766 protein-coding genes, 20 tRNA genes, 2 rRNA genes, 1 other RNA gene, 11 pseudogenes and 4 riboswitches are annotated in these 901,859 nt (G+C 71.5%); of the genes and pseudogenes, 361 read left to right on the top strand and 439 right to left on the bottom strand.

The window, feature by feature from the left end:
- Nucleotides 1-577: ribosomal RNA gene (locus AOM46_RS14170) — 16S ribosomal RNA — on the bottom strand; the annotation flags it as partial.
- Between the two features lie 531 nt (nucleotides 578-1,108).
- On the opposite strand from AOM46_RS14170, the gene AOM46_RS14165 reads away from it, so the two are divergent.
- The 6 genes from AOM46_RS14165 (at nucleotide 1,109) to AOM46_RS14140 (ending at nucleotide 7,811) form a co-directional block, all read left to right on the top strand.
- A complete protein-coding gene (locus AOM46_RS14165; protein WP_062210638.1) occupies nucleotides 1,109-1,918 on the top strand; it encodes an ABC-2 family transporter protein in 810 nt (269 codons plus the stop codon).
- On the top strand, nucleotides 1,911-2,714 hold the full coding sequence (locus tag AOM46_RS14160; RefSeq protein ID WP_062210635.1) for an ABC transporter permease: 804 nt from the start codon (nucleotides 1,911-1,913) through the stop codon (nucleotides 2,712-2,714). The genes AOM46_RS14165 and AOM46_RS14160 overlap by 8 nt, the downstream gene beginning before the upstream one ends.
- Before the next feature lie 27 nt (nucleotides 2,715-2,741).
- Nucleotides 2,742-3,788 (top strand): ATP-binding cassette domain-containing protein, encoded by a 1,047-nt coding sequence (locus tag AOM46_RS14155; protein WP_062210922.1) that lies wholly within the window; start codon nucleotides 2,742-2,744, stop codon nucleotides 3,786-3,788.
- Nucleotides 3,789-3,889: 101 nt separating this feature from the next.
- Nucleotides 3,890-4,693 (top strand): ABC transporter ATP-binding protein, encoded by an 804-nt coding sequence (locus AOM46_RS14150; RefSeq protein WP_062210632.1) that lies wholly within the window; start codon nucleotides 3,890-3,892, stop codon nucleotides 4,691-4,693.
- On the top strand, nucleotides 4,690-7,245 hold the full coding sequence (locus AOM46_RS14145; protein WP_062210627.1) for an ABC transporter permease: 2,556 nt from the start codon (nucleotides 4,690-4,692) through the stop codon (nucleotides 7,243-7,245). Before AOM46_RS14150 ends, AOM46_RS14145 begins: the two co-directional genes overlap by 4 nt.
- A 56-nt stretch (nucleotides 7,246-7,301) precedes the next feature.
- Complete coding sequence (locus tag AOM46_RS14140; RefSeq protein ID WP_062210624.1) at nucleotides 7,302-7,811, top strand: hypothetical protein; 510 nt, start codon at nucleotides 7,302-7,304, stop codon at nucleotides 7,809-7,811.
- Between the two features lie 760 nt (nucleotides 7,812-8,571).
- Here the strand turns inward: AOM46_RS14140 and proC are convergent.
- The 5 genes from proC to AOM46_RS14115 all read right to left on the bottom strand — a co-directional run bounded on the left by proC (nucleotide 8,572) and on the right by AOM46_RS14115 (nucleotide 11,864).
- Nucleotides 8,572-9,384, bottom strand: coding sequence for a pyrroline-5-carboxylate reductase (gene proC / locus AOM46_RS14135; protein WP_062210621.1), 813 nt, complete (start codon nucleotides 9,382-9,384; stop codon nucleotides 8,572-8,574).
- 131 nt (nucleotides 9,385-9,515) lie between these two features.
- A complete protein-coding gene (locus AOM46_RS14130) occupies nucleotides 9,516-10,298 on the bottom strand; it encodes a class I SAM-dependent methyltransferase (protein WP_062210617.1) in 783 nt (260 codons plus the stop codon).
- A 203-nt stretch (nucleotides 10,299-10,501) separates the two neighbouring features.
- The gene (locus AOM46_RS14125) at nucleotides 10,502-10,789 is read right to left on the bottom strand and encodes a hypothetical protein (protein ID WP_062210614.1); all 288 of its coding nucleotides are present in this window, start codon (nucleotides 10,787-10,789) and stop codon (nucleotides 10,502-10,504) included.
- A complete protein-coding gene (locus tag AOM46_RS14120; protein WP_062210919.1) occupies nucleotides 10,786-11,130 on the bottom strand; it encodes a winged helix-turn-helix domain-containing protein in 345 nt (114 codons plus the stop codon). Before AOM46_RS14120 ends, AOM46_RS14125 begins: the two co-directional genes overlap by 4 nt.
- A gap of 200 nt (nucleotides 11,131-11,330) precedes the next feature.
- Nucleotides 11,331-11,864 (bottom strand): hypothetical protein, encoded by a 534-nt coding sequence (locus AOM46_RS14115; protein WP_067226184.1) that lies wholly within the window; start codon nucleotides 11,862-11,864, stop codon nucleotides 11,331-11,333.
- Nucleotides 11,865-11,997: 133 nt separating this feature from the next.
- Between AOM46_RS14115 and AOM46_RS14110 the strand changes: the two genes are divergently transcribed.
- A complete protein-coding gene (locus tag AOM46_RS14110) occupies nucleotides 11,998-14,169 on the top strand; it encodes a protein kinase (RefSeq protein WP_062210611.1) in 2,172 nt (723 codons plus the stop codon).
- Between the two features lie 79 nt (nucleotides 14,170-14,248).
- Here AOM46_RS14110 and ilvD read toward each other — a convergent pair whose 3' ends face one another.
- Nucleotides 14,249-16,090: a dihydroxy-acid dehydratase gene (gene ilvD / locus AOM46_RS14105; protein ID WP_062210608.1), complete on the bottom strand. Its 1,842-nt coding sequence runs from the start codon at nucleotides 16,088-16,090 to the stop codon at nucleotides 14,249-14,251.
- A 115-nt stretch (nucleotides 16,091-16,205) separates the two neighbouring features.
- Nucleotides 16,206-17,090 carry a hypothetical protein gene (locus AOM46_RS14100; protein WP_062210605.1) on the bottom strand — a complete coding sequence of 295 codons (885 nt, stop codon included), beginning with the start codon at nucleotides 17,088-17,090 and terminating at the stop codon, nucleotides 16,206-16,208.
- Nucleotides 17,091-17,127: 37 nt separating this feature from the next.
- Between AOM46_RS14100 and AOM46_RS14095 the strand changes: the two genes are divergently transcribed.
- A complete protein-coding gene (locus tag AOM46_RS14095) occupies nucleotides 17,128-18,060 on the top strand; it encodes a Ppx/GppA phosphatase family protein (RefSeq protein WP_062210602.1) in 933 nt (310 codons plus the stop codon).
- A gap of 10 nt (nucleotides 18,061-18,070) precedes the next feature.
- On the opposite strand, the gene AOM46_RS14090 is transcribed toward AOM46_RS14095, so the two are convergent.
- Nucleotides 18,071-18,808, bottom strand: coding sequence for an ABC transporter permease (locus AOM46_RS14090; RefSeq protein ID WP_062210600.1), 738 nt, complete (start codon nucleotides 18,806-18,808; stop codon nucleotides 18,071-18,073).
- The gene (locus AOM46_RS14085; RefSeq protein WP_062210597.1) at nucleotides 18,805-19,599 is read right to left on the bottom strand and encodes an ABC transporter ATP-binding protein; all 795 of its coding nucleotides are present in this window, start codon (nucleotides 19,597-19,599) and stop codon (nucleotides 18,805-18,807) included. The genes AOM46_RS14090 and AOM46_RS14085 overlap by 4 nt, the downstream gene beginning before the upstream one ends.
- On the opposite strand from AOM46_RS14085, the gene AOM46_RS14080 reads away from it, so the two are divergent.
- On the top strand, nucleotides 19,598-20,509 hold the full coding sequence (locus tag AOM46_RS14080) for a sugar phosphate isomerase/epimerase (protein WP_078856788.1): 912 nt from the start codon (nucleotides 19,598-19,600) through the stop codon (nucleotides 20,507-20,509). The two genes, AOM46_RS14085 and AOM46_RS14080, sit on opposite strands and share 2 nt — an antisense overlap.
- The gene (locus AOM46_RS14075; protein WP_062210592.1) at nucleotides 20,506-21,240 is read left to right on the top strand and encodes a TetR/AcrR family transcriptional regulator; all 735 of its coding nucleotides are present in this window, start codon (nucleotides 20,506-20,508) and stop codon (nucleotides 21,238-21,240) included. The genes AOM46_RS14080 and AOM46_RS14075 overlap by 4 nt, the downstream gene beginning before the upstream one ends.
- On the opposite strand, the gene AOM46_RS14070 is transcribed toward AOM46_RS14075, so the two are convergent.
- The gene (locus AOM46_RS14070; RefSeq protein WP_062210590.1) at nucleotides 21,237-22,865 is read right to left on the bottom strand and encodes a hypothetical protein; all 1,629 of its coding nucleotides are present in this window, start codon (nucleotides 22,863-22,865) and stop codon (nucleotides 21,237-21,239) included. The two genes, AOM46_RS14075 and AOM46_RS14070, sit on opposite strands and share 4 nt — an antisense overlap.
- Nucleotides 22,866-23,004: 139 nt before the next feature.
- On the opposite strand from AOM46_RS14070, the gene radA reads away from it, so the two are divergent.
- Both radA and disA read left to right on the top strand, forming a co-directional pair.
- Nucleotides 23,005-24,402, top strand: a complete 1,398-nt coding sequence (gene radA / locus AOM46_RS14065; protein WP_062210587.1) for a DNA repair protein RadA — start codon at nucleotides 23,005-23,007, stop codon at nucleotides 24,400-24,402.
- Nucleotides 24,403-24,446: 44 nt separating this feature from the next.
- Nucleotides 24,447-25,571, top strand: a complete 1,125-nt coding sequence (gene disA, locus AOM46_RS14060; RefSeq protein WP_062210585.1) for a DNA integrity scanning diadenylate cyclase DisA — start codon at nucleotides 24,447-24,449, stop codon at nucleotides 25,569-25,571.
- A gap of 56 nt (nucleotides 25,572-25,627) precedes the next feature.
- Here disA and AOM46_RS14055 read toward each other — a convergent pair whose 3' ends face one another.
- The gene (locus tag AOM46_RS14055) at nucleotides 25,628-26,446 is read right to left on the bottom strand and encodes a hypothetical protein (protein ID WP_158920424.1); all 819 of its coding nucleotides are present in this window, start codon (nucleotides 26,444-26,446) and stop codon (nucleotides 25,628-25,630) included.
- A gap of 133 nt (nucleotides 26,447-26,579) precedes the next feature.
- On the opposite strand from AOM46_RS14055, the gene AOM46_RS14050 reads away from it, so the two are divergent.
- Nucleotides 26,580-27,512, top strand: coding sequence for an A/G-specific adenine glycosylase (locus tag AOM46_RS14050; RefSeq protein ID WP_062210580.1), 933 nt, complete (start codon nucleotides 26,580-26,582; stop codon nucleotides 27,510-27,512).
- Here the strand turns inward: AOM46_RS14050 and AOM46_RS14045 are convergent.
- Complete coding sequence (locus AOM46_RS14045; protein WP_062210570.1) at nucleotides 27,488-28,201, bottom strand: NADPH-dependent F420 reductase; 714 nt, start codon at nucleotides 28,199-28,201, stop codon at nucleotides 27,488-27,490. The genes AOM46_RS14050 and AOM46_RS14045 overlap by 25 nt on opposite strands.
- A 113-nt stretch (nucleotides 28,202-28,314) precedes the next feature.
- On the opposite strand from AOM46_RS14045, the gene AOM46_RS14040 reads away from it, so the two are divergent.
- Nucleotides 28,315-28,719 carry a helix-turn-helix domain-containing protein gene (locus AOM46_RS14040; RefSeq protein ID WP_062210566.1) on the top strand — a complete coding sequence of 135 codons (405 nt, stop codon included), beginning with the start codon at nucleotides 28,315-28,317 and terminating at the stop codon, nucleotides 28,717-28,719.
- Here AOM46_RS14040 and AOM46_RS14035 read toward each other — a convergent pair.
- From AOM46_RS14035 to AOM46_RS13965, 16 genes are all read right to left on the bottom strand, one after another.
- Complete coding sequence (locus AOM46_RS14035) at nucleotides 28,638-29,096, bottom strand: N-acetyltransferase (RefSeq protein ID WP_062210560.1); 459 nt, start codon at nucleotides 29,094-29,096, stop codon at nucleotides 28,638-28,640. The genes AOM46_RS14040 and AOM46_RS14035 overlap by 82 nt on opposite strands.
- The gene (locus AOM46_RS14030) at nucleotides 29,080-29,664 is read right to left on the bottom strand and encodes a DNA-3-methyladenine glycosylase I (RefSeq protein ID WP_062210557.1); all 585 of its coding nucleotides are present in this window, start codon (nucleotides 29,662-29,664) and stop codon (nucleotides 29,080-29,082) included. Before AOM46_RS14030 ends, AOM46_RS14035 begins: the two co-directional genes overlap by 17 nt.
- A gap of 51 nt (nucleotides 29,665-29,715) precedes the next feature.
- Nucleotides 29,716-29,937 carry a hypothetical protein gene (locus AOM46_RS14025; RefSeq protein WP_062210555.1) on the bottom strand — a complete coding sequence of 74 codons (222 nt, stop codon included), beginning with the start codon at nucleotides 29,935-29,937 and terminating at the stop codon, nucleotides 29,716-29,718.
- 167 nt (nucleotides 29,938-30,104) lie between these two features.
- On the bottom strand, nucleotides 30,105-32,627 hold the full coding sequence (locus tag AOM46_RS14020) for an ATP-dependent Clp protease ATP-binding subunit (RefSeq protein ID WP_062210552.1): 2,523 nt from the start codon (nucleotides 32,625-32,627) through the stop codon (nucleotides 30,105-30,107).
- A gap of 575 nt (nucleotides 32,628-33,202) precedes the next feature.
- Complete coding sequence (locus AOM46_RS14015) at nucleotides 33,203-33,553, bottom strand: Lsr2 family protein (RefSeq protein ID WP_062210549.1); 351 nt, start codon at nucleotides 33,551-33,553, stop codon at nucleotides 33,203-33,205.
- A gap of 162 nt (nucleotides 33,554-33,715) precedes the next feature.
- A complete protein-coding gene (locus tag AOM46_RS14010; protein ID WP_078856787.1) occupies nucleotides 33,716-34,234 on the bottom strand; it encodes an amino-acid N-acetyltransferase in 519 nt (172 codons plus the stop codon).
- A 10-nt stretch (nucleotides 34,235-34,244) separates the two neighbouring features.
- Nucleotides 34,245-34,655: a BlaI/MecI/CopY family transcriptional regulator gene (locus AOM46_RS14005; RefSeq protein WP_078856786.1), complete on the bottom strand. Its 411-nt coding sequence runs from the start codon at nucleotides 34,653-34,655 to the stop codon at nucleotides 34,245-34,247.
- 73 nt (nucleotides 34,656-34,728) lie between these two features.
- Entirely contained in the window at nucleotides 34,729-34,944 is a 216-nt protein-coding gene (locus AOM46_RS14000; RefSeq protein ID WP_062210543.1) for a hypothetical protein, read from the bottom strand.
- A gap of 66 nt (nucleotides 34,945-35,010) precedes the next feature.
- Nucleotides 35,011-35,241, bottom strand: coding sequence for a hypothetical protein (locus tag AOM46_RS34030; RefSeq protein WP_158920422.1), 231 nt, complete (start codon nucleotides 35,239-35,241; stop codon nucleotides 35,011-35,013).
- Nucleotides 35,242-35,323: 82 nt separating this feature from the next.
- Nucleotides 35,324-36,121, bottom strand: coding sequence for a type III pantothenate kinase (locus AOM46_RS13995; RefSeq protein ID WP_062210539.1), 798 nt, complete (start codon nucleotides 36,119-36,121; stop codon nucleotides 35,324-35,326).
- Between the two features lies 1 nt (nucleotide 36,122).
- Nucleotides 36,123-37,139, bottom strand: coding sequence for a carboxylating nicotinate-nucleotide diphosphorylase (gene nadC / locus AOM46_RS13990; protein ID WP_234313780.1), 1,017 nt, complete (start codon nucleotides 37,137-37,139; stop codon nucleotides 36,123-36,125).
- Between the two features lie 55 nt (nucleotides 37,140-37,194).
- Nucleotides 37,195-38,976: an L-aspartate oxidase gene (locus AOM46_RS13985; protein ID WP_062210533.1), complete on the bottom strand. Its 1,782-nt coding sequence runs from the start codon at nucleotides 38,974-38,976 to the stop codon at nucleotides 37,195-37,197.
- Complete coding sequence (gene panC, locus AOM46_RS13980; RefSeq protein ID WP_062210530.1) at nucleotides 38,973-39,836, bottom strand: pantoate--beta-alanine ligase; 864 nt, start codon at nucleotides 39,834-39,836, stop codon at nucleotides 38,973-38,975. The genes AOM46_RS13985 and panC overlap by 4 nt, the downstream gene beginning before the upstream one ends.
- A complete protein-coding gene (locus AOM46_RS13975; protein WP_062210526.1) occupies nucleotides 39,833-40,792 on the bottom strand; it encodes a Rossmann-like and DUF2520 domain-containing protein in 960 nt (319 codons plus the stop codon). Before AOM46_RS13975 ends, panC begins: the two co-directional genes overlap by 4 nt.
- Before the next feature lie 66 nt (nucleotides 40,793-40,858).
- A complete protein-coding gene (locus AOM46_RS13970) occupies nucleotides 40,859-41,566 on the bottom strand; it encodes a response regulator transcription factor (RefSeq protein WP_062210524.1) in 708 nt (235 codons plus the stop codon).
- 48 nt (nucleotides 41,567-41,614) lie between these two features.
- Nucleotides 41,615-42,814 carry a sensor histidine kinase gene (locus tag AOM46_RS13965; RefSeq protein ID WP_062210518.1) on the bottom strand — a complete coding sequence of 400 codons (1,200 nt, stop codon included), beginning with the start codon at nucleotides 42,812-42,814 and terminating at the stop codon, nucleotides 41,615-41,617.
- Nucleotides 42,815-42,938: 124 nt separating this feature from the next.
- Between AOM46_RS13965 and AOM46_RS13960 the strand changes: the two genes are divergently transcribed.
- A complete protein-coding gene (locus AOM46_RS13960; RefSeq protein ID WP_062210514.1) occupies nucleotides 42,939-43,934 on the top strand; it encodes an SAM-dependent methyltransferase in 996 nt (331 codons plus the stop codon).
- A gap of 18 nt (nucleotides 43,935-43,952) precedes the next feature.
- Here AOM46_RS13960 and AOM46_RS13955 read toward each other — a convergent pair whose 3' ends face one another.
- A complete protein-coding gene (locus tag AOM46_RS13955; protein ID WP_062210512.1) occupies nucleotides 43,953-45,140 on the bottom strand; it encodes an NADH-quinone oxidoreductase subunit D in 1,188 nt (395 codons plus the stop codon).
- Between the two features lie 107 nt (nucleotides 45,141-45,247).
- Here AOM46_RS13955 and AOM46_RS13950 point away from each other — a divergent pair, with 107 nt between their 5' ends.
- Complete coding sequence (locus AOM46_RS13950; protein ID WP_062210509.1) at nucleotides 45,248-45,757, top strand: PH domain-containing protein; 510 nt, start codon at nucleotides 45,248-45,250, stop codon at nucleotides 45,755-45,757.
- 29 nt (nucleotides 45,758-45,786) lie between these two features.
- Nucleotides 45,787-47,217: a PH domain-containing protein gene (locus AOM46_RS13945; protein WP_062210910.1), complete on the top strand. Its 1,431-nt coding sequence runs from the start codon at nucleotides 45,787-45,789 to the stop codon at nucleotides 47,215-47,217.
- 246 nt (nucleotides 47,218-47,463) lie between these two features.
- Here AOM46_RS13945 and AOM46_RS13940 read toward each other — a convergent pair whose 3' ends face one another.
- From AOM46_RS13940 to folP, 3 genes are read right to left on the bottom strand one after another with little or no spacing between them, the layout of a single operon-like run.
- A complete protein-coding gene (locus tag AOM46_RS13940) occupies nucleotides 47,464-47,811 on the bottom strand; it encodes a hypothetical protein (protein WP_062210507.1) in 348 nt (115 codons plus the stop codon).
- 12 nt (nucleotides 47,812-47,823) lie between these two features.
- Complete coding sequence (locus AOM46_RS13935) at nucleotides 47,824-48,336, bottom strand: nuclear transport factor 2 family protein (protein WP_062210503.1); 513 nt, start codon at nucleotides 48,334-48,336, stop codon at nucleotides 47,824-47,826.
- Nucleotides 48,333-49,208, bottom strand: a complete 876-nt coding sequence (gene folP / locus AOM46_RS13930) for a dihydropteroate synthase (RefSeq protein ID WP_062210501.1) — start codon at nucleotides 49,206-49,208, stop codon at nucleotides 48,333-48,335. The genes AOM46_RS13935 and folP overlap by 4 nt, the downstream gene beginning before the upstream one ends.
- Nucleotides 49,209-49,486: 278 nt before the next feature.
- On the opposite strand from folP, the gene folB reads away from it, so the two are divergent.
- The 3 genes from folB to AOM46_RS13915 are packed head-to-tail and all read left to right on the top strand — an operon-like array spanning nucleotide 49,487 to nucleotide 51,010.
- Nucleotides 49,487-49,846: a dihydroneopterin aldolase gene (gene folB, locus AOM46_RS13925; protein WP_062210498.1), complete on the top strand. Its 360-nt coding sequence runs from the start codon at nucleotides 49,487-49,489 to the stop codon at nucleotides 49,844-49,846.
- A complete protein-coding gene (folK, locus tag AOM46_RS13920; RefSeq protein WP_062210496.1) occupies nucleotides 49,843-50,454 on the top strand; it encodes a 2-amino-4-hydroxy-6-hydroxymethyldihydropteridine diphosphokinase in 612 nt (203 codons plus the stop codon). Before folB ends, folK begins: the two co-directional genes overlap by 4 nt.
- A gap of 58 nt (nucleotides 50,455-50,512) precedes the next feature.
- Complete coding sequence (locus AOM46_RS13915) at nucleotides 50,513-51,010, top strand: DUF3180 domain-containing protein (protein ID WP_062210493.1); 498 nt, start codon at nucleotides 50,513-50,515, stop codon at nucleotides 51,008-51,010.
- Between the two features lie 11 nt (nucleotides 51,011-51,021).
- Here the strand turns inward: AOM46_RS13915 and AOM46_RS13910 are convergent, their stop codons facing one another.
- Nucleotides 51,022-52,188, bottom strand: a complete 1,167-nt coding sequence (locus AOM46_RS13910; protein ID WP_062210490.1) for an ABC transporter ATP-binding protein — start codon at nucleotides 52,186-52,188, stop codon at nucleotides 51,022-51,024.
- A 41-nt stretch (nucleotides 52,189-52,229) separates the two neighbouring features.
- On the opposite strand from AOM46_RS13910, the gene AOM46_RS13905 reads away from it, so the two are divergent.
- The 4 genes from AOM46_RS13905 to AOM46_RS13890 all read left to right on the top strand — a co-directional run bounded on the left by AOM46_RS13905 (nucleotide 52,230) and on the right by AOM46_RS13890 (nucleotide 55,511).
- Complete coding sequence (locus AOM46_RS13905; protein ID WP_062210488.1) at nucleotides 52,230-52,985, top strand: ABC transporter permease; 756 nt, start codon at nucleotides 52,230-52,232, stop codon at nucleotides 52,983-52,985.
- 16 nt (nucleotides 52,986-53,001) lie between these two features.
- Nucleotides 53,002-53,742, top strand: coding sequence for an ABC transporter permease (locus tag AOM46_RS13900; protein ID WP_062210485.1), 741 nt, complete (start codon nucleotides 53,002-53,004; stop codon nucleotides 53,740-53,742).
- Entirely contained in the window at nucleotides 53,739-54,725 is a 987-nt protein-coding gene (locus AOM46_RS13895) for an ABC transporter substrate-binding protein (RefSeq protein WP_062210483.1), read from the top strand. Before AOM46_RS13900 ends, AOM46_RS13895 begins: the two co-directional genes overlap by 4 nt.
- Before the next feature lie 120 nt (nucleotides 54,726-54,845).
- Nucleotides 54,846-55,511: a hypothetical protein gene (locus AOM46_RS13890; RefSeq protein WP_158920420.1), complete on the top strand. Its 666-nt coding sequence runs from the start codon at nucleotides 54,846-54,848 to the stop codon at nucleotides 55,509-55,511.
- A gap of 13 nt (nucleotides 55,512-55,524) precedes the next feature.
- Here the strand turns inward: AOM46_RS13890 and AOM46_RS13885 are convergent, their stop codons facing one another.
- The 7 genes from AOM46_RS13885 to dacB all read right to left on the bottom strand — a co-directional run bounded on the left by AOM46_RS13885 (nucleotide 55,525) and on the right by dacB (nucleotide 63,899).
- Nucleotides 55,525-56,292, bottom strand: coding sequence for an NAD(P)-binding domain-containing protein (locus AOM46_RS13885; RefSeq protein ID WP_062210477.1), 768 nt, complete (start codon nucleotides 56,290-56,292; stop codon nucleotides 55,525-55,527).
- Between the two features lie 202 nt (nucleotides 56,293-56,494).
- Nucleotides 56,495-57,112: a GTP cyclohydrolase I FolE gene (folE, locus tag AOM46_RS13880; protein ID WP_062210474.1), complete on the bottom strand. Its 618-nt coding sequence runs from the start codon at nucleotides 57,110-57,112 to the stop codon at nucleotides 56,495-56,497.
- A 116-nt stretch (nucleotides 57,113-57,228) separates the two neighbouring features.
- On the bottom strand, nucleotides 57,229-59,241 hold the full coding sequence (gene ftsH / locus AOM46_RS13875) for an ATP-dependent zinc metalloprotease FtsH (RefSeq protein WP_062210907.1): 2,013 nt from the start codon (nucleotides 59,239-59,241) through the stop codon (nucleotides 57,229-57,231).
- Between the two features lie 240 nt (nucleotides 59,242-59,481).
- Entirely contained in the window at nucleotides 59,482-60,036 is a 555-nt protein-coding gene (hpt, locus tag AOM46_RS13870) for a hypoxanthine phosphoribosyltransferase (RefSeq protein WP_107080073.1), read from the bottom strand.
- 24 nt (nucleotides 60,037-60,060) lie between these two features.
- Nucleotides 60,061-61,122 carry a tRNA lysidine(34) synthetase TilS gene (gene tilS, locus AOM46_RS13865; RefSeq protein WP_062210471.1) on the bottom strand — a complete coding sequence of 354 codons (1,062 nt, stop codon included), beginning with the start codon at nucleotides 61,120-61,122 and terminating at the stop codon, nucleotides 60,061-60,063.
- A gap of 165 nt (nucleotides 61,123-61,287) precedes the next feature.
- Nucleotides 61,288-62,466: a zinc-dependent metalloprotease gene (locus AOM46_RS13860; protein ID WP_062210470.1), complete on the bottom strand. Its 1,179-nt coding sequence runs from the start codon at nucleotides 62,464-62,466 to the stop codon at nucleotides 61,288-61,290.
- 68 nt (nucleotides 62,467-62,534) lie between these two features.
- Nucleotides 62,535-63,899: a D-alanyl-D-alanine carboxypeptidase/D-alanyl-D-alanine-endopeptidase gene (dacB, locus tag AOM46_RS13855; RefSeq protein WP_234313771.1), complete on the bottom strand. Its 1,365-nt coding sequence runs from the start codon at nucleotides 63,897-63,899 to the stop codon at nucleotides 62,535-62,537.
- Between the two features lie 139 nt (nucleotides 63,900-64,038).
- On the opposite strand from dacB, the gene AOM46_RS13850 reads away from it, so the two are divergent.
- Complete coding sequence (locus AOM46_RS13850; protein WP_062210464.1) at nucleotides 64,039-64,533, top strand: inorganic diphosphatase; 495 nt, start codon at nucleotides 64,039-64,041, stop codon at nucleotides 64,531-64,533.
- A gap of 71 nt (nucleotides 64,534-64,604) precedes the next feature.
- Nucleotides 64,605-64,665, top strand: a riboswitch (guanidine-III (ykkC-III) riboswitch).
- A gap of 11 nt (nucleotides 64,666-64,676) precedes the next feature.
- Nucleotides 64,677-64,994, top strand: a complete 318-nt coding sequence (locus tag AOM46_RS13845) for a multidrug efflux SMR transporter (protein WP_062210461.1) — start codon at nucleotides 64,677-64,679, stop codon at nucleotides 64,992-64,994.
- A 1,248-nt stretch (nucleotides 64,995-66,242) separates the two neighbouring features.
- Here AOM46_RS13845 and AOM46_RS13840 read toward each other — a convergent pair.
- The 4 genes from AOM46_RS13840 to AOM46_RS13825 form a co-directional block, all read right to left on the bottom strand.
- Nucleotides 66,243-67,850, bottom strand: a complete 1,608-nt coding sequence (locus AOM46_RS13840; protein ID WP_062210458.1) for a threonine/serine exporter ThrE family protein — start codon at nucleotides 67,848-67,850, stop codon at nucleotides 66,243-66,245.
- Nucleotides 67,851-67,954: 104 nt separating this feature from the next.
- Complete coding sequence (locus AOM46_RS13835; protein WP_062210456.1) at nucleotides 67,955-68,722, bottom strand: MerR family transcriptional regulator; 768 nt, start codon at nucleotides 68,720-68,722, stop codon at nucleotides 67,955-67,957.
- 134 nt (nucleotides 68,723-68,856) lie between these two features.
- A complete protein-coding gene (locus AOM46_RS13830; RefSeq protein ID WP_062210453.1) occupies nucleotides 68,857-69,687 on the bottom strand; it encodes an ABC transporter permease in 831 nt (276 codons plus the stop codon).
- Nucleotides 69,684-70,769, bottom strand: coding sequence for an ATP-binding cassette domain-containing protein (locus AOM46_RS13825; protein ID WP_078856784.1), 1,086 nt, complete (start codon nucleotides 70,767-70,769; stop codon nucleotides 69,684-69,686). The genes AOM46_RS13830 and AOM46_RS13825 overlap by 4 nt, the downstream gene beginning before the upstream one ends.
- 190 nt (nucleotides 70,770-70,959) lie before the next feature.
- Between AOM46_RS13825 and AOM46_RS13820 the strand changes: the two genes are divergently transcribed.
- Nucleotides 70,960-71,571 (top strand): PadR family transcriptional regulator, encoded by a 612-nt coding sequence (locus AOM46_RS13820; protein WP_062210450.1) that lies wholly within the window; start codon nucleotides 70,960-70,962, stop codon nucleotides 71,569-71,571.
- 72 nt (nucleotides 71,572-71,643) lie between these two features.
- On the opposite strand, the gene AOM46_RS13815 is transcribed toward AOM46_RS13820, so the two are convergent.
- Nucleotides 71,644-72,531, bottom strand: a complete 888-nt coding sequence (locus AOM46_RS13815) for a helix-turn-helix transcriptional regulator (protein ID WP_234313770.1) — start codon at nucleotides 72,529-72,531, stop codon at nucleotides 71,644-71,646.
- 293 nt (nucleotides 72,532-72,824) lie between these two features.
- Between AOM46_RS13815 and AOM46_RS13810 the strand changes: the two genes are divergently transcribed.
- Complete coding sequence (locus tag AOM46_RS13810) at nucleotides 72,825-73,322, top strand: ATP-binding protein (RefSeq protein ID WP_062210444.1); 498 nt, start codon at nucleotides 72,825-72,827, stop codon at nucleotides 73,320-73,322.
- A gap of 109 nt (nucleotides 73,323-73,431) precedes the next feature.
- Here the strand turns inward: AOM46_RS13810 and AOM46_RS13805 are convergent, their stop codons facing one another.
- From AOM46_RS13805 to AOM46_RS13795, 3 genes are all read right to left on the bottom strand, one after another.
- The gene (locus AOM46_RS13805; protein WP_062210442.1) at nucleotides 73,432-73,668 is read right to left on the bottom strand and encodes a DUF397 domain-containing protein; all 237 of its coding nucleotides are present in this window, start codon (nucleotides 73,666-73,668) and stop codon (nucleotides 73,432-73,434) included.
- 343 nt (nucleotides 73,669-74,011) lie between these two features.
- Nucleotides 74,012-75,166: a GTP-binding protein gene (locus AOM46_RS13800; protein ID WP_062210439.1), complete on the bottom strand. Its 1,155-nt coding sequence runs from the start codon at nucleotides 75,164-75,166 to the stop codon at nucleotides 74,012-74,014.
- The gene (locus tag AOM46_RS13795) at nucleotides 75,166-75,420 is read right to left on the bottom strand and encodes a type B 50S ribosomal protein L31 (RefSeq protein ID WP_062210436.1); all 255 of its coding nucleotides are present in this window, start codon (nucleotides 75,418-75,420) and stop codon (nucleotides 75,166-75,168) included. Before AOM46_RS13795 ends, AOM46_RS13800 begins: the two co-directional genes overlap by 1 nt.
- A gap of 285 nt (nucleotides 75,421-75,705) precedes the next feature.
- On the opposite strand from AOM46_RS13795, the gene AOM46_RS13790 reads away from it, so the two are divergent.
- Entirely contained in the window at nucleotides 75,706-76,722 is a 1,017-nt protein-coding gene (locus AOM46_RS13790) for a DUF3048 domain-containing protein (RefSeq protein WP_234313769.1), read from the top strand.
- Here the strand turns inward: AOM46_RS13790 and AOM46_RS13785 are convergent.
- On the bottom strand, nucleotides 76,668-77,894 hold the full coding sequence (locus AOM46_RS13785; protein WP_062210898.1) for an MFS transporter: 1,227 nt from the start codon (nucleotides 77,892-77,894) through the stop codon (nucleotides 76,668-76,670). The genes AOM46_RS13790 and AOM46_RS13785 overlap by 55 nt on opposite strands.
- A gap of 127 nt (nucleotides 77,895-78,021) precedes the next feature.
- Here AOM46_RS13785 and AOM46_RS13780 point away from each other — a divergent pair, with 127 nt between their 5' ends.
- From AOM46_RS13780 to AOM46_RS13735, 10 genes are all read left to right on the top strand, one after another.
- Nucleotides 78,022-78,993 (top strand): helix-turn-helix transcriptional regulator, encoded by a 972-nt coding sequence (locus AOM46_RS13780; protein ID WP_062210430.1) that lies wholly within the window; start codon nucleotides 78,022-78,024, stop codon nucleotides 78,991-78,993.
- Nucleotides 78,994-79,048: 55 nt separating this feature from the next.
- On the top strand, nucleotides 79,049-80,962 hold the full coding sequence (locus AOM46_RS13775; protein ID WP_062210895.1) for an ABC transporter ATP-binding protein: 1,914 nt from the start codon (nucleotides 79,049-79,051) through the stop codon (nucleotides 80,960-80,962).
- Between the two features lie 80 nt (nucleotides 80,963-81,042).
- A complete protein-coding gene (locus tag AOM46_RS13770) occupies nucleotides 81,043-82,071 on the top strand; it encodes a rod shape-determining protein (protein ID WP_062210427.1) in 1,029 nt (342 codons plus the stop codon).
- 140 nt (nucleotides 82,072-82,211) lie between these two features.
- The gene (gene lpdA, locus AOM46_RS13765) at nucleotides 82,212-83,621 is read left to right on the top strand and encodes a dihydrolipoyl dehydrogenase (protein WP_062210424.1); all 1,410 of its coding nucleotides are present in this window, start codon (nucleotides 82,212-82,214) and stop codon (nucleotides 83,619-83,621) included.
- A 90-nt stretch (nucleotides 83,622-83,711) separates the two neighbouring features.
- A complete protein-coding gene (gene sigJ, locus AOM46_RS13760; RefSeq protein ID WP_062210421.1) occupies nucleotides 83,712-84,656 on the top strand; it encodes an RNA polymerase sigma factor SigJ in 945 nt (314 codons plus the stop codon).
- A gap of 109 nt (nucleotides 84,657-84,765) precedes the next feature.
- Nucleotides 84,766-85,944, top strand: coding sequence for an NAD(P)/FAD-dependent oxidoreductase (locus AOM46_RS13755; RefSeq protein WP_062210418.1), 1,179 nt, complete (start codon nucleotides 84,766-84,768; stop codon nucleotides 85,942-85,944).
- A 136-nt stretch (nucleotides 85,945-86,080) separates the two neighbouring features.
- Nucleotides 86,081-87,379 (top strand): sensor histidine kinase, encoded by a 1,299-nt coding sequence (locus AOM46_RS13750; RefSeq protein WP_370592700.1) that lies wholly within the window; start codon nucleotides 86,081-86,083, stop codon nucleotides 87,377-87,379.
- Complete coding sequence (locus tag AOM46_RS13745; protein ID WP_062210415.1) at nucleotides 87,376-88,056, top strand: response regulator transcription factor; 681 nt, start codon at nucleotides 87,376-87,378, stop codon at nucleotides 88,054-88,056. The genes AOM46_RS13750 and AOM46_RS13745 overlap by 4 nt, the downstream gene beginning before the upstream one ends.
- A gap of 95 nt (nucleotides 88,057-88,151) precedes the next feature.
- Nucleotides 88,152-89,069: an ATP-binding cassette domain-containing protein gene (locus AOM46_RS13740; protein ID WP_062210412.1), complete on the top strand. Its 918-nt coding sequence runs from the start codon at nucleotides 88,152-88,154 to the stop codon at nucleotides 89,067-89,069.
- A complete protein-coding gene (locus AOM46_RS13735) occupies nucleotides 89,066-89,860 on the top strand; it encodes an ABC transporter permease subunit (RefSeq protein ID WP_078856782.1) in 795 nt (264 codons plus the stop codon). Before AOM46_RS13740 ends, AOM46_RS13735 begins: the two co-directional genes overlap by 4 nt.
- Nucleotides 89,861-89,882: 22 nt before the next feature.
- On the opposite strand, the gene AOM46_RS13730 is transcribed toward AOM46_RS13735, so the two are convergent.
- Nucleotides 89,883-90,854, bottom strand: coding sequence for a SigB/SigF/SigG family RNA polymerase sigma factor (locus AOM46_RS13730; RefSeq protein ID WP_078856781.1), 972 nt, complete (start codon nucleotides 90,852-90,854; stop codon nucleotides 89,883-89,885).
- A 192-nt stretch (nucleotides 90,855-91,046) separates the two neighbouring features.
- Here AOM46_RS13730 and AOM46_RS13725 point away from each other — a divergent pair, with 192 nt between their 5' ends.
- Both AOM46_RS13725 and AOM46_RS13720 read left to right on the top strand, forming a co-directional pair.
- On the top strand, nucleotides 91,047-91,466 hold the full coding sequence (locus tag AOM46_RS13725) for a DoxX family protein (RefSeq protein WP_062210409.1): 420 nt from the start codon (nucleotides 91,047-91,049) through the stop codon (nucleotides 91,464-91,466).
- 142 nt (nucleotides 91,467-91,608) lie between these two features.
- On the top strand, nucleotides 91,609-92,754 hold the full coding sequence (locus tag AOM46_RS13720) for a MarP family serine protease (RefSeq protein WP_062210405.1): 1,146 nt from the start codon (nucleotides 91,609-91,611) through the stop codon (nucleotides 92,752-92,754).
- A 10-nt stretch (nucleotides 92,755-92,764) separates the two neighbouring features.
- On the opposite strand, the gene AOM46_RS13715 is transcribed toward AOM46_RS13720, so the two are convergent.
- The 5 genes from AOM46_RS13715 to AOM46_RS13695 form a co-directional block, all read right to left on the bottom strand.
- Complete coding sequence (locus AOM46_RS13715; RefSeq protein ID WP_062210402.1) at nucleotides 92,765-93,349, bottom strand: hypothetical protein; 585 nt, start codon at nucleotides 93,347-93,349, stop codon at nucleotides 92,765-92,767.
- A 493-nt stretch (nucleotides 93,350-93,842) separates the two neighbouring features.
- Nucleotides 93,843-94,076, bottom strand: a complete 234-nt coding sequence (locus AOM46_RS13710) for a hypothetical protein (protein ID WP_062210399.1) — start codon at nucleotides 94,074-94,076, stop codon at nucleotides 93,843-93,845.
- Between the two features lie 161 nt (nucleotides 94,077-94,237).
- Entirely contained in the window at nucleotides 94,238-95,092 is an 855-nt protein-coding gene (locus AOM46_RS13705) for a fumarylacetoacetate hydrolase family protein (protein ID WP_062210396.1), read from the bottom strand.
- Nucleotides 95,093-95,249: 157 nt separating this feature from the next.
- Nucleotides 95,250-96,578: an MFS transporter gene (locus AOM46_RS13700; protein WP_067226178.1), complete on the bottom strand. Its 1,329-nt coding sequence runs from the start codon at nucleotides 96,576-96,578 to the stop codon at nucleotides 95,250-95,252.
- Nucleotides 96,579-96,648: 70 nt separating this feature from the next.
- Entirely contained in the window at nucleotides 96,649-97,443 is a 795-nt protein-coding gene (locus AOM46_RS13695) for a VOC family protein (RefSeq protein WP_062210393.1), read from the bottom strand.
- Nucleotides 97,444-97,709: 266 nt separating this feature from the next.
- Between AOM46_RS13695 and AOM46_RS13690 the strand changes: the two genes are divergently transcribed.
- Complete coding sequence (locus tag AOM46_RS13690; RefSeq protein WP_062210886.1) at nucleotides 97,710-98,897, top strand: cytochrome P450; 1,188 nt, start codon at nucleotides 97,710-97,712, stop codon at nucleotides 98,895-98,897.
- A 257-nt stretch (nucleotides 98,898-99,154) separates the two neighbouring features.
- Nucleotides 99,155-101,158, top strand: coding sequence for a glycosyltransferase (locus AOM46_RS13685; RefSeq protein ID WP_062210389.1), 2,004 nt, complete (start codon nucleotides 99,155-99,157; stop codon nucleotides 101,156-101,158).
- Between the two features lie 5 nt (nucleotides 101,159-101,163).
- Here the strand turns inward: AOM46_RS13685 and AOM46_RS13680 are convergent, their stop codons facing one another.
- The 9 genes from AOM46_RS13680 to AOM46_RS13640 all read right to left on the bottom strand — a co-directional run bounded on the left by AOM46_RS13680 (nucleotide 101,164) and on the right by AOM46_RS13640 (nucleotide 110,554).
- Nucleotides 101,164-101,577, bottom strand: a complete 414-nt coding sequence (locus tag AOM46_RS13680) for a hypothetical protein (RefSeq protein WP_062210386.1) — start codon at nucleotides 101,575-101,577, stop codon at nucleotides 101,164-101,166.
- 129 nt (nucleotides 101,578-101,706) lie between these two features.
- Nucleotides 101,707-102,450, bottom strand: coding sequence for an aspartate/glutamate racemase family protein (locus AOM46_RS13675; RefSeq protein ID WP_062210384.1), 744 nt, complete (start codon nucleotides 102,448-102,450; stop codon nucleotides 101,707-101,709).
- Between the two features lie 43 nt (nucleotides 102,451-102,493).
- Nucleotides 102,494-103,012: a hypothetical protein gene (locus tag AOM46_RS13670; protein ID WP_062210382.1), complete on the bottom strand. Its 519-nt coding sequence runs from the start codon at nucleotides 103,010-103,012 to the stop codon at nucleotides 102,494-102,496.
- 137 nt (nucleotides 103,013-103,149) lie between these two features.
- On the bottom strand, nucleotides 103,150-104,376 hold the full coding sequence (locus tag AOM46_RS13665; protein ID WP_062210379.1) for a helix-turn-helix domain-containing protein: 1,227 nt from the start codon (nucleotides 104,374-104,376) through the stop codon (nucleotides 103,150-103,152).
- A gap of 286 nt (nucleotides 104,377-104,662) precedes the next feature.
- Nucleotides 104,663-104,896 (bottom strand): hypothetical protein, encoded by a 234-nt coding sequence (locus AOM46_RS33175; RefSeq protein ID WP_062210377.1) that lies wholly within the window; start codon nucleotides 104,894-104,896, stop codon nucleotides 104,663-104,665.
- Between the two features lie 151 nt (nucleotides 104,897-105,047).
- Nucleotides 105,048-107,564: an ABC transporter permease gene (locus AOM46_RS13655; protein ID WP_199823969.1), complete on the bottom strand. Its 2,517-nt coding sequence runs from the start codon at nucleotides 107,562-107,564 to the stop codon at nucleotides 105,048-105,050.
- Nucleotides 107,564-108,304, bottom strand: a complete 741-nt coding sequence (locus tag AOM46_RS13650; RefSeq protein WP_234313768.1) for an ABC transporter ATP-binding protein — start codon at nucleotides 108,302-108,304, stop codon at nucleotides 107,564-107,566. Before AOM46_RS13650 ends, AOM46_RS13655 begins: the two co-directional genes overlap by 1 nt.
- Nucleotides 108,305-108,308: 4 nt before the next feature.
- Nucleotides 108,309-108,941 carry a helix-turn-helix transcriptional regulator gene (locus tag AOM46_RS13645; protein WP_062210368.1) on the bottom strand — a complete coding sequence of 211 codons (633 nt, stop codon included), beginning with the start codon at nucleotides 108,939-108,941 and terminating at the stop codon, nucleotides 108,309-108,311.
- Nucleotides 108,942-109,090: 149 nt separating this feature from the next.
- Nucleotides 109,091-110,554 (bottom strand): MFS transporter, encoded by a 1,464-nt coding sequence (locus tag AOM46_RS13640; protein ID WP_234313767.1) that lies wholly within the window; start codon nucleotides 110,552-110,554, stop codon nucleotides 109,091-109,093.
- A gap of 75 nt (nucleotides 110,555-110,629) precedes the next feature.
- Between AOM46_RS13640 and AOM46_RS13635 the strand changes: the two genes are divergently transcribed.
- Nucleotides 110,630-111,745, top strand: a complete 1,116-nt coding sequence (locus AOM46_RS13635; protein ID WP_067226175.1) for a YafY family protein — start codon at nucleotides 110,630-110,632, stop codon at nucleotides 111,743-111,745.
- Nucleotides 111,746-112,483: 738 nt separating this feature from the next.
- Here the strand turns inward: AOM46_RS13635 and AOM46_RS13630 are convergent.
- The 3 genes from AOM46_RS13630 to AOM46_RS13620 form a co-directional block, all read right to left on the bottom strand.
- A tRNA-Met gene (locus AOM46_RS13630) sits at nucleotides 112,484-112,560 on the bottom strand.
- 44 nt (nucleotides 112,561-112,604) lie between these two features.
- A complete protein-coding gene (locus AOM46_RS13625; RefSeq protein ID WP_062210362.1) occupies nucleotides 112,605-113,537 on the bottom strand; it encodes an SMP-30/gluconolactonase/LRE family protein in 933 nt (310 codons plus the stop codon).
- Nucleotides 113,538-113,559: 22 nt separating this feature from the next.
- The gene (locus AOM46_RS13620) at nucleotides 113,560-114,579 is read right to left on the bottom strand and encodes an EamA family transporter (RefSeq protein WP_234313766.1); all 1,020 of its coding nucleotides are present in this window, start codon (nucleotides 114,577-114,579) and stop codon (nucleotides 113,560-113,562) included.
- Nucleotides 114,580-114,740: 161 nt separating this feature from the next.
- Between AOM46_RS13620 and AOM46_RS13615 the strand changes: the two genes are divergently transcribed.
- On the top strand, nucleotides 114,741-115,265 hold the full coding sequence (locus AOM46_RS13615; RefSeq protein WP_062210358.1) for a MarR family winged helix-turn-helix transcriptional regulator: 525 nt from the start codon (nucleotides 114,741-114,743) through the stop codon (nucleotides 115,263-115,265).
- 47 nt (nucleotides 115,266-115,312) lie between these two features.
- On the opposite strand, the gene aroQ is transcribed toward AOM46_RS13615, so the two are convergent.
- Nucleotides 115,313-115,921 (bottom strand): gamma subclass chorismate mutase AroQ, encoded by a 609-nt coding sequence (aroQ, locus tag AOM46_RS13610; RefSeq protein ID WP_062210354.1) that lies wholly within the window; start codon nucleotides 115,919-115,921, stop codon nucleotides 115,313-115,315.
- A 119-nt stretch (nucleotides 115,922-116,040) separates the two neighbouring features.
- Between aroQ and solA the strand changes: the two genes are divergently transcribed.
- A complete protein-coding gene (solA, locus tag AOM46_RS13605) occupies nucleotides 116,041-117,213 on the top strand; it encodes an N-methyl-L-tryptophan oxidase (protein ID WP_062210352.1) in 1,173 nt (390 codons plus the stop codon).
- 7 nt (nucleotides 117,214-117,220) lie between these two features.
- On the opposite strand, the gene AOM46_RS13600 is transcribed toward solA, so the two are convergent.
- On the bottom strand, nucleotides 117,221-118,759 hold the full coding sequence (locus AOM46_RS13600) for a short-chain fatty acyl-CoA regulator family protein (RefSeq protein ID WP_062210349.1): 1,539 nt from the start codon (nucleotides 118,757-118,759) through the stop codon (nucleotides 117,221-117,223).
- Nucleotides 118,760-119,212: 453 nt separating this feature from the next.
- Here AOM46_RS13600 and aceA point away from each other — a divergent pair, with 453 nt between their 5' ends.
- Nucleotides 119,213-120,520, top strand: coding sequence for an isocitrate lyase (gene aceA, locus AOM46_RS13595; protein ID WP_062210346.1), 1,308 nt, complete (start codon nucleotides 119,213-119,215; stop codon nucleotides 120,518-120,520).
- A 90-nt stretch (nucleotides 120,521-120,610) separates the two neighbouring features.
- Here aceA and AOM46_RS13590 read toward each other — a convergent pair whose 3' ends face one another.
- Genes AOM46_RS13590 through AOM46_RS13580 form a run of 3 tightly spaced genes read right to left on the bottom strand, consistent with a single transcriptional unit; the run spans nucleotide 120,611 to nucleotide 122,539 of the window.
- The gene (locus AOM46_RS13590) at nucleotides 120,611-121,690 is read right to left on the bottom strand and encodes an iron-containing redox enzyme family protein (RefSeq protein ID WP_062210342.1); all 1,080 of its coding nucleotides are present in this window, start codon (nucleotides 121,688-121,690) and stop codon (nucleotides 120,611-120,613) included.
- Nucleotides 121,687-121,917, bottom strand: a complete 231-nt coding sequence (locus AOM46_RS13585) for a CDGSH iron-sulfur domain-containing protein (RefSeq protein WP_078856777.1) — start codon at nucleotides 121,915-121,917, stop codon at nucleotides 121,687-121,689. The genes AOM46_RS13590 and AOM46_RS13585 overlap by 4 nt, the downstream gene beginning before the upstream one ends.
- The gene (locus AOM46_RS13580; RefSeq protein ID WP_062210337.1) at nucleotides 121,901-122,539 is read right to left on the bottom strand and encodes a HemK2/MTQ2 family protein methyltransferase; all 639 of its coding nucleotides are present in this window, start codon (nucleotides 122,537-122,539) and stop codon (nucleotides 121,901-121,903) included. The genes AOM46_RS13585 and AOM46_RS13580 overlap by 17 nt, the downstream gene beginning before the upstream one ends.
- Nucleotides 122,540-122,933: 394 nt before the next feature.
- On the opposite strand from AOM46_RS13580, the gene AOM46_RS13575 reads away from it, so the two are divergent.
- A complete protein-coding gene (locus AOM46_RS13575; RefSeq protein WP_062210334.1) occupies nucleotides 122,934-123,698 on the top strand; it encodes an MFS transporter in 765 nt (254 codons plus the stop codon).
- Entirely contained in the window at nucleotides 123,638-124,345 is a 708-nt protein-coding gene (locus AOM46_RS13570) for a hypothetical protein (protein ID WP_062210331.1), read from the top strand. Before AOM46_RS13575 ends, AOM46_RS13570 begins: the two co-directional genes overlap by 61 nt.
- 79 nt (nucleotides 124,346-124,424) lie before the next feature.
- Here AOM46_RS13570 and AOM46_RS34580 read toward each other — a convergent pair whose 3' ends face one another.
- Entirely contained in the window at nucleotides 124,425-127,355 is a 2,931-nt protein-coding gene (locus tag AOM46_RS34580; RefSeq protein ID WP_062210329.1) for a BTAD domain-containing putative transcriptional regulator, read from the bottom strand.
- 433 nt (nucleotides 127,356-127,788) lie between these two features.
- Here AOM46_RS34580 and AOM46_RS13560 point away from each other — a divergent pair, with 433 nt between their 5' ends.
- From AOM46_RS13560 to AOM46_RS13520, 9 genes are all read left to right on the top strand, one after another.
- A complete protein-coding gene (locus AOM46_RS13560) occupies nucleotides 127,789-128,478 on the top strand; it encodes a Crp/Fnr family transcriptional regulator (protein WP_062210326.1) in 690 nt (229 codons plus the stop codon).
- A gap of 180 nt (nucleotides 128,479-128,658) precedes the next feature.
- A complete protein-coding gene (locus AOM46_RS13555) occupies nucleotides 128,659-129,522 on the top strand; it encodes a hypothetical protein (RefSeq protein WP_234313765.1) in 864 nt (287 codons plus the stop codon).
- Nucleotides 129,515-131,848 (top strand): hypothetical protein, encoded by a 2,334-nt coding sequence (locus tag AOM46_RS13550; protein WP_062210323.1) that lies wholly within the window; start codon nucleotides 129,515-129,517, stop codon nucleotides 131,846-131,848. The genes AOM46_RS13555 and AOM46_RS13550 overlap by 8 nt, the downstream gene beginning before the upstream one ends.
- Before the next feature lie 88 nt (nucleotides 131,849-131,936).
- Nucleotides 131,937-133,169: a hypothetical protein gene (locus tag AOM46_RS34575; protein ID WP_062210320.1), complete on the top strand. Its 1,233-nt coding sequence runs from the start codon at nucleotides 131,937-131,939 to the stop codon at nucleotides 133,167-133,169.
- Nucleotides 133,169-135,529, top strand: coding sequence for a vWA domain-containing protein (locus AOM46_RS33165; protein ID WP_107080058.1), 2,361 nt, complete (start codon nucleotides 133,169-133,171; stop codon nucleotides 135,527-135,529). The genes AOM46_RS34575 and AOM46_RS33165 overlap by 1 nt, the downstream gene beginning before the upstream one ends.
- A 17-nt stretch (nucleotides 135,530-135,546) precedes the next feature.
- Nucleotides 135,547-139,275 carry a tubulin-like doman-containing protein gene (locus AOM46_RS13535; RefSeq protein WP_067226170.1) on the top strand — a complete coding sequence of 1,243 codons (3,729 nt, stop codon included), beginning with the start codon at nucleotides 135,547-135,549 and terminating at the stop codon, nucleotides 139,273-139,275.
- Nucleotides 139,272-141,779 carry a hypothetical protein gene (locus AOM46_RS13530; protein WP_062210313.1) on the top strand — a complete coding sequence of 836 codons (2,508 nt, stop codon included), beginning with the start codon at nucleotides 139,272-139,274 and terminating at the stop codon, nucleotides 141,777-141,779. The genes AOM46_RS13535 and AOM46_RS13530 overlap by 4 nt, the downstream gene beginning before the upstream one ends.
- Nucleotides 141,776-143,845, top strand: coding sequence for a hypothetical protein (locus AOM46_RS13525; RefSeq protein ID WP_078856774.1), 2,070 nt, complete (start codon nucleotides 141,776-141,778; stop codon nucleotides 143,843-143,845). The genes AOM46_RS13530 and AOM46_RS13525 overlap by 4 nt, the downstream gene beginning before the upstream one ends.
- A gap of 56 nt (nucleotides 143,846-143,901) precedes the next feature.
- Nucleotides 143,902-145,563 carry a hypothetical protein gene (locus AOM46_RS13520; protein WP_158920416.1) on the top strand — a complete coding sequence of 554 codons (1,662 nt, stop codon included), beginning with the start codon at nucleotides 143,902-143,904 and terminating at the stop codon, nucleotides 145,561-145,563.
- A 460-nt stretch (nucleotides 145,564-146,023) separates the two neighbouring features.
- Here AOM46_RS13520 and AOM46_RS13515 read toward each other — a convergent pair whose 3' ends face one another.
- Complete coding sequence (locus AOM46_RS13515) at nucleotides 146,024-146,491, bottom strand: zinc ribbon domain-containing protein (protein WP_062210307.1); 468 nt, start codon at nucleotides 146,489-146,491, stop codon at nucleotides 146,024-146,026.
- 436 nt (nucleotides 146,492-146,927) lie between these two features.
- On the opposite strand from AOM46_RS13515, the gene AOM46_RS13510 reads away from it, so the two are divergent.
- The 6 genes and pseudogenes from AOM46_RS13510 (at nucleotide 146,928) to AOM46_RS13485 (ending at nucleotide 157,277) form a co-directional block, all read left to right on the top strand.
- Nucleotides 146,928-147,908: a hypothetical protein gene (locus tag AOM46_RS13510; RefSeq protein ID WP_158920414.1), complete on the top strand. Its 981-nt coding sequence runs from the start codon at nucleotides 146,928-146,930 to the stop codon at nucleotides 147,906-147,908.
- Nucleotides 147,909-148,298: 390 nt separating this feature from the next.
- A pseudogene (locus AOM46_RS31985) lies at nucleotides 148,299-148,565 on the top strand (restriction endonuclease); the annotation flags it as partial.
- 374 nt (nucleotides 148,566-148,939) lie between these two features.
- On the top strand, nucleotides 148,940-152,620 hold the full coding sequence (locus AOM46_RS13500; RefSeq protein WP_234313764.1) for a DEAD/DEAH box helicase family protein: 3,681 nt from the start codon (nucleotides 148,940-148,942) through the stop codon (nucleotides 152,618-152,620).
- Nucleotides 152,617-154,035, top strand: a complete 1,419-nt coding sequence (locus AOM46_RS31980) for a restriction endonuclease subunit S (RefSeq protein WP_078856772.1) — start codon at nucleotides 152,617-152,619, stop codon at nucleotides 154,033-154,035. Before AOM46_RS13500 ends, AOM46_RS31980 begins: the two co-directional genes overlap by 4 nt.
- A 17-nt stretch (nucleotides 154,036-154,052) precedes the next feature.
- A complete protein-coding gene (locus AOM46_RS13490) occupies nucleotides 154,053-155,624 on the top strand; it encodes a class I SAM-dependent DNA methyltransferase (protein ID WP_062210873.1) in 1,572 nt (523 codons plus the stop codon).
- Between the two features lie 288 nt (nucleotides 155,625-155,912).
- Nucleotides 155,913-157,277, top strand: coding sequence for a class I SAM-dependent DNA methyltransferase (locus tag AOM46_RS13485; protein ID WP_234313763.1), 1,365 nt, complete (start codon nucleotides 155,913-155,915; stop codon nucleotides 157,275-157,277).
- Between the two features lie 165 nt (nucleotides 157,278-157,442).
- Here the strand turns inward: AOM46_RS13485 and AOM46_RS13480 are convergent, their stop codons facing one another.
- Nucleotides 157,443-159,626 carry an AIPR family protein gene (locus AOM46_RS13480; RefSeq protein WP_067226167.1) on the bottom strand — a complete coding sequence of 728 codons (2,184 nt, stop codon included), beginning with the start codon at nucleotides 159,624-159,626 and terminating at the stop codon, nucleotides 157,443-157,445.
- A gap of 119 nt (nucleotides 159,627-159,745) precedes the next feature.
- On the opposite strand from AOM46_RS13480, the gene AOM46_RS34010 reads away from it, so the two are divergent.
- Nucleotides 159,746-160,015 carry a hypothetical protein gene (locus AOM46_RS34010; RefSeq protein ID WP_158920412.1) on the top strand — a complete coding sequence of 90 codons (270 nt, stop codon included), beginning with the start codon at nucleotides 159,746-159,748 and terminating at the stop codon, nucleotides 160,013-160,015.
- Nucleotides 160,016-160,290: 275 nt separating this feature from the next.
- Here the strand turns inward: AOM46_RS34010 and AOM46_RS13470 are convergent.
- The 9 genes from AOM46_RS13470 to AOM46_RS13430 form a co-directional block, all read right to left on the bottom strand.
- Nucleotides 160,291-160,364 (bottom strand) — tRNA-Thr (locus AOM46_RS13470).
- A gap of 36 nt (nucleotides 160,365-160,400) precedes the next feature.
- Entirely contained in the window at nucleotides 160,401-160,607 is a 207-nt protein-coding gene (locus AOM46_RS13465) for a zf-HC2 domain-containing protein (RefSeq protein WP_158920410.1), read from the bottom strand.
- Between the two features lie 21 nt (nucleotides 160,608-160,628).
- Complete coding sequence (locus tag AOM46_RS13460; RefSeq protein ID WP_062210286.1) at nucleotides 160,629-162,221, bottom strand: alpha/beta hydrolase; 1,593 nt, start codon at nucleotides 162,219-162,221, stop codon at nucleotides 160,629-160,631.
- A 46-nt stretch (nucleotides 162,222-162,267) separates the two neighbouring features.
- Nucleotides 162,268-163,470, bottom strand: coding sequence for a DNA polymerase III subunit delta' (locus AOM46_RS13455; RefSeq protein WP_062210283.1), 1,203 nt, complete (start codon nucleotides 163,468-163,470; stop codon nucleotides 162,268-162,270).
- A gap of 107 nt (nucleotides 163,471-163,577) precedes the next feature.
- Nucleotides 163,578-166,538, bottom strand: coding sequence for a dTMP kinase (gene tmk, locus AOM46_RS13450; protein ID WP_062210279.1), 2,961 nt, complete (start codon nucleotides 166,536-166,538; stop codon nucleotides 163,578-163,580).
- A gap of 326 nt (nucleotides 166,539-166,864) precedes the next feature.
- A complete protein-coding gene (topA, locus tag AOM46_RS13445) occupies nucleotides 166,865-169,678 on the bottom strand; it encodes a type I DNA topoisomerase (RefSeq protein WP_062210277.1) in 2,814 nt (937 codons plus the stop codon).
- Nucleotides 169,679-169,875: 197 nt separating this feature from the next.
- Entirely contained in the window at nucleotides 169,876-171,402 is a 1,527-nt protein-coding gene (locus AOM46_RS13440) for a methyltransferase (protein WP_062210274.1), read from the bottom strand.
- A gap of 23 nt (nucleotides 171,403-171,425) precedes the next feature.
- Nucleotides 171,426-172,187 carry a hypothetical protein gene (locus AOM46_RS13435; RefSeq protein WP_067226164.1) on the bottom strand — a complete coding sequence of 254 codons (762 nt, stop codon included), beginning with the start codon at nucleotides 172,185-172,187 and terminating at the stop codon, nucleotides 171,426-171,428.
- A 187-nt stretch (nucleotides 172,188-172,374) separates the two neighbouring features.
- Nucleotides 172,375-173,004 (bottom strand): HAD-IA family hydrolase, encoded by a 630-nt coding sequence (locus tag AOM46_RS13430; RefSeq protein ID WP_062210271.1) that lies wholly within the window; start codon nucleotides 173,002-173,004, stop codon nucleotides 172,375-172,377.
- A 117-nt stretch (nucleotides 173,005-173,121) separates the two neighbouring features.
- Here AOM46_RS13430 and AOM46_RS13425 point away from each other — a divergent pair, with 117 nt between their 5' ends.
- Nucleotides 173,122-173,661, top strand: coding sequence for an NUDIX hydrolase (locus tag AOM46_RS13425; RefSeq protein WP_062210268.1), 540 nt, complete (start codon nucleotides 173,122-173,124; stop codon nucleotides 173,659-173,661).
- Between the two features lie 49 nt (nucleotides 173,662-173,710).
- Here the strand turns inward: AOM46_RS13425 and AOM46_RS13420 are convergent, their stop codons facing one another.
- From AOM46_RS13420 to AOM46_RS13410, 3 genes are all read right to left on the bottom strand, one after another.
- Nucleotides 173,711-174,664, bottom strand: a complete 954-nt coding sequence (locus AOM46_RS13420) for a phosphorothioated DNA-binding restriction endonuclease (protein ID WP_067226161.1) — start codon at nucleotides 174,662-174,664, stop codon at nucleotides 173,711-173,713.
- Between the two features lie 68 nt (nucleotides 174,665-174,732).
- The gene (locus tag AOM46_RS13415) at nucleotides 174,733-177,153 is read right to left on the bottom strand and encodes a sodium-translocating pyrophosphatase (RefSeq protein ID WP_062210262.1); all 2,421 of its coding nucleotides are present in this window, start codon (nucleotides 177,151-177,153) and stop codon (nucleotides 174,733-174,735) included.
- 224 nt (nucleotides 177,154-177,377) lie between these two features.
- The gene (locus AOM46_RS13410; protein ID WP_062210258.1) at nucleotides 177,378-178,163 is read right to left on the bottom strand and encodes a helix-turn-helix domain-containing protein; all 786 of its coding nucleotides are present in this window, start codon (nucleotides 178,161-178,163) and stop codon (nucleotides 177,378-177,380) included.
- An 87-nt stretch (nucleotides 178,164-178,250) separates the two neighbouring features.
- Here AOM46_RS13410 and AOM46_RS13405 point away from each other — a divergent pair, with 87 nt between their 5' ends.
- Nucleotides 178,251-178,724 carry a nuclear transport factor 2 family protein gene (locus tag AOM46_RS13405; protein ID WP_078856771.1) on the top strand — a complete coding sequence of 158 codons (474 nt, stop codon included), beginning with the start codon at nucleotides 178,251-178,253 and terminating at the stop codon, nucleotides 178,722-178,724.
- 68 nt (nucleotides 178,725-178,792) lie between these two features.
- Here the strand turns inward: AOM46_RS13405 and AOM46_RS13400 are convergent, their stop codons facing one another.
- A complete protein-coding gene (locus AOM46_RS13400; protein WP_062210255.1) occupies nucleotides 178,793-179,212 on the bottom strand; it encodes an ATP-binding protein in 420 nt (139 codons plus the stop codon).
- A gap of 129 nt (nucleotides 179,213-179,341) precedes the next feature.
- Nucleotides 179,342-179,683 (bottom strand): STAS domain-containing protein, encoded by a 342-nt coding sequence (locus AOM46_RS13395; RefSeq protein ID WP_052847650.1) that lies wholly within the window; start codon nucleotides 179,681-179,683, stop codon nucleotides 179,342-179,344.
- A 139-nt stretch (nucleotides 179,684-179,822) separates the two neighbouring features.
- On the opposite strand from AOM46_RS13395, the gene AOM46_RS13390 reads away from it, so the two are divergent.
- Complete coding sequence (locus AOM46_RS13390) at nucleotides 179,823-182,210, top strand: DEAD/DEAH box helicase (protein WP_078856770.1); 2,388 nt, start codon at nucleotides 179,823-179,825, stop codon at nucleotides 182,208-182,210.
- Between the two features lie 117 nt (nucleotides 182,211-182,327).
- On the opposite strand, the pseudogene AOM46_RS35335 reads toward AOM46_RS13390, so the two are convergent.
- From AOM46_RS35335 to ssd, 7 genes and pseudogenes are all read right to left on the bottom strand, one after another.
- A pseudogene (locus AOM46_RS35335) lies at nucleotides 182,328-182,600 on the bottom strand (Rv3654c family TadE-like protein); the annotation flags it as partial.
- Nucleotides 182,584-182,955: a TadE family type IV pilus minor pilin gene (locus AOM46_RS35330; RefSeq protein ID WP_062210253.1), complete on the bottom strand. Its 372-nt coding sequence runs from the start codon at nucleotides 182,953-182,955 to the stop codon at nucleotides 182,584-182,586. The gene AOM46_RS35330 and the pseudogene AOM46_RS35335, both read right to left, overlap by 17 nt.
- A complete protein-coding gene (locus AOM46_RS31970) occupies nucleotides 182,909-183,109 on the bottom strand; it encodes a DUF4244 domain-containing protein (RefSeq protein WP_078856769.1) in 201 nt (66 codons plus the stop codon). The genes AOM46_RS35330 and AOM46_RS31970 overlap by 47 nt, the downstream gene beginning before the upstream one ends.
- 121 nt (nucleotides 183,110-183,230) lie before the next feature.
- Nucleotides 183,231-183,845, bottom strand: a complete 615-nt coding sequence (locus AOM46_RS13380) for a type II secretion system F family protein (RefSeq protein WP_062210251.1) — start codon at nucleotides 183,843-183,845, stop codon at nucleotides 183,231-183,233.
- Complete coding sequence (locus tag AOM46_RS13375; RefSeq protein ID WP_062210864.1) at nucleotides 183,842-184,687, bottom strand: type II secretion system F family protein; 846 nt, start codon at nucleotides 184,685-184,687, stop codon at nucleotides 183,842-183,844. The genes AOM46_RS13380 and AOM46_RS13375 overlap by 4 nt, the downstream gene beginning before the upstream one ends.
- Before the next feature lie 8 nt (nucleotides 184,688-184,695).
- A complete protein-coding gene (locus AOM46_RS13370; protein ID WP_078856768.1) occupies nucleotides 184,696-185,982 on the bottom strand; it encodes a TadA family conjugal transfer-associated ATPase in 1,287 nt (428 codons plus the stop codon).
- The gene (gene ssd / locus AOM46_RS13365) at nucleotides 185,979-187,058 is read right to left on the bottom strand and encodes a septum site-determining protein Ssd (protein ID WP_062210248.1); all 1,080 of its coding nucleotides are present in this window, start codon (nucleotides 187,056-187,058) and stop codon (nucleotides 185,979-185,981) included. Before ssd ends, AOM46_RS13370 begins: the two co-directional genes overlap by 4 nt.
- 485 nt (nucleotides 187,059-187,543) lie before the next feature.
- Here ssd and AOM46_RS13360 point away from each other — a divergent pair, with 485 nt between their 5' ends.
- On the top strand, nucleotides 187,544-188,395 hold the full coding sequence (locus AOM46_RS13360; RefSeq protein WP_062210246.1) for an HAD family phosphatase: 852 nt from the start codon (nucleotides 187,544-187,546) through the stop codon (nucleotides 188,393-188,395).
- Between the two features lie 33 nt (nucleotides 188,396-188,428).
- Here AOM46_RS13360 and AOM46_RS13355 read toward each other — a convergent pair whose 3' ends face one another.
- On the bottom strand, nucleotides 188,429-189,319 hold the full coding sequence (locus AOM46_RS13355; RefSeq protein WP_234313762.1) for an oxidoreductase: 891 nt from the start codon (nucleotides 189,317-189,319) through the stop codon (nucleotides 188,429-188,431).
- A gap of 106 nt (nucleotides 189,320-189,425) precedes the next feature.
- Here AOM46_RS13355 and AOM46_RS13350 point away from each other — a divergent pair, with 106 nt between their 5' ends.
- A complete protein-coding gene (locus AOM46_RS13350) occupies nucleotides 189,426-190,409 on the top strand; it encodes an ATP-binding protein (RefSeq protein WP_062210243.1) in 984 nt (327 codons plus the stop codon).
- A 21-nt stretch (nucleotides 190,410-190,430) separates the two neighbouring features.
- Here AOM46_RS13350 and AOM46_RS13345 read toward each other — a convergent pair whose 3' ends face one another.
- Nucleotides 190,431-191,648 carry a hypothetical protein gene (locus tag AOM46_RS13345; protein WP_078856812.1) on the bottom strand — a complete coding sequence of 406 codons (1,218 nt, stop codon included), beginning with the start codon at nucleotides 191,646-191,648 and terminating at the stop codon, nucleotides 190,431-190,433.
- Between the two features lie 302 nt (nucleotides 191,649-191,950).
- On the opposite strand from AOM46_RS13345, the gene AOM46_RS13340 reads away from it, so the two are divergent.
- From AOM46_RS13340 to AOM46_RS35325, 5 genes are all read left to right on the top strand, one after another.
- The gene (locus tag AOM46_RS13340) at nucleotides 191,951-194,401 is read left to right on the top strand and encodes a bifunctional SulP family inorganic anion transporter/carbonic anhydrase (protein WP_078856767.1); all 2,451 of its coding nucleotides are present in this window, start codon (nucleotides 191,951-191,953) and stop codon (nucleotides 194,399-194,401) included.
- A 203-nt stretch (nucleotides 194,402-194,604) separates the two neighbouring features.
- A complete protein-coding gene (gene acs / locus AOM46_RS13335; protein WP_062210237.1) occupies nucleotides 194,605-196,566 on the top strand; it encodes an acetate--CoA ligase in 1,962 nt (653 codons plus the stop codon).
- 301 nt (nucleotides 196,567-196,867) lie between these two features.
- Nucleotides 196,868-197,305, top strand: coding sequence for a phage holin family protein (locus AOM46_RS13330; RefSeq protein ID WP_062210234.1), 438 nt, complete (start codon nucleotides 196,868-196,870; stop codon nucleotides 197,303-197,305).
- On the top strand, nucleotides 197,302-198,237 hold the full coding sequence (locus AOM46_RS13325) for an alpha/beta fold hydrolase (RefSeq protein ID WP_062210231.1): 936 nt from the start codon (nucleotides 197,302-197,304) through the stop codon (nucleotides 198,235-198,237). Before AOM46_RS13330 ends, AOM46_RS13325 begins: the two co-directional genes overlap by 4 nt.
- A 160-nt stretch (nucleotides 198,238-198,397) precedes the next feature.
- Complete coding sequence (locus tag AOM46_RS35325) at nucleotides 198,398-198,586, top strand: hypothetical protein (RefSeq protein WP_078856766.1); 189 nt, start codon at nucleotides 198,398-198,400, stop codon at nucleotides 198,584-198,586.
- A gap of 68 nt (nucleotides 198,587-198,654) precedes the next feature.
- Here the strand turns inward: AOM46_RS35325 and AOM46_RS13320 are convergent, their stop codons facing one another.
- The 3 genes from AOM46_RS13320 to nth all read right to left on the bottom strand — a co-directional run bounded on the left by AOM46_RS13320 (nucleotide 198,655) and on the right by nth (nucleotide 201,560).
- On the bottom strand, nucleotides 198,655-199,851 hold the full coding sequence (locus AOM46_RS13320; RefSeq protein WP_062210228.1) for a MarP family serine protease: 1,197 nt from the start codon (nucleotides 199,849-199,851) through the stop codon (nucleotides 198,655-198,657).
- A gap of 31 nt (nucleotides 199,852-199,882) precedes the next feature.
- Complete coding sequence (locus tag AOM46_RS13315; RefSeq protein WP_062210225.1) at nucleotides 199,883-200,605, bottom strand: CoA pyrophosphatase; 723 nt, start codon at nucleotides 200,603-200,605, stop codon at nucleotides 199,883-199,885.
- Nucleotides 200,606-200,675: 70 nt separating this feature from the next.
- Nucleotides 200,676-201,560, bottom strand: a complete 885-nt coding sequence (gene nth, locus AOM46_RS13310) for an endonuclease III (RefSeq protein ID WP_370592696.1) — start codon at nucleotides 201,558-201,560, stop codon at nucleotides 200,676-200,678.
- 278 nt (nucleotides 201,561-201,838) lie between these two features.
- Between nth and AOM46_RS13305 the strand changes: the two genes are divergently transcribed.
- On the top strand, nucleotides 201,839-202,513 hold the full coding sequence (locus AOM46_RS13305; protein WP_062210222.1) for a Crp/Fnr family transcriptional regulator: 675 nt from the start codon (nucleotides 201,839-201,841) through the stop codon (nucleotides 202,511-202,513).
- Here the strand turns inward: AOM46_RS13305 and AOM46_RS13300 are convergent.
- Together AOM46_RS13300 and AOM46_RS13295 are read right to left on the bottom strand one after the other, a co-directional pair.
- The gene (locus AOM46_RS13300; RefSeq protein ID WP_062210219.1) at nucleotides 202,510-203,364 is read right to left on the bottom strand and encodes an MBL fold metallo-hydrolase; all 855 of its coding nucleotides are present in this window, start codon (nucleotides 203,362-203,364) and stop codon (nucleotides 202,510-202,512) included. The two genes, AOM46_RS13305 and AOM46_RS13300, sit on opposite strands and share 4 nt — an antisense overlap.
- A 31-nt stretch (nucleotides 203,365-203,395) precedes the next feature.
- Complete coding sequence (locus AOM46_RS13295; RefSeq protein ID WP_062210216.1) at nucleotides 203,396-204,262, bottom strand: NUDIX domain-containing protein; 867 nt, start codon at nucleotides 204,260-204,262, stop codon at nucleotides 203,396-203,398.
- A gap of 135 nt (nucleotides 204,263-204,397) precedes the next feature.
- Here AOM46_RS13295 and AOM46_RS13290 point away from each other — a divergent pair, with 135 nt between their 5' ends.
- Nucleotides 204,398-205,012 carry an HAD family phosphatase gene (locus AOM46_RS13290; protein ID WP_062210213.1) on the top strand — a complete coding sequence of 205 codons (615 nt, stop codon included), beginning with the start codon at nucleotides 204,398-204,400 and terminating at the stop codon, nucleotides 205,010-205,012.
- 20 nt (nucleotides 205,013-205,032) lie between these two features.
- Here AOM46_RS13290 and AOM46_RS13285 read toward each other — a convergent pair whose 3' ends face one another.
- The 3 genes from AOM46_RS13285 to AOM46_RS13275 are packed head-to-tail and all read right to left on the bottom strand — an operon-like array spanning nucleotide 205,033 to nucleotide 208,327.
- The gene (locus AOM46_RS13285) at nucleotides 205,033-206,160 is read right to left on the bottom strand and encodes a TrkA family potassium uptake protein (RefSeq protein WP_062210210.1); all 1,128 of its coding nucleotides are present in this window, start codon (nucleotides 206,158-206,160) and stop codon (nucleotides 205,033-205,035) included.
- A complete protein-coding gene (locus tag AOM46_RS13280; protein WP_062210208.1) occupies nucleotides 206,157-207,476 on the bottom strand; it encodes a molybdopterin molybdotransferase MoeA in 1,320 nt (439 codons plus the stop codon). The genes AOM46_RS13285 and AOM46_RS13280 overlap by 4 nt, the downstream gene beginning before the upstream one ends.
- Complete coding sequence (locus AOM46_RS13275) at nucleotides 207,473-208,327, bottom strand: DUF6457 domain-containing protein (RefSeq protein ID WP_062210205.1); 855 nt, start codon at nucleotides 208,325-208,327, stop codon at nucleotides 207,473-207,475. Before AOM46_RS13275 ends, AOM46_RS13280 begins: the two co-directional genes overlap by 4 nt.
- Before the next feature lie 345 nt (nucleotides 208,328-208,672).
- Between AOM46_RS13275 and AOM46_RS13270 the strand changes: the two genes are divergently transcribed.
- Nucleotides 208,673-209,149, top strand: coding sequence for an Lrp/AsnC family transcriptional regulator (locus AOM46_RS13270; protein WP_062210202.1), 477 nt, complete (start codon nucleotides 208,673-208,675; stop codon nucleotides 209,147-209,149).
- A 91-nt stretch (nucleotides 209,150-209,240) separates the two neighbouring features.
- Nucleotides 209,241-209,855: a dihydrofolate reductase family protein gene (locus AOM46_RS13265; RefSeq protein WP_062210199.1), complete on the top strand. Its 615-nt coding sequence runs from the start codon at nucleotides 209,241-209,243 to the stop codon at nucleotides 209,853-209,855.
- A 57-nt stretch (nucleotides 209,856-209,912) separates the two neighbouring features.
- Here the strand turns inward: AOM46_RS13265 and AOM46_RS13260 are convergent, their stop codons facing one another.
- Nucleotides 209,913-211,127, bottom strand: coding sequence for a nitric oxide synthase oxygenase (locus AOM46_RS13260; protein ID WP_062210196.1), 1,215 nt, complete (start codon nucleotides 211,125-211,127; stop codon nucleotides 209,913-209,915).
- A 326-nt stretch (nucleotides 211,128-211,453) separates the two neighbouring features.
- Nucleotides 211,454-211,666, bottom strand: coding sequence for a hypothetical protein (locus AOM46_RS13255; protein ID WP_062210193.1), 213 nt, complete (start codon nucleotides 211,664-211,666; stop codon nucleotides 211,454-211,456).
- 366 nt (nucleotides 211,667-212,032) lie between these two features.
- On the opposite strand from AOM46_RS13255, the gene AOM46_RS13250 reads away from it, so the two are divergent.
- Nucleotides 212,033-212,716 (top strand): HAD family hydrolase, encoded by a 684-nt coding sequence (locus tag AOM46_RS13250; protein ID WP_078856765.1) that lies wholly within the window; start codon nucleotides 212,033-212,035, stop codon nucleotides 212,714-212,716.
- Nucleotides 212,717-212,778: 62 nt separating this feature from the next.
- Nucleotides 212,779-213,186 carry a VOC family protein gene (locus tag AOM46_RS13245; protein ID WP_062210186.1) on the top strand — a complete coding sequence of 136 codons (408 nt, stop codon included), beginning with the start codon at nucleotides 212,779-212,781 and terminating at the stop codon, nucleotides 213,184-213,186.
- On the opposite strand, the gene AOM46_RS13240 is transcribed toward AOM46_RS13245, so the two are convergent.
- Genes AOM46_RS13240 through AOM46_RS13230 form a run of 3 tightly spaced genes read right to left on the bottom strand, consistent with a single transcriptional unit; the run spans nucleotide 213,183 to nucleotide 216,006 of the window.
- Nucleotides 213,183-213,932, bottom strand: a complete 750-nt coding sequence (locus AOM46_RS13240) for an RNA methyltransferase (protein WP_062210183.1) — start codon at nucleotides 213,930-213,932, stop codon at nucleotides 213,183-213,185. The genes AOM46_RS13245 and AOM46_RS13240 overlap by 4 nt on opposite strands.
- On the bottom strand, nucleotides 213,929-215,254 hold the full coding sequence (locus tag AOM46_RS13235) for an HTTM domain-containing protein (RefSeq protein ID WP_199823968.1): 1,326 nt from the start codon (nucleotides 215,252-215,254) through the stop codon (nucleotides 213,929-213,931). The genes AOM46_RS13240 and AOM46_RS13235 overlap by 4 nt, the downstream gene beginning before the upstream one ends.
- Entirely contained in the window at nucleotides 215,251-216,006 is a 756-nt protein-coding gene (locus AOM46_RS13230) for a DUF5819 family protein (RefSeq protein ID WP_062210180.1), read from the bottom strand. Before AOM46_RS13230 ends, AOM46_RS13235 begins: the two co-directional genes overlap by 4 nt.
- A 151-nt stretch (nucleotides 216,007-216,157) precedes the next feature.
- Between AOM46_RS13230 and AOM46_RS33160 the strand changes: the two genes are divergently transcribed.
- Entirely contained in the window at nucleotides 216,158-217,324 is a 1,167-nt protein-coding gene (locus AOM46_RS33160) for an aminotransferase class I/II-fold pyridoxal phosphate-dependent enzyme (RefSeq protein ID WP_062210177.1), read from the top strand.
- On the opposite strand, the gene AOM46_RS33155 is transcribed toward AOM46_RS33160, so the two are convergent.
- The 3 genes from AOM46_RS33155 to AOM46_RS13210 are packed head-to-tail and all read right to left on the bottom strand — an operon-like array spanning nucleotide 217,293 to nucleotide 218,981.
- Nucleotides 217,293-217,628: a rhodanese-like domain-containing protein gene (locus AOM46_RS33155; RefSeq protein ID WP_062210174.1), complete on the bottom strand. Its 336-nt coding sequence runs from the start codon at nucleotides 217,626-217,628 to the stop codon at nucleotides 217,293-217,295. The genes AOM46_RS33160 and AOM46_RS33155 overlap by 32 nt on opposite strands.
- Before the next feature lie 38 nt (nucleotides 217,629-217,666).
- Nucleotides 217,667-218,512 carry a J domain-containing protein gene (locus AOM46_RS13215; RefSeq protein ID WP_062210171.1) on the bottom strand — a complete coding sequence of 282 codons (846 nt, stop codon included), beginning with the start codon at nucleotides 218,510-218,512 and terminating at the stop codon, nucleotides 217,667-217,669.
- Between the two features lie 40 nt (nucleotides 218,513-218,552).
- A complete protein-coding gene (locus AOM46_RS13210) occupies nucleotides 218,553-218,981 on the bottom strand; it encodes a helix-turn-helix domain-containing protein (protein WP_078856764.1) in 429 nt (142 codons plus the stop codon).
- Between the two features lie 127 nt (nucleotides 218,982-219,108).
- Here AOM46_RS13210 and AOM46_RS13205 point away from each other — a divergent pair, with 127 nt between their 5' ends.
- The 3 genes from AOM46_RS13205 (at nucleotide 219,109) to AOM46_RS13195 (ending at nucleotide 221,644) form a co-directional block, all read left to right on the top strand.
- A complete protein-coding gene (locus AOM46_RS13205; protein WP_062210168.1) occupies nucleotides 219,109-219,756 on the top strand; it encodes an FMN-dependent NADH-azoreductase in 648 nt (215 codons plus the stop codon).
- 774 nt (nucleotides 219,757-220,530) lie between these two features.
- Nucleotides 220,531-221,163 (top strand): TIGR03086 family metal-binding protein, encoded by a 633-nt coding sequence (locus AOM46_RS13200; RefSeq protein ID WP_062210166.1) that lies wholly within the window; start codon nucleotides 220,531-220,533, stop codon nucleotides 221,161-221,163.
- 25 nt (nucleotides 221,164-221,188) lie between these two features.
- Entirely contained in the window at nucleotides 221,189-221,644 is a 456-nt protein-coding gene (locus tag AOM46_RS13195) for a hypothetical protein (protein ID WP_234313761.1), read from the top strand.
- A gap of 56 nt (nucleotides 221,645-221,700) precedes the next feature.
- Here AOM46_RS13195 and AOM46_RS13190 read toward each other — a convergent pair whose 3' ends face one another.
- Entirely contained in the window at nucleotides 221,701-222,501 is an 801-nt protein-coding gene (locus AOM46_RS13190) for a GntR family transcriptional regulator (RefSeq protein WP_062210161.1), read from the bottom strand.
- Nucleotides 222,502-223,034: 533 nt separating this feature from the next.
- Here AOM46_RS13190 and AOM46_RS13185 point away from each other — a divergent pair.
- Nucleotides 223,035-224,048: an AraC family transcriptional regulator gene (locus AOM46_RS13185; protein ID WP_062210158.1), complete on the top strand. Its 1,014-nt coding sequence runs from the start codon at nucleotides 223,035-223,037 to the stop codon at nucleotides 224,046-224,048.
- A gap of 80 nt (nucleotides 224,049-224,128) precedes the next feature.
- On the opposite strand, the gene katG is transcribed toward AOM46_RS13185, so the two are convergent.
- The gene (gene katG / locus AOM46_RS13180) at nucleotides 224,129-226,360 is read right to left on the bottom strand and encodes a catalase/peroxidase HPI (RefSeq protein WP_062210155.1); all 2,232 of its coding nucleotides are present in this window, start codon (nucleotides 226,358-226,360) and stop codon (nucleotides 224,129-224,131) included.
- 444 nt (nucleotides 226,361-226,804) lie between these two features.
- On the opposite strand from katG, the gene AOM46_RS13175 reads away from it, so the two are divergent.
- Nucleotides 226,805-227,215, top strand: a complete 411-nt coding sequence (locus AOM46_RS13175) for a Fur family transcriptional regulator (protein WP_062210851.1) — start codon at nucleotides 226,805-226,807, stop codon at nucleotides 227,213-227,215.
- 158 nt (nucleotides 227,216-227,373) lie between these two features.
- On the opposite strand, the gene AOM46_RS13170 is transcribed toward AOM46_RS13175, so the two are convergent.
- Nucleotides 227,374-228,801, bottom strand: coding sequence for a PLP-dependent aminotransferase family protein (locus AOM46_RS13170; RefSeq protein WP_062210152.1), 1,428 nt, complete (start codon nucleotides 228,799-228,801; stop codon nucleotides 227,374-227,376).
- On the opposite strand from AOM46_RS13170, the gene AOM46_RS13165 reads away from it, so the two are divergent.
- From AOM46_RS13165 to AOM46_RS34005, 3 genes are all read left to right on the top strand, one after another.
- The gene (locus AOM46_RS13165) at nucleotides 228,800-230,038 is read left to right on the top strand and encodes an aminotransferase class V-fold PLP-dependent enzyme (RefSeq protein ID WP_062210149.1); all 1,239 of its coding nucleotides are present in this window, start codon (nucleotides 228,800-228,802) and stop codon (nucleotides 230,036-230,038) included. The two genes, AOM46_RS13170 and AOM46_RS13165, sit on opposite strands and share 2 nt — an antisense overlap.
- Nucleotides 230,035-231,336, top strand: a complete 1,302-nt coding sequence (locus tag AOM46_RS13160) for an MFS transporter (RefSeq protein WP_062210146.1) — start codon at nucleotides 230,035-230,037, stop codon at nucleotides 231,334-231,336. The genes AOM46_RS13165 and AOM46_RS13160 overlap by 4 nt, the downstream gene beginning before the upstream one ends.
- A 1,414-nt stretch (nucleotides 231,337-232,750) precedes the next feature.
- Entirely contained in the window at nucleotides 232,751-234,778 is a 2,028-nt protein-coding gene (locus AOM46_RS34005; RefSeq protein ID WP_158920408.1) for a P-loop ATPase, Sll1717 family, read from the top strand.
- Nucleotides 234,779-235,158: 380 nt separating this feature from the next.
- On the opposite strand, the gene AOM46_RS13155 is transcribed toward AOM46_RS34005, so the two are convergent.
- On the bottom strand, nucleotides 235,159-235,821 hold the full coding sequence (locus tag AOM46_RS13155) for a hypothetical protein (RefSeq protein ID WP_062210143.1): 663 nt from the start codon (nucleotides 235,819-235,821) through the stop codon (nucleotides 235,159-235,161).
- 141 nt (nucleotides 235,822-235,962) lie between these two features.
- The gene (locus AOM46_RS13150) at nucleotides 235,963-236,394 is read right to left on the bottom strand and encodes an NUDIX hydrolase (protein WP_062210140.1); all 432 of its coding nucleotides are present in this window, start codon (nucleotides 236,392-236,394) and stop codon (nucleotides 235,963-235,965) included.
- Nucleotides 236,395-236,479: 85 nt separating this feature from the next.
- Between AOM46_RS13150 and AOM46_RS13145 the strand changes: the two genes are divergently transcribed.
- From AOM46_RS13145 to AOM46_RS13105, 9 genes are all read left to right on the top strand, one after another.
- Nucleotides 236,480-237,268, top strand: coding sequence for a GntR family transcriptional regulator (locus tag AOM46_RS13145; RefSeq protein ID WP_062210137.1), 789 nt, complete (start codon nucleotides 236,480-236,482; stop codon nucleotides 237,266-237,268).
- Nucleotides 237,269-237,464: 196 nt separating this feature from the next.
- Nucleotides 237,465-237,815, top strand: coding sequence for a hypothetical protein (locus tag AOM46_RS13140; RefSeq protein ID WP_062210134.1), 351 nt, complete (start codon nucleotides 237,465-237,467; stop codon nucleotides 237,813-237,815).
- A 1-nt stretch (nucleotide 237,816) separates the two neighbouring features.
- Nucleotides 237,817-239,151: an FtsK/SpoIIIE domain-containing protein gene (locus AOM46_RS13135; RefSeq protein WP_062210131.1), complete on the top strand. Its 1,335-nt coding sequence runs from the start codon at nucleotides 237,817-237,819 to the stop codon at nucleotides 239,149-239,151.
- Nucleotides 239,152-239,156: 5 nt separating this feature from the next.
- Complete coding sequence (locus AOM46_RS13130; protein ID WP_062210128.1) at nucleotides 239,157-239,735, top strand: DUF2637 domain-containing protein; 579 nt, start codon at nucleotides 239,157-239,159, stop codon at nucleotides 239,733-239,735.
- A gap of 18 nt (nucleotides 239,736-239,753) precedes the next feature.
- Nucleotides 239,754-239,939, top strand: coding sequence for a mobile element transfer protein (locus AOM46_RS13125; protein WP_062210125.1), 186 nt, complete (start codon nucleotides 239,754-239,756; stop codon nucleotides 239,937-239,939).
- A gap of 22 nt (nucleotides 239,940-239,961) precedes the next feature.
- The gene (locus tag AOM46_RS13120; protein ID WP_062210122.1) at nucleotides 239,962-240,156 is read left to right on the top strand and encodes a hypothetical protein; all 195 of its coding nucleotides are present in this window, start codon (nucleotides 239,962-239,964) and stop codon (nucleotides 240,154-240,156) included.
- Nucleotides 240,157-240,298: 142 nt separating this feature from the next.
- Nucleotides 240,299-241,633: a replication initiator gene (locus AOM46_RS13115; protein WP_078856763.1), complete on the top strand. Its 1,335-nt coding sequence runs from the start codon at nucleotides 240,299-240,301 to the stop codon at nucleotides 241,631-241,633.
- Nucleotides 241,630-241,845, top strand: a complete 216-nt coding sequence (locus AOM46_RS13110) for a helix-turn-helix domain-containing protein (RefSeq protein ID WP_062210119.1) — start codon at nucleotides 241,630-241,632, stop codon at nucleotides 241,843-241,845. Before AOM46_RS13115 ends, AOM46_RS13110 begins: the two co-directional genes overlap by 4 nt.
- A gap of 10 nt (nucleotides 241,846-241,855) precedes the next feature.
- Nucleotides 241,856-243,103: a tyrosine-type recombinase/integrase gene (locus AOM46_RS13105; protein WP_062210114.1), complete on the top strand. Its 1,248-nt coding sequence runs from the start codon at nucleotides 241,856-241,858 to the stop codon at nucleotides 243,101-243,103.
- 96 nt (nucleotides 243,104-243,199) lie between these two features.
- Here the strand turns inward: AOM46_RS13105 and AOM46_RS13100 are convergent.
- Nucleotides 243,200-243,284: transfer RNA gene (locus AOM46_RS13100), tRNA-Ser, on the bottom strand.
- Between the two features lie 84 nt (nucleotides 243,285-243,368).
- On the opposite strand from AOM46_RS13100, the gene ffs reads away from it, so the two are divergent.
- The 5 genes from ffs (at nucleotide 243,369) to AOM46_RS13075 (ending at nucleotide 247,643) form a co-directional block, all read left to right on the top strand.
- Nucleotides 243,369-243,465: signal recognition particle sRNA small type (ffs, locus tag AOM46_RS13095), an RNA gene on the top strand.
- Nucleotides 243,466-243,494: 29 nt separating this feature from the next.
- A complete protein-coding gene (locus AOM46_RS13090; RefSeq protein WP_062210845.1) occupies nucleotides 243,495-245,615 on the top strand; it encodes a DNA polymerase III subunit gamma and tau in 2,121 nt (706 codons plus the stop codon).
- Nucleotides 245,616-245,684: 69 nt separating this feature from the next.
- Nucleotides 245,685-246,032: a YbaB/EbfC family nucleoid-associated protein gene (locus AOM46_RS13085; protein WP_078856762.1), complete on the top strand. Its 348-nt coding sequence runs from the start codon at nucleotides 245,685-245,687 to the stop codon at nucleotides 246,030-246,032.
- A 189-nt stretch (nucleotides 246,033-246,221) separates the two neighbouring features.
- Nucleotides 246,222-246,821 carry a recombination mediator RecR gene (gene recR, locus AOM46_RS13080; RefSeq protein WP_062210108.1) on the top strand — a complete coding sequence of 200 codons (600 nt, stop codon included), beginning with the start codon at nucleotides 246,222-246,224 and terminating at the stop codon, nucleotides 246,819-246,821.
- A 126-nt stretch (nucleotides 246,822-246,947) separates the two neighbouring features.
- Nucleotides 246,948-247,643 carry a DUF5063 domain-containing protein gene (locus AOM46_RS13075; RefSeq protein WP_078856810.1) on the top strand — a complete coding sequence of 232 codons (696 nt, stop codon included), beginning with the start codon at nucleotides 246,948-246,950 and terminating at the stop codon, nucleotides 247,641-247,643.
- Between the two features lie 93 nt (nucleotides 247,644-247,736).
- Here the strand turns inward: AOM46_RS13075 and AOM46_RS13070 are convergent, their stop codons facing one another.
- A complete protein-coding gene (locus tag AOM46_RS13070; protein ID WP_107080057.1) occupies nucleotides 247,737-249,872 on the bottom strand; it encodes a SpoIIE family protein phosphatase in 2,136 nt (711 codons plus the stop codon).
- Between the two features lie 99 nt (nucleotides 249,873-249,971).
- Nucleotides 249,972-250,721 carry a DUF2625 family protein gene (locus AOM46_RS13065; protein ID WP_062210102.1) on the bottom strand — a complete coding sequence of 250 codons (750 nt, stop codon included), beginning with the start codon at nucleotides 250,719-250,721 and terminating at the stop codon, nucleotides 249,972-249,974.
- Nucleotides 250,722-250,959: 238 nt separating this feature from the next.
- Here AOM46_RS13065 and AOM46_RS13060 point away from each other — a divergent pair, with 238 nt between their 5' ends.
- From AOM46_RS13060 to AOM46_RS13045, 4 genes are all read left to right on the top strand, one after another.
- On the top strand, nucleotides 250,960-252,231 hold the full coding sequence (locus AOM46_RS13060) for an aspartate kinase (protein ID WP_062210099.1): 1,272 nt from the start codon (nucleotides 250,960-250,962) through the stop codon (nucleotides 252,229-252,231).
- Nucleotides 252,232-252,626: 395 nt separating this feature from the next.
- Nucleotides 252,627-253,256, top strand: coding sequence for a SigE family RNA polymerase sigma factor (locus AOM46_RS13055; protein ID WP_062210096.1), 630 nt, complete (start codon nucleotides 252,627-252,629; stop codon nucleotides 253,254-253,256).
- On the top strand, nucleotides 253,253-254,836 hold the full coding sequence (locus AOM46_RS13050) for a hypothetical protein (protein WP_062210095.1): 1,584 nt from the start codon (nucleotides 253,253-253,255) through the stop codon (nucleotides 254,834-254,836). The genes AOM46_RS13055 and AOM46_RS13050 overlap by 4 nt, the downstream gene beginning before the upstream one ends.
- A gap of 88 nt (nucleotides 254,837-254,924) precedes the next feature.
- Entirely contained in the window at nucleotides 254,925-255,830 is a 906-nt protein-coding gene (locus tag AOM46_RS13045) for an SURF1 family protein (protein WP_062210091.1), read from the top strand.
- On the opposite strand, the gene AOM46_RS13040 is transcribed toward AOM46_RS13045, so the two are convergent.
- Genes AOM46_RS13040 through AOM46_RS34000 form a run of 3 tightly spaced genes read right to left on the bottom strand, consistent with a single transcriptional unit; the run spans nucleotide 255,781 to nucleotide 258,326 of the window.
- On the bottom strand, nucleotides 255,781-257,643 hold the full coding sequence (locus AOM46_RS13040; RefSeq protein ID WP_062210088.1) for a prolyl oligopeptidase family serine peptidase: 1,863 nt from the start codon (nucleotides 257,641-257,643) through the stop codon (nucleotides 255,781-255,783). The two genes, AOM46_RS13045 and AOM46_RS13040, sit on opposite strands and share 50 nt — an antisense overlap.
- Before the next feature lie 51 nt (nucleotides 257,644-257,694).
- Nucleotides 257,695-258,162 (bottom strand): RidA family protein, encoded by a 468-nt coding sequence (locus tag AOM46_RS13035; protein ID WP_062210840.1) that lies wholly within the window; start codon nucleotides 258,160-258,162, stop codon nucleotides 257,695-257,697.
- A gap of 5 nt (nucleotides 258,163-258,167) precedes the next feature.
- On the bottom strand, nucleotides 258,168-258,326 hold the full coding sequence (locus AOM46_RS34000; RefSeq protein ID WP_158920406.1) for a DUF4177 domain-containing protein: 159 nt from the start codon (nucleotides 258,324-258,326) through the stop codon (nucleotides 258,168-258,170).
- A 90-nt stretch (nucleotides 258,327-258,416) separates the two neighbouring features.
- Between AOM46_RS34000 and AOM46_RS13030 the strand changes: the two genes are divergently transcribed.
- Nucleotides 258,417-259,376, top strand: coding sequence for an ArsA-related P-loop ATPase (locus AOM46_RS13030; RefSeq protein ID WP_062210085.1), 960 nt, complete (start codon nucleotides 258,417-258,419; stop codon nucleotides 259,374-259,376).
- Between the two features lie 85 nt (nucleotides 259,377-259,461).
- The gene (locus tag AOM46_RS13025) at nucleotides 259,462-260,835 is read left to right on the top strand and encodes an ArsA-related P-loop ATPase (RefSeq protein WP_062210837.1); all 1,374 of its coding nucleotides are present in this window, start codon (nucleotides 259,462-259,464) and stop codon (nucleotides 260,833-260,835) included.
- Nucleotides 260,836-261,352: 517 nt separating this feature from the next.
- Here AOM46_RS13025 and AOM46_RS13020 read toward each other — a convergent pair.
- The gene (locus AOM46_RS13020) at nucleotides 261,353-261,706 is read right to left on the bottom strand and encodes a WhiB family transcriptional regulator (RefSeq protein WP_062210082.1); all 354 of its coding nucleotides are present in this window, start codon (nucleotides 261,704-261,706) and stop codon (nucleotides 261,353-261,355) included.
- A gap of 350 nt (nucleotides 261,707-262,056) precedes the next feature.
- Here AOM46_RS13020 and AOM46_RS13015 point away from each other — a divergent pair, with 350 nt between their 5' ends.
- On the top strand, nucleotides 262,057-264,378 hold the full coding sequence (locus AOM46_RS13015; protein ID WP_078856760.1) for a transglycosylase domain-containing protein: 2,322 nt from the start codon (nucleotides 262,057-262,059) through the stop codon (nucleotides 264,376-264,378).
- 79 nt (nucleotides 264,379-264,457) lie between these two features.
- On the opposite strand, the gene AOM46_RS13010 is transcribed toward AOM46_RS13015, so the two are convergent.
- On the bottom strand, nucleotides 264,458-264,922 hold the full coding sequence (locus AOM46_RS13010; RefSeq protein ID WP_062210834.1) for a GatB/YqeY domain-containing protein: 465 nt from the start codon (nucleotides 264,920-264,922) through the stop codon (nucleotides 264,458-264,460).
- Nucleotides 264,923-264,981: 59 nt separating this feature from the next.
- On the opposite strand from AOM46_RS13010, the gene AOM46_RS13005 reads away from it, so the two are divergent.
- The 4 genes from AOM46_RS13005 (at nucleotide 264,982) to AOM46_RS12990 (ending at nucleotide 269,198) form a co-directional block, all read left to right on the top strand.
- Entirely contained in the window at nucleotides 264,982-265,923 is a 942-nt protein-coding gene (locus AOM46_RS13005) for a metallophosphoesterase (protein ID WP_062210078.1), read from the top strand.
- A gap of 44 nt (nucleotides 265,924-265,967) precedes the next feature.
- Nucleotides 265,968-266,041 (top strand) — tRNA-Pro (locus tag AOM46_RS13000).
- 215 nt (nucleotides 266,042-266,256) lie between these two features.
- The gene (locus tag AOM46_RS12995) at nucleotides 266,257-268,305 is read left to right on the top strand and encodes a TerD family protein (protein ID WP_062210076.1); all 2,049 of its coding nucleotides are present in this window, start codon (nucleotides 266,257-266,259) and stop codon (nucleotides 268,303-268,305) included.
- Nucleotides 268,302-269,198 (top strand): nuclease-related domain-containing protein, encoded by an 897-nt coding sequence (locus AOM46_RS12990; protein ID WP_062210074.1) that lies wholly within the window; start codon nucleotides 268,302-268,304, stop codon nucleotides 269,196-269,198. The genes AOM46_RS12995 and AOM46_RS12990 overlap by 4 nt, the downstream gene beginning before the upstream one ends.
- A gap of 162 nt (nucleotides 269,199-269,360) precedes the next feature.
- Here the strand turns inward: AOM46_RS12990 and AOM46_RS12985 are convergent, their stop codons facing one another.
- The 5 genes from AOM46_RS12985 to AOM46_RS12965 form a co-directional block, all read right to left on the bottom strand.
- Nucleotides 269,361-270,437 (bottom strand): polyprenyl synthetase family protein, encoded by a 1,077-nt coding sequence (locus AOM46_RS12985; RefSeq protein ID WP_234313759.1) that lies wholly within the window; start codon nucleotides 270,435-270,437, stop codon nucleotides 269,361-269,363.
- Nucleotides 270,438-270,715: 278 nt separating this feature from the next.
- A complete protein-coding gene (locus AOM46_RS12980) occupies nucleotides 270,716-273,334 on the bottom strand; it encodes a LuxR C-terminal-related transcriptional regulator (RefSeq protein WP_062210072.1) in 2,619 nt (872 codons plus the stop codon).
- A gap of 434 nt (nucleotides 273,335-273,768) precedes the next feature.
- Nucleotides 273,769-274,932 (bottom strand): benzoate/H(+) symporter BenE family transporter, encoded by a 1,164-nt coding sequence (locus tag AOM46_RS12975; protein WP_062210828.1) that lies wholly within the window; start codon nucleotides 274,930-274,932, stop codon nucleotides 273,769-273,771.
- 95 nt (nucleotides 274,933-275,027) lie between these two features.
- A complete protein-coding gene (locus AOM46_RS12970) occupies nucleotides 275,028-275,996 on the bottom strand; it encodes a UbiA family prenyltransferase (RefSeq protein WP_062210066.1) in 969 nt (322 codons plus the stop codon).
- Between the two features lie 41 nt (nucleotides 275,997-276,037).
- A complete protein-coding gene (locus AOM46_RS12965) occupies nucleotides 276,038-276,874 on the bottom strand; it encodes a class I SAM-dependent methyltransferase (RefSeq protein WP_158920404.1) in 837 nt (278 codons plus the stop codon).
- Nucleotides 276,875-277,367: 493 nt separating this feature from the next.
- On the opposite strand from AOM46_RS12965, the gene AOM46_RS12960 reads away from it, so the two are divergent.
- Genes AOM46_RS12960 through AOM46_RS12950 form a run of 3 tightly spaced genes read left to right on the top strand, consistent with a single transcriptional unit; the run spans nucleotide 277,368 to nucleotide 281,009 of the window.
- The gene (locus AOM46_RS12960; RefSeq protein ID WP_078856758.1) at nucleotides 277,368-278,585 is read left to right on the top strand and encodes a DegT/DnrJ/EryC1/StrS aminotransferase family protein; all 1,218 of its coding nucleotides are present in this window, start codon (nucleotides 277,368-277,370) and stop codon (nucleotides 278,583-278,585) included.
- A gap of 1 nt (nucleotide 278,586) precedes the next feature.
- The gene (locus AOM46_RS12955) at nucleotides 278,587-279,705 is read left to right on the top strand and encodes a DegT/DnrJ/EryC1/StrS aminotransferase family protein (protein ID WP_062210061.1); all 1,119 of its coding nucleotides are present in this window, start codon (nucleotides 278,587-278,589) and stop codon (nucleotides 279,703-279,705) included.
- Between the two features lie 11 nt (nucleotides 279,706-279,716).
- Nucleotides 279,717-281,009 (top strand): nucleotide sugar dehydrogenase, encoded by a 1,293-nt coding sequence (locus AOM46_RS12950; RefSeq protein ID WP_234313758.1) that lies wholly within the window; start codon nucleotides 279,717-279,719, stop codon nucleotides 281,007-281,009.
- A gap of 91 nt (nucleotides 281,010-281,100) precedes the next feature.
- Here the strand turns inward: AOM46_RS12950 and AOM46_RS12945 are convergent, their stop codons facing one another.
- The 9 genes from AOM46_RS12945 to AOM46_RS12905 form a co-directional block, all read right to left on the bottom strand.
- Nucleotides 281,101-282,462, bottom strand: a complete 1,362-nt coding sequence (locus AOM46_RS12945) for a Gfo/Idh/MocA family protein (protein ID WP_234313757.1) — start codon at nucleotides 282,460-282,462, stop codon at nucleotides 281,101-281,103.
- A complete protein-coding gene (locus tag AOM46_RS12940; protein WP_062210054.1) occupies nucleotides 282,459-283,643 on the bottom strand; it encodes an Ldh family oxidoreductase in 1,185 nt (394 codons plus the stop codon). Before AOM46_RS12940 ends, AOM46_RS12945 begins: the two co-directional genes overlap by 4 nt.
- Nucleotides 283,640-284,941 (bottom strand): M20/M25/M40 family metallo-hydrolase, encoded by a 1,302-nt coding sequence (locus AOM46_RS12935; RefSeq protein WP_062210051.1) that lies wholly within the window; start codon nucleotides 284,939-284,941, stop codon nucleotides 283,640-283,642. Before AOM46_RS12935 ends, AOM46_RS12940 begins: the two co-directional genes overlap by 4 nt.
- Nucleotides 284,938-285,849 carry a sugar phosphate isomerase/epimerase gene (locus AOM46_RS12930; RefSeq protein WP_062210048.1) on the bottom strand — a complete coding sequence of 304 codons (912 nt, stop codon included), beginning with the start codon at nucleotides 285,847-285,849 and terminating at the stop codon, nucleotides 284,938-284,940. Before AOM46_RS12930 ends, AOM46_RS12935 begins: the two co-directional genes overlap by 4 nt.
- Entirely contained in the window at nucleotides 285,839-286,900 is a 1,062-nt protein-coding gene (locus tag AOM46_RS12925) for a Gfo/Idh/MocA family protein (RefSeq protein ID WP_062210045.1), read from the bottom strand. The genes AOM46_RS12930 and AOM46_RS12925 overlap by 11 nt, the downstream gene beginning before the upstream one ends.
- 111 nt (nucleotides 286,901-287,011) lie before the next feature.
- Nucleotides 287,012-289,264 carry an MMPL family transporter gene (locus tag AOM46_RS12920; RefSeq protein WP_062210042.1) on the bottom strand — a complete coding sequence of 751 codons (2,253 nt, stop codon included), beginning with the start codon at nucleotides 289,262-289,264 and terminating at the stop codon, nucleotides 287,012-287,014.
- Nucleotides 289,265-289,358: 94 nt separating this feature from the next.
- The gene (locus AOM46_RS12915; RefSeq protein ID WP_078856757.1) at nucleotides 289,359-290,702 is read right to left on the bottom strand and encodes an NAD(P)/FAD-dependent oxidoreductase; all 1,344 of its coding nucleotides are present in this window, start codon (nucleotides 290,700-290,702) and stop codon (nucleotides 289,359-289,361) included.
- 163 nt (nucleotides 290,703-290,865) lie between these two features.
- Complete coding sequence (locus tag AOM46_RS12910) at nucleotides 290,866-292,254, bottom strand: NAD(P)/FAD-dependent oxidoreductase (RefSeq protein ID WP_067226158.1); 1,389 nt, start codon at nucleotides 292,252-292,254, stop codon at nucleotides 290,866-290,868.
- Between the two features lie 61 nt (nucleotides 292,255-292,315).
- Complete coding sequence (locus tag AOM46_RS12905; protein ID WP_199823967.1) at nucleotides 292,316-293,935, bottom strand: class I adenylate-forming enzyme family protein; 1,620 nt, start codon at nucleotides 293,933-293,935, stop codon at nucleotides 292,316-292,318.
- Nucleotides 293,936-294,541: 606 nt separating this feature from the next.
- On the opposite strand from AOM46_RS12905, the gene AOM46_RS12900 reads away from it, so the two are divergent.
- Nucleotides 294,542-295,351, top strand: a complete 810-nt coding sequence (locus AOM46_RS12900) for an AfsR/SARP family transcriptional regulator (RefSeq protein WP_062210036.1) — start codon at nucleotides 294,542-294,544, stop codon at nucleotides 295,349-295,351.
- A gap of 82 nt (nucleotides 295,352-295,433) precedes the next feature.
- On the opposite strand, the gene AOM46_RS34570 is transcribed toward AOM46_RS12900, so the two are convergent.
- The 6 genes from AOM46_RS34570 to AOM46_RS12870 form a co-directional block, all read right to left on the bottom strand.
- Entirely contained in the window at nucleotides 295,434-298,874 is a 3,441-nt protein-coding gene (locus tag AOM46_RS34570; RefSeq protein WP_199823966.1) for a sorbosone dehydrogenase family protein, read from the bottom strand.
- Nucleotides 298,875-299,021: 147 nt separating this feature from the next.
- Nucleotides 299,022-299,810 (bottom strand): ABC transporter ATP-binding protein, encoded by a 789-nt coding sequence (locus AOM46_RS12890; protein ID WP_062210033.1) that lies wholly within the window; start codon nucleotides 299,808-299,810, stop codon nucleotides 299,022-299,024.
- Nucleotides 299,800-300,573, bottom strand: coding sequence for an ABC transporter ATP-binding protein (locus tag AOM46_RS12885; RefSeq protein ID WP_062210030.1), 774 nt, complete (start codon nucleotides 300,571-300,573; stop codon nucleotides 299,800-299,802). The genes AOM46_RS12890 and AOM46_RS12885 overlap by 11 nt, the downstream gene beginning before the upstream one ends.
- Nucleotides 300,570-301,739, bottom strand: a complete 1,170-nt coding sequence (locus AOM46_RS12880) for a branched-chain amino acid ABC transporter permease (RefSeq protein ID WP_199823965.1) — start codon at nucleotides 301,737-301,739, stop codon at nucleotides 300,570-300,572. Before AOM46_RS12880 ends, AOM46_RS12885 begins: the two co-directional genes overlap by 4 nt.
- Entirely contained in the window at nucleotides 301,723-302,607 is an 885-nt protein-coding gene (locus tag AOM46_RS12875; RefSeq protein WP_062210028.1) for a branched-chain amino acid ABC transporter permease, read from the bottom strand. Before AOM46_RS12875 ends, AOM46_RS12880 begins: the two co-directional genes overlap by 17 nt.
- A gap of 7 nt (nucleotides 302,608-302,614) precedes the next feature.
- Nucleotides 302,615-303,838 carry an amino acid ABC transporter substrate-binding protein gene (locus AOM46_RS12870; RefSeq protein ID WP_062210025.1) on the bottom strand — a complete coding sequence of 408 codons (1,224 nt, stop codon included), beginning with the start codon at nucleotides 303,836-303,838 and terminating at the stop codon, nucleotides 302,615-302,617.
- A 241-nt stretch (nucleotides 303,839-304,079) separates the two neighbouring features.
- Between AOM46_RS12870 and AOM46_RS12865 the strand changes: the two genes are divergently transcribed.
- The 4 genes from AOM46_RS12865 (at nucleotide 304,080) to AOM46_RS12850 (ending at nucleotide 308,145) form a co-directional block, all read left to right on the top strand.
- Complete coding sequence (locus tag AOM46_RS12865) at nucleotides 304,080-305,081, top strand: LacI family DNA-binding transcriptional regulator (protein ID WP_199823964.1); 1,002 nt, start codon at nucleotides 304,080-304,082, stop codon at nucleotides 305,079-305,081.
- Between the two features lie 1,182 nt (nucleotides 305,082-306,263).
- Nucleotides 306,264-307,181 carry an aminoglycoside phosphotransferase family protein gene (locus AOM46_RS12860; RefSeq protein ID WP_267887802.1) on the top strand — a complete coding sequence of 306 codons (918 nt, stop codon included), beginning with the start codon at nucleotides 306,264-306,266 and terminating at the stop codon, nucleotides 307,179-307,181.
- Nucleotides 307,182-307,218: 37 nt separating this feature from the next.
- Complete coding sequence (locus tag AOM46_RS12855) at nucleotides 307,219-307,527, top strand: zf-TFIIB domain-containing protein (protein WP_062210019.1); 309 nt, start codon at nucleotides 307,219-307,221, stop codon at nucleotides 307,525-307,527.
- Nucleotides 307,528-307,872: 345 nt separating this feature from the next.
- Nucleotides 307,873-308,145 carry a hypothetical protein gene (locus AOM46_RS12850; protein ID WP_067226156.1) on the top strand — a complete coding sequence of 91 codons (273 nt, stop codon included), beginning with the start codon at nucleotides 307,873-307,875 and terminating at the stop codon, nucleotides 308,143-308,145.
- Nucleotides 308,146-308,164: 19 nt separating this feature from the next.
- Here the strand turns inward: AOM46_RS12850 and AOM46_RS12845 are convergent, their stop codons facing one another.
- Nucleotides 308,165-309,004, bottom strand: coding sequence for an AfsR/SARP family transcriptional regulator (locus tag AOM46_RS12845; protein ID WP_062210016.1), 840 nt, complete (start codon nucleotides 309,002-309,004; stop codon nucleotides 308,165-308,167).
- A 457-nt stretch (nucleotides 309,005-309,461) separates the two neighbouring features.
- On the opposite strand from AOM46_RS12845, the gene AOM46_RS33995 reads away from it, so the two are divergent.
- Together AOM46_RS33995 and AOM46_RS12840 are read left to right on the top strand one after the other, a co-directional pair.
- The gene (locus AOM46_RS33995) at nucleotides 309,462-309,602 is read left to right on the top strand and encodes a hypothetical protein (protein WP_158920402.1); all 141 of its coding nucleotides are present in this window, start codon (nucleotides 309,462-309,464) and stop codon (nucleotides 309,600-309,602) included.
- A 271-nt stretch (nucleotides 309,603-309,873) separates the two neighbouring features.
- Nucleotides 309,874-312,990 carry a BTAD domain-containing putative transcriptional regulator gene (locus AOM46_RS12840; protein WP_107080055.1) on the top strand — a complete coding sequence of 1,039 codons (3,117 nt, stop codon included), beginning with the start codon at nucleotides 309,874-309,876 and terminating at the stop codon, nucleotides 312,988-312,990.
- 18 nt (nucleotides 312,991-313,008) lie between these two features.
- Here AOM46_RS12840 and AOM46_RS12835 read toward each other — a convergent pair whose 3' ends face one another.
- The 10 genes from AOM46_RS12835 to AOM46_RS12790 all read right to left on the bottom strand — a co-directional run bounded on the left by AOM46_RS12835 (nucleotide 313,009) and on the right by AOM46_RS12790 (nucleotide 333,189).
- Nucleotides 313,009-313,332, bottom strand: coding sequence for a hydroxyisourate hydrolase (locus AOM46_RS12835; protein WP_158920400.1), 324 nt, complete (start codon nucleotides 313,330-313,332; stop codon nucleotides 313,009-313,011).
- Between the two features lie 11 nt (nucleotides 313,333-313,343).
- Complete coding sequence (locus tag AOM46_RS12830) at nucleotides 313,344-324,077, bottom strand: hybrid non-ribosomal peptide synthetase/type I polyketide synthase (protein ID WP_062210010.1); 10,734 nt, start codon at nucleotides 324,075-324,077, stop codon at nucleotides 313,344-313,346.
- Between the two features lie 36 nt (nucleotides 324,078-324,113).
- Nucleotides 324,114-325,391 (bottom strand): MFS transporter, encoded by a 1,278-nt coding sequence (locus tag AOM46_RS12825; RefSeq protein ID WP_234313756.1) that lies wholly within the window; start codon nucleotides 325,389-325,391, stop codon nucleotides 324,114-324,116.
- A 175-nt stretch (nucleotides 325,392-325,566) separates the two neighbouring features.
- Nucleotides 325,567-326,613, bottom strand: coding sequence for an LLM class flavin-dependent oxidoreductase (locus AOM46_RS12820; protein WP_234313755.1), 1,047 nt, complete (start codon nucleotides 326,611-326,613; stop codon nucleotides 325,567-325,569).
- A gap of 89 nt (nucleotides 326,614-326,702) precedes the next feature.
- Entirely contained in the window at nucleotides 326,703-327,545 is an 843-nt protein-coding gene (locus AOM46_RS12815) for a PhzF family phenazine biosynthesis protein (RefSeq protein WP_062210007.1), read from the bottom strand.
- Nucleotides 327,546-327,552: 7 nt separating this feature from the next.
- Nucleotides 327,553-328,428, bottom strand: a complete 876-nt coding sequence (locus AOM46_RS12810; protein WP_062210004.1) for a phytanoyl-CoA dioxygenase family protein — start codon at nucleotides 328,426-328,428, stop codon at nucleotides 327,553-327,555.
- Between the two features lie 156 nt (nucleotides 328,429-328,584).
- A complete protein-coding gene (locus AOM46_RS12805) occupies nucleotides 328,585-329,334 on the bottom strand; it encodes an iron-containing redox enzyme family protein (protein WP_062210002.1) in 750 nt (249 codons plus the stop codon).
- A 114-nt stretch (nucleotides 329,335-329,448) separates the two neighbouring features.
- Nucleotides 329,449-330,765 carry an acetyl-CoA carboxylase biotin carboxylase subunit family protein gene (locus tag AOM46_RS12800; RefSeq protein ID WP_062209998.1) on the bottom strand — a complete coding sequence of 439 codons (1,317 nt, stop codon included), beginning with the start codon at nucleotides 330,763-330,765 and terminating at the stop codon, nucleotides 329,449-329,451.
- A 32-nt stretch (nucleotides 330,766-330,797) separates the two neighbouring features.
- Nucleotides 330,798-331,889 (bottom strand): DUF1611 domain-containing protein, encoded by a 1,092-nt coding sequence (locus AOM46_RS12795; RefSeq protein WP_062209996.1) that lies wholly within the window; start codon nucleotides 331,887-331,889, stop codon nucleotides 330,798-330,800.
- A gap of 58 nt (nucleotides 331,890-331,947) precedes the next feature.
- Nucleotides 331,948-333,189, bottom strand: a complete 1,242-nt coding sequence (locus tag AOM46_RS12790) for an acetyl-CoA carboxylase biotin carboxylase subunit family protein (RefSeq protein ID WP_062209993.1) — start codon at nucleotides 333,187-333,189, stop codon at nucleotides 331,948-331,950.
- Between the two features lie 566 nt (nucleotides 333,190-333,755).
- On the opposite strand from AOM46_RS12790, the gene AOM46_RS12785 reads away from it, so the two are divergent.
- The 4 genes and pseudogenes from AOM46_RS12785 to AOM46_RS36060 all read left to right on the top strand — a co-directional run bounded on the left by AOM46_RS12785 (nucleotide 333,756) and on the right by AOM46_RS36060 (nucleotide 337,904).
- On the top strand, nucleotides 333,756-334,259 hold the full coding sequence (locus AOM46_RS12785; protein WP_062209990.1) for a flavin reductase family protein: 504 nt from the start codon (nucleotides 333,756-333,758) through the stop codon (nucleotides 334,257-334,259).
- 251 nt (nucleotides 334,260-334,510) lie between these two features.
- Nucleotides 334,511-335,884: a 3-phosphoshikimate 1-carboxyvinyltransferase gene (gene aroA, locus AOM46_RS12780; protein ID WP_370592694.1), complete on the top strand. Its 1,374-nt coding sequence runs from the start codon at nucleotides 334,511-334,513 to the stop codon at nucleotides 335,882-335,884.
- Between the two features lie 140 nt (nucleotides 335,885-336,024).
- Nucleotides 336,025-337,072, top strand: a pseudogene (locus AOM46_RS12775) (histidinol-phosphate transaminase).
- A 367-nt stretch (nucleotides 337,073-337,439) separates the two neighbouring features.
- On the top strand, nucleotides 337,440-337,904 hold the full coding sequence (locus tag AOM46_RS36060) for a LuxR family transcriptional regulator (RefSeq protein WP_062209985.1): 465 nt from the start codon (nucleotides 337,440-337,442) through the stop codon (nucleotides 337,902-337,904).
- 28 nt (nucleotides 337,905-337,932) lie between these two features.
- Here the strand turns inward: AOM46_RS36060 and AOM46_RS12765 are convergent, their stop codons facing one another.
- Both AOM46_RS12765 and AOM46_RS12760 read right to left on the bottom strand, forming a co-directional pair.
- The gene (locus AOM46_RS12765; protein WP_062209982.1) at nucleotides 337,933-338,739 is read right to left on the bottom strand and encodes an alpha/beta fold hydrolase; all 807 of its coding nucleotides are present in this window, start codon (nucleotides 338,737-338,739) and stop codon (nucleotides 337,933-337,935) included.
- 40 nt (nucleotides 338,740-338,779) lie between these two features.
- Entirely contained in the window at nucleotides 338,780-339,139 is a 360-nt protein-coding gene (locus tag AOM46_RS12760; RefSeq protein ID WP_062209979.1) for a helix-turn-helix domain-containing protein, read from the bottom strand.
- Nucleotides 339,140-339,218: 79 nt separating this feature from the next.
- Between AOM46_RS12760 and AOM46_RS12755 the strand changes: the two genes are divergently transcribed.
- The 10 genes from AOM46_RS12755 (at nucleotide 339,219) to AOM46_RS12710 (ending at nucleotide 349,866) form a co-directional block, all read left to right on the top strand.
- Nucleotides 339,219-339,923 carry an SDR family oxidoreductase gene (locus AOM46_RS12755; RefSeq protein ID WP_062209977.1) on the top strand — a complete coding sequence of 235 codons (705 nt, stop codon included), beginning with the start codon at nucleotides 339,219-339,221 and terminating at the stop codon, nucleotides 339,921-339,923.
- 42 nt (nucleotides 339,924-339,965) lie between these two features.
- Entirely contained in the window at nucleotides 339,966-341,225 is a 1,260-nt protein-coding gene (locus AOM46_RS12750) for an ATP-grasp domain-containing protein (protein ID WP_062209974.1), read from the top strand.
- 145 nt (nucleotides 341,226-341,370) lie between these two features.
- Nucleotides 341,371-342,621: an MFS transporter gene (locus AOM46_RS12745; protein ID WP_062209972.1), complete on the top strand. Its 1,251-nt coding sequence runs from the start codon at nucleotides 341,371-341,373 to the stop codon at nucleotides 342,619-342,621.
- A gap of 30 nt (nucleotides 342,622-342,651) precedes the next feature.
- The gene (locus AOM46_RS12740) at nucleotides 342,652-343,320 is read left to right on the top strand and encodes a trans-aconitate 2-methyltransferase (RefSeq protein WP_062209970.1); all 669 of its coding nucleotides are present in this window, start codon (nucleotides 342,652-342,654) and stop codon (nucleotides 343,318-343,320) included.
- Between the two features lie 79 nt (nucleotides 343,321-343,399).
- Nucleotides 343,400-344,380: an NAD(P)H-quinone oxidoreductase gene (locus AOM46_RS12735; RefSeq protein ID WP_062209966.1), complete on the top strand. Its 981-nt coding sequence runs from the start codon at nucleotides 343,400-343,402 to the stop codon at nucleotides 344,378-344,380.
- Between the two features lie 143 nt (nucleotides 344,381-344,523).
- Nucleotides 344,524-344,898, top strand: a complete 375-nt coding sequence (locus AOM46_RS12730) for a hypothetical protein (RefSeq protein WP_158920398.1) — start codon at nucleotides 344,524-344,526, stop codon at nucleotides 344,896-344,898.
- 119 nt (nucleotides 344,899-345,017) lie between these two features.
- Nucleotides 345,018-345,659: a PadR family transcriptional regulator gene (locus AOM46_RS12725; RefSeq protein ID WP_062209961.1), complete on the top strand. Its 642-nt coding sequence runs from the start codon at nucleotides 345,018-345,020 to the stop codon at nucleotides 345,657-345,659.
- A complete protein-coding gene (locus AOM46_RS12720; RefSeq protein ID WP_078856752.1) occupies nucleotides 345,656-346,438 on the top strand; it encodes an ABC transporter ATP-binding protein in 783 nt (260 codons plus the stop codon). Before AOM46_RS12725 ends, AOM46_RS12720 begins: the two co-directional genes overlap by 4 nt.
- Nucleotides 346,435-349,281 carry an FtsX-like permease family protein gene (locus AOM46_RS12715; RefSeq protein WP_062209957.1) on the top strand — a complete coding sequence of 949 codons (2,847 nt, stop codon included), beginning with the start codon at nucleotides 346,435-346,437 and terminating at the stop codon, nucleotides 349,279-349,281. The genes AOM46_RS12720 and AOM46_RS12715 overlap by 4 nt, the downstream gene beginning before the upstream one ends.
- A 21-nt stretch (nucleotides 349,282-349,302) precedes the next feature.
- Nucleotides 349,303-349,866, top strand: coding sequence for a bacterial proteasome activator family protein (locus AOM46_RS12710; RefSeq protein WP_078856751.1), 564 nt, complete (start codon nucleotides 349,303-349,305; stop codon nucleotides 349,864-349,866).
- A gap of 144 nt (nucleotides 349,867-350,010) precedes the next feature.
- Here AOM46_RS12710 and AOM46_RS12705 read toward each other — a convergent pair whose 3' ends face one another.
- The 3 genes from AOM46_RS12705 to pdhA are packed head-to-tail and all read right to left on the bottom strand — an operon-like array spanning nucleotide 350,011 to nucleotide 353,808.
- The gene (locus AOM46_RS12705) at nucleotides 350,011-351,459 is read right to left on the bottom strand and encodes a dihydrolipoamide acetyltransferase family protein (RefSeq protein ID WP_062209951.1); all 1,449 of its coding nucleotides are present in this window, start codon (nucleotides 351,457-351,459) and stop codon (nucleotides 350,011-350,013) included.
- Between the two features lie 26 nt (nucleotides 351,460-351,485).
- Entirely contained in the window at nucleotides 351,486-352,466 is a 981-nt protein-coding gene (locus AOM46_RS12700; protein WP_062209948.1) for an alpha-ketoacid dehydrogenase subunit beta, read from the bottom strand.
- A 1-nt stretch (nucleotide 352,467) separates the two neighbouring features.
- A complete protein-coding gene (gene pdhA / locus AOM46_RS12695; RefSeq protein ID WP_062209945.1) occupies nucleotides 352,468-353,808 on the bottom strand; it encodes a pyruvate dehydrogenase (acetyl-transferring) E1 component subunit alpha in 1,341 nt (446 codons plus the stop codon).
- A gap of 346 nt (nucleotides 353,809-354,154) precedes the next feature.
- On the opposite strand from pdhA, the gene AOM46_RS12690 reads away from it, so the two are divergent.
- Nucleotides 354,155-354,835: a response regulator transcription factor gene (locus AOM46_RS12690; RefSeq protein ID WP_062209942.1), complete on the top strand. Its 681-nt coding sequence runs from the start codon at nucleotides 354,155-354,157 to the stop codon at nucleotides 354,833-354,835.
- A 2-nt stretch (nucleotides 354,836-354,837) separates the two neighbouring features.
- Here the strand turns inward: AOM46_RS12690 and AOM46_RS12685 are convergent, their stop codons facing one another.
- From AOM46_RS12685 to AOM46_RS12675, 3 genes are all read right to left on the bottom strand, one after another.
- Nucleotides 354,838-355,215 carry a hypothetical protein gene (locus AOM46_RS12685; RefSeq protein WP_062209929.1) on the bottom strand — a complete coding sequence of 126 codons (378 nt, stop codon included), beginning with the start codon at nucleotides 355,213-355,215 and terminating at the stop codon, nucleotides 354,838-354,840.
- A gap of 124 nt (nucleotides 355,216-355,339) precedes the next feature.
- Complete coding sequence (locus AOM46_RS12680) at nucleotides 355,340-356,383, bottom strand: phosphotransferase (RefSeq protein WP_062209926.1); 1,044 nt, start codon at nucleotides 356,381-356,383, stop codon at nucleotides 355,340-355,342.
- Between the two features lie 5 nt (nucleotides 356,384-356,388).
- Nucleotides 356,389-358,032, bottom strand: a complete 1,644-nt coding sequence (locus tag AOM46_RS12675; protein ID WP_062209924.1) for a protein kinase — start codon at nucleotides 358,030-358,032, stop codon at nucleotides 356,389-356,391.
- A gap of 233 nt (nucleotides 358,033-358,265) precedes the next feature.
- On the opposite strand from AOM46_RS12675, the gene AOM46_RS12670 reads away from it, so the two are divergent.
- Entirely contained in the window at nucleotides 358,266-359,957 is a 1,692-nt protein-coding gene (locus tag AOM46_RS12670; protein WP_062209921.1) for a Stk1 family PASTA domain-containing Ser/Thr kinase, read from the top strand.
- A 100-nt stretch (nucleotides 359,958-360,057) separates the two neighbouring features.
- Here AOM46_RS12670 and AOM46_RS12665 read toward each other — a convergent pair whose 3' ends face one another.
- The 3 genes from AOM46_RS12665 to AOM46_RS12655 all read right to left on the bottom strand — a co-directional run bounded on the left by AOM46_RS12665 (nucleotide 360,058) and on the right by AOM46_RS12655 (nucleotide 364,391).
- On the bottom strand, nucleotides 360,058-360,882 hold the full coding sequence (locus tag AOM46_RS12665) for a maleylpyruvate isomerase family mycothiol-dependent enzyme (RefSeq protein WP_062209919.1): 825 nt from the start codon (nucleotides 360,880-360,882) through the stop codon (nucleotides 360,058-360,060).
- Nucleotides 360,883-361,144: 262 nt separating this feature from the next.
- Nucleotides 361,145-362,440, bottom strand: coding sequence for a M18 family aminopeptidase (locus tag AOM46_RS12660; RefSeq protein WP_062209915.1), 1,296 nt, complete (start codon nucleotides 362,438-362,440; stop codon nucleotides 361,145-361,147).
- A gap of 124 nt (nucleotides 362,441-362,564) precedes the next feature.
- Nucleotides 362,565-364,391 carry an acyl-CoA dehydrogenase gene (locus AOM46_RS12655; protein ID WP_062209912.1) on the bottom strand — a complete coding sequence of 609 codons (1,827 nt, stop codon included), beginning with the start codon at nucleotides 364,389-364,391 and terminating at the stop codon, nucleotides 362,565-362,567.
- Between the two features lie 112 nt (nucleotides 364,392-364,503).
- On the opposite strand from AOM46_RS12655, the gene AOM46_RS12650 reads away from it, so the two are divergent.
- From AOM46_RS12650 to AOM46_RS12630, 7 genes and pseudogenes are all read left to right on the top strand, one after another.
- A complete protein-coding gene (locus tag AOM46_RS12650) occupies nucleotides 364,504-365,010 on the top strand; it encodes an SseB family protein (RefSeq protein WP_062209909.1) in 507 nt (168 codons plus the stop codon).
- A 91-nt stretch (nucleotides 365,011-365,101) separates the two neighbouring features.
- The gene (locus AOM46_RS12645; protein ID WP_062209906.1) at nucleotides 365,102-366,082 is read left to right on the top strand and encodes a pirin family protein; all 981 of its coding nucleotides are present in this window, start codon (nucleotides 365,102-365,104) and stop codon (nucleotides 366,080-366,082) included.
- Nucleotides 366,083-366,120: 38 nt separating this feature from the next.
- A pseudogene (locus AOM46_RS31945) lies at nucleotides 366,121-366,326 on the top strand (IS5/IS1182 family transposase); the annotation flags it as partial.
- A gap of 173 nt (nucleotides 366,327-366,499) precedes the next feature.
- Nucleotides 366,500-366,637: a lasso RiPP family leader peptide-containing protein gene (locus AOM46_RS33990; RefSeq protein WP_158920396.1), complete on the top strand. Its 138-nt coding sequence runs from the start codon at nucleotides 366,500-366,502 to the stop codon at nucleotides 366,635-366,637.
- 4 nt (nucleotides 366,638-366,641) lie between these two features.
- Nucleotides 366,642-368,501: an asparagine synthase-related protein gene (locus AOM46_RS12640; RefSeq protein WP_078856750.1), complete on the top strand. Its 1,860-nt coding sequence runs from the start codon at nucleotides 366,642-366,644 to the stop codon at nucleotides 368,499-368,501.
- Nucleotides 368,473-368,748 (top strand): lasso peptide biosynthesis PqqD family chaperone, encoded by a 276-nt coding sequence (locus AOM46_RS12635; RefSeq protein ID WP_062209901.1) that lies wholly within the window; start codon nucleotides 368,473-368,475, stop codon nucleotides 368,746-368,748. Before AOM46_RS12640 ends, AOM46_RS12635 begins: the two co-directional genes overlap by 29 nt.
- Nucleotides 368,745-369,176 (top strand): lasso peptide biosynthesis B2 protein, encoded by a 432-nt coding sequence (locus AOM46_RS12630; protein ID WP_062209898.1) that lies wholly within the window; start codon nucleotides 368,745-368,747, stop codon nucleotides 369,174-369,176. The genes AOM46_RS12635 and AOM46_RS12630 overlap by 4 nt, the downstream gene beginning before the upstream one ends.
- 202 nt (nucleotides 369,177-369,378) lie before the next feature.
- Here AOM46_RS12630 and AOM46_RS12625 read toward each other — a convergent pair whose 3' ends face one another.
- The gene (locus AOM46_RS12625; protein ID WP_062209895.1) at nucleotides 369,379-371,538 is read right to left on the bottom strand and encodes a SpoIIE family protein phosphatase; all 2,160 of its coding nucleotides are present in this window, start codon (nucleotides 371,536-371,538) and stop codon (nucleotides 369,379-369,381) included.
- 122 nt (nucleotides 371,539-371,660) lie between these two features.
- On the opposite strand from AOM46_RS12625, the gene aspS reads away from it, so the two are divergent.
- Complete coding sequence (gene aspS, locus AOM46_RS12620) at nucleotides 371,661-373,433, top strand: aspartate--tRNA ligase (RefSeq protein WP_062209892.1); 1,773 nt, start codon at nucleotides 371,661-371,663, stop codon at nucleotides 373,431-373,433.
- Between the two features lie 59 nt (nucleotides 373,434-373,492).
- Here aspS and AOM46_RS12615 read toward each other — a convergent pair whose 3' ends face one another.
- A complete protein-coding gene (locus AOM46_RS12615; protein ID WP_158920394.1) occupies nucleotides 373,493-373,921 on the bottom strand; it encodes a tellurite resistance TerB family protein in 429 nt (142 codons plus the stop codon).
- A 379-nt stretch (nucleotides 373,922-374,300) separates the two neighbouring features.
- On the opposite strand from AOM46_RS12615, the gene AOM46_RS12610 reads away from it, so the two are divergent.
- Nucleotides 374,301-375,083: a methyltransferase gene (locus tag AOM46_RS12610; protein WP_062209889.1), complete on the top strand. Its 783-nt coding sequence runs from the start codon at nucleotides 374,301-374,303 to the stop codon at nucleotides 375,081-375,083.
- A gap of 51 nt (nucleotides 375,084-375,134) precedes the next feature.
- On the opposite strand, the gene AOM46_RS12605 is transcribed toward AOM46_RS12610, so the two are convergent.
- Nucleotides 375,135-376,067, bottom strand: coding sequence for a 1-aminocyclopropane-1-carboxylate deaminase/D-cysteine desulfhydrase (locus tag AOM46_RS12605; RefSeq protein WP_062209886.1), 933 nt, complete (start codon nucleotides 376,065-376,067; stop codon nucleotides 375,135-375,137).
- Between the two features lie 347 nt (nucleotides 376,068-376,414).
- Between AOM46_RS12605 and AOM46_RS33985 the strand changes: the two genes are divergently transcribed.
- The 5 genes from AOM46_RS33985 (at nucleotide 376,415) to AOM46_RS12585 (ending at nucleotide 382,081) form a co-directional block, all read left to right on the top strand.
- On the top strand, nucleotides 376,415-376,552 hold the full coding sequence (locus AOM46_RS33985; RefSeq protein ID WP_158920392.1) for a hypothetical protein: 138 nt from the start codon (nucleotides 376,415-376,417) through the stop codon (nucleotides 376,550-376,552).
- Between the two features lie 143 nt (nucleotides 376,553-376,695).
- Nucleotides 376,696-379,254: an ATP-dependent Clp protease ATP-binding subunit gene (locus AOM46_RS12600; RefSeq protein WP_199823962.1), complete on the top strand. Its 2,559-nt coding sequence runs from the start codon at nucleotides 376,696-376,698 to the stop codon at nucleotides 379,252-379,254.
- Nucleotides 379,255-379,451: 197 nt separating this feature from the next.
- Complete coding sequence (locus AOM46_RS12595; protein WP_062210794.1) at nucleotides 379,452-380,006, top strand: NADPH-dependent FMN reductase; 555 nt, start codon at nucleotides 379,452-379,454, stop codon at nucleotides 380,004-380,006.
- A gap of 144 nt (nucleotides 380,007-380,150) precedes the next feature.
- Entirely contained in the window at nucleotides 380,151-381,206 is a 1,056-nt protein-coding gene (locus AOM46_RS12590) for an ATP-binding cassette domain-containing protein (protein ID WP_062209882.1), read from the top strand.
- Nucleotides 381,203-382,081, top strand: a complete 879-nt coding sequence (locus tag AOM46_RS12585; RefSeq protein WP_062209879.1) for an ABC transporter permease — start codon at nucleotides 381,203-381,205, stop codon at nucleotides 382,079-382,081. The genes AOM46_RS12590 and AOM46_RS12585 overlap by 4 nt, the downstream gene beginning before the upstream one ends.
- Nucleotides 382,082-382,128: 47 nt before the next feature.
- On the opposite strand, the gene AOM46_RS12580 is transcribed toward AOM46_RS12585, so the two are convergent.
- Nucleotides 382,129-385,359: an AAA family ATPase gene (locus AOM46_RS12580; RefSeq protein WP_107080053.1), complete on the bottom strand. Its 3,231-nt coding sequence runs from the start codon at nucleotides 385,357-385,359 to the stop codon at nucleotides 382,129-382,131.
- Nucleotides 385,360-385,401: 42 nt separating this feature from the next.
- Between AOM46_RS12580 and AOM46_RS12575 the strand changes: the two genes are divergently transcribed.
- Both AOM46_RS12575 and AOM46_RS12570 read left to right on the top strand, forming a co-directional pair.
- Complete coding sequence (locus tag AOM46_RS12575) at nucleotides 385,402-387,075, top strand: DUF885 domain-containing protein (RefSeq protein ID WP_062209877.1); 1,674 nt, start codon at nucleotides 385,402-385,404, stop codon at nucleotides 387,073-387,075.
- Between the two features lie 160 nt (nucleotides 387,076-387,235).
- A complete protein-coding gene (locus AOM46_RS12570) occupies nucleotides 387,236-388,234 on the top strand; it encodes a hypothetical protein (protein ID WP_062209874.1) in 999 nt (332 codons plus the stop codon).
- Between the two features lie 75 nt (nucleotides 388,235-388,309).
- Here AOM46_RS12570 and AOM46_RS12565 read toward each other — a convergent pair whose 3' ends face one another.
- Nucleotides 388,310-389,131: an alpha/beta fold hydrolase gene (locus AOM46_RS12565; RefSeq protein ID WP_062209871.1), complete on the bottom strand. Its 822-nt coding sequence runs from the start codon at nucleotides 389,129-389,131 to the stop codon at nucleotides 388,310-388,312.
- A complete protein-coding gene (locus AOM46_RS12560) occupies nucleotides 389,128-389,358 on the bottom strand; it encodes a DUF2277 domain-containing protein (RefSeq protein ID WP_062210787.1) in 231 nt (76 codons plus the stop codon). Before AOM46_RS12560 ends, AOM46_RS12565 begins: the two co-directional genes overlap by 4 nt.
- Nucleotides 389,359-389,592: 234 nt before the next feature.
- Between AOM46_RS12560 and AOM46_RS12555 the strand changes: the two genes are divergently transcribed.
- The 3 genes from AOM46_RS12555 (at nucleotide 389,593) to AOM46_RS12545 (ending at nucleotide 394,596) form a co-directional block, all read left to right on the top strand.
- The gene (locus AOM46_RS12555) at nucleotides 389,593-390,564 is read left to right on the top strand and encodes a polysaccharide lyase family 1 protein (protein WP_062209869.1); all 972 of its coding nucleotides are present in this window, start codon (nucleotides 389,593-389,595) and stop codon (nucleotides 390,562-390,564) included.
- Between the two features lie 176 nt (nucleotides 390,565-390,740).
- Nucleotides 390,741-394,100, top strand: coding sequence for a substrate-binding domain-containing protein (locus tag AOM46_RS12550; protein WP_078856748.1), 3,360 nt, complete (start codon nucleotides 390,741-390,743; stop codon nucleotides 394,098-394,100).
- A gap of 58 nt (nucleotides 394,101-394,158) precedes the next feature.
- On the top strand, nucleotides 394,159-394,596 hold the full coding sequence (locus AOM46_RS12545; protein ID WP_062209862.1) for a hypothetical protein: 438 nt from the start codon (nucleotides 394,159-394,161) through the stop codon (nucleotides 394,594-394,596).
- A gap of 57 nt (nucleotides 394,597-394,653) precedes the next feature.
- On the opposite strand, the gene AOM46_RS12540 is transcribed toward AOM46_RS12545, so the two are convergent.
- From AOM46_RS12540 to AOM46_RS12530, 3 genes are all read right to left on the bottom strand, one after another.
- A complete protein-coding gene (locus AOM46_RS12540; RefSeq protein WP_062209860.1) occupies nucleotides 394,654-395,685 on the bottom strand; it encodes a ketopantoate reductase family protein in 1,032 nt (343 codons plus the stop codon).
- Nucleotides 395,686-395,720: 35 nt separating this feature from the next.
- Nucleotides 395,721-396,803 carry a peptidoglycan-binding protein gene (locus tag AOM46_RS31940; RefSeq protein WP_078856747.1) on the bottom strand — a complete coding sequence of 361 codons (1,083 nt, stop codon included), beginning with the start codon at nucleotides 396,801-396,803 and terminating at the stop codon, nucleotides 395,721-395,723.
- 165 nt (nucleotides 396,804-396,968) lie between these two features.
- A complete protein-coding gene (locus AOM46_RS12530; RefSeq protein ID WP_062210781.1) occupies nucleotides 396,969-398,504 on the bottom strand; it encodes an ATP-dependent DNA ligase in 1,536 nt (511 codons plus the stop codon).
- 79 nt (nucleotides 398,505-398,583) lie between these two features.
- Here AOM46_RS12530 and AOM46_RS12525 point away from each other — a divergent pair, with 79 nt between their 5' ends.
- Together AOM46_RS12525 and AOM46_RS12520 are read left to right on the top strand one after the other, a co-directional pair.
- Nucleotides 398,584-399,249: an ABC transporter ATP-binding protein gene (locus AOM46_RS12525; RefSeq protein WP_062209857.1), complete on the top strand. Its 666-nt coding sequence runs from the start codon at nucleotides 398,584-398,586 to the stop codon at nucleotides 399,247-399,249.
- A complete protein-coding gene (locus AOM46_RS12520; RefSeq protein ID WP_062209854.1) occupies nucleotides 399,239-400,876 on the top strand; it encodes a DUF6297 family protein in 1,638 nt (545 codons plus the stop codon). Before AOM46_RS12525 ends, AOM46_RS12520 begins: the two co-directional genes overlap by 11 nt.
- Here the strand turns inward: AOM46_RS12520 and AOM46_RS12515 are convergent.
- Nucleotides 400,860-401,609 (bottom strand): sulfite exporter TauE/SafE family protein, encoded by a 750-nt coding sequence (locus AOM46_RS12515; protein ID WP_370592692.1) that lies wholly within the window; start codon nucleotides 401,607-401,609, stop codon nucleotides 400,860-400,862. The genes AOM46_RS12520 and AOM46_RS12515 overlap by 17 nt on opposite strands.
- Before the next feature lie 334 nt (nucleotides 401,610-401,943).
- Between AOM46_RS12515 and AOM46_RS12510 the strand changes: the two genes are divergently transcribed.
- On the top strand, nucleotides 401,944-403,044 hold the full coding sequence (locus tag AOM46_RS12510; protein ID WP_062209851.1) for an acyltransferase: 1,101 nt from the start codon (nucleotides 401,944-401,946) through the stop codon (nucleotides 403,042-403,044).
- A gap of 111 nt (nucleotides 403,045-403,155) precedes the next feature.
- Here AOM46_RS12510 and AOM46_RS12505 read toward each other — a convergent pair whose 3' ends face one another.
- The 7 genes from AOM46_RS12505 to thiC form a co-directional block, all read right to left on the bottom strand.
- A complete protein-coding gene (locus AOM46_RS12505; RefSeq protein WP_062209848.1) occupies nucleotides 403,156-404,514 on the bottom strand; it encodes a polysialyltransferase family glycosyltransferase in 1,359 nt (452 codons plus the stop codon).
- Nucleotides 404,511-405,485 (bottom strand): glycosyltransferase family 2 protein, encoded by a 975-nt coding sequence (locus tag AOM46_RS12500; RefSeq protein ID WP_062209847.1) that lies wholly within the window; start codon nucleotides 405,483-405,485, stop codon nucleotides 404,511-404,513. The genes AOM46_RS12505 and AOM46_RS12500 overlap by 4 nt, the downstream gene beginning before the upstream one ends.
- A 204-nt stretch (nucleotides 405,486-405,689) precedes the next feature.
- Nucleotides 405,690-406,496, bottom strand: coding sequence for an Fpg/Nei family DNA glycosylase (locus AOM46_RS12495; protein WP_062209846.1), 807 nt, complete (start codon nucleotides 406,494-406,496; stop codon nucleotides 405,690-405,692).
- A 128-nt stretch (nucleotides 406,497-406,624) separates the two neighbouring features.
- The gene (locus tag AOM46_RS12490; protein ID WP_234313754.1) at nucleotides 406,625-407,230 is read right to left on the bottom strand and encodes a DUF1707 and DUF4190 domain-containing protein; all 606 of its coding nucleotides are present in this window, start codon (nucleotides 407,228-407,230) and stop codon (nucleotides 406,625-406,627) included.
- A gap of 216 nt (nucleotides 407,231-407,446) precedes the next feature.
- Nucleotides 407,447-409,753 (bottom strand): excinuclease ABC subunit UvrA, encoded by a 2,307-nt coding sequence (locus AOM46_RS12485; protein WP_062209844.1) that lies wholly within the window; start codon nucleotides 409,751-409,753, stop codon nucleotides 407,447-407,449.
- 312 nt (nucleotides 409,754-410,065) lie between these two features.
- A complete protein-coding gene (locus AOM46_RS12480) occupies nucleotides 410,066-411,991 on the bottom strand; it encodes an NAD(P)-binding protein (RefSeq protein WP_062210773.1) in 1,926 nt (641 codons plus the stop codon).
- A gap of 257 nt (nucleotides 411,992-412,248) precedes the next feature.
- Nucleotides 412,249-413,898: a phosphomethylpyrimidine synthase ThiC gene (thiC, locus tag AOM46_RS12475; RefSeq protein ID WP_062209843.1), complete on the bottom strand. Its 1,650-nt coding sequence runs from the start codon at nucleotides 413,896-413,898 to the stop codon at nucleotides 412,249-412,251.
- A riboswitch (TPP riboswitch) is annotated at nucleotides 413,891-414,002 on the bottom strand. It overlaps the preceding gene by 8 nt.
- A 73-nt stretch (nucleotides 414,003-414,075) precedes the next feature.
- Between thiC and AOM46_RS12470 the strand changes: the two genes are divergently transcribed.
- Nucleotides 414,076-415,467 (top strand): YibE/F family protein, encoded by a 1,392-nt coding sequence (locus AOM46_RS12470; protein WP_078856746.1) that lies wholly within the window; start codon nucleotides 414,076-414,078, stop codon nucleotides 415,465-415,467.
- Here AOM46_RS12470 and AOM46_RS12465 read toward each other — a convergent pair.
- Together AOM46_RS12465 and AOM46_RS12460 are read right to left on the bottom strand one after the other, a co-directional pair.
- A complete protein-coding gene (locus AOM46_RS12465; protein ID WP_062209842.1) occupies nucleotides 415,436-415,645 on the bottom strand; it encodes a DUF5326 family protein in 210 nt (69 codons plus the stop codon). The two genes, AOM46_RS12470 and AOM46_RS12465, sit on opposite strands and share 32 nt — an antisense overlap.
- A 198-nt stretch (nucleotides 415,646-415,843) precedes the next feature.
- A complete protein-coding gene (locus AOM46_RS12460) occupies nucleotides 415,844-416,161 on the bottom strand; it encodes a cupin domain-containing protein (RefSeq protein ID WP_062209841.1) in 318 nt (105 codons plus the stop codon).
- A 48-nt stretch (nucleotides 416,162-416,209) separates the two neighbouring features.
- Here AOM46_RS12460 and AOM46_RS12455 point away from each other — a divergent pair, with 48 nt between their 5' ends.
- The 5 genes from AOM46_RS12455 (at nucleotide 416,210) to AOM46_RS12435 (ending at nucleotide 420,047) form a co-directional block, all read left to right on the top strand.
- On the top strand, nucleotides 416,210-416,581 hold the full coding sequence (locus tag AOM46_RS12455; RefSeq protein ID WP_062209839.1) for a phage holin family protein: 372 nt from the start codon (nucleotides 416,210-416,212) through the stop codon (nucleotides 416,579-416,581).
- 39 nt (nucleotides 416,582-416,620) lie between these two features.
- Nucleotides 416,621-417,157, top strand: a complete 537-nt coding sequence (locus AOM46_RS12450) for a low molecular weight protein-tyrosine-phosphatase (protein ID WP_062209837.1) — start codon at nucleotides 416,621-416,623, stop codon at nucleotides 417,155-417,157.
- Nucleotides 417,158-417,233: 76 nt separating this feature from the next.
- Nucleotides 417,234-418,133 (top strand): fructosamine kinase family protein, encoded by a 900-nt coding sequence (locus AOM46_RS12445; RefSeq protein ID WP_062209834.1) that lies wholly within the window; start codon nucleotides 417,234-417,236, stop codon nucleotides 418,131-418,133.
- A gap of 171 nt (nucleotides 418,134-418,304) precedes the next feature.
- Complete coding sequence (locus AOM46_RS12440; protein ID WP_062210771.1) at nucleotides 418,305-419,450, top strand: cystathionine gamma-lyase; 1,146 nt, start codon at nucleotides 418,305-418,307, stop codon at nucleotides 419,448-419,450.
- 93 nt (nucleotides 419,451-419,543) lie between these two features.
- The gene (locus tag AOM46_RS12435; RefSeq protein ID WP_062210767.1) at nucleotides 419,544-420,047 is read left to right on the top strand and encodes an NUDIX domain-containing protein; all 504 of its coding nucleotides are present in this window, start codon (nucleotides 419,544-419,546) and stop codon (nucleotides 420,045-420,047) included.
- Here AOM46_RS12435 and AOM46_RS12430 read toward each other — a convergent pair whose 3' ends face one another.
- On the bottom strand, nucleotides 420,048-420,896 hold the full coding sequence (locus AOM46_RS12430) for a pyridoxamine 5'-phosphate oxidase family protein (protein WP_062209832.1): 849 nt from the start codon (nucleotides 420,894-420,896) through the stop codon (nucleotides 420,048-420,050).
- Between the two features lie 14 nt (nucleotides 420,897-420,910).
- The gene (locus AOM46_RS12425) at nucleotides 420,911-422,110 is read right to left on the bottom strand and encodes a globin domain-containing protein (RefSeq protein ID WP_078856744.1); all 1,200 of its coding nucleotides are present in this window, start codon (nucleotides 422,108-422,110) and stop codon (nucleotides 420,911-420,913) included.
- A gap of 228 nt (nucleotides 422,111-422,338) precedes the next feature.
- Here AOM46_RS12425 and AOM46_RS12420 point away from each other — a divergent pair, with 228 nt between their 5' ends.
- Entirely contained in the window at nucleotides 422,339-422,788 is a 450-nt protein-coding gene (locus AOM46_RS12420) for a GNAT family N-acetyltransferase (protein WP_062210761.1), read from the top strand.
- Between the two features lie 43 nt (nucleotides 422,789-422,831).
- Here AOM46_RS12420 and AOM46_RS12415 read toward each other — a convergent pair whose 3' ends face one another.
- Nucleotides 422,832-424,208, bottom strand: a complete 1,377-nt coding sequence (locus tag AOM46_RS12415) for a serine hydrolase (RefSeq protein WP_062209829.1) — start codon at nucleotides 424,206-424,208, stop codon at nucleotides 422,832-422,834.
- Between the two features lie 214 nt (nucleotides 424,209-424,422).
- Between AOM46_RS12415 and AOM46_RS12410 the strand changes: the two genes are divergently transcribed.
- The gene (locus AOM46_RS12410; RefSeq protein WP_062209826.1) at nucleotides 424,423-425,292 is read left to right on the top strand and encodes a GNAT family N-acetyltransferase; all 870 of its coding nucleotides are present in this window, start codon (nucleotides 424,423-424,425) and stop codon (nucleotides 425,290-425,292) included.
- Nucleotides 425,293-425,335: 43 nt separating this feature from the next.
- On the opposite strand, the gene AOM46_RS12405 is transcribed toward AOM46_RS12410, so the two are convergent.
- Nucleotides 425,336-426,574 carry an MFS transporter gene (locus AOM46_RS12405; RefSeq protein WP_062209823.1) on the bottom strand — a complete coding sequence of 413 codons (1,239 nt, stop codon included), beginning with the start codon at nucleotides 426,572-426,574 and terminating at the stop codon, nucleotides 425,336-425,338.
- A gap of 161 nt (nucleotides 426,575-426,735) precedes the next feature.
- On the opposite strand from AOM46_RS12405, the gene AOM46_RS12400 reads away from it, so the two are divergent.
- Both AOM46_RS12400 and AOM46_RS12395 read left to right on the top strand, forming a co-directional pair.
- Nucleotides 426,736-427,191: a MarR family winged helix-turn-helix transcriptional regulator gene (locus AOM46_RS12400; protein ID WP_062209821.1), complete on the top strand. Its 456-nt coding sequence runs from the start codon at nucleotides 426,736-426,738 to the stop codon at nucleotides 427,189-427,191.
- A 199-nt stretch (nucleotides 427,192-427,390) separates the two neighbouring features.
- Nucleotides 427,391-427,786 carry a VOC family protein gene (locus AOM46_RS12395; RefSeq protein ID WP_062209818.1) on the top strand — a complete coding sequence of 132 codons (396 nt, stop codon included), beginning with the start codon at nucleotides 427,391-427,393 and terminating at the stop codon, nucleotides 427,784-427,786.
- 22 nt (nucleotides 427,787-427,808) lie between these two features.
- Here AOM46_RS12395 and AOM46_RS12390 read toward each other — a convergent pair whose 3' ends face one another.
- Nucleotides 427,809-428,495: a helix-turn-helix transcriptional regulator gene (locus AOM46_RS12390; RefSeq protein ID WP_062210758.1), complete on the bottom strand. Its 687-nt coding sequence runs from the start codon at nucleotides 428,493-428,495 to the stop codon at nucleotides 427,809-427,811.
- Between the two features lie 26 nt (nucleotides 428,496-428,521).
- On the opposite strand from AOM46_RS12390, the gene AOM46_RS12385 reads away from it, so the two are divergent.
- Nucleotides 428,522-428,935: a VOC family protein gene (locus tag AOM46_RS12385; protein ID WP_062209813.1), complete on the top strand. Its 414-nt coding sequence runs from the start codon at nucleotides 428,522-428,524 to the stop codon at nucleotides 428,933-428,935.
- Here the strand turns inward: AOM46_RS12385 and AOM46_RS12380 are convergent.
- The 4 genes from AOM46_RS12380 to AOM46_RS12365 form a co-directional block, all read right to left on the bottom strand.
- Nucleotides 428,875-429,852: a phosphotransferase family protein gene (locus tag AOM46_RS12380; RefSeq protein WP_158920390.1), complete on the bottom strand. Its 978-nt coding sequence runs from the start codon at nucleotides 429,850-429,852 to the stop codon at nucleotides 428,875-428,877. The two genes, AOM46_RS12385 and AOM46_RS12380, sit on opposite strands and share 61 nt — an antisense overlap.
- 149 nt (nucleotides 429,853-430,001) lie before the next feature.
- The gene (locus AOM46_RS12375) at nucleotides 430,002-430,451 is read right to left on the bottom strand and encodes a MarR family winged helix-turn-helix transcriptional regulator (RefSeq protein ID WP_062209809.1); all 450 of its coding nucleotides are present in this window, start codon (nucleotides 430,449-430,451) and stop codon (nucleotides 430,002-430,004) included.
- A 56-nt stretch (nucleotides 430,452-430,507) separates the two neighbouring features.
- Nucleotides 430,508-431,689, bottom strand: a complete 1,182-nt coding sequence (argJ, locus tag AOM46_RS12370; RefSeq protein WP_062209807.1) for a bifunctional glutamate N-acetyltransferase/amino-acid acetyltransferase ArgJ — start codon at nucleotides 431,687-431,689, stop codon at nucleotides 430,508-430,510.
- 72 nt (nucleotides 431,690-431,761) lie between these two features.
- Entirely contained in the window at nucleotides 431,762-432,670 is a 909-nt protein-coding gene (locus AOM46_RS12365; RefSeq protein ID WP_078856742.1) for a methyltransferase domain-containing protein, read from the bottom strand.
- A 29-nt stretch (nucleotides 432,671-432,699) separates the two neighbouring features.
- On the opposite strand from AOM46_RS12365, the gene AOM46_RS12360 reads away from it, so the two are divergent.
- A complete protein-coding gene (locus AOM46_RS12360; protein WP_062209805.1) occupies nucleotides 432,700-434,193 on the top strand; it encodes a PLP-dependent aminotransferase family protein in 1,494 nt (497 codons plus the stop codon).
- 27 nt (nucleotides 434,194-434,220) lie between these two features.
- Here the strand turns inward: AOM46_RS12360 and AOM46_RS12355 are convergent, their stop codons facing one another.
- Together AOM46_RS12355 and map are read right to left on the bottom strand one after the other, a co-directional pair.
- Nucleotides 434,221-434,859: a M15 family metallopeptidase gene (locus AOM46_RS12355; protein ID WP_234313753.1), complete on the bottom strand. Its 639-nt coding sequence runs from the start codon at nucleotides 434,857-434,859 to the stop codon at nucleotides 434,221-434,223.
- A gap of 40 nt (nucleotides 434,860-434,899) precedes the next feature.
- On the bottom strand, nucleotides 434,900-435,667 hold the full coding sequence (map, locus tag AOM46_RS12350; protein WP_062209800.1) for a type I methionyl aminopeptidase: 768 nt from the start codon (nucleotides 435,665-435,667) through the stop codon (nucleotides 434,900-434,902).
- Between the two features lie 96 nt (nucleotides 435,668-435,763).
- Here map and AOM46_RS12345 point away from each other — a divergent pair, with 96 nt between their 5' ends.
- On the top strand, nucleotides 435,764-436,057 hold the full coding sequence (locus AOM46_RS12345) for a helix-turn-helix domain-containing protein (protein ID WP_062209798.1): 294 nt from the start codon (nucleotides 435,764-435,766) through the stop codon (nucleotides 436,055-436,057).
- A 31-nt stretch (nucleotides 436,058-436,088) separates the two neighbouring features.
- Here the strand turns inward: AOM46_RS12345 and AOM46_RS12340 are convergent, their stop codons facing one another.
- A complete protein-coding gene (locus AOM46_RS12340) occupies nucleotides 436,089-436,481 on the bottom strand; it encodes a VOC family protein (protein WP_062209796.1) in 393 nt (130 codons plus the stop codon).
- A 119-nt stretch (nucleotides 436,482-436,600) separates the two neighbouring features.
- Nucleotides 436,601-437,074: a MarR family winged helix-turn-helix transcriptional regulator gene (locus AOM46_RS12335; RefSeq protein WP_062209792.1), complete on the bottom strand. Its 474-nt coding sequence runs from the start codon at nucleotides 437,072-437,074 to the stop codon at nucleotides 436,601-436,603.
- Between the two features lie 126 nt (nucleotides 437,075-437,200).
- On the opposite strand from AOM46_RS12335, the gene AOM46_RS12330 reads away from it, so the two are divergent.
- Entirely contained in the window at nucleotides 437,201-437,920 is a 720-nt protein-coding gene (locus AOM46_RS12330; RefSeq protein ID WP_062209789.1) for a dienelactone hydrolase family protein, read from the top strand.
- A 10-nt stretch (nucleotides 437,921-437,930) separates the two neighbouring features.
- On the opposite strand, the gene AOM46_RS12325 is transcribed toward AOM46_RS12330, so the two are convergent.
- Entirely contained in the window at nucleotides 437,931-438,290 is a 360-nt protein-coding gene (locus AOM46_RS12325) for a MerR family transcriptional regulator (RefSeq protein WP_062209786.1), read from the bottom strand.
- A 59-nt stretch (nucleotides 438,291-438,349) separates the two neighbouring features.
- On the opposite strand from AOM46_RS12325, the gene AOM46_RS12320 reads away from it, so the two are divergent.
- Nucleotides 438,350-438,679 carry a putative quinol monooxygenase gene (locus tag AOM46_RS12320; RefSeq protein WP_062209783.1) on the top strand — a complete coding sequence of 110 codons (330 nt, stop codon included), beginning with the start codon at nucleotides 438,350-438,352 and terminating at the stop codon, nucleotides 438,677-438,679.
- A gap of 31 nt (nucleotides 438,680-438,710) precedes the next feature.
- Here AOM46_RS12320 and dnaB read toward each other — a convergent pair whose 3' ends face one another.
- A complete protein-coding gene (gene dnaB, locus AOM46_RS12315) occupies nucleotides 438,711-440,153 on the bottom strand; it encodes a replicative DNA helicase (protein ID WP_062209780.1) in 1,443 nt (480 codons plus the stop codon).
- 462 nt (nucleotides 440,154-440,615) lie between these two features.
- Between dnaB and AOM46_RS12310 the strand changes: the two genes are divergently transcribed.
- Nucleotides 440,616-442,031 (top strand): MATE family efflux transporter, encoded by a 1,416-nt coding sequence (locus AOM46_RS12310; protein WP_078856799.1) that lies wholly within the window; start codon nucleotides 440,616-440,618, stop codon nucleotides 442,029-442,031.
- 84 nt (nucleotides 442,032-442,115) lie between these two features.
- Here the strand turns inward: AOM46_RS12310 and rplI are convergent, their stop codons facing one another.
- The 4 genes from rplI to rpsF all read right to left on the bottom strand — a co-directional run bounded on the left by rplI (nucleotide 442,116) and on the right by rpsF (nucleotide 443,911).
- On the bottom strand, nucleotides 442,116-442,565 hold the full coding sequence (rplI, locus tag AOM46_RS12305; RefSeq protein WP_062209777.1) for a 50S ribosomal protein L9: 450 nt from the start codon (nucleotides 442,563-442,565) through the stop codon (nucleotides 442,116-442,118).
- Nucleotides 442,566-442,589: 24 nt separating this feature from the next.
- Nucleotides 442,590-442,826, bottom strand: a complete 237-nt coding sequence (gene rpsR, locus AOM46_RS12300; protein WP_003978893.1) for a 30S ribosomal protein S18 — start codon at nucleotides 442,824-442,826, stop codon at nucleotides 442,590-442,592.
- 57 nt (nucleotides 442,827-442,883) lie between these two features.
- Nucleotides 442,884-443,450 (bottom strand): single-stranded DNA-binding protein, encoded by a 567-nt coding sequence (locus AOM46_RS12295; protein WP_062209774.1) that lies wholly within the window; start codon nucleotides 443,448-443,450, stop codon nucleotides 442,884-442,886.
- A 170-nt stretch (nucleotides 443,451-443,620) separates the two neighbouring features.
- Nucleotides 443,621-443,911, bottom strand: a complete 291-nt coding sequence (rpsF, locus tag AOM46_RS12290; RefSeq protein WP_062209772.1) for a 30S ribosomal protein S6 — start codon at nucleotides 443,909-443,911, stop codon at nucleotides 443,621-443,623.
- Between the two features lie 194 nt (nucleotides 443,912-444,105).
- Here rpsF and AOM46_RS12285 point away from each other — a divergent pair, with 194 nt between their 5' ends.
- The 3 genes from AOM46_RS12285 to AOM46_RS12275 all read left to right on the top strand — a co-directional run bounded on the left by AOM46_RS12285 (nucleotide 444,106) and on the right by AOM46_RS12275 (nucleotide 446,882).
- Nucleotides 444,106-444,432, top strand: a complete 327-nt coding sequence (locus AOM46_RS12285; protein WP_062209769.1) for a hypothetical protein — start codon at nucleotides 444,106-444,108, stop codon at nucleotides 444,430-444,432.
- Between the two features lie 137 nt (nucleotides 444,433-444,569).
- Nucleotides 444,570-445,688, top strand: coding sequence for a peptidoglycan bridge formation glycyltransferase FemA/FemB family protein (locus AOM46_RS12280; protein WP_062209766.1), 1,119 nt, complete (start codon nucleotides 444,570-444,572; stop codon nucleotides 445,686-445,688).
- Nucleotides 445,689-445,850: 162 nt separating this feature from the next.
- The gene (locus tag AOM46_RS12275) at nucleotides 445,851-446,882 is read left to right on the top strand and encodes an alanine racemase (protein WP_062209763.1); all 1,032 of its coding nucleotides are present in this window, start codon (nucleotides 445,851-445,853) and stop codon (nucleotides 446,880-446,882) included.
- Between the two features lie 221 nt (nucleotides 446,883-447,103).
- On the opposite strand, the gene AOM46_RS12270 is transcribed toward AOM46_RS12275, so the two are convergent.
- Both AOM46_RS12270 and AOM46_RS12265 read right to left on the bottom strand, forming a co-directional pair.
- Nucleotides 447,104-448,186: an inositol-3-phosphate synthase gene (locus AOM46_RS12270; RefSeq protein ID WP_062209760.1), complete on the bottom strand. Its 1,083-nt coding sequence runs from the start codon at nucleotides 448,184-448,186 to the stop codon at nucleotides 447,104-447,106.
- Between the two features lie 54 nt (nucleotides 448,187-448,240).
- The gene (locus AOM46_RS12265) at nucleotides 448,241-448,879 is read right to left on the bottom strand and encodes a PadR family transcriptional regulator (protein ID WP_062210752.1); all 639 of its coding nucleotides are present in this window, start codon (nucleotides 448,877-448,879) and stop codon (nucleotides 448,241-448,243) included.
- Between the two features lie 443 nt (nucleotides 448,880-449,322).
- Here AOM46_RS12265 and AOM46_RS12260 point away from each other — a divergent pair, with 443 nt between their 5' ends.
- From AOM46_RS12260 to AOM46_RS12250, 3 genes are all read left to right on the top strand, one after another.
- Complete coding sequence (locus AOM46_RS12260) at nucleotides 449,323-452,043, top strand: transglycosylase domain-containing protein (protein ID WP_062209758.1); 2,721 nt, start codon at nucleotides 449,323-449,325, stop codon at nucleotides 452,041-452,043.
- Nucleotides 452,044-452,112: 69 nt separating this feature from the next.
- A complete protein-coding gene (locus AOM46_RS12255; protein ID WP_062209755.1) occupies nucleotides 452,113-453,651 on the top strand; it encodes a glycosyltransferase family 87 protein in 1,539 nt (512 codons plus the stop codon).
- Nucleotides 453,641-454,966: an MFS transporter gene (locus tag AOM46_RS12250; protein ID WP_062209753.1), complete on the top strand. Its 1,326-nt coding sequence runs from the start codon at nucleotides 453,641-453,643 to the stop codon at nucleotides 454,964-454,966. Before AOM46_RS12255 ends, AOM46_RS12250 begins: the two co-directional genes overlap by 11 nt.
- 54 nt (nucleotides 454,967-455,020) lie before the next feature.
- Here the strand turns inward: AOM46_RS12250 and AOM46_RS12245 are convergent, their stop codons facing one another.
- Nucleotides 455,021-456,517, bottom strand: a complete 1,497-nt coding sequence (locus AOM46_RS12245; RefSeq protein WP_062209750.1) for a CCA tRNA nucleotidyltransferase — start codon at nucleotides 456,515-456,517, stop codon at nucleotides 455,021-455,023.
- A 146-nt stretch (nucleotides 456,518-456,663) separates the two neighbouring features.
- On the opposite strand from AOM46_RS12245, the gene AOM46_RS12240 reads away from it, so the two are divergent.
- From AOM46_RS12240 to trxA, 7 genes are all read left to right on the top strand, one after another.
- A complete protein-coding gene (locus AOM46_RS12240) occupies nucleotides 456,664-458,964 on the top strand; it encodes a DUF6049 family protein (RefSeq protein WP_370592690.1) in 2,301 nt (766 codons plus the stop codon).
- Between the two features lie 38 nt (nucleotides 458,965-459,002).
- On the top strand, nucleotides 459,003-461,495 hold the full coding sequence (gene murJ, locus AOM46_RS12235) for a murein biosynthesis integral membrane protein MurJ (RefSeq protein WP_062209744.1): 2,493 nt from the start codon (nucleotides 459,003-459,005) through the stop codon (nucleotides 461,493-461,495).
- A gap of 141 nt (nucleotides 461,496-461,636) precedes the next feature.
- Nucleotides 461,637-463,397, top strand: a complete 1,761-nt coding sequence (locus AOM46_RS12230) for a protein kinase family protein (protein WP_107080052.1) — start codon at nucleotides 461,637-461,639, stop codon at nucleotides 463,395-463,397.
- A gap of 58 nt (nucleotides 463,398-463,455) precedes the next feature.
- The gene (gene sigM, locus AOM46_RS12225; RefSeq protein ID WP_199823960.1) at nucleotides 463,456-464,157 is read left to right on the top strand and encodes an RNA polymerase sigma factor SigM; all 702 of its coding nucleotides are present in this window, start codon (nucleotides 463,456-463,458) and stop codon (nucleotides 464,155-464,157) included.
- Nucleotides 464,150-465,046, top strand: a complete 897-nt coding sequence (locus tag AOM46_RS12220; RefSeq protein ID WP_062209741.1) for an anti-sigma factor — start codon at nucleotides 464,150-464,152, stop codon at nucleotides 465,044-465,046. The genes sigM and AOM46_RS12220 overlap by 8 nt, the downstream gene beginning before the upstream one ends.
- A gap of 164 nt (nucleotides 465,047-465,210) precedes the next feature.
- The gene (gene trxB / locus AOM46_RS12215) at nucleotides 465,211-466,179 is read left to right on the top strand and encodes a thioredoxin-disulfide reductase (protein ID WP_062209738.1); all 969 of its coding nucleotides are present in this window, start codon (nucleotides 465,211-465,213) and stop codon (nucleotides 466,177-466,179) included.
- 62 nt (nucleotides 466,180-466,241) lie between these two features.
- Nucleotides 466,242-466,571: a thioredoxin gene (trxA, locus tag AOM46_RS12210; protein WP_062209735.1), complete on the top strand. Its 330-nt coding sequence runs from the start codon at nucleotides 466,242-466,244 to the stop codon at nucleotides 466,569-466,571.
- Between the two features lie 95 nt (nucleotides 466,572-466,666).
- Here trxA and AOM46_RS12205 read toward each other — a convergent pair whose 3' ends face one another.
- From AOM46_RS12205 to rpmH, 8 genes are all read right to left on the bottom strand, one after another.
- Nucleotides 466,667-467,812 (bottom strand): ParB/RepB/Spo0J family partition protein, encoded by a 1,146-nt coding sequence (locus tag AOM46_RS12205; RefSeq protein WP_062209732.1) that lies wholly within the window; start codon nucleotides 467,810-467,812, stop codon nucleotides 466,667-466,669.
- On the bottom strand, nucleotides 467,809-468,870 hold the full coding sequence (locus tag AOM46_RS12200; protein WP_078856740.1) for a ParA family protein: 1,062 nt from the start codon (nucleotides 468,868-468,870) through the stop codon (nucleotides 467,809-467,811). The genes AOM46_RS12205 and AOM46_RS12200 overlap by 4 nt, the downstream gene beginning before the upstream one ends.
- A gap of 308 nt (nucleotides 468,871-469,178) precedes the next feature.
- Complete coding sequence (gene rsmG, locus AOM46_RS12195; protein WP_062209727.1) at nucleotides 469,179-469,910, bottom strand: 16S rRNA (guanine(527)-N(7))-methyltransferase RsmG; 732 nt, start codon at nucleotides 469,908-469,910, stop codon at nucleotides 469,179-469,181.
- Nucleotides 469,907-470,416 (bottom strand): R3H domain-containing nucleic acid-binding protein, encoded by a 510-nt coding sequence (locus tag AOM46_RS12190; RefSeq protein ID WP_062209726.1) that lies wholly within the window; start codon nucleotides 470,414-470,416, stop codon nucleotides 469,907-469,909. The genes rsmG and AOM46_RS12190 overlap by 4 nt, the downstream gene beginning before the upstream one ends.
- A gap of 15 nt (nucleotides 470,417-470,431) precedes the next feature.
- A complete protein-coding gene (gene yidC, locus AOM46_RS12185) occupies nucleotides 470,432-471,601 on the bottom strand; it encodes a membrane protein insertase YidC (RefSeq protein WP_062210743.1) in 1,170 nt (389 codons plus the stop codon).
- Nucleotides 471,602-471,613: 12 nt separating this feature from the next.
- The gene (yidD, locus tag AOM46_RS31935) at nucleotides 471,614-471,928 is read right to left on the bottom strand and encodes a membrane protein insertion efficiency factor YidD (protein ID WP_078856739.1); all 315 of its coding nucleotides are present in this window, start codon (nucleotides 471,926-471,928) and stop codon (nucleotides 471,614-471,616) included.
- Nucleotides 471,925-472,293, bottom strand: coding sequence for a ribonuclease P protein component (gene rnpA, locus AOM46_RS31930; RefSeq protein ID WP_078856738.1), 369 nt, complete (start codon nucleotides 472,291-472,293; stop codon nucleotides 471,925-471,927). Before rnpA ends, yidD begins: the two co-directional genes overlap by 4 nt.
- Before the next feature lie 23 nt (nucleotides 472,294-472,316).
- Complete coding sequence (gene rpmH, locus AOM46_RS12180; RefSeq protein ID WP_062209723.1) at nucleotides 472,317-472,454, bottom strand: 50S ribosomal protein L34; 138 nt, start codon at nucleotides 472,452-472,454, stop codon at nucleotides 472,317-472,319.
- 384 nt (nucleotides 472,455-472,838) lie between these two features.
- On the opposite strand from rpmH, the gene dnaA reads away from it, so the two are divergent.
- The 11 genes from dnaA to AOM46_RS12130 all read left to right on the top strand — a co-directional run bounded on the left by dnaA (nucleotide 472,839) and on the right by AOM46_RS12130 (nucleotide 487,222).
- Entirely contained in the window at nucleotides 472,839-474,608 is a 1,770-nt protein-coding gene (dnaA, locus tag AOM46_RS12175) for a chromosomal replication initiator protein DnaA (protein WP_062209720.1), read from the top strand.
- Between the two features lie 905 nt (nucleotides 474,609-475,513).
- Nucleotides 475,514-476,644: a DNA polymerase III subunit beta gene (gene dnaN, locus AOM46_RS12170; protein WP_062209717.1), complete on the top strand. Its 1,131-nt coding sequence runs from the start codon at nucleotides 475,514-475,516 to the stop codon at nucleotides 476,642-476,644.
- Between the two features lie 135 nt (nucleotides 476,645-476,779).
- Nucleotides 476,780-477,658, top strand: coding sequence for a phosphogluconate dehydrogenase (NAD(+)-dependent, decarboxylating) (gene gnd / locus AOM46_RS12165; RefSeq protein ID WP_062209714.1), 879 nt, complete (start codon nucleotides 476,780-476,782; stop codon nucleotides 477,656-477,658).
- A gap of 30 nt (nucleotides 477,659-477,688) precedes the next feature.
- Nucleotides 477,689-478,819, top strand: a complete 1,131-nt coding sequence (recF, locus tag AOM46_RS12160) for a DNA replication/repair protein RecF (RefSeq protein WP_062209711.1) — start codon at nucleotides 477,689-477,691, stop codon at nucleotides 478,817-478,819.
- A complete protein-coding gene (locus AOM46_RS12155) occupies nucleotides 478,812-479,399 on the top strand; it encodes a DUF721 domain-containing protein (RefSeq protein WP_370592689.1) in 588 nt (195 codons plus the stop codon). Before recF ends, AOM46_RS12155 begins: the two co-directional genes overlap by 8 nt.
- A 260-nt stretch (nucleotides 479,400-479,659) precedes the next feature.
- Entirely contained in the window at nucleotides 479,660-481,777 is a 2,118-nt protein-coding gene (gene gyrB, locus AOM46_RS12150) for a DNA topoisomerase (ATP-hydrolyzing) subunit B (protein ID WP_062209708.1), read from the top strand.
- Nucleotides 481,778-481,829: 52 nt separating this feature from the next.
- Complete coding sequence (gyrA, locus tag AOM46_RS12145) at nucleotides 481,830-484,421, top strand: DNA gyrase subunit A (protein WP_062209705.1); 2,592 nt, start codon at nucleotides 481,830-481,832, stop codon at nucleotides 484,419-484,421.
- A 3-nt stretch (nucleotides 484,422-484,424) separates the two neighbouring features.
- On the top strand, nucleotides 484,425-485,180 hold the full coding sequence (locus tag AOM46_RS12140) for a DUF3566 domain-containing protein (RefSeq protein WP_370592688.1): 756 nt from the start codon (nucleotides 484,425-484,427) through the stop codon (nucleotides 485,178-485,180).
- Between the two features lie 57 nt (nucleotides 485,181-485,237).
- A tRNA-Ile gene (locus tag AOM46_RS12135) sits at nucleotides 485,238-485,311 on the top strand.
- Between the two features lie 250 nt (nucleotides 485,312-485,561).
- Nucleotides 485,562-485,699 (top strand): DLW-39 family protein, encoded by a 138-nt coding sequence (locus AOM46_RS31925; protein WP_170184714.1) that lies wholly within the window; start codon nucleotides 485,562-485,564, stop codon nucleotides 485,697-485,699.
- A 221-nt stretch (nucleotides 485,700-485,920) separates the two neighbouring features.
- Complete coding sequence (locus AOM46_RS12130) at nucleotides 485,921-487,222, top strand: hypothetical protein (protein ID WP_062209703.1); 1,302 nt, start codon at nucleotides 485,921-485,923, stop codon at nucleotides 487,220-487,222.
- Between the two features lie 13 nt (nucleotides 487,223-487,235).
- Here AOM46_RS12130 and AOM46_RS12125 read toward each other — a convergent pair whose 3' ends face one another.
- Both AOM46_RS12125 and AOM46_RS12120 read right to left on the bottom strand, forming a co-directional pair.
- Complete coding sequence (locus tag AOM46_RS12125) at nucleotides 487,236-488,486, bottom strand: serine/threonine-protein kinase (protein WP_062209700.1); 1,251 nt, start codon at nucleotides 488,484-488,486, stop codon at nucleotides 487,236-487,238.
- Between the two features lie 77 nt (nucleotides 488,487-488,563).
- A complete protein-coding gene (locus tag AOM46_RS12120) occupies nucleotides 488,564-489,124 on the bottom strand; it encodes a hypothetical protein (RefSeq protein ID WP_062209697.1) in 561 nt (186 codons plus the stop codon).
- A 147-nt stretch (nucleotides 489,125-489,271) separates the two neighbouring features.
- On the opposite strand from AOM46_RS12120, the gene AOM46_RS12115 reads away from it, so the two are divergent.
- From AOM46_RS12115 to AOM46_RS12065, 11 genes and pseudogenes are all read left to right on the top strand, one after another.
- Nucleotides 489,272-489,344, top strand: a tRNA-Ala gene (locus tag AOM46_RS12115).
- Between the two features lie 1,447 nt (nucleotides 489,345-490,791).
- The gene (locus AOM46_RS35310; RefSeq protein WP_234313751.1) at nucleotides 490,792-491,001 is read left to right on the top strand and encodes a hypothetical protein; all 210 of its coding nucleotides are present in this window, start codon (nucleotides 490,792-490,794) and stop codon (nucleotides 490,999-491,001) included.
- Nucleotides 491,002-491,455: 454 nt separating this feature from the next.
- Nucleotides 491,456-497,377, top strand: a pseudogene (locus tag AOM46_RS36055) (condensation domain-containing protein).
- 157 nt (nucleotides 497,378-497,534) lie between these two features.
- On the top strand, nucleotides 497,535-499,145 hold the full coding sequence (locus AOM46_RS36050) for a phosphopantetheine-binding protein (protein ID WP_370592704.1): 1,611 nt from the start codon (nucleotides 497,535-497,537) through the stop codon (nucleotides 499,143-499,145).
- Nucleotides 499,142-514,126, top strand: coding sequence for a non-ribosomal peptide synthetase (locus AOM46_RS12095; RefSeq protein WP_062209689.1), 14,985 nt, complete (start codon nucleotides 499,142-499,144; stop codon nucleotides 514,124-514,126). Before AOM46_RS36050 ends, AOM46_RS12095 begins: the two co-directional genes overlap by 4 nt.
- A 127-nt stretch (nucleotides 514,127-514,253) precedes the next feature.
- Nucleotides 514,254-515,288 (top strand): hypothetical protein, encoded by a 1,035-nt coding sequence (locus AOM46_RS12090; protein WP_062209686.1) that lies wholly within the window; start codon nucleotides 514,254-514,256, stop codon nucleotides 515,286-515,288.
- A gap of 147 nt (nucleotides 515,289-515,435) precedes the next feature.
- On the top strand, nucleotides 515,436-516,437 hold the full coding sequence (locus tag AOM46_RS12085) for an ATP-binding cassette domain-containing protein (protein ID WP_062209683.1): 1,002 nt from the start codon (nucleotides 515,436-515,438) through the stop codon (nucleotides 516,435-516,437).
- A gap of 89 nt (nucleotides 516,438-516,526) precedes the next feature.
- Nucleotides 516,527-517,219: an ABC transporter permease gene (locus AOM46_RS12080; protein ID WP_267887801.1), complete on the top strand. Its 693-nt coding sequence runs from the start codon at nucleotides 516,527-516,529 to the stop codon at nucleotides 517,217-517,219.
- A gap of 131 nt (nucleotides 517,220-517,350) precedes the next feature.
- Nucleotides 517,351-518,439, top strand: coding sequence for a hypothetical protein (locus tag AOM46_RS12075; protein ID WP_158920386.1), 1,089 nt, complete (start codon nucleotides 517,351-517,353; stop codon nucleotides 518,437-518,439).
- The gene (locus AOM46_RS12070) at nucleotides 518,439-519,665 is read left to right on the top strand and encodes a cytochrome P450 (RefSeq protein ID WP_067226153.1); all 1,227 of its coding nucleotides are present in this window, start codon (nucleotides 518,439-518,441) and stop codon (nucleotides 519,663-519,665) included. The genes AOM46_RS12075 and AOM46_RS12070 overlap by 1 nt, the downstream gene beginning before the upstream one ends.
- A gap of 139 nt (nucleotides 519,666-519,804) precedes the next feature.
- Nucleotides 519,805-520,971 (top strand): macrolide family glycosyltransferase, encoded by a 1,167-nt coding sequence (locus AOM46_RS12065; RefSeq protein ID WP_078856732.1) that lies wholly within the window; start codon nucleotides 519,805-519,807, stop codon nucleotides 520,969-520,971.
- A 75-nt stretch (nucleotides 520,972-521,046) separates the two neighbouring features.
- Here AOM46_RS12065 and AOM46_RS12060 read toward each other — a convergent pair whose 3' ends face one another.
- The 5 genes from AOM46_RS12060 to AOM46_RS12040 form a co-directional block, all read right to left on the bottom strand.
- On the bottom strand, nucleotides 521,047-521,769 hold the full coding sequence (locus AOM46_RS12060) for a class E sortase (RefSeq protein WP_062210736.1): 723 nt from the start codon (nucleotides 521,767-521,769) through the stop codon (nucleotides 521,047-521,049).
- Nucleotides 521,770-522,105: 336 nt separating this feature from the next.
- Nucleotides 522,106-523,464: a class E sortase gene (locus AOM46_RS31375; protein ID WP_067226151.1), complete on the bottom strand. Its 1,359-nt coding sequence runs from the start codon at nucleotides 523,462-523,464 to the stop codon at nucleotides 522,106-522,108.
- Nucleotides 523,461-524,117 carry an aminodeoxychorismate/anthranilate synthase component II gene (locus AOM46_RS12050; RefSeq protein ID WP_062209670.1) on the bottom strand — a complete coding sequence of 219 codons (657 nt, stop codon included), beginning with the start codon at nucleotides 524,115-524,117 and terminating at the stop codon, nucleotides 523,461-523,463. Before AOM46_RS12050 ends, AOM46_RS31375 begins: the two co-directional genes overlap by 4 nt.
- On the bottom strand, nucleotides 524,114-524,293 hold the full coding sequence (locus tag AOM46_RS12045) for a hypothetical protein (RefSeq protein ID WP_062209667.1): 180 nt from the start codon (nucleotides 524,291-524,293) through the stop codon (nucleotides 524,114-524,116). The genes AOM46_RS12050 and AOM46_RS12045 overlap by 4 nt, the downstream gene beginning before the upstream one ends.
- Nucleotides 524,294-524,371: 78 nt before the next feature.
- A complete protein-coding gene (locus tag AOM46_RS12040) occupies nucleotides 524,372-525,118 on the bottom strand; it encodes a DUF881 domain-containing protein (protein WP_062209664.1) in 747 nt (248 codons plus the stop codon).
- Between the two features lie 120 nt (nucleotides 525,119-525,238).
- Between AOM46_RS12040 and crgA the strand changes: the two genes are divergently transcribed.
- The gene (crgA, locus tag AOM46_RS12035) at nucleotides 525,239-525,502 is read left to right on the top strand and encodes a cell division protein CrgA (RefSeq protein WP_062209661.1); all 264 of its coding nucleotides are present in this window, start codon (nucleotides 525,239-525,241) and stop codon (nucleotides 525,500-525,502) included.
- A 255-nt stretch (nucleotides 525,503-525,757) separates the two neighbouring features.
- On the opposite strand, the gene AOM46_RS12030 is transcribed toward crgA, so the two are convergent.
- Both AOM46_RS12030 and AOM46_RS12025 read right to left on the bottom strand, forming a co-directional pair.
- Entirely contained in the window at nucleotides 525,758-526,654 is an 897-nt protein-coding gene (locus AOM46_RS12030; RefSeq protein ID WP_062209658.1) for a rhomboid family intramembrane serine protease, read from the bottom strand.
- A gap of 150 nt (nucleotides 526,655-526,804) precedes the next feature.
- A complete protein-coding gene (locus tag AOM46_RS12025; RefSeq protein WP_062209656.1) occupies nucleotides 526,805-527,332 on the bottom strand; it encodes a peptidylprolyl isomerase in 528 nt (175 codons plus the stop codon).
- Nucleotides 527,333-527,516: 184 nt separating this feature from the next.
- On the opposite strand from AOM46_RS12025, the gene AOM46_RS12020 reads away from it, so the two are divergent.
- Complete coding sequence (locus tag AOM46_RS12020; protein ID WP_062209653.1) at nucleotides 527,517-527,999, top strand: DUF5324 family protein; 483 nt, start codon at nucleotides 527,517-527,519, stop codon at nucleotides 527,997-527,999.
- 116 nt (nucleotides 528,000-528,115) lie between these two features.
- Here the strand turns inward: AOM46_RS12020 and pknB are convergent, their stop codons facing one another.
- From pknB to AOM46_RS11990, 6 genes are all read right to left on the bottom strand, one after another.
- Nucleotides 528,116-530,122 carry a Stk1 family PASTA domain-containing Ser/Thr kinase gene (gene pknB, locus AOM46_RS12015; protein ID WP_062209650.1) on the bottom strand — a complete coding sequence of 669 codons (2,007 nt, stop codon included), beginning with the start codon at nucleotides 530,120-530,122 and terminating at the stop codon, nucleotides 528,116-528,118.
- Nucleotides 530,123-530,371: 249 nt separating this feature from the next.
- Nucleotides 530,372-531,841, bottom strand: a complete 1,470-nt coding sequence (locus AOM46_RS12010) for a penicillin-binding protein 2 (RefSeq protein WP_062209647.1) — start codon at nucleotides 531,839-531,841, stop codon at nucleotides 530,372-530,374.
- Nucleotides 531,838-533,235, bottom strand: coding sequence for an FtsW/RodA/SpoVE family cell cycle protein (locus tag AOM46_RS12005; protein ID WP_062209644.1), 1,398 nt, complete (start codon nucleotides 533,233-533,235; stop codon nucleotides 531,838-531,840). Before AOM46_RS12005 ends, AOM46_RS12010 begins: the two co-directional genes overlap by 4 nt.
- A gap of 22 nt (nucleotides 533,236-533,257) precedes the next feature.
- Nucleotides 533,258-534,697 (bottom strand): PP2C family serine/threonine-protein phosphatase, encoded by a 1,440-nt coding sequence (locus tag AOM46_RS12000; protein ID WP_062209641.1) that lies wholly within the window; start codon nucleotides 534,695-534,697, stop codon nucleotides 533,258-533,260.
- Between the two features lie 40 nt (nucleotides 534,698-534,737).
- Entirely contained in the window at nucleotides 534,738-535,247 is a 510-nt protein-coding gene (locus AOM46_RS11995; RefSeq protein WP_062209638.1) for an FHA domain-containing protein, read from the bottom strand.
- A gap of 9 nt (nucleotides 535,248-535,256) precedes the next feature.
- Complete coding sequence (locus AOM46_RS11990) at nucleotides 535,257-536,114, bottom strand: DUF3662 and FHA domain-containing protein (protein WP_062209635.1); 858 nt, start codon at nucleotides 536,112-536,114, stop codon at nucleotides 535,257-535,259.
- Nucleotides 536,115-536,451: 337 nt separating this feature from the next.
- Here AOM46_RS11990 and AOM46_RS11985 point away from each other — a divergent pair.
- Together AOM46_RS11985 and AOM46_RS11980 are read left to right on the top strand one after the other, a co-directional pair.
- Nucleotides 536,452-536,538 (top strand) — tRNA-Leu (locus AOM46_RS11985).
- 240 nt (nucleotides 536,539-536,778) lie between these two features.
- Entirely contained in the window at nucleotides 536,779-537,972 is a 1,194-nt protein-coding gene (locus AOM46_RS11980; RefSeq protein WP_062209632.1) for a glycosyltransferase, read from the top strand.
- On the opposite strand, the gene AOM46_RS11975 is transcribed toward AOM46_RS11980, so the two are convergent.
- The 6 genes from AOM46_RS11975 to hisC form a co-directional block, all read right to left on the bottom strand.
- The gene (locus AOM46_RS11975; RefSeq protein WP_062209629.1) at nucleotides 537,944-538,693 is read right to left on the bottom strand and encodes an SDR family NAD(P)-dependent oxidoreductase; all 750 of its coding nucleotides are present in this window, start codon (nucleotides 538,691-538,693) and stop codon (nucleotides 537,944-537,946) included. The genes AOM46_RS11980 and AOM46_RS11975 overlap by 29 nt on opposite strands.
- An 18-nt stretch (nucleotides 538,694-538,711) precedes the next feature.
- Nucleotides 538,712-540,268, bottom strand: a complete 1,557-nt coding sequence (locus AOM46_RS11970; protein WP_062209626.1) for a GAF domain-containing sensor histidine kinase — start codon at nucleotides 540,266-540,268, stop codon at nucleotides 538,712-538,714.
- 42 nt (nucleotides 540,269-540,310) lie between these two features.
- Nucleotides 540,311-543,796: a thiol reductant ABC exporter subunit CydD gene (cydD, locus tag AOM46_RS11965; RefSeq protein ID WP_062209624.1), complete on the bottom strand. Its 3,486-nt coding sequence runs from the start codon at nucleotides 543,794-543,796 to the stop codon at nucleotides 540,311-540,313.
- Nucleotides 543,793-544,809, bottom strand: a complete 1,017-nt coding sequence (gene cydB, locus AOM46_RS11960; protein WP_062209621.1) for a cytochrome d ubiquinol oxidase subunit II — start codon at nucleotides 544,807-544,809, stop codon at nucleotides 543,793-543,795. The genes cydD and cydB overlap by 4 nt, the downstream gene beginning before the upstream one ends.
- Before the next feature lie 33 nt (nucleotides 544,810-544,842).
- The gene (locus AOM46_RS11955; protein WP_062209618.1) at nucleotides 544,843-546,384 is read right to left on the bottom strand and encodes a cytochrome ubiquinol oxidase subunit I; all 1,542 of its coding nucleotides are present in this window, start codon (nucleotides 546,382-546,384) and stop codon (nucleotides 544,843-544,845) included.
- Nucleotides 546,385-547,734: 1,350 nt separating this feature from the next.
- The gene (hisC, locus tag AOM46_RS11950) at nucleotides 547,735-548,874 is read right to left on the bottom strand and encodes a histidinol-phosphate transaminase (RefSeq protein ID WP_062209615.1); all 1,140 of its coding nucleotides are present in this window, start codon (nucleotides 548,872-548,874) and stop codon (nucleotides 547,735-547,737) included.
- Nucleotides 548,875-549,167: 293 nt separating this feature from the next.
- On the opposite strand from hisC, the gene AOM46_RS11945 reads away from it, so the two are divergent.
- The 3 genes from AOM46_RS11945 to AOM46_RS11935 all read left to right on the top strand — a co-directional run bounded on the left by AOM46_RS11945 (nucleotide 549,168) and on the right by AOM46_RS11935 (nucleotide 552,372).
- Nucleotides 549,168-550,292 carry a LacI family DNA-binding transcriptional regulator gene (locus AOM46_RS11945; protein WP_062209612.1) on the top strand — a complete coding sequence of 375 codons (1,125 nt, stop codon included), beginning with the start codon at nucleotides 549,168-549,170 and terminating at the stop codon, nucleotides 550,290-550,292.
- Between the two features lie 138 nt (nucleotides 550,293-550,430).
- Complete coding sequence (locus AOM46_RS11940) at nucleotides 550,431-551,399, top strand: metallophosphoesterase (RefSeq protein ID WP_078856730.1); 969 nt, start codon at nucleotides 550,431-550,433, stop codon at nucleotides 551,397-551,399.
- Nucleotides 551,400-551,556: 157 nt separating this feature from the next.
- Nucleotides 551,557-552,372 carry a hypothetical protein gene (locus AOM46_RS11935; protein WP_062209605.1) on the top strand — a complete coding sequence of 272 codons (816 nt, stop codon included), beginning with the start codon at nucleotides 551,557-551,559 and terminating at the stop codon, nucleotides 552,370-552,372.
- A 6-nt stretch (nucleotides 552,373-552,378) separates the two neighbouring features.
- Here the strand turns inward: AOM46_RS11935 and AOM46_RS11930 are convergent, their stop codons facing one another.
- Nucleotides 552,379-553,227, bottom strand: a complete 849-nt coding sequence (locus tag AOM46_RS11930; protein ID WP_062209602.1) for a Cof-type HAD-IIB family hydrolase — start codon at nucleotides 553,225-553,227, stop codon at nucleotides 552,379-552,381.
- A gap of 106 nt (nucleotides 553,228-553,333) precedes the next feature.
- On the opposite strand from AOM46_RS11930, the gene AOM46_RS11925 reads away from it, so the two are divergent.
- The 5 genes from AOM46_RS11925 to AOM46_RS11905 all read left to right on the top strand — a co-directional run bounded on the left by AOM46_RS11925 (nucleotide 553,334) and on the right by AOM46_RS11905 (nucleotide 557,982).
- Complete coding sequence (locus AOM46_RS11925) at nucleotides 553,334-554,296, top strand: LLM class flavin-dependent oxidoreductase (RefSeq protein WP_067226148.1); 963 nt, start codon at nucleotides 553,334-553,336, stop codon at nucleotides 554,294-554,296.
- 130 nt (nucleotides 554,297-554,426) lie between these two features.
- A complete protein-coding gene (locus AOM46_RS11920; protein ID WP_062210733.1) occupies nucleotides 554,427-555,389 on the top strand; it encodes an ABC transporter ATP-binding protein in 963 nt (320 codons plus the stop codon).
- Nucleotides 555,386-556,270 (top strand): ABC transporter permease, encoded by an 885-nt coding sequence (locus tag AOM46_RS11915; RefSeq protein WP_062209596.1) that lies wholly within the window; start codon nucleotides 555,386-555,388, stop codon nucleotides 556,268-556,270. Before AOM46_RS11920 ends, AOM46_RS11915 begins: the two co-directional genes overlap by 4 nt.
- Nucleotides 556,267-557,184: an ABC transporter ATP-binding protein gene (locus AOM46_RS11910; RefSeq protein ID WP_062209594.1), complete on the top strand. Its 918-nt coding sequence runs from the start codon at nucleotides 556,267-556,269 to the stop codon at nucleotides 557,182-557,184. Before AOM46_RS11915 ends, AOM46_RS11910 begins: the two co-directional genes overlap by 4 nt.
- Before the next feature lie 75 nt (nucleotides 557,185-557,259).
- Nucleotides 557,260-557,982: an ABC transporter permease subunit gene (locus AOM46_RS11905; RefSeq protein WP_062209591.1), complete on the top strand. Its 723-nt coding sequence runs from the start codon at nucleotides 557,260-557,262 to the stop codon at nucleotides 557,980-557,982.
- Between the two features lie 21 nt (nucleotides 557,983-558,003).
- Here AOM46_RS11905 and AOM46_RS11900 read toward each other — a convergent pair whose 3' ends face one another.
- The 10 genes from AOM46_RS11900 to AOM46_RS11855 all read right to left on the bottom strand — a co-directional run bounded on the left by AOM46_RS11900 (nucleotide 558,004) and on the right by AOM46_RS11855 (nucleotide 571,172).
- A complete protein-coding gene (locus tag AOM46_RS11900; protein WP_062209588.1) occupies nucleotides 558,004-560,085 on the bottom strand; it encodes a glycosyltransferase in 2,082 nt (693 codons plus the stop codon).
- Between the two features lie 104 nt (nucleotides 560,086-560,189).
- Nucleotides 560,190-561,041 (bottom strand): HAD family hydrolase, encoded by an 852-nt coding sequence (locus AOM46_RS11895; protein ID WP_062209585.1) that lies wholly within the window; start codon nucleotides 561,039-561,041, stop codon nucleotides 560,190-560,192.
- On the bottom strand, nucleotides 561,038-562,315 hold the full coding sequence (serS, locus tag AOM46_RS11890; protein WP_062209582.1) for a serine--tRNA ligase: 1,278 nt from the start codon (nucleotides 562,313-562,315) through the stop codon (nucleotides 561,038-561,040). The genes AOM46_RS11895 and serS overlap by 4 nt, the downstream gene beginning before the upstream one ends.
- 534 nt (nucleotides 562,316-562,849) lie before the next feature.
- Complete coding sequence (gene pheA / locus AOM46_RS11885) at nucleotides 562,850-563,788, bottom strand: prephenate dehydratase (RefSeq protein WP_062209580.1); 939 nt, start codon at nucleotides 563,786-563,788, stop codon at nucleotides 562,850-562,852.
- A gap of 44 nt (nucleotides 563,789-563,832) precedes the next feature.
- A complete protein-coding gene (efeB, locus tag AOM46_RS11880) occupies nucleotides 563,833-565,062 on the bottom strand; it encodes an iron uptake transporter deferrochelatase/peroxidase subunit (RefSeq protein WP_062209577.1) in 1,230 nt (409 codons plus the stop codon).
- Nucleotides 565,059-568,088: a copper resistance protein CopC gene (locus AOM46_RS35300; protein WP_062209574.1), complete on the bottom strand. Its 3,030-nt coding sequence runs from the start codon at nucleotides 568,086-568,088 to the stop codon at nucleotides 565,059-565,061. The genes efeB and AOM46_RS35300 overlap by 4 nt, the downstream gene beginning before the upstream one ends.
- A gap of 7 nt (nucleotides 568,089-568,095) precedes the next feature.
- A complete protein-coding gene (locus AOM46_RS11870; protein WP_062209571.1) occupies nucleotides 568,096-568,581 on the bottom strand; it encodes a copper chaperone PCu(A)C in 486 nt (161 codons plus the stop codon).
- Nucleotides 568,578-569,249, bottom strand: coding sequence for an SCO family protein (locus AOM46_RS11865; protein ID WP_062209568.1), 672 nt, complete (start codon nucleotides 569,247-569,249; stop codon nucleotides 568,578-568,580). Before AOM46_RS11865 ends, AOM46_RS11870 begins: the two co-directional genes overlap by 4 nt.
- 81 nt (nucleotides 569,250-569,330) lie before the next feature.
- Nucleotides 569,331-570,089, bottom strand: coding sequence for a YcnI family protein (locus AOM46_RS11860; protein ID WP_062209565.1), 759 nt, complete (start codon nucleotides 570,087-570,089; stop codon nucleotides 569,331-569,333).
- A 297-nt stretch (nucleotides 570,090-570,386) separates the two neighbouring features.
- On the bottom strand, nucleotides 570,387-571,172 hold the full coding sequence (locus AOM46_RS11855) for a hypothetical protein (protein ID WP_062209562.1): 786 nt from the start codon (nucleotides 571,170-571,172) through the stop codon (nucleotides 570,387-570,389).
- 218 nt (nucleotides 571,173-571,390) lie between these two features.
- Between AOM46_RS11855 and AOM46_RS11850 the strand changes: the two genes are divergently transcribed.
- On the top strand, nucleotides 571,391-571,831 hold the full coding sequence (locus AOM46_RS11850; protein WP_062209559.1) for an ATP-binding protein: 441 nt from the start codon (nucleotides 571,391-571,393) through the stop codon (nucleotides 571,829-571,831).
- 99 nt (nucleotides 571,832-571,930) lie between these two features.
- Nucleotides 571,931-572,386, top strand: coding sequence for a tellurite resistance TerB family protein (locus tag AOM46_RS11845; protein ID WP_062209556.1), 456 nt, complete (start codon nucleotides 571,931-571,933; stop codon nucleotides 572,384-572,386).
- 31 nt (nucleotides 572,387-572,417) lie between these two features.
- On the opposite strand, the gene AOM46_RS11840 is transcribed toward AOM46_RS11845, so the two are convergent.
- Together AOM46_RS11840 and AOM46_RS11835 are read right to left on the bottom strand one after the other, a co-directional pair.
- Nucleotides 572,418-573,356, bottom strand: coding sequence for a M56 family metallopeptidase (locus AOM46_RS11840; RefSeq protein WP_062209552.1), 939 nt, complete (start codon nucleotides 573,354-573,356; stop codon nucleotides 572,418-572,420).
- Between the two features lie 6 nt (nucleotides 573,357-573,362).
- Nucleotides 573,363-573,761, bottom strand: a complete 399-nt coding sequence (locus AOM46_RS11835; RefSeq protein ID WP_234313748.1) for a BlaI/MecI/CopY family transcriptional regulator — start codon at nucleotides 573,759-573,761, stop codon at nucleotides 573,363-573,365.
- Nucleotides 573,762-573,913: 152 nt separating this feature from the next.
- On the opposite strand from AOM46_RS11835, the gene AOM46_RS11830 reads away from it, so the two are divergent.
- Nucleotides 573,914-574,489 carry a TerD family protein gene (locus AOM46_RS11830; protein WP_062209549.1) on the top strand — a complete coding sequence of 192 codons (576 nt, stop codon included), beginning with the start codon at nucleotides 573,914-573,916 and terminating at the stop codon, nucleotides 574,487-574,489.
- 166 nt (nucleotides 574,490-574,655) lie between these two features.
- Nucleotides 574,656-574,946: a Sec-independent protein translocase subunit TatA gene (tatA, locus tag AOM46_RS11825; RefSeq protein WP_062209546.1), complete on the top strand. Its 291-nt coding sequence runs from the start codon at nucleotides 574,656-574,658 to the stop codon at nucleotides 574,944-574,946.
- 33 nt (nucleotides 574,947-574,979) lie between these two features.
- Here the strand turns inward: tatA and AOM46_RS11820 are convergent, their stop codons facing one another.
- Nucleotides 574,980-575,690: a DedA family protein gene (locus tag AOM46_RS11820; protein WP_062209543.1), complete on the bottom strand. Its 711-nt coding sequence runs from the start codon at nucleotides 575,688-575,690 to the stop codon at nucleotides 574,980-574,982.
- Between the two features lie 454 nt (nucleotides 575,691-576,144).
- Between AOM46_RS11820 and AOM46_RS11815 the strand changes: the two genes are divergently transcribed.
- Nucleotides 576,145-576,642, top strand: coding sequence for a peptidylprolyl isomerase (locus AOM46_RS11815; RefSeq protein ID WP_304952440.1), 498 nt, complete (start codon nucleotides 576,145-576,147; stop codon nucleotides 576,640-576,642).
- 91 nt (nucleotides 576,643-576,733) lie between these two features.
- On the opposite strand, the gene AOM46_RS11810 is transcribed toward AOM46_RS11815, so the two are convergent.
- From AOM46_RS11810 to AOM46_RS11795, 4 genes are all read right to left on the bottom strand, one after another.
- The gene (locus AOM46_RS11810) at nucleotides 576,734-577,762 is read right to left on the bottom strand and encodes a hemolysin family protein (protein WP_062209537.1); all 1,029 of its coding nucleotides are present in this window, start codon (nucleotides 577,760-577,762) and stop codon (nucleotides 576,734-576,736) included.
- The gene (locus tag AOM46_RS11805) at nucleotides 577,759-579,168 is read right to left on the bottom strand and encodes a hemolysin family protein (RefSeq protein WP_078856729.1); all 1,410 of its coding nucleotides are present in this window, start codon (nucleotides 579,166-579,168) and stop codon (nucleotides 577,759-577,761) included. Before AOM46_RS11805 ends, AOM46_RS11810 begins: the two co-directional genes overlap by 4 nt.
- A 207-nt stretch (nucleotides 579,169-579,375) precedes the next feature.
- Nucleotides 579,376-580,851: an aminopeptidase P family protein gene (locus tag AOM46_RS11800; RefSeq protein ID WP_062210728.1), complete on the bottom strand. Its 1,476-nt coding sequence runs from the start codon at nucleotides 580,849-580,851 to the stop codon at nucleotides 579,376-579,378.
- Between the two features lie 170 nt (nucleotides 580,852-581,021).
- Complete coding sequence (locus AOM46_RS11795) at nucleotides 581,022-582,446, bottom strand: PP2C family protein-serine/threonine phosphatase (RefSeq protein WP_062209534.1); 1,425 nt, start codon at nucleotides 582,444-582,446, stop codon at nucleotides 581,022-581,024.
- 454 nt (nucleotides 582,447-582,900) lie between these two features.
- On the opposite strand from AOM46_RS11795, the gene AOM46_RS11790 reads away from it, so the two are divergent.
- Nucleotides 582,901-583,590, top strand: a complete 690-nt coding sequence (locus AOM46_RS11790; RefSeq protein WP_078856727.1) for a bifunctional DNA primase/polymerase — start codon at nucleotides 582,901-582,903, stop codon at nucleotides 583,588-583,590.
- A gap of 291 nt (nucleotides 583,591-583,881) precedes the next feature.
- Here AOM46_RS11790 and AOM46_RS11785 read toward each other — a convergent pair whose 3' ends face one another.
- The 3 genes from AOM46_RS11785 to AOM46_RS11780 all read right to left on the bottom strand — a co-directional run bounded on the left by AOM46_RS11785 (nucleotide 583,882) and on the right by AOM46_RS11780 (nucleotide 586,315).
- Nucleotides 583,882-584,859: a DUF5926 family protein gene (locus AOM46_RS11785; RefSeq protein ID WP_062209531.1), complete on the bottom strand. Its 978-nt coding sequence runs from the start codon at nucleotides 584,857-584,859 to the stop codon at nucleotides 583,882-583,884.
- Nucleotides 584,860-584,907: 48 nt separating this feature from the next.
- Nucleotides 584,908-585,300: an ATP-binding protein gene (locus AOM46_RS31915; RefSeq protein WP_234313747.1), complete on the bottom strand. Its 393-nt coding sequence runs from the start codon at nucleotides 585,298-585,300 to the stop codon at nucleotides 584,908-584,910.
- Nucleotides 585,301-585,493: 193 nt separating this feature from the next.
- The gene (locus tag AOM46_RS11780) at nucleotides 585,494-586,315 is read right to left on the bottom strand and encodes a glycerophosphodiester phosphodiesterase family protein (protein ID WP_062209528.1); all 822 of its coding nucleotides are present in this window, start codon (nucleotides 586,313-586,315) and stop codon (nucleotides 585,494-585,496) included.
- A 190-nt stretch (nucleotides 586,316-586,505) separates the two neighbouring features.
- Between AOM46_RS11780 and AOM46_RS35840 the strand changes: the two genes are divergently transcribed.
- The 3 genes from AOM46_RS35840 to AOM46_RS11770 all read left to right on the top strand — a co-directional run bounded on the left by AOM46_RS35840 (nucleotide 586,506) and on the right by AOM46_RS11770 (nucleotide 588,342).
- Entirely contained in the window at nucleotides 586,506-586,634 is a 129-nt protein-coding gene (locus tag AOM46_RS35840) for a hypothetical protein (RefSeq protein ID WP_267887800.1), read from the top strand.
- Nucleotides 586,635-586,867: 233 nt separating this feature from the next.
- Nucleotides 586,868-588,211: a S1C family serine protease gene (locus tag AOM46_RS11775; RefSeq protein WP_370592687.1), complete on the top strand. Its 1,344-nt coding sequence runs from the start codon at nucleotides 586,868-586,870 to the stop codon at nucleotides 588,209-588,211.
- 43 nt (nucleotides 588,212-588,254) lie between these two features.
- A tRNA-Ser gene (locus tag AOM46_RS11770) sits at nucleotides 588,255-588,342 on the top strand.
- 134 nt (nucleotides 588,343-588,476) lie between these two features.
- Here the strand turns inward: AOM46_RS11770 and AOM46_RS11765 are convergent.
- The 21 genes from AOM46_RS11765 to AOM46_RS11670 all read right to left on the bottom strand — a co-directional run bounded on the left by AOM46_RS11765 (nucleotide 588,477) and on the right by AOM46_RS11670 (nucleotide 604,291).
- The gene (locus AOM46_RS11765) at nucleotides 588,477-589,724 is read right to left on the bottom strand and encodes a tyrosine-type recombinase/integrase (protein ID WP_370592686.1); all 1,248 of its coding nucleotides are present in this window, start codon (nucleotides 589,722-589,724) and stop codon (nucleotides 588,477-588,479) included.
- A gap of 227 nt (nucleotides 589,725-589,951) precedes the next feature.
- Nucleotides 589,952-590,143, bottom strand: coding sequence for an AlpA family transcriptional regulator (locus AOM46_RS11760; protein ID WP_199823958.1), 192 nt, complete (start codon nucleotides 590,141-590,143; stop codon nucleotides 589,952-589,954).
- Nucleotides 590,144-590,449: 306 nt separating this feature from the next.
- Entirely contained in the window at nucleotides 590,450-591,994 is a 1,545-nt protein-coding gene (locus AOM46_RS11755; protein ID WP_062209519.1) for a YfjI family protein, read from the bottom strand.
- On the bottom strand, nucleotides 591,991-592,311 hold the full coding sequence (locus AOM46_RS35295) for a hypothetical protein (protein ID WP_234313746.1): 321 nt from the start codon (nucleotides 592,309-592,311) through the stop codon (nucleotides 591,991-591,993). The genes AOM46_RS11755 and AOM46_RS35295 overlap by 4 nt, the downstream gene beginning before the upstream one ends.
- Nucleotides 592,308-593,192 (bottom strand): bifunctional DNA primase/polymerase, encoded by an 885-nt coding sequence (locus AOM46_RS11750; RefSeq protein WP_062209517.1) that lies wholly within the window; start codon nucleotides 593,190-593,192, stop codon nucleotides 592,308-592,310. Before AOM46_RS11750 ends, AOM46_RS35295 begins: the two co-directional genes overlap by 4 nt.
- Before the next feature lie 98 nt (nucleotides 593,193-593,290).
- Nucleotides 593,291-593,971 (bottom strand): SpoIIE family protein phosphatase, encoded by a 681-nt coding sequence (locus tag AOM46_RS11745; protein WP_234313745.1) that lies wholly within the window; start codon nucleotides 593,969-593,971, stop codon nucleotides 593,291-593,293.
- Between the two features lie 18 nt (nucleotides 593,972-593,989).
- Complete coding sequence (locus AOM46_RS11740; protein ID WP_062209514.1) at nucleotides 593,990-594,235, bottom strand: hypothetical protein; 246 nt, start codon at nucleotides 594,233-594,235, stop codon at nucleotides 593,990-593,992.
- 100 nt (nucleotides 594,236-594,335) lie between these two features.
- Nucleotides 594,336-594,749 carry an NUDIX hydrolase gene (locus AOM46_RS35290; RefSeq protein WP_062209511.1) on the bottom strand — a complete coding sequence of 138 codons (414 nt, stop codon included), beginning with the start codon at nucleotides 594,747-594,749 and terminating at the stop codon, nucleotides 594,336-594,338.
- Between the two features lie 214 nt (nucleotides 594,750-594,963).
- The gene (locus tag AOM46_RS11730) at nucleotides 594,964-595,482 is read right to left on the bottom strand and encodes a hypothetical protein (RefSeq protein ID WP_062209508.1); all 519 of its coding nucleotides are present in this window, start codon (nucleotides 595,480-595,482) and stop codon (nucleotides 594,964-594,966) included.
- Between the two features lie 185 nt (nucleotides 595,483-595,667).
- Nucleotides 595,668-597,911 carry a hypothetical protein gene (locus AOM46_RS35835; protein WP_062209505.1) on the bottom strand — a complete coding sequence of 748 codons (2,244 nt, stop codon included), beginning with the start codon at nucleotides 597,909-597,911 and terminating at the stop codon, nucleotides 595,668-595,670.
- A gap of 86 nt (nucleotides 597,912-597,997) precedes the next feature.
- Complete coding sequence (locus tag AOM46_RS11720) at nucleotides 597,998-598,675, bottom strand: hypothetical protein (RefSeq protein WP_234313744.1); 678 nt, start codon at nucleotides 598,673-598,675, stop codon at nucleotides 597,998-598,000.
- 1,041 nt (nucleotides 598,676-599,716) lie between these two features.
- Entirely contained in the window at nucleotides 599,717-600,160 is a 444-nt protein-coding gene (locus AOM46_RS11715; RefSeq protein WP_062209501.1) for a DUF3307 domain-containing protein, read from the bottom strand.
- A gap of 32 nt (nucleotides 600,161-600,192) precedes the next feature.
- On the bottom strand, nucleotides 600,193-600,540 hold the full coding sequence (locus AOM46_RS11710; protein ID WP_062209498.1) for an RRQRL motif-containing zinc-binding protein: 348 nt from the start codon (nucleotides 600,538-600,540) through the stop codon (nucleotides 600,193-600,195).
- Nucleotides 600,537-600,803: a hypothetical protein gene (locus AOM46_RS11705; protein WP_062209496.1), complete on the bottom strand. Its 267-nt coding sequence runs from the start codon at nucleotides 600,801-600,803 to the stop codon at nucleotides 600,537-600,539. The genes AOM46_RS11710 and AOM46_RS11705 overlap by 4 nt, the downstream gene beginning before the upstream one ends.
- Nucleotides 600,803-601,783, bottom strand: coding sequence for a hypothetical protein (locus AOM46_RS11700; RefSeq protein ID WP_062210716.1), 981 nt, complete (start codon nucleotides 601,781-601,783; stop codon nucleotides 600,803-600,805). The genes AOM46_RS11705 and AOM46_RS11700 overlap by 1 nt, the downstream gene beginning before the upstream one ends.
- Entirely contained in the window at nucleotides 601,776-602,330 is a 555-nt protein-coding gene (locus AOM46_RS11695; RefSeq protein ID WP_062209493.1) for a hypothetical protein, read from the bottom strand. Before AOM46_RS11695 ends, AOM46_RS11700 begins: the two co-directional genes overlap by 8 nt.
- The gene (locus tag AOM46_RS11690) at nucleotides 602,327-602,731 is read right to left on the bottom strand and encodes a hypothetical protein (protein WP_062209489.1); all 405 of its coding nucleotides are present in this window, start codon (nucleotides 602,729-602,731) and stop codon (nucleotides 602,327-602,329) included. The genes AOM46_RS11695 and AOM46_RS11690 overlap by 4 nt, the downstream gene beginning before the upstream one ends.
- The gene (locus AOM46_RS11685; protein ID WP_062209486.1) at nucleotides 602,728-602,985 is read right to left on the bottom strand and encodes a hypothetical protein; all 258 of its coding nucleotides are present in this window, start codon (nucleotides 602,983-602,985) and stop codon (nucleotides 602,728-602,730) included. Before AOM46_RS11685 ends, AOM46_RS11690 begins: the two co-directional genes overlap by 4 nt.
- A 129-nt stretch (nucleotides 602,986-603,114) precedes the next feature.
- Entirely contained in the window at nucleotides 603,115-603,414 is a 300-nt protein-coding gene (locus AOM46_RS11680) for a hypothetical protein (RefSeq protein ID WP_062209484.1), read from the bottom strand.
- Nucleotides 603,415-603,509: 95 nt separating this feature from the next.
- Nucleotides 603,510-603,737 carry a hypothetical protein gene (locus AOM46_RS11675; protein WP_062209481.1) on the bottom strand — a complete coding sequence of 76 codons (228 nt, stop codon included), beginning with the start codon at nucleotides 603,735-603,737 and terminating at the stop codon, nucleotides 603,510-603,512.
- Between the two features lie 113 nt (nucleotides 603,738-603,850).
- Complete coding sequence (locus tag AOM46_RS11670; RefSeq protein ID WP_062209478.1) at nucleotides 603,851-604,291, bottom strand: hypothetical protein; 441 nt, start codon at nucleotides 604,289-604,291, stop codon at nucleotides 603,851-603,853.
- A gap of 917 nt (nucleotides 604,292-605,208) precedes the next feature.
- Here AOM46_RS11670 and AOM46_RS11665 point away from each other — a divergent pair.
- The 7 genes from AOM46_RS11665 (at nucleotide 605,209) to AOM46_RS11640 (ending at nucleotide 610,140) form a co-directional block, all read left to right on the top strand.
- Nucleotides 605,209-605,961: a GntR family transcriptional regulator gene (locus tag AOM46_RS11665; RefSeq protein WP_062209475.1), complete on the top strand. Its 753-nt coding sequence runs from the start codon at nucleotides 605,209-605,211 to the stop codon at nucleotides 605,959-605,961.
- Complete coding sequence (locus AOM46_RS11660; RefSeq protein ID WP_067226146.1) at nucleotides 605,958-606,551, top strand: GNAT family N-acetyltransferase; 594 nt, start codon at nucleotides 605,958-605,960, stop codon at nucleotides 606,549-606,551. The genes AOM46_RS11665 and AOM46_RS11660 overlap by 4 nt, the downstream gene beginning before the upstream one ends.
- A tRNA-Ser gene (locus AOM46_RS33980) sits at nucleotides 606,537-606,626 on the top strand. Before AOM46_RS11660 ends, AOM46_RS33980 begins: the two co-directional genes overlap by 15 nt.
- 734 nt (nucleotides 606,627-607,360) lie before the next feature.
- Complete coding sequence (locus AOM46_RS11655) at nucleotides 607,361-608,053, top strand: sigma-70 family RNA polymerase sigma factor (protein WP_370592685.1); 693 nt, start codon at nucleotides 607,361-607,363, stop codon at nucleotides 608,051-608,053.
- Nucleotides 608,043-608,735: a hypothetical protein gene (locus tag AOM46_RS11650; protein ID WP_062209472.1), complete on the top strand. Its 693-nt coding sequence runs from the start codon at nucleotides 608,043-608,045 to the stop codon at nucleotides 608,733-608,735. The genes AOM46_RS11655 and AOM46_RS11650 overlap by 11 nt, the downstream gene beginning before the upstream one ends.
- Before the next feature lie 174 nt (nucleotides 608,736-608,909).
- Nucleotides 608,910-609,194, top strand: coding sequence for a hypothetical protein (locus tag AOM46_RS11645; protein ID WP_062209470.1), 285 nt, complete (start codon nucleotides 608,910-608,912; stop codon nucleotides 609,192-609,194).
- 355 nt (nucleotides 609,195-609,549) lie between these two features.
- Nucleotides 609,550-610,140: a SigE family RNA polymerase sigma factor gene (locus tag AOM46_RS11640; protein WP_062209467.1), complete on the top strand. Its 591-nt coding sequence runs from the start codon at nucleotides 609,550-609,552 to the stop codon at nucleotides 610,138-610,140.
- A 77-nt stretch (nucleotides 610,141-610,217) separates the two neighbouring features.
- On the opposite strand, the gene AOM46_RS11635 is transcribed toward AOM46_RS11640, so the two are convergent.
- Nucleotides 610,218-614,048 carry a PAS domain-containing protein gene (locus tag AOM46_RS11635; protein WP_062209464.1) on the bottom strand — a complete coding sequence of 1,277 codons (3,831 nt, stop codon included), beginning with the start codon at nucleotides 614,046-614,048 and terminating at the stop codon, nucleotides 610,218-610,220.
- 115 nt (nucleotides 614,049-614,163) lie between these two features.
- On the bottom strand, nucleotides 614,164-614,580 hold the full coding sequence (locus AOM46_RS11630) for an SSI family serine proteinase inhibitor (protein WP_062209461.1): 417 nt from the start codon (nucleotides 614,578-614,580) through the stop codon (nucleotides 614,164-614,166).
- A 188-nt stretch (nucleotides 614,581-614,768) separates the two neighbouring features.
- On the opposite strand from AOM46_RS11630, the gene AOM46_RS11625 reads away from it, so the two are divergent.
- Nucleotides 614,769-614,861, top strand: a tRNA-Ser gene (locus tag AOM46_RS11625).
- Nucleotides 614,862-615,000: 139 nt separating this feature from the next.
- Nucleotides 615,001-615,073, top strand: a tRNA-Arg gene (locus AOM46_RS11620).
- Between the two features lie 92 nt (nucleotides 615,074-615,165).
- Here the strand turns inward: AOM46_RS11620 and AOM46_RS33140 are convergent.
- The 3 genes from AOM46_RS33140 to AOM46_RS11610 all read right to left on the bottom strand — a co-directional run bounded on the left by AOM46_RS33140 (nucleotide 615,166) and on the right by AOM46_RS11610 (nucleotide 616,539).
- Nucleotides 615,166-615,321, bottom strand: a complete 156-nt coding sequence (locus AOM46_RS33140; RefSeq protein ID WP_234313743.1) for a hypothetical protein — start codon at nucleotides 615,319-615,321, stop codon at nucleotides 615,166-615,168.
- 307 nt (nucleotides 615,322-615,628) lie between these two features.
- Entirely contained in the window at nucleotides 615,629-616,306 is a 678-nt protein-coding gene (locus tag AOM46_RS11615; RefSeq protein ID WP_062209457.1) for a hypothetical protein, read from the bottom strand.
- Entirely contained in the window at nucleotides 616,300-616,539 is a 240-nt protein-coding gene (locus tag AOM46_RS11610; RefSeq protein ID WP_062209454.1) for a hypothetical protein, read from the bottom strand. The genes AOM46_RS11615 and AOM46_RS11610 overlap by 7 nt, the downstream gene beginning before the upstream one ends.
- A 145-nt stretch (nucleotides 616,540-616,684) precedes the next feature.
- On the opposite strand from AOM46_RS11610, the gene AOM46_RS11605 reads away from it, so the two are divergent.
- Nucleotides 616,685-618,001, top strand: coding sequence for a hypothetical protein (locus AOM46_RS11605; RefSeq protein ID WP_062209451.1), 1,317 nt, complete (start codon nucleotides 616,685-616,687; stop codon nucleotides 617,999-618,001).
- Nucleotide 618,002: 1 nt separating this feature from the next.
- On the opposite strand, the gene cutA is transcribed toward AOM46_RS11605, so the two are convergent.
- Nucleotides 618,003-618,350, bottom strand: coding sequence for a divalent-cation tolerance protein CutA (cutA, locus tag AOM46_RS11600; protein ID WP_067226140.1), 348 nt, complete (start codon nucleotides 618,348-618,350; stop codon nucleotides 618,003-618,005).
- A gap of 1,405 nt (nucleotides 618,351-619,755) precedes the next feature.
- Between cutA and AOM46_RS36045 the strand changes: the two genes are divergently transcribed.
- A complete protein-coding gene (locus tag AOM46_RS36045) occupies nucleotides 619,756-619,932 on the top strand; it encodes a hypothetical protein (protein WP_370592684.1) in 177 nt (58 codons plus the stop codon).
- Nucleotides 619,933-620,268: 336 nt separating this feature from the next.
- Here the strand turns inward: AOM46_RS36045 and AOM46_RS11590 are convergent, their stop codons facing one another.
- The 7 genes from AOM46_RS11590 to AOM46_RS33135 all read right to left on the bottom strand — a co-directional run bounded on the left by AOM46_RS11590 (nucleotide 620,269) and on the right by AOM46_RS33135 (nucleotide 624,087).
- A complete protein-coding gene (locus AOM46_RS11590) occupies nucleotides 620,269-620,928 on the bottom strand; it encodes a hypothetical protein (protein ID WP_062209443.1) in 660 nt (219 codons plus the stop codon).
- Between the two features lie 193 nt (nucleotides 620,929-621,121).
- The gene (locus AOM46_RS11585) at nucleotides 621,122-621,379 is read right to left on the bottom strand and encodes an acyl carrier protein (RefSeq protein ID WP_062209441.1); all 258 of its coding nucleotides are present in this window, start codon (nucleotides 621,377-621,379) and stop codon (nucleotides 621,122-621,124) included.
- A gap of 57 nt (nucleotides 621,380-621,436) precedes the next feature.
- On the bottom strand, nucleotides 621,437-621,853 hold the full coding sequence (locus AOM46_RS11580; RefSeq protein ID WP_062209439.1) for a hypothetical protein: 417 nt from the start codon (nucleotides 621,851-621,853) through the stop codon (nucleotides 621,437-621,439).
- Between the two features lies 1 nt (nucleotide 621,854).
- Nucleotides 621,855-622,262 carry a hypothetical protein gene (locus tag AOM46_RS11575; protein WP_062209437.1) on the bottom strand — a complete coding sequence of 136 codons (408 nt, stop codon included), beginning with the start codon at nucleotides 622,260-622,262 and terminating at the stop codon, nucleotides 621,855-621,857.
- Entirely contained in the window at nucleotides 622,262-622,609 is a 348-nt protein-coding gene (locus tag AOM46_RS11570; protein WP_062209436.1) for a DsrE family protein, read from the bottom strand. Before AOM46_RS11570 ends, AOM46_RS11575 begins: the two co-directional genes overlap by 1 nt.
- 150 nt (nucleotides 622,610-622,759) lie before the next feature.
- Complete coding sequence (locus tag AOM46_RS31895; RefSeq protein ID WP_062209433.1) at nucleotides 622,760-623,674, bottom strand: alpha/beta fold hydrolase; 915 nt, start codon at nucleotides 623,672-623,674, stop codon at nucleotides 622,760-622,762.
- Nucleotides 623,674-624,087: a hypothetical protein gene (locus AOM46_RS33135; RefSeq protein ID WP_062209430.1), complete on the bottom strand. Its 414-nt coding sequence runs from the start codon at nucleotides 624,085-624,087 to the stop codon at nucleotides 623,674-623,676. Before AOM46_RS33135 ends, AOM46_RS31895 begins: the two co-directional genes overlap by 1 nt.
- 791 nt (nucleotides 624,088-624,878) lie before the next feature.
- Between AOM46_RS33135 and AOM46_RS11555 the strand changes: the two genes are divergently transcribed.
- The gene (locus AOM46_RS11555; protein WP_234313742.1) at nucleotides 624,879-626,000 is read left to right on the top strand and encodes a hypothetical protein; all 1,122 of its coding nucleotides are present in this window, start codon (nucleotides 624,879-624,881) and stop codon (nucleotides 625,998-626,000) included.
- A 64-nt stretch (nucleotides 626,001-626,064) separates the two neighbouring features.
- Here the strand turns inward: AOM46_RS11555 and AOM46_RS11550 are convergent, their stop codons facing one another.
- Both AOM46_RS11550 and AOM46_RS11545 read right to left on the bottom strand, forming a co-directional pair.
- On the bottom strand, nucleotides 626,065-626,325 hold the full coding sequence (locus AOM46_RS11550; protein ID WP_062209427.1) for a hypothetical protein: 261 nt from the start codon (nucleotides 626,323-626,325) through the stop codon (nucleotides 626,065-626,067).
- A 187-nt stretch (nucleotides 626,326-626,512) separates the two neighbouring features.
- Nucleotides 626,513-627,109, bottom strand: coding sequence for an HhH-GPD-type base excision DNA repair protein (locus tag AOM46_RS11545; RefSeq protein ID WP_062210711.1), 597 nt, complete (start codon nucleotides 627,107-627,109; stop codon nucleotides 626,513-626,515).
- A gap of 249 nt (nucleotides 627,110-627,358) precedes the next feature.
- On the opposite strand from AOM46_RS11545, the gene AOM46_RS11540 reads away from it, so the two are divergent.
- The gene (locus tag AOM46_RS11540; RefSeq protein ID WP_062209424.1) at nucleotides 627,359-627,841 is read left to right on the top strand and encodes a DUF4334 domain-containing protein; all 483 of its coding nucleotides are present in this window, start codon (nucleotides 627,359-627,361) and stop codon (nucleotides 627,839-627,841) included.
- Nucleotides 627,842-627,894: 53 nt separating this feature from the next.
- On the opposite strand, the gene AOM46_RS11535 is transcribed toward AOM46_RS11540, so the two are convergent.
- Together AOM46_RS11535 and AOM46_RS11530 are read right to left on the bottom strand one after the other, a co-directional pair.
- Nucleotides 627,895-628,776: an LLM class F420-dependent oxidoreductase gene (locus AOM46_RS11535; RefSeq protein WP_062209421.1), complete on the bottom strand. Its 882-nt coding sequence runs from the start codon at nucleotides 628,774-628,776 to the stop codon at nucleotides 627,895-627,897.
- Between the two features lie 137 nt (nucleotides 628,777-628,913).
- Entirely contained in the window at nucleotides 628,914-629,786 is an 873-nt protein-coding gene (locus tag AOM46_RS11530) for a family 16 glycosylhydrolase (protein WP_234313741.1), read from the bottom strand.
- Between the two features lie 261 nt (nucleotides 629,787-630,047).
- Between AOM46_RS11530 and AOM46_RS31885 the strand changes: the two genes are divergently transcribed.
- The gene (locus AOM46_RS31885) at nucleotides 630,048-630,293 is read left to right on the top strand and encodes a hypothetical protein (RefSeq protein ID WP_078856721.1); all 246 of its coding nucleotides are present in this window, start codon (nucleotides 630,048-630,050) and stop codon (nucleotides 630,291-630,293) included.
- A 162-nt stretch (nucleotides 630,294-630,455) separates the two neighbouring features.
- Here AOM46_RS31885 and AOM46_RS11525 read toward each other — a convergent pair whose 3' ends face one another.
- The 6 genes from AOM46_RS11525 to AOM46_RS11505 form a co-directional block, all read right to left on the bottom strand.
- On the bottom strand, nucleotides 630,456-631,328 hold the full coding sequence (locus AOM46_RS11525; protein ID WP_062209415.1) for an RNA polymerase sigma factor SigF: 873 nt from the start codon (nucleotides 631,326-631,328) through the stop codon (nucleotides 630,456-630,458).
- A 208-nt stretch (nucleotides 631,329-631,536) separates the two neighbouring features.
- Nucleotides 631,537-632,319, bottom strand: coding sequence for an RNA polymerase sigma factor SigF (locus AOM46_RS11520; protein WP_062209411.1), 783 nt, complete (start codon nucleotides 632,317-632,319; stop codon nucleotides 631,537-631,539).
- 145 nt (nucleotides 632,320-632,464) lie between these two features.
- Complete coding sequence (locus AOM46_RS33975) at nucleotides 632,465-632,623, bottom strand: hypothetical protein (RefSeq protein WP_158920384.1); 159 nt, start codon at nucleotides 632,621-632,623, stop codon at nucleotides 632,465-632,467.
- Between the two features lie 116 nt (nucleotides 632,624-632,739).
- Nucleotides 632,740-632,826: transfer RNA gene (locus tag AOM46_RS11515), tRNA-Ser, on the bottom strand.
- Between the two features lie 10 nt (nucleotides 632,827-632,836).
- On the bottom strand, nucleotides 632,837-633,394 hold the full coding sequence (tadA, locus tag AOM46_RS11510) for a tRNA adenosine(34) deaminase TadA (protein ID WP_062209408.1): 558 nt from the start codon (nucleotides 633,392-633,394) through the stop codon (nucleotides 632,837-632,839).
- Nucleotides 633,372-633,917 (bottom strand): hypothetical protein, encoded by a 546-nt coding sequence (locus tag AOM46_RS11505; protein ID WP_062209404.1) that lies wholly within the window; start codon nucleotides 633,915-633,917, stop codon nucleotides 633,372-633,374. Before AOM46_RS11505 ends, tadA begins: the two co-directional genes overlap by 23 nt.
- A 263-nt stretch (nucleotides 633,918-634,180) precedes the next feature.
- On the opposite strand from AOM46_RS11505, the gene upp reads away from it, so the two are divergent.
- A complete protein-coding gene (upp, locus tag AOM46_RS11500) occupies nucleotides 634,181-634,813 on the top strand; it encodes a uracil phosphoribosyltransferase (protein ID WP_062209401.1) in 633 nt (210 codons plus the stop codon).
- Between the two features lie 48 nt (nucleotides 634,814-634,861).
- Here the strand turns inward: upp and AOM46_RS11495 are convergent, their stop codons facing one another.
- From AOM46_RS11495 to AOM46_RS11485, 3 genes are all read right to left on the bottom strand, one after another.
- The gene (locus AOM46_RS11495) at nucleotides 634,862-635,578 is read right to left on the bottom strand and encodes a LytR C-terminal domain-containing protein (RefSeq protein WP_078856720.1); all 717 of its coding nucleotides are present in this window, start codon (nucleotides 635,576-635,578) and stop codon (nucleotides 634,862-634,864) included.
- Between the two features lie 135 nt (nucleotides 635,579-635,713).
- Nucleotides 635,714-636,010: a type II toxin-antitoxin system VapB family antitoxin gene (locus tag AOM46_RS11490; protein WP_062209395.1), complete on the bottom strand. Its 297-nt coding sequence runs from the start codon at nucleotides 636,008-636,010 to the stop codon at nucleotides 635,714-635,716.
- A gap of 80 nt (nucleotides 636,011-636,090) precedes the next feature.
- On the bottom strand, nucleotides 636,091-637,563 hold the full coding sequence (locus AOM46_RS11485) for a M20/M25/M40 family metallo-hydrolase (RefSeq protein ID WP_062209392.1): 1,473 nt from the start codon (nucleotides 637,561-637,563) through the stop codon (nucleotides 636,091-636,093).
- 152 nt (nucleotides 637,564-637,715) lie between these two features.
- On the opposite strand from AOM46_RS11485, the gene AOM46_RS11480 reads away from it, so the two are divergent.
- Nucleotides 637,716-638,639, top strand: a complete 924-nt coding sequence (locus AOM46_RS11480; protein ID WP_062209389.1) for an AEC family transporter — start codon at nucleotides 637,716-637,718, stop codon at nucleotides 638,637-638,639.
- A 40-nt stretch (nucleotides 638,640-638,679) separates the two neighbouring features.
- Here AOM46_RS11480 and AOM46_RS11475 read toward each other — a convergent pair whose 3' ends face one another.
- The 3 genes from AOM46_RS11475 to AOM46_RS11465 are packed head-to-tail and all read right to left on the bottom strand — an operon-like array spanning nucleotide 638,680 to nucleotide 641,411.
- Entirely contained in the window at nucleotides 638,680-639,606 is a 927-nt protein-coding gene (locus tag AOM46_RS11475) for a UbiA family prenyltransferase (protein WP_234313740.1), read from the bottom strand.
- Entirely contained in the window at nucleotides 639,590-640,792 is a 1,203-nt protein-coding gene (locus tag AOM46_RS11470) for a 4-hydroxybenzoate 3-monooxygenase (RefSeq protein ID WP_234313739.1), read from the bottom strand. The genes AOM46_RS11475 and AOM46_RS11470 overlap by 17 nt, the downstream gene beginning before the upstream one ends.
- 22 nt (nucleotides 640,793-640,814) lie before the next feature.
- Nucleotides 640,815-641,411: a hypothetical protein gene (locus AOM46_RS11465; RefSeq protein WP_062209382.1), complete on the bottom strand. Its 597-nt coding sequence runs from the start codon at nucleotides 641,409-641,411 to the stop codon at nucleotides 640,815-640,817.
- A 290-nt stretch (nucleotides 641,412-641,701) separates the two neighbouring features.
- On the opposite strand from AOM46_RS11465, the gene AOM46_RS11460 reads away from it, so the two are divergent.
- Nucleotides 641,702-643,213, top strand: coding sequence for an SDR family oxidoreductase (locus AOM46_RS11460; RefSeq protein WP_062210705.1), 1,512 nt, complete (start codon nucleotides 641,702-641,704; stop codon nucleotides 643,211-643,213).
- Nucleotides 643,214-643,244: 31 nt separating this feature from the next.
- On the top strand, nucleotides 643,245-644,606 hold the full coding sequence (locus tag AOM46_RS11455; RefSeq protein WP_062209378.1) for a deoxyribodipyrimidine photo-lyase: 1,362 nt from the start codon (nucleotides 643,245-643,247) through the stop codon (nucleotides 644,604-644,606).
- A 72-nt stretch (nucleotides 644,607-644,678) separates the two neighbouring features.
- Here the strand turns inward: AOM46_RS11455 and AOM46_RS11450 are convergent, their stop codons facing one another.
- Complete coding sequence (locus AOM46_RS11450) at nucleotides 644,679-645,833, bottom strand: hypothetical protein (RefSeq protein ID WP_062209375.1); 1,155 nt, start codon at nucleotides 645,831-645,833, stop codon at nucleotides 644,679-644,681.
- 168 nt (nucleotides 645,834-646,001) lie between these two features.
- On the opposite strand from AOM46_RS11450, the gene AOM46_RS11445 reads away from it, so the two are divergent.
- Nucleotides 646,002-648,227 (top strand): terpene synthase family protein, encoded by a 2,226-nt coding sequence (locus tag AOM46_RS11445; protein WP_062209372.1) that lies wholly within the window; start codon nucleotides 646,002-646,004, stop codon nucleotides 648,225-648,227.
- Nucleotides 648,228-648,293: 66 nt separating this feature from the next.
- On the opposite strand, the gene AOM46_RS11440 is transcribed toward AOM46_RS11445, so the two are convergent.
- Nucleotides 648,294-650,621, bottom strand: a complete 2,328-nt coding sequence (locus tag AOM46_RS11440; protein WP_062209369.1) for a rhamnogalacturonan lyase — start codon at nucleotides 650,619-650,621, stop codon at nucleotides 648,294-648,296.
- A gap of 413 nt (nucleotides 650,622-651,034) precedes the next feature.
- On the opposite strand from AOM46_RS11440, the gene AOM46_RS11435 reads away from it, so the two are divergent.
- Nucleotides 651,035-651,694 (top strand): sensor domain-containing protein, encoded by a 660-nt coding sequence (locus AOM46_RS11435; RefSeq protein WP_062209367.1) that lies wholly within the window; start codon nucleotides 651,035-651,037, stop codon nucleotides 651,692-651,694.
- Between the two features lie 175 nt (nucleotides 651,695-651,869).
- Here AOM46_RS11435 and AOM46_RS11430 read toward each other — a convergent pair whose 3' ends face one another.
- The 5 genes from AOM46_RS11430 to AOM46_RS11410 all read right to left on the bottom strand — a co-directional run bounded on the left by AOM46_RS11430 (nucleotide 651,870) and on the right by AOM46_RS11410 (nucleotide 656,690).
- On the bottom strand, nucleotides 651,870-652,076 hold the full coding sequence (locus tag AOM46_RS11430; protein ID WP_062209364.1) for a cold-shock protein: 207 nt from the start codon (nucleotides 652,074-652,076) through the stop codon (nucleotides 651,870-651,872).
- Between the two features lie 233 nt (nucleotides 652,077-652,309).
- The gene (locus AOM46_RS11425; protein WP_062209361.1) at nucleotides 652,310-654,196 is read right to left on the bottom strand and encodes a hypothetical protein; all 1,887 of its coding nucleotides are present in this window, start codon (nucleotides 654,194-654,196) and stop codon (nucleotides 652,310-652,312) included.
- 77 nt (nucleotides 654,197-654,273) lie between these two features.
- A complete protein-coding gene (locus AOM46_RS11420; RefSeq protein WP_062209358.1) occupies nucleotides 654,274-654,924 on the bottom strand; it encodes an MBL fold metallo-hydrolase in 651 nt (216 codons plus the stop codon).
- Complete coding sequence (locus AOM46_RS11415; protein WP_062209355.1) at nucleotides 654,921-656,006, bottom strand: S-(hydroxymethyl)mycothiol dehydrogenase; 1,086 nt, start codon at nucleotides 656,004-656,006, stop codon at nucleotides 654,921-654,923. Before AOM46_RS11415 ends, AOM46_RS11420 begins: the two co-directional genes overlap by 4 nt.
- 153 nt (nucleotides 656,007-656,159) lie before the next feature.
- Complete coding sequence (locus AOM46_RS11410) at nucleotides 656,160-656,690, bottom strand: hypothetical protein (protein ID WP_062209352.1); 531 nt, start codon at nucleotides 656,688-656,690, stop codon at nucleotides 656,160-656,162.
- A 352-nt stretch (nucleotides 656,691-657,042) separates the two neighbouring features.
- Between AOM46_RS11410 and AOM46_RS11405 the strand changes: the two genes are divergently transcribed.
- Together AOM46_RS11405 and AOM46_RS11400 are read left to right on the top strand one after the other, a co-directional pair.
- The gene (locus AOM46_RS11405; RefSeq protein ID WP_062209349.1) at nucleotides 657,043-657,471 is read left to right on the top strand and encodes a pyridoxamine 5'-phosphate oxidase family protein; all 429 of its coding nucleotides are present in this window, start codon (nucleotides 657,043-657,045) and stop codon (nucleotides 657,469-657,471) included.
- A gap of 51 nt (nucleotides 657,472-657,522) precedes the next feature.
- Nucleotides 657,523-658,440 (top strand): hypothetical protein, encoded by a 918-nt coding sequence (locus tag AOM46_RS11400; RefSeq protein WP_062209347.1) that lies wholly within the window; start codon nucleotides 657,523-657,525, stop codon nucleotides 658,438-658,440.
- Between the two features lie 42 nt (nucleotides 658,441-658,482).
- Here AOM46_RS11400 and AOM46_RS11395 read toward each other — a convergent pair whose 3' ends face one another.
- The 3 genes from AOM46_RS11395 to AOM46_RS11385 all read right to left on the bottom strand — a co-directional run bounded on the left by AOM46_RS11395 (nucleotide 658,483) and on the right by AOM46_RS11385 (nucleotide 662,346).
- Nucleotides 658,483-660,780, bottom strand: a complete 2,298-nt coding sequence (locus AOM46_RS11395; protein ID WP_062209344.1) for a cation-translocating P-type ATPase — start codon at nucleotides 660,778-660,780, stop codon at nucleotides 658,483-658,485.
- 71 nt (nucleotides 660,781-660,851) lie between these two features.
- The gene (locus tag AOM46_RS11390) at nucleotides 660,852-661,826 is read right to left on the bottom strand and encodes a hypothetical protein (RefSeq protein WP_062209341.1); all 975 of its coding nucleotides are present in this window, start codon (nucleotides 661,824-661,826) and stop codon (nucleotides 660,852-660,854) included.
- A gap of 220 nt (nucleotides 661,827-662,046) precedes the next feature.
- Nucleotides 662,047-662,346, bottom strand: coding sequence for a heavy-metal-associated domain-containing protein (locus AOM46_RS11385; protein ID WP_062209338.1), 300 nt, complete (start codon nucleotides 662,344-662,346; stop codon nucleotides 662,047-662,049).
- 224 nt (nucleotides 662,347-662,570) lie between these two features.
- On the opposite strand from AOM46_RS11385, the gene AOM46_RS11380 reads away from it, so the two are divergent.
- From AOM46_RS11380 to AOM46_RS11370, 3 genes are all read left to right on the top strand, one after another.
- Nucleotides 662,571-663,083: a DUF4396 domain-containing protein gene (locus AOM46_RS11380; RefSeq protein ID WP_370592703.1), complete on the top strand. Its 513-nt coding sequence runs from the start codon at nucleotides 662,571-662,573 to the stop codon at nucleotides 663,081-663,083.
- 449 nt (nucleotides 663,084-663,532) lie between these two features.
- Nucleotides 663,533-664,228 carry a hypothetical protein gene (locus AOM46_RS33970; RefSeq protein ID WP_062209335.1) on the top strand — a complete coding sequence of 232 codons (696 nt, stop codon included), beginning with the start codon at nucleotides 663,533-663,535 and terminating at the stop codon, nucleotides 664,226-664,228.
- Nucleotides 664,225-665,043 (top strand): cupin-like domain-containing protein, encoded by an 819-nt coding sequence (locus AOM46_RS11370; RefSeq protein WP_062209332.1) that lies wholly within the window; start codon nucleotides 664,225-664,227, stop codon nucleotides 665,041-665,043. The genes AOM46_RS33970 and AOM46_RS11370 overlap by 4 nt, the downstream gene beginning before the upstream one ends.
- A 108-nt stretch (nucleotides 665,044-665,151) precedes the next feature.
- On the opposite strand, the pseudogene AOM46_RS11365 reads toward AOM46_RS11370, so the two are convergent.
- Nucleotides 665,152-665,778 (bottom strand): annotated as a pseudogene (locus AOM46_RS11365) (lytic polysaccharide monooxygenase); the annotation flags it as partial.
- A gap of 570 nt (nucleotides 665,779-666,348) precedes the next feature.
- Between AOM46_RS11365 and AOM46_RS11360 the strand changes: the two are divergent.
- Nucleotides 666,349-667,437 (top strand): glutathione S-transferase family protein, encoded by a 1,089-nt coding sequence (locus AOM46_RS11360; RefSeq protein WP_062209326.1) that lies wholly within the window; start codon nucleotides 666,349-666,351, stop codon nucleotides 667,435-667,437.
- A gap of 51 nt (nucleotides 667,438-667,488) precedes the next feature.
- Here the strand turns inward: AOM46_RS11360 and AOM46_RS11355 are convergent, their stop codons facing one another.
- From AOM46_RS11355 to AOM46_RS11345, 3 genes are all read right to left on the bottom strand, one after another.
- Nucleotides 667,489-668,406, bottom strand: coding sequence for a hypothetical protein (locus AOM46_RS11355; RefSeq protein ID WP_062209323.1), 918 nt, complete (start codon nucleotides 668,404-668,406; stop codon nucleotides 667,489-667,491).
- Nucleotides 668,397-668,981, bottom strand: a complete 585-nt coding sequence (locus tag AOM46_RS11350) for a hypothetical protein (RefSeq protein WP_062209320.1) — start codon at nucleotides 668,979-668,981, stop codon at nucleotides 668,397-668,399. The genes AOM46_RS11355 and AOM46_RS11350 overlap by 10 nt, the downstream gene beginning before the upstream one ends.
- Before the next feature lie 143 nt (nucleotides 668,982-669,124).
- On the bottom strand, nucleotides 669,125-669,961 hold the full coding sequence (locus AOM46_RS11345) for a LysR family substrate-binding domain-containing protein (RefSeq protein ID WP_062209317.1): 837 nt from the start codon (nucleotides 669,959-669,961) through the stop codon (nucleotides 669,125-669,127).
- 59 nt (nucleotides 669,962-670,020) lie between these two features.
- Between AOM46_RS11345 and AOM46_RS11340 the strand changes: the two genes are divergently transcribed.
- Nucleotides 670,021-670,422, top strand: coding sequence for a DUF5997 family protein (locus AOM46_RS11340; RefSeq protein WP_062209314.1), 402 nt, complete (start codon nucleotides 670,021-670,023; stop codon nucleotides 670,420-670,422).
- Between the two features lie 75 nt (nucleotides 670,423-670,497).
- Here the strand turns inward: AOM46_RS11340 and AOM46_RS11335 are convergent, their stop codons facing one another.
- A complete protein-coding gene (locus AOM46_RS11335) occupies nucleotides 670,498-671,202 on the bottom strand; it encodes a glycoside hydrolase family 11 protein (protein ID WP_062209311.1) in 705 nt (234 codons plus the stop codon).
- A gap of 538 nt (nucleotides 671,203-671,740) precedes the next feature.
- Between AOM46_RS11335 and AOM46_RS11330 the strand changes: the two genes are divergently transcribed.
- Genes AOM46_RS11330 through AOM46_RS11310 form a run of 6 tightly spaced genes read left to right on the top strand, consistent with a single transcriptional unit; the run spans nucleotide 671,741 to nucleotide 677,486 of the window.
- Nucleotides 671,741-672,715 (top strand): MBL fold metallo-hydrolase, encoded by a 975-nt coding sequence (locus tag AOM46_RS11330; protein ID WP_062209308.1) that lies wholly within the window; start codon nucleotides 671,741-671,743, stop codon nucleotides 672,713-672,715.
- A gap of 23 nt (nucleotides 672,716-672,738) precedes the next feature.
- A complete protein-coding gene (locus AOM46_RS11325; protein WP_062209304.1) occupies nucleotides 672,739-674,922 on the top strand; it encodes an ATP-binding protein in 2,184 nt (727 codons plus the stop codon).
- A complete protein-coding gene (locus tag AOM46_RS11320) occupies nucleotides 674,919-675,347 on the top strand; it encodes a roadblock/LC7 domain-containing protein (RefSeq protein WP_062209301.1) in 429 nt (142 codons plus the stop codon). Before AOM46_RS11325 ends, AOM46_RS11320 begins: the two co-directional genes overlap by 4 nt.
- Nucleotides 675,344-675,700 (top strand): DUF742 domain-containing protein, encoded by a 357-nt coding sequence (locus AOM46_RS31880; RefSeq protein ID WP_078856716.1) that lies wholly within the window; start codon nucleotides 675,344-675,346, stop codon nucleotides 675,698-675,700. Before AOM46_RS11320 ends, AOM46_RS31880 begins: the two co-directional genes overlap by 4 nt.
- Nucleotides 675,678-676,268, top strand: coding sequence for an ATP/GTP-binding protein (locus AOM46_RS11315; protein ID WP_062209298.1), 591 nt, complete (start codon nucleotides 675,678-675,680; stop codon nucleotides 676,266-676,268). The genes AOM46_RS31880 and AOM46_RS11315 overlap by 23 nt, the downstream gene beginning before the upstream one ends.
- Nucleotides 676,269-676,280: 12 nt before the next feature.
- Nucleotides 676,281-677,486 carry a cytochrome P450 gene (locus AOM46_RS11310; RefSeq protein ID WP_062209295.1) on the top strand — a complete coding sequence of 402 codons (1,206 nt, stop codon included), beginning with the start codon at nucleotides 676,281-676,283 and terminating at the stop codon, nucleotides 677,484-677,486.
- Here AOM46_RS11310 and pcaB read toward each other — a convergent pair.
- The 3 genes from pcaB to sigJ (AOM46_RS11295) are packed head-to-tail and all read right to left on the bottom strand — an operon-like array spanning nucleotide 677,483 to nucleotide 681,934.
- Nucleotides 677,483-678,925, bottom strand: a complete 1,443-nt coding sequence (gene pcaB, locus AOM46_RS11305) for a 3-carboxy-cis,cis-muconate cycloisomerase (RefSeq protein ID WP_062209292.1) — start codon at nucleotides 678,923-678,925, stop codon at nucleotides 677,483-677,485. The genes AOM46_RS11310 and pcaB overlap by 4 nt on opposite strands.
- Nucleotides 678,922-680,934, bottom strand: coding sequence for an FAD/NAD(P)-binding domain-containing protein (locus AOM46_RS11300; protein WP_067226135.1), 2,013 nt, complete (start codon nucleotides 680,932-680,934; stop codon nucleotides 678,922-678,924). Before AOM46_RS11300 ends, pcaB begins: the two co-directional genes overlap by 4 nt.
- A gap of 46 nt (nucleotides 680,935-680,980) precedes the next feature.
- Nucleotides 680,981-681,934, bottom strand: coding sequence for an RNA polymerase sigma factor SigJ (sigJ, locus tag AOM46_RS11295; RefSeq protein ID WP_062209286.1), 954 nt, complete (start codon nucleotides 681,932-681,934; stop codon nucleotides 680,981-680,983).
- Between the two features lie 95 nt (nucleotides 681,935-682,029).
- Here sigJ (AOM46_RS11295) and AOM46_RS11290 point away from each other — a divergent pair, with 95 nt between their 5' ends.
- On the top strand, nucleotides 682,030-682,404 hold the full coding sequence (locus AOM46_RS11290) for a DoxX family protein (protein ID WP_062209282.1): 375 nt from the start codon (nucleotides 682,030-682,032) through the stop codon (nucleotides 682,402-682,404).
- Between the two features lie 62 nt (nucleotides 682,405-682,466).
- Here AOM46_RS11290 and idi read toward each other — a convergent pair whose 3' ends face one another.
- The 4 genes from idi to AOM46_RS11270 form a co-directional block, all read right to left on the bottom strand.
- Nucleotides 682,467-683,039, bottom strand: a complete 573-nt coding sequence (gene idi / locus AOM46_RS11285; protein WP_234313738.1) for an isopentenyl-diphosphate Delta-isomerase — start codon at nucleotides 683,037-683,039, stop codon at nucleotides 682,467-682,469.
- Nucleotides 683,040-683,446: 407 nt separating this feature from the next.
- Entirely contained in the window at nucleotides 683,447-683,638 is a 192-nt protein-coding gene (locus AOM46_RS11280) for a hypothetical protein (RefSeq protein ID WP_062209276.1), read from the bottom strand.
- A complete protein-coding gene (locus AOM46_RS11275; RefSeq protein WP_234313737.1) occupies nucleotides 683,635-684,162 on the bottom strand; it encodes a hypothetical protein in 528 nt (175 codons plus the stop codon). Before AOM46_RS11275 ends, AOM46_RS11280 begins: the two co-directional genes overlap by 4 nt.
- 433 nt (nucleotides 684,163-684,595) lie before the next feature.
- Nucleotides 684,596-685,300, bottom strand: a complete 705-nt coding sequence (locus AOM46_RS11270) for a TetR/AcrR family transcriptional regulator (RefSeq protein WP_078856715.1) — start codon at nucleotides 685,298-685,300, stop codon at nucleotides 684,596-684,598.
- A 116-nt stretch (nucleotides 685,301-685,416) separates the two neighbouring features.
- On the opposite strand from AOM46_RS11270, the gene AOM46_RS11265 reads away from it, so the two are divergent.
- Nucleotides 685,417-686,442 (top strand): hypothetical protein, encoded by a 1,026-nt coding sequence (locus AOM46_RS11265; protein WP_062209272.1) that lies wholly within the window; start codon nucleotides 685,417-685,419, stop codon nucleotides 686,440-686,442.
- A gap of 19 nt (nucleotides 686,443-686,461) precedes the next feature.
- On the opposite strand, the gene AOM46_RS11260 is transcribed toward AOM46_RS11265, so the two are convergent.
- The 3 genes from AOM46_RS11260 to AOM46_RS11250 all read right to left on the bottom strand — a co-directional run bounded on the left by AOM46_RS11260 (nucleotide 686,462) and on the right by AOM46_RS11250 (nucleotide 688,554).
- The gene (locus tag AOM46_RS11260; protein WP_062209269.1) at nucleotides 686,462-687,055 is read right to left on the bottom strand and encodes an NADPH-dependent FMN reductase; all 594 of its coding nucleotides are present in this window, start codon (nucleotides 687,053-687,055) and stop codon (nucleotides 686,462-686,464) included.
- A gap of 123 nt (nucleotides 687,056-687,178) precedes the next feature.
- Nucleotides 687,179-687,688 (bottom strand): Pycsar system effector family protein, encoded by a 510-nt coding sequence (locus AOM46_RS11255; protein WP_062209266.1) that lies wholly within the window; start codon nucleotides 687,686-687,688, stop codon nucleotides 687,179-687,181.
- Nucleotides 687,689-687,825: 137 nt separating this feature from the next.
- On the bottom strand, nucleotides 687,826-688,554 hold the full coding sequence (locus tag AOM46_RS11250; RefSeq protein ID WP_062209262.1) for a Crp/Fnr family transcriptional regulator: 729 nt from the start codon (nucleotides 688,552-688,554) through the stop codon (nucleotides 687,826-687,828).
- A 101-nt stretch (nucleotides 688,555-688,655) separates the two neighbouring features.
- Here AOM46_RS11250 and AOM46_RS11245 point away from each other — a divergent pair, with 101 nt between their 5' ends.
- The 3 genes from AOM46_RS11245 to AOM46_RS11235 all read left to right on the top strand — a co-directional run bounded on the left by AOM46_RS11245 (nucleotide 688,656) and on the right by AOM46_RS11235 (nucleotide 691,001).
- A complete protein-coding gene (locus AOM46_RS11245) occupies nucleotides 688,656-689,117 on the top strand; it encodes an SRPBCC family protein (RefSeq protein WP_062209259.1) in 462 nt (153 codons plus the stop codon).
- 94 nt (nucleotides 689,118-689,211) lie between these two features.
- Complete coding sequence (locus AOM46_RS11240; RefSeq protein ID WP_158920382.1) at nucleotides 689,212-689,814, top strand: hypothetical protein; 603 nt, start codon at nucleotides 689,212-689,214, stop codon at nucleotides 689,812-689,814.
- Nucleotides 689,815-689,933: 119 nt separating this feature from the next.
- Nucleotides 689,934-691,001 carry an alpha/beta hydrolase gene (locus tag AOM46_RS11235; RefSeq protein WP_234313736.1) on the top strand — a complete coding sequence of 356 codons (1,068 nt, stop codon included), beginning with the start codon at nucleotides 689,934-689,936 and terminating at the stop codon, nucleotides 690,999-691,001.
- Here the strand turns inward: AOM46_RS11235 and AOM46_RS11230 are convergent.
- The 7 genes from AOM46_RS11230 to AOM46_RS11205 all read right to left on the bottom strand — a co-directional run bounded on the left by AOM46_RS11230 (nucleotide 690,967) and on the right by AOM46_RS11205 (nucleotide 695,311).
- Nucleotides 690,967-691,347, bottom strand: coding sequence for a hypothetical protein (locus tag AOM46_RS11230; protein ID WP_062209253.1), 381 nt, complete (start codon nucleotides 691,345-691,347; stop codon nucleotides 690,967-690,969). The genes AOM46_RS11235 and AOM46_RS11230 overlap by 35 nt on opposite strands.
- 16 nt (nucleotides 691,348-691,363) lie before the next feature.
- Nucleotides 691,364-691,780, bottom strand: a complete 417-nt coding sequence (locus AOM46_RS11225) for a hypothetical protein (RefSeq protein WP_062209249.1) — start codon at nucleotides 691,778-691,780, stop codon at nucleotides 691,364-691,366.
- A 21-nt stretch (nucleotides 691,781-691,801) separates the two neighbouring features.
- Nucleotides 691,802-692,185, bottom strand: a complete 384-nt coding sequence (locus tag AOM46_RS11220) for a hypothetical protein (RefSeq protein ID WP_062209247.1) — start codon at nucleotides 692,183-692,185, stop codon at nucleotides 691,802-691,804.
- Nucleotides 692,182-692,337, bottom strand: a complete 156-nt coding sequence (locus tag AOM46_RS33965; protein ID WP_158920380.1) for a hypothetical protein — start codon at nucleotides 692,335-692,337, stop codon at nucleotides 692,182-692,184. The genes AOM46_RS11220 and AOM46_RS33965 overlap by 4 nt, the downstream gene beginning before the upstream one ends.
- Nucleotides 692,338-692,429: 92 nt before the next feature.
- The gene (locus AOM46_RS11215) at nucleotides 692,430-693,677 is read right to left on the bottom strand and encodes a helix-turn-helix domain-containing protein (protein WP_062209244.1); all 1,248 of its coding nucleotides are present in this window, start codon (nucleotides 693,675-693,677) and stop codon (nucleotides 692,430-692,432) included.
- A gap of 271 nt (nucleotides 693,678-693,948) precedes the next feature.
- Nucleotides 693,949-694,317: a hypothetical protein gene (locus AOM46_RS11210; protein ID WP_062209241.1), complete on the bottom strand. Its 369-nt coding sequence runs from the start codon at nucleotides 694,315-694,317 to the stop codon at nucleotides 693,949-693,951.
- Between the two features lie 106 nt (nucleotides 694,318-694,423).
- Nucleotides 694,424-695,311 (bottom strand): oxidoreductase, encoded by an 888-nt coding sequence (locus tag AOM46_RS11205; RefSeq protein WP_062209238.1) that lies wholly within the window; start codon nucleotides 695,309-695,311, stop codon nucleotides 694,424-694,426.
- A 62-nt stretch (nucleotides 695,312-695,373) separates the two neighbouring features.
- Between AOM46_RS11205 and AOM46_RS11200 the strand changes: the two genes are divergently transcribed.
- The gene (locus tag AOM46_RS11200) at nucleotides 695,374-695,979 is read left to right on the top strand and encodes a TetR/AcrR family transcriptional regulator (RefSeq protein ID WP_062209235.1); all 606 of its coding nucleotides are present in this window, start codon (nucleotides 695,374-695,376) and stop codon (nucleotides 695,977-695,979) included.
- Between the two features lie 23 nt (nucleotides 695,980-696,002).
- On the opposite strand, the gene AOM46_RS11195 is transcribed toward AOM46_RS11200, so the two are convergent.
- The 5 genes from AOM46_RS11195 to AOM46_RS11175 all read right to left on the bottom strand — a co-directional run bounded on the left by AOM46_RS11195 (nucleotide 696,003) and on the right by AOM46_RS11175 (nucleotide 702,203).
- Complete coding sequence (locus AOM46_RS11195) at nucleotides 696,003-697,889, bottom strand: FAD/NAD(P)-binding domain-containing protein (RefSeq protein ID WP_062209232.1); 1,887 nt, start codon at nucleotides 697,887-697,889, stop codon at nucleotides 696,003-696,005.
- Nucleotides 697,886-698,689 carry an ABC transporter ATP-binding protein gene (locus AOM46_RS11190; RefSeq protein WP_062209229.1) on the bottom strand — a complete coding sequence of 268 codons (804 nt, stop codon included), beginning with the start codon at nucleotides 698,687-698,689 and terminating at the stop codon, nucleotides 697,886-697,888. The genes AOM46_RS11195 and AOM46_RS11190 overlap by 4 nt, the downstream gene beginning before the upstream one ends.
- The gene (locus AOM46_RS11185; protein WP_234313734.1) at nucleotides 698,686-699,819 is read right to left on the bottom strand and encodes an iron ABC transporter permease; all 1,134 of its coding nucleotides are present in this window, start codon (nucleotides 699,817-699,819) and stop codon (nucleotides 698,686-698,688) included. The genes AOM46_RS11190 and AOM46_RS11185 overlap by 4 nt, the downstream gene beginning before the upstream one ends.
- Before the next feature lie 6 nt (nucleotides 699,820-699,825).
- Nucleotides 699,826-700,932, bottom strand: a complete 1,107-nt coding sequence (locus tag AOM46_RS11180) for an ABC transporter substrate-binding protein (protein WP_062209227.1) — start codon at nucleotides 700,930-700,932, stop codon at nucleotides 699,826-699,828.
- 95 nt (nucleotides 700,933-701,027) lie between these two features.
- Nucleotides 701,028-702,203, bottom strand: a complete 1,176-nt coding sequence (locus AOM46_RS11175; RefSeq protein ID WP_062209221.1) for a peroxidase-related enzyme — start codon at nucleotides 702,201-702,203, stop codon at nucleotides 701,028-701,030.
- A 98-nt stretch (nucleotides 702,204-702,301) separates the two neighbouring features.
- Nucleotides 702,302-702,410, bottom strand: a riboswitch (SAM riboswitch).
- 297 nt (nucleotides 702,411-702,707) lie between these two features.
- Here AOM46_RS11175 and AOM46_RS11170 point away from each other — a divergent pair.
- The 4 genes from AOM46_RS11170 to AOM46_RS11155 all read left to right on the top strand — a co-directional run bounded on the left by AOM46_RS11170 (nucleotide 702,708) and on the right by AOM46_RS11155 (nucleotide 706,000).
- A complete protein-coding gene (locus AOM46_RS11170; RefSeq protein ID WP_062209218.1) occupies nucleotides 702,708-703,016 on the top strand; it encodes a hypothetical protein in 309 nt (102 codons plus the stop codon).
- A gap of 214 nt (nucleotides 703,017-703,230) precedes the next feature.
- Nucleotides 703,231-704,349: a hypothetical protein gene (locus AOM46_RS11165; protein WP_062209215.1), complete on the top strand. Its 1,119-nt coding sequence runs from the start codon at nucleotides 703,231-703,233 to the stop codon at nucleotides 704,347-704,349.
- Nucleotides 704,350-704,427: 78 nt separating this feature from the next.
- Nucleotides 704,428-705,300 (top strand): hypothetical protein, encoded by an 873-nt coding sequence (locus tag AOM46_RS11160; RefSeq protein ID WP_062209212.1) that lies wholly within the window; start codon nucleotides 704,428-704,430, stop codon nucleotides 705,298-705,300.
- Between the two features lie 40 nt (nucleotides 705,301-705,340).
- A complete protein-coding gene (locus AOM46_RS11155; RefSeq protein ID WP_062209209.1) occupies nucleotides 705,341-706,000 on the top strand; it encodes a hypothetical protein in 660 nt (219 codons plus the stop codon).
- A 29-nt stretch (nucleotides 706,001-706,029) separates the two neighbouring features.
- Here the strand turns inward: AOM46_RS11155 and AOM46_RS11150 are convergent, their stop codons facing one another.
- Together AOM46_RS11150 and AOM46_RS11145 are read right to left on the bottom strand one after the other, a co-directional pair.
- Nucleotides 706,030-706,389, bottom strand: coding sequence for a twitching motility protein PilT (locus AOM46_RS11150; protein ID WP_067226132.1), 360 nt, complete (start codon nucleotides 706,387-706,389; stop codon nucleotides 706,030-706,032).
- Nucleotides 706,386-706,625 carry a CopG family transcriptional regulator gene (locus AOM46_RS11145; protein ID WP_062209207.1) on the bottom strand — a complete coding sequence of 80 codons (240 nt, stop codon included), beginning with the start codon at nucleotides 706,623-706,625 and terminating at the stop codon, nucleotides 706,386-706,388. The genes AOM46_RS11150 and AOM46_RS11145 overlap by 4 nt, the downstream gene beginning before the upstream one ends.
- 166 nt (nucleotides 706,626-706,791) lie before the next feature.
- Between AOM46_RS11145 and AOM46_RS11140 the strand changes: the two genes are divergently transcribed.
- Nucleotides 706,792-708,630, top strand: a complete 1,839-nt coding sequence (locus tag AOM46_RS11140) for a BTAD domain-containing putative transcriptional regulator (RefSeq protein WP_067226130.1) — start codon at nucleotides 706,792-706,794, stop codon at nucleotides 708,628-708,630.
- A gap of 14 nt (nucleotides 708,631-708,644) precedes the next feature.
- Here the strand turns inward: AOM46_RS11140 and AOM46_RS11135 are convergent, their stop codons facing one another.
- The 7 genes from AOM46_RS11135 to AOM46_RS35830 all read right to left on the bottom strand — a co-directional run bounded on the left by AOM46_RS11135 (nucleotide 708,645) and on the right by AOM46_RS35830 (nucleotide 716,720).
- Nucleotides 708,645-710,102, bottom strand: a complete 1,458-nt coding sequence (locus AOM46_RS11135; protein ID WP_062209201.1) for an MFS transporter — start codon at nucleotides 710,100-710,102, stop codon at nucleotides 708,645-708,647.
- Nucleotides 710,099-711,031, bottom strand: a complete 933-nt coding sequence (locus AOM46_RS11130; protein ID WP_062209198.1) for a hypothetical protein — start codon at nucleotides 711,029-711,031, stop codon at nucleotides 710,099-710,101. The genes AOM46_RS11135 and AOM46_RS11130 overlap by 4 nt, the downstream gene beginning before the upstream one ends.
- A 2-nt stretch (nucleotides 711,032-711,033) precedes the next feature.
- Nucleotides 711,034-712,224, bottom strand: a complete 1,191-nt coding sequence (locus AOM46_RS11125; RefSeq protein ID WP_062209196.1) for a radical SAM protein — start codon at nucleotides 712,222-712,224, stop codon at nucleotides 711,034-711,036.
- Nucleotides 712,221-713,177 (bottom strand): hypothetical protein, encoded by a 957-nt coding sequence (locus AOM46_RS11120; protein WP_062209194.1) that lies wholly within the window; start codon nucleotides 713,175-713,177, stop codon nucleotides 712,221-712,223. The genes AOM46_RS11125 and AOM46_RS11120 overlap by 4 nt, the downstream gene beginning before the upstream one ends.
- Nucleotides 713,152-714,342 carry a glycosyltransferase gene (locus tag AOM46_RS11115; protein WP_062209192.1) on the bottom strand — a complete coding sequence of 397 codons (1,191 nt, stop codon included), beginning with the start codon at nucleotides 714,340-714,342 and terminating at the stop codon, nucleotides 713,152-713,154. The genes AOM46_RS11120 and AOM46_RS11115 overlap by 26 nt, the downstream gene beginning before the upstream one ends.
- A complete protein-coding gene (locus AOM46_RS11110; protein ID WP_062209190.1) occupies nucleotides 714,339-716,498 on the bottom strand; it encodes a prolyl oligopeptidase family protein in 2,160 nt (719 codons plus the stop codon). The genes AOM46_RS11115 and AOM46_RS11110 overlap by 4 nt, the downstream gene beginning before the upstream one ends.
- 99 nt (nucleotides 716,499-716,597) lie before the next feature.
- Nucleotides 716,598-716,720 carry a hypothetical protein gene (locus AOM46_RS35830; protein ID WP_267887799.1) on the bottom strand — a complete coding sequence of 41 codons (123 nt, stop codon included), beginning with the start codon at nucleotides 716,718-716,720 and terminating at the stop codon, nucleotides 716,598-716,600.
- A gap of 327 nt (nucleotides 716,721-717,047) precedes the next feature.
- On the opposite strand from AOM46_RS35830, the gene AOM46_RS11105 reads away from it, so the two are divergent.
- From AOM46_RS11105 to AOM46_RS11070, 8 genes are all read left to right on the top strand, one after another.
- A complete protein-coding gene (locus AOM46_RS11105) occupies nucleotides 717,048-718,133 on the top strand; it encodes a radical SAM protein (RefSeq protein ID WP_062209188.1) in 1,086 nt (361 codons plus the stop codon).
- Nucleotides 718,130-718,894 (top strand): iron-containing redox enzyme family protein, encoded by a 765-nt coding sequence (locus AOM46_RS11100; RefSeq protein ID WP_234313733.1) that lies wholly within the window; start codon nucleotides 718,130-718,132, stop codon nucleotides 718,892-718,894. Before AOM46_RS11105 ends, AOM46_RS11100 begins: the two co-directional genes overlap by 4 nt.
- The gene (locus tag AOM46_RS11095) at nucleotides 718,891-719,100 is read left to right on the top strand and encodes an aroma-sacti cluster domain-containing protein (protein WP_062209186.1); all 210 of its coding nucleotides are present in this window, start codon (nucleotides 718,891-718,893) and stop codon (nucleotides 719,098-719,100) included. The genes AOM46_RS11100 and AOM46_RS11095 overlap by 4 nt, the downstream gene beginning before the upstream one ends.
- Before the next feature lie 56 nt (nucleotides 719,101-719,156).
- On the top strand, nucleotides 719,157-722,414 hold the full coding sequence (locus AOM46_RS11090) for an adenylate/guanylate cyclase domain-containing protein (protein WP_067226128.1): 3,258 nt from the start codon (nucleotides 719,157-719,159) through the stop codon (nucleotides 722,412-722,414).
- On the top strand, nucleotides 722,411-723,250 hold the full coding sequence (locus tag AOM46_RS11085) for a S8 family serine peptidase (protein WP_062209184.1): 840 nt from the start codon (nucleotides 722,411-722,413) through the stop codon (nucleotides 723,248-723,250). The genes AOM46_RS11090 and AOM46_RS11085 overlap by 4 nt, the downstream gene beginning before the upstream one ends.
- Complete coding sequence (locus AOM46_RS11080; protein ID WP_370592681.1) at nucleotides 723,237-723,863, top strand: GAF domain-containing protein; 627 nt, start codon at nucleotides 723,237-723,239, stop codon at nucleotides 723,861-723,863. Before AOM46_RS11085 ends, AOM46_RS11080 begins: the two co-directional genes overlap by 14 nt.
- A gap of 170 nt (nucleotides 723,864-724,033) precedes the next feature.
- Nucleotides 724,034-724,840: a Clp protease N-terminal domain-containing protein gene (locus AOM46_RS35275; RefSeq protein ID WP_062209182.1), complete on the top strand. Its 807-nt coding sequence runs from the start codon at nucleotides 724,034-724,036 to the stop codon at nucleotides 724,838-724,840.
- A 128-nt stretch (nucleotides 724,841-724,968) separates the two neighbouring features.
- On the top strand, nucleotides 724,969-725,544 hold the full coding sequence (locus AOM46_RS11070; RefSeq protein ID WP_062209180.1) for a hypothetical protein: 576 nt from the start codon (nucleotides 724,969-724,971) through the stop codon (nucleotides 725,542-725,544).
- Nucleotides 725,545-725,561: 17 nt separating this feature from the next.
- On the opposite strand, the gene AOM46_RS11065 is transcribed toward AOM46_RS11070, so the two are convergent.
- The gene (locus AOM46_RS11065) at nucleotides 725,562-726,485 is read right to left on the bottom strand and encodes a TIGR03564 family F420-dependent LLM class oxidoreductase (protein ID WP_062209177.1); all 924 of its coding nucleotides are present in this window, start codon (nucleotides 726,483-726,485) and stop codon (nucleotides 725,562-725,564) included.
- A gap of 170 nt (nucleotides 726,486-726,655) precedes the next feature.
- Between AOM46_RS11065 and AOM46_RS11060 the strand changes: the two genes are divergently transcribed.
- Nucleotides 726,656-727,231 carry a TetR/AcrR family transcriptional regulator gene (locus AOM46_RS11060; RefSeq protein ID WP_199823956.1) on the top strand — a complete coding sequence of 192 codons (576 nt, stop codon included), beginning with the start codon at nucleotides 726,656-726,658 and terminating at the stop codon, nucleotides 727,229-727,231.
- Here AOM46_RS11060 and AOM46_RS11055 read toward each other — a convergent pair.
- The 3 genes from AOM46_RS11055 to AOM46_RS11045 form a co-directional block, all read right to left on the bottom strand.
- Complete coding sequence (locus AOM46_RS11055) at nucleotides 727,209-728,318, bottom strand: DUF4185 domain-containing protein (RefSeq protein WP_062209175.1); 1,110 nt, start codon at nucleotides 728,316-728,318, stop codon at nucleotides 727,209-727,211. The genes AOM46_RS11060 and AOM46_RS11055 overlap by 23 nt on opposite strands.
- A 61-nt stretch (nucleotides 728,319-728,379) precedes the next feature.
- Complete coding sequence (locus AOM46_RS11050; protein ID WP_062209172.1) at nucleotides 728,380-729,390, bottom strand: alpha/beta hydrolase family protein; 1,011 nt, start codon at nucleotides 729,388-729,390, stop codon at nucleotides 728,380-728,382.
- Between the two features lie 137 nt (nucleotides 729,391-729,527).
- The gene (locus tag AOM46_RS11045; RefSeq protein ID WP_107080049.1) at nucleotides 729,528-730,610 is read right to left on the bottom strand and encodes a helix-turn-helix transcriptional regulator; all 1,083 of its coding nucleotides are present in this window, start codon (nucleotides 730,608-730,610) and stop codon (nucleotides 729,528-729,530) included.
- A gap of 199 nt (nucleotides 730,611-730,809) precedes the next feature.
- Here AOM46_RS11045 and AOM46_RS11040 point away from each other — a divergent pair, with 199 nt between their 5' ends.
- From AOM46_RS11040 to AOM46_RS11030, 3 genes are read left to right on the top strand one after another with little or no spacing between them, the layout of a single operon-like run.
- The gene (locus tag AOM46_RS11040) at nucleotides 730,810-731,205 is read left to right on the top strand and encodes a GntR family transcriptional regulator (protein WP_062209170.1); all 396 of its coding nucleotides are present in this window, start codon (nucleotides 730,810-730,812) and stop codon (nucleotides 731,203-731,205) included.
- A complete protein-coding gene (locus tag AOM46_RS11035; protein ID WP_062209167.1) occupies nucleotides 731,202-732,107 on the top strand; it encodes an ABC transporter ATP-binding protein in 906 nt (301 codons plus the stop codon). Before AOM46_RS11040 ends, AOM46_RS11035 begins: the two co-directional genes overlap by 4 nt.
- Complete coding sequence (locus tag AOM46_RS11030) at nucleotides 732,104-732,946, top strand: hypothetical protein (protein WP_062209164.1); 843 nt, start codon at nucleotides 732,104-732,106, stop codon at nucleotides 732,944-732,946. Before AOM46_RS11035 ends, AOM46_RS11030 begins: the two co-directional genes overlap by 4 nt.
- 51 nt (nucleotides 732,947-732,997) lie before the next feature.
- On the opposite strand, the gene ccrA is transcribed toward AOM46_RS11030, so the two are convergent.
- From ccrA to AOM46_RS10940, 17 genes are all read right to left on the bottom strand, one after another.
- Nucleotides 732,998-734,227, bottom strand: coding sequence for a crotonyl-CoA carboxylase/reductase (gene ccrA, locus AOM46_RS11025; protein WP_062209161.1), 1,230 nt, complete (start codon nucleotides 734,225-734,227; stop codon nucleotides 732,998-733,000).
- Nucleotides 734,228-734,276: 49 nt separating this feature from the next.
- Complete coding sequence (locus AOM46_RS31875) at nucleotides 734,277-734,732, bottom strand: acyl carrier protein (protein WP_078856714.1); 456 nt, start codon at nucleotides 734,730-734,732, stop codon at nucleotides 734,277-734,279.
- Complete coding sequence (locus AOM46_RS11010; RefSeq protein ID WP_062209152.1) at nucleotides 734,729-736,000, bottom strand: acyltransferase domain-containing protein; 1,272 nt, start codon at nucleotides 735,998-736,000, stop codon at nucleotides 734,729-734,731. The genes AOM46_RS31875 and AOM46_RS11010 overlap by 4 nt, the downstream gene beginning before the upstream one ends.
- 44 nt (nucleotides 736,001-736,044) lie before the next feature.
- Nucleotides 736,045-737,244, bottom strand: a complete 1,200-nt coding sequence (locus AOM46_RS11005; RefSeq protein ID WP_062209150.1) for an RNA-guided endonuclease TnpB family protein — start codon at nucleotides 737,242-737,244, stop codon at nucleotides 736,045-736,047.
- A gap of 18 nt (nucleotides 737,245-737,262) precedes the next feature.
- Nucleotides 737,263-737,925 carry a polyketide synthase gene (locus AOM46_RS11000; protein ID WP_158920378.1) on the bottom strand — a complete coding sequence of 221 codons (663 nt, stop codon included), beginning with the start codon at nucleotides 737,923-737,925 and terminating at the stop codon, nucleotides 737,263-737,265.
- Nucleotides 737,926-738,266: 341 nt separating this feature from the next.
- Nucleotides 738,267-738,557: a hypothetical protein gene (locus AOM46_RS10995; protein WP_158920376.1), complete on the bottom strand. Its 291-nt coding sequence runs from the start codon at nucleotides 738,555-738,557 to the stop codon at nucleotides 738,267-738,269.
- Between the two features lie 97 nt (nucleotides 738,558-738,654).
- Nucleotides 738,655-740,916: a pyridoxal-phosphate dependent enzyme gene (locus AOM46_RS10990; RefSeq protein ID WP_062209141.1), complete on the bottom strand. Its 2,262-nt coding sequence runs from the start codon at nucleotides 740,914-740,916 to the stop codon at nucleotides 738,655-738,657.
- A 9-nt stretch (nucleotides 740,917-740,925) separates the two neighbouring features.
- Entirely contained in the window at nucleotides 740,926-741,846 is a 921-nt protein-coding gene (locus AOM46_RS10985; RefSeq protein ID WP_062209139.1) for a kinase, read from the bottom strand.
- The gene (locus AOM46_RS10980) at nucleotides 741,843-743,381 is read right to left on the bottom strand and encodes an argininosuccinate lyase (RefSeq protein WP_062209137.1); all 1,539 of its coding nucleotides are present in this window, start codon (nucleotides 743,379-743,381) and stop codon (nucleotides 741,843-741,845) included. The genes AOM46_RS10985 and AOM46_RS10980 overlap by 4 nt, the downstream gene beginning before the upstream one ends.
- A gap of 10 nt (nucleotides 743,382-743,391) precedes the next feature.
- Complete coding sequence (locus AOM46_RS10975; RefSeq protein WP_062209135.1) at nucleotides 743,392-744,816, bottom strand: phosphotransferase family protein; 1,425 nt, start codon at nucleotides 744,814-744,816, stop codon at nucleotides 743,392-743,394.
- A 66-nt stretch (nucleotides 744,817-744,882) separates the two neighbouring features.
- On the bottom strand, nucleotides 744,883-746,313 hold the full coding sequence (gene ahcY / locus AOM46_RS10970; protein WP_062209133.1) for an adenosylhomocysteinase: 1,431 nt from the start codon (nucleotides 746,311-746,313) through the stop codon (nucleotides 744,883-744,885).
- A gap of 1 nt (nucleotide 746,314) precedes the next feature.
- Nucleotides 746,315-748,873 (bottom strand): lantibiotic dehydratase, encoded by a 2,559-nt coding sequence (locus AOM46_RS10965; protein WP_062209131.1) that lies wholly within the window; start codon nucleotides 748,871-748,873, stop codon nucleotides 746,315-746,317.
- A 122-nt stretch (nucleotides 748,874-748,995) separates the two neighbouring features.
- Entirely contained in the window at nucleotides 748,996-749,907 is a 912-nt protein-coding gene (locus tag AOM46_RS10960; protein ID WP_062209129.1) for a PHP domain-containing protein, read from the bottom strand.
- Entirely contained in the window at nucleotides 749,904-750,914 is a 1,011-nt protein-coding gene (locus tag AOM46_RS10955) for a radical SAM protein (RefSeq protein ID WP_062209127.1), read from the bottom strand. Before AOM46_RS10955 ends, AOM46_RS10960 begins: the two co-directional genes overlap by 4 nt.
- A 162-nt stretch (nucleotides 750,915-751,076) precedes the next feature.
- Entirely contained in the window at nucleotides 751,077-752,741 is a 1,665-nt protein-coding gene (locus AOM46_RS10950) for an ABC transporter ATP-binding protein (protein WP_062209124.1), read from the bottom strand.
- Complete coding sequence (locus tag AOM46_RS10945; protein ID WP_062209121.1) at nucleotides 752,738-754,507, bottom strand: ABC transporter ATP-binding protein; 1,770 nt, start codon at nucleotides 754,505-754,507, stop codon at nucleotides 752,738-752,740. The genes AOM46_RS10950 and AOM46_RS10945 overlap by 4 nt, the downstream gene beginning before the upstream one ends.
- Nucleotides 754,504-757,053 (bottom strand): lantibiotic dehydratase, encoded by a 2,550-nt coding sequence (locus AOM46_RS10940; protein WP_062209119.1) that lies wholly within the window; start codon nucleotides 757,051-757,053, stop codon nucleotides 754,504-754,506. Before AOM46_RS10940 ends, AOM46_RS10945 begins: the two co-directional genes overlap by 4 nt.
- Before the next feature lie 358 nt (nucleotides 757,054-757,411).
- On the opposite strand from AOM46_RS10940, the gene AOM46_RS10935 reads away from it, so the two are divergent.
- Nucleotides 757,412-758,605 carry an ATP-grasp domain-containing protein gene (locus AOM46_RS10935; RefSeq protein WP_062209116.1) on the top strand — a complete coding sequence of 398 codons (1,194 nt, stop codon included), beginning with the start codon at nucleotides 757,412-757,414 and terminating at the stop codon, nucleotides 758,603-758,605.
- Between the two features lie 130 nt (nucleotides 758,606-758,735).
- Here the strand turns inward: AOM46_RS10935 and AOM46_RS10930 are convergent, their stop codons facing one another.
- Entirely contained in the window at nucleotides 758,736-759,011 is a 276-nt protein-coding gene (locus AOM46_RS10930; RefSeq protein ID WP_062210682.1) for an Atu4866 domain-containing protein, read from the bottom strand.
- A gap of 520 nt (nucleotides 759,012-759,531) precedes the next feature.
- Here AOM46_RS10930 and AOM46_RS35270 point away from each other — a divergent pair.
- Nucleotides 759,532-760,638: a hypothetical protein gene (locus tag AOM46_RS35270; RefSeq protein ID WP_234313732.1), complete on the top strand. Its 1,107-nt coding sequence runs from the start codon at nucleotides 759,532-759,534 to the stop codon at nucleotides 760,636-760,638.
- A gap of 20 nt (nucleotides 760,639-760,658) precedes the next feature.
- Here AOM46_RS35270 and AOM46_RS34565 read toward each other — a convergent pair whose 3' ends face one another.
- From AOM46_RS34565 to AOM46_RS10895, 6 genes and pseudogenes are all read right to left on the bottom strand, one after another.
- Nucleotides 760,659-761,009 (bottom strand): hypothetical protein, encoded by a 351-nt coding sequence (locus AOM46_RS34565; protein WP_062209107.1) that lies wholly within the window; start codon nucleotides 761,007-761,009, stop codon nucleotides 760,659-760,661.
- Complete coding sequence (locus AOM46_RS33960; protein ID WP_062209103.1) at nucleotides 760,997-762,424, bottom strand: RHS repeat-associated core domain-containing protein; 1,428 nt, start codon at nucleotides 762,422-762,424, stop codon at nucleotides 760,997-760,999. The genes AOM46_RS34565 and AOM46_RS33960 overlap by 13 nt, the downstream gene beginning before the upstream one ends.
- Before the next feature lie 75 nt (nucleotides 762,425-762,499).
- Nucleotides 762,500-763,156 (bottom strand): annotated as a pseudogene (locus AOM46_RS36040) (type IV secretion protein Rhs); the annotation flags it as partial.
- Nucleotides 763,157-763,251: 95 nt separating this feature from the next.
- Nucleotides 763,252-764,421: pseudogene (locus AOM46_RS36035) on the bottom strand (DUF6531 domain-containing protein); the annotation flags it as partial.
- Nucleotides 764,422-765,865: 1,444 nt separating this feature from the next.
- A complete protein-coding gene (locus AOM46_RS10900; protein ID WP_062209098.1) occupies nucleotides 765,866-767,188 on the bottom strand; it encodes an RICIN domain-containing protein in 1,323 nt (440 codons plus the stop codon).
- A gap of 124 nt (nucleotides 767,189-767,312) precedes the next feature.
- Entirely contained in the window at nucleotides 767,313-768,734 is a 1,422-nt protein-coding gene (locus tag AOM46_RS10895) for an endo-1,4-beta-xylanase (RefSeq protein WP_062209096.1), read from the bottom strand.
- 1,137 nt (nucleotides 768,735-769,871) lie between these two features.
- On the opposite strand from AOM46_RS10895, the gene AOM46_RS10890 reads away from it, so the two are divergent.
- The 4 genes from AOM46_RS10890 (at nucleotide 769,872) to AOM46_RS33945 (ending at nucleotide 776,466) form a co-directional block, all read left to right on the top strand.
- On the top strand, nucleotides 769,872-771,338 hold the full coding sequence (locus tag AOM46_RS10890; protein ID WP_062209093.1) for a non-reducing end alpha-L-arabinofuranosidase family hydrolase: 1,467 nt from the start codon (nucleotides 769,872-769,874) through the stop codon (nucleotides 771,336-771,338).
- Nucleotides 771,339-772,651: 1,313 nt separating this feature from the next.
- The gene (locus AOM46_RS31845) at nucleotides 772,652-774,226 is read left to right on the top strand and encodes an ATP-binding protein (protein ID WP_078856708.1); all 1,575 of its coding nucleotides are present in this window, start codon (nucleotides 772,652-772,654) and stop codon (nucleotides 774,224-774,226) included.
- A gap of 48 nt (nucleotides 774,227-774,274) precedes the next feature.
- Nucleotides 774,275-775,294 (top strand): hypothetical protein, encoded by a 1,020-nt coding sequence (locus AOM46_RS33950; RefSeq protein ID WP_158920372.1) that lies wholly within the window; start codon nucleotides 774,275-774,277, stop codon nucleotides 775,292-775,294.
- Between the two features lie 131 nt (nucleotides 775,295-775,425).
- Nucleotides 775,426-776,466: a hypothetical protein gene (locus AOM46_RS33945; protein WP_158920370.1), complete on the top strand. Its 1,041-nt coding sequence runs from the start codon at nucleotides 775,426-775,428 to the stop codon at nucleotides 776,464-776,466.
- 708 nt (nucleotides 776,467-777,174) lie between these two features.
- Here AOM46_RS33945 and hemC read toward each other — a convergent pair.
- The 5 genes from hemC to AOM46_RS33935 all read right to left on the bottom strand — a co-directional run bounded on the left by hemC (nucleotide 777,175) and on the right by AOM46_RS33935 (nucleotide 780,429).
- Nucleotides 777,175-778,146, bottom strand: coding sequence for a hydroxymethylbilane synthase (gene hemC, locus AOM46_RS10885; RefSeq protein ID WP_199823955.1), 972 nt, complete (start codon nucleotides 778,144-778,146; stop codon nucleotides 777,175-777,177).
- The gene (locus tag AOM46_RS31840) at nucleotides 778,143-778,625 is read right to left on the bottom strand and encodes an NUDIX hydrolase (RefSeq protein ID WP_158920368.1); all 483 of its coding nucleotides are present in this window, start codon (nucleotides 778,623-778,625) and stop codon (nucleotides 778,143-778,145) included. Before AOM46_RS31840 ends, hemC begins: the two co-directional genes overlap by 4 nt.
- On the bottom strand, nucleotides 778,622-779,275 hold the full coding sequence (locus tag AOM46_RS33940; RefSeq protein ID WP_158920366.1) for a hypothetical protein: 654 nt from the start codon (nucleotides 779,273-779,275) through the stop codon (nucleotides 778,622-778,624). Before AOM46_RS33940 ends, AOM46_RS31840 begins: the two co-directional genes overlap by 4 nt.
- A 65-nt stretch (nucleotides 779,276-779,340) precedes the next feature.
- Complete coding sequence (locus AOM46_RS10870; RefSeq protein WP_062209084.1) at nucleotides 779,341-779,865, bottom strand: NUDIX domain-containing protein; 525 nt, start codon at nucleotides 779,863-779,865, stop codon at nucleotides 779,341-779,343.
- Between the two features lie 390 nt (nucleotides 779,866-780,255).
- Nucleotides 780,256-780,429, bottom strand: a complete 174-nt coding sequence (locus AOM46_RS33935; protein ID WP_158920364.1) for a hypothetical protein — start codon at nucleotides 780,427-780,429, stop codon at nucleotides 780,256-780,258.
- A 225-nt stretch (nucleotides 780,430-780,654) separates the two neighbouring features.
- Between AOM46_RS33935 and AOM46_RS10865 the strand changes: the two genes are divergently transcribed.
- The 4 genes from AOM46_RS10865 to AOM46_RS10850 are packed head-to-tail and all read left to right on the top strand — an operon-like array spanning nucleotide 780,655 to nucleotide 782,645.
- Nucleotides 780,655-781,074, top strand: a complete 420-nt coding sequence (locus AOM46_RS10865; protein WP_062209081.1) for a hypothetical protein — start codon at nucleotides 780,655-780,657, stop codon at nucleotides 781,072-781,074.
- Entirely contained in the window at nucleotides 781,034-781,561 is a 528-nt protein-coding gene (locus AOM46_RS10860; protein WP_062209078.1) for a DUF6879 family protein, read from the top strand. The genes AOM46_RS10865 and AOM46_RS10860 overlap by 41 nt, the downstream gene beginning before the upstream one ends.
- Before the next feature lie 7 nt (nucleotides 781,562-781,568).
- Nucleotides 781,569-782,423, top strand: coding sequence for a helix-turn-helix transcriptional regulator (locus AOM46_RS10855; protein WP_078856706.1), 855 nt, complete (start codon nucleotides 781,569-781,571; stop codon nucleotides 782,421-782,423).
- 18 nt (nucleotides 782,424-782,441) lie between these two features.
- Nucleotides 782,442-782,645, top strand: a complete 204-nt coding sequence (locus AOM46_RS10850) for a DUF397 domain-containing protein (protein ID WP_062210673.1) — start codon at nucleotides 782,442-782,444, stop codon at nucleotides 782,643-782,645.
- Nucleotides 782,646-782,658: 13 nt separating this feature from the next.
- Here AOM46_RS10850 and AOM46_RS10845 read toward each other — a convergent pair whose 3' ends face one another.
- From AOM46_RS10845 to AOM46_RS35265, 5 genes are all read right to left on the bottom strand, one after another.
- Nucleotides 782,659-784,278 (bottom strand): hypothetical protein, encoded by a 1,620-nt coding sequence (locus tag AOM46_RS10845; RefSeq protein WP_062209075.1) that lies wholly within the window; start codon nucleotides 784,276-784,278, stop codon nucleotides 782,659-782,661.
- The gene (locus AOM46_RS10840; RefSeq protein WP_370592680.1) at nucleotides 784,275-784,727 is read right to left on the bottom strand and encodes a plasmid mobilization relaxosome protein MobC; all 453 of its coding nucleotides are present in this window, start codon (nucleotides 784,725-784,727) and stop codon (nucleotides 784,275-784,277) included. The genes AOM46_RS10845 and AOM46_RS10840 overlap by 4 nt, the downstream gene beginning before the upstream one ends.
- 167 nt (nucleotides 784,728-784,894) lie before the next feature.
- Nucleotides 784,895-785,536: a DUF2637 domain-containing protein gene (locus AOM46_RS10835; protein WP_062209069.1), complete on the bottom strand. Its 642-nt coding sequence runs from the start codon at nucleotides 785,534-785,536 to the stop codon at nucleotides 784,895-784,897.
- Nucleotides 785,537-785,766: 230 nt separating this feature from the next.
- Nucleotides 785,767-786,912 (bottom strand): DUF3631 domain-containing protein, encoded by a 1,146-nt coding sequence (locus tag AOM46_RS10830; protein ID WP_062209066.1) that lies wholly within the window; start codon nucleotides 786,910-786,912, stop codon nucleotides 785,767-785,769.
- 508 nt (nucleotides 786,913-787,420) lie between these two features.
- Entirely contained in the window at nucleotides 787,421-787,642 is a 222-nt protein-coding gene (locus AOM46_RS35265; protein ID WP_234313783.1) for a hypothetical protein, read from the bottom strand.
- Here AOM46_RS35265 and AOM46_RS10825 point away from each other — a divergent pair.
- Both AOM46_RS10825 and AOM46_RS10820 read left to right on the top strand, forming a co-directional pair.
- Nucleotides 787,565-787,738 (top strand): excisionase family DNA-binding protein, encoded by a 174-nt coding sequence (locus AOM46_RS10825; RefSeq protein ID WP_234313773.1) that lies wholly within the window; start codon nucleotides 787,565-787,567, stop codon nucleotides 787,736-787,738. The genes AOM46_RS35265 and AOM46_RS10825 overlap by 78 nt on opposite strands.
- A pseudogene (locus AOM46_RS10820) lies at nucleotides 787,738-788,871 on the top strand (tyrosine-type recombinase/integrase); the annotation flags it as partial. The gene AOM46_RS10825 and the pseudogene AOM46_RS10820, both read left to right, overlap by 1 nt.
- Before the next feature lie 68 nt (nucleotides 788,872-788,939).
- On the opposite strand, the gene AOM46_RS10815 reads toward AOM46_RS10820, so the two are convergent.
- A tRNA-Gly gene (locus AOM46_RS10815) sits at nucleotides 788,940-789,013 on the bottom strand.
- Between the two features lie 140 nt (nucleotides 789,014-789,153).
- Here AOM46_RS10815 and AOM46_RS35260 point away from each other — a divergent pair.
- Nucleotides 789,154-789,351, top strand: coding sequence for a hypothetical protein (locus AOM46_RS35260; RefSeq protein ID WP_078856705.1), 198 nt, complete (start codon nucleotides 789,154-789,156; stop codon nucleotides 789,349-789,351).
- On the opposite strand, the gene dcd is transcribed toward AOM46_RS35260, so the two are convergent.
- The 3 genes from dcd to AOM46_RS10800 all read right to left on the bottom strand — a co-directional run bounded on the left by dcd (nucleotide 789,319) and on the right by AOM46_RS10800 (nucleotide 793,018).
- Nucleotides 789,319-789,894, bottom strand: coding sequence for a dCTP deaminase (dcd, locus tag AOM46_RS10810; protein ID WP_062209060.1), 576 nt, complete (start codon nucleotides 789,892-789,894; stop codon nucleotides 789,319-789,321). The genes AOM46_RS35260 and dcd overlap by 33 nt on opposite strands.
- A 29-nt stretch (nucleotides 789,895-789,923) precedes the next feature.
- Entirely contained in the window at nucleotides 789,924-790,739 is an 816-nt protein-coding gene (locus AOM46_RS10805) for a Yip1 family protein (protein ID WP_062209057.1), read from the bottom strand.
- 65 nt (nucleotides 790,740-790,804) lie between these two features.
- The gene (locus AOM46_RS10800; RefSeq protein WP_062209054.1) at nucleotides 790,805-793,018 is read right to left on the bottom strand and encodes a (Fe-S)-binding protein; all 2,214 of its coding nucleotides are present in this window, start codon (nucleotides 793,016-793,018) and stop codon (nucleotides 790,805-790,807) included.
- 263 nt (nucleotides 793,019-793,281) lie between these two features.
- On the opposite strand from AOM46_RS10800, the gene AOM46_RS10795 reads away from it, so the two are divergent.
- The 11 genes from AOM46_RS10795 to AOM46_RS10750 all read left to right on the top strand — a co-directional run bounded on the left by AOM46_RS10795 (nucleotide 793,282) and on the right by AOM46_RS10750 (nucleotide 803,278).
- Nucleotides 793,282-793,935: an NADPH-dependent FMN reductase gene (locus AOM46_RS10795; RefSeq protein ID WP_078856704.1), complete on the top strand. Its 654-nt coding sequence runs from the start codon at nucleotides 793,282-793,284 to the stop codon at nucleotides 793,933-793,935.
- A gap of 212 nt (nucleotides 793,936-794,147) precedes the next feature.
- Nucleotides 794,148-795,611, top strand: coding sequence for a DHA2 family efflux MFS transporter permease subunit (locus AOM46_RS10790; RefSeq protein ID WP_067226126.1), 1,464 nt, complete (start codon nucleotides 794,148-794,150; stop codon nucleotides 795,609-795,611).
- A 92-nt stretch (nucleotides 795,612-795,703) separates the two neighbouring features.
- Nucleotides 795,704-795,862 carry a hypothetical protein gene (locus AOM46_RS35255; RefSeq protein WP_234313731.1) on the top strand — a complete coding sequence of 53 codons (159 nt, stop codon included), beginning with the start codon at nucleotides 795,704-795,706 and terminating at the stop codon, nucleotides 795,860-795,862.
- Nucleotides 795,859-796,230, top strand: a complete 372-nt coding sequence (locus AOM46_RS35250) for a DUF488 domain-containing protein (protein ID WP_062210667.1) — start codon at nucleotides 795,859-795,861, stop codon at nucleotides 796,228-796,230. The genes AOM46_RS35255 and AOM46_RS35250 overlap by 4 nt, the downstream gene beginning before the upstream one ends.
- A gap of 70 nt (nucleotides 796,231-796,300) precedes the next feature.
- Entirely contained in the window at nucleotides 796,301-796,972 is a 672-nt protein-coding gene (locus AOM46_RS10780) for an NADPH-dependent F420 reductase (protein WP_370592679.1), read from the top strand.
- A 20-nt stretch (nucleotides 796,973-796,992) separates the two neighbouring features.
- Nucleotides 796,993-797,739, top strand: a complete 747-nt coding sequence (locus AOM46_RS10775) for a peptidoglycan recognition protein (RefSeq protein ID WP_107080062.1) — start codon at nucleotides 796,993-796,995, stop codon at nucleotides 797,737-797,739.
- Between the two features lie 56 nt (nucleotides 797,740-797,795).
- Entirely contained in the window at nucleotides 797,796-798,833 is a 1,038-nt protein-coding gene (locus AOM46_RS10770; protein WP_234313730.1) for a PP2C family protein-serine/threonine phosphatase, read from the top strand.
- Between the two features lie 176 nt (nucleotides 798,834-799,009).
- Entirely contained in the window at nucleotides 799,010-800,869 is a 1,860-nt protein-coding gene (gene dnaK, locus AOM46_RS10765; protein WP_062209042.1) for a molecular chaperone DnaK, read from the top strand.
- A complete protein-coding gene (gene grpE / locus AOM46_RS10760) occupies nucleotides 800,866-801,561 on the top strand; it encodes a nucleotide exchange factor GrpE (RefSeq protein ID WP_062209039.1) in 696 nt (231 codons plus the stop codon). Before dnaK ends, grpE begins: the two co-directional genes overlap by 4 nt.
- 51 nt (nucleotides 801,562-801,612) lie before the next feature.
- Nucleotides 801,613-802,821 (top strand): molecular chaperone DnaJ, encoded by a 1,209-nt coding sequence (gene dnaJ, locus AOM46_RS10755; protein WP_062209036.1) that lies wholly within the window; start codon nucleotides 801,613-801,615, stop codon nucleotides 802,819-802,821.
- A gap of 4 nt (nucleotides 802,822-802,825) precedes the next feature.
- Nucleotides 802,826-803,278, top strand: coding sequence for a heat shock protein transcriptional repressor HspR (locus AOM46_RS10750; RefSeq protein ID WP_062209034.1), 453 nt, complete (start codon nucleotides 802,826-802,828; stop codon nucleotides 803,276-803,278).
- Between the two features lie 127 nt (nucleotides 803,279-803,405).
- Here the strand turns inward: AOM46_RS10750 and AOM46_RS10745 are convergent, their stop codons facing one another.
- Complete coding sequence (locus tag AOM46_RS10745; RefSeq protein ID WP_062209031.1) at nucleotides 803,406-804,053, bottom strand: phosphatase PAP2 family protein; 648 nt, start codon at nucleotides 804,051-804,053, stop codon at nucleotides 803,406-803,408.
- Between the two features lie 78 nt (nucleotides 804,054-804,131).
- Between AOM46_RS10745 and AOM46_RS10740 the strand changes: the two genes are divergently transcribed.
- Complete coding sequence (locus tag AOM46_RS10740; RefSeq protein ID WP_062209028.1) at nucleotides 804,132-804,914, top strand: serine protease; 783 nt, start codon at nucleotides 804,132-804,134, stop codon at nucleotides 804,912-804,914.
- Nucleotides 804,915-804,927: 13 nt separating this feature from the next.
- Here AOM46_RS10740 and AOM46_RS31825 read toward each other — a convergent pair.
- Nucleotides 804,928-805,588, bottom strand: a pseudogene (locus AOM46_RS31825) (nucleotidyltransferase domain-containing protein); the annotation flags it as partial.
- Nucleotides 805,589-805,759: 171 nt separating this feature from the next.
- Between AOM46_RS31825 and clpB the strand changes: the two are divergent.
- The 3 genes from clpB to AOM46_RS10720 all read left to right on the top strand — a co-directional run bounded on the left by clpB (nucleotide 805,760) and on the right by AOM46_RS10720 (nucleotide 809,448).
- Complete coding sequence (gene clpB / locus AOM46_RS10730; protein ID WP_062209007.1) at nucleotides 805,760-808,399, top strand: ATP-dependent chaperone ClpB; 2,640 nt, start codon at nucleotides 805,760-805,762, stop codon at nucleotides 808,397-808,399.
- Between the two features lie 99 nt (nucleotides 808,400-808,498).
- Complete coding sequence (locus AOM46_RS10725; RefSeq protein ID WP_067226123.1) at nucleotides 808,499-809,143, top strand: YbjN domain-containing protein; 645 nt, start codon at nucleotides 808,499-808,501, stop codon at nucleotides 809,141-809,143.
- The gene (locus tag AOM46_RS10720; protein WP_062209005.1) at nucleotides 809,140-809,448 is read left to right on the top strand and encodes a thiamine-binding protein; all 309 of its coding nucleotides are present in this window, start codon (nucleotides 809,140-809,142) and stop codon (nucleotides 809,446-809,448) included. Before AOM46_RS10725 ends, AOM46_RS10720 begins: the two co-directional genes overlap by 4 nt.
- Nucleotides 809,449-809,541: 93 nt before the next feature.
- Here AOM46_RS10720 and AOM46_RS10715 read toward each other — a convergent pair whose 3' ends face one another.
- The 5 genes from AOM46_RS10715 to AOM46_RS10695 all read right to left on the bottom strand — a co-directional run bounded on the left by AOM46_RS10715 (nucleotide 809,542) and on the right by AOM46_RS10695 (nucleotide 816,321).
- Entirely contained in the window at nucleotides 809,542-810,681 is a 1,140-nt protein-coding gene (locus tag AOM46_RS10715; protein WP_078856700.1) for an ABC transporter ATP-binding protein, read from the bottom strand.
- Nucleotides 810,678-811,820 (bottom strand): ABC transporter ATP-binding protein, encoded by a 1,143-nt coding sequence (locus tag AOM46_RS10710; RefSeq protein WP_062209001.1) that lies wholly within the window; start codon nucleotides 811,818-811,820, stop codon nucleotides 810,678-810,680. Before AOM46_RS10710 ends, AOM46_RS10715 begins: the two co-directional genes overlap by 4 nt.
- Nucleotides 811,820-812,836, bottom strand: coding sequence for an ABC transporter permease (locus AOM46_RS10705; protein ID WP_062208998.1), 1,017 nt, complete (start codon nucleotides 812,834-812,836; stop codon nucleotides 811,820-811,822). The genes AOM46_RS10710 and AOM46_RS10705 overlap by 1 nt, the downstream gene beginning before the upstream one ends.
- Before the next feature lie 12 nt (nucleotides 812,837-812,848).
- Nucleotides 812,849-814,360 carry an ABC transporter permease gene (locus tag AOM46_RS10700; protein WP_062208995.1) on the bottom strand — a complete coding sequence of 504 codons (1,512 nt, stop codon included), beginning with the start codon at nucleotides 814,358-814,360 and terminating at the stop codon, nucleotides 812,849-812,851.
- Between the two features lie 239 nt (nucleotides 814,361-814,599).
- Nucleotides 814,600-816,321 carry an ABC transporter family substrate-binding protein gene (locus AOM46_RS10695; protein ID WP_234313729.1) on the bottom strand — a complete coding sequence of 574 codons (1,722 nt, stop codon included), beginning with the start codon at nucleotides 816,319-816,321 and terminating at the stop codon, nucleotides 814,600-814,602.
- Nucleotides 816,322-816,740: 419 nt separating this feature from the next.
- Between AOM46_RS10695 and AOM46_RS10690 the strand changes: the two genes are divergently transcribed.
- From AOM46_RS10690 to kynU, 8 genes and pseudogenes are all read left to right on the top strand, one after another.
- Nucleotides 816,741-817,325, top strand: coding sequence for a DUF2617 family protein (locus AOM46_RS10690; RefSeq protein WP_062208989.1), 585 nt, complete (start codon nucleotides 816,741-816,743; stop codon nucleotides 817,323-817,325).
- Nucleotides 817,322-817,976 (top strand): annotated as a pseudogene (locus AOM46_RS10685) (spermidine synthase); the annotation flags it as partial. The gene AOM46_RS10690 and the pseudogene AOM46_RS10685, both read left to right, overlap by 4 nt.
- Nucleotides 817,977-818,187: 211 nt before the next feature.
- Nucleotides 818,188-819,375: a hypothetical protein gene (locus tag AOM46_RS10680; RefSeq protein ID WP_067226120.1), complete on the top strand. Its 1,188-nt coding sequence runs from the start codon at nucleotides 818,188-818,190 to the stop codon at nucleotides 819,373-819,375.
- A gap of 83 nt (nucleotides 819,376-819,458) precedes the next feature.
- A complete protein-coding gene (locus tag AOM46_RS10675; protein WP_199823954.1) occupies nucleotides 819,459-820,271 on the top strand; it encodes an aldose 1-epimerase in 813 nt (270 codons plus the stop codon).
- An 11-nt stretch (nucleotides 820,272-820,282) separates the two neighbouring features.
- Nucleotides 820,283-820,819 (top strand): orotate phosphoribosyltransferase, encoded by a 537-nt coding sequence (gene pyrE / locus AOM46_RS10670; protein ID WP_062208983.1) that lies wholly within the window; start codon nucleotides 820,283-820,285, stop codon nucleotides 820,817-820,819.
- Nucleotides 820,820-821,053: 234 nt separating this feature from the next.
- A complete protein-coding gene (gene fbaA, locus AOM46_RS10665) occupies nucleotides 821,054-822,076 on the top strand; it encodes a class II fructose-bisphosphate aldolase (protein ID WP_062208980.1) in 1,023 nt (340 codons plus the stop codon).
- Nucleotides 822,077-822,183: 107 nt separating this feature from the next.
- Nucleotides 822,184-822,597 (top strand): DUF3151 domain-containing protein, encoded by a 414-nt coding sequence (locus AOM46_RS10660; RefSeq protein WP_062208976.1) that lies wholly within the window; start codon nucleotides 822,184-822,186, stop codon nucleotides 822,595-822,597.
- Nucleotides 822,598-822,746: 149 nt separating this feature from the next.
- The gene (gene kynU / locus AOM46_RS10655; RefSeq protein ID WP_062208974.1) at nucleotides 822,747-823,949 is read left to right on the top strand and encodes a kynureninase; all 1,203 of its coding nucleotides are present in this window, start codon (nucleotides 822,747-822,749) and stop codon (nucleotides 823,947-823,949) included.
- Between the two features lie 45 nt (nucleotides 823,950-823,994).
- On the opposite strand, the gene AOM46_RS10650 is transcribed toward kynU, so the two are convergent.
- Nucleotides 823,995-825,212, bottom strand: coding sequence for a class F sortase (locus tag AOM46_RS10650; protein ID WP_158920362.1), 1,218 nt, complete (start codon nucleotides 825,210-825,212; stop codon nucleotides 823,995-823,997).
- A 10-nt stretch (nucleotides 825,213-825,222) separates the two neighbouring features.
- Nucleotides 825,223-825,879 carry a hypothetical protein gene (locus tag AOM46_RS10645; RefSeq protein WP_062208968.1) on the bottom strand — a complete coding sequence of 219 codons (657 nt, stop codon included), beginning with the start codon at nucleotides 825,877-825,879 and terminating at the stop codon, nucleotides 825,223-825,225.
- 352 nt (nucleotides 825,880-826,231) lie between these two features.
- On the opposite strand from AOM46_RS10645, the gene AOM46_RS10640 reads away from it, so the two are divergent.
- Nucleotides 826,232-826,780, top strand: coding sequence for a GbsR/MarR family transcriptional regulator (locus AOM46_RS10640; protein WP_067226117.1), 549 nt, complete (start codon nucleotides 826,232-826,234; stop codon nucleotides 826,778-826,780).
- A gap of 926 nt (nucleotides 826,781-827,706) precedes the next feature.
- On the opposite strand, the gene AOM46_RS10635 is transcribed toward AOM46_RS10640, so the two are convergent.
- Entirely contained in the window at nucleotides 827,707-828,459 is a 753-nt protein-coding gene (locus AOM46_RS10635; RefSeq protein ID WP_370592678.1) for a diacylglycerol kinase family protein, read from the bottom strand.
- Between the two features lie 131 nt (nucleotides 828,460-828,590).
- Here AOM46_RS10635 and AOM46_RS10630 point away from each other — a divergent pair, with 131 nt between their 5' ends.
- Nucleotides 828,591-829,874: an adenylosuccinate synthase gene (locus AOM46_RS10630; protein ID WP_062208965.1), complete on the top strand. Its 1,284-nt coding sequence runs from the start codon at nucleotides 828,591-828,593 to the stop codon at nucleotides 829,872-829,874.
- A gap of 116 nt (nucleotides 829,875-829,990) precedes the next feature.
- Here the strand turns inward: AOM46_RS10630 and AOM46_RS10625 are convergent, their stop codons facing one another.
- The 4 genes from AOM46_RS10625 to AOM46_RS10610 all read right to left on the bottom strand — a co-directional run bounded on the left by AOM46_RS10625 (nucleotide 829,991) and on the right by AOM46_RS10610 (nucleotide 835,677).
- On the bottom strand, nucleotides 829,991-832,222 hold the full coding sequence (locus AOM46_RS10625) for a serine/threonine-protein kinase (RefSeq protein WP_078856698.1): 2,232 nt from the start codon (nucleotides 832,220-832,222) through the stop codon (nucleotides 829,991-829,993).
- Between the two features lie 143 nt (nucleotides 832,223-832,365).
- The gene (locus tag AOM46_RS10620; RefSeq protein ID WP_062208959.1) at nucleotides 832,366-834,471 is read right to left on the bottom strand and encodes a serine/threonine-protein kinase; all 2,106 of its coding nucleotides are present in this window, start codon (nucleotides 834,469-834,471) and stop codon (nucleotides 832,366-832,368) included.
- Nucleotides 834,472-834,643: 172 nt separating this feature from the next.
- Complete coding sequence (locus tag AOM46_RS10615) at nucleotides 834,644-835,111, bottom strand: MarR family winged helix-turn-helix transcriptional regulator (RefSeq protein WP_062208956.1); 468 nt, start codon at nucleotides 835,109-835,111, stop codon at nucleotides 834,644-834,646.
- Entirely contained in the window at nucleotides 835,108-835,677 is a 570-nt protein-coding gene (locus tag AOM46_RS10610) for a DJ-1/PfpI family protein (protein WP_062210654.1), read from the bottom strand. Before AOM46_RS10610 ends, AOM46_RS10615 begins: the two co-directional genes overlap by 4 nt.
- Before the next feature lie 207 nt (nucleotides 835,678-835,884).
- Between AOM46_RS10610 and AOM46_RS10605 the strand changes: the two genes are divergently transcribed.
- The 6 genes from AOM46_RS10605 to AOM46_RS10580 all read left to right on the top strand — a co-directional run bounded on the left by AOM46_RS10605 (nucleotide 835,885) and on the right by AOM46_RS10580 (nucleotide 844,119).
- Nucleotides 835,885-836,544 carry a GntR family transcriptional regulator gene (locus AOM46_RS10605; protein WP_370592677.1) on the top strand — a complete coding sequence of 220 codons (660 nt, stop codon included), beginning with the start codon at nucleotides 835,885-835,887 and terminating at the stop codon, nucleotides 836,542-836,544.
- Nucleotides 836,545-836,615: 71 nt separating this feature from the next.
- Nucleotides 836,616-837,263, top strand: a complete 648-nt coding sequence (locus AOM46_RS10600) for a hypothetical protein (RefSeq protein WP_062208953.1) — start codon at nucleotides 836,616-836,618, stop codon at nucleotides 837,261-837,263.
- 1,218 nt (nucleotides 837,264-838,481) lie between these two features.
- Nucleotides 838,482-839,753 (top strand): phosphoribosylamine--glycine ligase, encoded by a 1,272-nt coding sequence (purD, locus tag AOM46_RS10595; protein ID WP_062208950.1) that lies wholly within the window; start codon nucleotides 838,482-838,484, stop codon nucleotides 839,751-839,753.
- Between the two features lie 195 nt (nucleotides 839,754-839,948).
- Complete coding sequence (locus AOM46_RS10590) at nucleotides 839,949-841,478, top strand: hypothetical protein (RefSeq protein WP_062208947.1); 1,530 nt, start codon at nucleotides 839,949-839,951, stop codon at nucleotides 841,476-841,478.
- A 161-nt stretch (nucleotides 841,479-841,639) separates the two neighbouring features.
- Nucleotides 841,640-843,097: a N,N-dimethylformamidase beta subunit family domain-containing protein gene (locus AOM46_RS10585; RefSeq protein WP_062208944.1), complete on the top strand. Its 1,458-nt coding sequence runs from the start codon at nucleotides 841,640-841,642 to the stop codon at nucleotides 843,095-843,097.
- A 107-nt stretch (nucleotides 843,098-843,204) separates the two neighbouring features.
- Entirely contained in the window at nucleotides 843,205-844,119 is a 915-nt protein-coding gene (locus AOM46_RS10580; protein ID WP_062208940.1) for a phosphoribosylaminoimidazolesuccinocarboxamide synthase, read from the top strand.
- A 48-nt stretch (nucleotides 844,120-844,167) separates the two neighbouring features.
- Here the strand turns inward: AOM46_RS10580 and AOM46_RS10575 are convergent, their stop codons facing one another.
- The 7 genes from AOM46_RS10575 to AOM46_RS10545 form a co-directional block, all read right to left on the bottom strand.
- The gene (locus AOM46_RS10575) at nucleotides 844,168-844,809 is read right to left on the bottom strand and encodes a DNA-binding response regulator (RefSeq protein WP_062208937.1); all 642 of its coding nucleotides are present in this window, start codon (nucleotides 844,807-844,809) and stop codon (nucleotides 844,168-844,170) included.
- On the bottom strand, nucleotides 844,806-846,077 hold the full coding sequence (locus AOM46_RS10570) for a sensor histidine kinase (RefSeq protein WP_062208934.1): 1,272 nt from the start codon (nucleotides 846,075-846,077) through the stop codon (nucleotides 844,806-844,808). The genes AOM46_RS10575 and AOM46_RS10570 overlap by 4 nt, the downstream gene beginning before the upstream one ends.
- A gap of 68 nt (nucleotides 846,078-846,145) precedes the next feature.
- Nucleotides 846,146-846,985: an ABC transporter permease gene (locus AOM46_RS10565; RefSeq protein ID WP_062208931.1), complete on the bottom strand. Its 840-nt coding sequence runs from the start codon at nucleotides 846,983-846,985 to the stop codon at nucleotides 846,146-846,148.
- The gene (locus tag AOM46_RS10560) at nucleotides 846,982-847,914 is read right to left on the bottom strand and encodes an ABC transporter ATP-binding protein (RefSeq protein WP_062208928.1); all 933 of its coding nucleotides are present in this window, start codon (nucleotides 847,912-847,914) and stop codon (nucleotides 846,982-846,984) included. The genes AOM46_RS10565 and AOM46_RS10560 overlap by 4 nt, the downstream gene beginning before the upstream one ends.
- 149 nt (nucleotides 847,915-848,063) lie before the next feature.
- Nucleotides 848,064-848,136 (bottom strand) — tRNA-Gly (locus AOM46_RS10555).
- Nucleotides 848,137-848,201: 65 nt separating this feature from the next.
- Nucleotides 848,202-848,276 (bottom strand) — tRNA-Gly (locus tag AOM46_RS10550).
- Between the two features lie 87 nt (nucleotides 848,277-848,363).
- Entirely contained in the window at nucleotides 848,364-848,693 is a 330-nt protein-coding gene (locus AOM46_RS10545; protein ID WP_062208925.1) for an Lsr2 family protein, read from the bottom strand.
- A gap of 399 nt (nucleotides 848,694-849,092) precedes the next feature.
- Here AOM46_RS10545 and purS point away from each other — a divergent pair, with 399 nt between their 5' ends.
- From purS to AOM46_RS10525, 4 genes are all read left to right on the top strand, one after another.
- Nucleotides 849,093-849,392, top strand: coding sequence for a phosphoribosylformylglycinamidine synthase subunit PurS (gene purS, locus AOM46_RS10540; protein WP_062208922.1), 300 nt, complete (start codon nucleotides 849,093-849,095; stop codon nucleotides 849,390-849,392).
- Nucleotides 849,389-850,063 carry a phosphoribosylformylglycinamidine synthase subunit PurQ gene (gene purQ, locus AOM46_RS10535; RefSeq protein ID WP_062208919.1) on the top strand — a complete coding sequence of 225 codons (675 nt, stop codon included), beginning with the start codon at nucleotides 849,389-849,391 and terminating at the stop codon, nucleotides 850,061-850,063. The genes purS and purQ overlap by 4 nt, the downstream gene beginning before the upstream one ends.
- The gene (purL, locus tag AOM46_RS10530; protein ID WP_062208916.1) at nucleotides 850,063-852,330 is read left to right on the top strand and encodes a phosphoribosylformylglycinamidine synthase subunit PurL; all 2,268 of its coding nucleotides are present in this window, start codon (nucleotides 850,063-850,065) and stop codon (nucleotides 852,328-852,330) included. The genes purQ and purL overlap by 1 nt, the downstream gene beginning before the upstream one ends.
- 70 nt (nucleotides 852,331-852,400) lie before the next feature.
- A complete protein-coding gene (locus AOM46_RS10525; protein ID WP_062208913.1) occupies nucleotides 852,401-852,790 on the top strand; it encodes a VOC family protein in 390 nt (129 codons plus the stop codon).
- A gap of 777 nt (nucleotides 852,791-853,567) precedes the next feature.
- Here AOM46_RS10525 and AOM46_RS33115 read toward each other — a convergent pair.
- The 3 genes from AOM46_RS33115 to AOM46_RS10510 all read right to left on the bottom strand — a co-directional run bounded on the left by AOM46_RS33115 (nucleotide 853,568) and on the right by AOM46_RS10510 (nucleotide 855,211).
- Nucleotides 853,568-854,068 carry a hypothetical protein gene (locus AOM46_RS33115; protein WP_062208910.1) on the bottom strand — a complete coding sequence of 167 codons (501 nt, stop codon included), beginning with the start codon at nucleotides 854,066-854,068 and terminating at the stop codon, nucleotides 853,568-853,570.
- A 71-nt stretch (nucleotides 854,069-854,139) separates the two neighbouring features.
- Nucleotides 854,140-854,592, bottom strand: a complete 453-nt coding sequence (locus AOM46_RS10515) for a YbhB/YbcL family Raf kinase inhibitor-like protein (protein ID WP_062208908.1) — start codon at nucleotides 854,590-854,592, stop codon at nucleotides 854,140-854,142.
- 94 nt (nucleotides 854,593-854,686) lie between these two features.
- Complete coding sequence (locus AOM46_RS10510) at nucleotides 854,687-855,211, bottom strand: PH domain-containing protein (protein WP_062210648.1); 525 nt, start codon at nucleotides 855,209-855,211, stop codon at nucleotides 854,687-854,689.
- 104 nt (nucleotides 855,212-855,315) lie between these two features.
- On the opposite strand from AOM46_RS10510, the gene AOM46_RS10505 reads away from it, so the two are divergent.
- The 3 genes from AOM46_RS10505 to purM all read left to right on the top strand — a co-directional run bounded on the left by AOM46_RS10505 (nucleotide 855,316) and on the right by purM (nucleotide 858,894).
- Nucleotides 855,316-856,119 carry a sterol carrier family protein gene (locus AOM46_RS10505; RefSeq protein WP_062208904.1) on the top strand — a complete coding sequence of 268 codons (804 nt, stop codon included), beginning with the start codon at nucleotides 855,316-855,318 and terminating at the stop codon, nucleotides 856,117-856,119.
- Between the two features lie 100 nt (nucleotides 856,120-856,219).
- Nucleotides 856,220-857,779, top strand: a complete 1,560-nt coding sequence (gene purF / locus AOM46_RS10500; RefSeq protein ID WP_062208901.1) for an amidophosphoribosyltransferase — start codon at nucleotides 856,220-856,222, stop codon at nucleotides 857,777-857,779.
- A 44-nt stretch (nucleotides 857,780-857,823) separates the two neighbouring features.
- A complete protein-coding gene (gene purM / locus AOM46_RS10495; RefSeq protein ID WP_062208898.1) occupies nucleotides 857,824-858,894 on the top strand; it encodes a phosphoribosylformylglycinamidine cyclo-ligase in 1,071 nt (356 codons plus the stop codon).
- Between the two features lie 147 nt (nucleotides 858,895-859,041).
- On the opposite strand, the gene AOM46_RS10490 is transcribed toward purM, so the two are convergent.
- Together AOM46_RS10490 and AOM46_RS10485 are read right to left on the bottom strand one after the other, a co-directional pair.
- Complete coding sequence (locus AOM46_RS10490) at nucleotides 859,042-859,308, bottom strand: DUF3073 domain-containing protein (RefSeq protein WP_062208895.1); 267 nt, start codon at nucleotides 859,306-859,308, stop codon at nucleotides 859,042-859,044.
- Nucleotides 859,309-859,554: 246 nt separating this feature from the next.
- Complete coding sequence (locus tag AOM46_RS10485; RefSeq protein WP_062208892.1) at nucleotides 859,555-860,694, bottom strand: Glu/Leu/Phe/Val dehydrogenase dimerization domain-containing protein; 1,140 nt, start codon at nucleotides 860,692-860,694, stop codon at nucleotides 859,555-859,557.
- Between the two features lie 185 nt (nucleotides 860,695-860,879).
- Between AOM46_RS10485 and AOM46_RS10480 the strand changes: the two genes are divergently transcribed.
- Both AOM46_RS10480 and bldC read left to right on the top strand, forming a co-directional pair.
- Entirely contained in the window at nucleotides 860,880-861,719 is an 840-nt protein-coding gene (locus AOM46_RS10480; RefSeq protein WP_062208889.1) for a hypothetical protein, read from the top strand.
- 439 nt (nucleotides 861,720-862,158) lie between these two features.
- Entirely contained in the window at nucleotides 862,159-862,365 is a 207-nt protein-coding gene (bldC, locus tag AOM46_RS10475) for a developmental transcriptional regulator BldC (protein ID WP_019431930.1), read from the top strand.
- A 378-nt stretch (nucleotides 862,366-862,743) separates the two neighbouring features.
- Here the strand turns inward: bldC and AOM46_RS10470 are convergent.
- From AOM46_RS10470 to AOM46_RS10450, 5 genes are all read right to left on the bottom strand, one after another.
- Nucleotides 862,744-862,818: transfer RNA gene (locus AOM46_RS10470), tRNA-Asp, on the bottom strand.
- A gap of 72 nt (nucleotides 862,819-862,890) precedes the next feature.
- Complete coding sequence (hrpA, locus tag AOM46_RS10465; RefSeq protein ID WP_062208886.1) at nucleotides 862,891-866,925, bottom strand: ATP-dependent RNA helicase HrpA; 4,035 nt, start codon at nucleotides 866,923-866,925, stop codon at nucleotides 862,891-862,893.
- Nucleotides 866,926-867,212: 287 nt separating this feature from the next.
- Nucleotides 867,213-867,286: transfer RNA gene (locus tag AOM46_RS10460), tRNA-Phe, on the bottom strand.
- Nucleotides 867,287-867,289: 3 nt separating this feature from the next.
- Nucleotides 867,290-867,364, bottom strand: a tRNA-Asp gene (locus AOM46_RS10455).
- A 241-nt stretch (nucleotides 867,365-867,605) separates the two neighbouring features.
- A tRNA-Glu gene (locus AOM46_RS10450) sits at nucleotides 867,606-867,678 on the bottom strand.
- A 179-nt stretch (nucleotides 867,679-867,857) separates the two neighbouring features.
- Between AOM46_RS10450 and AOM46_RS10445 the strand changes: the two genes are divergently transcribed.
- Nucleotides 867,858-868,220: a metallopeptidase family protein gene (locus tag AOM46_RS10445; RefSeq protein WP_199823970.1), complete on the top strand. Its 363-nt coding sequence runs from the start codon at nucleotides 867,858-867,860 to the stop codon at nucleotides 868,218-868,220.
- Nucleotides 868,221-868,494: 274 nt separating this feature from the next.
- Nucleotides 868,495-870,360, top strand: a complete 1,866-nt coding sequence (locus tag AOM46_RS10440) for a DEAD/DEAH box helicase (RefSeq protein WP_062208883.1) — start codon at nucleotides 868,495-868,497, stop codon at nucleotides 870,358-870,360.
- A 263-nt stretch (nucleotides 870,361-870,623) separates the two neighbouring features.
- Here the strand turns inward: AOM46_RS10440 and AOM46_RS10435 are convergent, their stop codons facing one another.
- A complete protein-coding gene (locus AOM46_RS10435; RefSeq protein ID WP_062208880.1) occupies nucleotides 870,624-871,445 on the bottom strand; it encodes a helix-turn-helix transcriptional regulator in 822 nt (273 codons plus the stop codon).
- A gap of 138 nt (nucleotides 871,446-871,583) precedes the next feature.
- On the opposite strand from AOM46_RS10435, the gene AOM46_RS10430 reads away from it, so the two are divergent.
- The 10 genes from AOM46_RS10430 to AOM46_RS33930 all read left to right on the top strand — a co-directional run bounded on the left by AOM46_RS10430 (nucleotide 871,584) and on the right by AOM46_RS33930 (nucleotide 884,109).
- Complete coding sequence (locus AOM46_RS10430; RefSeq protein ID WP_062208878.1) at nucleotides 871,584-872,444, top strand: NAD(P)-dependent oxidoreductase; 861 nt, start codon at nucleotides 871,584-871,586, stop codon at nucleotides 872,442-872,444.
- Between the two features lie 136 nt (nucleotides 872,445-872,580).
- Nucleotides 872,581-872,653: transfer RNA gene (locus AOM46_RS10425), tRNA-Lys, on the top strand.
- An 83-nt stretch (nucleotides 872,654-872,736) separates the two neighbouring features.
- Nucleotides 872,737-873,720: an aldo/keto reductase gene (locus AOM46_RS10420; protein ID WP_062208875.1), complete on the top strand. Its 984-nt coding sequence runs from the start codon at nucleotides 872,737-872,739 to the stop codon at nucleotides 873,718-873,720.
- Between the two features lie 917 nt (nucleotides 873,721-874,637).
- A complete protein-coding gene (locus AOM46_RS10415; protein WP_062208873.1) occupies nucleotides 874,638-875,729 on the top strand; it encodes a PP2C family protein-serine/threonine phosphatase in 1,092 nt (363 codons plus the stop codon).
- 140 nt (nucleotides 875,730-875,869) lie between these two features.
- A complete protein-coding gene (locus AOM46_RS10410) occupies nucleotides 875,870-876,277 on the top strand; it encodes a hypothetical protein (protein ID WP_062208870.1) in 408 nt (135 codons plus the stop codon).
- 8 nt (nucleotides 876,278-876,285) lie between these two features.
- On the top strand, nucleotides 876,286-878,982 hold the full coding sequence (locus AOM46_RS10405; protein WP_062208867.1) for a caspase family protein: 2,697 nt from the start codon (nucleotides 876,286-876,288) through the stop codon (nucleotides 878,980-878,982).
- 32 nt (nucleotides 878,983-879,014) lie between these two features.
- The gene (locus tag AOM46_RS10400) at nucleotides 879,015-880,448 is read left to right on the top strand and encodes an extracellular solute-binding protein (protein ID WP_062208864.1); all 1,434 of its coding nucleotides are present in this window, start codon (nucleotides 879,015-879,017) and stop codon (nucleotides 880,446-880,448) included.
- 214 nt (nucleotides 880,449-880,662) lie between these two features.
- Nucleotides 880,663-880,832: riboswitch (cyclic di-AMP (ydaO/yuaA leader) on the top strand.
- 11 nt (nucleotides 880,833-880,843) lie between these two features.
- Nucleotides 880,844-881,941 carry a M23 family metallopeptidase gene (locus AOM46_RS10395; RefSeq protein WP_078856693.1) on the top strand — a complete coding sequence of 366 codons (1,098 nt, stop codon included), beginning with the start codon at nucleotides 880,844-880,846 and terminating at the stop codon, nucleotides 881,939-881,941.
- Between the two features lie 113 nt (nucleotides 881,942-882,054).
- Nucleotides 882,055-882,999: an aldo/keto reductase gene (locus AOM46_RS10390; protein WP_062208860.1), complete on the top strand. Its 945-nt coding sequence runs from the start codon at nucleotides 882,055-882,057 to the stop codon at nucleotides 882,997-882,999.
- A 96-nt stretch (nucleotides 883,000-883,095) separates the two neighbouring features.
- Nucleotides 883,096-884,109 carry a hypothetical protein gene (locus tag AOM46_RS33930; protein ID WP_062208857.1) on the top strand — a complete coding sequence of 338 codons (1,014 nt, stop codon included), beginning with the start codon at nucleotides 883,096-883,098 and terminating at the stop codon, nucleotides 884,107-884,109.
- Nucleotides 884,110-884,142: 33 nt separating this feature from the next.
- Here the strand turns inward: AOM46_RS33930 and AOM46_RS10380 are convergent, their stop codons facing one another.
- The 5 genes from AOM46_RS10380 to trmB all read right to left on the bottom strand — a co-directional run bounded on the left by AOM46_RS10380 (nucleotide 884,143) and on the right by trmB (nucleotide 888,141).
- On the bottom strand, nucleotides 884,143-884,778 hold the full coding sequence (locus AOM46_RS10380; RefSeq protein WP_234313728.1) for a hypothetical protein: 636 nt from the start codon (nucleotides 884,776-884,778) through the stop codon (nucleotides 884,143-884,145).
- A gap of 128 nt (nucleotides 884,779-884,906) precedes the next feature.
- On the bottom strand, nucleotides 884,907-885,491 hold the full coding sequence (locus AOM46_RS35825) for a hypothetical protein (RefSeq protein WP_062208851.1): 585 nt from the start codon (nucleotides 885,489-885,491) through the stop codon (nucleotides 884,907-884,909).
- Nucleotides 885,484-886,035, bottom strand: coding sequence for a SigE family RNA polymerase sigma factor (locus AOM46_RS10370; protein ID WP_062208848.1), 552 nt, complete (start codon nucleotides 886,033-886,035; stop codon nucleotides 885,484-885,486). The genes AOM46_RS35825 and AOM46_RS10370 overlap by 8 nt, the downstream gene beginning before the upstream one ends.
- Nucleotides 886,036-886,115: 80 nt before the next feature.
- Nucleotides 886,116-887,195 (bottom strand): PrsW family intramembrane metalloprotease, encoded by a 1,080-nt coding sequence (locus tag AOM46_RS10365; protein ID WP_158920360.1) that lies wholly within the window; start codon nucleotides 887,193-887,195, stop codon nucleotides 886,116-886,118.
- A gap of 121 nt (nucleotides 887,196-887,316) precedes the next feature.
- Entirely contained in the window at nucleotides 887,317-888,141 is an 825-nt protein-coding gene (trmB, locus tag AOM46_RS10360; protein WP_062208842.1) for a tRNA (guanosine(46)-N7)-methyltransferase TrmB, read from the bottom strand.
- A gap of 170 nt (nucleotides 888,142-888,311) precedes the next feature.
- On the opposite strand from trmB, the gene AOM46_RS10355 reads away from it, so the two are divergent.
- Complete coding sequence (locus AOM46_RS10355; protein WP_062208839.1) at nucleotides 888,312-889,766, top strand: PQQ-binding-like beta-propeller repeat protein; 1,455 nt, start codon at nucleotides 888,312-888,314, stop codon at nucleotides 889,764-889,766.
- Between the two features lie 57 nt (nucleotides 889,767-889,823).
- Here AOM46_RS10355 and AOM46_RS10350 read toward each other — a convergent pair whose 3' ends face one another.
- Complete coding sequence (locus AOM46_RS10350) at nucleotides 889,824-891,233, bottom strand: hypothetical protein (protein ID WP_062208836.1); 1,410 nt, start codon at nucleotides 891,231-891,233, stop codon at nucleotides 889,824-889,826.
- 625 nt (nucleotides 891,234-891,858) lie between these two features.
- Here AOM46_RS10350 and AOM46_RS10345 point away from each other — a divergent pair.
- Nucleotides 891,859-893,934 carry an asparagine synthase-related protein gene (locus AOM46_RS10345; RefSeq protein WP_062208833.1) on the top strand — a complete coding sequence of 692 codons (2,076 nt, stop codon included), beginning with the start codon at nucleotides 891,859-891,861 and terminating at the stop codon, nucleotides 893,932-893,934.
- 773 nt (nucleotides 893,935-894,707) lie between these two features.
- On the opposite strand, the gene AOM46_RS10340 is transcribed toward AOM46_RS10345, so the two are convergent.
- Both AOM46_RS10340 and AOM46_RS10335 read right to left on the bottom strand, forming a co-directional pair.
- Nucleotides 894,708-896,552, bottom strand: coding sequence for a sigma-70 family RNA polymerase sigma factor (locus tag AOM46_RS10340; RefSeq protein WP_062208830.1), 1,845 nt, complete (start codon nucleotides 896,550-896,552; stop codon nucleotides 894,708-894,710).
- Nucleotides 896,553-896,767: 215 nt separating this feature from the next.
- Nucleotides 896,768-897,574, bottom strand: coding sequence for a TetR/AcrR family transcriptional regulator (locus tag AOM46_RS10335; RefSeq protein ID WP_062210640.1), 807 nt, complete (start codon nucleotides 897,572-897,574; stop codon nucleotides 896,768-896,770).
- Nucleotides 897,575-897,866: 292 nt separating this feature from the next.
- Here AOM46_RS10335 and AOM46_RS10330 point away from each other — a divergent pair, with 292 nt between their 5' ends.
- From AOM46_RS10330 to AOM46_RS10320, 3 genes are all read left to right on the top strand, one after another.
- Entirely contained in the window at nucleotides 897,867-899,417 is a 1,551-nt protein-coding gene (locus AOM46_RS10330; protein ID WP_107080044.1) for an FAD-dependent oxidoreductase, read from the top strand.
- Nucleotides 899,418-899,533: 116 nt separating this feature from the next.
- Nucleotides 899,534-901,219: a SpoIIE family protein phosphatase gene (locus AOM46_RS10325; RefSeq protein WP_062208825.1), complete on the top strand. Its 1,686-nt coding sequence runs from the start codon at nucleotides 899,534-899,536 to the stop codon at nucleotides 901,217-901,219.
- Nucleotides 901,220-901,576: 357 nt separating this feature from the next.
- Nucleotides 901,577-901,859 (top strand): 16S ribosomal RNA (locus AOM46_RS10320); the annotation flags it as partial.

Here is a 901,859-nt window from a genome sequence, read left to right as displayed (position 1 = left end):
CGCCGCCTACGAGCTCTTTACGCCCAATAAATCCGGACAACGCTTGCACCCTACGTATTACCGCGGCTGCTGGCACGTAGTTAGCCGGTGCTTCTTCTGCAAGTACCGTCACCCACCCAAAAAGGCAAGGCTTCTTCCCTGCTGAAAGAGGTTTACAACCCGAAGGCCGTCATCCCTCACGCGGCGTCGCTGCATCAGGCTTGCGCCCATTGTGCAATATTCCCCACTGCTGCCTCCCGTAGGAGTCTGGGCCGTGTCTCAGTCCCAGTGTGGCCGGTCACCCTCTCAGGCCGGCTACCCGTCGTCGCCTTGGTAGGCCATCACCCCACCAACAAGCTGATAGGCCGCGGGCCCATCCTGCACCGCAAAAGCTTTCCACCAACCACCATGCGACAGTTGGTCATATCCGGTATTAGACCCAGTTTCCCGGGCTTATCCCAAAGTGCAGGGCAGATTGCCCACGTGTTACTCACCCGTTCGCCACTAATCCCCGGCCGAAACCGGTTCATCGTTCGACTTGCATGTGTTAAGCACGCCGCCAGCGTTCGTCCTGAGCCAGGATCAAACTCTCCGTGAATGTCTACAAAAGGCATCTCACGAAGGATGCTCGAACATCCTCGCAAAAATACAACAAAAATCTGGCATTGACTTTTGGCACGCTGTTGAGTTCTCAAGGAACGGACGCTTCCTTCGAACCTCTTCCAAGGCCCTCCGGGCTTTCCCTTCGGTGTCCCCGACTCTATCACGCTCGATTTCTCGAACTTGACCTCCGTCGGGAGGAGTTGAGCTTTTCGCCCTCCGGCGTGCTCGTAACCGTAGAGCATTACTTCGGCCGATCCAAATCGGCGTTCTGTGTGCTCATCTCCGGGCAAGCTCGAAGGACCTTACGGATCGGCTCCCGCAGTGTCAAGTTGAGCCAGGTCAGGTGGTGCAGCCCGTTGGTGCCCGGGCTGGGGGCGGGTTCGGCGGCTGTCGTCGGGGGTCCGGCGGCACCGGGAAACCCGTGGTCGGTGCCGGGACAACTCCCCTAGACTCGCGCGTCTTTGTGGTTTTTCGGCCCAATGGAACCGGGAGAACTCATGGTGCCGAGCAAGCGGAGGGGTTGGCCATGCGCCGGTCGGCGCTCTACCTGACCGTCGCCGGATACGGGTTCCGGCGTCACGCCACCTATCGGGTCGCCACCGCCGCGGGGGTCTTCACCAACACGGTCTTCGGCTTCATCCTCAGCTATGTCTTCACCGCCCTGTGGTCCGAGCGTCCCCGGTTGGGGGGCTACGACGAGGCGCAGGCGCTGACCTTTGTATGGGTGGGGCAAGCGCTGCTGGCCTCGGTGGCGCTGTTCGGCGGCGGGGTGGAGGGGGAGTTGCAGGAGCGGATCAGGACCGGCGATGTGGCCATCGACCTCTATCGCCCCGCCGACCTGCAGTTCTGGTGGCTCGCCTCGGATCTGGGGCGGGCCTCCGTTCAGCTGTTGGGGCGCGGGGTGGTGCCGATGCTGGTGGGGGCGTTGGCGTTCGAGCTGGCGCTGCCGGTGAATCCGTTGGTGTGGGCGCTGTTTCTGGTGTCGGTGGGGTTGGCCCTGCTGGTCAGCTTCGCGCTGCGTTTTCTGGTGGGCCTCTCGGCGTTCTGGCTGCTGGACGGGGCGGGGATCAGCGCGACGAGCGTGGTGTTGGCGACGTTCTTCTCGGGGTTGCTGCTGCCGCTGACGGTCTTCCCCGGTCTGTTCGGCGAGGTGGTGCGGTGGTTGCCATGGGCCGGGATGTTGCAGGTGCCGGCGGATGTGTTGTTGGAGCGGCGGGTCGGGGTCGGCGTGCTGTCGGGGCTGCTGTTCCAGCTGGGCTGGGCGCTGGTGGTGCTGTCGCTCGGCCGCTGGGCCCAGTCGGTGGCCGTGCGGAGGGTGGTGGTTCAGGGTGGTTGAGGGAGTGCGGGCCTTCGGGCTGGTGGCCTGGATGTGGATCCGTTCGTCGTTGACCTATCGGACCTCCTTTGTGATCACGACGCTCGCCAATGTGTCCATCACCTTTCTGGATTTTGTCGCTGTCCTGCTGATGTTTAGCCATATCGATAGCCTGGGCGGCTTCGGTCTTCCCGAGATGGCGCTGCTCTACGGCAGTGCCAGCCTGTCGCTGGGGGTGGCCGATCTGCTGCTGGGCAATATGGAACGGGTCGGCGCCCGGATCAGGGACGGTTCGCTCGACGTACTGCTGGTGCGCCCGGTGTCGGTCTTTGTCCAGGTGGCGGCGGACCGGTTCGAGTTGCGGCGGATGGGGCGGGTGCTGCAGGCCGTCGCGGTGCTGGCGTGGGCGCTGCCCCGGGTGGATGTCGACTGGTCCGTCGGGTCCTTCGCCCTTCTGGTGGTGACGCTGGTCTCCGGCGCGGTGATCTTCGGGGCGATCTTCACCCTGGGGGCGGCGTTCCAGTTCTGGGCGCAGGACGCGACCCAGGTGCAGAACGCGTTCACCTATGGGGGCAACACGCTGCTGCGCTATCCGCCGACGATCTTCGGCCGGGACCTGGTGCGCGGGGTGACCTTTGTGGTGCCGCTGGCCTTTGTGAACTGGCTTCCGGTGCTGCGGTTGGTGGGTCATGACGATCCGCTGGGGCTGCCCGGGTGGGTGGACCTGTTGTCGCCCGTGGTGGCGGTCGCGCTGTGCGGGGTGGCGGCGTTGGCCTGGCGGACGGCGGTTCGGAGCTACCGCAGTACCGGGAGTTGATCGGAGATGCAGAACAGGGGTGCGGAGATGACCGAGACACTGATCGAAGTCGACCGGTTGGAGAAGGTCTTCACGGTGCGGCGACGGGCCGGTCGGCTGCGTCGGACCCGGCGTGCGGTGCGGGCGGTGGACGGGATCTCGTTCGGGGTGCGGCGGGGCGAGATGGTGGGCTATATCGGGCCCAACGGGGCCGGCAAGTCCACCACGATCAAGATGCTGACCGGCATTCTGACGCCCAGCGGCGGGCGGCTGCGGGTCGCCGGCATCGATCCGGCGCGGGATCGGACGGCGTTGACCCGACGGATCGGTGTGGTGTTCGGGCAGCGCACCACGCTCTGGTGGGATCTGCCGCTGCGCGACTCCTATGCCCTGGTGCGCCGGCTGTACAAGGTGGATTCGGCGCGGTTCCGGCGGAACCTCGATCGCTGCGTGGAGCTGCTGGAGCTGGGCGAACTGCTGGATGTCCCGGTGCGGCAGCTGTCGTTGGGGCAGCGGATGCGCGCGGATATCGCGGCGGCGCTGCTGCACGATCCCGAGGTGCTGTATCTGGACGAGCCGACGATCGGGCTCGATGTGGTCAGCAAGACCAAGGTGCGTGCCTTTCTGCGCGATCTCAATGCGGAGAAGGGCATGACGGTATTGCTCACCACTCATGATCTGACCGATATCGAGCAGCTTTGTCGGCGGGTGATGGTGATCGACCATGGCCGGCTGATGTACGACGGGGCGCTCGGCGGGCTGCGGGAGATCGGGCAGAGCGAGCGGACGCTGGTGGTGGACCTGGCGCGGGAGTCGCCGCCGGTCGAGGTGGCGGGCGCCCGGGTGGTGCGGGTCGAGGGGGCGCGGCAGTGGCTGGCGTTCCCCGCGGACGCGAGCGCCGCGCCGCTGGTCTCGCGGGTGGCGGCGGCCTATCCGCTGGTGGACCTGTCGCTGCGGGAACCGGATATCGAGGAGGTCATCGCCCGGATGTACGCGACCGGTACGGCGGGGGCGGCGACCGGCGGGAACGAGGCCGGGTCGGGTGCTGGCGGGAAGGACGGGGTGGGTGCTGGCGGGAAGGACGGGGTGGGGTAAACCCCCGCCCCGATACGGCGATGCGCACCATCGAGAGTCGCCGCGCCGAACGGCAGTGTTGCGTGCGGTAACAACGTGTGCGGCCAGCGGAGGCGAGTTCGGTGACATCGGCGGTAGTGGACCCGAGGATCGGGAACGGCGGAGGGGTGCGGCCGGCCGTGGCGGCGCGGGCCGCCGCGGTGGTGAAGTCCTATGGAGTCGGCGAGACGCGGGTTGCGGCGTTGGACGGGGTGAGTGTGGATGTGGAGCGGGGGGTGTTCACGGCGATCATGGGCCCTTCGGGGTCGGGCAAGTCGACGTTGATGCACTGTCTGGCCGGTCTGGACACCGTGACCAGCGGGCGGATATGGATCGGGGACAGCGAGGTCACCGGTCTGAAGGACAAGAAGCTGACCCAGCTGCGGCGGGACCACATCGGGTTCATCTTCCAGGCGTTCAACCTGCTGCCCACGCTCAACGCCATCGAGAACATCACGCTCCCGATGGACATCGCCGGCCGCAAGCCCGACCGTGAGTGGCTGGACCGTGTGGTGGCCACCGTGGGCCTGGGCGAACGCCTCAAGCACCGCCCCAACCAGCTCTCCGGCGGACAGCAGCAGCGCGTCGCCGTCGCCCGCGCGCTGGCCGCCCGCCCCGACATCATCTTCGGCGACGAACCCACCGGAAACCTCGACTCCCGCGCCGGCGCCGAAGTCCTCGACTTCCTGCGCCGCTCCGTCGACGACCTCGGCCAGACCATCGTCATGGTCACCCACGACCCCGTCGCCGCCGCCTACGCCAACCGCATCATCTTCCTCGCCGACGGCCGCGTCGTCGACGAGATGCGCGACCCCACGGCCGACCGCGTCCTGGACCGCATGCGCAACTTCGACGGCCGTGACAAGCAGACGGGACGCACCTCGTGACCGTCCTCAAAACCTCACTGCGCAGCTTCTATGCCCACAAATGGCGCATGGTCCTCTCGGCCACGGCCATCATCCTCTCCGTTGCCTTTGTCTGCGGCACCCTCGTGTTCAGCGACACGATGAACAGGACGTTCGAGCGGTTCTTCGGCTCGATCACCTCGGATGTGACCGTCGCGGCCGAGCAGGAGGAGCACGCGCAGGCGACCGGCCGGGAGCCGACGGTGGCCATGTCGCTGATCGACCAGGTGCGGTCGGTGGACGGCGTGGCCTGGGCGGAAGGCACGGTGGCCCAGAACGGGATCACCGTCGTCGACGCCGGGAACGAGAGCCTGGGCGGCAACAGCGGGGCGCCGACGTTGGGCGCCGACTGGGGCCCGGTGATGCAACGTTCGATGGAACTGGTCGCCGGCCGTGAACCGGGCGCCTCCGACGAGGTGTTGGTGGACGTGGACACCGCCGACCGGCACGGGGTGGCGATCGGCGACCCGTTGACCGTGGTGGCCGTCACGGGCAGCCATCCGGTGACGGTCAGCGGGCTGGTCGAGTTCCAGGGCAGCAACCCGGGCGTCGCCTATCTGCTGTTCGAGCCCGAGGCCGCGCGCGGCGCGTTGCTCGGCGACGCCGAGGCGGTCAGCTCGATCCAGGTCGACGCGGCGGCCGGGGTGGGCGACGAGGAGCTGCGGCAGCGGATCGCCGACGATCTCGGCGCCGGCTACGAGATCAACACCCGCGCGGAGAACCGCGACGAGGCCATGAAGGACGTCGGGTTCCTGGACGTGCTGCGCTACGCGATGTTGGGCTTCGCCGGCATCGCCACGCTGGTGGGGATCTTCCTGATCGTCAACACCTTCTCGATGCTGGTCGCCCAGCGCACCCGCGAGATCGGCCTGATGCGCGCCATCGGCACCAGCCGCCGCCAGGTCAACCGCTCCGTGCTGATCGAGGCCCTGCTGCTGGGTGTGGTCGGCTCGGCGATCGGCGTGGGGGCGGGGATCGGTCTTGCCATGCTGCTGATGGCGGCGATGAGCGGGATGGGGGTGAATATCGAGGGCAGCGAGTTGACGGTGACCGCGACCACGCCGGTGGTGGGCATGCTGGTCGGCGTGCTGGCCACGTTGGTCGCGGCCTGGCTGCCGGCGCGGCGGGCCAGCCGGGTGTCGCCGATGGCGGCGCTGCGGGAGGCCGGCACCCCCGGCGACGCCCGCGCCGGCCGGATCCGCGCCACGGTGGGACTGCTGCTGACGGCCGCCGGTGGCACCGCACTGGTGGCCGCGGCGAGCGCCGACGAGGCGTCGGACGGCGGCTCGTTGCTGGCGTTGGGGCTGCTGGGCACGCTGCTGGGAGCCGTGGTGGTGGCGCCGCTGCTGGCGTCCTGGGTGGTGCGGGTGCTGAACGCGCTGCTGCTGGGGGTGTTCGGCTCCGTCGGCCGACTCGCCGGGCGCAACGCGCGGCGCAATCCCCGGCGCACGGGGGCGACCGCCGGCGCGTTGATGATCGGCCTCGCGCTGGTCAGCGGGCTCTCGGTGGTGGGCTCCTCGGTGGTGGCCTCGGCCTCCGACCAGTTGGACCGCACGGTCGGCACCGACTTCATCGTGGACAGCTTCGGCCAGCCGTTCGTGGCGGAGGCCGTCGAGGCGGTCCGGGGCACCCCGGGGCTCGAACATGTCACGGACTACACCGGCGTGTGGGCGACGGTGACCACGCCGGACGGCACGGCCGAGGACCGCGAGCTGATCGCCGCGTCCCCCACCTATGCCGAGGACGTGCGGTTCGAGACGATCGAGGGCGAGCTGGCGGACGGGTTCCGCCCCGGTGCGATGGCCGTGCCGGAGGGGCTGGCCGACAGGCACGGGCTCTCGCTGGGCGACACCCTGGAGGTCGCCTTCGTCGAGGGCGGCACCACCGAGCTGACGGTCGCGGCGATCACCTCCGAGGACACCGTGATCGACCAGGGCGCTGTCTATCTGGGCATCGACACCGCCCGTGAGCAGCTTGGCGACCGGATGCCGCTGAACCTCGCGATGTTCGCCAAGGCGAAGGAGGGCCAGGAGGCGGCGGCCTACGCCGCGCTGCAGGACCGGCTCGCGCCGTTCCCGCAGTACGACGTGGCCAACCAGGCCGACTACAAGGAGCAGTTGGAGAACGAGATCGGCTCGTTGCTGAACCTGGTGTACGGACTGCTGGCGCTGGCGATCATCGTGGCCATCCTGGGCGTGGTGAACACCCTGGCCCTGTCCGTGGTGGAACGCACCCGGGAGATCGGCCTGATGCGGGCCATCGGCCTCTCCCGCCGCCAGCTGCGCCGGATGATCCGCCTGGAATCCGTGGTGATCGCCCTCTTCGGCGCGCTCCTCGGGGTGGGGCTCGGCCTCGCCTGGGGCATCACCGCGCAGCGGGTGCTGGAGTCGACGGGCTTCAGGGTGCTGGAGATCCCGTGGGCCACGATGGGTGTGGTCTTCCTCGGCGCGGCGGTGGTCGGCCTGGTGGCCGCCCTCCTCCCGGCGTTCCGCGCCGGCCGGATGAACGTGCTCCGCGCGATCGCCACGGACTGACGGACTGATCCGGTCGGCCGGGGCCCGTACGGGTCCCGGCCGACCGATCGGGCAGGATGAGTGCTCCGACCGATCGGGGGAGGTCCGGGGTGGGCTATGTACTGCACGCGCTGATCGCGGACGACGGGCTGCTGCGCGCCGCGACGGGGGACATCGCCGAGGCCCGGGTGGTGCCGCTGCGGCAGGGCCTGTCGCTGGTGCCGATGACGGACGACCTCTTCGACGCGGTCACGGACGGCGGCCCCGCCGACGCGCTGGGCTTCTGGCGGCTGCCGGGAGGCTTCGACGAATTGCTCGCCCGGTGGTCGGCGCACGGCCCCATCGCCTATGCGGAGGCCGAGTACTTCGCAGGCACGGGCGAGCAACGAGCGGCCGTCTGGGCGGACGGCGCACTGGCCCTCGGCCCCCTGGAATCGCCCCCTGGCCCGGGCGACCCCGAAGCGGTCGGCCCGATCTCCCTGGCCCTGCGCCGGCTGGGCGCACGGAGCAGCCCCGGCGAGGACGAGTTCCAATCCGTCGAACTGAACCGCCACCGCAGCACCGACGCCTGGCTCCCACCCACCTGAGCCCACCGCCACGACGGGCGCTTGGCCCGCGCGGGCCGGGCCGCGCGCCTCGCCCCAGAGCGCCGGCGGCCAAGCGGCGGCCGCTTGGCGCGGGAGCGCGCCCGCGCTGACGCGGGGGCCACAGCTGCGGACCGGGCCGGTGCCCCGCACGCCAGCCGGGCGCCGGGCCGGCGTTCCGGACACGACCCATACGGCACGCCGACCGCCACAACACCGCACACGGCCGGAGACGGTTCGCCTGCGGCGAGGCGGAGCCCTGTTCGCCGACCGCGGTCTGCACAACGCCACCGACCGCCAGCGGCAACCAGCGCGCAGCGCCGGAGCCACAGGCCACACCCCACCCCGCAGAACGCAGCTCACCACCCGCACCGCCCACCGTCGCCTAACCGCCAGCGGCAACCAGCGCGCGGCGCCGGAACCGCAGGCCGCACCCCGCCCCGCGCAACGCAGCTCACCACCCGCACCGCCCGCCGTCGCCTAACCGCCAGCGGCAACCAGCGCGCAGCGCCGGAACCGCAGGCCACACCCCACCCCGCAGAACGCAGCTCACCACCCGCACCGCCCACCGTCGCCTAACCGCCAGCGGCAACCAGCGCGCAGCGCCGGAACCGCAGGCCGCACCCCGCCCCGCGCAACGCAGCTCGCCACCCGCACCGCCCGCCGTCGCCTAACCGCCGGAGGCAACCAGCGCGCAGCGCCGGAGCCGCAGGCCGCACCCCGCACCGCCCGCCGTCGCCTAACCGCCGGAGGCGGCCGGTGGTCAGTTGGCCGTGGCGGAGCCGAGTTCGCGGCTGCGGTCGCGGGCGGCTTCGAGGGCGGCCAGGAGGGCCGCGCGGACGCCGTGGTTCTCCAGTTCGCGGATGGCGTTGATGGTGGTGCCGCCCGGGGAGGTGACCGCCTCGCGGAGGGTGACGGGGTGTTCGCCGCTGTCGCGCAGCATCACCGCCGCGCCGACGGCGGCCTGGACGATCAGTTCGTGTGCCTTGTCCCGTGGCAGGCCGAGCAGGATGCCGGCGTCGATCATGGCCTCGACCAGGAAGTAGAAGTAGGCCGGGCCCGAGCCGGAGAGCGCGGTGGCGGCGTCCTGTTGGGACTCGGGGAGCCGCAGCGTCTTGCCGACGCCGTCGAAGATCGCCTCGGTGAGGGCCAGGTGTTCCTCGGTGGCGTGGCCGCCGCCGGAGATCACCGACATGCCCTCGTCGACGAGCGCCGGCGTGTTGGGCATGACGCGCACCACCGGGGTGCCGGGGGTCAGACGGGACTCGACGAAGGCCGTGGTGATGCCGGCCGCCGCGCTGATCACCAGCCGGTCGGCCGGGGTGTGCGGGGCGAGTTCGTCGAGCAGGGCCGGCAGGTCCTGTGGCTTGACGGCGAGGATCAGCGTGTCGGCCAGTTTGGCGGCCTCCGCGTTGTCGACCGGTGTGACGCCGTGCCGGGTGCGCAGTTCCTGGGCACGTTCGGCGCGGCGGGCGGTGACCAGCACCTCGGACGGGCTTCTGCCGGCCTTCAACAGTCCGGTCAGCAGCGCTTCGCCGATCTTTCCGGTGCCGATGACGGCGATCTTCCGGGACATCGCGTGGCTCTCCCGCTTCGTGCGCTCGGTGACAGGTGGGGCTCGGTGACGGCTGGGGGGCGGCGCGTTCCCCAGGGTCGCCGTCATCCTCGCACCGTGCCGGGCGCGGCGCGCGGCCGTCCGGGTTTCGGTCACTCGTCCCGGGGCGTCAGCCGTTCGGGCCTGGGCAGGAAGGTGAGTCGCACGGTGTAGGGCTCGACGATCCGGCCGTCGGGGAAGAGCTCGCCGACGATCTGCGCCTCCCTGGCCAGCACCGGCCGGGTCTCCTCGGGGTCGAGGACGGCGAACGAGGAGTGGGTGGCGAGGTTGGCGAGGTGGGTGGCCAGCGGGACGGTCCGTTGCCAGGACGTCTCGCGGTAGACGGGGCGGAGCGCGGGTTCCAGGGCGGTGAGGTGGCCGGCGACGGTTCTGGTGATGTCGCCGACATGGTGCGAGGGCAGCGCTTCCTTGAGCCGCGCGGCCTGTTCGTCGAGCCAGGGCACCGTCAGATCGGGGCGGTTCCACCAGAGGGCCAGCGCGCCGCCGGGGCGCAGTACCCGCAGGGCCTCGGGGAGGGCCACCTCGGGGCGGGTCCAGTGCCATGCCTGGGCGTAGGTGATCAGGTCGGCGGAGGAGTCGGCGAACGGCAGGGCGTCGCCGTTGCCGCGCACCAGGCCGACGCCCGGGCCGGCCGCCCGTAGTTGGGCGGCCATCTCGGCGCCCGGTTCGACGGCGGTGACCCGGGCGCCGCGTTCGGCGAGGGCGCGGGTGGCCTTGCCCGTTCCGGCGCCGACGTCCAGCACCCGCAGGCCGGTCAGTGGGCGGCCGAGCAGTTCCTCGACGGCGTCGTAGTGGGTGGGCGGGTAGTCGGGGCGGGCGGCGGCGTACTCGGCTGCGACGGCGTTGAACGAGCTGGCGAAGTCTGTGGTCCGCATGGGCCTCAGCCTTCCCCACCGCCATCTCCGGCACCAGGGTCGCGGGGCGTGGAGCTGTCCCGGGTGCGGGGGTGCTCCCTGGGGAAACCGTCGTTGTCGTACTGGCCCTTGGGTGGCCCGGGCCGCAGGAGCCGGACCAGTCGGTGCAGCGTGTGCATGAGAACTCCCTGTCGGTTGCGGATGGACGAGCGGACGGGCCGGGGTCAGTCGACCTCGCGCATCATGCGTTCCATCGAGCGGAGGGACTTGCGGGTCTCGGCCAGCTCGTCGCTGTAGCGGCGGAGGATCTCGGTGTTGTCCTCAAGCAGGTCGGCGTACTTGACGCTCAGCCGCTTGTACTCCTCCTCGCGGGTGGCGAGCATTCTGGCCCGCCAGGTGGCGGCGACCTGCCAGACGACGACGATCATCAGGACGAACACGCCGCCCGTGCCGAGGGCCGCCGCCCAGACGCCGGCGGCGTCCACGTCCTGGGCGACTGGAAGGTCGTTCACTGCGTTTCCTCTCTCTGCACGGCCGGGCTGAGTGTCGCGACCGCCCCGGCGATGCTCTCCGGGCTCAACTGGTATACGAACGCGGTGACTTCGTAGAACCTCATGGCCTTGCCCTCGGCCGAGAGCTCCAGTGAGCCGACGACGAGCCCGGCCGCCTCAAGGCGCTGCAGGTGCATGTGCAGCAGGGGGCGGCTGATGCCGGTCTCCCTGGCCAGCCGGCTGACGTAGTTCCGCTCCCGGACGAGGGAGGCGATGATCCGCAGCCGGTGCGGGTTGCTGAGGGCGGCGAGCACCTTCAGCAGATGGTCGCCTTCGGGGGCGGCGTCGGCGTTCTCTCGCACGCCTTCCTCCTCGGCACCGTGGCCGCCGGCCAGGTCGTCCACTCGTCTCGTTCCGTGTTCGTGCTCGCAGCGTTCCAGCGCGGCGAGAGGTGCGTCAAGAAAAACTGACACATGCAAGGGGCGGCTAAGGGGGAACCCTGAGCCGCCCCTGAGGCCCGGGCCCCGGCCCCTGCGGGGTGGCGTCAGGACCGTCCCTTACGTCAGGACCGTCCCTTACGGCGTCGCGCCGGGTTGCGGGAGCGCTTGCCGACCAGCCTGCGGTGCCGCGCCAGGGCTGCCTCGTACTCGGCCCGCGCCAGCCGTTCGCCCGGCGCCTCCACGGCGCTGCGCAGCGAGTAGGCGAGCAACACCCCGAGGAAACCGACCACGTTGATGCTGCGGAACGCCGACTCGTCGACCTGGCTGTCGGGTTGGGGCCTGGTGAAGCGGAGCCACTGGCGGCTGAAGGCGAGCACGGTGCAGATGGCGAAGGCGAGGATCACCAGGACGCCCAGCCAGCCCGGCGTCTCCACGCCGGTGAGCCCGCCGTAGCCGACGATCAGCACCAGCGCCCCGGCGGCCGTGAGCGCGGCGCCGCCGACCGTCAGCGCCACCCGGCGCAGCAGGTAGCCGCGGGAGCGGTCCACCCAGCTGGTGCCGTAGAACCTGATCGGCTCGGGGCGCGGCGCGTCCTCGGACACGGGCGCGCGGTCGGACGCGGACGTGGGCTGAGCGGGCTGCGCAGACTTGGACATGTGGTCGATTATCTCCGCCGGCTCGGGCGGAGTTCACCCCACCCACGCCAGTACGCTGTTCCCCGGCGGAACCGCGACAGACCGACGTACCACGTACGACAACGGGCATCAGGCCACTTCGGGGGGAGTCACCATGACGGACGGTGGTGGTGAGAGCGCGCCCGCGCGCATCGGCGCCTATGTGCTGGAACGGCGTCTCGGCAGCGGCGGGATGGGCGTCGTCCATCTGGCGCGCACGGTCGCCGGGCGGCAGGTGGCGATCAAGGTCATTCGCCGCGAGTACGCGGAGAGCGAGGACTTCAGGGCCAGGTTCCGGCGCGAGGTGGCGGCGGCCCGGCGGGTGAGCGGCGCCTTCACCGCGCCGGTCGTGGACGCGGACCCGGACGGCGATCCGCCCTGGTTGGCGACGCTCTATGTGCCGGGTGGCTCGCTCACCGAACGGATAGACCGCGAGGGCCCGTTGACCGCGCGGGAGGCGGCCGGGGTGGGCGCCGAGCTGGCCGAGGCGCTGCTGGACATCCACCGCTGCGGCCTGGTGCACCGGGATCTGAAGCCGGGCAACGTACTGCTGGCCGAGGACGGCGTGCGGGTGATCGACTTCGGCATCTCCCGGGCCCTGGCCGACAGCCACCGCCTCACCGAGGACGGCGCCGTGCTGGGCTCGCCGCCGTTCATGGCGCCCGAGCAGCTGACGGGCGACGGGGAGGTGACGGAGGCGGCCGACGTGTTCGCGCTGGGCGCCGTGGTGGCCTTCGCCGTGACCGGGCACAGCCCGTTCGAGGCCGGCCGGCTGCCCGGCGGCGATCCGCTGGCCGTGGCCTACCGGGTGGTGCACGAGGAGCCGGATCTCTCCGATGTGCCGGACTCGTTGCGGGGGCTGGTCGGCCTCTGTCTGGCCAAGGATCCGGCGCAACGGCCCGAGGTGGCGGCCGTGCTGCGGATGGCGGCCTTCGCCGACACCAGGGCGCAGGCCGCCGTGGTGCGGTCCTCGCAGGTCTGGCAGTCCGGCCGGCAGGAGCGGGACACGGGGGAGCGCGGGGGCGCGGACGAGAGCGCGCCCACCGCGGCCGGGCGCCGTCCGCGCCGGCGCGGGCGCCGGCTGGCGCTGGCCGCGGTGGCCCTGGCGACGGTCGGTGCGGTGGCCACGGTCGGCCTGTTGAACGCCACGGGCGACGACGGCGCCGACGGCGGCGACGACCGGCCCACGGCGGAGCAGCCGGCCGAGGACCCGGCGGCGGAGTTCGCTCCCTGGGAGGTCGACCTCTACGACTGGGGCATCGAGGACGTGACGACGGACGGCGTCCGCTGCGAGTCGGCGCCCGAACGGCGGGTGCTGTGCTCGGCCGCCGGCCGGCTGACGATACTGCTCGACGCGGACGGCTCGGAGCGCTGGGTGCATCGCGGGCCGCGCACCGGTGTGCTGGGCCCCGGCGCCGCGCTGGTGGGCGATGTGGTGATCACCCAGTCGGAGACCGGCCTGGCGGCGTTGGATCCGGACAGCGGGGAGCCGCTCTGGGAGATCGACGCCCCCGAGCTGGGCGATCTGCTGGCGGCCGGCGAACGGTCCGTCGCGCTGCGCAACGGCGACAGCACGGTGCGCTTCTACGCGGTGGACTCGCCCGAGCCGCTGGGGCGTTGGGAGAGCCCGGGCCGCTATGTCACCGATCTGCTGTCCGGCGGGGCGGCGGGCGACCGTTTCCTGGCCGTCACCAGGGAGGACGAGTCGGGCCAGGACCCGCTGGTCACCCTGCTCTCCTCCGCCGGCGTGCCGGTGTGGCCGACGTCGGTTTCGCCGCCGGTCGAGGCGCTGGGGATGCTGAACCCGGTGGGCATGGACGAGGAGGCCGCGTACTTCGAGGAGTGGGATCCGGATATTCCGGTGATCAACCGGCTGTACCGGCTGGATCTGACCAGCCGGGAGTGGTCGTCCGTCGAACTGCCGGAGGCGACCGAGCCGCGGACGGTACTGGCGGACGGGGTGCTCTACGCTTCCACCATGGGCGGCACGCTGATCGCCGTCGACCCGGCCGCGGGCGAAGTGCTGTGGACGGTGGCGACGGCCGCCGAGACGGCGTCGCTGCCCGCGGTGGTCGACGACGTGCTGTATCTCTCCGACGCGCGGGGCGCGCTGCACCGGATCTCGGCCGCCGACGGCAGCCCGCTGACCGTCGGCGAGCCCCATCCCGGAACCCCGGGCGTCGGCAGCGGCGGCTCCACCCCGGCCCCGGCCATCGGCGACGGCATCGCCTTCGTCCCCACCCTGGGCAACACCCTCTACGCCACACCCCTGGAACCGACCGACTAGGGCCCCGCTTGCGCGTGGGGGCGCCTCGCCCGCCCGAAGGCCGGTGAGGCGCCCCCACGGCGCGTGGCTCGGGTGGGCGTCAGCCCTCCAGCTTGGTGATGTCCCGGACCGCGCCCTTGTCCGCGCTGGTGGCCATCGCGGCGTAGGCGCGCAGCGCCAGCGAGACCTTGCGCTCCCGCTGCACGGGCGCGTACCGGCCGCCGAGCTCGGCGCGGCGGGCGGCCAACTCCTCGTCGGAGACCTTGAGTTCGATGGAGCGGTTGGGGATGTCGATACGGATCCGGTCGCCGTCGCGGACCAGCGCGATGGTGCCGCCTGCCGCCGCCTCGGGCGAGACATGGCCGAGCGAGAGGCCCGACGTGCCGCCGGAGAACCGGCCGTCCGTGATCAGCGCGCACTTGGCGCCCAGGCCGCGGCCCTTGAGGTAGGAGGTCGGGTAGAGCATCTCCTGCATCCCGGGGCCGCCCCTGGGGCCCTCGTAGCGGACGACGACCACGTCGCCCTCCTTGACCCGCTTGGTGAGGATGGCCTCCACGGCCTCCTCCTGGGACTCGACCACCACGGCCGGGCCCTCGAACGTCCAGATCGACTCGTCGACGCCGGCCGTCTTCACCACGCAGCCGTCCTCGGCGAGGTTGCCGTAGAGCACGCCGAGGCCGCCCTCCGCCGAGTAGGCGTGCGCCACATCGCGGATGCAGCCGCCCTCGGCGTCGGTGTCCAGGGTGTCCCAGCGCTCGGACTGGGAGAACGCCTCGGCGGAGCGGACACAGCCAGGCGCCGCGTGGAACAGCTCCACCGCCTCGGGCGAGGGGGAACCGCCCCTGATGTCCCAGGACTTCAGCCAGTCGGCGAGCGAGTCGCTGTGCACGGTGTGCACGTCCTCGTCGAGCAGCCCGGCGCGGTACATCTCGCCCAGGATGGCCGGGATGCCGCCGGCCCGGTGCACGTCCTCCATGTAGTAGCTGCCGTTGGGGGCCACCTTGGAGAGGCAGGGCAGCTGCCGGGAGAGCGCGTCGATCTCCTTCAGCCCGAAGTCCAGGCCGGCCTCCTGGGCGGCGGCCAGCAGATGCAGGATCGTGTTGGTCGAGCCGCCCATGGCGATGTCCAGGGCCATCGCGTTCCGGAACGCCGCCCGGGAGCCGATCGCGCGCGGCAGCACCGTGGCGTCGTCGTCCTCGTAGAAGCGGCGGGTGATCTCCACCACGGCGCGGCCGGCGTCCTCGTAGAGCGCGCGGCGGGCGGTGTGGGTGGCCAGCAGCGAGCCGTTGCCCGGCAGGGAGAGGCCGATGGCCTCGGTGAGGCAGTTCATCGAGTTGGCCGTGAACATGCCGGAACAGGAGCCGCAGGTGGGGCAGGCGTTCTCCTCGATCCTGGCCATGTCCTCGTCGGAGACGGAGCTGTTGGCCGCCTCCGACATGGCGCTGATCAGGTCCAGCTTGCGGACCGTGCCATCGACCAGGGTGGCGGTGCCGGACTCCATCGGGCCGCCGGAGACGAAGACCGTCGGGATGTTGAGCCGCATCGCGGCCATCAGCATCCCCGGCGTGATCTTGTCGCAGTTGGAGATGCAGATCAGCGCGTCGGCGCAGTGCGCCTCGACCATGTACTCGACGGAGTCGGCGATCAGGTCCCGGGACGGCAGGGAGTAGAGCATCCCGCCGTGGCCCATGGCGATGCCGTCGTCCACGGCGATGGTGTTGAACTCGCGGGGCACCCCGCCGGCTTCCTTGATCGCCTCGGAGACGATCCGGCCGACCGGCTGGAGGTGGGTGTGTCCGGGGACGAACTCGGTGAAGCTGTTGGCCACGGCGATGATCGGCTTGCCGAAGTCCTCGCGGGCTACCCCGGCGGCGCGGAGCAGGGCGCGGGCGCCCGCCATGTTGCGGCCGTGGGTGACGGTGCGGGACCTCAAGCTGCCCATGATGTTGCCTCTCCTCGCGAGACGTGCGGCTACCCACCCGAGGCTACGCCCCGCGCCCGCTTTCCGGGACGGCCCTCCCGATATCCGAGACGGCCGCCCGGGGGGACCCGCCAGGTCACACCGGGGGCGCGGCCACCGGGTCGGCGGGGTGCGGAGCGAGCAGCGGCAGTTGACGGGCGCCCGGCGGGATCGTGCCGAGCGCCGCGAGCCTGGCCTCGCACAGCTCGACCAGCTGGTCGTACCCGGCCTTGCCCATCAGCTCGACCAGCTCGGCGCGGTAGCTGAGGTAGAGCGGTTCCGAGGCGCCGTGCGCCGCCGGCGCCCCCGTGCACCACCAGTGCAGGTCGTGCCCGCCGGAGCCCCAGCCCCTGCGGTCGTACTCGCTGATGGAGACATAGAGCAGCTGTTCGCCGTCCGGCTGCTCCACCCACTCGTAGGTGCGGCGCACCGGCAGCTGCCAGCAGACGTCGGGCTTGGTCTCCAGCGGTTCGCGCCCCTCGGCGAGCGCCAGGGTGTGCAGGGCGCAGCCCTCGCCGCCGGCGAAGCCCGGGCGGTTGAGCAGCACACAGGCGCCCTGGTGGCGGCGGGTGCGGCGCTCGCCGTCCTCGTCCAGCTCGACCCAGCCCTTGCGGGAGGTGCCCTCGGCGTGGAACTGCCAGCTCTCCGGGGTGAGTCGGGCGACATGCTCGGCGACCCGCTGCTCGTCCTCCTCGTCGGAGAAGTGCGCGCCCAGGCTGCAGCAGCCGTCGCTGGCCCGGTCCGGCTGGATGCCCTGGCAGCCCCGGCCGAAGACGCAGTTCCAGCGGGAGGTCAGCCAGGTGAGATCGCAGCGGAACACCTGCTCCGCGTCGGACGGGTCGGGGAACTCGACCCAGGCTCTGGGGTGGTTGAGCTCGACCTCCTCGCCGGCGGCACGGCGGGCCGCGCCGTCCCATGCCGTTACGCGCCCTTCGCCCGCGGTGGAGCTTCTGCCCGGCTTCGCCCTCTTCGTCTTCGCCACAACGCCCAGAGTAAGGGGCGGGGTAGCGTTGACGGTCATGAGACTCGGAGTTCTCGACGTGGGTTCCAACACGGTTCACCTACTGGTGGTTGACGCGCATCCCGGGGCCAGGCCGCTGGCCGCCTACTCGCACAAGGCGGAGCTGCGGCTCGCCGAACTGTTGGACGACGACGGCGCGATCAGCCCGGCCGGCGTCGACCGGCTGGTGGCCACCGTCGGCCAGGCGCTTGAGGTGGCCGAGGAGCACGGGGTGGCGGATCTGCTGCCGTTCGCCACCTCGGCGGTGCGCGAGGCGGGCAACGCGGACCGGGTGCTCGCCCGGGTGGCGGCCGAGACGGGGGTGGCGCTCCAGGTGCTCTCCGGGGAGGACGAGGCCCGGCTGACGTTTCTGGCGGCGCGGCGCTGGCTGGGCTGGTCGGCCGGTCGGCTGCTGCTGTTCGACATCGGCGGCGGCTCGTTGGAGATCGCCTTCGGCCTGGACGAGGCGCCGGACGCGGCCGTCTCGCTGCCGCTGGGCGCCGGTCGGCTGACGGCGGCCCGGCTGCCGGGCGACCCGCCGGAGCCGGCGGATGTGCGGGCGCTGCGCCGCGATGTGCGGACCCAGGTGGCGGGCGTGGTCGGGCGGTTCAGCCGGCTGGGCACCCCGGACCGGGTGGTGGCCACCTCCAAGACGTTCAAGCAGCTGGCCAGGATCGCCGGCGCGGCCCGCTCGGCGGAGGGCCAGTTCGCCCGGCGCGAGCTGGGCCGGGCGGATCTGCGGGTGTGGAGCCAGAAGCTGGCGGAGCTGCCGGTGGCGGAGCGGCGGGAGCTGCCCGGGGTCTCGCCGGGGCGGGCCCATCAGCTGCTGGCCGGGGCGCTGGTGGCCGAGGCGGCGATGGACCTGTTCGGCGTCGAGTCCCTGGAGATCTGCCCCTGGGCCCTGCGCGAGGGGGTCATCCTGCGCCGCCTGGACCGGATGCGGACGGCCTGACGCGCGCCGGTCAGGCGGTGCGGCGGCGCAGCGTGGCGGCGCCCAGCGCGAGGACGCCGACGGCCACCGCGCTGACCACCACGACGTCCCGCACATAGTCGCCGGTGACCTCGGCGCTGCGCAGCACCTCGTTCATCCCGTCGACGGAGTAGGACAGCGGCAGCACGTTGGAGGCGTACTCCAGCACCGGCTGCATGCTGTCCCTGGGCGCGAAGAGGCCGCAGAGCAGCAGCTGCGGGAAGATCAGCGCGGGCATGAACTGCACGGCCTGGAACTCCGTGGCGGCGAACGCCGAGACGAACAGGCCGAGCGCGGTGCCGAGCAGCGCGTTGAGCAGCGCCAGGACGAGCAGCAGCCAGGGCGATCCCGCGATGTCGAGGTCGAGCAGGAACAGCGCGACGCCGGTGGCCAGTGTGGCCTGGAGCACGGCGAAGACGCCGAACGCCAGGGCGTAGCCGACGATCAGATCGCCCTTGCCCAGCGGCATCACCAGCAGCCGTTCCAGGGTGCCCGAGGTGCGTTCGCGAAGCGTGGCGATCGAGGTGACCAGGAACATTGTGATCATCGGGAAGATGCCGAGCAGCGACGACCCGATGAAGTCGAACTGGTCGGGGTCGGCGTCGAAGACGTAGTGGAGCAGGACCAGCAGCAGGACGGGCAGCGCCAGCAACAGCACGATGGTGCGCGGGTCGTGGCGCAGCTGGGCGAGCACCCGGCGGGTGGTGGCGAGGGTACGGCTGAGGCTCATCGTCGGGGCTCCCCGGTCGGCTCGGTACGGTCGCGGTCGGCCTCGACCAGCGCCAGAAAGGCGTCCTCCACGCTGTCGGCGCCGGTGCGGCGGCGCAGTTCGTCGGGGGTGCCGTCGGCGAGCAGCCGGCCGTCGCGCATCAGCAGCAGCCGGTCGCAGCGGTCGGCCTCGTCCATCACATGCGAGGAGATCAGCAGCGTGGTGCCGCGTTCGGCGGCGAGCCGGTGGAAGAGGGCCCACAGCGAGCGGCGCAGCACCGGGTCGAGGCCGACGGTCGGCTCGTCCAGCACCAGCAGCTCGGGGGTGCCGAGCAGGGCGGCGGCCAGCGAGACCCGGGAGCGCTGACCGCCGGAGAGGTTGCCGGCCAACGCGTCGGAGTGCCCGGTCAGATCGACGTCGGCGAGCACCCGGCCCACCTCGTCCCGCCGGGCGCCGCGCGCCAGCCCCAGGATCGCGGCGAAGTAGTCGAGGTTCTGCCGGACCGTCAGGTCCGGATAGACGGAAGGGGCCTGGGTGACATAGCCGATGCGGGGCCGCAGCTCGGCCCGGCCGGCGGGCCGGCCGAGGACCTCCAGGGTGCCGCCGACCCGGTCCTGGGCGCCGACGACGGCCCGCATCAAAGTGGTCTTGCCACAGCCCGACGGGCCCAACAGGCCGGTGACCTCGCCGGCGCGCACCGCGAAGTCCAGCCCGCGCAGCACCTGTCGATCGCCGCGTCGCACGTTCAGGCCGGCGGCCAGGACGGCGGGCCCGGGCGGCTCGTCCCGCCCCTGCTCGATTTTATTAATCATGCGTTTAATTATTCGCCCGCCGCCGGCCCGTGGTCAAGCCGCCGTCGGCCGGGCGGCGCGTAGGCTGGTCGCCGTGGCAGATCAGGTACCTGCCGGGACGGCGAAGGTCGGGCTCTCGACGGCCTCCGTCTACCCGGAGAACACGGCCGCGGCCTTCGAGATAGCCGGCAGGCTGGGCTACGACGGCGTCGAGGTCATGGTGTGGACTGACCCGGTGAGCCAGGACGTGGAGGCGCTGCGCCGGCTCTCCGACGAGCACCGGATGCCGGTGCTGGCCGTGCACGCGCCCTGTCTGCTGGTCACCCAACGCGTCTGGTCGACCGACCCGTGGCGCAAGCTGACCACCGCGCGCGCCGCCGCCGAACGCCTCGGCGCCGACACCGTGGTGGTGCACCCCCCGTTCCGCTGGCAACGCGCCTACGCGCGGGGCTTTGTCGACGGCATCCGGCGACTGCACGACGAGAGCGGAGTGCGCTTCGCGGTGGAGAACATGTACCCGTGGCGCTACCGCGACCGCGAAATGCTTGCCTACGCGCCCGGTTGGGACCCGACCGAGGAGGACTACCCGGCGTTCACGCTGGACGTCTCGCACGCCGCCACCGCCCGTGGCGACGCCCTGGCGATGGCCGAGCTGATGGGCGACCGGCTGGCCCATGTGCACATGGGCGACGGCTCGGGCTCCGGCAAGGACGAACATCTGGTCCCCGGGCGCGGCGCCCAGCCGTGCGGCCCGGTGCTCGAACGGCTGGCCGCCGGCGGCTACCGGGGGCATGTGGTCGCCGAGATCAACACCCGGCGGGCGGTCTCCGCGCGGGAACGCGAAGCCGATCTCGCCGCGACGCTGGCCTTCATCCGCCTCCACCTGGCCGGTTCGAGCCCGGCGCCGGCCGACGAGGAACCGGCCCGATGAGCCCCACGGCCCCGCGCCGCCGGGGCCGTCCCTCCCGCGCGGAACAGAACGACGGCACACCCGCCGCCCGGGAGCGCATTCTGGCCTCGGCGCGCGAGGAGTTCGCGGCGCGCGGCTACGACCGGGCGTCGATCCGCGCCATCGCGCGCGGCGCCGACGTCAACCCGGCGCTGGTCCACCACTACTACGGCACCAAGGAACAGGTCTTCGCCGCCGCCGTGGTCGACGCCATCGAACCGGCCGCTCGGGGGCTGGCCGACCAGCGGGCGGCGGGCGCGCCGAACGAGTCGGGCGGGGTTTCGGGACCGGGCGGGGTTCCCGGTGCGGGCGGGATTTCCGGTGCGGGCGGGCCGGCGGACTTCGGGGAACGCTTCACCCGGATGTTCTTCGGCATCTGGCAGAACCCGACCAGTCGGGGACCGCTGTTGGCCGTGCTCCGATCGGCGATGAACAACGAGACCGCCGCCGCGATCTTCCGACGGCTCCTCACCCGGCGGATACTCGCCGAACTGGCCGGCCAACTCACCGTGCCCGACGCCGAACTGCGCGCCGAACTGGCCGCCACCCAGCTGGTCGGCGTGATGCTGGCCCGCCATGTGCTGCGCCTCGAACCGCTGGCCGGCACGGAGAACGAGGAGCTGATCCGCCGGCTGGCGCCCGTCGTGCAGTACCACCTCTTCGGCGAGCCGGGCGAGCCCCACGGGCCGGGCGAGCCGTCCGCCCTCGGCTAACGCGCCCTGGGCGCCGGCTCCTGGGCCGGATCGGGCTCCCCCGGATCGGGCTCCTCCCCCGGCTGGCCGGGATCCTCCGGCTCGGGCTCGCCAGGTCCCGGCGGCGGCTCCTCCCCACCGGGAACGTCCCCGACGCCGTCCACGGTGACCACCATGGCGCCGGGCTCGATGCTGATCCGCCCCTGCCAGGGCCCCGCCGGCTGCCGCGCCCGATCCACCAGCACCTCGATCACCAGAGTCTCGCCCGGCCACAGGGTGCCCGAGGAACGGCCGAGCAGCAGCCAGCCGACATCGCTCTCCGCCGTCCAACTCACCGGCGCGCCACCGGAGACCGTCAACGTGATCAGCGTGCCCGACTCCGTCGTCACCGCCTCGACCGCGAGCTGCCCGGGGGCCGGGGCGGCCGGCTCGTCCGCCTCGGGAGCGGCCGAGGCGGCCCCCTCGTCGGCGGACGGCTCGGCTTCCGCACCGCCCGGCGCGACCGCCCCGTCGCGCGCCGGCTCGTCCGCCGGCGGCGGCGCGCCCCGGCCGGCGCGCTCGCCGGCGGGCTGCCGATCGCCGTCCCTCGCGCGCTCGGCCGGCTCGTCGGGCACGCTGGCCGACATCCCTTCGAGCCCGGCCGCCTCCCCCGTCACCGGCGCACCCCGATACGCCGCCCACAGGGCCAGCACCGGCGCCGCCAGCACCGTGGCCACCACCGTGCCCGTGACGGCGCGGCCGCGCAGCCGCTCCCGGCGCGCGACACGGTCCTTCTCCGGCACGGGAAAGCCCAACCTGTCCCAGCGCGGGCTCGGTTGGGAGCGCGCGCGGAGCACCGCGAGCCGGGCCGCGTGCACCAGCGGACGCGGCGCGCTCACCACCGCCAGCCGGGGCCCCGCGGTGGGCGCCGTGCCCGGCCACCCCAGGCCCGCCATGGCACGCTGCGCCACCAGCCGGCAGGCCGGGCACTCGTCCACATGGCGCACCAGCTCCCGCCGCAGTCGCGGCCCCAGCAGCATCCGCCGGTCGTCGCCGGAGAGCGTGGCGACGGCGGGGCAGCGCGCCGAATCGACGGCGGCGAGCGCCGCCCTGGTGCGCTCCACCTCGCAGCGGGCGGTGGTCAGCAGCGCGTGCGCCGCCTCGTCCGCCAGCCGCAGCACCCGGGCCACCTCGGCCGGCGAGAGCCGATGCCGGGCCGCCAGCTCCAACGCCTCCCGCTGCTCGGCCGTGGTGCCGGCCGCCTCGGGCCAGGCCAGCTGCGCCAACTCCCGCCGCCGCTGGGCGTCCTCGCCGACGGCGCGCGGGCCGGGCGGGCCGCCCTCCTGCCGCCGCTCGCGCTGGAGCGCGAGCCGGCGCAGACAGCACCAGCGCGCCAGCGCGTAGAGCCAGGGGCGCGACAGCGCGGGCTCCCCCGGGCGCCGGCCCCGTTCGTGCTGCCGCTCGGCCAGCGCCAACGCCTCGCCGAGCGCCGCGATGGCCGCGTCGTGCTCGCACATGATGGACAGGCAGTAGGTGAACAGCCCGTCGAGGCTGGCGTCCGCATAGGCCGCCGGGCGCGCGGCGCGCCGGGAGAACGGACCGTGTGCGGTGGCGTGCTGGGGGCTCCTCCCGGCGACTGGGGAGGGCTGTGCGCGGCAGCTGGTCATCACCCGGTGACGGTAGGCGCCCGGGGGCCACCCGGCGGAGCGAGGCGCCCCAGGTTCCCCCCAACGGGTGACGATCGTGGCCCCTGACGGGGCGTCGACTGTCGGCGGGGTGTCAGTGGGCGGCGGTAGCGTTCCGCCCATGGCTCGAAAAACAGACCGCCCGGCGTACCGCTGTAGCGAATGTGGCTGGTCCACGGGGAAGTGGCTGGGCCGCTGCCCCGAGTGTCACGCCTGGGGCACGGTCGAGGAGGTCGGCGGCACCCCGGCGGTGCGCACCGTCCCGGCGGCCCGGGTGGCCTCGCCCGCGCTGCCGATCGGGCAGGTGGACGGCGCGGCGGTGGCGGCCCGCTCCACGGGCGTCCCCGAGCTGGACCGGGTGCTGGGCGGCGGGCTGGTGCCGGGCGCCGTGGTGCTGCTCGCCGGCGAGCCGGGCGTCGGCAAATCCACGCTGCTGCTGGACGTGGCGGCCAAGGCGGCCTCCGATTCGCACCGCACGCTGTACATCACGGGCGAGGAGTCGGCGGGCCAGGTCCGGATGCGGGCCGATCGGATCGGCGCGCTGGCGGACGATCTCTATCTCGCCGCCGAGACGGATCTGGCCTCGGTGCTCGGCCAGTTGGACGCGGTGAAGCCGTCCCTGCTGGTGCTGGACTCGGTGCAGACGGTCGCCTCGGGCGAGGTGGACGGCGCGCCCGGCGGGATGGCGCAGGTCCGGGAGGTCGCCGGGGCGCTGATCCGGGCCTCCAAGGAGCGCGGCATGTCCACGGTGCTGGTCGGCCATGTCACCAAGGACGGCGCCATCGCGGGGCCCCGGCTGCTGGAGCATCTGGTGGATGTGGTGCTGCACTTCGAGGGCGACCGACACGCCCGGCTGCGGCTGGTGCGCGGTGTGAAGAACCGCTACGGCGCCACGGACGAGGTGGGCTGCTTCGAGCTGCACGACGAGGGCATCACCTCGCTCGCCGACCCGTCGGGCCTCTTCCTCACCCGCCGGGACGAGCCGGTCCCCGGCACCTGCCTCACGGTCACGCTGGAGGGGCGCCGTCCGCTGGTCGCCGAGGTGCAGTCGCTGACGGTCGACAGCCAGATCCCGTCCCCCCGGCGCACCACGTCGGGGCTTGAGACGTCCCGGGTGTCGATGATGCTGGCCGTCCTCGAACAGCGCGGCCAGATATCAGCCCTGGGCAAGAACGACATCTACACCGCCACGGTGGGCGGCGTGCGGCTCTCCGAGCCGGCCGCGGATCTGGCGGTCGCCCTGGCCCTGGCCAGCGCCGCCAGCGGCACACCGCTCCCGCAGAACCTGGTCGCCATCGGCGAGGTCGGGCTGGCCGGCGAGGTGCGGCGGGTCACGGGCGTGCAGCGGCGGCTCGCCGAGGCGTCCCGGCTCGGCTTCGGCCACGCCCTGGTGCCGACGGACTCGGGCGAGGTGCCGGCCGGCATGCGGGTGCTTGAGGTGGCGAATATCGGGGAGGCGCTCCATGTGCTCCCGGCCCATCGCGCGGAGTCATCGGGTCGGTCCAGGGCACGCCGGTAGACTCAACCGCTCAGAAGCGCGGTTTCGTCCCCCCGGAGGATTGCATGGCAGCCAGCGACCGGCCGGCGAATCCCGGCAGGGCCGGGAGTGGCTCGGGCACGGACGGTCTGCTGCGCGCCGCGCTGAGCGCGGTCGCCCCTGGCACCCAGCTCCGTGACGGCCTGGAGCGCATCCTGCGGGGCAACACCGGCGGGCTGATCGTGCTGGGCGTCGACCGCACCGTCGAATCGCTCTGCACGGGCGGCTTCGTGCTGGACGTCGAGTTCACCGCCACCCGGCTGCGCGAGCTGTGCAAGCTGGACGGCGCGGTGATCGTCGACCGCGACATCTCCCGCATCGTCCGGGCCGGCGTGCAGCTGGTGCCCGATCCCAGCATCCCCACCGAGGAGACGGGCACCCGGCACCGCACGGCCCAGCGGGTCTCCATCCAGACGGGGTTCCCGGTGGTCTCCGTCAGCCAGTCGATGCGGCTGATCGCGCTCTATCTGGACGGCCAGCGGCGGGTGTTGGAGGATTCGGGCGCCATTCTGTCCCGGGCCAACCAGGCGCTCGCCACGCTGGAGCGGTACAAGCTGCGGCTCGACGAGGTGGCGGGCACGCTCTCCGCGCTGGAGATCGAGGACCTGGTCACGGTGCGGGATGTGGCCGCGGTGGCGCAACGGCTGGAGATGGTCCGCCGGATCGCCGTCGAAATCGCCGAGTACGTCGTGGAGTTGGGCACGGACGGTCGGCTGCTGTCGCTCCAGTTGGACGAGCTGATCGCCGGCGTGGAGCCCGAACGCCAGCTGATCGTGCGGGACTACCTCCCGGAGGCCGGCGGGAAGCGCTCCCGCAAGGTCGGCACCGCGCTCACCGAGCTGGACTCCCTCGGCCATGCCGAGCTGCTGGAACTGCCGCTGGTGGCCCGGGCCCTGGGGTACAGCGTCGCCCCCGAGTCGCTGGACACGGCGGTCTCGCCGCGCGGCTTCCGGCTGTTGGCGAAGATCCCCCGGCTGCCCGGCCTGGTCATCGACCGCCTGGTGGACCACTTCGGCGGCCTGCAGAAGCTGTTGGCCGCCAGCGTGGACGATCTCCAGGCGGTGGACGGCGTCGGCGAGACCAGGGCCCGCTCGGTACGCGAGGGCCTTTCCCGCCTGGCCGAGTCCTCCATCCTCGAACGCTACGTCTGAGCGGCGGCGCCCGATGCCCGGGCGCGGCCCGGTGCCGGTGCCGGCCCGGACAAGTCCTAGTCGGCCTCCAGCCGGAACGGGGTCTGCGCCACCGGGTAGCCGGCGAGCTCGGCCATCGCCAGGTAGGTGCCGGGCTCGGCGGCGGGTCCCGGCTCGGCTTCGCAGTCGGCGACGGAGTGGCGCAGGTCCCAGGTGACGGTGTGGTCGGCGGTGCCGCCCGCCGGCACGGCGGTGGGCCGGCTGGCGGCCGTGTCGGGGCACTCGGCGGACGAGAACACCTGGTTGTCCTGGTCGTCCACCACGGTCAGGGTCAACGTCTGGTGGCCGAAGTCGACTCGGCAGGCGGAGTCGCCGCCGTTCTGCGCGGTCAGCCGCAGTTCGGGGCGCTGCCCGGGGGCGTAGTCGTTGGCGTCGCTGCTCAGCGAGAGGGTCACCGCGCCGGGATCACAGGCCGGCAGGCCCGCGGGATCGCCGCCCGCGCCGCCGGAGGCGCCGCCGTCGGTGCTGCCGGAGCCACCCTCGACGTCCTCGCCGTTCCCCGCGTCGCCCGACTCGCCGTCGCCGTCCCCCTCCGCGCCGCCGTCCTCGCCCCCGTCCGCGTCGCCGGTCTCGTCACCGTCCCCGCCGCCGTTCTCCTCCCGGCCGCCGGGGCGCTCCTCGATCAGGGACTCGGAGGGAGTGGGCCCCGGGGTGATCGACTCCGCCGGGCCCTTGCCGTCGTCCTGACCGGCCGTGTTGTCGCTGTCCCCACCGGTGGAACGTATGGCCCAGAAGACGAGCAGCGCCACCACGGCGACCAGCAACAGCACAACGCCCCTACGGCGCCAGTAGATGGCGGAGGGCAACGGGCCGACCGGAGTTCGCAGTGATCCCACGCGGAAACCTTACGAGACTTCGGACACACCCGAATGCCCGACCTCGACTTGCGAGGACACCGTTGGGTATCAACACGCGCGAAGCACCGTCCGCTTTGTGCCGTGCCCCGGCCATGCCAGGATCGCCCTTGCCATGACTGCGACGACTGCGACTGAGACAGCGCCGGGCGAAGCGGCTCCGGAAACGGACCCCCTGGCCCTCCACACGCCGGTGATCGAGTGGTTCCACCACAACGCCCGTGACCTGCCCTGGCGACGGCCCGAGGCCGGCGCCTGGGGCGTCATGGTCAGTGAGTTCATGCTTCAGCAGACCCCGGTCAGCCGGGTGCTGCCGGTCTACGAGGAGTGGCTGAAACGCTGGCCACGCCCCGCCGACCTGGCCGCCGAGGCGGCCGGCGAGGCGGTCCGCGCCTGGGGCCGGCTCGGCTACCCCAGGCGGGCTCTGCGCCTCCACGGGGCCGCCGCCGCCATAGCGGAACGTCATGGCGGCGAGGTGCCGACCGACCACCACCAGCTGCTGGCGCTGCCGGGCGTCGGCGAGTACACGGCGGCGGCCGTGGCCTCGTTCGCCTACCAGCAACGGCACGCGGTGCTCGACACCAATGTGCGACGGGTCTTCGCCCGGGCGGTCACCGGGACCGAGTACCCGCCCAACGCCACCACCGCGGCCGAACGCAAGCTGGCCCGGATGCTGCTGCCCGACGAACCGACCACGGCGGCCCGTTGGGCGGCGGCCACCATGGAGCTGGGCGCGCTGCTCTGCACCGCGCGCTCCCCCGAGTGCGGCCGCTGCCCCATCGCGGAGCTGTGCGCCTGGCGGCGCGCCGGATCCCCGGCGCACCAGGGCGCGCCCCGCCGGGGCCAGACCTATGTGGGCACCGACCGGCAGGTACGCGGCAAGCTGCTGGCCGTGCTCCGCGAGTCGGCGACGCCGGTGCCCCGCGCGGTGCTCGACCGGGTCTGGCACGACCAGGAGCAGCGGGCCAGGGCGCTGGGCGGGCTGCTCAGCGACGGTCTGGCCGAGCGCCTGCCCGACGGCCGCTACCGGCTGCCGGGCGCCGACTGATCCCGAGCGGCCCCCGGGGCGCTGTGCGCGCCGGCGGGTGGGCCGGCGGCATGGCTCAGCGGCGGCAGCATCGCCCTGGCGTCCTCGCCCGCGCCCACCCACAGGCCGATCACCAGCGCGGCCGTCGCCTCCAACAGCCCGGCCCTGGCCAGGCCGCCGCCGACCTGGGGGACACAGCCGAGATCGCGGACCAGCCGGCGGACCGTCTCCAGCGCCGCCGGATCGTCCCCGCAGAGCGGGACCGCCAGCGGGACCCCGTCGAAGACCGGCGGGGTCATCCGCCAGACGTCCTCGTGGCAGAGGTTGAAGCCCTTCACCACCCGGGCCCCCGGCGCCGCCCCGGCGACGCGGGCGGCCATCGAGGGGCCCCCGTCCGAGGCCGGCACAAAGCCGGGCGCCACCTCGTTGACGCAGTCGATCAGGATCCGCCCGGCCAGCGCGCCCCGGGCGGCGCCGGCCGCCGCCAGCACGTCCAACGCGCCCTCGGCGCGGATCGCCAACAGCACCACCTCGCCGAACGCCGCGGCCTCGGCGAAGTCACCGGCCCGCGCCGCCGGCCCCAGCCGGGCGGCCAGCGCCGCCGCCCGCCCCGGATCGCGCCCGCTCACCAGCAGCCGATGCCCGGCCCGCGCCCAGTGGCTCCCCAACGCCTCGGCCATCCGGCCGGCCCCCAACACCCCGATGTCCACGGTCGATCCAGCTCCTTCGCACGTTCCGGGTCGGACTCGACGAGACTAGGCAGCCCGATGGGCACCGCGCGGTAACCGTCGGAGTGACACCCTGGGACGGAGGGAGGGGTCCGATGCCCGACTTCATGGCGGACTGCCCGGCCAGGCTGGCGTTCGACCTGCTGGGAAACACCTGGAGCGGGGTGCTGGTGTGGGCACTGCGCGACGGACCGCGCCGCCCCGCCGAACTGCGCCGGCGGATCGGCGGCATCAGCGGCAAGGTGCTGCACGAGACGCTGCGCCGGCTGGAACGCGACGGGCTGGTGGCCCGTGAACGGTTCGCCGAGGCGCCGCCCCGGGTCGACTACCGGCTGACCGCGCTGGGGCGCGGCCTGCTGCCCGCGCTCGACGCGGTCGGCGACTGGGCCCATCGGCACGGCCCCGAGGTGCTGGCCGCTCAGGACGCGGCGGACGGACCGCCCAGCGACCAGCTCACCACCGTGCAGGGCCCCTCGGAGCTGCCGCCGGCCGAACGGTAGGTCGCCAGGGCCGGCTCGTTGTCCGTGTCCACCCCCACCCACATCCCGTGGCAGCCCCGCTCGCGCGCCAGCCCGGCCAGCGCCTCCACCAGGCCACGCCCCACCCCGCGCCGGCGGTGCGCGGGCGCCACGGCCAGCTCGTAGAGGAACATCTCGGTGCCCTTGTCGGGGTGCGTCATCTCGACGCCCGAGACCATCCCGACCGGCCCGTCGGCGCCCTCGGCATACGCCAGCAGCAGATGATGCCCCGACGAGGCCAGAAACCGTTCCGCCCAGTCGGCCCGCGCCGGCTCGTCGTAGAGCGGACCGGCGGACAACACCTCGGCCACCGTACGGGCGGCGCCGATCCACCAACCCCAGTCAGGTTCGTCTGACATGGCAGTCGGCCAGATGGTCGTCGACCAGGCCGCACGCCTGCATCAGCGCATAGGCCGTGGTGGGGCCGACAAATCGGATGCCGCGCCGCTTCAGCTCCTTGGCCAGGGCGGTCGACTCGGGTGTGACGGCCGGGATGTCCGCCGTGCCACGGGGCACCGGCCTGCCGACCGGATCGGGGGCGAACGACCAGATCAGCTCCGTCAGCTCGCCATCGGCCCAGTCGGCGATCACCGCCGCGTTCGCCAGCGTGGCCTGGATCTTGAGGCGGTTGCGGATGATCCCGGGATCGGCGAGGAGCCGGGCGGCGTCCGCCTCCGTGAAGCGGGCGACCTCGGCGATCGAGAAGCCGGCGAAGGCGGCTCTGAAGCCCTCGCGGCGGCGCAGGATCGTCAGCCAGGAAAGACCCGACTGGAACGCCTCCAGGGACAGCCGCTCGAACAGCGCGTCATCGCCGCGCACGGGGCGGCCCCACTCCTCGTCGTGATAGACCCGGTAGTCCTCGGGAGCCACGCCCCAGGGACAGCGGGCCAGCCCGTCCGGGCCCGTGACGGCCAGCTTGTCTTCCATGCGGGCAGTCTGCCGCAGGGCACTGACAGTCGGTCCCGGCGGTGCGCGGGCTCAGGGCACCTCGCGCAGATAGAGCGCCCCACAGGTGTGGCAGAACGGCTCGGGGGTGCGGCCCCAGTTGTCGTCGGAGAGGGTCCTGGCATCGGGCCGCAGCTCCCGGCCGCACATGGCGCCCGTCTCGCCGTCCCGCACCATGTGCCAGGTCTTCACCGGCCAGGGCTGGGCCTGCTCGCCCTCCGTCTCCTGGTACTCGGCGCGCATCTCGTGCCGCATGGCCCCGCACCTCCGAAAGCTCGCTGGGCGTCGCTGTCTCCATCGTGAGCGCCCCCGCCCGCGTCCGCACGGCGAGCGGACCCCAGCCGGGCGGACGCACGCGGGCGCCCCGTGACCCGAGGGTCACGGGGCGCCCGTGCGTTGTCCGCTCCGGAAAGCGGCCCGGCTCAGTCCTTGGTGAGCTTGGGGCCGCCCTTGGCCGCCTGCTCCACCGGCGGGGCGTCGGGCAGCGAGGACTTCTCCTCACCCCGGAAGGTGAACTTCCGGTCCTTGCCCTCGCCCTCGGTGCCCACCACCACGATGTGCCCGGGGCGCAGCTCGCCGAAGAGGATCTTCTCCGAGAGCACGTCCTCGATATCGCGCTGGATGGTGCGCCGCAGCGGGCGGGCGCCCAGCACCGGGTCGTAGCCGCGCTTGGCCAGGTGCTCCTTGGCGTCCGTGCTCAGCTCGATCGCCATGTCGCGGTCCTTCAGGCGCTCGTCCACCTGGGCGATCATCAGATCGACGATCTTGATGATGTCCGTCTGGGTGAGCTGGTGGAAGACCACGGTGTCATCGACACGGTTCAGGAACTCCGGGCGGAAGTGCTGCTTCAGCTCGTCGTTGACCTTGGCCTTCATCCGCTCGTACCCGGTGGCGACATCGCCGGCCACCGCGAACCCGAGGTTGAAGCCCTTGGAGATGTCCCGGGTACCGAGGTTGGTGGTCATGATGATGACGGTGTTCTTGAAGTCCACCACCCGGCCCTGGGAGTCGGTCAGCCGACCGTCCTCCAGGATCTGCAACAGCGAGTTGAAGATGTCCGGGTGGGCCTTCTCGACCTCGTCGAAGAGGACCACGGAGAACGGCTTGCGGCGCACCTTCTCGGTGAGCTGGCCGCCCTCCTCGTACCCCACGTATCCGGGCGGGGAGCCGAAGAGCCGGGAGACCGTGTGCTTCTCGCCGAACTCCGACATGTCGAGGGAGATCAGCGCGTCCTCGTCGCCGAACAGGAACTCCGCCAGCGTCTTGGACAGCTCCGTCTTACCCACGCCGGACGGGCCGGCGAAGATGAACGAGCCACCGGGGCGCTTGGGGTCCTTCAGGCCCGCCCTGGTGCGGCGGATGGCCTGGGAGAGGGCCTTGATGGCGTCCTGCTGGCCGATGACGCGCTTGTGCAGCTCGTCCTCCATGCGCAGCAGTCGCGAGGACTCCTCCTCGGTCAGCTTGAAGACCGGGATGCCCGTGGAGGCGGCCAGAACCTCGGCGATCAGGTCCTCGTCCACCTCGGCGACGACGTCCATGTCGCCGGACTTCCACTCCTTCTCGCGCTGCGCCTTGGCGGTGAGCAGCTGCTTCTCGTTGTCCCGCAACGAGGCGGCCTTCTCGAAGTCCTGCGAGTCGATCGCGGACTCCTTCTCCCGGCGCACGTTCGCGATCTTCTCGTCGAACTCGCGCAGGTCCGGCGGGGCCGTCATCCGGCGGATGCGCATCCGCGAGCCGGCCTCGTCGATCAGGTCGATCGCCTTGTCGGGCAGGAAGCGGTCCGAGATGTAGCGGTCCGCCAGCTGGGCCGCGGCGACCAGGGCCGAGTCCGTGATGGAGACGCGGTGGTGCGCCTCGTAGCGGTCCCGCAGGCCCTTCAGGATCTCGATGGTGTGCGGCAGCGAGGGCTCCGCGACCTGGATCGGCTGGAAGCGGCGTTCGAGGGCCGCGTCCTTCTCCAGGTACTTGCGGTACTCGTCCAGCGTGGTGGCACCGATGGTCTGCAGCTCGCCACGGGCCAGCATCGGCTTGAGGATGCTGGCGGCGTCGATGGCGCCCTCGGCGGCGCCGGCGCCGACCAGGGTGTGCAGCTCGTCGATGAACAGGATGATGTCGCCGCGGGTGCGGATCTCCTTGAGGACCTTCTTCAGGCGCTCCTCGAAGTCACCGCGGTACCGGGAGCCGGCGACCAGGGCGCCGAGGTCCAGGGTGTAGAGGTGCTTGTCCTTGAGCGTCTCGGGCACCTCGCCCTTGACGATCGCCTGGGCCAGGCCCTCGACGACGGCCGTCTTGCCGACGCCGGGCTCGCCGATCAGCACCGGGTTGTTCTTGGTGCGGCGGGACAGCACCTGCATGACCCGCTCGATCTCCTTCTCGCGCCCGATCACCGGGTCGAGCTTGGTCTCCCGAGCGGCCTGGGTGAGGTTCCGGCCGAACTGGTCGAGCACCAGGGAGGTGGACGGCGTGCCCTCGGCCGGGGCTCCGGCGGTGGCCGCCTCCTTGCCGCCCGAGTAACCGGAGAGCAGCTGGATCACCTGCTGCCGCACCCGGTTGAGGTCGGCGCCGAGCTTCACCAGGACCTGGGCGGCGACGCCCTCGCCCTCGCGGATCAGGCCGAGCAGGATGTGCTCGGTGCCGATGTAGTTGTGGCCGAGCTGGAGTGCCTCGCGGAGCGAAAGCTCCAGCACCTTCTTGGCCCGGGGGGTGAAGGGGATGTGCCCGGACGGCGCCTGCTGGCCCTGCCCGATGATCTCCTCCACCTGCTGGCGGACCGCCTCAAGCGAGATCCCGAGGCTCTCCAGGGCCTTAGCGGCGACACCCTCACCCTCGTGGATCAGGCCCAGAAGGATGTGCTCGGTGCCGATGTAGTTGTGGTTGAGCATCCGGGCTTCTTCCTGAGCCAGGACGACAACCCGCCGCGCGCGGTCGGTGAACCTCTCGAACATCGTTAATCGCTCCTCAGAGCGGTCAGGCAGTAAAGGGGTCGGTCCCCTCCCTGTCCTTCCGCAGCTTAGTCCCGCAACGGGGGACCGCTCATTCCGACAGTGGCCCCTGTCCCCGGCTCCGTGCCCCGAACAGGCGACAACAGCTCCAACCCGATAGTGCGAGACGATGTTCCCGCAGGCCAAGGGATGGCGCCCCGGATGACTACGCCGTCGGCGAACGCCCCCGGGAATACCAGCCACGAACCCACAACCACCGCCCCCTCATCCATTAGGGACTTCCTACCCCCCAAGGCTGACACTCCATGCGGGACTGGTCCCGAACATCCGCTACAGGCGAACGCGAACACCCTGAGCGGCGGCACGCCGACGAGGCGTGACCGGCCTCCGAAGAGGCCGGGGACGAGGTCGGGGAGGGGTCGGGGAGGAGGCCGCCGGGCGGGCGGTGGGGCTACCCGGCGGGTGGTGGGGACATGCCTCGGGGGGCCGCCCGGAAAGCGCGACCCCCCGTACAGGGACCCTCACCCAGGCCGTGGACCGCCACGGCTGACTGAAAGGCCGTTCGATAACGACGCGACTCAGACGCCGGCCTTCTCGTACGCCTCGCGGATGTTCGCGGGAACGCGGCCCCTGTCATTGACGTCGTATCCGTTCTCCTTGGCCCAAGCGCGGATTTTCGCGGTGTCCTGGGTGGCGCCACCGGCGGTCGCGCCCGCCACGGCCGCCCGACCACGGCCCCGAGCGGCGCGGCCACTGCCGGCACGCCGACCAGCCTTCACATAGGGCTCAAGCGCATCGCGCAACTTGTCGGCGTTTTCGGAGTTGAGGTCGATCTCGTAAGTCTTGCCATCCAGGGCGAACGTAACTGTCTCGTCAGCCTCGCCACCGCTGAGGTCATCGAGGAGAAGGACCTGAACCTTCTGTGCCACCGGGCTACTCCTCTTTCATAGTTCCGAATACCATTAGGGGTACTGCGCAAGTAATCAAACCGTCATTGCCGGGAAAACACAAACCCCGGGCCAGGATTACTGGGGTCACCCCTTAAGACGAGGTGGGACGATTCGGACATAACCGCCGCTCGGTCACATGAATCAGAGATGCAACAGCATGCGGCTGTTACCCAATGTGTTGGGCTTCACCCGTTCCAGTCCCAGGAACTCGGCGACGCCCTCGTCATTGGAACGCAGCAGCTCACTGTAGACATCGCCGTCAACGGGCGCGTCACCGATCTCGATGAACCCGTGGCGGGCGAAGAACTCGACTTCGAAGGTCAGGCAGAAAATTCGACGGACCCCGAGCCAGCGGGCGGTCCCGAGCAACTTCTCCAGCACCAGGTGGCCCACACCCTGCCCCTTGAGGGTCGGGGCGACCGCGAGAGTGCGCACCTCGGCCAGATCTTCCCACATCACATGCAGCGCTCCGCAGGCCACGACTTCCGCGTCCTCGTCGCGCTCGGCCACCCAGAACTCCTGAATGTCCTCGTAAAGGGTGACCGTCGCCTTGTCGAGCAGGATGCGCTGGCGCGAGTAGGCGTCGATCAGCCGGCGCACGGTCGCGACGTCCGTAGTCCTGGCGCGGCGGACAGTGACTTCCGTTGGGGTTTCCGACACAGCGGCGAGGTTATCGCTGTGGCGGTTGGTCTTCCTCTTCGGGGGCGGTCACCCGAACTCCGGCGACATCCACGACCCGGAGGGCGCCGCGCAATGATGCGGTCTGCTCGGGGGACATCATCCCGAAGAAAGCGACGAGAGCCGCGGCCGGGTTGTCGCTCTCTGACCACGCGTCATTCATCAAAGCTGCCGAGTACGCAGCGCGAGTGGAGATCGCCTCATAGCGATAGGCGCGCCCCTCCTGCTCGCGGCGCACCCAGCCCTTCTGATGCAGGTTGTCCAGAACCGTCATCACGGTCGTATAGGCGATCGAACGGTCCTGTCGCAGATCTTCGAGAACTTCCCGCACCGTGACCGGGCGGTTCCACTCCCACACGCGGGTCATCACCGCGTCTTCCAGGTCTCCCAATGGCCGAGGCACAGGAAGAACAATAGTCCCGCAGGGATAAAACGGACGTTTCCTTCGGGCCGATCGGGCGCTTCGGCCGGTCGGATCAGCCCTCGGCGGCCTCCCGGCGGGCGGTGGAATCGGCGGCCCTGGCCGTCGGGTCAACGGAGTTCGTGGTGTTGACGGAGGCCAGTGCCGCGTCCACCGCGGCGTCCTCCTTGTACTTGTTGGCGCCGCCCTGACTCCTGACGATGGTCACGATCAGGAAGACAAAGGCGACGGCCATCACCGTGGGCGCGAAGAGCGCGGCGATGTAGTCCACGGGAATCGGCCTCCTTGGGGCTGCTCGGGTGAGCCAGCCTACCGACCGCCCGCCGCCGCTCTCTCGTCACTCCTCCTCTTCGCCCCCCGTGGGTCGCTCCGCCGCCCCGCCGGCCGACTCGTCCCCCTGGGGGGCACCCGGGTCCGTCGGCGGCGGCGTCGGGCGCTTGCGGCGTGGCGGGAAGACGTCCGCCGGAGTCGGCACCGGGCGCTGGGCCTGCGAACGACGCGACCGCTGCTCACCGTTGTCGTCCCCGTCGCCGCCCGGGGTCGGGGAAGAAGCCTGAGACGTAGCCATAAACCGACTTTAAGTACTAAACAGACAATCGCGACTGATTGGCCGTCGGCGGCGTGTTCCCTCCCGGGCGGTCCCGGGTGGTTCAGAGTCGGGAGACGTTGCGCTCGTAGACCATGCGGAGGCCGATCAGGGTGAGCCAGGGCTCGTGCTCGTCGATCACCGTGGACTCGCGGAGCACCAGCGGGGCCACCCCGCCGGTGGCGATCACCGTCACATCGTCCGGATCGTCGGCCAGCTCCCTGGACATGCGTTCCACCATGCCGTCGACCTGGCCGGCGAAGCCGTAGAGGATGCCGGACTGCATGGACTCCACGGTGTTCTTGCCGATCACATGGCGGGGCCTGGCCAGCTCCACCTTGTGCAGCTGGGCGCCGCGCAGGCCCAGCGCCTCGACGGAGATCTCGATGCCGGGGGCGATGGCGCCGCCGGCGTACTCGCCGCGCGCGGAGACCGCGTCATAGGTGGTCGCGGTGCCGAAGTCGACCACGATGCAGGGGCCGCCGTACAGCTCGACGGCCGCCACGGCGTTGATGATCCGGTCGGCGCCGACCTCCTTGGGGTTGTCGGTGAGGATCGGCACCCCCGTCTTCACGCCCGGCTCCACCAGCACGGCGGGGATGTCGCCGTAGTAGCGCCTGGTGACCTCGCGCAGCTCGTGCAGGACCGAGGGCACCGTGGAGCAGATGGCGATGCCGTCGATGCCGTCGCCCAGCTCCTCGCCGAGCAGCGGGTGCATCCCCATCAGGCCCTGGAGCAGCACCGCCAGCTCGTCGGCGGTGCGGCGGGCGTCCGTCGAGATGCGCCAGTGTTCGACGATCTCCTCGCCGTCGAAGAGGCCGAGGACGGTGTGGGTGTTGCCGACGTCGATGGTGAGCAGCATGTCAGGAGCGCCCCTCGGAGCGGAGGTCGAGGCCGATGTCCAGGATCGGCGCCGAATGGGTGAGCGCGCCCACCGCGAGGTAGTTCACCCCGGTCGCCGCGTACTCGGCCGCCACGTCCAGGCTGAGCCGGCCCGAGGATTCGAGATCGGCCCGGCCGGCGACCAGGGCCACCGCCTCGGCCGTCTCCTCAGGGTTGAAGTTGTCCAGCAGGAGCAGATCGGCGCCCTCGGCGAGAACCGGCTCGATCTGGTCCAGGTGGTCCACCTCGACCTCGACGGGCACCCCCGGGAACTCCTCCCGCACCCGACGGAACGCCTCGGCGACGCCGCCGGCGGCGACCACGTGGTTGTCCTTGATCAACGCGGCGTCGGAGAGCGACATCCGGTGGTTGACGCCGCCGCCGCAGCGCACCGCGTACTTCTCCAGCATCCGCAGCCCGGCCGTGGTCTTGCGGGTGTCCCGGACGCGGGCCCCGGTGCCGGCCAGGGCGTCGGCCCAGGCCCTGGTGGCGGTGGCGATGCCGGAGAGCCGGCAGAGCAGGTTGAGCGCGGACCGTTCGCCGGTCAGCAGGTCCCGGGTGCGGCCGGTGACGGAGAGCAGCACCTGGCCGGCCTCGACCCGGTCGCCGTCGGCGACATGCCGTTCCACCTCGAACTCGTCGGCGCAGACCACCGAGAGCACCGCCTCGGCGATATGCAGTCCGGCCACCGTGCCGGCCTGCCGGGCGGTGAAGTCGCCGGTGGCGACGGCGGACTCGGGGATGGTGGCGACGGTGGTCAGATCGACGCCGCCGTCCAGGTCCTCCTCGATCGCGAGGTGGGCGATGTCCTCCACCCGGATCGGGTCGAGACCCGCCGCTTCGAGCAGCGCGGCCAGACCGGGGTCGAGGCCGCATTCCAGGGGGTCGAACCGGTCGGGGCCCTCGGCGTCGTGCCCGGCGCCGCAGCCGCATCCCGAGCCACAGCCGCCGACCGGCTCGTCCGCCTCGGGGCGGCTGCCGATGGGCAGCAGGTTCAGCTCTACCTGCGGGGGGCCGGGGGGTCGGGGGCTGCTGGTCACGACTGAAGCTCTCCTAGGGAACGACCGGGCCGTCAGGGAACCCGGTCGTGTCGGTGGTGTGGACCGCGAGGGCAGGGCCCGCGGCTCCGGTGCGCAGCGCGGCGACCAGATGGCGTCGCCAGGCCGCATCGTTCCGCTCGGGGTGGTCCTCGCGCCAGTGGCAGCCGCGCGTCTCCGCGCGGCGCTGGGCCGCGCTGACCAGAACCCGGGCGACCAGATGCAGGTTAGCCGTCTCCCAGGTGTCCGTGCCCGGCTCCGCCGGCTTCCGGTCATCATCTTCCGCCAGGGCGTCCAGCGTTCTGGCGGCCTCGGCGAGGCTGTCGGCCGAGCGCAGCACGCCGGCGCCCGAGGTCATCGCGCGCTGGATGGCGAGCCGCGCCTCGGGCGGCGGCAGCCCGACGCCGGGCAGCGGACGGGGAACGGTCAGCCCGTCGAGGCCACGAGGGCCGGCCGCCGAGCGCTCGGGGGCGGCGGCGACGCTTCCGGCGACGCGTGCGGCGCTTCGTTCCGCGATGCGCTCCGCGATGCGCTCGGCGATTCGTTCCGCGATGCGTTCCGCGAAAACCAGCCCCTCAAGAAGCGAGTTGGAGGCCAGCCGGTTGGCGCCGTGTACCCCGGTGCAGGCCGTCTCGCCGCAGGCGTAGAGCCCCGGCACGGTGGTCCGCCCGGCGAGGTCGGTGCGCACCCCGCCGGAGGCGTAGTGGGCGGCCGGGGCGATCGGCACCGGCTCCGTCACCGGGTCGATGCCGTGCGAGCGGCAGGCGGCCAGGATGGTGGGGAACCTGCGCTCCCACATGTCCGCGCCGAAGTGCCGCGCGTCCAGATACATGTGGTCGGTGCCCTGCTCGCGCATGCGGCGGGTGATCGCCTTGGCCACGATGTCGCGGGGCGCCAGCTCGGCCAGTTCGTGTTGGCCGAGCATGAAGCGCTCGCCGGCCGCGTCCACCAGATGGGCGCCCTCGCCGCGCACCGCCTCGGAGATCAGCGGCTGTTGCCCCTCCGCGCCCGGGCCGAGATAGAGCACCGTCGGATGGAACTGGACGAACTCAAGATCGGAGACCTCGGCGCCGGCGCGCAGCGCCAGGGCGACTCCGTCGCCGGTGGAGACGGCCGGGTTGGTGGTGGCCGAGAAGATCTGCCCCATGCCGCCGGTGGCCAGCACGACGGCGTCCGCACGGACCGCGCCGACGCCGTCGTGCCGGCCCTCGCCCATCACATGGAGCGTGACGCCGGCGGCGTGGCCATCGGCGTCCTTCAGCAGGTCGAGCGCCAGGGCGTTCTGCACGGTCTCGATGCCGGCGGCGCGCACCGCGGCGAGCAGCGCGCGGGAGATCTCGGCGCCGGTGGCGTCGCCGCCGGCGTGCGCGATCCGCCGCCGGTGGTGGCCGCCCTCGCGGGTCAGCGCGAGGGCGCCGTCCCCTTCGGTGTCGAAGGTGGCGCCGAGCGCGATCAGCCGGCGGACCGCGTCCGGGCCCTCGGTGACCAGGGCGCCGACCGCGCGTTCGTCGCAGAGCCCGGCGCCGGCGACCAGGGTGTCGGCCAGGTGCTGCTCGGGGGTGTCGCCCTCGCCGAGCGCGGCGGCGATGCCGCCCTGCGCCCAGCGCGTCGAGCCGTCGTCGAGGCGGGCCTTGGTGACGATCACGGTGCGCAGGCCGCCGGCGGCGCAGCGCAGCGCGGCGGTGAGCCCGGCGACGCCGGAGCCGATCACCACCACGTCCGCCTCGACGGCCCAGCCGGGCTCGGGCGCCGGCAGCGGCCCGGCTATGGCGGGCGGCAGCGCCTCGTCGCGGCTCATGCCCGGCCGCCCAGGGTCAGGGTGACGTTGTCGATCAGCCGGGTGGTGCCGACCCGGGCGGCGACGGCGAGCAGCGCCTCGCCGGTGTGTGCGTCCGGCGCCTCGTCCAGGGTGGCCGGGTCGAGCAGCGCCAGATAGTCGAGGGCGAGCGGGGGGTCGCCGCCGGCCGCCTTGTCGAGGACGGCGCGCGCGGCGGCGCGCGCGCCGGGCGCGTCCGGCTGTTCGGCGGCGGCGAAGAGCGCGCGGGAGAGCGCCAGCGCGGTGTCGCGCTCCGCCGGGGAGAGATAGCGGTTGCGGCTGGAACGGGCCAGGCCGTCCGGATCGCGGAGGGTCGGCACCGGGACGATCTCCACCGGGAAGTTCAGATCGCGCACCATCCGCCGCACCAGGGCCAGTTGCTGGGCGTCCTTCCGGCCGAAGGTGGCGTAGTCGGCGCGGGTGAGATGGAGCAGCTTGGCGACGACGGTGAGCATGCCGTCGAAGTGGCCCGGCCGGGAGGCGCCCTCAAGCCGCTCGCCCAGCGGGCCGGCCGCCAGGGTGACGGACGGGCGGCCGTCCGGGTACATCTCGGCGTCGGTGGGGGCGAACAGCAGATCGGCGCCGGCGTCCTCGGCGAGCCTGGCGTCGGCCTCCAGGGTGCGCGGATAGCGCTCGAAGTCCTCGCCGGCGCCGAACTGGAGCGGGTTCACATAGACCGTGACGACGATCTGCCCGCCGGGTCCGACGCGCTCCCTGGCGGCCCTGATATTGGCCGCGTGCCCCTCGTGCAGGGCGCCGAGCGTCATCACCACGGCGCGCTCGGCCCCGCGCGTGTAGTGCGCGTACAGCTCCTCGGCGCGACGCGCCACGGTCAGGGTCATCCCTCAGCTCCGTCCGAACCGTTCGATGCGGTGCCGCCGGCCTCGCCGCCGGCGGCCAGCACGCCCAGCAGCGCCTCGGCCAGCTCGGGCTTGAGCAGCCCGCTGTCCAGGGCGCGGTCGGCCGTGGTGCGGGCCAGCGCCAGATAGCTGGCCAGGGTGTCGGGGGCGTGCGCGCGCAGCTCCGCCAGATGCGCGGCGACCGTGCCGGCGTCGCCCCTGGCCACAGGCCCGGTGAGCGCGGTGTCGCCGGAGCGCAGCGCGTTGTCCAGGGCGGCGCCGAGCAGCGGGCCGAGCATCCGGTCGGGCGCCGCGACGCCGGCGGTGCGCAGCACCTGGAGGGACTGGGCGACCAGCGTGACCAGATAGTTGGCGCCCATGGCGAGCGCGGCGTGGTAGAGCGGGCGGTCGGACTCCTCGATCCACTCCGGCTCGCCACCCATCTCGATCACCAACGCCTCGGCGGCCATGCGCAGTTCGACCGGGGCCGTGACGCCGAACGAGCAACCGGCCAGCCGCTGCACATCGACCGGGGAGCCGGTGAACGTCAGCACCGGATGCAGCGCCAGCGGCAGCGCGCCGGCGCGCAGCGCGGGGTCCAGCACCCGGGTGCCGTAGCGGCCCGAGGTGTGCACCAGCAGCTGTCCGGGGCGGATCGCGCCCGTCTCGGCGAGGCCCGCGACCAGCGTGGGCAGCGTGTCGTCGGGGACGGTCAGCAGCACCAGATCGGAGGCGGCCAGCACCTGGTCGGGCGGCAGCAGCGGCACGCCGGGCAGCAGCGCCTCGGCGCGGCGCCGCGAGCTGTCCGAGACGCCGGAGGCGGCCACCGGCTGGTGCCCGGCCAGCCGCAGCGCGGCGGCCAGCACCGGGCCGACGCGTCCGGCGCCGACCACGCCGACGCGCAGCCGCGCCGGACGGTCGTGCGCCTCGACGTTACGGGGCGCTGAGGCGGCGTTCACCGTTTGGTTCTCTCCCTTATCGGGCGTTCCGGTCCGACCGACCCGGTACCGGACGTCCCCCTCATGCTACGGCGCCCGCCTGCCGCCCCCCGAGCCGTGCTGCCCGGTGGCCCGCACCAGGCCGCTCTCGTAGGCCAGAACCACGGCCTGCACCCGGTCCCGGAGCCGCAACTTGGCCAGCACCCGGCCCACGTGGGTCTTGACGGTGGCCTCCGAGACGAAGAGCCGCGCGGCGATCTCCCCGTTGGAGAGGCCCTGCGCGATCAGCAGCAGCACCTCCCGTTCGCGGTCGGTGAGCAGATCCAGCTCGGGGCGGTTCCTGACCTCGGGGCCCGGCATCAGGCTGGCGAACCGATCGAGCAGCCGGCGGGTGGTGGAGGGCGCCACCACCGCGTCACCGCTGTGCACGGAGCGGATCGCGGCCAGCAGCTCGTCCGGCGGGACGTCCTTCAGCAGGAACCCGGAGGCGCCGGACTGGAGCCCGGAGAAGGCGTACTCGTCGAGGTCGAAGGTGGTGAGGATCAGCACCCGAGGGTCGCCGGGGCCGCCGGCGCCGCCCTGGCAGATCCGTTGGGTGGCCTCGACGCCGTCCATCCTGGGCATCCGGACATCCATCAGCACCACGTCGATCTCGGTGGTGGCGAGCCGTTCCAGGGCCTCGACGCCGTCGCCCGCCTCGGCGGCCACGGTGATGTCGGGCTGCGCGCTCAGCACCATCTTGAAGCCGGTGCGCAGCAGGGCCTGGTCGTCGACGAGCATCACACGGATCGGCATCTTGGCTCTCCCCCTCGGTGGTCATGGCGTAGCGGACGCCGGCCGCGCTCAGTCGCCGCCGGACAGCGGCAGGGTGGCGCTGATGCGGAAGCCGCCCCCGGGGCGGGGGCCGGCGACCAGCAGGCCGTTGACCATGCCGACCCGCTCCCGCATCCCGATCAGACCATGGCCCTGGCCGTCGGCGCCGCGCCCCTCGTACAGCTCCTGCTGGGCGCCGCGCCCGTCGTCCTCGGCGAGCACCGTGAGCGATTCGCCGCCGTACTCCAGGGTGACCGTGGCGCCGGCGTCGGGGCCGCCGTGCTTGCGGGTGTTGGTCAGCGCCTCCTGCACGATGCGGTAGGCGGTCAACTCGACGCCGCTGGGCAGCGGCCTCGGCGTGCCCGCTATCCGGAACTCGACCGGCAGCCCCGTGTCCCGCACCTGGTCGACCAGATCGGACAGCTGCTCGACGCCCGGCTGGGGAACGTAGTCCTGCGCGCCGACCTGGCTCTCCTCGGTGCGCAGCACGCCCAGCAGCCGGCGCATCTCGGTGAGCGCCTGCCGGCCGGTGCCGGAGATGGTCTTGAGCGCGTTCAACGTCTGCTCGGGGGCGCTGTCGAGCACATAGGCCGCGCCGTCGGCCTGGACCACCATCACGGAGACGTTGTGCGCCACCACATCGTGCAACTCCCGCGCGATCCTGGCGCGTTCGGCGGCGACGGCCATCCGCGCCTGGGTCTCCCGCTCCAGTTCGAGCCGGGCGGCGCGCTCCTCCAGCTCCGCGTAGTAGGCGCGGCGGGTGCGCAGCGAATCGCCCAGCACCCAGGCGAGGCAGAAGGCGACACCGACGAAAATGGCGGAGATCACGCGGTTGAACAGCGTGCCGCCCTCCGCCGGCGGCCACCGGATCGCGTTCAGGGCCGGCGCCGCCACGGACATCACCAGCCCCATCCGGGACGGCCAGCGCTCGGGCCTGGCGGCCACCGTGAAGGTGATCACCAGCAGTGCGAAGTCGGCCGGGAGCGGGGTGATGTCCGCCGCGACCTGGAAGAGCCCGGTGACGATGGCGAGCACGAGCATATGGGCAGGCCAACGGCGGCGGAGCATGATCACGACGCCGAGCAGCAGCGTGGCGATCAGGCCACCCACCTCCGGCCCCTCGTAGCTCGGCTCGGCGACGACGAGGATGGAGCTGATCACCAGCACAAACGCCCAGCAGCCGTCGACCCAGAGGGGGTGACGGCGGAGAAAGTCATAGAGCCGGTTCACTTCACCCAGAGTAGCCACTACATCGGGCCGGGGAGTCAACCCGACGACCGATACATCCAGCGCTCAACTACTCCTCAAGGTGGACGGGCCCGAGCACGACGACCCCACGACGACAGGAGATCCCATGCGGACGGAGCCCGTGTTCCTCGGCTGGCGCGCGGCGATGGAGCGCGCGCTCTACGGGCCCGGGGGCTTCTATCTCCGGGAGCGCCCGGCGGCGCACTTCCGTACCTCGGTGCATGCCTCGCCGCTCTTCGCCGAGGCGGTGGCGCGGCTGTTGCGCCGGGTCGACGAGGCGCTGGACGCGCCGGCCGAGCTGGCGCTGGTCGATCTGGGCGCGGGCCGCGGCGAGTTGCTGACCGGGGTGCTCGCCCGCACGGCACCCGAACTGGCGGCGCGGCTACGTCCGTTCGCGGTGGAACGCGCGCCCAGGCCGGCCGGTCTCGATCCCCGGATCGAGTGGCGGGCCGAGCCGCCGGCCGGCGTGGTCGGGCTGCTCTTCGCCAACGAGTGGCTGGACAACGTGCCGTTGGAGGTGGCGGAGACCGACGAGGACGGCGTGCCCCGGCTGGTCGAGGTGGCGCCGGACGGAACGGAACGGTTGGCCGGGCCGGTCGAGGGCGCGGACGCGGCGTGGTTGGCGCGGTGGTGGCCGCTGGCCGGCCGGCCGGGCGAGCGGGCGGAGATCGGCCTGCCCCGGGATCTGGCCTGGGCGGCGGCGGTCGGCGGCCTGGCCGGGGGGCTGGCGGTGGCCGTCGACTACGCCCATCTCCGGGCGGAGCGGCCGGTGTCCGGCACCCTCACCGGCTATCGCGCGGGGCGCGCTGTGGCGCCGGTGCCGGACGGCTCGATGGATCTCACCGCCCATCTCGCCTCGGACTCCTGCGCCGGGCCGGGGGCCAGGACGCTGACCCAGCGGGCGGCGCTGCACGCGCTGGGGGTGCGCGGCGCACGGCCGCCGTACGAGCTGGCGAGCCGCGATCCGGCCGGCTATCTGCGCGCGCTGCGGGACGCCGGCGAGGCGGCCGAACTCACCGATCCGGCGGGGCTCGGCGGCTTCCACTGGCTGCTGTGCCCGGTCGGCGTGGACATTCACTGGCCGGGTGAGTCGACCGACTGAACGGACCCTCGCCGTGGGCTACTTGTCGATGTCGCCGACAACGAAGAAGAAGGAGCCGAGGATGGCCACCATGTCGGCGACCAGGGTACCGGGCAGCAGTTCGCTGAGCGCCTGGATGTTGTTGAACGAGGCGGAGCGGAGCTTCAGCCGGTGCGGGGTCTTCTCGCCCTTGGAGACCAGGTAGTAGCCGTTGACGCCCAGTGGGTTCTCCGTCCAGGCGTAGGTCGCGCCCTCCGGCGCCTTCAGCACCTTGGGCAGGCGCTGGTTGACGGGCCCCGGCGGCAGTTCGGCCAGCCGGTCCAGGCAGGCTTCGGCCAGTTCCAGGGAGTTGCGCGTCTGGTCGAGCAGCACCTCGAAGCGGGCCAGGCAGTCGCCCTCCCGCCGGGTGGCCACCCGCAGCGTGTCGGCCAACTCGCCGTAGGCGAGGTAGGGCTCGTCCCGGCGCAGGTCGAAGTCGACGCCGCTGGCCCTGGCGATCGGCCCGGTCACCCCGTACGCGTGCGCCACCTCGGGGCGCAGCACCCCGACGCCCCTGGTGCGGGCGCGGAACACCTCGTTGCCCGACACCAGTTCGTCCAGCCGGGTCAGGCCGGCGCCGACCGCGCGGACGGCCTCGCGGGTGCGGCCCTGCCAGCCGGCGGGCAGCTCCTCCTTGAGGCCGCCGACCCGGTTGAACATGTAGTGCATCCGGCCGCCCGACACCTCCTCCATCACCCGCTGGATGCTCTCCCGCTCGGTGAAGGAGTAGAAGATCGGGGTCAGTCCGCCCAGTTCGAGCGGGTAGGAGCCGAGGAACATCAGATGGTTGAGCACCCGGTTCAGCTCGGCCAGCAGGGTGCGCAGCCAGACGGCGCGTTCGGGCACCTCCATGCCCAGCATCCGCTCGACGGCCAGCACCACCCCGAGTTCGTTGGCGAAGGCGGAGAGCCAGTCGTGCCGGTTGGCCAACACGATGATCTGCCGGTAGTCGCGGACCTCGAACAGCTTCTCCGCGCCCCGGTGCATATAGCCGACAACCGGCTCGGCCTGCGAGATCCGCTCGCCGTCCAACACCAGCCGCAGCCGCAACACACCGTGGGTGGACGGGTGTTGGGGACCGATATTGAGCACCATGTCGGTGCTCTCGGCCGCGCCGCCGATGCCGACCGTGGTGTCGGTGCCGCCCGCGGATGCCGCCGCGCCACCCCGATGAGCCGTGTCAGCCATGCCGGTCAGTCTGTCACCTCGGCCGCGCGGTCGTCTTGACCCGGGAGCCATCCATCACCCTCCGTGATCGCCGACCGGCTTTCGGCCCGGCGTTCTAAGCTTCGGGTATGGACACGGTTGCGCGCGGGCCCGGGCCGGACGGGCGGTCCGACGCGGCGGACCGCTGGCGCCCCATCGATCCTGGGGTGCTGTCGCTGCGGCGGCTGCTGCTGGTCTGCTGGCTCGGGCCGCTGGCGGTGGCCGCGGTGCTGCTGCCCACGCTGCTCGGCGCGCCCCTGTGGGCGCTGCTCGCGGTGCCACCGCTGGCCGGCGCCGGCTGGGGCTGGTGGGCGCTCGGCCGCAACTGGCGCTCCTGGCGCTATCTGGAACGGGACGACGATCTGCTGATCAACCGGGGTGTCCTCTGGCGTCAGTTGACGGTGGTGCCCTATGGCCGGATGCAGCTGGTCGAGGTCACCTCGGGGCCGCTCGAACGGAAGTTCGGCCTGGCGCGGCTGCAACTGCACACCGCCGCCGCGGCAACCGACGCCACCATCCCCGGGCTCTCCCCGGCCGAGGCGGAACGCCTCCGCGACCGCCTGACCGAACTCGGCGAAGCCCGTTCGGCCGGGCTGTGACGGCCCGGATGCACGGCCGGGAGAACAGGATGAACGAGGAGCCGGAACGGGCCGAGGGGCAGGCCACGGAGTCTCCCGCCGAGGTTTCCACCGAGACTTCCGCCGAGATTCCCGCCGGGCGGGGCAAGCGGCTCCATCCGCTCACCCCCTGGCGGCGGGCCTGGGCGCCGGTGGCCGGGCTCTTCGCGGTGGCCCTGCAGAACGCGTCCGAGGTGCGCGACCAGGCCCAGGGCGACGGCCTCGGCTGGCTGCTGCTCGGGGTCGCGGTGCTGGTGCTGGGCGCCACCGCCTACGGGTACCTCTCCTGGCGGGTCACCCGCTATCTGGTCACCGACACCGAACTCCGCATCCGCACCGGGCTGTTGTTCCGCCGCACCGCCCATCTGCGGCTGGACCGCATCCAGGCCATCGACATCTCCCGCCCCCTGCTGGCCAGGGCGTTCGGCGTCGCCAAGCTGAAGATGGACGTGGTCGGCTCGGGATCGGCCGACGAGCTGGCCTTCCTCGACGAGGGCGAGGCCGCCGACCTGCGCGCCGAACTGCTCGCCCGGGCCGCCGGCATCGCACCCGAGGCCGCCCCCGGCGCGGGCGAGGCGCCGGCCCATCAGCTCCACCAGGTCGACGCGCGGATGCTCGGCTGGTCGCTGGCGCTGCTTGGCGTCGGCTGGGGCGCGCTGCTGGCCGCCCTGGTCATCACCCCGCTGATCTGGCTGGCCACCGCCAGCGTCTTCCCCGCCCTCGCGGTACTGGTCCCGCTGCTGGCCGCGATCTGGCGCGGCTCGCTGGGCGCGTTCCTCACCCAGTACGGCTGGACGGTCAGCGAGTCCCCCGACGGGCTGCGCCTGGACCACGGGCTGCTGCAGCGCGACCACGCCACCGTTCCGCCCGGCCGGGTCCAGGCGGTGCGGATCGTCGAACCACTGCTCTGGCGGCCCAGGGGCTGGCTCCGCGTGGAGCTGGACGTGGCCGGCGAGGGCAACGAACGCGGGCTGCTGCTCCCCGTCGCCACCCGCGCCACCGCGGTCGAACTCCTCGGCCGCATCCTGCCCGATGTGCGCCTCGACGAGACCCTGGCCCAGGTCACCACGGCGCCCCGGCGGGCCCGTTGGGCGGTGCCGGTATGGCGGGTCGGCTACGGCCACGGCGTGACGGACGCCGTCTTCGTCGCCCGCGCCGGGCGGCTGCGGCGGGTGCACACGCTGGTGCCGCACGCCAAGGTGCAGAGCGTCCGCCTCACCCAGGGGCCCTGGGAACAGCGGCTCGGCCTGGCCTCCATCCATGTCGACCAGGGCGCGAACGGCACGGCGACCGCCCGGCTCCAGGACGCGGCCTACGCGGCCGATGAGGTCGCCCGACAGGCCGACCGCTCCCGCCTGGGCCGCCGCACCGCCACCCCCGACCGCTGGCTCACCCCCCGCCCACCCGCACCGAACGCCCCCACCTCCACGGACGAAACCTGACCGTCCCCGCCGGGCGGGGTTCCCCGCTCGACGGCCGCCGCTTCACCGGCCACGCGCCGGCCTCCGGCAGCGGCCCGGTCGACGGACGCCGGACGCCGGACGGCCCCGAGGAAGACGGGCTCCGCGCGCTCGGCGGCAGCGGGCCGCAGGCTTCGCCGGCCTCCGGCGAAAGCCAGGTGCCCCCGACCCACGCCCCACCGAGGAACCGGTTCCGGACCCGCCGGCCGCGCAGGCCGCACGGTCCCGTCAGGAGACCCGGCCGCCGCCCTCGGCGACGAGGTGGAGGAGGGCCTGGGCGGCGGTTCTGACGTGGGCCGTGTCGCCGGGGAGGACGAGGCGGGGGCGGGCGCCCCAGCCGGGGGAGACGTTGTACCTGGTGCCGTTGACCGTCAGCGCGACGGTCTGGCCGCGGGTCATCCGCACCGGCCTGCCGGTGACCGTCGCCAGGGGCGCGCTGTCGATGCGCCGCCGGTCGCTGCCGAGGAGGGTCAGCGTCCCCCGGTCCACGACGACGAACCCGTGCTGGGCCAGGGGCCGCAGCCCCCTGCCTATCTGCACCTGGTCGAAGACATACTCCGGTCCCTCGCCGGTCATCGAGGCCCCCCGTCAGCCGATGGTGTCGTCGGAGCCGTCGGCGACACCGTCGTCGGCGGAGGCGGTGTCGTCGTCGGAGGCGTCGGCGTCGTCCTCGTCGTCCCGGTCGATCAGCACCGGTGAGCCGTGGTGGGACCAGACGCGCCAGTCGCCGTCCTCCGCCCGGCGGAACACGTTGGTGGCCACGACCAGGCCGCCGACCAGCGGACCCGTGGAGCCGTCCGCCTCGGACGGGCCGCCGCTGAGGATGTTCTCGGTGCAGGTCACCAGGGCCGTGTCGCCCAGTACGGAGACCTCGACATCGGTCAGGAAGAACTGGATGTACTCGGTGTTGGCCATGATCAACGCATAGGACCGCAACACCTCGTCCCGACCGTTGATCACCGGCCAGCCGGGGTGGACCACGCTGATGTCGTCGGTCAACCACCGTTCCGTCAGGGCGTCGAGATCGCCCTGCTCGATCGCGTCGTACAGCGCCGTGTTGGCCGCCTCCACCGCCTCGATGTCGGTGCGCGCTCCCGTCATGCCGCTCCCTCCCCGCTCTTCGCCTCCGCGACGGCCCGGGCCACCCGGACCGCGTCCGCGCTGGCCCGAGCCTCGTGTACCCGCACAGCCCACGCCCCAGCCGTGGCCGACAGCGCGGAGATCGCCGCGGTGGCCGCGTCCCGCTCCCTGGCCGGCGGCGGGGTGCCGTCCGGGCCGGCCAGCACCCGGCCGAGGAACCGCTTCCGGGAGGCGGCGACCAGCAGCGGCAGGCCCAACTCGGCGCGCAGCGTGCCGATCCCGGCCATCAGCGCCAGATCCTGCGGGGCGTTCTTGGCGAAGCCGAGGCCCGGGTCGACGATCAGCCGGTCCTCGGCGACGCCGCCGGCCACGGCGGCCGCGACGCTCTCCCGCAGCTCGGCGATCACCTCGCCGACCACGTCCCGGTAGATCGCCCGGTCGTTCATGTCCACGCTCTGGCCGCGCCAGTGCATCACCACGAACGGCACGCCGGCATCGGCCACCAGCGGCACCATCGCGGCATCGGCCCGGCCGCCGCTGACGTCGTTGACCAGCCGGGCGCCGGCCTCGATGGCGCGTTCGGCCACCGTGGCGCGCATGGTGTCGACGCTGATCAACGCGCCCTGGGCGGCCAGCTCGCGGACCACGGGGACGACGCGGCGCAGCTCCTCGGCCTCGTCCACCCGGGTGGCGCCCGGGCGGGTCGACTCGCCGCCCACGTCCACCAGATCGGCCCCGTCGGCCAGCAGGTCGAGGCCGCGTTTCACGGCGTCCCCGGTGTCGAACCACCGTCCTCCGTCGGAGAAGGAGTCCGGTGTGACATTCACCACCCCCATCACCGCGCAGCGGTCCCAGCGGGGCAGACCTGTCACCTGGCCGTGCGAGATGCTCATGCGACCAGGGTAGGCGCTGGTCGCATACCCATCCGGCGGTCGCCCGGAACGGCCCCGGAAGGCGTTCCCACCGGCCGGGACGGGAACAGGACGGGGTGCCGGCGGCGCTGACCCCGGTGCCGCGACCGAGCGCCCGAAGGTCGCGGGTAGATTCGAACACCTCAAAACAAGCCAGAGACCGGCCGAACCAGCCAGGTACGAGGACGCCGTGCGGGGTACGAGCGAAACCGACGCACGACCGGGCACGGCCACGCACCAGACGGCAGGGAGCGAGAACCATGGACCGCATCGCGCTGCGCGGGCTGCGCGCCACCGGCTTTCACGGGGTGCTCCCCCGGGAACGCGCCGAGGGCCAGACCTTTGTGGTGGACGTGGAGCTGGGCCTCGACACCGGCCCCGCGGCCCGACACGACGATCTCGCGCGGACCGTGGACTACGGGGTGGTGGCGGAGCAGATCACCGCACTGATCGCGGGCGAACCCTGCGATCTGGTGGAGACCCTGGCCCAGCGGATCGCCGACCAGTGCCTGACGCACCAGGCCGTGGCCGAGACGACCGTCACCGTGCACAAGCCGCAGGCCCCGATCACCGTGCCCTTCGACGACGTGACCATCACCATCAAACGGAGCCGAGCATGACCCCCAGCAACGCCGCCTCCTCCCCCGACCCGACCGTTCAACCGGTGCCCGCCTCCGTCGTCAGGCAGGTGGACGCGGCCGACTCCACGCTGCACAACCCGAAACGCGCCGTGCTGTCCATCGGCGGCAACACGGGCAACCGGCTGGAGAACCTGCAGGGCGCGGTGGACGCGCTGGAGGACACCCCCGGGGTCCGCGTCAAGGCGGTGTCCCGGGTCTACGAGACCAAACCGGTGGGGGTCGAGGAGGGCGAGCAGCCCGACTACTTCAACGCCGTGGTGCTGGTGAAGACGACGCTCCCGCCGGGCTCGCTGCTGGAGCGGGCGCAGGCCATCGAGGAGGCGTTCGAACGGGTGCGGGAGGTCCGTTGGGGGCCGCGCACCCTGGATGTGGACATCGTCTCGTACCAGGGCGTCACCTCGACCGATCCGGCGCTCACCCTGCCGCATCCCCGGGCCCACGAGCGGGCCTTCGTCCTGGTGCCATGGCACGATGTCGAGCCGGGGGCCGAGGTACCGGGGCACGGCCCGTTGGACGGGTTGCTCGCCTCGGTCGCCGAGCAGGGGGTGACGCTCCGCTCCGACCTGGAGCTGGTGCTCCCCGACTGACGGGGTCGGGCACGTCCTGGGGGCGGCAAGGAGACGACGACAAGGGGCGCGTGGAGCGGTGAACCAACTGCGGATCGGGACGCTGGTAGGGCTGTTCGCCGCGGCCTTCGGGCTGGCCTGGGCGGCGGCCGGGCTCTGGGAGTCCTGGGACAACACGCTGCCCGCCGTCCCGCTGTTCGCCCCGGTGATCCTGGCGCTGATCGCCGCCGTGCTGCTGGCCACCGCGCTCTCGCTGCGTTCCCGGCTGCGCGCCCAGCGGGAGCGGCGCCCGGACGCCCGGCCGGTCGACCGGCTGAGCGCCGCGCGGGCGGTGGTCCTGGGGCAGGCCAGCGCCCTGGTGTCGGCGGTGGTCGCCGGCGGCTACGGCGGCTTCGGTCTCTTCCTGCTGCTGGAGCGGATGGACGTGCCCAACCGCAGGGACCAGGCGCTCTACGCCGGTCTGGCGGTGCTGGCCGGGATCGCCGTGGTGGCCGTCGCGCTCTATCTGGAACGGGTCTGCCGCCTCCCGGACGGCGACGACGACAACGGCCACGGCCCGATGGGCTCCCCCGTCTGACGGCTCGGCGGTCAGGCCCCGCTGACCGTCTCCAGGCGCACCTCGGCGCGTTCCACGGAGCGGACGTCGGCGTCGATCGAGCGGCGCAGCGCCTCGTGCAGCGTGGCCGGGGTGAGCACCCCGAGGAACCGGTCCTCGTCGTCCAGGACGGCGATCCAGCCGGCGTCGTACTGGAGCATGGTGCTGAACGCGGTCTTGAGCGAGGCGCCCAGCGGGAGCCAGGCCTCCATCCGGCGGGCGTGGGCGGCGACCTCGCCGCTCTCCCGGCCGGCCCGGTCCTCGGCGGCCGGCACCCAGCCGTGCAGCCGGTCCTGCTCGTCCAGCACCACGGCCCAGCGCACCCCCTCGGCCCGCATCCGCGCCAGCGCGTCGGCCATCGGGTCGGCGAGGTGCACCACGGGGGGACGTTCCAGGTCGGCGCGTTCCACCGGGGTCACGGAGAGCCGTTTGAGGCCGCGGTCGCTGCCGACGAAGGACGCGACATAGTCGGTCGCCGGGGCGCCGAGGACGGCGGCCGGGGTGTCGTACTGCTCGATCCGGCCCTGGCCGAACACCGCGATGCGATCGCCGAGTCGGACCGCCTCCTCGATGTCGTGGGTGACGAACAGCACGGTCTTGCGGACCTCGCGCTGCAGCCGCAGGAACTCGTTCTGCAGGCGTTCGCGGACCACCGGGTCGACGGCCCCGAAGGGCTCGTCCATCAGCAGCACCGGGGGGTCGGCGGCCAACGCCCTGGCCACGCCGACCCGCTGCCGCTGGCCGCCGGAGAGCTGGTCGGGGTAGCGGTCGCCGTAGACGGCGGGGTCGAGGCCGACCAGTTCGAGCAGTTCGGCCGCGCGCCGCCTGGCGTCCCGCCGTCGGCCGCCGAGCAGCACCGGGACGGTGGCCGTGTTGTCCAGGACGGTGCGGTGCGGAAAGAGGCCGACCTGCTGGATCACATAGCCGATCCGCCGGCGCAGCTTCACCGGGTCCACCTCGGCGATATCGTCGCCGGCCAGCAGGATCCGGCCCGACGTGGGCTCCTCCAGCCGGTTGACCAGCTTCATCGTGGTGGTCTTCCCACACCCCGAGGGCCCGACCAGGGTCACCAACTCGCCCTCGGCCACCTCCAGGTCGAGATCGTCCACCGCCACCGTGCCGTTGGGGTAGCGCTTGGAGACGTGCTCGAACCGCAGCATGTTCATGATTCTGTCAGATTAACCGTCTAGGGTTCTTGAACATGAGTGCGGCAAGCGCCCAGAGCTGTCTGGCGGCGAACGACTGGATCTGCGGGGAGTACCTGCGCAGCCGCAGTCAGGAACTGACCGATGCCACGGTGGAACATGTGCTGATCACGGCCACCTCGATCGGCATCGCCGTGCTGATCGCGTTCCCCCTGGCGCTGCTCGCCCGCCGCTGGCGGCTGGCCTCGGCCGGCATCCTCAGCCTCACCACGGCGCTCTACACCGTCCCCACCCTGGCCATGTACGCGCTGCTGCTGCCCTTCTTCGGCATCTCGGTCTCGCTGGTGATCTGCGGCCTCGTGCTGTACTCGCTGACCATCCTGGTCCGCAACATCCTCACCGGGCTGCGCTCGGTGCCGGCCGAGGCGCGGGAGGCCGCCATCGGCCTGGGCTACGGCCGCTTCCGGCTGCTCTTCACCGTCGAACTGCCGCTGGCACTGCCCGCGTTGATGGCCGGACTGCGCATCGCCACCGTCTCCGCCGTCTCGCTGACCACGGTCGGCGCCATCGTCGACAACGGCGGCCTCGGCAACCTCATCTATGCCGCGATGGACAGCTACTTCAAGGCCCAGGTGCTCACCGCCTCCGTGCTCTGTGTGCTGCTCGCCATCACCGCCGACCTGCTGCTCCTCGGCCTCCAACGGCTGCTGACGCCCTGGACCAGGGCCGCCGGCGGCGGTCGGCGCGCCCGCCGCGCCACCGGCGCACCCGTCCGCGACGCGGTGCTCGACGACACCCGCGCGGTGGCCTGAGGAAGGTGACCCGCCGATGAACGCGATCCTCGACGCCTGGACCTGGCTGACCACCGCCGACCACTGGACCGGCCGCGGCGGCGTCTGGCAACGCCTCGGCGAGCATCTGGAACTCACCGGACTCTGCCTGCTGATCGCCGCCGCGATCGCGCTGCCGCTCGCCTTCTGGCTGGGCCACGGCGGCGGCCGCCGCTACGGCGGGGCGCTGGCCATCAACATCTCCAACGCGGGCCGCGCCGTCCCCACCTTCGCCGTGCTGGTGCTGCTCACCATCAGCCCGGTCGGCGAACACGGCGAACTGCCCACCGTCATCGCCCTGGTGCTCTTCGGAGTGCCGCCGCTGCTGACCAACGCCTATGTCGGGGTCGCCGAGGCCGACCGCGATGTGGTGGAGGCCGCCAGGGGCATGGGCATGTCCCCCCTCCAACTGCTGCTGCGGGTCGAACTGCCGCTGGCGTTCCCCCTGTTGATGACCGGGGTGCGCACCGCCGCCGTCCAGCTGGTGGCCACCGCCTCGCTGGCCGCGCTCGCCGCCGGTGGCGGCCTGGGCCGCGTCATCACCGCCGGCTTCGACACCAACAACACCGCGCAGGTCTTCGCCGGCGCGGTGCTCGTCGCCGGCCTCGCACTGCTGGTGGAGGGCGTTCTCGCGCTGCTGCAGCGCCTCATCGACCCACACCGCCGTCCCCGCGACGGCCACGCCGAACCCGCCACCGCGCGGTCGGCGTCGACCACCCCCGAGATGGAGACCACGTGACCGCCAGACCAACCCCCCGCGCGGCCCGCCGCACCCGACTCGCCCTCGCCGGGATCACCGCCCTCACCCTCGCCCTCACCGCCTGCGGCGGCGACAGCCTGGAGGAGGAGAACGGCTCGGGCGGCAGCGGGGACGGTGACGGCAAGGGCTCGCTGACCGTGGGCGGCGCCAACTTCACCGAGGCCACCATCATGGCCGAGCTGTACGCGGGCGTCCTTGAGGAGGCCGGCTACTCCGTCGACATCACCACCGTCGAGGGCCGCGAGCTGTACGAGCCGGAACTCGCGAACGGCGGCATCGACATCGTCCCCGAGTACGCCGCCACCATGGCCGAGTACCTCAACACCTCGGCCAACGGCCCCGACGCCGAACCCGTCGCCTCCTCCGATGTGGACGACACCGTGGCCGCGCTCCGCGAACTGGCCGAGCCCAGGGGCCTGACCGTGCTCGACCCGGGTGACGCCGTCAACCAGAACGCGTTCGCCGTCACCGAGGAGTTCGCCGCCGAACACGGGTTGACCACCCTCACCGATCTGGGTGAACTCGGGGAGCCGGTGCGACTGGCCGCCGGCGAGGACTGCCCGGGCCGCCCGTTCTGCCAGCCGGGCCTGGAGAACACCTACGGCATCGACGTCGCCGAGATCGTCCCGCTCGGCGTGGGCACCGTCCAGGCCAAGCAGGCCGTCCAACGCGGCGACGCCGAACTGGCCCTGGTCAGCACCACGGACGCGGTCCTCGACGACTTCGGCCTGGTCACCCTGGAGGACGACCAGAACCTCCAACAGGCCGACAACCTGCTGCCCGTCCTCAACACCGAGGGCGCCGGCAGCGACGCGGATGTCGCCGAAGCCCTCAACGCGCTCACCGCGACCCTCACCACCGAGCACCTCAAGGAGCTCAACCGCGCCGTCGACTCCGAGCGCCTCAAGGCCGAGGACGTCGCCCGCGACTACCTGATCGAGCACGGGCTCGTCAGCGGGTGAGCGGATATCGGCGCGCCGCGCGACCGGGCGTACGAACCGCCCCGCGCGGCACATAACCACCAGGGCACAACCCGCCGGGCACCCTCCCGCGTGGTGGGGACACCACGGTAGGTTTCGCCCATGGCACGTGGACGTCACCGTAGCTCGGCACTGCACAAGGTGCTGCTTCCGGCCGCGCTGGCCGGCCTTGCGCTGCTGGCCGCCGGCGCGGCCTGGCTGGTGGGTGACGAGGAAGCGGTACTGCTGCGCTCGCTGACCGCCGTCGCCGCGCTGGCCGCCGTGATCGCGGCGGTACAGCTGCGGCGCTGGGACCTGGCGGCAGGACGCGAGGTCGCCAGGGAACGCGCCGGCCGGGCCGGCCTCAGCTGGAAGGCCGAGGAACGCCAGGCCGAGCTGGAGGAGGCCCAGGAGCTGGTCACCACCCTGGAGGCGAAGGTCGCGGACAAACGCGCCGAGCTGGGCCGGCTCCGCTCGGAGCACGCGGCGCTGCTGCGCCGCTACGCCACGGCGGAGAGCGAACGCGCCAACGCGCTTGAGGGACGCCGGCAGTTGGCGCTGGAGGCGGCCGAGCCGACCAAGGCGCTGGCCGCCGGCGCGGCGGACCACCGCACGGCGGGCGGCGCCCCCACGCCGCTCACCTACCGCCAGGCGTACGAGGCCCTGAGCCAGCTCTCCCGCCATGTCGCCCGCCAACGCGAGGCCACCCTCCCCCCGGCCCCCACCCCCCAGGGCGGCCCACCGCCCCAACGCACCTCCCCCAACTTCGACTTCTTCGGCGCGCGCTAGCCGTGCGCCCCGGTCACCCGGACCGGAGCTGGGCCAGCAACCCGTCGAGGGCCCTTCCCAACGCCTCGGAGTTGGCCGCGTCGAACCAGGTGGTACGGACGCGTTCGTTGTTCCCGCCCGGGGTCTCGTGGTCGGCGGCAAGCCGCTCCAGCGAACGGCTCTCGTCGCTCAACGCCCGGCCGAGGCCCTGGAAGAGACCCCGGACATAGCGGTCGGCGTCCTCGGAATCGACGCCCTGACCGGCGGCCCACGAGGTGAGCGCGGCGAGATACGCGTAGTGCGTGGTCAGTGTTCCGGTGAGCGTGGAGAACACGTCGAAGACCTCGTCCGCGACCGGGAGCGCCCCGCCCAGACGGTCGAAGACGGCGTCCACCACCGGATGCGAGGGGCAGGTCACCGTGACGGACCGACGCTCACGCGCGGCGGGCAGCGGGATGGCCCGTACCATCGGGGCGCCGGTCGCCAGGATCCGGCGCAGATCGTCGTTCGCGACACCGGCCATCACATTGACCACGATCCGGTCGTCGGGCACCCGCACGCCGGCGAGCGCCTGCCGCCAGTCCTGGCGGCGCAGCGCGACGATCACCACCTCCGCACGGTCCACCACCTCCTGGTTGTCGGCGCAGACCCGCACCCCCTCGTAACGCGACGCCAACTCGGCGGCCGTCCGAGCCCCCCGAGGAGACAGAAACACCTCCGGCGCCCCGTCAACCCCCTCGCACAACCCGGTCACCATGGCCCGCCCGATATCCCCCACCCCGACAACCCCAACCCGCCACACAGCGTCTCCCCTCCTCGGCCGGACCACCAACCTACGACAGGCCCCGGAGGCACCACGGCCCAGCCCGCGACAAATCGCCCGCACCGCCGCCCCAACAGGGCTGAGGCCCCGTGGCAACGGGCCCGCGCGCGTGCGAGGGCCGGCGGTGGGGGCCCGGCGGTGGGGGGTGCCGCTGCTCAAGACAGCCGCTCGGCGGCACTGCTCAGCGGGCGAGGATGAGGCTCATGGCCTCGGCGCGGGTGGCGGGGTCGCGGAGTTGGCCGCGTACCGCCGAGGTGGTCGTCTTGGCGCCCGGCTTGCGGACCCCGCGCATGGTCATGCACATGTGCTCGCACTCGACGACCACGATCACCCCGCGTGGCTCCAGGATCCGCATCATCGAGTCCGCGATCTGGGTGGTCAGCCGCTCCTGCACCTGCGGGCGGCGGGCGAAGACGTCGACCAGCCTGGCCAGCTTGGAGAGCCCGGTGATCTTGCCACTGCTGCTCGGGATATAGCCGATGTGCGCGACGCCGACGAAGGGCACCAGATGGTGCTCGCAGGAGGACATCACCTCGATGTCCTTCACCAGCACCATCTCGTCGTGGCCCAGGTCGAACGTGGTGGTCAGCACGTCCTCGGGCCGCTGCCAGAGGCCGGCGAATATCTCGCGATAGGCGCGGGCCACCCGGGCCGGGGTGTCCCGAAGGCCCTCGCGTTCCGGGTCCTCGCCGACGGCGATCAACAGCTCACGGATGGCGTTCTCGGCGCGCTTCTCGTCGAACTCACCGACCGCCCCCGGCACGGGCTCGCCGCCCGGCAGCCTCACCGGGTCAGTCATATCCGTCCTCGTTCCCTCGCATCGACGGGCCTCTTCCGAACAAAGGCCGTGCCCCTCACCCTAGAACGTGAGGGGCACGGCAGGCATTCCGGGCCAATAGCCGGTCGGCGAGGGGGTCAGCTCTCCGGGCGCGACTCCGGGGACTTCTCCAGCTGCGGCGGAGCGCTCTCCAGGCCGGCGCCCGCACCGTTGGCCAGGTTGATCTCCTTCGTGGGGAAGGTGACCGGCGGCCTGGTGGACGGCTCGCGGCGGGTGGATCCCGTCCACGCGGGCCGCGGCGGACGCTTCACCACGGGGCGGAAGATCTCGGCCAGCTCCTCCTTGTTGAGCGTCTCCCGCTCCAGCAGGGCGAGCACCAGATCGTCCAGCACGTCGCGATTCTCGACCAGGATCTCCCACGCCTCGTTGTGCGCGGTCTCGATCAGCTTCTTGACCTCCTCGTCCACCAGCCCGGCGACCTCTTCCGAGTAGTCGCGCTGGTGGCCCATCTCCTTGCCGAGGAAGGGCTCGGAGCTGTCGCTGCCGAACTTGATCGCCCCGAGCCGCTCGGTCATGCCGAACTGCGTGACCATGGACCTGGCCGTGGAGGTGGCCTTGTCGATGTCGTCGCCTGCGCCCGTGGTCGGGTCGTGGAAGACCAGCTCCTCGGCCGCGCGGCCGCCCATCATGTAGGCGAGCCGGTCCAGCATCTCGTTGCGGGTGGTGGAGTACTTGTCCTCCTCCGGCAGCACCATGGTGTAACCCAGGGCGCGGCCACGGGACAGGATGGTCACCTTGTGCACCGGGTCGCTGTTGGGCGACGCGGCGGCCACCAGGGCGTGTCCGCCCTCGTGGTACGCGGTGATCATCTTCTCCTTCTGGCTCATGATCCGGGTGCGCTTCTGCGGTCCTGCCACCACCCGGTCGATCGCCTCGTCGAGGAACTTGTTGTCGATCAGCTTGGCGTCGCCACGGGCGGCCAGCAGCGCCGCCTCGTTGAGCACGTTGTTCAGATCGGCGCCGGTGAATCCGGGGGTGCGGCGGGCGACGGCGGCCAGGTCGACGTCCGGGGCGACCGGCTTGCCCTTCTGGTGCACCTTCAGGATCTCAAGGCGCCCCTGCATGTCCGGGCGGTCCACCGCGATCTGCCGGTCGAAGCGGCCGGGCCGCAGCAGCGCCGGGTCCAGGATGTCGGGGCGGTTGGTGGCGGCGATCAGGATGACGCCGCCCTTGACGTCGAAGCCGTCCATCTCGACCAGCAGCTGGTTGAGCGTCTGCTCCCGCTCGTCGTGCCCGCCGCCCATCCCGGCGCCCCGGTGTCGGCCGACGGCGTCGATCTCGTCGACGAAGACGATGGCCGGCGCGTTGGCCTTGGCCTGCTCGAAGAGGTCACGGACCCGGGAGGCGCCGACGCCGACGAACATCTCGACGAAGTCGGATCCGGAGATGGAGTAGAAGGGGACGCCCGCCTCGCCGGCCACCGCGCGGGCCAGCAGGGTCTTGCCCGTGCCGGGCGGGCCGTAGAGGAGCACGCCCTTGGGGATCTTGGCGCCGACGGCCTGGAACTTGGCCGGCTCCTGCAGGAACTCCTTGATCTCGTGCAGCTCCTCGACGGCCTCGTCGGAGCCGGCGACATCGGCGAAGGTGGTCTTCGGAGTGTCCTTGGTGATCAGCTTGGCCTTGGACTTCCCGAAGTTCATCACCCGGGAGCCGCCGCCCTGCATCTGGTTCATCAGGAACAGGAAGACGACGATGATCAGGAGAAACGGGAGGATGGACAGCAGCATCCCGACGAACGGGTTCTGCGACTTGGGCGAGACGGTGTAGCCGTCGGCCAGCCTGTCGTCCTCGAACTTGGCCTGGAGGTTCCTCGAAAGGTCCTCACCCTGGCCGTCGATGTAGTTGGCCTGGACCTTGTCGCTGCCCTGGATCTCCTGACCCTCGGCCAGCTCGATCTTGATCGTCTGTTCGTCGCCGGTGGTGAGTTCGGCCGACCTGACCTGGTTCTGGTTGATCGCCTGAACGACCTCGCCGGTGTCCACCTTCTTGTAGCCCTCGGACGAGCTGAACACCTGCATCAACAGAATGACGGCGAGGACGGCCAGCACGATCCACATCACTGGCCCACGGAAATAGCGCTTCACGTCTATCCATACGGGGCGGCGCGGCCCCGTCCCTCCTGCCACGTAGAGGCACAGCCGCTCCCGGACGGGCTCTGCTGTGCGCGCGGTGTCCTAGTGTCGGCCGATCTGCGCCCGGCCTTGACTCAGCTGAGCTGTACAACGCGACGGTACCCCAGCACGGCCGCTCGGCGCCGCCGGGCGTCGGGACCGCCCATCGCCTCCCCCGTCACTCAACGGTAGGGGATCAGCCGAGGTTCCCGTTCTCGTTCACTCGCTGTAGACATGCGCGGCGAGCGTACCCACAAAGGGCAGGTTGCGGTACTTCTCCGCGTAGTCGAGGCCGTAGCCGACCACGAACTCGTTGGGGATGTCGAAGCCGACCCACTCCACGTCGATGTCGACCTTGGCCGCGTCCGGCTTGCGGAGCAGGGAGCAGATCCGCAGCGAGGCGGGCTCCCGGGAGCCGAGGTTGGACAACAGCCAGGAGAGGGTCAGCCCGGAGTCGATGATGTCCTCGACGATCAGCACATGCCGGCCCTGGATGTCGGTGTCCAGATCCTTGAGGATGCGCACCACCCCGGAGGACTGGGTGCCGGCGCCGTAGGACGACACCGCCATCCAGTCCATCGTGACCGGGCTGGACAGGGCTCTGGCGAGGTCGGCCATGACCATCACCGCGCCCTTCAGGACCCCTACCAACAGGAGCTCCTCGCCCGCGTACCGGGCGTCGATCTCGGCTGCCAACTCCCTCAGCTTGGCGTCGATCTCTTCCTTGGTGATGAGCACCGACTCCAGGTCGGCCCCCAAGTCCGCTTCTCGCACCCGTGCCACTGCTCTCTACTGGCCCTACTCGGCTCTGCTCGGCTCCGCCGCTCGGCGGCACTCGTTCGCCTGCTGGAGCACCAGTCTGCCACCCTGCCTGCTGGCCTCGACGCGGCCCGGTAGGTTCAGCGGGCTCTGGCCGCGCCAGGCGGTGATCAGCCGGTCGGTCTCCTCGATGTGCCGGGCGAAGAGCGAGCCGGCCGGGGCGCCCGCGGCGATGGCGGCGCGGCGCAGCACCCGGCGGCGGACGGCGGGCGGCAACTCGCGCAGCGCGGCGATCTCCAGGGTGCCGTCGGGGCGGGTGGCGGCGCGCTCGGCGTCGTGCGCCCAGGCGTCCAGGGCGTCGGCGTCGTCCCTGGAGAGCTGCGCGGTGCGGGCCAGGGCCTCGACGACGCCTCGGCCGAGCGCCTTCTCCAGCACGGGCAGCGCCTCGTGCCGCACCCGGGACCTGGTGAAGCTGGGATCGGAGTTGTGCGGGTCGTCCCAGACGGGGATGGCCTGCACCAGGCAGGCCCGCCTGGTGGTCTGGCGGTCGATGGCGAGGAAGGGGCGGCGGTAGCGGGGGGCCGCGTCCGGCGCGCCCGACAGACCGGGGAAGACGGCGGCCATGCCGGCGAGGGAGCGGGTGCCCGAGCCCCTGGCGAGGCCGAGGAGCACCGTCTCGGCCTGGTCGTCCCTGGTGTGGCCGAGGAGCACGGCCGTCGCGCCATGGCGCTCGGCCACGGCGTCGAGGGCGGTGTAGCGGGCGGAACGGGCGGCGGCCTCGGGACCGCCGCCGCCGTCCACCCGGACGGCCACCGCCTCGACGGGGGACAGGCCCAGCTCGGTGAGGCGGTCGGCGACCTCGCCGGCCCTGGCGGCGGAGCCGGCCTGCAGGCCGTGGTCCACGGTCACGCCGCCGGCCAGCAGGCCGCAGCGGGGGGCTTCGAAGGCGAGGGCGGAGGCGAGCGCCATGGAGTCGGCGCCGCCCGAGCAGGCCACCAGCACCAGCGGAGGACGGTCGGTGCGGGCGGCTTCGGAACGGACTTCGTGCAACACGCGGCGAACCGCCAGACGTATCGCGGCGACCGCGGGATGGGGACCCATGTCCGAATCACTTCTTTCCGGAGAGAGGCGCGGAGAGACCCTCGCGAAAGCTGTCACGCAGGGTGCGTAAATGGTGACAGAGAAGGGCTGTTACCCGAGCATCGCACGCCATCCCTGAGGCCACGGTCCCTCGTACGAGTGATTCGCGGGCCGGTAGGGAACCGTTCAGGCCCCGCGTCCCTGCCCCTCGGGGCGGACCCGGGTCAGCCAGATCTCCGGATCGGCGATCTCGTCCTTGGTCGGCAGCGTGTTGGGCGAGGTCCACACCTTGTTGAAGCCGCTGATCCCGGTGCGCTCCACCACGGTGCGGACGAACCGTTCGCCGTCCTTGTACTGGCGCAGCTTGGCGTCCATGCCGAGGAGCCGGCGCAGCGCCCGGTCGAGACGGCCGGCGCCGACCTCCCTGCGCTTGGTGAACTTCTCCCTGATCTCGGCGACGGACGGCACCACCTGCGGGCCGACGGCGTCCATCACATGGTCGGCGTGGCCCTCCAGCAGGGACATCACGGCCGTCAACCGCTCCAGGATCTCCCGCTGTCTCGGCGTCTGCACCAGATCCACGATGCCGAGGCCGCCTCCGCTCTCCTCGGCGGCCTCCTTGATGGCATCCCCGGAGGTCTCCCTGGGGGTTTCCTCCTGGCCCTTGCCGGTGACCGACTGGGCGGCCCGCCGGAAGCGCTCCACCAGGGTCGCCGGATCGACGTCTGCCTCGGACAGGAACGCCTGGATCTCGCTCTCCAGATGGTCCCGCAGCCAGGGGACGGCGGTGAACTGGGTGCGGTGGGTCTCCTCGTGCAGACAGACCCAGAGCCTGAAGTCATGCGGATCCACGCCGAGTTCGCGTTCCACATGGACGATGTTCGGCGCGACGAGCAGCAGCCGCCCGGCCCGGGCGCCGCCCTCCCCCGCCGGCAGCCCCGGCGTCGGCGGGGCGAACGTCTCGTACTGGCCGAGCACCCGGGAGGACAGGAACGCCAGCAGCATGCCCACCTCGACGCCGGTGACCTTGCCGCCGACGGCCGTCAGCAGCCCGCCCGCCGGCATCCCCTCGCGGCGCTCCCGCATCCGGCCCATCAGCGGCTGCAGCACCTGCCGGAAGCCCGCCACATTGGCCCTGATCCAGCCCGCCCGGTCCACCACCAGCACCGGGGTGTCCAACGCGCCGGAGTCCAGCTCGGTATAGGCGCGGACATGACGCTCGGCGGCGACCGCGTGCTCACGCAGCTCGGTGACCACGGCTCGCGCCTCGTCCCTGCTCACCTCCGGCCCCGGACGCGCGAAGCGGGTCGCCGTGGAAACGGCGAGATTCCAGTCGACCAGGTCCGTACCGCCGAGGCTCGTCATGCCGTCCACGGTACGGTGCCCGCGCGCGAAGCGGGTAGGGCGCGGGGAACGGGCCCCGGGCGGGACGGTCAGCCGCAGGCGCAGCCGGCGAGCGCGCCGGCCGCGGCGTCGAGCGCCTCCTGGGCGGCGCCGGCGTCGGCCGCGTCCGCCGTCAGAAAGGCGAAGCCGAGCACCCGGCCCTCGGCGGTCGTCGCGGTGCCGGCCAGCGAGTTGACCCCGGTGAGGGTGCCCGTCTTGGCGCGGACCGTGCCGGCGCCGGACGCGCCGTCGCCGTCGTAGCGGTTGGCCAGCGTTCCGGTGAAACCGGCGACCGGCAGCCCGGTCAGGGTGGGGCGCAGCTCCGGGTTGGCCGGATCGGCGGCGGCGGCCAGCACGCCGGTCAGCAGCGCGGCGGTGAGCCGGCCCTCCCGGTCCAGGCCGCTGGCGTCGGCCAGCCTGACCCCGTCCAGCGGGACGCCCAGCTCGCCGAGCCGGTCGGTCAGCGCCCGCCGCACGCCGCCGGCGTCGCCCGGCTGGTCGCTGGCCAGCGCGGTCATCCTGGCAAGCGCCTCGGCGAGATCGTTGTCGCTGGCCGTCAGCATCCGCTCGACCAGCGAGGCGACGGGCGCGGACGCGTGGTCGGCCAGCTCCTCGGCCCCGCCGGGCGCGGCGCGGCGCTTGAGCCCGCCGTCCACCTCGACGCCGGCCTCGGCCAGCTGCCGCGCGAAGGACTCGGCCGCGTCCTTCGCCGGATCGTCGGCGCGGTCGGCCGGCCCCTGCGAACTGTTGTCCAGGCGGCCGGCGTTGAGCTGCAGCGGGGTGATCGGGGCGATATTGGTGTTGACCCCGATGGGGTGGGTCTCCTCCGGATAGGCCGAGACGTCGTAGGCCAGCCGGACCCGGTCGATACCGCGGTCGGCCAACGCCCGCGCGGTGCGGTCGGCCAGCCCCTCCAGATCGGCGGCGGTCAGCGTGGTGTCGCCGCCGCCGACCAGATACGCCCGCCCGTCCTCGGGATCGAGCACCACCCGGGTGGTCAGCCGGTGGTCGGGGCCCAGCGCGCTGAGCGCGGCCACGGCGGTGGCGACCTTGACGGTGGACGCCGGGGCCCGGCCCGCCCGTTCGTCCCGCTCGTAGAGCACGGTGCCGGTGGCCAGGTCCACCACGGAGGCCGCGGTGTGCTCGCCCAGCGCCTCCGCTTCCAGCAGCGGCGCGACGATCCGGGTCAGCGCCTCGGGCGACGGCGCCGCCGAGGTGCCGTCCAACGGGGTGAGCACGGCCGGCGCCACCGGCACCGTGCCGGCCAGCCGCTCGGCCGGCAACTGCCCCCTGACCAGCTCGGCGGCCGCGGCCTGATCCCGCTCCGCGCTCCGCTGGCCGCCGTCCCACGGCCCGGTGAGGGCCACCAGGCCCGCCGCCAACACGAGCCCGGCCGCCGCCGAACCAACGGCCAATCGCCCGACCGAGCGGTGGCCTCGAAGCATCTGAGCTGCCCTGCGCACGGTACCGACCAGCCCCTTTCGCGTACCGACGGCTGCGTGAGAGACACTTAACCACCTGTCGCGTGCGTAGATCGCTTAAGGAGTGCCCCCAGTGGAGTTCGACGTCACCATCGAGATTCCGAAGGGTTCGCGGAACAAGTACGAGGTTGATCACAAGACGGGCCGGATCCGACTGGACCGGCACCTCTTCACCTCGACCGTGTACCCCGCGGACTACGGCTTTGTGGACGGCACGCTGGGCGAGGACGGCGACCCGCTGGACGCGCTGGTCCTTCTTGACGAGCCCACGTTCCCCGGCTGCCTGATCGCGTGCCGCGCCATCGGCATGTTCCGGATGCGGGACGAGGCGGGCGGCGACGACAAGCTGCTCTGTGTGCCGGCGTCCGACCCCCGGATGGAACACCTGCGGGACATCCACCACGTCAGCGAGTTCGACCGGCTGGAGATCCAGCACTTCTTCGAGGTCTACAAGGACCTGGAGCCCGGCAAGTCCGTCGAGGGCGCCAACTGGGTCGGCCGCACCGAGGCCGAGGCCGAGATCGAGGCCTCCCGCAAGCGGGCGGCTGACGCCGGCGAGACCCACTGACCTCTCGCTTCCTCCGCACAGCGGCGCGCCCGGGCTTTCCGCCCGGGCGCGCCGCTGTGCGAAACTGACGGCCAGAGCCCGACCGGCTCCTGGACGAGGGTGCCGTACCCAGCCATGACAAGACGGCACAGGAAGTCCGCATCATGGCGTGGATCGTTCTGGTCATCTCGGGCCTGCTCGAAGCGGTGTGGGCCACGGCCCTGGGCAAGTCCGACGGCTTCAGCCGCTTCTGGCCCAGCGCGGTGTTCGGCGCGGGCCTGGTGTGCAGCATGATCGGCCTCGCGTACGCGCTCCGCACCATCCCCGTCGGCACCGGCTACGCCGTCTGGGTGGGCATCGGCGCCGTCCTGACCGCCGGCTACGCGATGCTCTTCGACGGCGAATCGGCGACCCCCCTGCGGGTTCTCCTCCTCCTGGGCATCGTCGGCTGCGTCATCGGCCTCAAACTCACCCCCCACTGAACCCTCTCCGGGCCGGACAGCAACCCCACCCGGCACGCGCAGCCGCCCACACACCGCCTGCCGGCGGCGGGAGACGCGGTGCCGGCTGGCGCCGGGAGGCGCGGTGCCGGCTGACGCCGGGCCTGCCGGGCGAAGCCGGACATCCCCGGCTGCGCGCCGGGAACCCAGGGCACGGCTGGCGCCGAGGGCGGGATACCCGCAGGCGCCGAAGGCTCGGTGCCCGCTGACGCCGGGCTTGCCGGGCGAAGCGCGGAGCGGTGCCGGCTGGCGCCGGGCATGCCGGGGCAGTACCAAGGTTTCGACCGTCACCGGGAACGAGGCCGGCCGACACCGAAGGCAAGGTGCCCACCGGCACCGAAGGCAAGGTGCCCACCGGCGCCGAAGGCGCGGCGCCGGCTGGCGCAGGGCCACGGGGTCAGTGCCAAGGCGCCGGCTGGCGCCGAGGGCACGGTGCCGGCTGGTGCCGGGCCTGTCGGGCGGAGCAGGAACGGTGCCGGCCGACGCCGAGGGCGGGGTGCCGGCTGACGCCGGGTCTGCCGGCGAAGCCGGATATCCCCGGCTGCGCGCCGGGAGGCCCAGGACGCGGCTGATGCAGGGGGGCGGCTACGCGCCATGGGGATGCGGGGGTCTCCAGCCGGTGCCGGGGCGAAGCCCGGACATCGGGCCGCCGCCGGGGGCGAACCAACCTGCCGGACGGTGCCGGGACTCCGGGGGCCGGGCGGTATCCGGGTTCTCGGGCTACCGCCGAGGCTGCGGGACACAGCTTGGCACTGGGGCCGATCCACCGGGGCAATCCCGAGATTCCGGCTACGCCGGGAACGGGCCGGCCGGAGCCCGGAAATCCTTCTGCGACGACATGTGACGGCGCCAGCGGGATACCGCGCTCCTGGCTGCCCCCTGGAACGGAACCAGCTCGCGCCCGGTCCCGCCGGGGCAATGCCAAGGATCGGGCTGACGCCGGGGGCACCGGACTGTCCGGCGGCTCAGCTGACGGCGCAGCCGGGGCACGACCGCCGCCGCCGTCCCGGCGCCGGCTACCGTCGCCTGCGGCAGCACCACCACCGTGGAGCAGTGATACCGCCCAGCGCACGCGCCGGCCTCGCAACCACAGCCATCGACAGTTATCGCCCTGGGCCAAGTGTCGGCCCGGCGGAGCCGGGATACCGCGCAGCACGCGCCGCCCCGGGTCCGGGGTGCCGCTCAGCGCAGCCGGGGTTCCGGCATCGTTCCGGCATCGTTCCGGCATCGTCAGAAGCCTCGGGTGCGTTTGGAGCCTCGGCGGCCGATGGGGGTGGTGAGGCCGGGGGTCTTGATGAAGAGGCGGGCCATTTCGCTGCCGAGGTTGACGCCGATGGCGATGGCCAGCGCCAGCGTCACCGCGCGGAGCAGGTTCTCCAGGCCGAAGTCCACGTTGCCCTGGGCGAAGCCCAGCAGCCCCAGGTAGAACGCGCTGCCGGGGAGCAGTGGGCCGATCGCGGCGGTGACATAGGGCAGCGAGGACGTGAACTGGTAGCGGGACTGGAGTTGGCCGAAGAGGCCGACCATGCCGGCGGCGACGCCCGTCGCCGCGAACGGGGAGAGTCCCGCGGTGTCGTGCATCGCGCCGTAGATCAGCCAGGCGACGCCCCCGTTGAGGGTGGCCAGCACGACCGTGGAGCGTTCCTGCTGGAGCAGCACGCAGAAGGCCAGCGACAGCAGCAGCGCAGCGCCGAGTTGGATCACCGGGCGGACGGCTCTGGTCATCACCTCGGGGTCCAGGCGGACGCCCGACGTCTCGCCGACGTAGAGCACCGCCAGCACGCCGCAGACGATGCCCACGCTGAGGTAGATGACCTCCAACAGGCGCGCGGAGGCGGTCAGGTAGTAGCCCGTCAGGCCGTCCTGGACGCCGGCGACCAGGGCTCGTCCCGGGATCAGGGCGAACAGTCCGCCGGTGATCATCGCCGCCGCCTGGGCCTCGCCCTGGCCCGAGGTGTGGCCGGCCGCCCAGAGCACCCCGACCAGCGCGGGGGCCATGGCGGCGGCGACGAACTGGTAGAACTCGGGCAGGCCACGGCCGGCGGCCAGCCAGGCGAGCCGATCGCCGACCATCGCGCCTATCACCGCGAGCACGAAGACCGCCCAGCCGCCGCCCACCAGGGTGCTGGCGGCGCCGGCCAACAGCCCGGCGGCCATGGTCAGTTGCCATTTGGTGTACGGGTGCCGGTTGCGCCGCATCTGGGCCAGCCGGCCATAGGCCTCCTCCAGCGTGACATCGCCGGAGGTGATGTCGTCGACCAGCCGGAAGACGGCCGCCAACCGGGTGTAGTCGGTGCCCCTGCGCCGCACCGTCCGGGAGAGCGAGACGGAGGGGTCGACGAGGGACGGCTGGTGGGTGATGGAGATCAGCGTGAAGGTGACGGTGGCGTCGCAGCGGTCCAGGCCGTAGGCGTGGGCGACGCCGAACATCGCGGCCTCGACGTCCTCGGCGCCCTCGCCGCCGGCCAGCAGCAGCTCGCCGATCCGCAGGGTGAGGTCGAGGACCCGGGGCACGGGCGCCGCGTTCTCCCCCTCGGCCTCGGCGGCCGGCGCGAACTCGGGGGCGGGCCGGTCCGCCACCGGCAGGCGGACCATGGTGCGCATCCGGTCCTGCCAGGGGGTGCCGCGCCCGAACGCCGGTACGCCGTGCGCCGGGGTGAACTCGTTGCGCGGCGCCGCCTTGGGCGCCACCGAGAGCCCGTCGGGGAGGGCGAACTCGGAGGACGGATGGTCGCTCTCCGCCGGTGCCACCGACAGCCCCTCGGGTACCGCGAAGCCGGAGGTCGTCTCCTGCTCCGTCGGTTCCTCCCCGACCGCCCAGGTGCTTTCCCCGGCCACCGCTGATCCCGCCTTCTCGCTACGCCTTGTCCTGACATGCCCCCGAAGGGGGCCCTCCAGCGCAGCATAGGAGGATCCTCGAACTCCCGCCCGAGCGGCACCTGCTACCCGGGCGCCCCGGCGGCGCGCGCGTTGGCGTGGATGGCGTCGTGCAGGAACCTCGCCAGACCGGGACGGACCAGGTCATAGGTGCGGGTGAACCGCTCGTCCGCGACATAGAGGTCGGCGAGGCCGGTGTGCATCCGGTGCGAGCAGGCGTAGTAGACGTCACATATCTGCCGGCGGTGTTCCTCGGCCAGCTCCAGCGCCGCCGGGGAGTCGGGGGCGGCGCCGGAGTCCAGGAGGGCCGCCAGCCGCTCGTTGAGGTCGTCGGTCTCTGCCCTGACGCGTTGCCAGTCCTCCTTGGTGTAGCGGGCGACGCGCCGGCGGGACTCCCGGTAGGCGTCCGTGTCGCCCCAGCGGCGCGCCGCCTCGGCGTCGTGTCGTTCGGGGTCGTCGTGGCCGAAGACCTCGAACCGTTCCTCGGGGGTGAGGTTGATGCCCATGTGTCCGGCCTCCATGGCTCTCTCGACGGCCGCGGCCATCGCCCGCAGCCGGTCGATCCGTTCGGTCAGCAGCGCGTGCTGTCGGCGCAGCTCGCGTCGCGGGTCCGTCTCCGGGTCGTCCAGCAGGGCGGCGATCTCCTCCAGCGGGAAGCCCAGCTCCCGGTAGAAGAGGATCCGTTGCAGCCGGTCGAGGTCCTCGTCCCGGTAGCGGCGATGCCCGGTGGGGGTGCGCTCGCCCGGGACGAGGAGCCCGATCTCGTCGTAGTGGTGCAGGGTGCGCACCGTGAGTCCGGCGAGTTCGGCGACCCGGCCGACGGAGTGGCCCACGTCCGTCTCCTTCTCTGTTTCGGGTGTCTCCACCGTGCGCCATCCCGCTACGTCAGGTGCAAGCCCCGCGGATCGAACGGGCGAACCGGGGGAACCGGGGGAACCGGGGGAACGGCCGGGCGAACGGGCGGCCGTCAGTCGGCCAGACGGGCGAAGCGGCGGAGGGCCAGGGGGACGAAGACCGCCAGCAGAACCAGCGGCCAGAGCAGCGCCAGGGGCGCGGGATGGTCGGCGGCCCAGGACTCGCCCGGCCAGGCCGGGTTGCCGAACAGGTCGCGGACCGCGCCGGCCGTCGCCGACATGGGGTTCCAGTCGGCGACGGCGCCCACCCAGCCGGGCATGGTCGCGGGTGACACAAAGACACTGGAGAGGAAACCGATCGGCCAGACCAGGATCTGCACGGTCTGCACCAGCTCCACCCGGCCGGCGACCAGGGCCAGATGGATGCCCACCCAGAGCATCGCGAAGCGCAGCAGGAGCAGCAGCCCGAGGGCGGCCAGCACCTCGGTGGCGCCGGCGTGCCAGCGCCAGCCGGCGGCCCAGCCGGCGCCGACCAGCACCAGCAGGGTCAGCACCGAGCTGAGCATGTCCAGCAGGCTGCGCCCGACCAGTACCGCGCTCGGGGCGATCGGCATCGAACGGAAACGGTCGAGAATGCCTCGGTTGATGTCGGTGGTCAGCGCCACCATGGTGGATTCCAGGCCGAACGCCATGGTCAGCACGAGCATGCCGGGCACCAGGAAGTCGACATAGTCGCCGCCGCCGTCGACGGCCATCCCGCCGCCGAGGAAGTAGACGAACATCACCAGCATCATCACCGGGAAGGCCAACCCGACGGCGAAGACGCCCGGTTGGCGGGTCCAGTGGGCCAGGCCGCGCCGGGTCATGGTGAGCGAGTCGACCAGCAGCCGACGGGCCGGGCCGATGCGTGGGACAACGGGGGGCAGCAGGGTGGTCTCGGTCATACGGGCGCCTCCGTGGGTCGCTGGTCGTCGGTGCGGGGGCCGTCGGTGAGGAGAGCGTCGGTGAGGGGAGCGTCGGTGAGGGGAGCGTCGGTGAGGCGGAGGTAGACCTCGTCGAGGGTGGGGCGGCGCAGGGCGATGTCCTCGGCCTCGATGCCGGCCTCGGTCAGCGCCCGGACCGTCTCGGCCAGCGCCCGCATCCGGTCGTCGACGCCGGCGCTGACCAGCCGGCGGTCCGGATCGTCCGCGAAACGGTCGGTGCCCGGCACCCGGCGCAGCAGCGCGCCGGCGGCCGCCAGCCGTTCGGGGTCGCGGACCACGATGTCGATCCGGTCGCCGCCGACCTCGGACTTGAGCTGGTCGGCCGTGCCCTCGGCGATCCGCCGGCCGTTGTCGAGCAGCGAGATCCGGTCGGCGAGTTGGTCGGCCTCCTCCAGGTACTGGGTGGTCAGCAGCACGGTCACGCCCTCGTCGGCGAGGGAGCGGACGGCCCGCCAGACCTCCGTTCGGCCGCGTGGGTCGAGCCCGGTGGTGGGTTCGTCGAGAAAGAGGATCCGGGGGCGGGTGATCAGGCTGGCCGCCAGGTCGAGGCGGCGGCGCATGCCACCGCTGTAGTGACGCACCGCCCGACGGCCGGTCTCCGTCAGCCCGAAGCGGTCGAGCAGTTCGACGGCGCGACGGGCCGCGTCGCGCCCGCCGAGGTGGTAGAGCCGACCGAAGAGTTCGAGATTCTGTCGGCCGCTCAACTCCTCGTCGAGCGCGGCGTGTTGGCCGACCAGCCCGATGCGGTAGCGGACCTGGTCGGGCTCCAGGACCACATCGAAGCCGGCCACCTCGGCGCTGCCGCCGCTGGGGCGGAGCAGGGTGGTGAGCACCCGCACCGCCGTGCTCTTGCCGGCTCCGTTGGGGCCGAGCACGGCGTGCACGCTGCCGTCGGCGACGGTCAGATCGAGTCCGTCCAGGGCGTTCCTGCGTTCCTTTCCGCCGCCGAAGCTCTTGCGGAGACCCCGGACCCTGATCGCCACCGGGGGCCCGGTCTCACTGGTCTGGTCGGTCTGGTCCTCGGTCTGGTCGGTCGAGGGCATGGCACCGCCTTCACTCTCCGGATCACTAGTCAAACTTGACCAGCGACGGCCGAGGGTAGGACGGAAGCGGCCACTAGTCAAATTTGATGAGTAGGTCCCGATGGCACACTGGGGGCGCTGTCAAGGGAAACTCTCAAGGGAAAACGGCGGGACCGAGAGAAGGACCACGGGAAATGGGCGGAGCGGGCTGATGTCGGTGATGCGGCTGCTGGTCCTGGGGGCGGTGCGCCAGCACGGGCGGGCGCACGGCTATCAGGTGCGCAACGACCTGGAGTTCTGGGGCGCCCACGAGTGGTCGACGGCGAAGCCGGGCTCGATCTACCACGCGCTCAAACAGCTCGCCAAGGAGGGCCTGTTGCTGGCCCACGAGGTGGCCCCCAGCACGGCCGGCGGCCCGCCCCGCGTCGAGTACGAGGTGACCGAGGCGGGTCAGGTCGCCTTCCTCGAACTGCTGCGGGCCGCGCTCCGCGCGCACGACGAGCGGATCGACGTCCTGACCAGCGCGGTCGGCTTTATCGTCGACCTGCCGAGGGCGGAGGCCATCGGGCTGCTCCGTGAGCGGGTCGCCGCGCTGGAGAAGTGGCGGGAGGAGGTCGAGAAGCACTGGACCCCGAACGGCGCGCCGGCGGAGTGGGGGCATATCGGGGAGATCATGCGCCTGTGGACGCACCAGGCGGAGAGCGACGCCAACTGGACCAGGGGCCTGATCGAGCGGCTGGAGAAGGGCGCCTATGTGATGGCGGGCGAGGGGGAACGCGAGCGCGACGTGCTCCCGGAGGGGATGGAGAACCCCTTCCGTTGACCCGGGCCGGCCGACCCGCCGCGGCCCGCCCCGTGGCGAGCGGCGCGCGGCAGTGGGCCGTGGTGTCGCCGCTCAGAGGCGGCGGCGCAGTTCGGCCAGCACCTCCCGAGTGCGGTCCTCGTCGAGCGCGGCCTCGGCCAGCCGGTCGAGCACCCCCTGGTAGGCGGCGACCTCGTCGGCCTTGTCCAGATAGAGCGCGCCGGTGAGCTGCTCCAGATAGACCAGATCCGACAGTTCCTGCTCGGCGAAGCGCAGCAGCGTGAACGCTCCCGACTCCGCGACATGGCCGCCGTGATCGAACGGGACCATCTGCAGGGTGATGTTGGGGTACTCGGAGAACTCGAGCAGTGCGCGCAGCTGTTCGTTCATCGCGTCCCGGCCGCCGTAGGGGCGGCGCAGCGCGGCCTCGTCCAACACGCAGTGCAGATGCGGGGCGTTCTCGGAGACCAGCAGCTTCTGCCGGGCCAGCCGCAGCGCGATGCGCCGATCCACCTCGGGGCGGGGCAGTTCGCCCCGATGGCCGCTGACCATCACCGCATGGGAGTACGCCTCGGTCTGCAACAGGCCGTGTACGAACTGGAGTTCGTAGGTGCCGATGCGCTCGGCCGCCGCTTCGAGGCCGATGTATGTCTGGAACCAGCTGGGCAGCACGTCGTTGTAACTGTGCCACCAGCCCGCCCGGTTGGAGGTGCGCGCGAGACCGAGCAGCGGCTCGCGTTCGGCCTCGTCGGTCACCCCGTAGAGGGTGAGCAGGTCCGCGACATCGCGCGGTTTGAAGCTGACCCGCCCCAGCTCCATCCTGCTGATCTTGGATTCGGAGGCGCGGATCGAGTATCCCGCCTCCTCCCGGCTGACCCCACGGGACTCCCGCAGCCTCCGCAGCTGCGAGCCGAGCAGGATGCGGCGCACCATCGAGCCACTGGCCTCCGGACTGCCGGTATCCCTGGTTGGTCCCGCCATCCGTTGCATAGTCATGCGCGTAACCGCCCTCCACTTCCGCCAGGGAGCAGTCTGCCATCTCCACGTTCCTTTGGGTGCTTGCTCGGTTACAGTCCATCAAAAATGTTCGTGCACGTGCATCTGCCCTTGCATTTGCCGTGAGCCTTGGGAAGCATGAGTAAGGCGAGCTGTTGACCAGCCCGCGAGTATGGCCTGCCGTCACCCTCTGTTGACGGGGGGCACGGGGGTTGCCAGCGACGTCAGCCCTCGGCAAGCGAGCAGTGCCACCACCGCTACGCCAGGAGCGCCGAGCCATGGGGACCGAGGCAACGCCGTTGCTTGACGAGTTAGGGCTCACCTTCCTGCCCGTCGACCCGCGCGGCGTCTCTGCGTCGGCCTCAGTCGATCTCAGCCCCCGTCCCGAATCCGTCCGGCAGGCCCGGGAGTTCACCCGCCGCACCCTGCAGGACTGGCGGCTCGCCGGGCAGTTCGACACGGTCGCGCTGGTGGTGTCCGAGCTGGTCACCAACGCCCTGCGGCATGGGCTGAGTCGGCGCACCCTGGACTGGGGGCACGGCACCGGGCCGATGCGTACGGACCTTGAGCTGGAGCTGATGCGGGGCGACGCCTGGCTGGTCTGCGCGGTGCGCGACCCCAGCGATTCGGTGCCACGGCCGGCGTTGGCCGACAGCGCGGCCGAGTCGGGGCGCGGTCTCCATCTGGTGGACAGCTTCAGCGATGACTGGGGTTGGCGCCGACTGACCGGCAACGGTCGCGGCAAGATCGTCTGGGCCAGGTTCCAGACCGTCTGACGTCCCAGCACTGACTTCTCAGTGCCGACTTCTGAGTACTGGCTTCTGAGTACTGGCTTCTTGGTTCGGACCGCTTTGGTACCGACCGCTTGACGCCGACCCGCCGGCGTCAACCGATCAGATGGTCGAACTCGCCGTCCTTGACGCCGCGTAGCAGCGCCTGGATCTCGGCGGGCGTGTAGACGAGGGCCGGACCGTCGGGGAAGCGCGAGTTGCGCATCGCCACGTCCCCGCTCGGCAGCCGGGCGAACTCGGCGCAGGTGCCCTGTGAGTTGCTGTGGCTGCTCTTCAACCACTCCACGTCCCGCAGCGCGTTGGCCGCCATGCCGTTGTACGCCTCTGGCATTCGGTGTCTCCCGGATCGTGCGAGTGGTGCGCGGGCGGCTCCCCTGCTGTCCCCGAGAGAACCCAACCTGCTTCGGATCATAACTCCGTTCACTTGCATATGCACGGGATTCTGCACGTGCACGACCCGGGGTTGCTGACCGATCACCCTAGGTCCGGATTTCTGACGTTCCGTCAAGACATAGTCACACCAAGGGAGTAGGGCCCGACAGTGGCCGGAGCGGCCTCGTTGCCGCCCGTCGGTGGAACGCCGGTTGACCGTTCGGTGGTTCGACGCAGCAGACCCGTGCATGGTTGCTCCGGGGCGTTCCGGATCTCGGCCCGGCCGGCGGCGGGCGGGGTCGTCAGGAGACCGGGTCCAGCAGTTGGTCGAAGGCCGATTCCAGGCGCAGCCAGGCCGAGCGGCCCGCCGCGTACTCGGCGTCGTCGAGCAGACAGGAGCCCAGCAGCCAACGGATCCGGTCCGCCTTGAGCCGGGCCCCGGTGAAGACCAGGTGCTGGCCCCGGTCGCCCACCTCCGAGTCCCAGTCCAGGGCGGCGGCGGCCCGCCACTCGGCCGGCACCCCGGCCCAGTCGTCGGCCGGCAGCGCGGCCAGCCACGGGCCAACGTTGTCCACCACCAGCGAGCCGCCCGCCGCGTCCCAGCCGAGCAGGCTGTCGGGCCGGTCGGCCAGCCAGAAGCGGCCCCGGCTGCGCGGCGCCAGGCTGGTCAGCTTCGGCAGCGCGGCATAGAGCCGCTCCGGGTGGAACGGCCGGCGCTGCCGCCAGACCATGGTGGCCACGCCGTGCGCGTCCGCCCGTTGCGGTAGCAACGCGCTGCCCGGGTGCTGGCGCGCGGCCAGCGCCGCCACATCGACGCCGGCGACCGCCTGACGCGGATAGTCCGGATCGCGCACGGCGACCCGGCGGGCCGTCGGGTGGAGCTGGCGCAGCAGCTCGGCGTCGGTCTCGCTGACCCGGCCCGAGGGGTCGGCCAGCGCCAGCAGCGGCGCGTACTCCACCTGCCGGGACCAGGTTTCGGCCACGGTGCGGGTGTCGTCGCGTCCGGTGGCCAGGCCGAGCCCGGCCAGCTCCTGGCCCGCGGCGAGGGAGCGTCTGGTCAGCGCCGGATCGACGGCGGTGACCACGCCGGCCAGCCGCAGCCGGCCGAGGCCGTGCGTCAGCAGGGTCTCGGCCATGGCCTGGGGCTCGACCGTGTCCCACAGCTCGACGACGGCCAGCCGGCAGGTGCCGGCCTCGGCCAGCCGGGTCAGCGCCGGCACCAGATCGTCGCGGAGCGCGCAGCAGGCGCAGTCGTTGGTCAGCGGCGCCTCGCCGCTGCCGAGGGTGCCGTCCCCGTCCGCGAGCACCCGGGTCACGGTGCCCTTGGTGGCACGGGACAGGTCGTGGTGCAGCGCCAGGGCGCCGGGCACGGCCCGCAGGAGGGCGCGCACCGCCGCCCGGCGCGCGTCGGCGTGCAGCCCGCCGATCAGCACGACGGGCAGAGGGGGCAACCGCATCAACGCTCCTTACGCCCGCCGTAGCGCCGTTCGAAGCGCTCGACGCGACCGGCCGTGTCCAGCACCCGGGCGTTGCCGGTGTAGAAGGGGTGGCTGGCGGAGGACGTCTCCACATCGATCACGGGATAGGTGTTGCCGTCCTCCCACTCGATGGTCTTGTCGCTGGTCGCGGTCGACCGGGTGAGAAAGGCGTAGCCGGCTGATCTGTCCCGGAAGACCACCGGCTGGTAGGCGGGATGAGTGTCCGACTTCATCGCGGTGCTCCTTCGCTCTCGCTGGTGTGCCTGGCTGGGCCTCGCGTTCGGTGCGGGCCGTCCCCGAGTACCCCGACCGGGCGGCTCGACCCCGACGAACCTAGCGAAACGAGAACCGTTTTCACAAAGCGGAGCTTCACGCCCCCCGAAACGGTCAACTGAGGACATTCCATGGCCATGCTTCGCGCAACCGGCACCACAACCGGTCGGGTCTCCGTAACCTCGTCCCTGACGCACCGGGCAGCAGACGGGCATCGGGCATCGGGTCGTGACGCTGGAGGAGCTGTGACGGGAGACGGTCGGGCCGGTCGCCATGTCGGGTCCGGACGTGGTGGGTTGGGCCGGCGGCGCGCGCTGACGCTGGGGGCGGCGGGGGCGCTGGCCGCGCTGGCGCCGTTGGCCCCGCTGACCGGCTGCACCGTCGAGCGCCGGGAGGACCGGGACGGGAGCGGCGCGGACGGCGAGTGGGTCTCCCCGTTCACCGGGGAGGCCGGCGGGGAGCCGGGTCAGGTGCTGGCCGTCAAGGTGGACAACGCGCCGCCGGCCCGGCCGCAGGTCGGCCTGGACGCGGCCGATCTGGTCTATGTGGAGGAGGTCGAGGCGGGGCTGAGCCGACTGGTCGCCGTCTACGCCGGCCGGTTGCCCGAACGGGTCGGCCCGGTGCGCAGCGCCCGCGAGTCCGATCTGGAGCTGCTACGGCAGTTCGACGAGCCGGCGTTGGCGTTCTCCGGCGCGCAGAGCGGGCTGCTGCCGCTGATCGAGGCGGCGCCCGCGCACACCCGCCCGCCGGAGGCGGCGCCCGACGCCTACCACCGGGACCCCGAACGGGCCGCCCCGCACAACCTGTTCGTGGATCCCCGCGCGCTGCTGGCCACGGCGCCCGAGGCGAGCGAGGCGGCGGACATCGGCTTTGTCTTCGGCGCCGCCCCCGAGGACGGCGGCGAACCGGTGGACGAGCGCGAGGTCTCGTACGCCAACGCCGGGTTCGGCTTCCGCTGGGACGCGGCGGCCGGGCGCTGGGCCGTCGCGCTGGACGGCGAGGCCACCGAACTGACCGCGTCCACCGTGGTGTTGCAGTACGTCACGGTGCGCCCCTCGGAGTTCGGCGACGGCGCGGGCCATATCACCCCCTATACCGAGACGGTCGGCTCTGGCGACGCCGAGGTGCTGCGCGACGGGCGGTCCTATCCGGCGCGTTGGCGGCGGCGGAGCGAACGGCGGGGCACCGCGTTCACCGATCAGGACGGTCAGCCGTCGCGTTTCGCGCCCGGGCCGGTCTGGGTGGTGTTCCTGCCGGCCTGAGCGGCCGCTCGGTCCACCGGCCCGAGCAGCGCCGGGGTCAGGGCCAGGGTGATGACCAGGGAGAGCGCGGCCAGCAGTCCCATCGCGGCCTCCACGCCCACGAGTTGAGCGACCGTGCCCGCCAGGGTGGCCCCGACGGCCTGCATGGTGAGCATGCCGGACGAGTGCAGGCCCAGCGCCTGGCCCCGCAACTCCCCAGGGGTGAGCGCGATCAGCCGTTCCTGGAGCAGCAGGCCGGCGCCGAAGCCGATGCCGGCCACCCCGGCCAGCACCGCGGCCAGCGGGATGGGCGGCCCCAGCGCGAAGAGGGTGAAGGGCGCGGCCAGCAGCAGCCGCAGCGGGGTGATCAGCCGGCCGCGCGCCCCGGCCGGCAGCAGCCGTCCGACCAGCACATCGCCCAGCACCATGCCCAGTGCGCTCAGCACGAACAGCAGCGCGGCCGCCTCCGGGGCAAAGGGCACGATCAGCGCCTCGCAGCCGACGATCAGCCCGTTGGGCACCCAGAGCGCGGCATAGCAGGCGCGGCGCGCCGGGCTCGACCAGAGCCGCCGGTTGCCGCGCCAGGTCTCGGCGACGGACGGACGTCCCGGCGCGTTGGGCGGCCGGTCGGTCAGGCCGAGGCGCGCGAGAAGCGCGGCGCTCAGAAAGAGGGCGCACGCGACCAGTAGCGCGCCGCGCGGGGAGACCAGCACCACCAGCACGCCGCCCAGGGCGAAGCCGGCGATCTGGGTGGCGCCCATCGCCACATTGATGGTCGAACGGGCCAGCAGATAGCCGTCGTCCGGCACGATCCGCAGCAGCAGCCCCCAACGGACGGCGCCCGCCACGGAGTTGACCAGCCCGAGGGCCAACACCACGGCCAGCGCCGCGGCGACGGGCAGCCGGGGCGCCGCCAGCACGGCCGCGCCCAGCGCGAACAGCAGCAGCACGGTCACGGTGGCCGCCCGGGGCCTGAGCCGGTCGGCGGCGGAGAGCAGCAGGGTGGCGCCGAGCACCTGGGCGAAGGAGGCGCCGAACATGCTCACGGCGGTGAGCAGCGGCGATCCGGTGGTGTCGTGCACCAGGACGCCGAGGGCCAGGCCCTGCACGGTCAGTCCCGCGCCGGAGGCCGTGGTGGTAAGAAACAGCGGGGCGAACTCCGGCACCCGCAGAAGCTGACGGTAGCTGCGCATCCCGGCAGTGTGCGGACGGGCCCGGCGGCCGGCCCAGAGTTTCGCGCCGACGCGAAAACCGGGCGGCGCGGCGGCGGTTGGCGCATGATGAAACCCGAAACCGAACAACAGTACGAGAGGGACCGGGATGGGCGACTGGGTGCTGACCCCCGATGTGCTGGCCGGGGGCCGGTTCCGGGTGTCGGCGATGACCGAGACGATGGCCACCCTGTTCGCGCTGGCCGGAAACGGCGCCCAGCCCGGCCGGGCGGACCGGCTGGCCGGCCAGCGGGCGGCGTTCCGGGCGCGGCTGGCGGCCGATCCGGTGGCCGAGCGGTTTCTCGGCGTCGCCCTGGGCCGGCGCTGGCTGCCCGACTTCCTGGTCGCCCCGCCCGGTTCCGACGAGCGGGGCTTCGAGGACGAGTGGCGGCGGCTGCGGGCCACCCCACCGGCCGTCGCGGCCGCCGACACCGCGTACACCGGGCCGCTGCCCGCCGTGCTGCGCGGCCCCGAACTGGTCGAGCGCGTCGCCGAGTTGGTCCGCTGGGTGTGGACGGAGGCGGTACGCGGGGACTGGCCGCGGCGGTCGCGGATCCTTGAGGCGGACATCGTCTCCCGCACCCAGGCGCTCGCCGGCGGCGGCTGGGTGGCGGCGCTGGCCACGCTCCGCCCCGAGCTGCGCTGGCTCGGCGAAGGACGGCTGCGGATCAACGCGCTGCCCAACCCGCCGCGCGCGCTGGCCGACGCCGAGCTGCTGTTCATTCCGGCCACGACCCCGCGCGGCTGGGTCGGCTGGTCCCAGCCGCACCGCTACGCCGTGGTCTACCCCTGCTCGGGGCTGCTGGCCGAGCCGGCGACGCCGCCGGACGGGGCGGCGCTCGGCCGGCTGCTGGGCGCCAACCGGGCGGCGGTGCTCAGCCGGCTGGCCATGCCGCGCTCGCCGACCCAGCTGGTCGCGCTCACCGGCCAGCCGCTGGGCTCGGTCGGCGGCCATCTGCGGGTGCTCCGCGAGGCGGGTCTTGTGCGACGCCGGCGCGCGGGGCGTTCGGTGCTCTACTACCGCACGGAGCTGGGCGACCGGCTGGCGGCGGGCCCCGGCGGGCCCTCGCCGACTCCTTGACTTCAAGACAAGACGCCTTGACTTCAAGATAACTTGAACTCATATGCTCCGTTCCATGAGCATGGAGATCACCGCCTGGAACGCGCTGTACAACGCCCGGCACGCGAAGGACGACCAACGCCCCTTCTCCCGCGCGACGCTGCGCCGCATCGGCCGGTTCGCCGCGCCGCACCGGCGGGCGCTCGTCTGGTTCCTGCTGCTGAGCGTCCTGACCGCACTCCTCGCCGTGGCCACCCCGGTGCTGGCCGGGCGGGTGGTGAACGCGATCTCCGACCGCGCCGAGCAGCGCGTGGTGATCGGCCTCGCGCTGGCCATCGCGGCGATCGCCCTCGTCGAGGCCGGCATCAACCTGTTCGCCCGCTGGCTCTCGGCGCGGATCGGCGAGGGCCTGATCCTGGATCTGCGCACCGCCGTCTTCGACCATGTGCAGCGCATGCCGATCGCGTTCTTCACCCGAACCCGCACCGGGGCCCTGGTCAGCCGGCTGAACTCCGATGTGATCGGCGCCCAGCGGGCGTTCAGCGACACCCTCTCCGGGGTGTTGAGCAATCTGGTGATGCTGCTGCTCACCATGGGCGTGATGCTCACCATCTCCTGGCAGATCACGCTGCTGGCGCTGGCGCTGCTGCCGATCTTCGTCCTGCCGGCCCGCCGGATGGGCAGCCGGCTGGCGCGGCTCTCCCGGGAGGCGGCCAACCACAACGCGGTGATGTCGACGCAGATGACCGAGCGCTTCTCGGCGCCGGGCGCCACCCTGGTCAAGCTCTACGGCCGGCCCGAGGAGGAGTCCCAGGCGTTCGCGGAGCGCGCCCGGCGGGTGCGGGACATCGGGATCCGATCGGCCATGCTGCAGATGGTCTTCGTCACCACCCTCACCCTGGTCTCCGCGCTGGCGCTCGCGCTGGTCTACGGGCTCGGCGGGTTCTACGCCCTCCGTGGCGATCTGGACTCGGGCGCCGTGGTGTCGCTGGCGCTGCTGCTGACCCGTCTCTACGCGCCGCTGACGGCGCTGGCCAGCGCCCGGGTCGAGGTGATGAGCGCGCTGGTGAGTTTCCAACGGGTGTTCGAGGTGCTGGATCTGCGGCCGCTGATCGAGGAGCGCGAGGACGCCCGCCCGGTGCCGGCGGGACCGGTCTCCGTCCGCTTCGACGCCGTCGACTTCGGCTACCCGGCGCCCGACAAGGTCTCCCTCGCCTCCCTCGAAGAGGTGGCGACGCTGGACGCACGCGGCGGCGAACAGGTGCTGCACGGTGTCTCGTTCACCGCCGAGGCCGGTCAACTCGTCGCGCTGGTCGGCTCGTCGGGCGCCGGCAAGTCCACCATCGCGCAGCTGGCCACCCGGCTCTACGACACGGACGCGGGCCGCGTCGAGGTGGGCGGCGTCGACGTCCGCGAGCTGACGGCGGCCTCGCTGCGCGAGACGGTCGGCATGGTCACCCAGGACGGGCACCTCTTCCACGAGACGGTCCGCGCCAACCTGCGGCTGGCCAGGCCGGAGGCCACCGAGGACGAGCTGTGGGACGCGCTGCGCAGGTCCAGGCTCGACGGGCTGATCGAGGCGCTGCCGGACGGCCTGGACACGGTGGTGGGCGAGCGCGGCTACCGCCTCTCCGGCGGCGAGCGACAGCGGCTGACGATCGCTCGGCTGCTGCTGGCCCAGCCCCGGGTGGTGATCCTGGACGAGGCCACCGCCCATCTGGACGCCACCTCGGAGGCGGCGGTGCAGGAGGCTCTGGCCGAGGCCCTTGAGGGCCGGACCTCGGTGGTCATCGCCCACCGCCTGTCCACGGTGCGGTCGGCGGACCAGATCCTGGTCGTCGAGGCCGGCCGGATCGTCGAACGAGGCACCCACGACGAGCTGTTGGCGGCCGGCGGTCGCTACGAACAGCTCTACCGCACCCAGTTCGAGACCAGCGGGACAGCTGGGACCTCCGAGCCCTCCGTGCCGCAGGCGACACCGGTGGCCTGAAGAGGACGTGGGGGAACCTGGCTCGCCCGGTCGGCGCAGCCCAGCGGGCGGGGGCCGCCGGCCGGTCGGACCATGATCATATGACCCTCACGCTTGATCATCTGCGCCGCTGCACGGTGGCCGCCGACCTCGGGGCGGCCCGGACCCGCGTCTATCTCAAACAGACAGGACTGATCGTCGACGAGCCGTCCGTGGTGGCGGTGAACACCAGAAACGGCTCGCTGATCGCGGTCGGCACCCCGGCCGAACGGATGTCGGGCCGCACCCCGGCCAACATCCGGGTGGTCCGCCCCATCAACGGCGGCACCGTCGTCGATATCGAGATGGCCCAACGGATGCTGCGCGCGATGGTCGGCGGCAAGCTGCGCCGGGCCTGGCGCCGCCGCCCGCTGCTGCGGGCCGCCGTCTGCATCCCGCACGACGCCGACCCGCTCTCCCGCCGGGCGATGCACGAGACCATGGTCGGCCTCGGCGCCCGCCGCGTCGAGCTGGTGGACGGCCTGGTCACCGCCGGTATCGGCGCGGGGTTGCCGGTCGAGGAGCCCGAGGCCACCATGATCGTGCAGTGCGGCGCCACCACCACCCAGATCGCGGTGCTCGCCCTCGGCTCCATCGTGGCCGCCGAGAAGGTCCCGATGGGCGGCGAGACCATCGACCGGGCGCTCCTCCAACACCTGCGCAACCAGCACGAGTTGCTGCTGCCCAGCCAGGCGGTCCGGCCGCTGCACACCGCGCTGGCCAGCTCCGCCGACCAGATCACCGAGGTGCACGGGCGGGACGTCGCCACCGGCCTCGGCCGCACCGTCAAGGTGGACCCCGAATCGCTGCGCGCCGCGCTGCGCGCCCCCCTCACCGGGCTGTTGGACGCGCTGCGCTCGGTGCTGCACCGCTGCCCGCCCGACCTGGTCGCCGACCTCACCGACCGGGGCATCGTGCTCACCGGCGGCGCCGCCCAACTGCCGGGACTCGACGAGGCGGTGCGGCTCAACACCGGGGTCCCCGTCAATGTCGCCGAGGAACCGGGGCTCTGCGCGGTGCTGGGCCTCGGGGCGCTGCTTGAGGGCCGGATCACCGCCCAGGTGCCGGCGCCCGAGCCGATCCCGGCCTGAGCCCACCGCCGCCGCCGGGTCCCTCCCGTGCCACCCACGCCCGCACGGAAGGGACCCGGCGAGCGTGGTGTCATGGGGGTGGACAGGAGAGAACTTCCAGACCACCACTGTGAGAGCGCGAGAGAAGGCGTGAGGCTTTCATGAGCACGCACTACGACGTCGTCGTCCTGGGCGCGGGGCCCGGGGGCTACACCGCGGCCGTCCGGGCCACCCAGCTGGGGCTGCGGACCGCGATCGTCGAGGAGAAGTACTGGGGCGGGGTGTGCCTGAACGTCGGCTGCATCCCCTCCAAGGCCCTGTTGCGCAACGCCGAGTTGGCCCATCTGTTCCAGCACGAGGCGGACACCTTCGGCATCCGGGTCGAGGGCAGCGTCACCTTCGACTACGGCGCGGCGTTCCAGCGCAGCCGCGAGGTCGCCGAGGGCCGGGTCAAGGGGGTGCACTACCTCACCAAGAAGAACGGCATCACCGAGTACGAGGGCCGGGGCACCTTCACCGACCCCCACACCCTTGAGGTGTCGCTCACCGCCGGCGGCTCGGAGACCGTCACCTTCGACCACTGCGTGATCGCCGCCGGCGCCACCACCCGGCTGCTGCCGGGCACCAGCCTCAGCGACCGGGTGGTCACCTACGAGGAGCAGATCCTCAGCGAGAACCTGCCAGGCAGCATCGTCATCGCCGGCGCCGGCGCGATCGGCGTCGAGTTCGCCTATGTGCTGCGCAACTACGGCGTGGACGTCACCATCGTCGAGTTCCTGGACCGGCTGGTCCCGTTGGAGGACGCGGAGGTCTCCAAGGAACTGGCCCGGCAGTACCGCAAGCTGGACATCAAGGTGCTCACCTCCACCCGGGTGGACGGCATCGACGACTCCGACCCGAACGCCCCGGTGCGGGTGACCGTCACCGACGGCAAGGGCGCCCAGCAGGTGCTGGAGGCCGACAAGGTGCTCCAGGCGATCGGCTTCGCGCCGCGCGTCGAGGGCTACGGCCTGGAACGGACCGGCGTCCAGCTCACCGAGCGGCGCGCCATCGCCATCGACGGCCGGGGCCGCACCAGCGTCCCGCACATCTACGCCATCGGCGATGTGACCGCCAAGCTGATGCTGGCGCACGCCGCCGAGGCCATGGGCATCATCGCCGTCGAGACGATCGCCGGCGCGGAGACCATGGAGCTGGACTTCACCATGATCCCGCGCGCCACCTACTGCCAGCCGCAGATCGCCAGCTTCGGCCTGACCGAGGCCCAGGCCAAGGAGCAGGGCTTCGCCGTCAAGTCGGTGAAGTTCCCGTTCACCGCCAACGGCAAGGCCCACGGCCTGGGTCAGCCCTCCGGCTTTGTGAAGGTGATCAGCGACGAGACCCACGGCGAACTGCTGGGCGCCCATCTGATCGGCCCCGAGGTGACGGAGCTGCTGCCCGAGCTGACGCTGGCCCAGCAGTGGGACCTCACCGTCCACGAGGTCGCCCGCAACGTCCACGCCCACCCGACCCTGGGCGAAGCCGTCAAGGAAGCCATCCATGGCCTCGCAGGCCACATGATCAACATGTGACGGACCGTCCGCCGGGATTCCGCCCCCGCATCCGCCCCCCGCTTCCGGCTCCCCGTCGGAAGTGGGGGGCTCGGCGGTAGGCTCGGGGGTATGGCGCTGAGCGCGGGTGATGTGGACCGGTTCGAGGGGGCCAGGCCGCGGCTGGCAGCCATCGCCTATCGGATGCTCGGATCGTCGAGCGAGGCCGAGGACGCCGTGCAGGAGACGTTTCTGCGTTGGCAGGCCGCCGATGTCGAACGGATCGAGGTGCCCGAGGCCTGGCTGACGAAGGTCCTGACCAACCTCTGTCTCAACCAGCTCGCCTCGGCCCGGGTACGGCGCGAGACCTATGTCGGACAGTGGCTTCCCGAGCCGCTGCTCGCCGGGGACCCGATGCTGGGCCCGGCCGACACCGCCGAACAGCGCGAGTCGCTCTCGTTCGCGATCCTCACCCTGATGGAACGCCTCTCCCCGAGCGAACGCGCCGTCTATGTGCTGCGGACCGCGTTCGACTACCCGCACCGGGAGATCGCCGAGATCCTCGACATCAGCGAGGCGGCCAGCCAACAGACCTTCCACCGCGCCAAGAAGCACCTGGCGACCGGGCGGGCGCGCGTCGAGATCGACGCGGCCGCCGCCCGGCGGATCGTCCGGGAGTTCCTGGCGGCGGCCACCAACGGCCGGACGGAACCGCTGGTCCGGCTGCTCACCGAGGACGTCGTCTCGGTCGGCGACGGCGGCGGCAGGGTTCCGGCCCGCACCAAGGCGTTCGAGGGCATCAGGGCGGTCAGCCGGTTCATGTGGGGCCTGTTCCGGCCCAGCGAGGCCAAGCAGTCCATCGTCGGCGGCTCACCCGAGGTCCACGCCGGGATCGCCAACGGCGATCCGGCGTTTGTCGCGGTCCTCGACGGCCGGGTCATCGGCGTCGTATGCCTGGAGGTCACCGCCGACGGCATCGCCGGGTTCCGCGCCCAGGTCAACCCCGACAAGCTCGAACGCGCTACCGAGCGGTGGGCCGCGTCCGACCACGGGGAGCCGGAGCTCCGCGCGTTCTGAGCCTCCCGCTGTGAGGTGCTTCACACCGTGTCCCTGTCAGGGAACGTCGGGCTGTCCGGTTCAGGTGGCGAACCCACCCACGACAGGCACCCACGACAGGAGCAAGGACATGCGGCATCGCATCATCGTCCTCGGAGCCGGGTACACCGGAGCCGTCGCGGCCGGGCGTCTCGCCAGGCGGCTGCACCGCGAGGACGTCGCCATCACCCTCGTCAACGCCGAACGCGACTTCGTCGAGCGCGTCCGGATGCACCAACTGGCCGTCGGCCAGGACCTCAGGCTCCGCCCGCTCGGCGTGATCTTCGACGGCAGCGGCGTCGAACTGAAGTACGCCAGGGTCACCGGCGTCGACGTCGACCGGACGACCGTCGACATCGTCGGCGAGAGCGGCGCCGAGACGCTGGAGTACGACACCCTCGTCTACGCGCTCGGCAGCGGCTGGCACACCCGGGGCATCCCCGGCGTCGCCGAGCACGCCCACGAGCTCGCCGGCCGGCCCGGCGCGCTGCGGCTGCGCGCCCGGCTGGCCGAACTGGCCGCCGGCCAGCCGGTGGTCGTCGTCGGCGGCGGGCTCACCGGCCTGGAGGCCGCGACCGAGATCGCCGAGGCCCGCCCCGACCTCGATATCGCGCTCGCCACCCGGGGCGGCCTCGGCGACTGGCTCTCCGACAAGGGGCGGCGCCAGGTCCGGAAGGTCTTCGCCCGGCTCGGCATCACCGCGCACGAGAACACCACCGTCACCGCCGTCGGGGCCGACCACGTCAGCACCGCCGACGGCGAGGTCGTGCCGGCCGCGGTCACCGTGTGGACCACCGGCTTCGCCGTCCACCCGATCGCCGCGGCCACCACCCTGGACGTCGGCGAGAACGGCCAGATCGTGGTGGACGAGACGATGCGTTCGGTCTCGCACCCGGACGTCTACGCCATCGGCGACGCGGCCCTGGTGATCGGCCCGGGCGACAAGCCGCTGCGCATGTCGTGCGCCTCGGGCGTGCCCACCGCCTGGCAGGCGGCGGACGCCATCGCGGCGCGCCTGACCGGCGGAAAGACGCCGACGAGGCAGCCACGTTATGTCAACCAGTGCGTCTCGCTGGGCCGTAGGGAGGGGCTGATCCAGTACGTCACCGCCGACGACCGCGCCGTCTCGACGGCGCTGACCGGTCGGCTGGCCGCCCTCTACAAGGAGGTGGTCTGCAAGGGCGCGGCCTGGGGCGTCGCCAACCCGACGCTGGGCGTGCCCACGCGGCGCCGCCGGGTGCTGCGCGAGCCGGTCCCGCAGGACAGCTGAGCCACGGCCGGTTCCCTTTCGACGGGCCAGGGGGTTTCGGGGGCCGCGGGCCCGGCGGGTTTCGTCGGGTTTCGGGGGCCGCGGGCTACTCCCCTCGCCGTACGCGGGCGGCCCGCGGCGCGCCTACCGTGGGTGGGTGATCACCAGAGGGCTGAGCCGGGAACCGAGCAGGAATCTGGGCCGGGATCTGGGCCGGGATCTGGCGCTGAGCGCGGCGGTCGGCTGTGTCACGGCGGTCGATCTGGCGTCCAATGTGCCGGGCTCGCGCGAGGACGACTGGCTGAGCTGGACGCTGCTCGGCGTCTCCGTGCTGGGCCTGTGCTGGCACCGGCGAAGGCCGCCGGTCGCGGTGCTGGTCACCGGGGTGGGTTCGCTGGGCTGGACGCTGATCGGGCATCTGGGGGAACTGCTCAACCTGCCCTGGATGGTGGCGCTCTACTTCCTCGCCGCGGCGGGCGACCGGCGCCGGACGTTGTGGGTGGGCGCCGTCGCGGCGCTCGCCTCCGGCACGGCCGCGGTGCTGGCCGGGCAGGAGGTCGGGCGGCCGGTGCCGTCTCCGGTGCTGGAGATGGCGATCCCGGTGGTGCCGCTGTTGCTGGGCGAGGTGGTGCGCGGCCGGCGCGAGTTGACCAGCTACTACGCGGAGCGGGCGCACCGCGCGGAACGGGAGCGCGAACGTGAGGCCGAGCGCCGGGTGCGCGAGGAACGGATGCGGATCGCCAGGGAGCTGCACGACATCGTGGCCCACACCGTCTCCGCGATGACCGTGCAGGCCGGGGTCGCGCTGGACGCGCTGGACCGCCGCCCGGACGTCAGCCGCGCGGCGCTGCGCCAGGTCCGCGCCTCGGGCCGGGAGGCGGTGCGCGAGCTGCGCACCACGCTGACCGTGCTGCGCGACGAGCCCCCCGACCACCCCGAGCCGGCGGTGTCCCCGGCGCCGACGGTGTCCCCGGCGCCGACGTTGGATCAACTGCCCGGGCTGATCGGCAGGTTCCCCGCGGACCGGCCCCGGGTGCGGCTGCGCACCGGCGGGCTGGACGCGGCGGCACTCTCCCCGGTGGTCCAGTTGGCGGCCTACCGGATTGTTCAGGAAGCGCTCACCAACGTGGTGCGGCACTCCGCCGCCCGGCATGCGGCCGTCTCCCTGCACGCCGACGAGCACGGGCTGCTCACCGTCGAGGTGGTGGACGAGGGGCCGGCCCGTCCCGGCGGCCGTGCGGCCGATCCCGGGTTCGGGCTGCTCGGCATGCGGGAGCGGGCCGGGGCGGTCGGCGGCACCCTGGAGTACGGGCCGCTGCCCGACGGCGGCTTCCGCGTCCGGGCCACCCTGCCCACCGACCGGCCCGAGGGCCGCCGGCCGGCCGGGCTCCGCGGGGAAGCGGGAGAAGCGCGGGAAGCACAGGAAGCGGGCGAAGCGGGAGACGAGCGAACATGACGGGGAACCGGGTGCGGGTGGTGCTGGCCGACGACCAGACGGTGGTCAGGGCCGGGTTCCGGGCGCTGCTCGACCTCACCGACGATCTGGTGGTGGTCGCCGAGGCCGGAGACGGCGAACAGGCGCTGAACGCGGTGCGCACCACCCGGCCCGATGTGGTGTTGATGGACATCAGGATGCCCGGTGTGGACGGCCTGGAGGCCACCCGCCGGATCGCCGCCGATCCCGCGCTCGACGCGGTCCGGGTGCTGGTCCTCACCACCTACGAGGCGGACGAGTACGTCTTCGAGGCGCTCCGCGTCGGCGCCGCCGGGTTCCTGCTCAAGGACATCGAACCGGACGCGCTGCGCGACGCGATCCGCGCCGTGGCCACCGGGCAGAGCCTGCTGGCGCCCGCCGTCACCCGCCGGGTGATCGAGGAGTTCGCCAGGCTCCGCGCCCCGTTGGACGACGGCGCGCGCCGCCTGGCGCCGCTGACCGGCCGGGAGCGCGAGGTGCTGGCGCTGGTCGCGGCCGGGCTGACCAACGAGGAGATCGGCGCGCGGCTGCTGATGTCGCCGCTGACCGCCAAGACCCATGTCAGCCGCGCCATGACCAAGCTCGGCGCCAGGGACCGGGCCCAGCTGGTGGTCATCGCCTACGAGAGCGGCCTGGTGCGGGCGGGCTTCGCCGACTGAGCGGTGCCGGGGGACTGTCGGCTGCTCCCGGGGGCGTAGCCGCCGACTCCCGGCGGCGGATGGCCGATCGCGCCCGGCTCCCTAGCGTCGGGAGGGTGATCGAGCTGAACGAACTCACCAAGCGCTATGGCGCCGGAACGGCCGTCGACCGGCTGTCCTGCACGGTCCGGCCGGGCCGGGTCACCGGCTTTCTCGGGCCCAACGGGGCCGGCAAGTCCACCACCATGCGGCTGATCCTGGGCCTTGACGCGCCCACTTCCGGCAGCGCCAGGATCGGGGGGCGCGCCTACCGGGAGCTGCCCGCGCCGTTGTGCGCGGTCGGCTCGCTGTTGGACGCCAGGGGCGTGCACGGCGGGCGGTCCGCCCGCGCCCATCTGGCGGGCCTCGCCGCGGCCAACCGGCTGCCGCGCCGCCGGGTCGACGAGGTGTTGGAACTCGTCGGCCTCGACCCGGCGACGGCCGCGAAGCGCACCAGGGGCTTCTCGCTGGGCATGGGGCAACGGCTGGGTATCGCGTCCGCCCTGTTGGGCGACCCCGAGGTGCTGATCCTGGACGAGCCGGTCAACGGACTGGACACCGAGGGCATCCGTTGGATCCGCGATCTGCTGAAGTCGCTGGCCGCCGAGGGCCGCACGGTCCTCCTCTCCAGCCATCTGATGAGCGAGCTGGAGCTGACCGCCGGGCATCTGATCATCATCGGGCGCGGCCGGCTGCTGGCCGACACCCCGATGCGGGAGTTCATCGACGCCCACTCCAGGCCCGCCACCCTGGTGCGCGGGGCGGAGGCGGAGCGGCTGCGCGAGGTGCTGGAGACGGCGGGCGCGCGGGTCAGCGCCGACGCGCGGGGCGGCTGGCTGGCCGAGGGGCCGACGGCCGAGACGATCGGCGAACTGGCCCTGGCCAACGGCCTGGCGCTGGCCGAACTCACCCCGCACCGCTCCTCGTTGGAGGAGGTCTACACCGCGATGGCCACGGCCGCCACCGAGTACCGGGGACGAGGGATCACCGCATGACAAACCCCGAGCACACCGCGCACCCCGTACGGTCTCCGGACGGGGCGCGGGCCGGCTTCCGGCAGGCGCTGGCCTTCGAGTGGATCAAGTTCCGCAGCGTGCGCTCCACCGGGTGGACCACGGCCGTGATGGCGCTGCTGCCGGCGCCTGGCGCGGCGTTTGTGGCCGCGACCGACAGCCTCCAGCCGGACGACACGGTGCTCGGCGGCAGCCTCACCCTCGCACTGCCGGCACTGCTGCTGGCCGCCGTGGTCGGCGCACTGGTCATCTGCGGCGAGTACGGCAGCGGCACCATGCGCAGCACGCTGGCCGCGGTGCCGCGTCGGGGCACCGTGCTCGCCGCCAAGGCCGCCCTGCTGACCGGGGTGCTCTACGCGCTGGCGCTGCCGTCCTGCGCGGCGGCCTATCTGGTGGGGGACGCGCTGTTGGACGGCTCCCACGCGCAGGGCGATCCGCTGCCCGCGCTCTTCGGCGTCGCGGCGGCCTTCCCGGTGGCCGGGCTGCTCGGCCTGGCCCTGGGCACGCTGATCCGGCACAGCGCCGGCGCGATCACCGCGGTGCTGGGGGCACTGCTGCTCCCGGAGCTGTTCGGCCCGCTCCTCGGCGACGCCCGGCGCTGGGTCGCGGGGATGTCGCCCACCGCGGCACTACAGAAGCTGACGCAGACCTCGGACGCCACGGCCGAGACGGTCGGCTCGCTGGGCGGCTGGCCCTCCCTGCTGCTGGTCGGGGGCTGCACGGCCCTCGCCCTGCTGGCCGCGGGGACGCTGCTGGACCGACGGGACGTGTGACGACCGGGCGGTCCGGCCGCGCTCACCCGGACCGCGCCCCGCCCGCTCTGCCCGCCCCGTCGGCCCGGTCCGCCCCGTCCGCCGCACCCGCCTCGTCCGCCTCGTCCGCCTCGTCCGCCTCGTCGGCCCGGTCCGCCTCGGTGGCCGAGAGGATCTCGTCGCGGAGGCGGGCCTCGATGCGGGTAAGCAGCCGGGAGACCTGCATCTGGGAGATGCCGAGACGTTCCGCGATCCGGGACTGCGTCATCTCCCCGAAGTACCGCAGATAGAGGATCTGCTGTTCGCGTTCGGGAAGGCGGCGCAGGGTGGGGCGCACCGTCTCGCGGTAGAGCACCCGGTCGAAGCCGGGGTCGGCGCCGCCCAGCGTGTCCACCAGGGTGTGGCCGTCGCCCGGCTGGCTCAGCTCGGCGTCCAGCGACAGCGGACGGAAACTGTCCAGCGCCGAGAGGCCCTGACGGACCTCGTCCGTGGTCAGCCCGGTGGACTCGGCGAGGGCCGCCTCGTCGTCGGACCGATCGTCCGGGTCGTTCTCCAGCCGCCGTTGGGCGGCGCGCACCCGCTGCCGCAACTCCTGGGTGCGGCGCGGGACATGGACGCCCCAGAGGTGGTCCCTGAAGTGTCGTCTGACCTCGCCGACGATGGTTGGCACCGCATAGCTCTCGAAGGCGTGGCCGCGCCCGGGGTCATAGCCGCGCACCGCCTTCACCAGGCCGAGGGCGGCGACCTGCGCCAGATCCTCGGCGGACTCGCCCCGGCCCCGATAGCCGCGGGCCAGCCGTTCGGCCATCGGCAACCAGGCGCTGGTCACTTCCCGGCAGAGACGGTCACGTTCCGCCCCATCCGGAAGTTCGGCTATCCGTTCGAAGTCACCCCGGGTGTCGGGGGCGTCGTCGTGTGGGTGGCCACGCCGGGAGCGGGGCGCGGACGGCGGTCCGTTCACCCGGGTGGTGGTGCGGCTTCTCGCGCGGGGTCCGCGCTGGTTGGCAGTCCTCATATCGGCTCTCCAAGACGGTCGTGGTCCCCGAACTCGGCTCGGGAACGCGCCTTTTGTCCCGAGCACGCCCTGTGCCCCTGCCCGACACTCCGGGCGGCAAACGACCGGAGCCAGCCCCCTGGGCGGCGTTCGTCCGCGTTGCCCGCTGCGCGGTGCGGAAGCAAAGTGACAACAGGTGTCTAGGAGGTGCCCATGGATGTTCTCGTGCTGATCGGTCGCATCTTGTTTGTGCCCCTTTTCCTTAACTCGGCAATCGGGCATCTGACCCAGACCAAGGCGATGGCCGGCTACGCCGGCTCCCAGGGCGTTCCCTTTCCCTGGCTGGCCGTCTTCGGCTCGGGGCTGCTCCAGCTGGTCGGCGGGCTGATGGTGCTGCTCGGCATCTGGCCGGACGTCGGCGCGCTGCTGCTGGTGATCTTCCTGGTGCCGACGGCGTTGCTGATGCACAAGTTCTGGAACGAGGACGATCAACAGGCCAAACAGAACAGCCTGATCCAGTTCCTCAAGGACCTCGCGCTGGCCGGCGCGGCGTTGATGCTCTTCGCCTTCTTCGCCCATGCCGGCGACGATCTCGGCCTCACCGTCACCGGACCGCTGTTCGACATCGACTGACCGTCCGCCGTCCGGACCGCCCCCGGCTTCCCCGTACCCCGACGCGACCGCCACCGGATCCCTTACCTTTGGTGACGGCCGGGAACCAAGGCGAGCGCCCTGCCGTTCCATAACCGACGAACGGGGCGAAGGGGGCTGCTCGGTGAATCTGCTCGATGTGCTGCTTCTGGTGGCGGCGGTCGCGGCGGCCGTCTCCGGATTCCAGCGCGGGCTGATCGCCGGAGTGGTCTCCCTGGCGGGCTTTGTCGGCGGGGCCGCGCTCGGCGTCTGGCTGCTGCCGTTCTTCGTCGACCAACTCACCGCGGGCTCGGTCGCCGCCACGGTGGTCGCGCTGCTGGTGGTGCTGGTGCCGGCGGCCGTCGGACAGGCGCTGGCCTGGCCGTTGGCGCTGCGGCTGCGCAACGCGATCCGCTGGGCGCCGGCCCGCTGGTTCGACGGCGCCGGCGGCGCGGTCTTCAACGCGGTGGGCGTGCTGCTGGTGGCCTGGATCGCCGCGAGCGCGCTGGTGCCGACGCCCTCGCCCGGGCTCAACCGCGAGGTGCAGGGCTCGGCCCTGCTCGGCGGTGTCCAGGACCGGATGCCGGCCACGGCCCCCACCTGGTTCAGCCGGGCCACCAACGCGCTCAGCGACGCCGGGTTCCCCCAGGTCTTCAACCCGTTCGAGAACGACCCCACGGTCGATGTGCCGCCGCCCTCGGGCGACAACGTCACGGAGGCCGCGTCGATCGCGGCCGAGCAGAGCACGGTCAAGATCAACGCCACGTCCGGCTTCTCCGGCGGCCAGGAGGGGAGCGGATTCGTCTACGCGCCGGAGCGGGTGGTCACCAACGCGCATGTGGTGGACGGCGCCAGCGTGGTCGCGGTCCAGGTCGGCGGCGTCGGGCAGCGCCTGGAGGCCACGGTGCTGCTGCAGGACTCCGATATCGACGTCGCGGTGCTCGCCGTCCCCGGGCTCTCCGCGCCCACCCTCGATCTGGCCGAGGACGCGCGGCGCGGCGATCCGGCGGTCGTCGCCGGCTACCCGGAGAACGGCGGCCTCGACCTGCGCGCCGCCACGGTCGCGAGCCGCACCACGGCCCAGGGCCAGGACATCCACGGCCGGAACGTCGTCACCCGCGATATCTACGCGGTGCGCGGCCTGGTCCGCCCCGGCAACTCCGGCGGGCCCCTGCTCACCACGGACGGCCAGGTGTACGGCATGGTCTTCGCCCGTTCGGTCACCCACTCCGAAACGGGCTATGTGCTGACCGCCGACCAGATCCGCCCCCATCTCGAACAGGCCGGCTGACGCGGGGTCTTCAGTCCTGCGCGAGCAGTTGGCGGACGGCCTCCGCCGTCCAGTGCCCGGCGGCGCCGGGCCGACCGGCCAGATACGCGGCGGCCTCCTCGGCCGACCGACCGTGCCCGGCCATCAACCCCGAACCCAGCATCCGCAGATAGGCCGCGGCCGGCGCGTTCCCCGGCACGTCACCAAGCCGCCACGGCGCCGTGAACGTCACCATCGGAATGCCGTCGTGCTCCCCCGCCGAGACCAGCGTCTCGTACCGACCGGGGCCGAGCACGGCCCGGCCGGTGGCGCCCAACAACGCCGCCAGATCCAGATCCCGCCCGGGAGGGCGGCCCATCTCCTGCGCGGCGACATCCGAGAACTGGCCGACCGTCAGCAGATGCGCGACGGCCGGCGCCCGCCCCGACACCTCCGGATCGAGAAACGCGCGCCCACCCGACCAGACGTGCGACTCGGTGGCGAAGTACAGCACCCCCGGCAACATGACGGGACGGGTACGCAGCGGCGGGCTCGGATCACGACACCCCGGATGCACGATGCCGCCTCCCGGCGGGCAGCCACCCCGCAGATAGTGCCCAAGCCGCTCAGCCGACATGTTCGACCCGTAGGCCGCGTACCAAACCAGCCCCTCTGCCCACCCGCCCACCCTGCCCCCTCTCGCTCCTGAGGTCTCCCCCAAGTCTCCCCGCACGAACGGCTGGTGCGGGGCGCACGACGGCAAGCGGACGAGCGCCGGTGCGGCCCAGGCCTGCGGCCGGCCACGCCACCGACCCCCAGGCGCTGCCGCACACCCCAACGCCCACAGACAAGGCCACCGCCCGACAGGGCAGCGGGCCGCGCGGGGCCCGCGGCCGGCCAGCCCGGCCAGCCCGGCCAGCAGGTGCACTACCGAACCCATGCCCTGCCCGGCCGGTGAGGCCCGAGCCCGACGGCCGCAGACAAGGCCACCGCCGGACCGGACGGCGGGCCCCGCGGGCCCGCGGCCGTCCGCCCCAGCCGGCAGGCGCACCGGCGGGGCACCGAACCCGTGCCCTGCCCGGCCGGTGAGGCCCGAGCCCGGTGGCTCGGGCTCTCGGGCCGGGTGCGGCTCAGCCGCCGGAGGCATCCGTGGGGAGGTCGTCGATCCAGGCGTAGCGGGTGCCGCCGCCCTGGGTGGAGCGGAGTTGGTACAGGCCGGAGCCGGCGTCGGCGTCCCGGCGGGCGGCCAGCATCAGTGGCAGTGGCACCTGCCCCGTGATGACCAGGTCGACCGACCGACCGTGGCGGGGCCCACCGTCGAAGCGGACGCGGATCACATGGTGCGTCGAGGAGGTCTCAGCCATGCCGCCAACCTAACCGCGCACCACTGACAGCCGTCCCGCCCGCAGAACCGGTCCACACCGCCATGACCCGCTGTTTTCCCGGCCCTTCCCGAGGACGACCGCCCCCGACCCCACTCGAACGAGTGAAGGAGGGAACGCTCGTAGCACCCTCGGGAATCGGGTCAGGGCGCGGGCCGGAGGACGGACCGCTGGCGGCCGAGTCCTTCGATCTCCAACTCCACCACGTCGTCCGGCTGCAGATAGGGGAACCGCCCGGAGAGCGCGACGCCCTCCGGGGTGCCGGTGTTGATGATGTCGCCGGGCTCAAGCACCAGGTACTGCGAGAGATGGTGCACCAGCACCGCCACCGAGAAGATCATGTCGCTGGTCCGCGAGTCCTGACGGGGCTCCCCGTTGACCCAGGAGCGGAGTCCGAGCCGCTGCGGGTCGGGCACCTCGTCCGGGGTGACCAGCACGGGGCCCAGCGGGTTGAAGGTCTCGCAGCTCTTGCCCTTGGACCACTGGCCGCCGGACTCGTCGAGCTGGTAGGCGCGTTCGCTGACGTCGTTGCTGATCGTGTAGCCGGCGACATGGGCCAGCGCCTCGTCGACGGAGGCGAGGTAGCGGGCCCGGCGGCCGATGACGACCGCCAGTTCCACCTCCCAGTCGGTGCGTAGCGAGCCCCGGGGGATCAGCACATCGTCGGACGGACCGACCACGGTATTGGGCGACTTGTAGAAGATGATGGGCTGCTGGGGCGGGGCGGCGCCGGATTCTACGGCGTGGGCGGCATAGTTCTGCCCGACACAGACCACCGCCGAGGGGCGGGCCACCGGCGCGCCGACGCGTTCGCCCTCGATCTCCGTGCGGGGCAGCAGAGAGAGTTCCGGCAGCAGGCCCGGGTCCTCGCTCAGCGCGGCGAGGAACGCCCCGTCGATGTCGTCGGTGACCGGCCGCAGGTCGTAGTAGCCCGGTCCGTCCGGCGCGACCAGCACCGGACGTTCCCTTCCCACTTCGCCGACGCGCATCAGACGCATGATCAGCTGACTCCCCTGGTTGGTTCCGCTGGTTGGTTCCGCTGGTTGGTTCAGCAGGCACTCTCTCCCAGCCTGGTCCTTCGCTCAACCGTTTGGTCGGCGGAGCCCGCCCGGGCCCGGCTTGTCCACAGGCTGTGGACAAGTGCACGGCACCGGCTCACCCCAGGTCTCTGGACAGCTCGTTGGCCGGCGGTTCGTCGCCGTCCCGGGACGCTTCCCGGCCCGTGTTGCCAGACGCCGTCGGGCCGCCCCGCGCGGCCTCCGCCGTGGCCCGGCCGAACGGGCGCCAGGCGACCAGGGTCAGCGCGGTCATCACCGCGAACGCGATCCAGAAGGGGCCGGTCACCCCCAGCGCGAACGCGATGGGGCCGCCGATCAGCGCGCCCAGGGCCGAGCCGCCCATGGAGAACATCATGAAGACGCTCTCCACCCGCCCGCGCAGCGCGTCCGGCACCATGCGCTGCCGCAACGTCCGTACCACCACGCCGAAGACGGCGTTGTGCGCCCCGAACATCACCAGCACCGAGGTCACCAGCCAGGCGGCGTGGGCCAGCGCCAGCCCGAGGTGGGTGAGGGACTCCAGCACCAGGGCCGCCCGCAGCAGGGTGCTGGTGCGGAACCGTTCACTCAGGCGCACCGCGCAGAGCGCGCCCAGCAGCCCACCGGCGGCGGTGGCGGAGAGCAGCAGACCGTAGCCGATCTCGCCGAGGCCCAACCGGTCGCGGGCGTAGAGCACCAGGACGGAGAAGCCGGCCACCAGCGTGATGTTCATCAGCGCCAACGTGACGGAGATCATGCGGATCGTCGGTTGGTCCCACAGCCAGCGCACGCCCTCGGCGATCTCCCCGCGCACCCGCTGTCGCTCGCGCGCCGGCTCGCGCGCCGGCGTCCCGCCGGTTTCGCGCAGGGTCGAGATCAGCAGGGCGGCCAGCGCGAAGGTGACGGCGTTGACGCCGAACGGCAGCGCGGCGGCCACCACGAAGAGCGCGGCGCCCAACGGCGGCGCGGAGAAGTGGTTGACCACATAGAGGACCACCTGCATCCGGGCGTTGGCCCGGGGCAGGTCCTCGCTGCGCACCGTCGCGGGGATCAGCGCGGCCGAGGCGTTGTCGCCCAGCGTCTCGCAGGTGCCCAACAGGAAGCCGGCGACATAGATCACCGGCACGCTGACCGCGTCGCCCCAGACCGCGAGCGCCAGCCCGCCGATCACCGCGCCGCGCAGCAGATTGATCACCACGATCAGCCTGCGACGGTCGAGCCGGTCCACATAGACGCCGCTGACCAGGGAGAACAGCAACCAGGGCGACTGTTGCACAAAGACAGCCCAGCCGATCAGCGCCGGGCTGTCGGTGACGGAGGCGACCAGCAGCGGGGCCGCGGCCTTCACGATGCCGTCGCCGACGTTGGAGACGGCGGTGGCCGCCCACAGCGTGTTGAAGGGCCGCCCAAGACCCGCCCGCCCGACCCGGCGGCCTTCTCGTCGCATCAGCGCAGGCTATGCGTCAACGGAGCGTCGGGCCAGGGCATTTACGACCTCCGGGCGGCGCGGGGCCGGCTCAGGGTTCGACCGGCGGGGGCTCGCCCTTGGTGGTCGAGAGGTCGATCACCGAGAGCCCGGCGCCCTGGGGATCGCTGATGGCCGCCATCCGGCCGAAGGGGCTGTCCACCGGGCCGGTGTGCACCGTGCCGCCCAGCCGGTCGACCGTCTCCACGGCGGCGTCGCAGTCCGGCACCGCGTAGTAGATGTCGATCCGGGACGGCGCGCCGCTCGGCGCGTCGGGGCCCAGGGCGTAGCGGCCGCCGACCATCTGGTCGCCGATGTTCCAGACCCGGTAGTCCATATCGTCGCCGTCGCCCATCTTCCGCGCCCGGAAGGGGAAGACGGCCGGGAAGAACGCGTCGGCGGCCGCCGGATCGCGGGTGGCGACCTCGCTCCAGCAGAAGCCGCCCGGCTGGTTGCGGCGGTCGAAGCCCCGGTGGCGGCCCGGCTGCCAGGCGCCGAAGAGCACTCCGCCCGGGTCCCAGCCGAGCAGCACCGAGCCCATGTCGCCGACCTTCATCGGCTGGGCCAGCAGCTGGCCGCCGTGCTCCCTGATCCGGGCGGCGGTCGCCGAGAGATCGGGAGAGGCGTAGTAGAGCACCCAGGCCGGAGGCACCTCCTGCCCCGGCAGCTGGGGCGCGAGGCCGGCCACCGGGTGGCCGTCGGAGTACGCCACGGTGTAGTGGCCGTACTCCTCGGGGCCCTCCTCGAAGGTCCAGCCGAACAACGCGCCGTAGAAGGACTTGCCCGCTTCCAGATCGGGCAGGGTGACATCGGCCCAACAGGGCAGCCCCTCGGGGAACTCGGACATCTGTAACGACCTCCTGAACGGTCCCGCGCGGAAACGTCCCCCGGTCACCGCGTCCAGCCCCGGCGGTCCGTTTCGGTTCCGACCGGATTCCGCCGACTCTCTGTTTCTTCGTTTCGTCAGCCGTTTCTTCACTGTTTCGACCGAAAACTGACGGTGAGGCGATGATGGCACTCTCCCCCGCCGCGCGCCCCTCGCGCGCCCCCGCCCGCCCCGGTGAGCCGGGTGAGCCGGGTCGCCGGTCCGAGGAGCCGGGGAGAATGGGCCGGATGAGCACCGTCACGCCATCGGCGACCCCGGCCAGCCTGCCCGAGCCCTTCGACGACGCGTTCACCTCGGCGCCGCACGCCGTGCTCGCCGAGCTGCGCGCGGCGGCCCCCGTCCACCACATCGCGCTGCCCGACGGCTCCCCGGTCTGGCTGGTCACCAGGGACGCCGAGGTCAGGCCGCTGCTGGCCGATCCGAGGCTGTCCGTCAGCAAGCGACACGCCCGCACCCCCTGGCGCGGTTTCGCGCTGCCGCCCGAGTTGGACGCCAACCTGCTCAACCTGGACGGCGCCGACCATCTGCGGCTGCGGCGGCTGGTCTCGCACGGCTTCACCCCACGCCGGGTGGCCGGACTGCGCGCCGCGATCGAGGCGGCGGCCCACCGTTACGCCGAAGGGCTGACGACGGATGTGGTGACGGAGTTCAGCACCCCGCTGCCGCTGACCGTGATGAGCGATCTCTTCGATCTGCCGGAGGAGGACCGCCGCCCGTTCGCGCGCTGGATCTCCACCATGCTGGCGCCGCCCAGCTCCCGTGCGGCCGCCGAGGCCGTCGCTGAGGTGCACCGCTTTCTGCTGGCGCTGGTCGCCGCCCGGCGGGCGGATCCGCGTGACGATCTGCTCTCCACGCTGATCGCGGCCAGGGACGAGGCCGACCGGCTGAGCGAGGAGGAGCTGGTCTCGCTCGCCTTCCTGCTGCTGGGCGCCGGCATCGAGAACGTGCAACACACGTTGAGCGCGGGGCTGTTGGCGCTGAGCGAGGAGCCGGAGCAGCTGGCGGCGCTGCGCGCGGATCCGGCGCTGCTGCCGGGGGCGGTCGAGGAGTTCCTGCGCCATGGGCATCCCAATCTGGTGGCGCTGCGCCGCTTCGCGACGGAGCCGCTTGAGGTGGCGGGCGTCACCGTTCCGCGGGGGGACACGGTGCTGCTCGGGCTCGCCTCGGCCAACCGCGATCCGGCGCGCTATCCGGACCCGGACCGCTTCGACATCCGGCGCGTGGAGCCGGCCGCCCAACTGGCCCTGGGGCAGGGGGTGCACTACTGCCTGGGCGCGCCGCTGGCCCGGCTGGAGATCGGCGCCGCGCTCACCGCGCTGCTGCCGCGCCTGGACGCCGGCTGCTTCGGCCGGCCGAGCTGGACGACGAGCTTCCGTTCGCACGCCCTGAACCGGCTTCCGCTCGCCGCCGGCTAGGTCCACGGGGGCCGCTCGACGGGTGCCCGTTCACCGGTACGGATGAAACCGTGGGCGCGGTGCGAGGGCCCCGGGGCAGCCTGGGCTTCGGCTGAGCAGGGCGATCGGGCCGTCGATCGATGCTCACCCCGGGTACGGGGGCGCGTTCGCTGTGTCACCATCTGCCGCGTTCGGCACATCCGTCGGGCGGCTCACTCGTCCTTGCCCGCGCGTCCGCACGCGGCGGCGCGGTCTCACCGGAACTCAGGCATAGAACCGTGAAGATCACCTTTCTGCTCAACAACGCCTACGGCATCGGGGGCACCATCCGTTCCGTGGCGAACCTCTCCGCCGCCCTCGTCGAGCGCCACAGCGTCACCGTGGCCAGCCTCTACTGTCACCGGGACTCGCCGGGCCTGGCCTTCGATCCCCGGGTGCGGATGGTGGCGCTGATCGACCAGCGCGAGAGCGCGACCGATCCGGAGCTGCCGGCCGCCAAGCAGCCGAGCGGGTGCTTTCCCGACTCGGTGGGCGGGGTCAGCGCGCTCAGCGACCAGCGGATGGCCGACTATCTGCGGCACGCGGACGCCGATGTGGTGATCTCCACCCGGCCGGTGTTGAACGTCTATCTGGCGCGCTATGGCGTGCCGGGGCGCTATCTGCGGGTGGGGCAGGAGCATTCCACGCTGCGGGTCAGGGAGGACGCGGGGCATCGGGAGCTGCAGCTGGCGGCGGTGGCCGAGCTGGACGCGTTCGCGCCGGTGTCGAGCACCGATGCGGCGGCCTATCGGGAGGCGCTGCCGGAGGCGGCCACCCGGATCCGGCATATCCCCAACTCCTCGCCGGCGCCGGCCGTGACGCGGTCGACCGGGGAGAGCAGGATGGTGGTCGCGGCCGGGCGGCTGGTGGCCCAGAAGCGCTATGACCTGCTGATCGAGGCGTTCGCCGGGCTCCGCGACGATTTCCCCGACTGGGAGCTGCGGATCTATGGGCGTGGGCCGCTGCGGGAGCCGCTGTTGGAGCGCATCGACGCGCTGGGGCTGGCCGGCCGGGCGCGGCTGATGGGGGCCGTTTCGCCGATCGACACGGAATGGGCCAAGGGCGCGATCGGCGCGGTCTCCTCCTCCTGGGAGTCGTTCGGGCTGACCATCGTGGAGGCGATGGCCTGTGGGCTGCCCGTGGTCTCCACGGACTGCCCCTATGGGCCGAGCGAGATCATCACCCCGGGCGAGGACGGGGTGTTGGTGCCGATGGACGGCGGCGACGCCGGGATCGCCGCCGGGCTGGCCGAGGGGCTGCGCGGGGTGATGGCCGACGCGCCGCTGCGGCGGCGGATGGCGGAGAACGCGCTGCGCACCGCCGCGCGTTACGAGCCCTCCGTGGTCGCCGCGGCCTATGAGGAGCTGTTCGCCGGCGGCCCGCGCGGCCGGGGCCGGCTGCGGCTGCGCACCCTGCTGCGCCGGCGCCAGGACCGCCGGCTGGTGGTGGCGGCCAGCGCGGACCGGCCGGCCCGGCCGGCGGCGCACTGCGTGGCCACGCCCGACGGCGGCTTCCAGGTGGCTCTGACGCCGGCCGAGCCGGGTGATCTGGTGCTGCGGCTGCGGGACGATCCGGAGGGGCGGACGGTGCGGCTGCCGCTCGACCGCGAGGGGCGCGGCGCGGTGCGGCGGGCCGACCAGCGGCTGGCCGAAGGGCGTTGGGACTGCTATGTCACGGCCTCGACGGCCGCTAAGGCCCGCCGGCTGGTGGCGACCAGGGTGGAACAGGCGGCGCTGGTGGACGCCGTGCCGACGGTGGGCGAGCAGGGCGTCAGCTCCTGGATCCCCTATGCCACCAAGGAGGGGAACCTCTCCCTCCGCAGCTGGCTGCGGCCGACCCATGCCGAGGTGCTGGACATCGGACTGGACGAGGAGGCCGTCACCGTGACGGCGACCCCGCACGGGCCGCAGGCCGGGGAGGCGCTGGCCGTCCTGGAACGGGAGCCCGAGCTGCTGGACTTCACCATCCCGCTGCGGGTGCTGCCGACCGGCCGGGTGCTGTTGACGATCCCCTATGAGACGGCCCTGGCCCAACCGCACGGTCGGTGGAACCTGTTGATCCGGGCGGCGGACGGCACCCTGATCCCGCTGGGCCGGATCGGCGGGGACACCGTGGACCGCAGGAAGACCGATCTCTATCCGGCGATCACCAGGGGCGAGAACTCCCTCCGGCTCGGCTACAGCGCCGCCCACGATCTGATCCTGACCACCGCGCCGGTGCGCCCGCCCCGGGCCGCGCACTGACGGAGCTACCGCCCGGAGCCGCGGGCACCGCGCGGCTCCGGGATCGCCTGGCGCGTCAACTCGGCGGCACAGCCGTCGCAGAGCGCCGTGATCCAGACCTCTCCGGCACCGCCGCGGAAGCGCGGGCGGCCGGGGCCGCCGCATATCTCGCAGGTCCGCTCGGAGGCCGTTTCGGTGGCGTCGGTGAGCTGGGTGGCGAGATCGGCCCACTGGCCGTCGAAGTCGCCCTGGTCGTCGAAGCGATCGGCGACGCAGATCCGCAGGCCGCCCAGGCCGCGCTCGCACTTTTCGATCCGGTAGTCCGGAGCGAGGACAAGCAACTGCTGGTGCAGCCGGACCAGCAGGGCCGCCCAACCGGGCCCCACCGTCTCCGTCCACGCCGGAAGCTGCCACTCATCGTGGATGACGAGGTCTGTCATGCCCTCCATGCTGGACCATGGGTCTGACAATCCCGCCCGCGAAGGCCGGCCCACTTCCTGACAGGCGGAAATCGGCCAGGGTCGGTCAACGAGCGGCGAAAAAACGGACATTCGCCCCGGCCCTGGAGATCAGGAACGGTCGCCGACATGCGGTACCGGACCACCCCGCCATGCGGGGAAGGGCGCCAGCCCCACCGCGACATCGAAGGCCGCGTCCGCCGACAGCCGGGTGGAGTCCAGCGTGGGCAACGGCGATATCTCCGGCGTGACCAGCAGCGGGATCTCCGTGCACACCAGCGCCACCGCATCGCAACCGCGCTCCGCCAGCCGCCCGATGACGGCGGCGAACGCCTCCCGGGAGCCGGCGTCGATCTCGCCGTTCAACAACTCGTCGAAGATGGTGCGGTGGATCAGCTCCCGGTCGGCCGCCTCGGGGATGGCGGCCTCGATGCCGACCCGGCCCAGGGCCGTCGGGTAGAGCGGGCCGTCCATCGTGTAGCGGGTGCCCAGCACGCCGACCCGTCGGCGCCCGTCCCGCGCGGCGCGGGCGGCCACCACATCGGGCAGATGCAGGCCGGGCAGCGCCAGCGGCTCGCCGGGCAACTCCAGCGCCATATGCGCGGTGTTGTCCGGGCAGAGGAAGAACTCGGCGCCGGCGGCGGCCAGTCGACGCACGCTCTCCGCCAGCACGCCGCGCACGGCCGCGTGGTCCCCCGAGTCCCAGCCCGGCATGCTCCGCGCCAGGGCGATGCAGTCCAGGGTGACATCGGGATGCTGATGCTCCCCCAACTCCTTGAATCCGCGCTGGCAGAAGGCGCGGAAGCAGAGCGCGGCACCCTCGGTGCTGTGGCCCAGAATCCCCAGATGTCTCATCGTTCCATCGTCCCACCTCGGATGACGCGCTTCGGGGCGCGGCTCAGCGCTCGTGGCACGAGCAGTCGCAGGCCAGATAGATCACCGGGATCCCGACCGGCGGTGGCGGCGCCACCCCCTTGGTACAGGAGCGGTGCGCCCCGGTGTGGCACTCCACCGTCCGGTAGGCGTCCGGGGTGCGACAGCCGTTGGCGACGACCGTCAACACCTCGTGCAGGGCGACCGGATCGGTGAGGCAGAAGCGGCGCGGCGGGATCAGCCAGCGCGCCGCCGGTCCCTCGGTGCGGGACGGCGGTGGCACCGAAAGGCTCTCGTCGGCGCCGAGGACCACGATGCCGGGGAGCCGCCAGCCGTCCGCCGAACCGACCGGGACCAGCCAGAACATCGCGCGTTCGGTGGGGAGATGGATCACGGGCCCGGTGCGCTCGCCGAGCCGGGCGATGGCCCTGGCGCCCTCCGCTCCCGAGGCCCTGACGGCGTCGAACCATCGGCCGCACGGCAGGACCCTGACGCCCTGACCAGCGGACGGCACCCAAGCGGGGTAGGGGATATCGATCTGCACCAGACACCTCCGGCGTCAACGACGAGCGACCCATCACCGAACGTACCCGTGCCATTACTGTCGGCATGAGGGGAAGGAATACGAGCAGCTCAACACATCCGATTCCGGCGGCCGTCGGGCCTGGATCCGCTCCCGGGTCACGCGCTCAGATGGAACCGCGCCGACATCCGCCGCAGTTGCTCGCGCACCCCCGTCCGCTCCCCGTAGACGATGCGCCGCAGCGTGGCCCGGGCGATCGGATGGTTCCTGATCAGCTGGGGCGCGATGCGTTCCGCCGCCGCCAGCTCCGTCACCGCGTGCTCGCGTCGGCCCGACCAGAGGTAGGCGCGCGCGAGGTCCATCCGGTAGTGGCCGCGCCGGGACGCCGGCAGGGCGTCGACAAGCTCCGGGTCGAGCCGCTCGTGGAGCCGCAACGCCTCGTCCTGCTGGCTCAGTTCGAGCGCCACATTGACCCGGTGGATCCCGACATTGCCGGCGCTGAACGTCAACGAGTGCCGGTCGTCGACGGATTGGGTCTCGGCGGTCACCCGGCGCGCCGACTCGTCGGCCAGCTTCAGCCGGTGACCCGCCTCGCCGGCGTTCCCCGCCCTGGCGGCCGAGACGGCGGCGCGCAGTTGGAGCGAGCCCCAGACCCGCAGCGCCAGCGCCTCGCCGCGCTCATAGGAGGCGGACACGCCGCGCAGCGCCTTGTCCCCGAGGGCCAGCGCGTCGTCCCAGTCGGCGGTCGCCCACATGTCCCAGGCCCGCATCCAGTCCACCACGGCGGGCAGCAGGGGATCGCCGGAACGTTGGGCCGCCCAGCCGGCGCGCTCGGCGGCCAGGGTGATCAACTCGGGGTGCCCCAGGGCGTGCGCCGAGGTGTGCCCGAACTTGCACGCCACCGCGTAGACGGCGTACGCCTCCTCCCGTTCGCGCCCCCCTGCCGTCTCGGCCAGGGCATGGGCCTCGCGCAGCAGATCGGGGAGCAGGGTCAGGATGGCGGTGTTGTCGGCGTCGTCCCGCAGCCGGTGGAGGCGGCGCATCTCCTGCCACAGCTCGGCGGACGGCCTGGGGGAGCCGTCGAAGGTCGGCGCCAGATCGTAACGCCGCAGCTCGCGTAAGGTCAGCGCGGCCGAGACCTGCCACTGGTTCTCCGCCGTGCTGCCGGTGAAGGGACGGTCGATCAGTTCGTTGGGGTGGATATGGAGCACCCCGGCGAGCGCGTTGATCACGCTGGCGCGGTCCAGTTCGATATCGCCGCTCTCCACCTTGGAGACCCAGCTCTGGGTGCGCCGCAGCCGGGCGGCGACATCGGCCTGGGTCAGCCCGAGGCGTAGCCGCGCGCGGCGCATCCGCTGGCCAATGGTCTCCGTCTCGTCCGCCATCACCGCGCCACCACCGGGGTAACCGCCTTTGGGCGCACGGGAGTTGTCCGGTCCATCCAGGGCCTCCAAGGAGCTGTCCGCCAGATCGCACCCCGGACGCTACCGCCACCCGCCCGGCCGGCACCCTCCCCTTTCCCCCCAGCGACACCCGTTCGACCCGACACCCGAACTACGGGGCGGGGCCGCGGTGTTCGATGCCGGAGGGGATACGAAAGCGCCCCGCGCGGGGCGGGGCGTCTCGGGTTCGGCCGGCCGCCGGCCCAGGGCCCCGGCGGGGTCGTGCTCGTTACTTGTCCTCGGTCCCTTCGGTCCCGTCGCTCTGCTCGTTCTCGCCCTCCGTGGCCTCGGCGGTCTCGGGGAGGCGGCCCTGTTTGGCGGCCTTGGCCGCCGCGCGGCGCTGGGCGCGGTTGCCGTTGGGGTCGGGGGTGACCTCCTCGGGCTCGCCGAGCGGGCGGAAGCCGCCCCGCCCGGCCGGGGACTGGGCTCCGATGCGGGAGGGTTGGGGTGCGCGCTTGGCCATGGAATGGTCCTCTCCTCGATGGTGCGACGCTCCAGTCTGACGGCAATGGCGCGGGGCCGCCGCCAAATATCACCGCCCGGGTCCGGCTCCGGGGTTCGCCGCCGGGTCCGGCGCTGAGGTGCGGGGACCGGCGCCGGGCGCGGCCTCGGGCTCAGCGCCCGGCCCGTTCGCGGGCGGCCAGCCGGGCGGGGACGGCGGTGGCGGCCAGGGCCAGCGCGGTGGCTCCGGCGACGATGGCCAGATAGCCGGTGGGGGCCGGGGACGGGGCCGCCCGTCCCGTCATCCCGGCGCTGAAGGCGGTGAGGGTGGCCAGCGCGATGGCGGTGCCGAGGACGATCGCGACCGCCGCCACGGTGAGCGTTTCCAGGCGCACCATGGCGCGCAGCTGGCGCCGGGTGGTGCCGACCAGCCGGAGCAACGCGAACTCCCGGGACCTCTCGGCGGTGGCCAGGGCCAGGGTGTTGACCGAGGCAATGGTGGTGAACGCGAGGACCAGTCCCATGCCCAGAAACGCGACCTCGGCGTTGGTGGCGTGGGCGGCGGCCGTCGACTCGGCCATCCGGTCGCCGCCGGCCACCGAGAGGCCGGGGAAGCCGGCGAGCGCCCGGGACAGTTCCTCGGCGTCGGCCGCGCCGCTGACCAGCACGGACTCGGCCAGCGGATGGTCCACATGGCGCACCAGCAGGGCATGGTCGAGGACGAGGTCCCCGAAGCCGAGCCCGCGTTCGTAGACGGCGGCCACGGTGAGGGTGACGGGGGTGCCGTCGCCCAGGACCAGCGCGAACTCGTCGCCGGGGCCGATCCCGTGGCCGTCGGCGACCAGATCGCTGACCGCGACGGTGTCCTCGTCGAGCCGGTCGATCGAGCCCGCTGAGACGGCGAGGTCGAGCGTCCCGGCCAGGCCATCGGCGGTGACGCCCCGCGCGGTGTACCTGTCGAGCCCGGGGGTGCGCAGGGTGCTGTGCAGCACCTCGGTGACGGCGGTGGTGCCGGGCAGTTCGCGGAGCCGTTCGGCGGCCTCGGCCGGCACTCCTGGCCCCTCGGCCGTCACCACCCAGTCGGCCGACACCCCGTCCCTGACCTGCCGTTCGGCGGCGTTCCCCAGGGTGGTCCCGCTGAAGGCAATGGTGCAGGCCATGGCGATCAGCAGGGTCAACGGGGTGATCACGGCGGCCAGTCGGGCCGCGTTGGCGCGGGCGTGTTCGATGGCGAGATGGCCGGTCACCCGGAAGAGCCGGAGCGGGAGAGCGGCCAGCGCGAAGGCGAGACGGGCCAACTGCGGGCCGAGCAGGGCGACGCCGACGCAGAGCAGCAGCACGCTCAGATAGGTGACGGGGGTGGCCGCGGGTTCGGTGCGCAACGTCGAGAGCACGGCCAGCAGCACCGCGCCGCCGGCGAGGGCGAGCACGCCCGTCGACGGCCGGAGCCAGCCGGCGTTCCGGGGTTCGACCGCGGCCTCGGCCAGCGCCTCGGCGGGGCGCACCCGGGCGGTCCTGCGGGCCGAGATCCGGGCCGCGCCCCAGGCCGCGACGGCGGTGGCCAGCACGGCGGCGGCCGGCGGGAGGAAGCCGGCGACCAGGCCGAGGGTGGGCGGCACGGTGCCCATGGCGACGAACTCGTCGAAGAGCCAACGGCCCAGGGGGATGCCCAGGACGGCGCCGAGCAGCCCGGCGGCCAGCCCGATGAGCAGCGCCTCGCGGCCGATCAGCCGGCGGATCTGGCGCGGGGTGGCGGCGATGGCGCGCAACAGGGCGAGTTCCGCGCGGCGTTGCCGGCCGGTGAGCGCGAAGGTGCCGACCACCACCAGCACGGCGACCAGCAGCCCGGTGCCGCCGATGGCGCCGCCCATGCTGACGAGTTGGACGCGGGCGCGGGCGGCGCCCAGGAACTCGGCGGGGCCGCGTTCGCCGCCGGTCCGCACCTGGAGCGGGCCGTCGGCCAGCGCCGTCTCCAGCCGGTCGGCCAACGCGCCCTCGTCGACGCCCGGTTCGGGAACGACGCCGATGGCGGCGACCTGTCCGGGCCGGACGGCCAGCCGTTCGGCCTCCCGGTCGGTGAAGAACAGGGCGGCCTGCTCGGTGAGTTCGCCCGCGCGGGGGGTGGCCAGGCCGACCACGGTGTAGTCGGTGGGGCGGCCGGTGGCCTGGACGGTCACCCGGTCGCCGGGGGCGAGCCCGGTGCGGCGGGCCAGGGCGCCGTCCAGCACCACCTGGTCGTCGGCCGCCGGCTCCTCGCCCTCGACCAGTTGGAACGGGGTGATCGCGGCGGAGGTCCAGCCATGCCCCAGCGCCTCGGGGCCACCGGCGTCCAACGGCCCCCCGTCGTCCATGGGCACGGCCGGGAACGAGACTTCGGGCAGCACCTCGGCCACCCCGTCCACCGACCGGAGTTGATCGACGGTGTCCGCCGGTATCCATACCCGCTCGAAAACCGGCTTGGCCTTGTGCTTGGTCTTATCGCCCTTCTGTTTGACGTGATGCACATTCTGATCGCCGGTAACGATCACGGGAGTTCCGGCGTAACGTTCGGCGCTGATCTCGCCGCGCAGACCGGTCTCCAGCAGCATTCCGCAGGAGGTGACCAGCGCGGCAGCGCACAGCAGGGCGAGAAAGGCGCCGACGAAGCCGGCCCCGCGGGCGCGCAGGGTCGCCAGGGTGTAGTGCAACATCAGGCCCACGCCCCCAGTCGCGTCATCCGGTCGGCGACCCGCTCGGCGGTGGGCGCGGCCAACTCGTCGACGATCCGCCCGTCGGCCAGGAAGAGCACGGTGTCGGCGAAGGAGGCGGCCACCGGATCGTGGGTGACCATCACCACGGTCCGGCCGCCGTCCCGGACGCAGGAGCGGAGCAGGTCCAGGATCTCCCGCGCCGTCACCGTGTCCAGCGCGCCGGTCGGCTCGTCGCCGAAGATCACCTCGGGTTCCGTGATCAACGCCCTGGCGATGGCGACGCGTTGCTGCTGACCGCCGGAGAGCTGGGCCGGCCGGGCCCCGGCCTTCCCGGCCAGGCCGACCCGCTCCAGCAGCTCGTCGATCCGGCGCCGGTCGACGCGCCGTCCGGCGAGCCGCAGCGGAAGCGCGATGTTATGCCGAACGGTCAGCGCCGGAACAAGGTTGAACGACTGGAAGACAAAACCGATCCGCTGGCGCCGCAACGCGGTCAGCTGGTTCTCCGACAGTCCGCCCAGTTCGGTCTCCCCGATCCAGCAACTGCCCGATGTCACCCGATCCAGTCCGGCGGCGCAGTGCAGCAGGGTGCTCTTGCCGGAGCCGGACGGGCCCATCACTGCGGTGAAGGTGCCGCCGGGGACAACGGTGGAGACGGCGTCCAACGCCAGAACGCCTCGCCCCTCGCGGCCCGGGGACCGGCCGGGGGACCGCCCTGGGGACCGGCCGTAGGACTTGGTCACCCGCTCAAGCCGCAGCGCGGCACGGGCCGGCGGGCGGGTCGTCGTCGTCCTCGGGCGGACGCGCCGGCGCGGGGAAGGCGAGGAAACGGGTGAGCACCGCGCGGGCCCCGGGCGGCGTGTCCGCCTCGGCGCGGCGGTAGCGGTTGAGCAGCGCCAGATAGTCCTCGAACAGCTCCCGCAGCTCGGCCGGGGTCAGCCGGACGGTGCCCCGGGAGTAGGGGAAGGCGTCACGCCAGGGGCCCGACTCCTCGTCCGCACCCTGGCGTTGGGCGAAGAGCCGCAGGTCGGAGACGTAGGCGAGACGGTTCATCTCGTCCACCACGGCCCGTGTCCCGGGGTCCTGCTCGCTGCGCGGAGGAAGGCGCAGATCCTGCGCGACGGCGCGCCACCAGCGTTCCCTCGACCGGCAGGTGGCGCCGTCCGGCGGCCCGGTCTCCTCGACAAAGCCGTGCCGGGCCAGGGCGCGCAGATGGTAGCTGGTGGCCCCGGTGTTGAGGCCGAGGGCGCGGGCCAGCCCGGCGCCGGTGGCCGGACCATGCCGGTTCAGCTGGTCCAGAATGCCCAGCCGCCGGGGGTGGGCGAGGGCCTGGAGCGCCGGAAGCGAGGGCGTGGAGGGCATATGCGGTGTGGAGGGCATATGCACAGACTGCTGTGCACAGGTGGTTGTGCACGATCGGGTGAACACCCGAGGTGGGGGTGGGGATATCCCCACCCCCACCTCGGGATCGCCACCGGTCCGGTCCGGTCCGATTCAGTTCAGTTCAGGTCAGGTCGGGTCAGGTCGGGTCAGATCAGTGCCGGCTCCCGCCGGGCGGCCTCCGCCGGCGCCTCGGGGGTGGTCGGCGTGGCGGCCTCCCTGGCCCTGCGGGGCAACAGGAAGCCGAGCAGAAAGGCCAGCACGGTCAACCCGAGTGCGATCAGCGTCACCTGACGAGCGGCCAGCAGATGGTCGTCGACCAGCGGGGTGGCCCCGACGGTGGAGAAGAAGACCGTGCCCAGCACCGCGACGCCCAGGCTGGCGCCCAACTGCTGGAAGGACTCCAGCAGTCCGGACGCGGAACCCACCTCGCCGTCGTCGACCTTCGCCATGATGATGTCGAAGAGCGGCACGAAGATCATGCCCATGCCGAGCCCATAGACCAGGAGCACGGGCGCCAGGCTCCAACCGGTCAACTCGGCGCCCACCCCGTCGATCACCCCGTAGGTACCGGCCAGCCCGACCACCATCAGCGCCAGCCCGAGATGGAGCACCCGGCGTCCCAACCTGGCCATCGTGGCGGCGGCGAACCCGGAACCGAGGAACCCGCCGACCGCCCACGGCGCCATCGCCAGGCTCGCCCGCAACGGTCCGAAGCCAAGGCCCAGTTGCAGCAGCAACGACATCACCAGGGAGAAGCCGACGATGGCGCTGAAGAACACCAGGGTGAACCCCACGCCGGCGGTATAGGAGCGCTTGGCCAGCACGCTCAGTTCCACCAGCGGCACCCGACCGGCCGCCGACCGTGCCCGTTGCCTGATCACAAAGCCGCCCAGCGACAGCAGCGCGCCCACCGAGAGGCCCAACAGCCAGCCGGGCCAGCCCAGTTCCCGCCCCTGCACCAGCGGGAAGATCAACAGGAACATGCCCACGCTGGCCAGCGCCGCGCCGGGACCGTCCAGCCGCAGCGTCCGGTCGCCCCGGCTCCTCGGCAACACCCGGGCGCCGACGGCCAACCCGAAGACGGCGATCGGCAGGTTGATCAGAAAGACCATCCGCCAGCCGCTGCCCAGGATGTCGGCGTCCACCAGCACCCCGGCGACGATCGGCCCCAGCACGGTGGCCAGCCCGATCACCGGCCCCAACGCGCCGAACGCCTTGCCGATCTCCCGCGGCGGGAACAGGTCCCGGATCAGGCCGAACACCTGCGGCACCATCACCGCCGCGCAGAGCCCCTGCACCACCCGCGCCACGATCAGCGCCTCGGGCGACCAGGCGGCGGCGCAGGCCAGCGAGGCGAGCAGAAAGCCGGCCTCCCCCGCCAGCAGCACCCGGCGCCGCCCCCACATGTCGCCGAGCCGACCGCCGGTCAGCAGCCCCACCGCCATGGCGAGGGTGTAGGAGGCGGCCATCCACTGGAGGCTTGCCTCCGACCCGCCGAGATCGGCCCTGATCGCCGGCCCGGCGACCGTCACCACGGTGGCGTCCAGCAGGTTCATCAACATCGCGGCCAGCAGCGACCAGAGGCCGAGCCAGCGCAGACGGGTTCCCATCGCGTTCTCCATGTCCCGTACTCTCACAGGGAGATAGGAACGGATCGTTCCTGTATCGCGCGCAGGATGGATCACATGTTGGAGACATCGGCTCGCCTGCTTCGCCTTCTCTCGCTGCTGCAGACGCCGCGCGAGTGGACGGGCCCGGAGTTGGCCGAGCGACTACAGGTGACGACCAGAACGGTGAGGAACGACGTCGACCGGCTGCGCCGGCTCGGGTATCCGGTGGACGCCGTCCGGGGCTCGATCGGCGGCTACCGCCTCGGCGCGGGCAGCACCCTGCCGCCGCTGCTGCTCGACGACGAGGAGGCGGTGGCCGTCGCGGTCGGCCTGCGCACCGCGACCGGGGGCGCGATCAGCGGCATCGAGGAGTCCTCGCTCAGCGCGCTGACCAAGCTGGAACAGGTGCTGCCGCCCCGACTCCGCCGCCGCGTCGGCGCGTTGAACAGCTATACGGTGGCGATCCCGGCGCGCGAGTCGGAGTCCAGGGTCTCCCCCGAGACGCTGACCACCATCGCCGCGGCCTGCCGCGACCGGGAACGGCTCCGTTTCGACTATCTGACCCACCGCGCCAGCGAGCCGGTGCGACGGGAGGCCGAGCCCTATCGGCTGGTCAACTACGGGCGCCGCTGGTATCTGATCGCCTGGGACATCGCGCGCGAGGACTGGCGCACCTTCCGGGTGGACCGGCTCACCCCGCGCGTCCCCAACGGCCCCCGGTTCACGGCCAGACCGCTGCCCGACGAGGATGTCGCCGGCTATGTCTCCCGTGGCATCGCGGCGGCCCCCTGGCGGGTGCGGGCCCGGGTGCTGGTCCACATCCCGGCGGAACGCCTGACGGAACGGTTGCCCTGGTCGGTCGGCGTGGTCGAACCGGCAGGGCCCGACCGCTCTCTGCTGCACACGGGGGCCGACTCGGTCGAGACGCTGGCCGTCTGGCTCGGCATGCTGGACGCGGACTTCGAAGTCCAGGACAACCCCGAACTCCTCACCCACCTCGACCTACTCGCCCACCGCTTTGCCCGAGCGCGGGCAGCGCCGGACCACACCCCCGCTCCGCCCGGGGCAGGGCCAGAACCGGGCGGGGACCGCCCAGGCGAGACGGAGCCTGGCGGGGACCGCTCGGGCGGGACGGGGACGGGTGGGGAGGACCTGGGCGCGGCCGGGTCAGGCGACGGCGCGGCTCGGTAGACGAAGGCGGTGGGCGGGAACGGTCCACAGCAGGCTGGCGGGGCCACCACCGAACCAGCAGAAAACAACCTGACCCACCCGAACGAGACAGACCCGGGGCGGCAGAGCACACGGGCAAAGCCGGCCCGGGCGAAGCCCGCCCGGGTGGGGGCGGCCCGGGCGAGGGCGGCCCAGACATAGGCAGCCTGAGTGATGCCGGGTCAGACGAGGCAGGCCCGGACGAGGGCGCGGCTCGGTAGACGGAGGCAGTGGGCAGTAACGGTGCACAGCAGGCTCGCGGGCCCGCCACCGAACCAGCAGAAAACAACCTGACCCACCCGAACGAGACAAACCCGGGGCGGCAGAGCGCCCAGGCAAAGCCAAACCGGGCGGGGTCGGCCCGGGCGGGGACGGCCCGGGCGAGGGCGGCCCGGGCAGGGGCGGCTTGAGCGAAGCAGGCCCGGGCGGGGGCGGCCGAGGTGGAGCGGGCCTATGCGTCGCCGGGCCGGGCGAAGCGGGCCCGCGTGGGTGAGGGCGTGGACCCGTAGACGGAGGCAGTGCGCAGCGGGGCGCTGGTGGACCGGGCGGGAAGCAAACGGCTGGCGAAGGCGCTGCCAATAGGAGCAGCCCGGGGGCGCATCGCGGGCAGCGGGGACGACGGGGGCGGTGCCCGAAGTCCGGGGCGGCTGCGGCGGCTTGGCCTCGCGCCCAGCGAAACGGCGATGGGCCCGACGCCTTGGCGTCGGGCCCATCGATTCGTGGTAGCGGGGACAGGATTTGAACCTGCGACCTCTGGGTTATGAGCCCAGCGAGCTACCGAGCTGCTCCACCCCGCGTCGTGAGATCTACCCTACGCCATGCCGGGGGGTGCTCGTTGCCATTAAGCGCGCGGCGACCGCGCCGTGGGCAGGGCCGGCAGGCCCGTGACACTCATCATCAGCGAATAGATCGACGTGGTGCCGGCGATGAACATCCGGTTCCGGCGGAGGCCGCCGAACCGGATGTTGGCCACCACCTCGGGGACCAGCACACGGCCCAGCAGCGTGCCGTCCGGGTGGTAGCAGTGCACCCCGTCCTCCATGGCCGCGGCCCAGAGCCGACCCGCGTCGTCGAAGCGGATGTTGTCGAACTTCCCCCGGGCGCAGCTGGTGAAGACGCCCTCGTCGGCGAGGGTGTCGTCGTCCCTGACGCGGAACACGCGGATGTGGTTGGCCACGCTGTCCGAGACATAGAGCCGCGACTCGTCCGGCGAGAAGACAAGGCCGTTGGGGCCGACGAAGCCGTCGGCGACCAGCCGCACCTCGCCGCTGGCGGGGTCGATCCGGTAGACGTTGCGGGCGCCGATCTCGCTGGCGGCGCGATGGCCCTCGTAGTCGCTGGCGATGCCGAACTCCGGATCGGAGAACCAGACCGAGCCGTCGGACCGCACGGCGGCGTCGTTGGGGCTGTTGAGCCGCTTGCCCTGGAAACGATCGGCCAGCACCGTGATCGAGCCGTCGTGCTCCGTCCTGGTGACCCGGCGGTTGCCCTGCTCACAGGTGATCAACCGGCCCTGTCCGTCGAGGGTGTTGCCGTTGGGGAAGCCGGCCGAGCGGCGGAAGACACCGACCTGGCCCGTGGTCTCGTCCCAGCGCAGCAGCCGGTCGTTGGGGATGTCGCTCCACAACAGATACCGCCCGGCCGGCACATAGAGCGGGCCCTCCGCCCACCGGGAGCCCTGGTGCAGCGTCTCCAGCCGTCTGTCCCCCGCCCCGCACCGCTCGCTGCGGAACCGCTCGTCCAGGGCCTCGTACACCGGCGTCTGTGCGCTCACCGCTGAACACCTCTCCGTCCTGTCATCCTCGACCTGTGCTGCTCACCCCATCATCCGCGCTCTCCTCCGCGCCGGGCCGGGCGCCGGCCGGATCTCCGGGCGTGCGGGGGGAGGAGGGGCCGCCCCTGGCCGCGAGGCGCGAGGGCGCCGGCGTCGTGCCCTGCCCCGCTCGCTGCCCCAGCAGCACCCCGGCGAGGACCAGCCCGAGACCCACGAGCTGCCAGGCGGTGAGCGACTGACCGAGCAACAACAGCCCGGCGAGAGTGGCGACGACGGGGTTGACCAGGCTGAGGAAGGCCACCGAGGCCGCGGGGAGGCGCTCTATGCCCCGGAACCAGAGGGCGTAGGCCAGGGCCGTGCCGATCAATCCGAGATAGGCATAGCCGGCGAGATGGCCGGCCGTCGGGGCGGGCGGGGCGCCCTCGCCCAGCCAGGCTATCGGCGCCAGCACCAGACCACCGGCCGTCAACTGCCAGCCGGTGAGCGCCAGCAGGGAGGCGCCCGGCGGGCGACCCCAGCGCTTGGCCAGCACCACGGCGAGCGCCATCAGGGCCATGGCCACCAGCAGCGCCACCATCCCGCCGACATCCGGCACGACATCGGCGCGCAGCACCATCAGGGCGACGCCGACCAGCCCCAGCAGCGCCGCCGGCACCGAGCCGCGACCGGGACGGACCCGCAGCAGCACCACGCTCAACCCGACCACCACCAGCGGGGAGAGCGCGCCGATCGTGGAGGCGACCCCGCCGGGGAGGCGGTAGGCGCCGTAGAAGAGCAGCGGGAAGAAGGCCCCGAAGTTCAACAGGCCGAGGACGGACGCCTTCCACCACCAGTCGCCGCGCGGCAGCCGCCGGGTGAAGGCCAGGAGCAGCAGCCCGGCCGGCAGGGCCCGCAGCGCCGCTGCCAGCAGCGGCCGATCGGGCGGCAGCAGCTCGGTGGTCGTGACATAGGTGGTGCCCCAGGCGGCGGGGCCGACGGCCGCCAACGCGGCCACGCCCCAATGCCCCGCCGACATCCGCCGCTTCGCACCGCTCCCCACCATGGACCCCACCCCTTCCGAACGCCCCGGGCGGACGATCCCCCGGGGCAGTTATTTCAACGCAGACCTTCTCAACATTGAACTAGCTATCCGCGAGTCTGCCAGGTAGACTCTGCGAACGTCAAGTATCTGAGCGTTGAGTTATCTCGTCCAGGAGGAGTGCGATGAGCGAAGGCCCCCCGCAGCAGGCGGACGCGGTGGACGCGCTGCGCGCCCAGTGGGAGCGGGAGCGCCCCGATCTGGCCGGGTTGGACGCGATGGCGCTGATCGGCCGGATCAACCGCGCGTCCGTTCTGCTGTCCAAGGGCATGAAGCCGGTCTTCGCCGAACACGGCCTGGAGCATCCGGAGTTCGATGTGCTGGCCACGCTGCGCCGGGCCGGCGCGCCGCATGAGCTGACGCCGAGCGAGTTGGTGCTGGCCTCCATGGTCACCTCGGGCGCCATCACCAACCGGCTGGATCGGCTGGAGCGCAAGGGGCTTATCGAGCGCCATCCGGATCCGTCCGACCGAAGAGCCATCCGGGTCCGGCTCACCGGCGCCGGCCTCGGTCTTGTGGACCGCGCGGTGGTCGCCCATGTGGCCAACGAGGAGCGGATGTTGGCCGCGATGCCGCCCGAGGATCAGGCGGTGCTCAGCGCCGCGCTGCGCCAGCTGCTGATCGCCCTCGGCGACACCAGGCTCGGGTGAGCACCGTGGGCGGCATCTGGCGGCAGCCGCTGCGGCAGCGGGGGGGATCAGCCTGCGGTGGGGCAGAGGGAGCGGAGGGCGTGGCCCAGGGCGTGGGTGTGGAGTGGGTCCAGCTGCCGGCGGTCGCCGGTCTCGTCCAGGGCGCGGCCGCGCAGGGCGGGGCAGTCGGGGCCGGGGGTGAGCCCGGTCAGCGTGGTCAGCAGGTCCGCGTTGAGCCGGTCGATCTCGGCGCGGATGGCGGAGAGTTCCCCGGCGATAGAGCCCTCGGGCGTCTCGGGCGTCTCGGCCGTCCCGGAGGCGTCGGTCGGGGCTGCGTCCGGATCGGCGCGCCAGCGGGTGTGCAGGGCCCGCTGCACGAGCTTGTTGGCGTCGATCTGGTCGCGGAAGACCCGGGCGACGGCGTCCGGGTCGGCCCCGGCCCGGCGCGCCTCGACGCGGGCCCGCCGGATCACCTCCCGTTCCCTGGCCGGGTCGTCGATCGGATCGCCGCCGGCCCATTTGACGGCGGCCACCTGGTCGGCGGTGGCCAGCCGCTGGGCGGACAGCTCGGTCAACGCGCGCAGCGGCTCGGCGGGTTCGGGCGGCCGGCTGGTTCCGGTGGCGCCGAGGGCGGCGAGCGCCGCGAGGGTGAGGCCGAGCCGGCGAGGGATGCTCATACCGGGAGAACGACCGCCGGCCCCCCGCGTCGCGGCCTCGAGGACAACGCGGGTGGCCGGGCCCCGGTCGCGCCCCGGAAGGCACCACCCCGGCAATGCGACGACGACAGGAGTGACGGATGGCCCGCACCAGCTATGACGTGATCGTGCTCGGCATCGGCGGGATGGGCAGCGCGGCCGCCCATCAGCTGGCGGCGCGCGGCGCCCGGGTGCTCGGTCTGGAGCGTTTTGATCCCGTCCACGACCGGGGTTCCAGCCATGGCGGTTCGCGGATCATCCGGCAGTCGTACTTCGAGGGGGCGGACTATGTCCCGCTGCTGCTGCGCAGCTATGAGCTGTTCGAGCGGCTGGAGCGGGAGACCGGGCGGGAGTTGATGGTGCTGTCCGGCGGGCTGATGCTGGGCACCCGGGAGAGCCGCACGGTGGCCGGCTCGCTGGCGGCGGCCGACGCCTGGGATCTCCCCCATGAGCTGCTGGACGCCGCCGAGATCAGGCGGCGCTTCCCCACGCTGAGCCCGCGCGCGGACGAGGTGGCGCTCTGGGAGGCGCGCGCCGGCCTGGTGCGCCCCGAGGAGACGGTCAGGGCGGGGATCGAACGGGCCACCGCCGCAGGCGCCGAGCTGCGGTTCCGGGAGCCGGTCACCTCCTGGGAGGCGCTGCCCGGCGGCGCCGGAGTGCGGGTGCGCACCGCGCTCGGCAGCTATACGGCGGGGCAGCTGGTGATCTGCCCCGGTGCCTGGGCCCTGGAGCAACTGGCCGATCTGGGCGTGCCGTTCACCATCGAGCGGCAGATCATGTACTGGTTCCAGCCGAGCGGCGAGTCGGGGGTCGAGCCGTTTCTGCCGGATCGGCACCCCGTCTACATCTGGGAGCGGCCCGAGGACGACACGCAGATCTATGGCTTCCCGGCGATCGACGGGCCCGAAGGGGGCGCCAAGGTGGCGTTCTTCCGGCGCGCGGGCGGCGAGTGCACTCCGGAGACCATCGACCGCACGGTCCATCCGGCGGAGGTGGCGACGATGGCGGAGCACGCGGGTCGCCATCTGCCCAGCCTGCCCGGCGCCCTGCTGCACGCCGCCACCTGCATGTATACGACCACCCCTGACGAGCACTTCGTGATCGCCCGGCATCCGGCGCACGAGGCGGTCACGGTGGCCTGCGGCTTCTCGGGGCACGGCTTCAAGTTCGTGCCGGTGGTCGGCGAGATCCTCGCCGATCTGGCGCTCACGGGCACCACGGCGCATCCCGTCGCGCTGTTCCACCCCGGCCGGTTCGCCGCGTCGGGCGGGTAGGGGGGTGCTAGACGCCGGGCCGGCGGCGTACCGGGTAGGGGATGAAGGTGCTGCTGTGCTCGTCCACGGCGAGCGGCACGCCGGCGGGGGGCGCGGCCCGCTGGGGGCAGTCCAGCCGTTCGCAGCTGCGGCAGCCCATGCCGATCGGGGTGGCCACGGCCGCGTTGCCCAGGTCGAGTCCGTCGGAGTAGACCAGGCGCGCGGCGTGCGGGATCTCGCAGCCCAGGCCGATGGCGAAGGACTTGGCCGGATCGCCCCAGCCGCCCTGCCGGCGGGTGACCGTGCGGGCGATCCACAGATAGCGCTCGCCGTCCGGCATGGCGGCGATCTGCACATGGATGCGGCCGGGGGCGGCGAACGCCTCGTAGACGTTCCACAGCGGGCAGGTGCCGCCGGTGTGGGAGAAGTGGAAGCCGGTCGCCGACTGCCGTTTCGACATGTTGCCCGCCCGGTCCACCCGGACGAAGGAGAACGGCACCCCGCGCAGCCTGGGCCGTTGCAGGGTGCTCAGCCGGTGGCAGACGGTCTCGTAGCCGAGTCCGAACCGGTCGGCGAGCCGTTCGATGTCGTAGCGCACTTCCTCCGCCGCCGTGTGGAAGGCGCGGTAGGGGAGGATCAGCGCGGCGGCGAAGTAGTTGGCCACCCCGATCCGGGCCAGGGACCAGCTGTCCGAGCCGGGTGGGAAGTCCTCGCCGGCCAGTCGGGAGAGCCCCTGGTCGTACTCCAACAGGGCGAGCTGGGTGGCCATCCGGAACGCCTGTTGGCCGGGCCGCAGCCGTCCGGAGACGGAGAGCACACGGCTCTCGGGGTCATAGCGGTGCTGTTCCGGGCCGGCGTGGGGCAGGACGCGCACGCCATGCCGGTCGACCAACCGCGCCTCAAGGCGGCGCAGCACCTCGCCGGGGCGCACGCCGATCTCCTCGGCCAACTTCTCGGCGGCGAGATCCACTTCGTGGAGGTAGTTGCGGCGCCGATAGAAGAACTCCCTGATCTCCTCATGCGGAGCGCCCGGCGTACGCGCCCCCCGCGCCCCCACCGGACCCGCGCGCCCCCGACGTTCGGCGTCCGCAGCGGGCACGGCGTGCTCGGCGGGCACGGCAGGCCCAGCGTGCTCGGCGGGCACGGCGCCCGCCCACGCGGCGACGGGCGCGCCGCGTTCCGTCGGGGTCGCGGTCTCGGCTAGGCGGTCGGCCAGGGCGTGGTGGCGGCGGCCGAGTTCGAGCAGGAGCTGGGCGACCGAAGGCAGCCGGGAGGCGAGTTCGCCGAGGTCGGACGGGGTGACCCGGCCGTCGGTCAGCTCGTCGGCCAGGGCCTCCCGCAGTTCGGCGAGGAGCCGGCCGGTGTCCCGGGTGGAGAAGAAGTCGGGCTCGACGCCGAAGGTCTCGGTGAGCCGGAGCAGCACGGGAACGGTCAGCGGGCGTGAGTCGTGTTCCATCTGGTTGAGATAGCCGGGCGAGATGCCCAGCATCCTGGCCAACTCGGCCTGCCGCAGCCCGCGTTCCTCGCGGAGCCGTCGCAGCCGTGGCCCCGCGTAGACCTTGGCCATCGCCAGCGCCCTCCTTCGCCCTCGCCCGGCCGGTCGGCGTTGACCGGAGACGTTCGGGGGGTTCGCAGCGGTTCGCAGCAGTTCGCCATGGGTCACCACGGCGAACCATGGTTCGACCCGGTTTACAAGCTCAGCGGAACCCCACCGGAAGATTTTCAGAACTTAGCACCGATCCCCCCTTGATGGCACCCAGTGCCACCGTCACAGTGTGAGCACGGCCCGCCGAGCTCCGGCGAACCGGCCGGGGAAGCATCGGGGCCCGTGCCCACCCACGCCACGGCAACTCGACGCGGACACCGGACAGTTATGCCACTCGCCGGCAACATTGCTCAGCTTCACCCCCCGGCGGGGTTCGGCGGGCCGTGCCTTTGCACACCCTCCTCGGCACTCAGTGCCGAGCACCGCAAAGTTCACTTCGATCATCATCAGGGCAGTTTCACAGCGGAGACGATCATGACGGTCATCACGCAGGCGGAATCATCCACCGCGACATCCCAGGCGGCCGAGGCGTTGGCGCGCCGCTGGGCCACCGATCCCCGGTGGCAGGGCATCGAGCGCACCTACCGGGCCGAGGACGTGACGCGTCTTGCGGGCAGCGTCCAGGAGGAGCACACCCTGGCCCGGCGCGGGGCCGAGCGACTGTGGCGGCAGTTGCACGAGTCCGACTACCTGCACGCCCTCGGGGCGCTCACCGGCGGCCAGGCCGTGCAGCAGGTCAAGGCCGGTCTGCAGGCGATCTACCTCTCCGGTTGGCAGGTCGCGGCCGACGCCAACCAGGCGGGTCAGACCTACCCCGACCAGAGCCTCTACCCGGCCAACTCCGTGCCGCAGGTGGTGCGTCGGATCAACAACGCGCTGCTGCGCGCCGACCAGATCGCCACCGCCGAGGGGGACGGGGGCGCGGTCGACTGGCTGGCGCCCGTCGTCGCCGACGCCGAGGCCGGGTTCGGCGGACCGCTCAACGCGTTCGAGCTGACCAAGGCCATGATCGCGGCCGGCGCCGCCGGCATCCACTACGAGGACCAGTTGGCCGCCGAGAAGAAGTGCGGTCATCTGGGCGGCAAGGTGCTGGTGCCGACGTCCCAGCACATCCGCACCCTCAACGCGGCCCGGCTGGCCGCCGACATCGCCGGCGTGCCCACCGTGATCATCGCCCGCACCGATGCCCTCGCGGCCACGCTGATCACCAGCGACGTGGACGAGCGGGACGCGAGGTTCGTCACCGGGGAGCGCACCGCCGAGGGCTTCTACCGGGTGCGCAACGGGATGGCGCCCGCGGTGGCGCGCGGCCTGGCCTACGCGCCGCACGCCGATCTGCTCTGGATGGAGACGGGCACGCCGGATCTGCGGCAGGCCCGCGAGTTCGCGGAGGCGATCCACGCCCAGTACCCGGACCAGCTGCTGGCCTACAACTGCTCGCCCTCGTTCAACTGGAAGGCGTCGCTGGACGACGACCAGATCGCCAAGTTCCAGCGGGAGCTGGGCGCGATGGGCTACCGCTTCCAGTTCATCACGCTGGCCGGCTTCCACTCCCTCAACCACGGCATGTTCGACCTGGCCAGGGGCTATGCCGAGGAGGGGATGACGGCCTATGTCGAACTGCAGGAGAAGGAGTTCGCCGCCCAGCGGCACGGGTTCACGGCCGTGAAGCACCAACGCGAGGTCGGCACCGGCTACTTCGATCTGGTCTCGACGGCCGTCAACCCGGCATCCGCCACCACGGCGCTGGCGGGCTCGACGGAGGCCGAGCAGTTCGACTGACCCGAGGACCCGGCCGGCCCTGTCCCCTCGGCCGGCCGTCGGGGGACGCGCCGGCGGTCCCGGTCGGGAGGCCACCCCGGGCCGGGACCGTCAGTCGCGTCGCACCCCCACGGGCGTCGGCAGCGGCCGGCGCAGGGCGGGGCGCCCCGCGCGCCAGGGCGGCAGCAACGCCCGGCCGAGGGCGTCCTCCAGCAGTCCGGTGGCCTCGATCCCGAAGACCACATCGGCGGCCAGGCCCGGCTCGTCGGCGAGCAGTCCGCCGATCACCTCGCGCCGCACCACCTGTTCGTGCACCGCGTCGGCCTCCACATGTTCGTCGTAGAAGTGCTCGGCCGCCGGTCCGGCGCCGGTGCGGCGCATCGCCTCGGCCAGCCGGCGCGAGCCGGGCGACGAGGTCACCTCGACGGCGGCGAAGTGCCCGACCAGGGCGCCGCGCAGCGCGCGCCGCAGGCCCAGCAGGGACATCAGGTTGACGGTGGCCAGCGCCTCGGCCGGGGCCGCGTCCAGATAGCGGCCATAGGTCGGGTCGAGGCCGAGGTCCGTCATCAGTTCGGCGAAGAGCCGGGCATGGGCCCGGTCGGCGCGGCCGGCGCCGAACTCGTCGAACTCGATGGCGACCATCGCGGCCTTGGCCCGGCCGCGCAGCCGGGGGATGACCCAGGCGTGGGGGTCGGCCTCCTTGAGGTGGTAGAGCGAACGCAGCGCGGCATACTCGCGCAACTGCCAGAGTTCGCCCTCCCGCGCCAGGAACTGACCGACCCCGACCGTTTCGTCGCCGTCCGAACCACCCGAGCCGTCCGAGCCGGCCGCACCACCTGACCCGGCCGAGCCACCCCCAACAGCGGCCGGCTCGACCAGCAGCTCGCCCAGGGCGTCGTCGACGTCACGGCCGGGTGGCAGCGCCGCGCGCAGGGCGGCGAGGAAACGTTCCTCGGCCGCCACCCGCAGCCCGATCAGCTCCGGATCCCACTCCCTGGCGTCGGGAACGCCGGCGAAGCCCCGGTAGTGGAGTTCGTACAGCGCGTAGAGCGTCAGCTGCAGATCCCCGCCCCAGGGGTCAGCGCCGGCGACGGCCGCCAGCGCGGGAAGGGGGCGCGCTTCGCCGGCGAGCGCCGCCAGCAGTCCGGCCGACAGCTCCCCGCGCGCCTCGGGCAGCCCGGGGACGGTCACCGGCCGTTCCCCGCCGGAGGCTTCGCCGGCTTGGACCGTTTCCGATGGCTGGTGTCGCACCAGGGGTAGCGGCGGCTGCGGCGGCAGGTGCAGAGCGCGACGGCGAACCGGTCGCTGCGGACGACCCGGCCGTCGTCGAGCGTCACCTCCACCGGGCCCTCCAGCAGCAGCGGTCCGTCCCGTTCCGCGGTCACCCGGCGCGGCTCACGGTCAGCGCTTCTCGCCACGGATCACCACCAGTTCCTCCAACTCCTCGTCCGGCGGGACCAGGCCACGGCGGCGCAGCCAGGGCAGCCGCTCGCGCAGCACCGGGCCGAACGGGATCCGGGCGCGTTCGACCACGGCGGCCCGCAGGCCCGCCTCCTCCAGCCGGAGCAGGGTCTCCTCCTCGGCGCAGAGGCCCGAGTGGACCAGCAGCAGCACCCCGTGGGGCCGCAGCATCGCGGGGGCCGCCGCGCAGATCCGGTCCACCAGCGCCCGCCCGTCGCGGCCGGCCTCCCAGGCGCGGGCGGCGCCGGTGCGGGGCAGCGTGTCGAGCGGCGAGGGAACGTAGGGCGGATTACTGAAGAGCAGATCGTAGGAACGGCCGGCCACCGCGGTGGTGAGATCGCCCCGGCGAACGGTCACCCGGCGGCCGGCGAGGACCGCGTTGATCCTGGTGCTGAGCACCGCGCGCCGACCGATGTCCACGGCGGTCACCCGGGCGCCGAGTCGGGCGGCGTAGGCCGAGAGCGCCCCGCTTCCGGAGCACACCTCCAGCACATCCATCCCGGGACAGATCCGCTCGGCGCGGAGCGCGGCGGCCAGCAGCAGCGTGTCCGCCTGCGGCGCGTAGACGCCGGGCAGCACGACCGTACGCCCGAGCGCCGGCGCCGGCCGGGCGCCGGGTGAGGAACGAACTGGGGGACCGGCGGTGGAACCGGTGGGAACAGCGGACCCGGCGGACCGAGCAGACCCTGCAGACCCGGCAGAAGCAGCCAACGAGCACCTCCAGCCCACCCCTCACCGACCCCGAGACCGCGCGCCGAGTACCCGGCTCGGCGCCGTCCACACCCCGCCGTCGCGGCGAACCCGCCGCGACCACCCCCGGCCGGCCGACCGGGCGGGCTCGTCGGGGGTGGTCGCGGCGGGGCGGTAGGCGATGAGATAGGAGATCTCGTCGGGCCCGCCGGTGCCGCGGGGTGCGAGGAACCCGTGGCGGCGGGCGCGAACACTCATCTCTCAGTGCGAGGAGGACCGGTAGATGTCCGACCGGATGCGGCGACGGGTCGACGCCTACCGGCTGTACCTGTTCGGAATGGTGCTACCGGTGTCCTTTCTGGGCTCCTTCGCCGGCACCACCGCGATCGTCTACTACGTCCAGTCGGGCAGGCTCAACCCGCTGGAACTGGTGCTGCTCGGCACCTCGGTCGAGTTGGCGTACTTCTTGACGCAGCTGCCGAGCGGGGTGCTCGCCGACACGGTGAGCCGCCGGCTCTGCGTCTCCACGGGCTGGATCCTGCTGGGCACCGGCTTCGCCCAGCAGGGCCTCTCGCCTTCCTTCGCCAATCTCTTCATAGCCCAGCTGTTCATCGGCGTCGGCGCCGCGCTGCACACCGGCGCCCAGGACGCGTGGATAGCCGACGAACTCGACGCGGGGAAGCTGACCCCGGTCTATGTCCTGGCCTCCCAGCTGACCCTGCTCGGCACCCTCTGCGGGGCGCTGCTCAGCGGTGTGGTCGCCGACCGTTGGCCGCGCGTTCCGCTGCTCGCCGGCGGCGTGGGGATCATCCTGATCGGCGTGCTGCTGATCTTTGTGATGCCGCGGACCACCGTCCCGCACGGCGGCGACGGCGCGGACGGCGGCCCGTCCGGGGTGGTGGGCCGGTCCTGGCGGCTCTTCCTCGGTCAGCTGCGGGAGGCGCGGATCGCCACCCTCGCGGTGCCGGGATTCATGCTGCTGGTGGGGTGCTCTTCTTCACCGGTGCCTGGGGCGAGAGCTTCGACCGGCTCTGGGGCGCGTTCCTGATCGAGGAGATCCACTTCCCCGATGTGTGGGGCCTCACCCCGGCCACCTGGATCAGCGTGATCACCGCGGGGGTCGCGCTGCTCAGCCTCGTCTCCACGGAGATCGCCAAGCGGCGGATCGACCGGCTCGGCCACTCGGCGGTCGCCGGCACCCTGCTCGGCGTCACCGCGCTGATCGCGGTGGGCGTGCTGCTGATGGCGTCGGCGCGGGGCTTCGCCATGGCGATCGGCGCCTATCTGCTGGTGCAGGTGCTGCGACCGGTCGCCTATCCGCTGGTCACCGGCTGGATCGTCAGCCGGGTCGACTCCCGGGTGCGGGCCACCAGCCTGGCCGCCCGTGACATGTTCGACAGCGGCGGCCAGATCATCGGCGGCCCGGCCGTCGGCTGGATCGGCCTGGTCGGCACCATCCGCACCGCGCTCTTCGCCGGCGCGCTGGTGCTGCTGCCCGCCATCGCCCTGCTGATCGCCGCGACCAGGCGCGCCCCGGCCGCGCACCCGGACGCCCACCCGGCCGCGCACCCGAACGCCCTCCCGGCCGCCCTCCCGGACGAACCCGCCGAAGAGAACGCCGCGACCGGCGACGAGGCACCGCCCGCCGAAGAGGCCCCGCCCGTCGGCCCGAACCACCGGGAGGGAAGCCGCTGATGAGCCCCGCCTCCCCCGGGGTCGGGCCGTCGTGCCCGCTCCGCCACGCCCACGGGAGGCGGGCGTTCAGGCGAAGCACTCAGGGGAGAAGGGCCGGCTCGGCCGCCTCCGGATCGCCGTGCCGGTCGAGGAGCGCGGCTATCGCCGCCCGGGCGCCGGCCACCCCGGCCGCGTGCTCGGCCTCGGTCGCGACGGCCAACGCCTCCCGGTAGGCGGCCAGCGCCCGCACCGGATCGCCCGCCGCGCTCCGGCTGGCGGCCAACTCGTCCAGGGCCTCAAGAAGGGTGTGCCGGGAGCCGATCGAGCGGGCCACCTCCAGCGCCTCCTCGTGCCGGGCCACCGCCATGGCCGGGTCGCCCAGCTCGCGGGCGAACACGCCCAACACCCGCAGACAGTCCACCTCCACGGCCCGGAACCCGTGCTCGCGGGCGAGCGCGAGACCCGCCTCGGCGTGGCCCGCCGCCTCGGCGCTCCGACCGGTCAGCAGCAACAGATCGGCCGTCCCGGTGAGCGCGTTGGGGATATGGATCTCGTCGCCGTTCTCCCGGCAGCGGTCCAGCACCTCGGAGAGATGGCCCAACGCCTCCTCGTAGCGCCCCAGTTCCTTCAGACAACGGGAGAGGTTCACCATGGGCGCCCGCCGGAGCGGCCAGGGCCCCGACGGGCTGACCAGCGCGATCGAACGTTCGAACTCCTGGACGGCCGCGTCCAGTTGACCGCGTCGGCCATGGGCGACGCCCAGGTTGTTGCGGACCGCCGACTGCCATTCGGGCAGGTCCGCCCGCTCGAAGGCGGCCAGCGAGCCACGCAGATGGTCCAGCGCCGCCTCACCGTCGAGACCCAGCTGGTCCATGGTCTTGCCCAGGTTGTTCCTGGCCCGCGCCTCGGCAATCGGATCGCCCAGCGTCCTGGCCGCCGCGAGTTCCCTGGTGTAGAGGTGCATCGCCTCGTCGGGGAAGCCGCCGAGGAAGAGATAGCGCCACAGGGTCTCGGCCAGGTCCACGGTGCGGCGCGGCGCGCTGATCCTGGACAGCTCCAGCAGATTGGTCCGCTCGGCGTCCAGCCAGTCCCTGGCCGCGTCGGGCGAGTCGAACCGGGGCGCCGCGCCCGGCCAGACGGGCGGCGTCGGGCGGCGGAAGATCTCGTTCGGCAGCAGCACGTCCATCGCCGCCGAGGCCGTGGCCAGGTAGTAGTCCGACAACCGGCCGAGCGCCGCCGCCCGTTCGGCCGTTCCGCCGCCGTCCGGCGTGCCGGTCAGCTCGGCGGCATAGGCGCGCAGCAGGTCATGGAGCCGGTAGCGGCCGCTCGGCAACCGCTCGACGAGATGGCCGCGCACCAGCACATCCAACGCGCGCCGCACCGAACGCGGCGCCGTGCCGGCGAGCGCCGCCACCGCGTGTTCGTCCGGATCGGGCCCCGGATGCGCGCCCAGCACCCGGAACACCGCCGCCACTGGCGGCTGAAGACGCCGGTAGGACCAGGAGAAGACGGCCCGCACCGCCGTATGCGGATCGTCGATGTCCAGCAGGTCGAGCGCGCGCCGCCGGGGCACCAGCGCCCCGGCCAGCTCGGCGATCCCGCCCGGCCCCGGCTGCGAACGCACCAGCTCGGCGGCGATCCGCAGCGCCAGCGGCAGCCGGGCGCAGCGTTCCACCAACGCGTCGACGGCGGCCGGCTCGGCGGCCAGCCGCTCCGCGCCGAGCGACCGGCGCAGCAGGGCGTGCGCCTCGGCATGGCTGAGCCGGTCGAGCGCCAGCCGGCGGGCGCCCTCCCTGACCACCAGCCCTGCCAGCGCGTCCCTGCTGGTCACCAGGGTGACGCAGGACGGGCTGCCGGCCAGCAACGGGCGCACCTGGGAGACCTCGGCCGCGTTGTCCAGCAGCACCAGCATCCGCCGGCCGGCGACCAACGTCCGGAACCGCGCGGTGCGTTCGTCGAGATCGTGCGGGATCGCCGAGCCGGCCAGGCCGAGGGCGCGCAGAAAGCCGGCCAACGCGTCCTCGGGCGCCAGGGGTTGGCCCGGACCGTAGCCGCGCAGGTCCACATAGAGCTGGCCGTCGGGGAACAGCGCCCGCCGCCGGTGCGCCCAACGCACCGCCAGGGCCGTCTTGCCGACGCCGGCCGTCCCGGCCACCGCGGCGATCATCACGGGGGCCGGCGAGGCGGACACCAGGGCGTCCAGCTCCCGCATCTCGGCCTCCCGCCCCACGAACCCGGCGCTCTCCAACGGGAGTTGACTCGGCCCACCGCCCGGCCCCGGCATCCCCGAGGCCGTTCTTCCCGCTGTCGGGCCGGAGCGCAGCCTGGCCGCCGACTGCCGTAGCTCGGGCCCCGGCTCGACGCCCAGCTCGTCGGCGAGCAGCCGCCGCGCCCGCTGGTACGCCGCCAGCGCGTCCTCCCGTCGGCCGGCCCGGTCGAGCGCTTCCATCAACAGGCTGTGGAAACGTTCCCGCAGGGGATGGGCCAGCGCCAACCGCTCAAGTCCTTCGACCAGTTCGGCGCCCGCGCCGCCGGCCAGCTCCGCCCGGTAGAGCGACTCCCGGGCGGTCAGTCGCCGCTCGTCGAGCCGGACGGCCCAGTCACCCAGCGCGCCCGCCTCGACGCCCGGGAACGGGGTGCCCCGCCAGAGCCCGAGGCCGGCCCGCAGCAGCGCGGCGGCGCGCCTGGGCTCCCGTTCCACCAGGCCCGTCCCCTCGACCACCAGCGTCTCGAACCGCTCCGCGTCCAACTCGCCCTCGGCCAACCGCAGTCGGTATCCGTCGTCGACCCGGGTCAGCCGCTCGGGCTCGCCCAGGAACGCCCGCAGCCGGTGAACCTGCAGGTACAGTCGCTGAGCTGAGCGATCGTCCTCCTGATCACCCCACAGCGCATCCACCAAGGCGTCCGCCGGCACCACCTGATCGGCCCGCGCCAGCAGCAACCCCAGCAACGTCCCCCGCAGCCGTCCGGTCACCGGCCGCGACCGGCCGCTCTCCCTGACCTCCAACGGCCCCAGCACCTGGAACTCCATCGCCCTTCCCCCCGGTCGGTTGCCAGCCCCGGGTCCAAGCCTCTCAGCTGGAGCGAACTCCAACCGGCAGGCCACACCCGCGTCTTGGCCACGAAAATGAACCTGGAGGCGGTCCCGCACGGCACAAAGCGGATGACGACTCCCAAGGGGACCGGAGAACGGGTGCCCCGCGGAGCTTTCGCCGGACGTATACTTTTTCGATTGTCTTTTCGATGGCCCCCTTGAATTCCCCCTCACCCAACGGCACATGCGGGGTTTCTGCACCAACACGCACACACTGTGGTGGATGATGCGAACCGCCTTGCGGGGCATGCATGTTGGGCCTACGCTCATCTCCTCGCGCACGCACGGCGGATGACAACGGGGGAAATCCGGGTGACGATCGACATCGGGAAACGTATGGCTCGCCAGGTCGTTCAACTCGGGAATTCATATGAGTCTTTTCGGTCAGGGGCGTGCCTTCCTTGATGCTCTGCCGCCGCAGGACCGCAGGGATTTGATCAGTCTCGGCACTCAGCGCAGCTATGCCCCCGGCGAGGTCATGATCCAGGAGGGCGATCGCACCACCTTCGTCCTGGTGATCCTCTCCGGCTGGTCCGTCGCCCAGGTCAACACGGACCGGGGCAGCAGACTCATCCTCGCCCTGCGAGGCGCCGGCGATCTGGTGGGCGAGCTCGCCGCCGTGGACCACCGGCCGCGCAGCGCCACCGTGACGGCACTGGGCGCGCTGCGCGCCACGGCCATCCCCGGGGGCCGCTTCCGTGGCTTCCTCGCCACCCGTCCGGTGGCCACCACCCTGGTGATGCGGCAGCTCAGCTCCCGACTGCGCAGCTCGGACCAGGAACGCAGGGAGCTGGCCTCGGGCACGGTGCTGCGGCGGCTGGCCATCAGGCTGTTGGAGCTGGCGGAGCGGACCGGCCGCGAGGTGGAGGGCGGCACGGTGGTCGATCTGCCGCTGCCCCAGCACGATCTGGCGGCGGCGATCGGCACCAGCCGGGAGGCGGTCGCCAAATCGCTGCGGGTGCTGCGCGAACAGGATGTGATCCGCACCAGGCCCAGGCGGCTGATCATCTCCAATCTCCCGGTGCTGCGCCTGCTGGCCGAGCGCGGGGAGCTGACGTGACGGGAACTGACCTGACGGGGAACTGACGTGACGGGGAGGGCGGGGGATGCCGGGGTGGCGGCAGGCGGGGGAAGCGACCGCCGAGGCGATTTCGTACCAGGTGTGTAAACGGCCACATCGCGAAGGGGAGCGGGTGAGCAGACTCGTCGGTGACGCACCACCACGCGAAGGGGCGGGACCATGAGCACCAGGAGACAACCCGGCGGCGGGCCGGGGAAACAGCGGGGGAACGGTTCCGGCCGCGCGCTCAACCGGCTGGTGATCTCCGTCGACGCCTGCGGCTCGGGCCGGCTCGCCCTCGACGCCAAGAAGAGCCTGCGGAGCGCGATGTACCGGGCGTTCGACGAGGCGGGCGATGTCATCGGCGTGCTCCCCGGCGAACTCCGCAGGGAGGACAGGGGCGACGGGATCCTCGCCGTCGTCGAGCCGTCGATCCCGCCGGCGGATCTGGTCGGCCGCTGGGTGGAGGGGCTGCGCCAGGGCGTTCGGGAACACAACCGCGCGGGCGGGGTGCCGCTGCGGTTACGCGTCGCGATGCACTCGGGTCCCGTGCTGATCGACGCCGAGGGGCTGGTGGGACGTGCGGTCGATCTCACCTGCCGGCTCTGCGACAGCGCGACGGCCAAGCGGACGATCGACGCGGCGGGCGCGGACTTCCTGCTGGTGGTCTCCGATCCGCTGTATCGCACGGTGGTCCGCGAGGGCGGCCGCTCCATCGAGCCGGACGCCTATGTCCCGCAGCGGGTCGGCAACAAGGAGACGGACGAGACGGCCTGGTTCCTGCTCCCCGACCGGCCCGCGCCGGGGAACGCGCCCGGGAACGCCCCGGGGATCGCCCCCGGAAACGCGCCGGGAAACGCGCCCGCCGCGCCCGCCGCCAAGCCGGCGGGGTCGAGGCCGAGGCCGGCACAGGTGTTCCACGTGCGCGGTGACAACCAGGTCTTCCAGGACAACGTGTTCCAGGGCCCGTTCACCGGCATCGGCAAGGCCCCGGACCAGGCCCAGGCCCCCGAGGACGACGGGAGGGGGGAGCGGCATGAGTGACCAGGACGAGCCGGAGGCCGAATCCCCGGCCGCCGAGCCGGCGGAGGCCGCCGCCCCGGCCGGCAGAGACGCGGACGGCGCCCGGGACGGGGAGCGCCAGGCGTCCGACCAGGACAGGAACGAGGATCGGCCGGAGGAACCGCCCGACGCGTTCCGCTCGGCGGTCGGCGGCCTGGGCGACGGCGAGGACGCCGGCGGCGCCGGCACGGCACGCGCCGCCAGGGACAACCTCGCCTCCCAGCGCACCTTCCATGTCGGCCGCGACAACCAGTACATCGAGGGCAACAACTTCTATATCGGGCTGCCGGAGGCCGGCGTCCCCGCCCTGATGGACGGCCCGGTGCCGCCCGAGGCGCTGACCCGGCTGGACGCCGTCTACCTCCCGGCGCCCGGCTACGGCCGGATGAAGGAGCGGCTGCGCGCCCAGAACCTGCTCGTCCTCTGCGGCGAGCCGGGCAGCGGACGCGTCTCCACCGCCCTGACGCTGCTGGCCGAGCTGGCCCCCGAGGGCGTCAACCGGCTCGATCCCGCAACCGATCCCCGGGTGTTGACGGAGGACATGTTCCGGGCGGGCACCGGCTATCTGCTCAAGCTCCCGGACGAGGAGACGGTGGCCGCCACCGCCCCGACCGGCGGCCCCGCGTCCACCGGCGGGTCCCCGCCGGACGCCGGCGGCCCACCGCTGATGGAGATGCATCTCGACCGGCTCAGCGCGCAGTTGACCAGGGTCGGCGCCATGATGGTGATCGTGGTGAGCAGCGGCGATCTGGCCGACCGGCTGCTGCGCGGACGCCATGGCGTGGGCTACGTTCCGCCGCCGGCCCGCGAGGTCCTCGGCCGTCATCTGCGGCAGCGGCTGCGGGGCGCCCCGGCGGGATCGCTGCCGGCGGCCGAGGAGCTGGCCCGGCGGGCCGATGTCAGGGAGGCCCTTGGCCTCGCCGAGTTGCATCCGGCGGAGGCCGCCCATCTCGCCGACCATCTGGCCCGGCACCAGCTGGGCGAGCTGACGGACGAGGAGCTGCGCGCCGCCTGCGCCGGGTTCGTGACCCGGCAGGCGCGGCTCTGGTTCGCCGGTGCCGACCGTCCCGGGCACTTACCGGCGGCGATGCCGGTGCTCCGGTCCGCCGCCTTCCGGATCGCCGTCGCGGTCTTCAACGGATCGCCCTACGGGCTGGTCACCGAGGCCGCCGACCAGTTGGCCTGGGAGCTGGGCATCACGCTCGATCCGGAGAACCCGCCGGGCCGCCGGCTCTTCGGCACCCATGCCGAGTTACGGCCCGCCCTGGCCCGCGCCGAACTCTTCGACGACGAGGTGGATCTGGGGCTCGCGCCGGCGCCCGCGCGGGTCATCGCCTTCCGAGGCCAGGGGCTCGCCACGGCCGTGCTGCGCGAGGTGTGGGACGGTCACCACTCCGCCCGTGGCCCGGTGGGGCGCTGGCTGCGCGAGCTGTGCGAGGACCCGCGCCCCCAGGTGTGGGTGCGGGCCGCCGTGGCCGCCGGAGTGCTCTGCTCCTGGGACTGGCTCCATGGCTATGGCGACATCGTGCGGCCCATGGCCCTGGGCAACCCCGACGGGCCCCGGCTGGCCGTCGCGACCGTGCTGGCGCAGGCGGCCTACGAGCCGGAGGTCCGGCCGGCCGTCGGCAGCCTGCTGAAGCAGTGGGCCAAGGGGCCCGACCTCGGGCTGCGGCAGGCAGCCGTGGTGGCCCACGGATACGGGATCGCGGCCGGTTCGGTGGCCGCCTCGCTCGACGAGTTGGGCAAGGCGATCCGCCGCGACGAGGACGGCGCGCTGCTGGCCGCCGTCTCGCTGAGCGTGACCCGGCTGCTGGCCGGTCCCGAGCCCGACGTGGTGATCGAACGCCTGGGTCGCTGGCTGCGGGACGGCCGCCGCGAGTACGCCGACCTGGTGCTGCTGGCCCTGCTGCGGGCGATCCGCACCCCCGTCACGTTCCTGTGGGGGCTGCGCGACAACCCGGAGTTGGAGCGGCGCTCGGCCTGGCCGCTCGTCGGGGCGTTGATCGCCACCCGGCCGGCGGCGGCGGGACGGGTCGCCGATCTGGTCGGCTACACGCTCGCCACCCCGAGGTCGGCCGCGCCGGCCCTGGACGGGATGGGCAGTTGGATCCGGCGGGCCGCGACGGACGATGAGCAGCTGGCGACGCTCGTCGGCTTCCTGCCGCGCCTCGCCTTCGAGGGCCGGGACCGCGATCGGCTGCGCCATCTGCTCGACCGGCAGGTACGCGATCCCGACCGGCCGTTGAACAGAGACGTCGCGCACCGGCTGTGGCACGCGGCACGAGGAAGGAGACCGACCGGTGAGTGACAGGGCAGCCCAGGCCGACCGCGGAAACCGGCCGAATCAACGGAACGCACGCGACGGACACGACGGACAAAAGAATCGGGACGAGCGGATGGAACGGGGAGCACACCGGGACCGGCCCGGGGAACGCCGGCGGTCCGACCGCGCCGGCGGCCGGAAGGCCCCGCTGGGGCCGCTGCTGCGCGAGTGCCCGACCCCGTACAAGCGGGAGAGCGGCCAGGTGATCGCCGTGCTGCGGTACCCCAACGGCGGTCACACCGTGCTGTGGCCCGACCGTCGGGAGGACTACGACAAGCCCTGGCTGCGGGGCCCGTTCACCGCGTTCGAGGTGGCGCTCGGCCGGCATGTGACCGAATTCGACATCAGCCTGCCGGCCGCGGGCGACGCCGAGTTCTTCGAGGCGCAGGCCCGCGTCCACTGGGAGGTGGACGACCCCCGGCTGGTGGTGGACCGCCAGGTGTGGGACGCCGCCGAACTGCTCCGCGACGATCTGCTGGAGCGACTGCGCGATGTGTCCCGCCAGTTCACGCTCACCCAGGCGGAACGTGTGGACCGGGCGGTCCGGGCCGAGCTCACCTCGGGGCGGTTCGCCCTGGGCACGGACCTGGGGCTGCGGACCAAGGTGCATGTCTTCATCGACCTCAGCGAGCGGGTCGTCGGCCGCGAACGGGAACACACCGACCTGGAGCACGAACTGACCGTCACAGGGCGACGCGAGGCGTGGGAGTCGGAGCGGATCGCGCTGCGCGCCAAGGAGTTCGAGGACATGCTGCGGCGCGGCAACATCGGGCAGATCGCCGGGTTCATGGCCAGGGAGCCGGGGCGGGAGCTGGAGATCCGCAACCTCATCCGTCAGGAGTGGCGCGAGGAGCAGCAGGTGTCGATCGAGCTGTTCAGCCGGATGCTGGACAGCGGGCATCTGGAGCGGCACGACATCGGCGAGCACATGTACGAGGTCATCCAGTACCTGCGGGCCAGGTCCGACGGCGTCGTCGGCAACACCATGGACCAGGTGCTGGCCGCCCGCCATCTCAACCCCCAACTCCCGCCGGCGGACGGCTCGTCCCGCCGGCCGCCCCCGTTCTGGGCCGGCGACGACGAGCCCGACCAGGTGCCCGACACCGGGGACGGCGCCCGCCGGGACCCCCGGGACGACCCCGACGGCTGGGACGACCGCCCGGACCACACGGACCGCGCAGACCGGACTGACAGGACAGGCCGGGCAGACGGGGCGGACCGCGACCGCCGGGCGGACCGCGACAGCCGGGGCGCGGCCCGCCGCGCCGGCCGGGCCAGCGACAACTTCGACGACTGGGACGAGTGATGAGCAGACCGGGAACGCGCGGACCCGCGCGCACGGGAGACGGCCGCCGCAGGCGCGGCGCGCGCCGGGTGGCGCTGCTGGGCGCGGGTCTCGCCCTGGCGCTAACCGCCCCGTTGCTGACGTTCCCCACCGCCGCCACCGCACAGGACGACGAGGAGGGCCGGCCCCCCGAGGTCGACCCGATCGACTTCGCCATCGTCATCGACCAGTCGGACAGCCTCTCCGAGGAGGATCTGCGGCGGGAGGTCGAGGCGGCGACGACCATCGCCCAGGCGGAGCTGTCGCAGGAGTCCCAGGCCCTGGTCATCGGCTTCGGCAGCGCCGAGGAGGAGGGCCAGGTCGCCGCGATAGAGGCCTGCCAGCGGACCGAACTGGACGCCGACGGCCGACAGTCGATCAGCGAGTGCGTGCGGGAGCTGGCCTCCCCCGACCGCGCGGTCGTCGGCCCGGGGACCGACCATCCGGCGGCCCTCGCCCAGGCCGTGCAACGGCTGGCCGAGGGCGATCCGGACACGCCCCGGGTGATATTCCTGCTGACCGACGGCCGGCTCGACGTCACGGACAGCCGCAACTACGGCGACTCGCCGGACGCCCGCCAGAACAACGCGCGCGCCGCGCTGCGGAACACCCTGGCCGAGGCCAGGGAACAGGGCATCCAGATCTGGCCGTTGGGCTTCGGCGACCAGATCGACGAGGCCGCCCTGCAGGAGATGGCCGAATCGGGCTATGTCGAGGGCTGCGCCAACCTGCCGGACGCCATCCCGGAGATGAGGGTCGTCGAGAACTCGGGCGATCTGCTGGAATCCCTCCAGTCGACGTTCGCCGCCGCCCGCTGCGCCGCCGTCCAGATCGGCGACAAGGGCGTGCCGCCGGTCGATCTCGACGTCTTCATCCCGCCGATCGCGACCGACGGATCGATCACCGTCGCCAAGGGCGATCCCGGCGTGAACGTCACCTATCTCGACCCGGACGGGCGCGAGGTGCCCAAGCAGGGCGAGTTCGAGGGGTCGACCTTCGAGATCAGCGGCGAGAACACCGCCGTCGAGGCGCTTCGCGTCAGCGATCCCAAGCCCGGCACCTGGACGGTGCATCTGGAGCCGGCCGACGACGGACCGGCCATGGAGGCGGCGGTCAGCGCCATCTGGCAGGGCCGCGTCCTGTCCTCCGTCACGGTCACCCCGCCCTCGCCGCACCCGGGGGAGTCGGTGCTGGTCGAGGCCAAGCTGCAGACCAGGGAGAACGTCACCATCGACGATCCCGAGCAGCTGGCCGGGGTGTACGCCACCGCGCGGCTCACCGGCGAGGGCTTCGAGCCGGTGGAGATCCCCCTCGGCGACGAGGGGGAGGGCGGCGACCGGCAGGCCGGCGACCTGGTGTTCACCGGCGAGCTGACCGTGCCCGAAACCGCCGTCGGCCAGCTGGAGTTCACCAGCGAGATGGCGGCGCCCGGCGTGATCGCCGACGAACGCCCCCTGCCCACCCGGGTGACCGAGGGAACGCCGCTGCTCCAGGGCGTCGTCACCATTGAGGACGCCGAACTGCACCCGGGCGGCCAGCTCCAGGGCACCGTGCGGGTCGACAACAACGACAGCAGGCCGCACGAGCTGCGGCTCGAACTGCGGGACACCGGCGAGGGCGCGGTGAGCATCGACCCGCCCACCGTGACCGCCGAGCCCGGCACCGGCCGCACCGTCCCGTTCACCATCACCTTCGGCCCCGATGTGCCGCTCGGCGGCGTCGGCGGCACGGTCACCGTCATCGACGAGACCGACGACGACCGCCCCGTGCACCAGACGTTCCTCGACGCGGTGGTCACCGCCCCGCCCACCTGGTGGGACCGATGGCGGTGGGCGGTGATCGCGGGAGTGGTGGCGCTGCTGGTCGCCGGCGCCCTGGCCGCCGTCTGGTGGACCGCCGACCAGCGGCGCAAAAAACTCGGCGGCCACACCGTGGAGTTGGGACAGAACGAGCGCCCGGCCGACCAACAGCAGATCAGGGGCAACCCGCTGGTCTTCTACTTCCGCGTCGAGCGCGGCAGAAACAGCCATCCGGGCCTCACCGTGGTGCGCTCCCCCGGTGGCTCGGTGTACGAGCTGCGGCGCCGCTCTGACGGCACGTTCCGCATCAAACCGCCCCGTGGCTCGGCGCGTGACCTGCGCTCGGGCCAGCAGTTCCCGGTCGGTGACGACGCCTGGATCGTCGTGCGCGCGCCCGACGCCCGCCGGGACGACAAGGGAGGTGGCGGCGGGCTGTTCTCCCGGCTGCGCCGTCCCCCCGGTGGACCGGGCCCCCGACCGCCGGGCGCGCCCCGCGGCCCCCGCCCGTCCGGCTCGCCGCCGCCCGACGACACCGTTTTCTGAGAAACGAGGGACGTGAGATGAGGATCTACCAACCCGTGCTGTTCGTCGGGCTGGGCGGCACGGGAAACCGGATCGGCGCCGAGCTGGAACGCACGCTCCGCCGTGAACTCTGCGGCCCCGACGGCACCCTGCTGACCAACGGCGGCCAACGCGCCCCGTTCCAGCTGCCGGACTGCATCCAGTTCGTCTACGCCGACTACAGCGAGGCGGAGCTGAACCAGCTGCCGCATCTGAGCACCAGGGGCTCCGAGGCCGCGCCCTACACCCACACCTCGCGCGCCATCCACGATCTGCTGCCCGCCGGCATGAGCAGTTCGCCCGAGGTCACCAGGACGCTGCGGGTCTCGGTCCACGACGAGGTGTCGGAGTGGCTGCCGCCGACGGTCGGCGAGCCACGGGTGGCTCCGCTGCACGCCGGCGCCGGCCAGCTGCCGACGGTGGGCAGATCCGCGCTCTTCGCCACCCTGCGCGAGGGCCTGGAGCCGGTGCTCAGGCCACTGCGGGACGCCATCGGCGCGATCGGCCACTCCGGCGGCGATCTGCGGGAGTTGGGCGGCGGACATATCAAGGGCTGCGACGTGTTTGTCGCGTTCTCCGTGTCCGGCGGCACCGGGGCCGGCATCTTCTACGACTTCCTGCATCTGATCGGGCGCGAGTTCCAGCGTTCGTTCAAGCAGTCCATGGACGGCGTGAAGATCTACCCGCTGGTGGTGATGCCGTCGGCGTTCCCACCGGAGGCCGGCGGCGGCCGGGCCGCCGAGCTGAACGCCAGCCGCGCGCTGGTGGACATCTCCCGGCTGGTCGACAGCCAGAACGCGCCGGACGCCCCCGACCAGTTCGGGGACGTGCTCCAGCCGCAGGGCCCCGGGATTCGCTACCCGGGCGGCGAGGTCGTCACGCTGCGCCCGTCGACCATGCAGACCGCGATCCTCTTCGGCCGGCCCGTCGGCCTCCAGCCGGAGGATCTGCGCCGCTCCATCAGCGCCATCGTGATGTCGCTGATCGGCACCGAACTCGGCGACGACCAGGCGACCGGCCGCGCCGAGGGCAACTTCCAGTCGTTCGCCGCCAGTTTCGTCAACCAGGCCGTGGAGCGCGCCACTCCCTCCCGGTCCGGCATCGGCCACCGGGGGATGTCCACCAGCCTGGCCGCCTCGCTGACCGTGCCCGTCGACGACCTCGCCGAAATAGTGGCCGGACGGCTGCTCGCCGCCGGCGTCCGGGGCATGGCCGAGGAGGCCCGCCGGCACAGCGCCGACGGCCGCGGGCGGGTCACCGAGATGTTCCGCAGCGCCGGCATCGGCCCGCTCTGGGAACGCGAGCCACGCCCGATCGCCGACCCCGACCCGCTGCCCAGGGGCGGCCGGGCCATCGGGCAGGCGCTGCGCGACCGGCAGGACGACATGGACGACGCGCTGCGCCGTCTGGAATCCGATCTCAACCGCGATATGCCTCGGCTGGTGGAGGAGTTCCGCCCGGCCGCCGCCACCCGCGGCCTGCTGGCCCAACTCGGCCCCTTCCACCTGGACAAGGTGCTCACCGGCGTGCCCGACCACCAGGACCGAGTCGCGGCCGTCGGCCTCGTCGGGATGCTCGACAACCGGCGCAACCAGCCGGAACGACCCGAGCATGTGCAGTTCACCCCGCCGAGCGTGCCGCCGATCCGCCGCAGCCTGGGTGGTATCACCCCGGCCCGCTGGGGCGACGCGGACGTCCAGGCGTGCGTCGCCGACCAGAACGCGTGGTACCGCTACCGGGCCAACCAGCTCTGGCACGCGGCGTGGAAGGAGTACGAGAGCCGCTGGCGTCCCCAACTGGCCAGGGCCGTGCGGGAGACCGGCGAACTGGTGCGGGCGCTCCAGTCGCACGAGGAGGAGGAGAGCCGGCTCTTCGCCGACCGGCGCAAGGAGCTGTACCGCGACGACCGCAAGGGCGTCTCGTACCTGCTGCCCCCGCAGGACTCCCTCCGCTCCTTCTACGACGACGTGTTCGAGCGGCTCATGCAGCAGTACGGGCTCCCCGAGGGCTCGGAGGCGGCGGGCCTGCTGGAGCGGATGATCGAGCCGTCCGTCTGGCAGCGCGCCCTCGATCTGGTGCGCCGGTCCCCCGACGAGGCGGTCAGGGAGGTCAAGCAGGTCATCGAGGGACGCGTGAAGCGGCTCTTCACCGAGCGCAGCGTGCTGGACGAGCGGCCCCTGCTGCCCTCCCTCGGCGATCTGCTGCTGGCGGCCGCCGGCGAGGCGGAGATGGGCTCCGCCATCGACGGGAAATGGCTGACCCAGTTCCGTTCCCAGCTGGCCGGGCTGCTGTCGGTCGGCTTTGTCCCCGACGGCAACGGGCCGTTGAAGATCCTGATCGTGCACCCGTCCACCCAGGCCCTGTCGCGCGCCGAACGCTATCTCGCGCAGGCGCTGAGCCTGCCGAGGGAGCCCGCGCAGACCATCGAGTTCCGGGCGGTGCCGACGGACTCCATCACCGTGGTGCTGTTCCGCAGCGGGATGAGCCTCACCGACATCTCGGAGGTCGGCAAGGTGCTGCGCCTCTGGTCGGACGCCAGGGACCTGGCCAGCCCCGAGGACGCCCTCGACTGGCGGCAGCGGCTCGGCTACGAGGACGACTGGCTGGCGAGCACCGAGGAGGACCGGAAACGCATCCTGCACCGGCTGTTGTGCATGGTCTGGAACGGCCAGGTCCAGTGGGCCGGCGACCCGGCCTCCCCCCGCGCCCTGAGGTTCCTGCTCCAGGACGGCGGAACCGCGACGATGACCCTGGAGCTGGACGAGGCGGAGGACGGCGTCTCCAGCTGGGTGAACCTGCTGCGGGCCTACGAACGCTTCGCGCTGCTGGACGAGGGCTCGATCGTCGACGACGTCTGCGGGCGGCTGATGCAGGCCCAGCCGAAGGGCCTGACCAAATCGCCGGCGGCGCCGTCCCGGCTCTTCAGGCTGCTGGTCCACGAGGTCGCCCCGCAACAGCTCAAACTGATCAGGGAGTTGGGCCAGGAACGGGACGGCGAGGACGAGGCATGGCTCGCCCCCAGCCGCCACTTCTGGATGGAGACCTTCGACGGCGCCCTCCATCTCCCGTTCCCCGGCGTCAAGAAGCCGACCCGCCGCTCGCTGTGGGAGCTGCTGCGTGCGGCGGACCGGAAGCGGCGCAACCTGGGCGACGCCCATGGCCGCGCCCAGCCCAAGTGGCACGACGAGGCGCCGGCGACCGCACAACCCGCCACCGTGACGGACGAGGGCCCCAACGGCTACGGCAACCGGGCGTTCACCCCGCACGAGGACCGCCGCGGGGCCGGCCACGACTCCCGCCCCGACGACGGCTTCCGCGGCCGCCCCCGACCCGGCCACCGCCCCCGCGCCCGCCACTGGGAGGACGAGACGCAGGCCCCGCCGCCGGCCACCGACCCCAGAAGCGCCTTCGCCCACGCGGAACACGACGAGCGCTTCGAGCGCTTCGACCGTGACGACCGCTTCGCGGAGGACCCGGCCCCCCCGCCCGCCGCCGGGCGGAACACGCGCTACACCGACGACGACGAGGACGCGTTCACCGACGAGCACAGGGACCGTTTCACCGACGAACGGGACGAGGCGCCCGCCGGCCCGCGGGGCACCGGCTTCGCGGGCTTCACGGACGAGTTCACCGATGAACTCGCCGACGGTGCCGACGGTGACGCCGGCGCCGCCGGTGAAGACCCGCTGGACGGCGGCGCCGGTGGGGCGAGGGAGGGGGCCTGGTGACCATCTCGATCCACCGTCTCGACCTACGCGGCGGCCACGCGCTCGCCACGGCGGCCGTGGCCGAGGCGCGGCGGCGGGAGACCGACCGGTTCCTGGTGCTGGACTCGCTCACCGAACTCCCGCGCCACGAACGGCTCTACGAAGATCTGCTGGCCCATGACCCGGTGCCCACGCTCTGTGTGGCCGTCGGCGCGCCCGAGGCCGCCGGCGAGCACGCCGCCGACGAGCCCGGCCGGCTCGGGCCGTCCGTGCTGCGCCGCCCCATGCCGCTGCGGCCCCCGGGGGGCGGTGTGTTGTGGGTGCCCGACCCGACCTGCGGCGACGACGCTCTTCCGGTGGACGACGCGCTCCGCCCGCTGATGGACCTGCTCGCCGAACCCGCCGTCTTCGACGCCGTGTTGAACGCGCTGGCGGGGATCGCCGAGGGGGTGGCGGTGCCGGCGCTCGACGTGCTGGAGCAGTCCCTCTCGGTGGCCGCCCGTGGGCGGGTCTGGCGGGAGGCCGTCGAACGGCTGGTCGGCCAGGAGACCCCGGTCGCGGCCTTTGTGACCGGCCCGCTCGGCGACGCCCCCGCCCAACTGGCCCCGCTGGTGGGCCAGGAGGTGCCACGCAGTCTCTCCGGCCATCTCTGGCTGGTGGGGCGGCTCCGGGATCGGAACGAGTCCTGCGCGGCGGCGCTGACCGCAGCCCAGGACTCGTTCGATCTGGTCCGCCACCCGCTGGCACCGTTCAACGGAGCGGTGCGCCAGGTCGATCTGCCCAGCCGGCTCTGGGAGTTGGCCGACGCGCTGGACGCCTACCAGCAGGCGGCCGTCGAGACGCTGAAGCGCGGCGACGCCGAGGAGGCCAGGGCCGACCAGCGGGATCTGCTCTTCCAACTCGGTGTCAGCCTGCCCGATTCGGCGGAGGGCTCCCGCGAGCCCGTCGGGCCCGCGCTGCGTTCCTACACCGAGGGGCAGCTGCGTCGCGGGGTGTCGCTGCGGTCGGCGGCGGCACGGCTGGCCGCCCTCGCACAGCGCGCCTACCCGGTGGGCAGCGTCGCCAGGATCACCCACCTTGAGGAGATCTGCCCCGCCGAGGAGCGGACGGAGCTGCGGCACCCCCGACCGTTCCCGCTCGGCTCGCCGCTGCGCCGGGTCAACGCGGCCGAGAGCGGGGCGGTGGCGCTGCTCGCCGGCCTGTGGCCGGGGGCCGGCTGGCTCCTCGGCCCGGCGCTCGGCCTGGCCTGCGCCGGCCTGTCGACCTATCTGGCGCGGCGGCGCCCCAACCGCGATACCGACGGCGGCCGGGACGGCGGCGTGGAGGGCACGGGGGGCCGGCTGTTCGGCGGCATCGCCGGGGGCCTGGCCGGCGCCCTGGTCGGGCAGTTGCTCGGGCCGCCGGCCTGGCTCGCCGCGACCGCCCTGGCGCTGTCCCTCGTCGGCCTGGTGTTCCTCGGGCAGCGCTGGTGGACCAGGGCCGTCGAGGACTGGTGGGAGGCCACCGCCCCGGAACGCGCGGAAGGATGGCGACGTTCGATCGGTGAGGTGCTGACGGAGACGGCGCTCAGGGACTGGTTCCTCCGCGACGCCAGGGAGTACTGCGCGGCCACCGCCGACACCGTGTCCGGCACCCTGCGCACCATGGCGGACACGGCGGAACGCCATGCCGCAGCCGAGGCGCGCCCGACGGGCCGCTTCCGGCCCCCGGCCGACGACCCCGCCGACGCCTCCGGCTGGGACGACGACGCCGACGACTGGGCCAACGACCCCCGGGGTGGCGGGGGTTGGGACATCGAGGACGAGAACGGCACGGACGACAGCGACCACACCGGCGCCCAGCGCGCGGGAGCGGCCGCCAACGACTGGGACAGCTGGGACCGTTGGGACGACGACCAGCTCGACCCCGGCGCCGGCGCCGCCGTCCCCGATCCGGTGCCGGCCGAGGCGCCGACACCGCCCTGGCTGCGCCGCGAGACGGGCGACGGCGGCAAGGCGCTCGTCGAGACCCTGGCCGGCGATCTCACCGCGGGCGGCATCCATGTGCTGGGCGGACTGTGGGGCGCGCTGGAGGCCGCGCCCGAGGACTTCGAACCCCAGGCCGCCGTCGAGCGGATGACGGCGCTGCTGGACGAGGAGAGCGACCGGCTCGCCGACGATCCGGCGCCGCCGCCGGCCTTTCTGCCCGACCCGGGCCAACGCCCGGGCCCGGCCGCCCTGTTCGGCCTGAACGACGAGTCCGCGAGGTCCCTGTTGGCCGCCAGGGCCGAGACCAGGGGCCGGCCGCTGGCCACCCGCGAACACCGCAACGCCCTCTCCCGCGAACCCACCGCGGCCCGCCGCGTCTGCTTCGCCCCGGCCTCGGTGCGGCGCACCGACCGGGGCTGGCCGGACGGCTGGGACACCGCGGGGGAGGACGTCGTCTGGACCAGAAGCGGACGTTTCACCGGCGTGGCACGGCTGTTGCCGCTGCGCCCCGGGTTCGTCGGCGCCCCGCGCGCCGGATCGGAAGGGCCCACGCCGTGAACAGCTCCGACGACTTCGATCACGACGATCTGGAGTTCGAGACGCCGACCGGCGGGCCGGTGCGTTTCAAGGCCGAGTTCGGTCCGGACAAGGTCCTGCCGTTCCGGGCGCCCGTCGTCGGCCGGGTGATCCGGCTGGGCCGGGGCTGGGTGGTGCGGCAGTACCGGCTGCCCCGTTCGGCCCGTGGCGATCTGCGCGCCAGGGAGGCGCTGGAGCACGAGGTCAACGCGGCCGTGGCGCTGGAACGGGCCCATCGGCGCGGCGAGCACCCGGGGCTCTTTCTGCGCGTCGTCGGCCATGACCTGGACGCGGAGGAGCCGTTCGTCCTCTACGAGCCGCCGCCGCCGGGCGCCACGCGTCTGCTCGCGGCCCGGCCCAGCGGCCGGCGGCTGGCCGTGGTCATGCGCCAACTGCTGGTCGCGGCAAGGCTGTTGGAGCGCACCGGACATGTCCACCGGACCATCGCCCCGGCCACCGTCTGGTGGAGCGGGGAGAGCGTCAGGATCGGCGAGCCCCATGGGGCGCTGCCGGTCGGCCATCCGAGGATGCCGATCGGCGAGGCCCCCTGGGCATCGCCCGAACAGCTCGAAGGGCAGGGGCACACCGACCCGCGCGACGATCTGTGGAGCGTGGCCCGGGTGCTCTACGCAGCGGTCTCCGGTCAGCCGGGCCCGCCCTCGGAGCCGCCCGCCGAACTGGACGCCTACCCCCAGCTGACGGCGCTGCGCGACGGCCGCGCCTTCGCCCGGAGGGCGGGGGAACGTCGCACCGTCGCCGAGATCCTGGAGCTGCTGAACCACCCCGACCCGGTGCCCACCCACGCCCAGGCGGCGACGGAACAGGGCGAGTACGCACGGCTCGTCGCGGAGAAACGCCGCCGGTTCGGCACCCGCCGACGCTGGGGCCCGCGGGTCGACGCGCCGCCCTCCGGCGGGGTCGGCGCGCGGTTCGCCATGGGCGACGCCGGGCCCGACGCCGCGTTCCAGGAGGAGCCGGCGCCCCGCGAGGAGGCGCCCGAGGTGCTCTGCCCCTACTGCCTCGGCCCGGTCCGCTATGACGAGAACAGCCTCCATCTCCCCAACGACCAGGGCGACTACGAGCCGTTCACCCCGTCCGAGGAGCCGGTCGAGCTGCGGCGGAACGACATGCTGCGCCGCGCGTTCCAGCGCTGCGAGAACCCCAGCGGGATCGACGAACACCATCTGCCGGTGCCCTATCTGCGGAACGGCCAGCCGCTCACCATCGTGACGGTCGGCGGTTCGCTGAGCGGTAAGACGCATCTGCTCGCCGCGATGATCAGCGAGATCGAACAGGGCGGACTTGAGCCGTACGGCATCACCGCCGAACCCCTCAACCCCGAATGGCACCAGCGCTTCGTCCGGGAGCGGCTGCAGCCGCTGCGCGACGGGAAGGTGCTGCCCAGAACGGCGTCCACCCGGTTCGCCCAGTTCGCCGACGGCCTGCTGCTGACCAGCCGTGGCCAGACCCGGCCGCTGATGTTCTTCGACCTGGCCGGCGAGGATCTGGAGGGCCACGACGAGGCGACCCGTTTCCTGGCCGGCGCCGGCGCGTTCGTCTTTGTCGTCGACCCGCTGCGCGCGCTGCGGCTGCCGGAGCTGGACGCGCACCGCGAACGCATCGGCATCAGGGAACGCGACCTGGGCGACGAGGCGTTCGCCGCGGTGCTCTCCCGGGTGCCGCGCTCGGACGGCTATGTGATGACGCCGTCGACGGTGGTGCTCAACAAGAGCGATCTGGTCAGGTTCGAACCCGAGGTCGCGACCTGGCTGCTCAACCCGCCGCCCACCCAACGGATCGCGGCGACCCTCGGACGGGAGAGCGAGGAGGCGTACGCGTTTCTGCGGCGCCACGGCAGCCGGGCCTGGCTCCGGCCGGTCGCCGACACCGCCCGATGCACGCTGCACTTCGTCTCGGCGACCGGCCGGCGGGAACGCGGCGGTTCCTACCCCAACGGCGTCACCCCACGCCGGGTGCTGGCGCCGCTGCTGTCGATCCTGGCGATGGCCGGCCTGGTCGAGACCGGCCCCGAGGAGGTGGGGCTGTGACCCCGGGCGGGACATCCGGCGCCGACGACACCAACGACGGGAGAGGCACAGGGCACATGGACGACGCGATGGAGACGGTGGACCAGTACGTCTTTCGTTGGGACGCGGAGAACTCCGCCGGCGGCACCGGCTTCGGGGTCGTCGCCTGGTCGGGCGAACGCTCGGACGCGGCCGACGTCCAGCGTGCGCTCGCCTCCACCCTTGACGTGGCCGGCGAGAACACGATCCCCGGGCTGGTACGGATCGAACGCGGCCATCGGGTGCTGCTCGGCCGGCGCACCCTCGGCCTGGACCCGGGCGGCCGGGCCGGCACGGTCTGCCACGCACTGGTCGGCCACAGGTCCGTCCTCCCGCCGATCACCTGTCTCGCCCTGCACGACTGGCGCTGGCAACAGGACGAGCTGCCGGTCGAAACCGTGCGCGGGGGCCTCCCGCCCGTGCCCACCGAACCGCTGACCCACGGCCGGGACGAGGAGCTGTTCCGGCTGACGGACGAACTGCGGGAACCGACCGCCCTCCGGACCCTGGTCGCGCTGACGGCCGAGGTGCTGCGGGACCCCAACCGCCGCTTCTCGGTGCTCGACCTGTCCGGCGGCAGGGAACCCCACACCGTGCTGCTGGGACTCTGGCGGCTGTTCGGCCCGCTGCTCGGCGGCCAACCGCTGGGCTGGTCGTTCGCCACCCATGACTCGGACTACGCCAAGCGGCTCCGTTTCACCTTTCTCACCGCGTGGCCGACACATCCCTCGTCGAACGAGCGGCATGTCCGCGTCGACCCCAGGAAGCAGACGGGGGACCGGGCCGAACAACTCGCGCGGGTCCTGGTCGACTTGAGCCTGGCGGAGGAGGGCGGCGGGAACGTCAGCAGAACCCTGGAGAGGCGCGCTCCCCAGGAGGAGACCCGCCGCAACCGTAAGGACTGGCTGCTGCGGACGGCCGAACGGGCCCTGAGCCGAACTCCCCAGCCCGTGCAGCGGAGTTCCCCACCCCGAAGGACCCAACCCACCCCCGAACCCCGGCCCCAGGCGGCGGCCGGGCCCGGGCCTCAGGCGGCGGCCGGGCCCACCGAAGGGGCCGCCCCCTCCGCCGATCTCCGGGCATTGCGGCTGATCCGGGCCGTCCGCGAGAGCGATTTCAGCGATCCCTCCCTACGCGACCTCATCGCCCCCATCGCCGCCGAACACCCGCACTGGTCACGGGACCTGCAACTCAGGTACTGCCATGTGCTGCTCGAACACCGGCTCTTTCTGCGTGCCGGATTGGCGGACACCGAGGAGCGGTCCGCCGTCGAGGTGGCCCGGCTGTACCGACAGGCCGTGAAACCGTTCGCCGACGAACGGCAGGTGGCCGCCACACTGGCGACCATCCTTCCCGAGGAGACCGAACGCACCAGAAGCCACCCCATCGCCCGGCCGGCCCTGGACCACATCCTCAAGGACGGCGCCGGGGTGTCGGAGGCCGTCTGGTACCAGATCCTCAAGGTCTGGCATCCGGAGGAACCCCCGCGCCCCCCTCGTCCCCCCGCCCCACCGACACCGAGCCCGCCCCGCACCAGCTGGGACCAACCACCGAGCCACCCCGCCCCAACCCACCCCACCACCACCCACCGCGACCGCCGACCATGGCTGCCGGAGGTAACCGGCGTCGGCATGGTGGGCGCGGCAATCGTGGCCTGCCTGGTAACCATCCTGGTACTCACCATCCTCGCCACCCGCTGACCCGCCGACCCACCCAACCCGAAACCATACGGAGGCCAACTCCTCGCACAACTCCCAGAATCGACAGCAACTCCCCGGGACCGCCGGAACCGGGCAGCGGGGCACTCGTCTGTAGATAGGTCGGTGGCGGTGTAGCCGGGACGGGCGAGCCGCAGCCCGGCGTTGTCGACGAGCACATCCACGCTCGCCCGTTCGGCATGCAGCCGCTCGGAGAAGTCACGGATCGACCCCGGATCCCCCGGTGTCAGGACAGCGCCTGGTTGCCACAACCGGCATCAAGCGGCGCAACCAGGCGTCCAGGAGAACCTTCTCCCGACACCTCATACGAAGGAGCCAGGTCAAAGGCGATCTGACCTGGCTCTCGGCGGAGCAGGCCAGGGGAATCGAACCCCCGCTGTCCGCTTATGCAACGCTCACGTGTACCAGCGGTCGCGCGGCATGAATCACCCGAGCCGAACCGTCACCCATCCAACCGTCTGACGATCTCCAGGACATAGGCAGTCCACCTGGTCCCGCAAGCGGGGCAGTGTGCGATGTGATCGTGTTCCTGAAGCCTGCGGACCCGGTCTCGGGCGAAACCGGGGAACTCGACCGCGTAGAGGATGGAGAAACGGGCCCCACACTCACGACACCGGCGGACCAGCGTCTGGCCGGTGACCGCTCCGTGGAAGTCCTCGTCCGTGGCCGTGCCAGTGACGACCCGACCGTCCACCTCGGTGAGCGAGGTGCCGTCACTCCAGTGCAGGTAGAGCGCGACCGGCGGGGACTTCGACAGCAGTCGAAAGACGATTCGGCGCACCAGCAGATTGCCGGCCAGCACGTCCTCGGGCAGGTCGAGAAACTGCACCGGCTCCTCCAACTCCGGTGCCTCGCCGCCGGGGAAGTACCGCACCGACACACCCCCGATGATCAGGTCGTGTGCTGCCACGGCATTGCCTCGACTCCGTCTCGTCGGCCCCGTATTCGACGCCGACTAAGTGAAACGGCACGAGAAGCTCTTCACCGCCGATCACGTCGAGTGGGTCCGTGAAGTCGGCGGTCACGCCAAAGCGGCCGCCTTCCGCGAGGCTACCGTCTTCGTCTACCTACGCCCGCATCTACGTCGAAGCGGGTGCCGCCGTCTTCGGCAAGTTCCTGCGCGCCGGTACCCCGGTAGCCACCCTCACATGGCACAAGGGCACCTGCGCCGACGCAGCCCTCTGCGACCGCACCGGCACGACCACCGTTCTCGCACCTGAGGAGGACGACGAATCCGCCCGCCGCCGCCGTCGAACGCACCTACGACTTGGACCACGCCGAGGTCCAAGCCATCGTCAGCACCGATTCGACCCCCAATGCCACTTCAAGGCGCTGTCCTCGTCACCGTGTTGACGAACCTCGACGCCCCCCACCCACCCGCTCTGCTCCGCAAAGCCCTGGGCCCACGCTGGGAGCACATGGTCGACGGCGCCGACCTGGAGATGCGCCAACGCGACCACGGCACCCGCTACCACCCGCCTCGCCGCACACCCCCCTGGCCCGAGTTGCTGGCCATGATCGAGAAGACGTTCGCCGAACAGGGAGTCCTGCAGGCCCCCTGCCTGCCGCTGTGCTGGGGGCGGGAGACCGAGCTGACCATCTCAGCCGTTCAAGCCCTCGACTTCTTGCTCAGAGAGGGACGTCCCGTCCCCTACCATCGCGGCTTCCCGGCCCAACCAGTGGTGTGCTTCACCGGTCAACGCAACGCCGACGACACGCTCCGCAACCGCTTCCTGACCTCCTTCGTCAACGTCTCACGCGTCGAGCCCATCCAGGACACCGCCGAGTACGCCACGATCCTCGACGAGTTGCTGACCGTCCTGTCCCGCCTCGGCATGCATGCCCGGCACATCAGCGTGCACGGACTCGTCACCGTCTGGCGACGCAGCGAAGCCCAGGGCATCACCCTCCGGTTCCGCCACGCGGACCTACCGCTCGGCGACACCGTGCTCCACTGGAACGCCACCAACCCCGCACGCATGGCCGTAGACCTCGGCAGCGCCCTCAAACGCCTCGCCTGGGCCCGCTCTCGATTGCCCTGGCGAGATCTCATCTTCGGCCCATGGGCTCGCACCGCGCCCCGCAACATCCTCGACGCACTCCGCACGGCCACCCTTCTCCTCGGGGACGGCACCACCCCCACAGCGCGCGGCGCTGGCAGCATCACCCGCCGCGTCCTGGCCACGGTCCCCGCGGACCACTCACCTTTCGGCTTCAGCGCCGTCATCCGCGCGCACCACGAGTTCTGGAGCGCTGTCACGGCCCTCCCAGTGGCATGGCCCGAGACAACGCATGTCCTTGAGGCAGAGCTGGGAGTGCAGCGGTGAGGTCCTCTTTCGCGCTGAGTTGCTTCTCGTCCACGCTTGGTGTCGGTAATGGAATCGAAGGGGGGATGCGGCTGATGGACGGCGGCGTGGATGGCGGCGCAGGCGGAACCGGTGGTCAGCGGACGTAGGCATCGCACTGCTGGCGGCGGTGGTGATCTTCTGGTCGCGGATCTGGCCATTCGTGCTCACGGCGGTGGGGCTGGCCGGCCTCGGGGCCCTGGTGTGGTGGAGCTGGCGCACCCACCGGGAGATACGCCGCAGGGACGCGGTGTTCCGGGCGGAGCAGCGAGTGCTGGAGGCCACCCGCACGCTGGAGAAGGTGGACAAGCTGCACTGGCAGAATTCCGAACGGATGGTGGCCGCGATGCTCCGTGAGGGGGCTGCACCGAGGTCCGGTGGGTCGGCGGAAAGGGGGACCTGGGCAGGGACGTGGAGGGCGTGCTGCCGGACGGTCGCTCGATGGTGGTCCAGTGCATGTACTTCGCCACGCACCGGTCGGTCGTCAGCCGCGACATGCATGACCTGTTGGGGGCTCGAACCAGTTTCACGGCCGATGTCGCGATCTTTGTGACGAACACCAGGTACACCACCGATGCCGAGAAGTACGCGAAGGACAACGACATCATCGCCATCGGCCGCAACCTCTTCGCCTCGTGACTCAAGGGCTCCCGGCTGGAGTACATCCTCAAGGCAGGCGTCGGCGGCCAGGGCGACCGTCGGCACCTGAATGCATGGAAGAAGGCGTACGGCGAACCCAGGAGCGGCCGCAGGAAGAAGCCTGCGAGCTGACCGCCCAGGGCCCGGCGAACCCGGCGGTCACGCCCAAGTAGGAACCGGCCCGCGCCAGCGCGGCGAACTCGCCAACATCGTCGAGTGCCCGCTGCGGATCCGGGCAGGCCGTGGCCGACGACAGCGAAAATTCTGGCGTCAGTGCACCCCCGGGCGCTAGGCTCGATGATCCCTTCACCGCACCCGAAACAGCCCAGGCACGTCACGTCGTACAGCATCCCAGGAAGAGCGGTACTCCTCTGATGAGCGCAGGTGGCGCGGCACAGACACCGGACGCCAGACTCGCCGAGCTCGCCCGGACGTCACGCAACTTCGGTTTCCTGTACGACCATCTACCGCTGCTCGTCGCTTATGGCTCGGGCGCCGAGGCCAACGTCTTCACCGACTCGAACACCTCGCTCATCAAGTCCCGGCAGTTCGGTGAGGCTCTCGCTTCCGATCTGGTGCGCCGGGGTCGCGTCCAGTTCACGGGGACCAAGCAGATTGAGCGTCTGGCCGCCCTCGACAGGGAAGGCTATCTGCACGGCAACGTAGGACCGGCCTTCCATGAGATTCGTGTGCTCGGCAACAGAGCCAGCCACCACGACCACGACGATCCGGACGACGCCTTCCGGGCTGTGCGGACCTGTCACCGACTCGGCGTCTGGTACCACCGCCTGATCACCGGCTCCCGCGAACAGCACACGTTCGTGCCACCAGACCCGGCGCGCACGCCGGCCGCACAGAACACGGCTCTGCGCGCACAGGTGGAGGAGACCCGGCGCGCACTGGAGGAGGCCCGTCTCACCTACGAGGGCCAGGCGTCCCAGGCACAAGCCGAGCAGGCCGCCCGCCTCACGGCGGAGAAGGAACTCGCCGACGCTGCGGCGGAGCGCGAGGAGCTGGCCCGTCAAGTGGCCGCCATGCACGATCAGCTCGCGGCGCTCCAGCAGGCCCATTCCGCGGCCGACGCCAGGCTGCTGCGCGAGCAGGTCATGAGCCCCGCCGCCGCCTCCGCGGCGGTGGCCGAGCGTGCCCGTCTCCTGGAGAACGCCGAGCAGGCGGCCCGCGAACCCCTCACCGAGGCGCAGGTGCGCACCCGTCTCGACGAGATGCTCACCGAGGCGGGCTGGAGCGTCCAGGACGCGGGGGGCAGCCTCAACTTGTACGTGCAGGGCGACCGCCGTGGGAGCGGTGTCGCCGTCCGCGAGACGACCACCGCCACGGGCCGCGCCGACTACGCCCTGTACGTGGAGCGCAAGCTCGTCGGCGTGATCGAGGCCAAGCGAGAGGGCGCCGACCTGACGGCCGCCGAGGCCCAAGCCGACCGGTACGCCGACCACCCCACCGAGGCACAGCAGCGCCTGATCGCCTGGCGCACCCCACTGCCGTTCCGCTATGTGTCGGACGGCGGCGAGACCCGGTTCCGCAACACCCTCGACCCCGACTCGCGCAGCAGGCGGATCTTCTCCTTCCACCAGCCCCGTACCCTTTCCCGCTGGATCCGCCAGGCCGAACAGGACCCACAGGCACCCTCCTACCGTGCCCGGCTACGCCTGCGCATGCCCGAGCTGGACGAGCGCCCCCTCCGCCCGGCCCAAATCAAGGCGGTGCGCGGCGTGGAGGAGTCTGTAGCCCTGGGCAAGGGCCAGCAGGGCACGGGCCAGTCCCGCTCCCTCGTGCAGATGGCGACCGGCGCCGGCAAGACATACACGGCGGTCACGTTCTCGTACCGGATGCTCAAGTACGCCCAAGCCGAGCGGGTCCTGTTCCTGGTGGACCGGAACAACCTGGGCGCCCAGGCGCAGAACGAGTTCGAGAACTTCACGACGCCCGACACCAACCGCACCTTCGCCGACCTCTTCAACGTGCAGCGCCTGGGCGCCGAGGGCATGAACCCGTCCGCGAAGGTCGTCGTCTCCACGGTGCAACGCCTGTACATGGAGCTGACGGGGGCGACCGTCCCCGTCACGCAGGGCGAGGACGGCGAGGACGAGTACACGTACGACGTGGCAGGTGACATCCACGTCGGCTACAACCACGGCATCCCACCCGAGTCCTTCGACCTGATCGTCGTCGACGAGTGCCACCGCTCCATCTACGGCAAGTGGCGTTCCGTACTGGAGTACTTCGACGCGCCCGTCGTCGGCCTCACCGCGACACCCGTCGCGCAGACCTTCGGCTACTTCAACGGCAACCTGGTCAGCGAGTACACCTACCCGGAGGCGGTCGCCGACGGCGTCAACGTCGACTTCCAGGTGTACGAGATCCTGACACGCATCACGGGCGAGGGCGGCGTCATCGCACGCGGCACGATCCCCGTCCGCGACCGCCGCACCCGCCGCCAGCGCTACGAGGACTTCGACGAGGACGTCTCCTACGGCGCCACGGAAGTCGGCGTCGGCGTCATCAGCAAGGACCAGCTGCGCACGGTCATCCGCACCTTCCGCGAGCGCCTGTTCACCGAGATCTTCCCCGAGCGCGCCAAACGCGACAAGGAGACTGGTGAGCTGCTGTGGGACGAGATGTACGTCCCCAAGACCCTCGTCTTCGCCAAGAACGACAACCACGCTGAGGAGATCGCAGAGGTCATCCGGGACGTCTTCGGCAAGGGCAACGACTTCTGCGCGAAGATCACACACGCGGCGAAGAAACCGGCGGAACGGCTCTCCGACTTCCGCAACCTTCCGCAGCTACGCATCGCCGTCACCGTCGACATGATCGCCACAGGTACCGATGTCAAGCCGCTCGAATGCCTGCTCTTCCTGCGAGACGTCAAGAGCTGGGCCTACTTCGAGCAGATGAAGGGCCGCGGCGCCCGTACTCTCTCGCTGACCGAGTTCGAGCGCGTCACGCCGGGTGTCGGCCCCAAGACACACTTCGTGATCGTCGACGCGGTGGGCGTGACCCGGAAACCGAAGGTGGACGCCGGTCCGCTGGAGCAGCACACGGAGAAGGACCTCAACCTGGAGAAACTCCTCCGCCTCACCGCCCGGGGCGTCGCGGAGGACACCCACATCTCCACCCTCGCGTCCCGTCTGGCCAAACTGGACATCCAGATGACCGACGAGGAGCGCACCGAGATCGAGGGCCTCACCGACGGTGTACCGCTGAAGCACATCGTGCACAGGATGGTCGACGCCGTCTCGATCGACGAGCAGGCCAAGATCCGCGAGGCCGCCGAACGCCTCGGCCTCGACCCCGACCAGGCCGTACGGGACGTGACCGAGCGAGCGCTGCGCCCGTTGGCCTCCAACCCCGAGCTGCGGAACCGGTTGCTGGAGATGCGACGCGCGAAGGACATCCTGTACGACGAGACGAGCCGCGACGCCCTCGTGTCGGCCGGCGCCGTTCCGGAGGACGAATCGACGGCACGGGAGACCGTCCGCGACTGGCGGGAATACGTCAAGGAGCACCGCGACGAGATCGCGGCCCTCGCCATCGCTTTCTCACCCGAGTCGCCAGTACCGCCCCGCGAGGCCCTGCGGCGCCTCAAGGACCTGGCGCGTGCCGTGGCGCGGCCGCCGCGTGCCTGGACGGCAGAGAAGCTGTGGCGCTGCTACGAGCAGGTGGGCGAGGCTGTGACTGCTAACCGTTCCGCCGCCCGCACCGCGGCCGACCTGCTGGCCCTGATGCGCTACGAGCTAGCGGGCGGCGCGGACGAGGGCACCGCGCTGCCGCGCCCGCACGAGGAGGCGGTAGGGGAACGGTACGCGGCCTGGCTCGCTCGGCAGGAGCAGGCGGGCGTGAACTTCACAGACACCGAACGCTGGTGGCTCGACCACATCGCCGGTGCCACGATCGAGCGTGTACGCTTCGACACCGCCGACCTCGACTACGCTCCGTTCACAAAAATGAACGGCACGGACGGATTCCTCGCCGAATTCGGTGAGGAAAGGGCGGAAGAGATCCTCGACGAACTGGACAGGGAGCTGGGCGCGTGACGCTGGGGCTGGGTGCGGATTCCGGGGGCGGCCGGGACGGGCTTCCGGGCGGGGGCGCCGGGGAACTGCCTCAGGGGTGGGCTCGGGCAAAGCTCGGCGAACTCGGCGAATGGTACGGCGGTGGCACCCCATCGAAGAAGAGGCCGGAATTCTGGACTGACGGCACCATTCCATGGTTGTCCCCGAAGGACATGGGACCGGACGTTCTCGTGGCGACGCAGGACCTCATCCACGAGTGCGCCCTCGACGAATCGCCCGTGAAACTTGTGCCCGCCAAATCGGTGGCGATCGTCGTCCGCTCCGGAATTCTAGAGCGAAAAGTTCCTATCACGTACGTGCCCTTTGAGGTCACACTGAATCAGGACATGAAAGCGGTCGCGCCTCACGTGGGGATCGATGGTCGCTGGCTGGCTTGGGCGATTCGCGTGCAGGAGCAGTACGTCCTGGAGAACTGCCGCAAGCAGGGCACGACGGTGGCTTCACTTGAGGTGCCTTGGCTGATGGACACCGAGATTCTTGTGCCACCGTTCGCGGAGCAGCACCGCATCGTCGCCGAGATCGAGCAGCAGATCAGCCACATCGAGGCTGGCGAAGTAGCTGCCGATCAAGCCACCCAGACCATTCTGGAACTAGACGCAGCTGTCCTCGAATCCTCCCTAAACAGGACCGCTCGATCAAGTCGCGCCCTCAGGACTCTGATCTCACAGCCACTGACGAATGGGAAATCAGTGCCCACACTCGACGGCGGCTTCCCCGTTCTTAGGCTGAACTCAGTCCACGGACGCACTGTTGACACGTCCATCAAGAAGGGCGGCGACTGGGGTTCCATCGACCCTAGATCTTATCTAATTTCCGAGGGCGACTTTCTGGTAATTCGAGGAAATGGAACACTCGCACTCGTGGGACGTGGAGCACTAGTCCCCACGCTTAGCGAATCAGTCGCATACCCGGATACGTTGATTAGAGTACGAGTTAACAAAGAACTCACAACGCCTGCCTACCTCGACCTCGTCTGGAACTCAAGGAAAGTAAGGCAACAGATTGAGAGTCAGGCTCGGACGACTGCGGGAATCTATAAGATTAACCAGGCGATTCTTGGGGACATAGAGATTCCTTACACGTCACCAAGCGACCAAGAGCTAATCGTTGAAGAGGTGAGACGGGTTCAATCTGCCTATGCGCCGCTCGCCGATGAAGTCAAAAGGATCCGTTCCGCGTCGGCAGAGCTCCGCGCCGCCCTCCTGAACGCCGCGTTCACCGGCGCCCTCGTGCCTCAGGACCCCACCGACGAGCCCGCCTCCGTCCTGCTCGACCGGATCCGCGCCGAACGCGCGACCGCCAAGAAGGCGCCCCGCAAGCGTGCCCCCCGCAAGCCGCGCTCCGCCCCGCCCGGTCAGGAAGAACTGCCCCAGTGAGCACCACCCCCGTCCTCATGAACAGCGCCACCACCCCGGGCCCTCGCCGCCCTGCCGGGGAGACGACGTCCACGCTCGTCAACCGGCTCTGGTCGTACTGCGAGCTGCTGCGCCACTCCGGCGTCTCCACCCTCGACTACGTCGAGCAGCTGACGTACCTCCTCTTCCTGAAGATGGCAGACGAGCGTGCCAACCGGCCGGCCAAGTTCCGTAAGAACATGCCGGAGGAGCCGCTCGTCCCACCGGGCCTGGACTGGCCGAGTCTCACGAGCCGGTCGGCCGAGGACCTCGTGGACCACTACGAGCACGTCCTGCGGCAGCTGGGCCGCAAGGGCGGGACAATGCTCGGCGAGGTGTTCACCAAGGCGCAGAACAAGATCCACGAGCCCGCCGTCCTGGAACGCCTCATCAAGGACCTAATCGACCTCTACACCTGGACCCGCGAGAACCAGGACCTCAAGGGCGACGCCTACGAAGGCCTGCTCCAACGCGGCGCCGAAGACCGCAAGACAGGCGCCGGCCAGTACTTCACGCCCCGCCCGCTCATCGATGCCATGGTCGACTGCGTGCAGCCGCGCCCCGGCGAGTCGATCACGGACCCCGCCTGCGGCACCGGCGGCTTCCTCATCGCCGCGCACGCCCACATCGTCGAGCGCTACGAGGAGCAGCTGTACGGCGACGAGGCGCGCAAGCTCCAGACGGGCGCCATCACCGGCTATGAACTGGTCCGGGAGACTGCCCGGTTGGCCCTGATGAACATGCTGCTGCACGGCATCGGCACATCCGAGGCCCGCCCGCTGATCACCATCCAGGACTCCCTGGCGAAGTCGCCGCACAAGTTCTACGACATCGTGCTCGCCAACCCTCCCTTCGGCGTGGGCTCGGTCACCGGTGAGGCATATACCTCCCGCAAGGACTTCTGGACGCAGACCACGAACAAGCAGCTTAACTTCGTCCAGCACATCTACACCCTGCTGAAGACGAACGGCCGGGCCGCCCTGGTCCTGCCGGACAACGTGCTGTTCGAGGGCGGCGCGGGTGCCGAGATCCGCCGCCGCCTGCTGGACCTCACCGACGTCCACACCCTGCTGCGCCTGCCTACCGGCATCTTCTACGCCAACGGCGTCAAGGCAAACGTCCTCTTCTTCGACAAGCGCCCGCCCCGCCCCGGCGGCAAACCCGCGACCAAGCAGCTCTGGGTCTACGACTTCCGCACCGACCAGCGCTTCACGCTCAAGCAGCGCGCCCTGCGCCGCGAACACCTCAACGAGTTCGTCGCCGCGTTCCACTCCGGCGGCACGGACTACTCGGCTCGAAAGCCAAGTGAGCGCTTCCGATCGTACGAGTACGATGAACTGATCGCACGTGACAAGGTCAACCTCGACCTGACGGTGATGCAGTCCGCCTCCGCTTCGTCTGCCACGCTAGCGCCTCCGGACGTGATCGCGCAGGAGATCGTGGAGGACCTGGAGACGGCACTGGCCGAATTCACCGCTGTGGCACAGGCGTTGAAGAAGGCCGCGAACACCAAAGGCACCAGCACCTCAGACGGCGACAACACAAACGACAACACATCCCAGGAGCAGTAGCCCAGGCCTCCGTCCCTCGTAAGCGAGGGCCCGCCGGGGCCCGCTCCGGGAGCGGGAGGCGCGGTCCCTGTGTCCGTGCAGGCAGTACGGACACGGGCGGCCCGCCAGGGACTGACTACAAGGACTGGGTGACACATGGCCAGCGGGCTCGGCCGAGGCAACGGCGCGGCGGCGGGAGTACAACCGGAAAGGCTCTGGAACGGCGACGCGATAGCGGACCGCTTCTGGAAGTTCTACCGCGAGGAGACGAGCACCCGCGCCATCACCCGCCTCCAGTTCCTGGAGCACGTGGGCTATCTGCTGTTCCTCAAGCTGGACCACGAGCGCGCCCAGCGAGCGGGCCGCTTCGCACAGCAGCCCGTCGCGCCCGTCGACGCTTGGCCGAACCTGGCCCTGCTCAGCGGTGACGCCCTGCACGCCCGGCTGACCGGGCTCATGGGTGATCTCGGTAACCAGGATCTCTCCGACCGTCCCGACCGCCAGACCGCGAGCGTCGTCTTCCGCGACGCCCAGCCCTGGGACCTCGACCGCATGGCCGAGCTCAACAAGCTGATCGTCGAGCAGATCGACCCCTGCCGATGGCTAACGGTCCCCCAGGCCGAGTTGGGCCGTGCCTTCTCACGGATGCTGCGGGACTGCCGCGACGACATCGACCTCAAGATCGAGACCGGCCAGACCCTCACGCCTCTCCCCGTCTTGAACGCCATCACCAAGGTGCTCGGCGTGGGCCCCGAGGACGTCGTGATCGATCCGGCGTGCGGCACGGGCACGACGCTTATCGCCGCCTACCACGCCATGCTCGCAGCGAACCGGCAGCTGGCCCCGTCCGCCCTCGCGGGCGCCGATCTCGACGCGCAGATGTGCCGGCTCGCCATGCTGAACATCCTTCTGCACACCGGCCGTCCGTTCGCCGACCCCGCCCCCGTCCAGCTCGCAGACACGCTCAAGCGAAAGAACCCGGTGCTCCGCGCCGTGTCCGGTGTCGTGCCCACCGTGGCCATCTGCAACCCGCCGTTCAAGAGCAACGGGGTACAGCCCGACGCCACCATGCGTGACGACTTCTGGGCGTACGGGGACTTCCCCACCAACTTCCTCCAGCACCTGGCGATCACCCTGCCGCAGGGTGCGCGGGCGGCCGTGTTCGTCCCGGACGGAGTGCTCTTCGGCGCCGGCGCAGCGGCCACCGTACGTCAGAACCTGCTGAGGAACTGCGACGTCCACACCCTTCTGCGGCTCCCGACCGGGCTGTTCCACCGCAAGGGCGTGAAGTCGAACATCCTCTTCTTCACGAAGTCCGCGCCCAAGCCGAGCGGTGAGCCCGCCACCCGGCACCTGTGGGTGTACGACGCCCGGACGGGCAACCACCACACCGACACCGGCAACCCGGTCACCGAGGCCGACTTCGACGACTTCGTCGCCTCCTGTCTCCCGGAAGGGGGCTTCTCCGCTCGGACGGAGTCGAAACGTTTTCGCAGCTACCCGGTGGCGGAGCTCCTCGCTCTCCCGAAGACGAGCCTCGACCTCAAGGCCCATCTGGCTCCGGAACTGGGCGACTTTGGTTCTCCCAAGGAGATCGCCTTCGAGGTGGCGGATCGGCTCGATGAGGCAGCCGCCCACTTCCGCCAGGTCGCGGAGGCGCTGCCCGGACAGTGAACGCAACGACCGGGCGTTTCCGGTACGAGCCCAACCGACGGCGTCCGGTCGTTGCCACTCCTTCATTACCGGGTCTGCTCCGTTTCCCCCTGAGCATCCGGGCACCGGGCCCACTGTCGAAGTAGAGCAGCCGGGTCTCTCGGCACTCAGAGCGGTGGCCGCACACTACGCCGAGCTTTCTTCCCGCGACTCCCCCTCTTCCGCGATCCGCTGCCACAGCCGCTCGGCGATCTCCACCAACGTTCCCTCGCCCGGAACCCTCCACTGCTTGGGGCCCTGGACCGCGCTCCACTGCTCCTTCCAGTCGGCCGCGTTCCACATCTGGGAGACCAGTCCGGTCGGGGAGTACCGCTTGCCGTCGGCCTCCCAGAGAATGGGGGTCTTCCGATCGTTCACCCAACTCGCCCGGCGACGGCGGGGATCTTCGTCGAGCCATGCGCCGATGGCCAGTTCCTCCACGGTGCTAGGGGCGTAGACGAGAGGCGTCCCGTCATTGATGGCGTCGTGGTCGACGAGCAGCCGAACCGTCTGTGGCCGCCGCTGCCGCTTCGGGCCCGCGTCCTCCATGAGAGCTTTCAGGTTCATGGGCGAGTCCGGACCAGTGCCGCGTTCGAGAACCCCCAGGACCGCGACGACCAGTCGCGCGCAGCGCTCCTCGTTGGCGAAGGTACTCGTGATGTAACTCTTGTTCGTGAAAAGGGTGTCGACCATGGTGATGAGGCAGAGGAGTACAGCGCTGACCTGACCGGGCACGTCGGCGAGCACTGCGGCCAACTCGTCGTCCGGCTCGTCAAACCGTTCCCTGCCGATCCGCTGGAAAACGAGGTGAGCCACCAACAGGCCCCCACTGTCAACGACGGCGGCCGGACGTCCAGTGAACTTTGCTCTCAATTCCGTCAGTTGGTCTCGTACCAGCCTGAAGATCTGCACCGCTCGCCAGATCTGCTGGGCGGTCGGCTGCTGGCCGAAGAGCCTGGTGTAGGCGCCTCCCGGGCCTTCCTCCCATAGCGCGTTCGTGGAGCCCTTGACCCGCACGGCGAGCGACGAGTCCCGGTGCATGCAGGCCAGGGCCGTGGCCGCTTCCGTGACGGAGCAGCCCGACTCGGGGGCCGGGGCCAGTTCGCCCCGTCGGAAGACGTACTCCTTGTCGAGGGAGAGACGGAAGTCCTTCTGGATCTCGCTCTGGACGGTGTCGATAGCGATGAAGTCTCGGCGCTCCATGCGGTTCTGCGTGTTGGTGGCCTTGGTGATGGAACGCCCGAAGCCCTCCGGTGCTCCCTCCAGGGAGATGATCCGTACCAGGACATACGCCTCCGCGACGGCCTCGGGATCCCTCTCGTACGCCCGGAAGGCCGAGGACACCGTCTGGGCGCCGTTGACCACGCTGGCGTTGTGCAGGGTGAGAGTGGTGGGCTGGCCGACCGCTCTCTTGGCGTGGTACTCCTGCTCGACCCTGTCGCACTGCACCGTGATGCCGTTGTGGCGGTAGAGGAATCCTTCCGGGTCCTTCAGCATCGACTCCACCATGGTCTGGTTGACCCCGGTGAGGCCCAGCGACTTGCGAACGTTGCGGTCGTAGAGACGTTCGCCGTGTCCCTTGTCGTGATCCTCGTCATCGCCCTTGCTGCCGTACCAGCGCGCGAGCTGATCGGCGCTGATCTCGCCGATTACCGCCTTGTACGGGATCTCGCGGCTGTACCACTCACGGTCCATGGTCGCCTTGAGAGTGATGGGCTGCGGCTCCAGGTCTTCTCGGATCGCCCGGTGAAAGTCCCCCTGGTCCAGTACCCGGTACTCCACGGTCCGTCCGCGTCCGCCGAACTCGTTGGCCGCCTCTTCCAGGATGTTGCGGGTCTCCAAGGAGAGACGGCCGTCTCCCATGAGGGCGACGACCAGATTTACCTTGCACGTGGGCAGCCTGAGGACGCCGTGCACACGATCCGCGAGCAGTTGCAACCGCTCGTTGAAGTGGTCCAGATCGCGGTTGTCGAGCTTCTTCAGCCCGTGGACCAGCTTGAGTGCCGCCTCGGTGTCGAATCCGGCCGTCCCCTTGTCTTTCCACTTGGCTTGGATCAGCCAGAGTTCGGATCCCGAGGCCGAGAACGCGACACAGTCGATACCGAAGTCGTCCCGGCCATCGATGACCCACGCCGCCGCCTCGTCTGAGGTGCAGTCAGCGAGGATACACGCGGCCTTCGCGGCCACAGCCCTGGACAGCAAGGCCGTCTCGCGCTCCTTGGGGTCCTTCTTCTCAAAGTCGTCCATGGAGATCCGGCCTTCGAACTCGCGCAGCAGAGCCCTCCTGATGTGCTGCACCTCAAGGGGCATCCCCGGTGCGCCCTTACTCATCCGTGCTCCCAACGACCGCTCCCGGCAGGACTCTTGAGCCTATCGAAAACAGCACGTACCAGCCTCGTGTCAGCATTTGCGGCCCATAAAGGCTGCCACTACATGGTTTTGGTCAGCGGTTGCCTGGACCGTGTGCCAGAAAGCTCCTGCCGGCCACCGTCGTCCCACTGCCCGAAGAGGAACCCGCAACGGCACCCCAGGCGAGATCCCGACCTCACCTCGGCCCGAACTTCGCGGACCTCTCCCGCGCCTATATCTCCTCTCGCCTCCCCCTCGACCTACTGCACCTGCCCATCGGACACATCGGCTCCACCGAGGTCCCCGACGCGGGCGCCCGCACCCAGCATGAGGTCGACGTCCTCGCCCTGTACTCCCTGAACCGCTTCTAGCCAGACCTCGAAGCCCCATGCCGCAGAGCGCCCCGACGTCTTCCTCATCGGCCTCGCCGCCCTGCCGTTTCTGGCCCTCTCGCGCACAGCGACGCCTGCGGCGTCCTTGACGGCGTGCTGGAAGACGCTTCACGAAGACGGGAGGCGAGATTAAGAGCACCTCCGCTCACGCCTCGCTCACGCACGCGGTTTCGCGACGTCGCACCCGCTAAGTCTGCAAGTCGTAGATAAGCCAAAACCCCAGGTCAGATGCCATCCGACCTGGGGCTTCGCTGAGCCGCCTAAGGGAATCGAACCCTTGACCTACGCATTACGAGTGCGTCGCTCTGGCCGACTGAGCTAAGGCGGCGGGGGCGCCCTTAGAGGGCGCTTGGTGGGCGTTAGTCTACACGGGTTTGGGGGGTGCCCCCGTGGGGCGGCGGCGGAGGAGGTCGTCGGTTGTGGCGCGGAGGGTGCTGAGGTGTTTGGACCAGCGACGGCAGTCGAGACAGCTGGTCAGGTGGTGGTCCAGCATCTGCTCGGTGATCTCCGGGGGCAGCGCGGTCCCCGCGGTCCTTGCCGATATGGCCGAGCGGTAGCGGTTACAGGGCATGCGCATGATCATCCCAGCTGATCAGCACGTCGTCCCCTCCTCGGGAGTGGTATGCGCCAACAGATATTCGTTCACCGCGGCGTCCACACAGGCGCTGGTGCCGCCGTACGCGGTGTGGCCGTCGCCGTCGTAGGTGAGGAGGACGCCGGAGGAGAGCTGGTCCGCCAGGCCCTCGGCCCAGGCGTACGGGGTGGCCGGGTCCCTGGTGGTGCCGACGACCAGGATGTCGTCGGCGCCGGCGGCCTCGATGGAGACCGGGGCGCCGGACGGCTCGACCGGCCACGCGGCGCAGACCAGGGTGTCCCAGGCGAAGTCCGCGCCGAAGGTGGGCGACGCCTCCTGGTACGAGGCGAGCTGCTCGCGCACGGCGTCCGCGTCGGCGTTGCCCGCCGGGCTGTCCAGGCAGCTGATGGCCCGGAAGGCGAACATGTCGGTGTCGTACTCGCCGCCGGGCCCCCGCCCGTTGTACCCGTCGGCGAGCCGCAGCAGCTGGGACCCGTCGCCGTCGTCGATGGCGACGGTGAGGGCCTCCCGCAGGGTGGGCCAGAGGTGTTCGGCGTAGAGCGCGTAGGCCACCCCGGTGTTGGCCAGGGACTCGGTGAGCGGGCGGTCCTCGCCGGTGGGCAGCGGATCGGCGTCGACCCTGGCGTAGAAGTCGAGCAGCTGCTCGGACGCCCCGTCGGCCCCGTCCCGGCCCAGCGGGCAGTCGTCGCGTGAGGTGCAGTCCTCGGCGAAGGAGCGGAAGGCCGTCTCAAAACCGCCGGCCTGCTGGCGGTCCGTGCTGAGCGTGTCGAGGCGGGGGTCCATCGCGGCGTCCAGCACCAGACGCCCGACCCGGCTGGGGAAGAGCCCGGCGTAGAAGGCGCCGAGCTTGGTGCCGTAGGAGAAGCCGACATAGTGCAGCTTCTCGTCGCCGAGCACCTGACGCAGCACATCCATGTCGCGTGCGGACTCGACGGTGGAGACATGCTCCAGCAACCGGCCGACGCTCTCCTGGCAGCCCTGGGCGAACACCTCGTTGGCAGCGACCAGCTCGGCCACCTCGGCATCGTCGTCCGGGGTGCGGTCGGTGAGGGTGTGTTGGTCCATGGCGGGCCCGTCCAGGCAGTCGACCGGCTCGCTGCCGCCGGTGCCGCGGGCGTCGAGGCCCACCATGTCGTAGCGGGCGCGCACCTCGCTGGGGAAGACATACGCCGCCGAACTCTGCGCGAAGTCGACCGCCGAGACGCCGGGGCCGCCCGGGTTCATCAGGAGGGCGCCGAGGCGCTCCCCCGCGTTGGTGGCGCGGGAGCGGGTGACGGTCAGCTGGATGTCGTCGGAGCCGTCGGGGTTCTCGTAGTCCAGCGGGACATGCAGCAGGGCGCACTGGAACTCGGCGTGGCCGCAGGCGCCCCAGTTCAACTCCTGCTCGTAGTAGGGCAGAAGGGCCTCGGGGATGTCCTCGGGCAGGGGTTCGAGGGGTGGCGCGTCGGGCGGGTCCGTGGTGGTCGAACCGTCGGAGGCGTCGACGTCCGGGGCGCGTTCGTCGGGACGCCCGCCGTCGGACGAGCAGCCTGAGACGAGCAGCGCGCCCGCGGTGGCCAGGGCGAGGACGACACGGCCGGTGGTACGCATGGGTCCCCCGTGGTGGATGTGCGCGGTACTCGGTGGAGCGTACCCGTCAACGCAGGGCCATCGTCATCGCCTCCACGGCCAACAGGGGGGCGACATTGCGATCGAGGGCCCGACGGCAGTCGAGGACGGCCTCCATCCGACGGAGCGTCTGCTCCGGACGGGTGGCACCGGCGACCCGGCGCACCGACTCCTCGCTCTCACCGCCGGCCAGGCCCCCGGAGAAGCCCAGCTGATGGGCCAGCACATCGCGGTAGAACGCGGTCAGATCCGTCAACGCGAGATCCAGCGTGTCGCGTTGGGTGCGGGTGGCCCGGCGCTTCTGGCGGTCCTCCAGGTCCTTCATCACGCCGGCCGTGCCGCGCGGCAGCCGCTTGCCGTCGGCCGCGCCGAGGGCGGCCCGCAGCTCGTCCGTCTCCTTGCCGTCCAGCTCCTCGGCGAGCTGCTTGGCGTCCTCGGCCGCCGCGTCCACCAGCTCCTGGGCGGCCCGCAGCGCGGCGCCCACATCGGCGACCCGCTCGGGGAGGCGCAGCACGGCGAGCCGGCGGGCCCTGGCCCGCTCGTCGGTGGCCAGCCGGCGGGCCCGGTCGACATGCCCCTGGGTGGCCCGGGCGGCGGCGTGGGCCGCCTCGGGCTCGACGCCGTCACGCCGGATCAGCATGTCGGCGACGGCGGCAACCGGCGGGGTGCGCAACGAGAGTTGCCGGCAGCGGGAGCGGATGGTGGGCAGCACATCCTCCGTGGACGGCGCGCAGAGCAGCCAGACCGTGCGTGGCGCCGGCTCCTCAACGGCCTTGAGCAGCACGTTCCCCGCGCCCTCGGTCAACCGGTCGGCGTCCTCCAGGACGATCACCTGCCAGCGTCCGCCGGCGGGCGAGAGCTGGGCGCGGCGCACCAGCTCCCTGGTCTCCTTGACGCCGATGCTCAGCAGGTCGGTGCGGACGATCTCGACATCCGCGTGGGTGCCGACGAGGGAGGTGTGGCAGCCGTCGCAGAACCCGCAGCCGGGCTGGCCACCCAGGGCGCGGTCCGGGCTGACGCACTGGAGGGCGGCGGCGAAGGCGCGGGCGGCCGTGGGCCGGCCGGATCCCGGCGGCCCGGTGAAGAGCCAGGCGTGGGTCATCGAGGAGCCGGACAGCTCGGGCCGCTCACCCCGCTCGACCGCCGTGACATAGGCGTCGGCGTCGCGGGCGGCGGCGGCCAGCCGCTCCGCCGCCTGGTCCTGACCGACCAGGTCGTCCCAGACCGTCATCGCGCTCCCTCCGCACCGCCCGTGGGACCTCCCACGGGCACGGGGACCATTGTGCGGCAGACCACTGACATCCCCCCGCCGCCACCGGAGCGACGACGGGGGCGCGGTCAGCGGCCGCGACGCCGGGAGTCGTCGCCCGGCTCCTCGTCGTCGTCATCGAGGACGGGGCGCGGGCCGAGCAACTCGTCGGCGAGAGTGGGCACATCGTCGAGCGGGGTCTCCTCGGCCCACTCCGGCCTGGGGCGACGGGCGGCGGCGGGCGGCTCGTCCTCGATCCTGGGCAGCTGACGCGTCGGGTCCGCGCCCGGCGCGTCCTCGGGGCGCGGGAGAACGGCCGTCTCCTCGTTGTCCGCCGGGCCGCCGGCGGGGCCGCCGTCCTTCTTGCCCTCGCCCTGGTCGGGGCCGGGGTAGGCGTGCGGGATCTGCACCGTGGTGGCGTTGTCCGCCGCGGCGAGCCTGGCCTCCTCGGCGCGCAGCAGCGCCTCCTCGGCCTTGCGCTGCTTCTCGCGGCGCCGCTCCTCGGCCTGGGCCCGGAGCCTGGCCTCCTCCTCGGCCTCGCGGCGCAGCCGCTCCTGCTCCTCGCGGCGCAGCCGCTCCTCCGCCTCCCGGCGGCGGCGCTCCTCCTCGGCGAGCCGGCGGGCCTCCTCGGCGCGGAGCCGCTCCTCCTCGGCCTTGCGGGCCTCCTCGATGCGCCGGCGCTCCTCCTCCTCGCGCCGCTTGCGCTCCTCCTCCTCGGCGCGGAGCCTGGCCAACTCCTCCTGGCGCTCACGCTCCAGGCGGGCCTCCTCCTCGCGGCGCTCGCGCTCCAGGCGCTCCTCTTCCTCCTTGCGCTTGCGCTCCTCCTCGGCGAGCCGGCGCGCCTCCTCCTCGGCCTTGCGCCTGGCCTCCTCCTGGGCGCGCAGCTCGGCCTCGGAGAGCGGCAGCATCTGGTCGAGCCGGTGCCTGGCCGCCGTGGTGACGGACTCCGGGTCCTGGCCGGCGTCGATCACCAGGTAGCGGGCGGAGTCGCCGGCGGCCAGGGCCAGGAAGCCGGCGCGCACCCGCTGGTGGAACTCGCTGGGCTCGGACTCCAGGCGGTCGGGGGCCTCGGTGAACCGCTCCCGGGCGGTCTCGGGGGACACATCGAGCAGCACCGTCAGATGCGGGACCAGACCGCCGGTGGCCCAGCGGGAGATGCGGGAGATCTCGACGGCCGACAGATCGCGGCCGGCGCCCTGGTAGGCGACGGAGGAGTCGACATAGCGGTCGGTGATGACGACCGCGCCGCGCTCCAGCGCCGGCCTGACCACGGAGGCCACATGCTCGGCGCGGTCGGCGGCGTAGAGCAGGGCCTCGGCCTGGTGCGAGAGGCCGCCGGAGGCGACGTCCAGCAGGATGCCGCGGAGCCGCTGGCCGATCGGCGTGGCTCCCGGCTCCCGGGTGACGACGACCTCGTGGCCCTTGCCTCTTATCCACTCGGCCAGCGCCTCGACCTGCGTGGACTTGCCCGCGCCGTCCCCGCCCTCGACGGCGATGAAGAAGCCGTTCTCGGCCAGCGCGGTGGTCGGCTCGACGGCGCGGACCGCCTCGGTGAGATCCCGGCGGAGCGGGACGCCCCGGCGGTCGTCGGTGCGGCCGAGCACGATCGCGGCCACCGGCAGCAGCAGCACGCCGAGGATGACCAGGGTGTAGGCGGCGCCGCCGTGGTCGAGGACGAAGTCCCCGCGCTCCACGCGGTGCGGACCGATCAGCCCGGCGACCAGCGGGGCGACCACCAGTGCCAGGGCGATGGCCACGCGGACCACGGCGTGCAGGTGTCGGGTGAGCCGGGGGCGCCTGAACTCCTCGGTCTCCTGGTCGAGCAGGGTGTGCCCGGTGCTGGCGGCGATGCCGGCGAGTGTGCCGGTGAGCGCGGTGGTGAAGAGCACGGTGGCCGGGTCGGAGATCAGACCGACGCCGAAGAGGCCGAGCCCGGTCAGGGCGATCGCCAGCGCGAACAGCCGCCGCCTGGAGAGCGCGGGCAGCGTGTGCGGCGCGACCCGCACGCCGGCGACCACGCCGCCGGTGAGGCCGAGGACGAGCAGCCCGAAGGAGACCGGGCCGCCCCCCATCTCGACGACCCGCAGCACGCCGAGCGCGCCGGCGGCGGCGATGGCCGCGGCGACCGTGGCGCAGCCGAGGACGAGCACCGGGATGGCGCCCGTGCGGCCCTTGTCCGGCTTGGTGCCGGCGGCCGGGCGCCGCAGCCCCTCCAGCGGGGAGACGGGCCGCCTGGACTCGGTGGCCGGCAGCCGCAGGAAGTACAGGACGGAGATCGAGGCGGCGAAGTAGCCGGCCGCGACATAGGAGGCGAGCGCGGCCTGGTGGCCGTCGAACCACTCGACCCCGGTGGCCAGCAGATTGCTCACCAGGCCGGCGGCGACCAGCGTGACGGCGGCGACCGGAATCGCCAGATACCCGCCGCGCAGCCAGAGCCGACGCAGCGCGTCGTGGTGGTCGGGCAGCGGGCGGATGGCCGCGCCCTCGGGCGGCGGCGGGGGCAGCAGCGCGGGGGCGACGCTGTCCCGGCAGGTGGTCCAGACGCGTTCGGCGACGCTGGTGACCAGGATCGTCAACAGGACGTAGATATAGGCGTCGTCCGGCACCCAGTCGATCCACAGCGGGGCGACGATCAGCAGCGCGGCCCGCAGCGCGTCGGCGCCGATCATGGTCCAGCGGCGATCCAGCGGCCCGGTGGGGCCGAGCAGCCCGGCGATCGGGCCGAGCAGCAGCACACCGGCGAGGCCGGTGCCCAGCAGCCGCACGGCGAAGGCAGCGGTGACGGCCAGCGCGAGGCCGCGGTACTCGCCGCCGAAGAGGGACTCCCCGCCGGCCGGCACATGGAGGGCGGCCTGCACGGTGAGAAGGACCAGCACCAGCAGGGCGAGGGCATCGCCTATGCCGCTGGTGAACTGCGCCTCCCACAGGCGTCGCAGGGACGGGACCCGCAACAGGGCGGCACGGGCGCGGTCACGGGAGTCCGCGGCGAGCGCCTCGTCGGTGGCGCCCGGGGTGGGGTCAACAACCTGGGGTTGCTCTGCTCGCGTCATTCGGCCAGCGTAACCTTCGGGATCTGAGGGCAACCGTCCGCCCGAACACCTGCCCGGCCAACGGTCGTGGGAAGCACCGAGGTTACTCCGCCCCACTGACAGCCGCCCGGCCGGCCGGGAACTTCCCCCGCGCCGAGCGGCCGACGCCCCGGTACGGCTTCCCGTCCACGGCGCCGCCCACCCCGCCCGACCAGCGGCTTCGCCCCGACCAACGACCGTCGCCCAAGAGAACAACGCCCAACGACGGTCGCTCGAAAGAACAACGCCCAACAACACCCGTCGACCGGCGGCGCACGCGTTCGGCGCCGCCCGCCGACGGGGCCGGCTCAGTCCCCGGCGGCCTTCTTCGCCGCCGTCTTCTTCGCCGGTGCCTTCTTGGCCGGGGCCTTCTTCGCGGTGGACTTCTTGGCCGTCGCCTTCTTCGCCGTGGTCTTCTTGGCGGTCGTCTTCTTGGCCGGCGCCTTCTTCGCTGCCTTCTTGGTCGGCCCCTTCGCCCGCCGCTCCGCCAGCAGTTCGAAGCCGCGCTCCGGCGTGATGGTCTCCGGATCGTCGTCCCGGCGCAGCGTCGCGTTGGTCTCGCCGTCGGTGACATACGGGCCGAACCGACCGTCCTTGACCACCACCGGACGCCCGTTCGTCGGGTCCTCGCCCAGCTCCTTCAAGGGAGGCTTGGCCGCGGCCCGTCCGCGCTGCTTGGGCTGGGCGTAGATGGCGAGCGCCTGCTCCAGGGTGACCGTGAACACCTGCTCCTCGGTCTCGAGCGAACGCGAGTCCGTGCCCTTCTTCAGATACGGCCCGTAGCGTCCGTTCTGGGCGGTGATCTCCTGTTCCGACTCGGGGTCGACGCCCACCACGCGTGGCAGGGAGAGCAGCCGCAGGGCGTCCGCCAGGGTGACGCTGTCCAGCGACATCGACTTGAGCAGCGAGGCGGTGCGCGGCTTGACGGCGTTCTTGCCCGTCTTGGGGGTGCCCTCGGGCAGCACCTCCGTCACATAGGGGCCATAACGCCCGTCCCGGGCCACGATCTGCCGGCCGCTCTCCGGGTCGACGCCCAGCTCGAAGTCGCCGCTCGGCTTGGCCAGCAGTTCCTTGGCCAGATCGACGGAGAGCTCGTCGGGCGGCAGATCGTCCGGAACGTCCGCGCGTTTGCCCGGCTCGCCCTCCTGCCCCGGCTCGGGCGGCGCCTCCACATAGGGCCCGTAGCGGCCGACCCGCAGCACGATGCCGTCGCCCACGGGGAAGGAGGAGATCTCCCTGGCGTCGATCGCGCCCAGGTCCGTGACCAGCTCCTTCAGTCCGCCCAGATGGTCGCCGTCGCCGTTGCCCGCCTCGGCAGCGGTGCCCTGGCCCTCGCCGACCCCGAAGTAGAAGCGGCGCAACCACGGCACCGCCTCGGCGTCGCCGGTGGCGATCCGGTCGAGGTCGTCCTCCATCTTCGCGGTGAAGTCGTAGTCCACCAGCCGGCCGAAGTGCTGCTCCAGCAGGTTGACCACGGCGAACGAGAGGAAGGACGGGACCAGCGCGGTGCCCTTCTTGAAGACATAGCGCCGGTCGAGGATGGTGCCGATGATGCTGGCGTAGGTGGACGGGCGGCCGATCTCCCGTTCCTCCAGCTCCTTCACCAGCGTGGCCTCAGTGTAGCGGGCCGGCGGCTTGGTGGCGTGCCCGTCGGGGGTGATGGCGCGGGCCGCCAGCGCGTCGCCCTCGGCGACCGCCGGCAGCCGGCGCTCCCGGTCGTCCAGCTCGGCGTTGGGGTCGTCGGCGCCCTCCACATAGGCCTTGAGGAAGCCGTGGAAGGTGATGACCTTGCCGGTCGCGCTGAACTCGCAGTCCTGACCGTCGGCGCTGGTCCCCGCGACCCGGACGGCCACCGACTGGCCGACGGCGTCCTTCATCTGGGAGGCGACGGTCCGCTTCCAGATCAGCTCGTAGAGCCGGTACTGATCGCCCGTCAGACGCGTCTCGGCCGGGGTGCGGAAGCGGTCGCCGGATGGACGGATCGCCTCGTGCGCCTCCTGCGCGTTCTTGACCTTGCTGGCGTAGACGCGCGGCCGGTCCGGCAGGTAGTCGGCGCCGTAGAGCTGGGTGACCTGCGCTCTGGCCGCCGCCACCGCCGTGTCCGACAGCGTCGTCGAGTCGGTCCGCATATAGGTGATGAAGCCGTTCTCGTACAGGCGCTGTGCGACCTGCATTGCCGCCTTGGCGCCCATCCCCAGCTTGCGCGACGCCTCCTGCTGAAGCGTCGTGGTGCGGAACGGGGCGTAGGGCGAACGGCGGTACGGCTTGGACTCGACGGAACGCACCGCGAACGAGGTGTCGGCCAGCGCGGCGGCGAGCGCCCGTGCGCTCTCCTCGCTGAGCTGCCGCACCTGCCCGGGGTTGCGCAGCTCGCCGTCGGCGCCGAAGTCACGCCCCTGGGCGATGCGCCGGCCGTCGACGGAGGTGAGCCTGGCGTCGAAGGTGCCGGCGTCGCCGCTGGGCGCGAAGGTGCCGGTGAGGTCCCAGTACTCGGCGGACCGGAACGCGATCCGCTCGCGCTCCCGTTCGACCACCAGTCGGGTGGCGACGGACTGCACCCGGCCGGCCGACAGCCGGGGCATGACCTTCTTCCACAGGACCGGGGAGACCTCGTAGCCGTAGAGCCGGTCGAGGATGCGGCGCGTCTCCTGGGCGTCGACGAGCAGTTGGTTCAGCTCGCGCGGATTGTTGACGGCGGCTCTGATGGCGTCCTTGGTGATCTCGTGAAAGACCATCCGCCGCACCGGGACCCTGGGCTTGAGCACCTCGCGCAGATGCCAGGCGATCGCCTCGCCCTCGCGGTCCTCGTCCGTCGCCAGATACAGCTCGTCGGCCTCGGCGAGCAGCTGCTTCAGCTTGCGCACCTGGTCGCGTTTGTCGCTGTTGACCACATAGAGCGGCTGGAAGTTCTCCTCCACATTGACCCCGAGCCGCGCCCAGGGCTGGCCCTTGTACTCGGCCGGAACCTCGGCGGCGCCGCTGGGGAGGTCACGGATGTGCCCCACGCTGGCCTCGACCACATATCCGGGGCCGAGGTAGCCCTTGATCGTCTTGGCCTTGGCGGGCGACTCGACAATGACGAGTCGGCGTCCGCTGTCGGCGGTGTCGCTGGTCGGGGACAACTTCTCGCTCTTCTCTCCAGCCCGGGGGAACGTGTCGTCGGTGCGGAGTGTGACGGTACATCCCTGCTGCGTGTCAAATGGGAAAACCCCGCAACGCATCTCGAACGGTAACCCGAGACCAGCCCCTCCCGCCGCCCGGTGACACCCGGCCTGTTGTCCGTACACCGCCATCGGGCCGATTCCCGACCCTCGGGCGATCAGCCGGAAGGAAGGAGAAAGCCCTGCTCAACGAGGGGGCGCAGCCATTGTGGGGCGGTCGCGCGGAGGCTGGCCGGATCCTCTTCGATCAGCTGCGCGATCGCGTCCAGGAGCGCGCCGGCGGCGAGGCTTCCGTCACAACTGCCGGCGAAACCCGCGCTGACGGTGTCCATCGCGGTGGCCCGCAACATGCCGTGCCGCTGACGCAGCACCACATGCTCGGGATGCTCGGCACCCGGCTGGCCCAGTTGCTCCTGGACCACCCCGTCCGCGAGGACATAACGGGCGGCCAGCAACGCCTCGTCGTCATGGTCGCGCAGGAAGTCCGCCCGCTCGAAATGGGCGCGGACGGTCTCCCCGAGCGGCTGCTCCACCGGGTGGGTCCACTCCTCGACCAGCACGGACGGACGCTCGGCGCCCGATTTGCGCAGCGCGATCCAGCCGAGGCCGACCGAGCGCACGGACCGTTCGGCGAACTCGTCGAGCCAGGCATGATAGGCGAGCTGATAGTCGGACGAATCCCCCCGGTGGGCGCCGGCGTCCCGCAGCCACAGCTCGGCGTACTCGTTGACGTCCTGTTCCTCGCGGCGCACGATCCAGGCGTCGCACTCGGGCGGCACCCAGGAGGCCAACCGCTCGCGCCAGTCCTCGTCCGCCAACTGCTCCCAGTTGGCGAGCAGTTGGAGGTACCCTCCGGGAGCCAGCCGGTTGGCCGCCGTGCGCACCAGGGTGCGGCAGAGCGCGTCTCCCGGCAGGCCGCCGTCCCGGTAGGTCAGGCCGGAGCCCGGGGTGGAGGGGGAAATCACAAAGGGCGGGTTGGAGACGATCAGATCATAGGGTTCGTCAGTCGCCACCGGCTCGAAGAGCGAACCACGCCGCAGATCGGCCGCCGGCGCGTCGGAGAGCGCCAGCGTGAGCTCCGCGATCCGCAGCGCGCGCGGGTTCACATCGGTCGCGGTGACCTGCTCCGCGTGCCGACCGAGATGCAGCGCCTGGACGCCGGACCCGGTGCCGAGATCGAGCGCCCGCCCGATCGGCTCCCGCACGGTGAGCTGCGCCAACGTGGTGGACGCGCCGCCGGCGCCGAGCACCACGTCGCGCGACTGCCCATGGGCACCGGCGCCGCCGCCGACCGCGCGCCCCGGATCGGAGACGATCCACCAGTCCTCGCCGGCGTCGCCCGCGTATGGCCGGATGTCCACGCTGGCCCGAAGGGTCTCGGCCACCGCGTCCTCGCCCGGCACCAGCCAGCCCTCCGCGACCGCCGACGCCACGGGCAGGGCGGCGCCCGCCTGTGCCGCCGGCACCGACCGCCCCAGCAGGAACAGCTGGATCAGCGTGGCCAACGGGCCGGCGTCCCCGAGCGTGACGCGGAGCGCGGGAACGGATTCGCCCCGCGCGAGCGCCGCGTACGCGGGGGCGCCCAGCAGGTCGAGCACGCCGTCGGAGGTGAAGGACGCCTTGCGCAGCGCCTCGCGCAGCCGAGCGGTGCCGGGGCCGGAAACGGGAAGACCTTGGATGCTCACCGGACCATTGTGATCAACGTCCGTCAACGGTCCGACTCGGGCTCCGCGCCGGTCTCGGTCCCCACGGCCTCATCGGCGTCCCCCTCCGACTCCCCCTCGCCGTCCTCGGCGGGCTCCTCCGCCGCTTCCTCCTCGGGCGCGGCGTCCTCCTCGGCTGAGGCGTCCCCGTCGGCGTTCCCCTCGGTGTTCTCCTCGGCGTTCCCCTCGGTGGGCGCGCCGTCGTCGTCGCCCTCGCCCGGCGACGAGGGGCTCTGGCAGCCGTCCTGACGGGCCATCGCCTCGCCCAGCTCGCCGGACTGCAGCTCGTTCAGCGCCTCGTCACCGCTCTGGCCCAACTCCTCAAGCTGGCCGGCGATATCCTGCAGGCCCTCGGCGAACTGCCCCTGGTCCGAGGTGTCCAGACCGTCCATCGTCTCCCGCAGCCCACCGTAGGCGTCCGAGATGCCGCGCAGTTCGGAGACGGCCTCCTCGCGCAGCCGCTCGCCGTCGTCCACCGGCGGGTCGCCGGCGCCGTCCACGGCGTCGGCGAGGGAGCCATAGGCGTCCGAGATGTTCCCGAACGCCTCGGAATCGGCCTCCTGAACCTCCTCGGGGGTCCGACTGCCGTCGCTGGCCTCCGCGATCGCCACATTCGCCTGCTGGATCTTCTCCACCTGGGGCTGTACCTGATCACAGACGCTCTGCGCCCACTCGTCGACCTTGTTGTTGTCGTCGCCGCCGCACGCGGCCAGCGTGAACACCAACGCCGCACAACCCGACAGTGCCACCGGGAGCTTCTTCTTCACGTTTCTCGTCCCTTCGTGCCGCTCGGGCGGGAACTTACACGTCGAACATCCCTCTTCCGAGTGACGGCCGGCAGCCATGTCCCGATGTGCAGCCATTTGCATCAGTCACCCGGCGGAGTGGATCGGGCGTCCCCGTGACGCTCGTCGGCACCGCAACTCGGGCCGTTGACAAGGCGATCCGGGCGGCTCAACGCGAGGTCACCGGGCGCAGCGCGGCGCGCAGATCGCCGATGCCCCGGTGGTGCACGGCGGTCATCCCCAACCGCTGAGCCGCCGTCACATGGCCGAGCGTGTCGTCGACGAAGAGGCAACGGTCCACGGCGACGCCCGCCCGCGCGGCGGCCACCAGGAAGATCCCGGGATCGGGCTTGGCCACTCCCTCGCGCGCCGAGTTGACCACGGCGTCCACCGCGCCGGTGAGCCCCAGGGCGGCCAGGTCGTCGTCGAGTCGGGTGGTGGCGTTGGTCACAAGGACCACCGGCACCTGCCGGCGGGCCCGCGTCAACAGGGCGAGCGCTTCACCGTCCACCGATCCGGGGGTGTCGGTCCACGCCGCGACCAGTGCGCGCGCCCGCTCGGACGACCCGCACGCCGGCGTGAGCTGGACGGCGACCGCCTCCCGCCACGCCTCGTCCGTGGTGACCCCGGTGACCGCGGGAACGAGCCGGTCGGCATGGAAGGCCGCCGCCGACAGAGCCCCGCTGGGCAGCCCGAACTCCGCGTCCAGGCCGGTCATCACGCCTGGGTCCCAGTGCCGCAGCACCCCGTCCAGATCGCAGAGCACGGCGTCAAAAGAACGCTCCGGCCGCTCTACCACGGTCCGTTTCTCCGTTCTCCCGGCAGCACCGTACGCGGATAAGTCCTATAGCCACATGGGTCCCTGGTGCAAGAAGATCGGGAAGCGGGTGGACCGGGAAGCGGGAGGGGCGGCACAGTGCGGTGGCGGATTCACGGTGAGCGGCAGATCTATGACGATCCCTGGCTCGACCTCTGGCTGGTGGATGTGGAGCAGCCCGACGGTCACCGTTACGAGCACCATGTGATCAAACTGCGGCATCTCGCGGTGACCGTGCTGCTCGACGAGGAGCGGCGGGTGCTGATGCTGTGGCGGCACCGCTTTGTCACGGACACCTGGGCCTGGGAACTGCCGATGGGCCTGATCGAGGACGGCGAGACGCCCGAGGAGGCCGCCGCGCGGGAGGCCGAGGAGGAGACCGGCTGGCGGCCCAAGAGCCTGCGCCCACTGGTCTATGCCGAGCCGGCCAACGGCATCACCGACGCCGAGCACCATGTCTTCCTGGCCGAACGGTCCGTCTGGACCGGCCCGCCCACCGAGGTGAACGAGGCGGAGCGGCTTGAGTGGGTGCCGCTGTCCGAGGTCCGCGAGATGATCAGACGCCGCGAGATCGTCAGCGGCGCCACGCTGGTCGGCCTGCTGGCGCTGCTCGTCGACCAGCCCCCGCCGGGAAGCTGAACGGTCGGGGCGGCTGAACGGGCGACGGAACGGTCGGGCGGCGGACCGGTCAGCCGACGGGTTCGCCGCTGGTGACCTCCAGGTCCTTCTCGGCGCTCTTGAAGACCTGCGCGCTGTGCCAGGCGACAAACGCCCGCCCGGGCCCCGGCTGCCCCGGCACCGGCTCGGCCAACGGGCGCCCGTCCAGCTCGTAGGTGGCCCGGCCGGCGGCCGAACGCGCGACATAGAGCCCGGAGACCCGGACCCGCCCCTCGGCCGTCAACCCCAGCGCGCCCAGGTCGAACAGGGTGTGGTGCAGGGCGCACAGCGCCAGCCCGTTGGTCAACAGATCGGGCCCCTGCTGGCTGTGCCAACGGATATGGGCGGCCTCAAGCCCGACCGGACGCCTGCCGAGCGCCCCGTCGAACCCGCACATGGCGCAGGCGTAGGCGTACGCCCGCAGCACCACCTCGGCGAACCCGGAATGCCGGGCGCGCCGCCCGCCCCCGGCCGCGACCAGCCTGGCCGCCTCCACCTCCAGCTCGGTGAGGTCCAACCCCACGGCCGCGCCGATCAGTTCCTCAATGGACGGGGTGAAGTGCGACTCCAGCAGCAGCCGCACCGCGGCCGCCAGCGCGCCCGGCTCGGCCAGCGCCAGCTCCACCTCGGGGCGCAGCCGTCCCCTGGCGCCACGGGCCCGCAGCACCGATCCGCGCTCGGGCGTGTCGGAGTCCAACGGCCGGCCGCGGTCGTCGCGCAGCTCCCAGAGGGTCCGTTCCAGATGGACGAACGGCATCGCGGCGCGCTGCCTGGCCTGGCTCGGGGAACGCACGACCGGCCCGAAGTCGTTGATCAGCGCGGACACCGGCTCCTCGGCCTCGGCATAGCTGACCTCGGTGTTGCCGTCGGCGGCGAAGCGGCCGAGCAGCCAGAGCACCAGCAGCGGCTTGTGCGGCGCGCGCCGGCCGGCGACGCGCGCCCGGCGCAATCCGGCGAGCTGGGCGAGGAGTTGGTCACGGGTCACGTCGTCCAGACTGCCAGAGCCGGCGCGCTCGGCGCCCGCCTCTCGGGGGCGGGCGCCGAGCGGCCGGATCAGCCCGTGGTTGGCCGATTCTCCACCCTCCCGGGCGCGCCACCGTCCGCCCCTCCGCCGTCATCGGCACCGGCACCGGGGGCTTCGCCGGCCTCGCTCTCGGAGTCGTCCACCGCGATGCCACGCCGCCTGGAGACCTGGACCGCGACGACGATCACCGCCACCGCCACGCCGGCGATCAGCCCGCGCGCCCAGGAACTCGCGTCATCGCCATAGCTGAGCGTGATCACGGCGGGCGCGATCAGCAGCGCCACCAGGTTCATCACCTTGAGCAGCGGGTTGATCGCCGGCCCGGCGGTGTCCTTGAACGGGTCGCCGATGGTGTCGCCGATCACCGTCGCCTCATGCGCCTCGCTGCCCTTGCCGCCGTGATGACCGTCCTCGACCAGCTTCTTGGCGTTGTCCCAGGCGCCACCGGAGTTGGCCAGGAACACCGCCATCAGGATGCCGGTGCCGATCGCGCCGGCCAGATAGGCGCCCAGCGGGCCGACGCCCATGCTGAAGCCGACCGCGATGGGCGCCATCACGGCAAGCAACCCCGGGGTCGCCAACTCGCGGAGCGAGTCCCTGGTGCAGATGTCCACGACCTTTCCGTACTCGGGTTGCTCGGTGTGGTCCATGATCCCCGGGTGCTCCCGGAACTGCCGCCGCACCTCGTAGACCACCGAACCCGCCGACCGGGAGACCGCGTTGACGGCCAGCCCGGAGAAGAGGAAGACCACGGCCGCGCCCATGATCAGCCCGACCAGGTTGTTGGGCTGGCTGATGTCCAGGCTCAGGGCCGTCTCCGCCGACCTCTGCTCCAACGTCAGCCCGGCGTCCCTGATCGCCTCGGCGACCGCGTCCCGGTAGGAGCCGAAGAGCGCCGCCGCCGCCAGCACCGCGGTGGCGATCGCGATGCCCTTGGTGACCGCCTTGGTGGTGTTGCCCACCGCGTCCAGATCGGTGAGCACCTGGGCGCCCTCGCCCTCCACATCGCCCGACATCTCGGCGATGCCCTGGGCGTTGTCGGCGACCGGGCCGAACGTGTCCATCGCCACGATCACGCCCACCGTGGTGAGCAGCCCGGTGCCGGCGAGCGCGACCGCGAAGAGCGCCAACATAATGGTGCCACCGGCCAGTGTGAACGCGGCGTAAACGCTGAGGCCGACCAACAGCGCGGTGTAGACGGCGGATTCGAGGCCCAGCGAGAACCCGGCCAGCACCACCGTCGCCGGGCCGGTCCTGGACGTCTTGCCGATATCCCGCACCGGACGCCGGCCGGGTTCGGTGAAGTAGCCGGTGAGCTGCTGGATCAGCGCGGCCAGCACGATCCCGATGGCGACCGCCGTCAGCGCGAACAGCCTCGGATCGGCGTCGTGTGCCGCGATCTCGGCGTCGGTGATGCCGTCCAGATCGGCGAAGCTGGCGGGGAGGTAGAGATAGGTCGCTATCGCCACCAGCACCAGGGAGATGCCCGCCGACAGGAAGAAGCCCCGGTTGATGGCGGTCATGCTGGTGCGGTCGGAGCGGCGCGGGGCGACCAGGAAGATCCCGGCCATCGCGGTGAGCACGCCGATCGCCGGGACGAGCAGCGGGTAGGCCAGGCCGGCGTCGCCGAAGGCCACGGTGCCCAGGATCAGGGCGGCGACCAGGGTGACCGCGTAGGACTCGAAGAGGTCGGCGGCCATGCCGGCGCAGTCGCCCACATTGTCACCGACGTTGTCGGCGATGGTGGCGGCGTTGCGCGGATCGTCCTCGGGGATGCCCTTCTCCACCTTGCCGACCAGGTCGGCGCCCACATCGGCGGCCTTGGTGAAGATGCCGCCGCCGACCCTCATGAACATCGCGATCAGCGCGGCGCCCAGGCCGAAACCCTCCAACACCTTGGGCGCGTCGGCCGTGTACACCAGCACCACACAGGCGGCACCCAGCAGTCCAAGGCCGACCGTGCACATTCCGACGACGCCACCGGTGCGAAACGCGATGCGCATCGCCTGGTGCCGCACCGAAATAAGATCCTTTTCGCCGGCCTCACGTGCAGCAGCCGCCACACGGACATTGCTCCGCACCGCCAACCACATTCCGAGATAACCGGTGCCGGCGGAGAATGCCGCGCCGACCACGAAGAACAGTGATCGGCCGATGCGTTCGTTCCAGTCGTCGGCCGGGAGAAGCAACAGCAGAAACACCACGACGACCGCGAACCCCGCGAGTGTGCGGAGTTGTCGGGCGAGATAGGCGTTGGCACCCTCCTGAACCGCGGCGGCGATCCGCCGCATGTTGTCCGTGCCCTCCTGCGCGGCGAGCACCTGCCGCACCAGCACGACCGCCAGGCCCAGCGCGGCCAGGGCGACCACCGCAATCAGCAGGACGAGGACGCGGTTTCCACTGGTGAGTTCGACGGCGTCAGCTGCCTGCATGACATGGGGATGTGCCATTCGTCCTCCTTGACGCTCAGGCGTGATCCGGAAAACAGACAGACGTGGCGGGAGTGTAGAGAGAGAAACCGAACCGGCACAGAGGAGGAGACGAAAAGATCGGCCGGTTCGGGGAAGATCGATAAAGATCGATAAACGGGCGAGAATTACGGGCCCGGCGGGGAAGATCGAAAAGGAAGATCCAAAAGGCGGGCCGCCGGCGAGATCGGAGGCGAATCTCCTGATCAGCGCGCCGGGGATCCGCCCGCCGGCTCGGCGAAGTAGGCGGCGGTCTCGTCGTCCGCCGGGTAGTACGACTCGACGGCGACCTCGTCCAGCGTGATGTCCAGCGGCGTGCCGAACGTGGTGATCGTCGAGAACAGTCGCAGTTCCCGCCCGTCGAAACGGAAGATCATCGGGATCACGACATCGGACGCGCCACGCCGCGCGGCCGCCTCGCCCGGTTCGTCCCCCAGCAGCTCCTCGTACAGCGCGGTGAGGCGGGCGTCGGGAGCGACGGCGAGCTGACGCGCGATCCGGGTGCGGAACACGGCGCGCACCTCGGCCAGATTGACGATATGCGGGGCGAACCCGCGTGGATCGAGCCCGAGACGCGCGAAGTTGACGGGCGGTCGCAGCAGTTCGGGAGCGACCCGGGCGAAGAACGGCCGCACGGCGCGATTGGTCATCACGATGTCCCACCGGCGGTCGAAGACCACCGCCGGGTACGGCTCATGCGCGCTGATCACCCGGCCGAGTGCCTCCCTGGCCGCCGACAGCGCCTCGCCGTCGAGCGACCGCTCGGCGTACCGGGGCGCGAAACCGGCGGCGAGCAACAGCCGATTGCGGTCTCGCAACGGGACATCGAGCTGATCCGCGAGCCGGAGGACCATCTCGGCGCTGGGGTTGGACCTGCCGGTCTCCACCAGGCTCACATGACGGGCCGACACATCGGCGGCGATCGCGAGATCGAGCTGACTCAGTCGCCGACGGTGCCGCCACTGCCGCAACAGCTCCCCCACGGTGTTCACGATCGTCCAGGCTACTCACGGTGGCGCCGGACGCCATGAAACCGGAGTTCATCGACATCCCCCGCACCCGGCGGAAACACTCCGTCCATGAGCACACAGAACCCGAGCACGGGGAACTTGAGCACGGAGAACCTGAGCGGGGAGAACCTGAGCGGGGAGAACGCGCCTCCGCCGAGCAGCCGCCCGTCGAACAAGAGCATCGTGGAACGGACGCTGGTGGATCTGGTCAGGGCGGGCGATGCCGGCGCGCTCGAAGCGCTGCTGCACAAGGATTTCATCCACCACAGGCCCGGGTTGACCTCGTCGACCAAGGCGGAATGGCTCGCCGCCGTCCGCGCGGTGCCGATGACCGAGCTGCTGGTCGAGATCCACCAGCTGCTGGGCGACGGGGATCATGTGGTGATGCACTCCCGCCGCCGGCTTCCCGACGCGGGCCCCGGCATCGCGGGGGTCGACATCTGGCGGTTCGACAACGGGCTGATCGTCGAGGGCTGGGAGATCATCGAGCCGGTGACCGGTGCCGCCGAGAACATGCTGTGGTGGAAACCAACCGAACACTGACCCCGGCGTGTCGCCTCGGGCGAGGCACGCCGGGGAGGAGCGGTACCAGCGGTCGGGGAGTCAGGGGGTCAGGGGAAAGACGTCGTGACGGTCGGCCAGCTCATCCGGATCAGACCGCCGTTGGCGGCGGAAAGGACCTCGACATCGTCCACCAGGCCGCTGATCACGGCCAGCCCCAGCTCGTCGGAATCCTCGGCGGCCTCGCTGGCCGACGACTCCCGGGGAGCCGGAATCGCGCTGGGCGCGTCGTCGCCCACCTCGATGGAGAACGTCTTCTCCCCCTCGGTGAGAACCACCCTCACCGGACTGGTCAGGCCATGAATGGCGTGCAGGCCCACCGCGCGACTGCACGCCTCGCCCACGGCGAGGCGCAACTCGTCCAACACGGACTCGTCGACCCCGGCCCGCCTGGCGACCGCGGCGGCGACGAGCCGCGCGGTGCGCACATGCTCCGGGGACGCGCTGAAGCGTAGTTCCACGGTGGCCATGCCATCCCCCTCGGTGGATGCGGACAGACCGCCCCGGCCTTCGTACGACGGCTGAACAGCCCGTCGCGGCCGGGGCGGCTCGCTGGCAGATCTTTCTCGGACTTCTGGTCGGCGACCTCGCGACACGTCTCAGTCAGTGGCGGCGATCGCCTCATCCACCGACTCATGGATCGGGAAGACCTTGGTGAGGCCCGTGATCCGGAAGATCTTGAGAATGCGTTCCTGATTGCACACCAGGCGCAGCGAGCCCTCCTGGGCCCGTACTCGCTTCAGGCCACCAACCAGCACGCCGAGCCCCGTGGAGTCCAAGAAGTCAACGCGCTCCATGTCCACCACGAGGTGGTGGTTGCCGTCGTTGACCAGCTCCACCAGCTGTTCGCGCAGTTTGGGCGCGGTGTATACGTCGATCTCGCCACCGACCTCGACAACCGTACGGTCGCCAACGGTTCGGGTCGAAAGGGACAGGTCCACGGATCGTCCTCCAGCACCTTGCTAACGAGCGGTCGCCCCCCATGGATCGGCAGCCGCCAGGGCATTCAACCACTTACCTCATGCCCAGCACGACGTCTTACAGCCATTGTCCGTCGGACCAGTGACAGACTCGTTCCTCATGCCCCACTACCAGCCATCCCCGAACGCCGCCGAGGCGGACGGCCGCAGTCGGTCCCCGCTCGCGGTGTTGGCACGGCTGAGCGGGCCCGGGAACCGGGCGCTCCGCATCACTCATACGGAGCAGCTGCCCGGCCGAGTCGAGTCCCATGCGGACTGGCCGGATGACATCCGCCACGAGGTGTTGGCCGCCCTGCGCGCCATCGGCATCGAGCGCCCTTGGGCCCATCAGGCCGAGGCCATCGGGCACGCGGTGCGCGGCGAGTCGGTGGTGGTGTCCACCGGAACCGCCTCGGGCAAGTCGCTGACCTACCAGGTGCCGGTGCTCAGCGCGCTGCTCGACGGGCAGCGGGCGCCCAACCGGCGGGGCGCGACCGCGCTCTACCTGGCACCGACCAAGGCCCTGGCCGCCGACCAGTGGCGCGCGATACGCGGCCTGTCGCGCCCACTGGGCGCGGCGGTGCGACCGGCCGTGTACGACGGGGACACCCCGCCCGAGGCGCGCGCCTGGGCCAGGGAGCACGCGAACCTGCTGCTGACCAATCCGGACATGCTGCATCGTGGGTTGCTGCCGGCCCACCGGCGCTGGTCCTCCTTCGTGCGCGCGCTGCGCTATGTGGTGATCGACGAGTGCCATGTCTATCGCGGGGTGTTCGGCTCGCATGTGGCTCAGGTGTTGCGCCGGCTGCGCCGGGTCTGCGCGCTCTACGGCGCCGAACCCGTCTTCCTGCTCGCCTCGGCGACCACGGCCGAACCGGGCACGGCCGCCACCCGGCTCACCGGGCTGCCCGTCGCCGAGGTGACCGAGGACACCTCCCCGCGTGGCGAGCTGGTGTTCGCGCTGTGGGAGCCGCCGCTGACGGAGAGCCGTGGCGAGCGGGGCGCCCCGGTGCGGCGGACCGCGACGGCCGAGGCGGCCGAGCTGCTGACCGACCTCGCCGGCGAGGCGGTGCGGACCGTCGCCTTCGTGCGCTCCCGCCGTGGCGCCGAACTGATCGCGCTGATCGCGCAGGAGCGGCTGGCGGCCAGGGACCGCGCGCTGGCCGGGCGGGTCGCGGCCTACCGGGGCGGCTATCTGCCGGAGGAGCGGCGGGAGCTGGAGCGGGCCCTGCACCAGGGGGAGTTGCTCGGCCTGGCCGCGACCACCGCCCTGGAGCTGGGCGTGGACATCGCGGGGCTCGACGCCGTGCTGCTGGCCGGCTATCCGGGCACCAGGGCCTCGCTCTGGCAGCAGGCCGGGCGCGCCGGCCGGCGGGGACAGGGCGCGTTGGCCGTGCTGATCGCCCGTGACGACCCGTTGGACACCTATCTGGTGCACCATCCCGAGGCGCTGTTCCGGCAGCCGGTGGAGAGCACCGTGCTGGACCCGGGCAACCCGTATGTGCTGGCTCCCCACCTGTGCGCCGCCGCCGCCGAGACCCCACTGACCGAGGCGGACTTCGCCGCTGACGCGGCGATGTTCGACCCCATGGCCGCCGAACTGCTGCCCAAGCTCGCCGAGCGGTCCCTGCTGCGCCGGCGGGGCGACTCCTGGTACTGGACGCGGCGGGAGCGGCCGGCCGATCTGGTGGACATCAGGGGGCAGGGCGGCGACCCCGTGCGGGTGGTGGAGTCCGGCACCGGCCGGCTGTTGGGCACGGTGGACTCGGCCGCCGCGCACACGGCCGTGCACCGGGGGGCGGTCCATCTGCACCAGGGGCGCAGCTATGTCGTCCAGGAGCTGGACCTGACCGACTCCGTGGCCCTGGTCGAGGAGTCCAGCCCGCCCTGGTCCACCTCGGCGCGCGAGGTCACCGAGCTGACCGTGCTGGAGACGGATGTCACCCGCCCCTGGGGCGAGGCCCGGCTGTGTTTCGGATCCGTCGAGGTGACCAGCCAGGTGGTGTCCTTTCTGCGGCGTCGGCTGCTCACCGGCGAGGTGTTGGGCGAGACACGGCTGGACCTGCCGCCCAGGACGCTGCGCACCCGCGCGGTGTGGTGGACCATGCCGGAGGACCAGCTCACGGAGGCCGGGATCACCCCGGAGATCCTGCCCGGTGCCCTGCACGCGGCGGAGCACGCGGCGATCGGCATGCTGCCGCTGTTCGCCACCTGCGACCGCTGGGACATCGGCGGTGTGTCCACCGCGCTGCACCCCGACACCGCGCTGCCCACGGTGTTCGTGCACGACGGGCATCCGGGCGGCGCCGGCTTCGCCGAGCGGGCGTTCCACACCGCCGGGCGGTGGTTGGCCGCCACCAGGGACGCGATCGCCGCCTGCGAGTGCGAGACCGGGTGTCCCTCCTGCATCCAGTCGCCGAAGTGCGGGAACGGGAACGAACCGCTCCACAAGGCCGGCGCGCTGCGGGTGTTGACCCGGCTGCTGCGGGGCGAGCCGGACCTGCCCTAGCGGTGTCGACGCCCCGGTGGCCCGGCCCGGGGCCGCCGGATCGGGGACGCCGGCGGGGGCGGCTCGCGCCCGGACCCGGGCCGTGCGGAGCCCGGCCTCGGCCTCGACCGTGAGATCCGCGACCTCGGCCACCAGATGACAACGCACCAGCCTGGCGCCCTGCGCCCGGGCGACCCGCCCGGCGGCGCCGCAGGCCAGGACCGGACCGCCGGTGGAGTGGTCGGCGGCGGCCAGCGCCGCCAGATCGGCTGCCGTCGCGGCTCGGTGTCGTGCCGTCAGCGCCTGTTGGAGAGTCAGCACGGCGCCGAAGAGCAGGCACATCAGCACGGAGATCACCGCCGCCCAGACCGTGGAGCTACCGCGATCGGCGGGCTCAGCGCGGCTCCGCACGGGCCACCGCCTCCCCCACCACGTCGAACCCCAGCAGCTCGGCGCCGAGGGCCGGCGCGGTGACCGACACCCGGTGGAGATCTCCCTCCTGGGCCGTTTGCACCCGCGCCCCGCTGGGCGCCGCGCGTCGGGCGACCTCCAGCACCACCTCGGCCGGCTCGCCCCTGGCGGCGGCCCTTGCCGCCGCCCGGGCGCCGTCCTGGCACCGGTACTGCGCGGCGACCACGCCCAACGCGCCCAGCAGGGCCGCGAGGAGCAGCACCAGCACCGGGATGGCCAGCGCCGTCTCGACCGTGACATAGCCGCGATCACTGCGGCGCGACGAGCGCCCGCTCGACCAGGTGGCGCAGGGCATCACTCACCACCTCCGAGTTGGCGATCTTGTACAGCCCGGCGGCGAACATCGCGGCGGCGATGGTGCCGATGGCGTACTCGGCGGTGCTCATCCCCAGGTCCCGAAGCCGGGGTTGCGCAAGGCTCCTGAGGGTGTGCGACGAGGCGTTCTTCATGGCTGTTCCTGTTCGCTGGTGACGCGTCGGTGGGGGGTCGGGTGTTGTGACGGGTGAGGGGTGACGGGTGACGGCGGGGCGCGGCGCGCGGGCTTGCCGCACGGGGGTGGGTGCGCATCGGTCAGATCAGCTCCCGGGCCAGGCCGAGCACCACCGGGGCCAGCCCGATGAGCAGGAAGGCCGGCAGAAAGCAGAGCCCCAGCGGGGCGGTGACCAGGACCCCGGCGCGCCGGGCCCGCGACTGGGCCAGCCGGCGGAGCCCGGCTCGGGCATCGGCGGCCTCGGCCGCCACCGCCCCGACCACGGGAGCGCCGCTGACATCCGCCAACTCCAGCCGCCTCGCGAGCCTGCCGGCGCCGGGAAGCTCACCCAATCTGGCCCAGACCACGGCCGGTTCGCCGCCGAGCCGCAGCTCCGCGGCCGCACGGCTGAGCGCGGCCCCGACCGGACCTTCGATCGAGGCCCCCACCGCCCGCGCCGCGACGGCCGGCTCGGCGCCGGCGGCCAGGCAGGCGGCAAGCAGCTCGGTGGCGAGAGGAAGCGCGCCATCGGGCGGTTCGCGCCCGCCGGCGCCGGCCCAGCCGGGCCGCCAGCGGCGCGCGGCCACCGGCCGACCACACAGGGCCGCCAGCCGGTCGCGCAGCCGCAGGCGCCACCTCACCTCGCTGATCGCCACCGGCATGGCCAGCGCCAGCAACCCGAGGGTGAGCCAGCCACGCGCCAACTCGGCGGTCATCGCGCGGCCCGTTCCGCCGACCGGACGATGGCGCCGACCCACGCCACGCCGGCCCACTCCAGCAGCGCGCCCGCGCCGAGGCAGGCGAATCCGAGCGGCGTGCCCAACAGCACCTGAAGCGGCGCCACTCCCATGGACGCCCCCAACAGCAGGCCGAACAGCGGCAGCGCGGCCAGCACCAGAGCCGAGGCCCGTGGGCCGGCCAACTGGGCGCGCAGCTCCTCCTCCTGATCGCGCTCGGCGCGGAGGGCCGCGGCCACCCGCTCAAGCCCGGCGGCAAGCGAGGCGCCGCCCTCCACGGCGACCTCCCAGCAGGCCGCGACACCGCCAAGGCCCTCGGCGCCCGGCTGACGCGCGGCCGACCGCAGGGCCGCCGGCACATCGCCGCCATACCGCGCCGCGGCGAACAGCGCGCCCGCCGCCGTGCCCAACTCGGCCGGCCCGGAGGCGATCAGGGCCTGGCCGGCGGGCCGGCCGGCCCGCACCTCCCCGGCGAGCACGGCGCAGAAGTCCACCACCGCGTCCCGCCGCCGTTCGGCCTCCTGCAGGGCGCGTCGGCGTCGCCACCAGCGCAGCGCCAGCGGGGTCGCCAGCACGGCGGCGAGGAGCGGCAGCGGCGACCGGCCGCCGAGGGCCAACAGCGCACCTGCCGCGACGCAGCAGCCCAGCACACCCCAGGTGTCCGACTCCGGCCACCGCGGGCGGCGGCGCCAGCGGCGCGGCGGGGGCGGGGCCGGCTCGCGCAGCGCGGCGCGCAGCCGGGCCGCGCCCGCCCGGTGGTTGGCCCCCGTCAGCAGCCAGGCCCCTGCGCCCGCGCACAACGCCGTGCTGAACTGGGCCATCTGCCCGATCACAGCGGCTCGCCCCCGCCGCGCGCGCAGAGGCCGGACAGCCTCTCCCAACCGGCTTCCCTGACCAGGCTCCCGGCCTCCCAGCGGGCGGCGGGCACCGTATGCACCAGGCCGTCGCCGCCCTGCCGCAGCAGGTGGATCTCGGCGAGGCCACGGCGGCCCGAGGAGTGGTCCCTGACGAGGTGGAAGACCACGGACAGCGCCGCCGCCAGCTGACTGTGCAGGGCCGCTCTGGGCAGCCCTGCGGCGCTCCCAAGGGCCTCAAGGCGGGCCGGCACATCAGCGGCGGCGTTGGCGTGCAACGTGCATCCGCCGTCGTGCCCGGTGTTGAGGGCGCTGAGCAGCTCCGTCACCTCGGCCCCGCGCACCTCGCCCACCACCAGCCGGTCGGGCCGCATGCGCAGCGCCTGGCGCACCAGATCTCGCAGGGTGACCAGGCCGGCGCCCTCCTGGTTGGCCGGGCGGGTCTCCAGCCTGACGACATGCGGGTGGTTGGGCCGCAGCTCGGCGGAGTCCTCGACCAGCACCACCCGCTCCCGGCCCGGGACCAGGCCGAGGAGGGAGGCCAGCAGGGTGCTCTTGCCGGAGCCGGTGCCGCCCGTGACGAGGAAGGAGAGCCGGGCCGCCAGCACGGCACGCAGCACCCGCTCACCGCCGGGCGGCAGCGTGCCCTGCCGGGTCAACTCCGCGAGAGTGAACGGGCGGTGGCGGACCACGCGCAGCGACAGGCAGGGCATGCCGACGGCCACCGGCGGCAGCACCGCGTGCATCCGGGTGCCGTCGGGCAGCCTCGCGTCCACCCAGGGCCTGGCATCGTCCAACCGCCGGCCGGCCGTGGCGGCCAGCCGCTGCGCGAGGCGGCGGATGGCCGCCGCGTCGGGAAACCGGACGGGCGCCCGCTCCAGCCCACGCCCCCGGTCGAGCCATACCTCGTCGGGGCCGTTGACCAGCACATCGGTGACCTCGGGAGCGGCGAGCAGCGGCTGGAGCGGACCGGCGCCGACCAGCTCGCAGCGCAGCGCCCGCACCACGGAGAGCACCGCGCTGTCGCCCAGGAGCCGCCCGTCGGCGCGGAGCGCGGCCGCCACCCGGCCCGGCGTCGGCTCGGCGCCCTCCTCGGCCAGCCGGAGCCGCACCGCGTCCAACAGCTCGGGCAGATCCGGCGGTTCGGGCAGCGCCAGCGAGGCACGCGGCGGGGGCGGGCCGGTCGGCGGCGGATGCTCGGCGCCGCCGGACAGCTCGGCCGGGTGCCCGACCGCCTCGGCGAAGATGTCGGAGCCGGTCATGCGCCGACCCCCGCGGTGGGCAGAACGCGGTCGAGCAGACCGGCGCAGAAGGTGGCGAGCACACCCTGGGGGTTGGCTCCCGGCGGCTCCCCCATCTCGGCGGCCGTGGACAGCCCCCGCTCGTCCGGCACCTCACCGGCCAGCGGGAGACTCAGCAACTTGGCCAGCTCTGCGCCCGGCAGTCCGTCGGCCGCGCGCCTCCTGGCCACCAGCCGGAGATCCCGCACCAGCGCCCCCGCGGCGCCCACCACGCGGCGCCCGGCCGCCATCGCCCGGAGCTCGCCGGGGACCACGAGCAGTCCGAGATCCAGCCGGGTCAGTGCCTCGGCGGCACTCTCGTCCACGGCGCGGGGCAGATCGAGGACCAGCACGCCACCGCCCCTGCGCGCCGAGGACAGCACCGACCGCATCGCCTCGACCGGCACCCGGACGCCGCTTCGCCGATCCCAGCTGAGCACGTGGACGCCGTGCAGCGTGGGCAGCGCCTCGTCGAGCGCGGCCCCGGAGAGGCGGCCTCTGGCGGAGACGAAGGCGGGCCATCGGGAGCCGGGCGTCCGCTCCCCGCCGAACAGGACGTCCAGACCGCCGCCCAGGGGATCGGCGTCCACCAGCACGCTGCGATGCCCCTGGCGGGCCGCCGTGACCGCGAGCGCACAGGCCAACGAGGAGGCGCCGGCGCCCCCTCGGCCGCCCAACACCCCGATTGTGAGCGCCGGTTGGCCCGGGCGCTCGACGGCGTCGGCGATGCGCTCGCCCAGCCGTGACTCGTCGTCGGGCAGCCGCAGCACCTGTTCGACGCCGATCTCCACGCCTCTGGCCCAGACGGTGTGGTCGCCCAGATCCGTGCCGACCAGCAGCACCCCCTCGCGCCTGGAGGGCCATCGGGCTCCCCGGGGATGGGCGCGGACGCGATCCTCCCCGATCAGCACCAGCGGCGCCCGCAGCCACTGGGCGACGGACGGCGCCGGGCCGTGCACCACCTCGGCCTCAGCGCCGGCGGCGGCGCACAGACGCAGCAGATCGTCGAGGACTCTCTCGTCCTCGGTGAGGATCAGAATGGAATCGGAATCGGCCATGACCAAGCCCCTTCGCGTCGGGCGCCCGGACCGTTGCCGAGCGCGCCTGGACAACACGCCCCCACGGTGACGCGATCCGGGCAGTCATGGGGATCCCGGCTCAAATCTGTGGATAACCAGGCCACTGTGGAAAAGTCCGTCACCCGCACGAAGGACATCGGGCGTGCGCCGAGAGCAAACCAACACGGAGAGTTACCATGTGGGGGATGCCCGCCGGAGGAGATTCACCTGGGCATGCCACACGGCGGCGGAGCGGAGAGGAGCCGTTCATTGTCGATCCAGCAGCCGACACAAGGCCCTGACCCGCGGAAATGCATCCGGACAGGCGACGACCCCCGCCGGGGGGGAGAGCGGGGGTCGTCTTCCACGGCCGACTCGGGGGGGGAGGAGCCGGGCCGGGTTAGCACGGTCGCGAACGATCCGTGACTTCCATGGTGTACCCGAGAGCCCTCTCAGGCAAACCCACGCGCCCCAGGGTACGCCGAATGGCGGGCCCTTATGCTCGGGGCGTGGATAACCTGCCGCAGCCCCGCACCGCCGCGTTCTTCGATCTCGACAAGACCGTCATCGCGAAGTCGAGCGCGGTCACCTTCAGCAGGTCCTTCTACCAGGGCGGGCTGATCAACCGACGTGCCGTACTCCGCACCGCCTACGCCCAGTTCCTCTATCTGCTGGGCGGGGCCGACCACGAGCAGACGGAGCGGATGCGCGAGTATCTGTCAGCGCTCTGTCGCGGCTGGAACGTGCAACAGGTCAGGGAGATCGTGGCCGAGGCGCTGCACCAGGTCATCGATCCGATCATCTACGACGAGGCGGCCTCGCTGATCGAGCGGCACCACGCGGCCGGCCGGGATGTGGTGATCGTCAGCACGTCCGGGTCCGAGGTGGTGGAGCCCATCGGCGAACTGCTGGGCGCCGACCGGGTGGTGGCGACGCGGATGGTCGAGGCGGACGGCTGCTACACGGGCGAGGTCGAGTACTACGCCTACGGCCCCACCAAGGCGGAGGCGATCGCCGAGCTGGCCGCGTCCGAGGGCTACGACCTGGAACGTTGCTACGCCTACAGCGACTCGGTCACCGATCTGCCGATGCTTCAGTCGGTCGGGCATCCGCACGCGGTCAATCCCGACCGGGCGCTGCGCAAGGAAGCGGCGAGCCGGGAGTGGCCGGTGCTGACGTTCGAGCGACCGGTGCGGCTGCGCCAGCGGGTTCCGTCCCTCGGCATGCCCTCCCGGCCGGCGCTGGTGGCGACGGCCGCGGTGGCGGCGGCCACCGCCGGTGGGTTGGTGTGGTGGTATGCCAACCGTCGCAGGGGCGCCGCCCGGGCCCTCGTCTGATCCGGCCGGCGGCCCCGCGCGGACACCATGGCGTCAGGCCGCGCCGCGCTGCAGCGCCTCGCAGACCGCCGTCGACTCCCGCGCGCCCAGCTCCACCGCACGGGCGCAGTGCGCGATCCAGCCGGCGACCCCGGCCGGGGTGCCGGCGAGATAGCCGCCCAGCGCGTCCAGATAGGTGTCGCGCCCCTGTTCCGCGTGCCCCAGCTCGGCCGGGGTCACCGCCTTGGGATCCAGTCCGCCCCCCACCAGCACCACCCGCGCCGCGGCCCTGGCGACCAGCCCGTTGTGGGTGACGAACGGGCGCAGCGCCAGGAGTTCGCCCTGCACGATGGCGGCAAGCACCAGGGCGGGCGCCGAGGAGCCGGCGACCACCAGACGGCTCAGGGCCTCCAGCCGGGCCGCGACCTCCTCGGCCTCCGGGGCCGTCGGCAGCTCGGCGAGCGCCGGCTCCGCGACGGCCTCCCCGGCCACCCGGGGGCGGCCGACCGAGTCCGGCGTCGCCCGCGGCGCCGGTTCGGCGGCGGCCACCAGATGGAGACGGGCGAGCACCCGCAGCGGGGACGACCGCCAGATCGACAGCGACTCCCCCGCCTCGGCGGTCAGCCGCAGCGCGGCCCCGACCGTTCGCGCGTCGTCCGTCGCGCCGAAGTCGCTTCGGCGCCGCACCTCCTCCAGCGGCCAGTCCGCGCCGGCCAGCGCGGCGGAGGCGCGGGCGCCGCGCAGCGCGGCCTCGGCCGACACCTCGGGGCTGCGGCGGCGCATCACACGGTGGCCGTAGATGGCGTCCACCGCTTCCCGGACGCCGGCCACGGCCGCGGGCACGCCGGGCAGTTCGGCCAGCGCGGCCAGGGGATCGGCCGACGGGGCGGCGGGCGGAGAGGCGGGCTCGGCGGTCTGGGAATCGGAGGTGGGTCCGGGGCTCATAGCACCGAAGCCTAGGCCGAGTCCAGCGATCATCGTCGACTCGTTCGAGTGGACTTCTTCACTCCGTGCGTCGGGGCACCCCTCGGCCACCACTACGCTAATGAACATGAAGATCGCTTTCGTAGGCAAGGGAGGCAGCGGCAAGACCACGCTGTCCTCGCTGTTCGTCCGGTATCTGGCCGCGCGACGCGTCCCGGTGACCGCAGTGGACGCCGATATCAACCAGCATCTCGGGGTGGCGCTCGGCCTGACCGACGAGGAGGCCGCGGCCCTTCCCCCGCTCGGCGCCCGACTCCCGCTGATCAAGGACTATCTGCGCGGTGACAACCCCCGCATCCAGTCGGCGGAGACCATGATCAAGACGACCCCGCCGGGGGCCGGCTCGCGGCTGCTGCGGCTTGCCGAGGAGAATCCGGTGTTCGCCGCGTGCGCCAGGACCGTGCCCCTGGACGACGGCGCCGCGCGACTGCTGGCCACCGGCCCGTTCACGGCCGACGACCTCGGCGTCGCCTGCTACCACTCCAAGACCGGCGCGGTCGAGCTGTGCCTCAACCACCTGGTGGACGGGCGCGACGAGTATCTGGTGGTGGACATGACGGCCGGCAGCGATTCGTTCGCCTCCGGGCTCTTCACCCGGTTCGACATGACCTTCCTGGTCGCCGAGCCCACCCGCAAGGGGGTCTCCGTCTACCGGCAGTACCGCGACTACGCCCGGGACTACGGGGTGGCGCTGCGGGTCATCGGGAACAAGGTGCAGGGTCCTGACGATCTCGCGTTCCTGCGGAGCGAGATCGGGGACGACCTGCTCGTCACGCTGGGGCACTCGGACTGGGTCAGGGCGTTGGAGCGCGGGGTGCGGCGCCCGTTCGCCGAGCTGGGGGAGGCCAGCGAGTCGGCGCTCGACGCCATGTACCGCGCGGCGGACGCCAGTTATCCGGACCGGGACTGGGAGCGCTACACCCAACAGATGGTGCACTTCCATCTGAAGAACGCGGCGAGCTGGGGCAACGACCGAACCGGGGCCGACCTGGCGGCGCAGGTGGACCCCGGTTTCGTGTTGTCGGAGGCGAACAGCCCGCAGCCGGCCTGATCCCATCGGCCGGCTCGGGGGTCAGTCGGCCAGGAAGGTCTCCCAGCCGCCGGGCGGGGCCTCCCCCACACCCAGGCCGCGCAGTCGTTCCAGCACCTCGGGATCCTGGGCGTCCAGCCAGTCGACCAGCTGCCGGAAGGACACGCACTCCACGCCCTCGCGTGGGCACAGCTCGGTGATCACATCCGCCACCGCGTCCATATAGATGCCGCCGTTCCACTGGTTGAAGTGGTTGCCGATGATCAGCGGCGCGCGGTTGCCGTCGTTGGCGCGGTCGAAGGCGGCGATCAGCCCGTCGTGCATCTGGGCCTGCCAGGTGGGCCACATGGCGGGGTCGCCGCTCTCGGGGCCGGACTGGTTGACCATGAAGTTGTAGTCCATGGAGAGGGTCTCGAAGCTCCGCCCCGGCATCGGGACGGACTGCAGCGAGATGTCCCAGACCCCGTTCCGCTGCTGGGGCCAGACCTGGAGGGAATTGCCGCTGGAGTCGTAGCGGAAGCCCATCTCGGCGGCGGCCGGCAGCAGGTTCTCCTGGCCTTCCAGGCAGGGCGCGCGACCGCCGACCAGCTCCTCGTCGTAGTCGAACGGCAGTGGGTCGGCGTCCGTCAACCCCGTGGTGCTGCGCCAGTTCTGCACCATCCACTTGGCCTGTTCGATCTCGCTGCGCCAGTCGTCGACCGACCAGCTGGCCACGCCCGTCGGTCCGCAGAAGTGGCCGTTGAAGTGGGTGCCGATCTCGTTGCCCTCCTGCCAGGCGAGCCGCAGCTGGTCGAGGGTGTCGGCGATGTGTTCGTCGGAGAGATAGCCGATGTCGGAGGCGCCGGGCACATGGCCGGGCGGCTCGTAGCGCAGGCGCTCGCTCTCCGGCAGCAGATAGATACCCGAGAGGAAGAACGTCATGTCGGCGTCGTACTCCTCACCGATATCGCGGAATCGGGAGAAGAGCTCGTTTCCGTCCTCGCCGGCGCCGTCCCAGGAGAAAACCACGAACTGTGGCGGCTCCTCACCCGGTGCCAGCGGCTCGGGCGGCGGCGGCTGGCCGGGCTGGGGGCCGGTCAGCGCGGTGGAGCCGTCGCCGATGAGTTGGGGCGCGGCTCCGGCATCGTCCCCGTCGGGGTCCGGGCCCGGGTCGCCACCCCCGTCCGGACCGGGTTCCTGCTGGTCGCCGCCCCTGTCCCGGCCCGGGTCCGACCCGTTCTCGGCGGAGCAGCTCGCCACCCCCAGGGCCAGCGCGCCCATCGCCACCAGGGTCGCCGTCAGTCTTGTCGTATGTGAGGCCACCTTGCGTCCTCCCGTTGATCACGCAGCGGTTTGTCCGGTTCGCGATGCATCGCCGCAAACTCTTCCTCTCATCCTTAGAGATGTTTGTATGACAAGCGGTTCCCATGACTTTTTCGCTCCTTCGGAGTAATTCGACGGCTAAACGAGGTCGCGCTCTAGTACGGGCCTTTGCGTGGCATTACTCTTCATTTACCAAGCCTTGGTAAATGCCATAACACCAGTAACGCCGGGGTTTTCTCCCCTCACGGACGGAGACGGAAATGTCCGCCTGCGCCCCCACTCCCGACTCGACCCAGCCGAACGACAAGTCCGCGCCCATCCCCCCGCCCGGCGCGTCCGGGCCGCCGCCCGGTCAGGAGCCACCGGCCGAGCAGCAACGGCCGGCCGGGGCCCCGCCGCCGTCCGGCGCATCGCCCGCCGAGCGCCGCCGGGCCGACTTCTCCGCCTCGATCTCCGTCTTCCTGATCGCGCTGCCGCTCTCCCTCGGCATCGCGCTGGCCACCGGCGCCCCGCTCCAGGCGGGGCTGGTGGCGGCGGCGGTCGGTGGCATCCTGGTGGGCGCCCTGGGTGGCGCTCCCCTCCAGGTCAGCGGCCCGGCCGCCGGGCTCACGGTGATCACGGCCGATCTCATCCAGCAGTACGGCTGGCGCACCACCTGCGCCATCACCGCGCTGGCCGGCCTCAGCCAGCTCGCGCTCTCCGCCCTGCGCGTGGCCCGATCCGCCCTGATGGTCAGCCCGGCCATCGTGCACGGGATGCTCGCCGGCATCGGGGCCACGATCGCCCTCTCCCAACTGCATATCGTGCTGGGCGGTGAGCCGGAGAGTTCCGCGATCGACAATCTCGCCGATCTGCCGGGGCAGTTGGTCGATCCACAGCTGGCACCGCTGACCATCGGCGGACTGACGGTGGCGGTGCTGCTGCTCTGGCCCCGGCTGCCCGGCCGGGCCGGCGGGCTGACGCGCAGAGCCCTCCCGGCCGCGCTGGCCGCAGTGGTGCTGGCCACGCTCGTCTCCTGGCTGGTGTCCCTGCGTGTGCCCCGGGTGGATCTGCCGTCGTGGAGCAGCCATGCGCTGCCGCAGCTGCCCGACGGGCCGGTGCTCGGCCTGTTGGCCGCCGTGCTCACGATCACGCTGGTGGCCAGCGTGGAGTCGCTGCTCTCCGCCGTCGCCGTGGACAAGCTGGCGGCCGCCAGGCAGCGAGCCGGCGGCGTCCGGGTGCCCAGAGCCGATCTCGATCGGGAGCTGCGCGGGCAGGGCTTCGCCAACGTGGTCTCCGGCTCGCTCGGCGGCCTGCCGGTGACGGGAGTGGCGGTGCGCAGCGCGGCCAATGTGGCGGCCGGCGCGGTCAGCCGTCGGTCCACGATCCTGCACGGCTGCTGGATCCTGCTGGCGACGGGCCTGCTGGTCGGGCTGCTGGAGCAGATCCCGCTGGCCGCCCTGGCCGCCCTGGTGATGGTGGTCGGCATCCAGATGGTGAACATCACCCATATCCGCAGCGTCACCAAGCATCGCGAGGTGCTGGTCTACGCGGCCACGGCCGTCGGGGTCACGCTGTTCGGAGTGCTGGAGGGGGTCGGGATCGGCATCGCGATGGCGGTTGCCGTCTCACTGCACCGGCTGACACACACCAGGATCAGCCAGGAACTGCTTCCGGACGGCTCCCATCAGGTGCGGGTGCGCGGCCAGCTGACGTTCCTCGCCGTCCCCAGGCTGACCAGGGTGCTGACCCAGCTCCCCGAGCGGGCCCGGGTGACGGTCGAGTGCGACAGCACCTTTATCGACCACGCGGCCTACGAGACCCTGCACGACTGGTGTGCCGCCCACCGCTCCCAGGGCGGGACGGTCGAGCTTCCGGGCGAGCTGGCCCAGCCCAGGGGCGAGTTGACGCCTCGGCACCACTGCCCGCCCTGGCAGTCCTGGCGCAACCACCGCTGCACCGCCGGCGAGGGCGAGGCATGCACGGTCGACTCCCCCCGGAAGTCGCCGGACCAACTGCTCGGTGGCCTGCGGAACTTCCAACGCCGAACGGCGCCGGTGGTCCGCAGGGAGCTGGCCCGGCTCGAACGCGAGGGGCAACGCCCCAGCCAGCTCTTTCTGACCTGCGCCGACTCCCGCCTGGTCACCAGCATGATCACCTCCAGCGGCCCGGGCGATCTCTTCACCGTGCGCAACATCGGAAATCTGGTGCCGCCACCGGGCACGGAGTCCGGGGACGACTCCGTCGGCGCCGCCATCGAGTACGCGCTCACCGAGTTGGGCGTCACCAGCATCACCGTCTGTGGGCACTCCGGCTGCGGTGCCATGCGCGCCCTGCACACGGTGCACCAGGGGCAGCGGTCCGCGCCCCCCGGATCGCTCGGCCGCTGGCTGTCGCATGCGCGCCCCAGCCTGGAGCGGCTGTCCGCCGGCGCCCCGCCCGGGCTGGACGACGGTCAGGAGTCGGATCCGCTGGAAGCGCTCTGCCTCGGCAACGTGATGCAGCAGCTGGAGCATCTGGGGCGCTACGAGCGGGTGGCCCAGCGGGTGGCCGAGGGCACATTGGAGCTGCGCGGCATGTACTTCCATGTCGGCCGGGCCCAGGCCTATGTCCTGGACCACGGCGGAGCCCGGGCTCCCGTGTTCCTGGCGGTGCGGCCGGAGGTGGCCGGCTCAGGGGCGCCACGAGTGTCACCGAACGGCGGCCCGACGCCCGTTCGTCGCAGCGGCTGACCGTTCATCGCGCTGCGTACGGATGGCCTTGTCAAAGATGGGTGGGACTGATGGGGTGTGCTCTGGGACACAATTGACGCCGTGCGGGAGACTGCCGTGGCGACGGGCGCCTGGCCGTCTGTCCTGGCCGACTCGTTCGCATCGTCACCCCGGACGGCGGTGACACCGGCCGCTGACCGTGGCGGGGCGAACAAGGAGGCGTTGTGAGTAACGAGAGCCTGGCCAACCTCATGACGGAGAGCCGGAGGTTCGCGCCTCCCGCCGAGGTGGTCGCGGGAGCCAATGTGACCGCGGCCGCCTATGACGCGGCGGCCGAGGACCGGCTGGGATTCTGGGCGGAGCAGGCACAGAGGCTGAGCTGGGCGCAGGAGCCCACCGAGACGCTGGACTGGTCCAACCCGCCCTTCGCCAAATGGTTCGCGGACGGCAAGCTCAATGTCGCCTACAACTGCGTGGACCGCCATGTCGAGGCGGGCAACGGCGACCGCGTCGCCATCCACTTCGAGGGCGAGCCCGGGGACTCCCGCGCCATCACCTATGCGGAGCTGCAGCGCGAGGTGTCGCAGGCGGCCAACGCGCTGATCGAGCTCGGGGTCGCCACCGGCGACCGGGTCGCCATCTATATGCCGATGATCCCCGAGGCCGTGGTCGCGATGCTGGCCTGCGCCCGGATCGGTGCCCCGCATTCGGTGGTCTTCGGCGCCTTCTCCGCCGACGCCCTGGCCACCCGGATCGAGGACGGCGACGCGCGGGTGGTGATCACCTCCGACGGCGGCTACCGCCGAGGCGCCCCGTCGGCGCTCAAGCCCACCGTGGACGAGGCCCTCACCCGCCCCGGCGCCGCCAAGGTGCGCAGCGTCGTGGTGGTGCGCCGCACCGGCCAGGACATCCCCTGGACCGAGGGCCGCGACCTGTGGTGGCACGAGGTGGTGGGCCGTCAGTCCGAGGAGCACACCCCCGAGGCCTTCGACGCCGAACACCCGCTCTACATCCTCTACACCTCGGGCACCACCGGTAAGCCCAAGGGCATCCTGCACACCACCGGCGGCTACCTCACCCAGACCGCGTACACCCACCACGCCGTCTTCGACCTCAAGCCGGAGACGGACGTCTACTGGTGTACCGCCGACATCGGTTGGGTCACGGGCCACTCGTACATCGTCTACGGCCCGCTGGCCAACGGCGCGACGGAGGTGCTCTACGAGGGCACCCCCAACACCCCCCACAACGGCCGCTGGTGGGAGATCGTCGAGAAGTACGGGGTCACCATCCTGTACACCGCGCCCACCGCGATCCGCACCTGCATGAAGTGGGGCGACGACATTCCCGCCCGGTTCGACCTCTCCAGCCTGCGGGTGCTGGGTTCGGTGGGCGAGCCCATCAACCCCGAGGCATGGGTCTGGTACCGCAAGCACATCGGCGGCGAGCGCACCCCCGTGGTGGACACCTGGTGGCAGACGGAGACGGGCGCCATGATGATCAGCCCGCTGCCCGGGGTCACCCTCGCCAAGCCGGGATCCGCGCAGACCCCGCTCCCCGGGATCAGCGCCACCGTGGTCGACGACGACGGCAACGAGGTCGCCAACGGATTCGGCGGCTATCTCACCCTCACCGAGCCCTGGCCCTCCATGCTGCGCACCATCTGGGGCGACGACCAGCGGTTCCTCGACACCTACTGGTCCCGTTTCGAGGGCAAGTACTTCGCCGGCGACGGCGCCAAGAAGGACGACGACGGCGATATCTGGCTGCTGGGCCGGGTGGACGATGTGATGCTGGTGTCCGGGCACAACATCTCGACGACCGAGGTGGAGTCCGCGCTGGTCAGCCATCCCCGGATCGCCGAGGCCGCCGTGGTCGGCGCCACCGACCCGCAGACCACCCAGGCCATCTGTGCCTTTGTGATCCTGCGTGGCGGCGCGCCCCAGGAGGAGGGCCTGATCGAGGAGTTGCGGGCGCATGTCTCCAAGGAGTTGGGCCCGATCGCCAAGCCCAAGCGCATCCTCGCGGTCGACGAACTGCCCAAGACCAGGTCCGGCAAGATCATGCGCCGGCTGCTGCGCGATGTCGCGGAGAACCGCGAGTTGGGCGATGTCACCACTCTCACCGACCCGGCCGTGATGGATCTGATCCAGACCAAGCTGCCCTCCGCCGCCTCCGAGGACTGACGGCCGGGACGGACGACCCGGGACCGACAGCAGAACTGACGGCCCGGGACCGACGGCAGGACCGACCGCACAGGATTGACCGCACAGGACCGACAGCAACAGCCCGGGGAACGGCCCGGGAAGCGCGTGCGAAAGGCGCGTGACCGCGCTCAGGGGCGCCCGATCACCGATCGGGCGCCCCTATAGCATGTGGCCCACCACTCCCCAGGGCGACGAGGTGTCGCGACTGACGCATCACCACGGCACTACTACTGTCACGTGCACCTACCGCAATCACGCCAGGAGAGAAAGAGGGAACGCGATGAGCGCAGCCGACGAGGGGCGCAGTCTCGGAGAGTTGGTCGCCTCGGCCACCAGCGAGCTGTCAGGTCTGGTGCACGACGAGATCGCACTCGCGAAGGCCGAGATCCGGCAGGACGTCAAACGTGCCCTGTTCGGCAGTGTCGCCGGAGTGCTCGCGGCCGGGCTGTTGCTGTTCGCGGTGCCGCTGCTGAGCTTCGCCCTGGCGTTCTGGCTGCGCAACTGGTGGGATCTGCCGCTGGCCATCGCCTGTCTGATCGTCGGCGGCCTCTATATCGTGATCGCCCTGCTGCTTCTGCTGTGGGCCAAGGTCAAGCTGGGCCGGATCTCGCCGCCGGAACGCTCCATCCGCTCCGCCAAGGAGTCCGCCGCCGTGCTCTCCCGCGCCAGGCCGCACCCGCGTCCCGCTCCCCAGGATCGTGCGGGCTCCCCCACATGAGCAACGCCGACCAGTCCGGGATGCGCTCCTCGGTCATCCTTCGGGAGGGGCCGTGGACCCATCGTGATGTCGCGGCCAATGGCGCGCGGTTCCATATCGCCGAGTTGGGCGAGGGGCCGCTGGTCCTGTTGTTGCACGGGTTTCCCCAGTTCTGGTGGACCTGGCGGCATCAGCTGACCGCGCTGGCGGATGCCGGGTTCCGTGCGGTGGCCATGGATCTGCGGGGAGTGGGCGGCAGCGACCGCACCCCCCGGGGCTACGATCCGGCCAATCTCGCGCTCGATGTCACCGGTGTGATCCGCTCCCTGGGGGAGCCGGACGCGGCGCTGGTCGGTCATGATCTGGGCGGCTATCTCGCCTGGACGGCGGCGGTGATGCGGCCCAAGCTGGTGCGTCGGCTGGCCGTCTCGTCGATGCCGCATCCGCGCAGCTGGCGTTCGTCGCTGCTGCGCGATCCTCGGCAGACCGCCGCCAGCCGCTATGTCTGGGGGTTCCAGCGGCCCTGGCTGCCGGAGCGGCAGCTGGTCGCCGACGAGGCCGCCGAGGTCGGGGAGTTGCTGCGCGCGTGGTCGGGACCGCGTCAGCCGGAGCCGGCGGATGTGCTGGCCTACCGGCAGGCGATGTGTGTGCCGTCGACGGCGCACTGCGCGATCGAGCCCTATCGCTGGATGGTGCGGTCCATCGCCCGTCCGGACGGCATCCAGTTCAACCGGCGGATGAAGCGGCCGGTGCTGGTGCCCACCCTGCATCTGCACGGTTCGCTCGATCCGGTGCTCCGTACCAGGAGTTCGGCGGGTTCGGGGGAGTATGTCGAGGCGCCCTACCGCTGGCGGCTCTTCGACGGTCTGGGGCACTTCCCGCACGAGGAGGATCCGGCCGCCTTCAGCACCGAGCTGATCGACTGGCTGCGCGATCCCGAGCCGGACCGCTGACGCACGTTCCGCGCTCAGCCGCCCCGTCCCCCTCCCGCGCCCCCGGCGTACCCCGCCCGTTCCCACCCGGTGACCGTCCGTTGGCAACTGCCAGACGCATACTCCGACGGACTTCGCTCCCGGGAGGTTACTGACCTTGGACCACGGGCAGGGACGAGATATGGGCTGGACGCACGAATACCGTGACGTGGCACGTGAACCAAGCGGCAATGGAGCCGCCACCCGGGCGCGAAGCACTGCTCGTAGCATTCGGGGTGGCCCATTGCCTGATCCGGGGATCGGATTTCCGGATATCCTGCGTCGTCGCGCACGCTGGGTCAGCGTGCGCCTGCGACACCCGCGCGGCTGAGCCCCACGCTCCGCTCCCGCGATCTCGACCACACCCCTTCGACACCCCACATCGCTTCCGAACGGCCGTCATGTCGGCGTGCAACGCCCGCTGTTCACCGGCCGTTCGGCGGCCTGCCCACGCGCGGCCACCTCCCTGACCTCGTCGGCGGTGAGCGCGTACCCCGTGCTGCCGTCGTCCAGGGAGCGGGCGAAGACCACGCCGAGCACCTCGCCTTCGGGGCTGAGCAGCGGCCCGCCGGAGTTGCCCGGCAGGACGGTGGCGTTCAGGGCGTAGACGTCCCTGCTCACCGCGCGGTCGCGGTAGATGTCCGGGCCCCTGGCCCGGAAGCGGCCCGCGACCCGGGCCGGTCCGATGTCAAACGGTCCGCTCTCCGGGAAGCCGGCGATGACGGCGTCGTCCCCCGCGACCGCGTCCCCGGCGCTGAACCCGAGAGCGGGCGCCGGCAGCCCGGGGACGTCGAGCACCGCGAGGTCACGCGCCGGATCGTAGAGCACCACCTCGCCGGGGAACGGTTCCCCCTCGCCGCCGATCCGCACCAGCGGTTCCCGCACGCCGCCCACCACATGGGCGTTGGTCATCACCTTGCCGCCGGCGAAGACAAAGCCGCTGCCCTCCAGCGCGCGCCCGCAGGCGGGCGCCACCCCCGTCACGCTCACCACCGACCGCCGCGCCGTCCGTACCAGTGGCTCCCCCACCACCGCGGGATCGGGCGGCGGCACCCGGGTGACGGGGGCGGTGCCGAACGGGGCGAAGACCTGGGGCAGTCCTGAGGGCGCGAGAATCCCGCGCACTCCGGCGACCCAGGAGTCGGCGGCGCCCGGCACCGCTCGCGAGACGCCGAACAGGACCCGGGAGGAGCGGAGTTCACGGCCGAAGGCGCCCGGCGTGGTCAGCGCCAGCGTCGAGCCGAGGACCCAGGCGATCAGCAGCAGGGTCAGCACATGCGCCAGCGCCCCGCCCGCCGCGTCGGCGAACCGCGCCGGGGACCAGGCGATCCGGCCGCGCAACCCCCGCGCCCAGCGGCTGGCGAACGCCTGCCCGAGCACGGCGGCCAGCACCACCAGCAGCCCGCCGCCCACCGCGCCGAGCGGCCCCATGTCGTTCGGCCACAGCGGCCACAGCGGGCTGAGCGCCCAGCTCACCAGCAGCGCGCCGGCCAGAAAGCCCAGGGCGGAGGAGAGCCCGACGAGCAGCCCCCGCCGATATCCGACGGCCGCGAGACAGCCCGCCGTCAGCACCAGCAGGATGTCCACCGCGTTCACCCGGCCACGGTCTCACGCGGCCGGGCGGCGCTCATGCCGAGTGATCCAACGGGACCACGCGCTCCTCGTCCCAGGGCAGCTCCCAGCCCGCGTAGTGCAGGATGCGGTCGATGACGCCGGCGGTGAAACCCCAGACCAGCATGTCGGCGACCAGGAAGCAGGGGCCCCGGTAGCCGCTGGGATGGACCGCGGTGGCGCGGTGCTCCCGATCGGCCAGCCGGGCGACGGGGACGGTGAAGACGCGGGCCGTCTCCGCCGGGTCGACAGGCGCCACCGGCGTCGGCTTCTGCCACCAGCCGAGCACCGGGGAGACCACGAAACGGCTGACGGGGATGTAGAGCCGGGGCAGCGTGGCGAAGATCCGGACGCCGGCCGGATCGAGGCCCGTCTCCTCCTCGGCCTCGCGCAGCGCGGCGCGCCAGGGCCCGTCCCCCTCCGGATCGCCGTCCTCCGGGTCCAACGAGCCGCCGGGGAACGAGGCTTGGCCGGCGTGCTCGCGGAGGCTGCTGGCCCGCTCCAGCAGCAGCAGCTCGGGCCCCTCCGCGCCCTCGCCGAACAGCACCAGCACGGCGGACGGTCGGCCGCCGTCGGCCGGCGGCAGGAAGTCGCTCAGCTGCCTCGGCTCGATGGTGCGCGCCGCCTCGGCCAGCGGCGTCAGCCAGTCGGGCAGCTCGACCCGCCCCCCGTCGGGCAGGGCAGCGGGGGCGGAGCCGCCCGGCTCCCGGAACGGGGCGGCTTCATGGGCGCTGGTCATGGCGGAGGGCTCCCTCGGCAGGGGTCGGGTGGCTGCTGTCGGGCCGGGGACGGGCCGGCCCGAGGCGCCGTCAGCCGGCCGTGGCGGCGCCGAGCGGCGGCGCGGGGCGGCCCGGATAGTCGGGCGGGGGCTTGAGCCGCTGGCCGGGCTGCCCGCCCATCTCGTACTTCAGGAGCTTGCGCGCCTTCTCCGGATCCGTCTCGCCCTCGCCGAAGGAGGGGCAGAGATGCGCGATGGGGCAGACGCCACAGGCGGGCTTGCGGGCGTGGCAGATGCGCCGGCCGTGGAAGATCACGCGGTGCGAGAGCTGCGTCCAGTCCTTGCGCGGGAAGATCTCGGCCACCTCGGCCTCGATCTTCACCGGGTCCTGCTGATCCGTCCACTTCCAGCGCCTGACCAGCCGCTGGAAGTGCGTGTCCACCGTGATCCCGGGGCGGCCGAAGGCGTTGCCCAGCACCACGTGCGCCGTCTTGCGGCCCACGCCGGGGAGCGTGACCAGGTCTTCGAGGCGGCCGGGGACCGTGCCGTCGAAGCGGTCGCGCAGTTCCGTGGAGAGGCCGATCAGGGACTTGGCCTTGTTGCGGAAGAAGCCCGTGGGGCGGATGAGCTGTTCCAGCACCTCGGGCTCGGCCGCCGCCATGTCCTCGGGCGTCGGGTAGGCGGCGAACAGCTTGGGCGTGGTCTGGTTGACCCTGAGGTCGGTGGTCTGGGCGGAGAGCACCGTGGCGACCAGCAGCTCGAAGGGGTTGTCGAAGTCCAGCTCGGGATGCGCGTAGTAGTACACCTCGCCCAGCGCGCGGTAGATCCTGCGGGCCCGGCGGACCATGGCCAGCCGGCTCTCCGGCCCGGCGCCGCTCCCCGCGGCCCGGGGCCGTTCGGCGGCCTCGGCCGGGGGCGGGCTCACCCGTCCGGCCTTGCCCCGTTCGCCCTCAGCGGAATCCTGACGTGCGTTCACCCGGGTGGCCCTCACTTTCTCCTGCTTCACCGCACGCGCGCCATGCGCCCGTTGGCCACCCGGCCAGCGTAAACGGCGCATGCGACATTCGCTCTTCCCCCGGCGAATTCACCGTCCGAACGGGCCCCTGCCGTGGGCGGGGCCAGTTCGGTGCGTCAGACTTGTACCTGCTGGCAGGGCCGGGTCATCCGGCATGATGAGAGGGGCAAAGCGTCCCCAGGCCACCCGCCCCGGGGGCTTGAACCGCCGGCCTATTCGGCCGACAAGGAGAGGAACTCGTGGACGACGTACTGCGGCGTGCCCCGCTCTTCGCGGCTCTCGACGACGAGCAGGCCGCCGAGCTGCGCGCTTCCATGACCGAGGCCACGTTGGCCCGCGGCGACACCCTCTTCCACGAGGGCGACCCGGGCGACCGGCTGTATGTCGTCACCGAGGGCAAGGTGAAGCTCCACCGCACCTCGCCCGACGGCCGGGAGAACATGCTGGCCGTGCTCGGCCCGGGCGAGCTGATCGGCGAGCTGTCGCTGTTCGACCCCGGTCCGCGCACCGCGACCGCCACCGCCGTCACCGAGGTCCGGCTGCTCGGCCTGGGCCACCCGGATCTCCAGCCCTGGCTCAGCGCCCGTCCCGAGGTGGCTTCCGCGCTGCTGCGGGCCGTGGCCCGCCGGCTGCGCCGCACCAACGACAGCATGTCGGACCTGGTCTTCTCCGATGTTCCCGGCCGGGTGGCCAAGGCGCTGCTGGATCTGTCGCGCCGCTTCGGGGTGCAGTCCGAGGAGGGCATCCATGTGGTGCACGACCTCACCCAGGAGGAACTGGCCCAGCTGGTGGGCGCCTCCCGGGAGACGGTCAACAAGGCCCTCGCCGACTTCGCCGCCCGTGGCTGGCTGCGTCTTGAGGCCCGCGCCGTGATCCTGCTGGACATCGAGCGCCTGGCCCGCCGCTCCCGTTAGCCCTCCTGCCCGTCCCCGGGGAGCAGTCCGCGTTCCCGCAGGTACTCCAGCTGGGCGCGGACGGAGTACTCGGCCGCCGGCCAGAGCGCGCGGTCCACATCGGCGTAGACGGTGGCGACCACCTCGGCCGGCGTCCGCGCGCCCCGTTCGACCGCCGTCTCCACCTGGGCGAGCCGGCTGGCCCGGTGCGCCAGATAGAAGTCGATGGCGCCCTGGGCGTCGGCCAGCACCGGGCCGTGTCCGGGCAGTACGGTGCCCGCGCCGTCCTCGCCCTCGGTGAGGGAGCGGAGCCGGCGCAGCGAGTCCAGGTAGGCGCCGAGGCGTCCGTCCGGATGGGCCACGATGGTGGTGCCCCGGCCCAGCACGGTGTCGCCGGTCAACAGGGCGCCGTCGGCCGGGAGATGGAAGGACAGCGAGTCCGAGGTGTGCCCCGGGGTGGCGACCACCCGCAGTTCCAGGCCGCCCGTGGTGACCACCTGGCCGCCCGACAGGCCCTCGTCGCCCAGCCGCAGCGCCGGGTCGAGCGCCCGGACCGGCGCGCCGGTCAACTCGGCGAACCGGACGGCGCCTTCGGCGTGGTCCGGGTGACCGTGCGTCAGCAGGATCAGCCCGACGGAACGTTCCTCTCTTGTCACGGCGTCGGCCACCGCCCGCAGATGGCCCTCGTCCAGCGGGCCCGGGTCGATCACCACGGCCTCCCCGGCGTCGGGTTCGGCGACGATCCAGGTGTTGGTGCCGTCCAGCGTCATCGCGGACGCGTTGGGGGCGAGCACGCTGACGGCGCGCTCGGTGACGCGGCCCTGGGGCGCGTGCCCGCTGGGACGTCCGGGGAGGGCCGAGGCAGCTGTCATCTTCCGTCACGCTCCATCATCGGTGGCGCCGTCAGCTCTCCCCGCCGACCGGGTCGACGGTGACCCGGTCGGCGGGGGGCAGGTCGTTCGGGGTGCGATCCGCCGGCACGCGCTTCTCGAACTCGCGGTGGCCCGGCCAGCTCAGCACCACCTCGTCGCCCACCAGCCGGGCGCCGGCCAGCACCGGGGTCAGATCCCGGTCGGCGGCGGCGGCCAGCGCGGCCTCGGTGGTGGCGTACGGGACGAGGGCGCGCAGGGTGGCGATGGTGGGCGGCATCATCGTCAACTCGCCCCGGTCATAGCCGGCGACGGCGTCGGCCGGGCGCAGCCAGGCCGTGTGGTCGGCCTCCGTCGAGGCGTTTCGGCCGCGCTGTCCCGGCGGCAGGGCGGCCGCGAAGAACCAGGTGTCATAGCGCCGCGTCTCGAACTCCGGGGTGATCCAGCGCGCCCAGGGCCGCAGCAGATCGACGCGCGGCACCAGTCGGCGGCCGGCGAGAAAGGCGCTGAACGACAGCTCGCGGGCGACCAGGGCGCGCCGGTCGGCCTCCCAGTCGGGCCCCGAGACATCGTCCACCAGCTCGCCGGGGGCGGGGCCGGCCAGCAACACCCCGGCCTCCTCGAAGAGTTCACGGAGCGCGGCCATCGCGGCGAGCGCGGCCGGCTCCCCCGCGCCGTCGCGCGGGTCGACCGAGCCGCCCGGGTAGGCATGGGCGCCGGCGGCGAACGCCATCGAGCGGCGCCGCCGCAGCAGAAACACCTCGGGCCCTTCCCGGCCGTCCCGCAGCAGCAGCACCGTGGCGGCGGCGCGCGGCTCGGGCGGCGTCAACTCGCCGCTGGCGAGCGCCCGGATCCGCGCGGGCCACTCGGGCGGGTACCACTGACCGTCGCTCGATCCCATGACCGGATGCTACGCGCCGCCGCCCGCCCGGAGACAGGCCACCGGCGTCTCGCCGGCCGCGCCCCCGGGTAGCCATTCCGGGTGGATCCGGGTGGATCCGGGTGGATCCATGCGAACGCGGAGAGGGGTGGGGACATGGCGAAGCGGGCCTATCGCGCGCTGATCCTGGATTTCGGTGGGGTGCTGACGGCCGGGGAGGCGGAGTCGGTGCACGCCTGGTGCGCGGAGGAGGGGCTGCCGCCCGGCTCCTGGGGGCGGGCGCTGGACGGGCATCCCGAAGGGCGGGCGCTCTACCGGCGGTTGGAGGTGGGCACGCTCTCCCAGCGGGAGTGGAACACGGCGATGGGGCCGCTGCTCGGGGTGGCGTCGGACAATCTGATGGGCCGGGCCTGGGCCCGGATGCGGCCGGCGGCGCGCATGGTGGAGCTGGCCAGAAGGGCACGGTCCGACGGCTATGCGGTGGCGATGCTCTCCAACAGCTTCGGCCTCGACCCGTTCGATCCCTATGCGCACGCCGAGGTGTGGGATCTCTTCGATGTGGCGGTGATATCCGAACGGGAGGGCCTGGCGAAGCCCGATTCCGCCATCTACCGGCGGGTGTTGGACCGGCTCGGCCTGCCGGGCGCCGACTGTGTCTTCGTCGACGACCAGCCGAGGAACCTGCCGCCGGCCGAGGCGCTGGGCATGACGACGCTGCTGGCCACCGACGAGCACGCGACGGTGGCCGGGCTCACCGCCCTGCTGAGCTGACGGGGCCGGCCCCCGCCGGCTCAGCGGCGGGGGATGCGCCAGGATCCCGGGCCGCGCTCCTGGGGGCGGCGGGGGTGGGTGTGCCGCTCCTCCGGCGGGACGCGGCGGATGACAACCAGCCGGTCGGTGAGCTCCAGGGTGGCCGCGTCGGGATCGTCGTAGGGCAGCAGCCGGTGGCCGCGTATCACCGAGACGACGAGGTCGGGGCAGTCGCGGGGGGAGCGTCCCGCCTCCTGGCTGGTGACGGGGCGCTCCTTGAGGGAGAGGCCCTTGCCGTGCTGGATCAGGTCCTCCATCACGGCGCCCGAGCTGGGGCTGATCATGGACAGGCCGAGAAGCCGGCCGACGGCGCTGGCGCTGGTGATCACGGAGTCGGCGCCCGACTGCCGCAGCAGCGGGACGTTCTCCTGCTCGCGGACGGAGGCGACGATCCGCACCTGTTTGCTCAGCTGCCGGGCGGTGAGCGCCACCAGCACGGCGGTGTCGTCCCGTTGGGTGGCGATCACCACCTGGCGGGCGCGGTCCGCTCTGGCTCTGACCAGCACATCGCTGCGGGTGGCGTCGCCGACCACGCCGGCGTAGCCCAGGGCGTTGGCGGCCTCGACCACCTGCGGGGCCGGGTCGACGACGACGATCTGGTCCTGGCCGAGACCGCCGCTGACCAGGGTCTCGGCGGCGGATCGGCCCTTGGTGCCGAAGCCCACGATGACGGTGTGATCGCGCAAGTGCTTCCTCCAGTGGGAGAGCCGCCACTGATCGCGGGTGCGTTCGGTGAGCACCTCAAGGGTGGTGCCGACCAGGATGATCAGAAAAGCCACCCGGAGCGGGGTGATGGCAAAGGTGGTGAGCAGCCGGGCGCCGTCCGATTCGGGCACGATATCGCCGTAGCCGGTGGTGGAGAGCGAGACCGTGACGTAGTAGAGGACGTCGGTGAAGCTGACCTCGCCGTCGTGGTTGTCGTGGTAGCCGCGCCGGTCGAGATAGACCAGCACGGCGGCCAGCGCCATCACCCCGGTGGCCAGCAGCAGCCGCCGGGCGACCTGGATCAACGGGCCCGCCGCGTAGCGCGGCAGCCGTACGCCGGGGGAACGGTCCGCGAGTTCGGATCGTTCGGAACGCTCGGTCGGGGAGCTGCTGGGGAGTCTCATGCCTGCGGAAGATCGAGGAGGCGTACCTCGGCACTCGCCTCGGCGCCCCCCGGCGGAATGACCGCCAGAGCGGACGCGGCGGCGATGCCGCGCAACATGGCCGGGCCAGCGTAGCTCAGCGGGCGGGCGGTGGCCGGATCGGGACAGAAGACGGGCACCAGCCTGGTGTCCCTGGGATGGCCGGTGACCCGGTCCGTCAGCCAGCCGCCGCGGTCGGCGGGCGCCGGCCGGTCGACGAGGGCACGCAGCAGCGGCGCGGCCAGCGTCAGCAGCCCGGAGACCGCCGCCAGCGGGTTGCCCGGGAGGCCGATCAACGGGACGCCGCCGGGGAGTTCGGCCAGCAGCATGGGGTGGCCCGGGCGCACCGCGACCCCGCTGACCAGGAGGTGGGCGCCCAGCTCGCGCAGTACGCCGCGCAGTTGGTCGACCGGCCCGGCGGCCGTGGAGCCCGTGGTGACCAGCAGATCGGCGCGGGTGGTCTCGACGGCCTCGCGCAGCGCCTCGGCGTCGTCGCCGAGCCGCCGGGTGACCAGCACCTGGGCGCCGAGCGAGGTCAGCCAGGGGCCGATCATCGGGCCCAGCGCGTCGCGCACCCGGCCGTCGTGCGGCAGGCCGCGGAAGAGCAGTTCGTCGCCGAGGACCAGCACCTCGGCCCTGGGCCTGGGGCGGACCGCCAGCTGGTCGTAGCCGGCGGCGGCGGCCAGGCCGAGGCCGGCCGGGGTGAGCGGATCGCCGGCCGGCAGCAGCTCCACCCCGCTGCGGCACTCCTGGCCGCGCGGTCTGATGTCGCCGCCCGGCTCGGGGCTCTCGCCGGTGAGCTGCCCCCGGTCGACCGTGCCGCGCTCGGTGCGCAGCACGGCGGTCGCGCCGTCGGGGACGCGGGCCCCGGTGGCGATGGGGACGGCCTGGCCGTCGGTGAGCGGCTGGCTGAGCGGGCCGCCGGCCAGCGCCGTGGAACGGCCGGTGAGCCGCCAGGGGCCAGGACCCGCGACGGCCCAGCCGTCCATCGCCGAGGTGTCGAAGGGCGGCAGATCGGTGAGGGCGGTCAGCGGGGAGGCCAGGGTGTGGCCGAGCGCGTAGTCGATGGGCAGCCGGCGGGGCGGCAGCGGGCGGACCGCACGGTGCGCCAGCTCGCGCGCGCTCTCCCAGCCCGGGTGGTCGGCGGTGGTGCGATGGGGCCGGCCGAGATCGGCCCAGGGGTCGGGGGCGGTGTCCGACGCCTCGTCGGCGGCGGGCGGCTCGGCCGGCGCCGGCACGGGAGCGGTCCGGCCGGGGCCGTTGGCCAGGGCGATGGCGTCGTCGAACTCGTCGATCACGGCTGGCCCTCTCTCGCCCAGCCCTCGGCCAGCGCGGAGATCCGGGCGGCGGCCTCGGCCGGCGGGAGCCCCGAACGGCCGGCGGCGTAGCCGATCAGAAAGGTGGTCAGCGGGGCGGCCGGGCGGGCCACCCCGTGGGCGGCGTCACGTGCGGCGTCCAGCAGGGCCGTGATGTCCACATCGATATCGACGCCCAGCTCGACCTTGACCGCTTCGATCCATTCCTCAAGCACCCGCCCATCGTCCCTGATCCGCGCGCGGGCGGCGGCGATGTCGGTCCAGGTGTCGCAGTCATGGGCCTCGGGGCCCGGCAGTCGTCGCAGGTCGAGGCGGTCGAGCAGGGCGCGCAGCGGCATTCCGGCGAGCGTGCCGCCGGGCGCTTCGGCGGTCAGCCCGGCCACCACGCGGCGCAGCGCGGCGGCGCGGTAGACGGCGGTGAGCGGCTGGTCGCGGCCGCTGCCGTCGACCAGCAGCGCGCCGTCGCCCAGGGGCGGGACGGCGGCGGCGAGGCGGGGCGGCGTCGCCGGGTCGAGAAACGGCAGATCGGCGGCGAGAACGGCGACCAGCGGCTGCTCGACCAGCGGAAGCCCGCCGGCGAGCGCCGCCAACGGGCCGCCGCCCGGCGGCTGTTCGCGGGTCCAGCGGACCTCGCGCGCGGTGCGGCGGGCCGGGCCGACCACGATCGGCGGCCGCGCCGTCGCCGGCACGGCGGCGAGCACCCGGTCCAGCAGGCTGCGGCCGCCGATGCGTACCGCCGGCTTGTCGACGCCGCCGAGCCGGCGGCCGGCGCCGCCGGCCAGCACCAGCACATCGACGGCGGGCACCCGTTCACACCCCGAGGGGGAACTCATGGCGTCACCGTACTCCCGCCCCCCGGGGTGGGGCCCCGCGCGGGGCCCGGCGAAAGGCCGGGCGCCCGGCGCGGGGCTGCCCACAGGGGGCCGCCGGCCGACCTGGGGCTGGCCGACGGGTGGGGGATCGGCCGCGCTGTGGGCGGCTGGTCGGCGCGCGACGGCCCAGTGCCGCGAACCGACCTGGTCGGTACCGGTGCGAGTCGGGGGGAACACGCACGGTTCCTCTTCACGATTGTTCGATCGATGACGCCCGCTGGCTAGGTGCGGTCACACCCTGTGGACAGACGGCCGGATTTGCCGTGATATGGGGGCAGGATGTCCAGGGAGGGGAGGCACGCCGGCATGCCGGACGACCAGTTGCCCACGGCGGGCGAACGGCCGCTCGACACCATAGACGAGGCGATACTACGGCTGCTGCGCTTGGACGGACGGGCGTCGATCCGGTCCATCGCCGAGCGGGTGCATATCTCGCGCGCCAACGCGTACGCCCGGGTCAACCGACTGGTGGAGAGCCAGGTGATCCGCGGCTTCTCGGCCAGGATCGACCATGAACGGGCCGGTCAGGGGGCCTGCGCCTATATCACCCTGAAGATCGTCCAGGACAGTTGGCGAACGGTGCGCGAGCAGCTGGCACGGCTGCCAGGGGTGGCACATATCGCGCTGGTCAGCGGCGACTTCGACGTACTGCTGCTGGTGCACACGGCGGACAACCGGCAGCTGCGGGAGCTGGTGCTCACCCGTATCCAGGCCATCCCCGAGGTGCTGAGCACCCGGACGTTGCTGGTCTTCGAGGAGACCGACCCGCTGCCCGAGCCGTGAGCGCGGCGCCGCCTCGGGTCGCGCGGCCGGCGGCGTCGGGTGACGGTGGCTGGGAGGGGTCCGCCGGCAGGATGCGAAGGAGCGCAGAGGCATGAAGCTCACCCTGACCCAGTTCGTCTCGCTCGACGGCGTGGTGCAGTCGCCCGGCGGCCCGCAGGAGGACACCGACGGCGGCTTCACCCGGGGCGGCTGGGTGGTGCCCTACGCGGACGAGGCGATGGGGCGGCTGGTGACCGACTGGTTCGCCGCCGCGGACGCCTTTCTGCTGGGCCGCAGGACCTATGACATCTTCGCCGCGCACTGGCCGCTGATCAGCGATCCCGACGATCTGGTGGCGACCCGGCTCAACGGCCGGCCCAAGTACGTCGCCTCGCGGACCCTGCGGACGCCGGCCTGGCAGGGCTCCAGCGTGCTGTCCGGCGATGTGGTGGCGCAGGTCGCCGAGCTGAAGGAGAGCGAGGGACGGGAGCTGCAGGTGCACGGCAGCGGCGAGCTGGCGCAGACGCTGCTCGGCGAGGGCCTGGTCGACGAGGTGCGGCTGCTGGTCTTCCCGGTGGTGCTGGGCTCGGGACGACGCCTCTTCCCCGAGGGCGCGCGCCCGGGGGCGATGCGCCTGCTGGGCACGGACAGCACGCCGACGGGGATCGTGGTGCAGGTCTACGAACCGGCGGGCGAGCTGGGCTTCGGCTCCTTCGAGCTGTCCTGACGGGTCCCGGGCGTCCCGACGGGGCCCGGCTGTCCCGACGAACGGTCCTCGCGGCGGTCAGGGAAACGTTCCGCCGGACCCCGCGTCATGGTGCCGGACCGGGCAGCGGCCCCGGCTCAGCTCCACGGCCTCGTCGTCCAGGCAGAAGGCGGGCCGCTGGTCCGCCTCGTCGTAGTAACGGTGGAAGACCGGGGTGATGCCGCCGGAGATCGGCGGCACGATCCAGCTCCAGTCCGTCGGCGTGATCCGGCCCTCCCGTTCCTCGCGCTCCAGATGGGTGAGGAATCGCCGGGACTCGGTGTGGTGGTCGCTGATCTTGACGCCGGCCCGCTCGAAGGAGTGCAGCACCGCCACGTTCAGCTCGACCAGCGCGCGGTCCCGCCACAGCGTGCTCTCGCTGCTGGTGTCCAGGCCCATCAGCCGGGCCATCACCGGCAGCAGGTTGTAGCGGTCCGGGTCCACCAGGTTGCGGGCGCCGATCTCGGAGCCCATGTACCAGCCGTTGAACGGGGCCAGCGGATAGTCGACGCCGCCGATGGTCAGCCGCATATGGGAGATCGCCGGCACCGCGTGCCAGCGCAGCCCCAGCTCGTCGAACGCGGTCAACTGGGGGTGCGTCAGCGGGACTTCCAGCACCAGCTCGCGAGGCACCTCGTACAGCTGGGGTTTGTCGCCCGGCGCCTCGACCACCAGCGGCAGGATGTCGAACCAGCCGCCGGGGGCCTGCCAGCCCATCCGCCGCACCACCTCGGTGAACTCCAACTGCCCCGGGTCGCCCATCAGTCCGCCGGTGGTGGTGCGGTAGCCGGCGTACCGGATCAGCTGGCTGTTCCACACCCGGGGCGCCGGTCGGTCGGGGGTCGCCGGCGCGAAGACGGATATCACCGGGCGGATCCGGCCGTTGTTGGTGGCCAGCCGGATGTGCTCCAGCAGATGGCCGTGGATCTCGTCCCCGGTCAGCGCCTCCCTGCGGTCCAGGACCCGCAGGCTCTTCCAGTACAGCCTGCCTATGCAGCGGCTGGCGTTGCGCCAGGCGATCCGGGCGCCGAACTCCAGCTCGGCGCGGGTGTGTCGGTAGGTGCCGTGGTACTCCAGCTGCTCCCTGACCTGACGCAGCCGCATCGACAACGCGACCGGCTGCTCGGGCTGTTCGGTGTGGAAACGCCGCAGAAAGTCCTCCGCCTCGGCCCAACTGGGGGGCTCCCACCGGGGGGTGGGCGGCGCCGGCTTCCGACGCGGCAGCTGAGGACGGGTGGCACGGTCGTTGATCATGGGTTCCCCGGGTCGCCTGCGACTCCTGCGTCACCCCCCGTGCCCGGTCAGCGTAGTCGACCGACCACGCATGGGCGCGGGCACCGCCGGGGCCGGCGCCCGGCGGATGCCCAACCGGCCGTGGAAACAGGCCGATATGACGGCTTCGCCCCCCTCCCGGGAGCCGTCGTCGCCGACCCGATGTGGCCTATACCACTCGACCGCCGATCGACTGCCACTCGGCTGCGACTCGTCTGCCGCTCGACTACCGCTCGACCGGCGGGTTGATCCCCCGGCACCCCGTGGTGGGTGCGGGATCGTTTCGCCCGGCGCCGGTCGGGGTGGGCTCAGGCCGGTCGCCAGAAACGCCAGTTCTCGTCCAGCACATCGGCGTTCCGCTGTTCCCATTCGGTGGCGGCGCGGGCCAGCTCGGTCGGGCAGTGCCAGGCGCGGCCCCGCGTCAGCGGACGCAGTCTCAGCCGCGGGCCGATCCGCCCCACCACCCGACCGACCCTCCCGGTCCGGGTGTCCACCACACAGGCGCCGTCGGTCCAGGCCATCGACCGCTCCCTCGCTCTCAGTAGCCGTTCCGTCACCAGTACACCGGAGACCACTCTGCGCGCTGTCGAGGGGTGAAAGGCGCGAGGTTCCACCGCATTGCGCAACGGAGAACCCCTTCGGGGGATGGTGCCCGAGTGAGCCCTACCCACCCGTTCGATATCCGCCGGGCTCCGGCGAGGGGGGCGCGCGGCGGCGCGCGGGCGTGCGCCGGGTGCGGTGGCACGGGCGCCGGCGTGGGGGGCGGGCGGGTGCTGGGCGCAGCATGCCTCATCGCGGGGCGCGGCGTCCCGGGTTCCCCCGGAGAACGCCCATATCGGGGACGGCCCCATCCCGTTGGGACGTTCCGGCTCTATACGCTGCCGGCCATGATTCGAGCGGTGGTGTTCGACGTGGGTGAGTGCCTGGTGGACGAGAGTCGGGAGTGGGCCGGCTGGGCCGCCTGGCTCGGCGTGCCCCGGCACACCTTCTCCGCGCAGTTCGGGGCGGCCATCGCCCAGGGCCTGGACTACCGGGAGGCGTTCGAGACCTTCCGGCCGGGCTTCGACCTGGCACTGGAACGGGAGAAACGCACGGCCGCCGGAGAGCCGGAGTGGTTCGGCGAGAACGATCTCTACCCGGATGTGCGGATCACCATCAGGGTGATGCGGGAGGCCGGCATGTGGCTGGGCATCGCGGCCAACCAGAGCCCCGCCACCACCCAGGTGCTGCGCACCCTCTTCTCCGGCTACGCCGGGCTGATCACCACCTCGTCCGATCTGGGGGTGGCCAAGCCCGATCCCCGGTTCTTCGAACTCCTCGTGGAGGACCTGGAGGTGGCGCCGGAGGAGATCCTCTATGTGGGCGACCGGCTGGACCACGACATCCGGCCGGCGGCCTCGGTCGGCCTGCGCACCGCGCTGATCCGCCGTGGCCCCTGGGCGGTGATCCAGCAACACCACCCGGACGCCGCCTCGTTGCCCACCATGCGGATCAGCGGTCTGCGGGAGATCCCGGAGCAGGTGGCGGCGTACAACGAGCGTTTCGCCGAGGGAGCCCGAAGGACCGGCTGACCGCGCGGCTACCCTCGACCGGAACGCGGCCGTCGCCCGTACGGCCCGGGAGAGGCACCCCCATGCCGGCAGACGGCCAGGCCCATCTGCGCGTCGCCCGTCCCTCGCGGGATCTGGCGGCGGCGCGACGTTTCTGGGTCGACGGACTCGGCCTGACCGTGCTGTACGAGCACGAGGCGGACGGCACCCCGGGGCAGCACGCCCTGCTGATGGTGGGCTGGCCCGACGCCGGCTGGCACCTTGAGCTGACCCACGATCCGGGTGCGCCGACGGAGCCCACGCCGACGCCGGAGGATCTGCTGGTGGTCTATCTCGCCGAGCCGGTGCCCGAGGAGCTGGTCGTCGCACTGGAGCGCGCCGGCGGCGCGCGGGTGGCCGCGCACAACCCCTACTGGGACGCCTGGGGCGTCACCCTCCAGGATCCGGACGGCTACCGCCTGGTGCTGTCCACCCGCGACTGGAAGGTCTAGGTCCCCGGCGGCCGCTGGCCGGCCTGCCAGTGGTAGAGCGTCATGGCCACGCTGGTCGCCAGGTTGTAGCTGGAGACGCCGGCGCGCATCGGCAGCGCGACCAGGGCGTCCGCGCGGGCCCGCACCTCGGGCGAGAGGCCGGCCCGTTCCGAGCCGAAGGCCAGCACCGCGTGGTCGGGCAGCCGCAGGCCCCGCAGGTCCTCGCCCTCGGGATCGAGCGCGAAGAGCGGCCCCGCGGGCAGTTCGCCGGGATCGGCCCGGCCGACCCGGGTGGCGAAGTGCAGGCCGGCCGAGGCGCGGAGCACCGTCGGATGCCAGGGGTCGACCGTGCCCGTGGTCAGCACCCCGGCCGCGCCCACGCCGGCCACCAGCCGCACCACGGCGCCGACGTTGCCCAGATGGCGCGGCTGGTCGAGCAGCACCAGCGGCGCCCGGCGCGCCTCGGCCGCCGCCGGCGGCCCGGCGGCCGTCGGCACCGCCAGCGCCGCGACCCCGGTGGGGTGCGGCCGGCCGACCAGCCCGCGCAGCGTCTCGGGCGCGGCCTCGACCAGGGTGGCGGCCAGCCGTTCGACGAGGTCGGGCGCCAGCCGCTCGGCCAGCGCCAGCGTCGTCGGCCGGTCGGTGGCCAGCGCCAGCGGCACCTCGGCGCCGAACCGCAACGCGTGCTTGAGCGCGTGGAAACCGTCCAACAGCACGGTGGTGGCGGCGAGTTCGGCCCAGCGCGCGGCGGGCGACGGCGGGCTCACGTCCGTTCGGCCCAGGCCGGCCGGTCGGGCGCGGGATCGACGTCCCGCGGCGCCTCGTCGTCCGCCGCCACATCGGCCGGCCGCCGCCACCGCCCGGTGACCCGGGCCAGCGGCGCCGTCAGCCGGCGGGAGCGGCCGCCGAGCCAGACCAGGAAGGCGGTGGGCAGGAAGACGGCGTCCATCGCGATCATCGCCATGGAGAAGAACGGCAGCCCCAACAGCACGGCGATGCCGACGTGTTCGCCCATCATCAGCACCAACAGCACGTTCTTGGCACGCCGGTTGAGCAGCGCGAACGGGAACGCCACCTGCACCATCACCGTGCCGTAGGTGAGCGCCAGCACCAGCATCCCGCTGCCGGTGATCAGCTGGCTCAGCTCGGGCCAGGCGTTGAAGTAGTCCAGCTCCATCGGGTAGTAGACGGCGGTACCGTCCTGCCAGCGGGAGCCCTGGATCTTGTACCAGCCGGCGGTGGCGTAGATGATGCAGACCTCGAACATGATCACCAGCAGCGCCGCGTTGTGCACCAGGTTGGCGATCATCTCGGACACCACGCGCGGCTCGCCGGGGGCGTGGCGGCGGATCAGCCACCAGTAGGCGTGCACCAGCCACATGCCGAGGAAGAACGCCGTCCAGACCGGGCTCTCCAGCTTTCCGCCGGCCAGCGCCATCGCCACCAGCCCGCCGAGCACGGCCCAGATCACGATCCCGACGGTGTCCCCCGGCGCGCCGCCGGCCGCCCGCTGCCGGGCGCGGCGCCGCGCGTCCAGCGACCAGACCTGGCTGCAGCGGGTCAGCACCAGGTACATCGCCATCAGGTGGATCACGTTGTCGCCGCCGTCGCCCATGAAGACGCTGCGGTTCTGCACCGAGAGCACGCCGATCATGAAGAGCATCGAGGTGGCCCTGGTGCGCCAGCCGATCAGCAGGGCCACGCAGACGGCGATGGTCAGGTGGTAGATCAGCTCGAACCACAGCCCGGACTCGGACCAGAGCAGCAGCGTGAAACCGCCGGTGTCGTCGACGAACCGGGTGGCAAGGTCATGGCCCCAGGGGCTGTCGGGGCCGTAGAGGGTGTTCCGGTGCGGCCACTCGCGCAGCAGGAACGCCAGCATCGTGCCGGCGAAGCCGATGCGGACGATCGCCGTCTGGTACGGGCCGAGCGCGCGGCGGGTGATGTTGCCGAGGCCGCGCAGCAGCGCCGAGTCGAAGGTGCGGCCGAGGCCGGCGAACGGCGAGGGCGCCTCGGGCGGTTGGGGCTCCTGGGGCGCGGTCCTGGTCGCCTGGGTCGGGTCGCCTGAACGGGGCGGGGGAACGGTCACGGCCTGGCCTCGTTCCTCGCCGTGGCGCTGTCGCCCGGCAGATCGTCGCTGGTCACCGTCCACCAGTCCAGTTCGCGCGGGGCGGGCGGGTCCTCGGGCTCCTCCGTGCGCCAACTGGGCGCCGGGAGCCGGGTGCTGATCACCCGCAGCTGGATGCGCTCGACCTCGCCCAGATCCATCCGGTCGTCGAGCCGCAGCAGGGCGATCCGGTGCAGATAGCTGGCGGACAGCTCGCCGCGCATCCCGACCGGCTCCCCGTCCCGGTTATGGGACTTGTCGTAGAAGTCCCAGGCCCGGCGCAGCATGTTCAGATGCGAATGGCTGGGCAGGGGGTTGTACCGGATCTGGTCGATATCGATCGCCGTGAGATTGACCCAGTCCGTTGTCTCCGGGTCCTGGCCCCATTCCGTGCGGACCTCGGCGCGGACCTCGACCACGGTGTTCCGCTGCATCGGGTTGGGCGCGAAAAGCTTCCAGTTCTGTTCGAACTCCGGGTAGATATAGGCGCGCACGGTGTCCCAGTGCTCCTCGCGCACCGTGTTGGACGGCGCGACAAAGAGGAAGATCATCGCCAGATGCCAGCAGGCGTAGACGCCGATCACGCTGATGGCCACCGCGAGCACCGCGCGGGCCTTGAGCGACAGCGCGCCCAGGCTGACGGACTCCAGCTCCCCCTCGGGCGGCGCGACGTCCGCCCGCTTCCCGTCGTCGGCCGCGCCGGCCGACCCGGCCGCTGTGTCGGATGGCAACATCTCGGCCCGCTCCCCCGCACCGCCACACGGCGGCGCCACTCACTCGCTCTGACCCGAGCACCGTATCGCCTTCGGCTCGCGTCCTGACACCTCGGCCGTCGACCGGCGGCTCGCCCTGTGCCACCGGGCGTCGGGTCCCTATCGTGTGGGGATGAGCCGAGCGACCGAGACCTCCATCTTCACCGAGATGACCGAACTGGCCCGCCGTACCGGAGCGGTCAACCTCGGCCAGGGCGTGCCCGACCTGGACTCGCCGGCGGCGCTGCTCTCCGGCGTCGCCTCCGCCGTGCTCGCCGGCGCCAACCAGTACCCGCCGGCCACCGGCCACCCCGCGCTGCGCGGGGCCGTCGTCGACCACCAGCGGCGGCGCTACGGCATCGAGCTGGATCCGGACACCGAGGTGCTGGTCACCACGGGCGCCACGGAGGCGCTGGCCGCAGCGGTGCTGGCGCTGACCGGGCCGGGCGACGAGATCGTCACCTTCGACCCCGCCTATGACGCCTACGCGGCGGACGCCAGGCTCAGCGGCGCCACCCTGGTCACCGTGCCGCTGGCCGTCGACGGCGACGGCTTCGCCCTGGACGCCGACGCGCTGCGCGCCGCGCTCACCCCGCGCAGCCGGCTGCTGCTGCTCAACTCCCCGCACAACCCGACCGGCAAGGTCTTCACCCCCGACGAGCTGCGCCGCGTCGCTGAGCTGTGCCGGGAACACGAGCTGACCGTGCTCACCGACGAGGTGTACGAACATCTGGTGTACGACGGCGCCCGGCATCTGCCGATCGCCACCCTGCCGGGGATGCGGGAGCGCACCCTGACCGTCTCGTCCGCCGGCAAGACGTTCAACGTGACCGGCTGGAAGGTCGGTTGGGTCAGCGGCCCGGCCGATCTGGTGGCGGCCGTGGCCGGCGTCAAGCAGTGGCTCACCTATGCCTCCGGCACCCCGTACCAGGAGGCCATCGCCCGCGCCCTGGACGGCGTCGAGGACTGGGCGAAGGAGCTGCGCGGCGTCCTCACCGTCGGCCGTGACCTGCTGGCCGACGGGCTGACGGAGGCCGGGCTGCGCCCGTACCGGGCGGACGCCGGCTACTTCCTCCAGGCCGATATCCGCCCGCTCGGCCGCACCGACGGGTTGCGGTTCTGCCGGGAACTCCCCGAGCTGGCAGGCGTGGTGGCGATCCCGACCAGCGCGTTCCGACAGGGCGTGGACACCGCGCCCTGGCTGGTGCGGTTCTCCTTCTGCCGCCGGCACGAGGCGCTGCGGGAGGCCGTGACGCGACTGTCGGCGCTCAGAGCACCGTCGGCTCGCCCCGGTCGCTGACCAGCGGCCGGCCGGCGGCCTGCCAGGCGTGCATCCCGCCGTCCACGTTGCGGGCCGACACGCCCTGCTGTTCGAGGAAGGCCGTCACCTGCGCCGAGCGCCCGCCTGCCTTGCACACCACATGCACCGGCTGCTCGCCCGCCAGCTCGACGATCTCCGGAAGCCGCCCGACGACCTCGCCCATCGGGATGTGCACGGCGCTCTCGGCGTGCCCGGCGGCCCACTCGTCCGGCTCCCTGACATCGATCAACACGCCGTTCTCCGGCACCTCACCCGCGCCCACGGCGGGAACCCCAAAGCTCATGCCCCAACCCTGCCACACCCCGGCGGGCGGCGGCCCGTTCAGGCCGTGAGGCGGCTGAGCTCGGCCTCCTTGGTGGCGATCTGCCGGCGCAGCCCCTCGGCGACCTCGGTGAGCAGTCCGTCCGGATCGTCCTCGGCCATCCGCAGCATGGCGCCCACCGCGCTGTCCTCCAGCGCGGCGGCGGCGTCCGCCAGCAGCTCCTTGCGCTGCGCCAGCCACTCGAGCCGGGCGTACAGCTCCTCGCCGGCCGAGACCGGCGCCTCCTCCGCCCCGGCGCCGCCGGCCTCCCACTCCTCGGCCAGCGCGCGCAACGCGTCCGCGTCGCCGCGCGCGTACGCCTGGTTGACGCGGGAGAGGAACGCGTCCCTGCGCTCCCGTTCCGTCTGGTCGGTGACCAGATCGGGGTGGCAGCGGCGGGCCAGCTCGCGGTAGAGCGCCCTGGCCTCCTCGCCGGGCCGGACGCGGGGCGGCTGGCGCACGGACTGGTCCGTCAGCATGGCGTAGCCCTCGGGCGAGAAGCCGTCGCCGTCCAGCCAGCCGTGGAACAGCTCGGAGACCAGCGGCATGGGGGTGACGGCGGCGCGCGCCTCCTGGGCGCGGCGCAGATCCTCGGGATCGCCGGTGCGGGCGGCGACCGCCTCGGCGAGCTGGGCGTCCAGCTCCTCGATGCGGGCGTAGAGCGGACCGAGGCGCTGCTCGTGCAGCCGGGAGAAGTTCTCCACCTCGATCCGGAAGGTCTCCACCGCGATCTCGAACTCGATCAGCGCGTCCTCGGCGGCGCGCACGGCGCGGGCCAGCCGCCGGGTGCCCTCGTCGTCACCGCCGGCGCCCTCACCGCTGGTGGCCTGTCCGTCGCTCGTCGCCTCGTCCGCCGCTTCGCTCACCTGGTCAGCCTAGGCCACCGGACGCCCGGCGCCACGGCGGTCAGCCGTCGATCCGGGGGCAGGCGGCGCCGGCGGCGCCGAGGTGCCCCTCGGCCCAGCGGGTCAGCTCGGCCAGCGCGGGGCGCAGGCTCTCGCCCGCCTCGGTGAGCCGGTAACTGACGCGCAACGGGGGCCCGTTGTGCACGTCCCTGCGGACCAGTCCGGCCTCGACCAGCTCGCTCAGCCGGTCGGAGAGCATCCGTTCGCTGATCCCCGGCACCGAGCGGCGCAGCTCGGCGAAGTGCCCGGGGCCCGCCATCAGCGAGGCGATCAGCAGGCCCGTCCAGCGCTTGCCCAGCAGGCCGAAGACATGGTGCACGGCGTTCGCCGGCGTGGCGCAGCCGCCCTCGGGGTGCTCCTCGACGCCGACGCCGGGCCCCCCGGTGTCCGGTCCGGCGTCTTCTCCGGTCTCGTCCCTGCTTCCTCGCATGTGTCCCAGCCTACTTGCACCCCACCAAAAAAGAGTTACTGTAGAAAAGTAAGCGGCTGCGGGAACACCCGCTGCTTCTTTTCATGCACCAACTCATCCCCCCGTGATCCCCGGAGGCATCCCCCTCATGGCCACTCTGCTGCACATCGACTCCTCGCTGAACGGAGAGAGGTCCGTCTCCCGCGAGGTGACGAGGACCTTCCGCGAGACCTGGGAGAAGCAGCACCCGCAGGGCACCGTGATCCACCGCGACCTCGCCACGGATCCGGTGCCCCATCTGACCGCGCTCAGCCACTACGCGCCGACGGTGCCCGCCGAGGAGCGCACCCCCGAGCAGCAGCGCGCCTACGCGGAACGCGACCGGCTGATCACCGAGCTGGAATCGGCCGACGCCGTGGTCATCGGCGCCCCGCTGTACAACTACAGCGTCCCCACGTCGCTCCGCTCCTACCTGGACCACATCATCGTGGCCGGCCGCACCCTCGGCCCCGACTCCACCATCGCGGGCAAGCCGGTCACCGTGGTGACCAGCCGGGGCGGCTCCTACGCCGCCGGCACCCCACGCGAGGGCCAGGACTTCAACGTGCCGTACCTGGACCATCTGCTGGGCACGGCCCTCGGCCTCGACGTGACGTTCATCGTCCCCGAGCTGACCCTGGCCAGAATCGTCCCCGCCATGGCCGACCTGGTCGACCGCGCCGACACCTCCCGCCACCAGGCCCACGAACAAGCCAGAACCCACGCCACAGCCCTGGCCACCCGCCTCGCGGCGTAGCCCTGCGCGGGCGGCGTTCAGCGGAGACAGCGGCGTCAGCCGGACGGTGGCCGTGCGCGGTGCCCTTCGCGGGCGGCGTCAACGGCGGGTGGCCGGGCGGCCACCCGGGACGGGGGCCCGGGCGGTGCCCTGCGCGGGCGGCGTCAGCGACGCGGCGTCTTGCGCAGGTGGGGGTGGACGACGTCAGCGGCACGGTGCCCTGCGGGGGGCGTCAGCGTCCGGTGGACGGCCAGTCGCCCGGGACGGGGGCCCCGAGCGGCTGACCGCAGCACCGCTGCGCGGGCCGCGCCGTTGTGAACGACGGATCCCCGCAGCGACGCCGGACGGCCGGCAGCGGACCTGCAGCACGTGGCCCTGCGCGGGCGGCGTGAACGGTGAGTAACGCAGCGTCCTGCACCGGCGACATCAGCGGTGAGCGGCGCGGTGCCCTGCGCAGGCGGCGTAAGCGGCGTAAGCCGCTCGGTGCCCTGCACGGACGGCGTCAGCCGCGCGGCGTGAACGGTGAGTGGCGCAGTGCCCTGCACGGGCGGAGTCAGCGTCCGGTGGACGGCCAGTCGCCCGGGACGGGGGCCCCGGGCGGCTGGCGGCAGCACCGCTGCGCGGGCCGCGCCGTTGTGAACAACAGGTCCCCGCAGCGACGCCGGACGGCCGGACGGCCGGCACCGCGGCCCGCAGCCCTGCGCGGACAGCGTCAGCTGCCCCCGCGGGGGGAAATCCGGTGGCATCCCCGCTCGGTTGGCGATGAGTTCGAGGTTCGGGCGTGGTCCATCCCATATGACGGAAACCACTGACCGCACCGATGCCCAGCCGCTCGATCTGCGGCCCGTCGCCGACCGGCTGGCCGCGCTGCTGGACGGCGTGCCCGACGACCGGCTCGACGCGCCGACGCCCTGCCCCGGGATGCCGGTGCGCGGGCTGCTGCAACATCTGCTGGGCCTGACGTTGGCCTTCCGCGCCGCCGCCCGCAAGGAGTTCGGCCCGTTGACGGACACCGATCCCGAGGACCCCGACGCGCCCGCGCCCAGCCTCGCCGGCGACTGGCGGGGCCGGCTGCGCGAGCAGCTGGCCGAGTTGGCCACGGCCTGGCGCGATCCCGCCGCCTGGCAGGGGGCGACGCGCGCCGGCGGCGTCGACCTGCCCGGCGAGATCGCCGGCGTGGTGGCCCTCAACGAGGTGCTGCTGCACGGCTGGGATCTGGCCCGCGCGACCGACCAGCCGTTTGTCGCCGACCCCGCCGCGCTCCAGGCCTCGATCGACCTGCTCTCCCAGGACGCCGACGACCCAGACGCCCGGGCCCAGGGCCCGTTCGGGCCACCGGTCCCGGTGCCGGCCGACGCCTCGCCGCTGGCCAGGGCCGTGGCGCTCAGCGGCCGTTCGCCGTCCTGGACGCCACCGCGCACATCGTGATCAACTGACCGCTGTGCAGGCGGTGGTGGCAAGCGTGATAGCGGTGCTCGGCACCCTGCTCGGCGCCGGGGCCAACCACCTGTTTCAGCAGCGCACCGCCGTGCGCGGTCAACTCCTCGCCCGCGAGGAGCGGTTGCGCGGCGAGCGGCTGGAGGCGTACGCCGCCTACGCGGCCACGCTGGTCAACTACCGCCGCGCGCTGGTCCATCGGTGGTTCTGCCTGCACGAGGACCCGCCGCCGGGCGACCCCGTCGAGGCCCGTGCCCGCTCCTACGAGCGGCTCAACGAGGCCGAGGAGGCGCTCTTCCGCTGTCGCCTGCTCGCCGACTCGCCGACGGTCGGGGAGCGGGCGGCCGAGGTCCTGACGGAGGTCAAGAGGCTGCACGGAGCCACCGACCGGGCCGATCTGGACGCGCTCAGGGACCGCACCCGCGACCGGATCAACGCCTGGGTCGACGACACGGCCGCCTCGCTCCGCTGACCCGGTCCCGTTCGGTCATCGCCGGTCCGGTCGTCGTCCGGTCGTTGAAGGCCCGATCACCAACGGTCCAACCTGGTCACGAACTCCAGCCGGGTGCGGTCGCCCGGCAGGGTGATCTCGGACAGTTCGACCACCCGGTCGTCGACGTCCAGGCACCGTTGTCGGAGGTCGATCACGGCCGCGCCCGGTGGCATGGCCAGGACGCGCGCCTCCTCCTCGGTCGGCAGGCGTGCGGCGGTGATCTCCTCCACGATCCGCGCCACCTCGATGCCGACCGTGCTCAGCTGGCTCTGGGTGCCGCCCGGCCATGGCTCGTTGGCCGCGTCCAGCAGTTCCGGGTTGCCGGCCACCCGTTCGCGCACCAGAAAGGAACGGGTGAGGTTGAACGGTGCCGGCTCCGTGCTGTGACGGGTCCGGTAGGACCGCTCGACCAGCGGCGTGCCGACCGGCACGGCGAGCGCCCCGGCCAGTTCGGGGCCGGCCTCGACCTCCCGGTAGACCGCGCTGAACACCAGATCGTCGACCGCGAGGCCGGTGTCGTGCTCCGTCACCCCGGTGCCGGCCCGTACCCCGAGGCTCTGTCGGGCGCGGTTCTTCTCCCACTGGTGCCGCTCGTCCGAACGGCGCACCGGCCGGCGCGGCGGGCGGACGGCGAACCCGCCGCCGGGGGCCTCGTCGAGCAGTCCCTCGGCCCGCAGCGCGTCCAGCGCACGGGTGACGGTGGGCCGGTCCGTGCCATAGCGCCGCCGCAACACATCGGGTGCCGGCAACCGTTGCCCGGGGCGCGGGTCACCGTCCCGGATCCGCCGCCGCAGATCGTCGGCGATCTCCGCGCTCTCCTCCTGTGCGTCCGCCATCGCGCCCCGTACCTCCCGCTCGCTCGCCAGGTCCCGAGGGACCACCCCTACCGGGCGGCGGCGGGCAGTCGTGCCGCGACGCGCCGCGAAAGCCTCCGCCCAGCCTGGTCAGGGCTGGGCGGAGGACACAGGAGCCGGGACCGGGCGGGGACGAACCCCGCCCGCTTTCCCCTCCGGATCCTGTGTTTCGGATGGGGTGCCAGGTGTGCGAGTGGTGACTAGACGGTGGGCGTCATGGGTACGGGCTGAACCAAACCGAAGAGACAACCGAAGAGACATGTGTGCGAGATGGGCCCCGCCGTGGTGGTTCGCACGGCAGGGCCACCTCGATCGTCCGTCCTGGACATCCCCCGTGTTTCCAGGCCGGTGCCGGCCGGCGGCGCCTGCCCCGAAGACCGCCCGGGGGCCGTTGGCGCCTTGACCGCGGGCGGGTACGACGCTACTCACGAGGGACACCGGTCAGCTACTCCCGAAGCGCGGCGTTCGGCCGGAAAACGAGGGCCGGAAAACGAGGAGCGAAGGAGACGTGGCCGATGGCCCAGCCCAGCGTCACCACCGGCGACCTCAGCGCCCTGCCCACGCTGGTCCGCAGCAACGATCTCGACGAGACCCGCGAGATCATCAGCCATGCGTACAGCCCGTACCAGCTGGACTGCCTGGGCGATCCGGCGGAGTTCTCCGCCTGGTACGCGGAGAGCGGCTTCCCCGGGATCACCGTCTCCGGGCTGAGCTACGGACGCCGGGGCGGCCGGGCGGAGACCCTGATCAGACCGCAGCCGCTGGGCAGTTACCTGCTGGTCTGCGAGGTCACCCACGGCTGGGTGACGGTGAGTTCACCCGGTCGGGAGGAGTACCGCGTCGGCCCGGGTGACACCTATGTCCTCGACCCGTACCGCGATTTCCGGGTGCACTGGTCGCCCGGCGCGCGGATGTTCACGGTGCGGCTCGACCGCGAGGTGGTGGAACGCGCGGCGGCCGACTCGCTCGGCATCGACGGCCCGGTGCGGGCCAGGTTCGCGTTGGGCGGGGCCGTCTCGGAGCGGGCGGCCGGCAGCTGGTCGCATATCTCCCACGCGGTGCGCCACGAGGTGCTCGGCGCCGGCATCGCCCGCACCAACCCGGTCGTCGCCGCCCAACTCACCCAGGCCACGGCCGCGTTGCTGGTCGCGACCCAGCCGCTGATCACCCGTGGCGTGGCCGCGCGACCGGGCGGCACCGTATCGCACGCGGCGCTGCGCCGCGCCATGGCGCTGATCGAGGAGCGCCCGGACCACCCACACACCCTCGCCGACCTGGCCGCCGCGGCCCGCGTCAGCCCCCGCGCCCTCCAGGAGGCGTTCCGCGCCCACCTGGACACCACCCCGCTCGGCTACCTCCGCGAGGTCCGCCTCCGCCATGCCCACCAGGACCTCCTGGCCGCCGCCAGAGACCGCTCCGCCACCGTCTCCGACATCGCCCACCACTGGGGCTTCTCCAACCTCGGCCGCTTCGCCGCCCACTACCGCCACCGCTACGGCCACCCGCCTTCCCAGACCCTGCACGGTTGAGCCGACACCGCCCTCCGAACGTGCCCCGGCCCGGCCGCCGTGTGGGTGGCCGGGCCGGGGGGAGGGTGGGACCGGGTGGGTCAGGAGAGGTCGTAGCGGTCCAGGTTCATGACCTTGGTCCAGGCGGCGACGAAGTCCGTCACGAACTTCTCCTTGGCGTCATCGCTCGCGTAGACCTCGGCCAGCGCGCGCAGTTCGGAGTTGGAGCCGAAGACCAGGTCGGCGCGGCTGCCGGTCCACTTGACCTCGCCGGTGGTGGCGTCGCGGCCCTCGAAGGTGTTCGCGTCCGCCGAGGTGGCGTGCCAGGTGGTGCCCAGGTCGAGCAGGTTGACGAAGAAGTCGTTGGTCAGCGAACCCGGGGTGGTGGTCAGGACGCCGGTGGACGACTGCTGGTGGTTGGCGCCCAGCACGCGGAGGCCGCCGACCAGGACGGTCAGTTCGGGCGCGCTCAGGGTCAGCAGGTTGGCGCGGTCGAGCAGCAGGTACTCGGCCGGCAGCCGGTTGCCCTTGCCCAGGTAGTTGCGGAACCCGTCGGCGGTCGGCTCCAGCGCGGCGAAGGACTCCACGTCGGTCTGCTCCTGGGTGGCGTCCACCCGGCCCGGAGTGAAGGGGACCTCGATGTCGAACCCGGCGTCCTTGGCGGCCCGTTCGACGGCCACGCCGCCGGCGAGCACGATCACGTCGGCCAGCGAGACCCGCTTGTCGCCGGTCCCCGCGGCGTTGAAGGACTCCTGGATGCCCTCCAGGGCGCGCAGCACCGTCGCCAGCTGGTCCGGGTCGTTGACCTCCCAGCCGCTCTGCGGCTGGAGGCGGACGCGGGCGCCGTTGGCGCCGCCGCGCTTGTCGCTGCCCCGGAAGGAGGCGGCCGACGCCCAGGCGGTGGAGACGAGTTGGGCGACGGACAGGTCGGCGGCGGCGATCCGCTCCTTGAGGGAGGCGAGGTCGTCGGCGTCGAGCGGCTGGCCGGTCGCGGCGGGCAGCGGGTCCTGCCAGAGCAGCGTCTCGCTGGGCACCTCGGGGCCGAGGTAGCGCGCGATCGGGCCCAGGTCGCGGTGGGTCAGCTTGAACCAGGCGCGGGCGAAGGCGTCGGCGAACTCGTCCGGGTTCTCCAGGAAGCGGCGCGAGATGCGCTCGTAGGCCGGGTCGAACCGGAGCGAGAGGTCGGTGGTGAGCATCGTCGGCGCGTGGCTCTTGTCCGCGTCGTGCGCGTCCGGCACGGTGCCGGCGCCGGCGCCGTCCTTCGGCCGCCACTGGTTGGCGCCCGCCGGGCTCTGGAACAGCTCCCACTCGTAGCCGAAGAGGATCTCGAAGAAGCTGTTGTCCCAGGCGGTGGGGGTGTTGGTCCAGATGCCCTCAAGGCCGCTGGTGATGGTGTCGGCGCCCTTGCCGGTGCCGTGGCTGTTCTGCCAGCCGAAGCCTTGCGCCTCGATCGGCGCGGCCTCCGGGTCGGGGCCGACGGCGTCCGCCGGGCCCGCGCCGTGGGTCTTGCCGAAGGTGTGGCCGCCGGCGATCAGCGCGACGGTCTCCTCGTCGTTCATCGCCATCCGGCGGAACGTCTCCCGGATGTCGCGGGCGGCGGCGATCGGGTCCGGGTTGCCGTTGGGGCCCTCGGGGTTGACGTAGATGAGGCCCATCTGCACCGCGCCGAGCGGGCTCTCCAGCTCGCGGTCGCCGGTGTAGCGCTCGTCGCCGAGCCAGGTGTTCTCCGGGCCCCAGTAAACGTCTTCCTCGGCCTCCCAGACATCGGCGCGGCCGCCGGCGAAGCCGAAGGTGGTGAAGCCCATGTTCTCCAGGGCGACGTTGCCGGAGAGGATCAGCAGGTCGGCCCAGGAGAGGTTCTGGCCGTACTTCTTCTTGACCGGCCACAGCAGCCGGCGGGCCTTGTCGAGGTTGCCGTTGTCCGGCCAGCTGTTGAGCGGGGCGAACCGCTGCTGACCGGCGCCGGCGCCGCCGCGGCCGTCGCTGATCCGGTAGGTGCCGGCGCTGTGCCACGCCATCCGGATGATGAACGGGCCGTAGTGGCCGAAGTCGGCCGGCCACCAGTCCTGCGAGGTGGTCAACACCTCGGCGATGTCCCGCTTCACGGCCGGGAGATCGAGGTTCTTGAACGCCTCGGCGTAGTCGAAGTCCTCGCCGAGCGGGTTGGCGACGGCCGGGTTCTTGGCAAGAATCCGCAGGTTGAGCCGCTCCGGCCACCATTCGCGGTTGCCGCCGCCCTGGGTCGGATGCGGGGCGCGGCCATGTGCGACCGGGCAGCCGCCGGTGCCCTCCGTCTTCGCGTCGGTGACGATTGCGTCGGGGTTCTCAGCCATGGGAAACCTTCCGGACTAGCGGATCACGTTGCTCGGAAACTGGGGGCGGGCGAAACGACTGCGGGGGCGACGTTCGGGGTAGGCGCACCGCCGGAACGGCGCCCGGTCCTGGGGAACGTCGGGACGTCGGGACATCGGGACATCGGCGGGCGTCGGTCGGCCGTTCCGGCCGCGCTGGCCGCGCGCTTCCGGGGCGACGGAACCCGGCGGCGAGCGAATCCGCGCACTGAACCGTCACGCGCCCTTCCCCGTTGCTGTCCTGTCTCTAGGCCCTTCACCGGAACCGATCCTACAATGGACCTAGTCCAGGTCAATACGACGGCCGGATCATCGCCAGACCGTACGATTCCATGACCGGACCGTACGAATCCGCTCGACAGATGCGACAGTTGCAGTCCCAGACGAAGTTGAAGTCCCGGACGAAGCACGATGAGGTTGGTGGTCATGAGTGACCTGCTGGAACGGCTTCGCGGACGTGGCTGGCGGATGACCGCCCAACGCCGGGTGGTCGCCGAGGTGCTCGACGGCGAACATGTGCACCTCACCGCCGACGAGGTGCTTGAGCGCGCCACCGTCCGACTGCCCGAGATCTCCCGGGCGACCGTCTACAACACCCTCGGCGAACTCGTCTCGCTCGGCGAGGTGCTGGAGGTGGCCACCGACGGCCGCGCCAAACGCTACGACCCCAACGCCCACCGCCCCCACCACCATCTGGTCTGCTCACGCTGCGGCGCCATCCGCGACGTGCACCCCAGCGGCGACCCGCTGGCCGACCTCCCCGACTCGGAACGCTTCGGCTTCACCATCTCCGAGGTCGACATGACCTATCGGGGCATCTGCCCGGACTGCGCCTGAGCCGGCACGGCCCTGTCGCCGTGGCCGCCGAACGGTCCGGCCGTCGACCGATGCCGGTACCGCCCACTCCGGAGAGCGACAAAGAACCACCGCCCCGACCGAACCACCCCACAAAACGCCCCGGTCGGACACGTCGGTCGACGGCCGCAGAGCCGCTGTCACAGGTGGCCCGCCTCGTTGCCCGGGTCGAGGTCGATCAGTGCGGCGCCCAACCGGCGGGCGCCGTCCGTCAGTTCGGCCTGGGACGCGGTGGCGGCGAAGCCGATGCGGAGGTGTGCCGCGGGGGGCTCGGCGGCGAAGTAGCGGCTGCCGGGGCTCACGGCGACGCCGCGCCGGCGGGCCGCGTCGGTGAGGGCCATGTCGTCCACGCCAGGGGGCAGGCGAACCCACAGATGCAGCCCGCCCGTTGGCGGCCCGTTCAGGGTCGCGCCCGGCAGCTCCCGGGTGACCCCGGCGGCCAACGCCGCGCACCGCGCCCGCAACTCGACTGCGAGCGAGCGGAGATGACGGTCCCAGGACGGTGAGCCGAGCAGTTCCAGCGCGGCCTCCTGAAGCGGGCGCGTGACAAAGAAATCGTCGACCAGGCGCACCGCCCGCATCCGTTCCATGACCGGCCCGCGCGCGACCAACGCCCCGATCCGCAGGCTCGGCGCGGCGGGCTTGGTGAGCGAGGTGACATGGACGACCGTGCCGTCGCGGTCCTCGGCGACCAACGGGCTCGGCACCGCGCCACCGTGCCCCAAGTGCCGCGCGAAATCGTCCTCGATCACAAACGCGCCCGAGGCGCGCGCCACGTCGAGGATCTGGCGCCGCCGTTCGGGCGCCAGCACGGTGCCCGTCGGATTCTGGAAGGTCGGCTGGCAGTACAGCAGCCGCGCGCCGGTCAGCGCGAACGCGTCGGCCAGCAGATCGGGCCGCAGGCCCTCGCCGTCCAGCGGCACGGGAACCGGCCGCAGCCCGGCGGTGCGGGCGGCGGCCAGGGCCCGGGGGTAGGTGGGGGACTCCACCAGGATCTGGCTGCCGGGCCCGGCGATGGCCCGGAACGCGATCGACAGAGCACTCTGCCCGCCGGCGGTGACCAGCACATCCTCCGGTGTCACGCCGGCGCCGACGAGCCGGGCGAACACGGTGCGCAGCGCCATCAGACCGCTGGCCGGGGCTCGGTCCCAGGCGTCCGGACGGCGTGCCGCACGGGCGAGGGCCGCGCTCAGCGGCCGGGTGGGCTGGAGCGTGCGGTGCACATAGCCGCCGTCCAGCACGATCGTGCCGGCCGGTGGCGGGCCGAACGGGTCGGCGATCTGGTGGATTTCGACGGCCCGGTCGGTGAGAGCGACCGTCTGCCAGTCGGTGTCGGCCGCCCTGTCGCCGAGCGCGGGGCGCCGCGCCACATAGGTGCCGCTGCCCGGGCGGGTGACCACCGCGCCCTCGGCGGCCAGCGCGGCGATGGCCCGCGCCACCGTCGCCGGGCCGACCCGGTACTCCCTGATCAGCTCCCGACTGCTCGGCAGCCGATCGCCCGGGGCGAGCCGGGCGAGCAGCGTACGAAGGCCGTCGGCCAACTCACCAGAAGTGCTACCGTTATTCATGAGAGATGACGATAGCGCTACTGCACTCAACCGAGAAGCACTTCGGCTGGACATCGCCGCTCTGCGGGCCGACACCCCGGGGTGCCGCCAGGTGATCCACTTCAACAACGCGGGCTGCGGACTGCTGGCCGCGCCGGTACGGGACGCGATGGTCGGCCATCTGAATCTTGAGGCCCGGATCGGCGGCTACGAGGCCTCGGCCGCGAAGGCCGCCGAAGTCCGCGCGTTCTACACGGAGATCGCCGCCCTCATCAACACCACGCCCGACAACATCGCCTTCGCAGGCAGCGCCACCCACGCCTACGCCAACGCCCTGTCCTCGATCCCGTTCGAGGCCGACGACGTCATCCTCACCACCCGCGACGACTTCGTCTCCCAACAGATCGCCTTCCTCTCCCTGCGCAAACGCTTCGGCGTCCGCGTCGTCCACGCGCCCAACACCCCCGAGGGCGGCGTCGATGTGCCGGCGATGGCCGCGCTGATGCGGACCCACCGCCCCCGCCTGGTCTCCGCCACCCATGTCCCCACCAACTCGGGACTGGTCTCACCCATCGCCGAAATCGGCCGGCACTGCCGCGAGTTGGACCTGCTCTATCTGGTCGACGCCTGCCAGTCGGTGGGCCAGTTCGTCATCGACGTGGCGGAGATCGGCTGCGATCTCCTCACCGCCACCTGCCGCAAGTTCCTTCGCGGGCCGCGTGGTTCCGGATTCCTGTACGTGTCCGACCGGGTGCTGCGGGCGGGCTACGAACCGCTCTTCATCGACATGCACGGCGCCCGTTGGACCGCCCCCGACCGCTACGAACCGGTGGGCACGGCGGCCCGGTTCGAGGAATGGGAGTTCCCCTACGCCACGGTGCTCGGCAGCGCCGCCGCGACACGCTATGCCCGCCGGGTCGGCATCGAGGCCATCGAGCGGCGCACCCCCGAACTCGCCGCCCGGCTACGCGCAGGGCTCGCCCGGATCCCCGGCGTGCGCGTGCTCGACCGCGGCCCCCGGCTCGCCGCGCTCGTCACCTTCGACGTCGCGGGCTGGCAACCGCAGCCGTTCAAGGCCGCCCTGGACGCCCGCCGCGTCAACTCAGCACTCAGCTTCCGGGAGTTCGCACAGTTCGACTTCGGCGACAAGAACGTCGAGTGGTGTCTGCGTCTGTCGCCGCACTACTACAACACCGAGGAGGAGGTGGACCACGTCACCGCCGCGGTCACCGAACTCGCCGCCCGGGGACGACGATGACCGTCACGGAGGCGCGCGCCACGGAAAGCCTCTGGCGCAACGGCGACTTCCTCAAGTTCTGGGCCGGTGAGACCATCTCGCTCCTCGGCACCCAGGTCACCAACCTCGCCCTGCCGCTGGCCGCGATCGTCGCCTTCGACGCCACCGACGAACAGGTCGGCCTCCTGCGGTTCCTCCAACTCGTGCCCTATCTCGGTCTCGCCCTGCTCTTCGGCGTATGGGTCGACCGGGCCAGGCGACGGCGGATCATGCTCGGCACCAATCTCGTCCGGATGCTCCTGCTGGCCCTGGTACCCGCCCTGTACTGGGCGGATCTGCTCAGCATGGGCTCGCTCCTGACGATCGCCTGCGCCGTCGGCATCGCCTCGGTGCTGTTCGACGTGAGCTGGATGTCATATGTGCCCACCCTGGTCCGCGACCCCAAACACTATGTCGAGGCCGGCGCCAAGATGGGCATGAGTTCCTCGGCGACCGACGTGGCGGGGCCCGGGCTCGCGGGTGTCGTGATCGGCGCCCTGACCGCGCCCGTGGCGATGATCGTCAACGCCTTCTCCTATCTGGCGTCCCTCATCCTGCTGTTGCTCATCCTGCTGTTGCTCATCCGCACGCCCGAACCCCGCCCCGAACCACCGGACGGACGACGGCACCTGTCGGCCGAACTCCGCGAGGGCCTGCGGTGGGTGCTCAGGAACCCGGTGCTGCGCTCGCTGGCGCTGATCGGGTTCTGCTGCAACCTCTCCATGGTCACGGTGTGGACGATGTTCCTGCTGTACGGAACGCGTGACCTGCACCTGGAACCGGCGGCCCTCGGCGGCATTTTCGCCACCGCGTCCTTGGGCGGCCTGCTCGGCGCGGCGCTGTCCCGCACGCTCATCCGGCGCCTCCGGCTCGGCCTCGTCTACCTCGTCGCCCAGTCGGCCATCCTCGTCGGCCCGACGCTGATCGTCCTGGCCACCGGGCCCCGACCGGTGATGGTGGGGATGTTCGTCCTCTCCTTCTTCACCAGCTACCTCGGCCTCGGCGTCGCCGGCGTCATCATCGTCAGCGTGCGCCAGGCGAGCACCCCCCAGCACCTGATGGGCCGCATGACGGCGGTCTTCCGCACCCTGCTCTTCGGCGGCGGCGCCCTCGGCGGCCTCGCCGCCGGTCTGCTCTCCGGCCACCTGGGCGCCCAACACGCGCTCACCGTGGCGGCCATCACCTCCGCCACCGCCCTGCTCCCCCTCGCCCTCTCCCCCGTCACCCGCCTCCACACCCTCCCCCCGACGCCGACACCGGACGGGCGGAGCGCGCGCTGAACGGGAGACCGACGAAGACACCTGGACGAGTCCGGGACGGCCGACCGCGCTACGAAAGCGCGCTCCAGCGAACCGGTCCACCCGGGCAGGGTGTTCTCGTTGCCCCCGGCGGGCACGGTAAAGATCGGCGATCAACTTTCCGGCTCGCGGCGCGGTGAGCGACTGTGTCGAAACCCGCGTCCACAGGCTGGGAATCTGCCCTAGCGCCAACGCCGAAGCCCCGACCGGCGAGCCGGTCGGGGCTTCGTGACAGCCCGGTGAGAGCTGGGCGGAGGATACGAGATTCGAACTCGTGAGGGTGTGAACCCAACACGCTTTCCAAGTCTGTTGGTGCCTCGTCGCTGGGCGCCCGGGCCAGTTCAGCTGCGCCTACGTCGGGCCGCAGGGTGCCGCGACAGACCACCCTGAACGACTGCGGCCGTGCCTGAACGAGACGGAAACTGAGACGGTGGCTTGGGCCCAGCCACAACCGAGTACTGGGGGCGGTGACGACGCGAAGTACTCCAACGCTGGACTCAGCCCGTCACTGCTGTTCCCGTCAGGAAGGTGCTGGAGAAGCCACCAACCATGCCCTCACAGATGCCAGCAAGTACGCCACGTCCGGCAGCAATCAAGGAAGCGACCATAGCCATCAACCTCCCGCGTAGACCAAGATGCAAGGTTGAGCGAGGGATGCGACGGCACACAAGCGCTACGGCAACAAGCAGTGCGGAACCCAGCAGTGCCGGGCTCAGCTCAGCGTATGGCCAGTATGGCCCAAGGTATGAGATGGCCTCAAGCACTGAGGTTGGGAGTCACCGACCCGTTGAGCAAAAAACCAGCCCTAACCTGCTGGAACGAGAGCCCGCTGGTGTCGCAGCAGAGCCCGGAGAAGGCCCTGGTTGACCGCCGCTGACTGCCCCGCCGGGCATGCTGCGGAGCACGGCCCGCCTTCTGATCCGTAGCTCGAAAGGGATCGGTCATGTGGGGTCGTTGCGGGAGCGGTTGGGGTGGTGAGGGCCGGCGGCGGGTGGTGTCGGCTGCTGCGGTTGCTGTACTGCGCTGCTGTACAGCCCGTCAAACTGATGATCCATTTCACAGTTCGATCGCTTGCGGGCACTTAGGCACCGCCCTGTTCATGCCGCCTGCGCCAGTCCGGCATGCGCACCGTTCCAGCTACCCAGATTAGATACATTCCGCAAATTTCGTGATTCGCGACTATCATGCACCAATCAGCCAGATTTCTCCTGGGAGTTGTTGAAAGAGCGCCCACACATACGCGAGGTCTGCATATGATGGCCAGTCAACTCTTACAGAAAGAGGTGCCGTGATGGCGCGCCGGAAAAGAAAGAATCGGAACGACGGCGAGAAGGTTGCGCAGCCATCTGCGGCTCCTAATAGCTCACCTCGGCTTAGCAACCCAGAGTTCACAGAAGTGGCAAAATTACCCAAACAAGCTATCAGGCGCATCAAAATCGGGCAGTCATTTGCCGAGTACGACCGCTCGCTAGATGATCCGTCTATCTATGTACATACACCTGCACTTGCTGCGGCCGAGGACCCAGAAAGCAGTAAGTTCTTTTTCGTAGGCCGGAGAGGGACCGGAAAGACCGCCATCAGAAAGTACGCCTCCCTGATGGGTGAATCGGTTAAAGTCATAGTCCCTGAAATCTTTAGCCCATCTTCCACTTTGCAGGATCTAGAATTATTCACCAACGTCAGACAGCGTCCGTTTAGGTCTTTAGTTTCGGCCTTCAGGCGGTCGCTACAGATAGAACTTCTTCGCCTGTGGGCGGAAGCACAGCCAGGACACCATGGAACGCCTGCAAAGATAACCAGAGAGCTTGACGAATTCGGTTCTCTAGATTTCGATATGCGGTGCCTAACCTTTATATCGACAATCAGTGAAGCCCTCGTTGCGGGAGACGATAAACGTTGGCTAGTCGAAAATAAGGCTGCTGGGGAGCTAGCCAATGAGATGAAGCCGCTCGCATCAAGAAACATGCGCACTTATACTCTTCTGATTGACAGCATCGACGACTACTGGGAAGGGTCGGATGAAGGTCTTGTCTACTTGACAGCCTTCATGCACGCATGCCTGGAAACGTCGAGTCAAATTCCATGGGCCAGGACAATTCTCTTTTTGCGTGAGAATATCTTCGAACGTGTCCGAGCAATCGACATGGAATCGTCGCGCTTGGAAACAGCTGTCGTTGGAATGGAGTGGACAGAAAAGCAACTCCTTGAAGTCATCGAGCGGCGCCTGAACAAAAACCTGACAGCCAAGTATGCGTTGGGTGGAGCCACTTGGGGCGCGTTCTTCGAAAAATCTAAACAAGCATGGTCAGACGTCATGGAGTACTGTCAGCGACGACCTCGCGACGTCCTGATCTATGTCAGCAACGCCGTTGAGGCGGCCCAACTAAATGGGCACGAACGCATCATGATTGAGGATGTACAGCAGGCTCGACGCCGCTTTTCCGTCAACCGGCTGAGAGACCTCGGAGACGAGTACTCTGAAAACTACCCAGCCATTTCATTGCTCCTTTCAAGGTTCTATGGATTGGGACGCGAGTACACACTCGGCGGACTGGAGTCGCTGATACGGAAACTACACAACGACCCAGAGATCGTGCGACTTTGCGGGGCTTGGCTTTTCGACAATTCCTCACCCGAACGCTTCATCAGACTGCTATACAATATCGGGTTCCTAGGGATTCGCTCAGAAGGTAAGCCCGCAAAATTTCGTTCACTAGGCCCTCAGGACACAAGTCCTCCGCCGGTATCGAACGCCACTGACGTCGTAATTCATAAGTGCTATTGGGATGCACTCGACCTCCAAGAAGCGCTCGTAAGGCAATTGCCTGAAGAAAAAGAGTTCGGCAAAATAGGTGTCATCCAAGACCTACCGGGTGGACTTGATCCAACAGAATATGCGGATAACATAGATCTGGCTACGTCGGAACTACAAGAATTGCCGCTAGGGAGGCCCGGTGCTGCGGATTTCGAAGAAATCGTAGGGGATGTGATCAAACTATGCTTTTTCAGGGCCCTGGAAAATGTAGAGGACCGATCACGAGACCACGAAGGTCGCATCATACGGGATTGGATAGCCGCGAATCGCGCCCAGACAGGCTTCTGGGAATCCATTAGGGTCCGATATGACGCCGTTCAGGTGACCTGGGAATGCAAGAACTACAGAGATCTATCAGCTGACGATTTTCACCAAGTCAGCTATTACATGAATGACGTGGTTGGCCGTTTCATTGTCCTTGCCTTCAGGGGAGAGATGAAACCTACGTACTACCAGCACATCAAAAGGGTCGCTACCGACAAGAAGGGTTTCATCCTTCCTATCACTGAAAAAGATCTACACGTGTTTCTCCGTCAGGCTAAGAATGGAAAAGTGAAGGAGGATCACATTCAAGAGCGATACGATATGGTGCTCCGAAAAATTTCCTAGGGCTCGAATGGTTCGTAGCCACCTGTCGGTGGAGCGGGTTTGGGCGGTGTCCTGTCGGGGTTGGGGTCGGGCATGGTCAGGGGGCCGTACGCTTCCTGAGCTGATCGGGCGGGGCGGAGCCCTGCCCGGTTAATCCGGCCGATGGCCCCCTGGCCTTGTCCGACGCGGGTCCCGAGCCTGGCAGGTGCGTAAAGCCGTGGAGCCGACCCCCAGCCACGACGGTGCCCTAAACAGCAACCTCTTACGGCCGGTGGAGTATTGGTGTGCGGCCGGCGGTCCTTGGGCCGTGGCGGGGCGGAGACTGGAGCGGCGGCCCGGGGGCCGCCGCTGCCGTGCGCGCCGCGCGGATGCGCGGTGCCTTGATGTCGTGGAGAAGGTTGTTACTCACGCTGCGGGTGGCCGTGGGTGGTTTTGCGGGTTGCCGCGATTTCGGCTTCGGTTTCGATGTCGGTGAAGGTGAAGCGGTCCAGGTACACCAGGAGTTGGCTGGCGATGATCCACCGTATGGCCGGGCTGCGGAAGGTGACGCCGACCGCGTCGGTCAGGATCGGGCCGTCGGGTCCGGGTTGGTAGAGCGCTCCGTGGACTCCGGCCAGGGTGCAGGTCTGGACGCGTAGGGCGACGAAGCGCCGCCTCAGGTGTGGGCAGGCTCGGACGGACAGGGTTGCGCAGGGCAGGCAGACCGGCGGGTGTGCGGTCTCCAGCCCCTGGGGCCAGGAGTCGGGGTTGTCCGATGCCTCGCCCATCAGCCAGAGCACGCCGTCTTCGTTGCGATCCGCGGGGCCTCCGCAGACTTGGCACAGCAGGCCGGCCATGGCGAGGCGTTGGCGTAGGGGGTGGACGGCTCCGAAGTCGGGCTTGCCCTTGCCCGGGGTGGAGGGGACGCGGCGCCACAGCACGCCGCCGATGTCGCGGTCGTAGGAGCGTTCGTCGGCGTAGGCCAGGCGCTCGCGTCGGGTCACCACGGGCATGGCCGCCTTCTGCTCGCCGGTCCACTGGGTGATGTAGGGGACGGTGCCCCTGGTGGTGGTCGCCGGGCTCATCGGGGCCACCCGGTCACCGTGTTCGGGGGCTGTCTGTCGGCCCGATGGTTCTTAGGCCATTTACCTGTCTCACGTGTGCTCGTATACTCGTGCATACAAGTTTCTCCGTGCTGGTAGGCGGCTATGGGGTATGGGTTCGTGCTAGACGAGTTGAACGCCGTCGTGCGCGCGGACGGCTGGCGGGTTGGCCCCGTCCAGGGCGTCTGTGACGCGGACCGCGTATGCCTCGTCGGCCAGCGCCGTGACCTCCTCGCGGGTGGCCCAGCGCAGTTCGCTGGTCTCCTCCCCGGTCGTCGGCTGACCATCGATCGCGGTGCAGCGGAAGACCAGGGAGACGATCAGCCCGGTCATGTTCTTGTAGACGCCCGTGAGGGTCGCCGGCGCGGCGATCTTCACGCCGGTCTCTTCGAGGACTTCGCGTTCCAGGGCCTCGGGGATCGTCTCCCCGGCCTCCAGTACGCCGCCGGGCGGTTCCCACTTGCCGTTGTCGCGCCGCTTGATCAGCAGTGCGCGTCCCTGATCGTCCACGATCACTCCAGCAACGCTGACGGAGTGGGGACGCTCACGACTCATGTTCCTCGGCCCTCTCGACTGGCTAGGCTTCCCACCGTAGCAACAGAACTCGACTTCTCGTCTAGATACCTAAAGGAGTAATCACATGGCGGCACTTCCCTCCGGCGTCCTCGGCTCGCTGGACTCCACCAGTGACCGGGCGGTCTTCCGACAGATCGCCGACCAACTGCGCGAGGCGATCGACAAGGGACGCTTCAAGGAGGGCGCCAAGCTGCCATCCGAGTCCGAGCTGGTGGAGCACTTCGGCGTCTCCCGGATGACCGTGCGCAACGCGCTCTCCGTCCTCCAGGGCGAAGGGCTGGTGCACTCCGAGCACGGCAAGGGCGTCTTCGTTCGGCCTCGGCCTCCGGTTCGACGTCTGGCGTCCGACCGGTTCGCGCGACGTCATCGGGATCAGGGGAAGTCCGCGTTCACGGTCGAGGCCGAGGCCGCTGGGAGTCGTCCCGAGGTGGACAACCTTCAGGTCAAGGAGGAGCGCCCGACCCGGGACATCGCGACGAGGCTGGGTGAGCCGCGCAAGGTCCTGGCAAGGAGGCGGCGCTACCTGCTGGATGGGCGGCCGGTTGAGTTCGCGGCCTCGTTCCTGCCGTTGGACATCGCCCGCGACACCCCCATCGCCCAACCCAACCCGGGGCCCGGCGGGATCTACGCCCGACTGGAAGAACTCGGCCACCGCCTCGACCACTTCGACGAAGAGGTACGCGCCCGGATGCCCACCCCGGTCGAGGTGAAGACCCTGCATCTGGCTGCTGGCGTTCCCGTCATCCATCTTGTGCGTACCGCCTACGACACCGAGGGCCGCGCCGTCGAGGTTTGCGACACCGTGATGGCCGCCGACGCCTACGTGCTGGCCTATCAACTCCCCGCCAACTGAACTGGCCTGACTAACCGGGCTCCCCCGTGAGCCCGCCGGAACGACTCGTACACACCAACACCCATACTCGTATAGACGAGTGGTCAGGTGTGTGGCACACTGGACCACGCCACCACGCTCGTGGGGTCATCGGGCCGTATCTTGTCTAGACGACTAGCTGTACGTGCCGGTGAGGAACGTACGAGGAGTAACGCACGTGCGCACCATTCGAGTTGAGACTTCCGCCGCGACCATCCTGCTGACGGAGGAGCCGGCCCCGAAGGTCCGTGACCGGCAGACCGGGGAGATCGCCAAGGACGCCGTGACCGGTGAGGCTTTGATGCGGGTCGGCGTGGTCTACCTGGAGGACGGGGAGTCCTCGCTTCTCCAGGTGACCGTTCCCGAGTCCGGGGTGTCCGAGGGCCTGGCCCTGGGCGGTCCGGTCGCGTTGCCGGGGCTGGTCGCCCGGCCGTGGGAGTCGGTCTTCAACGGTCAGTCCCGCCACGGGATCGCCTTCCGCGCGGCGGCCGTCGCTCCGGCCGGCCTCCCGGCCTCGGCGGGAGTCTGAGATGTCCGATCTGGTAACGCTGTTGAGCACAGGCGCCCCCGTGGCTGCGGCTGCCGGGGGCGCCGCCCTGGCGCGCGAGAGGTACCCGCGCCTGTACTGGTCGACGGTTGGCCTGCCGTGGTCGGCCACGCGGCTGCTGACCACCTACGGATCAGTCATGGAGGCGTGCGGCCTGACCGTTCCCCCGTCCCGACTGCGGGCGTTGGCTGTGCGGGCGACAACGCGTCGCGAGGTGCGGCCCGTTCCACCCCGGCGGGGTCTGGTCCGTCCGACGGCCACGGGGTTGCGGGTCCGACTGCGGCTCGCCCCCGGGCAGGAAGTCGCCGACCTGGCCGCCGCGACCGAACGTCTCCGGCACGCGTGGAGCGTTCACGCCGTCCATGTCGCCGAGGTCAAGCCGGGGGTGGCGGAACTGCGCCTGGTCGGGTTCGACGTACTCAACGACGTGCGGATGCCCAAAACGAGCGGGGATGGATTCCTGCGAGTGCCGGTGGCGTTGCGGGAGGACGCCACGCCGTTTGTGCGCGACTATCGCACTGTCCCGCATCAACTCACCCTCGGTGCCACGCTGTCGGGGAAGTCCATGTACCTGCGGCATCTGGTTGCCGGGTTGGCTCCGCAGCGTGTCGCGCTGGTGGGGATCGACTGCAAGCGGGGCGTCGAGTTGGCGCCCTTCGCTCCGCGCCTGTCGGCCTTGGCGACCGATCCGGCCGAGGCTGCCGAACTCCTGCCCGCGCTGGTCGGGTTGATGGAGGAACGCTACGACCTCATACGCGCCCGGCAACGCGACAACGGCGCCACGCCGGATGTGTGGGGTCTGCCGGAGGAAGAGCGACGGGTGCCGGTCGTGGTGTTCGTTGATGAGGTGGCGGAGCTGTTCCTGACCGCGACGCGGAAGGATGAGGAGCGGCGGGATGAGTTGGTCACCCACCTCGTTCGCCTGGCCCAACTCGGCCGTGCCGCCGGCATCTACCTGGAGGTCTGCGGGCAGCGCTTCGGTGCCGAGCTGGGCAAGGGCGCCACCATGCTCCGCGCCCAACTCACCGGTCGTGTCTGCCACCGCGTTAACGACGAAGCCTCCGCGAAGATGGCCCTCGGCGACATCGCGCCCGAGGCAGTCATGGCTGCTTGCGCCATCCCCGCCGAACGTCCCGGCCTCGCGGTGGCGGCCGACTCCTCCGGCCGCTGGGCACGGATACGCACCCCATACCTGTCTCTGACCGACGCTGCCACGCACTGCGCGATCCATGCCCACCGTGCTCCGACGTTGCCGGCCCTGGCCCGCTTCCGGCCCGTGGTCTCGACGGCGGTCGAGTCGGCACCTGCGGGGAGCTGATCGCGATGCGCGCCCAACTGGTCAGGCCCGATCCGGTGTTGGTCCAGGCGGTGATCGCTGCCGCGTTGTCGTTCGCGCACATTCACGACCTGGCGGCGGCTGCCGGACAGGACGGTTGGAAGGCGTGGGCCTACCCGATCTCGGTTGACCTGTTGTTGGTGGCGGCCTGGCGGCGGCTGCGGTCGGGGAACGGGGTGGCTGCTGGTTGGTGCTGGTTTCTGATCGCGCTGACCGCCTCCCTCGGCGCGAACATCGCGACCGCCGGCCTGCTCGACCTGGGTGACGTGCCCGACTGGCTGCGCGTGCTGGTCGCTGGCTGGCCCGCCCTCGCCTTCCTCGGCGGCACGCTCCTCGCCCACACACCCGAACCCGAACCACCTGCCCCGGCCGGGGACGAGAGAAGACCCGAGGGCGCCCCCGCTGCCGTACCTCCTCCTCCGCTGCCGGCCGCCTTGGTCCAGCACGCCCGGAAGATCGCCGCAGAACACCAGCAACGCACCGGTCAACCCATCGACGCCTCGGCCCTCCGAGCCCGTCTCGGTGTCCCCGCACCCCTCGCCGAGGCCATCAACCGACAGCTCTAACAAGGGAGATCACGCCTCATGCTGCTCCGCTTCCGCAACGTCGCCCGCGTCGGCCCGGTCCAGGTCGGCACTGGCTATGACCAGCGTGGCCGGGAGAAGCACACGGCCGCCTGCACCGCACCGCGTTGCGGGTTCTCCGCCGAGTACGACACCCGCTCGGCCGCCGAACTCGCCGCCACCACACACCGCTGCTCCGCCTACTGAACACCGCTGAGGGAGACCGCTCGTGAACGTGAACCTGCCCGTGGTCGTCGTCTTCGGCCTCGCCGCCTGGGCGGCCGTACGCCTGCTCGGCATCCGCCCGTGGGCCGTGGCCCTGATCGCCCTGTTCGGCTTCTACCTCGCCGACACCTTCGCCGCCCCCGCCGTCGACTCCGGCACCCGCACCGGCGTCGAGATCATCAACGACCAACACGACTAGACAACTAGCCAACAAGCCGCAAACGAAAAGGCCCCGAGGCGGAACCGATACCGCCAAGCATCCACCGCCCCCGGGACCCCGACTCCACCCACGCGCACGCAGAAGGAGCAGTCCCATCATCACCCGCACCACCCCGCCCCCGTTGCCCGAACTCGGAAAACTCGCCGCGACCGGAACCCTGCCCGCCCTCGGACACCAACTCGCCGGCCTCGGCGGCTGCACCCACCCCATCCGCCTCAACGGACACCGCACCGAACACCCCATCAACACCACCACCGGCGAAATCGGCAACGCCATACGGTCCCTGGTCTCCACCGAACTACCCGCCGGAAACCTCCTGACCCGCTGCAACAACCGCCGCGCAACCCGCTGCCCGGCATGCGCCGAGACCTACCGCCGGGACACCTACCAGCTGATCACCGCAGGTCTGAAGGGTGGCAAGGGCACCCCGGAACGCGTCGCCGAACACCCGCGTGTGTTCGCCACCCTCACCGCGCCCAGCTTCGGCCCCGTCCACAACCGACCCACCAACCGAGCGCGTTGCCGCTGCGGGACCGTCCATGACGCTGCCTGTGCCCAATTGGGCACACCGCTCGACCCCGACCGCTACGACTACGAATCCGCGGTGCTCTGGAACGCCCACGCCGGCCACCTCTGGCGCCGCTTCACCATCCACCTCCGCCGCGAAATCGCCAAGCGGGCCGGACTCACCCAACGCGCCCTCGCCGACCATGCTCGCGTCTCGTTCGCCAAGGTCGCCGAGTTCCAAAAGCGCGGCGCCGTCCACTTCCACGCCGTCATCCGCCTCGACGGACCCAAAGGCGGCTCCTCCCCACCCCCGCCGTGGGCGACGGCCGAACTGCTGACCGACGCCATCCACACCGCCGCACACCGAACCCACATCACCGGCCCCACCATCGACGGCCGCACCCACACCTTCACCTTCGGCCGACAGACCGACGTCCGCACCATCCGCTCCACCGACCTCGACGGCGACACCGAACTGACCGACCAAGCGGTCGCCGGCTACATCGCCAAGTACGCCACCAAGGGGGCCGAGACAACGACGGGCGCGCTGGATCGGCCCTTGAGATTCCTGGCCGAACTGGCGCCCATGAAGATCTCCGAGCACGCGCGACGGCTGATCCGAACGGCCTGGAACCTCGGCGCACGCAAGGACCTGGAACACCTCCGCCTGCGCGCCTGGGCCCACATGCTCGGCTTCCGAGGCCACTTCTCCACCAAATCCCGCCACTACTCCACCACCCTCACCGCACTCCGCGACGCGCGGGCCGAATGGAGAAGACAACAAACCGGCGACCACGGCACGGACGAAACAACCCTCGTCCTCGCCCACTGGGCCTACGCCGGCACCGGCCTCAGCCCCGCCGAAACGTGGCTCTCGGCGAGCCTCGGCCGGGCCGAGCAGACCAACCGCGCCACCGCCCGCGAGGCGATCAGGGAGGCATCGCTATGAAGGAGTTCACCGACACCGCCCCCACCGCCCTACTCACCGTTGAAGAGGCGGCTCACAGGCTGCGCATCGGGCGGACGACCTGTTACGCCCTGATCTCCTCCGGACAGATCGAGTCGGTCACCGTGGGGCGGCTGCGACGCGTTCCGGTCGACGCGTTGGCCGCCTACGTCCGCCGGCTGCGCGCGGCCTCCCGTACCGCCCTGGCCGCGTGAGGGGGCAACGATGACGGAGCAGCAGGAACCGAAGAAGCGGACTCGGCAGCCCAACGGAGCGTCCTCGATCTACCTCGGCAAAGATGGGAAGTGGCACGGCCGCGTCACCGTGGGCGTTCGCGACGACGGGAAGCCGGACCGCCGGCACGTCGAACGCAAGACGCGGGCCGACGTCACCCGGGCCGTGCGGGAGTTGGAGAGGCAGCGGGACGCCGGGAAACTGCGCAAGGCCGGGAATCGGTGGACGGTCGGCGCCTGGCTTGAGCACTGGGTCAAGGAGATCGCCAAGCCGTACGTGTCCGAGAACACCTACGACGGCTACGAGGTGGACGTTCGTGTGCACCTGGTGCCGGGCCTCGGCGCCCATCGGCTCGACGGGCTGAAGCCGGAGCACCTGGAGCGTTTCTACCTGAAGATGCAGCGCAACGGCAGCGCCGCCGCGACGGCTCACCACGTGCACCGAACCGTTCGCGTTGCCCTCGGCCAAGCCGTCAGGCGGGGACACCTCACGGTCAACGTCGCGGAGATCGCCAAGGCGCCTCGGCTGGAAGAGGAGGACATCGAACCGTTCACCATCGAGGAGGTGCAACGGGTGCTCCTGGAGGCGTCCAAGCTCCGCAACAGCGCGCGTTGGGTCGTCGCCCTGGCGCTCGGCCTGCGGCAGGGGGAAGCGCTTGGGCTGCATTGGGAGGACGTGGACCTGGCCGCCGGCTATCTGCGGACCAGGAAGAACCGGTTGCGGCCGAGGTACGCGCACGGCTGCGGCGACACCTGCGGCCGGAAACCGGGCTACTGCCCGCAACGAAAGCAGGTGCGACGGGAGTTCAAGTCAACGAAGTCGCGGGCGGGACGTCGCACGATCGGGCTGCCCGAACCGGTGGTCACGTTGCTGCGGAAGCACTGCGAGCAACAGGAACGGGAGCGTGAGGCGGCCGGCGCAGCATGGGAAGACAAGGGCTATGTGTTCGCCTCGCCGACCGGTGGACCGTTGAGTCCCAACACGGACTACCACGTGTGGAAGCGGCTTCTTCGGGACGCCGGGGTGCGAGACGGCCGGCTGCATGACGCTCGCCACACCGCCGCGACGGTGTTGCTGATTCTCGAGGTCCCGGACGTCGTCGTGGACTCGATCATGGGATGGGAGCCGGGTGGGGCGGCCCGGATGCGGGCGCGGTACATGCACATCACGGGGCCCATGTTGAAGCAGGTGGCGGGCCAGGTCGGCGACGCGCTCTGGGGAAACCAGGCGACCAGCTGAGTCAGACCGACTGAGACGGAAAGTGAGACGGAGAACGACGAAGCCCCCGGCCGTCGAGACGGTCGGGGGCTTCGTGACAGCCCGGTGAAGGCTGGGCGGAGGATACGAGATTCGAACTCGTGAGGGTGTGAACCCAACACGCTTTCCAAGCGTGCGCCCTAGGCCACTAGGCGAATCCTCCGCCGGACACGATACAAGACTTGGGGGAGTGGTCGCGAACCGCATGCGGGGGTGGGGGTGGGGGGTGGGATCCGGTAGGGTTGGCGTCAGCCCCTCACGTGGCGCTATCTCACTGAACTCCCCCAGGGCCGGAAGGCAGCAAGGGTAGGTGGGCTCTGGTGGGTGCGTGAGGGGCCCTTGTGTGTCAGTGGGGGCCTATATCGTCGTTGTTGTGTCCTCCCTCGCGCTGTACCGCCGCTACCGACCCGAGACCTTCGCCGAGGTCATCGGGCAGGAGCATGTCACCGACCCCCTGCAGCAGGCGCTGCGGAACAACCGGGTCAACCACGCGTATCTGTTCAGTGGTCCGCGAGGCTGTGGTAAGACCACCAGCGCGCGGATCCTGGCCCGTTGTCTCAACTGCGAGCAGGGCCCGACACCCACCCCCTGTGGGGTGTGTCAGTCCTGCCAGGATCTGGCGCGGAACGGTCCGGGTTCGATCGATGTGATCGAGATCGACGCCGCCTCGCACGGCGGTGTCGATGACGCGCGGGATCTGCGGGAGAAGGCGTTCTTCGGCCCGGCCGCCAGCCGTTACAAGATCTACATCATCGACGAGGCGCACATGGTCACCTCGGCGGGCTTCAACGCCCTGCTGAAGGTGGTCGAGGAGCCGCCCGAGCACCTCAAGTTCATCTTCGCGACCACGGAGCCGGAGAAGGTCATCGGCACCATCCGGTCGCGGACCCACCACTACCCGTTCCGGCTGGTCCCCCCGGGCACCTTGCGCGAGTATCTCGCCGAGGTCTGCGCCAGCGAGGCGATCCCGGTCGAGGAGACGGTGTTGCCGCTGGTGGTGCGGGCCGGCGCGGGTTCGGTGCGGGACTCCATGTCCGTGATGGACCAGCTGCTCGCCGGCGCGGACACGGCCGGAGTCACCTATGAGATGGCCACCGCCCTGCTCGGGTACACGGACGGCGCACTGCTGGACAGCGTGGTCGACGCCTTCGCCGCCGGCGACGGTGCCGCCGCCTTCGGCGTGGTGGATCGGGTGATCGAGGGCGGTCATGATCCCCGCCGCTTTGTGATGGATCTGTTGGAGCGGCTCCGCGATCTGTTGATTCTGGCCGCGGTGCCCGACGCCGCCGACAAGGGGCTGATCGACGCCCCCGTGGACGTGCTGGATCGGATGCGCGCGCAGGCGGCGGGCATGGGCGCCGCCGAGCTGAGCCGGGCCGCCGATCTGGTCAACACGGGGTTGACGGAGATGCGGGGCGCCACCTCGCCCCGGTTGCAGCTTGAGTTGATCTGTGCGCGGGTGCTGCTGCCCGCCGCCTACGGGGACGAACGCTCCCTCCAGAGCCGGTTGGACAGGTTGGAGCGGGGTGTGTCGCCGGCCGCGGCGACCCCGGCGCCCGCGCCTCCCCCCGCCCAACCACCCGCAGCCCAGCCACCGACCGCGCAACCACCGGTCGCCCAACCACCGGTCGCCCAAGCGCCAGCCGCCCCACCACCGGTCGCGCAACCACCCGCCCCGCAGCCTCCCGCCGCGCAGGCGCCGCCACCCGCACAGGCGCCGCAGCCCGCACCGGGCGCGTGGCCGGGTGGGGGCGGCGGGGCCCGTCCCGGGGCCTGGCCAGGTTCCGCCGCGCCGGCCTCCCCCACCGCCCCCACCACGCCGCCGGCGCAGCAGCCCGCCCCGCAACAACCCAGGTCACCGCAGTCCGCGCCGCAGCAACCCGCCGGCGGCACCGGCGATCCCGCCCAGGTGCGGCAGCTCTGGCCGGACATCCTGGAGGCGGTGAAGGGTCGCCGCCGCTACAGCTGGATCCTGCTGAGCCAGAACGCCGAGGTCGTCGGCTTCGACAGCGCCAGCAGCACGCTGCGGCTCTCCTTCGCCTCCCCCGGGGCCAAGGACAACTTCGTGAACAGCGGCAGCGAGGACGTGCTGCGCCAGGCGCTCAACGACCGCATGGGCGTGTCCTGGCGGATCGAGGCGGTGGTCGACCAGGGCGGCGGGGGTGGCGGCGGCCTGCGTCCCGCTCCCCCGGGCCCGGTGGCCCCGCCGGCGCCTGCGGCGCCCCCGCCGGCCTCCCGTCCCGCCGCGCCGGCGCCGGCTCCCGGGCAGCGGCCGGGCGCTCCCGAGCCGTCCCGGCAGGCGGCCGCTCCCGAGAGCCCGCCGCCGGTCGCCCAGGCGCCGAGTCCGCCGAGCCCGCCGCGTCCCCGGGTGGCCGCCGAGGACGATATGCCGGCCGAGGATGACGCCGATCTCGACGACACCGCGCTCAGCGGTTACGAGTTGATCGTTCGGGAGCTGGGAGCGACGGTTCTTGAGGAGATTCACCACGAGTGAGACCCGGGCGACGGGAGCCCGTACGCTCAGGGGTACGGATTTGTTGTCGATAGCCCAGGAGTGAAGCCCGTGTTCCCTGGTGGCGGTGGGGTCGATATGCAGCAGTTGCTGCAGCAGGCCCAGAAGATGCAGCAGGACCTCGCCACGGCGCAGCAGGAGCTGGCCGAGACCCCGGTCGAGGGGAGCGCGGGCGGTGGCCTGGTCAAGGCCACGGTCACGGGCTCCGGCGAGTTGACCGCCCTGGAGATCTCGCCCGCCGCGGTGGACCCGGAGGACACGGAGACGCTGGCGGATCTGGTGATCGCCGCCGTGCGGGACGCCAACAACGCCGCTTCGGAGCTGGCCAAGGCCAAGTTGGGCCCGCTCGCCCAGGGCCTGGGCGGCGCCGGCGGCGGCATCCCCGGCCTGCCGCTCTGACGACATGGCCGACAGCGGTGTGTCCGCCACGCGCGCCACGCGCGCCACGCCCGTCATGTCGCCGGGCTCGAACGGTGCACGGGACAACGGTGCACGGGGCAACGGTGCGCGAGACGACGGTGCCATCGGGGCGCGGCGTGAGCGGGGCGACGGTGGGTCGGGCAAGGGGAGAACAGGAAGAGGCATCCCGTGTATGAGGGCGTAGTCCAGGAACTCATCGATGAGCTGGGCCGGCTCCCGGGCGTCGGTCCGAAGAGCGCCCAGCGGATCGCCTTCCACATCCTCCAGTCCGAGCCGGCCGATGTGCGCCGGCTCGCGCATGCCCTGACCGAGGTCAAGGAGCGTGTGCGGTTCTGCACGATGTGCGGCAACGTCGCCCAGGAGGAGCACTGCCGGGTCTGCGCCGACCCGCGTCGCGACCCCTCGGTGATCTGCGTGGTCGAGGAGCCCAAGGACGTGGTGGCCATCGAGCGCACCCGCGAGTTCCGTGGCCGCTACCACGTGCTGGGCGGGGCGATCAGCCCGATCGACGGGGTCGGCCCCGACGACCTGCGGATCCGGGAGTTGCTGGCTCGGCTCGCCGACGGCTCGGTCATGGAGCTGATCCTGGCGACCGACCCCAATCTGGAGGGCGAGGCCACCGCCACCTACCTGGCGCGCATGGTAAGCCCCATGGGTCTCCGGGTCACCCGGCTAGCCAGCGGGCTGCCCGTGGGGGGAGACTTGGAGTATGCCGACGAGGTCACCTTGGGCCGCGCCTTTGAGGGTAGGCGCCTGCTCGATGTGTAACGCGATGAGCGCCATGGGCGTGATCAACGTGACCACGATGAACGTGACCGCGACAGCGGGGACCGTTGGGGAGGCGACCGCCTGATGTCCGACGCGACGAGCGGTACCGGTATCGATCAGACGCCGATGGACCAGATCGAGCAGGCCGGTCGGCTGGGCCGCGGGGAGGGAGCGCCGGCGACTACCGCGGGGCCCGACAGCTTCTCCGTGCAGATCTCGGACCATGTCGAGAGCTTTGTGGTCGCGGTCACCGAGGTGGCCAGAGGGGACGATCCGGACAGCGCGGTGCCGTATCTGCTGTTGCAGATCTCGCAACTCCTGCTCGCCGGCGGCCGGTTGGGCGCCCACGAGGACATCGTCCCGGATGAGCGCTACGAGCCGGACACGGGCCCCGACCCGGACATGGACGAGTTGCGCGAGCGGTTGGCGGCGTTGCTGACGCCCGTCGACGTGTACTCGGAGGTCTTCGACCCCTATGTGCCGCACAGCAAGCCGGTCGCGGCGCGGATATCCGATGATCTGGCGAACATCATCAGCGATCTGCGGCATGGCATGGCGCACTACCGCGAGGGCCGGGTCAGCGAGGCGCTGTGGTGGTGGCAGTTCTCCTATCTGACGAACTGGGGCCCCACGGCCAGCGCGGCGCTCCGCGCGTTGCAGTCCCTGGTGGCGCATGTCCGACTGAACACGCCGCTCGCCGAGTTGAACGGCCTGGACACGGACAGCGCGGCCGAGGACGGCGATCTGGAACGGCAGGCGGGCCGGGTGATGGCCGCCGAGATCGGCGCCCCCCTCGGCCTCAACACGGCCGACCGAGGCTAGGGCCACCGACGCCGGGCCGACCGACACGAGGCACCGACGCCGGGGCGAGCAAACACGAGGGGCACCTGCGCGAGGACGACGGGGCGCGCCCCGTCAGTCGCCGGTGCGCAGAAGCAGCAGCGCGATGTCGTCGCTTCGGGTCTCCGCGTGGTCGGTGCCGTGCAGCAGCCGGTCGGCGAGGACGTCCATCCGCTGGTCGTCGGCGCCGAGCAGCTGGTCGGCCATCCGGAGTGCGGAGTCCTCCAGGTCCTCGCCCGGGGTCTCGATCAGCCCGTCGGTGTACATCACCAGCACCGAGCCAGGGGGCAGGGGGATCTCGACCTCCTGGTACTGGGCGTCCGGGTCGATCCCGAGCAGCAGTCCGGGGGGCGCCGACAGCAGGGTGGTGGTGCCGTCCGGGCGGCGCAGCACCGGGGGTGGGTGTCCGGCGCTGGCCAGCCGAAGGCGGTGCGTGGCGCGGTCGTACTCAGCGTAGAGGCAGCTGGTGAAGAGGCCGGGGTCGAGGTCGGTGAGCAGCCGGTTGGTCCGGCTCAGCACCTCTCCGGGGGAGACGCCGGCGGTCGCGTGGACCGCCGTTCTGACCTGTCCCATCAGGGCGGCGGCCGTCACGTTGTGGCCCTGGACGTCGCCGATCGCCAGTGCGGTGTTGTGCTCGTCGAGCGGGATCACGTCATAGAAGTCGCCGCCGATCTCGATGCCCTCGGTCGCCGGTAGATACCGGGCGGCGACGGCGAGTCCCGGGAGATCGGGCAGGCGGTGCGGGAGGAGCCCGGCCTGGAGGCTGAGGACCAGCTGGTGCTTGGCGTCATAGAGCCTGGCCCGGTCCAGCGCCTGGGAGATCAGGCTGGACAACGAGGTCAACATCGCTCGTTCCTCGGCCGAGAAGGGATGCTCCCGGTCGTAGGCCAGCACGAAACAGCCAACGGATCGACCAGAAGTGGTCAGCGGCAGAAATCCCCAGGCGTGCAGATCGGGTGACGGCCGTAGGTGCGGGTGGTCGCGCAGCAGCGCCTCGGTCGAGGCGTAGAACGCCGGCGCGCGGCTGACCAGGGCGTGGGCCGCGGGCGAGGGCGGCGGGTAGAGCGGCTGGTTGTCATAGCGTTCGATGGTCTCGGGGGTGAAGCCCCGGTAGCCGACGGACCGTAGACGACCGCCTTCGGCGACAAAGAGAATGACCGCTTGCGCGTCGAACGCGGGAATCAGCTGGTCGGCGACCGTTTCCACCACATCTTTGACGCCTACCGCCTGGGTGAGCGAGGCGGCGAGCTGAACCAGTTGGTAGAGGGCCCCGCCCTCGGCCGGCGAGGTGGGGAGCCGGGATTCCTCCAGTCCGGCGGCCACACCGTCCGGGCCGGGTTTGGCGGCGACGTTGATGCTGATGCCCAGGCCGCGCGGTCCCGGATAGACCCGGAACGAAAGCCAGTGATCAGGTGGCCGTCGTGCGGTGAGCGAAACCGGCTCTCGACTGAAGATCGCCGTTCGGTACCGATCGGCCACCACCGGGTCGCGCAGCCAGGGCAACGCCCGGTGCGGCCGTCCGCCGACCAGCTCGTCGACCGTGGTGCCGAGCAGTTCGGCCGCCCGTTCGTTGGCGTGGGTCACCACGCCCGTCAGATCCACGACGCACCATCCCTCGGGCAGCAGCTCCACCAGGTCGACGGCGGCCAGCGCCTCGTCGGGCTCCGGGGTGCGGGCCCGGGGACGTTCCAGCACCCGGGGCTCGTCGCCCGGGAGCAGCGGCGCCCGTCTGCCGTCCGCCGTTCGGATGACGTCCGCCATCCGCCGACAGAGTCGGTGGAGTCCGGCCTGCTCGGCCTCGGTGGGTCGCGGCGGGTGGGAGGCGGGCCAGAACAGGGAGACCGCGCCTCGGCAGAGGGGCGCGCCGCCGGACTCGTCCACGACGGGCGCCGAGCCCATCGCGAAGGCGTAGGGCATGCCCATCGCCGCCTGGCGGTCGTCGCCCGCGACCTCGCCGCGCCCCTGGACGTCCTGCCAGACCAGCCGGTGTTCCCTGGCCGCCTCGGCCACCGGAAGCCGGGCGTCCAGCCGGACCCGGAGCCATGGCCAGGCCAGCTCGGGGGGAACGCCGCAGATCATCGCCAGCCGCAGAGTGTTCGAGCCGGGCCGCAGCAGATATGCCGCGCCCCCGTAGGCGCCGGTCTCCGTCAGGGCGTCGAGCAGCAACGGGCCGAGCGAGGAGATCCCTGAACCATGCCGAGAAACACCCACAATCAAACGATATGCCCGGATAGGGCCGCTGCCCAGACGGGCGCCGGGGCCGGAACGGACGCCGCCGGGACGGGGCCCGCGCCCCGCCCCGGCCCCGTCTCAGTCCAGCCCGTCGGTGACGCCGAGAAAGCCCGGGTCGGCCTGGGTCAGTTGCCGGGCGTACCGGTGGTGGAGCCCCAGCAGCTCGGCCATGGGCACCGCCTGCCGCTTGGTGCCGGCCAGATCCCGCTGGGCTTCGAGCGACCAGAGCGGCGGCACCAGCGAGATGCCGTCGGTCGCGGTCTCCAGGGCGCGGCTGTCCGCGCGCCAGCCGGGCCAGCGCAGCTTCCGGTAGAAGTCGGTCGGCTCGCCGGCGAGCACCCAGTCGAGCCACCCCTCGTACGGGAGCGCCAGCGCCTGCCAGCGCAGGGTGTCGGGGGCGAAGTAGACCACCTCCCCCGGCTGTCCCGGCCGGCCGGCGGCGGCCGGGTCGTCGTCGTTGACGGCGAAGGTCCCGCCGAGCACGTCCTGCGCGACGATCAGCCCGGGGCTCGGGCGCCAGTCGGGGTCGAAGCGCTCGGGGAACACGTTCACCTCGGCGAGTCCCGGCAGTCCGCCGGGGTTGCGCGGCGTCGCGCTGCCGAAGACCCGCAGCCAGCCGTCGTCCACCAGCAGGCCGCCGCAGTGCAGGGCGAAGGCGCCCAGGTGGGAGCGGGCGGTCACCTGGAGCTGCAGCAGGGTGGCCCGGCCGAGCGCCGGATCCGCCGGGACGATCTCCACCGGGAGGGCGGCCGAGGACACCTTGCTGACGAGTTCGGGCCAGGCCGGCTCGGACACTTCGGTCAGTTCTTCCAGGCCACGCGCTTCCATATCTGTGCCTTGTCTATGCCGTGGACGCCTTGACCGACCACACCATCGTGATCGATTTCCGCCATCTACTGCCGATGTGAGGTCGATTACGTTTCGTGCTTGTTTCGGTGTGTTCCCCCGTCCAGCGGGCAGGGGTCGTCGCTGGACGGGCGGGGTCTTCGCTTCGCTCGGTAGTATTCAGCCGGCCGCAGTCCCCACAGTGACTGCGGAGAGTGACTTACACGAGGAGCGAGCACACGTGGGCCTTGTCGTGCAGAAGTACGGCGGCTCCTCCGTTGCCGATGCCGAAGGTATCAAGCGGGTCGCCAAGCGGATTGTCGAGGCCAAGAAGAACGGTCACCAGGTGGTGGTCGTGGTCTCGGCGATGGGCGATACGACGGATGAGCTGATGGATCTCGCCGCGGAGGTGTCCCCCGTCGCCTCCGGGCGGGAACTGGACATGTTGCTGACCGCCGGAGAACGGATCTCCATGGCCCTGTTGGCGATGGCGATCACGTCGTTGGGGCACGAGGCGCAGTCGTTCACCGGGAGTCAGGCCGGCGTCATCACCGACGCCGTGCACAACAAGGCCCGCATCATCGATGTCACGCCGGGTCGTATCAAGAGTTCGGTCGATCAGGGCAATATCGCGATCGTCGCGGGCTTTCAGGGAGTGTCTCAGGGCAGCAAGGACATCACGACCCTGGGCCGGGGCGGGTCCGACACCACGGCCGTGGCCCTGGCCGCCGCCCTCGACGCCGAGGTGTGCGAGATCTACACCGATGTCGACGGCGTGTTCACCGCCGACCCCCGAGTGGTGAAAAAGGCCAGGAAGATCGACTGGATCTCCTTCGAGGACATGCTGGAACTGGCCAGTTCCGGCTCCAAGGTGCTGCTCCACCGCTGTGTGGAGTATGCCCGCCGTTACAACATCCCGATCCATGTCAGGTCGTCGTTCTCGGGAAAGCCCGGAACCTGGGTCGGGAGCCGTCAGCAGGAAGGGGAACCGGTGGAACAGGCAATCATCTCGGGGGTCGCCCACGACACCTCGGAGGCCAAGGTCACCGTGGTGGGCGTGCCCGACAAGCCGGGCGAGGCGGCGAAGATCTTCCGGACCATCGCGGACGCCACCATCAACATCGACATGGTGGTGCAGAACGTCTCGGCCGCGTCGACCGGGCTCACGGACATCTCGTTCACGCTCCCCAAGGCCGAGGGGCGCAAGGCCATCGAGGCGCTGGAGCGGCAACGTTCCCTGATCGGCTTCGACGCGCTGCGCTACGACGACCAGATCGCCAAGATCTCGCTGGTCGGCGCGGGAATGAAGACCAACCCCGGGGTCACGGCGACGTTCTTCGAGGCGCTGTCCAACGCGGGGGTCAACATCGAGCTGATCTCGACGTCGGAGATCCGCATCTCGGTGGTCACCCGTGAGGACGACGCCAACTCGGCGGTGCGGGCGGTGCACACCGCCTTCGGTCTCGACAGCGACAGCGACGAGGCCGTGGTCTACGGGGGAACCGGGCGCTGAACCTACGGAACGCTGGAACGTGCCGCGTTCCGGAGGTGTCCCGGACGCGTCCCGGCGCCCTTCGCTGATCGGCTACCCGCGAGTGGCTAATCAGAGTTGTCCGAGGTTGGTCGGTTGTGAATCTCTCGTGACCAACTCGTAGGCTGGGACGGCTTGCTACGGACCGAGCGCCCGAGAGACGATTTCCTCTCCCCGCACCGCAACACACCACCAGCGGTGCGGGGAGAGTCTTTGGCGCGCCTTTTCATCGGCGCGAGGTACCGACCAGACCAGGGCATCGACGGCAGGGCGGCGTAGATGAGGGCAATACACCCGATACCTATCAGTCTGCCCGCGCCGTACAACCTTCGCGGGGGAGAACGTGTCCAACAGGCGTGGCAGAGGTCCTCGAATTCATGGCAACGCCCGCTCGCCCTTTCCCCCGCCCCAGCTCGGCAGGAGCCGGGAGCGGGGCCGTGACCGCGCCACTGCCCGCGGCGCGACCGAGTCGCATCCCCGCCATCGGCGAGGGTGCGGACGACGCGATGGCTGAGGGCACCACCGTTGACTTCCTGACCGAGACCTACCGGGCGCACTACCGCTCGCTGCTCGGCCTGGCCGCGCTGCTGCTCGACGACACCGCCTCCTGCGAGGACGTCGTGCAGGAGGCGTTCATCCGTGTCCACTCGGCCCGCAACCGCGTCCGCGACCCGGACAAGACGCTGGCGTACCTGCGCCAGACCGTGGTCAACCTCTCCCGTTCCGCCCTGCGCCGTCGGATCATCGGCCTGAAGCTGCTCAGCAAGCCCCTTCCGCACATGGCCAGCGCCGAGGAGGGCGCCTACGAGCAGTTGGAGCGCGCCGATCTGATCAAGGCGATGCGCGGACTGCAACGCAGACAGCGCGAGGTGCTCGTGCTGCGTTACTTCGCCGACATGTCGGAGGCCGAGGTGGCCAAGGCCCTGGGCATCTCGGCCGGCTCGGTCAAGGCATACGGCTCGCGTGGCATCGCGGCGCTGCGCGTCGCCATGGAGGCCGCCAGATGACAGCACACGAACCCGGTTTCCGGCAGCAGCCGGACCGGGCGCCGACGGATGCCCGCGACGAGCCGCCGGGGCGGGACCACGTTCCCCCGGCCGCGCAGCCACCGCCCGAGCCGGGGGACGGACGCGAGCGACGAGACCGACGCGGCCGGCACGAGCAGTCCGAGCAGCAGACTCCGCCGCCGGCGGCCGACGCGCCGGATCGGGTCGAGCTCGACCCGCCCGGCTCCCTCGAAGAGGAACAGCTGCGCCTCCTGTTGCACGACGCCGTCAGCGAACTGGAGCCGGACACACACGCCCTGGCCACACTGCACGAGGCGGTGCCGATGCGCCGCCGCCGGCGGCGACAGATGCTGCTGGGCACGGCGGCCTCGGTGGCGCTGCTGGGGATCGGCGCTCCGCTGATGGCCAGCGTGGCCTCCACCGGGGAGGGCGACCAGGGCGTCGCCATGGACACGGAGAGCGGTCGGGGCGGCGGCGGTTGGACCCAGGACGGCGACTACGGCGAGCCGGGCGCGCCCTATCACGCCGGCGGTGGCGGCGGCCTGGACGAGGACTGGGGCGGCGGCGCCCCGGACGACGACGGCTCCCCGTTCCCCAGCGGCGAACCGGGCGACGACGGGACAAGCGACTCCCGGGAGACGCTCGGCGTCACCTCGCCGCACTGCGCCCGCGAGCAGCTCGGCCGCGTGGCCACCTGGACGGAGACCCCGGACGCCGAGGGGCGGATCTACGGCCTGATCCGACTCTCCAATGTCTCCGCCGAGCCGTGCCGGGTCACCGGTGAGGGTGAGTTGGCGGTGCTCTCGGACACCTCGGGCACCACCAGGGTGCGGGTCGTCAACCGCACCGAGGGAGACCGCGCGACCGGCCTGCCGACGCCGGCCGAGGCGCACCAGGAGCTGATCCTGCCCCCCGGCGAGGCATACGAGGTGCGCTTCGCCTGGGTCCCGGACAACGCGGTGGGCGGCTGCGCGATCGCGGCCACGCCGACGCCCGGCACCTCCTATCGGACCCAGCTCCACCCCGTCGACCCGGAGGGCTCGGCCAGCGGCGGTGGCGGCGAGGACACGGGCTCGGTATCCGGATCGGGATCCGGCTCGGGCTCGGGATCCGGATCGACCGGATCCGAGGGGCCGAGCACCCCCGACCCCAGTGAGGGCGCGAACAACGGCAACGGGAACGGCGGTAGCGGCAACAGCGGCAGCGGGAACAGCGGCAGCGGGAACAGCGGCAGCGGGAACGGTGGCAGCGGGAACGGTGGCAGCGGGAACGGTGGCAACGACGGAGGCAACGGCGGCAGCGGGGACTCGGGCGCCGGCGGCGACGAGAACGGCGGCGCCGACGGCGGCTCCGGCACGCCGGGAGACGGCGACGGCGGCTCGGCCAACCCGGGGGACGGCGACGGCGGCGGCAGCGGCGACACCGGCACCCCGCCGGTCGAGGGCGGCAGCGAGGGCGAGGGCGTCGTCCTGCGCTACACCCCCGAAGCGGGGGAGCCGGAGGCGGCCCGGATCCAGCTGGACGGAGTCTGCTCGGGAACGATCTACCGCACCGGCGTCCTGACCGCCGCGGCGAGCTGAACGAGACCGCGGCCGGCGCACTCAGGCGCATGGCCGCCCGCATGGCCCGGCGCGTGGCCCGGCGACAAGCGGAAGTACCGTTGACCCCGTGTACCGGTTTCTGCTGACTCCCCGCTGGTGGACGATCAACATCTTCGTGGTGCTCGCCGTTCCCATCTGCCTGCTCGCCGGCATCTGGCAGCTGGGCCGGTTCGAGAACCAGGTGGAGTCGCACCGCGAACAGCAGAAGCTGGCCGAGGGAACGGGCGAGGTGCGTCCGGTGGCCGAGCTGCTGCCGCTGACCACCGAGACGGTGGGACGCCAGGCGGAGGCCACCGGCACCTTCGATACCGAGAACCAACTGCTGGTGCCGGAGCGGATGATCGAGGGGCGGCGCGGCTTCTTCGTGCTGACGCCGCTGCTGCCCGCCGACGGCTCCCCGGCCGTGCCGGTGGTGCGCGGCTGGCTGCCGGGAGCAGCCGATCCCGCGCAGGTGCCGGAACCGCCGGCCGGGGAGGTGACCGTCGTCGGGGCCCTGCAGGCGGCGGAGTCGCCGAGCCAGGTCAGTGGCAAGACCGAGGGGCTGGCCGGCGGCGAGCTGGGCGTGATCGGCGCCGCCTCGTTGATCAACCTGCTGCCCTACCCGGTCGAGGACGCCTGGATCACCGTGCGGGAGCCGGCGGCGCCGCTGGTGGCGGTGCCGGCGACGGCGCCCAGCGGAACGGGCCTGGATCTGGACGCCTTCCAGAACCTCGGCTACACCGCCGAGTGGTTTGTCTTCGCCGGCTTCACGCTCTTCATGTGGTTCCGCCTCTTCCGCCGCGAGGTCGAGACGCTCCGCGACGCCGAGCTGGGGCTGACCGACGACGGCCGGGGCCCGAAGGGCGACCCCGGCAACCCCCCTGGCCCCGGGGGCCCGCGGGCCCCCGGCGGCCCGGGAGATCCCGAGGGCCGACGGCGGCAGGCTAGCGGGCTGCCGCCGGACCGCCCGGCAGATGATCTCGCACGAACCTGATCTCCTGCGCCACCTGCTTGATCCGCTCCTCCACCACCAGCGATCCGTGCCCCGCGTCATAGCGGTACACCTCAAGGGGGTGCCCGCGCTCCGTCAGCCTCTCCACATAGTTCTCGATCTGGCGGATCGGGCAGCGGGGGTCGTTGACGCCGGCCGAGATATAGACCGGGGCCCGCACATCGTCGACATAGGTGATCGGCGAGGACGCGGCCCAGCGGTCCGGGACCTCGTCGGGCGAGCCGCCCAGCAGCGTGCGGTCCATCGCCTTGAGCGCCTCCATCTCGTCCTCGTAGGCCGCGACATAGTCGGCGACGGGGACGACGGCGACGCCGACCGCCCAGTTCTTCGGCTGGGTGCCGATGCCGAGCAGGGTGAGATAGCCGCCCCAGGACCCGCCGGTGAGCACCAGCCGCTCCGGATCGGCCAGCCCCGAGGCGACGGCCCACTCCCGGACGGCGGCGATGTCCTCCAGCTCGATCAGGCCGACGCGGATCTTGAGCGCGTCCGTCCAGGCGCGGCCATAGCCCGTGGATCCCCGGTAGTTGACCCTGACCACCGCGAAACCGTGGTCCACCCAGGCCGCCATCCCCGCGGTGAAGGCATCGCTGTCATGCGCCGTCGGACCGCCGTGGATATCGAACACGGTGGGGAACGGGCCCTCGCCCGGGGGCTGTTGCACCAGCGCGTGGACCTTGCCGCCGGGTCCTTCCACCCAGGCGTCCGTCACCGGCACCGACCTCGGCGCCCTGCTGCCGGGCGGCTCAAGCACCGTCCGCCCCGTCGTCGACCGCACCTGGGGCGGCTCGGCCGCCGACGACCACAGGAACTCCACCTCGCCGTCAGGGCGGGCCGTGGCGCCGGAGATGGTGCCGGCCGGGGTGTCGAGGCGGGTCAACCCACCGTCCGCCAGGCCGTAGCGGTACAGCTCGTCGCGGGCCTGATAGCTGTGCGCGACCAGCAGCGCCGAGCCGTCCGGATACCACTCGGCGTGCAGATCGCCCGGCAGCCCCAGGGCCAGCTCGCGCTGCTCGCCGGTGAGCGGATCCCACAGCAGGGGCTCCCAGCGGCCGTGCCGCTGATGGCCCACGAGCAGCCGGCTGTCTCCGGCCAGCGGGGCGAAGCCCAACGCGGAGAGGCCCGACTCGACCGTGCCGCCCGCCGTGTCGTCCAACTCGGCGACGGGCGAACCGTCCAGCCGGATCACCCGCAGCGCGGAGTGCATGGCGTCGCCGTGCTCGGTGTGCTCGACGGCCAACAGCGAGGCGTCGTAGGAGAGGGCGCCGACGCCGGCGGACTGCCGGTGCCGGTAGATCTCCGTGGGCTCGGCGGCGCCGGGGAGCCGCACATGGAGAGTGGTGCCGTCCTCCTCCGTGTCCCGCCCGACCACCACCGTGCCGTCCCGGCCGAGGGCCAGACCGCTGGGGTAGGCGGCGGCGAGCCCGGGCACGGCCGGCTCGTCGGGCCCGCCGTGGAACGGCTGCCGCCGCCAGACGCCGAACTCGTCGCCGTCCGTGTCGTCGAACCACCAGACCCACTCGCCGTCCGGCGAAAGACCGCCCGAGACCGTGCCATTGGGCCGGTCGGTGGCCTGCCGCCGCGCATCGGTGGCGCGGTCCCAGGTGTACAGCTCGAAGGTGCCGGTGACATCGGAGACAAAGAGCGAACGGTCGGGCGCCTCGCGGGCCCAGCGCGGCAGGCTCACCCGGGGCGCCCTGAACCGCAGCTCCCAGTCGGGGACTTCGGAGGGGCCGCCGGACGTGCGGCCGTCGGACGTGCGCTCGTTCCCTGGGTCGTCGGACACGGAATCAGTCATGCGGTCAGTTCTACCCGAAGCCACCGACCGCGCACCCGGGCGGCGGAGGGCTCAGCCGTCGATCAGCTCCACCTGCACCTCGACCTCCACCGGCGCGTCCAGCGGCAGCACCGCCACCCCGACCGCGCTGCGCGCGTGCCGGCCGCGCTCGCCGAAGACCTCCCCCAACAGCTCGCTGGCGCCGTTGATCACCTGCGGCTGCCCGGTGAACCCGGGCGCCGAGGCCACAAAGCCCAGCACCTTGACCACCCTGGCCACCCGATCCAGATCGCCGGCCACCGACTTCACCGCGGCGAGGGCGTTGAGCGCGCAGATCCGCGCCAGGTCCTTGGCCTGCTCGGGCGTGACCTCGGCGCCGACCTTCCCCGCCACCGGCAGCTCGCCGTCGACCAGCGGCACCTGGCCCGAGGTGTACACGTAGTTGCCGCTGGCCACGGCCGGCACATAGGCGGCCACCGGCGGAACCACCGGCGGCAGCGCCAACCCCAGCCCGGCCAGCCGCTCCTCGACCCCGCTCACCGAGCTCACGCCTGCTTCTCGCGCTTGAGGTAGGCCACCAGCTGCTCGGCGTTGGGGCCCGGCACGACCTGCACCAACTCCCAGCCGTCCTCGCCCCAGTTGTCCAGAATCTGCTTGGTCGCGTGGACCAGGAGCGGCACCGTCACGTATTCCCACTTCTTCATGGCCGACACTCTAGCCACCACCACCGACAGCGGCCCCACGAACGGCCTCCGCGAGCGGGCCCGTAACGTGGGGTCGTTAGGCTCGCCGGCGTGACCCCAGAACGCAGACTGCACGTGGTCAGCGGTAAGGGCGGCACGGGAAAGACCACCGTCGCCGCCGCGCTCGCGCTGGCGCTGGCCGACGAGGGGCGGCGCACCCTGCTGGTCGAGGTCGAGGGCCGCCAGGGCATCGCCCAGCTCTTCGAGACCGAGGCGCTGCCCTACGAGGAGCGTCGCATCGCGATCGGCCCCGGCGGCGGGGAGGTGTACGCGCTGGCCATCGACGCCGAGCGGGCCCTGCTCGACTATCTCCAGATGTTCTACAAGCTGGGCGGCGCCGGCCGGGCGCTGCGCCGGATCGGCGCCATCGACTTCGCCACCACCATCGCCCCCGGGCTGCGCGATGTGCTGCTCACCGGCAAGGCGTGCGAGGCGGTCAGGCGGCGCCGGCCCGACGGTGGCTTCGTGTACGACGCGGTGGTGATGGACGCCCCGCCGACCGGTCGGATCGCCCGGTTCCTCGGGGTCAACCACGAGATCGCCGGGCTGGCCCGGATGGGGCCCGTCCACCACCAGGCCCAGGCCGTGATGCGGGTGCTGCGGTCGGCCGAGACCGCCGTCCATCTGGTGACGCTGCTGGAGGAGATGCCGGTCCAGGAGACCGCCGACGGCGTCGCCGAGCTGCGCGCCGCCGAACTCCCGGTCGGCGCCGTGATCGTCAACCTGGTCCGGCCGCCGGTCCCGGCCCCGGCTGGCGCCCCCGCGGCGGCCGACCGGGCTGCGTTGGCCGACGCGCTGCGCCGCGCCGGGCTACCCAACGCGGAACGCCTGGTCGAGCCGCTGCTCGCGGAGGGCGCGGCGCGCGCCGAGCGCACCCGGCTTGAGGCGGCCCGGCGCGCCGAGTTGGCGGCCCTGGGCCTGCCGCTGCGTGAGCTGCCGCTGCTCGCCGAGGGCGCCGACCTGGCCGGCCTCTACCGGCAGGCCCGTCGGTTGCGGGAACACCCGTGGTGACCACGCCCCCGGCCGCCAGGACCGCCCACGCCGTCGCGGACACCGCGCCGACCGGAGGAGGAGCCCGATGACCCCGGTGAACCCCATGCGGGAGGAAGGACCGGCCGGGGACGCCGTGGTCGCCGACGTTCCACCGCTTCGCCTCGACCCGCTCCTGGACGAGGCCGCGACCCGCATCGTGGTCTGCTGCGGCTCGGGGGGCGTCGGCAAGACCACCACGGCCGCCGCCCTGGGCCTGCGCGCGGCCGAACGGGGCCGGCGCGTCGTGGTGTTGACGATCGACCCCGCACGCCGCCTGGCGCAGTCGATGGGGCTGGCCGAGTTGGACAACGTGCCGCGCCGGGTGCCCGGCATCGACGGCGCGGCGGGCGGCGAGCTGTTCGCCATGATGCTGGACATGAAGCGCACCTTCGACGAGACCGTCGAGGCGCACGCCGAACCGGCCAGGGCCAGGGCCATTCTGGAGAACCCCTTCTACCAGTCGCTCTCCGCCGGCTTCGCCGGCACCCAGGAGTACATGGCGATGGAGAAGCTGGGCCAGCTGGTGGCCCGGGACGAGTGGGACCTGATCGTTGTCGACACGCCGCCGAGCCGTTCGGCGCTCGACTTCCTGGACGCGCCCCAGCGGCTCGGCTCGTTTCTGGACGGACGGTTCATCCGGGTGCTGATGGGCCCGGCGAAGGTGGGCGGTCGCGCCGGCCGCAAGGTGATGGATCTGGGCCTGGCGGGCCTGTCCCGCTTCACCGGCACCCTCGACAAGGTGGTGGGGGCCGGCCTGATCCGCGATGTGCAGGCCTTTGTCGCCGCGTTGGACACCACCTTCGGCGGCTTCCGCAGCCGCGCGGACGCCACGTACCGGCTGCTCCAGGCCCCCGGGACCGCGTTCCTTGTGGTGGCGGCGCCCGAGCGGGACGCGCTGCGCGAGGCCGCCTACTTCGTCGAGCGGCTGGCCGCCGACCGCATGCCGCTGGCCGGTCTGGTGCTCAACCGGGTCCACGCCTCGGACGCCGCCGAGCTGAGCGCCGAACGCGCGCTGGCCGCCGCCGAATCGCTGGAGACGGCCGAATCGCCGGAGACCGGGAGCCCGTCGGGGCGCCCGGCGGCAAAAAATCTTGTGCCCGACGGCATGGCCGATGATCCGACCGGGCAGACAGAGACCGGGCCGACAAACACATCCGGCTCCGAGCGGGTTCAGCCGCCCAGCCGTCGCTCTCCCGAAGCGCGCTCCCCCCAGCGCTCATCCCCGACGGTTGCGCCCCCCGCCGATCCCGTGGACGCCGTGGCCGCCGGCCTGCTGCGGGTTCATGCCGAGCACATGCGCCAGTTGGCGCGTGAGAGCCGCACCAGGGCGCGCTTCACCGCGCTGCATCCGAAGGTGCCGGTGGTCGAGGTGGCGGCGCTGCCGGCCGATGTCCACGATCTGGCGGGGCTCCGCGCCATCGGCGAACTCCTGGGCTGACGAGCCGGCCAGCCAGCCACGGGAGCGCCAGGACTGGGCGGCGCGGCGCCCGAGCGATCCCGCGCACGCCGAAAACCACCCCGAACAGCCACGATCCGGGCAGAAACGAACGCGTGGCGCCTCGCGGCGAGCGATCCTGACCAATCCCGGGCGGCCTCGCGGCGAACCTCGGGCGACCTCGCGGCGGCCGAGCGGCCATTGCCCGACGCAATCCGCGACCTTTACCCGGCCCGCCACAAGCGCCACTCGCGTTGCATAGCGCCACAACGGCGCGAACCACCGTTATGCGCGCCCTACGATTCCGAGTGGTGCGCGCCGGCGCGCGGCATCGCCACACTCACCGTTTCGCGCGTTTCCAACGTTGGCAAGGCCGCCAACGTTGACCCGCCCCTCCCGGCACGGCGATCACTTTCTTGCCGTGATTGCGCGGAACCGCACATCAGCGAGCGGAACACGCAAGAGACGAACACCGTTTCGCATGTTCGCGCTTATTCGCTGCCTATCCGCGCACCTTCGCTTATCCCACGTTGGCCCACTCCTCGAAGGACTCGTCGTAGGAGTCCTCGTAGCGGGCGCCCTGGCTGTACCGCACGCTGCGCTCGTACTCCGTGCGCGCGGTCTCCAACAGGCGGCGCCACGAGGTGACCGTGGGGCGCCTGCGCAGCAGCGCACGCCGTTCGCGCTCCGTCATCCCGCCCCACACGCCGAACTCCACACGGTTGTCCAACGCGTCGGCGAGGCACTCCGTGCGCACCGGACAACCGGTGCAGACCACCTTGGCGCGGTTCTGTGCCGCACCCTGAACGAACAACTCATCCGGATCTGTTGTGCGACAGGCCGCCTGCGCACTCCAGTCGGTAACCCAGCCCATGCCGGTGCCGTCCTCTCCCGAATCGAGGCTCCCCCACGGCGGCAAGTGGCATATTCACCCTTGCCAGTTGAGGACGTTACGGAAGGCTGCCAGACCACAACACCCCCAGTGGGCCTAATCTTGAATGGCCCGATCGGACTATGGGAAGGCTGAAGTCACTCGACTGGGTGAATGTTCAGAGCGGCAGGTCAGGGCACCGGAGAGAGATGTGGAGATGCGGCACAACCTCTTTGCCATGTCACCCCTACGGGTGAAGCCGCGCTTGACTGGTGGCGCTTTGTGTGAACGGTAAGAAGCCTAGGCGAACACCCGAGGCCCTGTCCGGCGTTTGAGAACGTAGGCTGGTCCCCATGGGTAGGAAGCGTCCTGGTGGCGGGCTGAGCGCGATTCAGCAGGTGGCCAAGTTCCTCGGAGTCAGCGTGTTGGCCGGAGGCGTGCTCGCGGGGCTCGCCCTGCCGGCCGTCGGAGCGCTGGGCCTCGCCGCGCGTGGCACCGCGCAGGGGTTCGACGAGATCCCGGCCATGATGAAGCGCCCGCCGCTGAGCCAGAAGACCACCATTCTGGACGCCGAGGGCAACAAGATCGCCGACGTCTACTTCAGGGACCGCACGGTGGTCCCGTTCGACGCCATGGCGGAGGATCTGCGGGACGCCATCGTCGCCATCGAGGACGCCCGGTTCTATGAGCACGGCGCCGTCGACCTGCGCGGCATCCTGCGGGCGCTGAACCGCAACCTGGAGTCCGGCGGCGTCTCCGAGGGCGCCTCGACGCTCACCCAGCAGTATGTGAAGAACGTCTTCGTCGAGGCGGCCGGCGAGGACCAGGAGGCGGTGGCCGAGGCCACCACGCAGTCGGGCGCCGCGGGGCTCGGGCGCAAGATCCGCGAGATGAAGTACGCGATACAGCTCGAACAGGAGCTGTCCAAGGACCAGATCCTGGAGAACTATCTCAACATCACGTACTTCGGCCAGCAGGCGTACGGCGTCGAGGCGGCCTCCCAGCGGTACTTCTCCAAGTCGGCCGCCGACCTCGAACTGCACGAGGCGGCGCTGCTCGCCGGTCTGGTCCAGTCGCCCAGCCAGTACGACCCGGTCAGTAACGAGCAGGCCGCGATAGACCGACGTAACACCGTGCTCAACCGCATGCTGGAAGTGGGCGACATCACGGAGGCCGAGGCGGAGGAGGCGAAGGCCGCCGATCTCGGCCTGGCCATCAGCGAGGCCAGGAACGGCTGCATCACCGCCACCAACGAGGCCGGCTTCTTCTGCGAGTACGTCCGCCACGAGTTCCTCAGGAACCCCGTCTTCGGCGAGACCAACGAGGAGCGCCAGGCCCAGTGGGCGCTCGGCGGCATGACGATCAGGACGACGCTGCGCCCCCAGGCCCAGCAGGCGGCGGCCCAGGCCGCGCGGGACGGCGCGAGCGCGTCCGAGCCGGTCACGGCGGCGGTCGTCCAGGTCGAGCCCGGTTCGGGGCATATCGTCTCCATGGCGCAGAGCCGCCCCTATGGCTACGGCGAGAACGAGACCAGCATCAACCTCACCGTCTCGTCGGAGATGGGCGGCACCGCCTACGGCTTCCAGCCGGGCTCGACCTTCAAGCCGTTCACCGCGGCCGCCGCCCTTGAGCGGGGCATCTCCCCGGCGCAGACCTACGAGACCGACCACGAGATCACGTTGCCGATGGCCGACTTCCGCGACTGCGACGGCGTGCCGCGCGGGTCCGCCGAGGAGCGCGAGTGGACGCTGAAGAACGAGCGCGAGGACGAAACGGGCGAATGGGATATGACCGATGCGCTCGGTCAGTCCATCAACACCTACTTCGCCGAGCTGGAGCGCGAGGCCGGCCTCTGCGAGACCATCACCATGGCCGCCAGGCTCGGCGTCGAGCGCGGCAGCGACGAACCGCTTGAGGCCAACCCGTCCGTCACCCTCGGCGGCCAGGAGACCACGCCGCTGATGATGGCCAGCGCCTACGCGGCCTTCGCCAACGAGGGCACCTACTGCGAGCCGATCGCGATCACCGGCGTGACCAACGCGGACGGCGAGGAGCTGAGCGTTCCCGGCTCCGAGTGCACCCAGGTCATGGGAGCCAGGACCGCGCAGACCATCAACATGATGCTGCGCGGCGTGATCGAGGACGGCACCGGCCAGGCCGTGGGCCTCACCGACCGCGACAACGCGGGGAAGACCGGCACCACCGACGAGCGGAAGAACGTCTGGTTCGTCGGCTACACGCCGCAGCTCTCCACGGCGGTCCGGGTCGGCGGCGACCAGACGTTGATGCCGATGGAGAACATCACCATCGGCGGCCAGTTCTACGAGCGGGCCAGCGGCGCCGGCGTCGCCGGGCCCATCTGGCGCCAGGCGATGACGGGCGCCCTCGCGGGCGTCGCGCCGACCAGCTTCACCCAGGTCGAGGTGCCCCGTGCCGAGAACGACGAGGACGAGGACGACGACGACCGGGGCCGTGACCGCGATCGGGACCGCGACCGCGACAGGGACCGCGATCGGGACCGGAACCGGAACGACGACGGCCCGGAGAACCGGCTGTCCCCGGACCCGGGCGAGGACGGCACCAACGAAACGCTGCCCGAGCTGCCGACCGACTGGGACGAGATCGAGTTCCCCCCGGGCACGTTCAGGGACGGCGTCGGCACCCAACGGGACTGACGGCGTACCGTCACCCGCACCGCATACAACGGGGCGCCCCGACCAGTCGGTTGGGGCGCCCCGTTGTTCGTTGTGACGGTCAGCCGGCCAGTGCCTTCTTCACCGCCGCGGCCACCCGGCCGCCCTCGGCCACCCCGGCGACCTTCGGGTTCACGATCTTCATCACCGCGCCCATGGCCCGGGGCCCCTCAACGCCCTGCGCCCTGGCCTCGGCGACCGCCTCGTCGACCACCGACGCGAGCTCCTCGTCGGTCAGCTGCCTGGGCAGGTACTCGGCCAGGACCTCCCCCTCGGCCCGCTCCCGATCGGCCCGGTCGGCGCGGCCCCCCTTGTCGAACGCCTCGGCCGCCTCGCGACGCTTCTTCGCCTCGCGCGCGAGCACCTTCCGCACCTCGTCGTCGGAGAGTTCACGGGCGCTCTTGCCCGAGACCTCCTCCGTGGTGATCGCGGTCAGCACCATCCGAAGAGTCGCGGACCGCAGCTCGTCGCGTTCCTTGATCGCTGCCGTCAGATCGCCCCGCAGCCGGGACTTGAACGTGGTCATGCCGCCCATTGTGACAGCCGTGCCACCAGTGGCCCCAGGGCTCTGCGACCATGGGGCGCATGCGCGCGCGATACCGCATCCCCCTGAACGCCGCCCTCGCCGTCACCGGCCTCGCCGCCGGCACCCTCGTCTATGCCGCCGGCTTCGAGGTGCGCTCCTTCCGACTGCGCCGGGTCACCGTTCCCGTACTGCCGCCCGGCGCCCGGCCGTTGCGGGTCCTCCAGGTCTCCGACATCCACATGGTCTCGGGGCAGAACAAGAAGCGCCGTTGGCTGCAGTCGCTGGCCGGCCTCCGCCCCGACCTGGTGGTCAACACCGGGGACAACCTCTCCGACCCCGAGGCAGTCCCCGAAACACTGGACGCCCTCGGACCGCTGCTGGAGTTCCCCGGCGCCTATGTCTTCGGCTCCAACGACTACTACGCGCCGCGCCTCCGCAACCCCGGCCGCTACCTGGCCGAACGCGTATCGGGACGGCACGGCCTCAACGGGAACACGCCGGCCCGGAACGTTCCCCGCAACCCGTGGTGGCTGCTGCGCGACGCCTTCGACGACGCGGGCTGGGTCAACCTCACCAACACCCGTGGCCACATCAAGACGGCCGGCACGGAGATCGCCCTGACCGGTCTTGACGACCCGCACATCAAACGGGACCGCTACGCGGAGGTCGCCGGCGGCCCCGAGCCGGACGCCGACCTCTCCCTCGCCGTGGTGCACGCGCCCTACCTCCGCGTGCTGGACTCCTTCACCGCCGACGGCTACCCACTGATCCTCGCCGGCCACACCCACGGCGGCCAACTCTGCGTTCCCTTCTACGGCGCGCTGGTCACCAACTGCGACCTGGACACCGACCGCGTCAAGGGCCTCTCCCACCACGAGGCCGGCGGCAACCACTCCTACCTCCACGTCTCCGCCGGCTGCGGCACCAACCGCTACACCCCCGTCCGCCTCGCCTGCCCCCCCGAGGCAACCCTCCTCACCCTCACCCCCACCACAACCTGATTTCGTGAACGCCCGCTGGTCAGCTAAAGTAGTTCACGCTCCACCGGGGTGTGGCGCAGCTTGGCAGCGCGCTTCGTTCGGGACGAAGAGGTCGTGGGTTCAAATCCCGCCACCCCGACGGTGAATCAACAGGTCAGGTCCGGTACTGAGAGATCAGTACCGGGCCTGATGTGCGTTCGGGGGCTATGTGGGAGCCGGCCCCCGACGGTCCGGCCCGGCGTGGGCGTGTGTGTCCGTTTCTCTGCCGGGCGCGGTCATTCGGCGTTATTGTGCCTCGACACAACGTGAGGGCGTGGGTAACGCCGCAGCAGCCTGGGGAGCCGCATGCGCGAAATGGTCAAAGGCGCGAACATCGCGCTGAGAGAGCTGAGCGAAACCGTCGGCGGTGTGCTCGTCCGCCTGACCTGGAGCAGCGATTCCGGTGACGGTGACGCGGACGTCTCTGTTCTCCTCCTGAACGCGTCCGGCAAAGTGCGCGGTGACGCCGACTTCTTCTTCTACAACAACCCCGACGCACCGGACGGCAGCGTCCAGCTCCTCGGCAAGCCCCCGGCCGCCGACGGGAACGAGGACCGGATCAGCCTCGACCTCTCGGCCATGCCTCCGGACGTCGAACGTGTGGCGATCGCGGCCAGCAGGTACGGCGGCGCCAGGTTCGGTGACCTGCACGATCTGCGCCTGACCCTCTCCGACGCGGCCGGAGAGGAGTTACTCGGGTTCAGCATCGACGACGCGGGGGCCGAGAGCGCGTTCGTCTTCGGCGAGATATACCGGCGTGCCGGGGAGTGGCGGTTCCGGGCCATCGGCCAAGGCTATGAGAGCGGACTCGCCGGTCTGGCGACGGACTTCGGTATCGACATCGATGACGAGGGCGAGGACGACACCACGGAGTCCGACACCGCGGAGTCCGACACCGCGGAGTCCGGTGTCGAGGTCCGGGAGCCCGGGAAGCCGCTCGTCGACGCGGTACCGGCCCCGGCGCCGGTCACCGAGCCGGTCGTGGTGGCGACGGTCCCGGGCCCGGCCCGGCGCCCCCGTACCGCGCGGAAGAAGGTGACCCTGCCCAAGGTCGCCAAGAAGTCGCTCGCGGAGCACGATTCCTGGAAACCGGCCAGGCTCTTCCCGGTTCCCTCGCTCAAGAACGACCGTGAGCGTGAGGCCCGCGCCACCTCCGTCCTGCTGTCCGTGATGGCCCAGGTGCCGGAGTTCGGCCGTCGCCTCACCGCCGCCTTCGGAGCTCCGGCCGGCCGCATGGAGACCTTCACCGAGGTGTCGCTGCCGCACGGCGACGCTCCCAAGCGCCCGGATGGCGTGATCCGCGTGGAGCGGGCGGGCAAGCTGTGGACCGCCCTCGTCGAAACGAAGACGAACGGCAACCCCCTCAAGCCCGAGCAGGTCCAGGACTACGTGGACATCGCCACCCGTCGCGGCTACGAGGCGGTGATCACGCTCTCCAATGACGTCGCGCTGGAGGGCAGTCCACTCATCGAGATCAAGATCGACCGGCGTCGTAAGCACAAGGTGTCGCTCTGGCATCTGTCCTGGGCCGAAGTGACGCATCAGGCAAGGATGTTGATCCGCCACGAGGGCGTGGGCAACGCCGCACACGCCTGGGTTCTGCATGAGCTTCTGCACTACCTTGAGCACGGCAACTCGGGGTGTCACGGCTTCCAGAACATGGGCCCCTCCTGGGTGCCGGTGCGCAACGCGATCGACGAGGAAACCCTCGGCCAGGGTGACCGGCGCGCGGTCGACGTCGTGGAGAGCTGGGAGCGCCTGGTCCGGCAGGTGTGTCTCCGGCTGGGGGGCGAGCTGGGCCAGAAGGTCCTGCCGGTACGGCGCGGCAGGCGCACCACCGATCCCGACGCCCGCCGCGTCGCCCTTGCCGATCAGCTCTGCCACGACGGGCGCCTCAACGCCGAACTCCGCATCGAGGGAACGCGCGGCGTGCTCGCCATCACCGCGGATCTGCGCACCGGCAAACTACGCACATCCGTGGACGTCCCCGCGCCCGAGCAGGGTTACCCCCTTTCCAAAGCCAAGCGGTTGCTCCGGCGACTGAGCGACGCCCCGGCCGATGTGCACGTCGAGACGCTGGTCGAGGAGGGGACCGGACCGCGCGGCACCCTGGAACGACTGCGCCCGGAGCCGGCCGATCTGCTCCCGGGCGACGGAGCCCGGATCACCGGTTTCCGTCTGTCCCTCTTCAAGAGCATGGGCAATACCCGCGGCAACGCCGAGACCAGTTTCATCCGCAGTATCGACGAGGCCGTCGACCGTTTCGTCAACGGTGTCGTCACTCCCCTGGAACGACGCCCGTCCCGCCGCTCGCAGCGCGCGGAGCAGGACCGGGCCAAGGACGCCTGGGCGGGGGCGATATGAGCGGGTCGCACGGCCTGACGGTCTCCCCGTGGAAGCGCTTCGGCCATGACCGCCTGTACGTGAACTCCCGGGCCGGCGAGAAGATCGCCTGGCTGGACCGGACCACCGGCCGGATCACGGTGCTCGTGGAGGAGCAGCGCGAGGCCGCGTTGGACGCTCTCGCTCCCCATCTGGCGGAGGGGTCGCCGGCGCGCACCGCCACGGCACCGCCCGCTCCGGCCGATCCCGTGCCCCGGGTCCGCCCCCCGGCGGTCGGGCCCCGCCCCGGGGACGACCTCGCCGGGAACCGGCCCGGCGAGGCGCTGCTGGCGAAACTCGCCGAGCTGAGACCGAGCTTCTGGCGCTACCTGCTCACGAAGCTGCTGGGCCGCACGTCCGAGGCGGACAGCTGGCGGAAGGGACTGCGCGGTGAGCAGAAGGCGGGCGCCGAGTTGGAACGGCTCACCGCCAGGGGCTGGCGCGTTCTGCACTCGATACCGCTGCCGCGCGAGGTGGACATCGACCACCTGCTGATCGGGCCGGGCGGAGTCTTCTCCTTCAACACCAAGCACCACAGCGGAGCGCGCGTCTGGGTCGGCGACGACTCCGTGAAGATCGCCGACCGGTCCTATCCCTACGTACGCAATTCCCGGGCCGAGGCCAGGCGTGCCTCCGCGGCTCTCACCCGGGCGTGCGGCTTCCCCGTCGAAGTCTCCCCCGTGCTCGCCTTCGTGGACGCGCGGAAGGTCGTGGTGGTGCCTTCGCTGCACGACGTGCGCGTGGTGCGGCACCGGGAGATCGCCACGATGAGATCCCTCGCGGGCGTCTGGAGCGCGACCGGCGTGGAGAGCATCTACGCGGCGGCGCGGGACCGCCGGACCTGGAACCGCGCCCGCGGCGGATCGGACGGCTGACCCCGTCGGCCGCACCGGCGCACGACGAGGGCCCCGACCGGGATCACGCGGGATCACGGTCGGGGGCCCCGACAGCACGATGCGGGCCACGTCGCGGGCGCGGGTTTCCGGGAGACGGTTCGGAGGTCGGCGTCGTCTTCCGGGGGGTTGGGTGCGGGTGGGTCAGGAGTCGCGGTAGGCGACGGTGTGGGCCATGGTGGTGAGTTCTTCGGTCAGTTCGGGGCTGATGTCGGCGGCGCGGACGGCTTCGGAGGCGACTTTGACCTGGGAGTCGATGACGGCCTCCACGCGGTCGCGGATGCCGGTGCGGGTCAGCAGGGCGTGCAGTTTCTCCGGTTCCACGGCGCTGAGGTCGTCGCCGACCAGGGCGGCCACCTCCGGCTCGTCGCGCATGGCGAACGACATCAGCAGCGTCATCTTGTGCTGTTTGAAGTCCAGCCAGGTGGGCTTGCCGGTGGCCTGGGTAGAGCCGAAGGCGTCCAGCAGGTCGTCGCGGAGCTGGAACGCCTCGCCGGTCGCCTGGCCGTACTCCTCGAAGGTGCTGATGATCTCGTCGTTGTCGGCGAGGGCCGCGCCCACCGCGAGGGGGCGGGAGATGGTGTAGCGGGCCGACTTGAAGAGCGCGATATGGCGCGCGAGCCGCGGGTCGGGGCGGAACCTGGCGGCGGCCCGCATGTCGAGGAACTGGCCCGACATCAGCTCGGTGCAGAGCTCGCTCCAGACGGTGCGCACCTTGGGCGGCATGTCCTGCATCAGTCGGTTCGCGAAGACATGGGCGAGATCGCCGCCGAGGATGGCGACGCCCTCCCCGTACCGGCGGCTGTCCCCGCGCCAGCCGCGCTCCTCGTGCAGCCGGGTGTGCACGATATGGGTAGTGGGCTCGCCGCGCCGCAGGTCGGCGTCGTCCATCACATCGTCGTGCATCAGCACAAAGGTGTGCAGGAACTCCAACGCGGCGGCCGCGTCGACCAGTTGGGGGGACTCGGGGTCGCCGCCGGCGGCGAGGTACCCGGCGATGCAGAAGGCGGGCCGCAGCCGCTTGCCCCCGCTGCTGACCATGGCGGCGACGGTGTCGAGGAGTTCGACGGAGTCGGGCTGCTGCTTTTCGAACGTGTCCCGCTCGGCGGCGAGGAAGTCCGCCAGGCGTTGCTCCACGCGGGCGAGAATCCGGCCGCGCAGTTCGTGCGGTGCGAGGTCCTCGGTCGCGGCGACGGCCGCGTCCTGCGTTGGTCCGGTCACGGCATTCCTTCTGCTAGCGGGCGGGCGGCGGACCGCCGGGAGCGGGACCGCCGTCGGGCTCCAGAGCGCCGACGACTGCCGGCTCACCGGTCGGGATTCCCGGCAGGGGCGCGACGGGCGCCCGTCGTTCAGAATGTCCTCCAGCCTGGTCATCCGGGCATCGTCGGTCAATCGCAACGTCGGTGACAGACTTCTGCCAGAGCGCCCCTGACCTGCGACGATGGCGGGTTCGACGTCATTGCGAGGTCATCGCGAGGCACTGCGAGGCCATCGCGGGGTCACTGGGCCGCGGCCGTCCCCGGGGCGGACTGGATGACGCGGGCGACATGTACCCGGGACGGGCAGCCCAACTTGCGCATCACCTGGCGCAGATGGTTCACCACGGTCCACTCGGATATCTCCAGCTGTCTGGCGACCTGACGGTTGGTCAGTCCCTCGGCGACCAGCAGCGCTATCTGCTGCTGACGGGGCGTCAGTTCACGCAGTCGCGGGTTCACCTCGGGTGTCGGCCCGGGTGGCGGGGCCAGCGCCTCCCTGGCCTCGTCCAGCGCGGCGCCCGGGGCGACGCTTGAGGCCCGCAGCCGCAGTCTGGCCAGCGCGCCGTCGGGCAGCGCGTCGCCCAACCGCCGCTCCAACGCGCGTAGTTCTTCCTCGTCCTCGCCCGGCGGCAGCCCGTGCCGCTCGCGCGTCCCACGGGCGGCGTACAGCATCCGGGCGGCGGCGAGGCGTTCCTCCTTCCGCTCCGTCGGGGCGGTCAGGGCGGACACTTCGAGCAGTGCCGCCAGGCACCCGGGGGAGGAGTCGGGCGTCGGCAGTTCGCCCAGTGCCTCCAACGCGGCGCTTCTGGCGTCGGCCGACCGCCCCGCCATCCGGCGCACCCGGACGAGGTCGAGCCGCAGCGCGGCCCGGACGCCCCTGGCGTGCCAGGTGTCCAGGTCCGCCAGATCGTCCAACGCGCGGCGCAGCGGGGCCTCCGCGTCCGGTGCGCCCAGCGCGGCGGCCACCAGGGCCTGGGTGCGGCGCGCCGCCGAGGCGCCCGTGCGGTCCCCGACCGCCTCGTAGGCGTCGACCGCGTCGGCCGCCAGCGAGGCGGCGCCCGGCAGATCGCCGGCGCGGCGCGCCAGTTCGGAGAGCTGCCCGGTCACCCGGGCGACGCCGCATCCGTCGCCGCTGGTGCGGTAGGCCGTCTCCGCCTGTCGCAGCGCGGTGCGGGCCGCGGCCGTCTCGGCGGACAGCTCCGCCCACCGGCCGGCGCCCTCCAGGGCGCGGGCGAGCGGCGACGGCCCCTCGGGCGGCGCGGCCCGGACGGCCTCGATGGTCCGGTCGAGCAGCACGGCCATTCCGGCCACCACGCCGTGGGCCACCCAGGCGTCCTCCAGGCCGAGCAACAGCGCGACGGCCGTGTCGTGTTCGCCCCGCTGCTGCGCGGTGCGCACGGCCAGCCGCAGGTCCGCCAGCCGGCTCCCGATGTCGTCCAGCCAGCGGGCGCGTTCCGTCTCCCTGGCCAGTCCCTCGGCCGCTTCCCTGGCGAAGGCCGCGTAGTGCTCCAGATGCCGGGCGTGTGCCTCGGCCAGTCGCTCGGGGTCGCGGGCCAGCCGCGCCAGGTAGTGGTTGCGGGTGGTCCGCAGCATCCGGAACTCCGGCTCGCCGTCGCTCTCGCCCTGCCGGTCGACGCTGAGCAGCAGGCTCTTGTGGACCAGTCCGTCCATCACCTGCGCCGCGCGCCACCAGCTGAGGCCGCCCAACCGTTCGGCGACGGCCACGTCGACCGGCGACTCGCAGACCGCGAGGCGCTGGACCAGGGTCTGTTCCTCCGCGCTGAGCGCGCCCTCGCCCCAGGCCAGCGCGGTCGACAGGGAACGGTGCCGGCTGGCCACGTCCAACGGGCGGGTGCGGTACGGGTATTCGCCGCCGCGCAGTCGCGCCAGCAGGGTTCTGGGGCTGAGCGTGCCGACGGCTCCCGCCGTCACCTCGATGGCCAGCGGCACGCCGTCCAGCTCGGCGCAGATCTGGGCGATCGCCTCCAGATCCGCGCTGTGCAGCACCTGGTTGCGGTAGTACGCCTGCACATGGCCGAGGAACAGTTCGACGGCAGGACCGCCGCCCCTGGGCGTCCCCGCCACGGGGCCGGTCCAGGTCGGCAGGGGGGCGACGGGCAGCGAATCGACGGCGAGTGGATCGCCGGGCAGCGCGTCGAGGGCCAACGGGTCGATGGGGAGGGCGTCGACGGGGAGGGGTTCCAGCGGGAACAGCCGCTCGGCCGAGACGTCCAACGAGGTTCGGCTGGTGACCAGAACGCGGAGCCGTGGGCAGCGCTGGATCAGGGCGGCGAGGCCGAGCGAGAGCGCGGCGGCCACCAGATCGCAGTTGTCCAGCAGGAGCAGCACGGTCGGCCCGTCGGCGTCGGCGGCCAGCTCCTCGCCCAACTCCTCGGCCAGTTCGCTGGCTCGCCCGTGTGCGGAGGCCAGGGCCGAATCGTCGGCGGAGGCGCATGCCGTCCGGCTCGCGCCGGTGCCGCCGCCGGCGCGCGGGGGCGTGAGCCGTTCCCAGGCGCCGGTCCTGGCGACGGCGGGGGTGAGCGCGGCGGCGATCTCATGCCATGCGACGTCCGGCCGGCCGGTCTCGGCCAGGTCGACGATGACGACGCGGCGGCCGTCGAACGGCTCCTGTTCCAGGCAGACCGTCCTCGCCAACCGGCTCTTGCCCACCCCGGCGGGGCCGGTGAGAGTCAGCAGTGGCACGGTGGGGTCCATCAACAACCCGGTCACCGCGGCCAGTTCGGACTGCCGCCCCAGGAGTCGGGTCCGGGACGGGTGCTGCGGCGGCGTCTCCGCGGGCACCAGTTCCGGAACGCGACTCAGGAGAGCGGGCGAGGTGATGGAATCACGTCCCGACATTGGGTCCCTTCCCCGTATCCCCGTTCGGCCCGTGCGTGCGCCATGCCGGGCCCGGTCCTCGCGGCATGAACGCCCGTGGTCCCTGGGGCGAAACGCCACTGGGGTGATACTGCGGAGGCCTCAGGAAAGTCTGCTGGAGGCTCGGTGAATTCTCGCTGAAGTCCCAGCTCAGCGGGGCCGCTGGGCGCGGCGGCCTGACCGCCCCGGCGACGTCACGGGGTGGGGGGTTCCCGTCGAATGGGGGGACGCGGGGCTCGGTGCCGACGGTTGAGGGCCGGACCGGCGAGGGTGGCGGGTCGAGTGCGCCACGCAGGGGTGTTGTTCGGGGCGGTGGCGTACGGGAGTTGACGCGGGTGGGCGCGCCCCGCGCGACCGTTCCGGCCGGGGGCCGGGCCGGGCGCCGCAGCGCGGGGTGAACGCGCGGCGCCCGCCCGTCAGTTCGGGGTTTTCCTGGGCCAGGGGTGGGTGGTGAGGAGGTGGGTGGCGACGCCGAGGATGAGGCCCCAGAAGGGGGAGCCGACGCCCCACCACTCGATGTCGGACGCGGTCACCAGGAAGGCCACCAGCGCGCCGTCGCGGTGGCGTTCGTCGGCCGTCGCGGTGGCGAGGGAGGCGCCGATCGCGCCGAGGAGGGCGATGCCGGCGACGGCGGCGACGAGTTCGGTCGGGAGCGCGGTGAAGAGCCCGACCAGGGCGGTGCCGAAGATGCCGACCAGGAGGTAGCCGGCGCCGCAGGTGATGCCCGCGACATAGCGGCGGTTCGGGTCCTCGTGGGCCTCGCGGCCGGTGCAGATGGCGGCGGTGATGGCGGCCAGGTTGATGGCGTGGGCGCCGACCGGGGCGAGGACGGCGGAGGCGACTCCGGTGGTGACCACCAGGCGGTCGGGGTTGGTGTCGTAGCCGGCGGAGCGGAGCACCGCGATGCCGGGGGCGTTCTGGGAGGCCATGGTGACCAGGAAGAGCGGGAGGGCCAGCCCGACGGCGGCGTCCGGCGAGAAGCTGGGGGCGGTCAACTCCGGCGTGGCGATGGAGAGTTTTACGCCGCTGAAGTCGGCTTGGCCGGCCACGGCGGTGTAGAGGCAGCCGAGCAGCAGCGTCCAGGCGGTGGCCCAGCGCGGCGCGAGGCGGCGGGCGAGGACATAGCCGGTGAGCATGACGGCGATCAGTCCCGGGCTGGTGTCGGCGGCCCGGAAGACGTCGATGCCGAAGGAGAGCAGGATGCCGGCGAGCATGGCCGCCGCGACCGACTGGGGCAGCAGCCGCATCACGGTGCCGAAGAGCCCGGTGGCCCCGACCAGCACCGTGGCGAGGGCGGCCAGCAGAAAGGCGCCGACGGCCTCGCCATAGGAGTAGGCGGTGAGGCCCGAGACCAGCAGCGCGGCGCCGGGGGTCGACCAGGCGGTGAGCACCGGCGCGCGGTAGGCCCAGCTCAGCGCGATACAGGTGATGCCGGAGCCGATGGAGATGGCCCAGACCCAGGATTCGAGGCGGACCTCGCCGAGTCGGCCGGCGTCGGCGGCCTGGAAGACGATGGCCATGGGGCCCGCGTAGGAGACGATCACGGCGATCAGTCCGGCGGCGACCGCCGAAGTGGACATCGCGGCCCGCAGGTTGGGCCGGTCGGTCCGTTCGGTCGGTCGCGTCCGCAGCCTGTCACGCCACCGCACTCGTTCACGCCTTTCGCCGGCCGGTCTCAGATGAGATGCACGGCCAAGAGGTTACCGACCATGAAGGAGAGGACCCCGATCCGCTGGGTGCGGATGCCGAGGACGCGGGCGGCGAGCGCGTTGCGCTGGACGATGCCGGTGCGCACCTGCATCGCGCGGGAGGCGAGTACCGGCAGCAGCACCAGCGGGAACCAGCCGGGGACCGCGCCGACGGCCCAGGCGACGAGCACCGCGACGGGCTCGGCCACGGTGAACGCCACTATCACCCGGCGGTAGTTGGCGGACGAGGTGAGCGTCGCGAGGTTGCGGCGGCCCGCCAGCCGGTCGCCGTCGACATCGTTCATGTTGGAGTAGAGCGAGACCAGCAGGCTCCAGAGGCCGAAGAGCAACGCCTCCAGGATGATCAGGCCGGTGGTGGTGCCGGTGAGCAGTCCGTAGGGGAGCAGCACCACCATGGCGGGGCAGAAGAGGAGGAGCAGTTCCTGGCCGCCGTGGTAGCTGAGTTTGAGGCCGTAGGAGTACTGCACGGCCAGCACGACGGTGAGCAGCAGCAGGGCGCAGACCCAGAGCGGCTGGTGGGGTGCCAGCAGGGCGGTCGCGCTCCAGACGACCAGCCCCCAGGCGACCGTGCCCCAGCCGAAGAGCCATGCCTGACGGGCCGTCAGGGCGCCACTGAGCAGCGGCTTCCGGGACAGGTCGCGCAACTGCCCGGTCTCCGGCTGGTAGTTGCGGGCGTCGCTGCCGTCGCGGAGTCCGGTCAGATCGTCGAAGGCGACGGTGGCGGCGACCACGCCGCCCTGGCCGAGGACGAACAGCGCGAGCAGGGCGAAGCTCTGCCACTCCCAGAGCTGGTCGCCGGGGAGCGCCGCCCACACCAGCAGGACGCACAGATAGAAGTCGAAGAAGGCCAGCTTGCCCAGCTTGGCGTACGCCTTGAGTCGGTTCGACCGGGGGGTGACGCCCGTCTCGCCGGTCCGCACCGTGTTGACGGCCATGGGCCACGCCTTTCCGAGGAGGTGGACAGGGGGGAGCCTGGTCAGCTGGGGCGGCGGCCGTAGGTGGAGATCAGCACCTGGCTCAGCCAGCGGTGGTCCGGGTTGGCCATAGCGGCCAGCGCCTCGTCGATCCGTTCCTCGGTGAGCAGTCCGGCCTCGATCAGCTTGGGGCGGAGGTATTCCAGCCAGAGCACATACATCCGGGACCTGAGGGTGCCGCCCCTGACCATCACGGCGCGGCCTTCGGCGGAGACGTCGACCAGTTCGGTGGCGAGCGCGGCCTCGAAGTCGAGTTGGCCGCCACGGGCCTCGTAGCCGGCGCGGGCCATCAGGTCGTAGCAGGCGGTGTGGACGTCCCTGAGGAAGTCGACGGCGACGGCGGAGCGGAACAGGGTGAGCGAGTCGGTGTCCTCGACGAAGAGCACGCCGCCCGGCTTGAGGGCGCGGACCATCCGGCTGATGGCGACGTCCCGGTCCTCCAGGTGTTGCAGGACCATCCGGGCGTGGATCAGGTCGAAGGTGTCGTGCGGGAGTTGGTCGCCGCGCAGGTCGAGCTTGGTGACCTCGACCTGGGGGCGGTCGATCCAGTCGAGCGGCGCGGTCTCCAGGTCGGCGGCGACCACCCGGCCGCCGGGGCCGACGCGTTCGCCGAGCCAGTCGGCGATCGAGCCGCGGCCGGCGCCGACTTCGAGGCAGGTCCAGCCGGGGGCCACGCCGAGGCGTTCGAGGCGTTCGATGGTGCCCTGGTCCCAGAGCGCCTCGTTGGCGCGGAGCCGTTCGGTCTCGCGGTCCCAGGCGGAGTCGAATATGTACGGGCTGTCGTCCGCCGCGCCGGTGAGGCCGGGCGGTGTCGAGGAGAGGCTTTCGGCGACGCTCACGGTCAACCCCCGGGGTGCTCGTCAGGTGACGGGGGAGCGGTCGGCCCTCCCGCGGTTCGCCGGCCGGACTCCTCCGGGTCCCGCGCGCCGAGCGGCCATCGCGGCTCCGCGTTGCGGTCCCTGGGTAGCGTGCTCCGGGCGGCCGGACGGTGAGTCACCTTAGGAACGGAGCCGCGCGGGCCGCCATGGCAATAACGTGCCGAGCGGGGCGCGCCACGAGCAAGAACCTGTCACGGCCTCGGCGGCCCCCGACGGCCCTTCGGCGGCGGGGCGCCGCGACCCGCGCCGCGCCGTGCGGATTCAACGCGCGGGCGCTGCGGGCAAGTTGTTGCCGTTGTCGCGGTCCCCGCTTCTTCATACGGTCGTGAGGGCGCCCGTCCTCGGGGCGCGGGGGCGCCCGGAACCCTGTTGGCGCCCCGGTCCCCCGTGCCCGACAGCACGGCGCCGCGCGGACCGCGCACCCTCCCATGAAGCACCACGATTGAGGAGACCGGTGGGTACTTCGGCACAGGGACTGACAACGGGCGACAGGACCGGACCGGCCGGTCCGGGGACGGAAGTCCCCTTCTTCTCACAGGCGGACTCCTTCCGGGAGCTGTGGCCGCTGATCAGCCGGCATGTCGGCGAGGTCTTCGATCGTGGGAAGTTCTCCCACGGGCGGAAGGTCGCCGAACTGGAGCGGGCCATCCGTGACTACACCGGCGCCCGGCACGCCATCGCGGTCAACTCGGGTACGGACGCCCTGGTGTTGCTGCTGCGGGCGGCCGGGATCGGGCCGGGCGACGAGGTGATCGTGCCGGCGTTCACGTTCTTCGCGTCGGCGTCGGCCGTCACATTGGCGCGGGCCACCCCGGTCTTCGCCGACATCACGCCGGACGGCGACTACGGGATGGACGCCGCCTCGTTCGAGTCGAAGATCACCGAGCGGACCCGCGCGGTGCTGCCGGTGCATCTCTTCAGCCAGCTGGCCGACATGGCGGCGATCGACGAGGTGGCGAAGCGGCACGGGCTGCTGGTGCTGGAGGACAGCGCCGAGGCGATCGGGATGCGCTGGGACGGCACCCACGCGGGCCTGTTGGGCGCCGGCGGGGTGCTCTCGTTCTTCCCCAGCAAGACGCTGGGCGCGGTGGGCGACGCCGGCATGATCCTCACCGACGACGAGGAGATCGCCGAGCGCGCCGGGACGTTGCGGCACCACGGTCGGATGGGGAAGACCATCGACCATATCGCCGGCATCTCCAACCTGTCGGGGGCGAGCGGCACCAACAGCAAGATGGACGACATCCAGGCGGCGGTGCTGGTCGCCAAGCTGTCGCGGCTCGACGAGGACATCGTGCGGCGCCGGCGGCTCGCGGACGCCTACACCGAGCGGTTGAGCGGCGTCGACGGGGTGCTGGCGGTGCCCAGGCTGCTGCCCCGGGCCGTGCCGTCGGACCCGGTGTTCTATGTGTATCTGATCGAGGTCGAGCGGCGCGACGCGCTGGTCGACCATCTGACGCGGCGGGGCATCGGCACCGAGACGTACTACCCGCGTCCGCTGCACCACCAGCCCGCCTACGCGCCGGCGGACGGTTCGCCGCCGCCCTCGCTGCCCAACGCGGAGGCCGCCAGCGGGCGGACCGTGGCCCTGCCGCTGTACCCGGATCTCACCGAGGAACAGGTCGAGACCGTGTGTGCGGCCATCGTCGACTTCTACGCCGGGAGGCAGTGAGATGGCGCTCATCCCGTTCTTCCCGCCGGACCTGTTCGAGGAGGACCGGCAGGCGCTGCTCGATCTGCTCTACGAGGTGGGGACCGACCCCGAGCAGAAGTTCATCCTCGGCCGCCGTTCCGCGGCCCTGGAGGAGGAGTTGCGCGAGTCCACCGGGGCCGGCTCGGTGATCGCCTGTTCCAGCGGCACCGGGGCGCTGAACCTCGCGGTACAGGCGCTGGGCGTCGGCCCGGGGGACGAGGTCGTGGTGCCGGCGTTCTGTTGCCAGCCGGTGGCGTCGTCGGTGGCGAACCTGGGCGCCACGCCGGTCTTCGCCGACTGCGATCCGCACACCATGGTGATCGATCCGGAGGACATGGAGCGGTCGATCACGGACCGCACCAAGGCGGTGATGCCGGCGCATGTCTTCTCGATCATGGCCGACATGCCGCGCATCAACAAGATCGCCCATGACCGGGGCATACCGGTCATCGAGGATGCGGCGGTCGCCCAGGGCGCGGTGTTGGACGGGGTGCCGTCCGGGCGTTGGGGCGATCTGGGGGCGTTCTCCTTCTTCCAGGTGAAGGCGTTCGGCACGGTCGGCGAGGGCGGCGTGGTGCTCACCGACGACGAGGCGCTGGCGACCAGGGTGCGGATGCTCCGCAACCACGGGCAGGACGGGATCACCCGCTTCCTGCACCACGAGGTGGGGCAGAACAGCCGTTTCGACGAGGTCGTCGCCGCGTTCCAGCTGCACCGGCACGCGGGGTTCGCCGACCGGTTGGAGCGGCGCGCGAAGATCGCCGACTACTACACGGAGCGGTTCGCGCCGTTGGCCGACCGTGGGGTGACGGCGCCGCCGGCGGGGCGCAACGGCCGCTGCTACTACGTCTACTCGCTGTTGGTGCGGCGGCGTGGCGATCTGCGGGCGTGGTTGACCGAGAAGGAGATCGGCAGCCATGTGTACTACCCGGTGCCGCTGCCGCTGCAGCCGGCGTTCGCGGAGTTCGCGCCCGAGGGCCGCGCCTGGCCTGGCGCCCAGTACGCCAGCGACCACAACCTCGCCATCCCGATCTGGCCCCATCTGACCGACGCCCAAGTGGAGTACATCGCCGACTCGGTGTGCGAGTTCTTCGACTAAGGAGTACCGGGATGCAGCCTTCGATGGCCTCGAAACTGGTCGTCATGGGACAGGGCTATGTCGGACTGCCGCTGGCCGTCGCGGCGGCGGAACGCGGTTACCAGGTCGTCGGGTACGACGTCGACGAGGCGCGGATCAAGAAGCTCGCGGTCGGTGAGTCCTATGTGGGCGACATCGGTTCGGAGCGGCTTTCCGCGCTGCTGGACCGGGGCGTCTACCGGCCCAGCGTGGCGGACGAGGACCTGGCCGAGTTCGATATCGCGGTGATCACCGTGCCCACGCCGTTGCGTGACGGTGAGCCCGATCTGTCGTACATCGAGTCGGCGGGCACCACGCTCGCCGCCCATCTGCGGCCGGGCGCCGTGGTGGTGTTGGAGTCGACCAGCTATCCGGGCACCACCGAGGAGGTGTTGGGTCCGCTGCTGCGCCGGGAGTCGGGGCTTGTGCCGGGCCGTGACTTCCATCTCGGCTACAGCCCGGAGCGGATCGACCCGGGCAACGAACGGTGGACGTTCGAGACCACCCCCAAGGTGGTGTCGGGGGTCGACGACGCCTCGCTGGAGCGGATCGCGGACTTCTACGGTTCGGTGGTCCAGGAGGTGGTGCGGGCCGGCACGCCGCGCGTCGCCGAGCTGGCGAAGATCCTGGAGAACACCTTCCGGCAGGTCAACATCGCGCTGGTCAACGAACTCGCCACCCATGCCGAGGGGTTGGGCGTGGACATGTGGGAGGCGCTGGACGTGGCGGCGACCAAGCCGTTCGGGTTCATGCGCTTCACGCCGGGTCCCGGCGTCGGCGGGCACTGCCTGCCGGTCGATCCGCTGTATCTGTCGTGGAAGGTGGAGCGGCAGCTCGGCGCCAGGTTCCGACTGGTGGAGCTGGCCGCCGAGTTGAACAACCGGATGCCGGAGTATGTGGTCGAACGCCTGGGCCGTGGCCTGGAGCGGCGCGGCGGGGCGCTGGCCGGCGCGCGGGTGCTGATGCTGGGGCTGGCCTACAAGGCGAACAGCGGCGATGTGCGGGAGTCCCCCGGGGTCGATATCGCCCGGCTGCTCACCGAGGCGGGCGCGGCCGTCCGCATCGTGGACGCCCATGTGTCGGAGTACCCGTCCGGGTTGCTGCCCTCGGGCCCGTCCGAGCCGGTGCCGGTCGAGCTGACGAAGGACGAGGTCGCGGCGGCCGACGCGGTGCTGCTGGTCACCGACCATGACGGCGTGGACTACGCGCTGGTGACCGGGTCGGCCCGCTATGTGCTGGACTGCCGGCGGCGGTTGGCGCCGGGCGGGTCCGTGGAGTCGCTGTAGCTTCGTGGCCTCGGGGCCTCGGGGCGAGGTGCCGCGCCCCCCGATCCGTTCGCCGGATCGGGGGGCGCGGCCATGTCCGGGCGCCGCGACCCTAGTTGGGCGCGCCGAAGCGGACCTCCATGCCGGGTGCCAGGCCCTGCTCGGGGCCTGTCGTCGGGGTGTCGACGGCGATCAGCACGTTGTAGTGGTTGGGGAAGTGGCAGTCGTCGAAGCCGAGCACGGTGCCTATCCTGCGGCCGCCCGCCCACACCTCGTCGCCCCGGTCCAGCACGCCGGCGGACTCGATCTCGACAAAGCCGAGGAAGCCGACCCGGTCGACCACGGCGCCCGGCGTCGGATCCGTCTGGTCGGTGGTGACCAGCTCGTGGACCTCTCCCCTGCGCACACAGCGGCTGGCGAACTCCGTCAGGCTCATGCCCCGGTCGTCCCTGCGGTGGGTGAGGATCTTCACCAGGGTGGAGCGCACCGGGAACTTCAGCCCGTCCTCGTTCGGGTCGGGCCCGGGCACGGCCGTCGTCGGGGCGCCCTGGGAACGGTAGACCTGGTCGACCAGCTCCAACGCGGCGAGACCGTCCTCGCCATGGCCCCGGCCGGCCCGCACATCGGCGGCGAACTCGACCAGCACGCCCACATACTCGTGCCACAGGGACCGCTTGAACCCGTCGTGCCCGCCGAGCATGTCGGCGTGGTGCACGGTGCCGTCGGCGAGGTGCACCTCGATGTCCTTGCGTTCGCCCGGGTAGGCCCAGTCCAGCTCGATCCGGGCGGTGGCGCCCGAGGCGGCGCGCAGTTCGACGGTGGCCTGTCGGTCGACGCCCTCGGCGTCGCGCAGCACCTTGGCCTCGACCAGGGAGAGGTCGCCGATGAACTGGCGTGCGGTGTCGAAGGCGTTGGGCCCGTTGTCGGCGACGCAGCCGCCGCCGCAGCGCTCCGGGTCCAGATACCAGCGGTCGTCGCCGGCGTGCTCCTCGATCCGCTCCAGATAGCGGACGGTGATCGAGGTGACGGGGACATCGGACGGCAGCCGTTCCAGCAGCGCCAGCGCGTTGTCGTTGTAGCGGCGGTGGAAGGAGGTGAAGAGCACCACCCCGGCGTCCCTGGCGGCGGCCACCAGCGCCCGGCCGTCCGCGACCCTGGTGGTCAGCGGCTTCTCCACGCAGACGGCGACGCCGGCGGCGATGGCGTCCGCGCACACCGCGTGGTGCACGTCGTTGGGGACGTTGACGACGACCGCGTCGAGCCCGGGGGTGGCGAGCAGCTTCCGGTGGTCGGTGTGCACCGGCATCTTCGGCCGGAACGGGTCGAGCGCGGTCGGCCGCAGATCGCAGACGGCGACCAGCTCGACATCGTCCAGCTGCTCGAACGCGGCGACATAGAACTTCGAGATGACGCCGAGGCCGATCAGCCCGACGCGCAGCGGCCTGCCTTCGGTGGTGGTCCCGTCGGCGCTCATGATCGGTCTCCTTCCAGGCGGGCGGCCGGCGGGGCCTGGATGCCCAACCCGTCGGCCACCGTGGTCAGTTCGGCGCAGAGCGCGCGGCTCACCGGCACCCCGTCGCGGCGCGCGGCGCGCTGGGTCAGCGCCTCGCGGTGGCCCGGATAGCTGACGGGGCGCTCCGGGTCGATCGGTGGGCAGTCGAGCAGCGCCTGGAACAGGCCCTCGGCCTGGCCGAGGAAGCCGCCGTCGGGGCGCAGCGCGCCGGGGGCGACGGCGAGCGCCAGGATGCCGATGTCGTCGTCGCGGCCGGAGGGGCTGCCGTTGCCCGCGTGGGCCTCGGCGGTCGGGCCAAGACCCGCGCCGGGCACCAGCGCGGCCAGCACCTCGACCAGCAGCGCCAGGCCGTAGCCCTTGTAGGCGCCGGTCTCCGGGCGGCCGCCGAGCCACATCGGGTAGCCGTCGCCCCGGTCCAGGGCGTCCGGGTCGGTGACCGGCCGGCCCTCGGCGTCCTCCAGCCAGCCCTCGGGGATGGGCTGTCCGGCGCGGGCGGCCTGCCGCACCCGGCCGGTCGGCACCACGGTGGTGGACATGTCGAGGACGAACGGGGGGAGTTCGGGCCCGGCCGGGGCGGCGATGGAGAGCGGGTTGGTGCCGAGCATCGCGGCCCGGCCGCCGGGCGGCCGGCCGATCCGCTGGCCGCCGCAGTTGGAGGCGAGGATGCCGACCGCGCCCCTGGCGGCGGCGCGCGCGGTGTGCACCCCCGCGCAGCCGAAGTGGGTGGCGTCGCGCAGCGAGACCAGGCCGACGCCGTACTCGGTGGCCCGGTCGACGGCCAGGTCCATCGCGTCGCTGGCGGACCAGAGGCCGAGCGACCGCCGGGAGTCGATCAGCACGGCGGCGCCCTTGTCGGCGAGCACCTCGGGCTCGGCCGCCGGATCGGCCCGCTTGTCGTCGAAGAGCGGGAGATAGAGCCGGGTCAGATTGGTCAGCCCGTGCGAGCGCAGCCCCGCGAGGTCGCCGTAGACCAGCGCCTCGGCGGCGATCCGGGCGCGCGGCGCCGGCATGCCCCTGGCGACGAACACCTCCGTGGCGAACGTCAGCAGATCGTCGTAGGGGACGCGGACATCGTCGCGGAACGCCTCAGGGCCCGGCTCGGCGGGCGTTGGCTTCGTTGGCTCGGTGGCCGAGGTGGTCATGCGGCTCCGTTCGTTGCGCGGGCGAAGCGGTCGAGAAGGCGGGCGACGCCGCCGGCGTAGTGCTCCAGATCGGCGGCGTCGGCGAACTCGCCCTCGGCATGGGCCTGGTTGGCGTCCAGGTCGCCGGGGCCGAAGACGGCGGTGTAGGAGTCGTCGACGCCGGCCAGCCAGATGGCGTCGCAGGTGAACGCGGGATCGTCGGGGGCGGCCAGCGGGATGCCGGCCTCGGCCACCAGCCGTTCGGCCCACGGGTCGTGGGCGTCGAGCGCCGGCAGTCCGCGTTTGAGCCAGTCGAGGGTGACGACGGAGCGGGCGTCGGCGGCGGTGCGGGCGAAGTCGGGCAGCGCGGCGAACTCCTCGACGAAAAGGTCGAGCGCGGCGGCCAACTCCCGTTCCAGCGCGGCTTCGAGGGCGGTGCCGGCGGCCGTGGTCGGATAGGCGAGGTTGAGCAGCAGCCGGCCGGTGCCGTAGACGCGGTTGTGCAGCTCGCCGGTGTGCAGTCCGGCGACGCAGACCCGGGTGTCGGGCACCAGACCGGGGAGTCGGCGGGCGAGGTGCGCGGCGACATGGCCGAGCAGCACGGTGGCGTTGTGGCCGCCGCCGGGGCGGTCGTCGATGGTGTCCTGTCCGTGCACGGAGACGCGGGCGGTCATGGCGGCGGTGGAACGGGGCAGCAGCCGGCCGCCGGTCGGTTCGCAGAAGATGTTCAACCGGCCGGTGTGGCCGCGCCGGACGAGGTCCCTGGTGCCGAACACCCCCATCGCGCCGCCCTCCTCGCCGGAGACCAGCTGGATCAGCACCCCGATGTCCCGGCCCAGCATCGGCGTCCCGGCGACGGCGGCGCGGATGCCGGCGAGCAGCGCGACCGCCGGGCCCTTGGCGTCGATGGCGCCCCGGCCGTGGAAGCGGTCGCCGTCGAGTCGGGGCGGCTCGCCGCCGGCCACGGTGTCCAGATGCGCGTTGAACATCACGGTGCGTTCGCGCGGCAGTTCGGGGCCGAGCCGCAGCACCATGTTGGGCTGGCAGGCCAGGAAGTCGGGCGATGCGGCGGCCGCCTCCCGCACCGCCGCCGGGACCTCGGGCCCCTCGATCGCCGACGGGTCGGCCTCGGCGTGGTGGAGCACGGTGAAGCCGAGCGTGGCAGCGGCCTTGGCGTAGGCGCGTTGGGCGGCGGCGAGCCTGGGCGGCGGCCCGGCGGCGCCGACCTCAAGCGGCCCGGCGGTGGGCAGCTCCATCAGGCGCAGCAGCAGCTCCCGCTCGTCGGGGAGCAGCGGAACGGTCGCGGGGCCCTCGGTCACCGGGCGGCCGCCACGTCGGGAAGCACCTCGTCGGCGATCAGCCGCTCCAGGGCGCGGCCGTAGGCGACGAACCGCGAGACGCCGTCGGGCCCGGCGTCGGCCAGCGCCTCGTGCGGCCGGACGCTGATGTGCGGTTCGATGGAGAGCACGCCCCGGTAGCCGGCGGCCAGCAGATCGCGCAGGCAGTCGGCCACCCGGCAACGGCCCTGCCCCGGCAGGGTGTAGTGGGCGTCGTCGGGGGTGCCGACGGCGTCCTTCACATGGACATGGGCGACATGCGGGGCGATGTCCTTGAGCAGGGCGTGGGCCTCGTAGTCGTAGGCGACGCCGTTGCCGATGTCGAAGAGCAGCCGCAGCGCTGGGCTGTCGACATGCTCCAGCAGGTCGAGCATCCGGTCGGCTTCCCGGCCAGCCCAGCCGGCGCAGTTCTCGTGCACCAGGACCAGGCCCGCGTCCTCGGCGCGGCGGGCCAGCTCGGCGATCCGGCGCAGCGTCTCGGCGCGCCAACGGTCTTCCGGCAGGCCGTCGTTGGGGTAGGACATGATGCGCACCAGGTTGGTGCCCAGGGCGTGGCAGCGGGGCGCGAGGGCGGTCAGCTCGCGCAGGTCCTCGTCGAAGTCGCCGGTGATCGGGCGGCCCCAGTTGGCGATCCTGGCGTCGACGCAGGCCACTTCGAGGTCGGCCGCGGAGAGCCGTTGCCGTAGGTGGTCGAAGGCGGCGTCGTCCAGGTCGGCGAGCGCCGTGCCGTCGATGTTGCGCAGCTCGATCAGGCCCCAGCCGAGGCCGGTGAGCGCGGCGAGCTGGGTGTCGAGTTCGGCGCCCGCCTCGTCGCCGATGCCGGCGAGCGCGATGCCGTCGGGCGGTTCGATGCGGGCGGGGGCGGCGGGGGCGGGGTGGTCATCCGGCATGGTGCGTCTCCCTCAGGGTGGCGGAGCCCTGGATGTCGGTGCCGGGCTCGTCGGCCCGGCTCAGTTCCTTGGCCTCCTCCAGGACGGCCACCACCCGTGCCTGGAGTTCGAAGTCGGCGCCGAGGTCGGTGGCGCTGGCCAGCCCGCGGTAGGCGCGCAGCAGGCAGGCGGAGAGCGCGTCGTCCTCGAACACCTCGGCGGTGGCGGGGCGCCCGGTGGCGGCCACGCTCAGATGGGCGTAATGGTCGTCCTCGCTGATCGGGTAGTGGCCGACGAGGGTGCCGCCGTCGAAGTCGAGGGTGAAGCTGCGTTCGCGGACCGGTGAGGTCAGATCGCAGGTCAACTCGCTGACCACGCCGTCGTCATGGCGCAGCGTCAGCGAGGAGGTGCCCATCCGGGGCACCACCCGGCCGTCCGCGTGGGCGTGGGTCCAGGAGGCGTCGACGACCTTGGCGTCGCCGGCCAGCCGCAGCACCACGCCGACGGCGTGCGGCGGTTCGACGTCGAAGACGGTGGGGTGGCTCGGGGTGCTGAGCGAACGGCGCAGCCGGGGCTTGCGCTGGCGGACGGTGATCCGCCGCAGTCGGCCGAGCGAGCCGGCGCGCACCGTCTCCAGCATCCGCTGGGTGAGGGTGCTGGACAGCCAGGGCGCGACGACGGCGAGCGCGACGCCGTGCTCGTCGCGCAGGGCGCGCAGCCGGTCCACCACGGCGGAGCCGGTGCCGATGGGCTTCTCCACCACGAAGGAGCGGAACCCGAGGCCGATCAACTCGGCCATCAGCTCGACGCGTTCGGTGGGCGGGGTGCACAGGTGCACGACGGTGCGGGCCGGGTCGAGGCGGTCCCGCGCCTCGGCGAGGGAGGCCACCGGGGTGAAGCCACGGGCGGCCGAGCCCTCGGGGAGCGGCAGCGGGTCGTAGCCGAGCGGCGGGCCGGGATCGAAGAGGTCGGCGTCGACGGCGGGCAGCGCGCGCTCGCGTAAGCGGTTGAGGACGGGCAGATGCAAGCCGCGTCCCGATCGGCCCAGGCCGACGACCAGGGTCTGCAACAACGGACGACTCCTCACACTCCGGTCCGGGAAGCTCAGGCAGGGTAGTTCGGGTCCCTGAAGCGCGGCGTCCCCCGGGCGGGAGCGGTCCGCGCCCGGGGAACAACCCTGTCGTCAGTCGGCCTTGCCCGGCGGCGGTGTCGGCGTCGTCGGGGCCGGGGCCGGGATCTCGACGGACTCCCGCAGGCCGACGCGGGCGTGCAGCCGGCGCAGCGGCGCCGGCGCCCACCAGTTGGCGCGCCCGGCCAGCTTCATGAAGGACGGCACCAGGGCGCCGCGCACCAGGGTGGCGTCCATGACGACGGCCAGCGCCAGGCCGAGACCGATCGCCTTCAGATAGACGACGCCGCTGGTCAGGAAGCCGATGAAGACGATCGCGATCAGCACGGCGGCGGCCGAGATCAACCGTCCCGTGTGGCCGAGGCCCTGGGCGACGGCCAGTTGGTTGTCGCCCGTCTTGTCGTAGGCCTCCTTGATCCGGGAGAGCAGGAACACCTCGTAGTCCATGGAGAGGCCGAACGCCACGCAGAACAGCAGGATCGGGACGCTCCAGGTGATGGTGCCCGTCACCGTGAAGTCGCCGACGATGCCCTCCAGATGGCCGCTCTGGAAGCCCCACACCAGCGCGCCGAAGGTGGCGCTGAGGCTGAGGAGGTTCAGCACCAGGGCCTTGAGCGGCAGCAGCAGGCTGCCGGTCAGCAGGAACAGCAGCACGAAGGTGGAGCCGACGATGATGCCGAGCGCCAGCGGCAGCCGGGAGGTCATCGAGTCGATGGAGTCGACGAGTTCGGCGCTTGGCCCGGAGACCAGGACGGACGAGGGCGCGGGCAGGTCCCGCACCTCGTGCACCAGCCGCTCGCCCTCCTCCGACATGGCCTCGTGCTCGGGCACGATCTTCAGATAGACGCCGTCGCCGAGGTAGCCCTCGTGCTGCGGCCCCGGTTCGGCGACCTGCCGGCCGTCGTGGTAGCCGCCGGTGACCGTCTCCACATGGGCGACGCCGGAGAGCGTGGACAGCTCCCTGGCGTAGTCGTCGATGGCGTCGGCCGAGGCCGCCGCGTTCGGGACGTCCTCCAGCACCACCGTCATCGCCTGGTGCTCCTGGGAGGTGAACTCCTCCCGCACCACGTTGCCCACCTCGTGGGAGGCGGCCGACGTGGGCAGCACCCGCTCGTCGGCCAGGCCCATCTTCAGGTCGAGGAACGGCACGCCGAGGACCAGCAGCAGCGCCACGACGGTGAACGCGATGCGCCCGGGGAAGCGCATGACGCGCAGCGCCAGCCGGTACCAGAAGCCCTGCCCGTCGACGCCGCCGGCGAGGCCGTCGCCCTCCTTGCGCCTGCGGAACTGCCACTTGTCGATGCGCGGGCCGAGCACCTTGAGGAGCGCGGGCAGCAGCGTCAACGAGGCGGCGGCGGCCAGCAGCGCGGTGGGGATGCCGGCATAGGCGAGGGAGCGCAGGAAGTAGAACGGGAAGACCAGCAGCCCGCTGAGCGCGATGGCGACGGTCAGCGCGGAGAACAGCACGGTGCGCCCCGCGGTGCGCATCGCGATGACGATGGCCTGGTCGGTGTCGGCGCCGCGCCGCAGCTCCTCGCGGTACCGGCTGATGATGAAGAGGCTGTAGTCGATGGCGAGGCCGAGGCCGAGGCCCGTCACGATGTTGAGCGCCAGCACCGACACGTCGGTGACCTCGGTCAGCACCCGCAGCAGCAGGAAGACCGTGGCGATGGTGAACACGCCGACGCCCAGCGGCAGCATCGCGGCGACCACGCCGCCGAAGACCAGCACCAACGCGACCAGGATCACCGGGAAGACCAGGGCCTCGGCCTTGAAGAGGTCGCTCTCGGTCTGCCGGGTGATGTCCTCGTTGGCCTGGGCGACGCCGCCCGGCCGGACGGTGAGGCCGTCCACGTCGTCGCCGGTGAAGGCGTCGATATGGTCGTCCATCCACGCCTGCATCTCGTCTTCGTTGCCGTCGATCCGCGCCAGCACCAGCGCCCGGTCGGCGTTCTCGCTGCGCAGTTCGGGCGGGCCGCCCAGCGTCCAGTAGGAGTAGGACTCCCTGATGCCCTCCTCCTCGCCGAGCCGCTGGGTCAGCGCCGCACCGGCCTCGGCCACGGCCGGGTCGTCGACGCCGCGTTCGTCGGTGACCAGCAGCACCAGGTTGGGGTCGCCCGCGCCGAAGCGGGACTCCAGCGCCTCGGTGCCCCGTGCCGACTCGGTGGAGGAGTCCACATAGCCGCCGGTGGAGAGCTTGTTGAAGACGCTGCCACCCACCGCTCCCGAGACGGCGAACAGCAGCACCACCACATACAGCAGGCTTTTTCGACGTCGCAGGACGAACTGGGCGAGTCGTGCCAGCATCTTCTAACTCCTCCTGTGTGCCGTGCCGGTCGTACATGCCGTGCCGGAACACCCCACGGCGTTCCGCGACGTCGATGCCCGGCGGGGCGCGCTTCTACGCCTTCGCGAGCAGCGAGTTGGCCGCCCGGATACCGGTACGCATGGACCCCTCGGCCGTGGGGTTGGCGAGGAAGTCACCGGCGAAGACGACGGGGCCGTGCTGGTTCCTGGCCAGGGCGGCCGCCTTCACATAGCGGCCGGGCTCGGGCCAGGGCAGCCCGACCCTACGCTCCACGATGTGGAACGGCTCGGCGTCCTGGGGGAAATCCGGCCACAGTTCCGGCGCCAGCTCCAGGGCCCGCTCGTACTGCTGCTCCTCGGGCGCGCCCAGCAGCTCCTTGGTCGCCCGGCGGCCCATGTAGACGAAGGTCAGCTCCTTCTCGCGCCGTTGGTCCCCGTCGATGTGGGTCTTGGGCACGGTGATGATGCTGCGCACGATGCGGGTCCCGGGGCCGCCGGGGACGATGTGCTCGTTGGACGGCATCAGCCCGCGGTCGATCAGGAACGAGACGGAAAGGGCCGGTTCGTACCGCTGGGAGTCGGCGAACCTCACCATCTCCGGGTCCACCACGTCGCTCGGCAGCGGAGCGGCGAGCTTGGCGGCGATCGGCGCGGTGGTGGCGATCACCACCTCGTCGAATGCCTCGCTCGACGAGGAGCCGTCGGCCTCGGAGAACGTCAGCACGACCTCGCCGCCGTCCCGCACCGCCACCTCGGTGACGGAGGTGCCCAGCCGCAGCGTGGCGCCCTGGGCCATCCGCTCGGCGACGGTCTCCATGCCGCGCCCGAAGACATAGAACTTGGAGCCGACCACGTTCGCCAGCATGCCCATCACATGGGCCTGGGAGATCTCGTCGCAGCGCCACAGCCAGAACGATTCGATCAGCGGCCGGATGAGGTACTGGAAGGCGTCGGGGGACATCGCCCTGGACGCCCAGTCGGCGGCGTTGGTCCCGTCGTCGAACCGGGCCAGATGCTCGGGCTCGAACAGGTCGAGCTTCTTGCGCTTGGTGGTCAGCTTGGTCGACGTCGACAGGAAGCGCAGCCGGTCGCCCAGCTTGGTGTGCGGGTAGCTCAGCAGGCTGCGCATGGAGTCGGAGGCGAGCGGCACCTGTTTGCCGTTGGCCACGATGATCATGCTGTTCTTCATCTCGACCATGTCGTCCTGGAGCTTGTACTCGCGGATGCGCTCGAAGAGCGTCTTGTACATGGTGAGGAACCACAGGTTGATGCCCGTGTCGGGGGAGATCTCCGGGCGGTGCCAGGACCTGGCCCGGCCGCCCAGCGCGTCGGCGGCGTCGAAGAGGGTCACCTCACGTCCGGCGAGGATCAGTTCACGTGCGGCTGCGGTGCCTGACATTCCGCCACCGACGACGGCTACTCGCTTGGGCTTCGGCATGACGGGCCTTTCCGACTCGGGCTGTAGGGGCTGGGTGGAGCGCGACGAACTGGTCGCCGGAGGTGCGCGTTCGGGGTGGTTCGCGGGCGAACCCGCCGCACGTGGACGGGTGGTCCTGGGGCGCGGCGGGGTGCCGTGGGCGGGACATGCCGGGGCGCGGGGCTCAGGTGGCCCGGTGGGGCGGGGACGGGTGGGCGGCCACCGGCGCCTGGCCGCCCGAGGTGCCGGGCCTGGACAGGACGCGCGCGGCCGCGTGCGTTCCCGAGCGCACCGCGCCCTCGCTGCTGGCCCGCAGGAAGACCCAGTCCCCCGCGTACTCGACGGGGCCCGCCGGGCGGGCGGCAAAGGCGGGGCGGGCGGCGAGCGCCCGGGGCGAGGGCTCGACGGCGCCCTGCGGGAAGCGGTGCACCAGCGTGGTGTGGCAGGCGGCGCCGATGCCGGGCACATAGGTCTCGGCGCGCTCCAGCAGGGTACCGGCGATCTTCTCGTCGGACTCCTGGAGCAGTTCGGCGGTGACCTTGGTCGACGGCAGCAGGGTGATGACGCCGCGCCCGGCGGGGGCGCGGTTGCCGGCCTTGTTGTGCTCGACGGTCAGCCCGCCCAGCACGTCCTCCTCGCGGTGCGGCAACAGCAGGGCGTGGACCCGGGGTTGCCGCCGGCCGCGGGCCGGTTCGAGCGGCCGGTCCAGCAGGCAGCTGACCCGGATCATCGGCGCGTAGTCGCAGGCGTCGGCATAGGCGGCCTCGGCCGCCGGCATGGTGGGGTACAGCTGCCTGGCCAGCGGCGCCGGGACGGCGAGCACCACCTGGCGGGCGTGCAGCGTCGCACCGTCGAGGAAGCCGACCCGTACGCCCCGGTCGCCGTCCACGACGATCTCGGCGACCGGCCGTTCGGTCTCCACCGGCACGGTTTCGGCGATGGCCCGGGCGAGGCTGTCCATGCCGTCCCGGTAGGTGCGCCACTTCCAGATGCCCCGGGTGGAGATCATGCTCGCCACGAACGGGCCCATGGCGACACGGTCGGGCTGCCAGCCGAACGCGGTGCCGACGGCGGGCTGGAAGAGGTAGTCGTACAGCTCCTGGGGATAGTCCGCGGCGAACTCGGCCACGGTGGTGGCGCCCAGCGGGGTGGACTCGGGATGGTCCACATCGAACTTCCTGGCCCTGCGGAGCAGTTTGCCGATCATGCGGCCCATCCGCATCCGGCCGGGAACGGAGAGCCCGGCGCCGGTGATCCCGCCCAGCGGGTGGCCGACCCTGGGGTGGACCCGCCGGTCACGCCAGATGCCGACGGAGGCGGTGACGGGCAGCACCGCCTCGGTGTCGATGCCCAGATCCCTGATGAGTTCCCAGGTGTTGGGGTAGCCGTGGGTGCCGAGGGTTTCGGCGCCCTCGTCGACGAGGTAGCCCTCGTGGCGGGAGGTGCGCATCCTTCCGCCGATCCGGTCGGTGGCCTCGAAGACCCGGACGGAGCGGCCGGCCCGCCGCAGCCGGTCGGCCGCGGCGAGCCCGGCGATACCGGCGCCGATGACGGCGACGTCCAGTTCGGTCACCGCCCGACTCTCTTTCTGCCACGTGGGGTTGCGAGTCCCCGGGTGCGTCGCGTCGCCCGCATCAGGTCCACCGCCCGGTGCCGAAGGTCTCGGCGTCGTCCATGAAGCGCTTCCTCATTTCGCCGCGCCGCACCTTGCCGGTGCCGGTGCGGGCCACGTCGTCCCAGGTGACATAGATCGGGTCGGCCAACTCGGGGAGATCCGCGACGGCCTTGGCCCATACGTCGTCCGGCAGTTTCCCGTCCGCGGTGGCGACCACCGGCTGGGGCTTCCGGTTCGGCGAGCCCAGGATGACCACCTCCTCGATGGCGGGGATGCGGTCGGTCAGCACGTCCTCCAGCTCGATGCAGCTGAGCCCGGGGATGGTGTCCACCTCGCGGTCCAGCAGGGTGATGGCGCCGCTGCGGCTGCGGGTGCCGATGTCGCCGGTGTTCCACCAGTCGCCGTCGGCCTTCTCCGCCCAGCGGTCCTCCTCGCCCAGATAGGTGAGGCAGCGCCCCCTGGTTCTGGCGAAGACCACGCCGCGCTCGCCGGCGGGCACCTTGCGCATCGTCGCCGGGTCGCGCACCTCCAACTGCGTGAAGTACGGCAGCGGTCGGCCGGCGATCCGGGTGGTGGGGTGGCGTTCCCCGGTACGGGCCAGGGCGCGCCTGGTCAGCAGCCGGAACGCCAGCGGTCCGGCCTCGGACTGGCCCCAACCCTGCAGCCACGCGGGGAACTTACGCTGCGAGGCGGCCAGGAAGCGGCGGATGGTGGGCGGGTGCATCGCGTCGAAGGTGCTGACATAGAGCCGCACATCGCGGAAGACGCTGTTCTCCTTGGCGGCCAGGCCCTCCCAGCGGGTGAAGAAGGCGGGCAGCGTCTCGCAGGTGGTCGGCGGGTGCTCGGTGAAGACCCGTTCGGCGGTGGCCGGATCGCCGTCGGCGACCACCACGGCCTTGCGCGGTTCGAGCAGCAGGGTGCCGGCCGTCCACGGGATGCTGCGGCCGTGCACGAAGGCGATGCCGCTGGCCACGGTGTCGGACTTGCGGGTGGCGACGATTGGCCAGCGCACCGACTCGATCCTGCCCAGCGTGCCCAGGATGGTCTGGGCCGAGTGCACCACCAGCTTGGGCACTCCGGTGGTGCCGGAGGTGTGGGTGACGACCATGGGCTCGGACGGGTCCCGCCGGGGGACGGGCGGTTCGCCGTCGCCGCGTTCCCCGACGGCTTCGGCCAGGGTGACGGCGCCCGGGGCCTCGCCGTCCAGACAGATGGTGCGTCGGGCCAGCGAGGCCAGATCGGTCTCGGCGGCGCGCCCGCGCTCCAGGATGTTCCGCTTGGTGACGAGCACGGCGGGCGCGAGCCGCTTCAGCAGCGTCTCCAGCGCGTCGGCGCCCAGATGCCCGGAGATCATCGCGGGCAGCACCCCGATGCGGGCGGCGGCGCACGCCAGCAGCGTGCAGTCCCAGTGGTTGTCCTTGACGATCGCGATCCGGTCGCCCTGCCGGGCGCCGGCGGCGTAGAGCCAGGCCGCGGTCTCGCCGACCAGATCGGCGAGTTGGGGCACCGTGTAGCGCGTCCCACCGTCGGGGGCGATGTCGAAGGCACGGCTGAGATGGAAGATCGTTGGCTGTGCGCGCTCCGCGTGGTGCGCGAACAGCGCTCCTATGCCGAAGCGACTGACATCGGATGAGGCCACCTGAACACCCTTCCCTGTGTGGCGGGGTCGATCGTTAGTCGATCAGGGCCGACCGACATCCGGACGTGTGCCCCTAGCGGCATCAGGTGTCGCGTCCTGGACCAGCCCATCGGCTGGTCAACCTAAGCAGCGGCCCAACCGGGGGGCAATAGCAAGCTCTTGGCATTGTGGAAGGGCGCTCTAGCGGTGACACCCACCCTGCCGCCGGGGCAACCTTGGCCCCTGGTAGGCGGCTTGACGGAGCGTCGGCTGGGCGCGTCCCCGGGGCGCTTCGACCGGCGTTCGCCCCCCGTCCTCGGGGCATTGACCGGGCCGCGGCCATTGCTAACACCTGATGTCACCTTTAGTGAATGACGCCAGGTCACTTGAGTACCGCAGAGCGTGCCCGTACCATCTTCGCCATCCAACGCTGGACATAAACCGAGCCACCCTACCGTCGCCTGACACCTCAGGAACCAGCACAAAACGGAAAACGGGGATGTTTCACATAGATTCGGCACCTCGCCCCTCCCCTATGGCAAGCGAAATCACCGCCGTATCGGCTATCCGAATATTTCGCCCCTTTACGGAGGAGCTGTGCAGTTCTCGATTCTTGGCCCACTGTCTATGACCAGCGGGGGTAAATCCTTTACCCCCAGCGCGCCGAAGCAGCGGCAGCTCCTTTCGTTACTGCTGGTCAGCGCCAACCAACTGGTCTCCGTGGAATCCTGCGTCGAGGAGCTGTGGGAGGACCGGCCGCCCAACACCGCGCGGGCGACCCTCCACACCTATATCCGACATCTGCGCCGCGCGGTCTCCCAGCCGCACCGGGAAGGGCAGGCCGAGGGCGGGGCCGCCGACGGCAAGGAGATCCTGAAGACCCGCGATCTGGGCTACCAACTCATCGTCCAGCCGGGACAGCTGGATCTGCACGCCTTCGAACGGCAGGTCAAACGCGCCCTGTTGGCCCTGACCAAGGGCGACGACGCCACCGGCGCCGCGCTGTTGGGCGAGGCGCTGGCGACCTGGCGGGGTCCGGTGCTGGCCGAGGTGCACACCGGGCCGATCCTCCAGGCGTATGTGGCCAGCCTCGCCGAGTACCGGCTCAGCCTGCTGGAACAGCGGATCGAGGCCGATCTGCGGCTCGGTCGACACCACCAGCTGATCTGGGAGCTGACCGAACTGACCGCCCAGCACCCCACCCATGAGAGCCTGCACGCCCAACTGATGCTGGCGCTCTACCGGTCGGGGCGTTCGGCCCAGGCGCTTGAGGTCTTTCACCGGCTGCGTCGGGTGCTCGCCAGCGAGCTGGGCATCGAGCCGACGCCCCGCATGCACCGCTTCCACCGTGCGGTGCTCGCCTCGGACCCGGCCCTCGAACCACCGGTCACCACGGCCTATCCGCTGACCCTCGATCTCGTTCTCCGCGCCGGATAGCTCCGGCAGCTCCGGGCAGCGGAAAGAAAAAGGGGGGCATCCCGCCGACGGGCGGGGTGCCCCCTTTCCTTTCGCCGTGCGGTCAGTCGGTGGCCGGGGTGCCGGTGACGGTGATATCCCTGACGCGTCCGTAGTTGTCGAACGAGCCGAAGCCCAGCCGGCCCGAGGTGAACGTGGTGTCGGTCGCCGTCATCAGTGGCACGTCGGCATTGTCCACATACACCGCCATGCGACCGGTATCCGCGCAGAAGTCCACCCGGATGTCATGCCATTCGGCGTCGTCGATCGCCGGTGGGGCACCCTCGTCCACGCCGTTCCACTGGTCGTCGAGACGGAGCCGGTCGGCGTCGTCGACGACAAAGATGCCGTTGTGCGGGTAGATGGTGTTGTCCTGGGAGAGATGGACATAGGAGAACCGGGTCGGCGAACGGTAGTTGAAGATCAGCACCACATCGCGGTCGTTCCTGCTCACCGGCTCGTCGATGCGGACGGTCGCCGCATAGCTGAAGGACGAGTACTCCGGTCCCTCGGTGAGCACGGCGTACTCGAACGGCCGGCGCGGGCCCTCCGGTTGTTCGCCACGTTCGGTCTGGACGATCTCGCCGTTCTCGAACGCCCAGCGGTCGGGGGTCAGCGGCGCCCAGTGCTCGGCCTCGGTGACACCGGTAGTAACCGTGCTCCCCACCTCGCAGGGGGTGACGGCGGGTGATCCGCTGGCCTCAGTGACCCGCCAGATCTTGCCGTTGGCCTTGGAGAGCAGATACAGCCGGCCGTCGGCGTCCTGCCCGAACCGCAGATCGACCCGGTTGTTGCCGGCCAGCTCCCGCATGGTGGTGGGGTTCCCCGCCGCGTCGGCGAGGTTCACCCGGTAGAACGGCGCCCGGTCGCCGCCGCGCCGCATCTCGTCGGCGTGGGCGAAGCGCACCTCGCCGCTGACGATGTCCCCGAAGAGGTAACGCCCGTCCAGCGCCGGGTAGGTGGCGCCGCGCGGCACAAAGCCGCCGACCAGGGAGACCCCGGAGTTACGGCCCAGGGAGAGCACGGGATAGGTGTAGCCGTACCGCTCGTCGTCCGCCGGCAGCGGATAGACGTTCGACGGATCGGACTTCTTGAAGACAAAGCCGCCCTCGCGCTCGTTCCAGCCGAAGTCGTCGCCCGGCTCCACCTCGTAGACGGAGTCGATGGTCTGCTCGCCGATCATGCCGACGAACATCCGGCCGTCGGCCGGATCCCAGCTGAAGCGGTGCGGATTGCGCAGCCCCAGGGCGTAGACCTCGCCGAGCGCCGCCGGATCGCCGACGAACGGGTTGTCGGCCGGGATGCCGTAGGCGCCGCCGGGGCCGTTGTCGCCGGCCGGGTCGATCCGCAGGATCTTGCCCTGCGGCTGGCCGGGATCGCCCGGCCTGGTGGTGAAGTTGGGCACCTCGTCGCCGTCGCCGGAGGCGATGTACAACAGCCCGTAGTCGGCGTCGCCCGGTTCGGCGAGCGGGTTGAAGCCGATCTCCTGGAGCCCGTGCAGAAAGCGGCTGTAGCCGACGCGCAGCAGTTCACGCCGCTCGCCGGCGAACGTGTCGGCGGAGGGATCGTCCGCGATCCACTCGGTGACCACCCCGTGCACCCGGGTGTCGGACGGCGGGGTGTGCGTCGGCGTCGCCCCGGTCAGCGCGGCCCCGGCCTCGGTGTGCACGGTGTAGAAGGTGCCGTTGTCGGCGAACTCGGGGTGGAAGGCGACAAAGCCGAGCCCGGTGCCCAGGCTGGGCTGGATCACGAAGTCGGGGAACTCGGCCGCCGCGTCCAGATAGACCCGGTGGTCACCGCTCGCCCCGTCCACCAGATAGAGCGGCCCGTTGAGGTCCGGCACGGCCAACCGGCCGCTGCTGTCCGGGAGTTCGGAGACGAAGTTGATCCTGGCCTCGCTGCCGGCGCCGGTGGTCGGCAGATCGGCGACCTCGGCCAGCCGCAGCGTCACATCGGACGGCTGGGGCGTCTCCGGGATCGGCGTCTCGATCGGCAGATCACCGCCGTCCACCGTCTGGCAGTCGCCGCTGTCCCCGCTCGGCACCCGGAGGTTGACGCTGTGCCGGTCGACGGCGATGTCGTCGACCAGCAGCCGGCTGGCGCTGGTCGCACCGGTGATCGCGAAGAAACGGTCGAGGGCGGCGCCGGTCGACTCCCGGAAGGCGAAGTCGAGTTGTTCGTCGACGGGCAGCCGCGTCGTGGTGCGGTACGGGCCGCCCCTGCTGTGCACGGTGACCCGGTCGTTCGCGTTGTCGGCGACCAGCCACACGCACTGCCAGGCGTCGGCCGGCCAGCTGCCGACCGTGCTGAACGCGTCGCCGTCGCGAACGCCCAGCTCGGACGAGTTCTGGTTGTTGGCCTGCACCCGGAAGTCGGCGAAGACGCTCGGCGCGGCCACATCCGTCAGGCCGAGGGAGGCGTCGAGGCTCCCGGCGCGCTGGAACCGGAAGAAGACGGTGCCGGTGTCGCCCTCGGCGATCGACGGAACGGCGCGGTCGGCCGCCAGATCGTTGCCGGTCAGCTCCGCCACCTGCCCGGAGCCGCCGGGCCCGGTGGGGTCGGCCAGCACCCGCACGCCGGCGTCGGCGCGCCAGCCGTCCTGCCCGTCGAGGGCGCCCTGCTGGTAGTCGTCGAAGGTGACGACCTCCGCATAGGCCGGCGCCGGGTTCTCGGTGCTGACGGTGGTGGGGGCCAGCTGGATGTTGTCCAGATGGGTGTCCCCGGACGGCGGCTCGTCCGGGTCGTTGAGCAGCAGAAACGTCAGCAGCTCGGCGTCCGAGCCGCTGCGGAAGGCGAACTCGGTCTGCCCTTCGGGGCCCTGGGCCTGGCGGGCGGTGCCGTCGCCCTCGGCGACATACACCTGGAAGGTGTCGGCCGCGTTGTCGACGGTCAGCCACAGGCCGTAGCGGGCGCCGTCCTCGATGTCCACGTCCAGCAGCCGCTCCTGCCCGCCGTCCCGGGCCAGCAGCCCACGTTCGTCCAGCAGGACCTGGGGGCCGAAGTCGTCCAGGTCCAGCGGATCGCCGGTGGTGTCGGCGCCCAGGCCGGGCGAATCGTCGGCGCTGAGCCCGATGTTGAGCGCGGTGGCCGCCAGATCCTCGGTGACCAGCTCCAGGAAGAGGGTGCCGCCCGCATCGGCCGGGACCGCCAACTCCCCCAGCTCCGCATAGGCGTTGCCCCGGTACTGGACCGGGACGTCACGCTCGGACAGGAAGACGGTCAGCGCCTTCCCGGACAGCGATCCCGGGACCTCGTCCGACACCACCGCCCCGTCCGGCGCGCCCGGCGTGTTGACGAACCACGGCCCCTGACTGCGCAGGCTGCCGTTGGCGTAGTCGTCGAACACGGCCAGCGGCGCGAACCCCTCGGCGCCGGCGGCGGGTGGGTCGGCCAGGGCCTGGCCACCCGCCAACAGGGTGGTCAGCAGCGCGCCCGCGGTGGCCGCGCCGATGACTCCCCTTCTGCTCGTTCTACTCGTTCTCCTCATGCTTCTCCCGCTGAGCATGGACATTCCTCTCGACCTCTTCGTCGTCGGTGCTGCCTGACCGCGCTGTTCGCCAGAGGGACGGGCGCGCGGTCGAGGGGAGGGCCGCGCTGGATGAATGCCGAACTCAGAAGGAACGGGGGACTCGGGGGCCTTACGGGATCGGGGTCAGGCACCCCCCGTCTCGGCGCGCGCCGCCGGCCGGCCGCCCAGATACAGCTCGGACAGCTGCGGGTCGGCGAGGAGTTCGGACGCCGGGCCGCTGATATGGACCCGGCCGAGGTCGAGAACGCAGCCCAGATCCGCGGTCTCCAGCGCCCGGCGCGCGTTCTGCTCGACCAGCAGCACCGCGGTGCCGGCGTCCCGCATCCGGGTGACCTGCTCGAAGACCGTAGCGGTGGCCTTGGGGTCGAGCCCCATGGACGGCTCGTCCAGGAGCACCACCTCGGGGTCGACCATCAGCGAGCGGGCGAACTCCACCTGCTTCTGCTGACCGCCGGAGAGCAGCCCGGCCAGCTGCTTCCACCGCTCCCCGACGATGGGGAACAACTCCTGGACAAACGCGACCCGTTCGTCGATCCGCGCCTTGTCCCGCAGGGTGTAGGCGCCCAGCAGCACGTTCTCGGCGACGGTCATCTCACGGAACACGCTGTGCCCCTGGAGCACATGGGCGAGACCAGACGTCAGCATCTGCTGCGGGCCCTGCCCGGTGACATCGCGCCCCGCGACCAGCACCCGGCCGGTGCGCGGCTTGAGCAGTCCGCTGGCCACCTTCAACACGGTCGACTTGCCGGCCCCGTTGGGTCCGACCAGGCAGACCACCGTGCCGGGCGGCACCTCGATGGTCAGCCCGCGCAGCACCATCGCGGCCCGACCGTAGCCGGCCTGGATATCGTCCAGGACCAGCAGCGGTTCCGCTGCTTCCGGTGTGCTCTGGGGTGTCGGCTCAGATGCCAAGGTAGGCCTCCAGCACTCTGGGGTCCGCCTGCACGTCCGAGGGGGTGCCCTCGGCGATGGGCCGGCCACGGTCGAAGACGATGACATGGTGGGACAGGCTCATCACCATGTCCATGTTGTGCTCGACGACCAGGAACGTCTTGCCCTCGGCGTTGAGTTCGGTGACCAGGGTCCCGATCCGGCCGATCAGCGCCGGGTTCACCCCGCCCGCCGGCTCGTCCAGCATGATGGTCTCCGGGTCGCCCATCAGCACGCCGGCCAGTTCGAGCAGCTTCTGCTGACCGTAGGAGAGGTTGCCGGCCTCCACGTTCTCCAGATGGTCGATGCCGACCCGGGTGAGCAGCCCCCGCGCCTTGTCGATCTCGGCGGCGTTGCGGGCGCCGCCGATCAGCTGGCGCAGCCGGGTGGAGCGCACCGCGACCAGCATGTTCTCCAGCACGGTCATCCGGGGGAAGATCCGGCAGAGCTGGAAGCTGCGGCCGATCCCGGCGCGGGCGATCCGGTGCGACGGCTTGCCGGTGATCTCCCGGCCCCGGTAGGTGACCGTCCCGGCGTCCGGCTTGATCATCCCGGTGACACAGTTGAAGAAGGTGGTCTTCCCCGAACCGTTGGGCCCGATCAGGGCGTTGATCTTGCCGTGCCGGAAGGTGACCGTCGCGTCGTCGACGGCATGGACCCCGCCGAACGACTTGGTCAGGCCGACGGTCTCCAGATTGCGCGGCTCGGTCGCGGTGGCCGGTGCGGCCGGTGCGGTGGTGCTCATCGTTCCTCCCCCTTCGGGTGCCCGTCGGCGGCGTTCCCGGCCGAGGCGTCCCCGGTGGCCGCGGCCGCTTCCCGGTTGCGCTCCAGCAGCTCGGCCGCCGTGATCTCGCGGATCGACGAGTCCTGTGGGCCGAACCGCCGCACCAGATCACGCGCGGCCGGGATCAACCCGTCGGGCGTGAACAGCACCACGATGCCCAACAGCACGGCGGTGGCGACCAGATGGAGCTGGGTGTCGCCGAACTCCAACTTGAAGTACTCCAACGCGCTGCCCACGATGAGCGCGCCCAGCAGCGGACCGTAGAGATGCCGGACGCCGCCGAGCAGCGCCATCAGCACCATGTAGGAGCCGAGCAGGATGGAGAACTGGAAGATCGGGTCCAGATCGCCGAACCAGAGCGCGTACATCCCCCCGGCCAGGCCGGTGAAGAACGCGGAGACCAGATAGGCGACCAGCTTGTAGTTGCGCGTCGGCACGCCCAACGCCTGCGCCTTGTCCTCGTCCTCCCGCACCGCCTTGAGCCCGGTGCCGAACCGCGAGCGGTCGATCGCCCACCACACCAGCAGCATCACCGCGAGCAGGGCGACAAAGAGGTAGAAGAAAACCCGGTGGTGCTCCGGCCGCAGCAGGTCCGGGAACGGACGCGGCACGACCAGACCGTTGGAGCCGCCGGTGAAGCCCTTCCACGCCTGGGAGACCAGCAGCAGGATCAGGACGAACGCGATGGAGACGATCACAAAGGAGGCGCCGCGCACCCGCAGCGCCGCGATGCCGACCGGGATGGCGATCAGCACCACGATCACGCCGGCGACCAGCCACGCCAGAAACGACGGCATGGACAGATCCCTGATCAACAGCCCGGTGCCATAGGCGCCGAGGCCGAAGAACGCGGCATGGCCCAGCGAGATATAGCCGGTGAAGCCGCCCATGAAGTTCCATGCCGTGGCGGTGCAGGCATAGGAGGCGACGACCACCCCGGCGGAGAGCACATACGGGTTGGGCGCCATCTCGGGGAACGACAGGATCAGCGCGGCACAGGCGACAAAGGCCACCAGCCGGATCGACCGGCCCACCGTCCACCACTCGCGAACCGACCTGCTGCCGTTCGTGGTTGCGGCCGTGGTCGTCGCGGTGGGGGCGGTCTCGGTGTCAGAAGCGTTGCGCAAGGCGACCTCCGAAGAATCCCTGCGGGCGCAGCATCAACGTCCCGAAGAGCGCCACATAGAAGAGGGTCTGCGCCCAGGTGGTGCCGATCTCGACCTGCAGCAGGCTCTGCCCGATGCCCAGCACCATGGCGGCGATGGCCGTGCCGGGGATGGAGCCGAGTCCGCCGACGACGATGATCGCCATCAGCGGGCCGATCCAGTGCCAGTGCAGCGAGGGGTAGATGGTGGCGTCCAACGAGAGCGCCGTGCCGCCGACGGCGGCGGTGGCCAGGCCGAGGCCGAAGCCGAGCCCGGCGATCCGGTCGGTCTTGATGCCGACCAGCTTGGCGGCCTCCGGATGCTGGATGGTGGCCCGCAGCGCCTGCCCGAAGCGGCTCTTCTTGAGGATCACATAGAGCAGCGCGAGGGAGGCCACGGCCAACCCGAACGCGATCAGCTTGACGACCGCGATCCGGGCGCCGAAGAACTCGATGTTCGAGCCGGAGTAGGAGAGTTGGATACGGCGCTGGGTGCCGCTCCAGATGAAGCCGATCATGCCCTCGATGAACAGGGCGATGGCGAAGGTCAGCAGCACCGACATCATGGTCAGCGTCGCCGGCCGCAGCCGGGTGATCAGCAGGCGCTGCATCCCGATGCCGACGAGGAAGAACAGCGGCACCGTGACGACGAGCGAGAGCAGCGGGTCGAGACCGGTCTGCTGGTTGAAGTACCAGGCCAGATAGGCGGCGAGGATCAGAAACGCCGAGTGGGCGATCATCACCACGCGCATGACCCCGAAGTAGAGGGTCAGGCCCGCCGCCAGGAGGGCGTTGAGCCCTCCCAGCAGCACGCCGAGCACCAGGCTCTGGAAGAGAAGTGAACCCGACACGCGTCGCTCACCAGGCCGGCTTCGGGAAGACGAACTCGGCCTCGGCGGCGTCGGCGGGCAGCACGATCCGGATGTCGCCGTCCACATACTGCTGGATCAGATGCGCGCTCTGCGGCCGGCCCTTGTCGTCCCAGGAGAGCGGTCCGACGACGGTCTCGACCTCGTTCTCCCGCAGCCAGTCGATCAACTGCTGCTGGCAGTCGCCCTGCTCGGCACAGCCGACCGCCTCGACGGCGGCGGCCACGACCTGTCCCGTGGTGAACGCGTTGGCCTCGTCCTCGGACGGCGGGTTGCCGTGGATCTCGGTGTACGCCTCGACGAACTCGACATTGGACGGGTAGGCGGCGTCCGGGGTGTAGCCGGTGGGCGACAGGATGCCCTCCGTCTTCGAGCCGATGGCCTCGGGGAACTCGGGGTTGGTCGGCGCGGTGGAGAACGCGGCCAACTGCGGCTGGAAGTCCAGCTGCTGGAGGGCGACGATCAGGTTGACGGCGTCCTGGTACTGGGTGCCGCCGATCACCATGTCGGCGTCCGAGTCGTTGATCTTGGCGGCGATGCTGGAGAAGTCGGTGGTGTTCGGCGGGTAGACCTCGTCCACGACGATGTCCAGGCCGGCCTCGTTCAGCTGGTCGCGCAGACCGTAGGCGGTGCCCTGGGCGAACGGGTCGTCCATGGCGGCGACCGCGACCGTCTGCGGCCGCTCGCCCTCCGGCATCGCGAGGATGTGCTCGGCCAGGTGGTTGTAGTGGTCGTCGGCGATGGCGGGGGCGGCGTAGAAAAGGTTTTCGAAGCCCTGCTCGAAGACCTCGGTGGCGGCGCCGGCCGGCTCGACGAAGAGCATCCCGTACTCGGACGCCACCCGGGCGCTGGGCACCACGAGGCGGGTGGAGAACGGGCCGAAGACCAGGTCGACCTGCTCCTGCGCGATCAGCGCCTCGTAGTCCTGAACGACCCGGTCGGCGTTGGACTGGTCGTCCAGGATCTTCAACTCGACCTCGCGGCCGAGGAGGCCACCGTCGGCGTTGATCATCTCGGCCCAGACCTCGTAACCGCGCTGGACACCCTTGCCCGGCTCGGAGAAGTCGCCGGTCAGCGGCAGCGAGATGCCTATGACGATCTTGTCGTCGGAACCCCCGCCACCACCGGAGTCGCTGGAACACGCGGTGAGGACAAGCGCGGAGGCCGAGAGCGTGGCCGCGAGTCCCAACCCGCGTCGGCTCAACTTGAACATGAGGTGCCTTCTCCCTGCTTCGTTGCATCGGGTTCTGTGCATCGGGACCTCATTGGCAGCCCGTGGGGTGCCACCGTTGAGTAAGCGCTTTCGTAAGCGTTTGCGGTACCGTACTTGCGGCTCAGCAGCCTGGCAATAGGCATGACGAGAGACGGTGGTGCCGAGGATGGTCCGACACGCAAAGGGGGGCGGACCAGCTGATAAAGGACCGCCCGGCCAGGGCCCCGGAACACCGCGTCTGGTGGACGTCGCGGAGCGGGCCGGAGTCTCCATCGCCACCGCCTCCCGTTCCCTCCGGGGCCGGGACGGGGTCTCGGACGAGGTCGCCCACCATGTCAGGACCGTCGCGGCCGAGATGGGATATGTCCCCAATGTCCATGCCAGCACCCTGGCGGGCGGGGTGCCCCGGGTGGCCGGGCTGATCGTCTACGAGATCGGCGACCCCTACTTCTCCGAGATCGCCAGCGGCGCGGTCCGCGTCGCCTCCGAGAACGGCTGGACGGTACAGATCAGCCACACCGCGCGCGAACCCCGCGCCGAACTCGCCCAGATCAGACTGCTGCGCGCGCACCGGGTCGGCGCCATCGTGATGGCGGGCTCCGGCTATGTCGACCGGGCGGACGAGGACGGCGCCAACCGTGAACTCCTCGACTACCAGGCGGCGGGCGGCCGAGTCGCCGTGATAGGCCGTCACCATCTGCGCAGCGACGCGGTGTTGCCGGACAACCAGGGCGCCGGGGAGACCATCGCCGGCCATCTCCTCGGCCTCGGCCACCGCAGGATCGCCATCGCCGGCGGCCCGCCGAACCTCACCACCATCGCCGACCGACTCGCCGGCATCCACCAGGCGTTCACCGACCACGGCCTCGACCACGACCCGGTGCCCACCGTCTCCGGCGCGTTCACCCGCGAGGGCGGCCGGGACTGCACGGAGCGGATCCTGCGCGACTGGCCCGAGACGACGGCGATCATCGCCCTCAACGACGCGATGGCGACCGGCGTTCTCTCCGTACTGCGGGAACGCGGGGTGCCGGTCCCCGACCGGGTCTCGGTGGTCGGCTTCGACGACATCCAGGTCGCGCAGGACCTCGCCCCCGCGCTGACCACGGTGGCCCTGCCCATGCCGGACATGGGCGCCTGGGCCCTGGAAATGGCCCTCCGCCCCCGCTCGGCACGGCCCCGCCGCAAAACCACAGGCCACGCGCTACGCATCCGCGACTCGACGGCCCCGCCGGGGAGTTGACGGGACGTCGGCTGTGCCGCCTCCGCGAGGCCGCTGCGCGGGGCTGCTGCACGTGTCCGGCGCGCGGAGTTGGCCACGGGCCGCTGCGCGGGGCCGACAGGCGCGGACGGCACGGCACTGACGCGGCCTACGAATACGCGAAGTTGGCCACAGGCCCGCCGTCGCGGAGCCGCCACCCTGGCGGTGCGGGACTACTGCACGTGTCCGGCGCACGGAGTTGGCCACGGATCCGCTGCGCGGCGCCGACGGGCGCAGACGGCACGACACTGACGCGGCCTACCAGTACGCGAAGTTGGCCACAGGCCCGCCGTCGCGGAGCCGCCACCCTGGCGGTGCGGGGCTGCCGAGACACGGCCCGGTGCGCGAAGTTGTCGACAGGTCAGCCGTCGCGACACTGTCGCGCAGACGGCGCGATGCCGCCGAGACGCGGCCGGTGCACGAAGTCGGCCACGGACCGCTGCACGGCGCCGACGGGCGCGGACGGCACGGCACTGACGCGGCCTACGAATACGCGAAGTTGGCCACAGGCCCGCCGTCGCGGAGCCACCACCCTGGCGGTGCGGGGCTGCCGAGACACGGCCCGGCGCGCGAAGTTGTCGACAGGTCAGCCGTCGCGACACTGTCGCGCAGACGGCGCGATGCCGCCGAGACGCGGCCGGTGCACGAAGTCGGCCACGGACCGCTGCGCGGCGCCGACGGGCGCGGACGGCACGACACTGACGCGGCCTACGAATACGCGGAGTTGGCCACAGGCCCGCCGTCGCGGAGCCGCCGCCCTGGCGGTGCGGGGCTGCTGCACGTGTCCGGCGCACGAAGTCGGCCACAGGTCCGCCGTCGCGGGGTCGGCGTGGTGGCCTCGCTGGGGTAGCCGGCGGAGCTGGCAGCGGCGTTGACAGATGGCGCGGTCCATCGGCCGGTACCGGTGTAGGCGGGGGGCCGCCGCCCTACCATCGCCCCATGACGACGGACGGGGGCGGGACGGGGGCGGCGCCGGCCGCAGCGGGAGCGGTCGCGCCTGCGCCGGCGGAACGGGGGAGGGCCACGTTGGGCACAGCGGCCCAACCGACTGAGCCGCTGATCGACGCATCGGCCGGGCAGTCCGGGGCCACATTGGGCGCAGCAACGCCACCCGCCGAGCCAGATGCCGGCGAGCACAGCCAACCACCGGCACCAGCCGTCGCGTTGGCCGCCCAACCGGCGGAGCCGATAGCCGAGCCAGATGCCGGCGAGCACAGCCAACCGCCGGCAGCAGCCGTCGCGTTGGCCGCCCAACCGGCGGAGCCGGTAGCGGAGCCGCCGGTGGTCGTGTTGGTGGATGGCGTGGACGGGACGGTGGTTCGGCTCGGGGGTGTGGTGGTCAAGGTGCATGCGGCGGAGGGGGATCCGGTGGCGTTGGGTGCGCGGCTGCGGGTCGCTCGACACCCGGCTCTGCAGGGCGTGTTGTTGGCCCCCTTGGGTGAGCCCTCGCTCAGGCGTGGGCGGTTGGTCAGCCGGTGGCCCTATGGCCGTCCCGTGGACCAGCACGACCCGGACCGCTTTCCCTGGGCGGAGGCCGGGGCGTTGTTGGCCCGGTTGCATGCCGTGGCGCCGGGCACGTTGGGGGTCCGTCTCCCGGCCGCCGCCGGTCCCGCCCGGGCCGCGCGTGTGGTGGAACGGCTGCGGGCCACGGTCGGCGGCCGGCGGTACGCGTCCGCCCGGCGTCTGGTGCTCCGTGCCGCCGACCGCCCGGCTCCCGCGTCGTCCCCGGGCCCTGGAACGCTCTGTCATGGCGACTTCCACCTCGGCCAGTTGGTCTGGTCGGACGGCTGGCGGCTGATCGACGTGGACGATCTGGGCGTCGGCGATCCGGCCTGGGACCTGGCCAGGCCGGCGGCCTGGTTCGCGGCCGGCCTGCTGGATCCGGCGGACTGGCGGCAACTGCTGGACGGCTATGGCGTCGGGCATGACGACCCCTGGCCGTGGCTGGACGGGCCGACCCGCGCGTTGACCGTTCAGAGCGCGGCTCAGGCACTGCTCAACGCCCATCGGTCCGGGGCCCAACTCGACGACTCAGGAACGGCGTTGGTCGAGTCCTGTGGCCGAATCGCCGGCCTGCCGTAGGCTGAGGGGGACAGCAGATCGACCCTGGAGCCGATTGATGCAGTGTCCCAAGTGTCGTGCGCCGATGCACACGTTCAACCGAAGCGGAATCCAGATCGAGCAGTGCAGCGGCTGCCGAGGGATCTTCCTCGACTACGGCGAGCTTGAGCACATCACCCAGTTGGAGTCGCAGTGGGACTCGCAGGGCCGGCCGCCCGCCGCCGCCCCGCCGCCCCCGCCGCAGCAGGCGCACTACCAGCAGCCGCCCGGCCCGAGCTGGGGCGCGCCGCAGCACGGTGGTCACCACGGCGGGTATCACGGCAAGCGCCGCAAGCAGGGTTTCTCGGGTCTGTTCTTCTCCTCCTGAGCCGGTCGCCCCTCCCGAACCGTTTTCGCCATGAGCCGTCCGAGCCCGTCACCGGGCCCGGGCGGCTCGTCGCTGTACAGGGGGCGGCGCGGGCCGCGCGCCGGTGGTACAACCGTCGCCACCCGGCGCCCCGTAGTCCCACCGGCGCTGGCCGGTGGGCCGCACGATTGTACGGAGGGATGGGCTCCGAACCAGTGAAAATTCCCGACTCGGCACAAGCGGGGCTTCCGGTGGGTGATGGTGTGAGCACGGAAGGTAAGAATCACGTCGAGTTGGAGTGAGGATGGCAGGGAGCGGTCGGGGCGTGGTGTCGCGCGACCCTCGGCGAGGGCTGGTGGGGTCGGCGTGAGGGCGCGGATCTCGCTCGGCGGCATCAGCTTCTCGGGCGTCAGCGGCTGGCCCGTCCCGCATCGGGGAACGGGTGGCAACGAGTGGGTCACCGGGCGGTGTTGGCTCTACTGCCGACGGGAGAACATCAGCGTGCTGTGGATCGGCCCCATCCGCGCCCCGCGCGCGGACGGGGACCTCTACGCCTGCGGACAGTGCATCGCCGAGCTGGTGCACATGGTCTACGAGGAGCAGCACCGGGTGGACGTGCCCGCCCACCCGCTCGACTAGACGCCCCCGGCCGGAGCACTCAGCCGGTCCTGGTCAATCCCTGGTCGGCGGATGTCCTGTTGAGTCCGGTACCGCCCGGGGCGCCGTGTGGGCCGGAGAGGAGGATGGAGCGCTGCACCTGGGCGAGCGCGGCCGACGGTTCCAGGCCGAGGTCGCTCACCAGCGTCGTGCGCAGCCGCTGGTAGGCGTTGAGCGCCTCGCCTCGGCGCCCGGAGCGGTGCAGGGCCAGCATGAACTGTCCACACAGGCTCTCGTGGGTGGGGTAGCGGCTGACGAGCACGGTCAGCTCGGCGAGCAGTTCACGGTGCCGGCCGAGTCGGAGGTCGGCGTCGATGCGCTGGTCGAGCGCGCACAGCCGGCTCTCCTCCAACCGCTTGACCTGGAGCTCCAGATGGGGCCCGGTCTGGACGTCGGCGAGGGCAGGGCCGCTCCACTGGGCCAGTGCCTCGCTCAGGCGTCTGGTCGCCTGGGGGTAGTCCTCGGCGTCCATGGCCCGGTACCCGGCGTCGGCCAGCCGCTCGAACTCCCGGACGTCACTGCGCCCTTCGCCGGTGCTGAGCAGATAGCCGCCGGGGACCGTCATCAGCACGTCCTTGGCGGAGCGCGGCAGCGCGTCGTCGGACTGCCGCAGTGCCGTGCCGATCAGTTCACGCAACTGCAGGATGTAGGTTTGGAGCGTGGCTCGCGCGCTGCGCGGGGGTTCGGTGCCCCACAGCTCCTCGATCATGGTGGCGGCCGGGACGGCCCGGTCGGCGTTGAGGGCGAGCAGGGCGAGCACCTGCCGCGGTTTGGGAGCGGTGGGCGTGACCGAGAAACCCCGCTCCCGCACCGTCAGTGCACCGAGTACATCGATGTCCACGCTGTTTCCCCATCCTCTGTGGAGCGTTTGTCCAGCACACAACCGAGACGACGCGAACCCGAGGTCTCGCTGCACCGGTACGGTCCGCTCACCCCCACGGGTTGTGCGAGCCGGGCTCCTCGGTGGGAGGCCGCACGATGTCACCGGTTCCCCGGGCGGCCGTCGGGGACTGCTCGGCGTGAACGGCGGCCGTCGCTATCTGTGGGGCGATGCCGGTCATGGCGACTGCGAGAGGAATTGCGCATGCGGCATGAATCGACCGATTCTTGATCATGTGTATTGTCTCCCACTCCAGAAGTCCGGCCTGACGGCTGCTGCTTGAGGACTCCTATATCTTGGCAAGCCGTGACATCGGGTCGCGATCGATGAACTGGCCAAGACAATAGGGAGACAATAGAGGCGGTCATGAGCCGTGTGCATGGACCGATCAGAATTTCCTCAAAATTTGGTAAAACCGATGAACCCGCAGGTCGGCCGCTGCTGTGAGGGCGGAACGCCTCGGCCGGAAGACCGGGTACGCCGACAACTGTCGGAAATCGCCGCGCTGATCGAAGAGGGCCAGGAAGCGGCGGAACTCATCAATGAACTTCCGGTTTGACGGCCGTCTCGGCGGTTGCGAACGGGAATTCGCAGGTTGGCAAGCGCCCGCGTATCGGACGCCCCGGACCGGGCTTTGCCCTCCCGCTTTCAGGAGGTGGGTCGGCCAACCGTTGACGACGTCCGCGGAAAGCGCCCCTGACCAGCGAGGAGGGCAACAACGGGCTTACGGCCAAGGACACTCGCAACATCAAGACCTCCGGTCTGCCGGGTGTGCGAAAGATCAGGGCTAGAGTTCTTCGAGCCACACACGTTCCTGGGGGAGGTACCACGTGGAGCAGACCGTATTCGGGGACGATCGTGAGATCCGCCGACCCAGAGTCGCGTTCGGCATCCTCGGTCCCCTTCAGGCGAGCGTCGACTCCACGCCGCTGAAACTCGGCGGTACGCGCCAACGGATCGTGCTCGCCACCCTCCTGCTCAACGCCGGCCAAGTGGTGAGCACCGACCGGCTCATCCGTGCCATGTACGAGCAGACCCCGCCGGCGACGGCACGCGCTCAGCTCCACATCAGCGTCTCGGGTCTGCGGCGCCTGTTCGGGGCCCATGGCGTCGAGGACGTCATCAGCACGCACCCCAACGGCTACCTGGTCCACGCGGACGAGGAGAGCCTGGACGCCCTGCGCTTCGACGCGCTCGTCGCGAAGGCGCGCGAGCTGCACGACCGGGGGCAGGAGGAGAAGGAGGAGGCCATCTACCGGCAGGCGCTCGGGCTGTGGCGTGGCTCCCCCCTCGAAGGTCTGCCGGGCGAGGTGATCGAGTCCGGTGCCGGCCGGCTCACCGAGCAGCGCGTCACCGCCACCGAGGAGTACATCCGGCTCGGGCTCGCCCTCGGCCGGCACAGCGTGCTCGTCGGTGAACTCTTCGACCTGATCGCGGAGTTCCCGCTCCGCGAGCGACTGCGCGGCCAGCTCATGCTGGCGCTCTACCGCTCAGGGCGCCAGGCGGAGGCGCTCAACGTCTACCGCGAGACCCGAAGGCTCATGCTCGACGAACTGGGCGTGTTACCCGACGTCCGGCTGAGACAGCTCCAGCACTCCATTCTGGTCACGGACCCCCGGCTCGACCTTTCGGAGAACCGCGCGGCGCCCCCCGAGTACGGAGTCGCGCCGACCGATCCCGGCGCACCGGAGATGCTGCCCGCCGCCGTGGCCGACTTCACGGGCCGCGAGAGCCTGGTCGCCGACGTCCGCAAACTGCTGGTCTCGTCCCACGGCAGATCCCCGTTGGCGGTGCCCATCGTCACGTTCGTGGGCAAACCGGGGGTCGGCAAGACCGCAACGGCCATCCACATGGGGCACGAGGTCGCCGCGGACTTCCCCGACGGTCGGCTCTTCGCCGAGCTGCACGGCGGAGTCTCCCCGCCGGTGTCGCCCGCCCAGGCGCTCGAACGTTTTCTGCACGCCCTCGGTGTCAAGGGCACGGCGATTCCCGAGGACATGGAGGAGCGGGCGGAGATGTACCGCGCGCTTCTCGCGAAGCGACGCATGCTGATCATCCTCGACAACGTCGCCGAGGAGAGCCAGATCAGACCGCTTCTGCCGGGGAAGCCCACCTCCGCAGTCATCATCACCAGCCGACGCCATATCGGCAGCCTCGCCGGCGCGGTCCGGGTGGACATCACCACCTTCACGCCGGAGGAGTCCGCCGATCTCCTCGGCCGCATGGCGGGGGCGCAGCGCGCGGCGGCCGAGCCGGAGGCCACAAAGGCACTGGCCGCGCTGTGCGGGCACTTCCCGCTGGCCCTGCGCATCGCCGGGGCCCGGCTCGCCGCCCGACCCCACTGGGAGATCGCCGAGTTGGTGGAGCGTCTCGATGACGAGACCCGCAGGCTGGACGAGCTGAACTACGCCGATGTCGGCATCAGGGCCGGGCTCTGCCTCACCTACAACAGCCTGGGCGAGGGCACTCGCCGTCTGTTCCGGCGGCTGGCCATCCTGGAGGAGGGGCCGTTCTCCCTCTGGGCCGCCATGGCGCTCCTGGACCTTCCCGAGACGACGGTGCGCGATCTGCTCCACGAGCTGACGGACGCGCAGTTGCTCGACACCGTCGGTGCCACGACCGGACGCCACCGGCAGTACCGGCTGCACAGCCTCATCCGGCTCTTCGCCAGGGAACGGCTGGCCGCCGAGGAGAGTACGGAGGCCCGCGAGGCCGCCGTCGGCCGGCTGTTGGGCTGCTTCCTCTTCCTGCTGCGGAAAGCGCGGGACCGTGAGTACGGCCGGGACGTACTGATAAGGAGTCATGGCGTCTCCCTGTATACGCTACCCGACGCCCTGGTGGACGGGATCCTCACGGAACCCCTCCAATGGTTCTCCAGAGAGCGTTCCTCGCTGCTCGCCTGTGTCCGGCGGGCCGCCATGATGGGGTTCACCGAGCACTGCTGGGGGCTCGCCGTCACCGCGGTGACGTTCATGGAGACCCAGGTGTGCCTCGACGACTGGCGCGACACCCACGAGGTGGCACTCGCGGCGAGCCGTAAGGCGGGTGACCGGGTCGGGGAGGCGGCGACGCTCCACTCGCTGGGTTCGCTCGCCGTGACCAGGCAGGACTTCGCGTCCGCCGAGGGTCACTTCCTGCGGTCCGCCGCGATCTTCGAGGAGATCGGCGACGAGCCCGGCCGTGCCCTGGCCACCCGGGGACTGGGTTACCTGGCGCGGATCCGTGGCCGGCACGACGAGGCCACCGCCCACTACGAGGCGGCGCTCAAGGTGTTCCGGGAGGGCGAGGGGTCCGTCGCCGTGGCCTATGTCCTGCACAATCTCGCGCAGTTGCGGCTGGACAGCGGTGACGACGCGGCGGCCGGCCCGCTCCTGAGCGAGGCGCTGCGGCTGAGCCGGGAGGGCAACGGCCGCCGTGTCGAGGCGCAGGTGCTGCACCGGTTGGGGCAGACGTATCTCGACCGTGGTGAACACGAGGCCGCCCTGGACGCGTTCGAGCAGGTGCTGAACATCGTCCTGCTCATCGGCGACCCCACCGGTGAGGCGTACGCGCTCCTCGGCATCGGCTCCGCGCTGCTGACGCACGGGGAGACGGAGGCGGCCGGCAAGGCCCTGCGTCGCGCCCTCGCCCGCGCGGAGGCCATCGACGAGCGGCTGATCACGGGCCGCACCCTGGTGGCCCTCGGTGAACTGGCGCTCGCCACAGGGGACGTGGCGGAGGCGGGCGCCCATCTGCGGCGGGCGCTGCCCCTGTTCCGGTTGATGGATGCTCCCGCCGAGGAGGCCGGGGCGCTGATCGTCCTCCACGCGGCGCTGCGGGCCGCCGGGGACGCCGAGGCCGCCGAGCGGTCCCTGGCCGAGGCGCGGGAGTTGGTGTCCTCGATGCCGCCGGGGGCCGCCGGGCCGATCCTCGCCCGGCTCAGGGCGACGGCGGGGCCCGCGACCTAGGGGCGGCTCAGGGGCGGTTCAGGAGAAGGCCACGAAGTAGTGGTGGAGCGAGAAGTTGAGGCTCACCCGGCACTCCGCCTGCTCGCGGGAGATCCGGAACGTGGTGACGACCTCGGGGCAGGTGGGGATCACGCCGAGTCCGGAGAAGTACCGGTCGACGTCGAACACGATCTGGTAGAGCCCCTGGCTCTCGGCGGGCCCGTCCCAGTTGTCGATCCGGCCGCGTTCGTCCGTCTTGCGCTCGGCGAGCAGGACCCACTCCTGGTCGACGAGCGCCGCCAGCCGCACGCGCAGGCCGGCGGCGCTGCGCCCGTGGAGGCTCTCGAGCGCTTCTACGGTCAAGTCCATCATGATCAGCCCTCTGTTCGAACCGGCGGTGCGATGAGGGCTGAGGGGTCGGCCGTCGCCCGCGCCAGGCTCTGGGTGAAGTCGGATGCCCAGCTCTCCATCGTGGCGGGCTCGAAGAGGTCGGTCGAGTACTCGAAGGTGAGCGTCGTTCGCTCCGGACCGGGGGATACGACGACATACAGCTCGTTGCGGGCGGATGTGCGCGCGGAGACACCGCTGATCGTCGCCGTCAGACCGGACAGGTCCAGGACGGGCGGCCGGGCGGTGACGACCGTGAACAGCACCGTGGGGAACAGCTCGGAGTCGGGGCGGACGTCCAGCAGTTCCGCCACCTCGCTCAGCGGCAGGTCCTGGTGGTCGAGCGCAGCGAACAGCGAGGCGCCCACCTGGTCCACCAGATCGGCGAACGTGGCGGCGGCGCCGACGCGGGCGCGGAGGAGGACGGCGTCGCCGATGAAGCCGACGGCCCCCTCGCGGCCCGCCTGGGCCCGGTTGGCGCTTGAGGTCGCGAGAACCACGTCATCGGGTCCTTCGCACCGGCGGGCGGCCCAGGCGGCGAAGGCGGCCGCCCAGACGGTGGAGGGGGTGGTGCCCAGGTCGGCCGCCGCCTCGGCGACCTGTCCGGCCGTGCGGTCGGGCACGGTGTGGGTGTGCAGGGCGCCGCGCCCCGACAGGGTGGCGGGGCGGGGATGGTCGTAGGGCAGGTCCAACCGCAGGGGGGCGCCGTCGAGTTCATGGCGCCAGTACTCCTCAAGGTGGCGGCGGCGCCGGGGGGAGAGCTGGTGTTCGGCGCGCGCCAGGTCGGTGAACTGCGCCGAGGGGATGGGGAGTTCCGCCTCGGTGCCGCGGCAGGCGGCGTTGTACAGCTCCTGCAGCTCCCGCCACAGCACGTTCATCGACCAGCCGTCGCAGATCCCGTGGTGCAGCACGGCCAGCAGGATCCAGCGGTCCCCCGCGACCCTGGCCAGGTGGAACCGGAACAGGGGGGCCGCGTCCATGGCGAAGGGCCGGGACGCCTCGTCCCTGGTCCAGCGTGCGATGGCGTCCTCGTCCGTGGCGTGGGCGGTCAGATCGACGACGGGCACCGTGACGGGTACCTCGGCGAGCACTTCGAGGAGGTGGTCCCCGTCCCGTCGGACGCAGCGGCTGCGCAGCGCTTCGTGCCGGGCGACCAGAGCCGTCAGGGCCCGTGTCAGGTGGTTGGGGCGCAACTCCCCCCGCAGGTCGACGCGGTGGGTCACGTTGTAGACGGCGGGGTCGCCGCTCTGGTGGTGGCGGTGCCACAGCCGGCGCAGGCTTGAGGTCGCCGGGGCGGTGGCGACGACCGTTTCCCGGGCCGCGTCCCGGTGCGCCGGTTCGGCGTTCCCGGCCCGCGCCGCCAGGGCCCTGATCGTCGGGGTACGGAAGAAGTCCGCCATCGACAGCCGCAGGCCCAACTCGTCGGCCATGCGGTGCAGCAGGCGGATCGCGCCGAGTGAGTGGCCGCCCAGTTGGAAGAAGGAGCGGTCGACGGGCAGCGATCCGGCGCCCAGTTCCGCGCACCACAGCTCGTGCAGGGACTTCTCCAGGAGGGTGGTGGGCTCGGCGCCCGAGGGGTGCGGGGTCGGGGTCGCGCCCGGCTCCGGGAGGCGGCCCCGGTCGAGTTTTCCGGAGGTGTTGACCGGCAGCCGGTCCAGCGCGACCCAGCGGCCGGGAACGAGGTGGTCGGGGAGTTCGTCGGCCAGCGCGGCCCGCAGCCGCGCGAGGCCGGCGCCGTCGCCGTTCCCGGCGCGGCGGGGGACGACATACGCGACGAGTTCCAGGTCGCCGTGCGCGTCGCGCCGCGGCACCACGGCCGCGTCGCGCACCCCGGGCAGGGCGCTCAACGCCCCCTGTACTTCGGCGGGTTCGACCCGGTGACCGCGGATCTTGACCTGGTCGTCGACGCGTCCCCGGTACTCCAGGGTGCCGTCGGGGCGCCAGCGGGCCAGGTCACCCGTGCGGTAGCGCACCGCCCCGGTGCCGTCGTCGACGAAGCGGGCCGCCGTCTCCTCCGGGAGGCCGTGGTAGCCGTGCGCGACCGGTGCGCCGCCCACCCGGATCTCGCCGACCGCGCCGATCGGTACCTCGCGCCCGTCCGGGTCGAGGAGTTGGATGCGCGCCCCGGGCACCGGCGTCCCGATCGGCGGCCACTGCCCCTCGTCGGGCGCCACCCGGTGCGAGGTGACGATGATCGAGGTCTCGGTGGGGCCGTACTGGTTGTGCAGGGCGCACCGCGGGTGGGCGGCCAGGAAGCGGCGCAGCGCCGGGGTGAGTTGCAGCGCCTCTCCGCAGTGCAACACCTCGCGCAGGGCGGGCAGTTCGGGTGCGGTCTCCATCAGATAGCGCAGCGGGGTGCAGGGCATGAAGAGCCGTTGCACCTCGTGGTGGCGCGCCGTCCTGGTGAGCGCCGCCGGGTCGTGCCGCGTCTCGTCGTCGATGAGGACGAGGGCGGCCCCGGAGGCGAGGGTGGTGAAGATCTCCTGAACGCTGATGTCGAAGGCGTGCGAGGTCCACTGCAGGGTGCGCAGTGGTGGGTGCCGGGTCAGCTGGCTTCGGATCAGGGCGGCCGGGCCGCGGTGTGGGACGACGACGCCCTTGGGCCGGCCGGTGGAGCCCGAGGTGTAGACGCAGTACGCGGGGTCCTCGGCCCGTACCTCGCCGGCCGGGGCCGGGTGCGGAGGGGGCGTGGACGGGTCGGTGTTCTCGATGAGCAGGGTGGTCGGGCCGGTCAGCGTCGGGTGGCGTTCGAGGGCGGGCGCACCGGTGAGCAGGAGGACCGGGAGGGCGTCGTCGAGGAGTCCGTTCAGCCGGGGTGTCGGCGCGGACGGGTCCAGCGGAACGTAGGCGGCTCCGCTCTTGAGGACGGCGAGCAGCGCGGTGACCAGTTCGGGGCCGCGGGGCAGCAGGATCGCCACGCGCTCGCCCCGGCCCGCGCCGCGCTGCCTCAGCCGGTGGGCGAGTCGGTCGGCGTGGGCGTCCAACTCCCCGTAGGAGACGGTCAGTTCGTCGTGGATAAGCGCGGTGGCCGCCGGGGTGCGGCGGGCCTGCGCCTCGAAGAGGCCGTGCAGGGTGTCAGGACCGCAGGGGGCCTCTACGTCGAAGCCGCCCCAGCGTCTGAGCGTGGCGCGGTCGGTGGCGGTGGGGGTGGCCAGTTCGGCGACCGGGACGTCGGGCGTTTCGAGGGCGCGGCGCAGCAGTTGCTCCGTGTACTCCACGAACCGGCGCACCGTGGCCCGGTCGAAGAGCGCCGTGTCGTACTCGACCATGAACCGCAGCCCTTCGCGGTGGTGGGTCAGGTAGACGCTGAGGTCGAACGGGGCTCGTTCGCTCGGCGCGTCCAACAGCGCGGCGGTCAGCGGGTCGAAGGCGATCTCGCCCTCGCGTTCGTACTCCACCATGACCTGGAACAGCGGGTTGCGGCCCGGGTCGCGGCGCGGGGCCAGTGCCTCGACCAGCTTGTCGAAGGGCAGGTCGCGGTGTTCGTACGCCGCCGTGCTGGTGTCGCGGACGCGGCGCAGCAGGGTCGCGAAGTCCGGGTCGCCGCTCAGGTCCAGGCGCAGGGGAACCGTGTCGAGGAAGAGCCCGATGGCGTGTTCGGCGCCCTCGGGCCTAGCGGCGACGGCGGTGCCGAGCGCGAAGTGGGACTGGCCGGCGAAGCGGCCGAGGACGGCGCCGATCGCGGCGGTCAGCGCCATGAACACGGTGGCCCGCTGGGTGGCGGCCGACTGGCGTAGGCGCGCCATGAGTTCGGCGTCCAGCGCGTGGGAGAGGCTTGCCCCTTGGCCGGTGCGTACCGTCGGGCGTGGCCGGTCGGTGGGCAGCTCCAGGTCCGGTGCCCCGGTGAGTTCGCGCCGCCAGAAGTCGAGGGAGGCGGCGGTCGCCTCGGGGTCGACGGCGGGCTCGGGGTCGGCCTGGCCCAGCGGGGGAAGTGGGGGTTCGCCGTCGGGCCAGGCGCGGTAGTACGCGGCCAGGTCGCGGGCGAGTACCTGGGTGGAGGAGGAGTCGAAGACGATGTGGTGGGCGAGCAGGAACAGGAGGTGCCGCTCGGGGGCGAGGCGCAGCAGCCTGGCCGAGACGAGGGGGCCCTCGCTCAGGTCGAAGACACGTCGTCCCTCGGTGGCCAGCGCGGCCCGCAGCGCTTCCTCCTCGTCCGCCCCCGGGTGGTCGTCGACGGGGCAGTCGAGTGTCGTCCGGGGCAGTACCTGCCGGTAGGGGACGCCGTCCGCCTCGCGGAAGACGGTCCGCAGCGCGGGGTGGCGGTCGGCCACCCGCCGCAGGGCCTGGCCCAGCGCCTCGGTGTTCAGCGGCCCGTCCAGGCGGATCGCCTTGGGCTCGTGGTACATGCTGGTGCCCGGGTGCAGTTGCTCCAGGAACCAGATGCGGCGCTGGGCCGGGGTGAGCGGCCTGCGCTCGCCCGAGTCGGTTCCCTGCTCCCGGTGTTCGGGGGCCGGCTGTCGCCGTCGGCGCAGCCGGTCGAGCAGCGGCAGGGCGGCCAGTACCCGTTCCGTCGGCAGGCCGAAGTCGACGAAGCAGGCGATCTCGTCCGCACCCGCCGCCACCAGGCGGGCCACCGTCTCGGCGGCCGTCGACTCGTCGCCGATCAGCGCGCGCGAGGCGCAGTAGCGCTCGTAGGCACGGCCCAGCAGGTACTCGACGTCCTGTTCGGGGGTGTTGGCGAGGTCCACGTCGAAGCCGAGGCTGTTGGTCACCTGGTCGAAGAGGGACAGCGAGGAGCGCAGATACGTCACAAAGGGCCGTTGTGCCTCGGCCCTTGCCCGGGCCGCGTCCGGGCCCAGGTAGGTGTGGACCAGCACGACGACGCGGCCGGCGGCCGGGTCGAGGCCGTGCTCGGCGCGGGTCCGGCGGTAGAGGGCGATGTTGGCCGTCAGCTGCTCCACGGTCTGCGCCATCAGGTTGGTGACGATGCCCAGATCGTGGGCGGCGGCCCGCCGGTAGCTGTCGGGGTTGGCCACCACCGCCGCGTACAGGGGTGGTTGCTTCTGGAGGGGCCTGGGGTGCAGCGTGACATCGACGGGCTCGCCGTCCCCGCCGGTCAGGGTGAGCGGTTCGCCGGACCACAACCGGCGTACGGTGTCGGCCTGTTCGTACATCAGCTCGCGGTGGCGTCCGAAGGCGTCCGGGGCGAGCGCGAAGTCGGTGGCGTGCCAGCCGCTGGCGAAGCACAGGCCCGCCCGGCCGCCGGAGATGTTGTCCACCATCGACCATTCCTCGGCGACCCGGACCGGATGGTGCAGCGGCAGCACGACGGATCCGGCGTGCAGCCGGATGTGGCGGGTGCGGGCCGCCAGGGCGGCGGCGAGGACGGACGGGTTGGGGAAGAGCGCGCCGAAGGAGTTGAAGTGCCGCTCGGGGAGCCAGAGCGCGTGGAACGCGTGCCGGTCGGCGAACTCGGATGCCCGCATGATCAGTTCGTACTTGTCGTGGGCGGCGTCGTCCGGGTAGTCGCCGAAGAAGTAGAGGCTGAAGTCGACAGTGCCGGTGGGTGTGGCGGGGGGTGTGGCGGCGGGTGCCGCCCCGGCGTTCGGCGGGGCGGCGGACACGGTGGGCACAGCGGACACGGCGGACACGGCGGGCATGGCGGGTGGCGCCGGATCGGCGGGTGGCGGGGCATCGGCGTGGGCCAGGGCGTCCAGCTGCCGGTTGATGACGCCGGTGACCTGGTCGACCAGGTGTCGGGTGAGCTCCAGTTGCCGGGCGAACAGGTCGGGCGCGGCCGGTGGCGTGTCGTCCCCCGGGGCGGGTGCGGGCTCCGGCGTGGCCCGGGGTGGTCGTCCGGCCGCCCGCGCGCCCAGCCGGGCCAGGCGTTCGGCGAGCTTGCGCGGGGTGTCCGCGGTCTCGAAGAACTCCCGGACGGGAAGGTGCACGCCGTGGCGGTTTCGCAGTTCCGTGGCCACTCCCATCAGGGACAGCGAGTCGGCGCCCAGTTCCAGGAAGGAGCGGTCCGGGACGATCTCCGCGATCTCGGTGCCCAGCTTGTTCGCGGTCAACTCCCGGATGCTGTCGAGCAGTTCGGCGTCGCCCGAGGTGTGGGGCGGCGCGGGGGGCGCGATCGTCACGCGGCGCAGTGGGTGCCCCGGCAGCGGGATCCGGCCGCCGCCGCGTGCGATGAACTCCCAGTCCAGTTCCGCCCCGGCGCGGTACAGCTCGCCGAGTGAGCGCAGCACGCCGCGCTGTTGCCCGGCGGCGTCGTCGCCCGTGCCCTGACCGCGCAGCCAACGGCTCTCGGGGATCTGGTGCCGGGCCAGGCCGCCGAGGGTGTGCCCGGCGCCGATCTCGACGAAGCCGCCCCTGGCCAGCTCCGCCGCCGTGGCCACGGCGAGGTCGAAGCGGACCGGCCGCCGCGCCTGGGCACACAGGTACCGGGCGTCGACGGTCCAGCCCACGGGACGCGCCTCGCCGTCGAGACCGCTGACGAGGGGCACGCGCAGCGGCGCATAGGCCAACTCCTCGGCGAAGGCGCGGAATTCGAGCAACGCGGCGTCGAGGGCGGCCGAGTGGAAGGCCCGGTCGACCGGGAGGGCGCGGTGCTGGATGCCGTCGCGGTCGAGCAGGAGCGCGGCCTCGGCGAGGGCTTCCGAGGTCCCCGACAGGACATGCGCGCCTGGCCCGTTGACCGCCGCGATCTCGACGCCGGCCGTCGCGGCGACGCGTTCGGCCGTCGCCAGGTCGGTGTGGACGGCGAGCATCGCGCCGGGCGGGCAGGCGCGTTGCATCAGGCGGCCGCGCCGGGCGGTGAGGCGCAGCCCGTCGTCGAGGGTGAACGCTCCGGCCGCGTACAGCGCCGCGTACTCGCCCACGCTGTGGCCGAGCAGCGCGGCGGGCCGCACGCCGCAGGCGCGCCAGACGGCGAGAAGCGCCGCCTGGTGGGCGAACAGGACGGGTTGGGCCACCTCCGTGGGCCACACCCGGTCCCCGGCTTCGCCGAGCAGTACCGGCAGCAGGCTGCCGCCGAACTCCTCGGCGTAGACGCGCTCGCAGCGGTCCACCACCGAACGGGCCTCGGCGAACCCCGAGTGGATTCCCCGGGCCATGCCGCTCCGGGCGCTGCCCTGGCCTGGGAAGGCGAAGGCCGGCGGCCCGGACGGCGCGGGGGGAGCCGGCCGTCGCTCCAGGGCCAGGGCGAGTTCCCCGGCGTCGGCGCCCACCACGGCCAGGCGCGCGGTGTGGTGCGGGCGACCGCGCCCCAGGGTGGCCGCGACATCGGCGGCGGCCGTGTCCGGTGCGCTCACCAGGTGGGCGCGCAGGTTCTCCGTCAGCTCCCGCAGGGCCTCGGTGTCGCGCGCCGAGAGGGGGACGAGCGCGGGCCGCTCGGGCGCGGCCACGGGGCGGGATGCCGGGGCCTCCTCCAGGACGACATGGGCGTTGGTGCCGCCGACGCCGAGTGCGCTGACCCCGGCCCGGCGGGGTGTCCCGGCGGGCACCGACCAGGGCCGCAGCTCGGTGCCGAGGCGCAACGGGCCACCATGCAGGTTCAGTTGGGGGTTGGGCTGGTTCAGGTGCAGGGTCGGCACCAGGGTGCGGTGGCGCAGCATCAGGATCGTCTTGATCAGGCCCGCCATGCCCGCGCAGCTGTCGAGGTGTCCGACGGCGGGCTTCACCGAGCCGACCGTGCAGAACCCGGTCCGCTCCGTGCCCTCGGCGAGCGCCCGGCCCAGCGCCTCGAACTCGACGGGGTCCCCCAGCGGTGTCCCGGTGCCGTGCGCCTCCACATAGGTGACGGTGTCGGCCGGGATCGCGGCCCGGCACAACGCCTCCCGGACGACGGCGACCTGTCCCGCCACGCCGGGTGCGGTGAAGCCGGTCTTCTCCGCACCGTCGTTGTTGACGGCCGAGCCGAGGATCACCGCGTGCACCGTGTCCCCGTCGGCCAGCGCCCGGTCCAGGCGCTTGAGCAGCACGGCCGCCACTCCGTTGCCGCCCACGGTGCCGTCGGCTTCCGCGTCGAAGGCGCGGCAGCGCCCGGAGGGGGACAGGATCGAGCCGGGATGGCTGCGGTAGCCGGTTTCCTGCGGCAGGTGTACGGCGGCGGCGCCGGCGAGCGCCAGGTCGGCGTCACCGGTCAGCAGGGCCTGCGCCGCCAGGTGGACGGCGACCAACGAGGTGGAGCAGGCCGTCTGTACGCCGATGGCGGGCCCCGTGAGACCGAGCCGGTAGGCGACCCGGGAGGCGACGAAGTCCGGCTGCCGCCCGATGGTTTGCTGCATACCGGTGACGGGGTCGCCGCCGTCCTCACACTCCTCGCGCCCGGCGTACGGGGGGTGTCCGTCCTGCTGGTGGTCGTAGAGGTGCATGCCGGTGCCGGCGAACACGCCGATCCTGGTGTGCTGTCGGGCGCCCGCGTAGCCGCCGTCCTCCAGCGCCCGGTGGCAGCACTCCAGGAGGAGGCGGTGCCCGGGGTGGGTGAGCCGGGCCTCCGCGGGGCTGAGCGCGAAGAAGTCGGCGTCGAAGTCCAGTGCACCGTCGAGGACTCCGGCGACCGGGACGCGATCGGGAGCGTTCGCCTGCTCGGGGGTGAGGCCGGCGGCCGCCAGTTGGGCCTTGTCGAAGACGGTGAGGCAGTCGACGCCGTCGCGCAGGTTCCGCCAGAAGTCCTGTGGTGAGTCGGCCCCGGGGAAGCGCAGCGCCATGCCGATGACCGCGATCCGTCGGTCGGTCTCCTCGCCGCTGCCCGGGGCCGGCCGGGGAGTCCGCGTGGGGAGCTTCCTGCTCGCCGTGAGGTGGGCGGTGAGCGCGTCCGCCGTGGGGTGTTCGAAGAGGAGGGTCTGGGCTATCCCCCGGCCAAGGCGCTCTTCGATGCGCCCCCGCAGCCGCACCAACTGGACGGAGGTCAGGCCGAGTTCGTAGAAGGGCACGGTCGCCCCGGCGGGGCGACCGAGAACGGAGGCCAACTCCTCACGCACCGCACGCCCGATGGCGTCGCCCGACGCCTCGTCGTTCACCGCGTCGTCGTTCCCGGGAGAGGTGTCGTCGCCGGGGCCCGCGCCCAAAGTTCCCGCGACGAACCGGTCGCGCAGCTCGGCACGCCGCACCTTGCCGGCGGGCGTGCGCGGGAACTCGGCCCGGGCGACGGGTCGTATGTGTGCGGCGGTCAGGCCGAGGCGGGTGAACAGCTCCGCCCGCACCTGCCGTGCGACGCCGGCGTCGTCCTCGGTGCCGCCGCCGACGAAGAACACGGCAAGCTGCTCCGTGCCCCGTTCGGCGTCCGGTATCCCGCAGGCGGCCACCTCGCCCGGGCGTACCCCGGCCACCGCCGTCGCGACGGTCTCGACCTCGTGGGCGTACACGTTGTGCCCGTTGAGGATGATCACGTCCTTCCGGCGGCCGGTGATCACGACCTGGCCGTCGGCGAGAAACGCCAGGTCGCCGGTGTCCAGCCAGCCGTCGCCCCCCGGGTAGGCGGCGGCGTCGGCGTCCGGGTCGTCGACGTACCCCGGGGTCAGCCGCGCCGGCGAGCGCACCTGCAACCGGCCGATCCTGCGGCCGGGTCGCGGCCGCCCCTGGCCGTCGACGATGCGCAGGGTCGTCCCGTGGGCCGGCGATCCGGCGGCGACAAAGGTGACGCACCGGTCGTCCGGGGTGTCCTCGTCGGCGCTCAGCAGTTCGCCGTCGAGAGAGGACTTGACGAGGCGGTGCACGGTTCCCGGCCGGTCGAGCCGGCCGTAGGTGATCCCGGTGACCGTCTCGGCCATGCCCCAGGCGGGGACGAGATGGTCCGCACGGACGCCGAAGCCCGAGGTGGCGTCGAGGAAGGCCCGAAGGGCCGGCAGCACGATCTGCTCACCGCCGCAGACCAGCGTGGTCAGGGCGCTCAGGTCCCAGTGTCCTTCGGGTCGTTCGGCCAGCGCGTCGGCGACCATCCGGTAGCCGAAGGTGGGGGCCCAGCCATGCTGGGCGCGGTGCTCGTGGAGCAGGTCGAGCCAGCGCAGCGGCTCGGTCAGCACCGTTTGGGTCGGCGCCTGCACATTCGTGCAGCCGGCGAAGACCGGGAGCACGTGGTAGAGCAGGAACGCCCCGCTGTGGTCCACCGGCAGCCAGTTGACGAAGGTGTCGCCCGCCCGTACCGGCAGGATCCGGCGGGTGCTGGCGGCGAAGTCCGCGAGCCCGGCGTGGGTGAGCCGCGCGGCCTTGGGCGCGCCCGTGCTGCCGGAGGAGAGCATCAGGAGCGCGGTGTCCGACGCCCGGGGCTCATGGTGCTCGGATGTCGGCGGGTGCCCGACCCAGTCGGCCGCGACCGCCACCCGCCCGTCCCCCTCGGCGTGCGCCGGGCCGGCCGCGCCCCGGACATCGGTGACGACAAGGGGATCCTTCAGCAACGCGCGGGTGTGCCGCAGCCGTTGCGAGGCCGCCGAGCCGGCAGTCGGCGGGTCGGCGAGGGACACGGGCAGGGCCCCGGCCAGGACACAGGCCCAGAAGGCCGGGAAGAACTCGGCGAGCGGCAGCCCGCACAGGACCACGGGGTCCCCGGGCCGCACCCCGTGTGCGCGCAGCCCGGTCACGAACCGTCGTGCCAGGTCGAGGAGTTCGGGGTAGGCAAGCGTGCTGTCCTCGCCGCGCGACCCCACGGTGACCACTCCCGCCCCGTCCGCCGCGGCCGCGGCCGCGGCCCGCAGCAGGGCCTGGACCGCGTCGCGGGGGTCATCGGCGGTGAACTCCGGCTCAGGGCCTCGGCAAAGGGCGTGATCCCGTGCGCGTGCCATGTGTGTCCCTTCTTCAGCGATCGGTGGTGCCGGGAGTCAGGACGGCTGGTGGTGCGGCCGGAGCGCGTCGTGGCGACGGAGCGCGACATACAGCGCGAGGGCCAACGCCCCGCACAGGGCCGTGCCATGGAACGCGGCGACGACCGTGAACGCGGGAAGGCCCTCAAGTGCCGCTGCGGCGCCGAGCATTCCGACGCTGAATCCGGCCGTCTCGGCGGAGGCCGACAGGCCGAACAGCCGGCCGCGCTCCCGTTCCGGTACCGCCTGCAGGCGCGAGACATACACGATCTCGGTGCAGCCGTCGGCGAGGCCGGCCACCAGGGCCGCGACGATCAGGGCGGGCACCGGGAGCCCGGTGAAGGCGAGCGCGAACGAGATCGACATGACGCCGGTGCCGAGCGCGAACACCCGCGCGCCGTACACCCGCTCCCCACGGAAACGGCTGAGCAGCTGGTGGGAGAGGGAGGTGCCCACGGCCCAGGCGACCCAGAACTGGGTCATGAAGAGCGCCGGATTGTCCGGGAACCTGAGGTCGGCCACGATCGGCAGGGCCACGTTGTGGGAGGAGGAGGCGAACGCGTCGACGCCCCGCAGCAGCAGCATCCCGAGCAACAGCGCCGGAATCCCCGCCGCCGGGCGCCAGCTCAGGGCGCCCGGCGGCCGCCCGGGGGCCGACTCCCCCCGCGCCGCGTCGGCGGTCGCGCCGGCGTCGGACTCCGCCTCGACATCGGTACGCGGCCGCAGCGCCAGCACCGCCCCGGCCGACACCACGAAGGTGGCCCCGTTCACCGCGAACGCGAGGCCGTACCCGCCGACGGCGATGATGCCCGCGGCCGAGGCGTAGCCGAGCACGGTGGCGAACGAACGCGCGGTCACCAGCATCCCGTTGGCCCTGGTCCGTTGGTCATGGCCCACGATCACCGGCACGGCGCTGCGCAGCGCCACCGTGAACAGGGTGTTGCCCGCGCCGAGCACGACGACCGCGCCCAGCAGCAGGACGAGCGAGGGGTCGCGGGCGCTGAGCGCGAGCACCGTCATCGCGACGGCCTGCGCCAGGTCGGCGCCGATCATCACCGTGCGGCGGCCGAGGGCCGTGGTGATCGCGCCGGCGCCCAGGCCGGCCAGCACGCCGGAGAACAGCCGGAGCGCCATCACTGCGCCCAGGCCGAGGGCGGTGCCCACGACCTGGTACGTGAACAGGCTCAGGGCGATCAGGTTGAGGAAGTTCCCGTAGGCGGACAGGGAGTATCCGGCGACCAGGGCCCGGACACGCCATCCGATCGAGGCCGGTTCGCCTCGCAGGGTCTGCTCCACTGAACTCCCCGTATGCGTATGCGTGGTTCGGGTGGCACCAAGGAACCGGTCCCGAGCCTTGTGCCCCGGATGCGGGCACACGGCTCCGCCGTGCGGGCGGTCGGGGGCGCGGCACCACCTGACGGACCGGGTTTCACGAACGCGGCCGCTCAGGTCCTGGGAGGCGGGCCGGCCCTCACACCTTCAGCTCGGCGCGTTCGTGCTGGCGCAACAGCGGCAGCACCCGGGTGTAGAAGATCCGCATCTCGTCCCGGGTCGGCCAGCCGGAGAAGATGAACTCGCTGATCCCGGCCGCCTTGTACTCGTAGAGATAGGCGGCGACCTCCTCGTAGCTGCCCACCACGCAGAGGGCCGGCCCACCGCGATAGGCCACGGCGCCGGAGTACAGCATGGGAGAAAGCCAGTCGTCCTCCGTGGAATCGGCCAGCTGGAAGGAGGTGTTCACCGCCACGGAATCGGATGCGGCCACGGCGTTCGCGATCCACTTCCGGTGTTCCTCGTCGGGATCGCGCATCAGCTCGGCGAGATCCGCCAGCGCTTCCGCCCGGGTCTCCCTCGCCAGCACATGCATGCGCGTTCCCACCCGGCCGCCCTGCGTCAGGACGGACTTCGCGGCCGCCGCCATTCCCTCGGGGGTGTCGCCGTACCGCAGCCAGCAGTCGCCGTGGTCGACGGCGGTCTGCTGGGCCACCTCGGATGCCCCGCTGATGTATATCTCGGGCCGGCCGCCGCCCTTGTAACCCAGGCCGACCTGGGCATCCTTGACGCAGTAGTGGTCGCCGTCGTAGCAGAGCGGGGTCTCACCGCGCCAGAGTCGGTGGAGAATGTCCAGGAACTCGTTGGAGCGTGCGTAGCGCTCGTCGTGGGCGAGAAAGTCCCCGTAGTACGCCTGCTCGGCCGGGGAGGTGCCGGCGACCAGGTTGAGGGATATTCGTCCGTCCGACATCCACGAGACCGTGTTGACCACCTGGGCGAAAAGCGTCGGTGGGAGCAGCCCGGGACGGTAGGCGAGAAGGAACTTGACGCGTTTGGTCTCCCGGACCAGGGCGCCGAGCATCGGGAGCGGATCGGGCATGTGGTTGCCGATCCCCATGAGGAGCGAATCGACCCCCAGGCTGTCCGCCTCCTGCGCGAAGTCGACGATCCCGTCGAAGTCGAGCTCGCCGATCCGGTATTTCCCCGACGCCTTCTGCTGCCCGCTGAGCGGCGAGTTCCAGTGCACTCTCAGCTCGTTCGAGTCCGACCACGGTTGGCCTGGCAAGCCACTGACGACCACGTTCTCACCTTTCGATCGCTCAAGTTCTCTTGGTTTCACTCCGTCAGGACCCTCGCGGCGCCGCCGATCTCGACCCGCAGATCCGGTCCCGCCGCGGCGGTGACGGTGGCGGGGCTGCCGAGGGCGTCGCCCATGTCGACGGCGATCCGGTGGATGCCCCGGCCGGCCAGGTGCGCGGCGAGACAGGCCGTGCCGTTGGCGTTGGCGATGTCCTCGGGAACGCCGATCGAGGGGGCGAACATCCGGGCCGCGAGCGCGCCTTCGGGCGAGGGTTCCGAGTGGACGTAGGCGCCGAGCAGGCCGAACCGGTCGCAGGCCGCCCTGAGGCGGTCGAGGTCCGGGCGCAGCCCGGCGAGCGCGGCCCGGCCGGGGACCGGCACCAGAACGCGTTCACGGCCCACGCCGGCGATCCGGAGGTTCGCTCCGGTCTCGTCGGGCGCGAGGCCGAGGGCCGAAAGGACGAGGGAGCGTTCCTCATCGGTGGGTTCGCGCAGGTCGACGGGGCCCGGGTCGAAGGCGGCGGTGATCAGCTCGCCGTCGCGCTCGGCGCGCCCGGCGAAGACGCGTCCCCCGGCACGGAGGGTGGCCCGGTAGGGCCCGGCGCCGCCGTGCCGGGCGGCGAGGAAGGCGAGGGCGGCGACCGTTCCGTGCCCGCAGGCGGGTAGTTCCCCTTCCTCGGTGAAGAAGCGCAGCTCGGTCGTGTCGCCGACGTGACGTAGGTACACGGCGTGCGAGGCGCCCCGTGCGACGGGGATCCGGCGCCGCTCGTCGTCGTCCGGCGACGGGCCGTGCGGCTCGTCCTGGACGACGACCGTGGGGCTGCCGCCCGCGCCGCCCCGCAGGCAGGCGCGGACGACCGTCACGTTCGGCGTGCTCATGGGGCTGTCACTTCGCCTCCTCCAGCGTGGCGTACCCGGTGGTCGCCGTGACCTTGTCGGCGCCCTCCTGGAGCTGGAAGAGCGAGCCGAAGGGCCGCTCGGCGAGCGGGAGACGCCACGCCCCGGCCTCCACCCGGGCCGTGTCCGACACGCTGCCGCGCAGCAGCCGCACTCCCGGCTCGTTGTGGCCGGCGTGCGCGCCGAAGTGGATCGGGTAGGCGTCGGCCGCCCGGTAGGCCGGCAGGAAGGCGCGGCGGTACCGGTCGGAGGTGTTGGAGGAGGAGTAGTGCAGCAGCAGGCAGTGGATGAAGACCACGCTGCCGGCGGGCGCCTCGATGGGCACGGCGAGCGCCGGGTCGGGCGCGCCGGCACCCGCGACCTTGCCGCGGAAGTAGCCGTCGACGTAGTGGTCGGCGAGGCCGCGCCGGTGGGAGCCGGGGATGGCCTGGAGGGCGGAGTTCTCGGTGGTGGTGTCGTCGAGATAGACGAGGGCCGTCACCAGGTCGGTGTTGGTGTGGGGGTAGTAGGAGAAGTCCTGGTGCCAGTCCACGACGCTGCCCACCTGCGGGGCCTTGAGGTGGAGCTTGCTGTAGTGGAACAGGATGTCGGGGCCGATCAGCGCCTCGACATGGTCCAGCAGCCTGGGGTGGGCGGCGGCCCGCTCGAACGCGGAGTGCTGTTTGGTGGGCGACCAGATCCGGCGGGCCAGGCCGTTGTCGCCAGGCTCCACCTCGGCGACGGAGCCGATGTCGGGGACGTCCAGGATCTCCGTGATGGCGTTGTTGAGTTCGGCGACCTCGCTCGCGTCGAAAAGACGCTCGGCGACCGCGAAGCCGTTCTCCTGGTAGTCCTTGACGAGCGCGGCCGTGTCGGGTGCGGACATGGGCGGGTTCCTCTCTGCTGGGCGGCGGGATGCTCTCGGGAGGGGCGGGGTCCGTTACGGGGGCCGCCGGGCGATGACCGCCCGGCGGCCTCGCGGCGGTTCAGCCGGCGCCGCCCGGACACATGGGCCTGCCACGTGCCTCGAAGCTGTCGCGGGTCACGCGGCGGTCTTCACGTGCTTGGCGACGGTGTCCTCGTAGATCTCCCGGAAGAACAGCGCAAGGATCTCCTGGACGTCGTCGATGTACTTGAAGACCTTCTGGAAGTCCTCCTCGCTGAACAGCAGTTGGTGGAGGATGTCCCACATCTCCTGGGAGTGGTCCTCGGTGGTGTCGACGTGGAGGTGGGCGGCCTGCCCCTTGACGTTCTCCTTGCCGAGCCGCTTCTGGAGGTTGTCGACGATGGCCGGCTGCAGCTTGACCTGGGTGTACTCCACCAGGTAGTTGGAGACGACCGGGGCGATGATCGACTCGTGTTCCAGGGTGTAGTAGAAGAAGCCCTCAAGGAGGCGGGTGGAGAGGTAGGGCTCCGTGGCGAGGATCTCCTCCTCGGTGATGCCGGCGGCCGCGGCGTCGCTGATGTACAGCTTGTCGTGCAGCATCTCCTCGGCCTGGTACTCCGCGTAGTCGCGGGCGGCCCTGGGCGCGACCTGGGCGATCTTGTAGATGGCCTTGGTCTGGCTGACCCGGGAGAGGCGGATCCGCCACACGTGCTCGATCAGGGTGCGGCGGTAGTACGCCTGGTGGAGCTCGGGCTCGGTCAGGTGGTCGGCGAAGGGGACGGTCTCCTTCCACTCCGCCATCTTCTTGTCCATGTAGCGGTCGAGCTCGGCCTTCTTCAGACGGCTCTGCTCCTCGTTGTAAAACGGCTTCGGGTGGTTGATCCCGCTGTTCAGCACGCGGTTCATCGTGTTCTCCTTCACCAGAGGGTTCGCAAGAAGACGTTCTTTGCGAGGGGGCTTCGCGGGGGTCACGGAAGGGTCAGAGGGTGCCGCCCGGGCGCGGCGGCGGGTCCGGCGCGGTCAGCGGTAGCCGACATGGAAGTGGTCCGTCGCGTGTCGGTCGAGAAAGGCGATCTCGGCTTCGAGGTCGTCGGCCGCCACGTCCCACAGGGCGTCCATCAGGCAGATCCCCCGGTCGGACGCCGCGAGTTCGGTTCCCTCCGCCGCGTGGACGCGCAGGATCCGGGGCGGGCGGGTGGGCGGCTCGAAGCGGATCGTCTCGACGGTCCGCCCCTTCTCCCCGTACCTGCTGAGGAACACGGTCGCCCGGGTGGCCGCGCCGGTGCGCAGGGCCTCCAGTTGGGAGGCGCGGGTGAGCCGGTCGTGGAAGGCGTCCCGCTCGTCGTCGGGCAGCAGCAGGGACTCGGTCCACAGGTCGAGGAGGGAGTGCCCGGTGACGGTGTGAACGCTGGCGTCGATGAGGCTGCCGCCCATCCGGGGGTTGATCTCGATGATCTCCCAGCGCTTCTTCGACTCCCAGTACTTGACCTCGATATGGAAGACACCGGCGGTCGTCCCGAGTTCCGCCAGCGCGTCGAGGCAGCGGGTGACATGGTCGGCTCCCGCCAGGACGAGTGCACGGTCCAGGCTGACGGGCGGGCTGACCGACATCCCCTCCAGGGTGGTCCGCTCCCGGTGTTCCACGCGGGCCTTCTCGTGGACGCACAGATGGTGGACCCGGCCGTCCAGGACCAGGGTCTCGAAGCTGAACTCCGGGCCCTCGACGTACTCCTCGACGAGGAAGTCGTAGCGGTCCATGAAGATTGCCTTCATGGACCGGTCGGCGCGCATCTGCTCCTGGATCGCGGGCAGGTCCGCCAGGTCGTCGACATCGTCCAGGACGAAGGTCGCGAACGACGAGGCGCCGCGGACCGGCTTGACGAACCAGCGTGCGGACGGGTCGAGTTCCGGGATCGCTCCGGGGGCCAGCCGGTGGACGGCGACCTCGCTCAGTCCCTCGGCGAAGAGATGGCGGCGGAGTTCGTACTTGTCGAGGCACAGGCGCAACACGGCCTCGGCGCAGTCGCGCGCGCCCAGCCGTTCGTTCAGCTCGGCCATCAGGAGCCGGTAGCCCTCGAACGTGGCGAGGGCGGCCTCGACCTGGTAGCCCCGCTCGGCGAGTTCGCGCATGGCCTTGTCGAGATCGCCCGAGCCCAGCTCGCGTTCCTCGGTGACCACGCAGTCCGCCAGGTGGCGGCGGCTCTCGGCCATGGCCTCCGGCGACCGCGGCCGGGAGCTGAGCGCGACCAGGTGCAGGCCGAGCCCGGCGGTGGCCGCGGCGATCTCCTCGGTGTACGACTTGCCCTGGTGCATGAGGAGCAGGATTGCTCGCTTCATCTGTACGTCTCCTGGGAGTTCCGAGGCCGCCCTCAGCGCTGTCGGACCGGCAGCCGGTCCGCGGTCTCGCGCCGGTGGGTGCGCAGGATGTCCACGAGCCGGGCGGCGCCGCCCTCGCGGACCGGGTCGACGACGGGCAGTCCGGTGTCGGCCTCCAGCTTCTCGGCCTCGCGGCGGTAGTCCTCCTCGGAGAAGCCGATGCTGTTGACGCTGACGGCGGCGACCTTGGCCGGCCGTTCGAAGACGGTCAGCTCCTCGTTCATGCGGATCAGCTCGGGGATGGGGATGATGGGCGTCTCCCAGACCTTGGTGCGCTCGGCGCCGAGGCGGTGGCAGAAGACCAGGGCGTGCGGCAGGGCGCCGTGGAGGATGGCGAGGGCCACGCCGCTGAACCCGATGTGGTTGAGGGAGCCCTGGCCCTCGACGACGACCCATTCGTTGCCGGCGGCGGCGTCCATGACGACCTGTTCGACGGCGCCGGCCATGAAGTCGCCCGGCACGCCGTCGACCGCGATGCCACGGCCGGCGATCAGCATGCCGCTCTGGCCGGTGGCGGCGAAGCCGGTGGGGATGCCGCTGCGGTTGGCCTCGTTCCAGATCTGCAGGGCGGCGGTCTTCTTGCCGATGTTGGAGTCGCTGCCGCAGGTGTGGATCACCCAGGTGTCCAGGTCCAGGACGCGGGCCCGGTTGAGCGGCACGGTCGGGGCGTCCTTGGTCTCCCAGACGGTGACGCCCTTCTCCCGGACGGCACGGGCGATGTCCGGTTCGTCGGTGAGGCGGAAGTGGATCGAGTTGATCAGGTGGAGGCCGTTGTCGACGGCCGCGAGGATGTGCGACTTCCAGCCGGAGGGCAGTTCGCCGGAGTGCAGGCCCTTGCCGATGACCATGACCTCGGGACGCAGGTGCAGCGCCTGCTCGACGCGGCCGACGATCGGGATCGCGCCGCCGTAGCCGAGGACGTCCTGGACGGTCCGGCCGGCCCTGCGGCTGTCGATCACGGCGACGCAGCGGTCGCCGCGATAGCGGATCAGTGAGGCGGCGATCTTGCTGGTGAAAAGCCCGAAGCACCCCTCGGCGAACAACACGAAGTTCTTGTCGGCCAGCTTCGCATGGCTCTGATCCACGTCTTCCTCCACGGACTCGACGGTTCGGTTGCCGATGGCATGAGATGGTTCGGGCGGTCTACGGGACAGGCTCGGCCGTCAGGCGGAACTGGTCCCGCGCCTGGCGCACGGCCGCTTCGATCTGCTGCTGGGTGCCGCCCCTGAACAGGAAGCGGCCGGCCTGGAGCGTGGCGTACGAGCCGGGCCGGTGGATCAGGACCTCGCCCGCCCTGGGCACCAGTTCCCGGTACACATGGGGCACTTCGCCCAGCAGCGAGGTGGCCGCGGTGATCTTCTGAGGCAGCGGCCTGGGGCCGGGGATGATCAGCCAGCCGCCGCTCAGCTCCGGGTCGTGGACCGGCAGGTCCACCGGGCGGCCGAGCAGCACGTCGACCCACAGCCGGAAGAGGTTCACGCCGTGGACGTCGTTGATGACATAGGGCACCTCGGCGCCCGGCACCCGGGCTCCGACCTCCAGGAACACCAACTCGTCGCCGGTGTCGAAGAGTTCGAGGTGGAAGGCGGAGCTACGCAGGCCGAGCGCGGTCAGGCAGCGCACGGCGAAGTCCTCGCAGCGGCCGCGCACCGCCGGGTCCGTCTGGAAGACGGAGCCGAGCGGTTCGTTCAGAAGCTCGAAGTCCAGGCAGGAGGAGACATAGCGCGAGGTGCACAGGAACAGCGGCTTGCCGGTGGCGTCCAGGACGCCGTCGACATGCAGGATCTCGCCCTGTACGAACTCCTCGATCTCCAGGTCGTCCAGGCTCCGTTCGGCGCACAGGGCCCGCAGCTCCTCGGCCGAGGCGATCTCGCGCACCCCCTGGCTGGACGCTCCGCGCACCGGCTTGACGATCACGGGGTAGCCGAACTCCTCGGCGGCCGCGTGGATCTGCTCCTCGGTGCGACAGGACGCCCAGCGCGGCACTCGGAGGCCGGCCCGCGACAGGGTCTCCTTCATGACGGTCTTGTCGCGGAACCTGGAGGTCTCCTCGGTGCCGAAGCCAGGGACGTGGTACCGCTCGCGCAGCGTCGCCGCGAGGTCGAGAAGCATCTCGGAGAAGCCGATGATGTGGTCGAAGGGGCCCTCGTCGCGAACGACGGCGTCGACAACCTCCAGCACGCCCTCCAGATCGCCGAAGTCCGGTACGAAATGGACCCGTTCGGCGTCGGCCGGCACTCCGCTGCGGCCGCCCTCGTCGCAGATGTAGGTGACGCGGTCGGTCTCCGGGCGGAAGACGATCCCGGGATCCGCGAGGCGGTTCTCCCAGCGCCGCTCGTCCTCGTGCAAGGGCCAGCGGTTCAGGAACAGGATTGCGCCGGACATGGATATCGTCCTCACGGTTCACGGGATGCATGGACACGCCCGGCCGGGGCGGCCGGTTGACGGCGGCGGGCCTTTGGGGAACCGAAGAATGATCCCGAAACCGATTCCCGGGAACTCCCCCAACTGTTGTTCGCGCTGCCTCAGCCTCGCATGGGACCGGCCTGGTCAGAATAGGACCTATGTCCCAACGCCCCGGCGTTGCGGCTGCCGCCGGTTGCCGCGTACCGACCGACGGGCCCGACACCCGGGGTCACGTTCGCCGGTGAACGGCGCGTCGATGACGGCCCGGGCGCCTTTATGCCGGAAACGTCATGGGCAGATGGACCTATTGCCCGCGCGCCGCACGGGACACAGAATCCCTGTCACGCCCCCACCGCCGGAGGAGGGCTGCCGTGCACGCGCAGGACGCTTTTTCCGAACTGCCGCCCCGGCATCGAAGCGCCAAGCGGTGGGACGACATCTTCTCGCTCCGCGGAAATCGCCGGTACCGCGCGCGGCGGGGACACGGCCCCGCATCTTGGCTTCGAAACCGGACTGAATCTCGCAGGACAGGTGGTGGTGCTGCCATGAAGGAAGCGACGCAGACCGTACGGCCGGCGAGCTCCGGGGACTTCCGGGCGGCGATGGCCCGGTTCGCCGCCGGGGTCGTGGTCGTGACGACTCTGGGCGACGACGGGGTGCCGCGCGGCTTCACGGCGAGTTCGTTCAGTTCGGTGTCGCTGCGCCCGCCGCTGATCCTGGTCTGTCTGGCGAACTCGGCCGACTCCTTCGCGGCGTTCACCTCCTGCGAGCACTTCGCGGTGAGCGTGCTGGGCACCGAACACCGGCCGCTGGCCGAGCGGTTCGCGACCAAGGGCGTCGACAAGTTCGCATCGGACGACCTGTGCATGACGCCCGAGGGACTGCCGGCCGTCACCGGGGCGCTCGTCGAGCTGGACTGCGAGGTGCACGCCCGGTACCCGGCCGGGGACCACACGATCCTGATCGGCCGGGTGTCGGCCACGCGCCTGGGCGAGGACGCGGGGACCCCCATGGTCTATTACGAGCGGTCCTTCCGCTTCCTGGCCTGAGCGAGGGCCATGAACCCCGTTATGCCGGAAATTCCATAGGCAGATGGACCTATTGCCCGCACACCTCGGGGGACACAGAATTCATATCGCGCCCCCAACCGTCGGAGGAGGGCTGCCCTGCACGCGAAGAGCTTTCCGCGAGCTGCCGCCCCGGCAACTGAGCGCCAAGCGGTGGAAGACAGGTTCCTGCTCCGTGGACATCGCCGCCCCGGACGTCAAAGCGACATCGCTTGCAAAGCATCAGACGGCGAATGAGGGAAACAGGAGATACGAGGATGCTGCTGAGGGTTGATCCGGTTGATTCCTTTTCCGGAACGTTCCGTGTCCCTTCTTCGAAACCGGAGACGCAACGGGCCATTCTGACCGGCACTTTGGCCGAGGGCACGTCACGGGTTTTCAATGATCTCCGTTGCGACGAGACGGAGACCATGAAGAACGCCTGCCGTGCCTTCGGTGCCAAGATAACCGAGCACGACGGACACCTGGAGATCGAGGGCATCGGGCAGTCGTTCCCGCGCATCGGGCGCGTCGTCCAGTCCCGCGGCTCGGGTCTGGTGTTCCGCGTCGTGACGGCGCTGGCCTCCGTGAACCCGTCGCCGGTCGTGGTGACGGGCGACGCGACCCTGCGCAACCGCGTGATGGAACCCCTGCTGCAGGCGCTGCGCGAACTCGGCGCGGACATCGAGTCGATCGTCAGCGAGAACAAGGCCCCGGTCATCAACTGGGGGCGCGGCCTGAAGGGCGGCACCTGCCGGCTGCCGGGCGACATCAGCTCGCAGTTCATCACCGCCGTCCTGTTCGCCGCGCCGCTGGCCGAGGGGCCCGTGGAGATCGTGGTGACGGGCGAGGTCTTTTCCCAGTCGTACATCCGGCAGACGCTGGCGAGCCTGACCGACGCCGGTATCAAGGTCTCCGCGTCGGAGGACCTGCGTCACTACCAGGTGGAGCCCTCCCGCTACCAGGCGCTGGACGTCACCACCCGCGAGGACTACACCTCGGCCTCCTACCTGCTGGCCGCCGCCGCGCTCTTCCCGGGCCGGACCGTCCTGACCAACGTGTACGGCGACAGCATGCAGGGCGAGTTCGCGATCGTCCCGATCCTGGAGCAGCTCGGGGTGAGCGTCACCTTCGACCAGGCCACCTCGTCGCTGACCGTCGACAACCCGCCGGGCAGCCTCCGCGGCGACTTCGAGGTGGACGTGCGGGACTGCCCCAACATCGTGCCCACGCTGGCCGCCCTCGGGGCGTATGTGGAGGGCAGCCTGCGGGTGACCGGCGGACGCCTCACCCGCTTCCACAAGGCGTCACGTATCGAGGCCATGGCCGCCGAGTTGACCCGCGCGGGCGTGGACATCGAGGTCCTGTACGACGACGGGGTCTGCGACGGCTTCGAGGTCCGTGGCGCCAAGACGTACCCCGGTGGCGTCACGCTGTCCAGTTGGGGCGACCACCGCATCTTCATGTCGCTGTTCGTGGCCGGCCTGCGGATGCGGTCCGCCAACCAGTTCTCGGGCTTCGAGGACGTCCGGCTGTCCTTCCCCACGTTCCTTGAGGAGTTCGCCAAGGCAGGCGTGCGGACCACGACCGTCGAGGACGTGAAAGCGCCCGCCGAGCCCGTCGGCTGACCCTGGCAGCGATGTCGGCGTGCGGGCTGGATCCATGCCCGCGCGCCCCGTCGCGACGTCCGGCCCCGGCGGCCCCGGAGCCCCCGACGAACGGCGCCCCGCACCACCGTCCACGTCCCCCGCGTCAGGAAGTTCCGTCGATGTCCCCTGCACCTGCCCCCCGGCTGCGCGCCGATGTCTCCGGGTTGCCCCGCTACGTCCCCGGCCGGGCCGCTCCCAGCGACCAGGTGGACAAGCTGTCGTCGAACGCTGCCGTCGGTCGTCGCCGCGCTGCGCGAGGAGCTGGGGCGCGTCAACCGCTACCCCGATCCGACGAGCGGTGCGCTGGTCACGGAGCTGTCCGGGGACCTCGCGGTGCCCCGGGAGCACCTGGTGGCCGGCACCGGATCCCTCGGGGTCACCAGGGACCTGTTGCGCGCGGCGGCCGGCGAGGGGGACGAAGTGGTCTTCGCCTGGCGCTCGTTCGAGGCGTACCCGCCGCTCGTCTGGGGCACCGGGGCGACCGCGGTGCGGGTTCCGCTGCGTGACGAGCGGCACGATCTGGAGGCCATGGCCGACGCGGTGACGGACCGCACCCGTCTGATCCTCGTGTGCAACCCCAACAACCCGACCGGCACCGCCGTGCACCGCGCCGAACTCGGGCGCTTCCTGGACCGGGTGCCCGACCAGGTGCTGGTGGTGCTCGACGAGGCGTACCGCGAGTTCGTCGACGACACCGACGTGCCCGACGGCATCGCGTTGTACCGCGACCGCCCCAACGTCGCCGTGCTGCGCACCTTCTCCAAGGCGTACGGGCTGGCGCGACTGCGCGTCGGCTACGCGGTCGCCCATCCGCCGGTCGCGGCCGCGCTGCGGGCCTGCGCCGTGCCGTTCGGGGTCAGCGGACTCGCCCAGGCCGCCGCGCTGGCCTCGCTGAACGCGAAACCCGAACTGCTGGCGCGGGTGGCGACCCTGGTGGCCGAGCGGGCCCGGGTCACCCACGCGCTGCGGGCCGCTGGCTGGAGCGTTCCCGACAGCCAGGCCAACTTCGTCTGGCTGCCCCTCGGTTCGGGCACGCGGGCGTTCGCCGACGCGTGCGAGACGGCGGGAGTCATGGTGCGCCCGTTCGGCGACGAGGGGGTGCGGATCACCATCGGCACCCCCGAGCAGATGGACCGTCTGCTGAAGATCGCGGGCGACCTGCGGTAGTGGGCCGGCGGTTCCCCCGCCCGCTCGCCCACGGCCCGGCCACGCTCCCGTGCCGCCTCCCCCGTGTACTCACGCCACATCTTTCACAGGTAAGAATGGGAACGCCGCGAGTCGTCGACGCCGTGCCGGCGAAGCCGCACGCATCCGGCCGGCTTCCCGCTAGACGCTCGCTCGAGACGCGCCCCTGAATCGCTCAAGCCCGACTGATGACCCGCACGACTGTGCGAGCGACGGGCCGGAACAACGCATAGCTTGACCGGAGGGGGCCGGAGACGAGGCCGCCGCCCTGCTGGCGCGCCCGCCGCCGCGCCCGGGCTCCCGAAACCGCGGGTTCCGCGTGGATGAGGTCCCTTGAACGTTTTTCCTCATGCCCTTTGAGAGAGGCAAGGTGGAGGCGAACGTGGAAGAAGCACCGGTCATCAGGCTCACCTGCCGTGAGCTGGATGTACTCGGCCTGCTGGCCCAGGGGTTGAGCAACCGACTCATATCCCGACGGCTCGACATATCCGAGAAGACCGTCAAAAACCACCTCAGCAGCATCTACCTCAAGATCGGCGCCACCCACCGCACCCAGGCCGCCCTCTACGCACAGTACGTCGGCCTGATCGACTCCGGAAAAGCCGCTCCGTCCGCCGACTCCGCTCTCACCGCACGCGAGCGGGGCGTACTCGGCCTGCTCGCCCAGGGGTTGAGCAACCGACTCATATCCCGACGGCTCGACATATCCGAGAAGACCGTCAAAAACCACCTCAGCAGCATCTACCTCAAGATCGGCGCCACCCACCGCACCCAGGCCGCCCTCTACGCACAGTACGTCGGGATCGCCACCTGAGCGGCCGGCGGGGCGTCTTCTCCCACCGTCACGGCTCCTCGACGAGGAACCTCCGCACCAGCTCCCCCGCCTCGTCCCGGCACTCCTCGAAGTAGGCGTGCCGGGCGCCAGGGAAGAGGTGGGTGCGGGCACCGGGGATACGGGAGGCGAGCAGCGCGAGGTTGTCCGGCGGGGTCAGCCGGTCCTGGTCGCCGTGGAGGATCAGGGTGGGCGCCGCGATGCGCGGCAGTTCGTCCCAGGCGTTGTGCTCGTTGCTGGCGACGAGGTGGCCGCGGCGCGCGTGGGCGGGCATCCGCGGATCGCCGAGCGTGCGGTACGGGCCGGGGTGCGCGGCCCGCCACCGGGGTGTGTACATCAGATCGGCCAGCGCACGGTGCACCGCCGCCGCGTCGGGCTGTGCGAGGGACCGCCGCACCGAGGCGTCGCGTTCCACGGCGTGCGGACCGCCGGGGGAGGTGCAGCCCAGGACCAGCCGGCGGACCCGTTCCGGGTGGTCGATCGCGAGCCACTGCGCGACCCGGCCGCCCATCGAGGTGCCGTACACGTCGGCGCGCGCGATGCCGAGCGCGTCCAGGACCGCGACGACGTCCGCCGCGAACAGCCGGACGGAGTAGGGGCCTTCGGGCTTGTCGCTGTCGCCCGTGCCGCGCGTGTCCAGGGTGAGGGTGGAGCGCACGGCGTGGAAGTCCTCGCGCACGCCGTCCCACCAGTGGTGGTTGTTCGCCTGCCCGGCGAGCAGCAGCAGCGGCGGCCCCTCCCCCCGGTGCTGGTAGGCCAGCGCGGTGCCGTCCTGGGCACGGGCGAGGGCCGGGCCCTTCCGGTCGTGTTCGGTCATCGGCGTCCTTCGACCGGGCGTGCGGGGGGCGTTGGGTGGGTCAGTGGGTCGACTGGCGGGCTCGGGCCAGCTCGATGTCCGGGACATGCTCCTCGGCCCAGGCGCGTACCGCGCGCAGCGGGATGAGCAGGGAGCGGCCCAGCGGTGTCAGAGCGTACTCGACGCGGGGCGGGTTCTCGTCGTACACGTGACGGCTCACCAGACCGTCGGCTTCCAGGGAACGCAGGGTCTCGGTCAGGGCCTTCGAGGTGATGCCCCGGATATGTCCCTTCAGTTCGCTGAAGCGGCGCGGCCCGTCGTCGAGGGCGTTGACGACGAACACGGTCCAGCGGGCACCGATGCGGTGCAGCACCGTGCGACTCGGGCAGGTGGCTGCCATCACGTTGTACGCCCGACCCATCGCCGCTCCCGGTTTCGTTGAAGATACCGGTATGAAATCCATACCGTTGTTCCCGATCCTAGAAGAGGGAGTGCGGGACATGGAACGGATCCTGGTCATCGGCGGTGCACGGGCGCTCGGCGCGGCAGTCGCGAGGCGGGCCGCGAAGGACGGGTACGACGTGGTGGTCGGCGCCCGCGATCTGGCCGCGGCCGAGGCGCTGGCGAGCGAGATCGGCGCCACGGCCGTGCGGGTCGACCTCCAGGACGAGTCGACGCTCGCCGCCGCGGCGGAACGTCTGAACGACGGCGTCGACCACATCGTGACGACCGGTTCCGCGCCGCACGACGTCCGCGCGACCGAGCTGGATCGCGACAAGTTGCTGGCCGCGTTCACCGCGAAGGTGGTCGGCCCGATGCTGGTGGCCAAGCACTTCGCCCCCGTACTGCGGCCGACCGGTTCGCTGGTGCTGTTCTCCGGTGTCGTCGGCTGGCGCCCCGGGCCGGGATCACTCGTCAAGGGCGTCACCAACGGCGCCGTCGAGTTCGCCGCGCGCCACCTGGCGGCGGATCTGGCGCCGGTACGGGTCAACGCCGTCTCGCCCGGCGTCGTGGACTCGGGCCTGTGGGACCGCCTCGGCGACAAGAAGGCCGCCCTGCTGAGCAAGAGCGCGGACAAGACCCTCGTCGGACGCCACGGCGAGTCCAACGACATCGTCGAGACGGTGATGTGGCTGCTCCGCGCGGGTTTCGTCTCCGGCGAGACGATCCACGTCGAGGGCGGCTCCCGCCACAAGTTCTCCTGAGGCCCGGCCACTTACCAGAACCAGCCGCTCAGGAGGCAGACCATGTCCGAGCACATCCTGATCGTCGGCCCGGGCCGCGACTTCCCCCCGCGCCTCCGCCGGGCCAGGCCCGGCACCCGGACCACGGTCATCTGCGATATCACCTACATCGGCCGGGTCCGCGAGCCGGACGGGAACACCCGGGTCATCTGCCTCCGCAGGGACGCCCCCGAGCAGGAGTGGATCGCCCTGGCCACGGCCGTGCACGCCATCGATCCGTTCACCCGCGTCGGCTCGTTCGGTGAGTCGGACCAGTTCCCCTATGCGGCCATCGCCCAGGCTCTGGGGCTGCCCGGGCACAGCCCGGAAACCGTGCACCTGGCCCACGACAAGGCCGCGATGCGCGCCTGGCTGCGCGACAAGGGGATCGACGAGACGGCCTCGGCGCGAGTCGAGGACGTCGACGAACTGCGCGCCTTCGTACGGAAGCACGGCCTGCCGTGCATCGTGAAGCCGGTGACCAACGCGGGCAGCGTGGGAGTCAGCAAGGTCACCTCCGAGGACGATCTGGAACGCGCCTTCGAGCGGGCCGTCGGAAGCGCCCCGGGCCCGGCCGAAGCGGGCGTGCTGGTCGAGGAGTTCTTCGACGGCCCGCAGTTCAGCGTCGAGGCGTTCTCCGAGCGCGGCGAGCACGAGGTCGTCGGCATCACCCGCAAGTACTCCGACCCGGTGGGCTTTGTCGAACTCGGCCATGTATCGCCCGCCGACCTCTCCGGCGAACAGGGCCGGGACATCGGGACCTATGTGAAGCGGATACTCGAATCCATCGGCGTGCGCGACGGACCCACCCACACCGAGGTCGTCCTCACCCACCGGGGCCCACGGCTGATCGAGACGCATGTCCGCGTGGGCGGCGACCGGATCCCGGACCTGACCCTGGACGCCACCGGTGTCGACATCGACGAGTGCGCGGCCCGACAGGCCCTGGGCGAGCGGGTGTTGCCGGGGATCCGGGCCGCCCTGAACGCCCTCGACCGGCCGACCGGGGCCTCCTCGGTCTGGTTCGCCTCGGTCGATACGGCCGGAGTCCTGGAGGCGGTCGTCGGGACGGACAGGGCGGCGGCCGTGCCGGGCGTGATCGAGGTGTCGGTGCTCGCCAAGCCGGGCACCAGGATCGGCGCGCTCGCCGACTCCGACGGGCGGCTGGCGTCCGTCCGGGCGCGGGCGGACACCGCCGACGCCGCGCTGGAGGCCGCGCGGAAGGCCGTCTCCCACCTGGAGTTCCAGCTCAGGGCGCGTCCGCAGGGCAGCGAGACGGTCTGAACCCACGCCCGGCGCGGCGCCCGAGCCTGCCGCCCTCGGCAAGCGGCGCCCCGCGTAGCGGAGTTACCGACCGGGGTTCTCCACCAACTCCCCGGGAACGGGAAGTCACCCGTCCGGCCCTTCATTCAGAGATGGGAATCCTGTCATGACGACCGGCCCCCAGAGCACCAAGCCGCCCAGCGGCACCACGTCACGCGCGGGATTCTGGTATTTCTGGGCCGCCTCGGGAACCAGCAGCGTGGGATCCGGGATTACCGCCGTCGCGCTGCCGTTGATCGCCCTCGTCGCGCTGGACGCGTCAGCCTTCGACGTCGGTCTGATCACCGCCGCCAGCTATGCGGGGGCGGTCATCATCGGACTGCCGGCCGGCGTGATCGTGCAACGTTTCCCGATGCGCCGGCTGCAGGTGGGCATGGACCTGATCCGGGCCGCCCTGATCGCCTCGGTTCCGGTCGCGGCGTGGCTGGACATACTGACGCTCGCGCAACTCGTCCTGGTCGGGCTCTCCATCAGCCTGGCCAATATCATCTTCGACGTCGCCAACACGTCCTATCTGCCTTCCATTGTCAGCAAGGAGGATCTGACGGCCCGCAACAGCCTTATCTCCGGAACGCTGGCGACAACCCAGCTCGCCGGCCCGTCACTTGGCGGTCTTCTGGTACAGGCGTTCGGCGCTGCCATCACCCTCCTTACCGACGCGGTCAGTTACCTGCTGTCCGCTGTTCTCCTCTGGCGCATTCCCGGCGGGGCGTCCCGTCCCCCCGCGCGCAATCACGAGCCCTTCACCAAGCAGGTCAGGGAGGGCCTGGGGTTTGTCCTGCGGCACTCGGTGATACGCCCCTGCGTGATGGCTTCCACGGCGTTCAACCTCTCCTCCGGCGTGGTGCTGGCCGTCGCGCCCGTCTTCCTCGTCCGCACGGCCGATCTACCGGCGGGGACCGTCGGACTCGTGCTCGCCACCGACGGCCTGGGAGCCCTGGCGGGCGCCGCGATCACCACGCGCCTCGCGGCCAGGATCGGAACGGCACGCACCGTGGTGGCGGCGAGCGCCGCCGGAGGCGCCATCGCGCTGTGCATGCCGCTCGCCTACTCAAGCTGGACGATCCTCCTCTTCAGCCTGGGCCAGGCCGGTTTCGCGGCCGGCATCACCGTCCTCAGCATCATCACCCGCACCCACCGCCAGAGCATCACCCCACCGGAGCTGCTACCGCGCGTCGTGGCCTCGGTCCGCTTCTTCACCTGGGGAGCGATTCCGATCGGCGCGCTGCTGGGCGGCGTCATCGCCGACGCCTTCGGAACACGGAACGCCCTCTTCACCGCCTGCGCCCTCGCCTTCCTCGCGCCGCTGAGCCTCTACTTCAGCCAGATCCGCGGCACCAGGGACCTGGCCGGCTGACCCGGGGCCACGGGCCTATCGTTCTCCGGTATGCGTGGAGACAGAATTGACCGGCCGGCGGATCTGGACGTCGTTCGGGAGTCGTATGACCGGGTGGCGGACAACTACGCCCATATGGTGGTGACTACGGGGATCGGCGACATCAGGACCCACCCCTGGCTCAAGGCGTCGATCGACGCCTTCGCGGACTCGGTGCGCGGGCTGGGGCCGGTCCTCGACGTCGGCTGCGGGCCGGGGCAGGTGACCGCCTATCTCGCGGAGCGGGGGCTCGACGTGTCGGGCGTTGACCTCTCGCCCCGCATGATCGAGAACGCGCGCCGGCTGCACCCCGAGTGCCGCTTCGACGTCGCCTCTGCCACCGACCTCGACCTCGAACCGGCGTCGCTGGGCGGCGTGTTGGGGTGGTGGTCACTGTTCAACCTGCCGCGAGCGATACTGCCGCAGGTGCTCGCCGCCTTCGCACGGGCCCTGAAACCGGGCGGATACCTCATCACCGCGACCCACGCCGGCGACGAGGACACGGTCCGCACCGAGGCATACGGCGGGGTCCCCGTCCGCTGGACCACCCACAAGTGGCACCCGGAACAGCTGACGAAACTGATCGACACGGCCGGCCTGACCACCATCGCCGACCTCCGCCTCCCCCCGACCGACTACAGCGGCCCCGGCCTGGTACTGATGGCCCAACGCCCCGAGTAACGGCCGGCCGGCCGGCGCCCGGCGGTCGGGGGACGGCGGCTTCGGGGGTGGGGCGGTGGTGGGGGGTAGCGTCGGTGGTATGCGAGCGATCATGATTCCGGCGCCGGGTGGGCCCGAGCGGTTGGTGTGGAGTGAGGTGCCCGATCCCGCCGTGGGGCCGGGTGAGGTCTTGGTCGACGTCGTGGCGAGCGGCGTCAACCGGGCCGATGTGCTGCAACGGCAGGGGTTCTACGATCCGCCGCCGGGCGCCTCGCCCTATCCGGGGCTTGAGTGCGCCGGGCGGGTGGCGGCGGTCGGGCCCGGGGTGAGTGGTTGGCGGGTCGGCGACGAGGTGTGCGCGTTGTTGGCCGGCGGCGGCTATGCCGAGTTGGTGAGTGTGCCGGCCGGCCAACTGCTGCCGGTGCCGGGGGATGTGGGGGTGGTGGCCGCCGCCGGGCTGCCCGAGGTGGCCTGCACGGTGTGGTCCAACGTGTTCGAGCTGGCCGGCCTGCGCGCCGGGGAGACGCTGCTGGTGCACGGCGGGTCCAGCGGTATCGGCACGATGGCGATCCAGCTGGCCAGGGCGGTGGGCGCGCGGGTCGCGGTGACGGCCGGCAGCGCGGCGAAGCTGGAGCGCTGTCGGGCGCTGGGCGCGGAGATCCTGATCAACTACCGGGAGAGCGACTTTGTCGAGGAGTTGGCGGCGGCGACGGACGGGGCCGGTGCCGATGTGATCCTGGACATCGTGGGGGCGCGCTATCTGGCGTCCAATATCGCGGCGTTGGCGACCGGCGGGCGGCTGGCGATCATCGGTTTCCAGGGTGGTGCCAAGGCCGAGCTGGATCTGCGGAAGCTGCTGGCCAAGCGGGGTTCGATCCATGCGACCTCGCTGCGTGCCCGGCCGGCGGCGGAGAAGGCGGCGATCGTGGAGTCGGTCGGGGAGCATGTCTGGCCGCTGATCGCCGATGGCCGGATCCGGCCGGTCGTCGACCGGTTGCTGCCGCTTTCGGACGCGGCGGAGGCGCATCGCGTCCTGGAGTCGAGCGAGCACATCGGCAAGGTGGTCCTCACCAGAAGCTGACCTTCCCGCCCGGGAGTTCACCGGGAAGACCGGGACGACCACGCGTGGCGCCCGAGATGCCCGGACAGGTCCGGTATGCCAAGCTGATGACATACCGAGGACTATCCGGGCAAACCGGATTTCACCGCGAAGGGTCGGGACTCGTGAGGCTGTGGGTGGGAATCGTGCTGGCCGGAACGCTGCTGTTCGCCGTCGCCGCTCCATTCTCCGCGATGGCGGCGGCGGGCGAACGGGATCCCGCCGACGGGACGGACGGCCGCCGCGCCCCCCGAAACCCCGAACACACAGAGCGCACCGAGCGCACCGAGGAACGGGTGGCCGACTGGCGGATCGTCGATCAGCCGGCGACCCGCTGGGAGGGGCGCGGCGTCGGCGACGGCACGGTCGGGCAGCGGCTGGCGGCGACCGGCGGAACGGCCGCCGGCGGCGAGGTGGTCCCCGTGCTGCCACTGGGCGCCGGACTCACCTGCCTGGGGACGGGCATCGGCCTGCTGGGACTGCGGCTGCGCCAGGGCTGAGGCCGGCGGAGGCCGTCACATACCGAGTATGTTCTTCGGGTCGGCCGAGCGCCGGCCGAGCGGCGGCCGCCACCGGCGGCCTTGCCCGATGACGAACATACCGGGTATACATACTCGGTATGTCGATCCGTTTCGGGCTGTTGGCCCTGCTCGACCAGGGGCCGCGCTACGGCTCCCAACTACGTGCGGAGTTCGAGTCCCGCACCGGTACCACCTGGCCGTTGAACATCGGCCAGGTCTATACGACGCTCGGCCGTCTTGAACGCGACGGGCTGATCAGGCCCGAGGGCGGCGGCGACGCCAAGCAGCAGCTGTACGCCATCACCGACGCGGGGCGGACGGCGCTGGACAGCTGGTTCACCGAGCCGGTGGACCGGACCCAGCCGTCCAGGGACGAGCTGGCGATCAAACTGGCGATGGCCGTGGGCACCCCTGGCGTCGACCTGCCGGCCGTCATCCAGACGCAGCGGCGGCACACGCTGGGCGCGATGCGGGACTACACCCGGCTCAAGGCCGACGCGCTCAGGGCCGAGTCGACCGCGACCGAGCCGGCCTCGGCCGACGACATCGCCTGGCTGCTGGTGCTCGAGCAGCTGATCTTCTACGCCGAGGCCGAGATCCGCTGGCTCGACCACTGCGAGTCACGTCTGGTGCGGCTGGCCGCCGTCCGGGGACAGCGGCAACCGTTGCCGCCGCCCCCGACCGCGCCCCCGACCGCGCCCGCGCACCGTTCCACCAACCGACGGGGGGCTTCGTCATGAGCGAGGCGAACGAGACGAACGATCACCCAACCGAACGGGCCGGCGCCGGGCCGGACCGCGCGGCCGTGCTGGAGCTGCGCGGGCTGACCCGGGTCCACGGCAACGGGGAGGCGGCCGTGCACGCGCTGCGCGGCGTCGATCTGACCGTGCGGGCCGGGGAGTTCGTGGCCGTGATGGGCCCCTCCGGGTCCGGGAAGTCGACGCTGTTGACGCTGGCCGGCGGCCTGGACACCGCTTCCGGCGGGCAGGTGCTGGTCGAGGGCCGGGATCTGGGCCGGCTCAGCCGGGCCCGGCTGGCGCGGATCCGCCGCACCTCGGTCGGCTATGTGTTCCAGGACTACAACCTCATACCCGCGCTCACCGCGGCCGAGAACATCGCGCTCCCCCGCGAGCTGGACGGCGTCTCGCACCGCGCGGCGCGCGGGGAGGCGCTGGCCGCGCTGGCGGAGATGGGCCTGACCGAGGTCGCCGACCGGTTCCCGGACGAGATGTCCGGCGGCCAGCAGCAGCGGGTGGCCATCGCCCGGGCGCTGGTCGGCGACCGCAGGCTGCTGCTCGCCGACGAGCCGACCGGCGCGTTGGACACCGAGACCAGCGACGCGGTCCTCGCGCTGCTGCGCCACCGGGGCGACCAGGGCGCGGCCGTGGTGCTGGTGACCCATGAGACGCGCTTCGCGGCCTGGGCGGACCGGGTGGTCTTCCTGCGGGACGGCACCGTGGTGGACGAGTCGTCGGCCAGCTCGGCCGAATCGCTGCTGGCCGGCGGGAGCGCGCGGTGAGCGGACGACACAACTGGCGGCTGGCGCTGCGCATCGCCCGCCGCGACGCGCTGCGCGCCAAGGGCCGCAGCGCCCTGGTGGTGGCCATGATCGCGCTGCCCATCCTGGGCGCGACGGCCGTCGATCTGGCGCTGCGCAGCGGCCAACTCTCCACCGAGGAACAGCTGGACCGGGATCTCGGCGCGGCCGACGCGCACTTCGTGTGGTCCAACGACGGCAACCCGATCGTGCAGGCCCCCGACGCCGTCGAGTGGTCATCCGTCGAGGAGTGGTCCGAGGACTGGGAGGAGCCCACCTGGCGCTCCGAGGAGGAGCTGAAGGCCCTGCTGGGGCCGCTGCTCCCCGACGGCGCCACGATGGTCTACGAGAACAGCAACTGGATGCGGGTCGGCACCGAGCACGGGGTGACCGAGTCCGAGATCCAGGAGATGGACGCGACGGATCCGACGGTGGCCGGGATCCACGATCTGAAGGAGGGCCGGTTCGCCGAATCGCCCGACGAGATCGCGGCCAGCGAGGCGCTGCTCGACGAGGGCGGGCTCTCCGTCGGGGACACGCTGACCCTCGGCCACTGGGGCCAACCCCTGGACGAGGGCACCGAGTTCACCGTCACCGGCAGCTATGAGCTGCCCGACGAGATCGACCAGAACCATCTGACGGCGCTGCCGGGCAGCGCGCTCCGGCAGGAGCCCTGGGACCGCCCGGGACTGCTGGTCCAGGTGCCGGGCGAGGCGGGCGTCGACTGGGCGACGGTGCTGGCGGCCAACGAGCACGGCTTCTTCGTCACCTCACGCGAGGTCGTGCTGAACCCGCCGCCCGCCGACCAGCTGCCGCCCGGGACGGGGGAGCTGACGGCGGGGTCGACCGTCCAGGGGGAGGTCGTCGCGGTCGCCGTGGTGGCCGTCTCCCTGGTGATCCTGGAGATCTGTCTGCTGGCCGGGCCCGCCTTCGCGGTGAGCGCCCGCAGATCCCGCCGGATGCTGGGCCTGATCGGCGCCAACGGTGGCCATCGGCCGCAGCTGCGCGCGGTGATGCTGGCGAGCGGCGTGGTGCTGGGCGCGGCGGCGGCCGTCGTCGGGCTGGTCGTCGGCGTGCTGCTGACGGTGCTGGCGAGGCCGCTGATCGAGGAGCAGTTGGGCAGCCGGTTCGGCTCCTGGGACTTCCGGCCGCTGGAGCTGGCCGGCATCGCGGTCTTCGCGGTGCTGATCGGCCTGCTGGCCGCCGTCATCCCGGCGTACAACGCGGCGCGGAGCAGCGTGCTCGCCTCGCTGACCGGTCGGCGCGGAGTGCGCGCCGGCGGGCGGGCGTTGCCGCTGGTCGGCGGGATCGCCCTGGTGCTCGGCGCCGCGCTGGCCCTGCTGGGCGGGTTCTGGGGGGAGACGCTGGCGGTGGCCGCCGGCGCGGTGATCGCCGAGCTGGGCCTGGTCGCGCTCACCCCGATGCTGGTCGGCGGCTTCGGCCGGCTGGCGCGGTTCCTGCCGCTGACCGGGCGGCTGGCGCTGCGCGACGCGGCCCGCAACCGGGGCCGCACCGCGCCGGCGGTCGCCGCCGTGCTGGCCGCCGTCGCCGGCACGGTGTCCGTCGCCACCGTGATGGTCAGCGACGACGCGGAGAACCGCGCCCAGTACGAGGAGACGCTGCCGATGAACACGGCCGGCGTCTTCGCGATGATGCCGGACGCCGGCCGGGATCTGGGCGGCGCCCGCGCCGCCGTGGCCAAGGAACTGCCGGTGGAGAGCGAGATCGACCTGGCGCGGGCGCTGCCGGCGCCCGGCGAGTGCGCGTCGACCGGCGCCGACTCCGAGTACGGCGACGAGGAGTTGTACTGCGGCGAGGTGATCCCGCTGCTGCCGGGCGAGACGGAGTGCCCGCTGTACCGGGAGGGACAGTCGGAGCTGCCCGCCGCCGAACTCCGCGATCTGGCCCAGCGGCCGGTCTGCGGGGCCACCCAGTGGCTGCACGGCCAGAGCATGGTGCTGATCGGCCCCGCCGAGACGCTGACCGAGCTGGGCATCGGCGACGCGGCCGCGACCGCAGCGCTTGAGGCCGGCGAGGCGGTCGTCGCCCACCCCGACTATCTGACCGACGACGGGACGGTGACGCTCGGCCTCTACCGGACCCAGGTCGCCGACGACATCGAGTGGAACGACTCGGGCCAGCGCGCCGACCCGCCGGAGGAGGAGATCTCGCTGCCGGCGCACGCGCTGCCGGGGGACGTGTCCGCGCCGACCGTGGTGATGACGCACGAGACGGCCGCCGCGCTCGGCCTGGCCGAGTTCGACCTGGGCACCTTCTACCAGCTGAGCCGCGCCCCGAGCGGCGCCGAACAGCAGGCGGTGGACGCCGAGTTCGAGCGTCTCGGCAGCTACCTCTGGTTCTATGTGGAGAAGGGCTACGACGCGGACAACTCGCTGGCGCTGCTGGTCCTGGCGCTGGTCGCCACCGTGATCACCATCGGCGCCGCCGGGATCGCCACCGGGCTGGCCCAGGCCGACGCCGAGCCGGATCTGGCCACCCTCTCCGCCGTCGGCGCCACGCCCAGGATGCGCCGCAGCCTCGCCGGGCTGCAGTGCGGACTGATCGCGGCCATGGGGGTGTTCCTCGGCGCGCTCTCCGGGCTGCTCCCGGCGATCGGGCTGCGGCTCACCGAGTACCGGGCCAATGTGCGGAACTGGGAGCGCTGGTGGGGCATGGGCAGCGAGCTGGGCCCGCGTCCCGAGCTGCTGATCGAGCTGCCCTGGATGACGTTCCTCCAGCTGCTGGTGGTCGTCCCGCTGATCGCCTGGCTGCTGGCGGCGCTGCTGACCCGGTCGCGGGTGCCCCTGGCGCGGCGCGCGGGGTGACGCTCGTTGCATGATGGAGGTATGACTCAGCCGAGGAATGAACCACCGCAGGAGAATGCCCAGGTCCTGGTTGTCGGCCCGGACGGAATGGCCCTCAGCGGGCCCGCCGGGAACGGCGGCGGGAGCGACGAGGGGCCCTCCGAGACACCGCTCACGGAGATGGTGGAGCAGCCGGCGAAGGTCATGCGCATCGGCAGCATGATCAAGCAGCTTCTGGAGGAGGTCAAGGCGGCCCCACTGGACGAGGCCAGTCGGGTCCGGTTGAAGGAGATCCACGCCAGCTCGGTCAAGGAGTTGGAGGAGGGCCTGGCCCCCGAGCTGGTGGCCGAGCTGGAGCGGCTCTCCCTGCCCTTCACCGACGAGGGGGTGCCGACGGAAGCCGAGCTGCGCATCGCGCAGGCGCAGCTGGTCGGCTGGCTGGAGGGGCTTTTCCATGGCATCCAGACCGCGCTCTTCGCCCAACAGATGGCGGCCAGGGCCCAGCTGGAGCAGATGCGGCGGGCCCTGCCGCCCGGCGCGCTCGGCCCCGACGATCTGGGCCTCGACGAGCAGCAGGGCGGCGCCCGTTCCGGCCCCTATCTCTGAGATCTCTGATATTTCCGAGATCTCTGATATTTCCGGTGCCTCTGCCACGGACAGCGAGCGGCCCCCGGGCCCGGCGACGCGATGTCGCCCGGGCCCGGGGGCCGTCTCCGTGCTCGGTGGCTCGGTGGCTCGGTGGCCGACCGGTCAGCTCCAGGTGATCAGCTTCTTGGGGTGTTCCAGGACGGCCGCCACGTCGGCGAGCAGCCGGGAGCCCAACTCGCCGTCGATCAGCCGGTGGTCGAAGGAGAGCGCCAGGGTGGTGACCTTGCGGGGCTTGACCTTCCCCTTGTGCACCCAGGGCTGGTCCCTGATGGCACCGAACGCCAGGATGGCCGACTCCCCCGGGTTGAGGATCGGCGTGCCGGTGTCGATGCCGAAGACCCCGATGTTGGTGATGGTCACCGTGCCGCCGCGCATATCGGCGGGGCTGGTCCTGCCCTCCCGTGCGGTGGAGATCAACTCGCCCAGGGCGCGGGAGAGTTCCGGCAGGGTCTTGGCGCCGGCGTCCTTGATGTTGGGCACCAGCAGACCCCTGGGCGTGGCCGCGGCGATGCCGAGGTTCACATACTCCTTGTAGACGATCTCCTGCCGCTGCTCGTCCCAGGCGGCGTTGGCCTCCGGGTTGCGGCGCAGCGCCACCAGCAGGGCCTTGGCGACCAAGAGCAGGGGGTTGACGCGCAGCCCGGCCAGCTCAGGATCCGACTTGAGCCGTTCCACCAGCCGCACGGTCCTGGTGACGTCGACCGTGACGAACTCCGTCACATGCGGGGCGGTGAAGGCGCTGTCCACCATGGCCTGCGCGGTGGCCTTCCGGACGCCCCTGATGGGCACCCGGCGTTCCCTGATCGCCGCCAACGACTGCGGCTCGACCTCGGGGGACGACGGCGCCTCGGGCGCGGGCTCGACGGCGACCGGCCGTGCGGCCGGCGCGGCGGGAGCGGTGGGCGCCGGGGCGGCGGCGTGGACGTCGTCCCTGGTGATCACCCCGCCGGGCCCGGTGGGCACCACGGCGGCGAGATCGACGCCGAGATCCTTGGCCAGCTTCCGCACCGGGGGCTTGGCCAACGCGCGACCGGCGCCCTGCCCGGCGCCGCCGCCGCGGGGCGCCAACTCCTCGGCCGGCTCGGCCGGCTCGGCCGGAACGGGCTCCCCGGCGACCGGTTCATCGGCGACCGGCGTGGGCGGCTCGGCGACCGGCGCCGGCACGGCGGCCCGGCGCGGCCGGCGGCGGCTGCTCGGCGCCGAGACGCCATAGCCCACCAGCACCGGCTCCCGTGCCCCGGCGGCGTCCTCGGCCGGGGCCGCCGGCGCCTCGACGACCGCCGGCTCGTCGGGACCGCCGGTGTCCACGGTGATGATCGGCGTGCCGACGTCGACCGTGGTGCCCTCGGGGAAAAGGATCTCGCGCACCTCCCCGTCATAGGGGATGGGGAGCTCGACCGCCGCCTTGGCGGTCTCCACCTCCACCACGACCTGCCCGTCCGTCACCGTGTCCCCCGGCTGGACGTGCCATTTCAGGATCTCCGCCTCGGTGAGCCCCTCGCCCACGTCCGGCATTCTGAACTCGCGGTAGCGCTGTGTTGCCGCAGCCATCGTCACGACTCTCCTCAGCCTCTCCCTCAGTACGCCAAGGCACGATCGACACCGTCCAGCACCCGGTCGAGCCCCGGAAGGTACTCGTCCTCCAGACGGGCCGGCGGATACGGCGTGTGGAACCCGCCCACCCTCAGCACGGGGGCCTCCAGATGGTAGAAGCAGCGCTCCGTGATGCGGGCCGCCACCTCGGCGCCCACGCCCTGGAAGACCGGCGCCTCGTGCACGACCACCAGCCGCCTGGTCTTCTCGACGGACCGCTGCACCGTGTCGAAGTCGATCGGGGAGAGCGACCTGAGATCCACCACCTCGATCGACCTCCCCTCCTCCGCCGCGGCGGTGGCGGCCAGCAGCGCGGTGCGCACCGTCGGACCGTAGGCGAGCAACGTCAGATCGTCGCCCTGCCGCACCACCTTGGCGCTGTGCAGGCCGTCCGGGATGCCCTCCCGGTCGACCTCGCCCTTGTCCCAGTAGCGGGCCTTGGGCTCGAAGAAGATCACCGGATCGTCGCACTCGATGGCCTGCCGCAGCATCCAGTAGGCGTCCGAAGGGTTCGCCGGCGTCACGCACTTGAGGCCCGCGACATGGGTGAACAGCGCCTCGGGCGACTCGCTGTGGTGCTCCACCGCGCCGATACCGCCGCCGAACGGGATGCGGATCACCACCGGCAGCTTGATCTTGCCCAGCGCCCTGGCGTGCATCTTGGCCAGCTGGGTGACGATCTGGTCGTAGGCCGGGAACACGAAACCGTCGAACTGGATCTCCACCACCGGACGGTAGCCGCGCAGGGCCAGGCCGATGGCGGTGCCGACGATGCCGGACTCGGCCAGCGGGGTGTCCACCACCCGCTCCTCGCCGAAGTCCTTCTGCAGCCCGTCGGTGATCCGGAAGACCCCGCCGAGCTTCCCGACGTCCTCGCCCATCACCAGCGTCTTGGGGTCGGACTCCAACGAGGCGCGCAACGCGGCGTTGAGCGCCTTGGAGAGGGCCATCTTCTCCACCGTCATGTCAGTTCCCCTCCAGATCGGCGAAGGAGGCGAGGTAGCCGGTGTAGGCGGCGCGTTCCTCGTCCACCAGGGTGTGGCCGTCGGCGTAGACATGCTCGAACATGGCCATCGGCTCCGGGTCGGGCATGGTCCTGATGGACTCCCTGACCCGTTTGGCGAGCGCGTCGCTCTCCGCTTCCAACTCGGCGTGGAACGCCCCGTCGGCGGCGCCCTCGCGGTCCAGGTGGCGGCGCAGCCGCAGGATCGGGTCCTTGGCCTCCCAGGACTCCAGCTCCTCCTGGCGGCGGTAGCGGGTCGGGTCGTCCGAGGTGGTGTGCGCGCCCATGCGGTAGGTGAACGCCTCGATCAGCACCGGGCCCTGGCCGCTGCGCGCCTGCTCGGCGGCGGCCCTGGTGGCCGCGAGCACGGCCAGCACGTCGTTGCCGTCGACCCGCAGGCCGGGGAAACCATAGCCCCGGGCGCGCTGGTAGAGCGGCACCCTGGTCTGACGTTCGGTGGGTTCCGAGATGGCCCATTGGTTGTTCTGACAGAAGAAGACCACCGGCGCGTTGTAGACCGCGGCGAAGGTGAACGCCTCGGCGACATCGCCCTGGCTGGAGGCGCCGTCGCCGAAGTAGGCGACCACGGCGGCATCGCCGCCGTCCTTGGCCACGCCCATGGCGTAGCCGGCGGCGTGCAGCGTCTGGGAGCCGATGACGATGGTGTAGAGGTGGAAGTTGTTGCTGTTGGGGTCCCAGCCGCCGTGGTTGACGCCCCGGAACATGCCCAGCAGCTGGGTGGGGTCGACGCCCCGGCACCAGGCGACGCCGTGCTCGCGGTAGGTGGGGAAGACGTAGTCCGTCTCGCGCAGCGCGCGGCCCGAGCCGATCTGCGCCGCCTCCTGGCCCAACATCGAGGGCCAGAGGCCGAGTTCGCCCTGGCGCTGGAGCGCGGTCGCCTCCGCGTCGAACCGCCGGCTGAGCACCATGTCGCGGTAGAGCGCGCGGAGTTCGTCATGGCTGATGGTCAGCGGGTAGTCGGGGTGCGTCACCCGTTCGCCCTCGGGGGTGAGCAGCTGCACCATCCCGGGGTCGCCCGCGGCCCCCTTCGCCGTGCCCCGCTTGGCCGTTGCCTTCTTGGCGGGGGCTTTCTTGGCGGGGGACTTCTTCGCGGGAGCCTTCTTCGCCGCTGTCTTCTTGGCGGGGGTCTTCTTCGCCGGGGCCTTGGCCCGGGTCTGCCGCGTCCCGGCCTGTTTCGTCCCGGCCGGTTGGGACGTACCCGGCGCGGCGTCCGGCTCGCGCGCGGTGGACTGCTGCGTGGTGGTGCTGCGCGACGCGTCGCGCGAAGTGCTGGCCACGGTCACTCGTGTTCCTCCGTCGGTCCGTCCGGCCCCCGGGGTCCGCCGGGCGACCAGTGCGGCTCGCCCGGTCCGTACGGCGCACGGGGTTGGGTGCGGCGGACGGGAACCGAGCGGTTACCTTTCCCGTTCCCTGTCCCGCTCGTCCGCCTATGAGAGCACGGTATCCAGTGGGTCCACAAGCTGCGAAAGCGGCCCTGACCTGCGCAAATACCTGGAAATCCAAGTAACGGTTGGCAGCCGTGGAAATGCGCCGGTCCAAGCCTCACAGGGCATCGAGTCCCTCGCACGTTAACCCGCTCGACGGGTTCACGGGAAGGCGTGGGCGCCGCTCCTGTGGAAAACTGACAAGGTGCCCGAAAACGCAGAAGACGGTGTGATTACCGTGTTTCTCCTGGACGACCACGAGGTCGTCCGACGCGGTGTGCACGAGCTGTTGGCGATGGAGCCCGATATCGAGGTGGTCGGCGAGGCCGGCACGGCGGCCGAGGCGCTGGCCCGCATTCCGGCCGCCCACCCCCAGGTCGCGGTGCTGGACGTGCGGCTGCCCGACGGCAGCGGAGTCGAGGTCTGCCGGGAGATCCGCTCCCTCGACGACCGGGTGAGATGTCTGATGCTCACCTCCTACGCGGACGACGAGGCGCTGTTCGACGCCATCATGGCCGGCGCCTCCGGCTATGTCCTCAAGGCCATTCGGGGCAACGAACTGCTCTCCGCCGTGCGCGATGTGGCGGCCGGGAAATCCCTGCTGGACCCGGACGCCACTCGGCGGGTGCTGGAGAAGCTGCGCGGCGGCGAGTCGGGCGAACGCGACGAGCGCGAGGAACAGCTGGAGCGGCTGACCGACCAGGAACGCCGCATTCTCACGCTGATCGGCGACGGCCTCACCAACCGCGCCATCGGCCAGGAGCTGCATCTCGCGGAGAAGACCATCAAGAACTATGTCTCCAGCCTGCTCTCCAAGCTGGGCATGGAACGCAGGTCCCAGGCCGCCGCCTATGTCGCCCGGCTCCAGGAGCAGAAGCGACGCTGACGTCAGGGCGTGTGCACGGCGGCGTATCGGGGTGCGAGGCGGAGATAGGTGGCCTCCGGATGGCGCGCGTAGCGCGGCGCGGGCGGGAACGCGGAACGCGCGCCCCGCTCGGGGTCGGTGACCGAGACGATCCCGACCAGCTGGGCCTGCCAGGGCGCGGAGCCGGCGGCGTCCCCCTCGTGATGGGCCTCGTACGCCACCACCGTGCCGTCCAGCGGCAGCGCGGCGCCCCGCGCCGTCGGCACCCGGAGCAGCAGCTGGTCGCCGGTCACCAGATGGCTGGCGGGCAGCACCCAGGGCAGCGCCCGCACGGTGGCGGCGGCGCGCCCGTGCGGGACCCGGGGCAGCAGTCTGAGGGCATGGGCCAGCTCATGGGACATACCTTTCAGCCTGCCGCGCCCCGCCGCCCGCCACACCGGGCAGAAGGTCCCCTCTTTCCGGGTCTTCTCCCGGTCTTCCCCCGGTCTCCCCCGGGACCCTGGTCCCGTTGCCGCCGGGCGGGCGTCAGGCGCAGAACGCGTCCCTGACCGCCCGGGCGTGCCGGGTCCACCAGACCACCAGCGCGGACGCGGCCGGGAACTGGGGGTCGGCGCGGCCGTCCGCGCGCTCGTAGTGCCAGCGCAGCATCCAGAAGTCGTTCAGCCGCTCCCACCACACCCGGTGCACGGCCGCGGCCAGCTCGTCGGGGGAGGCGCCGGACGCCTCCCGGTAGGCCCGCGCATAGGCGCGGATCTTGCCCAGGGCGAGTCCGCCGTCCGGGCGGAGATAGAAGATGCAGGCGGCGCGGACGGCCTCCTCGGCGCGGGGCTGCACGCCGAGCCGGTCCCAGTCCACGATGGCGACGGGCTCCACCGGGCCCTCCGCCCGGTAGAGCAGGTTCAGCGGGTGGAAGTCGCCGTGCACCCAGCCCTCGGCCGGCACCTCGGCCGGGCCAGGGCGCAGATGGGCGTGGGTGCGCAGCAGCGCCCGGCGCTCCAACAGCCGGTGCTCGGCTAGCTCGTCGAAGCCGGTGCGGCGGGCGCGCGCCCTGATATGGGCCAGCAGCTGGTCGATCACCGCATGGGTCTCCAGCGGCGCCACGGCGGCCCGCTCCGCCGGTCCCGGCCTGGGGGAACGCCTTATCACCTGCTCAAGGGCGCCGTGCACCCGCCCGAGCAGGGCGCCGAGCCGGCGGCTCTCGGCCGGGCTGAGCTGGGCACCGTCCCGGTGCCTGCCCTCCACCCAGGGGTGCAGCGCGTAGCAGCGCCCCCGGTGCACCGCCACGGTGCGTCCCTCCCGGTCCGCCAGCGGCGGGGCGACGGGCAGGCCGAGATCGGCCAGCGCCGCGGTCGCCCGGTGCTGCCGGACCAGCGGGGCTATCGCCTCGGGATCACCGTCCAGATGGTGCTTGAGGAAGTACCGGCCCCTGGTGGTGGCCAGCCGGTAGCCGTGGTTGAGCAGACCCTCGGTGATCGGCTCGCAGCTCAGCGGCTCGCCGGCGCGGTAGTGGCCCAGCAGCTCGGTGAGGGTGTGCTTGGGGAGGGTGGGCCGGGTGGTGAGAAGCGGCATACCGGTCAGGGCGTGTTGCCACCCTCGCCGGGGCCGCTCACGTCCGCGCCGTCCGCGCCCCCGTTGTCGGCGCCGTTCGGGTTGCCCGGGTCGCCGGTGTTGTCGCCCGTGGCGCCCTCGGGGTCGCCGCCTTCCGTGGTGCCGCCGGCGTCCTCGTCCGGCGGGGTGGTGGGCGGCGTCTCGGGCTCGGTGGGGTCGTCGGGCTCCTCGGTCTCGGACGGGGGAGGCTCCTCCGTCTCGTCCGGGGACCCGCTGTCGCTCTCGGTCGGGCTGCCGCCCGGATCGCTCGGGTAGTAGCCGTCGTCCGTCGGCGGCTCGTAGGTGTCCTCGGGCTCGACCTCGTCCTCGTCGGTCTCCCGCTCCGTCTCCTCGGGCTCGTCGACCGGCGGTTCGGTGGTCTCGTTCGGGTCGGGCGGCGCCTCGCCGTCGGTGTCACGGTTGGCGGCGACCAGCACGCCGGTGCCGATGGCCACCACGGCGAGCAGGGCGAAGAGCACCATCTTGAGCCGGTTGGCCCGGCCGCGCCTGGCGGCGGCGCTCTCCTCGTCGGACGGATCGCCGGCCGGGTCGCCGAGCAGCAGCGGCGCGGTGAGATGGCCGGTGGGCGGGGTGTTGGCCCGGCCGGCCTGGGTGACGGCCTGGGTGCCCATCGGCGGGGTGCTGGACGGGGCGACGGAGCCGGTGTTCCACAGGCCGCCGGTGTGACCGCCGTGCTCCTCCAGCATCCGGGCCGCGTACTGCACCAGACCGCGCATCTCCTCCGCGGTCTGGAACCGGTCGTCCGGGTCCTTCGCCAGCGAGCGCATCACCAGTCCGTCCAGCTCCGGCGGCGAGCCCGGGGTGACCTCGGACGGCAGCCTCGGCTGGTCCTGGACATGCTGGTAGACGACGGCCAGCGGGGTCTCGCCGACGAACGGCGGGCGCTGGGCGAGCAGTTCGTAGAGCAGACAGCCGACCGCGTAGAGATCGGAGCGGGTGTCGACGGCCTTGCCCAGCGCCTGCTCGGGGGAGAGGTACTGGGGGGTGCCCATCACCATGCCGGTCTGGGTCATGGTCTGCCCGCCGCCGTGCAGCGCGCGGGCGATGCCGAAGTCCATCACCTTGACGCTGCCGGTCTCGGTGATGATCACGTTCGCCGGCTTGATGTCGCGGTGCACGATGCCGTGGTGGTGGCTGTAGGAAAGGGCCTCCAGCACTCCGGCGACGATCGCCAGCGCCTGCTCGGGCGGCGGCGGACCCTCGGAGTCGAACAGCAGCTCGCGGATGGTGTGGCCGTTGACCAGCTCCATGACGATATAGGGGACGACCTGACGGCCGACCTGCTCCTCGCCCGAGTCGTAGACGGCCACCACCGCATGGTGGTTGAGGCCGGCCACGGACTGTGCCTCGCGGGTGAAGCGGGCCTTGGAGATGGGGTCCTGCGCCAGATCGGAGCGGAGCAGCTTCACCGCCACCGGGCGGCCGAGACGCACGTCCTCGGCGGCGAAGACCTCGGCCATGCCGCCCTGGCCGAGACGGCCGGTGAGCCGATAGCGGCCCTCGCCGACCAACCCGTTGTTGCCCCACAGTTCCGGGGAGTCGGGCACCTGGTCGCCGGGCCGCTCCGACTCCTCGTCGCCGGAGCCGGCAGCGCCTCGCACCTGTGCCATCAGTCCTCGCCGTAGTCGCTGGATCGCTCAGCCATCAAACCCGTTCCGGGGTAGCGCTGACAAATTGAGCCCATCGCCGCCGGTCACGGAACGGACAACGTGCTTGACGTCCCGGGGTGCTGGGGCAGACTGGGGTCGGAAAACAACGAGTTCGTATGATGCGCGGTGCGCACCCCCGTCCGAATGGGGCGGTGCGGGAGCAACAGTGACGCCGCCCTAGGGGGATCAGTCGGATGAGTGACCACGCGCAGCCGCCTGCCGACTTTCCCGGGCGCGCGGTGGGAGGCGGCCGGTACCAGCTGCGGAGCGTGCTCGGCACGGGCGGCATGGCCTCGGTCCACCTCGCCTACGACACCATGCTCGACCGGCAGGTCGCGATCAAGACCATGCACAGCGAGCTGGGCCGGGAGGACGCCTTCCGGGAGCGCTTCAAGCGCGAGGCCCAGTCGGTGGCCAAGCTGGCGCACACCAACATCGTCTCCGTCTTCGACACCGGCGAGGACCATCTGGACGGCGCGCAGGTGCCGTACATCGTGATGGAGTACGTCGAGGGCGGGCCGCTCCGCGACGAGTTGGAGGCGGATATCGCCGCCCATGGCGCGATGCCGGCCGACAAGGCGCTGCGGATCACCGCCGATGTGCTGGCGGCGCTGGACATCAGCCATGAGATGGGCCTGGTGCACCGCGACATCAAGCCGGGCAATGTGATGCTCACCCGCCGTGGCGTGGTGAAGGTCATGGACTTCGGCATCGCCAGGGCCATGCAGTCCGGGGTCACGGCGATGACCCAGACCGGCATGGTGGTGGGCACCCCGCAGTACCTCTCGCCCGAGCAGGCGCTGGGCCGGGGCGTCGATGCCAGGTCCGACCTCTACTCGGTGGGGGTGATGCTCTTCGAACTCCTCACCGGGCGGCTGCCGTTCGACGCGGACTCGCCGCTGGCAATCGCCTACGCGCATGTCCAGGAGGAGCCCCCGGCGCCCTCCTCGATCAACGCCTCGGTGCCGCCGGCGCTGGACGCGATCGTGGCCCAGGCCCTGCGGAAGAACCCCAACGAGCGGTTCCCCTCGGCCGAGGCGTTCCGCACCGCCTGTCTCCAGGTGGCCGGCACGCTGAGCGGCGCGGCGCCGATGATCAACCCCAACGCGCACACCCCGACCAACAGCGGTTCGGCCGTTTCGCAGGCGGTCTTCCCTCAGTTCGGCGCCCCGACGCCGGCCGCCGGAAGCACGCCTCCCTCGCCCTATGCGCCGACCCCGCACGCGCCGCCCGGCGGCGGCTACGGCTATCCCAACGCGGGCGCCCCGGCGACCCCGCCCCCCGGCCCGGGCGCCACCCCCGCGTACACGATGAACACGGGGCAGGGCGCGGGCGGTTCGGGCGATGGTGGCTCGGGCAAGGGCAGCAACACCTGGATGGTGGTGGTGGCGGCGGTGGCGGCCATCGCGCTGATCGCGACGATAGCCATCGTGGTGATCGTCAACGGCGGGGACGACAAGGACGACGACCCCCAGGCGGGCGGCTCCGGCGGCAGTCAGGGCACCGAGATAGAGCCGGAGCCGGGGGGCGACGGCGGCCAGGGCGAGGAGACCGAGCCCGCGCAGCGGCGTTATGTCGAGGGCGACCCGGAGAAGACGATCGAGACCAGCAAGTGCACCGGCGCCAACGACCACTGGAACCAGGACGAGCACGAGGGCGCGGTGATGATGCCGGACTTCTACGGCATCCACATCAACTCGGTCAAGGACTGTCTGCGCGCCGCGGGTTGGGCCTATGACGAGGATCTCGTCTACAAGGACGAGACGCTGAAGGGCGATGGCATGGTCGTCGCCCAGGAGCCCGAGGCGAACGAGCCCTACGACCCCGAAGAGGACGGCTTCTACATCCAGTTGGTCGTCTCCACCGGCCTTGAGCCGATCAACTGACCGCACGCCCGGTCGGGACGTCGACCCGCGCGTTCAACCGGCGCGGCAAGCGGGGCGTTTCACGTGAAACGCCCCGCCCGGCGAAGAGTGTCGTTCCCGCTCACCACGGGGTGGCGAGGCTGGCCAGAATGCGGTCGGCCAACGGTCGTTCCCCCTCGACCCGCACCTTCTCGGCGGCGCGTCTGCCGCGCAGCCGTCCGGTGACCACCCGGGTGAAGGTCTCCCAGTCCAGCGTGAAGGTGACCAACGGGCCCAGCGAGGGGCTGCTGTCGACCGCGCCATTGCCGTTCTCGTCGACCCGCACCGTGCGCAGGAACTCGACGGGGCCGCTCACATCGAAGACCACGGCCGACTTGACGGGCGCCCCCGCGTCCTCGGCGACCACCTTGGGCAGCCGCTGCAGCAGCACATCGCGGGCGATCAGCGCGGCCGGCGTGTCCAGCGTGGTGGGTTGGCCCAACGCGCGCCGCAAGTCCTGTTCGTGGACCCAGACATCACAGACCCGCAGCTCCAGATAGTCCGCCAGCGGGATCTTCCCGTACAGCGGATGGGAGATCAGATCCGAGGCGCCACGGCGCTCGTTCCGCAGCTGCCGGGAGCGGCGGATGATGGTGTACTCCAGCTCGCTGGTCATCTCGGGACCGGTGTGGTGCCGCCGCACATCGACCTGCACCTCGTTGTACCTGCTGGTCTCGTCGGTGACGTGGTAGAGGTCCCGGGGCAGGGTGTGGATCGGCCGGGGGTCGCCCAACGCCTCGCACTCGCCGCCGATCACATGCGACACCAGGTCGCGCACCGACCAACCGACGCGTTCGGTGGGGCGGTTCCACTCCCCGTCAACGAGCGAAGCCGCCAGCTCGGATATCGACTCGATGGACTGGGTCCAGGCATCGACAGACGGTTGCAGGCTCGAATGCACGGTCACGGGACCCCTCGTGGCGGTTTCGTCGCTGGCTGGGTGTTCACACGGTACGCCGCGCGGGCGTAGCCGGTGAATGGTTTCTGGAGACGAATCCTAGGGTGCCCAAGCCGCCCATAGCCACTGAAGGGGTGCGCCGGAGGCCGGGCGGCGACGCCGTGCAGTGCGCCACCCCCCGGCCCCGTAACCTCACCGTTGCGCACGAGTTTCACCAAATGGCGACGGGGCCTCGTCAGCACGGCCACAGGGCCCCGTCGCCGGCGGCGGCTCAGCTCTCCTCGGCGCCCTCGCCCAGAAACGCCGCCATGGCGTTGGCCAGCAGGAACGGGTCGTTGGCCGCGCAGAGTTCACGCGCCGAGTGCATCGAGAGGATGGCCGCGCCGATGTCCACCGTGGCGATGCCGTGGCGGGCCGCGGTGATCGGGCCGATGGTGGTGCCGCAGGGCATCGCGTTATTGGAGACAAAGGACTGCCAGGGCACCCCGGCACGCTCACAGGCGGCGGCGAAGACGGCCCGTCCGGCACCGTCCGTGGCATAGCGCTGGTTGACGTTGACCTTGAGGATCGGGCCACCGCCGGCGATCGGGTGGTGCCCGGGATCGTGCCGCTCGGGGTAGTTGGGGTGCACCGCGTGGCCGGTGTCCGAGGAGAGGCAGAACGAGGCCGCCAGCGCCCGCGCCTCCTCCTCCAGGCCGCCGCCCCTGGATCGCACCGAACGGGCCAACACGGAGCCCAGCAGGGGGCTTTCCGCACCGGTGTCGGACTGGCTGCCCGTCTCCTCGTGGTCGAACGCCGCCACCACCGGGATATGGCGCGGGGAACTCCCCGCGACCGAGCCGAGCGCGGCGACCGCCGCGTGCACGGAGAGCAGGTTGTCCAACCGGGGTGCCGCCAGAAGCTCGCGGTCCCGGCCGAGATAGGCCGGCGGCTCCACGCTGTGCGCCATCAGGTCGAATCCCAGCACCTCGCCGGGCGCGACCCCGACCTCGGCGGACAGGAACTCGATCAACTCGCCTTCCCTGGGCCCGCCCAGGCCCCAGATCGGCATCATGTGCCGCTGCCGGTCCAGCTTCAGGCCCTCGTTGACCTGCCGGTCCAGATGGACGGCGAGCTGGGGCACCCGGAGCAGCGGGCGGTCGACGCGCACCAGGACATGCCGGCCGTCGCGCAGCACCAGCCGCCCTGAGACGCCGAGGTCCCGGTCGAGCCAGGTGTTGAGCAGGGTGCCGCCGTAGATCTCCACGGCCAGCTGCTTCCAGCCCAGCGTGCCCGCGTCCGGATGCGGTTTGATCCGCAGGTTGGGGGAGTCGGTATGCGCTCCCACCACGCGGAACGGCGTGCTCGGCGCGGCGCCTTCGGGCACGTACCAGGCGATCAGCGCGCCGCCCCGCACCAGATAGCGGCCCCCGGCCGTGCCGTCGAACGGCGCCGCCTCCTCGACCTGCCGGAAGCCGGCCTTCTCCAGGCGCTGGGCGGCGCTCGCCACCGCGTGGTACGGGGAGGGGGAACCCGCCAGGAAGCCCATCAGCTCATCTGTGTGAGCCCGGTCGAAAGGAGCGTTCATATCCCTCAGCATACGAATGCCCCGCGCCGGCCCACCGGCCCCGCCCCCGCACGGGCCCCGACGGGCGTCGCCCCGCTCCACGGGGGAGGAGCGGGGCGACGGGCCAGGAGGGGGACGGGACGGCTCAGAAGGCGGCCTCGTCCAGATCCATCAGGGAGAGGTCGGTGCCCTCGGCGATGCCCCGGGCGACCGCGACCGACGGCAGCACCGTGGCGGCGAAGTGCCGGGCCGCCGCGATCTTGCCCTGGTAGAACGGGATGTCCTTGGCCGAGGCCGAGGGCAGCTTGGCCGCCGCGACCGCGGCACCGCGCAGCAGCAGGTAACCGACGATCACATCGCCGGAGACCAGCAGCAGCGAGGTGGTGTTGAGGCCGACCTTGTAGAGCGAGCGGACATCCTTCTCGGTGGCCGCCAACTCCGTGAGGAGAACGCCGACCAGGGCCTCAAGCTCGGACGCCGCGCGCCCCAGCTGCTCCCTGGCGGCGGCCAGCTCCTCGCCGCCCGGGGCCTCGGCGAGGAACTTCTTGATCTCCTCGGCGACCCCGCTGAGCGCCACGCCCTGGTTGCGGACGATCTTGCGGAAGAAGAAGTCCTGGCCCTGGATCGCCGTGGTGCCCTCGTAGAGGGTGTCGATCTTGGCGTCCCTGATGTACTGCTCGATCGGGTACTCCTGGAGGTACCCGGAGCCGCCGAGGGTCTGCAGGGCCTCGGCCAGCTGCTGGTACGAGCGCTCCGAGCCATAGCCCTTGACGATCGGCAGCAGCAGGTCGTTCAGCGCGTTCTCCGCGCTGGTGTCCTCGCCGGCGGCCTCCTTGACGACGATCTCGTCCTGCACGCTGGCGGTGTAGAGGACCAGCGAACGCATGCCCTCGGCGTACGCCTTCTGCGTCATCAACGAGCGGCGCACATCCGGGTGGTGGGTGATCGTGACGCGCGGGGCGGTCTTGTCGGTGAACTGCGTGAGATCCGCGCCCTGCACCCGCTCCTTGGCGTACTCAAGGGCGTTGAGGTAGCCGGTGGAGAGGGTGGCGATGGCCTTGGTGCCCACCATCATCCGGGCCAGCTCGATGACCTTGAACATCTGACGGATGCCGTCGTGCTTCTCGCCGAGCAGCCAGCCCTTGGCCGGATGGTTGGCGCCGAAGGTGACCTCGCAGGTGTTGGAGACCTTCAGGCCCATCTTGTGCTCGACATTGGTGGCGTAGACGCCGTTGCGCTCGCCCAACTCGCCGGTGTCCCAGTCGAAGTCGTACTTGGGCACCACGAAGAGGGAGAGGCCCTTGGTGCCGGGGCCGTGGCCCTCGGGGCGGGCCAGCACCAGATGGATGATGTTCTCGGTGAGGTCGTGCTCGCCCGAGGTGATGAAGCGCTTGACGCCCTCGATATGCCAGGTGCCGTCGTCCTGGCGGATCGCCTTGGTGCGCCCGGCGCCCACATCGGAGCCGGCGTCCGGCTCGGTGAGGACCATGGTGGAGGACCACTCGCGGTCCACCATCAGCCGGGCGATCTTGCGCTGCTCCTCGGTGCCCTCGTCGTAGACGACGCGGCCGAAGCTGGGGCCGGAGGCGTACATCCAGATGGCCGGGTTGGAGCCGAGGACGTTCTCGCCGGCGGCCCACACCAGGGAGCGCGGCGCGTTCATCCCGCCCAGCTCCTCGCCGATGCCCATCCGCCACCACTCGGCGTCCATATAGGCGCGGTAGGAGCGACGGAACGTCTCGGGGACGGGCGCCGTGTTGGTCGTGGGGTCGAACACCGGCGGATTGCGGTCCGCGTCGGCGAAGGACTCGGCAAGCTCGTTCTCCGCGAGGCGAGTGATCTCGGCGAGCACGCTCCTCGCGGTGTCGGTGTCCGTCTCCGAGAACGGGCCGCTGCCATAGACGGCGTCCCTTCCCAGGACCTCGAACAGGTTGAACTCGATGTCGCGGAGATTGGACTTGTAGTGCCCCATGACGACGACTCCGTAGCTGGCGGTGGTACCGGTAAGTAACGCCATGATGCTACCCACTGGTAATAAGAAGCAAGCGGAAACCGGTCAAGTGTGAGTCAGTAGTCTTTCCGACATGTATGGCTACGACCAGCAGCCCGGCTATCCGGGACAGCAACCCTATGGTGCGCCTCAGCAGCCGGTCGCTGGCTACGGCGGCCAGAGCTACTACCCCGAGCAGCAGCAACAGCAGCCACCGCCCCCGGCCCAGGCCGGGCCGCCGGCGCCCCCGACGCTGGCGGACGCGCTGCGCGCCTACACCTCGGGCGCGATGTCGAGCGAGGAGTTCCACGACACCTTCCTCGCCGCCAAGATCTACTGCCCGCGCGGCGAGAACCCGGGGTTCCTGGCGCTCCACAACACCCAGCAGCCGGTGATCCCGCTGTTCACCTCGCTCAAGGAGCTGCGCCGCTACGCGGGCAAGGAGTCGCGCCACTTCACGGTGACCGGCGGCGAGGTGCTCGACCTGCTGCCGAGCGGCTACGGCTTCGCGCTGGACATGGAGGGCGAGCACCGGCTGGTGCTCGACGCCAAGTCGGTCGAGGAGATGGTCGAGTACACGATGCGCAGACTCTACGGCTGAGCCGAGGCCCACCCCCTCGACTAAAGTTGATTATTCAACTAACCTCGGACACACGTTCCCACCGGAACGCCGTTCGAGGAGGTTGTTTGCCATGCCTGCCATCACCGTCGAGAACACCCTGGCCCTGCCTCGCGTGGCCGCCCCCGCCGGCGCCGTGGCGCGCCCCGTGCTCGCCGTGACGACCGCCCCCACCGGCTACGAGGGCGAGGGCTTCCCCGTCCGCCGCGCCTTCGCCGGCATCAACTACCGCCACCTCGACCCGTTCATCATGATGGACCAGATGGGCGAGGTGGAATACGCCCCGGGTGAGCCCAAGGGGACCCCTTGGCATCCGCACCGCGGCTTCGAGACCGTCACCTACATCATCGACGGGATATTCGACCACCAGGACAGCCACGGCGGCGGCGGGACCATCACCAACGGCGACACCCAGTGGATGACCGCCGGCTCCGGACTGCTGCACATCGAGGCGCCGCCCGAGTCCCTGGTCATGTCCGGCGGCCTCTTCCACGGCATCCAGCTGTGGGTCAACCTGCCGGCCAGGGACAAGATGATGGCCCCCAAGTACCAGGACCTCCGCAGCACCAGCGTCGGCCTGCTCACGAGCCCCGACGGCGGCGCGCTGCTCCGCGTCATCGCCGGCGAACTCGACGGCCACGCCGGCCCCGGCGCCACCCACACCCCCATCACCCTCATCCACGCCACCCTCGCCCCCGGCGCCGAACTCACCCTCCCCTGGCGCGAGGACTTCAACGCCCTCGCCTACACCCTCGCCGGCCGCGGCACCGCAGGCCCCGACCGTCGCCCCATCCACACCGGCCAGACCGCCGTCTACGGCAAGGGCAACTCGATCACCATCCGCGCCGACGACCAACAGGACGCCCACACCCCCGACCTCGACGTCATCCTCCTCGGCGGCCAACCCATCCGCGAACCCATGGCCCACTACGGCCCCTTCGTCATGAACACCCGCGACGAACTCCAACAAGCCTTCGAGGACTTCCAAAAGGGCCGCCTCGGCACCGTTCCCACCGTCCACGGCATGAACGCGGAGGGGCCGGCGCAGGGCTGAGACCACCGCTCAGTGATAGGCGGGGCGAACCGCCACGACTCGCCGCCCGCGATGTGCACGGCCGCATCGCGCACAAGGGAGAGAAGGCGCCGAGCCAGCGGTGGCGTGGCGAGCGCACGCACGCATGCACGCCTGGCGGAACGCCTTCTTCGACCTCGCGGACACGATCATCACCATCCGTAGCCTGATCCGCCAAGCCTGGACCACCCGCCGCTGGGACGAGCGCCCCGAGCGACGCCCATGAGCGCCCGCCCAGCTGCGCGACCTCCAAGGCTGTCCTGGTGAAAGTGCGTTCCTGCGGATAGTGAAAGCTCGACGAAAGCGGCGCCCCTCACACTGAGTCGTCAGCAGGCGCGGTGCGGGACGGCTGCCGCTCACCGCCCGGCGCATGCCCGTCGCGTGGAAGGAAGGTATGCCATGGAACGAGAGCTGGAGATCGAGGAGACCGAGGTCTACGAGGCCCCGGTGCTGGCCGAGGCCGGCGGCTACACCGAGATGACTCAGGGCGGGATCGGCCACTGGTGGGACTTCTCCGGGTTCCGCCCCCTCGTCTGACCTGATGGGTCATTCCGTGGGCGGACGCTGGTTCGTGGTCCTTCCGGACCACGAGGCGGCGTCCGCCGTCTTCGAGCGCGTCCGGAACACCGGCTGCCAGGTGGTCCGGCACGCCTCCGGACGTCCCTGGCTGGCCGGTTGCTGGGACGCATCCGCGGCACGCCTCGCCGAGGCGGGTGACGTGCGGCTCGCCGTCCTGGGGGTCAGCACGCTGGACACCGAGCGACTGCGCGGGCGCGCACGGGCCGTACGCGCCGTCTCCGATGTGGAGACGGCCGTCCGGGGGAGCGCGGGCGACCACTTCCTGCTCGCCTCGGTGGCGGGCCGGGTGTACGCCCGGGGTACGGCGTCCGGCAGCCGGCGGCTCCACCGCGCCGAGGTGGACGGCGTCACCGTCGTCGCGGACCGCGCCCGTACCCTCGCCCGGTTCACCGGGGCCGCGGTGGACCTCCGCCAGGTGGCCTCGCGGCTCGTCTCGGTGGCAACGCCTCCGTTCCCTCTCGATCAGGCGTCGTTCTTCGAGGGCGTCCGGGCCGTACCCCCGGGGCAGGCCGTCCTGCTGGAACGCGCGGGCGAAGCCGCCGAACGCCGCTGGTGGCAGCCCCCGGAGTCCGAACTCCCCCTCGCCGAGGGCGCGGAGGGCCTTCGAGAGGCCCTGCGCGCGGCGGTGCGCGCACGGGTGGCGCCCGGCCGGCGGTGGGCTGCCGACCTCTCCGGCGGTATGGACTCGACCTCGCTGTGCTTCCTGGCCGCGGAGGCGGGCGCGGAGCTGGTGACCCTGACACTGGACCCGGGTGCGCCGGGTGACGAGGACGTCGCCTACGCGCGCCGCGCCGCCGCCGGGCTCCCGTCCGACACCCCACACCTGGTCTTCGATGCCACCGAGCTGCCCTCGTACTACACCGGCCTCGACGAAGGCGAGCCGGAGGACGAGCCGACGCTGGGCATCCGCGACCGGGCCCAGCAGGAGCATCTGGCCGGTGTGGCGCACGCGTACGGGGTGACGCGGCGGCTGTGCGGACAGGGCGGGGACCAGCTGGTGATCCCGCCGCCCTCGTACCTGCACGATCTGCTGCGGCGCGAACCGCGGCGCGCGACACGCCAGTTGGCCGCCTACGCCGCCAAGGAGCGTTGGCCCCGCACGGCCACGGTCCGGGCACTGGCCGACCGGCGCCCGTTCGGGGCCTGGCTCACCGCCGAGGCCGGACGCGTCACGGGGGACCGCGGACCGGCCGGCGATGTCAGGCTCGGCTGGGGCCTGGCGATGTCCCTCCCGCACTGGGCCACGGACCAGGCACGGGAGTCGACCGCCGGGCTGCTGCGCGAGGCGGCCACCCGCACCCAGCCGCTGGCGGACACCCGCGGGAGGCACCTGTGGCTGTACATGGCCCAGCAGTCCGGACGGGTCGCCTTGCTCTACGACCGCCTGGGCATCGCGCTGGACATGCCCTTCTGCGACGACGCCATCCTCGAAGCCTGCCTGCGGGTGCGACCGCACGAGGCCACGACCCCCTGGGCGTACAAGCCGCTGCTGGCCACCGCCATGCGCGGGATCGTCCCGCAGCCACTGCTGGACCGCACCACGAAGGGAAACGCCACCCCGGAGTGGCATCGGGGCATGCGGGTTCACCGGCGCACCCTCGCCGGCTGGCTGGAGGACTCGCGTCTGGTCGCCGCCGGGCTGGCCGAGCCACGCGCCCTGGCCCGCGCCTGGCTCAGCCCCGGCACGCTGCCCGCCCACGAGGGTCCCCCCGCCGAGGCCTCGGTAACCCTCGAATCCTGGCTGCGCGCCCTCGAACGGCACCCCGCCCCGCGCTACCTGGAGGAGCACACCCATGAGCCCGAGCCCGCGACTGAGTCCTGATGTCGTCAGCTGCGACACCGAGGACGGCCTGGTCCTCCTGGACAGCCGCCGCGGCCGTTACTGGCAGCTCAACGCCACCGGCGCCGCCATCGTCCGCGGCCTGCTCGGCGGCGCCGCGGTGGAACGGATCGCCGCGGAACTCTCCCGGAAACAGCCCGTCACCGCGGACCGGGCGGCCGAGGACATCCGCACGCTCGTGGACCAGCTCACCCGCGCCCGGCTGATCGAGGCGGGGAACGCGTCGTGAGCCAGATCCTGGACATCTCCGGCGAACGCCCGTCCCTGCTCCGCCGCGTCCCCGTCCACCTGGTGGTGCTCGCGGCACGGCTGCTGGCACGCCAGCCCCCCAGGCGGATCGTCGCCGTCCTGCGCGTTCTACGGAACCGCGCGACCCCCGCGACCCACGAGGAGACACTGCGTGCCCGGAGCCATGTGACGACGACCTCCACCCGCTGCGCCGGCACGTACTGCCTCCAGCGCTCCCTGGCCACGGTGCTGCTGTGCCGGATGCGCGGCGTGTGGCCGACGTGGTGCAGCGGAGTCCGCACCCCGCCCTTCGCCGCCCACGCCTGGGTCGAAGCCGAACGCCGCCGCGTCGGCGAGCCCGACGAGGTGCACTCCTACCGCGTCCTGCTGAGCGTCCCCCCACTCGGCGAGCCGGAGCGGACGCCCTGACGGTCAGGGGCGGGCGGGAGCCGAGCAGATCGGCGAGGAGCGCCGCGCGGGAGCCGTCCGGGTCGGGGTCGACGCCGGGCTGTCGTCGCCCTGGCGGCAGGACTTCGACGCGCCGGCCCGTGTGCTCGCCGGACGGGGCGGCGCCGGGGCCGGGCGGCTCGGCCGGGTGCCGGGCGAGGACTGGGGGCGACGGCGGGCCGGGTCAGTCCCGGCCCGCCGTCGAGTGTTCGCCCAGCTCGAACCAGGTGGTCTTGCCGTCGCCGCGTGGATGGGCGCCCCAGGAGTCGGCCAGGGCCTCCATCAGCAGCAGGCCACGGCCGGACGACGCCAGCTCGCCCGGCTCCCTGCGGTGTGGCAGCTTGTCGCTGGCGTCGGTCACCTCGACGCGCAGCCGACGGTCCCCGACCACCCCGCTGACCTCGGCGACCATCAGCGCGTCCCCGTCGGTGTGGGTCAGCACGTTGGTGAGGATCTCGGAGAGCATCAGCGCCGCGCCGTGCACCACGTCGTGGTCCTTCCAGTCGTGCAGCAGACCGGTCAGCTGGCTGCGGGCCTGGGCGATCCTGGCCGGCTCCGACTGGCCCACGTTCAGCACGAAACGACGCACCGGGGTGCCGCCGCGCGGCACCTCGCGGCCGGTCTCCTCGCGGCGCAGCAGCAACAGCGCGATATCGTCCTCGTTCCCGTGGTGGCCGTCGTCCTGGCCCTCGTCCTCCGCGATGTGCACGGACTCGATCAGGCTGTCCGCCAGCTGTTCGAGGCCCGATCCCGGGAGTCCGGCGACGACGCGGCGGATCCGCTCCCAGCCGGCGTCGAGATCCCGTCTGCCCGTCTCCAACAGCCCGTCCGTGCAGAGCAGCAGCGTCTGTCCCGGCTGCAGGTTCACCCGGGTGACCGGGTAGTCCATGCTCAGGTCGACGCCGAGCGGCGGCCCGCCGTCCGTCGGGCGTGGCTGCATCGCGCCGTCGTCGAGGAGCAACGCGGGCTCGGGGTGGCCGGCGCGGGCCATGTCGAAGGTGCCGGAGCGGGGGTCGGCCTCGACATAGAGGCAGGTCGCGAACCTGCTGTCGCTGGGCGCCGAGGGCTGCTCGGGAACGTCCCGCTCGTCCGGGCCCAGGCCCTCGGGCGGTTGGGGGGTGAGCGCGGCGAGAAAGCGCGAGGCGCGGGTGAGCACCGCGTCCGGGTGGTGTCCCTCGGAGGCGTAGGCGCGCAGCGCGATCCGCAGCTGCGCCATCAGCGCGGCGGCCCGCACATCGTGGCCCTGGACGTCCCCGATGACCAGGGCCACCCGTCCCGACGGCAGCGGGATCACGTCGTACCAGTCGCCGCCCACCTGCAGTCCGGCGCCGGTGGGGACATAGCGGGCGGCGATCGCGAGGCCCGGCACCCTGGGCATGGGGCTGGGGCCCATGGCGTGCTGGAGGTCGGCCGACAGTTCGCGTTCGGTGTCGTTGAGGGTGGCCCGGGAGAGCGCCTGGGCGGCCATCCGCGCGATGCTGCTGAACGTGGCGCGTTCCTGCCAGCTGAACTCCAGCTGGTAGTCGAAGGCCGCCAGCCAGACGCCGATGGTGCGGCCGGCCACCACCAGCGGCAGATAGGCCCAGGAGCTGCGCTGCAGCGGGGCGATCACCGGCCAGATATGCGGATAGCGCTCGGCGTACTCCTCGGGCGAGGACACATAGACGGCGCGCCCGGTGCGGATCACCTCGACCGCCGGATAGTCGCTGTCCATCGGCATCGGGAAGCCCAGGGCGGTGAAGTCCAGCTCGCGGCCCTGGTACTCCAGCATCCGCAGATGGTCGCCCTGCCGATCGTAGACGGCGACGCCGTCCGGGGTGAAGCCCGGCATGGTGAGCGTGGCGACCACCCGCAGCACCTCGTGCACGCTGTTGGCCTCGGACAGCGCCTGTCCGGTGCGCAGGACGAAGGTCTCCCTGGCGCGGGTGGTCTCCCAGTCGCCGCCCAGCTCCCGCTGATCGGAGGGGGTGGCCTCGACCATGATGCCGACCAGGGACAACGAGCCCGCCCCTGGCGTCGGAGTGCCGCCGCTGGGGTCGATGGTGCGCACCCGGCTGCGGAGCCGGGCGAGCACCTCGTTGTCGGTGCCGACCAGCCGGAACTCGACCTCTCTGGCCTTGCCCGCCTCCTCCTCGTCGCTGGCCGCGAGGGCGACCACCCGTTCGATCACGGTGAAGTCCTCGACATGGATCCGGGCCCGGACGGTGGCCTCGGTCAGCACCACGGGCTCCCTGGCCAGCCCGAACAACTCGGCGGCGACGGCGTCCATGGTGACGACGCCCCTGGCGTCGTCCCAGGTCCACACCCCGACCCCGGCGGCGGCCAGCACGTCCTCGGTGCGCATATCTGCGAATCTATGCTGTTTCGTCGGGCTTCGCCGGGCTGGATACGCCGGGGCGGTGTGTCAGCGGGCAACGGTAGTCTGAGGCCCGTTCCCCGGAATCTCGTTGACGACTTGGACTCACGATGCATCGGTACCGGTCCCACACCTGCGGCGCACTGCGTTCGGCTGACATCGGCTCCGATGTCCGGCTCGCCGGTTGGCTGCACAATCGCCGGAACCTGGGCGGCATCCTCTTCATCGACCTGCGGGACCACTACGGGATCACGCAGCTGGTGGTCCACCCGGACGCCCCCGGCGCCGACGCGGTCCTGGAGCGGCTGAGCTCGCTGAGCAAGGAGTCGGTGCTGCGGATCGACGGCCGGGTGGTGGAGCGCGGCGCGGAGAACGTCAACCCGGAGCTGGCCACCGGGGAGATCGAGGTGGAGGTCGCCGCGGTCGAGGTGCTGGGCGCGGCCGACCAGATCCCGTTCACCATCAACGCCGACGACGGGGTGAACGAGGAGCGTCGGCTTGAGTACCGCTTCCTCGATCTGCGTCGGGAGCGGATGCACCGCAACATCATGCTGCGCTCGCGGGTGATCTCGGCCATTCGCGGCAAGATGACGGACCTCGGCTTCACCGAGCTGTCAACGCCGATCCTCTCGGCTACCTCCCCCGAGGGGGCGCGCGACTTCCTGGTGCCCTCCCGGCTGCACCCCGGCACGTTCTACGCGCTGCCGCAGGCGCCGCAGATGTTCAAGCAGCTGCTGATGGTCGCCGGCTTCGACCGGTACTTCCAGATCGCGCCCTGCTTCCGCGACGAGGACGCCCGCGCCGACCGCTCGCCCGGCGAGTTCTACCAGCTCGACGTCGAGATGAGCTTTGTCGAGCAGGAGGATGTCTTCACCGTCGTCGAGAAGCTGATGACGGAGCTGTTCGAGGAGTTCGGCGGCGGCCGGCATGTCACCTCCCCGTTCCCGCGCATCCCGTTCCGTGAGGCGATGCTCAGGTACGGCTCCGACAAGCCGGATCTGCGGGCCAAGCTGGAGCTGGTGGATGTCTCGGACGTCTTCGCCGGCTCCGGGTTCAAGGCGTTCGCCGACAAGCATGTGCGGGCCCTGGCGGTGCCCGACACGGCGGCCCAGCCGCGGAAGTTCTTCGACCAGCTCGGCGAGTTCGCCATCGCCCAGGGCGCCAAGGGCCTGGCCTGGGTCCGGGTCGGCGAGGACGGCGCGCTCAGCGGGCCGATCGCCAAGTTCCTCACCGAGGAGAACGTGGCGGCGCTCACCGGTCGGCTGAAGGCCGGGCCGGGCACGGCGATCTTCTTCGGCGCCGGCGCGTTCGACGAGGTCTCCAAGATCATGGGCGCGGTCCGGGTCGAAGCCGCCAAGCGCGCCGGGCACTTCGAGGAGAACGTCTTCCGCTTCTGCTGGATCGTGGACTTCCCGATGTACGAGCGGAACGAGGACACCGGCGCCGTCGAGTTCTCGCACAACCCGTTCTCCATGCCGCAGGGCGGCCTCGAAGCGCTGGCGGAGAAGGATCCGCTGGACGTGCTGGCCTGGCAGTACGACATCGTCTGCAACGGCATCGAGCTGTCCTCGGGCGCGATCAGGAACCACGAGCCGGAGATCATGTACCGCGCGTTCGAGATCGCCGGCTACAGCAAGGAGGAGGTCGAGCGCGAGTTCGGCGGCATGCTGCGCGCCTTCCACTACGGCGCGCCGCCGCACGGCGGGATCGCCCCGGGTGTGGACCGGATCGTGATGCTGCTGGCCGACGAGCCCAACATCCGCGAGACCATCGCCTTCCCGCTCAACGGCAACGCCCAGGACCTGCTGATGGGCGCGCCCAACGAGGTCTCCGAGGCCCGGCTCCGGGAGCTGCACCTCAGCCTCCGCAAGCCGTCGAAGTGAGCTGACGGCTGACGCGTCGCCGCCCCCGGCGAGGGGGGCGGCGGCGCGTCAGCCGGCGTTCACGGGCCGAACTCGGTGGGCGAGACGTTCAGCAGGTCGCAGACTTCCAGGATCACCTGCCGCTCCGCGTGGGCGTAGTGTCCGTCGGCTCCGGCGATCACCACCCCGGTGCGGATCACCGCCCGGGCCAGTTCCGGCTGGTCGCGCACCTTGGCGATCTCCCTGAGCACCCCGCCCCGGGCGCAGCGGAAGTCGCGCGCGAGGCGGTCGATATGCCGGTTGAAGAGCCTCAGCAGTTGATCGGGCGGAAAGTGTTTCAGCCGCTCGTGTCCGGCGATCAACGACTCCACGCGCTTGCGCTCCGCGGCGTGCACACTGCCGTCCGCGCTGGCCACCAGGGCACACATCGCCATGCTGGCGTCCCGGTAGGGCGCGCCGCGAAAAGCCGCCTTCTTGGACACCAGCCACTCGTGCAGTTCCTTGCTCACCGTCTTCCCCCTCGCCTCCGCCGGGCCGACCACTCGGCCCGGTCCCCCTCGCTCCGACTCCGGATATCGACTCCGGTATCGACTCCGCCGGCCACCCGATTATTTCGTCAGCCGAGCCGGTGACCTCGTTCCGGTTCCGCAACTGGCCCTCTCGCGTGGCTGATTCGCGCTCCCCCGCGAACCCTCCCCAATGTACCCGCCGGGGGTATGCCCCCTCCCCGTCAACGCCGACGCGACCGTCACCGCCGAGGTGGCGAACCGGGCGGTTCGCTGCGCGCCTTCCGGGCGCGAGGGTCACCGTGAACCAAGCTGCCAGGCATCCGCAACCGTCGGAACGCCAACGGAACGTAAACGGAACGCCAAGGAGAGCGAGCACCACATGCAGGGCCATCGGTACAAGAAACTGAACGTGAACCGGTCCAGCGTCGTGCACAAGGTGCGTTACGCGACCCGCCACCCCGAGCGGGTGGTGCCCTATCTGCGCCGGACCGCCCGGGATCTGTGGCTCCGCGCCAAGCACCGCGACCATGTCTCCTACTACCGCGCGGTGATGGCCTCGGACGCGGGCCGCGACCCGGAGGCGGCGGTGGGCAGTCGCAACCACGACCGCTGGCTGGCGCTGGGGCTGATGCAGTTCGACTACCTCAGGCGGCACGGGCTCAGGCCCGACCAGCGCATGCTCGACATCGGCTGCGGCAACCTGCGCGCCGGCTGGCGCTTCATCGACTATCTGGAGCCAGGCCACTACTACGGCATCGACATCTCGCCCGACATCCTGATCAGCGCCAAGAAGACGCTGGTCAGCTACGAGTTGCAGGCCAAGCTGCCCTATCTGACCATCAGCGGCGACCTGACCTTCGACTTTCTGCCCAGCGGGCACTTCGACGTGGTGCACGCGCACAGCGTCTTCTCGCACTCCCCGATCGAGGTGATCGACGAGTGCCTGAGCCATGTCGGCAGACTGCTGGCCCCGGACGGCATCTTCGACTTCACCTACGACCGCACCGAGGGCCGCGAACACCAGGTGCTGCGCGAGGACTTCTACTACCGCACCGAGACGCTGGTGGCGCTCGCCGAACGCCATGGCCTCAAGGCCCAGTTCATGGACGACTGGGAACAACTCCCGCACGGCCAGTCCAAGATCCGGATCACCGCGCCGTAGCGGAAGCCCAGGCGGCCGGTCCCCGGGGGCCGGTCGGTGCCCAGGGGCCGGTCAGTCGACGTCCGTCGGGGGCCCGGTGACGACGGCGGTGAGCCGGGTGCCCCGGGGGAAACGGCCCCTGGCGGTGCGTTCGTACAGGCAGCGCAGCGTCTTCGCCACATAGCGGCGTTCGAGGCGGATGCCGTGCGTCCGCTCGAAGTCGTCCGTGAAGTCGGCCAGTTCGGGGGGTATGCGGCCATAGCCGCCGCCGTGGTGGTCGTGGTCGATCGTCCAGCGGGGGAACTCCCGCCCCCATCCGGCGCGGTGCAGCGCGGCGACCTCGGATTCCAGATACCCCGCCGCGCCGCGCAGCACCGCGACCCCCAGCGCGTGCGCGCCCGGCGGCAGGGCCGCCGCGATGCCGGCCAGCGTGCCGCCGCTGCCCACGGGGCAGCAGACGAGATCGCGTGGGCCGAGGCCGCCGGGGTGTTGGGCGGCCAGCTCGTCGACGATCTCTGCCGCGCCGCGCGCGGCCAGCGCGTTGGAGCCGCCCTCGGGCAGCACATGGGCGGCGCCGAACCGCTCGGCCAACCGGCCTCGGGTGGCCGGCTCGTCCAGGGCGCGCAGCGTCTCCCGGTAGGCGGCGCGGCTCAGGAACTCCAGCCGCATGCCGTCCCGTTCGGCCCTGGCCAGCGCCGGGTTGCGGGGCGCGGTGGCGAGTTCGTCGCCGCGGACCAGGCCGACGGAGTCGAAGCCGGTGGCGGCGGCCGCGGCGGCCACGGCGGTGAGGTGGTGCGAGTAGGCACCGCCGAAGGTGAGCAGCCGGCGATGGCCGGCGGCCCGGGCGGCGCGCAGATTGGGGAGCAGTTTGCGCCATTTGTTGCCCGGGACCAGCGGATGGATGAGGTCGTCCCTTTTGAGCCACAGGCTGACGCCGGCCCGGCTCAGCAGGGGATCGTCGATCTCCTGCGAGGGGGAGGGGAGTGTGGCCGACATCGACAACATCTACACAAGTGTACGAAGGTCGGATGGGGGTCCGACGCCGCTGACCGGGTAGGAGGCGACCGGGATCACCGTCCCCGGACGGCAACCCGGCCGAGTACCCCGTCGGGAGCCCCCCTACTCCCCACGGAGCGACCGAGCCACCGAGCAACCCGTCACCGAACACCCTCACCGAGCACCCCCCACCGAACGTCCCGCCGAACACCCCACCGAACACCCGAAAAACACCCTCACCGATCAACGCCCCCCGATCGACCCCACCGATGCGGAAGGCCACCATGAACCGAAGATGGCGAACAAGATGCTGCCCGGGCCCGCACCCACGGTGCCGAGGCTGTGGCGGTGAACGTATGGATGTGCGCGAGACGCTCTATCTCTCCGATACCGGCGAGGCCGAGGGCGTGGTCGCGCCGCATCGCTGTTGGCACTGCAAGGGCAGGGGCTACACCTGTCAGTCCTCGGTCACCTGCTCGCCCCCGCACGGCTGACCCGCCCCCGCCACGAGGACACCCGCCGGCGATCGGCGCTGATCGGTATGGATCAGTGTGGATCGGCGCCGGCGGGGAACTCGGCGCTGGCACACGTCCAGCACAAGCGATTCCGGCCAGGCGCCGGTCGACGGGTGGCAGCGATGACGAATCCATTGGATCCTGACGACTTCGGCCGCGATCCGCTGGGGGAGTACCTGGCGCGGCTCTTCGGCGGCGGCGCGCCCCTGGGCGGGGCGCGTCCTGACCGTGGCACGCACGACTTCCTGCGGCTGATGAGCGAGCCGGCCTGGCAGTTGGTCTCGGGCGCGGCCTCCTATGCGGCGCGGCACGGCAGTGACGATCTGGACACCGAGCATCTGCTGCGGGTCGCGTTGGTCACCGAGCCGACCCGGGGCATGGTCGCCAGGTCGGGCGCCGATCCCGACGCGTTGGCCGAGGAGATCGACCAGCACGCGGGGGGCCGGGGGGAGGGTGGGGCGCGCAGTTCGCTGTCGGTGAGTCCGGCGGCGAAGCGAGCGCTGTTGGACGCGCACCGGGTGGCGTTGGCCTCGGGCGCGAGCTATATCGGCCCCGAGCATCTGCTGCTGGCGCTGGCCGCCAACAAGGACTCGGCGGCCGGCCGGACCCTGGACGCCGTCAGGTTCGATCCGTCCTTCTCGGGCCCGCCGGCTGGTCAGGGCGGCGGGCAGGTTCCCGAGCGGGCGGGCACGCCGCGCCCTTCGGACCGGAGTCGGACGCCGAACCTCGACCGCTACGGCCGGGATCTGAGCGAGATGGCCAAGGCCGGCGAGATCGATCCGGTGATCGGCAGGGAGCGGGAGATCGAGCAGACGGTGGAGGTGTTGGCCCGCCGGGGCAAGAACAACCCGGTGCTGATCGGCGAGGCCGGCGTGGGCAAGACAGCGGTGGTCGAGGGGCTGGCACAGCGGATGGTCGACGGCGATGTGCCGGACAGCCTGCTGGGCCGACGGGTGGTGCAGCTCAACTTCTCGGCGCTGGTGGCGGGCACCCGCTATCGGGGTGATTTCGAGGAGCGGCTGACCGGGCTGATCGACGAGATCCGCGCCCAGTCCGACCAGGTGATCGTTTTTGTCGACGAGCTGCACACGGTGGTGGGCGCCGGGGGCGGCGGCGGTGAGGGCGGTGCGATGGATGCCGGCAATATCCTCAAACCGGCGCTGGCCAGGGGCGAGTTGCATGTGATCGGCGCCACCACGCTGGAGGAGCACCGACGTTATATCGAGAAGGACGCGGCGCTGGCCAGGCGTTTCCAGCCGATTCTGGTGCCGGAGCCGACGCCGGAGGACGCGGTGGCGATCCTGCGCGGGCTCCGGGACCGCTATGAGGCGCACCACCAGGCGCGTTACACGGACGAGGCGTTGATCGCGGCCGTCCAGCTGTCGGATCGCTATCTCACGGACCGGTTTCTGCCCGACAAGGCGATCGACCTGATCGACCAGGCCGGCGCCAGGGTGCGGATGCGGGCGTCCACCACCAGCACGGATGTCCGGGCGCTGCAGCGGGAGATGGAGCAGGTCGGCCGGGACAAGGACCAGGCGGTGGCCGCCGAGGACTATGAGCGGGCGAGTGAACTGCGGGACCGGCTGGCCGAGTTGGAGCTGCGGATCGAGGAGGACGGGGAGCGTCGTCCGGATCGGGAGCGGATCGCCGAGGTCACCGTGGACGATATCGCCGATGTGGTGTCGCGGCAGACGGGGATTCCGGTGAGCAGCCTCACCCAGGAGGAGCGGGAGCGGCTGCTGGGGCTGGCGAACCGGCTGCGGGAGCGGGTGATCGGGCAGGACGAGGCGGTCACGGCGGTGGCAGACGCGGTGCTGCGTTCGCGGGCGGGGCTGACCGGCGGCGACCGGCCGATCGGCAGCTTTCTGTTCCTGGGGCCGACCGGGGTCGGGAAGACGGAGCTGGCGCGGGCGTTGGCGGAGGCGTTGTTCGGCAGCGACGAGCGGATGGTCCGCCTGGACATGAGCGAGTACCAGGAGCGGCACACGGTGTCGCGCCTGGTGGGGGCGCCGCCCGGCTATGTGGGGCACGAGGAGGCGGGCCAGCTGACGGAGCCGGTGCGCCGCAACCCGTACTCGCTGCTGCTGCTGGACGAAGTGGAGAAGGCGCATCCCGATGTGTTCAACATCCTGCTGCAGGTGTTGGACGACGGCCGGCTGACCGACGCGCAGGGGCGGCGGGTCAACTTCAGCAACACGGTGATCGTGATGACCAGCAATCTGGGCTCGGAGATGATCAGCGCCCGGAGCTCCCGGGCCGGTTTCGGCGGCGGTCCTGACGGCGACGAGGAGGAGCAACGCAGGGAGCGGGTGCTGCGTCCGCTGCGGGAGCACTTCCGTCCCGAGTTCCTGAACCGCATCGACGAGATCGTGATCTTCCGGCAGCTCACCGGGGAGCAGCTGCGGGCGGTGACGGATCTGATGTTGAACGAGACCAGGCATCAGCTGCACGCCCAGGATGTGGCCGTGACCTTCACGCCGGCGGCCATCGACTGGCTGGCCGAGCGCGGCTACCAGCCGGAGTACGGGGCCAGGCCGCTGCGCCGGACGATCCAGCGCGAGGTGACCAACGAGCTGTCCCGCCGGCTGTTGCGCGGGGAGCTGACCCCGCACTCCGCGCTGACGGTGGACGCGGTGGACGACCGTCTTGAGTTCCGACAGCGGGACGGCGAGCCGTAGTCGCCCTAGTGAACATCGCCTGGTGACCGGGGGGAGCAGACCGGGAGGAGGAGCCGTCGGGCCGTTCCGCGCACAGCGGAACGGCCCGATGTGGTGCCCGCCCCGCTAGATCCGATCTGGCGGGGCGTCTCGCGCCTGAGGGGTGAGGACCGGGTGCGGATGGGCCGCGCCGGGCGCGTTCCTCGGGGGTGACCGGGATGGCCGTGGCCATGGCTCCGTTGCGGTTGGCGCTGCTGATCGGCAGCACCAGGGAGGGACGGGCGGGCCCGACGGTGGGCGACTGGTGCGTCGAGGTGCTGGGGGAGCGGGACGATATCGAGGTCGAGGTGCTCGACCTGCTGGACTTCTCGTTCCCCGCGCGGTTCCCGGCGGAGCCGACGGAGGAGATGTGCCGGTTCGCTGGCGCGATCGAGCGGGCCGAGGGCTTTGTGGTGGTGACCCCGGAGTACAACGCGGGCTATCCGGCGGCCCTCAAGCAGGCCATCGACTACGCCTACGACGAGTGGCACGCTAAGCCGGTCGGCTTTGTCTCCTACGGGCTCCGCACCAGGGGCCGGTTGGCGGTGGCGGCGTTGCGCTGTGTCTTTGTCGAGCTGCGGACGGTCACCATGCGGGACGAGGTGGGCATCGACATGTCCGGCCCCTGCGGGACTCCGGCCCAGGTCGGCGCGGCGTCGGCGATGTTGGACGAGCTGGTGTGGTGGGGCCTGGCACTACGCGAGGCCAAACAACGCCGTTCTTTTGTGGTCTGAGCGGCCGAGCGGTGTAAGCGATCACCGGCTCGGGGCGGTTACCCTGACCACCCCAAAATCCGAACGAAAATTCGACCGTACGGGCGATGAGTTCTTCTCCCCCGAACGGTCTACCTCAGCGTTCTCCCAGGTGAAAGGAATGTGATGAGTGAGCGCAACGACGGGTTGGCGATCGAGTCGTCCGGTCTCGTCAAGACCTTCGGCGCCCTGCGCGCCGTGGACGGCGTCGATCTGGCCGTACCGGCCGGCAGCGTCTACGGGGTGCTCGGGCCGAACGGCGCCGGCAAGACCACCACCGTGCGGATGTTGGCCACGCTGCTCCGCCCGGACGGCGGCGAGGCCAGGGTGTTCGGGCACGACGTGCTGCGGGAGGCGGACGCGGTGCGCTCTCGGGTCAGTCTGACGGGGCAGTACGCCTCCGTCGACGAGGACCTCACCGGCGCGGAGAACCTGATCCTGCTGGCGCGGCTGCTCGGCCACCGCAAGCCGGCGGCCCGGGCCCGCGCCGCCCAGCTGCTGGAGGCGTTCGGGCTGACCGAGGCGGCCGACAAGCAGGTGAAGAACTACTCGGGCGGCATGCGGCGGCGCGTCGACATCGCCGCCAGCATCCTCAACACCCCCGATCTGCTGTTCCTCGACGAGCCCACCACCGGGCTCGACCCGCGCAGCCGCAACCAGGTGTGGGACATCGTGCGCGCCGTGGTCGCCCAGGGCACCACCGTGCTGCTCACCACCCAGTATCTGGACGAGGCCGACCAGTTGGCGGACCGGATCGCGGTGATCGACACGGGCCGGGTGATCGCCGAGGGCACCCCGGGGGAGCTGAAGTCCTCGGTCGGCGCCGGCTCGGTGCGGGTCCGGCTGCGCGACCGGGACCAGCGCGAGGCGGCCCGCGAGGTGCTGGCCAGGCGCCTCGGCACGGAGGTCGCGCTGGATTCCGATCCGGTCTCGCTGACCGCCAGGCTGCTGCCCGAGGAGGGGACGCTCGGCCCGGCCGAGCGCGCGGCGGCGGCCCTGGGCGAGTTGGCCGCCGGCGGGATCACGGTGGACGACTTCGCGTTGGGCCAGCCCAGCCTCGACGAGGTGTTCCTGTCCCTGACCGGCAAGCCCACCCGCCCCACCCCGTCCGTCGGGGGCGCCCCGACCATCGACACGCAGCGGTCCGACCAGGAGGACCAGAAGAAGGAGACCGTGGCATGAGCACCGCGACGGACATCGGCAACGAGAGCGGCGTGGCCGCCCCGGCGGACACGGCGGACGACTTCGAGGCGGACCGCGCCTCGTTGGCCGCGGTGCTGGCCAAGACGGAGCGGCCGCCGCGCCCCAGCCCGCTCTCCGCCTCGGTCACCTTCGGCTGGCGGGCCATGCTCAAGATCAAGCATGTCCCCGAACAGCTGATCGACGTGACCATCTTCCCGGTCATGATGACGCTGATGTTCACCTATCTGTTCGGCGGCGCGCTGGCCGGCTCGACCACCGAGTACCTGCAGTTCCTGCTGCCCGGGATCATGGTGATGAGCGTGGTGATGACCACCATGTACACCGGCATCGCGGTCAACACCGATATCGCCAAGGGGGTGTTCGACCGCTTCCGCACCCTGCCGGTGTGGCGCCCCTCGGCGATGGTCGGCTATCTGCTGGGCGATGTGCTGCGCTACACCATGGCGTCGACGGTCATCCTGCTGCTGGGTCTCGCCCTGGGCTACCGCCCGGACGGCGGCCCGGTCGGCGTGGTGCTCGGCATCGCGCTGCTGGTCGGCTTCTCGTTCGCCTTCTCCTGGGTGTGGACCATGTTCGGTCTGCTGCTCCGCTCGGAGAAGTCGGTGATGGGCGTCAGCATGATGGTGCTGTTCCCGGCCAGCTTCCTCAGCAACATCATGGTCTCGCCCGACACCATGCCGGGCTGGCTCCAGGCCTTTGTCGACGTCAACCCGATCACCCGGGTGGTGGCCGCGGTGCGCGGGCTGATGGACGGCAACGTCGAGGCGGCCCAGCTGGGTTGGGTGGCAATCGCCGCCGCGCTGCTGATCGGGGTCTTCGGCACCCTGACCATGCGGCTCTACAACCGCAAGTAGCGAAAACCGCGGGCAGCGAAAAAGGGGGGCCGTCGGCCGCCACCGGATCACAGCCGCCAGGCGACGCCGTCCCTAGGGTGGTAGCCGCAGGTGGCGCCGGTGGCGACGGCGGCCCGCAGATGCGCGGCCAGCTCGGGGTGCTTGTCGTCCAGCCGGCGCAGGGTGTCCCTGATCCGCGCGGTCACGGTCTTCCTGGCCCGCTCCGCCTCGTCGCCCAGCCGCCTGGTGCGCCCGCCGAGACCGGCCGCCACCCGCAACTCCTCAAGCAGCGCCGCCCGTTCGGCGCCGAGGGCGGTGGCGGCCGCCTCGTCGCCGCGTTCGGCGGCCCGGTCGATCTCCGCGTCGAGCTGGGTGAGCCGACGCCGGTAGGCGGCCTTCGCCCGGTCGTCCAGCACCGGATCGCCGCCCAGCGAACGCGCGGCGGCCAGCGTCTCGCCGCCCGCCGGGTTGAGCAGCCGGACAGCGGGGATGTCCGAACCCGGCCTGGCCAGCAACTCCCGCAGATCGCGCAGCCCCTTGGCGTCGGGCAGCCGCACCGTGCGGCCGGCGTAGCGCAGCGTCCAGACCGTTCCCTCGAAGCGGAACTCGGCCTCGGCCGCCGCCCGGCGCTCCACCCCGGCGCGGCCCTCCCTGGCCGCCGACACCCGCTCGGCGACCTGTTCGAGGCCCAGCGCCTCGGCTTCGGAAGACACCGTCTGCAGCAGCTCGTTCGCCTCCGCCCGGTCCCCCGGCTCGTTCCTGGCCAGCAGCGCCTCCGCCTGCCGCGCCCTGGCCTCGGCCGCCCAGGGCCTGGACCGCAGCCAGTCGGCAGAGAGCGCGGCCCTGGCGAAGCCGTCGACGGCCGGCCCCCAGTCCCCCAGCGCGGCGTCCAACTCGGCGATCCACAGCGCCATCGGGCCGCCGACGTCGAAGCCGTAGACGGAGACCGACCACTGGTCCGCGAACGGTGCCACCGCCAGCCGCGCCTGCTCGCACCGCTCCCGTTCACCGAGCAGGGCCGTGCCCTGGGCGAGGAACCGCAGCCAGAGCCACCGCATATGGCGCGGATAGCGCTCGCCGCCGTCAGCCGCCGTCAGCACCCGGCAGACCGTCTCGGCGTCCCCGCGCTGCGCGGCCGTGACGCCCTCCAGCAGATCGACATGCGGATGGCCCGTCGACGCCAGCTCCCCGAGCAGCGCGTCCAACTCCCGGAACCTGCCCCGAAGCAGCAGCCGTGACCAGCGCAGATGCTGAACGAACCGCTCGTACCAGCGGTTTCTCGGCATCGACTGCACCAGCGCGCCGGCCGCCGCCTCCAGCTCCTCGGACTCGGCGAACTCGCCCTGCATGCTCCGCACGATGGCCAGATCGATCCGGCCCGACAGCTGGTACTGCGGCTGGGCCTCGCGCCGCGCGATCTCCTGGAAGATCCCCAGCTCCGTCAGGTACTCGGGATCGCCCAGCTCCAACAGCGCCACCCAGCGCAGGGACCGCGCGAAGTGCTCCAGCTCGGCATCGCCCGAGCGGCGCCCCACGGTGATCATCTCCTGGGTGAGCGCGGCGCGTTCGGCCGCCGAGCCCGGGCCCCAGATCGCCCCGTGCCGGGCGCTCAGGCCGAATGCCAACGTGTCGTCGTCCTGTCCCCGCCGGGCCAGCACGGCGACCCGCACCGCCAGGGCGCGGACCAGCCGGTCCTGGGTCGCCGGATCGCCGGGGTCCTCGGGCGCCGGCGGATCCCCCGGCAGCAGCCTGCGGTGGCTCTCCACCAGCAGCGAGGGCAGCAGCTCGGCCACCGGATCGCGCCTGGCCGCCCGCGACTGGTGCAGCGTGAGCGCCAGCCGCGCCAGCAGCATGGGATCGTCCACCGCCCTGGCCTCGTCGAGCACCTGCTGGAAGTACGGACGGGCCTCGTCCCAGCGGTCCACCTGGAGCAGCCCCTCCGCCAGCTCCAGACCGAGCATCACCCGACGGCGCGGATCGACGGCGCCCGCCAACTCGTAGGCGCGCCGCCGGTGGCCGTTGGCCTCGTCGAACGCCAGCCGCGCGGCGGCCTCCTTCGCCGCCGCGCTCAGCAGCGCCACGGCATGCGCCGGATCCACCTCGTCGCCGGCCAGATGGGCGTGCCGGGCGAGATCCGCCGGCACCACCCGCTCGGCGAGCGCCGGCTGTTGGTCCAGCGCGCGGACCACCGCCGCGTGCCGCCGGCGCGCCTCGGCCGCGTCCAGCGCCTCGTAAAGCGTCTCCCGCACCAGATCGTGCGCGAACGCGAACCGGCCGGCGCCGCGCTGCACCACGAGACGGGCGGTGACGGCCGCCTCCAGCAGCCGGTCGGCACGGGCCGTCGGGGTGGCCAGGCCGGCCGCCAACACCTGCCGGTGGAACTCCCGGCCCAACACGGCCGCCTGCGCCAACATCGTCACCACGGCGGGCGGCAGCAGCCCCACGCGCCGGCGCACGGCGTCGCGCACGCCGGGCGGAATGCCGGTGACCGCGCCCCCGCTGTGCCAGAGCCGAGCGGTCTGCTCGACGAAGAACGGGTTGCCGCCGGTGCGTCGGTGCACCTCGGCGACCAGCTCGGGCGCCGCTTCCCGGCCCACCGTGCGACTGATCAGGACGGCCACCTCGTCCGCTTCGAGACCGGTCAGCACCAACGTGGTCGCCTTGCTCAGCAGCGGGGTCATCGTCCCCCACAGCGGATGCCCGCCCAGCTCGTCGCCGCTCGGGTCCACCTCCGCGTCCCGATAGGTCGCCACCAGCAACACCCGCTCGAACCAGGTGTGTTGGGCCGCGAACCGGAGCAGTCGCAGCGAGGCGGCGTCCGCCCAGTGCAGATCGTCGAGCACCACCAGCACGGGCCGCCGCTGGGAGACCGTGACCAGCGCCGTGGTCACCGCGTCCGACAGCGCGAAGCCGTCCGGGTCGTCGTCTCCCGCGCCGTCGTCGCCGGCGCCGTCCAGCTCGGCCGGCGCTCGCGGTTCCGTGAGCAGCGCGTCCAACTCGGGCCCCGCAGCCTCCTCGACCGCCGCCCACTCCGCGGCGCTCGCGGTCCGCCGCAGCGCCCGCACCACCTGCGTCCAGGGCCAGTAGCCCGGCGCGTTGTCCGCGTCCCAACAGGCGCCGCCCAACACCAGGAAGCCCTCCTGGTCCGCCTCCCTGGCCGCCCCGGTGACCAGCGTCGTCTTGCCGATCCCCGCCTCGCCGGCGACCAGGACCAGTCCGCCGTGACTGCTTCCGGCCCTGGCGATCTCGGCCCGCAACACGGCAGCCGCGTGCTCCCGGCCGATCAACTGATCGAACACTTGTTCCTTCCGTTCCACCCTATGGTGTACGAGGATGGCACAATGCCGCAATCCACCCCCCGGTCCATCGCAGACGCATATGTCGAGACGATGGCCGATCTCGACCCCACCATCGGCTCCGGCCTCGGCATCCGTCCCGGCCAGGACACGCTGCCCGACTACTCCCCCGAGGGGTTCGAGGCGGTGGCCGACGCGCAGCGCGCCACGCTCAAGGAGTTGGACGCCGCCGAGGCCGCCATGGGTGGCTCCGGCCAACTGCCCGAGGACGAACGCCGGTCGGCCCGGCTGCTGCGTGAACGGCTCACCGCCGCGCTGGACCAGCACGACGCGGGCGACGACCTGCGCCAGGTGCGCAACCTCTTCTCCCCCGCCGCCCAACTGCGCTCGGTCCTGCTGGAGATGCCGACCGAGACCGCCGACGACTGGGCCGTGATCGCCCGCCGCCTGCGCAACACCCCGGCCGCGCTGCGCCGTTACACCGAGGGGCTGACCGTCGGCATCGGCCGGGGCCGCACCGTCGCCCCGCGCCAGGCACTGGTCCTCGCCGAACAACTCGGCGCATGGCTGGACTCCGACTGGTACCGGACGTTCGCCGCCGGCGGGCCCGAACCGCTCCGCCCCGAACTCGACCGCGCCGCCACCGAGGTCGAAGCGGCCCTCGACGACGTCCGTCGCTTCCTCCTGGACACCTATGTCCCGGCCGCCGACGGCACCCCGGACGGCGTGGGGCGCGAAGCCTACCTGCGGGGCGCCCGAGCCTGGACGGGCGCCCGACTGGATCCGGACGACGCCTACGCCTACGGCTGGTCCGAGTTCCACCGGCTGCGGGAGGAGATGCGCGAGGTCGCCGGGGAGATCCTGCCCGGCGAGTCGACGCCGGCCGTGATGCGCCATCTGGACCGGGACGGCGAGGCGATCGAGGGCGTGGACGCGGTCCGCGACTGGCTGCAGACGCTGATGGACCGCGCCATCGGCGCACTCGACGGCACCCATTTCGACCTGGCGGAACCGGTGCGGCGCGTCAAGTCCATGATCGCGCCCCCGGGCAGCGCGGCGGCGCCCTACTACACCCGCCCCTCCCTCGACTTCACCAGGCCGGGCCGCACCTGGCTGCCCACCAGGGGCGAAACCCGCTTCCCCACCTGGCAGTTGGTGTCCATCTGGTACCACGAGGGGGTCCCCGGCCACCATCTCCAGCTCGCCCAGTGGGTGTATGTGGCCGATCGGCTCTCCAGGTTCCAGGCCACCGTCGGCTCGGTGAGCGCCACCACCGAGGGCTGGGCGCTCTACGCGGAACGCCTCATGGACGAGCTGGGCTTCCTCACCGATCCGGCCCACCGGCTCGGCTATCTCTCCGCCCAGATGATGCGGTCGGTGCGGGTGATCGTGGACATCGGGATGCACCTGGGGCTGCGCGTGCCGGCGGGGGAGAGCTTCCATCCGGGCGAGCGCTGGACCCCCGAACTGGCCACCGAGTTCTTCGCGCGGCACACCGGGCACGCGGCGGAGTTCGTCGACTCGGAGATCGTCCGCTATCTGGGCCTGCCCGGCCAGGCCATCAGCTACAAGCTGGGCGAACGGGCGTGGCTCGCCGGCCGCGAGACCGCCCGCCGGCGCGCCGGCGCGGCGTTCGACGCCAAGTCCTGGCACATGTCCGCCCTCTCCCTCGGCTCCCTTGGCCTCGACGACCTGACCCCCGAACTCGCCGCCCTCTAGCCGTCCCGGGGGGCGACCGCCGGGCGGCGGGGCCGGGGGAGGCCGCGTCGTCCGGTGGATGACAGCCATGGGCGCGTCACACCCCTTTTGTCATGTTTCGCGCGCTTATTCTCCATGAGCCGGCGCCCCGAAGTGCCTCTCAGAAGGAGCCATGCACGCAATGCTGATCAACCGTCACCACCGCCGGCCGGGCCACCGAGCCGACCACCGGACGCACCACCGGATGCGGCGGCTCGCCGTCACCCTGGCCCTGGCCATGCTCCCGGCCGCAGCGCTGTTCGCCCAGGGGAGCGCACAGGCCGCGCCGGTCGAGGCGGAGGGGACGGTGGCCGGCGCCTCGGCCCCGCCCGTCTCCGACCCGACCCCGCCCTCCTCGCCGCCCAGGGCGGAGGTCGTCTACGACTCGATCCCGGCCGACCTGCCCCCGAACGTGACCTCCCTCGGCTACCAGGCGACCGGCACCAGCGAGTTCGGCGACGAGGTGGGGCTCACCGGCGCCCACAAGCGGAAACTGCGGTCCGTCGAGGTGGTGCTCTCCAGCTGGGCCTGCGAGAGCGGACGCTGGAACACCAACGACTGCCGGACCACGGCGGGAGCCACCTTCTCCCACCCGGTCACGGTCACCGTCTTCGCCGTGGACAACTCGGGCCCGACCCCGGTGCCCGGCGCGCTGCTGGCCAGCCAGACCCAGCTCACCGAGATCCCCTACCGGCCGTCGGCCGATCCGGTGAACTGCACGGGCCCCAACGCCGGCCGCTGGTACGACGCCACCACCGGCGGCTGTTACAACGGCATCGCCCACCCGGTGACCTTCACCTTCGACGGGAGCACCACGCTGCCGGACGAGGTGATCTGGACCGTCTCGTTCAACACCACCGGCTACGGCGACAGCCCGATCGGCACCGGGGCGCCCTGCTACTCCACCGTCCAGGGCTGCCCCTACGACGCGCTGAACGTCGGCGTCCAGGGCTTCCCCGGCTCCCCCTACGTCGGCGTGGACATCGACCCGGACGGTGTCTTCCTGGACTCGGCCAACGGCTCCTCCTACTGCGACGGCGGCGCCGCCGGCACCGGCTTCCTCCGCCTGGACAGCCCCTGTTGGACCGACCTCCGCCCCCTCGCCACCATCACGGCCGGCAAGCCCCACGGCAAGAAGTAGCCTGCCGGCCGACGCCGCACCCGGCGTGGCCCCACCGGGCCACGCCGGCCAGGGGACCCGGCCGCGTGCTCCGGCTCAGGCGAGCTGCCGGGCGAGGGCGGCGAGCCAGGCCGCCGGCTGGTCGATGTGGGCCATATGGCCGGCGTCGTCGAGGATCGCCGCCCGGGCCCCCGGGATCAGCCGGGCGGCCTCCTCGGCGAGCGCGGCGGGGAACACCATGTCCTGGCGGCCGTGCAGCAGCCGCACCGGCAGGCCGGTCGCGGCCAGCCGGCGGGCCGCGTCGTCGGGGCGGGCCGGCGGCAGCAGGCCGGCCCGGAACGGGCCGAGCCACTCGGCCGTGAACCGCACCCGCGCCAGCACCTCCAGGTAGCGCGGCAGCGCCGCCTCCCGCCAGATGTTGGCCGGCGCCCCGGCCAACGCGGCGGCCCTGGTCAACTCCGGCCCGTCCAAGCGTCCTTCCGCCCACACCCGCGCCTCGGCCGCCCGGCGCTCGGCCCGCTCCGGCCAGTCGTCCCACGCGTCCGCCGGCACGGGCAACACGCTGGACGAGGCCACGACAAGGCAGCGGAAACGCTCGGGAGCGGCGAGCGCGAGCCGCTGCGCGAGCAGCCCGCCGTAGGAGAAGCCGAGCAGATCGACCCGCCCCACCGGAAGGTCGTCCAGCAGCGCCAACAGATCCCCGACGACGGCGTCGGGGGTGTACTGATCCGGCGGCAGCCCGCCGGGCGAGCGGCCGCATCCGCGCAGGTCGGGGAGGAGCACCTGGCGCTCGCCCGTCCACTCCCGCAGCGGGTCGAGCAGATAGCTGTGGTCCCAGTCGGGGCCGCCGTGGACCACCAGCAGAGTGCGCTCGGCCGGGCCGGCTATTCGCCCCACATACGGCCGGACGACCGTCATCCCCGCCGCTCACCGCCCCCCGAGCCGCGCACCTCCAGATGCGCCAGCAGATGCCGCGTGGCGGCGGTGATCTCCTCGACTGCCTGATCGAAAACGGCCTGGTTGTGCGCCGCCGGCGCACGGAAGCCGCTCACCTTGCGAACGTACTGAAGGGCCGCCGCACGGATGTCCTCGTCCCGCACATCAGGCGTGACCGGGGCCCGAAGGGTCTTGATACTCCGACACATCTCCCCAGTGTCACCCACCCCACTGACACCCGCCGCCGCGACCGCACCCCGCCCACCGACAGCCCCAAGCCCGGACGGCCAGGCCCTCGTCACCCACACGGCCGGTGGCCGGCATCGTGATAGTCCACATGCGGACCGTCATCGTCCACAACTCTCCGCATAGCATCGAGGCGTTGCCAGGCCGCGCGGCAAGGTCCCCCCGTTACACCCCCCACAAACCGGACGGAGAATCTCATGCGCAGGACGAGCGCACGATTCAAGCTGGCCAGCGCGGTCGCGGTCACCGCTGCCGTGGCGACCATCGGCGGGCTGACCGCCGCGACGGGTACCGCCAACGAGCCGGCCGACGTCTCCCCCCTCGTCGTCGGGTCGCCGACGGGGTTCGGCGCCGGCGCCACCGGCGGAGCCGGCGGCCAGGTGGTCTCCGTGTCCACCGCCGACCAGCTGATCGACGCCGCCAACAGCGACGGGCCGCTGCAGATCGAGGTCAACGGCACGATCTCGGTCAGCTCGATGGTCCGGGTCTCGTCGGACAAGTCGATCGTCGGCGCCGGGTCGGGCGCCACGATCCAGGGCAGCGGTCTGAACATCCGGCAGGCCGACAACGTGATCGTGCAGAACATCACGTTCGCCAACTCGAACGACGACGGGATCAACGTCGAGTACAGCACCAACGTGTGGATCGACCACAACGACTTCACCAACCCCAACGACGGCGCCCTGGACATCAAGCGGGCGTCGACCGGCATCACGGTGTCGTGGAACCACACCTACGACTCCGACAAGAACATGCTGTTGGGGCACTCGGACGACAACGGGTCCGAGGACATCGGGAAGTTGAACGTCACGTACCACCACAACTGGTTCGACGGCGTCAACCAGCGCAATCCGCGGGTGCGGTTCGGCGACCCGGTCCACGTCTACAACAACTACTACAACAACATCGGCTCCTATGGCGTCGCCTCGACCGAGGACGCCGGCGTGCTGGTGGAGGCGAACTACTTCGAGAACACCGACGACCCGTTCCACCTGGGTGAGGCGGCGTCGGGTCCCGGCTCCATCGTGGCCAGGGACAACCACTTCGTGAACTCGGGCAGCGGGGAGGCGGGCGGTTCGGTGGCCGGCATCCCCTACGGCTACTCGCCCGACCCGGCCGCTGACGTCAAGTCCATCGTCACCGGCGGGGCCGGGGTGGGACGGCTGTAACGCGGTTGCCCGAGCGCGCCGACGGGTCGGTGTCACGGCGAAGGGTGCCGTGACGCCGGCCTTGTCGGCGTGCCCAGGCGGCGCTATCGTCCTCGCCACCTCGGCGGCGCCGCCGGGGTGGCGCGGCACGCCGCAGGCGCTGCCGTCGAGCGTTGCCGAGAAGCGAGGCTGCCGCCATGGTGGAACGCGGGCCAGGGGTGTCACCGGCACCCCGCGACCGACCCGACCGACCGCTGTTGGGGCTGGTCACGGCCAATATCCATCTGGGCGTCGGGGCGCCCCTCTGGTCCGGGGTGCGGGCCGCGGCCGAGCGGACCGGCGCCAATCTGGTCTGTTTCCCCGGCGACGCGATCCGGGAGAGCGGCGCCCCGCGCAACGCGCTCTACGAGCTGCTGGACGCGGGCGAGTTGGACGGCGTCATCTGCTGGACGTCGACCCTGGGCCTGCCGGCGCGCGGGGGGCGCGCGGCGCGGCTGGTGCGCCGGCTCGACGAGCTACCCGTGGTCAGCCTGAACCGCGCCCTTGAGCACCACGAGACGCTGCTGCTGGACAGCCACGCCGGGATGCGCAAGGCCGTCAGCCATCTGGTGACCGACCACGGTCGGCGTCGACTGGCGTGCATCCGGGGCCCGTTGACCAATCCGGTGGCGCTGGACCGCACCCGCGCCTATCTGGACGCGCTGCGCCGACACCGGATCCCCGAGGACCGTTCGCTGATCGCCGCCTCCTCGGACTACGCGGCGGGCGCCGGCGCCTCCGCGATGCGGGTGCTGATCGAGGTGCGCGGGCTGCGCCCGGGACGGGACTTCGACGCCGTGGTCGCGTGCAGCGACGCGCTGGCCGCCGACGCGCTGCGCTTCCTCACCGAACGGGGCGTGCGGGTGCCCGACGATGTGGCGTTGATCAGCTTCAACGACTCGGTGGAGGCCAGGGTCAGCGATCCGCCGCTGACCTCGGTGGCGTTGCCGTTCGCCGAGTTGGGCGAGCTGGCCGTGGACACCCTGCTGGCGCGGCTGCGGGGGACCGTGCCGCCGGCGCGCCGGGTGGTGCCCGGGACGCTGGCCGTGCGGCGGTCCTGCGGCTGTCATTCGCCGCTGGTCAGCGAGGCGGGCCCGGGGCCGGCGCCCGTCCCGCCGGGCCCGGTGCTGTTGGACGCCGAACTGCTGGCCCGGCTGCCCACCGAACCGGGCGACAGCGGGGTCGAGTTCCTGCGGCTGCTGGAACGCCGGGTCGGTGCGGGGCTGACGTCCTACGACGATGCCACGGCATGGGACCGGGCGCTGCTGCGGCTGCGCCACAGCCGCGACGACGGCGGCGGCGCCGATCCGGCGCGGTTGGAGCGGGTGATCGGCCAGGCCAGGCTGCTGGTCGCGGACAAGTCCCGGCGGCTGTTGGAGTACGAGCGCTGGGCGGAGGAGCAACGGGCCAGGCGGCTGCGCGAGTTGGCCACCACGCTGACCACGGTCACGGACGGCGCCGGGCTGCACCGGGCGCTGCGGCGGCATCTGCCGGGCCTGGGCGTGCCGGAGTACCGGCTGGCGCTGCGGGGCTCGGCCGAACCGCTGCCGCTGGCCCGGCTGCTGCCCCGACAGGGCCGGTTCACCGTGGTGTTGGAGCCGCTGCACATCGGCGAGGAACAGCTCGGCTATGCGGCCTTCGACGGCGGAACGACGTTCGACGGCGGCGCGCCGGGAGGCGACGGGGCACCGGGAGGCGGCGGGCCGCCTGGAGGCGACGGGCCTCCTGGAGGCGGCGGCCAGCGCGCGGCGGCGCCCCATGGCTCGCTCTACCGGGCGTTGGGCGACCAGATCAGCGCCGCGCTCAAGGGCGTGCGGCTCTTCACCGAGGTGCGCGGCGCGCGGGACACGGCGGAACGGGCGAACCGTTTCAAGTCCCGGCTGCTGGACAACGCGACGGACGAGCTGCGCAGCCCGGTCGAGGCGATCCTGCGGCACACCAGGGACGGCGAGGTGGCGCGCGAGCACGCGGGTCGACTGCTGCGGCTGATCGACGATCTGCTCGACCTGTCCCGCTCCGAGATCGACGCCCTCGACCTCTCGCGGCAACTCCTCGATCCACGCCCACTGTTGACTGAATCGTTTCGGACGGCCGGTGGCGACCCGGCCGCGCTGCGGCTGCCGGCCCGGCTGCCCGCCGTCCACGCGGACGAGGGCCGGCTGCGGCAGATCGTCCTCAACCTGCTGATCGCCGCCGCGGGGCCGGGACTGCGGCTGACCGCCGAGGTGGGTCCGGCGCAGCTGACCGTCGAGGTGACCAGGCCGGATCTGGTGATGCCGGAGGACGAGGAGGAACGGTTGTTCCAGCCGTTCGCCGCCGGGGCGCGCGGCGCGCGGCTCGGCCTGGCCATCGCCCGCCGGCTGGCCGTGCTGCACGGCGGCTCGGTGACGGTGCACCGGCACCAGCCGCATACCGGCTTCCGGTTGACGCTGCCGCTGCCCACCCCCGCCGAGGCCCCAGGACACGCGGCACCGCCGCCGGGCCTGGAACTGCTGGTCGCGGCCCCGAACGAGGCCGAACTCGCCCCGGAGATCACGGCACTGGCGCGCCGCCACCGGCTGCGGGTCCGACTGCCGGGGCCGGACGAGGACCTGGTCTCGCTGGTCGGCGCGCCGGGCCCCGCCGCCGTGGTCTGGGACACGGCGGGCCCCGGGGGCGCGCGGCACTGGGCGCTGGTCCGCCGGCTGCACGACCATCCCGCGCTGCGGCACACCCCGTTCCTGCTCTACGGTCCGGTCGCCGGGGACGATCTGCAGCAGGCGCTGCTCGCGCTGCGGCCCGGCGAGTTGGCCGATCCGGTGCTGGTGGTGGACGGTTCGGCCGCGCGCAGGGAACGGGTGCGGGCGCTGCTGACCGAGGCGCTGCCCGGGCGTCCGGTGCGGGCGGCGGCGGATGGCACCGCGGCGCTGGCGCTGCTCGCCGACGAGCCGCCGGGGCTGCTGATCGTGGACCGCGCGCTGCCCGATATGACGGGCTTCGAGGTGGTCGAACGGCTGCCGGGCGTCCCGGCGTTACTCCTCAGCGACCGGGGCTTCACGGTCGCCGACGCCCGACGCGCCGAACCGCTGCCGGCGTTACTGCTGTTGGGCCGGGATATTCTGGACGAACGGGAGGTGGCCGCGCTGTTGGACGGCATGGCGCGGCGCACCGATCCGGCGGCCCAGCGGGCCACGGCGCCGGTCCGATATGCCCTGGCCTATCTGGAGCAGCACTACCGGCACCGCTTCTCACGCTGGCAGGTGGCCCAGGCGGCGGGCGTCAGCGAGGACCATCTGGGACGGCTCTTCCACCGCGAACTGGGCCTGACGCTCTGGGAGTACCTCACCCGGCTGCGGATCCAGCGGGCCAAGGAGCGGCTGCGGCGCAGCGACGACAGCGTGGCGACCATCGCCCGCGCGGTGGGCTTCCACGACCGCGCCTATTTCAGCCGGGTGTTCCGCAAGCAGACGGGCATGGCCCCGCACGCCTACCGGGACGCACGGTCCGAGGAGGGCGGCGTTCAGCACCCCAGGTGTTGAACGTTTCGTTTGCATTGATGCGTTGACAACCTCGGGTGCGCCGGCCGAGGATGGGCGGATGACTGAAGTCCCCGACGCGGCCGACCCGTTCACGCCCCCGGATCCCGAGGCCGCCCGCGCGCACCGCGCGCACGCCGCGCTCTTCCGGATCGCCGAGCGCCATGCCGCCACCCCCGAGCAACGCGCGCGGGGTGCGCACCCGTTGGTGCCCGCCCCTCATGAGGCGGTGCGGCTGGTGGCGTTCCTGTTGAGCGGCGCCGCCGAGCGCGCCGAGGGCGAGGCGGAGGTCGATCGCGCGGACATCACCGCCGCGCTCAGCCTGGTGCCCCGGGCTCGCGCGGAGTTCGACGAGTTGGAGCGCGGCCTGCTGGAGATGGCCAGGGGGCGCGGCCTCACCTGGCAGGAGATCGCCTTCGGCCTCGGCCTCGGCACCCCCCAGGCCGCCCGCCAACGCCACGCCCGGCTCACCGAACGCCCACCGACCGAGGACAGTTGACCCGCCGACCCGCCGACCCACTGACCCGCTGCCGGGCGCGGCCCCCGGCCGTCCGCCTCAGCCCGCCTGGGTGGCGGGCGCCTCCCGGATCAGCTCGTCCACCGGGAGGGAACCGGCGGGCCGGCCCGCCGCGGCGAAGACGTTGGCCAGCCGCTGCAGCGTCTCGTTCCAGGGGGTGGCGACGCCGTGCAGGCGGCCGAGCAGCACGATCTCGCCGTTGAGGTAGTCGGCCTCGATGGAGCCGGCGCCGCGACGCAGGCTCTGCCAGGAGGAGCCGGCCCTGAAGTCCGTGTCGGGCACCGGGAGCATGTCCATCCGGCCGGCGCGCAGCTCGCGTTCCTCCTGCTCGCTGACATAGCCGATGCCGGCGGCGGCCAGCACCGCCTCGCCCTCTGCGCGCACCCGGGCGTAGATGTCCGGCAGCCGCTCGTCCTCGCCCAGTGGGCCGCAGACCGCCTCCAGGCTGTTGGCCAGATTGCCCAGCAGCTTGGCGTACTTCCAGCGCGCGACATCGGGCGCCAGCCGGGCCAGAAAGCGGGAACGTTCCAGGTCGGCGGCGATCGGGGCGAGGGTTTCGGTCAGGAACGCGTCCTGTGGCGACGGCTGTTCGGGGTAGGGACCGAGATGCAGGATGCCGGTGAGCGGGGAGCAGGGGGCGACCACCCGGCCCGGGGTGAGGTACTGGGCGGGGAGCCAGAGGCACACCGCGACCACCCGGCGGAACCGGCGCAGCGCCAACCGCTCGCCGGCGACCCCGTTCTGCGCGCAGAGCAGCGGCAGCCGCTCCCCGGCCGTGCCGCCGCCGGCCACCGGGCGGTGGGCCCAGGCGTTGAGCGCGGCCACGCTGTCCTGGACCTTGACGGCGAGGATCAGCACATCCTCCGGGCCCAGCGTGACCTCTTCCGGCCCTTCGACCACCGGAAGCTCCAGCCGAAGCGACTCCTCGGGGGTGTCCAGGCGCAGTCCGTCGGCGCGCATCGCCGCCGCATGCGCCCCCCGGGCCACCAGGACAACCTGGTGGCCGCCCGCTGCCAACCGTCCGCCGATCGCTCCGCCGACCGCGCCGGCACCGATGATGATGTACCGCATAGCTCCCATTCTGCGCCCACCCCCGGGGCCTCGCCTCACCAGTAGACGACGACCTTGTCGCCCTCCCGCGCCTCGTCGAAGAGGGTGGCGATGCCGGCCTCGTCCCGGACGTTCACACAGCCGTGGGACGCGCCGTTGTAGCCGTTGGCGGCGAAGTCCTCGGAGTAGTGCACGGCCTGGCCGCCGTCGAAGAACATCGCATAGGGCATCGGCGAGTCGTAGAGCGTGGAGTGGTGGTGCCTGGACTTCCAGTACAGCTCGAACTCGCCCTCGCGGGTGGGCGTTTCCTCGGCGCCGAAGCGCACGTCCAGCGTCATCCGGACGTCGCCGTCCACCACCCAGGAGAGGGTGTTGGAGGTCTTGGAGACACACAGCACCCGGCCCGTGAGGCAGCGCTCGTCCAGATCGCTCTCCGGCTCGACCTCCGGCACTTCGAGCGGCGGATACATCTCGTCCTCGGTGGGCTGACCGGTCTGGCCGGTGAGCGCGTCCCAGGTGTCGTCGAAGACGGTGCCGCTCGCCTCGATGCCGGCGGCGGTCTGGAAGGCGCGCACCGCCGCGGCCGTCACATCGCCGTAGTAGCCGGTGGGGTTCTCCGTGAAGTGGCCCAGCTGCGCGAGCCTGGCCTGCAACTCCCGCACCTGGTCGGTGTTGTCGCCATAGCCCATCACCTGCTGGCGCGGGAACAGTTCGTCCTGCGTCGGATCGCTGGTCTCGCCCGTGAGCGCGGCCCAGGTGGACTCGAAGACCGTGCCCGAGACCTCAAGATCCCGCTCCCGCTGGTACTCGGAGACGGCGCCGACCGTGACATCGCCGTAGTAGCCGGTCGGTTGGGCCGTGAAGTGGCCCAGCTGGGTGAGCCTGGCCTGCAACTCCCGCACCTGCTCGGACTCGTCGCCGAACTCCAGCAGGATCTCCTCGACCTCCGCCGGCTCCTCGTCGTCCGTATCGCCGCCCGCGTCGTCCGCGTTGTCGTCCGGGGTGGCCTCGTCCGAGGCCACCGGATCCGCCGGCGCCTCCTGCCCCTGCGCGGTGCAGCCGGTGACCAACAGCGCGCCGGCCGCCAACGCGGCGACGGCGGACAGCAGCTTGCCGCGCGGACTTCTCCGCGAGGACATGCGAACAGGCGCGGAGCGCATCAGAATTCCCCCTGGGATAACGGGACCTCACCGGACCTCATAGGTAAAGATGCGCGAAACCGGTGGTTTGTTGCGGCCACGGCCATAACAATGCGGCCACTTACGTCGCGATTCTGTCACCGCACCCGATACCGCCGGGAGGAACTACCGCAAAAGCGCCCGTACGGCCGCCACCGTATCGGCCTCGCGCGGGGACTTGTCCTCGCGGTAGCGGAGCACCCGGGCGAAGCGCAGTGTCACTCCGGCGGGATAGCGGCTGGAGCGCTGCACCCCGTCCACCGCCACCTCGACCACCAACTCGGGCCGCACCCGCACCCCCCAGGGCTCCCTCGCCACCGCCAGCTCCTGAAGGCGCTCGGTGCCCCAGGTCAACAGCGCGTCGGTGAGCCCCTTGAACGTCTTGCCCAGCATCACCGGGGCACCGTCCTCGCCCCTGGCGCCCAGATGCAGGTTGGACAGCCATCCCGACCGCCGGCCATGCCCCCATTCGGCGGCCAACACCACCAGGTCCAGGGTGTAGACCGGCTTCACCTTCACCCAGGAGGCGCCCCTGCGGCCCGCGCTGTACGGCGCGTCCGCCGCCTTGAGGAGCACCCCCTCGTGGCCGCGCGCCAGCGTCCGCTCGTTGAACTCCCTGGCCGCCGCCCGCTGCTCGGCGCTGTCGGGATCGGTCACCAGCAGCCGGCGCACCCGGCGCGGGTCGGGCGCGATCCGCACCAGTTCGGCGTGTCTGGCCTCGGTGGGCAGATCCAGCAGCTCCCTGCCGTCCACGGCCAGCAGATCGAAGAAGACCGGGGAGAGCGGCAACGCGGCCGACGCCGCCGCCACATCGAGCCGGGAGCCGACCCGACCCGCCGTCTCCTGGAACGGGCGGGGCCGCCCCGCCGCGTCCAACGCGATCACCTCGCCGTCCAACACGGCGCTCTCCACCGCGAGTTCCAGCGCGGCGGCGCGCACCTCGGGCAGCCGCTCGGTGACCTCGTCCAGCGTTCTGGTGTAGATCCGCACCGTGTCGCCCTCGCGGTGCACCTGCACCCGGATGCCGTCCAGCTTCTCCTCGATGGCGCACGGGCCCAGCCGGTCGATCGCCTCGTCCAGCGTGCCGGCGCCGCTGGCCAGCATCGGCGCCACCGGGCGGCCCACGCGCAGTGTGAACTCCGCCAACGCCGCCGGTCCGCGTGCCAGCACGGCCTGGGCGACCGCGCCCAGCGAGCCGCCCAACATCACCGCCCGCCGCACCGCCGCCGGGGTCGCGCCGACGGCGGCGGCCAGACCCTCGGCCGCCAGCGCGTCCAACGCGCCCTGCCGCAGCTCACCGCTGATCAGGCCGACGAGAAACGACTGCTCGGGCTCGGTGGCCCTGGCCAACAGCCCGTGCAGCAGCCGCCGTCGGCTCGCCTCGGCGCCGGCGCCGGCCGTGCCGCCGATCTCGGCCAGCGTCGCGTCGGTCTCGGCGACCGTCAGCTCCGCCGTCCCCGCCGGCGGCGGATGGTCGGCCAACGCGCGCCAGCCCACGCCGAGCCGGCGTTGCGGCAGCCGCCCGGCCAGCCAGGTGATCACCACCGGCGCCCGTTCCGGCTCGGTGCCGGCGAACAGCCGGGCCAACGCGGCCACCTTCGCCGACCGCGCGCGGGTGGCCGCCACCTCCCGCCAGGTCTCCGCGACATCGGCCAGCAGCATGCCTCCCATGCTGCCCCGGCCGGCCGGGACCGGCACCCCGGCCGGGCGCCGGGCGGCGGCGCCATGATGTGCTGGCGCCATGGACGTCCTCCGAATGGCCGATGTGGTCCACGGCTACGGGCGGCGCACCGTGCTCGACGGGGTGTCCCTGACGCTGGCCGCCGGGGACCGGGTCGCGCTGCTGGGGCGGAACGGCGCGGGGAAGTCCACCCTGCTGCGGATCGCGGCCGGCCGGGAGACCCAGGACCGGGGCACCGCAGTCTTCCGGGGCGAGCAGACCGGCGAGGACCGCCCCGCGTTCCGCGCCGAGGTCGCCTCTGCCCTGGGGCCCGGCGCCTGCTATCCGGATCTCACCGTGCGGGAACACCTGCTGCTGGTCGCGCTGGCACACGCCGTGCCCGACGCCGACGCGCTGGTCGACGAGGCCCTGGCCGAGCACCGACTGGCCGACCACGCCGACGAGTTGCCGGACGTCCTCTCCGCCGGACTGACCCAGCTGCTGTCGCTGGCCGCCACCCAGGTGCGTCCCCGCGCCCTGCTGATCCTGGACGAGCCCGAGGCCCATCTCGACGAGCGCGCCCGCGCCGAGCTCGCCGAACGGCTCGACCGGGCGGCCGCCGAGGGCACCGCGATCCTGCTGGCCACCCATGACACCGTGCTGGCCGCCCTGGTCGCCGACCGGCGGTACACCCTGCTCGACGGCCAGCTGCTGCCGGACACCCCGGCCGCGTCCCATGACGACTGAACCGGAGGAGCACGGCGGCGCGCTCGCCACCCTGGCCGCGCTACGCGCCCCGGCCCGCCGGGCCGGGCGCCGCCAGTTCGGCTACGCCCTCTACTGCGTCCTGCTGCTGACCGCCGTCTACGCCGTCCCCTATGTGGCGGCGCTGGCGAACGCCGCCGTGGAGGAGCGGTGGCGCGGGCCCGCCGCCGAACGGGTGCTGGTCTCGCTGCCGGCCACCGGGCCGGCGCTGGTGGCCCTGGCTTTGCTGGGCGCGGCCCAACTGGCCGTCTGGCGCGGCCCGGTGCGGCTGCCGGCGCCCGATATCCACTGGCTGCTGCCGCATCCCGTCTCCCGTGCCGCGCTGCTGCTGCCCCGGCTGCGGGTCGGTCTGCTGGTGACCGCCGTCGCCGCCACCGCGCTCGGCGGGGTGGCGGGGCTCCTGGTCTACGCGGTCGGCGCCGGCCGGCCGCTGCCGCTGCTGCTCGCCGGCGCCGGCGGCGGTCTCGCCGTCGGGGTGCTGGTCACCACCGTCTCCGTGCTGGTCCAGCGCGACCATCCCTGGCACCGGCGCGAGCGGTTGCGGCCCGTGCTGGCGCTGGTCGCCCTGGTGTTGGGGGCGTATGCCACGTTGGTGGCGGCCACCGGGCGGCCCGGTCCCGGGCGGATCGCGCTCTGGTCGGGCCCCTGGGGCTGGCCGGCGCTGCCGCTGGCGGCCGCCGGCGGGCGGGTCACCACGGTCGAGGGGGTCGTCGGCGCCCTGGTCACCGCGCTGACGGTGGGCGCCGCGCTGCTGCTCGCGCACCGGGCGGCGCGCGCGGTGCCGGCCCGGGTGCTGCGACAACAGGCGGCGGTGGCCGACGGGTTCCTCGCCGCGTTCTACAGCTTCGACGCACGCCAGGCCCAGGCAGCGCTGCGGCCGACCCGTCGCTCCCGCCGCGCGTCGGGGCCGCCGGCGACGTTCCTTCCGCGACTGCCCGTGCCGCGCGCCCGTTGGCTGCTGCTGCCCTGGCGCGACGCCACCGGGCTGCTGCGCGCGCCTCGACGGCTCGGCTCCGGCCTGGCCCTCTGGGCGCTGACGATCGGGTGCGCGGCTTCGGGACAGCCGGTCGCGCTGGTGCTCGCGCTGGTCACCGGCTATCTGGCGGCCGCCCAACTGGTCGAGCCGGCCCGTCTGGAGAACGACGACCGCCGGCGGGCCGCCCAACTGCCGTGGCCGCACGGGACCCTGGCGCTGTGGCATGCCGTGCTGCCGGCCGCCCTGCTCTGGGTCACCCTGCTGCCGGGCCTGGCCGCCGTCCACGCCGTGCACGGCCTCGGGGAGCCGGCGCTCGGCTGGCTGCCGTTCTGTGTGCCGGCGCTGCTGGGCGCCGCGCTGGTCAGCGCCTACCGCGGGATCATGCCGGCCTCGATGATGCTCGGCGTGGAGACCCCGGCCGGCAACTCGGGCCCGGCGCAGGCGCTGCTCTGGCAGGGCAGGGGCCCGCTGCTGACGCTGCCGGCGCTGCTGCCGACCCAGCTCGCGAGCGGCCCGGCCGCGCCGCCGGCCCTCTGGGCCGTCGCGGTCGGCACCGCCGCCCTCGCCTGGGCCCGCCACACGGCGCGGCGCCGCCCGAAGGGCCAGCGGCCGGCCGTCAGCGGAGCAGGTTGAGCGCGGAGACCGCGGTGAAGCCGAGGATCAGGCGTTGGAAGAGCTGCTGGCGGTCTCCCCGCTGGAGCACCTTGATCAGCCGGCGCCCCAGAAAGGCGCCGAGGAAGACGCCGGGCAGCAGGATCGCGTTGAGTGTCAGGGACTCGGTGCCGATCAGCCCGAGGCCGGCGCTGAACGGGACCTTGAAGACGTTCACGATCAGAAAGAACCAGGCCGCGGTGCCCAGAAAGGTCAGCATCGGGAAGCCCATGGCCAGCAGATAGACGGCCATCACCGCACCGCCGGCGTTGGCCACCATGGTGGTGAACCCGGCCAACAGGCCGTAGAACAGGGCCGACGCGGCGCCCTTGCCGTTGCGCTCGCCCTTCCGCCGCCGCTGCCACAGATGCGCCGCGACCACCAGCAGCAGCACCCCGCCGATGGTGCGCCGCATCACCGTGTCGTCGACCCGGGACATGAACCAGGTGCCCACCAGGATCCCGGCCGCCACCGAGGGGAAGAGCCGCACCAGGGCGCTCCAGTCGGCATGCCGACGGTAGGCCGCCACCGCCAGCAGATCCCCGACGATCAGCAGCGGCAGCAGCGCGCCGCTCGACTCCTTCGCCGGCAGCACCATGGCGAAGAGCGCCACCGTGATCGAGGCGACCCCGCCGATCGCCGTCTTCGCCACCCCGACCAGCACGGCCGCGACGGCCAGCACCGCCAGTTCCGCACCGCCGAGACCCATCACCATGTGGGCCATCGTCGCACCGGTGCCCCCGCGGCAGTCGGGGGTGCCCAGCGCCCGGGACACCGGCCCGACCGTGATAGAGGGCCGGTCAGAATGCCGGTTCCCGCGCCTTGGCCAGACGTTCACCCAGCGGATACTCGGTCGCGGCGAGGAGTTGGCGCACCCGGGCTACCTTCACTCCGCCTGAGCCCACCGTCGACATCGCGCGCGCTCCGCTCCGCCATCCCGTGCCGGCTTTCCGCCGGAGCGCCTCGGGGCCCGGTTGCCCCGCGGTCGGTGGACAGCACCGGCACGGCGCGGCATCCGTGGGCACCTCTGACGACTGACGATCGGAACCATGCCCAGCAACTCCGCACCCACGGCCGCCGTTTCCAGAAACGGCCACACCTCGGCCACCGCCGCCGCACCGTCGCCCCCCGCCCGGGAGCACCGCCACGACATCGACCTCCTGCGGCTGGTCGCCTCCTGCTCGGTGATCACGGCCCATGTCAGCGCCTCGTTGATCCACGCCGTCGACCAGCGGGAGTCGGAGGGCGCGGCGGTCTACTGGACCGGCTTCGTCGGCGACTCCATCACGTCGTTCGCGGTACCGGTGTTCTTCGCGATAGCCGGCTGGGCGGTGATCTCCGGCGCGCCGCCCCGGACCAGCGGACGACTCTGGCAACGCCTGCGGCGCAACCTGGTGCCGATGTTCGTCTGGACCGCCATCTACCTCCTGTGGGCCTGGCTGCGCGACCGCAACGAGAAGCCGATGACCGACCTGGCCGTCGACTCCCTCTTCGACTCGGTCGAGCCGGCCTACCACCTGTGGTTCATGTACGCCTACCTGCCCATCGTGGTGATGCTGGGCTTTGTGGTGCTGCTCCGGGCGGGGGCCCGGCCCTGGGGTCTCGGCCTGCTGCTGATGGGCATCGCGGGGCTGGGCCCGACACTGACCACACTCCACGAGATCACGGGGTGGACCATGCCCCGGGTGGGTTGGGGCTTTGGCACCTACTCGGTCATCTATGCGATCGGCGGCGCGTTCCTGCTGGCCAGCGCGAGCGCGGTGGCCACGCGGTACCGCTGGCCGCTGGCCCTCACCGGCCTCGCCGCCGTCGCCGGCATCGTCTGGTACAACACCGATATCCACTATGTGATCCCCAACGCCCACCCGTTTGTGGCGGTGTTGAGCGTCTGTGTGGTGCTGCTCCTGGTCCGTGTCCGGGTCCCGGAGCGCCGCCGCCCCCTGGTCAACAAGCTGGCCAACGCGGCACTCGGCGCCTATCTGGTGCATGTCCTGTTTGTCGAGGAGCTTGTGGTGCGCCTGCTGGAGCCCGACCTCTCGGGAGTCCAGACGGCCGTGTTCTTCCCCGGGGTGCTGCTGGCGACCATCGCCCTCTCCTATACCGCGAGCCTCCTCTGGGGCCGGTTCGGCCTCCGCCGCGCCCTCGGCTGACCCACCCGCACAACCCCCGTCCGGCGGGGGCCGTTTCACGTGAAACATGGCCGTCCCGGCGGGGGTTCGCGCCCGGGCCGCGAGCCGCGTCCGACTTACGGGCGCCGGGCGCTATCGACGGGTGGCCCTGCGGACGCGGCGGGCCACACGAAGGGCCGCGCCGCTGCCGGGGAGTTGGCGGGCCAGCTGGGAGCCGAAGCCGCCCGGCAGGGCCAACGCGGTGAGGCGGGCCCGCTTGAAATAGCGGTGGGTGGCGGGTCCCAGCTCGGCGTCCAGCCACTGCTCGGCCTCCGCGCGCAGCCCGGGGTTGGCCTTGGCCTGCATGCAGTAGCCGACGGTGCGGAGCAGCGGCTGCACCTCCTGGGCCAGGGTCGGGCGGTCCGTGACCACTTCGCCCTTCGCCGTCGCCTCCAGATCGGGCAGCAGCGCGTCCACCAGGGTCAGCGGCACCCGGTTGCTGTTCTGGTACGGCGTGATCCGTTCCAGCAGCGGCCCGGTGCCGACCCGGGCGACGGGGATTCCGTAGTAGACCGAGGCCGTCAGCAGCGCGGTGGAGAAACAGCCCACCACCAGACCGGGGCGGTAACGCGCGAAGACGGTCTCCGCCAGCATCGGGGTGTCCAGCACGGTGAGCCGCACCCCCGCCTCGGCCGCGGCCTTCTCCAGCAGACGGGAGTAGCGCACGGGCGCGGTGGGATGCGGTTTGAAGACCACCGAACGGAAGCCGGCCCGGGCCGCGCCCCGCAGCATCCGCTCGTGCAGCTGTTCCTCCTCCGCCTCGGTAAGGATGTTCAGCGCGGCCAGATACTGACCGAGCAGCACCGCCGGACGTTCGACCCCCATCTCCTCGGACGGCCCCGGACTGGCCTCGGTGATCTCGTCGAGGATCGCGCGGAAGCTGTCGCTCGGCACGGTCTCGGCCGGCACGCCATACTCGGAGAGCAGCAGCGGGCGCAGCCCAGGCACCAGATCGAGGTGGAGCAGCCGACGGATCCGACAGGCGGTGCCCACCGGCAGCCGTTCCCGGGTCGGCCCGTAGCTCATCAGGCCGTCCGCGTACACATGGAGGTCCGCGTCCGAGAAGATCGTCGCCAGGGCGGCGGCCGGAGCGGCATGCACCGACTCGACGACCAGCTCGATCGGCCCGTCGCCCAGCTCCCAGTAGCGGCGCAGCAGGCGCTGCCACAGCGGGGCGTCGCGGTCCACGGGGCGCCAGTCCCCCGGATGGAACGGTCGGATCGCCTCGTTCCAGTCCAGTACCGCGTCATACCGGGAGGCGACCTGCCGCCAGCCGGTCATATCCGGGAGCCCGGCGGCCGTTTCGGGGACGGCCGCGTTGTTGGAGAGCAGCAACAGCCGCCGCGCGGAGCCCCGTGGGCCGAACCGTCCGGCGTCCAACGCGGCGGCCAGGGTGGCCGCGCCATAGAGCGTGGACGCTTCGAAGATCTGGATACGCCGCCGCCCGGTCATGCGGTGACCGCCTTCCGGCTCCGGCCGGCCAACCGGCGGAGCACCCGCCCGCGTTCCTCGCCCATCGCCGTCAGCGTGCGTTCCAGCAGTGCCGGCGGGAAGCGATGAAGGGCGGCCGCCGCCTCCCGACGCAGCCGGCGAGCGGCGGTCGGCTCATAGCCGTCCGCGTTGGCGGCATGGAAGGCGATCATCGCGCAGTAGGTGCGGACGATCTTGGGCAGGAAACGCTCGCTCTCGTGGTCGGCCTGCACCTCGGCCAGTATCTGGTCGTGGGCGGGCAGAAAGTCCAACTGCCGCTCGTCCTTGATCTGCGTCAACGACGTGGTCACTCCCCTTCGGTAGAACACGCCGAGCAGCCCCACCGTGGCCATCGTGCGGGCGCGGAGATGCAACTGCCAGGTGAACAACCGGTCCTCGGCGGTCCGCAGGCCGGGGGTGAAACGCAGTTCCTGCTCGTCGAGCAGCGCGCGGCGGTAGATGCCGGCCCAGACGAAGGGGTAGTCCACCATGGTCTTCCGGTCGGCCGGGCCGATCGCCTCCCTGGGATCGAAGGCCGCGTCCCGGCGCGGTGAGGGAGCGCGCACCACGGTGCGCCTGCGTTCGGTCGACTGCACATGGTCGGTGCGCACCACATCGCAGTCCAGTTCCTCGATCGCGGCGACCAGCTCCCCGAGATAGCCGGGGGCGTACCAGTCGTCCCCGTCCAGGAAGGTGACATAGGCGCCGCCGGCCGCCTCGATCCCGGTGTTGCGGGCCTGGGAGATCCCCTGGTTGGTCGCGTGCCTGATCACTCTGGACCGAGGCAGCTCCCCCTCGGCACGGCCCAGGATCTCTCCCGTCGCATCGACGGAACGGTCATCCACCAGGATGAACTCCGTCTCCGGACCGGCGTTCCGGGCCAGTCCGCGCAGGGTGGTGGGGAGGAACTCCTGCACATTGTGGCAGGTGACGATCACAGAGAGTTTTGGCACCAGGTTTCCAGAAGCCGTAGGCAGAATCTATGCGACGGTAAACACCTGATCAGCGGGTCAGGATAAGGCCGGATGACCGGGTGGTGAACCATATGTGTACGCTCGGTGATTCATGGCATTTCTCCTGGTCAGAGGGTTGACCGGAGGGGTCGCCGGAGCGTCGGTCAGCGCGGGGGCGGCGGGCCGGTGGCGGCGGTCGCGCGCTCAGCGCGGGGGCGGCGGGCCGGGTTGGCAGTGCGGGCACCAGTAGGTGGGGCGTTCCCGGCCGGGTTCGCCATGGGCGTCGGCGGTGACCCGCACCGGGGTCCCGCAGCGCAGACAGGGCCGGCCGGCGCGGCCGTAGACATGGAGCCGGGAGCGCCGTTCGGCGGGCGGCGTGGTGATGCGGTCGAAGCGTTCCCTGTTGGCCGTGAGCAGCCGCTGGGCGGTGGCCAACAGCTCCTCGGGCTCGGCGAGTTCGCCGACGGGCAGCCAGGGGGTGACCCGGGCCAGGAAGCAGAGTTCGGCCAGATAGACATTGCCGATGCCGGCCAGGTTGCGCTGGTCGAGCAGGGCGTCGCCGAGTGGACGTTCCGGTTGGGAGCGCAGCCGGCGCAGCGCCTCCTCCGGATCCCAGTCGGGGCCCAGCAGGTCGGGGCCGAGATGTCCGACGACGCGTTGCTCCCGGTCGGTGCGCAGCAGGTCCAGCACGGGGAGGCGGTAGCCGACCGCGACCCGCTGCTCGTTGCCGAGGACGGCCCGGATCTGGTGGCCAGGGCCGCCGCGCCAGCGCTCACCGTTGTCGAAGACCCGCCAGGCGCCGTCCATCCGCAGATGGGAGTGCAGGGTGACGTTGCCCTCGACCCGGGTCAGCAGATGCTTGCCGCGTGGGACGACCTCCCGCACGGCCCGCCCACGCAGATCGACCGTGGCCAGCCGGGGGACCCGCAGATCGCACCGGACCAGCGTCCGGCCGCGCAGCGCCTCGTCCAGCCGGCGTGCGGTCAGCCAGACCGTGTCTCCCTCGGGCATCTCTCCATGATGCTCCGCGACAGCCGACGCCCGCACGCGCACCGGAAACCCCGGAAGACGCCGGCGCGGATCGGATCCGGCGCGGCTCGTGTTCGGCCTGGCACGTGTCCGGCGAGGCCCGGATCCGGCTAGCTGGCGAAGATCGCCAGCAGCGTGATGCCGACAGTCATCAGGGACAGCACCAGATAGCCCATGATGAGGCCGCCCTTGGCCATGCCGTCCCCGGTCTCGCCGGTGCGGCGGATCCTGGACCGGGCGCAGTGGCCCAGGATCACGGCGGGGATGGCCGTCACCCCGTAGGTGAAGAAGCCACACATGCCGCAGACCATGGCGGCCACGGCCATGCCGTTGGTCTGGGGCGGCGGGGGGAACGGCAGCGGACGCGGCGCGTGGTAGATCGGACGCGGCGGCCCGCCGTACGCCGGGCCGTAGGGGCCGGGGAACGGGGGCCGCTGGATGACGAACGTCGGCGCGACGGTCGGCGGATAGGGCGTCGTCGCCGGGGGAGGCGACGGCACGGGCATGGGGCCCTGGGGGAGATCGGCGAGCAGCGGCTGGATCTCCGCATAGGTGGTGGTCTGCTGCAGGCGGCTCACCCGCGCGTCGAACTCGTCCTTGCTCAGGCGGCCTTCCGCGAAGCCCGCCTTGAGAACATCGGCGGCACGCTCACGATCGCTGTCCGACGCGCGCATCATGGACGGCGACCCCGGCTGTCCCCCCTGCCAGTACTCCATGGACACAAGCAGCCTCCCCGATCGCCCCACCCACTCGACGGTCGCGCCGCGACAGCGCCCGCCAGAGCCGGAAGTCGCTATTCCCCTACCCAGCAGACGCCCAGGCCAGCCCGAAAGTTCCCATGGGGCCAAGCGCGTTCGCAACCGGATAAGCCGCCCTGGGCCGGCCTCGCCCTCCCCCGGGCGCGGGGCGGGCGGGGGCGGAGCCGGCGCCGCTCAGCCGCGTCGGGCGTAACTCCGCAGGTGGGTGGCGGTGCGGGTGTCGCCTTCCGCCACCATCTCGGCCGGGGTGCCGGTGAAGATCACCCGGCCGCCCTCCTGCCCGCCGCCCGGGCCCAGATCGATCAGCCAGTCGGCGTGCGCCATCACGGCCAGATGATGCTCGATCACCACCACCGTGTTGCCGGCATCCACCAACCGGTCGAGCAGCGCCAGCAGTTGATCGACATCGGCCAGATGCAGACCGGTGGTGGGCTCGTCCAGAACGTAGATGGCCGCGCGCTCCGCCATATGGATGGCGAGCTTGAGCCGCTGTCGTTCGCCCCCGGAGAGGGTGGTCAACGGTTGACCGAGCCGCAGATAGCCGAGGCCCACATCGTTCAGCCGCCCCAGGATGACCTCGGCCTGGCCGGAGGGGAAGAACGTGTGCGCCTCGGCTATCGACATGTCCAGCACATCGCTGATGCTCCTGCCGCGCAGCCGGTAGCCGAGGACCTCGGCCGTGAATCGTTTGCCCCCGCACTCCTCGCAGACGGAGGCGACGCCCGCCATCATGGCCAGATCCGTGTAGACCAGGCCGAGGCCGTTGCAGTTGGGGCAGGCACCGGCCGAGTTCGCACTGAAAAGCGCCGGCTTGACGCCGTTGGCCTTCGCGAAGGCGTTGCGGATCGGGCCCAACAGCCCCGTGTAGGTGGCGGGGTTGGACCGGCGGGAGCCGCGGATCGGCGTCTGGTCCGCGACCACCACGCCCTCCCGGCCGGGCAGCGAGCCATGGATCAGCGAGCTCTTCCCTGAGCCGGCGACGCCGGTGACCACCGTGAGAACGCCGGTCGGGATGTCCACATGCACGTCCTGGAGGTTGTGCAGCTTGGCGCCGGCGATCGACAGCCGGCCGGTGGGCCGGCGCACCGAGACCTTGGGACCGACGTGGTGCTCCAGATGCCGGCCGGTGAGCGTGCCCGAGGTGCGCAGCCCGTCGAGCGGGCCCGCGTAACAGATCCGACCGCCGTCCGTGCCCGCGCCGGGCCCCAGATCGACCACATGGTCGGCAATCGCGATCACCTCGGGCTTGTGCTCCACCACCAGCACGGTGTTGCCTTTGTCGCGCAGCCGCAGCAGCAGGGCGTTCATCCGCTGGATGTCATGCGGGTGCAGCCCGGTGGTGGGCTCGTCGAAGACATAGGTGATGTCGGTGAGGCTGGACCCCAGATGACGCACCATCTTGACCCGCTGCGACTCGCCCCCGGAGAGCGTGGAGGAGGGGCGGTCCAGGCTGAGATAGCCGAGCCCGATCTCCACCAGCGAATCCAGCAGCTGCCGCAGCGATATCAGCAGCGGCGCCACCTCGGGCGCCCGCAACCCCCCGACGAAATCGGCGAGTTGGTTGATCTGCATCGACGAGCAGCGGGCGATGTTGACGCCGTCGATGGTGCAGCCGAGCGCCGCCTCGTTGAGCCTGCTGCCCCCGCAGGAGGGGCACTCGGCGAAGACCACGGCCCGGTCGACGAAGGCCCGCAGCCCCGGGCGCATGGACTCCCGGTCCTTGCTGAGATAGATCCGCTGGACCTTGGTGACCAGGCCCTCGTAGGTGATGTTGCTGGTGCCGACCTTGATCTTGGTGGTCGGCTTGTGGAGGAAGTCCTCCCACTCGGTCTCGGTGAAGTCCTTGAGCGGGGTGTCGGGGTCGTAGAGCCCGGAGCCGGCCATCACCTGCCAGTACCAGGAGTCCACCTCGAACCCGGGCACCGTGATCGCGCCGTCCCGCATGGACAGCTCGCGGTCGACCAGTTGGTCGACATCGATCCTGCTGACCTCGCCGATGCCCTCGCACCGGGGGCACATGCCCTCGGCGCTGTTGAAGCTGAACCTGGTCGAGGTGCCGATATGCGGGGTGCCGAGGCGGCTGAAGATGATCCGCAGCATCGTGTAGGCGTCGGTGACCGTGCCCACGGTGGAACGGGAGTTGACGCCCATCCGCTCCTGGTCGACGACGATGGCGGCGCTGAGGTTGTGCAGCCCGTCGACGTCCGGACGCCCCTGGCTGGGCATGAACGACTGGATGAACGCGGTGTAGGTCTCGTTGATCAGCCGCTGGGACTCGGCCGCGATGGTCCCGAAGACAAGGGAGGACTTCCCGGACCCCGAGACTCCGGTGAAGACCGTCAGCCGACGCTTGGGGATGTCCAGCGAGACATCGCGCAGGTTGTTCTCCCGGGCGCCCCGCACCTGGATCTGATCGTGCTGGTCGGCGGCGAACGAGCCGGACGGTTCGGACAGATGCTGGGGTGACTGCTCGGCGGACATCATCATTCCTGAGGTTCTGGGACGGGCCCGAGGTGCGGGAACGCCGGGCGCTGGAGAGCCGGGCGGCGGGATCGGGTGCGGACTTCCGATGATGACACCCGGCACTGACAACGGCCCCGCGCCCGCCCTGGGTTGGGTGGTTACCGGACGGGACGGAGGAACGGCAGCGCGGCCGTCACGGGGCGGATCGTCGACTGCGCCGATCAGCGCCGGCAACTCCGGGCGCGGCACGGCGAGATCACCCTCCCTGCCCACTCGGCGACCTCGACCCCGGCTCGTGGCGGCTGGCCCTCCCCCGACGGGGCGGCCCGCTCAGCGCGGGCCCGAACCGCCCCGGCCCAGCAGCTCGGCCAGGCCACGTCTGGTCGCGGCCACCACCACCCGGTCCTCGGCGCGCAGCACATACCCCGGGTGGAGGTCCCACAGCAGGCCGGCCGGCTGGGGGCGGCCGCTCTCCGAGCGGAACGCCGTGAGATCCGGCTGGCGATCGGCCGGCTCGGCGGTGTCGAGGGCGAGCACCCGCCAGGCTCCGGGCCGCGACGCCTCGGCCACCGTACGGCCGTGGAACTGCGGGAAGCCCGCCACATCGAGCGCCGCGAAGAGCAGCACCTTGCGTTCGACCGGTATCGCGCCCAGGATCTGCCGGCCCATCATGGCGCTGGCGAACGCAGGCGCCGCCAGCGTGGACACGCTCCGGCTCCGCGTGAGCGCCTCCGGGTGGGCCGCCCGCAACGTGCGGTAGACCACGGTGGCGAAGTCGTCGTCGTACAGTCGAAGGGCCACCCGCAGATCCGGCTTGATGCCCCTGGCATAGAGCGCCGCCTCCAGATTGGTGGCGTCCTCGCTGGTCAGCGCCAACAGGGCACGCGCCCGATGGATCTTCGCCGACTCCAGCACATCCTCCTGGGTGACATCGCCGAGCACCACGGGCACCTGGAGCCTGCGGGCCAGCGGGATGCCCCTGGCCTCCGGATCCTCCTCCACACACACCACCGGGATGTCCATCTCGCGCAGCCGCTCCAGCACCCGGCTGCCGATCTTCCCGAGGCCGAGCAGCACCACATGGCCGGAGAGGCCGCGCGGTGGGCGCGGCAGGTTGGTCGAGCCACGGAAGGCGCCGAACGCCTGCAGCGCGCCCGCGATCAGGATCGGCAGCAGCGCCAACCCCACGAGCCCCGACACCAGTTGGATGGTCTGCCGGGGAACGGGCTCGTCCACGGCCGGGTCGCCGATGGCGAACAGATCGAGCAGCGTCAGATAGGCCGCGTGCAGCACATGGTGGTCCGTGGTCCGCCACAGCGCCAACGCCAGCCCGAAGACCGCGATGGCGACGCCGAGCAGGGAGAGCCGCAGCCGCCGGGAGAAGATCTCCGCCAGCGGGGCGCTACGCCTGGCCAACCGGCGCGGCGGCAGGCTGCGCCCGGTGTGTGCCACCGTCTCCAGCACCACGGTGCCCCGGCCGGTGGCCGCCCCCACCTCCTGGTCGTCGGGCAGCAGTTGGGGCCCCTGCGAACCGCTGCTGTCCGAACCCTCGGCGCCAGCCGGGTCGTTGACGGTGGAGGAGAGCAGCGCGAGGGTGCACAGCCCGGGGTCGGCGATCTCGCCGCTGGCCGGCGGGGTGCGCTCCACCGCGCGTAACAGCAGGCCGTCGGCCTGCACCACCTTGCGGGTGCCGGCCACGGCGGTGGCGGCCAGCGCGGGCGCGGCCGTGTCGGCGTCCGAGAGCACCGTGGTGGAGGCGTCCAGGGTGGTCGGATCGAGCCCGGGCAGGGCCACCGCGGCGGCCTGGTCGAGCAGTTGGGCCAGATGCTCCCCGAGGCGGCGGTTGTAGTGCCGGATCACCAGACGGAGCTGCGGATTGAGCCGACGGGCGGCCAACGCGCCGCGCAGATTGGTCTCGTCGTCGTCGTAGACCAGGGCGAGCGCGGTGGCATGGGCGACGCCGGCGCGCAGCAGCACCTCCTCGGTGGGCTCGTCGGCGCTCATCTCGCCTATGGGCATCCGGATGCCGCCGCCGGTGGTGTCGTCGGCGGCCGGCGCCGATCCGGCGGACGGGCGGATCACGGCGGCGGAGACCCGCCCCAGCAACGCCGAGACCCGCGCCCGCCCCATCACGGCCCCCGACCCCCCACCGGCACCGTCCGTCGCGGGCACCACCAGGGTGACGCGCTCCCGATAGACATCGTGCAACTCGGCGGCGAGCCGAACGGCTAACGCGTCATCGCCACAGACCACCATGTGGCCGGTGAGCACGGGGCGCTGCCCCTGGCTGGGTAGTGGGAACACATCTTGAAGACGCGCGAGCCCCACCCTTTGGTTGCACGACTACGATAAGTAACATCGGCCGGTCAGGGCGGTGGGCCGGCACGGTTGGTCGTCGGGGCCGGTCACGGCCGGCAGTTCACGAACAAATCACCGTAAATCGCGTCGCCGGTGCGCCGACCGGGCGGGCCGAAGCGGGGCTTCGGGCCCGCCCCATCAGTCGCAGGTACGCGTCAGTCGACCAACGGCAGGTACACGCGCCCACCCGCCTCGGCGAACTCGCGGGACTTGGTGAGCATGGCCTGTTGGATCTGTTCCTCGGTCAACTCCTCATCCCCGCCGGGGCCGTATTTGTCCACAACGGCTCTGCTGATTTTCATCGAGCAGAACTTGGGACCGCACATGGAGCAGAAGTGAGCGGTCTTGGCCGGTTCGGCGGGCAGGGTCTCGTCGTGGAAGGCGCGGGCGGTGTCCGGGTCGAGGGCGAGGTTGAACTGGTCCTCCCAGCGGAACTCGAACCGCGCGTCGGAGAGCGCGTCGTCCCAACGTTGCGCCCCGGGGTGGCCCTTGGCCAGGTCGGCGGCGTGGGCCGCGATCTTGTAGGTGATCACGCCCGTCTTGACGTCGTCCCGGTTGGGCAGCCCGAGATGTTCCTTGGGGGTCACGTAACACAGCATCGCGGTGCCCCACCAGGCGATCATCGCGGCCCCGATGCCCGAGGTGATGTGGTCGTAGGCGGGAGCGATATCGGTGGTCAGCGGGCCGAGCGTGTAGAACGGGGCCTCGTCGCAGATCTCCTGCTGGAGGTCCACGTTCTCCTTGATCTTGTGCATGGGGACATGGCCCGGGCCCTCGATCATCGTCTGGACGTCGTGGTCCCTGGCGACGCGGTTGAGTTCGCCGAGGGTGCGCAGCTCGGCGAACTGCGCGTCGTCGTTGGCGTCGGCGATGGATCCCGGGCGCAGGCCGTCGCCGAGCGAGAAGGTGATGTCGTAGGCGCGCAGGATCTCGCAGAGTTCGGCGAAGTGCGTGTAGAGGAAGCTCTCCCGGTGGTGGGCCAGGCACCAGGCGGCCATGATGGAGCCGCCTCGGGAGACGATGCCGGTCTTTCGGCGCGCGGTCAGCGGGACATAGCGCAGGAGTACGCCGGCGTGCACCGTCATATAGTCCACGCCCTGCTCGGCCTGCTCGATCACCGTCTCGCGGTAGACATCCCAGCTGAGTTCCTCTGCCTTGCCGCCCACCTTCTCCAGGGCCTGGTAGAGCGGCACGGTGCCGATGGGCACGGGGGAGTTGCGGAGCACCCACTCCCTGGTGGTGTGGATGTCCTTGCCGGTGGAGAGGTCCATGACGGTGTCCGCGCCCCATCGGGTGGCCCAGGTCATCTTCTCCACCTCCTCGTCGATCGACGAGGTGATCGCGGAGTTGCCGATATTGGCATTCACCTTGACCAGAAAGTTTTTGCCGATGATCATCGGCTCCGCTTCCGGATGACGGATATTGACCGGCAACACGGCCCGGCCGGCCGCGATCTCGTCCCGGACGAACTCGGGCGAGCGGTCCTCCCGAAGGGCGACGAACTCCATCTCGGGGGTGATCTCGCCCCGTCTGGCATAGGCCAGCTGGGTAACGGCCCCCGTGCCGTCGGCGTGCCGCTCCTCGATCCAGGGGCGCCGCAGCGGCGGCAGCCCCCGCTTGACGTCGGTGGTCACGGACGGGTCGGTGGCGGGGCCCGAGGTGTCGTACAGGGTCACCGCGTGGCCGTCGGTGAGGTGGACACGTCGCACCGGCACCCGGATATCGGGCCGTGATCCGGTGATATACGCCTTATGCGCGCCGAGGACGGGCGCGCCGGACGCACCGGTGTGCTGTTGATCGGTCATCAGACCTTGCTCCCTACGCCGGCATTACCCGGTAACAGGTTCGGCGGTCGGCGCAGCCGCAGCGCCCTCTCAGCCTCGTGCTCGAAGCTCCCGCGATGACATGTCGTGCCCCTCCACGCTAAGGGCACACCGGCCGTGATGAACAGAGGGCCCGGTTTCTTAGGTGATGATCGGAAGGTGACCGCACCCGATGATCCCCTGAGCAATCCCCAGGCGCACCCCCATGGCCACACCCATCAGCACGGCCCCGCCGCCCCCGTCTCCGCGCATCTGCGGCGGGTGATAGCCGCCGTGCTGATCCCGTTCGGCGTGCTGATGGCCGTCGGCCTGGTCTGGCTGTGGCCCGGGGGCGCACCCGAGCAGGACGAGCGGACCGGCGTCGGTTTCGACCAACAGCACGAGGATGCCCGGGTGACCGAGCTGGTGGAGCGGCCCTGCGCCGACCTCGGGGTCCAGGTGCCGGAGAGTGTCACGGGCGCCTGTGAGCAGGCGACCGTCGAGGTGACCAGCGGCCCCGACGCCGGACGCACCTTCACCGAGGTGGTGCCGCCGGACGCCACCAAACGCTTCCACGAGGGGCAGGGCGTGGTGGTCGCCTATGCCCCGGAGGCGCCCGAGGAGTTGCAGTACAGCGTCGTCGATGTGGACCGCAAGGTGCCGATGTTGCTGCTGGCCGCGCTCTTCGCGCTGGTGGTGGTCGCGGTGGGGCGGATGCGTGGGCTGCTGGCGCTGGTCGGACTGGTGGCGAGCTTCCTGGTGCTGACGCTGTTCATCCTGCCGGCGGTGCTCCATGGCTCGAACCCGCTGCTGGTGGCGGTGATCGGCGGCAGCGTGATCATGTTGGTGACGCTCTATCTGTGTCACGGGATCAACGCGCGTACGTCCGTTGCCGTGTTGGGCACGTTGGTGTCGCTGTTGTTGATCGGTGTGCTGGGTTCCCTGTTTATCGGGTGGGCACATCTGACCGGAAACACCGACGACCAGACCGGTCTGGTGCACAACCTCTATCCCGGGATCGAGATCAAGGGGCTGCTGCTGGCAAGCATCCTGATCGGTTCACTCGGGGTGCTCGACGATGTGACGGTGACCCAGACCTCCGCCGTCTGGGAGCTGAAACTGGCCAGTCCGACGGCGGGTTGGCGTCAGCTCTACGGTGCGGCGATGCGGATCGGGCGGGACCATATCGCGTCCGTGGTGAACACGTTGGTGCTGGCCTACGCGGGCGCGGCGCTGCCGCTTCTGCTGCTGTTCAGCATCGCGCGCAGCGGCGTGGAGACGGTGGCGTTCAGCGAGTTGGTGGCCGAGGAGATCGTGCGCACGCTGGTCGGTTCGATCGGTCTGGTGGCCTCGGTGCCGGTGACCACGCTGCTGGCCGCTCTGGTGGTGAGCGCCGACCGTGGCGGTGCGGAGCCGGCGGCTTCCGGCCAGCCGCCCGGGCGGGGGACTCCCCCGCCGTCCGGCGGGAGCGGGGCGGCGGAGCGGACCGGCACCAGCTGGGCGGATCAACGCTGGACGCGGGCGCCGGGGCGGGAGCGTCCTACCAGCCACCGCCGGAGGAGGAAGAGGTGAACTTCCGCACCACGAAGATCAACACGGCGACCACGGCGATAAACAGCAGGATGCGGAAGAGCAGCCCGACCACCCAGGTCAGCACGGAGATCAGCAGGCCGCCGAAGACCACCAACGCGACGGCGGGAATGGCGATCCACCGCACCCACCACGGCAGTGTCATAAAGGCTTCCTTCATGGACCCGGCTCCTGTTCCGCGCGATTCCTCCCGTCGGACGATCGGAAAACCGACCCGACGGCGTGCTGACTCGATGGTTCGATGCTAAGCGCGTACCCGGTGTTCGCGGGAGCCTCACCAGCCCCGGTCCTCCCCTGACCGTCCCCTGAGGAGAACCCTGAGACCTCCGTGCTCCGTCGACGGCCGGCCGGCCGGGGCTCACCCCTCGGGGGGCGAGAAGACGATCATCACCCGCAGGTCCTCGGTGATGTGGTGGAACCGGGCCGGGACCCCGGCGGGCACATAGACGACGCTGCCGCGCGCCACCATGGTGGTCTCGTCACCCACCGTCATCGAGGCGCGACCGCTGACAACGAAGTTGAGAACGTCCTGCCGCTGTGGACGCTGGGTGTCCTGCGCGCCGACCGCCAAAGCGTACAAACCGGCCGACATCGTGGGCTCGCGGAGAAACCGCAGGTAGGCCCCGTTGTGGGCAGCACGCTCCATGTCCAGCCGATCCAGCCGGAACTCCTTCATCGGCTCATTCCCCTTGCGCCGCCACTGCCATCTGAAACGATCTCCCGTATGACAACCATCCTCATGAAGTTCGTTGCCAATGCGGTTGCTCTGGCCGCAGCCGTCTGGCTGGTGAGTGACATCACCCTCGGTGAGAACGGCGACAGCACCAGCAGCAAGGCCGTGACCCTGCTTATTGTGGCGCTGATCTTCGGTCTGGTGAACCTGATCGTCAAGCCCATCGTGAAGCTCTTCTCCCTCCCCCTGCTCATCCTGACCCTCGGCCTGTTCACTCTGGTGATCAACGCCCTGATGCTGATGCTCACCGGCTGGCTGGCCGGCGACAGGTTCGACGTCGGGGGCTTCGGATCCGCGGTGCTGGGCGGACTGATCATCTCCATCGTGTCCTGGGCGGTCAACCTGGTCCTCGATCGCGACTGAACCGCGACCGAAGCAATCAGAAACGGGGTCAACGACCGTATGTACCGCATCTGTTTTGTCTGCTCGGGCAACATCTGCCGCTCCCCGATGGCGGAGGCGGCACTGCGTGCCCGGTTGGTGGACGAGGGTCTGGACACCGGCATCGTGGTGGAGAGCGCGGGCACCGGCGGCTGGCACGCCGGGATGCCCGCCGATCCGAGGGCGGTGGCCGCCCTGAACGCGGCCGGCTATCCGGCGGGGCCGAGGGACCACACGGCCCGCCAGTTCCTGGCCGACTGGTTCGACCGCTACGACCTGGTGATCGCGCTGGACTCGGGCCACCAGAGGGAGTTGCGCGGACTGGCGCCCGACCAGGACGCCGCGGACAAGATCCGGCTGCTGCGTTCCTTCGCCCCTCCGACGGACGACGGAACCGGCGGGGCCGGGGAGGCCGATCTCGACGTTCCCGATCCCTACTACGGGGACGACGAGGGCTTCGCCGACTGCCTGGACATCATCGAGTCCGCCCTGCCGGGGCTGCTCGGCACGATGCGGGGACCCGCAGAGCACGCGGAACCTTCGGAACACCCCGCCTGAGGCACCCCGGGCCGGGACGCGGACGGCCCGGGCCTCTCGCCATCGGCGGCACCGCCAACGCCGGGAGAAGGCCGATATGACGATCGCTGACGACGGGGCCGTCGCCCTGGGGCACCGGGTGGCGGCCGTCACCGGCGGCAGCCCCCGGGGCGTTCCCCGCCGGCTGACCGGGGGCGATATCTGCGACGCCTACCGGGTCCGACTCGACGACGGGCGCACCGTTTTCGCCAAGGTGCGGGACGGTGCGCCGGCCGACTTCTTCACCATCGAGGCCGCGGGCCTGGACCTGCTCCGGGCCACCGGAACGGTGACGGTGCCCGAGGTGCTGGCCGCGCTGCCGGGGCTGCTGGTCCTCGGCTGGGCCGATCCCGGCGAGGCCACCGCCGCCCAGGCGGAACGGCTCGGCCGCCAACTGGCCGCGCTGCACGCCACACCGGCGCCCCGTTACGGCACCGACGGACCGCTCCACCTCGGCACCCTGCGGCTGACCAGCGGCGCCACGCCCGTCGACGAGCCGGCCGACTGGCCCGTCTGGCACGCGACCCACCGGCTGCTGCCACTCCTCGCGATGGCCGTCGACAACGGCGGCATCGCGCCCGAGGACGCCCGCGACGTGACCCGACTCTGCGAGCGCGTCGAGGATGTCGCCGGGCCGCCGCAACCGCCGGCCGTGATCCATGGCGATCTCTGGTCGGGGAACATCCTCTGGACGGCGGACCAACGCCCGCAGCTGATCGATCCCTCGGCCCAGGGCGGCCACCCCGAGACGGACCTGGCGCTGCTCGACCTCTTCGGCTGCCCCCATCTGGACCGTCTGCTGGCCGCCTACCAGGAACTTCGCCCGCTGCCGCACCGGGCCCCCCGGATCCCCCTCCACCAGCTCCAGCACCTGCTGGCGCACGCGGTCCTCTTCGGCGGCGGCTACGGCCGACGGTGCGGCGAGACCGCGCGCCGCGCGCTGGCCGCACGGCCGTAGAGCCGCGCCCCGCCGACGGCCCCGACGCCCCCGACCGCCCCCCGACCTCGGACCGCGCGCCGACCTGTGGCGGGTCATACACTTGTGCGGTGATTTCGGCGCAGCCGTGACGTGTACACCGGCGTGGACGTGGGCGCGCGCGACAGCGGCGACGACAGCGGGAGTGAAGCGATGACCGGTGAGGGAACGCGCGCGGTGAGGGCCGGGCTGCCGGCCGCTGAGCCCTACCAGCCCCCGGTCCCGCCCCCCGTGCTGGCCGCGCACTTCCATCTGCCGGGCGATCCGGCCGTGGCCCCGTTCGGCTACGGCCGGGAGAACAACCCCAGCTGGGTCGCCCTGGAGAGCGCCGTCGCCGAGCTGGAGTCGCCGGACGAGCCGGCCCAGGCGGCCGTCTTCCCCTCGGGCATGGCCGCGATCTCGGCGGTGATGTTCAGCCTGGTGCGCCCGGGCGACACGGTGGTGCTGCCCGACGACGGCTACCAGATCTGGCCCAAGCTGCGCCAGCGCCTCACCGCCCTCGGCATCCACGCCAGGACCGCCCCCACCGGCGGCGACGCCCAACTCGCCGCGCTGGACGAGGCGCACCGGGACGGTTCGCCGGTGCGGCTGCTCTGGCTGGAGACGCCGTCCAACCCCGGCCTCGACATCTGCGATATCCGCCGGCTCGCCGAGGAGGCGCACGCCCGGGGCGCGTTGGTCGCCGTGGACAACTCCCTGGCGACCCCGATCGGTCAACGCCCGCTGGAGCTGGGCGCCGATCTCGCGGTGGCCAGTGGTACCAAGGCGCTCAACGGACATGGCGATGTGCTGCTCGGCTATGTGGCGGCCCGGGACGCCGAACTGCTGGCCGAGATCCGCCAGTGGCGCACCACCACCGGCGCGATCGCCGGACCGCTGGAGTCCTGGCTGGCACACCGGGGCCTGGCCACCCTCCAGCTGCGGGTGGCCCGCCAGGCGGAGAACGCGCTGGCCGTCGCCCGGGCGCTGGCCGAACGGCCGGAGGTCACCGGGCTTCGGCACCCCGGGCTGCCGGAGGATCCGGGACACCGGCTCGCGGCGCGACAGATGCGGTACTTCGGCTGTGTGGTCTCGTTCACGCTGCCCGACCGCGAGCACGCGGAGCGGTTCCTGGCCGAGTTGACGCTGGTGGACGACGCCACCAGCTTCGGCGGGGTCAGGTCGACCGCCGAGCGGCGCGGCCGATGGGGCGGGGACGCGGTGCCGGAGGGCTTTGTCCGTCTTTCGGTCGGCATCGAGGACGCCGCGGACCTGGTGGCCGATGTGCGTCGCGCGCTGGACGCCGCCGCGCGGAGCTGAAACCGCGCTGGTGCCGGCGCCGGAACCGCCCCGCTCGGCGCTCCGGCCCGGCGGGGAGGTTTCGCGGACCGGCCCATGGGCCACATCAACCCCATGGACCAGGAACAACCCGTGGTCAAGCGCACCGCACGGGCCATCCTGCTGGACGGCCACGAGCTCATCGTCATCAAGCGCACCAGGCCAGGCAGCCCGCCGTACTGGATCACGCCGGGCGGCGGGGTCGAGCCCACGGACGAGAGCGTTGTCGCCGCCCTCCACCGCGAGGTCTTCGAGGAGTTGGGGGCCAGGATCACGGATGTGGTGCCGGCCTTCGTCGACACCGTTCCGCATCTGCCCGAGCCCGACGAGAACGTTCCGCCCGGGCTCAAGGTCCAGCACTTCTTCGTCTGCCGGCTGATCTCGATGGATCCGGCGCTACGGCACGGCCCCGAGGTGACGCGGCCGCGCGGGACGTACGAGATCGTCCGACTCCCGTTCACCCCCGAGGGGTTGACCTCGGTCGATGTGGTGCCGCCCAGCCTCAACGCCTATCTCACCAGGAACATCGCCGGCATCCACGCGCTGCTCGCCCCCGACTTCGCGGTCGGGCGCGGCTGATCAGCCGAACCAGCTGCCGCCGCCGGCGGTCGGGGCCGAAGGGCCCTCGATCCGGCGTGCGCGCTCCAGCGCGCGCTCGGCCTCCGCACGCCACTGGGCCGCGTCCGGCGCCCCCGGCGCCCCCGCCCCGAGGCCGGGCGCGGCCACCCGGGAGAGCGCCAACGGGACGCCGTGCTGGTGGAGTTCCCTGGTGCGGCGGCGCTGCGCCTCCCTGGCCGCGCCGAAGAAGTCGCCGCCCTTGCGCCGCCCGTCGTCCGTACCCCAGTCGCGGGAGGTGCGCTTCGGGGCCCTGACCAGGTGCGGGATGTGCTTGGCGCAGTGGATGTACGCCTCCACCACATCGACGCGCACCCAGACCTCGGTGCGCCGGCCCGGCACCGACTCGACCGGCAGCCGGGGGTGGGCGGCGCGGAGTTCGGCCTCGGGCACCACCCGGGCGCGGCCGTTGATGTGCAGGCCGATCCTGGCGGTCTCGAAGTCCATCAACAGCAGCCCGGCGTGCGGGTTCTCGGCGAGATTGCCGAGCGAGGCGTGCACCCCGTTGCCCCGGTACTCGGGATAGACGAGCGTGTGCGGATCGAGGACCTGCAGGAAGCCGGGCGGACCGGCCCTGAAGGTGTTGTCGCACTCGCCGTGGCGGTCGGCGGTGGCCAGGAAGAACATCTCCGCGCCGGCGACGAACTCCCGCATCCGTTCGTTGAGATGGTCGAGTACCTGCTCCCGGTAGAAGCGGTCGGCGCGTTCCTCGGTGCCCCACCGCGTCTGGAGAGCGTGTTCGCCGTCGCTGCCCGGAAGTGCCGCGCGGCGGGTCGGCTCCGCCGGAGGACCGTTGCCCGTTGTGCCTGCCATGCCTGCGTACTTTCTTACTTTCCGGCGCCTGCCGAGCCGATCAGTGTGCCGATGAAGTCATGCCGGATCCGGTTGGCCGGAATGCCGCAGGACACCAGGGCGTCGACGCCCTTGCGGATCATCTGCGGAGGGCCGGAGAGATAGCCGTCGAACTCCTGCCAGGGGCCGAACTGGCGGACCGCCTCGGGGAGCTGCCCGGCGAAGCCGACCGTCGCGTACTCGGCGACCACGGGACGCACGGCGAGCCAGCGGTGTCGTCGCTCAAGGTCGAGAAAGGAGTCGAGATCGTAGAGTTCGGCGTCGCGGTTCGCTCCGAAAAAGACCTCGACCGGTCTCTGATCGCCACGTTCCGCGACATCCTCGACCAACGCCTTGATCGGCGCGATGCCCGTGCTGCCGCCCACACAGAGCAGGCCGCGCCCCGAGGTGTTGTCCAGGGTCATCGATCCCGCCGGCGGCCCGAGCCGGATCACATCGCCGCGCCGGGCGCGGTGCACCAGCGAACGCGAGACCCAGCCGGCCGGCACCGCCTTGACATGGAAGGACAACAGCCCGTCCGAACGCGGCCTGGACGCGAAGGAGTAGGACCGCCACACCCTCGGCCACCAGGGCGTCTCGATGCTGGCGTACTGCCCGGCGCGGAACGAGTACGGCTGGTCGGGACGGACGGTCACCACCGCGACATCGTGGGTGCGGCGCTCGTGCGAGACGATCTCCGCGTCCCACCACGGCGGCGCGTGCATCTCGTCCTCGGCGGCCGCGTCGATCATGGTCTGCGACATGAGGGTGTAGGTACGCACCCATGTCGCCTCGGCCTCGGGCCCCCAGGTGCCCGGGGCGTAACGTTCCAGCGCGTACATCAGGCACTCGCCGACCAGCGGGTACTGATCGGCCCTGGTGCCGTACTTTCGATGGCCACGGCCGAGATCCCGCAGATACTCGGTGAGCGTGCGGGTGTCGTCTATATGTTCGGCGGCGGTGAGCAACGCGCCGAATATCCGGTCGCGTTGTGCGTCCATGGCGGCGGGGAACATTTCGCGGAGTTGTGGATCGTAGGTGAACAGCAGCGCGTAGAAGTACGAGGTCGCCTCGTCGGCGACCGGCTCGATCTCCGCCAGCGTGCGTCTCACCACCTCCGCGTCGGGCGACGGGGGCCGCCCACTCCCGAACTCGCGTCGAGTGGTGGCACCGTCGTCGGCCGATATCGCGGTCATGCCCTGCCTCGCCTAGATCAACTCCCGGTCGCACAGCGTGTCAGCACGCTCACCGGCAGCGGGGTTGTTAACCGGAACCCGGCCAGCGAGCCCCCCATATCTCATAAACTGAACGGCTGCGCGCCGCCCCGATGCGGAACTGACCTTACCGTTATACGGCCGAGACACAAGTCCCGCGCGAGAACGCGGCGTTCACCCGTTTCCTACCCATTCTTTATGCTGGCGCCCATGGATATCGTTCTGCGTCACGCGACTTCGGCCGACGTTCCGGAAATCGTCGCCATGCTGGCCGACGATCCCCTCGGCGCCACTCGGGAGAACCCGGCCGATCTCACCCCCTACCGGGCCGCCTTCGCCCGCATCGAGGGGGATCCGCAACAGCATCTGCTGGTCGCCGACGAGGAGGGCGCGGTGGTCGGGGTGCTGCAGCTGAGCATTCTGTTCGGGCTCTCCCGCCAGGGCGCGTCCCGGGCACTGATCGAGGCGGTGCGGGTCAGGGCGGACCACAGGGGTGGCGGGCTCGGCAGCTGGCTGATCCGGCAGGCCGTCGAGGAGGCGCGCTCGCACGGCTGCGCCCTGGTCCAGCTGACCTCGGACCGGACCAGGGCGGACGCGCACCGGTTCTACGAACGGCTGGGCTTCGAGGCGACCCATGTGGGCTACAAGCTCCCGCTCTGACCCGCACCCCGGCGCGCCAGCGCGTGACGGCCCGTCCGCCGGGTCAGCGCCAGCCCTCCGGGTCGACGCCACCGGGCACGGCGGTGTCCGGTGCGTAGGGCTCCCTGGTGAAGGAGAACGACCCCAGATCGAGATGGCTGACCCGGCCGTCGGCGGCGCGCACCAGCCGTAGCGTCTCGCCGGCGAAGTACCCCTCAAGGCCGACCCACTCGTCGTCCGCCACCCGCCGGAACACCGAGCCGCGCGGACCGAGGCCACCGGCGGGCGTGAGCGACACCGAGCCGGCCCCGCCCAGCCGCAGCAGATAGCCGGCGGTGCCCCAGAACCAGCTGCCCGTCAGCGGCAGCAACGCCCGGTCGACGCCCTCGGCCGGCCGCCAGGGCGTGGCGAAGGCGGGCTCGTGCCGGCGCAGCGCACCCAGCAGGCCACGGGCCACGCCGGTCGTTCCGGGACCCGAGGTCGCGTTGGCCAGCACCACGGCGGCCGAACGTTCCTCCGGATCCAGCCAGAGCGCGGCCAGAAAGCCGGGCATGGACCCGCCGTGGCCGACATAGAGCCGCTCGTTCTCGCGCACCAGCTGCAGGCCGAGGCCGTAGAGCACCGACCAGTCGGCCGGCTCCGGCGGCACCGCCGGCACCCGCATCTCGGCCACGCTGTCCGCGCTCAGCACGGCCTCGTCCCCCGCCAGCAGAAACGCCGCGAACCGCCCCAGATCCTCGCTGGTCGACCAGAGTTGACCGGCCGGCGCCATCCGCCCCGTGTCCACCGCGGGCTCCGGCTGCCGCAGATCGGCGTACGGATGCACCGCCCAGCCGCGCACCGCCGGCTCCTCGGCCGCATAGGAGGTGCGGGTCATGCCCAGCGGCTGAAGCACCTCGCGGCGCAGCACCCCGAACCAGTCCTCGCCGCGCAGCCGTTCCACCAGCGCGCCGAGCAGCGCGTAACCGGGGTTGGAGTAGTGGAACCTGCGGCCGTGCGGATGCTTCTGCGGATCGGGGCCGAACACGTCGGCCAACTCGGGGCGCAGCGCACCGTCCGTCCGCTCCCACCAGGGGCCCGCCGCCTCGGACGCCAGGCCCGTGGTGTGCGAGAGCAGTTGGGCCACGGTCGCCTCGCCGCCGTACGGGGTGGGCAGCCAGCGTCCCACCGGCTGATCGAGATCGATCAGCCCTTCGTCGCGCAGCCGCAGCACCAGGACGGCCGTGAGCGTCTTGGTGATCGAGCCGATCCGGTAGCGGACCTGTTCGCTCGGCACCTCCGCCGGCAGCTCCCCCGCGCCCCCGTGCCATACGGGCGCGCCGTCGCGCACCAGGGTCGCGACCAACGAGGGCGCGCGCCCCTCGGCCTGACCGCGCGCCACGCGGTACGCCAGCTCGCGCCGGGTCTCCGGCAGCGGCTCGGCGGCGGTGGGCTCGGGCACAGCGGACTTCTCTGGCCTCTGGGATGCGGCGCGGCTTTCCGTCATGGTCACTAGATGTACCCCATGCCCCGTAGCGCGACGCTCGACGGGGGCGCCCGCGCCGATCGCGCTCCCGGCGCGAGCGCCGTCAGCGCCCGGCACATGCCGTCGGGCGCGGCGGGAGCATCGGGAAAACCGGTCGCCAACCCTCTCGGGACTCGTCCACTCTGAGCCGGTGACCTCCGCTGACGACCTGCCGATCCGCCGGCTCGCACTGGCCGATCTGAGCGCCTGCCTCGACCTGTCGGACGACCGCTCCTGGGGGCGCGAGGAGCACAAGTGGCGGCTGTTGCTCTCCGCCGGGCAGGGGTACGGCATCGACGCGCCGCCCGACGATCCGGTCGGCGGACTGGTGGCGACCGTGATCCGCACCTCCTACGGGGACCAGTGGCACGCCGTCGGGATGATGCTGGTGGCCAGCCGCTGGGAGCGCCGGGGCATCGGGCTGCGCCTGATGCGCCATCTGATCGCCGGGGCCGAGGGCGTACCGCTGCTGCTCACCGCCACCGACAACGGACGGCCGATGTACGAACGGCTCGGCTTCAAGGCCCTGGGCGGCATCACCACCCTGACCGGGACTTTCGCCGGCGACGCCGGTGACCCGGAGGCGGGGGCCGGCGTCCGGCCGGCGACGGCCGCCGACATGCCGGAGATCCTTGCCTACGACCTGCCGGCGTTCGGCGCCGACCGGACGGAACTGCTCACCAGGCTCGCCTCGTTCGCCAACCGCATCCTGGTCGCGCGGGCGCCGGACGGGCGGCTGACCGGCTTCGGCGCGACCTGGCCGAATGTGACCACCACCTCCGTCGGCCCGGTGCTCGCCGACGATCCGGCCGTCGCCAGGGCGCTGATCGCCCGGCTGGCCACCGGCACCGCGACCCCGGCCCGACTCGACGTGGCGGACGAGCACCCCGAACTGCTTTCCTGGGCGCGGGAGCACGGCCTGGCGCCCGCCGGCCGTACCACCCTGATGGTGCTGGGCGCCCCGGAAGCGCCGGGCGACCCGACCCGACGCTTCGCCCCCTACTCCATGGCCCACGGCTGAGCGGGCACGCCATCCGCTGGGGGGCGGTGCGGCGCCCGTCCGTTCAGCGCGGGCCGTTCGTCCCCGCCCCGCTCAGCGCGTCACCGGGCGCGCGCCGCTCGGCGGGCGCCGGCCCCGTTTCCCGCTCCGCGCGGTCCCAGCGGGTGGCGAGCGCGGCCAGCAGGAGCGCGCTCACCGCCATCGCCGCGCCCACCATGCTGGGCCAGGTGGGTCCGGCGCCGGCCGCCAGGACCAGCCCGCCCAGCCAGGCGGCCAACGCGTTGCCCAGGTTGAACGCCCCGATATTGACCGCCGAGGCCAGCGTGGGGGCATCCGCCGCCCGGTCGAGTATCCGCTTCTGCAGCGGCGGCACGGTCGCGAACCCGAAGAGGCCGATGAGCACCAGGGTGAGGGGGGCGGCGAGTTGGTGGTGCGCGGTCAGCGTGAACAGCGCCAGGGCGATGGTCAGCCCGGCGAGTGAGACCAGCAGCAGCGGCATCAGCGCCCGGTCGGCGAACCTGCCTCCGACCAGGTTCCCGACGACCAGGCCGAGCCCGAACAGCATCAGCAGCCAGGTGACCGCGCCCTCCGGGTAGCCGGCGGCCTCGGTCATCATCGGGGCCACATAGGTGATCGCGGCGAAGACCCCGCCGAAGCCGAGCACGGTCATCGCCATGGCGAGCAGCACCTGCCGGTCGCGCAGCGCGGCCAGCTCCCGTCGGACACCGCCGCTCCCGGCGCCGGCACCGGCGTCGCCCGCCCCCCTGGGGACCAGTGTGAGCACGCCCACCAGCGCCACCACGCCGAGCAGCGCGATCGCCGCGAAGCTCAGCCGCCAACCGGCCCGCTGCCCGAGCAGCGTGGCCGCCGGGACGCCCACCACATTGGCGAGGGTCAGCCCGGTGAACATCAGGGCGATGGCGGTCGCCCGGCGGTGCGGGGCGACCAGGCTGGCCGCCACCACGGATCCGATGCCGAAGAAGGCGCCGTGCGCCAGCGAGGCGACCACCCGGCCGACCAGCACCACGGCGAAGCCGGGCGCCAGCGCCGTCAGGACGTTGCCCACCACGAAGAGCACCATCATCCACGCCAGCATCCGTTTCCTGGACACCCGCGCCCCGGCGATGGCGGTGACCGGCGCTCCGACCAGCACCCCCAGGGCGTAACCGGTCGCGGTGAAGCCCGCCGTGGAGACCGAAACGTCGTACTCGGCGGCGATCTCCGGCAGCAGCCCGGTCACCGCGAACTCCGTGGTGCCGATGCCGAAAGCCCCCATGGCCAGCGCCAACAGCGCGAGAGGCATCAGTGATCTCCTTTGTCCGCGTAACCATGCGTATAGCTTCTATCCGCGTCAGCAATAGTTGCAGACGCTCTATAAATCTATACGTCATAGTTGCACACGCCGACTATTGCGGACTGGGTTAGGCTGGTCACACCAACGGTCCCGTCAGCGAGGAGGCCGCCATGCCGACAGCGGGCGACACATCCCCGGAACGCCCGAGGCTCGCCCAGGGCTGGTGCGCGCTCTCCGCACTGCACGACCGCATCGAGGCCCATATCGAACGGGCCCTCCAGGAGGCACACGCGCTGAGCGTCCGGGAGTTCTCCGTGCTCGACGTGTTGAGCGGACAGCACGAGGGGGAGGGCGGCCACTTCCGTATGACCGCGTTGGCCGACGCGGTTGTGCTCAGCCAGAGCGCGACAACCCGGCTGGTCAACCGCCTGGAGGAGCGCGGCCTGCTCACCCGCTATCTGTGCCCGACCGACCGCCGGGGCATCTACACCGAGGTAACCCCCGCCGGCCGGAAGCTGCTCGAACAGGCTCGTCCGTCCCATGACGCGGCCCTCGCCGAGGCCCTGACGCTGGCCGAGGAACGCCCCGAACTGGCCCCCCTGGTGACCGCGGTCCGCGCCCTCTGACGGGCCGGCGGCGTCGCCGTCCACAGCTTTCGCCGAGTTATCCACAGATTTCGGCGGCTGTGGACAACCTGCCGCATCCTGTGGATAACTTCTGCGGTCCGCCGACACCGCGCGCCGTCCGGGGTGGCGTCGGGCGAGCGTTCCCGCCATGGCCGATTCGTTCAAGACCCTGGCCCGTCGGGCTTCCTAGGGTGACGTCATGACACCACGTCTGAACATGATTGGCCTGGTCACAGACGATCTGCCGGCCTCCCTTGCGTTCTACCGCCGCCTCGGCCTCGACCTCCCCGAGGAGGCGGCCGAGCAACCCCATGTGGAGATCACCCTCCCCGGCGGTATCCGCATCGCCTGGGACACCATGGAGGTCGCGCGCACCACTTTCCCCAACTGGCAACCGCCCGCCCCCGACGGCCAGCGGATGGCGCTGGCCTTTCTCTGCGACACCCCGGCCGAAGTGGACGCGCTCTATGCCGAACTCGTCGCCGCCGGCCACCCGGGCGAGAAGGAGCCCTGGGACGCGTTCTGGGGCCAGCGCTATGCCGTGGTGCGCGATCCCGACGGCAACACGGTCGACCTCTTCGCCTGGCAGAACTGAGCCGGTCCCGGCGCCGCCGCGACTACAGCAGCCGGGTGATCGGTACGCCGGCCAGCTCCCTGACCTCGCGGGACAGATGGGCCTGGTCCGCATAGCCGGCACGGGCGGCCACCATGGCCAGCGCCATCCCGGTCCTCGCCTGGGCGAGAGCCCGCTGCATCCGCAGCACCCGGGCCAGGGTCTTGGGCCCATAGCCGAAGGCCACCAGGCTGCGGCGGCGCAACTGCCGCTCGCTGAAGCCCAGTCCCCTGGCCGTCTCGGCGACCGTGCGGCCCCGGCCCAGGGCGGCCACGGCGGCCGAACGCCAGGGTTCGGCGGGGGCCGCGTCCCTTAGCCGCCGCGCGGCGATCGTCTGCAGAAACTCGCCCGGGGCATCGGCCAGGGACACCCGATCCGTCAGCTCGCGCACCAGCCGGCCGGGCCACAGGTCCGCCAACGGGACCCGTTCGTCGACCAGCAGATGGGCGGCCTCGCCCAACACCTGGGGCCCCTGCCCCGGGGCGAAGCGCAGCCCGACATGGACCGTGCCGGCCGGCTTCACCGAGACATGGGCCCTGGTGTCGGGGCCGGCCACCAGAAGCCGGCCACCGGTGAGGATCAGATCCATCGACCCGTCGGGCAGCACCAGCCCCGAGTCCGTCTCGGGGCCGGCGACACTGCGCCACACCACCGCGCCCGGCACCCGCCCGGCGGGCCACTCCGTGTACATGTCCGCCAGCATGGCAGGCTCGGCTCATGCGCCATCTGGGACTGGTCACCCTGGTCGTACCGGAGTACGACGAAGCCATCGCCTACTACACCGGGACGCTGGGCTTCGTTCTACGCGAGGACACCCTGCTGGCCCCGGACGGAAAACGGTGGGTGGTGATCGCGCCGAGCCGGTCGGCCGAGACCGGTCTGCTCCTGGCCCGGGCAGTGGGTGAGCGGCAACGCTCGCGAATGGGCGACCAGACCGGCGGTCGGGTCGGCTTCTTCCTCCACACCGATGACTTCGACGCCGAGCTGAGCCGGCTGATCAAGGCCGGCGTCACCATCGAGGAGCCACCTCGGTCGGAACGCTATGGCCGGGTGGTGGTGTTCGTCGATCGCTATGGCAACCGCTGGGATCTCATCCAGCCAGCCCACGGCGCGGGCAGCCCGTCGGCATAGCAACGCAGCAGCTCCAGCAGCCGGTTGGCGGGCTGGGCACTCCAGTGCCCAGCCGCAGGATCGGGCGGGCTCGTCAGCCTGGGCACCGCCCAGCCCAGATGGTGCCAGAGCGCTCGGGCCGCCCAGGAGCGGCCGACCTCGGCTATCGCGTCCGGGTCGCCCAGATATCCGGTGAGGACCGCCGGCAGCAGCCGTGGCGGCACCTTGGCGAACTCCATCGCCGGATCGGCCCAGGCGGCATCGCCCCAGTCCAGCAGCGCGGTCAACGAGCCCTGGGCATCGAGCAGCAGGTTGTTGGCGGCGATATCGCCATGGATCAGGGTCGCCTCGGGACCCGGAGGCGCCTCCTCGGCCAGCCGGGCCAACCAGCCGCCGAGCCAGTCGGCCAACGAACCACTGAGGTAGCCCTGGCGGGCCAGCCGATCGACCATCCGACGGGGATCGGCCGGCCGGTCGACGGGCACCCCCTCCCGAACGTCCGGCGGTATCCGGGCGGCATGCAGCACGGCCAGCTCGCGCCCCAACTCCCGGCAGGCCAGCTCCCCCGGATCGCCGGGGTCGTCACCGTTCGCCCCCACGGCGCGGCCGGCGGCCCGCCGCAGCACGAGATAGGGGAGAGGCACGGGCCCGTCCAACTCGCCGCAGGCAATCATCTCGGGCGTGCGCACACCCTGTTGCACCGCGAACGGCACCACCAGGGCTTCCTTCCGCAGGTCATCGGCGAAATCCCCGCCGGGCCGGGCGACCTTGAGCACCAGTTGCTCGCCCAGCAGACAGACCCAGCCGGCCGCCCCCTGGAACGCCGCCGGACGCACCTCATCGGGGGCGACTCCATGACGACGGGCGACCGCCAGCAGCGCGTCTCGTCCGACCTGCTCGAACAGCTTTGTCTGGACGGGGAGTTCCGGCTTCTTCATCGTCGGCACGGTAGGCGCCGCCCAGGTAGCGGGGCGAACCGTTTTCCACGGCGACGCGGCCGGGCGCCCGGGAATGATTCACGTGAAACATCGGGGCGATGTTTCACGTGAATCATTGAGCCCGGTCCCCGGTCCCCCGGGCCCGCGCGTCAGGCGTGGTGGTCGAAGAGGCGGGCCAGCAGCCGGGTCAGTTCGGCGCGTTCGGTCGCGGAGAGCGGCCCCAACAGCTTCTCCTGCGCCTCCGCGAGCACCCGGTCACCGCTGGCCAGCTGGTTCCGACCCATGGGGGTCAGGGTGATCACATTGCGCCGGCGGTCCGCCGAGTCCTGACGGCGCAGCACCAGGCCGTCGGCGGCCAACTCGTTGACGGCGGCCACCACATCGCTCCGGTCGATGCCACAGTGACGCCCCAGCGCGGCCTGACTGAGCGGACCGAACTCGTCCAGCGCGGCGAGCAGGGCGTAGTGGTAGCGCCGGGCGCCGATCGTCGCGAAGGACTCGCTCACCAATCTGGACGCATGGGTCGCGGTGTGGGTGAGCAGCCAGCTGGGCATCGCCCGCAGCCTGGCCGGCACCCGATCGTCGGCGGCCGTCGTCATAGGAGGACCCTAACAACCGTGCACCGCCCAGGAGATCGATCCGCAGGGCAGTGCGGCTACGTGGTGTAGTCGGCGTTGATGCGGACATAGCCGTCGGAGAGATCGCAGCCGAAGACGGTGGCGCTGGCATCGCCGAGGCCCAGGGTGACGCCGATCTCCACCTCATCCTGGCGCATGATCTCCACCAGCTTGGCCAGCTGCCCCTCGTCCGTCTCGCTGGGATAGACCTCCATGGCGCCGAAGCGGACGGTCACCCCTTCCGGAGTGATAGCCAGGTCCTCTGGATGCTCGGTGTTCTTGCCGACGGCCATCACCACGCGGCCCCAGTTGGGGTCGGCGCCGTGCACCGCCGTCTTGACCAGGGGGGAGTTCAGCACGCTCTTGGCGATGCGCTTGGCCTGCGCGGGGCTTGCCGCCTCGGTGACCCGGACGCGCAGCAGCTTGGTCGCACCCTCGCCGTCCCTGGCCAGCTGCTCGGTCAGCTCCAGACAGACCTCGTGGAGGGCGGCGGCGAACTCCGCCGCGTCCACCTCTCCGGCGGCGCCGTTCGCCAGGACCGCGACGGTGTCCGAGGTGGAGGTGTCGGTGTCCACGCTCAGGCAGTTGAAGGTGCGGTCCACCGCGTCGCGCAGCGCGGCGTCCAGCGCGGCCGGGGGCACGGCGGCGTCGGTGAAGAGGTAGGCGAGCATCGTCGCCATGTTGGGCTCCACCATGCCCACACCCTTGGCCACGCCGAGGATGCGGGCGCCGCCCACCCTGCGGGTGCTCAGCTTGGGGTGGGTGTCGGTGGTCATCATGGCGCCGGCCACCTCCACCGGGCCGGCGTGGAACGCCTGCTCGGCGCCCAGATGGGCGCGCAGCGGCGCCATGGGCAGCTGGCGACCGATCACCCCGGTGGAGCTGATCAGCACCTCGTCCTCGGGGATGTCCAGCATCCCGGCCACCAGGGCGACGATCTCGGCGGAGTTCCGTTCGCCCTGGGGGCCGGTGGCGACATTGGAGTTCCCCGCCACGGTGACCACGGCGCGGAACCGTTGGCCTCCGGCATGGCTGCGGCTGAGCAGCACGGACGGGCCGGCGAAGCGGCTCTGGGTGAAGACCGCGGCGCTGACCGTGGGGCGGTCCGAGGCCACGATGGAGACATCGTCGCCGGTCTCCCGCACCCCGCCGTGCCCGGCATGGGCGGTAAAGCCCTGGGGCCACTCCACCGCGCCCCCTGCTGCATCAATATTCGCCATGCCACATAGATTTCCATGCACCGGGCGGTTCGTCCAGTCCTTATGGGCGCGCGGACCGGCCGACGGCGCCCGTCACCCGGCGGCCCCGTCCCCGGTGGGGCGGTGGGCCACGGCCTTGAAGAACGTGTAGTGGAAGACCCCGTCGTCCACCGCGGTCCGCCGCAGATCCGCGATGCCACGGTCGAAGTCCTTGGCGGTGGCGAGCCCGGCGTCCAACGCCTGTTCGCGCACCGAGGCGATCACCGGGATAAACGTGTCCCTGGTGAACCCTCGCACCATCTCCGGCCGGGTGCGGTCGGCGTAGACGGTGCGCGGCCGCACCGTGACGTCCGCGTATCCGGCCTCGGCGAGCAGCGGCTGGAGCTGGCGGCCGAGCTTCGCGTTTCCGCCGGCGGCGGCCTGGAGCCGGGTGTGGCAGTCGATCGCCGCCCGGGCGAGCGCGCTGTCCGGGTGGAAGAGGGCCGAGCCATGGTCCCCCTCGATCACGGTGATGGTGCCGCCCGGCCGGACCAGCGGCCGCAGCCGCCGCAGGGCGGCCACCGGATCGCCCAGATGCTCCAGGACAAAGCAGATAAAGAGGTGGTCGAACTCCCCCTCGGCGAAGGGCAGATCGAACAGATCGCCATGGCACCACTCCACCCGGGCCTCCGGCGCGTGAGCGGCGACATTGGCCCGGGCGAGCGCAAGCGACTCCCGCGAACGATCGACGGAGACGATCCGCGCCCCGGGGCTGGAGTCGAGCAGATGAACCGTCTGGGCGCCGACGCCGCAGCCGACCTCCAGCACCCGGCTGCCCGCCGGATAGGCGGTCCCCTCGTGCAACAGCGGGGCGAGCACATTGGCCTGGTCACCGAGCCGGGTGGCCTCGCGCTCGGAGTATCCGTGGATGTAGTCGACGCCCGCAGCGGAGGATTCCTGCGAATCCCGAGCGGGCGAGGGAGCCGGTGCGGCCGGCTGCGGAGAGGAGGAGATGCCGTTCATGGCCTCAGCCTGCCGGGCACTATGGCCTCATGGAAAGGTCCAAAGAGCATGGAGTCTCCTGGTCCAAAGAGCCGCGCGGCTCCGACTTCCTCCAGTTGGACATCGCCGAGGCACCCGCCGGAGGACGCTCCCGCTGGCTGGCCGGGCAGCTGCGACGGGCCATGGCCGAGGGGCGGCTCCCCGTGGGCAGCAGGCTGCCGGCCACCCGGGCGCTCGCCGGTGAACTGCGGGTGTCCCGGGGCGTGGTGACCGAGGCTTATCGCCGACTGATCGAAGAAGGCCATGCGGCCGGTCATCGACGAAACGGAACGGTCGTTGTCGCCGTCCCCGCCCCGGCGGCGACCGTTGACGCGCCCACCGCTCCCGGCCCGCCCACGACCGCGAACCCGTTCGACGGGGTCCCTGATCACGCCTCGTTTGACGCGCTGCGCGCCGCGCCCGCCAGGATCGATCTGTCGCCCGGCCTCCCCGATCTGGCCGCGTTCCCCCGGGCCGCCTGGCTCCGCACCGAACGCGCCCTGCTCTCCCGGTTGTCCGCGGCCGATCTCGGCTATGGGGATCCGCGCGGCACACCGGCCCTGCGCGCCGCCGTCGCCACCTGGCTGGCCCGTAACCGGGGCATCGCCGTCGCCCCGGACGAGGTGCTGATCGTCGCCGGCACCGCCCAGACACTGTCCCTCCTGGGCCAGTTGCTCTACCTGTCCGGGGTCGCAAGCGTCGCGGTGGAGGAGCCGAGTTCGCTCGGCGCCCGACAGCATCTGCGGCACCGTGGCCTGACGACGCCGCCGGTCGCGGTGGACGAGGAGGGGCTGCGGGTGGCGGAGTTGGCGGAGAGCGGGGCCGGCGCCGTGCTGCTGACCCCGGCCCACCAGTTCCCCACCGGCGTGGTCCTCTCCGGCGAACGCCGCCGGGAGCTGACCGCCTGGGCCCGGCGGCGCGACGGCCTGGTCATCGAGGACGACTACGACGCCGAGCACCGCTACGACCGGCCGCCGGTCGCGGCACTGCGGTCGATGCTCCCCGAACACGTCTGCTACGCGGGCAGCATCTCCAAGATCCTCTCGCCGGGGATGCGCATCGGCTGGGTCGTGGCGCCGCCCCGCTACCACGAGGCTCTGGTCGAGGCGAAACGGTACGCCGACCTCGGCAACGCCGTGCTGCCCCAGCTGACGCTCGCCCGGCTGATGGCGTCCGGCGAGTTGGAACGGCATCTGCGGCTGGTGCGCCAGCGCCACCGGCGCCGCCGGGACGCGATGATCGCCGCGCTGGCCGCGCACCTCCCCGAGGCGATGGTGCACGGAGCGGCGGCCGGACTGCATCTGACGGTCACCCTGCGGCCCGGCATCGACGACACGGCGCTGGCCGAACTGGCGCTGGCACGCGGGGTCCGCGCCCAACCGCTGTCCTGGCACCGCCAGCGCCCGGGCCGCCCCGGCCTGGTGCTCGGCTATGCCGCCAGCACACCCCACGCGATCGAGGAGGGGGTCGCGGCCATCGCCTCGGCCCTGCGCCAACTCCGCTGAGCCGTTTGTCCAGCCCCATCGGCTGGTTCAGCCGGGCTCGACCGGGCCATAGCGGGCCGCCGGCGCGCCGGTCATCAGGGCCCAGTAACGGTCCCCGTATGACCAGTGCCACCACTCCGTCGGATAGTTGACCAGGCCGGCGCCGGTCAGCGCGGCGCCGAGGCAGTCGCGGAGCGAGCGGGCCGCCGGCGGTATGTTCGGCGCCGCCGTGTAGCAGCCGCCTTCGCTCTCCTCGGGGGTCGCGTTGACCCGGGTACCGAGGTCGAGTTCGTGGCCGTGTCGATCGGCGAGCGTCACATCGAGGGCGGCGCCGGCGCAGTGCGGTGCGATCTCGGGAGGCGAGACATAGCGGCTGGCGGCCGAGCGCAGCGCCTCCTTCGACCAGGCGGGGTGCTCGGCCCGCAGCCGTGCGCAGTAGTGGTCGAAATAGCGTCGTTGCAGTTCAGGAGGGTGATACCCCTCGATGAAGAGCAACCGCCGGCCCTCCGGCAGTGCCGCCTGAGCGGCGATCAGCCGGTCGAGCACGCCCTCCCTGAGGTGGACGAAGGCGCCGTCCGAATCCCGACGCTTCCGCTCGTCGAGCAGCAACGGACCGTCCGCCCGCACCTCCGCCAGCGCTTCGCCGCACTCGCGGACGGGAATGGCCGCGACGCTCGGATCGGACATCAGCACAACCATGGACGCTCCTCGGTTCCGGCCATCGGGCTCAGGGCAGGGTCAGCACCCGGGGGCCGTCTTCGGTGATGGCGACGGTGTGTTCGATATGGGCCGCTCGGCTGCCGTCCGTGGTGAAGAGGGTCCAGCCGTCCGTTCCGGTGCGGTACCGGTCGCGACCGCCGGCCATCAGCATGGGTTCGATGGCGAGCACCAGACCGTGCCGCAGGGGGAAACCCCGGCCGGGGCGGCCTCGGTTGGGGACGGGCGGATCCTCGTGCATGCGCCGGCCGATGCCATGGCCACCGAAATCGGGCGGCATCCCACAGTCGACGGACCGGGCGACGGTGTCGATCGCATGCGAGATATCGCCCATCCGGGCGCCGACGGTCGCCGCCGCGATGCCGGCGTCCAATGCCCGCTGGGTGGCGTCGATCAGCTCCACATCGGCGGGCCTCGGGGTGCCGACGGTGAGGCTGATGGCGGCGTCGCCCGTCCATCCGTCCAGCTCGGCGCCGCAGTCGACGCTCAGCAGATCGCCGTCGCGCAACCGGTAGTCCGTGGGGATGCCGTGCACCACCGCGTCGTTGACGGAGGCGCAGATCACGGCGGGGAACGGGGTGGGCGCGAAGGAGGGGCGATAGCCGAGGAAGGGCGAGCCGGCGCCATGGTCGGCCAGGACATCGCGCGCCACCACGTCGAGTTCCCGCAACGACACCCCGACGTCCGCTGCCGCCCGGACGGCGGCGAGCGCCCGGCCCACGACACGCCCGGCCTCCCGCATCGCCTCCAGGGCCGCGTCGGTCTTGATCTCCACCATGCTCCGCCACTCCTTCGCTCTCCCGGCCCGGATCCGGCCGGGGGTTCACCCGCACAACCGGGGTCCAATTTTTATACCGGTATTAGTATCACAGGCATGGTGCGAACCCCCTTGAGTCCCTGGGAACGGCGACGCGGCGAGCTGTTCGGCGCGCTGCTGCGCCGAGCGCGGGGCAACCGGAGCATGGTCGAGGTCGCGGCGGCGGCGGGGATCTCGGCGGAGACCCTGCGCAAGATCGAGACGGGGCGGGCGCCGACCCCGTCCTTCTTCACCGTGGCGGCGCTCGCCACGGCGCTGGGCGTATCGCTGGACGAGCTGTCCGTCGCATGCGTGCCGGAGACCGCCTCCGGCGCGGAGGACGGCGTCGGAGAGCGGGCGCTCTCGGCCTGACCTGACCCGACCCGGCGGGCCAAGGTCAGGGTCAGGGGCGGCGGGTCGCCAGAACGCAGAACTCGTTCCCCTCCGGGTCGGCGAGAACCACCCAGCTCGTCTCGCCCTGGCCGACCTCGGTATGGCGGGCGCCCAGGTCGAGCAGGCGACGGACCTCCGCGTCCTGCTCCCGGTCGGTCGGGTTGACGTCGATATGCAGCCGGTTCTTGACGGCCTTGCCCTCGGGCACGCGCGCGAAGGTCAACACCGGCGGCACCGGGCCGGGGCGGTCGCCCCCCTCGGGGAAGGCGGGAGAGCCGATGGTGACGACATCACCGCCGTCCTCCTCGTCCAGCACCTCGTAGTCGAGCACCGAGCACCAGAAGAGGGCGAGACGGCGGGGGTCGGCGCAGTCGATCGCGAGCTCGGTGAACTTGCTGGCCATGGCGGAGCCTTTCGGTCGGGGCCGGTCGGGGGCCGGTCGGGTTGCGGCCCGGTGGCGGAACGGGGCCGGCCGGCGTCCGGGTTCGGCGGGCGGGCCTCGACCGCGCAGACGCCGAACGGTCAGGGGCGATGGTCCAACAGCCGGGTGAGCAGCCGCAGGAACTCGTCGCGTTCGGCCGCGCTCAGCGGCGCGAGCAGTCGGTCGTGGAGATCGTCCAGGACGGTGTCGAGAACGCGCAGATGGCGGTCGCCCCGGACGGAGATCCTGACGATGTTGCGGCGCCGGTCGTCGGGATCCGGCGCCCGATCGACGAGTTCGCGTTCGGCCAGCTCGTTGAGCACACCGACCATGTCGCTGCGGTAGATGCCGGTGCGCCGGCTCAACGTCGCCTGGCTGCCGGGCCCGTACTCCCGCAGTGAGGCGAGCACGGCGTAGTGCCACTTGCGGGCGTCGACCTGGGCCAACCCCTGGTTGATCAGGCGATCCGACCGCGCGGTCAGCTGCGACAGCTGTCGGCTCACCCGCCGCCGCAGCCCCTCGGGGGTCGCGCTCCCACCGTCGTCGGGCACGTCCGTGGCTTCGACCTGGGGCATGGGGCCAATCCTAGTCATTGCGTTAGTCAGACTAACGATATACGGTCGCTGACGCCGAGAACGTTAGTTCGACAAACGTTCACTCGGGGGGTCAGGGAAGGAAGATCCACTATTTCCACCAAGAGCGTGCAGATTCCCACCACGAACGGTCAGGCGGATGCCCTTGTCGCCTTCCCCGACGACGGCGAGCGGCATCCGGGGGTGCTGATGTACGCGGACGCGTTCGGCATCAGGACCGCGCTGCGGGAGATGGCCGACGAACTGGCCGGCCACGGGTACTACGTGCTCGCTCCCAACTTCTTCTACCGCCAGGGGCCGACGCCGCTGGTCGAACTCCCCGCGCATATCGGGGAGGAGGCCCGTCCCGCGATCGTCGCCCAGCTGATGCCCCTGATCGAGGCGCACACCGCCGAACGCGCCCTGAGCGACGCCGACGCCTATCTGGCATTCCTCACCAGCCAGCCCGAGGTCGGCCCGGGGCCGGTCGCGGTGACCGGCTACTGCATCGGCGGCCTGCTGGCGACGCGCACCGCCGTGGCGCGCCCCGACCTGGTGGCCGCCCTCGCTGCCTTCCACGCACCGGTGGCCGCCGACGGGTTCGAGAGCCTGCGCCACCTCGCCGCCGAGGTCCACTTCGGCCATGCCGCAACGGATCTGACGCCCGCGGACCTGGGCGAACTCAACCAGGCCCTGGACGCCGCCGGGGTCCACGGCAGCTCCGAGATCTACCCGGGCACCGTCCACGGCTTCACCATGTCCGACACCGACGCCTTCGATCCCGCCGCGCTGCGTCGCCACTGGGAGCGCCTGCTGCCGCTCCTCGCCCGCACCCTGACCGAGCGTTGAGGCGGCGGCCCTACACGGGCGCCGGCTCGCTGGCCCGGGTGGCCGAGATGAGCCCGGCCAGCGAGGTGCGGGTCTCCGACAGCGCGGAGATCCGGTCGTCCAGACCCCGGAGATGTTCCTGAAGGGTCTCCAACTTGCAGGCGGCGACCGTGCCGTCCTGGCGAACGCAGGGCAGCAGATCGCGGATGGCCCGGGTCGGCAGGCCGGCGTCCAGCAGCGCGCGAATGCGCCGGACCACGGCCGGCGCGCCGTCGGCGTAGCGGCGGTGGCCGCTGTCGAGGCGGTGGGACTCCAGGAGGCCCTGCTCCTCGTAGTAGCGCAGCAGCCGGACGGAGGCACCCGTCGCGGCGGCCAGCTCGCCGATCTTCATGTGACGCTCCTCACATCATCTTGAATCTCACATCCATGTGAGATCCTAGCGTGCGGGTCATGACGAACACGGATCACCCCATCGCCCTCTACGGTTTCCTCCGCCCCAGGCCGGAGCACTCGGACGAGGTCCGACGCGCTCTCACCGCCCTCGTGGGTCCCACCAGAGGGGAGCCGGGCAACCTCCAGTACCACCTCCACGAGCAGGAGGACGGCCGGTTCTTCCTGTACGAGGTCTGGCGCTCCCAGCAGGACCTGGACCGGCACAACGCGACGCCCCCGCTGCGGGCCTTCATGGAGAACGTGCCGCCCCTCCTGGAGGAGCCCCCGGAGGCCTACTTCGGCACCATGCTCAGCCCCTACCCCGACGCCGACGCCGAACGGAACTAACCCCCACCTGGCCCGGTTCACCCGGCGCGGCTCAGAAGCCGCCCTCCATGTTGACGAAGCGGGAGTAGTGGCCCTGGAAGGCGACCGTGATCGTGGCTGTCGGGCCGTTACGGTGCTTGGCGACGATCAGATCCGCCTCGCCGGCGCGGGGGGACTCCTTCTCGTAGGCGTCCTCCCGATGCAACAGGATGACCATGTCGGCATCCTGCTCGATCGAGCCTGACTCTCGAAGGTCGGAGACCATCGGCTTCTTGTCCGTGCGCTGCTCCGGGCCACGGTTCAGCTGGGAGAGCGCCACCACCGGGACCTCAAGCTCCTTGGCCAGCAGCTTGAGGTTCCTGGACATCTCCGAGACCTCCTGCTGCCGGCTCTCCGGACGGCGGCTGCCGCCGGTCTGCATCAGCTGGAGGTAGTCGATCACCACCAGCTGGAGGTCGTTGCGCTGCTTCAGCCGCCGGCACTTGGCCCGGATCTCCATCATCGACAGGTTCGGCGAGTCGTCGATATACAACGGCGCCTCGTTGACCTCGGCCATCTGCCGGGCCAGGCGGTTCCAGTCCTCGTCCGTCATGCTGCCGGAGCGCATATGGTGCAGCGCCACCCGCGCCTCGGCGGAGAGCAGACGCATGGCGATCTCGTTGCGCCCCATCTCCAGCGAGAAGATGACGCTGGGCAGCTTGTGCTTGATCGAACAGCTGCGGGCGAAGTCCAGCGCCAGCGTGGACTTGCCCATCGCGGGACGGGCCGCGATCACGATCATCTGGCCGGGGTGCAGGCCGTTGGTCAGCGAGTCCAGATCGGTGAAGCCGGTGGGCACCCCCGTCATCTCCCCGCTGCGGTTGCTGATCGCCTCGATCTCGTCGAGCGCGCCCTCCATGATGTCGCCGAGCGGCAGATAGTCCTCGGCAGTGCGCTGCTCGGTGACCTGGTAGATCTCGGCCTGCGCCGAGTTGACGATGTCGTCGACGTCGCCGTCGGCCGCATATCCCATCTGGGTGATCCGGGTGCCGGCCTGCACCAGCCGGCGGAGCACCGCGCGGTCGTGCACGATCTCCGCGTAGTACTCGGCGTTGGCCGCCGTGGGCACCGTCTGCACCAGCGAGTGCACATAGCCCGCGCCGCCGACCCTGGCCAACTCGCCGCGTTTGGTCAGCGCGTCGGAGATGGTGATCGGGTCGGCCGGCTCGCCCTTGGCATAGAGATCGAGGATGGCCTCGTAGATCGTCTCGTGCGCCGGCTTGTAGAAATCCCGGCCGCGCAGCACCTCCACCACATCGGCGATGGCGTCCTTGGAGAGCAACATGCCGCCGAGCACCGACTGTTCGGCCGCCAGATCCTGTGGGGGCAGCCGCTCGAAGGCCGCCCGCTCGTCCGGCGGCTCCTCCTCGTGGCTGTGCCGCGGCCGGGAGACGGACAACTGCTCCTCGGGGCCGGCCTCGTCCCACGAAACACCCGCGTGTTCGAGCTCCGCCATGGTCTCCGCCTCCTCCCGGCCAAAGGCACCGTCGCGCTCTCATGTCTACGGCACGGCACTGACAGTTGGCGCCTCGGCCGGCCTACGACGGAGCCCCGATCGGCGCGCGCGAACGACACCGGGAACCACGCCAGGCGGACCTACGGTAAGGCCCGGATCGAGGAGGACCAACCCGAGTTATCCACAGGCTATGTGGATTTCAGATCAGACCCTGTGGATAACTCCCCGGATCCTGTGGACGACCTGGGGACAGCCAACCGACCGGAAACCGACTCCCCCTCAGGAAGCCCGCTCCGACCTGCGGTTTCCCTCGATGGTCACGGTCTGTACGGAAGGTGCCGCAGCATGCCGGGGCTTTGCGAAATCTCGCACCGACGATCACACCGCGCACCCGGACGGCTGAGCGAAGGTAAGGATCCTAAGACTCTTGCATCCATTACCTGTGGATGTTTGGATCAGGCCATGTCATCCACCAGCAGGGCCGACGTGCCCTGCCCGCCCGACGACGGCGACCAGCCCGGGAAGCCACCCGGCGCCAGGGACGCCCGTCGGCTGCGCAAGCAGTCCCTGCGCCGGCACGACCGGGAGATCTTCGCCCTCGCCATCCCCGCCTTCGGAGCCCTGGTCGCCGAGCCGCTGTTCCTGATGGCGGACAGCGCCATGATCGGTCATCTGGGCACCGCCCAGCTCGCCGGTCTCGGGGTCGCCGCCGCGCTGCTCGCCACCGTGGTCAACATCTTCGTCTTCCTGGCCTATGCCACCACCGCCGCGGTCTCCCGCAGCGTGGGCGCCGGCGATCTCCCGACCGCCATCCGCCGGGGCATGGACGGCATCTGGCTGGCCCTGCTGCTCGGCACGGTCATCGTCGCCGTGGTGATACCCGGCACACCGGCCATGGTGGACGCCTTCGGCGCCTCCGACACCGCCGCCCCGCACGCCGTGAGCTATCTGCGGATCAGCGCCCTGGGCGTGCCGGCCATGCTGGTGGTGCTGGCCGCGACGGGTGTGCTGCGCGGACTGCAGGACACCCGCACCCCGCTGTATGTCGCCATCGGCGGATTCAGCGCCAATATCGCGCTCAACGCGCTCTTCATCTACGGACTGGACGGCGGCGTGGCCGGCGCGGCCTGGGGGAGCGTACTGGCCCAGTGGGGCATGGCCGCCGTCTATCTGCGGGTGGTGGTGCGTGGCGCCAGGGCACACGGCGCGACGTTGCGGCCCAGCGCGGCCGGCGTGCTGGCCAACGCGAGGGCGGGCGTCCCGCTGCTGGTACGCACCCTCTCGCTGCGCGCGGTGATGCTGATCGCCACGGCCGTGGCGGCGCGGATGGGGGACACCGATATCGCCGCGCACCAGATCAGCCTGACCATCTGGACGCTGCTGGCCTTCGCTCTTGACGCCATCGCGATCGCCGGGCAGGCCATCATCGGGCGCTTTCTGGGGGCCGGCGACGCCGCGGGCGCGCGGGACGCCTGCCGCCGGATGGTGTGGTGGGGCGTGGTCAGCGGGGCCGCTCTCGCCCTGCTGCTGACGGCCGCGAGCCCGCTGCTGCTGCGGCTGTTCACCGGCGACCCCGAGGTGCGCGAACAGCTGCTTCCCGTGCTGCTGGTGGTCGCGGTCACCCAGCCGGTGGCCGGCGTGGTCTTTGTGCTGGACGGGGTGCTGATGGGCGCCGGCGACGGCACCTATCTCGCCGGGGCGATGCTGTTCACCCTGCTGGTCTTCGCGCCGGTCGCCCTGCTCGTGCCGACGCTGGGCGGCGGCGTCACCGCGCTCTGGGCGACCATCGCAGGTCTGATGATGGGCACCCGGCTGATCACCCTGGGACTGAGAACGAGAACCGGGCGCTGGATGGTCACCGGCGCGGTCCGCGCCTGATCCGTCGGCCGGGGAACGAACGGGGGCGCGCCCCGCCGCGTCGCGACGGAACGCGCCCCTGTCGTTGCCGGAGCGGCGGGCGCCCTACTTGGAGGCGTCCACCGTGATGCCCACGTTGGCGACGACCTCGGGGTGCAGCCGGACCGAGATCCGGTGCGAGCCGAGGCTCTTGATCGGGTTGCTCAGCTCGATGCGGCGCTTGTCCACATCGGGGCCACCGGCGCTCTTCACCGCGGAGGCGATATCGGCCGGGGTGACCGAGCCGAAGAGGCGACCGCCGGAGCCGGCGCGCACCTTGAGCCGGACGGTGACGCCCTCAAGCTGGGCCTTGACGTCGTTGGCCTGCTCGATCGAGGCGATCTCGCGGATCTTGCGACCACGCCTGATCTGCGCGACGTCCTTCTCTCCGCCCTTGGTCCAGCGGATCGCCACCCCACGGGGCAGCAGGTAGTTACGGGCGTACCCGTCCTTCACGTCGACCACGTCGCCGGCCATGCCCAGGCCGGAGACCTCATTGGTCAGGATGATCTTCATAACGCGTCATACCATCCTTTCCGTTTATCGAGCGGTCGAGGTGTAGGGCAGCAGCGCCATCTCACGGCTGTTCTTCACGGCCGTGGCGACATCGCGCTGGTGCTGGGTGCAGTTGCCGGTGACCCGGCGGGCACGGATCTTGCCGCGGTCGGAAATGAACTTCCGCAGCAGGTTCGTGTCCTTGTAGTCGACGTAGGAGATCTTCTCCTTGCAGAAAACGCAGACCTTCTTCTTAGGCTTGCGCGCGGGCGGCTTCGCCATGGTGTTTCTCCGGTGAGTTCAAAAGAAGTTGGGTGCTTGTCGCCAAGCGCACCGCGATCAGAACGGGGGCTCGTCCGAGTAGCCGCCGCCACCGCCGCCACCGCCACCGCCGCCCCAGCCGCCGCCCTGCTGACCGCCGGCCGGCGCTCCCGTGGCCCACGGGTCGCCGCCGGACGCCGGGCCGCCGCCCTGCTGACCGCCGGCGGGACCGCCCTGGCCGCCGCCCCAACCGCCGCCACCACCACCCTGACCACCACGGCCGGCGGCCCTGGTGACCTTGGCGGTGGCGCTGCGCAGGCTGGCGCCGACCTCGTCGACCTCAAGCTCGAAGACCGTGCGCTTGACGCCCTCCCGGTCCTCGTAGGACCGCTGCTTGAGCCGGCCCTGGACGATGACGCGGGTGCCCTTGGTCAGCGACTCCGCGACGTTCTCCGCGGCCTGCCGCCATACCGAGCAGGTGAGGAAGAGGCTCTCGCCGTCCCGCCACTCGCTGGTCTGCCGGTCGAAGATCCGCGGCGTGGACGCGACACGAAACTTCGCGACCGCCGCACCGGATGGGGTGAAGCGCAGCTCGGGGTCGTCGACCAGGTTGCCGACGACCGTGATGACGGTCTCGCCTGCCATTGGGGGAACCTCTCGGCGGGGGTTAACTGCTGTTGCTGCGATGATGACTTATGGCACTGACAGTGCTACTCACACAGACCGACCGCCGCTGTCCGCCTCCTCGTGTCGAGGACGGCGGGAACGCGGTGGACCTGGGCAGATGACGCGTGGTCCCGGGATATGCCCGGGATTCAGCGGGTGAGCGGCCGGAGGACCTTGGTCCGCATGACCGACTCGTTGAGGTTCATCTGCCGGTCGAGCTCCTTGACCACATCGGGCTCGGCCTGGAGGTCGATCACCGAGTAGATGCCCTCGGGCTTCTTGTTGATCTCGTAGGAGAGACGGCGACGTCCCCAGGTGTCGACCTTCTCGACCTTGCCGTTGGCCTCGCGGACCACGGACAGGAACGACTCGATCAGGGGAGCGACGGCGCGCTCCTCAAGCTCGGGGTCGAGGATCACCATCACCTCGTAGTGACGCATACGTGAACCCACCTCCTCTGGACTCAGGCGGCCACGGACGATCCGTGGCAGGAGGGTCGTGATGCGTGTCCGCACCCGGCGTCGAGCCGGGCCCGGACAGTACACCGTACCCGCATTCGGCCTTCCGGTTGAAATCCTCCCGGGAAGCCCTGCAATCTGGACAGACAGGCATTTATGCCAACGAAGGGTTGCATATGACTCAGGCAGTGCATCGCGGTACGATCACCCATCCCGTCGGCACCCTGCTCAACACCGACGGCCGATCGCACCCCAAGGAGAACTCCTTCGCCTCGATCGCCCTGGTCCTGGGCCTGGTCGCGGCGATCACATCGATCTTCTCCGGACTGCATCTGATCAGTTGCTGGGCGGGTCTGGCCGGCCTTCTCGTCGGCGCCTGGGCACAGTTGATCTCCGCCACCACCGGACAGCGCTTCATCACCGTGATCGGACTCGGCGGCTCGGGGGTGGGGTTCTATCTGGGCATGGCACACGGCGGGCTGTTCGGCGGGGTTCTGGGCTAGCGCGGAGCCGGGGCACACGGGCGGTCGGGGCACGCCACGCACGGCCGTACACAAGCCACCGCGCCGTCCCCCGGACGGCGCGGCGCCGTTAGGCTTCCGGGCGAGACGCTGCGTTTGACGCCCAAGGAGCGCCCCGCATGAGCCTGACCCTGAGGACCATCAGCCGCGACGAACATCTCGCGTATATCCGCTCGCTCCCGTCCGCCAGCCATATGCAGGTGCCGGCGTGGGGTGATGTCAAGGCTGAGTGGCGCTCGGAGTCGCTGGGCTGGTTCGACGCCTCCCAGCGCCTGGTCGGCGCCGCGCTGGTGCTCTACCGGCAACTTCCCAAGCTCAAGCGCTATCTGGCCTATCTGCCCGAGGGCCCGGTGATCAACTGGTACGCGCCCAATCTGGAGGAGTGGCTGCGCCCGATGCTGGCGCATCTCAAGCGGCAGGGTGCGTTCTCGGTCAAAATGGGCCCGCCCGTGGTGATCCGGCGCTGGAACGCGGCGGCGATCAAGGCCGGCATCCAGAACCCCGAGGTCAAGCGGCTGCGGGACGTCGAGGCGACCACCCTGGAGCCCAAGGCGTTCGAGGTGGCCGACCAGCTGCGGCGCATGGGCTGGCAGCAGGGCGAGGACGGCGGCGCTGGCTTCGGCGACGTGCAGCCGCGCTACGTCTTCCAGATCCCGCTGCGCGACCGCTCGTTGGACGAGGTGCACAAGGGCTTCAACCAGCTGTGGCGCCGCAACATCAAGAAGGCCGACAAGGCCGGGGTGCAGGTCGTCAGCGGTGGCTTCGACGACCTTCCCGCCTGGCAGCACCTCTACGAGGTGACGGCCGAACGTGACAAGTTCCGTCCGCGTCCGCTGATGTATTTCGAGCGGATGTGGCGTGTTCTCAACGAAGAAGAGCCGGGTCGGATGCGTCTCTACTTCGCTCTCCACGAGGGTGAGCCCGTCGCCGCCGCGACGATGCTGATCGTGGGGGGACATGTGTGGTATTCGTACGGTGCTTCCGCCAACCACAAGCGGGAGGTCAGGCCCTCCAACGCGATGCAGTGGCGCATGTTGCAGGACGCGCACCAGATGGGCGCGCACGTCTACGACCTGCGTGGCATCGGGGACTCCCTGGAGGACACCGACCACCTGTTCGGCCTGATCCAGTTCAAGGTGGGCACGGGCGGCGAGGCGGCGGAGTATCTCGGCGAGTGGGATTTCCCCCTCAACAAGCTGCTCCACAAGGCGCTCGACATCTATATGTCGCGACGCTGATCCCCTTCGGCCGAAGACCCATCCGACCAATGACCGGCGGGCGTCGAACAGAGCGGTACGACGTCGCCCTCACCTCGCCCAGCCCGGCGAACACTCGCGGTAGCCGGTCACTCCCTACGGACTTCTCGGTAGCACGACTCAGCAGAAAGGCTCTCCCCGGCCATGGCGCTCACCCTTTACGTCGAAACCGACCGCTGGCGGGCGCACCAGCGGTCGGTGGTAGGCGACTTTCCCGGACTCATTCCCGTCTGCAAGGGCAATGGCTATGGCTTCGGCCATGACCGGCTGTCCGAAGAGGTCTCCCTGATGGAGATCGACATCATGGCCGTCGGCACCACCTACGAGGCCGCGGCGATGAAGGACAGGTTCAGCGGGGACCTGCTGGTGCTGACGCCCTACCGGCGGTCGGAGGAGCCGGTGCCGCTTCCCGATCGGGTGATCCGTTCGGCCTCCTCCGTTGACGGGGTCTACGGGCTGGTGGGATCCCGGGTGGTGGTCGAGGTGATGAGCTCCATGAAGCGGCACGGGGTGACGCCGCGCGATCTGGGCAAGCTGCACGCGGCGCTGGACGATGTGCGTCTTGAGGGCTTCGCGATCCACCTCCCGCTGGACCGCACGGACGGCACCGACGCGGTGGAGGAGGTCATCGGCTGGATGGACCGGCTGCGGGCCGCCAGGCTGCCGTTGGACACCATGTTCGTCAGCCATCTGACCTCGACCGAACTGGCCCGACTGCGGCAGCAGTTCCCGCAGACCAGGTTCCGGGCGCGCATCGGCACCCGGCTGTGGCTGGGCGACCACGGTGCCACCGAGTACCGGGGCGCGGTGCTCGACGTGACGCCGGTCGCCAAGGGGGACCGCTTCGGCTATCGGCAGCAGAAGGCCGCCGGGGACGGCTGGTTGGCGGTGGTCGCCGGCGGCACCTCGCACGGCGTCGGTCTTGAGGCTCCCAAGGCGCTGCACGGCATGACCTCGCGCGCCAAGGGCATGGCCCGCGCCGGTCTCGCCACGGTGAACCGCAATCTCTCGCCGTTCGTCTGGGACGGCAAGCAGCGCTGGTTCGCCGAGCCACCGCATATGCAGGTGTCGATCCTGTTCGTACCGGCCGAGGCCAAGGAGCCCAAGGTCGGGGACGAGTTGAAGGCGATTCTGCGGCACACCACCACCCAGGTGGACCGGCTGATGGACCGCTGACCCGCTGACCGCCGACCCGCCCCAGCGTCCCGACGTCCCGGCGGTGGGACGCGGCGGGCACAGAAACGGCGGCAGCCCCGGAAACGGACCGGGGCTGCCGCTCTTGTCATGAGGCGAGCCATGCGGCGTCGCGCTGTCGTCACGCCAGGCAGTCGCCGTGCGCGCCCCCACACCTGGGCGGCGCCGGGGTCATCCGGGCGTCCGGCTCCCGGGCGTCCGGCTCAGCTCTCGACCTCGCCGCGGATGAACTTCTCGACTTCCTCGCGGGCGACATCGTCGAAGTACTGCACGGGCGGCGACTTCATGAAGTACGAGGAGGCGGAGAGCACCGGACCGCCGATACCCCGGTCCTTGGCGATCTTGGCCGCACGCAGCGCATCGATGATCACACCGGCGGAGTTCGGGGAGTCCCACACCTCAAGCTTGTACTCCAGGTTCAGCGGGACGTCGCCGAACGCACGGCCCTCAAGCCGCACATAGGCCCACTTGCGGTCGTCCAGCCAGGCCACGTAGTCGGACGGGCCGATGTGCACGTTCTTCTCGCCGAGGTCCCGGTCGGGGATCTGGGAGGTCACGGCCTGGGTCTTGGAGATCTTCTTGGACTCCAGCCGGTCGCGCTCCAACATGTTCTTGAAGTCCATGTTGCCGCCGACGTTCAGCTGCATGGTGCGGTCCAGGATGACGCCCCGGTCCTCGAACAGCTTGGCCATGACGCGGTGCGTGATGGTGGCGCCGACCTGCGACTTGATGTCGTCACCGACGATCGGGACACCGGCCTCGGTGAACTTGTCGGCCCACTCCTTGGTGCCGGCGATGAACACCGGAAGCGCGTTGACGAAGCCGACCTTGGCGTCGATCGCACACTGCGCGTAGTACTTGGCGGCGTCCTCGGAGCCGACCGGCATGTAGCAGACCAGGACGTCGGCCTTGGTGTCCTTGAGCACCTGGACCACGTCCACGGGCTCGTCGTCGGACTCGACGATCGTCTCGCGGTAGTACTTGCCCAGCCCGTCGTGGGTCTCGCCACGCTGCACGGTCACGCCGGTGGGGGGCACGTCACAGATCTTGATGGTGTTGTTCTCACTGGCGCCGATGGCGTCGGTGATGTCGATGCCGACCTTCTTGGCGTCGACGTCGAAGGCGGCCACGAACTCGATGTCCGAGACGTGGTACTCGCCGAACTGGACATGCATCAGACCCGGGACGCGGCTGTCCGGGGCGGCGTCCTTGTAGTACTCGACGCCCTGTACCAGCGAGGCGGCGCAGTTGCCCACGCCGGCGATGGCTACGCGAACCGAACCCATTCCGGTTGCTCCCTGTGTGTGTTCTCGACGTGACCCCGCTTTGTCGCGGGGGCCTTAGATGGTGCTGTCGTCGGAAGGATCCGGGCGTGCGCGTTCCCGCGCACCTCCCTGTTCGCGCTGCTCGCGCTGATCCTGTCCTTCCCGCTCGCTCTCGATCAGCTCGTTGAGCCAGCGGACTTCACGCTCCACGGACTCCATGCCGTGACGCTGCAACTCCAGGGTGTAAGCGTCCAACTTCTCCCTGGTGCGGGCCATCGAGGCCCGCATCTTCGCCAGGCGCTCCTCAAGCCGACTGCGACGCCCTTCCAGGACGCGCATCCGCACGTCCCGGGACGTCTGGCCGAAGAAGGCGAAACGAACTCCGAAGTGCTCGTCCTCCCAGGCGTCCGGGCCGGCCTGGGCGAGCAGTTCCTCGAAACGTTCCTTGCCGTCGGCCGTGAGGCGATAGACGATCTTGGCCCGGCGGTTGGACAGCGGCGTCGCACGCGGATCAGCCGGATCCCGGCCCGACTCCTCGGCGAGCCAGCCCTGCTGGACGAGCGCCTTGAGGCACGGGTAGAGAGAGCCGTAGCTGAACGCACGGAAGACGCCGAGCGAGGTGTTGAGCCGCTTACGCAGCTCGTACCCGTGCATCGGGGCCTCTCGCAGGAGGCCGAGTACGGCGAACTCCAGGACACCTGAACGCCGGCTCACCCGGGAGGTCACCTCCGTCCGCATCTCTTGCGCCTTGCCTTGCCTTACCTAGTCCGGGCCGCCCACAGGGGTCGACTCGTCCATCTGTTCTGAGGGTGATGTCTGGTCGATGCATTGAGCCGATGTATCAGCTCGATACATCGCAAAGATAGAACGCCTCCTCCGGTCGAGCAAGCGGGCGAGCGGTGAAGGGGATCACATCTTCGCTTCACCGCCGCCGTAATGCCCCAATTGCCCGCTCTGGCAAGAAAGATGGTTTTTGGCGCTGCGTAGTCTGGGCCCGTGCGGATCAGCCCAACGGGGAACCTTGCGGAGCGCGGCGACGTCTTCGTCCTAGGTGACGTGCGCCCGACTGTGGGGACGGATCACACACCGGGGGAATGGGCCACCTGTAGCACCCGCCGCCAGCAGGCAGGCATGTCTGTCCGAGGAGTAGCTGTCCCATGAGCGAGCACCGTCGCAAGCCTCCGCAGTCTCGCGGTCGCCGCGCCGCGTCGCCTTCCGGGCGCCGCGCTGAACCAACGCCCGCTCCCCCCAAGGCTCCCGAGACGCCCCCCGGCGGCACCGCGGAGCTGCCCTCGCAACGACCGTATGGCAGCAGGGCGGAGGCCCGTCGCGCGGCACAGCGCGGCGGCGGCAGGCGGCGGGCGGCCAGCGCCTCCGAGGGCGCATCCGACGGCGCCACCGGCGGAGGCCGCCGGCGCCGCGCGGAGACCACCAACAAGAAGAAACGTCTGATCGACTATCCACGCGCCAACAAACACGGCGTGCGCCGCTGGCTCCCCTCCTGGAAACAGGTCACGGGCTCGGCGCTGACGTTCTTCGCGCTGCTGATCGGCCTGGTGGGCATCGCCTACTGGTTGACCGAGGTGCCCAACGCCAACGCCATCGCCAAGCAGCAGAGCAACGTCTACTACTGGGCCGACGGGTCCCGGATGGTGGTCTCCGGCGGCGAGGTGAACCGGCAGAACATCGCCTTCGAGCAGATCCCGGAGGCCATGCGGGACTCCGTGGTCGCCGCGGAGAACTCCACCTTCTGGGAGGACTCGGGCATCGACCCGATGGGCATCGGCCGGGCCGTGCTCAACATGGCCAGGGGCGGTGAGGTCCAGTCCGGCTCTACCATCACCCAGCAGTTCGTGAAGAACATGTACCTCACCTCGGACCAGACCATCGAGCGCAAGGCGCGTGAGCTGCTGCTCTCGATCAAGGTCAGCGCCGAGGTCTCCAAGAAGGACATCCTGGAGGGTTACCTCAACACCTCCTACTACGGACGGGGCGCACACGGCATCCAGGCCGCCGCCCAGGCGTACTTCGCCGTGGACGCCGAGGATCTCAACCCCAGCCAGTGCGCCTTCCTCACCAACCTGCTCAAGGGTCCCGGGCTCTACGACCCCTACGGCCCCACCGGCGAGGTCGACCCGGGCAACCTGGAGCGCGCCCAGGGACGTTGGCAGTATGTGCTGGACCGCCGCCTTGAGGTGGGCAACCTCTCCCAGGCCGAGTACGACGAGATTCGGCTTGAGGGGTTCCCCGACATCAACGAGCCGACGCCGGCCATGGAGAAGGAAGGCCAGATCGGCTATCTGACCAATCTGGTCGACAACTACCTGATGGCCAACGGCATCAGCGAGCAGCAGCTGTCCACGGGCGGCCTGCAGATCCACACCACGTTCGACGAGAACCTGATGAATCAGATGGAGGCGTCCGTCGACGCGGTGCGGGAGGAGCACATCGATCCTGAGGCCCGCCCGGAGGACCGCCATGTGCAGTTCGGCGCGGCCTCCATCGTGCCGGGCGACGGCGCGATCGTGGCCATCTACGGCGGCGCGGGCATCCCCGAGCACTACGCGAACAACGCGGACTCCCCCAACGCACAGGTCGGTTCGACGTTCAAGCCCTTTGTGCTGGCCGCCGCGATGCGCGATGGCGTCCGCGATCCGGAGAAGGGCCCGACCCAGTCCCGCGAGGACCGCACCCAGCTCTCCCCCGAGAGCACGTACCTCAGCGAGGACGGGCTCCAGATCATGAGGTACGACGGGGAGCCGCTGCTGGTCGAGGACGAGGAGACCGGCGAGGACGTCACCTGGGAGCAGGCCAACTTCGAGGGGCAGTCCCAGGGTGAGCTGACCCTGCGGGAGGCCATGGAGGTCTCGGCCAACTCGCCGTTCGTCCAGCTGGGCATCGATGTCGGCCCCGATGTGGTGGCCCAGGCCGCCATGGACGCCGGTCTGTTGGAGAGCAGCCTCGGCCCAGCCAACGATTCGGTGCCGTCCTTCGCCCTGGGCGTCTCCACGCCGGGGCCGATCCGGATGGCCACCGCCTACGGCACCTTCGCCGCCAGCGGCAAGCGGGCCGAGCCCTACTCGGTCACCCTGGTCGAAAGCTCCGAGGGCGTGCTCTACGAGCACGAGTCGGAGGTCGAGCAGGCCTTTGAGCCGGCCATCGCGGACAATGTCACCGACGTGCTGGCCAGCGTGGTGGAGAGCGAACAGGGCAGTGGCCATGACGCCCAGGTGCTGGGCCGGCCGGTCGCGGGCAAGACCGGCACCACGGACCAGAACCTCTCCGCCTGGTTCGTCGGCTACACACCGCATCTCTCCACCTCCGTCGGCATGTGGCGCTATCCGTCCGATCCGGACGACCTCGCGGAGGACGAGGAGACCGGCTTCCTCTCCATGTGGGGCACGGCCGGCAAGGAGCGGATCAACGGTTCCTCCCTCCCGCTTGAGGTCTGGATCGGCTTTATGCAGGAGGCCACCGCCGGCCACGACAAGACCGCCTTCCCGGAGCCCCCGGACATCGGCGAGATCGTCTGGGGCGGCGGCGCCACCAGCCCGCCGCCGGTGCCGGAGGAGACGCCCGATCCCACGGAGGAGCCCGAGGAGCCCGAGGAACCGGAGGAGAGCGAGGAGCCGGAGCCCTCGGACCCGCCGACCGAGGAGGAGCCGGACCCCGATCCCACCGAGCCGTGTGAGGACTGGGACTGGACCTGCGGCGACACCACAGGGCCCGAAGGCAGTCCCGGCGGTTCCGGGGATCCAGGGGGATCCGAAGGCCCGGGTGAGGGTGACAACACCGGGGATCCATCGGGCAACAACGAAGGACCGGACGGCGGGAACAACGACGGAGACTCGTCGACGATCTTCAGCACCTTCGGTTAGCGACAGAAACAGAGCCAGGCAAGGGCCCACCCCCCGGCGGGGGGTGGGCCCTTGCGGCAGGATGGGCCCATGGCGCATCCCAACCAGCGAGCGGTCGTACACCCCACCGCTCAGGACGAGGTGGCCGCCGCCGGCAGCGAACTGATCGGTGGCCCCATGGGCCGCCGGGCGGTGTCGACCGGCGGCAGTCGCAACCCGCTCCGAGTTGTCGCCCTGGTGCTGATCGGGATGTTCACCCTGGGGATGGCCCAGAAGGCGCCCTGCTATGAGGAGGGTTGGTTCTTCGGCGCCACCACCCAGTACAGCCACGCCTGTTATTCGGACATTCCGCATCTGTACGGCTCGCGTGGCTTCGCGGACGGGGTGATCCCCTACTACGAGAGGATCCCCGACGCCCTCTCGGACGGCATGGAGTACCTGGAGTACCCGGTGCTCACCGGACTCTTCATGCAGGCCGCTTCCTGGCTGACGCCCAATGGCGGCGCCCAGTTCGAGGCGCGGATCTACTGGTTGGTCAACGCCGGTCTGCTGCTGGTCTGCGCCCTGGTGATCGCCCTCTGCGTGTCCCGTATCCACCGCAACCGGCCCTGGGACGGTCTGTTGGTGGCCCTTGCCCCGGCCCTCGCGTTGAACGCCACCATCAACTGGGACCTGTTGGCGGGTGCCCTCACCTGTGCCGCCCTGCTGATGTGGTCCCGCTCCCGGCCGGCGCTGGCGGGCGTGCTGATCGGCCTGGCGACGGCGGCCAAGCTCTATCCCGTGCTCCTGCTAGGCCCCCTGCTACTGCTCTGCTGGCGGGCGGGACGCTGGCGCGCCTTCGGCGCCGCCACGGCGGCGGCCGCCACATCCTGGTCGGCGGTCAACCTGCCGGTGATGCTGCCCGCCTTCGAGGGCTGGTCGAAGTTCTACACCTTCAGCCAGGAGCGCTCGGTCGACGTCGGTTCTCTCTGGCTGATCATCGCCCAACGAAGCGATACCGGCCTGGAGTCGGTCAACGACTACGCGATCGTGATGATGGTGCTCGGCTGCGCCGGCATCGCCGCGCTGGCCCTGGCCGCGCCCCGGCGGCCGCGCCTGGCGCAACTCGCCTTCCTCGTCGTGGCGTTGTTCATCCTCACCAACAAGGTCTACTCGCCGCAGTATGTGCTCTGGCTCATCCCGCTGGCGGTGCTGGCGCGGCCCCGATGGCGCGACTTCCTGATCTGGCAGGCATGCGAGGTGTTCTACTTCTTCGGCATCTGGATGTATCTCCTCTACCGCCATGGCGAAGAGCATCATGGGCTCTCCGTCGGCGGCTACCAGTTCGCCATCGTGGTCCATCTGTTGGGAACGGTCTACCTCTGCGTCCTGGTCGCCCGGGACGTGCTGCGCCCCGAGTACGACATCGTCCGACGAGATGGCTCCGACGACCCCGGCGGCGGCGTTCTCGACGGCGCCCCCGATGCCTTCAGCCTCCGCAGGCGCCGGGAGGCGCCCGTCAGCACGCCATCCGCCTATGTCGCCTGGGGCGCCAAACCACCGGCGTCCCCGGCACCTCACCCCACCGCTTTCCGGCCTGAGCAGCCCTGGCCGGCCGACAGCTCGGACGACGTTTCACGTGAAACCTGAAAGACAGCATGGGACCCCCTCGGTCATCGGCGGCCTGCGCGTCCTCCTGCGTGGCGCCGGCTTCAAGCGGTTGCTGACCGTGCGGCTGCTCTCCCAGTTTGCCGATGGCGTCTTCCAGGTGGGACTGGCCACCTATGTGGTGTTCGCCCCGGAGCAGGAGACGACCCCCGGCGATATCGCGGCGGCCATGGCGGTGCTGCTGCTCCCCTACTCCCTGCTGGGCCCCTTCGCCGGGGTACTGCTCGACCGATGGCGCCGACGCCAGGTCCTCTTCCACGGCAATCTGCTGCGCTGTGCGCTGGTCATCGCCACCTGCTCCCTGATCCTGGGTGGCGCCCCGGACTGGCTCTTCTATCTCGCGGCGCTGATGGTCACGGCGGTGAACCGCTTTGTGCTCGCCGGCCTCTCGGCCGCGCTGCCACGTGTGGTGGAACGCGAGCAACTGGTGATCGCCAACTCGCTCTCGCCCACGGCGGGAACGCTGGCCGCGACGGCCGGCGGAGGAGGCGCACTCGCGGTGCAACTGCTCGCACGTTCCCAGGGAGTTCAGGACTCCCTGGCCCTGCTGCTGGCGGCGGGCATCTACCTCCTCGCCGGACTGTCCGCACTGCGGCTGGGACGGGACCAACTCGGCCCGGATCAGGCCGTCGCTCCACCGAGCCTCCGCAGCGCCATCATCGCCACCAGCCGAGGTCTGGTCGCCGGGCTGCGACATCTGAGGGAACGACCGCCCGCCGCATGGACCCTTGCGGGCGTGGGGCTGATGCGGTTCTGCTATGGCGCCCTGCTGGTCACCGTGTTGATGCTCTGCCGCTATGCCTGGGACGAGGGCGGCGACGAAGGAGTCGCCCTCCTGGGCATCGCGGTGGGCGTCTCGGGAGCGGGCTTCTTCGTCGCGGCCCTGGTAACCCCCTGGCTGGTGGCCCGGGTCGGCCGGCTGGGCTGGTATATCCGGTGCGCGCTTGCGGCCGCGATCCTGGTGCCGGCGTTGGGGCTCTCGTTCCGACCGGTGCCGATGCTGATCGCCGCGTTTGTGTTGGGGCTGGTCTCCCAGAGCGCCAAGATCGTCACGGACACGGTGGTGCAGTCATCCGTCGCCGACGCGTTCCGCGGACGCGTCTTCTCGCTCTACGACATGCTCTACAACATCGCCTTCGTCGGCGCCGCCGGAGTGGCGGCCCTGATACTGCCGGCCGATGGACGTTCCCCCGCCCTGCTCTGCCTGGTGTCCGCTCTCTACGCACTCACCGCGGCAGTGATCCACCGGCTCCGCCGTTCCACTGTTTCACGTGAAACAGTGGAACGGATCGGCTGAGCCAGGAGCTGATCGGGGCGGGACAGGCGATGCCGAGACGACGGGGTCGGCCTGTTACTCCGAGGCTTGGCCGGCCCACCAGTCCTTGAGGGCCGAAACGGCCTCCTCACGCTCCAGCGGGCCCCTCTCCAACCGCATCTCCAACAGGAAGCGGTAGGCGCGCCCCACCTCGGGGCCGGGGCCGATACCAAGGATCTCCATCACGTCGTTGCCGTTGAGATCGGGCCGAATGGCATCGAGTTCCTCCTGCTCCTTGAGCCGCTCGATGCGGTCCTCCAGGCTGTCGTAGGCCCGGGAGAGCGCCTGCGCCTTCCGCTTGTTCCGGGTGGTGCAGTCGGAACGGGTCAGCTTGTGGAGCCGGCTCAGCAGGGGCCCCGCGTCCCGCACATAGCGCCGCACCGCGGAGTCCGTCCACTCGCCCGTTCCATAGCCATGGAAGCGGAGATGGAGCTCCACCAGTCGGGAGACATCCTTGATCAGCTCGTTGGGGTACTTGAGCCGGGTCAAGCGCTGCTTGGTCTGTTTGGCGCCGACGATCTCGTGATGATGGAAGGAGACCCGGCCATCCGTCTCGAAGCGCCGCGTCTTGGGCTTGCCGATGTCATGCAGGAGCGCGGCCAGCCGCAACACCAGGTCGGGGCCATCCTCCTCCAGGTCGATGGCCTGCTCCAGGACGGTCAGGCTGTGCTCATAGACATCCTTGTGCCGATGGTGCTCGTCCCGTTCCAGACGCAGCGCGGGCACCTCGGGGAGGATCCGGTCGGCCAGGCCCGTCTCGACGAGCAGCGTGATGCCCTTCCGCGGCTGCGAGGCGACAAGCAGCTTGCTGAGCTCGTCGCGCACCCGCTCGGCCGAGACGATGTCGATCCGGTCGGCCATCTCCTTCATCGCCGCTCGCACCGGCTCCGCGACCGTGAAGTCCAGTTGCGCGGCGAACCGGGCCGCGCGCAGCATCCGCAACGGATCGTCGGAGAAGGACTCCTCCGGGGTGCCGGGCGTGCGGAGCACCCGCTCCGCCAGGTCCGAGAGGCCGTGGTGCGGATCGATGAACTCCTTGCGCGGCAGGGCGACGGCCATGGCGTTGACCGTGAAGTCCCGACGCCGCAGATCCTCTTCCAGGGAATCGCCGTAGACGACCTCGGGTTTGCGGGAGTCCCGGTCGTATGCCTCGGAACGGTAGGTGGTGATCTCCAACTGGTAGTCGCGACGATCGCCCGCCCCGTCCTCGGCCGGGGCACTCTTGCGACATCCCACGGTCCCAAAAGCGATGCCGACCTCCCAGACGGCATCGGCCCAGGGACGTACCAGTCGCAGCACATCCTGGGGGCGCGCGTCCGTGGTGAAGTCGAGATCGTTGCCGAGCCGCCCGAGGAGCGCGTCTCGCACCGAGCCCCCCACGAGCGCCAGGGTGAACCCGGCCCGCGCGAAGCGGGTGGCGAGATCGTCGGCGATGGGGGAGACCCTCAGCAGCTCGCCCACTGCGCGCCGCTGCACCTGGCTCAGTTCGGGCGCGGCGTGGCGGACGTTGGTGTCTTTCCTGTCGTTCGGCACAACAGCACAGGGTACGTGTCCCGGCCGGGGCCGCACCGTGGCCGGGGGCCCTACCCAGCCCTTGATCCCTGGCGTTCGCGCACGTCGATCATCGTTACCATAAAGGCGCGTTGAGGGTCGGGCACGACGAGGAACGGGGCTGACGCGTGGCAGAGGTGACGGGGACTACGTCGTCCTGCGGCGGTACGGATCGGCGTCCCGGCCCATGCCCGGGCCGTGGCCGGCGCCTCGCCGCGCTACTGGCCGCCATGCTGGCCACCGTACTGCTCAACGGTCTCTTCCCGGCGACCGCCGGGGCAGCGGCGCCCACGCCCGAGGTCGGCACGGAGTCCCTTACCGCCACGGTGTCCATCACGGAGCAGACACCCATGGTGCCGGAGGCCGACGACACGGTCTCGCTGCGGGGCACCGTCACCAACGAGGGCGCGACCGCGATCCTCGACAGCTCGGTCGCGGCCCGCCAGGGCGTTCCGCTGGAGAGCCGGAACGCCATCGACCAGGCGATGGCCCGTACCGAGTTCTCCCGCGAGAGCGATGGCGCCATAGTGCTCAGCCATGGCCAGGACATTGGGCGGATCGAGCCGGGCATGTCCCGGACCTTCTCCCTTGAGGTCCCGGTCTCCGCCCTCGCACTGGGCGCCGACGGCGTCTACCAACTCGGTGTCACGCTGACCGGACAGACCGAGGACCGCCAGTGGGACCAGATCCTGGGGATCGGCCGCAGCGTGCTGCCCTGGCAGAACTCCGGGGAGCTGCCGGAGACGGACACCAAGCTCACCGTCCTCTGGCCGCTGGTCTCCCGCATCCATCTGACCGCCCAGACCGGCGCGGACGAAGAGCAGACGCCCGCCTTCCGGGACGGCTCCCTGCTGGACGAGATCTCCCCCGGCGGCCGGCTCCACCAGATGGTCACCCTAGGCGCCGAGCTTCCCGTCACCTGGGTCATCGACGCGGATCTGCTGGCCGCGGTGGACGCCATGGTCGAGGAGTACCAGGTCTACGAGGGGGACGAGCTGGTCAGCGGCGACGGGCAGGAGGAGGCCCGGGCCTGGCTGAGCGCCCTCCGGGAGGCGGTGCGCGACGACGAGGTGGTCGCGCTTCCCTTCGGCGACCCGGATCTCGCCTCGCTGGCCCACCAGGGGCGCGAGGTCCAGGGCGCGCTGCGACAGCTGGCCGTCGCGACCGAGACCGCCGCGGTGACGGTGGACACGGTGCTCAACGTGCAACCCACCACGGACTACGCCTGGCCCGTGGAAGGAGCCATCGATCCGTCCATCGTCGCGGTGGCCACCTCGGCCGGCGCGCACCATGTGATCGCGCGGAGCGACAGCCTCCGGGACGACTCCCTCCCCCACACCCCCAGCGCGGCCCGACCGATCGGCGACGGCAACACCGCGCTGGTCGCCGACGACGTCATGTCGACGCTCTTCACCGCCGATATGAGTCGCACGAGCAATGTGACGCTGGCCCGCCAGCAGCTGTTGGCGGGGACCTTCTCGATCGCCCAGCAGGAGACCGACACCTCGCGCAGCCTGCTGATCGCCCCGCAGCGCATGCCGACCAGCGCCCAGGCCCAGGCGATGTCGGACGCGCTCCACGCGCTTCAGGAGCACGCGGACTGGATCACCTTCGCCGACCTCGACTCGGCTGCCTCCGCCCAGCCCGACCCGGAGGCCAACCAGCGGGTGCCGAGCGAGGAGGAGTACCCCTCGCGGCTCCGGCAGCAGGAACTGCCGACGAGCGCGTTCCAGACGATGCGGGAGACCCAGCGCACCCTGGACGACTTCAAGGTCATCCTCACCAGCCCCGACCGCGTGGAGCCCCCCTTCGGCAACGCGATCCGGCGCGAGATGTCCACCTCCTGGCGCGGCCACGAGTCGGAGGCCGCCGAGTACCGCTTCGCCGTCCAGAACGGCCTGGAGGACCTCACCGGTCGGGTGCGCATCATCCAGAAGAGCCCGATCACCCTCTCCGGACGCAGCGCCACCATCCCGGTCACCGTGGAGAACAACCTGGTTCAGGACGTCAAGGGCCTGGAGCTGCGGCTGACCTCCAGCCGCCGGCTGGGCCTTGAGGTCGGCGAGACCCAGGAGATCGCGGTCGGTGGCGGACACAGCCAGACCGTGAAGTTCTCCACCACCGCCCGTGCCAACGGACGCACCTTCCTTGAGGCCCAACTCTTCACCTCGGACAACAAGGCGTTCGGGCAGCCGATGGGTTTCCAGGCCAAGGTCACCTCGATCACCCCCCGGGTGTTGATGGTGATCGCCGGCGGCCTTCTCCTGGTGGTGCTCGCCGGCATCAGGATGTACACCCAACGCAAGCGCGCCGCCAGAGAGCGCGACGCATCGGACGACGACGCCCCCGTGGGTGAGAGCGAAGCCGACACCAGCGGCGTCAACACCGGCACCCCGCCCAGGGGTGAGAGGCTGGACTCCGACGAGTGAGCCGGAGTCCGGACCGTGATCCTTAAGGTGAGGTAGCGATGCAAGCGCCGTATGACCGTGAACGCGGCCAGGCGCCGGATGGCGGCGACCCGTCCGGCTGGTCGGAGGACCCCTCGGGCCAAGCCGACCAGTATCCGCCGGGGCCGCAGCACCGGCAGCCACCTGCCCACGACCCCCATCACGGGCCACACCAGGGGCCGCCCGGTTACGGCCAGCACGCCGGCTATCCGCAACAGCCGCAGCAGCCGCAACAGCCAGCCGCCGATCACGGCCTTCCGGGCTCGTACGGCAGCCAGCCCCAGCAGCCCACCGGCTACGACCCCTATCTCGCCGACAGCTATGGGCACGATCCCTACGCCGCCCGCGATCCGCTCGCCCAGGACCCGGTGGGCGAGGCCCTCTACGATCGGGCCGCCCATCCTCCGGGGCCCGACCCGCTCTCCGACCCATCGGGCTACTACCAGCAGCAACCGGCCGGGCAGCACTACCAGGACCCCGGCTGGGGCGGAGGCGCGGACGGCTCCTATCAAGGCCCGCCGCCCGCAGGGGCCCCCGGCGGAGGCGAGTTCACCGGCATCGACGGCCTGATGGGACGCGCGGGAGAGTACCCGCAACCCCACCAGCAGCAGCCCGCACCACAACAGCAGCAGCCGCAGCAGCCCGCTCAACAGCCCGACGACGCCTTCGCCTATCTCTTCCGCGACCAGCAGCACCCGGGCGCGGCCCAGCCCGCGCCCCCGGGCCGCCCCGCGCCGCAGGCACGGCACCCAGAGCCCTACCCCCGGCAGCCCGCCCCGGTGACACCGCCCACCGGTCCGCCCACGCCTCCCGCCGCCGCGCCGGCGCCGGCGGCCGCGCCCTCACCGGCGCCCGAGGCCACCGGCAGTGGTGGCGGTCGCGCCAGCAGCCTGCTGCGGTCCAGCGCCATAATGGCCGCCGGCACCCTGGTCTCCCGCGTCACCGGCTTCGTGCGTCAGCTGGTGATCGTCGCGGCCCTGGGCGCGGCGGTGCTCGGTGACACCTACACTGTCGCCTGGGCCCTGCCCTCGATGATCTACTTCCTGATCATCGGCGGTGGCCTCAACTCGGTCTTCGTCCCCCAGCTGGTCCGGGCGATGAAGGACGACGAGGACGGCGGCGACGCCTATGCCAACCGACTGCTGACCCTGGTCATGGTGGCCCTGGCCGCCCTGGTGCTGGCGGGCATGCTGGCCGCTCCGCTGCTGGTCCGGATGCAGACCGCGAAGTTCGCGAGCGACCCGGCGGCGAACGACCTCACCATCACCTTCGCCCGCTACTTCCTGCCCACCATCTTCTTCACCGGCGTCTACACCGTGCTGGGGCAGATCCTCAACGCCCGGGACCGCTTCGGGGCCATGATGTGGACCCCGGTCCTCAACAACATCGTGGTGATCTTCACCTTCGGGATGTTCCTCTGGGTCTACGGCGCCCAGGGCAGTTCCAGCATGAACGTCAACACGATCACGCCCGAGGCCGTGCGGCTGCTGGGCATCGGCACCCTGCTCGGGCTGGTGGTGCAGGCCGGGGCGATGCTCCCCTATCTGCGTGCGGCCGGGTTCCGCATCCGGCCGCGCTTCGACTGGCGGGGACACGGTCTGGGCAAGGCCGCCCGGCTCGCCAAGTGGACCGTCATGTTCGTGCTCGCCAACCAGGCCGCGCTCATCGTCGTCACCCAGTTCGCCACCTGGGCCGGCGACAACGCGAGCAACGCCGGGCACCCGGGCACCGGCTTCACCGCCTACAACAGCACCCTGCTGATCTGGCAGATGCCGCAGGCCATCATCACGGTCTCCGTGATGGCGGCGCTACTGCCCCGGCTCTCCCGTTCCGCCGCCGACAACGACACCGCGGCGGTCCGCGACGACCTCTCGCACGGTCTGCGCACCTCGGCGGTGGCCATCGTGCCCATCAGCTTCATGTTCCTGGCGCTGGGCGTGCCCATGTGCACCATGCTCTTCGGCTCCGCAGGGATCGATACCGCCCGTTCCTTCGGCTACATCCTCATGGCGTTCAGCCTCGGGCTGATCCCCTACTCCGCGCAGTACGTCGTGCTGCGGGCCTTCTACGCCTACGAGGACACCAAGACCCCGTTCTTCAACACGGTCGCCGTCTCCCTCGCCTGGATCGTTCTCTCGACGCTGAGCTTCCTCCTGCTGCCCGACCGCTGGGTGGTCGCCGGCATCGCCTTCGGCTACGGCATCGCCTATGCCCTGGGCGTGCTGGTGGCCTGGCGACGGCTCCGGCAGCGCATGCGGACCGACCTCGACGGCGCCCGCGTGGTGCGCACCTATATCCGCCTCTGCGGAGCCTGTATCCCCGCGGCGGCGGTCGGCGGACTCGCCGGCATGGGCGTGCTCAACGCCCTGGGGGAGGGCCTGCTGGGCTCCCTGGCCGCGGTCACGGTGGGCTCGCTGCTGCTGCTGGCGGTCTTCTATGTGGCGGCCCGCCGCATGCGCGTGCAGGAGATGACGGTTCTGGTGGGGATGATTCGCGGCCGGCTCGGACGCTGATGAGACGCGAAGCGCGCCGGATGGGCGAGGACGTCTGATATCGCACCGTTCGAACACCCGCCGTACAACCTCCCGGTGTTCTCACATGTCGTGCAGGGCGGCGGAGTAACGGCACAATGAATCTGGCAGAGTCCACGACCGATGGCCCGAAACGGGGAGGCGGAAGCGACGGTGGCGGAACGGAGCACGGCGAGCCCGCCGCAGGATCCGGCGAGCGCCAGGAAGGCCGCGGGGGGGCGGCAGTCCGAGGAGGGCACGGCCACCGATACCCCCGGCCCCGAGGGCAGAGGCCCTGAGACCACGGAGAACGAGGCCGAGGGCCCCGGGAGCACCGACGGCGGCGAGCGTCCCTCGCGCACCTCCCACTCGGCCGAGCTGCACAGCGGCCACAGACTCGCCAACCGCTACCGGTTGGAGGAGTGCATCACCCGACTGGACGGGTTCAGCAGCTGGCGTGCCGTCGACGAGAAGCTGCGCCGCGCGGTGGGTGTCCATGTGCTGCCGGCCGACCACGAGCGGGCGGCCACCGTGCTCTCCGCGGCACGAGCCACCGCGCTGCTCGGCGATCCGAGATTTGTCCAGGTTCTCGACGCGGTCGAGGAAAAGGGCATGGTCTATGTGATCCACGAGTGGCTGCCCGACGCGGTGCCCCTGCACACCCTGCTGCACACGGCTCCGCTCGATCCCCATGAGGCGCATGCACTGGCCGCCCAGATCTCCGAGGCCATGACCGCCGCCCACCGGGAGGGCCTTGTCCATCTGCGGCTGAACCCGGCCACCGTGCTGCGCACCGGTCCCGGCCAGTTCCGTGTGCGCGGGCTCGCCGTCGACGCCGCGCTGCGCGGCATCGAGTCGGATGCTCCACAACGCAGCGACACCGAGTCCATCGGCGCGCTGCTCTACTGCGCGCTCACCCAACGCTGGCCCTATCCCAAGGGTGTCTACGGTCTCAGCGGCATCGCGGAGTTCAGCAAGGGCGCCAGGGAGCCTCTGGTGGCTCCCGACCAGCTCAGGGCAGGAGTGCATCGAGGGCTCTCGGAGCTGGCCATGCGCGCCCTGGTCAACGACGGGGCGACCGCCACCAGCGAGAAGCCGGCCTTCACCACCCCGGAAGAGCTCAGCCAGGCCCTGGCCACCCTGCCGCGTATCCGGCCACCGGAGCCCACCCCCAACGGGCTCACCCGCTTCCATCAGACACCGCCCTACCCTCGTCCGGGGCAGGCCGTAGGCCAACCGCCCGCAGCGATGACGCGCACCCTGGCCCCCAGCAGCCCGGCGCCGCCGACGCTGCCGGGGCGGATGGGCACCGCGCTGAAGCTGGGCGTCTCCGCACTGCTGATCGCCGCCCTCGGGTTGGGGAGCTGGCAGCTCGCCGATGCTCTGCTCAAGGGAGACAACCCGCCGGAGGCGGCGCCGCCGCCCAGCTCCCAGGGCGAGGAGGAGGAGCCTCCGGCGCCCCCGGCCTCGGTCGAGATCGACACCATCACCGAGTTCGACCCCTATGGCCCCGGACAGAACCCGGATGCCGCGCCCCGGGCGATCGACGGTGACCCGGAGAGCTTCTGGCACACCAAGAACTACTACGGCCCGTCCTTCGGCGGCTTCAAGTCGGGACTCGGGCTGATCCTGGATCTGGGCGAGCCCCAGTTGGTCGAGTCCCTGCGGGTGGAGGCGCTCGGCGAGACCCAGGTGGAGTTCCGGGCCGCCGCCCCCGAGGCCACCACGGCACCCACGGACCCGGATGCCTTCAGCACCCTGGACAGTGGGGTGGGTGCCTCCCTCGCCCTGCAGGCCGAGGAACCGGTTGAGACGCGGTTCGTCCTGGTGTGGCTCACCGAACTGCCACAGGGGGAAGACGGCAACTACCGTGGGCGCATCACCAGCATCATCGTCAACGAGTAACCAGCCAGCGCACCAGCACACTGGTACGGCCGGTCGGGGGGAGAGGGGAGGTTCCGCCGTGAGCAACCAGGCGCCGAGCCAACCCGTCGTGGGTAGCGACAAGGAGCTGCTGGAGCAGCATGTCGCCGGAGACCCGGATGCCTTCTCCGAGTTGGTGCGGCGCCACCGCGACCGCCTCTGGCGGGTGGCCATGCGCACGCTCGGAGATCGCGAGGAGGCCGCCGACGCCCTGCAGGACGCCTTTGTCTCGGCGTACCGAGCGGCCCACACGTTCCGCGGGCAGTCAGCCGTCACCACCTGGCTGCATCGCATCACGGTCAACGCCTGTCTGGACCGGGTCCGCCGCGCACAGAGCCGACGCACCTCGCCCATGCCGGAACCGGAACGGTTGGAAGATCTCCTCGAACCCCATGAGTCCGCCGAAGCCCCCGCCGAACGACAGGACCTACGCAGGCAGTTGAATATGGCGCTCGCCGAACTACCGGTAGAACAACGTGCCGCGCTGGTCCTCGTCGACATGCAGGGGTATCCCGTGGCTGAGGCCGCTCGCATCCTGGAGACACCGGTGGGCACCATCAAGAGCCGCTGCGCCCGGGGAAGGGCTCGGCTGTTGCCTCTTCTCCGGCATCTCCATCCCAAGGCCTCGGAGCGAGAAGCGCCAAGGAACCAGAATTCACGTCCATCCGTCCCACCTCCCAGAGACAGGGGAGCATCCAGCGCATCCAGCGCCACCGACGAGGAGGTGGGCACGCATGACTGAGACACATCCGGAGCCTGCCGAGATCGCCGCGCTGGACGAGGACCTGCTGCCGGCGCCCGAAGCCGCAGAACTGCGCGCGCATCTCACCGACTGCGATCGTTGCACCGGCGTGCTGGCCGATCTTGTCGAGCTTCGTGAGGCTCTGCGGGACGACACCAACCCGGGCCCCATTCCGGAGGACATCGCGCTGCGGATCGATGCCGCTCTCGCGAACGAGTCCGCTCCTGCCCCCGCCCCTGCCCCCGCGCTCACGGTCTCCGTTTCACGTGAAACACCGCGGCCGCGTCGCCTGGCGTCCCACAAGATGGCACTCGCCGCGGCCGGTGCGGTATTGGCGGTCGGAATGGGCAGCGCACTGATCCAGGTGCTGGGCTCCGCCGATGGTGGCGCCGACGCGGATATGTCCAACGCGGATGCCGGCGGCGCGTTGGAGGCACGGGACGAATTCCCCGAGCTGCCGGTGGAATCGCTGGAGGGACAGGTCAGGGAACTGCTCGCGGAGTCCCCGGCGGCCGACACACCCAGCGCCGAGGAAAGCGCCCCGGAGGAGGAGTCCGACGAGCAGGACTCCCAACCCACTCCGCCCCCGCCGCCCGTAGAGCCCACCGAGGAGCCGACGGAGAGCGTGACCGAGGGAGCCGCGCCGGAGAGCTACCGGCCCCTGTCGGCCGTGCCCACCTGTGTGGATGAGGCGATCGGCCGCTCCGAGGCGCCGCTCGCCGTCAACGAGGAGGACTACAACGGCGTCAACGCCTATCTTGTGGTGCTCCCGCACACCGAGGACCCCGAGTTGGTGACCGCCTATGTGGTGGATGCCGCCTGCGTCTCCGCCACCCCGCCGGTCATCGGGGAGATCCTGCTTGAGGAGAGCTACGCCCTCGAAGAGTAGGGCCACTGCGCGGATGAGACACCCGGACGGCGGCGCCTGATCCAGACGAAGGGGCCCGGGCAGAGCATCGGGCTGGGAATGTCTGGGACCCTGGGAACCGTTAAGGCACTGAGGGCTCAGCCAGGGCCCCCGGGTGAGAGACCGCCAGACAAGGAAGATTCCCCGTGAGCGACGTCCGCAACGTGATCATCATCGGCTCCGGACCTGCGGGCTATACCGCCGCGCTCTACACCGCACGCGCCTCACTCAACCCGCTCGTCTTCGAAGGGGCGGTCACCGCGGGCGGCGCCCTGATGAACACGACCGAAGTCGAGAACTTCCCTGGTTTCCAGGAAGGGATCATGGGTCCCGACCTGATGGACAACATGCGCGCTCAGGCCGAGCGCTTCGGCGCCGAGCTGATCCCGGACGATGTCACCGCGGTGGATCTGAGCGGCGAGATCAAGACCGTCACGGACACCGCCGGAGCGATCCACCGCGCCAAGGCCATCATCGTCACCACCGGCTCCCAGCACCGCAAGCTCGGGTTGCCCCAGGAGGACGAGCTCTCCGGACGTGGAGTCTCCTACTGCGCCACCTGCGACGGTTTCTTCTTCCGTGAGCAGGACATCGCCGTGATCGGTGGCGGGGACACCGCCATGGAAGAGGCCACCTTCCTCAGCCGGTTCGCGCGGTCCGTCACGGTGATTCACCGACGCGACACCCTGCGCGCTTCCAAGGCCATGCAGGAGCGCGCCTTCGCCGACCCGAAGATCTCGTTCCTCTGGGACAGCGAAGTCGCGGAGATCCAGGGAACGGATGGCAAGCTCTCCGGACTTGTCGTACGGAACACCAAGTCCGATGAGAAGTCCGAGCTTCCGCTGACCGGGCTGTTCGTGGCCATCGGGCACGACCCGCGCGTCGAACTGTTCAAGGGTGTGCTGGACTTGGACGAGGAGGGCTACATTTCTGTGGACTCCCCCAGCACGCGCACCAATGTTCCCGGAGTCTTCGCCGCGGGCGATGTGGTCGACCACACCTACCGGCAGGCGATCACCGCGGCAGGCACCGGCTGCTCCGCAGCCCTGGATGCCGAAAGGTACCTCGCGGCCCTGGCCGATGCCGCATCCGTCACCTCGGAAGCCAAGGTCTGACCGCCGCTTCCACTCCCCATCGACCGCAAGGTCTGCCCTACCCCGTTCAAAGGAGAAGCATCATGGCTGGTGCCACCGTGACCGCCACCGACGCCGACTTCGAGGAGAAGGTCCTTCGGAGCGACAAGCCTGTTCTGGTCGACTTCTGGGCGGAGTGGTGTGGCCCGTGCCGCCAGGTCGCCCCGGCGCTGGAGGCCATTGCCGCCGAGCACACGGAGAAGCTCACCGTCGTCAAGCTCAACATCGACGAGAACCCGGCGACGGCCGCCAAGTACGGCATCCTCTCCATCCCGACGATGAACGTCTACCAGGGCGGCGATGTCGTGAAGACCATCGTCGGCGCCAAGCCGAAGGCCGCCATCGAGCGGGACCTCAGCGAGTTCATCGGCTGAACCCCATAACAACAGACGGAGGGCCGCTGGCGTTTCACGTGAAACGCCAGCGGCCCTCCGTCTGTTCTGGGACCCGCTCGGTCCGTTGCGGACGCTCAGCTCTCCTCGGCTTCGGCGGTCGAGGACTCGACGGCCGGGGTGGTGGCCGGCTCCTCCGGCGCCGTCCGCTGGTCCAGGACCGGCCCCTCGCCGGGGGCCAACTGCCCCAGGATCCGCTCCAGATCGTCTATCGAGGCGAACTCAACGACGATCTTGCCCTTCTTCTGGCCGAGGTCGACCTTCACCCGGGTCTCGAACCGATCGGAGAGCCGGGTGGCCAGTGTGTCCAGAGCCGGCGCGATCCGAGCGCCCGCCCTGGGGCCCCTGGCTCGCGCACTCTTCTTACTGGTGGACGAACCCTGGAGGGTGACGATCTCCTCCACCGCCCGCACCGACAGCCCTTCGGCGACGATGCGGTGGGCCAATTTGCTCTGCTCCTCCGGATCCTCGACCGAGAGCAACGCCCGGGCATGGCCGGCGGAGAGAACACCCGCCGCCACTCGACGCTGGACGGCGGGGGAGAGCCGAAGCAGCCGCAAGGTGTTGGAGACCTGAGGGCGCGAGCGACCGATGCGATCGGCCAGCTCGTCATGGGTGCACTTGAAGTCCCGCAACAGCTGGTCGTAGGCGGCGGCCTCCTCCAGCGGGTTCAGCTGGGCCCGATGCAGGTTCTCCAGCAGCGCGTCCAGCAGCATCTTGTCGTCTTCGGTGGCACGCACAATCGCCGGGATGGTCTCCAGACCCGCCTGCCCACAGGCACGCCAGCGGCGCTCGCCCATGATCAGCTCGTACCGGCCGGATCCCAACTGGCGTACCACCACCGGCTGGAGCAGGCCCACCTCCTTGATGGAGGTGACCAGCTCCGTCAGTGCGTCCTCGTCGAAGACCTCACGCGGCTGCCGGGGGTTGGGGGTGATCTCGCTCAGCGGCAGCTCCGCGAAATGCGCCCCCGCCACCTCCTGGACGGACGGAAGATCCTGCTTGACGGGGCCCAGGGATACCCGCCGCTCACCGTCTCTCGGCTGCTGCGCACCGGTCGAAGGGGGAACGGCGATGCCCCGATCGGCCGTCAACAGGGGTACCGAGCTGGGCGAGACCGAGGCGGACTGCTCCGCCCCGCTCGCCGCGTCATCGGAACTCTTGGGCGCGGCTGGGATCAGTGCGCCCAGTCCTCGGCCCAGCCCTCTACGTCGCTCACTCACTGAGGCCCCTCCACCGGGTTGTGCTGTTCCTGCTGCGGGATCGCGCCGCGAAGCGCGATCTCCCGGGCTGCCTCCAGGTAGGACAGCGAACCACTGGAGCCCGGGTCATAGGTGAGGACGGTCTGTCCATAGCTGGGCGCCTCCGAGATCCGAACGGACCGCGGGATATTGGTGCGGAGCACCTCGCTCCCGAAGTGCGTCCGCACCTCCTCGGCCACCTGCGAGGCGAGGCGAGTACGCCCGTCGTACATCGTCAGCAAGATGGTGGAGACATGGAGCCCGGGGTTCAGATGGCCGCGCACCAACTCGACATTGCGCAGCAGCTGTCCCAGGCCCTCCAGCGCGTAGTACTCACACTGGATCGGAATGACCACCTCGGCGCCGGCCACCAGGGCGTTGACCGTGAGCAGTCCCAGCGAAGGGGGGCAGTCGATCAGCACATAGTCCAGCGGCTGCTCATAGGCGCTGATGGCTCGTTGCAGCCGGCTCTCCCTGGCGACCAGGGACACCAACTCGATCTCGGCGCCCGCGAGGTCGATGGTCGCGGGAGCGCAGAACAGCCCCTCCACATCCCTGACGGGTTGGACCACATCGGACAGCGGCTTGCTCTCCACCAACACGTCGTAGATCGAGGGAACTTCGGCGTGGTGATCGATCCCCAGCGCCGTCGACGCGTTGCCCTGGGGATCGAGATCGATGACCAGCACCCGTGCCCCATGGAGCGCCAGCGAGGCGGCGAGATTGACCGTGGTGGTGGTCTTCCCGACACCGCCCTTCTGGTTGGCAACGACCATGATGCGCGTTTGGGCCGGCCTGGGAAGAGCGCCGCTGGTGCGGTGCATGGCGGCGATGGCCTGCTGCGCCGCCCGGGCTACCGGGGCGCCCTCGGCCGGTGGCGGCGCACTGGTCCCCATGTCAACGGCACCGCCGGGACCGTCAGCCGATTGGGAGCGGGGCCCCGGGACCGGATCGGCCGTCGGCCCAGCAGTGTTGGCGTCGGACCGCAATGGTTCACTCTCCTCGACACGCACAGCCTCTTTGGAGTCAAAGACTGCCATGTTCTTGGGGTCATGAACCAGCGAGGACCAGCTACCTGTGGATGACGGGCCCTCTGTGGATACCGGCGACCCACTTTGGGGTGAAGATCGAGGACGACGGGCGCGCGGCTCGGCGGTCGCGCGCCCGCGGCTGATGATTCCCTGGAGCAGCGAGCGGCGTTTCACGTGAAACACGATGCCCACGGCAACCCTCAGCAGAGGGCAGGACACTCCGCCTCGGAGATATTGGGTCCGTTTAACGTCGCTTCGGACGAACAGAGCCCGCCCCAAGGGGGCGGGCTCCGATATTCAGGGGTACCGAAACGGTCTCAGCGACGCTGTCGCCGGCCCGTTCCTCTGCGGGCGGCCTTGGCCCGCTTGGCGGCGAAGCGCACGCCCCCCGGGCTCTCGCCCACCTCCACACGGACCACCGTGGACGGCGGGTCCACGATGTCGACTCCCGCCTGGAGCACGGAGGTGCCCACCACGCCCAGCTTGGCCAGCGCGCCACGGGATGCCTTGAGCTCCTGCTCCGCGGTCTCACCCTTGATGGCCAGCATCTCCCCATAGGGACGCAGCAGGGGAACGCCCCATCCCGCCAGCCGGTCCAGCGGGGCCACCGCACGGGCCGTGACCACATGCACCGGAGTGAAGGTGGAAAGGACCTCCTCCGCCCGGCCGCGGACGATGGACATCTGCTCCAGGCCCAGCAGTTCGGCGACCTCCTGGAGGAAGTTGGTGCGCCGCAACAGCGGTTCCAGCAGGGTGATCCGCAGATCCGGTCGCACCAGAGCGAGGGGAATGCCCGGCAGCCCGGCGCCGGAGCCCACATCGCAGACGGTGACGTCCTCGGGCACCACCTCTGAGAGGACGGCGCAGTTCAGCAGATGCCGCTCCCAGAGCCGGGGCACCTCACGAGGGCCGATCAGCCCTCGCCTGACCCCCACATCGGCGAGCAGTTCCGCGTAGCGCACCGCGTCCGCCAGGCGCTCGCCGAACACCTTGTGGGCCGCCTCCGGCGGCTCGGGCAACGCCGATACCGGCGTGGTGTCCTGGCTCACGGCAGGACGACCACGCGGCGCTGCGGCTCCTCACCCTCGGATTCGCTGCGCAGGCCCGCCGCCGCCACCGCGTCGTGCACGACCTTGCGCTCGAAGGGCGTCATCGGCTGCAGCTTCACCGGCTCGCCTGACTCCTTCACCTGCTGGGCGGTCTCGGTGCCCAGGGTGGTCAGCTTCTCCCGCTTGCGGGCGCGGAACCCGGAGATGTCCAGCATCAGCCGGCTGCGCTCGCCCGTCTCCCGATGCACCGCGAGCCGGGTCAGCTCCTGGATCGCCTCCAGCACCTCGCCGTCGCGCCCCACCAGCTTCTGAAGATCACGAGACGGAGCGTCGGAGATGATCGACACCGCCGCCCGGTCACCCTCCACGTCCATATCGATATCGCCGTCCAGATCGGCGATATCGAGAAGCCCCTCCAGGTAGTCGGCCGCGATCTCCCCCTCCTGCTCCAGGCGGGTCAGATCGTCGGTCTCCTCGGGGGCGGCGGTTGAGGTGGTGTCCGTCACGGGTGAGGCTCCTTCTTACTTCTTGCTCTTGGCGGACGGCTTGGGCTTACCCGACGAGGACTTCCTGGCCTGCTGCCCTCGCTGCTTCTTCTGCGGCTGGCCCTTGCCGGAGGACTGAGCCTTGCCCGAGGCCGACGCGTTCCCGTTCGACGACGCGTTCCCGTTCTGCCCGGGCTTCTCCAGGTTCGGCGAGGCAGGCTTCTCAAGCTTCGGCGAACCGGGCTTCTCGCGGTTCGCGGAAGTGGGCTGCTGACCGCCGGACTGGCGCTTGGCCTTGGTCTGCCGCTTGGGCTGGTTACGGCTGGCCCTGGCGGCCTCGCCGGTCTTCTTGAGGTCGGGGGCGGGGGCCTCCTCCTCCAGCTTGCCCTTCTTGCGAAGCCGCTCCTGCCGCTGCTGGTACGCCAGGCTGCCCGGAGTGGGGTTGCGGGTGATCACATACATCTGCTGACCCAGCGACCAGACGTTGGTGGTCAGCCAGTAGATCAGCACGCCGACCGGGAAGTTGACACCGAAGACGGCGAACATGATCGGGAAGATGTACATCAACATCTTCTGCTGGTTCATAAACGGCGTCTTGACCGTGAGGTCGACGTTCTTCGTCATCAGCTGGCGCTGGGTGTAGAACTGCGACGCCGACATCAGCACGATCATGATGATGGTGACGGTGCGGACGTTGGCCTGCGTCGCGCCGAACTCGGCCAGCTTGGTGGCGCCGTCCATGAAGCGGCTGGCGATCGGGGCCCCGAAGATCGTCGCCTCGCGGGCGCTGGTGACCTGCTCCGCGTTGAGGACACCGACCTTCTTGTTGCTGGCGATGTGGTTCAGCACCTGGAAGAGGGCGATGAAGAACGGCGACTGCGCGAGGATGGGAAGACAGCTGGCAAGGGGGTTGGTACCCGTCTCCTTGTACAGCTTCATCATCTCTTCGGACTGACGCTGCCGGTCGTTCTTGTAGCGCTCCTGGATCTTCTTCATCCGGGGCTGCAACGCCTGCATGTTCCGGGTCGCCTTGATCTGCTTCACAAAGAGCGGGATCAGGGCGATCCGGATCACCACCACCAGGGAGAAGATCGACAGACCCCAGGCCCAACCGCTGTCCTCGTCGAAGACCAGACTGTAGAGGCTGTGGAACTGGACGACGATCCACGAAACGGCGATATAGAGAGGACTGAGGATCGAATTGATCGTGTCCACGGATCAGGCTCCTTGGGCATTGTTGGGGGCACCCCCGGGCGAGGCAGGATGGAGAGACCGGTGCCGCAGTCGGTCTCGGAGCGACTGGTGCCAGACCGGGCGCTTGCGCGGGGGAACGTGATCCACCCCACCGGGCGACCAGGGGTTGCAGCGCAGGATGCGCCAGGCCGTCAATGCCGTGCCCTTGAGCGCACCATGCCGATCGATGGCGCCGTATCCGTAGTGTGAACACGACGGATAGTAACGACAGACTGGGCCGAGCAGCGGGCTGATCGTCCACTGATACAGCTTGATCAGCAGCAGCAGCGGGTACTTCATGCGCGTACCCCTCCCAGCAGCCGCTCCAGCGCGGCGTCGAGCTCCCGAGCCAGCTGATCGGACGCGGCACTCTCCACGCCGGGCAGGGCCCGCACTACCACCAGGCTACCGGCGGGCAAAACCGACAACCGCGCACGCATCAGGTGACGTAGCCGACGCTGCACCCGATGCCGGACGACCGAATTCCCGATGGCTTTGCTTACGACGAAACCCGCACGTGGCGGAGGAGCGCTCTCCTCCGCCACGTGCGGGTCCGTTCCACCGTGCAGATGGACGACGAGGTGCGGGCGTCCGGCCCTGCGCCCCCGGCGCATCGCGGTCGCGAAGTCCTCTCGCCGCCTCAGCCGGTTCTCGGGGGGCAGCACCGCATGGACCTGTGGTCAGTGACTCAGGCGGACAGGCGGGCGCGGCCCTTGGCGCGGCGGTTGGCGACGATGGCACGGCCGGCACGGGTCCGCATCCGCAGCCGGAAGCCGTGGGTCTTGGCCCTGCGCCGGTTGTTCGGCTGGAAGGTGCGCTTGCTCACTCGGGGACTCCAGAGATCTTCGGTGTTCCGGCACGACTAGGCCGAGACAGCTTGTGGACCGTCGCTGGCTGTCACCGTGCGCCCGCGAGGGCAGCGCAACGCCCGAGTCAGCCGCTCAACACCTCTTGTATCGGAGGCGGGCCATCGGAGGCAGGCGGCAGCAGCCATCGACAACTCGACCTGGCAACGGTACGCGCGACGCGACCCACAGGTCAAACTCGGAGGGCGCACCCCTGTACACAGGCTGTGGACAACGACTTGATGCGCGCGCCTCGCGCTGACTAACGTGGCTGAACTCGGAATCTTTCCCGATCGCCCAAGGCGTCACACCCACGGGTGCCCGCCAACGCCAGCGCCACCCCTGCGAGTGAGAGAGCGTGCCTCGTGGCTGATCTACCAGCAGACCTCGCAGCGGTCTGGCCTCGGGCTCTTACAGCCATGCTCTCCGACGGTCAGCGGCTGGAGTCCAAGGACCAGCGCTGGCTCCAGGACTGCCAACCGCTGGCCCTGGTCTCCGGCACCGCCCTGTTGGGCGTGCCCAACGAGTACGCCAAGAACGTGCTGGAGGGACGCCTCGCCCCGTTGATCAGCGAGGCGCTCAGCCGGGAGTGCGGCCAGCCGGTCCGGCTCGCGATCACCGTGACGGCGCCGCCGCCGGAGGCCGCGCCCGCCGCCCCCGAGCAGCCGCCGGCGCGGCCCGAGCCGCCGGCGGACGAGGGTTACGGCGAGGACGGCTACCGTGATCGCGCCGGCGCTCCCGAGCTGCCCGACGCCCGCCCCGCCTACCCCGAGCGGCACCAGATCCCGCGCCAGGAGAGCCCGCAGTGGCGTCAGCCGCGCGGCGACTACTCGTCCTACGGCCGGCCCGAGGGATATGAGTCGTCCTACGGAGAACAGCAGTACGGCGAGCGGCGCTATGGCGAGCAGACGTACTCCGAGCCGTCCTTCCAGGACCAGCGGTACGCCGAGCAGGCCTATGCCGAACAGCAGTACGCCGGCGAGCGGCGCTACCCGGACCAGCGCTACGGGCGCTACGAACCGGGGGGCCAGCCCAACGCCTCGGGCGGTGCCCCGGGGCCGCTCGCCGCGCAGCCGGCGCCGGCGGCCGGGCCCGGCGAGCCGACCGCTCGGCTGAACCCCAAGTACCTCTTCGACACCTTTGTGATCGGCGCGTCCAACCGCTTCGCGCACGCCGCCGCGGTGGCCGTCGCCGAGGCGCCGGCCAAGGCGTACAACCCGCTCTTCATCTATGGCGAGTCGGGGCTCGGCAAGACCCATCTGCTGCACGCGATCGGGCACTACGCCCGAAGCCTCTACCCGGGGACCCGGGTGCGTTACGTGAGCTCCGAGGAGTTCACCAACGAGTTCATCAACTCCATCCGCGACGGCAAGGCGGACGCCTTCCGGAAGCGGTACCGCGACATGGACATCCTGCTGGTGGACGACGTCCAGTTCCTCGCCAGCAAGGAGTCGACGCAGGAGGAGTTCTTCCACACCTTCAACACCCTGCACAACGCCAACAAGCAGATCGTCCTCTCCTCCGACCGGCCGCCCAAGCAGCTGATCACGCTGGAGGACCGGCTGCGGAACCGCTTCGAGTGGGGTCTGATCACCGACGTCCAGCCGCCCGAGCTGGAGACCAGGATCGCCATCCTGCGGAAGAAGGCCGTGCAGGAGCAGTTGAACGCGCCTCCCGAGGTGCTGGAGTTCATCGCCTCCCGGATCTCCCGCAACATCAGGGAGTTGGAGGGCGCGCTGATCCGGGTCACCGCGTTCGCGAGCCTCAACCGGCAGCCGGTCGACCTGGGCCTGACCGAGATCGTCCTGAAGGATCTGATCCCCGGCGGCGAGGACGCCACCCCCGAGATCACCGCCGACGCCATCACCTCCGCGGTGGCCGACTACTTCGGCCTGACCATCGAGGACCTGGCCGGCTCGTCGCGCAGTCGGATCCTGGTCACCGCCCGGCAGATCGCGATGTATCTCTGTCGGGAGCTGACCGATCTGTCGCTGCCCAAGATCGGTCAGCACTTCGGCGGGCGTGACCACACCACCGTGATGCACGCGGACCGCAAGATCCGGGCGCTGATGGCGGAGCGGCGCTCCATCTACAACCAGGTCACCGAACTCACCAACCGCATCAAGAACGGCTGACAGGCGCGCAGTCCGACGGCCTCCCGGAGGGTTGCTCGCGCCCCCGTATGCCCTCAGGCGCCCGCGTATCCGGGTTCGCGCCTCCTTCGCGCGCCCTTCGCCATGCCCAACACCCGCCCCCGGCCTCGGCCACGGCCCGGCAGCCCGTGGCCGGGGCCGGCGGGGCTGTTCGATTAGCGACGTGGCCCACCATGTTTCCCACAGGTTGGGCGAGTTGTGACTGTCCACACCCTGTGAGGTTGGCGTGTCGTCCAGAATCGTGTCCACAGGCTGGCGCCTCGGAGACGAACTCCGCAGGTCAAGTGCCTGTGGATGTGTGGAAACCGATGATCCACAGCCTGTGGACAACCATCGCAGGCCGAAGCGCCGTGATCACGTTGTCCACCGCTCAGGACCAGATACCCACAGGAAAGGGGGAGTTGTACACAGGCAATCCACAGGTTTATCCACTGTTCGGCAACATAACGCGCCGTCTCACCGAGACGAGTGAATCAGGTCACAGCGAAGCGCCTCGTAGCCTGTTGAGAACTCTCCGAAATCTGGGGACGAACCTGTGGGTAACTCGGGGTCACCTGGGGATGGGCTGTGGACAGCCGGGCTCTGTCCACAGGGAGGGCTGGTTCATCCACCGCTCCGCCCACAGGGCCTGTGTACAAAAAACGGGGTCTGACCAGGGGATTCGGAGTTATCCACCGTTTCCACAGGCCCTACTACTACGACTACGGATATAAGCCGGGAGACTCGATTCGAAGTGGGGGCTGTGCACAACTGGCCCGGCGACGATCTACCCAGCGCGCCTCGATTTGACTCGCCGGAGCACCTACTGTCAGTGCCGTGAGTCAGACTGGTGGCCCAACAGGCAGCCGGCAGGGACGGGCGGCCAGCAACAGCGGGAGGCGGCTGAAGTGAAGATCCGGGTGGAACGCGATGTGCTCGCGGAGGCGGTGGCGTGGGCCGCCCGCAGCCTGCCGGCCCGACCTCCGGTGCCGGTTCTCGCGGGACTGCTGCTGAAGGCCGAGGAAGGGGCGTTGAGCCTCTCCGGCTTCGACTACGAGGTGTCCGCGCGGGTTTCCGTCGAGGTGGAGGTCGAGGACGAGGGCACGGTGCTCGTCTCCGGGCGCCTGCTGGCCGACATCTGCCGCTCGTTGCCCAACCGTCCGGTCGAGATCTCGTCGGACGGGGTGCGGGTCACCGTGGTCTGTGGCTCCTCGCGCTTCACGCTCCACACACTGCCTGTGGAGGAGTACCCCTCGCTGCCGCAGATGCCGACGGCCACCGGCACGGTGTCGGCCGAGGTGTTCGCCTCCGCCGTCTCCCAGGTGGCCATCGCCGCCGGTCGGGACGACACCCTCCCGGTGCTCACGGGTGTGCGGGTGGAGATCGAGGGCGATGTGGTCACGCTCGCCTCCACCGACCGCTATCGGTTCGCGGTCCGGGAGTTCCTGTGGAAGCCCGAGGTCGCCGACGTGTCCTCGGTGGCCCTGGTGCCCGCCAAGACGCTGCTGGACACGGCGAAGTCCCTCAGCGGCGGCGACACGGTCTCCCTGGCGCTCTCGGGAGCCGGCGCCGGCGAGGGGCTGATCGGCTTCGAGGGGGCCGGCCGGCGCACCACCACGCGGCTGCTGGAGGGCGATCTGCCGAAGTACCGCACGCTCTTCCCCACCGAGTTCAACTCGGTCGCGGTGATCGAGACGGCCCCCTTCGTCGAGGCCGTCAAGCGGGTCGCGCTGGTCGCCGAGCGGAACACCCCGGTCCGGCTCAACTTCGAGCAGGGCGTGCTGATCCTGGAGGCGGGGTCGAGCGACGACGCACAGGCTGTGGAGCGGGTGGACGCCCAGCTGGAGGGCGACGACATCTCCATCGCCTTCAACCCCGGCTTCCTGCTGGAGGGGCTGAGCGCGATCGACTCCCCGGTGGCCCAGCTCTCCTTCACCACCTCGACCAAGCCGGCGCTGCTGAGCGGCCGCCCGGCGGTGGACGCGGAGGCGGACGAGACCTACAAGTACCTGATCATGCCGGTGCGGCTGAGCGGCTGAGCGGCCTTCCCCGGCGTGGGGCTCGGTAGCGGCCGTAGGGCTTGAGCTGCGCTTTTGAGCGGTTGACCCCGCAGGTGTGCGAGCGGGGTCGGGCGTAGGCTCGGCGGCAGGTACAACGCTACGAAGGAGTTCCTGATGGAGCTGGGTCTCGTCGGTCTCGGCAAGATGGGCGGCAACATGCGCGAGCGCATCCGCCGGGCCGGTCACACCGTCGTGGGGTACGCCCCCGACACGGAGGCCGCCGATGTGCACAGCCTGCGGGAGATGGTGGACGCGCTGGCCGCGCCCCGGGTGGTGTGGCTGATGGTGCCGGCGGGTGAGGTCACCCAGTCGGTGGTGAACGAGCTGGCGGAGGTGCTGTCCCCCGGCGATGTGGTGGTGGACGGCGGAAACTCCCGCTGGACAGACGACGCCAGGCACGCGGCCGAGCTGGCGACCCGGGGCATCGGCTTTGTCGACTGCGGGGTCTCCGGCGGGGTCTGGGGCCTGGAGAACGGCTATGCGCTGATGTACGGCGGCGACGCCGAGCATGTCGCCCGGGTGCAACCGATCTTCGACGCGCTGCGCCCGGCCGGTGAGTTCGGCTCGGTGCACGCCGGCAAGGTGGGCGCCGGGCACTTCGCCAAGATGGTGCACAACGGCATCGAGTACGCGATGATGCAGGCGTTCGCCGAGGGCTGGGAGTTGCTGGAGGCGGCCGAGGAGGTCACGGACGTCCGGGAGGTGTTCCGGTCCTGGCAGGAGGGGACGGTCATCCGTTCCTGGCTGCTGGACCTCGCGGTGCGGGCGCTGGACGACGACGAGCATCTGACCGCGCTGCGCGGCTATGCGGCGGATTCGGGCGAGGGCCGTTGGACGGTGGAGGCCGCCATCGACCACGCGGTGCCGCTGCCGGCGATCACCGCTTCGCTGTTCGCCCGGTTCTCCTCGCGGCAGGAGGACTCGCCGCAGATGAAGATGGTCGCCGCGCTGCGCAACCAGTTCGGCGGCCATGCCGTCGAGAGTTCGAAATAGCTTGTCGACCGGGGAGGTTGGCGCACCGCCGTGCATGTGACTCATCTGTCGCTGGCCGACTTCCGGTCGTATGCCCGGGCCGAGGTGGAGCTCGGCCCGGGTGTCACGGCGTTCCTGGGGCCCAACGGCCAGGGCAAGACCAACCTGGTCGAGGCCGTCGGCTATCTGGCCACCCTGGGCAGCCATCGGGTGTCGTCCGACGCGCCGCTGGTGCGGATGGGCGCCGAGCGCGCGGTGGTCCGCGCCTCGGTGCGGGAGGGCGAACGCCAACAGCTGGTCGAGCTGGAGCTGAACCCCGGCCGGGCGAACCGGGCGCGGCTGAACCGTTCCTCCCAGGTGCGGCCCCGGGATCTGCTGGGCATCGTGCGCACGGTCCTGTTCGCGCCCGAGGATCTTCGTCTGGTGAAGGGCGATCCCGCGGAGCGGCGCCGGTTCCTTGACGAGTTGGTGACGGCGCGGGTGCCCCGTCTTGCCGGGGTTCGCGCCGAGTACGAGCGGGTGTTGAAACAGCGGAACTCGCTGTTGAAATCCGCGGCGATGGCCAGACGCCACGGCGGTCGCGGGATGGATCTCTCGACGCTCGACGTCTGGGACCAGCATCTGGCGCGGGTGGGCGCGGAGTTGGTGGTGCAGCGGCTGGCGCTGCTGGACGCGCTGCGGCCGCTGGCGGACAAGGCGTACGAGCAGGTGGCGCCCGGGGGCGGCCCGGTGGTCCTGGAGTATCAGGGCTCGGCGGGCGAGCGGTCGGCCGAGGCGGTCGGCCGCGAGGAGCATGTCGCGCTGCTCACCGAGGCGTTGGCCGAGGCCAGGCCGCGGGAGATCGAGCGCGGGGTGACGCTGGTCGGCCCGCACCGAGACGAACTGCTGCTGCGGCTCGGCGCGTTGCCGGCGAAGGGCTATGCCAGCCATGGCGAGTCCTGGTCGTTGGCCCTGGCGTTGCGGTTGGCGTCCTACGGGCTGCTGCGGGACGAGGGCCCGGAGCCGGTGCTGATCCTGGACGATGTCTTCGCCGAGCTGGACGCGCAGCGCCGCCGGCGGCTGGCCGAGTTGGTGGTCTCGGCCGAGCAGGTGCTGGTCACGGCCGCGGTGCCGGAGGATGTTCCCGAGGTGCTGGCCGGGGTGCGGTTCGGTGTCTCGGAGGGACGGGTGGAGCGTGAGTGAGGTGCCGCGCGCCCGGCAGGGCGGCGCCTCGGACGGCGGCCAGGAACGGGACCTGGCCGGGCGGGACGCGGCCGAGACGCAGGAGCCGACCGGCGTCGATCTGGCGCGGGTCGCGCTGCGGGCGGCCAAGGATCGCGCGCGGGCGCGTGGCGCCATGGTTCAGCAGCGCCGTGACGCGCGCCGGGGGGGCTTGCGCTCCGGCGCGCGCGCCGGGGGGCGTGATCCGCTGCCGCTGGGCGCGGCGGTGGCCCGGCTCTCCGTGGAGCGTGGCTGGGAGATGCCGCTGGCCGTCGGCGGAGTGCTCGGCCGCTGGCCCGAGTTGGTGGGCCCCGAGGTGGCGCAGCACTGCGCGCCCGAGGGATACGACGAGCAGACCAGGGTGTTGACGGTGCGCTGCGACGCCACCGCCTGGGCCACTCAGCTGCGGTTGTTGGCGCCGCAGCTGTTGGCGCGGCTCAACGCCGATCTGGGCCAGGGCAGCGTCAGATTGATCAAGGTGCTGGGTCCGGCGGCGCCCGCGCGGCCCCGGGGACGGCTGCGCGCTCCCGGGAGCCGGGGGCCCGGTGACACCTATGGCTAGAGCTGAGGTTCGGGTGTCCGGAAGTGACGCCGGTCACGTCTCGGAAGGTTGACAGGCGGAAGCGCTGAGCGCCGTTGTGAACGGATCAGGGCCCCGGGTCACATATGGGGAGTCGTCGGAGCCCGGTTGAGGGCGGCACATGCGCGGTGAGAGCCCCGCAAACCGCCGTTACGGTTGGCGCTAGCGGTAGACTGGAGACAACCGCCCCGTTGCGGACCATGTCGAACGACGCAGCCGCTCCTCTGAGCCGGAGCCGGCTTGTGCTGTGCCAGAAAGGGCGCTTCGTGGCCGATTCCGGCGATGCCAACAAGAACATTTCGTCCTCCCCCGGAGCTTCCCCCGGATCCGCTTCCGCACCGACCTCCGGATCGAGTCCCGCATCGACTCCCGCATCGACGGAGGAAGCCCCCTCGTACGACGCCAGCGCGATCACCGTGCTGGAGGGCCTCGACGCGGTCCGCAAGCGGCCGGGGATGTACATCGGATCCACAGGTGAGCGTGGGCTCCATCACCTCGTCACCGAGGTCGTGGACAACTCCGTGGACGAGGCCCTCGCCGGCCACGCCGACCGGATCGACGTCACCGTGCTCGCCGACGGCGGGGTGCGCGTGGTGGACAACGGCCGTGGGATCCCGGTGGGCATGGTGCCGTCGGAGGGGAAGCCGGCGGTCGAGGTCGTGCTCACCGTCCTGCACGCGGGCGGCAAGTTCGGCGGTGGCGGCTACGCGGTCTCCGGCGGTCTGCACGGCGTGGGCGTCTCCGTGGTGAACGCGCTCTCCACCCGGGTCGCGGTCGAGGTCAAGACGGACGGCTATCGCTGGACCCAGGAGTACGAACTGGGCGTCCCGACCGCCCCGCTGGCGCGGAACGAGGAGACGTCCGAAACCGGGACCACGGTCACTTTCTGGGCCGACGGCGACATCTTCGAGACCACCGACTACTCGTTCGAGACCCTTTCCCGACGGTTCCAGGAGATGGCCTTCCTGAACCGGGGGCTGACCATCAGCCTGACGGACGAGCGCGCGGCGGCCAAGCAGACCGCGGGCGCCGACTCCGCGGGGCCGGCCGACGACGACCAGCCGCGCACGGTCACCTACCACTACGAGGGCGGCATCGCGGACTTCGTGCGCCACCTCAACTCCCGCAAGGGAGAGCCGGTGCACGCCTCGGTGATCGAGATCGACTCCGAGGACCAGGAGCGGAAGATCTCCGTCGAGATCGCCATGCAGTGGAACAGCCAGTTCAGCGAGGGTGTCTACAGCTTCGCCAACACGATCCACACGCATGAGGGCGGCACCCACGAGGAGGGCTTCCGCGCGGCGTTGACGGCCCTGGTGAACAAGTACGCCAGGGAGAAGAAGCTGCTGCGCGAGAAGGACGACAACCTCGCGGGTGAGGACATCAGGGAGGGGCTCACCGCGATCATCTCGGTGAAGCTCGGCGAGCCGCAGTTCGAGGGTCAGACCAAGACAAAGCTTGGCAACACCGAGGCCAAGACCTATGTCCAGAAGATCGTTTACGAACACTTCACCGACTGGCTCGATCGCAATCCCAACGAGGCCGCGGACATCATCCGCAAGGGCATCCAGGCGGCCACCGCCCGGGTCGCCGCGCGCAAGGCCCGTGACCTCACCCGGCGCAAGGGCCTGCTGGAGACGGCCTCGCTGCCCGGCAAGCTCAGCGACTGCCAGTCCAACGACGCCACCAAGAGCGAGATCTTCATCGTGGAGGGCGACTCGGCCGGCGGCAGCGCCAAGTCCGGCCGGGATCCGCAATACCAGGCGATCCTGCCCATCCGCGGCAAGATCCTGAACGTCGAGAAGGCCAGGATCGACAAGGTGTTGCAGAACACCGAGGTCCAGGCGCTGATCTCGGCCTTCGGCACCGGGATCCACGAGGACTTCGACATCTCCAAGCTCCGCTATCACAAGATCATCCTGATGGCGGACGCCGATGTCGACGGGCAGCACATCAACACCCTGTTGCTGACGCTGCTGTTCCGCTTCATGCGCCCGCTGGTGGAAGCCGGCCATGTCTACCTCTCGCAGCCGCCGCTCTACAAGATCAAGTGGGGGCGCGACGAGTTCGAGTACGCCTACTCGGACCGCGAGCGCGACAGCCTGATCCGGCTCGGCCGGGAGCGCGGCAAGCGGATCAGGGAGGACTCGATCCAGCGGTTCAAGGGCCTGGGCGAGATGAACGCCGAGGAACTGCGGATCACCACCATGGACATGGCCCACCGGGTGCTGCGCCTGGTCACGCTGGACGACGCCGCCGCCGCCGACGACCTGTTCTCCGTCCTGATGGGCGAAGACGTGGAGGCCAGGCGCTCGTTCATCCAGCGCAACGCCAAGGACGTTCGGTTCCTGGACATCTGACGCCGGCCATCCGGCCCCGTACCGCTGATCGAAAGGAATCGGTCCCACAGCCATGGCCGACGAAAACGTCCCCACCCCGCCGAACCCCGAACTGCTGAACTCCTCGGGCGCTCTGCGGATCGAGCCGGTCACGCTCGAAACCGAGATGCAGCGCTCGTATCTCGACTACGCGATGAGCGTGATCGTCTCCCGCGCGCTCCCCGACGTGCGCGACGGGCTCAAGCCGGTGCACCGTCGCGTGCTCTACGCGATGTACGACGGGGGCTACCGCCCCGAGCGCGGCTACTACAAGTGCGCCCGCGTGGTCGGCGACGTGATGGGCACGTACCATCCGCACGGCGACACCTCGATCTATGACGCCCTGGTCCGGCTCGCCCAGTCCTGGACGATGCGGATGCCGCTGGTCGACTCCAACGGGAACTTCGGCTCCCCTGGCAACGACCCGGCGGCGGCCATGCGGTACACCGAGTGCCGGCTGGCGCCGCTGGCCATGGAGACGCTGCGGGACATCGACGAGGAGACCGTCGACTTCCAGGACAACTACGACGGACGGAACCAGGAGCCGACGGTTCTGCCGGCGCGCTTCCCGAACCTGCTGGTCAACGGCTCGGCCGGGATCGCGGTCGGCATGGCGACCAATATCCCGCCGCACAACCTGCGCGAGGTCGCGGCCGGCGCCCAGTGGTATCTGGAGCACCCGGACGCCGACCCCGACGAGCTGCTGGACGCGCTGATTGCGCGGATCAAGGGCCCCGACTTCCCCACCGGGGCGCTGGTGGTCGGCCGCAAGGGCATCGAGGAGGCGTACCGCACCGGTCGTGGCTCGATCACCATGCGGGCCGTGATCGAGGTGGAGGAGATCCAGGGCCGGCAGTGCCTGGTGGTCACCGAGCTGCCGTACCAGGTCAACCCGGACAATCTCGCGCAGAAGATCGCCGAGTTGGTCAAGGACGGTCGGGTCAACGGCATCGCCGACGTCCGGGACGAGACCTCGTCGCGCACCGGGCAGCGCCTGGTGATCGTCCTCAAGCGGGACGCGGTCGCCAAGGTGGTGCTCAACAACCTCTACAAGCACACCGATCTGCAGACCAACTTCGGCGCCAACATGCTCGCCCTGGTGGACGGCGTGCCGCGCACGCTCTCGCTGGACGCGTTCATCCGCTCCTGGGTCGCGCACCAGATCGACGTGATCGTGCGGCGCACCCGCTACCGGCTGCGCAAGGCCGAGGAGCGGGCCCATATCCTGCGCGGCCTGCTCGCCGCGTTGGACGCGATCGACGAGGTCATCGCCCTGATCCGGCGCAGCGAGACGGTGGATGTCGCGCGTCAGGGCCTGATGGGCCTGCTGAGCATCGACGAGATCCAGGCCAACGCGATCCTGGAGATGCAGCTGCGCCGGCTGGCCGCGCTGGAGCACCAGAAGATCACCGCCGAGCGCAACGAACTGGAGGCGCGGATCCGCGAGTACAACGCGATCCTGGCCTCCCCGGAGCGGCAGCGGGCGATCATCGGCGAGGAACTGGCCGCGATCGTCGACAAGTTCGGCGACGACCGGCGCACCGCGCTGGTGCCGTTCGAGGGCGACATGTCCATCGAGGACCTGATCGCCGAAGAGGACATCGTGGTCACCATCACCCGTGGTGGCTATGTGAAGCGCACCAAGACGGACGACTACCGCGCCCAGAAGCGCGGCGGCAAGGGAGTGCGCGGCACCAAGCTGCGCGAGGACGACATCGTCGACCACTTCTTCGTCTCCACCACCCACCACTGGCTGCTGTTCTTCACCAACAAGGGCCGGGTCTACCGCGCCAAGGCGTACGAGCTGCCGGACGCCGGCCGCGAGGCGCGCGGGCAGCATGTGGCGAACCTGCTGGCCTTCCAACCCGACGAGGAGATCGCCGAGATCCTGGCCATCAGGGACTACGAGGCGGCCCCCTATCTGGTCCTGGCCACCAAGTCGGGCCTGGTGAAGAAGACCGCGCTCAAGGACTACGACTCCCCCCGCTCGGGCGGCGTGATCGCCATCAACCTGCGGGAGATGCCCGACGGCGGGGACGACGAGCTGATCGGCGCCGAGCTGGTCTCCTCCGACGACGACCTCCTGCTGATCAGCAAGAAGGCCCAGTCGATCCGCTTCACCGCGACCGACGACTCGCTGCGCCCGATGGGCCGCGCGACGTCGGGGGTGAAGGGCATGAGCTTCCGCGAGGGCGACGAACTGCTGTCGATGAACGTGGTCCGCGCCAACACCTTCGTTTTCACGGCGACCGACGGCGGGTACGCGAAGCGCACCCCGGTCGACGAGTACCGGGTGCAGGGACGCGGCGGCCTCGGCATCAAGGCGGCCAAGATCGTCGAGGACCGGGGCTCCCTGGTGGGCGCGCTGGTGGTGGAGGACACTGATGAGATCCTTGCCATCACCCTGGGCGGTGGAGTGATCCGCACGCGGGTCAATGAGGTCAGGGAGACCGGCCGTGACACCATGGGCGTTCAGCTGATCAACCTGGGTAAGCGGGACGCCGTCGTGGGTATCGCACGCAACGCCGAGGCTGGTCGTGAGGCCGAGGAAGTCGAGGCCGAGGCCACCGACGAGGCTCCCCAGGAGTCCGAGGTGGGCACCGTGGCCCCGGGCGCAGAGGAGTAGAGCGTGAGTGGAGCCATCGGCGCGTCCGGAGGCGGCGCGGGGCGCGACGAGATGCCGCGTCCCCCCGAGTCGCCGCCCCCGGGCCGCCATGGCTCCGGTGTCGGGGATGGCGCCCCCCGGCAGGAGTCCGCAAACGACCCTTCTCGTGGGGGAACCACCATGACCAGTGCCAGACCTGCGGACTCGTCGCATCCGCAGGGCCAGGGCTACAGCAGTGCCGATCAACAGCACTACCACCCCCCGCAGGCCTACCCCGCGCCACCCGGCGCGGCGCCGACGGTGGGCCAGCAGCCCTCGCAGGCCCCGCCCACCCCGCGCGCGCGGGGTGGCAAGCAGCAGCCCCAGGGCGGCGTGCGCCGCCCGCGCACGGGGGCGCGCACGGTTCCCCGGGTCCGTAAGGCCCGGCTGCGGGTGGCCAAGGCCGATCCGTGGTCGGTGATGAAGGTCAGCTTCCTGCTCTCCATCGCCCTTGGCATCTGCACCGTCATCGCGGTCGCCGTGCTGTGGACGGTGATGGACGGGATGGGCGTCTTCTCGACCATCGGTGAAACGATCACTCAGGCCACGGAGACGGACGACGAGAGCGGTTTCGACCTTGTCTCCTTTCTGTCCCTGTCGCGGGTGTTGATCTTCACCTCGGTCATCGCCGTGATCGATGTGGTGCTGGCCACCGCCCTGGCCACGCTGGGCGCCTTCCTCTACAACCTCTCGGCGGGCTTTGTCGGAGGCGTGGAAGTGACCCTCGCCGAGGACGAGTGACCCCACCCAACCGATTTGGGCGGCAGCCCGGGCATGCGATAGCCTTGCTGCGCACGCGGGGCTATAGCTCAGATGGTTAGAGCGCATCCCTGATAAGGATGAGGCCACAGGTTCAAGTCCTGTTAGCCCCACTCGCGCGAACAGCCCCGGTCATTTCTGGTCGGGGCTGTTTGGTTTTCGGGCCTTGGGGAGCGACGGGTGGCCGCCGAGTTCTCAGATGCCGGCGAGCGTCGGCACCGTTGAGCGTCTGACCAGGAGGTTCGCGGTGTGCGGGATGGTGGGGTGGTGGGGGGACGGGGGCAAGCCCCTTGTGCTAGGACACAATTGGGTATCATCGGGCGCCAGAAGTCCGATCACGTTGAAGAAGGACGAGGTAGCGCGGTGAAGAAGCTCCTCCTGGTCGCGGTGGCCGCCATTGGCGGACTCCTTGTCTACCGTCAGATCCAAGCGGACAAGGCCGAGCAGGATCTGTGGACGGAGGCGACCGACTCCGTGCCGGCCGGCTCCACGGGCGCCTGACGCCCCCAACCACGGACTCCGAAGGACATCAGCAGTCGCCTCCGGGCCCCTGTCGCCTGGCGGCGCGGGGGCCCGGAGGCGTGCTCCGGCCTGTTCGGCGGCGGCACGGGTGCGGCGTTGTAGCGAGAACGTGACGCCCCCCGTCGTCCGGTTGCGACCGTGAACTCGTAACGTGCAGAACGTCGGGGAGCAGGGTTGCGGGATGGCCAGGAGAGTGTGGGATGGGAAAGATGAGCGCCGGCGCCGGAATTGTGGCGGCGATCTGCGCGACGGCGCTGCTGGGAGCCACCCCCGCGCTCGCCGCGACCCCCGACCCCCGTACCTACGCCCCGGCGTCGGACGCGATCGCCGTCGAGGGCACGGCCGGCAGCGCCGACGCGCCCGCCATCGAGGCGGGCCGTATCTACACCGACGAGATATCCCCGGGCGAGACGTTGCACTATGCCGTCGCCCTGGACGGCGGCTCCAGCGCCTATGTGACGACGGTCGCCGCCCCCGACCGGGGGTCGCCGGTGGGGCTCGGCGACGAGCTGCGGGTGGAGCTGCTCACCACCGGCAACGAGAGCTGTTCGACGGGCGTCGCCGACTTCGACTTCGGGATCGGCTATCTGGCCAGGCCCATCAGCGCCGGCGCCGACCGGACGGTCGCCCAGGGCGCCGAATGCCAGCGCGAGGGCAGCTATCTCTACACGGTGACCAGAACGGCCGGTTCCGATCCCGGCGACTGGCCCATCGAGCTGCGGTTCTCCCAGGAGCCGAGGCTGGCGGGGCTGCCGGAGGCCGCGCCGCCGGTGGACAGCTGGGAGACCGAACCGCCCAGCGCGCCAACGGGCCAGGCCACCAGGGTGCGGGGCGGCACCGGCTTCAACGACGCCCAGCCGATCGGCGAGGGCGTCTGGCGCGACGATATCCGCGCCGGCGAGAGCCTGATCTACCGGGTGCCGGTCGACTGGGGCCAACAGCTCACGCTCGCCCTGGAGTTGGGCAACGCCACCGGTGTCGAGGGCACCGTCTCGGCAAGCGGCGACGTGGCCCTGGAGATCTTCAACCCGGCGACGGTCAAGGCCCTGCCGATCGCCACCGAACGCTATCGGGGCGAGCAGCTCAGCGTCTCCGGCATTTCGCCCGGGGTGCACTACGGCAACCGTTTCGAGGACGGCGTCGAGGCCTTCCGGGTCGCCGGTTGGCACTATCTGATGGTCAGCCTGGGCTTCGAGGCCAACGAGATCACCCCGGAACCCGTCGGGTTGACGCTGCGGCTCTCGCTCGTCGGGGAGCGCCAGAGCGGGCCCTCCTACGCCTCCGACCTGGCCGAGACCGGCTTCGGGGTCACCCAGGACGATATCGAGCAGGCCGACCAGGGGCTGACGGACGAGGAAGTGGCCGCCCGACAGGCCAGCGACGACAAGCGGTTGCGCGGCTATCTGGCCATCGGGACCGGGGCGGCGCTGGTCGTCGGCGTCGGCGCCTGGTATCTCATCGGCTGGCGTCGAGCGGTCAGGGCCGCGGGGCCACAGCCCTGAGCCTGCCCGGCCGTCAGGCGGTGAGCAGCGACCAGAAGCCGTAGCCGAGACAGATCGCGGCCACCAACAGCACCGGGATCGCCACCAGACGCGGCGGCCCAGGGCCGCGCCGCACCGGCATCGGGCCCGTGGTGCTGAACGGGGAGGGCGCGGCGGCCGGGAGCGCGGTCAGTGAGCGGGTCGCAGGGGAGGCCCCCACCGCGCTCGTCGGCTGCTCCCCCAACGTCCCCCCGACGCCGACGCCGACGCCGACGCCGTTCCCGGGCGGAAGGCCGGTTCCGGCGGCGGGCACCGGCGGCGGGGTGGGCGGCGCCAGCCGGTAGCTGCCGGTGTTGGACGAGTCGTCGACCACCGCCGGGCCGTCGTCGTCGCCGCTGCCCGCCGGCCGGGGGCCCTCCGGGCCGTATCCGGGCGGCAGCGGGCCCAGTTGGTCGAAGACCTCGACGACCTCCTTCTCCAGGGTGGAGTCCGGCAGCAGCTCGACGGCGGCCAGCAGCGCCTTGCGGACCCCGGTGGCCGAACGGAACCGCGCCGTCGGCGACGGCTGCAACAACGTCCCCAGCACCTGCCAGAGCGACCCGGGCACGCCCTCGGGGGCCGGTGGCAGCCCCGACTCGGCGAACCGTTCCAACAGCGCCTGGGAGTCGGGCTTGGCCCCCGTCAGCAGATAGAGGCCGACCAGGCCCACGGCGTACAGGTCGGCGGGAAAGTCCGGCTCCGCGCCCTCAAGCTGTTCGGGCGCGAAGTAACCGGGCGTGCCGACCACGTAGTTGGTCTCGGTGAGACGTGGCTCACCCTTCCGCATCGAGATCCCGAAGTCGGAGAGCCGCAGATGCGGACGGCCGCTCCCCGTCGCCTCCAACAGGATGTTGGCCGGCTTGATGTCCCGGTGCACCACCCCTTCGTCGTGCACCGCCTGCAGCCCGGCCAGGAGTTGGTCGAGCAGCACACAGACCACGCTGGGCGGCAGCGGACCGTAGTCCCCGATCAGATGGGACAGCGACCCCCCGGTCATCAGGTCCATGGTGAAGAGGACCTTGTCGTCGTCCGCCGCCCAGCTGGCAGGGGCCAGCACATGGGGATGATCGATGCGCAGCGCCTGCTCCCGGACGAAGCGCAACAGCGTGTGCGCGTCGGACTGTTGCAGCACCTTGGCCGCGACATAGCGCCGGCGGCGGTGGTCCCAGGCGCGCCAGACCGCGCCCACGCCACCTCTTCCTATCGGGTCAACCAGCTCGTACCGACCCGCGAAGATCTCACCCATCGCGCCTTGTCCGCCCTTGTGATCGCGTCTTCGTCCGTGCGCCCGCGCCCGCGGTGAACCGTTGTCGCCGGCTCCTGTCAGCCCTGGTGGTTCTCATAGTGCTCGATGGCCTCGCGGGTGCGCGCCACGCCGTACACCCGAAGGAACTCGGCCAGTTCGGGATGGCTGTCGGCGAGCAGCCGGGCCGCGCTCTGGATCTCCGCCGCGTCCGAGACCGAACGCAGCAGCGACTGGATCTCCCTGACCACCCGCTTGCTCGGGTTGGCCGGCACCGAGGCCGAACCCGACCTGCTGGTCGTGGACGCCGGGCTCAGCACATTGCCGCCGGCGGTCCTGCGGATGTCGTCCATCGCGCCCGTGGCCTCGGCCGCGCTGATCCGGCCGCCCCGCACCTCGGCGGCGAGATCCTGCAGCGCGCGCACGCGCTGCACCACGGCCGGATTGCCGATCTTGGCCCGCTGTCCGCTCATCAACTGGGAGAGCATCGGCGCGGACAGCCCGAGAACACCGGCGAGTCTGGCCTGGTTGAGCCCGAGGTCGGTGATCAGCCGCCGAAAGAGCGTCCCCAGGGGCTCGCCGTACCAGGTCGTCTGCTGCTCCCTGGCCTTCTCGGTTGACTCTTGTTGGACCGCGTCCATCGTGTGTCTCCCCTGTCTCCCCTGATCGCTTCACGTGAGCGAAGTTGCGCGTCATCCTACGGAGGGAGCCTTCCCCGTCGCGATACCCGGTCGGCCTCACCGGAGAACATTGGGTAATCTGGGGTCCGGCCTTCCCCAAGGCCGAGCGGGGCCTTAGCTCAGTTGGTAGAGCGCCGTCTTTGCATGGCGGATGTCAGGAGTTCGACTCTCCTAGGCTCCACTTCTTCGGAGATCCCCTGACCTGCGGAAACGCGGGTCTGGGGATTTCTCGGCGTTTAATACGTCAGCACCGTGTCGACACCGGTATCCCGGGTGGATCATCCCGGCCTGGTGCCGACGTCGCCTCGACGGGGCTGGACCGGTGGGGGCGTCGGGGCGGGGCCCGAGGTGCGTGGGCGCGGGATCAACCAGCCGGGCCGGTGGGGGCGTGTGGGGCATCGGGGCAGAGCGTCGAGCGCTCGACCGTGAGCGCCGCGACCGGATGCCTGTAAGTGGGTGGCCGGCTCAGGGCGCGCCTGTCGAGCAGGACGATGTGCTGATGTGTATGCCCGGGAAGCCAATCCAACGCGCCCTATGACAGAGGCATATGACGACGCATCAACTGACGGTTCGTCTCCATCCGTGCAGCGTAGGCGTGTTCGCGGGATCGGCCCGTCCTCGGTCTCCAAGATTGGCAGCTTCTTGTAAGCGTTCTTGTACGCGCCCTCGGGGGTGTCGTAGAAAGGGCGGGGAACTCTCATATGTCGTTGGTGAGCAACCTGAAACCGGGCGGCGCGGGGCCGCGGTGAGCGGCGATCACGGTGTTCGATGTCGGCACATACGACGACGCTTGCCGAAGTGGGATCGTCGAATTCGCACCGTGGCCGTGGAACAAGGGCAACGCGACCGACCGTCGGATCCGGGCGATCCGGTATTCCGGAAAGATTTCTGTTGGCGCCACCGAGGGGGAATCCGGGGATCACACCGGGACGATCGAGTGACCATCGCGACCGCTCACGTGGCCGGCAGGTATGCCGTGGGCGACGGATTCCACGCCGTGCGGGAGGGCGCGGCCGAATTCGAGGTTTCACGTCTGAGGAACACGGTCACTTGCTGGTGATCGAGAAGGCGGAGCAGTTCGCCGCTGCCATCGGTCAGTTCCACGGCCCCCGACACCGGTCCCGGGCCTCGTAAGACATGCGGGAGCACGTTCCATGACCCTAGTCAGCGAAAGCGCCGGCGGGCGCTCCTCACCACCGAGACCAGCGGTTCGCCTCGTCCTCGTCCTGAGGGCCCCCACCCGGTCACCTCTGGTGATCGGGGCTGGTCACCCGGTGGCGCTGTTCCTGATCCAGGACGCGGTGAACGCCGTGCTCCCGGACCGGTCGGGCGAACTCGCCGGCGTGCTCGACGCGGGGGACAACGGTGGGTGGGAGGTCGTGCTGCGCGGGCCGTCGGCCTGTGCGGCGCACGTCCCGGCGGCCGGCAAGACGCTTATGGTCGGGCTGATCCGGCATGTCGCATGCCGCGGACGGAGAGACGGGCGGCCAGCAGGACGCACAAGTCCTGGCGATCGTGGGGCGGGCCTGACGGGGCGCCGTGGAGGAGCAGTTCGTCGACGCGCTGTACTTGGCCAGCGAGTTGCACCGGCAGCTGGGCGGAACGGACTCCCGCTGCGCGGTGCCGCGGTGAGCAACCGCACCGTGGACACGCTCAGCGACCCGAAGGCCGATGTGCGGCGACTGCTCGATACGGGGATGCGAGTGTACGCGGAGGAGCCCGGCCTGGTGGCGTATGGGCTGGACGGCGACGGAGCGTTGCTCGACGGCGTGCTCCGGATGCCGGAAGGTGGGGCGGCAGCCCGCTGGGGCGACCGCCGCATGGTGTGTTGCCTGTGACATCGAGCCGATGTCGCCCGCACGGTCGGGCGGCCCACAGCTACGCGCGCTGACTTCGACGATGAGCAGCGCTGCTTGACCTGGCCCGCATTAGTCGAGATCACGGCCGGCTGGACTTCGGTATTCGGGATCGAGAGCCGCAAGGCATGCCCTCGAATACATCGAGACAAACTGGACTGAAATGCGCCCGAAATGCCTGGTCGAGGCCATGGGCTAGGGGCTCTCACGGGTTCCCCGAAAGGCGGGACCCATGCCGTTTCTCCATCCCGGTGCGGGTTCCGCTTCGAGGCTGACAGCTTGCTGCAAAGCCGCTTGTTCCCCCTTCGCACGGCCCTGTTGGATGGACCAGGCCCACTTGCCGTTACCCGCGTAGTCCCCCTCACCCTGTGTGCGCCGTATCACGTGTTCGAGCCGCTTACCGTGTTGCGTTCCGTTTCTTGCGCCAGATCTCCCGATGCGATTGAGGACTATCACCGTGCTTGAGTACAAGGAAGATCGACTTCCCTTGACGGCCGCTCAGTCCGGGATCTGGTTCGCCCAGAAGCTGGACCCCGAGAACCCGATCTACAGCGCGGGTGAGTATCTGGAGATCCATGGCGCCGTCGATACGGTGCTCTTCGAGTCGGCCCTCAGACAGACGGTGGCCGAGGCGGAGGCGCTGCGGGTCGTGCTGTCGGAGGAGGACGGCCGGCTCTGGCAGACGGTGCGGCTCGACGCGTGGGAGCCGCACATCGCGGACCTGCGCGGGGAGCGGGATCCGAGGGCGGCGGCCGAGGCGTGGATGCGGGCTGATCTGGCGGTTCCCGTGGACCCGATGCGCGACCCGCTCTTCAGGTTCGCGCTCTTCCAGGAGGCCGACGACCGGTTCCTGTGGTTCTACCGCTACCACCATGTGGTCGTCGACGGCTACACCGTGGCGATGGTCGCGCGGCGCGTCGCCGACGTGTACTCGGCGCTGGTCGCCGGCGAGCCGACGGGGAAGAGTCCCTTCGCGCCGCTGCGTGAACTCGTCGCCGACGACGCGGCGTACCGGGCGTCCGAGCAGTTCGCGGACGACCGGCGTTTCTGGGCCGAGCGGCTGTCCGGGGTCCAGCCGCCGGTGAGCCTTTCCGGTAAGCAGCCGAGGATGGCCCGTGGCCTGGTCCGCAGGACCGAGATGCTTTCCGCCGAGCACACCGAGAGGCTGCGCGAGACGGCCCGTGCGGCCGGCGTGCCCTGGCCGGCGGCGCTCACCGCGATCACCGCCGCCTATCTCCAGCGCATCGGCGGCGGTGCCGAGGCGGTGCTCGGGATGCCCGTCACCACCCGGCTCGGCCGGACCCGCATGGCCGTGCCCGGCATGGTCTCCAATGTGCTGCCGCTACGGCTTCCCGTGAGCCCGCATGTCAGTGTCGCCCAGTTGATGCGGGATGTGGCGGGCGAGATGCGCGCGGTCCTCAAGCACCAGCGCTATCGGTACGAGGACCTGCGCAAGGACCTGGGCCTCCTCGACGACGACCAGCCTCTGGTCGGGCCGCAGGTGAACATCATGATGTTCGACTACGACCTGCGCTTCGGCGGCCATCGGGCGGCAGTTCACAACCTGTCGATCGGCCCGGCCGACGATCTGTCGATCGTGGTCTACCACCGCTCCGACGGCGCGGGGTTGCAGATCGACTTCGACGCCAACCCCGACCTCTACGGCGAACGTGAACTGGCCGGCCACCTCGCCAGGTTCGTCGACTTCCTGGGCCGGGTCGGTGACACCGACCCCGAGGGCCCGCTCGGCGCCATCGACATGGTGGGCGGCGAGGACCAGAGCGTGAACTCCCTGCCCACCTTGCCGGTGGGGGTGGGGGGTGGGGTGTCGTTGGGTGAGTTGTTTGCTGAGCGGGTGGTGCGGTCGCCTGGTGCGGTGGCTGTGGTGTGTGGTGATGAGTGGTTGTCGTATGGGGAGTTGGATGAGCGGTCTTCGGTGTTGGCTGGGGTGTTGGTGGGGTGTGGTGTGGGGCCTGAGGTGTTTGTTGGGGTGGCTTTGGAGCGGTCGGTTGGTGGTGGCGTTGTTGGCGGTGGTGAAGTCGGGTGGTGCGTATGTGCCGTTGGATCCGGGGTATCCGGCGGAGCGGTTGGCGTTTGTGGTGGGGGATGCGGGGCCGGCGTTGGTGGTGTCGTCGGTGGGTGTGTGGGCGGGGTTGGGTGTTGAGGTGCGGGGTGCGGTGTCGGAGGTGGTGTTTGTTGATGATCTTCCTGATGTTTCTGTTGGTGGTGTGGTGTTGCCTCGGGTGTGGGGGGATTCTCCGGCGTATGTGATTTATACGTCGGGTTCGACGGGGCGTCCTAAGGGTGTGGTGGTGTCGCATCGGAATGTGGTGCGGTTGTTTGAGTCGACTGGGTCGTGGTTTGGGTTTGGTGTGGATGATGTGTGGACGTTGTTTCATTCGTATGCGTTTGATTTTTCGGTTTGGGAGTTGTGGGGGGCGTTGTTGTCGGGTGGTCGGTTGGTTGTGGTGAGTCATGAGGTGAGTCGTTCGCCTGTTGAGTTTTTGGGGTTGTTGGTTCGTGAGGGTGTGACGGTGTTGAGTCAGACGCCGTCGGCGTTTTATCAGTTGATGCAGGCTGAGGCGGAGCTTGGTGGGTCTGGTGGGGTGGGGTTGGGGTTGCGGTGGGTGGTGTTTGGTGGTGAGGCGTTGGATGTTCGTCGTTTGGGTGGTTGGTTTGAGCGGCATGGTGGTGTGTCGCCGGTGTTGGTGAATATGTATGGGATTACTGAGACGACGGTGCATGTGACGTTTGCGCGGTTGGGTGTGGGGGGTGTTGCTTCGGGTGTGGGGAGTTTGATTGGTGAGGCGATTCCGGATCTTGGGGTTTATGTTTTGGATTCTTCGTTGCGGCCTGCGTTGGTGGGTGTTGTGGGTGAGTTGTATGTGTCGGGTGCTGGGTTGGCGCGGGGGTATTTGGGGCGGCCTGGTTTGTCGGCTGAGCGGTTTGTGGCTGATCCGTTTGGTGTTGCTGGTTCGCGGATGTATCGGACGGGGGATGTGGCGCGGTGGTTGGGGGATGGGGTGTTGGAGTATGTGGGGCGTTCGGATGATCAGGTGAAGGTGCGTGGTTTTCGGATTGAGTTGGGTGAGGTTGAGGCTGTGGTGGAGGGGGAGTTGTCGGTGGGGCAGGCGGCTGTGGTGGTGCGGGAGGATCGGCCGGGGGATCGGCGTTTGGTGGCGTATGTGGTGCCGGTGTCGGGTGGGTTGGTTGATGTGGGTGTGTTGAGGGCTGGGGTGGCTGGGGTGTTGCCGGATTACATGGTTCCTTCGGCGTTTGTGGTGTTGGATTCTTTGCCTTTGACGGCGAATGGGAAGTTGGATCGGCGGGCGTTGCCGGTTCCTGAGGTGGATCGGGTGGTGGGGGGTCGGGCTCCTGGGAGTCCGCAGGAGGAGATTCTGTGTGGGTTGTTCGCCGAGGTGTTGGGGTTGGAGAGCGTCGCGGCCGACGCGAACTTCTTCGACCTCGGCGGTCACTCGCTGCTCGCCACCAAGCTGGTCAGCAGGGTGCGGTCCGTTTTCGAGGTCGAGGTTCCGATCCGCAGCCTCTTCGAGGGCCCGACGCCGGCCGAGTTCGCCCGTCAGGTGCTGGTCGCCCGTACCTCCCGCAGCACCCTGCGGAAGACGGCGCGACCGGAGGAGATCCCGCTGTCCTATGCCCAGCGCCGGCTCTGGTTCATCAACCGCTACGACAACCAGAGTTCCACCTACAACATGCCCATCGCGGTCCGGCTCTCCGGCACGCTCGACCGGTCGGCCCTGCGGGCCGCCCTCGGCGATCTGGTGGCCAGGCACGAGACGTTGCGCACGGTCTTCCCCGAGATCGGCGGCGTGCCGAGGCAGCTCGTCGAGGACGTCGCGAACGCCACCCCCGAGCTGACCGTCTCCGAGGTCACCGAGGAGGGGCTGGCCGCGGCGATCGCCGAGCGGTCGCACCAGGGCTTCGATCTGGAGCATCTGCCGCCGCTGCGCGCCCACCTGTTCGCCATCGCGCCGGACGAGCATGTCCTGTTGCTGCTGCTCCACCACATCGCCGGCGACGGCTGGTCGATGGGCCCGCTCGCCGACGACGTGTGCACCGCCTACGCGGCTCGCTGCCGTGGCGGGGCCCCGCAGTGGTCGGCGCTGCCGGTGCAGTACGCGGACTACACCCTCTGGCAGCACGAGTCGCTGGGCGACGAGAACGACCCGGACAGCGCCATCTCCCGCCAGCTCGCCTACTGGGGTGAGCAACTGGCCGATCTGCCTGACCAGTTGGACATCCCAACGGACCGACAGCGGCCGGAGATGTCCACCTTCGAGGGCGGATCGATCATCTTCCGGATGGATCCGGACGTGCACGACGGTCTCACCGGGCTCGCCAGGGAGAACGGCGCCAGCCTGTTCATGGTGCTGCAGGCCGGACTCGCCACCCTGCTCAGCAGACTGGGCGCGGGCGACGACATCCCGATCGGCACGGCGATCGCCGGCCGCACCGACGAGGCGCTGACCGACCTGGTCGGCTTCTTCGTCAACACCCTGGTGCTGCGCACCGACACCTCGGGCAATCCGGACTTCAGGGAACTGCTGGCCCGGGTGCGCTCCACCGACCTGGCCGCCTACGCCCACCAGGACATGCCCTTCGAGCGCCTGGTCGAGATCCTCAACCCGGACCGGGCGACCAACCGCAACCCGCTGTTCCAGATCGCCATGGGCATGGAGAACAACGATCTGGACGAATGGGACCTGCCCGGCCTCAGGGCCACCCGCCAGCAGGTGGAGATGAAGGTCGCCCGGCTCGACCTGCTGTTCAGCTTCCGCGAACGGTACGACGACGACGGGGAGTCCGACGGCCTTTACGGCTTCATCGAATACAGCTCCGACCTCTTCGACCGCGACACCGTCGAGGGCCTGGCCCGGCGCCTGGAGCGCGTGCTGACCTCGGTCATCGCCGATCCCGGACGGCCCATCGATCGGATCGACATCCTGGAGCACGCCGAACAGCAACGGGTGCTCAAGGAGTGGAACGACACGGCGACCGAGGTGACCGGGGACACCGTGCCGCGGCTGTTCGCCGCACGGGTGGCGAAGACGCCCGACGCGCCGGCCGTGGAGTTCGAGAACACCGTGCTGAGCTATGCCCAGCTGGACGCGCGCGCGGACGAGTTGGCGCGCCGCCTGACCGCCCTCGGGGCGGGGCCGGAGCGCGTCGTGGCGCTCTCCCTGCCCCGCTCCGCCGAGCTGGTGATCGCGATACTCGCCATCTTCAAGGCGGGCGCCGCCTATCTGGCCGTGGACCCGGACCACCCGGCCGGACGCATCACCCACATGCTCCAGGACTCCGCCCCCGCGCTGCTGCTCACCGACACCGCGACGGTGGCCAGGCTCCCCGAGACCGAAGGGGTGCCGCAGCTGCTGCTGGACGACGCCTCGGCCCCGGCCGTGCCGGACGGAATCACCGTCGCCGGGCCGCCCGCACCCGAGAGTGCCGCCTATGTCATCTACACCTCGGGCTCCACCGGCCGCCCGAAGGGGGTGCTGGTCTCGCACGCGGGCGTCGCCAACCTCTCGGTGACCCAGGTCAGGGAGTTCGAGGTGGGCCCGGGCGCCAAGGTCCTCCAGTTCTTCTCGTCCAGCTTCGACGGGGCGTTCTGGGAGCTGTGCATGGGCCTGCTGTCCGGCGCCGCGCTGGTGATGGCCCCGGCCGAGCGGCTGCGCCCCGGCGCACCGTTGGCCGAGCTGATCGCCGAGCGCGGCATCACCCATGTGACGCTGCCGCCGGTGGCCCTCTCGGTCATGGCGCCCGACAGCCTGCCCTCCATCACCAACCTCGCGGTGGCCGGCGAGGCCAGCTCCCGCGAACTCGTCGCCCGATGGGCGGCCGGCCGTCGCATGATCAACGCCTATGGGCCGAGCGAGTCCACGGTCTGCGCCACGATGAGCGAGCCGCTGGCCGGCGAGCGGACCCCGCCGATCGGCCGTCCGATCGCCAACACCCGGGTGTACGTGCTGGACAGCGGTCTGCGTCCGGTCGCGCCCGGCGTCGTCGGCGAGCTGTATCTGGCGGGTGTGCATCTGGCCCGTGGCTATCTGGGCCGTCCCGACCTGACCGCGAGCCGGTTCTCCGCCGACCCGTTCGGCCCGCCCGGCTCCCGGATGTACCGCACAGGCGATCTGGCGCGCTGGCTGCCCGACGGGCAGCTGGACTTCGCCGGCCGCGCCGACGAGCAGGTCAAGCTGCGTGGTTTCCGGATCGAGTTGGGCGAGATCGAGTCCCTGCTCACCGGCCATCCCGAGGTGGCCCAGGCCGCCGTGCTGGCCCGCGAGGACCGGCCGGGCGAGCGCCAGCTCGTCGGCTATGTGGTGCCCGGCGGCGGTGAGGGCGACGGCCGCGACGAGGCCCGTGAGGAGACCCAGGTCGGCGACTGGCAGGCCATCTTCGAATCCGAGTACGGCGAATCGGGCCCCGCCGCGTTCGGCGAGAACTTCGACGGCTGGAACAGCAGCTACGACGGTGGGCCCATCCCGCTGACGGAGATGCGCGAATGGCGTGACGCCACCGTCGACCGGATCCTGTCTCTCAAGCCCCGGCGGGTGCTGGAACTCGGCGTCGGCAGCGGCCTGATCCTCGCCAGGGTCGCCCCCCGGGTGGATGCCTACTGGGGCACCGACTTCTCGGCCGAGGCCATCGGGAAGCTGAGCGCCCAGGTCGCCCGCGTCGCCGAGGTGCGCGACAAGGTGGAGCTGCGTACCAGCGCCGCCCATGAGACGGACGGGCTGCCCGAGGACTTCTTCGACCTGGTCGTGGTCAACTCCGTCGCCCAGTACTTCCCCGGCGCCGAGTACCTGGTGGACGTGATCCGCCAGGCGATGCGGCTCATCGTGCCGGGCGGCGCCGTCTTCCTCGGCGACCTGCGCAACCTCTCCTCGCAGCGGATCTTCCAGACCGCCATCAGGACCGGCGCCCAGGAAGTGCCGCGGAACACCGCGACGCTGCGCGGCAGCATCGAGCAGAGCGTCCAGCTGGAGAAGGAACTCCTGGTCGACCCCGAGCTCTTCCCCGCCCTGCGCGGCGTCGTCGACGAGCTGGCGGGCGTCGGCATCCACCTCAAGCGGGCCGTCCACCACAACGAGCTGAGCCGGCACCGCTACGACGTGGTGCTCCACAAGACCACCGCCGAGCGGGGAACGGCAGCGCCGCGCCCCGACGAAGACGCCCCGGGGCTGCGCTGGGGCACTGACGTCACCGACCCGGTCGCCCTCGTCGACCGCCTCACCGGGCACAGGCCCGCGCGGCTGCGCGTCAGCGGGGTGCCCAACGGCCGCTTGGCGCGGGAGATCGCCGCGGTCAGGGCCCTGGAAGCGGGCGAGACGATCGACGCGGTGCTCGCCGCCTACAACGGCGGACGGCCGCTCCCCGGCGATCTGGACCCGGAGGAGTTCCACGCGCTGGGCGCCCGCCTCGGCCTCCAGGTGGACATCACCTGGAACGCCGCCTCGGTCGAGGAGCTGGACGTCGTGTTCACCGACCCGGGGGCCGCGACACCGCTCGTGGAGCCCTATCTCCCCGGCGCCGAGCCGGGCGCCCCGCTCACCTCGTACACCAACGCGCCCGCCGCGTCCCGCGCGGTGAGCGGCCTGGTCCGCTCGCTCCGCACCTATCTGAGCGAGCACCTGCCCGCCTATATGGTGCCCGCCGCGCTCATCACCCTGGACGCGCTGCCCGTCACACCCAACGGAAAACTCGACCGGAAGGCGCTGCCCGCACCCGACTTCGGCACCGAGGCGGTCGGCAGGCCGCCCCGCACACCCGAGGAGAAGGTGCTGTGCGGGGTCTTCGCCGAAGTCCTCGGACTGGCGCAGGTCGGCGCCGACGGGAACTTCTTCGAGCTGGGTGGCGACAGCATCATCTCGATCCAACTGGTCAGCAGGGCCCGGGAGGCCGGGCTCGATATCACGGCGCAGGACGTCTTCGTCACCAAGACCGTCGAGGAGCTGGCCGCCGTCGCGCGCCACGTCGACGCGGCCGACCCTGCGCACACCGAAGCCGAAGAACGCGTGACCGGGGAATCCGTCGACCTCTCCCTGTCCGGTCTCTCCGGCACGGACCTCGACTTCCTCGACGACGACCTGGGGGCAGACGCATGAGCAAGTCCGACATCGAGGCAGTTCTGCCGCTGACGCCGCTGCAGGAGGGACTGCTCTTCCACGCCCTCTACGACGAGCAGGGGCCCGACCTCTACACCACACAGCTCTCCATCGACCTGCGTGGCACCCTGGACACCGCGACCCTGCGCACCGCGGCCGAGGCCGTGCTGCGCCGGCACGCCAACCTGCGGGTCGGGTTCCGGCACGAGAAGCTCGTCAAGCCGCTGCAGATCGTCCTCGGGACCGTGCGCCTGCCCTGGCAGGAGACCGACCTCACCGAGCTGGACGAGAGCGCGGCGCACGCCGAGGCGGCGCGCATCGCCGACGAGGAGCGCAACCACCGCTTCGACCTCTCCCGGCCGCCGCTGCTGCGCTTCGTGGTGCTGAGGCTCGCCCCCGACCTGCACCGGGTCATCCTGACCAACCACCACATCCTGTTGGACGGCTGGTCCATACCGCTGCTGATGCGTGAGCTGTTCACGCTGTACGCGTCCGGCGGCGACCTGTCCGTGCTGCCCCCCGTCACCCCGTACCGCAACTACCTCGCCTGGCTGGCCAAGCGCGACAAGCCGGCGGCCGAGGCCGCCTGGCGCGAGGCGCTCGACGGTCTTGATGGCCCGACGCTGCTCGGCCCCGCCGACCCGGGCCCGGCCACCGGCACCCCCGACCGGGTCCACGCCGACCTCTCCGAGGAGACCACGGCGGCGCTCTCCCAGCTCGCCCGCAGCCACGGGCTGACCGCCAACACCCTGGTGCAGGGCGCCTGGGCGGTGCTGCTCGGCCGGCTCACCGGACGCACCGACGTCACCTTCGGCGCGACGGTCTCCGGCCGCCCGCCGGAGATCCGGGGCGTCGAGAACATGGTGGGTCTCTTCCTCAACACGCTGCCCGTGCGCGTGGGGCTGCGGCCGGCGGAGTCGCTGATCGGCCTGGTCACCCGGCTGCGGGAGGAGCAGACCCGGCTGCTGCCGCACCACCACCTCGGCCTCTCCGATGTGCAGAACCTCGCGGGGCAGGGCGAACTCTTCGACACCCTCACCGTCTTCGAGAACTACCCGGTGGCCGAGGACGCCGCCGTCATCCCGGGCACCGACCTGCGGGTCGTCGGCACCAACGGCACCGACGCCAGCCACTACCCCCTCACCTTCTTCGCCATCCCCGGCAAACGGCTCCACCTGCGCCTGACCTACCGCCCCGACCTGTTCGACGGGGACCGGACGCGCGCCATGCTGGACCGGCTGGTGCAGGCCCTGACCACCCTCGTCGCCCAGCCGGAGCTGCCCGTCGCCCGGCTCGACCTGCTGGGCGCGGCCGAGCGCCACCGGCTGGTCGAGGAGTGGAACGACACCCGCACCGACGAGCCGAGGCTCGCCGGAGGCATCGAGCGGCGCTTCGCCGAGCAGGTCGGGGAGACCCCCGACGCCGTCGCCCTCGTCTCCGGCGACGAGGAGCTGACCTACGCCCAGCTGGACGCGCGCGCCAACCGTCTCGCGCATCGGTTGATCGGGCTCGGCGTCGCCGCCGAATCCCCGGTCGCCGTGCTCCAGGAGCGCTCCGCGGACCTGGTCGTCTCCACCCTCGCCGTGCTCAAGGCGGGCGGCGCCTATGTGCCGTTGGACGCACGGGCACCCCGTTCGCGTCTGGAGCGGGTGCTTGACGAGACCGGCGCCGTGGTGCTGCTCACCGACGCGTTCCTCGCGGACAAGGAGCTGACCCACGGGGCGCGGGTCGTCGTCGGCAGCGAGGACGACGGCACCCGGGACCTGCCGGACACCGCCCCCGACATCGTGGCGCACCCCGAACAGCTCGCCTACATCATGTACACGTCCGGATCCTCGGGTATCCCCAAGGGCACGGCCATCACCCATCGCGATGTGCTGGCCCTCGCCTATGACCGTTCCTTCCGCGGCGGCGCCCACGAGCGAGTGCTGGTGCACTCGCCGCAGGCCTTCGACGCCTCCACCTACGAGCTGTGGGTGCCGCTCCTCAACGGCGGCAGGACCGTCGTCGCCCCGCCAGGCGACCTCGACATCGCGACCCTGGAGCGGGTCGTCAAGGCGCACCGGGTCACGGGCCTGTGGATGACCGCCGGCCTCTTCCGGCTCACCGCCGAGGAGTCCCCCGGCTGCTTCGCCGACGTCCAGGAGGTATGGACGGGTGGCGACGTCGTCCCCGCCGAGGCCGTGCGCCGGGTCATGGAGACCTGCCCGGGAACGATCGTGGTGGACGGCTACGGACCAACCGAGACCACCACCTTCGCCACCCGCCACCGCATCGAGTCCGTGCACGAGTTGCCGGCGCAGATCCCCATCGGGACCCCGCTGGACAACATGCGCGTCTACATCCTCGACGGCGGACTGCGTCCGGTGCCCGCCGGCGTCGCCGGAGAGCTGTACATCGCGGGCGAAGGTCTCGCCCGCGGCTATCTGGGCCGTCCCGGCATGACCGCCGAGCGGTTCGTCGCCGACCCCTACGGCCCCGCCGGTAGCCGCATGTACCGCGCTGGCGACCTGGTGCGCCACAACGCCGAAGGCTCGGTCGAGTTCATCGGCCGCGCCGACGACCAGGTGAAGGTGCGCGGCTTCCGGATCGAGCTGGGCGAGATCGAGGCGGTCATCGCCGCGCACGAGGCCGTCGCCCAGGCCGCCGTCGTCGTCCGCGAGGACCGCCCGGGCGACAAGCGGCTTGTCGCCTATGTGACCCCGGGTGCGGGACAGTCGGTCGACACCGGCGAACTGCGCGACCAGGTCGCTGCCGCGCTCCCCGAGTACATGGTGCCGGCCGCGTTCGTCGAGTTGGACGTGCTGCCGCTGACCCCCAACGGCAAGCTCGACCGCAGGGCCCTGCCCGCTCCCGACTTCGCTCTGGAGGCCGTGGGACGCACCGCGCGTACCCCCCAGGAAGAGATCCTGTGCAGCCTGTTCGTCGAGGTCCTTGGCGTCCCCGCCGTCGGCATCGACGACAACTTCTTCGACCTGGGCGGCCACTCACTGCTGGCCACCCGCCTGGTCAGCCGGGTGCGTTCGGTCTTCGGCACCGAGTTGCAGATCCGCACCGTCTTCGAGGAGCCCACCGTCGCCGGCCTCGCCGCGCGGATGAACGAGGCGAAGAGCGACGCCCCGAGCACCCGGGCCGCCCTCGAACCGATGGAGCGGCCCGAGTTGATCCCGCTCTCCTTCTCGCAGCGCCGGCTCTGGTTCATCAACCGGTTCGACGGCCAGAGCGCCACCTACAACATGCCGCTGGCCATGCGGCTCACCGGCGATCTGGACCGCGCCGCGCTCCAGGCGGCCCTGGTGGACCTGGTGACCCGGCACGAGAGCCTGCGCACGATCTTCCCCGAGGCCGACGGCGTCCCGCACCAGGTCGTGCTGGACCCGGTCGCGGCCCGGCCCGTGGTCGACGTCATCGACACCACGGAGGAGCAGCTTCAGGAGGTGCTGTCCCAGGCCGTCCAGCGCGGCATGGACCTCACCACCGAACCGCCGCTGCACGTCTACCTGTTCGCGCTCGCGCCGCAGGAGCACGTCCTGCTGCTCTCGCTGCACCACATCGCCGGCGACGGTTGGTCGATGGCGCCGCTCGCCCACGACTTCACCTCCGCCTACGCGGCGAGGCGCGCCGGCGGGGCGCCGGAGTGGACGCCGCTGCCGGTGCAGTACGCGGACTACGCCCTGTGGCAGCAGCGGGTGTTGGGTTCCGAGGACGATCCGGAGAGCCCGATCTCCCAGCAGCTCGCCTACTGGAAGGAACACCTGGCCGATCTCCCCGAGGAGCTGAGCCTCCCCACGGACCGACCCCGCCCCGCCGAGTCCACCTACCGCGGCGAGATGTACTACTTCCGGTTCAGCCCCGAGCTGCACGGCAAGATCATCGCGGTGGCCCGGGAGAACCAGGCCAGCCTCTACATGGTGCTGCAGGCCGGACTCGCCGCGCTGCTCAGCAAGTTGGGCGCCGGGGACGACATCCCGGTCGGCAGCATCATCGCCGGCCGCACCGACGACGCGGTCGACGAACTCGTCGGTTTCTTCGTCAACATGCTGGTGCTGCGCACCGACACCTCGGGCGACCCCACCTTCCGCGAGCTGGTCGGCCGGGTGCGGGACGCCGGTCTCGCCGCCTACGCGCACCAGGACGTGCCGTTCGAGCGCCTGGTCGAGGTGGTCAACCCGGCCCGTTCGCTCTCCAGGCACCCGCTCTTCCAGGTGGCGCTCAACGTCCAGAACGTCGCCGGCTACTCGGTCGAACTCCCCGGGCTGAGCATCGCCCCCGAACGGGTCGGCCTCGGCACCTCGCGGTTCGACCTGTCCTTCGGCTTCGCCGAGGAGCGGGACGAGAACGGTGCGCCCGCAGGGCTCCGGGGCGATCTGGAGTTCAGCCTCGACCTCTTCGACCTGGAGACCGTCCAGGAGCTGGTGAACCGGCTCGAACGCCTGTTGGAGCAGGCGGTGGTGGGTCCGAGGCGTCGGGTGGGTGAGTTGGATGTGTTGGGGGTGGGTGAGCGTGAGCGGGTGTTGGAGGGGTGGAATGACACGCGGGTTGTGGGTGTGGCGGGTTCGGTGGTGGGGCGGTTCGAGGAGTGGGTGGGGTTGGTTCCTGGGCGGGTGGCGGTGGTGTGTGGTGATGTGGAGTTGTCGTATGGGGAGTTGAATGCGCGGGTTAATCGGGTGGCGCGGTTGTTGGTGGAGCGTGGGGTTGGTCCTGATCGGCGGGTGGCGGTGGTGTTGCCGCGGTCGGTTGATCTGGTGGTGGTGTTGTTGGCGGTGTTGAAGTCGGGTGGTGCGTATGTGCCGGTGGATCCGGAGTATCCGCGGGAGCGTATTGGTTATGTGTTGGAGGATGCGGAGCCGGTTTTGGTGGTGACGGATGTGGTGGGGCGTTCGGTGGTCGAGGGTGTTGGTGTTCCGTTGTTGTTGCTTGATGACGCGGGGACGGTTGAGGATCTTGCTTCGCGGGGGGATGGGAATCTCGGGGTTGGTGAGTTGTTGCGTCCGGTGTGTTCGGCGGATGTGGCGTATGTGATTTATACGTCGGGTTCGACGGGGCGTCCTAAGGGTGTGGTGGTGCCTCGGGGTGGTTTGGATAATTTCTTGGCCGGGATGGGTGGGTTGTTTGGTTTGGGTGGTTCGGATCGTTTGTTGGCGGTGACGACGGTGGCGTTTGATATTGCGGGGTTGGAGTTGTATTTGCCGTTGGTTTCTGGTGCGGGTGTGGTGTTGGCGTCGCGGGATGTGGTGGTTGATCCGGGGGCGTTGGTGGGGTTGGTGGTGTCGTCGGGTGTGACGTTGTTGCAGGCGACGCCGTCGTTGTGGCAGGCGTTGGTGGCGCATGTGCCTGAGGGGGTGCGTGGGTTGCGGATGTTGGTGGGTGGTGAGGCGTTGCCTGGTGTGTTGGGTGAGGCGATGCGGGGGTTGGGTTCTGAGGTGGTGAATTTGTATGGGCCGACGGAGACGACGATTTGGTCGACTGCGGCGGTGTTGGGTGATCGGGTTGGTGCGCCTTCGGTTGGTTCGCCGATTCGTAATACGCGGGTGTATGTGTTGGATGGTGGGTTGCGTCCGGTGGCGGTGGGTGTTGCGGGTGAGTTGTATATTGCGGGTGATGGGTTGGCGCGGGGGTATTGGGGTCGTCCTGGTTTGACGGCTGAGCGGTTTGTGGCTGATCCGTTTGGTGTTTCTGGTTCGCGGATGTATCGCACGGGTGATGTGGTGCGGTGGGGTGCGGATGGGCAGTTGGATTTTGTGGGTCGGGTTGATCATCAGGTGAAGGTTCGGGGTTTCCGGATCGAGTTGGGTGAGATCGAGTCGGTGTTGTCGGGGCATGTCTCGGTGGCGCAGGTTTCGGTGGTGGTGCGGGAGGATCGTCCGGGCGACAAACGCCTGGTGGCCTATGTGGTCCCCCGTCCGGGGCAGCGGCCGATCGCCGCCGAGCTGCGGTCCCATATCGCGGGCCTGCTCCCCGACTACATGATCCCGGCCGCCTTTGTGGTGTTGGACGCCCTGCCTCTGACGCCGAACGGCAAGCTCGATCGCAAGGCGCTTCCGGTTCCCGATCTGGGGCCTGCCGAGGCGAGCAGGGAGCCGAGGAACGAGGTGGAGCGCGCGTTGTGTGCGCTCTTCGCCGAGGTGCTTGGTCTGGAGTCGGTGGGTATCGACGACAGTTTCTTCGAACTGGGTGGCCATTCGCTGTTGGCGACGCGGCTGATGAGTCGGATTCGTTCGGTGCTGGGCGCGGAGTTGGCGATTCGGGCGATCTTCGAGGTCCCGACGGTGGCCGGTCTTGCCGAACGGCTGGCGCTCACCACCGGCCAGGCCAGGGAGGCGCTGGCGCCGGTGGAGCGGCCCGAGTTGATCCCGCTCTCCTTCTCGCAGCGCCGGCTCTGGTTCATCAACCGGTTCGACGGCCGGAGCGCCGCCTACAACCTGCCGATCGCGATGCGGCTCACCGGCGATCTCGATCGGTCGGCGCTCCAGGCGGCGCTGGGCGATCTGGTCGCGCGGCATGAGAGCCTTCGGACCGTCTTCCCCGACACCGACGGCATCCCCCACCAGATGGTGATCGACCCCACGCCCGCCACGCCGACGTTGCGGATCCGCGATGTCGAGGCGTCCGAACTGGACGCCCTGCTGGCGGAGGGCGCCGGGACCGGATACGACCTGTCGGTCGAACTGCCCCTGCGTGTCGATCTGTTCGCGTTGGGCGAGCGGGAGCATGTGCTGCTTCTGGTGCTGCACCACATCGCGGGTGACGGTTGGTCGATGGCGCCGCTCGCCCGTGATCTGGCCGACGCCTATGCGGCGCGCCGGGCCGGCGCGGCGCCGGAGTGGACGCCGCTGCCGGTGCAGTACGCCGACTACACCCTGTGGCAGCAGCGGGTGTTGGGTTCCGAGGACGATCCGGGCAGCCCGATCTCCCGGCAGATCGGCTACTGGACCGAGAACCTGGCCGATCTCCCCGAGGAGCTGAGCCTTCCCGCGGACCGTCCCCGACCTGCTGAGAGTTCGGGACGCAGTGGACGCGTGTCCTTCCGGTTGGACTCCGATCTCCACACGAAGGTGTTGGAGACGGCCCATGCCGGTGGGGCCAGCGTCTTCATGGTGCTGCAGGCCGGACTCGCGGCGCTGCTCAGCAGGTTGGGCGCCGGCGACGACATCCCGATCGGCACCGCGATCGCCGGCCGCACCGACGAGGCGCTGGACGATCTGGTCGGTTTCTTCGTCAACACCCTGGTGCTGCGTGCCGACACCTCGGGAAACCCGACCTTCGACGCGTTGCTGAGCCGGGTCCGGGAGAGCGACCTCAGCGCCTACGCGCACCAGGACGTGCCGTTCGAGCGCCTGGTCGAGGTCATCGACCCGGCGCGCTCCCTGGCCAGGCATCCCCTCTTCCAGGTGATGCTGACGCTGCAGAACACCGGCGGGGTATCGGCCGAGCTGCCGGGGCTGCGGCTCGACCAGTACCAGGTGGGCATCGAGGGCGCCAAGTTCGACCTCTCGTTCAGCTTCTTCGAGGCGTACGGGGAGGGCGGCGCCGCCGCCGGGATCGAGGGACATCTGGAGTTCGCCGTCGACCTGTTCGACCAGGACACGGCCACCGCCCTCGCCACCCGGCTCACCCGGTTGCTCACCGCGGCCCTCACCGAGACCGCCCGTCCGATCGGGAGCATCGATCTGCTCGACGAGGACGAACGCCGCGCGCTGCACCGGTGGAACGACACGGCCCTCGATGTACCCGAGGCCGCGGAGTCCGTGCCCAGCCGGTTCGCCGCCCAGGTGGCCAGGACGCCCGAGGCGGTGGCCGTCAGCGGCGGCTGGGGACGGCTGACCTACGCCGAACTCGACGCCCGCGCCGAGGCGTTGGCCCGCAGGCTGCTCGCCGCCGGGCTTTCCGCCGAGGGCCGGGTCGCGGTGCTCCAGCGCCGTTCGCCCGAGCTGGTCGTCTCCCTGCTGGCCGTGCTCAAGGCCGGTGGTGTCTATGTGCCGTTGGACGGCCGCGCGCCCTCGGCTCGCCTCGAACAGGTGGTCAGGGAGACCGGCGCGGTGGCCCTGCTCGCCGACGCCGAGTCGTGGACGGGACAGTTCGACTGCGCCGCCCAGGTGCTGCGCGTCGACGCGCCGGAGCCGGCGGCCGATGACCTCGCCGGCGCCGAGGCCGCCCGGCCGCTGCCCGACCTCTCGGCCGCCGGATCCCCTGACCGGCTGGCTTATATCATGTACACCTCAGGCTCAACCGGTGTGCCCAAGGGCGTCGCCGTCCGCCACCGTGACGTGCTGCACCTGGCCCACGACCGGGCCTTCCGGGGCGGCGCCCACGAACGGGTGCTGCTGCACTCGCCGCAGGCCTTCGACGCCTCCACCTACGAGCTGTGGGTGCCGCTGCTCTCCGGCGGCGAGGTCGTCGTGGCGCCGCCCGGCGATCTGGATGTGCCGGCGCTGGCCCGTACCATCGCCGAACACCGGGTCAGCGGCCTCTGGTTGACCGCCGGCCTCTTCCGGGTCCTCGCCGAGGAGGCCCCCGAAGCGCTCGCCGGCGTGCGCGAGGTGTGGACCGGCGGCGACGTGGTCCCGTCCGCCGCCGTCCGCCGCGTCAGGGACAGCTGCCCCGATCTGGTGGTCGTCGACGGCTACGGGCCGACCGAGACCACCACGTTCGCCTCCCACCATGTGCTGCGCCCCGACCGGCCGGTGCCGGACCTCGTCCCGATCGGGCGGCCGCTGGACAACATGCGGCTCCATGTCCTGGACGATGGGCTCGGCCGGCTTCCCGTCGGCTCGCCCGGCGAGCTGTATATCGCGGGCGCCGGGCTGGCCCGCGGCTACTGGCAGCGGCCGGGTGTCACCGCGGAGCGCTTTGTCGCCGACCCCTACGGCCCCGCGGGCTCCCGCATGTACCGCACCGGCGACCTGGTCCGCCGCGACCGCTCGGGGGACATCGTCTTCCTGGGCCGCGCCGACGACCAGGTGAAGGTCCGCGGCTTCCGCATCGAGCCGGGGGAGATCGAGTCGGTCGTCGCCCGGCATCCAGGGGTCGCCCAGGCCGCCGTCGTGGTGCGCCAGGACCGGCCGGGGGAGAAGCGCCTCGTCGGCTACGTGGTGCCGCGGCCAGGACAGCGGCCGCTCGCCACCGATCTGCGGTCCCATGTCGCCGACCTGCTCCCCGACTACATGGTTCCGGTCGCCTTCGTCGTGCTGGACGCGCTGCCGCTCACGGCCAACGGGAAGGTGGACCGCAGGGCGCTGCCCGCGCCCGACTTCGCCGCCGACCCGTCGGGACGTGCCCCGCGGACCCCGCGCGAGGAGGCCCTGTGCCGGCTCTTCGCCGAGGTGCTGGGCCTGGAGACGGTAGGCATCGACGACAGCTTCTTCGACCTGGGCGGGGACAGCATCATCTCCATCCAGTTGGTCAGCAGGGCCCGCAGGGACGGCCTCTCCCTCACCGCGCGGGACATCTTCCGGCACCGCACGGTCGAGGCGCTGGCCGCCGTGGCCACCGAGGTCGACGAGTCGGGCGAGACGGGAACGGTGCGTCCCGACAACGGTGTCGGGCCGGTGGCGCTCACCCCTGTCATGCACTGGCTGCGCCAACTGGGCGGCCCCATCGACGCGTTCAACCAGTCGATGCAGGTGCCCCTGCCCACCGGCAGCGACCCCGCGCAGCTGGCCGCCGCCGTCCAGACGCTGCTCGACCACCATGACGCGCTGCGGCTGACGCTCGTCAGGGACGAGGCGACGGACAGCTGGTCGCTGGAGGTCCGCCCGCGCGGCGCGGTGGACGCCGACGGCTGCGTCACCCGGGTGCGGGCGGCCGGCCTCGACGAGGCCGGGCTGCACGAGCTGGCCGTGGCGCAGCGCGAGGCGGCCAAGCACCGGCTCGACCCGGAGAGCGGCGTCATGCTCCAGGCCGTCCTCCTGGACGCGGGCCCCGAAGGGCCGAGCCAGCTGATCCTCGTCCTGCACCACCTGGTCGTGGACGGGGTGTCCTGGCGCATTCTGATGCCGGATCTCCAGGCCGCCTGGGAGGCGTTGGACGCGGGGCGTACGCCCGCGCTCGACCCGGTCGGCACCTCGTTCCGGCGCTGGTCCGAGCGGCTGACGGAGCTGGCGCACACCCAGGAGCTGGCGGCGGAACTGCCCCTGTGGCGGTCCGTACTCGAAGGGGCCGAGCCACCCTTCGCCGACCGGCCGCTCGACCGGACGCGCGATGTCGCCGCGACCGCGAGGGCGATACGGGTCAGCCTGCCGTTCGAACTGTCGGCGAAGCTGCTGTCCGCCGTTCCTTCGGCATTCCGCGCCGGACCCAACGACGTGCTGCTCACCGGTCTCGCGCTCGCCGTGGCCCGGTGGCGGGAGCGGCGCGGTACCGCCGCCGACCGGCTGCTCGTCACGGTGGAGGGCCACGGCCGTGCGGAGGCCGTCGACGGTGTCGACCTGTCCCGCACGGTCGGCTGGTTCACCAGCATGCACCCGGTGCGGCTCGACCTCGGCGGGCTCGACCTGGCCGCGGCGCGCGGCGGCGGACGGGCCGCCGGCGACGCGTTGAAGCGGGTCAAGGAGCAGCTGCGCGCCGCGCCCGACCACGGGCTCGGCTACGGGCTGCTGCGCCATCTCAACCCGGAGACCGGCGCCGCACTGGCGGACCTCGCCGAACCGGAGATCGCCTTCAACTACCTCGGCCGTTTCCCGCTCGACCTGGCGGCCCCGCTTGACGGCGGCCGCACGGTCGTGGAGTCGGCCGAAGGCGCGGCGGGCGGCAGTGGACCCGATATGCCGCTGGCCCACCTGCTGGAGATCAACGTCCTTGCCGAGGACTACGCCCAGGGGCCGCGGCTGGTGGCCACCCTCACCTGGCCTGGCGAACTGCTCTCCGAGCCGGACGTGCGGGAGTTGGGCGAGGCGTGGGCGGAGAGCCTGGAGGCGGTCGCCACGCATGCCGCGCAGCCGGGCGCCGGCGGCCGCACCCCCTCGGACCTGCCGCTGGTCCCGCTCTCCCAGGGCGAGGTCGAACGGCTTGAGGAGGCGTGGCCGGAGCTGGCCGACGTGCTCCCCCTCGCCCCGCTCCAGGAGGGGCTGCTCTACCACGCCCTATACGACGAGGGCGACACCGATCACTACACGGTCCAACTCACCCTCGATCTGCACGGCGCCGTCGACGCGGCGGCCCTGCGGACCGCGGCCGGTACGCTGCTGCGCCGCCACCCCAACCTCACCGCCGCGTTTTCCGGCGAGGGACTGGGGCGGCCGGTGCAGATCGTGCCCGCCGAGGCCGAACCGGCCTGGTACGAAGCGGACTTCAGCGGGCTCGCGCCGGAGGAGGCCGAGCGGGAGGTCGCCCTGTTCATGGCGCGGGACCGGGCCCACAGGTTCGACCTCGCGAAGCCCCCGCTGCTGCGGTTCGCCCTGATCCGCACGGCCGCCGACCGCTACCGCTTCGTCCTGACCAACCACCACATCCTGATGGACGGCTGGTCCGTGCCCGTGCTGATGGGCGAACTCGCCGCACTGTACGCCGGGGGCGGCGGTGCCGCCGAACACCACGTTCTGCCCAGGCCGACCCCCTACCGCGCCTATCTGGAGTGGCTGGCCGAGCAGGACGGCGACGTGGCGCGGGGCGCCTGGCGCGAGGTGCTGGCCGGACTCGACGAGCCGACCCTGTTGGGCCAGCCCGTCGCACCCGGTCGGGAGGCGCCGGCGCGGGAGCTGTCGGTCGAGCTGACCGAAGAGCTGACGGCGGCCCTCACGGCGGCGGCGCGCGGCCTCGGGGTGACTCTCAACACCGTGGTGCAGGGCGTCTGGGCCGTGCTCCTCGGCAGGCTGACCGGCCGGCAGGACGTGGTGTTCGGCGGCACCGTCGCCGGTCGCCCGCCGGAGATCCCGGGCATCGAGAGCATGGTCGGCCTCTTCATCAACACCCTTCCGGTACGGGTCCGGCTGGACCCGGCCGCGACGCTGGCCGATCTCCTCGGCGCCCTCCAGGACCAGCAGGCGGGCCTGATCGCCCACCAGTGGCTCGGCCTGGCCGAGGTACAGCGACTGGCCGGCCTCGGGGAACTCTTCGACACCGTGACGGTGTTCGAGAACTACCCGGCCGAGCCCGAATCGCTGCCGGTCGCCGACCGCGAGGTCGGTATCGCCGGCACCGGAACGCGGGACGGCACGCACTACCCGCTGAGCGTCTCCGCGATGATGTCCGGGACCCGGCTGCGCCTCAAGCTCGGCTACCGCCCCGACGCGCTGCCCGCCGGCCTCGCCGACGAGCTGCCGCCGCGGCTGCTCGCGCTCTTCGAGGCCGTCGTGGCCCGTCCCGAACTGCCGCTGGCCGCCTGGGACGTCCTCAACGAGCGGGAGCGCAAGCAGTTCGCCGACGCCAGGGAGAGCGGCGCGCGGCAGGTCGAACCCGCCGCGCTCGCGGCGCTCTTCGAGGCCCGGGTGGCGTCGGCCCGACTGGCACCGGCGCTGGACTTCGACGGAACCGTGCTCTCGTACGGTGAACTCGACGCCCGCGCCAACCGCCTCGCCAGGCGACTGCGCACCGAGGGCGCGGCCCCCGAGCGGTTTGTCGCCCTGGCACTGCCCCGCGGCGCCGACATGGTCGTCGCACTGCTCGCGGTGGCCAAGACCGGGGCCGCCTATGTGCCGGTGGACCCGGAGTACCCGGCCGAGCGGGTCGCGTTCATGCTCGACGACGCGCGCCCGGCGCTGCTGGTGACCTCGATGGCCTACGCGGAGGGGCTGCCCGGCGGCTCGTTCCCCCGGCTCGTCCTGGACGAGCCGGCGACGGCCGCGGAGCTGGGCGCCCTCTCCGGGGACGGCCTGTCCGCGGACGAACGCGGCGATGTGTCGTTGGACTCGCCCGCCTATGTCATCTACACCTCGGGTTCGACCGGCCGCCCCAAGGGCGTCATGGTCACCCACAACGGCGTGGCCGCCCTCGCCGCCGGGCTCCAGGAGCGGGTGCAGGCGCGCCCCGGCAGCAGGGTGCTGCAGTTCGCCACGCCGAGCTTCGACGCCGCCGTGCTGGAGCTGACCCTTTCGCTGCTGGCCGGTGCGACGCTGGTCGTACCGCCCGACGGGCCGCTGGCGGGCGAGACGCTGGTCGAGGTGCTGGCCGAACACGCCATCACCCACGCCTCGTTGCCGCCCGCCGCGCTGGCCGGCGCGCCCGAGGCGGAGCTGCCCGCACTGCGCGGCGTGGTCATCGGCGGCGATGTCTGCCCGGCCGACCTGGTGGCCACCTGGTCGCGGGACCGGCTGCTGATCAACGCCTACGGCCCGACCGAGGCCACCGTCGCCGCGACCGCCACCTGGCCGCTGTCCGGCGCCCAGGCGCCGCCCATCGGTCTGCCGCTCCCCGACACCTCCCTGTATGTGCTGGGCCCCGAGCTGCGCCCGGTGCCGGCGGGCGCGGTCGGCGAGCTGTATGTCTCGGGCCCAGGACTGGCCAGGGGCTACTGGAACCGGCCAGGACTGACCGGCGAGCGGTTCGTCGCCGACCCCCATGGCCCGGCCGGCTCCCGCATGTACCGCACCGGTGACCTGGTGCGTTGGGCGGAGGACGGCCAGCTGCGGTACGTCGGCCGGGCCGACGGACAGGTCAAGATCCGCGGGTTCCGCATCGAACTCGGCGAGATCGAGGCCGCGTTCACCGCCCTGCCGGAGGTCGCGCGGGCCGCCGCCGTCGCCAGGGACGACGAGCAGGGAAGGAAGCGGTTGGTCGCCTATGTGGTGGCCGAGGCCGGCACCGAAGCGGAACTCGACACCGCCACGCTGCGCGGACGGGTGGCGGCCACGCTGCCCGGCCACATGGTGCCCACGGCGGTGGTGGCGCTGGACGAACTGCCCCTGATGCCGAACGGGAAGCTGGACCGGCGGGCGCTGCCGGAGCCCGAGTCGGCGACCACCACCGACGGCGGGGCGCCGCGCACCCCCACCGAGGAGGTGCTGTGCGGGCTCTTCGCCGAGGTGCTGGGCCTGGAGCGGGTCGGTGCCGAGGACGGCTTCTTCGACCTCGGCGGTGACTCGCTGATGGCCACCAGGCTGATCGGCAGGGTCCGTTCGACGCTGGGCGCGAAGGTCAGCATCAGGGCGCTGATGGAGGCGCCGAGCGTGCGGGCGTTCGCCGGCCGGCTCGGCGACGGCGACGACCAGGACCCGCTGGACGTGCTGCTGCCGCTGCGCCCGCACGGTTCCCGGCCGCCGCTGTTCTGCGTCCACCCGGGCGCCGGCATCGGCTGGACCTACTCGGGGCTGCTGCGCCACCTGCCATCGGACCAGCCGGTATACGCGCTACAGGCCCGTGGCCTCGCCCGGCAGGACGATCAACTTCCCGGGAGTATGCGGGAGTTGGCCGATGACTATCTGGCGCAGATCCGTTCGGTGCAGCCGTCGGGCCCGTACCACCTGCTCGGCTGGTCGCTGGGTGGGATCGTCTCCCATCTGATCGCCACCGCGCTCCAGGAGGCCGGCGAGGAGGTGAGGCTGCTCGCGATGCTCGACGTGTACCCGGTCCAGGCGGACGAGCAGGACCGCCGGGAGGAGCCGGTCGAGCCTGTCGCCGAGGAGCAGGACCCCGAGTCCAGGAAGCAGGACGTGCTCGCCGCCCTGCTCCAGTTCCTGGGCCTGGACGCCGCCGAGTTGGGCGACGAACCGCTCACCTACAACTCCGTCATGGCGCTGCTGCAGCGAGGGGACAGCGCCCTCGCCGGCCTGGAGGAGCGGCACATCGTGGCCCTCGCCGATGTGGGCGAGAACTTCGCCCGCATCCTTCCCGGGGTCTCCCTCGGCAGCTACGGGGGAGATGTGCATGTCTTCGTGGCCACACGCGGGAAGGACGATCCGGCGGCGCAGGCCCGCCAGTGGGAGGCGCATGTCAGGGGCCGGGTGGAGGAGTACCCGCTGGACTGCGAGCACGACCACATGACCCAGCCGGAGTCCCTGGAGCGGATCGGCGCGGTCCTGACCCGTGTGCTCCGCGCGGCCGACTGAAGGGCCCGGCGGTCGGACCGGCCGCCGGGACCTGACCACACCCGATCCACCCGATCCACCCGAACCACGCCTGGTGACCCGACGAGACCGCAGAGTGCCGAAGAGTGCCGAAGAGAAGAGGCGGAAGATGCCCGAGAACACGCGGGAACTGATGGAGCGGGGGGTCAAGTCCCGGACGGTACCCCGTTCCTGGGCCGGGTACGCGGCCTGCGCCTGGGCACTCGGCAACACCGCCCTGCGACTGCACTGGGCCACGGTGGGGAAGGCGGACCGCCCGCGCAGCGCCGGCCCTGGCGGTGTCCCCACCGACCTCGCCGTCGCCACCGCCAGTGCCGTCGCGGCGACTTCGGCGTTCGCCTCGGTCCAGCCGCAGGAGCGGTTGCTCCCCGCCGGGGTGCGGTCGGCGGTCGGCTGGGGGGCGTGCGCGTTGCTGCTCGCCGCCGGCCCCGGCACGCTCATCCTCGACCTGGCCGGGGTCGTCACGCTGGATCTCGACGACATCGAGTGGGCGGACTTCCTGCACCGGGTGTTCCTGGTCGCCGGCGGTGTGGTGTTCGGACGCTCGGTCCTCAACCACCAACGCCGCGTCCGGGGCGCCTGCGCGCGCTGCGGGCGCGGCGCCGAGCGCAACGGTCCCCGGCCGCGGGTCAACTGGATCGGGTACGCGGCGGCCGCGCTGCCCCTGCTCGGCTTCGCCGTGCCGCACTGGCTCTGGGCGCTCGGCGTGCCCTTCGGCATCCCGCAGGAGAGCGCCGACCAGCTGAGCGAGCCGGGTCTCGCCGTCGCGGTGGCCGCGCTCGGCGGGGTGGCCTCGGCCGCCGGTGTCGCAACCCTCGCCCTGGTACGGCCCTGGGGCGAACGGGTCCCCGCCGCCGTGCCGTTCATCGGCGGCAAGAAGCTGCCGAAGGCGCTGGTGATGGGCCCGCCCCTGCTGGCCGCGGCCGCGTTGACGCCGTACGGGCTGTGGGGACTGGTGGCTACGGTCGGTTACGCCCTCGGCCTGGTCCGGCCGACCGAGGGAAAGCTGGAGGGTATCGAGCACTTCGGCAACCAGCTGACCTACGCGACCTTCTTCGCCTGGGGCGTGTCGCTCGGCGCCGCCGCCATCGCGTACCACTACCGAACGCGCGGTACCTGCCGCAGCTGCGGGCGCTCCGGTTAACGGCAGGTACCTGCCAGTACGGGTGTCCGAACGTCAATTCTGAAGCGTGAACTGTTTGTCTGGGAGCGGGACCGGAAGCCTTCCGGTTTCCCACCCCCCTTGTCCTGGATTTGTCCCCGATTTGTCCCCGATCGAGTGAGGTTGTTGGTGGACGTTGCCATAGAAGCGGAGGGGCTGCGCAAGCGATATCGCGGACACGAAGCCCTGCGCGGGATCGATCTCTCGGTGCCCGCCGGAACGGTTCTGGGCGTGCTGGGCCCCAACGGCGCGGGCAAGACCACGGCCGTCCGGGTGCTCACCACGCTGCTCGCGGCCGACGGGGGCAGGGCCAGGGTCGCCGGATTCGACGTGGCCGAGCAGCCCGCCGAGGTGCGCCGCAGGATCGGGCTCACCGGCCAGTACGCCGCCGTCGACGAACTGCTCACCGGGCGCGAGAACCTGACGCTGATCGGCCGGCTCCACCGACTCGGCCGCAAGGGCGCCAAGGCGAAGGCGGCCGAACTCCTCGATCGGTTCGACCTGACCGAGGCGGGGGACCGGCCCAGCCACACCTACTCGGGAGGCATGCGCCGCAGGCTCGACCTCGCCGCGAGCCTGCTCTCCGAGCCGCAGGTCATCTTTCTCGACGAACCCACCACCGGACTCGACCCGGCCAGCAGGATCGCCCTGTGGGGCATGGTCAGGGCACAGGTGGAGCGCGGCGTCACCGTGCTGCTGACCACCCAGTACCTCGAAGAGGCCGACCAGTTGGCCGACCGTATCGCCGTCATCGAGGCCGGACGCGTCATCGCCGAGGGAGCACCGGCCGAGTTGAAACGCACCGTCGGCGGCGAACGCCTTGAGGTGTCCACGGTGGACCCGGCCCAGCTGGGGCTCGCCGCCGAGACGCTGGCCAAGGTCGTGCCGGAGGACCGCGTCGTCGTGGAGGAGAACGAGGGGCGGGTCACCATTCCGCTCACCGACGGGGTGCGGGACATCGCGGCGGCCGCCGCCGCCCTGGAGGCCGCGGGGGTCGAGGTCCAGGACTTCTCCGTGCGCAGGCCGTCCCTCGACGACGTCTTCCTCTCGCTCACCGGCAGGTCCGACCGGAGCGAAGCGGCCACGGATCCGACCACCACCGAACCCGTCCAGGAGAGGACAGCCGTATGATCGGCGTGCTGAACGACTCCGGCGCACTGATCGGCCGCCAGATGCGGCACATCCGCCGAGTCCCCACCTAACTGCTGAGCGTCACCATCATGCCGGTGGCATACGTTCTGCTCTTCGGCTATCTGTTCGGCAGCGCCATGCAGGTGCCGGACGGAAACTACCGGGAATTCATCATGGCGGGCATCTTCGTGCAGATGATGCTCTCCGGAATCCAGACGACGGCCCTCGGCGTCACCTCCGACCTGAACAACGGCCTCGTCGACCGATTCAGGTCACTGCCCATGTCCCGGGTTTCGGTGCTGATCGGCCGCACGGTTTCGGACATGGCGCTGGCCGCCATCACCTGTGTGGTCATGGGATGCGTCGGCTATCTCATCGGCTGGCGCATGAACGAGGGAATTCTCAACGGTCTGACCGGATTCGCCCTGCTGCTTCTCCAGGGCCTCACGATGTCCTGGATAGGCTGCTGGATCGGACTCGCGCTCCGCAGCGTCGAGGCGGTCAACTCCGTTGGTTTCGTCCTGGTGTTCCCGCTGGCCTTCCTCTCGTCGGCCTTCATTCCGCTCACCGGGCTGCCGAGCTGGCTGCGTACCATAGCCGAGTGGAATCCGGTGAGCGCCGTGGCAGGTTCCTGCAGAGAGATGTGGGGAAATCCCGGCGCGTATCCCAGTGATTCCTTTCCCGCGCAACACCCCGTTCCCGTCGCCTTCGGATCGATGCTGATCCTGCTGGCCATCGTGATTCCGCTCGCCCTGCGGGCCTATCGCAAGGCCGTCGGTTGATTTCTCCCCATCGCCTCCCCCTCGTGGGGGACTGACGGTTCATCACCTGGCCGGATGCCCAGGAACAGGGCCGCTGGCAGGGTGGGAGAGGGATCACCCGCAGCAGAATCCTTTTCTACCGAGGACGGAACATGCGCTTAACCCCGGACGTCACCGCCACCGACCCTCCGCAGCCGACTCGTTCTTCCTCGGCTTCTCCCTCGGCGCCCTGGTGGTTGGAGCGGGCGGCGCCCGCGGCCGCCGGCTGGGCCTGCGTCTATGGAGTGCTCATCCTCTCCTGGGTGTTGGGCAGCGACTGGGGCCGGCCGTTCGGCGATGTCGATGTGCCGGCGGCGCTTCTCGGAGGAGTCGCCGCCCTGTGCGTGGCGGCGGCCGGGGCCGCGCTGGCGACGGTGCGGATCAGGCCGGGCACGGTGCGCCCCGGTCTCCCCGGCACCATGCTCTGGGGCTTCGCCGGGCTCCTCCTCACCGTCGCGCCCGGCACCCTCACCCTCGATCTGGCCAGCGTGTTCACCGCGCACTTCTATGCCATCGAATGGCCGTCCTTCCTGGTCAAGCTGTACGCCGTGCTGGGCGGGGCGCTCTTCGTCGGGGCTGCGGTCTCCTACCGCAGGCGACTGAACGGCGCCTGCGGTCACTGCGGTCGTTTCGGCGGCGGCAGCGCGCAGCGGCGCCGCTGGGAGAAGGCCGCGGGATATGCGGCCGTCATCGTGCCCACCCTCGGGTTCGCCCTACCGCACGCGCTCTGGGCGCTGAACGTGCCGTTCGGCGTCACCAAGGAGGGCGCGGCCGAACTCAGCGCCCCCGACACCGTCGCCGCCCTGTGGGTTCTCGTGCTGCTCACCATGGGCGGCTCCGTGCTCACCCTCGGCCTGGTCATGCCCTGGGGCGAGATCTTCCCGCGCTGGATCCCGCTGGTGGGCGGCCGCGTCGTTCCCCGGCTGCTCGCCATCGTTCCGCCCCTGGTGGTGGCGGCCGCGCTGACGCCCTACGGGGTGTTGGGCAATGTCGCCATGACCGCGCACGTCACCGGGATCCACGAGCTGTCCGCCGATCGCCTGGGCGAGATGCAGCCACTCGGCTTCTACGTCACCTATGTGAGCTTTGCCGCCTGGGGCGCGACCCTGTGCGCGGCTGCCTTTATGTACCACTACCGCACTCGCGGTGCGTGTGCCCATTGTGACCGGCACCGCGGTCTTTCGATGAAGGAGAGTTCCTGATGTCAGAGTCAGGTTCCGCGCCGAGCACCCTCATGGACGCGGAGTTCATAGCCAACCCGTACCCCCTCTTCGCCAAGCTGATCGAGCAGGGGCCGGTCCGGATGACGATGTACCCCGGCGGCCCCCAGACCTGGGTGGTCAGCCGTTACGACGACGTCCGGCAGGTCCTGACCGACCCCACCGTGCACAAGAACCCGCGGTACGCTCCCGACGTCCTGGCCGCGGGTGGCCCGCCGCCGGAGCCGGACGCCGACTCCCTCGACCCGAGCACGGTGTTGGCCCGGCACATGCTCAACAGCGACGGCGCCGAGCACACCCGGCTGCGCAAGCTGGTGACCAAGGCGTTCACCGCCCGCCCGACGAAGGCCCTGCAGCCGCGCGTCGAGCGGATCGTCACCGAGCTTCTCGACCAGCTGGCCGAGGGGCAGGAGGTGGATCTCATCGAGGCGTTGGCGCTTCCGCTGACCACCGCCACCATCTGCGGGATGCTCGGCATCCCGCCGGAGGACCAGGAGACCTTCCACGGCTGGTTCGACTCGGTCACCAATGTCACCGACCCGGAGGAGGCCCAGTCGGCGGCCACCTCGCTGATCGACTATCTCGTCAAGATCGTGGCCGACAAGCGGGAGAACCCCGCCGAGGACATCATCAGCGAGCTGCTCACGGTCACCGAGGACGAGGGCAGGCTCTCCGAGTCCGAGCTGCTGTCCATGATCTTCCTGCTGCTCGGCGCCGGGCACGAGTCCACGATCAGCCTGATCGGCAACGCCGTGATCGCCCTGCTCCAGCGGCCGGCCGAACTGGAACGAGTGCGGGCCGACCCCTCGACGCTGCCCGACGTGATCGAAGAGGTGCTTCGCTTCGACGCGCCGTTCCACCTGGCCACGTTCCGCTACACCACGGAGCCCGTGGAGGTCGGCGGAGTCACCATCCCCGCGCGGGAGTCGGTGCTCGCCGCCATCGGAGCGGCCAACCACGACCCGAGCCACTTCGAGCGTCCGGACGAGTTCGACGTGAACCGCTCGGCGCTGGGCGGCCATCTGACCTTCGGCCACGGCGTCCACTACTGCATGGGCGCGCCGCTGGCCCGGTTGGAGAGCGTGATCGCGCTCGGCGCGCTGCTGAAGCGCTTCCCGAAGCTCCGCCTCGCCGTCGACCCGTCCGAACTGCAGTACCGGCCGAGCTTGTTGGTCCGCGGCGTGGCCCACCTGCCGGTCGTCCTCTGACCCACCGCCGGGGCCCGGACCGGGAACACCAGGTCCGGGCCCCGGCTGTGCCCCGTGTCCATGGCGGGCACCGGCGCCCGCCCCTGTTCGGAAACAGAATCCCGGAGGCCCTCCCTTGCCCGCACGTTTACACATCGCCATGGCCGTCATCCCGGCGCACGGCCACATCAACCCCAGCCTCGCCGTCGTCAAGGAACTCGTGGCGCGCGGCCACCGCGTCACCTATCTCAGCGGCTCCGCGGTGGCCGAGGTCGTCGCCACGACGGGCGCCGAGTTCTTCTCGTACGACTCGGTGATCCAGACCACCGAGAACCCGGAGGGCAGCGACCCCTTCGAGCTGATGGACGTCTATCTCGACGACGGCATGGCCATGTTGGAGCGGCTGCGCGAGATCTACGAGGACGACCGTCCCGACCTCTTCCTCTACGACATCGCGGGATACGCCGCGCGCATCCTCGCCGACAGCTGGGGGATCCCCACACTGCAGCTCTCCCCGACCTTTGTCGTGTCCAAGGGGCAGGAGGAACAGATGCGGGCCGGCCACGAGGCCGTCCGGCAGGACCCGCGGGGCGCCGCGCATCTGGACCGCTTCGACAAGTGGCTCTCGGACAACGGCGCCTCCTACGATCCGATCGGGCTGATGAACGAGCCCGACCGGTCCGTCGTGCTCATCTCCAGCGTTCTGCAGCCCCTCGCCGAGCTGGTCGACAAGGACCGCTACACCTTTGTCGGACCGTGCTTCGGCGACCGTTCGCACCAGGGCGACTGGCAGCGCGCCGACAGAACGCGCAAGCTGCTGTACATCTCGCTCGGCACCTGGGTCGAGCTGCCCGAGGGCTTCGCCCGGGCCTGTCTGGACGCCTTCCGGTACCAGCCGGACTGGAACGTCGTCCTGCAGGCGGGCAGCCGGGCCGAGGAGTTCCTGGCGGGCGATGTGCCCGACAACGTGGAAATCCGTTCCTGGAGCCCGCAGTTCCGGCTGCTGGCCGAGGCCGACGCCTTTGTCACGCACGGCGGCCCGGCATCCGTCCAGGAGGGGATCTACCACGGTGTACCGATGGTCGCCGTGCCCCAGGCCAACGACCAGTTCACCATCGCCGACCGGCTGGTCGAGCTGGGCGTCGGACGGCGTCTCGACACCGCCGACGTCACCGCCGAAGCGCTGCGGGCCGCGGTGCTGGGGCTGCTGGACGACCCGGGAGTCGCCGAGCGGCTGGAATCCGCCAGCGCGCGGATGCGCTCCGAGGGCGGCACCGAGAAGGCCGTCGCCCTGATCGAGAAGCGGCTGGCGGAACGCACCCCCTGACCGTGCCCGGCGCCGCGACAGGCGGTCCGGCGGCGAAGAGGCCAACACCACATGCCCCTTCGCCGCCGGTCCGGCTCAGTCGGCCTCGCGCAGCTCCTCGGGGGGTGTGCGCTGGGCGTTGATGTGTTCCGTGCGCTCCAACTCGCCCCAGACGATGTAACGGTGGCGTGAGGTGTACACCGGGGTACAGGTCGTCAACGTGATGTAACGGCCGGCCTCGGTGGCGCCCGACTCCTCGGGGATCGGGTCCAGCACCTCGATGTTGTACTTGGACGTCTCCGGCAGCACGGCGTACACCCGGTACACGTACCAGGTGTTCTTGGTCTCGAAGACGATCGGGTCGCCCTCTTCCATCCGCTGGATGTTGTGGAACTTCGCGCCATGGCCGTCGCGGTGCGCGGCGATGGAGAAGTTGCCCTCCTCGTCCCAGGGCATCGCCGACTCGACCGGGTCGTTGTAGTAGCCGGCCACGCCGCCGTTGAGGGTGTCCGGGTGGGTGCCCTCCTTGACCAGGATCTCGCTGCCGGTCATCGTCGGCGCGTGCAGGAAGCCGATGCCGTCCTCCGGGTCGAACTCCGCGGGCGGGGTGGTGTCGTCCGCCTCCTCGTCCTCGGGCTGGGCGGCCCAGCTGTCCCGGACGGCGTCGCTGTCGCGCGCGGCCTCCTGGTTGGCTATGACGTTGGTCCACCACAGCGAGTAGACGACGAAGAGGCCGAGCACCACGCCGGCGGTGATCAGCAGCTCGCCGAAGAGGGAGATGGCGAAGGCGAGTCGCCGCCTGGCCCGGCTCACCGCCACGGGCGCGGCGGCCTTCGGCTTGTCCTCGGCCGGCTCGTCCCCAGGTCCGGCTGCTTCTTCGCGCTCGTCGGGCTCGTCGGGTTTTTCGGGCTCGTCGCGCTCGTCGGGCTCGTCGGGCTCGTCGGGCTCGTCGCGCTCGTCGGGTTCCGGAGCCTGGTCCTCGTCCTGGTCCTGGTCCTCGTCCTGGTCCTTGGGGTCGGGGCGGTCGCCCGGGAGGTCCTGGCTGTCGCGCGGGGTGGGGTCGGCGTCGGGGGCCGGCTGGGGCTCGCCCTTGGGCGTTGGGTTCTCGTTCTCCTCCGGCACCGCCGGTGTCCTCCGCTGTCGTTCCGTCATGGGTCAGTTGACGAGGGCATCCGGCTTTCCCTCGGCACGCGGCCGTTCCTCAGCCAGTTCTCCCCAGACAATCAAACGGTAAGTGGAGGTGAATTCCGGCGTGCACGTGGTGAGGGTGATATAGCGGCCAGGCTCGGTGAATCCGCCCTGTTCGGGGATGGGGTCGAGCACCTCGATGTTGGACGGCGAGGTCGAGTCCAACCGGGTGCGCATCTCGTAGGTGTAGTAGGCGCTCTCGGTCTCGATCACGATCGGATCGCCCGGTTCCAGGTTGTTGATGTAACGGAACGGCTCGCCATGGGTGTTGCGATGCCCGGCCAGGCCGAAGTTCCCCTCCTCGTCCCAGGGCATCGCGGTGGGCAGGCCGTCCCCCTCCGTGTAGTGGCCCACCATCCCGTTGTCGAGCACGCTGCCCGGGTCGACGCTCTCCGCGACCGGGACGCGGACGTCGAGGGTGGGCAGATAGAGGATCGCGAAGCCCTCGCCTGCGGAGAAGACGCCCGGGTCGCGGTTCTCCTCCTCCTCGCCGCCGCCCGTGCCGTCCGGATCCTCCCAGCGCTCCTGGAGCTCGTTGGCCTTGCCGTTGGCGTGCGCCCTGGCCTCGACGTTGGTCCACCACAGCTGGTAGACCACGAAGAGCAGGAGCACGACGCCCGTCGTGATGAACAGCTCGCCTATGACATTGCTGATCGCCGTGCCGGTCTGCCTGGCGGCCTTCGCCGCCGCCTTGGCCGCCTTGCGGCGGGCCGCCCGGCCACCGCTGACCTCGGGCTCCTCGGCCGGCTCCGCCGCCACCGCGGCGGAACTCGCCCTGCGGCCACCGCCCTTGGCCGCCCTGCGGCGCGCCGCGCGCCCGCCGGGCGCCGGCGCGGCCTCGCGGCCCTCGGCGCGCTGCGCCGCGCGGCGGCGGGCGGCCCGGCCGCCCGTGGGCGGCGCGTCCTCGGCGGCGGGCTCGCGCTCCTCGGCGCGCGCTCCGGCGCGCTCCCCGGCGCGCTTCAGATCGTCGGGGCGGCGCAGGCCGACCGTCTCCGGATCGTGTTTCCGCCGGGCGGCGCGGACGTCGAGCCCGACCGTCTCGGGATCGTGGGCGCTCGGCTGCTCCTGGTATCCCCCGAGGGCGCCGGAGGCGTCGCCGTAGCCGTCGAAGTCGGCGGCCGGCAGCCCGGCGTAGTCCTCGGTCCCGCCGGCCGCCGGCGCGCCCCGCTGCCCGGGAAGCGGATCCCGCAACGGGTCGTGCAGCGCGTCCACGGCGGAGTCGAGGCCGCCATGGCGGGCGGCCCGCTCGGGGTAGGGGGCGTGGTTCGGGTAGGGATCCTGGTCGGGATCCCAGGCCGCGCCCTCCCCCGGGCGCGACGCGGTCACGCCGCCGGCTCCTGCTGGCCCGTGCGGCCCACGATCGGGGCCAGGCCGTGGGACCGCTCGACCGCTCCGGCGTCGCCGCAGCGCTCCAGCCAGTTGGCGAGCATCCGGTGGCCGCCCTGGGTGAGCACGGACTCCGGATGGAACTGCACGCCCTCGACCGGGAGTTCGCGATGCCGCAGCCCCATGATCACCTGGCCGGCGCGCGCGGTGACCAGCAGTTCGTCCGGCAGCGTGGGCTCCTCGGCGGCCAGCGAGTGGTAGCGGGTGACGGTCAGCGGCGAGGGCAGTCCGGCGAAGACGCCGGCGCCGTCGTGGCCGACCTCCGAGGTCTTGCCGTGCAGCAGCTCGGGAGCCCGGTCGACCACACCGCCGTAGACCGCGGCCATCGCCTGCATGCCCAGGCAGACCCCGAAGACCGGGACGTCGGTGGCCGCGCAGTGCCGCACCATCTCCATGCTGACGCCGGCGCGTTCGGGGGTTCCGGGGCCCGGCGAGATCAGCACGCCGGAGAAACCGCCCTCGGCCACCCGATCGGTACCGACCGCGTCGTTTCGCACCACTTCGCACTCGGCGCCGAGTTGGTAGAGGTACTGAACGAGGTTGTAGACAAAGCTGTCGTAGTTGTCCACCACGAGGATGCGGGTGCCGCTCATCGGCTGATCCCCCCTTGGGCGTCGTCCACGGTCACGTTGTTGAAGGGCAGCAACGGCTCGGCCCACGGGAAGACATACTGGAACAGCAGGTAGACCACGCCCAGCGCCAGGATCAGCGAGAGCACCGAACGCACCAGCGTGTTACCCGGCAGGTGTCGCCAGATCCACCCGTACATGGCTTCCCGTCCCCATTTCGTGCGACGCCGCGTGCCCCAAGCGTACGACGCGGACGGACGGGACCGCTGCGGTCGCGGTCATTCCCCGGGTTCCACGGGGCGGGCGTGCCGCAGGGCGACGCTGCCGTCATAGCCGGGCAGCGTCACCGACGGGTGTTCCGCCACCTCCCAGCCGAGACCGTAGGCGGCCACGTACTGCTGGTAGTTGACGAGCGCCGGCGACTCGTCGAGGGCGGCGCGCAGCCGGTCCCGGTCGCCGACCGCGGTGATCGTGTAGGGCGGGGAGTAGAGCTGGCCCTGGAGGATGAGGGTGTTGCCGACGCAGCGCACCGCGCTGGTGGAGATCAGCCGTTGGTCCATGATCCGCAGCCCGTCGGCGCCGCCGGCCCAGAGGGCGTTCACCACCGCCTGAAGGTCCTGCTGGTGGATCACCAGGTCGTTGGGGGTCGGCTCCGGCACCCCGGGAAGCAGCGGTTCGGCGTCCGGCGGGGCGTCGGTGAGCGTGACGGTGAGCCCGGGCCCGGTCAGTTCGTTGAGGCCGGCCGCGGTCTCGGTCGCGTCCAGCCGCCTGGCCCGGTCGGGATCGTCCGGGTGGTCGCGCTCGGTGAGGGCCTCCACATCCGCGCGCAGCCGGGCGGCCGAGGTCTCCAGGGTGTCGTTCTGTCGCTCCCGCTCGCGAATGAGATCGGACATTTGGAGCAAGGAGTCATCGGTACGGATGTTGTTGCCACGGGAGACCGTGAAGCTGAGCCAGAAGAGCAGCCCGGCCAGGGCGAAGACGGCGACCGTGCCGAGCCGGGCCGGGCGGAACCGGAAATTCCTCACCGTACCCTGGTCTCCTTAAACAGCCGTGGAAGCACTACGCTAACGGACGATCCCCTAGCTACGCGCTCCGCAGCGCGATCAGGTAGCGCCAACGCAGCGCGATCGACAGGAGTCACTCTCGTGCCGAAGTCCCGGGTCCGGAAGAAGAAGGACGACAACTACGCGCCGTCGGAGAAGCGGTCGACGACCAAGCTCGACATGAGTTCAGGTCGCAGCTGGGTGGCGCCGCTGATGCTGGCGCTGTTCGTGATCGGCCTCGCCTGGATCGTCGTCTACTACGTGACGCAGGCGGATATGCCCATCGGAGCGTTGGGCGACTGGAACATCGTGGTCGGGTTCGGCTTCATCGCGCTGGGATTTGTCGTCTCCACCCAGTGGAAGTGAGACGACCGGCCCGGTGGCCGGCCGGGGATGCCGGTGGCGGGGTTATCCACAGGCTGTTCGAACATCACAGGATCTGTGGATAACTCGCCGAACCGCATCGCCTCCGCGCACCGGGGCCGGACGGCTCGCACCCCTGTTCGCCTGCGGAAACGTGGGTTGCGACGGGGATGGTCGCAGGTCGTCCACAGTGTGCACAGATCCCGCACCCGCTGTGGATAAGTCCGACCGTCGGGTCAGCCCACCAGCGTCGCCGGGTCAGCCCACCAGCTGAGCCGTGCGGACCAGGCAGGTCGCGACGATGACCAGCGCCACCGCCGCGCAGACCGCGATCTGCACCGCCGTCCGCCGCTGGCGCGGCGCGTGCACCATGCCGAAGGCGACCGCCGCACCGGCCACCAGGCCGCCTATATGGGCCTGCCAGGCGATGCTGGACCAGGTGAAGGTGATCACCAGGTTGATCGCCAGCAGCACCAGGATCGGCCGCATGTCGTAGCGCAGCCGCCGGGCCAGCACGGCCGTGGCGCCGAAGAGCCCGAAGATCGCGCCCGAGGCGCCCAGCGAGAGCTGGTTCGGCTCGGCCAGCGCATAGGACAGCGTGCTGCCGGCGAGCGCCGAGAGCAGATAGAGGGCTATGAACCTGGAGCGGCCCAGCGCGCTCTCCAACGAGGGCCCCAGAAACCAGAGCCCCAGCATGTTGAAGCCGATATGCCAGATCTCCTGGTGCAGGAACGCGGCGGTGAGCAGCCGGTAGACCTCGCCGTCGGCCACCCCGATCTCGTTGGGCACCAGCTGGAGCCCCTGCACGGTGAACCCGTCCGTGGCGAGGCCGAGCATGCCGAGGTTCACGACCCACTGGTCGCCGCCGGCGAGCACCGCGATGAAGACCGCGACGTTGAGCGCCAGCAGGACCTTCGTGACCAGGGCCGGATCGGCGGTGACCGAGCCGCCCGCCAGCGTCCTGGGACGGGCCGCGCGGCCGGCCCCTGCGGCGCCGTGGACGCACTGCCGGCACTGGTAGCCGACGGAGGCGGAGACCATGCAGTCGGGGCAGATGGGGCGGTCGCAGCGGGTGCAGCGCACCCCCGTCTCGCGCTCCTGATGGCGATAGCAACGGGCGAGCCCCGGCGGTGGCTGCGGATGTTGCTGGGCCATGGCGTCCCTTCGCGAAGTGTGGTGCCCCGGGCAGGCGCGAAACCGGCCCCCTGATCCTACGGACAGGGGGCCGGAATCGTTCCCGGTTCGGGTGATCCGCCGGGTGTGGGCCGAGGTATCGGTGCCCACACCCGGCAGAGGCAGAAGCCGTCAGCGGCTCTCGATGGTGACCGACTCGATCACCACGTCCTGCACCGGCCGGTCGGTGCGGCCGTCGGTCGCGGTGGTGGCGATGGCGTCCACCACCTGCTGGCCGGCGGCGGAGGTGACCTCGCCGAAGATGGTGTGCTTGCCGGTCAGCCAGGTGGTCGGGGCCACCGTGACGAAGAACTGCGAACCGTTGGTCCCGGGACCCGCGTTGGCCATGGCCAGCAGGTAGGGACGGTCGAACGAGAGGTCCGGGTGGATCTCGTCCCCGAACTTGTACCCGGGACCGCCGGTGCCGTTGCCCAGGGGGTCCCCGCCCTGGATCATGAAGCCGCTGATCACCCGGTGGAAGACCGTGCCGTCATACAGCTTCTCGGTGGACTTCTGTCCGGTGGCCGGGTGGGTCCATTCCCGCTTGCCCTCGGCCAGCTCGACAAAGTTCTTGACCGTCTTCGGCGCGTGGTTCGGGAAGAGCCGCACCTCGATGTCGCCGCGATTGGTCTTCAGGGTGGCGTAGAGCTGCTCAGCCACGATCTACCTTCCGTCTACGTTCAATGACGGTCACCGATCCTGCCACGGCCGCGCGACACGCCATGCCCCCGGATGGCCGTTTCGCGTGCTGGATCGCCAAGCACCCGGCATGATTTGCGCACGAGTGGACAAGAGGAAAAGTCAGTGAGAAAGCATCCTCAAGGATCACAAGGAGGAGAAAACAGTGCCCCAGAACGGGAAGTCCGGTGTCCGGCAGGCAGGGGACGTGGTGCTCCCCTACGCACTGAGCGCCAAGGAGAGCGCCGCCCGATGCGCTCAGCAGGCCGGCAGCTATCTCGGCCCCAAGGCCCGACTGGCCGCTACCCAGGCGCGGCTGCGTTATGACGCGGAGCTGGTGCCACGTCTGGAGCGGGCCAGGGTCGCCGCCGGGCCGGCCAGGGAACACGCCGCCAGGCGCTCGGCGGCCGCGATGGCCGCGCTGCGCGGCGACATCACCCCCAGGGAGATCCAGGCGGTGGTGCGGCGCAGGGAGCGCAGGGCCAGGGCCGGCCGGCTGGCCAAGCGTCTCGGGATGCTGGGGCTGCTCGCCGGCGGGGCCGTCGCCGCCTACCGGTGGTGGAGCGCCCAGACCGACCCCGACTGGCTGGTCGAGCCCTCCCCCGCCACCGAGGTGCCTACGGAGCCGGAGGAGCAGGCGCTGGGCTGACGGGGCCCCGCCCTCCGGTGGCCCCCGGAAGCGGCGGGGGCGGGGCCGCCCCGCCGCTTGGCCGTCGAAGACCAAGCGCTGGCGCGTCCCCGCCCCTCGGCGGTCCGCCGGATCCGTCAGCCGCCGAGGCCGAAGACGGTGTTGTTGTCCCCGCCGCCCGGATCACCCTCGCCGGGGCCGCCCGGGTCGCCACCGGGACCGCCCGGATCGCCGCCCGGGTCGACGGTGTGCAGGATGATCGGGGTGTCGGGCGCGACCGCCGTGCCGGCGATCGGATCGCTCACCAGCACCAGCGCCGTCGGGGTGTCCGGCCCCTGGATGGAGACCTGGTTGAAGCCGGCGGCCGCGAGGGTGGCCTTGGCGTCCGCGATGGACTGGCCGCCGACGTTGGGCACCTCGACCTCCTCCGGCGGCGGCGGGGCCACGGCGACCGTCAGCGTCACCAGACCACCGGGCGCGTGCTGGGTGGCGGCGGTCGGGTCCTGGGCAATCACCTGGTTCTCCGGCCTTGAGCCGTCCTCCTGCGTCTGCCGGGACACCTGGAAGCCGGCGCCCGAGATTATCGCCGACGCCTCGTCGAACTGGAGGCCCACCACATCGGGCACCGCCTCCGTGTCCGGAGCGGTGGCGACGACCAGCGTGACCTCGCTCTCCGCCTCCACCTCCTCGCCGGCGCCCGGGCTCTGTTCGAGAACGGTGCCCGGCTCGGCCTCCGCGTCCTCGCGCGGCTCCTGCCGCGCCGTGAGCCCCAGCCCCTCCAGCTCGGCGGCGGCCTCCTCGTAGCTGCGGCCGACGACATCGGGCAGCTCGACGGCCTCCGGGCCCTCGGAGACGATCAGGGTGACGGTGTCGCCCTCGTCCACCTCGGCGCCGGCGGCGGGATCGGTCTCGCAGACCGTGCCCTCCTCCTGGTCACAGGGCTTGCTGTCGCCGGTGGTCACCCGAAGACCGAGATCGTCGAGCCGCTGCTCGGCCGTCTCGACCGTCTCCCCCGCCATGTCGGGCAGCTGCAGCGTGCTGGGCGGCGGATCGTTGTCGAACATCACCCGCCCGATCAGGACGGCGCCGACCAGCACCAGGATGCCGGCCAGCACCAGCAGGATGGTCGAGGTGTGCCGGCTCCCCTGCCGCCGGTCGCCCCTGCCGTTGTAGTCGTCGTAGCCGTCCGGATCGTTGGCCGGCGGCAGCATGGTGGTGGCCGGGTCGGTCGGGCGCAGCATGGTGGTGGGGCGGTCGTCGTAGCCGTAGGCCCCGGCGCCCATCGCCGCGAGGGCGCCGACCGGCCGGCCGTCCAGCGCGGCCTCGATGTCGGCCCGCATCTCGTCGGCGGACTGGTAGCGGTAGTCCGGGTCCTTCACCAGCGCCTTGAGGACGATGGCGTCCGTCTCCTGGCTGATCTCCGGGTCGAAGACGCTGGGCTGCTGTGGCTCCTCCCGCACATGCTGGTAGGCCACGGCGACCGGCGAGTCGCCGATGAACGGGGGCCGCACGGTGAGCAGTTCGTAGAGCAGACAGCCCGTGGAGTAGAGGTCGGAACGCGCGTCAACCGTCTCGCCCTTGGCCTGCTCGGGGGAGAGGTACTGCGCGGTGCCGATGACGGCCGCGGTCTGGGTCATCGTCATGCCCGAATCGCCCATGGCGCGGGCGATGCCGAAGTCCATCACCTTCACCTGGCCGTTGCGGGTGAGCATGATGTTCGCCGGCTTGATGTCCCGGTGCACGATGCCGTTGCGGTGCGAGTACTCCAGCGCCTGGAGGATGCCGATGCACATCTCCAACGCCCGCTCGGGCAGCAGCTTCCGCCCGGAGTGCAACAGCTCGCGGAGGGTGGACCCCTCCACGTACTCCATGACGATGTACGGGATGGAGATGCCGTCCACATAGTCTTCGCCGGTGTCGTAGACGGCGACGATGGCCGGATGGTTCAGCGACGCCGCCGACTGGGCCTCGCGGCGGAACCTGGCCTGGAACGTGGGGTCGCGAGCGAGGTCGGCACGGAGCGTCTTGACGGCCACGGTGCGGCCCAGGCGGGTGTCGTGAGCCAGGTACACCTCGGCCATCCCACCGCGGCCCAACACCTGGCCCAGCTCGTACCGCCCGCCGAGGCGACGCGGCTCATCCATGTTTCCAGCCCTCTCCGTGTGATCCCGGGCCGCGCTCCCCGGCACCCGAGGGCGGAAGGGGAGTCAGACCCTGGCTTACGGTACCCGGCGAGCGTGAACCCTCCGGGTGGCGGTGTGCGGCCGATATCCAACCGGTATGGCCGTGCCCCGCAACCGGTCGCCGACGGCCGGTCCCAGATATGACGTGTGTTCGGTGGTTCGCGGTTGCCCGCGGGGCGGCGGACGGCCGCTGACCGGGCGGGATCACCGTCAGCTCTGCTCGTCCGCCAGCACGGCGGCCATCACGTCCATCGCGATGGGGGCGGCCAGGCCGCCGCCGGAGATCTGGTCCCGGTCGACGCCGGCGTCCTCGATCACCACGGCCACCGCCACCGGGGAGCCCTCGTCGGTGATCGCGTAGGAGATGAACCAGGCGTACGGCGGCTCGGAGTTGTTCTCGCCGCGCTGGGCGGTGCCCGTCTTGCCGCCGATCCTGACGTCGTCGCCGAACTGACTCCGGTCGATGCCGCTGTTCTCCTCGACCACCGTCTCCATGGTCTCCTGGACCTGGCGTGCGGTGTCCGCCGAGACGGCCTGGTGCAGCTCGCTCGGATCGTGCTGCTCGATCACGTTGAGGTTCGGCGTGACCAGCTTGTCCACCATGTACGGCTCCATCAGCGAGCCGTTGTTGGCGATGGCGGCGGCCACCATCGCCATCTGGAGCGGGGTGGCGCGGTTGGACGCCTGGCCGATGCCGGCCATCGCGTTCTGCGGCCGGTTGTCCTCCGGATAGGCGCTGGCGTCGGCGCGGACCGGGACGAAGTGCTCCTCGTTGAAGCCGAACGCCTCGGCCGTCTCGATCATGCCCTCGTTGCCGACGTCGTTGCTGAGCCCGGCGAAGACGCTGTTGCAGGAGTACCGCATGGCATCCCGGACGGTGGCCTCGGCGCAGACGTTGGGCACCTGGTTGGTCAGCGGGACGTCGTCGGTGTCCGGGAGGATGTACGGGTCCTCGTACTCGGTGGCGTCGTCCACATCGTCGATCAGCCCGTGCTCCAGCGCCGCCGCCGCCGTGACCACCTTGAACGTGGACCCGGGCGGATAGGTCTCGCGCAGCGCCCGGTTGAGCATCGGCTTGTCCTCGTCGCCGCCCAGGGCGTTCCACGCCTCCGCGTCGCTGTCGCCGTAGCCGGCGAAGCTGGACGGGTCGTAGGACGGTGTGGAGGCCAGCGCGAGGATGGCGCCGCTGCGCGGATCGAGGGCGACCACGGCGCCCTTGCGATCCCCCAGGCCCTCGAACGCGGCGAGTTGGGCATCGGCGCTGAGGGTGGTGATGACATCGCCACCGCGCTGGTCCTTGCCGGTGATCATGTCGATGGTGTTGTTGAAGAACATCCGGTCGTCGTCGCCGGTGAGGATGGAGTCGTTGACGTTCTCCAGCTGGGTGGTGCCGAACGCCTGCGACGAGTAGCCCGTGACGGGGGCCCACATCTCGCCGTCGACCCAGGTGCGCTTGTAGGTGAAGTCGTCGTCGTTGGTCTCCTCGGAGCCGGTGATCGGCTGCCCGTCGACGATGATGTCGCCCCGCGGGTTGGCATACCGCTGGATCAGCACCCTGCGGTTGTCCTCGTGGCTCTGCAACTCGTCGGCCTGGACGAACTGCACCCAGTTCACCCGCACCAACAGAGCCAGGATCAGGATGCCGCAGAACACGGCCACCCGGCGCATCGGCTTGTTCATGGACGGACCACCTGCGTCTGTTCGGCGTCGAGGGAGGGAGCGGGGGCGGGAGCGGGCCGTCTGGCAGTGTCGCTGATGCGCAGTAGGAGGGCGATAAGCGCCCAGTTGGCGATGACGGACGAGCCGCCCTGGGCCAGGAACGGCATCGTCATACCCGTCAGCGGGATCAGCCCGGTGACGCCGCCGGCGACCACGAACACCTGGATCGCGAAGACCCCGGCGAGGCCGACGGCCAGCAGCTTGCCGAACGGGTCCCTGGCGGCCAGCGCGGTCCGCATCCCGCGCTCGATCAGCAGGGCGTAGAGCATGAGGATCGCCATCAGACCGGCCAGGCCCAGCTCCTCGCCGACGGTGGCGAGGATGTAGTCGCTCTTGGCCGCGATGCCGCCGATCAGCCGGGAGTAGCCCTGGCCGAGCCCGGAGCCGAAGAGGCCGCCGGAGCCGAACGAGAACATCGCCTGCGCGGTCTCCGTGACCCCGTCGTCGATCCGGTCCAACGGGTTCAGCCAGTTGTTGACCCGCTGTTCCACGTGGCTGTTGGTGCTGGCCACGAAGACCGCGCCGCTGGCCGACAGCAACAGACCGAAGATGATCCAACTCGTGCGCTCGGTGGCCACATAGAGCATGACCACGAAGATCCCGAAGAACAGCAGCGAGGTGCCGAGGTCGGTCTCGAAGATCAGGATCATCAGGCTGATCGCCCAGATCACCAGGATCGGGCCCAGGTCACGGCCGCGCGGCAGATAGATGCCCATCACCCGGCGGCTGGCCAGCGCCAGCGCGTCCCGTTTGACCATCAGATAGCCGGCGAAGAACACCGCGATGATGATCTTGGCGAACTCGCCCGGCTGCAGGCTGCCGACGCCGGGGATCTGCACCCAGATCCTGGCCCCGTTGACCTCCTTGCCGACGAAGATCGGCGAGAGCAACAGCAGCAGCGCCACCACCATGGAGATATAGGTGTAGCGCTGGAGCAGCCGGTGGTCCTTGAGGAAGACCAGCACGCCGATGAAGAGCGCGATGCCGGTCGTCGACCACATCAGCTGGCCGGGCGCCAGCGCGCCGCCGAGCGACGGGGTGGTGATCTTGGGCTCCTGGTCCAGACGCCAGATCAGCACCAGGCCGAGGCCGTTCAGCAGGGTGGCGATCGGCAGCATCAGCGGATCCGCGTAGGGCGCCCAGCGGCGCACCACCAGATGCGCGATGCCGGCCAGCAGGCCGAGGCCGAGGCCGTAGCCGAGCATTCCGGCCGGCAGCGACTCCTCCTTGGCCAGGCCCACGTTGGCGTAGGCGAAGACCGGGATCACCACCGCGAAGACGAGCATCAACAGCTCGGTGTTCCGGCGACTCGGCAGACCGCCGGTTGAGACGGTGGTGTTGTTGCTACTGCTCATGCCTTCAGGTCTCTCGGTCCCGCTATGTCCCGCACTGCTTGGCCAGTTCCTGTTGTTCCTCGGACAGGGACGGGCCCCGCTGGCCGTCCCCCGGCTCCGCGGACTCCTCGGGCTCCTTGCCGTTCTCCTCGGCCTGTTCCTCGGGGGCTTCGGGCGCTTCCGGCTCCTCGGCCTCGGCCTCCGCGAGCGATTCGCAGATCGCGGCGTGCTCGCCCAGCGAGTTCAGCTGCTGCCTGGCCTCCTCAAGGCTGTCGGCGTCGATGTTGTTCTCCACCAGGCCGCGCTGATACGTCGGCAGATGCTCCAGCTTGATGTCCGGGCGGTCCTCCTTGACGCTGCTCAGGTCCAGCGGGCCGAGGCTCTGGCTCAACCCCTGGTAGAGCGCGAGGTGGTCCCCGTTGACCCCCACGTAGTACTGCGTCTGGGTCCAGCGGTAGCCGGTGTAGAGGCCACCGCCGACCACGGCCAGCGCCAGTCCGGCCAGCAGCCAGGTGCGCAGCGGGCGGCGGCGCGGGCGCTGCCGCACGTACTCGTCGTCGGTGAACGAGCCGAAGACGCCCGTCGCCTGGCCCTCGGCCCCGGGCGCCGCCGGCGGGGCGGGGGGGCGGCCCAGCTCGGCCGCCCTGGCGGCCGGCGTCCTGGGATCGCCCGTGGCGCGCTGCGCCTGCGTCTCGGCCACCGCGCCCACGACCTGGGGGGCGTCGTAGAGCTGCCGGGCGAGCGTGTCGCTCTCCTGGGTGTCGACGTTCACCACGTCGGCGATGATGCAGGTGATGTTGTCGGGGCCGCCGCCGCGCAGCGCCAGCTCGATCAGCTCGCTCACCGTGTCCTGCGGCGCCGACTGGGTGTTGAGGGTGTCCCGCAGCGTCTCGGCGCTGACCACCCCGGACAGCCCGTCGGAGCAGAGCAGATAGCGGTCGCCGGGCCTGACCTCGCGGATGGAGAGATCGGCCTCGACCCGGTCGGCGCTGCCCAAAGCGCGCATCAGCAGCGAACGCTGCGGGTGGGTGGTGGCCTCCTCCTCGGTGATCCGGCCCTCGTCCACCAGCCGCTGCACCCAGGTGTGGTCCTGGGTGATCTGGGTCAGCTGCCCCTCGCGCAGCAGATAGGCGCGGGAGTCGCCCACGTGCACCACGCCGAGGCGCTGGCCCGTCCACAGCAGGGCGGTGAGCGTGGTGCCCATCCCGTCCAGCCTGGCGTCGTCGGCCACCATGCCGCGCAGCTGGTCGTTGGCGCGCTGCACCGAGGCGTCCAACGAGGTCAGCAGGTCGGAACCGGGGATGTCGTCGTCCAGCGGCACCAGCGTGGAGATGACCTCGGAGCTGGCGACCTCGCCCGCCGCCTGACCGCCCATGCCGTCGGCGATGGCCAGCAGGCGTGGCCCGGCGTAGCCCGAGTCCTCGTTGTGCCCCCGGATCATCCCGACATGGGAGCCGGCGGCGAATCTCAGTGACAAACTCATGCGCGCCTCTCCCACCCTCCGGTCGTCATTGTGGTCGGACCTACTTCCGAAGTTCGATGACCGTCTTGCCGATACGGATCGGCGCGCCGGGCGGAATGGGGACCGGGGTGGTCAGTCGGCCTCGGTCGAGGTAGGTGCCGTTTGTCGAACCGAGGTCCTCGACGATCCACTGGCCGTTCTGGTCCGGGTAGATCCGGGCGTGCCGGCCGGAGGCGTAGTCGTCGTCGAGCACGATGGTCGAGTCGTGTGCCCGGCCGAGCGTAATGGTCTGCCCCTGGAGGGCGACAGTGGTTCCGGCGAGAGAACCTTCGGTGATGACGAGTTTGGTGGGGGCGCCACGGCGCTGCCGGCCCCTGGCGGCGGCCTTCGGCTGGGGCTGTTGCTGCTGCCGCCGCTGCCCGCCCGCCTGGTCGGGGCGGCGGACCGCGGCGCGCTGGGTGACCCGGGTGCCGAAGAGATCGCTGCGGATCACCTGGACCGCGACGATGACGAACAGCCACAGGACGGCCAGGAAACCCAGCCTCATGACCGTCAGGGTCAGCTCTGACATTGCCCCCGCTTACCCTTCGGCTTGCCGGTAGATGACTGTGGTGCTGCCCACGACGATCCGTGAGCCGTCGCGGAGCGTAGCGCGTTTGGTGTGCTGCCCGTCCACCACGATGCCGTTGGTGGACCCCAGATCACGCACCGTGGGGGGCTGGGTGGCCTGGATCTCGCAGTGTCGGCGGGAGACACCGGGGTCGTCGATGCGCACATCGGCCTCGGTGCTGCGGCCGAGCACCAGCGATCCCCGGGAGATCTGGTGTCGGGCGCCGTTGATCTCGACCCAGCGGCGGACATGGCTGGGCGAGGGCTGGGTGAAGGGCGCCGTCGGCGGGCGCGGGGGGGCGCCGGGCGGCCCCGCCGGGGGGCGGGACGGCGGGCCCTGCGGCGGCTGGGGCGGCGGATAGCCGGGGGAGCCGGGGAACTGCTGCTGCCCGGCTCCGCCGTGGTGCGGCATGGCCGGCGCGGTGGGGGGAGCCCCGGCGCCGTGGCCGGAGGCCGAGGCGGCGAGGGTGCGGCTGCGCACCCGGTAGAGGCCCGTGTCCAGCGACTCCACCTGCTCCAAGTGCACCCGGATCTCGCCCATGAACGTGTACCGCTGCTGCTTGGCGTACTCCTTGACCATGCCGGCCAGTTCGTCGCCGAGCTGCCCGGCGTAGGGGCTCAGCCGCTGGTAGTCGCCGGAGCTCAGCTCGACGATGAAGTCGTTCGGGACGACGGTGCGTTCGCGGTTCCAGATGGTGGCGTTGTTGTCGCACTCACGCTGGAGCGCGCCGGCGATCTCCACCGGCTGCACCTCGGACTTGAAGACCTTGGCGAAGGTGCCGTTGACGAGCCCTTCAAGCCGCTGCTCAAAGCGCTTCAGTACTCCCATGTGCACCTCCTTCTCCGTTGTCCCGACACGCGGCTGAAGTGGTAGGGCTTACTGATCGTATCCACGCGCGAGACGGCCAGGTGGTTCCCACCTGGCCACCGGACTCCCCCCGGATCGTAGGGGGGAGCTTGCAACAGTGTCGCGCATGTCCGGGGGGAATGCGGAAGGACCTGTGGGCGGCCGGTCGGCGGGGGGTGATCGGGGCGGTGGCGGGGGCCGGAAGGCGGGTGAGGGCACCCCGCCGGGCGTGTTAGCCTTTTGCACGTCGGCGGCGCTCCGGCCGAAGGGTTCGGGGCGAGGCAGTCGATGTGAGTGAACGCAAAAGAACAAGGTGCTTGCGCGGGTGGCGGAATAGGCAGACGCGCTGGATTCAGGTTCCAGTGCCCGAAAGGGCGTGGGGGTTCAACTCCCCCCTCGCGCACCAGAAGTAGTTCAGGAAGGCCCCAGTTGATCTGGGGCTTTTCCGCGTTGTGGGGGGCGCTCCCTGGCGCCGCCGCGCGCCCGCCGGCGTGCGAGCCCGGCGTCGCGCGCTGCCCCGGCCGTTTTGTCGGTTTATCGCAGAGTGGCCTTTTGTGTTTGTTTTCTGCGCGTTCTCATGATTTCTCCGGAGCTTTCTGCGAGGGTGCTCTCCGCTCTGCCGGTAACTGGGCGTGGAGGAAGCGTCATGGAGTGTGAACCAGCGACCTCGCTGAGGGTGGTGCACCTGGTGCAGCCCGTGAACGGCTCGATCGCCTCGGCGGTGGCCGATCTGGTGCGCGCCCAGATCGAGGCCGGACTGCGGGTGGTGGTGCTCTGCCCGTCCGGCGGCCGGCTGGAACGGGAGGCGGCCAGGGCCGGCGCCCGGGTCCGGCTCTGGCTGGCCGAACGCGCCGCCGGCGGCAACCTGCCGTGGGAGGTGCTGTGCGCATCCCGCGCCATCCGCCGGGCGGATCCGGATGTGGTCCATCTCCACGGCGACAAGGCCGGGTTGGCCGGCCGGCTGGCGCTGCGCGGCCGGTTGCCCACCGTTTTTCAGCCACACCGCTGGTCGTTCCAGGCGGCGCGTGGGCTGTCCGCGCAGCTGGCCCGCCACTGGGAGCGCCGGGCCACCGCCTGGACCGACCGGGTGCTCTGCCTCGGCGACCAGCAGCGCGGGGCCGCCGCGCGGGCCGGTCTCGATGTTCCGACCACCGTGCTGCGCGCGGCGGTCGACCTGGCCCGGCTGCCGCCGGCCGGGCAGGTGGCCCGGCGCCAGGCGCGGGCCGCGCTGGCCTCGGTGCACGGGCTGCCCCAGCGGGCACCGCTGGTGGTGTGCGTGGGCCGGCTCGACGAGCGGCACGGCCAGGATGTGCTGCTGAGGGCCTGGCCCCGGGTGGCGGCCCGGGTGCCGGGGGCGCGGCTGGCGCTGGTGGGGGAGGGCCCCGAGCGGGCCGCGCTGCGCCGGGCCGCCGGGCCCGATGTGCTGTTCACCGGGCGGACCGAGGACATCCTGCCCTGGTTCGCCGCCGCCGACGTGGTGGCGGCGCCCACCCGCTGGGGCGGGATCGGCGTGGCGCCCCTTGAGGCGATGGCGGTGGGCCGCCCGGTGGTCATCGGCGACGTGGGCGGCGCCGCCGACAGCCTGCCGCCCGGCATGTCCCGGCCCTGTCTGGTGACGCCGGGCGATCCGGTGGCGCTGGCCGGCGCCCTGGCGGAGCTGCTGGTCGACCCGGAGCGGCGCGGCGCGCTCGGCGAACGGGCCAGGGCGCATATGGCGGCCGTCGGTGATATCCGCCACACCGCCGCCACCTGCGCCCGGGTCTACCGCGAGGTGCTTGCCGGGCGCGCCGTCGAGCCGGCGGTGCCCGAGGTCAACGTCCGCGTTCCGCGCCGCCGTTGACCTGCACCACCTGGGCGGTGACATGGCCGGCGGCGTGCGAGGCCAGCCAGTGGATGGTCTCCGCCACATCGCCCGGGGTGCCGGCCCGGCCGTTGAGGGTCTCGTCGACCCGCGCCTGGTGCCGGGCCGGCGTCATCGAGTCGCCGAAGAACTCCGTGTCGTCGATCAGCCCGGGCGCCACCACGTTGACCGTGACGCCGCGCGGGCCGAGGGCGCGCGCCAGATCGAAGGCGTAGGGGTGCAGCGCGGCCTTGCTGGCCGCGTAGGAGCCGGAGCCCGAGCCGCGGTAGGCGGCGATCGAGCTGAGGAAGAGCACCCGGCCGCCCGGCGCCGCCAGCCGGTCGCGCAGCGCCTCCGTCAGCAGCACGGCGGTGAGCGTGTTGATGCGGAAGTTCACCGTCCAGTCGTGCTGGGCGACGGCCAGCGGGTCGTCGCTCGCCGCCGATGGCTCAAGGCCGCCGTTGCCGCCGGCGCAGTGCGCCAGCACGTCGACGGTGCCGAACCGTTCGGCGACCAGCGCGGCCACCCTGGCCGCGCCCTCGGGTTCGGTGAGGTCGGCGGGACAGGCCACCGCGCCCTCGATCGCCTTCGCCGCGTGGTCAAGCACCTCGGCTCTGCGTCCGACCAGCACCGGGATGTCGCCGTCCCGGGCGAAGGCCAGCGCCGTCGCGAAGCCGATACCGGTGCCACCACCACTGATCACCACCGTGCGATTCGCCATGGGCGGGACGCTATCCGGTCAGCGGGGCGTCTGCCAGGTCAATGTGGTGCCCGAGCCGCCGATGCCGGGGCCGACCTCGGCCGTTCCGCCCAGTGACTCGGCCCGTTTGACCAGGTTGCGCAGCCCGCTGCGGCGGGTCCGCCCGGACGGGATGCCGGTGCCGTCGTCCGCGACGGTCAGCCGCACCGCGTCCGTGCCGTCCGGCTGATGGGCGCCGGCGTCCAGCAGCACCTCCACCCGGGAGGCGTTGGCGTGCCGCGCCGCGTTGGAAAGCCCCTCGCGGAGCGCGGCCAGCAGATTGCGCGCGGCGCCCTCGCCGACCACCGAGTCCACCGGGCCCCTGAACGAGACGGCCGGCCGGAAGCCGAGCAGCTGGGCCGCCGCGCCGATCTCCCGCAGCACCCGGGTGCGCAGCCCGGTCGGCGCGTCGTCCGGATGCTGTTGCAGCGCGAAGATCGCGGTGCGGATCTCCTGGACGGTCGCGTCCAGCTCGCCCGTCGCCTGGTCGACCCGCTCCCTGACGTCCTCGGACGACGTCAGCCGGCGGGCGCCCGCCATGATCAGGCCGACGGCGAACAGCCGCTGGATGACCAGATCGTGCAGATCGCGGGCGATCCGGTCGCGGTCCGCCAACACGGCGAGCTGTTCCCTGTCGCGTCGTGCCCTGGTCAACAGCAACGCCAGCGCGGCCTGTTGGGCGAACTGGGTGGCGTTGGCGCGCTCGGGCACCGAATAGGGCGGGGCATCCGGGGCCCGGGCCAGGGACAGCGCGCCCAGCGTGGTCTCGTCGCTGGTCAGCGGCAGCAGCATGCTCGGGCCGTAGCGGCCGGCCAGGCCCAGCGCGCGGGACGGCGCCCCGGTGGGGCGGTCGTCGAAGACGGGCTCCCCGGTGAGCACCTGCCGCACGGTGGGCGAATCGGCGGGCACGGTCGAGCCCAGCAGCCCGCCCGGATCGTCGGCGCGGACCGCGACCACCGTCAGACCGCCGTCCTCGTTCGGTTCGAGCACCGCTGCCATGGCGGCCTCGGCCAGCCGTTTGGCCTGCTCGGCGACCACCGCCAGCGCGTTGTCCTCGGGCTCGGCCGAGAGCAGCGAGGTGGACAGCTCCAGGCTGCCGTCCAGCCAGCGGGCCTGGGCCCTTACCGCCTCGTGCAGCCGGGCATGGCCGAGCGCGAGACCGGCCTGGGCGGCGAGGATGGTGGCCAGCTCCCGATCGGCCTCGGTGAAGGCGCCCCTCGGCGGGTCGGCGAGCCAGAGCGCCCCCGACCGGGCGCCATGGACGCGGATCGGCGCCCACAGCACGCCGTCCAGCGGTGGCCGGGCGGCCGAGCCGGCCAGCAGCGCGCCGAGCAGCGGCTCGGGGTTCGGCCCCGGCGTCCGGCCGGCGGTGAGCAGCCGGTCGATCCGGTCTCCGTCGTCGCTCAGCACGGCCAGCGCGGCATGGCCGGCGCCGGTCAGCTCGACGGCGGCGCGAACGGCCCGGTCGGGGACGGCGTCCGGCTCGATATCGCCGCCGAGGGACGCCAGGGTCCTCAGCGGTTCCGCTGCCTGCCGCGTCGGGCCCGTCTGCCGCATGGGAAAAGCGTAGTTAGTCCCTTCTGTTGGCGAAAGTCGGGATCAGGCGGGCGCGGGCACCTCCCGCCGGCCTCGCGCCGGGGCCTCGCGCGCGAGGAGGGCGCGGAACGGTCCCTCGACGGCGGCGAGGGTGGCGGGGTCGCCGCGCTGCACCACCCGCCCCGCGTCCAGCACCAGCACCTCGTCCACGGCCTCAAGTCCGGTCAGCCGATGGGTGATCAGCACGGCAGCGCGGTCCTTGGTGGCCGCCAGCAGATCCCGGGTGAGGGCGTCGGCGGTCGGCAGGTCCAGATGCTCGGCCGGCTCGTCCAGGACCAGCACGGGGAAGTCCGCCAGCAGCGCCCTGGCCAGCGCCAGCCGCTGGCGTTGCCCGCCCGAGAGCCGGGCGCCGCGTTCGCCCACCGGGGTGTCGAGGCCGAGCGGCAGCGCGTCCACCCAGTCCAGCAGCCTGGCCCTGGCGAGGGCCCGACGGAGCGTCGCCTCGTCGGCGGAGGGCGCGGCCAGCAGCAGGTTCTCGCGCAGCGTGCTGTCGAAGAGATGCGCGTCCTGGGCGCAGAGACCGACCCAGCGGCGCACCGTCTCCCCGGTCAGCTCGGTGGCGTCGACACCCGCCAGTGTGTAGCGGCCGGCGCAGGGATCGAGAAACCGCAGCAGACAGTGGGCCAGGGTGGTCTTGCCCGCGCCCGAGGCGCCGACCACGGCGATCCGCCGCCCCGCGGTCAGCTCCAGATCGACGCCGGCCAGTGCCGCCTCGGCGCCCCCCGGATGCCGGGCGCCCACGCCGCGCAGCAGCAGCGGGAACGGGCCGGCCGGCGGCTCGGCCGGCCGCTCCGGCTCCCGCACCGGGGCCGGCGCGGCCAGCACCTCGCGCACCCGCTCTGCGGCGCGCCGCGCGCGCTGGCGGTGCTGCACGGCGAGCGGCAGCCCGGCCACCGCCTCGAAGGCGGCCAACGGGACCAGCAGCACGGTGGCCAGCCAGACGCCGGCCAACTCGCCGTCGGCCACCGCCGGCACACCGACCCAGCCGGCCGCCAGCACCGTCCAGCCGGTGACCAGGGCCGTCAGCCCGCCGGCCAGCGCGGTCACCCCGGCGGATCCGGCCGCGAGCCGGGTGAGCCGCCGGTCGGCGACGCGCACCGCCTCCCGTCTGGCCGGCAGCGCCCCGGCCACCCACAGCTCGTCGGTGCCGGTGAGCAACGCCAGGGTGCGCTCGGCGAGTTCGCCCCTGGCCGGGGCCAGCCGCCGCTCCGTGCGGCGGGCCAGCGCCCCCGCGAGCGCCGGCACGGCGAAGCCGGCGAGCAGAAGGCCGATCGCCAGCGCGAGACCGGCGGCTGGCAGCAGCCAGCCGGTGAAGGCGACCGCCGCCACCCCGACCGTGCCGGCCACGGCGGCCGGCAGCAGCCAGCGCAGAAAGTAGTCCTGGAGGGCGTCCACATCGGCCACCATCCGGGAGAGCAGATCCCCCCGCCCGGTGCGCCCGAGCCCCGCCGGTGCCAGCCGCTCAAGGCGCTGGTAGACGGCGACCCGCAGGGTGGCCAGCAGCCGGAGCACGGTGTCATGGCTCAACAGCCGCTCGGCATAACGGAATACGGCGCGCCCCAGGCCGAAGGCCCTGGTCGCGGTGACCGCGATCATCAGATGGAGCACCGGGGGCTGTTCCCAGGCGCGGGAGATCAGCCAGCCCGAGGTGGCCATCAGCCCCACCGCGCTGCCCAGCGCGAGCGCGCCCAGGGCGGTGGCCAGCGCCAGTCGGGGCCGCCGCCCGTCGGCCAGCCGCCGCACCCAGCCGAGCGCCGAGCCCTCCGTCGTGATGCCGGCCTCGGCCGCCGCCGGCGGGGTCGGACCGTCGGCCGCGCCGCCTGCGCCGGCCACCTGGTCGCGGTCCCCGACGGCCGGGGCACCGGCCACGCTCGGGCCGTGTTTCACGTGGAACATCCGGTCCCCGATCGCCGACAACGCGGTGCGGTGGGTGACCAACAACACCGTGTGTCCACGCGTCAGCCGGCGGATGGCGGCGACCACCGCCGCCTCCGTCTCACCGTCCAGCGCGGCGGTGGGCTCGTCCAGCAGCAGGATCGGGCGGTCCGCCAGGAACGCTCTGGCCAGCGCGATCCGTTGACGCTGCCCCGCGGAGAGGCCGGCGCCCCCCTCGCCCAGCCGGCGCTCCGGGTCCAACTCGCCGGCCGCCGCGTCCCCGAGCGCGGCCAGGACCTCGGCGTCCGAGGCGTCCGGACGGGCCAGCCGTACGTTCTCGCCGATGGTGCCGGCGAAGAGCAGCGGCTGCTGCGGCACCCAGGCGATCCGTCGATGCCACTCACCGAGGTCGAGCGTCCGGAGATCGACCCCGTCCACCAGCACCCGTCCGGCGTCCGGCGTGGCCAGACCCAACACCGCCCGCAGCAGCGTCGACTTGCCGCTCCCCGACGGGCCCGTCACGGCCACCGTCTCGCCGGGCCGCAGGGTGAGGCTGGTCTCCGGCAGGGCGTCGCCCGGGCGGCCCGGATAGCGGACCACCACCCGGTCGAGACGGATCTCGCCGGCCGCCGGCACCGGCGCCGTGCCCCGGGGCGGCGCCGGGGTCTCCAGGACGGCGAACACCTCCTCGGCCGCCGAAAGACCCTCCTGCGCCGCATGGAACTGGCTGCCCACCTGCCGCAGCGGCAGATAGACCTCGGGGGCCAGGATCAGCACCACCAACGCGGTGTAGAGATCCAGATCACCATGCACCAGCCGCATGCCGATGCTCACCGCGACCAGCGCGACCGACAGGGTGGCCAGCAGCTCAAGCGCGAACGAGGAGAGAAACGCGATCCGAAGCGTGCGCAGCGTGCCGCGTCGGTAGGCGTCGGTGATGGACCTGATGTTCTCCGCCTGCGCCTTGGCCCGGCCGAACACCTTGAGGGTGCCCAACCCGGCGACCACATCCAGGAAATGGCCGGAAAGCTGACCCAGTCGCCGCCACTGGCGGTCCATCTGCGCCTGGGTGGCCCAGCCGATCAGGGCCATGAACAGCGGGATCAGCGGCAGGGTCAGCACGATGATCCCGGTGGCCACCAGATCGTCCGTCGCCAGCCGCGCGAGCACCGCCACCGGCACCACCACCGCCAGCCCCAACTGCGGGAGATAGCGGCCGAAGTAGTCGTCCAGCGCGTCGATCCCCCGGGTGGCCAGATTGGTCAGCTCGCCGGTGGAACGGTCGACGAGACCGTGCGGGCCAAGCCGCGCGGCCTGGTCCAACAGCCGCAGTCGCAGCTCCGACTTGACCAGGGCCCCCGTCCGATGCGCGAGCCATTCGGTGCCATAGGCGACCAGCCCGCGCCCCAGCGCGGTCGCGCCCAGCAGCGACAGCGGGCCGGTCAGCTCGTCCAGGCCCCGCCCCTCGGTGACCGCGTCGGCGATCACCTGGGCGATCAACACGGCCTGGGCGATCAGCAGTCCGGCGCCCAGCAGCCCGAGACCGAGCGAACCGGCCAGCAGCCACCGGCTGGCACGGGCATGCCGCAACAGCCGGGGGTCGACGGGCTTCACGACGCCGCCCCGTGCGCGGCGGGCGCCAGATGCCTGGTGCCGATCCGCTTGCGGAACACCCAGTAGGTCCAGCCCTGGTAGAGCACCACCAGGGGGGTGGCCAGCACGGCGCACCAGGTCATGATGCGCAGGGTGTACGGAGTGGAGGCGGTGCCCTCGACGGTGAGATGCCAGTCGGCGCTCAACGAGGACGGCATCACATTCGGGAACAGCACCAGGAAGAGGGTGCAGACCACCGCCAGCACCAGAAGCCCGGACCAGAGGAAGGCCCAGCCCTCCCGCCCCCTGCCGTTGGCGACCAACGCCGCCACCAGGGCCAACGCCGCGACGGACACGGCCACCAGGCTGGCCCCGTCGCCGAGATCCGCCTGTGTCCAGACCAGGAAGGCCACCGCCAGCAGCCCACCACCAAGACCCAGCCGCCCGGCCGCCCGACGGGCCCTGACCCGGATATCCCCCTCGGTCTTGAGCGCGGCGAACAGCGCGCCGTGCAGGGTGAAGAGCACCAGCGTGCTGGCGCCGCCCAACAGGGCGTACGGCGAGAGCAGATCCGCCAGATCGCCGACATACTCGCCCTCGGCGTCGATCGGCACCCCGCGCACGATATTGGCGAAGGCCACCCCCCAGAGCACCGAGACCACCAGCGAGCACCAGAAGATCGCGTGCTCCCAGTTGCGCTGCCAGCGCTCCTCCGGGCGCTTGGCGCGGTACTCGAAGGCGACGCCGCGCACGATCAGACAGACCAGGATCAGCAGCAGCGGCAGGTAGAAGCCGGAGAAGAGGGTGGCGTACCAGTCGGGGAAGGCGGCGAAGGTGGCGCCGCCGGCGGCCAGCAGCCACACCTCGTTGCCGTCCCAGACCGGGCCGATGGTGTTGATCAGCACCCGCCGCTCGGCGCGGTCCCTGGCCAGCGTGCCGCTCAGCACGCCGATGCCGAAGTCGAAGCCCTCCAGGAAGAAGTAGCCCACCCACAGCACGGCGATGACAACAAACCAGAGGGTGTGGAGTTCCATCTCGTCAGCTCCTTTCGCGATCCATGGGGGAGGTCAGTAGGAGAAGGCCATCGGACGGTCCTCGGCATCGGCGTCCTCCGCGGCTCGGGCCCCGGGGATCGAGGGCGGCCCGCCGATCCGCGTCGGGGGATGCAGATCGGCCTCGGTCAACTCCGGTGGGCCCGCCTTGACATAGCGGATCATCAGCCGCACCTCGATCACCGCCAGCGCCCCGTAGAGGGCCGTGAAGACGATCAGCGAGGTGATCACCTCGCCCTGCGAGACACCGGGGGAGACCGCGTCGGCGGTCCTGAGTACCCCGTAGACCACCCAGGGCTGCCGCCCGGTCTCGGTGAAGATCCAGCCCCAGGCGTTGGCGATCAGCGGGAAGAGCATGGTGAGGGTGGCCACCCGCCAGTACCAGCGGGCCAGCACGCCGCTCAGCGGCAGCCGTCGGGTCAGCGCCAGCCGGGGCACCTCGTCCTCGCCGGTGCGCAGCACCGGATCGAGCAGGAACCGTCTGCGGGTGAGCCAGAGCCCGACGGCGCCGATCGCGGCCGAGGCCATGCCGAAGCCGATCATCCAGCGGAAGCTCCAGTAGGCGAGCGGGATGTTCGGCCGGTAGTCGCCGGGCCCGTACTCCTCCTGCATGGCCTCGTTGATGTCGTTGATGCCGGGCACCGGATCGGAGAAGTTGTCGTGCGCCAGGAAGGAGAGCAGGCCCGGCACCTCGATGCTGACCTTGTTGTGGCCGGCGTCCACGTCGCCGACCGCGAAGAGGGAGAACGGGGCGGGCCCCTCGGTGTCCCAGAGCGCCTCGGCGGCGGCCATCTTCATGGGCTGCTGCTCGTACATGATCTTGCCCAGCCGGTCGCCGGTCACGGCCGTGAGCAGACCGGCGGCGACCAGCGTGACCAGGCCGAGCCGCAGCGAGGTGCGCATCACCGCGATATGCCGGCGGCGCAGCAGATGGAAGGCGGCGATGCCGACCAGAAAGGCGCCACCCACCAGGAAGGCCGCCGTGATGGTGTGGGCGAACTGGGCGACGGCGGTGTTCTGCGTCAGCACGGCCACGAAGTCGGTGAGCTCGGCCCGGCCGTTCTCCTCGTTGATCCGGTAGCCGACCGGGTGCTGCATCCAGGAGTTGGCGGCCAGGATGAAGTACGCGGAGAGGATGGTGCCGACGGCGACCGTCCAGATGGTGGCCAGATGCAGCTTGGGCGGCAGCTTGTCCCAGCCGAAGATCCAGAGCCCGATGAAGGTGGACTCGAAGAAGAAGGCGATCAACGCCTCGAAGGCCAACGGCGCCCCGAAGACGTCGCCGACGAAGCGCGAGTAGTCCGACCAGTTCATGCCGAACTGGAACTCCTGCACGATGCCGGTGACCACACCCATGGCGATGTTGATCAGAAAGAGCTTGCCCCAGAACTTGGTGGCTCTGAGGTACTTCTCCTTGCCGGTACGCACCCAGGCCGTCTGCAACCCCGCCGTCAGGCTGGCCAAGGAGATGGTCAGCGGGACGAAGAGGAAGTGGTAGACGGTGGTGATACCGAACTGCCAACGGGCCAGGGTCTCCGGCGCGAGCGCGAGGTCCACGGTTCTGCTCCTCCGCTTGTGAACGTATTCACATTCACAAGCCATTATGCGCGGGGGCGCTGCGCGGCTTGACCGGGGGGTGCGCTTTTGGTGAAGATTCCGCGTTTGTGCAGGTGGCGGGGGTCGTCGGTGACGGCGCGCTGGGCGCGCGGCGGCGGCGCGCTGGGCGCGCCGCTGGGCGCCGGAGGTGGGCGGGGGTTGGGTACCTCTGCCCGCCCCCCACCCCGGCGCCCCCGCCCGGGCCGATGCCCCGGCCCGGTGGCCCCAGCCCCGGTGGGCGCGTTGCTGGGCCCGCCGGTCGACGGTTGTGTGGCCCGCAGCAGAGGTTGACGCCCTCCGGTCAGTGGCCCTGTGGCCCAGTCGGTCGTCCGGGCCGGTGGTCGGGCCCAGCGCCCAGTCCCGCGCTGGTCTGTGGCCCGGTCTCCCCGTGGTCCGGTGCCCTTCCGACGCAACGGTCGCGCCCCGGCGGCCGGCCTCCGCTGAGCGCACGGCCCGGAGGGGTGGGCAACGTCTCGGCGGTCAGCGGTCCGGCCCGGTGGCCCCAGCCCCGGTGGGCGCGTTGCTGGGCCCGCCGGTCGACGGTTGCGTGGCCCGCAGCAGGGGTTGACGCCCCCGGTCAGGGCCGGGCCTGGTGGGCAACGCCCTGGCGGCCGGTGTCGCGGTAGCCCGCCCCGGCGGCCGGCGGTCAGCATCCGCCGGGCCGGTGGGCCCGGTACCGGTCGGCTGGCGTTCCTCGGTTGGTGGCCTTGATCAGCGGTCGGTGTCCTCTGGCCGACTCCGCTGGGCGCGTGGCCCGGCGCCAGCGGTCGGTGGGTCGGCGGTTCGGCCGTTCGTGCAGGTGGTTAGCGGCCCGGTCCAGCGGCCGGCGTTCCGTGATCCGGCGTCCTCGGTCCGCGTGACGGCTGTCCGGCTCAGCGGATAGCGCCCCGGCAGCCGGCCGGTCAGCGCTCCCTGGCCAACCCGCTGGGCGCGTGGCCAGGGTCGGTGGGCCGGTGGTTCGGCCGTTCGTCCAGGTAGTTAGTGCCCCGGCGGCCCGGCCCGGGGGACACTGACCGCCGGTACCGGTCGGCTGGCGTTCCTCGGTTAGTGGCCCGGCGCCAGCGGTCGGTGGGTCGGCGGTTCGGCCGTTCGTGCAGGTAGTCAGTGGCCCGGTCCAGCGGCCGGCGTTCCGTGATTCGGCACTCTCGGTCCGCGTGACGGCTGTCCGGCTCAGCGGCCGGCGGTCAGGGTCCCCCGGGGCCGGGCCCAACGGCGCACAGGCCGGTGGCCCTGACCAGTGGTCAGCGCTCTCCGGCCGGTCCCGGTGGTTGGCGTTCCGCCCAGCGGCCAGCGGGGGGCGGTGGGCGGGGGTCAGTTCGGCTTGGCCTCAGCGGTCAGCGTCCCCGTGGCAAGTGTTCCCGCCGTGTGTAGGAGTGTGTCGTTCGCTTCGGGTTCGCCGATGGAGATGCGGACGCCCTCGCCCGGGAAGGGGCGGACGGTCACGCCGTTGGCTTCGCAGGCGGTGGCGAAGTCGGTGGTGGCGGTGCCGAGGCGGAGCCAGACGAAGTTGGCCTGGGAGTCGGGCACCGTCCAGCCCTGGGCGCGCAGTGCCTCCGTCACCCGGGAGCGTTCGTCGACCAGCGAGGCCACCCGTTCCAGCAGGGCCTCCTCGGCGCGGAGCGAGGCGACCGCCGCGTCCTGGGCGATCTGGCTGACGCCGAACGGGACCGCCGTCTTGCGGAGCGCGGCGGCCACCGGCTCGTGTGCGATCGCGAAGCCGACGCGCAGCCCGGCCAGGCCGTACGCCTTGGAGAAGGTGCGCAGCACACAGACCTGGGGCCGGTCCCGGTAGATCTCCACGCCGTCCGGCACGTCGGGATCGCGGATGAACTCGCGGTAGGCCTCGTCCAGCACCACCAGCACATCCGACGGCACCCGGTCGAGGAAGCGCAGCAACTCCGCGCGGTGGATGGGCGTTCCGGTCGGGTTGTTGGGGTTGCACAGGAAGATCAGCCGGGTGCGGTCGGTGATCGCGTCGGCCATCGCGTCGAGATCGTGCCCCTCGCCGGCCGTCAGCGGCACCTGGACGGAACGGGCGCCGGAGATCTGCACGATGATCGGATAGGCCTCGAAGGACCGCCAGGGGTAGAGGATCTCGTCGCCGGGGCCGGCCGTCGCCTGCACCAACTGCTGGGCCACGCCCACAGAGCCGGTGCCCACGGCGAGATGGCTCACCGGGACCCGCAGGCGTTCGGCCAGCTCGGCGAGCAGTTCGCCGCTGAACATGTCCGGGTAGCGGTTGAACCGCCCGGCGGCGGCGACCGCCGTCTCCAGCACCCCGGGCAGCGGGGGGTAGGGGTTCTCGTTGGACGAGAGCTTGAACGTCCTGCCAGTCGCCGCCCTGGCGCGACCGGGGACATAGGCGGGCAGCCCGTCCAACGCGGCGCGCAGCCGGGGGCCGGTGTCGGGAACAGAAGAACCGAGATCGGAGCGCTGAGAGGATGTGGTCACCCGTTCACCCTAAGGGCGGGAAGTTCGGCTGACAGTAGGGCGCTCAACGCTTGTTACGCGCCCCTGGCGAACTCCCTTGTGCGCTCCACCCGTACGGGTGAGCTGGCGCGCGTTGAAAGCTCCGGGGGTACCGCGTAACCGGGGGCGCTACCACGGGGAGCAGTGGCTGCCTGACCTCGTTGATCTTGTGATCCCAGGCGGGAGGCCCCCGTTGATCATGCAGAAACGTGTGCTCAGGGGAGGGTTCCCGGGCGTGCGACGCGCGCTGTCACCGGGCCTACCATCAGGTCGCCATGACAGCAGCGAAGCATCCGACGCCTCGGTCCAACGGTCGCCGGGCGAGTGGCCGGGCGGGCATTCGCGAAGTGGCGGCTGCCGCCGGAGTCTCGATCACCACGGTCTCCGACGCGCTCAACGGCAAGGGGCGGCTGCCGGACACCACCCGCCGGCATGTGCGGGCGATCGCCGACCGCCTCGGCTATCGGCCATCGGCCGCCGCCCGCACCCTGCGCACCGGAAAGTCGGGGCTGATCGGACTCACCGTCACCACCTACGGCGAAGAACCGTTCACCTTCACCGAGTTCGCCTACTTCGCCGAGATGGCGAGAGCCGCCACCTCGGCCGCCCTGGCCAGGGGCTACGCACTGGTGATCCTGCCCGCGGCCTCCCAGCACCGGGACTTCGACGTCTGGTCCAACGTGGCGCTCGACGGCACCGTCGTGGTCGATCCGGCGGACCATGATCCGATGGTCACCGAACTGGTCCGGCAGGGCATCCCGGTGGTCTCGGACGGCCAGCCGGGCGGCGATCTCCCGGTGACGGCCTGGGTGGACAACGACCACCAGGCCGCCGTGGCCGGGCTGCTCGACCATCTCGCCGCGGCCGGCGCCCGCCGCATCGGCCTGCTCACCGGAACGAGCACCGACACCTACACCCGGCTCTCCACCACTGCCTACCTCAACTGGTGCGAACGCAACGGCCAGGAGCCCGTCTACGAGGCATACCCCGCGCACGACCCCTGCGCCGGGGCGATGGCCGCCGACCGGCTGCTGGCCAGACCCGACCGGCCCGACGCGGTCTACGGCCTCTTCGACCCCAACGGAACCGATCTGCTGGCCGCCGCGCGCCGCTACGGGCTGCGGGTCCCGGAGGATCTGCTGCTGGTGTGCTGCAGCGAGTCCACCGTCTACGCGGCGACGGAGCCGCCGGTCACCACTCTCTCCCTGCAACCCGGCCGCATCGGGACGGCCGTGATCGAGCTGCTCATCGACGCCATCGAGGGCGGCGAAGGCCGAAACTACGGCCATCAGTTGATGCCAACCGAACTGCTGGTGCGCGCGTCCTCCCTGCCAGGAGGGCGCCGCACGGACCGCACCACTGTGGCAGCCCCCCGCAAGCCCCCTGCCGTCGAACGGTAGTTTCGGGTAAACAGTTAGCGGCCTGCCAACGGTCTCCCCCAGGTGTGTCACAACCGGCCACCGGGATTCCTATGATGGGCGAACGGCATTGGGGATCCGGCACGATCGGCCGGGTCCCGCAGGTGGAGGCGGCGCGCAGTGGTGGAGGGGTCGATGACTCAGGGGGCCGACCAGGGGCCGACGGCAGGGCGAGGCACGCTCCCGGGCGAGGCCGAGACGCCTCCGGACCTCTACACGCCGACGTTGCCCGACATCCCGGTCATGGAGGGCGGCGTCGGCCCCCTCTATGTGGTGGGCGATGTGCACGGCTATCTGGACGAGCTGCGCGCCGCGCTGCGCGACGCCGGGCTGACCGACGCCGAGGACCGCTGGGCCGCGGGCAACGCCAGGCTGTGGTTCCTCGGCGACTTCACCGACCGGGGCCCGGACGGCGTCGGGGTCCTGGATCTGGTGATGCGGCTCTCCGCCGAGGCGGCCGCGGCCGGCGGGTACTGCAAGGCGCTGCTGGGCAACCACGAGCTGCTGCTGATCGGCGCCCGCAAGTTCGCCGACACCCCCGTCGACTCCGCCGCCGGCACCGCTTCCTTCCAGGCCGCCTGGCTGCTCAACGGCGGTCAGCGCACCGACATGGAGCGGCTGCGGGACCATCACATCCAGTGGATGTCCCGGCTGGACTCGATGGCGGTGGCCGACGGCCATCTGCTGGTGCACTCGGACACCACGTCCTATCTCGACTACGGCGGGACCGTCGACGACGTCAACGACGCCATCTGGCAGGCGCTGCAGCGCAACGATGTCGCGGAGACCTGGGAGCTGTTCCGCAAGTTCACCAAGCGGTTCGCCTTCCGCGACGAGGACGGTGTGGAGAACGCGCAGGAGCTGCTCGACACCTTCGGCGGCCGGCGGGTGGTCCACGGGCACAGCCCCATTCCCTATCTGACCGGCGAGAACGGCGCGACGGAGAGCGATCAGGACGGCGCCGACGGGCCGGCGGCGCCCCGTGTCGAGGGTCCCTATGTCTATGCCGACACGTTGGCGATCGCGATGGACGGTGGCGTGACCATGGCCGGAAAGCTGCTGGTCGCGCGTCTTCCGCTGGCCGCCTGACGGCCCGCGTCGCCCGGTCCCGGCGGGGGTGGGATGCGGCGATAGTCGGGTGGAGGGGTGCGAACTCCGGGTATGTCCTGTCCGGAAACGTGTGTCGCCCTTTACCATCGTGGTCCTTGTTCTCCAGCTCTCTGGCTGAGTGCATCTGGGGGCGCCTGTGAACAGCCCAGCCGAACTGCCGTCCACGGACCGTGTCGAGGTCGAGCGGGTGCTCGACGAGGCGCTGCGTGCTGCCCGGACGGCCACCGGGGCCGGTCCCGAGCGGATGGCCCGGCTGCGCGAGTTGGTGGTCGACGCGCTGCCCGACATCCTGCGCACCGCCGAGCCGCAGTACCTGCGGTTCGCCGCGCTCCGCGACGAGCTGCGCGAGGCGCAGCTGCGGGAGGGATCGGCCGGCCCGCAGCCGGCGGGGGGCGGCGCGCGCGCCGGGCGTGCCGGATCCGGCACGCTGCTGGTCGCGTTCGCGTTGATCCCGGTGTTGGCCGGAGTCAGCGGTCTGGTCTTCCTGTTGCTCGGCTACGCGCTGCGCCTGGCCAGTCCCGAGCCCTCGTTGGCCGCGCCGATGCGCACCGTTGGCTGGGCCTTCGCGCTGGTGGCCGCCGGGGGCGCGTTGGTCGCCGCCGGTGCCCTGGTGGTGGCGGCGGTGCGCAACGGCGCCACCTCGATCCGGGCCTCGGGGGCGCCGGGCGGGGCGGTGCTCTTCGAGCGGGTGGCCAGGGCCCGCGCCGACTGGCGTCGGGCGCTGTTGGACGAGGGCATCAACCCGTTTCTGCGCGGCGAGTTGGCCGACGCCTGGCCGGCCGACGGACGGGCGGCCCAACCCCGCTATTCCAGCCCGCACTTCAGCAGTCCCGAGTTCTCCAGCCCGGCCAACGAGCGGAAGCGCGCCGGCGGGGGCCCGGCCGTCGGGCATCCGGACTTCGCCAGCCCGGACTTCACCGGGCCGGCCGAGGGCGGCGCCGACCGTCCCTGAGCCCGGTCAGCCGCGCCCGGCCAGCAGGCGTTCGACGACCTGCGCGACCCCGTCGTCCTCGTTGCTCGCGGTGTGCCGGTCGACGGCGGCCAGCACCGCCGGATGCGCGTTGGCCATGGCGTAGCCGGTGCCGGCCCAGGACAGCATCTCCAGGTCGTTGGGCATATCGCCGAAGGCCACCACCCTGGCCGGGTCGATGCCGGCGCGGGCGCAACGGAGCGCCAGCGTGCTGGCCTTGCTCACGCCGGGGGCGCTGATCTCCAGCAGGGCGTCCGGGCTTGATCTGGTGGTGCTGGCCCACCGGTCGGTGTGCTCCCTGGCCAGGGCGAGAAAGGCGTCGGGGTCCAGGGAGTCGTGGTGGGCGAGGAGTTTGAGCACCGGCGCGCCCCGGTAGGCGGCGCCCTCGGCCAGCAGCTTCTCCACCGGCGCCACCTCGATCGCCGGGTCCATCTTCAGCGGCGGATAGCCGGGCTCCTGGTGGATGCCGACGGTGCGTTCCACGGCGAACGAGACGCCGGGGGCGGCGACCCGCAGCGCGTGCACCACGGCCAGCGCGTTCTCCCTGGGCAACGGGCGTACCTCGACGAGCTGTCCGCCGTTGCGCAGGTCGACCACCGCCGCGCCGTTGCCGCAGAGGGCCAGCCCCTGACCGTGCAGATGCTCGGCGACCACGCCCATCCAGCGGGCCGGGCGCCCGGTGGCGAACACCACCTCGATGCCGGCCGCGTGGGCGGCGGCCAGGGCGGCCGAGGTGCGGGCGGAGACCGTGTGGTCGTTCCGCAGGAGAGTGCCGTCGAGATCGGAAACGATCAACTGGGGAAGGGGCGGGGGCGCGAGTTGTTCTGGCACAGTCACCCAGCATATGCGCGCACATCCGCGCGGTGACTCTCACGTCTGTGAGCCGGTCGTCCTTGCGGGGAAGCGGCGCGAGGCCGCCCGCCAAGGGCCTACCCTGCTGCCCATGGCTGTTTCCCCCGAGCCTCCGCTGCGGCTTTCCACTGTGATCCTCCCCGTCCACCGCTGGTCCCAGGGTGGGCGCCAAAACTGGGAGCGGGCCGAGGAGTTGGGCTTTCACACCGCCTACACCTATGACCATCTCTCCTGGCGCGGCTTCCGCGACAGGACATGGTTCGGCGCCCTGCCCACCCTCACCGCGGCGGCCACCGCCACCGAGCGGCTGCGGCTCGGCACCCTGGTCACCTCGCCCAACTTCCGCCATCCCGTCCCGCTGGCCAAGGAGTTGCTCAGCCTCGACGACATCTCCGAGGGCAGGCTCACCCTGGGCATCGGCGCGGGCGGCAGCGGATTCGACGCCACCGTGCTGGGCAACGACGCCTGGTCCCCCAGGGAGCGCGCGGACCGGTTCGCCGAGTTCCTGCGGCTGCTGGACCGGCTGCTCAGCCAGGGCGGCTGGGACGGCGATCCGGCCGCCGGCGCCCCCGGCGTCTCCTACCGTGGCGACTTCTACTCGGCGCACGAGGTGCGCACCTACCCCGGCTGTACGCAGCGGCCCCGGCTGCCGTTCGCGGTGGCGGCCACCGGGCCGCGTGGCATGCGGCTGGCCGCCCAGCACGGCCGGGCCTGGGTGACGACGGGCGACCCCAGGACCCTCGGCGTCGACGCCGCAGCCGCCGGCTTCCGGGCCGGCCTCGCCCGGCAGCTGGAGCGGCTGGACGGCGTCTGCGAGGACATCGGGCGCGAACCGAGCAGCCTGCACCGGGTGCTGTTGGACTCCAGCGACACCCCCAGCGGCATCGGCACGCTGGACTCGGTCGACGCCTTTGTCGACCACGCGGGCCATCTGATCGATCTCGGTTTCGACGAGCTGGTGGTGCACTGGCCGATCGGGGATTCGGTGTTCGCGAGCGACCCTGAGACCTTCGAGCGCATCGCGCTGGAGGGGTTGTCCCAGCTCAAGGCATGAGCGGTCGTCCCGGAGGAGGGGGGCCACCCCCCTCCGTGGCCTGACCGGGCCCCTAGGGGCCCGCCCGTGGAATGGCGACCGAAGGTTGACGCGCACGACCTTGGTCGCCGTTAGTGTCCTTCGGGTGAGCGTGATACAGACCAACGGCTTGACCAAGCGGTATCCACGGGTAACCGCCTTGGACGGCCTGACCATCGATATCCAGCCGGGGGTTACCGGCCTGGTCGGGGCCAATGGCGCGGGCAAGTCCACCCTGATCAAGATCCTGTTGGGCCTGGCGCCGGCCACCGAGGGCACCGCGAGCGTCCTCGGCCACGACTCGGCACGGGAGGGGCCGGCGATCCGGGCGCAGGTGGGCTATATGCCCGAGCACGACTGCCTGCCGCCCGATGTCAGCGCCACCGAGTTCGTGGTGCACATGGCCGGCATGTCCGGTCTGCCGCGCACCTCGGCCAGGGAGCGCACCGCCGACACCCTGCGGCATGTGGGGCTCTACGAGGAGCGCTACCGCCCCATGGGCGGCTACTCCACGGGCATGAAGCAGCGGGTCAAGCTCGCCCAGGCATTGGTGCACGACCCCAGGCTGGTGCTGCTCGACGAGCCGACCAACGGCCTCGACCCGGTCGGACGGGACGAGATGCTCGGCCTGATCCGACGCATCCACAGCGACTTCGGGATCTCCGTTCTCGTCACCTCCCACCTGCTGGGGGAGCTGGAACGCACCAGCGACCACATCGTGGTGATCGACGGCGGCCGGCTGCTCCGTTCGCAGACCACGGCCAGCTTCATCGAGGCGACGGCCTCCCTCACCGTCGAGGTCACCGACACCGAGGCCCATCCGGACGGGGCCGCCGCGCTCCGGGCCGCGCTCGCCGAGGCCGGCCTCACCGCCGCGCCGGCGCCGGGACACCAGCTCGTCCTGGAGATCACGGACGAGCGGGTCTACGACACCGTCCGGGACACCGTCGCCGATCTCGGCCTCGGTCTGGTCCGGATGGAGCAGGGCCGGCACGAGATAGCCGAGGTCTTCCGCCCCAACACCGCCGACAGCGCAGCGCCCCAGGCCGGCGCCGGCGCGGAGGTCACGCCATGAGCAGCGGCACGGACGCCCGCATCCACAACATCGGGTACCGCAACTACGAGGGCGAACGCCAGGGCGCCCGCTATGCCAGGCGGGTGCTGTTCACCCACTCGTTGCGCGGCGCCTTCGGTCTCGGCCGCTCGGCGCGCTCCAAGGTGCTGCCGATGGGCCTGTTCGGCATCATGACGATCCCCGCGATCGTGATCGTCGCCGTCGCCGCGTTCGTCGGCATCGACGAACTGCCCATCGAGTACACCCAGTACGCGATCTTCATGCAGCCCATCGTGGGCCTCTACATCGCGCTGGCCGCGCCGCAGATGGTCTCGCTCGACCTGCGGTTCAAGGTCACCCCGCTGTACTTCTCCCGCCCCATCGAGCGCTCCGACTACGTGCTCGCCAAGTTCGCCGCGCTGAGCGCCGCGCTCTTCCTCTTCTGCGGGCTGCCCCTGGTACTGGCCTATATCGGCGGGCTGTTGGCGGAGCTGGGCTTTGTGGAGCAGACCAAGGGCTTCGGCCAGGGCCTGCTGATCACGACGGTCTTCGCGCTGCTGCACGCCGCGCTCGGCCTGCTGATCGCCAGCCTCACCCCGCGCCGGGGCTTCGGCGTGGCCGCCGTGATCGGCGCGCTGACCGTGCCCTACTTCGCCGCCACCGCGCTGCAGGCGGTCGCCTGGGAGTCGGACAACCCGGACCCCATCGGCTGGTTGGGCCTGCTGTCGCCCGGCACGATGATCGACGGCATCCAGTCCGCCTTCCTCGGCGGCACCTCCGGCTTCCCCGGCGAGCAGCCGCCGAGCGACGCCGCCGGGCTCGCCCTGCTGCTGGCGGCCGCCGCCACCACCGCCGTCTGCTATCTGCTGCTGGGGCGCCGCTACCGAAAGGCCGGACTGTGACCACCCTCCATATCGGCAACGCCTCCCGCTGGTTCGGGAACGTGGTCGCCGTCAACGACATCAGCATGGCCATCGGCCCCGGCGTCACCGGCCTGCTCGGGCCCAACGGCGCCGGCAAGTCCACCCTGATCAACATGATGAGCGGCTTCCTGGCCCCCTCGGCCGGCACGGTCACGCTGGACGACCGGCCGATCTGGCGCAACGCCGAGGTCTATCGGCAGATCGGCCTGGTCCCCGAGCGCGAGGGGATGTACGACTACCTCACCGGCGGCGAGTTCGTGCTGGCCAACGCCGAACTGCACGGACTGCCCGACCCGCCGGCCGCCGCCAGGGAGGCCCTGGAGACGGTCGAGATGACGCATGCGGCCGACCGCCGCATCGGCACCTACAGCAAGGGGATGCGGCAGCGCGTCAAGATGGCGTCCGCGCTGGTGCACCATCCGACGGTGCTGCTGCTGGACGAGCCGTTCAACGGCATGGACCCGCGCCAGCGGATGCAGCTGATGGACCTGCTGGCCAGGATGGGCGAGGAGGGCCGCACGGTGCTGTTCTCCTCCCACATCCTGGAGGAGGTCGAGCAACTGGCCAGCCATATCGAGGTGATCGTCGCGGGCCGGCACGCGGCCTCGGGGGACTTCCGCAAGATCCGGCGGCTGATGACGGACCGCCCGCACCGCTATCTGATCCGCTCCAGCGACAACCGCGCGCTGGCCGCCGGGCTGATCGCGGACGCCTCCACCACCGGCGTCGAGGTGGACGAGGCCGAGGGCGCGCTGCGCGTCGAGGCGGTCGACTTCCTCCGCTTCACGGAACGGCTGCCCCTGCTCGCCAGGGAGCGCGGCGTCCGGCTGCTGACCGTCGCGCCCTCGGACGAATCCCTCGAAAGCGTCTTCTCCTATCTGGTCGGGGCGTAGCCATGAGTCGGCACAGAGTCGTTGACCGGCACGGAGCCGTTGACCGGTGCACAGCCGTTAAGGAGCCCCACCGCGATGTATAACCACACCGTCGCCCGGCTCACCTACCGGGCCCTGCTCGGTCGCCGCCGGGTGTTGATCCTGATCGCCCTGCCCGCGCTGCTGCTGGCCATCGCCGGCGCCGTCCGCGGCTTCGGCGGGGCCGACGACAGCTCGACCGTCGAAGTGCTGGGCGGCTTCGCCCTGGCCTCGATGGTCCCGCTGATCGGGGTGGTCGCCGGCACCGGGGCCATCGCCCCGGAGATCGACGACGGCTCGATCGTCTATCTGCTCGCCAAGCCGCTGTCCAGGCGCACCATCATCTTCACCAAGCTGGTGGTCGCCGTCGCGGTCACCGTGGCCTTCACCACCGCGCCGATCCTGCTCGCTGGGCTGATCCTCAACGGCAACAGCCAGCAGATCGCCTCCGCCTACACGGTGGCCGCCGCCGTCGCGGCCGTCGCCTACAGCGCCATCTTCCTGCTGCTGGGCACGGTCTCCAGGAACGCCGTGGTGTTCGGCCTGATCTACGCGCTGGTCTGGGAGGCCCTGCTCGGCAGCACCCTGCCGGGGGTGCGGGTGCTCAGCGTCCAACAGTGGTCGCTGGCCCTGGCCGAGGGGATAGCCGCCAGCGGCTCGGACGTCACATCCGATGTGGCGCTCCCCCTCGCCGCCGTGCTGCTGGTGTCCGCCACGGTGCTCGGCACCTGGTACGCCGGCCGCCGGCTCGCCGCCCTGACCGTCACCGGCGACGCGTAGTCGCCGGCGGCCGGCCCCCGGTCAGGGGGTCGGCTCGTCGGTCACGGTCAGCGCCAGATCGTGGTCGGCCGTGAAACGCACCCGGGCCCGAACGGGCCCGCGTTCCGGGTGCGTCAGCTCCGCCGCGGGGAAGTAGTCCGAGGCCCGCCGGTCGAACGTGTCACCGCCGACGCGGGCGAGCGGCGCCGAGTCGCCGTCCGGCGAGCGCAGCACCAGCCGCCAGTCCGTCCGGGGCGCGGCATGCGCCGCCACCGCCTCCGCCAGCGGGATCCGCAGCCGCACGCGGCCGCCGGCGCCGGCCACGCCGTCAGGGGTTCGCCCCAACGTCCAGTCGTGCCCGCCGTGTTCGCCCAGCCCCTCGGCATGCGCCGTCCAGCCGCCCGCGTCGATCCGGCGAGGGCCCATCAGCCGTGCCGAGACGGTCACCTCGGACTCCCCCAGCAGCACCTCGTCGACCTCCGCGTGCGCCGGGCGCAGCCAGCAGCGCAGCGTGAGGTTCCCGTCCTTGGTGCGGTAGGGGATCCACGACGAGACGCCGCCCGCCACCAGCCGGGGCGGCAGGCCGAGCAGCCGCGCCGACCGCGCCTGCTCGCCGACCATCCGCAGCCGCCGCCCGGAGCGCCGTCCGACGAAGAAGTCCCAGCGGCCCTCGGCCAGTTCCAGCTCGCCCGGGCCGAGCCTCGTCTCGACGAGCCGCTGGCCACGCGCCTTCGGCAGCGGCACCGTGATCTCCCGCCCCAGCGGATCGTGCCGCAGCCGCAACGTCAGCTCCAACTCGCCCTTGGGCAGCGATGCCGGGTCAAGCGCGACGCGCAGCCCACCGTCCGCCTCGCTCTCCCCGTACCCACGGGGCCGGCCCTCGGGCGGCGGCGACGAGCGCAGCGCGCGCAGCAGCCCGCCCAGCCGCCCGCCCCGCGCCCCCGGCGGCGGAACGGCGCCGGCGGTCGAGGCGCCCGGCGCCAGCTCCCGGAACAACTCCTCGTAGCGACGGGCGATCGCCGGCGGTTCGTAGGCGGCGGCCGACTCCCGGCCCCGCGCCGCCAGCCGGCGCCGCGTCCCCTCGTCCGCGAGCAGCGGGCGCAGCGCCTCGGCCAGCGCCTTGCTGCCGCCCTCCAGCGGGGACAGCACCCCGTTCTCCCCGTCGGTGATGATCTCCCCGGGACCGTGCGGGCAGTCGGTCGCCACCACCGGGACCCCGCACTGCATGGCCTCCACGATGGTCAGCCCGAAGGACTCCGCGTCCGACGAGACGGCCGCCACCGCGCCCTTGGCCCACTCCGTCTCGATCGGCGACGCCGCGCCCATCAACCGCGCCCGGTTGTGCAGTCCGTGGTACGCGATACGCTCCCGCAGCCGGTCGCGCTCCGTGCCGCGACCGTAGACGCGCAGCTCCCAGTCGGGGAACTCCGGCGCCAACTCGGCGAACGCGTCGATCAGTCGGTCGTAACGCTTCACCCGGGCCAACCGGCCGGCCGCCACGATCATCCTGGAGTCGCCGGTGGACAGGGGCACCGTCGGGGCGGGCGAACAGTTGGGCACGCACCGCACCTTGGCGCCGTGCTCCCCCAGCACCGAGGCGTATCTGGCGGTGTCGGCGGCCGAGACACAGACCAGCGCGTCCAACTCCCGAACCGCCGCCAACTGCACCTTTCTGGCCGCCGGCAGCCGGGTGTCGTACGTCATGTGCTCCTGCGCCACCCGGAGATAGCGCGACTGGCCGAGACGCGCCAGATAGGCGTTCAACACCGGCCGCGTGCCCACCACCACATCCGCGTCCACCCGCGCCAGGAAGTCCCCCAACCTCTGGTCGCTGAGTACGGACGGCGCCACCTTGCCGTAGTTCATCGGCAGATCGGCGAACACCTCGCTGGGCCGCTCCGCGACCGGCCCCTGCCCCTCGGCATCGCGCGCCCCCTCGCGCAGGTCGATCAGCGGGGTGATCCGCACCCTCGGGTCGAACCGCAGACTCGGCGTCCTGCGGGAGCGGTAGAGACTGGCGATCCGCACGGTGTGCCGATCGGCCAGCGACGCCGTGAGATTGGCGACGGACCGAATGGTCCCGCCGATCCCATAGGCGTTGTTGAGCAGAAAAACGACCTTCACAAGCCCCCCCCAGGGGTGAACACGGCTCCGCTACTGCGCGTTCGACGGTGCTTGACACCTGCCGGTTCCCAGGCCAGAGCCCCTTCCCGGGCCCGGCGCGTGGGCTACGAGGTCGGGAGGAGCAGCCTTTCGAGGACCAGCGCGACGCCGTCCGCGTCGTTGCCGAGGGTCACCTCGTCGGCGATCTCCTTGACGGCGGGGTGCGCGTTGGCCATGGCCACGCCGTGCGCGGCCCAGTCCAACATGGCGACATCGTTGGGCATATCGCCGAAGGCGATCGTCTCGGCGGCCCTGGTGCCCAGCCGGCGGGCGGCCAGCGAGAGGCCCCTGGCCTTGTCGAGCCCCAGTGGCAGCACCTCGACCAGATCCTCGCCGGAGACGGTCAGGCTCACCAGGCCGCCTACCTCCTCCAGCGCGGCCGCCGCCAACGCGTCGTCGCCCAGCGTGGGATGGCGCAGATACAGCTTGATGAGGGGTTCGGCGAAGAGGACGGAGCGGTCTCCGACCGGCCAGGGATCGCGGCCCGGATCCTCCCGGAAGCCCCGGCCCGGGCTGGCGCGGAACCGTTCGTCCAGGATCACCTCGCCGGCCAGCCCGTCCCGGTTGGCCGCCACCGCGAGCGGGCCCAGGGCCGCCTCCAGCTTGGCGACCACCGTCTGCGCCAGGAAGCGGTCGAGGGTGACCGAGGTGAGGATTCGTTCCTCGCCCGCGTGGTAGAGCTGGGCGCCCTGGCCGCAGACGGCCAACCCCCGGTAGCCGAGGTCCCGCAGGATGTCCCTGGTCCACGCGACGCTGCGGCCCGTCGCCACCACATGGTGGGCGCCGGCCTCCCGCACGGCGCGCAGCGCTTCCCTGGTGCGCGGCGACACCGTCTTGTCGCCGCGCAGCAGCGTGCCGTCCAGATCGGTGGCTATCAGCCGATAGGGGAGGACGCCCGTGGAACCCGGTCGGGTCATGCCGCGACCGGCTCAAGCACCTCGCGACCGCCGAGGAACGGCCGCAGCGCCTCGGGCACCCGCACCGAGCCGTCCGCCAGCTGGTGGTTCTCCAGCAGCGCCACGATGGTGCGGGACACCGCGCAGAGCGTGCCGTTGAGGGTGGCCACCGGGCGGGTCCTGCCGTCCTCGCGCATCCGCACCTGGAGCCGACGCGCCTGGAACTCCGTGCAGTTGGAGGTGGACGTCAGCTCGCGATAGCGGCCCTGCGTCGGCAGCCAGGCCTCGCAGTCGTACTTGCGGCTGGCGGAGGCGCCGAGATCGCCGCTGGCCACGTCGATCACCCGGAACGGCAGCTCAAGGGCGGTCAGCCACTGCTTCTCCCAGGCCAGCAGCCGCTCCAGCTCGTTCTCCGCCTCCTCGGGGGCGACAAAGGAGAACATCTCGACCTTGGTGAACTGGTGGACGCGGAAGATGCCCCTGGTGTCCTTGCCGTAGGAGCCGGCCTCGCGCCGGAAGCAGGGCGAGATGCCGGCGTAGCGCAGCGGCAGCCGGTCCGCCTCGATGATCTCGTCCAGGTGGTAGGCGGCCAACGGGACCTCGGAGGTGCCGACCAGGTAGTAGTCGTCCTCGGCGAGGTGGTAGACGCCGTCGGCGGCCTGGCCCAGGAAGCCGGTGCCCTCCATGGCGCGCGGCCTGACCAGCGCCGGCGTCACCATGGGGACGAGCCCGGCGGCCGTGGCCTGCGCGACCGCCGCGTTGACCAGGGCCAGCTCCAACAGCGCGCCCACGCCGGTCAGATAGGCGAAGCGCGCGCCCGAGACCTTGGCGGCCCGCTCGGTGTCGATGGCGCCCAGCGCCTGACCCAGCTCAAGGTGGTCCTTGGGGGTGAACCCCTCGGCCTCGAAGTCCCTGATCTCGCCATGGGTCTCGCGGACCGTGAAGTCGTCCTCGCCGCCCACCGGGACGTCCGGGTGCACGACGTTGGAGAGCTTGAGCAGCAGCTCGCCGGCCTCGGCGTTCGCCGTCTCGCGTTCGGCGTCGGCCGCCTTGACCGCCTGGGACAACTCGCCGGCGCGGGCGAGCAGTTCGGTCTTCTCCTCGCCCTGCGCGCGGGGGATAAGCTTGCCCAGCCGCTTCTGCTCGGCGCGCAGCTCGTCGAAGCGGGTGCCGGACGACCTTCGCCGCTCGTCGGCGGACAGCAGACTGTCCACCAGGCCGACGTCTTCGCCACGGGCGCGCTGCGAGGCGCGCAGGAGGTCGGGGTTCTCTCGGAGCAGTCGAAGGTCAATCACGCAGACAGGCTACCGGGGCACCCCCTCCGGTGTGGAAACGGAAAAGACGGGGCCGGCAGCCGCGGAGAGCGGGCGGGCTATTTGGCCCGATATGCGAGGCAAGCGGAGAAAATCGAGAGCCCCCGGGTCGGCTCCCCGGCGACCGTTCGCGGGCGTTGTTCCGTCGGTCGTCCACGGAAACCGATCAAGTTATCCACAGGCTGACGGGCCCGCCTGTGGATGACCTGGGGACGGCCGGCCACCCCGGTCGGTGCGCGGCGGATAATTCCCCGGGCAAACCTCGCGCACACGCACTTCCGGGGGAATCTACGAGAATCTATGGGAAACTTACTCGCCCTCAGGAGTTATTCGGCGCGATTCGGGTGACGAAAGTCGGTCCATTACCCCTTGGGGGATGTGGCCGTCAAGATCCGCATATGCGGCTAATGCCCGATTCCTCGGGCGGGGCTTCGTATCGACTTATACACAGCCACCGCGGGTGGCCTGTGGATAACCCCGTGCACAGTCCACAGGCCAGGGACGGTGCCCTCGCCGTCAGTCGGGGCCCGGACGCCCGTCCAGGCACCGGGTCAGCCAGTCGGCGGCGTTCAGGAAGTCCTCGTCCGAGGTGCCGGCCACCACATTCGGCCCCAGCTGGTCCGCGCGGGGATAGGAACCCAGAAAGCGCACATCCGAGCAGAGCCGCCGCAGACCCATCAGGGCCTCGCCCACCCTGCGGTCCCCGATATGCCCCTCGCAGTCCACCGAGAAGCAGTACTGACCGATGCCCTTGCCCGTGGGACGCGACTCGATGCGGGTCAAGTTGACCCCGCACGTCGCGAACTCCTGGAGCACTTCGAGCAGCGCGCCCGGATGGTCCTGATGCAGCCAGAGGACCACGGACGTCTTGTCCGCGCCGGTCGGCGCCGCCGGCCGGGCCGGCCGGCCGACCAGAACGAAACGGGTGGTCGCGTTCTCCGCGTCATGGATGTCGGTGACCAGCGGCGTCAACCCGTAGGTCGCCGCCGCGAACTCGCCGGCGAACGCCGCGTCGAAGCGTTCCTCCCGCACCAGCCGCGCCCCGTCCGCGTTGGACGCGGCCGACTCCCAGACCGCGTTCGGCAGATGCCGCGCCAGCCAGTTCCGCACCTGGGGCTGGGCCACCGGATGGCCGGTGACCGTCTTCACCTCGTCGAGCGAGGTGCCCGGCCGCACCAGCAGGGCAAACGCGATGGGCAGCAGCACCTCGCGGTAGATCATCAACGGCCGGCCGTTGGCCAGTTCGTCCACCGTGGCGGAGACGCCGCCCTCCACCGAGTTCTCGATCGGCACCAGCGAACCTGCGGCCTCACCACCGCGCACCGCGTCCAACGCCGCCGGCACCGAGATCATCGGCACCAGTGACCGGGTCGCCGCCTCGGGCAGGGTGCGCAGGGCGGCCTCGGTGAACGTGCCCTCGGGACCGAGGTAGGTGTAGCGGCTCGCAGAAGTCATGACGGTCACGTTAATGCGCGCGGAAGGGGGGCAAGCGCCCGTGCTCAGCCTTCGAGAAGGCGCTGGCCCACATACTCCCCCTCGGCGGCGCCGCCCGGCACCGCGAAGAGCCCGCTGGCCTCGTGCCGGATGAACGCGCCGAGCGCGTCACCTCGATCCAGCTTCCGCTGCACCGTGACAAACGAACGCGCCGGATCCGCCTGCCAGCAGACGAACAACAGCCCGGCGTCCGGGGCGCCGTCCTCGCGCGTCCCGTCGTGATAGGAGAACGGGCGGCGCAGCATGGTGGCGCCGCCGTTGGTCTCCGGCGCACTCACCCGGACATGCGCGTTGGCCGCGATCACCGGCGAACCGTCGGGGCCGGTCGCCGCCAGATCGACCGGCGTCCGCTCCTCGCCGCCGGTGAGCGGCGCGCCGTCCGAGACCCGACGGCCCAGCACCCGCTCCCGCTCCTCGACCGGCCGCGTCTCCCAGTCGTCCAGCAGCATCCGAATGCGCCGCACCACCGCGTAGGAGCCATGCGCCATCCACGCCGGCTCGCCGTCCCCGGGAACGAAGAGACGCCGGCCGGCGTCGGTGTCCTCCGGATCCGGATTGTTGGTGCCGTCGATCTGGCCCATCAGATTGCGGGTGGTCATCTCGCCCGCGGTCGCCCCCCGGCTGCGGTTGAAGCCCGCCATCTGCCACCGGACCGCCGCCGTCCCCTCGGCGGCGCGCTGCAGCTGCCGCAGCGCGTCGAACGCGACCAGCGGGTCGTCGGCGCCGATCTGCACCCACAGATCCCCGTCCGAACGCGCCGGATCCAGCTCGTCGTTCGAGAACACCGGCAGCGGGGCCAGCGCCGCGGGGCGCTGCGCCACCAGCCCGGTGGCGTCGAAGAAGCCGTGCCCGAAGCCGAAGGTGAAGGTCAACGAGGACGGGCCGGCGTCGGCCGCCACGCCGGTCGAGGCGTCGAGCCGGTCGCCGGCCATCAGCCCGGCGGCCAACGTCGACCACCGCCGCATCAGCCCGGCCGCGCCGGCGCGGCCGGCGTCCGGCGCCAGATCGAACGCGACCAGATGCCCCCTGGACTGCATGGGCGTGGTGATGCCCGGCTGGCGGACGCCGTGGAACGGCACCGCCGTGCTGCCCACGGTGCTGAGCGCCGGCCCACCGGGCTCGGTCGCGGCGGCGTGCCCGACGGCCCCGCCGACGACGCCGCCCACGAGCCCGACGGCTCCGGCGGCGCCTGCGGTGCCCAACAGCCGACGACGGGAGAGATGAGGGTGGTTCATGGCTGATCGGGTTCTGTTTCGTTCGGAGTGGTGCTCGGAATGCTGCTTGGAATGGTGCTCGGGACGGTCAGGGTGACGGTCTCGGTGGTCTGGTCGATTTCGGAGGTACGGATGGTCAACGCCACGTCCCACTCTCCCGGACGCGGCAGCGACACCTCGGACGCCGTCCAGTGCCCGACCGTCACCTGGGCCGGCTCGTGCCGCAGCGGGCCCAACTCCTCCGCCGGCAGGGTGAGGCTGACCCTGACCTCCTCCGCCCCGGCCGGCCGGCCGTCGGGGTCGGCGAGCAGGATGTGCAACGCGTTCTCCCCGACGGCGGACGGTGTCAGCTCCAGTGTCGCCGTACCCGACCCGGACGGGCCGCCGGTGTCATAGGGCACCGAGACCGGCCCCGACTCGGTGGCCTCGGGCATGGCCGGCGCGGCCGCCTCGGTACGGGCCGGCGTGGTGGCGGTGAGCGCGGTGGTGACCGCGAGCACGACGGCCGCGATGCCCGCCTCCAACAGCACCGAACGCCGCAGGCCGACCCGCGCCGGATCCGCCCCCCGCCGCCGAGCGCTGGCCGCGCGGGCCACAGCAGCCCGCTGCCGCGCCAACTCCTTCGCCCGCCCCACACTGACGGGTTCGCGGTTGGCCTGCGGCCCGCTGGCTGGTCCGCCGGCCGTGCCGTCGGCGGCGGGTTCGCGGTTGGCCTGCGGCCCGCTTTCTGCTGTCGCCTGGTCGGTCGGTCCGCTGGCCGTCTCGCCGTCGGCGGCCGTGCCGTCCACTGGCCTGTCCTTGGCCTCCGGCCTGCCGTTGGCGGCCATGCCGCTGGTGGCCTGCGGCCGGCTGGTCGGTTCGCCTTCGGCGGTTGGTCCGTTGTCGGTTGCCTTGCCCCGGGCTGTCGCTCCGCCGGCGGTGCCGTCGGCGGCGGATTCGCGGTTGGCCTGCGGCCCGCTTTCTGCTGTCGCCTGGTCGGTCGGCCCGCCGGCCGGTTCGCCCTCGGCGGCCATGCCGTCCACCGGTCCGTCGTCGGCCTCCGGCCTGCCGGCCGGTTGGCCGTCGGCGTCGGTCGGCCCGCTGGCTGTGTTGCCTTGAGCGGCGGCTCCTGTTGCTTCGCCGGCCGTCTCGCCGTTGGCCTGCGGCCCGCTTCCTGCTGCCGTCTGGTCGGTCGGCCCGCTGGCTGTGTTGCCTTGAGCGGCGGCTCCTGTTGCTTCGCCGGCCGTCCCGCCGTTGGCCTGCGGCCGGCTTTCTGCTGTCGCCTGGTCGGTCGGCCCGCCGGCCGTCTCGCTGGTGGCCTCCGGCCTGCCGTTGGCGGCCGTGCCGCTGGTGTCCTGCGGGCGGCTGGTTGGTTTGCCTTCGGCGGTTGGTCCGTTGTCGGTTGCCTTGCTCCCGGCGGTAGCTGCGTCTGCCGGTCCGCCGGCCGTCCCGCCGCCGCCAGCTGTCCCGCCGTCGGCGGCCATGCCGTTCGCCGGTCCGTCGTCGGCCTTCGGCTCGCCGGCTGGTCCGTCGTCGGGCTCCGGCTCGCTGGGCGGGTCGCCTTCTGCCTTCCGCTCGCTGGCCGTTCCGGCGAGTGTTTCGCCTTCGGCGGCATGTCCGGCTGCCGGCTTGTCCGTTGCTCCGGCCCCTTTGCCGTCGGCCGGCTCGTTTTCGTCCGCTGCCTTACCGGCGGAGCCACCCGCCGCTTTGCCACCGGCCGGCCCGCTTTCGTCCGCCGCCCCACCGACGGAGCCGCCCGCGGAGCCGCCCGCCGTCCCACCGGCGGAGCCGCCCGCGGAGCCGGCCGCGGAGCGGACCGTGGTGTGGCTGCCCGTCAGGGTGGCGGTCCAGTGGCGGGATATCCATGCGGTGGCCAGGAGGAGCGTGATCAGTGCGACCTTGGCGATCAGCAGGCGGCCGTAGGCCGTGTCGAAGAGGGCCGAGACGCTGCCCACCTGGCGCCAGCTCTGGTAGATGCCGGTGACCGCCAGGGCCGTCACGCTGGTGAGGGCGAGGGCGGAGAAGCGGCGTACCGCGTTCGTCGGTGGTGGGGAGTCGCCGCGCAGCAGTACCAGCAGGGTCACCAGCCCGCCCAACCAGCAGCCGACCGCCAGCAGATGGACGATGTCGGCCGGGATCGCCAGCTGCGTCTGGCGCCCGGTGGCCGCGTGTTCCGCCATCGCCCAGGTGGCGGCCAGCCCCACGGCCAGTGCCGCGCCGCCGACGCCCAGGCCGAACCGCAGGTCCCTGACCGTGGTGGTGTCCCCCGCCGCGTGCGCGCGGGCGAACCGCCCGTGCAGCAGCGCGACGAACAGCGCGGTGGCCGAGAGCAGCACCAGCCGCGTCAACAGCGCCGTGCCGGCCCGGGAGTCGACGACCTCCGCGAGGCCGTCCAGGTCGAGGACGTCCGCCAGTTCGCCGGTCGTGGTGTACGGGATCCGCAGCAGCAACAGCACCGCCGTCGCGACGCTCAACGTCAACCAGCCGATCAGGGTGACCCGTTGCGCGGCGCGCGCCCCGGCCGCCCCCGGCCAGCAGAGCAGCGCGAAGGCGCCGGGGCCGACCAGCAGCAGGAAGCCCGTGTAGGCGGCGTAGCGGAAGATGTCGTAGAGCAGCCCCACCAGGCCGTCGCCCGGGTTGCCCTCGGGGAGCGCGACGCTGGTCTCGGACGGGGCGCCGACGGAGAAGGTGAAGGCGCCGGCGATCGGATGGCTGTCGTTGGAGACGGCCTGCCAGGCCACCGTGTAGGTGCCGTTGGCGAGGTCGGGGCGGAGCGCGACGGCATAGCCGGCGCCGCCGCTCCCGTTGCCCTGGACGACGCCCCCGGTGTCGACCCGTTCCCCCTCGGGGTCGAGCACCCGGATGCCGTCGTCGTCCGACAGCGAGACCGGTTCGGAGAAGGTGAGGCCGACCTCGGCCGGGGCCGTGGCCACCACCTCGCCGTCCCCCGGGGTGCTGCCGGTCAGGCTGGCGTGCGCGGCGGCCGGGGTGGCACCCAGCAGCAGCGCCGCGAGCGCGCCCGCGGTCAGCAGCAGGAGGGTCAGGGGACGGGCGATGGCGGTGGTCATGGCGGGCTCACTCCCCGGTGTGGGTGGCGGCTTCGACCGGGACCTCGACGGTGAGCGGGGCCGAGGTGGCGAAGCGCAGTTCGACGGAGACCGTGTCGCCCTCGGCGATCGGCTCCCTGAGGTCGAGGAACATCAGATGGTCGCCGCCCCGCTCCAGCCGCAGGGTGCCGCCGGCCGGTACGGGCAGCCCGTCCACCTGCCGCATGGCGTTGTCGACGGTCTGGTGGATCTCGACCGTCTCGGTCAGCTCGCTGCTGACGCCGACCAGTTCGTCGTCGGCGTCCCCCTCGTTGCGCAGGACGAGGAACCCGCCCGCCACCTCGGCGTTGACCGGCTCCGGGATATACGCGTCGCTGACGGCGAGCCGGGGCCCGACGGCGGGCTCGGCGCCGCCCTCGTCCGCGCTCTCGTCGCCGGTGCAGCCGGTGGCGAGCGCCCCGGCCAGCAGCAGCGCGGCGAGCGGCCGCGCGCCTCTCGGGGCGGGGCCGCTCATGGCAGCTCCCCTTCGGTGAGCCTGGGCAGATCGCGTTCGAAGGTCTCCAGGGTGACGCCCTCGGTATAGAGGACATGGCCCATGTCGTCCCCGGGGAGGAAGGCCAGCACCTGGGTGCCGTGGGTGGAGACGATGTCGCCGTTCTCCTCCTCGTAGGACGGCTCGATGGCGACGCCGACGCTTCTGGCGGCCTCCTGGATCCGCTCGAAGTCGCCGGAGAGACCGATGAACTCGGGGTCGACGCCGTCCAGCCAGGCGCCGAGCGATTCGGGGGTGTCCCGTTCCGGGTCGGTGGTGACAAACACCACCCGCAGCTCCGCGCGCTGTTCGGGGGTGAGGACATTGGACGCGGCCACCGCGATGTTGCTCATGGTCAGCGGGCAGACGTCCGGGCAGTTGGTGTAGCCGAAGTAGAGCAGCGTGGGGTGGCCCGCCGTCTCCTCGACCAGATCGAAGGGTTGGCCCTCGGTGTCGGTGAGCACCAGCTCGGGCTTGGCGAACGGGGTGTCGAGGACGGTGCCCTCGTCCTCCGCCTGTCCGGCGGAGATCTCGGCGGCGGACGACTCCTCGCCGTTCTCGCCGGCGGAGCCGTCGTCCGAGCCGCAGGCCGTCAGGGCGGCGGCGATGGCCAGGGTGAGCAGGCCGGTTCGCAGGGTGCGTGTGCGCATGTCTGTGCTGTGTTCCAGTGCTTGAGGAGGAACGTGGGGCGGGGCGGGAACACCCCGCCCCACGCGTGGAGTGCGGACGGGTCAGTCGGCCGAGCGGCGGCGGCCCGCGAGCACGCCGAAGGCGACGCCGGCGACGCCGACCGCGATGCCGATGCCGCCCAGGACGCGGGCCGTGGTGTCGGCCTTGCTTCCGTCGTCATCGGCGGCGGCCTGCTCCGTGGCGGCCGACTCGCCCGGGGCGTCGTCGGTCTCCGCGGCGGTCTCGTCGGCGGTCTCGTCGCCCGCGCCATGGCCGTCGTCGCCGCTCGCCGGGGTGAGCCGGAGGACGGGGGCCGGGCTCTCCGGCTCGGAACCGTCGTCCGTCGGCTCGTCGATCCAGCGCACGACCTCGTCGTTGTCGTAGGTCTGGATCGCCTTCAGCACCAGCTGGTCGGTGGTGTCGGGCAGCCGGCCGAGGGAGAGCGGGAACTGCTGGAAGGTGCCGGGGGCGATCTCGCCGCCGGACCAGGTGATCACGCTGGGTACCTCGGTGATCTGGTTGCCGTGCGATTCCAGCGGCTCGTCCAGCTCCACGGTCTCGACCTCGACATCCCATCCGGGAACCGGCTGGGGCATCACCGAGGTCAGCGGGTACTCCGGGTCCAGATGCAGCTCGACCTCCACGGTGGAGGCGTTGTCCCGCTCGTTGGGCACCTTGACGTTGATCACGGTGTAGCCGCCCTGCTCGACCTCGCTCGGGTCGAGCCCGACATGGGCCTGGGCGGGCACGGCGAGGGCGAACAGACCGGCGGTGCCGGCCAACAGGACGGCGGCACGAGCACCGCTCCGGATGTGATTCATCTGATGAACACTCCATGGTGAGGCGTGGTCGCTCGCCGGCTGGGGCGATGGACCACGAGGACCGGGAAAAACCGAGAAAAACCGAGATGGGGCAGGGGGGAACGGGAGGGCCCGGATCCGGGATCTGCGGCGGCCGGGAGCTGCCGGGACGTCAGCAACGTCCTGGCCGTCAAGGGCCGGAGAATCCGGGACAATCGGGACACCGGGTGCGCGGCTCGACCCGCACTCCCGGCCCGTCCCGTGTTCCTTCGGGTTCTCTCGGGGTTCTCTCGGGTTCTTCCGGAGTGGGAGTGCGCTTCAGGCCGCGAGGGCGAACGAGGGGGCCGGCGGCCCGCGTCGGATCACCGCGTCGGGCAGCACGGTGCCCCGCGTCGCCGGCGTGGGATGGTCCTGCGCCAGCGCCGGACGGGGCACCAACGGGAGGCGCGTCGTGGTGGACGGCGGCGCGAGCGAGAGGCCGAGCGCCGTCAGCAGCCGGTGGGCCCACTCCGGGGCCACCGGGCGGGCGCCGGCCAGCCGCACCACCTGCCAGAGCGCGGCCTCGCCCTGCCGCAGCAGCCAGCCGGTGGCCAACGCGGCCAGCAGATGGCCGAGCAGCATCGGCCAGGAGGCCAACGCGCCGAGGCCGCCGAGCAGCGCGTCACCCACGCCGCCGGCGGCATGGCCGGCGAGATGCCCGGCCGGATGATCGGGGCTCAACCCGCTGTCGCTGAGCAGCTGGCGGGCGTCCCCTTCGGTGAGCGACGCCGCGTGGTCGCCGCAGACCAGCCGGCCGGCCAGCTCGATGGCACCGCCGTGCCCGCCCCCGCTCGGGGGGCCGGCGGCGAGATGCTGGCCGAGGCAGTAGAGCAGGTGGAGCAGGAGTTGGGCGGCGGCCAGAACGAGCGCGATGGCCGGCCAGGAACGGCGCTCCCGGCCCGCGAAACAGCAGGCGAACGCCAACACCGCGAGCCAGCCCAGAGCCAGCGCCCACAGCGGAACACCGGGCCCGCCGCCGGAGAGATGCCCGGCGGCGGCCAACGTGGCGGAGGCCGCGGCGAACACCGCGGCCCTCAGCAGACGCAGATCGGCTCCGGCACGCATGGCCAGAACATCATCGCACCGAGCACCGACAGCCGACCCCGAGGGGACACGACTCGTACACCTGTGCCGCGCCTCATCCTCAGTGGGGACAGCCCATATCGACCAATGTCTCCCGCGCCATCCGCCGAATGGGGTGTGTTGGGTCAATCACACGCTTACGGGACGGGTGGGTAGGCAATACCTAAGGATATGTCGAGCCGTGGCCAGGAGGCTGGAGCATGAGCATCTGGTGGTCTCTGCAACTCCGCCGTGAGGCGGCCAGCGTTCCGCTGGCCAGACGGTTGCTGCTCGGCGCCATGGACACGGCGGGGGTGGATGGCGACATCTCCCACGAGCTGTCCGTCGCGCTGTCGGAAGCCTGCGCCAACGCCGTCCAGCACGGCGGCGGCGTCTCCGAGGTCTATCGGGTCACCGCCTCGATCTACGGCGACATGTGCCGCATCGAGGTCACGGACAGCGGCCCCGGCTTCCCGCACGGGCGCCAGGCGCTGCCCGCCGCCGAGCCCGAGCTGCTGCCGGGCGGGCGCGGGCTGCTGCTGATCGAGGCGCTTGCCGACCGCGTCCGCTTCGGGAACCAACCGGGCAGCGGCGGCGCCGTCGTCACCTTTGACAAGATCCTCAAGTGGCGTGAGGACGCAGCCCTGTTGAAAGCTTCGTAAGGTTTGGGTCAAGGTTCTCAAAAGGGGGGCGAGGCCCGCTCGGTGATCGTCGAGCTGCTACGTTCTCCAGAGGCGTAGAAATAACCCTTTGGAGTGGCTATGGCACTGTGGGATCGAATCAAGGAGTCCGCGTCCTCGATGCAGACCCAGCTCAACGCCAAGAAGAACGATCTGAAGAGCGGTGCCTTCCGCGACGCCAGCATGGCGATGTGCGCGCTGGTCGCCGCCGCCGACGGGCAGATCGATCCGGCCGAGCGCCGCCGGGTGTCCCAGCTGATCACCAGCAACGAGGTCCTGCAGAACTTCGCGCCCGACGATCTGCAGCGTCGCTTCGACGGCTATCTCGACCAGCTGATCGCCGACTTCGAGCTGGGCAAGGTCAGCGTGCTGCAGGAGATCGGCAAGGCGAAGAAGAAGCCGGCCGAGGCGCGCGCGGTGATCCAGATCGGCATCGTGATCGGCGGCGCCGACGGCGACTTCGACGCCGGCGAGCGGGCCCTGGTCAAGCAGGCCTGCCACACGTTGGGCCTGCCGCCGGCCGAGTTCGACCTGTAGGCGAGGAGCGGGCGGGCGCCCTGGCGCCCGCTCAGAGCGGGGTCGCGGCCTTCAGCACCAGGAAGAGCGCCACGGCCGCGTTGAGGGCCGAGAGCGCGGAGGCCGCGGTGCCCGCCGTCGCTATCAGCGCGGCAAGGCCGGCCCTGGTGTTCGGCGGTGGCCAGCTGTGCGCCGGCGGGTCGGGGCGCAGCAGCGCCGCCACCCGGCGGGGCACGGGCCCCGCCGCGAAGCCGGGGCCGCCGAGCCCCGCCGGCGGGCGCCCCACCAGCGCGGCATGGCCGACCGCCCGCGCGGTCAGCCCCCGGTCGCCCACCGCGCTGGCCGCGTCCTCGTCCGCCCACCGCTCCGTCGCATAGGCGGCGGCGCCGCGCAGCGGTGTGAGCAACGGGTGGGCGCGGGCGGCCAGTTCGCCGGCGAGCAGATAACGGTGGTGGCGGCCGGCCAGATGGGCCCGCTCATGGGCCAGCAGCGCCCGGTACTCGTCGGCGCTCAGCCCGGCCCGCATCCCGCTGGAGACCACGATCCGCCCCGGCCGCCCTCGACCGCCTGGCAGCGCGTAGGCGTACGGATGCTGGTCGGGCAGCACGGCCGGGTTGGCGCTCGACGGCAGCCCGGCCAGCGCCCGGCGGGCCAGGACGCGCGTCCGTGCCCGCCGCAGCAGCGCGCCGCCGACGGCGGCGAGGATCGCCGTCAACAGCACGATGGCCGCGATGCCCAGCGTCGCGTCATAGGGAACGGCGGCCCTGACCTCCGGGTTCGACCAGCTGTCCGGCAGCGGGTTGCCGGGGAGTTGGGCGGTGCCCACCACGGCGAGCAGCACCAGCGAGAGCGTGCTGCACGAGGCCAGCACCACGGAGACGGACGTCAACAGCCGGACGGCGGCGCGTGGATGGGACTGCTGCTCGGCCAACTTCCCGATCGGCAGCGCCGTCAGGGGCGCCACCAGCGGAAGCAGCACCATCCATCCCATGCCGCCTCACTCCCCGTCCGGCGCCTGGCCGGGGTTGAGCAGCCGGCGCAACAGCCGTTCGTCGTCCGGGGTGAGGGCGGTCACAAAGCTCGCCAGCACGGCGTCCCTGTCCTCCCGGCCCTCCAGCACCCGGCGCATCCGCAGCGCGGCAAGGCCCGCCTCGTCCGCCGCCGGGGTCCACAGGAACGAACGCCCCGCGCGTTCCCGGCAGACCGCGTGCTTCTCGTGCAGCCGGGTCAGGATGGTGATCACGGTGCTGTAGGCGAGGCCGTCCAACTGCTCCCGGACCCAGCCCGCCGTCACGGGCCCGGGCGCCAGCCGTAGCGTCGCCAGCACCTGGGCTTCCAGCTCGCCGCGGCCCCGTTTGCGCGGGCCGGGCCCCCCATCCGCCGTCGCGTCCACCACCACTCCAAACTGCCGCCGCCGTGGGTCATCGTAACGAGGTGGGGTATGCGGAGATCAGGCCCGTCGGCCTGCTTCTACAGTGTTGTAGATTTTCGGCAGCGCTCCCGGTGCCCCCGGAGCGAGAGCACGAGCAGCGAGTTCAGGAGGAGAACGTGGGAGTTTCGCTTTCCAAGGGAGGCAATGTCTCACTGAGCAAGGAGGCGCCCGGGCTGACCGCCGTGGTCGTCGGCCTGGGGTGGGACGTGCGCACGACCACCGGCACGGACTACGACCTGGACGCCAGTGCCCTGGTGTGTGACGACTCGGGGAAGGTCATCTCCGACGGGCACTTCGTCTTCTACAACAACCTGACCAGCCCGGACGGTTCGGTGGAGCACACCGGGGACAACCTCACGGGCGAGGGCGACGGGGACGACGAGTCGATCAAGGTCAACCTGGCCGCCGTTCCGCCGGAGGTCTCCAAGATCGTCTTCCCGGTCTCCATCCATGACGCGCACGCCCGGCAGCAGAGCTTCGGCCAGGTGCAGAACGCGTTCATCCGCGTGGTCAACCAGGCCGGCGGCGCCGAGATCGCCCGCTACGACCTGAGCGAGGACGCGGCCACCGAAACCGCCATGATCTTCGGCGAGTTGTACCGGCGCGGCAGCGAGTGGAAGTTCCGCGCCGTCGGTCAGGGGTACGCCTCGGGCCTGGCGGGGATCGCCAGCGACTTCGGAGTGAACGTCTGAAGTACCCCGGGTTCCACGGGTCCTGCCCGCCGCCGTGTCGTGGTCATCTGCTGGCCCGGTGCGGCGGACCGGAACGGATATGGCTCCGGGACTTCTGTCTTCTCGGCCCCCGGCGCGCTACCGTGGCGGAAGGTGCGGAACATGCTGATACATCGCCGGAGGTTGGATCATGGGTCAGATCGGAATCAGGGAAATCCTGCTGCTGCTTGTCGTCGCGCTGCTTGTCTTCGGTGCGAAGCGGCTGCCTGACCTGGCCAGATCGCTGGGCAAGAGCGCTCGCATCCTGAAGAGCGAGACCAACGCGATGCGGTCCGAGTCGAAGACGAGCACCGCCACGACCAACGTCGAGGAGGAGCCGAAGCCGGAGCCCGCGCCCCGGACGATCCAGGCCGCGCCCGGCGATGTGACGAGCGCCCGCCCGGTGGACGAGGTCAAGCCGACCACCCAGCAGAGCTGAGCCCACGCCTCCGGCGCGGCCGCGCCGGACGGCTCAGGGCTGGACGGGTTGGCCCTGGCCGGGATCGGCCGGGGGCGCTTCGGGCTGGCCGCCCGCCGCCGGTGCCACCGTCGGTGGTCGTCCCGCGCCCCTGCGCGCCCGCAGCAGTTCCACCGCGATCGGCAGCACCGAGAGCAGCACGATCCCGACAAGCATCGCCTCGATGTTGTCGTGCACAAAAGCCACTTTGCCGAGCGAGGCGCCGAGGAGCGTCACCCCGGCTCCCCAGAGCGTTCCGCCGAGCACATTGAAGATCACAAACGGCCGGTAGGCCATCGCGCTCACCCCGGCGACGATCGGGGTGAAGGTCCGCACCACCGGCACAAAACGGGCCATGACCAGGGACTTGGGGCCGTGTCTGGCGAAGAAGGCCCGCGCCCTCGCCGCGTTCTCCTGCTTGAAGAGCCGCGAGTTCGGCCGCCGGAACAACGCCGGGCCCGCCTTCCGGCCGCAGAGATAGCCGACCTGATCGCCGACCACGGCCGCGATCACGATCAGCAGGCAGACCAGCCACAGCGGGTGATGCAGATAGCGGCCACCGGCGACCAGCAGCCCCGTGGTGAAGAGCAGAGAATCGCCCGGCAGAAAGAAACCGATCAGCAGGCCGGATTCGGCGAACACCACCAGAAGAATGCCGATCAGGCCGAAGGTCTGAATGAGCTGTTGCGGGTCCAACCAGGCGGGACCCAGCGCGAGAGAGATCATGGCGGCGCGTTTCCGGTGGGGGCGACCCGAGCGCTGCTGCGACCCGGGCGGCCCAGATTAACAAGGGCAATTACCCGGAGTGGCTGACCGGCAACGTTCGGTGTGGGGGGTGGTAATCGTTCACCACCGGTCACCACCGTTTCTCCCCGTCCCGGGGGGAGGCGCAGGGGGAAGCAGTGAGGCATGATGAGCCTGTTTGTTCTCACCCACCCCGCATTGGAAGGCATGTCAGATGATCCGTTCCCCACGGCGACTGGCCACGGCACTGCTCTGCCTCGGGCTGCTGACCGCGTGCGGTTCTGACTCCGACGACGGGGACGGGGGCGGCGGCGGACAGGACGGCAACGGTTCCGAGAGCTCCGCGACCCCCGGCGACGAGCAGTCGGCGCCTGGCGACGAGGGAACCGAGGAACAGCCGGCGCTGGAAGGCCCGGCCGGGGTGGAGCCGACGGACGTGACCAGCGCGGTGCTGCACACCAGCGAGGGCGATATCACCGTCACGCTCTTCCCCGACGAGGCACCGCTGACCGTCACCAACTTCGTCGGCCTGGCCGACGGCACGCTCCCCTGGCAGGGCCAGGAGGGCGACGCCCCGCTCTACAACGGCACCGTCTTCCACCGGGTCATCGACGGCTTCATGATCCAGGGCGGCGACCCCGCCGGAAACGGCACCGGCGGCCCCGGCTACCAGTTCGTCGACGAGTTCGAGTCGGGCCGGACCTTCGAGGAGCCCTATCTGCTGGCCATGGCCAACTCGGGCCCCGGCACCAACGGCTCGCAGTTCTTCATCACGGTCGCGCCCACCGAGCACCTCAACAACATGCACACCATCTTCGGCGAGGTGGCCGACGACGAGAGCCGCGCCGTGGTGGACGCCATCGCCGGCACCGAGACCGAGCCGGGCGACCGCCCGGTCGAGGACATCGTCATCGAGTCGGTCTCCGTCGGCTGACCGAACAGCGGGCAGCAGCACGCAGCACGGAGGGCCGTGGCAGCGACTGCCACGGCCCTCCGTCGTGTTCGGCCGGGGACGGCCGGCTCCGCTAGGACGGCTGGGACGGCTGGGGCGTCATCAGCCGCACCAGCAGATCGTCCAGGCTGATCAGGCCGGTCAACCGGCCTTCGGCGTCCCGCACCACGGCCAACGACGCGCGCCGCTGCCGCAGTTGCTCGACGGCGAAGGCGACCGTGTCCTCGGCGGTCAGCTCCGGCACCGGCCGGGCCAGCTCGGCGGCCGTCGTCCGCTGCCCACGCGCCCTGGCCACCACGGCGTCCCGCGCGTGCACCGAGCCGACCACCCGCTCGCCGTCCGCGACCAGCAGCCGGGTGTGGTCGCTGGCCGAGGCCGCGGCCAGGATGGCGTCCGCGCCCGCCGTCGCCGGCACCGAGACGATCTCCCGCGCCGGCACCTGGAACGCGCCGACCGGCGACTGGGGCTCGGTCAGCGAGCGCCTGATCAGACCGGAGTCGGCCTCACTGATCAGCCCCAACCGCTGGGACTCGGCGACCAGATGGGTCAGCTGCTCCCGGTCGTTGACGCTGGTCAGCTCCTCGCGCGGCTCGACCCGGCAGAGCCGGACCAGCCCGTTGCTGATCTTGTTGAGCACCCAGATCAGCGGCCGGACCGCGCGCACCGTCGCGCGGAACGGCGGCGCGAGCAACATCGCCGAACGCTCGGGCCGGGAGATCGCCCAGGACTTGGGCGCCATCTCGCCGACGACCATATGCAGAAAGACCACCACCGACATCGCGAAGACGAAGGCGATGCCATAGGAGAGGCTGGTGGGCAGGCCCAGGCTGTGCAGCACCGGATCCACCTCGTGCGAGATGGCCGGCTTGGAGATGCTGCCCAGGCCCAACGTGCAGGCGGTGATGCCCAGCTGGGCACCGGCCAGCATCAGCGACAGCTCCTGCATCCCGGCCAGCGCGGCCTTGGCGCCGCGCTGCCCTTCGGCCACCGCCGTCTCCACCCGATGCCGCTTGGCGGCCACCAGGGCGAACTCGGCCGCGACAAAGAAACCACTGCCGATCAGCAGCACCAGGGTGACCGCCGCGGCCATTCCGGGGCTCATGAAGGCTGTCCCTCCCGCTGACTGGTCAGTGCCGGCGTGGCCTCGGCGGCCACCTTCCGCACCGGCGTCGCCCGATCCTCGGACGCGGCCTCGGGAACCGCCGGCAGCGCCTGGAGCCGTATCCGCTCCGGCACCCGGCGATCCAGGGCCAGCACCTCAAGCACCGCGCCCCGACCGTCGCTCAACGCGACCTCGATCCGATCGCCCACGGCCGGGAACCGACCGCAGTGCTCGATCACCAGACCGGCCACCGTCTCGAACGAGTCGTCCGTGGGCAGCGGCAGACCCGTGGCTTCGGCCACCTCGTCCACCCGCCGGCCGGCGTCCACCAGCCAGCCGGTGCCGTCGGGCACGGCCAGCTCCTCGACCAGATCGCTCTCGTCGGCGATCTCCCCGACCAGCTCCTCGGCGATGTCCTCAAGCGTGACGATCCCGGCGAGCCCGCCGTACTCGTCCAGCACCGCGGCGAACTCCTCGCCCGCCGCCTGCATCTGCTCCATCGCGCCCGGCAGCGGCAGGGTGTCGGGCAGCAGCACCGCGCGCCTGGCCAGCGCGCCGGCCGTGCGGCGGGTGATCCGCTCGGGGCTGAGCCGCATCAGCTCACGCACCCCGACCACCCCGACGATGTCGTCGATCCGGTCGCCGATCACCAGATAGTGCGAATGGCCGTGGTCCCTGATCAGCTCCACCACCTCGGAGGCCGGGGCGAGCGCGCGCACCGAGTTGACCTCGACCCGCGGCACCATCACCTCGGCCAGATTGCGCTCGGAGAACTCCAGCGCGTGGTCCAGCAGCTCGGCCGTCTCGCTCGGCAGCTGACCGTGCTCGTGGGACTCGTCGATCAGATGGCCAAGCTCCTCCAGCGTCGCCCCGTGGTGCAGCTCCTCGACCGGCTCGATGCCGATCCGACGCAGCAGCCGGTTGGCGGCGGTGTCGAAGACCCGGATCAGCGGCCCGGCCACCCGCAGATAGGCCAGCGTCGAAGCGGCCAGGCTCTTCGCCAGCCGCTCGGGCACGGCAAGCGCCAGGTTCTTCGGGGCAAGCTCCCCGAAGACCATCTGGATGCCGGTGGCCAGGGCGAAGGCCAGCGCCAGCGCTATGCCGCTGACGGCGGCCGCCGGCAGACCGAAGCCGCCGACCACCGGATCGAGCAGCGCGGCCAGCGCCGGCTCGGCGAGGAAACCCACGATCAGCCCGGTGACGGTGATCCCGAGCTGGGCGCCGGAGAGCATGAACGAAAGCCGCTCCTGGACCTTCATGGCCCGCGCGGCGCGCTTGTCGCCCGCCGCGGCCTCACGGCCGAGGGCCAGCCGGTCGGCGGCCACGAAGGCGAACTCCTGGGCGACGAAATAACCGGTGCCCGCCGTCAACACGAGGACGGCGAGCAAACCGAGTGCGGCACTCAACTGACACCACCTCGCCGTGTGCCGCGATAAGCCAGATGCGGGCGAGGTGGTCCGGGACTATGCCCGTCAGGGTCCGTCGATTGGGCGGACACGAGCTCTCCTTTCAGAGATATGTGACTCGGTCAACGCGTCGGCGCGCGCCCGTGTTCCCAGGCTGTACCCCAAATGGCCCTCTTGACACCTGACCGCCAGTCTTGTGCCGACTCGCTAGCCGCGCAGCTGAGCCATCCAGCTCTCGACATCGTCCGAGGTGCGCGGCAACTGGGCCGAGAGGTTCACGTTCCCGTCCTCGGTGACCAGGATGTCGTCCTCGATCCGGACGCCGATGCCCCGATACTCCTCCGGAACCGTCAGATCGTCGAGCTGGAAGTAGAGACCCGGCTCCACCGTCAGGCACATGCCCGGCTCCAGCACGCCGTCCACATAGGTCTCCTGGCGGGCGGCTGCGCAGTCGTGCACATCGAGGCCCAGCATGTGGCCCGTGCCGTGCAGCGTCCACCGGCGCTGGAGGCCCAGCTCCAGCACCCGCTCCACCGGGCCCTCCACCAGGCCCCACTCCACCAGCCGCTCGGCCAGCACCCGCTGCGCGGCCTCGTGGAAGTCGCGGTACTTGGCGCCCGGACGCACGGCCGCGATGCCGGCCTCCTGCGCCTCGTAGACCGCGTCGTAGATCTTCTTCTGCAGCGCGTCGAACCGCCCGTTGATCGGCAGGGTGCGGGTGACGTCCGCCGTGTACAGCTCGGTGGTCTCCACGCCGGCGTCCAGCAGCAGCAGCTCGCCGTCCCGCACCTGGCCGTCGTTGCGCACCCAGTGCAGCGTGGTGGCGTGCGGCCCGGCCGCGCAGATCGAGCCATAGCCGATGTCGTTGCCCTCGACCCGGGCGCGCAGGAAGAAGGTGCCCTCGATATAGCGCTCGGAGGTGGCCTTGGCGCGGTCGAGCACCCGCACCACATCCTCGAAGCCACGGGCGGTGGCCTCGCAGGCGTGGGTCAGCTGGGCGATCTCGAAGTCGTCCTTGACCAGGCGCATCTCGGAGAGGAAGACCCGAAGCTCCTCGTCCCGCTCGGCCGTCACCTTGTCGGTGAGCGCGTCCTGCAGGGTCGCGTCATGCCCCCGGACCAGCCGCACCGGGCCGCTCGCCGACCGCAGCAGCTCCGGCACCGTCCGCACATCGGCGACCGGCAGGCCGTAGAGCCGCTCGGCCTCGGTGAGGCTGGTGCGCCGGCCGACCCACAGCTCGCCCTGGCCGCTGAGCCAGAACTCGCCGTTCTCGCGGTCGGAGCGGGGCAGCAGATAGAGGGTGGCCTGATGGCCCGTGTCGCCGGCCGGCTCCAGGACCAGCACGCCGTTCTCGGACTGGTCGCCGGTCAGATAGGCGTACTCGACGGCGGCGCGGAACGGGTAGTCGGTGTCGTTGGAGCGGGTCTTGAGGCGGCCGGCCGGGATGACAAGGCGCTCGCCCGGGAAGCGGGCGGAGAGCGCGGCGCGACGCTCGGCGGTGTGCCCGGCCTGCGGAATCGGCGCGAGATCCACGCGCTCGGTGTCCGCCCAGCCCTGCTTCATGTTCTCGGCCAGCTCGTCGGAGACGGACCTGGTGACGCCGTTCTTGCGCGGCTTGGCCGCCTTCTCGGCGTTCTCGGCCGGCGCGGCGGTGGTCTCCGACGTCGGCTCGCCGCCCGGGATCGCCGGATCGGTCTTCGTGGCCTGCTCTTCCGCCACCTGGGGCCTCCTTCACCGCCGGCCTGGCGCCTGTCGTCATCCGGTCGTCCTCCATGGTAGGTCGGGGGTCGGCGCCGGGACAGGGGCCGGTATGTCACATGCGACTGTCGGGTCGCTCGGAGGCGACCGGCCGATCAGTGGAAACGGGCCGCGAGCAGCACGGTGTCGGCGCCCGGGTGGCCGCCGTCGCCGGGGCGCCGGGGCAGCGCCGCCAGCAGGTGGTCGAGCAGCGCCCCCGGATCGGCGCGGGCCGCCGGCGGTGCGTCGGCGGCCGTGGCGCGCAGCCGGCGGAAGGCGGTGTCCGAGGGGCCGCCGGCGCGGCGCAGCAGCCCCTCGCTGTAGAGCAGGACCGTTTCGCCGCCGTTGAGCTCCAGCTCGACGCTGGGCGCCTCCCAGCAGGCCAGCATGTTGAGCGGCGCCGAGAGCGAGGTGTCGGCGTACTCGGCGCCCCGCGCCCGGATCACCAGCGGTGGCGGATGCCCGGCCGAGGCGAACACCAGCCGGCGGACGGCCGGTTCCGCGTAGCCGAAGAGCGCGGTGGCCGGGTTTCCCGGCTCGGTCAGCCGCAGCAGCAGTTCGAGATCGGAGAGGACGGCCACCGGGTCCTCTCCCTCCATCACCGCGTAGGCGCGCAGCCCGGCGCGCAGCCGCCCCATGGCGGCCAGCGCCTCGGGCCCGGTCGCCGGCGTGGCGCCGATGGCCAGGCCGAGCCCCGCGTCCGGCAGCGCCAGCGCGTCGTAGCAGACGGCGCCGCCCAGCGGCTCGGCGTGCTGACGCGCGGCGAGGGTGACGCCCGGCAGCCGGGGCAGCCGGGCCGGCAGCAGCTCGTCCCTGACCGTGGCGATCGCGCGCCGGGTGCGGCTCAGCTCAAGACGGCCGGCGAGATGGAGCGCGGCCGGCCGCAGACAGCGGGCGAGCAACCGGCGTTGGCGTGGCTCGGGGGCGCCCGGCCGGTCGTAGAGCCAGACCGCCGCGCCCAGCCGGCGCCCGGCGTCCGTGGTCAGGGGCAGCGCGTAGCTCGCCGCGCAGCCGAGGCGCGCGGCGACGGCGCGGTGCTGGGGGTGCAGCGCGCTCTCGCCGGCGATGTCCCGATGGCCGATCTCGGCGGGCTCGACACCGGGGACGCCGTCCAGCAGCCGGGTGTGGCAGGCGGAGGCGCGGGGGACCGTCTCCCACTGGCCCAGGTCGGCGCGGTCGAGGCCGAGCCCGGCGAGCTGTTCGCCGCCGGGGGGCTGCCCCGGGCCCTGGGGCTCCGCCGGGCGCAACGCGAGGAACGCGCGGCGCGCGCCGAGCAGGCTCGCGCCGGCGCGCAGGGTCTCGTGGATGGCGTCGTCGAGGGTGCCGGTGCGACCGATACGCTCGGTGAGCGCCTGGACGGTGGTGAGGTCCGAGATCCAGCCCGCGAGCCGGTCCTCGGCGAGGCCGGGGCGGGGGATCGCCGGGGCCCCGCGGTGCTCCTGGCTCGGCGGGTCGAGAGTGTGCTGTACCGGGGGGAGCGGAGGGTGGATTCCGGCCACTTTCGACGATGCTGGCGAGGGTGACGACGCTGGGGTGTTCATGTGGGAGGGCTTTCGTCGAGGCGCGCGTGCCGCGGCACCGGCCGCGAAACCCCCGCCGACACCGTGTCGAGGGACTGCCCAGGTGCGTGTGCCGCGGACGGGATGTCCGGGTGGTGTCCTGCCGTGTTGGATGATGCCCAGGGGCCCGCTGGGTTCCGGGCGCGACAGGCCGACCCGGGATCGGTTTGGCGAGAAGTGGCGGAGATTGGCGGAAAAAGACGGTCGCCCGACGTATCGCGCGGTCCACTGAGGCGTCTCGGTCTGGACATCGAGTTGAACGACCCGGGTGCATACTGGGTACATATCGGAACGGATCGTTGAGTTCTGACGTCTTACCGAAAGAGGGCGGCCAGGTCTGAGGCCCGCCGCCGGTTCGCCAACGCGACCCGCTACGTACGGTGATCTAAGTTCCACGTGAGGCCGAGTGACCCGCGAAGGAAGGGAACGAGCGCTGATGCGCGAGATCCTCGGAGAGCGACGCAGCAACGACAACGACAACGGCCTGGGGGACGAACGCGCCGCCGCCGATCTGGGCAGGGCCCTGCGGCAGGCGGCACTCGACTGCGCCGAACGCGGCTGGCCGGTGCTGCCCGGCATCGCCGCCGCCCCGGACGGCTCCTGCCGCTGCGCGCGGCCGGACTGCCCCGTCCCCGGCGCCCACCCCGACGATCCGCAGCTGCTGACGGCCACCACGGACCGTCGGATGGTCCGATGGTGGTGGAAGCGACGCCCCACGGCGCCGATCCTGCTCGCCACCGGGGGGCGCGCGCCCTGCGCCGTGAGCCTGCCGGCGGTGGCCGGGCCCGGCGCGCTGGCCGCGCTGACCGCCCGTGGCCTGGCCGCGGGCCCGGTGGTGGCCGGGCCGACCCGCTGGTCGCTGCTGGTGCGGCCGTACGGGCTGCCGGAGTTGGGCGAGCTGTTGAGCGTCCAGGACCGGGTGCCCAGCTCGCTGCGGTTCCATGGCGAGGGCGGCTATGTGCCGCTGCCGCCGTCGCCGACGGGGCGCGGCCTCGTCGCCTGGGCGAGAAAGCCGGCGCGGCCGGCCGCCGGGCACGGCGGGCTGCCGGAGGTGGCCGGGCTGCTTGAGGCGCTGATCGAGGCCGGGCTGAGCGCGCCGGATCAGGGCAGCCGGCTCGCCTACTGAGGCGGTGAACGCCCCGGGCCCCGGTCGGCACGCCCCCGCCCGGGCCCGGGCGTGCGGAACGCGTGGGCATGTACACGCGAACAGCGCGGGCGCGGACCCGCGGCCCGGACCTGCGGGCATGGAAAAGACCCGATCGCTGGCGACGGGGGATGCACCAGCGACCGGGCCCACTTCAGAAGGTAACAACTCATCGGGGATTCGCAAATCCCACGTCGGCCGGCACCGCGCCTAACTCCCGAAATGCGGGGCGAGTTGTGACTGGAATCACTCGTCCGGGCGTGCCGTCGGGCGTCAGTTCAGAGTGATCTGACGATTGGTGAGACCGCTGCGCGCGCGCCTTTCGTCCGCCGACAGCGGCGTTGCGTCGGCCAGTGCCTCGGCGAGTCGTTCGCCGAACGAGGCGGCCGGCTTTTCGCACTGCTCCGCGCTCATCGCGCTGGGCAGATCCCACACCGGAACCGTCAGCCCGTGCGCCCGGAACGAACCGACCAGCCGGGTCTCGTCGCCGAGCGAGGAGGCGCCGGCCGCGTGCAGTCGGGCCAGCGCGTCCAGCAGCGCCTCCTCGGGGTGGTCCATGACCCAGCGCAGATGGTTGCGATCCGGGGTCCTGCACCAGTACGCCGCGTCCACGCCGGTCAGTCGGGCGGTGGGCGTCGCGGCCTCGTTGGCGCGCTCCAGGGAGGCCGCCACCTCCGGGGTCGCGGCGGAGGCGTCGTCCAGCCAGAACTGGAAGCCTTCGTGCACCTCGGGAACGAAGGGCGCGTCGGGGGCGAGCAGGTCCTGGAGCCGGGGGCCGTCGCCGCCGGTGCGCTCGGCGGCCACCGGATTGCCGGGCTCGGTGGTGAGCGCGCGGCTCAGCACATCGGCCAGATCGCGGCTGAGGTCGCCGGTCGCGGTGTCGTTCTGGAGGCCGAGCAGCACCGAGCCGTCGTCCCTGCGGAGCGCGGGCCAGGCCATGGGGAGCACGGTGCCCAGGGTGACGGAGGGCACATCGGCCGGCGTTCCGTCGCGAAGAGTCAGCGGGACCGTGGCCGCCGGGACCAGCTCGCGGAGGGCGACCCAGTCGCATTCGCCGGCCAGGCCCTCGAACGGGCGGCGGACCAGCTCGGTGGCGGCCTGGGCGGCGGCCCGGCCGTGACACGCCTTGTAGCGGCGGCCCGAGCCACAGGGACAGGGCTCCCTGGCGCCGACCACGGGGATCTCGCCGGCGTCGGCCCCCGGCCTGGTCGCGGTGGTGTTCTGGTTGCGGGGGCGACGCTTCTTCGCCATGACGAACGGTTCTCCTGCGTGGGTTCGGCTCCGGGTGGTTCGGCGAGCCTAGCCGCCCGACGCCTGGAGGATCGCCCAGACCGTGACAGCGCTTCCCGCCGGGGCCTCCCGCACGCCCCAGGACCGGCAGAGCGAGGTGATGATCGTCAGCCCCCGGCCGCCCCTGGCGCTGATCGAGGGCGAACTGAGCCGGGGCCTGGTCGGCCCGCCACCGTCGGTGACGGAAATGGTGAGCGAGCCATCCGAATCCTGATGCCAGTCCGCCCGAATGAGTTGTCCACCGTCCAATGGCCGTGCGTGACGGTAGGAATTACTGAGCAGCTCAGAAAGGATCAACATCGCATCGTCGATGATCGTTTCTGACGCGCCATTACCTTGCAATTCCGAGCGCAATCGCCGTCGTGCGATCCCCACGCCACTGGGGCCATGGAGCACCGTCATTGACGACGTCCTTGGCACGTGCTGTGTGACCACGAACGCCACCCCCGAGACCTCCTTTTGCCCCACGCCACAGGATCGATGCCCTGAGAGAACAGGGTGGAAACCGGCCATGCGACATCCGTTGACGTACTCGTAATGATCGGATACGAAGCGAATGCGCCGGGGCACACGGGGTAAGAACGAATGATCAGGTTTAATCCAAGCCAGCGTTGAGATCCCGCAATTGCTCACGCACCGTGCGCGGGCGGTTGGTGATCAGCGCATCAACGCCCAGTTCCACACAGAGGGCGACATCCGCCGGCTCGTCCACCGTCCAGACATGCACCTGATGGCCGGCGCGCCTGGCCCGCTCCACATAGCCGGGATCGCGGCGCAGCATCCGCACGCTCGGGCCCGCGATGCCGACCCCGGTCGGCAGCCGGCCCGCCCGGTGCCTGGGCAGCGCGAAGTGCATCAGAAAGACCGTGCGCAGCGCCGGCGCCGCCCGGTGCACCCGCTGGAGCGAACGCGCCGAGAAGCTCATCACCCGCACCTCGCCCGGCACCGGATGCCGGTCCAGCAGGGCCAGCAGCCGCTCCTCCACCTGCCCGGCCCAGCGGGTGGGGTGCTTGGTCTCGATCGCCAGGTCAACCGGCCGGTCCGCCTCCGCCACCAGCCGCAACAGCCGCTCCAGGGTGAGCACCGAACTGCGCTCCGGATCGGCGACATCCGGCGCCTCCAGGCCGTCCCGCGCCCCCGCCGTGTCCCCGCTCCTGGCGGCGAAGTCCAGCTCGGCCAACTCCGCCAGCTCCAGCGCCGACACCGCCCCCCGGCCGTTCGACGTGCGGTTGACCCGGCGGTCGTGCACACAGACCAGATGCCCGTCGGCGGTCAGCCGGACGTCGCACTCAAGACCCTGTGCCCCGTCCTCGATGGCCCTGCGATAGGCGGCGAGGCTGTGCTCGGGCGCCTCCTCCGAGGCGCCCCGATGGGCGATCACGGCGATGCGGCGGCGGTCGGGAGTCACCCGCGCCATGGTGTCATGGTGGGGCGAACGGTGGACGCGGTCGCCGGCCGCGCGACATTTACGCCCGTCTGACGGGGCATGGGCAAGACTCCGAGATGTGGGCAGGAGTGCCCCCGAACGCTGATCGACCGGGCGCCGACCCCACCGGCGCCGACCCACCGGGCGACCGCGTTCCGACAGACGCCCTGAGGAGTGAGCAGTGAGCACCGAGCACAAAGGTCCCGGCACGCTGGACGGGCCGGCGGACGGTGCGTCGCCGGAGATTGAGCAGACGCCGACCGAGCAGGCGAACCGCGTTCCGACAAACGCCCTGAGGAGTGAGCAGTGAGCACCGAGCACGAAGGCTCCGGCAGGCCGGACGGGCCGGCGGACGGTGCGTCGCCGGAGACGACGGGCCGCCCGGCGGTTCCGCCCCCGGCGTCCCCCCCACCCGCCGCCGCTTCCGCGGCGCCTCCCGGGCCCCCGCCTTCTCCTTCTCCCTACGCACCGCAGTCCGGGCCTCCCGCCTCTCCCGGCGCCTCCTCCCACACGGGCCAGGTCGCGCCCGATCCGCCCACCCGGATGCTCGGTTCCTCGGCCCCGACCCCGCCACCGGTCGCCCCCGATCCGGCCACCCGGGTGCTCGGCTCCTCGGCACAGGCGCCCGGGCCGGCGCCGGCCGGCGCGGCCGGGGTCCCGAGCGGTGGTGCCGGCGGTGCCGCCGCTGCGGGCGGCTATCCCGCCGGCCCCGGCTACGGCGGCGCCCCGCCGCAGGGCACCGGCTCCTGGGCCTTCCCGCCGCCGCCCCCGCCGCGCAAGCGCCGGGTCAACGGGCTGCTGGTCGGCGTCGTGGCAGCCACCCTGGTGGCCGGCGGCATCGGCGGCGGCGTGGGGTACTGGGTCGCGGACGAGAGCAACGACAGCGCCTCGTCCCAGGTCAACACCTCCAACGGAGACTCGGTCGCCAGGCCGCCCGAGTCGGTCGCCGGCATAGCGGAGACGGCACTGCCCAGCGTGGTCACCATCGAGGCGGCCAACGGCGCCGAGTCCGCCGGCGGCACCGGCTTCGTATACGACGAGGCCGGCCACATCATGACCAACAACCATGTGGTGGCGGCCGCCGCGGACGGCGGCGACCTCTCGGTCACCTTCTCCGACGGCCAGCGCTACGACGCCGAGGTGGTCGGCCGCGCCGAGGGCTACGACGTCGCCGTGATGCGGCTGATCGACGCGGAGGACCGGGAGCTGGTGCCGCTGCCGCTGGGCGACTCCGAGCAGGTCGCCGTCGGCGACGCCACCATCGCGATCGGCGCCCCGTTCGGCCTCTCCGGCACGGTCACCACCGGCATCGTCAGCGCGAAGGACCGGCCGGTGGCCTCCAGCGACGGCCAGAGCGGCAACGCCTCCTATATGAACGCGCTGCAGACGGACGCCTCGATCAACCCGGGCAACTCCGGCGGCCCGCTGCTCAACGCCGAGGGCCAGGTGATCGGCGTGAACTCCGCGATCCGGTCCACCACGGGCGGTTTCGGCGGCGAGGCGGGCAGCGTCGGCCTCGGCTTCGCCATCCCGATCAACCAGGCCACCCGGGTCGCCGCCGATCTGATGGAGCACGGCGAGGCGGTCTATCCGATCATCGGCGCCTCGGTGGACAACGGCGCCACGGGCCAGGAGGGCGCCAAGATCGTCGAGGCCACCAACGACAACAGCGATCCGGTGACCCCGGGCGGCCCCGCGGCCGAGGCCGGGCTGCGGCCGGGCGATGTGATCACCGCCTTCGGCGGTCGCGCCATCGACAGCGGCCCCACCCTGATCAGCCAGATCTGGACCCATGAGCCGGGCGAATCGGTGGAGGTCACCTACGTCCGCGACGGAAACGAGAACACCACCACCATCGTCCTCGGCGAACGCGTGGGAGAGCAGTGACAACCGCTAGGCTGTCCGAGTGCGTTGGGCGACCGACGCGTCGGGAGGCTTGCCCGAGCGGCCTAAGGGAACGGTCTTGAAAACCGTCGTGGCGTAACCCGTCACCGTGGGTTCAAATCCCACAGCCTCCGCAGGAACAGCGAAACAGCAGGTCAGAGCGGCCCCCGGCCCCCCGGGGGCCGCTCTTTCGTCTACGGAGAGTGGGTGCGTGTCTCACGCTGTCTCACTGTTGATCAGCGTGTACGGCCAACCTGTGGCCAGACTGTCAGCCCTCCTCGTCGCCCAGGTGGGCCTCGATCAGCGCGTTGGCCTGGCTCTGCCCGCCGCGAAGGATCTTCGCGTAGAACCGCCAGAGCACCGCCGGACTGTGGCCAGCACGGCGGGCCACCTCGGTGGGGTCGACCCCGGCCTTGATCCAGCCCGAGACGCCCGCGTGGCGCAGCGAGTAGGGCACGTCAGCCAAGGGTGAGGCCACGTCCTCTGGGGCCAGCGCCCGCTTCCTCGCGCGCTTCCAGATCTCGGTGTACTCGGTGGACCGCACCCGGCCGCTGTTGACGGCCCGGAAGAGCCGGCCGTCCGGCGCCGTCCCGTACCGGTCGAGGTGGCGCCGCAGCAGACCAACGAGGGCGGGGGGGATCGGGACGGGCCGGGTCGTCTTCCGGGCACGCCGCTTGAGCGCCCGCGCTTCGAAGGAGGCGCCGTCATCGGTCCAGCCAGAGCCCACCTCGGGGCGGCTCCCTCGAAGCAGCAGTTCGCCCCACCCTTCCCTCGGAAGACGACAGTTGTCCCTCTTCAGGTCGGCCACCTCGGACGGCCTCATGGCCGCGAAATACAGGCACCCAAAGAACGCTTCCAGATGCTCACCACGCGGGCCATCCCCGGCGACCGCGCGCACCAACCTTTTCACCTGCTGCGGACTCGGAACATACTGGAAATCCACCTCGTCATCCGTCGGTGGTGGTGCCCAGTCGATGCGGCTCAGTGGATTGCCCTGCAACACGCCCTTTTCCACGGCATAGCGAAGCGCATTGCTGAAGACTGCGCGCTTTCGGCGGAAGGTGTTCTCCGCAGCGGGTCTCCCATCAAGTCGAAGCGAAAGGGCCGTCAGCGCCTGCCGTGTTTTCGTTGTGTCGGCCAGCTCGATGGCCTTGACGGAATGCTTCGCGACCCATGCCAGCGCGGACGCCTCCTCGTCCGGCGGATGCTCCACCGTCAGCCGGTTCACCAACTCTCCGCTCTCATCGCGCCGGCATTGGTAGGCCCACTGCTGGAGAGCGCGGCGCAACACGTCGGCCGCTGGCGCTCCACGTTTACGCCTGTCAATCAGTCCGACCGTCACTACTGCCAGCGATTCGGCGATACTGGCGCGTTGCTTTCCGGACGCCCCGGGCCACTTCATCACCACGTAGTCGCATGTGTGCGCGTACCAGGTGGGGGAGTTCTTTTCCCGAAGCTCGTTGGCTGGAAGCCCGGTCTCCGTATCGAATTGCTGCCCTGTTCGGAGAGCGGACATCAGCTCGGATCGTCGGCCATCAGCTTGGGTCCATGTCTGGAAGGGCTGTTGCTGTTTTTCCCCTCCAACAATCCATCGCAGCTGATATGGAGCGGACTTACTCTGTCGCTGCCTGATTCCCCAAATGCGAACGTCGTAGGTAAGCAACGTGCTCCTCAAGGCAAGGGAAGGGGCGCGTGCCGATATCGGCACGCGCCCCGGTGGGACTGGTTCGTTATTGGTCGTTGTCAGGCGGCGGCGTTCCCCTGCTCGTTCCACCACGCGTCAAGGTCCGCGCGCCGGCAACGGATGTGGCCGTTGGCCAGCTTGATCAGCACGGGGGCTCGTCCCCGCGCTCGCATTCGGTAGAAGGCGGCTCGGCTCACACGGATCTCGGCAAGTACCTCGGGCAGCGTGAGCATCATGCGCTCGGGGGGCATGGTCACTTCTCCTCGGGGGAGGCGGTGTTGGCTGTGGACGTGGCTCTCGTTTATTCGTCTGGCGTTGACAGAAATGACAGAAGTCGTGGATGTGGCCTTGACCTGTGGTTTTGTTGGCGTGGGGGTGTGTGACAGAAAGTTCGGGAAGTCCGACAGAAAGCGGGCCCTGGCTGTGGTTGCCGGTGGGGTGGGGTTTCTGTCGGACTTTCGCGGAGTTCTGTCAGCGCCTGCCTGTGGGGGTGAAGTTGCAGGTCAGGGGTGGTGTCGCTGGTTTCTGTCTTTTCTGTCAGTGGGTTGGGGTTTCTGTCAGCTGGGGTGGGTGTAGCGGGGGTGGGTGTCGTAGCGGGGGGAGGGGGGTCGGCCGCGTCCGGTGCGGGGCGGCTGGGGTTGGCGCCTGATCCAGCCGTGTTCTTCCAGGAGGTTCAGGGCGGGGTCGAGGTCGGCCATGGCGGGGAACTCGCTGCGGGGGAGCTGGCGGAACAGCTCGCGTTTGGTGAAGCTGTTTGTGCGTCGTGATCCGAGGTGGGTGTGGATGTGGCGGGCCGCGTCGTGTGCGGGGTCGGCGGCCATGGCGTCGAATACCTGTAGGGCGTGGGTGGTGAAGTAGTCGCCCAACTCGGTGGCGGCGGTCATGGTGGCCGCGTCGATGGGCAGGCGCATGGCGTCCTGGCCGTGGGTGGCGAGGTGGAGTAGCCCGGCGATGCGGGCGACGGCGCCGTCGCGTTTGCTGGCCCACTTGACGATCGGAGCGAGTGGGCCGCCCTTGCCGATGCGGGATTCGGTGACCTTCTGGTAGGCCAGCATCACGGCGTCGGCCTCGGGGGAGAGCGTCAGGATGGCGGGGTCGGTCCAGCCGGCCAAGTCCATGGCCAGGGCCCCGAGCTGGCGTGTGTAGGTGTCGGCTACCTCTTCGGGGATGAGGTCGGGGGTGAGGTTGCGGCGCCCGACGAGGGAGTCAGGCAGCGCGTACAGGAAGCGGGCCAGCAGGCCCCGCCCGTCCGCGCCCTTGATCTGGCCGATGGAGTCGAGGACTTCGGGTTGGACCGCGAGGCCCATCGTGACGGCGGGCTGTTCGATGTACTGCGCGTCGCGTCCCTGCCGGTTGACGCGCACCATGTCCCCGGCGTGGCCCTTGAGGAAGATCTCCATGTTGGGGGCGCCGGAGTAGCGGCCGGCGATGATGTCGAAGATGCCGCCCTCGGGCGAGAGCACCGCGAGACGGCCCTCCTGCTCGGCCAGCAGCGTGGCCAGGTTCTCCGGTGTCACATCATCAGCGACGAGCTGCGGCTTGGCCGGCACCTTGATGTCCTCGGCGGCCTGAGCCAGCGAGATCGCCTCAGCCGTCAGGGCATCACGCGTCTCCGGGTCGGCGTTCGCTGCCTTCGCCGCAGCCTTGTCAGCGGCGGCCTTCGCCAGACGAGCGGTCGTCTCGGCTTCCGCACGGGCGGCTGTCGAGGATTCCACCAGAGCCTTCTCGGCACCCATCAAGGGTGTGGTCATCAAGGAGAAGACGGCGCTCTTGCGATTGCCGGGCGGGAGCGCGACGGCGGTGTAGAGGTTGACCGGCTCGCGCCACCGACCACGCACCGACACCACGGCCCGACCACCGGCAGCGGCGGCCAGCACCGACAGCCCCAGACAACCGGCCAGGTCCACCGGGGTCTGGGTCTCCTCAGCGACAGCCGCCACCATGCCGCCCAACCACCCGGGCAACGCACTGATAGGGAACGGCGGCAACTCCCGCCGGGGCGAGAGCGGCACGGGCTCATCCCAGACGGGTTCGCCAGGGTCTGTCGAGGTGTCGGGCGGGAAGGCGGCCCACAGATCGGCCAGATCGGCTGGGGTACTCATGCTGCGGCCCTCCTTCCGGGCGGGCTGGTCTGCTGCTGGGGGCGTAGCGGGCAGGTGGTGCGGTGTGCGTGGTGGTCGGCGACCAGCTCGGCGATGCGGCGGGGGCCGATCGCGGTGCGGTCGTGTCCGCATTCGCACCACGACCGGGCGCTCGGGGTTGCTCCGCGTGGGGCGCTGATCCGCAGCCAGGCGACCGGGTACCTGCTGGTTCGCGGGCGCGGGTCAGGACCAGATCGGGCGCCTTCGGCGGCGTCCTTCGGGACGCCCACGGCCGTCGGGGGCTGGCCGGTCGGGGCGGTGTTGGGCTGGTGGGTCATGCGGCGTGCTCCGTCCCGTTCATGCCTCGGTGGACGGCGCGTGCGGCATACGGCTCGGGGACGCCTACGGCCATGGCGGCGTTGATGAGTTGGGCGGCGATGGCGTCCAGCCCGCACGGGCCGGGGCAGGCGGTGTGCTGGCGGGCGATGAACTGGGCGACGCCGAACGCACGGCTGCCGGCGCCTTGTTCGTGGCGTTCGCGGATCATCGCCAGGCCGCGTTCCAGGCCGGTGGCGATGTAGCGGGTGGTGTGGCGGCAGCCGGTGGCCACAGTGCGGTCCCACCGGGCGGGGGCGGTGGAAGAGACCAACCCCGCCCCCCGAGGCGGCGGGTTGGTCTCTTCCTTGTCCAACAGCCTGAGGACGGCGTCCGGGAGTGGGGTCATGGTGCCGATGCCGGGGCCCAGCCAACGGGCGTACTGCATACGCGACTTGATGTCGACGCCCGGCCGGACGCTGTTGGCCGAACGCGTGGTGCCGGTGTAGATCCAGTGCTCACCCCGAGTGGTGGCCACCCTCCGGGTGGCCGGGAGGGTGGCGCGGGCCCAGGCAACGGCCGCCTCGGTGTCGAGATCGACCACGGTCAGTCCGGCGCCGCCGGGGTGGTAGCCGACCCCTCCGGCCCGCGCCCAGGTGCGGGCCCACGGTGGGGAGCTGATGAGGGTGGGGTTGGTGGTGGCGGCGGCCCAGGCGTGGCACGGTTGCGGGCAGTGGCAGGGGCCGGCGGCGAGCATGTTCGGCCGCTCACCACACGCCCCGTTCTTGCAGGTGGGGCAGTTGGCCATGGGGCGCTTGCGGGCACTCAACGGGAGCACGGGCACGCCGTGCTTGGCGAGATTGAGTGCGGCGTTGAGCAGCGCCGCACGGGGGTCAGATGTCATGCTGGTGGGGTCCGTTCCTCTCGTAGGTACGGGTGGAACCGGGGCGGCGGACTGCATTGGCGTGGAGATCGCCGCCCCGGGCATTGCTGTTGGGACTGTTACGTGCTGGTTTTCAGGACGATGACGGTGGCGTCGTCGCGGTAGCCGTCGTCGTCGGGCTCGGCGGCTGCGACGAGCGCGTCGGCGAGGGCCTGCGGGTCGGTAGCGTGCTCGGTGACGACGCGCTCCATGTCCGGTACGTGGTCTGAGACGCCGTCCGACACCAGGAGGACGAGGGGGATACCGGGCGGGATGGTGGCCTCTCGGCAGGTGCTGGCCGATGCTTGGGCCAGGCCCAGGCGGGCCCACGCATCGTGGTGTTCGATCAGGTCGACTGCCACGCCGCCGTGTCGCCGGAGGTATTCGCCCATGGTCTGGTCGGTGCTGTACTGCCGCAGCTCGGTGCCGTCCCAGCCGTAGGCGCGGCAGTCCCCGATCCAGTGGATCGTGACCGGCTGGCCGGGTTCGGCAGCGGCGTAGACGGCCGATGCGTGTAGGTAGGTGTCGTGGGCGGCAGCCATTTGGCCGGCGGTCATCAGGCCGGCGAGTCCGCCGTGCTCCATGCCGATCATGGTGATGACGGGAGCGGCGGCCTGTACGTAGCGCACGGTGTCCGGCGCGTGTCCAGCTCCGTCCAGTACGGTCGCGGTGACCCGCTGCCCGCGCCACTGCACGTCCCAGCTGTCCGCGCACGGGGGCTCAGTCCCGGGGCGTTGGGCAACGCCGACAGTGATGCTCAAGTTCTGCAAGAGGGCTCCTCAGAAGGGGGGTTCGTCGCTGTAGCCGGTGCGGCGGAAGTGGGGCACGGGGAGGATCTTCCACCGCTTGCCGGAGTCCCAGCAGAAGCATTCGAACCAGTCGGTGCCGTCGTACTCCCCCTCAGGGCTCACACAGGTGTGGGCCCAGCCGCCGATGCCGTGGCAGTCCGGGCATCGGGGGCGGGGGGTGTCGGTCAGGATCAGGGCCGGTCGGGGCCACCTCTCCCGTTGAATGCGCAGTCGCACAGAAACCCTTTCCATCTCGGGCCCGGTCTGTCCGGTCCCTCGCCCGGCCCCGAGGCGCCGCCTTCGTAGGGGCAGGCGTTCGGGGCTGGACGAGCGGCCGTCAGCGCAGAGCCGCTGTGATGATGTGGGCGTGGTCGAAGGCCAGTTCGGGGAGGGCGTCGAGCGGCCACCAGGCGGCGGTGCGGGCGTCGTCTCCGGCGGTGGCGATGGTGTCGGTGGGGACGTGGGCGAGGTGGGCGACGGTGACGTATCGGTCGCGCGGGTCGCGGTCGGGGGTGTCGAAGGCCCCGACCTGGCTCAGGTCCGAGGTGTCGATTTTGACGCCGGTTTCCTCGGCCAGCTCACGGGCGGCGGCCTCAAGCGCGGTCTCCCCGGGGTCGACATGGCCACCGGGGAGCGCCCACGTACCTTCAAACGGGGGCCAGTTCCGCTCGATCAGGAGGATGCGCCGGTCGGGGGTGATGGCCAGGACATCGGCGGTGTAGCGGATGGTCTCGATGGTTTCGGTCGACACGGGTTCTCCTGTTGGTTGTTGGTGGCGGGTACGGCGGGTGCGTGGCAGGGGGATGAGGGTCCAGCGCCTGCCGGTGTTCCAGCAGAGGCATTTGTCCCGGCCGGTGCCGTCGTCGCTCGGGCAGTGGGTGCAGCGGGGGCGGCGGGTGTCGGTCAGGATCAGGGCCGGTCGGGGCCACCTCTCCCGTTGAATGCGGAGTCGCATCGTGGGCCTTTCAGCGGTTGTTGATGGTGCCGTTGGCCTTGCCGAACAGGCCGGTGGCGGTCACGTGTTGGGTGATGTGGGTGGTGGGCCGCTTCTTGTCCTCGCGGGCCTTGCCGGTGGTGTTGGTCTTGCAGGCGGTGCGGATGAGGGCGATGGCGGCGGTGATGGATCCGGTGGCGATGGCCAGGGCGATGGCGGCGGTCATCAAGCCTCCTGAGGCGGTGGCGATGAGGCCGGAGCCGTAGCCGATGCCGGCGCCGGCGGCGCCCAGCCCGGTTCCGCTGGCCGCCACGACAAGGGCGGTGTCTTTGGCGCGTCCCGACATACGCGTCTCGGTCGGGGTGGGCGCCACTGGGGCCGGGGTGGGCACGGCGGGGGTGGTGCCGGTCTGTTGGATCAGGGCGGCCAGGAGCGCGAGTTGCTGGGGGGTGAGGTCGGCCCCGGACCGAGGGTGCACCACCGGCCCGGGGGCCGGGCTGGGGGTGGGCTGGTCGGTGCGGGTCAGGTAGGTGGTGGGGTGGGTGTGCACGGTTCCTCCCGGTGTCCGAGGCGGGGCGCGGGATGTCACGGATTGTGTATCTACTGGGTACTGGGTAGTGGGTACTGGGTAGTGGGGGGTTCCTGGTGAAGGGGTGTTTCGGGCCCGGGGAGGGGGTTAGTGGGTAGTGGGGGGTTCCCCCCACTACCCACTACTCAGTAGCCGTGTGTGATGGCTCAGGCGTGGTCGGGGTGGACGTAGACGGAGTGTGGGCCCCGGTCGCGGTAGACCAACTCGCCGCGCGAGGCGGCGGCCTTGAGGGTGTCCCGTACGGTCTTGCGGTCCCGCCCAACCTGGTCCGCGATAGCTCCGGGCTTCATGCCGTCCGAGCCGGCCGCGTAGATGGCCTGGATGGCGTCGGGGAGCCACTCGGGCCCGGCCGAAGCGCTCTGGGGCGACTCGGTCTCGGGCGCGGCCTGTTCGGCTCGTTTGTAGGAAAGGTTCAACCCTTTTCCGGACGGGCCGGTGGTGCGGTCGGGTTCGGTGGTGGTGCCGAACTGGGCGTCGATCTCGGCGAGGAGGCGTGCGGCCATCTCGTCGGCGTCGGCCTGGGTGTGGTCGGGGGTGGGGGGTTGGGTGCGCTTGTAGGAGAGGTTCAGGCCGGCTTCGGCCGGACCGCTGGCGGGTGGCTGGGGGTTCTCCTGCGGGGTGAACGGCGCGTCCCTGGGGGCGGGTTGGGGGGTGTTGGCCCATAGCCAGCCGGCGCGGCCGGCGCTCCAGCGCTCGCTGTAGGCCGCGCCAGCCGCGCGGGCTGAGATCTCATCCAGCCGCGGGCGGGTGTCGTTGGTGGCCAGGACGACATCGCGGACCATGGTCGGGCCGGTCATCCACCCCTTGAACGGAGTGGGGGCGAACCCGTCGGCCCCGGCGTCGCCGATGACTCCGGCGCCCTTCTGCGACAACTGGCGGGTGTCCACCCGGGCGCGGGGGAAGAGCTTGCCGAGGTTGCTGACGGTCTCGCCGCTGGTCAGCGCCACCCCGACCGGGCTGAACTTCCTGACCTGGGTGTCGCCGATGGCGGAGACATTGCCGTCCACGGCGGTGAGGACGAACCGGCCACCCATGGCGCGGGTGGTGCGCATCCCCTGACGGATCAAGTCGCCCAACTCCTTGCGCCTGGGTTCCTTGAAGGTCGCGGCGAGCGCTTCGGCGCCCTCGTCGACCACCACCATGATCTGCGGGATCTGCGAACTGACCGGCAACAACGAAGTGTTGTTCTCGGCGAGAAGCTGCTGGTACTGCTGCTGGCGAGCCGAGCAGATCGCCAGCACCGCCTTCAGCATCACGATCGCCTCCTCCGGGGTGGACGCCAACCAGTCGATGCCGGGCCGGGTCCCGGCCGGCGCCGGGGCCGCGCCCGCCAGCGGCGCGACGTGGCCTTCGGCTTCCAGCCAGGGCCGGACCCACGGCATGCCCACGGCGCCGGCCTTGAGGTCGATCACGAAGGTCAACACATCGACGCAGCGCGCGAAACCCGCCAGCACCGCGTCCGTGAACGTCGACTTGCCCGATCCGGGGGGGCCGAGAATCAGCGCGCACGCCTCACGGAGGTAGACGCGGATCTCCTCGCCGATGGGCCGCACGCCCCAGGGGATGCCGGTCAGGATCGACAGCGGGGTGTAGGGGGTGGGGTAGGCGACGGTCTGGCCCATCACGTTCCGCGTGGCGACGTCGATCACCGCGCGGCCTTGGAGGTCGCCCTCCTCGACGGTGACCGTGCAGCCCAGAGGGAGGCGCGCGTCACCGGCCAACTGCCGGGCGCGGGCCTCGATCTGGTCGAACGTGGCGCCGCCGGGGAGTTCAGCGGCCAGGGAGTAACCGGCGCCGGTCGGCCAGTTCTCCACCGCGAAGATCCGCAGATTGATGCGGCAGACGCGGGCGATGCGCTCTTCCCATTCCTGGGCGATCGCGAGGCGGTCGCGGTTCAACTCCCGTGCGGCCTGGGCCGCTTCGGCGGTGAGGCGTTCGGTTTCGGCGGCCTCTTCCCAGGTGGCGGCGCTGCTGGCGGCGGCACCGATGCCGACACCGAGAGCGGTCAGGGTGCCGGCCGCCGCCCAGGACAGCGGGCCGGTGGTCATGGCCCAGGTGGTCCACCCGCCGGCCAGCAGCCAGGACGCGACCCTCGTGCTCGCCGTGCGCAGGGTCAGGCGGCGCCGGATGCTGGCGCCGATGCCGTGCCCGATCGCGCCGGCGGCGCCGATGGCCAGCGGCAGCACCTCGGGGGCACCGGTCGCGGCCCCGAGCAGTGCGGCGGCGCCAGCCCCGGTCGTCGCGGAGATGGCGCCGGAGACGGGGCCGTGTCCGGCGGCCCAGTCCCACGCCGGCCCCCTGCCCGGCTTCGCCTTGCCGCCGCCGGTGGTGGTGGTCTTGGGTTTGTTGGTGTTGGGGAGGTTGGTCAGGTTGAGCTGAGGCTCACTCACAAGCGAATCTCCGGGGAGAAACAGGCTGTGGCGCGACCCCCAGGGGATTGGGGGGCGCGCCACAGCGAACTGGCAGTAGGAGTAGGTCAGTTGTTGGTGGTGTCCCAGCCGGTCTCGTCGCCGTTACGGGGGTCCTCGTGGCGGCGAATGTCCTGCTCGTGCACGGCCCGGAAGGTGGTGCCCACCTCGTTGGCGGCGACCACCGCCAGCGACAGGTGCACATACACCTCGTTCAGCGCCTCCCCGACCTCCTTCTCCAGCGGGAACTCGCCGTCGGCGCGCTCCGCGAGAATCTGGAAGGTGTTCGCGACGCTTTGCAGCGCGCCGGGCAAGGACTCGCAGGTGGCCAGCACCGCCATCATCCCGACCGGCTCATAGGAGCGGGCCTGTGCCTCCATATCGGCCGCGGCCTCATCGAAGAGGAACCCACTGCTGGTCGTCTCGGAGAACCCACCGTCGGACACGTTCGCTCCCTGAGGGGTGTTGTGGTTGCGGGGTGCCCTGGGCACCACCGCCTCGATCTCTCGCTCTTCCTCGCGCTGGCCTTCCAGGGCTTCCTCGACGATCTGCTCGGCCCGGCCCTCATGTGCGGCGCGGGCAGAGCCCGACAGCCGCCGATACAGCCGCCGGCCCGGGTGGATCAGCCACCGCCAGCCCAGCCACCGCCCCAGCGGACTGGTCGCCATCCCCAGGACACCGACCGGCGCGGCCACCAGCGCGGCTCCCACCTGCCTGGCGCGATACCGCAACCAGGAAGCGGCCAACCTGCGGCGCATCCTCCGACGCGCACCCGCCACCTTCACCGCCTGAGCGGCCCGCCGCCGCGCGGCGGCACCACGGGAATCGCGCCCCGACCGCAACCGGCCCAACCCCGCATCCCGCAACCTGCGCGACCGCAGTCGGGCGGCGTCCGCCCCACGTCCGAACCGGCCGCGCGGCCGGCCGAACCTGCGGGCATCACCCGCCGCACGGCGCTGCGCACGCCGGTCATCAGCCAGCCGCCGCCGATCCGCGATCTGCCGCTCACGCGCGGCGGCCCGGGTCGGGGCAGCGGCCCGCGCGTCACGCCGCGCCTGGCGCACCCCACCCAACGCCGCACTGAGCCCCGAGCGGCCACCACCACTTCGCGAACGATCGCTAGGTGCGGTACCCGCAGAACCAAAAGCGCCGTGGGCGGCCTTGTTGCCCCGCAGGCCGCGCCCCGAGGAGCCCCCGGTGGTCGGCCCGCCGCGCGACCCCAACCCCAAACTGGCGGTACGAGCGGCCCGACCCGGCGAACCACCACCGGAGAACAGGCCACCACGCTGGCCACCACCGCCGCGAATGCCCCTGGAGTTGGGCGAGTTGAACCCGCCAGCGCGGTTCGACGTCTGGCGGGCCGGACTGAGAGGGTTGTTGTTCTGGCGCCGCTGCTGGCGGTTGCGGGTGGCGGCCCGGCGGCGCGCTATCGCCGCACCGGCTGCCACCGACACCACACCGACCGACGCGGCAGCCAAACCCACCGGCCCAGCCGCCAACGCCGCCGCCGACACCGCGCCAACCACGGTATTCGAGCCGGTCACCGCCGCCGGCATCGCCGGAATACCACCCGGCGTATGGCCCGGCGGCATGGGCCGCTCACGCGTCCGCGACCGGTCGGGAACCGGCCGATCCACGGCCGGCGGGGGCGGAGATTCCGCCACCTCCCGCACAGCCGTATCCGTATCCGTCATCCTGAAGACGTCCCTTCTGGGACCCCAAGAGGGCGGCCCTGTGCCTCGCGAGCGAAGGCCGCCCCTCCGGGGAGATTGAAGCTGCGCTGCTGGTCAGATCGTGACCAGCAGCGCAGCGGGGAACAGCCCCACGGTCAGGTGGAGTGCCTGGTCGACCAGTGGCATCCCGCCCTGGTCGACGAATCCGGTCGAGCCGGTGTGGGTCATCCACCACCGCACCGGCCACCGCCGGTCGATCAGACTGTGCGTGATGTGCACCCACCCGAGCGATGTGGTCAGGCCGGCCAGGGACAGCGGCAGACCAACGGTCCACGCCAGAAGTGTCAGCACCGCCACCGTGCTGATGGTGTGGATTCCGGCGTGGAGTTGGTTGACGCCCCACCCGTGGTGGTGACGTCCCGGGCCCGCCTCGTCGGCGGGCTCGGTCCAGCCGGCCTTCCGGCCGGACTGGTGATCGGACTGGAACAGGTAGTCCGCCGCGTGATGAGCCGTGTACAGCCCCAGGAACGCGGCGGCGAACACCGAAAGATCAGACATCAGGATCTCCAGAGAGAAGGAGAGAGGAGGGGTCAGGCGGCGATCGCCCAACCGGCGCCCTGGTCACAGGGGTTACACACACCGATCGACGTCGGGATGCAGTAGTCACGCACGACCCCGCAGTCGGGGCAGGTACGGCGGGCGGTTAGCGCCGCCTCGATCGCCCGCCACCGGGCCGGAGTCATTGGCCGCACTGGCACGGCGGCGGACACCAGGTAGAGGTAGGCGACCAGCGGCGGGCGGCCCCGACGCCGGGGCCGTTCGATCACCGCCACCGGGTCTTGGCCGCCGGGCCGCAGGCCGGCTGCGCGCAGCTGGCGGCGGGTGGCCAGTCCGTCAGGCGCGAGGCGCCAGCGGTAGACCGGGATGGTGCCGCTCATGCCGCCGCCTCGGTCAGGGCGGCTTCGGCCTGTTGGATCAGGTGGCCGATGTGTTCGGTGGCGGCGGGGATGACCTGGGCGGGGGTGTCGGACGGGAAGTCGGCCGTGAACTCGTCATGGCGGCCCCGGCCGGGGCCGGTCAGGAACGCGTCGCCGGCGGCCGTGCTGCCGACCACGGCGCCGCCCTTGCGGAGCACGCCATGCTGGTCCTCGGTCCACCCGCGCCGCAGAAGCATCCGGCGGACATCCAGGCGCTCGGACATCACACTCCCACCCCCTGCTTCAGCTCGGTGTAGCGGCCGGTGACCCATCCGGTCGACCAGCCGCACAAGTCGGCGGCCTCACGGATCGTCAGGCCCGCTTCGAACGCGGCGGCCACGATCTCCAGCGCGATCGGCTCATCGAGCCGCCGGCCCGCCGGGCCGGCGGCCAGCAACTCGGCCCGTCGTCGCGCGACCCGCTCCTGTTCGGCTCGGGCGGCGGCTTCCTTCCGGGCACGCTCGGCAGCCTGCTGCGCCTCACGCTCCCGCTCGGCCTGTTCACGAGCGGCGGCGGCCTGTTCACGGCGCTCCCGCTCCTGTTCACGCTCTCGCTCCGCGTGTTCAAGCCGCAGCCGCTCGCGTTCACGCTCGGCCTCTGCCTGTTCACGGGCGAGGGTCGCCGCGTGCTCTCGCTCCTCCCGAGCAAGCCGCGCCTCATACTCCCGCCGCTCCCGCTCCCGCCGCTCCTCACGATCCAAGGCGGCTTCACGGTCGGCCCGTGCCTGCTGTTCACGCTCGCGCTCGGCCTGTTCACGGGCCTCCTCAGCCGCTCGTTCCCGCTTCTCTCGGGCGGTCACGGCGGCGGTCAGAGCGCGGCGGTAGGCCAGGCTCGCCTCACTGCTCACGATCAGTAGAAGCGGCGCCACGGCATGGACCGCCACCCCGACAGGGTCGCCCTTGAGGGCGCTGCCGGCAGTGTTCAGGCCGAGGGTCATCAGCCCGGTCATCCACCGCAAAAGCACAGGCCAGCCGCCCGCACGACCCCCGACACGGGCCAGTGCCGCGTCCAGGCGGACGACGATGACGACGGCGGCATCCACCACGATGGGGAGGATCGGCGCGGTCCATTCCCACCCGTCCGGGGTCACCCCGCGAACCAGCGGAGTGACCGTGAGCACGGAGTAGACGACGGCGCCGAACACGATCATCCACGTGCCCGTGGACAGCACCCGGTCGGCCTGCTTGAGGGTTTTCTCATCCACGCTCGCCACCCCCGGCATCCCCGCTGTGAACACCCTCGGGCGCGTCGTGAACACCGGCCGCCGGGGCGTGAACACCGTTCAGGAGTCCGTGAACGCTGGCTCGCCGCATGATCCATTTCGGCCGTGGACCCTCAGCCGGAACGGGGACCCATGCACCCCACGGGGCGGGCGGGGCGGGATCGGTGGGGTCGTTCTCCGCCGCCGCCTGGGCCGCCTCCTCGGTCGCGTGAACACTGTGGACCCGGCCGTTGTAGAGGGTGATGAACACCGTCAACGGCGTCTCCTCCAGCGCCCGCAACTCAGCGACGAGTTGCGTGTTCTCCTCGCGCAGCTCCTTCGCCTGGCCCTCGGCGATATCCGCCCGGTACCCCTCGCTGCTCGCCGTGACCTCCGCAGCCCGCTGCCGCTCAGCGGCGGCCAACAGCTCGGCCATATGCCGGGCCAACGCCCGATCGGCACCGGCCCGCACCTCGGCCAAGCGAGCCTGAGCATCGGCCACCTGCCGCTCGACCGCCCGCAACCGGGCCGTCCGCACGATCCGAATCACAGGGCACCTCCATCGGCGTCGGTCTTGTCGGCGAGGCGGCGCAGGCGGTCTCCGACACCCAAGACGCCGTGCTGCTCGCAGATCTCGTCCATCTGGACGGCCGCCTCCCGCAGCACGTCGGCGCGGGACGGGCGAGCGGCCAGCTCGGCCAGCAGCGCGGGCACGTCCGCGCCAGCGGCGCGGCGTACCCACGAGGCGATCGTGGCGACGGTGCCCCAGCCCGGCCGCTGGCACAACCAGTCGACGGTGCCCCGCTCGTAGGCGCCCAGGGCCACCCCCGCACGCTCCAACTCGGCGACGAGCGCCGCCCGCTGGGCGGCCGGTTCGATGATGGCCAGCGGTTGTGGTTCCAGCTCGACCGGTCCATCCGGGACCAGCGGTACCTCCCGCTCCTCGCTCACCTTGTCACCGCCCGCACGATCACCGGCAGCGCCAGGTGCGCCTCGACGGCGCTGGTCGTCAGCAAGCTCAGGGGCTCGGCCAGGTCGGGGTCATCGGCCAGGATGTCGGCGCCGGCGTCCAGGCGGGCGCGGCGCTCGGCACCGCTCTCGCCCGTGGTGCCGAGCCACAGGGTCGGGTCCAAGCCCAGGCCCAGCGCCAGCTCGATCAACTCGTCGTCGGTGGCGACCGACTGGCCGCCGATGAAACTCCGCATGAGTCGTCCTCTATTTTGTTGGTGGCCCCGGGGCGGCGGATTCCGTGGTGGGAGAGCCGCGCCCGGGGAGTGTGGAAGGGGCCCCGACTGGCGTTGGCGCGCTGGTCGGGGCCCGCTGGTGCGAGGGGGTTAGAGGCGGTGCGGGTGACGGGAGATGGTCTCCCGCAACCGCTGCGACTCCTCCCGCGTGGTGCCGGTGAGGTGGATCGTCAGCCCGCATTCCGGGCACCGGTGCGTCACCGCACTGGCCCGGCCCGCCAGGTCGCCGGTCAGGCCGAAGACGGAGGCGAAGACCGCCGTGGCAACCGGGAACGTCAGCGACGCGGGCACCGCGTAACTGTCCAAGCCCACCCCCGCCCACACGGCGATGGCGGCGCTGACCAGGAACGCGGCGGCCATCAGCAGGTGATGGCGAATCGAGTAGCGCAACAGGCGCTCCCTTTCTCTCACGCCGGACCGGGCTGGCCCGGCTCCCCCCACCGCCCGCCCTCTCGCATAGACAGAACAGGCGGATCAGGCAGCCGTCAGACCGTGGCTGGGGCGAGGGAGAAGTGGATGGGGACCGCCTCGCGCATGGCGGGGTTCCGCTCGACCATCCGGCCAAGCAGGAAGTCCAGGACGTCCTGGCGGCGCGTGCCCGCAGGCAGCGACACCTCCCCGGTGTCGGCCGCCGTCTTACGGCCCGGCAACTCCAGCACCAAGATGTAGAAGTGCGTCATCTCCGGCTGCGGGGTATTGCTGTCATCCGACACGCTGGCTCCTCAGCGTCACACCAGACCCGACTGGCCCGGCTCCCCGTCACCGCCCCTCCGTCGTCCCGTGGCGTGGTCGGGACGACGGAGGGGCGGATCAGGCAACCGTCCAGTCAGGCCAGATACGACGCGGCCGTGTCGACGAACGCGTCATGCGCGGCCAACGCCGCCTCACGCGCCCGGTCCAACCCCGCCTGGGTGACCGCGTCCCGGAGCGCATACGTCGCGGACACCAACTCCGTGGCCGCCGCCCGCACCCGCACATCGGGAATCAACAGCCGCACCCGCACCAACGGCGCCGTAACAGCCGCCCGCGTCGCGTAGCTCTCGGCCTTCGCGGCAGCCAACTCGCCGCCCGTCGCCGTCCCGGAGCGTTCCAAGTTGAAGCGGGAGTACATCGTCCGGCGATGATCCGTCGCCGCACTGGACAACTCCGTCAGCGCGTCCACACGCCGCCACCGCAACTCACCACGCTGAGCCGCCACATACCCGAGCAGACCGGTCAACGCGGAGCCAGCCAGCGTCCCGACCACGGCGATGATCGCCGCGCTCACCGGCCACCGCCCCTCTGGGTGGTGACCGCCGCCCCGGCCTGGCCGTGACGCCGCAAATCCGCCTCAGCCTTGCGACGGGCCTCCTCCGCCTTCCGCGCGGCCTCAGCCGCCTCCTGCACACTCTCCGGCGTACCCGACGCCGGCGCACTACGATCCATACGGATCGCCCTCCTAATACTGGTAGGTGGGTTGATCAGCCGGCCGGGAGGTGCAACTCCCGGCCGGCGCATACGTGTTCGGGGCCTGGCGCCCCTCGCCCACCACCGTCGCGTTCCGCCCCCTCAGGGGACGGCTCGGCGGTGGTGCACGAGTAGCCCAGGCGGCTACGGGTGACGCGGCGGGCCACCCTCGGGCCGGTCCAGCACCGAGGGCGCACAGAGTCTTCGTTGGTGTCGTCGCATCGCGACCTCCCGGACAGAGATGGGGATGGTGCGATCGGTGGTGTCTCCGCAGGGCTGCTGGTGTACTCACGCTCTCCCACCACTGATCGACGTGGGGGGTCATCGCGTGCCGGTGTACGGCAGACGAGGCTGCGGGTTCTTTTGCGTCGGGCCAGTCCTGGCAGCAGCCGGTTCCCCGCCGTGAGGCGGGACTGTAGAACTGCTCGTCTTCGGCCCTCTCGGGCGACTGCCGACGGATCTCCCCTTCACACCAACCCAAGACAGGCCAGCGGGGGATCACGCTGTTCAATTCACAACCACCTGACGCTCACCGGGCCTGTCACCAGGCCCAGAGGCTTGGAGGCAGCCCAAACAGGACCCCTCCGATGTAGCTATTGTCCGTACAATGGCTACAGGCAGGATGTTGGCAGAGTCACCCGACGAAGCGCAAGAGGGACGGGCGGATTGACTAGACAATCCCTCCCGGCCAGGACTTTCATGGGAGGCATGGCAGTGAGCAGGCTCGGCCGAGCAGCGATGTATCAGCAGATCGCGGACGCGCTCCGCGCGCAGATCACGGACGGCACTCTTCCGCCGGGCGCCAAACTGCCCACCGAAGCGGAGCTACGTGGCGAGCACGGAGTCTCGCGCGAGACCGTGCGGAAGGCTCTCGCGCTGCTCCTCAACGAAGGGCTGATCGTGTCGGCCCGTCCGCAGGGGCACTTCGTGCGCCGGCGGGAGCCGATGGTGTTCCGGCCGCAGGCGGAGTTCCGCAAGCGGCCCTACACGCCAGAGATGGACGCCTTCATGACGGAGTTCTCCGAGGAAGGGCGGGAACCTCGGCAGGAAATCGAGGTGGCCATCGTGGAACCGCCGGAGGACGTGGCCACACGCCTACGCCTTCGTTCCGGCGAACTGGTGGCGGTACGGAAGCGCATCCGCTACTTGGACGGGGAGCCGTTCAACATCAACGACAGCTACTTCCCGCTCGACCTGGTTCGGGACTCAGAGATCATGCGGCCGGAGAGCATCGCCAAAGGCGCGAACGAGACGCTGGCCGATCTCGGCTATCGGCAGGTTCGGGCGTTGGACGAGCTTCACGTCCGGATGCCTACCCCCGACCAGGTTCACCGCCTGGACCTGGGGCCTGGAACGCCGGTGGCTTACCACATCGCGACGGGGTTCACCTCGGACGGTAGGCCGGTGCGCGTAGCGGTCTCGGTTCTCCCTGGCGACCGACACGTCGTCTCGTACGAACGTATCCGCGAAGACGAGAACGGAGACGCGTGACCCTGCACATCAGGACCGCCAACCCTGACCAGCTCGACACCGTCGAAGCGCTGTTGACCGAGGCATCCACGTGGCTCGCGTCGCGTGGAATCGACCAATGGCAGTACCCGCCCCACCGCGACCGGATCAAGTCGGCCCTCGAACAGGGCGTGTGCTTCCTGGCCCTTGCCGACGATCAGCCGATCGGAACGATCCAGGTGGACGACTTCGCCGACCCGGAGTTCTGGACGCCGGAGGATGCGCCGGACACGGCGTTCTACGTCCATCGCATGGCGGTCAGCCGGGCGGCGGCCGGAGAGGGGGCGGGTGCGGTCATGCTCGATTGGGCGGCGGACCGCGCGGCCCGTGCCGGGCGGGCCTGGCTGCGGCTGGACGCGTGGAAGGACAACGCGGGGCTGCACCGCTACTACAAGCGGCAAGGCTTCGCTCTGGTGAGGATCGTGGACCTGCCTCACCGCCGCAGCGGCGCTCTCTTCCAGCGTGCCGTCGAGGACGTGACCGAGGTTGGCTCCGACCCCTTTGGCCATCCTGTGGCCAAGATCTCGCCCGATCGGCGCGGCTTCCGGCATTCCAGCAGGTCAACCGGGTGAAACCACCCTACGCCCGAACGGTCTTGAAAACCGTCGTGGCGTAACCCGTCACCGTGGGTTCAAATCCCACAGCCTCCGCGGCAGCGGTAGAAGCGCAGGTCAGGGCAAGACGGCGCGGTAAGGGCGGCGGCCCCCGGAGCTCCGGGGGCCGCCGCCGCTTTTCGGGCTCCCGGTGCTTCCCTGTGCTTCCCTGTGCTTCCGGGGCCCCGGGCCGGCGCCCGGCGCCCCGGTCCGCTCGCGCCTGTGCGTGCGCCCCGGGCATCGCCGGAGCGCCGCGCCCCCGTGGGCTCCGGCACGCCGGTGCCCGCCGGCCGGACGTCCAACGGCGTTCCCGGAGCGGCCAGTTCACCGCCGCGCGCCTGGCGTACAGGTGACCGAAGACACGTGCGGGGGGCCGCTTTCGGGTTGGCAGGCCCGGGCGAGGAGCGCTAGCCTCCAATGCGGTTCGAGGCTTTGGTCCCGTTGCAGGGACGACAACGGGGTGTCCGGATCAGCCAGACGCCCTCTTCGTGTGTGTGGTTGGCGGTTCGGTCCGCGACAGTGATGAGCACTGGCCGCATCCCGCGGCTTCGATGAACGATCGGGCGTTGTCGATCGCTCCGCGTGTTCCCGGCTGTCGCGGCGGCGGGAACGGCGAGAGCGGTGGGAGGCGAGGTCCGCACGTGGGCGTCCCCCGGGAACGCCGGCGGCTCGGTTTCCCGCCACAACGAGGAGAGGACCCGGAGGTCCGTGAACGTTCAGCCCGCTTCAGGTGCCGGCCGGCGCCGGCCCGTGGCGTCGTGCCCGTCCGGCCGGGAGAGGAGTCTCTGATGACCGAGGCCGCTCCCCTACGCAGAACCGGAGTCGCCCCGCTGTCCCCGTTGCCCGCGGACTTCCGCGCCTTCCACCAGATGTACCGCCCGGCCTATGTGCGTTGGGCCGAGCTGTACCTCGGCACCAGGGCCGACGCCGAGGAGGCGGTGGACCGCGCCTTCGAGCAGCTTGCTGCCGACTGGGCCGACGCCCTTCGGCTGGACAGCCCGGCCAGCTACGCCTGGACGGTGCTCAAGCGGCATACCGTCGAGGCGGCCAGGGCCAGGGGCCGGCGCGCCGTGGTGATGGACACCGCCGCCTTCGAGACCCAGGCGCTGCACGAGGCCGTCGACCCGATAGGCGAGCTGGAGGAGAGCCTCAGCCTCTACCAGGCCATCAGCGAGCTGCCCGAGCGGCAGCACGATGTGATCGTGCTCAGGTACTGCATCGGCTACAGCACGACGGAGACCGCCGACATCCTCGGGGTCACCGTGCCCGGCGTGCGCTCCACCGCGCGCTACGCCAGGCACCGCCTCAAGGAGGCGCTGGGCCTGGAGTACCCGGACATCCCGGGAGACGATCCGCGCGGACTGGCGCGGCTGATCGAGGAGCCCGCCCGAAGGGGCGAGCCGGCCCAGGGGGCGCACGCGGGGGGCGCGCGGCCGCAGGGCATGCGAGAGGGGGCTGACGACCTTGCCGGTGACCATTGACCAACTGCTGGCCCGGGCTGTCCTGGCCCGCCGGCCGCACACCTACAGCGACCAGGAGATCGAGGCCGCCGAACGCCGGATCGCCGCCGGTGTCGGTGGCCATGGCTCCCTCAACCCCCCACCACCGCGCTGCGGCGCGGGCCCGAACGAGGGGAACGAAGGGCACGGCGCCGAACTGCTCGGCCTTCTGGACATCCTCTGTCGCACCGTGGTCGAGCAGGACGGGGCGCTGCAGCATATGGCGGCGTTCCTCGGCCGGCGCATTCTCCAGCCGGACGGCGCACGGGTGTTGGGCTGCGCCCTCCAGCTGGGCGGCCAGGAGGACTCGGCCCGCTTCTGGTGGCAGTTCGCCGCCGGCGCCGGCGACGGGGCGGCCGCCTACTGCCTCTATCTGCACCATATGGCGCTGGGCGAGGAGTGGGAGGCCGAGCTCTGGCACCGGCAGGCCGACCCGGAACACCATCCCCACCCGGAAGCGGACGAGCAACCCGACGGCAGCAGCCCGGCGTTGGTCCTCCGGGTGCTGGCCCTGCTCCACCGTGGCGAGGACTACCTCACGGCGGCCGCCTCGGCCGTGATCCATTACCTTCCGGACGCCGTCCAGTTCGTCGACGAGATCGAACTCCCTTTGCCCACACCGGATTTCGCGCGGAAAATCGAAGAACTGACCGCCACCGGTTGAACGTTTGGTCCAGCTCGTTCCTCCCTGCGGGGGAATCCCACGGGTATCTCGGTTCGTCAGGAAAGCCATGGGCAACTCTGGTCTCACGGAGGCGTGAACCGTCTTCATGCGCCTCCCGGCAGTAAGGCCAACTGCCAAGCCAGACCACCGCATCGCGTCCCATGGAGGAATCAGATGGCAAGCATCCGTATCGCCCGCGTTCTCGCCACCGTCGCCGCCGCGCCCCTTCTGCTGGGTGCCGTCAGCGGCGTCGCGCACGCGGCGGACGACACCGCGGTCGCCGGCAGTCTCGGAGGCGGTGTGCTGGGCAACACCGGAAACATCGCGAGCAACCAGCAGGCCGCCGCCGGTCGGGGTGCGAGCAACGAGAGCAACACGGCCAATGTCAACGAGTCGGCCTTCGTCTTCGTCGATCAGTCGGACAACACGTACTACACGCTGATCTTCGACGTCCTCTGACGGAGCCGGGGGCCGGGCCCCCGTGACGAGCCGATGGCGTCCGGGGTGTGTCATCGGCGACGGGCAAGGGTCGGAGCGCGGGCGTACCGTCAGGGTGCGCCCGCGCTCTTTCGTATGCCGGGGGATATGCCGTCCCGTGTTCCCCGGCATATGCGGATTGGCATATGCGAACACTCCGGGGGTCGCCGACCCGCATGCCTATCAGGTGGATCCCTGAGCCGTCCTGAGGGTCGGGAGGAGTTCCCCTCCACCCTGGGGAGGTGGCGACAACCCCACCTCTACGCCCTGGGGGGGAGAGACCATCGCGACCTCTGGCCGATCCGCTCGGGGGGTGAAGTCTCCTAGTTTGTAGAGCATGACCACGCCCAGGACAGTCCAGCCGGTGACGCCGCTGACTTTCACCTCCTATGTGCGGGCCCGCGGGCCGGTGCTGCTGCGCACCGCCCGTTCGCTTACCTCCAACCCCAGTGACGCCGAGGATCTGCTGCAGACCGCGCTCACCAAGACCTATCTGGCCTGGGAGCGGATCCAGGACCACCGGGCGCTGGACGGCTATGTCCGGCGCGCTCTGGTCAACACCCGCACGTCGCAGTGGCGAAAGCGTCGGGTGGACGAGTACGCCGTGGACGAGCTGCCCGAGCCCGATCCGCTGCCCGAGCCCGATCCCGCCGAGCAGCAGGCCGTGCGGGACGCGATGTGGCAGGCGGTGCTGAGGCTGCCGGACCGGCAGCGCGCCATGGTGGTCCTGCGCTACTACGAGGACATGAGCGAGGCCGCCACCGCCGAACTCCTCGGCGTCTCCGTCGGCACCGTCAAGTCCGCGGTCTCCCGGGCGCTGGCCAAGCTCAGGGAGGACCAGGAGCTGGCCGAGGTCACCCGCCACGACTCGCCCGCGCCCGCCATACCCGGCCCGGCCCCCCGACCCGACACGGCGATAGCGGCCTGAGGCCAGGGGGATCCGAGGCTGCAGCGGTACGGGGGCCGCGAGGGCCTACGGCCCTGGGGCACCCCGCGGCCGGGGCCCTAGTGCGCGCCGATCTTCGCCAGCAGATCCACGATCTTGGCCTGCACATCCGGATGGGTGGAGCGCTCGGCCAGGAAGAGCACCGTCTCGCCCGAGGCCAGCAGCGGCAGCTGCGCCGGATCCATCTCGGCGGCGGTGTACACGACGAACGGGGTGCGGTTCAGCAGCCCGTTCACCCGCAGCCAGTCGATGATGCCCGCCCTGCGGCGCCGCACCTGGTTGAGATCCATCACCACGAGGTTCGGCCGCAGCTGCGCCGCCAGCTCCATCGCCGCTGCGTCCGAGGGGGCGTGTGCCGCCCGCATCCCGCGCCGCTCCAGCGAGGCCGCCAACGCGTCGGCGATTGCCGGCTGTTCCTCGACCAGCAGCACCCTCGGCGGATGCTGATCGCTGTCCCTGGGCGCGAGCGCCTTCAGCAGCACCGCCGGATCGGCGCCATAGGCCGCCTCCCGGCTGGCCTGGCCGAGCCCGGCGGTCACCAACACGGGCACCTCGGCCGCCACCGCGGCGCCCCGCAGCGACTGGAGCGCGGTCCTGGTGATCGGCCCGGTCAGCGGATCGACGAAGAGCGCCGCCGGGTAGGCCGCGATCTGCGCGTCCACCTCCTCGCGGGAGTGCACGATCACCGGGCGATAGCCACGGTCGGTCAGCGCCTGCTGGGTCGAGACGTCGGGCTCGGGCCACACCAGCAGCCGACGCGGGTTGTCCAGCGGCTCCGGCGGCAGTTCGTCGTCGGCGGGACCGTTCGGCCGCAGCGCACCGGCGCCCGTCTCGCCGCCGCCCTTGGTCACGTCGACCGCCCCGTTGGGGCCGTCGAGCGGCTCGGGGCCCTCGGCCGTGCCGGCGGCGGGCGCGCTGATCGCGTACTCGCGACCGCGCCCCTGGGTGTCGGGCGCCGCGCTGGGCACGGGTTGGCCGCCCGGCGCGCCGCGACCGAGCCGCGGATCGCCCTCGTCCGGCGGCGTCGCCAGCTTGCGCCGCCGGGTGGGCGGCGAAACGGGCTGCGCGGCGCCGGACGGTCCTGGACCTGTGGCCGGTGCCGGGCCTGTGGCCTGTGCCGGGCCTGTGGCCTGTGCCGGGCCTGTGGCCTGTGCGGGCAGGACCGGTTGGCCCGGCTGCGCCGGGGACGGCGCCTCGGGCCCCGGGTGCGGACGGGGGGCGTGCGCCTGGGGCGGAATGGGAACACCCTGCCCCAGCGTCTGCACGCTCACGCCGGGCGTGCGCTGCTCGGGGCGGGCGCGCTCGCTGCCCGGCATGGGCAGGGGGCGTGACCGCACGGGCGCGGGCGCCGGGGCCATGCTGCCGTCCAGGATGGGGCTGGCCGCCACTACCGAGTGCTCGACGGACGGCGGCTCGTCGGCCGGCTGCTCGGGCGTGGCCGGCTGTTCCGACGCGGGCCCGGCCGCCCCGGACTCGGCCTGGTTCCGCTCGTAATCCGAGCGCTCGGCCTGCTCGTACTCGGGCTGCTCGAACGCCGGTTGGCCGGCGGCCGGCTGCTCGGGAGTGGCCAGCTCGTAAGCGGCCGGATCCGGCTCGGGGCCGATGGCCTGGGCCGGCGGCTGGACCGGCACGGCCGGCTGGGCCGCCGCCGGGGGCTGCGGCGCGGACGCCTCGGCGTTCCGCGCGCCGCGCGTGGGAAGCGCCGGCCTGCCCGGCTGCGGCACCACCGGCTGCGGCGGCGTCGCCGACTGGACCGGTGCGGCGGGCTGGACCGGTGGCTGCGCCGGCGCCGGCGCGCTGACCGGCGCCGGTTGGGGCGCGGCCGGATGTGGCGTGCCGGGCGCCTCGGCCGTCGGCTCAGGCGCCGGCCCGGTCGGGACAGGGCCGAGCGCGATCCGCTGCTGACCCGGCTCGGGCGCGCCCTCCGCCGGCTGCGGCGGCAGCGCCCGACGCCGGCGGCCGGTCGGCGGCGGCGCCGTGGCCGCTGCCGCCGGGATCGCCTCGCCGGGCGTCTCGTCGACGGGGGCCAACGCGCGCCGGCGGCGACCATTGCCTGTCCCACCGGGGGGCGTCTGCTGCTCGACCGCCGACGCGGGCGCCCCGGGGAGCGGGATGCCGGGCGCCGGCGTCTCCGCGCCGGCCGTCTCCGGCATCGGCGTGCCGGGCGCGGGAGTCGCCGAGGCCGTCGTGGAAATCGCGGTCTCGGGCGGCGTGGGCTGCTCGGGCGCGTGCCGACGCCGCCGCCCCGTCGGGGTGTCGGGCACCGGCTCGACGGCGGGCGCCGCCGGCCGTTCCTCCGTCGCGCCACCCGAGGGGGCGCTCGGACGTTCGGTGCCGCGCGCCGGCTCGGCCGGCACCGGCATCACGGTGGTGTCGCCGCTGGCGTCGCGCGCGCCGACCGGCGCCACCGGCGCCGTCCCGTCGCCCGCCGCGATCGGCACCTCAAGCACATAGGCCGAGGCGCCGCCCTGGCCCGGCATCTCGTGGGTCTGGAGCACGCCGCCGTGCTGCCGCACGATGCCCCGAACGATGGGCTCGTGCACCGGGTTGCCCCCCGGATAGGGGCCGCGGACCTCGATCCGCACCACCTCGCCGCGCTGGGCGGCGGCGACCACAATGGTCGAATCGCCACGCGCGGAGGCGGGAGCCTGACCGGTCGCGTCCACACCGGCCACATCGGCGATCAGATGTGCCAACGCCTGAGCGAGTCGTTCCGGATCGACCTCGGCCTCGATCGGCGGGGCGTGCACCGCGAACTGCGCACGCCCCGGGCCGATCAGCTCGGTTGCACCCTCGACGCCCGCCGCCACCACCGTGTCCAACGAGACCCGCTTGAGCGCCAGCTTCTCCAGGCCCTCGTCGAGCCGCTGATAACCCAGCACGTTGTCCACCAGCGTGGTCATCCGCGCATAGCCGGCGGCCAGATGGTGCAGCACCTGGTTGGCCTCCGGCCACAGCTGTCCCGCCGGATCGGCGGCCAGCGCGCTCAGTTCGCCACGCAGCTGGTCCAGCGGCCCGCGCAGCCCGTCGCGCAGCACCGACAGCAGCTGGCTGTGCCGCGCGGCCAACGTGTCGTAGGGGCGGCGGTCCAGGAACGTCATCACGGCGCCGACCAGCTGGTCCCCGTCGCGCACCGGCGCGGTCGTCATGTTGACCGGCACCGCGCGGCCGTCGCCCGTCCACAGCACCTGGCCGCGCACCCGGTGCTTGCGCCCGGAGACCAGAGTGTCGTGCAGGGGGGTCTCCTCGTAGGCCAACGGGGTGCCGTCGGCCCGCGAGTGGTGGGCCAGGGGATGCAGCAGCTGACCGCCCAGCTGACTGGCCCGATGCCCGAGGATCTGCGCGGCGGCCGGGTTGACCAGCACGATCCTGCCGGAGGTGTCGACCCCGACCACGCCCTCGGAGGCCGCGCGCAGGATCATCTCCGTCTGCCGCTGCTGACGCACCAGCTCGGCCTCGGTGTCCAGGGTGCCGGACAGGTCACGCACCACCAGCACCAACAACTCCTCGCCGGCGAAATCGTCGGCGAACGCGGCCTCTATGGCCGAGGCGTAGGGAGTATGGGCGGAGTTCAGACCGGCGCTGGTCACCTCGACCTGCAGCTCGGTGCCGTCCGTCCGCCGGGCGATCATGCGGGTCGGCTTGGTTCTGACACTGGGGTCTTCCTCCGGGCGACGCATCGAGCCCGGAATTCTGCGTGGATCGAACTCCGGAACGATGTCCAGCAGCCCGCGTCCGATAAGTGGCGCACCGGCGACCCCGAGGGTCTCGATGGCGATGGCATTGGCGTTGACGACTGTGCCGTTGCCGTTCACCAGCAACAGCGCGTCAGGCAGCGCGTCGAGTATGGCGGCGAGGCGAGCAGCGCCCCTCGCTGGCCTGCTGCTCACGACGTCGGATCCTCCCTTGACCCACGTTTTCCTGGTGCACGTACCCCGTGCGTGTCATGAGGGGGAGTCTACGGCCAGCCGCGCCGGGCGCGGAGGGGCCATGGAAAGTCGGTGCTCAGGCGGCATGGGTCGCCAGGCTGGGCAGGGCCGGAACCAGACGGTCCCAACGGCTGATCTCGCACCCGTTGGTACGGGTGAACTCCGCGTCCACAACCTCCCCTTGCCACCGTCCCTCGACCCGCGCGGTGGCCGCGCCGCCGTAGAGAAAGGTGCACCGCGTGCCCTCGGCGACGGGCGTGAACGGGCGCTCCACACCGCGCAGCGCGGCACAGGACTCGGCCGGCTCCGGGTGGTCGCCGCCGACGGGGGCGCACGTGAGTTCAAAGGTGCCGTCCGAGCCCTCCGTACCCGAAACGGTGATCACCAGCCGGTCCTCCCCGACGGCCCGCCCCCGCTCATGGGCGGCGGCCGAGGCCGGAACGGTGACGGATGCGACCAGAGCGACGAGGACGGCGAGGGACCTGCGTGACATGCGCGTGCTCCTGAGCGTTCGAGTACGGGTCGGGACGGGGCTCCGTCCGCACTGCTAACGCTGCAGGACGCCACACGTTGCGCAACTCGACTCGGCCTCCTGCCACCCATAGGGTGGAATCCGATTGGCTGCGGCCGTTCGGGCTGTGGCATTATTTGCTGGCGCGCTCGGCTCTCGCCGTGGCGCGAGGAGGCTTCGCCTAGTCTGGTCTATGGCGCCGCACTGCTAATGCGGTTTGGGGTAACCCCCCATCCCGGGTTCAAATCCCGGAGCCTCCGCCACAGCTCCCGTCAGCCCCGGTCCCCGACCGGGGCTGACGGCATTCCCGCAGGTCAGAGCCCCCCGCCAGTACTGATTTCACCACCGGCCCGAGGTCCTGTAATGTATCCATCGCCGGAACGGGCCCAAGGCCCCGCCCAAGCGCTCGTAGCTTAACGGATAGAGCATCTGACTACGGATCAGAAGGTTGCAGGTTCGAATCCTGCCGAGCGCGCCCCAGGTCGAAGGCCCTGTCGAGTGATCGACGGGGCCTTATCCGTGGGCGCTGACGCCCACGTTTGACGCCAACCGCCCGCCACGTCTGGCTCAGACGGTGGCGAGTGCCCCGGCCGTGCCGTCGTCCCCATCCCGGTTGTTTCTGCCGTTGGCGTCACCGCTGAGGGCAGCGCCCACGCGATCGATGGCGTCCCGTTGCGCGTCGAGGCGGACGAAGGTGTAGATGTCCATCGTCACCCGGATCAAGGGCGTGCCTTCGGCGCACCGGGCGGCTCGGCCGCCCTCGGCCGGGCGTGCGGTCCTTCGGCCGGTCCCGGCCGAGCGACCCGCCGCCCGCTGCCCGTCGGCCCCTTGCCCGTGATGTCCCGGCGATCCCCCAGCGCGAGGTGGCTGGGCCGGCGCCCTTCGAGGCTTTACGCAGCCACCAGGGGGCGAGCCTCGAAGAGCCGGGGGCCACTCGGTCAGAAACGCGGTCAGGCACGGGTGCCCGACTCGCCGCGCGAGCTTACGGCCCCCGGCTCTCTCGCCCCCTGGCAGCTCCCGCCCAAAGCCTCTACGGCCACCCGCGTGCCAAGGTGGCGGCACTCCGGGAGACTTCCGCCTCCAGGTCCACCACGGTGTACATGTCGAGCCGCATGATCAGTTGGCTCGCGCGGACCCAACGCACCCGGGGGTCGTCAAAGGAGACTCCGGCGGCCTCGGACTTGACGGGTAGGGGGAAGCCGGCACGGTAGAGGGCGCCCCAGACCCCGGCGAGGTGGAAGTCCCGCACGCGCAGCGCGGCATAGTGCTTGCTGAGGTGGGGGCAGAGCCGTACCGAGGTGGCGGCGCAGGGCAGGCACAGCGGGGGATGGGAGGTCTCCAGCTTCTCGGGCCAGGAGTCGGGGTCGTCCGGGTCCTCACCGAGGAGCCACAGCACCCCGTCGTCGTTCTCGTCAGCCGGATCGCCGCAGACCTGACACAGGAGCCGCCGCATGGTGCGGCGTTGCCGCAAACCGTGCACCTTGCCGAACTCCGGCCGCCCACGGCCAGGACGCATACCGAAACGCGACCACAACACCCCACCCCCGTCCCGGTCCTGAACCACCTCATCCGCATACGCGATACCACCGGCCCGCCCGATCACCACCGGCTGCTCGACGTGCTCCTCACTCCACTGAGCGATATACGGCACCACATCCGGCCGGGCCAGCGCACCCAACGGCGGGCGATGTTGGCGCTCGGTCAGCATGGGACTACCCCTCCCGACAACTCCGCCTTGGCCAACACGTAGGGACGGACCATCGGGAAGGGCGATCCGGTGGCGTCCATCGACGGTTCGGCGCACCAGCTCCAGAGCGGCGGCATGGTGGGTTCATCACCGGGGTGCGGGACGATCTCCGTTCCGGAGGCCCGATGTCGTCCGGGCGGGGGAAGCAACAGGCGCAACAGCAGTTCGACAATCCGCACGATCGAGTTCCGCATCTCGGCCTCTCATCCACTCGGGGAGAAGCGAGTGTTGCCGGACGGTTGGTGAATATGAACCGGGCCGATGGGGATACCCATCATGGGTAGACTCGGCGGTCGGTGCACGTGGTATTTCTTGATCAGCTCTACGCGGGGATGTGAGATGACCTACAAGTCTCCGGCAGCACTGCCACCCAGTGTGCTGGAACGGTCGGATGTGCGACAGGCGATCGCCCGTCACGACTTCGGCAAGGTCTTCGCACTCGCCCGTAAATGGGGTGGGATCAGCTTCGTCAAGATCGCTGGCGCCTGCGATATCAGCCCGGAGCGCGTGGGTAAACTGGCCAAAGGCGAGGGAGCGATCACCACCTATAAGAAAATCGCAGCCATCGCGGATGCTCTGCGTATTCCAGGTTCCATGATTGGACTGGCCCCGCGCCCATGGGAGGTTGAGCACTTCGGGGCAGTGCCGGAATCACGTGTCAGCACCGCGAAAGATGCAGAGGACGAAGCAGTGCGACGCAGGAAATTCATCACGGCGTCAATGGTCGCAGCAGGAATACCAGCGACATTTCCTTTCTCGGACGCGGGACGTGTCGGTTCGAGTACGGTGGATCGGCTGAAGGAGCGAACGGCGAGGATGCGTCGCCTGGATGACCTCCTTGGCGGTGCCGATACCTACTCCATCTATCTCGGCGAGTTCAAGGCGACCACAGATCTGCTGGAGAAGAGCAGTTACAGCGAGGCGGTGGGTCGGTCCCTGCTGAGTCTGAGCGCCGAACAGGCACAGCAGGCGGGATGGGCCGCTTTCGACGCTGGCCGCCAGCCCGAGGCGGAACGCCTTTATCGCACCGCCCACCGCATGGCCGTCGAGGCCGACGACGTGCCCCTGATCTGCAACTCCCTGGCATTTCTGGCATACCAGCAGGTGAGTGTAGAGCGGTCGGGAGTCGAGCTTGCGTCTGCGTCGTGCGAGCAGATGGGAAGGGACGTGCCGGCGGCGGTCCGTGCGCTTCTCCTTGAGCGCCGGGCGTGGGCGCATGCGCGAGCCGGGCAGGTGAAGGAGACGGAAAGCGCCCTCTCGGAAGCCGAAGCGGAACTCACCCGATCCTCAGAAACTGAGTCTGCCCCGCACTGGGCCTCATGGGTCGATATGCGGGAACTCCAGATCATGACGGGGCGCTGCTGGACGGAACTGGGCCGTCCTTTGCGGGCGGTGCCGGTTCTGGAGTCGGCCCTACAGACGTTCTCGGATACCCATGCCCGGGACAAGTCCCTCTATATGACTTGGCTCGCTCATGCGTACCTCGATGGGGGAGAGATCGAGCAGGCCGCAGCTGTGACGGGCCGTTCCCTGCAACTAGCCACGGGAGTAGGTTCTGTGAGGCCCCGTGAACGCGTTCAGACACTCGTGGGCCGACTGAAGCCGCATGGCAGGGTCCCCGAGGTTGCCGCCGTTCTCGAAGAAGCGGCAGCGTGACTCAGGTCCCGTTTCCTGAGGTTTCGCTGTCATCGGTTACCGTCCTGCGAACCCAGTCGAGATAGCCGGCGGAGCCGGCGGTAATGGGGACGGCGACGATCTCCGGGTTGTCCCAGGGGTGTTGGGCGATCAGGTGTGCTTCGAGCGCCGGGTACCGGTCGTTCGTGGTTCGTAGCAGAAGCTGCCACTCCTCGCCCGTGCCGAACTCACCGAGGTGCCAGAACACCGAGACCACAGGACCGACGATCTGTGCTCCCGCAGCGAGTCGGGCCTCCACCACCCCCCGGGCCAGGCTCTCCGCCGCTTCACGACTCTCGACGGCGGTGGACACCTGCACGCAGTCAGTCATGGTGCCGAGACTACTGGCGTTGACGCCAACGGCGACGCCAACGGCCCCACATGGCAGCGGTTTTCGGCACACGGGCAGCCACACCACGACGAGGGCGGGGGCCCATGTACAGGCCCCCGCCCGGTCCTACGGATCAGAAGGTTGCAGGTTCGAATCCTGCCGAGCGCGCAGCTCAGAGCCCCTGTCGATCACTCGGCGGGGGCTTTCGCGTGGGCGCTGACGGCGGTCTTTGACGGCAACCGTCTCTGTCGGGATCGCTCACGCGGGCACCTTCACTGCGCCGGGGCGGTCGGGCCGCCGTCGGTCGGGCGCGATCCACCGTCTCGGCGATCCTCAAGCGCGCGGCGGTCGTGGGGCTGGCGTCCTTCGAGGCTTTACGCAGCCTGGCCGCCAGGGGCGGCCTCGAAGAGCCGGGGCCACTCGGCCAGAGACGCGGTCAGGCACGGAGGTCCGGCCTGTCGTGCGGCTCCGCGCAAAGCCTCTGCGGCCACTCGAGTGCCAACGTGTCGGCAGTCCGGGAGACTCCCGTCTCCAGGTCCACCACGGTGAACGCGTCGAGTCGCATGATCAGTTGGCTCGCGCGGACCCAGCGCACCCGGGGGTCGTCGAAGGAGACTCCGGCGGACTCCGGCGGGGTGGAAGTCCCGGACGCGTAGTGCGACGTAGTGCTTGCTGAGGTGAGGGCACAGTTGTACGGAGGTGGTGGCGCAGGGTAGGCAGAGCCGGGGATGGGAGGTCTCCGGCTTCTCGGGCCAGGAGTCGGGGTCGTCCGGGGCCTCGCCGAGGAGCCAGAGCACGCCGTCGTCGTTCTCGTCCGCCGGGGCGCCGCAGAACTGGCACAGGAGCCGGCGCACGGTGCCGTGCACTCTGCCGAACTCCGGCCGTATGCCGATGCGGGACCACAACACCCGACCAGCGTCCCGGTTCTGAAGGACCTCATCCGCATACGCGGTACCACCGGCTGCTCGATGTGTTCCCCGCTCCACCTGGCGGTATACGGCACCACATCCGGCCGGGCCGGCGCGTCCGACGACGGGGGGCTGGTTTCTCTCCACGTCGATGTCGTCCTGTCCCGCATCGGGCGAGTCAGGAACGGGCGACCTGGGGGCGTTTGCGAAGTCCGGGCACCCTTCATGTGTCTGCGATTCGCCAGCTGGCGGGGACGAATCTCCCCATATGCAGCTCTAGTTGATGCACCTTGGCCGTATGGTTTGGAAGCGCCCAACGTCCCTATGGCTGACGCCGGGATCTCGCCGCGTCAGCTGGCCATGCGGGTAGGGGTCTCGGGGAAAACGGTCGAACGGTGGATCGGCGACGACGGGTTGATCCCGTACGCGGGAAAGCGAGAGGACGCCGCGGCGGCGTTGGGAGTTGAGGCAGAGATGTTGTTTCGGTGTGGGGTGGGTTGACCCAGGGCGCCACCGAAGACATCACCTTGGCCGGGTACACCAACTACTTCCTGTGGCTGGACCAGCCGACCTATGTGGAGACGCTTCGCAGCAAGGCCGAGGCCGGTTGCCGCGTTCGCTTCCTGATAGGTGACACGGCAGCGGCGTTCGGCGTACGGGCAGCCGCAACGTGACGAGGGTGGGGCCCCGATGCCGGCGCCGGTCCGGTCCTGACAATCGGAAGGTTGTGGGTTCGAATCCTGCCGACGAGTCGTCCGCGCAAGCGGTGCGGCGTGGATCTCTCGAAGGGGGGAGTCGTGGCGGGTGCCGGCGGTGGACCGGGGCCTGCCCCGCAGACGCGGCGCGACTCCAACTCCGTGTTCACGAGCTGTCCGTGTGTGAATGATGCGGTGGTCGCCGGGCGGTCGAGGCGCTGGTGAAGGGCCAGACGGTAGAGCGCCCGGGGTCCCGGGGGGCCGGAACGGGCGATGGGGGTTGCCGGTTCCGGCCGGTGGCGGGGCTCCCGGGGGTTACTCGCAGCCGCGTTGCCAGTTCCAGCCGATGAAGGTGTTGCGGAGTTGGACGTCGAAGGTGCAGGTCGCGGTGGTGTCGGGGTTGAGGGTTATGGATGACTGGTGGGAGTTGGCGTAGAGGTTGCCGATGGGGTCGAAGATGCCCTGGTAGGAGAAGTCGGCGACGGCCTCGTGTTGGACGGTGGCGCAGTCCTCGGCGCAGTTCTGGGTGTCGGAGGCGGATTCCAGGTTCCAGCCGGCGTTCCAGGGCTCGCGGTTCCACTCCTGGGTGGCCCCGGTGGTTGCGGTGAGGATGCGGTTGTCCTCGGTGGTCCAGTCGGCGGTGGTGTAGAGGCCGCTCATGCGGATGTTGCAACAGTCGTACATCTCGTTCCAGCTGCGGATCTGGCGGCTGGCGGCGGTCGAGGCGAGGTCGGCCGAAGGCGATTCGGCCGGGACGTATTCGACGGGGCCCAGCTCCGGCTCGCAGTCCTCGCCGATGGTGACGGTCTGCTGGACGGACATTCCCTCCGGGGGTACGGGGAGGGAGCCGGAGAGTTCGACCGGGCCGCACGACTGGGGGGTGTCCTCGTCGGTGGCGGCGGATGCCGTGCCGCTGAGCGCGGAGACAAGTCCGATGGCGGCGACCGCGGCGATGGCGACTCTCGGATAGCGCATTTCCCTGTTTCCTTCCTCAACCTGCAAGATCTTCGATCCCGGAGGCTAATGGATCTACCGCGTATATGGGGTGTCGCGGCAGATGTTGGCAGGAAGGTGTTAGGAGGGTTGAAATGCCGAACGCCCGTACCGCCGAAAGGATTCGGGGCGGTGCGGGCGTTCGGTCGGGCGGCTGCCCGTCGCGCGGGGGTGCTCAGGCGAGCTTCGACTGAAGGACCTCGTAGGCGCTCCGCAGGGAGGTGATCTGGCGGAGCTGCTGCTCCTCGAAGCGTATGCCGTACTTCTTCTCCAGGACGACCACGACCTCCAGGGCCATCAGGGAGTCGACCCCGAGGTCGTCGACGAATTTCGCGGTGTCGGTGAGTTCGCCGATCTGGACGTCGAGGGCGCCGGCGATGGCGGCGCGCAGGTCCTCAAGGTCCAGCTGGGCGGTGGTGTCGTTGGCGCTCATGGTGTGGTGTGCTCCTTCGATGCGTGGCTTGTGCCGGATGGCACGGATGGGCTGGTGTCAGAGGAACGACACCATCCGGTAGTCGGCCCAGCGCTCCGCCGTCCGGCGGGCGGTCGTCCGCTCCACCCCCGGCAGCAGGGCGTCGGGGCCGTCCAGACCCCAGGTGTGCAGGGCGGTCTCGTCGGCGAGAACGCGTAGTCCGGCCTCCAGCAGCCGTTCCACGTCGCGGCGCGGGTCGGTCAGGGAGGTGAGCTCGCGCTCGCCGACCCGCAGGGTCGGTACCTCGGCGTGCCTGGCCGCGTAGCTGACGGCCTGGCCGCGTAGCAGGATGTCCATCCCGCCGAGTTGGCGGTGGAGTTCGAGCGCCAGGTACAGCGAGTCGGCGTACTGCTTCTCGACGGCGCCCCGGTAGGCGCGGTCGACGATGGCCAGCACCCGCGCCGGCGTCGCGGAGGTCTCGGACGGTTCGGTCATCTCAGATCACCCCGAGCATCACGGTCTTGTCGGCGGAGGCGCTGATCCGGGCGAACTTCGACGGCCCGTACATCGGGATCTCCGGCAGATGGTCGGTGGCGCCCCGGTCCTCGCTGCAGAACTGGCAGCTGAACCACTCCAGTTGTTCGGGGAACGCGGTCAGCAGGTCCCGCACCAGCACGGCGGTGGTCGGGTAACTGGCGTGCCAGTCGGCGAAGTTGCGCTGCTTGCGCTCGCCCAGGTGTTGCTGGGTGAGATGGGTGGAGTCGCCGCACGACCAGACCCGGACCCGGCCGCCGCGTTCCATCAGGGCCTGGACGAGGCGCAGTACGCTGGTGGTCTGGTCCGACTGGTGTGGCGCGCCCATCACGATCAACAGCAGGTCGACGCGGCTCAGTTCGCGGGGCATCAGTGCCACACCACCCTGATCTCGGGGGCCAGTACGGCCTCGGCCACGTCGTCCATCGTCACCTGGGTCGCCCCGTGCGGCAGCGCCCGGCCGGCGAGGCCGCGTTGGGTCAGTGAGAAGTCGTCGACCCAGATCCGTACGCCGGCGGCGGAGAGTCGGCCGAGCAGCGGGGCGTGGGTGGGCAGGGTCCAGGCGACGGCGTCCTGGATCAGGAACAGCGTGACCTGGTGGCCGATCTCTGCCTGGGCCAGGCCGTCGCCGAGGAGTCCGTCGTCCTCCAGGGCGCCGGGGGTGCGGGTCTCGATCAGCAGGAAGTGGGCCGTCGCGGCCGTGGTCGGGTTCGACACCGGATTCAGCCCCGCCCGTGCGAAGCGACGGAGCCGGAGCCGACCAAGCCGGAGCCGGCGGAGCCGGAGCCCACGGAGCCGGAGGAGCCGGCGGAGCGGGACCGCTGCCGTGGCCCCGATCCGGGGGATGGCGGCGCCTTGACGGCGTTCTCAGTCACTGCGGTCATCGGTGGAACTCCCAGGAAGGTTTCGGGGATCGGAGGGCTGACCGGCCGGAGCCGGCAGTCGTCGCAGGAACCCGGCGACCAGGTCCGCGAAGGCGTCCGCTCGCTCGGTCATCGGGAAGTGCCCGCAGTCCCGCAGCGTACGGAATTCCGCGTCCGGCAGGTGCGCGGCCAGTTGTCGGCCCTCGTCGGGTGGCGCCGCGGTGTCGTTCTCCCCCGCGATCACCAGGCAGGGCACGGTGAGGAGTTCGGTGCGCAGCGCCGGGGTCCGCAGATAGGTGTCGAAGAACCGCAGCCAGCCGTAGGGGCCGACCCGGTCGCGTACCCGTTCGCCCAGCTCGTGCCGGAGTTCGGGGGAGAGCCGGCCGTGGTCCCGCAGCCGGATGCCCTCGGCCATCAGCCGGCCGAACCCGTCCAACGAGGAGGTCAGGCACTGCCAGTCGAACTCCTCACGGCCGCGCCGGAAGGACGGCGAGACCAGCACCAGGGCACGGATGCCGTAGGTGGTGAACGGATCGGCTCCGCGCAGCAGTTGCCGGTTGAGGAACTCCAGCAGCTGGCCGGCGCCCATGGAGTGTGCCACCACCAGGTCAGGACCGCCCGGCACCGCGCGCAGCGCGTCCGCCAACCGGGCCACCAGATCCTCGTCGCGGCTCAGCTCGGCCAGGGTCTCGGCCCGCCAGGGCAGGTCGGCCACCCACAGCTCGGGCCCCGTGACGGCGGCCGGCTGCCGCAGCCAGGCGTCCCACCCGTGGGCGTTGTCGGCCAGGCCGTGCAGCAACAGGGCCCGGCCGTGCGCCGGATCGCCCACCCCGGCACGCCGCACCAGCACCGGCGGGGCCACCCAGTCGGCCGCCCGGCCGGCGGGCGGGGGCCCGGGCAGGGTGCGGGGACGAGCCATCAGGCCGCCACCTGTCGCGCCGGTCCACGGGCGTCGGCGCTCCCGACTCGTGGCTCCTGGCCCCTGGCCCGCTCCACCGCCTCGTAGAGCGCCCGGATGTCGGTGCCGAGGAACTCGACGCCGCGCGCCTCGAACTCCAGGACGGCGGGCACGATCTCGTTCACCAGGAAGGCGAGATGCTGTACCTCGGAGCCGCCGTCGCGGTGCAGGAACTCGTCGATCCGGCCGGGTGCCTTGTGGCGGTCCGGCTCGATCATGGTGAAGGTGATGCCGCCGGTGGCGCGGCGCACCAGGGTGTGGGTGACGCCGCCGAAGCCGGACACCACCGGGGGCCGCTGTCCCGGCGCGGTCTCGGTGGCCGACTCCGCTTCGTCCGCGTGGATCTCGATGCAATCGACGCTGTGCGTGGTCACGGGTATCCCTCCAACGGATTCCCGACGGGATGGCTCCCGGCAGTTTCGGGACTGGTTGAGAAAAGCGCCCGGTGCGACGGGAGATGGGTCCGGGAGGTGGTTCCCGACGCCTTCGCTGTGGCGGGGCATCGGGCGAATAAACGGGACGGTAACGGTCACATCGGTCGCGGGTAAAGCGACGTATAGAAAACTTGAATATGCGTTGGTGGACCTTCGCGTGGAGGCCGTGAGGGGTTCACCGCGCCTTGGCGGAGCGAACCGTCAACGTTACCGATAAGGAACTTTTCGGGCTTTGGCGGGATCCATTGTGCGACCCGGCTCCTGGGCAGGCAACGGCGTCATCAATTCTTCTATGGAGAGAAGTGGCATGCCGTAATCCGGTTGTATGCGGGGCCGTTGACGATCGATGCTGCTGACGGCCCGACAGCTCTGCCGATCCATGGCCGGGCTTGGCGTGCCGGCTACGTCGACCGGCCGTCGGTCGCCGTCCGCCGGGACCCGCCTGCGGGAGACACCGCCACCCTGGCGATGCTGATCTCCCTCCAACTCGGCGAGATCGCCGCCTACCGCAACGAGAAGTCCGGCGCCCTGATACAGAACGTGGTGCCGGTGCCGGTGCCGGGCCGCGAGGCATCCTCCTCGTTCCCCCTGCGCCCGGGCGAGATGGCCTTCGTGCACCTGGACGCCGGGCGGACCGACCCTCACGACCGGGGAACGGTAACGTGCTTGTGTGATCGGGGACTTACCGTACGGAGCCGAGTGGTCGTCAGGTCCTCGGGTGGGAGATGGCCATGGTGTCGGACATAGCGCGGACCCGTACCGCTGACCGTGCGCCCTGGCCCGGACGGTGGCCGGTGTGGGCGCCGCCCGCCGCGCTGCTCTGGGCGTTCGGCTATGCCGCGCTGCAGCTTGGCTGGGTGCTGACCGACACCACGGTGCCCTGGTCCCCGACCGTCACCTACCCCGGGGCCGCCCACGGGGCGTTGGCCGCCCTCGCGATGGCCACCGCGCCGGTGGTGATCGGCACCCGGGGCGCGGCCCGGCGCCTCGGCGGACGACTGACGTCCGGCGCCCTGCTGGGCCTCCTCGCGGTGTTCGCCTCCGGGATGCTCAGCCTGCCGGCGCATCTGGTGACCATCGCCTCGTTCTCCGGCGTCGACAGCGTCACCGGGATCGTCCAACTGCTGGCGCACACCGTCGGCGTCTGCCTGCTGCTGCTGGTGCTGGTGAGCTGGCACCGGCGGACGCGGGCCGTCTGCGTGCGCTGCGGCCGGTCGCACACCGGCGGCGCCGAGGGGCCGCTGCGCCATCCCGAGCCCACCGTCGCCGCCCGCCGCACCCGGATCACCGTGTACCTGCTGATGTGCGGATTCCTGCCCTGGGCGGTGGCCAAGACCATCTGGACGCTGGGCGGCGACGCGCTGGGCGTCTCCGCCGAGGGCTGGCGGGAGGCCAGCGAGGGCGAGTCCGCGCTGACCCGGGCCCTGGCCCAGGTCGGGATCGATGTGACCGTACTGGCGGCCGGCGTGGGCGTGTTCCTGCTGCTGGGGCTCCTCTACCGCTGGGGGCAGGTCTTCCCGCGCTGGGCGCCGCCGCTGACCGGCCGCCGGGTGCCGCGGCTGCTCCCGCTGGCGCCGGCCTGGCTGTGCGGCGTCGGACTGGCGCTCTACGGCGTGGTGTTGGTGGTCTACGCCTCGCTCAGCGGGGTCGGCGTGCTGCCGAGCATGACGCCCGAGGAGCCGTTCACCTCCGCCTCGGGGCTCACCTGGATGACGCTCTTCGGCGGACTGGCCTTCGGCGGCCTCGGCTTCGGGATGCTCACCGCCGCGCGCTCCTACGCCGAACGCACCCGCCCCAGCTGCACGCCGGCGACGCCGGCCCCGGATCGGGTGCCCGCCGTCGACGGGGCCTGACGGGCCTGACGGGCGTGGCGGGCGTGACGGGCTTGGCGGGCTTGAACAGGGGCGGCCGGGCCGGTCAGCGGGTGCCGCGCACGGCGCGGCGGTTGGCCTCGGCGACGCGGGCGCGCAGCGACTCGCTGGCGCTGATGGGGCGCAGATCCTCCGGGCTCGCCGTCCACTCCCGGCCGCCCCCCGGCGGACGCAGATAGACCCGGCCGGAGAGATGGGCCATCACCCGGCCGACCTGGTCGCTGGTGAGATCGCGGGCCATCGAGCCGATCTCCAGACCGGACGATGCCGGCGCTCGACGCTCGGGACGCTGGGGGCTGCTGCTCATGGCCGGGCTCCGGACGCGTGGACGGAATGCCGTCTGATGTCGGCTTGGTCACCTCCTACCATGCCCGACTCCTCCGGGCACAAAAGAGCCAGGTCCGGTCTCAGAGTAAAATTTGAGGTTCCGCGCGCCCCCTCGCACGCCCGCACGCCGGCCGGCGCGGACCGCACCCCCCCCCGCACCGGACCGCCTACCTCCCCGGCGTTCCGGGGGATTCCCCGGCGGCCTTCTTGGCCCGCTGTTTGAACTCCCTGACCATCGCCAGGGAGTCGGGCCCGGTGATGTCGGCGACGGACCGGTGGGCTCCCTCCTCGCCATAGGGCCCGGCGGCCTCGCGCCATCCCTCGGGGGTCACCCCGAACTGCTTGCCCAGCAGCGCCAGAAAGATCCGCGCCTTCTGTTCGCCGAAGCCCGGCAGCGCGTGCAGCCGCCGGAACAGCTCGGCACCGCTGGGCACATCCCGCCAGAGCGCCTCGGCGTCTCCGTCATGGTGCTCGACCAGATAGCGGCACAGTTCCTGAACCCGCTTGGCCATCGAACCGGGGAAACGATGCACCGCGGGCTTGGCGGAGAAGAGCGCGGCGAACTCCTCCGGATCCAGGGCCGCGATCCGGTGGGCGTCGAGATCGTCCCCGCCGAGCCGCCGCGCGATGGTGTACGGGCCGGCGAACGCCCGTTCCATGGGCACCTGTTGGTCGAGCAGCATGCCGACCAGGGCGGCGAGCGGGCTGCGGCCGATGAGGGCGTCGGCCTCGGGCTGCTGGGCAAGGCATACACGGGTGGTCATGTTCCCCATCATGGCGCTCCCGCCCGGGGCCGGCGGCGCACGCCGGCGCGTGTCCCTCCGCGCGCGCCGGTCGGGCGTTCCGGACGTCCCGTGCCGCCGTGGCCGGAGCCCGCGTACCGTCGGTGCGCGAACATGTTCGGGGCTCGTCGGGTCCGTCACCTGGTGCGGTGCGCCGAGCGATCGCATGTGATCACGTCATAACTGACCCTGATCGGGGCCCCGTTCGGGCACCGTGGAGAGGACGGACGGATGGGACCCGACAAGGCCCGGGCGCGCTTTCACGAACTGCGGAAGCAGGAGGCCGGGGTGACCCCGGCCGAGCTGGACGAGGTCTGGGCGGCCCTCCCGACCGTCCGCGCCGAGGAGATACTGGGCGAGTGGCGGGGCGCCGCGTTCGCCACCGGACACCGGCTGAAGGAAACCCTGATCGGGTGCCGCTGGCGCGGCAAGATCTTCCGCTCGCTGACCGACGTCAAACCGTTGATCTGCCTCGACGAGGACGGCCGGCTGTTCTCCAACGTCGAGTTGGGCCTGGGCGAGGCGAGCCTGTGGAACGTCGAGTTCCGGGGCGAGGTCACGGCCACCATGGTCTACGACGGCCAGCCGATCCTCGACCACTTCAAACGGGTCGACGACCGGAACCTCATGGGCATCATGAACGGCTCCTCCGAACTGGTCAGGGACCGGGGCGAGCACTTCTACTTCCTGCTGTACCGCGCCCCGGTCCGCTGACCGCCGCCGCCCCCATCGGATCGATGGACCCCGCGGCTCGGCGGCTCAGTGGCTCAGCGGCTCAGCGGCAGGATCGGGGCCAGCGCACGGTATTCGGCCAGCGGGAACTCCTTGCCGATCCGGTCCGTGACGACCTGGACCGCCAGATGGTCGGCGCCCGCGTCGAGATAGTCCGCGACCCGCCGCCGGACGGTGTCCTGGTCGCCCAGGGCGAAGACCGCCGCCAGCAGCCGGTCGCTGCCGCCGTCCGCGAAGTCCTCCTCGGTGAACCCCTCCCGCTCCAGGTTCCTGGTGTAGTTGGGCAGTTGGAGATAGCGCGCGAGATAGCCGCGCGCCGTGGTGCGCGCCCGCGCGAGGTCGTCGTCGAGCACCACCTTCAGCTCCGGTGCCAACAGCGCGTCCTCGCCCAGCGCGGCGCGCGCCCGGGCGGTGTGCTCCACGGTGACCAGATACGGGTGGGCGCCGGCCGCGCGGTCCCGGCTCAGCTCCAGCATCCTGGGCCCGAGAGCCGCCAGCACCCGCCGCTCCCGGGGCACGGGACGCGGCGCCCGGTCCAGGGCCGTCAGATAGTCCACCATCGCGGAGTACGGCCGCCGGTACCCCTCGACAAGCGGGCCATGGCTGACGCCGAGGCCCAGCACGAAGCGGTTGCCATGGGCGTCGTTCAGCTCGGCGAAGTCCGCGGCCTCCGTCTCCGCCGTGTTGTTCCAGATGCTGGTGATCCCGGTGGCGACCCGGAGGGTGGAGGTGGCCGCCAGCAGCGGCTCGGCCTCGCGGACCGTCGGACCACCGCCGAGCCAGAGCGCCCGGTAGCCCAGCTGCTCCAACTCCTTCGCCGCGTCGAGAAAGGCGGGGTGCAGGGAGCCGTCGGGCGACTTCAGGGTGAAGCTCCAGACCCCGACGGGGCCGAACTCCGTAGCCAGAGTGTGTGTCATGCGAACGGGAACCCGGCTCCGCGCGCGGGGTATTCCGGGGCTTCCGCCAGTTGGCCGGTAGCCGCGTGCCCCCTTCGGGGTGCCGCCCCGCGGGGTGGGCCTCGAAGCCGGCCGGCTTCGAGGCCCGTGCTCCACGCTCAGTCGTTGGTGGTGACGCTCACATAGTCGACGACCATCTGCTGCGGGAAGGAGGTGCTGTCGTCCGGCGGGCCGGGCCACTGGCCGCCGACCGCCAGGTTGAGGATCATGAAGAACGGCTTGTTGAAGACCCAGGCGTTGCCCCCCAGATCGCCGGGGGTGAGCTGCTGGAAGACATTGCCGTCCACCGACCAGACGATCGAGTCCGGTGCCCAGTCGATCGCGAAGGTGTGGAAGTCGTCGGCGAAGATCTCGCCACCCGGCAGGCTGTAGCTGCTGCCGATGCCGCCGCCGCCCGAGTAGCCGGGGCCGTGCACGGTGCCATGGACGGTGCCCGGCTGGTGGCCGACCATCTCCATGATGTCGATCTCGCCGCTGTCCGGCCACGGCACACCGGGGAAGTCGGAGCCCAGCATCCAGAACGCCGGCCAGATGCCCTGGCCCTGGGGCAGCTTGATGCGGGCCTCGACGCGCCCGTACTCCGCCTGGAAGGTCTGGGACGTGTTCATCCGCGCCGAGGTGTACTCGCAGGTGCCGTAGTAGCACTGGTAGTTGGCGGCGCCGTCGGCGGTCGCCGTGATCACCAGATTGCCCTCGCCGTCCAGCTGGGCGTTCTCGGTGCCTTCCGTGTAGTACTGGAGCTCGTTGTTGTTGATGTTGTCGCCCGGATCCATCCGCCACTTGCCGCTGTCCACCGGGGAACCGGCGGGCCCGTCGAAGTCGTCGACAAAGACGACCGCGCTGGGCTCGGGGGCGGCGGACGGCTCCGGCTCCGCCTGGGCCTGGGTGGCCAACAACGAGCTGACTCCGAGGGCGAGAACCGCGCCGCCGACGATCCAGCGGCGGGCGGGGGAGCGCCTGATGACACTCATGGACATCACATCCAAAGGGTCGGTCCGTGGGGGGACCACTCATTGGACCGTCGCGCCGGAAGGCCCGCAAGACTTCGGGACCGGTTCCGGAACGGGGCTGAAAACCTCCGCCGCATAGCCGAACCGGGCACCCGTATCACCCTCAAAGCATGTCAAACCGCTTGTTGTTGCGGTATAGCGGGCAGTTCGGCGCGCGTCGAACGAGAAGGCGGGCGGACGCGGCTGTTCCGGTGGTCGGGGGAACCGCTAGGGTCGGCAGGCATGGCGCACAATCCCCAAGCACCGCAAGGCCCGCAGGGCTCCCAGGGCCCCCAAGGCCCCCAGGAAATCGACCCGGCCGGCAGCACCCAGATGTTCCAGGCGTTTGTGAACGACGGCCCGGCCCCCGCCGCCGGGCGTCCGGCCACGCCCCAGCCCGCCTCGTCCGGGCCGAACGTCGGCCTCATCGTGGGCGTGGTGGTGGGGGTGTTGGCCCTCGCCGCCGTCGTCTACCTGCTGGTCTCCTGAAGCCGACCCCGGCCGTCGGCTTTCCAACCGCACCGGGGCGCGCGTTCCAGGGCAGCACTGAGCGGCGCCGGGCGGGCGCGGGAACTTCGAAGGCTTGGCGGGCGGGGGCGATCCCGATGGATCCCCCGCCGGACCGGCGGCCACCCGCCGGTCCGGGCCACTTCACTCCTCGGCGGTCAGGCCCTCGCGCAACTGCTGAAGGGTGCGCGTGAGCAGCCGCGAGACATGCATCTGCGAGATGCCGACCTCCTCGCCGATCTGCGACTGCGTCATGTTCCCGAAGAAGCGGAGCATGATGATCCGCCGCTCACGGGCGGGCAGCCGGGCCAGCAGCGGCTTGAGCGACTCGCGGTACTCCACGCCTTCGAGCGCGGTGTCCTCGTAGCCCAGCCGATCGGCCAACGAGCCCTCGCCGCCGTCCTCTTCGGGGGAGGGGGAGTCCAACGAGCTGGCCGTGTAGGCGTTGCCCACCGCCAGACCGTCCACCACCTCCTCCTCGGAGACGCCGAGGCAGACGGCCAACTCGGCGACCGTGGGGGAGCGATCGAGCCGCTGGGACAGCTCGTCGCTCGCCTTGGTGAGGGCCAGCCGCAGCTCCTGGAGACGCCGGGGGACCCGGACTGACCAGGAGGTGTCGCGGAAGAAGCGCTTGATCTCGCCGACGACCGTCGGCATCGCGAACGTGGGGAACTCCACGCCGCGTTCGCAGTCGAAGCGGTCGATCGCCTTGATCAGCCCGATCGTTCCGACCTGGACGATGTCCTCCATCGGCTCGTTGCGGCTGCGGAACCTGGCAGCCGCGTAGCGAACCAGCGGAAGATTCAACTCAATCAGGGTGTCCCGCACATAGCCGCGCTCCGGGCTGTCCGCGTCCAGCCCGGCCAGGCGCTGGAAGAGGGAACGGGAGAGCGTGCGGGTGTCGAGGTTGTCGGTCTCGGCGGGAGCTGTGTGCGGCACCGAGGGTTCGTGCGGCGCGGGAACATGCGGCGTGCCGGTCGTGGTGAGCACCTTGGAGCTGCCCAGTTCTACGGACATGCCACCCCCTTGAGGTCGGCGGGACGGGTCGCGGCGGCCACCTCTGGCAGGACTCCCACGAGAGGCACCCTCTCGTGAATACCGGAGCTGCCGCCTTGGCAAACGCGGTTCCAACAGAATGTCACATGTCATCAACGCGACGTAGCTTCATGTCGATAAAACGGCACAGCTGATGTGTGAGTTCCCGTAGTTGGGTCCTTCGTAAGCCTTACTTCTCGATCGGGTTTGCGGAACGCAGCCTGGTGAAGCTGCGGGCCAGCAGTCGGGAGATGTGCATCTGCGAAAGCCCCAACTCCGCGCTGATCTGCGACTGCGTCAGGTTGCGGTAGTAGCGCAACCAGAGGATGCGCTGTTCGCGTTCCGGCAGTTGCACCAGCAGATGCCGGATCAGCGCCCGGTGCTCGACGCCGGCCAGCCCCGGATCCTCGTAGCCGAGCCGGTCGACCAGCGCGGGCAGGCCCTCCTCGCGGTCCCTGGTGGCCTCAAGCGAGGAGACCCGGTAGGCCCGTCCGGCGTCCATGCTCGCCAGCACGTCCTCCTCGGGGAGTCGCAGCCGCTCCGCCAACTCCGCCGTGCTGGGCGACCGGCCGAGCGCCGTCGTCAGCTCCTCGGCGGCGGCACAGACCCGCGCCCACAGCTCGTGCAGCCGCCGGGGCACATGGACCGTCCGCACGCTGTCCCTGAAGTACCGGCGGATCTCGCCCACGATGGTGGGCAGGGCGAAGGTGGCGAACTGCACGCCGCGCGTGGGATCGAAGCGGTCGATGGCATGGATCAGGCCGATCGTGCCGACCTGGACGATGTCCTCCATCGGCTCGTTCCTGCTGTGGAAGCGGAGCGCGGCATAGCGGACCAGCGGCAGATTGGCCTCGACCAGCGCGTCCCGCACCCTGGCGTGCTCGGCGGTGCCTGTTTCGAGCCGGGCCAGCCGTTCACAGAGCGACTGGGTGAGCGCGCGAGCTCCGGCGCCTTTGGACCGCGTCACCGCCACCTGCCGACCACCCCTTCACGGTGCGTTAGCCGCAAAAGCAGTCATAGCATCACAAGACATATCCACCGTGCGCAAGCACCTGATCACAACGTGTTGATCGCGCGCGCCCGATCCCCAACGCGCGGGCGGCGGTGGCGACTCGCGCTCACCTCAACGGGGCGAACAGGGCGTCGACCGCCCCCGCCAACGCGGTGAAGACCAACTGGGCGAACTCCCCCGAGCGGTCGGGGAAGCTGATCACGGAGTAGAGCACACCCACGACCAGCAGATAGAGCCCGATCTTCCGCGCCGTCACCAGGGTCATCGCATGCCTCCCGCGCCGAGTGTAGCCATATCCCACCCCGCGGAGGGGAGCGCCCACCAACGCCGAAGGCCCGACCCCCTCGCGGGGGCCGGGCCGACGAACGTGGTGCTCAAGCGCGGTAGCGGAGGGATTTGAACCCTCGGTGGAGTTGCCCCCACACTCGCTTTCGAGGCGAGCTCCTTAGGCCGCTCGGACACGCTACCGAGAGAGAGCTTATCCCACCTGGGTGCGTGGGCCGAAACCGGTCGAGGAGTCGCCCGGGTTCCCGGGGGCGCGGAAGAAGTCGGTCAGGAGTTTGGCGCACTCGGCGCCGAGGACATCGGAGATCACTTCGGGGCGGTGGTTGAGGCGGCGGTCGCGGATGACGTCCCAGAGGGAGCCGGCCGCGCCGGTCTTGGCGTCGGGGGCGCCATAGACCACCCGGTCGACCCGGGACAGCACGGCGGCGCCCGCGCACATCGTGCAGGGCTCCAGGGTGACCACCAGGGTGCAGTCGGTCAGCCGCCATTCGCCCAGCCGCCGTGCCGCGTCGCGCAGTGCCAGCACCTCGGCGTGCGCGGTGGGGTCGGCGTCGGCCTCCCGTTCGTTGTGGCGCTCGGCGAGCAGCGGCCCCTCGGGCCCGCCGGGGCCGAGCAGGACGGCGCCGACCGGCACATCGCCGGCCCGCGCTGCCTGCCGCGCCTGGGTCAGGGCCCGGCGCATCGCCGGGCGCCACGGATCACGCAGCGGGTCGCTCACCTGCGGGCCATCACCTGACCGCCTCCAGGACATCGGCGCAGCCGAGCGCGTCGGCGATCTCGCCGAGCGCGTCGTCCGGGCTGAGGGTGAGCACGGTGCCGGTGTCGATGCCGAGATCGCTCAGCAGGTCGGCGTCGCCGACCGGGCCGGGCGGCGCCGTGTCGCCGCCGGCCGTCTCGTCGTCCTGTTCGTCGGTCAACTGCTCCTGCTCGTCCGGACCTTCCTCGGTGCCGTCGAGATCCACCAGACGTTCGAGCGCGTCGGGTGCGGTCGGCGAGCGGCCAAGAAGCTCGTCGGTGAGCAGAATCTCGCCATACGCGCTGCGCAGCGCACGTGCGGCGTTCGAGACGAAGACGCGCGGGTCGTCCTCGCCGTCCACCCGGACGAGGCCGAACCAGGCCCCCTCCTGCTCGATGCAGACGAGCACCGTCTCGTCGTCGGCGACGGCGGCACGCGCCAGCTCGGCCAACTCGTCGAGGCTCTCCACATCGTCCAGCTCTGTATCACTCGCTTCCCAACCATGATCGGTCCGCGCGAGCAGTGCGGTGAAGTACACCGTGGTTCTCCCCACTCGGTTCGGCAGTGCCCTTAAGGCCCTTGAGCATCGTGGCAGATAAGGGGTGCGCTGTCGGGTAACTCGGCAGTTCGCCAACGGTATGTCCGCGGGTGTTGTTCCCGTCCGTGGGCGCGGCCCTGCCGATGTCCACTCTCTACGCCGCCGCCACACCGTGTCCACCGGGGGGTCACGGCTGACCTGCGAACGGGCCGGGCGAGGGCGCGGGCGAACGGGTGTCAGTGGCGTTCGCTAGTGTCGAACACATGCGGACCCATGTCGTTGACCACCCGCTGGTGGCGCACAAGCTGACCACGTTGCGCGACGAGCGCACCGATTCCCCCACGTTCCGGCGGTTGGCCGACGAGTTGGTCACCTTGCTGGCCTACGAGGCCACCCGCGATGTGCGGACCGAGCAGGTGGACATCCGCACCCCGGTCACGGGCACCACGGGGGTGCGGCTCTCCCATCCCCGGCCGTTGGTGGTGCCGATCATCCGGGCCGGGCTCGGCATGTTGGACGGCATGGTGCGGCTGCTGCCCACCGCCGAGGTCGGCTTTCTCGGGATGATCAGGGACGAGGAGACGCTGGAGGCGTCCACCTACGCCAACCGGATGCCGGACGATCTGTCGGGCCGCCAGGTCTATGTGCTGGATCCGATGTTGGCCACCGGCGGCACCCTGGTCGCCGCGATCGACGAGCTGATCAGGCGTGGCGCCGACGATGTCACGGTGATCTGTCTGCTGGCGGCGCCCGAGGGCGTGGAGCGGCTTGAGGGCGCGCTCTCCGGCTCCCCGGTCACGGTGGTCACGGCCGCGCTGGACGAGCGGCTGAACGAGGAGGGCTTCATCGTGCCCGGCCTCGGCGACGCGGGGGATCGGATGTACGGCACGGTCTGAGGGGTGCTTCCCCCGGCGCCGGCGGCGGGCTGGTCGGCCGGCCCCAGGTCAGCAGTCCTGGGCGGCGGGGGTGGCCGTGTCGGGGTGGGCGAGTTCGGCCAGCAGGGCCTCGGCCTCGTCGGGCGTGGTGAGTTCGGTGAAGCCGTCGCCGAGCACCAGATCGACCGAGGTGGCCGGGTCCGCCTCCGTCTCCGTCTCCTCGTCGGCGGCGGCCTCCTCGTCCGGGGTGGGGGCGCCGGTCTCGGCGCCGGTCAGTTGGGTGGCGAGGACATCGACGGCGCCCGAGGCGTTGGCCGCCTCGGTGCCGAGGAGCAGTCCGGATGCGGTGACCTGCCCGTCCAGCTCCTCGGGGGCGTTGGCCACCTCGCCGATGAGAAAGCCGCGTTCCGCCAGCAGCTCGGCGGTGTCCTGGGCCAGCCCGGTGCGGGGGGTGGCGTTGTAGATGTTGACGGTGATGGCGGAAGGATTCGGCAGTTCGGCGCCAGCCGCCTCGGCATCACCCTCGTTGCCGTTCTCGGGGGTGGGCACGCACTCCCCGGCCGAGCCGGCGTTGGAGCTGGCGCGGGTGGCGCGCTCGCCGTCGCCGTCGCCCGTGAAGACATCGATGAGCTGGACGGTGCCGAAGCCGAGCAGGCCGAGGGCGGCCACCGAGCCCACCACCGCCAGCACTCTGCGGCGATGACGCGGGCGGCGCATCCGCGGGTAACGGTCGCCCGTGACACGGAATTTCTTGCCGCCCATGCCCGGGGGCGTCAACATGCTCATGTCGGCAGCGTAGTCAGAGTCGCGGCGACTGCCCAATAAATGATCAGCTGAATTGCTGGCTGGGCCCCGAACGGGGCAACGGACGGACCGTCCCCCGGGTGCGTGGCGGCAGGGGAGCCGCCCGGAAACGGACCCTCAGTCCAGCTCCAGCACCCGCGCGTGCAGCACCTGGCGCTGCTGGAGGGCGGCCCTGACCGCCCGATGCAGCCCGTCCTCCAGATAGAGATCGCCCTGCCACTTCACCACATGGGCGAAGAGGTCCCCGTAGAACGTGGAGTCCTCGGCCAGCAGGGTCTCCAGGTCGAGCTGTTGTTTGGTGGTGACCAGTTGGTCCAGGCGCACCGGGCGCGGCGCGACGTCGGACCACTCCCGGGTGTGGTCCCGGCCGTGGTCCGGATAGGGCCGTCCGTTTCCGATGCGCTTGAAGATCACACGGAGAGCCTACCGGGCGCGGCGCTCCGGTCGCAGCCTCCCGGCGTGGTAAGGGCGGAGGGCTCCGATGTCGCCGCAGGTCACCGCTGTTCGGCCGCGGTTTCGGGATCCGTGCCCCGTGGCCCGACGGGGGTGTGCCAGGCGTAGCGGCCGACGGCGTGCGCGATGGTCCTGGCGTTGATCTCCAGCGCCTCGGGGCTGATGTTCTCCAGGTCGTCGCAGCCCCGGTGGTAGCAGGGGTCATAGGGTTCGCCGGCGGTGCCGCCCCAGAGCGCGGCCTCCTCCTCGGTCTTGATCCCGTCGCCACCGGTGTAGGTGCCACCGGCCGGGATGCCGGCGGCGAGGAACGGGGCGTAGTCGCTGCGGTCGTTGAACGCGGTGGGGCGGGCCTGTTGCCGCTGGTCGCCGAGGATGGCGGTGAGGTCGTCGGCGATCAGCGCGGAGTCCTCCCGGTGGGAGGCGCCGTCGTAGACGAAGAGCCCGTAGTTGGGCGAGCCGATCATGTCGAAGTTGAGGTAGAGGGCGATGGCGTCCCGCTCCGTGGGGGAGAGGTTCTCCACATAGTGCTCGGCGCCGCGCAGGCCCAACTCCTCGGCGGACCAGAGGGCGAAGCGCATCCGGTGCGGGTGGTCCCCTTCGGGGGCGGCCGAGGCCAGTTGGAGCGCGGCCTCCAAGACGCCGGCGGCGCCCGAGGCGTTGTCGTTGATGCCGGGGCCATGGCTCACGGAGTCCAGATGGGCGCCGGCGAGCACCACATGGGAGGGGTCGCCGGTGCGGGTCTCGGCGATCACATTGGTGGTGTGGCGCTCCTCCACCAGCTCCCTCAGCTCCAGACGGACGGTGGGCGGCGGGGCGTCGGCCGGGGTGTCGGCGAGGGTGGCGGAGAGCGCCTCGCCGTCCGTGCCGGAGATGCCGCCGGTGGGGACGGCGTTCGGGTCGGGATCGCCCAGGGTGCCGGAGAGCTGTCCCGGCCCGGTGTTGTAGACCAGGACGCCCACGGCGCCCGCCTCGGCGGCGTGTGCCTGCTTGGTGGCGAAGGTGCAGTCGCCGCGCCGGACCAGGGCCACCAGGCCGTGCCAGTCCCGGTCGGCGAAGTCCTCCGCCGCGCAGCCGGCGCCGCCGTCGCCGTGGGCGTGCGCCTCGGCGAGCGGCGCGGTGCGGCCGCCCTCCTCGGTGTTGCCGGTGTAGGACATGGCCTTGACCGGGATATCGCGCTCCTCGGGGGTCAGCAGGGTCAGCTTCTCGGCGAGCGGTTCCCGGTAGGGGAAGGCGAAGCGTTGGTAGCTGACCAGGTAACCGGCGTCGGCGAGCAGGGTGCCGGCGTAGCGGGCTGACTCCTCGTGCCCCGGGCTGCCGGCCGCGCGGTGGCCCTCGTTCGCCTCGGCGACGGCCTGGAAGGCGGCGAGGTGGCGCAGGGTGCCGGCGGCGGTGGTGCCGGCGGTCATCCGGTCGGCCAGCTCCTCGCCGCGCGCGAGGGGATCGTCCGCCCCGGGCGCGAACAGCAGCCCGACGGCCAGTAGCGGGGTGAGTGCCGTCACGAGAACACTGATCATGAGACCGGACGTTATTGCAGAAAAGTGCTCAATTTGCGGACCAGAGCCCTGGCGAATTTGGCATGTTTGATCGCTTTTGGATGGATCGCCGGGCGATCTCGATATCCGAGCGCCACATTGACCGTTGATCACCGGCGGCGGAGAGTTCCACCATGCGTGGGGTGCTGACCGGGTTTGTGATCATCGCGTCCCTCATCGGCGTCGGCTACGTCCTGGGGCGGCTCGGCACGTTGGGGGCGAACGGACGCGAGGTGCTGACCCGGCTCGCGTTCCAGGTGGCGACCCCGGCGCTGCTCCTGGTGACCGTCTCGGAGGCGGACCTCTCGGCCCTGTTCTCGTCCCGGCTGCTGGTCGCCGCGCTGGCCATGGTGCTGGCCGCGGGCAGCTATGTGACGGTGGCCCTGGTGCGCCGCTGGGGGGCGGGGCCGACGGTGATCGGGGCGCTCTGCGCCGGCTATGTGAACATCGCGAACCTCGGTATCCCGGTGGCCGTCTACGTACTGGAGGACATCTCGCTGGTGGCCCCCGTGCTGCTGTTCCAGCAACTGGTGGTCACCCCCGTGGTGTTGACGCTGCTGGACCTGACCGGGGAGCGGAGCGATCCGGCGGGCGGCGTCTGGCGCCGGGTGAGCACCCCGTTGCGGAATCCCATTGTGTTGGGAGCGCTGGGCGGCGTGGTGGTGGCCGGAACGGGATGGAATCCGCCCACTTCGCTTCTGGAACCGATCACCCTGCTGGGCAACATGGCCGTGCCCGCCGTGCTGCTGGCCTTCGGGATCTCCCTGTACGGCAGCGAGCCGCCGGGGCGCGGCCCCGACCGCGCCCAGGTGCTGCTGGCGGTGGCCCTCAAGTCCGTGGTCGCGCCGTTGCTGGCCTGGCTGTTGGCGCTGGCCTTCGGACTCGACCGGGAGGCCCAGCTGATCGTGGTGGTGACGGTCGCCCTGCCCACGGCGCAGAACGTCTTCACCTACGCCTCCCACTACGGCGTCGGCCTCCGGCTGGCCAGGGAGTCCGTGCTGCTCACCACGGCGCTCGCCGTCCCCGTCCTCACCCTGGTGGCGGCGCTGCTCGGCTGACGGGCCGCCACCGGGGGGTCGGCGGGCTGCCCGGCCCCGGTCAGAGCCCCGTCAGCGGTCGGACCGCCAGCCCCGCCAGGGCCATCAGCAGCAGCACCACCGGATAGAGCGACGCGCGGTTGAACACTGCGAGCGCGGTCCGCGGATGGGGATCGCGCAGCAGCCGGAAACCGGGGGTGACCAGGGCGTAGCCGCCGGCCAGTACCGTGCCGGCGACGCCGAGGAGCCCGAACGCCGGATAGGCGGAGACCATCATCCCCACGCTCGCCAGAAAGGCGATCAGCAGCGCGCCGAAGGCCAGCACCACGCTCGCCCGGCGGCCGTAGACCACCGGGATGGTGCGCACCCCGAGGTGGATGTCCTCCTCGACGTCCGCCAGATCGTTGACGATGTTGCGGCCCCCGATCTCCCAGGCCGCCAGCCAGATCGCGAACAGCCAGAGCACCGGCTGATCGATGGCGTTGGTCACCGCGAACCAGCCGACGCAGCCGCCGAGCGCGACCATCACCCCGGTGAGCAGCGCCTTGTAGGGGGTGACCCGGGCGAGCTTGCAGTACAGCGCCTCCAGCAGCGCGGCCGCGACGAAGAGGACCACACAGACCCAGCTGATCAACGCCGCCAGCACCAGCGCGGCCGCGCCGAGCGAGGCCACCCAGGAGGCGGCCATGGCCAGGCTGAGCCGGCCCTGGGCCAGCGGATGGCGCACCCCGGCGCTGTCGATGTCGAAGCCGTCGTAGTCCCTGAGGTGGTCGAACCGCTGCTGGTCGATCCGGGCGTCGATCAGGTCGTTCACCGCGAAGACCGCGAAGAACGCGGCGAAGGAGGCCAGCGCGCACAGCACCAGCCGCCCGGGGGGCAGGCCACCGGCGAGCAGCAGGCCGAGCAGCGGCTGGGCCACACTGAGCGTCGCCTGGGTGCCCCGGGAGAATCCGTACAGCACACGGACGTTCTCAGCCAGGAGGGTCATCGAACCCATCCTCCGCGCCGGAGCCGACATAGCGATGGGCGAAGGCGGCCGACTCCGGACCCGGCTCGGCCAGTCGGCGTATCGTGGCCAACCGGTCCGTCAGCTCGGCCCGGGGGGACCCGGCGTCCGGGCCCGCCGGCAGATGCAGCAGCCTCAGCAGCCACTCGGAGAAGCCCAACACCCGCCGGGCGTCGGCGAGTCGTTCGGCGCTGTAGGCGGCGAGCGCCCGACCGTCGCCGTGTCTGACGCGGTTCACCAGGGCGGTGGCCAGATGTGCCGCGTCCGCGATGGCCAGGTTCATGCCCTTGGCACCCGACGGCGTCAGCACATGCGCCGCGTCGCCGGCCAGCAGCAGCCGGCCGTGGCGCAGCGGCTCGGTGAGGCTGCTGTGCATCCGCAGCATCCGCACCTCGGGCAGCGCGCCGATCGTCGGCAGCGGCTCCGCCGAACCGTCGGTCAGCCGGCCGCGCAGCTCCCGGACGATCCGGCTCGCCGGCCAGGCCGCCGGCGAGTCCCCCGGCGGGCACTGGAGATAGAAGCGGCTGACGTTCCGGCCGCGCGGCATCATCCCGGCGAAGCCGTCGCGGTGCACCGCGTACACCACTCCCTCGGCCGGCCGGTCCACCTCGGCCAGCACCGTCAACCAGTCGTACGGATAGCGGCGGTTGTGAACGCGGTGCCCGGTGGCGGGCAGCGCGGCACGCGAGACGCCGCGAAAGCCGTCGCAGCCAACCACGTAGTCGCATTCGATCTCCATACCTTCACACTTGAGCCGGGGACGTCGGGACGCGATGTCCGTCACCGCCCGCACGGTATGGGAGAACAGGGGTGGGCAGCCCGCCTTCTCCAGGGTCCCGATGAGGTCGGAAACCAGGCGCTGCTGCGGGTAGACCCAGTGTTCACGCCCGCCGGAGCACGCTCCGTAGTCCACCCGAACGGTGTGCCCCAGACAGCGGAAGTCGCACCAGCCGTGGCGGGTGGCGCCGGCCAGCAGACCGTCGGCGAGCCCTTGCTCGCGCAGCCACCGCACGGTGCGGTGTTCCAGCAGACCGGCGCGCTGCCGCGCCTCCACCCGCTCCCTTGAGCCGCGCTCCACCACCAGACAGTCGACGCCGGCCCCGGCCAGCACATTGGCCAACGCCAGCCCCGCGGGACCGGCGCCGACGATGCCGACCTGGGTACGCATTCGCCGCATCTTCGAGGTCCCCTCAGCCGACCGGGACGAACGAGGGGTTGAACAGCTCGTTGATCAGCACCAGCGGCTCGTCGCCATGCCAGACCAGATAGGTCTTGTAGCAGGCCGTTCGGTGGTCGCCGTCCTGCTCCCAGGGGCGCCGGCCGGTGTCAAGCAGCGTGCGTCGGTGCCCCGTGCCGGCCTCGGTCAGCGCGCGGCCCAGCGGTATCGAGGTGCTGGTCAGACAGTGCTCGAAGGCGGGCGCCAGATCCAGCCGGGCGACCACGTGGTTGACGGACAGCGGCTCGCCGCCCGTCCTGACGGTGGCGGTGTGGCGCACCAGGACGCCGTTGTCCTCGCCGGTGCGCAGCAGCGCGGCGACCCCGGCGCCGGTCTGTCGGGCGGTGACCCGTAACTGGGCGAGAAAGCGCAGCCGCAACGATTCTCCGGACAGGGATTCCAACAAGGTGGTGGTCTGTCCCTCGCTGCTGAGCAGCATCCGGGTGAGGGGGGAGGCGAAGCCCCGGGTGCGGACGAGGGGGCGTTCGCGGGCCGCGGCCGCCGCCCGCTCCAGCGGGAAGGCCAGCGGGAACACCAAGGGGAAGACACCCGACGGCGTCGGCACGGACATCCTGATCACTCCTCACCGTGGGCATCCGAAGGGGCCAACGGTCGTCACGCCCGTCAGGTCACGGCCAAGACCCCGGGGCGAACGCACATGCGAGGATTCGTTCCGCTTGGGGAACCCGACCCGTCCTTTTCACTCGAACGGGGAAACGCGATCCGATCATCGATTCCGTGCTGATCGGATCGTGGGAGCGGGCCGGCCCGAGACTTCCGTTTGCGGCCGCCGTCCCGGCGGCCAAGCATGAACGTGACGGGGAACGCACGGGTGTGCCGCGCCGCCGATCGGAGGCTCAGATGGGGCAAGCCGAAGCAGAACCGTCACTGCGCTGTCTGGTCACGGGTGCCACCGGCTACCTGGGCGGCCGGCTGGTGCCCGAACTGCTCGCCGCCGGCCATACGGTGCGCTGCCTGGCGCGAAAACCCGCCAAGCTGCGCGGCCGCTCCTGGGCGGGACGGGTCTCCGTGGCACGTGGCGATGTCACCGACGCCGACTCGCTGACCGAGGCGCTGCGGGACATCGATGTGGCGTACTACCTGGTGCACGCGCTCGGCGGCGGTTCCGACTTCGCCGAGACCGACCGGCGCGCGGCGAGGATCTTCGGCGAACAGGCGCGCGCCGCCGGCGTGCGGCGCATCGTCTATCTGGGCGCGCTGACCCCGCCCGACGTGCCCGAGGAGGAGCTTTCGCCGCATCTGCGGTCGCGGGCCGAGGTGGGGCGCATCCTGCTGGAGTCCGGGGTGCCGACGGCCGTGCTGGGCGCGGCGGTGATCATCGGCTCCGGCTCCGCGTCCTTCGAGATGCTTCGCCATCTGACCGAACGGCTTCCGGTGATGACCACGCCGAGTTGGGTTCGTTCCCGGGTTCAGCCCATCGCTGTTCGGGATGTGCTGCATCTGCTGGTGGGCTGCGCCCGGCTGCCCGAGCATGTCAGCCGGCGGTTCGATATCGGCGGCCCCGATGTGCTCACCTACGAGGCCATGATGCGGCGTTACGCGCTGCACGCCGGGCTGCGGCGTCGGGCGATCCTGCCGGTCTCCGTGCTCACCCCCCGGCTGTCCAGCCTCTGGGTCGGCCTGGTCACCCCCGTGCCCCGGGAGCTGGCCCGGCCGCTGGTGGAGTCCCTGCGTCATGAGGTGGTCTGCCATGAACAGGACATCACCTGCTATGTGTTGCCCCCACCCGGCGGCTTCCTCAGCTTCGATCTGGCGCTGCGCCGCGCGCTCCGCCGGGTCGGCGGCGCCGAGGCGGTCGCCCCGCCCGAGGCCGTGGCGCCCAGCGATCCGCTGCCCAGCGATCCCGCCTGGGCCGGCGGTTCCCTCTACGCCGACCGGCGCGAACGGGTGGTGAACGCGCCCCCCGACGCGCTCTGGCGGGTCGTCGAGGCGATCGGCGGCCAGAACGGCTGGTACTCCTCGCCGCTGGCCTGGGCGGTACGTGGCTGGCTCGACACCCTCTGGGGCGGCTCCGGGCTGCGCCGGGGCCGCCCCGACCCGGCGCGGCTGCGGCTCGGCGACGCGCTGGACTTCTGGCGGGTGGAGGCGCTGGAACGCGGCTCCCTGCTGCGGCTGCGGGCGGAGATGCGGCTGCCGGGGGAGGCCTGGCTGGAGTTGGGAGTGAGCCGCGACCCGGCGGGTCGGACGGTCTACCGGCAGCGGGCGCTCTACCATCCGCGAGGGCTGGCGGGTCATCTCTACTGGTGGGCCGTCGCGCCCTTTCACGCCTGGGTGTTCGGCGGCATGGTCCGCAAGATCGCGGCGCGCGCCGAGGCGGGCCCGGTGGCGGTGCCCATGCCGGCGCACCCCTGAGAAGACTTTCCGAGAGGCTCCCGGAGGAGCGATGGATGTCTCGATCGCGCTGTTCACCGCCGACCTGCGGCTGCGCGACAACCCGGTGCTGCGCGGGGCGTTGGACGCCGCGCGGCGGGTGGTGCCGCTCTTCGTCGTCGACCCGGCGGTCGCCGAGGCCGGCTTCGTCGTACCCAACCGGGCGGCCTTTCTGGCCGACGCGCTCGCCGAGTTGGACGAGGCGCTGCGGGCGCGCGGCGGCCGCCTGGTGGTGCGGCACGGCGACGCCGTGGCCGAAACCGCCAGGGTCGCCGCCGAGACGGGCGCCGGCGAGGTCCATCTGGCGGCGGGCGTCAGCGCGTTCGCCAACCGGCGCGAACGGCGCCTGCGCGCGGCGCTCGAACGGGACGGACGCGCCCTGCGGGTCCATGACGCGGTGCTGACGGTGGTGCCGCCGGGCGCGCTGGTGCCCACCGACCGCGACCATTTCGCGGTGTTCACGCCGTACTTCCGCCGCTGGGACCGGGAGCGGGTGCGGGATCCGTTGCCGGTGCCCCGCTCGGTGCCGGTGCCCGAGGTGCGTTCCGAGCCGCTGCCGGAGGGCGCCTCGCTCGCCAAGGGGACCCCGTCGCCCGGCCTGGCCAGGGGCGGCGAGGCCCGGGGTCGACGGCGACTCTCGGCCTGGGTCGGCCGCCATCTCGACGACTACCACGAGGCGGCCGACGATCTGGCGGCCGACGCCACCTCGCGACTCTCCCCGTTTCTGCACTTCGGCTGCCTCTCGCCCACCGACGCGCTGCACCAGGCACGCCGGCGCGGCGGTCCGGGCGCGGACGACTTCGTGCGGCAGCTCGCCTGGCGCGACTTCCACCACCAGGTGCTGGCCGCCCGCCAGCCCGCCGCCCACCGCGACTACCGTCCCAGGAACGACCGTTGGCGCGACGACCCCGCCGCGTTCGACGCCTGGCGCGCGGGACGCACCGGCTACCCGGTGGTGGACGCGGCGATGCGTCAACTGCGCCACGAGGGGTGGATGCACGGACGGGCACGGCTGCTGGTGGCCAGCTTTCTGACCAAGACCCTCTATCTGGACTGGCGCGCCGGCGCGCGGCACTTCCTCGACCTGCTGGTGGACGGGGACATCGCCAACAACCAGCTCAACTGGCAGTGGACGGCCGGCACCGGCACCGACACCCGCCCGGGGCGGGTGCTCAACCCGCTCACCCAGGCGCGCCGCTTCGACTCGGAGGGGGACTATGTCCGGCGCTGGGTGCCGGAGTTGGCCGGAATCGAGGGGCGCGCGGTGCATCAGCCCTGGCGCCTGCCGGCGGCCGAGCGCCCCGACTACCCACCGCCGCTGGTCGATCTGGCCGACGGCGCCCGCCGCTTCCACGCCGCGCGCGACCGGGACTGACCCAAGCGTCGGCCGAGGGCCGGTGACGCCTCGGCCGGCCGGGCCGGCCGGGGGCAGGCGCCGGTCGGCGGCCTATTCGCCGCCGCCACCACCGCCCCCGCCGTCCGAGCCGCCGCCCCCTCCGTCGCCGCCGCCGAAGAAACCGCCGCCGCCCCCGTCACCGCCGCCTGACCCGCCGTCGCCGCCGAAACCACCGGAGCCGCCCGAGCCGCCTTCCGTCCAGCCGTCGCCCGAGGCGCCCGGCCCCGAATCGTCCTGGTGCTCGCCCAGCCCGGTGGGCCAGGCCTCCGCCCAGAGCAGGTAGTCGTCGGAGCGCGGCTGCGGCCGACGGTCGCCGAACCGGACGGTGCCGACGGCGTCGCCCAGGCCGAAGCAGGCCCCGAAGAAGTGGGCCACCACGGCATCCGACGGATCATCGGTGAGGTGCTGGACATCGGCCAACGGCAGCAGCGCCTCGGGCGCGTCCCCCGGGGGCCGCGCCGCTGGGCGGGTGAGCACCGCGACCGGCTGGCCGTTCCTGCTGAGCCGGGAGGTCCGGCGGAAGGCGCGGGTCAGCTGCCACTCGGACGTGCCGGCCCGCAGGGTGACCGTGTTCCTGGCGGCTCGCCAGCGGAACCTGGCGTCGAGCGTCGCCCGTTCCCCGCCGACCGTCACCACCAGGCCGAGCAGCGCGGACCTGTCGTCGTTGTGCCAGCCGGCGGGGCCGCGCAGCCGCACCGGTGGCGCGCCCTCCGTCCACACGTCGGCGCGGACCAGGCGGCGGTCGACGGCCACCAGGATCGGCCGGCCGTGCGGGCCGGCGGCCTCTCGGCGCGCGATCCACAGCGGGACGCCCTCCCGTTCGGCCAGCGCCGCCGCCCGCCGCACGGCCTTCCGGCCGCCCGACCACTGGACGGCCGTCTCGCCGAGCGCGGCGGCGAGGGCGGCGACGTTCCGCACCCTGACCGGCACCGTCGCGCCGCTGGCCCGGGTCACCGGCAACACGCCGGGTCCGTGCGGGAGTTCCGACAGCTGACGTTCGCTGCCGCCGCCGCCGAGCCAGGCGCCGCGCAGCCAGGCGTCGGCCATCGCCACCAGCCGCAACTCGGCCAGCGGGGTGCGCCGCCGGCCGATCCGCAGCTCGCTGCCGTCGAGTTCTACGGGCGGCGCCCCGAACGGATTCCAGGACCGTTTCTCGGAGTAACGCACGCTGGTGTGAGGGGTGTTGGTGGTGTTCGGCGTGTTCATCGGAGTGGTCTCCCCCTGTCGCTCACTCGCTCCGGCTTCCACCGGAAAGCCCAACTCATATGACTAATTAGCGACTTGGGTAGTTCCACCGAATGGCGGGTATGGCTGGGCCGATCGGGCGCGGTGAAACGCGAGGAACGGCACGGACAGGGCGGAAAAGACGAGACCATGGCACAACCGTTTGATTTGCCGGACTTCTATATGCCGCACCCCGCGCGGCTCAACCCCCATCTGGAACACGCGAGATCGCACACCAGAGCCTGGGCCCGCCGCATGGGCATGCTGGAGGGCTCGGGCATCTGGGAGGAGAGCGATCTTGAGGCGCACGACTACGCGTTGCTCTGCGCCTACACCCACCCGGACACCTCGGCCGAGGGATTAGCGCTGGTCACCGACTGGTATGTCTGGGTCTTCTTCTTCGACGACCACTTCCTGGAGACATTCAAACGCTCCCAGGACCGCGAGGGCGGCAAGGCGTATCTGGATCGGCTGCCCGCCTTCATGCCCATGGACGGAACGCCGCCCCCCGAGCCGACCAACCCGGTCGAGGCCGGGCTCGCCGATCTCTGGGCCCGCACCATCCCCGCGATGTCGGCGGACTGGCGGGCCAGATTCGCCGAGAGCACGGAGCATCTGCTCAACGAATCGCTCTGGGAGCTGTCCAATATCAACGTCGGCCGGGTGCCCAACCCGGTCGAGTACATCGAGATGCGCCGCAAGGTCGGCGGCGCCCCCTGGTCCGCGGGCCTGGTCGAGTACGCCACGGGCGCCGAGGTGCCGGCCAGGGCCGCCGCCAGCCGCCCGCTGCGGGTGCTCCGCGACACCTTCTCGGACGGCGTGCATCTGCGCAACGACCTCTTCTCCTACCAGCGCGAGACGGAGGAGGAAGGCGAACTCAGCAACGGCGTCCTGGTGTTGGAGACATTCCTCGACTGCACCACCCAACAGGCCGCCGACGCCGTCAACGATCTGCTGACCTCGCGTCTCCAGCAGTTCGAACACACCACGTTCACCGAGCTGGCGCCGCTCTTCGCCGAGACCGGCCTCGATCCGGCCGGGCAGGCCGCCGTCCTCGCCTATGTCAAGGGCCTACAGGACTGGCAGGCCGGCGGACACGAGTGGCATCTGCGCTCCAGCCGCTATATGAACGAGGGCGCCGTCGACGCCGGCGCCGGCGGGCCCAGGCTCGGCGCGCTGCCCCTGGGGCCCACCGGCCTCGGCACGGCCGCCGCCGATCTCCCCGGCGTCGCCGGCCGGTTGGGCTCCCGCCGGCTGCGCGCCTTCAGCCATCTGCCGCATCCGGTCGGCCCCTCCCGACTGCCGGACTTCGAGATGCCGTTCACGGTCCGGCTCAGCCCGCATCTGAACGCCGCGCGGCGCCATGTGGTCGAGTGGTCGCACCGCATGGGCCTGTTGCGGCCCCAGCCGGGCCATCCCGCCTCCTATGTCTGGGACGAGGCCGATCTGGTCGACTACGACTTCCCGCTCTGCGCCGCCGGCATCCACCCGGACGCCGCCGAGGAAGGGCTCAACCTCACCTCCTGCTGGCTCACCTGGGGCACCTACGGCGACGACTACTTCCCCGCCGTCTTCGGCCGGTCCCGGGATCTGGTCGGCGCCCGCGCCTGCGTCGCCCGGATGTCCGCGTTCATGCCGGTCGACGGCAGCGCCCCGGCCGCGCCGGCCAACGCGCTGGAGCGCTCCCTGGCCGATCTCTGGGCCAGGACGGCAGCCCCGATGGACCAGGAGGCGCGGCGCACCTTCCGGGCCACCATCGAGACCATGGTCAACAGCTGGATCTGGGAGCTGGAGAACCAGGCGTGGAACCGCGTCCCCGATCCGGTGGACTATGTCGAGATGCGCCGGATGACGTTCGGCTCGGATCTCACGATGAGCCTCTGCCGCCTCGGCCACGGCCGGCGCGTCCCGCCCGAGGTCTATCGCAGCGGCCCGATGCGTTCCCTGGAGAACGCCGCGGCCGACTACGCGGCGCTGCTCAACGACGTCTTCTCGTACCAGAAGGAGATCGAGTTCGAGGGGGAGATCCACAACGGCGTGCTGGTGGTGCAGAACTTCTTCGACTGCGACTACCCGACGGGCCTGGCCATCCTGCACGATCTGATGAAGTCCAGGATGCGCCAGTTCCAGCATGTCGCCGCCCATGAACTCCCGGTGGTCTACGACGACTTCAACCTGAGCGCCGAGGCCCGCGAGGTGCTGGACGGCTATGTGCGGGAGCTGGAGAACTGGCTCTCCGGCATCCTCCTCTGGCACCAGGACTGCCATCGCTACGGCGAGTCCGATCTGCGCCGCCTCCCCGGCCCCCGGGGCATCGGCACGATGGCCGCCCGCCTGCCCCGACCGGCCCTGGGGGGCGCCGCCGCCGGGCGCTGACCCAACTGGGCCGGCCCGCCCGGGAGGTTGTCCCGGGCGGGCCGGCGGGCCGTGGCTCCGCCGTCGCTACCGGCGGGGCAGCGGCACGGTCGACCAGTCCATGTCCGAGGCCAGATAGAAGCTCGGATAGGCCGGCTGGTTGTAGGTGGTCTGCTGCCTGGCCACCTCCACCCGGTACTGCGGATCATGCATCAGGGTGTAGAGCTTGTGCCCGGTCACCTCGGTGCTCAGATAGATCCGCATCGCCGAGCTGTCCTCGGTGCGCACCAGCAACTCCTCACGCCAGTCGCCCAGAACATCGGCGACCAACGAGGGGTTGCCCTTGGTGTGGTTGTTGGTGCGGGTGCCCTCGGCCGTCAGCAGTCGGCCGCGCGTCCAGTCGTCCACGGTCGGCGTCTCGTCCAACGCGCCGTTGACCAGCTGGGTGGTGGGCTCCGCCGCGAAGCGGATGCTCATGTTGGTTCCCGGGATCTCCGTGCCCAGCTGCTCGCCGGCCGCGCTCCACAGGCCGACCCCGTTGGACGCCCAGGTCTCCAGGCCCGGCACGTCCGGGTCGATATCGCCGACCATGCCGCGCCCGGTGTCCACGCCGGTGTAACCGCCGTAGATCACCTCGCCGTCGGCGGCGTCCCGCAGGGCGTAGCCGAGCGGGGCCCAGGCGCCGCCCTCGTGCACGGTGAAGATCTCAAGTCCCGGGCGGTTCGGGTCGATGTCCGCCACATGCATGGCGTCCCCGTGGCCCAGCCTGGCCTCCTCGCCCGGCGCCGCGCTCTCCGGCGGCATCAGATGGCCCGAGCTGTAGAGCAGACCGCCGTCGTCGTCGATGGTGGCGGAGCCGTAGACGATCTCCTGCCGCCCGTCGCCGTCCACATCGGCCGAACTCAGCGAGTGGAAGCCCTGGGTGGTCAGCGTGCCGAACTCCGGATCGGTGCCGTCGACGCCGTGCGGGGAGTCGTTGAACGGGTTGGACATCGGGGCGAACCCGCTGTCCACGGTCCACTCCTGACGCAGCTGCCGGCCGTCCCAGCGGTAGGCGGCCAGAGTGCTTCTGGTGTAGTAGCCGCGGGCGAAGACGGCCGAGGGGTTCCGCCCGTCGAGGTAGGCCACGGTGGCGAGGAACCGGTCGACACGGTTGCCCGGTTCGATCCGGCTCATGGCGTAGTCGCCCCACATCAGCCCGTCGTCATGCCGGTCGGGCCAGTACCGGACGGTGTCCAGCTCCCGGCCGCTCCTGCCGTCGATGACGGTGAGGTATTCGGGCCCGTCCAGAATGAAGCCCTCGAAGGCGCGCAGATTGTTGCGCTCGCTGCGGGACGGTGCGTAGACGTCGATGAAGTGGTCGACCAGGGCCTCCGCGTCCGCCGTGGACAGCGGGTAGGCATAGCTCGGCTCGATGCCGAAGGCCTCCTCCAGGGTGGCCGGCCAGTTGCCCGCCACCACCTCGGGATGCTCCGACCACCCCTCGAACATCTCGACCAGATGCTGGCGGTAGTCGTCCGCGCTGAGTCGGTAGTCGTCGCCATGCCCGTAGCCGGCCCTGACATCGCTTCGAGGCATGGTGATGTACTGCGAGGAACGCACCCGGCCGCGCTCGTCATAGCGGATGATCCGACTGCCGGGGGCGGTCTTCAACATCAGCTCGGAGCGGCCGTCGCCGTCGAAGTCCGAGACCAGGAACTGGGTGTAGTGCGCGCCGGCGCGCACGTTGACGCCCAGGTCGACGCGGTGCAGCAGCGTCCCGTCGAGCCGGTAGGTGTCCAGATAGACGGGCCCGGTGTAGCCGACCTGGGAGACGTCCTTGGAGTTCGACGGATCCCATTTGACGACGTACTCGTAGGCGCCGTCGCCGTCCATGTCGCCGACGCTCATGTCGTTGGCGTGGTAGGTGTACTCCTCGCCGGCCGGCGTCACCCCGTCCGCCGGCTTGCGCAGCGGGATCTCGTGGAAGGCCTCGGATGCCGGAGTGACGGGGGCGCTCGGCCGCTGCTCGCGTCCGTCGACCACGGCGGCCACCCGGTAGCTGGACTCCGCACTGCCGTCCGTGTCCAGGAAGTTGGTGCTGTCGGTGACCGTGGTCAGGGCCTCCCCGTCGCGGTAGACGACAAAGTCGGGGCCGGCCACGCCGGTCTCGGTATGGCCGGTGGCCTCGGGCCCGAGCAGCCGCCAGCTGAGGAACACCCCCTCGTCGGTATGGACGGCCACCAGGCCCCGGTCGAGTCGTTCCATCCGTGGGCCCTGGGCATGGCCGCCGGGCCCGCCATGGCCGCCGTGGTCGCCGGACTGGCCCTGGGCCACGGGGGCGCCGGTGGCCAGCAGTCCGGCCGCCAGCAGGGCGACACCCAGCCGGCGTCTCGCGCCGTAGGGGTGCCGGATGCCTCGCTGTCGAGGTCGCATCGGAGTCCTTCCGCCGTGCGGGTGCGTCGATTGAGTCGTTTCAATAGGGTTCGAGTGGGCGCGACAGTATGAGCGTGGCCGGGATCGGTCAAGGGGGTGGGCAAGGGCTTTCTACGGGGCGCTGTCGTCGGCCCACGGACGGGAGTCGGCCCGGCGCCCCCGCCCCCCCCGGCGGTGGGGTGCGGGGTGAACGGTCCCGGGTGTCGGCGGGTACACCCCCGTCCGGGGGGTGGCCGGGCTGACGTCCGCCCCCGGGCCCGGAAGGATTGTTGACACGCGGTCACCGGCTCCTGGCCCCGGCGGAGGAGCCGGCCGCGGCGGGGCCGAGCGGCCCGGGGAGCGGCGGAGACCCGGGGAACCCTCGGGATTCCGCGAGGACTTCACGGGAACGTCAACAGACTTGGGGGAGCGCGATGAACACGGCGAGCTTGATGGACTCGACTCGGGTCGGCGCCTCGGCGGGATCCGCGGTGCGGGGCGGGACGCCCGGTCGGCTGTCGGCGCCCTGGCGGGCGCTGGCGCTCGCGGCGCTCACGCTGGTGGCCTCGGTCCCGCTCTTCTGCCTGGCCGTGGTGTCCGTCTGCCTGATCCCGGTCGGGATCGGGCTCTACACCACTCCGGTGCTGCTGGGCTGGATCAGGGCCCTGGCGGATCAGCGGCGCGAGCTGGCGATCCGGTGGGCCGGGCTCTCGTTGCCCGCTCGGCAGGAACTCCCGGCGCGCGTCGACGCAAACGCGCCGGCGCGCACGCTGGCGCTGTTGCGGGACGGCAACAGCTGGCGGCAGCTGTGGTGGTTGCTGACCGATATGACCGCGGGATGTGTGGTCGCCCTGCTGCCCGCCGGGCTGATCGCGCAGGGCGTCTACGGCTATGTGTTGGCGGCCGGAGTATGGGAGCCGATTCACCGGGCGGACGGCACCCACTGGTATGCGTTTGTGCCCGTCGGCGATCAGCAGACGGCGAATCTCGCGGCGCTCGTCGGCACCGGGACACTCGTGCTGGGGATCCTCATCGGACGCGTCTGCCTGCGGGGTCACTTTCGGGTGGTCGGGGCGACGCTGGGGAGTTCGTGAATCGCGGGTGAACTCCGCCGTACAACGGAGGAGGCCCCGGATGGCGGAGACGCGATCCGGGGCTCGCTCCATGCCGCGGAACGCGGTCGGCGGCGCGGTGCGCGCTGGCCGGCCGGGCGGCCTGGACATGCGAACGGCCGGGGGCGCGCCCCCGGCCGGACGGTGTCTCCCCAGGTCAGGCGATGGGGGTGATGTTCTCGGCCTGCGGGCCCTTCTGGCCCTGGGTCACGTCGAACTCGACCCGCTGGCCCTCGTGGAGCTCGCGGAAGCCCTGGGCGGCGATATTGGAGTAGTGCGCGAAGACGTCAGCGCCGCCGCCGTCCTGCTGAATGAAGCCGTAGCCCTTTTCCGAGTTGAACCACTTGACGATTCCGGAAGCCATACCTTTTCCCCTGCTGAATTCCATGCCAGCCCCACACTTTGTGGGGCTGAACTGTCGCCGCAATGAGTCCGTCGGGAAATGGCCGGCACAAAAAACGCGCCTGCGGGCCATATCCCGCCAGGCGCATAAAACGTTCATGGGTAACATGACTGCAACGCCGCCCAGCCTAGCACGGGCGATGGCGAATCGGGGGAGCCAAAACGTTATCGCGTCGCCCGGGAGTCGGGCCGGTCTCAATGGGGGTGATCGGGCCGGGCGAGGTCGAGCGCGGCGCCCAGGCGGAGCCCGCCGGGGGCCCGCAGCGGGCCGGTGGCGAAGCGGTGCCAGGCGTCGGCGTCGTCGCCCAGCGCCTCGGTGATCACCGAGAGCACGGTGGGCCCGCTCGCGCCCGGCTCGGGCGCCGGCGCGGAGAGCGCGGCGTGCGCCGGCAGCGCCCTGATGGTGTGGGCGTCGGCCCGCCCGGACGCCAACACCGCCCGGGCCCAGGTCTGTTCCGCCCAGGGCTGGTCGGCGAGCCGGTCGGGCAGCTCGTCGGTGAGCCGGCGGAGCGCCTCGGTGGGCGCCGAATGCGCCTCCAGCAGTTCGGCGAAGGCGGGCCCCGAGCGGTAGCCGCGCACCGCGTGGCCCAGCAGCAGCCGCTCGGCCAGCGCGTCGGAGACGCCGTCGCGGACCAGTCGGCCAAGCATCTCGGCCGGCTGAAAGGCGAGTTCGGTCGGCGTGGGATCGGCCGGGATGCCGCGCCAGCCAAGGCCGAGCAGTTCCCTCAGCTCGTTGAGCAGCTCGTCGTAGGCGCGGTCGTCGGCCGCCGGGTAGGCGCCCCTGCGGAGGCGGCGGTGTCGGCGGCCGCGTTCGGCGTCGGCCAGCAGCTCGCCGGCGCCTTCCCGGAACGCCGGGCGCAGTGCCGGGAGTTCACGGGCCAGGGGGAGCAGCCAGCCGATCTGTTCCGGTCGGCAGAGCGGGAAGTCGGGGCGTGCGCGCCAGAGTTCGAGCGCCCGGAGCGCGGTCAGCGCGAAGCGCTCCCGCAGCGCGGCGCGGGTCTCGGGCGGGGTGCGCCAGGGGCGGGATTCGTCGGCGGTCAGCAGCGGGCCCCAGCGTTCGGCCACCGCGCGGGCGACCCAGTCGGAGGCCGTGCGCAGCCCGCGTTCCGGGGTGGCGCCGAACTCCCCGAGGTAGGCGAGCGGCAGCCTGCGGTCCCCGGCGGGCAGGGCCTCCAACTCGTCGGCGACCAGCTCGGCGGTCGCCTCCGACGAGTGGCCGGCCAGCAGACTCAGACAGATCCGGCTGGTCAGGGCGGCGCCGGCGAACCGCGCCAGATCGTCCTCGGCCAGGGCGACCAGCAGCTCGGGCTCGACCGTCCAGGGCAGCGCGCCCAGCAGCAGTTGGCGCACCACGGTCGCGGCCTGTTCGGCGTGCGCGTCGTCGAGCAGCGTCAGCAGCCGGGCATAGCGGGTGGGGTGGGCCGTCAGCACGCGGCGCCATATGGTGCGCCAGGCGGCGAGCGCCGCGCCGTGCCCGGTCACCCAGGCGCTCAACTCCTCTCCCTCCCGCAGCTGGGCCGGCGGCCCCGGCAGCAGCGGGATCGCGGCGTCGAAGACCTCGTCGGCGAGATCGGTGGAACGGAGCACCAGCTGGGCGGTGTCGGGCCGGTCAAGGGCCTCGGGGGTGACGGGGGCCGGCGGGGCCGGGGGCAGGCGGCGGCGCAGCTCGGCCACCACGCCGGCGCGCAGGGACGCGGGCGCGCCGGCGTGCGCGAGGGCGCCCAGACGTTCGTCCGCGCTCCCCCGCAGGGCGGCCTCCCGGATGGCGGGCGCGCAGTCCGGATGGGCGAGCGCGGTGAGCGTCAACTGTCGGTCGGCGTGCGGTGGTTCGGCCGTCGCGGCCGCCGTGAGCAGCCAGTCGGGTGCGGCGGCGGCGCAGGGCCCGGCCAACAGGGCGGCCAGCAGCGCCGTCAGGTCGGGGCCGGCGGGCAGTTGGCGGGCCGTGCGCAGGGCCAGCCGGACGACCGGGGACGCCGGATCGGCGTCGCGCGACAGCGCGGCCAGCAGGGGGACGGGCAGCCGCACCCGGTCCGCCGCCCGCCCGGGGCGCGCTTCGTCTCCCGCGAGGTCGTGCTCCGCCACGTCGATCTCCCCCTCCGCCCCGGTACATCCGGGCGTGAGCCTATGTCGTACCGGGGCGGGGGCGGTGGGGGCGGGGGTCAGTGCCCCCTGGCGATCCACTCGGGGAGGTGGGGCGCCTCCTCGCCGACGGTGGTGTTGTCGCCGTGGCCAGGGCGCACCACGGTGCCGTGCGGGAGGGTGAGCAGCCGTTCCCTGATCGAGTCGACGATGGTGGGGAAGTCGGAGAACGAGCGTCCGGTGGCGCCTGGGCCGCCCTGGAAGAGCGTGTCGCCGGAGAACACCGTGCCGAGCGCCGGCGCGTAGAGGCAGATCGCGCCGGGCGCGTGCCCCGGCGTGTGCAGCACCGTCAGCTCGGTCGCGCCGATCACCAGGGTTTGCCCGTCGGTGAGTTCACCGTCCGGGGCGCGGTCCGGGTGGGTGGCGGCCCAGAGCGGCAGATCGTCCGGGTGTAGCAGGACGGGCGCGCCGGTGCGGCGGGCCACCTCGGGTGCGGCGTTGACATGGTCGTTGTGCGCGTGGGTGGAGACGATCGCCCGCAGGGTGCGGTCGCCGACGGCCTCGACGATGGCGTCGGCGTCATGGGCCGCGTCCACCACCAGCACCTCGCTGTCGTCGCCGACCAGCCAGACGTTGTTCTCCACCTCCCAGCTGCCGCCGTCCAGTTCGAAGGCGCCGGCGGTGACCACCCGTTCCACCCGGGTGCCGCGCGCCGCTGTGTCGCCGCTCATAGGACCACCACCGAACGAAGCACGTCGCCCGCATGCATGCGGGCGAAAGCCTCCTCAACCTGGTCGAGGTTGATCGTCTCGCTAACGAAGGCGTCCAGATCCAGTCGGCCCTGGCGATAGAGATCGATCAGCATCGGGAAGTCCCGCGACGGCAGGCAGTCGCCGTACCAGGACGACTTCAGCGCCCCGCCCCGGCCGAAGACGTCGAGCAGCGGGAGATCGATCCGCATCTCCGGGGTCGGCACGCCGACCAGCACCACCGTGCCGGCCAGATCCCGGGCGTAGAAGGCCTGTTCATAGGTCTCCGGGCGGCCGACCGCCTCGATCACCACATCGGCGCCGAAGCCGCCGGTCAGCTCGCGGATCGCAGCGACCGGGTCCGTCTCGCCCGAGTGCACCGAGTGGGTGGCGCCGAGACGCAGCGCGGTCTCCAGCTTGCGCTGGTCGATATCCACCGCGATCACCTTGGCGGCGCCCGCCAGCCTGGCGCCCATGATCGCCGCGTCGCCCACGCCGCCGCAGCCGATCACGGCGACGCTGTCACCCCGGCCGACCCCGCCGGTGTTGATCGCCGCACCGATACCGGCCATCACCCCACAGCCGAGCAGCCCGGCGGCGGCCGGGGAGGCGGCGGGGTCGACCTTGGTGCACTGGCCGGCCGCCACCAGCGTCAACTCGGCGAAGGCACCGATGCCGAGCGCCGGGCTGAGCGGCGTGCCGTCGGCCAGCGTCATGGCCTGTTTCGCGTTGTGGGTGTTGAAGCAGTACTGCGGACGGCCCCGCAGACAGGCCCGGCACTGCCCGCACACCGCACGCCAGTTGAGCACCACGAAGTCCCCCGGCGCGACCTCGGTGACGCCCTCGCCGACCGACTCCACCACGCCGGCCGCCTCGTGCCCCAGCAGAAAGGGGAAGTCGTCGTTGATGCCGCCCTGCTTGTAGTGCAGGTCGGTGTGGCACACCCCGCAGGTGCTCACCCGGACCAGGGCCTCGCCCGGGCCAGGATCCGGCACCAGGATGGTCTCCACCCGGACCGGCTCGTTCCTGCCGGGCGCGATCACACCGCGTACCTCATGTGCCATAAGTGCCCCTCCGGCGCTTTTGTCGATCAGGAACCAGCCATTCTGGTTCACCTCGAAGACGTCGGAAACCCCCTACCCACGCACGTCGGCCAACTCCTGGGCCAACTCGCCGGGCGGGCTGTCGGGCAGGCAGTCGGGCGGGCTGTCGGGCTTTCAGCGCGGACGGATCGCAGCGGGGCCGCTCGGCGTCAGCGCGGTGAGCGTCCAGCCGGTGACCGCGCCATAGGCGGCGTGCGGGAGCAGATCGCTGATCCAGTCCTTCGCCGACCAGCTCCTGGGGTCGCTCACCCCCAGCCCGGCCATCGGCGCGTTCGCCGCGACCAACGCGCCCAGCGCCGCCGCCGTGCCGCCGAGCAGCGGCCCGGGCCGCCAGCCGGCCGCCCGGCCGAGGCCAAGCGCCGCGCCCACGCCGATGCCGGTCGCCAGGCCGAGGAGCGGCCCGAGCCCGGCGACCCGGTTGGCGCGTGCCGCGCCATGGCCCGGCACCGGCACGTGGCTGACCTCGGAGAGGCGTTCCACGGTCTCGCTCGGGGTGTCGCTCGACGCGCGACCGCGCAGCACCATGTCCAGATAGCTGACGGCGTTGAGCGCGCTGGTGCCGGCGGCGCCGGCGACCGCGCCGCAGAGCAGGCCGACCAGCGGGCCCGGCGGGAGATATGACGGGTTCTGTCCGGTATTGGTCACGGGTCGAGGCTACGACGGGCCTCGGGCGCGCGCAGCGCGAAGGCGCGGTGTCACGCCGTTGTCAGTGGCGGATGGCAGGCTGTTGCCGGTCGCTCGGGACAGCGACCCGCCGATCGCGCCGTAGGGTGTCCGATCCTGTGCGGTCGTCAGATCGCGGGGAACAACGGCCGCTCGCGGATGGCTGAGACAGCGGGTGCCGCTGTTCCGTTCCGGCGGCGGTCCGTCGTGTCCACGGGGGGCGCGGCGGGCCGCCGCCGGGGCGGTGCGCGAGACGCGCGTGGTTCGGGGGCGCCGCGGGGCCTGCCCGGGTTTACGAGGTTCACGAGGTTCACGAGGAAGAGGAACGAAACGCATGCCACTCACTTCCCAGGAGCGGGAGAGCTTTCTGGCCGAGCCGCATATCGCGGCGTTCTCCGTGGCCTCCGGCCGGGCGGATCGCGCTCCGCTGACCGTCCCCATCTGGTACCAGTACCAACCGGGCGGCGATATCTGGATCCTGACGGGGCGTGACTCCCGCAAACACCGGCTGCTCACCGAGGCCGGCAGGTTCACCCTGCTGGTGGAGCGGCTGGAGCCCAGCATCCGCTATGTCTCCGTCGAGGGCCCGGTGATCGGCGTCACGGACGGCACGGAGGCCGAGCTGCGCGAGATCTCCGCCCGCTATCTGCCGCCGGAGAAGGTGGAGGGCTATGTCGCCTTCGCCCTCGCCGACCACGGCTCCCAGGTGGTGGTGCGGATGCGGCCCGAGCGCTGGGTCAGCTCGGACCTGGGCACGGTCTGACCCGGCCGGCCCGGTCGGCTCGTTGTCAGTGCCTCGTGGCAAGGTGTGAGCATGCTGGAGATCACGGTGCTGACGGAGAATCAGGAGCGGCATGTCCGCCCGTCCGTCGATGAGTTGGCCGCACTGGTGCGGCGGGTCGGTGGCGCGGACGACAGGTTCCTCGTCGTGCGGCGGGTGCCGGATCTGCCCGAGTTCGTTATCCAGCTGTGGCACGAGGCGGGCGAGGACTACACCCTGGAGTACCGCGACGGCGGGCCCGAGCAGCACTTCGGGGTGCGGCTCGACGCGGCGGAGCCGGTGATCGCCGCGATGGTCGGCTGGGCGCGTCAGGAGAGCGGCTGGGACGCGGGCCTGGAGTGGACGCCGGTCGGGCTGCCGGTGCCCCCGGCGCCCCCGCCGCTCGAACTGTCGGAGAAGGACGCCGACGCGCTGCACGACCGGGTGCGCGAGCTGCTGCTCGCCGGCTATGCGACACGCGCGGAGCTGGCGGAGGCGGCCGAGGACTATCTGGTCACGGACGAGCGCCGGCCCGTCTCCCGGGGGCAGGCCAGGGAGTTGGTGGACCGGATGTGGCTGGAGCGGGTCGAGGAGCAGGCCGGCTGGGAGGGCGAGACGGATCCGGAGCGGATCACCCGCGCGTTCGAGGCGCTTGGCGCGGCGGGGATCACCGCCAGAGAGCATTTCGCCTGCTGCCGCAGCTGTGGTGTCGCCGAGATAGGCGGGGAGAGCGAGCCCGACGCGCGGGGCTTCGTCTTCTTCCACTACCAGAGCACCGAGTCGGCCGCCGGCGGCTATGGCCTGACCCTGCACTACGGCGGGTTCGACGGCGCGCCGGAGACCACGGCGGCCGTCGGCCGCGAGGTGGTCGCGGCGCTGGGCGAGGTCGGCCTCACCACGGACTGGAACGGCAAGCCCGATCAGGCCATCGCCGTCACCCCGCTGGACTGGCGCCGCAGGCTGGTGGGTTGATGCCCCCGGCGGCCGGGCGCCCGCGGGCGCCCGGCCGCCGGCTCAGGCCGCCTTCGTCGCGTGGAAGCGCCGCAGCCGCAGGCTGTTGCTGACCACGAAGACGGAGCTGAAGGCCATCGCGGCCCCGGCCAGCATCGGGTTGAGCAGCCCGGCGGCGGCCAGCGGAAGCGCGGCCACGTTGTAGGCGAAGGCCCAGAAGAGGTTGCCCTTGATGGTGCTCAGGGTGCGGCGTGCCAGTCGGATCGCGTCCCCCGCGGCTCGCGGGTCCCCCGAGACCAGGGTCAGGTCCGCCGCCTCGATGGCGACATCGGTGCCGGTGCCCATGGCCAGCCCGAGGTCCGCCGTAGCCAGGGCCGCCGCGTCGTTGACGCCGTCCCCGACCATGGCCACCGTCCGGCCCTCGCTCCGCAGCCGGGTGATCACCTCGGCCTTGTCGGTGGGCAGCACCTCGGCGATCACCTGGTCCTCGTCGATCCCGACCTGCCGGGCCACCGAGGCGGCGACGGTGGCGTTGTCACCGGTCAGCAGCATCGGGGTGAGCCCCAGCGCGCGGAACCGCTCGATCGCCTCCGCCGAAGTCGGCTTGATCGCGTCGGCCACCACCAACACACCACGCGCCGCGCCGTCCCAGGCGACCACCACGGCGGTGCGCCCCTCGGCCTCCGCCCCGGCCAGCGCCCGCTCCACCTCGGCGGGCAGCGTCAGGGCCCGGTCCACCAGCAGGCGCGGCCGGCCCACCAGCACGGCGTGCCCATCGACCGTGCCCCGCACGCCCAGTCCCTCGACATTGGCGAACTCCTCGGGCGCCGGCAGCGAGCCCACCCGTTCCGTCGCCGCCTGGGCGATGGCCCGGGCGATCGGATGCTCGGAGGCGTTCTCCAGTACCCCGGCCAGCCGCAGCACCTCGGTCTCGTCCTCGCCGTCCGCAGGCCGCACCGCCAGCAGCGTCATCCGGCCCTCGGTGACCGTGCCGGTCTTGTCCAGCACGATGGTGTCCACCCGCTGGGTCGACTCCAGCACCTCGGGCCCCTTGATGAGAATGCCCAGCTGGGCGCCGCGCCCGGTGCCGACCAGCAGCGCGGTGGGCGTGGCCAGGCCGAGGGCGCAGGGGCAGGCGATGATCAGCACGGCGACGGCGGCGGTGAACGCGGGGGCCAGGCCGCCGCCCGTGCCCCACCAGAAGCCGAGGGTCGCGGCGGCCAGCGCGATCACCACGGGGACGAAGACGCCGGAGATCCGGTCGGCCAGCCGCTGCACCCGCGCCTTGCCGTTCTGCGCGTCCTCCACGAGCCTGGCCATCCTGGCGAGTTGGGTGTCGGCGCCGATCCGGGTGGCGCGCACCACCAGCCGACCACCGGCGTTGACGGTCGCGCCCGTCACGGTGTCGCCCACGGCGACCTCCACCGGGGCCGACTCCCCGGTCAGCATCGAGGCGTCCACCGCCGATGAACCCTCGATCACCTCACCGTCGGTGGCGATCTTCTCGCCCGGACGGACGACAAAGGCATCGCCGACGACCAGCCGCTCGACCGGAACGCGCTCCTCGCGTCCGCCCCTCAGCACCCCGACGTCGCGTGCGCCCAGCTCCAGCAGCGCGCGCAGCGCGGCTCCCGAGCGCCGCTTGGCCCGGGCCTCGAAGTAGCGGCCGGCCAGGATGAACGTGGTGACGCCGGCCGCCGCCTCCAGATAGATGTTGGCCGAGCCGTCGGTGCGTTCGATGGTGAACCGGAACGGGTGGGTCATCCCCGCCTCGCCGGCCGTGCCGAAGAGCAGCGCGTAGACCGACCAGCCCAGGGCGGCCAGGGTGCCCATCGACACCAGCGTGTCCATGGTGGAGGCGCCATGCCTGAGGTTGGTCCAGGCGGCCTTGTGGAAGGGCCAGGCGCCCCAGACGACCACCGGCCAGGCGAGCGCCAGCGAGATCCACTGCCAGTTGGTGAACTGCCAGGCCGGAACCATGGCCAGGGCGATCACGGGCACGGTCAGCACGGCGGAGATCGCCAGCCGGTCGCGCAGCGCGCGCAGCCGGCCGTCGTCGGCGGAGGCGGCGGCCTCTTCCGCCGTCGGCGCCGAGCCGCCCGGAGCGTCGGGATCGGGGGGCGGGGGCGGTGGTTGCGCGGTGTAGCCGGTGGCCTCGACCTGCGCGATCAGATCGTCGACGGTGACGCCGTCGGCGAAGTCGACCCTGGCCTTCTCGGTGGCGTAGTTGACGGTCGCGGTCACGCCCGCCAGCTTGTTGAGCTTGCGCTCGACGCGGTTGGCGCAGGCGGCGCAGGTCATTCCGCCGATGGACAGCTCGACCCGGCTGGCGTCCCCGGGGGCCGCGGTCTCGGTGCTCATGTTCTCGGTTCCCTTCGGTACTGCCTGAGCTGTGTTCGCCGCCCGAGCCGTGTCCCCCGGCCCGGCCGCCGTCAGTGCTGGTGGTCGTCGGGCGCGTCTCCGGCGTCGGCGTCATCCGGAACGTCGGAGCCGTCGACCCGCACCGTGAACTCGGCGGTTCGCACCTCGCCCCGGTGTTGGAAGTCCAGATAGAGCCGGTATGTTCCCGCGCTGGGCACCCGGGTGTGGAAGGTGATCCCGGGACCGGCCTGGGTGACCCCGTCCCCCGGCTCGCCCCCGGGGTGGACATGCAGATAGCCGAGATCGCCGGCGCGGAGCGCCACCAGATGGCCGTAGGCGCCGAGGTAGGGCTCCAGATCCGTGACCGGCTCGCCGTTCTGGTCGGCGACGCGGAGCCTCAGCTCGTTCTCGACGCCGGCCTCGATCTCGCCGTCGAGGGTGACGGTGTAGCCGTCGACGACGGCGGTGCGCTCGGCGGCGGGCAGCGGTCGCGGCTCGTAGGGGCCCGTGACGGCGATATCGGCGCCGAGGGTGAGCCCGCCGGCGGGGTCGTCCGACGGTGTGAAGTCGGCGAACACCCGGTGGTCGCCGGCCTGTTCGAAGGTGAGCGGGACGCTCCAGGTGCCGTCGGCGTCCAGTTCGGGGTGCACATGCTGGAAGCCGGAGAGATCGCGGTTGACCACGATCAGATGCAGTTCCTTCTCGTGGCTCTCCGTGTAACCGGTCAGCGGGGCGCCGTCGGGGCCCAGGATCCGGAAGGTGAAGTCCGTCGGCTCGCCGGCGGGGAGCCGGGTCCGGTCGGGTGCCAGGGTGTAGCCGCGCTCGGAGATCCCCAGGCCACCGGGGGTCTCCGGCTCGCCGGCCGGCTCCGCGCGCTCACCGGCCCCGCCGGCCCCGCCGGCCTCACTGTCGTCGGCCGGGGAGCCGTGGTGGGTCGGCTCGGGATCGGAGCCGACCGGGCCCACCAGGCGGCCGACGCCGAACGCGGCGCCGAAGGCGAGAGTGATGCCGGCTCCGAAGGCGCCGACCCTGATGGCGGTGTTCATCGGGGGTTCCCTTCGTGGATACCCCCGGCTTCAGACGGGGGAGGAAACGAAGCTCCTGCGGAGCAGGGCAGGGAAAGCCGGTTCGCCGTCGGGGCGGACCGGCGTTCACCAGCAACTACCGGTAGTTGGTGGCGAAGATGCTGGGCTCTGCTGCGCTCGCTCCGGTGTGGTGGTCCGCCACCGGCCCGCGCCGGGCGCGAGCCGAGGGCGGCGTTCCCGTTCAGTGGCAGCCGCCGCCTCCGCAGCAGCCGCCGCCCTGCTCGGCGTCGACGGTCGGCAGCGCCGCCGGCGTCGGGCGGACCAGCTCGTAGCCCGCCTCCTCGACGGCCGCCGCCACCGACTCCTCCGCCAGCGGGGCCTCGCTGACCACGGTGACCAGGCCCTCGGCCAGATCGACGCCGACCTCGCTGACGCCGCCGATCCGGCCGATCTCGGCGCTGACCGCGCTGACGCAGTGCCCGCAGGTCATGCCCTTGACGGTGTAGCCGGTGACGGTCGTTGCCCCGGTGGAGGTGCTCATCTTCTCGATCTCCTGTCGTTGCTGGTCAGCGGCCCCGCTGTGGCCGCGCTGTGGCCGCGCGCCGGCCGCCGTCGAGCGACCGGCACGCCCCATGAAATACCCCTAGGGGGTATCTGTCAACCGAAGGGTCCCGGGTTCGGCCCATACCCTGCGAGGGTATGCCGGGCGGCCGTGCCCACCGGCCGCGACCTGGCGTCGGGAGCCGACCCGGACGGCGGTGGGTCATCGGCCGGCGCCATACCCCCCGGGGGGTATGGTCCCGGGCCCATGGAGACGAGCAGCCACCTTCCGCACCGCCCGAGGGCTGGGCGCCGGCCGTCCGTGCCACGGCGCACTGCCTCACCGGCTGCGCCATCGGCGAGGTGCTGGGCATGGCCATCGGCACCGCCCTGGCCTGGCATGCCGCGCCCACCATGGTGCTGGCCATCGTGCTGGCCTTTTTCTTCGGCTACTCGATGACCCTCTTCGCCGTGTTCCGGGTCGGGCTGCCGCTCAAGGCGGCACTGGGGGTGGCGCTGGCCGCCGACACCCTCTCCATCACCACCATGGAGATCGTCGACAACGGCGTTCTGCTGCTGCTCCCCGGCGCGATGGACGCGCATCTCGCGGACGGGCTCTTCTGGTGGTCGCTGGCGCTGGCCTTCGCGGTCGCCTTCCTCGTCACCGCCCCGATCAACCGTCGACTGATCGCCCGGGGCAAGGGGCATGCCGTGGTCCACCGCTACCACCGGCACTGAGCGCCGCCGGAGTGCGGGCCCGAGCGGCCCTCGGGCGGTATAAGCGCGCACTCCGTGTCCTGTTGTGAATTGACAGGATTTATTGAGGTCTCCTTGTTTGCCGGGTTTCCCAAGTTCCCAAGTTCCCGGGTTTCCCGGGTTTCCCGGCGAAATCGAATACCCGGCACCGTTGTCGCGCCCGCTTTCGTGTGGCAGGATGTAAGGCGATGGAGGGCGAGATGTGCACATCTCGTGAATCCGTACGGGGGATGGGGAATGCGGTATTCCGCTTCCGGGGGGTTTCTGACTGCGCCGAGATGTCGGGTTTTCGACTTTCTGGCGAGCGATTGTCTTTTTTCTCAGAGTATTCCGATTGAGTCAGGGAATCTTCCCGTCATTTCATGTCGCCGTTTCCGGGGATTCGCCCGTGGGGCCTTCTACGGTTCATCCGATCAGGAAAGGGGCATTCAATGACCGTGTCACCCGAGGTGCTTGAGGAAGGCGCCTCGACAGTCGAGTCGGGTGCGTTCGAGGTGCGCCTCCTGAGAGCGGACGACGTCGAGCGGCTGATGGTCCTTGAGCGGACCAAGTGGACGGACGACCAGGCGACCAGCCGCGCCGAGATGCTGCGGCGCATCGCCGCGTACCCCAGCTTCAGCGTCGGCGCCTTCTCCCTGCCGACCGGCGACGCCCTGGTCTCGGTCTTCACCAAGCCGATCACGGCCGAGCGGCTGGCCGGGGCGCGGACCTGGGAGGACTGCGCGCTGGTCGAGCCGCTGCCCGACAACCCCGAGCTGGCGTTCGGGATCAGCCTCAGCAGCGTCGACGCGGATGCCGTGCTCCCGACGTTCGCCCTCGGCTGCCGTCAGCTCCGTGCCGCCGGAATGCGGCGCGTCCACCTGGGTTCCCCGCTGCCCGGGCTGCGCGCCTGGAAAGCCGCCCACCCCGATGCGCCGGTGGCGGACTACGTGTTCGAGAAGCGCGACGGGGTCCCGCGCGATCCGCAGTTGCGCTACTACTTCAGAAAGGGTTTCACGCGTATCGAGGCATGCCGCCCCGACTATTTCCCCCATGCCGCCTCGCTCGACTACGGAGCCGTTATCAGCGCGAATATCCAGGACGTGCTCGACGCCTGCGCGGCAGACGGTTCCGAGGAGCGCCCATGACGAGTGGGATCTTCCGGCCACCGCCGTCGGCAGACGGTTCCCTGCTGGCCGAAACCCTGCGCGGTTCGAGCCCGACGGTCTTTCGCGGACTGGCCGCCGAATGGCCGGCCGTCGAGCGGTGGACATTCCCCTATATCGGTTCACTCGCCCCCGATCTGCCGGTGCGGCTGGTCGTGGGAAACAGGGAGAGCGATCCGACCCGTTTCACCCGTTCGACGCTGGGGAGCTATGCCGAACTCCTCGCGGGGGACGAGCCGGGGCAGGAGCCCGTCTACCTCAAGGAATTCGACCTCCTGAAGGAGTTCCCCCAGCTCAGGGACGACCTCAGAAACGGTGAACTCTTCCCGCGCGGTTCGATCACCTCCTGCACCACCTGGATCGGGCCGGCGCGCGCCCGCACCGGACTCCACTGCGACCTGCTGGACAACCTGGCCGTGGTCATCGCCGGACGGAAGCGCTTCTGGCTGGCCGGCCCCGAGGCGGTGGCGCGGGCCGGGAAGACGTCGGCCAAGTACGACGCCTGGGCCCGGCTCTCCTCCGTCGGCGCCGAGGAGTTGGCGGCCGACCACCCGGACGCGGGCGACTTTTATGTCGTCGATCTGGAACCCGGCGATGTGCTCTATGTGCCGGCCCGCTGGTGGCACGAGGTCGTCAACCTGACGTCGAGCGTGCTGCTGAGCGGGTTCTTCGGCCCGAAGACGCGGGTGCTCTCCCAGTGGCTCGCCGTCCAGGGCCGCGAGGGGCTGCACCGCACCGGCCTGCTCGGCCGGGGCAACTGCACCTGCCACCCGGGACGGGCCACCGCCAACGCCTGACCGGCGCCGCGCGACGCGCCCATGGGGACCGGACGAGGCCCGCCGGGAGGAACCCGGCGGGCCTCGTCACGGCGTTACCGCGGGCGCCACGTCAGCGCGTCACCAGTTCACCTGGCCGCTGCCGCCGTTGAAGACCACGTCGGAGCAGGAGTAGAAGTTCTCCTGGCTGTCCGACCTGATCCAGTGCACATAGAGGATGTGCTGACCGCTCTTGCCGGCCGGCAGCGTCACGTCCCAGTAGTAGTAGCCGCCGTCAGAGCCGGCGCCACCGCGCTGCGGCGGGTCGGTCACGCTGTCGATCAGCTCCAGATCGCCCCAGCCGAGCGACTGGGTGGGGGACCAGCCGTCGCGGGTGATGTAGACGTCGAAGTCGCCCGGGTGCGCGGCCCAGTTGCTGTACTGCAGCTCGATCGTCGAGCCGGCGGTGAGGCTGGTGCTGGGCCAGTCGGCGCGCGCCGCGTTGTAGGAGGAGAAGTCGTAGGGGCCGTTGTGGCCGCCGCTGCACAGCTCGCCGTCGGGGATGTAACCGACCGTGCGGCCACCGGCGTTGGAGTCGAGCACCGCGAACCAGTTGTAGAGCGGGTTGGTGCCGGTCTCGGCGACCGCGGCGGCGCAGGCCGGGTTGGACGGGGTCTGGTTCCCGCTGTCGAGCATGTCCCGGTAGCACAGATAGGTGCGCGAACCGGGCGACATGCTGACGCCGTGCGCGGCCGCTGGGGAGGGCAGGCTGGTCATCACCAGAGCGACCAGCGCGGTGACCAGGACGCTGAGAAAGCGTGCCCGGCGCGCCGGGGAGGCGCTGCGCGATGTGGGGGGTCGATGGGTCATGTGGGGGTTCCCTCTCAGGTACGCACCCCGGCGCGGGACGACCGCGGCATGTCGACGGCCCCGCCGTCGATCCAACCGGCCCGCGCGCCGGGGGACTCGGCCGCCGTCGCGCGCCCCTGCGCGACCGCCCGACCGTTCAACCGTCCGCCCGTCCATACACGCCAGCCAGCCGCGCCGACCACGTCCCATGCCGGAATGTGTCGACATGTTTCGTGGGAGCGCTCCCTATGGCAACGTACCGTCAAAAAGTGGTCCTTGGAACCGTTGCCTCCGCGCCCGGGGGCGGTTATACGCCGGGAAGGGCCGGCCATCGGGGCGGGGGTCGGGGATGTCCTCCCCCTCGGGCGCGGCATGGCGCGGAACGGTCCCGACGGGCGGAACGCTCATGACCAGCGGGGCCCCGGTCGGCAGAACCGGTCGAGAACCACGACGAGTGCGGTCGGTTCATCAACGGCGATGAAGAGAAGAGGCACCGGAATGACCGAAAACAGCACCGAGTCGGACACGGGCGCGGGGCCGGACGACGGCGCGGGGCCCGAGGGCGGCGGCGCGCCCGCCCGGGACGGCAACACCGAGTACGGCCGGCGCAAGTTCAAGCGCTCCCGGAGCCATTTCGCCGACCGCGTCACGGCGGCCGGCGAGGACGGTTGGCCGGTGGCCGCCGGTCGCTATCGGCTGGTGGTCAGCCGCGCCTGCCCCTGGGCCAGCCGGGTGCTGGTGTCCCGACGACTTCTCGGCCTGGAGTCCGCGCTCTCCCTCGCGGTCGTCGATCCCCTGCAGGACGACCGGAGTTGGCGCTTCACCCTGGACCCGGACGGCCGGGATCCGGTGCTCGGCATCCGCTATCTCAGCGAGGCATATGACGCGCGCGAGACGGGTTACCCCGGCGGGGTCAGCGTTCCGGCCATCGTCGATGTGCCCAGCGGGCTGCTGGTCACCAACGACTTCCAGCAGATGACGCTCGACCTGGCCACGGAGTGGACCGCGCTGCACCGCCCCGACGCGCCCGACCTCTACCCGGAACGGCTGCGGGACGAGATCGACGAGGTCGCCGACGGCATCTACCGCGATGTCAACAACGGCGTCTACCGCGCCGGGTTCGCCACCGACCAGGACGAGTACGAGGCCGCCTACGCGGATGTCTTCCACCGCCTCGACCTGCTCTCGGCGCGGCTGGCCGACCGCCGCTATCTGGTGGGCGACAGCATCACCGAGGCCGATATCCGGCTCTTCACCACGCTGGTCCGCTTCGACCCCGTCTACCACGGCCACTTCAAGTGCAACCGCAACAAGCTCACCGAGGACCCCGTCCTCTGGGCCTACACCCGCGATCTCTACCAGACGCCCGGCTTCGGCGACACCGTCGACTTCGACCACATCAAACGGCACTACTACGCGGTGCACACCGGCATCAACGGCACCGGCATCGTGCCCGCCGGGCCCGATCTCTCCGGCTGGCTCACCCCACACCACCGGGAACAGCTCGGCGGCCGCCCCTTCGGCGACGGCACCCCGCCGGGGCCGCCCCCCGAGGCCGAACAGATCCCACCCGCGGGACGCCCCTGACCGGGCCGAACGCCCCGACACCGTCGGGGCGTTCGGGCGGCGCTGCCGATCTCAGTCGACGACGGTGGCCTGGATCTCCGTGACCGGGACGGGGGTTCCGATCCAGTCGGTGGTGATGCTGTCCGGCAGTCCCGGCAGGTCGATCGGGGCGCCGTTGTTCTCGAACCGCACGTCGTAGACGAGTTGGGCGCGGGCCGGATAGGCCGGGCTGCCGTCCGGGGCCTCGGCGCTGCCGTTCACCGACGCGCGGGTATAGGTGTAGGCGCAGCGGTCCGAGCGGGAGGCGACCACGGGGCAGGTCAACGTGCCCCCGCCGTCGCCCGGGTCGACCGACATCCGGTTGGGCTCGGCGATGGCCACCATCGTGAACGCCGGGGTGCCGCGCACCTCGCCGTCGGCCGCGCCGGCGGCCCACCACCAGGTCTCCAGGTTGATGATGGCCTCGTCCGGCGGGTTGAAGGTCAAATCGAACTCGGGGATGACCAGTTGACCGTAGGCCGTCTCGGCCAGCTCCTGGAGCGAGGGCCCCTCCGGGGTGTGCCAGTCCCATGCGTCGTAGAACTCGCCGGCGGCGTTGACGCAGTACTTGTAGATATAGACCGAGTTCTCCTCGGGCTGATCCGCCGGCCACTCCTCCGGCGGGTAGGCCGCCGAGGGGATGTTGGCCCAGCAGGCGTAGTCGTTCTCGCACCACTGGGAGTCGCCGTAGCCGCCCGCCAGGGAGATGTCACAGGAGGGCGCGCCGTTGTCGCCCCGCCCGCCCGAACCGTCGCTACCGTCCTCGCCCTGCCCGTCCCTGCAGTCCGAATAGGTGCCGCCTCGGCCCCCGTTGGTCTCCCGCCACACGGGCGGATCGCAGTCGTCGGCCGCCGCCTCGCGCGCGCCCAGGGTGACCACCGCGCCGAGGAGCAGCGCGGCGATGACGAGAAGTCGAATCGCCAGAGGGCCCGCGCGGGCGGTCAGGTGCATGAGATGGTCGCCTCATCCGCTGTTTGAGGGTGCTCACTGATCAACCAACCGGACTCGCCACGCGTCGCCTTGACGATGCCGGGCACGGGGCCGTTGTACTCCCGGTCGATCGGCTCCCCCTCGAACAGGGGCTCCCAGTTCGCCGTGTCGACACAGGACTGGATCACGGCGCTGTCGCCGGTCACCTCGACCGTCACATCGAAGATCTCGGGCTCCCCCTGGCGGCTGAAGCCCTCCTGGACAAGCTGACGGATGCGCGCGCTCTCCCCCTCGCGGACGGTCAGCTCGGCGTACTCCTCCAGCAGCGCCCCGTCCGCGTTCCCGGCGTTCTCCATCTCGACCAACCGCGCGTTGTAGTCGAGGTAGAGCTGCTCCAGCGCCTCGATATCGTCCGCGGCTCCGGGCTCGGCCTCCGGCTCTTCGCCGGCCGCCGGGTCCTCCGCCCGGGGGCTCTCGGTGACCTCGGTCTCCTCCGGCTCGTCGCTGTCGGAGGAGCAGCCCACCGCGAGCAGCATGGCGGCGAGGGCGGGAACAACCGAAATACGCGACAGGCGGGGCAGCTTCAGCGAGTTCACCCCATAACGGTAGTCCGCCGGGGGTGCCCGAGGGGAGACCATGTCGCCCGGTTGGGATCCTGCTGTGACCGAACTATCACCGCCCCCGGGCCGCGTCGGCCATGGGTTCGCACTCCCGTTCCCGGGGTGGGCGGCGCGGGGCCTCAGGAACGGCGGCGGGGCTTGCCGCGCTTGGCCGGTTTGCCGGTCTTGCCGAGCCTGCCGGTTCGGTTGGGCTTTCCGCCCCTGCCGGCGGCCGGTTGGGATCCGGCCCTCGGCCTGGCCTTCGGCTTGCCTCCCCTGGCCTCCTTGGCACCGCGCGCCTCCTTGGCTCCGCCGGTCTCCTTGGCCTGGGCCGGGGTCGGGCGTCCCCGGGAGCTGTTGACCGTCCGGCCGCGCACGATGCCGATGAAGTCCTCCACCAGCTCCGTGGTCCGGTCCTCCCGCCAGCAGAGCCCGGCGCGGGACTCGGCCGCCTCGGCGAGCGGGCGGTAGGTGAGGTCCCTTCGGTGGTACAGCCGGGCGAGGGACTGGGGCACGGCGAGCACGCCGATGCCCGCCGCGACCAGCTGGATCGCGTCCTCCGTGGTGGCCGGCCGTTCGTTCGCCGGCAGACCCGGCGGCCGCTCCCAGGGGAGGGTGTCGTCGAGGGGGTGCAGCACGATCTCGTCGGCGAGATCCGCCGGCGACACCTCGTCGACGGCCGTCAGCAGATGGTCCCTGGGGACCACGACCACGGTCGTCTCGGTGTAGAGCGGGATGACGCTGAGGTCCGTCCGGTCCAGCGGCAGTCGCGCGAACCCGGCGTCGGCGCCGCCGGCGCGCAGCAGGTCCGGCGCCTCGGCCGCGGGTGTCTGCTGGAGCAGCAGCGGGATGTCCGGCCTGCGCTCCGCCCAGATCCGCAGCCATTTGGTGGGGGTCACCCCCGGGACATAGGCCAGCCGGAACGTGGCGGACGCCGGGGTCTCGGCGGCCGCGTCGGGGGTGTCCTGGCCTGTCATATCGCCAGGCTATCGGGTCGTGGTCGGGCGCGGCCCGCGCGCTCGGTACGGTGGACGGTATGACGTCGCACCCGAGCACCCAGACCATGAAGCCCGCGACCGCGGCGAAGAAGCTGGGTGTGTACCTGCAGGCCACCCCCGCCGAGTTCCAGGAGGGCGTGGTCTCGCGCGACGAGCTGCGCGCCCTGCAGACCGACCCCCCGGAATGGCTGCTGGAACTGCGCCGGAACGGTCCGCACCCCCGCCCGGTGGTCGCGGCCAGGCTGGGCATCTCCATCGCCGGCCTGGCCCGGGGCGGGGTCACGGAGCCGCTGACCACCGAGCAGATCGAGGAGCTGCGGCAGGAGCTTCCCGACTGGCTGCGGCAGGAACGCGCCACCCAGGCGGATGTGCGCAAGGAGGCGGCCCGCATCAAGGAACGGAACGAGGCCCGCGCCGCCGACCGGTCCCAGCGGTCCTAGCCGCCACGGCCGCGCCGCCCCCGGCACGGAACGCGCGGCGACCCTGGGGTCGCCGCGCGGGTGGGCCGAGGGGGGTCAGCCGCTCACGGTGATGTTGGAGTTACCGCTGCTCTGGAACCCCTCCGTCGCCATGATCATGTAGTAGTTGAAGCTGCCCAGGTTCATCCCGGCCTGGCTCCAGGCGTCGAAGTGGTTGCCGGTGTTGATCGTGCCACCGACCCGCGTGGACTGCCGGGTGCTCCAGAACTGGGGGAACGTTCGGGTGCCTTCGACGGACGGGGCGTTGTACCGCATGGTGTGGTAGATGTCGTACGTGCCGCCGTCGCTGTTGACCGTGCCCCGGTGCTCGCCGGTGGGCCGGTAGGAGCCCCAGGCGTCGACGATGTAGTACTCCACCAGCGGGTTCGACGTCCAGCCGTAGAGGCAGAGGTAGCCGTTGCCCGAGGGGTTGAAGCTTCCCGAGTAACTCACGTTCCGGCGGCTGCCGTTGCTCCAGCCCTTGCCGCAGACGAAGTTTCCGGTGTTGCTCCAGGACGTGCTGTAGTTCCCGCCGCCGCCCAGCGTCATGGAGACGGTGTTGTGGGCATCCGTCCAGAACGAGAAGTAGAACCCGTTGTGGGTGCCTTCCTGGTTGTCGATGATGGTCTGCCGGGTGCCGATGGAGTCCTGTGCCCTGGCGGCGTTCGGCAGCATCACGGACGCGCCGAGCGCCAGGGCGCCCGCCCCGCCGATCATGCTCCTGCGGCTGATCGGGCGGTTGGGGGGCGTGTTCCTTTCCATGCTTCCTCCTCGTGTGGGGCCTTGTGGGGGCCCGTGGGGGGTCGACTCGTGGGGGACAGAGGGGTGTTCGGGCAGCGCTGATCGACCGGGGTGGTTCTTCGGGGGTGCCCGGGGCGAGGCCGGCACGGGTCGGCGACGCGGAGGGGCGGCGGGGCCGGCCGGTCGGTGGTGCGGCTCGTGACCGGAGCGCGGGTCCCACGGGTGGGCCGGATCGACAGCGGCTCTCTGTCGATGGCATGACAATGTTGAGCTGACCCCCAGGGGCTGTCAACAGTTTCCGCAAGCATCCCGGAAAACTCCATCCGGCCATGGGTGGCGCGGATTCCAGATCATGCCTGTTCAAGGTCATGTCCCCACCCCTGAAGCGGAGTTGACGACCCCTGGGTGTGCCCGTCGGGTGGCGATTTCGGATCGGTGCCACCGAAAATTATCGGAGTTCTTCCGGGTCATCTCGGGCGCGGGTCACCGCCGTTGTCGAGCGCCGTTTCCGGAACGGGCGGCGGCTTCGGCCGGGCCGGGGGCGGCATAATCGCGTCGCATGACGATCAAGGACTGGACAATCGGCGAGATCGCCAAGGACCTGCACGCGTGGCTGCCGCCCCGGCGCGGCTGGGGGATGGCCAACTGCGGGCTGCTGGTCTCCTCGCGCACCGCCCTGTGGATCGACACGCCGTACGATCCGGCGTTCGCCCGGGCGTTTCTCGACCGGAGCCGGAGGCTGCTGCCCGAGGGGGTGGCGATCGACCGGGTCGTCGTCACCCATGCCAACGGCGACCACTTCTGGGGCGCCGGGGTGGTGCCGGACGCGGAGATCATCACCACCCGCGAGGCGCGCGAGCAGATCTGCTTCGAACCGTCGCCGCAACAGCAGCACGCGCTGGTGAACGGCAGCGACCCGGAGACCCCGCTGGGCAGGTATCTGCGGCGCCACTTCGGGGTTTTCGACTGGTCGGGCACCGAACCCGTGCAGCCGCACACCTACTTCACCGGCGAACTGGAACTCTCCGTCGGCGAGTATCCGGTGCATATCTCGTCCCTGCCCCCGGCGCACACCGCCGGCGACCTGTTCGTTCATCTGCCGGCGCAGCGCACGGTGTTCACCGGCGATGTGGTGTTCGCGTCGACGTCGGGCCACCCGGGCGACCATCCGGTGCACTGGGCCGGGCCGTTGAGCAATGTGATCGACTCCGTCGAGCGGGTGCTGGCGACCGGCGCCGAGATCTTCGTCCCCGGGCACGGACCCGTTCTCGACCGGGCCGGAGTGCGGCGCCACATCCGCTATCTCGACTATCTGCGGGAACGGTCCCATGCGTTGTACGCCGCCGGGGTGCCCGCCGGTGAGGCCGCGCGTCGGGTCATAGCGGAAGGAACATTTCCGGAACTGGAGTTGCCTGAGCGGCTGGTGGTGACCATCGGTACCGAGTACCGTCACCTCCACGGTGCCGCCGAGCGGCCCGGCATTCTTCAGCTCATGACGGAAGTCGCGACGCTGGCGGACGAGTTGGAAGCATAGAGCGGGATCACGACGGGGGAGTCATGACCAACGCTGCGCTTGCCGTGGTGCTGGCAGCCACGGTCGCGCTGGGCGCGATCGGCTGCGCGCTGTGGCTACGCCGTCGGGACCTGGAGCGACTTCGCGCCATGGAGGCGCGCGTCGCCACGGCGGGCACCGGGGAACGGATCGCCGTCCGACGGCTGGAAGCCGTCACCGGCGAGCTGCGGCGACTGGCCAAGGACCGGATCCCGGCGGGGGCCCTGGCGCTGAACCATCCGAACGCGCCGGTCCCCGCCCCACCCCGGGCCACGGAGATGGGCCCCGACGACGTGCGCGCGCTCGACGAGGCACTTGAGGCCGCGTTGACCGCCGTCAGCGAGGAACGGGAACGGGTCGACGCCGCGGCCCGCGCGGCGATGCGCGGCGCCACCGCCAAGGTGCAGTCGCTGCTCTACCAGATCCAGAGCCTGCTGCACGATCTCCAGCACGAGAACGACGACCCCCGCCTGTTGGAGCTGGACTTCCGGAACGAGCTGGCGCTGCGTCGAATTCAGGCCACGGCGGTGCTCTGCGAGGCGTGGCCGGGACTGGCCCGCACGGACTCGCCGCTGACCGAGATCGTCCGGGGCGCCCAGTCCCGGGTTCCGGGCTACGCCCGCGTCAAGGTCGCCAACCACCTGCGCAAACCGCGCATCGGCGTGGTCGCGCGCGCGGCGGAGCCGCTGGCCATCGCGCTGGCCGAGCTGCTGGCCAACGCCACGGCCTACTCGCATCCGGAGACCGAGGTCCCGGTCACCCTTCAACAGGGCGGCGGCGGCAGCGTGTTCGTCGTGATCGACGACGCCGGCGTCGGCATGGACGAGGACACTCTGGCCCGCGCGCGCAGGCTTCTGGCCAGCCCCGACGGAGTGCTGCTCACCGAGTTGGGCAACCCGCCGCAGGCCGGCTTCGCCGTGGTCGGCCGGCTCGCCGGGCAGTACGGCTTCACCTGCCATGTGGAGCCGTCCCCCTACGGCGGCGTCCGCGCGATGCTGCGCGTGCCGGTCGATGTGCTGACGGAGATCGAGGACGACCACACCCTCTCCATCCTGGCCCCCGAACCGGTGCCCTCCGGCCGGGTGGTGACCCCGCCCCCCAACACGGGTGCCTCCGGCGGTTCGGCCGCCCGGGGTGCGGATGACCCGGTTTCTGCTGGCGCGGCCGGTCTGGCCGCCGAGGGTTCCGTTGCCGCGGTTGCCTCCGGCGGTCTGGCCGCCGAGGGTTCCGTTGCCGCTGGCGCGGCGCCGGCGCTTGGGGAGGACGGTGTTTCCGCTGGCGCGGCGCCGGGGTCCGGCGGTGACGTCTCCGGCGGGTTGGCCGGGCAGGGCTCGACGCTCGGCGCGTCGGAGCAGGCACCTGCTACCGACAACCCGTCCGGCCAGGACGTCGCCGACTCGGCCGCTCGGCCCGGCGAGGGCCCGGCCGCTTCGTCAACCCCGCCTGGTGAGTCGGTTGTTGCTGCCGGTACGGCGGCCTCGCCCGGTCGGGGCCGGGGCGCCGCTGTTGCTTCCCCGTCCGGGCAGGGCGTCGTCGATTCGGCCGTTCGGTCCGGCGAGGGCCCGGGCGCTTCGTCAACCTTGCCTGGTGAGTCGGTTGTTGCTGCCGGTACGGCGGCCTCGCCCGGCGAGGGCCAAGCCGCCGCTGTTGGCCGGCCCGGCGAGGGCGCCGCTGCCGGGCCGACTCCGTCCCGGTCGGGCGCCGCTGTTGCTTCCCCGCCCGGGCAGGGCACGGCTTCCCCGTCCGGGCAGGGCGTCGTCGATTCGGCCGTTCGGTCCGGCGAGGGCCTGGGTGCTTCGTCAACCTTGCCTGGTGAGTCGGTTGTTGCTGCCGGTACGGCGTCGTCGCCCGGCGAGGGCCAAGCCGCCGCTGTTGGCCGGCCCGGCCAGGGTGCCGCCGTTGCCGCGCCGGCCCCGTCCCGGTCGGGCGCCGCTGTTGCTTCCCCGCCCGGGCAGGGCACGGCTTCCCCGCCCGGGCAGGGCACCGGGTTGCCGAGTCGGCGGCGGCGGGTGGCGCGGGTGCGGACACCGGCTGCCGCCGCGCCGGCCGCCGCGCGGAGTCCGGAGGAGGCCGACGCGCGTTGGAGCGCCCTGCAGCAGGGCACCCGCCAGGGCAGAAGTGCCGCCGGCGACAGCGCCGTTACCGGCGCGGTCGGCGATCGCGACGATATGGGAGGCGATGCCTCGTGACCACCCCAAACGCCAGAGCAGCCGATGGCCTGGCCTGGGTTCTCACACCGCTGCTTGAGCTGCCAGGCGTTCGACACGCGGTGATCGCCACCGGCGACGGTCTGGTCGAGGGCAGTTCACCCGAGTTGGGCCGGGCGTCGGCCGAGCGGGTGGCCGCGATGACGGCGACCCTGCACGCCGCCGCACGCGCCTTCACCACCTCGTTCACCGAGGAGGAGGCGCCGGGGCTGCAGCAGACGGTGGTGGAGTCCAAGGAGGGGTTCGCCATCGTGGTGCCCGCCGGGCAGAACACCTCGTTGGCGCTCTTCGCCGAGCCGGAGGCCCAACTGGGCAATATCGCCTACCAGATGCAGGTGCAGGTCGCCGCGCTGGCCAGGGCGATGGCTGCTCCCGCCCGCCACCCGGATGCCGCCGCCACGCCATGAGCCGAGCGCCGCGACGCCGACTGGTCCCCGCTTATCTGGTGACGGGGGGACGTCCGGTCGCGCCGCGCCCGGACCTGGAGCGGCTTACGGTGCTGATTCTGGTGGCGCCACCCGACCCCGGGGGTTCCTTAGGGCCCGAACACCGTAGCCTGTGCGAGTTGTTGGAGCCCGGGGCGCTCAGCCTGGTGGAGTGTGCGGCTCATCTCGGTCTGCCGGTGAGCGCCACCGTGATCCTTGCCGCCGATCTGATCGAACGCGGCCATCTGCATGCCCGTCCACCGGTGCCTCCGGCACAGGAGATCGACCGTTCGCTCGTCGAGAGGCTTCTCGTTGGACTCCGCGCCCTCAGTTGATCGGGTCGGATACCTGCCAGACGGCGGGCAGACCCTGATGAAACTCGTGGTCACCGGCCCCTTCGGAGTCGGCAAGACCACCCTGATACGTACCCTGTCCGAAATTCGCCCCCTGCACACGGAGGAGGTGATGACCCAGTCCAGCGTCGAGTTGGACGATCTGTCCGGGGTGCCGGCGAAGACGACCACGACCGTGGCCGTGGACTTCGGCCGGCTCACCGTGCCGGACGATGTGGTGCTCTATCTCTTCGGCACGCCGGGGCAGGAGCGGTTCTTCCCGTTGTGGGAGGACATCGCCAGGGGGGCGCTGGGCGCGCTGGTGCTCGCCGACACCCGGCGGCTCGGCGACTCGTTCCCCGTGATGGACGCGGTGGAGGAGCAGGGGTTGCCCTATGCCGTGGCCGTCAACCGTTTCCCGGACGCGCCGGAGTACGACGACGAGGTGCTGCGCGCACATCTCGATCTGCACCCCGGCACCCCGCTCGTGCAGTGTGACGCGCGTGACCGTCGAGGCGGCGTCGCCGCGTTGATCGCGCTGGCCGAGCATGTTCTGACCCGACTGCCCTAAGGACCACCAGCCATGACCACCGGCGTGCCACTCGCCCTGTACGGTCCGGATTTCGCCGCCGATCCCGCCGGCCACTACGAGCGGTTGCGGGCCCATGGGCCCATCGGGCCGGTGGAGTTGGTGCCGGGTATCGAGGCGCTGCTGGTCCTCGACTACCAGGCGGCGTTGGATCTGCTGCGGGACGCGGACAGCTTCTCCAAGGATCCGCGTGCCTGGCAGGCGACGGTGCCGCCGGACTCGCCGATCCTGCCGATGCTGGCCTACCGGCCGACCGCGTTGTTCAGCGACGGGGAGACGCACGCCCGCTACCGGGCGGCGATCACGGACAGCCTGGGCATGATCGAGCCCCATGTGCTGCAGAAGCAGGTGGCGCGGGCCGCGCGGCTGCTGCTGCGGGACTTCGCCGGGACCGGGCGCGCCGATCTGGTGGCGCAGTACGCCAGGCAGTTGCCGCTGCGGGTGTTCAACATCTGGTTCGGCGTGCCGGACGAGGACAGCGACCGGCTGGTCGCCGGCATGGCCGGCATGATCAACTCGACGAAGGACGCCGCGGCGGCCTACGCGGATCTGGTCGCGGTGGTGACCAGGCTGGTGGCCGAGCGGCGGGCGGCGCCGGGGCGCGATCTGACGTCGTGGTTCCTGGCGCATCCGGCGGGGTTGGACAACGACGAGGCGATCCGGCAGATCACCCTCACCATGAGCGCCGGCCACGAGCCGAGCACCGCTCTGATCGGCAACGCGCTGCTGCGGATGCTGACCGACCCGCGCTATGCCGGTTCGCTCTACGGCGGGGCGATGACCGCGCATGAGGCGATCAACGAAGTCCTCTGGGAGGACCCGCCGTTCGCCAACTTCTCCGCCCATTATCCGCGTCGCGACATGGAGTTCCACGGGCACCGGCTGCGCAAGGACCAGCTGATTCTGGTCTCCTATGCGGCGGCCAACCGTCAGTCGAGGCCGCCGACCGGGGACGATCTCGGGCGGGCCGGGGAGAACGCGCATCTCGCCTGGGCGGCGGGCCCGCACGGCTGTCCGGCACGCCAGCCGGCGTTGCTGATCGCGATCACCGCGATCGAGCAACTGACCAGCCATCTCAGCGATATGGAGTTGGCCACCGACCCGTCCGAACTGCGCTACCGGCCCGGCCCGTTCCACCGCGCGCTGGCCCAACTCCCGGTCAGGTTCACCCCGCTGGCCAGTGTCCCGGAGCCGTCCTAGGGCCTGTCGCCGTCGCGCAGTTCGCGGTCGACCAGGGTGCCCGCCGCGCCCGTGTAGCCGCCTGGCTCCAACAACCGCCCGACCTGTTCGTCGGTGAGGTGTTCGGCGACCTCGGGCAGGGTGGCGAGGGTGTCGGCCAGGGGGCGGCCGGTGCGGTCGGCCTCGGCGGAGGCACGGGTGAGCAGGGCCTTGGCGCGGGCCTTGCCGAGCTTGGGCGCCAGGGTGGCCGAGACGCGTTCCGACACCAGCTGGCTGCCCGTCAACTCCAGGTTGTCCCGCATGCGTTCGGGGCGCACCACCAGGCCCTCCGCGAGTTCGACGGCGGTGTGCGCGGCGCCGCCGGCCAGGCGGAGGCATTCGCGGAGCAGCTGCCATTCGGCGTGCCAGACGCCGGCCGAGCGTTCGTCCTCGGTGACCAGGCACTGGGTCAGTCCCGCGGCCAGCACCGGCACCTGGAGCGCGGCGCTGCGCAGCAGGGTGGCCAGCACCGGGTTGCGCTTGTGCGGCATGGCGGAGGACGCGCCGCGTCCCTCGACGGCCGGCTCGGTGACCTCGCCGACCTCGGTCCTGGTCAACGACTGGACGTCGACGGCGATCTTGCCGAGCGCGCCGGCCACAAAGCCGAGGGCGGCGGCCAGGTCGGCCATCGGGGTGCGCAGCGCGTGCCAGGGCAACGGCGGTTTGGCCAGGCCGGTTTCGGCGGCGTAGGCGTCGAGCAGCCGTTCCACATAGGCGTCGGTCGCCTCCGGGGTCGGGGGTCCGTCGACGCCGCCGAGGGCGAACTCCAGATAGCCGGCGAGGGTGCCGGCGGCGCCGCCGAGGGAGACGGGCAGCCCGCCGTCGAGCACCGCGCCGATCCGGTCACGGGCGTCCAGCAGCAGCCGGCGCCAGCCGGCGGCCTTCAGCCCGAAGGTCGTGGGCACCGCGTGCAGCGCGAGGGTGCGTCCGGCCATCGGGGTGTCGCGGTGGACGGCGGCGAGTTCGCCGAGCGCGGCGGCGGCCCGTTCCAGATCGGCGTGGATCAGGCGCAGGGTGCGGGCGGCAACCAGCATGGCGCCGGTGTCGAAGACGTCCTGGCTGGTGGAGCCGTGGTGGACATACTCGGCGGCCTCGGGAGATGCGGCGGCGACCACCCGGGTGAACGCGCGGATCAGGCCGACCACGGGATTGGCCGTCTCCCGGGCGGCGACGGCGAGTTCGCGCACATCGAGCCGTTCGGCGCGCGCGGCCTCGGTGATGGCGGCGGCGGCCGAGGCCGGCACGGTGCCGATGGTGGCCTGGGCGCGGGCCAGGGCGGCCTCGGCGTCCAACATGGCCTGGAGCCAGGCCGTATCGGAGGTCGCTGCCTCGGCCGGGGTGCCGGCCCGGACCGGGGAGAGCAGTCCGGCGTCCGGCCCCGGGACGGTCGGTTCGTCGCGCGGGGCGTTGTCCTTGGTCATGCGTTCACCTCGACGGGATCGGTGGGCGGGGCGCCGTCCCCGGACGGGACGGCCGCCGGGGTCGGGTTCGAGGGCGCCGCGTGGGCGGGGAGAGCGAGCACGGCGCGGGCGATGGCGTCCGCGTCGCCCAGCGTCACGGAGTTGACGCCGGGACGGATCCCGGCCGCCGTCACCCAGTGGACGGTTTCCGTGGGCACACCGTAGGCGAAGCGCCGGGGATGCGGGCGGCCGGCTCGGTCGATCAGCTGGTAGGGGCGTTCGGTGACGGCCAGCCCTGCCGTCTCGTAACGGGTGCCGCAGGTGCCGTCGATGCGGTGCCTGGCCGCCTGGCCGCGCCGCACCAGATCGCTCAGCAACGGATCGGCGGTGCGCGGCAGATCCGGCTCCTGGACCCGCGCCTCCACCAGGGCGGTGGCCCGCACGGGCGGCCCCGGCACGGCCGAGACGGCGGTGAACGCGGCCGCCCCCGGCGGGAGTTGGTCCCGGGGATCGGGGGCGGAGACCCGCGCGTCGGGGCCCAGGATCTCGACCACACCGGCCCTGAGCAGCGCGATCAGCTCCTCGATCCGGGAGGCGGGCGGGCCGATGGAGAGAAACGCGTTGAGCGGGGTGTACCAGGACTGCAGATCGTCGCGGTAGGAGTCGCCGGCCAGCCGGCCGTGGTCGACGGCGAGTCGGATCTCGTTGCGCAGATCCCGCAGCACGTCGAGCGCCGACTTCAGCGGGCTGTCGACATTGCCCGCCCTGGCCTCCCGGACATCGGCGGCCAGATGGTCGAGCAGCCAGGCGCGGAAGTCGGCGCGGTCGGCGAAGTCCCGGCCCCGGTAGGGGTGGGCGACGGTCTCCCAGTCCCAGCGGTCGCCCGGCGCGATGCCCGTGGCGTCCAGCAGTTCGGCCTCCGCCTCCGGGCCCCGGGCGGCCAGATAGCGGCGGACGAACGCCTCGCGTTCCCGGCTGCGCCCGCCGGCGGCGAGCAGCGTGCCGTAGTAGACGCTCTCCACCTCCTTGGCGATCAACGGCCAGAGGTCGGTTGCGAAATGCAGCCGTTCGCCCTCCGCCGCTCGCTCATGCAACCGGGCGATGCGCTCCAGGGTGAGCAGCCTGGGCATATAACGCCCGTAGGGACCCTTCTGGTTCTCGCCGCGCGCATGGTAGGGAACGCCGCGTCGTGAGCCGGCCACGATATGCGGCTCCCGGCCGGAGGGGCGGTAGCGCAGCGCGTCGCCGACCCGTTCGAAGGCTCCCCCGCGGCCCTCGGTGAGCAGCGCCAGCACATCGAAGAAGTTCAGCCCCAGGCCGCGGACCAAGGTCGTCTCACCCGGTCCTATCGCGGAGAAGTCCACATCGGCGGGGTTCGCCGGTGCGAAGTAGCGAAGGCCGTGCGCGGCGGCGGACTCGGCCAAAGCGGCCTCCCGCCGGGTGGGTCGGGCCGGCACATGGCCCAGCGCCAGCACCACGGCGTCGAGCCCGGTGAGCGTCCGGCCGTCGGCCAGGGCCAGCGCCTGGGCGCCGCCCGCGCCCGGGTCCTCGGTCAACTCACATGCCCGGGTGCGGTGTTCGACGACGGTGACATGGTCGGGCGCGCCCTGGACGATCGCCCGGAAGGCGTCCGTCAGATAGTCGCCGTAGAAGGCGCGCGTCGGGTAGGCGTCCGGGCCGAGGCGGCGCGCCTCGGCCAGCGTCGCCTCGGAGCAACGGGCGCGCACCTCGGGCGCGTCGGCGCGTTTGGCCAGGTCGGCGGCCCACTCATGGAGGCTGGGGCCGGCCTCCACCGGCCCGTCCATCACCACGCTGTCGTCGGTGTAGACGGTGACCTGCGAGGCCACGGTGTTCATCAGCAGCAGCCGCGACTGGTCGGTGCGCCACACCCTCCCCGGGCCCGGCGGGTACGGGTCCACGACATGCACGGTCACCGCCGGGTGGCTCGGCGATTTTCGTTCGTTGGCACAGACGCGCTCCAGCACGGAGAGCCCCCGGGGTCCCGTGCCGACGATACAGACGTTAAGCACCAGCAACTCCTCAACGTGGGTTCGGACGCCTTGCGGGCGGGCGGTGTCAGACCGCCCAGGGGCGGAGCTTCTCCGGGTTGCGCATGGCCCAGATGCGGCTGATCCGGTCGTCGGCGACCTCGAACGCCAGCACCGCGACGGTGACCCCCCGCCACTGGGCCACCAGCCCCGGTTGGCCGTTGACGGTGCGCTCCAGGAACGCCACTCCGGGGCCGTCGTCGGTCGCGGAGACGCCGTTGGCGAGGTCGACCAGGACCCGGGCGACCGACTCCCGGCCGTCGACGGGGTGCGGCACGGCGCTGGCCAGCCCGCCGCCGTCGGCCACGGCCCGCACCTCGGGATCGAGGACGGCGATCAGCGCCCCGATGTCCCTGGCCTCCCAGGCCAGCCTGAACCTCCGCACGACCTCGGCGTGTTGGGCCGGGGGGACGGCCCCCGTCGAACGCGCGGCGGCGACGCGCCGTCGGCCCGTCGAGGCCAGCTGCCGGCAGGCCGCCGGCGAGCGGCCGACGATCTCCGCCACCTCGGCGAAGGAGTAGCGGAAGACGTCATGCAGAAGGAACGCCACCCGCTCGGCCGGCGTCATCGACTCCAACAGGACGAGAAACGCCATCTGCACGGACTCGTCGAGGGTGACCCGGTCCGCCGGGTCGGCGTCGGCGTCGCCCCGGCGGCCGCCGATCCACTCCGTCCGGTCGGGCAGCGGCTCCGGGATCCACTCCCCGACATAGCGCTCCCGCCTGGCCCGCGCCGAGCCCAGCACATCGAGACAGATCCGGCTCGCCACCGTCGTCAACCAGCCGCCGGGCGAGGCGATCGCCGCCCGCTGCTCCCCGGACAGGGCGTACCAGCGGGCATAGGTCTCCTGCACCACGTCCTCGGCGTCGGAGAGCGAGCCGAGGAACCGGTAGCCGAGATTGATCAGTTGACGACGTTCCCCGAGGACCGCGCCCGGCCCCGGTTCGCGCCGCCCCTCCCCGGGCTCGGGGGGCGTGCTCACCGTTCGGCCGTCCAGGGGGACCTCACATCAAGGGGGTCCATTTCGTCGTACCTCCGAGCCCGCCGGGCTCCGACCCCAGCGAGGAGGAACCGTCTGTGAACGTTGCCCTGTGGATTGTCGCGTCGCTGCTGGCCGCGCTCTTTCTGTTCAGCGGCGTGCTGAAGCTGCTCCGGACGAGAGAGCAACTGGCCGCCGCCGGCTACGGGTTCGTGACGGAGGTCGGCGATCCGTTCATCCGGACCATCGGGATCCTGGAACTCCTGGGCGCGGTCGGCCTCGTCCTGCCGGCGATGGTCGATATCGCGCCGGTGCTGGTGCCGTCGGCCGCCGTCGGGGTGGCGCTGCTGATGGTCGGCGCGATGGTCGTGCACCAACGCCGTGGGGAACGTCAGGCCGTCGCCACCAATGTGGTGCTGTTCGCCGCGGCGGTCCTGGTGGCCTGGGGCCGCTTCGGTCCGCACGCGTTCTGACGGCCGGGCCGGCACCGAGCGTGCGGCGGCCCCGAACGTTCCCGTGTCGGGGCCGCCGTCGGTCAGGGGTGGGCGAGGGCGGCGGCCGCCGGGAGCCGGTCGGCCGCCTCGGTGGCCACCCCGAGCACGCCGGCCAGCCAGGGGGAGAACTCAGCCGGTTTGTCGGCCAGTTCGAGACGGAGCCGGTCCGGCCCGACCCAGCGGACATCGGCCACCTCGGCCGGATCCAGGCTCAGCCCCGGATTCACCGGCACCCGCCCGAGCACCACATGGTCGTACTCGTGCTCCACCCGGCCGGTCGCCGGGTCCTCGGCCCGATAGAGATAGACGCCGGTGTCGTGCAGCGTCACGCCCCGCACGCCGATCTCCTCGACCAGCCGCTGCTCGGCCGCCTCGACCACGCTCTGCCCCGGGGCGGGATGGCCGCAGCAGGCATTGGCCCAGCGCAGCGCGAACCTGGTCTTCACCGCCGCCCGTTGCTGGAGCAGCACGCGGCCCTCGTCGTCCAGCAGCAGCACCGAGAACGCGCGGTGCAGCCGGCCGGGCGCGGTGTGCGCCTCGGCGACGGTGGCGGAGCCGTTGGCCATGCCGTCCGCGTCGACCAGCTCCACCAGTTGCGATTCCCTTGCGATCATGCGTGGGCTCACCTGTCTCCCGTGATCCGGCGGCACCGGGCCGGCCGGAGATGAATACCGTCTGCGTATCGGCGTCGGGCGCCGACAACTCTCGAAATTCTCTGGAGAAAACAAACCGCCGGGCGCGTGAATTCCCGGGAACCGGCGTGGAATTACCCCGTTCCGGCGTGAGTCGGCGTGCATCGACGTGAATCAGAAAGGGGATGGGCGCCGGTGGCGAGTGGGCAGAGTCCGGGGTGCCAGTATATTCATAGGTTCTTCGGTGCAGGGTGTCAAGGTTCTTCGGGTGACTCAGCCGTCGATGTCCGTTTCGTGGAGATGGCGGAGATGCTGGAGCCGGGGCAGCCGGGCGAGTTGCCGCCGAGTTGTCGTCGATGTGGCGGTGTTCCGGTGCGCCGGCCCATCGGTCAGTGTTCCTCCCTGGTCAGCCCGTCGATCGTGGTCGTGACATCCTCGGGGTGGTAATAGGCGCGCCCGGTCTGGGTGTAACGGCGCCAACGGTAGGTGTGGGCATACCGATAGATGGTGCCCTTGGGAATGCGCCAGATGCTGGCGATGTCATCGGCGGTGAGGCCGGCGAGCGCGTTTCTGCGGTTCAAGCACGTTCTCCTTGCCTGGTGCGTATCCGGCGGGCGAGCCCGGTCCAACGGGTGGCGGGCCAGGAGTGGTCGGGGGAGACGGAGCAGACGATCTCGGACGGCGCCCGCGCGTCCCGGTGCCGCATCAGGGCCACCAGTTCCCCCGGGCAGCCGTCGTCCGGGCAACTGCCGATCGGGACCCGGCGCATATCGTTCGGATAGGCGATATCCCGCGCTCGGCGGGTCAGCTCCCGTATTTCGTCCGCCAGTTCGCCGGCCGCCGGATGGCGGCACAGCCATTCGATATGGCGGCCGAGAAAGTGCGCCAGCGTTGCCATGTCCCTGGCGGGCGGCGGCAGTCGACGTTCCTCGGCGACCAGGCCCGCCCAGGAGGCCAGCGCCTTTCGGATCGTTGAGCGAATCTCGGCGGCGGCGGGATTTATGACGTTGGCGGCCGCGCTTTTACGCGGCGCCTTCCGTATCACCCGCACCCCGTCGACGGCCGTCTCCCGATGGCAGTCCGCGTACAGGGTCGGTAACTGCAACAGCTGACGGGCGAGCCGATCCCGGCAGGCGCGACATAAGAAAAGGCCCTCGCCGGATCCGCCCCCGCTGTCCGCCGTGGTTCCGTTCCGTGCGCTTCGGCATGATGTGGCGCGACATGGTCCGCTTCGCACAGCAGTCCCCCTCCAGCGTGCAGGTCCACGGCCGGTCAACCGTCGACTGATGCTGCATGCCCCACTGGCGCGCGGGACGCTGGTGTGACGAGGGCCGCGCCGTACAACGGCCGCGAGTTCGCCGTGCGTAGAAGGGCGGACCCACGATCTTCGAGACTGCCGACGCTCGTCAAGGGGGCTCCGGCAGTTGCCGCCACAAAGTCCCCGGCGGATCCGCCCGGTTTCGGAAGGCCGGCAATTACCGTTCTTTTGCCGGTATTCAACGGCTATTCACCGACAACCGACCCTCGACGGGAGGGGATCAGCGCGGGGCGCGCGCGGCGGCGTCCAGCGCCGGCGCGAGCGCGGCCAGCGCCGCGCGGAGCCGCGCCGGCAGCGATCCGACGGGCACCAGCAGGGCCCCGTCCGGCGTCTCGTCCTTCGGCGGCGCGATCCAGCCGCGCACCGCGACCCGGACGGCCGCGGCCACCCCGGCGGCGAGCACCCGCGCCGTGACCGTGTCCACGCCCGGCGCGCGCCGGGCGATGGCCTCGGCCAGCGGCGCCTCAAGCGCGCCCGCCGCGTCCGCGTAACAGGCGCGGAGCTGGGGGCTGGTGGTGAGCAGCAGCAGGAACTCCCGGCTCTGGCCCGGGGGATCGGTGTACTCCGTCACCACGGCCTCGGTGACCGATTCGGCGAGGCCGGACCCGGCCGGCGCCGCGTCGACGGCCGCCGCGACCCGGGCCTCCCGGTCGGCGAGAACGGCCGCGACGATGGCCTCCTCGCGGCTGGAGAAGTAGTTGTTGTAGGTCCTCGGCGAGACGCCGGCGGCCCTGGCGATGTCGTCGACCCTGACCCGCTCGGCGCCGTGCTCGAGCGCCAGCCGCAGCGCCGCCGTGCGCAGCGCCTCCCTGGTGGCCTGCTTCTTCCGCTCGCGCAGGCCCTGTTGGTCCCGTGGGCCGTCGGCTTCCCTGGTGCGCTCGGGCGGTCCCGGGGTGGCGCGGTCCTTGGTCACGCGCACCAGCATGGCAGAGAAAGTGCGTGGACGCAATATTGCGTGCACGCAAGTTTGGCGCGTAGCGTCTCCTCCCGTTCGGGGCGCGCTCGCCGCGACCGCGCCCACCGAGAGAGGGGACATGCGTCATGCGGGCCAGAGGAATGACCTATGACACCGGCTTTGTCCGGCGGGGCGACAACTCCCGTCCGACCTTCGATCCGGCGCGCGTCGCCCGGGAGTTGGCCGTCATCAGGGACGATCTGCACTGCACCGCCGTCCAGATCACCGGCGGCGATCCGGAGCGGCTGGAGCTGGCGGCCCGCGAGGCCGCCCGGCTCGGCCTGGAGGTCTGGTTCTCGCCCTACCCGCTGGAACTGACCGCCGAGGAGATGCTGACGCTCTTCGCCGACTGCGCGGCACGAGCCGAACGGCTGCGCGCCGGGGGAGCCGAGGTGGTCCTGGTCACCGGCGTCGAACTCACCCTGATGAACCGGGGGTTCGCGCCAGGCGACAGCGTGGACGAGCGGCTGGCCGGGCTGCTGGCCGATCCGGAGGGCCGCGCCGAGCGGATCGCCGAGTCGGGCGGTCGGCTCGACGCCTTCCTCCGGACGGCCGTCGAGGCGGTCCGCCGGACGTTCCACGGACCCGTCACCTATGCGGCGATCCCGTTCGAGCGGGTCGACTGGGAGCTGTTCGACATCGTCGCCGTCGAACTCATCCGCTCCGCCGAGGTGGCCGACCGGTTCCGGGACGGCGTGCGGGCCGTCGTCGCCGGCGGAAAGCCCGTCGCCATCACCGGTTTCGGCACCGCCACCTGGCGCGGCGCGGCCGACCGGGCGCCACGCAGCATGGAGATCCTGGAACACGACGCGGCCGGCGTCCCCGTCCGGCTCTCCGGCGTCTTCGAACGCGACGAGCCGGGCCAGGCCGCCTATCTGCGGGAACTGCTGGGCATCTTCGACGAGGAGGGCGTCGACGCCACCTTTGTCTTCCTCTTCGCGCTCGACAACCTCCCGCACCGCCCCGACGGCGACCCCAGGCTCGACCTGGACCTCGCCAGCCTCGGCATCGTCAAGGTCCTGCCGGACGGGCACGGCACCAGCTACCCCGATCTGCCCTGGGAGCCCAAGGCCGCGTTCGCCGCCGTGGCCGAGGTCTACCGGGGCCGGTGACGGCCGCCCCGCCCCGGGCTCACGCCCGGTAGGGGCGGGCGGCGCGCGCCTCGCGCAGCGCGAGCGCCCACCAACCCAGCTGATCGAGCAGCGCCCTGGCGGCGGTGGCCGCGTCCTGGTCGCCGACGTCCCCGAAGTCGTCCCAGGGCCCGTGGTCCTTGGCGCTGAACCGGTGGAAGCTGACGGTGTTCCGCACGGTGGTGGCGTTGAGCTCGGCGAACACCTGCCGCAGATGCTCGGCGGCCCGCAGCCCGCCGGACACCCCGCCGTAGGAGACCAGCCCGACCGGCTTCCCCTGCCACTCCGCGTGGTGCCAGTCGATGGCCGTCTTCAGCGAGGCGGGAAAGCTGTGGTTGTACTCCGGGGTGACCACCACAAAGGCGTCGGCCGCGCCCAACCGGGGCGTGATCTCGGCCAGCGCCGCGCCGGTCGCCGCCGGCGGGTTCGCCGAGAGACGGTCGGACAGCTCGTAGTCCCCCAGATCGATCAGCCCGGCATCGAACTCAGGGAGCGCGCGGGCCTGTTCCAGGAACCAGGACGCCACCGCCGGGCCGACCCGCCCCTCCCGCACGCTTCCGCTGAGCACCTCGACGCGAATCGGTTGGTCCGTCATGATCAGCCCGTCTCCCTCAACTGTCCCGGCGCCGACGGTGATTCGCGCGGCGCGACGGCAACACCGTAGAAGTTCAAGCACAGTTGAAGTCAACCGTCGCCCCTTACGGCACCCCGACGGCCGTCAACCACTCAGCAGCGCACCCGAGATCAGCACCACCCCGGCGGCCACCGCCACCAGCCCGTGCCGCACCCAGCGCAACTTGACCGACGCGATACGGCTGTTGAACTCCAGCGCCTGGACCAGCCGCCGGTCCGGCGCCGCCTCGGTGGCCGACAGAGCCTCCCGTAACCGACCGCGCACCGCCGCCTGGTGTATGTCGCCGAAGTACGTCAGCGGCGCCTCGGGCGTCCACTCCCCCGACCCGAAGCGCGGCGCCACGGCCAGCAGAAACGCGGCCAGCGCCACCATCAGGGCCACCACCCCCAGCCACCACGACAGCCGGCCGGCCGGCGGCAGCGCCCCCGGCGACCAGTCGCCACTCGTCGTCATCCCGCCGAACAGCCCGGCGCCCAGCCCCAACGCCGCCACCAGCAGGGCCGCCTTGCTGTCGGCCCTGGCTATCTCCACCCTGACCTCCGCCAGCAGCTGCTCCGCCAACCGGCGAGGAAACTCCGGCTTCGCCTCCGCCATCTCCAGCCCCTCCCTCTCCCGCGGGCCCGGTGCGCCGGGCGCCGCATCACTGTCCGAACAGCAGGGTGACCGAGAAACGAGCCTCCCCTCCAGGGCAGGAGACGCGGACCGACTGTGACCGATGACGCACAACGCGCCTACCGTTGCGCACTCTCCTCCGCGCGGGCGATCCGGCGCAGCACCTCGGGCCGGCGCAGCCACATCCTCCGCCGCGCCGTCACCAGCACCCCGCTGCCCCGGAACTCCGTCAGCAGCCGCACGATCGCCTCCCGCGAGGCGCCGACCGAACCGGCCAACTCCTGCTGGCTCAGCGGCACCGTCAACAACAGCCCGTCCTCGGTGCGTTCACTGTGCGAACGGGCCAGATCCAGCAGCAGCGCGGCCAACCGTTCCCGCACCGTCATCGACGCCAGCTCCAACGCGCGCCGGTCCCCGGCCCTGACCCGTTCCACCAGCAGCGCGCTGAGCTTCCGATGCGCGGCCGGGCGCCGGGCCAGAAAGTCCAGAAACGCGTCCCTGCCGACCAGCACACACTCGGCCATCTCCAGCGCCGTCACCGTCGCCGAACGCGCCCGCCCCGTCAACGCCGCCGACTCGCCGAGCACATCCCCCGGCCGGCGCAGCGCCAGCAGCGCCACATAGCCGTTGGGCGAACCCGCCGTCACCATCAGCCGCCCACTGACGACAAGGTGCACATGCGAAGAGGGCTCGTGCTCCCTGATCAGCTCGCTGCGTGCCCGGTAGGTGACCTTGGGGCCCAGCGCCAGCAGTTCCTCCCGCTCCTGCTCGTCCAGGCAGGCCAGAAACGGGACGCGGTCCTGGAAGAACGGAACCCTGCCGTCCCCCGACGACGTGCCCCCGGTCATTGAGCCCCCGACGTGCTGATCGATCGACCCAGTGTAGGGAAAACGGCGCGCCGGACGCGGAGTTCGCCGCCCTCGGGTGCCCCGCCTCCTACCATCGGCCCGTGGCCCTCTTCACCGTCGAACGCCGGTCCCCGCTGCCCGCCGACGAAACCTGGCGGCGCCTCACCGACTGGCCGCGCCACGCCGCCCATATCCCGCTGACCAGGATCGCCGTCCACCCACCCGGACCCACCGAGGCCGGCACCACCACCGTCCTGGCCCGTACCGGCATCGGACGGGCCTCGTTCGACGACCCGATGGACGTCGTCCGCTGGCGGCCGCCCACCCGACACCGCGCCGGCATCTGCCGGTTGGAGAAGCGCGGCCGCGTTGTCGCGGGCTGGGCCGAGATCGAGGTGCACCCGGCGGACGGCGGTTCGCTCGCGCGGTGGCGCGAGGAGGCCCATGTCCTTCGCCTCCCCCGACGCCTCCTCGACCCCCCTACCGCCTGGGCCGCCCGCCTCCTCTTCGGCCGCCTCGTCCAGGCCCTCCTCCGCGACGCCGACGCCGACGCCCGGCCCTGAGCGGGCCCCCTCGGCGGCCGACCTCGGGCCCGCCCCTTGGCTATGCTCCACCAACCGGGCGCGGCCCGTTTCGGTAGGCACGGGGGCGGGGGACATGGCTGGACGACGGGTGCTGCGGCACCGATGGCGGTGTGCGGGCTGGGCGTTGGCGACGATCACCGCGGTTGTGTGTGCGGCGCTGAGTATCTGGGCCTCCACGCGCGATCGAGGCCCCTTCGCGCCCGAGACCTCGGTGAGCGCGGGGGAGTACGCGCTGTGGGCGGTGCTCACCGCGATCTGCCTACGGATCGCGTCGCGAAGGATGGTGCTGCGGGACGAGGGCGCGGTGCTGGTGGGCTCGGTGCGCAACCGGCGGGTGCGCTGGGCGGATGTCGTCGAGGTCGAGATCGCGCACCGCACCGGAAGCACCCAGCCCGGCGGCCGTTGGCGCGTCGCGCTGCGCCTGCGCGACGGCACGGCCCGCTGGGTGCCGTCCTTTGTCCACGGCGGGATGGGCCTGCACCAGGGCCCCGAGTTCGGCCCCGGCGACCGTGGCCACTACGGTCAGGTCCTCCACGCGGCGCCCCCGCACGCGCCCCGCGAACTGGCCCGTCTGCACGGGGCGTTGCGCGAAGCCTGGCTCCAAGCGGGCGGCGTCCCCCACCCCCCGCCCCCACCGTCGGCCCGCCGTCGCCGTGGCCACCGCGAGAACGGCTAGACGACGACAGGCGTACGGTGCACACCATGCCTGTGGGATACCTCGTGACAACCGCGCTCATCACGTGGTGCACCTTCTTTGCCGTTGTCGCCCCACGCAGGCCACGTCTCCTGGCGAACATGAGCTTCTGGTTCGGCATGCTGATCAACGAGGTGCCGTTTCTGGGCATCTACTTCCTGGTGGCCTCCACGGCGCTGGCCGCCGCCCAGGGCGATCTGCAGACGACGGGCGCCAGGATGACGGTCGCGGTGGCCGCCCTCGCCACCATCGGCCTGACCGTCTCCGCCTGGCGCGGAGTGCGCTCCGACGTGGCGGTCGGGCGGGCCCTCGACGACGGGCTCCGAGCCGGCTGGCGGGAGCGCGTCCGCGCGCCGCTGCGCCGCCACCGCCCCTGGGCCCGCATCCTGCTGCTGCCGGGCCATATGCGACGGCGGGACGTGACCCGCGTCCGCAACATCAGCTACGGCGACGCCGGCCGCCGCAACCTCCTCGACGTCTACCGCCGCCGGGACGCGCCGGGGAACGCCCCGGTCCTGCTCTACTTCCACGGCGGCGGTTACACCAGCGGGGCCAAGAGCCGCGAGGCCCGGCCCCTGCTGTACCGGCTCGCCTCCCAGGGATGGGTGTGCGTCAGCGCCAACTACCGGCTGCGGCCCGAGACCACGTTCCCCGGCCACCAGATCGACGCCAAGAAGGCCATCGCCTGGGTCCACGAACACGGCCCCGAGTACGGCGCCGACCCGTCCCGGCTGTTTGTGGCGGGCAGCTCGGCGGGATCCAATATGGCCGGCCTGTGCGCGCTCACCCCGAACGACCCGGCGTTCCAACCCGGATTCGAATCCTCCGACACCTCGGTCACGGCGGCGATCTGCCTCTACGGCTACTACGGCCACTACTTCGGCGACCCACCGAACGAGCCCCCGCCCCCGCCCCAACCCCAGGGCTATATCCACCCCGAAGCGCCGCCGTTCTTCATCGCCCACGGCACCAGGGACGGCCTCGGCACCGTCGAAGGCGCCAGACACTTCGCCGCTCAGCTGCGCGAGGCGTCGACCAACCCGGTCGTCTACGTCGAACTCCCCGGCGCGCAACACTCGTTCGACATCGTCCACTCCCCCCGCTTCGACGCGGTCGTCGACGGCGTCGAAGCGTTCACCGCGACGGTTCTCCTGACAGCCGAACACTGACGCCGGCCTCGGCGGCGTCCAGGGCTTCCTGGACGGCGGCGTTGTCGGCGAGGGAGGTGATGGGCGCCCAGCGGGCGTCGGCGTTGGTGTCCTCGGTGACGTCCGGGACGGTGTCGAACGTTCCCCCGTCCAGCACCCACAGTTCGCCGTCGTTCTCCGGTCCGGTGGGTTGCACGGTCCAGGCGCGGGTGATGTCGGCGAGGTGTCCGGTCTGACGGGCGAGGGTGAGCCGTCCGGTGAGCGCGAGGTCCCCGTGGGCCGGGACGGTTGCCTGCGGCAGCTCGTCGCGATCGAGGAGAACGTACCCGTTGCGGGTGGTGACGAGGACGATGATCTGCTGAGACATGCGTTGGCTCTCTGTTCTAGGTGTAGGCGGCGTCGGGGCGTTCGCCGTTGACGAGTACGGGGACGCGGCGTCGTTGGGCGGCGGCGGTGAGGGCGTTGCGGACGATGGGGGGTGGTTCGTGGAGTTCGCGGAGCGGGAGCCAGGCGGCACTGGTGGGGAGGTGTTTGTGTGCGCCGGCCGGGATGGTGGGGGTGTGTCCGCCGTCCAGGACGTAGGTCAGTGATACGTGGGGGTGGTGGGTGAGGCTGATGGCGTAGGCGTCGGTGACGCCTCGGTCGTAGCCGGTGGTGTCCATCAGCGTTTCGCGTGCGGTGAGGACGGGGCAGCGGCCGGGTGGGATGGTGCCGTGGGGCAGCGTCCAGCCGTCCGTGCCCTGGACCATCAGCAGGTGCCCGTCCCGGGTGGTGGCCAGGACCATGAAGGTGATGAGCATGAAGTTGTTAGTCCCTGTTGATCAGTTGAGGGAGATGAAATAGCCGGTCAGGGCGGTGAACAGACACATCAACCCGACGAACGCCGGCCCGAACGCCCGGTCCAGAAACGCCAGCACCGGTCTCTGCGGGGGCGGCGGGTTCTCGTCCTCATGCCGGCGGCGCACGACGCGCCAGTGCTTCTCCGCCCGCGCGAGAAACAGGTCGTGCTCCGGATGTTGGGCCGTGTGTTGAACGGTCCAAACCGCAACGGGCTTCGCGTCATCGTCGAAGAGCGGCGAACGGGCCTCGCAGACCATGCACTCCACGCCGTATATCCCGGTCGGCGCCCCGGGCCCGTGGTCGTCGGTGAGGACCCAGTCCGCACCCTTGATGATCGGCTGCGGGTGGGGGGCGTCCGGCGTCACGGGACATCCCCACTCTTGACGCGGTAGTTGGCCTCGCTCGCCGCGTTCCGAGCCCGCAACCGGGCAAGCAGCTCCGCGTGCGGGTCGGGTTCGGAGACGGGTTCGGGCTCCTCAGGCGGCGCTTCCGTCTGCTCGTTGGATGGAGTCGTCATCAACTGCCCCAGGTTCGGTGATCAATGGCGCACCGAACGTAAGGCGCCCAGCAGTGGGGCAGAGGCAGAGAATGTGTCCCTGGAACAGGCGTTCAGGGAGTGAGCAGGCCGATCTTCACTGCGAGTGTGGCGGCTCGCTCCCGCCGGGACGGGGACTTGGCCTCGGCCTCCTCCAGCACGATGCGCCTCGCGAACCCGTTCCACCGGATGGTTTCCGGGGCGGCCTCGTGGGCCCTTTCCAACGTGGCCAGCGCGGCCTCCGGCTGTCCGTCGAGTTGGTAGCCCCTGGCTTCTTCGATCCGGTGGCGTGCGCGTCGGGGCTTGGAGGGGATGGCCTCGCCGCTTGCTCGCGTCGCCTGCCGCACCGCCTCGCCACCGGCGTGGAGTTCGACGGCGATCGTCACCGCGTGTGCGCCCATGATGGCTTGCGAGAATGATGTGATGGGGTGGAAGTAGTCGGCGGGAAGTCGATCGGCGACCTGCCGGGCAAGGTCCCAGTGGCGCCAGGCGGAGCCGGTGTCGCCGCGCCGGGCGGCCGTGTAGCCGGTCTCGAAACTGAGCGCGCCCGCGATGGCGCGCACGTCGTTCGACGCGTCGGAGAGCCGGGGTTCGAGAAAGCGGACGGCGTCGCGGGTGAGTCGGTCGGCCGCCTCGTAGTGCGAAGGGCCGGTGTCCCGGTGCGCCTGAGCCATCAGCCAGGCCGCCACCCCGATCGCATGGGGGTCCTCGGATTCCTGCGCCGCCACCATCCCCCGTTCGGACACCCGCCATACCAGGGCCGAGTCAGGCTGGTAGGCGAGAAAGAACTGCGCCAGCTGGTAGGTCTCCGCGAGGAGGGCCTGGGCGCTCCTGCGGTCCGCGCCGGTCTCGGTGTGGCGAACGAGGAGTTGGGCGTCATGGATCAGCCCGGGCAGCATGCGCCCGATGACCTCGCGGTGGTGGGAGGACGAATGCCGGGCCGACCAGGAACGTGCCAACCGAGCCCTGAGGTGCGCCTTCGAGGGGGGCTCCCCGCCCTCCACAGGGAACGTGTTCAGCGCGTCGGCGACGGCGCCGAGGCGCTGGTGGCCGGGGCCGATGAAGAGAGCGGTGTGTGTGGGGTGTTCGCCGACCAGCTCTGACAGGTCGCGCACGCGCAGTGCTTCGGCGATGCGCAGGATCATGGGGAGTCGCGGGGTGTGGAGCTTGCCCGCCTCCACCTGTTTCACCCAGGAGGGGGACCTGCCGACCAGTCCGGCCAACAAGGGGCGGCTCATGCCCCTTCGGGTGCGTAGTAGTTGCATGCGCTGACCGAACGAGAGCGGATCGGTACTGAGGGCCGGGCCGGGTTCCGTGGACATGCCGTACGCCTCTCTCAGAAGGGCAGGACCCTGCCAGGGTAGAAGGGGCACGCCGCCTCCGGGTGCGAACTCGCAACAGGCGTCGCGGGGCTGGGATGACGCGGACGCCTGTGGTGCTCTTCGAGGCGGAGGCCGAGTCTCGGAAAGGGGAACGATTGTCCGCCTGTTCGGTATCCGTCATCAGGCGACGTCGCGTTGATCGTGCGCGTCGCGGATACTGATCCCCGGCGCGACCCGGGACTAACACCATCCGCCGATGGCCGGTGTCGGGTCATCCGGAGGGTGGGATGGGGCGGCGGTCCTGGCCGGTGAAGTGGGTGACAATGTGGGTCAGTTCGGGTGTGAGCCAGAGCAGACATCCTTCGCCCGGTCTGTGCAGCATCACCAGTCTGAGTGAGTCGCCCTCGTACTCGGTCAGCACGTGCACCACGACGGACAGTGCGTCGGCCAGTTGCGTGGTCGTGGCCGTTTGGAGTCGGCGTCGGTAGATGTCGAGCCAGTGTCGGGTGGGAGCCGGGGCGCCGGCGTGGGGCTGGTGGTCGGCCGTGCGGAGCAGGGCCGACCATGGTGTGAGTTCTGCCGTGCCCCGCTCTTCCAGCAGCCGGGCGAGGCGGGGCGCCGGGATCTCCGCACTGTTCATCGGCCGGGGGGTGTTGGGGAGCGTGGTGTCCTCCTCGATGCCCGGTTCGACGGCCGCCGACCCGCGGTGTGACTCGGCCCGGATGTCGGCCGGTTTGATGGGTAGGTCACCGGCGGGAGTGGTGGGGGAAGGTCACTCCCGTCAACTTCTCGGAGACGTCCCAGAGGCGGCGGGCCGCCTCCGTGTTCCTGGCCGCCTTCGAGCGGCCGACCAGCTTGGGGGCGCCGCGCTGCTCAAGGAAGCCGCGTGGGCCCGCGTAGCTGTCGCCCGGGATCTCCGCCACGGCCGCGTAGAGCGTCGGCAGGGCGCCGGCGTCGTCGCTCTGGGCGAACAGGCCGATCGTCGCGTTCTGTATGCGGTGGTGCAGGCGTTGCCGCCCGTCGAGCAGGCCGGTGGCCGCGAGGCCCGGGTGTGCGGCGGTCGCGATGACCGGTGAGTCGGTTGCGGCGAGGCGCCGTTGGAGTTCCGAGGTGAACAGCAGGTTGGCGAGCTTGGACTGCGCGTAGGCGCGCATCGCCCGGTACCGCTTGCGCTCCCAGTTGAGGTCGTCGAAGTCGATCGAGCCGAACCGGTGTCCGGTGGACGAGACGGTGACGACCCGTTCCCGGATGCGCGGGAGGAGCAGGTTGGTGAGCGCGAAGTGGCCCAGGTGGTTGGTGCCGAACTGCAGCTCGAAGCCGTCGGCGGTGCGGGAGAAGGGCGGGATCATGACGCCCGCGTTGTTGATCAACACGTCCACCGGGTCGGTGAAGTCGTCGGCGAAGGCGCGCACCGAGGACAGGTCGGCGAGGTCCAGCCGGCGGACCTCGACCCGGCCGGTCATCGCGGCGGCCGCCGCACGCCCCTTCTCCGGGGTGCGCACGGCGAGCACGACGCGTGCGCCGCTGGCGGCGAGGGCATGGGCGGCGGCGCGGCCGATGCCGCTGTTGGCGCCGGTGATGACGACGGTGCGGTCGGTCATGGCGGGAACGTCGGAGACCGAGAATGTAGTCATGGGCTACAAAGTAGACGCTGTCTACAAAGTAGTCAACGGGTACATCCTGCTATCGTGACCCCATGCCCGATGTGACCGAGGAACGTCCCTACCACCACGGGAACCTCAGGGCCGCACTGTTGGCAGCGGCCGAGCGCGGCCTGCGGGAGCATGGCGCGGACCAGCTGTCGCTCCGCGTGCTGGCCAGGGAGGTCGGCGTCAGCCATGCCGCGCCGCGCCGCCACTTCCCGGATCGGCAGGCGCTGCTCGACGCGCTCGCCGAGGACGGGTTCCTGAAGTTGGGCGCGGTGCTGCGGGCGGCGCTGGCGGGCGCGGGTGAGGACTTCCCCTCGCGGGTGCGGGCCACCATGACGGCCTACACCCGCTTCGCCACCGAGCGGGCCGCGCTGCTGGAGCTGATGTACACCAGCAAGCACCGGCCGGGCGCGACCCGGATCGTCGAGGCGGCCGAGGAACCGTTCGGGCTGATGAACGAGCTGATCGTCGAGGGCCAGCGACAGGGCGCGCTCCAGGAGGGCGCGCCCGAACGGATCGGGATCGTCCTGCTGGCGACCCTTCAGGGCATCGCCTCGCTCATCAACGGCAATGTCGTCAAACCGGAACTGCTCGACGGCCTGGTGGAGACGGCCGTCGAGCAGTTTCTGCGCGGCGCCCGGCCGCTTCCGTAGCCCTTCACGGACGGGCGACTCCCTCAGGGCAACGGGAAGTTGGTCAGGATCTGGTGCGCCGCGTGGTCCGCTCCGGCCAGCAGGGGGGAGGGGGAGCCGGGGGTGGCGCCGATGGCGGAGCCGGGTTGGACAGCCTCGGCGGGGATGCCCAGGACGATCACCCGTTCGTCGGGGACGCCGGCCGCGTCCAGGAGGTGGAAGTCGTCCGGGGTGACGTCCAGGGTGCCGCTGCACACGGCGGGTCCCTGGTCGCTGGGCCAGTGGTGCAGCCGGGCGCGGCCGGCGCGGAGCAGGCCGTCGAGGAGGGGGTCGTCGGTTTCGGTCACCACGCCCTTGGACATCCGGGTCTCCACAAAGGTGGTGGCCCGCACCGGGGCGTCCCGCAGCACCGCCGAGCGGCCGACGAACGCGCCGTCCTCGAAGGTCACCGACGTGTTCTCGCCGAGGAGTTCGAGGATGCCGGCGTCGATCAGGGCCAGCACCCGCGCGGTCCGGTCCGGCGGCGGGCCCGAGGCCAGGGCCAGCCCCAGCGGGGTGAACCAGCCGTCGATATCGCGGGCCACGCTGGCGCCGTCGACGGCACCCCGGTTGACCAGCGCGCGGGCCGGGCCGCGCACGGCGGCCATGGCGCGGTTGACGGCGTTGCGGGGGCTGGTGAGCGGGGCGTGGATCGCGTCCAGTTCGTCGTTCACCTGGTCGGTGACCCAGGCCCGCCAGGTCTTCTCGTCCACCGGGCCCGGCGCCGGCGGGCGGTCCAGGCGGCCGACGGACAGCGTCCAACGGGGGGACGTCACGGTGCCGGCGACGACACGGTCAACCTCGGCGTCGTCGCGCGCCGCGCGGAGCCGGTCCAACGTCTCGGCCTCGCCGGCGCCCGGCACCACAGCGGCCGGGTGGTGGGCGAAGAGCGTGGCGAGATGGGCCCAGGCGAACTCGCGGGCCAGCTGGGGCCAGATATCGCGGCGGAAGTCCTGCCCCGGCACGGTCGCGACCTCGGCGAACCAGGCGCGGGTGGCCAGGCGCGGCTCGTAACGAGGCGGGAAGCCCATCGGGTAGGTGGCCTTGGCGCGGTAGGGCAGCCCGCGCCGTGATCCGGCGACCAGCCGGGGCTCGCGCCCGCCGGGCAGATAGCGCAGCCGGGCCGGGTGGTCGCGGTCCCCGGCGGGCTCGAACCGGCCGCCGCGCCCCTCGGTGAGCAGCGCGACCACATCGAAGAAGTTCGCGCCCAGGCCGGTGACCAGCGTGGTCTCGCCGGCGGGGACGGAGTCCCAGTCGCGTTCGGCCGGCATCCCCGGCTCGATATAGCGCAGCCCGGAACGGCGCGCCGCCGCCACCAACGACCGTACGCGCGGGGACCGTTGGGCCTGGACCATGCCCTGGGCCAGCACCACGACGCGGCCGGTCAGCGTCCGGCCGTCGGCCAGCCGGACGGTGCGGGCGCCGTCGCCGTTCCGGTCCAGGCCGACGGCGGTGCCCAGCACCCGGGTGACGGCCACCCGTCCGGTGCGCTCGGCGCGTGCCAGCTGCTCGCGGTAGTAGACGCCCTGGATGCGGCGGGTCGGATAGGACCACGGCCGCAGCTCGGCCGCCTCCTCGGCGACCCAGTCGGGGCGGTCGGGCGGCGGGGTGCTCTCGCGGGCCCAGGTGATCAGGTCGGGGCCGGGCGCCACGGGGCCCGTCATCCGGGTGGACTCGTCGGTGTAGATGGTGGTGTGGGCGCTGTAGGTGTTGTTGAGCAGCAGTGGGGACTGGTCGGTGCGCCAGGTGGCGCCCGCGCCGACCTCAACCCGGTCCACCACGGCCACCCGCACCGGCGGCGCCCCGTCCCGGTGCCGGGCGGTCAGCCGCTCCACGACGGCCACCGCGCGCGGCCCGCCGCCCACCACCACCGCGTCGAACGTCGAGGTCACGCCCGCTCCTCGGCGGCGCCGGAAAGCAGCGGCCGCTCCAGCGCGGCCGGCCGCACCTCCACGCCCGTCTCGCCCTGCGAGACCCGGATGTCCAGACCGTAGACCCGGCTGAGCACATCCGCGTCGAACGCCTCGGCCGGCGGCCCGTCGGCGACGACCACGCCGCCGTCCAACAGCACCGCCTGGTCGCAGAAGTGCGCCGCGTGGTTGAGATCGTGGATGGCGATCAGCGCGGTCACGCCCTCCTCGCGGGTCACCGAGCGGACGATCCGCAGCGTCTCGATCTGGTACCGCAGGTCGAGCGCCGACGTCGGCTCGTCCAGCAGCAGCACCCGCGGCTCCTGGGCCAGGGCGCGCGCGATCAGCACGCGTTGGGCCTGGCCGCCGGAGAGCTGGGAGAGCGGTCGGTCGGCCAGCCCGGTCAGGCCGAGCCGGTCGATCGCCGCGTCGACCTTCGCCCAGTCCCGCCGGGTGGGCCGCAGCCCGATATGCGGGGTGCGGCCCAGGAGGACGGCCTCCCGCACGGTCTGCTCGAACGGGGTGGCCCCGGACTGCGGAACGTAGGCGACCACCCTGGCGTGCTCCCGGCGCGGCGCGGCCAGCAGATCGCGGCCGCCGAACGACACGCCGCCGCCGGCCGGTTGCAGCACCCGGGCGATGATCTTGACGAGGGTCGACTTTCCCGAACCGTTGGGGCCGAGCAGGGCGCAGAAGCCGCCCTCGTCGACCCGCAGATCGACGCCCGCCAGGACCTGGTTGCGCCGGTAGGCGAACCGGACCGACGCGATATCGAGGCTCACTGGGCGGCCCTCCTGGTCAGGATGAGGTTGATGAAGACCGGGGCGCCGATGAACGCGACGACGATCCCGACCGGGATCACCGAGGGCGCCAGCACGGTGCGCCCCACGGTGTCCGCGATCACCAACAGCAGTCCACCGGTCAGGAACGAGAACGGCAACAGATAGCGGTGGTCGGCGCCGATGGCCAGCCGCGCGATATGCGGGCCCACCAGGCCGACAAAGCCGATTACCCCGCAGAACGACACCACCAGCGCGGCCAGCACCACCGACACCACGATCAGCCCCACCCGCACGGCGGTGACATTGACGCCCAGGCTCTTGGCCGCGTCGTCGCCGGCGAACGCGATGGCGTTGAGATCGCGGCTGAACCAGAGCAGCAGCGGCAGCACCAGCACCGTGCAGGTGCCCACCACCGTCACATCGTTCCAGTCGGCGTTGTTCACCGAGCCGAAGGTCCAACGGACGATCGCCTGCAGGGTGTTCTCGTCGGCCACGAACTGCAGCGCGGCGGTCATCGCCTCGAAGAGCTGGGTGAGCGCGATGCCCAGCAGGAGCAGGGTCGCGGCGGACATGGCCTTGGCCGACGCCAGCCCCAGGACCAGTGCGGAGACCGCCAGCGCGGTGCCCAGCGCGCTGCCGATGACCAGCCAGGAGCCGGAGCCGGCCGCGCCGCCGGTGAGCAGGATCGCCAGCGCGGCACCGAACGCGGCGGCCGGCGAGACGCCGAGGGTGAACGGGCTGACCAGCGGATTGCGCAGCAGCCCCTGCATCACCACACCGGCCAGCGAGAGGGCCGCGCCGGCCACGAAGGCCAGCAGCACGCGCGGCAGCCGCAGGTTGATGATCACCGAGTACGTCTGGGCGAAGTCCGCCGGCAACACGCCGCCGAAGACCCGGAGTCGGACCGCGCGCCAGACGTCCAGGAGACCGGCGTCGCTGGTCCCGGCCGTCACGCACCAGCCGGTGACCAGGACGGACAGCACCGTGCCCGCCCACAGCACCGCCGGCCGGCCGCGCCACCACGCGGCGCGCCGGGACGAACGGTCACCTGGGCTCCGGTCCTCCGTCGGCGTCAAGGAGGGAGAAGAGGGGAGGGTGGCGGTCGCGGGGCCGCCGGGGGACAGCTTCATAGCGGGTCAGCCCACCCTCTGGACATACGCGTCGTCGCCCGGGAAGTCCGCCCCCTGGAACTCCTCGGCCCAGCGCCGCAGATAGTCGCCCGGATCGATGTCGGAGAACGCGTCGGGGTGCAGCCAACTCGCCAGGTAGAGCGCCCCGATGGCCTTGGAGAGGCCGCTGGTGGCCCAGCCGTTGGTGACGAAGACACGGTCGTCGGCGACGGCGGAGAGGTTGTCCCAGCCGGCCCGTGAGGTCAGCTCGTCGCTCAGGGTGTCGAACCGGTCCTGTCCGGTGGGTTCGGCGGAAGGACCGAACTCGTGGACCACCACCTCGGGGTCGCGCTCCAGGATCGAGACCGGGTCCACCGTGGTCTCGGCCTGCTCGTCGCCGCCGGTGTCCAGATCGCCGTAGATGTTCTCGCCGCCGGCGGCCACGATGATCTGGTCGAACCCGGAGCCCGGCAGCCCCGTGAGGTAGGGCTGCTCCGTCTCCCAGTAGACGCGGACCGGCTCGGTGTCGGCGACCCGGTCGGTGATCAGCCCGAAGATCTCGTCATAGAAGCCGGAGACGCGCCGTGCCCCCTCCTCCTCGTCGAAGACCTCGCCCAGCAGCTCGACCGTCTCGTGGAACACGTCGAAGTCCCAGGCGGTGGCCACCACCACGGGGATGCCGAAGCTCTCCAGCTGCTCGCCGGCCTCCTGCCAGGCCCCGTTGCGGGGCAGGATGAAGACGTCGGGGTCGAGCTGGACGACCGACTCGTAGTTGATCTCCTGCAGGTCCTCGCTGACGATCTCGTCGTCGGCTATCTCCAGATAGGGCAGCCGGGAGGCGGAGACCCGGTCGAAGCCCACGATCCGGTCGCCGGCGCCGATGGCCTGGGCGAACTCGTTGCCATAGCTGTTCAGGATGATCGCGCGCTCGACCGGCCCGTCGAGCTCCACGGTGCGGCCGACATCGTCGACCACGGTGAACGAACCGTCGCCGGCCGCGTTCTCGTCCGAACTCCCTTCGGACGTCGGGGACTCCTCGGTGACATTGCCGCAGGCGGCGGCGGTGAGCACGACGGCGGTGAGCACGACGGCGGTGGTGGCGGCGCGGAGGGAGCGCTGTCCGAGCTTCTTCATGGCGGTTCCGTTCGGGGTGGTGCGGGGTGGTGCGGACGGGTGGTTGTGGATGCGGGGGCGCGGACGGATCACGGGGATCGGCCGGCGGGTTCCGCTCAGGCGGGGGCCGGGGCCGGCCAGTAGGGGTCGCCGAGGCTGAGCATCAGCCGGTTCGCCCAGGCGAAGAACGCGGTGGCCGCCACCAGATCGGTCAACTCGGCGTCGGTCAGTCCCTCGGCGCGCAGCCGCTCCACCTGGGCGGTGGTGGCGGAGACCGGGGTGGTGGCCAGGGCGCCGGCGAACTCGACGATCGCGGACCAGCGGGAGTCCTGGCCCGCGCCCAGCGGGGCGGTGTCCTTCGGCAGCCAGTCGGCGTCCCGTTCCAGCGCGACCGAGAGCAGCCGGTCGACATCCGCCGGCCGCTTGGCCAGCTGGGCGGACTTCCGGGCATGCACCGAGGCGCAGTAGACACAGTCGGTGACCTTGCTGGTGGCGGCGGCCGCGAGTTCACGTTCGGCGCGCGGCAGGCCCTCCCGGGTGGCGAAGATCGCGGCGTCCAGCGCGGTGCGGGCGGCCAGCACCCCGGGCAGCCGGGAGAGCAGCCGGAAGTACTCGCCGTTGGTCTTGCCCTGGAACGCCGCCTCCTGCTCGGCGGTGAGTTCGTCCGTCGGCACCGGCGGCACCCACGCCGTCCAGGACAGCAGCTCCCGGGTGTACTCGACGGGCCTCGGCCGCCCGTTGGACGCGGTCGGCGCCGCGCTCTTGCGGCGGCCGCGCCCCGGCGTGTGCCGCGCCGGCGAGGCGGCGGCGGCCGGCGCCTGGCCCTGGAGCAGCCGCAGGCCCTGGATGGCGCGGGCCTGGAAGGCGGTGAACGCGGCCGTCTGGGAGATGGTCACGATGGCGTCGGTCGACCAGCCGGCCTTGACCAGCAGGTTCAGATCCGCCCGGCCGGCCAACGCCGGGGAGACGGTGATCAGATCGACATGGGCCACGGCGGCGCGCAGCGCGGGATCGTCGGGGAGTTCGTCGCGCCGGAGCGTCGGGTCGGCGCCCGAAGCGGCGTGGTGGTCGACGAGTTCGTCGACGCCGTGCCAGCGGGCGGCCAGCGCGGCCAGGCCCCGGCGCACCGGGGCGGCCACCGGCGCCGGCCCGTCGAACAGCGCGGTGCCCGCCTCCTCGGCCCGCTGGATCACCAGCGGCTTGCCGGCGCGCGCCGACGCGATCGGCTCGGCAAGACCGGCCAGCCGGCCTATGGTGTCGGCGCCGGGCGCGATGTCGGGAGTGCTGCTCATGGTTCCGCCTCGTCGTGCTGGTTCGCTCTGTCGCTGGCGACCGAGGCGGGGAGGCAAACGTGCGGAAGGCACCGGGGGACCGGGACGGGTTCTCACGAGGAGCACGCTTGCCGCGTCGCCGCGGCCGGGTCGTCGTCCCGGGGGCACCCCACCGTGCCGGAGGGTTGCCGGCCAGCTAGCCGGGACTTGGCGCTGGCACTCTTGACCTGCGGATCAAGCTAGCCGACGGCGGCGGTCAAGCAAACCTTTGCCCGAAATGCGAGACAAATCGTCCATGATGAGAGATAAACGATCTTCGGCGCCGGGTGCGGCGGGTGGTCGGGTGGGGGTGCTCCCCGAACGTGCCGGCCGGTTGCGTGACCGTGCCGACGTGTTCCGTATTCGTGCCGAACGGTGACAGAACCGGGGCCGAGACGGGGACACAAGGCTGGCTAAACTGTTGCTCGTTCGGTAGCCAGGGCGACGGCCGGCCAGGGCGATGGCGATGACCCGATGGGGGAAAACATGAGCGGGGACAGCGACCTCTACATAGACGGTGAAGTGCTCTCCCGGGTCCGAAGCAACCTGACCCACATCACCGACATCCTAGATGACCCGGCGGAGGCGATCGAATCCGTCGGCACCGCCTCGGCCGGCGTGCGGGCGCTGTCCGACCGGCTCGGCGACTTCGGCGACGAGTGGAGCTACGGCATCGGCCAGATCGGCGAGTTCGCCCGGGGGGCGGCGGACACCCTGACTCGGATCGAGCAGGAATTCGACGATCTGGACCTCAGCCTGGCGCAGGCGCTCAACGACGCCAACTCGGGATCCTGACGACCCCGCCGCCGTCCCACCGGGACGGCGTCGGCGTTTCGGCCACACGGCCACACGGCCACACGGCCACACGACCATTCGGCCACACGAACAACGGCAGCGACCGCAGCGACAGCAGTAACGGGGGACAACGCAGATGACGTTTCCGAGGGAACCTCACATATCCGACTTCCCGGCGCTCGGATTCGTACCGTGCCCCGGCGACCAGAACGCGATGGACACCGTGTCCGGGGAGTTCGGCGACACCGCCGAGGTGCTCGGCGAGGTGAACGCGGTGCTGTCCGGTTCCGACGAGGGCGAGTGGCGCGGACGCACCGCCCGCGAGTTCCGGCGGATGCTGCGCGACGACTTCCGCCCGAAGGTGGAGGAGGCGTACCAGTCGTTCAGCGGTGCGCACCGGGCGATGATCGACTGGCTGGTCGACATGGGCGACTTCCAGCGGCGGGCCGACAACCTGGAGCGGGACGCGGCGGCCGCGATGGCCGAGCTGGAGTCCGCGCAGGCCGGTCTGGACGGAATGCCGCCGCGCCCCGGGATCTTCGACCCGGAGCCGGAGACGGACGCCGAACGGGAGGCCGCCGAGCGCACCGAGGACGAGCGGGAGCGGCGGCAGAACTCCGTCCGGGCGGCGGAGGCGCAGCTCCAGCAGTTCAGGGAGCGGGCGCACCGGCTCTCGGAGGACTACGAATCGGCCGGCCAGAACATCGCCGGACGGCTGCGGAACGCCATGGAACTGGCGCCCAACGAGCCGGGGTTCTGGTCCTCGCTCGGGGACGCGATCGGCGATCTCATGGACGGCTTCGTCGATCTGCTCGACGATCTCGGCGCCGCGCTGATCGACATTCTCGCGGAGTGGGCGCCGATCCTGTCGAAGATCGGCGCCATCGCCGGTCTGCTCAGCTCGATCACCGGTCTGCTGTCGCTGATCCCCGGCCTGCAGGTGCTCGGCGTGGTGTCGCTGGCGCTGGGGGCCATCTCGGTGGTGGCCAACTACGGCGCCGCCGTGGGCGAGACGGGAAGTTTCACGGCGGCCCTCGCCGACCCGAACTTCCTGCTGTCGACGGCGGCCCTGGCGTTCGGCGTCGGTTCGTTCGCCGGAATGAAGGCGCTGACGAGCATGGGCGCGGTCGATGACGTGTTCGGCTTCGCCATGCGCAACGGCAGCGCCGCCAGCGCGGCGCCCGGCGTGATGGGGCTCACCCTGGCCACCAACTTCAACGCCGGCGGGGCCAGGTTCATGGACGGCTTCGGCAACGCGAGCACCATCTTCGACCTCGGCGGCACGCTCACCGGCTGGTCGCGGAACACCTCGCCGGTCCGGAGCCGGGACTGAGCGGGAACGAATGACAGCCGCCGTGGAACGGCAGCGGCGACGAGCGCCAACCGACAAGCAGGAACTGAGGACTGGGTGATGGAGACGACCGGCGCCGGGGGACCGGCAGAGCTGGCCAAGCCGGAACGGCCCGTGGATCCGAGGATCCCCAGCCAGCCCACGGGCGCCACCGGCGGTGTCGGCACCCCGAACGGTGCTGCCGGTGGTGCGAACGGTGCTGCCGGCGGTGCCGGTGGTGCGGGGCAGGCGCCGGAGGAGCACATCTTCGGTGCGGGGCCGCCGGCGCAGCTGTATCTGCCGACCGACTGGCTCAACTTCCTTGAGGACGGCGACAATCGGGACGCCGCCCGGCGGCGGTACGAACAGCTGATGGGGCGGCTCTACCCCAATATGCCGGCGGAGGGCCACCGGGAGATCGTCGACGGGCTGATGCTCTGGCGCGACAGCCTGTGGACGGGCGGGTTCCTGGCCCACGGCATCATCAGCGTGCCCGCGGACGGCGGGGAGAAGGCCGCGTTCTGGCAGATCCTGGTGGCGGCGATGAAGCTTCCCCCCACCAACGCCGAGTTGGACACCTCGGCGCTGCTGCAGCGGATGGTCGGCAGCTCGGAGCTGGACTACCTCACCCATGTCGAGCAGTACCAGACGGAGATGGGCCTTGGTCTCGGCCTGATCGGCCGCCCGCCGATCACGTTGCCGGGCGGCGATATCGCGCGGGGCAGCGACGGCGAACCACGCAGAACGGGCATGGCGGCCGCGCTCTCCTATGCGCCGGGCGCCGAGTTCGGCATCATTGCGATCGGCAGCTGTCTGGAGCCCGAACAGGACCGGCAACTCGCCATGATGGTGGCGTTGATCGCCGGCAAGTCGAAGCTGATCACCGGCGAGGAGGAGGCCGGCCAGGAGAACGCCGCCGTGCCAAGCGCCGGCCCGGTGCCGGCCGCCGGGTGAGCCGAGCGCCCTCCGCGTTACCGACCAGAGAGGCGGACCCGTGACCCGAGGCCCACTTCCCCATACACCACGGCATGAGTTCCCGTCGGATCTGCGGCGACAGCTCACGATCGCCCATATCCAGGAGTGCGGCATCGAGCGGGTCGCGCAGCATCCGGTGACCTTCCGCCGGTGGGGCGGCGCCGGCATGGCGATCGGGCTGACGCTCGGGGTGTTCCTGGCCCTGGGGATCGCGATCGGGGTCAGCGTGGCCAACAGCGACGAGGCCGATGTCCCGTTTGTGGTGGGGCCGTTGATCGGGTTGGGCTGCTGGGTGGTGATCTTCGCGCTGCCGATCCTGCTGCCACAGTCGATCAGGGCGGGGCGGGTCAGGCGCCGGATCGCGGCGGGGACGGGGCCCGCGGCGCAGAGCTACACCCAGGCGCTGCCGGGATATGTCGGGGAGACGGGCGGCCAGATCAGCTATGGCGACCGCTGGTTGCGGCTGATCACCCCCCAGGGGCCGGCGTGGGGAGTGCCGTTCGCCGACATCTATGTGGTCGAGGAGCTGCCGCCCAAGGGCCTGTTCGGTCTGCCGGGCATCGATGTGCTGGCCACCGACGGCACCTGGACGGAGATCCGCGCCACCGACAACAAGCCCCTGCTCACCACACTCGAACAGGCCGGCACCCCGGTCCTCCGCGCCGTCAAGCGCTACTGATCCGGCGGAGGACGGCTTCGGCGCGTCGGCTAGAGGTCATCGGGCAGCAGGCGGAAGGCATGATGGCCGGTGAGGGGCGTGAGAGCTCGGAAATCCCGGCGGTCGAGCGTCAGGACGATCTCGGTGTCATAGGACTCGGCCAGGATGACATTGACCGCGTCGGTGAGGTCGAGTCGTAGCGCCGCATAGCGGTTCTGAACCCGGCGGGCCATGCGCAGGGTATCGGCGGACAGCTCGGGGACGGCGACGCGGCCGGTGCGTTCCTGTACCAACAGCCAGTCGTTCACCGCGTGCGCGGCCCGCCGATCGATGTTGCGGGTGGTGATGTGCTCGGGGTTCGAGGCGTTGAGGGCGGCGACCAGTCCTGAGGTGTCGCCGATGCCGATCACTCCGAGTCCGCCATGCCGTCCGACACGGCCTGGTCGATCTCCTCCGCGGTGACCGGACCGCCGAAGTCCAGGCGGGGGATCTCCCAATCCTCGTCCCAGCGCCGGGTGCGCAGAGCCGCCAGGTGGAACGCCTCCCGGAAGTACTCCGACTCCGGGCGACCTTCCCGCGCGGCGGCCTCCTTGATCAGCGCGAGGTCCACCTCGTCGACCATGACGGTCGTCTTCTTCAAAGCCATATGGGTTGGTACCTCCGCCATAACTTCCTCGTGCGGTCCGGTGGGCGGAACTATCTGGGGGGAATTCCCCGATGCTGGCGGTCAACTCCCGTGCCACGGTTACTACTTCAGGGCATTACTGCCCGTCCCCCACCGTTGCACGACGAGTTACCCCAGAGAGTGACACATGTCTAGAACTGTATGTTCCGGACTTGCGCCGGGAGCCCTCAAGTTCTCGGTTCTGGGTCCACTGACCGCCGAGTACGACGGACGGCCGCTGGCGCTGGGGCCGCTCAAACAACGTCTGGTGCTGGCGACGTTGCTGCTCCGCCCCGGCTCGGCCGTCTCGGTCGACGCGTTGGCCGAGGCCGTGTGGAACGACGATCCGCCTCGGACGGCCAGAAAGAACCTCCAGGTGTATGTGTCCGGGCTGCGGCGGGCCCTCGCGCCCGCCGGTGACCGGCTGGTGCAGGCCCCGGGCGGCTATCTGTTACGGGTCGCCGAGGCCGAGCTTGACGTCTCCAGGTCGCGGGCCCTCGCCCAGGCCGGGCGGCGGGCGGCGGAGGACGGCGACTGTCGGCGGGCCGCCGAACTGCTGTGTCAGGCACGCCGGTTGTGGCAGGGACCGGCGCTGCCCGAGCTGACCTGTTCGGAGGTGATCCGGCAGGTGTCGGAGCGGCTGGCCTTCCGACATCTCACGCTGTGCGAGGACTGGGCGGAGGTGGCGCTCAAGGCCGGGCAGATCAACGAGGTCGTCGAGGTCACGGCGGAGCTGGTGGAACGCCATCCGCTGCGGGAACGGCTGCGGGCCGTCCAGATGATCGCGCTGCATCTGGCCGGGCGCCGCTCCGAGGCGTTGGCCACCTATGACGATCTGCGGCAGCGGCTGGCCCACGAGCTGGGCCTCTCGCCGAACGCGGCGCTTGAGTCGCGCTACCGTTCCATTCTCACCGAGCAGGCCGTGGGCCCGGCGACCACCATCGGGGTCGCGGCCGGTGGGCCGCCGCGTTCGCCGGTGGTGCTGCCGGTGGACATCCCGGACTTCACCGGGCGGGCGGCGGAGACCGCGCGGCTGTTGGAGAACGCCGTCGACGGCGCCACCGGCGTGGTGGTCGGCCCGGCCGGCGTCGGAAAGACCGCGCTGGCCGTGCACGCCGCGCACCAGCTCGCCGACGCCTACCCCGACGGGCGGGTGCTGGTGCGGCTGCGGGACGAGAACGGCGAGCCTCGGCCACCGGCCGTCGTCACCGCCGAACTTCTCGCCTATGCCCGGCTGACCGACGGGGGGTCGGCGCGGCTGGGCGATTCGGATCTGGAGGCGGCGCTCTGGCGCGGCTGGCTCGCCGACCGCCGGGTGCTGCTGATCCTGGACGACGCGGCCACCGAGAACAGCGTCCGCCCGCTGCTGCCGGGTGCGGGCCGCAGCACGGCGATCGTCACCGCCAGGACCCAGCTGGGCGGGATCACCTCGGCGCGGCGGATCACGCTTGAGTCGTTCTCCGCCGCCGAGGCGCTGGATCTGTTGGCCCAGGTCATCGGGCACGGCCGGGTGAACAGGGACCGTGCGTCGGCCCGCCGCATCGTGCTGGCCTGCGGCCAACTGCCGCTGGCGGTCAGGGCCGCCGCGCAGAAGCTGGCGGTGCTGCGGCATCTGCCGCTGGACGAGTACGCCGAACGGCTGGAGCATCCGGGCGCGGTGCTCGACGAGTTGACGGTGGGGGATCTCGATGTCCGGGCCCGCGCCGCCGACGCCTGGCGGGATCTGGCCGACCACCATCTGGCGTTGCTGGTGGCGCTGTCGTCGCTGCCGCTCAACCGCACGTTCCGGATGGAACAGGTCATCCGGATGTTGGGGCGCGGCCCGGGGGAGGCGCGCAGGGTGCTGGAGACGATGATCGAGGCGGGCGCGGTGCTCTCCCCCCGGGCGGAGGCCCGTTCGCACAGCGCGGACTATCTGCTGCCGTATCTGCTGCATCTCTACGCGGGCGAGGTCGGGTTGACCGGCGAGGTCGGACTGGCCGGATAGGTCGGCGGGGCCGCTCACGGCTTCGGCCCCTCCGAGGCCCGTGCCGCCTCGGTCGGTTGCTCCTTCTCGGCGCCGTCCTCGCCGTCTTCGCCGTCCTCGCCGTCTTCGCCGTCCCCGCCGTCCCCGCCGTCCTCGTCGTTCTCGTCGTCGAGTTCGGGCAGGGCGAACCTGGCGTAGACGCCGGAGGCCATCACGACCAGCCCGGACACGGCGAAGATGGTGTCCGTGGCGCCGAAGTCGATGCCGAGGAGGGTGGCGTCGAGATCGCGCAGCAACGATCCGGCGAGCCAGCCGGAGAGCGCGGCCGCGAGCATCGCGGCGATCCTGGTCACCGGGTAGAACACGGCCAGGACCCGGCCCCGGTAGCTGGCGGGGGCCGCGCCCAGCAGCAGCGGGGCCATCGCGGTGTTCAGCATGGTCAGCGGAAGGGTGAAGAGGAACAGCACCAGGATGCCGCCGATGAACTCGGTCTGCCGCGAGTAGACCACCAGCAGCGCGCCGCTCACCAGCAGCGCGATCCAGGTGGTGCGGCGGGCGCCGAACCACTGCACCGCCCGGCCGGCGCAGAGCGCGCCGATGATGCCGCCGATGCCCATGGTCATGCCGATATAGCCGTAGAGCTGGGGGGAGGCGTCCAGGGTCTCCGTCACAAAGAACACGTTGAGCGTTTCGAGCGCGCCCACGCCGAACTGGCCGATGGAGGCGAGGATCAGCAGCGCGACCAGGAACCTGCTCCGCGCGAAGAACCGCAGCCCGGCGACGAACTCCCGCCGGACGCCCTTCCGTTCGGCGGCGGACTCCGCCGAGGCCGCGGGCTCGGTGCCGGGTTCCGGGGCGGGTTCGGGTTCCGGGGCGGGCGGCCGGACCGCGCGGACGGCGAGGAAGGAGCCCAGATAGGCCGCCGCGTTGAAGAACAGCGACCACTGCACCCCGGCGGTGAAGAGCAGCGGCGCGGCGAGCGGAGGGCCGATGATCCAGGCGGTCTGGCTGGTGGCCTGCGTGATGCCGGCGGCGCGGGCGCGGTCGGCGTCCCCGGTCACCAGGTCGGCGATGATCGCGAACCGCGCCGGGGTGAAGAACTGGGCGGCGGTGTGCAGCAGCAGCACCGTCAGATAGACCAGACCCAGCCAGACGGCCACCGGCAGGGTGCTCGTCGGCACGATGGAGACGATGGCCAACGTGCCGACCAGAAAGCCCCGGAACGCCTCGGTGCGCAGCATCGTGGCCCGTTTGTCCCAGCGGTCGACGAAGACGCCGGCGAGCGGGCCGATGCCCAGCACCGCGACGCTGGTCGCCATCAGCACGCCGCTGACGGCCATCGGCGCCCAGGGCTCGCCGGCCGCCAGATCGGTGGCCACCCACAGCACCAGCGTGGTGCTGAAGACGGCGGCGCCGACGGACGAGACCGCCTGCCCGGCCCACAGCAGGGTGTAGTCGCGGTTGATCAGCACGAATCTCGACGGGCGCCTCATCGTGGCCTCGCGGCGGAGAGCGTCAGCGCCGTCAGGGCGGTCACCAGTGTCGTGTGGTAGGACTTCGCGAAGATCTCGGCGGGTGAGTCGGCGGCGGAGGCGGCGAGTTCGGGGCTGCGCCCGGGGAGCCCGCCGTCGGCCCCGGCGGCCCGGGCCAGGGAGTCGACGGCGGCGGCGCCGTCGGGGTCCCCCAACGGGTCGACGCCCAGCACGAACTGGGTGAGGACCAACTCGGCGGCCAGGTCCCACAGATCGTTGGCCACGCAGTGACGCAGCACCGTGGCCACCAACTCCCGTGCGTGGACGGTGCCCTGGGCGGTCAGCCCGGGGTCGGCATGGCCGAAGTCCCCCAGAAAGAAGGCCGCGTGGGTCAGCCGGTAGGCGTCCCTGGTGGTGAGCGGCGGGGCGTCGCGTTCCGCCGCCGCCCGCAGGGTGACCGGCGGGCTGTGCGGGACGAGGTCCCGCAGCGGCTCCATCTCGTGCCGGACGCCGGCCTTGTCCGCGTAGTAGCGGATCTCCAGGCGCAGATAGGGCGTCTTCTCCCCGGGGGTGAGGAAGTCGGGAGCCACGCCGGCGAGCGCGGTGCGGCGGTGGCTGTCGTCGATGCCGGGCGGGGCCAGCGCCGCGTGGATCAGCGCGTAGTAGGAGGCGACCGCCGGCCGGCCGGTGTAGAGGCGAAGGATCTCCGGGGTCTCCCACAGCCGCCGCACAAGCGCCGTCGCCGGCGCCAACTGGGTCGCGGCGGCGCCGAGTCGGGCCGCGCAGTGGCAGAGCAGCGCCAGTTCGAGCGCGGCCTTCGCCGGCAGGTGGGCCGCCGAGGCGGCCTGCGCTGAGAACGGGTCGAAGTGGTCGAGACGCGTCATGAGCCAGTCGAGCGCGCCCTCGGCGAGCCGGTCGACGCTGTCGGTGCGGCAGCGGGCAGTGGTCATCGCTACAGTCGCCCCGTCTCGTGCAGATAGTCGAGCAGCGCCGCGTCGACGCTGTCCCGGAAGGTGCGGAGCGTCGGGGCGTCGTCGTGGTAGCGGTAGAGGTCCTCGCAGCCGACCCACCGCTCCCTGGTGGTCTCATCGGGCAGATAGCCGTCGGTGACGGAGCCGACGTCCCAGTCGGGTTTGCCGGCCGTCTCCCAGCAGCTGGCCAGCGTCCCGTCGGCGCTGACCACCGCGCCGTAACGGCCGCCGGTGTGGCCGCAGGTGGCGCAGACGCGGTGGGCGTCCGGGCGGCTCACGGTGAAGCCGAGATCCAGCGCGCGGCGCTGCCAGCGGCTGAACGTGGCGGCCAACTCGCCGTTGTGCAGCAGGTCGTTGGCGTAGCCGATGCCCACATCGCCGACCCTGGCGAAGTACAGCGTGCAGCGCCCGGGGTCGACATCGGTCGCCAGCCGCTCCAACAGCCCGTCGATACCGTCGAAGTTCTCCTGGGAGACGTTCACCCGCAGCCGCCATCCGATCTCCGAGACCTGGGAGGCGCGGGCGATATTGCGGACGATGGTGTCGTAGGTGCCGCCGCCGTCGGCGCGCGCGATCCGGATGCGGTCGTGGTCGGGCCGGTCCCCGTCGAAGGTGACCTGGATCGAGTCCAGCCCGAGGGCGCCGAGTTGCCCGGCCAACGCCGGGGTGAGCAGTGTGGCGTTGGAGATCATCCAGGCCGAGTCGAGCCCGAAGTCCCGGGCGCGCTCCAGGAGTTCGAGGCAGCCCTTGGGGTTGAGCAGGGGTTCGCCGCCGAAGAGGAGGATGCGCAGCTTCTCCAGGCCCACTGCCGCCATCTGCCGGCGGGTGAAGTCCAGCACGGAGGTGATGGTCGCCGAGGTGAGCCGGGTCTGTGGCATCCGGGGCGGGCGGCTGCCGCCGGTCGGGTCCTGCGCGATGTTCTGGAAGCAGTAGCCGCAGCCCAGGTTGCAGTGGGTGCTGGTGAGCACGGTCAGCGCGTAGGAGCGGACGGCCGTCGTGGCGAGCAGTCCGCTCTCCCGCAGTTGGCGTCGGGCGTCGGGCCTGAGCGCGCCCTCGGGGGTGACATGCCCATCGCGGAGCCGGGCGACCCCGCCGGGGCCGAGGAACCACCAGTTCTTCGCGCCGGGCAACAGGCGTGCGCCGACGGCGCGTTCGGCCTGGTCGAGACTCATCGTGCCTCCCGCTCCGCCGCGCCGCCCGCCGGGGCCGGCGCGGCCGTCTGTCCACCGGTGATCAGCAGCGTCGCCAGGGCCGTGCCGAGGGTCGGCTGGTAGGCGTCGCGGAAGCGCCATTCCTCGGTCGCCGTCGGCGCGGTCCTGGCGGCGGCCGCTTTCCCCGGGATGGCGCCGTCCGCCGTCCGCGCCGCGTCGAGCATGTGGATGGCGGCCGCTCCCGACGCGGTGCGGGTCGGCCGCTGGCCCAGGCAGTGCTGGGCGAGGACGAGTTTCGCGGCATGGTCCCAGGTGCCGCCGCGCACGCTGATCTCGGTGAGCCGCCGCACGACGTCCCTGGCGCGCGTCAGGTCGTCGCCCGTCAGCCCGGGGTCGCGGCGGCCGAAGTCGCTGAGATAGAAGACGCTGTGGGTGATCTCGCAGACATCCAGCTCGTCGATCGGCAGGGTGTGGCAGCGCGCGAGCAGGCTCGCCGCGTACAGCTCGGCGTAGGCCGCCAGTTGGTGGGGGACCCCGGCCAGATCGGCGTGGAACCTGGTCTCCAGACGTAGATAGTGCGACTTCCGGTGCGGCGTCAGATAGCCGTTGGCCACATACCGGTCCAGCGCCGCGCGGGCCGGCTCGACACCGGGCGGCGCCAGGGCCGCCAGAATGAACCCCAACTGCTTCCCGTAGCGCGGATCGAGCCGTTCGACATGCGGGAAGTCGGGGCGCCGCCAGGCCCCTTCGACGATCTCGGTCACCGCCCGCAGCCCCTCGTCGGCCGGCCGGGTCCCGGCCCAGTAGTGACGCAGCAGCGCCAGCTGCAACAGGGCCTTGACCCGTGGGGTCAGCGGCAGTCGGGCGTGCCCGGCCGCCGAGTCGAGATAGCCCGCGTGCCGCACCAGCCACTGTCGGGCGTCCGTCGAAAGACGCGCCACGGCCTCGTCAGTGTCGACTGATCGTGTATCCATGGAACTCCTCGGGGTCGCGGATGCCCTGGGACACCCGCTCGACGGTGTCGGCCGCGCGGGCCGCGCTGTTGACCGCCCCCAGCCGCCGGCCGAGCGCGCGCGCCCGCGCCCGCAGTCCCTGGTCCCGCCAGGCGAACTCGACCGGCGCCGTCAGGCCGGCCGCCGCCCCGGGGACGCGCAGGGCGACCCCGGCGCGTTCGCAGGCGAGGGAGAGCAGCGGCTGTTCCGAGCCGTTGGGGGAGGTCACCAGGGGCCGGCCGCGCAGCAGCGCGCCCAGCACGGGAGTCGAGGTGCCATTGGTGAGGACCAGACCGGCGCGGTCGACGAGCGGCCCCAACCAGGGCTTGCGCACCAGCAGGATGTCCGCATCGGGCGCCGGCGTCGGATCGGTGGACCGGCCCCGTTCCACCACGGCCTGGAACCGGCCGCCGGTGAACAGCTCGTTGAGCCGGGGCCAGAGGCCGCCGCCGCCGAAGGAGCGGCCCAGATGGACGTAGACGAGGGGCTTCCCGGTCCGTGCCAGTCGGGCGTCGATCTCCTCGACCTCCGCCGGATCGGCCGCCGGCTCCCAGGCCAGCGGGCCCACCCGCACGACCCGGTCCGGGAGTTGGGCGCCCGGGTACTCAAGCCGCGCATCGCCCCTCAGCAGCAGCGCGTCGCCCAGCAGCGGATCGTCCCAGCGGGCGGCCCGCCCCGAGAGACCGGCCTCCTCCCGCACCCCGGCGTACAGCAGCAGGGACTCCCGGGTCCGGTTCGCCCTGGTCCTGCCCAGTTGTGGCTCGCCGTCGCCACCCGACCGGTAGTCCCACAGATGGGCCGCGAGGCCGACCACCACCACCGGAAGGTCCAGTTTCTCGGCGGCCAACAGGGCACCGTTGCACAGCACCGAGGTGACCAGCAGATCGGCGCCCGTCGCCCTGGCGGCGCGCACCGTCGCCCGGTACTGCGCCGGTCCCGTCGGCCCCCACCAGGTGGCGGAGAACGCCCGCCGCCCGCCCAACTCCTCGGCCGGCACGAACGGCAGCCCCGCCTCCGCCGCGAAGGGCGCGGCCGTCGACCGGCCCAGCACATCGACCCGGTGGCCCCGGCGGCGCAACTCCCGCCCGACGGCGATCGTCGGATAGAGATAGCCGCCGTCGCTGAGCGGACAGAGCAGAACCCTCACGCCTCCTCCCGCCCCGCCGGCCCCGACGGCCCCGACCGCCGTGGCGCCGCCAGGCCGAGCCGCGCGGCGGTGAACGCCAGGCACTCGGCCTGCAGGGCCACCGCGCTGGACGCGGCCCGCACGCCGTGGCCGACGCCGCGTTCCCGGCGCAGCAGCACCGGGCCCTGGCCCGAGGTGGCGTGCTGCAGCGCGGCGCACATCTTCCGCGCGTGCAGCGGATCCGTTCTGGTGTCGCCCTCGGACGCAGTCAGCAGCACCGCCGGATAGGCGGTGCCCGGCGTGACCCGGTGGTACGGCGAATAGCTCAGCAGCGTGCGCAGTTGCTCCGGGTCCCGGGCGCTGCCGTACTCGGGCACCCAGCTGGGGCCCAGCCCCGAAAGCTCGTAACGAACCATGTCCAGCAACGGGGACATGCACACGACAGCGGCGAATGTTCCCGGCCACTGGGTGAGGGCCGCTCCGACGAGGAGTCCGCCATTGGAACCTCCGATGATCCCGATCCGCCCCTCGGCCGCCCACCCCTCGGCGACCAGATGGTCGGCCGCCGCGGCGAAGTCGTCAAAGGTGTTCTGTTTGTTGGCGCCGCTGCCCGCCCGGTGCCATTCCTCGCCCTCCTCGCCGCCACCACGCAACCCGGCCCAGGCGAAGACCCCGCCGGCCCGCACCCAGGCCAACACCTGCGCCCGGTGCCGGGGGGTCATGGTCTGCCCGAACCCGCCGTAGCCGGCGAGCAACGCGGGCCGCGGCTCGTCCGGCCGGCCGCCGGGCGAGATCACAAACATCCGGGCCCGGGTGCCGTCCCCGGAGGTGAAGGTGACCCGACGGGTGACCGCGCCGCCCAGCTCGGGGGCGTCGGGCACGTCCCGCTCCCAGCGGGTCACGCCCAGGGTCCCGGCGTCGAAGCACAGCACCCGTGGCGGGGTGCCGAAGTCGGTGTAGGCGAACCACGCGAGACCGCTGCCGTGCGGCCCCGCCGTGAAGTCGCCGACCGCGCCGGTGCCCGGCAGCGGCACCTCGGCGAGCAGCCGGCCGTCGACGAGATCGTGCACGGTCACCTCGGCCGCCATATGCCGGACCCAGGCCACCAACCCCAGCGGGCGGTCGAGTTGGGGCCCCGACAGCACCACCAGATGGGTCAGCACGGCGTCCGGACGTTCCGCGACCACCTCCCGCCACGCGCCGGGACCGCGCTCCAGATCGACCGGGCGGCAGGCGACGACCCGACCGCGCGCCGCCCCCCGGTCGGTGCGCAGCCACACCGTGTCGCGCGGCCCCGTGCCCGGCACCGCGTGCAGCCGGGTGGCCGCGTCCATGCCCTCCTGGACGGGCCGCAGCCGGGGCCGGTCGGGCGGGCTCTCCGCCAGGTCGGCGAGGAAGAGATCGGTGCCGCGCCCGGTGCCCAGGGTCGCGGTGACGCAGAGCCAACGGCCGTCCGAGGTCACCGAGACGCTGTAGAACTCGGTCTTCTCCCGGCCCTCGCCGAACACCAGCACATCCGACTCGGGCGCGGTGCCCACCCGGTGCAGATACACCCGCCGGTGGTAGCGCTCCTCGCCGGGCGGCGCCCCCGGGCCCCGATGCCGAACGTAGTAGAACGCCTCGCCGCCCGGCAGCCAGGCCACCGAGGACCGTCGCATCCGGCCCACCGGACCGTCCACGACCTTCCCGGTCGCCACCTCGATCACCCGGAGCCGGGAGTCCTCGGTGCCGTTCACCGACACCTGGTACGCCAACAGCCCGCCCTCCAGGGAGGGTTGCCAGGCGTCGAGCACCGTGCGGCCCGACGGGTCGAGCGAGAAGGGGTCCAGCAGCACCCGTTCCGCGCCGCCCTCGGCCACCATCAGCACCGGATGCTCATCGTCTGCCAACTGCCGCTGCCAGAACGCCCGTTCGCCACGGACCGTGGGGGGCGTCGCGCGGTCGACGGCGGTGAGCCGGGCCACCTCGTCGTGCCAGCGCCCCAGACCCGGCCAGCTCGCGCGCTCCGCCTCGTACAGGGCGTCCTGCGCCTCGCCCCAGCGCACCGTGGCGTCCGCCGCCGGATCCTCCAGCCAGCGGTACGGATCCGCGACGCGCCTTCCGTGCAGCTCTTCGACAACGTCCTGCCGGACCGCTCGCGGATACCGGCGCTGGGCTGATGGGACAACGGAGGTCACTCGGCGCTCCCTTGACGGCTCGGCGACTGTCCGGTCACTGACCGCGCGGCCCGCCCGACCCCCGGCGCCTGAAACCGGGAGCCGGGCGGACCGCCTGCATCAGTTGAGCGCGCTGCTGTTGTTGATGACGCAGCCCGCCAACTCCTCGTCCTCGCTGTGCGCGACGACCTCGATCTCCTCGCCCTCGGTCTCAGCCGGTTCCACGTTCTTGTCCTCGGACATGCTGACCTCCTAACGGGGGTGACGGCGTCCGCTGCGCCGACTGACCGATCAACCTACGGAGCCCCGGTATGGGAACGACTGGCCGTCGGTTGGACACCGGTATAGGCGCTTTCGGGGCCTTGGACCGGGTCCCGAGGCGGGCGCCGGGCCGGGGCAGGTCTCGCACGACCCGTGCTGACCTGCGCATTAACCGCTCACCAGGCGTTACAAGGCCGGAAATCTCCCGACCGGGGCAGGATTCCGCACGGCTGTGTTGTCCCGGTGGCCCCCCTGTGCCGTCCCGGTGGCGGGAGCCGGCCGCGGCAACTCGGCGGAGGGGAGGGGCAGATGGAACTCGCGGAGCTTATCGGGCTGCGCCCCGCGCCCGGCGCCGGCCTGCTGGTGGCGCTCACCCGCCGCTGCCCGCTCAGCTGCGCACACTGTTCCACCAACTCGTCGCTGGCCACGACCGCACGGCCGGACTCCAGGCAACTGCTGCGGTTCGTCGACTCGTTCCAGCCGACGGACCGACCCGATGTGGTGCTGCTGACCGGCGGGGAACCGCTGCTGCTGCCCCGGCTCGCCCTCCGGCTCACCAGATCGGCCCAGCGGTCCGGAACCCGGGTCGCGCTGCTGAGCGGCATGTTCTTCGCCCGCCAGGGCCGCGTCCCCCGCCCCGTGCTGGCGACCATCGCCGCGCTCGACCACTTCTCCGCCAGCCTGGACGCGCACCACGAACGCGAGGTCCCCCGCGCCGCCGTGCTCCGCGCCCTGCGGACGGTGCTCGACGCCGGCACCCCGGTGAGCGTCCACCTCACCGGCAGCGGCCCCGACGACCCCTATCTGGCCGACGCCGTCGCCGAGATCAGACGCACGTTCGCCGACCGGGTGCCGATGCTGGTCAACGAGGTCAGGCCGCTCGGCCGAGGCGCCCGGCTGCTGCCCCAACCTCCGCACACCCACAGCGACTTGGCCGCCCCGCCGTGCGCCATGGCGGCCTGGCCGACCATCGCGTTCGACGGCACCGTGGTCGCCTGCTGCAGCCAGCGCACCATCGACCGCCGCCCCGTTCCCCCGCATCTGCGCCTCGGCCATATCGCGGACGACGACTGGCCCACCATCAGGGCCCGTTCCCTCGACTCTCCGCTGCTCCGCCTGGTGCGGGCCATCGGCCCGCGCCGACTCCATGCCCGCTATGCCCCGTCGCCGCCCGCCGAGGGCTACTGCCGCGCCTGTCACGGGCTCGGCGAACAGCCCACGGTCACCGAAGGCGCGACGCGGGAGGCGGCCGGCCGGGTAGGTGCGCTCCTCGATCGGCTCACCGCCGACGAGCAACGCGCCGCCGGACCGGCCGCCTTCGTCCGGCGCTTCGGCTGCGCCCGCTATGCCGACCTGGTGACGCTCGCCCCCGCCGAGGCGAAGGCCGGCCGATGACCGTCGCGCCCCCCGTCACCCCTTCCGCCACCCCTTCCGCCGCCCTCGGCGCCAAGCTCGCGCTCGCCACTCCGGCGTTGCACCGCGCCATCGAACGCCTCTGGCGCCCGGACGGGCTGAGGGAGCGCTATCTCCGCTATCTGGCCGCGATGCACCCGCTGTTGGTCGCCTCGGTGCCGCTGCTGGAACGCGCCGCCGCCCGCTGCGCCGACCTCGACGATCCCTGGGCACCCCGGCTGGCCGCCTACTACCGCCGGCACGCCGAGGAGGAACGCGACCACGACGTCTGGCTGTTGGCGGACCTGGCCGCCGCCGGCGGGCACCGGGACGAGGCGCCGCACCGGGCCGTCGTCGAACTCGCCGGGGCACAGTACTACCGCGTCGAGCACGAGCATCCGGTCGCGCTGCTCGGCTATATGGCGGTGCTGGAGGGCAACGCCCCGGCGCCCTGGCTCCCCGACCGGCTCGCCGAGGCGACGGGGCTGCCGCCCGCCGCATTCCGCACCCTCCGCGAACACGCGGCGCTGGACGACGGCCATCTCGACGAGCTGCTGCGGGAGTTCGACGGGCTGCCGCTGACCGCGCGGCAACGGACGGTGGTCTCCGTCAGCGCGCTGCACACGGCGGGGCTGCTCACCCAGCTCTTCCGCTCCCTCGCGAGCGACCCGCCGCCGAGCGGACCCCCGCCGGGCGACCTGCCGACGGACCAGGCGACCGACCAGGCGACCGAAGCACCGCACCATCCCGGAGGACACCCATGACCGAACCCACCCCGTCCGGGCCCACGCTCGACGATCTCGCGGCGGCCGGCGTCGACTTCGACCTGCTCAGCGACGAACAGCGGGCCGTGCTCGGCAGCCTGACGTCTGAGGAGCTGTCGCTGCTGATCGACATCAAGGTGCGGCTCGACGAGGCCGCCCCCGAGGTGCAGGCGCACGCCGATGTCGCGGGCGGCGCCCTGTTCTGACCGAGTCCTGCCCCGAGTTCTGACCCCCGAGGGTCCGGTCGTTTGGGAGGAACCCCATGTTCTGCGCCCCGTGCCGGCGCGAGCTGCCGTCCGACGCGCGGTTCTGCCATCTCTGCGGCAAGCCGTGCGGCTCCACCGCGGCCACCGGCAGGGCCACCGGACGCAAGGTGGTGACGGTGCTCTTCTGCGATCTGGTCGGCTCCACCGCGCTCTCCGGCACGCTCGACGCGGAGACCCTCCGCTCGGTGAGCCTGCGCTGGTTCGACCGGATGCGGCTGGGCATCGAGGAACACGGGGGCACCGTCGAGAAGTTCATCGGCGACGCGGTGATGGCGGTCTTCGGCGTGCCGACCGTCCGGGAGGACGACGCCCGGCAGGCCATTGCCGCCGCCCTCGCCATGCGCGCGGCGCTGGCCGAGCTGAACGACCGGCTCGCGACCACCATCGGCGTCCGCCTGGAGATGCGCATCGGCATCAACACCGGTCGGGCGGTGACCGGTTCGTCCACCGCGCGGCAGGCGATGGTCTCCGGCGAGATCGTGAACGTCGCCGCCCGGCTGGAACAGAACGCCGCCGCCGGCGAGATCCTGATCGGCGCCGACACCCTCCGCGCCGCGGGCCCGGGCGTCCGGGTCGCGCGGATCGCGCCGCTGCGGGTCAAGGGCAGGAACGAGCCGGTGCCCGCCCACCGGCTGCTCGGCCTGGACGAGGGGGAAAGGCCGGACGGGCCCCGGGGATCCGATGTCGCCCTTGTCGGCCGGGCCTCCGAACTCGCCGCGCTGGACGCGGCGTTGGCCCAGGCGATGGACGACAGGCTGGCCACCCGCATGGTGGTGAGCGGCGCCGCGGGACAGGGCAAGACCCGGCTGCTGCGCGAATGGCTGCGCAGGACCACCGCGAGGGCCGGCCGCCGCCGGCACGGCGTCGGCCGGGGCCGGGCACGCGGCGAACAGCCCAGCCTCGGGCCGCTCGCCGACGCCGTCGCCTCCCTGCTGCGCACCGAGGACACCCTCCCCGCCTCGCCCGAACTCGCGCTACTCCAGCAGGGGTTGCTGCGCAACGGCACTCCGCACCCGTCCGTCGACGCCACCTGCGCCGCGCTCGCCCAGGTCCTCACCGACCTCACCACCGCCACCGCGCGCCGGCCCGCGATCCTGGTGATCGACGACTGCCACTGGGCCGCCGACCCGTTCTTCGACGTTCTCGACCAGACGCTTGGCGTCCTCACCGACGCCGCCGTTCTCGTCGTGCTGCTCACCCGGCCCCAACTCCTGGACCGGCGGCCGGAACTCGCCGGCGAGGCGCTTCCGCTCGCCGGCCTCCCCGACGAGGAGGCCCGCCTCCTCGCCGCCGAACTCGCCGCCAGGGACGAGGGATCGCCGGCCCGACAGCCGCTCTCCGACGCCATCCTGGAACGGGCCGGCGGCAACCCGCTGCACCTCGAACACCTGCTGATCACCGAGGGCGCGTCCGGCACCGCCCCCGGCGGCGTCCCGCTCCCGCTGCAGGCCCTGATCGGCGCCAGGATCGACGCGCTCGACCCACCCGAACGGCGCGCCCTGGGCCTGGCCTCCGTGCTGGGCCGGGACTTCACCGCCGACGAACTCCTCGATCTGGCCGACCACTCCGAGTCGGCGCCCGGCGGCGCCCACCTCCGCCCGGAGCTGCTGGCCACCCTGGACCGGCTGGCGCGCCACCGTCTGATCATCCAGGACGGCGAGACGTTCCGCTTCGCCGGCGGGCTCATCCAGGAGGTCGTCTACGACAGCCAGCCCAAACGGGACCGGGCCCGTCGCCATGAACGCGCCGCCCGTTCGGACTCCGTCCGGACCAGCGGCGCCGCCGCCGTCGGCGCCCATCTGGAGCAGGCCCACCGCTACCGCGTCGAGTTGGGCGGCCAGGACCCGGGCACCGACCGGCTGCGCCGCCAGGCCGCCGACGCGCTGGCCGAGGCCGGCCGGCTGGCCCTGGCGCACGCCGACCCCGTCTGGGCCGCCGGCCTCCTCACCCGGGCCGTCGACCACTACCGGCCCCGCGAACCGCACAGCACCGGCGCCCGTAGACGACTCGGCCAGACCCTGCTCGACCTGGGACGCGGCGCCGAAGGCCGGGCCCTCCTCGAAGAGTTGCTGGCCACCGCCCCGGAAACCGAGGCCGACCGGCTGGAGGCAGCCCACGCCCGCCTCGTCCTGGCCTCCTTCGGCGGCACCGGCGGCCACTCGCCGGCCGAGGTCGCCCGGGCGACGCTGCCGCTCTTCGAGGCCGCCGACGACCACCTCGGCCAGGCCAGGGCCTGTCTGCGGATCGCCCAACTCGACCAGGAACGCGGCCAGCACGGCGTTGCCGAACGGTTCCTCGCCCGCGCGCTCGACCACGCCGTCAGGGACAACGCGGAACCGGAGCGCGCCGCGGCCCTCGGCGCCATCGGCGTCTCGCTCTGGCGCGGGCCCAAACCCGTCACCGCCGCCGTCGCGCACTGCCGGCGGCTCCTCGCCGACCACGGCCAGGGCCGCCCGGCCGTCCGGCTGACCCTCAGCTGCACCCTGGCCGTACTGCGCGCCCTCGACGACGAGGCGGACGGCGCCCTGGCCGACCTCGCCGAGGCCGAACGCCTCGCCCGGCGGCTCGGCTACGCCGAGGCCGACGTCTTCCTCCCGCTCTTCACCGCGACCGTCGCCGACCTCGGGGGCCGCCGCGCCGAGGCGCTGCGCCAGCTGGATCTCGCGGCCGCCGCCGCCCGGAGCCTCGGCGCCACCGGACTGCTGCGCGGCGCGCTGCTCGACGCCGCGCGCATCCATCTCGACCTCGGCGCCCCGGCCGCCGCCCGCCACGCGCTGGACGCCGCCGGCGACGCCTCTGCCGACGCCTTTTCCGACGCGGCTTCCGATGCCGCTTCCGATGCTGCTGCCGACGCCGCTTCCGGTAGCTCTGCCGATGCCGCCGGACCCCGTGCCGACTCCGCCGACCTCGACGGGCTGCGCGCCCGGATCGCCGCCGCCGAAGGCGACCGGGACGCCGCGATGCGGCTGGCCCACCGCGCCCGCGCGACCGCCGCCGGCACCGACTCCCCGATCGTCCAGGGGTACGCCGCCCTGGACTTCGCGCACACCGCACTCGCGTCCGGCCACCGGGACGAGGCCGCGGCCGCCGCCGTGCTGGCGCGCCGCCGCTTCGCCGCCAAGGGGCATCTCCCCGCCGTCCGCCAGGCCAGAGCCATGACCGACGCCGCCGGCGACACCGTCACCGACTCGTTCACCGAGTCCGTCACCGATGTCACGGCCGCGTCCGACACCGGCGTGGAGGTATCCCCATGACCACCGCCCGCACCCCACCGCCCGGCCTCACCTGGGGACTCCGTGGCCGTGGCCCCGCCGATGTGCCCGTCGAGGCCGACGCGCCCGATCCCCCGACCGCTGCCGAGGGACCGTTGATCGGCGGCACCGGACGCGGCGTCCGGGTCTGCGTCGTCGACTCGGGCGTCGAATCCGACCACCCCCTTGTCGGCCCCCTCGCCGGAACCTGGCGGGCCCTCAAGGACGACGAAGGGCTCCGGGTCGAGGAGACCGACCTCGGCGACGCCTGCGGCCACGGCACCGCCTGCGCCGGCATCATCCGCAGAACCGCGCCCGACTGCGAACTCTTCAGCGTCCGGGTCCTCGGCGAGCGGTTCTCCGGCAGCGGCGACGTCCTCCTCGAAGGCATCCGATGGGCCGTCCGCCAGCGGTTCGACGTGGTGAACCTCAGCCTGTCGACCACCCACGTCCGGTTCGCCGACGAACTCCGCAAACTCGCCGACGAGGCGTACTTCCAGCGCACCGTCATCGTCGCCTCCGCGCACAACACCCGGGTGGAGAGCTTCCCCTGGCGGTTCTCCTCGGTGATCTCCGTCGGCAGCCACCAGGAGGACGACCCCAACCTCCACCTCTACAACCCGGCGCCGCCGGTGGAGTTCTTCGCCCCCGGCCAGAAGGTCCGCGTCGCCTGGCTCGGCGGCAGCGAGATCCGCAGCTCGGGCAACAGCTACGCCACCCCGTTCATCGCCGGCCTCTGCGCCCGCATCCTGTCCAGCCGCCCCCGGCTGACACCGTTCCAACTCAAGAACGCCCTGTACACGTCCGCAGCCAACGTCCGCGTCCATGGACAACGTTGACGCCGCCGAGGCGGAAGGGGACCTCATGGCCCAGACGATCAAGCCCGCCGCGCCCACCGGACCCGGCCCCGATCCGGCGGTGACGGAACTCCTGCAGTCGGTGGTCGAAACCGCCTGCGCCATCTTCGGAGCGCAGGCCAGCTCCGTCCTGCTGCTCGACGCCGAGGCCGACGAGATGATCTTCGGCGCCGTCGCGGGGCAGGGCGAGGAGTTCCTGGTCGGCTCCCGCTTCCCGGCCGGCCGGGGCATCGCCGGCTGGGTCGCCGCCTCCGGCGAACCGATGGTCGTCGACGATCTGCACGCCAACCCGTCGTTCGACCGCAGCATCGCCAAGTCGACCGGGTATGTGCCGAACGCGCTGATGGCCGCCCCGCTGGTCCACGGCGACGACGTCCTCGGCGTCCTCGAAGTGCTCGACCCCTCACCGCAGGCCAGATCGGGCCTCTCCGAACTCGATGTCCTCGCCCTCTTCGCCCGCCAGGCCGCCGTGGCCCTCCAGGTCCTCACCCGCCACATCCCCCGACCGGCCGCCCCCGCCCCGGGCCCCGACGGCCCGACCCGCACCGAACTGCTCCGCCTGCTCTCCGAGGCCCGCCGCCTTCTCGACGGCTGAACGCCCGTGCCCCGCCGGCCGGTTCACAGAACACGCCAGCCGGCGGACAGGGCCACCGTCCACCCGCCCCCGGCGCCCGGCCGACGCCACAGAAGCCCCGGAGCCGCCACTCCCAACCGTTCGCCGCAGGGTCCCGGCCATGCCTGTCCCCCTGGGGGAGGAGTTCGGAGGTGGTGGCGGTGCCGGAGCCCGACCGAAGCGCAAGGGCGGTACTGGCCGCCGCCGCTCGCCGCGCGCGCGAGAAGGGCGGCGCCGTCGGCACCAGACATCTGCTGACGGCGCTACGGGACGACGCCTGGCGCGACACCGAGGCCGCCGAAGCCGCCGAGGCCGCCGAGGCCGCCGAAGCCGCCGAAGCCGCCGAACGGACCATCGCGGCCCGGGATGTCCTGGGCAACTCCGGTCGGCGAAACGTCAGTTACACCGGCGCCGCCGCGCGGGCGCTCACCGCCGCGATGGAGTTGGCGCGACGGGAGGGCGCAAGCAGGTTCGGCACCGCACATCTGCTGCGGGCCCTGCTGCTCGACCCCCGCCTGCACCCCACCCGTGACATCCTCCTCGGCCGCGCCCGCTACGCGCGAGGGCCCGTCCAACAGCCCTGGCTCACCGAGGAGACCCACGAGCAGGCCCGCCGCCGTGGCGACCGAACGGTCGGCACCGAACACATCCTGCTGGCCGTCCTCGCCCTCCACGAGGTCGCCCGGCGCTACCCCCATCTGGTGCGCCTACGCGGCCCGTTCCCGACCCGGTGGTACGCCGGCGGCGAGCGACTGGCCCACCGGGGCATCGACTACGCATCGGTCCACCACGCCCTCGACACCGACACCGTACGGCTCCCACCCACCGACCCCCGACCCCCCTCCCACTACCTCGAAACGACCACGGACACCGCCCCCCTGGTCACCACCCTCCTCCACGAAAACACCCGCGCCCGCCACCTCATCGAACACCTCACCCGCGACAGCGACATGCCCTAGCCGCGCCGACCGGTCAGGACGAAGGTCATCCTCCGGGCGTAGTCGAACCAGCTACGGGGACGATCCGGCGGGGGTGTTCCACGGGAGACGATGCCGCTGGGGAGTTGGCGCGAGGAGGGGGAACTCGGATGGTCGGCAGGGTGGTCGGGCTCCGTGGACGCGTCGCGGGGCACCCGTTGTTCCGGACGTTGCCCGATGTGCCGAGGTGGGCCAGGATCTCGGCGTTCGCGGTGGTCCTGGTCAACATTCCGTCGGTCCTGTGGCGCATCGCGCTGGTCGCGCGCGTTCCGGTGCACCAGGAGATGCGTCTGCACGGGTGGGAGTACCCGTACCTGACCGTGCTCAGCGTCGGCCAACTCGGCGTCGCCATGCTGGCCCTGGGGCTGGTGCAGTCCTGGGGCGAGGTGACGCCGCGCCGGCTCCCGTTCGTCGGCGGCCGTCGGGTGCCCCCGCCGGCCGCCACGGTGCCGGCGCTGGTGGGCGGCCTGATCGTCATCGCCGCCTGCGCCTATGCCGCCTGGGGCGTCCATGCCGGCTACGGCACCCCCGTCTCGGAGATGACCAGCCCCGGCGTCCAACGCGTCGCCCTCGTCGGCGCCTATCTCCCCCTCGCGGCCTGGGGCCCCCTGGTCACGGCCCTCGCCATCGCCTACCACCGCCGCCGCCACCCCAGCGCCCAACCGACCACACCCCGACCGGCCTGAACCGCCGGCGGGCGGTGTCAGGTGGTCGATTCCGCGCGCTGGGTGCGGAGTTCGGCGAGGAAGTCGAGGGTGCGGTGTTGTTCGTCCGGGGTGCCGATGATGCCGAAGAGGAGTTCTGTCACGCCGGCCGCCGCGAAGCGGTTGATCTCCTTGGCGAGGGTGGACTCGTCGCCGAGGAGGGCGGTGTCCTGGGGGCCGGAGAGGTTCTGGAGGTCGATGATCCGCCGGTAGCTCGCGAAGTCGCCGGCGATTCCGTAGGCCGCCGCGATCTCCTCGCGGAGCGCGTCGGGTCGGGCGGTCACGGCGCCGATTGTCGAAGCGACGACGCGCGGTGTGGGGCGTCCCGCCGCCTCGGCGGCCGTCCGGAGGGCCGGGGTGATGTGTTCGGCGATCAGGTCGGGCCCCGCCCAGGTGGTGGTGGTGCCGTCGGTCAACTCGCCGGCGATGCGCAGCATCACCGGCCCCAGCGCGGAGAGCAGCACCGACGGAGGACGGACGCCGACCGCGTCGATCGAGCCGTTCGCCGCGACCGTCTCCCCCCGGTACTGCACGGTCTCGCCGCGCAACAGCGGCCCAAGGGCCTCCAGATACTCCCGCGTATGGCGGGCCGGACGCTCGAAGGAGAGCCCGTAGGCGCCCTCGATGATCTGCCGGTGGCTGGGACCGACGCCCAGGGTGAGACGGCCGTCCGTCGCCGCCTGCGCGGTCAGTGCCTGGCCGGCGAGGGCCAGCGGATGGGTCGGGTAGGTCCGCACGATGGCGGTGCCCAGGCCGATGTCCGGCACCTCACGTCCGGCCAGCGCGGTCAGGGTCAGCGGATCCCATCCGGTCAACTGCGGGAAGTAGACGCTGTCCAGCCCGGCCGCCCGCGCGGCTCGGACCTCGTCCAGCACGGCGGGCAGGGTGGCGCCGACTCCCGTGACATAGGTGCCTATCAGCATGGGGACCTCGAATCGGAGGATCGGGAAGAGCGAGAAGGACGGAAGAAGCAGGAGCAGTACCAGAAGGTGAAGCTCGTCTTCAGGTTAGGCAGCATAACCTGAGCGGCGACGCAGGAACGACCCGGGAACGAACCCGGGAACGACTCAGTGGCTACGCGGGACGGAAGTGGATGATGCGGGCGGACGCGCGGCGTAACCGTGGGCGGATCGTCGCCGCCGCGCTCGGCCTGTTCGCGGCGCGCGGTCCGGCCGTCTCGATGGAGGAGATCGCCCATACGGCGGGCGTCGCCGTCGGCACCCTCTACCGGCACTTCCCCGACCGGCGGGCGTTGGTGATTGAGATCGCCGCGGACGCCATGCGGGGCCTGTTGGCCCTCACCCGCCAGGTCGAGGCCGAGCGGGCAGCGGGGGCAACGGGATGGCGGGACCTCAACGAGATCGCGCGGCACTGCGCCGGGCTGCCGTTGGCCCTGGTCAAGACCCTGACACAGGACCTGCCGAGCACCGAAGCTCTGGATGCGCTGAGCGAGGAGGGCAATCGGTCGCTCACGGCGGTCATCGTCCGGGGGCAGCGGGACGGCAGCGTCCGCGCCGACCTCGCCCCGGCCGAGATCCTCGAACTGTTCAGCATGGTCGTCTGCCGGCCCGGCGCCAAGGCCGATGACGCGGTCTCGACGGTGATACTCGACGGACTCCGTGGCGGCGCGCCCGAGCCGGGGCCGGTCAGCCCGCCAGCAGCCCGTTGATCCGGTACTGCATGACCCGGTAGTTCTGGTTGTCGTACCACTGGCTGACGGCGATATGGAGGTCGTCGAAGCTCGACCCCGGGATGATGAAGCCGCCGTAGGGGCTTGCCACCGCGTTGCCGCCCTCCAGTCCCGGCACGGTCGGAACGATCATCGTCTGTTCCGGGGTGGTGAACAGGTTCGACGTGGGCAGCGCGAAGATCTGCGCCCTGATGTCCAACGGGCTCATGTTGAGCCAGGTCAGCGCGTACCTGCCGGCCATGGCCCGGAAGCAGATCTCGCCCCAGCGGCGCGCGGCCGTCACCGAGGTCGGCGGATGGCCCCAGGCCCAGACGCCGCCCGCGTACCCCCAGGGCTCGTAGGCCGCCGGATCGCCCAGGGCGTTCTGTGGCACCCGGTGCAGCAGCAGCGCCGAGGTCACCTCGCGGTTGAAGGCCGTCGAGAGGACGTAGCAGTAGCCGTCGTCGGCGACCGCGTACGTCTTCTGCTGGAACTGGCCGCCGTGTTGGTCGCCCGGCCACTGGCAGAGGTACTGCCAGGTCTCGCCGTTGTCGTCGGAGCGCCAGAAGTCCGTGTGGTGGGTCTGGTAGATCACCCCGCGCATGAGGTGCATATACATCGTCGACCCGATGGTGAAGACATCGGACGGAATGGCGGTGGTGCCGCCCGTGTGACCCTCGGGGACGAGGCCGACGGCGCGGGCGCCGCCGACGCTGCCGTCGATGAGAAGCGATTCGGGCGCGGGATCGGACGAGCGCAGCCCCACGGGCGACCGCCAGTCGGGGCCGCCGACGCCGTCGCCGTCGAAGGTGTCGCCGCAGACGAAGAGCAGCGAGCCGTCGGGGCACCGCGCCGGGATGCCGAGGTCCGTCCAGGGCGCGGCGAACCGGCCGGTCTGGGCGGGCCCGGTGAGGTCGCGCACCTTCGCCCCGGTGGCCGGCGGCGCGGCGGCGGCCGCCCCCGGGGCGCCGGCGCCGACGCCCGCCAGCGCGAGCCCGCCGACCGCGCCGGAGCGCAGCAACGCCCGCCGGCTCGGCCCGGCCGGCCGGCCGGAAGGTGAACGTGAGGGTTCGTTCGATTCGCGCATGACGGGACTCCCGGGGCCGACGCGTGGGGGGAACGGGGGAGGTCAGGCCGTACCGGGGAGGTCAGGCCCTGCGGAGACGGGCGACGATCCCGTCCAGGTCGCGGAGGAAGAGGTCGGGGCGGACGAAGTGGCCGCCCGCCGGCTCATGCCATTCGTGCGGGATCCCGGCCGAGCCGAGAACGCCGCGGAACTCCCGCTGGCCGGCGAGTACCTGGGTCTCGTTGACGGTGTCGAACCAGTTGACCGGGTCGGGGCTGGTGCCGGCCACCAGGAACACCCGCTTGTTGCGGTAGCTCTCCACCCGCTGCACCGGGTTGTCGGCCGTGACCCGTGCCTCGTCCCACAGCGGCGCCCCGTAGACCGTGCCGCCGCCCAACTCCACGGCGGCCGACGAGACGTTGGCCCAGTGGGTGACCAGGCCGAAGTCCCGGCGCAGGCTGGCCGGTCCGGAGTGGGAGCTGACGGAGGCGAAGTGCCCGTAGTACTTGGCCGCGTACTTCAGCGCGCCGAACCCGCCCATGGAGAACCCGGAGACGGCGCGGCCGTCGTACTCCGCGTAGGTGCGGAAGTTGGCGTCGACCCAGGGCAGCAGCTGGTTGATATGGAAGTTCTCCCAGTTGCGGGGGCCGACATTGGTGTTGACCGGGTTGGAGTACCAGCCGGCGCTGCCGCCGTCGGGCATCACCACGATCAGCGGCTTCCCCGCCGTCCAGGCGCGGATGCCCAGCCGGTCGAAGCTGATGAAGTCCTGGTCGACGCCGCCGCCGTGGAAGAGGTAGAGGACCGGATAGCGGCGCCCCGAGGTGTGGTAGCCGTCCGGGAGAAGGACGTTGACCCCGGGGTCCCAGCCGATCTCGTCGGTGGCGAAACGGTAGTACCACATCCTGGGGTCGCTCTCGGCGCGGTCGACGATGCGCAGGCCGAAGCCGTCGCCGGCGGCGTGCGCGGCGGAGGCCGACGCCACGAGGCCGGCCCCGCCGAGGGCCGTCAGCGCGGTGATCCCGGCGGCGGCCTTCAGGGCACCCCTGCGGGTCGGACGGGTGGGACGGCTCGGACGGTGCGTGCTCAACATGGCCTCCGGGGGGGAATCGGGCCCTCACGCCCTTGACCGGGACGGCGGACGTGCGCGGGCGGGGCCTGGGGAACGGCCGTACGAGAGGCAAGGGTGCTGCCCCGCCCCGGACCGGCACAAGAGACGTAAGCCCAGGCTTACATGGGCGCCCCGCCGCTCGAATCTTCGCCGACCCCGCCGCCCGGATCCTCACTGACCCCGGCGCCCGGACCCTCACCGATGGCGCCGCCCGCGCCGCGGTCCTCCGCCGCCAGCAGCGCGCGCCCCTCCGCCGTCGCGAGATGGAAGGCGCGGCCGGCTGTGCGGACCGTGGTGATCAGGCCGGCGGCGCGCAGCACGTTCATATGCTGGCTGACGGCCGGGTGCGTCACCCGCAACATCCGCGCGACCTCCACCGTCGAGCAGCCGGTGCGGGCGGCCCGCAGCAGCTCCGCCCTGGTCTTCCCGAGGAGGCGCCCCAGCGGATCGCGGCCCGTCGCCGCCGACGGCCCGGCCGACCGCGAGGCCCAGTCGGCCGAGTGGTGGATCGGATGGACCAGGACGGGCGGCAGCCTGCCGTCCGCGAGCGTCGTAGGGGCCGGCCAGCAGAAGAACGAGGGCTGCAACACCAGCCCCCGGCCGGCCAGATGCAGCTGCTGGTCCACCGGACAGTTGACCTCCAGCACGGGCGGGCGCCAGCGGGTGTCGGGGCCGAGGCTCGCCAGCAGGCACTCGGTGCCGCCGTCCATCAGGCTCTGCAACCGCAGGGCGCGGTCCGCGTCGATCTCCGCGCGGACCTGCCGCCAGTGCGGGAGGAGCGCCTGCGCCTGGTAGGCGTGGAGCGCGTCGCCCAGCCGCGCCAGGGTGTCCGCGTCGCCCTCGGCGAGCGCGCGCGTCCAGCCGGGCAGCCGGGTGGAGGCGGCCAGCCGCGTCAACTCCTGGCGCAGCCGGGGGCGTGGGGTGCCGAGCAGGGTGTCGACGGCGGACTGGAGGGTGGTGCGGTCGCCGGACGTGGGGGTGAGGAAGTCCGGCGAGTAGCCGTAGGGCGGCAGCAGCGGCGAGAGCAGCCGTCGGCTCTGCGGCAGCCGGGGCCGCGCCCAACGGCGCCAGGCGCCGAACACCCGCTCCCCGTCGGTCCGTTGCAACGTCTGCACGCTGTTGGTGATCTCCCACAGGAAGTCAGGACCTGGCGCCACCCTGACCCGCGCCATGTCCTCGGGGGTGAAGTGGATTCGCAGCATGGACGCTCCATCGGCGAGCCGCACCCCGCCCTTCCCGGCCACCGCCGACGCGCCCCGAGGGACCGACGGCGCTCAGCCTCTACCCGCAACCACACCGGGATATGCCGAACCCGCCAACACCGCGCCGGACAGGCGGACTTGACGCGGGGCCCGATGCTGCATCACCCTTTCACTAATCAAGTAGTGAAAGGGGGTTGAGGTGATCGAGTACCGGATCGACCGGAGAACGGGTGTGGCCACGTATCTGCAGATCGTCCAGCAGACAAAGCAGGCCCTGCGTCTTGGCCTGCTCGAACCGGGCGACCAACTGCCCACCGCCCGCGCGGTGGTGGAGGCAACCGCCATCAACCCGAACACCGTGCTCAAGGCCTATCGCGAACTGGAGCGCGAGGGCCTGGTGGAGGCCCGACGCGGCCTCGGCACCTTTGTGCGGAAGTCGCTGGGCGCGGCGCCGAACCGGTCGCCGTTCGCCGCCGAGCTGACCGACTGGATGCGGCGCGCCCGCGCCGGCGGGCTCGCCCGCGATGACGTCGCCGCACTGTTCAGCTCCGCGCTGGAGCAGGAGTTCACCGAGGGAGAGCGGGGAGAGCGATGAGCAGGGAACCAGCCGCACTTGAGGCACGGCGGGTCGTGATGCGCCACGGCCGCCGCGCTCCGGTCCTGAGCGACTGCTCCTTCCGGCTGCCCGCCGGTCGGATCTGCGCACTGGTCGGCCCGAACGGCGCCGGCAAGTCCACGCTGCTGTCACTGGCGGCGGGGCTGCGCCGCCCGACGGGAGGAACGCTGCGGGTGCTCGGCGCGGGACCGGCCGAGTCCAGGGCGCGGATCGGCTATGTGGCGCAGAACCGCCCGCTGTACCCGCGGCTCACCGTGGCGGCCACGCTCCGCCTCGGCGCCGACCTCAACCCCGGGCGCTGGGACCAGCAGGCCGCCGAACGGGCCGCGTACGGCGCCGGTCTGGAGCCGAACGCCAGGATCCGCGCCCTCTCCGGCGGCCAGCGCACCCGGGTCGCCCTCGCGCTGGCCCTGGGCAAACGCGCGGAACTGCTGCTGCTGGACGAGCCGATGGCGGATCTGGATCCGGTCGCCCGCCAGGAGCTGATGGGCGCCCTGCTGGCCGCCGCCGTCGAGCACGGCACCAGCGTCGTCATGTCCTCCCATGTCGTCGCCGAGTTGGAGAGCGCCTGCGACTATCTGCTGCTGCTCGGCGACGGGCGGATCAGGCTCGCCGGGGAGAGCGAGCGCCTGCTGACCGCGCACACCCGACTCACCGGCACCTCACCGGACTTCGCGCCGCACACCGTCGTGGAGTCCGGCGCGACCGGCCGTGGCCACACCGCGCTGGTGCGCCCGCGGGGGCCGGTCGACGACGCCTCGTGGCTGGCCGAGGAGCCCTCCCTGGAGGAGCTGATCCTGGCCCATCTCCGCAACCCCGCCGCTCCCGCCCTGTTCACCGGAAGCGCCTCGCCCGCACCGAGCCAGGAGGCCGTCGCATGACGTTGCTCTCACGATCCCCGCAGTCCCCGAACCGTGGCCTGGCCCTGGCGGTGTCGCGGCTGCACCGGGCTCCGCTGTGGGGCCTGGCGCTGCTGGTCGTCGCCGGAGCCGTCGGGCTGAACGAGGTCCACGAACTCCGGTCCGCCCAACTCCTCGCCTGGCTGGCCCCCGGCATCGCCGCCTGCGTCGGCGCCGCGCTGATCGGCCGGGAGTGGGAACGCGGCACCGTCACCCTGGTCTGGACGCAGTCCGTCTCCCCGGCCCGCTGGCTCGCCATGAAGCTGGCCGTGCCTGCGGCGGCGCTCCTCGCCGGTACGGCGGTGCTGACCCTGCTCTTCCGGTGGCGCTGGCTCGCCGGCGCGGACGGTGGGGTCAACCGCTGGCACAGCGAGTACTTCCACGCCGCGGGACCGGTCGGCCCGGCGTATGTGCTGCTCGGCCTGGCGCTCGGCGCCCTGGCGGCGCTGCTCACCCGGCGCACCCTCCCGGCGACGGGCCTGGCCGTGGCCGGCATCGGACTGGCGTACCACCTGGGCGACCGTTTCCGCTCCTCCCTCTGGCCGGCGACGGAGCGACGAGGCCCGTGGGACGCCTCCCTCAACCATGTCGACCAACTCGAACTCGGCATGATCACGGAAGCCGGAGAACGCGTCAACGGCCTCGACTGCGGCGCCCGGGCCGCCTGCCTGGCGGAGCACGGAGCGGTCGACTTCTACGCGAAGTTCCACCCCACCGCGCACTACTGGCCCATTCAACTCGTCGAAACCGGCATCCTCCTCATCCTCACCGCCGCCACCCTCGCCGCCACCTTCCACACCCTCCGCCGCACCCTCCCGTGAACCCCCACCGCCGGGCCCCCGCCGGACCCTCGTCCGGCGGGGGTCGGCCGCCTAACTCGGGGCCGGGGCGTTGACGCGGACGGCCAGGTTGCCGGCGGGGTGTTTGTTCTCGTACATCAACTGGTGGGCCTCGCCCGTCTGTCGGAGGTCGCCGATCCAGGAGACGCAGGGGTCCAGCCGGCCGTTGGCGGCCAGTTCGATCACCTCGCGGCACTCCCGGTTGCTGGCGAAGTGCGAGCCCTGCAGGCGTTTCTGACGCATCCACAGAAACCGCAGGTCGACGTCCGCGTTGTACCCCGTGGTGCCGCCGCAGATGACGACCATCCCCGCGTTGTCGCACAGGTACATGGAGGTGGGAATGGTGTTCTGGCCGGTGTGTTCCAGCACGATCTTCGGCGATTTCCGTTCGCCCAGGATCTCCCAGAACCTTCTCCCGAAGGCGCGGGCGCCCTTCAGCCATTCGGCCATCGCCCCGGTGTCCCGGGTGTCCGGCAGACGCCCCCAGTGGGTGAAGTCGTTGCGGTTGATATAGCCCTCGGCGCCCAGGTCGACGCAGAACTTCCCCCGTTCGTCGTCCGAGACCACCACGACGGGCACCCCGCCGCGGAGTCGGGTGATCTGGATGCCCATCGTCCCGAGGCCGCCGGCGCCGCCCCAGATCAGCACCGGATCGCCCGGCTGGACCGTATGCGGCGCCCAGCCGCACAGTTGGCGGTAGGCGGTCGCGCCGGTCAACAGCAGGCCGGCGGCCTGTTCCCAGGAGAGACCGGCCGGCTTCGGATGGCACTGGTAGTCGTCGACCAGCGCGAACTGGGCGAACGAGCCGTAGTTGGTCTCGTATCCCCAGGCGGACTGGGTGACCGACGCTATGGGGTCCCCGCCCAGGCGGATGTCCGGCGCCGTCTCGTCCCACTGGCATCCCGACATCAGGATCTCGTCGCCGACCGCGACCGAGGTGACGCCCTCGCCCACCGCCCAGACGATCCCGGAGCCCTCGGAGCCGCCGATGTGGAAGTTCTCCGTCGCGCCCTGCTTCCGCCGGCCGCCGACGACGTCGTACGGGTAGCCGAGCGAGGCCCACACGTTGTTGTAGTTGATGCCGGCGGCCATCACATAGACCAGCACCTGGCCCCGGCCGACGCGCGGCACGTCCACGACCTCCATCGCGAAGCCCCAGCTCGGCTCGCCGTACCGCTCCGGGCGGATGACGGACGCGTGCATCCGCGCGGAAACCTCGCCCAGCGGAGGCCGCTCACCGAGTTCGTACAGATCCGTGGTCATCTCTCGCTCTTTTCCCGTCTTCCGGCGTTCGGTGGCGTTCGGTGGCGCGTCAGGCCGAGGCCCGAGCGGCCAGGGCGCGGGCCAGTCCCGCGGTGGTCGTGCCCCGGGTCAGCTCCGTCACGGGGACGTCGATCCCGAGGGCCTGCTCCAGGCGGGTGCGCAGCTCGGCGCCCATGAGGGAGTCCATCCCCAGCCTGTGGAGGGGCTTGTTCGGCTCAAGCCTGGCGACGGGCGTGCGGAGGACCGCGGCGACCTGCTCCGCCACCCGGTCAGCCAACGGCCGCTCGTCGGGGGCCGGTTGGGAGGCCGGTTCGGGGACCGACCGCACGGCGACATCCGGCGCCGTCCACGGCGTCGGTGCCGGTGCCGGTGCCGGTTCCGGTGCCGGAACGGGGGCCGCCGGTGCCGCCGGCGCCGTGGACTGCCCCCGGGAGATCCGCAGGCTGCCCCGCAGCTCGATGACGGTGGTGCGCGGCCCGTTGCTGGCCGCCACCGACACGTTCACCGCCAGCTCCCGATGAGTTGTTCCGCCTCGTCGGAGGTCAGGGCGGCCACCGCCATGGTGCCCCGGCCGGAGACCCGTTGGCGGATCAGCCGGCTGCGTCGGCAGATGACCGTGGCGCCGTCGGCGAGGCTCAGCGCGCCCGAGGCGCAGGCGGCGGCGACCTCCCCCATGCTGTGGCCCAGCACGACATCCGGTTCGACACCCCAGGCCCGCCAGGTCTCGGCCAGCGACACCTGGATCGCCCACAGCACCGGATGCACGACGGCCACGCTCTCCGCGACCAGATCGGTGCCGTCGCCGAGCCGTTCGATCACCGACCAGCCCGTCTCGGCGCCGACGGCCTCGTCGCAGCGCTCCATCGTGGCCCGGAAAACGGGGGAGACCGCCAGCAGTTCGCGGCCCATCCCGACCCACTGCGAGCCTTGACCGGAGAAGACGAACGCCACCCGCGCACCGTTCGCGTACACCGGCTCGCCGCCCTGCTCCCACGCCTCGCACGTTTCCCGCAGCCGGTCGGCCATCGCCCGGTGACTGTCGCCGACGACCGCCAGCCGGTAGTCGTGGTGGGTGCGGCGCACGGCGGCGGTGTGGCAGATGTCGTGAAGCCGCCCGTGGTCCGCGGCGCCGGTGAGGTGTTCGCCGAGGTGTTTGCCGAGGTCGCGGGCGCGGGCGAGCAGCGCCTCGGGCGACGCGGCGGACAGCGCCAACAGATGTTCCCCGCCTGCCGCTTGAGGGGCGGCTTCGGCGCCCTCGCGTCCGGGCTCGACACCGGAACCGGCCTCGCTCACCACGAGATGCACATTGGTGCCGGAGACGCCGAAGCCGCTCACGCCCGCCGTCAACGGCCGGCCCTCGACGGTCAACGGCCTTGCGGTGCGCGGGACATCGATGCCGAGCCCGTCCCAGTCGATCGCCAGGGTGCGCTCGGTCACATGCAACGAGGGCGGCACGACGCGGTGTTGGAGGACCAGCACACTCTTGATGAGGCCGAGCACACCGGCCGCCGAACCGGCGTGCCCGATATTGGACTTGACCGAGCCGACCAGCAGCGGCCGGTCCCCGGGACGTAGCCCCCGGCCACCCAACTCGGCGCCGATCGCGCCGAGTTCCACCGGGTCCCCGACGGGGGTGCCGGTGCCGTGGCCCTCGACATAGTCCACCTCGGTGACCGGGACGCCCGCGTCCTCGTACGCCCGACGCAGCATCTGCCGCTGGCCGCCGAGCCCGGGACCGATCATGGTGCCGCTGTCCGCCCCGTCGTTGTTCATCGTCCAGCCACGGTTGACTTCCCCCCTCGTGAGCGAGGGGATCCCTACGGCTCGCGCCGTGGGGTTTTCTGCTTCGTCGCCGACTGCCCGCCCGGAGTACTCCGTTGAGGTCTTACACCAGCTCCACAGACAGACACCGTCAGCCCGACGGCCAGAAGGTTGCGTGCCGCGTTCACGTCCCGGTCATGGGATGCCCCGCAGCCGGCGCACGTCCAGGTGCGGATGTGCAGCGGCATTCCGCTCCGCACGGCGCCGCAGGTCGAGCACAGCTTGGAGGAGGGGAAGAAGCGGTCGACCGCGATCACGTCCCGCCCATACCAGGCCGCCTTGTACTCCAACATGCCCCTGAACTCCGACCACGCCGCGTCCGAGATGGCGCGGGCCAGGGAGCGGTTCTTCACCATGTTCCGAACCGACAGGTCCTCGATCACGATCGTTTGGTGTTCACGAACGAGTCGAGTGGTCAGCTTGTGCAGGTGGTCACGCCTGCGGTCAGCGATCCGGGCATACACCTTGGCGACCTTGCGGCGGGCCTTGGCACGGTTGGCCCCATCCCCCTTGGCCTTACGGGCCAACTGGCGCTGAGCCTGGGCGAGACGGGCACGATCCTCACGCTCGTGCCTGGGGTTGGTGATCTTCCCCCCGGTGGAGAGGGTCAGCAGGTGATCGAGCCCGACGTCGATACCGACGGCCGTATCGGCGGCCGGGAGCCGCTGAATGGTGGGGTCCTGGACCACCAGGGACACATACCAGCGCCCCGCCGGGTCCTGGGAGACGGTCACCGTGGACGGCGACGCGCCCTCGGGAAGCGGGCGGGACCACACGATGTCCAACGGCTCCGCCATCTTGGCCAGGGTCAGCCGGCCGTTCCGGAAGCGGAACGCGGAGGTGGTGTACTCCGCCGACTTCCGCGATCTCTTCCGCGACTTGAAACGCGGGTACTTGGCCCGCTTGTCGAAGAAGTTGGTGAACGCCACCTGGAGGTGCCGCAACGCCTGTTGCAGCGGGACGGAGGACACGTCGTTGAGGTAGGCGTACTCCTCGGTCTTCTTCCAGGCCGTCAGCATGGCCGAGGTCTGGTGGTAGTTCACCCGCTCCTGCCGACCCCACGCCTCCGTACGCGCGGCAAGGGCCAGGTTGTAGACCTTCCGCACGCATCCGAAGGTGCGCGACAGCTCCGCCGCCTGCGCACCTGTCGGATAGAAGCGGTACTTGAACGCCCGCTTCACGTGGGTGGCCTTCACAGCTCACATGATACTGAATCAAATCACGACAATCCGCCGGTAGTTGCTGGTGGACGCCGGTCCGCCCTGGCGGCGAACCGGCTTTCCCTGCCCTGCTCCGCAGGAGCTTCGTTTCCTCCCCCGGCTGAAGCCGGGGGTATCCACGAAGGGAACCCCGATGACGGCCTGGACGGGATCCCCGTCCGCGAGCGCCCGTTCCAGCGGCTTGAGCAGCACGGCCCCCACGCCCTCGCCGAAGACGAAACCGTCCGCGCCGGTGTCACCGAACTTGCAGTTCTCGGCGGAGAACACGCCGGAGTCCGCATAGCCCCGGGTCTCGGTGTTGGCGACGAGCACCTGCGAGCCACCGGCGATGGCCGCCGTCGACTCGCCGGCGCGCAGGCTCTGACAGGCGAGCGCGATGGCCGCGAGCGAGGAGGAACAGGCGGTGTCGACGGACAGTCCGGGGCCGTTGACATCGAGGGCGAACGAGAGCCGGCCGGTGATGGCGGCCCGCGTGCCCGCGCCCAACGCCGCGTGCATATCGGGCGATCCGGTGGCCGCCAACAGGTCCCAGTAGTGGACGTTGCAGGTGCCGACGAAGACGCCCGTGGCCGTGCCGGCCAGCTTGGAGGTGTCCTGACCGCCGTTCTCCAACGCGTCCCAGGCGGCCTCCAGAAAGAGCCGCTGCTGCGGATCCATGGCGAAGATCACTTCCTCACGTATGGGAATTCGGAGAAGTGGCGCACCGTTTATCGCCCGGCGTCACAGGCATGGACGAACGACCATTCTCGGCCGAAGTCATATGCGTTTTCCCTGCGTTGCCCCACGCTACTCGCGGTGCTTCCCCGCCGCAGGCGATCCCTCCACCCCGCCGAAGGCCACAGCAGGAGGTCAGCGCCCTACGGTGCCGGTTTTCCCGATAACTCCTGTGGCTTTCCTCACAACGTCAAGCGCGAATCGATCAAATCCCGCCACCTGATGAAACAGTGGAGGAAAACGACAGCCGCAGCCGCTATGGCCCGGGCGACCCGCCGGTTCGACTATCCCTGCCCGTCCAGGCGCCTATCACGAAGCCGACGGGCGATATCCATGTCCCCCGCGAGCGCGCTGACGCGAACAGGATCTCTCGCATCGTCCAGGACCACGACATGCACGGCACTCCCGATCTCGGGGAGCGGTTCGTCGTCCAGCCATGCCGGAAGTTTCAGATTGTCGATAACCCCGGCGATACCATCGTCGAGCCGAATGAGAACACCCCAGGGAACAATCTCGGTGACGGTCGCCTCGAACTCCTCATGGACAGCGACCATCTCGCTCGTTGCCCTCCTCACCCGCCGATGATGCGTGAAGCCCGCCCCGGGGCGGTAGGGCGGGGGTGGTGCGGTGCCTGTCCGGGGGGTTGGGGGACATGCACCGCACCCGGGTGGGTTATGGGGTGGTTATCCGGAGGTTGATGGTGGTGGTGGCGGTGTTGAGGGTGGTGCGGACCGAGGTGGGGTCGGGGCCGGTGGCGATGATGTGGCCGAGGCGGTCGTAGGCGCTGGTCGCGGGGCGTACCCGGGTGCCCGGCTCGGGTGTGACCCGGACCTGTTCGACGCCCTCGGTGGCGGTGGCCTCGGCCAGTCCGTGGATCTCGGTCAGCACCCCTTCCCGGTCGGCCAGCAGGAACCGGATGCCGGCGGTGGTGTGGTGGGTCGGGGCCAGCAGCGGAGGCTGTCCGGCGGCGACCTTGAGCTGCTGTTCCAGCAGGTCGATACCGGTGGAGAGGCGCACCAGTTCGGGAATCATGCCGCCGGCCAACCGGGGGTTGATCTCGATGATCACCGGGCCGTCGGCGGTGAGTCGTACCTCGGTGTGGGTGGGCCCCGTCTCGACGCCGCAGGCGGTGAGGGCCGCCCGTACGACGGCGACGAGTTCGTCGGCCCGCTCCGTCGGCAGTGGGGCGGGGAAGACATGGCCGCGCTCCACGAAGTACGGTGCGCCGCCGACCTCCTTGGCGGTGATGCCGACGCATTCGGCGGCGCCGAGGTGGCTGAACATCTCGACGCTGAACTCGGGCGCGTCGACGAACTCCTCGACGAGGACGGTGCGGGCCGTCGGCATGCCACGGACGTTGGTGTGGATGCCGAGGACCAACTCGGCGTGCGCGCGCACCTGTTGTTCGTCGGCGCAGAGCAGCACGTTCTGGGAGGCGGAGTCGTCCGCCGGTTTGACCACACACGGCAGTCCGACCGCCGCCACCGCGTCCGCGACCTGTGCCACCTCGGTCACCACGGCGAACCGGGGCTGGGGCACCCCCGCCGTGGCCAGTGCCGCCCGCATCAGGGCCTTGTTGCGGCAGGTGGTCATGGCGTCGGCCCGGTTGCCTGGGAGCCCCAGCCAGTCGGCGGTCTCGGCGACCGTCGGTACGTAGAAGTCGCTGGTGGTGGTCACTCCGGCGATTTCCTCCCGCCGGAAGCCGTCCTGGATCGCGGTTCGGAGTGCGGGCGTCGAGTTGGTGTCGCAGGGCAGGATCGCGCAGCCGGTCTCGGCCAGGCCGCTGTAGCGTTCCGGCGAACCGGTCAGAAGCACCGGTCGCAGGCCGAGTTCGAACGTCCTGCGGAGGGCGATCATCCCGGTGCCGGTGGTGTTCGACTCGATGAAGAGCAGGTGTTGCGGGCTGTTCGGCGCGTGCTTCACGACCGCTCGCGACCATGAGTGGACCGGGGAGCCGTAGTCCACCGCGTCCGGGCACCGGGACAGCGGCTGCGTGCTCAGGGCCTGCTCCGCCCAGTACGCCGGGCTGTGCACGGTCTCGGCATAGCGGTCGCCCCGGTCGGGGAAGATGCCGACGATCCGGGTGCCCGGCTGTGCGTGGGAGGCGACCTCGCCGAGCACCCGGTAGACCGAGCCCGAGGTGTTGCCGCCGAATATCTGCTGTTCGAGGGCGAGCGCTCCGGTCGCCTCGAACGCCTCGCGGTCGTTCAGCCAGTGGATCTCGTCGACGACGCGGCGGTCGACGTTCTTCGGCAGCAGGCTGTTGCCCAGGCCGCCCTGCAACCGGCCCGGCCGGTCGGGCTGGTCGAAGAGGACGCTGCCGACGGAGTCCACCCCGACGACCCACAGGCCCGGTTGGGAGCGCCGCAGCGCCCTCGCCGAGCCGCACAGCGAGCCGCCGCTGCCGACCGAGCCGACCAGTACATCCACCCGGCCCAGGTCGTCGATCAGCTCTTCGGCGAGCGCCCGGTAGGCGCGGGGGTTGTCCGGGTTGCTGTACTGCTGCGGCCAGAAGGCGGCCCCTGGCAGCTCGCGTATCAGCTGGTCGAGCCGGTCCAACCGGGCGCCCTGCCAGCCCCGGTCCGTCATCGTGGTGACGACATGGAGGGTGCAGCCCATGGACCGCAGCTTGGCCCTGGTGACCGGGTCGATCCTGGGGTCGGTCACGATGTGCACCTCGTGACCGAGTGACCGGCCGACCAGGGCGACGCCGAGCGCCATGGTGCCGGAGGAGCTTTCCACGATCGGGTCCCGCGGGCGCAGCACCCCCTGTTCCCGCGCGCTCAGGATGATCTGCCGGGCCACCCGGTCCTTCATCGCGAACGGGTTCGCCAACTCCAGCTTGGCGTACACCTCGACGCCCTCGGGGGCGTCGACTCGCAGCCTGACGAGCGGAGTTCCCCCGATGACGTCGTTCATACTGTCGTAGATCACAGCTTCCCCTCACTGTTGGCCACGACGGGCCGGCTGTTGACCGCCTGCCCCGAGCGAGCGGAACACCGAGACGGTCCCCGGCAGCGCCGCACACGCGGCGCGCAGGGACTTGGTCTTGACGTCCAGTTCCGGGTCGTCCGAGGCGAACGCGACGCCGAGCATGGTGCCGCTGTGCGTCAGCACCAGGCCGATCCCGTCCAACTCGCGGCAGGCGGACCGGAGATGTTCAAGGTCGTCGCGCGCGCGGATGCGGCGGTTCAACTCCGCGCTGCGGGTACTGATGTGGCCCACTGTCGCGAGGTCACCGCAGGCGACGGCTTCGCGCAGCTCGGCCAGGAGACGGGCGTACTCCTGCCGCTCCGCGGCGTGGAACGGCGGGGGCCGACGGTTGTGGCTGATGGTGTCGACCCGGCCCCCCACGTCGTGCGCCACCACGGTCAGCGGCAGCAGGTGTCCGAACTTCCCCAGCAGACGGACCTGTTGGTGGCAGAAGGCGACGATCCCGTCGTACATGACGCCGTCGGACGGCTCGATCTCGCGGAGCAGTGCCTCGATCTCCTCGGGGGTGAACCGCACCCCGATCGCGTCCCCCACGGCGCGGACCGTCGCCACCAGGTCGGCCGACGAGCTGGCCAGCCCCTTGCCCTCCGGCAGGTCGCTCTCCAGGTGGAGCAGTCCGCCGCCCCGGCGGCCCACCGAGGCCAGGGCGAGCCTCGCGGCCGTGTGTGCCTTGCACTTGTGCGCCGGCACCACGTGCAGCGTCGGGTCCTCCTGCCGGTAGTGGAACCGTGCCCGCGCCCACCGGTCGATCGGCAGGGTGACCAGGAACGCCCGGCCGTCGGGCAGCACGCCCTGGAGCAGTTCCCCGAACGTGCCGAAGGTGGTGCCCGTCCCGAGGCAGCCGCCGGCCGTGTCGGTCCCGCTGGTCACCGAACGAGCCCGAGCAGGGTGTCCGTCTCGGCGAGCCCCGCGGCGACGGTCGCGGACCGCCGGGCCCACTCCGTCCGCAGCCGTTCGTACTCCACCGTCTGCTCGCGCAGCACCGCAGCCGTGGCGTCGGGATGTGCGGAGCCGGCCGACCGCATACGACGCGGTCCCGTGTCGGTGTCCGATACGGAGTCCAGTACGGAGGCGGGGGAGGAGAGGGCGAAACCGCGTTCCGACGCGACCCGGCACAGCAGGTCGGTGTCCGCCTTGTCCGGCGCGAGCCCGGCCTCCATCGCCGCGACGATATAGGCACCCGCCACCACCTGTGCCCGGCGCCAGGGCAGACCCTCCTCAAGGGTCAGCGCGTTGGCGAGAGCGAAGCCACCGAGGTACTCCCGCTCGCAGGCGGCCCGCATCCGGTCGGCGCGGAAGCTCAACCGCCCCATCACCTCGGTGAACAGACGGAGCACGCTGCGCATGGTCGTGTAGGCGGTGGCCAGGTTCGCGCCGGCCTCCTTCCCGACCTCCACCAGATTGGTGAAGGGGGTGTTGCGCTGGCCGAGCACCGCGTCGAGGTGGTAGGTCGCCAGATGCGAGGTACGGCCGCGAATCCGTTCCAGCACCGGGAAGTTCCTCTTCTGCGGCATCGCCGAGGAGATCCCGCACAGCTCGTCCGGCAGGTCTATGAAGCCGAGTTCGCTGCTGCCCCAGGTCAGCAGGTCGCTGCTGAAACGGCTCAACTCGGTTCCGAAAACGCCCAGTTCGGCGGTCACCTCGGCGACCCAGCCACGGGAGGCCACGCCGACGAGGGCAAGCGGGTGGGAACGCCGGAATCCCAGCAGCCGCGCCATCCGGTCGCGGTCCCAGGCGAGGTGCTGTCCGGCCATCGCGCCGGAACCCAACGGGCAGGCGTCGAGGCCGTCGTAGGTGTGCAGCAGCCGGCGGCTCGTATGCAGGATCCGGTCGGAGACGGCTGCCAGATAGAACCCGGGGGTGATGATCTGGGCGGCCTGGAAATGGGTGTGACCGGGCATCGGCAGCTCGCGGGTGGCCTCGGCCAGCTGATGCACCGCGGTGCCGAACTCCACCAACCGTGCGCCGATATCGGCCAGTTCGCTCCGTCCGAACATCAACTGTGCGGTCGCCTGGGAGTCGTTGCGGCTCCGGTCGACATGCCAGGCCGGTATCGGCCGCGGCAGCCGCTGCTCGACATGGCGTTCCAGGGCGAAGGAGATGTCCGACATGTTGGCGGCCGGACTGGCCGTCAGCGCCTCGGCGTCGAGGGTGTGCAGCGCCTGGCCCAGCGCCTCGGCGTCGGCCTCGGTGAGGACACCCAGCCGCGCGTACTCCACGGCCAGTACCTTCTCGATCGCCACGTACCAGGGCAGGAGGTTCTTCAACTCGTAGGCGAAGTGCGGGCCAAGGATCTCCTCGTGCCACAGCTCGCTCGGGGTGCCGGACACCCGCCCGCTGAGCGGTGCCCGCGCGGGGCCGGTGTCGTCGTCCGTGCCCGCACCGGTGTTGTCGGCAGCCTTCATGTCAGCTCCTTCACAAGCATGTCAGCTCCTTCACAAGGTTCTCGGCCCGGTCAACGAGGATCGCCAGGCGTTCGGGATCGGGCGTGCCCGATCCGAAGACGACGCTGAGCATCGTCACGCCGTCCAGCCGCAGTACGGCGTCGACGGCGGGGTCCACGACGGGTTCCGGCGCGTGACGGCGGTAACCGGCCAGCACGGCCGCCACGTCCGTGTCGTTCTCCGGCAGCAGGTCGTTCTCCCGGATCCGCGCCAACTCCAGGGCCGGGTGCCCGACCATCGCGCAGCCCCAGTCGAACAGTGCCGTCGGCGTCCCGTCGGTGGCGGCCATGTTGCAGGCGCGGACGTCCAGATGGAGCACCCGGGACTCGGCGGCCAGGGGTTCGAGCAGGGGGATCAGCCGGTCGAGACCGGGGAGCGGCGGAAGGTCGGGAAACTTGGTGGCGAGCCATGCCCAACGGGTCGCCACCCGGCGGGCGATGCCCACCGAGAACGGCCAGCCGTCGTGGTCCAGCGGGCGGAGATCCACCGGCGGTGTCCGGTGCAGCCGCGCCAGCAGCTCGCCGATCCGGTCGGGCGCCGGGGCGGTGCCGGCACCGGGATGGAAGCGGGACGCCAGTACGGGCGCGTCGGCGGTCTCCACCAGGGCGAGCGGTTCGGCGACCGGCAGTCCGTGGGCGTGGAGATGCGCGGCGATCGTCCGCTCCTGCTCCAGCGCGTCCCGGACGGTGAACGGGTCGCGGCCGGTGTAGCGCACCACCCGTTGCCTGGGCACCCGGAGCGCCACGTCGCCGTACCGGCCCCCCTCGGCCCGGAAGACGGCGAACTCAAGACCCGATCCCGCGAGTGTGGCCGCCCCGAGCCCCAGCCGCTCGGCCGCCTGCCCGGCCAGCTCGGCGACATCCAACTCCTCGTGGTCGTCGGCGAGTTCACCCTCGGGATCCCAGCGCCCGAAGGTCGGCCTGATCCGCCCAAGCCGGTCGGGGCGAAGCGCCGACGGATCGGCGGCGCACGCCTCGACGAGCCACCGCAGCGCCTCCTCCAGCGCTCCCGGGAGGCTGCCGTCGGCGCCCACGGCGCGCCGGGTCTCCAGCGGCGCCAGGCTCGCCTCCGGCCCCGCCACGACCACCGGCGGGCAGGCGGATCCCGAACCCCGGGGACCGCCCGAACCCCCGGGACCGCCGTGACCCGCCGCGTACGCCGCCCGCACCGCAGCGATCTGACGGGCCGTCAATGCCAGGCTCTCGACGGCCGGTTCGGGAAGCACAAGCACCAGATCGGGTCGTCCGACGCTCGAACCAGGGGTCGGCTCCCCGGGGCCGGAGAGCGTCACGGTATGGCCGTCCTTCTCCAGCAGAGCGGCGGCCCGGAGCACGGCGGTGTCCCGGCGGCCGGCGTCGGAGGGCGGGGTGGTCGGGGCGAGTAGACGGACGTGCACGAGGATTCCCGGATGCTCGGAGTGGTGGTGAGGGTGGGGCTTGCGGCGTTCCGGCCGGTACGCCGCTCAGTACCGGTAGTCGTCCCGCTTGTACGGGCCCTCCACCGGAACGCCGACGTACTCGGCCTGCTTTCGGGTGAGTTGTTCCAACTTCACGCCGAGCGCGTCGAGATGGAGCCGGGCCACCTGCTCGTCCACCCGGCGCGGCAGCAGGTGCACCCCGACGGGGTAGGTGTTGCCGGCGAGTTCGAGCAGCGCGAGCGCCTGATTGGTGAACGAGGCCGACATGACGAACGCGGGGTGTCCGGTGGCGTTGCCGAAGTTGAGGTCCCGGCCGTGCGAGAGCACCAGCAGCGACCGGCCGTCCGGCCATATCCACTCGTCCACCTGCGGCTTGAGCTCCCGTCTGCGGATGCCGGGCACCTTCGCCAGCCCGGCGACGTCGATCTCGACATCGCTGTGGCCCATGTTGCCGAGGATGCACAGGTGTTTCATCCGCGCCATGTGTTCCGGCCGGACCACCTCGCAGTTGGCCGCCGCGGTGATGAAGATGTCGCCGATCGGGGCCGCCTCGTCGAGGGTCGTCACCTGGTAGCCGTCCAGCGCGGCCTGGAGCGCGCAGATCGGGTCGATCTCGACGACGATCACCCGGGCGCCCAGGCTGGAGAGCGCGGAGGCGCAGCCCTTGCCGACGTCGCCGTAGCCGGCGACGACCCCCACCTTGCCGCTGATCATGCGGTCGGTCGCCCGGTTCAGCCCGTCGACGAGGGAGTGGCGGCAGCCGTAGATGTTGTCCAGTTTGGACTTGGTCACTGCGTCGTTGACGTTGATACCGGGGAACATCAGCTCCCCGGAGTCGGCGAGCCTGCGCAGCGCCCGCACCCCGGTGGTGGTCTCCTCGGCGACACCCCGGATGGACGCGGCGACCCCGATCCACCGGTCGGACTCCTCGGCCATCGAGTCGGCGACGAAGCGCAACAGCGCGGCGCGTTCGGCGTTGTGCGCGGTCGCCGGGTCGGGGGCCGTGCCGCTCTTCTCGTACCGGACGGACGTGTGCAGCAGCAGGGTGGCGTCGCCGCCGTCGTCCTGGATGAGGTCGGGGCCGCTGCCGTCCGGCCAGCGCAGTGCCCGGGCGTGGCACCACCAGTACTCGTCGAGGGTCTGCCCCATCCAGGCGAAGACCGGGATGCCCTGTGGGTCGGCCGGGGTGCCGTTCGGGCCGCATACGATCGCCGCCGCGGCGTGGTCCATGGTGGACAGCACGTTGCAGGTCGCCCAGCGCAGTTCGGCGCCGAGTTCGATCAGAGTCTCTATGAGCACGGCGGTCTCGACGGTCATGCCGAGCGATCCGGCGATGCGCACGCCGGCGAGTGGCTTGTCGGGGCCGTACTCCCGGCGGACGGCCATCAGCCCCGGCATGTCGTGCTCGGCGAGTCGGATGGCCGTCCGACCCTCCTCGGCCAGGCTGATGTCGGCGATTCGGTAGTCGAAGGTCACGTCAACTCTCCTGGGCGGTAGCAGCACGGACGTTGGAAACGGCGCAGCGCAGTTCGGTGGTGTAGCGGTGGCCGTCACGCCGCAACCACAGCTGGTCGGGGCCGGGCAGCATCTCGCTGAAGGTCACGAGTCCGCTCGCGCCGTGGGCGAGCCGGAACATCTGGCGTACGAGCATCGGAGCGGTGAAGTCCACGTAGAGCGGCTTGGGTTCGGAGTCGAACTTCACAAAGGCGTGGCGCGGCAGTTCGTGCCGTCGGCGCAGCTCGCAGGCGGCGAAGAACTCGGCGGCGTTGCCCTTGCGCCGCGCGCCGTCGGGGCCGAGTCCGACCAGCTCGGCGACCGGGACGCGCCATAGCCGGCGTTGCAGCACGATGCGGCCGGTGGTGATCCTCGGTACCCGGGTATGCCGGTCCGCCTCCAGCACGAGGCCGCCGAGCCGGCGGGGGAAGGCGAACGGGGCGAGCGGGTCCAGCCTGATGGTCGGGCCGCCGGACGGCGGGGCCAGCAGCCGCATCCGCCCCCGCACGCCTTCCGCGTACAGCCCCAGCCGTCCGCCGCTGACCCTGAGGTACATCGACGACGGCTGGACGACCTCGCCGCGTGGGCGGCTGGACCGGCCGAAGATCTCCACGTCGGCCATCTCCAGCGGGCCACGGGACGCGGTCTTGTCCGGATGGCTGCGGGCTAGGTCGTGCGGTACCTCGTCGTCCTCGACGAGCGCGCGGTACGCGGCGGTCACGTCCCGGGTGAAGTCCGGGCACTCCTCGGCGATCAGCGGCGCGAAGCTGGAGTGGCTGAGCAGCTCCCGCGTCCCGTGGCAGTCCCCGACGACGGCGAGGAAGTCACCGCGCGCCAGCGCCCCGGGATCGGCCGCGGCCAGCATGACGTCCGGGTTGACCAGCGCGGGCGGGCCGTCGGGACAACGGCGGAGGAACGTCTCCAACCGCTCCGGATCGACGATCACGTCGGCCGCGGTGGGGGCGGCGTCACCGAGGAGGAGATCCGTGAGATCGGCGTCCAGCGCGTCGACCTCCGCGTCGACCTTGTCGACCTCGTTCAGCAGCTCGTCGCGGTCGGCGAAGTACCCGGCGTAGAACCGGTCCAGCGGGATGTCGACGTCGGGGCCGAAGCGCCGGGTCGCCCAGCGCGTCAGCAGCTCGGTCTCCCGAACGATCCGCAGCCGGGGCGCTGCGAACGCCAACGCGTAGACGGGGGCCAGCTCCCGCTCGATCAGCGCGGCCAGGTCCGCACCGAGGCGCGGCCTGGTCACCTCGCCGTGGCACTCCTCGTAGAAGACACTGCGATCGGCGTAGTGCATCCCCGTACCACGGTTGGCCGTGGCGCCGGTGATCTCGGCGTAGCGGTGCTTCAACGCGGTGATGGCCGCGGGCCGTTCGGACGGTGCCGCGCGGGGAACGGCGGCCAGCGCCCGCTCCAGGCGTTCGATCGCCTCGGCGTCGCCGGTCTGCTCCCGCAGCGCGGACAGGGGGTCGGTCACCCCGACCGGCACCTCGAAACGGCTTACCACGAAGCCTCGTTCGACCAGCTTGGCGAGCGCCCGGTCCACTCCGTCGCCCAGTTCGTCGCGCAGCCGCGCCAGCGTGGTGCGCCCGTCGCACCGGCGGAACACCCGAAGCTCCTCCGCCGGCAGCGCCACCGGCTCCGAGTCGCGGAACCGCCAGTCCACGGAGAAGCCGTCCTCGGTGGTGAACGCGTAGAGCGTGACGACGCCATCGCGTTCGAACGCCCAGGGGCGGCGGCGCGGCATGATCCGTCCGGCCAACGCGGGGTCCGCGCTCAACGCGCCCGCGACCTTCTCCGCTGCCCAGTGGGCGAGGAACACCCGCCGGCGCAGCGGTGCCTCCTCCCAGGTGATGCCGCGCGCTTCGCGGTCCACCCGACCCGCGCTCAACGGACCGAAGTGCGAGGCCGTCTCGTTCTTGGTGGTGACGCGCTGGAGATAGCGCGTCAGCAGGTCGGTCATCTTGCGGCCGCGCGGTCCTCCCACGCCGTCACCGCCGTCACCGCCGTCGCCACCGTGACCGCCGTCACCGCCGTCCAACCAGTCGGCGAACAGACGGTAGTTGGCCTCGTTGGACAGCAGCAGCACCTCCCGCAGCAGGGGATCGTCGCGGAAGGCGTCCCGCAGCGCGGTCTTGGCACGGTGCAGCCGCCGCTCGTGGTCCTCCTCCCACCGCTGCCACAGACCGGCCAGCCGGACCGCGTGGTCCTGGTACCCGGCCAGGACCGGCCGCGCCTCGGTGGGCAGTCGCTCCCGCAGCAGTCGAAGCGTCTCCTCGGTCAACGGCCGCAGATAGCCGATGGCCGAGGCGGAGGCGCCGTTGTCGGCCAGCCGCGCCTGCCGGATGGCCGACTTGAGCTCGGGCGCCAGTTCCGTCAGCCGCTTCCCGGTCTCCCGCATACGGGTGGCCTCGGCCACCGCCTCCGGTTCGGCGTACGGCTCCAGCAACTCGAACCCGAAGCCGGACTGCCGCAACGCGAAGACGGGCAGCAGCCGCCAGTCCTCGGGCGTCCGGACCTGGTCAGACCCCGCACTCATCGAGCCTGCTCCCCTCGTTTGTTCGTCGGCCTTCTGGGCGTGGGATGCCCGCGCGAGCTGACGGGTCGTCATATCGCGTTGCCACAGCAATGGTTGTCGTCCCCGGTCGGTGACCGACCGGATCAGTCGCGTCTCTCATACAGGCGGTCGACCATGGCCTCGGCGTTCCCGACCGCCTCGGGGACGAGCCCGGGTGCCGGGGACCACGGCTTCAACCGGCCTCCGTGGAAGTCGGATCCCTGGGTGGGCACCAGCCCGAAGGAGTCGCACGCTTCCAGCACCCGGCGGGTGTCCTCGGGGTCGTGCCAGGTGGTCCACGCCTCAAGACCGGACACCCCGAGGTCCGCGAGCCCGCTCGGCGCGGTCCCCGGCTCCTCCCGGATCCGCCCCGGATGGGCCAGCACCGCCACCCCGCCCGCCTGCCTGATCCACCCGGCCACCTCGGCCAACCCGGGGCGCCAGGGGTGCGGGACGTGCAGGGGCTGTCCCGCCTTGCACCACTCGGCGATGAACCGGCTGTGCCGCCCGCCCCGTTCGTACCCGGCGAACCTCGGGTCGGTCCCGGCGGCGGCCAGGAAGGCGTCCAGGTAGTCACCGAGGTAGCCGACCCGGTCCTTGCCGAAGCGCCCCTCGACGGCGGCCCACGAGATATCCACGCCAAGGGCCTCCGCCTGGTCGAACCAGGTTCGCCACCAGCCCGTTTCGGCGTCGTGCACCCGGCCGACACGGGCCCGGAAGTCGGCGTCGTCGGGGTCCACGAAGTAACCGAGGCAGTGCACCTCCTGTCCGGCCCAGAGCGCGGTGATCTCGGTGCCGGCGACGACGGTGAGCCCGGCCGGTTCGGCGACCGCGCGGAACTCCTCGAAGCCGGCCATGCTGTCGTGGTCGGTGCACGCGGCGATCCTCAGCCCGGCCGCGACACACTTGCGCGCCAGCTCCGCCGGGCTGTCGTCGCCGTCCGAGACCACACTGTGCAGGTGCAGGTCCACCGTCGTCCGAACGGTGGCGACCGGACGGTCCGAGACGATGGTCACGCCGGGCCGATCCCGGCGGGCAGGTCCACCGTCCGGAAGCAGACACAGCGTTGACAGGTCTCGTCGGTGGCGACGTCCAGCTCGGTGCGCCACTTCACCGCGGCCGGGGAGTTCACCACGGCCTCCAGGCTCCCCGCCTCGTGGAGGTTGCCGTACTCCGGTTGGAAGAAGCACGGCCGTACGGTGCCGTCGACCTCCACCACAGCGGAGCCCCACGGGATGTTGCAGGAGACCGCCGGGTAGGGGTTGGCCCGGTGGAAGGCCGCGTAGTAGTCGCGGATATAGCTGCGCAGATGATCGGGGGACTCCTGGATCATCCCGCTGGAGAAGGCGTCCGCGCACTCGGTGAACAGCCGCTCCAGCTCCTGGTCGAGAGCCGGCAGCGCGTCCTCGGATATCACCAGGTCCTCCTGCCGGTCGGCATCCCAGCCGCCGGCCCGGTTGAACGCCTCGCTGGTCACGTCGGCCGGGATGAAACTGAACCGGTAGACGCCCAGTTCCTGTGCGGTGCGCACCGTCTCGGCGAGGTGCCGGTAGTTGTAGCGGTGCACGGTGCACCGTGCGGCCACCCGGAGGTCGGGCTTGATCGCGCGCACCGCGTCCAGGCCGCGGACCAGCAGCTGGTGGGCGCGCGGCACGCGACGGACGGAGTCGTGGATCTCGGGCGGTCCGTCCAGACTCACCAGGACGACGTCGTAGTTGTCCACCACCTGCTGGGCGTGACGCTTGAGGAGGATGCCGGTGGACAGCAGGACCAGCGCCATGCCCCGCTCGCGCAGCGGCGCGGCCACGGCGCCGAGGTCACGGTGCATCAGCGGCTCGCCGCCGGTGAGGATGACCTCCTTGATGCCGAGCTGTTGCCATTCGTCCGCCCAGCGTTCGATGTCCTCGGCGGCGAGCTCGCGACGGGAGGTGTCCTGCCAGATGTCGCAGGACACGCATCGGTGGTTGCAGCCGGCGTGCGGCCAGATGAAGAGCTCGGACAGTTCGGAGAGCGCGTGGGGCACGTGGGACTCCTCGGTTCGATCAGCGATATGACAGTTCTCGGTCGGTGTTCCAGTGGCTCGGGGTTCGCGGGCTTTCGGGTTCGCGGGCTTTCGGGCTCGTGGGCTTTCGGATTCGTGGGTTCTTGGGTTCTCGGGTTCTCGGACTTCGGGGTCCCGGGCTGTTCAGGTGTCCCGAAGTACCGTCCGGTGCACGGTGAGTTCGGCGCTGTCGAGGTGCAGCACATGGGTGGCGTGCGCGCGCAGGTCGGACCGGTCGGAGACCACCACGACCGTGCGGTCGCGCGACACCTCGATCAGCCCGGTGGCCAGTGCGCGGGAGGTGCCCGCGTCCAGCGCGCTGAACGGGTCGTCGAGCAGCAGGACATCGGCCCGGGACAGCAGGGCCCGGGCCAGCGCGATGCGCTGCTTCTGCCCGCCGGAGAGGGTGGTTCCCTCCGCGCCCAGCAGCGTGTTCAGACCGTCGGGCAGGGACCTGGCGAACTCGGAGACCATCGCCCGGTCGGCGACGGCGCCGATCTCCCCGGGGTCCGCGTCCAGCCGGCCGAGGCCGATGTTCTCCTCCAGCGTCATGGAGAACAGCGAGTCGTGGTCGGCGACCAGGATCACGCGTTTCGCCAGCTCGCGCAGGGGCCACTCGGTAGCGGCGACCCCGCCGACGCGTACGCTGCCGGACGCCGGTGGCTCGACCCCGGCCAGCAGCCGCAGCAGCGTCGACTTGCCGGAGCCGGTCGGACCCGTCACCACCACCAGTGAGCGTGGCGGCAGTGACACGTCGATCCTGGGCAACTGGCCCGCCTCCTCGGCCGGTACCGCCGCGACGGCCTCGATCGAGGGCACGCCCCGGGGGACCGGATCCGGGCCGCCGGGGGCCGTCGGCTCCTCCTCGCCCTCCGGCGCCAGGCGGCGGATCCGATCGATCGCCGCGATGCCGTTCGCCAGGGCGGGGAAGGCCGCACCGCTGGCGAAGGTCGGTGAGCCCAGCAGCAGGAGCATGCTGTGGTAGCCGACCATGTCCCCGACCGTCAGCTGGCCGTCGCGGGCGAGGAGCAGCGCGTGCGCGAAGCCGATGCCCTGCACCACGCCGAGGAGCAGGAACAGCGGGGTACGGCGTTCCGCGCGGCCCTGTCCGACCACCGCGTCGCGGTGGTCGCGCGCCGCGGACTCCAGGTCCGTCCAGACCGCCGCGGCACCGCCCGCGTCCCGTACCGCCTCGATGTTGTGCAGCGCCTCGCTCACCCGGTCGGTGAGCCCGGCGGACCGGTCCCGGGCGGTGCGGGCCGCGCCGGCGATGCCGCGCAGCAGACGCACGGAGAACCAGACGAAGCCGACCGCGTACACCAGCGGAGCGAGGACCAGCCAGGGCGACCAGATCACCGCGCAACCCAGCACCACCACCACGAACGCGGAGACGGACAGGCCCAGATCGACGCCGGGCGTCATCATGTAGCGCAGCGCCCTGGTGTCGCTGATCAACGTGGCGAGCCGGCCGCCGGCGTCCGCCGGGCGCGCGTTCCGCAGGACCTTGGTGAGCAGTTCATGGCGCAGTTCGTGTTCCAGCCGGGTGCCCACCCGGATGCTGGCCGTCTGCCGCAGGTAGATCAGCAGGGCCCGCAGGAGTTGGCTGGCCAGCAGCACGGCGGCGACGATCAGGAGCGGTCCCGTCGACACGCCCTCGTCGAGCGCCCGGTCCAGGGCCTCGCCGGTGGCCCAGGCGGCCACCACGGCGAGCAGCGCGGTGACGACGCCGCCGATCACGACGAGCAGCAGACTGCCGGTGGAACCCCGAAGTCGAGGGGCCAGCCAGCGGAGTTGTCCCGTGTCCCTCATGCGCCACCACCCGTGACCGACGTCCGGTCGTCGGCGGACGCGTATGCGAAGTCCTCGTGCAGCGCCGCGTACTCGCCACCGGCGGCGAGCAGTTCGTCGTGCGTCCCGGTCTCGGTGATCCGGCCCTCGCGGAGCACCGCGATCCGGTCGGCGTCGCGCACGGTGTTCAGCCGGTGGGCGATCACCACGCACGTGACGCCGTCCAGGAGCGAACGCAGCGCCTGCTGCAGATGCTCGTCCGTCGCCTTGTCCACATTGGCCGTCGGCTCGTCCAGCAGGACCAGGAACGGCCGCTTCGCCAGCGCCCGCAGCAGGCACACCACCTGGCGCTGGCCGTGCGACAGCGCCTCGCCGCCCGGACCCACCGGGGTGCGCATGCCCTGCGGGAAGGCGGCGAGCCAGGAGGTGAGGCCGGCGTCGGCCACCAGCCGCGTCAACTCGCCGTCGGTCAGCTCCGGAACGGCCATCCGGAGGTTGTCCGCGATGGTGCCGTCGAACAGCTGGGGGCGCTGCGGTACATAGGCCACTCCCCGGCGCAGCTCCTCCTCGGGCGCGTCGGACAGCGGCCGTCCGTCGAGCAACACCTCGCCGTCGGTGGGCGGTTGCATCCGGGCCAGCACCTTGAGCAGGGTGGACTTGCCGGAGCCGGACGGGCCGACCAGCCCCAGGTGGCAGCCGGCCGGCACGTCCAGGGTGACCCCGCGCAGCGCCTCGTTGCCGGAGGTGTACGTCAGCCGAAGCCCTTCCACCCGCACCGCGCCCCGGCCCGCCAGCGGCTCGGCCCCGGGCGGATCGTCCTCCCGCGCGGCGTCGATGAGTTCGAAGATCCGCTCGGAGGCGGCCAGCGCCGTCTGTGCCTGGCCGTCGAGCGAGCCCGTGGACGCCAGCAGCCAGGCGACCCGGTCGGTGGCCAGGACGAACAGGTACCAGGCGGGCGCCGTCAGCACGGCCTGCTCGACCATCATGCCGCCGGCGAACACCAGCAGCGTCGTGATCAGCCCGGTGAGGACGGCCAGCGAGGGCTGGAGCAGCGCGGCATAGAAGTCGGCGCGCCGATTGGCCTCGAACAGCCGGGTGTTGTGTTTGGCGGCGGCCTCGACGAGCGGCTTCTCGCAGCCGAACGCGCGTACCGTGGCCAGGCCGGAGGTGCTCTCCGCGACCGAGGTGGTCAGCGCCGCGGTCGCCGCGGCCGCCCGCCCCGCACGGCGGCGGGTGACCCGCCCGAACCGCCGGGTGGTCAGCGCGATCAGGAAGCCGCCGGCCAGCGTCGCCAGCGTGAGGCGCCATTCCAGGACGAACATCAGCGGGATCAGCAGCACGACGACCAGCAGCTGCTGCAGCAGCTCCAGCAGGTTGAAGGTGGACTCCCCGAAGGACTCCAGATCGTTGGTGACCCGGCTGGTGATCGACGACCGGTCGTTCCGGTCGTAGAACTCCAGGTCCTGGCCGAGCGCGGAGCGCAGCGCGTCCAGCCGCATGGCCAACACGGCGTCGGCGACCAGGCACTTGGTGAGGTAGATCCGCACCCGGTTGAGCGCCCACACCACCACGCCGATGAGCAGCACCCCGACGGCCAGCGCGAGACCGCCGGACGCGGAACGCAGCCCGAGGCCGGGGCCCTGCGCGATGAGCACCGGCCCCGCCGCGCTGACCAGGGCCATCCCCAGCGCGGCCAGGCACAGCAGGGTCAGTCGGCGACGGTCGCGGCCCAGATAGGCCGCCACCCGGCGGGTCGCGCCCACCGGCCGCCCCGTCCGGGCCGTCACCGGCGCTCCGGTCGGGAGAACACCGCGTAGCGGAACTCCGCGGTGTGCGCGTGGCCTTCGATCTCAAGCCACAACTGGTCGGGGCCAGGCAGCATCTCGCTCAGCTCCACGGTGTCGGTGTTCGGGCGGATCGCTCTGCACAGTTGGCGTACGAGGAGGGGCGCGTCCAGGTCGAGGTAGAGCGGCTTCGGCTCGCCCGGCACCTTCGCGAACAGGTGCCGGGGCAGCCCGTGTCGGTCACGCAGCTCCTGCACCGCGTGAAAGTTGGCCGCGTCGGCCACCCCGGAGCCGGGGAAGGGCCGTGCGCCACGGAACGCCGCGGCCGGCACGCGCCAGCTCTCCCGGCGCAGCACCACCCGCCCGCAGCGCAGCCGGGGAACGTGGTCCCGGTGCCGGGAACGGAGACTGACGCCGCCGTAGTGGCGTGGAAAACCCAGCGGGGCGAGCGGATCCTGGCGAATGCTCTGCCCACCGGCCGGTACCGAGAGCGGACGCAGCCGCTGGGCAAGCCCCTCCGCGCCCAGCCGTACCCGCCCGTCCTGGACGAGGACATACAGCCGGTCGGGGCCGAGCACCTGCTCGCGGGGCTTGCCGGAGCGGCCGGTGATCTCCACATCCAGGATGGGGAAGGGCAGTTGGGCACCGGTCTTGTTGGGATGCGAGCGGACCAGATCGCACAGCAGCTCGTCCGGTCCCAGCATCCGCCGGTAGGCCGCGTGGGCCAGGGCGGGGAGTCGCGGTTCGCGCTCGGCGAGCAGCGGCGCGTAGCTCGCGTGGCAGAGCAGTTCGCGTACCGCGTGGCACTCCCCGAGGACGGCGGTGAAGCGGCCGGCCGCCACCTCGGCGGCGCTGCCGGCGGCGAGGAGGATGTCGGGGTTGCACACCACCGCCGGATCGTCCGGGTGGCCGGGCGCCAGCGCGGTCAACTGCTCGGGGGTGACCACGATCTCGGACGTCCCGGTGCCAGCGCCGGCGAGCAGGGCGTCCGTGATCGAGTCGTCGAGCGCGGCGAGTTCGGCGTCCACCCGCTCGCAGGAGGCGACCAGTTCGGCGCGGTCGTCGAAGTACGCCGCGTAGAACTCCGCCAGCGGTACGGGGCGGTCCGCACCGAAGCGGCGGGTGAGCCAGTCCGCCAGGATCCTCCGCTCGCGCCGTAACCGAAGCCGGGGGCCGGCCAGGATCAGGTCGTAGACCGGCGACAGCTCCTCGGTGAGGAACCGTTCGACGTCAGGGCCGAGGGTCAGTCCGTCGACGCGACTGTGGGCCTCCTCGTAGAAGACCGCCCGGTCCGCGTAGTGCCGGCCCTGGTTGCGATTGGCCTCGGCCCCGGTGCGGGCGGTGAACTCCTCCCTGACCGCGGCGAGCGCCGCCGGACGCTCCGCCGGAGCGGCTTCGGCGAAGGCCGCGAGCCGTGCCGCGAACGAGGCCACCAGCCGGTGGGCTTCGGCGGCGTCCGCCGAACTGTCCTGCGGCGGCAGGCAGTTCAGTAAGTCTCGCAGCGGGTCGGCGGTGCCGACGGGGATCTCCAGCCGATCGACGGCCCAGTCGTGGGCGACGAGTTCGGCGAGTGTCTTCTCCAGGCCGGCCATGCCGGGCGTGGTGTGCGTGCCCGTCGTCGCGCCCTCCGGGGAGGCGCCGAACGGCCACTCGGCCGCCAGCTGGGCCAGCGTCGCGACGCCGTCGCACCGTGCCAGCAACCAGTACTGACGGTCCGTCAGCGTCGCGTCGGCTATTCGCTCGAAGCGCCAGTCCGCGAGGAATCCGGTTGTCGTGGTAGGCGCGTAGACCGTGACCCGGCCTTCGGCGAGGAAGGCCAACGGGCGGCGCCTCGGCCGCACCAGGGGGCGTAACCCCGGGCGTCGGCTGAGGACTTCGGCCAGCGCCTCGGCCGCCCAATACGCGCAGTAGACCTTGCGCCGGTGGGCGCCCATGTCCTGCCAGCGCACGCCCGGCCGGTCCGGGGCGAGTCGTCCGGTCGCGATCGGACCGAAGTGCGCGGTGGTCTCGTTCTTGCTCGCCACGCGTTGTAAGTAGCGGACCAGCAGGTCCGCGGTCTTCCGGTCGTTCTTGCCGAAGCGCTCCCTCGGCCGCTCCAGCCAGTCGGCGAAGCGGGGGTAGTGCGCGTCATTGGACAGCAGCAGGACCTCGCGCAGCGCGTCATCCGCCCGGAAGGCCGCGGCGACCTGCCGCCAGCCGGACTCCAACCGCGCCTGGTGGCGGGTTTCGAATCGCTCCCACGCCTCGACCAGCGCGGTCCGGGCGCGTTGGTACTCCGCCGCGTGCGGTACGCCCTCCGACAGCGCGGCGCGCATACCGATCCGGGGGCCGGCGGCGGCGAGTTCAGGCGTGCCGCGCAGCTTGTCCGTGAGTGCCGAACCCGCCGCCACCACACGCCGGACGGCCTCCCGCAGCTCGGTGGTCTCGTCCCGGGTGGTGGGATGGGTCAACCGGTCGAGCAGATCGAGTGGAAAGCCCGCATGGCGCAGTGCCACGACGGGCAGCAGAGCCCAGGGCTCGTTCGGGACATCGTCGCCCACACTATGCATAACGCTGAAATCACCCGCCAGTGTGCTACTTGCCTGTTTGCCGTGTTGCGGTTAGAAGCCAAGTATCGATCCAAAGCCGGTCAGATGCTGAAGATCGCACTGCGGTGAGAATTCCTCACCCAACTCGCCCTGTCAACGGGAAATTTGAGTTCCTGTCAGGAGGTTTAGCCTGGCTACGACGTCACTATGGGTGAGGCTTTGGGTGCGTGTTAGTGTTGCCTGCAAGGGGACTTCAAGGGGACTTTGAGTGAGCTGCGCGTGAGCGGCGCGCGCGAGCTGCGGGGAGCTGCGAGAGGGCTTCGATGGGGCGAAGTCGCCGCTCGGGGGCCCGCTCGGCGGCCCGCTCGGGGGGAGTCACATGAACGAGTTGCTTCTGGTCGGCATCGGCGTCATGGGCCGGCCATACGCGGACGCGGCGGCCAGGCTCGGCTGCCGACTGAGGATCGTGGACACGATCCCCGGCACCGAGGTCCCCGGGGCCGCCTATCACCGGATCGACGAGGCGATCCTGGACGAGTCCTGGTACGGCGGCATGGCAGCGGCGCTCGCCGCGGCCCCGTCACCTGACGCCATCGTGGCCTTCGCCGAATCGCAGGTGCTCGCCGGCGCACTGGCCCAGGATCAACTGGGCCTGCCGGGGCCCTCGTTGCACGCGGCACTGCTCTCCCGCAACAAGGCGCTCCAACGCGCCGCCTGCGCCCGGCAAGGCGTGCGCCAGCCCGAGCACCTGCTCACCCGCGAACTGGGCGAGGCGCGCCAGTGGATGCGCGACCGACTCCCGGTCGTCGTCAAACCGGTAAGCGCCAGTGCCAGCATCGGAGTTGAGCTGGTGACCGACAAGGCCGAGCTGGACGACGTCGTCGATCGCCGTTCGGGCGAGGGGAAACTGCTGGTCGAGCGCCTGGTGGCGGGCCCCGAGTACAGCTGGGAAGCCCTGGTCGGGGAGGGCGAGGTGCTTTTCGAGACCGTTACCGCGAAGGAGACGACTCCGCCGCCGTACTTCGTCGAGCTATGCCATCGCATCGGCCACCGCTTCGAAAGTCAAACGGCCCGCCAGGTCGAGGAGTTGACCCGGGGAGTGTTGCGTGCCCTCGGTATGCGGACGGGGCTTGTCCATCTGGAGTTCCGGATCGGGCCGGACGGGCCCGTGCTGATCGAGGTCGCGGTCCGGACGCCCGGCGACCACATCATCGAAGCGGTGGGTCGCGCCTATGACTTCGACCCGTACGAGGCCGTGGTCCGGCTTGCGGCCGGCCTGCCCGTGACGGGGCTACGCGGGCGCGAACTCCGTTCGCACACCGCCGTCATGTTCGTCACCGGCCCGCCCGGCAGGATCCGACAGATCTCGGGAGCGGACCGGGTCCGCGACCATCCCGCGGTCTCCCGGCTCACCCTCGACCTCGGCCCCGGCGACACGATCGCACCACTGACCTCCTCACTCCAGCGGGCCGGCCACCTCCTGATCGAGGCGGACTCTCCCGAACAACGCGACGAAGCCCTGGACTTCGCCCGCCACCACCTTCACATCGAGACCGAGCAACCGACGACCTGACGTCGACCGAGCGCCGTCCCCGTACCCCCCGGCGCGCTCGACATCCGCCCCGGCGTGGGCCGCGTCCGCCGACGCCCGTTGACGTGCCCGCGGACGCTCGGGACCCGGCTCGGAACTCTCCTGCCACCCGCTACCGGGCGTCGCTCCTGGGCCTGTCGGCCCGCCGGTGGAAGACATAGCCGGCGTGGTGGAGCACGTCGCCGTCGAACTCACCGTCGGCGGTGAAACCGGTGTCGTCCCGGTACATGATGCGCTTGCCGCTGATCCGGTAGCTGCCGGTGTAGGCGCCCTCACGTTCGCCGCGCGCCTCGTCGTACCGCCCGTCCGCCGACAGCCGCTGGCGGATGTGCCCGTCGACGGTGACCCACATGCCGACGTAGGGGTGGGGGTGCTCTTCGCTGTTCATGGTCTCCGCTCCGGATATGGAGGACTCGGACGAGGGGGCACGGCCCGCGGCGGTCGCCGGGCCCTCTGCGGGCGGCACGTCGCTCTGGTAGCCGCAGCCCGCCACCAGCGCGAGTACCAGCGGCGCGAGAGCGGCACCGGTTCCCGCACCGCGCCGCCGTCCGACCGCCTGGCGGCCGGTCACCCGGGCAGCTCCACGCGCTCGGTCGGGGCGACCTTCCAGTGGTGGCGTTCCCGAGCGGTGTGCCGCGTCGTCGGCGCCCTGAACCCGGGCCACGTGCTGATCGAGGGCGACACGGCCGTCGGCCGGCGGCTGGACGCCGGCACGGACGCCGACGCCGTCGTGATCGATGCCACCGGCCGCGTGCTCACCCCCGGTTTCGTGGACACCCACCGGCACGCGTGGCAGGCGCCGCTGCGCAGGAGCATGCCGGACGTCGCGGACCTCGGCGCCTATGTCACGACCACCCTGGCCGGGCACGCCCTCGCGTACGGCCCCGAGGACATGCGTACAGGCCTTCATGGCCCCGCACTTCGGGCCGTGGGACGGTCAGTGGCCGCAGGATCTGGGCCGCCTGCGGGAACGCCGCGCGAGTCCGCTGCTAACCCTGCGGCTGGCCGCCCTCGCCACCGACGAGATCGCCGGACCACGACTCGCCTACGGTCCGGCGCTGGCGCGGGTGGCCGGCGAACTGGACATCGGCGTCAGCGTCGACGCGGTGCTCGGCGCCTCCTCCTCGCACGCGGTGCGCGCCTGGGCCGGACAGGGACCGCTCGGCCCCCGGGTCACTCTCATCCACGCCACGGGGCTGACCGACGCCCAGCTCGGTCTGGACACCACGATCCCCGCGGTGGACGAGGCGCTTGCCGCCGGAGTGCGGCCGGGGCTGAGCACGGATGTCGAAGTCGCCCTGGCCGGCGACATGTTCACGCAGATGCGCACCCCGCACAACCGTGCAGCGCATGCGTGCCGTACACGGCGCGTACGGCACCGGCGCACGCCCGACCGGATCGGCGTGCGGGACGTACTCGGCTTCGCCACGCTCCAGCGCGCGCACCAACGGTCTGGACGCGGTGACCGGTTCGCTCACCCCGGGCAAGAAGGCCGACCTGCTGGTGATCACCGCCGGGGAAGTCAACAACATGCCGCTCGACGACCCGGTCGGCACCGTGGTCCTATGGTGGCCGCTCTCGTCCGCTGGCGCTTCTTGTGCAGGCCCCTCCACGTCGCCGCCCGTGGCTCGGCTCTCCGGTTTCCCCATGTCAGTGCCCGGCCGTGGAACGCAGGCGCCTCCCGTGGCGCACGGGGGAGACAGTGGGCCCGAGAGCTGCACCTTGGCGTTGTGTGGCGGGTCGAGGATGTCCACCAAGCGCTCGTGCCGCTTGATCCAGTCGACGCGGAGTGTGCCGTCGGGGGCCGGAACCTCAACGCCCGCGTCGGCCAGGACGAGGGCCCCGGTTCGACGATCCCGGAGAGGCAGCGCACCACGTCGAACGTGGCATCAGCAAGATCAAAGCCTGGCGGGGCCTGGCCACTTCGCTACGACATGGACCCCGCCAACTATCAAGCCGGCCTCGAACTCCGCGCAGTACTCCTCTGGAATCGCAGCCTGCGCCCCACCCGGTGAACTCGACATTCCGACAGACCCTAGCCCGCTACCCACATGGGCGACCAGAAGAGCACCCGGGTCATATGTCGGTCGAGCAGCACCAGGGTCGTCGCGCCCGTACTGCCCGTGGCTGTCACCAGCTTCACCGGAGCGCCGTCGAGTTCGTCGAGCCTGTGCAGCAGAGCCTCGACCTCCTGCCGCAGTGACGAGCCGGCGGGAAGCCGGCTCCCCCTTCGGCGGTAGGTGTGGCGCAGGGAATCGACAGGGATGTCCGCGTCAGCACCCCGTACGTGGGTCACTGTTACCAGCAGGGAGGCCAGGGCCGGCGACCGCTCGTACGATGCCACGGCCTCGGTGACCTTCTGGTTCAACTGGCTCAGCCCGGACACTGGAACCACGACCTTCCCCGGTCCGTGGTGACTTCCGCGCCGGTGACCTCGTCCCGGATGAGGTACTCGCTCTCGCCGTAGATGTCTTGCGACTCGACGAATCGGTCGGCGGGAACGTGGTCCTCGGGAATTCTCAGCACAATGCCTCCTGGGCCCAACTCATCGGCGGCGTCCAGGGCCACATCTTCGAAGTCAGTGGTCCAGGAGGTGAGATTACTGTTGGTATTCCCACCGTTGTGTAGGGCGGCGTCCGCGTCGCCCCCGAGAGGCACCGCTCGTCCCTCCATGCCCTCGGAGAACTTGTAGTGGTCGCGGCAGAGGCCGCGGTACAGGTAGCCGTCGCCCTCAAGTCCGAGCGGGTCCCTCCAGTGCAGCGGATTGGGGACGTACCCGTAGTGGTTGACCTGTGGTCGTGGGCCGAGTGGGTCGGGAGTGCAGTACCGGGCGACGGAAGGGTCGTAGTACCGGTAGTGGTTGTAGTGCAGGCCACTCTCGGCGTCGAGGACTTGTCCCGGGAAGCGAAGAGGGCAGTCGGCGGCACCGCCTTGGACCTCCCCTCCACGGTCAGGGGCCGGGACGCCCCACAGGGAGGTGTCGTTTCGCCACACGACATCGCCGCTCGTGTCGACAAGGTGAGTTGGTGTCCCCACGAGGTCGCTGACGATGCTGTAGAACGCACGGTCATAATCCTGCTGCTCGTCCAGCCTCAGCGCACCGGTCGTGACCGTCTGCGCGATGGGGACGCCAGCCAGGTAGTCCCACGAGGTAGTGCGCGGTGCCGCCGAACCGGAGAACTCCGTCTGCTCCGCCAGGGTGGTGCCGGCCCAGACGTAGTCCGTGCGGTTGACGGCTCGTCCCCGGGCGTCCCGCAACCATTTGGCAAAGCGACGGCCAAGTGGGTCGTAGCGGTACTCCCAAACATCGCCCTCCGGCGTTCGCACTTCCGTGAGCTGGTCTTCGGCGTTCCACCGGTACTGCCACACCGAGGGCGGACGGGAACTGTGCCGCCGCGTGCGCCGCACGGTGCGGCCAGCAGGGTCGTAGCCAAAAGCAGTGTCGCCGGCAGACAGCAACAGGCTTCCCTTGTGGGCCCGTTGGCCCGCCACGCCGGCATCGTCGTCACCTGCCCAGGCAGCCTCCGTCTGGTAGCCCCTGGAGTCGTAGGTGTAGCTCTCCCACCAGTCCTCGCCTGCCACGGCGGTGACCCGGCCCAGTGGGTCGCTGTCGAGCGTCAGCCGCCCGCGCGTGTCATCGTGCAGCTCCCTCAGCAGGCCGTTCGTACCATAGACGAAGCCACGCTCGCTGGACCGACCATCTGGAGCGATGATCGTCTGCCTGGTCAGCCGCCCCTCGCGTGCCCACTCCTGGCGCAGCGTGGGGCCGTGGTGCACGTGGCGCCCGATCTCACGCCCCATCGCGTCGTAGTCGAACTCCGTGCTGACCTCGTTCGAGACGAGGCACGTTGGCCGACCTGCCGCGTCATGTACGAACCTTGTGTGGTGTCCGCTCGGCGTGGTGCGTGAGACCAACCGTCCCGCTGTGTCGAAGCGTTGGTGTAGTGCCCGGCCGTTGTGGTGCTCGGCGATGACGCGCCCCACCGAGTCCCGGTCGAGTCGCAACTCGGACCACGGCCCAGTCGCCGACTGAAGTCGTCCGAGTCGGTCGTAGCGGAACTCGGTGCGGTCTCGTCCGGACTCCTTGACCGCGATCCGTCCCAGTGCGTCCCGCTGGTACCGCACTTCCTGTCCCGAGGCGTTCCGCCGGGACACAAGCTGGTCCGCGGCGTCGTAGGAGTAGGTGGTCGCGCGGCCGTCGAAGTCGAACTCCGCGACGAGCCGACCGGCCTCGTCGTAGGTCCTTCGCCATTTCTTGCCGTCGGGAGCCACGATACCGACCAGTCGCAGCTCGCTGTCCCGTTCGTACCTGGTCTCGGTACCGTCCGGCGCCGTGCTGCTGACGCGCTGGCCGAAAGCGTTGTACACGGCCCGGTGTACGGCACCGCCGGGGTCCGTGTAGGCGACGCGGTTGCCCTGCCCGTCGTACTCCCAGGTGCGGGTGTGGCCGGCGGCATCAGTGACCGCGACCAGGTGTCCCTCGGTGTCCCACCGGAGCCGGAACAGCGTGCCGTCCGGCTCCTCGACCAGCACCGGTCGCCCGAAGGCGTCGCGCTGTTCCGTGAACGTCTGCCCAAGCGGACCCACCGAACGGGTCGGCAGACCCGCGCGTCACACTCGATGTGAGTGATGGCTCCCGAGGGATCGGTGATCGACTCCAGCATCCCCCGGAGGCCGTAGCCGTAACGCACGGTGGCCCCTGACGGATCCGTGTACGAGGTGCGGTTGCCCGCCCCGTCGAACGTCTGCTCGCGGGCCGAGCCGTCGGCTTCCACCACCCGCGCCTCCAATCCCGGAGCCGCGTAATCGACGGTGACTTCGCCACCGTTCGGCCGACGGCACCAGACCAACTGCCCCCAGTCGTCGTAGGCGTACTCCGCCGTCCGGCCCAACGGGTCGGTGCGCCGCAGCAGGTTGTCGTAACGGTCATAGCGGTAACGGGTGACGTGGCCCAGAGGGCCGGTCTCGCTCTCCAACCGGTAGGCGTCGTCGAACCGAAACGACGTCACATGGCCGAGGGAATCGGTGTACTCGGTCGTTCCGGTGCCGTTCGGATAGGCGATGGTGCTGTGCAGCGTGCCGTCCGGCATACCTGTTCGAATACAGCGGCCCCGTTCGTCATAGCTGTACGTGAACGAGTTGCCGTTGCGATCCTCCCAGCCGGTGAGCCGTCGGTGCGTGTCGTGGCGCAGCGTGAACAGATCTCCGGAGGCGTTCCGCACGCCGCTCAACTCGCCGTCGGTGGTGTACTCGTAGCGCCGCAGCACGGGGCGTTCCGGGGCGCTCAGCATGACCAACTCGCGGAGCCGTCCATTCCGGATGGTCAGTCCTATTCGGTAGCCCCCCGTGTGTTCCAGCAGTACGGGGAGGCCGACCGGGTCATACCGCACGTCGAGCCTGTTGCCGTTGGGGTCGGCGACAGCGACCAGGGAGAGCCGGCTGGCGTCGCTGGCCACCGGTTCGAAGTGAAGCGTCCGGTTGCTCTCGTACTGTCGGACCGTCAGCCGGCCGCGAGACTCGCCGTCCCACATCAGGTCCCAGCGTGGTCCCTCCACCGGCAGCACCGGGGTCTCCCCGTCGGCAAGCGGAACCGGGTAGTGCAGCACCATGCCGTCCTCGGCGAAGAACCGCACGCCGTTGTCGTCCAGGACCAACCGTTGGTCAAGGGTGGAGAACCAGGCAGGTCCAAGCCAGACGCCGTTAGCCACACCGGATCGGTGCACCCGGCGGAACAGCAGGTCCAACCTGCCGGACAGCTCCACGTCGGTGACGGACATCACCACTTCGCCGGTGGCCATGTCGACGGGGTCGTTCTTGCAGAGGAGCCGCCGGAACTCGCGCCCCAGGTGGCGCAGCCCCTGCCCCAACCCCTGGACGCCGGAGGACATGCCCCTCAGACCGGTTCGTGCCGCTGACCGGAATCCGCGGGCCAAGCCGCCGAGGGTCGTCAGCCCCTTCATGCCGGGGATGCAGTCGAGGGCTGCGAAGGCGACGTCGAGGAGCCCGGCTTCTCCTCTGGCGTATTTGACGAGGGTGTCGGCGAGGACGACGAGTGCCGCGGCGAGGACGACCCAGGCCAGCGGCCCGCCGATGATCATCACGACGATGCCGAGGACGGCGACGATGACCTTGCAGATCTCAACGAGGGTGTCCCAGTTGTCGGTCACCCATTTGATGGCCTTCTCCCACCAACGCCGGTTCTGAATACCCGCGTCGGACGCCTCGTTGACGTCGCGGGCGCACTCTCGTGCCGCCTCCTCACGCATCTCCTGGGCGTCCAGCGCCAGTTGGCGTGCGGCGGAAAGCCGCTCCTCGGCGTCGTTGACCCGGCCCTGCGCCGCGGTGGCGGCTGCTTCGGCTGCTTGCGCGTCGCGGGTGGTGGCGCGGACGTCGGCCTCGTCGGGTGGTTCGGCGTTGTCGCGTTCGCCTTCGCGCTGGAGGCGTTCGGCTTCGTCGCCGGCGCGGCCGACCCAGTCGGTGGCGTCGCCCAACGCGGACTGGGCGGTGGCGAGGTCGGCCTGAGCGGTGACCGCCCGATCCAGCGCACGGTCAGCCATGCCCTGCGCGGTCTGGAGCTTGGGCCAGTAGCCCTGCAGGGCCTGTGAGCACAGGGAGTAGGACTCTTCGAGCTTGGTGAGGTTGTCGGGCACGCCGTCGAACTCACGCCGGAACGCGTCCGCCGACAACCCAGCCCAGTCCAACACCGCCCGCTCGGAGGCCAGCCCTCGGATCTTCCCCAATGCCTCGCCGACATCGTCGGCGAACCCCTGCAGGTTGTCCGCCAGCTCGCGGACTTCGTCCGGGTCGCCAGGCGTGGGATCCCGGCCCATGTCCACCGGTGACCAGTCAGACGGTCGAGACATCGCGTTCCCCCCAAGGCCGCGTCCCCAAGACCCAGTGAACGCTACCGAGGGGGTGTGGGAGGTGGCAATGCGTTACCGATCCTCAGATATTCGAGCTTCGCCCCACGACGAAGGCCCAGGTCAGGGACACCGTCCCTGACCTGGGCCTTAACCGTGAGAGCGGGCGACGAGAATCGAACTCGCGCTCTGAGCTTGGGAAGCACTGAGCTCTTGGCGCGCCCGTGGTCGCTGACCCGCCGGACCGCCGCCGACGGCGACGGTCCGGCAGGCCACGGAGAACCGCCGTTGACCGTGAACACCCGCTCTGACGGGCACGCGTCGGGCACGGCTCACCGGGCCACAAGGGCCCCCGCGGCCCACCGGACCTTACGCGGATGTGTCATTCGAACTGTGCGAAGAACCTCCAGATCTCTCCCTTGGTCCAGGTGGCGACGCCGCTTTCGCCGGGGGAGCCGTCGACCGGACCGGGGATGTGGTCTCCGTCGAACGCGGCCCACTGGACCGGGTACCCGGCACCGCAGTTCGAGTACGAGGTGGTGATGTGCGTTTGGCTCCCCGGCGCGGGCTCGCTCGGGCTCTGGGAAGTGCAGCCGTTGTTGCTGACGAACCTGTCGCGCAGGGACCGTCCTTGCGCGATGTTGAGGACGGAGTCGCTGATGCCGTGGATTCCGAAGTATGCGATGGGCTCGTTGCCGCCGCTGCACCCGCTGATCTGGGCGCCGGCGATGACCGCGACGGCCCTGAAGTCGTTCGCCCGGGCGCAGGCGAGTGCGTAGCTCATGCCGCCGCCCCAGCTGAATCCCGTGGCGAAACGCTGTGCCGGGTCGACGCAGAGGCCGGCCTCGATGCGCTGGATCATGTCGTCGACGAAGGTGACGTCCTCACCGCCCGGATTGGCCCATCCGTTGTCGAGGCCCTGGGGGGCGACGAGGATCGCGGTGTTGTTCGACTGTTCCTGCTGGCCGTAGTAGGACCAGGCGGTCCCGCTCGTTCCGCCAGAGGCGACGTCCTGGGCGGTTCCGCCTCGCCAGTGGAAGGCGAAGATCAGCCGGTAGGGGTGGTTGTTGTCGTAGTTGTCAGGGACTCTGAGGATGAAGCTGCGGCTCTTGCCGCCGCTCTGGATCGTGTGCGTGCCGCTCGTCAGCCCCGGGGTGCTGCCGCATCCGTCCTCGCCACCGGACGACAGCTTGATCATGAGCCACTGCTGGTGGGTGCCGTTGTGGTCGGCGTACTGGATGATGCTGCCGCCGTCGGCGGTGGAGGCGTCCCGCACCTCTACCGCCTTGCCGCTGCCGCGGTTGATCAGCCGGACGTGGTCCCCGTCGGAGTCGGCCAGGCTGAACTGCTGGTTGGTCCCGTTGTGGTCGGCCCACTGCTGGACCGCGGCACCGTCGGCGGTCGAGGCGTTGGCGACGTCGAGAACCTTGTCCGAATGCCGGGCCTTGAGCCGGTAGAAGCCGTCGCCGGAGTCCACGAACTGCCACTGCTGGTTGGTTCCGTCGTGGCGCGTCCACTGCTGGACCGCGGCGCCGTCGGCGGTCGAGGGGCCCGCGACGTCCAGTGCCTTGCCGCTGTTGCGGTTGACCAGGACGTACCAGGCGTCTGTGTCCACCGCCGCGGCCTCGGCGGACGCCGACAGCGCCTGGGCGGGCGTGGTGATCAACGAGGTGAGCAGGCCAGTCGCGAGGACCGCCGCCAGCATGGCGGTGACCCGGGACCACCATCGAGATCCGTGTGGGCGGGCGGAGCGAGCCGCACCATAGATCTTCATCGATTCACTCCTTTGTCAGCGACTCTGTCAGCGACTCTGGCCGCGACCGGCCCCATCAGGTGACGGTCCAGCGCTGGTTGCTGCCGTTCCAGCAGGAGTAGAGCTGGAGCGCGGCGCCGTTGCCGGAGCCTGTGGCGTCGAGGCAGAGGCCGGACTGGACGCCGACGATGGAGCCGTCGGAGTTCACGCGCCATTTCTGGTTGTCGCCGCCCCAGCAGCTGTAGATCTGGACTCTGGTGCCGTCGCTGGTGCCGCCGGCGTCCAGGCACTTGTTGCCGTAGACCCTGAACTCGCCCTCGGCGGTGTGCGTCCACTGCTGGTTGGTGCCGCCGTGGCAGTCCCACAGATGGACCTGGGTGCCGTCGGCGGTGCTGGAGTCGGGCACGTCCAGGCACCGCTCCGAACCGACGCCCCTGATCTGCCCACCCGGAGTGGGCGTGGACGAGTCGCCGTTGAGCGTGTTGAGGACGGCGTCGTAGGCGGGCTTCTTGCTGCCGTCGTTGTTGAACAGCAGCGGCGTGTGCTGCGATCGCCAGGAGTCGCTGTCGCGCACACCCCAGACGGTGATGCCGACGCAGCGCGCGACCGCCAGGCAGTCGTTGGTCACATTGGCGTAGGTCGTGGGCGAGGCGCCCTGGATGTCGAGCTCGGTGACGGACACGTCGACGCCGAGCGCGGCGAAACTCTGCAGGGTGGTGCGGAAGTTGCTGTTGTAGGGGTTGCCTTCGTTGAAGTGCGCCTGGAAGCCGACGCAGTCGATCGGCACGCCGCGCTGCTTGAAGTCCTGAACCATGGCGTACATGGCCTGCGTTTTGGCCGAGTTCCAGTTCTCGACGTTGTAGTCGTTGTAGCAGAGCTTGGCGGCCGGGTCGGCGGCGCGCGCGGTGCGGAAGGCGACCTCGATCCAGTCGTTGCCGCTGCGCTGGAGGTTGGAGTCGCGCCGGGCTCCCGAACCGCCGTCGGCGAAGGCTTCGTTCACGACGTCCCACTCGACGATCTTGCCGCGGTAGTGGGTCATCACGCCGTTGATGTGGTCGATCATCGCTTGGCGCAGCTCGCCGCCGTTGAGGTTCTGCATCCAGCCGGGTTGCTGGGAGTGCCAGGCCAGGGTGTGGCCGCGCACCTGCTTGCCGTTCTGCACCGCCCAGTTGTAGACGCGGTCACCGGCGGTGAAGTTGAACTGTCCCCGCTGGGGTTGGGTGGCATCGATCTTCATCTCGTTCTCGGCCGTCACCGAGTTGAACTCGCGGCTCGCGATACTCGTGTACACCGAGTCGTTCAACCTGCCCGAGGCGATGGCGACGCCGAAGTAACGATCGCTCTGCGCCGCCGCGGCGCCGAGCGTGCTCTCGGCGGCGTGTGCGCTCGGCGGGGTGACCAGTGAACCGACCACCCCGAGGACGCCGACGACCAGCGCTATCAGCAGACCGCGGAACTTCCGGCGGGCGGTGGGTGGAGCTATGGCATACGAGCCCATGACTGTGCCTCCAAGGTAGACGTCACGGAAGGGCTGAAGTGCGGCGGAGGCGTCGTCCGCCCCCACGCGGCAGGCGGACGAGGCGGCCGGAACCCGGGCATTACGGGATCACCGGACACCATGGGCGTGCCGAGGGGCAGCGGTTTCGGCGGGGAAGATAAGCGACGCCGACGCCAGGCCGTGGTGGCCGTAGTGGCCGACCGCGGCCGCGCGTACCGGACGCGGGGCCGTGGCGGGATTTCGACAGAGGCATGGGGCTACTCCATGGCGGCTCAACCGGCGGACCGCCACGCGGCGTCGCTTACCTCTCCAATTGTGCGAAGAGCCAGGATGCGCTGGCGGGAACCTCACCGGATCGGAAACGGGGTGGCGCGGGTGCTGTGGTGCGCGGCTCCGCCGTGCACCACAGATCGCTCGGGGCGGACCGTTCGAAGCTCGAACGGCAACTGTCTTCTCAGACAGCGAGATTGAGGGATTGACGGTGGCTCGTCAATCCTCCTCGCGGAAAATGTTGCGCGTCTCGACCGAAAATTTCCGGAAGCCTGGTGAGTTGGACGAGTACCGCCGGCCCCCCGGCGCCGCCGTCGGTGGTGGCCGTTGGCACGGACCCCACGAAAGGATCGAAACAGCAGGTCGGCAAGCTTGAGCGGCCCCTGAGGCGGTAGGTCCATGGGCCGGCCGGTCGCGCGAGGTCGAGTGCCGGCCAGGGTCGGACGGGCTCCCTCAAGCCTGAAGGAGCGGTGCTGTTTGTGGACAGATGGGTTACAGGCCTTGACCGGGAGGTCACATGTTCCTACCTTGTGGCGCCAAGGAGTCCGTGAAGTTTCGTAAGTTTTCGATGCTTGACGCTTCCCGCCTCGGAGGTCTCCATGGCCAACACCCAACGGACGCCCAGTGGATCCGCTGGCGTGACGGCGCCTGGCGGCAGCCGTCACAACGGGTCGTCAGCTGGGCCAGCTGAAGGCAGGAGGTATCCCTCGTCTCCGTCCACGGCGAAGCGCTCCGGTTGAGCGCCCAGCGCACCAACTCTTCGGCATACGCGGCCGCTTTCGCACCTCTCCCGTCCCCGACCCCCGGGGCGGCCGCTCCGGTTCATCCGGGTCACCTCACCCCCGACCCCAGAAAGGGATGCCCCTTATGTGGCTTCGCCGTCCGTCCCCGCTCCGCCTGAGACGCCTGCTCACCATCCTTGCGCCCTTACTGCTCGTGGCCACCTTCCTCGGTGCCCAGCCCGCCAGCGCGGCGACCATCGACCCCGACGCCTCGTATGTGCTGGTCAACCGCAACAGCGGCAAGGCCCTTGACGTCTACAACCAGGCGACCGGCGATGGCGCCCGCATCACCCAGTGGACCAGGAACGATCAGGCCCAGCAGCAGTGGCAGTTCGTCGACTCCGGCAACGGCTACTACCGCATCAAGTCCCGCCACTCCGGCAAGGTCCTGGACATCCACAACTGGTCCACCGAGAACGGCGGCGCGATCGTCCAGTGGGCCGACCTGAACGGCACCAACCAGCAGTGGCGGCTGGCCGACAGCTCTGACGGCTACGTGAGGTTCATTTCGCGCCACAGCGACAAGGCCCTCGAAGTACAGGGCGCCTCCACCGCCGACAGCGCGAACATCGTCCAGTACGACGACTGGGACGGCGCCAATCAGCAGTGGGAGCTCGTCAAGGTCGGCGAGGGCAACCCCGGCCCGTGCGCTCTGCCATCGACATACCGCTGGACATCAACGGGCGCGCTGGCGGAGCCCAAGCCGGGGTGGGTCTCGCTCAAGGACTTCACCGTCGCCCCCTACAACGGCCAGCACCTCGTCTACGCGACGACGCACGACACAGGGACGAGCTGGGGTTCCATGAATTTCAGCCTGTTCGGCAACTGGTCGCAGATGGCCTCGGCCAGCCAGAACACGATGTCAGCTTCCACCGTCGCGCCCACGCTCTTCTACTTCGCGCCGAAGGACATCTGGGTACTCGCCTACCAATGGGGCAGGACCTCCTTCTCCTACCGGACCTCAAGCGACCCGACCAACCCGAACGGCTGGTCAGCCGAGCAGGAGCTCTTCTCCGGAAGCATCTCCGACTCCCCGACCGGTCCCATCGACCAGACGCTCATCGCTGACGACACGAACATGTACCTGTTCTTCGCCGGTGACAACGGCAGGATCTACCGGGCCAGTATGCCGATCGGGAACTTTCCGAGCAGCTTCGGCTCGACCTCGACCGTGATCATGAGCGATACGCAGAACAACCTGTTCGAAGGCCCGCAGGTCTACAAGCTTCAGGGCGAGAACCGCTACCTCATGATCGTCGAGGCGATCGGCTCGCAGGGCCGCTACTTCCGCTCGTTCACAGCCACCAGCCTGAACGGCTCGTGGACACCCCAGGCCGTGACCGAGAGCAACCCCTTCGCCGGCAAGGCCAACAGCGGCGTCACCTGGACCAACGACATCAGCCACGGTGAACTGCTTCGCACGAGCGCCGATCAGACCATGACCATTGACCCCTGCAATCTGCAGTTCCTCTACCAGGGGCGCAGCCCCAACTCCGGCGGCGACTACGGTCTCCTCCCCTACCGCCCAGGCCTGCTGACACTGCAGCGCTGACGGCGTGACACGACTCCGGCTCCGGCATGGAGCCGACGTGGCGGGCTCGGCCTTCCGCCGAGCCCGCCGGGTCGCGCGACAACGTCAGGACTCCTACAGCGACGGAGCGCGGGCCGCACAACGCTCACCAGCGCGAGGGCTCCCACGACAGCGTCTCGACCTCGACCACCGCGGTGACGGAGAGGAGACCGCGTGGGACGAGCGGGTCTCGAAGAGCCCGGACTCCTGAGTCATGTGGTGATGATTCCCCGAGATCCCGCCTCCCGCAGTGGTGCGATTTCCTGACCAGCCAGCCGCGGGTCGGTCCTCGGACCAGAGACTTCGACCGGGTGCGCTCACCGCTCACGCGCCGCACCCGCTCGGCGACATCCCTGAACGACGCCACGGGCTCGGCTATGTCGCGCACGACTGCTTTCTCGGTCTGCCGTTCAGCCTCCAGGTACGGGGAGGTGCGGGCCCCAAGCCGGAGCTGACGGGGGGCGACGTCCGCCCGACCGTCGGGGCTTGACGCTTGGGTTCCTGCGGAACGAGGGCCGAAGAGTGGAGGTGCCGGAGCGACATGGCGACTGGGCGGCGCATGAGCAGGGAGCAGCGGCGGGCCCCACTGCTGGACACCGCGTTCGCGATCATCCGCGCCGAGCGCACCAGTGCGCTCACCCCCGCGCGGCTGGCGGAACGCGCGGCGGTCTCGCGGCCGGTGGCCTACGAGCACTGCACGCCGACCGAGGAACTCGATGACCTCCCAGCAGGTCTCCCAGCTCCTGATCGACCTCGGTACGACCAGAAGCCACTCCCGGCCCCGGATTCGGCCCGGATCTGGCACGCGACCCCATGCCGGCCTCGCTCAGCAAACAACCCCCAGGCCACTGACCTGGGGGTTTGAGATGGAGCGGGCGACGAGAATCGAACTCGCGCTCTGAGCTTGGGAATCAGAGCGCCAGATGGGCGCGGTATGGCGTCTGATCTGCATGAACGCACGCATTCTCAGCCTTCATCAAGCCGCTCGGAGACCCCTGCTACCCGGGACTGACCGTCCCATCGGGCACGCAGCGGGCACGGACTGAAGACGGTCCCGTGCCGACCCGCGGCCATGTGCAAGGGGTGGCAAAGCGTCGAGTGCGCACGCGTGCAGGCGCTGGAGGCGGGGGCAACGTCCCTGGTGGGGAGCGTTGACACGGGCATGCGATCAACTCGCCGGTTTCGTGGGCAGACAGCCCGGCTGCCCCATAGACTCTGTGGCGCCGAGCATAGACAATCAGTAGCTGGATACCGGCTGTGTGAAACATTCACCGAGGTGGGGGAGTGTAGGGGCGATGTTGGAGCCCGCTAATGGCGAGTCAGAGCAGCTAACTTTTGGTGGAGAAGCCAGTGTTAGCCCGGCCTCTTTCGTTCTTGCTTCTGCCGGAACGACCGACCTCGTGCCAGTCAGAATTTCTCTGGCCATCATCGAGCGGTTCTCTGAAGGGTTGTATAGTTCATCGAATAAGACTTTCGAAGAACTCGTCTCGAATTCATATGATGCCGGCGCGGAGCATGTCTGGGTGTATATGCCCGGTGACCTTTCGACTCATCATGCTTCCATCTTGGTCATCGATGATGGCGAATCGATGGATGTCCAGGGTCTCCAAGACCTTTGGCGGATCGGGAAGTCAAAAAAGCGAGATGAAGCACTTCGCGGGAAGCGCGAGCCGATTGGCAAGTTCGGTATCGGGAAGCTCGCTACGTATGTCCTTGCGGAAGAACTGACGTACATCGTCCTAAAGGACGGTATTTATCGGGCGGTCACCATGGACTATCAAATGGTCCAAGGTGATATGAGCGATCCTCACGTGCTCAATCTTGAAGTCGCTGAGCTCACTCGAGATGAAGCGCGCGAAGCGCTTTATGCCAATCTGCGAGATTATGGGGCACGTTCGAGCTCGGCCATGAACTTCCTCTTTCATGAGGAAGGGAAGGGGCCGAAGCACTGGACCGCCGCGGTTATGACACGCCTGAAGAAGCCGGCGCAAGATATTCAGCAAGGTCGCCTGCGCTGGGTGCTTTCTAGTGCGTTGCCATTGAACCCTTCATTTAACCTATTTTATAATGGCGAGCAGATCGAAGCTTCAAAGGCTCAGGGAGAAGAGACCTGGCGATTTACGGTCGGTCGCTCGGAGGAGACTTTGCCGCCGGCCAGTCAGATCGGCACCCCTCGCCGCATTGAACTGGACGGCGGGGAAAATCCGGCCTATGTCTTGCCGCTTGCCGGTACGGTGTGGGGGCAGGCGCAACTGTTCAAGGATTCGTTGCAGAAGGGGAACAGCGAGAAGCGTGGACGTAGTCATGGCTTCTTTGTGAGGGTGCGGAATCGGTTAATCAACCTCGACGATCCTACCTTCAATGTAGGCGTCGAGCTGCACCACGGAACGCTAACCCGCTTCAACATGGTCATCAATGCTGACGACCTGGACGGGCTTGTGGCTAGTCCCCGTGAAAGTCTCCAAGACTCTCCCGAAGTGCGCGAATTGAAGGAGTACATGCTTGCGGTGTTCAATAAGGCGCGCTCGATTCTGGCGACACTTGACGAAAAAGACAAGATGCCACTATTAACTCACCAGGGGCGCATTTCTAACCCGCCGCCAGGGCTTACGCAGGGACCCCTCAGGAGAATGCTGCGTAGGGCGTCGCAGGGAGATCAGGCGGTACGCGAGTCGCTTGGTATCAAGCCGAACGAATCGGTGATGCCCATGGAGCTGATCAAAGACGAAGAAGATGTTCTTGAACAGGTTCTGGTAGAACCTTCCAGCGAGCAGAATCGGCTCATCTCCTATGATCCTGAACGGCGAGCAGCAGTCCTCAATCAGAGTCATCCGTTCATCAGCAATTATATCGACAATAACGGTACCTAAGAAGCCCTTCAGCTATTAGGGCTCACAGAGCTTCTGACGCAGGCATATATGCTGGATGAGCATATTGATGCCGCGACCGTGAACCGCATCATGAAGCGGCGAGATGCATTTCTGCGAGATCTCGTCAGTTACTATCCGCGATCGGCTCCCGTCATTGCCAAGAGCCTGCGAGATTCCAGTAACGATGAAAAGGCGTTGGAAGACGCAGTAGCGGACGCACTTGGTATTATGGGGTATCACGTGCAGCGAGTTGGTGGCAAGGGGACTCCGGACGGAATCGCCACTGTACGGCTTGGGCGGCGCTCCTCAGAAAGCAGTCAAAGTTACGCGCTGACCTACGATGCCAAGTCGAGTGGCTCGGATGCTCGGCGAATGTTGGACCCGGAGAAACAGAAGCCCTCGGAAAGGCCTGCCAGAATTCAAGCTGGAACAGCCCGTACTTCTGTTCTGAGGGTTCACCGCGAGCGAGCTGCTGAGCAATTCAACTTGGACGTTGCGCCGAGATTCACCTTGCTGGTAGCCCCTGGCTTCCAGGGGGATGGGGACGAGAAGGCGTTAATTGGTGATATCTGTCGCAATGACGGCATTACTCCCATCACTGTGGAAGATCTGGCACGCCTTGTAGAGCTATTTCCTCTGCGTAGGCTGACGCCGCTAAAACTGCAAGAACTTTTCGCGAGCCACACGCCCGATGGTACAAGGGCCTTCGTAGACGCCGTTCAGGAGCAGGACCCGCCAGCGGCGCCGCCTGTTAGCGAAGTCATCGAACTCCTTGTGCAATACTCGGAGCGGCGAACACCTGTGACCGTCGATACAATCATGACTGCAGTCTATGAGCGTCGAGGTATCGATCTTGACCGCGACGAGACTGCTGCCATCGTGAGAGGGCTGGCCGCATTGGCGCCGGCCACGATGTATTTCGACGGACAAATAGTCGCTTTGAATGCGACTCCTCAAGGTCTGTTGGGAGAACTCGGACAGACTTTGAATGAGTATCCGCATCGACTTGCCGGAGCGTACAAAGTTGCCATTCCGGTTCCGAAGCAGCGCGGAGAAGAGAACCAATGACCACTGCCCGAGCCGCTGTTCACCCTTTTCCGGCACGTATGGCTCCGGAACTAGCGGCCACTAAAGTAGCGAGCCTCGCTGGTGGGTCCGTAGTCCTTGACCCCATGATGGGGTCCGGTACCTTCCCGATTATGGCCGCCAGGTCCGGCCATCGTGCCTTTGGCTGCGACACCGACCCTCTGGCTCTCTTAATCTCAAATACTCTTGCTGCTGACTACCATCTCGACGAGTTTCTCGAAGAAGCGTACGTCGTGCGCGAGAAGGCAGCTGCGTCAGAGGGATGTGATGTTGAAGTCGACCCAGAGACCTCCGCGTTCATTGACTTTTGGTTTGACCCCAAGGCGCGATCTCGTCTATCGGCTTTGACGGTTGCAATCGAGCAGTCGCCACGTCATCTGATGGCGCCGCTGTGGTGTGCCTTCTCACGTCTCATTATTTCCAAAGACGCTGGGGCGTCTCGAGCTAGAGACGTGTCGCATTCTCGCCCTCATAGAGTGAGAGACCACGCTTCATTTGATCCCGTTGACAAGTTTCTGTCATCTGCCCAGGCGGTCGCTCTGCGAGTAGGCAATTCAAGGGCGCATCGTCCTGTAGGGGGTTCCTCTGACGTTCCCGTGATATTGCGTGCTGATGCGCGTAAGCTGCCCTTAGGGCGCGAGAGCGTCGATGCTGTTATGACTAGTCCTCCCTACTTGATTGCTATCGACTATCTGCGTGGGCATCGCCTAAGCCTGGTGTGGATGGGGTATTCAATTTCCTACCTCAGGTCGCTGCGAGCGGAGAATATCGGATCTGAAACCGGCATTTCCGTTGAGGCACCTCTTGGTGAGATTGTGAAGTGCTCGTTCGAGGGAGCTTTGCCTGATCGATCTCTTCGTATCATCGGTCGCTACGTGACTGATATAGATCAAGTCATGAGTGAACTTTCGAGAGTGGTTAAGCCTGGCGGCGCCATCTCGTTTGTTATGGCTGATGCCCGAATGAATGGGGTCCCAATCTCGATCGAGGTAATTCTGCGGCGGCTTGGGCAGTGGAATGGTCTGCGAGTTCGATCGCGATTGTCCCGGGAACTTCCTGAAAATCGGCGCTACCTTCCTCCTCCTGGGAATGCGAAAAATGCGCTTTCCGGAAGGATGAAGGAAGAAGTGATCTTGACGTTTGAACGTGAGTAATATCGATACGTGCATGTGACTCGCCGCCGCTATCGAGGATGCGGTGATTTTCGGTGTTGCATATTATGTTCCAACCCGAGTTGCTGTGTGGTGCATATGAAGGTCAGGGCGCCCGGCGAACTGCTCGTTGAGTTGGTCGATGCTGGTGAGCAGCTGGGGATGGACGTCGATAAGCTGGAGGTCTCTGGAAGACCATCCGGACCCGTACCTGTGGACTCACCCTCGACCGCGTAACTCTTGAAATATAACCTGATAATGAGGGCCGCTGCTAATGGCAACGTTCTTTGATAGGGGGCACCGACTGCACCGTCGTCGGCTTGCCCCTCGGCGTATCGACGGCACTTTGATGAGTTATCAGAGCAGGGAGCGGAGGTGCGCGCTTGATATATCGATTATGGGCGGGATTCGTTGTCTCGGGGCCGATGGAGTACGCCGAAGCCCTCGTCAGGCCCGGGTACGGACGCTCAGTGGGGTCCATACATCGCCCGATAGCCATCCGTAGGAGTGTCGAAAGCGCATTCACTCACAGACGGACGCCACACTTGGAGCGTTGTATTGTGCCTGCCACATGTTATTCGCCATAATCCCTCCTGATTGGCGGCAGCACGGAGATGGGATGCTTCAGCGGCCTGCTGTCGGAGGAATGTGGTGCCCGGTGGGCCATTCTCCTTGCGCCCCATCGTCTCGCGTACGGCTCTCCGCATTTCGTCAGTGGGGGATGCCTTCGATGATGTTGCGGGCGTCTTGGCGGAGGAGGTCGGCGGCGACGCGGGTGCCGAGGACGGCGGGGTCGTTTTGGTGTTCGCCCCAGTAGTGGGCGTGGACGAAGCGGGAGCCGTCGCGGTTGAAGACCATGCCTTTGAGGGAGAGTTGGCCGTCGGGGTCGGTGACGCAGTAGCCGGCGATCGGGGAGTTGCAGTGGCCGCGTAGGCCGTGGAGCATGACGCGTTCGGCGGTGACCTCGCGCATGGTCTTCTCGTCGTTGAGGCGGGTCAGGAGGGCGGCGATGGGGTGGTCGTTACGTCGGCATTCCAGGCCCAGGACGCCGGCGCCGACCGGGGGCAGCATCTCGTGGACGGTAAACGTCTGGCGGGCGCGGTGGGCCTGGCCGATGCGGGCGAGGCCGGATGCGGCCAGGACCATGGCGTCCAGCTTCGGCCCGCCGGGCTTCCTGCCGTCGAGGCGGTCGATGCGGGTGCCGATCAGGCCGCGGACGCGGATGACGTTGAGGTCGGGGCGCACGCGGTTGATCTGGGCGCGGCGGCGGACGGCCGAGGTGCCGATGGCGGCGCCCGGTGGCAGGTCGGCCAGGGTGGTGTGAGTCGAGCCTTCGGGGAAGACGAGGACGTCGCGGACGTCATCGCGGGGCAGGTAGGCGGCGAACACGAGGCCATCGGGGAGGGGTTGGTCGCCGGGGACGTCCTTGACGCAGTGGACGGCCATGTCCACGTCTCCGCGCTGGAGCATGACGTCGATCTGCTTGACGAACAGGCCCTTGCCGCCGAGCTTGGCCAGATCTCCCTGCCAGCGGTCGGCCTCGGTGGTCACCGGCACCAACTCCACCCGTAGCTCCGGCTCGTGTTTCGTGAGGAGGCCGGCGACGTGTTCGGCCTGGGAGCGGGCCATGGGGGAGGAACGGGTGCCGATACGCAGCGGGCGGGCGGGCGGGAAGCCGGTCACGGGTGGTGCCTTTCTGGTGGCGGGAGTTCACGGTAGAGGGTGGCGCGCGGCTCGGTGGGCGTGGTGGGGAGGCGTTCAGCCACACGGGAGTGGAGCAGGCGCTGCGCCTGGTGGAGAGGGGCCATGCGCCAGGCGCTGACCTCCTCGGTTTGCAGACGAACGCGGCACAGGAGATCGGTGGGTAGGGATGGGGTGCTGAAAACGAGGGCGAGTCGAGCGCGACGGCCAGGGGTGCGGGGTGCAATCCAGTCGGCGGCGACCAGGTCGGTGGGTTGTATGTCGAGGCCGAGTTCCTCCCGTACCTCGCGGCGGGCTGCCTGACGCGGGGACTCTCCCGTCTCGACCAGGCCGCCGGGCAGTTGCCAGCGTCCGCTTCGTGCTGCTCGCACGATCAGCAGCCGTCCGGCCGCGTCGTGGATGAGCATCCCGACGGTGACAGGGAAGCCAGGAGCGGGAGCGAGGCGGGCTTCTCCGGTCATGGGTTGATGGCTTTGAACTCGGTGTCGAGATCGACGATGGTGCAGCGTTTGAGTTCGACGACGAGCTGGGAGGCGAGGAACCAGTTGAGGGCGCGGTCGCCGTAGGGGAGGTGGTGATCGTGGTGGGGGCGCAGGCATGCGGTGGGGGTGGGGGTGTAGATCGTGCCGAAGACCCCCCAAAGCTTGGGGCGGCGGGAGCGGACGCCGACCGGGTCGGTCAGGTGGGGGCAGTGGCGGGTGGCGAGGGCGGCGCAGCGCAGGCATACCGGGGGTTTGGTGGTCTTCGCTCCCTCGTAGATGTCCGAGCCGTCGTGGTTCATCAGGAAGAGCCAGCCCTCTCGGGTGTGGCTTGCGGTCTCGCCGCAGACCTGACACAACCGCTCGGCCTGCACCTGGCGTTGGCGCATCGGGTGCATGGAGGGGAAATCCGGGCGCCCTTCGCCGGGTGCCTGCCGCATGCGGGCCCACAGCACGCCGAACGTGTCCCGGTCGGCGGGCGTCTCGTCCCCGTAGCAGATGCCGGCCGAGTCCGGACGGATCATCACCCCCTGCCCATAAGGGCGTTCACCGCTCCAGTGCGCGGCGTAGGGCACCGGGAGACGGCGTGGACCCCAGGTCGTCACGTGTTCGGGAACGAGAACGTCAGGCACGGTGATCAACCTTCCGGATGGTGGCTGAAGGTGCGGGGTGTTGGAGGTGCACGGCGCCAGCGTCATCAGGCGGGCTCGTCCGGGCCTTCCGGCGCCGGCCAGCTGGCCGGCGGCTGGTCGCCGTTGACCAGGACGGGGACACGCTCACCGTGGGCCAGAGCCAACAGGGCGTTCTGCACCAGGGGCGGGGATTCCAGCAACTCCCGCATGGGGCGCCAGCCAGCACCGGCCGTGAGGGTCTCCTCGTCGCAGGGCGGGATGTCCGACTGGCCGCCGTCCAGGACGTAGTCCAGCGCGATCGGGAGTCCGGACGGGCCGTGTTCCAGGGTGATGGCCAACGCGTGCGTGGCCTCCTGGTAGTAGCCGGTCTGCGAGACGCTCAGGCGCTGCGCGGTCCGCACCGGGCAGTCCCCCGGCGACACCGTGCCGCTCGGCAACTGCCAGCCGCCCTCGACATGGGGATCGCGGACCATCAGCACGTGGTTGTCCCGCGTGGTGGCGAGCAGGGTCACCCGGACGGTCAACGGGCGTGTGATGCGCGGGAGTTCGGGGGACGGGGCCGACGGGCTGTCGGTGGCGGTCTGCGGCATGGGGACACTCCGGGTTCGCAACGGGAGGGATTCGGGGGTGGGCTGGGGCCGTTCCCCCGAGCGGGAGAGATCTTGGACCGGCCCGGGGGAACAGCGGGGTGTCGCCCGCACCCACCGCGAGAAGCGGGACGCCCGGGGCGGGCGACGGTCCGCCCCACACGTAGGCGGTTCTCCGGGACTGGGAGCCAGAGAACACGCCAGGCCGTCGGGCGGAGTCTGTGGGGGAGCGCCGTCAGGCGTCCGGGGCCGCCGTCGTCTGGTCGGGGACGGCCGCGGTGGTCTCGGCGGCGTAGCCGATGAAGGCCAGGCCGAAGACGTTCAGAAAGATCAGGGCCAAGCCGGCGAAGTGGCCGTCGATTGCAGGGAGGTGCTGGCGGCGATGGCGGCCGTTCACTGGGCCATCCCCGCGTGGTGACTGGTGACGCGGCTGCGCAAGTCGTTGGCCCTGGCGAGCAGTTCCTCGGTGGTCAGGGCCTGGTCGTCCGTCGCTTCCTCGGCCGGGGAGGTGGAGGGCTGGCGGCCTTCGGGGTTCGGGTCGGGTGCCTGCTGTGGGGGTGGGGGCATGGGTCAACTCCGTTGCCGCGTGGGTGGGTTCCTTCGTTTGGGCGGTGCCGTGGGGCGGGTTGTTCGGCTCGGCTGCTCGGGTTCGGATCGAAGGTAGAGCGGCCGTCGCTCGGGCTCCAAGGAGATTGCGCGAGTTTGCGGCAAGCAGATTGACGGCCTCGAACACCGAACCGACCATCGTCATGTCGCGCAAAACTCTGCAAGGCAGCAGACAGGGGAACGACCATGAAGCTACGGTTCCTTGGTAAGAACTCCACGGTCGGCGACTGCCCGACCCTGTACGCCACCGACCGTGACACCTACCTCGTCCAGGGCTGGAGGATCTTCGCGAACGACCTCTTGATGCGGCTCGACCTCCGGGAGGGAGAGACCGCCGTGGAGGTGCCCACAGAGCTGTTCGAGCACCTCACCGAGGACGGCCTGCCGGCCGGGGAGATCAGGCGGGTGGCGGACCCGATCATGATCCTGACGACGGGCGGTACGTTCGTCGTCCAGGGGCGTGAGGTGACCGACCCGGACGCCCTGGCCCAGATGGATATCCCGGACTACGAGACCGTGGTCGAGGTCCCCAGGACCGCGATCACCGCCCTACTGGAGGAGCCACGTGGAGCTGATCTCCAGCGCCGAGCGCAACCAGCTCTTTGAGAGCTTCGAGCGGGACGCGTTCCACCTGGAGCTGCGGGACGACTACTCCGTTCCCGACGAGGACAGCCCGTTCACCAGCTGGCTGCACGGTGAGAACGTCGACTACTCCTATATGGCGCCCTGGACGCGGCTGATACGACGCGTCACGAGCGAGGGGCGCACGGTTCGGCGAGTGCGCGTGGTCACCGAGCCGCCCAGCCCCTACATCCGCTGGGAACATGCCACCACCCGCCTCAATGAGGAGGCAGGCGAGGACATTCGCTGGCTGCCCCGACACCGACTGCCGACCGGCCTCGCTCTTCCTGTGGGAGGCAACGACTGGTGGCTGTTCGACGACCGTCTCCTCGCCGTCGGCCACTTCGATAACGACGGCCGGGTCCTCGGCTCGGAGTTGGTTCAGGACCCGGAGACCGTGGCCGCCTGCGTCCGCCTGCGGGACCGGCTCTGGGCCGCCGCCGTTCCGCACCGCGACTACCAGCTGTCCTGAACCGCCCGTGACCACCCAGGTAGAAGAGGCACTTCAGGCGCTCGGCGCCCGGCTGCGCGGCTTCCGCAAGGACGCCGGATTCACCAGCGGCCGGGCGTTCGCGCGCGCCACCTCCTGGCAGGAGTCCAAGGTCTCCCGGATCGAGAACGGCAGGCAGCGGCCCAGCGAGGACGACATCCGGATCTGGTGCCAGGCCACCGGACAGAACGACCAACTCGGCGACCTGATCGCGATCGTTCGCCACGTGGACGAACTCTGGCTCGACCTGCGCAGGTTGCTGCGCACCGGCGCCGAACAGCGACAGCAACAAGCGATTCCCGTCTACGGCAAGACCAGGGTGTTCCGCATCTGGCACCCCACGGTCATCTGGGGAACGATCCAGACCTCCGAGTACGCCGCGGCGGTCTTCGACCAGGTCGTCGGCTTCTACGAGGTCCCCGACGACGCTGAGGCAGCCGTCGCCAAACGGCTGGAACGCCAGCGCTACCTGTATCGGGGCGAGAAGATCTTCAACGTCCTCCTCGGCGAACAGGCCCTCTACACCAACTTCGGCGGCCCCGAGACGATGAAGGGCCAACTCGACCGGCTCCTCGCCGTGATGCGGCTGCCGCGCCTCAGCCTCGGCATCATCCCCAGGACGGCACCGGTCGCCATCTGGCCGGGCAACTCGTTCTCGATGTTCGACGACCGACTGGTCCTCGTCGAGACCTACTCGGCGGAGCTGTCCGTCACCCAGCCCCGCGAGATCGAGATGTACACCAAGGCGTTCGCCCTGCTCCAGCAGTCGGCCGTCTACGGCACCGCCGTCCGCGAACTCGTCCTTCGGGCGAGCCACCACTACGACCAACTGCCGACCGACTAGAAGGATCCCGTGAAGTCCGTGAACTTCTCAACACAGCCACTGATTTGGCGCACCAGCACCTACACCAAGTCCGACAACTGCGTCGAGGTGGCCGACAACGACCCCGAGCGGGTGAGGGTGCGAGACACCAAGGCGCGCGGGAAGGGAACGGTGACCGCTCGGCGGGACGCCTGGGGCGTGTTCGTCGAGTACGCGAAGCGGACTCCGGGCGCGGGGAGTTGAGGCTCGGCCGGGCTCAGCGGCGGCGTCGGGTCTGTCGAGGCGCGGCGGTGGGATGCGGGCGGGTGGACGTCGCGTAGGCGGTCAGGCGTTGGATGCGCCAGGTCAGGAGGCGTGCGGGGGCGTGCGCGTTGTCGAGGGGGCGTTGGTGGGTGGCCTGCCGGAGGAGATGGTCAAGTTCGTGGCCTGCGGCTTCGGCAGCGGAGAGCGCGGCGCTGAGGTGTGGGAACGCGGGGTCGTCGCTGATCTGTTGGGTGTGAGCCGGGAGGGTGCGGCGGAGGTGGTGGAGGTGCCGGGTGTGCGTGTCGGCTTGGGGCCACGGGTGGTGCGCGGCGCCCAGGGGAAGCGCCTCGGTGGCCTGGCGGTAGGCGGCCTGGAGATGGATGAGAGCCTGGTGCGCGGCAGCGGCCTGCTGATCGTGCTGGCGTGACCGGTGCCAATGATGGGCCGCGATGACGGCGAGGACGAGCGCGTCGACGATCACGGCGAAGGTCGCGTCGCCCGGAGGCGGGGGCGGTTGACGCAGCAGGGCGCGGATGGTTGTGCGCAGGGAGCGAGCGTGGTCGTGGTGGGCCCTGATGCGGGAGCGCGTGGCGCGTTCGAAGGCCGCTGCTGCGGACCGGAGTTGGGCCCGAAGGATGGGCGGAGCCAGGAGGGGCAGCAGGTCGAGGGTCTCGCCGAGGGCGTTGATGTGGGCTTGGGCTGCGGGATCGGGGCCGTGGTGGAGATGGTGCGGGATGCCTTCGACGGCGTCGGCGGTGCTGTGCCAGGACGCTGGGGCGGGGAATGACGCTGCGGGGAGGCGTTGGCGGATGCGGGGCCAGGAGAGATCCTCGGCGAGGGTGGAACCGGCGTACCAGACCGGCTGGCCGGCCGCGTTGGTGTCGCCTCGCAGCGCGGCCTTGTAGCCACGAATGTCGCCCGAAGGCAGGCGATGGAGTTCGACGAGGACATCGGAGGTGTGGGCCAGCAGCGCGAGGAACTCCTCGGGGCTGCTGGCCGCGGCGACGGCCGTGCGGATGAGGGTGCGGAGACGCTCGCGGGCGGTGCCGGTACGGCCCGCGCGGTTGGCCTTCTCGCGTTCGGCACGGGTGGGGCGCGAGGCGGCGGTGCGGTCGCCGCGTGGGACGCGCCGCAGCGCGTAGTCGATCTCGACCCGGGAGAGTTCACGGTCGGCGGTGAGGTAGTCGTTCCAGTGCCGGGCCGGCCGCAGGTCGCCCCGCACGGTCGTGGCCGCGATGTGGATATGGTCGTCGGCGTGGCGGACGGCAACCCAGCGGCAGCCGTCCGGATCACCTTCGGGCGCGATGCCGGTGGCGGCCACGACGCGGCGCGCGATGTCCGCCCACTCGGCGTCGGTGAGGAGGCGGTCCTGTGGCGCGGCACGGATTGAGCAGTGCCACACGTGGCGGCGATGCGCCCGCTGTCCGGCCTGATTGACGCGGAGGTCGAGGGCGTTGACCAGCTGCTTCCTGGCGGCGGTGGCAGTGGTGCTGTTGGTGCGGCCCGGATCGGGGGCGAAGCCGTCCCAGGAGGCGACCAGGTGCGGGTCGGTGTGTTCGTTGGCCCGGCCAGGGCCGTAGAGGTACGCGATCAGCTTCCCGGTGTCGCCGCCACGGGTGATCTTCGCGATCACGTGGCCGTCGGCCTTCCGATCGCGGTGCGGTGCGCTGCCGTGTCGAGCGCCACGATCGTGGAGTGGACGGTCTCCAGGAGACGTTGGGCGCGGGTAAGGACGACCGCGTCCACAGGCTGGGGATCGGCCTGGGAGCTCAACGCGCGGGCGATCTGGTTGACGTTGCCGCCGAGCCGTGCGACCTGGGCGCGCAACGCGGCCAACTCGTCGATCAGGTCGTCCATCGCCGTGCGCTGCCCCGGCAGCGTCAACTCGCCGTCCAGATAAGCCATCACCGCCGCGCCCACCAGATGGGCGCCCGCGATGTGCAACGACCGAGCCCGCGCCAGGATCGCCCGCTTCTCCGCCACGCTGTAGCGGACATCCACCCGCTCCGCCCGCCGCACGGGCTCACGCCGGCGACGTCGAGCGACCCGCCGCAGCGCCGCCTCCTCCGCGGCATGCCGCACCGACGACGGGCCCGCCCTCTCCCTCTCGGGCGCCCCCCGGCGCCCGCCCTCCTCCGCCACCCCCGGGGCGGAAAACTCCCCGTTGGACCGGCCCTTGGACGGTCCAACGGGATACCTTGCTCCGCCGTCGGTGGTGGCGGGTGGGCGTTGGTGGTGTGCGACCATGGTCAGTTTCCTGGGGTGGGGCGGGTGGTGTGGAGGTGGTGGAGGGCTTCCTTGATGCGTTGGTTGCCGGCAGAAAGGCCGGCGGCCTCGATGGCGGTGCGGGCCATGGCGCGGGTGATGTGGTCGGCGTGGGGGTGGGCGGCGGCGATGATGGTGGCGAGGTGGGGGATGGAGGCGTCGGCGCGGCGTCCTGGGCGGCGGGGCCGGTTCGTTTCGGCCGGGGCCGGCCGAATGGGGAGTGGCGGTTGGCCGGTTGGGGGTGGGCCGGCCGGAATGGAGGGTGATGCGGCGGGTGGGTGGCTGTGGCGGTTGATGAGGATGTGGAGGTGGGTCGCGCCGGGTTGGTTGAGGTTGATGGCGTGGCGGCAGTTGGCCCAGATGCTGGCGGTGGTGGCGGCGATGAACAGCGTCCAGCCGTAGAGGCGGGGGCGAACGGGCGCGGTGCGCAGGACGAGGAGGGCGCGGACGCCGTAGGCGATGAAGCCGTCGATCACGATGGGGAAGAGGTAGGTCAACGGCGGTCGGATGTGGGCGGCCAGCGCCATCTGAACGAGGGCGTCGTAGGAGAGGGCGCACCCGGCGAGGCCGAGGCCGATGATGGCGTAGCGGTCCCGGCGGGTGGCGGTGGGTGTGTTGGCGTTCATGGGTCCTCGGGGTGGTGCGTGGGGTGCCGTCTTGGCCGTCTTGCCGTTGCTCTCGCAGGTCAGGGCGGGTATGGCCGTGGCGGCTTGTGGTGCCCGGGACGGACGGGTATCCGTCTCGGGACGGGGGGCCGTCCCGTCGACTCCCCGTCTGAGCTGGGCTTTTGGGGTGGGGACGGCTGGGACGGCAGAAGACGGGTGCCTGGCGGGTGGCTGGTCCGCTTGGCCCGGGTTCAGGTGGTGGGCGCGGTCGCGTCGAGGGGGTGGACGGTGGGGCAGTAGCGGCGCCAGGCGTCGGTGAACTTGGCGCGGGTGTAGCCCTTGCGCTGGGTGTGGTCGGGCATCCGGACGTTGCCGGAGCGGATGTCGTAGTCGCGCAGCAGCCCGGCGAGGGCGCGGGCGGTGAGGCCGGTGCGGGTGTGCTCGCCCCAGGGCGCCTCGGGGTCGCTGTTGAGGGCGAAGAGGAGTTGGTCGGTGCTGAGGCAGTCGGGGTCGCCGGCAGCGGCGAAGACGCGGCGGACGTCGGCCAGCAGGCGGGCGTTGTCGGGGTGGTCCGCTTCGGCACGTGCCTCGTCGGCGACCATGTGCGCGCAGGCGGCGCGGGCGCGGGCCGGCCAGGGGCCGCCGGCGAGGTCGGCGACGATGATCAGGGGTTCCCAGGTGTCGGCGGCGCGGTCCTCGACGGGCATCTGGGGTTCCAGGCACAGGGCGTGGGCGGTCATCGGGCGGGCCCAGGCGGCGACTCGGTCGCGGATGGCGCGCAGGCGGGGGCTGTCTCGCTTGGTGCGGTAGGGGCTGACGCGTTCGCCGTCGGCGCGGCGGCGCATCCGGATCACGATCGATCGGTCCATGATCGTGTCGGGCAGCTCGCCGATGCCGGCGAGCGCGGCCATCGCGAAGGTTGGGAAGCGGTGCGGGGTGTGATCGTTGCCGATCACGCGCAGCACGTAACGGCCGCGTTGGTGACCGGCGTTGAGCAGACCGCGCATCTCCTCGTTCTTCTCGGCCATCCTGGGGGTGCCGAAGAGAGTGTCGGCCTCGTCCACCAGGAGCGTGGGCGGTTCCTCGGTGATGGAACGGAAGACGGCGGCCGGTGTGGAGTTGACGGTGATGACCGGGGCGTGGACGGTCTCGGTCAGCACGTCCAGCAGCCGGGACTTGCCACAGCGCTTCGCCGGGCCGACGACGGCCAGGCGTGGCGCGTGCTGCCAGGCGGCCTGGAGGTGGGTCGCGGCGACCCACAGTGCCGTGGCGTCCAAGGCGTGCTGATGGGGCGTGATGACGAAGCGCTCGATGGCGTCGCGGAGTTCGTCCAGGAGGGCGGCACCCGGCGACGGCGGGGCGTCGTGCTGGGTTGGTTGGGCGGTATTCTCGGTCATGGAAGATCCTCGCTCGGCGGTTTCGGGAGGCAACCCGATGCGCCGCGGGTGACTGTCCTGGGATGGGCGGTTGAAGGTATTCCGGCTTCAGGCCCCCGGTGTTCGTAGCACCGGGGGCTTTCTGCACGGGCATTACTACCCCCAAAACCACTGCACTGCCAAACAGTTGCGATGGGCCATGCTGGGAGGCGCCCCGGAACAGTTCGGAATAACCGCGTTCGACCCTGCCATCGTCGCTCCTTCTTGGAGCGGCCGTGAAACGGATGCTAGATTCCGACGCCCCCTGAGACGAAGGGCGTTGACCGACCATGCACCCCGCCTCTCTTTCGTCGCGGACCGTGAGCCGAAGAGCGCTCCTTCGCGACCACGTCCCCGCTTCAAAGGCCCGCTCGAGGGCCTGACCTGCGGGCATGTCCGCGCGCGCGTCCGCTTGGCCACGGTGCTACGAACGCCGTGAGTCGACACGGCTTGACGCCAACCGAAATCCGCCCATCCCGTATCTGTCACTTCAGCGGTCGGCTTTGCCTTGGGCCCGCTGAGAGGAGACCCATGACTTCTTGCCGCACCACATCCATGCCTTTTTCACGTTCCTTCGCTGAGGAGGTGGTGTCGCGTGGCTGAGCGAATGCTGAATGTCGCCCAAGCCGCCGATATACTCGGCACCACCGAGCGTTTCCCGCGCAGGCTGATAGCCGAGCGCCGCATCAGGTTCGTCCGCGTCGGGCGCCACGTGCGCATTCCCGAGAGTGCCCTTGCGGCCTTCGTGGAGGCCAATACCGTCCGCCCGCTTCAGCGGCGTGGTCGGCGGTGTGGAAGGGCAGCGTGATGGCGAAGAAGCGAACCTTCGGGCGTATCCGCAAGCTGCCCTCGGGCCGCTTCCAGGCGCGCTACCCGGGATCGGACGGCATTGATCGCCCGGCGCCCGACACCTTCGCCACGCGGCGTGAGGCCGATGACTGGCTGGCGGGGAAGCAGACCGAGCTGCGGCGGGGTGACTGGCGCGATCCCGACGCGGGAGCGGTCAACTTCGGTGAGTACGCCGCCCGATGGATCGACGAGCGGGACTTGGCGGCGACGTCAGAAGAGCTCTACCGACGACTCCTGCGGCTGCACCTGCTACCGACCTTCGGTGCGCTCGATCTCGACCAGATCACGCCGCCCCGGGTTCGGTCCTGGCGGGCCGAGCTGCTGAAGACGACCGGGGCGACGACGGTCGCGAAGTCCTATCGGCTGCTGAAGGCGGTCCTGGGGACGGCCGCCGATGACGAGCTGATCCGCCGCAACCCGTGCCGGATCAGGGGAGCGGGCATGGAACGTGCTGCCGAGCGTCCCGTCGCCACCGTGGCCCAGGTGGACGCGCTCGCCGACGCATTGGGACCGCGCTGGCGGCTGATGGTCTACCTCGGCGCCTACGGCCCACTGCGGCCGGAGGAACAGGCCGAGCTTCGGCGGACGGACGTGGACCTGGACGCGGTGGGCGTGTGGGTACGCCGGGCCGCGCCCGAACTGACGACGGGACGTCGGGTGGTCGGCGACACCAAGTCGGAGGCCGGCAAGCGGTTCGTGGTGCTCCCCGCCTTCCTGGAGAAGGACCTGCGGCGGCACCTGGACTGGTACGCGGAGAAGGGGCCGGACGGACTGCTGTTCGTGGGGGAGCGCGGCAAGCCGTTCCGCCGGTCCACGTTCGGGCGGAAGTGGCGGAAGGCGCGGGAGAAGGTGGGGATGCCGGAGGGCTTCCGCTTCTACGACCTACGGCACACCGGGCACACCCTCTCGACGCAGAGTGGCGCCACGTTGAAGGACACCATGGTCCGCGCGGGCCAGTCCTCGGAGAAGGCGGCGCTGATCTACCAGCACTCGAACCGGGAGCGGCAACGGGAGGTCGCTAAAGGGATCGACGCTCGGGTGCGGGCGCAGCGGGAGCGCGCCGGCTCATCGGGCACGCAACGGGCACGGGAGGGGTGGGAGCCTAGAGCATGCAGAAGGCCCAGGTCCGGGACGCCGTCCCTGACCTGGGCCTTACCTTCTGGAGCGGGCGACGAGAATCGAACTCGCGCTCTGAGCTTGGGAAGCTCATGTTCTACCATTAAACTACGCCCGCTTGAGCGGCCTGGGGGCCGTTCGTGGGGTACAGGTTACCTCATGTCCTGGGGTTGAGGGGCGTCGGAGTGCCGGCGGTGGGGTGTCGGTGTGGTCGCTTAGAGTGGTCTTCGTTGTCAAGAGGCAGGGGAGAAGGCCACGTTGTCTGGTGTCGGCGCCGTTACCGTTGTTCGTTGTGTTGAGGGGCATGTGTTCAGCACCGCTCGGTTTCCGATGCGGCAGTTGGGGAGTGAGCGGATCGGGCCGGGGCGGTTGGTGAGGTGTCCTCGGTGTGCGCGGTTGCGAAGTGTGGTGCCCGTGCGGGGGTCAGATCTTGGTGCGGTGGAAGTTGAGGTATGACCGCGAGGGGGTGGGGCCGCGTTGGCCCTGGTAGCGGGAGCCTGTCGCGCCGGAGCCGTAGGGGTGCTCGGCCGGTGAGGTCAGTTGGAAGACGCATAGTTGGCCGATCTTCATGCCGGGCCAGAGCTTGATCGGCAGGGTGGCCACATTGGAGAGTTCCAGCGTGACATGGCCGGAGAAGCCCGGGTCGATGAAGCCCGCGGTGGAGTGGGTGAGCAGGCCGAGGCGGCCCAGGGAGCTCTTGCCCTCCAGGCGGGAGGCCAGGTTCTCCGGGAGGGTGATCACCTCGTAGGTGGAGGCCAGGACGAACTCGCCGGGGTGCAGGATGAACGGTTCGTCGCCCTTGGGCTCGATCATCCTGGTGAGGTCCGGCTGTTCCACCGACGGGTCGATATGCGGGTAGCGGTGGTTCTCGAACACCCGGAAGTAGCGGTCGAGTCGGACGTCGATGCTGGAGGGTTGGATCATCGTCGGCTCGAATGGCTCGATCCGCACACGGCCAGCATCGATTTCGGCCCGGATGTCCTTGTCTGACAGAAGCACCCCCCGAGGTTACCGGAGGGGCGGACGGGTCAGAGGGTGCCCAGCTTGATCAGCATGAGCAGGCCCAGGAGTTGGATGCTGGAGGCGCCCAGGGCCCGGGGCCAGGCGATTTCGTGGGATCGGCTGACCATCATGGTGAACAGCAGTCCGGCGTAGAGCCAGGTCGCCCAGCCGAGGATCTGGACGATGGGGTCGCCGCCGCCCAGGAAGAGGGCCAGGGCGAGCCTGGGGATGTCGGTCAGCGTCATGATCAGCATGGCGAGGCCGGCCGTCGGGGCCCACAGCCCGTTGCCGCCGAGTTGGCGGGCCAGGTTGTGGGTCACCGTGCTGAGGACCAGCGCGCCCAGCACCATCGCCACCCCGGTGAAGAGGAGGTACGGGATCAGGCTGGAGATGGTGGTGTCGAGGATGGTGTCGCGGGAGTCGTCGAGGCCGAAGACCGCGATCAGTCCGTAGAGAAAGCTGACGATCAGCGCGGGCCACCACATCGGGTAGTCGCGCATGGTCCAGAACGTCTGGCTGGGGCGGAAGACGATGCCGGGCAGCAGTTGACGCCAGGGCAGTGGGTCGGCGGGCGGCGGGCCGGCCGGGGCGTGGTCGCCGTCGTCGCCGTATCCCCCGTACCCCGCACCGCCGTAGCCGTCGTCCTGGTAGGCGCCGTCGCCGTAGTCGCCGGGACGGTAACCGTCCGGCGGATACGGGCCGTTGCCCGGCGGCGGGCCTCCGTGCGGGCCAGGCCCGGGATATGACTGTCCGTCATATCCCGGCTGGGGGCCCTGACCCTGTGGGTAGGGGTGGGAGCCCTGTGGGTACTGGTTGTCGCGCTTCCTTCGGAATCCGGCCACGCCTAGAACGTACCTTCTCCCGGGGCCCCCGGTCTCCGGGGTGGCCCGCCGCCGATCGTTCGCCGTCAACTTCCGGTCGGCTGCGAGGCGGGCGAGGGCTCCGGCTCGCTGGCCTCGCCGGCGCTCGGGGTGCGCACGGAGTCCAGCAGCAGCTGCGCCACATCGACCACCCGCAACTCCTCCTTGGCCTGCTGGTCGTTCTTCTTGCCGTTGACGGAGTCGCTGAGCATCACCAGGCAGAACGGGCAGGCGGTGGAGATGATGTCCGGGTCCAGGGCGAGGGCTTCGTCCACGCGTTCGTCGTTGACGCGCTTTCCGATGCGCTCCTCCATCCACATCCGGGCGCCGCCGGCGCCGCAGCAGAAGCCGCGCTCCTTGTGGCGGTGCATCTCCTCGTTGCGCAGCCCCGGGACCCTGCCGATGATCTCGCGCGGCGGGGTGTAGACCTTGTTGTGCCGGCCGAGGTAGCACGGGTCGTGGTAGGTGATCAGGCCGTCGACCGGGGTGACGGGGACCAACCTGCCCTCGTCCACCAGGTGTTGCAGCAGCTGGGTGTGGTGGATGACCTCGAACTCGCCGCCCAGCTGCGGGTATTCGTTGGCGATGGTGTTGAAGCAGTGCGGGCAGGTGGCGACGATCTTCCGCGCCTTGGCCGCCTTGAGGGATTCGACGTTCTGCTCGCCCAGCTGCTGGAAGAGGAACTCGTTGCCGAGACGGCGCGGGGAGTCCCCCGTGCACGCCTCGTCGCCGCCCATGATGGCGAACTTCACGCCCGCGATGTGCAGCAGCTCGGCGAACGCCTTGGTGGTCTTCTTGGCGCGGTCCTCCAGGGCGCCGGCGCAGCCGACCCAGTAGAGGTACTCGACCTCGGTGAGGTCCTCGACGTCCTTGCCGACGACCGGGACCTCGAAGTCGACCTCCTTGGTCCACTCCAGGCGCTTCTTCTTGGCCATGCCCCAGGGGTTGCCCTTGCGCTCCAGGTTCTTGAGCATGGTGCCGGCCTCGCTGGGGAACGCCGACTCGATCATCACCTGGTAGCGGCGCATGTCCACGATGTGGTCGATGTGCTCGATGTCCACCGGGCACTGCTCGACGCAGGCGCCGCAGGTGGTGCAGGACCAGAGCACGTCCGGATCGATCACGCCGTGTTCCTCGGCGGTGCCGACCAGCGGGCGTTCGTTCTCGGCCACGCCGGACTCGGCGGCGGTGGCGGCCACCGGGTCGGGGGCGGCGCCGGGCAGCAGATAGGGCGCCTTGGCGTGCGCGTGGTCGCGCAGCGACATGATCAACAGCTTGGGGGAGAGCGGCTTCCCGGTGTTCCAGGCGGGGCACTGGGACTGGCAGCGCCCGCACTCCGTGCAGGTGGAGAAGTCCAGCAGGCCCTTCCAGGAGAAGTGCTCCACCTGGGAGGCGCCGAACTGGGTGTCCTCGCCGCCCTCGTCGTCGAAGACCGTCTCGAAGTCGATGGGCTTGCCGGCCGACGTCATGGGCAGCAGCGCGCCGAGCGCCGGGGCGCCGTCGGCGTTGCGCTTGAACCAGATGTTGGGGAAGGCGAGGAAGCGGTGCCAGGCGACGCCCATGGCGGTGTTGAGACCGATGGTGATCGCCCATGTCATGCTGACGCCGATCTTGATCAGCGCGACCAGGTAGACGACGTTCTGCAGGGTGCCGGTCGACAGCCCGTCGAAGGCGGCGACCAGCGGATACGAGACGAAGTACGCCGCCTGGTAGCCGTCGACATGGTGCAGCGCGCCCTCCAGGCCGCGCAGCAGCAGGATGGCCAGGCCGATCGTGAGGATGACGTACTCCACGAAGTACGCCTGCCAGGAGGTGGAGCCGGTGAAGCGGGACTTGCGGCCCGGGCGGCTGGGGAGGCTGAGCAGCCGGATCACGATCAGCGTGCCGATGCCGACCGCCGTCATCAGCGCCATGAACTCGATGTACATCTCGTAGGGCACAAAGCCGCCGAGCACCGGGAGCGTCCAGTCGGCCTGGAAGAGCTGGCCGTATGCCTGGACGATGGTGAGGATCAGGGTGAGGAACCCGATCGCGACAAACCAGTGCGCGACGCCGACGACCGCCCAGCGGTTCATCCGGGTGTGGCCGAGGAACTCCTTGGCCAGGGTGAGGGTGCGGGCGACGGGGTTGTCGGTGCGCAGACCCCTGGGGACCGGCTGGCCCATGCGCAACTGTCGGACGATCTGCGCGATCGCCCGGCTGAACAGCGCGATGGCGACCGCGGTGAGCGTCAACGAGATGACGATCGCGGCGAGTTGCATGGTGGCTCCTCGTACCTGCGGACGGGCGGGCGGCGAAGGCTAGACGATAGCCCAGGGGCATCCTACTGAGCGGTAACTCAATTGGCTAACGGCCCCGGTGTCGGGACGGTTCCAGGGGGTGGCGCCCGTTCTCCGGTCGTTGCCCGGCCGTCGGGGGGTTGACTTCAAGTGTTGTTGAGGTTCCAGGCTGATCCCTGTGTCCGAACGGCGCCCCTTCCCGGGGGCGCGGCGGCGGCTCGCCAGCGGAGTCCAGGAGGTCCCCCATGTCCACCGTCCTCACCAGTGAAGGCGTAGACACCAGTGAAGGCGTCGACGCGGGCGAGGGCCGCGCCGGTCCCGTGCGGGTGGCGGTGATCATCGGCAGCATCAGGGAGGGCCGCTTCGGCGCGACCGTCGCCGGCTGGGTGGCCGACCGGGTGCGCGGCCGGGGCGATATCACCGTCGACGTGCTGGATGTCGCCGAGGTGCCGCTCGGTCTCGACATGGCCGCGCCGTCCGCCGAACTCGCCCCCGAGGCGGCGCGGGCGCTGGCGGACGTGTCCGGACGGCTGGCGGCGGCCGACGCGTTCGTGGTGATCACACCGGAGTACAACCACAGCTTTCCGGCCGCGCTGAAGAACCTCATCGACTGGCACTTCACGGAGTGGCAGGCCAAGCCGGTCTCCTTTGTCTCCTACGGGGGCCTCGGCGGCGGGCTGCGCGCGGTGGAGCAGCTGCGCGGGGTCTTCGCCGAGCTGCACGCGGTGACCATCCGGCGCGGCGTCAGCTTCCACCACCCCTGGAACTGGTTCGACGAGACCGGCACCCCGGCCGAGGCCGAGGACAACGAGCGGGCGTTGACGGGGGTCCTCGACCAGCTGGTCTGGTGGGCCACCGCGTTGCGCGCGGCACGTGGCCTGACCCCCTACGAGCCCTGACCTGGCCGTATGGCGCCCGGCAACGCCGAGCGCGCCAAAGCACCGAGCACCGGGCACCGAGCACCGGGCACCGGGCACCGAGCACCGAGCACCCAGAGAACGCTGCCGAGAGTCGAGAAGAGCGCGCCATGTCAGTGCCATCCGGTATACCCGGGACATCCGATCCATCCGTCGAGTCAGGAGGGGGGTCCCGGTCCCGGCCGCGGTCGCCCGTGGCCATAGCCCTGGTGGCCGCGCTCGCGTCGTTCACCATCGTGCTGGACACCACCATCGTCAACGTCGCGCTGCACGCGCTCTCCCGTGAGTTCGACGCACCGCTCACCACCATCCAGTGGGTGACCTCGGCCTATGTGCTGGCGCTCGCCTCGGTGATCCCGGCCGCGCCGTGGGCCATGGGCCGGTTCGGCGCCAAGCGGGTGTACGTCTGCGCGCTGGGCATGTTCGTCCTCGGTTCGGCGCTCGCCGGCACGGCGTGGAGCGCGGAGTCGCTGATCGCGTTCCGCGCCCTCCAGGGGTTGGGCGGTGGCCTGATCACGCCGGTGGGGATGTCGCTGGTCCTGCGGGCGGCGGCGGCGAGCGGGGGTGGTCAGGGGAAGCTGATGAGCATCTCCGGGCTGTCCATCCTGGTGGGGCCGGCGCTCGGTCCCGTGCTGGGCGGCTGGCTGGTGGACGATGTGTCCTGGCGGTGGATGTTCCTGATCAATGTGCCGGTCGTGGCGGTGGCGATGACCCTGGCGCTGTGGATCTTCCCCAGCGATCCGCCGAGCCGGGAGCGCCGTCTCGATGTCGCCGGGCTGTTGCTGCTCTCGCCCGGGTTCGCGGTGTTGATCTACGGGCTGACCAGGGCCAGCGAGGGCGGGGGCGGCTTCGCGGCGCCCGGCACCTGGCTGCCGATCGGGGTCGGCGTCGCGCTGGTGCTGGTCTTCGTCCGGCGGGCGCTGACCGTGCCCGAACCGCTGATCGGTCTGCGGCTGCTGACCCACCGGCCGCTGGCCGTCGGGATGCTGACGCTGGTCCCCTTTGTGATGGGTTACTTCGGCTCGATGATGTTGACGCCGATGTACTTCCAGCTGGTGCGGGGCGCCAGCGTGCTGGAGTCCGGGCTGATGACGATCCAGTTGGGGCTGGCGGCCGGGATCACCATGCAGGTGGCCGGGCGGCTGGCGGACCGGGTGGCGCCGCGTTGGATCGTGCTGCCCGGGGTGCTGGTCGTGGCCGCCGCGATGGCCTGGTTCACCGTGCTGCTCGGCGGCCGGCCGGCGGACTGGGAGCTGCGGGTGGCGCTCGGGGTGCTCGGGGTCGGCGTGGGCATGACGATGATGCCGACCATCACGGCGGCCACCCGTTCCGCCGCCGCGCCGGATGTGCCGGCGGCCAGCACCTTGCTGAACATCGGCAACCAGCTGTCGGTGGCGGTGGGTTCGGCGGTGATGGCGGTGCTGTTGGCGAGCAACCTGGAGAGCCGGGAGGGGGCGGCCGCGGCCTTCCAGCACACCTACTTCTGGGCGCTGGTGCTGGTGCTGGCCGCCGCGGTGCCGGCCGCGCTGCTCTCGAAGCGGCCGCCGACCGCGCCCGACGAGGGGCAGGCCGCCGGCCCGCCGGCGGCTGAGCCGAATGACGGCCGGGAGGCCGCCCGATCGGAGGAAGCCGGCGGGGTCGGGTCCCAAATCCGATAAGCCGCCCATGGGGACGGCCACCATGGGCGGGCGGCCGGCGACGGATACCGGCCGTTCGCTCGTCGGAAGGGTGGACCGAGGTGGCTGTCCGGATGACCCCGCAACAGCGTTTCTGGTGGTGGCTTCTGCTGGCCGTCGGCGTGCTGCTGGCGGTCGGCGCCGGCGCCGCGCTGATGGCCTCGCCCGGAGTGGGCGGGGCCACCGGTCGGCACGGGGCCGGGGCCGTCGAAGCGGAGTGGAGGCCGATGTGATTCGACTGCGGCGGGTGTACGAGGGTCCCGAGAAGGACGACGGGTTCCGGGTGCTGGTGGACCGGATCTGGCCACGGGGCGTCAAGAAGGACGAGCTGCCGCTCGACGAGTGGCCCAAGGAGCTGACCCCGTCGTCCGAGCTGCGCCGCTGGTACCACGGCCCGGACGGCGACTTCGACGAGTTCCGCCGCAGGTATCTGGCGGAGCTGACGGCCGACGAGCCGAGCGCGGCGCTCGCCCGGCTGCACGAGGTGGACCGGTCCGGGCGCACCGTCACGCTGCTGACCTCGGCCAAGGATCCGGAGCACGGTCATCCGGCGGTGCTGGCCGAGCGGCTCGACGAGATGCGGGACGGCAAGGGGAGTTGACGCCGGGGCCGCCCGTTCCCTCGACGGCGCGGGCGGCCGGTCCCCCGACGGTCCCGGTCGAGATGCGGGGGTGGGGGTGACGTGCTGGCATAAAGGGGTGATTGTCACCATTGTGGGTGCGGGCGCCATGGCCCGCGGTATAGCGACCAGGGCCCTCGCCAGCGGGCATACCGTTCGGATCGTCGACCACTCGCCGCCGAAGGCCGCCGACCTCGCCGACCAGTTGCGCCGCGCCGCCCCCGAGGGAGATGTCGCGGCATCCGATGCGATCGCCGTGGAGGGCGCCGACCTGGTGGTGCTGGCGGTGCCCTATCCGGCCGGCCTCGCGGTGGCGGCGGAGTACGGCACCGCGCTCGCCGGGGCGGTGCTGGTGGACATCAGCAACCCGGTGGACTTCGCCACCTTCGACGGTCTGGTGGTGCCGGCCGGCACCTCGGCCGCCGAGCGGATCGCCGCCGAGGCCGCGCCCGGCGCGCCGGTGGTCAAGGCGTTCAACACCACCTTCGCCACCACCCTGCTCAGCGGCCAGGTCGCCGGACTGCCGCTCGACGTGTTGATCGCCGGGGACGACGAGGACGCCAAGGCCCGGGTGGCCGAACTCGCCTCGTCCGGTGGCCTGGTCCCCAGGGACGTGGGTCCGCTGCGGCGGGCCAGGGAGTTGGAGGCCTTCCAGTTCCTCCATATGGCCGCCCAGGAGCGGCTGGGGCTGAACTGGTCCAGCGCCGTCAAGATCCTCTCCTGAGACGGGGCGCCATGTCCGCACTGTCCCCCCAGCGGCTCGCCGTCATCGCCGCGGTGCTGCCCATCGCCCTCGTGGTGACCTGGGACGCGCCGCCTTTGCTGCCCAGGGGAGAGGCCACCGGGCCCAGGCGTCCGCTGCCCGCCGAGGAGCGGCCGGCACCGCCGCCCGAGGTGGTGACCCGGGCCGAGTGGGGCGCCGACGAGGAGCTGCGCACCGAGCCGGTCACCTATACGGGCCCCGCGCGCGCGGTGTTCATCCACCACACCAACCACCCGGACGACTACGACTGCGCCGACGCGCCGGCGATGCTGCGTTCGATGCAGGCCGACCATGTGGGCGCCCAGGGGTGGGACGACATCGGCTACAACTTCGTGGTGGACAAGTGCGGCACCGTCTACGAGGGGCGGGGCGGCGGCAAGGACCGGTTCGTGCTGGGGGCGCACACCACCGGCTTCAACATGGACAGCGTGGGCATCGCGGCGCTCGGCGCCTTCACCGATCCGGCGGCCGTGCCGGGGGAGTTGATCACCGCGATCGCCGAGGTCGCGGCGTGGAAGCTGCGCCCGGGGACCGATCCGCGCGGGCGGGTCCGGATGGTGTCGACCAACGACGACAGCCGGGTGCCGGAGGGCGATCCGGCGGAGCTGGACGTGGTGGCGGGCCATCGGGACATCGTCCAGACGGACTGCCCCGGCGACGCGCTGCACGCCCAACTGCCCGAGATCCGGCAGGAGGCGGCCCGACTGCGGGGCGCTGGTGGGCGGTGAGCTGGCCGGCGTTTCCGGGTGGGACACATACGGCGCTGCCCGGTCGGCTGTGGCTGTTGCCCTGGTCGATCCTGGTCGCGCTCGCCGGGATCCAGATGGTCGCGCCCGGCTGGGTGCAGCTGGCGTTCGTCTTCGCGGCGCTGCCGCCGCTGACCGGGCTGCTCTTCGGCCCCTGGCGGACGGCGGCCCTCTCGGTCGCCGTGGTGCTGCTGCTGGTGCTGCCGCTCACCCGGCCCCCGCATATCAACGATCCGGACGTGGCGGCGGTGACCGCCATCGCCGGGTTCAGCGTGCTGGTCTCCCTGGTGCGCGCCCGCTACACCCGCGAGCTGGTGCGGGTCGGCACGGTGGCCGAGGCGGCCCAGCGCGCGGTGCTGCCTCCGGTGGCGCCCAGGGTGGGGGCGGTCAGCTGCGCCGGGCTCTACCGCGCGGCGCAGGTGGCGGCGCAGGTCGGCGGTGACCTCTACGACGTGCGGGAGGGGCCGCACGGGGTGCGGGCGCTGGTCGCGGACGTGCAGGGGCACGGTCTCGCGGCGGTGGGCACGGTGGCCGCGTTGCTGGGCACGTTCCGCGAGGCGCTGCTGGACGAGCGCGAGCTGCCGGGGGTGGCGCTGCGGCTCGACCGGCGACTGCGGATCGAGGCGGGCGCGGGCGGGCCCGAGCCGTCCGAACTGTTTGTGACGGCCGTGCTGTTGGAGTTCCCGCCGGACGAGGACGCCGTCCGGTTGACGTCGTGCGGGCATCCGCCGGTGCTGTTGCTGCGCGACGGCGGGGTGCGGGAGCTGGCGGCCGATCCGGCGCCGCCCCTCGGGCTCGGCCTGGCGGAGCTGGCGCCCCGCCCGCTGACCGTTCCGCTCCGCCCCGGCGATGTGCTGCTGGGCTACACGGACGGGGTGACGGAGTCCAGGGACGCGTCGGGGACGTTCTATCCGCTGGTGGAGCGGGTGTCGCGGTGGTGCGGCGCGAAGGGGGGTCCCTCGCCCGACCCGCAGGCGCTGGTGGACTTCGTATGGCGGGACATGACGGGGTTCGCCGAGGCGGTGCGGGACGATGTGGCGCTGCTGGCACTCCGCCCGGCGTCGGAACCCGCGTGAACCCGCCTGAATCCGGCGTGAACCCGCGTGAAACGGACCTCGGGCCGGCCGTTGCGCGCGTCGACTGAACAAGGTTGAGCGGATCGGACTCAGGTCATTTGACTGGAGGCGCGCGCTCGGGCAGTCTTGAGCCAGTCACACTCAAGCAACGCGGCGAAGCAGCTGGAGGATCCGAAATGGCACGTGCGGTCGGCATCGACCTGGGTACGACGAACTCCGTCGTCAGTGTTCTCGAAGGCGGTGAGCCCACCGTCATCACCAACGCCGAGGGCGCCAGGACCACGCCGTCCGTCGTGGCCTTCGCGAAGAACGGCGAGGTGCTGGTCGGCGAGGTGGCCAAGCGCCAGGCCGTCACCAACGTGGACCGGACGATCCGCTCGGTCAAGCGCCACATGGGCACCGACTGGAAGATCGGCCTGGACGGCAAGGACTTCAACCCGCAGCAGATCAGCGCGTTCATCCTGCAGAAGCTGAAGCGGGACGCCGAGGCGTACCTGGGCGAGAAGGTCACCGACGCGGTGATCACCGTCCCGGCGTACTTCAACGACCACGAGCGGCAGGCCACCAAGGAGGCGGGCGAGATCGCCGGCCTCAAGGTGCTGCGGATCGTCAACGAGCCGACCGCCGCCGCGCTGGCGTACGGCCTGGAGAAGGACGACCAGACCATCCTGGTCTTCGACCTCGGTGGCGGCACCTTCGACGTCTCGCTGCTGGAGATCGGCGACGGCGTCGTCGAGGTCAAGGCCACCAACGGCGACAACCACCTCGGTGGTGACGACTGGGACCAGCGGATCGTCGACCACCTGGTGAAGCAGTTCGCCGCCGGCCACGGCGTGGACCTCTCCAAGGACAAGATGGCGCTCCAGCGGCTGCGGGAGTCCGCCGAGAAGGCGAAGATCGAGCTGTCCTCGTCCACCGAGACGACGATCAACCTGCCCTATGTCACGGCCTCGGCCGAGGGCCCGCTGCACATGGACGAGAAGCTCACCAGGGCCCAGTTCCAGCAGCTCACCGCCGATCTGCTGGAGCGCTGCAAGGCCCCGTTCAAGAACGTCATCAAGGACGCCGGCATCCAGCTGTCCGAGATCGACCATGTGGTGCTCGTCGGTGGCTCCACCCGGATGCCAGCCGTCGCCGATCTGGTGCGTGAGCTGACCGGCGGCAAGGACGCCAACAAGGGCGTCAACCCGGACGAGGTCGTCGCCATCGGCGCCAGCCTCCAGGCCGGTGTGCTCAAGGGCGAGGTCAAGGACGTCCTGCTGCTCGACGTCACCCCGCTGTCCCTCGGCATCGAGACCAAGGGCGGCATCATGACCAAGCTGATCGAGCGCAACACCACGATCCCCACCAAGCGCTCGGAGATCTTCACCACGGCCGAGGACAACCAGCCGTCCGTGCAGATCCAGGTGTACCAGGGCGAGCGTGAGATCGCCGCGTACAACAAGAAGCTGGGGATGTTCGAGCTGACCGGCCTGCCGCCGGCGCCGCGTGGCGTGCCGCAGGTCGAGGTCACCTTCGACATCGACGCCAACGGCATCATGCATGTCTCCGCCAAGGACCTCGGCACCGGCAAGGAGCAGCGGATGACCGTCACCGGCGGCTCCGCGCTGCCGAAGGACGACATCGAGCGCATGATGCGCGATGCCGAGCAGTACGCCGACGAGGACTCCCAGCGCCGCGAGGCCGCCGAGACGCGCAACCAGGCCGAGCAGCTGGTGTACACCACGGAGAACTTCCTCAAGGAGAACGCGGAGAAGGTCCCGGACGACGTCAGGACCGAGGTCGAGGCGGCCGTGGCCGATCTCAAGGAGAAGCTGAAGGGCGAGGACACCGCCGCCATTCGCGAGTCCTCCGAGACGGTCGCCGCCACCAGCCAGAAGCTGGGCCAGGCGCTCTACGCGGACGCCCAGGCGGCGCAGTCGGCCCCCGGCACGGAGTCGGCCGCCCCCGGTGGCGCCTCCGCCCAGGGCGCCGACGACGATGTGGTCGACGCCGAGATCGTGGACGACGAGAAGCCGAAGGGTGGTGCGGCGTGACTCAGGAGCCGCAGGGCTTCGACCAGGAGCCTGAGGTCCCCGACGCCGAAGCGGCGAGCTCCGAGGCGGCCGCCGAGCCGACCAAGCCCGAGGGGAGCGGCGAGTCCGCCGCCCCCGAGGGCCAGGCCGAGGCCGCCGCCGCGGAGGAGGCGGAGCCGGCATCCGTGCCCGCCGCCGAGGTGGCGCTCGGTGCCCAGCTGGATCAGGCCCGTTCGGCGCTGCACGAGCGCACCCAGGACCTCCAGCGGCTGCAGGCCGAGTTCCAGAACTACCGCCGCAGGGTGGAGCGGGATCGGATCGCGGTCAAGGAGGTGGCGGTCGCCAACCTGCTGACGGAGCTGCTGCCGGTGCTCGACGACATCGGTCGGGCGCGGGACCACGGCGAGCTGGTCGGCGGCTTCAAGCAGGTGGCGGAGTCGCTGGAGACGGTCGCGGCCAAGATGGGCCTGGCGCAGTTCGGCAAGGAGGGCGAGCCCTTCGACCCGACGGTGCACGAGGCGCTGATGCACAGCTACTCGCCCGACGTCACCGAGACGACGTGCGTGCAGATCCTCCAGCCCGGGTACCGCATCGGCGAGCGCACCATTCGCCCGGCCCGGGTCGGCGTGGCCGAGCCCCAGCCGGGGAAGCCCGCCGATCAGGAGGAGAGCGCGTCGGAGAAGGACGACGACGGCGGCTCGGACGAGGGCTGACGTGGCCGACGACCCCACGGGATCCGTCGCGCGAAGGGAGGGACGTCGGGGATGAGCACCAAGGACTTCATCGAGAAGGACTACTACAAGGTCCTCGGCGTCCCCCGGGACGCCACCGAGGCGGAGATCAAGAAGGCGTACCGCAAGTTGGCCCGGGAGAACCACCCGGACGCCAACGAGGGGGACGCCAAGGCGGAGGACCGTTTCAAGGACGTCTCCGAAGCCTATGACGTGCTCGGCGACGCCAAGCGGCGCAAGGAGTACGACGAGGCGCGGGCGCTCTTCGGCAACGGCGGGTTCCGTCCCGGCGGGCCCGGCGGCGCCGGCCAGTTCAACTTCGACCTGGGGGACCTCTTCGGCGGTGCCCCGGGCCAGCAGGGTCCCGGCGGCGCGCCCGGCGGTCCCGGTGGTGCGGCCGGCGGCTTCGGTGGTGGTCTCGGCGATGTGTTCGGCGGCCTCTTCAACCGGGGCGGCGCGCCCGGCGCGCGCACCCAGGCGAGGCGCGGTCAGGACATCGAGTCCGAGGTGACGCTCAGCTTCACCGAGGCGGTCTCCGGCGCCACGGTGCCGCTGCGGATGTCGTCGAGCGCCGCCTGTAAGGCGTGTTCCGGCACCGGCGACAAGAACGGCACCCCCCGGGTGTGCCCGACCTGCGTCGGCACCGGGCAGGTCAGCCGGGGCGGCGGGGGCGGGTTCTCGCTCACCGATCCCTGCGTCGACTGCCGGGGGCGGGGGCTGACGGCCCAGGATCCGTGCCAGGTCTGCCGGGGCAGCGGCCGGGCCACCAGTTCCCGCACCATGCAGGTGCGGATTCCGGCGGGCGTCGACGACGGGCAGCGCATTCGGCTGCGCGGCAAGGGCGCCCCCGGCGAGCGCGGCGGTCCGCACGGGGACCTCTATGTGGTGGTGCATGTCGGCGGCCACTCGGTCTTCGGCCGGCGTGGCGACAATCTGACCATCACGGTGCCGGTGACCTTCCCAGAAGCGGCGCTCGGTGGTGAGATCAAGGTGCCCACGCTCGGTGGTCCGCCGGTCACGCTGAAGCTGCCGCCCGGCACTCCGGGCGGGCGCACCATGCGTGCCAGGGGCAAGGGCGCGGTCCGCAAGGACGGCACCCGGGGCGATCTGTTGGTCACCATCGAGATCGCCGTGCCACGCGATATGGGTGACAAGGCCCGCAAGGCCCTCGCCGAGTATCGCGCGGCGGCCGAGGGGGAAGACCCTCGGGCAGGGCTGTTCGAGGCCGCGAAGGGAGAGTAACGAGATGGACGGCCGGTACGGACAGAGCAGTAACCCCTACGAACTCACCGATGACACGCCGGTCTACGTCATCTCCGTCGCGGCGCAGCTCTCCGGGCTGCATCCGCAGACGCTGCGTCAGTACGACCGGCTCGGCCTGGTCTGCCCGGACCGGGCGGCCGGCCGGGGCCGGCGGTACTCGGCGCGCGATATCCAGCTGTTGCGCCAGGTCCAGCGGCTCTCCCAGGACGAGGGGATCAACCTCGCGGGGATCAAGCGGATCATCGAGCTGGAGACACAGGTCGCCGCGCTGCAGGCGCGGGTGGTCGAGTTGCAGCAGGCGGTGGAGGGCGCGGCCGTCGCCATGCGGCAGCGGGAGGCGCAGGTGCATGCCTCCTACCGCCGCGATCTGGTGCCCTACCAGGACGTCAGCCAGTCCTCCGCGTTGGTGGTCTGGCGCCCGGACCGGCGCCGCTGAGCCCTGGCCGGGCCGGCCCGAACCGGTTCTTCCCCGCCCGCCCGCCCCTTCGGGGGCGGGCGGGTGCTGTGCGCTGGGCGGCCCGGGCCGGGGTTCCTGGCGGCCTCGGCCGGCGGGGGAAACCGGTTCAGCCGGGGTCGGGCCAGGTTCTGGCGACGAGGGGGAGGAGCGCGCTGGTCAGGGTGGCGGCGAGGAGCCAGCCGGCGAGGACGTCGGTGGGCCAGTGGACGCCGAGGTAGACGCGGCTGACGGCGACGGCCACCGCCCAGAGGGCGGGGAGGCCGACCGCCAGGGCGCGGGTCAGGGGGCGTCGGCAGCGCGGCCACAGGGCCGCCGCGAGCCCGATGGCGACCAGCGCCGAGGTGGTGGCGTGGCCGGACGGCAGCGCCGGGTTGTTCACCTGGATCACCCAGTCGGCCTCCGTCGGCCTGGGCCGGTCGATCGTCACGACCAGCGCGTAGCGCAGCAGTTGGGCCAGCAGCAGCGCGGCGCCGCCGGCCACGGCGCCCAGCCACCAGTGGCGGCCGGCGGCCAACGCGCCGGCGACCATCGCGCCGACGGTGGCCGGCACCCGGGTGCCACTGTCCGTGATCAGGGTGAACGCGTCGTTCCAGCCCGGGCTACGGTGCGCCGACGCCCAGTCGTGCAGGGCCGAGTCGACGGCGAGGGGCTCGTTCCCGCCGGCGATCACCAGGGTGAGCAGCGCGGCGCAGAGCGCGGCCGTCAGTAGGGAGAGTCCCGGCCAGAGGCCGGCCGGCGGTCGTGGGGACACCATCGCTCGCCCTTTCGCTTGGGCACTCGTTCGGCGGACGGCGGCTGGACTTCACCCCTGAGCGATCACAGGGTGTTCGGTATGAACCTACGCCTCCCCATATCCATCGCCGCCCTGGCGGCGGCGATGCTCGTCACGGCGCCGCCGGCGGTGGCGGCCGATCCCTGGGCACAGGGCACGGTGAGCACGGTGGGAAAGATCATCTGGGACGCGGGCGACGGCCGCCTCGGGCTCTGCTCGGGCTCCGTGGTCGACGCCCCCAACGGCAGCGTGGTCGCCACGGCCGCGCACTGCGTCAGCGGCGCGGAGAGCCCCGCCGCCCCCGGCGATGTGTACTTCGTCCCGGCCTACGACCACGGCCGGGACAGCTTTCGCGAGGACGGCTGGCGGGTGGCCTCGGTGCACACGCCCGAGGGGTGGGACATCAGCCGGGAGACCAACGACATCCTCCCGCACGACTACGCGTTTCTCACCCTGGAGACCAAGGACGGCCGGACCGTTCAGGAGGCCCAGGGCGCCAACGAGTTGGCGTTCGAGCCGATCAGGGAGAGCGGCGAGGTGGCCGTGCTGGGCTATCCGGCGGCGGATCCCTATGACGGCGAATCGCTGCGCTACTGCGCGGGCGAGACCAATGTGCTGGGGGAGGGCGAGGCGGAGGCGGTCAACCTGGGCGGGCTGCTGCTCGACGACTGCGATCTGACGGCGGGCTCCAGCGGTGGGCCCTGGCTGCAGGACTTCGACCATGCCACGGGGACGGGCACCGTGGTCGCGGTGATGTCCGTCGGCAGCGGCGAAGGCGCGGTGGTCGGCCGGCCCTTCCCCGACGCGGCCAGGCACCTCTTCGCGACGGCCGGCCAGGGGTAGCGGCACGGCGGTCAGGGGCGGGGCGCTTGAGGCCGTGACGGCGGGCGTACTCGGCGGCCAGCCAGGGGCCCAGATCCTCGATGAGGGTGCCCAGCACGCCGGGGTCGGGTGTTGGCCGGCGGGCGGCGCTCCTGGCGAGGGCCGTGCGTTCGGCGTCGGTGGTCGCGGCGGTGGCGCGGGCGCGCCAGCGGTCGAGGGCCGCCGCCAGATCGCCGTTGGTCTCCCGGGCGAGGAGCGAGGTGGGGCGGTAACGGGGCAGCCGCTCGGCGAGATCCGGGCCGTAGAGGGGGGGTGCAGAGGCAGGCGACAAAGAAGCCGAGGTCGTGTCGTTCCAGCTCGCTGAGCACGGTGTCGACCCCGGCGAGCAGCAGGCCGACGCCGTCGATCTGGTCGAAGCCACGGTCGAGCGCGCGCTCCACCGACCCGGCGTCGGCCCGATCGGCCTCGGTGGGCTCCCGGTGGAGGGCGAGCAGCAGGTCGAGGTCGGACGTGCCGGGGATCGCGGTGCCACGGGGGACGCTGCCGTAGAGATACGCGCTGTGGGCCCGTTGGACGAAGGTCTCGACGAGGCGGGCCCTGGCCGACGCGACCACCGGCGCGAACGCCGCCGTCACACGCTCCGGCGCGCCCTCCCGCGCGATGGTGCCATCCGCCGCGAGCCCCCTGTCCTGCATGGCGCCCACTCTGGCGGTGCCGGCCCATGGGTGTCGTACCGATATCGGGGAGCCGCATGGCGATTTCTGCATTGAGTGGACTAGACTCAACTTATCGCACGTTGACTCTGGCAGGGCCGGTCAGGCTGTCGGGGTCGGTCGCTGTTGTCGGGATCGGAGGAGTGCCGCGAAGTGAACGCCGAGTTGACCAACCGAAGCCGGGACGCCATAAGTGTGGCCAGCCAGCGCGCGCTCACCGGCGGGCATCCGGACATCACCCCGGCCCATCTGCTGCTGGCCCTGCTCACCGGGCAGGACAACGAGAACATCCAGGATCTGCTGGCCTCGGTCGAGGCGGACCAGGCCGCGCTGCGGTCGGGGGCCGAGCGGCTGCTGGCGGCGCTGCCCAGCGTCCAGGGCGCCTCGGTGGCCAGGCCCCAGCCCAACCGCGAGCTGCTGGCCGTGCTGGCGGACGCCGGCCAGCGGGCGGCCAAGCTGGGGGACACGTTCGTCTCCACGGAGCATCTGCTGATCGGCCTGGCCGCGCACGGTGGCCAGGTCGGTGAGCTGCTGTCCGGCCAGGGCGCGGGGGACCGGCGGCTGGTGGACGCGTTCCAGGCGGCGCGCGGCGGCCGTCGGGTCACCTCGGCCGATCCGGAGGGCACCTACAAGGCGCTGGAGAAGTTCGGCACGGATCTGACGGCGGCCGCCAGGGAGGGCCGGCTCGATCCGGTCATCGGCCGGGACCACGAGATCCGCCGGGTGGTGCAGGTGCTCTCCCGCCGCACCAAGAACAACCCGGTGCTGATCGGCGAGCCGGGCGTCGGCAAGACGGCCGTGGTGGAGGGGTTGGCGCAGCGGATCATCAAGGGCGATGTGCCCGAGTCGCTCAAGGGCAAGCGGCTGGTGTCGCTCGATCTGGGCGCCATGGTGGCCGGCGCGAAGTACCGGGGGGAGTTCGAGGAACGGCTGAAGTCCGTGCTGGCCGAGATCAGGTCGAGCGACGGTCAGATCGTCACCTTCATCGACGAGCTGCACACGGTGGTGGGCGCTGGCGCCGGCGCCGATTCGGCGATGGACGCCGGCAACATGCTCAAGCCGATGCTGGCCAGGGGCGAGCTGCGGATGGTCGGTGCCACCACCCTGGACGAGTACCGCGAGCGGATCGAGAAGGACGCGGCGCTTGAGCGGCGGTTCCAGCAGGTGCTGGTGGCCGAGCCCGATGTGGCGGATTCGATCGCCATCCTGCGCGGGCTGAAGGGCCGCTACGAGGCGCATCACAAGGTGCAGATCGCGGACGCGGCGCTGGTCGCCGCCGCCACCCTCTCCGACCGTTACATCACCTCGCGCTTCCTGCCGGACAAGGCGATCGACCTGGTGGACGAGGCGGCGTCCCGGCTGCGGATGGAGATCGACTCCTCGCCGGTGGAGATCGACGAGCTGCAGCGCGCCGTCGACCGGCTGCGGATGGAGGAGCTGGCGCTGGCCAACGAGTCCGACGTCTCGTCCCGGGAGCGGCTGGCCCGGCTGCGCGCCGAGCTGGCGGACCGGGAGGAGGAGCTGCGCGGACTGACCGCCCGCTGGGAGAAGGAGAAGCAGGGCCTCAACCGGGTGGGCGAGCTGAAGGAGCGGCTGGACGAGACCAGGGGCGTCGCCGAACGCGCCCAGCGCGAGGGGGACCTGGAGGCCGCCTCCAAGCTGCTCTACGACGAGATCCCGGCGTTGGAGCGGGAGTTGGCCGCCGCGTCCGAGGCCGAGCAGGAGGCCAAGCGGGACACCATGGTCAAGGAGGAGGTCGGCCCGGACGATATCGCCGACGTGGTCTCCTCCTGGACGGGCATCCCGGCCGGGCGGCTGCTGGAGGGCGAGACGGAGAAGCTGCTGCGGATGGAGGAGGAGCTGGGGCGGCGGCTGATCGGCCAGGTCGAGGCGGTGCGCGCGGTCTCCGACGCGGTGCGCCGCAGCCGGGCGGGGGTCGCCGATCCGGACCGGCCGACGGGATCGTTCCTCTTCCTGGGCCCCACGGGCGTCGGCAAGACGGAGCTGGCCAAGGCGCTGGCCGACTTCCTCTTCGACGACCCCAGGGCCATGGTCCGGGTCGACATGAGCGAGTACAGCGAGAAGCATTCGGTGGCCCGGCTGGTCGGCGCCCCGCCCGGCTATGTGGGCTACGAGGAGGGCGGCCAGCTGACGGAGGCCGTGCGGCGGCGCCCCTACACGGTGGTGCTGCTGGACGAGGTGGAGAAGGCGCATCCGGAGGTCTTCGACGTCCTGCTGCAGGTGTTGGACGACGGCCGGCTGACCGACGGCCAGGGCCGCACGGTCGACTTCCGCAACACCATCCTGATCCTCACGTCCAACCTGGGCGGTCAGCATCTTCTCGACCCCCTGGCCAAGCCCGACGAGCGGCGCGAGCAGGTGCTGGCCGCCGTGCGGTCGACGTTCCGGCCCGAGTTCCTGAACCGGCTGGACGATCTGGTCGTCTTCGAGGCGCTGGGCGGCGCGGAGTTGAGCCGGATCGCCCAGCTCCAGGTGGACGCGTTGCAGCGGCGGCTGGCCGATCGGCGGCTCACCCTGGACGTCACCGGGCTGGCGCTGGACTGGCTGGCGCTCCAGGGCTACGACCCGGCCTATGGCGCCCGGCCGCTGCGGCGGTTGGTGCAGACGGCGATCGGGGATCCGCTGGCCAGGAAGATCCTCGCCGGCGAGGTGCGGGACGGGGCCACGGTGCGGGTCGACGCGGAGCTGGACGGCGAGCTGACGGTCGAGGCGGTCGGCACCGACGACGCGGGGGGCGGCCCGGCCGACGAGGGGGGCGCGGTCGAGGGCTGATCCGGTTCGCGCGGACATGCCCCCCGCCCGCTGGTTGCCCCCCGGGGGCGGTGGTGGGAGAGGATGGGGTGCCCGCTAATCCGTACGAAGGGACCCCCCGTGTCCGTTGACCCGTCCGCCATCCCGAACTTCGGAGGGCGGCCCGACAAGCCGGAACAGCAGCGTGGTCAGGGCCAGCAGCAAGGCCAGCAGCCGACCAAGCCGACCGGCCCGATCATGCCGAACCAGGAGCTGCTGAAGCAGCTGTTGGACCGGATGCAGCTGAAGTACGTGGTGGACAAGCAGGGCGATCTCGTGGCGCCCTGGAAGCAGTTCCGTACCTACTTCATGTTCCGTGGCGAGAAGCAGCAACGCGTGCTGTCCGTGCGCACGTTCTACGCGCGCCCCTACACGCTGGACGACAAGCCCCGGCTGCTGGAGAGCGTGGACGAGTGGAACCACACCACGCTGTGGCCCAAGGTCTATACGCACACCAATGACGACGGCACGGTCCGGCTGGTCGGCGATGTGCATATGTTGCTGGGTGCCGGCGTTGCGTTCGATCACTTTGTGGCAAGCACGGTCAGTTGGGTGCGTGCCGCGATGGAGTTCGACAAGTGGTTGGTCGAGCGGCTGGGCCTGGCCGAGGACGTCGAGGGCTCGGCCGACGGCGGTGCCGACGCCGACACGGACGCCAACGAGGGCGGGCCCGCCGAGTCGTCGGACGGCGACGAGGCGCCCGGCGGCCCCGGGACCCCGGCGTGATCGTCGCCTTCTCGGTGACCCCGATCGGCACCGGTGAGGATGTCGGCGAGGAGGTCGCCGAGGCGGTGCGGGTGGTGCGGAACAGCGGCCTCCCGCACCGCACCGACGCCATGTTCACCTCGATCGAGGGCTCCTGGGACGAGGTGATGACGGTCGTCAGGGACGCGGTCGCGGCCGTCGAGGCCCGCGCCGGCCGGGTGAGCCTGGTGCTCAAGGCCGATATCAGGCCCGGCGTCACGGACGGCCTGGAGCGCAAGGTCCGCCGCGTCGACGAACTGCTCGCCGAGGAGCCGGAGCGGGACTGACCGGGCCGGCGCCGCCGATCGACAACGGGCGAGGCCGACCGCGGACGGAACGTTCCGTCCACGGCCGGCCTCGCCCGTTGTCCGCCCGCTCGGCTACTCCGCCGCGTCGGCCGTCGGTTTCCCGGCCGCCGGCTCGTCCGCGGCCGGCTCGTCCGCGTCGGGCCTCTCCGTCGCCGGCTCCTTGGCCAGGGCGACGGCCGCCGCCTCAAGCGCGGTGGTGCCCGAATCGGGGACCTCGGCGAAGTGGCAGGCCACCGGATGCCCGGTGCCCCGGTCGCGCAGCTCGGGCTCCTCCGTGGCGCAGATGTCCTGCGCCTTCCAGCAGCGGGTGCGGAACCGGCAACCGCTCGGCGGGTCCAGCGGGCTGGGCACGTCGCCCGTCAACACGGTGCGCCGACGCTGGCGCTCCCGCCGTGGGTCGGCCAGCGGGGCGGCGGACAGCAACGCCTGGGTGTAGGGATGCGACGGGCTCTCGTACACCTGCTCCCTGGTGCCCGTCTCCACCACCTTGCCCAGGTACATCACGGCCACCCGGTCGGAGATGTGCCGGACCACGGACAGGTCGTGGGCGATGAACACATAGGCCACGCCCAGGCGTTCCTGCAGGTCCTCCAGGAGGTTGACCACGCCGGCCTGGACCGAGACGTCAAGCGCCGACACCGGCTCGTCCAGGACCAGCAGCTTCGGTTCGAGGGCCAGCGCCCTGGCGATGCCGATGCGCTGCCGCTGACCGCCGGAGAACTCGTGCGGATAGCGGTTGCCGTGCTCGGGGCTGAGCCCGACCAGCTCCAGCAGTTCGGCCACCCGCGCCTTGCCGGTCCGCCGCCACAGGCCCTGCACCTTCAGCGGCTCGGCGATGATGTCGTTCACCGGCAGCTTGGGGTTGAGCGAGGCGTACGGGTCCTGGAAGACCATGCCGGCCTTGCGCTGGACCGGGCGCAGACCGCGCGCGCCGAGCCCGGTGATCTCCTGCCCGTCGAAGACGACGGAGCCCGAGGTCGGCTTGATCAGCTGCAACAGGGCCCGCCCGGTGGTGGACTTGCCGCAGCCGGACTCGCCGACCACGCCCAGCGTCTCGCCCTCGCTGACCGCGAAGGACACCCCGCTGACCGCCTGCACCTGGCCGATCGTGCGCCGCACCAGCCCGCCGCCGCGCACGGGGAAGTTGACCACCAGGTCCTTGACCTGGAGCAGTTCACTCGGTTCGCTCGGCTTGGTCGCCGTGGCGGTCATCGGCCCTCCTCGGTGGTGCGGAAGAACGTGGTCGCGTCCTCGGCCTCGGCCAGCCGGTCGCTGTGGTGGCAGGCGGCCTCGTGTCCGTCGCCCTGGTCGGTCAACCCGGGCTCGTCCTCCCGGCACTCCGTGGTGGCCAGCGGACAACGCGGGGAGAACGGGCAGCCCCTGGGCAGCTGGATCAGCGACGGCGGGGTGCCGCCGATCGGCCGCAGCCGCTCGGAACGGGCCCCGTCGAGCGCCGGGATGGAGCCCAGCAGGCCGGCGGTGTACGGCATCCTCGGATCGTAGAAGACCTGGTCGGTGCCGCCGATCTCGACGGGCTTGCCGGCGTACATCACCAGCGTGCGGTGCGCCATGCCGGCGATCACCCCGAGGTCATGGGTGATCATCAGGATCGCCGCGTTGACCTCGTCCTTGACCTCAAGCAGCTTCTCCAGGATCTGCGCCTGCACCGTGACGTCGAGCGCCGTGGTGGGCTCGTCGGCGATGATCACATCCGGATCGTTGATGATCGCCATCGCGATCATCACCCGCTGCCGCATGCCGCCGGAGAACTCGTGCGGATACGCCTTGAGTCGGCGCTCCGGCTGGGGGATGCCGACCAGGTCCAGCATCTCCCTGGCCCTGGCCATCGCCTGCTTGCGCGGCACCAGATGGTGGGCGAGTACCGCCTCGGCGAGCTGGTCGCCGATGGTGCGCACCGGGTTGAGCGAGGTCATCGGGTCCTGGAAGATCATCGCGATCTTCCGGCCGCGCAGCCCCCGTTGCTCCTTGGGCCGCATGGTCAGCAGCTCCTGGCCACGGTAGCGGATGCTGCCGTGCACCCGGGCGGACTTGGGCAGCAGGCCCATCACCGCCATCGAGGAGACGGACTTGCCCGACCCCGACTCGCCGACGATGCCCAGCACCTCACGGGCCCGCAGCGTGTAGCTCAGGCCGCGCACCGCCTTGACCAGGCCGTCGTCGGTGGGGAACTCGACCGTCAGGTTCTCGACGGTGAGGATCTCCTCGTCCGACGGCGGCTTGGCATCGGCCAACGTGTGGGCGGCGTGCACCTCTTCGGCGGCCTCGGTCACCGCCGCCTCGCCGCCGGGGGCCGAGGCGGTGGGGGTGTTGATGGGAGGAGTCAGGGACATCAGTCACGCACCCGGGTCTGTCGGGGGTCGAAGGCGTCGCGCAGGCCGTCGCCGATGAAGTTCACCGAGAAGGCGATGGCGACGATGAACGCGCCCGGCCAGTAGAAGAGCCAGGGGCGGACGCTCAACGCCGTGCGGTACTCGTTGATCAGCCGGCCGAGCGAGGTGTCCGGCGGGCGCACACCGAGGTTGAGGAAGGACAGCGCGGATTCCAGCAGCACCGCGCTGGCGATCATCAGCGTCGCCGACACGATGATGATGCCGATCGTGTTGGGCAGGATGTGCTTGAAGATGATGCGTCTTGCCGAGGTTCCGACCGAACGGGCCGCCTCCACATACTCCTTCTCGCGGAGCGAAAGCACCTCGCCGCGCACCAGCCGGGCGATCTGGGTCCACAGGCAGAGCCCGAGGAAGAGGGCGAACAGCAACACGCCCTTGCCCGCCACGATCACGCCGATCAGCCCGGCCAGCAGCAGCGTCGGCACGGCGATCAGCACATCGGTGATCCGCATCAGGACGGCCTCGGTCCAGCCCCTGAAGTAGCCGGCGACGGCGCCGATCACGGTGCCGACCAGGGTGGCCACCATGCCCACGATCACCGCGATCAGCAGCGACACCTGGGCGCCGCGCATGGTGAGCGCGAAGTAGTCACGTCCCACGTTGTCCTGGCCGAACGGATGCTCGCCCAGATGGACTCCGCCGCCGCCGAGGAAGCTCGGCACCACCGAGAGGGTGGGGCGGCCGCCCTCCACGACCGATCCCGTGGTGGTGGGGTCCTTGTCCCACCAGCCGGGTATGAAGCCGGCGCCGATGCTGGTCACGGCGAGGGCCAGGACCAGGAAGAACAGCACCATCCCGGCCAGCGCGCCCTTGTGCCGCAGGAACCGGCGCAGCACCAACTGCCCCTGGGAGCGGGCTACCACGTTCATGCCCTGGGCCTCGGCGATCTCCGCCGCGCTCGTGCCAGGTGCGTCCGGGTTCTTCTCGGCCCCGGCGCCTTCCGCGTTTCGCGTCATGGCCAGTCTCCTTTACGACAACCGGATGCGAGGGTCGAGGAACGCGTAGACGATGTCGGCGATCATGTTGAAGACCACGATCGCGCCACCGGCCACCAGGAAGAACGCCATGATGGGCATCGGGTCTCCCTGGTCGATCCCGTTGAACAGCAGCTTCCCCATCGCCGACCAGCCGAAGACCTCCTCGGTGACCACCGCGCCACCGACGATCGTGCCGATGTCGTAGGCGACCAGGGTGGTGATCGGGATCAGGCCGTTGCGCAGCACATGGCGGGTGACCACGGCGCGCTCGCTGAGGCCCTTGGCCCGTCCGGTGCGGACGTAGTCCTGGTTCATCACCTCCAGCATGCTCGCGCGGGTGTAACGCGTGTAGCTCGCCAGCGAGATCAGCACCAGGGCCAGCGTCGGCAGCGCCAGATGGCCCATCGAGTCGAGGCCCGACTCCCAGAAGGTGCCCGAGTAGTTGGGGGTCTGGGAGCCGATGGTGGAGATCGGCCGGCCGCCGACCGACTCGCTGTAGTCGGCGAACGACTGGAGCATCCGGTCGGTGAAGATCACCGCAGCCGTGAAGAAGCCGGTGAGCACCGCGGCCGGGATCGCCGATCTGCGGTACAGGTCGCCGCCGAGGAACCAGCCGATCGCGCCCGAGATCCCGATCGTGACCAGTGCCAGCAGCAAGAGGGTGATCAGCTCCGGGTCCTTCAGCACAGGGCCCAGCGTCAGCGAGGCGATCACGCCGAGCACGGCGGTGGCCAGCGCCGCCTGCAGCGGCGGCTTCCACTCCAACCCGCTGACCAGCGTGGTGAAGCCCAGCGCCGCGCCCACCGCGGTGAGCGCGATGACGATCGGGCCGAGCCCCGGGTCGGCGAACCACTCGGTGGCGGAGAGCACCAGCAGGAGCACGGCCATGCCCGCCGTGGTGGAGCCGAACGCGACCAGCCGCGACCTGCGGTCGCCCACCACGGCCGAGCCGCAGGCCAGGCCGAAGATCAGCGAGATGCCGCCGACGAAGAGCGGCGAGATGGTCGGCTCGACCAGCCAGTCGTTGAAGTCCAGGGCGAGGAACTGCTTCAGCAGGGTGCCGACCCAGAAGAGCGGCAGCGAGAAGCAGATGAAGGTGACGAAGGTGACGGCGTGGTCGAGCGCCGTGTACTGGCGCAGCGCGGAGAGCACACCCACGGCGATACCGATCACGATGGCCAACACCGTGGCCCCGGTGATCAGTTGGATGGTGGCGGTGAACGCGTTCTCCAGCATGGCGTTCACGTCCTGGCCCTGGCGGTTCACGCCCAGGTCGCCGGTGAGCACATCGCCCAGCCAGCGGAGGTAGCGAACGAGGGCGGGATCGTCGAGATGCATTCGCTCGGTTATCTCGGCTATGGCGGCCTCGCGGGCGCCGTCCGGCAGTTGCCTGGCTTCGGACAGCGGGTCACCGATGCGGGTGGCCAGGAAGAAGACCACGGCCGTGGAGGCGAGGAAGACCCAGATCGAGACGAAGAGCCGCCGCGCGATGAAGACGAGCATGGCGCTGACTCCTGTGGTTGCGGAGGTGGGGAGCTAGGGAGGGATGGGACGCGTGCTCGGCCGTCCCCCTGGCGGTGGTTCGGCGGGTGGCCGGAAACCTGGCCCCGGGTACGGGACGCGGGGCCGGGAAGTGATAGTTCCCGGCCCCGCTCAATTCGTTTGACGCGGCCCCGTGGTGGTGCCGTTGACCAGAGTCCTGAGGCTCACCGCCGGACGCGGTGAGCCGTCGGATCGGTCAGTCAGCTCTTGCTCCACGTGTGGGCGTTCCAGACGATGCCGTTCTGCGAGGGGTTGGGGACCACGTTCTGCACCGCGCCGTTCCAGGCGGTGATGCCCGGGTGCTGGTACAGCGGGATGGTCACCAGGTTCTCCCACAGGTGGGCCTCGATCTCGGCGGTGATGGCCACGGCCTCGTCCAGGTCACCGGTGCGCAGCACGTCGTCCAGCAGCTGGTCCAGCTCCGCGTTGCTGTAGCAGCCGTTGTTGTTGCCCTTGCCGTCGACCGAGCACTCACCGACGGTCCGGTAGGTGGAGTTCCAGCCGGAGCGGTCGGGCGAACCGGACCAGGCGTACATCGCCACGTCGAAACGACCCTCGGAGAGGGCGCCGTCGGTGTCGAAGAAGTCGGCCGCGGCGCTGAACTCGACGTCGAAGCCGGCCTCTTCACAGGAGGCCTCGATCAGCACACCGGCGTCGTTACGGCGCTGGTTGTCCAGGGTGCCCAGACGGATGGTGGTGCCGACGGCGTCCTGCTCCTCCAGGATCTGGCGGGAGCGCTCGACGTCGGTCTGGCCGTAGGCGTCGATCCACTCGGCGGAGGCGTCGATGGCCTCCTGGTAACCCGCGTCCCACGGCGCGACGTTACGGACCTGCTTGACGGAGGCGTCCGGCACGACCGGCTTGATCAGGTTGTCGACCAGCGTCTCGTAGGGCACGCAGAGCGCGAACGCCTCACGCAGCTCAAGGGAGTCCGCGAACGGGCCGTTGTCGAAGTTGAAGTCCAGGTGCTCGTAGGTGTATTCCTCGGCGACCTCGGACTCAAGACCGCTGGCCGCGGCGATCTGCTGCGCCATGTCCACGGTGGGCTGCGGCTCGATGATGTCCACGTCGCCGTTCTGCAGCGCCTGGACCTGCTCCGGCTCCGGAACCATGCGGATCACGATGGAGTCGGCCGCGCCGGGCTCGCCCCAGTACGCCTCGTTCCTGACCAGGGTCACCGACTCGTCCGTGACGTAGTCGCTGATCTTGTAAGGCCCGGAGGACGGGATCAGCGCCTCGTCCGGCAGCGCGCCGTCGATCGTCCAGCCGTTGTTGTAGAACTCGGCGGCGGGCTCCAGCGGAGCCGGGTCGTCGCCCTGGAGCGCGGCGAGGAACTCCTCCTCCGAAAGCCCGGCCTGCTCCGCCAGGACGTGCGCCGGCATCATCGTGGTGTTGCCGTGCCCGGGGCCCGCCGTCAGCCAGTCGGCGTAGGGCAGGGTGTAGAGCAGCGTGAAGTCCTTGTCGCCGGCGGCGCAGTCGGGCCGCTCGGTGTCCTCGATGCCCTGGGTGCCGGGGACGGAGAAGATGCCGTCGAAGGCGCCGCTCTGCGCGCTCCACCACAGCAGCACGTCGTCACAGTCGATCGGCGTGCCGTCCGACCAGACCGCGTCCGGGTTGATCGAGTAGTCGACCTGCAGCGGGTCGTCGGAGACCTTCTCGAAGGTGCCGAACTCCTCGTTGGCTATGGCCTGGCCGTCGCTGTCGCCGAAGTACCAGAAGCCGGACATGACCTTGGCCATGACCTGCCCGTTGGCAACCGTGTTGGCGCCCGCCGTGGTCTGGTTGTAGTTCTGCCACGGCTGGGCCATGGCGTAGGTCACCGTGCCGCCGGTGCCACCGCCGCCGCCGTTCGCGTCATCGTTGTCGTCGCCGTCGCTGTCGTCGCTGCTACATGCGGAGAGAACGAGCGTCCCTGCCAACATGGCCGTGACGAGTTTCGACGTTCTGCCGAATCGGGTCATCTTGGGCCTTCCACGGTGTCTGGCTTCGGGTGAAGTTGTCAGGAGCCTCCTCACAGTTGGAGGTCCTAACAAGTGCGTCAGAGTGACCGTTGTGCAGCCGAGATGTGAAGAACGCTGAGCTGTGACTATTGATTGGGTGGATTCATGGGCAGAGAAGGGCGATTCGCCCCGGTCTCCGCGCGTTGATCGAGCGCGGCCGTTCGCTATCCGGTCGGGGCTTTGGTGAACACCTGACCTAGCCTGCCCCCTGTAGGGGGAAATCTGGTGGAGTTGGGTAAAACGGCTGTGGGGGTTGGGAGTTCCGTGGTTCGGTGGATTCGTTGCTCTTGGGAGGGTCGGGCGCACCACCCTCAACTGCATGTCATGCGGGGGGCCGATTCATGCTCAAAGCCATTAACACCATGTTCACCGATACCCGCGCGGGCGATCTTGCCTGGGCGCTCGATCGGGGTCCGGAGCCGGCCCTGGCCACGCTCGACCTCGAACTGGGGGAGGTCTCCGTTCAGTTGCGGGTGCTGGGCGCCTCGCACCAGGTCCTGCTCAACAGTAGCCGGGGATCCTGCTCCGAGACGGTCGCCTGCATTCCCGGCGGCAACACCCCGCTGCCGCTGGGGGTTTCCCGCCGCCTGGGGAACTTCGAGTACGAGTTCGCGGCCCGGGTCGAGACGTTGAGCCCCGGCTCGTTCGCCGGCCGGGCCCAGGAGTTGCTGGCGCTGGTCGCCGAACACCCGCAGGGGCTGGCCGCGTTGTTCCCCGGCGACCCCAACGCCTTCACCGCGCTGCTGGCGCAGCGCCAGCAGGGCCAGGTGCACTGGCGCACCTGGCACTCCTATCCCCAGGAGCGGCGCCTGGTGGCCACCAGGACAAGGGTGTTGGGCGCGCTGCACGCGGTGGAGACCGCACCGAAGTCCACTCCTGTGGGTGACAGGGCGAGTTCGAGGTGTGACGTAACGTTCGGTTCATGATCGAGACGTCCGAAGCCGAGCGCGCGGGCGGGCCCGGCACCCGTGCGGTCCTCCCGGTTTCGCCCGGGGTGGGTCGGAGGCTGGTGCTGCTGGCGGTCTTCGTCTGTGCCGCCTGCGGGTTGGTCTATGAGTTGGAGCTGATCGCCCTCGCCGACTATCTGGTCGGGGACACGGTCACGCTCACCTCCATCGTGCTCTCCTCGATGGTCTTCGCCATGGGCATCGGCTCGCTGGGCGCCAAACGGCTGCGCGCTCAACCCTCGGTGAACTTCGGCCTGATCGAGGCGATGCTGGCCCTGGTCGGCGGCTGCTCGGCGACCCTGCTGCATCTCTCCTTCCTCTGGTTCGACGAGGTCAGGCCCACCCTGGTGCTGCTGTCGCTGGCCATCGGCCTGCTGATCGGCGCCGAGATGCCGCTGCTGATGACGCTGATCCAGCGCATCAGACGGCAGGACGCGGGGCGCGCCGTCGCCGATCTCTCCGCGGCCGACTACGTGGGCGCGCTGCTGGGCGGCCTCGCCTTCCCCTTTCTCCTGCTGCCGCTGCTCGGCCACCTCAACGCCGCGCTCTTCACCGGCGTGGTCAACGCGCTGGCCGGCGGGGCCGTGGTGCTCTGGCTCTTCCGGGGCGATCTCGGCCGGGCCAGCCGCGCCCGGCTCACCATGGTCGTCTGCGGGGTCACGGCGACGCTGCTGGTCTGCGCCCTGACGGTGGATTCGCTGGGGGAGCGGGCGGAGCGGGTCCTGCGCCAGCGGGAGGAGGCGGAGCGCGCCGAATCGGCCGCCTGCGTCCTCCCGACGCCTCGTGTTGCTTTTGGCCCGGCCAGTAACATATGTGCCGCTCAGTGGGTAGGCTCCGCGCCATGGAGCACGAGGTCCACCTCCCGTATTCCGCCGACGTCGTCCTGAGCGCCTTCGCCGAGCCGAGGCGGGTGGCTCGTTGTGTGCCGGGGCTCCAGCCGGCCCAGCCGGGGAGCCCGGCCGTGCGGGACACCGCCGCCGGCGAGGTGCGCGGCCGGCTGCGGCTGCGCGCCGGCGCCTCCACGATCACCTACCGCGGCTCCCTCACCTTCGCGCTCGCCGACGGCGGCTACACCGTGGCGGCCACGGGCGAGGAGGCCAGGGGGTCGGGGCGGGTCAGCGTGGTGCTGACGGTCCTGGCGCGGGAGCGTCCCGGGGGCGCGGGCTGCACGCTGGCCGTCGACGCACGGCTCACCGGGACCGGGCGTCTCTTCGAACTCCCGGCCGAGCAGCGGGAGTCGGTGGGCCGGCGGCTGCTGGATCGTTTCGCCGACGCGCTGGCCGAACTGCTCGCCGAGGCGGCGGCCGACACGGTGGTGGAGGCGGTAGCCGAGGCCGTCGTCGAGCGGCTGGCCGAGGAGACGGCTGTCGACGAGGCGCTGGCGAACGGCGCCTTCGACGAGACCCTGACGGAGGCCGTCGACGGGGCGCCGGGGGAGGCGGAGCCGCCGCCGACGCCCGGCGGCATCGGCGAGCCCGACGACAACGAACGGGTGATTCCCGGCATCCCCTCGGCGCAGAGCCCCGAGGCCGCCCCCGGGCCGGAGGCCGAGCCGGAGGCCGGGCGGGAGGCCGAGTTCGAGCGGGAGGCCGAGGCCGCGGACGGCGGTCAGGACGACGGAGGGCTTGGGCCGCGCGCGGCCTCGGGCGGCGACGCCGGCCGGGAGCATGTGGCGGAGCCGGGTGCGTCGCAGCCGGCCGTGGACGCTTCGGAGCCGGCCGTCGGCGGCCGGGGCGGCGAGGGCGAGGCACCGCCTCCGACGGAGGCCGAGCGGGTACTCGGCCGGGTCGAGGCCGGTCGGGGCGATTTCGCGCTGCCGGCGCCCGAGGCGGATCACGCCAGGCGCAGCATGATCGGGCGGAGCGCGGAGGAGGTGGATCACGCCCCTCCTCGGGGGCGTTACGCGCCGGAGGTCGCGCCGGGCGCCGCCGCCGGTCCCTCCCCCGTGCTGCGGTGGGCCGCGCCGGCCGCCGCGCTGGTGGTGGCGTCTGCGGTGGTCATCGGCCGGGCGCTGCGCCGCAGGCGTTAGCCGGGCCTGTCCGGGCCGCGACGCGCTGTCCAACATGAGGTCACCATTAGTCATTTCATAGAGTAGATCGTTATCGTCGAGGGGTGACCATCGATGACACCGAACGTGGGATTCGACTCCGAGCCGGCGATGCCGAGTTGACCGTGCGCCCCGACCAGGGGGCCCGGATCTCCTCGCTGACCGTCGGCGGCCTTGAGCTGTTGCGCCAGGGCGACCGCTTTGGCTCCTTTGTGATGGCCCCCTGGTGCGGTCGGACCCGCCAGGGCCGGTTCCGGGACGGCGCCAGGGACCACCAGCTGCCGCAGGACGCCGGCCCGCACGCCATCCATGGCACCGTCCGGGGCCGCCCCTGGCGGACCGTGCGGGCGGACGAGCGTTCCGTCGCGCTGGTCTGCGAGCTGACCGATCCCTGGCCCTATGCCGGGGCGGTCACCCAGCTGGTGGAACTGGCCGAGGACGGCAGCGGGGTCACCCTCACCCTCGGGATCGAGACGGCCGACAACTCCTTCCCCGCGCAGGCCGGTTGGCACCCCTGGTTCCTTCGGCAGCTCACCCCCGGCGGCCGCGAGGTGGAGATCGACTTCACCGCCGCCTGGCAGGAGGAGCGGGGCGACGACCATCTCCCCACCGGCCATCGGGTCGCCCCCAAGCCGGGCCCGTGGGACGACTGCTTCGGGATGCCGGACGGGGTGGACGTCACCCTGACCTGGCCGGGTCAGCTGGAGCTGAAGGTGGGCAGCCGGGCCGAGTGGGTGGTGGTCTACGACGAACTGCCCGAAGCCGTCTGTGTGGAACCGCAGTCGGGCCCGCCCAACGGGCTCAACACACACCCCCGTCTGGTCACCCGGCTGGAGCCGCTGGAGGTCTCGACCCGGTGGGACTGGCGGCTGGCATAGGCTCTGGGGTCATGAGCGCGCGTGCACAACTGCTCCAGCAGATCAAGAACAAGGCCGTTGTCCACGGCAAGGTGATCCTCTCCTCCGGGCAGGAGACCGACCGTTACCTGGACCTGCGCCGGGTCGCCCTGGACGGCGAGGCCGCCCCGCTGGTCGGCGAGGCGATGCTGGATCTCACCAGCGACCTCGACTACGAGGCGGTGGGCGGGCTCACCATGGGCGCCGATCCGGTGGCCGCCGCCATGCTGCACGCCGCGGCGGCCAGGGGTCGGCGGCTGGACGCCTTCGTGGTGCGCAAGGAGGGCAAGGCCCATGGCCTGCAGCGGCGGATCGAGGGCCCCGATGTCGCGGGCCGGCGGGTGCTCGCCCTGGAGGACACCTCGACCACCGGCAACTCGGTGCTGACCGCCGTCGAGGCGCTGCGCGAGGCGGGCGCCGAGGTGGTCGCCGTGGCGGTGATCGTGGAGCGGGCCGCGGCCCCGGCCATCGAGGCGGCGGGCCTGCCGTACTACTCCGTTTTCACCCTTGCGGACTTCGGGCTCGACTGAGCTGCGCCGATTACGGACCGTCATGGTTTCACGTGAAACTGCGGCGGGCTGTTATGGGGGCCTGCCGTCGTCTGGGAAGATGGGCGCGACGATGACGCCCGGGGGTGCCGACGACTGATGCCCCCGCCCTGACGCCAACGACGCACACAATGCCAACGACGCACACGACGCCAATGAAGACGTCTCCCTGAATTCGAGTAGCAGCCCGACGCACACTCTCCAAGGAGCGGACAGATGCCCATCGCGACCCCTGAGGTCTACAACGAGATGCTTGACCGGGCGAAGGCGGGCAAGTTCGCCTACCCGGCCATCAATGTCACCTCGACGCAGACCCTGCACGCCGCCCTGCGCGGCTTCGCCGAGGCGGAGAGCGACGGCATCGTCCAGATCTCCACCGGTGGCGCCGAGTTCCTCGGCGGCCAGTACAACAAGGACATGGTCTCCGGCGCGAGCGCGCTCGCCGAGTTCGCTCATGTGGTGGCCGAGAAGTACCCGGTCAACGTGGCGCTGCACACCGACCACTGTCCCAAGGGCAAGCTGGACGGCTATGTCCGTCCGCTGCTGGCGATCTCCCAGGAGCGGGTGGACCGGGGCCTGAACCCGCTGTTCCAGTCGCATATGTGGGACGGCTCCGCCGAGACCCTGAAGGACAACCTGGAGATCGCCGCCGAGCTGCTGGCCCAGGCCGCGGCCGCCAAGATCATCCTGGAGGTGGAGATCACCCCCACCGGCGGTGAGGAGGACGGCGTCTCCCACGAGATCAACGACGAGCTGTACACCACCGTCGACGACGCGCTGCGCACCGCCGAGGCGCTGGGCACGGGCGAGCGGGGCCGCTATCTGCTGGCCGCCTCCTTCGGCAATGTGCACGGCGTCTACAAGCCGGGCAACGTGGTGCTCCGCCCCGAACTGCTCAAGGACCTCCAGCAGGGCGTCGCCGAGGTCAGCGGCAAGCAGGACCCGTTCGACTTCGTCTTCCACGGCGGCTCTGGCTCGACGGAGGAGGAGATCTCCACCGCGCTGGAGAACGGCGTGGTGAAGATGAACCTCGACACCGACACCCAGTACGCGTTCACCCGGCCGATCGTCGACCATGCCTTCCGCAACTACGACGGCGTGCTCAAGGTGGACGGCGAGGTCGGCGACAAGAAGGTCTACGACCCGCGCAGCTGGGGCAAGTTGGCCGAGGCCGGGATGGCGGCGCGGGTCACCCTGGCCTGCAACCACCTCCGTTCCGCCGGCACCAGGCTGAAGTAGCCGACGGCGGGGCCGCCCGTCCCGTCCCGGCCCGCCGGAGGCTGCTTCCGGCCACTGGCGGGGGGACGGCTTGGGGGTGGCCTGGCCGGAGAGGCAGACTGGACGACATGGTCACGCACGAGAACCTTCTCGGGGGTCCGCCCCCCACCCACCTTCCCGACGATCCGGAGCCGCGCGAACTGCTTGCCTCCGGCACCTCGCCGGCCGAGGTGGCGGCCAAGTACCCCGCCTCCTCGCTGGCCTGGGCGCAGCTGGCCGACGACGCGTTCGGCGACGGCCGGGTCGTCGAGTCCTACGCCTACGCGCGCACCGGCTACCACCGTGGCCTGGACGCGCTGCGCCGCAACGGCTGGAAGGGGCACGGCCCGATCCCGTTCGAGCACGAGCCCAACCGGGGCTTTCTGCGGGCGCTGCACGCGCTCGCCCGGGCCGCCGGGGCTATCGGCGAGCAGGAGGAGTACGAGCGCTGCTCGCAGTTCCTCCGGGACAGTTCGCCGACCGCCGCCGACACGCTCTCCTGACCCGGGGCGCCGGCCGGGCCACCGCCGGGCCGCGCCCCCGTCACCACCACCGCGGGCGCCCCGAACACAACGGGGCCCCTTCGCCGTTGCTCCGCCTCCGGGACCACGGAGCCGACCACGGAGTCGACCACGAAGGCGAGGGAGTCCGGATGACCGTCCACGATCCCCGGGTGCTTGTCGCGCGCGCCCACGCGCTGGACGCGGCGGACCCGCTCCGCGCGGTGCGGGACCGGTTCGTCCTCGACGATGTGGTCTATCTGGACGGGAACTCGCTGGGCGCGCTGCCCCGCGCGGTACCGGCGCGGATGGCCGAGGTCATCGCCGAGGAGTGGGGCCGGCTGCGGATCAGGGGCTGGACGGAGGCCGGTTGGGACACCGCGCCCGAGCGGATCGGGGACCGTCTCGGGCCGCTGCTCGGCGCCGCGCCGGGGCAGCTGGTGGTGGGCGACTCCACCAGCGTCAACCTGTTCAAGGTGCTGGTGGGCGCGGTCCGGCTGGCGCCGCCCGGGCGCGACGAGATCCTTCTCGACGGTTCGACGTTCCCCACCGACCGCTATATCGCGGCCTCGGCCGCCCGGCTGACCGGGCGCACCCTCCGGGTGCTGCCGCCCGCCGGGATCGCCGAGGCGGCCGGCCCCCGCACGGCCGCCGCGCTGGTCAACCACGTGGACTACCGCACCGGGGAGCTGGCGGATCTGCCGGGCATCACCGAGGCGGTCCGCGGCGCCGGCGGTCGCACCGTCTGGGATCTCTGCCACAGCGCCGGCGCGCTCCCCGTCGAACTCGACGCGAACGGCGTGGACTTCGCGGTCGGCTGCGGCTACAAGTACCTCAACGGCGGCCCGGGGGCGCCCGCGTTCTGCTATCTGCGGGCCGAGTATCTGGACCGGTTCGACTCGCCGCTGCCCGGCTGGTGGTCGCACCGCGACCCGTTCGCGATGGCGGACGAGCATCTGCCGCATCCGACGGTGCGGCGGGCCCGCGTCGGCACGCCCGATGTGCTGTCGATGCTGGCGTTCGAGGCGGCGCTCGACGTCTGGGACGGCGTGGAGATCGCGGCGGTGCGCGCCAAGAGCCTGGCGCTCACCGACTTCTTCCTTGAGTGCGTCGCCGCGCTGCTGCCCGAGGGCGCGGTGGACTCGCTCACCCCGCGGGCCCACGCCAGGCGCGGCAGCCAGATCGCGCTCCGTCACCCGGAGGCGCGGCGGCTGACGGCCGCGCTCGGGGACCGCGGGGTGGTGGGGGACTTCCGGCCGCCCGATGTGCTGCGCCTCGGCTTCACCCCGCTCTACACGGGCTTCGCCGAGGTGGTGCGCGCCGCCACCGCGCTGGCCGACGAGGTCGCGGGGTGAGCGGGGTGACGGGGCCGGGGTGACGGGCGGCCCGGCCCCGGCGTCCTAGGCGCCGTTCTTGTCGAAACCGGCGTCGAGGCCGGCGTCGAGGCCGGCGTCGAATCCGTTGTCGAGGCCGGCGTCGGCGCCGTCGTCGAACTCCGTCGGCTCCTCCTCGAAGTAGTCGGCCGGGACGGTGTCGGTGAGTCGGGCATAGGCCACGATGTTGGAGTCGTAGCCGCCGTCCGCCGTCCAGCGACCGCCGCAGGTGATCAGCCGCAGCTGGGGAGAGGTGACGGAGCCGTAGACCCGCTGGTCGGGGAAGTCGGCCTTGGGGTACTGCTCCACCGAGTCCACCGTGAAGACGGCGATGCCGCCGTCCGCCCGGTCGATCTCGATGGTCTCGCCCGGCTGGAGCATGCCGAGGCCGGCGAACGCCGCCGGACCGTCATAGGTGTCCAGATGGCCGACGAGGATGGCCGCGCCGCGCTCCCCGGGGGAGACGCCGCCCGCGTACCAGGCGGCCCGCATCGCGTCCTCCTCCGACGGCGAAGGCGGGCCGCCGTTCGGCGCCAGATCGGCGCCGAACACCTCGACATCGGTGGCCAGATACGGAATCCGGACCCGGATCGGTGCCGCGCGTTCCAACGGCGCCGCCGGCTCGGCGTAGCCGTCGTCGCCCAGAAGGGCGGCGTCGGCCCCGGAGCCGGGGGCGTCCACCGCCTCGGGCCGGGAGACGCCCTCGGCGATATCGCTGGACGCGCGGGCCTCCCGCACGGCCGTCGCGTCGCCGCCCCCGCCGTGCGGCCCGAACAGCCCGACGAGCAGCCCGAGTACGACCACCGTGGTGGCGATGGTGGTCTCCAGCCGTCGGCTGCGCAGCGCCAGCCGCTGCTGCCGGGTGCGCCCGCCCGGCGGCCCGGGCGGCGGCCCGGCGGCGCCGCGCACCGCCGTGGCCACCGCGACCCTGGCCTGACGGAGCGTCGCCGGCCGCGCCCGGCCCCTGACCAGCCCCGTCGCCGCCCCACCCACCCGGCCGGCCCGGCCGACCAGCCGCCGGCCGGCCGCCGCCGACCAGTCGGCGGCCAGCCGGTACCGGTGGTGGGCGCGCCGGGCCACGGCGGCCAGCAGCAGCGGGCGTTGCCGGCGTTCGGCCGGCTCGCCGCCCCGCCGCCGGGCGCGCCGTGCCGTGGCGCGCCCGGCGAGGGACCGGAACGAGCCGGCGACGCCACGGGGGAGACGGGGGATGCGCGGCCTGAGCACCGCGCGCGGGATCCTAGGCACGCCGCGCTCGTCAGTAGTAGTAGTGCGAGCCGGAGCGGCGCCGCTTGGCGAGGAACACATAGCCGACGCCGCCGGCCACCGCGACGCCGCCGCCGATCGCCAACGCCGTGGCCTGCGAACCGGATTCGCCGCCGCCGCCCGAGCCGCCGAAGCCGGCCTCGGCGCCACCGCTCGGGGTGCCGGCCGTGGCGGTGAAGTTGGAAGAGAGCTGGACGCCGTCCGCGCACTCGACCGTCACCGGGTACTTGCGGCCGACCTTCACATCGTGCTTGATCTTGCCGGTGCCGACCCACTGGCCCGAGTCGCCCTGGCGCAGCGGGATCGGCTCCTTGAACGCGTCGGACCTGGCCGGCCCGCTGGGCCGGCACTGCGCCCTGACGGTGACCGAGGTGCCGGGACCGCCCGAGCTGGGCGAGATGGTCAGCGGAGCGACGTTGTCCCAGGCGGGCTTGGCGTCGTCCAACGCCGCCGGGCCCTCCGGGTCGATGCCCTCCGCCGCCTCGGTGACGGCGGCGATCTCCTGCGCCGGCGCCTCGTCCTCCTGGGCGAAGGCCGGACCCGCGAGAGCCAGGGCGAGTGCCGCCGTGGTGGCGGCCACGGCCAACGGCCGCGTCGGGGAGGCAAAGGTGAGTGACCGGTGGGATCTGATGGATCGCGTGGACTTCATGAACGGGTGACCTCCGTGGCGTCCGCCGCACGCGGAGTGCGTGACGAGCTGTCACCCATGCGAACAGTCCGTGACCGGGTCCGCATCCGGAGCGGGTCCTCGCGGGTGCCCCGCTGCTCCGTTGGGGAACGCGGCGGCCAGGGCCCCGGACGGCCCCGGGCGGGATCCGGACCCCGGCGGCGCGGGTCCGGCGGACCGAGCCCACGGCCAACCGGCCCCGGCGAACGGCAGGTTGGGCAGCTGTCCGAACGGCTTCCGGCGGAGCCGGTGCGGAACGACAGGGCTTCGGCTTCAGAAGCGCGTGAAGGTAGGAAATATTCAGGATGGGCCAAACGGCTGGCAGGATGGCCGGATGACCATGGAACGGAGCGAGGAGCACGAGGCACCCGGGAACGCGGAGGGCACGGAACCGGAGTACCCGAGGGACGTGGCCGCCTTTGTGGAACGCTTCGCGGCCGACCTCAACGCGGCTGGACTGCAACGGATGCCGTCCCGGGTCTTCGCCTGCCTGCTGGCCTCCGAGGACGGGGCGCTCAGCTCCGCACAGCTGGCCGAGCGCCTGCGGATCTCCCCGGCCGCCGTCTCCGGCGCGGTGCGCTACCTCAGCCAGGTCCACATGATCAGCAGGGAACGCCTCCCCGGCTCCCGCCGTGAGCAGTACCGGGTGGACCAGGACGTCTGGTACCGGTCCTTCACCAACCGCGACCAGATGTACCGCCGCTGGGAGCAGACCCTGCAGAGCGGGATCGAGGCCGTCGGCCCCACCACCATGGCCGCCGAACGGCTCGCCGAGACCGCCGCGTTCATGGCGTTCCTCGAAGAACAGATGGCCCAACTGCTCGACCGCTGGCACGCCCACCGCTCGGTCTCGGGGCGCCCGCTCGAAAGCGGGTCCCCCTAGCCGGGGAGGCGGCGGCGGCCCGGGCGGGCGGCCTGCCCGCTAACGCGAGCAGGCCGCCCGCCCGGGCCCGACCCACGGGGTCGCCTGGCGGGGTGTGCCGTTTGTGCCTGCGGCGCGGGGACCCGCCGGCCCGAGGCGTCCGCGCGGCCCAGGGCGCTTCGCGCCTGGTGGCGCGGGGTCCCCCGGGCTGGGGGCGCTCGCTGCGCGCGGTTGGCGTTCACCTGCTCTGTGCCTGCGGCGCGGGGGCCCGCCGGGTTGGGGGCATGTGCACGCAGGGGAGTTGGTTGCCTGTTGGCCGGGGGGCTCTGCGCCTGGCGGGGTGTGCCGTTTGTGTCTGCGGCCGGGGGCCTGCCGGCCGGAGGTGCCCGCTGCGCGCGGTTCGCCTTCGCCCGGTCTGCGCTTGGTGGGGCGTGGAGTTCGCGCCCGAGGTGTCGCTGTGCTGACCTGTTGGTCCGGGGTGCTCTGCGCCCGGCGGGGGGTGTGCCTTCCGTGCCTGCGGCGCAGGGGCCTGCCGGCCTGAGGTGTCCGCTGCGCGCGGTCTGCCTTCGCCCGGTCTGCGCTTGGTGGGGCGTGGAGTTCGAGCTTGCGGCGCCGCAGGCTCACGACGCCCCGCGCGATCCCCACCCGCCGCCGTTCGGGGTCTGCCGGCCTGAGGCGCCAGCCTCGCGTCCGGCGGGGGGTGTTTTTCCCACCGCCGCTCGGGGTCTGCCGGCCTGGGGTGTCGCTGTGCTGACCTGTTGGTCCGGGGTGCTCTGCGCTCGGCGGGGGGTGTGCCTTCCGTGCCTGCGGCGCGGGGGCCTGCCGGCCTGAGGTGTCCGCTGCGCGCGGTCTGCCTTCGCCCGGTCTGCGCCTTGTGGGGCGTGGAGTTCGCGCCCGAGGCGCCGGCGGGCCGGGGCGTCTGGCGCCGGTAGGCGTTCTGTGGGGGGTCAGGGGGCGGGGACGGTGAGGTGGAGGGCGGCGGGGCGGATGGTCCAGGTGCGGGTGTGGGTGGGGCCGAGGTCGACCGCGTTGGCGCGGTAGCTGAAGCCGGCGCCCGAGACGGTGATCGACGTGGCGCGGGCGCGGACCAGGGTGTCCTTGCGGCCGGTGCGGACGATCACCTCGGCCAGGCCGTTCGCCGGCAGCACCGAGACCTCGGCGACCGGCCGGTCCAGATCGGCCAGCACCCGGCCGTCGGCCTCCACGCGGAGCCGCTGGCTGGGGCGCGCGCGTTGGCGGGGGAACGGCACCGCGCGCCACCAGGCGCTGGCCTGGCCCTGGCCGCCGGGGGCCGGGATGCCGAGGCCGCCGAGGACCACGCCGCCGGCGTCGTCGGTCAGCACGTCGAGGCGGCGGGTGTGTCCGGCCAGCACCGCGCGGGAGGCCGAGACCGCGTCCGTCGGCACGCCGAGGGCGCGCGCCACGGAGACCGAGCGGCCGACCGGGACCACCCCCAACGGGCGGGCGTCCAGGGCGCCTTCGCCGTGCAGCAGGCGTACGGCGCGGAGCAGGGCGCGGTCGTCGCCGACGACCACGACCTGGCGTCCGTTTCTGCGGGCCAGCGCGCGGGGCATGGATCCCGGCTGGTCGAGGACGCAGACCTTGACCGCGTCGGCGGCGCCGGCGCACAGCACGTCCTTGGCGATGCGCACCGACTCCCCGTCCACGCGCCGGGCTGTCGGGTCGATGACGATGAGCACCTGACTGTTCGCCTCCCGGCTGCGTCTCCCGTAAGCTCTCTGTGCAAGAGCCCCTGTCGCGATTGCGCAGGGGTTTCGTCGATCCGGGGCAGCTGAAGCGTAGATGCCCCGCTCGAAAGGGGTGTACGCCTGTGCCCGCACTTGTGCTGCTCGGCGCTCAGTGGGGTGACGAGGGCAAAGGCAAGGCCACCGATCTGCTCGGCGGCTCCGTGGACTATGTTGCGCGCTACCAGGGCGGCAACAACGCTGGTCACACCGTTGTGGTGGGCGACCAGAAGTACGCGCTGCATCTGCTGCCGTCCGGCGTTCTCACGCCCGAGTGCACCCCGGTCATCGGCAATGGCGTGGTCGTCGATCCGCAGCAGCTGCTCGCCGAAGTGCGCGGGCTGAACGAACGGGGCATCGACACCTCCAGGTTGCTGGTCAGTGGCAACGCCCATCTGATCACGTCCTACCACCAGACTCTGGACAAGGTCTCCGAACGCTTCCTCGGCAAGCGCAAGATCGGCACCACCGGGCGCGGTATCGGCCCGGCCTATGCCGACAAGATCAACCGGCAGGGTGTCCGGATCCAGGACCTGTTCGACGAATCGATTCTTCGGCAGAAGGTCGAGGCCGCGCTCGACCAGAAGAACCAGCTGCTGGCCAAGATCTACAACCGGCGCGGCATCCTCGTCGAGCAGGTGGTCGAGGAGCTGTTGGGGTATGCCGACGCGCTGCGGCCCTATGTCTGCGACACCACGCTGGTGCTCAACCAGGCGTTGGACGAGGGCAAGGTGGTGCTGTTCGAAGGCGGCCAGGGAACCCTGCTGGACGTCGACCACGGCACCTATCCCTTTGTCACCTCGTCGAACCCGACGGCCGGCGGCGCGTGCACCGGAACGGGTGTCGGGCCGACCAGGATCGACCGGGTGATCGGGATTCTCAAGGCCTACACCACACGAGTGGGTGCCGGTCCCTTCCCCACCGAGCTGTTCGACGCGGACGGTGACCGACTGCGTTCCGAGGGTCACGAATACGGCGTGACCACCGGTCGGGACCGCCGCTGTGGCTGGTTCGACGCGGTGATCGCCAGGTACGCGGTCCGGGTCAACGGGCTCACCGACTTCTTCCTCACCAAGCTGGACGTGCTCAGCGGCTGGGAGCGGATCCCGGTCTGCGTCGGCTATCGGGTCGACGGCCGCGAGGTGAGCGAACTGCCCTACAACCAGAGCGACTTCCACCATGCCGAGCCGGTCTATGAATACCTGCCGGGCTGGCAGGAGCAGATCTCGGCGGCGCGGTCGTTCGAGGAGCTGCCGAAGAACGCGCAGGCGTATGTCGCGGCCCTTGAGGAGCTGTCCGGCGCCCGGATCTCCGCGATCGGGGTCGGCCCGGGCCGGGACGAGACCATCCAGATCCACCCGTTTCTCTGAGCCATCCGGCCCGGGCGGCACGAACGCGGGACCGGCGGGGACCACGACGGCCCGTGGGCCGGGCGGGGGCGGAAGCCCTCACCCGGCCCACGGGCCGTCTGTCGTGTCGGTCGCCGTCAGCCGCCGAGGGTGGCGGTGAAGCTGTCGTCCGGGTCGCCCATCGGGGAGAACGTGATGGACTCGGGGCTGTCCTCCTCCTCGGGCCAGTGCACCCGGTAGCTCGGCAGCGGGTCGCAGCTGCCGCTGGCGTCCTCCGGGGGACCGACGATGATGTGGTCCGTGTAGAGGGCGCCGGAGACCATGACGGACTCCCAGGTGCAGTTGCCGTCCGTGAACGTCATCGCCAGCTCGCCCGGGTAGCTGGTGGTCTCCGTGTCGATGGAGAAGTCACCCGCGGTCCAGGTCTTGCTGTGGATCGGGTACGGCATGGCGTCCCGGTCGGGCTCGCGCTGGGCCGGGACCAGCTCGCTCTCGGCCGCGAAGCCGGGCGCGGTCCAGGTCAGCGAGCCGCCGTTGTAGGCGAGGGTCTGCTCGCCCCAGGGCCCGCAGTCGGCGTCGGACGGCCACTGCTGGTCGATGTCGTCGCTGGTCAGAACGACTTCGTCGCCGTTCAGCTCGACCAGGGACGACTGTTCCTTGCAGAGCGAGTTGGCGAGCACCGTGTACTGGGTGGTGACCACCTCGCCGGCCGAGCCCTCGGTGACCTCGACGCGCTGGAACCAGACGGCGCCGTCGTTCCTGACGATCTCGCCCTCCCAGGCGCCGACCATCTCGTAAGGTATCTCGCCCGTGCCGAACGTCGGCGGGTCCTCGGTGGGCGGGTCCTCCGTCGGCGGGTCCTCGGTGGTGGGCGGGTCGGTCGGGGTGAACTCTTCCGTCGGCGTCGGCGTCGGCGAGCCCGTCGGGCCGGCCTTGTCGTTGTCGTCGTCGTCACCGCCGGCCAGCGCGAACACCGCGACGCCGGCTATCAGCGCCAGCGCGGCCACGCCGGCGACCACCAGCCACAGCGTCTTGTTGTTCCGGCCGCCGCCCGGGCCGCCGGGGCCACCCGGGCCCATCGGGCCGCCGGGCGGGCCGTAGCCGCCCGGGCCACCGGCGCCATAGCCGCCGCCGTACGGGTTGTTGGGATCGGACGGGTGGCCGTAGGGGTTGTTGGGGTCGCCCGGCTGACCGTAGCCAGGGGCGCCGTGCGCCTGCTGCGGATAGCCGTAGGCGCCGCCCTGCGGGCCGTAGCCGGCCGGCGGCACCGCCGAGGTCATGGTCGCCATCGCGTCGACCGGCCCGTTCGGATGCGGGCTCGGCGGCGGCGTCGCCGGAACGGCCAGCTGGGTGGGCGTCGGCGGCGCGGCGGGCGGCGGGCCCGGCATCGCGGACGGCGGCGCCGGGGTCGGCGGCGCGCTGGGCATCGCCGGCGGCGGGGAGCCGGCCGGCAGCGGCGGCGCCTGCAACGGGTCCTCGGAGTCCAGCAGCTCGACGGCGTGCCGGCCCAGCTTGGCGATCAGCGCGCCGGGCAGCCAGGGCTCGTCGTCCGCCTCGTCGACCGCGGTGGCCTCCAACAGCTGGTCGAGCGAGGGCCGTTCGGCGGGGTGGCCGGCCAGGCAGGACTCGATCAGCGGACGGATGCCCTCGGGCACCTCGGTGAGATCCTGCTGGCCCTGCACGATCCGCAGCATCAGCGCGGTCATCGCGCTGTTGGCGTCGCCGAACGGGGTGCGGCCGGTGGCGGCGAAGGTGAGCACCGAACCGAGGCAGAAGATGTCACTCGCGGCCGACAGGGTCTCGCCCCTGCACTGCTCGGGCGACATGAAGCCGGGGGAGCCCACGGCGGCGCCGGTCCTGGTGAGACCCTCGCTGGTCGCCTCCAGGGCGCGGGCGATGCCGAAGTCGATCACCCGGGGGCCGTCGATCGTGATCATCACGTTGGACGGCTTGAGGTCGCGGTGCACCAGGCCGGCCGCGTGGATGTCCCGCAGCGCACGGACCAGGCCGTTGGCGAGGATCCGCAGGGTGCGCTCCGGCAGCCGGCCGTAGGTGCTGGCGACCACCTCGTGCAGCGAGGGCCCGGCGACATAGCCGGTCGCCACCCAGGGCGTCGCGGCCTCCGTGTCGCCGTCCAGCACCGGGGCCGTCCACTCGCCCCCGACCCGGCGGGCGGCGTCCACCTCGTGCTGGAAGCGCTGCCGGAACTCCGGCTGGCGGGCCAGCTCCGGCTGCACCACCTTCACGGCCACCGTGCGCCCGCGATCGGAGCGGGCGAGATAGACGCTGCCCATCCCGCCGGCGCCCAATTTCCCCAGCAGCCGGTAGTGGCCAACGCGTTGGGGATCTGTCGGCCCGAGCGGTTTCATGCTGTGTTACTCCTCTTCGGTCCGGTAAGCCTCTTGAGAATACGGTCGCCCCTGCACAGAAAGGAGGACAGAAGCCGAACCGTGATCGGTTCCCGCAAACCGGTTCGGCTTACGACTGTGCCAGTTTGTGACCTGAGGCACGGCTAGTCGTCGCGCTCGTGCTCGGCCGGGTCCCTGTCCAGGTTGGTCAACCAGATGATCTGGAGCGTGTCATCGTCACCCTCCTCAAGGTTGACCCGGAACGCGGAGAAGACCCCGCAGTCGACGCCGTCGGCGGACTCCACCAACTCGTCGGGGCCGAAGGTGAGCCGGTCCCCCTCCACCCGGACCAGGCGGTTCTCCCAGACACACATCAGATCGTCCTCGCCCTGCTCGCGCCGTTCGAAGCGGAGCAGTCGCTCACCGACGGCGCCCTGTCGGATGGTGATCACGTCCGACAAGTCGTCTCCCGACTCCTGGGAGGTGAACTCGTTGGTCCAGTCGTCCAGCAGTGCCTCGGGTACATCCTGCCCCGAACTGGCGGGGCCGGCGTGCAGGGTGGCCTCCTGCTCCCCGTATGTCCACACCATCTCGCCACCGTCTTCGCCTCCCTCGACCAACCGCAGACTCTGCACGGTGCTGTTGTCCCGGCACGTCTCCGTCGTCTGGTCCTCGGGAACGCTCCAGTTCGACTCCTCCGTGAAGTTCAGCTGGTCGTCGAAGGAGTCGAGCCGAACATGATAGGCACAGAGGGTGTTGGGCGTGAGCGTCAGGGCGCTACCGACGAGTTCGCCCGTCCTGCCCTGGGTGATCTCGAAGCGCAGCTCCCGTGCCTCGCCGCTGGCGTTGTCGTACTCGCCCTGCCAGGTGCCCAGATACGCCTCGTCGATGGCGTCGCCCCCGCCGCCGCCCAGCCGCGTCACCAGCACCACGACCAGCACCGCCAGCACCAGGGCGGCGGCGACCAGCGCCGCGATCGGCCCGCGCCGGGCGCGCCAACCGCGGGCGCCGACGCGCGTGTTGGCGCCCGGGTAGGGGGTGCCGGGGCCGTAGGAGCCGGACCCCGGCAGCGAAGGGCTCGGCCGGCCGGCGCCGGTCGACGGATAGCCGACGCCCGGCTGGGAGTACGGCGAGGGGATCGGCCGGGGGCGCGCTCCCGGCCACGACCCGGCGGACCCCTGGGACGCCTGCGAGGGAGTGCCGGGCGGCCCGGGCGGATGGGGCACGGCGGACGAAGCGCGCGAGTCGGGCAGGGCGGGCGGCGCCGGCCGGGGCGTGCGCTCGGCGGCGGCGGGCGTGGCCGGCGGCGGGGTGCTCGGCCCCGTCTTCGGCTGTCCCGGCAGCACCGGGTTGTCCACCCGGCTGACCGGGTTCTCCGAATCCAGCAACCGCACGGCGTGCCGGCCCAGTTGGGCGACCAGCGCGCCCGGCAGCCAGGGCTCGCGGGACGAGGTGTCGGGCTGGGTGGCCGCCAGCAGCCGGTCCACGCCGATCCGTTGCTCGGGCTCCTTGGCCAGACAGCTGTTGATCAACGGGTGCAGCGCCTCGGGCACCCCGGTGAGATCCGGGCCCTCCTCGGCGATCCGGAACATCAGGATGTGCACGCCCGAGTCCAGCGCGCCGAACGGCGTCCGGCCCGTCGCCGCGTAGGCCAGCAGCGAGCCCAGGCAGAAGATGTCGCTGGCCGGGGTGACCCGTTGGCCGCGCACCTGCTCGGGGGACATGAAGCCGGGGGAGCCGACGGTGGCGCCGGTGCGGGTGACGCCGGGTTGCGGGCCGGGTTCCAGGGCGCGGGCGATGCCGAAGTCGATCACCCGGGGGCCGTCGATCGTCATCAGCACGTTGGACGGCTTGAGATCGCGGTGGACCAGTCCGGCGCCGTGGATGGCGCGCAGCGCGTGGCCGAGGCCGTTGGCCAGCAGCAGCACGCTGCGGTCCGGCAGCGGCCCGTGGTCCCGGCCGACCACCTCGTGCAGCGAGGGGCCGGCTATGTAGCCGGTGGCCACCCAGGGCGTGGCCGCCTCCGTGTCGGCGTCGAGTACGGGCGCGGTCCAACGGTCGCCGACCCGGCGGGCGGCGGCGATCTCGTCGGCGAACCGCCGCCGGAAGTCGGGCTCCTGGGCCAGCTCGCTCTTGATCGTCTTGACCGCGACGGTGCGACCGCGCTCGGAACGGGCCAGATAGACCTGGCCCATACCGCCTTCGCCGAGCCTGCCGAGCAACCGGTACTCGCCGATGCGGTGCGGGTCCTGCGGCCTCAGGCGATCCATATGGAAAGTGACTCCCCCGGTGATGACTTTGGTTCCCTTACCTGAGGATAGAGGTGAATATCGTGCCCGCCCACGCGGGTTCGGGCCCCGAGGAACGGGGCGCTAAGGGGCGCACAAGCGCTCCGGGGGGCGCGCGCTCGGCGCAGGTCGGTCACGGTTCGGCGTCGTTCGTCTACTGCTCGGGGACGGCCGGGAGTTGGGTCAGGGCCCGCGACAGCTCGGTGAGCGCGGCGAGGACCTCGGCCCCCCGGTCGACGCCGCCCAGCGCCTCGACCAGGGCGTGGGCGGCGTCCGCGTGCGCCGGGTTGATCCGGTCGATCGCGGCCCGGCCCGCCGGCGTCGGCGCCAGCAGCTTCGCCCTGCGGTGCGCCGGGTTGGGGTGGTACTCGGCGAGGCCGCGCTCGACCAGCAGATCGGCGACGCGCTGCACGCTCTGCCGGGTGACGCCCATCGCGCGGGCGATGCCGGCGGCCGGCAGCGGCTCGGGCAGCACCGCGCCGAGCACCTGCCACCAGGCGGCGGTCAGCCCGGCGGGCCGGGAGAGCCGTTCGGCCAGTTCGAGGAACTGCCCGTTGAGCCGGAAGACCGTCAGCGCGGTGTCCGAGAGCAGCGTCTGGGCCTCGGCGTCCGCCGCGGTCACCGAGCCGCCTCGGCGGCCGCCAGGATCGGATAGGCGCTGGCGTCCGAGTGCGCGTAGAGCCGGAACCGGGCCTCCAGCACCTCGGGTTCGAGGACATCGAGCCGGGCCAGGATCTCCCGGGCGAACGGCTCGGGATCGGTGGGCCCGGCCGTGATCACCCCGCGGTCCGTCACCGCGTCCGCCTCCCGGTAGTGGGCGCCGCCGGCGTAGCCCGTGAAGGTCAGCATCTCGGCGGCGCCGCTGGTGTGCGCGCGGTCGTCCAGCAGGCCGGCGCGGGCCAGGCCGACCGTGGCCCCGCAGATCGCCGCGACCGGCACGCCGGCGGCCACGAACTCCCGCGCCGCCTCGGCGAACGGCGCCAACGAATCGCCCGCCATCCAGGCCCCGGCGCCCGGCAGGATCAGCAGCGCGCTGTCGGCCGGATCGAGCCGGTCCAACGGGAGGTCGGGCAGCACGCGCAGTCCGCCCATGGTGGTGACCGGCTCCTCGCCCGGCCCGACGGACAGCACCCGGAAGCCGTGGCCGGCCAGCGTCGACGTGGCGTGCCCCGTCTCCCAGTCGGCCATGGTGTCGTAGACCGCCAGATGCACCGTGCGGCCGGTGCGCTCGGGGGCGGTGTCGGCGGCCCCGGCGGAGTGGTCGGCGGGGTGAACAGTGGGGTGGTCGGCGGGGTGGTCGCGCATCGGAACGGCTCCTCGTTCGGCGGTGTTATTGACAGCATGCTGTCGTAACGACAGTGGACTGTCAAGTGTGGGTCTGTAGTCTGGGCTGCCGTGATTCAACGCAGCACCCTGCGGGAGCAATTGGCGGACGCCCTGAGGGAAGAAATCCTGGCCGGACGGCTCGCCCCCGACGCCGAGTTCACCGTGCGGGAAATCGCCGAGCAGTACGGGGTCTCGGCGACCCCGGTGCGCGAGGCGCTTGTCGACCTGTCCGCGCAGGGGCTGCTTGAGGTCGAGCAACACCGCGGCTACCGGATCAAGCAGTTTTCCCTCGTCGACTTCGAGCAGATGGTCGAGGCACAGGCGCTGGTCAGCGACGGCTTCCTGTGCCGCAACCCGGCCTTATCCCAGCACTGGGCCGAGCCCGAGACGTTCACCTCGGTCCGCCGCCGCGCCGTCGCCGCACGTCAGGCGGCCCTCGCCGGCGACCTGGACATACTCATCGGCTACGACCTGCGGTACTGGCGCGAGCTGGACGCGCTCATGAAGAACCCCCATATCGGCGACTTCCTCGACCGACTCCGGGTGCGCTGCTGGGCCTATCTGGTGCCCGCGCTGCGCCAGCGCGGACGTCTCGCCGGCCGCCTCTGGGCCGGCCACCTCCCGCTCACCGACGCCGTGGAACACGGTGATGTCACCGAGACCCGACTGTTGCTCGGCGAGTACCGATCCCACATCCTGGCTCTGGCGGCCGAACTCGACACGGCCTGAGCCGCCGGCCCCTACCCCTGGACGCCCTCGGACACCCTCGGACACCCCCGGACGGAGAGTGAGCTTCCTACGTGGCCTGTGACCTCTGGTTGGTCCCCCTCGTCGATGTGCTGTGCCACAGCCCCGACAACCCGTTCGCCGAGGAGATCGCCGGCTACGACCGGGCCCTCTCCGACGCCGGACTGCCCCCGGTGCCCGTCTTCGGCTATGTGCCCGGCACGGTCGGCGAGGTCGCGCCCGTCGCCGGCTTCGACTACACCGCGCTGCATCTGCTGCGCCGCGCCTATCTGCTCCAGCTCAGCGGACTGCCGGTGACCCCGGCCGCCGAACTGGACGGCGACTACCAGCAGCTGCTGGAGATGTTCGAGAGCGGAGCCCAACAGGCCCATCTGGTCTGGCACTCCGACCACGCCGGCGTGTACCTGCCGGTGGACTTCCCGCATCCGCTGGTCAACGACGACCTGTTGGCCGGCGGCGGACCGCTCGGCTCCAGCCACGGGCTGCTGCGCGAACTGGAGCTGGTCGGCCCCGCGCTCGGCATCGACCCGGCCAGACCGCCCTCCCCACCGAGCCCGCCACAACGCCCCACCCGCCTCGACGAACCAGCCGCCGGCCCCACCGACGCCGGCCCCTTCGCCCAGGAACGCCACGTCTGGCTCGGCCTCCACACGGCGGCCACCCGCAGCCTGGCCCAGGGCTCGATGATCGTCTTCAGCTAAGCCCTCGCGCCGGGCTGGCGTTGGCGGGGTTGCCGCTGCGCGGCGTTGCGCTTGCGCGCGGCGGGGCCCTCGCGCCGGGCTGGCGTTCGGCGGCTTTGCCGTCGCGCGGTGCCCTCGCGCCGGGCGGGTGTTGGCGGGGTTGCCGCTGCGCGGCGTTGCGTTTGCGCGCGGCGGGGCCCTCGCGCCGGGCTGGCGTTCGGCGGCTTTGCCGTCGCGCGGTGCCCTCGCGCCGGGCGGGTGTTGGCGGGGTTGCCGCTGCGCGGCGTTGCGTTTGCGCGCGGCGGTGTCCTCATGCCGGGCTGGCGTTCGGCGGCTTTGCCGTCGCGCGGTGCCCTCGCGCCGGGCGGGCGTTGACGGGCTTGCCGCTGCGCGGCGTTGCGCTTGCGCGCGGCGGTGCCCTCGCGCCGGGCCGGCGTTGACGGGCTTGCCGCTGCGCGGCGGTGCGTTTGCGCGTCGCGGTGTCCTTGAAGGGGGCCATCGCGTCGGGCAGGTGTTGGCGGGGGCGCCGGTGCGCGGCGGTTCCCGTTCGGGGGGTGTCCTGTGCGCTCGTGCCCAGGCAGCCGGTGCTGGTTTGCCGCTACGCCCCTGCGCCGGGCGGGCGCCGGCAAACTCGCCCTGCCGCCCACCCACCGACCACCCCCGGCCCGGCACGCACCGCTGCGCCCCGCCGCCGCGCAGCGGTGCCCGCTCCGCGGCGGTCGGGCGGGGCCCTCGCGCCGGGTGGGCGCCTTGCGGGCTTGCCGCTGCGCGGCGCTGCCCTCGCGCCGGACGGGCGATGGCAAACTCGCCTGCGGCCCTGCGGCCCTGCGGCCCTGCGGCCCTGCGGCCCTGCGGCCCTGCGGCCCTGCGGCCCTGCGGCCCTGCGGCCCTGCGGCTCCGCCGCTGCGCGGTGGCGCCGTCCTCACGCCGGGCGGGCGGTTGCAAACGCACCCCGCCGTCCCGCTGCCATGCCGCTGCCCGCTGTCCCGCCGCTGCGCGGTGGCGTTTCTCTGACGCCGGGCCGGCGTCGACAGATCCGCCCGGCCGCCCCGCCGTCCCGCCGCCCTGGCGGGGCGGTGCCCGCCGCCCCGCCGTCCCGCCGCCTCCGCCGCTGCGCCGCCCCGCCGCTGCGCGGCGGTCGGGTCGGGCCGGTGTCGGGGTCGGGGCGGGGCCGGGGTGGGGTGGTCGGTGGGTGGACGGGGGAGGGGTGGGGGAGGGGGTGGCGGTTAGGCTGCGCGCGTGAGAATCCTTGTCATTGGTGGTGGCGCCCGCGAGCACGCGTTGTGTCACGCACTCTCCCGCGACATCGCCGTCTCCGAGCTGCACTGCGCGCCCGGCAACGCCGGCATCGCCGAGTTGGCCGACTGCCACCCCGTCGACCCGCTCGACGGCCAGGCCGTCGCCACGCTGGCGCTCCGACTCGGCGCCGAGCTGGTCGTCGTCGGCCCCGAGGCGCCGTTGGTCGCCGGCGTCGCCGACGCCGTCCGGGCCGCCGGCGTCGCGGCCTTCGGGCCCGGCGCCGAGGCCGCCAGGCTGGAGGGCAGCAAGGCGTTCGCCAAGGACGTGATGGCCGCCGCCGGGGTGCCGACCGCCCGGGCGCATGTCTGCGCCACCCCGGCGGAAGCCGACGCCGCGCTGGCCGAGTTCGGGCCGCCCTATGTGGTCAAGGACGACGGGCTGGCCGCCGGCAAGGGCGTGGTGGTCACCGAGGACCTCGCCGTCGCCACCGCGCACGCCCGGTCCTGCGAGCGGGTGGTGATCGAGGAGTTCCTGGACGGGCCCGAGGTGTCGCTCTTCGCCGTCACCGACGGCGAGACGGTGCTCCCGCTCACCCCCGCCCAGGACTTCAAGCGCGCGTTCGACGCCGACCAGGGCCCCAACACCGGTGGCATGGGCGCCTATTCGCCGCTGCCCTGGGCCGATCGCAAGCTCACCGACGAGGTGCTGCGGACGGTGCTCCAGCCCACCGTCGACGAGCTGCGCCGCCGGGGCACCCCGTTCTCCGGGCTGCTCTATGCGGGCCTGGCGCTCACCCGGCGCGGGGTGCGGGTGGTGGAGTTCAACGCGCGCTTCGGCGATCCGGAGACCCAGGTGGTGCTCGCCCGTCTCGAGACCCCGCTGGCCGGGCTGCTCAGGGCGGCGGCCGTCGGCGAGTTGGCCGGCCATCCGCCGCTGCGCTGGTCCGAGGGGTCGGCCGTCACGGTGGTGGTCGCCGCCGACGGCTACCCGGCGGCGCCGCGCGCCGGCGATCCGATCGAGGGGCTTGAGGCGATCAGGGCCGAGGACGGGCCCGGCGCCTATGTGCTGCACGCCGGCACCCGCAGGGACGAGGCCGGCCGGGTGGTCAGCGCCGGTGGCCGGGTGCTCTCCGTCACGGCGATCGGCGCCGATCTGACGGAGGCGAGGGAGCGCGCCTACCGGGCGGTGGGCCGGATCGAGTTGGCCGGATCACACCATCGAACGGATATCGCCGCGCGGGCAGCCTCTGACCAAAGCCCCACCATCGAGTGACCGAATCCCCGTCCGGCTGACGCGCCCGCCACACCCAACTAGGGTGCGGCGCACACCCAACTAGGGGGCGTCGCAACGTCTTCGACGCCAGTCACCGTGCTCTCAGGCGTTCGGCGCAGCGCGCCTTGCGATGTCCGAGCCCGGTGTCACAGTGGAGACAGATGCGGCGGTAACCGGACAGCGGAGGGCACGGGCATGGTGCAGCGCGAAGCGCGTAACGCCACTTACTCCGCGCGGGATCACGCGCTGGCCGTGCTGCGGGTGCGCAACACCGCGCTGGCGCTGGCCCTGACGCCGGCGGCGATCGCCGTGGTGCTGCTGGTCGTCGGCGCGCCCGGCGCGCTCGGCTGGTCCGTCGCCGCGGTGGCCGTCGCCGTGCTGGCGTCCGCCACCGCGCTCGGCCTCTCCATCGCCAGGGCCCGCCCCCGGCCGACGCCCACGGTGCCGGTCGCCGACGAGGCGGCGCCCGCACTGCACCGGCTGATACGCGAGTTGGCTGCCGAGCTCGACGTGCCGGAGCCCGGCGGGATCGCGCTCACGCCGGACTGCGACAGCTGGCTCGACGAGCAGGCCGCGCCGCCGGGCGGCGCCCCCGTGCTGGTGATCGGCTCGCCGTTCCTCTGGTGGCTGCGGGTCGACGAGCTGCGGGCGCTGCTCGCGCCCGTGGTCGCCGGCACCGGGCCGGCCGCCCATCCGGATATCGCCTCAGCCCGCCGCTGCCTGCGCGCCTGGGACGCGGCGGCCGGCCGGGCCAGGGGCCGGAGCGCCGCGCGGCATCCGCTCGCGGCCGTCGCCGGCCGGCTCGCCCGCCGGCTGCTGCGCGCCGGCGCCGGGCACTCGGTGGAGATGGAGCGCGGCGTCGCCGCGGCGGCCGCGTCCCGCGCCCGGGGCGTCGACCAGGCGCTGCGCGCCCTCGCCCAGGAGCAGGTCGGCCTCGCCTACGCCGGCTGGGACCGGCTGTTGACGCGGGTCGCGCTGCCCGCCTGGCGCACCGGGCGCTGGCCGAGCGGCCTGGACGCCGGGGTGGCGGCCGCGCTCGCCGAGCTGTCCAGCCGGGACCGGCTGGCCGACGGCTTCGCCGCCCGGCTCGACCGGCGGCCCGCCTGCGATCTGCTGGAACGCCCGGGCGAGTTGGACCAGCAGGTCTCGTTGCTGGCCGCCCGGCTCTTCCACGGCGTGCCCGACGACCGCTCGGCCGGCTGGGCGCCGGTGGAGTGGCCGGCCTATCCGGAGGAGGTGGTCGACCGCATCTGGCGGGATCGCGCCGCCCGCCTCTTCACCGCCCTGGACGCCACGGAGACGCCGACGCTCGCCCGCGCGCTGCACGGCCTCGCCGAGGCGGCCGCCGACGGCAACACGGACGAGCTGGCCGCGCGTCTCACCGCCGACGCGGCGCGCGCCGAGGCCGCGCACGCCCCCCGGCCCTGGTCCCCGCCGGACGGCGGCCAGGGGCCGCTGCCGCTGCCGCCCCAACAGCCGCGCGGGCGGCGGGAGTCGCTGATCGACCATGTGGCCGCCGCGGTCTGCTGCGCCGCCGCCGACACCGCCGGCGCCTCCCCCGGGCTCGACTGGCTGGACGGCCCAGTGCTGCGCACCGTGGCCGGCCGCCCCCAGGATCTCGCCGACACGGTGCACACCCTGGTCGAGGAGGGCGACGCGGGCCCGCTGCGGGACTGGCTGGCGCTCGCCGGCGTCCGCGCCGACAAACCCGTACGCCTCGTGTGACAACGGGGGTTGGGTAGCGGCCGGGGCTCGACAGGGGAGGCCCCCGGCGTCAGTATCGCGCCAACACCTCGCGGTCAATCCCACGACGAACGGTGATCGGACGCTCGCCATATGTGATGTGCTGGTGACGGCACGGCCACCGGAGGTGCAGGGAGGGGAGCTTGAGAGAGACCACCGAGCGTATTCGCCGTTGGGAGGCGGGCACGCTGACACACGCGGTATCCGACCCGTACGGGCAGGGCCCGCTGCCCTGGCTGCGGTCCAGCGAGGGGCATTTCTACGACGCCGGGTACGCGCTGCCGGCCCAGCGCCGCGATCCACCGCCTTCGGGGCCGCGCACCGCGGACGATGTGGCCTGTCAGATCAAGGGGTTTGTCACCGAGGGGGCGGTGGAGCCGGGCCAGGCGCTGGACTTCAGGGTCACGGTCGACCCGCCCCAGGAGTTCACCATCGACATCTACCGCATCGGCCACTTCGCCGGTGACGGCGCCCAGTTACTGTTGCGCAGCCCCAAGCTGATGGGGATCAGACAGCCGACGCCGCTGATCGCCGGGCGCACCGTCTCGTGTCACAACTGGTGGCTGTCCTGGCGGCTGCAGGTCCCGGAGGACTGGCAGCCGGGCGCCCATGTCGCCGTGCTCACCACGGCCGACGGCGCGTTCCGCTCGCATGTGCCGTTCGCCGTCCGCGACGACCGCCCGGCCGATCTGCTGCTGGTGCTGCCCGACGTGACCTGGCAGGCGTACAACCTCTTCCCCGAGGACGGCTCCGCCGGCGCCAGCCTCTACCACGGCTGGGACGCGGGCGGCCGGCTCCTCGGCGAGCAGGATGCCTCGGTCACCGTCTCCTTCGACCGCCCCTACGCCGGCGCCGGGCTGCCGCTGCACGCCGGGCACGCCTACGACTTCATCCGCTGGGCCGAGGGCTACGGCTACGACCTCTCCTACGCCACCGCCCGCGATCTGCACGCCGGTCGGGTGGACGCGGCGCGCTACCGGGGGCTGGTCTTCTCCGGCCACGACGAGTACTGGTCGGTGCCGATGCGCCGGGCCGTCGAGGAGGCCAGGGAGATCGGCACCTCCCTGGTGTTCCTGGCGGCCAACTCGATGTACTGGCAGGTCTCGCTCGGCCCGCTGCCCTCGGGCGACGCCGACCGGCTGCTGCACTGCCGCAAACGACAGGGCCCGGGCCGGGCCGTGCTCTGGCGCGAACAGGGCGCCCCCGAGCAGCTGTTGCTCGGCATCCAGTACGCGGGCCGGGTGCCGCGTCCGCATCCGCTGGTGGTGCGGAACGCCCACCACTGGCTGTGGGAGGCCACCGGGGCGGCCGAGGGGGAGGAGCTGGCGGGCCTGGTGGCCGGCGAGGCGGACCGTTACTTCCCGAGGACGCCGCTGCCCGCCACGGAGAGCCGGGTGTTGCTGGCGCACTCCCCGTTCCGCGACGAGACGGGCGTGGCCCGGCACCAGCAGACGTCGCTCTACCAGGCGCCCAGCGGCGCCTGGGTGTTCGCCTCCGGCACCTTCGCCTGGTCGCCCGCGCTGGCCAGACCCGGCCACACGGACCCCAGAATCCAGCGCGCCACCGCCAATCTGCTCGATCGCATCTGCAAACAGGGGTGATGAGTGGCGCTCTGCGGCCGGCGCACCCGGTCGCCGGCCTTTCGCCGCCATGCGGGACAATGAGGGCGGCGCGGCCCCATCAACCCCCCGAGTCGCCAGGAGACACAGTGCCAGGATTCATCGAGCGGCCCGAGCCCGTCCAGGTTCCGGGCCTGGTGCATCTGCACACGGGGAAGGTGCGGGATCTCTACCGCGACGAGGCGGGACAGCTGGTCATGGTCGCCACCGACCGGGTGTCCGCCTTCGACTGGGTGCTGCGCGGCGAGATCCCCGACAAGGGCCGCATCCTCACCCGGCTCTCCCTCTGGTGGTTCGACCAGCTGGCCGATCTGGTCCCGAACCATGTGATCGGCACCGACCCGCCCAGGGGCGCCCCCGACGACTGGGCCGGCCGCACCCTGATCTGCCGGTCGCTGGACATGGTCCCCGTCGAGGCGGTGGCCCGCGGCTACCTCACCGGCTCGGGCCTCGTCGAGTACCGGGAACACCGCACGGTCTGCGGACTCGCCCTCCCCGACGGCCTGGTGGACGGCTCCGAACTGCCCGCCCCGATCTTCACCCCGGCCACCAAGGCCGAGCTGGGCGACCACGACGAGAACGTCGCCTACGAGGAGGTCGCCCGCCGGGTCGGCGCCGAGACGGCGGCCCAACTCCGCCAGACCACCCTGGCGTTGTACCACCGGGCGCGGGACATCGCGCGGGACCGGGGCATCATCCTCGCCGACACCAAGTTCGAGTTCGGCCGCCCGACCGGCGGCGCCGCCGACCAGCCGCTGATCCTCGCCGACGAGGTGCTCACCCCGGACTCCTCCCGCTTCTGGCGCAAGGCCGAATGGCAGCCGGGCCAGCCCCAACGCCCCTACGACAAGCAGCTGATCCGCGACTGGCTGCTCTCGCCGGCCGCCGGCTGGGACCACCGGGGCGACACCCCGCCGCCGCAGCTGCCGCCCCATGTGATCGAGCAGAGCCACAGCCGCTACGCCGAGGTCTACCAACTCCTCACCGGCCAACCCTGGGACTGACCCCGACCCCCTCACTCGTCCGGGTGATTGGCCCCCGGGCCCATACACCTAGAGCCAGCCGCGCTCGCGGGCCCGGTGCGCCGCCGTGTGGCGGTTCTCCGCGTTCAGCTTGGCGACCGCGGAGGAGAGGTAGTTGCGGACCGTGCCGGGCGCCAGGGCCGCCCGTTCCGCGATCTCGGCGATCGGCGCGCCGTCGGCCGCCAGCTCCAGCAGCTCCGCCTCCCGCGCGGTCAGCGGCGAATCGCCCGCGCTGATCGCGTCGGCCGCCAGCTCGGGATCGATATAGCGGTTGCCGGCGCGCACCGTCCGAATGATCTCGGCGAGCCGCCGCGCCGACACCGTCTTGGGCAGAAACCCCCTGGCGCCCGCCGCCAACGCCCGTTTGAGATGGCCGGGCCGGCCGTGTCCCGTCACGATCATCGTGGCGCACTCCGGCAGTTCCACGCGGAGCGCGTCCGCCACCGCGACCCCGTCGGAGCCCGGCATCTGGAGGTCGAGCACGGCCACATCGGGGCGGTGCGCCCTGGCCATGGCCAGCGCCTCCGGCCCCGACGCCGCCTCGGCCACCACCCGCAGATCGTCCTCAAGCGCCAGCAGCGCTGCCAGGGCGCCCCTGATCAGATGTTCGTCATCGGCGAGCAGCACCCGGATCACCGCACCGCCCGGCTCCGTCGCCCGTTCCCCGCTCACCGTCGCGTCCTCTCCGCCGTCCCGGCCGCACCGGTCGTCCCGGCGTTCTCGTTGGTCCGTTCCACCGGAACCCGCGCGGTCAGCCGGAACACCCCGCCGGCCGGCCGCTCGACCGTCAGCGAGCCGCCCTGCCCGGCCAGCCGCTCCCGCAGCCCCGCCAGCCCGCTCCCGGCGGACTCCGGCGCACCGGCCGGCACGCCGTCGTTCTCCATCGTCAACTCCACCGCCGCCCCGTCGTCCGGCACCCACAGCCGCACCGAGCAGCGCGAGGCCGACGAATGCCGCAGCGCGTTGGTGGCGCCCTCGCGCACCACCCAGCCGAGCGCCGAGCGCACCCCCGCCGGCAACCGCGCCGCCGCCTCCTCGCCCACCACCTGGCAACGGATCCCGGCGGCGCTCAACACCCCGCGCGCGCCCGCCAGTTCGGCCTCCAGATCGGCCTCCCGATAGCCGCGCACCATCTCCCGGATCTCCCGCTGCGAATCCCGGGCGATCCGCTGCACCTCCGCCAGCTGGTCCATCGCCCGCGGCGAACCCCGACTGGCCAGCTCGGCCGCCAGCTCGCTCTTCAACGCGATCACCGACAGATTGCGGCCCAGCACATCGTGCAGATCCCGCCCGAACCGCAGCCGCTCCTCCGCCACCGCGAGCCGCGCCTCCATCTCCCGCGCCGCGTTCACCTGGTCGAGCACCCGCAGCGTCCAGCCGGAGACCCGGTAGATGCCGCCCATGATCGCCCCCACCAACGCGGTGACGGCCACCCCGACCAGCAGACCCGTCCACGAGGGACGATGCACCAGCATCGCCACCACCGTCGCCGCCGCCGGCACCCCGTACAGCTCGGCGGCCCGGGGCAGCGACAGCGCCAGCGACACCGGGCCGGCGTAGAACATGGTGGCGTAGAGCCCCAACACCACCGCCTCGTCGCCCAGCGCGTCCACCGCCACCGCCCAGCCGATCACCGCGATCAGCGTCAGTGTCAGCCCGAGACCCCACGCCAACGGCCGCACCGGCAGCGGCCCCGCGCCCAGATAGCGCGCCAGGCTCCGCCGGGTGGCCACCACCATCACACCGGAGTGCGCGGCGCCCAACAGGCCGACGACGACCATCGGGAGCACGTCCGAACGGTCGCTCTCCCGCACCAGCACCGCGCCGACCAGCAGCACCTCCTGCAGACCGATGAAGTACAGCGAGCACCGCGTGTAGTAGTGGACCCGCTCGCGGTGGTTGAGGCGCCGCAGCCCGGCCCACCAGTTCCAGCGTGGCATTCCGCCCGTCCTCTCCTACGCCCCGAACTCCGCACTCGCCCGCGCCCCGGCCACCGGGCCGGGACGCCTCACTGCCGAGGATCCCAGCGGAACCGCCGCCGCACGGCAAACACCCCGACCGCCACCCAGACCAGCGCCAGCGCCCAGGCGCGCAGCGCCTCCCCGTCCGAGAGCCCACCGATCCAACCGTGCCGCACCAACTCGAACGCCGGGGTCAGCGGCAGCAGCCGGCACACCTCGGCCAGCGCGTCCGGCAGCACATCCAGCGGGATGAAGATCCCGCAGGCCAGCATCGAGATCAGCAGCAGCGGCGTGGTGGTGATCTGCGCACTGTCCACCGTCTTGGTCAACGCCGCCGTCAACGCGGCCAGCAGCACCAGCGAGACCACCGCCAGCGCGACCCCGGCCACCAGGACCAACGGCGCGCCGGGCGCCGCCACATCGAACGCCATGCTGCCGGCCACCACCAGCACCAGGCACTGCGCCAGCGCCACCGTAACGGTCGGCAGCGCGGCGGCCGTCAGGATCTCCCCGTCGGTCAGCTCGCCGGTGCGCAGCCGCTTCAGCACCCGCTCCTCCCGCCGGGTCACCAGCGCCGGCACCAGGTTCAGATAGACCACCACCAGCAGCACCATCCCCACGCCGCCGGTCAGCACCACCTCGCCCTGGGAGAGCCCGGCCCCGGCCAGATCCAGTTCCTCCGTCGCCGAGTAGGCGCCGCCCACCATCAGCACCGGCATCAGCAGCGCCACCCACAGCGCCGAACGGCTGCGCAGCAGCAGCGTCAGTTCCGCCCTGGCCAGCGCCCGCATCCGCCGCAGCGACGCCGCGTCGGGCAGCCCCCACAGCGGCGGCCGACCGGCCGCCCGTTCCCGCGTCGCGCCGGTTGTTCCGGTTGTGCCGCTCATGCCGGCTCCTCCGCCCGCTCGTCACGTCCCGCGATATCGAGAAAGACCTCTTCCAACGAGGCCGATCTGGCGTCCAGCCGCTCCAACCGGTGCCCGCCGTCCTCGGCCCAGCGCAGCAGTTCGAGCAGCGACTCCTGCAGCCGAGGCGTCCTGATCTCCACCTGGCGCCCGTCCACCGCCGCCGGCAGCGTCAGCGGCAGCCGGCCGGGGACCAGCCCCTCGGGCAGCCGGAACCTGATCCGGGACGGCCGCTCCGCCATCACCTCGGCCGGCGTGCCGGCGACGGTGATCCGACCCTCGCTCATGATCGCCAGCCGATCGGCCAGCGCCTCGGCCTCCTCCAGATAGTGCGTGGTCAGCACGATGGTGCTGCCCTCCGCGCGCAGCGACCGCACCAACTCCCAGGTGGTGCGCCTGGCCTGGGGATCGAGACCGGTGGTCGGCTCGTCCAGGAAGAGCACCTGCGGCCGGCCCATCAGCGCCAACGCCAGGTCGAGCCGGCGCCGTTCACCACCGGACAGTTGCTTCACCCGCACTCCGGCCCGACCGCCCAGGCCCACCAGCTCCAGCGCCTCCGCCTCGGGACGCGCCCCGGTGACCTGGCCCGCCCACATCCGCGCGGTCTCGCCCGCGGTCAACTCGCTGGGCAGGCCGCCCTCCTGGAGCATGATCCCGATCCGCGGCCGCACCACGGCCCGGTCCCGGAACGGATCATGGCCCAGCAGCCGCACCGAGCCGCCGGTCGGCGGCGCCAGGCCCTCCAACACCTCGACCGTCGAGGTCTTTCCCGCGCCGTTGGTGCCCAGCAGCGCGAACACCTCGCCTTGCCGCACGGTGAAGTCCAGCCCTCTGACCGCCTCGAAACCGTCGTCGGCGCCGGGGCCTTGATACCGCCGACGTAGTCCGTTCACCTCGATCGCGTCGCTCATGACTCCAGGCTCACCCGTGGAGAGGAGCGAAGGCAGTGCGCGTTGTCATCAACGCGTATGACAGATGTCAACTCACCGCCGGGGCCGCGGAGCCCCGTACACATGAAGAAGGCCCCGGCACTGAGAACAGTGCCGGGGCCTTTCCACCGAGCGGACGACGAGATTCGAACTCGCGACCCTCACCTTGGCAAGGTGATGCTCTACCAACTGAGCCACGTCCGCATGGGCCACCCGCGAGCGGGTGTTGCTGCGCCTACTGTACCCGATCCGAAGACAGGTCCAGCGGCTGGAGCGGGTGACAGGAATTGCACACTGCGCCTCCCTCTTGGAAAGAGGGTGTTCTACTACTGAACTACACCCGCGCGATCCTCGGGGTTCCGGCCTTCCGGCCCTGCCCCTCGGCGCGCTCCAGACTTTAGCGGATCACCCCGGGGGCATGGCAAGTCGGCTCAACGAGAGGTCGCGTGCGCCTGGTTGAACGCGTCGTAGACCTTCCTCGGGATACGGCCCCTGGCCGGCACCCCGAAGCCGTTGGACTCGGCCCAGGCCCGCACCGCCTTGGGGTCGGGGGCGACGGCCGTGCGGTGGAACGTCCGGCCGGAGCGGGACCGCTTGCGGCCCGCCTCCACATACGGCGCGAGCGCCCCGCGCAGCTGCTCGGCGTTCTCGGAGCTGAGGTCGATCTCATAGGTCTTGCCATCGAGTCCGAAGGCGACCGTCTCCGCCGCCTCCCCGCCGTCGATGTCGTCGGAGAGAGTGACCACCACACGCTGTGCCACGGATATCGGTCCTTTCGGGAGTCGCCGCCGTTCCCCGGCATCCGGGGCGGGCTTCGCCGGTTTCCCGGCCGCCACGATCTCGGCGCTCCCCTCGTTTGTGAGCTTCTTCTTTATTTGTACTGTGCTCGACGCACTAAAGCGAAGCGACGAAATTGCCGTCGCGTGTCATCTCGGCACCATCTCGGGTGTCTCGTCAGTGACTCGACATGACTCTCGCGTACCGGGACCCTACTTATTTCCGCGCGTTTCTTGCAGGGGTTTGTGCGCCCGATACCTTAACGTGACCAGCCCCCGTCGCTCTACTCGCGTAGATTTCTTCGCCGGGTACGCTGATCCGTGCGGCGTCAAGCATCAGAGCCCCGCATCACCAGCACTCGCAACACCACCGGGAGTAAGCCAGTGGCCCGCGTCGTAGTTGACGTCATGCTCAAGCCCGAGATCCTCGACCCCCAGGGCCAGGCCGTGCAACGCGCACTGCCCCGTCTCGGGTTTGCCGGGATCACCGATGTCCGTCAGGGGAAGCGCTTCGAACTCGACCTGGAGGGGCCGGTCGACGAGGCGGCGTTGGCCCGGATCAGGGAGATCGCCGACACCTTTCTCGCCAACACCGTGATCGAGGACTTCGTGGTCCGCGTCGAGGACGTCGACGAGGCCGGGAACGCCACGGGCAATGGGGTGGAAGAAGGGGTGGCCCGGTGACCACTCGTGTAGGAGTCGTCACATTTCCCGGCTCCCTCGACGACCGGGACGCCGCCCGCGCGGTAAAGCTGGCCGGCGGCGAGCCGGTCGCGCTCTGGCACGGTGACAAAGATCTCCACCAGGCGGATGCCGTGATCCTGCCCGGCGGATTCTCCTATGGCGACTATCTGCGTTGTGGCGCCATCGCGCGATTCTCTCCGGTGATGGAAACGATCATTGCCGGCGCCAAGGACGGGCTCCCCGTTCTGGGGATCTGCAACGGTTTCCAGATGCTCTGCGAATCCCATCTGCTGCCCGGTGCGCTGACCCGCAACGACCATCTGCACTTCGTCTGCCGGGACCAGCGGCTGCGCGTGGAGAACACCGACACCGCCTGGACGGGGGACTTCGAGGCCGGCGCCGAGATCACCATCCCGCTGAAGAACGGCGAGGGCGGCTATGTCGCCGACGAGCGCACCCTGGACGAGCTGGAGGCCGAGGGCCGGATCGTCTTCCGCTACCTGGAGCGCAACCCGAACGGCTCCCGCCGGAACATCGCCGGGCTGACCAACGCGGCCGGCAACATCGTCGGCCTGATGCCCCACCCGGAGCACGCCGTCGAGTCCCTGACCGGGCCCACCACCGACGGCATCCCGTTCTTCACCTCGGTACTCAAGAAGCTGGTCGCCTGATGTCCGCACAGTCCAAGAACGTTCTGGACACCGTCAAGCACGCCACCGACACCCCGGACACCGCCCAGCCCTGGGCCGAGCTGGGCCTCAAGGAGGACGAGTACCTCCGCATCCGCGAGATCCTCGGCCGCCGCCCGACCGGCGCCGAGCTGGCGATGTACTCGGTCATGTGGTCGGAGCACTGCAGCTACAAGTCCAGCCGGGTCCATCTCCGCCAGTTCAGCGAGAAGGCGCCGCCCAGCGACGCCCTGCTGGTCGGCATCGGGGAGAACGCCGGCGTCGTCGACATCGGCCAGGGCTACGCCGCCACCTTCAAGGTCGAGTCGCACAACCACCCGTCCTATATCGAGCCCTACCAGGGCGCGGCCACCGGAGTCGGCGGCATCGTCCGGGACATCCTGGCCATGGGCGCCCGGCCCATCGGCGTGATGGACCCGCTGCGCTTCGGCGCCGCCGACCACCCCGACACCCGGCGGGTGCTGCCGGGCGTGGTCGCCGGCATCGGCGGCTACGGCAACTGCCTGGGCCTGCCCAACATCGGCGGCGAGGTCGTCTTCGACCCCTGCTACCAGGGCAACCCGCTGGTCAACGCGCTCTGCGTGGGCGTGATGCGGCATGAGGACATCCATCTCGCCAAGGCGTCGGGCGCGGGGAACAAGGTGATCCTCTACGGCGCCCGCACCGGCGGCGACGGCATCGGCGGCGTCTCCGTGCTGGCCTCCGAGACCTTCGAGTCGACGGGCCCCGCCAAGCGGCCGGCCGTCCAGGTGGGGGACCCGTTCCAGGAGAAGCTGCTGATCGAGTGCACCCTGGAGATCTTCGCCGAGCGGCTGGTCGCCGGCATCCAGGACCTCGGCGGCGCCGGCCTCTCCTGCGCCACCTCCGAGCTGGCCTCGGCCGGTTCCGGCGGCATGCGCGTCGAGTTGGACACCGTGCCGCTGCGGGACTCCTCGCTCTCCCCCGAGGAGATCCTGATGAGCGAGTCCCAGGAGCGCATGTGCGCGGTGGTCGAGCCGGACAAGGTCGACCGCTTCCTGGAGATCTGCGCCAAGTGGGATGTCATCGCCACCGTGATCGGCGAGGTCACCGAGGGCGAGCGCCTGGAGATCTACTGGCACGGCGAGCAGGTGGTGGACGTTCCGCCGCGCACCGTCGCGCACGAGGGCCCCGTCTACCAGCGTCCGCTGGCCCGCCCCGAGTGGCAGGACGCCCTCCAGGCCGACGATCCGGCCCGGCTGCCCCGGCCCGCCGACGGCGCCGCGCTGCGCGAGCAGGTGCTCCGCGTCGCCGGCTCGCCCAACCAGGCGTCCGTCTCCTGGATCACCGACCAGTACGACCGCTATGTCCTCGGCAACACGGTGCTCGCCCAGCCCGAGGACAGCGGGATGCTGCGGATCGACGAGGAGACCAACCTCGGCGTCGCCCTCGCCACCGACGGCAACGGCCGTTACGCGAAGCTCGACCCCTACACGGGCGCCCAGCTGGCGCTGGCCGAGTCCTACCGCAACGTTGCCGCCGGCGGTGCCAGGCCGCTGGCCGTCACCAACTGCATGAACTTCGGCTCGCCCGAGGACCCGGCGGTGATGTGGCAGTTCGCCGAGGCGACCCGCGGCCTCGCCGACGCCTGCCTCGCCCTGGGCGTCCCGGTCACCGGCGGCAACGTCTCCCTCTACAACCAGACCGGCGAGACGGCGATCCACCCCACACCGGTGGTCGGCGTGCTGGGCGTCATCGACGATGTCACCCGCCGCACCCCGATGGCGTTCCGCACCGAGGGCCAACTGCTGTACCTGCTGGGCGAGACGGCCGACGAGCTGGGCGGCTCGGCCTGGTCCCAGGTGGTCCACGACCACCTCGGCGGGCTGCCGCCCGAGGTCGATCTGGAACGGGAGCGGCTGCTGGCCGAGATCCTGGTCTCCGCCAGCAGGGACGGCATGATCGACGCCGCGCACGACCTCTCCGACGGTGGCCTGATCCAGGCGGTCGTCGAGTCCTGTCTGCGCGGCGGCGTCGGCGCCCGGCTGGTCGTCCCCGAGGAGCTGACCCCGTTCACCTTCCTGTTCTCGGAGTCCACCGCCCGTGCGGTGGTGGCGCTGCCACGGAGCGAGGAGGTCCGCTTCACCGACATGTGCACGGTGCGCGGCCTGCCCGCCGCCCGTATCGGCGTCCTGGACGGCGACGCGGTCGAGGTCCAGGGCCAGTTCGCCATCCCGCTGGCCGAGCTCCGCGAAACCCACGAACGTCCGCTGCGCGAGCTGTTCGCCTGAGGCGCGCCTGTCCACAGCCTGCCCATGGCCTGCCCACGGCCTGCTCACGCGGGCAGGCGGAGGAGAATCGATGCCGTCCGTCATCCGCCACATCACCTTCGACTGTGCCGAGCCGCACGAGCCCTTCGAGCTGGCCCGGTTCTGGAGCGGGGTGCTGGGCCACCCGGTCGATCCGATCGACGAACCGGGCGACGACGAGGTCGCGCTGGCCGTCCCCGACGGCCAGCCGACGCTGCTGTTCGTGCGGGTGCCGGAGCGGAAGTCCCTGAAGAACCGGGTCCACCTCGACCTGGAGCCGGGCCAGTCGCGCGACGCCGAGGTGGAACGCGTCCTCGCGTTGGGCGCGACGCTGGTGGACGACCGCCGCAAGCCCAACGGCCGGGGCTGGGCCGTCCTGGCCGACCCGGCGGGCAACGAGTTCTGCGTCGAGGCCAGCGCGCAGGAACGCACCGCGTCCTGACGCGGGGTTTTTTCCCACCCGCCCGCCCCTTCGAAGGGGCGGGCGGGCGCCCGCATCATCTCGCCCCCGGGCCGTCCGGTCCTGGCGTGCCGGAGCCCTTGGCCTTCTGAACGGCGGCCGGGCGCCCCCGGCGGTCCCGGGCTCCCGAGCGGCGGGCGTGTGCCCGCCTCTCGGGCCCGGTCCGTGCCGGGCGAGGCGTGCCCCGGGGTGCCGGGGCCTGGTCTTGTGAGCGGCGGGCGGGTGCCGGCGTCTCGGGTCCGGGCCGGTGGATCGGCCGCGATGTGGTGCGGGAGGCCCGGGGTTTCTTTCCCACCCACCCGTCCGTCCCCGAAGCGGCGCCTGGGTACCCGTGCTTCGCCACGGGCCCCGGGCTCCCTGAGCGACCGCCGGGTGTTCGCCTTTCGGGTCCGGGCCGGGCCGGTCCGGGCCCGGCTTTGTGAGCGGCGGCTGCCCCTTGGGGCCACTCGTCTGTCCCCGAAAGGGTGGCCGTTCCGGGCCGGCGGCCGAAGCTTTCCGCCGACCGCCCGCCCACCCCACAAGGGGCGGGTGGGTGGGCGAACCCCCGGCGGTCAGGCCGGGGGCGGCTAAGGCCCGCGCGGCAAGCGAGTGGTGTGTCGGCTGCCCCTCGGGGCCATTTGTCTGTCGCCGAAAGGGTGGCTGTTCCGGGCCGGCGGCCGGAGCTTTCCGCCGACCGCCCGCCCACCCCACAAGGGGTGGGTGGGTGGGCGAACCCCCGGCCGTCAGGCCGGGGGCGGCCAAGGCCCGAGCGGCCAGCGGTCAGCGGGTTTCGTAGCGGGGGCCCATGTCCGGGGTGTCGGTGTTCTCCAGTTTGGTGACGATGCGTTGGTCGGTCACCAGATCGTGCAGGAGGACCTTGGTGCGGTCGTGGGGGAGGCCGGCCGTGCGGGCGATCTCGTGGGCGTGGACCGCGTTGCCGCCGTGGCGGCGTTCGGCCGTGGCCACGGCCTGGAAGACGGCCTGGTGCTCCTGGTCGTAGCCGGGGTGGGCGCGCCCGGTGAAGTTGCGGCCGGGGGGCGGTTCGGGCGGCGGCTCCGCTCGTTGGACCTCCATCTCGGCCGCCTCCACCCGCTGCTTGCCCCGGTCCAGGGGTTCCGTCCGTTCCGCGTGGCTCCACGAGTTCCTGTCGGGCACATGGGTGCGCTGCTTGGAGCCCCCGGTGGTGACATTGCGTGCGCTGGGGCTCTCGCCCCGTTCGCGGGCGGCGCGGGCCGCCGCGCGGCGCTGTTCCTCGTTGCCCTCTACCTTCTTGCGGACCATCTCGCCCTCACTTCCTCTCCTGATGCGGGCTCCTGGTTCGGGTTCCCGGCGCGGGCTCCCGGTGCCGGCGGTCACCGCTGGTGGAGGCCGGTCAGCAGGCCGCTGGCCAGCCCGTGCTGGCTCATGGTGCGGTGCACCTGGGCGGCGGTGGCGCTGTCCGGCAGCGGGACCGGCTCGGGGACCGCGTACAGCCGGAAGCGGTAACGGTGGGCCCGGTCGCCGACGGGCGGTTGGGGGCCGTCCCAGCCCGGTTCGCCGAAGCTGTTGCGGTGCGCGGTGCCGCCGTCGGGCACCTCCCCGGCCGCGACTCCGCCGCTCTCCGGGTCGATGCCGGTGACCAGCCAGTGCACAAAGGTGCCGGACGGTGCGTCCGGGTCCTCGCAGAGCAGGACCAGCTCCTCCGTGCCGGTGGGGGGCCGCGACCAGGTCAGCGGTGGGGAGATGTTCTCGCCGTCCTTGGCATGGCGGCCGGGGATCGGTGTCCGGTCGTTGAATGCCGTGCTGCGCAGTTCGATACCAGCCATGCCGCCGGGGTACCCGCCAGCCGGAGGGACATTCAGGCGATTGGCCGTCTTTGTCGGTTTACTTCGGCGAGACGTACTGAAAGCCGACCGGTCGTCACGCTCCGTACGGCGGTTGGGCCGGCGGCTCGTCGCGGAGCCCGTCGATCGCCTGGTACACCTGGTTCTTCAGGGCCTCGGGGTTGGGCACATGCCGGAGCGTCATCATGCCCTGCTCGGACGCCGACTGTACGCGGACCGTCCCGTAGCGCATGATCCGCTCCCAGAGCGAGGCGGAGAACGCGACGTCGTTCACCCGCGCCAGCGGAATGCTGCGGCCGGACTTGGAGAGAAAGCCCGACCGCTTGTGCAGGCGCTTGGTGGTGAGGAAGTAGAGGGTGGCGCGCCACTGGAGCAGCGGCACCAGCCAGAGCCAGACCGCCGCGACGCCGGCGACGGCCAGCACCACCCAGACGCCGGTGCGGCCCCAGTCCTCGTCGGTCGGCAGCGCCCAGACCAGGCCGCCCGCCACCGCGATGATCACGCACAGCAGCAGGAACTCGCTGACCAGGGTGGTCCAGTGCTGCCGGGTCTCGTAGAGGAGTTCCTCGTCCTCGGCCAGATACCGGTCCGCGTATGCCATGTCGCGCATCCTAGGCGCGCCGCCTTCGTGGCGGTCCGGCGCGGGGTGATCCGGTATGACCTTGTCACCTTCACCCTCGGGGGGCCGTCGGTAAGCTCCGTGTCATGTCTGCCATCCGACGCAAGCCCCGCGCCTATCACCCGGATCGGGTCCGCGACGCGCTGCTCGCCCAGGTGGAGTTCGTACGGCTGGCCGCCCATGAGCTGCCCGACGCGAGCCTGACCCGTCCGGTCGGTCTCGCGGGCTGGGACGTCGGGCTGCTGCTGGCGCATATCGCGCGGCAGGTGGACTCGCTGCCCCGGCTGTTGGCCCAGCCGGCGCCCGAGGCGACCAGGCCGACCACGGGCCTGGACGGCTGGGCGGTCGCGGTCGGTGGTCTGGCCGAGACCCTGGACAAGGACGCGAGGGAGGCCGCCGAGCGGCAGCCCGACCACCGGGTGGCCATCGATCTGGCCGCCGAGGAGCTGGACGCGGTGGTGGAGACGGGGGTCAGGGAGGATCTGCTGATCCCGCACCCCTTCGGCGCGATGCGGGCGCTGGACTTCAGCGTCACCCGGGTGGTCGAGCTGGTGGTGCACAGCGACGATCTGGTCAGGGCCGGCGTCGCGGTGCGGCTGGACCGGCAGGCGCTGGCGATCACGGTGCGGATGCTGGCCGACGCCCTGGCGGTCAGGGCGCCGGGGGCCTCGACCGAGCTGCGGGTGCCCCCGTTTGTCGCGGTGCAGTGCGTGGCGGGGCCCCGGCACACCAGGGGAACGCCGCCCAATGTGGTGGAGAGCGATCCGATCACCTGGCTGCGGCTGGCGGCCGGCCGGATCGGCTGGCCGGAGGCGATGGCCGGCGGGCGGCTGCGGGCCAGCGGCGGCCGGGCGGAGGCCATCGCGGCGGAACTGCCCGTGCTCGGCTGACCGCCCAGCGTCCCAAAGCGCCCGAAGCCGGCGTCACATGGGGCATGTCTCACAATCCAGGGGTTCTCCTCGTCGGCCACTTCTGGCCTAAACTCAAGATGTGCCACGTGGTGACGGACGACTCAACCACGACCTCGACCCCGGCGAGAAAGGCCCGAGGGACGCCTGTGGCGTCTTCGGCGTCTGGGCCCCGGGCGAGGAGGTCGCCAAGCTCACCTTCTTTGGGCTCTATGCGCTACAGCACCGTGGACAGGAGTCCGCGGGGATCGCGGTCAGCGACGGAGCCAAGATTCTGGTCTTCAAGGACATGGGGCTGGTGTCCCAGGTCTTCGACGAGACCGCCCTCGGCTCGCTGACCGGCCATATAGCGGTCGGTCATACGCGCTACTCGACCACGGGCGCTCCCACCTGGGAGAACGCCCAGCCGACCTTCCGGGCGACGGGACATGGCTCGATCGCGCTCGGCCACAACGGAAACCTGGTCAACACGGCGGAGCTGGCCGAACTGGTCGCCGAACTGCCGGTCGGCCGGGGCTCGCGGCAGCGGGTGGCGACCACCAACGACACGGATCTGGTGACGGTGCTGCTGGCCGGCCAGCGCGACGAGCGCGGCGAGCCGCTGACCGTCGAGGAGGCCGCGCCCCGGGTGCTGCCCCAGGTCAAGGGCGCCTTCTCGTTTGTCTTCATGGACGAGAACACCCTCTACGCGGCCCGCGACCGGGAAGGTTTCCGGCCATTGGTGCTGGGCCGTCTCGAACGCGGCTGGGTGGTGGCCTCGGAGACCGCGGCGCTGGACATCGTGGGCGCCTCGGTGGTCAGGGAGATCGAGCCCGGCGAGATGATCGCCGTGGACGAGCAGGGTCTCCGCTCCATCCGATTCGCGGAAGCGAAGCCTCGGGGCTGTGTCTTCGAGTATGTTTACCTGGCCCGCCCCGACACCGATATCGCGGGCCGCAACGTCTATCTCTCCCGGGTGGAGATGGGACGCCGACTGGCCGCCGAGGCCCCGGTGGACGCCGATCTGGTGATATCGACACCGGAGTCGGGAACGCCGGCCGCCATCGGCTACGCGGAGGCCAGCGGCATCCCGTACGGCTCGGGCCTGGTGAAGAACTCCTATGTGGGGCGCACCTTCATCCAGCCGAGTCAGACCATCAGACAGTTGGGTATCCGACTCAAGCTGAACCCGCTCAAAGAGGTCATTCGCGGCAAGCGGCTGGTCGTGGTCGACGACTCCATCGTCCGGGGCAACACCCAACGGGCGCTGGTGCGGATGCTGCGCGAGGCCGGCGCCGCCGAGGTGCACGTCCGGATCAGCTCGCCGCCGATCAAGTGGCCGTGCTTCTTCGGTATCGACTTCGCCACCCGGGCCGAGCTGATCGCCAACGGCCTGTCCGTGGCGGAGATCGGCGCCTCGCTCGGGGCCGACTCGCTCTCCTATATCTCCCTGGACGGCATGGTCGAGGCCACCACGATCGCCAAGCCTGAGCTGTGCCGGGCCTGCTTCGACGGCGAGTACCCGATGGAGCTGCCGGACCCGGAGCTGCTGGGCAAGGACGTGCTGGAGCAGCCGGCCGCGCGCGCCGCCGGAGCGTCGGAGGGCACGTCGCTGCCCCTGCTCACCGGTCCTGGCGCGGCCGACGCGCTGCGCCGTCCGTAACGCGCGCCCGGCCGCGGGCCGGGCGTTCACACGAGAGAGACCTGATGACGACTAACGTGCCCGGAGCCAGCTACGCGGCGGCCGGCGTCGATATCGAGGCCGGAGAGACCGCCGTCGAGCTGATGAAGGAGTGGGTCGCCAAGGCGCAGCGCCCGGAGAGCGTGGGCGCGCTCGGCGGCTTCGCCGGTCTGTTCGACGCCTCGGCGCTCACCCGCTATCGGCGTCCGCTGCTGGCCTCGGCGACCGACGGCGTAGGTACCAAGGTTGCCATCGCCCAGCGCCTGGACGTGCACGACACCATCGGCCGGGACCTGGTCGCCATGGTGGTGGACGATCTGGTGGTCTGCGGCGCCGAGCCGCTTTTCATGACCGACTACATCTGCGTCGGCAAGGTCTACCCCGAACGAGTGGCCGCGCTGGTCAAGGGCATCGCCGAGGGCTGTGTGCTGGCCGGCTGCGCGCTGGTCGGCGGCGAGACCGCCGAGCACCCTGGGCTGCTGGGCCCCGAGGAGTACGACGTGGCCGGCGCCGGCACCGGCGTGGTGGAGGCGGACGCCCTGCTGGGCGCCGACCGGGTCAGGACCGGCGATGTGGTGCTGGCGATGGGCGCGAGCGGACTGCACTCCAACGGGTACTCACTGGTCCGCCATGTGCTGCTCAACCGGGCCGGTTGGGGCCTGGAGCGCGAGGTGCCCGAGTTCGGCCGCACCCTCGGCGAGGAGCTGCTGGAGCCGACCAGGATCTACTCGCTGGACTGTCTGGCGCTGATCGAGGCCACCGAGATCCATGCCTTCGCCCATGTCACCGGGGGCGGGCTGGCGAACAACCTGGCCCGGGTGCTGCCCGAGGGGCTCGGCGCCACGATCGACCGCGCCAGCTGGTCGCCGGCCCCGGTCTTCGGGGTGGTCGGCGAGGTCGGCCGGGTCGCCAGGGCGGAGCTGGAGAGGACGTTGAACATGGGCGTGGGCATGGTCGCCGTGCTGCCGCCGGAGGCGGTGGATCCGGCCCTGGCCGTGCTGGCCGACCGGGGGGTGCCCGCATGGGTCGCGGGCGAGATCGGCACGGTGCACGCCGACGACGAGTCGGTGACCCTCAGTGGTGACTACGCCCGCTGACCCCGGCCGTGGCCGGCAGCGGGCGCCGATAAGGATGTGGCCACCGCCGAGGACACGGTGGACGCGGACAACACTGAGACCGGTCCGGGATAGTCCCGGACCGGGCCAGTCGTGTCGCCATGCGAAGACGTGTGGCGAGAATGCGTGTCAGACGCCACGGCGTTTCGAGGAGTCGGGGGACGGCTCCTGGTCGTCCTCCTCGTCCTCTGCGTTGTAGATCTCCGCGTACCGTGCGTACAGGTCGTCGTCCAGCTCATCGTCGCTCTCGAACCGTTCGCCGTTGGACGGCTGCTGGTCCGGCGTCGGTGAAGCACCCAGCTCTTCGGCCAGACGAGAAAGGTCCGTCCTGCCGCTGTTGTACTTCAGCTGGCGGGCGACCTTCGTCTGCTTGGCCTTGGCCCGGCCGCGCCCCATTGGCTCGACCCCCTCAACGACGGGGCACGACGGCCCCGGAGTGTTGACATCCGTTCATGATTGAGAGCGGGCCCTTCAGAAGCGCCCAGTCCATCGGTCTTCAACCGTACCTGGTCCGGAGAGCCCGCGGTACGCCGTCCGCAGGACCCGAGCCGCCACGTCTGACGCCCGATGAACCCTCTCTGCTGGTCAACGGCGATTTTACCTTCTTTCCCAGTACGACTCGTCCGCGGGGGGTGACATGTCTTACGCAAACGGGCGATCCGCGCCCCTGGCCTGCGCGATTCGTGCCTCCGCGATCCGGTCGGCGGCCACGGCCGGAGGAACACCGTCCGCTTCGGCGCGTTGGAAGATCTCGCGCGTGGTCGAGCGGATGCCAGCGGCCTTTGCCTTTGCGCGTGCGAAGTCAAAACCGTTGAGTTCGTCGGCCACCTGGATCACCCCGCCGGAGTTCACCACATAGTCGGGCGCGTAGAGGACACCCCGGTCGGCGAGGTCCTTCTCGACGCCCGGGTGGGCCAGCTGGTTGTTGGCCGCGCCACAGACGATGCCGGCCCGCAGCAGGGGAACCGTCCGGTCGTTGAGCACCCCGCCCAGCGCGCAGGGGGCGTAGATGTCCAGCGTCGGGTCGGCCAGCAGCTCGTCCGTGGTCTCGACGGCCTCGACCGACGGATGCGCCGCCCGCACCCGGCGGACCGCGTCCGCGTTGACGTCGGTGACGACCACCCGGGCACCCGCCTCGACCAGCTGGTCGACCAGCAGCCGGCCCACCTTGCCGACGCCGGCGACCCCGACCGCGCGGCCGACCAGCTCGGGGGAGCCGAAGCGGTGTTCGGCCGAGGCGAGCATCGCCTGGAAGACGCCGTAGGAGGTGAGCACGGACGAGTCGCCGGCGCCGCCGTTCTCGGGGGAGCGCCCCGTCGTCCAGCGGTTGGCGCGGGCGATCACATCCATGTCCTGGACATAGGTGCCCACATCACAGGCGGTGACATAGCGACCGCCGAGGGAGGCCACGAAGCGACCGTAGGCGAGCAGGAGTTCATCGGTCTTGAGCTTTTCGGGATCGCCGATGATCACGGCCTTTCCGCCGCCGTGCTCAAGACCCGCCAGCGCGTTCTTGTAGGTCATGCCGCGCGCCAGCCTGAGCGCGTCGGCCAGCGCGGCCAGCTCGGGGTCGGCCGCCTCCGGATAGGCGAAGAACCTGGTGCCGCCAAGGGCCGGGCCGAGCGCCGTGGAGTGGATGGCGATCACGGCCCGCAGGCCGGTGGCTCGGTCCTGGCAGAGCACGACCTGCTCGTGGCCGCCCTGATCGGAGTGGAAGAGGGAGGTGAGCACGTCGGCCTCGGCGCCGCTGTCGCCTTCGACAGCGGGACGTACGTCGGTCACGGTGGTGACTCCTGTAGGTCGGGAGGGGTGCCCTCGGCTTTGGTGAGGGCGTGGGTGAGACGAGGGTACGGCGGCTTCGCCTTCGGGGATGCCGCGGGTGCGCCGGAGTGACACGATCGAGGGGTGTGCCCGATACCGGGGCGCAGGGGGCGGCCCAGGGCCGTGGAGAAGAGCGGGAGGGTGGCGTGCCGAAGGTTCCGTACGCGGCGTATCTGAGGGTCTACGAGCCGTTGGCGGCCTTTCCCGAGCCGGAGCGCGCGCACTGGGCCGAGTACGCGCGACGTCCCGAGCTGCCGGGCGTCCAGGACGAGTTGCGGCACGCGCTGACCGGGCTGCTCTCCTCGCCGCCCCGGGTGGCCCCGGCGGGGGAGAGCGCGGACGCTTTCGTGTCCTGGCTGGACGGGGTGCTCTGCGTCTGCCCCTGGCGCACCCGGCTGCGGTCCTGGGAGGCGCTGGACGATGTGGGCCACTGGCTGATGCCGGATTCGGTGCTGGACGCCGCGCTGCCGCCCGGGGTGCGCCGGCGGGCCGCCGACGACTACGCGGGGTGGCGGGAGCGCAACCCGGACGCGCGCCCCTGGATCCGCTCGGCGCTCTGGCATGTGCCGATCCGCTGGTTCGCCCTCTTCGCCGACGACGAACGGGAGTTCCGTGGGAGCCAGGAGCGGCCGGTGGGGGGCGCCGCCAGGCTCCGCTACCGGACGCCGATGGTCCAGGCGCGACGGAGAGTGGCCCGGGGGCTGCGTGCGGTCCGCGAGGCGCTGCCCGAGGGGCCGATGGTGGCGGCGCTCACGGACGTGGGTCGGTGGCTTGAGGAGTTCCACCCGCGTTCCCTGGTCGAACTGGACTACGGCGGGTTGATCTATACGATCTCCGATGAGCAGTTGGCGGCCGACCGCTCGGCCGCGCAGGTGGCCGAGGCGCTGGGCGCGCTGGCGGCGGGGGATCTGGAACGCGCGAACCGGCTCTACGAGGAGCTGACCGACCGCTGGATGATCATCCGGGAACGCCAGTTCGCCAACTGACAGAGGGACGTGAGGGGACTAAAGCCCCAAGCGTGATGGAAGGCACTGTACGGACTCTTGCCTTCAAGTACTCCCCTCGTGTCAAAATAGGACAAGGAGTTCGGAGGGGCTCCTTCTGTCCGTCGTGGGACGGATGGATTGGTATTGCGCTCCTTGGTGGGTCTCATGGTGACTCATCACGATGTGACTGATTGTTACGGACAGGTGACTGTCCGCTATGGCATGGTCCATCGGCTTCCGCCGAGGTTGAACACCTGAGAGGGCAATTCCATCGGTTTGGCCGACCCGGCTGGACGGATGGTGTAGTTGTAGTGCCGAGGACAAGCCGTTCGTCCTATAACCGACTCGACTCGCGTCTGTCATTTCGGGCAACGTGGGTCAAGGTGCAGAATTTAGAGGAAAGAACCGTGATGGTTCGGTTCTCCCGAGGAGGCCGCTCATGACCGCTCGCACCCCTGATGCCGAGCCGCTGCTGACCCCGGCTGAGGTTGCCACGATGTTCCGCGTTGATCCGAAAACGGTCACACGCTGGGCAAAGGCGGGCAAGCTCACGTCTATCCGCACGCTCGGTGGGCACCGCCGCTATCGCGAAGCGGAGGTGCGCGCCCTCCTGGCGGGCATCCCGCAGCAGCGTGGCGAGGCCTGAGAAACACAGCACATCCCAGGCCCCGGGGCCCCCACTCCGGACCGCTTGGCTTCGATCGCGCCGGACTCCGCCGGGTCCGGCGCGATCTTTTTGCGTTCTGTAAGCGGTTTCTGAGGGTCCGTGAGATCCCTCCGGGACCCGGTGCAATTGCACATATTAAATTGGCGGGTGTCTCTACGGGGTCGAACGAGTCCAGCGCGCAATCAAGTTAGGTGACTCCCGTCACACGGTTCCTCGCTTGATCGCCATGCCGTTCGCACGGTATTGCGCCCTCTCCTCACTCGTCACCCGCCCTCCGCAACCCCTACCCACAGCGAAAGCCCGGACCCCTGTGGGGTCCGGGCTTATGGTCAAGAGTTGAACTAATCTGAACTGAGGCGGTCCTGACGGGATTTGAACCCGCGGCCTCCACCTTGACAGGGTGGCGAGCACTCCAAACTGCTCCACAGGACCTTGCTGCGTCGGAGACTCTACCCCAGCCGACCGCCCCTCGGCCAATCGACTTCCGACCCGTGCCCGCGCTGGTCAGGAAGGGTGCGCCGGCGCCAGCGCGTCCACCGCCTTGATGATCCTTTTGTCCGAGATCGGATACGCGGTGCCCAGGGCGTGCGCGAAGTAGCTCACCCGCAGCTCCTCGATCATCCAACGGATCTCCCGGGCCCGTTCGGGCACCGGCTGCCCGGGCGGGAACTGCTCCAGCAGCCAGGCGTGTTCGTCCCGCATCTCGCTGACCTTGGCCAACCTGGCCCGGTCGCGCTCCGCCTGGTGCGGCAGCTGCTGCAACCTGCGGTCAACCGCCTGGAGATAGCGCAGCAGATCGGGCAGCCGACGCGCCCCGTGCGCCGTGACGAAGCCCGGGCGGATCAGCCCGTCCAGCTGCTCCCTGACGTCGGCCACGGACGGCCCCAGGGTGGCGCCGCGCAGCGAGGCCAGCCGCCGTTCGCAGACCTGCCAGGCGGCAAGCACCTCCCTGACCTGTCGGGTGAGCCGCAGCGTGAGATCCACGATGTCGGCGCGCACCGCGTCGAAGAGGCGGGTGAAGCCCTGTTCGTCCCAGGCCGGGCCGCCATGGGCCGCGATCAGCTGGTCGGCGGCGGCCGTCACCAGATCGTCGAAGAGGGCCGGCACACCGCCGTGCGGATTGCTCGACAGGGCCAGCTTCGCCGCGTTGTCCAGCTGCCGCTGGGCGAACTTCCCCGGATCGGAGGGGAGGTTGAGCACCAGCAGCCGCCGGGTGCCCCTGACCATCGCCTCGGTCTGTGCCGGCTCGTTGTCGAAGAGCCGCACCGCGACCGAGCTGCCCTCGTCCACCAACGCCGGGTACGCCTTCACCGGTTGACCGCCGCGTCTGGTCTCCAGCACGCGCGGCAGGGTGCCGATCGTCCACCGGGTGAGCCCGGTGCGCTGCTCGGGCACCGCGCCGGCGCTCTCGGTGGCCCGCGCGCCCCCCCGGGCGCCCCTGGCGCCCTTGGGGGACCGGTCGAAGGCGCGGTCCAGGGCGGCCTGCGCGCGTGGCTTGAAGCGCAGCTTGAGCGCCTCCAGATCCTTGTCCTCCGGGGGCGGGCCGCCCGTCACCTTGCGGTGCCGCTCGTCCACCACCCGGAAGGTGATCCGCAGATGGGCCGGGACCCGATCAGGATCGAAGTCCTCCGGACCGATCCGGACACCGGTCAGCCGGGTCAGCCCGGCGGCCAGCGCCACCCGCAGCGGCGCCTCGGTCGGCTCCGGCGTGTGCGCGAGAAAACGCCGCGCGAAGTCGGGCGCCGGCACGCAGTTCCGGCGCAGCGGCTTGGGCAGCGATCTGATCAGCTCCGTCACCAACTGCTCGCGCAGCCCCGGGATCTGCCAGTCGAAGCCGGCCGGGGTGATCTGGTTCAACACCTGAAGGGGCAGATGGACGGTGACGCCGTCCGCGTCGGAGCCTGGCTCGAACTGGTACGTCACCCGGAGCGAGAGCCGTCCCTGCTGCCAGACATCCGGATAGTCACTCTGGGTGACATCCCCGGCCCGCTCGTTGATGAGCATGGACTTCTCGAAGTTGAGCAGATCGGCATCCTCGTGGCGCTTCTTCTTCCACCAGGAGTCGAAGTGCGCTCCGGAAACCACGTCGTCGGGGATCCGCTGATCGTAGAAGTCGTAGAGCGTGTCGTCGTCCACCAGGATGTCCCGGCGGCGGGCCCGGTGTTCCAGCTCCTCCACCTCGTCCAGCAGGGCGCGGTTGTCGTGGAAGAACTGGTGCTTGGTGCGCCAGTCGCCCTCGACCAGCGCATGCCGGATGAAGAGGTCCCTGGACATCTCCGGGTCGATACGGCCGTAGTTGACCTTGCGGCGGGCCACGATCGGCACCCCGTAGAGCGTCACCCGCTCATAGGCCAGCACCGCCGCCTGCTTCTGCTCCCAGTGCGGCTCGCTGTGGGTGCGTTTCACCAGATGGCCGGCGAGCGGTTCGATCCACTCCGGCTCGATCCTCGCGTTGATCCGCGCCCAGAGCCTGGACGTCTCCACCAGCTCCGCCGACATCACCCAGCGCGGCGGCTTCCTGAAGAGCGCCGAACCGGGGAACACCGCGAACTTGGCGCCGCGCGCGCCCAGGTACTCGTGCTTCTCGGTGTCCTTCAGCCCCAGCTGGGAGAGCAGCCCGGCGAGCAGCGACTGGTGCACCACCTGCGGCGCGGCGGCCGGCGTGTCCTCCCCGGCCGGCTCGACGCCCATCGTCCGGCCGACGGAGCGCAGCTGGCTGAAGATGTCCTGCCATTCGCGTATCCGCAGGTAGTTGAGGAACTCGTTGCGGCACATCCGGCGGAACGCGGAGGAGGAGAGCGCGCGTTGCCGCTCACGCACATAGTCCCAGAGGGCCAACAGGGCCAGGAAGTCCGACTCCTCGCCCGGGCCCTCGCGGAACCTGGCGTGGTGGGTGTCCGCCTGCTGCTGTTTGTCGGCCGGCCGTTCGCGCGGGTCCTGGATGGAGAGCGCGGCGACGATCACCATCACCTCCCGCACACAGCCGTTGCGCTCCGCCTCCAGCACCATCCGGGCCAGCCGTGGGTCAACGGGCAGCCGGGAGAGCTTGCGGCCCGTCTCGGTCAGCCGGTCCCCGGCCAACGCGCCCAGCTCCTCCAGGAGTTGCACGCCGGCCTTGATGCTGCGATGGTCCGGGGGGTCGATAAAGGGGAAGCGCTCGACCTCGCCGAGCCCCGCCGCGTTCATCTGGAGGATCACCGAGGCCAGATTGGTGCGCAGAATCTCGGCATCGGTGAACTCTGGCCGGGCCAGGAAGTCGTCCTCGGAGTACAGCCGGATGCAGATGCCGTCGCTGGTCCGCCCGCAGCGGCCCTTGCGCTGGTTGGCGCTGGCCTGCGACACCGGCTCGATCGGCAGCCGCTGCACCTTGGTGCGATGGCTGTAACGGGAGATCCGCGCGGTGCCGGGGTCGATCACATAGCGGATGCCGGGCACCGTCAGCGAGGTCTCGGCGACATTGGTGGCCAGCACGATCCGCCGCCCGGGATGGCGCTGGAACACCCGCTGCTGCTCGCCGTGCGAGAGGCGGGCATAGAGCGGCAGCACCTCGGTATGCGGCAGCCGCCGTTTCTCCAGGGCGTCGGCGGTGTCCCGGATCTCGCGCTCCCCGGAGAGGAACACCAGGATGTCGCCCGGGCCCTCAGCCATCAGCTCGTCCACCGCGTCGCCGATGGCGGCGATCTGGTCCCGTTCGGCGGGATCCTCCTCGTCCCCCTCGTCCGCGTCCTCGACCAGCGGGCGGTAGCGCACCTCCACCGGATAGGTGCGCCCCGAGACGGAGACGATCGGCGCCGGGCGGCCATCGCCGTCGCTGAAGTGTCGGGCGAAACGCTCGGGATCGATGGTCGCCGAGGTGATGATCACCTTGAGGTCCGGGCGGCGCGGCAGCAGCTGCGCGAGATAGCCGAGCAGGAAGTCGATGTTGAGGCTGCGCTCGTGTGCCTCGTCGATGATGATCGTGTCGTACTGCCGCAGCTCGCGGTCCTGTTGGATCTCGGCGAGCAGGATGCCGTCGGTCATCAGCTTGACCAGGGTGCGCTCGCTGCCCTGGTCGGTGAACCTGATCTTGAAACCGACCGTTTCGCCGATCGAGGTGCCCAGCTCGTCGGCCACCCGCTGGGCGACGGTGCGGGCGGCGATCCGGCGCGGCTGGGTGTGGCCGATCAGCCCCCGCACGCCGCGCCCGAGCTCCAGGCAGATCTTGGGGATCTGGGTCGTCTTCCCCGAGCCGGTCTCGCCGGCGACGATCACCACCTGGTGGTCGCGGATGGCCGCCAGGATGTCGTCCTTCTTCTGGCTGACCGGCAGCTGCTCGGGATAGCTGATGGTGGGAACGGCGGCCAGGCGCTGCTCGACGCGCAGCTCGGCGGCCTCGATCGCCTGGCCGATCTCGGCGAGCACCGCCTGCTGGGCGCTCGGCTTCCGGATGCGCCGGGCACCGTCAAGACGGCGGCCGATGCGTCGTTGGTCGCTCAGCGTGAGCGCGGTCAGTCGCTCGGCGAGGGCCGGGACGGAGACGGGGGAGGGGTCGGTAGACATACGGAATCCAGAATCTCACCTTCGCGCGGTGACCGGCGAGCTGTTATCAGAGCAGGCGCGTTCTATCCGTTTTGCTCATTAAGGTGCCTTTTGTGGGTGGGAGTGGCGGGCGGTGGCGGGGCCGCCGAGCGGGCCGGAAGTTATCAACAGGCTGTGGACGGGATCGGGGCGCGGTAGACCCTGGCGGTGGTCCGGATCGGTGCGCAGGGCGCCCGGTGATGTCGTGGCGGCAGCAAAAAGCCCCGCCGAGTGATCGGCGGGGCTTGTCGGGGAACGCAGATGCGATGTGGCTGGGGCCGGGATCGAACCGGCGACCTTCCGCTTTTCAGGCGGACGCTCGTACCAACTGAGCTACCCAGCCGAGCGGTCCTGACGGGATTTGAACCCGCGGCCTCCACCTTGACAGGGTGGCGAGCACTCCAAACTGCTCCACAGGACCCGGCTGCCACCAGCGGGGAAAACGGGGAGAAATGTTCCTCGGAACCCTCACCGTGTGCCACCGGCTGGCATCGCTGGATCAGCGTATCACGGTGCGGGGCTGCCCCCGACCGATAGCCGACGGGCCCGGGGAGGAGGGGGAAAAGCCCAGCTCAGCACGGGAGTTGGGGGGTGAGTCGGAGGCGTCGGATGGTGATCGACGACGCGTGCCGCGCTCGCGTGGAGCGACGGCTGGTGAGAGGTACCCCCGACGGGATTCGAACCCGCGCTACCGCCTTGAAAGGGCGGCGTCCTGGGCCACTAGACGACGGGGGCCTTCGACGGCCCAACGAACAGCGCCGTGGGCCCGAGCAGCATAGGCGATGCCGGGCGTGATCGGCAAAACACCTGTGCCGCTTCCGGCCCTCCCGACGCGGGAGGGGGCGCGGCGCGCGGTCGTGATCGGTGCGGTGCCATCCGTTCCCCCGGTCGGCGGGGTGCTGGACAATGGACGGGTGCTGGAGATGACGCGCGAGGAGTTCGAGGGGCTGGTCAGCGAGGCGCTGGACCGGATTCCGCCGGAGCTGACCCGGCTGATGGACAACGTGGCCGTCTTTGTCGAGGACGAGCCGCCGCCCGAGGACCCCGAGCTGCTGGGCCTCTACGAGGGCACCCCGCTGACCGAGCGCGGCGAGTGGTACGCCGGCGTGCTGCCGGACCGGATCTCCGTCTATATGGGGCCCACCCTTCGGATGTGTGCGCGAGAGGGCGGGGACCACGAGCTGGTGGTGGCCGAGGTCGAGGTCACCGTGGTGCATGAGATCGCCCACCACTTCGGCATCGACGACGAGCGGCTGCACGCGCTCGGCTACGGCTGAGCCGGCCGCCGGCCGCCGGCCGCCGTCGATGGGGTCGGGCGATCGTCAACTCCCTTACGGGCGGGGCCAATACGGACCGCGTTTGCGCGTGAGGCGGCGGCCTGCGTATGCTTGTAGATCGTTTGATCCCACTTGCCCGGCGCCCACCACAGAAGCGCGCCGTGTGGCGCGTTCCTCGTCTAGCCGTGGCTGATCGCATACAGGCGGTCAAGAGCACTTACGGAGCTAAGGCGCGTGCCGACGATTCAGAAACTCCGGAAGGTTCTCACCCCGTATGTCTGTCACCACGCCCGAGGCTGTTCTGCCTCTGGACGAGCCCACCATGACCTTCGCCGATCTGGGGCTGCCCCAGGACATCGTCCGCAAGCTCGCGGAGAACGGCGTCACCACTCCCTTCCCCATCCAGGCCGCGACCATTCCTGACGCGCTGAACGGTCACGACATTCTCGGCAGGGGCCGCACCGGCTCCGGCAAGACGCTCAGCTTCGGCCTCCCGCTGCTGGCCCGGCTGGCCGGCGGGCGTACCCAGCCCAAGCGTCCGCGCGCCGTGATCCTGACGCCGACCCGTGAGCTGGCCATGCAGGTCAGCGACGCGCTGGAGCCCTACGGCCAGGTGCTGGGCCTCAAGCTCAAGGTGGTCTGCGGCGGCACCTCGATGGGCAACCAGATCTACGCCCTGGAGCGCGGCGTCGACATTCTGGTCGCCACCCCCGGCCGGCTGCGCGACGTGATCGGCCGGCGGGCCTGCTCGCTGGACGATGTGCAGGTCGCCGTCCTGGACGAGGCCGACCAGATGGCGGACCTGGGCTTTCTGCCCGAGGTCACCGAGCTGCTCGACCTGGTGCCCCCGGGCGGCCAGCGGATGCTGTTCTCGGCCACGCTGGAGAACGAGATCGACACCCTGGTCAAGCGCTATCTGGTGGACCCGGTCAACCACGAGGTGGACGCGGCCCAGGGCGCGGTGACCACCATGAGCCACCATGTGCTGGTCGTGAAGCCGCGCGACAAGGCGCCGCTGACCGCCGCCATCGCCGGCGGCGAGGGACGCACCATCGTCTTCGTCCGCACCCAGCTCGGCGCCGACCGGGTGGCCGGCCAGCTGCGCGAGGCCGGCGTGCGCGCCGACGCGCTGCACGGCGGGATGACGCAAGGCGCCAGGACACGCACCCTGGCCGACTTCAAGGACGGCCGGGCCAGCGTGCTGGTGGCCACCGACGTGGCCGCCCGTGGCATCCATGTGGACGGTATCGACGTCGTCCTCAACGTGGACCCGGCCGCCGATCACAAGGACTATCTGCACCGTTCGGGCCGCACCGCGCGGGCCGGCCGGTCCGGCACCGTGGTGTCGTTGGCGCTGCCGCACCAGCGGCGCACCATCTTCCGGCTGATGGAGGACGCGGGCGTCGACGCCGCGCGGCACACCATCGGCCGGGGCGACCTCTTCGCGCCCGATGTCGCCGACATCATCGGCGCCCGTTCGCTGACCGAGGTCCAGGCCGAGTCGGCCATGGGCGCCGCCACCCACGCCGAGCGTGAAGTCGCGCGGCTCACCCGGGAGTTGACCCGGGCCAAGGAGCGGGCGACCGAGCTGGTCGAGGAGGCCGAGCGGCTGACGTCGCGGGCCGCCAGGGAGCGTGGCGACGATCCGGCCGAGGCCGTCACCAAGGCCACCGAGGCCAGGGCCGAGGCCCTGGAGCGGGCGGAGCGCGAGGCCGAGCGGGAGGCGATCCGGGAGGCGCGGCGCGCCGAGAAGGCCGCCCGTGCCGAGGGTGCCCGCAACGAGCGGGGTGGCGAGCGCGGCGGCTTCCGTCGCGAGGGCCACCGCGGTGGCGGTGGCGGTTTCCGTCGCGACGACCGTCCGCGTGGCGGCGGCGAGCGCGGTGGGGAGCGGGGCGGCTTCCGGGACGACCGGCGGCCGTACGGACGTCGTGAGGATGGCGGCGGCTTCCGCCGGGACGACCGGGACGGCTTCCGTCGCGAGGGCCACCGGAGCGGTGGCGGCGGTTTCCGCCGTGACGACCGTCCGCGTGGCGGCAGCGCCGGCGGCGAGCGCGGCGGTGGCTTCCGCTCCGAGCGTCCGGCGTCCTCGTCCTCCTTCGACCGGCGCACCGAGAAGCCGCGCTGGAAGCGCAACGACTGACCGTCGACGCTGACCGCGTCGGCGTCCTAGGTCCTGTCCTGTCGATCTTTTCGGATCAGCCCGCGGCGTCAGATGCGGTGCATCTCAAGGCGCCGGATCGCAGCTCGTACTTGGCCGTACTCGCGCGATTCGGTAACGCAGCGAGGTGCCGTAGCTGGAGTCGCGGGCCCGACAAGATCGGCCGGACAGGGCCTAGCAGGTCCTTCGGCCCCGGTTCGCGTCCCGCGAGCCGGGGCCGAAGGCTTGCCGTCAGGTGGGTGCCGTCAGGTGGGTGGCGTCAGTCGGCCGAGTCGTGCGGCGGTCGGGCCGCCGGGGTGGGCGGTGTAGACGATCAGCCGTTGGTCGTGCTCCGGGCTCAACAGCACCTCGCAGTCCAGCTCCAACAGGCCGACGACCGGATGCCGCAGCCGCTTGACGCTGGCGCGGCGGACGGCGACCTCGTGCGCCTCCCACAGCGCCCGGAACTCCGCGCTGCCCGCCCGCAGCCGGCGCACCAGCTCGACCAGCCGGGCGTCGTCGGGGCGTTGGGCGAGGGTGGCGCGCAGATCGGCGACGCTGGCCCTGGCGTGCCGGTCGTGGTCCTCGGCGGGGAACAGCGCGCGGGCGCCCGGATCGGTGAACCAGCGCCATACGAGGTTGCGCTCCCAGCCGGGAGCGCCGGCCGTATCGCCGGTCAGCGCCCTGGACAGGGCGTTCTGCGCGAGAACGTCGCCCCGGTCGCTGAGCACCTGCGCCGGCAGATCGGTCAGCCGGTCGAGCACCAGCAGCAGCGTCGGCCGCACCCGTTCCGTCGGCGCCCGGCGCTGCGGCGGCTCCTTGCCGGTGAGATGGAACAGATGGTCGCGCTCGTCGTCCGACAGGCGCAGCGCGCCGACCAGGGCGGTGAGCAGCTGCCGGGACGGGCGTGAGCCACGGGCCTGTTCCAGCCGGGTGTAGGAGTCCGCCGACATGCCGGCGAGCAGCGCCACCTCCTCCCGGCGCAGCCCTGGGGTGCGGCGGCGGGTGCCGCCCGGCAGCCCCACGTCGTTCGGCGCGATCCTGGCCCGGCGGCGGCGCAGGAAGTCGGCCAGCTCTCTTCGGTCCACCCCACCACCCTGCCGCTCCGGGGAGCGGTTATCCAGGGAGTGCCGCTCCCTGGAAAAGTCGGTCTCTCCCGCCCGGCGTGGGCCGGGCGCAGTCTTGGCCGGACGAATCCCGAACGTTCCGTCAGGGCTGGAGAGAACATGCATGTGTTGGTGACCGGAGCGACCGGCCAGGTGGGCCGGCGGTTTCTGCCGAGGCTGCTGCGGTGGTCGGGACAGGACCGGGTGCGGGTGCTGGTGCGGGACGCGGAGCGTGCCGAGGCGTTCGCCGCGCTCGGCGCGGAGACCCATGTCGGGGATCTGCGCGACAGTGCCACGCTGCCCGGCGCGCTCGCCGGGATGGACGCGGTCGTCCATATCGCCGCCGCGTTCCGTGGGGTGCCGGACGAGGAGGCGCGCGCGGTCAACCGGGACGCCACCCTGGCGCTGGCCGAGGCCGCCCTGGCCGAGGGCGCGCGCCGGTTCGTCTTCGTCAGCACCAATCTCGTCTATGGCGCGGGGCGCGGCCGGCCGGCCGTCGAGACGGACGAGACCAGGGCCGACGGCATCCTGCGGGGCGCCTATCCCGACTCCAAGATCGAGGCGGAACGCGGCCTGGTGCGGCTGCACCGGGAACGCGGTCTCGACGTGCGGATCGCGCGGCTCTCCTTTGTCTACGGGGACGGCGATCCGCATCTCGAACAGTCGCTGCGCTGGGTCGTCGACTGGGCGGCCCACCAGCGGCTGCAGCTGGTGCACCACGCCGATGTGGCGCAGGCGCTGCGGCTGTTGCTGCGCGCGCCCGGGATCGGCGGCGGCATCTACAACGTCGCCGACGACGCGCCGGTCAGCGCCGTCGAGGTGCTGGAGCTGACCGGCACGCCGGTCCCGGACGGCATGGCGGAGCGGCCGTTGGCCGACGCCTGGGACGGGATCGTCTCCAACCGGCGCATCCGCGAGGAGCTGGGCTTCCGGCCGCTCTACCCGTCGCTTCGGACGGCCGACGACGCGGGCTGTCGCTGAGCGGCGGCGCCCGCGCCGGGGCGTGCGCCAGCCGGGGCGCGCACGCCCCGGCGCCCGTTCGGTCGCCCGGCTGTCGAGGCGCCGCCCGATATCGCCTTCGAGACGGGTGGGTGGGCCGGGCTATGCTGCTCAGTGCGGGCCGTTAGCTCAATTGGCAGAGCAGTGGACTTTTAATCCATTGGTTGTGGGTTCGAGTCCCACACGGCCTACCCGAAGGAGACGCCGTGCCGGAACAGTTCCGGCACGGCGTCTCCGCTGTTCGGGCCCGACGGCCGCCTGAGAGGATGACGGCATGGAGCGACGCGCGTTTGACAGGTTGGGACGACAGGTCTCTGTCGTGGGGCTCGGAACATGGCAACTCGGCGGCGACTGGGGCGAGGTGAGCGAGGACGCCGCGCGGGAGGTGCTGGACGCCTCGGTGGAGTCCGGCGTCGACTTCTTCGACACCGCCGACGTCTACGGCGACGGCCGCAGCGAGCGGCTGATCGGCGACTACCTGCGCGCCCGGCCGGAGCTCGACGTGCTGGTGGCGACCAAGATGGGCCGCCGGGTCGAGCAGCTGCCCGAGCACTACACCCTGGCCAACTTCCGTGCCTGGACGGACCGTTCGCGGACCAACCTGGGCGTGGACCGGCTCGACCTGGTGCAGCTGCACTGCCCGCCGGCCGCCGTGATCGACTCGGACGAGGTGTTCGACGCGCTGGACACCCTGGTGGCCGAGGAACGCGTCGCCGGGTACGGGGTCAGCGTGGAGAGCTGCGACGAGGCGCTGGCGGCGATCGCCAGGCCCGGCACGGCGAGCCTGCAGATCATCCTCAACCCGTTCCGGCTCAAGCCGCTGGAGCGGGTGCTGCCGGCGGCCGCGGCGGCCGGGGTCGGGGTGATCGTCCGGGTTCCGCTGGCCTCGGGCCTGCTCTCCGGCCGCTACACCGTGGACACGGTCTTCGCGGAGAGCGACCACCGCACCTACAACCGGCACGGCGAGGCGTTCGACCAGGGGGAGACGTTCTCCGGCGTGGACTTCGCGACCGGCGTCGCCGCCGCCGTCGAGTTCGCCGAACTGGCGCCCGAGGGCGCCACCTCGGCGGCGACCGCGCTGCGCTGGGCGGTCCAACAGCCGGGCGTGACCTCGGTGATCCCGGGCGCCAGGTCCGCCGAGCAGGCCGGGGCCAACGCGGCGGCGGCCGGGCTCCCCGCCCTCCCCGAGTCGACGCTGGCGGCGGTGCGCGACCTCTACGACCGGCGCGTGCGGGCGCAGGTTCACCACCGCTGGTAGCGCCGCGCGCGGGCCGGGTGCCTCACGCGCCCGGTTTCCGCGCCCGGGACGGCAGGAAAGGCTGCGGTGGGGCAGCGTGGCGCTGCCGTCGCGTGGGAACGCAGGGGGTCCGACGAGGCGGTGCGGGAAGCAGCCGGCGGTGGGTTCTGGGGTGCCCGTCCGGCTCTCTCCGGACGTGGCCGGGCCGATACGCGGCAATCGGCCCAGCCACGTCCACCCAGCGCGCCGCCCCCCAACGCGGCCGCTGCCCCACCCAACACCCCGCGCCTTGCCGGCACAGCCTGGGCGCCGGCCCGGCCGGCCTTGCCGGCGCTGCCCTGCCGGCGCGGCCGGCATCCGCGCCGCGCCCCGCCGGCGCGGCTGGCGCCTTGCGCCTTCGCGGTGCTGCCTGGCCGGTGCGGTGAGCGCAGTCGGTACCCGCGCTGTGCCTTGGTGGTGCGGCCCGGGGCATCAGCGTGGCCGGCGCGGCTAGCGCGCTGTGCGGTAGGCGTGGTTGTCGTCTCGCGGCCTGGCCTGGCCTGGCCTGGCCTGGCCGGCGCAGCCGGTGGCCCTACCCCGCTCCCTGCCGGCGCGGCCGGCGCCCGGCCCCCCGGCGTCCGGCAGTCGTGTTGAGCGCATCAGCCCCGCCGGCGCGGTCAGCGCGCCGCTTCCCGCCCTCTCGGGTTGGCGTGGCCGGTGCCTCTACTCCGGCCCCATCCGCTGGGCGGCCGGTGCCCGGTGCCCTACGTCCGGCAGGCGTGGGTCAGTGCACCGCCTCGGCCGCGCGGCCAGCGCGCCGTCTTCACTCCCGCCACCCTCCGCCGCGCGGCCGCGTTTGATGCCCAGCCCCGGAGCGGCTGCCCTGCCGGCGCGGCCAGCGCGTCGCCGGGGGTTGGGGTCGGGTCGCGGGGGGTGGGGAATGGTCGCAGAGTGGAGGGGTGCGGACGCGTGAGCCGGGTGGCGGCTGGTGGCGGCTGTATCCCTGGCTGCCGGGGGTACTGCTGGCGGTCGGCTGGGTGGTCGGGTTCACGACTCCGCCCCATGTCACGTTGACGCCGTTCTTCGTCGCCGCCCCCCTCGCCGCCGCGCCCGTGCTCTCGATCTGGCTCACCGCTCTCTACGGCACGCTGGCGACCGGTCTGGTCGTCGCCGAGATGATGCAGATCGACCCCTCGGGCCTGGAGGCCCTGATAAAGGTCGGCACGGTGGCGTCCATGGCGGTGTTCGCCGTGCTGTTGAACCGCATGCTGAGTCGGCGCGAGGAGCGCGTCGCGTCCGCGCGGCGGATCGCCGAGACGGTGCAGCGCGCCGTGGTGCCCGATCCGCCGGAGCGGGTGGGGCGGGTGCGGGTGGCGGCCTGCTACCAGGCGGCGCAGCGGAACGCGCTGATCGGCGGCGACCTCTACTCCGTGCGGGACACCCCGTATGGCGTGCGGATGCTGGTGGGGGACGTGCGCGGCAAGGGGCTCGGCGCCACCGAGGTGGTCGCCGTGCTGCTCGGCGCGTTCCGGGAGGCCGCCGAGGAGGAGCCCGAACTGGGCGAGGTGGCCGCCCGGATGGAGGCCACGCTGCTGCGCGAGCGGGGCGACAGTCCCACGTCGGACGAGATGGAGGGCTTCACCACGGCCGTGCTGGTCGAACAGTCGGACGATTCTCCGACGCGGCTGCGCATGATCAACCGGGGCCATCCGCCGCCGGTGCTGCTGCACCCCGACGGCGAGGCGCACTACGTGTACGGTGACGCCGCGCTTCCGCTGGGTCTGCGCGAGCTGTACGCGCACCGTGACCAGCCCACCACCGCCACGTTTCCGGTCGGCGCCCATCTGTTGCTCTACACGGACGGGTTGAGCGAGGCCAGGGACGCCGACGGCGTCTTCTACGATCCGGCCGCCCGGCTGGCCGGCCGGCGGGTGGTCGCGCCCCAGGAGCTGTTGGACCTGGTGGTGCGGGATGTGGTCGCGCACAGCGGCCGGGGGCTCAAGGACGATCTGGCGCTGCTCGCCGTGCGGCATTCACCTTCCGGCGGCTGACCCCCGGTGTTACGTTGACCCTCTGTGTCCGTCTGTATCCGCTGTATGCGGCCGTGAACAGAGCAGCATGCGTCCGGGACGGAGCCGTGGCGCGCCGGAGCCGGGGGCGCGCGGAGTGGCGCGGGTCGCGCCAGGGGGAGATGACGCTCGTGTCGGAGGCCGCCGACGGACCGCACAACATGCCGATCACCGAGTTACGGATCGGCGTCCGGGATGCCGAGCCGCGTGAGAACGACGCCGAGCTGTTGCGGCTCTGGCTCGCCGAGGACGCCGCGCTGCCGGCGCGCCGGCTGGAGCGCCCGGACGACAGCATGGGCGGCGAGGACATTCTGTTGTTCCTCCTCGAAGCCGCCGGCAGGGGCGTCGGCGCCGCGCTGACCCGTAGCCTCTTCAACTTCATCAAGAACCGGCGGAAGCGCGTGACCGTCACCGTGGCGCTCCCGGACGGCACCGTGGTCCTCACCATCACCTCGGACGTGGAGACCGTCGCCGAGCTGGAGGAGCTGAGCCGGGGGATCGCCGAGCACATCGAGCGGGACCCGGACTAGACGTCGCCATGGGCGAGGTGCCGTCCGCGCGGGGTTCGCGGATTCTGTTGATCGGCGGGTCGGACTACCCGCGGCTTGGCGATATCCCGGGGGTGCGTCACAACCTCCTCGGCCTGCGCGACGCGCTGCTCGCGCTGGACGAGGACGGCGAGGCGGTCTTCCCCGAGGGGCGGGTGGAGGCCGCAGTCGACGCCCGGACGGTGCGCCGGGCGGTGCGCGAAGCCGCTTTCAGCGCACGGGAGTTGCTGCTGGTCTATGTGACCGGGCACGGCCAGTCGGAGCCGGGCCCCAGGGGCGCGGGGCGGCGGCTCCATCTGCTGCCGGGGGACGCCTCGCTGCCGCTGGAGCCGTCCGAGGTGGTCAGTTACGCCTGGCTGCGGGACACGTTGCGCACCTCGCGCGCCCGGCGGGTGGTGGTGATCCTGGACTGCTGCTACTCGGGTCAGGCGCATCTCGAACAGCGCGATGACAAAAGGGAGTTCGGCCGCCCGTTCGCGCTGCTCACCTCGTGCGGCCCGATGGTCGACCAGTTCAAGGGCGACGGCACCGGGCCCACCCCGTTCACCGCCGCGTTGATCGACGCGTTGCGGGCGGCGCGGGACGCGAACCGGCCGGTGACCGTCGCCGAGTTGGCGCGGGAGCTGGGCGACGCCGCGCGGCGGCACCGGGAGACCGCCGGTGGCGACGCCTACGCCAACTTCTGGGAGCCCGAACTGACTTACGAGCCGGGCGGGGACCGGACGGTGCTCTCCCATGCCGTTCGTTCGCCCGGTCGGCCGCGCGCCGCGCTGACCGGGGCGCTGCGCGGCGGCCGCGCCCTGGGGCAGCGGCTGCGGGCCGCGCTGGTCGGCGCCAGGGAGCGGCTGTCCCCCTGTCCGCTGGCGCTCGGGCTGCTGCTGGTGGTCGCGTTGACCACGCTCGGCGTGCTGGGCCGGGTCGTCGACGAGGACGGCTATCCCGCGTCGAACTGCCCGATCCCGTTGCAGCTACGGGTGTTGACCACGCCCGAGTACGAGCAGCCGCTCAGCCGTGCGCTCGCCGGGTTCCAGCCGGAGGCAGCGGCCGCCGACCGGATCGCGCCGGCGGACGACGACTGTCGCCGCGTGGTGGTCGAGGTGTACGGGGCGCCGGGCGCCGACGTGGTGGACGCCTTCACCTACTCCGAGTACTGGGCCGATCCGGGGCTGCCCTGCGCGGAGGAGGCCGCGTGGCGCTGCCCGCAGCTGCTGCGCGATGTGGGGCCGCTGCCCGATGTCTGGCTGCCGGCCAGCTCGCTCCCGGTGGAACGGGTGCGGCCGGCCACGCTCTCCGCCGCCAGCCGCCTCTACCTGGGCGATCCGGTCGAAGTCGCCAGAAGCCCGGCGGTGTTGGCGACCTATGGCCCGCTGTCGGGGGTGCCCCGTTCGGGCGTCGAGCTGGCCGCGCTGCTGGCGGTGCTCGACCGGGACCCGCACCGCGCCGCGCCCGATTCGTCCGATGCCGCGCTGCTGCACGGCATGGCGGCGGGTTCGGCGACCTACAACGACGGCGCGTCCCCGGTCGCGGACGACGACGCGGCGCTGCTGTGCTCCCTGACGCCGACGGGCGGGACGGACGCGACGGACGGGACGGAGAGCGGCGACGGCGGGCCCGCCTCGGAACCGCCGCCGCTGCTGATCACCGAGTTGACGATGCTGACGCTGGTGAGCGAGCAGCCGCTGGCCTGCCTCCCGGAGGACGACGACTGGCGTTCCCGGCTCGGCAGCGGCTACCACGCGTACTACCCATCGGACGTGCCCGCGTTGGACCTCACCTTTGTCCCGGTGCACTGGCGCGACGCGAACGCCGACGCCGACGGGCGCGGTCGGCAGGCGGCGGTGGCGCTGCTGCGCGACTGGCTGACCTCGGACGCCGGCCGGGCCGCGCTCGCCGCGCAGGGCTTCCGGCAGGGAGCGGACGCCGAGGAGGAACCCACCGTATGGCCGGGCGAGGACGCCTCGCGGCTGGAGCGTCTTGACAGCACCTCGCTGCCCGACCGGCTGCGCACCTCCGCCCAGTTCGAGCGGTTGCCCCTGGTGGAGATGGCGTTACCGGACCAGGCGGCGGTGGCGGGCCATCTGGACGAGGCTTCGCCGCCCCATGTGCCGCTCGATGTGGCCTTTGTCGTCGATGTCTCCGAATCGGTGCTGGGCCCCGGGGGCGAGGAGCCGACCGCAGGGGGGAACCGGGCGACCGTACGGGCCACCCTGGAGGCGGCCGTCGACGTGCTGGACGAGGACGACCGGTATGCGGTGCTCAGCACGCCGGGCGCGGCGTCCGGGGGCGTCGGCTCCTACGACACGCTGCTGGAGTTCGACCGCCACTCGGACGACGAACTGGACGCCGCCTGGGCGGAGTTGACCCCCGTGCGCGGCGCCGTCTCGCTGGTCGAGCCGGGGCTCGCTGCCCTCGATCTGCTGGCGTCGTCGCGGAGCCGGCCCACCGAGACGGTGTTGGTGCTGATCACGGACAACGGCGACCGCACCGATCCGGCGGCGGGGCGCGAACTGGTGCTCGGGGACAGGGACCACACCCTGGCGGTGGTCTCTGTCTCGGACAACGTCTGCCGGGGATCCGGCGCGCTGGCCTCGCTCACCGGCGTCCACACCTGCGCCGACCTCGGCAGCGACCAACCCGCCGAACTGGCCGGTCTGTTGCGCACCGTCGGAGGGAGAGGCCGCGGATGAGACGAACCCGAGGGAGTCTCGGAAGAACAGTCGTGGCGGCCGTGCTGCCGGCCCTCGCCGTCGGCTGTGTGAGCGGCGGCCCACTGGACCCGGACGGGCCGGCGCTGCCCGTCCCACCGGACGACGTTCCGTTGGTGGTGGTCAGCGGCTCCGATCTGACCGGCCCCGACGGGGGAGTGCGGCGGGCGCTGATCGACCGGTGGAACGAGGTCGCGACCGTCAAGGCCGAGCTGGTCGAACTGCCGGCCACCGCCAACGAACAGCGGGCCGAGCTGATCGGCGGCCTCCAGTCGGGGGTGGCGCGGTACGACGTGCTCAACCTGGATGTCACCTGGATCCCCGAGTTCGCCGAGGCCGGCCTGATCGCCGAGCTGGACGAGGAGTTGGCCGCCCCCGCGTTCGTCGCCGACACGGCGGCCGGCGGATGGTGGCGCGACCGGCTCTACGCCGTCCCGTTCAACACGGACGTGGGACTGCTCTACTACCGCGACGACCTCATCAGCCCGACCGATGTGCGGAACGGGCCGCTGTCGGCCGTCTACCGGCGCATGGTGACCCGGGGCGAGGGCGTCTATGTCACCCAGCTGCGGCCCTACGAGGGCCTGACCGTCAACACCCTCGAAGCGCTGTGGAGCGTCGTCCCCGACGCGGAGCTGGTCGACGGGCGCGGCGCCTATGTCGGGCGGGTCGAGGAGTTGGAACGCGGCCTCACCGAGTTGGCCACCATCGCCGACACCGACGGTGGCGGGCCCAGGATCAGCGCCGCCTCCCTGGACGCGGACGAGTCGGCGGCCATCGATGTGTTCGCCGTGCCCGCCGGGGGCGAGGGGGACGGCCGGCCGGGCGCGGGCCCGGCGCTGATGCGGAACTGGCCGTTCGCGCTCAACCGGGTGGCCGAGCGGGCGGATCCCGCCATCCGGCTCGGGGCGACCACCCTGCCGGGGCCCGGCGCCCTGGGCGGGCAGAGCCTGGCCGTCGCGGCCAACAGCCCCAGGGCCGAGATGGCCGAGCGGCTGATCAGCTTTCTGACCGCCGACCGGGACAACCAGGAACGGCTGCTGGAGGCCGGGTTCGCGCCCGCGCTCGAAGCGGCGTACGGCATCGGCGAGCACGGTGCCGCCGACCCGCCGGACTGCGCGCGTCCGCGTCCGGTGGAGCGGGGGAGCGGGCTGCCTCCCGACGAGCCCTGGCGGCCCGACCGCGAGGAGTACGCGGCGCTGCTGTGGTGCGCGCTCGACGGCGCCCGAGCGCGTCCCGCCACGCCGTACTACCAGCAGTTCTCGGCGATCATCCAGGAGGAGGTGACCGCCATGCTGACCAGCGGCTCCGGCCAGAACGCCCGGACGACGGCGGAGAACCTGCACCGCCGACTGCCCCGCGCGCTCGAAGGCCGGCTGGACGAAGACCCGTTGGGCGAGGGCCGGTTGGGCGAGGGGGCGCCCGGAGCCGAAGATCACGCTGGGTAAGAGGGAAGCCTCGCTCCGCATAACGATTGATGCACCATCAGAATGCGAGACAGCCCACACCGGTTTGAAATTATGTCCGTTTTGCTGGAGTTGGCGGTTGAAAATCCCCTTGGATCTCGCGGGTTTTTGCCGTAGCCACTTGGAATCCAGTGGTCCCGTCTATTAACGTTCGATAACGCAGCGCGGTAGTCACCGCCGTCGCAGGAGACGGGGCCGTGTCGCATCGCCGAATCCGGCGGGTGTGTCACCAACGCACCAAAGGAACCGGGGAACCACCACTTGGGGTGAATCGGACGGCCGGGGGGACCACCCGCCAGCCGCCCGTAGGAGACCTTCCTGCTCCGAACCCGTCAGCTAACCCGGTAGGCGAGAAGGAAGGAAAGGAGAACGCCCCCGTGGCGTCAAATCGGCACGCCTCCGTGGACTCCCTGGATGCCCCACGCCCCGTGGAGCACACCCCCCAGGACACCCTCGGCGCCTATGGCACCGCCTACGGCACCCACCCGTCCTACTACGGCCCCAAGGTCGGTGACGACGAGTCCATCGCCGAATGGAACCCCAGCGAGGAAACGCTCCGCCCGGTCCGTGGCCGGCACCGCGTCGGCCGCCAGCGCGGCGGCACCATCGCCCGTAGCCGCGCCGTGCTCGGCGTCGGCGTGATCGCCGCCGTCGGCGCCGGTGGCATGGCCACCGCGAACGACGAGGGCGCGGGCTCGGTCCCCGGCATGAGCGGCGCGGCCGACAAGGTCAAGCAGATCCCGTTGCTCGGCTCGCTGGTCGACACCGGCGCTTCCGAACCGGCCGCCACCACCGCCGTGTTCACCAGCGCCGGCCTCACCGAGGCGGAGGTCGAGTCCGGCCGCGCCGACGCCGGCGAGGCGCTGCGCGCCCGCATCCTCCAGCAGGCCGACCAGCAGGAGACCAGCGCCGAGATCCAGGCGCGCACGGAGGCCGTCCAGCAGGCGCGGACCGCCGCCGTCGAGGAGGCCGCCGCCCTGGCCGAGGCCGAGCGGATCGCCGAGGAGGAGCGGCTGCGCGCCGAGGAGGAGGAGCGGCTCCGCCTTGAGGAAGAGCGGCGGTTGGCCGAGCTGCGCGCCAGCTACACGCTGCCGCTGAGCAGCTTCCGGCTCACCTCCGGCTATGGCGAGAGCGGCTCGATGTGGCAGTCCACGCACACCGGCACCGACTTCGCCGCCTCCACCGGCACCCCGGTCAAGAACGTGCACACCGGCGTCGTCAAGGAGGCCGCCTGGGCGGGCTCCTACGGCTACCGCATCATCGTGGAGCTGGAGGACGGCACGGAGATCTGGTACTGCCACCTCTCCTCGATGAACGTCTCCGCCGGCGCCGAGGTGACCACCGGGGACACCATCGGCCTCGTCGGGTCCACGGGCAACTCCTCGGGCCCCCATCTGCACCTTGAGGTGCGGCCGGGCGGGGACACCGCGATCGACCCGCTGACCTGGCTGCGCGACAAGGGCCTGTCCGTCTGACGGCCCCCATGAACGCCGGTGACTCTGGCGGCGCCCCCCGACGCCAGGGTCACCGGTTCATCTTCTCCCGGCCGTTCAACCCCTGTTAACAACCGCGACCCTAGGCTGGCGTCATGACAGCAACGACCCATGCCGTGGGTTCACTTCAGGTCTCTCCGCTCTGCCTGGGCGGCAATGTCTTCGGCTGGACGGCGGACGAGCCGACCTCCTTCGCCGTGCTCGACGCCTATGCCGCCGCCGGGGGCAACTTCGTCGACACCGCCGACGTCTACAGCGCCTGGGTCGAGGGCAACGCGGGCGGCGAGTCCGAGACGATCATCGGCCGCTGGCTGGCCCGCCGGGGCCGCCGCGACGACATCGTGATCGCCACCAAGGCCGGCGGCCATCCGGATGCCAAGGGCCTGGCCCCCGACACCATCAGGCGCGCGGCCGACGCCTCCCTCCGCCGCCTCGGCGTCGATCGTATCGATCTCTTCTACACGCACTTCGACGACGAGTCGGTGCCCGTCGAGGAGATCGTCACCACCCTCGACGAGCTGGTCACCGCGGGCAAGGTCCGGGAGATCGCCGCCTCCAATATCGCGCCCGAACGGCTCGCCCGTTCCCTGGAGTTCTCCGAGCGCGAGGGCCTGGCCCGCTATGTCGCCATCCAGCCGCACTACAACCTGGTCTCCCGCGCCACCTACGAGGGCGAGCTGGCCGAGCTGGCCGCGAGCCAGGGCCTGGCCGCCCTGCCCTACTACGCGCTGGCCTCCGGCTTCCTCACCGGCAAGTACCGCCCGGGCGCGGAGGTCGACAGCCAGCGGGCCGGCGGCGCCGCCCGCTATCTGGACACCGCCCAGGGGCCGAGGGTGCTGGCCGCGCTCCTGGGCATAGCGGAGGATCGCTCGATCGAGCCGGCCTCCGTCGCGCTCGCCTGGCTGGCCGGCCGGCCCACGGTCGCCGCGCCCATCGCCAGTGCCCGCACGGTCGAGCAGCTGGCCCCGCTTCTCGCCGGCGCCCGGCTGCGCCTCACCGAGGCCGAGACCAAGCTCCTGGACGAGGCCAGCACGGTCTGAGCCGCCTCCCGCGCGATCCGTTCGGTCAGGGAACGTTCATCTCGTCGGTGCCTCGGGGCAACGCGGGCGGGGGGCCGGCGCGGGAAGGTCGCGACCATGAAGGCCATCAGAAGGGTCAGGTCCGGCCACCGCGCGAACCCCTGGCCCGGAAGCGTCGCGCGGGCCGAGGATCTTTTCGCCGGCTGCGTCCGGGAGTGCGCCGGCCATCTGACGGATCCGACCCGCCCCCATGACCAGCCCCGGCTGATCGCCGCCATCGGCGAGCTGGTCAGGGAGCGGGCGGCCGTCGAGCCCTGCCAGGACCGCTCGTTCGCCGCGCTGCTGGCGGCCGCCGACAGCGCCATAGCCGCCGGCCAGGTGCGCCTCGCGCGCCGGCTCGCCGACGCGGCGGTCGCGCTGCGCGCCCGCTCCGACCAGGCATGGCTGCTCCGTGGGCGCGCGCTGGCGGCGGACGGCCGGGCAGTCGAGGCGAGCGACGCCTACCGCCGGCACCGCGCCCTGGCGGGCGCACCGGGCCAGGGCCCGGTGCTGGCCACGGCCCCCGAGCCGCTGACGGCCGACGGCCTGCGCGACTGGCTCGCCGACCGCTCGGTCTGCGTGGTCGGCGGCGGCGAGGAGGTCGCGGCCAGCGGCCTCGGCAGCCGCATCGACTCCTACGACCTGGTGATGCGGCTGGACTCCGCCGCGCCGCATCCGCCCGGCACCGGCACCCGCTCCGATCTGCACGCCGTCTCCCACCGGGGCGACGGCCCCGGCTGGCGCCGGCCGACCGAGGTCAGGCTGGTCTTCGGCGAGCGGGCCGACGCCTGGGCCGAGGCGGTGAGCCTCCGGCTGGTGCCGGCCGCCCAGACCTACCTCGGCGACCGTTCGCTGAGCCACCCGGTCCGGGATCCGGCCCTGCTCGGCGAGCCCCGCTGGGCGCTGGACCCCAGCACCGGCTTCTCCCTGCTGCGCCTGCTGGACCACCTCGATGTCAACCCCACCATCGACCTGGTCGGCCTGCTGCTGCCCGGCCGCCTCCGCCCCGAAGAATCCCAGTGGCTCCACGCCCACGCCCGCCACCACAACGGCCTGACCACCTCCCTCCGCGCGCCCCTGCGGGGGGCTTAGGCCCGTCGGGCCCGGCCCCCCCGGCTGGTCGGGTCAGGACATGTACAGGGACTCCAGCCTGGTCACCTGGCCGGCTCCGTCGAAGCTCAGGTCGTAGCCGAGGCCGGGGCGGGCCGAGGCCGGTTGGGCGGTCAGCCGGCTGACGAACTCGTCCTGGGAGTACGAGGCGGCCTGGGACGCGTCGCCGAGCGGGACCGACAGCATGACCACGGCGTCATCGGCCACCGGCACGGTGGTGTAGGGCCCCTCGCTCGGCACGACCACCCATGCCTCGTGCGGCTCGGTGAGCGCCTCCTTCTGGGCCGGCCTGACCGACAGATAGGTCTGCCCCTCGCTGGTCCAGCTGTCCTCGATCTGGACGAACTGCTTGGTGCCGGCCCAGGGAGCCGTGTCGTCCGACCCCGAGGTGTCGTCCGCCCCCGACCCGGACTCCGACCCCGACTCCGACGTGTCGTCCTGGGCCGCGTCGTCCTCGGTCGTGTCATCCGGGTCCTGGTCGCCGCCGGCGGCGTCGGACGAGGCCGACCCGTCGTCCGAAGGGGCGGGCGTTGTCGACGTCTCGGGCGCGGCGGAGTCGTCCTCGCCGCCGCCACAGCCGGTCAGGACCAGGGCGCCGAAGGCGAAGGCGGTGACGCAGCGCAGGACGGCCCGACGGCGTGAGTTGGACATGTTCAACGTTCCCCCTGGGATCAGGAATGGTCGCGATTCATGTTCTCTACGCGCCACCCGGCCCCCGGGTTGCATCCCCGGACGACGAGTTTCTAGTCGGCTTTCTACTCGGCCGCACCGCGCCCGGCTCACTCCGTGAGCCAGTACGCCTCCCGCAGCGATCGCACCTGGCCCTCGCTGTCGTAGTCGATGGCGAACACCCACCGCGGTTCACCGGCCAACTCGTCGACCAGCTCGCCCAGTTCCACATCCGCCGGGTCGCCACCGGCCAACTCCCTGGCCTCCACCGGGGTGTGTCGCGGCAGGGCCAGCGTGTGCACCACACCGGTGGGGGTCAGCGCGCCCGGCACCGAACGGACCTGCTCGACGGTGATCCGCACGGTGTCCCCGCTGGCCACCGCGCCGTGGACATAGCCCAGCTCGCTGCCGTACTCCTCCCCCGGGGCCGGCGTCGGCGGGACGAACGGCGAGGCGGTCGGCGTCGGGTCGACGGCGGGCGGCTCCGGCCCCTGGTCGCCCCGGGCCAGCGAGAGGCCGCCCACGGCCAGCGTCACGGCCAGCAGCGCGCCGCCGGACGCCAGCGCCGTTCGCCTGCGGCGCATGCGCCGCTCACCGTGCGCGCGGATCCGCTCCGCGGCCAGCGGCACGGCCGTCCGCCGACCTGAGTCGGCGAGTTCGGCGAGGTGGTGCCCCAACTCGGTCTGGTCAGTCATGACGCACCTCCGACCGTCGGTCCGTGCGCGGATCCAGTTCAGTATCGGCCAACAGCCGGGCCAGCGCCGTACGCCCCCGGCTCAGTTGCGATTTGACCGTGCCGACGGGGCACTCCGTCTCGGCGGCCACCTGCTCCACCGACAGATCGCACAGATGGTGCAGCACCACGGCCCGCCGTTGTGCCTCGGGTATCCGCCGCAGGGCCTCGACCAGCAGAACATGCTGCGGATCGGGCGGCGGCACCGTGGCGGGTGGGCCCTGCCGCCGGGCGAAGGCGAGCGCGGTGCGGACCCGCCGCCAGCGGCTGACCGCCAACCGCCAGGCGACCGTGCGGATCCATGCCTCGGGAGCGCCGTCCAGATCGATCGCGGCCCAGCGTTCCCAGGCGCGGACAAAGGCTTCCTGGACCACGTCCTGGGCCTCGGCGAGATCGCCTGTCATGGCGTAGAGCTGGCCGATGAGCCGGCCGACGCTCGCGGCGTAGAAGGCGTCGAAGGACTCCTCGGCCACGCCCCGACCCGGTGACTTGTCTGGTGGTCGCATACCTCTCCCGTCGGGCCAAATGCTGCCACTTGGTCCTCTCCCGCCACAAGAAGCCCAGCGATCCGGGCGGTCCCCGGGGTCTACCGCTCGTCGGGGGCGAGGGTGAGGGGCGCGGCGAGGGGGCGGTGCGTCCAGAGGCGGCGGAGCAGATCCCGTTCCCTGGCGGCGAAGTCGCCGCTGGTCAAACCGCGGGTGGCGCGGTCGCGGAGGAGTGCCAACTCGGTGGCCGCCGCCTGGTAGTCGGCGACCGCACGGGCGCCCGCCGGGCCGTGGGCGCGGCGGCCGAGCCGGCGCGCCCTGGCCCGCGCCCGGGCGCAGCCCAGCGCCTGCGGCTCCTGCGGCGCGAGCCAGCCGGCCGCCGCATAGTGCGTCAAGGTGCGCCGGACCACGCGCAGTTCGCGCCGCCGCGCGGAGACCGCCACCCGGCAGAGCAGGACCAACGTCGGCGCCATCAGCAGCAGATACACCGCGCCGAAGCCCAGCAGGCTCAGGGACGTGGACGCGTTCCACAGCGAGTGCAGGCCCATCGCCAGGCCGAGGCCGAGCGCCGGCAGGGCCAGGCGCAGCCGGCGCCGCCCGGGCGCGAGCATGGCGGCGAGCCCGAAGCCGAGCCCGGTGACGGCGGTGAACATGGGGTGCGCGAACGGGGCCACCACCATCCGCACGAAGAACGTCACGGCGATGGCCGAGTCCCAGATGCCCTGTTGGCCCAACTCCTGGTCCTGCGCGAACGCGCTGCCCAGATAGAGCACGTTCTCGGTGAAGGCGAACCCGGCCGCCGAGGCGCCGGTCGTGGCGAGGCCGACGAGGACGCCGTGCCCCAGATGCGTCTGGCGCAGCCAGACCCAGCCGACCACGGCGGCCTTGGCGGTCTCCTCCACCATGGGCGCGATCACCGTGATCTCCAGGGTGTCCGGATTGCTGGGGGAGAGCCGCGCGGGGCTGTCCGTCAGCAGGCGGACGAGGAGCCCGTTGGCGGCCAGCGCCAACAGCGTGGCGACGCAGGCGCCCCAGCCGAAGGCGAACGCCAACTCCCGCCAGCCGCGCGGGTGCACGGCCTCCAGCCAGTGGTAGGCGGCGAACAGCACGGGCAGCGGCAGCAGGGCGAGGCCGAGCCCGACCAGCAGCCCGAGGCCCCCGGTCTCGCGGCCGATGACCACGCCCACCACAAGCCCGCACAGCGCCAACGCGCCCCCGATCGCCGGGGCGCGCAGCCGCGCGGCGCCGCAAGGTGGGGGGAACGGGAGGCGCACCCTTCGACCTTAAGGCCCAGCGGCGGCGTCAGTCCCGGCGGCGGTGAACGAGATCCCGGACGCGGTGGCCCTTGGCCAGCCCCTGCCGTTCGAAGCGGGTCAGCGGCCGGTGCGCGGGGCGTGGCGCGAAACCGCCGTCCGGCGCGGTGTTCTCGAACGCCTCGCTGGCGTCGAGCACTTCGAGCATCGCCTCGGCATAGGGCTCCCAGTCCGTCGCGCAGTGCAGCGTGCCGCCCGGCACCAGCCGGGAGGCGACCAGCTCGACGAAGGCCGGTTGGACCAGCCGCCGTTTGTGGTGCCGGGTCTTGGGCCACGGGTCGGGGAAGAAGACGCGCACGCCGGCGAGCGAACGTTCGGGCAGCATCTCGCGCAGCAGCAGGATCGCGTCCCCGTTGGCCACCCGGACGTTGTCGAGGCCGGCGCGTTCGGCCAGCCGCAGCAGGTTGCCCTGGCCCGGGGTGTGCACATCGGCCGCGAGAACGCCGGTGTCCGGATCGGCGGCCGCCATCTCGGCGGTCGCCTCGCCCATGCCGAAGCCGATCTCCAGCACCACGGGCCGGCCGTCGAGGAGTTCGGCCGGATCGAGGCGGGTGCGGCCGTCGATCTCCACGCCCCAGCGCGGCCAGAGCCGCAGCAGCGACTGCCGCTGGCTGGGGGTGACCCGGCTGCGCCGGGGCTGGAAGCTGCGGATGGCGCGGTCGGGCGCGGTGCCGGCCGTGGGGTCGGCGGCGGGGCCGGCACCCGGCGGGAACATGCGGACCGGCTCGCGGGTCATGGCAGCCTTGGCGCTCCCGGCGGGCTTGTCGGGTTCGGCACTCTCGGCAGAGGTGGGCGCGGTGGAGGTCTCGGACACAGTGCCTTCGATGGTACGGCGCCCTCGATGGCGCGGGGCGGAGGAACCACCCACCGTAGCGGTTACGTCCGATGAGATGACCATGGGACGAAAAGGGGGTTGGCTGGGACGCGTCGCCAGGTGGTCAGGGACGCTCGGAGTGGTCGTCGCACGATCGGGGGGAGGGCGTGATGGCGGAGGGTGAGGGGCGGTTCTGGCTGATGGTGGCGCCGGTGGGCGTGGTGCTGCTGGCGCTGCTGACGGTGTGGGTGGTGGTGTTCAGCCGCGAGGAGGGGGAGGCGGCGGGGTCCGTCACCCCGACCGAGGCCGGCGAGGCCGAGACGCGAGGGCCGGGGGAGCCGGGCGAGCTGGCCGAGCTGTGGGCCGCGCCGAGGGTGGTGGCCCCGGTGGCGGGCCCCGACGCCGAGCCGATCCGGCTCTGGCCGCACGATCCGACCGTGGCGTTGGTCACGGCCACCGGGGTGCACGGCTATCGCACGGTCGACGGCGGACAGGTCTGGGAGCTGGCGCCGCCGCCGACGGCCGGCGCGCCCTGCGCCGCCTCGGACACGGCCAACTCGGCGGGCCTGGGCGCGGTGCTCCACCGGTCCCCGTCGGGCGGCTGCACGCTGCTGGTCGTGCTGGATGTGACGGACGGGACGACGCGCTGGTGGCGCGAGTTGCCGACCCCCGAAGGCGAACCGGCGGCCGAGGGACCGGCCGAGGCCACCGTCGCGATGGGCGAGACCACCGTCTCGGTGAGCCTGGACGCGGACGGTCACCCCGACGCGTTCCACCGGCTGGTCGGCGACACCGGCGAGGAGCTGCCGCTGCCGTCCCCGCCGGACGGCGCCGAGGGCAGCTGCACGGAGAACCGGCTGCCGCGCTCCGTCCATCAGGACGGCACCCGGATCGTGGTGCGCAGCCGCTGCCTCGGGGAGCCGCCGCGCGACGAGGTCAGCGTCTACCACGCCGACACCGGCGAATGGGAGTGGAGCTACCAGGCGGCGGAGGCGGACCGGGTCGAGATCGACGGCATCCTGGCCGGCGATCCGGTACTGCTGTCACAGGGCGGGGAGTTGGTGGCCTATGCGGAGACCGGGCAGGTGCTGTGGCGGCATCCGATCGGTCGGCCGGACGGCGAGGAGCCGAGCCCGGGACCGCTGCCGGGGGCGCATTCGGCGGTGACCGGTGAGGTGCTTTTCACCGCCTATGTCCCGGTGAACCCGGCCGGGGCGGACGACACCGGCTCCCCTGAATCCGAATCCGAATCTGAATCTGAATCCGCCGATGCCGCCGGTGGCTCCGATGCCTCCGAGGCCGATGACGGCGTGCTGCATGTCGCGGGCTATGGCCTGGCCGAGGGGGAGATCCGGTGGACGGCCGAACTCCCCGCCGGCACCCAGCTGTTGGGCGTCGACGAGGCGGGCAGCCCGCTGCTGGCCGAGCCGGCCGACGGCGGCGCGCTGCTGGTGTTCACGCTGGACTGGGCCACGGGCGAACGGGCGGACGTCGGCGGCGTTCCGCTCTCGGCCGAGCTGGCCGACCACCGGCGGGTCGCCGCCTTCGACGAGCACCAGCTCTATCTGCTCACCGCCCTCGCCGCCGAGACCCCGACCCTCCGGCTGCACGCCTACGAGCGCTGAGCCGGACCGCCGGGGCGACCGTTGGACCGGCTGCCTGTGCCGGTGTCATGTGCCTGGTCATGCCGGAGCGGCCAGGAGCGGACGAGCTTGCTCCTGAAGCTCTTTGACCAGCGGTTCGTCCCCGTAGGGCGCCAGCCGGTGCAGCAGGTTGCGGACATAGTCCGTGGTGCGCGCGGACGATATGCGCCCGGCGACCCGCACCGCGCGGGCCCCGGCCTCGCAGGCGGCGTCGAGGTTCCCCGACTCCAGCTCCGCCACCGCCGCCACCACCAGCCGCAGCCCGTGCGAGCGGACGAACTCCTCCGTCGGCTCGGACAGCGCCTGCTCTGTGAACCGCCGCACCTGGCCGGGCACCTTGAGGTCGATATAGCACTCGGCCGCGTCGGCGGCCAGCCGGTCGTAGGCGTAGAAGTCCAACCAGCCGGGGTCCCCGTCGCCCTCCCGCGAACGTTCGAGCCAGCTCTCCGCCGCCGAGAGCGCGGCCCCACAGCCCGGCGCGTCATGGGCCTTGGCCAACGCCCTGGCCTCCACCAGATGGAAGAAGCTCATGGTGCGCGCGGTGGCCAGCGAGCGGTTCCGCTCCAACGCGGCCTGCGCCAGATCGACGCCCTCGTCGGCGAAGCCGCGGTAGGTGGCCTGCAGCGACATCGAGGCCAGCACATAGCCGCCGAGCGGAACGTCGGCGGCGGCCCTGGCCAGCCGCAGGGCCTGTATGTAGTACCGCTGCGCGGCCTCCTGCTGACCGGTGTCGAAGGCCATCCAGCCGGCCAGCCTGGTCAGCTCGGCGGTCGCCCGGAACAGCGAACGGCCCACGTCGTCCGCGTAGGAGCCGAGCAGCAGCGGCACCGCGTCCGTGCGCAGACACTCGGGCACCATGGAGGAACGCCAGTCCCCGCCGCCGTACTTGGAGTCCCACCGCCTGGCCTCGACGGCCGCCTCCCGCAGCTTTGAGACATCCGAATGCCCCACCCGCCCGGCGGCCGGCGGACCCTGGCCCTGCGCGGCCCGACCCACATAGGCGTCGGCCGGATTGATAAGCCAGCGGGATACCGGCGTGGCATATGCCGTGACCGTGAACGAACCCGCGAGTGACTGCCAGATGCCCTTGCCCGGGGCAACGTCGAGGCGGTAGAGCTCCGTCGCCGCGTCCACCGCACCCCGGACGTCACGGGGGAAGGCGAGGCCCACCTCGGGCGCCGGATCCGTGTCCGCCAGCCCGATCTCGTGCAAGGGGACCCGACGGCCCAACTTGCTGCTGATGGCCGTGGCGATCAGATGGGGCGCCGCACCCTGCGGGATCATCCCCTTGGTCACCCATCGGGCCACGGACGTCTTGTCATATCGCAGCGTCAAACCCCGCTGCGCGCCTAAGTCGTTGACCCGGCGGGCGAGACCGGCGTTACTGATCCCCGCAAGGGCGAGAACCGCGCCCAGCTTCTCGTTCGGCCCGCGTTGCTCCCTGGACATGCGCGCACCCCTGACACACCAACGGCAGCCCCACGACCAGCGCAGGGCTCTTCCGTGCCTCCGCCAACCCAGCGTAGTTCGCCGCCTGCTTACCGTTAAGGGGGTGATTGCCGGATGGCGGGATTATGTCCGTACCCCAGTACGAGCGCTGCCCGCCCCGGTGATTGTGCTCCCGGCATGTGGCCGTGCGCCCGGGTGTGCGCTCTGGGCAGTTCCGAGGGGGAGCGCTTCGATGTTTGCGCGTGGGTCGGCCCGCTGCCGTGAAGGTCGGCGGGTCGGGGGAAGCCGTCGTCTCATTCCCCGCGGACGGCGGTGTGGTCCGGGAGACAGCCAGCGTCTCCCGGACCACAAGATCTCCGGACCCCCGCGTCAGTCGATCAAGTACCGTGCCCCAGCCAGAGTTTGGCCTAAAACAACCGGTTACCTTTGACCGTGATCACAGCACTCCCGCAACGGCCCTGACGGACCCACGCGCATCCGAGGTGGTTCGCCACACCAGGCGAACTACCTCCCCGGTATGCCCCGTTCACCCCACACCCATGGCAGCATTGGCCCCAACACCTACGTGACGGCGACTGGTCCGCGCGGGACCACAAGGCCCGAATCTTCAGTGGGGGAGGCGGCGATGCGGTGGTTGGTCGGGTGGAGCGGTGCCTCCGCCAGCGCTGCCAGGGACATCCAGCCGCTGGGCGCCCAACTGCTCTGGGAGGGCCCCGATCCGCTCTGGGCGGTCGGCGACTGGCGCCCGGACGAGATCCGCCTGGTCTACGCCGACGGCGACACCCACCTGGCCGTCTTCGGCTACTGCGGCGCCGACGACGCCACGCTGCGCCGCGCCCTGGTCTCGGCCCGCGCCGGCGCGCTCCGCCAACTCACCACCTGGCCCGGCAGCTACACGGCCGTGGCCCGCTTCGGCCGCCGCACCGTGATCCCCGCCGACCTCGCCGGCAGCCGCCCGGTGTTCCACACCGACTGGGCCGGCGGCACCGCCTACGCCACGGCCGCCCTGCCGCTCGCCGACCTCACCGAGGCCCAACTCGACGTCGGCCACCTCGGCGCCCTGCTCGCCTGCCCCGAATCCCCGGAGGCCGTCGGCGACGGCACCCCCTACGACGGCGTCAACCGCGTGCCGCCGGGCCACGCCCTGCTGTTGCGCGAGGGCGGCAGCCGCGACATCTCCGACTACGAGCCCGCCACCTCGCTGGTCGTCGCCGCGCCCCCGGTCGAGCGCGAGGCCGCCGTCGCCGGCGTCCGCGAGGCGCTGGTCGAGGCGGTCCGCACCCGGCTCGCCGCCCCCCGGCACGCCCCGGCCAGAGACGGCGGGCCCGTCCCCGGCATGGGCCCCGACGACCGCAGGGCCGCCCGCTCGGGCCCCGACCCGGCGGCCGGCGTCGGCGCCGACCTCTCCGGCGGCAGCGCCTCCGGCACCCTCGCCCTGCTGGCCGCCGGCCTGCCCGGCATGCCGGGCACCGTCTACGGCACCGGCGCCACCCTCGCCGGCGAACGACTCCTCGCCGTCACCTTCAACGACCTCTCCACCCCACGCACCGGCATCGGCGCCGCCGCCCTGGCCGCCGAGCTGGAACGCGCCCGCCTGATCGCCGAGAACCCACGCCTCCACCACGTGGTGGTCGCCGGCGGCGAGAGCGCCCTCCCCTACGGCGACCTGGAAACGGGCCCGCTCACCGACGAGCCGGGCCCGTCCCTCATTCTCGCCGCCCGCCACCGCTACCGCCTCGCCGCCGGCAGCGCCGACCACCTGATCGGCAACGGCGCCCGCGAGGTGCTGGACGCGCACCCCGCCCGACTGGCGGACCTGGTCCTCGACCGCCGCCGCCGCCATCTGCTGCGCCCCGCAACCGCGTTGGCCAAGGCCAGCGGGGGCGGCGGCCGCTCCATGCTGGTCCCCTTCACGGTCTACCGCGCGGCCCGCCGCCTCGCCCGCACCCCCTACAACGAGGGCCTGTCCAGCGCCGCGGGGCTGCTCAGACAGCCCATCGACGACGCCCTGACCGCCGACGGCGCGCTCGGCGCCTCGCTCTCCGCGCTCGCCTGGTGCCGCCCGGGGCCCGCCGCCCGCTGGCTGACGGGCGAGGCACTGGCGGAAGTATCGATTCGGCTCGACGCGGTCGCGGCCAGCCCACGCAGCGCCACCATGGCCGGCCGCCCCGGAGTCCGCCGCGCCCGCGCCGTGCTGGCCCGCCAGGCCGCCGACCACCGGGTCTTCGAGCAGGCCGCCGAACTGCGCCACCAGCGGCTGCACGCCCCGTTCTACGACAACCAGGTGGTGCGCGCCTGCCAGGCACTCCCGGAGAGCCTGCGCGTACAACCGGGCGCGCGCGCCGACGTGTTGCGCGCCGTCCTGACCGGCGCCGGCGTCCGCGACCTCCCGGCGGGCTGGGGCGCCACCAGCGCGGCGGCCCACACCGAATCCGTCCGCGCCGGCCTGCGCGCCCATGTCGGCCAACTCGTCGACCTCTTCGACGCGCCCCTGCTCGCCGACGCGGGACTCGTCGAGGCACGCGTGGTCCGCAAGGCGCTCAGGGCGGCGGCCCAGGGCGAACCCCTCCCGCTCGACGGCCTCGGCGAACTGGTCTCCACCGAACTCTGGCTCCGCCGCCTCCTGATGCGCCGAGGCTCCTGCTGGACCGCCGAGGGCAACCACGACCCCCGCGCCGTCACCAGCGGCGTCCCCCGCTGACCCCTGCGGGGAGCCGGCAGCCACCGGGGGTACGCGCCGCCGACGAAACCGTTTGGGGATGCGGTTCGACGGACGTTCTTGTACCGCGTTGTGAGCGGTCGGGTTTGTTCAACGAGCGGGTCTGCGTTGGCTCGATGGCTCAACGGTCCGGCCCGGTGGGTCGGTTGGGGCGGACGTGTCCCCGCGTGTGGCCGGGGCGTTCAACGGAAGCCGCGCTGTGGCCGGCCTGGTTGTTCCACCTGCCTGCCCGGCCGTGCCGCACTGCGTGTGGCCCGGTCGCGTGGTGGGTCAGGCTCGGCTGGTTGGTTGTGCGGACGCTGCGCTGCGCGGGGTGTTCGTTCCACGTGCCTGCCCGGTGGGTTGCTTCGGGCGGACGCGCCCTCCGCGCGCGGCAAGATGGTGCGACGGGCCGGCGGGAGCGTCCGGCGGGGCTCGGGGGCTTCCGTGTGACGCGCCTTCCCGGCAGGCCACTGCCGGGCTGACGCCGCCGCACTGCGCGCAGTCGGTACGTGCAACGGGTCAGTCCGGTGGTTTGGTTCGGCTGGACGCTGTACTGCGTGGCCGGATTGTCCGATCGCGCAACGGACTTGTTCCGGCAGGCCGCTGCCGGGCGGACGCCGCCGCACCGCGCGCGGCCCGGTTTGTTGCACGTGTCTGCCCGGGGCGGCCAGCCCGGGCGCGCGGCCGCCCCGCCCCGCCCCGCCCCGCGCCGGGGTGGGTGGGTGGGTGGGTGGGACGGCCTAGCCCAGCCGCAGGCGACCCCGTGGCCTGGCCTAGCCGCAGGCGATCTCGCTGGTGGCCCAGTTGGCCAGGGCCAACTCGCCGAAGGTGCCGCGTGGTTCGACGTCCAGGCGGAGTTCGCTGACGCCGTTGAGGTCGACGGAGAGCGGTGTCGCCGGGGCGCCGCCGGAGATCTCGGGGGAGCGCCACAGCTGGGCGCCGTCCCCGTAGACGGTGAAGACCACCGGGCCGAAGGCGCGCGTCAGATCGTCGACGCCGACCTGGGCGCGGTAGCTCAGACAGTCCCGGTTGAGGTCGATCAGCACCGAGGACCGCGCGGGGACGGTGATCCCGTGGGAGTGGTTCACGCCGCCGATGCTCAGGCTGTCCCGCTGCCATGGCGGGGTGCTCGCGCCCAGGCGCACCGTCGGCTCGTCCGTTCCGCCCAGCACGTCGAACGCCAACTCCCGCAGCTGGTACGGCTCGACGGCCGGCGGCGCGGGCGGCGTGGGTTCGGGCTCCGGCTCAGGCTCCGGCTCGGGAGTCGGTTCCACCGGCGGTTCCGGCGTCGGCGTCGGCGATGGCGTGGGTTCCGGCTCCGGCTCGGGCTCCGGGGTCGGCTCAACCGGCGGTTCCGGCTCGGGCTCAACCTCCGGTTCCGGCTCCGGCTCCGGTTCCGGTTCCGGCTCCGGGGCAGGTTCGGGTTCGGGTTCGGGTTCCGGCTCGGGTTCCGGCGCCGGCGGGGCCGGCTTGTGGTCGGCGGCCTCCGGCGGAGCCTCCGGTGTCGTCGCCGGGTCGCCGCCCATCAACGCCAGGGCCAGCACGGTGGCCAACGCCGTGGCCAACACACCTGAGGCGATACCGGCCTTGACCGGCCCGCCGAGACCCTCGCTCACCGCCGCCGAACCGCCGCCGGCACCGGCGGCACCGGCCGCACCCCCCCCGCCCGCCCCGCCCGCGGCCGCCGCTCCCGAGGAGCCGCCCCAGAGCAGGACGCCCTTGCCGCCGGCCTCGGCCGCGAACCAGCCGATAAAGGCCACCGGGAGCACCGCTCCGATGTTCTCGTTGATCGCCCGCACCTCGGAGGCCGCGCTGGCGCAGTTGGCGCACTCCGCCAGATGGCGACGGAGCCCACGTTCGGCCCGGGTGCGCAGCCCGCCGCGCGCGTAGGCGCCCAACCGGTCGGCGTAGCCGGCGCATTCGCCGCCCTCGGTGAGGGTGAGGCTCACATGTTCCTGGAGGAACGCCTGCTTGAGGCCCTCCCTGGCCCGATGCGCCAGCACCGCCGTCGCATTGGGGGTGAGCCCGAGCAGCGGCGCCACCTCCTTCGGGGTGGCCTCCTCGACGGTGGTGTGCCACAGCACGGTCTGCCAGCGCTCCGGCAGGCTGCGGAACGCCCGTACCGCCATGGAGCGTTCGGCCTCCCGCATGGCCCGCACCTCGGCGGCCAGCTCGTCCGGGTTGGCCCGGCCCGCGCGGGCCGCCGCGTCGGAGAGCGCGAACGCCGCGAAATCCTCGACCAGTTGCTCCCGCTTGGCGGTCCGCGCCCAGTCCGCCGCGACCCGGCGGACCGAGGTGAGCAGATAGGCACGTACCGCCGTGCGCGGTCCCGCGCCGCCGCGAACGGCCTGCAGCGTCGCGGCGAACACCTCGTTGGTCAGATCGTCAGCGGTGTCCGCGTCCCGGCAACACGTTCGCGCGTAGCGGCGTACGGAGTCGGCGTGGCGCCGGTACAGCTCGTCGTACGCCTCCTGTTCGCCCCGTCGGATGCGGTCGACCAGCTCCAGGTCGGCCGTTCCCTCGCCGCCGCTCCCGACCGTCCCCGCGCTCCCGCCGCCTTCGCGCTGTCGGGGCACGGTGGTCTCGCCGGAAAGGTTGTCGCGCCCGTCAAGTTCCATCAGGCCAGCCCCTATTGCCAGGTGCCACGGTCGGCAGCGGTTTCAACATCGGCAGCGGTCATGTGCGAAGCAAAGGTTATTTACAAGGTGTCAGCACCGTCGTCAGGCTGCCACGCCGGGGCCACGGGGACGGAGCAGCGCCCGGCAAACCACCCTTTCGGGCGGTGTGCCGAGCGCTTTCCCCACTTCCCGCGCGCTTCCCCGGCGCGCGTCCGCTATCGTCCGCCGGCGCGTAGCCCCTGGAGCAGTATCTCCAACAGCCTTGCCTCGGCGGCCGTCTGGCGCGTCGGATCGTCGAGCCGTGGCGGCGTGGTCGCTATCACCAACAGCAGGTCGGCGACCGTGACATCCGCCCGCAACTGGCCGGCCGCCCGGGTCCGTTCCACCAACTGTTCGACGGCGGAAAGCAGTTCACCCGAGTCCACGAGCGGACTCGGCTCGTCGCCCCTGACGGGCCCGGCCTCCCGCGCGCCACCGGAAGCGCCACCGGACGCGGCACCGGAAGCACCATTGGCCCCGCCCCCCGCCGAGGGTCCCCCCGCCGAGGGTCCCGCTCCCGGCGCACCCGTTGCCCGCTGTGGCGGCACCCGGTCGCCGCGCGTCCCGCCGACCGCCAGCAGCTCGGGCGGCAGCAGCCGCCCCGCGCCCGCCGCGGCCGACCGCTGGACAAAGCCGGCGAGCGCGCGCCACGGCTCGTCCTCGACGGCCAGCGCCTCCCGCGCCCGTTCCGTCAGCCGCTGGGTCTCCTCGGCCGCGATAAACCGGACCAGCGCCTCCTTGTTGGGGAAGCGCCGGTACACCGTGCCCACCCCGACCCGGGCCCGGCGCGCCACCTCCTCCATCGGCGCCCCGTACCCCTGCTCGCCGAAGACGGCCCGCGCCGCGCTCAGCACATGGCGCAGATTGCGCTGCGCGTCCACCCGCAGCGGCGCCGAGCGCGGCCCGCCGCCCTGCCACGGGGTGGCGGGCGCCGTGCTCGCCGCCGCGCTGTCCGAACCGTCGACTGATTCCCTGATACGCATGTTGACCCCCCGAGACCCGCGTCCCACGCCCACCGGCGCGGCCACGGGCCCGTTCATCGAAGAAGCGGTTGGAACGCTTCCACCGCTTCCACTACGTGTACGAACATAGTTGAGGAACCCGACGCCACAGACCGCGTCAAACTCCCCGAACCCACCAGAACCGCGCACCACCCGTCAGACGCGGACGTAGCGAGATGTATCACCACGGCCGTCGCCTCGGACTCGCCCGGAACGGAGCGACGCCCCGCCCGAGCTGTGGACAAAACTCCGCTTCCCGGTGCCTCATGGTCGGGTGACCAAGCACACCGCGCACATCGTCGTGGCCGGCGGCGGCTATGTCGGGCTCTACACCGCGCGCCGCCTCCAGCGCCGGCTGCGGCGCCGGCTGCGGAGCGGCGACGTCAGGATCACCGTGGTCAGCCCGGATCCCTATATGACCTACCAGCCCTTCCTTCCCGAGGCCGCCGCCGGCTCCCTCTCCCCTCGCCATGTCGTCGTTCCTCTTCGCCGCGTGCTTCCGCACTGCCGAATCCTCCCCGGCGAGATCATCGGTGCCGATCCCGAGAGCCGCACGGTCATGGTGCGCACGGCCGCGGGCGCGGAGGCGGGAAGCGAGCCCCTCCGGCTGGTCTACGACGAACTGGTGCTGGCCCCCGGTTCCCTCGCACGGACACTCCCTGTACCGGGGCTCGCGGAGGGCGGCATCGGCTTCAAGAACATCGAGGAGGCCATCGGGCTGCGCAACCACGTGCTGGAGCAGCTCGACATCGCCTCCTCCACCCGCGACTCCGCCGTGCGGGACGCCGCCCTCACCTTTGTCTTCGTGGGCGGCGGCTACGCGGGCGTGGAGGCACTGGCCGAGCTGGAGGACATGGCGCGCCACGCCTGCCGCTACTACCCCAACATCCGGCCCGAGGAGCAGAAGTGGCTGCTGGTGGAGGCCACCGACCGCATCCTGCCCGAAGTCGGCCGCGAGATGGGCGGCTACGCGGTGCGCGAACTTCGGGGGCGCAATATCGACGTTCGCCTCACCACCCGCCTGGTCAGCTATGAGCGGGGCACCGTTGTCCTGGACGACGGCTCCCGCTACCCGGTCCGCACCCTGGTCTGGACCGCCGGAGTGAAACCTCATCCGGTGCTCGCCGAGTGCCGGGTGCCGCTGGACGAACGGGGACGGGTCCGCTGCGACGCCGATCTCCGGGTCAGCGGCGTCCCCCATGTCTGGGCCGCCGGCGACGCCGCCGCCGTGCCCGACCTCGCCGCCGCCGACAGAGCAGGCGGCAGCGCCGGTGCCAGCGCCGGTGCCAGGGCCGACGCCGTAGCCCCCGGCCCGGACCCGACGCCACCGCCCACCGCGTTCGACCAGCCGGCCGACCCGGACGGCCCCATCCGCGAACGCGCCCCCCACGAGACCCCGACGGGAGCCAACGCGCCCGGCGCCCACCCCTCACACACCGGCGCCCGTCCACCGCTGTGCGCCCCCAACGCCCAACATGCCGTCCGGCAGGCGCGACGCCTCGCGGACAACCTTGCCGCCACCCTGCGCGGCAAGCCCACCACCGACTACCGCCACCGACACGCGGGCTCCGTCGCCTCGCTCGGCCTGCACAAAGGCGTGGCCCGCGTCTACGGCAGACGTCTCAAGGGGTTCCCCGCCTGGCTGGTGCACCGCGTCTACCACCTGAGCCGGGTGCCCACCGGCAACCGCAAGGCGCGCGTTCTCGCCGAATGGGCCCTTGCGGGATTGTTCAAACGTGAGATCGTCTCACTCGGCTCCCTGGAACACCCACGGGCCGAGTTCGAGCTGGCGGCCGATCCGGGCCGCCGCCGAAAGCGCCCCTGACCGGTCTCGTCCCAGGGCCAGGGCCGACCCCGGTCATGTGACCATGGGTGGGACGCCACGCAGCGAAGAGCAACGAAGACAGCACACACCCCAAGAACGAAGCAGGTCGGAACGCTGTGAATTTGACGCGCTGGGGAATCCGGCTGCCCGGAGCACAGCGGCGGCACGGCGCCACCGAGAGCCGCGCACAGGGCCAGACCGGCGCCGGCCAGGAGCCGGGCGGCGGCGTGCCGGCGGCCCGCGGCGAGCCCAGGGAGTCGGGCAAGGCCCAGCCGGCCGGCCCCGGCGTCGACGCCCTCGCCGTCCACGAACTGCTCGGACAGGTCCCGGCCCCGGTCGCCGTGGTCCACGGCCCCGACCACCGCGTCGCCTATGTGAACGAGGCATACGCCAACCTCTTCGGCTCCCGCCAGCCCGGCGCCCCGGCCCGCGAAGCGCTCACCGAACTGGTCGAGCTGGGCCTTCTCCCCCTGATGGAGCAGGTCCAGCGCAGCGGCACCCCACGCACCATGAAGTCCCGCAGCGTCCCGGGCGAACACCGCGACAGCTACTTCACCTTCACCTGCACCCCGATCAGGCTCACCGGGCCCGGCACCGACCGCGCCCAGCGTGGCGTCCTGGTCTTCGCCGCCGACATCACCGACCAGGTGGTCTCGGCCGAACGCCTCAGGGAGAGCGAGAGCCAGCAGCGCGCCGCCGCCGTCACCCTGCAACACAGCCTGCTGCCACAGAAGTTGGAACAGCCGGACGATCTGCGGGTGGCCGCCACCTACCAGCCGGGCGGCCTGGAGGCCGCGGTCGGCGGGGACTGGTACGACGTGATCACCCTCGGCGCCGGCCGCACCGCCGTGGTCATCGGCGATGTGATGGGCCGCGGCGTCCGCGCGGCCGCCGTCATGGGCCAACTGCGCACCGCCGTCCGCGCCTACGCCCGCCTCGACCTTCCCCCGCACGAGGTCCTCGGACTCCTCGACGGACTGGCCGCCGATATCGACGCCAGCCAGATCGCGACCTGCGTGTACGCGGTCTACGACCCCAACGAGGCCACCCTCACCTATGCGTCGGCCGGCCATCTCCCGGTGCTGATCCGCGATCCCGACGGCTCCGTGCACCGGGTCACCGACCCGACCGGCCCGCCGCTGGGCACCGGCGGCTGGATCCACGCCTCCGGCACCGTCCCCTTCCGACCCGGCGCCCAGGCCGTCCTCTACACGGACGGCCTGGTGGAACGCAGGGACGCCGATATCGACGTCGGCCTCGACGCCCTGGAACGCGCCCTGGCCGGCGCCGGCGACAGCCCCCAGATCATCTGCCACCGACTGCTGCGCGCCCTGGGCATCACCGAGGACCACGACGACGATGTCGCCGTGCTGGTGCTCACCTGCCCGGAGCGCCAGGGCGAGGAGGCCGACCTGTTCCGGGGCGCCGCGCTCGAACTCCTCGGCGGGGTGGAGGCGGCCCCACGCGCCCGCGCCTTCGCCGACGGGGTCCTCGCCAGCTGGCGCTTCCCCGAGGAGCTGCGGGAGTGGGGCGTGCTGGCCGCCAGCGAACTGGTCGCCAACTCCCTGAAACACGGCCGCGCCCCCATGCGGCTCCGGCTGCGCCGCACCGACCGCCGGCTGATCGTCGAGGTGACGGACGGGGACGAGCATCTGCCCCGCCACCAGCAGGCGGAGCCGGCGGACGAGGCGGGCCGTGGCATCGCCGTGATCGCCAGCATCGCGGCCGAGTGGGGCGCCCGCCGGCTACCCGAGGGCGGCAAGGCGGTCTGGGCCGAGTTCGCCCTGCCCGGCCCCGGCTGAACCCCCGGCCAACCCCGAGTTGACGCCGTTGGGGTGAACGCGTAACGTTGCCCGAGCGCTCGTCAAGGGCGCAACTCTGCCACCATGTGTGGCGCCTACTTTGTGAAAGCCTGAACCCGTGAGGGTCTGTTTCGGCGTGCCTGGAATAGATGCTTCGGGGCCGGATTTGGAATTCGGCGGGGGTTGGATCTAAAGTAGTGGACACACCGAAGGGAAAGCCCGGAGGGCCTTGGAAGAGGTTCGAAGGAAGCGTCCGTTCCTTGAGAACTCAACAGCGTGCCAAAAGTCAATGCCAGATTTTTGTTGTATTTTTGCGAGGATGTTCGAACATCCTTCGTGAGATGCCTTTTGTAGACATTCACGGAGAGTTTGATCCTGGCTCAGGACGAACGCTGGCGGCGTGCTTAACACATGCAAGTCGAACGATGAACCGGTTTCGGCCGGGGATTAGTGGCGAACGGGTGAGTAACACGTGGGCAATCTGCCCTGCACTTTGGGATAAGCCCGGGAAACTGGGTCTAATACCGGATATGACCAACTGTCGCATGGTGGTTGGTGGAAAGCTTTTGCGGTGCAGGATGGGCCCGCGGCCTATCAGCTTGTTGGTGGGGTGATGGCCTACCAAGGCGACGACGGGTAG

Origin of the sequence: Streptomyces sp. NBRC 109706, from assembly GCF_000974485.1 — a bacterium.
Taxonomy (GTDB): domain Bacteria; phylum Actinomycetota; class Actinomycetes; order Streptomycetales; family Streptomycetaceae; genus Streptomyces.
Note: the sequence above shows the minus strand (reverse complement) of the source record. Positions and strands in the feature narration are given on the sequence as shown.

Coding starts and splice junctions, on each gene's coding strand:
- AOM46_RS11605 (WP_062209451.1), top strand. CDS start 616,685: ATGACCTACAAGTCTCCGGCAGCACTGCCACCCAGTGTGCTGGAACGG.
- AOM46_RS12320 (WP_062209783.1), top strand. CDS start 438,350: ATGACGAACACGGATCACCCCATCGCCCTCTACGGTTTCCTCCGCCCC.
- AOM46_RS12430 (WP_062209832.1), bottom strand. CDS start 420,896: ATGGCAGGCACAACGGGCAACGGTCCTCCGGCGGAGCCGACCCGCCGC.
- AOM46_RS11610 (WP_062209454.1), bottom strand. CDS start 616,539: ATGCGGAACTCGATCGTGCGGATTGTCGAACTGCTGTTGCGCCTGTTG.
- AOM46_RS12990 (WP_062210074.1), top strand. CDS start 268,302: ATGAGCGGGTCGCACGGCCTGACGGTCTCCCCGTGGAAGCGCTTCGGC.
- AOM46_RS12095 (WP_062209689.1), top strand. CDS start 499,142: ATGAGCAAGTCCGACATCGAGGCAGTTCTGCCGCTGACGCCGCTGCAG.
- AOM46_RS11360 (WP_062209326.1), top strand. CDS start 666,349: ATGACCGAAAACAGCACCGAGTCGGACACGGGCGCGGGGCCGGACGAC.
- AOM46_RS13065 (WP_062210102.1), bottom strand. CDS start 250,721: ATGGAAGCGCGTGGCCTGGAAGAACTGACCGAAGTGTCCGAGCCGGCC.
- AOM46_RS11435 (WP_062209367.1), top strand. CDS start 651,035: ATGAACACGGCGAGCTTGATGGACTCGACTCGGGTCGGCGCCTCGGCG.
- AOM46_RS12755 (WP_062209977.1), top strand. CDS start 339,219: ATGGAACGGATCCTGGTCATCGGCGGTGCACGGGCGCTCGGCGCGGCA.
- AOM46_RS33985 (WP_158920392.1), top strand. CDS start 376,415: ATGGATGTGCGCGAGACGCTCTATCTCTCCGATACCGGCGAGGCCGAG.
- AOM46_RS13700 (WP_067226178.1), bottom strand. CDS start 96,578: ATGCGACGAGAAGGCCGCCGGGTCGGGCGGGCGGGTCTTGGGCGGCCC.
- AOM46_RS12525 (WP_062209857.1), top strand. CDS start 398,584: ATGGACGTCCTCCGAATGGCCGATGTGGTCCACGGCTACGGGCGGCGC.
- AOM46_RS14075 (WP_062210592.1), top strand. CDS start 20,506: ATGAGCCCCACGGCCCCGCGCCGCCGGGGCCGTCCCTCCCGCGCGGAA.
- AOM46_RS14040 (WP_062210566.1), top strand. CDS start 28,315: ATGCCCGACTTCATGGCGGACTGCCCGGCCAGGCTGGCGTTCGACCTG.
- aroQ (WP_062210354.1), bottom strand. CDS start 115,921: ATGAGCATCCCTCGCCGGCTCGGCCTCACCCTCGCGGCGCTCGCCGCC.
- AOM46_RS12005 (WP_062209644.1), bottom strand. CDS start 533,235: ATGAGCAGTAGCAACAACACCACCGTCTCAACCGGCGGTCTGCCGAGT.
- AOM46_RS14115 (WP_067226184.1), bottom strand. CDS start 11,864: ATGTCCAAGTCTGCGCAGCCCGCTCAGCCCACGTCCGCGTCCGACCGC.
- AOM46_RS12075 (WP_158920386.1), top strand. CDS start 517,351: ATGCGCTTAACCCCGGACGTCACCGCCACCGACCCTCCGCAGCCGACT.
- AOM46_RS35270 (WP_234313732.1), top strand. CDS start 759,532: ATGGCCCCGCACTTCGGGCCGTGGGACGGTCAGTGGCCGCAGGATCTG.
- AOM46_RS10705 (WP_062208998.1), bottom strand. CDS start 812,836: ATGACGCGAAACGCGGAAGGCGCCGGGGCCGAGAAGAACCCGGACGCA.
- AOM46_RS11480 (WP_062209389.1), top strand. CDS start 637,716: ATGCGTGGGGTGCTGACCGGGTTTGTGATCATCGCGTCCCTCATCGGC.
- pyrE (WP_062208983.1), top strand. CDS start 820,283: ATGAGCGCGCGTGCACAACTGCTCCAGCAGATCAAGAACAAGGCCGTT.
- AOM46_RS10565 (WP_062208931.1), bottom strand. CDS start 846,985: ATGAGCGGCACAACCGGAACAACCGGCGCGACGCGGGAACGGGCGGCC.
- AOM46_RS11430 (WP_062209364.1), bottom strand. CDS start 652,076: ATGGCTTCCGGAATCGTCAAGTGGTTCAACTCGGAAAAGGGCTACGGC.
- AOM46_RS11585 (WP_062209441.1), bottom strand. CDS start 621,379: ATGAGCGCCAACGACACCACCGCCCAGCTGGACCTTGAGGACCTGCGC.
- AOM46_RS12480 (WP_062210773.1), bottom strand. CDS start 411,991: ATGGTGGTCTGTGGCGATGACGCGTTAGCCGTTCGGCTCGCCGCCGAG.
- AOM46_RS11175 (WP_062209221.1), bottom strand. CDS start 702,203: ATGAGCAGCACTCCCGACATCGCGCCCGGCGCCGACACCATAGGCCGG.
- AOM46_RS10380 (WP_234313728.1), bottom strand. CDS start 884,778: ATGTCCAACTCACGCCGTCGGGCCGTCCTGCGCTGCGTCACCGCCTTC.
- AOM46_RS11545 (WP_062210711.1), bottom strand. CDS start 627,109: ATGACCACCCGTGTATGCCTTGCCCAGCAGCCCGAGGCCGACGCCCTC.
- AOM46_RS10620 (WP_062208959.1), bottom strand. CDS start 834,471: ATGGATCGCCTGAGGCCGCAGGACCCGCACCGCATCGGCGAGTACCGG.
- AOM46_RS11440 (WP_062209369.1), bottom strand. CDS start 650,621: ATGCGACCTCGACAGCGAGGCATCCGGCACCCCTACGGCGCGAGACGC.
- AOM46_RS12830 (WP_062210010.1), bottom strand. CDS start 324,077: ATGGCACGCGCACGGGATCACGCCCTTTGCCGAGGCCCTGAGCCGGAG.
- AOM46_RS11540 (WP_062209424.1), top strand. CDS start 627,359: ATGGGACCCGACAAGGCCCGGGCGCGCTTTCACGAACTGCGGAAGCAG.
- purM (WP_062208898.1), top strand. CDS start 857,824: ATGACGACTAACGTGCCCGGAGCCAGCTACGCGGCGGCCGGCGTCGAT.
- AOM46_RS14165 (WP_062210638.1), top strand. CDS start 1,109: ATGCGCCGGTCGGCGCTCTACCTGACCGTCGCCGGATACGGGTTCCGG.
- AOM46_RS33970 (WP_062209335.1), top strand. CDS start 663,533: ATGACCGTGTCACCCGAGGTGCTTGAGGAAGGCGCCTCGACAGTCGAG.
- AOM46_RS11335 (WP_062209311.1), bottom strand. CDS start 671,202: ATGGAAAGGAACACGCCCCCCAACCGCCCGATCAGCCGCAGGAGCATG.
- AOM46_RS35300 (WP_062209574.1), bottom strand. CDS start 568,088: ATGACCACCGCCATCGCCCGTCCCCTGACCCTCCTGCTGCTGACCGCG.
- AOM46_RS12510 (WP_062209851.1), top strand. CDS start 401,944: ATGCCCAGCAACTCCGCACCCACGGCCGCCGTTTCCAGAAACGGCCAC.
- AOM46_RS12650 (WP_062209909.1), top strand. CDS start 364,504: ATGTATGGCTACGACCAGCAGCCCGGCTATCCGGGACAGCAACCCTAT.
- AOM46_RS31885 (WP_078856721.1), top strand. CDS start 630,048: ATGGCGCACAATCCCCAAGCACCGCAAGGCCCGCAGGGCTCCCAGGGC.
- AOM46_RS13370 (WP_078856768.1), bottom strand. CDS start 185,982: ATGACCGGCTCCGACATCTTCGCCGAGGCGGTCGGGCACCCGGCCGAG.
- AOM46_RS11785 (WP_062209531.1), bottom strand. CDS start 584,859: ATGGCGAAGAAGCGTCGCCCCCGCAACCAGAACACCACCGCGACCAGG.
- AOM46_RS13330 (WP_062210234.1), top strand. CDS start 196,868: ATGAGCGCAGCCGACGAGGGGCGCAGTCTCGGAGAGTTGGTCGCCTCG.
- AOM46_RS11630 (WP_062209461.1), bottom strand. CDS start 614,580: ATGTCACGCAGGTCCCTCGCCGTCCTCGTCGCTCTGGTCGCATCCGTC.
- map (WP_062209800.1), bottom strand. CDS start 435,667: ATGGTGGAGATCAAGACCGACGCGGCCCTGGAGGCGATGCGGGAGGCC.
- AOM46_RS10680 (WP_067226120.1), top strand. CDS start 818,188: ATGGAGCACGAGGTCCACCTCCCGTATTCCGCCGACGTCGTCCTGAGC.
- AOM46_RS12490 (WP_234313754.1), bottom strand. CDS start 407,230: ATGGAGTACTGGCAGGGGGGACAGCCGGGGTCGCCGTCCATGATGCGC.
- AOM46_RS12335 (WP_062209792.1), bottom strand. CDS start 437,074: ATGCCCCAGGTCGAAGCCACGGACGTGCCCGACGACGGTGGGAGCGCG.
- AOM46_RS11455 (WP_062209378.1), top strand. CDS start 643,245: ATGGATGTCTCGATCGCGCTGTTCACCGCCGACCTGCGGCTGCGCGAC.
- AOM46_RS12605 (WP_062209886.1), bottom strand. CDS start 376,067: ATGTTGTCGATGTCGGCCACACTCCCCTCCCCCTCGCAGGAGATCGAC.
- AOM46_RS13935 (WP_062210503.1), bottom strand. CDS start 48,336: ATGACGGGAGCGCGCACCGACATCGAGGCGGTGGAGGCGGCCAACACG.
- AOM46_RS14030 (WP_062210557.1), bottom strand. CDS start 29,664: ATGGAAGACAAGCTGGCCGTCACGGGCCCGGACGGGCTGGCCCGCTGT.
- AOM46_RS13600 (WP_062210349.1), bottom strand. CDS start 118,759: ATGGCCAAGGTCTACGCGGGGCCACGGCTGCGACGGCTCCGCGAGGAA.
- AOM46_RS11395 (WP_062209344.1), bottom strand. CDS start 660,780: ATGAGCACCGAGACCGCGGCCCCCGGGGACGCCAGCCGGGTCGAGCTG.
- AOM46_RS11840 (WP_062209552.1), bottom strand. CDS start 573,356: ATGGGATGGATGGTGCTGCTTCCGCTGGTGGCGCCCCTGACGGCGCTG.
- AOM46_RS11310 (WP_062209295.1), top strand. CDS start 676,281: ATGACCACCGGCGTGCCACTCGCCCTGTACGGTCCGGATTTCGCCGCC.
- AOM46_RS10390 (WP_062208860.1), top strand. CDS start 882,055: ATGACAGCAACGACCCATGCCGTGGGTTCACTTCAGGTCTCTCCGCTC.
- lpdA (WP_062210424.1), top strand. CDS start 82,212: ATGAGCACGCACTACGACGTCGTCGTCCTGGGCGCGGGGCCCGGGGGC.
- AOM46_RS13810 (WP_062210444.1), top strand. CDS start 72,825: ATGGGGACCGAGGCAACGCCGTTGCTTGACGAGTTAGGGCTCACCTTC.
- AOM46_RS12750 (WP_062209974.1), top strand. CDS start 339,966: ATGTCCGAGCACATCCTGATCGTCGGCCCGGGCCGCGACTTCCCCCCG.
- AOM46_RS11330 (WP_062209308.1), top strand. CDS start 671,741: ATGACGATCAAGGACTGGACAATCGGCGAGATCGCCAAGGACCTGCAC.
- AOM46_RS33115 (WP_062208910.1), bottom strand. CDS start 854,068: ATGGTCCGCAAGAAGGTAGAGGGCAACGAGGAACAGCGCCGCGCGGCG.
- AOM46_RS11270 (WP_078856715.1), bottom strand. CDS start 685,300: ATGCTGGTGCGCGTGACCAAGGACCGCGCCACCCCGGGACCGCCCGAG.
- AOM46_RS13135 (WP_062210131.1), top strand. CDS start 237,817: ATGTCCGATCTGGTAACGCTGTTGAGCACAGGCGCCCCCGTGGCTGCG.
- AOM46_RS12900 (WP_062210036.1), top strand. CDS start 294,542: ATGACCAGCGGGGGTAAATCCTTTACCCCCAGCGCGCCGAAGCAGCGG.
- AOM46_RS14080 (WP_078856788.1), top strand. CDS start 19,598: ATGCGTTTAATTATTCGCCCGCCGCCGGCCCGTGGTCAAGCCGCCGTC.
- dnaK (WP_062209042.1), top strand. CDS start 799,010: ATGGCACGTGCGGTCGGCATCGACCTGGGTACGACGAACTCCGTCGTC.
- AOM46_RS13955 (WP_062210512.1), bottom strand. CDS start 45,140: ATGGCTGACACGGCTCATCGGGGTGGCGCGGCGGCATCCGCGGGCGGC.
- AOM46_RS11250 (WP_062209262.1), bottom strand. CDS start 688,554: ATGACCGGGGGCACGTCGTCGGGGGACGGCAGGGTTCCGTTCTTCCAG.
- AOM46_RS11070 (WP_062209180.1), top strand. CDS start 724,969: ATGGTCGGCAGGGTGGTCGGGCTCCGTGGACGCGTCGCGGGGCACCCG.
- AOM46_RS10745 (WP_062209031.1), bottom strand. CDS start 804,053: ATGGTGTCCCCACGACCGCCGGCCGGCCTCTGGCCGGGACTCTCCCTA.
- AOM46_RS12800 (WP_062209998.1), bottom strand. CDS start 330,765: ATGAAGCGAGCAATCCTGCTCCTCATGCACCAGGGCAAGTCGTACACC.
- AOM46_RS13350 (WP_062210243.1), top strand. CDS start 189,426: ATGAAGATCGCTTTCGTAGGCAAGGGAGGCAGCGGCAAGACCACGCTG.
- AOM46_RS11485 (WP_062209392.1), bottom strand. CDS start 637,563: ATGATCAGTGTTCTCGTGACGGCACTCACCCCGCTACTGGCCGTCGGG.
- AOM46_RS11580 (WP_062209439.1), bottom strand. CDS start 621,853: ATGACCGAACCGTCCGAGACCTCCGCGACGCCGGCGCGGGTGCTGGCC.
- AOM46_RS12815 (WP_062210007.1), bottom strand. CDS start 327,545: ATGAGCACGCCGAACGTGACGGTCGTCCGCGCCTGCCTGCGGGGCGGC.
- dnaJ (WP_062209036.1), top strand. CDS start 801,613: ATGAGCACCAAGGACTTCATCGAGAAGGACTACTACAAGGTCCTCGGC.
- cutA (WP_067226140.1), bottom strand. CDS start 618,350: ATGACTGACTGCGTGCAGGTGTCCACCGCCGTCGAGAGTCGTGAAGCG.
- solA (WP_062210352.1), top strand. CDS start 116,041: ATGGCCCGCACCAGCTATGACGTGATCGTGCTCGGCATCGGCGGGATG.
- AOM46_RS10890 (WP_062209093.1), top strand. CDS start 769,872: ATGTGGCTTCGCCGTCCGTCCCCGCTCCGCCTGAGACGCCTGCTCACC.
- aspS (WP_062209892.1), top strand. CDS start 371,661: ATGCATCGGTACCGGTCCCACACCTGCGGCGCACTGCGTTCGGCTGAC.
- AOM46_RS13465 (WP_158920410.1), bottom strand. CDS start 160,607: ATGCCCTGTAACCGCTACCGCTCGGCCATATCGGCAAGGACCGCGGGG.
- AOM46_RS12495 (WP_062209846.1), bottom strand. CDS start 406,496: ATGCCCGAGGGAGACACGGTCTGGCTGACCGCACGCCGGCTGGACGAG.
- AOM46_RS35255 (WP_234313731.1), top strand. CDS start 795,704: ATGACCCCGCAACAGCGTTTCTGGTGGTGGCTTCTGCTGGCCGTCGGC.
- AOM46_RS11615 (WP_062209457.1), bottom strand. CDS start 616,306: ATGCTGACCGAGCGCCAACATCGCCCGCCGTTGGGTGCGCTGGCCCGG.
- AOM46_RS10930 (WP_062210682.1), bottom strand. CDS start 759,011: ATGAACAGCGAAGAGCACCCCCACCCCTACGTCGGCATGTGGGTCACC.
- AOM46_RS35825 (WP_062208851.1), bottom strand. CDS start 885,491: ATGACTGACCAGACCGAGTTGGGGCACCACCTCGCCGAACTCGCCGAC.
- AOM46_RS33160 (WP_062210177.1), top strand. CDS start 216,158: ATGAGCCGAGCGACCGAGACCTCCATCTTCACCGAGATGACCGAACTG.
- AOM46_RS14050 (WP_062210580.1), top strand. CDS start 26,580: ATGACTGCGACGACTGCGACTGAGACAGCGCCGGGCGAAGCGGCTCCG.
- AOM46_RS12390 (WP_062210758.1), bottom strand. CDS start 428,495: ATGTACACGGAGTGGCCCGCCGGGCGGGTGCCGGGCGCGGTGGTGTGG.
- AOM46_RS10740 (WP_062209028.1), top strand. CDS start 804,132: ATGAACCTACGCCTCCCCATATCCATCGCCGCCCTGGCGGCGGCGATG.
- AOM46_RS11895 (WP_062209585.1), bottom strand. CDS start 561,041: ATGACCCGACCGGGTTCCACGGGCGTCCTCCCCTATCGGCTGATAGCC.
- AOM46_RS13620 (WP_234313766.1), bottom strand. CDS start 114,579: ATGGTGGGGAGCGGTGCGAAGCGGCGGATGTCGGCGGGGCATTGGGGC.
- AOM46_RS12855 (WP_062210019.1), top strand. CDS start 307,219: ATGCAGTGTCCCAAGTGTCGTGCGCCGATGCACACGTTCAACCGAAGC.
- AOM46_RS33165 (WP_107080058.1), top strand. CDS start 133,169: ATGAGCAGACCGGGAACGCGCGGACCCGCGCGCACGGGAGACGGCCGC.
- AOM46_RS11215 (WP_062209244.1), bottom strand. CDS start 693,677: ATGTCCACGGAACCCGGCCCGGCCCTCAGTACCGATCCGCTCTCGTTC.
- AOM46_RS13575 (WP_062210334.1), top strand. CDS start 122,934: ATGTCCGACCGGATGCGGCGACGGGTCGACGCCTACCGGCTGTACCTG.
- AOM46_RS12585 (WP_062209879.1), top strand. CDS start 381,203: ATGAGCACCGCGACGGACATCGGCAACGAGAGCGGCGTGGCCGCCCCG.
- AOM46_RS11170 (WP_062209218.1), top strand. CDS start 702,708: ATGAGCGGGGACAGCGACCTCTACATAGACGGTGAAGTGCTCTCCCGG.
- AOM46_RS11180 (WP_062209227.1), bottom strand. CDS start 700,932: ATGAAGAAGCTCGGACAGCGCTCCCTCCGCGCCGCCACCACCGCCGTC.
- AOM46_RS11865 (WP_062209568.1), bottom strand. CDS start 569,249: ATGCGCACACGCACCCTGCGAACCGGCCTGCTCACCCTGGCCATCGCC.
- AOM46_RS12760 (WP_062209979.1), bottom strand. CDS start 339,139: ATGGGTCGGGCGTACAACGTGATGGCAGCCACCTGCCCGAGTCGCACG.
- AOM46_RS10940 (WP_062209119.1), bottom strand. CDS start 757,053: ATGCATAGTGTGGGCGACGATGTCCCGAACGAGCCCTGGGCTCTGCTG.
- AOM46_RS13210 (WP_078856764.1), bottom strand. CDS start 218,981: ATGCGAGGAAGCAGGGACGAGACCGGAGAAGACGCCGGACCGGACACC.
- AOM46_RS12995 (WP_062210076.1), top strand. CDS start 266,257: ATGGTCAAAGGCGCGAACATCGCGCTGAGAGAGCTGAGCGAAACCGTC.
- AOM46_RS13695 (WP_062210393.1), bottom strand. CDS start 97,443: ATGTCCGAGTTCCCCGAGGGGCTGCCCTGTTGGGCCGATGTCACCCTG.
- AOM46_RS31840 (WP_158920368.1), bottom strand. CDS start 778,625: ATGACCGGAGAAGCCCGCCTCGCTCCCGCTCCTGGCTTCCCTGTCACC.
- dnaB (WP_062209780.1), bottom strand. CDS start 440,153: ATGGCGGAGCTCGAACACGCGGGTGTTTCGTGGGACGAGGCCGGCCCC.
- AOM46_RS14140 (WP_062210624.1), top strand. CDS start 7,302: ATGAGTGCTCCGACCGATCGGGGGAGGTCCGGGGTGGGCTATGTACTG.
- AOM46_RS11645 (WP_062209470.1), top strand. CDS start 608,910: ATGGCAAGCATCCGTATCGCCCGCGTTCTCGCCACCGTCGCCGCCGCG.
- AOM46_RS12405 (WP_062209823.1), bottom strand. CDS start 426,574: ATGCCTCTCGCGCTGTTGGCGCTGGCCATGGGGGCTTTCGGCATCGGC.
- AOM46_RS11750 (WP_062209517.1), bottom strand. CDS start 593,192: ATGACATCTGACCCCCGTGCGGCGCTGCTCAACGCCGCACTCAATCTC.
- AOM46_RS11810 (WP_062209537.1), bottom strand. CDS start 577,762: ATGAGCCCCGGAATGGCCGCGGCGGTCACCCTGGTGCTGCTGATCGGC.
- AOM46_RS33945 (WP_158920370.1), top strand. CDS start 775,426: ATGGCCGCCAGGTCCGGCCATCGTGCCTTTGGCTGCGACACCGACCCT.
- AOM46_RS36050 (WP_370592704.1), top strand. CDS start 497,535: ATGCGCGAATGGCGTGACGCCACCGTCGACCGGATCCTGTCTCTCAAG.
- AOM46_RS11355 (WP_062209323.1), bottom strand. CDS start 668,406: ATGCACCTGACCGCCCGCGCGGGCCCTCTGGCGATTCGACTTCTCGTC.
- AOM46_RS13190 (WP_062210161.1), bottom strand. CDS start 222,501: ATGGCGGACGCACAGGAGGAGAGCGCGGAGATCGCCGACGATCTGCGG.
- thiC (WP_062209843.1), bottom strand. CDS start 413,898: ATGACCGATCAACAGCACACCGGTGCGTCCGGCGCGCCCGTCCTCGGC.
- pheA (WP_062209580.1), bottom strand. CDS start 563,788: ATGACTTCTGCGAGCCGCTACACCTACCTCGGTCCCGAGGGCACGTTC.
- AOM46_RS13025 (WP_062210837.1), top strand. CDS start 259,462: ATGCGGGAGGAAGGACCGGCCGGGGACGCCGTGGTCGCCGACGTTCCA.
- kynU (WP_062208974.1), top strand. CDS start 822,747: ATGACCGTCCACGATCCCCGGGTGCTTGTCGCGCGCGCCCACGCGCTG.
- AOM46_RS13110 (WP_062210119.1), top strand. CDS start 241,630: ATGAAGGAGTTCACCGACACCGCCCCCACCGCCCTACTCACCGTTGAA.
- AOM46_RS31970 (WP_078856769.1), bottom strand. CDS start 183,109: ATGAAGAACGCCTCGTCGCACACCCTCAGGAGCCTTGCGCAACCCCGG.
- AOM46_RS31940 (WP_078856747.1), bottom strand. CDS start 396,803: ATGTCCTCGCGGAGAAGTCCGCGCGGCAAGCTGCTGTCCGCCGTCGCC.
- AOM46_RS11775 (WP_370592687.1), top strand. CDS start 586,868: ATGCTCGGTTCCTCGGCCCCGACCCCGCCACCGGTCGCCCCCGATCCG.
- AOM46_RS11550 (WP_062209427.1), bottom strand. CDS start 626,325: ATGAGCAGCAGCCCCCAGCGTCCCGAGCGTCGAGCGCCGGCATCGTCC.
- AOM46_RS12685 (WP_062209929.1), bottom strand. CDS start 355,215: ATGTCCCATGAGCTGGCCCATGCCCTCAGACTGCTGCCCCGGGTCCCG.
- AOM46_RS12660 (WP_062209915.1), bottom strand. CDS start 362,440: ATGAACGCTCCTTTCGACCGGGCTCACACAGATGAGCTGATGGGCTTC.
- AOM46_RS11085 (WP_062209184.1), top strand. CDS start 722,411: ATGACCACCGCCCGCACCCCACCGCCCGGCCTCACCTGGGGACTCCGT.
- AOM46_RS13355 (WP_234313762.1), bottom strand. CDS start 189,319: ATGAGCCCCGGACCCACCTCCGATTCCCAGACCGCCGAGCCCGCCTCT.
- AOM46_RS13075 (WP_078856810.1), top strand. CDS start 246,948: ATGGACCAGATCGAGCAGGCCGGTCGGCTGGGCCGCGGGGAGGGAGCG.
- AOM46_RS13550 (WP_062210323.1), top strand. CDS start 129,515: ATGAGTGACCAGGACGAGCCGGAGGCCGAATCCCCGGCCGCCGAGCCG.
- AOM46_RS12885 (WP_062210030.1), bottom strand. CDS start 300,573: ATGAGCACCACCGCACCGGCCGCACCGGCCACCGCGACCGAGCCGCGC.
- AOM46_RS11925 (WP_067226148.1), top strand. CDS start 553,334: ATGGCTGTTTCCCCCGAGCCTCCGCTGCGGCTTTCCACTGTGATCCTC.
- AOM46_RS10335 (WP_062210640.1), bottom strand. CDS start 897,574: ATGCGTATCAGGGAATCAGTCGACGGTTCGGACAGCGCGGCGGCGAGC.
- AOM46_RS33990 (WP_158920396.1), top strand. CDS start 366,500: ATGGAACGAGAGCTGGAGATCGAGGAGACCGAGGTCTACGAGGCCCCG.
- AOM46_RS12000 (WP_062209641.1), bottom strand. CDS start 534,697: ATGAGTTTGTCACTGAGATTCGCCGCCGGCTCCCATGTCGGGATGATC.
- AOM46_RS13655 (WP_199823969.1), bottom strand. CDS start 107,564: ATGTTGCACTACACCCTGGCGACCCTGCGCGCCCGCGGGGCCGGCTTC.
- gnd (WP_062209714.1), top strand. CDS start 476,780: ATGGAGCTGGGTCTCGTCGGTCTCGGCAAGATGGGCGGCAACATGCGC.
- AOM46_RS12435 (WP_062210767.1), top strand. CDS start 419,544: ATGGACCAGGAACAACCCGTGGTCAAGCGCACCGCACGGGCCATCCTG.
- AOM46_RS12560 (WP_062210787.1), bottom strand. CDS start 389,358: ATGTGTCGGAGTATCAAGACCCTTCGGGCCCCGGTCACGCCTGATGTG.
- AOM46_RS13705 (WP_062210396.1), bottom strand. CDS start 95,092: ATGCGTCTGATGCGCGTCGGCGAAGTGGGAAGGGAACGTCCGGTGCTG.
- AOM46_RS12340 (WP_062209796.1), bottom strand. CDS start 436,481: ATGGCCAGCAAGTTCACCGAGCTCGCGATCGACTGCGCCGACCCCCGC.
- AOM46_RS12645 (WP_062209906.1), top strand. CDS start 365,102: ATGCCTGCCATCACCGTCGAGAACACCCTGGCCCTGCCTCGCGTGGCC.
- AOM46_RS11790 (WP_078856727.1), top strand. CDS start 582,901: ATGCGCGAGATCCTCGGAGAGCGACGCAGCAACGACAACGACAACGGC.
- AOM46_RS12260 (WP_062209758.1), top strand. CDS start 449,323: ATGAGCGAGCACCGTCGCAAGCCTCCGCAGTCTCGCGGTCGCCGCGCC.
- pknB (WP_062209650.1), bottom strand. CDS start 530,122: ATGGATGAGCCGCGTCGCCTCGGCGGGCGGTACGAGCTGGGCCAGGTG.
- fbaA (WP_062208980.1), top strand. CDS start 821,054: ATGCCCATCGCGACCCCTGAGGTCTACAACGAGATGCTTGACCGGGCG.
- AOM46_RS12625 (WP_062209895.1), bottom strand. CDS start 371,538: ATGCGCACCGAGGACGTGCTGGCCGCCGCCGGGGTCGGGGTGTGGACC.
- AOM46_RS12010 (WP_062209647.1), bottom strand. CDS start 531,841: ATGAACAAGCCGATGCGCCGGGTGGCCGTGTTCTGCGGCATCCTGATC.
- AOM46_RS11340 (WP_062209314.1), top strand. CDS start 670,021: ATGACGTCGCACCCGAGCACCCAGACCATGAAGCCCGCGACCGCGGCG.
- AOM46_RS13815 (WP_234313770.1), bottom strand. CDS start 72,531: ATGGCGGGACCAACCAGGGATACCGGCAGTCCGGAGGCCAGTGGCTCG.
- AOM46_RS11105 (WP_062209188.1), top strand. CDS start 717,048: ATGGAACTCGCGGAGCTTATCGGGCTGCGCCCCGCGCCCGGCGCCGGC.
- AOM46_RS12870 (WP_062210025.1), bottom strand. CDS start 303,838: ATGTTCAAGTTGAGCCGACGCGGGTTGGGACTCGCGGCCACGCTCTCG.
- AOM46_RS11035 (WP_062209167.1), top strand. CDS start 731,202: ATGAGCAGGGAACCAGCCGCACTTGAGGCACGGCGGGTCGTGATGCGC.
- AOM46_RS11090 (WP_067226128.1), top strand. CDS start 719,157: ATGTTCTGCGCCCCGTGCCGGCGCGAGCTGCCGTCCGACGCGCGGTTC.
- AOM46_RS12360 (WP_062209805.1), top strand. CDS start 432,700: ATGGAAAGGTCCAAAGAGCATGGAGTCTCCTGGTCCAAAGAGCCGCGC.
- AOM46_RS10935 (WP_062209116.1), top strand. CDS start 757,412: ATGAACGAGTTGCTTCTGGTCGGCATCGGCGTCATGGGCCGGCCATAC.
- AOM46_RS11050 (WP_062209172.1), bottom strand. CDS start 729,390: ATGTTGAGCACGCACCGTCCGAGCCGTCCCACCCGTCCGACCCGCAGG.
- AOM46_RS11095 (WP_062209186.1), top strand. CDS start 718,891: ATGACCGAACCCACCCCGTCCGGGCCCACGCTCGACGATCTCGCGGCG.
- AOM46_RS13745 (WP_062210415.1), top strand. CDS start 87,376: ATGACGGGGAACCGGGTGCGGGTGGTGCTGGCCGACGACCAGACGGTG.
- AOM46_RS13020 (WP_062210082.1), bottom strand. CDS start 261,706: ATGGGCTGGGTTACCGACTGGAGTGCGCAGGCGGCCTGTCGCACAACA.
- AOM46_RS13820 (WP_062210450.1), top strand. CDS start 70,960: ATGTCGGTGATGCGGCTGCTGGTCCTGGGGGCGGTGCGCCAGCACGGG.
- AOM46_RS11655 (WP_370592685.1), top strand. CDS start 607,361: ATGACCGAGGCCGCTCCCCTACGCAGAACCGGAGTCGCCCCGCTGTCC.
- AOM46_RS13985 (WP_062210533.1), bottom strand. CDS start 38,976: ATGAGCCGCGACGAGGCGCTGCCGCCCGCCATAGCCGGGCCGCTGCCG.
- AOM46_RS12285 (WP_062209769.1), top strand. CDS start 444,106: ATGACTCAGGCAGTGCATCGCGGTACGATCACCCATCCCGTCGGCACC.
- AOM46_RS12255 (WP_062209755.1), top strand. CDS start 452,113: ATGGCGCATCCCAACCAGCGAGCGGTCGTACACCCCACCGCTCAGGAC.
- AOM46_RS12930 (WP_062210048.1), bottom strand. CDS start 285,849: ATGCCGGATGACCACCCCGCCCCCGCCGCCCCCGCCCGCATCGAACCG.
- AOM46_RS13165 (WP_062210149.1), top strand. CDS start 228,800: ATGAGAGATGACGATAGCGCTACTGCACTCAACCGAGAAGCACTTCGG.
- AOM46_RS12655 (WP_062209912.1), bottom strand. CDS start 364,391: ATGGGGCACTACAAGTCCAATCTCCGCGACATCGAGTTCAACCTGTTC.
- AOM46_RS11230 (WP_062209253.1), bottom strand. CDS start 691,347: ATGTCTCAGCAGATCATCGTCCTCGTCACCACCCGCAACGGGTACGTT.
- AOM46_RS13940 (WP_062210507.1), bottom strand. CDS start 47,811: ATGACCGGCGAGGGACCGGAGTATGTCTTCGACCAGGTGCAGATAGGC.
- AOM46_RS13890 (WP_158920420.1), top strand. CDS start 54,846: ATGGCACGTGGACGTCACCGTAGCTCGGCACTGCACAAGGTGCTGCTT.
- AOM46_RS13860 (WP_062210470.1), bottom strand. CDS start 62,466: ATGACGAGCCTCGGCGGTACGGACCTGGTCGACTGGAATCTCGCCGTT.
- AOM46_RS11125 (WP_062209196.1), bottom strand. CDS start 712,224: ATGAGTCTCGACCAGGCCGAACGCGCCGTCGGCGCACGCCTGTTGCCC.
- AOM46_RS12980 (WP_062210072.1), bottom strand. CDS start 273,334: ATGTCGGGACGTGATTCCATCACCTCGCCCGCTCTCCTGAGTCGCGTT.
- AOM46_RS12270 (WP_062209760.1), bottom strand. CDS start 448,186: ATGGGTTCGGTTCGCGTAGCCATCGCCGGCGTGGGCAACTGCGCCGCC.
- AOM46_RS14035 (WP_062210560.1), bottom strand. CDS start 29,096: ATGTCAGACGAACCTGACTGGGGTTGGTGGATCGGCGCCGCCCGTACG.
- cydB (WP_062209621.1), bottom strand. CDS start 544,809: ATGGAACTCCACACCCTCTGGTTTGTTGTCATCGCCGTGCTGTGGGTG.
- AOM46_RS12460 (WP_062209841.1), bottom strand. CDS start 416,161: ATGAAGGAGTTCCGGCTGGATCGGCTGGACATGGAGCGTGCTGCCCAC.
- AOM46_RS13130 (WP_062210128.1), top strand. CDS start 239,157: ATGCGCGCCCAACTGGTCAGGCCCGATCCGGTGTTGGTCCAGGCGGTG.
- AOM46_RS13160 (WP_062210146.1), top strand. CDS start 230,035: ATGACCGTCACGGAGGCGCGCGCCACGGAAAGCCTCTGGCGCAACGGC.
- AOM46_RS11945 (WP_062209612.1), top strand. CDS start 549,168: ATGACAGCAGCGAAGCATCCGACGCCTCGGTCCAACGGTCGCCGGGCG.
- folK (WP_062210496.1), top strand. CDS start 49,843: ATGACCCCCAGCAACGCCGCCTCCTCCCCCGACCCGACCGTTCAACCG.
- AOM46_RS13325 (WP_062210231.1), top strand. CDS start 197,302: ATGAGCAACGCCGACCAGTCCGGGATGCGCTCCTCGGTCATCCTTCGG.
- AOM46_RS13615 (WP_062210358.1), top strand. CDS start 114,741: ATGAGCGAAGGCCCCCCGCAGCAGGCGGACGCGGTGGACGCGCTGCGC.
- AOM46_RS13340 (WP_078856767.1), top strand. CDS start 191,951: ATGTCCGCCTGCGCCCCCACTCCCGACTCGACCCAGCCGAACGACAAG.
- AOM46_RS11030 (WP_062209164.1), top strand. CDS start 732,104: ATGACGTTGCTCTCACGATCCCCGCAGTCCCCGAACCGTGGCCTGGCC.
- AOM46_RS12785 (WP_062209990.1), top strand. CDS start 333,756: ATGAAGGAAGCGACGCAGACCGTACGGCCGGCGAGCTCCGGGGACTTC.
- AOM46_RS13155 (WP_062210143.1), bottom strand. CDS start 235,821: ATGAGCCCGGCGACCACCACCAGGGGCACCGTCCCCTACATCACCCAG.
- AOM46_RS12275 (WP_062209763.1), top strand. CDS start 445,851: ATGGCGCTCACCCTTTACGTCGAAACCGACCGCTGGCGGGCGCACCAG.
- AOM46_RS11870 (WP_062209571.1), bottom strand. CDS start 568,581: ATGAGCGGCCCCGCCCCGAGAGGCGCGCGGCCGCTCGCCGCGCTGCTG.
- AOM46_RS12765 (WP_062209982.1), bottom strand. CDS start 338,739: ATGACCGAACACGACCGGAAGGGCCCGGCCCTCGCCCGTGCCCAGGAC.
- AOM46_RS10980 (WP_062209137.1), bottom strand. CDS start 743,381: ATGAAGGCTGCCGACAACACCGGTGCGGGCACGGACGACGACACCGGC.
- AOM46_RS11525 (WP_062209415.1), bottom strand. CDS start 631,328: ATGTCCGTAGAACTGGGCAGCTCCAAGGTGCTCACCACGACCGGCACG.
- AOM46_RS13150 (WP_062210140.1), bottom strand. CDS start 236,394: ATGAGTCGTGAGCGTCCCCACTCCGTCAGCGTTGCTGGAGTGATCGTG.
- AOM46_RS11845 (WP_062209556.1), top strand. CDS start 571,931: ATGGCACTGTGGGATCGAATCAAGGAGTCCGCGTCCTCGATGCAGACC.
- AOM46_RS13015 (WP_078856760.1), top strand. CDS start 262,057: ATGGGTAGGAAGCGTCCTGGTGGCGGGCTGAGCGCGATTCAGCAGGTG.
- rpsF (WP_062209772.1), bottom strand. CDS start 443,911: ATGCGTCACTACGAGGTGATGGTGATCCTCGACCCCGAGCTTGAGGAG.
- AOM46_RS13635 (WP_067226175.1), top strand. CDS start 110,630: ATGTTGGAGACATCGGCTCGCCTGCTTCGCCTTCTCTCGCTGCTGCAG.
- AOM46_RS10750 (WP_062209034.1), top strand. CDS start 802,826: ATGGACGGCCGGTACGGACAGAGCAGTAACCCCTACGAACTCACCGAT.
- AOM46_RS11470 (WP_234313739.1), bottom strand. CDS start 640,792: ATGCGTACCCAGGTCGGCATCGTCGGCGCCGGTCCCGCGGGGCTGGCG.
- ilvD (WP_062210608.1), bottom strand. CDS start 16,090: ATGGGCAGCTTGAGGTCCCGCACCGTCACCCACGGCCGCAACATGGCG.
- murJ (WP_062209744.1), top strand. CDS start 459,003: ATGCAAGCGCCGTATGACCGTGAACGCGGCCAGGCGCCGGATGGCGGC.
- AOM46_RS10870 (WP_062209084.1), bottom strand. CDS start 779,865: ATGCCGCAGACCGCCACCGACAGCCCGTCGGCCCCGTCCCCCGAACTC.
- AOM46_RS13725 (WP_062210409.1), top strand. CDS start 91,047: ATGGATGTTCTCGTGCTGATCGGTCGCATCTTGTTTGTGCCCCTTTTC.
- AOM46_RS12220 (WP_062209741.1), top strand. CDS start 464,150: ATGACTGAGACACATCCGGAGCCTGCCGAGATCGCCGCGCTGGACGAG.
- AOM46_RS12450 (WP_062209837.1), top strand. CDS start 416,621: ATGTACCGCATCTGTTTTGTCTGCTCGGGCAACATCTGCCGCTCCCCG.
- AOM46_RS34580 (WP_062210329.1), bottom strand. CDS start 127,355: ATGGAGTTCCAGGTGCTGGGGCCGTTGGAGGTCAGGGAGAGCGGCCGG.
- AOM46_RS10625 (WP_078856698.1), bottom strand. CDS start 832,222: ATGAAACCGCTCGGGCCGACAGATCCCCAACGCGTTGGCCACTACCGG.
- AOM46_RS10690 (WP_062208989.1), top strand. CDS start 816,741: ATGCTCAAAGCCATTAACACCATGTTCACCGATACCCGCGCGGGCGAT.
- AOM46_RS13665 (WP_062210379.1), bottom strand. CDS start 104,376: ATGGCGGACGAGACGGAGACCATTGGCCAGCGGATGCGCCGCGCGCGG.
- yidD (WP_078856739.1), bottom strand. CDS start 471,928: ATGAAGTACCCGCTGCTGCTGCTGATCAAGCTGTATCAGTGGACGATC.
- AOM46_RS12130 (WP_062209703.1), top strand. CDS start 485,921: ATGGGAAAGATGAGCGCCGGCGCCGGAATTGTGGCGGCGATCTGCGCG.
- AOM46_RS12505 (WP_062209848.1), bottom strand. CDS start 404,514: ATGACCGGGCGGCGGCGTATCCAGATCTTCGAAGCGTCCACGCTCTAT.
- AOM46_RS13995 (WP_062210539.1), bottom strand. CDS start 36,121: ATGCTGCTCACCATCGACGTCGGCAACACCCACACCGTCCTCGGCCTC.
- upp (WP_062209401.1), top strand. CDS start 634,181: ATGCGGACCCATGTCGTTGACCACCCGCTGGTGGCGCACAAGCTGACC.
- AOM46_RS33975 (WP_158920384.1), bottom strand. CDS start 632,623: ATGACCCTGGTGACGGCGCGGAAGATCGGGCTCTATCTGCTGGTCGTG.
- AOM46_RS13950 (WP_062210509.1), top strand. CDS start 45,248: ATGGACACGGTTGCGCGCGGGCCCGGGCCGGACGGGCGGTCCGACGCG.
- AOM46_RS12680 (WP_062209926.1), bottom strand. CDS start 356,383: ATGCCGCTTCTCACCACCCGGCCCACCCTCCCCAAGCACACCCTCACC.
- AOM46_RS10420 (WP_062208875.1), top strand. CDS start 872,737: ATGGAGCGACGCGCGTTTGACAGGTTGGGACGACAGGTCTCTGTCGTG.
- AOM46_RS13805 (WP_062210442.1), bottom strand. CDS start 73,668: ATGCCAGAGGCGTACAACGGCATGGCGGCCAACGCGCTGCGGGACGTG.
- AOM46_RS11665 (WP_062209475.1), top strand. CDS start 605,209: ATGTATCAGCAGATCGCGGACGCGCTCCGCGCGCAGATCACGGACGGC.
- AOM46_RS13230 (WP_062210180.1), bottom strand. CDS start 216,006: ATGTTGCCATCCGACACAGCGGCCGGGTCGGCCGGCGCGGCCGACGAC.
- AOM46_RS13775 (WP_062210895.1), top strand. CDS start 79,049: ATGAGCATGGAGATCACCGCCTGGAACGCGCTGTACAACGCCCGGCAC.
- AOM46_RS12610 (WP_062209889.1), top strand. CDS start 374,301: ATGCAGGGCCATCGGTACAAGAAACTGAACGTGAACCGGTCCAGCGTC.
- AOM46_RS11325 (WP_062209304.1), top strand. CDS start 672,739: ATGACCAACGCTGCGCTTGCCGTGGTGCTGGCAGCCACGGTCGCGCTG.
- AOM46_RS33930 (WP_062208857.1), top strand. CDS start 883,096: ATGAAGGCCATCAGAAGGGTCAGGTCCGGCCACCGCGCGAACCCCTGG.
- folB (WP_062210498.1), top strand. CDS start 49,487: ATGGACCGCATCGCGCTGCGCGGGCTGCGCGCCACCGGCTTTCACGGG.
- AOM46_RS12280 (WP_062209766.1), top strand. CDS start 444,570: ATGAGCCTGACCCTGAGGACCATCAGCCGCGACGAACATCTCGCGTAT.
- AOM46_RS13265 (WP_062210199.1), top strand. CDS start 209,241: ATGAAGCTCACCCTGACCCAGTTCGTCTCGCTCGACGGCGTGGTGCAG.
- AOM46_RS13755 (WP_062210418.1), top strand. CDS start 84,766: ATGCGGCATCGCATCATCGTCCTCGGAGCCGGGTACACCGGAGCCGTC.
- AOM46_RS11795 (WP_062209534.1), bottom strand. CDS start 582,446: ATGAACACCCCAGCGTCGTCACCCTCGCCAGCATCGTCGAAAGTGGCC.
- AOM46_RS13285 (WP_062210210.1), bottom strand. CDS start 206,160: ATGAGACTCCCCAGCAGCTCCCCGACCGAGCGTTCCGAACGATCCGAA.
- AOM46_RS11400 (WP_062209347.1), top strand. CDS start 657,523: ATGCTGGAGATCACGGTGCTGACGGAGAATCAGGAGCGGCATGTCCGC.
- AOM46_RS13640 (WP_234313767.1), bottom strand. CDS start 110,554: ATGGGAACCCGTCTGCGCTGGCTCGGCCTCTGGTCGCTGCTGGCCGCG.
- AOM46_RS10505 (WP_062208904.1), top strand. CDS start 855,316: ATGTCTGCCATCCGACGCAAGCCCCGCGCCTATCACCCGGATCGGGTC.
- AOM46_RS10345 (WP_062208833.1), top strand. CDS start 891,859: ATGCGGTGGTTGGTCGGGTGGAGCGGTGCCTCCGCCAGCGCTGCCAGG.
- AOM46_RS10515 (WP_062208908.1), bottom strand. CDS start 854,592: ATGGCTGGTATCGAACTGCGCAGCACGGCATTCAACGACCGGACACCG.
- AOM46_RS13405 (WP_078856771.1), top strand. CDS start 178,251: ATGAGCACACAGAACCCGAGCACGGGGAACTTGAGCACGGAGAACCTG.
- idi (WP_234313738.1), bottom strand. CDS start 683,039: ATGATCGCAAGGGAATCGCAACTGGTGGAGCTGGTCGACGCGGACGGC.
- AOM46_RS12485 (WP_062209844.1), bottom strand. CDS start 409,753: ATGTCCGCCGAGCAGTCACCCCAGCATCTGTCCGAACCGTCCGGCTCG.
- AOM46_RS10410 (WP_062208870.1), top strand. CDS start 875,870: ATGACGCTCGTGTCGGAGGCCGCCGACGGACCGCACAACATGCCGATC.
- AOM46_RS11010 (WP_062209152.1), bottom strand. CDS start 736,000: ATGAACAACGACGGGGCGGACAGCGGCACCATGATCGGTCCCGGGCTC.
- ccrA (WP_062209161.1), bottom strand. CDS start 734,227: ATGACCACGGATCTGTACGAACTCGGTGAGCGGCCTCCGCTGGGCGAG.
- AOM46_RS10950 (WP_062209124.1), bottom strand. CDS start 752,741: ATGAGGGACACGGGACAACTCCGCTGGCTGGCCCCTCGACTTCGGGGT.
- AOM46_RS12575 (WP_062209877.1), top strand. CDS start 385,402: ATGCCGCAATCCACCCCCCGGTCCATCGCAGACGCATATGTCGAGACG.
- AOM46_RS13010 (WP_062210834.1), bottom strand. CDS start 264,922: ATGACCACGTTCAAGTCCCGGCTGCGGGGCGATCTGACGGCAGCGATC.
- AOM46_RS13910 (WP_062210490.1), bottom strand. CDS start 52,188: ATGCTGCGGTTCGAGCACGTCTCCAAGCGCTACCCCAACGGCACGGTG.
- AOM46_RS33950 (WP_158920372.1), top strand. CDS start 774,275: ATGCTGGATGAGCATATTGATGCCGCGACCGTGAACCGCATCATGAAG.
- AOM46_RS11060 (WP_199823956.1), top strand. CDS start 726,656: ATGATGCGGGCGGACGCGCGGCGTAACCGTGGGCGGATCGTCGCCGCC.
- AOM46_RS11130 (WP_062209198.1), bottom strand. CDS start 711,031: ATGACCACTGCCCGCTGCCGCACCGACAGCGTCGACCGGCTCGCCGAG.
- AOM46_RS11420 (WP_062209358.1), bottom strand. CDS start 654,924: ATGAGCGGCGACACAGCGGCGCGCGGCACCCGGGTGGAACGGGTGGTC.
- AOM46_RS31915 (WP_234313747.1), bottom strand. CDS start 585,300: ATGACGGTGCTCCATGGCCCCAGTGGCGTGGGGATCGCACGACGGCGA.
- AOM46_RS13690 (WP_062210886.1), top strand. CDS start 97,710: ATGAGCACCGTCACGCCATCGGCGACCCCGGCCAGCCTGCCCGAGCCC.
- AOM46_RS11160 (WP_062209212.1), top strand. CDS start 704,428: ATGGAGACGACCGGCGCCGGGGGACCGGCAGAGCTGGCCAAGCCGGAA.
- AOM46_RS11710 (WP_062209498.1), bottom strand. CDS start 600,540: ATGAGCGGCACCATCCCGGTCTACCGCTGGCGCCTCGCGCCTGACGGA.
- AOM46_RS13555 (WP_234313765.1), top strand. CDS start 128,659: ATGAGCACCAGGAGACAACCCGGCGGCGGGCCGGGGAAACAGCGGGGG.
- AOM46_RS34575 (WP_062210320.1), top strand. CDS start 131,937: ATGGAACGGGGAGCACACCGGGACCGGCCCGGGGAACGCCGGCGGTCC.
- AOM46_RS13145 (WP_062210137.1), top strand. CDS start 236,480: ATGGCGGCACTTCCCTCCGGCGTCCTCGGCTCGCTGGACTCCACCAGT.
- AOM46_RS13785 (WP_062210898.1), bottom strand. CDS start 77,894: ATGCGCAGCTACCGTCAGCTTCTGCGGGTGCCGGAGTTCGCCCCGCTG.
- AOM46_RS13500 (WP_234313764.1), top strand. CDS start 148,940: ATGAGCGCAGGTGGCGCGGCACAGACACCGGACGCCAGACTCGCCGAG.
- AOM46_RS11445 (WP_062209372.1), top strand. CDS start 646,002: ATGGCACAACCGTTTGATTTGCCGGACTTCTATATGCCGCACCCCGCG.
- AOM46_RS14130 (WP_062210617.1), bottom strand. CDS start 10,298: ATGCGGACCACAGACTTCGCCAGCTCGTTCAACGCCGTCGCAGCCGAG.
- AOM46_RS12420 (WP_062210761.1), top strand. CDS start 422,339: ATGGATATCGTTCTGCGTCACGCGACTTCGGCCGACGTTCCGGAAATC.
- AOM46_RS12805 (WP_062210002.1), bottom strand. CDS start 329,334: ATGAACCGCGTGCTGAACAGCGGGATCAACCACCCGAAGCCGTTTTAC.
- AOM46_RS13735 (WP_078856782.1), top strand. CDS start 89,066: ATGACAAACCCCGAGCACACCGCGCACCCCGTACGGTCTCCGGACGGG.
- AOM46_RS14090 (WP_062210600.1), bottom strand. CDS start 18,808: ATGAGCCTCAGCCGTACCCTCGCCACCACCCGCCGGGTGCTCGCCCAG.
- AOM46_RS12515 (WP_370592692.1), bottom strand. CDS start 401,609: ATGGTGATGGGTCTCGGCGGTGCGGAACTGGCGGTGCTGGCCGTCGCG.
- AOM46_RS10865 (WP_062209081.1), top strand. CDS start 780,655: ATGAAGCTACGGTTCCTTGGTAAGAACTCCACGGTCGGCGACTGCCCG.
- AOM46_RS10525 (WP_062208913.1), top strand. CDS start 852,401: ATGCCGTCCGTCATCCGCCACATCACCTTCGACTGTGCCGAGCCGCAC.
- AOM46_RS11055 (WP_062209175.1), bottom strand. CDS start 728,318: ATGCGCGAATCGAACGAACCCTCACGTTCACCTTCCGGCCGGCCGGCC.
- AOM46_RS10660 (WP_062208976.1), top strand. CDS start 822,184: ATGGTCACGCACGAGAACCTTCTCGGGGGTCCGCCCCCCACCCACCTT.
- AOM46_RS13125 (WP_062210125.1), top strand. CDS start 239,754: ATGCTGCTCCGCTTCCGCAACGTCGCCCGCGTCGGCCCGGTCCAGGTC.
- AOM46_RS31895 (WP_062209433.1), bottom strand. CDS start 623,674: ATGGCTCGTCCCCGCACCCTGCCCGGGCCCCCGCCCGCCGGCCGGGCG.
- AOM46_RS11120 (WP_062209194.1), bottom strand. CDS start 713,177: ATGGATACACGATCAGTCGACACTGACGAGGCCGTGGCGCGTCTTTCG.
- AOM46_RS14110 (WP_062210611.1), top strand. CDS start 11,998: ATGACGGACGGTGGTGGTGAGAGCGCGCCCGCGCGCATCGGCGCCTAT.
- AOM46_RS13315 (WP_062210225.1), bottom strand. CDS start 200,605: ATGACCAGCGCCCATGAAGCCGCCCCGTTCCGGGAGCCGGGCGGCTCC.
- AOM46_RS12955 (WP_062210061.1), top strand. CDS start 278,587: ATGGCGCTCATCCCGTTCTTCCCGCCGGACCTGTTCGAGGAGGACCGG.
- AOM46_RS33965 (WP_158920380.1), bottom strand. CDS start 692,337: ATGACGACTCCATCCAACGAGCAGACGGAAGCGCCGCCTGAGGAGCCC.
- AOM46_RS11235 (WP_234313736.1), top strand. CDS start 689,934: ATGAGCTTCTGGTTCGGCATGCTGATCAACGAGGTGCCGTTTCTGGGC.
- gyrA (WP_062209705.1), top strand. CDS start 481,830: ATGGCCGACGAAAACGTCCCCACCCCGCCGAACCCCGAACTGCTGAAC.
- tmk (WP_062210279.1), bottom strand. CDS start 166,538: ATGACGCGAGCAGAGCAACCCCAGGTTGTTGACCCCACCCCGGGCGCC.
- AOM46_RS12725 (WP_062209961.1), top strand. CDS start 345,018: ATGTCGATCCGTTTCGGGCTGTTGGCCCTGCTCGACCAGGGGCCGCGC.
- AOM46_RS11225 (WP_062209249.1), bottom strand. CDS start 691,780: ATGCTCATCACCTTCATGGTCCTGGCCACCACCCGGGACGGGCACCTG.
- AOM46_RS12310 (WP_078856799.1), top strand. CDS start 440,616: ATGTCATCCACCAGCAGGGCCGACGTGCCCTGCCCGCCCGACGACGGC.
- AOM46_RS10710 (WP_062209001.1), bottom strand. CDS start 811,820: ATGTCCCTGACTCCTCCCATCAACACCCCCACCGCCTCGGCCCCCGGC.
- AOM46_RS13005 (WP_062210078.1), top strand. CDS start 264,982: ATGCGCGCGCGATACCGCATCCCCCTGAACGCCGCCCTCGCCGTCACC.
- AOM46_RS13275 (WP_062210205.1), bottom strand. CDS start 208,327: ATGAGTTCCCCCTCGGGGTGTGAACGGGTGCCCGCCGTCGATGTGCTG.
- AOM46_RS13905 (WP_062210488.1), top strand. CDS start 52,230: ATGAGTGCGGCAAGCGCCCAGAGCTGTCTGGCGGCGAACGACTGGATC.
- AOM46_RS11045 (WP_107080049.1), bottom strand. CDS start 730,610: ATGCTGCGAATCCACTTCACCCCCGAGGACATGGCGCGGGTCAGGGTG.
- AOM46_RS10965 (WP_062209131.1), bottom strand. CDS start 748,873: ATGAGTGCGGGGTCTGACCAGGTCCGGACGCCCGAGGACTGGCGGCTG.
- AOM46_RS12545 (WP_062209862.1), top strand. CDS start 394,159: ATGACTGAAGTCCCCGACGCGGCCGACCCGTTCACGCCCCCGGATCCC.
- AOM46_RS12675 (WP_062209924.1), bottom strand. CDS start 358,032: ATGGCACAGGTGCGAGGCGCTGCCGGCTCCGGCGACGAGGAGTCGGAG.
- AOM46_RS11210 (WP_062209241.1), bottom strand. CDS start 694,317: ATGAACAGTGCGGAGATCCCGGCGCCCCGCCTCGCCCGGCTGCTGGAA.
- AOM46_RS12740 (WP_062209970.1), top strand. CDS start 342,652: ATGCGTGGAGACAGAATTGACCGGCCGGCGGATCTGGACGTCGTTCGG.
- AOM46_RS12455 (WP_062209839.1), top strand. CDS start 416,210: ATGACAACCATCCTCATGAAGTTCGTTGCCAATGCGGTTGCTCTGGCC.
- AOM46_RS31845 (WP_078856708.1), top strand. CDS start 772,652: ATGTTGGAGCCCGCTAATGGCGAGTCAGAGCAGCTAACTTTTGGTGGA.
- rpsR (WP_003978893.1), bottom strand. CDS start 442,826: ATGGCGAAGCCGCCCGCGCGCAAGCCTAAGAAGAAGGTCTGCGTTTTC.
- AOM46_RS11080 (WP_370592681.1), top strand. CDS start 723,237: ATGGACAACGTTGACGCCGCCGAGGCGGAAGGGGACCTCATGGCCCAG.
- AOM46_RS10830 (WP_062209066.1), bottom strand. CDS start 786,912: ATGACCGAGAATACCGCCCAACCAACCCAGCACGACGCCCCGCCGTCG.
- panC (WP_062210530.1), bottom strand. CDS start 39,836: ATGACCCTGACCGTGGCGCGTCGCGCCGAGGAGCTGTACGCGCACTAC.
- AOM46_RS10430 (WP_062208878.1), top strand. CDS start 871,584: ATGCATGTGTTGGTGACCGGAGCGACCGGCCAGGTGGGCCGGCGGTTT.
- AOM46_RS12570 (WP_062209874.1), top strand. CDS start 387,236: ATGCTGATCAACCGTCACCACCGCCGGCCGGGCCACCGAGCCGACCAC.
- AOM46_RS11755 (WP_062209519.1), bottom strand. CDS start 591,994: ATGAGTACCCCAGCCGATCTGGCCGATCTGTGGGCCGCCTTCCCGCCC.
- AOM46_RS11255 (WP_062209266.1), bottom strand. CDS start 687,688: ATGGCGGAGGCGAAGCCGGAGTTTCCTCGCCGGTTGGCGGAGCAGCTG.
- hrpA (WP_062208886.1), bottom strand. CDS start 866,925: ATGTCTACCGACCCCTCCCCCGTCTCCGTCCCGGCCCTCGCCGAGCGA.
- AOM46_RS14025 (WP_062210555.1), bottom strand. CDS start 29,937: ATGCGGCACGAGATGCGCGCCGAGTACCAGGAGACGGAGGGCGAGCAG.
- AOM46_RS12670 (WP_062209921.1), top strand. CDS start 358,266: ATGAGTGACCACGCGCAGCCGCCTGCCGACTTTCCCGGGCGCGCGGTG.
- AOM46_RS11260 (WP_062209269.1), bottom strand. CDS start 687,055: ATGACGGACCAACCGATTCGCGTCGAGGTGCTCAGCGGAAGCGTGCGG.
- AOM46_RS11370 (WP_062209332.1), top strand. CDS start 664,225: ATGACGAGTGGGATCTTCCGGCCACCGCCGTCGGCAGACGGTTCCCTG.
- AOM46_RS12970 (WP_062210066.1), bottom strand. CDS start 275,996: ATGGCCGTCAACACGGTGCGGACCGGCGAGACGGGCGTCACCCCCCGG.
- AOM46_RS13170 (WP_062210152.1), bottom strand. CDS start 228,801: ATGAATAACGGTAGCACTTCTGGTGAGTTGGCCGACGGCCTTCGTACG.
- AOM46_RS11905 (WP_062209591.1), top strand. CDS start 557,260: ATGTATAACCACACCGTCGCCCGGCTCACCTACCGGGCCCTGCTCGGT.
- AOM46_RS13970 (WP_062210524.1), bottom strand. CDS start 41,566: ATGCCGATCCGTGTGATGCTCGTCGACGACCAGGCCCTGCTGCGCACC.
- AOM46_RS11760 (WP_199823958.1), bottom strand. CDS start 590,143: ATGCCCCCCGAGCGCATGATGCTCACGCTGCCCGAGGTACTTGCCGAG.
- AOM46_RS13770 (WP_062210427.1), top strand. CDS start 81,043: ATGACCCTCACGCTTGATCATCTGCGCCGCTGCACGGTGGCCGCCGAC.
- AOM46_RS12635 (WP_062209901.1), top strand. CDS start 368,473: ATGAGCCCGAGCCCGCGACTGAGTCCTGATGTCGTCAGCTGCGACACC.
- AOM46_RS11265 (WP_062209272.1), top strand. CDS start 685,417: ATGCGGGCCAGAGGAATGACCTATGACACCGGCTTTGTCCGGCGGGGC.
- AOM46_RS10560 (WP_062208928.1), bottom strand. CDS start 847,914: ATGAGCGACGCGATCGAGGTGAACGGACTACGTCGGCGGTATCAAGGC.
- AOM46_RS12790 (WP_062209993.1), bottom strand. CDS start 333,189: ATGTCCGGCGCAATCCTGTTCCTGAACCGCTGGCCCTTGCACGAGGAC.
- AOM46_RS11995 (WP_062209638.1), bottom strand. CDS start 535,247: ATGTCAGAGCTGACCCTGACGGTCATGAGGCTGGGTTTCCTGGCCGTC.
- AOM46_RS11970 (WP_062209626.1), bottom strand. CDS start 540,268: ATGCGGCAGACGGGCCCGACGCGGCAGGCAGCGGAACCGCTGAGGACC.
- AOM46_RS11450 (WP_062209375.1), bottom strand. CDS start 645,833: ATGAACACGCCGAACACCACCAACACCCCTCACACCAGCGTGCGTTAC.
- AOM46_RS12385 (WP_062209813.1), top strand. CDS start 428,522: ATGCGCCATCTGGGACTGGTCACCCTGGTCGTACCGGAGTACGACGAA.
- AOM46_RS13345 (WP_078856812.1), bottom strand. CDS start 191,648: ATGGGCGCGCTGGCCCTGGGGGTGGCGAGCTGCTCCGCCGAGAACGGG.
- AOM46_RS12710 (WP_078856751.1), top strand. CDS start 349,303: ATGACTCAGCCGAGGAATGAACCACCGCAGGAGAATGCCCAGGTCCTG.
- AOM46_RS35295 (WP_234313746.1), bottom strand. CDS start 592,311: ATGACCCACCAGCCCAACACCGCCCCGACCGGCCAGCCCCCGACGGCC.
- AOM46_RS14020 (WP_062210552.1), bottom strand. CDS start 32,627: ATGTTCGAGAGGTTCACCGACCGCGCGCGGCGGGTTGTCGTCCTGGCT.
- AOM46_RS10800 (WP_062209054.1), bottom strand. CDS start 793,018: ATGCAACTCGCCGCGATCGTCATCTCGTTGACGCTCACCGCGGTCGCC.
- AOM46_RS11240 (WP_158920382.1), top strand. CDS start 689,212: ATGGCTGGACGACGGGTGCTGCGGCACCGATGGCGGTGTGCGGGCTGG.
- AOM46_RS11135 (WP_062209201.1), bottom strand. CDS start 710,102: ATGAGGCGCCCGTCGAGATTCGTGCTGATCAACCGCGACTACACCCTG.
- AOM46_RS33960 (WP_062209103.1), bottom strand. CDS start 762,424: ATGGGGCGTGAGATCGGGCGCCACGTGCACCACGGCCCCACGCTGCGC.
- AOM46_RS12975 (WP_062210828.1), bottom strand. CDS start 274,932: ATGTCCACTTCGGCGGTCGCCGCCGGACTGATCGCCGTGATCGTCTCC.
- AOM46_RS14085 (WP_062210597.1), bottom strand. CDS start 19,599: ATGATTAATAAAATCGAGCAGGGGCGGGACGAGCCGCCCGGGCCCGCC.
- AOM46_RS10340 (WP_062208830.1), bottom strand. CDS start 896,552: ATGGAACTTGACGGGCGCGACAACCTTTCCGGCGAGACCACCGTGCCC.
- AOM46_RS11640 (WP_062209467.1), top strand. CDS start 609,550: ATGACCACGCCCAGGACAGTCCAGCCGGTGACGCCGCTGACTTTCACC.
- AOM46_RS11390 (WP_062209341.1), bottom strand. CDS start 661,826: ATGAACACCGCCATCAGGGTCGGCGCCTTCGGAGCCGGCATCACTCTC.
- AOM46_RS12125 (WP_062209700.1), bottom strand. CDS start 488,486: ATGGGTGAGATCTTCGCGGGTCGGTACGAGCTGGTTGACCCGATAGGA.
- AOM46_RS13715 (WP_062210402.1), bottom strand. CDS start 93,349: ATGTCGGCTGAGCGGCTTGGGCACTATCTGCGGGGTGGCTGCCCGCCG.
- AOM46_RS11590 (WP_062209443.1), bottom strand. CDS start 620,928: ATGCGCTATCCGAGAGTCGCCATCGCCGCGGTCGCCGCCATCGGACTT.
- AOM46_RS13375 (WP_062210864.1), bottom strand. CDS start 184,687: ATGGCCCAGTTCAGCACGGCGTTGTGCGCGGGCGCAGGGGCCTGGCTG.
- AOM46_RS13050 (WP_062210095.1), top strand. CDS start 253,253: ATGACAGCACACGAACCCGGTTTCCGGCAGCAGCCGGACCGGGCGCCG.
- AOM46_RS12380 (WP_158920390.1), bottom strand. CDS start 429,852: ATGAAGAAGCCGGAACTCCCCGTCCAGACAAAGCTGTTCGAGCAGGTC.
- AOM46_RS13520 (WP_158920416.1), top strand. CDS start 143,902: ATGGACGACGCGATGGAGACGGTGGACCAGTACGTCTTTCGTTGGGAC.
- AOM46_RS12915 (WP_078856757.1), bottom strand. CDS start 290,702: ATGCCGAAGCCCAAGCGAGTAGCCGTCGTCGGTGGCGGAATGTCAGGC.
- AOM46_RS11145 (WP_062209207.1), bottom strand. CDS start 706,625: ATGGCTTTGAAGAAGACGACCGTCATGGTCGACGAGGTGGACCTCGCG.
- AOM46_RS14070 (WP_062210590.1), bottom strand. CDS start 22,865: ATGACCAGCTGCCGCGCACAGCCCTCCCCAGTCGCCGGGAGGAGCCCC.
- AOM46_RS11385 (WP_062209338.1), bottom strand. CDS start 662,346: ATGAGCACCTCCACCGGGGCAACGACCGTCACCGGCTACACCGTCAAG.
- AOM46_RS13300 (WP_062210219.1), bottom strand. CDS start 203,364: ATGACAGCTGCCTCGGCCCTCCCCGGACGTCCCAGCGGGCACGCGCCC.
- rplI (WP_062209777.1), bottom strand. CDS start 442,565: ATGAAGATCATCCTGACCAATGAGGTCTCCGGCCTGGGCATGGCCGGC.
- AOM46_RS10640 (WP_067226117.1), top strand. CDS start 826,232: ATGACCATGGAACGGAGCGAGGAGCACGAGGCACCCGGGAACGCGGAG.
- AOM46_RS33995 (WP_158920402.1), top strand. CDS start 309,462: ATGAACCCGCAGGTCGGCCGCTGCTGTGAGGGCGGAACGCCTCGGCCG.
- AOM46_RS12325 (WP_062209786.1), bottom strand. CDS start 438,290: ATGAAGATCGGCGAGCTGGCCGCCGCGACGGGTGCCTCCGTCCGGCTG.
- AOM46_RS13255 (WP_062210193.1), bottom strand. CDS start 211,666: ATGGCCTGGACCGACGGCGCCTGTGTGGTGGACACCCGGACCGGGAGG.
- AOM46_RS13200 (WP_062210166.1), top strand. CDS start 220,531: ATGACGGAAACCACTGACCGCACCGATGCCCAGCCGCTCGATCTGCGG.
- AOM46_RS11465 (WP_062209382.1), bottom strand. CDS start 641,411: ATGTCCGTGCCGACGCCGTCGGGTGTCTTCCCCTTGGTGTTCCCGCTG.
- AOM46_RS12295 (WP_062209774.1), bottom strand. CDS start 443,450: ATGGCAGGCGAGACCGTCATCACGGTCGTCGGCAACCTGGTCGACGAC.
- AOM46_RS34570 (WP_199823966.1), bottom strand. CDS start 298,874: ATGCTCAGCGGGAGAAGCATGAGGAGAACGAGTAGAACGAGCAGAAGG.
- AOM46_RS13675 (WP_062210384.1), bottom strand. CDS start 102,450: ATGAGACATCTGGGGATTCTGGGCCACAGCACCGAGGGTGCCGCGCTC.
- argJ (WP_062209807.1), bottom strand. CDS start 431,689: ATGGCGAATATTGATGCAGCAGGGGGCGCGGTGGAGTGGCCCCAGGGC.
- AOM46_RS13260 (WP_062210196.1), bottom strand. CDS start 211,127: ATGATCAACGACCGTGCCACCCGTCCTCAGCTGCCGCGTCGGAAGCCG.
- proC (WP_062210621.1), bottom strand. CDS start 9,384: ATGTCCCGGAAGATCGCCGTCATCGGCACCGGAAAGATCGGCGAAGCG.
- AOM46_RS12920 (WP_062210042.1), bottom strand. CDS start 289,264: ATGCTGGCACGACTCGCCCAGTTCGTCCTGCGACGTCGAAAAAGCCTG.
- AOM46_RS35325 (WP_078856766.1), top strand. CDS start 198,398: ATGGGCTGGACGCACGAATACCGTGACGTGGCACGTGAACCAAGCGGC.
- AOM46_RS13290 (WP_062210213.1), top strand. CDS start 204,398: ATGGCGAAGCGGGCCTATCGCGCGCTGATCCTGGATTTCGGTGGGGTG.
- AOM46_RS12465 (WP_062209842.1), bottom strand. CDS start 415,645: ATGAAGGAAGCCTTTATGACACTGCCGTGGTGGGTGCGGTGGATCGCC.
- AOM46_RS12080 (WP_267887801.1), top strand. CDS start 516,527: ATGCCGGTGGCATACGTTCTGCTCTTCGGCTATCTGTTCGGCAGCGCC.
- AOM46_RS12365 (WP_078856742.1), bottom strand. CDS start 432,670: ATGAACGGCATCTCCTCCTCTCCGCAGCCGGCCGCACCGGCTCCCTCG.
- AOM46_RS13490 (WP_062210873.1), top strand. CDS start 154,053: ATGAACAGCGCCACCACCCCGGGCCCTCGCCGCCCTGCCGGGGAGACG.
- AOM46_RS13830 (WP_062210453.1), bottom strand. CDS start 69,687: ATGACCGAGACCACCCTGCTGCCCCCCGTTGTCCCACGCATCGGCCCG.
- AOM46_RS12550 (WP_078856748.1), top strand. CDS start 390,741: ATGGTGGAACGCGGGCCAGGGGTGTCACCGGCACCCCGCGACCGACCC.
- AOM46_RS13680 (WP_062210386.1), bottom strand. CDS start 101,577: ATGACAGACCTCGTCATCCACGATGAGTGGCAGCTTCCGGCGTGGACG.
- AOM46_RS12540 (WP_062209860.1), bottom strand. CDS start 395,685: ATGCGGTACATCATCATCGGTGCCGGCGCGGTCGGCGGAGCGATCGGC.
- AOM46_RS31880 (WP_078856716.1), top strand. CDS start 675,344: ATGAGCCGAGCGCCGCGACGCCGACTGGTCCCCGCTTATCTGGTGACG.
- AOM46_RS10370 (WP_062208848.1), bottom strand. CDS start 886,035: ATGCGACCACCAGACAAGTCACCGGGTCGGGGCGTGGCCGAGGAGTCC.
- AOM46_RS10900 (WP_062209098.1), bottom strand. CDS start 767,188: ATGCTGGCGGCGGTCCTCGCGACTGGCCTGCTCACCTCGTTGATCACC.
- AOM46_RS13780 (WP_062210430.1), top strand. CDS start 78,022: ATGGGCGACTGGGTGCTGACCCCCGATGTGCTGGCCGGGGGCCGGTTC.
- AOM46_RS11460 (WP_062210705.1), top strand. CDS start 641,702: ATGGGGCAAGCCGAAGCAGAACCGTCACTGCGCTGTCTGGTCACGGGT.
- AOM46_RS11530 (WP_234313741.1), bottom strand. CDS start 629,786: ATGAGTGTCATCAGGCGCTCCCCCGCCCGCCGCTGGATCGTCGGCGGC.
- AOM46_RS12395 (WP_062209818.1), top strand. CDS start 427,391: ATGACACCACGTCTGAACATGATTGGCCTGGTCACAGACGATCTGCCG.
- AOM46_RS13825 (WP_078856784.1), bottom strand. CDS start 70,769: ATGCCCTCGACCGACCAGACCGAGGACCAGACCGACCAGACCAGTGAG.
- AOM46_RS13205 (WP_062210168.1), top strand. CDS start 219,109: ATGGCCACTCTGCTGCACATCGACTCCTCGCTGAACGGAGAGAGGTCC.
- AOM46_RS10570 (WP_062208934.1), bottom strand. CDS start 846,077: ATGCCACGCTGGAACTGGTGGGCCGGGCTGCGGCGCCTCAACCACCGC.
- AOM46_RS14155 (WP_062210922.1), top strand. CDS start 2,742: ATGACCGAGACACTGATCGAAGTCGACCGGTTGGAGAAGGTCTTCACG.
- AOM46_RS11555 (WP_234313742.1), top strand. CDS start 624,879: ATGGTGTCGGACATAGCGCGGACCCGTACCGCTGACCGTGCGCCCTGG.
- AOM46_RS13400 (WP_062210255.1), bottom strand. CDS start 179,212: ATGGCCACCGTGGAACTACGCTTCAGCGCGTCCCCGGAGCATGTGCGC.
- AOM46_RS13535 (WP_067226170.1), top strand. CDS start 135,547: ATGAGGATCTACCAACCCGTGCTGTTCGTCGGGCTGGGCGGCACGGGA.
- radA (WP_062210587.1), top strand. CDS start 23,005: ATGGCTCGAAAAACAGACCGCCCGGCGTACCGCTGTAGCGAATGTGGC.
- AOM46_RS11065 (WP_062209177.1), bottom strand. CDS start 726,485: ATGCTGATAGGCACCTATGTCACGGGAGTCGGCGCCACCCTGCCCGCC.
- AOM46_RS33175 (WP_062210377.1), bottom strand. CDS start 104,896: ATGGCCAAGCGCGCACCCCAACCCTCCCGCATCGGAGCCCAGTCCCCG.
- AOM46_RS10350 (WP_062208836.1), bottom strand. CDS start 891,233: ATGTCCAGGGAGCAACGCGGGCCGAACGAGAAGCTGGGCGCGGTTCTC.
- folP (WP_062210501.1), bottom strand. CDS start 49,208: ATGAGCATCTCGCACGGCCAGGTGACAGGTCTGCCCCGCTGGGACCGC.
- AOM46_RS10610 (WP_062210654.1), bottom strand. CDS start 835,677: ATGGCCGACTGGGAGACGGGGCACGCCACGTCGACGCTGGCCGGCCAC.
- AOM46_RS10895 (WP_062209096.1), bottom strand. CDS start 768,734: ATGGGCTCGTATGCCATAGCTCCACCCACCGCCCGCCGGAAGTTCCGC.
- AOM46_RS11705 (WP_062209496.1), bottom strand. CDS start 600,803: ATGTCCGAGCGCCTGGATGTCCGCCGGATGCTTCTGCGGCGCGGGTGG.
- AOM46_RS13040 (WP_062210088.1), bottom strand. CDS start 257,643: ATGACTGATTCCGTGTCCGACGACCCAGGGAACGAGCGCACGTCCGAC.
- AOM46_RS34030 (WP_158920422.1), bottom strand. CDS start 35,241: ATGGCTACGTCTCAGGCTTCTTCCCCGACCCCGGGCGGCGACGGGGAC.
- AOM46_RS13360 (WP_062210246.1), top strand. CDS start 187,544: ATGGCGGGCCCTTATGCTCGGGGCGTGGATAACCTGCCGCAGCCCCGC.
- AOM46_RS12565 (WP_062209871.1), bottom strand. CDS start 389,131: ATGACGGTCGTCCGGCCGTATGTGGGGCGAATAGCCGGCCCGGCCGAG.
- AOM46_RS11185 (WP_234313734.1), bottom strand. CDS start 699,819: ATGAAGCTGTCCCCCGGCGGCCCCGCGACCGCCACCCTCCCCTCTTCT.
- aceA (WP_062210346.1), top strand. CDS start 119,213: ATGACGGTCATCACGCAGGCGGAATCATCCACCGCGACATCCCAGGCG.
- AOM46_RS35830 (WP_267887799.1), bottom strand. CDS start 716,720: ATGTCCGAGGACAAGAACGTGGAACCGGCTGAGACCGAGGGCGAGGAG.
- AOM46_RS13645 (WP_062210368.1), bottom strand. CDS start 108,941: ATGCCCTCCACACCGCATATGCCCTCCACGCCCTCGCTTCCGGCGCTC.
- AOM46_RS12700 (WP_062209948.1), bottom strand. CDS start 352,466: ATGACGGTGGAGAAGATGGCCCTCTCCAAGGCGCTCAACGCCGCGTTG.
- AOM46_RS12070 (WP_067226153.1), top strand. CDS start 518,439: ATGTCAGAGTCAGGTTCCGCGCCGAGCACCCTCATGGACGCGGAGTTC.
- AOM46_RS12425 (WP_078856744.1), bottom strand. CDS start 422,110: ATGACCGCGATATCGGCCGACGACGGTGCCACCACTCGACGCGAGTTC.
- disA (WP_062210585.1), top strand. CDS start 24,447: ATGGCAGCCAGCGACCGGCCGGCGAATCCCGGCAGGGCCGGGAGTGGC.
- AOM46_RS10355 (WP_062208839.1), top strand. CDS start 888,312: ATGGCGGAGGGTGAGGGGCGGTTCTGGCTGATGGTGGCGCCGGTGGGC.
- AOM46_RS13795 (WP_062210436.1), bottom strand. CDS start 75,420: ATGAAGTCGGACACTCATCCCGCCTACCAGCCGGTGGTCTTCCGGGAC.
- AOM46_RS12530 (WP_062210781.1), bottom strand. CDS start 398,504: ATGCTGCTGGCCGATGTCGCGGAGACCTGGCGGGAGGTGGCGGCCACC.
- AOM46_RS11575 (WP_062209437.1), bottom strand. CDS start 622,262: ATGCCCCGCGAACTGAGCCGCGTCGACCTGCTGTTGATCGTGATGGGC.
- AOM46_RS11100 (WP_234313733.1), top strand. CDS start 718,130: ATGACCGTCGCGCCCCCCGTCACCCCTTCCGCCACCCCTTCCGCCGCC.
- AOM46_RS13945 (WP_062210910.1), top strand. CDS start 45,787: ATGAACGAGGAGCCGGAACGGGCCGAGGGGCAGGCCACGGAGTCTCCC.
- AOM46_RS13900 (WP_062210485.1), top strand. CDS start 53,002: ATGAACGCGATCCTCGACGCCTGGACCTGGCTGACCACCGCCGACCAC.
- AOM46_RS13560 (WP_062210326.1), top strand. CDS start 127,789: ATGAGTCTTTTCGGTCAGGGGCGTGCCTTCCTTGATGCTCTGCCGCCG.
- AOM46_RS12600 (WP_199823962.1), top strand. CDS start 376,696: ATGACGAATCCATTGGATCCTGACGACTTCGGCCGCGATCCGCTGGGG.
- AOM46_RS11820 (WP_062209543.1), bottom strand. CDS start 575,690: ATGATCTCTCTCGCGCTGGGTCCCGCCTGGTTGGACCCGCAACAGCTC.
- AOM46_RS12045 (WP_062209667.1), bottom strand. CDS start 524,293: ATGTACGGGTGGATCTGGCGACACCTGCCGGGTAACACGCTGGTGCGT.
- AOM46_RS11165 (WP_062209215.1), top strand. CDS start 703,231: ATGGACACCGTGTCCGGGGAGTTCGGCGACACCGCCGAGGTGCTCGGC.
- AOM46_RS12050 (WP_062209670.1), bottom strand. CDS start 524,117: ATGAGCGGCACCCGCATCCTCGTGGTGGACAACTACGACAGCTTTGTC.
- AOM46_RS11715 (WP_062209501.1), bottom strand. CDS start 600,160: ATGTCTGATCTTTCGGTGTTCGCCGCCGCGTTCCTGGGGCTGTACACG.
- AOM46_RS12640 (WP_078856750.1), top strand. CDS start 366,642: ATGGGTCATTCCGTGGGCGGACGCTGGTTCGTGGTCCTTCCGGACCAC.
- AOM46_RS10440 (WP_062208883.1), top strand. CDS start 868,495: ATGTCTGTCACCACGCCCGAGGCTGTTCTGCCTCTGGACGAGCCCACC.
- AOM46_RS14095 (WP_062210602.1), top strand. CDS start 17,128: ATGAGACTCGGAGTTCTCGACGTGGGTTCCAACACGGTTCACCTACTG.
- AOM46_RS12940 (WP_062210054.1), bottom strand. CDS start 283,643: ATGACCACCTCGGCCACCGAGCCAACGAAGCCAACGCCCGCCGAGCCG.
- folE (WP_062210474.1), bottom strand. CDS start 57,112: ATGACTGACCCGGTGAGGCTGCCGGGCGGCGAGCCCGTGCCGGGGGCG.
- tadA (WP_062209408.1), bottom strand. CDS start 633,394: ATGTCCTGGAGGCGGTCAGGTGATGGCCCGCAGGTGAGCGACCCGCTG.
- AOM46_RS10795 (WP_078856704.1), top strand. CDS start 793,282: ATGTCCACCGTCCTCACCAGTGAAGGCGTAGACACCAGTGAAGGCGTC.
- AOM46_RS12120 (WP_062209697.1), bottom strand. CDS start 489,124: ATGGACGCGGTCCAACAAGAGTCAACCGAGAAGGCCAGGGAGCAGCAG.
- AOM46_RS13455 (WP_062210283.1), bottom strand. CDS start 163,470: ATGACGGTCTGGGACGACCTGGTCGGTCAGGACCAGGCGGCGGAGCGG.
- AOM46_RS12345 (WP_062209798.1), top strand. CDS start 435,764: ATGGTGCGAACCCCCTTGAGTCCCTGGGAACGGCGACGCGGCGAGCTG.
- AOM46_RS13390 (WP_078856770.1), top strand. CDS start 179,823: ATGCCCCACTACCAGCCATCCCCGAACGCCGCCGAGGCGGACGGCCGC.
- AOM46_RS12065 (WP_078856732.1), top strand. CDS start 519,805: ATGGCCGTCATCCCGGCGCACGGCCACATCAACCCCAGCCTCGCCGTC.
- AOM46_RS11495 (WP_078856720.1), bottom strand. CDS start 635,578: ATGAGCATGTTGACGCCCCCGGGCATGGGCGGCAAGAAATTCCGTGTC.
- AOM46_RS12355 (WP_234313753.1), bottom strand. CDS start 434,859: ATGTCCGATCCGAGCGTCGCGGCCATTCCCGTCCGCGAGTGCGGCGAA.
- AOM46_RS10835 (WP_062209069.1), bottom strand. CDS start 785,536: ATGAACGCCAACACACCCACCGCCACCCGCCGGGACCGCTACGCCATC.
- AOM46_RS12520 (WP_062209854.1), top strand. CDS start 399,239: ATGACGACTGAACCGGAGGAGCACGGCGGCGCGCTCGCCACCCTGGCC.
- AOM46_RS12090 (WP_062209686.1), top strand. CDS start 514,254: ATGCCCGAGAACACGCGGGAACTGATGGAGCGGGGGGTCAAGTCCCGG.
- AOM46_RS11475 (WP_234313740.1), bottom strand. CDS start 639,606: ATGACCCTCCTGGCTGAGAACGTCCGTGTGCTGTACGGATTCTCCCGG.
- AOM46_RS36060 (WP_062209985.1), top strand. CDS start 337,440: ATGCCCTTTGAGAGAGGCAAGGTGGAGGCGAACGTGGAAGAAGCACCG.
- ssd (WP_062210248.1), bottom strand. CDS start 187,058: ATGGCCGATTCCGATTCCATTCTGATCCTCACCGAGGACGAGAGAGTC.
- AOM46_RS12950 (WP_234313758.1), top strand. CDS start 279,717: ATGCAGCCTTCGATGGCCTCGAAACTGGTCGTCATGGGACAGGGCTAT.
- AOM46_RS13295 (WP_062210216.1), bottom strand. CDS start 204,262: ATGGGATCGAGCGACGGTCAGTGGTACCCGCCCGAGTGGCCCGCGCGG.
- AOM46_RS11975 (WP_062209629.1), bottom strand. CDS start 538,693: ATGGCGAATCGCACGGTGGTGATCAGTGGTGGTGGCACCGGTATCGGC.
- AOM46_RS11000 (WP_158920378.1), bottom strand. CDS start 737,925: ATGGATCCGCAGCAGCGGCTCTTTCTGGAGGCCGCCTGGGACGCGTTG.
- bldC (WP_019431930.1), top strand. CDS start 862,159: ATGACCGCTCGCACCCCTGATGCCGAGCCGCTGCTGACCCCGGCTGAG.
- AOM46_RS11345 (WP_062209317.1), bottom strand. CDS start 669,961: ATGACAGGCCAGGACACCCCCGACGCGGCCGCCGAGACCCCGGCGTCC.
- AOM46_RS13415 (WP_062210262.1), bottom strand. CDS start 177,153: ATGGCACATCCCCATGTCATGCAGGCAGCTGACGCCGTCGAACTCACC.
- AOM46_RS11140 (WP_067226130.1), top strand. CDS start 706,792: ATGTCTAGAACTGTATGTTCCGGACTTGCGCCGGGAGCCCTCAAGTTC.
- AOM46_RS13710 (WP_062210399.1), bottom strand. CDS start 94,076: ATGGCTGAGACCTCCTCGACGCACCATGTGATCCGCGTCCGCTTCGAC.
- AOM46_RS13380 (WP_062210251.1), bottom strand. CDS start 183,845: ATGACCGCCGAGTTGGCGCGTGGCTGGCTCACCCTCGGGTTGCTGGCG.
- AOM46_RS10715 (WP_078856700.1), bottom strand. CDS start 810,681: ATGACCGCCACGGCGACCAAGCCGAGCGAACCGAGTGAACTGCTCCAG.
- AOM46_RS13245 (WP_062210186.1), top strand. CDS start 212,779: ATGCCGGCAGACGGCCAGGCCCATCTGCGCGTCGCCCGTCCCTCGCGG.
- AOM46_RS12590 (WP_062209882.1), top strand. CDS start 380,151: ATGAGTGAGCGCAACGACGGGTTGGCGATCGAGTCGTCCGGTCTCGTC.
- AOM46_RS12445 (WP_062209834.1), top strand. CDS start 417,234: ATGACGATCGCTGACGACGGGGCCGTCGCCCTGGGGCACCGGGTGGCG.
- AOM46_RS13460 (WP_062210286.1), bottom strand. CDS start 162,221: ATGCGTACCACCGGCCGTGTCGTCCTCGCCCTGGCCACCGCGGGCGCG.
- AOM46_RS12810 (WP_062210004.1), bottom strand. CDS start 328,428: ATGTCCGCACCCGACACGGCCGCGCTCGTCAAGGACTACCAGGAGAAC.
- AOM46_RS34000 (WP_158920406.1), bottom strand. CDS start 258,326: ATGAAGAAGTGGGAATACGTGACGGTGCCGCTCCTGGTCCACGCGACC.
- AOM46_RS13845 (WP_062210461.1), top strand. CDS start 64,677: ATGGCGTGGATCGTTCTGGTCATCTCGGGCCTGCTCGAAGCGGTGTGG.
- AOM46_RS13175 (WP_062210851.1), top strand. CDS start 226,805: ATGAGTGACCTGCTGGAACGGCTTCGCGGACGTGGCTGGCGGATGACC.
- AOM46_RS12375 (WP_062209809.1), bottom strand. CDS start 430,451: ATGACGACGGCCGCCGACGATCGGGTGCCGGCCAGGCTGCGGGCGATG.
- AOM46_RS11415 (WP_062209355.1), bottom strand. CDS start 656,006: ATGGCACATGAGGTACGCGGTGTGATCGCGCCCGGCAGGAACGAGCCG.
- AOM46_RS11855 (WP_062209562.1), bottom strand. CDS start 571,172: ATGCGTGCCGGAGCCGATCTGCGTCTGCTGAGGGCCGCGGTGTTCGCC.
- AOM46_RS12595 (WP_062210794.1), top strand. CDS start 379,452: ATGGCCGTGGCCATGGCTCCGTTGCGGTTGGCGCTGCTGATCGGCAGC.
- AOM46_RS11765 (WP_370592686.1), bottom strand. CDS start 589,724: ATGTCCGCTCTCCGAACAGGGCAGCAATTCGATACGGAGACCGGGCTT.
- AOM46_RS12705 (WP_062209951.1), bottom strand. CDS start 351,459: ATGGCTGCGGCAACACAGCGCTACCGCGAGTTCAGAATGCCGGACGTG.
- AOM46_RS12720 (WP_078856752.1), top strand. CDS start 345,656: ATGAGCGAGGCGAACGAGACGAACGATCACCCAACCGAACGGGCCGGC.
- AOM46_RS12735 (WP_062209966.1), top strand. CDS start 343,400: ATGCGAGCGATCATGATTCCGGCGCCGGGTGGGCCCGAGCGGTTGGTG.
- AOM46_RS13250 (WP_078856765.1), top strand. CDS start 212,033: ATGATTCGAGCGGTGGTGTTCGACGTGGGTGAGTGCCTGGTGGACGAG.
- AOM46_RS11780 (WP_062209528.1), bottom strand. CDS start 586,315: ATGGCGCGGGTGACTCCCGACCGCCGCCGCATCGCCGTGATCGCCCAT.
- sigJ (WP_062210421.1), top strand. CDS start 83,712: ATGGCGCTGAGCGCGGGTGATGTGGACCGGTTCGAGGGGGCCAGGCCG.
- AOM46_RS13105 (WP_062210114.1), top strand. CDS start 241,856: ATGACGGAGCAGCAGGAACCGAAGAAGCGGACTCGGCAGCCCAACGGA.
- AOM46_RS13185 (WP_062210158.1), top strand. CDS start 223,035: ATGGCCCAGCCCAGCGTCACCACCGGCGACCTCAGCGCCCTGCCCACG.
- AOM46_RS33155 (WP_062210174.1), bottom strand. CDS start 217,628: ATGAGCTTTGGGGTTCCCGCCGTGGGCGCGGGTGAGGTGCCGGAGAAC.
- AOM46_RS12555 (WP_062209869.1), top strand. CDS start 389,593: ATGCGCAGGACGAGCGCACGATTCAAGCTGGCCAGCGCGGTCGCGGTC.
- AOM46_RS11205 (WP_062209238.1), bottom strand. CDS start 695,311: ATGACTACATTCTCGGTCTCCGACGTTCCCGCCATGACCGACCGCACC.
- purL (WP_062208916.1), top strand. CDS start 850,063: ATGTCCGCACAGTCCAAGAACGTTCTGGACACCGTCAAGCACGCCACC.
- AOM46_RS10700 (WP_062208995.1), bottom strand. CDS start 814,360: ATGCTCGTCTTCATCGCGCGGCGGCTCTTCGTCTCGATCTGGGTCTTC.
- AOM46_RS11200 (WP_062209235.1), top strand. CDS start 695,374: ATGCCCGATGTGACCGAGGAACGTCCCTACCACCACGGGAACCTCAGG.
- AOM46_RS10405 (WP_062208867.1), top strand. CDS start 876,286: ATGGGCGAGGTGCCGTCCGCGCGGGGTTCGCGGATTCTGTTGATCGGC.
- AOM46_RS11850 (WP_062209559.1), top strand. CDS start 571,391: ATGAGCATCTGGTGGTCTCTGCAACTCCGCCGTGAGGCGGCCAGCGTT.
- AOM46_RS12400 (WP_062209821.1), top strand. CDS start 426,736: ATGCCGACAGCGGGCGACACATCCCCGGAACGCCCGAGGCTCGCCCAG.
- AOM46_RS13055 (WP_062210096.1), top strand. CDS start 252,627: ATGGCAACGCCCGCTCGCCCTTTCCCCCGCCCCAGCTCGGCAGGAGCC.
- tilS (WP_062210471.1), bottom strand. CDS start 61,122: ATGGGTCCCCATCCCGCGGTCGCCGCGATACGTCTGGCGGTTCGCCGC.
- AOM46_RS11980 (WP_062209632.1), top strand. CDS start 536,779: ATGGAGTGTGAACCAGCGACCTCGCTGAGGGTGGTGCACCTGGTGCAG.
- AOM46_RS12030 (WP_062209658.1), bottom strand. CDS start 526,654: ATGGCCCAGCAACATCCGCAGCCACCGCCGGGGCTCGCCCGTTGCTAT.
- AOM46_RS11535 (WP_062209421.1), bottom strand. CDS start 628,776: ATGACACACACTCTGGCTACGGAGTTCGGCCCCGTCGGGGTCTGGAGC.
- AOM46_RS13270 (WP_062210202.1), top strand. CDS start 208,673: ATGCCGGACGACCAGTTGCCCACGGCGGGCGAACGGCCGCTCGACACC.
- AOM46_RS11685 (WP_062209486.1), bottom strand. CDS start 602,985: ATGCGGAGTTTCATCGGCGGCCAGTCGGTCGCCACCGACGACGAGTTG.
- AOM46_RS13800 (WP_062210439.1), bottom strand. CDS start 75,166: ATGCGGTTGCCCCCTCTGCCCGTCGTGCTGATCGGCGGGCTGCACGCC.
- AOM46_RS35330 (WP_062210253.1), bottom strand. CDS start 182,955: ATGCCCTGCGCCACCTGGTCGAGCGGGCGCTCGTCGCGCCGCAGTGAT.
- AOM46_RS10645 (WP_062208968.1), bottom strand. CDS start 825,879: ATGAAGTCCACGCGATCCATCAGATCCCACCGGTCACTCACCTTTGCC.
- efeB (WP_062209577.1), bottom strand. CDS start 565,062: ATGAACCACCCTCATCTCTCCCGTCGTCGGCTGTTGGGCACCGCAGGC.
- AOM46_RS10510 (WP_062210648.1), bottom strand. CDS start 855,211: ATGGCATACGCGGACCGGTATCTGGCCGAGGACGAGGAACTCCTCTAC.
- AOM46_RS13730 (WP_078856781.1), bottom strand. CDS start 90,854: ATGAGGACTGCCAACCAGCGCGGACCCCGCGCGAGAAGCCGCACCACC.
- AOM46_RS11915 (WP_062209596.1), top strand. CDS start 555,386: ATGAGCAGCGGCACGGACGCCCGCATCCACAACATCGGGTACCGCAAC.
- AOM46_RS11405 (WP_062209349.1), top strand. CDS start 657,043: ATGCCACTCACTTCCCAGGAGCGGGAGAGCTTTCTGGCCGAGCCGCAT.
- AOM46_RS13960 (WP_062210514.1), top strand. CDS start 42,939: ATGCGGACGGAGCCCGTGTTCCTCGGCTGGCGCGCGGCGATGGAGCGC.
- AOM46_RS12945 (WP_234313757.1), bottom strand. CDS start 282,462: ATGAGCGCCGACGGGACCACCACCGAAGGCAGGCCGCTGCGCGTCGGG.
- aroA (WP_370592694.1), top strand. CDS start 334,511: ATGAGGGAAACAGGAGATACGAGGATGCTGCTGAGGGTTGATCCGGTT.
- AOM46_RS10490 (WP_062208895.1), bottom strand. CDS start 859,308: ATGGGGCGCGGCCGGGCCAAGGCCAAGCAGACGAAGGTCGCCCGCCAG.
- AOM46_RS11990 (WP_062209635.1), bottom strand. CDS start 536,114: ATGGGAGTACTGAAGCGCTTTGAGCAGCGGCTTGAAGGGCTCGTCAAC.
- AOM46_RS12440 (WP_062210771.1), top strand. CDS start 418,305: ATGACCGGTGAGGGAACGCGCGCGGTGAGGGCCGGGCTGCCGGCCGCT.
- AOM46_RS10590 (WP_062208947.1), top strand. CDS start 839,949: ATGGTGCAGCGCGAAGCGCGTAACGCCACTTACTCCGCGCGGGATCAC.
- AOM46_RS12745 (WP_062209972.1), top strand. CDS start 341,371: ATGACGACCGGCCCCCAGAGCACCAAGCCGCCCAGCGGCACCACGTCA.
- AOM46_RS33935 (WP_158920364.1), bottom strand. CDS start 780,429: ATGCCCCCACCCCCACAGCAGGCACCCGACCCGAACCCCGAAGGCCGC.
- AOM46_RS11860 (WP_062209565.1), bottom strand. CDS start 570,089: ATGAATCACATCCGGAGCGGTGCTCGTGCCGCCGTCCTGTTGGCCGGC.
- AOM46_RS13480 (WP_067226167.1), bottom strand. CDS start 159,626: ATGAGTAAGGGCGCACCGGGGATGCCCCTTGAGGTGCAGCACATCAGG.
- AOM46_RS12230 (WP_107080052.1), top strand. CDS start 461,637: ATGGCCCGAAACGGGGAGGCGGAAGCGACGGTGGCGGAACGGAGCACG.
- pcaB (WP_062209292.1), bottom strand. CDS start 678,925: ATGACCAAGGACAACGCCCCGCGCGACGAACCGACCGTCCCGGGGCCG.
- trxA (WP_062209735.1), top strand. CDS start 466,242: ATGGCTGGTGCCACCGTGACCGCCACCGACGCCGACTTCGAGGAGAAG.
- AOM46_RS10695 (WP_234313729.1), bottom strand. CDS start 816,321: ATGTTGGCAGGGACGCTCGTTCTCTCCGCATGTAGCAGCGACGACAGC.
- katG (WP_062210155.1), bottom strand. CDS start 226,360: ATGGCTGAGAACCCCGACGCAATCGTCACCGACGCGAAGACGGAGGGC.
- AOM46_RS12200 (WP_078856740.1), bottom strand. CDS start 468,870: ATGGCAGTCTTTGACTCCAAAGAGGCTGTGCGTGTCGAGGAGAGTGAA.